This window comes from Xanthomonas arboricola pv. juglandis, assembly GCF_905367715.1.
Lineage (GTDB): Bacteria > Pseudomonadota > Gammaproteobacteria > Xanthomonadales > Xanthomonadaceae > Xanthomonas > Xanthomonas arboricola.
This window is the reverse complement of the sequence record NZ_HG999362.1, coordinates 3,661,059-4,583,804: the sequence shown is the minus strand read 5'-3', so window position 1 is coordinate 4,583,804 and position 922,746 is coordinate 3,661,059. Positions and strand designations below refer to the sequence as shown.

The 922,746-nt window shown below is 65.3% G+C and carries 773 protein-coding genes, 5 tRNA genes, 3 rRNA genes, 7 other RNA genes, 14 pseudogenes and 2 riboswitches (1 of these 804 cut by a window edge); of the genes and pseudogenes, 422 read left to right on the top strand and 380 right to left on the bottom strand.

Features of this window, described 5'->3' with window-relative positions; genetic code table 11:
- Positions 1-156: 156 nt before the first annotated feature.
- Positions 157-912, bottom strand: coding sequence for a M90 family metallopeptidase (locus tag KHN93_RS19850; RefSeq protein ID WP_104560524.1), 756 nt, complete (start codon positions 910-912; stop codon positions 157-159).
- Positions 913-920: 8 nt separating this feature from the next.
- A complete protein-coding gene (locus KHN93_RS19845; protein ID WP_016902777.1) occupies positions 921-1,235 on the bottom strand; it encodes a hypothetical protein in 315 nt (104 codons plus the stop codon).
- 40 nt (positions 1,236-1,275) lie between these two features.
- Between KHN93_RS19845 and birA the strand changes: the two genes are divergently transcribed.
- The 4 genes from birA to KHN93_RS19825 all read left to right on the top strand — a co-directional run bounded on the left by birA (position 1,276) and on the right by KHN93_RS19825 (position 4,145).
- The gene (gene birA / locus KHN93_RS19840) at positions 1,276-2,289 is read left to right on the top strand and encodes a bifunctional biotin--[acetyl-CoA-carboxylase] ligase/biotin operon repressor BirA (protein ID WP_308686670.1); all 1,014 of its coding nucleotides are present in this window, start codon (positions 1,276-1,278) and stop codon (positions 2,287-2,289) included.
- Positions 2,286-3,014 (top strand): type III pantothenate kinase, encoded by a 729-nt coding sequence (locus KHN93_RS19835; protein ID WP_039521061.1) that lies wholly within the window; start codon positions 2,286-2,288, stop codon positions 3,012-3,014. Before birA ends, KHN93_RS19835 begins: the two co-directional genes overlap by 4 nt.
- Before the next feature lie 153 nt (positions 3,015-3,167).
- Positions 3,168-4,037: an SPOR domain-containing protein gene (locus KHN93_RS19830; protein ID WP_104560520.1), complete on the top strand. Its 870-nt coding sequence runs from the start codon at positions 3,168-3,170 to the stop codon at positions 4,035-4,037.
- Positions 4,038-4,069: 32 nt separating this feature from the next.
- Positions 4,070-4,145, top strand: a tRNA-Thr gene (locus KHN93_RS19825).
- A 191-nt stretch (positions 4,146-4,336) separates the two neighbouring features.
- Here KHN93_RS19825 and tmk read toward each other — a convergent pair.
- The 5 genes from tmk to KHN93_RS19800 form a co-directional block, all read right to left on the bottom strand.
- The gene (tmk, locus tag KHN93_RS19820; protein WP_016904521.1) at positions 4,337-5,014 is read right to left on the bottom strand and encodes a dTMP kinase; all 678 of its coding nucleotides are present in this window, start codon (positions 5,012-5,014) and stop codon (positions 4,337-4,339) included.
- A gap of 506 nt (positions 5,015-5,520) precedes the next feature.
- Positions 5,521-6,063: a GTP-binding protein gene (locus tag KHN93_RS19815; RefSeq protein WP_016904520.1), complete on the bottom strand. Its 543-nt coding sequence runs from the start codon at positions 6,061-6,063 to the stop codon at positions 5,521-5,523.
- Positions 6,060-6,977, bottom strand: coding sequence for a hypothetical protein (locus KHN93_RS19810; protein ID WP_104560518.1), 918 nt, complete (start codon positions 6,975-6,977; stop codon positions 6,060-6,062). Before KHN93_RS19810 ends, KHN93_RS19815 begins: the two co-directional genes overlap by 4 nt.
- 94 nt (positions 6,978-7,071) lie before the next feature.
- Positions 7,072-7,431, bottom strand: coding sequence for a roadblock/LC7 domain-containing protein (locus tag KHN93_RS19805; protein ID WP_016904518.1), 360 nt, complete (start codon positions 7,429-7,431; stop codon positions 7,072-7,074).
- A 63-nt stretch (positions 7,432-7,494) separates the two neighbouring features.
- On the bottom strand, positions 7,495-7,947 hold the full coding sequence (locus KHN93_RS19800) for a roadblock/LC7 domain-containing protein (protein ID WP_016904517.1): 453 nt from the start codon (positions 7,945-7,947) through the stop codon (positions 7,495-7,497).
- A gap of 476 nt (positions 7,948-8,423) precedes the next feature.
- Here KHN93_RS19800 and rocF point away from each other — a divergent pair, with 476 nt between their 5' ends.
- The 7 genes from rocF (at position 8,424) to KHN93_RS19765 (ending at position 15,258) form a co-directional block, all read left to right on the top strand.
- Positions 8,424-9,347: an arginase gene (gene rocF, locus KHN93_RS19795; protein WP_026064823.1), complete on the top strand. Its 924-nt coding sequence runs from the start codon at positions 8,424-8,426 to the stop codon at positions 9,345-9,347.
- A gap of 109 nt (positions 9,348-9,456) precedes the next feature.
- Complete coding sequence (locus KHN93_RS19790; protein ID WP_006451340.1) at positions 9,457-9,609, top strand: entericidin A/B family lipoprotein; 153 nt, start codon at positions 9,457-9,459, stop codon at positions 9,607-9,609.
- Positions 9,610-9,691: 82 nt separating this feature from the next.
- Positions 9,692-9,826, top strand: coding sequence for an entericidin A/B family lipoprotein (locus tag KHN93_RS19785; RefSeq protein ID WP_016904515.1), 135 nt, complete (start codon positions 9,692-9,694; stop codon positions 9,824-9,826).
- A gap of 250 nt (positions 9,827-10,076) precedes the next feature.
- Complete coding sequence (locus KHN93_RS19780) at positions 10,077-10,286, top strand: CsbD family protein (protein WP_016904514.1); 210 nt, start codon at positions 10,077-10,079, stop codon at positions 10,284-10,286.
- A 182-nt stretch (positions 10,287-10,468) separates the two neighbouring features.
- On the top strand, positions 10,469-11,758 hold the full coding sequence (locus KHN93_RS19775) for a tryptophan--tRNA ligase (RefSeq protein WP_104560516.1): 1,290 nt from the start codon (positions 10,469-10,471) through the stop codon (positions 11,756-11,758).
- A 57-nt stretch (positions 11,759-11,815) separates the two neighbouring features.
- Positions 11,816-12,760: an MBL fold metallo-hydrolase gene (locus KHN93_RS19770; protein ID WP_104560514.1), complete on the top strand. Its 945-nt coding sequence runs from the start codon at positions 11,816-11,818 to the stop codon at positions 12,758-12,760.
- A gap of 845 nt (positions 12,761-13,605) precedes the next feature.
- Positions 13,606-15,258 (top strand): M28 family metallopeptidase, encoded by a 1,653-nt coding sequence (locus tag KHN93_RS19765; protein ID WP_065048491.1) that lies wholly within the window; start codon positions 13,606-13,608, stop codon positions 15,256-15,258.
- A gap of 124 nt (positions 15,259-15,382) precedes the next feature.
- Here the strand turns inward: KHN93_RS19765 and KHN93_RS19760 are convergent, their stop codons facing one another.
- On the bottom strand, positions 15,383-15,799 hold the full coding sequence (locus KHN93_RS19760; RefSeq protein ID WP_046344903.1) for a Rap1a/Tai family immunity protein: 417 nt from the start codon (positions 15,797-15,799) through the stop codon (positions 15,383-15,385).
- Between the two features lie 86 nt (positions 15,800-15,885).
- Here KHN93_RS19760 and yedA point away from each other — a divergent pair, with 86 nt between their 5' ends.
- Together yedA and rarD are read left to right on the top strand one after the other, a co-directional pair.
- Positions 15,886-16,782: a drug/metabolite exporter YedA gene (gene yedA, locus KHN93_RS19755; RefSeq protein WP_184551819.1), complete on the top strand. Its 897-nt coding sequence runs from the start codon at positions 15,886-15,888 to the stop codon at positions 16,780-16,782.
- Positions 16,779-17,689: pseudogene (rarD, locus tag KHN93_RS19750) on the top strand (EamA family transporter RarD). Before yedA ends, rarD begins: the two are co-directional and overlap by 4 nt.
- Positions 17,690-17,930: 241 nt before the next feature.
- Here rarD and KHN93_RS19745 read toward each other — a convergent pair.
- From KHN93_RS19745 to KHN93_RS19725, 5 genes are all read right to left on the bottom strand, one after another.
- Entirely contained in the window at positions 17,931-19,046 is a 1,116-nt protein-coding gene (locus KHN93_RS19745; protein WP_024939054.1) for an alpha/beta fold hydrolase, read from the bottom strand.
- Between the two features lie 188 nt (positions 19,047-19,234).
- A complete protein-coding gene (locus KHN93_RS19740; protein ID WP_374057821.1) occupies positions 19,235-20,560 on the bottom strand; it encodes an ABC transporter permease in 1,326 nt (441 codons plus the stop codon).
- Between the two features lie 7 nt (positions 20,561-20,567).
- Positions 20,568-21,728, bottom strand: a complete 1,161-nt coding sequence (locus tag KHN93_RS19735; protein WP_046344898.1) for an ABC transporter permease — start codon at positions 21,726-21,728, stop codon at positions 20,568-20,570.
- 12 nt (positions 21,729-21,740) lie between these two features.
- Positions 21,741-22,430, bottom strand: a complete 690-nt coding sequence (locus KHN93_RS19730) for an ABC transporter ATP-binding protein (RefSeq protein ID WP_211921169.1) — start codon at positions 22,428-22,430, stop codon at positions 21,741-21,743.
- Positions 22,431-22,813: 383 nt separating this feature from the next.
- Positions 22,814-24,058: an efflux RND transporter periplasmic adaptor subunit gene (locus KHN93_RS19725; RefSeq protein ID WP_211921167.1), complete on the bottom strand. Its 1,245-nt coding sequence runs from the start codon at positions 24,056-24,058 to the stop codon at positions 22,814-22,816.
- A gap of 290 nt (positions 24,059-24,348) precedes the next feature.
- Here KHN93_RS19725 and KHN93_RS19720 point away from each other — a divergent pair, with 290 nt between their 5' ends.
- The 3 genes from KHN93_RS19720 (at position 24,349) to KHN93_RS19710 (ending at position 27,188) form a co-directional block, all read left to right on the top strand.
- The gene (locus KHN93_RS19720) at positions 24,349-25,536 is read left to right on the top strand and encodes a sensor histidine kinase (RefSeq protein ID WP_211921165.1); all 1,188 of its coding nucleotides are present in this window, start codon (positions 24,349-24,351) and stop codon (positions 25,534-25,536) included.
- Positions 25,537-25,627: 91 nt separating this feature from the next.
- Complete coding sequence (locus tag KHN93_RS19715; RefSeq protein WP_016902640.1) at positions 25,628-26,230, top strand: response regulator transcription factor; 603 nt, start codon at positions 25,628-25,630, stop codon at positions 26,228-26,230.
- Positions 26,231-26,399: 169 nt separating this feature from the next.
- The gene (locus tag KHN93_RS19710) at positions 26,400-27,188 is read left to right on the top strand and encodes a ThuA domain-containing protein (protein WP_104560502.1); all 789 of its coding nucleotides are present in this window, start codon (positions 26,400-26,402) and stop codon (positions 27,186-27,188) included.
- A gap of 152 nt (positions 27,189-27,340) precedes the next feature.
- On the opposite strand, the gene KHN93_RS19705 is transcribed toward KHN93_RS19710, so the two are convergent.
- Positions 27,341-27,883 carry a cytochrome b gene (locus KHN93_RS19705; RefSeq protein ID WP_016902642.1) on the bottom strand — a complete coding sequence of 181 codons (543 nt, stop codon included), beginning with the start codon at positions 27,881-27,883 and terminating at the stop codon, positions 27,341-27,343.
- On the bottom strand, positions 27,880-28,977 hold the full coding sequence (locus KHN93_RS19700) for a catalase family peroxidase (protein ID WP_211921163.1): 1,098 nt from the start codon (positions 28,975-28,977) through the stop codon (positions 27,880-27,882). Before KHN93_RS19700 ends, KHN93_RS19705 begins: the two co-directional genes overlap by 4 nt.
- 162 nt (positions 28,978-29,139) lie before the next feature.
- Here KHN93_RS19700 and KHN93_RS19695 point away from each other — a divergent pair, with 162 nt between their 5' ends.
- Both KHN93_RS19695 and KHN93_RS19690 read left to right on the top strand, forming a co-directional pair.
- Positions 29,140-29,655: an RNA polymerase sigma factor gene (locus tag KHN93_RS19695; protein WP_016902644.1), complete on the top strand. Its 516-nt coding sequence runs from the start codon at positions 29,140-29,142 to the stop codon at positions 29,653-29,655.
- Positions 29,652-30,407: an anti-sigma factor family protein gene (locus KHN93_RS19690; RefSeq protein ID WP_024939690.1), complete on the top strand. Its 756-nt coding sequence runs from the start codon at positions 29,652-29,654 to the stop codon at positions 30,405-30,407. The genes KHN93_RS19695 and KHN93_RS19690 overlap by 4 nt, the downstream gene beginning before the upstream one ends.
- Before the next feature lie 65 nt (positions 30,408-30,472).
- Here the strand turns inward: KHN93_RS19690 and KHN93_RS19685 are convergent, their stop codons facing one another.
- The 7 genes from KHN93_RS19685 to KHN93_RS19655 all read right to left on the bottom strand — a co-directional run bounded on the left by KHN93_RS19685 (position 30,473) and on the right by KHN93_RS19655 (position 36,805).
- The gene (locus KHN93_RS19685) at positions 30,473-31,843 is read right to left on the bottom strand and encodes a leucyl aminopeptidase family protein (protein ID WP_104555885.1); all 1,371 of its coding nucleotides are present in this window, start codon (positions 31,841-31,843) and stop codon (positions 30,473-30,475) included.
- A gap of 43 nt (positions 31,844-31,886) precedes the next feature.
- Positions 31,887-32,624 carry an HAD family hydrolase gene (locus KHN93_RS19680; protein ID WP_104555886.1) on the bottom strand — a complete coding sequence of 246 codons (738 nt, stop codon included), beginning with the start codon at positions 32,622-32,624 and terminating at the stop codon, positions 31,887-31,889.
- A gap of 100 nt (positions 32,625-32,724) precedes the next feature.
- Positions 32,725-33,831: an AI-2E family transporter gene (locus tag KHN93_RS19675; RefSeq protein WP_026064355.1), complete on the bottom strand. Its 1,107-nt coding sequence runs from the start codon at positions 33,829-33,831 to the stop codon at positions 32,725-32,727.
- A 184-nt stretch (positions 33,832-34,015) separates the two neighbouring features.
- On the bottom strand, positions 34,016-34,399 hold the full coding sequence (locus KHN93_RS19670) for a hypothetical protein (RefSeq protein ID WP_016902649.1): 384 nt from the start codon (positions 34,397-34,399) through the stop codon (positions 34,016-34,018).
- Positions 34,396-34,884: a phage holin family protein gene (locus KHN93_RS19665; RefSeq protein ID WP_211921161.1), complete on the bottom strand. Its 489-nt coding sequence runs from the start codon at positions 34,882-34,884 to the stop codon at positions 34,396-34,398. Before KHN93_RS19665 ends, KHN93_RS19670 begins: the two co-directional genes overlap by 4 nt.
- Positions 34,885-34,887: 3 nt before the next feature.
- Entirely contained in the window at positions 34,888-35,250 is a 363-nt protein-coding gene (locus tag KHN93_RS19660) for a hypothetical protein (protein ID WP_006450942.1), read from the bottom strand.
- Positions 35,251-35,365: 115 nt separating this feature from the next.
- Positions 35,366-36,805: a Do family serine endopeptidase gene (locus tag KHN93_RS19655; RefSeq protein WP_047129988.1), complete on the bottom strand. Its 1,440-nt coding sequence runs from the start codon at positions 36,803-36,805 to the stop codon at positions 35,366-35,368.
- A 242-nt stretch (positions 36,806-37,047) separates the two neighbouring features.
- On the opposite strand from KHN93_RS19655, the gene KHN93_RS19650 reads away from it, so the two are divergent.
- Positions 37,048-37,866: a histidine biosynthesis protein HisIE gene (locus KHN93_RS19650; RefSeq protein ID WP_211921159.1), complete on the top strand. Its 819-nt coding sequence runs from the start codon at positions 37,048-37,050 to the stop codon at positions 37,864-37,866.
- Between the two features lie 500 nt (positions 37,867-38,366).
- Here the strand turns inward: KHN93_RS19650 and KHN93_RS19645 are convergent, their stop codons facing one another.
- The 8 genes from KHN93_RS19645 to KHN93_RS19610 all read right to left on the bottom strand — a co-directional run bounded on the left by KHN93_RS19645 (position 38,367) and on the right by KHN93_RS19610 (position 43,849).
- Positions 38,367-39,029 carry a DUF3313 domain-containing protein gene (locus tag KHN93_RS19645; protein WP_104613447.1) on the bottom strand — a complete coding sequence of 221 codons (663 nt, stop codon included), beginning with the start codon at positions 39,027-39,029 and terminating at the stop codon, positions 38,367-38,369.
- Between the two features lie 59 nt (positions 39,030-39,088).
- Positions 39,089-39,379, bottom strand: coding sequence for a hypothetical protein (locus KHN93_RS19640; protein ID WP_047130141.1), 291 nt, complete (start codon positions 39,377-39,379; stop codon positions 39,089-39,091).
- A 100-nt stretch (positions 39,380-39,479) separates the two neighbouring features.
- The gene (locus KHN93_RS19635; protein ID WP_039521015.1) at positions 39,480-40,664 is read right to left on the bottom strand and encodes a sensor histidine kinase; all 1,185 of its coding nucleotides are present in this window, start codon (positions 40,662-40,664) and stop codon (positions 39,480-39,482) included.
- Positions 40,661-41,326, bottom strand: a complete 666-nt coding sequence (locus KHN93_RS19630; RefSeq protein ID WP_016902656.1) for a response regulator transcription factor — start codon at positions 41,324-41,326, stop codon at positions 40,661-40,663. The genes KHN93_RS19635 and KHN93_RS19630 overlap by 4 nt, the downstream gene beginning before the upstream one ends.
- A 147-nt stretch (positions 41,327-41,473) precedes the next feature.
- Entirely contained in the window at positions 41,474-42,361 is an 888-nt protein-coding gene (locus KHN93_RS19625; RefSeq protein ID WP_104560484.1) for a TIGR01777 family oxidoreductase, read from the bottom strand.
- A gap of 210 nt (positions 42,362-42,571) precedes the next feature.
- Complete coding sequence (locus tag KHN93_RS19620) at positions 42,572-43,165, bottom strand: DUF4142 domain-containing protein (RefSeq protein ID WP_039521011.1); 594 nt, start codon at positions 43,163-43,165, stop codon at positions 42,572-42,574.
- Between the two features lie 93 nt (positions 43,166-43,258).
- Positions 43,259-43,525 carry a hypothetical protein gene (locus KHN93_RS19615; protein WP_026064358.1) on the bottom strand — a complete coding sequence of 89 codons (267 nt, stop codon included), beginning with the start codon at positions 43,523-43,525 and terminating at the stop codon, positions 43,259-43,261.
- 42 nt (positions 43,526-43,567) lie between these two features.
- Positions 43,568-43,849 (bottom strand): hypothetical protein, encoded by a 282-nt coding sequence (locus KHN93_RS19610; RefSeq protein ID WP_016902660.1) that lies wholly within the window; start codon positions 43,847-43,849, stop codon positions 43,568-43,570.
- Between the two features lie 683 nt (positions 43,850-44,532).
- On the opposite strand from KHN93_RS19610, the gene KHN93_RS19605 reads away from it, so the two are divergent.
- Both KHN93_RS19605 and KHN93_RS19600 read left to right on the top strand, forming a co-directional pair.
- Positions 44,533-45,633: a DUF3182 family protein gene (locus KHN93_RS19605; protein WP_104560482.1), complete on the top strand. Its 1,101-nt coding sequence runs from the start codon at positions 44,533-44,535 to the stop codon at positions 45,631-45,633.
- Positions 45,633-46,499 (top strand): alpha/beta hydrolase family protein, encoded by an 867-nt coding sequence (locus KHN93_RS19600; protein WP_039521007.1) that lies wholly within the window; start codon positions 45,633-45,635, stop codon positions 46,497-46,499. Before KHN93_RS19605 ends, KHN93_RS19600 begins: the two co-directional genes overlap by 1 nt.
- Positions 46,500-46,613: 114 nt before the next feature.
- On the opposite strand, the gene KHN93_RS19595 is transcribed toward KHN93_RS19600, so the two are convergent.
- Together KHN93_RS19595 and fabR are read right to left on the bottom strand one after the other, a co-directional pair.
- On the bottom strand, positions 46,614-47,426 hold the full coding sequence (locus KHN93_RS19595) for a hypothetical protein (RefSeq protein WP_016902664.1): 813 nt from the start codon (positions 47,424-47,426) through the stop codon (positions 46,614-46,616).
- A gap of 623 nt (positions 47,427-48,049) precedes the next feature.
- Positions 48,050-48,697, bottom strand: coding sequence for an HTH-type transcriptional repressor FabR (gene fabR / locus KHN93_RS19590; RefSeq protein WP_016902665.1), 648 nt, complete (start codon positions 48,695-48,697; stop codon positions 48,050-48,052).
- 93 nt (positions 48,698-48,790) lie between these two features.
- On the opposite strand from fabR, the gene KHN93_RS19585 reads away from it, so the two are divergent.
- Both KHN93_RS19585 and KHN93_RS19580 read left to right on the top strand, forming a co-directional pair.
- Positions 48,791-49,867 (top strand): ferredoxin reductase, encoded by a 1,077-nt coding sequence (locus KHN93_RS19585; RefSeq protein WP_026064359.1) that lies wholly within the window; start codon positions 48,791-48,793, stop codon positions 49,865-49,867.
- A 9-nt stretch (positions 49,868-49,876) separates the two neighbouring features.
- Positions 49,877-51,001: a fatty acid desaturase family protein gene (locus KHN93_RS19580; RefSeq protein ID WP_024939708.1), complete on the top strand. Its 1,125-nt coding sequence runs from the start codon at positions 49,877-49,879 to the stop codon at positions 50,999-51,001.
- 315 nt (positions 51,002-51,316) lie between these two features.
- Here KHN93_RS19580 and KHN93_RS19575 read toward each other — a convergent pair whose 3' ends face one another.
- A complete protein-coding gene (locus KHN93_RS19575; protein WP_039520995.1) occupies positions 51,317-52,876 on the bottom strand; it encodes an EAL domain-containing protein in 1,560 nt (519 codons plus the stop codon).
- 382 nt (positions 52,877-53,258) lie between these two features.
- Here KHN93_RS19575 and KHN93_RS19570 point away from each other — a divergent pair, with 382 nt between their 5' ends.
- On the top strand, positions 53,259-53,435 hold the full coding sequence (locus KHN93_RS19570) for a hypothetical protein (RefSeq protein WP_010374782.1): 177 nt from the start codon (positions 53,259-53,261) through the stop codon (positions 53,433-53,435).
- Between the two features lie 610 nt (positions 53,436-54,045).
- Here the strand turns inward: KHN93_RS19570 and KHN93_RS19565 are convergent.
- The 3 genes from KHN93_RS19565 to ubiK form a co-directional block, all read right to left on the bottom strand.
- Entirely contained in the window at positions 54,046-54,555 is a 510-nt protein-coding gene (locus tag KHN93_RS19565) for a lipocalin family protein (RefSeq protein WP_211921157.1), read from the bottom strand.
- Positions 54,556-54,836: 281 nt separating this feature from the next.
- Complete coding sequence (locus KHN93_RS19560) at positions 54,837-56,357, bottom strand: YifB family Mg chelatase-like AAA ATPase (protein WP_211921155.1); 1,521 nt, start codon at positions 56,355-56,357, stop codon at positions 54,837-54,839.
- A 15-nt stretch (positions 56,358-56,372) separates the two neighbouring features.
- On the bottom strand, positions 56,373-56,651 hold the full coding sequence (gene ubiK, locus KHN93_RS19555) for a ubiquinone biosynthesis accessory factor UbiK (protein ID WP_016904462.1): 279 nt from the start codon (positions 56,649-56,651) through the stop codon (positions 56,373-56,375).
- A gap of 190 nt (positions 56,652-56,841) precedes the next feature.
- On the opposite strand from ubiK, the gene KHN93_RS19550 reads away from it, so the two are divergent.
- Together KHN93_RS19550 and KHN93_RS19545 are read left to right on the top strand one after the other, a co-directional pair.
- A complete protein-coding gene (locus tag KHN93_RS19550) occupies positions 56,842-57,180 on the top strand; it encodes a P-II family nitrogen regulator (protein WP_016904463.1) in 339 nt (112 codons plus the stop codon).
- A 452-nt stretch (positions 57,181-57,632) separates the two neighbouring features.
- Positions 57,633-59,615 carry a glycoside hydrolase family 84 protein gene (locus tag KHN93_RS19545; protein WP_211921153.1) on the top strand — a complete coding sequence of 661 codons (1,983 nt, stop codon included), beginning with the start codon at positions 57,633-57,635 and terminating at the stop codon, positions 59,613-59,615.
- 357 nt (positions 59,616-59,972) lie between these two features.
- Here KHN93_RS19545 and KHN93_RS19540 read toward each other — a convergent pair whose 3' ends face one another.
- Positions 59,973-60,647, bottom strand: coding sequence for an RIO1 family regulatory kinase/ATPase domain-containing protein (locus KHN93_RS19540; protein WP_046344826.1), 675 nt, complete (start codon positions 60,645-60,647; stop codon positions 59,973-59,975).
- Positions 60,648-61,256: 609 nt separating this feature from the next.
- Here KHN93_RS19540 and KHN93_RS19535 point away from each other — a divergent pair.
- Both KHN93_RS19535 and KHN93_RS19530 read left to right on the top strand, forming a co-directional pair.
- On the top strand, positions 61,257-62,084 hold the full coding sequence (locus KHN93_RS19535; RefSeq protein ID WP_104560472.1) for a hypothetical protein: 828 nt from the start codon (positions 61,257-61,259) through the stop codon (positions 62,082-62,084).
- A 206-nt stretch (positions 62,085-62,290) separates the two neighbouring features.
- On the top strand, positions 62,291-62,902 hold the full coding sequence (locus KHN93_RS19530; RefSeq protein ID WP_211921151.1) for a PH domain-containing protein: 612 nt from the start codon (positions 62,291-62,293) through the stop codon (positions 62,900-62,902).
- Between the two features lie 99 nt (positions 62,903-63,001).
- Here the strand turns inward: KHN93_RS19530 and speE are convergent, their stop codons facing one another.
- The gene (gene speE, locus KHN93_RS19525) at positions 63,002-63,859 is read right to left on the bottom strand and encodes a polyamine aminopropyltransferase (RefSeq protein ID WP_211921149.1); all 858 of its coding nucleotides are present in this window, start codon (positions 63,857-63,859) and stop codon (positions 63,002-63,004) included.
- A 234-nt stretch (positions 63,860-64,093) separates the two neighbouring features.
- On the opposite strand from speE, the gene speA reads away from it, so the two are divergent.
- The 4 genes from speA to KHN93_RS19505 all read left to right on the top strand — a co-directional run bounded on the left by speA (position 64,094) and on the right by KHN93_RS19505 (position 73,609).
- A complete protein-coding gene (gene speA, locus KHN93_RS19520; protein ID WP_211921147.1) occupies positions 64,094-65,980 on the top strand; it encodes an arginine decarboxylase in 1,887 nt (628 codons plus the stop codon).
- Between the two features lie 893 nt (positions 65,981-66,873).
- Positions 66,874-70,857, top strand: coding sequence for a non-ribosomal peptide synthetase (locus tag KHN93_RS19515; RefSeq protein ID WP_104560469.1), 3,984 nt, complete (start codon positions 66,874-66,876; stop codon positions 70,855-70,857).
- Positions 70,850-72,187, top strand: coding sequence for a glycosyltransferase (locus tag KHN93_RS19510; protein WP_047129972.1), 1,338 nt, complete (start codon positions 70,850-70,852; stop codon positions 72,185-72,187). Before KHN93_RS19515 ends, KHN93_RS19510 begins: the two co-directional genes overlap by 8 nt.
- 294 nt (positions 72,188-72,481) lie before the next feature.
- The gene (locus KHN93_RS19505) at positions 72,482-73,609 is read left to right on the top strand and encodes an acyltransferase family protein (protein WP_104560468.1); all 1,128 of its coding nucleotides are present in this window, start codon (positions 72,482-72,484) and stop codon (positions 73,607-73,609) included.
- 165 nt (positions 73,610-73,774) lie between these two features.
- Here the strand turns inward: KHN93_RS19505 and KHN93_RS19500 are convergent, their stop codons facing one another.
- From KHN93_RS19500 to radC, 5 genes are all read right to left on the bottom strand, one after another.
- Positions 73,775-74,530: an SDR family NAD(P)-dependent oxidoreductase gene (locus tag KHN93_RS19500; RefSeq protein ID WP_016901972.1), complete on the bottom strand. Its 756-nt coding sequence runs from the start codon at positions 74,528-74,530 to the stop codon at positions 73,775-73,777.
- A gap of 40 nt (positions 74,531-74,570) precedes the next feature.
- Positions 74,571-75,119 (bottom strand): hypothetical protein, encoded by a 549-nt coding sequence (locus KHN93_RS19495; RefSeq protein WP_166773775.1) that lies wholly within the window; start codon positions 75,117-75,119, stop codon positions 74,571-74,573.
- A gap of 5 nt (positions 75,120-75,124) precedes the next feature.
- A complete protein-coding gene (locus KHN93_RS19490; protein ID WP_016901970.1) occupies positions 75,125-76,006 on the bottom strand; it encodes an SPOR domain-containing protein in 882 nt (293 codons plus the stop codon).
- Positions 76,007-76,051: 45 nt separating this feature from the next.
- Positions 76,052-77,740: an arginine--tRNA ligase gene (argS, locus tag KHN93_RS19485; RefSeq protein ID WP_016901969.1), complete on the bottom strand. Its 1,689-nt coding sequence runs from the start codon at positions 77,738-77,740 to the stop codon at positions 76,052-76,054.
- Positions 77,741-77,826: 86 nt separating this feature from the next.
- Entirely contained in the window at positions 77,827-78,504 is a 678-nt protein-coding gene (radC, locus tag KHN93_RS19480; RefSeq protein WP_166773776.1) for a RadC family protein, read from the bottom strand.
- A 96-nt stretch (positions 78,505-78,600) separates the two neighbouring features.
- Between radC and coaBC the strand changes: the two genes are divergently transcribed.
- From coaBC to KHN93_RS19465, 3 genes are read left to right on the top strand one after another with little or no spacing between them, the layout of a single operon-like run.
- On the top strand, positions 78,601-79,869 hold the full coding sequence (gene coaBC, locus KHN93_RS19475) for a bifunctional phosphopantothenoylcysteine decarboxylase/phosphopantothenate--cysteine ligase CoaBC (RefSeq protein WP_211921145.1): 1,269 nt from the start codon (positions 78,601-78,603) through the stop codon (positions 79,867-79,869).
- On the top strand, positions 79,866-80,333 hold the full coding sequence (gene dut, locus KHN93_RS19470; RefSeq protein ID WP_016901966.1) for a dUTP diphosphatase: 468 nt from the start codon (positions 79,866-79,868) through the stop codon (positions 80,331-80,333). Before coaBC ends, dut begins: the two co-directional genes overlap by 4 nt.
- 13 nt (positions 80,334-80,346) lie before the next feature.
- A complete protein-coding gene (locus KHN93_RS19465; protein WP_211921143.1) occupies positions 80,347-82,692 on the top strand; it encodes a phosphomannomutase/phosphoglucomutase in 2,346 nt (781 codons plus the stop codon).
- Between the two features lie 324 nt (positions 82,693-83,016).
- On the opposite strand, the gene KHN93_RS19460 is transcribed toward KHN93_RS19465, so the two are convergent.
- From KHN93_RS19460 to pyrE, 10 genes are all read right to left on the bottom strand, one after another.
- Positions 83,017-83,550, bottom strand: coding sequence for a hypothetical protein (locus KHN93_RS19460; protein WP_244812155.1), 534 nt, complete (start codon positions 83,548-83,550; stop codon positions 83,017-83,019).
- A gap of 279 nt (positions 83,551-83,829) precedes the next feature.
- Positions 83,830-84,171, bottom strand: coding sequence for a lipid-A-disaccharide synthase N-terminal domain-containing protein (locus KHN93_RS19455; RefSeq protein ID WP_211921139.1), 342 nt, complete (start codon positions 84,169-84,171; stop codon positions 83,830-83,832).
- Positions 84,171-84,893 (bottom strand): glycosyltransferase family 2 protein, encoded by a 723-nt coding sequence (locus tag KHN93_RS19450; RefSeq protein WP_024940453.1) that lies wholly within the window; start codon positions 84,891-84,893, stop codon positions 84,171-84,173. The genes KHN93_RS19455 and KHN93_RS19450 overlap by 1 nt, the downstream gene beginning before the upstream one ends.
- A gap of 316 nt (positions 84,894-85,209) precedes the next feature.
- A complete protein-coding gene (locus KHN93_RS19445) occupies positions 85,210-86,175 on the bottom strand; it encodes an SDR family NAD(P)-dependent oxidoreductase (RefSeq protein WP_211921137.1) in 966 nt (321 codons plus the stop codon).
- A gap of 48 nt (positions 86,176-86,223) precedes the next feature.
- Positions 86,224-86,949: a suppressor of fused domain protein gene (locus KHN93_RS19440; protein ID WP_211921135.1), complete on the bottom strand. Its 726-nt coding sequence runs from the start codon at positions 86,947-86,949 to the stop codon at positions 86,224-86,226.
- A 43-nt stretch (positions 86,950-86,992) separates the two neighbouring features.
- Positions 86,993-87,301 carry a helix-hairpin-helix domain-containing protein gene (locus KHN93_RS19435; RefSeq protein WP_016901959.1) on the bottom strand — a complete coding sequence of 103 codons (309 nt, stop codon included), beginning with the start codon at positions 87,299-87,301 and terminating at the stop codon, positions 86,993-86,995.
- Positions 87,302-87,334: 33 nt separating this feature from the next.
- Entirely contained in the window at positions 87,335-88,264 is a 930-nt protein-coding gene (locus KHN93_RS19430; protein WP_024940457.1) for a ParB/RepB/Spo0J family partition protein, read from the bottom strand.
- Positions 88,264-89,061, bottom strand: a complete 798-nt coding sequence (locus KHN93_RS19425) for a ParA family protein (protein WP_016901957.1) — start codon at positions 89,059-89,061, stop codon at positions 88,264-88,266. The genes KHN93_RS19430 and KHN93_RS19425 overlap by 1 nt, the downstream gene beginning before the upstream one ends.
- A gap of 115 nt (positions 89,062-89,176) precedes the next feature.
- The gene (locus KHN93_RS19420; protein WP_100224744.1) at positions 89,177-89,842 is read right to left on the bottom strand and encodes a hypothetical protein; all 666 of its coding nucleotides are present in this window, start codon (positions 89,840-89,842) and stop codon (positions 89,177-89,179) included.
- A gap of 22 nt (positions 89,843-89,864) precedes the next feature.
- Positions 89,865-90,524 (bottom strand): orotate phosphoribosyltransferase, encoded by a 660-nt coding sequence (pyrE, locus tag KHN93_RS19415; RefSeq protein WP_024940459.1) that lies wholly within the window; start codon positions 90,522-90,524, stop codon positions 89,865-89,867.
- Positions 90,525-90,643: 119 nt separating this feature from the next.
- On the opposite strand from pyrE, the gene KHN93_RS19410 reads away from it, so the two are divergent.
- The 3 genes from KHN93_RS19410 (at position 90,644) to KHN93_RS19400 (ending at position 93,267) form a co-directional block, all read left to right on the top strand.
- Positions 90,644-91,444 (top strand): exodeoxyribonuclease III, encoded by an 801-nt coding sequence (locus KHN93_RS19410; RefSeq protein ID WP_167706247.1) that lies wholly within the window; start codon positions 90,644-90,646, stop codon positions 91,442-91,444.
- 241 nt (positions 91,445-91,685) lie between these two features.
- Positions 91,686-92,981, top strand: a complete 1,296-nt coding sequence (locus KHN93_RS19405) for an AmpG family muropeptide MFS transporter (protein WP_039510325.1) — start codon at positions 91,686-91,688, stop codon at positions 92,979-92,981.
- A 58-nt stretch (positions 92,982-93,039) separates the two neighbouring features.
- Positions 93,040-93,267, top strand: coding sequence for a hypothetical protein (locus KHN93_RS19400; protein ID WP_102584104.1), 228 nt, complete (start codon positions 93,040-93,042; stop codon positions 93,265-93,267).
- Between the two features lie 93 nt (positions 93,268-93,360).
- Here the strand turns inward: KHN93_RS19400 and KHN93_RS19395 are convergent, their stop codons facing one another.
- Both KHN93_RS19395 and KHN93_RS19390 read right to left on the bottom strand, forming a co-directional pair.
- The gene (locus KHN93_RS19395) at positions 93,361-94,503 is read right to left on the bottom strand and encodes an anhydro-N-acetylmuramic acid kinase (RefSeq protein ID WP_102584095.1); all 1,143 of its coding nucleotides are present in this window, start codon (positions 94,501-94,503) and stop codon (positions 93,361-93,363) included.
- Between the two features lie 280 nt (positions 94,504-94,783).
- A complete protein-coding gene (locus KHN93_RS19390) occupies positions 94,784-96,202 on the bottom strand; it encodes a M23 family metallopeptidase (protein WP_211921133.1) in 1,419 nt (472 codons plus the stop codon).
- 171 nt (positions 96,203-96,373) lie between these two features.
- Here KHN93_RS19390 and tyrS point away from each other — a divergent pair, with 171 nt between their 5' ends.
- The 6 genes from tyrS to rrf all read left to right on the top strand — a co-directional run bounded on the left by tyrS (position 96,374) and on the right by rrf (position 103,456).
- Positions 96,374-97,585, top strand: coding sequence for a tyrosine--tRNA ligase (gene tyrS, locus KHN93_RS19385; RefSeq protein ID WP_104560454.1), 1,212 nt, complete (start codon positions 96,374-96,376; stop codon positions 97,583-97,585).
- Positions 97,586-98,310: 725 nt separating this feature from the next.
- A 16S ribosomal RNA gene (locus KHN93_RS19380) occupies positions 98,311-99,857 on the top strand.
- A 92-nt stretch (positions 99,858-99,949) separates the two neighbouring features.
- Positions 99,950-100,025: transfer RNA gene (locus KHN93_RS19375), tRNA-Ala, on the top strand.
- Positions 100,026-100,044: 19 nt separating this feature from the next.
- Positions 100,045-100,121 (top strand) — tRNA-Ile (locus tag KHN93_RS19370).
- 227 nt (positions 100,122-100,348) lie between these two features.
- Positions 100,349-103,229: ribosomal RNA gene (locus tag KHN93_RS19365) — 23S ribosomal RNA — on the top strand.
- Positions 103,230-103,341: 112 nt separating this feature from the next.
- Positions 103,342-103,456: ribosomal RNA gene (gene rrf, locus KHN93_RS19360) — 5S ribosomal RNA — on the top strand.
- Together the 16S, 23S and 5S rRNA genes with 2 tRNA genes alongside form the textbook arrangement of a ribosomal RNA operon.
- Before the next feature lie 539 nt (positions 103,457-103,995).
- Here rrf and putA read toward each other — a convergent pair.
- On the bottom strand, positions 103,996-107,196 hold the full coding sequence (putA, locus tag KHN93_RS19355; protein WP_211921131.1) for a bifunctional proline dehydrogenase/L-glutamate gamma-semialdehyde dehydrogenase PutA: 3,201 nt from the start codon (positions 107,194-107,196) through the stop codon (positions 103,996-103,998).
- A gap of 290 nt (positions 107,197-107,486) precedes the next feature.
- On the opposite strand from putA, the gene KHN93_RS19350 reads away from it, so the two are divergent.
- Genes KHN93_RS19350 through KHN93_RS19325 form a run of 6 tightly spaced genes read left to right on the top strand, consistent with a single transcriptional unit; the run spans position 107,487 to position 112,233 of the window.
- Complete coding sequence (locus tag KHN93_RS19350) at positions 107,487-107,963, top strand: DUF2244 domain-containing protein (RefSeq protein ID WP_016902801.1); 477 nt, start codon at positions 107,487-107,489, stop codon at positions 107,961-107,963.
- A gap of 16 nt (positions 107,964-107,979) precedes the next feature.
- Positions 107,980-108,930 (top strand): cytochrome c oxidase subunit II, encoded by a 951-nt coding sequence (coxB, locus tag KHN93_RS19345; RefSeq protein WP_211921129.1) that lies wholly within the window; start codon positions 107,980-107,982, stop codon positions 108,928-108,930.
- A gap of 39 nt (positions 108,931-108,969) precedes the next feature.
- Positions 108,970-110,574 (top strand): cytochrome c oxidase subunit I, encoded by a 1,605-nt coding sequence (gene ctaD, locus KHN93_RS19340; RefSeq protein ID WP_016902803.1) that lies wholly within the window; start codon positions 108,970-108,972, stop codon positions 110,572-110,574.
- On the top strand, positions 110,555-110,725 hold the full coding sequence (locus tag KHN93_RS19335) for a hypothetical protein (protein ID WP_024938846.1): 171 nt from the start codon (positions 110,555-110,557) through the stop codon (positions 110,723-110,725). Before ctaD ends, KHN93_RS19335 begins: the two co-directional genes overlap by 20 nt.
- Complete coding sequence (locus KHN93_RS19330) at positions 110,722-111,318, top strand: cytochrome c oxidase assembly protein (protein WP_104561349.1); 597 nt, start codon at positions 110,722-110,724, stop codon at positions 111,316-111,318. The genes KHN93_RS19335 and KHN93_RS19330 overlap by 4 nt, the downstream gene beginning before the upstream one ends.
- Positions 111,319-111,357: 39 nt before the next feature.
- Positions 111,358-112,233 carry a cytochrome c oxidase subunit 3 gene (locus KHN93_RS19325; protein ID WP_016902806.1) on the top strand — a complete coding sequence of 292 codons (876 nt, stop codon included), beginning with the start codon at positions 111,358-111,360 and terminating at the stop codon, positions 112,231-112,233.
- A 98-nt stretch (positions 112,234-112,331) separates the two neighbouring features.
- Here the strand turns inward: KHN93_RS19325 and KHN93_RS19320 are convergent, their stop codons facing one another.
- Positions 112,332-112,550 (bottom strand): twin transmembrane helix small protein, encoded by a 219-nt coding sequence (locus KHN93_RS19320; RefSeq protein ID WP_006449736.1) that lies wholly within the window; start codon positions 112,548-112,550, stop codon positions 112,332-112,334.
- A gap of 60 nt (positions 112,551-112,610) precedes the next feature.
- Here KHN93_RS19320 and KHN93_RS19315 point away from each other — a divergent pair, with 60 nt between their 5' ends.
- From KHN93_RS19315 to cyoE, 4 genes are read left to right on the top strand one after another with little or no spacing between them, the layout of a single operon-like run.
- Positions 112,611-113,336 carry an SURF1 family protein gene (locus tag KHN93_RS19315; RefSeq protein WP_211921127.1) on the top strand — a complete coding sequence of 242 codons (726 nt, stop codon included), beginning with the start codon at positions 112,611-112,613 and terminating at the stop codon, positions 113,334-113,336.
- A gap of 27 nt (positions 113,337-113,363) precedes the next feature.
- On the top strand, positions 113,364-113,939 hold the full coding sequence (locus KHN93_RS19310) for a hypothetical protein (RefSeq protein ID WP_039816002.1): 576 nt from the start codon (positions 113,364-113,366) through the stop codon (positions 113,937-113,939).
- A 10-nt stretch (positions 113,940-113,949) separates the two neighbouring features.
- The gene (locus tag KHN93_RS19305; RefSeq protein ID WP_104561353.1) at positions 113,950-115,113 is read left to right on the top strand and encodes a COX15/CtaA family protein; all 1,164 of its coding nucleotides are present in this window, start codon (positions 113,950-113,952) and stop codon (positions 115,111-115,113) included.
- A gap of 2 nt (positions 115,114-115,115) precedes the next feature.
- Positions 115,116-116,012, top strand: a complete 897-nt coding sequence (gene cyoE / locus KHN93_RS19300; protein WP_016902810.1) for a heme o synthase — start codon at positions 115,116-115,118, stop codon at positions 116,010-116,012.
- Between the two features lie 201 nt (positions 116,013-116,213).
- Here the strand turns inward: cyoE and KHN93_RS19295 are convergent, their stop codons facing one another.
- Both KHN93_RS19295 and KHN93_RS19290 read right to left on the bottom strand, forming a co-directional pair.
- The gene (locus KHN93_RS19295; protein ID WP_104561355.1) at positions 116,214-117,794 is read right to left on the bottom strand and encodes a thioredoxin family protein; all 1,581 of its coding nucleotides are present in this window, start codon (positions 117,792-117,794) and stop codon (positions 116,214-116,216) included.
- A 262-nt stretch (positions 117,795-118,056) separates the two neighbouring features.
- Entirely contained in the window at positions 118,057-119,061 is a 1,005-nt protein-coding gene (locus tag KHN93_RS19290) for a bile acid:sodium symporter family protein (protein WP_016902812.1), read from the bottom strand.
- 345 nt (positions 119,062-119,406) lie between these two features.
- Here KHN93_RS19290 and KHN93_RS19285 point away from each other — a divergent pair, with 345 nt between their 5' ends.
- Entirely contained in the window at positions 119,407-120,618 is a 1,212-nt protein-coding gene (locus KHN93_RS19285; protein WP_104561357.1) for a lipase family protein, read from the top strand.
- 277 nt (positions 120,619-120,895) lie between these two features.
- On the opposite strand, the gene dnaG is transcribed toward KHN93_RS19285, so the two are convergent.
- From dnaG to rpsU, 4 genes are all read right to left on the bottom strand, one after another.
- Positions 120,896-122,644, bottom strand: coding sequence for a DNA primase (gene dnaG, locus KHN93_RS19280; RefSeq protein WP_039518482.1), 1,749 nt, complete (start codon positions 122,642-122,644; stop codon positions 120,896-120,898).
- 111 nt (positions 122,645-122,755) lie between these two features.
- The gene (locus tag KHN93_RS19275) at positions 122,756-123,706 is read right to left on the bottom strand and encodes a YihY/virulence factor BrkB family protein (RefSeq protein WP_104561359.1); all 951 of its coding nucleotides are present in this window, start codon (positions 123,704-123,706) and stop codon (positions 122,756-122,758) included.
- A 250-nt stretch (positions 123,707-123,956) separates the two neighbouring features.
- Entirely contained in the window at positions 123,957-124,403 is a 447-nt protein-coding gene (locus KHN93_RS19270) for a GatB/YqeY domain-containing protein (RefSeq protein ID WP_016902816.1), read from the bottom strand.
- 257 nt (positions 124,404-124,660) lie between these two features.
- The gene (gene rpsU / locus KHN93_RS19265) at positions 124,661-124,876 is read right to left on the bottom strand and encodes a 30S ribosomal protein S21 (RefSeq protein WP_002808376.1); all 216 of its coding nucleotides are present in this window, start codon (positions 124,874-124,876) and stop codon (positions 124,661-124,663) included.
- Positions 124,877-125,156: 280 nt separating this feature from the next.
- On the opposite strand from rpsU, the gene tsaD reads away from it, so the two are divergent.
- The 3 genes from tsaD (at position 125,157) to KHN93_RS19250 (ending at position 129,062) form a co-directional block, all read left to right on the top strand.
- A complete protein-coding gene (gene tsaD / locus KHN93_RS19260) occupies positions 125,157-126,215 on the top strand; it encodes a tRNA (adenosine(37)-N6)-threonylcarbamoyltransferase complex transferase subunit TsaD (protein WP_104561361.1) in 1,059 nt (352 codons plus the stop codon).
- A gap of 86 nt (positions 126,216-126,301) precedes the next feature.
- On the top strand, positions 126,302-126,658 hold the full coding sequence (folB, locus tag KHN93_RS19255) for a dihydroneopterin aldolase (RefSeq protein WP_047127501.1): 357 nt from the start codon (positions 126,302-126,304) through the stop codon (positions 126,656-126,658).
- Between the two features lie 232 nt (positions 126,659-126,890).
- Positions 126,891-129,062 carry a glycoside hydrolase family 3 N-terminal domain-containing protein gene (locus KHN93_RS19250; RefSeq protein ID WP_065048571.1) on the top strand — a complete coding sequence of 724 codons (2,172 nt, stop codon included), beginning with the start codon at positions 126,891-126,893 and terminating at the stop codon, positions 129,060-129,062.
- Between the two features lie 288 nt (positions 129,063-129,350).
- Here KHN93_RS19250 and KHN93_RS19245 read toward each other — a convergent pair whose 3' ends face one another.
- Positions 129,351-130,529, bottom strand: a complete 1,179-nt coding sequence (locus KHN93_RS19245; protein ID WP_211921125.1) for a PQQ-dependent sugar dehydrogenase — start codon at positions 130,527-130,529, stop codon at positions 129,351-129,353.
- A gap of 170 nt (positions 130,530-130,699) precedes the next feature.
- Between KHN93_RS19245 and yiaA the strand changes: the two genes are divergently transcribed.
- Positions 130,700-131,137 (top strand): inner membrane protein YiaA, encoded by a 438-nt coding sequence (gene yiaA, locus KHN93_RS19240; RefSeq protein WP_046344757.1) that lies wholly within the window; start codon positions 130,700-130,702, stop codon positions 131,135-131,137.
- Between the two features lie 54 nt (positions 131,138-131,191).
- Here the strand turns inward: yiaA and KHN93_RS19235 are convergent, their stop codons facing one another.
- The 6 genes from KHN93_RS19235 to KHN93_RS19210 all read right to left on the bottom strand — a co-directional run bounded on the left by KHN93_RS19235 (position 131,192) and on the right by KHN93_RS19210 (position 137,358).
- Entirely contained in the window at positions 131,192-131,524 is a 333-nt protein-coding gene (locus KHN93_RS19235) for a hypothetical protein (protein ID WP_039518493.1), read from the bottom strand.
- A 171-nt stretch (positions 131,525-131,695) separates the two neighbouring features.
- The gene (locus KHN93_RS19230; RefSeq protein WP_127158736.1) at positions 131,696-132,193 is read right to left on the bottom strand and encodes a hypothetical protein; all 498 of its coding nucleotides are present in this window, start codon (positions 132,191-132,193) and stop codon (positions 131,696-131,698) included.
- An 88-nt stretch (positions 132,194-132,281) separates the two neighbouring features.
- The gene (locus tag KHN93_RS19225) at positions 132,282-133,589 is read right to left on the bottom strand and encodes an APC family permease (protein ID WP_024938862.1); all 1,308 of its coding nucleotides are present in this window, start codon (positions 133,587-133,589) and stop codon (positions 132,282-132,284) included.
- A complete protein-coding gene (locus KHN93_RS19220; RefSeq protein WP_065048581.1) occupies positions 133,586-134,362 on the bottom strand; it encodes a L,D-transpeptidase family protein in 777 nt (258 codons plus the stop codon). Before KHN93_RS19220 ends, KHN93_RS19225 begins: the two co-directional genes overlap by 4 nt.
- Before the next feature lie 489 nt (positions 134,363-134,851).
- Positions 134,852-135,949, bottom strand: coding sequence for a dipeptide epimerase (locus KHN93_RS19215; protein ID WP_211921123.1), 1,098 nt, complete (start codon positions 135,947-135,949; stop codon positions 134,852-134,854).
- Entirely contained in the window at positions 135,946-137,358 is a 1,413-nt protein-coding gene (locus KHN93_RS19210; RefSeq protein ID WP_211921121.1) for an SH3 domain-containing protein, read from the bottom strand. Before KHN93_RS19210 ends, KHN93_RS19215 begins: the two co-directional genes overlap by 4 nt.
- Positions 137,359-137,668: 310 nt before the next feature.
- On the opposite strand from KHN93_RS19210, the gene KHN93_RS19205 reads away from it, so the two are divergent.
- The 14 genes and pseudogenes from KHN93_RS19205 to hglS all read left to right on the top strand — a co-directional run bounded on the left by KHN93_RS19205 (position 137,669) and on the right by hglS (position 150,099).
- Positions 137,669-138,472 (top strand): N-acetylmuramoyl-L-alanine amidase, encoded by an 804-nt coding sequence (locus KHN93_RS19205; RefSeq protein WP_104561371.1) that lies wholly within the window; start codon positions 137,669-137,671, stop codon positions 138,470-138,472.
- Between the two features lie 109 nt (positions 138,473-138,581).
- Complete coding sequence (locus tag KHN93_RS19200) at positions 138,582-139,487, top strand: hypothetical protein (protein WP_065048587.1); 906 nt, start codon at positions 138,582-138,584, stop codon at positions 139,485-139,487.
- A gap of 399 nt (positions 139,488-139,886) precedes the next feature.
- A complete protein-coding gene (locus KHN93_RS19195) occupies positions 139,887-140,669 on the top strand; it encodes a hypothetical protein (protein ID WP_039524931.1) in 783 nt (260 codons plus the stop codon).
- A gap of 166 nt (positions 140,670-140,835) precedes the next feature.
- Entirely contained in the window at positions 140,836-142,791 is a 1,956-nt protein-coding gene (locus KHN93_RS19190; RefSeq protein WP_211921119.1) for a peptidoglycan-binding domain-containing protein, read from the top strand.
- Positions 142,792-143,125: 334 nt separating this feature from the next.
- Positions 143,126-143,776 (top strand): M15 family metallopeptidase, encoded by a 651-nt coding sequence (locus KHN93_RS19185; RefSeq protein ID WP_425511676.1) that lies wholly within the window; start codon positions 143,126-143,128, stop codon positions 143,774-143,776.
- Positions 143,777-143,856: 80 nt separating this feature from the next.
- Complete coding sequence (locus tag KHN93_RS19180) at positions 143,857-144,054, top strand: CPXCG motif-containing cysteine-rich protein (RefSeq protein ID WP_016903162.1); 198 nt, start codon at positions 143,857-143,859, stop codon at positions 144,052-144,054.
- A 137-nt stretch (positions 144,055-144,191) separates the two neighbouring features.
- Positions 144,192-144,569 carry a hypothetical protein gene (locus KHN93_RS19175; protein ID WP_039522427.1) on the top strand — a complete coding sequence of 126 codons (378 nt, stop codon included), beginning with the start codon at positions 144,192-144,194 and terminating at the stop codon, positions 144,567-144,569.
- 224 nt (positions 144,570-144,793) lie between these two features.
- Positions 144,794-145,156: an EF-hand domain-containing protein gene (locus tag KHN93_RS19170; RefSeq protein WP_016903160.1), complete on the top strand. Its 363-nt coding sequence runs from the start codon at positions 144,794-144,796 to the stop codon at positions 145,154-145,156.
- Between the two features lie 254 nt (positions 145,157-145,410).
- Positions 145,411-145,845, top strand: coding sequence for an EF-hand domain-containing protein (locus KHN93_RS19165; RefSeq protein WP_104561373.1), 435 nt, complete (start codon positions 145,411-145,413; stop codon positions 145,843-145,845).
- Positions 145,846-145,882: 37 nt separating this feature from the next.
- A complete protein-coding gene (locus KHN93_RS19160; RefSeq protein ID WP_102253288.1) occupies positions 145,883-146,641 on the top strand; it encodes an HAD family hydrolase in 759 nt (252 codons plus the stop codon).
- Positions 146,642-146,753: 112 nt separating this feature from the next.
- Positions 146,754-147,341, top strand: a complete 588-nt coding sequence (locus KHN93_RS19155; protein WP_211921117.1) for a hypothetical protein — start codon at positions 146,754-146,756, stop codon at positions 147,339-147,341.
- Positions 147,342-147,501: 160 nt separating this feature from the next.
- A complete protein-coding gene (locus tag KHN93_RS19150) occupies positions 147,502-148,125 on the top strand; it encodes a hypothetical protein (RefSeq protein WP_211921115.1) in 624 nt (207 codons plus the stop codon).
- 124 nt (positions 148,126-148,249) lie between these two features.
- Positions 148,250-148,387, top strand: a pseudogene (locus tag KHN93_RS19145) (beta-ketoacyl-[acyl-carrier-protein] synthase II); the annotation flags it as partial.
- 344 nt (positions 148,388-148,731) lie between these two features.
- A complete protein-coding gene (hglS, locus tag KHN93_RS19140) occupies positions 148,732-150,099 on the top strand; it encodes a 2-oxoadipate dioxygenase/decarboxylase HglS (protein WP_211921113.1) in 1,368 nt (455 codons plus the stop codon).
- 586 nt (positions 150,100-150,685) lie between these two features.
- On the opposite strand, the gene KHN93_RS19135 is transcribed toward hglS, so the two are convergent.
- From KHN93_RS19135 to KHN93_RS19125, 3 genes are all read right to left on the bottom strand, one after another.
- Positions 150,686-153,826: an efflux RND transporter permease subunit gene (locus tag KHN93_RS19135; RefSeq protein WP_039518520.1), complete on the bottom strand. Its 3,141-nt coding sequence runs from the start codon at positions 153,824-153,826 to the stop codon at positions 150,686-150,688.
- 133 nt (positions 153,827-153,959) lie between these two features.
- A complete protein-coding gene (locus KHN93_RS19130; protein ID WP_054591071.1) occupies positions 153,960-157,208 on the bottom strand; it encodes an efflux RND transporter permease subunit in 3,249 nt (1,082 codons plus the stop codon).
- A 93-nt stretch (positions 157,209-157,301) separates the two neighbouring features.
- Positions 157,302-158,543, bottom strand: a complete 1,242-nt coding sequence (locus KHN93_RS19125) for an efflux RND transporter periplasmic adaptor subunit (protein ID WP_039518524.1) — start codon at positions 158,541-158,543, stop codon at positions 157,302-157,304.
- Between the two features lie 256 nt (positions 158,544-158,799).
- Between KHN93_RS19125 and KHN93_RS19120 the strand changes: the two genes are divergently transcribed.
- The 7 genes from KHN93_RS19120 to KHN93_RS19090 all read left to right on the top strand — a co-directional run bounded on the left by KHN93_RS19120 (position 158,800) and on the right by KHN93_RS19090 (position 167,693).
- On the top strand, positions 158,800-160,116 hold the full coding sequence (locus tag KHN93_RS19120) for a M20 family metallopeptidase (RefSeq protein WP_026064472.1): 1,317 nt from the start codon (positions 158,800-158,802) through the stop codon (positions 160,114-160,116).
- Between the two features lie 159 nt (positions 160,117-160,275).
- Positions 160,276-161,091: an NADPH-dependent 7-cyano-7-deazaguanine reductase QueF gene (gene queF, locus KHN93_RS19115; RefSeq protein ID WP_016903149.1), complete on the top strand. Its 816-nt coding sequence runs from the start codon at positions 160,276-160,278 to the stop codon at positions 161,089-161,091.
- Positions 161,092-161,192: 101 nt separating this feature from the next.
- Positions 161,193-161,486 carry a LysM peptidoglycan-binding domain-containing protein gene (locus KHN93_RS19110; protein ID WP_024938877.1) on the top strand — a complete coding sequence of 98 codons (294 nt, stop codon included), beginning with the start codon at positions 161,193-161,195 and terminating at the stop codon, positions 161,484-161,486.
- Between the two features lie 63 nt (positions 161,487-161,549).
- Positions 161,550-162,107, top strand: a complete 558-nt coding sequence (locus KHN93_RS19105; protein ID WP_039815940.1) for a hypothetical protein — start codon at positions 161,550-161,552, stop codon at positions 162,105-162,107.
- Positions 162,108-162,510: 403 nt separating this feature from the next.
- Positions 162,511-164,742, top strand: coding sequence for an NADP-dependent isocitrate dehydrogenase (locus KHN93_RS19100; RefSeq protein WP_211921111.1), 2,232 nt, complete (start codon positions 162,511-162,513; stop codon positions 164,740-164,742).
- Between the two features lie 267 nt (positions 164,743-165,009).
- Complete coding sequence (gene aceK, locus KHN93_RS19095) at positions 165,010-166,749, top strand: bifunctional isocitrate dehydrogenase kinase/phosphatase (protein WP_211921109.1); 1,740 nt, start codon at positions 165,010-165,012, stop codon at positions 166,747-166,749.
- 59 nt (positions 166,750-166,808) lie between these two features.
- Positions 166,809-167,693, top strand: a complete 885-nt coding sequence (locus KHN93_RS19090) for an energy transducer TonB (RefSeq protein ID WP_024938881.1) — start codon at positions 166,809-166,811, stop codon at positions 167,691-167,693.
- Positions 167,694-168,326: 633 nt separating this feature from the next.
- Here KHN93_RS19090 and rho read toward each other — a convergent pair.
- Entirely contained in the window at positions 168,327-170,222 is a 1,896-nt protein-coding gene (gene rho / locus KHN93_RS19085; RefSeq protein WP_080716186.1) for a transcription termination factor Rho, read from the bottom strand.
- A gap of 217 nt (positions 170,223-170,439) precedes the next feature.
- Positions 170,440-170,781: a thioredoxin TrxA gene (trxA, locus tag KHN93_RS19080; RefSeq protein ID WP_005923050.1), complete on the bottom strand. Its 342-nt coding sequence runs from the start codon at positions 170,779-170,781 to the stop codon at positions 170,440-170,442.
- A gap of 198 nt (positions 170,782-170,979) precedes the next feature.
- Here trxA and rhlB point away from each other — a divergent pair, with 198 nt between their 5' ends.
- The 6 genes from rhlB to rpoH all read left to right on the top strand — a co-directional run bounded on the left by rhlB (position 170,980) and on the right by rpoH (position 177,065).
- Positions 170,980-172,698 (top strand): ATP-dependent RNA helicase RhlB, encoded by a 1,719-nt coding sequence (gene rhlB, locus KHN93_RS19075; RefSeq protein WP_039524962.1) that lies wholly within the window; start codon positions 170,980-170,982, stop codon positions 172,696-172,698.
- A gap of 75 nt (positions 172,699-172,773) precedes the next feature.
- On the top strand, positions 172,774-173,460 hold the full coding sequence (gene ftsE, locus KHN93_RS19070; protein WP_016903688.1) for a cell division ATP-binding protein FtsE: 687 nt from the start codon (positions 172,774-172,776) through the stop codon (positions 173,458-173,460).
- Entirely contained in the window at positions 173,457-174,407 is a 951-nt protein-coding gene (ftsX, locus tag KHN93_RS19065) for a permease-like cell division protein FtsX (protein WP_046344707.1), read from the top strand. The genes ftsE and ftsX overlap by 4 nt, the downstream gene beginning before the upstream one ends.
- Before the next feature lie 8 nt (positions 174,408-174,415).
- Complete coding sequence (locus tag KHN93_RS19060; RefSeq protein ID WP_016903686.1) at positions 174,416-175,258, top strand: response regulator; 843 nt, start codon at positions 174,416-174,418, stop codon at positions 175,256-175,258.
- A gap of 5 nt (positions 175,259-175,263) precedes the next feature.
- Positions 175,264-175,989, top strand: coding sequence for a uracil-DNA glycosylase (gene ung, locus KHN93_RS19055; RefSeq protein WP_026064622.1), 726 nt, complete (start codon positions 175,264-175,266; stop codon positions 175,987-175,989).
- A gap of 200 nt (positions 175,990-176,189) precedes the next feature.
- Positions 176,190-177,065, top strand: a complete 876-nt coding sequence (rpoH, locus tag KHN93_RS19050; protein ID WP_024938885.1) for an RNA polymerase sigma factor RpoH — start codon at positions 176,190-176,192, stop codon at positions 177,063-177,065.
- A gap of 148 nt (positions 177,066-177,213) precedes the next feature.
- Here rpoH and KHN93_RS19045 read toward each other — a convergent pair whose 3' ends face one another.
- Both KHN93_RS19045 and KHN93_RS19040 read right to left on the bottom strand, forming a co-directional pair.
- Positions 177,214-177,828, bottom strand: a complete 615-nt coding sequence (locus tag KHN93_RS19045) for a trimeric intracellular cation channel family protein (protein WP_016903683.1) — start codon at positions 177,826-177,828, stop codon at positions 177,214-177,216.
- Between the two features lie 52 nt (positions 177,829-177,880).
- The gene (locus tag KHN93_RS19040) at positions 177,881-179,173 is read right to left on the bottom strand and encodes an NAD(P)/FAD-dependent oxidoreductase (RefSeq protein ID WP_211921107.1); all 1,293 of its coding nucleotides are present in this window, start codon (positions 179,171-179,173) and stop codon (positions 177,881-177,883) included.
- A gap of 118 nt (positions 179,174-179,291) precedes the next feature.
- On the opposite strand from KHN93_RS19040, the gene KHN93_RS19035 reads away from it, so the two are divergent.
- Genes KHN93_RS19035 through KHN93_RS19025 form a run of 3 tightly spaced genes read left to right on the top strand, consistent with a single transcriptional unit; the run spans position 179,292 to position 181,305 of the window.
- Positions 179,292-179,819, top strand: a complete 528-nt coding sequence (locus tag KHN93_RS19035; protein WP_211921105.1) for a hypothetical protein — start codon at positions 179,292-179,294, stop codon at positions 179,817-179,819.
- Complete coding sequence (locus tag KHN93_RS19030) at positions 179,816-180,646, top strand: NYN domain-containing protein (RefSeq protein ID WP_039518543.1); 831 nt, start codon at positions 179,816-179,818, stop codon at positions 180,644-180,646. Before KHN93_RS19035 ends, KHN93_RS19030 begins: the two co-directional genes overlap by 4 nt.
- A 2-nt stretch (positions 180,647-180,648) precedes the next feature.
- A complete protein-coding gene (locus KHN93_RS19025) occupies positions 180,649-181,305 on the top strand; it encodes a glutathione S-transferase family protein (RefSeq protein ID WP_166767232.1) in 657 nt (218 codons plus the stop codon).
- 383 nt (positions 181,306-181,688) lie between these two features.
- Here the strand turns inward: KHN93_RS19025 and KHN93_RS19020 are convergent, their stop codons facing one another.
- Positions 181,689-183,911 (bottom strand): primosomal protein N', encoded by a 2,223-nt coding sequence (locus KHN93_RS19020; RefSeq protein WP_024938890.1) that lies wholly within the window; start codon positions 183,909-183,911, stop codon positions 181,689-181,691.
- A gap of 470 nt (positions 183,912-184,381) precedes the next feature.
- Here KHN93_RS19020 and KHN93_RS19015 point away from each other — a divergent pair, with 470 nt between their 5' ends.
- From KHN93_RS19015 to sppA, 4 genes are all read left to right on the top strand, one after another.
- Entirely contained in the window at positions 184,382-185,416 is a 1,035-nt protein-coding gene (locus KHN93_RS19015) for a hypothetical protein (protein WP_211921103.1), read from the top strand.
- Positions 185,403-186,005 (top strand): DUF3106 domain-containing protein, encoded by a 603-nt coding sequence (locus tag KHN93_RS19010; RefSeq protein ID WP_181143265.1) that lies wholly within the window; start codon positions 185,403-185,405, stop codon positions 186,003-186,005. The genes KHN93_RS19015 and KHN93_RS19010 overlap by 14 nt, the downstream gene beginning before the upstream one ends.
- A 365-nt stretch (positions 186,006-186,370) precedes the next feature.
- On the top strand, positions 186,371-187,747 hold the full coding sequence (locus KHN93_RS19005; RefSeq protein WP_104561408.1) for an MATE family efflux transporter: 1,377 nt from the start codon (positions 186,371-186,373) through the stop codon (positions 187,745-187,747).
- Positions 187,748-187,831: 84 nt separating this feature from the next.
- Positions 187,832-189,733, top strand: a complete 1,902-nt coding sequence (gene sppA / locus KHN93_RS19000; RefSeq protein ID WP_016903675.1) for a signal peptide peptidase SppA — start codon at positions 187,832-187,834, stop codon at positions 189,731-189,733.
- A gap of 277 nt (positions 189,734-190,010) precedes the next feature.
- Here the strand turns inward: sppA and KHN93_RS18995 are convergent, their stop codons facing one another.
- The gene (locus KHN93_RS18995; RefSeq protein WP_016903674.1) at positions 190,011-190,226 is read right to left on the bottom strand and encodes a hypothetical protein; all 216 of its coding nucleotides are present in this window, start codon (positions 190,224-190,226) and stop codon (positions 190,011-190,013) included.
- 106 nt (positions 190,227-190,332) lie between these two features.
- Between KHN93_RS18995 and KHN93_RS18990 the strand changes: the two genes are divergently transcribed.
- On the top strand, positions 190,333-191,109 hold the full coding sequence (locus KHN93_RS18990; protein ID WP_024938534.1) for an SDR family oxidoreductase: 777 nt from the start codon (positions 190,333-190,335) through the stop codon (positions 191,107-191,109).
- Positions 191,110-191,386: 277 nt separating this feature from the next.
- Here KHN93_RS18990 and KHN93_RS18985 read toward each other — a convergent pair whose 3' ends face one another.
- The 9 genes from KHN93_RS18985 to KHN93_RS18945 all read right to left on the bottom strand — a co-directional run bounded on the left by KHN93_RS18985 (position 191,387) and on the right by KHN93_RS18945 (position 201,063).
- Positions 191,387-192,049 carry a hypothetical protein gene (locus KHN93_RS18985; RefSeq protein WP_039518561.1) on the bottom strand — a complete coding sequence of 221 codons (663 nt, stop codon included), beginning with the start codon at positions 192,047-192,049 and terminating at the stop codon, positions 191,387-191,389.
- On the bottom strand, positions 192,046-192,825 hold the full coding sequence (locus KHN93_RS18980) for a DUF4124 domain-containing protein (protein ID WP_211921101.1): 780 nt from the start codon (positions 192,823-192,825) through the stop codon (positions 192,046-192,048). The genes KHN93_RS18985 and KHN93_RS18980 overlap by 4 nt, the downstream gene beginning before the upstream one ends.
- A gap of 90 nt (positions 192,826-192,915) precedes the next feature.
- On the bottom strand, positions 192,916-193,479 hold the full coding sequence (gene tsaC, locus KHN93_RS18975) for an L-threonylcarbamoyladenylate synthase type 1 TsaC (RefSeq protein ID WP_039518563.1): 564 nt from the start codon (positions 193,477-193,479) through the stop codon (positions 192,916-192,918).
- A gap of 9 nt (positions 193,480-193,488) precedes the next feature.
- Positions 193,489-195,987, bottom strand: a complete 2,499-nt coding sequence (locus KHN93_RS18970; protein ID WP_104561410.1) for a DNA topoisomerase I — start codon at positions 195,985-195,987, stop codon at positions 193,489-193,491.
- Between the two features lie 182 nt (positions 195,988-196,169).
- The gene (locus KHN93_RS18965; protein WP_104561412.1) at positions 196,170-197,402 is read right to left on the bottom strand and encodes an RDD family protein; all 1,233 of its coding nucleotides are present in this window, start codon (positions 197,400-197,402) and stop codon (positions 196,170-196,172) included.
- A 27-nt stretch (positions 197,403-197,429) separates the two neighbouring features.
- On the bottom strand, positions 197,430-198,164 hold the full coding sequence (locus tag KHN93_RS18960) for a pilin (RefSeq protein ID WP_211921099.1): 735 nt from the start codon (positions 198,162-198,164) through the stop codon (positions 197,430-197,432).
- 37 nt (positions 198,165-198,201) lie between these two features.
- Positions 198,202-198,675, bottom strand: coding sequence for a DUF494 family protein (locus KHN93_RS18955; RefSeq protein WP_003484452.1), 474 nt, complete (start codon positions 198,673-198,675; stop codon positions 198,202-198,204).
- Between the two features lie 43 nt (positions 198,676-198,718).
- Positions 198,719-199,855, bottom strand: a complete 1,137-nt coding sequence (gene dprA, locus KHN93_RS18950) for a DNA-processing protein DprA (RefSeq protein ID WP_104561416.1) — start codon at positions 199,853-199,855, stop codon at positions 198,719-198,721.
- Positions 199,856-199,926: 71 nt separating this feature from the next.
- Complete coding sequence (locus tag KHN93_RS18945) at positions 199,927-201,063, bottom strand: LysM peptidoglycan-binding domain-containing protein (RefSeq protein ID WP_104575567.1); 1,137 nt, start codon at positions 201,061-201,063, stop codon at positions 199,927-199,929.
- Positions 201,064-201,194: 131 nt separating this feature from the next.
- Between KHN93_RS18945 and def (KHN93_RS18940) the strand changes: the two genes are divergently transcribed.
- The 5 genes from def (KHN93_RS18940) (at position 201,195) to KHN93_RS18920 (ending at position 207,446) form a co-directional block, all read left to right on the top strand.
- A complete protein-coding gene (gene def / locus KHN93_RS18940) occupies positions 201,195-201,707 on the top strand; it encodes a peptide deformylase (RefSeq protein ID WP_024938525.1) in 513 nt (170 codons plus the stop codon).
- A gap of 304 nt (positions 201,708-202,011) precedes the next feature.
- Positions 202,012-202,935, top strand: a complete 924-nt coding sequence (gene fmt, locus KHN93_RS18935) for a methionyl-tRNA formyltransferase (protein ID WP_104560169.1) — start codon at positions 202,012-202,014, stop codon at positions 202,933-202,935.
- A complete protein-coding gene (rsmB, locus tag KHN93_RS18930; protein WP_104560168.1) occupies positions 202,935-204,245 on the top strand; it encodes a 16S rRNA (cytosine(967)-C(5))-methyltransferase RsmB in 1,311 nt (436 codons plus the stop codon). Before fmt ends, rsmB begins: the two co-directional genes overlap by 1 nt.
- Before the next feature lie 48 nt (positions 204,246-204,293).
- The gene (locus KHN93_RS18925) at positions 204,294-206,015 is read left to right on the top strand and encodes an ArnT family glycosyltransferase (RefSeq protein ID WP_039518576.1); all 1,722 of its coding nucleotides are present in this window, start codon (positions 204,294-204,296) and stop codon (positions 206,013-206,015) included.
- A 153-nt stretch (positions 206,016-206,168) separates the two neighbouring features.
- The gene (locus KHN93_RS18920) at positions 206,169-207,446 is read left to right on the top strand and encodes an O-antigen ligase family protein (RefSeq protein ID WP_039518578.1); all 1,278 of its coding nucleotides are present in this window, start codon (positions 206,169-206,171) and stop codon (positions 207,444-207,446) included.
- A 124-nt stretch (positions 207,447-207,570) separates the two neighbouring features.
- Here the strand turns inward: KHN93_RS18920 and KHN93_RS18915 are convergent, their stop codons facing one another.
- Complete coding sequence (locus KHN93_RS18915) at positions 207,571-208,395, bottom strand: glycosyltransferase family 2 protein (protein WP_211921098.1); 825 nt, start codon at positions 208,393-208,395, stop codon at positions 207,571-207,573.
- Here KHN93_RS18915 and KHN93_RS18910 point away from each other — a divergent pair, their 5' ends adjacent.
- Positions 208,396-209,454, top strand: coding sequence for a CDP-glycerol glycerophosphotransferase family protein (locus KHN93_RS18910; RefSeq protein ID WP_104599893.1), 1,059 nt, complete (start codon positions 208,396-208,398; stop codon positions 209,452-209,454).
- A gap of 88 nt (positions 209,455-209,542) precedes the next feature.
- On the opposite strand, the gene KHN93_RS18905 is transcribed toward KHN93_RS18910, so the two are convergent.
- The 3 genes from KHN93_RS18905 to ribA form a co-directional block, all read right to left on the bottom strand.
- Positions 209,543-211,048 carry a PH domain-containing protein gene (locus KHN93_RS18905; protein ID WP_104599894.1) on the bottom strand — a complete coding sequence of 502 codons (1,506 nt, stop codon included), beginning with the start codon at positions 211,046-211,048 and terminating at the stop codon, positions 209,543-209,545.
- On the bottom strand, positions 211,045-211,521 hold the full coding sequence (locus KHN93_RS18900; protein ID WP_039529659.1) for a PH domain-containing protein: 477 nt from the start codon (positions 211,519-211,521) through the stop codon (positions 211,045-211,047). The genes KHN93_RS18905 and KHN93_RS18900 overlap by 4 nt, the downstream gene beginning before the upstream one ends.
- A gap of 138 nt (positions 211,522-211,659) precedes the next feature.
- Entirely contained in the window at positions 211,660-212,793 is a 1,134-nt protein-coding gene (gene ribA, locus KHN93_RS18895; RefSeq protein WP_211921097.1) for a GTP cyclohydrolase II RibA, read from the bottom strand.
- Between the two features lie 244 nt (positions 212,794-213,037).
- On the opposite strand from ribA, the gene KHN93_RS18890 reads away from it, so the two are divergent.
- The gene (locus KHN93_RS18890) at positions 213,038-213,559 is read left to right on the top strand and encodes a GNAT family N-acetyltransferase (RefSeq protein ID WP_211921095.1); all 522 of its coding nucleotides are present in this window, start codon (positions 213,038-213,040) and stop codon (positions 213,557-213,559) included.
- A gap of 54 nt (positions 213,560-213,613) precedes the next feature.
- Here KHN93_RS18890 and KHN93_RS18885 read toward each other — a convergent pair whose 3' ends face one another.
- Entirely contained in the window at positions 213,614-214,630 is a 1,017-nt protein-coding gene (locus KHN93_RS18885; protein ID WP_211921093.1) for a lauroyl acyltransferase, read from the bottom strand.
- Between KHN93_RS18885 and dtd the strand changes: the two genes are divergently transcribed.
- From dtd to KHN93_RS18865, 4 genes and pseudogenes are all read left to right on the top strand, one after another.
- Positions 214,629-215,069, top strand: a complete 441-nt coding sequence (gene dtd, locus KHN93_RS18880; protein WP_039518588.1) for a D-aminoacyl-tRNA deacylase — start codon at positions 214,629-214,631, stop codon at positions 215,067-215,069. The genes KHN93_RS18885 and dtd overlap by 2 nt on opposite strands.
- A gap of 107 nt (positions 215,070-215,176) precedes the next feature.
- Positions 215,177-217,051 (top strand): RNA polymerase sigma factor RpoD, encoded by a 1,875-nt coding sequence (rpoD, locus tag KHN93_RS18875; RefSeq protein WP_016902493.1) that lies wholly within the window; start codon positions 215,177-215,179, stop codon positions 217,049-217,051.
- A gap of 186 nt (positions 217,052-217,237) precedes the next feature.
- Positions 217,238-217,551, top strand: a pseudogene (locus tag KHN93_RS18870) (DUF6566 family protein).
- A gap of 291 nt (positions 217,552-217,842) precedes the next feature.
- A tRNA-Ile gene (locus tag KHN93_RS18865) sits at positions 217,843-217,918 on the top strand.
- A gap of 67 nt (positions 217,919-217,985) precedes the next feature.
- Here the strand turns inward: KHN93_RS18865 and KHN93_RS18860 are convergent.
- The 15 genes from KHN93_RS18860 to KHN93_RS18805 all read right to left on the bottom strand — a co-directional run bounded on the left by KHN93_RS18860 (position 217,986) and on the right by KHN93_RS18805 (position 225,918).
- On the bottom strand, positions 217,986-219,173 hold the full coding sequence (locus KHN93_RS18860) for a site-specific integrase (RefSeq protein WP_211921091.1): 1,188 nt from the start codon (positions 219,171-219,173) through the stop codon (positions 217,986-217,988).
- Entirely contained in the window at positions 219,173-219,397 is a 225-nt protein-coding gene (locus KHN93_RS18855) for a hypothetical protein (RefSeq protein WP_016849275.1), read from the bottom strand. Before KHN93_RS18855 ends, KHN93_RS18860 begins: the two co-directional genes overlap by 1 nt.
- Positions 219,387-219,602: a DUF7696 family protein gene (locus KHN93_RS21630; RefSeq protein WP_244812153.1), complete on the bottom strand. Its 216-nt coding sequence runs from the start codon at positions 219,600-219,602 to the stop codon at positions 219,387-219,389. Before KHN93_RS21630 ends, KHN93_RS18855 begins: the two co-directional genes overlap by 11 nt.
- Positions 219,603-219,867: 265 nt before the next feature.
- Positions 219,868-220,092, bottom strand: coding sequence for a hypothetical protein (locus tag KHN93_RS18850; protein ID WP_211921089.1), 225 nt, complete (start codon positions 220,090-220,092; stop codon positions 219,868-219,870).
- On the bottom strand, positions 220,089-220,361 hold the full coding sequence (locus KHN93_RS18845) for a hypothetical protein (RefSeq protein WP_211921087.1): 273 nt from the start codon (positions 220,359-220,361) through the stop codon (positions 220,089-220,091). Before KHN93_RS18845 ends, KHN93_RS18850 begins: the two co-directional genes overlap by 4 nt.
- The gene (locus KHN93_RS21625) at positions 220,354-220,536 is read right to left on the bottom strand and encodes a hypothetical protein (protein WP_244812152.1); all 183 of its coding nucleotides are present in this window, start codon (positions 220,534-220,536) and stop codon (positions 220,354-220,356) included. The genes KHN93_RS18845 and KHN93_RS21625 overlap by 8 nt, the downstream gene beginning before the upstream one ends.
- Positions 220,529-220,954: a hypothetical protein gene (locus tag KHN93_RS18840; RefSeq protein ID WP_211921085.1), complete on the bottom strand. Its 426-nt coding sequence runs from the start codon at positions 220,952-220,954 to the stop codon at positions 220,529-220,531. The genes KHN93_RS21625 and KHN93_RS18840 overlap by 8 nt, the downstream gene beginning before the upstream one ends.
- Positions 220,955-221,032: 78 nt before the next feature.
- Positions 221,033-221,305 carry a hypothetical protein gene (locus KHN93_RS18835; protein ID WP_016851004.1) on the bottom strand — a complete coding sequence of 91 codons (273 nt, stop codon included), beginning with the start codon at positions 221,303-221,305 and terminating at the stop codon, positions 221,033-221,035.
- Positions 221,305-221,592, bottom strand: a complete 288-nt coding sequence (locus KHN93_RS18830; RefSeq protein WP_211921083.1) for a hypothetical protein — start codon at positions 221,590-221,592, stop codon at positions 221,305-221,307. Before KHN93_RS18830 ends, KHN93_RS18835 begins: the two co-directional genes overlap by 1 nt.
- Positions 221,589-221,807 carry a hypothetical protein gene (locus KHN93_RS18825; RefSeq protein WP_212579685.1) on the bottom strand — a complete coding sequence of 73 codons (219 nt, stop codon included), beginning with the start codon at positions 221,805-221,807 and terminating at the stop codon, positions 221,589-221,591. The genes KHN93_RS18830 and KHN93_RS18825 overlap by 4 nt, the downstream gene beginning before the upstream one ends.
- A 323-nt stretch (positions 221,808-222,130) precedes the next feature.
- Positions 222,131-224,827, bottom strand: a complete 2,697-nt coding sequence (locus tag KHN93_RS18820) for a toprim domain-containing protein (protein WP_211921081.1) — start codon at positions 224,825-224,827, stop codon at positions 222,131-222,133.
- 9 nt (positions 224,828-224,836) lie between these two features.
- On the bottom strand, positions 224,837-225,049 hold the full coding sequence (locus KHN93_RS21735; protein ID WP_039509719.1) for a hypothetical protein: 213 nt from the start codon (positions 225,047-225,049) through the stop codon (positions 224,837-224,839).
- On the bottom strand, positions 225,046-225,324 hold the full coding sequence (locus KHN93_RS18815; RefSeq protein WP_211921079.1) for a hypothetical protein: 279 nt from the start codon (positions 225,322-225,324) through the stop codon (positions 225,046-225,048). Before KHN93_RS18815 ends, KHN93_RS21735 begins: the two co-directional genes overlap by 4 nt.
- Positions 225,325-225,334: 10 nt before the next feature.
- The gene (locus KHN93_RS18810; protein WP_031421352.1) at positions 225,335-225,655 is read right to left on the bottom strand and encodes an ogr/Delta-like zinc finger family protein; all 321 of its coding nucleotides are present in this window, start codon (positions 225,653-225,655) and stop codon (positions 225,335-225,337) included.
- Positions 225,656-225,657: 2 nt separating this feature from the next.
- Positions 225,658-225,918 (bottom strand): helix-turn-helix domain-containing protein, encoded by a 261-nt coding sequence (locus KHN93_RS18805; protein ID WP_080931457.1) that lies wholly within the window; start codon positions 225,916-225,918, stop codon positions 225,658-225,660.
- Between the two features lie 73 nt (positions 225,919-225,991).
- On the opposite strand from KHN93_RS18805, the gene KHN93_RS18800 reads away from it, so the two are divergent.
- The 3 genes from KHN93_RS18800 (at position 225,992) to KHN93_RS18790 (ending at position 227,550) form a co-directional block, all read left to right on the top strand.
- Entirely contained in the window at positions 225,992-226,423 is a 432-nt protein-coding gene (locus KHN93_RS18800; RefSeq protein WP_211921077.1) for a helix-turn-helix domain-containing protein, read from the top strand.
- A gap of 95 nt (positions 226,424-226,518) precedes the next feature.
- Positions 226,519-226,971, top strand: coding sequence for a hypothetical protein (locus tag KHN93_RS18795; protein ID WP_244812151.1), 453 nt, complete (start codon positions 226,519-226,521; stop codon positions 226,969-226,971).
- 285 nt (positions 226,972-227,256) lie between these two features.
- Positions 227,257-227,550, top strand: a complete 294-nt coding sequence (locus KHN93_RS18790; protein ID WP_211921075.1) for a hypothetical protein — start codon at positions 227,257-227,259, stop codon at positions 227,548-227,550.
- Positions 227,551-227,554: 4 nt separating this feature from the next.
- On the opposite strand, the gene KHN93_RS18785 is transcribed toward KHN93_RS18790, so the two are convergent.
- The 26 genes from KHN93_RS18785 to KHN93_RS18660 form a co-directional block, all read right to left on the bottom strand.
- Positions 227,555-228,541: a phage late control D family protein gene (locus KHN93_RS18785; RefSeq protein ID WP_211921073.1), complete on the bottom strand. Its 987-nt coding sequence runs from the start codon at positions 228,539-228,541 to the stop codon at positions 227,555-227,557.
- Positions 228,538-228,939 (bottom strand): phage tail protein, encoded by a 402-nt coding sequence (locus KHN93_RS18780; RefSeq protein WP_211921071.1) that lies wholly within the window; start codon positions 228,937-228,939, stop codon positions 228,538-228,540. Before KHN93_RS18780 ends, KHN93_RS18785 begins: the two co-directional genes overlap by 4 nt.
- An 11-nt stretch (positions 228,940-228,950) precedes the next feature.
- Positions 228,951-231,821: a phage tail tape measure protein gene (locus KHN93_RS18775; RefSeq protein ID WP_211921069.1), complete on the bottom strand. Its 2,871-nt coding sequence runs from the start codon at positions 231,819-231,821 to the stop codon at positions 228,951-228,953.
- 29 nt (positions 231,822-231,850) lie between these two features.
- On the bottom strand, positions 231,851-231,964 hold the full coding sequence (locus tag KHN93_RS18770; RefSeq protein ID WP_005922203.1) for a GpE family phage tail protein: 114 nt from the start codon (positions 231,962-231,964) through the stop codon (positions 231,851-231,853).
- A gap of 8 nt (positions 231,965-231,972) precedes the next feature.
- Complete coding sequence (locus KHN93_RS18765) at positions 231,973-232,275, bottom strand: phage tail assembly protein (RefSeq protein ID WP_211921067.1); 303 nt, start codon at positions 232,273-232,275, stop codon at positions 231,973-231,975.
- 45 nt (positions 232,276-232,320) lie between these two features.
- Positions 232,321-232,830 (bottom strand): phage major tail tube protein, encoded by a 510-nt coding sequence (locus KHN93_RS18760; protein WP_211921064.1) that lies wholly within the window; start codon positions 232,828-232,830, stop codon positions 232,321-232,323.
- Positions 232,831-232,860: 30 nt separating this feature from the next.
- Complete coding sequence (locus KHN93_RS18755) at positions 232,861-234,027, bottom strand: phage tail sheath protein (protein WP_211921062.1); 1,167 nt, start codon at positions 234,025-234,027, stop codon at positions 232,861-232,863.
- A gap of 11 nt (positions 234,028-234,038) precedes the next feature.
- Entirely contained in the window at positions 234,039-234,398 is a 360-nt protein-coding gene (locus tag KHN93_RS18750; RefSeq protein WP_211921060.1) for a GPW/gp25 family protein, read from the bottom strand.
- The gene (locus KHN93_RS18745) at positions 234,395-234,958 is read right to left on the bottom strand and encodes a phage baseplate assembly protein V (protein ID WP_211921058.1); all 564 of its coding nucleotides are present in this window, start codon (positions 234,956-234,958) and stop codon (positions 234,395-234,397) included. The genes KHN93_RS18750 and KHN93_RS18745 overlap by 4 nt, the downstream gene beginning before the upstream one ends.
- 78 nt (positions 234,959-235,036) lie before the next feature.
- Complete coding sequence (locus KHN93_RS18740; protein WP_244812150.1) at positions 235,037-235,243, bottom strand: hypothetical protein; 207 nt, start codon at positions 235,241-235,243, stop codon at positions 235,037-235,039.
- A 22-nt stretch (positions 235,244-235,265) separates the two neighbouring features.
- The gene (locus tag KHN93_RS18735; RefSeq protein WP_211921054.1) at positions 235,266-236,471 is read right to left on the bottom strand and encodes a glycine-rich domain-containing protein; all 1,206 of its coding nucleotides are present in this window, start codon (positions 236,469-236,471) and stop codon (positions 235,266-235,268) included.
- Between the two features lie 3 nt (positions 236,472-236,474).
- On the bottom strand, positions 236,475-237,023 hold the full coding sequence (locus KHN93_RS18730) for a phage tail protein I (protein ID WP_211921052.1): 549 nt from the start codon (positions 237,021-237,023) through the stop codon (positions 236,475-236,477).
- Complete coding sequence (locus KHN93_RS18725; RefSeq protein WP_211921050.1) at positions 237,016-237,906, bottom strand: baseplate assembly protein; 891 nt, start codon at positions 237,904-237,906, stop codon at positions 237,016-237,018. Before KHN93_RS18725 ends, KHN93_RS18730 begins: the two co-directional genes overlap by 8 nt.
- A gap of 128 nt (positions 237,907-238,034) precedes the next feature.
- Positions 238,035-238,979 (bottom strand): diguanylate cyclase domain-containing protein, encoded by a 945-nt coding sequence (locus KHN93_RS18720; protein WP_211921048.1) that lies wholly within the window; start codon positions 238,977-238,979, stop codon positions 238,035-238,037.
- 173 nt (positions 238,980-239,152) lie between these two features.
- Complete coding sequence (locus KHN93_RS18715) at positions 239,153-239,539, bottom strand: response regulator (protein ID WP_244812149.1); 387 nt, start codon at positions 239,537-239,539, stop codon at positions 239,153-239,155.
- A gap of 99 nt (positions 239,540-239,638) precedes the next feature.
- Positions 239,639-240,106, bottom strand: a complete 468-nt coding sequence (locus KHN93_RS18710; RefSeq protein ID WP_211921044.1) for a phage virion morphogenesis protein — start codon at positions 240,104-240,106, stop codon at positions 239,639-239,641.
- Positions 240,094-240,513, bottom strand: coding sequence for a phage tail protein (locus tag KHN93_RS18705; RefSeq protein ID WP_211921042.1), 420 nt, complete (start codon positions 240,511-240,513; stop codon positions 240,094-240,096). Before KHN93_RS18705 ends, KHN93_RS18710 begins: the two co-directional genes overlap by 13 nt.
- Complete coding sequence (locus KHN93_RS18700; RefSeq protein ID WP_211920345.1) at positions 240,510-240,998, bottom strand: hypothetical protein; 489 nt, start codon at positions 240,996-240,998, stop codon at positions 240,510-240,512. The genes KHN93_RS18705 and KHN93_RS18700 overlap by 4 nt, the downstream gene beginning before the upstream one ends.
- Positions 240,998-241,636: a glycoside hydrolase family 19 protein gene (locus KHN93_RS18695; protein ID WP_211920344.1), complete on the bottom strand. Its 639-nt coding sequence runs from the start codon at positions 241,634-241,636 to the stop codon at positions 240,998-241,000. The genes KHN93_RS18700 and KHN93_RS18695 overlap by 1 nt, the downstream gene beginning before the upstream one ends.
- Entirely contained in the window at positions 241,636-241,911 is a 276-nt protein-coding gene (locus KHN93_RS18690) for a phage holin family protein (protein WP_005922189.1), read from the bottom strand. Before KHN93_RS18690 ends, KHN93_RS18695 begins: the two co-directional genes overlap by 1 nt.
- A complete protein-coding gene (locus KHN93_RS18685) occupies positions 241,904-242,260 on the bottom strand; it encodes a phage holin family protein (RefSeq protein ID WP_005929454.1) in 357 nt (118 codons plus the stop codon). The genes KHN93_RS18690 and KHN93_RS18685 overlap by 8 nt, the downstream gene beginning before the upstream one ends.
- A gap of 4 nt (positions 242,261-242,264) precedes the next feature.
- Positions 242,265-242,474 carry a tail protein X gene (locus KHN93_RS18680; protein ID WP_211920343.1) on the bottom strand — a complete coding sequence of 70 codons (210 nt, stop codon included), beginning with the start codon at positions 242,472-242,474 and terminating at the stop codon, positions 242,265-242,267.
- Positions 242,474-242,941 carry a head completion/stabilization protein gene (locus KHN93_RS18675; protein ID WP_211920342.1) on the bottom strand — a complete coding sequence of 156 codons (468 nt, stop codon included), beginning with the start codon at positions 242,939-242,941 and terminating at the stop codon, positions 242,474-242,476. Before KHN93_RS18675 ends, KHN93_RS18680 begins: the two co-directional genes overlap by 1 nt.
- Positions 242,942-243,039: 98 nt before the next feature.
- Entirely contained in the window at positions 243,040-243,759 is a 720-nt protein-coding gene (gene gpM, locus KHN93_RS18670) for a phage terminase small subunit (RefSeq protein ID WP_211920341.1), read from the bottom strand.
- A 3-nt stretch (positions 243,760-243,762) separates the two neighbouring features.
- On the bottom strand, positions 243,763-244,776 hold the full coding sequence (locus KHN93_RS18665) for a phage major capsid protein, P2 family (protein ID WP_211920340.1): 1,014 nt from the start codon (positions 244,774-244,776) through the stop codon (positions 243,763-243,765).
- Positions 244,777-244,821: 45 nt separating this feature from the next.
- Positions 244,822-245,664 (bottom strand): GPO family capsid scaffolding protein, encoded by an 843-nt coding sequence (locus KHN93_RS18660; protein WP_211920339.1) that lies wholly within the window; start codon positions 245,662-245,664, stop codon positions 244,822-244,824.
- Between the two features lie 142 nt (positions 245,665-245,806).
- Here KHN93_RS18660 and KHN93_RS18655 point away from each other — a divergent pair, with 142 nt between their 5' ends.
- The 4 genes from KHN93_RS18655 to KHN93_RS18640 are packed head-to-tail and all read left to right on the top strand — an operon-like array spanning position 245,807 to position 249,491.
- The gene (locus tag KHN93_RS18655; RefSeq protein ID WP_212579646.1) at positions 245,807-247,570 is read left to right on the top strand and encodes a terminase ATPase subunit family protein; all 1,764 of its coding nucleotides are present in this window, start codon (positions 245,807-245,809) and stop codon (positions 247,568-247,570) included.
- A complete protein-coding gene (locus KHN93_RS18650; RefSeq protein ID WP_211921040.1) occupies positions 247,570-248,592 on the top strand; it encodes a phage portal protein in 1,023 nt (340 codons plus the stop codon). The genes KHN93_RS18655 and KHN93_RS18650 overlap by 1 nt, the downstream gene beginning before the upstream one ends.
- A gap of 25 nt (positions 248,593-248,617) precedes the next feature.
- Positions 248,618-248,863 carry a Com family DNA-binding transcriptional regulator gene (locus KHN93_RS18645; protein ID WP_080936676.1) on the top strand — a complete coding sequence of 82 codons (246 nt, stop codon included), beginning with the start codon at positions 248,618-248,620 and terminating at the stop codon, positions 248,861-248,863.
- Positions 248,781-249,491 carry a DNA-methyltransferase gene (locus KHN93_RS18640; RefSeq protein ID WP_211921038.1) on the top strand — a complete coding sequence of 237 codons (711 nt, stop codon included), beginning with the start codon at positions 248,781-248,783 and terminating at the stop codon, positions 249,489-249,491. The genes KHN93_RS18645 and KHN93_RS18640 overlap by 83 nt, the downstream gene beginning before the upstream one ends.
- Positions 249,492-249,616: 125 nt before the next feature.
- Here KHN93_RS18640 and KHN93_RS18635 read toward each other — a convergent pair whose 3' ends face one another.
- From KHN93_RS18635 to KHN93_RS18615, 5 genes and pseudogenes are all read right to left on the bottom strand, one after another.
- Positions 249,617-250,834, bottom strand: coding sequence for an AlbA family DNA-binding domain-containing protein (locus KHN93_RS18635; protein ID WP_211921036.1), 1,218 nt, complete (start codon positions 250,832-250,834; stop codon positions 249,617-249,619).
- A gap of 745 nt (positions 250,835-251,579) precedes the next feature.
- Positions 251,580-252,865: pseudogene (locus KHN93_RS21825) on the bottom strand (Y-family DNA polymerase).
- The gene (locus KHN93_RS18625) at positions 252,865-253,344 is read right to left on the bottom strand and encodes a LexA family protein (RefSeq protein ID WP_211921034.1); all 480 of its coding nucleotides are present in this window, start codon (positions 253,342-253,344) and stop codon (positions 252,865-252,867) included. Before KHN93_RS18625 ends, KHN93_RS21825 begins: the two are co-directional and overlap by 1 nt.
- Before the next feature lie 92 nt (positions 253,345-253,436).
- The gene (locus KHN93_RS18620; protein ID WP_211921032.1) at positions 253,437-254,294 is read right to left on the bottom strand and encodes a hypothetical protein; all 858 of its coding nucleotides are present in this window, start codon (positions 254,292-254,294) and stop codon (positions 253,437-253,439) included.
- 27 nt (positions 254,295-254,321) lie between these two features.
- On the bottom strand, positions 254,322-254,495 hold the full coding sequence (locus KHN93_RS18615) for a hypothetical protein (protein ID WP_211921031.1): 174 nt from the start codon (positions 254,493-254,495) through the stop codon (positions 254,322-254,324).
- Positions 254,496-255,258: 763 nt separating this feature from the next.
- Here KHN93_RS18615 and KHN93_RS18610 point away from each other — a divergent pair.
- Positions 255,259-256,449, top strand: coding sequence for a tyrosine-type recombinase/integrase (locus tag KHN93_RS18610; protein WP_211921029.1), 1,191 nt, complete (start codon positions 255,259-255,261; stop codon positions 256,447-256,449).
- 25 nt (positions 256,450-256,474) lie between these two features.
- Here the strand turns inward: KHN93_RS18610 and KHN93_RS18605 are convergent, their stop codons facing one another.
- The 5 genes and pseudogenes from KHN93_RS18605 to KHN93_RS18585 all read right to left on the bottom strand — a co-directional run bounded on the left by KHN93_RS18605 (position 256,475) and on the right by KHN93_RS18585 (position 264,190).
- On the bottom strand, positions 256,475-256,684 hold the full coding sequence (locus tag KHN93_RS18605; protein ID WP_211921027.1) for a 5-methylcytosine restriction system specificity protein McrC: 210 nt from the start codon (positions 256,682-256,684) through the stop codon (positions 256,475-256,477).
- 213 nt (positions 256,685-256,897) lie between these two features.
- Positions 256,898-257,866, bottom strand: coding sequence for an alpha/beta hydrolase (locus KHN93_RS18600; protein ID WP_172837873.1), 969 nt, complete (start codon positions 257,864-257,866; stop codon positions 256,898-256,900).
- A gap of 675 nt (positions 257,867-258,541) precedes the next feature.
- Complete coding sequence (locus KHN93_RS18595; RefSeq protein ID WP_211921025.1) at positions 258,542-261,208, bottom strand: M1 family metallopeptidase; 2,667 nt, start codon at positions 261,206-261,208, stop codon at positions 258,542-258,544.
- A gap of 506 nt (positions 261,209-261,714) precedes the next feature.
- Positions 261,715-263,088 (bottom strand): annotated as a pseudogene (cycA, locus tag KHN93_RS18590) (D-serine/D-alanine/glycine transporter); the annotation flags it as partial.
- Between the two features lie 733 nt (positions 263,089-263,821).
- Positions 263,822-264,190: an ArsR/SmtB family transcription factor gene (locus KHN93_RS18585; protein WP_225879947.1), complete on the bottom strand. Its 369-nt coding sequence runs from the start codon at positions 264,188-264,190 to the stop codon at positions 263,822-263,824.
- Positions 264,191-264,300: 110 nt separating this feature from the next.
- On the opposite strand from KHN93_RS18585, the gene KHN93_RS18580 reads away from it, so the two are divergent.
- Together KHN93_RS18580 and KHN93_RS18575 are read left to right on the top strand one after the other, a co-directional pair.
- The gene (locus KHN93_RS18580) at positions 264,301-265,047 is read left to right on the top strand and encodes a glucose 1-dehydrogenase (protein ID WP_039522454.1); all 747 of its coding nucleotides are present in this window, start codon (positions 264,301-264,303) and stop codon (positions 265,045-265,047) included.
- Positions 265,048-265,233: 186 nt separating this feature from the next.
- Positions 265,234-266,766, top strand: a complete 1,533-nt coding sequence (locus tag KHN93_RS18575) for a S41 family peptidase (protein WP_167705951.1) — start codon at positions 265,234-265,236, stop codon at positions 266,764-266,766.
- A 293-nt stretch (positions 266,767-267,059) separates the two neighbouring features.
- On the opposite strand, the gene KHN93_RS18570 is transcribed toward KHN93_RS18575, so the two are convergent.
- Positions 267,060-267,983 (bottom strand): SDR family NAD(P)-dependent oxidoreductase, encoded by a 924-nt coding sequence (locus KHN93_RS18570; protein WP_211921023.1) that lies wholly within the window; start codon positions 267,981-267,983, stop codon positions 267,060-267,062.
- Between KHN93_RS18570 and KHN93_RS18565 the strand changes: the two genes are divergently transcribed.
- Together KHN93_RS18565 and KHN93_RS18560 are read left to right on the top strand one after the other, a co-directional pair.
- Positions 267,970-268,632, top strand: coding sequence for a TetR/AcrR family transcriptional regulator (locus KHN93_RS18565; protein ID WP_211921021.1), 663 nt, complete (start codon positions 267,970-267,972; stop codon positions 268,630-268,632). The two genes, KHN93_RS18570 and KHN93_RS18565, sit on opposite strands and share 14 nt — an antisense overlap.
- A gap of 104 nt (positions 268,633-268,736) precedes the next feature.
- Positions 268,737-269,192, top strand: a pseudogene (locus KHN93_RS18560) (DNA methyltransferase); the annotation flags it as partial.
- 36 nt (positions 269,193-269,228) lie between these two features.
- On the opposite strand, the gene KHN93_RS18555 reads toward KHN93_RS18560, so the two are convergent.
- Positions 269,229-270,581: a S41 family peptidase gene (locus KHN93_RS18555; protein ID WP_211921019.1), complete on the bottom strand. Its 1,353-nt coding sequence runs from the start codon at positions 270,579-270,581 to the stop codon at positions 269,229-269,231.
- 83 nt (positions 270,582-270,664) lie between these two features.
- Between KHN93_RS18555 and KHN93_RS18550 the strand changes: the two genes are divergently transcribed.
- Entirely contained in the window at positions 270,665-271,276 is a 612-nt protein-coding gene (locus KHN93_RS18550) for a winged helix-turn-helix domain-containing protein (protein ID WP_211921017.1), read from the top strand.
- Positions 271,277-271,584: 308 nt separating this feature from the next.
- Here the strand turns inward: KHN93_RS18550 and KHN93_RS18545 are convergent, their stop codons facing one another.
- Positions 271,585-272,487 (bottom strand): trypsin-like serine protease, encoded by a 903-nt coding sequence (locus tag KHN93_RS18545; RefSeq protein ID WP_104541751.1) that lies wholly within the window; start codon positions 272,485-272,487, stop codon positions 271,585-271,587.
- Between the two features lie 490 nt (positions 272,488-272,977).
- On the opposite strand from KHN93_RS18545, the pseudogene KHN93_RS21730 reads away from it, so the two are divergent.
- Together KHN93_RS21730 and KHN93_RS18535 are read left to right on the top strand one after the other, a co-directional pair.
- Positions 272,978-273,429, top strand: a pseudogene (locus KHN93_RS21730) (beta-barrel domain-containing protein); the annotation flags it as partial.
- Between the two features lie 3 nt (positions 273,430-273,432).
- Entirely contained in the window at positions 273,433-273,819 is a 387-nt protein-coding gene (locus tag KHN93_RS18535) for a hypothetical protein (RefSeq protein WP_211921015.1), read from the top strand.
- Positions 273,820-274,434: 615 nt separating this feature from the next.
- Here KHN93_RS18535 and KHN93_RS18530 read toward each other — a convergent pair.
- From KHN93_RS18530 to KHN93_RS18520, 3 genes are all read right to left on the bottom strand, one after another.
- Positions 274,435-274,659, bottom strand: a complete 225-nt coding sequence (locus KHN93_RS18530) for a hypothetical protein (RefSeq protein ID WP_244812144.1) — start codon at positions 274,657-274,659, stop codon at positions 274,435-274,437.
- 50 nt (positions 274,660-274,709) lie between these two features.
- Positions 274,710-274,925, bottom strand: a complete 216-nt coding sequence (locus KHN93_RS18525; RefSeq protein WP_039518649.1) for a hypothetical protein — start codon at positions 274,923-274,925, stop codon at positions 274,710-274,712.
- A 733-nt stretch (positions 274,926-275,658) separates the two neighbouring features.
- Positions 275,659-276,762: an alkene reductase gene (locus KHN93_RS18520; protein ID WP_211921013.1), complete on the bottom strand. Its 1,104-nt coding sequence runs from the start codon at positions 276,760-276,762 to the stop codon at positions 275,659-275,661.
- Between the two features lie 112 nt (positions 276,763-276,874).
- Between KHN93_RS18520 and KHN93_RS18515 the strand changes: the two genes are divergently transcribed.
- Positions 276,875-277,783: a LysR family transcriptional regulator gene (locus KHN93_RS18515; RefSeq protein WP_211921011.1), complete on the top strand. Its 909-nt coding sequence runs from the start codon at positions 276,875-276,877 to the stop codon at positions 277,781-277,783.
- 71 nt (positions 277,784-277,854) lie between these two features.
- Here KHN93_RS18515 and KHN93_RS18510 read toward each other — a convergent pair whose 3' ends face one another.
- The gene (locus KHN93_RS18510; RefSeq protein WP_211921009.1) at positions 277,855-278,466 is read right to left on the bottom strand and encodes a TetR/AcrR family transcriptional regulator; all 612 of its coding nucleotides are present in this window, start codon (positions 278,464-278,466) and stop codon (positions 277,855-277,857) included.
- Positions 278,467-278,760: 294 nt separating this feature from the next.
- Here KHN93_RS18510 and KHN93_RS18505 point away from each other — a divergent pair, with 294 nt between their 5' ends.
- The 5 genes from KHN93_RS18505 (at position 278,761) to KHN93_RS18485 (ending at position 284,876) form a co-directional block, all read left to right on the top strand.
- Positions 278,761-279,897 (top strand): MFS transporter, encoded by a 1,137-nt coding sequence (locus KHN93_RS18505; protein WP_212579681.1) that lies wholly within the window; start codon positions 278,761-278,763, stop codon positions 279,895-279,897.
- Positions 279,898-280,029: 132 nt separating this feature from the next.
- Positions 280,030-280,242 carry a ParD-like family protein gene (locus KHN93_RS18500; RefSeq protein WP_016900960.1) on the top strand — a complete coding sequence of 71 codons (213 nt, stop codon included), beginning with the start codon at positions 280,030-280,032 and terminating at the stop codon, positions 280,240-280,242.
- A complete protein-coding gene (gene map, locus KHN93_RS18495) occupies positions 280,239-281,015 on the top strand; it encodes a type I methionyl aminopeptidase (protein ID WP_039518656.1) in 777 nt (258 codons plus the stop codon). Before KHN93_RS18500 ends, map begins: the two co-directional genes overlap by 4 nt.
- 165 nt (positions 281,016-281,180) lie before the next feature.
- Positions 281,181-282,980 carry a chloride channel protein gene (locus tag KHN93_RS18490; protein WP_211921007.1) on the top strand — a complete coding sequence of 600 codons (1,800 nt, stop codon included), beginning with the start codon at positions 281,181-281,183 and terminating at the stop codon, positions 282,978-282,980.
- 417 nt (positions 282,981-283,397) lie between these two features.
- Complete coding sequence (locus KHN93_RS18485; RefSeq protein ID WP_211921005.1) at positions 283,398-284,876, top strand: SulP family inorganic anion transporter; 1,479 nt, start codon at positions 283,398-283,400, stop codon at positions 284,874-284,876.
- Here KHN93_RS18485 and KHN93_RS18480 read toward each other — a convergent pair.
- The gene (locus KHN93_RS18480; RefSeq protein ID WP_211921002.1) at positions 284,829-285,074 is read right to left on the bottom strand and encodes a hypothetical protein; all 246 of its coding nucleotides are present in this window, start codon (positions 285,072-285,074) and stop codon (positions 284,829-284,831) included. The two genes, KHN93_RS18485 and KHN93_RS18480, sit on opposite strands and share 48 nt — an antisense overlap.
- A 176-nt stretch (positions 285,075-285,250) precedes the next feature.
- On the opposite strand from KHN93_RS18480, the gene KHN93_RS18475 reads away from it, so the two are divergent.
- From KHN93_RS18475 to KHN93_RS18460, 4 genes are all read left to right on the top strand, one after another.
- Positions 285,251-285,457 (top strand): hypothetical protein, encoded by a 207-nt coding sequence (locus KHN93_RS18475; RefSeq protein WP_047129434.1) that lies wholly within the window; start codon positions 285,251-285,253, stop codon positions 285,455-285,457.
- 124 nt (positions 285,458-285,581) lie between these two features.
- Positions 285,582-285,815: a DUF1653 domain-containing protein gene (locus KHN93_RS18470; protein WP_104560147.1), complete on the top strand. Its 234-nt coding sequence runs from the start codon at positions 285,582-285,584 to the stop codon at positions 285,813-285,815.
- Positions 285,816-285,866: 51 nt separating this feature from the next.
- Complete coding sequence (locus KHN93_RS18465; protein WP_104560146.1) at positions 285,867-286,211, top strand: hypothetical protein; 345 nt, start codon at positions 285,867-285,869, stop codon at positions 286,209-286,211.
- Positions 286,212-286,368: 157 nt separating this feature from the next.
- A non-coding RNA gene (locus KHN93_RS18460) (sX9 sRNA) lies at positions 286,369-286,445 on the top strand.
- A gap of 39 nt (positions 286,446-286,484) precedes the next feature.
- On the opposite strand, the gene KHN93_RS18455 is transcribed toward KHN93_RS18460, so the two are convergent.
- The 5 genes from KHN93_RS18455 to KHN93_RS18435 all read right to left on the bottom strand — a co-directional run bounded on the left by KHN93_RS18455 (position 286,485) and on the right by KHN93_RS18435 (position 292,480).
- The gene (locus tag KHN93_RS18455) at positions 286,485-287,222 is read right to left on the bottom strand and encodes a DNA/RNA non-specific endonuclease (protein WP_039518674.1); all 738 of its coding nucleotides are present in this window, start codon (positions 287,220-287,222) and stop codon (positions 286,485-286,487) included.
- Between the two features lie 591 nt (positions 287,223-287,813).
- A complete protein-coding gene (locus KHN93_RS18450) occupies positions 287,814-289,946 on the bottom strand; it encodes a methyl-accepting chemotaxis protein (RefSeq protein WP_211921000.1) in 2,133 nt (710 codons plus the stop codon).
- Positions 289,943-290,371, bottom strand: coding sequence for a type 2 periplasmic-binding domain-containing protein (locus tag KHN93_RS18445; RefSeq protein WP_211920997.1), 429 nt, complete (start codon positions 290,369-290,371; stop codon positions 289,943-289,945). Before KHN93_RS18445 ends, KHN93_RS18450 begins: the two co-directional genes overlap by 4 nt.
- 10 nt (positions 290,372-290,381) lie before the next feature.
- Complete coding sequence (locus tag KHN93_RS18440) at positions 290,382-291,551, bottom strand: hypothetical protein (protein WP_211920995.1); 1,170 nt, start codon at positions 291,549-291,551, stop codon at positions 290,382-290,384.
- 527 nt (positions 291,552-292,078) lie between these two features.
- Positions 292,079-292,480 (bottom strand): Rid family hydrolase, encoded by a 402-nt coding sequence (locus KHN93_RS18435; protein ID WP_211914303.1) that lies wholly within the window; start codon positions 292,478-292,480, stop codon positions 292,079-292,081.
- 127 nt (positions 292,481-292,607) lie between these two features.
- Between KHN93_RS18435 and KHN93_RS18430 the strand changes: the two genes are divergently transcribed.
- Positions 292,608-293,534, top strand: coding sequence for a LysR family transcriptional regulator (locus tag KHN93_RS18430; RefSeq protein WP_167705965.1), 927 nt, complete (start codon positions 292,608-292,610; stop codon positions 293,532-293,534).
- Positions 293,535-293,780: 246 nt separating this feature from the next.
- Here KHN93_RS18430 and KHN93_RS18425 read toward each other — a convergent pair whose 3' ends face one another.
- Positions 293,781-295,619 carry a M14 family metallopeptidase gene (locus KHN93_RS18425; RefSeq protein ID WP_244812143.1) on the bottom strand — a complete coding sequence of 613 codons (1,839 nt, stop codon included), beginning with the start codon at positions 295,617-295,619 and terminating at the stop codon, positions 293,781-293,783.
- A 423-nt stretch (positions 295,620-296,042) separates the two neighbouring features.
- Between KHN93_RS18425 and KHN93_RS18420 the strand changes: the two genes are divergently transcribed.
- From KHN93_RS18420 to KHN93_RS18405, 4 genes are all read left to right on the top strand, one after another.
- Positions 296,043-296,783 carry an ABC transporter ATP-binding protein gene (locus tag KHN93_RS18420; protein ID WP_104644463.1) on the top strand — a complete coding sequence of 247 codons (741 nt, stop codon included), beginning with the start codon at positions 296,043-296,045 and terminating at the stop codon, positions 296,781-296,783.
- Positions 296,780-298,216, top strand: coding sequence for an ABC transporter permease (locus KHN93_RS18415; RefSeq protein ID WP_211920993.1), 1,437 nt, complete (start codon positions 296,780-296,782; stop codon positions 298,214-298,216). The genes KHN93_RS18420 and KHN93_RS18415 overlap by 4 nt, the downstream gene beginning before the upstream one ends.
- Positions 298,216-299,484: a DUF3526 domain-containing protein gene (locus KHN93_RS18410; RefSeq protein WP_211920991.1), complete on the top strand. Its 1,269-nt coding sequence runs from the start codon at positions 298,216-298,218 to the stop codon at positions 299,482-299,484. The genes KHN93_RS18415 and KHN93_RS18410 overlap by 1 nt, the downstream gene beginning before the upstream one ends.
- Before the next feature lie 85 nt (positions 299,485-299,569).
- Positions 299,570-301,714, top strand: coding sequence for a TonB-dependent siderophore receptor (locus KHN93_RS18405; protein ID WP_211920988.1), 2,145 nt, complete (start codon positions 299,570-299,572; stop codon positions 301,712-301,714).
- Positions 301,715-301,907: 193 nt separating this feature from the next.
- Here the strand turns inward: KHN93_RS18405 and KHN93_RS18400 are convergent, their stop codons facing one another.
- The 5 genes from KHN93_RS18400 to KHN93_RS18380 form a co-directional block, all read right to left on the bottom strand.
- The gene (locus KHN93_RS18400; RefSeq protein WP_211920986.1) at positions 301,908-302,558 is read right to left on the bottom strand and encodes a DUF2894 domain-containing protein; all 651 of its coding nucleotides are present in this window, start codon (positions 302,556-302,558) and stop codon (positions 301,908-301,910) included.
- Positions 302,555-303,229 carry an OmpA family protein gene (locus tag KHN93_RS18395; protein ID WP_039518696.1) on the bottom strand — a complete coding sequence of 225 codons (675 nt, stop codon included), beginning with the start codon at positions 303,227-303,229 and terminating at the stop codon, positions 302,555-302,557. Before KHN93_RS18395 ends, KHN93_RS18400 begins: the two co-directional genes overlap by 4 nt.
- A complete protein-coding gene (locus KHN93_RS18390) occupies positions 303,226-305,898 on the bottom strand; it encodes a DUF802 domain-containing protein (RefSeq protein ID WP_104560137.1) in 2,673 nt (890 codons plus the stop codon). The genes KHN93_RS18395 and KHN93_RS18390 overlap by 4 nt, the downstream gene beginning before the upstream one ends.
- Positions 305,899-305,908: 10 nt before the next feature.
- Complete coding sequence (locus KHN93_RS18385) at positions 305,909-306,658, bottom strand: DUF3348 domain-containing protein (protein WP_181141876.1); 750 nt, start codon at positions 306,656-306,658, stop codon at positions 305,909-305,911.
- 282 nt (positions 306,659-306,940) lie between these two features.
- Positions 306,941-308,140: an MFS transporter gene (locus KHN93_RS18380; protein WP_211920984.1), complete on the bottom strand. Its 1,200-nt coding sequence runs from the start codon at positions 308,138-308,140 to the stop codon at positions 306,941-306,943.
- Between the two features lie 103 nt (positions 308,141-308,243).
- Here KHN93_RS18380 and KHN93_RS18375 point away from each other — a divergent pair, with 103 nt between their 5' ends.
- Positions 308,244-309,155 carry a LysR family transcriptional regulator gene (locus KHN93_RS18375; RefSeq protein WP_024938482.1) on the top strand — a complete coding sequence of 304 codons (912 nt, stop codon included), beginning with the start codon at positions 308,244-308,246 and terminating at the stop codon, positions 309,153-309,155.
- 267 nt (positions 309,156-309,422) lie between these two features.
- Positions 309,423-309,635 (top strand): hypothetical protein, encoded by a 213-nt coding sequence (locus KHN93_RS18370; protein WP_016900938.1) that lies wholly within the window; start codon positions 309,423-309,425, stop codon positions 309,633-309,635.
- Between the two features lie 171 nt (positions 309,636-309,806).
- Here the strand turns inward: KHN93_RS18370 and KHN93_RS18365 are convergent, their stop codons facing one another.
- A complete protein-coding gene (locus KHN93_RS18365) occupies positions 309,807-310,073 on the bottom strand; it encodes a hypothetical protein (RefSeq protein WP_039518701.1) in 267 nt (88 codons plus the stop codon).
- A gap of 10 nt (positions 310,074-310,083) precedes the next feature.
- Complete coding sequence (locus KHN93_RS18360; protein WP_026064007.1) at positions 310,084-310,500, bottom strand: YkgJ family cysteine cluster protein; 417 nt, start codon at positions 310,498-310,500, stop codon at positions 310,084-310,086.
- Between the two features lie 264 nt (positions 310,501-310,764).
- Between KHN93_RS18360 and KHN93_RS18355 the strand changes: the two genes are divergently transcribed.
- On the top strand, positions 310,765-310,932 hold the full coding sequence (locus KHN93_RS18355; protein WP_016900935.1) for a hypothetical protein: 168 nt from the start codon (positions 310,765-310,767) through the stop codon (positions 310,930-310,932).
- A gap of 75 nt (positions 310,933-311,007) precedes the next feature.
- Here the strand turns inward: KHN93_RS18355 and KHN93_RS18350 are convergent, their stop codons facing one another.
- Positions 311,008-312,171, bottom strand: a complete 1,164-nt coding sequence (locus KHN93_RS18350) for a zinc-dependent alcohol dehydrogenase (RefSeq protein WP_047130606.1) — start codon at positions 312,169-312,171, stop codon at positions 311,008-311,010.
- Between the two features lie 261 nt (positions 312,172-312,432).
- On the opposite strand from KHN93_RS18350, the gene KHN93_RS18345 reads away from it, so the two are divergent.
- Complete coding sequence (locus KHN93_RS18345; RefSeq protein WP_211920982.1) at positions 312,433-313,077, top strand: DUF4142 domain-containing protein; 645 nt, start codon at positions 312,433-312,435, stop codon at positions 313,075-313,077.
- Positions 313,078-313,271: 194 nt separating this feature from the next.
- Here the strand turns inward: KHN93_RS18345 and KHN93_RS18340 are convergent, their stop codons facing one another.
- The 6 genes from KHN93_RS18340 to KHN93_RS18315 all read right to left on the bottom strand — a co-directional run bounded on the left by KHN93_RS18340 (position 313,272) and on the right by KHN93_RS18315 (position 321,203).
- Complete coding sequence (locus tag KHN93_RS18340) at positions 313,272-315,050, bottom strand: ABC transporter ATP-binding protein (RefSeq protein WP_047130607.1); 1,779 nt, start codon at positions 315,048-315,050, stop codon at positions 313,272-313,274.
- Positions 315,047-316,198, bottom strand: coding sequence for a beta-glucosidase (locus tag KHN93_RS18335; protein WP_104560134.1), 1,152 nt, complete (start codon positions 316,196-316,198; stop codon positions 315,047-315,049). Before KHN93_RS18335 ends, KHN93_RS18340 begins: the two co-directional genes overlap by 4 nt.
- A 131-nt stretch (positions 316,199-316,329) precedes the next feature.
- The gene (gene glf / locus KHN93_RS18330) at positions 316,330-317,517 is read right to left on the bottom strand and encodes a UDP-galactopyranose mutase (protein WP_104560133.1); all 1,188 of its coding nucleotides are present in this window, start codon (positions 317,515-317,517) and stop codon (positions 316,330-316,332) included.
- A complete protein-coding gene (locus KHN93_RS18325; protein ID WP_047130609.1) occupies positions 317,514-318,698 on the bottom strand; it encodes a glycosyltransferase family 1 protein in 1,185 nt (394 codons plus the stop codon). Before KHN93_RS18325 ends, glf begins: the two co-directional genes overlap by 4 nt.
- A gap of 38 nt (positions 318,699-318,736) precedes the next feature.
- On the bottom strand, positions 318,737-319,906 hold the full coding sequence (galE, locus tag KHN93_RS18320) for a UDP-glucose 4-epimerase GalE (RefSeq protein WP_047130610.1): 1,170 nt from the start codon (positions 319,904-319,906) through the stop codon (positions 318,737-318,739).
- A 430-nt stretch (positions 319,907-320,336) separates the two neighbouring features.
- Entirely contained in the window at positions 320,337-321,203 is an 867-nt protein-coding gene (locus tag KHN93_RS18315) for a glucose 1-dehydrogenase (protein WP_039525133.1), read from the bottom strand.
- A 213-nt stretch (positions 321,204-321,416) separates the two neighbouring features.
- Between KHN93_RS18315 and KHN93_RS18310 the strand changes: the two genes are divergently transcribed.
- The 3 genes from KHN93_RS18310 (at position 321,417) to KHN93_RS18300 (ending at position 323,671) form a co-directional block, all read left to right on the top strand.
- Complete coding sequence (locus tag KHN93_RS18310; protein WP_016900925.1) at positions 321,417-321,602, top strand: hypothetical protein; 186 nt, start codon at positions 321,417-321,419, stop codon at positions 321,600-321,602.
- A gap of 561 nt (positions 321,603-322,163) precedes the next feature.
- A complete protein-coding gene (locus KHN93_RS18305) occupies positions 322,164-323,444 on the top strand; it encodes a sigma-54-dependent transcriptional regulator (protein WP_016900924.1) in 1,281 nt (426 codons plus the stop codon).
- A complete protein-coding gene (locus KHN93_RS18300) occupies positions 323,444-323,671 on the top strand; it encodes a hypothetical protein (protein ID WP_039525141.1) in 228 nt (75 codons plus the stop codon). The genes KHN93_RS18305 and KHN93_RS18300 overlap by 1 nt, the downstream gene beginning before the upstream one ends.
- On the opposite strand, the gene KHN93_RS18295 is transcribed toward KHN93_RS18300, so the two are convergent.
- Positions 323,665-324,048: a response regulator gene (locus KHN93_RS18295; protein WP_039518715.1), complete on the bottom strand. Its 384-nt coding sequence runs from the start codon at positions 324,046-324,048 to the stop codon at positions 323,665-323,667. The genes KHN93_RS18300 and KHN93_RS18295 overlap by 7 nt on opposite strands.
- A 207-nt stretch (positions 324,049-324,255) precedes the next feature.
- On the opposite strand from KHN93_RS18295, the gene KHN93_RS18290 reads away from it, so the two are divergent.
- Both KHN93_RS18290 and KHN93_RS18285 read left to right on the top strand, forming a co-directional pair.
- Complete coding sequence (locus KHN93_RS18290; RefSeq protein WP_212579679.1) at positions 324,256-327,810, top strand: CheR family methyltransferase; 3,555 nt, start codon at positions 324,256-324,258, stop codon at positions 327,808-327,810.
- A 263-nt stretch (positions 327,811-328,073) separates the two neighbouring features.
- The gene (locus KHN93_RS18285; protein ID WP_016900920.1) at positions 328,074-328,646 is read left to right on the top strand and encodes a hypothetical protein; all 573 of its coding nucleotides are present in this window, start codon (positions 328,074-328,076) and stop codon (positions 328,644-328,646) included.
- A 263-nt stretch (positions 328,647-328,909) separates the two neighbouring features.
- Here KHN93_RS18285 and KHN93_RS18280 read toward each other — a convergent pair whose 3' ends face one another.
- The 3 genes from KHN93_RS18280 to KHN93_RS18270 all read right to left on the bottom strand — a co-directional run bounded on the left by KHN93_RS18280 (position 328,910) and on the right by KHN93_RS18270 (position 330,812).
- A complete protein-coding gene (locus KHN93_RS18280) occupies positions 328,910-329,809 on the bottom strand; it encodes a manganese catalase family protein (protein WP_016900919.1) in 900 nt (299 codons plus the stop codon).
- A gap of 135 nt (positions 329,810-329,944) precedes the next feature.
- Positions 329,945-330,451 carry a YciE/YciF ferroxidase family protein gene (locus tag KHN93_RS18275; RefSeq protein WP_016900918.1) on the bottom strand — a complete coding sequence of 169 codons (507 nt, stop codon included), beginning with the start codon at positions 330,449-330,451 and terminating at the stop codon, positions 329,945-329,947.
- Complete coding sequence (locus KHN93_RS18270) at positions 330,432-330,812, bottom strand: hypothetical protein (RefSeq protein WP_211920980.1); 381 nt, start codon at positions 330,810-330,812, stop codon at positions 330,432-330,434. Before KHN93_RS18270 ends, KHN93_RS18275 begins: the two co-directional genes overlap by 20 nt.
- Positions 330,813-330,993: 181 nt before the next feature.
- On the opposite strand from KHN93_RS18270, the gene KHN93_RS18265 reads away from it, so the two are divergent.
- Entirely contained in the window at positions 330,994-331,188 is a 195-nt protein-coding gene (locus KHN93_RS18265) for a hypothetical protein (protein ID WP_039816086.1), read from the top strand.
- 23 nt (positions 331,189-331,211) lie between these two features.
- Here the strand turns inward: KHN93_RS18265 and KHN93_RS18260 are convergent, their stop codons facing one another.
- Positions 331,212-332,426 (bottom strand): FAD-dependent oxidoreductase, encoded by a 1,215-nt coding sequence (locus KHN93_RS18260; RefSeq protein ID WP_211920978.1) that lies wholly within the window; start codon positions 332,424-332,426, stop codon positions 331,212-331,214.
- A 312-nt stretch (positions 332,427-332,738) separates the two neighbouring features.
- On the opposite strand from KHN93_RS18260, the gene KHN93_RS18255 reads away from it, so the two are divergent.
- From KHN93_RS18255 to KHN93_RS18240, 4 genes are all read left to right on the top strand, one after another.
- Entirely contained in the window at positions 332,739-334,034 is a 1,296-nt protein-coding gene (locus KHN93_RS18255) for a sensor histidine kinase (RefSeq protein ID WP_211920975.1), read from the top strand.
- Complete coding sequence (locus KHN93_RS18250) at positions 334,031-334,807, top strand: LytR/AlgR family response regulator transcription factor (protein WP_039518725.1); 777 nt, start codon at positions 334,031-334,033, stop codon at positions 334,805-334,807. Before KHN93_RS18255 ends, KHN93_RS18250 begins: the two co-directional genes overlap by 4 nt.
- 35 nt (positions 334,808-334,842) lie before the next feature.
- Positions 334,843-335,214, top strand: coding sequence for a hypothetical protein (locus tag KHN93_RS18245; RefSeq protein ID WP_065032928.1), 372 nt, complete (start codon positions 334,843-334,845; stop codon positions 335,212-335,214).
- Between the two features lie 162 nt (positions 335,215-335,376).
- The gene (locus KHN93_RS18240; protein WP_024940772.1) at positions 335,377-336,972 is read left to right on the top strand and encodes an APC family permease; all 1,596 of its coding nucleotides are present in this window, start codon (positions 335,377-335,379) and stop codon (positions 336,970-336,972) included.
- Positions 336,973-337,219: 247 nt separating this feature from the next.
- On the opposite strand, the gene KHN93_RS18235 is transcribed toward KHN93_RS18240, so the two are convergent.
- The gene (locus KHN93_RS18235; RefSeq protein ID WP_024940771.1) at positions 337,220-337,852 is read right to left on the bottom strand and encodes a hypothetical protein; all 633 of its coding nucleotides are present in this window, start codon (positions 337,850-337,852) and stop codon (positions 337,220-337,222) included.
- A gap of 534 nt (positions 337,853-338,386) precedes the next feature.
- Between KHN93_RS18235 and KHN93_RS18230 the strand changes: the two genes are divergently transcribed.
- Complete coding sequence (locus KHN93_RS18230; protein WP_053051530.1) at positions 338,387-339,313, top strand: oxygenase MpaB family protein; 927 nt, start codon at positions 338,387-338,389, stop codon at positions 339,311-339,313.
- A gap of 50 nt (positions 339,314-339,363) precedes the next feature.
- On the opposite strand, the gene KHN93_RS18225 is transcribed toward KHN93_RS18230, so the two are convergent.
- The 5 genes from KHN93_RS18225 to KHN93_RS18205 all read right to left on the bottom strand — a co-directional run bounded on the left by KHN93_RS18225 (position 339,364) and on the right by KHN93_RS18205 (position 345,226).
- Positions 339,364-341,433: a M13 family metallopeptidase gene (locus KHN93_RS18225; RefSeq protein ID WP_166764679.1), complete on the bottom strand. Its 2,070-nt coding sequence runs from the start codon at positions 341,431-341,433 to the stop codon at positions 339,364-339,366.
- 150 nt (positions 341,434-341,583) lie between these two features.
- A complete protein-coding gene (locus KHN93_RS18220) occupies positions 341,584-342,279 on the bottom strand; it encodes a glycosyltransferase (protein ID WP_104560126.1) in 696 nt (231 codons plus the stop codon).
- Between the two features lie 117 nt (positions 342,280-342,396).
- Positions 342,397-343,392 carry an aldo/keto reductase gene (locus KHN93_RS18215; RefSeq protein ID WP_024940767.1) on the bottom strand — a complete coding sequence of 332 codons (996 nt, stop codon included), beginning with the start codon at positions 343,390-343,392 and terminating at the stop codon, positions 342,397-342,399.
- A 277-nt stretch (positions 343,393-343,669) separates the two neighbouring features.
- Positions 343,670-344,239, bottom strand: coding sequence for a flavodoxin family protein (locus KHN93_RS18210; RefSeq protein ID WP_039518741.1), 570 nt, complete (start codon positions 344,237-344,239; stop codon positions 343,670-343,672).
- Between the two features lie 93 nt (positions 344,240-344,332).
- On the bottom strand, positions 344,333-345,226 hold the full coding sequence (locus KHN93_RS18205; protein ID WP_104560125.1) for a LysR family transcriptional regulator: 894 nt from the start codon (positions 345,224-345,226) through the stop codon (positions 344,333-344,335).
- A gap of 105 nt (positions 345,227-345,331) precedes the next feature.
- On the opposite strand from KHN93_RS18205, the gene KHN93_RS18200 reads away from it, so the two are divergent.
- The 4 genes from KHN93_RS18200 to KHN93_RS18185 all read left to right on the top strand — a co-directional run bounded on the left by KHN93_RS18200 (position 345,332) and on the right by KHN93_RS18185 (position 349,849).
- The gene (locus KHN93_RS18200) at positions 345,332-345,742 is read left to right on the top strand and encodes a DoxX family protein (protein ID WP_104560124.1); all 411 of its coding nucleotides are present in this window, start codon (positions 345,332-345,334) and stop codon (positions 345,740-345,742) included.
- A gap of 31 nt (positions 345,743-345,773) precedes the next feature.
- Positions 345,774-346,604: a dioxygenase family protein gene (locus KHN93_RS18195; RefSeq protein ID WP_104560123.1), complete on the top strand. Its 831-nt coding sequence runs from the start codon at positions 345,774-345,776 to the stop codon at positions 346,602-346,604.
- A 357-nt stretch (positions 346,605-346,961) separates the two neighbouring features.
- A complete protein-coding gene (locus KHN93_RS18190; RefSeq protein ID WP_016900902.1) occupies positions 346,962-348,206 on the top strand; it encodes a putative DNA modification/repair radical SAM protein in 1,245 nt (414 codons plus the stop codon).
- A gap of 203 nt (positions 348,207-348,409) precedes the next feature.
- Entirely contained in the window at positions 348,410-349,849 is a 1,440-nt protein-coding gene (locus KHN93_RS18185; RefSeq protein WP_104560122.1) for a UdgX family uracil-DNA binding protein, read from the top strand.
- Positions 349,850-350,321: 472 nt separating this feature from the next.
- On the opposite strand, the gene KHN93_RS18180 is transcribed toward KHN93_RS18185, so the two are convergent.
- Positions 350,322-350,879 carry a fasciclin domain-containing protein gene (locus KHN93_RS18180; RefSeq protein WP_181141874.1) on the bottom strand — a complete coding sequence of 186 codons (558 nt, stop codon included), beginning with the start codon at positions 350,877-350,879 and terminating at the stop codon, positions 350,322-350,324.
- 671 nt (positions 350,880-351,550) lie between these two features.
- Between KHN93_RS18180 and KHN93_RS18175 the strand changes: the two genes are divergently transcribed.
- The 4 genes from KHN93_RS18175 (at position 351,551) to KHN93_RS18160 (ending at position 356,060) form a co-directional block, all read left to right on the top strand.
- Positions 351,551-352,144, top strand: coding sequence for a hypothetical protein (locus KHN93_RS18175; protein WP_244812142.1), 594 nt, complete (start codon positions 351,551-351,553; stop codon positions 352,142-352,144).
- A 278-nt stretch (positions 352,145-352,422) separates the two neighbouring features.
- The gene (locus KHN93_RS18170) at positions 352,423-354,060 is read left to right on the top strand and encodes a Na+/H+ antiporter (RefSeq protein ID WP_016900897.1); all 1,638 of its coding nucleotides are present in this window, start codon (positions 352,423-352,425) and stop codon (positions 354,058-354,060) included.
- 297 nt (positions 354,061-354,357) lie between these two features.
- Positions 354,358-355,302 (top strand): ABC transporter ATP-binding protein, encoded by a 945-nt coding sequence (locus KHN93_RS18165; protein ID WP_047127390.1) that lies wholly within the window; start codon positions 354,358-354,360, stop codon positions 355,300-355,302.
- On the top strand, positions 355,299-356,060 hold the full coding sequence (locus tag KHN93_RS18160; RefSeq protein ID WP_016900895.1) for an ABC transporter permease: 762 nt from the start codon (positions 355,299-355,301) through the stop codon (positions 356,058-356,060). The genes KHN93_RS18165 and KHN93_RS18160 overlap by 4 nt, the downstream gene beginning before the upstream one ends.
- 409 nt (positions 356,061-356,469) lie before the next feature.
- Here KHN93_RS18160 and KHN93_RS18155 read toward each other — a convergent pair whose 3' ends face one another.
- Complete coding sequence (locus KHN93_RS18155; protein ID WP_024940706.1) at positions 356,470-356,736, bottom strand: DUF3297 family protein; 267 nt, start codon at positions 356,734-356,736, stop codon at positions 356,470-356,472.
- 163 nt (positions 356,737-356,899) lie between these two features.
- Here KHN93_RS18155 and KHN93_RS18150 point away from each other — a divergent pair, with 163 nt between their 5' ends.
- Positions 356,900-357,451, top strand: a complete 552-nt coding sequence (locus KHN93_RS18150) for a DUF6630 family protein (protein ID WP_104560120.1) — start codon at positions 356,900-356,902, stop codon at positions 357,449-357,451.
- Between the two features lie 462 nt (positions 357,452-357,913).
- Here the strand turns inward: KHN93_RS18150 and KHN93_RS18145 are convergent, their stop codons facing one another.
- From KHN93_RS18145 to msrB, 5 genes are all read right to left on the bottom strand, one after another.
- The gene (locus KHN93_RS18145) at positions 357,914-358,198 is read right to left on the bottom strand and encodes a DUF4031 domain-containing protein (RefSeq protein ID WP_024940290.1); all 285 of its coding nucleotides are present in this window, start codon (positions 358,196-358,198) and stop codon (positions 357,914-357,916) included.
- Between the two features lie 10 nt (positions 358,199-358,208).
- Positions 358,209-358,799, bottom strand: coding sequence for a hypothetical protein (locus KHN93_RS18140; RefSeq protein WP_211920973.1), 591 nt, complete (start codon positions 358,797-358,799; stop codon positions 358,209-358,211).
- Positions 358,800-359,343: 544 nt separating this feature from the next.
- Entirely contained in the window at positions 359,344-360,540 is a 1,197-nt protein-coding gene (motB, locus tag KHN93_RS18135) for a flagellar motor protein MotB (RefSeq protein WP_102580607.1), read from the bottom strand.
- 10 nt (positions 360,541-360,550) lie between these two features.
- Positions 360,551-361,405 (bottom strand): flagellar motor stator protein MotA, encoded by an 855-nt coding sequence (motA, locus tag KHN93_RS18130; protein ID WP_024940287.1) that lies wholly within the window; start codon positions 361,403-361,405, stop codon positions 360,551-360,553.
- Positions 361,406-361,808: 403 nt separating this feature from the next.
- Positions 361,809-362,273, bottom strand: coding sequence for a peptide-methionine (R)-S-oxide reductase MsrB (gene msrB / locus KHN93_RS18125; protein WP_104560117.1), 465 nt, complete (start codon positions 362,271-362,273; stop codon positions 361,809-361,811).
- 411 nt (positions 362,274-362,684) lie between these two features.
- Between msrB and KHN93_RS18120 the strand changes: the two genes are divergently transcribed.
- Positions 362,685-363,116 (top strand): hypothetical protein, encoded by a 432-nt coding sequence (locus KHN93_RS18120; RefSeq protein ID WP_104560116.1) that lies wholly within the window; start codon positions 362,685-362,687, stop codon positions 363,114-363,116.
- Positions 363,117-363,155: 39 nt separating this feature from the next.
- Here KHN93_RS18120 and KHN93_RS18115 read toward each other — a convergent pair whose 3' ends face one another.
- Complete coding sequence (locus tag KHN93_RS18115) at positions 363,156-363,635, bottom strand: Lrp/AsnC ligand binding domain-containing protein (RefSeq protein ID WP_024940284.1); 480 nt, start codon at positions 363,633-363,635, stop codon at positions 363,156-363,158.
- 148 nt (positions 363,636-363,783) lie between these two features.
- On the opposite strand from KHN93_RS18115, the gene KHN93_RS18110 reads away from it, so the two are divergent.
- Entirely contained in the window at positions 363,784-365,073 is a 1,290-nt protein-coding gene (locus KHN93_RS18110) for a D-amino acid dehydrogenase (RefSeq protein WP_024940283.1), read from the top strand.
- Positions 365,073-366,173 (top strand): alanine racemase, encoded by a 1,101-nt coding sequence (alr, locus tag KHN93_RS18105; RefSeq protein ID WP_211920971.1) that lies wholly within the window; start codon positions 365,073-365,075, stop codon positions 366,171-366,173. The genes KHN93_RS18110 and alr overlap by 1 nt, the downstream gene beginning before the upstream one ends.
- Before the next feature lie 143 nt (positions 366,174-366,316).
- On the opposite strand, the gene KHN93_RS18100 is transcribed toward alr, so the two are convergent.
- On the bottom strand, positions 366,317-366,892 hold the full coding sequence (locus tag KHN93_RS18100; RefSeq protein WP_211920969.1) for a DUF3016 domain-containing protein: 576 nt from the start codon (positions 366,890-366,892) through the stop codon (positions 366,317-366,319).
- A 249-nt stretch (positions 366,893-367,141) separates the two neighbouring features.
- Here KHN93_RS18100 and KHN93_RS18095 point away from each other — a divergent pair, with 249 nt between their 5' ends.
- From KHN93_RS18095 to KHN93_RS18075, 5 genes are all read left to right on the top strand, one after another.
- Positions 367,142-367,588 (top strand): hypothetical protein, encoded by a 447-nt coding sequence (locus KHN93_RS18095; protein WP_024940280.1) that lies wholly within the window; start codon positions 367,142-367,144, stop codon positions 367,586-367,588.
- Positions 367,575-367,865 (top strand): hypothetical protein, encoded by a 291-nt coding sequence (locus KHN93_RS18090; RefSeq protein WP_016903448.1) that lies wholly within the window; start codon positions 367,575-367,577, stop codon positions 367,863-367,865. The genes KHN93_RS18095 and KHN93_RS18090 overlap by 14 nt, the downstream gene beginning before the upstream one ends.
- 107 nt (positions 367,866-367,972) lie before the next feature.
- Positions 367,973-370,006 (top strand): hybrid sensor histidine kinase/response regulator, encoded by a 2,034-nt coding sequence (locus tag KHN93_RS18085; RefSeq protein WP_212579678.1) that lies wholly within the window; start codon positions 367,973-367,975, stop codon positions 370,004-370,006.
- 126 nt (positions 370,007-370,132) lie between these two features.
- Entirely contained in the window at positions 370,133-370,441 is a 309-nt protein-coding gene (locus KHN93_RS18080) for a DUF3247 family protein (RefSeq protein ID WP_016903450.1), read from the top strand.
- Between the two features lie 87 nt (positions 370,442-370,528).
- Positions 370,529-371,863, top strand: a complete 1,335-nt coding sequence (locus KHN93_RS18075) for a PQQ-dependent sugar dehydrogenase (protein ID WP_016903451.1) — start codon at positions 370,529-370,531, stop codon at positions 371,861-371,863.
- A gap of 109 nt (positions 371,864-371,972) precedes the next feature.
- Here the strand turns inward: KHN93_RS18075 and KHN93_RS18070 are convergent, their stop codons facing one another.
- Positions 371,973-372,233, bottom strand: a complete 261-nt coding sequence (locus KHN93_RS18070) for a hypothetical protein (protein ID WP_087962350.1) — start codon at positions 372,231-372,233, stop codon at positions 371,973-371,975.
- 192 nt (positions 372,234-372,425) lie between these two features.
- Here KHN93_RS18070 and KHN93_RS18065 point away from each other — a divergent pair, with 192 nt between their 5' ends.
- Both KHN93_RS18065 and KHN93_RS18060 read left to right on the top strand, forming a co-directional pair.
- Positions 372,426-373,493 (top strand): class I SAM-dependent methyltransferase, encoded by a 1,068-nt coding sequence (locus KHN93_RS18065; protein ID WP_024940274.1) that lies wholly within the window; start codon positions 372,426-372,428, stop codon positions 373,491-373,493.
- Positions 373,490-374,203, top strand: coding sequence for a pseudouridine synthase (locus KHN93_RS18060; RefSeq protein WP_102583538.1), 714 nt, complete (start codon positions 373,490-373,492; stop codon positions 374,201-374,203). Before KHN93_RS18065 ends, KHN93_RS18060 begins: the two co-directional genes overlap by 4 nt.
- 75 nt (positions 374,204-374,278) lie before the next feature.
- On the opposite strand, the gene KHN93_RS18055 is transcribed toward KHN93_RS18060, so the two are convergent.
- The 6 genes from KHN93_RS18055 to KHN93_RS18030 all read right to left on the bottom strand — a co-directional run bounded on the left by KHN93_RS18055 (position 374,279) and on the right by KHN93_RS18030 (position 379,598).
- Positions 374,279-375,085 carry an SDR family oxidoreductase gene (locus KHN93_RS18055; RefSeq protein ID WP_104560184.1) on the bottom strand — a complete coding sequence of 269 codons (807 nt, stop codon included), beginning with the start codon at positions 375,083-375,085 and terminating at the stop codon, positions 374,279-374,281.
- A 187-nt stretch (positions 375,086-375,272) separates the two neighbouring features.
- Complete coding sequence (locus tag KHN93_RS18050) at positions 375,273-375,833, bottom strand: DUF1415 domain-containing protein (protein ID WP_211920967.1); 561 nt, start codon at positions 375,831-375,833, stop codon at positions 375,273-375,275.
- A gap of 135 nt (positions 375,834-375,968) precedes the next feature.
- The gene (locus KHN93_RS18045) at positions 375,969-376,796 is read right to left on the bottom strand and encodes an alpha/beta hydrolase (RefSeq protein WP_211920965.1); all 828 of its coding nucleotides are present in this window, start codon (positions 376,794-376,796) and stop codon (positions 375,969-375,971) included.
- Positions 376,783-378,522, bottom strand: coding sequence for an ATP-binding response regulator (locus KHN93_RS18040; RefSeq protein WP_104560112.1), 1,740 nt, complete (start codon positions 378,520-378,522; stop codon positions 376,783-376,785). The genes KHN93_RS18045 and KHN93_RS18040 overlap by 14 nt, the downstream gene beginning before the upstream one ends.
- Positions 378,515-378,979 (bottom strand): hypothetical protein, encoded by a 465-nt coding sequence (locus tag KHN93_RS18035; RefSeq protein WP_024940269.1) that lies wholly within the window; start codon positions 378,977-378,979, stop codon positions 378,515-378,517. Before KHN93_RS18035 ends, KHN93_RS18040 begins: the two co-directional genes overlap by 8 nt.
- A gap of 133 nt (positions 378,980-379,112) precedes the next feature.
- Complete coding sequence (locus tag KHN93_RS18030) at positions 379,113-379,598, bottom strand: YajQ family cyclic di-GMP-binding protein (RefSeq protein ID WP_016903460.1); 486 nt, start codon at positions 379,596-379,598, stop codon at positions 379,113-379,115.
- A 106-nt stretch (positions 379,599-379,704) separates the two neighbouring features.
- On the opposite strand from KHN93_RS18030, the gene KHN93_RS18025 reads away from it, so the two are divergent.
- From KHN93_RS18025 to KHN93_RS18005, 5 genes are all read left to right on the top strand, one after another.
- Positions 379,705-380,601, top strand: coding sequence for a DMT family transporter (locus KHN93_RS18025; RefSeq protein WP_039525238.1), 897 nt, complete (start codon positions 379,705-379,707; stop codon positions 380,599-380,601).
- Positions 380,602-380,770: 169 nt separating this feature from the next.
- Positions 380,771-381,778 carry a methionine ABC transporter ATP-binding protein gene (locus KHN93_RS18020; RefSeq protein ID WP_024940267.1) on the top strand — a complete coding sequence of 336 codons (1,008 nt, stop codon included), beginning with the start codon at positions 380,771-380,773 and terminating at the stop codon, positions 381,776-381,778.
- On the top strand, positions 381,775-382,467 hold the full coding sequence (locus KHN93_RS18015) for a methionine ABC transporter permease (protein WP_024940266.1): 693 nt from the start codon (positions 381,775-381,777) through the stop codon (positions 382,465-382,467). The genes KHN93_RS18020 and KHN93_RS18015 overlap by 4 nt, the downstream gene beginning before the upstream one ends.
- Positions 382,468-382,599: 132 nt before the next feature.
- On the top strand, positions 382,600-383,403 hold the full coding sequence (locus tag KHN93_RS18010) for a MetQ/NlpA family ABC transporter substrate-binding protein (protein ID WP_104560109.1): 804 nt from the start codon (positions 382,600-382,602) through the stop codon (positions 383,401-383,403).
- Between the two features lie 163 nt (positions 383,404-383,566).
- Entirely contained in the window at positions 383,567-384,124 is a 558-nt protein-coding gene (locus KHN93_RS18005; protein WP_024940264.1) for a CcdC protein domain-containing protein, read from the top strand.
- 85 nt (positions 384,125-384,209) lie between these two features.
- On the opposite strand, the gene KHN93_RS18000 is transcribed toward KHN93_RS18005, so the two are convergent.
- Entirely contained in the window at positions 384,210-384,881 is a 672-nt protein-coding gene (locus KHN93_RS18000; protein WP_016901022.1) for an OmpW/AlkL family protein, read from the bottom strand.
- A 175-nt stretch (positions 384,882-385,056) separates the two neighbouring features.
- Between KHN93_RS18000 and KHN93_RS17995 the strand changes: the two genes are divergently transcribed.
- The 6 genes from KHN93_RS17995 to KHN93_RS17970 all read left to right on the top strand — a co-directional run bounded on the left by KHN93_RS17995 (position 385,057) and on the right by KHN93_RS17970 (position 392,632).
- Entirely contained in the window at positions 385,057-385,584 is a 528-nt protein-coding gene (locus KHN93_RS17995; protein WP_425600185.1) for a DNA-deoxyinosine glycosylase, read from the top strand.
- Between the two features lie 233 nt (positions 385,585-385,817).
- Positions 385,818-386,576, top strand: a complete 759-nt coding sequence (locus KHN93_RS17990; protein WP_211920963.1) for a DUF2884 family protein — start codon at positions 385,818-385,820, stop codon at positions 386,574-386,576.
- A gap of 128 nt (positions 386,577-386,704) precedes the next feature.
- Positions 386,705-388,492: a dihydrolipoyllysine-residue acetyltransferase gene (locus KHN93_RS17985; protein WP_211920961.1), complete on the top strand. Its 1,788-nt coding sequence runs from the start codon at positions 386,705-386,707 to the stop codon at positions 388,490-388,492.
- Positions 388,489-389,136 (top strand): hypothetical protein, encoded by a 648-nt coding sequence (locus KHN93_RS17980; RefSeq protein WP_211920959.1) that lies wholly within the window; start codon positions 388,489-388,491, stop codon positions 389,134-389,136. The genes KHN93_RS17985 and KHN93_RS17980 overlap by 4 nt, the downstream gene beginning before the upstream one ends.
- 16 nt (positions 389,137-389,152) lie before the next feature.
- On the top strand, positions 389,153-390,985 hold the full coding sequence (lpdA, locus tag KHN93_RS17975) for a dihydrolipoyl dehydrogenase (protein WP_039518769.1): 1,833 nt from the start codon (positions 389,153-389,155) through the stop codon (positions 390,983-390,985).
- Positions 390,986-391,354: 369 nt separating this feature from the next.
- On the top strand, positions 391,355-392,632 hold the full coding sequence (locus tag KHN93_RS17970) for a Xaa-Pro dipeptidase (protein WP_280518746.1): 1,278 nt from the start codon (positions 391,355-391,357) through the stop codon (positions 392,630-392,632).
- Positions 392,633-392,842: 210 nt separating this feature from the next.
- Here KHN93_RS17970 and KHN93_RS17965 read toward each other — a convergent pair whose 3' ends face one another.
- Positions 392,843-393,655, bottom strand: a complete 813-nt coding sequence (locus tag KHN93_RS17965; protein ID WP_026064024.1) for a hypothetical protein — start codon at positions 393,653-393,655, stop codon at positions 392,843-392,845.
- Between the two features lie 530 nt (positions 393,656-394,185).
- Here KHN93_RS17965 and KHN93_RS17960 point away from each other — a divergent pair.
- The 10 genes from KHN93_RS17960 to KHN93_RS17915 all read left to right on the top strand — a co-directional run bounded on the left by KHN93_RS17960 (position 394,186) and on the right by KHN93_RS17915 (position 402,360).
- Positions 394,186-394,551: a hypothetical protein gene (locus KHN93_RS17960; RefSeq protein ID WP_016901016.1), complete on the top strand. Its 366-nt coding sequence runs from the start codon at positions 394,186-394,188 to the stop codon at positions 394,549-394,551.
- A 25-nt stretch (positions 394,552-394,576) separates the two neighbouring features.
- Positions 394,577-395,377, top strand: coding sequence for a F0F1 ATP synthase subunit A (atpB, locus tag KHN93_RS17955; protein WP_016901015.1), 801 nt, complete (start codon positions 394,577-394,579; stop codon positions 395,375-395,377).
- A 73-nt stretch (positions 395,378-395,450) separates the two neighbouring features.
- On the top strand, positions 395,451-395,753 hold the full coding sequence (atpE, locus tag KHN93_RS17950; RefSeq protein WP_002814105.1) for a F0F1 ATP synthase subunit C: 303 nt from the start codon (positions 395,451-395,453) through the stop codon (positions 395,751-395,753).
- 113 nt (positions 395,754-395,866) lie between these two features.
- Positions 395,867-396,337, top strand: coding sequence for a F0F1 ATP synthase subunit B (locus KHN93_RS17945; protein ID WP_016901014.1), 471 nt, complete (start codon positions 395,867-395,869; stop codon positions 396,335-396,337).
- A 3-nt stretch (positions 396,338-396,340) separates the two neighbouring features.
- Complete coding sequence (locus KHN93_RS17940; protein WP_016901013.1) at positions 396,341-396,868, top strand: F0F1 ATP synthase subunit delta; 528 nt, start codon at positions 396,341-396,343, stop codon at positions 396,866-396,868.
- Between the two features lie 47 nt (positions 396,869-396,915).
- Positions 396,916-398,463, top strand: coding sequence for a F0F1 ATP synthase subunit alpha (gene atpA / locus KHN93_RS17935; protein ID WP_039525261.1), 1,548 nt, complete (start codon positions 396,916-396,918; stop codon positions 398,461-398,463).
- Positions 398,464-398,575: 112 nt separating this feature from the next.
- On the top strand, positions 398,576-399,439 hold the full coding sequence (atpG, locus tag KHN93_RS17930) for a F0F1 ATP synthase subunit gamma (protein ID WP_211920957.1): 864 nt from the start codon (positions 398,576-398,578) through the stop codon (positions 399,437-399,439).
- 122 nt (positions 399,440-399,561) lie between these two features.
- Positions 399,562-400,968 (top strand): F0F1 ATP synthase subunit beta, encoded by a 1,407-nt coding sequence (gene atpD, locus KHN93_RS17925; RefSeq protein WP_016901010.1) that lies wholly within the window; start codon positions 399,562-399,564, stop codon positions 400,966-400,968.
- 166 nt (positions 400,969-401,134) lie between these two features.
- The gene (locus KHN93_RS17920; protein WP_024938404.1) at positions 401,135-401,557 is read left to right on the top strand and encodes a F0F1 ATP synthase subunit epsilon; all 423 of its coding nucleotides are present in this window, start codon (positions 401,135-401,137) and stop codon (positions 401,555-401,557) included.
- A gap of 233 nt (positions 401,558-401,790) precedes the next feature.
- Complete coding sequence (locus KHN93_RS17915; protein ID WP_024938403.1) at positions 401,791-402,360, top strand: chorismate mutase; 570 nt, start codon at positions 401,791-401,793, stop codon at positions 402,358-402,360.
- Positions 402,361-402,402: 42 nt separating this feature from the next.
- Here KHN93_RS17915 and KHN93_RS17910 read toward each other — a convergent pair whose 3' ends face one another.
- Positions 402,403-402,786 carry a GtrA family protein gene (locus KHN93_RS17910; protein WP_024938402.1) on the bottom strand — a complete coding sequence of 128 codons (384 nt, stop codon included), beginning with the start codon at positions 402,784-402,786 and terminating at the stop codon, positions 402,403-402,405.
- Between the two features lie 145 nt (positions 402,787-402,931).
- Between KHN93_RS17910 and glmU the strand changes: the two genes are divergently transcribed.
- Together glmU and KHN93_RS17900 are read left to right on the top strand one after the other, a co-directional pair.
- Complete coding sequence (gene glmU / locus KHN93_RS17905; protein WP_053045902.1) at positions 402,932-404,296, top strand: bifunctional UDP-N-acetylglucosamine diphosphorylase/glucosamine-1-phosphate N-acetyltransferase GlmU; 1,365 nt, start codon at positions 402,932-402,934, stop codon at positions 404,294-404,296.
- A gap of 109 nt (positions 404,297-404,405) precedes the next feature.
- Positions 404,406-405,377 (top strand): right-handed parallel beta-helix repeat-containing protein, encoded by a 972-nt coding sequence (locus tag KHN93_RS17900; RefSeq protein WP_211920955.1) that lies wholly within the window; start codon positions 404,406-404,408, stop codon positions 405,375-405,377.
- Here KHN93_RS17900 and KHN93_RS17895 read toward each other — a convergent pair.
- The 6 genes from KHN93_RS17895 to KHN93_RS17870 form a co-directional block, all read right to left on the bottom strand.
- Positions 405,374-406,726, bottom strand: a complete 1,353-nt coding sequence (locus tag KHN93_RS17895) for a sensor histidine kinase (protein WP_211920954.1) — start codon at positions 406,724-406,726, stop codon at positions 405,374-405,376. The two genes, KHN93_RS17900 and KHN93_RS17895, sit on opposite strands and share 4 nt — an antisense overlap.
- Positions 406,727-406,734: 8 nt before the next feature.
- Positions 406,735-408,078 (bottom strand): sigma-54-dependent transcriptional regulator, encoded by a 1,344-nt coding sequence (locus KHN93_RS17890; protein ID WP_211920952.1) that lies wholly within the window; start codon positions 408,076-408,078, stop codon positions 406,735-406,737.
- 416 nt (positions 408,079-408,494) lie between these two features.
- A complete protein-coding gene (locus KHN93_RS17885; protein WP_047129375.1) occupies positions 408,495-409,703 on the bottom strand; it encodes an ABC transporter permease in 1,209 nt (402 codons plus the stop codon).
- 62 nt (positions 409,704-409,765) lie between these two features.
- The gene (locus tag KHN93_RS17880) at positions 409,766-411,058 is read right to left on the bottom strand and encodes an ABC transporter permease (protein WP_167763658.1); all 1,293 of its coding nucleotides are present in this window, start codon (positions 411,056-411,058) and stop codon (positions 409,766-409,768) included.
- Between the two features lie 12 nt (positions 411,059-411,070).
- Positions 411,071-411,790 carry an ABC transporter ATP-binding protein gene (locus KHN93_RS17875; protein ID WP_047127363.1) on the bottom strand — a complete coding sequence of 240 codons (720 nt, stop codon included), beginning with the start codon at positions 411,788-411,790 and terminating at the stop codon, positions 411,071-411,073.
- Between the two features lie 103 nt (positions 411,791-411,893).
- The gene (locus KHN93_RS17870) at positions 411,894-413,165 is read right to left on the bottom strand and encodes an efflux RND transporter periplasmic adaptor subunit (protein ID WP_026064021.1); all 1,272 of its coding nucleotides are present in this window, start codon (positions 413,163-413,165) and stop codon (positions 411,894-411,896) included.
- Between the two features lie 204 nt (positions 413,166-413,369).
- Between KHN93_RS17870 and glmS the strand changes: the two genes are divergently transcribed.
- Positions 413,370-415,199, top strand: coding sequence for a glutamine--fructose-6-phosphate transaminase (isomerizing) (gene glmS, locus KHN93_RS17865; RefSeq protein ID WP_184438225.1), 1,830 nt, complete (start codon positions 413,370-413,372; stop codon positions 415,197-415,199).
- A 268-nt stretch (positions 415,200-415,467) separates the two neighbouring features.
- On the opposite strand, the gene KHN93_RS17860 is transcribed toward glmS, so the two are convergent.
- Positions 415,468-416,103 (bottom strand): Crp/Fnr family transcriptional regulator, encoded by a 636-nt coding sequence (locus KHN93_RS17860; protein ID WP_211920950.1) that lies wholly within the window; start codon positions 416,101-416,103, stop codon positions 415,468-415,470.
- 89 nt (positions 416,104-416,192) lie between these two features.
- Here KHN93_RS17860 and KHN93_RS17855 point away from each other — a divergent pair, with 89 nt between their 5' ends.
- The 4 genes from KHN93_RS17855 to KHN93_RS17840 all read left to right on the top strand — a co-directional run bounded on the left by KHN93_RS17855 (position 416,193) and on the right by KHN93_RS17840 (position 419,100).
- Positions 416,193-416,876 (top strand): hypothetical protein, encoded by a 684-nt coding sequence (locus KHN93_RS17855; RefSeq protein WP_211920948.1) that lies wholly within the window; start codon positions 416,193-416,195, stop codon positions 416,874-416,876.
- A 197-nt stretch (positions 416,877-417,073) separates the two neighbouring features.
- Positions 417,074-417,547, top strand: a complete 474-nt coding sequence (locus tag KHN93_RS17850; RefSeq protein WP_039518789.1) for a hypothetical protein — start codon at positions 417,074-417,076, stop codon at positions 417,545-417,547.
- A 228-nt stretch (positions 417,548-417,775) separates the two neighbouring features.
- Positions 417,776-418,924 carry a hypothetical protein gene (locus tag KHN93_RS17845; protein ID WP_211920946.1) on the top strand — a complete coding sequence of 383 codons (1,149 nt, stop codon included), beginning with the start codon at positions 417,776-417,778 and terminating at the stop codon, positions 418,922-418,924.
- A 99-nt stretch (positions 418,925-419,023) separates the two neighbouring features.
- A non-coding RNA gene (locus tag KHN93_RS17840) (sX9 sRNA) lies at positions 419,024-419,100 on the top strand.
- A gap of 131 nt (positions 419,101-419,231) precedes the next feature.
- Here KHN93_RS17840 and gloA read toward each other — a convergent pair.
- The 4 genes from gloA to KHN93_RS17820 all read right to left on the bottom strand — a co-directional run bounded on the left by gloA (position 419,232) and on the right by KHN93_RS17820 (position 423,567).
- Positions 419,232-419,756 (bottom strand): lactoylglutathione lyase, encoded by a 525-nt coding sequence (gloA, locus tag KHN93_RS17835; protein WP_166773128.1) that lies wholly within the window; start codon positions 419,754-419,756, stop codon positions 419,232-419,234.
- Positions 419,757-419,974: 218 nt separating this feature from the next.
- Positions 419,975-421,276 (bottom strand): copper resistance protein B, encoded by a 1,302-nt coding sequence (locus tag KHN93_RS17830; RefSeq protein WP_211920944.1) that lies wholly within the window; start codon positions 421,274-421,276, stop codon positions 419,975-419,977.
- Positions 421,273-423,084 (bottom strand): copper resistance system multicopper oxidase, encoded by a 1,812-nt coding sequence (locus KHN93_RS17825; protein ID WP_212579675.1) that lies wholly within the window; start codon positions 423,082-423,084, stop codon positions 421,273-421,275. Before KHN93_RS17825 ends, KHN93_RS17830 begins: the two co-directional genes overlap by 4 nt.
- 81 nt (positions 423,085-423,165) lie before the next feature.
- Positions 423,166-423,567 (bottom strand): CopL family metal-binding regulatory protein, encoded by a 402-nt coding sequence (locus KHN93_RS17820; RefSeq protein WP_053045874.1) that lies wholly within the window; start codon positions 423,565-423,567, stop codon positions 423,166-423,168.
- A 134-nt stretch (positions 423,568-423,701) separates the two neighbouring features.
- Between KHN93_RS17820 and KHN93_RS17815 the strand changes: the two genes are divergently transcribed.
- Both KHN93_RS17815 and KHN93_RS17810 read left to right on the top strand, forming a co-directional pair.
- The gene (locus KHN93_RS17815) at positions 423,702-424,805 is read left to right on the top strand and encodes a PLP-dependent cysteine synthase family protein (protein WP_024938387.1); all 1,104 of its coding nucleotides are present in this window, start codon (positions 423,702-423,704) and stop codon (positions 424,803-424,805) included.
- Between the two features lie 99 nt (positions 424,806-424,904).
- Positions 424,905-426,929 carry a M3 family metallopeptidase gene (locus tag KHN93_RS17810; protein WP_211920942.1) on the top strand — a complete coding sequence of 675 codons (2,025 nt, stop codon included), beginning with the start codon at positions 424,905-424,907 and terminating at the stop codon, positions 426,927-426,929.
- A gap of 96 nt (positions 426,930-427,025) precedes the next feature.
- Here KHN93_RS17810 and fabB read toward each other — a convergent pair whose 3' ends face one another.
- The gene (gene fabB / locus KHN93_RS17805) at positions 427,026-428,234 is read right to left on the bottom strand and encodes a beta-ketoacyl-ACP synthase I (RefSeq protein WP_024938384.1); all 1,209 of its coding nucleotides are present in this window, start codon (positions 428,232-428,234) and stop codon (positions 427,026-427,028) included.
- Entirely contained in the window at positions 428,234-428,749 is a 516-nt protein-coding gene (fabA, locus tag KHN93_RS17800) for a 3-hydroxyacyl-[acyl-carrier-protein] dehydratase FabA (RefSeq protein WP_065047801.1), read from the bottom strand. Before fabA ends, fabB begins: the two co-directional genes overlap by 1 nt.
- 341 nt (positions 428,750-429,090) lie before the next feature.
- On the opposite strand from fabA, the gene dinB reads away from it, so the two are divergent.
- The 4 genes and pseudogenes from dinB (at position 429,091) to KHN93_RS17780 (ending at position 434,645) form a co-directional block, all read left to right on the top strand.
- Positions 429,091-430,170 carry a DNA polymerase IV gene (gene dinB / locus KHN93_RS17795; protein WP_065047799.1) on the top strand — a complete coding sequence of 360 codons (1,080 nt, stop codon included), beginning with the start codon at positions 429,091-429,093 and terminating at the stop codon, positions 430,168-430,170.
- Positions 430,171-430,343: 173 nt separating this feature from the next.
- On the top strand, positions 430,344-430,994 hold the full coding sequence (gene gph / locus KHN93_RS17790) for a phosphoglycolate phosphatase (protein ID WP_065047797.1): 651 nt from the start codon (positions 430,344-430,346) through the stop codon (positions 430,992-430,994).
- 433 nt (positions 430,995-431,427) lie between these two features.
- A pseudogene (locus KHN93_RS17785) lies at positions 431,428-433,644 on the top strand (TonB-dependent siderophore receptor).
- Positions 433,645-433,739: 95 nt separating this feature from the next.
- A complete protein-coding gene (locus tag KHN93_RS17780; protein ID WP_127158854.1) occupies positions 433,740-434,645 on the top strand; it encodes an alpha/beta hydrolase in 906 nt (301 codons plus the stop codon).
- A gap of 107 nt (positions 434,646-434,752) precedes the next feature.
- Here KHN93_RS17780 and KHN93_RS17775 read toward each other — a convergent pair whose 3' ends face one another.
- Positions 434,753-435,145 carry a TfoX/Sxy family protein gene (locus tag KHN93_RS17775; RefSeq protein ID WP_104589375.1) on the bottom strand — a complete coding sequence of 131 codons (393 nt, stop codon included), beginning with the start codon at positions 435,143-435,145 and terminating at the stop codon, positions 434,753-434,755.
- Complete coding sequence (locus KHN93_RS17770) at positions 435,142-435,624, bottom strand: GAF domain-containing protein (RefSeq protein ID WP_054592358.1); 483 nt, start codon at positions 435,622-435,624, stop codon at positions 435,142-435,144. The genes KHN93_RS17775 and KHN93_RS17770 overlap by 4 nt, the downstream gene beginning before the upstream one ends.
- Positions 435,625-435,740: 116 nt before the next feature.
- Between KHN93_RS17770 and bioD the strand changes: the two genes are divergently transcribed.
- Positions 435,741-436,415, top strand: a complete 675-nt coding sequence (gene bioD / locus KHN93_RS17765) for a dethiobiotin synthase (RefSeq protein WP_104599972.1) — start codon at positions 435,741-435,743, stop codon at positions 436,413-436,415.
- Positions 436,416-436,672: 257 nt separating this feature from the next.
- Here bioD and KHN93_RS17760 read toward each other — a convergent pair whose 3' ends face one another.
- Both KHN93_RS17760 and queD read right to left on the bottom strand, forming a co-directional pair.
- Entirely contained in the window at positions 436,673-437,035 is a 363-nt protein-coding gene (locus tag KHN93_RS17760; protein ID WP_039518815.1) for a phasin family protein, read from the bottom strand.
- A 192-nt stretch (positions 437,036-437,227) separates the two neighbouring features.
- Positions 437,228-437,581 (bottom strand): 6-carboxytetrahydropterin synthase QueD, encoded by a 354-nt coding sequence (gene queD / locus KHN93_RS17755; protein ID WP_024938374.1) that lies wholly within the window; start codon positions 437,579-437,581, stop codon positions 437,228-437,230.
- A 283-nt stretch (positions 437,582-437,864) separates the two neighbouring features.
- Here queD and KHN93_RS17750 point away from each other — a divergent pair, with 283 nt between their 5' ends.
- Positions 437,865-440,486, top strand: coding sequence for a TonB-dependent receptor plug domain-containing protein (locus KHN93_RS17750; RefSeq protein ID WP_206515361.1), 2,622 nt, complete (start codon positions 437,865-437,867; stop codon positions 440,484-440,486).
- Between the two features lie 107 nt (positions 440,487-440,593).
- Positions 440,594-442,879, top strand: a complete 2,286-nt coding sequence (locus KHN93_RS17745) for a transferrin receptor-like dimerization domain-containing protein (protein ID WP_211920940.1) — start codon at positions 440,594-440,596, stop codon at positions 442,877-442,879.
- 223 nt (positions 442,880-443,102) lie between these two features.
- Here KHN93_RS17745 and KHN93_RS17740 read toward each other — a convergent pair whose 3' ends face one another.
- The gene (locus tag KHN93_RS17740) at positions 443,103-444,491 is read right to left on the bottom strand and encodes a DEAD/DEAH box helicase (RefSeq protein WP_024938371.1); all 1,389 of its coding nucleotides are present in this window, start codon (positions 444,489-444,491) and stop codon (positions 443,103-443,105) included.
- A gap of 308 nt (positions 444,492-444,799) precedes the next feature.
- Here KHN93_RS17740 and KHN93_RS17735 point away from each other — a divergent pair, with 308 nt between their 5' ends.
- Positions 444,800-445,858, top strand: coding sequence for a fumarylacetoacetate hydrolase family protein (locus KHN93_RS17735; protein ID WP_184231353.1), 1,059 nt, complete (start codon positions 444,800-444,802; stop codon positions 445,856-445,858).
- A 43-nt stretch (positions 445,859-445,901) separates the two neighbouring features.
- A complete protein-coding gene (maiA, locus tag KHN93_RS17730) occupies positions 445,902-446,567 on the top strand; it encodes a maleylacetoacetate isomerase (RefSeq protein WP_211920937.1) in 666 nt (221 codons plus the stop codon).
- Between the two features lie 281 nt (positions 446,568-446,848).
- Here the strand turns inward: maiA and KHN93_RS17725 are convergent, their stop codons facing one another.
- Positions 446,849-447,982 (bottom strand): PilT/PilU family type 4a pilus ATPase, encoded by a 1,134-nt coding sequence (locus KHN93_RS17725; protein WP_016900968.1) that lies wholly within the window; start codon positions 447,980-447,982, stop codon positions 446,849-446,851.
- Positions 447,983-448,080: 98 nt separating this feature from the next.
- Here KHN93_RS17725 and KHN93_RS17720 point away from each other — a divergent pair, with 98 nt between their 5' ends.
- From KHN93_RS17720 to KHN93_RS17655, 14 genes are all read left to right on the top strand, one after another.
- Positions 448,081-448,464 (top strand): DUF4398 domain-containing protein, encoded by a 384-nt coding sequence (locus KHN93_RS17720; RefSeq protein ID WP_039525328.1) that lies wholly within the window; start codon positions 448,081-448,083, stop codon positions 448,462-448,464.
- Positions 448,461-449,351, top strand: coding sequence for a coiled-coil domain-containing protein (locus tag KHN93_RS17715; RefSeq protein ID WP_211920935.1), 891 nt, complete (start codon positions 448,461-448,463; stop codon positions 449,349-449,351). The genes KHN93_RS17720 and KHN93_RS17715 overlap by 4 nt, the downstream gene beginning before the upstream one ends.
- A gap of 345 nt (positions 449,352-449,696) precedes the next feature.
- Positions 449,697-449,915 carry an HP1242/YdcH family protein gene (locus KHN93_RS17710; protein ID WP_002814034.1) on the top strand — a complete coding sequence of 73 codons (219 nt, stop codon included), beginning with the start codon at positions 449,697-449,699 and terminating at the stop codon, positions 449,913-449,915.
- A gap of 288 nt (positions 449,916-450,203) precedes the next feature.
- Positions 450,204-451,574 carry a pyridoxal-phosphate dependent enzyme gene (locus tag KHN93_RS17705; RefSeq protein ID WP_039513649.1) on the top strand — a complete coding sequence of 457 codons (1,371 nt, stop codon included), beginning with the start codon at positions 450,204-450,206 and terminating at the stop codon, positions 451,572-451,574.
- Between the two features lie 89 nt (positions 451,575-451,663).
- Positions 451,664-452,863 (top strand): cystathionine gamma-synthase, encoded by a 1,200-nt coding sequence (locus KHN93_RS17700; RefSeq protein ID WP_211920933.1) that lies wholly within the window; start codon positions 451,664-451,666, stop codon positions 452,861-452,863.
- The gene (locus KHN93_RS17695) at positions 452,860-454,242 is read left to right on the top strand and encodes a glycosyltransferase family 4 protein (RefSeq protein ID WP_104560081.1); all 1,383 of its coding nucleotides are present in this window, start codon (positions 452,860-452,862) and stop codon (positions 454,240-454,242) included. The genes KHN93_RS17700 and KHN93_RS17695 overlap by 4 nt, the downstream gene beginning before the upstream one ends.
- Before the next feature lie 101 nt (positions 454,243-454,343).
- On the top strand, positions 454,344-455,129 hold the full coding sequence (locus KHN93_RS17690) for an ABC transporter permease (RefSeq protein WP_181141871.1): 786 nt from the start codon (positions 454,344-454,346) through the stop codon (positions 455,127-455,129).
- Positions 455,126-456,412, top strand: coding sequence for an ABC transporter ATP-binding protein (locus tag KHN93_RS17685; RefSeq protein WP_104560079.1), 1,287 nt, complete (start codon positions 455,126-455,128; stop codon positions 456,410-456,412). The genes KHN93_RS17690 and KHN93_RS17685 overlap by 4 nt, the downstream gene beginning before the upstream one ends.
- 40 nt (positions 456,413-456,452) lie before the next feature.
- Positions 456,453-458,741 (top strand): methyltransferase domain-containing protein, encoded by a 2,289-nt coding sequence (locus tag KHN93_RS17680; protein WP_104560078.1) that lies wholly within the window; start codon positions 456,453-456,455, stop codon positions 458,739-458,741.
- A 51-nt stretch (positions 458,742-458,792) separates the two neighbouring features.
- The gene (locus KHN93_RS17675) at positions 458,793-459,854 is read left to right on the top strand and encodes a glycosyltransferase family 4 protein (protein ID WP_104560077.1); all 1,062 of its coding nucleotides are present in this window, start codon (positions 458,793-458,795) and stop codon (positions 459,852-459,854) included.
- A gap of 20 nt (positions 459,855-459,874) precedes the next feature.
- Positions 459,875-461,617: a glycosyltransferase gene (locus KHN93_RS17670; protein ID WP_104560076.1), complete on the top strand. Its 1,743-nt coding sequence runs from the start codon at positions 459,875-459,877 to the stop codon at positions 461,615-461,617.
- Between the two features lie 37 nt (positions 461,618-461,654).
- A complete protein-coding gene (locus KHN93_RS17665; protein WP_244812140.1) occupies positions 461,655-462,254 on the top strand; it encodes a glycosyltransferase in 600 nt (199 codons plus the stop codon).
- Positions 462,255-462,331: 77 nt separating this feature from the next.
- On the top strand, positions 462,332-463,366 hold the full coding sequence (gmd, locus tag KHN93_RS17660) for a GDP-mannose 4,6-dehydratase (RefSeq protein ID WP_024938358.1): 1,035 nt from the start codon (positions 462,332-462,334) through the stop codon (positions 463,364-463,366).
- Positions 463,350-464,315: a GDP-mannose 4,6-dehydratase gene (locus tag KHN93_RS17655; protein WP_104560075.1), complete on the top strand. Its 966-nt coding sequence runs from the start codon at positions 463,350-463,352 to the stop codon at positions 464,313-464,315. The genes gmd and KHN93_RS17655 overlap by 17 nt, the downstream gene beginning before the upstream one ends.
- A gap of 270 nt (positions 464,316-464,585) precedes the next feature.
- Here the strand turns inward: KHN93_RS17655 and KHN93_RS17650 are convergent, their stop codons facing one another.
- From KHN93_RS17650 to KHN93_RS17620, 7 genes are all read right to left on the bottom strand, one after another.
- The gene (locus tag KHN93_RS17650; protein WP_211920931.1) at positions 464,586-466,610 is read right to left on the bottom strand and encodes a hypothetical protein; all 2,025 of its coding nucleotides are present in this window, start codon (positions 466,608-466,610) and stop codon (positions 464,586-464,588) included.
- The gene (locus KHN93_RS17645; RefSeq protein ID WP_024938355.1) at positions 466,610-467,926 is read right to left on the bottom strand and encodes an NAD(P)/FAD-dependent oxidoreductase; all 1,317 of its coding nucleotides are present in this window, start codon (positions 467,924-467,926) and stop codon (positions 466,610-466,612) included. Before KHN93_RS17645 ends, KHN93_RS17650 begins: the two co-directional genes overlap by 1 nt.
- Positions 467,923-468,348 (bottom strand): GtrA family protein, encoded by a 426-nt coding sequence (locus KHN93_RS17640; protein WP_223214397.1) that lies wholly within the window; start codon positions 468,346-468,348, stop codon positions 467,923-467,925. The genes KHN93_RS17645 and KHN93_RS17640 overlap by 4 nt, the downstream gene beginning before the upstream one ends.
- Positions 468,345-469,313: a glycosyltransferase family 2 protein gene (locus tag KHN93_RS17635; protein WP_228960050.1), complete on the bottom strand. Its 969-nt coding sequence runs from the start codon at positions 469,311-469,313 to the stop codon at positions 468,345-468,347. Before KHN93_RS17635 ends, KHN93_RS17640 begins: the two co-directional genes overlap by 4 nt.
- On the bottom strand, positions 469,297-469,998 hold the full coding sequence (locus tag KHN93_RS17630) for an NAD-dependent epimerase/dehydratase family protein (RefSeq protein ID WP_024938352.1): 702 nt from the start codon (positions 469,996-469,998) through the stop codon (positions 469,297-469,299). Before KHN93_RS17630 ends, KHN93_RS17635 begins: the two co-directional genes overlap by 17 nt.
- Positions 469,999-470,142: 144 nt before the next feature.
- A complete protein-coding gene (locus KHN93_RS17625; RefSeq protein ID WP_104560073.1) occupies positions 470,143-471,087 on the bottom strand; it encodes an electron transfer flavoprotein subunit alpha/FixB family protein in 945 nt (314 codons plus the stop codon).
- Positions 471,087-471,833 carry an electron transfer flavoprotein subunit beta/FixA family protein gene (locus tag KHN93_RS17620; protein WP_104560072.1) on the bottom strand — a complete coding sequence of 249 codons (747 nt, stop codon included), beginning with the start codon at positions 471,831-471,833 and terminating at the stop codon, positions 471,087-471,089. Before KHN93_RS17620 ends, KHN93_RS17625 begins: the two co-directional genes overlap by 1 nt.
- Before the next feature lie 216 nt (positions 471,834-472,049).
- Between KHN93_RS17620 and rfbB the strand changes: the two genes are divergently transcribed.
- The 4 genes from rfbB (at position 472,050) to rfbD (ending at position 475,515) form a co-directional block, all read left to right on the top strand.
- Positions 472,050-473,105 carry a dTDP-glucose 4,6-dehydratase gene (rfbB, locus tag KHN93_RS17615; RefSeq protein WP_104560071.1) on the top strand — a complete coding sequence of 352 codons (1,056 nt, stop codon included), beginning with the start codon at positions 472,050-472,052 and terminating at the stop codon, positions 473,103-473,105.
- Positions 473,106-473,168: 63 nt separating this feature from the next.
- On the top strand, positions 473,169-474,056 hold the full coding sequence (gene rfbA, locus KHN93_RS17610; protein ID WP_104536329.1) for a glucose-1-phosphate thymidylyltransferase RfbA: 888 nt from the start codon (positions 473,169-473,171) through the stop codon (positions 474,054-474,056).
- Positions 474,053-474,610 carry a dTDP-4-dehydrorhamnose 3,5-epimerase gene (gene rfbC, locus KHN93_RS17605; RefSeq protein WP_104560070.1) on the top strand — a complete coding sequence of 186 codons (558 nt, stop codon included), beginning with the start codon at positions 474,053-474,055 and terminating at the stop codon, positions 474,608-474,610. Before rfbA ends, rfbC begins: the two co-directional genes overlap by 4 nt.
- Entirely contained in the window at positions 474,607-475,515 is a 909-nt protein-coding gene (rfbD, locus tag KHN93_RS17600; protein WP_211920929.1) for a dTDP-4-dehydrorhamnose reductase, read from the top strand. The genes rfbC and rfbD overlap by 4 nt, the downstream gene beginning before the upstream one ends.
- A gap of 115 nt (positions 475,516-475,630) precedes the next feature.
- On the opposite strand, the gene KHN93_RS17595 is transcribed toward rfbD, so the two are convergent.
- Both KHN93_RS17595 and KHN93_RS17590 read right to left on the bottom strand, forming a co-directional pair.
- On the bottom strand, positions 475,631-477,034 hold the full coding sequence (locus KHN93_RS17595; RefSeq protein ID WP_024938345.1) for a mannose-1-phosphate guanylyltransferase/mannose-6-phosphate isomerase: 1,404 nt from the start codon (positions 477,032-477,034) through the stop codon (positions 475,631-475,633).
- Between the two features lie 45 nt (positions 477,035-477,079).
- On the bottom strand, positions 477,080-478,426 hold the full coding sequence (locus KHN93_RS17590; protein WP_024938344.1) for a phosphohexomutase domain-containing protein: 1,347 nt from the start codon (positions 478,424-478,426) through the stop codon (positions 477,080-477,082).
- 134 nt (positions 478,427-478,560) lie between these two features.
- Between KHN93_RS17590 and KHN93_RS17585 the strand changes: the two genes are divergently transcribed.
- Both KHN93_RS17585 and KHN93_RS17580 read left to right on the top strand, forming a co-directional pair.
- On the top strand, positions 478,561-479,292 hold the full coding sequence (locus KHN93_RS17585; RefSeq protein ID WP_024938343.1) for a CoA transferase subunit A: 732 nt from the start codon (positions 478,561-478,563) through the stop codon (positions 479,290-479,292).
- Entirely contained in the window at positions 479,292-479,930 is a 639-nt protein-coding gene (locus tag KHN93_RS17580) for a CoA transferase subunit B (RefSeq protein ID WP_104560068.1), read from the top strand. The genes KHN93_RS17585 and KHN93_RS17580 overlap by 1 nt, the downstream gene beginning before the upstream one ends.
- Positions 479,931-479,953: 23 nt before the next feature.
- On the opposite strand, the gene KHN93_RS17575 is transcribed toward KHN93_RS17580, so the two are convergent.
- Both KHN93_RS17575 and KHN93_RS17570 read right to left on the bottom strand, forming a co-directional pair.
- Entirely contained in the window at positions 479,954-482,689 is a 2,736-nt protein-coding gene (locus KHN93_RS17575) for a rhamnan synthesis F family protein (protein WP_212579674.1), read from the bottom strand.
- 109 nt (positions 482,690-482,798) lie between these two features.
- Positions 482,799-484,448, bottom strand: a complete 1,650-nt coding sequence (locus KHN93_RS17570) for an electron transfer flavoprotein-ubiquinone oxidoreductase (protein ID WP_211920927.1) — start codon at positions 484,446-484,448, stop codon at positions 482,799-482,801.
- Between the two features lie 127 nt (positions 484,449-484,575).
- Here KHN93_RS17570 and KHN93_RS17565 point away from each other — a divergent pair, with 127 nt between their 5' ends.
- Positions 484,576-485,175 (top strand): alpha-ketoglutarate-dependent dioxygenase AlkB family protein, encoded by a 600-nt coding sequence (locus KHN93_RS17565; protein WP_104560066.1) that lies wholly within the window; start codon positions 484,576-484,578, stop codon positions 485,173-485,175.
- 467 nt (positions 485,176-485,642) lie between these two features.
- Here the strand turns inward: KHN93_RS17565 and KHN93_RS17560 are convergent, their stop codons facing one another.
- The 4 genes from KHN93_RS17560 to KHN93_RS17545 all read right to left on the bottom strand — a co-directional run bounded on the left by KHN93_RS17560 (position 485,643) and on the right by KHN93_RS17545 (position 489,370).
- The gene (locus KHN93_RS17560; protein ID WP_104560065.1) at positions 485,643-486,287 is read right to left on the bottom strand and encodes an ABC-type transport auxiliary lipoprotein family protein; all 645 of its coding nucleotides are present in this window, start codon (positions 486,285-486,287) and stop codon (positions 485,643-485,645) included.
- Entirely contained in the window at positions 486,284-487,210 is a 927-nt protein-coding gene (locus tag KHN93_RS17555) for an MlaD family protein (RefSeq protein WP_016903957.1), read from the bottom strand. Before KHN93_RS17555 ends, KHN93_RS17560 begins: the two co-directional genes overlap by 4 nt.
- Positions 487,211-487,212: 2 nt before the next feature.
- Positions 487,213-488,055: an ABC transporter ATP-binding protein gene (locus tag KHN93_RS17550; protein ID WP_104570694.1), complete on the bottom strand. Its 843-nt coding sequence runs from the start codon at positions 488,053-488,055 to the stop codon at positions 487,213-487,215.
- A gap of 85 nt (positions 488,056-488,140) precedes the next feature.
- Complete coding sequence (locus tag KHN93_RS17545; protein WP_372469938.1) at positions 488,141-489,370, bottom strand: MlaE family ABC transporter permease; 1,230 nt, start codon at positions 489,368-489,370, stop codon at positions 488,141-488,143.
- A 49-nt stretch (positions 489,371-489,419) separates the two neighbouring features.
- Here KHN93_RS17545 and KHN93_RS17540 point away from each other — a divergent pair, with 49 nt between their 5' ends.
- Positions 489,420-490,679 carry a threonine/serine exporter family protein gene (locus KHN93_RS17540; protein WP_039518883.1) on the top strand — a complete coding sequence of 420 codons (1,260 nt, stop codon included), beginning with the start codon at positions 489,420-489,422 and terminating at the stop codon, positions 490,677-490,679.
- Positions 490,680-490,739: 60 nt separating this feature from the next.
- Here KHN93_RS17540 and KHN93_RS17535 read toward each other — a convergent pair whose 3' ends face one another.
- From KHN93_RS17535 to KHN93_RS17525, 3 genes are all read right to left on the bottom strand, one after another.
- A complete protein-coding gene (locus KHN93_RS17535; RefSeq protein WP_104560064.1) occupies positions 490,740-491,192 on the bottom strand; it encodes an H-NS histone family protein in 453 nt (150 codons plus the stop codon).
- 144 nt (positions 491,193-491,336) lie between these two features.
- Positions 491,337-493,031: a proline--tRNA ligase gene (locus KHN93_RS17530; RefSeq protein ID WP_039518889.1), complete on the bottom strand. Its 1,695-nt coding sequence runs from the start codon at positions 493,029-493,031 to the stop codon at positions 491,337-491,339.
- Positions 493,032-493,145: 114 nt separating this feature from the next.
- Entirely contained in the window at positions 493,146-493,547 is a 402-nt protein-coding gene (locus tag KHN93_RS17525) for a DUF4124 domain-containing protein (RefSeq protein WP_039516234.1), read from the bottom strand.
- 131 nt (positions 493,548-493,678) lie between these two features.
- On the opposite strand from KHN93_RS17525, the gene pssA reads away from it, so the two are divergent.
- From pssA to KHN93_RS17500, 5 genes are all read left to right on the top strand, one after another.
- Positions 493,679-494,452 carry a CDP-diacylglycerol--serine O-phosphatidyltransferase gene (pssA, locus tag KHN93_RS17520; protein WP_016902892.1) on the top strand — a complete coding sequence of 258 codons (774 nt, stop codon included), beginning with the start codon at positions 493,679-493,681 and terminating at the stop codon, positions 494,450-494,452.
- Positions 494,449-494,919, top strand: coding sequence for an alanine acetyltransferase (locus tag KHN93_RS17515; protein WP_211920925.1), 471 nt, complete (start codon positions 494,449-494,451; stop codon positions 494,917-494,919). The genes pssA and KHN93_RS17515 overlap by 4 nt, the downstream gene beginning before the upstream one ends.
- On the top strand, positions 494,916-495,398 hold the full coding sequence (gene rimI, locus KHN93_RS17510) for a ribosomal protein S18-alanine N-acetyltransferase (RefSeq protein ID WP_024939133.1): 483 nt from the start codon (positions 494,916-494,918) through the stop codon (positions 495,396-495,398). Before KHN93_RS17515 ends, rimI begins: the two co-directional genes overlap by 4 nt.
- 790 nt (positions 495,399-496,188) lie before the next feature.
- Positions 496,189-497,322 (top strand): pectate lyase family protein, encoded by a 1,134-nt coding sequence (locus tag KHN93_RS17505; protein WP_039518897.1) that lies wholly within the window; start codon positions 496,189-496,191, stop codon positions 497,320-497,322.
- Positions 497,323-497,573: 251 nt separating this feature from the next.
- Complete coding sequence (locus KHN93_RS17500; RefSeq protein WP_065048773.1) at positions 497,574-498,716, top strand: pectate lyase family protein; 1,143 nt, start codon at positions 497,574-497,576, stop codon at positions 498,714-498,716.
- 92 nt (positions 498,717-498,808) lie between these two features.
- On the opposite strand, the gene KHN93_RS17495 is transcribed toward KHN93_RS17500, so the two are convergent.
- The 3 genes from KHN93_RS17495 to KHN93_RS17485 form a co-directional block, all read right to left on the bottom strand.
- Complete coding sequence (locus KHN93_RS17495; RefSeq protein ID WP_104560062.1) at positions 498,809-501,643, bottom strand: valine--tRNA ligase; 2,835 nt, start codon at positions 501,641-501,643, stop codon at positions 498,809-498,811.
- A 206-nt stretch (positions 501,644-501,849) separates the two neighbouring features.
- Entirely contained in the window at positions 501,850-502,275 is a 426-nt protein-coding gene (locus tag KHN93_RS17490; protein ID WP_211920922.1) for a DNA polymerase III subunit chi, read from the bottom strand.
- A gap of 121 nt (positions 502,276-502,396) precedes the next feature.
- A complete protein-coding gene (locus KHN93_RS17485; RefSeq protein WP_211920920.1) occupies positions 502,397-503,881 on the bottom strand; it encodes a leucyl aminopeptidase in 1,485 nt (494 codons plus the stop codon).
- Positions 503,882-503,988: 107 nt separating this feature from the next.
- Between KHN93_RS17485 and lptF the strand changes: the two genes are divergently transcribed.
- Both lptF and lptG read left to right on the top strand, forming a co-directional pair.
- Positions 503,989-505,071 carry an LPS export ABC transporter permease LptF gene (lptF, locus tag KHN93_RS17480; RefSeq protein ID WP_039814671.1) on the top strand — a complete coding sequence of 361 codons (1,083 nt, stop codon included), beginning with the start codon at positions 503,989-503,991 and terminating at the stop codon, positions 505,069-505,071.
- Positions 505,068-506,174 (top strand): LPS export ABC transporter permease LptG, encoded by a 1,107-nt coding sequence (gene lptG, locus KHN93_RS17475; protein ID WP_024939127.1) that lies wholly within the window; start codon positions 505,068-505,070, stop codon positions 506,172-506,174. Before lptF ends, lptG begins: the two co-directional genes overlap by 4 nt.
- 154 nt (positions 506,175-506,328) lie before the next feature.
- Here the strand turns inward: lptG and KHN93_RS17470 are convergent, their stop codons facing one another.
- Complete coding sequence (locus KHN93_RS17470; RefSeq protein WP_104560060.1) at positions 506,329-506,790, bottom strand: RDD family protein; 462 nt, start codon at positions 506,788-506,790, stop codon at positions 506,329-506,331.
- A gap of 187 nt (positions 506,791-506,977) precedes the next feature.
- Between KHN93_RS17470 and xerD the strand changes: the two genes are divergently transcribed.
- From xerD to KHN93_RS17375, 19 genes are all read left to right on the top strand, one after another.
- On the top strand, positions 506,978-507,949 hold the full coding sequence (xerD, locus tag KHN93_RS17465; protein ID WP_211920918.1) for a site-specific tyrosine recombinase XerD: 972 nt from the start codon (positions 506,978-506,980) through the stop codon (positions 507,947-507,949).
- Positions 507,950-508,084: 135 nt separating this feature from the next.
- Positions 508,085-508,888, top strand: a complete 804-nt coding sequence (locus tag KHN93_RS17460) for a DsbC family protein (RefSeq protein ID WP_016902881.1) — start codon at positions 508,085-508,087, stop codon at positions 508,886-508,888.
- Positions 508,889-509,278: 390 nt separating this feature from the next.
- Complete coding sequence (gene purL / locus KHN93_RS17455; protein ID WP_211920916.1) at positions 509,279-513,331, top strand: phosphoribosylformylglycinamidine synthase; 4,053 nt, start codon at positions 509,279-509,281, stop codon at positions 513,329-513,331.
- A gap of 746 nt (positions 513,332-514,077) precedes the next feature.
- A complete protein-coding gene (locus KHN93_RS17450) occupies positions 514,078-518,052 on the top strand; it encodes a YadA-like family protein (RefSeq protein WP_104624047.1) in 3,975 nt (1,324 codons plus the stop codon).
- Between the two features lie 206 nt (positions 518,053-518,258).
- Positions 518,259-520,016, top strand: a complete 1,758-nt coding sequence (locus tag KHN93_RS17445; protein ID WP_425600184.1) for a S8 family peptidase — start codon at positions 518,259-518,261, stop codon at positions 520,014-520,016.
- A gap of 543 nt (positions 520,017-520,559) precedes the next feature.
- Positions 520,560-527,087 (top strand): ESPR-type extended signal peptide-containing protein, encoded by a 6,528-nt coding sequence (locus KHN93_RS17440; RefSeq protein ID WP_211920911.1) that lies wholly within the window; start codon positions 520,560-520,562, stop codon positions 527,085-527,087.
- A 221-nt stretch (positions 527,088-527,308) separates the two neighbouring features.
- Positions 527,309-529,192, top strand: a complete 1,884-nt coding sequence (locus tag KHN93_RS17435; protein ID WP_016901936.1) for a diffusible signal factor-reguated S8 family serine peptidase — start codon at positions 527,309-527,311, stop codon at positions 529,190-529,192.
- A 129-nt stretch (positions 529,193-529,321) separates the two neighbouring features.
- Positions 529,322-531,049, top strand: coding sequence for a type II secretion system ATPase GspE (gspE, locus tag KHN93_RS17430; RefSeq protein ID WP_039510378.1), 1,728 nt, complete (start codon positions 529,322-529,324; stop codon positions 531,047-531,049).
- Between the two features lie 175 nt (positions 531,050-531,224).
- On the top strand, positions 531,225-532,442 hold the full coding sequence (gene xpsF, locus KHN93_RS17425) for a type II secretion system protein XpsF (RefSeq protein ID WP_211920909.1): 1,218 nt from the start codon (positions 531,225-531,227) through the stop codon (positions 532,440-532,442).
- 123 nt (positions 532,443-532,565) lie between these two features.
- Positions 532,566-532,997: a type II secretion system major pseudopilin GspG gene (gspG, locus tag KHN93_RS17420; protein WP_024939118.1), complete on the top strand. Its 432-nt coding sequence runs from the start codon at positions 532,566-532,568 to the stop codon at positions 532,995-532,997.
- Between the two features lie 10 nt (positions 532,998-533,007).
- Positions 533,008-533,517, top strand: coding sequence for a type II secretion system protein XpsH (gene xpsH, locus KHN93_RS17415; RefSeq protein ID WP_039525438.1), 510 nt, complete (start codon positions 533,008-533,010; stop codon positions 533,515-533,517).
- Positions 533,514-533,930, top strand: a complete 417-nt coding sequence (gene xpsI, locus KHN93_RS17410) for a type II secretion system protein XpsI (protein ID WP_029218999.1) — start codon at positions 533,514-533,516, stop codon at positions 533,928-533,930. Before xpsH ends, xpsI begins: the two co-directional genes overlap by 4 nt.
- Positions 533,927-534,562 carry a type II secretion system protein J gene (locus tag KHN93_RS17405; protein ID WP_102580542.1) on the top strand — a complete coding sequence of 212 codons (636 nt, stop codon included), beginning with the start codon at positions 533,927-533,929 and terminating at the stop codon, positions 534,560-534,562. Before xpsI ends, KHN93_RS17405 begins: the two co-directional genes overlap by 4 nt.
- On the top strand, positions 534,559-535,410 hold the full coding sequence (locus KHN93_RS17400) for a type II secretion system minor pseudopilin (protein WP_016901924.1): 852 nt from the start codon (positions 534,559-534,561) through the stop codon (positions 535,408-535,410). The genes KHN93_RS17405 and KHN93_RS17400 overlap by 4 nt, the downstream gene beginning before the upstream one ends.
- Complete coding sequence (locus KHN93_RS17395; RefSeq protein ID WP_039518936.1) at positions 535,407-536,528, top strand: PilN domain-containing protein; 1,122 nt, start codon at positions 535,407-535,409, stop codon at positions 536,526-536,528. The genes KHN93_RS17400 and KHN93_RS17395 overlap by 4 nt, the downstream gene beginning before the upstream one ends.
- Positions 536,512-537,165: a type II secretion system protein GspM gene (gspM, locus tag KHN93_RS17390; protein WP_211920906.1), complete on the top strand. Its 654-nt coding sequence runs from the start codon at positions 536,512-536,514 to the stop codon at positions 537,163-537,165. Before KHN93_RS17395 ends, gspM begins: the two co-directional genes overlap by 17 nt.
- Positions 537,155-537,946, top strand: coding sequence for a type II secretion system protein XpsN (xpsN, locus tag KHN93_RS17385; protein ID WP_039518942.1), 792 nt, complete (start codon positions 537,155-537,157; stop codon positions 537,944-537,946). The genes gspM and xpsN overlap by 11 nt, the downstream gene beginning before the upstream one ends.
- Positions 537,943-540,234: a type II secretion system secretin GspD gene (gene gspD / locus KHN93_RS17380; RefSeq protein ID WP_211920904.1), complete on the top strand. Its 2,292-nt coding sequence runs from the start codon at positions 537,943-537,945 to the stop codon at positions 540,232-540,234. The genes xpsN and gspD overlap by 4 nt, the downstream gene beginning before the upstream one ends.
- Positions 540,231-541,070 (top strand): glycosyltransferase family 2 protein, encoded by an 840-nt coding sequence (locus KHN93_RS17375; protein WP_211920902.1) that lies wholly within the window; start codon positions 540,231-540,233, stop codon positions 541,068-541,070. Before gspD ends, KHN93_RS17375 begins: the two co-directional genes overlap by 4 nt.
- Before the next feature lie 306 nt (positions 541,071-541,376).
- On the opposite strand, the gene KHN93_RS17370 is transcribed toward KHN93_RS17375, so the two are convergent.
- The 4 genes from KHN93_RS17370 to KHN93_RS17355 all read right to left on the bottom strand — a co-directional run bounded on the left by KHN93_RS17370 (position 541,377) and on the right by KHN93_RS17355 (position 546,342).
- Positions 541,377-542,105: a UTRA domain-containing protein gene (locus tag KHN93_RS17370; RefSeq protein ID WP_211920900.1), complete on the bottom strand. Its 729-nt coding sequence runs from the start codon at positions 542,103-542,105 to the stop codon at positions 541,377-541,379.
- 105 nt (positions 542,106-542,210) lie between these two features.
- Positions 542,211-542,786, bottom strand: a complete 576-nt coding sequence (pnuC, locus tag KHN93_RS17365) for a nicotinamide riboside transporter PnuC (protein ID WP_039518949.1) — start codon at positions 542,784-542,786, stop codon at positions 542,211-542,213.
- A gap of 197 nt (positions 542,787-542,983) precedes the next feature.
- Positions 542,984-545,149, bottom strand: a complete 2,166-nt coding sequence (locus tag KHN93_RS17360; RefSeq protein WP_211920899.1) for a TonB-dependent receptor — start codon at positions 545,147-545,149, stop codon at positions 542,984-542,986.
- A gap of 32 nt (positions 545,150-545,181) precedes the next feature.
- Positions 545,182-546,342: a phosphotransferase enzyme family protein gene (locus tag KHN93_RS17355; RefSeq protein ID WP_104560046.1), complete on the bottom strand. Its 1,161-nt coding sequence runs from the start codon at positions 546,340-546,342 to the stop codon at positions 545,182-545,184.
- Between the two features lie 356 nt (positions 546,343-546,698).
- Between KHN93_RS17355 and KHN93_RS17350 the strand changes: the two genes are divergently transcribed.
- The 12 genes from KHN93_RS17350 (at position 546,699) to KHN93_RS17295 (ending at position 565,693) form a co-directional block, all read left to right on the top strand.
- A complete protein-coding gene (locus tag KHN93_RS17350; protein WP_166769070.1) occupies positions 546,699-547,538 on the top strand; it encodes a glycosyltransferase family 2 protein in 840 nt (279 codons plus the stop codon).
- Between the two features lie 130 nt (positions 547,539-547,668).
- On the top strand, positions 547,669-548,691 hold the full coding sequence (locus KHN93_RS17345; RefSeq protein ID WP_181141869.1) for a hypothetical protein: 1,023 nt from the start codon (positions 547,669-547,671) through the stop codon (positions 548,689-548,691).
- A gap of 13 nt (positions 548,692-548,704) precedes the next feature.
- Positions 548,705-550,612, top strand: a complete 1,908-nt coding sequence (locus KHN93_RS17340) for a glycosyltransferase family 2 protein (protein ID WP_104560044.1) — start codon at positions 548,705-548,707, stop codon at positions 550,610-550,612.
- Positions 550,613-550,661: 49 nt separating this feature from the next.
- Positions 550,662-551,948: a hypothetical protein gene (locus KHN93_RS17335; RefSeq protein WP_181141868.1), complete on the top strand. Its 1,287-nt coding sequence runs from the start codon at positions 550,662-550,664 to the stop codon at positions 551,946-551,948.
- Positions 551,930-552,898 (top strand): glycoside hydrolase family 113, encoded by a 969-nt coding sequence (locus tag KHN93_RS17330; RefSeq protein WP_104560042.1) that lies wholly within the window; start codon positions 551,930-551,932, stop codon positions 552,896-552,898. The genes KHN93_RS17335 and KHN93_RS17330 overlap by 19 nt, the downstream gene beginning before the upstream one ends.
- Before the next feature lie 161 nt (positions 552,899-553,059).
- On the top strand, positions 553,060-554,256 hold the full coding sequence (gene pncB, locus KHN93_RS17325) for a nicotinate phosphoribosyltransferase (protein WP_104560041.1): 1,197 nt from the start codon (positions 553,060-553,062) through the stop codon (positions 554,254-554,256).
- A 175-nt stretch (positions 554,257-554,431) separates the two neighbouring features.
- A complete protein-coding gene (gene bcsD, locus KHN93_RS17320; RefSeq protein WP_039518968.1) occupies positions 554,432-554,887 on the top strand; it encodes a cellulose biosynthesis protein BcsD in 456 nt (151 codons plus the stop codon).
- A gap of 28 nt (positions 554,888-554,915) precedes the next feature.
- Positions 554,916-555,401, top strand: coding sequence for a hypothetical protein (locus KHN93_RS17315; protein WP_104560040.1), 486 nt, complete (start codon positions 554,916-554,918; stop codon positions 555,399-555,401).
- 92 nt (positions 555,402-555,493) lie between these two features.
- The gene (gene bcsA, locus KHN93_RS17310) at positions 555,494-557,638 is read left to right on the top strand and encodes a UDP-forming cellulose synthase catalytic subunit (protein WP_104560178.1); all 2,145 of its coding nucleotides are present in this window, start codon (positions 555,494-555,496) and stop codon (positions 557,636-557,638) included.
- A gap of 44 nt (positions 557,639-557,682) precedes the next feature.
- A complete protein-coding gene (gene bcsB / locus KHN93_RS17305; protein WP_211920897.1) occupies positions 557,683-559,998 on the top strand; it encodes a cellulose biosynthesis cyclic di-GMP-binding regulatory protein BcsB in 2,316 nt (771 codons plus the stop codon).
- Positions 559,995-561,176, top strand: a complete 1,182-nt coding sequence (gene bcsZ / locus KHN93_RS17300) for a cellulose synthase complex periplasmic endoglucanase BcsZ (RefSeq protein WP_104560038.1) — start codon at positions 559,995-559,997, stop codon at positions 561,174-561,176. Before bcsB ends, bcsZ begins: the two co-directional genes overlap by 4 nt.
- Positions 561,158-565,693: a cellulose biosynthesis protein BcsC gene (locus KHN93_RS17295; RefSeq protein ID WP_211920895.1), complete on the top strand. Its 4,536-nt coding sequence runs from the start codon at positions 561,158-561,160 to the stop codon at positions 565,691-565,693. The genes bcsZ and KHN93_RS17295 overlap by 19 nt, the downstream gene beginning before the upstream one ends.
- A 237-nt stretch (positions 565,694-565,930) precedes the next feature.
- Here the strand turns inward: KHN93_RS17295 and KHN93_RS17290 are convergent, their stop codons facing one another.
- Both KHN93_RS17290 and KHN93_RS17285 read right to left on the bottom strand, forming a co-directional pair.
- A complete protein-coding gene (locus KHN93_RS17290; RefSeq protein WP_046344304.1) occupies positions 565,931-567,589 on the bottom strand; it encodes a PA domain-containing protein in 1,659 nt (552 codons plus the stop codon).
- On the bottom strand, positions 567,582-567,995 hold the full coding sequence (locus KHN93_RS17285) for a post-PEP-CTERM-1 domain-containing protein (protein WP_024940595.1): 414 nt from the start codon (positions 567,993-567,995) through the stop codon (positions 567,582-567,584). The genes KHN93_RS17290 and KHN93_RS17285 overlap by 8 nt, the downstream gene beginning before the upstream one ends.
- Positions 567,996-568,651: 656 nt before the next feature.
- On the opposite strand from KHN93_RS17285, the gene arsC reads away from it, so the two are divergent.
- Positions 568,652-569,074, top strand: coding sequence for an arsenate reductase (glutaredoxin) (arsC, locus tag KHN93_RS17280; protein WP_104560036.1), 423 nt, complete (start codon positions 568,652-568,654; stop codon positions 569,072-569,074).
- 190 nt (positions 569,075-569,264) lie between these two features.
- Positions 569,265-569,780, top strand: a complete 516-nt coding sequence (gene def / locus KHN93_RS17275; RefSeq protein ID WP_024940593.1) for a peptide deformylase — start codon at positions 569,265-569,267, stop codon at positions 569,778-569,780.
- Between the two features lie 60 nt (positions 569,781-569,840).
- Here the strand turns inward: def (KHN93_RS17275) and ettA are convergent, their stop codons facing one another.
- A complete protein-coding gene (gene ettA / locus KHN93_RS17270; RefSeq protein ID WP_039512462.1) occupies positions 569,841-571,502 on the bottom strand; it encodes an energy-dependent translational throttle protein EttA in 1,662 nt (553 codons plus the stop codon).
- A 226-nt stretch (positions 571,503-571,728) separates the two neighbouring features.
- Here ettA and KHN93_RS17265 point away from each other — a divergent pair, with 226 nt between their 5' ends.
- The 5 genes from KHN93_RS17265 (at position 571,729) to ribD (ending at position 575,880) form a co-directional block, all read left to right on the top strand.
- Positions 571,729-572,241: an RcnB family protein gene (locus tag KHN93_RS17265; protein ID WP_039525491.1), complete on the top strand. Its 513-nt coding sequence runs from the start codon at positions 571,729-571,731 to the stop codon at positions 572,239-572,241.
- Positions 572,242-572,426: 185 nt separating this feature from the next.
- On the top strand, positions 572,427-573,680 hold the full coding sequence (gene glyA / locus KHN93_RS17260) for a serine hydroxymethyltransferase (protein WP_211920893.1): 1,254 nt from the start codon (positions 572,427-572,429) through the stop codon (positions 573,678-573,680).
- Positions 573,681-573,782: 102 nt separating this feature from the next.
- The gene (gene nrdR, locus KHN93_RS17255) at positions 573,783-574,307 is read left to right on the top strand and encodes a transcriptional regulator NrdR (RefSeq protein ID WP_006453216.1); all 525 of its coding nucleotides are present in this window, start codon (positions 573,783-573,785) and stop codon (positions 574,305-574,307) included.
- Positions 574,304-574,789 carry a GNAT family N-acetyltransferase gene (locus KHN93_RS17250; protein ID WP_211920891.1) on the top strand — a complete coding sequence of 162 codons (486 nt, stop codon included), beginning with the start codon at positions 574,304-574,306 and terminating at the stop codon, positions 574,787-574,789. The genes nrdR and KHN93_RS17250 overlap by 4 nt, the downstream gene beginning before the upstream one ends.
- Positions 574,786-575,880 (top strand): bifunctional diaminohydroxyphosphoribosylaminopyrimidine deaminase/5-amino-6-(5-phosphoribosylamino)uracil reductase RibD, encoded by a 1,095-nt coding sequence (ribD, locus tag KHN93_RS17245; protein WP_211920889.1) that lies wholly within the window; start codon positions 574,786-574,788, stop codon positions 575,878-575,880. Before KHN93_RS17250 ends, ribD begins: the two co-directional genes overlap by 4 nt.
- Positions 575,881-575,975: 95 nt before the next feature.
- Here the strand turns inward: ribD and KHN93_RS17240 are convergent, their stop codons facing one another.
- Positions 575,976-576,599: an outer membrane beta-barrel protein gene (locus tag KHN93_RS17240; protein WP_016905113.1), complete on the bottom strand. Its 624-nt coding sequence runs from the start codon at positions 576,597-576,599 to the stop codon at positions 575,976-575,978.
- Between the two features lie 218 nt (positions 576,600-576,817).
- A riboswitch (FMN riboswitch) is annotated at positions 576,818-576,996 on the top strand.
- 162 nt (positions 576,997-577,158) lie between these two features.
- Between KHN93_RS17240 and KHN93_RS17235 the strand changes: the two genes are divergently transcribed.
- The 6 genes from KHN93_RS17235 to KHN93_RS17210 all read left to right on the top strand — a co-directional run bounded on the left by KHN93_RS17235 (position 577,159) and on the right by KHN93_RS17210 (position 583,126).
- Positions 577,159-577,761, top strand: coding sequence for a riboflavin synthase (locus tag KHN93_RS17235; RefSeq protein WP_039512445.1), 603 nt, complete (start codon positions 577,159-577,161; stop codon positions 577,759-577,761).
- Positions 577,758-578,897 carry a 3,4-dihydroxy-2-butanone-4-phosphate synthase gene (ribB, locus tag KHN93_RS17230; RefSeq protein WP_039525502.1) on the top strand — a complete coding sequence of 380 codons (1,140 nt, stop codon included), beginning with the start codon at positions 577,758-577,760 and terminating at the stop codon, positions 578,895-578,897. Before KHN93_RS17235 ends, ribB begins: the two co-directional genes overlap by 4 nt.
- A gap of 277 nt (positions 578,898-579,174) precedes the next feature.
- Complete coding sequence (gene ribH / locus KHN93_RS17225) at positions 579,175-579,639, top strand: 6,7-dimethyl-8-ribityllumazine synthase (protein WP_211920887.1); 465 nt, start codon at positions 579,175-579,177, stop codon at positions 579,637-579,639.
- Positions 579,636-580,115, top strand: a complete 480-nt coding sequence (gene nusB, locus KHN93_RS17220; RefSeq protein ID WP_016902286.1) for a transcription antitermination factor NusB — start codon at positions 579,636-579,638, stop codon at positions 580,113-580,115. The genes ribH and nusB overlap by 4 nt, the downstream gene beginning before the upstream one ends.
- Positions 580,116-580,225: 110 nt before the next feature.
- Positions 580,226-581,200 (top strand): thiamine-phosphate kinase, encoded by a 975-nt coding sequence (gene thiL, locus KHN93_RS17215; RefSeq protein WP_047129305.1) that lies wholly within the window; start codon positions 580,226-580,228, stop codon positions 581,198-581,200.
- A 345-nt stretch (positions 581,201-581,545) separates the two neighbouring features.
- Entirely contained in the window at positions 581,546-583,126 is a 1,581-nt protein-coding gene (locus KHN93_RS17210; RefSeq protein ID WP_211920885.1) for a CocE/NonD family hydrolase, read from the top strand.
- 1,392 nt (positions 583,127-584,518) lie between these two features.
- Here KHN93_RS17210 and KHN93_RS17205 read toward each other — a convergent pair.
- Positions 584,519-585,463 carry a DegV family protein gene (locus tag KHN93_RS17205; protein WP_104560032.1) on the bottom strand — a complete coding sequence of 315 codons (945 nt, stop codon included), beginning with the start codon at positions 585,461-585,463 and terminating at the stop codon, positions 584,519-584,521.
- 480 nt (positions 585,464-585,943) lie between these two features.
- On the opposite strand from KHN93_RS17205, the gene KHN93_RS17200 reads away from it, so the two are divergent.
- Both KHN93_RS17200 and KHN93_RS17195 read left to right on the top strand, forming a co-directional pair.
- Positions 585,944-586,759: a GH12 family glycosyl hydrolase domain-containing protein gene (locus tag KHN93_RS17200; protein ID WP_016902289.1), complete on the top strand. Its 816-nt coding sequence runs from the start codon at positions 585,944-585,946 to the stop codon at positions 586,757-586,759.
- Between the two features lie 370 nt (positions 586,760-587,129).
- Positions 587,130-587,930 (top strand): GH12 family glycosyl hydrolase domain-containing protein, encoded by an 801-nt coding sequence (locus KHN93_RS17195; protein ID WP_104560031.1) that lies wholly within the window; start codon positions 587,130-587,132, stop codon positions 587,928-587,930.
- Between the two features lie 290 nt (positions 587,931-588,220).
- Here the strand turns inward: KHN93_RS17195 and KHN93_RS17190 are convergent, their stop codons facing one another.
- The 6 genes from KHN93_RS17190 to KHN93_RS17165 form a co-directional block, all read right to left on the bottom strand.
- Positions 588,221-589,822 carry a rhamnogalacturonan lyase B N-terminal domain-containing protein gene (locus tag KHN93_RS17190; RefSeq protein ID WP_104560176.1) on the bottom strand — a complete coding sequence of 534 codons (1,602 nt, stop codon included), beginning with the start codon at positions 589,820-589,822 and terminating at the stop codon, positions 588,221-588,223.
- A gap of 246 nt (positions 589,823-590,068) precedes the next feature.
- The gene (locus tag KHN93_RS17185; protein ID WP_024938943.1) at positions 590,069-590,395 is read right to left on the bottom strand and encodes a membrane protein; all 327 of its coding nucleotides are present in this window, start codon (positions 590,393-590,395) and stop codon (positions 590,069-590,071) included.
- 141 nt (positions 590,396-590,536) lie between these two features.
- Positions 590,537-590,953, bottom strand: coding sequence for a ribosomal maturation YjgA family protein (locus KHN93_RS17180; protein ID WP_104560030.1), 417 nt, complete (start codon positions 590,951-590,953; stop codon positions 590,537-590,539).
- Entirely contained in the window at positions 590,950-591,156 is a 207-nt protein-coding gene (locus KHN93_RS17175; RefSeq protein ID WP_104560029.1) for a hypothetical protein, read from the bottom strand. The genes KHN93_RS17180 and KHN93_RS17175 overlap by 4 nt, the downstream gene beginning before the upstream one ends.
- Positions 591,157-591,295: 139 nt before the next feature.
- Positions 591,296-592,576: an amidohydrolase family protein gene (locus KHN93_RS17170; RefSeq protein WP_039525514.1), complete on the bottom strand. Its 1,281-nt coding sequence runs from the start codon at positions 592,574-592,576 to the stop codon at positions 591,296-591,298.
- A complete protein-coding gene (locus KHN93_RS17165; RefSeq protein WP_039519021.1) occupies positions 592,573-593,973 on the bottom strand; it encodes an amidohydrolase in 1,401 nt (466 codons plus the stop codon). The genes KHN93_RS17170 and KHN93_RS17165 overlap by 4 nt, the downstream gene beginning before the upstream one ends.
- A 140-nt stretch (positions 593,974-594,113) precedes the next feature.
- Between KHN93_RS17165 and KHN93_RS17160 the strand changes: the two genes are divergently transcribed.
- The gene (locus KHN93_RS17160; protein ID WP_104560028.1) at positions 594,114-594,674 is read left to right on the top strand and encodes a DUF924 family protein; all 561 of its coding nucleotides are present in this window, start codon (positions 594,114-594,116) and stop codon (positions 594,672-594,674) included.
- Positions 594,675-594,967: 293 nt separating this feature from the next.
- Here KHN93_RS17160 and KHN93_RS17155 read toward each other — a convergent pair.
- Both KHN93_RS17155 and grxD read right to left on the bottom strand, forming a co-directional pair.
- Positions 594,968-595,829: pseudogene (locus KHN93_RS17155) on the bottom strand (hypothetical protein).
- Between the two features lie 167 nt (positions 595,830-595,996).
- Positions 595,997-596,923 carry a Grx4 family monothiol glutaredoxin gene (gene grxD / locus KHN93_RS17150; RefSeq protein WP_104560027.1) on the bottom strand — a complete coding sequence of 309 codons (927 nt, stop codon included), beginning with the start codon at positions 596,921-596,923 and terminating at the stop codon, positions 595,997-595,999.
- 45 nt (positions 596,924-596,968) lie between these two features.
- Here grxD and KHN93_RS17145 point away from each other — a divergent pair, with 45 nt between their 5' ends.
- The 3 genes from KHN93_RS17145 (at position 596,969) to KHN93_RS17135 (ending at position 601,404) form a co-directional block, all read left to right on the top strand.
- Entirely contained in the window at positions 596,969-597,760 is a 792-nt protein-coding gene (locus KHN93_RS17145; RefSeq protein WP_181109910.1) for a polysaccharide deacetylase family protein, read from the top strand.
- A 290-nt stretch (positions 597,761-598,050) separates the two neighbouring features.
- Positions 598,051-600,240, top strand: a complete 2,190-nt coding sequence (locus KHN93_RS17140; protein ID WP_104560026.1) for a TonB-dependent siderophore receptor — start codon at positions 598,051-598,053, stop codon at positions 600,238-600,240.
- Between the two features lie 1,088 nt (positions 600,241-601,328).
- Positions 601,329-601,404, top strand: a non-coding RNA gene (locus tag KHN93_RS17135) — sX9 sRNA.
- Between the two features lie 34 nt (positions 601,405-601,438).
- Here the strand turns inward: KHN93_RS17135 and KHN93_RS17130 are convergent.
- The 3 genes from KHN93_RS17130 to KHN93_RS17120 form a co-directional block, all read right to left on the bottom strand.
- Positions 601,439-602,110, bottom strand: a complete 672-nt coding sequence (locus KHN93_RS17130; RefSeq protein WP_016902302.1) for a methyltransferase — start codon at positions 602,108-602,110, stop codon at positions 601,439-601,441.
- A gap of 72 nt (positions 602,111-602,182) precedes the next feature.
- A complete protein-coding gene (locus KHN93_RS17125) occupies positions 602,183-602,860 on the bottom strand; it encodes an SGNH/GDSL hydrolase family protein (protein ID WP_104560025.1) in 678 nt (225 codons plus the stop codon).
- A complete protein-coding gene (locus KHN93_RS17120) occupies positions 602,860-604,131 on the bottom strand; it encodes a pyridoxal phosphate-dependent aminotransferase (protein ID WP_024938954.1) in 1,272 nt (423 codons plus the stop codon). The genes KHN93_RS17125 and KHN93_RS17120 overlap by 1 nt, the downstream gene beginning before the upstream one ends.
- 153 nt (positions 604,132-604,284) lie before the next feature.
- On the opposite strand from KHN93_RS17120, the gene rsgA reads away from it, so the two are divergent.
- From rsgA to KHN93_RS17105, 3 genes are all read left to right on the top strand, one after another.
- Positions 604,285-605,376, top strand: a complete 1,092-nt coding sequence (gene rsgA / locus KHN93_RS17115; RefSeq protein ID WP_104560024.1) for a ribosome small subunit-dependent GTPase A — start codon at positions 604,285-604,287, stop codon at positions 605,374-605,376.
- On the top strand, positions 605,376-606,638 hold the full coding sequence (locus KHN93_RS17110) for a flavohemoglobin expression-modulating QEGLA motif protein (protein ID WP_104560023.1): 1,263 nt from the start codon (positions 605,376-605,378) through the stop codon (positions 606,636-606,638). Before rsgA ends, KHN93_RS17110 begins: the two co-directional genes overlap by 1 nt.
- Positions 606,639-606,875: 237 nt before the next feature.
- The gene (locus KHN93_RS17105; RefSeq protein WP_104560022.1) at positions 606,876-607,556 is read left to right on the top strand and encodes a type 1 glutamine amidotransferase domain-containing protein; all 681 of its coding nucleotides are present in this window, start codon (positions 606,876-606,878) and stop codon (positions 607,554-607,556) included.
- A 66-nt stretch (positions 607,557-607,622) separates the two neighbouring features.
- Here KHN93_RS17105 and KHN93_RS17100 read toward each other — a convergent pair.
- The 3 genes from KHN93_RS17100 to KHN93_RS17090 form a co-directional block, all read right to left on the bottom strand.
- Positions 607,623-607,699, bottom strand: a non-coding RNA gene (locus KHN93_RS17100) — sX9 sRNA.
- 394 nt (positions 607,700-608,093) lie between these two features.
- Positions 608,094-610,013 carry an alpha-amylase family protein gene (locus KHN93_RS17095; protein ID WP_211920883.1) on the bottom strand — a complete coding sequence of 640 codons (1,920 nt, stop codon included), beginning with the start codon at positions 610,011-610,013 and terminating at the stop codon, positions 608,094-608,096.
- A gap of 34 nt (positions 610,014-610,047) precedes the next feature.
- Complete coding sequence (locus KHN93_RS17090; RefSeq protein ID WP_211920881.1) at positions 610,048-612,504, bottom strand: TonB-dependent siderophore receptor; 2,457 nt, start codon at positions 612,502-612,504, stop codon at positions 610,048-610,050.
- Positions 612,505-612,770: 266 nt separating this feature from the next.
- On the opposite strand from KHN93_RS17090, the gene KHN93_RS17085 reads away from it, so the two are divergent.
- Entirely contained in the window at positions 612,771-614,090 is a 1,320-nt protein-coding gene (locus KHN93_RS17085; RefSeq protein WP_104575538.1) for an MFS transporter, read from the top strand.
- A 137-nt stretch (positions 614,091-614,227) separates the two neighbouring features.
- On the opposite strand, the gene KHN93_RS17080 is transcribed toward KHN93_RS17085, so the two are convergent.
- From KHN93_RS17080 to KHN93_RS17065, 4 genes are all read right to left on the bottom strand, one after another.
- Positions 614,228-615,259: a LacI family DNA-binding transcriptional regulator gene (locus KHN93_RS17080; protein WP_104560018.1), complete on the bottom strand. Its 1,032-nt coding sequence runs from the start codon at positions 615,257-615,259 to the stop codon at positions 614,228-614,230.
- A 390-nt stretch (positions 615,260-615,649) separates the two neighbouring features.
- Positions 615,650-616,390, bottom strand: coding sequence for an acetoacetyl-CoA reductase (gene phbB, locus KHN93_RS17075; protein WP_016904744.1), 741 nt, complete (start codon positions 616,388-616,390; stop codon positions 615,650-615,652).
- Between the two features lie 120 nt (positions 616,391-616,510).
- Positions 616,511-617,839 (bottom strand): CitMHS family transporter, encoded by a 1,329-nt coding sequence (locus tag KHN93_RS17070; protein ID WP_039519049.1) that lies wholly within the window; start codon positions 617,837-617,839, stop codon positions 616,511-616,513.
- 102 nt (positions 617,840-617,941) lie between these two features.
- Positions 617,942-619,135 carry an OprO/OprP family phosphate-selective porin gene (locus KHN93_RS17065; protein ID WP_211920879.1) on the bottom strand — a complete coding sequence of 398 codons (1,194 nt, stop codon included), beginning with the start codon at positions 619,133-619,135 and terminating at the stop codon, positions 617,942-617,944.
- Between the two features lie 240 nt (positions 619,136-619,375).
- On the opposite strand from KHN93_RS17065, the gene KHN93_RS17060 reads away from it, so the two are divergent.
- The 4 genes from KHN93_RS17060 to KHN93_RS17045 all read left to right on the top strand — a co-directional run bounded on the left by KHN93_RS17060 (position 619,376) and on the right by KHN93_RS17045 (position 623,335).
- Positions 619,376-620,077 (top strand): response regulator, encoded by a 702-nt coding sequence (locus tag KHN93_RS17060; protein WP_016904741.1) that lies wholly within the window; start codon positions 619,376-619,378, stop codon positions 620,075-620,077.
- On the top strand, positions 620,070-621,455 hold the full coding sequence (locus KHN93_RS17055) for a sensor histidine kinase (protein WP_211920877.1): 1,386 nt from the start codon (positions 620,070-620,072) through the stop codon (positions 621,453-621,455). Before KHN93_RS17060 ends, KHN93_RS17055 begins: the two co-directional genes overlap by 8 nt.
- Positions 621,455-622,504, top strand: coding sequence for an ABC transporter substrate-binding protein (locus KHN93_RS17050; protein WP_047127218.1), 1,050 nt, complete (start codon positions 621,455-621,457; stop codon positions 622,502-622,504). The genes KHN93_RS17055 and KHN93_RS17050 overlap by 1 nt, the downstream gene beginning before the upstream one ends.
- Before the next feature lie 192 nt (positions 622,505-622,696).
- Positions 622,697-623,335, top strand: coding sequence for a response regulator (locus KHN93_RS17045; RefSeq protein ID WP_024938967.1), 639 nt, complete (start codon positions 622,697-622,699; stop codon positions 623,333-623,335).
- A gap of 192 nt (positions 623,336-623,527) precedes the next feature.
- Here KHN93_RS17045 and KHN93_RS17040 read toward each other — a convergent pair whose 3' ends face one another.
- The 3 genes from KHN93_RS17040 to KHN93_RS17030 form a co-directional block, all read right to left on the bottom strand.
- Complete coding sequence (locus KHN93_RS17040) at positions 623,528-624,598, bottom strand: aldo/keto reductase (protein ID WP_211920875.1); 1,071 nt, start codon at positions 624,596-624,598, stop codon at positions 623,528-623,530.
- Between the two features lie 436 nt (positions 624,599-625,034).
- Complete coding sequence (locus tag KHN93_RS17035; RefSeq protein ID WP_212579701.1) at positions 625,035-625,340, bottom strand: glycosyltransferase family protein; 306 nt, start codon at positions 625,338-625,340, stop codon at positions 625,035-625,037.
- 9 nt (positions 625,341-625,349) lie between these two features.
- The gene (locus KHN93_RS17030; RefSeq protein WP_244812139.1) at positions 625,350-627,470 is read right to left on the bottom strand and encodes a TonB-dependent receptor; all 2,121 of its coding nucleotides are present in this window, start codon (positions 627,468-627,470) and stop codon (positions 625,350-625,352) included.
- 358 nt (positions 627,471-627,828) lie between these two features.
- Here KHN93_RS17030 and KHN93_RS17025 point away from each other — a divergent pair, with 358 nt between their 5' ends.
- Complete coding sequence (locus KHN93_RS17025) at positions 627,829-628,731, top strand: LysR family transcriptional regulator (protein ID WP_026064333.1); 903 nt, start codon at positions 627,829-627,831, stop codon at positions 628,729-628,731.
- Here KHN93_RS17025 and KHN93_RS17020 read toward each other — a convergent pair.
- The 4 genes from KHN93_RS17020 to KHN93_RS17005 all read right to left on the bottom strand — a co-directional run bounded on the left by KHN93_RS17020 (position 628,723) and on the right by KHN93_RS17005 (position 635,210).
- Positions 628,723-629,502, bottom strand: a complete 780-nt coding sequence (locus KHN93_RS17020) for a substrate-binding domain-containing protein (RefSeq protein ID WP_104560012.1) — start codon at positions 629,500-629,502, stop codon at positions 628,723-628,725. The two genes, KHN93_RS17025 and KHN93_RS17020, sit on opposite strands and share 9 nt — an antisense overlap.
- Positions 629,499-630,848, bottom strand: coding sequence for an MFS transporter (gene tcuC, locus KHN93_RS17015; protein ID WP_102255967.1), 1,350 nt, complete (start codon positions 630,846-630,848; stop codon positions 629,499-629,501). The genes KHN93_RS17020 and tcuC overlap by 4 nt, the downstream gene beginning before the upstream one ends.
- A 314-nt stretch (positions 630,849-631,162) precedes the next feature.
- Positions 631,163-633,811 carry a hybrid sensor histidine kinase/response regulator gene (locus tag KHN93_RS17010; RefSeq protein WP_104560011.1) on the bottom strand — a complete coding sequence of 883 codons (2,649 nt, stop codon included), beginning with the start codon at positions 633,809-633,811 and terminating at the stop codon, positions 631,163-631,165.
- 226 nt (positions 633,812-634,037) lie between these two features.
- Positions 634,038-635,210, bottom strand: coding sequence for an OprO/OprP family phosphate-selective porin (locus tag KHN93_RS17005; RefSeq protein WP_016902551.1), 1,173 nt, complete (start codon positions 635,208-635,210; stop codon positions 634,038-634,040).
- A gap of 286 nt (positions 635,211-635,496) precedes the next feature.
- On the opposite strand from KHN93_RS17005, the gene KHN93_RS17000 reads away from it, so the two are divergent.
- Both KHN93_RS17000 and KHN93_RS16995 read left to right on the top strand, forming a co-directional pair.
- Positions 635,497-636,843: a dicarboxylate/amino acid:cation symporter gene (locus tag KHN93_RS17000; RefSeq protein WP_104560010.1), complete on the top strand. Its 1,347-nt coding sequence runs from the start codon at positions 635,497-635,499 to the stop codon at positions 636,841-636,843.
- Positions 636,844-637,041: 198 nt separating this feature from the next.
- Positions 637,042-639,351 (top strand): NADP-dependent malic enzyme, encoded by a 2,310-nt coding sequence (locus KHN93_RS16995; RefSeq protein ID WP_016902553.1) that lies wholly within the window; start codon positions 637,042-637,044, stop codon positions 639,349-639,351.
- A 323-nt stretch (positions 639,352-639,674) separates the two neighbouring features.
- On the opposite strand, the gene KHN93_RS16990 is transcribed toward KHN93_RS16995, so the two are convergent.
- A complete protein-coding gene (locus tag KHN93_RS16990; RefSeq protein ID WP_211920873.1) occupies positions 639,675-643,037 on the bottom strand; it encodes a GH92 family glycosyl hydrolase in 3,363 nt (1,120 codons plus the stop codon).
- Positions 643,038-643,356: 319 nt separating this feature from the next.
- On the opposite strand from KHN93_RS16990, the gene KHN93_RS16985 reads away from it, so the two are divergent.
- The 3 genes from KHN93_RS16985 to KHN93_RS16975 are packed head-to-tail and all read left to right on the top strand — an operon-like array spanning position 643,357 to position 645,992.
- On the top strand, positions 643,357-643,554 hold the full coding sequence (locus KHN93_RS16985) for a zinc-finger domain-containing protein (protein ID WP_016902555.1): 198 nt from the start codon (positions 643,357-643,359) through the stop codon (positions 643,552-643,554).
- 10 nt (positions 643,555-643,564) lie between these two features.
- Positions 643,565-644,677: a glycosyltransferase gene (locus tag KHN93_RS16980; RefSeq protein WP_102585243.1), complete on the top strand. Its 1,113-nt coding sequence runs from the start codon at positions 643,565-643,567 to the stop codon at positions 644,675-644,677.
- The gene (locus tag KHN93_RS16975) at positions 644,658-645,992 is read left to right on the top strand and encodes an O-antigen ligase family protein (protein WP_104560008.1); all 1,335 of its coding nucleotides are present in this window, start codon (positions 644,658-644,660) and stop codon (positions 645,990-645,992) included. The genes KHN93_RS16980 and KHN93_RS16975 overlap by 20 nt, the downstream gene beginning before the upstream one ends.
- 61 nt (positions 645,993-646,053) lie before the next feature.
- Here KHN93_RS16975 and KHN93_RS16970 read toward each other — a convergent pair whose 3' ends face one another.
- Entirely contained in the window at positions 646,054-646,974 is a 921-nt protein-coding gene (locus KHN93_RS16970; RefSeq protein WP_102585242.1) for an LpxL/LpxP family Kdo(2)-lipid IV(A) lauroyl/palmitoleoyl acyltransferase, read from the bottom strand.
- Between the two features lie 76 nt (positions 646,975-647,050).
- Between KHN93_RS16970 and waaA the strand changes: the two genes are divergently transcribed.
- Positions 647,051-648,367, top strand: coding sequence for a lipid IV(A) 3-deoxy-D-manno-octulosonic acid transferase (gene waaA, locus KHN93_RS16965; protein WP_104560174.1), 1,317 nt, complete (start codon positions 647,051-647,053; stop codon positions 648,365-648,367).
- A 584-nt stretch (positions 648,368-648,951) separates the two neighbouring features.
- Here waaA and KHN93_RS16960 read toward each other — a convergent pair.
- The 3 genes from KHN93_RS16960 to KHN93_RS16950 all read right to left on the bottom strand — a co-directional run bounded on the left by KHN93_RS16960 (position 648,952) and on the right by KHN93_RS16950 (position 651,793).
- Positions 648,952-650,334: a TolC family outer membrane protein gene (locus KHN93_RS16960; RefSeq protein ID WP_104560007.1), complete on the bottom strand. Its 1,383-nt coding sequence runs from the start codon at positions 650,332-650,334 to the stop codon at positions 648,952-648,954.
- Positions 650,335-650,354: 20 nt separating this feature from the next.
- Positions 650,355-651,011 carry a protein-L-isoaspartate O-methyltransferase family protein gene (locus KHN93_RS16955; protein WP_024938983.1) on the bottom strand — a complete coding sequence of 219 codons (657 nt, stop codon included), beginning with the start codon at positions 651,009-651,011 and terminating at the stop codon, positions 650,355-650,357.
- Between the two features lie 128 nt (positions 651,012-651,139).
- Complete coding sequence (locus KHN93_RS16950) at positions 651,140-651,793, bottom strand: TetR/AcrR family transcriptional regulator (RefSeq protein ID WP_039525571.1); 654 nt, start codon at positions 651,791-651,793, stop codon at positions 651,140-651,142.
- 232 nt (positions 651,794-652,025) lie between these two features.
- Between KHN93_RS16950 and KHN93_RS16945 the strand changes: the two genes are divergently transcribed.
- Complete coding sequence (locus KHN93_RS16945; RefSeq protein WP_425512707.1) at positions 652,026-655,073, top strand: diguanylate cyclase; 3,048 nt, start codon at positions 652,026-652,028, stop codon at positions 655,071-655,073.
- Positions 655,074-655,109: 36 nt separating this feature from the next.
- Here KHN93_RS16945 and KHN93_RS16940 read toward each other — a convergent pair whose 3' ends face one another.
- Positions 655,110-655,994: a LysR family transcriptional regulator gene (locus tag KHN93_RS16940; protein WP_039525576.1), complete on the bottom strand. Its 885-nt coding sequence runs from the start codon at positions 655,992-655,994 to the stop codon at positions 655,110-655,112.
- Positions 655,995-656,114: 120 nt separating this feature from the next.
- On the opposite strand from KHN93_RS16940, the gene leuC reads away from it, so the two are divergent.
- The 4 genes from leuC (at position 656,115) to leuB (ending at position 660,163) form a co-directional block, all read left to right on the top strand.
- Positions 656,115-657,554 (top strand): 3-isopropylmalate dehydratase large subunit, encoded by a 1,440-nt coding sequence (leuC, locus tag KHN93_RS16935; RefSeq protein WP_102251313.1) that lies wholly within the window; start codon positions 656,115-656,117, stop codon positions 657,552-657,554.
- 71 nt (positions 657,555-657,625) lie between these two features.
- A complete protein-coding gene (gene leuD, locus KHN93_RS16930) occupies positions 657,626-658,273 on the top strand; it encodes a 3-isopropylmalate dehydratase small subunit (RefSeq protein ID WP_047129280.1) in 648 nt (215 codons plus the stop codon).
- Positions 658,274-658,302: 29 nt separating this feature from the next.
- Positions 658,303-659,052, top strand: a complete 750-nt coding sequence (locus tag KHN93_RS16925) for a class I SAM-dependent methyltransferase (RefSeq protein ID WP_104560173.1) — start codon at positions 658,303-658,305, stop codon at positions 659,050-659,052.
- Positions 659,053-659,089: 37 nt separating this feature from the next.
- Positions 659,090-660,163 carry a 3-isopropylmalate dehydrogenase gene (gene leuB, locus KHN93_RS16920; RefSeq protein WP_104560005.1) on the top strand — a complete coding sequence of 358 codons (1,074 nt, stop codon included), beginning with the start codon at positions 659,090-659,092 and terminating at the stop codon, positions 660,161-660,163.
- A gap of 850 nt (positions 660,164-661,013) precedes the next feature.
- Here the strand turns inward: leuB and KHN93_RS16915 are convergent.
- From KHN93_RS16915 to ilvC, 5 genes are all read right to left on the bottom strand, one after another.
- On the bottom strand, positions 661,014-662,576 hold the full coding sequence (locus KHN93_RS16915; RefSeq protein ID WP_024940104.1) for a 2-isopropylmalate synthase: 1,563 nt from the start codon (positions 662,574-662,576) through the stop codon (positions 661,014-661,016).
- Complete coding sequence (locus KHN93_RS16910; RefSeq protein ID WP_016902669.1) at positions 662,573-663,643, bottom strand: threonine dehydratase; 1,071 nt, start codon at positions 663,641-663,643, stop codon at positions 662,573-662,575. Before KHN93_RS16910 ends, KHN93_RS16915 begins: the two co-directional genes overlap by 4 nt.
- 123 nt (positions 663,644-663,766) lie before the next feature.
- A complete protein-coding gene (locus KHN93_RS16905; protein ID WP_047127199.1) occupies positions 663,767-664,024 on the bottom strand; it encodes an ACT domain-containing protein in 258 nt (85 codons plus the stop codon).
- A complete protein-coding gene (gene ilvG, locus KHN93_RS16900; protein ID WP_016902671.1) occupies positions 664,008-665,729 on the bottom strand; it encodes an acetolactate synthase 2 catalytic subunit in 1,722 nt (573 codons plus the stop codon). Before ilvG ends, KHN93_RS16905 begins: the two co-directional genes overlap by 17 nt.
- Positions 665,730-665,771: 42 nt before the next feature.
- On the bottom strand, positions 665,772-666,773 hold the full coding sequence (gene ilvC / locus KHN93_RS16895; RefSeq protein ID WP_039519112.1) for a ketol-acid reductoisomerase: 1,002 nt from the start codon (positions 666,771-666,773) through the stop codon (positions 665,772-665,774).
- Between the two features lie 641 nt (positions 666,774-667,414).
- Here ilvC and ggt point away from each other — a divergent pair.
- Both ggt and KHN93_RS16885 read left to right on the top strand, forming a co-directional pair.
- Positions 667,415-669,124 carry a gamma-glutamyltransferase gene (gene ggt / locus KHN93_RS16890; RefSeq protein ID WP_211920871.1) on the top strand — a complete coding sequence of 570 codons (1,710 nt, stop codon included), beginning with the start codon at positions 667,415-667,417 and terminating at the stop codon, positions 669,122-669,124.
- Positions 669,125-669,203: 79 nt separating this feature from the next.
- A complete protein-coding gene (locus KHN93_RS16885; RefSeq protein ID WP_211920869.1) occupies positions 669,204-671,042 on the top strand; it encodes a methyl-accepting chemotaxis protein in 1,839 nt (612 codons plus the stop codon).
- 9 nt (positions 671,043-671,051) lie between these two features.
- On the opposite strand, the gene KHN93_RS16880 is transcribed toward KHN93_RS16885, so the two are convergent.
- Positions 671,052-672,992, bottom strand: coding sequence for a prolyl oligopeptidase family serine peptidase (locus KHN93_RS16880; RefSeq protein WP_212579672.1), 1,941 nt, complete (start codon positions 672,990-672,992; stop codon positions 671,052-671,054).
- 335 nt (positions 672,993-673,327) lie between these two features.
- Entirely contained in the window at positions 673,328-676,099 is a 2,772-nt protein-coding gene (locus KHN93_RS16875; RefSeq protein ID WP_212579671.1) for a TonB-dependent receptor, read from the bottom strand.
- Positions 676,100-676,523: 424 nt separating this feature from the next.
- Positions 676,524-676,621, top strand: a riboswitch (TPP riboswitch).
- Between the two features lie 114 nt (positions 676,622-676,735).
- Here KHN93_RS16875 and thiC point away from each other — a divergent pair.
- From thiC to KHN93_RS16855, 4 genes are all read left to right on the top strand, one after another.
- Entirely contained in the window at positions 676,736-678,613 is a 1,878-nt protein-coding gene (thiC, locus tag KHN93_RS16870; RefSeq protein WP_104560002.1) for a phosphomethylpyrimidine synthase ThiC, read from the top strand.
- 424 nt (positions 678,614-679,037) lie between these two features.
- Positions 679,038-681,371, top strand: a complete 2,334-nt coding sequence (locus KHN93_RS16865) for a winged helix-turn-helix domain-containing protein (protein ID WP_212579670.1) — start codon at positions 679,038-679,040, stop codon at positions 681,369-681,371.
- 110 nt (positions 681,372-681,481) lie between these two features.
- Entirely contained in the window at positions 681,482-682,375 is an 894-nt protein-coding gene (locus KHN93_RS16860) for a helix-turn-helix domain-containing protein (protein ID WP_211920867.1), read from the top strand.
- Between the two features lie 48 nt (positions 682,376-682,423).
- The gene (locus KHN93_RS16855; RefSeq protein WP_164741614.1) at positions 682,424-685,315 is read left to right on the top strand and encodes a TonB-dependent receptor plug domain-containing protein; all 2,892 of its coding nucleotides are present in this window, start codon (positions 682,424-682,426) and stop codon (positions 685,313-685,315) included.
- Positions 685,316-685,664: 349 nt separating this feature from the next.
- Here KHN93_RS16855 and KHN93_RS16850 read toward each other — a convergent pair whose 3' ends face one another.
- Together KHN93_RS16850 and ppa are read right to left on the bottom strand one after the other, a co-directional pair.
- Complete coding sequence (locus KHN93_RS16850) at positions 685,665-686,813, bottom strand: HDOD domain-containing protein (protein ID WP_026064365.1); 1,149 nt, start codon at positions 686,811-686,813, stop codon at positions 685,665-685,667.
- Between the two features lie 113 nt (positions 686,814-686,926).
- Positions 686,927-687,463, bottom strand: a complete 537-nt coding sequence (ppa, locus tag KHN93_RS16845) for an inorganic diphosphatase (protein WP_104559999.1) — start codon at positions 687,461-687,463, stop codon at positions 686,927-686,929.
- Between the two features lie 198 nt (positions 687,464-687,661).
- Here ppa and KHN93_RS16840 point away from each other — a divergent pair, with 198 nt between their 5' ends.
- Positions 687,662-688,144, top strand: a complete 483-nt coding sequence (locus KHN93_RS16840; RefSeq protein ID WP_211920865.1) for a hypothetical protein — start codon at positions 687,662-687,664, stop codon at positions 688,142-688,144.
- A 274-nt stretch (positions 688,145-688,418) separates the two neighbouring features.
- Here KHN93_RS16840 and KHN93_RS16835 read toward each other — a convergent pair whose 3' ends face one another.
- The gene (locus KHN93_RS16835) at positions 688,419-690,446 is read right to left on the bottom strand and encodes a sodium-translocating pyrophosphatase (RefSeq protein ID WP_211920863.1); all 2,028 of its coding nucleotides are present in this window, start codon (positions 690,444-690,446) and stop codon (positions 688,419-688,421) included.
- A gap of 249 nt (positions 690,447-690,695) precedes the next feature.
- Between KHN93_RS16835 and KHN93_RS16830 the strand changes: the two genes are divergently transcribed.
- The gene (locus KHN93_RS16830) at positions 690,696-691,217 is read left to right on the top strand and encodes a hypothetical protein (protein ID WP_211920861.1); all 522 of its coding nucleotides are present in this window, start codon (positions 690,696-690,698) and stop codon (positions 691,215-691,217) included.
- Between the two features lie 262 nt (positions 691,218-691,479).
- Here KHN93_RS16830 and KHN93_RS16825 read toward each other — a convergent pair whose 3' ends face one another.
- Positions 691,480-692,736, bottom strand: a complete 1,257-nt coding sequence (locus KHN93_RS16825; protein WP_211920859.1) for a 6-phosphofructokinase — start codon at positions 692,734-692,736, stop codon at positions 691,480-691,482.
- 157 nt (positions 692,737-692,893) lie between these two features.
- On the opposite strand from KHN93_RS16825, the gene KHN93_RS16820 reads away from it, so the two are divergent.
- From KHN93_RS16820 to KHN93_RS16805, 4 genes are all read left to right on the top strand, one after another.
- On the top strand, positions 692,894-693,457 hold the full coding sequence (locus tag KHN93_RS16820; protein WP_039519141.1) for an adenylate kinase: 564 nt from the start codon (positions 692,894-692,896) through the stop codon (positions 693,455-693,457).
- Positions 693,458-693,801: 344 nt separating this feature from the next.
- Complete coding sequence (gene mpl / locus KHN93_RS16815; protein WP_211920857.1) at positions 693,802-695,172, top strand: UDP-N-acetylmuramate:L-alanyl-gamma-D-glutamyl-meso-diaminopimelate ligase; 1,371 nt, start codon at positions 693,802-693,804, stop codon at positions 695,170-695,172.
- Positions 695,169-695,765, top strand: coding sequence for an LON peptidase substrate-binding domain-containing protein (locus KHN93_RS16810; RefSeq protein ID WP_211920855.1), 597 nt, complete (start codon positions 695,169-695,171; stop codon positions 695,763-695,765). The genes mpl and KHN93_RS16810 overlap by 4 nt, the downstream gene beginning before the upstream one ends.
- A gap of 146 nt (positions 695,766-695,911) precedes the next feature.
- A complete protein-coding gene (locus KHN93_RS16805; RefSeq protein WP_024938088.1) occupies positions 695,912-696,796 on the top strand; it encodes a bestrophin family protein in 885 nt (294 codons plus the stop codon).
- A 378-nt stretch (positions 696,797-697,174) separates the two neighbouring features.
- On the opposite strand, the gene KHN93_RS16800 is transcribed toward KHN93_RS16805, so the two are convergent.
- Entirely contained in the window at positions 697,175-699,262 is a 2,088-nt protein-coding gene (locus tag KHN93_RS16800; protein WP_211920853.1) for a bifunctional DedA family/phosphatase PAP2 family protein, read from the bottom strand.
- Positions 699,263-699,420: 158 nt separating this feature from the next.
- Here KHN93_RS16800 and KHN93_RS16795 point away from each other — a divergent pair, with 158 nt between their 5' ends.
- The 4 genes from KHN93_RS16795 to KHN93_RS16780 all read left to right on the top strand — a co-directional run bounded on the left by KHN93_RS16795 (position 699,421) and on the right by KHN93_RS16780 (position 703,262).
- The gene (locus tag KHN93_RS16795; protein WP_016903010.1) at positions 699,421-700,080 is read left to right on the top strand and encodes a serine/threonine-protein kinase; all 660 of its coding nucleotides are present in this window, start codon (positions 699,421-699,423) and stop codon (positions 700,078-700,080) included.
- 128 nt (positions 700,081-700,208) lie between these two features.
- Positions 700,209-701,024, top strand: coding sequence for an SDR family oxidoreductase (locus tag KHN93_RS16790; protein WP_039519155.1), 816 nt, complete (start codon positions 700,209-700,211; stop codon positions 701,022-701,024).
- A gap of 214 nt (positions 701,025-701,238) precedes the next feature.
- On the top strand, positions 701,239-702,213 hold the full coding sequence (locus KHN93_RS16785) for a YiiG family protein (protein WP_425600158.1): 975 nt from the start codon (positions 701,239-701,241) through the stop codon (positions 702,211-702,213).
- Between the two features lie 107 nt (positions 702,214-702,320).
- The gene (locus KHN93_RS16780; RefSeq protein WP_211920851.1) at positions 702,321-703,262 is read left to right on the top strand and encodes a YiiG family protein; all 942 of its coding nucleotides are present in this window, start codon (positions 702,321-702,323) and stop codon (positions 703,260-703,262) included.
- Positions 703,263-703,800: 538 nt separating this feature from the next.
- Here the strand turns inward: KHN93_RS16780 and KHN93_RS16775 are convergent.
- A complete protein-coding gene (locus tag KHN93_RS16775; protein ID WP_211920848.1) occupies positions 703,801-704,673 on the bottom strand; it encodes an ion transporter in 873 nt (290 codons plus the stop codon).
- Positions 704,674-704,745: 72 nt separating this feature from the next.
- Here KHN93_RS16775 and KHN93_RS16770 point away from each other — a divergent pair, with 72 nt between their 5' ends.
- Positions 704,746-705,972 (top strand): acetylornithine transaminase, encoded by a 1,227-nt coding sequence (locus KHN93_RS16770; protein WP_167706088.1) that lies wholly within the window; start codon positions 704,746-704,748, stop codon positions 705,970-705,972.
- Positions 705,973-706,219: 247 nt separating this feature from the next.
- Here KHN93_RS16770 and KHN93_RS16765 read toward each other — a convergent pair whose 3' ends face one another.
- The gene (locus KHN93_RS16765) at positions 706,220-706,837 is read right to left on the bottom strand and encodes an HAD-IA family hydrolase (RefSeq protein WP_016903016.1); all 618 of its coding nucleotides are present in this window, start codon (positions 706,835-706,837) and stop codon (positions 706,220-706,222) included.
- A gap of 297 nt (positions 706,838-707,134) precedes the next feature.
- Here KHN93_RS16765 and KHN93_RS16760 point away from each other — a divergent pair, with 297 nt between their 5' ends.
- The 6 genes from KHN93_RS16760 to azu all read left to right on the top strand — a co-directional run bounded on the left by KHN93_RS16760 (position 707,135) and on the right by azu (position 713,844).
- The gene (locus tag KHN93_RS16760) at positions 707,135-709,417 is read left to right on the top strand and encodes a TonB-dependent receptor (protein WP_212579668.1); all 2,283 of its coding nucleotides are present in this window, start codon (positions 707,135-707,137) and stop codon (positions 709,415-709,417) included.
- A gap of 87 nt (positions 709,418-709,504) precedes the next feature.
- Positions 709,505-711,112 carry a flavin monoamine oxidase family protein gene (locus tag KHN93_RS16755; protein WP_024938097.1) on the top strand — a complete coding sequence of 536 codons (1,608 nt, stop codon included), beginning with the start codon at positions 709,505-709,507 and terminating at the stop codon, positions 711,110-711,112.
- A complete protein-coding gene (locus KHN93_RS16750) occupies positions 711,109-711,534 on the top strand; it encodes a c-type cytochrome (RefSeq protein ID WP_166773190.1) in 426 nt (141 codons plus the stop codon). The genes KHN93_RS16755 and KHN93_RS16750 overlap by 4 nt, the downstream gene beginning before the upstream one ends.
- A gap of 32 nt (positions 711,535-711,566) precedes the next feature.
- Positions 711,567-712,070 carry a RidA family protein gene (locus tag KHN93_RS16745; protein ID WP_039519172.1) on the top strand — a complete coding sequence of 168 codons (504 nt, stop codon included), beginning with the start codon at positions 711,567-711,569 and terminating at the stop codon, positions 712,068-712,070.
- A gap of 30 nt (positions 712,071-712,100) precedes the next feature.
- Positions 712,101-713,303 carry a pyridoxal phosphate-dependent aminotransferase gene (locus KHN93_RS16740; RefSeq protein WP_211920845.1) on the top strand — a complete coding sequence of 401 codons (1,203 nt, stop codon included), beginning with the start codon at positions 712,101-712,103 and terminating at the stop codon, positions 713,301-713,303.
- A 91-nt stretch (positions 713,304-713,394) separates the two neighbouring features.
- Complete coding sequence (azu, locus tag KHN93_RS16735) at positions 713,395-713,844, top strand: azurin (RefSeq protein ID WP_016903022.1); 450 nt, start codon at positions 713,395-713,397, stop codon at positions 713,842-713,844.
- 224 nt (positions 713,845-714,068) lie between these two features.
- Here azu and KHN93_RS16730 read toward each other — a convergent pair whose 3' ends face one another.
- The 3 genes from KHN93_RS16730 to hemL all read right to left on the bottom strand — a co-directional run bounded on the left by KHN93_RS16730 (position 714,069) and on the right by hemL (position 719,883).
- Positions 714,069-715,259, bottom strand: coding sequence for an FAD-dependent monooxygenase (locus tag KHN93_RS16730; protein ID WP_211920842.1), 1,191 nt, complete (start codon positions 715,257-715,259; stop codon positions 714,069-714,071).
- 74 nt (positions 715,260-715,333) lie between these two features.
- The gene (locus KHN93_RS16725) at positions 715,334-718,105 is read right to left on the bottom strand and encodes a winged helix-turn-helix domain-containing protein (RefSeq protein ID WP_211920838.1); all 2,772 of its coding nucleotides are present in this window, start codon (positions 718,103-718,105) and stop codon (positions 715,334-715,336) included.
- Positions 718,106-718,593: 488 nt separating this feature from the next.
- Complete coding sequence (hemL, locus tag KHN93_RS16720; RefSeq protein ID WP_104555316.1) at positions 718,594-719,883, bottom strand: glutamate-1-semialdehyde 2,1-aminomutase; 1,290 nt, start codon at positions 719,881-719,883, stop codon at positions 718,594-718,596.
- Between the two features lie 308 nt (positions 719,884-720,191).
- On the opposite strand from hemL, the gene KHN93_RS16715 reads away from it, so the two are divergent.
- Positions 720,192-723,368, top strand: coding sequence for a TonB-dependent receptor (locus KHN93_RS16715; RefSeq protein WP_211920835.1), 3,177 nt, complete (start codon positions 720,192-720,194; stop codon positions 723,366-723,368).
- Between the two features lie 874 nt (positions 723,369-724,242).
- On the opposite strand, the gene thiE is transcribed toward KHN93_RS16715, so the two are convergent.
- Positions 724,243-724,866 carry a thiamine phosphate synthase gene (thiE, locus tag KHN93_RS16710; protein ID WP_211920832.1) on the bottom strand — a complete coding sequence of 208 codons (624 nt, stop codon included), beginning with the start codon at positions 724,864-724,866 and terminating at the stop codon, positions 724,243-724,245.
- A 23-nt stretch (positions 724,867-724,889) separates the two neighbouring features.
- Between thiE and KHN93_RS16705 the strand changes: the two genes are divergently transcribed.
- Positions 724,890-725,129: a rubredoxin gene (locus KHN93_RS16705; protein ID WP_047129247.1), complete on the top strand. Its 240-nt coding sequence runs from the start codon at positions 724,890-724,892 to the stop codon at positions 725,127-725,129.
- A 60-nt stretch (positions 725,130-725,189) separates the two neighbouring features.
- A non-coding RNA gene (locus KHN93_RS16700) (sX9 sRNA) lies at positions 725,190-725,266 on the top strand.
- Between the two features lie 104 nt (positions 725,267-725,370).
- Here the strand turns inward: KHN93_RS16700 and KHN93_RS16695 are convergent.
- The 8 genes from KHN93_RS16695 to KHN93_RS16660 all read right to left on the bottom strand — a co-directional run bounded on the left by KHN93_RS16695 (position 725,371) and on the right by KHN93_RS16660 (position 729,777).
- A complete protein-coding gene (locus tag KHN93_RS16695; RefSeq protein ID WP_039519192.1) occupies positions 725,371-726,252 on the bottom strand; it encodes a SirB1 family protein in 882 nt (293 codons plus the stop codon).
- A 40-nt stretch (positions 726,253-726,292) separates the two neighbouring features.
- Positions 726,293-726,742, bottom strand: a complete 450-nt coding sequence (locus tag KHN93_RS16690) for a DUF192 domain-containing protein (RefSeq protein ID WP_104555318.1) — start codon at positions 726,740-726,742, stop codon at positions 726,293-726,295.
- A gap of 163 nt (positions 726,743-726,905) precedes the next feature.
- Complete coding sequence (rpiA, locus tag KHN93_RS16685) at positions 726,906-727,553, bottom strand: ribose-5-phosphate isomerase RpiA (protein ID WP_016903557.1); 648 nt, start codon at positions 727,551-727,553, stop codon at positions 726,906-726,908.
- Positions 727,554-727,660: 107 nt separating this feature from the next.
- Positions 727,661-728,131 carry an EVE domain-containing protein gene (locus tag KHN93_RS16680; protein ID WP_211914225.1) on the bottom strand — a complete coding sequence of 157 codons (471 nt, stop codon included), beginning with the start codon at positions 728,129-728,131 and terminating at the stop codon, positions 727,661-727,663.
- Positions 728,128-728,718 (bottom strand): 5-formyltetrahydrofolate cyclo-ligase, encoded by a 591-nt coding sequence (locus tag KHN93_RS16675; protein WP_102585206.1) that lies wholly within the window; start codon positions 728,716-728,718, stop codon positions 728,128-728,130. The genes KHN93_RS16680 and KHN93_RS16675 overlap by 4 nt, the downstream gene beginning before the upstream one ends.
- Before the next feature lie 260 nt (positions 728,719-728,978).
- Positions 728,979-729,163, bottom strand: a non-coding RNA gene (gene ssrS, locus KHN93_RS16670) — 6S RNA.
- A 96-nt stretch (positions 729,164-729,259) separates the two neighbouring features.
- Positions 729,260-729,559 carry a cell division protein ZapA gene (locus KHN93_RS16665; protein WP_016903560.1) on the bottom strand — a complete coding sequence of 100 codons (300 nt, stop codon included), beginning with the start codon at positions 729,557-729,559 and terminating at the stop codon, positions 729,260-729,262.
- Entirely contained in the window at positions 729,556-729,777 is a 222-nt protein-coding gene (locus KHN93_RS16660) for a TIGR02449 family protein (protein ID WP_024938110.1), read from the bottom strand. Before KHN93_RS16660 ends, KHN93_RS16665 begins: the two co-directional genes overlap by 4 nt.
- 236 nt (positions 729,778-730,013) lie before the next feature.
- Here KHN93_RS16660 and KHN93_RS16655 point away from each other — a divergent pair, with 236 nt between their 5' ends.
- Positions 730,014-730,556 (top strand): YecA/YgfB family protein, encoded by a 543-nt coding sequence (locus KHN93_RS16655; RefSeq protein ID WP_024938111.1) that lies wholly within the window; start codon positions 730,014-730,016, stop codon positions 730,554-730,556.
- Positions 730,557-730,569: 13 nt separating this feature from the next.
- Positions 730,570-731,910, top strand: coding sequence for an aminopeptidase P N-terminal domain-containing protein (locus tag KHN93_RS16650; protein ID WP_211920830.1), 1,341 nt, complete (start codon positions 730,570-730,572; stop codon positions 731,908-731,910).
- A gap of 180 nt (positions 731,911-732,090) precedes the next feature.
- Here the strand turns inward: KHN93_RS16650 and KHN93_RS16645 are convergent, their stop codons facing one another.
- From KHN93_RS16645 to rph, 8 genes are all read right to left on the bottom strand, one after another.
- Positions 732,091-732,489, bottom strand: coding sequence for an XVIPCD domain-containing protein (locus KHN93_RS16645; RefSeq protein WP_024938113.1), 399 nt, complete (start codon positions 732,487-732,489; stop codon positions 732,091-732,093).
- A 28-nt stretch (positions 732,490-732,517) separates the two neighbouring features.
- Complete coding sequence (gene pepQ / locus KHN93_RS16640; protein WP_211920826.1) at positions 732,518-733,843, bottom strand: Xaa-Pro dipeptidase; 1,326 nt, start codon at positions 733,841-733,843, stop codon at positions 732,518-732,520.
- Between the two features lie 65 nt (positions 733,844-733,908).
- A complete protein-coding gene (locus tag KHN93_RS16635) occupies positions 733,909-734,256 on the bottom strand; it encodes a PilZ domain-containing protein (protein WP_024938115.1) in 348 nt (115 codons plus the stop codon).
- Positions 734,253-736,679 (bottom strand): DUF1631 domain-containing protein, encoded by a 2,427-nt coding sequence (locus KHN93_RS16630; RefSeq protein ID WP_211920824.1) that lies wholly within the window; start codon positions 736,677-736,679, stop codon positions 734,253-734,255. Before KHN93_RS16630 ends, KHN93_RS16635 begins: the two co-directional genes overlap by 4 nt.
- Before the next feature lie 221 nt (positions 736,680-736,900).
- The gene (gene hemW, locus KHN93_RS16625) at positions 736,901-738,058 is read right to left on the bottom strand and encodes a radical SAM family heme chaperone HemW (protein WP_211920822.1); all 1,158 of its coding nucleotides are present in this window, start codon (positions 738,056-738,058) and stop codon (positions 736,901-736,903) included.
- 16 nt (positions 738,059-738,074) lie between these two features.
- The gene (gene rdgB / locus KHN93_RS16620; protein WP_016903568.1) at positions 738,075-738,674 is read right to left on the bottom strand and encodes an RdgB/HAM1 family non-canonical purine NTP pyrophosphatase; all 600 of its coding nucleotides are present in this window, start codon (positions 738,672-738,674) and stop codon (positions 738,075-738,077) included.
- Complete coding sequence (locus KHN93_RS16615; protein ID WP_211920820.1) at positions 738,671-739,063, bottom strand: VOC family protein; 393 nt, start codon at positions 739,061-739,063, stop codon at positions 738,671-738,673. The genes rdgB and KHN93_RS16615 overlap by 4 nt, the downstream gene beginning before the upstream one ends.
- Positions 739,060-739,785: a ribonuclease PH gene (gene rph / locus KHN93_RS16610; RefSeq protein WP_024938119.1), complete on the bottom strand. Its 726-nt coding sequence runs from the start codon at positions 739,783-739,785 to the stop codon at positions 739,060-739,062. Before rph ends, KHN93_RS16615 begins: the two co-directional genes overlap by 4 nt.
- Positions 739,786-739,894: 109 nt before the next feature.
- Between rph and KHN93_RS16605 the strand changes: the two genes are divergently transcribed.
- The 9 genes from KHN93_RS16605 (at position 739,895) to KHN93_RS16565 (ending at position 749,978) form a co-directional block, all read left to right on the top strand.
- Complete coding sequence (locus KHN93_RS16605) at positions 739,895-740,755, top strand: YicC/YloC family endoribonuclease (RefSeq protein ID WP_047124720.1); 861 nt, start codon at positions 739,895-739,897, stop codon at positions 740,753-740,755.
- 151 nt (positions 740,756-740,906) lie between these two features.
- On the top strand, positions 740,907-741,518 hold the full coding sequence (gmk, locus tag KHN93_RS16600) for a guanylate kinase (protein ID WP_039525672.1): 612 nt from the start codon (positions 740,907-740,909) through the stop codon (positions 741,516-741,518).
- Between the two features lie 127 nt (positions 741,519-741,645).
- The gene (gene rpoZ / locus KHN93_RS16595; protein ID WP_002812428.1) at positions 741,646-741,945 is read left to right on the top strand and encodes a DNA-directed RNA polymerase subunit omega; all 300 of its coding nucleotides are present in this window, start codon (positions 741,646-741,648) and stop codon (positions 741,943-741,945) included.
- 127 nt (positions 741,946-742,072) lie between these two features.
- The gene (locus tag KHN93_RS16590; RefSeq protein ID WP_039525675.1) at positions 742,073-744,244 is read left to right on the top strand and encodes a RelA/SpoT family protein; all 2,172 of its coding nucleotides are present in this window, start codon (positions 742,073-742,075) and stop codon (positions 744,242-744,244) included.
- Positions 744,245-744,524: 280 nt separating this feature from the next.
- Positions 744,525-744,905, top strand: coding sequence for a RidA family protein (locus KHN93_RS16585; RefSeq protein ID WP_024938123.1), 381 nt, complete (start codon positions 744,525-744,527; stop codon positions 744,903-744,905).
- A gap of 29 nt (positions 744,906-744,934) precedes the next feature.
- On the top strand, positions 744,935-747,079 hold the full coding sequence (gene recG, locus KHN93_RS16580) for an ATP-dependent DNA helicase RecG (protein ID WP_211920818.1): 2,145 nt from the start codon (positions 744,935-744,937) through the stop codon (positions 747,077-747,079).
- Positions 747,080-747,207: 128 nt separating this feature from the next.
- On the top strand, positions 747,208-748,146 hold the full coding sequence (locus KHN93_RS16575; protein WP_039519221.1) for a nucleoside hydrolase: 939 nt from the start codon (positions 747,208-747,210) through the stop codon (positions 748,144-748,146).
- 71 nt (positions 748,147-748,217) lie between these two features.
- On the top strand, positions 748,218-748,460 hold the full coding sequence (locus tag KHN93_RS16570; protein WP_024938126.1) for a type B 50S ribosomal protein L31: 243 nt from the start codon (positions 748,218-748,220) through the stop codon (positions 748,458-748,460).
- Between the two features lie 228 nt (positions 748,461-748,688).
- On the top strand, positions 748,689-749,978 hold the full coding sequence (locus KHN93_RS16565) for a citrate synthase (RefSeq protein WP_024938127.1): 1,290 nt from the start codon (positions 748,689-748,691) through the stop codon (positions 749,976-749,978).
- 102 nt (positions 749,979-750,080) lie between these two features.
- Here the strand turns inward: KHN93_RS16565 and KHN93_RS16560 are convergent, their stop codons facing one another.
- On the bottom strand, positions 750,081-750,731 hold the full coding sequence (locus tag KHN93_RS16560) for a hypothetical protein (protein ID WP_104559953.1): 651 nt from the start codon (positions 750,729-750,731) through the stop codon (positions 750,081-750,083).
- A gap of 214 nt (positions 750,732-750,945) precedes the next feature.
- Positions 750,946-753,372 carry a penicillin-binding protein 1A gene (locus KHN93_RS16555; protein ID WP_486684695.1) on the bottom strand — a complete coding sequence of 809 codons (2,427 nt, stop codon included), beginning with the start codon at positions 753,370-753,372 and terminating at the stop codon, positions 750,946-750,948.
- Between the two features lie 214 nt (positions 753,373-753,586).
- Between KHN93_RS16555 and KHN93_RS16550 the strand changes: the two genes are divergently transcribed.
- From KHN93_RS16550 to tkt, 13 genes are all read left to right on the top strand, one after another.
- Positions 753,587-754,645: a pilus assembly protein PilM gene (locus KHN93_RS16550; RefSeq protein ID WP_039423791.1), complete on the top strand. Its 1,059-nt coding sequence runs from the start codon at positions 753,587-753,589 to the stop codon at positions 754,643-754,645.
- Entirely contained in the window at positions 754,645-755,415 is a 771-nt protein-coding gene (locus KHN93_RS16545) for a PilN domain-containing protein (RefSeq protein ID WP_104559951.1), read from the top strand. The genes KHN93_RS16550 and KHN93_RS16545 overlap by 1 nt, the downstream gene beginning before the upstream one ends.
- Positions 755,412-756,077 (top strand): type IV pilus inner membrane component PilO, encoded by a 666-nt coding sequence (locus KHN93_RS16540; RefSeq protein WP_024938132.1) that lies wholly within the window; start codon positions 755,412-755,414, stop codon positions 756,075-756,077. Before KHN93_RS16545 ends, KHN93_RS16540 begins: the two co-directional genes overlap by 4 nt.
- Positions 756,074-756,607 (top strand): pilus assembly protein PilP, encoded by a 534-nt coding sequence (locus KHN93_RS16535; RefSeq protein ID WP_016903584.1) that lies wholly within the window; start codon positions 756,074-756,076, stop codon positions 756,605-756,607. Before KHN93_RS16540 ends, KHN93_RS16535 begins: the two co-directional genes overlap by 4 nt.
- A 19-nt stretch (positions 756,608-756,626) precedes the next feature.
- On the top strand, positions 756,627-758,573 hold the full coding sequence (locus KHN93_RS16530; protein ID WP_104559950.1) for a type IV pilus secretin PilQ: 1,947 nt from the start codon (positions 756,627-756,629) through the stop codon (positions 758,571-758,573).
- A 309-nt stretch (positions 758,574-758,882) separates the two neighbouring features.
- Positions 758,883-759,902: an AAA family ATPase gene (locus KHN93_RS16525; protein WP_104559949.1), complete on the top strand. Its 1,020-nt coding sequence runs from the start codon at positions 758,883-758,885 to the stop codon at positions 759,900-759,902.
- A 22-nt stretch (positions 759,903-759,924) separates the two neighbouring features.
- Positions 759,925-760,887: a DUF58 domain-containing protein gene (locus tag KHN93_RS16520; RefSeq protein ID WP_211920816.1), complete on the top strand. Its 963-nt coding sequence runs from the start codon at positions 759,925-759,927 to the stop codon at positions 760,885-760,887.
- 2 nt (positions 760,888-760,889) lie between these two features.
- Positions 760,890-761,351 carry a DUF4381 domain-containing protein gene (locus tag KHN93_RS16515; RefSeq protein WP_104559988.1) on the top strand — a complete coding sequence of 154 codons (462 nt, stop codon included), beginning with the start codon at positions 760,890-760,892 and terminating at the stop codon, positions 761,349-761,351.
- The gene (locus tag KHN93_RS16510; RefSeq protein ID WP_039519239.1) at positions 761,348-762,355 is read left to right on the top strand and encodes a vWA domain-containing protein; all 1,008 of its coding nucleotides are present in this window, start codon (positions 761,348-761,350) and stop codon (positions 762,353-762,355) included. The genes KHN93_RS16515 and KHN93_RS16510 overlap by 4 nt, the downstream gene beginning before the upstream one ends.
- A complete protein-coding gene (locus tag KHN93_RS16505; protein ID WP_211920814.1) occupies positions 762,352-764,205 on the top strand; it encodes a VWA domain-containing protein in 1,854 nt (617 codons plus the stop codon). The genes KHN93_RS16510 and KHN93_RS16505 overlap by 4 nt, the downstream gene beginning before the upstream one ends.
- On the top strand, positions 764,202-765,941 hold the full coding sequence (locus tag KHN93_RS16500) for a BatD family protein (protein WP_211920812.1): 1,740 nt from the start codon (positions 764,202-764,204) through the stop codon (positions 765,939-765,941). Before KHN93_RS16505 ends, KHN93_RS16500 begins: the two co-directional genes overlap by 4 nt.
- Before the next feature lie 956 nt (positions 765,942-766,897).
- Positions 766,898-768,178, top strand: coding sequence for a dicarboxylate/amino acid:cation symporter (locus KHN93_RS16495; RefSeq protein ID WP_102253528.1), 1,281 nt, complete (start codon positions 766,898-766,900; stop codon positions 768,176-768,178).
- A 259-nt stretch (positions 768,179-768,437) separates the two neighbouring features.
- The gene (gene tkt, locus KHN93_RS16490) at positions 768,438-770,438 is read left to right on the top strand and encodes a transketolase (RefSeq protein WP_104559946.1); all 2,001 of its coding nucleotides are present in this window, start codon (positions 768,438-768,440) and stop codon (positions 770,436-770,438) included.
- Positions 770,439-770,551: 113 nt separating this feature from the next.
- Here tkt and KHN93_RS16485 read toward each other — a convergent pair whose 3' ends face one another.
- Positions 770,552-771,493, bottom strand: coding sequence for an alpha/beta fold hydrolase (locus tag KHN93_RS16485; RefSeq protein ID WP_212579666.1), 942 nt, complete (start codon positions 771,491-771,493; stop codon positions 770,552-770,554).
- A gap of 450 nt (positions 771,494-771,943) precedes the next feature.
- On the opposite strand from KHN93_RS16485, the gene fhuE reads away from it, so the two are divergent.
- The gene (gene fhuE / locus KHN93_RS16480; RefSeq protein ID WP_104623735.1) at positions 771,944-774,133 is read left to right on the top strand and encodes a ferric-rhodotorulic acid/ferric-coprogen receptor FhuE; all 2,190 of its coding nucleotides are present in this window, start codon (positions 771,944-771,946) and stop codon (positions 774,131-774,133) included.
- A 292-nt stretch (positions 774,134-774,425) separates the two neighbouring features.
- Here the strand turns inward: fhuE and KHN93_RS16475 are convergent, their stop codons facing one another.
- Entirely contained in the window at positions 774,426-775,397 is a 972-nt protein-coding gene (locus KHN93_RS16475) for a LysR family transcriptional regulator (protein WP_039519255.1), read from the bottom strand.
- Between the two features lie 100 nt (positions 775,398-775,497).
- On the opposite strand from KHN93_RS16475, the gene KHN93_RS16470 reads away from it, so the two are divergent.
- Positions 775,498-776,259 carry an SDR family NAD(P)-dependent oxidoreductase gene (locus KHN93_RS16470; RefSeq protein WP_211920810.1) on the top strand — a complete coding sequence of 254 codons (762 nt, stop codon included), beginning with the start codon at positions 775,498-775,500 and terminating at the stop codon, positions 776,257-776,259.
- A gap of 55 nt (positions 776,260-776,314) precedes the next feature.
- Here the strand turns inward: KHN93_RS16470 and KHN93_RS16465 are convergent, their stop codons facing one another.
- The 5 genes from KHN93_RS16465 to KHN93_RS16445 all read right to left on the bottom strand — a co-directional run bounded on the left by KHN93_RS16465 (position 776,315) and on the right by KHN93_RS16445 (position 784,460).
- Complete coding sequence (locus tag KHN93_RS16465) at positions 776,315-777,043, bottom strand: M23 family metallopeptidase (protein ID WP_039519260.1); 729 nt, start codon at positions 777,041-777,043, stop codon at positions 776,315-776,317.
- Between the two features lie 2 nt (positions 777,044-777,045).
- On the bottom strand, positions 777,046-777,975 hold the full coding sequence (locus KHN93_RS16460; RefSeq protein ID WP_172837824.1) for a L,D-transpeptidase family protein: 930 nt from the start codon (positions 777,973-777,975) through the stop codon (positions 777,046-777,048).
- A gap of 369 nt (positions 777,976-778,344) precedes the next feature.
- Complete coding sequence (locus tag KHN93_RS16455; RefSeq protein ID WP_104559943.1) at positions 778,345-781,059, bottom strand: TonB-dependent receptor; 2,715 nt, start codon at positions 781,057-781,059, stop codon at positions 778,345-778,347.
- Positions 781,060-781,194: 135 nt separating this feature from the next.
- Positions 781,195-782,370 (bottom strand): phosphatidylinositol-specific phospholipase C1-like protein, encoded by a 1,176-nt coding sequence (locus KHN93_RS16450; RefSeq protein ID WP_425600157.1) that lies wholly within the window; start codon positions 782,368-782,370, stop codon positions 781,195-781,197.
- Between the two features lie 131 nt (positions 782,371-782,501).
- Positions 782,502-784,460, bottom strand: coding sequence for an acetyl-CoA hydrolase/transferase C-terminal domain-containing protein (locus tag KHN93_RS16445; protein WP_211920806.1), 1,959 nt, complete (start codon positions 784,458-784,460; stop codon positions 782,502-782,504).
- 152 nt (positions 784,461-784,612) lie between these two features.
- On the opposite strand from KHN93_RS16445, the gene KHN93_RS16440 reads away from it, so the two are divergent.
- From KHN93_RS16440 to KHN93_RS16425, 4 genes are all read left to right on the top strand, one after another.
- Entirely contained in the window at positions 784,613-784,981 is a 369-nt protein-coding gene (locus KHN93_RS16440; protein ID WP_211920804.1) for a BlaI/MecI/CopY family transcriptional regulator, read from the top strand.
- Positions 784,971-786,263 carry a TonB family protein gene (locus KHN93_RS16435; RefSeq protein ID WP_211920802.1) on the top strand — a complete coding sequence of 431 codons (1,293 nt, stop codon included), beginning with the start codon at positions 784,971-784,973 and terminating at the stop codon, positions 786,261-786,263. The genes KHN93_RS16440 and KHN93_RS16435 overlap by 11 nt, the downstream gene beginning before the upstream one ends.
- 70 nt (positions 786,264-786,333) lie before the next feature.
- A non-coding RNA gene (locus KHN93_RS16430) (sX9 sRNA) lies at positions 786,334-786,409 on the top strand.
- On the top strand, positions 786,398-786,991 hold the full coding sequence (locus KHN93_RS16425) for a hypothetical protein (RefSeq protein ID WP_104559938.1): 594 nt from the start codon (positions 786,398-786,400) through the stop codon (positions 786,989-786,991). The genes KHN93_RS16430 and KHN93_RS16425 overlap by 12 nt, the downstream gene beginning before the upstream one ends.
- An 18-nt stretch (positions 786,992-787,009) precedes the next feature.
- Here KHN93_RS16425 and KHN93_RS16420 read toward each other — a convergent pair whose 3' ends face one another.
- The 9 genes from KHN93_RS16420 to KHN93_RS16380 form a co-directional block, all read right to left on the bottom strand.
- On the bottom strand, positions 787,010-787,567 hold the full coding sequence (locus tag KHN93_RS16420; RefSeq protein WP_047127146.1) for a flavin reductase family protein: 558 nt from the start codon (positions 787,565-787,567) through the stop codon (positions 787,010-787,012).
- A 46-nt stretch (positions 787,568-787,613) separates the two neighbouring features.
- A complete protein-coding gene (modC, locus tag KHN93_RS16415; protein WP_047127145.1) occupies positions 787,614-788,228 on the bottom strand; it encodes a molybdenum ABC transporter ATP-binding protein in 615 nt (204 codons plus the stop codon).
- Positions 788,228-788,914 (bottom strand): molybdate ABC transporter permease subunit, encoded by a 687-nt coding sequence (gene modB / locus KHN93_RS16410; protein WP_181141861.1) that lies wholly within the window; start codon positions 788,912-788,914, stop codon positions 788,228-788,230. The genes modC and modB overlap by 1 nt, the downstream gene beginning before the upstream one ends.
- A gap of 15 nt (positions 788,915-788,929) precedes the next feature.
- The gene (gene modA / locus KHN93_RS16405; RefSeq protein ID WP_047127728.1) at positions 788,930-789,706 is read right to left on the bottom strand and encodes a molybdate ABC transporter substrate-binding protein; all 777 of its coding nucleotides are present in this window, start codon (positions 789,704-789,706) and stop codon (positions 788,930-788,932) included.
- A gap of 75 nt (positions 789,707-789,781) precedes the next feature.
- Positions 789,782-790,606, bottom strand: coding sequence for an MBL fold metallo-hydrolase (locus KHN93_RS16400; RefSeq protein WP_211920800.1), 825 nt, complete (start codon positions 790,604-790,606; stop codon positions 789,782-789,784).
- Positions 790,607-790,619: 13 nt separating this feature from the next.
- Positions 790,620-791,552 carry a S1/P1 nuclease gene (locus tag KHN93_RS16395; protein WP_425600156.1) on the bottom strand — a complete coding sequence of 311 codons (933 nt, stop codon included), beginning with the start codon at positions 791,550-791,552 and terminating at the stop codon, positions 790,620-790,622.
- Positions 791,524-792,138, bottom strand: a complete 615-nt coding sequence (locus KHN93_RS16390) for an OmpW/AlkL family protein (RefSeq protein ID WP_166768984.1) — start codon at positions 792,136-792,138, stop codon at positions 791,524-791,526. Before KHN93_RS16390 ends, KHN93_RS16395 begins: the two co-directional genes overlap by 29 nt.
- A 119-nt stretch (positions 792,139-792,257) precedes the next feature.
- Entirely contained in the window at positions 792,258-792,881 is a 624-nt protein-coding gene (locus tag KHN93_RS16385; protein WP_039512380.1) for an OmpW/AlkL family protein, read from the bottom strand.
- Positions 792,882-793,132: 251 nt separating this feature from the next.
- Positions 793,133-793,645 carry an SgcJ/EcaC family oxidoreductase gene (locus KHN93_RS16380; RefSeq protein ID WP_039525727.1) on the bottom strand — a complete coding sequence of 171 codons (513 nt, stop codon included), beginning with the start codon at positions 793,643-793,645 and terminating at the stop codon, positions 793,133-793,135.
- 507 nt (positions 793,646-794,152) lie between these two features.
- Between KHN93_RS16380 and gap the strand changes: the two genes are divergently transcribed.
- From gap to KHN93_RS16340, 9 genes and pseudogenes are all read left to right on the top strand, one after another.
- Complete coding sequence (gap, locus tag KHN93_RS16375; RefSeq protein WP_024938165.1) at positions 794,153-795,154, top strand: type I glyceraldehyde-3-phosphate dehydrogenase; 1,002 nt, start codon at positions 794,153-794,155, stop codon at positions 795,152-795,154.
- Positions 795,155-795,371: 217 nt separating this feature from the next.
- A complete protein-coding gene (locus KHN93_RS16370) occupies positions 795,372-795,842 on the top strand; it encodes a hypothetical protein (protein ID WP_039512378.1) in 471 nt (156 codons plus the stop codon).
- 184 nt (positions 795,843-796,026) lie between these two features.
- Positions 796,027-796,248: pseudogene (locus KHN93_RS21820) on the top strand (hypothetical protein); the annotation flags it as partial.
- Between the two features lie 99 nt (positions 796,249-796,347).
- Positions 796,348-798,807: pseudogene (locus KHN93_RS16365) on the top strand (DUF2339 domain-containing protein); the annotation flags it as partial.
- Positions 798,804-800,162 carry a DUF3999 domain-containing protein gene (locus KHN93_RS16360; protein WP_211920793.1) on the top strand — a complete coding sequence of 453 codons (1,359 nt, stop codon included), beginning with the start codon at positions 798,804-798,806 and terminating at the stop codon, positions 800,160-800,162. The pseudogene KHN93_RS16365 and the gene KHN93_RS16360, both read left to right, overlap by 4 nt.
- Before the next feature lie 315 nt (positions 800,163-800,477).
- Positions 800,478-801,653 (top strand): phosphoglycerate kinase, encoded by a 1,176-nt coding sequence (locus tag KHN93_RS16355; protein WP_211920791.1) that lies wholly within the window; start codon positions 800,478-800,480, stop codon positions 801,651-801,653.
- A complete protein-coding gene (locus tag KHN93_RS16350; protein ID WP_039519289.1) occupies positions 801,650-802,297 on the top strand; it encodes an HAD family hydrolase in 648 nt (215 codons plus the stop codon). The genes KHN93_RS16355 and KHN93_RS16350 overlap by 4 nt, the downstream gene beginning before the upstream one ends.
- A 343-nt stretch (positions 802,298-802,640) precedes the next feature.
- Entirely contained in the window at positions 802,641-804,107 is a 1,467-nt protein-coding gene (gene pyk, locus KHN93_RS16345; RefSeq protein WP_016902276.1) for a pyruvate kinase, read from the top strand.
- Positions 804,108-804,392: 285 nt separating this feature from the next.
- Positions 804,393-805,397 carry a class I fructose-bisphosphate aldolase gene (locus KHN93_RS16340; protein ID WP_211920789.1) on the top strand — a complete coding sequence of 335 codons (1,005 nt, stop codon included), beginning with the start codon at positions 804,393-804,395 and terminating at the stop codon, positions 805,395-805,397.
- A 159-nt stretch (positions 805,398-805,556) separates the two neighbouring features.
- Here KHN93_RS16340 and KHN93_RS16335 read toward each other — a convergent pair whose 3' ends face one another.
- The 4 genes from KHN93_RS16335 to cobA form a co-directional block, all read right to left on the bottom strand.
- A complete protein-coding gene (locus KHN93_RS16335; RefSeq protein WP_024938170.1) occupies positions 805,557-806,096 on the bottom strand; it encodes an O-acetyl-ADP-ribose deacetylase in 540 nt (179 codons plus the stop codon).
- 198 nt (positions 806,097-806,294) lie between these two features.
- Positions 806,295-806,801, bottom strand: coding sequence for a methyltransferase family protein (locus KHN93_RS16330; protein WP_053051701.1), 507 nt, complete (start codon positions 806,799-806,801; stop codon positions 806,295-806,297).
- Positions 806,802-807,129: 328 nt separating this feature from the next.
- Positions 807,130-808,089, bottom strand: coding sequence for a cysteine synthase A (cysK, locus tag KHN93_RS16325; RefSeq protein ID WP_016902280.1), 960 nt, complete (start codon positions 808,087-808,089; stop codon positions 807,130-807,132).
- Between the two features lie 16 nt (positions 808,090-808,105).
- Complete coding sequence (cobA, locus tag KHN93_RS16320; protein WP_211920787.1) at positions 808,106-809,311, bottom strand: uroporphyrinogen-III C-methyltransferase; 1,206 nt, start codon at positions 809,309-809,311, stop codon at positions 808,106-808,108.
- A 163-nt stretch (positions 809,312-809,474) separates the two neighbouring features.
- On the opposite strand from cobA, the gene KHN93_RS16315 reads away from it, so the two are divergent.
- The gene (locus KHN93_RS16315; protein WP_211920785.1) at positions 809,475-810,458 is read left to right on the top strand and encodes a LysR family transcriptional regulator; all 984 of its coding nucleotides are present in this window, start codon (positions 809,475-809,477) and stop codon (positions 810,456-810,458) included.
- Between the two features lie 725 nt (positions 810,459-811,183).
- Complete coding sequence (locus KHN93_RS16310) at positions 811,184-811,465, top strand: hypothetical protein (protein WP_115511510.1); 282 nt, start codon at positions 811,184-811,186, stop codon at positions 811,463-811,465.
- 537 nt (positions 811,466-812,002) lie between these two features.
- On the opposite strand, the gene KHN93_RS16305 is transcribed toward KHN93_RS16310, so the two are convergent.
- Positions 812,003-813,199 carry a GAF domain-containing sensor histidine kinase gene (locus KHN93_RS16305; RefSeq protein ID WP_047127134.1) on the bottom strand — a complete coding sequence of 399 codons (1,197 nt, stop codon included), beginning with the start codon at positions 813,197-813,199 and terminating at the stop codon, positions 812,003-812,005.
- A 304-nt stretch (positions 813,200-813,503) separates the two neighbouring features.
- Here KHN93_RS16305 and KHN93_RS16300 point away from each other — a divergent pair, with 304 nt between their 5' ends.
- From KHN93_RS16300 to KHN93_RS16290, 3 genes are all read left to right on the top strand, one after another.
- Positions 813,504-813,938, top strand: coding sequence for a DUF2946 family protein (locus tag KHN93_RS16300; protein WP_211920783.1), 435 nt, complete (start codon positions 813,504-813,506; stop codon positions 813,936-813,938).
- Positions 813,939-814,133: 195 nt separating this feature from the next.
- Positions 814,134-816,137, top strand: a complete 2,004-nt coding sequence (locus KHN93_RS16295; protein WP_212579665.1) for a TonB-dependent receptor — start codon at positions 814,134-814,136, stop codon at positions 816,135-816,137.
- Complete coding sequence (locus KHN93_RS16290) at positions 816,137-817,684, top strand: PepSY-associated TM helix domain-containing protein (RefSeq protein ID WP_211920781.1); 1,548 nt, start codon at positions 816,137-816,139, stop codon at positions 817,682-817,684. The genes KHN93_RS16295 and KHN93_RS16290 overlap by 1 nt, the downstream gene beginning before the upstream one ends.
- A gap of 124 nt (positions 817,685-817,808) precedes the next feature.
- Here the strand turns inward: KHN93_RS16290 and KHN93_RS16285 are convergent, their stop codons facing one another.
- The 3 genes from KHN93_RS16285 to KHN93_RS16275 all read right to left on the bottom strand — a co-directional run bounded on the left by KHN93_RS16285 (position 817,809) and on the right by KHN93_RS16275 (position 822,193).
- Entirely contained in the window at positions 817,809-818,534 is a 726-nt protein-coding gene (locus KHN93_RS16285) for a phosphoadenylyl-sulfate reductase (protein WP_024940721.1), read from the bottom strand.
- On the bottom strand, positions 818,531-820,237 hold the full coding sequence (cysI, locus tag KHN93_RS16280) for an assimilatory sulfite reductase (NADPH) hemoprotein subunit (protein WP_211920779.1): 1,707 nt from the start codon (positions 820,235-820,237) through the stop codon (positions 818,531-818,533). Before cysI ends, KHN93_RS16285 begins: the two co-directional genes overlap by 4 nt.
- Before the next feature lie 108 nt (positions 820,238-820,345).
- Positions 820,346-822,193, bottom strand: coding sequence for an assimilatory sulfite reductase (NADPH) flavoprotein subunit (locus KHN93_RS16275; RefSeq protein ID WP_211920777.1), 1,848 nt, complete (start codon positions 822,191-822,193; stop codon positions 820,346-820,348).
- Between the two features lie 179 nt (positions 822,194-822,372).
- Here KHN93_RS16275 and cysD point away from each other — a divergent pair, with 179 nt between their 5' ends.
- The 9 genes and pseudogenes from cysD to KHN93_RS16230 all read left to right on the top strand — a co-directional run bounded on the left by cysD (position 822,373) and on the right by KHN93_RS16230 (position 836,135).
- Positions 822,373-823,281 carry a sulfate adenylyltransferase subunit CysD gene (gene cysD / locus KHN93_RS16270; protein ID WP_211920775.1) on the top strand — a complete coding sequence of 303 codons (909 nt, stop codon included), beginning with the start codon at positions 822,373-822,375 and terminating at the stop codon, positions 823,279-823,281.
- The gene (gene cysN / locus KHN93_RS16265) at positions 823,281-825,257 is read left to right on the top strand and encodes a sulfate adenylyltransferase subunit CysN (protein WP_211920773.1); all 1,977 of its coding nucleotides are present in this window, start codon (positions 823,281-823,283) and stop codon (positions 825,255-825,257) included. Before cysD ends, cysN begins: the two co-directional genes overlap by 1 nt.
- 260 nt (positions 825,258-825,517) lie before the next feature.
- A complete protein-coding gene (locus KHN93_RS16260) occupies positions 825,518-826,591 on the top strand; it encodes an efflux RND transporter periplasmic adaptor subunit (RefSeq protein WP_104559918.1) in 1,074 nt (357 codons plus the stop codon).
- On the top strand, positions 826,588-829,713 hold the full coding sequence (locus KHN93_RS16255; protein ID WP_047129214.1) for an efflux RND transporter permease subunit: 3,126 nt from the start codon (positions 826,588-826,590) through the stop codon (positions 829,711-829,713). The genes KHN93_RS16260 and KHN93_RS16255 overlap by 4 nt, the downstream gene beginning before the upstream one ends.
- 277 nt (positions 829,714-829,990) lie before the next feature.
- A complete protein-coding gene (locus KHN93_RS16250) occupies positions 829,991-830,320 on the top strand; it encodes a hypothetical protein (RefSeq protein WP_211920771.1) in 330 nt (109 codons plus the stop codon).
- 136 nt (positions 830,321-830,456) lie between these two features.
- On the top strand, positions 830,457-833,132 hold the full coding sequence (locus tag KHN93_RS16245) for a M1 family metallopeptidase (RefSeq protein WP_211920769.1): 2,676 nt from the start codon (positions 830,457-830,459) through the stop codon (positions 833,130-833,132).
- A gap of 63 nt (positions 833,133-833,195) precedes the next feature.
- Positions 833,196-833,378: pseudogene (locus tag KHN93_RS16240) on the top strand (GNAT family N-acetyltransferase); the annotation flags it as partial.
- Positions 833,379-833,700: 322 nt separating this feature from the next.
- Positions 833,701-834,624, top strand: coding sequence for a TrmH family RNA methyltransferase (locus KHN93_RS16235; protein ID WP_211920768.1), 924 nt, complete (start codon positions 833,701-833,703; stop codon positions 834,622-834,624).
- Positions 834,621-836,135 carry a carboxylesterase/lipase family protein gene (locus tag KHN93_RS16230; RefSeq protein WP_211920766.1) on the top strand — a complete coding sequence of 505 codons (1,515 nt, stop codon included), beginning with the start codon at positions 834,621-834,623 and terminating at the stop codon, positions 836,133-836,135. The genes KHN93_RS16235 and KHN93_RS16230 overlap by 4 nt, the downstream gene beginning before the upstream one ends.
- 50 nt (positions 836,136-836,185) lie before the next feature.
- On the opposite strand, the gene KHN93_RS16225 is transcribed toward KHN93_RS16230, so the two are convergent.
- Both KHN93_RS16225 and KHN93_RS16220 read right to left on the bottom strand, forming a co-directional pair.
- The gene (locus KHN93_RS16225; RefSeq protein WP_244812136.1) at positions 836,186-837,673 is read right to left on the bottom strand and encodes a neprosin family prolyl endopeptidase; all 1,488 of its coding nucleotides are present in this window, start codon (positions 837,671-837,673) and stop codon (positions 836,186-836,188) included.
- A gap of 301 nt (positions 837,674-837,974) precedes the next feature.
- Positions 837,975-839,939, bottom strand: a complete 1,965-nt coding sequence (locus KHN93_RS16220; protein ID WP_167705845.1) for a glycoside hydrolase family 97 protein — start codon at positions 839,937-839,939, stop codon at positions 837,975-837,977.
- Between the two features lie 219 nt (positions 839,940-840,158).
- Here KHN93_RS16220 and KHN93_RS16215 point away from each other — a divergent pair, with 219 nt between their 5' ends.
- Both KHN93_RS16215 and KHN93_RS16210 read left to right on the top strand, forming a co-directional pair.
- Positions 840,159-843,629, top strand: a complete 3,471-nt coding sequence (locus KHN93_RS16215) for a glycosyl hydrolase 2 galactose-binding domain-containing protein (protein ID WP_211920764.1) — start codon at positions 840,159-840,161, stop codon at positions 843,627-843,629.
- Positions 843,630-843,738: 109 nt separating this feature from the next.
- Positions 843,739-846,675 carry a TonB-dependent receptor gene (locus tag KHN93_RS16210; protein WP_102585144.1) on the top strand — a complete coding sequence of 979 codons (2,937 nt, stop codon included), beginning with the start codon at positions 843,739-843,741 and terminating at the stop codon, positions 846,673-846,675.
- Positions 846,676-846,910: 235 nt separating this feature from the next.
- Here the strand turns inward: KHN93_RS16210 and KHN93_RS16205 are convergent, their stop codons facing one another.
- From KHN93_RS16205 to KHN93_RS16185, 5 genes are all read right to left on the bottom strand, one after another.
- Positions 846,911-847,963, bottom strand: coding sequence for a LacI family DNA-binding transcriptional regulator (locus tag KHN93_RS16205; RefSeq protein WP_024940315.1), 1,053 nt, complete (start codon positions 847,961-847,963; stop codon positions 846,911-846,913).
- 189 nt (positions 847,964-848,152) lie between these two features.
- Positions 848,153-849,571 (bottom strand): M28 family peptidase, encoded by a 1,419-nt coding sequence (locus KHN93_RS16200; protein WP_211920762.1) that lies wholly within the window; start codon positions 849,569-849,571, stop codon positions 848,153-848,155.
- A gap of 109 nt (positions 849,572-849,680) precedes the next feature.
- Positions 849,681-850,112: a large-conductance mechanosensitive channel protein MscL gene (gene mscL, locus KHN93_RS16195; RefSeq protein ID WP_024940317.1), complete on the bottom strand. Its 432-nt coding sequence runs from the start codon at positions 850,110-850,112 to the stop codon at positions 849,681-849,683.
- Between the two features lie 60 nt (positions 850,113-850,172).
- Positions 850,173-850,886: a fumarylacetoacetate hydrolase family protein gene (locus tag KHN93_RS16190; RefSeq protein WP_039525784.1), complete on the bottom strand. Its 714-nt coding sequence runs from the start codon at positions 850,884-850,886 to the stop codon at positions 850,173-850,175.
- Between the two features lie 216 nt (positions 850,887-851,102).
- Positions 851,103-851,378, bottom strand: coding sequence for a hypothetical protein (locus KHN93_RS16185; protein ID WP_102585145.1), 276 nt, complete (start codon positions 851,376-851,378; stop codon positions 851,103-851,105).
- A gap of 252 nt (positions 851,379-851,630) precedes the next feature.
- On the opposite strand from KHN93_RS16185, the gene KHN93_RS16180 reads away from it, so the two are divergent.
- Positions 851,631-851,972, top strand: coding sequence for a Rieske (2Fe-2S) protein (locus KHN93_RS16180; protein ID WP_053045693.1), 342 nt, complete (start codon positions 851,631-851,633; stop codon positions 851,970-851,972).
- Positions 851,973-851,991: 19 nt separating this feature from the next.
- On the opposite strand, the gene KHN93_RS16175 is transcribed toward KHN93_RS16180, so the two are convergent.
- The 4 genes from KHN93_RS16175 to thiS all read right to left on the bottom strand — a co-directional run bounded on the left by KHN93_RS16175 (position 851,992) and on the right by thiS (position 855,905).
- On the bottom strand, positions 851,992-853,854 hold the full coding sequence (locus KHN93_RS16175) for an SLC13 family permease (protein WP_016903329.1): 1,863 nt from the start codon (positions 853,852-853,854) through the stop codon (positions 851,992-851,994).
- 74 nt (positions 853,855-853,928) lie between these two features.
- The gene (trmB, locus tag KHN93_RS16170) at positions 853,929-854,687 is read right to left on the bottom strand and encodes a tRNA (guanosine(46)-N7)-methyltransferase TrmB (RefSeq protein WP_211920760.1); all 759 of its coding nucleotides are present in this window, start codon (positions 854,685-854,687) and stop codon (positions 853,929-853,931) included.
- A 173-nt stretch (positions 854,688-854,860) separates the two neighbouring features.
- Entirely contained in the window at positions 854,861-855,655 is a 795-nt protein-coding gene (locus KHN93_RS16165) for a thiazole synthase (RefSeq protein WP_054592191.1), read from the bottom strand.
- A gap of 49 nt (positions 855,656-855,704) precedes the next feature.
- A complete protein-coding gene (gene thiS, locus KHN93_RS16160; RefSeq protein WP_102253562.1) occupies positions 855,705-855,905 on the bottom strand; it encodes a sulfur carrier protein ThiS in 201 nt (66 codons plus the stop codon).
- Positions 855,906-856,095: 190 nt separating this feature from the next.
- Here thiS and KHN93_RS16155 point away from each other — a divergent pair, with 190 nt between their 5' ends.
- From KHN93_RS16155 to KHN93_RS16140, 4 genes are all read left to right on the top strand, one after another.
- Positions 856,096-857,880 (top strand): autotransporter outer membrane beta-barrel domain-containing protein, encoded by a 1,785-nt coding sequence (locus tag KHN93_RS16155; protein ID WP_104573745.1) that lies wholly within the window; start codon positions 856,096-856,098, stop codon positions 857,878-857,880.
- A 104-nt stretch (positions 857,881-857,984) separates the two neighbouring features.
- Positions 857,985-858,058: transfer RNA gene (locus KHN93_RS16150), tRNA-Gly, on the top strand.
- A gap of 67 nt (positions 858,059-858,125) precedes the next feature.
- The gene (locus KHN93_RS16145) at positions 858,126-859,715 is read left to right on the top strand and encodes a site-specific integrase (protein ID WP_211920758.1); all 1,590 of its coding nucleotides are present in this window, start codon (positions 858,126-858,128) and stop codon (positions 859,713-859,715) included.
- 211 nt (positions 859,716-859,926) lie between these two features.
- Entirely contained in the window at positions 859,927-860,394 is a 468-nt protein-coding gene (locus KHN93_RS16140) for a hypothetical protein (RefSeq protein WP_211920756.1), read from the top strand.
- Positions 860,395-860,766: 372 nt separating this feature from the next.
- Here KHN93_RS16140 and KHN93_RS21815 read toward each other — a convergent pair.
- The 3 genes and pseudogenes from KHN93_RS21815 to KHN93_RS16130 all read right to left on the bottom strand — a co-directional run bounded on the left by KHN93_RS21815 (position 860,767) and on the right by KHN93_RS16130 (position 862,465).
- Positions 860,767-861,007, bottom strand: a pseudogene (locus KHN93_RS21815) (hypothetical protein).
- Positions 861,008-861,204: 197 nt separating this feature from the next.
- Positions 861,205-861,999, bottom strand: coding sequence for a hypothetical protein (locus KHN93_RS16135; RefSeq protein WP_211920754.1), 795 nt, complete (start codon positions 861,997-861,999; stop codon positions 861,205-861,207).
- A 181-nt stretch (positions 862,000-862,180) separates the two neighbouring features.
- Positions 862,181-862,465: a helix-turn-helix domain-containing protein gene (locus KHN93_RS16130; protein ID WP_230673876.1), complete on the bottom strand. Its 285-nt coding sequence runs from the start codon at positions 862,463-862,465 to the stop codon at positions 862,181-862,183.
- Positions 862,466-862,669: 204 nt separating this feature from the next.
- Between KHN93_RS16130 and KHN93_RS16125 the strand changes: the two genes are divergently transcribed.
- The 3 genes from KHN93_RS16125 to KHN93_RS16115 are packed head-to-tail and all read left to right on the top strand — an operon-like array spanning position 862,670 to position 864,490.
- Positions 862,670-863,530, top strand: coding sequence for a hypothetical protein (locus KHN93_RS16125; RefSeq protein ID WP_211920752.1), 861 nt, complete (start codon positions 862,670-862,672; stop codon positions 863,528-863,530).
- Positions 863,530-863,919, top strand: coding sequence for a hypothetical protein (locus tag KHN93_RS16120; RefSeq protein ID WP_211920750.1), 390 nt, complete (start codon positions 863,530-863,532; stop codon positions 863,917-863,919). The genes KHN93_RS16125 and KHN93_RS16120 overlap by 1 nt, the downstream gene beginning before the upstream one ends.
- Before the next feature lie 31 nt (positions 863,920-863,950).
- Positions 863,951-864,490 (top strand): hypothetical protein, encoded by a 540-nt coding sequence (locus KHN93_RS16115; protein ID WP_244812135.1) that lies wholly within the window; start codon positions 863,951-863,953, stop codon positions 864,488-864,490.
- 4 nt (positions 864,491-864,494) lie between these two features.
- Here KHN93_RS16115 and KHN93_RS16110 read toward each other — a convergent pair whose 3' ends face one another.
- The 3 genes from KHN93_RS16110 to KHN93_RS16100 form a co-directional block, all read right to left on the bottom strand.
- Positions 864,495-864,851, bottom strand: a complete 357-nt coding sequence (locus tag KHN93_RS16110) for a hypothetical protein (protein WP_211920748.1) — start codon at positions 864,849-864,851, stop codon at positions 864,495-864,497.
- A gap of 79 nt (positions 864,852-864,930) precedes the next feature.
- Complete coding sequence (locus KHN93_RS16105) at positions 864,931-866,349, bottom strand: UvrD-helicase domain-containing protein (RefSeq protein WP_211920746.1); 1,419 nt, start codon at positions 866,347-866,349, stop codon at positions 864,931-864,933.
- Positions 866,339-868,066: an ATP-dependent nuclease gene (locus KHN93_RS16100; RefSeq protein ID WP_211920744.1), complete on the bottom strand. Its 1,728-nt coding sequence runs from the start codon at positions 868,064-868,066 to the stop codon at positions 866,339-866,341. Before KHN93_RS16100 ends, KHN93_RS16105 begins: the two co-directional genes overlap by 11 nt.
- Positions 868,067-868,882: 816 nt before the next feature.
- Here KHN93_RS16100 and KHN93_RS16095 point away from each other — a divergent pair.
- Positions 868,883-869,848, top strand: coding sequence for an SIR2 family protein (locus KHN93_RS16095; protein ID WP_244812134.1), 966 nt, complete (start codon positions 868,883-868,885; stop codon positions 869,846-869,848).
- A 130-nt stretch (positions 869,849-869,978) separates the two neighbouring features.
- Here the strand turns inward: KHN93_RS16095 and KHN93_RS16090 are convergent, their stop codons facing one another.
- Together KHN93_RS16090 and KHN93_RS16085 are read right to left on the bottom strand one after the other, a co-directional pair.
- On the bottom strand, positions 869,979-870,866 hold the full coding sequence (locus tag KHN93_RS16090) for a hypothetical protein (protein ID WP_211920742.1): 888 nt from the start codon (positions 870,864-870,866) through the stop codon (positions 869,979-869,981).
- 216 nt (positions 870,867-871,082) lie between these two features.
- Entirely contained in the window at positions 871,083-872,474 is a 1,392-nt protein-coding gene (locus KHN93_RS16085) for a site-specific integrase (protein ID WP_211920740.1), read from the bottom strand.
- A gap of 359 nt (positions 872,475-872,833) precedes the next feature.
- Between KHN93_RS16085 and KHN93_RS16080 the strand changes: the two genes are divergently transcribed.
- From KHN93_RS16080 to KHN93_RS21600, 3 genes are all read left to right on the top strand, one after another.
- Positions 872,834-873,292: a hypothetical protein gene (locus KHN93_RS16080; protein ID WP_211920738.1), complete on the top strand. Its 459-nt coding sequence runs from the start codon at positions 872,834-872,836 to the stop codon at positions 873,290-873,292.
- A 497-nt stretch (positions 873,293-873,789) separates the two neighbouring features.
- A complete protein-coding gene (locus KHN93_RS16075) occupies positions 873,790-874,533 on the top strand; it encodes a hypothetical protein (RefSeq protein WP_104541402.1) in 744 nt (247 codons plus the stop codon).
- 520 nt (positions 874,534-875,053) lie between these two features.
- Positions 875,054-875,266, top strand: coding sequence for a hypothetical protein (locus KHN93_RS21600; RefSeq protein WP_244812133.1), 213 nt, complete (start codon positions 875,054-875,056; stop codon positions 875,264-875,266).
- A gap of 206 nt (positions 875,267-875,472) precedes the next feature.
- On the opposite strand, the gene KHN93_RS16070 is transcribed toward KHN93_RS21600, so the two are convergent.
- On the bottom strand, positions 875,473-875,841 hold the full coding sequence (locus KHN93_RS16070) for a response regulator (RefSeq protein WP_104541406.1): 369 nt from the start codon (positions 875,839-875,841) through the stop codon (positions 875,473-875,475).
- 128 nt (positions 875,842-875,969) lie between these two features.
- On the opposite strand from KHN93_RS16070, the gene KHN93_RS16065 reads away from it, so the two are divergent.
- Both KHN93_RS16065 and KHN93_RS16060 read left to right on the top strand, forming a co-directional pair.
- Complete coding sequence (locus KHN93_RS16065) at positions 875,970-877,187, top strand: two-component system sensor histidine kinase NtrB (protein ID WP_244812132.1); 1,218 nt, start codon at positions 875,970-875,972, stop codon at positions 877,185-877,187.
- Between the two features lie 625 nt (positions 877,188-877,812).
- Positions 877,813-878,379: a hypothetical protein gene (locus KHN93_RS16060; protein WP_211920734.1), complete on the top strand. Its 567-nt coding sequence runs from the start codon at positions 877,813-877,815 to the stop codon at positions 878,377-878,379.
- Positions 878,380-878,578: 199 nt separating this feature from the next.
- Here KHN93_RS16060 and KHN93_RS16055 read toward each other — a convergent pair whose 3' ends face one another.
- A complete protein-coding gene (locus KHN93_RS16055) occupies positions 878,579-880,831 on the bottom strand; it encodes a methyl-accepting chemotaxis protein (protein ID WP_211920732.1) in 2,253 nt (750 codons plus the stop codon).
- Positions 880,832-881,336: 505 nt separating this feature from the next.
- Between KHN93_RS16055 and cho the strand changes: the two genes are divergently transcribed.
- The gene (cho, locus tag KHN93_RS16050; RefSeq protein WP_211920730.1) at positions 881,337-882,122 is read left to right on the top strand and encodes an excinuclease Cho; all 786 of its coding nucleotides are present in this window, start codon (positions 881,337-881,339) and stop codon (positions 882,120-882,122) included.
- A gap of 148 nt (positions 882,123-882,270) precedes the next feature.
- Here the strand turns inward: cho and KHN93_RS16045 are convergent, their stop codons facing one another.
- Positions 882,271-882,525: a hypothetical protein gene (locus KHN93_RS16045; protein ID WP_011346616.1), complete on the bottom strand. Its 255-nt coding sequence runs from the start codon at positions 882,523-882,525 to the stop codon at positions 882,271-882,273.
- Positions 882,526-882,783: 258 nt separating this feature from the next.
- Between KHN93_RS16045 and mobQ the strand changes: the two genes are divergently transcribed.
- On the top strand, positions 882,784-884,376 hold the full coding sequence (gene mobQ, locus KHN93_RS16040) for a MobQ family relaxase (RefSeq protein WP_211920728.1): 1,593 nt from the start codon (positions 882,784-882,786) through the stop codon (positions 884,374-884,376).
- A gap of 44 nt (positions 884,377-884,420) precedes the next feature.
- Here mobQ and KHN93_RS16035 read toward each other — a convergent pair whose 3' ends face one another.
- Positions 884,421-884,786 carry a hypothetical protein gene (locus KHN93_RS16035; protein WP_211920726.1) on the bottom strand — a complete coding sequence of 122 codons (366 nt, stop codon included), beginning with the start codon at positions 884,784-884,786 and terminating at the stop codon, positions 884,421-884,423.
- A 739-nt stretch (positions 884,787-885,525) separates the two neighbouring features.
- Between KHN93_RS16035 and KHN93_RS16030 the strand changes: the two genes are divergently transcribed.
- Together KHN93_RS16030 and KHN93_RS16025 are read left to right on the top strand one after the other, a co-directional pair.
- On the top strand, positions 885,526-885,912 hold the full coding sequence (locus KHN93_RS16030) for a hypothetical protein (RefSeq protein ID WP_026064907.1): 387 nt from the start codon (positions 885,526-885,528) through the stop codon (positions 885,910-885,912).
- Between the two features lie 88 nt (positions 885,913-886,000).
- Positions 886,001-886,393: an H-NS histone family protein gene (locus KHN93_RS16025; RefSeq protein WP_023904915.1), complete on the top strand. Its 393-nt coding sequence runs from the start codon at positions 886,001-886,003 to the stop codon at positions 886,391-886,393.
- A 595-nt stretch (positions 886,394-886,988) separates the two neighbouring features.
- Here KHN93_RS16025 and glgX read toward each other — a convergent pair.
- Positions 886,989-889,121 carry a glycogen debranching protein GlgX gene (gene glgX, locus KHN93_RS16020; protein ID WP_104559907.1) on the bottom strand — a complete coding sequence of 711 codons (2,133 nt, stop codon included), beginning with the start codon at positions 889,119-889,121 and terminating at the stop codon, positions 886,989-886,991.
- 518 nt (positions 889,122-889,639) lie between these two features.
- On the opposite strand from glgX, the gene rimK reads away from it, so the two are divergent.
- The 4 genes and pseudogenes from rimK (at position 889,640) to KHN93_RS16000 (ending at position 893,213) form a co-directional block, all read left to right on the top strand.
- Positions 889,640-890,515: a 30S ribosomal protein S6--L-glutamate ligase gene (gene rimK / locus KHN93_RS16015; protein WP_054592194.1), complete on the top strand. Its 876-nt coding sequence runs from the start codon at positions 889,640-889,642 to the stop codon at positions 890,513-890,515.
- A 190-nt stretch (positions 890,516-890,705) separates the two neighbouring features.
- A pseudogene (locus KHN93_RS16010) lies at positions 890,706-891,181 on the top strand (hypothetical protein).
- Between the two features lie 27 nt (positions 891,182-891,208).
- Complete coding sequence (locus tag KHN93_RS16005) at positions 891,209-891,886, top strand: response regulator transcription factor (protein ID WP_006448355.1); 678 nt, start codon at positions 891,209-891,211, stop codon at positions 891,884-891,886.
- Positions 891,879-893,213 (top strand): sensor histidine kinase, encoded by a 1,335-nt coding sequence (locus KHN93_RS16000; protein ID WP_016904089.1) that lies wholly within the window; start codon positions 891,879-891,881, stop codon positions 893,211-893,213. The genes KHN93_RS16005 and KHN93_RS16000 overlap by 8 nt, the downstream gene beginning before the upstream one ends.
- Before the next feature lie 103 nt (positions 893,214-893,316).
- Here KHN93_RS16000 and KHN93_RS21810 read toward each other — a convergent pair whose 3' ends face one another.
- Genes KHN93_RS21810 through KHN93_RS15980 form a run of 4 tightly spaced genes read right to left on the bottom strand, consistent with a single transcriptional unit; the run spans position 893,317 to position 896,333 of the window.
- Positions 893,317-893,562, bottom strand: coding sequence for a SymE family type I addiction module toxin (locus KHN93_RS21810; protein WP_425600183.1), 246 nt, complete (start codon positions 893,560-893,562; stop codon positions 893,317-893,319).
- Between the two features lie 9 nt (positions 893,563-893,571).
- Positions 893,572-894,195 carry a dephospho-CoA kinase gene (coaE, locus tag KHN93_RS15990; protein ID WP_211920724.1) on the bottom strand — a complete coding sequence of 208 codons (624 nt, stop codon included), beginning with the start codon at positions 894,193-894,195 and terminating at the stop codon, positions 893,572-893,574.
- A 13-nt stretch (positions 894,196-894,208) separates the two neighbouring features.
- Positions 894,209-895,072: a prepilin peptidase gene (locus KHN93_RS15985; protein ID WP_016849610.1), complete on the bottom strand. Its 864-nt coding sequence runs from the start codon at positions 895,070-895,072 to the stop codon at positions 894,209-894,211.
- 7 nt (positions 895,073-895,079) lie between these two features.
- Positions 895,080-896,333, bottom strand: coding sequence for a type II secretion system F family protein (locus KHN93_RS15980; protein ID WP_104600100.1), 1,254 nt, complete (start codon positions 896,331-896,333; stop codon positions 895,080-895,082).
- Positions 896,334-896,686: 353 nt separating this feature from the next.
- Between KHN93_RS15980 and KHN93_RS21725 the strand changes: the two genes are divergently transcribed.
- The 3 genes from KHN93_RS21725 to pilB all read left to right on the top strand — a co-directional run bounded on the left by KHN93_RS21725 (position 896,687) and on the right by pilB (position 899,505).
- On the top strand, positions 896,687-897,139 hold the full coding sequence (locus KHN93_RS21725) for a pilin (protein ID WP_104600101.1): 453 nt from the start codon (positions 896,687-896,689) through the stop codon (positions 897,137-897,139).
- A 91-nt stretch (positions 897,140-897,230) separates the two neighbouring features.
- On the top strand, positions 897,231-897,683 hold the full coding sequence (locus KHN93_RS21805) for a pilin (RefSeq protein WP_104600102.1): 453 nt from the start codon (positions 897,231-897,233) through the stop codon (positions 897,681-897,683).
- Positions 897,684-897,768: 85 nt separating this feature from the next.
- A complete protein-coding gene (pilB, locus tag KHN93_RS15965) occupies positions 897,769-899,505 on the top strand; it encodes a type IV-A pilus assembly ATPase PilB (RefSeq protein WP_104600103.1) in 1,737 nt (578 codons plus the stop codon).
- A gap of 457 nt (positions 899,506-899,962) precedes the next feature.
- Here the strand turns inward: pilB and KHN93_RS15960 are convergent, their stop codons facing one another.
- On the bottom strand, positions 899,963-901,357 hold the full coding sequence (locus KHN93_RS15960) for a sigma-54-dependent transcriptional regulator (RefSeq protein WP_211920722.1): 1,395 nt from the start codon (positions 901,355-901,357) through the stop codon (positions 899,963-899,965).
- Positions 901,358-901,549: 192 nt separating this feature from the next.
- Positions 901,550-903,163 (bottom strand): sensor histidine kinase, encoded by a 1,614-nt coding sequence (locus tag KHN93_RS15955; protein WP_211920720.1) that lies wholly within the window; start codon positions 903,161-903,163, stop codon positions 901,550-901,552.
- A 231-nt stretch (positions 903,164-903,394) separates the two neighbouring features.
- Between KHN93_RS15955 and sucC the strand changes: the two genes are divergently transcribed.
- Entirely contained in the window at positions 903,395-904,564 is a 1,170-nt protein-coding gene (sucC, locus tag KHN93_RS15950; RefSeq protein WP_039519379.1) for an ADP-forming succinate--CoA ligase subunit beta, read from the top strand.
- Between the two features lie 24 nt (positions 904,565-904,588).
- Positions 904,589-905,464: a succinate--CoA ligase subunit alpha gene (gene sucD / locus KHN93_RS15945; RefSeq protein ID WP_011038208.1), complete on the top strand. Its 876-nt coding sequence runs from the start codon at positions 904,589-904,591 to the stop codon at positions 905,462-905,464.
- Between the two features lie 214 nt (positions 905,465-905,678).
- On the opposite strand, the gene KHN93_RS15940 is transcribed toward sucD, so the two are convergent.
- Positions 905,679-906,620 (bottom strand): LysR family transcriptional regulator, encoded by a 942-nt coding sequence (locus KHN93_RS15940; protein ID WP_211920718.1) that lies wholly within the window; start codon positions 906,618-906,620, stop codon positions 905,679-905,681.
- Positions 906,621-906,700: 80 nt separating this feature from the next.
- Between KHN93_RS15940 and KHN93_RS15935 the strand changes: the two genes are divergently transcribed.
- The 3 genes from KHN93_RS15935 to KHN93_RS15925 all read left to right on the top strand — a co-directional run bounded on the left by KHN93_RS15935 (position 906,701) and on the right by KHN93_RS15925 (position 910,222).
- Positions 906,701-907,345, top strand: coding sequence for a DsbA family protein (locus KHN93_RS15935; protein WP_166768961.1), 645 nt, complete (start codon positions 906,701-906,703; stop codon positions 907,343-907,345).
- A gap of 213 nt (positions 907,346-907,558) precedes the next feature.
- Positions 907,559-908,380 carry an MBL fold metallo-hydrolase gene (locus KHN93_RS15930; RefSeq protein ID WP_244812130.1) on the top strand — a complete coding sequence of 274 codons (822 nt, stop codon included), beginning with the start codon at positions 907,559-907,561 and terminating at the stop codon, positions 908,378-908,380.
- 201 nt (positions 908,381-908,581) lie between these two features.
- Positions 908,582-910,222 carry an NAD+ synthase gene (locus KHN93_RS15925; RefSeq protein ID WP_047129196.1) on the top strand — a complete coding sequence of 547 codons (1,641 nt, stop codon included), beginning with the start codon at positions 908,582-908,584 and terminating at the stop codon, positions 910,220-910,222.
- A gap of 9 nt (positions 910,223-910,231) precedes the next feature.
- Here the strand turns inward: KHN93_RS15925 and KHN93_RS15920 are convergent, their stop codons facing one another.
- Both KHN93_RS15920 and KHN93_RS15915 read right to left on the bottom strand, forming a co-directional pair.
- Positions 910,232-911,218, bottom strand: coding sequence for a glycoside hydrolase family protein (locus KHN93_RS15920; RefSeq protein ID WP_211920712.1), 987 nt, complete (start codon positions 911,216-911,218; stop codon positions 910,232-910,234).
- A 322-nt stretch (positions 911,219-911,540) separates the two neighbouring features.
- Positions 911,541-912,422: an outer membrane protein assembly factor BamD gene (locus tag KHN93_RS15915; RefSeq protein ID WP_024939405.1), complete on the bottom strand. Its 882-nt coding sequence runs from the start codon at positions 912,420-912,422 to the stop codon at positions 911,541-911,543.
- A gap of 120 nt (positions 912,423-912,542) precedes the next feature.
- Between KHN93_RS15915 and rluD the strand changes: the two genes are divergently transcribed.
- The 4 genes from rluD to KHN93_RS15895 all read left to right on the top strand — a co-directional run bounded on the left by rluD (position 912,543) and on the right by KHN93_RS15895 (position 915,378).
- Positions 912,543-913,538, top strand: a complete 996-nt coding sequence (gene rluD, locus KHN93_RS15910; protein WP_102251444.1) for a 23S rRNA pseudouridine(1911/1915/1917) synthase RluD — start codon at positions 912,543-912,545, stop codon at positions 913,536-913,538.
- Position 913,539: 1 nt separating this feature from the next.
- Positions 913,540-914,355, top strand: a complete 816-nt coding sequence (pgeF, locus tag KHN93_RS15905) for a peptidoglycan editing factor PgeF (protein WP_211920710.1) — start codon at positions 913,540-913,542, stop codon at positions 914,353-914,355.
- A gap of 2 nt (positions 914,356-914,357) precedes the next feature.
- Positions 914,358-914,882 (top strand): DUF4166 domain-containing protein, encoded by a 525-nt coding sequence (locus tag KHN93_RS15900; protein WP_104559893.1) that lies wholly within the window; start codon positions 914,358-914,360, stop codon positions 914,880-914,882.
- 70 nt (positions 914,883-914,952) lie between these two features.
- A complete protein-coding gene (locus KHN93_RS15895; RefSeq protein WP_104559892.1) occupies positions 914,953-915,378 on the top strand; it encodes a thiol-disulfide oxidoreductase DCC family protein in 426 nt (141 codons plus the stop codon).
- A gap of 264 nt (positions 915,379-915,642) precedes the next feature.
- On the opposite strand, the gene KHN93_RS15890 is transcribed toward KHN93_RS15895, so the two are convergent.
- The 4 genes from KHN93_RS15890 to KHN93_RS15875 all read right to left on the bottom strand — a co-directional run.
- Positions 915,643-917,511, bottom strand: a complete 1,869-nt coding sequence (locus tag KHN93_RS15890) for a methyl-accepting chemotaxis protein (RefSeq protein ID WP_211920708.1) — start codon at positions 917,509-917,511, stop codon at positions 915,643-915,645.
- A gap of 545 nt (positions 917,512-918,056) precedes the next feature.
- Entirely contained in the window at positions 918,057-920,495 is a 2,439-nt protein-coding gene (locus tag KHN93_RS15885; RefSeq protein ID WP_212579661.1) for a glucose/quinate/shikimate family membrane-bound PQQ-dependent dehydrogenase, read from the bottom strand.
- Positions 920,496-921,116: 621 nt separating this feature from the next.
- Positions 921,117-922,484 carry an alpha,alpha-trehalose-phosphate synthase (UDP-forming) gene (otsA, locus tag KHN93_RS15880; protein ID WP_024939412.1) on the bottom strand — a complete coding sequence of 456 codons (1,368 nt, stop codon included), beginning with the start codon at positions 922,482-922,484 and terminating at the stop codon, positions 921,117-921,119.
- Positions 922,481-922,746, bottom strand: partial view of a glycoside hydrolase family 15 protein gene (locus KHN93_RS15875; RefSeq protein WP_024939413.1) — the 3' end only. The gene runs 1,513 nt beyond the window's last position; 266 of the gene's 1,779 nt are visible here — the last part of the coding sequence; its start codon lies beyond the right edge, outside the window; it ends in the stop codon at positions 922,481-922,483. Before KHN93_RS15875 ends, otsA begins: the two co-directional genes overlap by 4 nt.

Sequence of the window (922,746 nt, the reverse complement as noted above, 5' to 3'; positions counted from 1 at the left end):
TGCCTGGCAATGCGCTGGCGATGTCGATCTGTCTCGCGTGCGGCCGCATGCGGCATCGCGCATTGGTGTGGTCAGTTGCCTGAAACGCCTGCGATTGATGCGCGCGACAGCGTTGCATCACGACAGCCTAATTCATGCAGACGTGTCACCCCACCATCAGCGCTGCGCTGACGCCGCAAACGGCGACGGCCCATAGAAATGCGTCAGCTGTGCAGCGACATCCGGCATGACGCGCGCCAGCAGCTGTGGCGCGGAGAAGTGGTATTCGCTTACGACCGCGAAGAACTCCTCCGGCGCTTCGGCGGCATACGGGTCGATCTCGGTGTCTTCGCCCGCATCGACGCGTTGGCAGAACGTATCGAAGGCGCGCTGGAAATCGCGTGCCCAGGCACGCTGCGCAGCGCGCGGCAGCGGCGGGGTGCCGTCGAGCGCGCCATCGAGTGCATCGAGCTTGTGCGCCATCTCATGCACGATCACGTTGAAGCCGGCCTGCGGGTCGTCCAGGTCGGCCTGTACGTCGGCCCAGCTGACGATCAGCGGACCCTGCTCCCAGGCCTCGCCAATCAGGGTGTCGTCCCAGGCATGCATCACTCCGGCCGCATCCACATGCGTGCGTTGCACGCGGAATGCGTCCGGGTAGACGATCAGCTGCGACCAGCCACGCCAGCCGGCCGCGCCGATGTTCAGCAGCGGCAGGCAGCAGGTGGCAGCCAGCAGAACGTGATCGTGCGGTTGCAGCTGCAGCCCGTCGAGCGGGGAAATGGTTTTTTGCCGCAGGAACTGCGCGGTCAGTGCACGCAGACGGTGCTGGCGGGGCGGATCGAGCGCAGCGACCCAGGCGCAGCGGCGGCTGACCGGCAGCCATAAGGCATCAGGAATATCGGCCGGCGGCCGGCGCAGCCGGCGCAACAACCACTGGATCAGCGGAACATGCCCGGCAGAAAGCTATGCCAGCGCGGCATCGTGCGCATGCGGGGGAACAGTCCGTCGCCGTCACTGCCACCCCCGCCGGTGGCCGGCGCGGGCTTGTGCGCGGGGGCACGTGCCGGGGTTGCCGGCTCGCCGTTGGGGGTTCTGCCACGTGCCGCCGAATTGCTGCTGACGCAGCTCTCATGATCGCCATCGGCCAGCTGGTCCGATGCCAGCGCGGCAAGCGGAGCCAACAACAGGAGCAGGCAAACCGTGATTCGGCGCATCGTCCACATCCAGGGCAAGCGGCGTGAGTCGCCGATCATAACGTGCTTTTCACTCCCTCACGCAAGCCAGGCTGGGCGGGTGCGGACGCTTGGCGCATACTTTCGCGGATCGATTTGGGGACTTGCCGTGGATGACCGCGCCTTGCTGGCCAAACTTGCGAGCGGCCGGCTATCCGGCGATGCGTTGGCGCGCGATGCCGGGCTGACCCGTGCGGCGGTGTGGAAGCGGATCCAGAATCTGCGCGCGGCCGGGGTCGAGATCGAAGGTCGGGCCGGGGACGGCTACCGCCTGGCGGCGCCGCTGGACCTGCTGGACGACGCGCGCATTCGTGCGGCGATGGCGGCCGATGCGCTGGCAGGCCTGGCTGCGCTGGAGATCGCCTGGACGCTGGAATCCACCAACACCAGCTTGCTGGCGCGCCCGGCGCCGGATCAGGGCGTGGCGGTGCTGCTGGCCGAGCGGCAGACCGGCGGGCGCGGCCGGCGTGGGCGTCAATGGACCTCGCCACTGGGTGCGCATATCTATCTGTCGGCCTCGCGCCGTTTCAGCGGCGGATTGGGCCAGCTGGCCGGGCTCAGCCTGGCCGTGGGCGTGGCGGTGGCCGAGGCCCTGCGTGCTTGCGGCTTTGCCGATGTCGGGTTGAAGTGGCCCAATGATCTGCTGGCGCGCGAGCGCAAGCTGGGCGGCCTGCTGATCGAAGGCGGCGGCGAAATGGCCGGCAACGCGCGCGCGGTGATCGGGCTGGGTTTGAACGTGCATATGCCGGCGGCAGCGGCCGCTGCGATCGATCAACCGTGGGTGGATCTGGATACGCTGGCCGGCCACGCGGTCTCGCGCGATACCGTGGTGGCTGCAGTGTTGTCGGCGCTGCTGCCGGCGCTGGAACTGTTCGAGGCGCAGGGGCTGGCCCCGTTCCTGGGCCGCTATGCGGCCCTGGACGTCCTGAGCGGCCGCGCGGTGCAGGTCGAGGAGGCCGGCACCCGGCATCACGGCATTGCGCTTGGCCTGGCGGCCGACGGCGCATTGCGGGTGCAATTGGGCGAGACGGTGCGGCTGTTCCACTCCGGAGAAGTGAGCGTGAGACCTGCATGAGCGAGTGGTTGTTCGACCTGGGAAATTCGCGGTTCAAGTACGCACCGCTGCAGGGCGACCGCGCCGGCGACGTGCAGGCCTGGCCGCACGGTGCCGAGGCGATGGATGCGGCTGCGTTGTCGGCCTTGCCCACCGGACGCATCGCGCATGTGGCCAGCGTGGCTGCGCCGGCGTTGACGCAGCGCATGCTCGGCTGCCTGCGCGAGCGTTTCGAACAGGTGCGCATCGTGCGGACCGCGGCCGAGTGCGCCGGCATCCGCATCGCCTACGCAGACCCGGGCCGCTTCGGGGTCGATCGCTTCCTGGCGCTGCTGGGCGCACGCGGCGACGCACCGGTGCTGGTGGCCGGCGTGGGCACCGCGTTGACCATCGATGTACTCGGCGCCGATGGGCGGCACCACGGCGGCCGCATCGCCGCCTCGCCGACCACCATGCGCGAGGCGCTGCATGCGCGCGCGGTGCAGTTGCCGGCCAGTGGCGGGACCTATGTCGAGCTGGCCGACGACACCGACGACGCGCTGACCTCCGGCTGCGATGGCGCGGCGGTGGCGCTGATCGAGCGTAGCCTGCAGCACGCGCAACGCAGTCTGGGCGTGCCGGTACGGCTGCTGGTGCACGGGGGCGGCGCGCCGCCGCTGCTGCCGTTGTTGCCCGATGCCAGCTTCCGCGCCGCGCTGGTGCTGGACGGGCTGGCGACCTGGGCAAGGTCTGCGTCGGCGCCTTGAACGGCGTGCCATGCGGTCGTGCGGCCACGCGGCGGGCGCGGCCGGCAGACGGAATCGATCGGCCGCGCTCGTACACTGCGCCCACTGCCTGGCGTGGGCAGCGAGCCGACCAGCGCTCGCCGGTTGTGACTGCCCGCGCTTAGAATCCATCGCATGTATGTCCGCGCACTCATCGTCGTCCTGATCGTCCTCAATGCCGGTGTGGCCTTGTGGTGGGCATTGCAGCCGGCGCCGGCTGCAGTGGCGGCACCGCCGCAGCCGGCCGGTGTGGCGCGCCTGGAAGTGCTGCCGAGCACTGCGGCAGCAGCGCCAGGCGAGGCGAGCGAGGCAGGCATGGTCCCGGCAGCTGCGGGCACCGCACCATCGGATGCACCTGCACCTGCACCTGCATCGACACCGACGGCAGCAGCGGCAGCGTCTTCTTCGATAGATGCGGCCGCCGCGAAGGTGGCCGCAACGTCGCAGACGTCGGCACAGGTTCCACCACCATCCACGGTCGCTCCAACACCGAACGAGGTTGCGGCAGCGGCGATCAAGCCATCGCCAGCGGTACCTACTCCCGCCGCTGCGCCGGAACGCTGCGCCAGCCTGGGGCCGTATGCGGCGCGCGCCGATGCCGATGCCGCGCTGGCACGCCTGCGTGGTCAGACCACGCGCACCCGTGTGCGCGAGGACAAGGACGCCGGGGTCAGTACGTTCCGGGTGATGCTGCCCAATGTCGGCGATCGTGCAGCGGCGCAAGCCTTGGTCAAGCGCATCGCCGCCGCCGGCATGGGCGACTATTACGTGATTGCCCAGGGCGAGGACAACAGCATCGCGCTGGGGCAGTACCAGAGTCGCGAGCGTGCCGAGCGCCGTCAGGCCAGCCTGGTCGGTGCGGGGTTTCCGGCACAGTTGCTGCCCAGCGGCACCGGGCAATCGCGCTGGTGGATCGATGTGCGCAGCACGGCGGCGATCGGTACATTGCAGGGCACCGCCGGTGCGGCGCGTCAGCGGTCGCTAGATTGCGCCGCGCTGCGCTAGAATGCGCACCGGCGCGCAATGCGCCTGCCTTTGCCGGCATAGCTCAGTTGGTAGAGCAACCGCCTTGTAAGCGGTAGGTCCCCAGTTCGAATCCGGGTGCCGGCACCATGAAGGTTCTTGGTTCAACCTGTAGACGCACGGGTCGCATGCAATTGACTGCGCCATGGGTCAGCGTCTCCAGACCGCGTCTTGCGCGGTTTGATCGGCCGAAAACAGCTATCTGCCCGCAGCCCGCCAATCGCAGCGCGCCAATCACAGCGCGCCAGTTGCTGTTGCCTGCGCGCAGGACGCGCAGCGACTCAGGCCGGGCGGCCGGCCGACAGCAGTTCCAGCGTGGCCTGGTCGGCATCGGTGGCGTCGACGCGCAGGCGTTCGGCCAGTGCGGCAACGACGATGGCGTGGGCCTGGCGGAGCACGCTGTCCGCATCGGCGCTGGCGTCCACGACGTGCTTCCCCGGTAACTGCAGCTGGGCAAAGATGCTGCGGCAGCGTTCCAGGTTGTCCTGGGTTTCAAAGTGATTGGGTGCATCGCCGCGGGCGCGGATACGCGCCAGGCCGGTGGGCGGGGGCAGGTCGAGCAGCAGCAACACGTCAGGGCGCGGCGCGAAGGCATTGCGTTCCAGCAGATCGTCCAGCGGCAGGCCGGCGGCGCCTTGGTAGGCGACCATCGAGGGGAAATAGCGGTCCAGGATCACGATGTCGCCGCGTGCCAGCGCCGGCGCGATCAGGGTGTCCACGTGCTCGTGGCGGTCGCGGATCAGCAGTTCGGCTTCTTCGTCGGCGCTGAGGCGGCCGGTGGCGGCGGATTGGCGCAGCTGGGTGCCCCAGGGTCCATTGGTCGGCTCCTTGCTCAGCACGACGCGCGCGCCGGCCGCTTCCAGCGTGGTGGCCAGGCTGCGGGCGAGGGTGGTCTTGCCGGCGCCGTCGATGCCTTCGATCGCGATCAGCAGACCGCCGGGCTTCAGTTCGATTGTCATCGCGCTACTTTATCCGATCGTGGTGCTGGATCAGCACCACGATCGGCGTGGAAGTCGCCCTGCAGCGGCCGATCCTGGCGCATCGCATCTCCGCTGCGCGTCACCGATGGCGCCGCCGCTGCCGCGCGTCGGTGCCTGTGCGAGATGGCTTGGCGACCGGTCTGTGCAACGCAGTGCCGAGTGCGCACAACAATCGCATCACGATCGCCGCTTGCAGGCGCGACTGGCTGCGCTATTGCTTATGCCGTATGACCGGTATGTCCTGTGCGATGTCGGGAACGTCCCGATGCCCTGGCTTTTGATCGCGCGCCATACTGAACAAGTCAGGCAAAACGCTCGAATGTATGACGTTCGCGTCGCGTGTCTGGCATCAAGGAAGATGGACGCGTCGCCGCCACCCTAGAGGCGGCATCCCCCGCGTGACGCCCGATCAGGCACCGTCGTGACCGGATTCCTTGTTTTGCTCGTTCGCCGACCACGTCGGCATGCGCCATGCGCGCGGCCGCTCAGCTGGTCGCCGAGGTGTAGCGATAGGACAGCAGCGACTTCACCAGGAACGTGATCTGGGTGGCCGAGCGCGCGTCCACGCGCATGACCGGGATGCGGAAGCCTTCGGCCACCAGCGCATCGCGGAACGGCGGCAGCAAAAAGTCCTGCATTTCGTCGGTCATGGTGATGCCCACCGCCAGGCTTGCCGCAGGTGCGATCTGCGAAAACTCGCGCAGCAAGGCCACGGTGGCATCGCGCATCTGCGGATCGCGCGCGCTGACCAGCACGATCACGCCCAACGCGCCGTCGCACACCAGCGGCCACATGAAATCCAGGTATTTCTGCCCGGGCACGCCGTAGACGTGCAGCAACTCGCCGTCTTCAAGTTCGATCGAGCTGTAGTCCAGCGCGACCGTGGTGTAGGTCTTGTCGCCGTAGGCATCCTGGCTGAGCGGCATCTCGGTGCTGACCGGCTCCACGTCGGAGATGGCGCGCACGGCGGTGGTCTTGCCGGCGCCCATGCCGCCAACGAACACCAGTTTGTTGGCCGGAAGACTCATGACTGCGCCTGAAAGAGAGAGAGGCCAAAGCGACGTGCGACCCAGGAGAAAAACCGGGAGTTGCTGCTGTCCGGACGGGGCTGCGTTGCAGGCACGGGAATCTCCGCAGTCTGGGCAAGGCCGCTGGCGAGTGCAGCGGCGAACAGGCATTCCACCGTTTGCAGCGGCAGCTTGCAAGCATTGGCCAGCGCCTGCGGGCGCCACGGGCGCGCATGCAGGTGGGCAATGGCAAGCAGCTGCGCCGGCGAACTGGTCTCGGCGCTCAGCTCCGGCCATTGGCGCAACCGCAGCGCATGGCTGGGTTCGACCGCCGGCAGCGCGGGGCGCAGGTGCTCGGGCAGGGCGAAGTACAGCGCTTCGAAGGAAATACGTTGGCTCAGTGCGCTATCGGCGGTGTCCGGTGCAACCTGCCAGCCGGGGCGATCCAGGGCCGCCAGCAGCTCGGTCAAGGCGATGCCGGCGGGCAGCTGCACGCAGCCGTTGGCCGGGTCCACGCGCACTTGCAGGTGCGCGTTGCGCAACAGCACCGCAGCGGTGCCGAATTCGCCGCGGCAATGGCGGACCAGCAAGGCCGGCTCGGCGACCTGCGCGTGCGCGGAGGACGACAGCAGCAGGCGCATCTGCTCGTTGAGTTCGCGCACGGTGGCGCCGTGCTTGAGCCATGCGCCGCCGACCGGTGTCCGCGACACCACCAGCACGCGCACGGGTTGCCCCTGCAAGGCCTGCCAAGCGGCCAGGCCGTCGGGGCTTTCCAGCCCCAGCACCACCACCTCGGCGGCGTGTTGCGGCCATTGCCCCAACCGCACGTCGATGCGCTCGGCCAGCAGCAACGAGCACGCCAGTTTCAGGCGCGTGGTGTGCAGCAGGTCCAGGCCGGCCGTGGCGACCCGCATGGTGTGAATGGGTGAGGTCATGACAGGGCGCCGCGTCGGCGCGTAGCAAGTGCGGTGCCTGCCGGTGCGCACCGGCAGGCAGGGCAGGCGACGCGTGCGCGCCGCCTGGTTGGCATCAACCGAAGTCCAGGGTCTTCTCGAACGCCTTGAGCTCGTGACGGGCCATGGCCAGATTGGCCTTGGCGCGATCCAGCACGACGTAAAGGAACAAGGTGCCGTTGCTCTCCAGCGGGCGTAGCAGGTGGTATTGACGCGCCAGGGTGATCAGGATGTCTTCGATGGTGTCGTTGAGGCCGAGCTGCTCGGCAATACGGCGCTTGGCACGCACCACTTCGGTATTGCCGGCCGCGGCAAGTTCCAGGTTGAGATCGGTGCCGCCGGTCATGCCCAGCGCCATGCCGCTGTCGCTATCGACCAGGGCAGCGCCGACGAAGCCGGCGATCGAATGCAGGTGTTCCAGGTTGAGTTTTGACACGGGTCGTCCTTACGAGCGGTGAGAAATCAGTGCACTGGCACAAGCACGAACAGTGCCAAACGCTCAGTTGGCCGGCTGCGCCAGTGCAGTTGCCAGGCGGCCGGCGCAGTCGCGTGCGTTGAACAGCAGCGCCGCGGCGTTGAGGTCGCTGCCGCCCACCGCGGTGAGCGTCAGCGGTTTGTCTGCGCGAATGCGGATCAGCACCAGCTGCCCGCCACGCGTACTGATGGTGGCGTAGTCGGCTTCGCTCAGACTGGATTCGCGTGCCAGGGTCTCGCCCAGGGTCAGGAACGAATTGGCCATCGCTGCCAGCCGGCGACCGTCCACATCCAGGCTGGATTGTTCGGCGATGGCGCGCCCGTCGGCAGTGGACAGCATCAGCAGACGGATGCCCGGCTCGCGCTCGATGGTCTGCGCGAACTCGCGCCCAATGCGCTGCAGATCGTATTGGTGCGACGCCCGCGCGACCTCGCCCACGGCAGCCTTGACGACCTGGTTGACGGCGTTATGCGGCATGAAATCCTCCCCTGTACGAAACGTACTGCGCGATGAAAGACCTTGCCGATGACACCGGGTCCCGCGCTGGCGGGCGAACAGTAGCATCGGCACCTTCCGTCATCGTCATAGCACCCTCAATGTCTTAACTGTGCGGTCAGACAAGCACATTCCGCAAAACGCAGATACGCCACAAACTGCCCAACCACGTCACTTCAAGCAGCCATCAGGACCGCGTTTGTCGCCAAGCGGGCGCGGCCGATGCACTGCCAGTGCTCCGGCCTAACTGCAGCGCGCCTGTACCGCGGCGTTGCGCCTGCCGTCCGTACCGGTCCGACGATTGCCCGCTACGCAGTATCGGCCGCACTTTCGATTGCTGCAGTGGCAGATGCGATTGCGTGATCGGTGACGCAGGCCGGGTGCCGTGCTGCGCTGCCGCGCGTCAGTGCGCGAGCCGGCGACTAGACTTCAGCGCTTTCTCGATGCTGGAGCAATGCATGGCGACGCAGTACCTGCCGGTTTCCCTGATTGGCGTTCCCACCGACATCGGTGCCGGCCACCGTGGTGCGCGGATGGGGCCGGAGGCGTTGCGCATCGCCGGGCTGCAGGAGGCCTTGATCGGCCGCGGCGTGGAGGTGCACGACCTGGGCAACCTGGATGGCCCGCGCAATCCCTGGCAAGCCCCGCAGGCCGGCTACCGGCATCTGGACGAGGTGGTGGCCTGGAACCAGGCGCTGATGGAAGCCAGCTATGCGCAGCTGCGCGCCGGCCGCATGCCGATCATGCTCGGTGGCGACCACTGCCTGGGCATCGGCTCGATCACCGCGGTGGCCAAGTACTGCCGCGAGCAGCAACGCCCGCTGCGGGTGCTGTGGCTGGATGCGCACTCGGACTTCAATACCAGCGAGGTGACGCCGTCGGGCAACGTGCACGGCATGCCGGTGGCCTGCCTGTGCGGGCTGGGCCCGCAGGCGTTGACGCATCTGGGCGGCAGCGCACCGGCGTTGCTGCCCGAGCAGGTGCGGCAGATCGGCATCCGCTCGGTGGACCCGGAGGAGAAGCGCCTGATCAAGCAGCACCGCATCGATGTCTACGACATGCGCTACATCGACGAGGCCGGCATGAAGCGCACCATGGAGACCGCCCTGCAGGGCATGAGCGAGGACACCCATCTGCATGTGAGCTTCGACGTGGATTTCCTGGACCCGAGCATCGCGCCGGGCGTGGGCACCACCGTGCCGGGTGGGCCCAACTACCGCGAGGCGCAGCTGGTGATGGAGATGATCGCCGACACCGGGCGCATGGGGTCGCTGGACATCGTCGAGCTCAATCCGGTCCTGGACAATCGCAACGCCACCGCCGAACTGGCAGTGGATCTGGTCGAGAGCCTGTTTGGCAAGTCGACACTGATGCGAGATTGATCGATCGCTGAACGCAGCACGCCGCGTTCACATCAAATCCACGGCCGCGCAGTCAGATTTGTCGCCAGACACGGTGCGTCTGCACCGAACGCAGAACTGAGGAAGACCGATGAAGCGACTGCTGACACTGATGGTACTGGGCCTGTTTTCGGCCGGCGTGATGACTGGCTGCAACACCATGGCCGGCGCTGGCAAGGACATGCAGGGTGCAGGTGAGAAGGTCGAAAAGAAGGCCGACAATTGCAGCGACGGTAAGTGCTGATCCTTGCGTTTTGTTTGAACCCTAGTTGTTTGATTTGATTGATCTGCGGCAAGCCGCCGCTTTACCCACGAAGGAGTCTGTTATGAAGCGTGCAATTGTGCTGCTGGTGCTGTCGGTGTTGTCGGTCGGTATGCTGTCGGGTTGCAACACCGTCGCAGGTGCCGGCAAGGACGTGCAGGGCGCTGGCGAGAAGGTGGAAGACGCTGCGCGCAAGTAATCTAGCGCTGCATGCAGAAAAAACGGGCCGCAAGGCCCGTTTTTTTTGCCTGATGCCTTGCGCAGGCAGGGCAGCGCGGCGACGCATCTGGGCATGCGACGGCGCAGCCATGCGAAAAAACTGCGCCGCAAGCGTAGGCAACCGTTCAGTGCGGTGAGTGCGGATTTGACGGCTTTTGATCTGCGGCGAACGGCGCCGTGGGCAACCTGCGCAGACGGTCAATCGCGGCCGCATCAGCGGAGTCGACGCAATGAACACTGACATCATTTCCGGCAAGTGGACCCAGCTCAAAGGCAAGGCGCAGGCCAAGTGGGGCGACCTCACTGACGACGATTTCAAGGTTGCCGAGGGCAATGCCGAATATCTGCAGGGCAAGCTCCAGGAGCGCTACGGCTGGGACCGCGACCGCGCCCAGACCGAGGTGCGCGCCTTTGAAAAGTCGTTGCGCGACGACACCTGACGGTGCCGCGCAACCGCGTCCACCCGCCGTGGTGAGCGCCAACTGCACAAGACGGGCCGCTCGATGCGGCCCTTTCTGCGTCTGCCGCCGAAGACGGTAGACGCAGGCACAAGGCACGGTTGCGGTCATGCTAGGGGCACGGAACCGCTAAACTTGCGTGCTGACTCCCTGGCCTTACGCAGATGACCACTCGCGTCCTTACCGGCATCACCACTTCCGGCACCCCGCATCTGGGCAATTACGTCGGTGCGATCCGCCCGGCTATCCAGGCCAGTGCGGCTGCCGATGCGGAAAGCTTCTACTTCCTGGCCGACCTGCATAGCCTGATCAAGGCGCAGGACCCGGCGCGGACGCAGCGCTCCACATTGGAGATCGCCGCCAGCTGGCTGGCCTGCGGACTGGACCCGGAAACGGTGTGGTTCTATCGCCAGTCCGATGTGCCGGAGACCACCGAGTTGCTGTGGCTGCTGACTTGCGTGGCCGGCAAGGGCATCCTCAACCGCGCGCATGCCTACAAGGCGGCGGTGGACAAGAATCGCGCCGACGGCGAAGACGATGATGCGGGCGTGACCGCCGGCTTGTTCATGTACCCGGTGCTGATGGCTGCAGACATCCTGATCTTCAACGCGCACAAGGTGCCGGTGGGGCGCGACCAGATCCAGCATATCGAGATGGCGCGCGATTTCGCCCAGCGCTTCAACCACGTGTATGGCCGTGACTTCTTCACCCTGCCCGAGGCGGTGATCGACGAGCAGGTCTCGACCTTGCCGGGTCTGGACGGCCGCAAGATGAGCAAGAGTTACGGCAACACGATTCCGCTGTTCGCCCCGCGCGAGGAACTGCGCAAGCTGGTGTTCTCCATCCTCACCGATTCGCGCGCGCCGGGCGAGGCCAAGGACACCCAGGGGTCGGCATTGTTCCAGCTGTACCAGGCCTTCGCCACGCCGCAGGAAACGGCGGCCTTTGCGCAGGCTTTTGCCGATGGCATCGGCTGGGGCGATGCCAAGCAGCAGCTGTTCGAGCGTATCGACCAGGAGATCGCACCGCTGCGCACGCGTTATGAGGCGCTGATGGCCGAGCCGGCCAAGATCGAGGCGATTCTGCGCGCCGGTGGCGCACGTCTGCGCGCGCGCTACGCCACGCCGTTTCTGGCCGAGCTGCGTGCTGCGGTGGGGCTGCGCGATCTGTCCAGCCAGGGCGATGCGGCTGCGACCCCGGTGGGCGAGAAGAGCGCGCCGCCGGTGTTCAAGCAATACCGCGAGAGCGACGGGCAGTTCTATTTCAAGTTGACAGATGGCGCCGGTGCGTTGCTGCTGCAGAGCGATGGCTTCGCCTCGCCACGCGATGCGGGCCAGCTGATTGCGCGGCTGAAGCAGGCCGAGCAGGGCAGCGACCTGCAATTGCCGGGCGTGCATGCGCAGGTGGAGGCGGAGTTGATCCTGGCGGCGCTGCGCGTGTTGCGCGAGGCGTAACGACACCCGTGGAGCCGGTGGCTAGACTGTGGCCTCTCGCATAGCCGTGGGGGAGCAATGACAGCGACCGCCGATTCCAGCATCCACACCATCGACACCGGTTTTGGCGGTGTGCAGTTCGATGCGGCGTACCTGATCGTCGAGGCGCAACGTGGCGCCTTCGTCGATTGCGGCACTTCCCTGTCGGTGCCGCAGATGCTGGCCGCATTGCAGTCGGCCGGGCTGACGCCGGCGCAGGTGGACTGGCTAATCCTGACCCACGTGCATCTGGATCACGCCGGCGGAGCGGGTGCGTTGCTGCAGCATTTGCCCAATGCGCGGGTGCTGGTGCACCCGCGTGGCGCGCCGCACATGATCGACCCCGCCCGACTGATCGCCGGTGCCACGGCGGTGTACGGCGCGGCGGAAATGACGCGCAGTTACGGCGCGATCGTGCCGGTGCCGGCCGAGCGCGTGGTGGAAGCGGTCGACGGACAGACCGTGATGCTGGGCGAGCGCGCGCTGCGCACCATCGAGACGCCGGGCCACGCACGCCATCATCTGTGCGTGTGGGATGCGCGCAGCCGCAGCTGGTTCACTGGCGACACCTTCGGCCTGTCGTATCGCCAGCTCGATAGCGCGCAAGGCGCCTTCATCCTGCCGACCTCCTCGCCGGTGCAATTCGAACCGGAGGCGATGCTGCACTCGATCGCGCGGCTGATGGAGACCGCGCCGCAGGCGATGTATCTCACCCACTACGGCCGGGTCGAATCGCCGGCACCGCTGGCGCAGGCACTGGTCGAGCAGATCCATGCGATGACCGCCATCGCGCTGGACTGCGCGCAGCATGCTGACCGCCATCGCTGCATGGTGGCGGCGCTGACCGACCTGTATCTGCAGCGCGCCCGCCTGCACGGCTGCCGGCTGGACGATGCACGCGTGGCGCAGCTACTGGGCACCGATATCGAACTCAACGCGCAGGGCCTGGCGTGCTGGCTGGATCGCGCGACGCGTACCAATTAGCACCACTGGAGTGGGTAACACCCCACTAGAGCGCTGCAGCGAGTCGTCGCGTCGTTCGGCAACAGTCAAAAGCCGCGTCGGTCGAGCGCGCGGTGCCCTCACCGCTTGCGCGACACTCCGTAAATCCGTCCGTGGAGGCGCGGTGGCGGCATCCATGCCTTCATACGGTCCCGCAACTGGCGAGGACATCGCACCAGACAGTTGGTCGGCTGCTTTTGAAAGCTTGTTGCTCGGCTAGCGGTCGTAGCTGAGACGTTTTAAGTTGCGTGTTGAAGCCTGTCTGCCGCTCGGCTTGTGATCGGAAGATGGTGAGGCGCTAATCGAACGCACAAGTGATCCGACCAGCGCAGGTCATGCACCGCTTTTAACCATGCACACCGACCATCCCGACGGGTCCTTGCCCGTTCACCGTCGCGGGACCTTACGCGGCATGGATGCCGCGTAAGAGCCTACATGGACGTACTTGCGGCGTGTCCCGCGATGGTGGGCGGGCAAGGGCCTTGCAGCCAAGCCGCAGATCCGCCGCCCTGCAACCGATCTATCCGCACTGCACAGGCTCCGGAAAACAATGCCAAAACAATCGAGACCTTGACCCGTAGCCGCGTTTAGACGCGAAAAAAGTCTCGGTTCAAAAAGCCCAGTGAGTCGAAAGCGCGATGCCATCACCACGCGCATGACATTCCGTACACCCCCATGCAGCTCCGTGACAGCATCCATGCAGCCCAAGGGGCCTGCTAGAAAGGAAGACATCGCGCCTGCCAGCGCGGGTCAAAGCGCTCCCGTGGCGGCCGCGCGCTTGTAAACTGTGTGTCATCTATCTGTTGCAAGGCCATGCCGTGAATCCGATGCGCATCCTGTTGTTGTCCGCCTGCCTGTTCGTGGGGGGCGTGGCGCAGGCCGCCAACGATCTGCCCGGTGGCGGCATCGATGCCGAAGCGTTGTCGCGGCATGTGCGCCTGCTGGCCTCGGACGAGTTCGAGGGCCGTGCGCCGGCCAGTGCCGGCGAGCAGCGCACGGTCGATTACCTGGTCGAGCAGTTCAAGGCTGGCGGCCTGCAGCCGGGTGGCGAGCAGGGCGGTTGGACCCAGGCGGTGCCGTTGGTGCGCGCCCAGGTCGATGGCCCGGTGCGCGCCAGCCTGCGTGTCGGCGGCAAGAGCCAGACGCTGGTCAATGGCACCGATGTGACCCTGCAGAGCCTGCGTCCGCAGGACGCGGTGCGCTTGAAGCATGCACCGCTGGTGTTCGTGGGCTACGGCATCAGTGCGCCGGAGCGGCAGTGGGACGACTACAAGGGCGTGGACCTGCGCGGCAAGATCGCGGTGGTGCTGATCAACGATGCCGACTTCGAATCCAGCCAGCCTGGCGCCTTCGATGGCAAGGCGGTGACCTACTACGGCCGCTGGACCTACAAGTACGAAGAGGCCGCGCGTCGTGGTGCCGCCGGCGTGTTGATCGTGCACGAGACCGCGCCGGCCGCGTACGGCTGGGCGACGGTGCAGAGTTCGGGCCTGTCGCCGTTGTTCGATATCGAACGCAGCGATGCCGATGCGAAGGCGCAGCATGTGCCGGTGCGTGGCTGGATGCAGCAGGCGTTGGCGGTGTCGCTGTTCCAGCGCGCCGGGCTGGATTTTGCGCAGGCCAAGCAGCGCGCGCAGCAGCGCGACTTCGCCCCGGTGGCGTTGGGCGATGCGACGCTGTCGGTGGACTTCAAGCTCAAGCGCGAGCGCGTGGTCACGCACAACGTGGTGGCCAAGCTCACCGGCAGCCAGCATCCGGACGAGACGGTGATCTTCTCCGCGCACTGGGATGCCTTCGGCGTGGGCAAGGCCGATGCCGGCGGCGACACGGTGCGGCGTGGCGCGGTGGACAACGCCACCGGCGTGGCCAGCGTGCTGGAACTGGCGCGCGTGTTCGCGGCCGGCCCCAAGCCGCAGCGCACGCTGTATTTCATCGCGTTGACGGCGGAAGAGAAGGGCTTGCTCGGCGCCAACTATTACGCCGCGCATCCGCTGGCGCCGCTGGACAAGACCGTGGCGGTGCTCAACATGGAGATGTTCAGCCCCGATGGCCCCACCCGCGATATCGCCTCGTGGGGACGCGGACGGGTATCGCTGGAAGGCGATCTGGAAACCGCCGCCAAGGCGCGCGGCCGCAGCTATTCGCCGGACCCGAATCTGGAAGCGGGCTTCTTCTACCGCGCCGACCATTTCGCCTTTGCGCGCATGGGCGTGCCGGCGATCACCGCCGGTCCCGGGCTGGACATGCTCGACGGCGGCGTGGCGGCCGGCAAGGCGCTGCGCGACAAGTATTTTGCCGAGTGCTATCACCAGCCCTGCGATCGCTGGACCCCGCAATGGGATGCCAGCGGCCACGCGGCCGACACCACCCTGGTCTACGATGTCGGCGTGGCGCTGGCCAACGGCCGGCAGTGGCCGAGCTGGCAGGACGGTTCGGAGTTCAAGGCGATCCGCGCCAGCAGTGACGCCGCGCGCAAGTAGGGCCGGCGGTGTGCAAACGCCTGCTGCTTTCGAGCCCGGGCGTCGGGCGATCGGCGAGGCGAACGTCAGTGCATCCGGCCATTGCGTGGCGGTTGGTCGAGCCGGCTTGCGGCGACCGCGCCGCCTATTTGCGGCACGGGTAGCGCTTGGCCAGCGCCTGCACGATCAACGCAGGTGCGGCTTCGTCCAGGCGCGCGTCGGGTAGCGCGCCGATATCGCTGATGATCGCCTGCATATCCGGCGGGCCGCTCTTGCCGGCCGGCATGCACCATTGCGTGCGGTAACTGCTGCTGGCGACGCCGAGCAGGTAAGCGCCGGCGCGGTTTGCCGAGAGCATGACCTTGAGCTCGGTTTGTTCGGGCGCGATCTCCGGCGCCAACGAACCGTCCAGCCCGGCCTCGAGGAGCTTGCGCCCGCTGGGCTCCCAGGGTTCGGGTACGCGTGCCAATGCGCTGGCCGATAGCACGGTCAGGGCGGCCAACATCAACCAGGGGACGCGACGCTGCATATGCACTCCGGGCCGGGGATCAATGCGCACCATACCGCGGCAGGCGCCCGAGAGGCGTACGACGTTGGCGTGGGCAGGTGATCTAGAATTGAAGCTTCCGCTGTATTTGGCAATCTTCGATGTCCTCTTCACACGATGCTGTGGCGCCTGCGCGCAGCGGCCTGGTCGTTGTCGCGTTGTTGCTGGTCTATGTGGTCTGGGGCTCGACCTATCTGGCGATCCGCTTTGCGTTGGAAGGCGGCGCGCTCCCGCTGACCATGGTGTCCGGGACGCGCTTCATCGTGGCCGGCACGGTGCTGTATGCGGTGCTGCGCTGGCGCGGGGTGGCTGCGCCGACGCGCGCGCAATGGAAGAACGTGGCAATGATGGGCGCGGCCCTGTTGCTGCTGGGCAACGGCATGGTGGTGCTGGCCGAGCGCAGCGTGTCGTCGGGCCTGGCCGCCACCTCGGTGGCATCGGTGCCGCTGTGGATGGCCTTGTTCGGCGCCTTGCGCGGGCAGCACGCCAGCCGTGGCGAATGGCTGGGTATCGTGATCGGCTTTCTGGGCGTGGTCTGGCTCAACGCCGGCAGCAGCCTGACCGCCACGCCGGGCGGGCTGGTGTTGTTGCTGATCGCGCCGATCGGCTGGGCCTTCGGCTCGGTGTGGTCGCGCGGACGCGACCTGCCGTCGCCGTTCATGACTGCCGCCGGGCAGATGTTGTGCGGCGGCGTGTTGCTGGTCAGCACCGGCCTGCTGATCGGCGAGCGCCCACAGAGCCTGCCGACCTCGCAGGGGCTGCTGGCCGTGGCCTATCTGTGCGTGTTCGGCTCGATCGTGGCGTTTACCGCCTACGTGTGGCTGCTGCATCACGTGCGCCCGGCGTTGGCCGGCAGCTACGCCTACGTCAACCCGGTGATTGCGGTGGCGTTGGGTGCCTGGCTGGGGCATGAGCGTTTCAGCGCGCACGACATCGGCGCGATGGCGGTGATCCTGTCCGGCGTGCTGGTGGTGACCCTGGCCAAGGCGCGGCGATGACGGCGGTCTCGCCGACCGAGGCGCGTCGCGGGCTGTTGATCACCGCATCGACCTTCGTGATCTGGGGCCTGGTGCCGCTGTACTGGCACCTGCTCAAGGCGGTGCCGTCGCTGCAGATCATCGCGCACCGCATCGTCTGGAGCGCGCTGCTGGTGGTGGCGTGGTTGCTGGCCACCTCGGGCCTGCGCTGGTGGCGCGCCATCGCCGCGCAGCCGCGCGCGCTATGGATGCTGGCCGGCAGCAGCGTGGCGATTGCGTTCAACTGGGGCCTGTATATCTGGGCGATCAACGCCGGGCATGTGATCGAGGCCAGCCTGGGCTATTTCATCAATCCGCTGCTGAGCGTGTTGCTGGGCGTGCTGGTGCTGAAGGAACGCCTGCAGCGCATCCAGTGGGTGGCGGTGGTGTGTGCGGCGGCGGGCGTGCTGTGGCTGACCCTGGATGCCGGTGCGCCACCGTGGATCGCGCTGGGGCTGGCGTTCTCGTTCGGTGCCTACGGCCTGCTGCGCAAGCTGGTGGCGGTGGATCCGGTAGCCGGGCTGGGCGTGGAAAGCGTGTACTGTTCGTGCCGGCGCTGCTGCTGGCGGGCTGGGGCGAGCAGGGCCATGGCGGCGCCTTCCTGAGCGGCTGGGACCTGCGTACCGATCTGCTGCTGATCGTCGGCGGCGTGCTGACCGCGGTGCCGCTGATCGGGTTTGCGTATGGCGTGCGGCGGATTCCGCTTTCGCTGGTGGGCATCCTGCAATACATCGCGCCGAGCCTGCAGTTGCTGCTGGGCGTGTGGTTCTTCCACGAGCCGTTCGATCAGGGGCGCGCGATCGGATTTGCCGCGATCTGGGTGGGGCTGCTGCTGTTCGTCGGCGATAGCCTGTGGCGGCAGCGGCGGCAGGTGGTGGTGACGCCTTAAGCATCGGCCGCTGCGCGATCCGTTCAATCGCGCAGTGGCTGCGTTGCGCGGTGGGCAGCAGCGCGGTGCGCGCTTCGACAGCCTGCCGTTGCCCAGCTCCTGCCTGGATTCAGGGCGAGCAACAGACGACTGCGTTCACCGCGGTGCGGGTGCAGTCATCGGCATGTCATTCAGACCCACCGTTTCGGAACGCGCGGTCCGCTCCCGCCTGACGACCGTTCGCGACCTTCGTCCACCGCTCTCAGCCGCGCGGCGCCAACGCCGGTGTCGCCACCGCCAGCGTGGAGGTCGGCAGTGCCTGCGGCGCGGGGCAGTGGCCTGGATCCTGTTGCGTCTGCGCCAGCCACTGGTCGATCGGCCCACCCAGCAGATCCAGCCGCAGCGGCAGGCTCAGATGGGTTTCGCCAGGTAGCTCGACGTAGTGCGCGCGCGGGCTGGCCAGCGCCAGCGCACGCCCATGCGCGACCGGAATGTGCTGATCGGCATCGCCATGCACCAGCAGCACGCAGCTGCGCGTGTCGGCCAAGGCCTGCGTGACATCGACGTGGTCCAGGTCCAGCTGCAGCTGGCGGTCGGCGGCGGCGATCACCGCATCGATATTCTGGTCGGCATAACGCCAGCGCGCATACGCGGCCACCGCCTGCCCACGCCAGCCATTCGGTTGGCTGGCGAGCAGGTGCGGGACCATGTCGCGAATGCCGCGCCCGGCGTTGGCGAAGGATTCCATCGCCACCACGCCGGTCACGCGCGGCCCGAGCTTGTCGGCGGTGAACAGTGCGGTGGCGGCGCCGTAGGAAATGCCGAACAGGTACAGCGGGCCACGGATCTCGCCACGCGGTTGCAGCGCATCGAGCACGTCGATCACGTCGTCGGATTCGCGCGTGCCGTAACCGGACGGGCCACCGCCGGAATGGCCATGGTTGCGCAGGTCGATGGTGATCACCCGGTAGCCGGCCTGCGCCAGCTCCAGCGACCATGGCAGCAGCGAATCGCCATCCATCATCCAGCCATGCAGCAGCACCACGGTGCCGCGCGGCGTCGGTGGGGTCGCGGTGGGCACCTTGAAACTGAAATCCACATCCAGCGCATGCGCCGGATCGTGGCGCTGGCCGAGATAGCGGTAGTGCATGGCGTACTGGCCGGGATCGATCGCGCGCCAGAAGATCGGCACCTGATCGCGCGTGACCACATGCCCGCTGCGGTTGGGCACCGTGGCGATAGTGGCGGCAATGCGCTCCTCATCCAGCAATGGCGAGGTGCCGCCGGGCGCGACCAGGCGCTCGCTGAGCGAGGTGGAGGACGAGGAACAGCCGGCCAGCCACAGGCAGGCGCAGGCCAGCAGAATCAGGCGCGTCATGGGCGAAGATCGATGGATGCAACGGCCGGGCAGCCTACGGCCTGCCCGACCCGCGCATCTACCGCAGTGCAGTGACAGAACGATGACAGCCCGCACTACGTTCAGCCGCAGCACCCGCACTCCCTCTGCCTTGGCTGTCACCATTCCCCAATCCCGATTCCCCATTCCCGGGCGGGCCAGCGGCCCGCCTAAACCTCACGCAACGCCGTCGTGATCGGCAACCGCGCCGCCCGCAAGGCCGGGAACAGCCCGCCGACCAGGCCAATGCCCAGCGCCCATTTGAGCCCGCTCCACAACAGCTCCGGCGAGACCTTGAACTGGAACACGATCTGGCTGAAGTTGCTGCCCAGCGTGGACACGCTGTAGCCATTGAAGATGGCCCAGGCGATCAGGCCACCGAGCAAGCCGCCCAGCAGCGCCAGCAGCATGGTCTCCAGCATCAGCGCCATGATCACCGGCGTGCCGCGGAAACCGATCGCCCGCATCGTGGCGATCTCGCGCGCGCGCGTGGCCACCGCCGCATACATGGTATTGAGCGCGCCGAACACCGCGCCCACCGCCATGATCGCGCCGATCACCGTGCCCAGGATGCTGATCAACCTGTTCAAGCCGCCGCCCTGTTTGCCGTAGTAGGCACGGGTGGTTTCCACATCCAGTTTGAGCCGCGGATCGGCGGCCATGGCGGTCTTGAACTGGCTGAAACCGGCCTTGCCGGTGGTGCGCACGCTGATCGACTGGTAGGCGCTGCGGTTGTAGGTGGTGGCCAGCGTCTGCGCATCGGTCCACAGCTCCGAATCGTGCGCATCGCCGGAGGCGAACACGCCGACCACGGTCCATTGCTGGCTGCCGAGGGTGAGCGTCTTGCCCAGCTGCAGTCCGCGGAACTGAGTCAACGCGCCCTTGCCGACCACGATCTCGCGCAGGCCGGGGGTGAAGCGCCGTCCCTGCACCAGCCTGACCTTGTCGTGCACCGCCCAGGCCTGTTCGCCCACGCCACGCAGTTGCGCGTTGACGTCGGTGCCATCGGATCTGGAGGCGATGTTGACCACCTGCGAGAGCTCCGGCGAGAGCAGCGGGCGGCCCCTGGCATCGGCGGCGATGCCGGGCAGGCTGCCGATCAGCGGCACCAGGTCGCGGGTGATCACCGAGTTGGTTTCGGCCTGCGAGCCGCCGCGCAGAACAATCGCGGTGGTGTCGTCGCCGGTGCTGTTGAGCGTGGCCTGAAACCCCTGGCCCATCGCCAGCATCGCCACCAGCACGCCGACCACACCGGCGATGCCGACCACGATCACCGAGCTGGCACCCCAGCGTTGCGGCAGCGTGGCGATGCCGATACGTGCAGCGGCCAGTGACAGCCGGCCGCTGCGGGTGACAACCAGCCACACCGCCAGCAAGGCGGCGGCGACCAGCACGCCGATCCACGGCAGCGCGATCCACACGGCCAACCCGACGGCCAGCGACACGACCGACAGCAGGTTGACCAGACGGTTCTTCCATTGGGTTTGCATCTGCATGCTCCTGTCAGCGGCCGGCGAGGGCATCGACGATCTTCAAGCGCTGCGCGCGTCGCGCCGGCAGCACACCCACCACGATGCCGATGCCGGCCATCAGGCCCAGCCCGACCAACCAGGTCTGCAGTGGCACGCCCTGCACCGGCATCACCCCGCCGCTGCGTGCGGCCACCAGCGGGATCACCAGCGATGCCAGACCCATGCCGATCAACCCGCCCAGGCCGATCAACAGCACCGACTCCACCATCACCAGACTCAACACGGTGCGGTCCTGAAAGCCCAACGTCTTGAGCGTGGCCAGCTCCGGTATGCGCTCGCGCACCGCCTGCGCCATGGTGTTGCCGGTCAGCAGCAGCAAGGTGAAGAACACCGCGGCCATGATCGAGGTGACAATCAGGCCGATATCGGCGAATTGCTTGATGAAGGCCTGCTGGAACGCCGATTCGGTCTGCGACTTGGTTTCATGATCGGAGTTGGCCGACAACGCGTCGATCGCCTGCGCCACGCGCGAGGCCTGGTCGGCGTTGCGCAACGTCACCGTGTACCAGCTGACCCTGCTCTTGATGTAGTCGTTGGACTCGTCGAAGTATTTCCAGTTCATCATCAACTGGCGTTCCTGGTTGGCCGCCACCGCGCGGTCCTTCATGCGGAAGATGCCGACCAGTTGCAGCGGCCAGTCGTTGCTGCCGCCACGCGGGAAGATGGTGGCCTGCAGCGGAATGGTGTCGCCGATCTTCCAGCCATTGGCCTTGGCCAGGGTCTCGCCGACGATGGCGCCGGTGCGCGTGGTCTGGAACGCCTTGAGCTGTTCCTTGGGCAGCTCGTACTCGCTGTAGACGTCGAAAAAATTGGGCGCTACCGAAAAGTTCGGGAAGAAATTCTTCGGGTCGCGGTAGATGCCGCCGAACCACATCGCCGAGGTCACATCGCGCACGCCCGGCACGCTGCGGATCTGCGGCTCCAGGCTGATCGGCAGCGATTGGGTGATCGACAGGCGCGAAGCCACCACCAGGCGGTTCACGCCGCTGACGCTGCCGCCGGAAGTGAAGGCCACGCGCACCGAATCGAGCATGCCGAACAGCAGGAACGCCGCCACCACCGACAGCAAGGTCAACAAGGTGCGGGTCTTGCTGCGGAACAACTGCGCCCACACCAGCCAGAGATACTTCATGGCAGCACTCCCTTAGAGCACGAGCGGCGCATCGGCCAGCTCGCCCTTGTCCAGATGGATGGTATGGGTGGCGTACTCGGCGGCCTTGGGGTCGTGGGTCACCATCACGATGGTCTTGCCGTGTTCGCGATTGAGTTCCTGCAGCAGGCGCAGGATCTCTTCGGCGTTATGGCGGTCCAGATCGCCGGTGGGTTCGTCGCAGATCAGGAACGTGGGGTCGGACACGATCGCGCGTGCAATCGCCACGCGCTGCTGCTGGCCGCCGGACAGTTCGCTGGGCTTGTGGTTGCGGCGTTCCTGCAGGCCGACCAGGGTCAGGGCGATTTCCGCATTGCGCTTGCGTTGCGCGGCGGTGAGCGCGGTGAGCAGCAACGGCAGCTCCACGTTCTTTTGCGCGGTGAGCATCGGCATCAGGTTGTAGAACTGGAACACGAAGCCGACGTGGTGACTGCGCCAGATCGCGAGCTGGCCGCCGCTCATGCGGTCGATGCGCTCGCCCTGGATCTCGATCTCGCCACCGCTGGGGTTGTCCAGCCCGCCGATCAGATTGAGCAAGGTGGTCTTGCCCGAGCCGGACGGACCCATCAGCGCGACGAAGTCGCCGCTGGCGATCTCCAGGTCGATGCCGTGCAGCACCTGCACCTGCTCGGGGCCGCGTTGGTAGGTCTTGGTGATGTTGCGCAAGCTGACGAGAGCGGTCATGGCGACTCCTGGCGGTGCAATGGAAAGAGGCAAGCGCGATGCGGCATGGCGACCGCGATTGCATGAGGCGGCAACACGGCGATGCGGTGACGGTGAGGCGGCAAGACGGTGCGAGGCTGGATGACGACAGACGCAACTGCTGGGTGACATGCGCGACGACGCACGGCGGCGACAAGCCAGGCGGCTAGGTCTGCACTGACCGATGACGCCGCTGGCTGTGGATCACCAACGCCGCTGTGATCGTTGCTATGTGATTGCATCGCCTTGCGCGATCGCAGCGCCATCCAAGAGCCACGACCGCATCAGCCATTGCCGCCACCGTGGGCGCCGCGCTCCCCGGAGCGGCGTCGCTGCCCAGCTGGTGACTGCAGTGACCGGCGCAGTTACTCGGCAGCGGCCGCGTCGGCTTCGGCCACCGTGTCGCCGTCTTTCAGGCCTTGCGGCGGATCCAGCACCACAGTGTCGCCCGCACTCAAACCCGACACCACCTGGCGGTCCTCGCCCATCACCATCCCGGGAGTGACCGTCTTCATGCTGACGGTGTTGCGCTCGCCGACCACGAACGCGACCGTGCGCGTGTCGCGTTCGACCAGTGCCGCAGCCGGCACGCGCACGCCTTGCGGCTTGCTGGCCTCCTGCGTATTGGCCCGTTCCAGAAAGCTCACCCGCACGCCCATCTCCGGCACGATGCGCGGGTCCTTGAGCTTGAGCGCCACGCGCACCTTCACCGTGGCCTTGCCGCGGTCGGCCGTGGGAATGATGGCGATCACCTCGCCGGGAATCTTCCATTCCGGATACGCGTTGAGCACCGCTTCCACCGGCATCTTCGGCTGCACGCGGCCGATGTAGGACTCGCCCACTTCCACTTCGATCTCCAGCGATTCCATGTCCACGATGGTGCCGATGCCGGTGCGGGTGAAGCCGCCGCCGGCCGACAGCGGCGAGACGATTTCGCCGGGCTGCGCGGCCTTGGCGGTGACCACGCCGGCAAACGGCGCACGCACCACGTTGAAGTCCGAGCGGATTGCCGAGATCGCCAGCTGGTCCGATGCCACGCGCACATTGCGTTGCGCATTCTGCAGCTGTGCGCGCAAGGCATCGCGCTGTGCGGTGGCCTGCTCGTACTGCGAGCGCGACACCAGTTGCGCACCGACCAACGATTGCAGCCGCGCCGCATCGGCATTGGCCACTGCCAGTTGCGCCTGCATGTTGTCGACCTGGCTGCGTGCGGCCGACAGCTGCGATGCCGACAGCGTGCGCTGCGCATCGGCATCCAGCGGGTCCAGCGTGGCCATCACCTGGCCTTGTTCGACGCGCATGCCTTCTTCGATCATCACCTCGCGCACCTTGCCGGTGACCTGTGCCGACACCGTGGCCATGCGCCGCGCCACCACGTAGCCCGATGCGTCCAGCACCGAGGCACTGCGGCTGCCGGCGCTGATCGCCACCACCGCTGCGGTCTGTACCTTCGCCACCGGGCGGCGGGTGAACCACCACGCCGCGGCCGCCAGCAGCACGATGACGATCACGGCGGCGATGACCCAGCCGCCGCGCCGTGCAGGTTCGGGGGCGGCAGGACGCTGGCGGTCGATGCGGAGTTGCTTGAGCAGATCGGCGGAAGTATTCATCGATGACCAGGACGGGATGCTGCGCGAAATGTGACCGGCCGCAGGCGGCGCCGCAAGCTGCCGGAAGTCACCAATGCGATCGCGGCGACGAACGGTAGCGCGACCAACGCTGCTGCCAGGTGCTGCGCAGCATGCGACCGCGATGGCGGCATCCACCAGTGACAGCTGTCACCTGCCGTGCATGACAGCGGCAACTGGCCGCGCCCTTCAGGATGGGCGAGGCTGCAGCATCGGGCGCCCGGTCGGGCCCGGCAGTGGCAGAATCCGATCACCCACATGGACCCACCCCGATGCGCGTGTCGTTACCCGCCTGGCTTCGCCCCGCTGCCAATTCGCAGGTTGCCGCGCGGCTGGCGCAGGGCCAGTCGCCGTGGATGGATGGCGTGCATCTGCTGTGGTCGAGCTGGGTGTTCGTGGTGCCGGTGTTTTCCTCGCGCGGATACGACAGCACCTGGCTGCTGTGCACCCTGCTGTCGTATCCGGTCTTCCTGCTGTTGTACGCGCGCATGTTGCTGGCGCCGCGCGGCACCCTGTATCGCTATGCCTGGGCGATGGGTGTGCTCAGTGCCGCGTTGCTGCCGGTGTATCCCTCGGGGATCAGCTATTTCGTCTTCGCCTGCCTGAGCCTGCCCCCGTCCACACGGCAGGCCTTGTGGCGGCACTTCGCGATGCTGGTGGTGATGAACGTGCTCTACCTGGGCTGGGCGCACTGGCTGGGAATGCGCCTGCAATCGCTTGTGTGGTTGCCGGTGTCGGTGCTGGGAATGGCCGGTGTCGGTGCGGTGTACAGCATCAACGAACGCAAGGACGCGTTGCTGCGCCTGTCGCAGGACGAAGTGCGCCGGCTGGCCGCCACCGCCGAGCGCGAACGCATCGGCCGCGACCTGCACGATCTGCTCGGCCACACCTTGTCGCTGGTGGCGCTCAAATCCGATCTGGCCGCGCGCCTGATCGCGCGCGATCCGCAGGCCGCGCGCGGCGAGATCGATGCGGTGGCGCAGATTTCGCGCGATGCCCTGGCGCAGGTGCGGCGCGCGGTCACCGGCATTCGCGCCGCCGGGTTGGTGGCCGAGCTGGCGTCGGCGCGGGTATTGCTGGAGATGGACGGCATCGTGCTGGAACACGCACTGGAAACGCTGGCATTGTCGCCCGAACACGAAACTGCATTGGCACTGGTGGTGCGCGAAGCGGCCACCAATGTGCAACGGCATGCGCAGGCCAGGCGTATGCGCGTGAGCCTGCGCGCGCAGGGCGAGCAGGCGGTGCTGGACATCAGCGACGATGGACGTGGCGGGGTGATCGTGCCCGGCAACGGCCTGGACGGCATGCGCACGCGCCTGCACGGCCTGGGCGGCGCGCTGGAGGTGGAAGCGCTGCCGCGCGGCATGCGCCTGCGCGCCAGCGTGCCGTTGCCCCAGCCCACGCTGGCGACCGCGCAGCCGCCAGTGCCGGTGCCGCTGCTGCCACCGTCGCGCTGATCGCGCACACGTCCGCTGCATTGCACGCAATGCACGGCGGGCCCAAGCGCTGCTATCGTGCGCCACCGTTGTCTGCATATGAGCGCGCGCGATGATCCGGGTGTTGTTGGCCGAAGACCAGGCGCTGCTGCGTGGCGCGTTGGTCGCCTTGCTTGGGCTGGAAGACGATATCGAGGTGGTCGGCAGCGCAGGCGATGGCGAAACTGCCTGGCGCGAGCTGCAACGCCTGCAGCCGGACGTGCTGATCACCGATATCGAAATGCCCGGCCTGACCGGCCTGGAGCTGGCCCAGCGCATCCAGCGCCAGGCGCTGCCGCTGCGGGTGATGATCGTCACCACCTTCGCCCGCCCGGGATTTCTACGCCGCGCGCTGGATGCCGGTGTGGCGGCGTATCTGCTCAAGGACGCGCCGGCCGAACAACTGGTCGGCGCCCTGCGTCAGGTGCAGCGTGGCGGGCGGGTGATCGACCCGCAACTGGCGCTGGACGCCTGGGTCGAAGCCGATCCCTTGAGCGAACGCGAGCGCACGGTGTTGCGGCTGGCCGGCGAAGGCCGCTCGGCCAGCGAGATCGCGCAGCAATTGCAGTTGTCGCATGGCACGGTGCGCAATTACCTGTCCGAATGCATCGGCAAGCTGGGCGTGGCCAATCGCATCGAAGCGTATCGGCTGGCGCGGCAGAAAGGCTGGCTGTGATGCGGTGACGCAGACGCGTTGCGCTGTCAGCGAGCGCGGCAATGGATGCCATGCTGCGCCGCGTATCCGTTGTGCATTGCCGCCTGCCGCTATTCCAAATAACGCGAAAAGCATGCCGCGCAGGCGCGGGTACACTGCCGGGCCAGAACGATCCCTGCGAGCGAACGGCATGAAATCCCTGTGGCTGTTGGGCCTGCTGATGGTGTGCGCATTCAACGCGTCTGCCGAGCAGTTCAAGATCCTGGTAGCGGCGATTCCCAACCAGTATCACCACGACTATATCCCGGTCGCCAAGCCGCAGTTCGAAGCGATGGCGCGCAAGCATTATGTCGAGTTGGTGTGGGCGTGGAATGCCAAGGCCTTCGATGGCGATCTATCGCAATACGCGGCGATCGTGCTGCTCAATACGCCGGCCACCGATCTGGATCCCACGCAGCGTGCGAACTTTCAGGCCTACGTGCGCAACGGCGGCGGCGTGGTGGCGGTGCACAAGGCGTTTGCGATCAAGCGCGGCGACTGGGAGTGGTACGACCACCTGATCGGCCGCTCGTTCCGCACCCATCCATACATGCAGACCGCGATGGTCGACGTGGTGGACGCCAACTTCCCGGCCACTGCCGGCCTGCCCGCGCGCTGGGTGTGGACCGACGAATGGTATGAGTACGATCCGCCGTACAGCGACGACCTGGTCACGCTGATGACGGTGGACGAAACCAGTTACGACCCCACGCTGATCTGGCCGGGCCAGGTCGCCAAGGGCATGGGCAAGCAGCACCCTGTGGCGTGGTACCACCACTTCGAAGGCGGCCGCGTGTTCGCCACCGCGCTCGGCCACCTGGCCGAGGCCTACAACGACCCACGCTACCTGGAGCATCTGTACGGCGGGATTTACTGGGCCGCCACCGGCAAGGGCATCCAAGCATCCGCGCCAGCGGCCAAGACAAAACGCCAGCGTTAAATCCTAGCCCCTCTCCCGCCGGGAGAGGGGTTGGGGTGAAGGTTAGAGGCAACGTCACTCCAGACGGTGGCGAACCCGATGCTTCGCCCGCACCCGCATCCGTCCTCGGGGGCACCTTCCCCAGGCGGGAGAAGGGAGCCGATACCCATCCATCAACGCGCAGATCGCTCGCCACGCGCCATGCTGGAAAACACGCCATCCCGGCGCACCCAGGCATGGAACAGCGCCGCGCTCAGATGCCCCAGCACGGTGGCGAACAACAGGTACGCCAACCAACCATGCGCGCTCCGCAACCAGGCGTACAGCGCAGGATCGTGCGGCGCGATCGCCGGCAGGTTCGCGCCCGGCCACAGCACGATCGGATAAGCGCCGGCCGACAGCATCGCCCAGCCGATCAACGGCATGCCCAGCATCAGCGCATACAACAACCAGTGCGAAGCGGTCGCGGCGGCCTTCTGCCAGGCCGGCAGGTCGGCCGGCAGCGGCGGCGGGCGGTTGCGCAGGCGATTGATCAGGCGCAGCACCGCAAGGATCAGGATCGCAATGCCCAAGGGGCGATGCAGATCGATCAACCACGGCCGCTGCGTCACCGAGGCCACCATGCCCACGCCGACGAACAGCATGGTCAGGATCATCGCGGCCATCAACCAGTGCAGCACGCGTGCGGGCAGATTGAAGTGGGTATGGCTGCTCATTGGCGTGCTCCCTGGCCGGTGGCGGCGCTGCCTGTGCCATTGGCGATCTCATGCTCGCGCCGGTTGAACGATTGCGAATACACCGACGAGCGCGCCGCCAGGATCGGGTCGTTGGATCCGGCAATGCCCTTGGGCAGGATCAGCGGGTCGTAATTCAGGTCGCGGCACGGGCCGGTGGCCTGCGGCTCGGCATGATCGATCGATACCGTGCCGGCGACGATCTGCTTGCGGCTTTCCGGCCATGGCTGCGAGGGATCGTCTACCGCATCGCCCGGCTCGGCCACGGTCAGCACCAGGTCCCAACGCAGCGGCCCCTGCGCCAGGCGCGTGTCCAGATCGGTGGCGAGAAAATCGCCATCGGCCTGCGCGCGCTGCTCGGCGCTGAGTTCCTGGAACGGGGTATGCGGACGCATCGACCAGCGGATGTAGCGCTCGCGTCCATCGGCGGCAATCGCGCGGAACGCATTGACCCCGTTGTATTGCGTGTTGGCCCAGCTGTTGGACCACGGTGCGGTCTTGGCCCACTGCTGGAACTTGGCTGATTCCGGATACTGCTTGCCGAACGCGGCCAGCTTGGCCGGGTCGGGCTTGCCGGTGGCCGGGTCCGGCCGGGATGCCACGTTCAATGCCTGGAAACCGGCCGGCGTGGCCACCACGAAGAACGGAAAACTGTTCATCGCGGTGCGCCATTCCTGCCCGTCGTCGCTGCGCAACAGCAATGCCATGCTGCGTACGCGTGCCGCACCATCGGCGCCATGCGGGTCGCCGCCGCCGATCGACAGGCGCCCGAGCACCGGCGTACTGGCCTGGCTGAAGATGCGTGCCGACGACAGCCAGGCGGCCTTGCCGCTGGCCTTGAAGTCCCCGCTCACACACACGCCCTTGGTATGTGCGCGGCGAAAGCCCGGATGCGGCGGCCCGCTGGCCTCGATGGTGTCGGTCATGCGCGCGGCGGTGAGCCGGTCGCCACCGATCCAGCCGGCGGTCCAGGCGAACGCAACCGCCAGGCCGCCGGCAATCGCGGCGATCCCTAGCAATGGCGCCACGCGGACGCGTCCATGCTGTGGCGGTGGGGAAGGAGGTGGCAAGGTCATGGCTGGCTCCAGTGGTCGGTGCGGTGAGTGGTCGATGCAGTGAGACGACGTGCAGGCCGACTTATTCCCGTGATCGCCCAGGCGTTGTGGCACGCGCATCAATCGTGGGAATAGTCCACGCTCCAGCGCGTCTACTGTGTGATGCCACCACCAAACCTGCCGATGGATGCTCTGGACGATGACCAACTGCGTGCCGTGCTGCCGGCGCTGCGTCGCTTCGCGCGCTCGCTGAGCGGCGAGCCCGCCAGCGCCGACGACCTGGTGCAGGCCACGCTGGAGCGTGCGCTGCGGCGTTGGCGCACCCGCCATACCGCCGAGGCCCTGCAGCCGTGGCTGTTCGCCATCCTGTACCGGCAGTTTCTGGACGGGCAGCGCCGCGCCGCGCGCTGGCAGCGCGTGGTGGGCCTGTTCGCACCGCAGCAGCCCAGCCAGTCCGCATCGGCCGAGCAGGTGCACGACGGCCGCGCCATGCTGGCCAGCCTGGCGTTGCTGCCGCCGGAACAGCGCGCCTTGCTGCTCCTGGTCAGCGTGGAGGGTTTCAGTTACCGCGAGGTGGCCGACACCCTCGGCATCCCGATCGGCACGGTGATGTCGCGGCTGTCGCGCGCGCGCGAACGCCTGCGTGCATTGAACGAAGGCCACGTGCGCCACGCACCTGCATTGAGGATCCTGAAATGACCAGCACGCCGCCGCCTGACGAACACGCACTGCACGCCTATGTCGATGGCCGGCTGGAGCCGGCGCAACGCGCAGCGGTGGCCGCCTGGTTGCAGGCGCACCCGGCGCAGGCCGCGCGCGTGGCCGGCTGGAAACGCGATGCCGAAGCGCTGCGCGCCGCGCACGCCGGCCTGGAGCCAAAGATGGCCACGCTGGCGCTGACGCCTGCAGCGATTCGCCGTGGCCTGCAGCAACGCCGCCGGACCCTGGCGGCCATGGCCGCCAGTTGCGTGCTGGCGCTGGGCCTGGGCACCGGGCTGGGCTGGCAGTTGCGCGAGAGCCGGCTCGCCGTTCAGCGCGTGCCGATGGCCGATGCAGTGGCCGCCTACCGCCTGTTTGCCGATGCCGACGCGCATCCGGGCGTTGCGTTGGAGGTGCAGCGCCGTACGGAATTGGAGCCGTGGTTGCGCACGCATTTCGGCAATGCCGGTGTGGTGCCGGATCTGCGTGCGCAGGGCTATGTGCTGCGCGGCGGGCAGTTGCTTTCCACACCCGAAGGCGCGGCAGCGATGCTGGTCTACAGCGATGCCGACGGTGCGCGTATCGGCCTGTACCTGCGTCCACGCAGCGGGCCGATGCCCACCGGCGAACGGCGCGATGGCCGTCTACTGGCGCAGTACTGGGCCGAAGGCGAGACCGCGTTTGCGCTGGTCGGCCCGGCGACGCAGACGCGCATGCGCGCGATCGCGCCGTTGCTGCGCAGCCAGGGATGACCGGCGCGACTCAAGCTGCGTGCTGATGGCCCGCGCGCGCTGCGTGCGCTGCGTGCGCGGCGAGCTCAGCCGCCGTAGCGTTGCTGGAGCATCGCAAAGGCCGAGCGCAGCGCCAGCGCCTCGCCGCCCGCCGGGCGGCCGGGGCGGTCGCTGTCGTTCCAGGCGTACACGTCCAGATGCGCCCACAGCTGGCCCGGCGCGACAAAGCGCTCCAGGTACAGCGCGGCGGTGACCGCACCGGCCATGCGCGAGCCGGCGTTGGCCATGTCGGCGACGTGGCTGTTGAGGTAACGCAGATACGGGCGCCACAGCGGCATGCGCCAGACCGGGTCGCGGGTCTGCTCGCCGGCACGCAGCCAGGCCTGCGCCAGCGCATCGTCGTTGGCAAACAGCGCGGGCAGGTCCGGCCCCAAGGCGATGCGTGCGGCACCGGTCAGCGTTGCGAAATCCAGGATCAGATCGGGGCGCTGCTCGGTGGCGTAGCTCAGCGCATCGCACAGTACCAGGCGGCCTTCGGCATCGGTGTTGTCCACTTCCACCGTGACGCCGGCGCGGGTGGTGATGACTTCGCCCGGGCGGAACGCATCCGGGCCGACGGCGTTTTCCACCGCGGCAATCAACAGGGTCAGTCGCACCGGCAGCTGCTGCGCCATCACCAGGCCGGCCAGCGCCAAGGCATGCGCCGCGCCGCCCATATCCTTCTTCATGTTGCGCATGCCATCGGCCGGCTTCAGATCCAGCCCGCCGGTGTCAAAGCACACGCCCTTGCCAACCAGCACCAGATGCGGATGCGCCGCATCGCCCCATTGCAGCTGGATCAGCCGCGGCGCCCGGTGCGAGGCACGCCCGACCGCGTGGATGGTGGGGAAGTTCTGCGCCAGCAATTGCTCACCGACGATGGCATCGACCTGGGCGCCATGCGTTTGCGCCAGTGCGCGCGTGGCCTCTTCCAGATGCTGCGGGCCCATGTCCTCGGTCGGCGTGTTGACCCAGTCGCGCACGCGGATGCAGGCCTCGATCAAGGCACGTGTCTGCGGTGTCGGCGTGGCGGCCAGTTCGGCCGGTGCGCGCGGCACCTTGCGGTAGCGCGAGAAGCGGTACGCACCCAGGCCCCAGCCCAGGTGCAGCAGTGCCTGTTCGCTCTCGCTCAGCATGTTGGCCAGCGTCCAGCGGCTGGCCGGCGGCAGCGCCATCGGTGCATGCGCGTAGGCGTAGGCATCGGCGCGGTCGCCGATGCCCAGCACCGCGCCGGCCAGCCCCTGTTCGCCCGGCAACAACAGCACGCTGCCTGGCGCGGCATCGAACCGTTGCGCCTGTGCCCACGACAGCACGTGCGTGGGCTGCTCGGCGCACCAACGTGCAAAGCCTTCGCGGTCGAGCACATGCAGCGGCAAGGCTGCGGCGTTGGGATCGATGAAACCGGTGAGCTGCGACATGGAAATCCTCGGAGGCGGCGCCATGCGCCGAGCAAGAAGTGGCTCAGGCGGGAAGGCGGATGCCGGCGTGTGCGGGGTCGGGGTGCGGTTGCTGCGCGTCCAGCCAGTCGGCCAGCCCGGTCATGGAGTCGAACTCCAGATCCGGTTGCTGGGTCGGGTGCGACCACTGCGCTCCATCACGGTTGATCCAGCAGGCGCGCAGCCCGGCATCCAGCGCGCCCAGCACGTCCATGCGCACGTGGTCGCCCACATGTAGCACCTGCGCCGGCGGCACTTCCAGCCGCGCGCATGCGGCCAGGAAGATGCTCGGATCCGGCTTGGCGCTGCCGTGCTCGCGCGAGCCCAGCTGAAACGCGAAGTGATGCATCAGCCCGATGCGTTGCAGATCGGCATTGCCATTGCTGAGCGCGGCCACCGGCACATGCGCGGCGATACGCGCCAGCGCGTCCAGTGCATCCGGGTAGTACTCCACCTGGTTGCGCGCGGCATAGAAGACTTCGTACGCAGGCTCCAGCAAGGCCAGATCGCCGCCGCTCTCGCGCAGCGCCATTTCCAGCGTCAATCGCCGCAGCGCGCTGAGGTCATGATGCAGGTGCGGGTTGTCGGCAAAGCTGCGCTCGCGCAGTTCGCGCATCGCCTCCACCGGAAACCGCTCGGCGGTGACTGGGCTGTGCTCGCGCATCCAGTCGTACAACACCTGGTCGATCCGCGCCCCGATCGGCGCAAAGGGCCACAACGTATCGTCGAGGTCGAGGGTGATGGCGCTGATTTGGAAGCTCATCGCGAGATTGTAATGCCGGGAATGGGGAGTCGGGAATCGAGAATGGGTAGAGCGCAGCCACTGCTCTTGCGATTCCCGATTCCCAACTCCCGATTCCCGGCTACTCCAACAACCGCGCCCAACGCTGCATTCCCTCCACCCGGCTCAGCACCATCTTGATGCAGACCAGCAGCGGTACCGCCAGCAGCAGGCCGACCATGCCCCATAGCCAGCCGAACAGCATCAGCGCCAGGATCAGCATCAGCGGCGAGATCGCCATGCGGCGGCCGAGCACGATCGGGGTGACCACCTGGCCTTCGATGGTGTGCAGTGCCAGGTACAGGATCGCCGGTAGCATCGCCGACAAGGTAGTGCGGAATTCCACAAAGCCCATCAGCAGCATCAGCATCACGCCGATCAACGGGCCCACATACGGCGCGAAGTTGAGCAGCGCCACCACCGTGCCCCATAGCAGCGCTTCGGGCAGCGGAATCTTGAGCACGTAGAGAATGCCGGCGAAGACCAGCCCGACCAGCGTATTGATCACGCTGATGGTGAGCACGTAGCGCGAGACCTCGCGCTCGATGTCCAGCATGATTTCGGTGGTGAAGCGTTGCTGCTGTCGGTTGGGCAGCAAGGCGATCGCATGCCGTTGCAGGCTTTCGCCGTAGACCATGAAGAAGAACGTCAGCAGCACCACCGCAAGCACCGAGGCGGCCAGCTTCGGCGTGCGCACCAGCGCCTTGTAGGGGTCGTCCATCTGCGTGCGCACGATCTGCACGCTGCGCTGGCCATCGCCGCCGGCCGCGCGTGCAAAGTTTTCCGCGGCCTGGTTGGCCTGCATCACTGGCTTGGTGAAATCGCGCACGTCGCGTGCGATCTGGCGCATCTGCCGGGGCGCCTGCTGCACCCATTCGGCGGCCGGCCCGGCCAGCTGCGCGGCCAGTGTCACGGTACCGGCCAGGCCCAGGCACAACACCATCAAGGCGCCGAGGAAGCGCGGGATGTACAGCTTGCGCAGACCGCGCAGGATGGGGTTGCCGATCAAGGCAAAGAAGGCAGCCAGCATCACCGGCAGGATGATCGTCTGTGCAGCCCAAAGCGTATAACCAACCGCAAGCGTGGCCAGCACCACCAGCGAGACCGGCGCACGTGGGCGCGGCGCCGGTGGCGGCGGGAGCGAATCTGCCGCAACGGCAGCATCCATAGAATCGACGGGAAGAGTCATGCGCGCCCTGGCAGCAGACTGGCGTGCTGCCAGCGGTGGGCCATTATCAGCCGAACGCGTCAACGCAGCGCACAGAGGGTGTGCGCGTAACGTCAGTCCTTAACAGCACCAGTAGCAGGCTCTGCCGCGCATGGGGAGGCAAACACCCGCAGCGCGATCCCGAGCGATGCTCGGGAACCCGCCATTACGCAGCGCGATCAATCGGCGCCTGCACCACCGTCACCGGTGGATCGGCAGCGACCTCTTCGGCACTGTCTGCGGCACGTTCGGCCTGCTCGGAGGCTTCCTGCGCACGGTGTGCGGTGAACAGCGCAGAGATCGTGCTGATCATCTGCAGAATCTTCGGGATACCGCCGAGCTTGCTGGCGATGCTGCCCAATGCCGCCTGCGGTTCGTTGCGGCCGGTGACAAACCCCAGGCCGAAACCAACCACCATGATTCGCAGCGGAGACCACCCGGCACGCCAGGTGTCACGCAATTCTCCCCAATGCAGGCGTGTTTCCTGGGCGCGCCCTTCCACCAGGAATTCGGCGCGTTCCACGCGCTGACGCAAGGTGCCAAACTTCATGTGCGTGCTCCATTGGCAGCCGATGCGTTGGCATCGTCGTCGTCGCTGCTGTCATCGAAGATGCCCAGCTTGACCAGCTGACGACGTGTTGCATTCAGGCCGGTGTGGTCGAAGTAGAAGAACACCCGCCACGCCGCAATGCCGGTGACCAACAAGCTGGCCAGTGCGGTGAAAAACATCGCCTGGAACCACGACAGCCCGGCGCGTTGCAGCAGCGCGATGATCGCACCTGCCAGCAGCAACCACGACGACGCGCCGAAGACCACGGCAACGCATGCCCAGGCCAGTCCACGCCCGAAGGCACTGCGTGCAAGTTGCAAGTCGGCCGACACCAGCCGGCGCAACGCGCGGCTGGTGTCCTTGGCCGAGCCCAGCGTTGCGCGGCCAGCTGCGCCGACCGCACGTACGCTTTCGTCCAGTCCTGGCGTTTCCGGCCGCGCGTTGGACGCGTCGGAGGCGGCAGCTGTAGAGGCCTGGTCGCTCACGACTTAGTTGTCGTTGCTGCGTGCCAGCTTGGCAATGATCCAGCCGGTCGCAAACGCAACGCCGAACGCAGCCAGCGGGCGCTCACGAATCAGATCGGTCGCGCTTTCCAGCAGGTCGTTGCCCTTGCTGACCAGCACGTCGAGCTGTTCCTTGGCAGCGGCGCCGCCGAACTCTGCAGCAGCCATGCCGGCCAGTGCGGTATCGGAGAGCTCAGCCTTGACGTTGGCGCGACCGAGCTTGAGCTCATCGCCTGCAGCACTGGTGGCGCCTTTGACAGCCTCGCCTGCAGCGCTGGCGGCAGACTTCAGGTGGGTGCTGGCTTCGCTCAGATTTTCTTTCAGCTGGTCGGTATTGGTGGGGCTCATGTGATATCTCCTTCGGTCATTGATGGCAGCCGCGACAGCATGCGGGCGTGTTGCAGCAATAGCATCGCTGCGGTGTAGGAGGTGTTAGTGCACGCCGATGGCAGTGCACGCCACGTCAACGCATCAACGCGTCGTACTGCGCGTTGCCACGCAGGATGCGCACGACCAGTTGCTGCGGCTTACGCTGGAAATTGGCGCGCCAGCTGGCCAGATCGGCAAACTCGCCCACGCTGCTGGCCACGATCACATCGCCGCTGACCAGCCCATTGGCTGCAGCGCGACCGCCGCGTTTGACCTCGCTGACCATGACGCCGGTAATGCCGGACTGGCGCAGCGATTCGGGCAGATCCACGAAGGTGGCGCCGCCCAGGCGCGGGTCGAGCATGTCGCCGGTGACTGCGCGGTCCTGCTCCTTCAGTTTGGCGGTGAGCGTGAGCGGTTTGCCATCGCGGCGAATCTCCAGCCTGACCGCGCTACCGACCGCCTGCAGGCCTTCGTAGTTGTGCAGCGCCTCTGCGCTGTCCACGCGCTGGTCGTTGGCGGCCACCACCACATCGCCTGGCTGCACGCCTGCGGCGGCCGCAGCCGACCCTGGCAACACGCGCGTCACCAGCGCACCGCGCAATGAATCCACACCCAAGCCCTGCAGCATCTGCTGGGTGAGGTTCTGGGTTTCCAGCCCGAGCGTGCCACGCACCACCACGCCCTTGGTCACCAGTTGCTCCACCACATTGCGCGCCAGGTTGGACGGTATCGCCAGGCCCAGGCCGATATTGCCGGCCATGCTGCCCTGGGGATTGAAGCTGGCGGTATTGATGCCCACCAACTGGCCCTGCAGGTTGACCAGCGCACCACCGGAGTTGCCCGGATTGATCGAGGCATCGGTCTGGATGAAGTTCTGGTAGCCCAGCCCGCGAATACCGCTGCGGCCCACTGCCGAGACGATGCCGGAGGTCACCGTCTGGGTGAAGCCGAACGGGTTGCCGATCGCCACCACGAAGTCGCCCACGCGCAGCGCATTGCTGTCGGCCAGCTTGATGTCGGTGAGGTTGTCGGCCTTGATGCGGATCAGCGCGATATCGGTATCGGCATCGGAGCCGATGAAATCGGCCTTGACCGTGCGCCCGTCGCCAAGCGTCACCTGCACATCGTCGGCATTTTCGATGACGTGGTGATTGGTCAGCACATAGCCCTTTTGCGCATCGATGATCACGCCCGAACCCAGCGACTCGTTGATGCGGTCCTGCGGCACCTGCGGAAACAGTCGGCGCAGGATCGGGTCGTTGAAGAACGGGTTGCGCACGCGCACCACCTGCTTGGTATTGACGCTCACCACCGCCGGCATCGCCTGTTGCAGCATCGGCGCCAGCGACGGCACCGGTTGCCCGGCGACGGCGGCCGGCAACGCGGCGGCCGCGGGCAGGCTAAAGGTGGTGGCCGCGCCGGCCGGTGCGGCCTCGGCGCGGTTGTCCATCCAGGCATTGATGCCGGTGGCGGCAAATCCGCCGAAGGCAGCGGCCAGGGAAAGGGTTAGCAAGGTGGGCAGCGGGCGCATGCAACGAGTCCGGGTTACGCGGTGGAAGAGGAATAGGGCGTCTGACTGTGTAAATCAAGCTGAACGAGAGTGCCAGCGGGCAATTTAACGCCTGGTGAAAGCGCCGCCGAGCCCTTGCCGGCACTGCGTTGACAGTCGCTTGAGCCCGGCGTAGCGTCCGCTTGATCCGATGCCTGTTCAGCATACGCATGCCGCTGCGCATCGCCCGCGTTTTCAGCACTGATGCCCTTAAGGAGGGTTCTATGAGCAACGGCAATGGTGTGACGGCAACCCTGTCCGAGGCTGTCGATAGCGTCAAGAGCACTGCTACCGAACTGGGCGAGACCATCGCCAGCACCACCAGCGACGCGGTGGCCAGCGTGCAGGACGCGGCCGGCACGGCGGTGGCAGAGGTCAAGACCCGCGTCGCCAAGGCCCGCAAGGCCGTGGTCAAGGTCGAACAGCGCGTCGTCGAAAAGGCCGGCGATGCAGCCACCGCGGTCAAGCGCAGCGTGGCCAAGACCAAGCGCTCGCTGGTGTCGGGCAAGGAGGCCGCCAAGGACAAGTTGACCGCCACCAAGGACGCCGCCAAGCAGAAGCTCGCATCCACCAAGGATGCCGCCAAGCAGAAGCTGAGCAGCACCACCGATGCTGCCAAGAAGAAACTGGCCAACACCAAGGCCAGCGCCAAGCAGAAGCTGGAAACCGCCAAGGCCAATGCCAAGGCCGAAGCCGCAGCACTGAGTGCCAAGACCGCGGCCAAGAGCGCAGCGCGCAAGAGCGCGGTGGCCACGGTAGGCGCGCGTGCGGCAGCGAAGAAGGCTGCGGCCAAGGCGGCGCCGGTCAAGAAGCCGGTCGCCAAGACCATCGTCAAGCCCGCCGCCAAGAAGGCACCGGTGGCCAAACAGACCGCCACCAAACAGGCCGCAGTGAAAAAGGCCCCGCTCAAGAAGGCGGTAACCAAGACCACCCTGAAGAAGTCCGCCAAGGTCACCAAGACCCCGGCCACGCGCGCAGTGGCCAAGACCACCGCCGCCCGCAAGGCGGTGGGCAAAAAAGTGGCTAAGCGCGTGACGCGTTGATGCTGCAACACCAAGATGGCATTGCACGCTGACGACGCGTTGGCCGTGCAGACTGACAAAGGCCGGCGCTGTCTGTACAGCGCCGGCCTTTTCTGTGGTGTGACCGTTAACGAGGCGGGCGGTTGCTTGCTGCACTCATGTGATCGGGCGAGTGACTGGATCTGACATTTGAACCGGATGGGCATCTGTCCGCACCGCTCGCCAGATGTCGGACATCAAGCCACTCTCCTCACGGAGCGAGAAGGTACGACTTGCACGCCATGGGCGCGCGTGTTTTGGAGCGCCCGCGCTGCAAGCGTGGGGTGGGTTGGGGTGTGGAGCGGGATGGGGTGGGATAGGGGCGCCGGTGAAGCCCGCGTCTCGTTCCGCATTCGCGAGGCTTCGCCCGTACCCTCATCCGCCTCTGCGGGGCACCTTCTCCCGGTGGGAGAAGGAAACTGGAAGCCATCGCTTCCGCTAATCCGATTCCCAAATCCCAAATCCCGAATCCCAAATCCCAGCTACTCCATTCCCTTGACCAACTGCTCGGCGCCCTTGCGAATACCGGCCCTGGCCGCGTCGTAGGCGCCCAGGCTGGCCTTGATGTTCATTGCGCTCGGATACTGTTTTTCGACATAGGCGGCGAGCAGGCGGTTGCTCTGCGCGTCGAAGATTTCCACCGCGTAGCTGACCGAGCCGGAAAACGCGCCTTCCTTGCCGCGCGCGGCCTGCACCGCGTTATAGGAACCGCCGCCCAGATCCACCTTCATGAAGGTGCCCAGCACCCGCTTGCTGGGCTTGGCACCGGTCAGGCTGATGCGCACGCGCAAGGTGTCGCGATCGGCCACCGTCGCGCGCTGCCAACGCTGCCCGATCGCATTGCCGAACTCCTGTTGCATGTAATCGGCGAGCATGCGTTTGTCCTGCTCGGGCACGTCTTCGAATTGCGCGTCAGGACCGCGATAGATGCTGACCGGCTCGACCAGTGCGGCGCGGTAGCGCGTCCAATCCACCTCGCCCTGGTAGGCGTATGGCATGCGGTCGCCACGGCTGCCATCGTGCGGGCGCAGATAGCTTGAAGACGGCAGCTGGCTGTACGGCATCGGGCGCGTACTGGCACAACCGATCAGCGTCACGCCGACAACCAGCAGCGTGCAGCAGCGGACAAGGGAATGCGACGACATGGGCAGATACCTGGAGAGGAAGCAGATAGGGGCAAGCACGCGCGAGCGGGGCCGCGCGCTCAATGCATCAGATAGCTGGCCACCGCCAGCGCAAACACCACTGCGGCAGCAGTGAACAACACCCCGCTCTTGGCCCAGTGCTGCAGCCGGCGCGCCTGACGCGCGCTGCGGATATCCGGCAGTTCGCTCCAGATGTCGCGATTGCGCGTGCCGGTGCGGCCACAGCGAAAGTCCAGCAGCAGGACATCGGCGACAGGGGCAGGGGCAACGCTGTCGTTGGCAGCCGTATGCGGCGCCAGCAGCGCGATGGCGGCGGGGGAAAGCGGGGTGGAACGGATCGAGTGAAACATCACCATGCATCCTGGATGCGTGCGGTGAGTGCACTGTAGGCAGCGGGTGTTGGAAACTTATTGGGTTGGACGCTGGACGATCGCCGCACGCCGCCTGCGGTCAGCCAGTGCGGCGCACGCCCTCGCTGGCGAACACCACGCGCACGCACAGGCCGCGGCCCTCGTGGCCTTCGCAGGTTTCGATGCTGGCCTCGTGCAGGCGCGCGATGCCGGCCACCAGCGACAGCCCGATCCCGCTGCCCTGCACCTGGCTGCCGGCAACCCGGTAGAAGCGTTCGAAGATGGACGCGTGGGCACTCTCCGGCACGCCCGGGCCGTCATCGCTGACCTGCACGAACGGATGCAGGGCATCGGCGCGCAGGCAGTAGCCGCAACTCACTTCCACCATGCCGTGAGGCCGGCCATAGCGGATGGCGTTGTCGACCAGATTGCGGATCAGGATGCCCACCGCATCCACATCGCAGCGCAGCAGGCACGGCGATGCTTCCACCTGCAGATTGATGTGGCGGGCCTCGGCCTGCACGCTGAATTCGTCCAGCACATGCGAGATCAGCTCGCCCATGTCCACCTGCTGGTACGCCGCCGAACTGATGCCTGCATCCAGCCGCGCCAGATCCAGCAATTGCTCGGCCAGGCGATTGCTGCGGCGCGCGGTTTCCAGCAGCTGCTGCAGCGCCGCGTCCTTGGCCTCCAGCGTGGGTGCGCGCAGCGCGACCTCGGCGTAGGCATGCAGCGCAGACAGCGGGGTGCGCAGTTCGTGCGCGGCGTCTGCCACGAAATCGCGCTCGGCCTGCACGGTCTTCTCCACGCGGGCCAGCAGCGAATTGAAGGAGCCGATCAGCGGGCGAATCTCGTCCGGCACCTGCGCCAGCGGCACCGGCTCGGTTTCCAGCCCGGTGCGTTGCGCGATGGCGCTGGAAATGGCGCGCAGCGGTGCGAGCGAGGTGCGGACCGCCCACCACACCAGCACGCCCAATACCCCCAATTGCAAGGTGTTGAGCACCATCGCAATCAAGGTCTGCTTGAAGCTCATGCGCGAGGACACATTGCCGATCGGGGTGTGCGCATCGACCGCAGCCGGCGGCTCCGGTTGCGTATCGAAGCGGTGCTCCAGCGCGTCGGGCAGGGCGCTGATCAACTGGTCGCCGAACATGTTGAGCTCCTGCTCGAACACGCTGTGATGGCCCTGGGTGACCAAGGCGACCAGGATCCACACCGAGGTGGACCAGCTCAACAACACGATTGCGGCCAGCGCCGCCAGCATGCGCGCCTGCAGCGATTTCATTCCGGTGCCTTGCCGACCATGTAGCCCTGGCCATACACCGTGGAGATCAGCTCATCGCCCAGCTTGCGGCGCAGCTGGTGCACGTACACCGCAATCATGTTGCTGCCGCCTTCGGACGGGCCGCCGTAGACGCCTTCTTCCAGTTGATCCTTGGTGACCACGCGCCCGGCGCGTTCCATCAGCGCCAGCAGCAGGCGGTATTCGTGCGCGCTCAGCGCCACCCACTTGCCGTCGCGGGTGACCTTGCGGCTGCTCGGGTCCACGCAGACATCGCCCTGCGTGAGCAGCGGCACTACGCGGCCCTGGCTGCGCCGGGTGATGGCACGCAGCCGCGCCATCAGCTCGTCGAACTGGAACGGCTTGACCAGGTAGTCGTCGGCACCGGCATCCAGGCCGCGGATGCGGTCGGTGAGCTGGCCGCGCGCGGTCAGTGCGATCACCGGCGTGGCGTCGTAGTGGCCGCGCATGAAGCGGATCACCGTCAGCCCGGACTCGCCCGGCAGTCCGATATCCAGCAGTACCGCGGTGTAGCGGTGGTCCACCAGCACGGTCTTGGCGGCATTGGCGCTGCCGACGTGGTCGATGGTCCAGGACTGCTGGCGGACGCCATCGCAGATCGCGTTGGCCAGCATGGTGTCGTCTTCGACAAGCAGCAGGTGCATAGGGTTCCGCCGGGCCCAGGGCCAGTCCGAGATCGGCAGCACTGTCGGAGATGGTCGTTAGGCAAATATTAGTGCATGGCCCGCCCGGCCGTTACAGGCGGCCGGCAGCCCTGCCATTGCGCAAGGCCCAGGGCCCCCGCGCAGGCGCTAGCGCTGCAGGATGGCGCGCAATGCCGCTTCCAGGTGGACATACTGGAAGCGGAAGCCGGCATCCAGCGCGCGTTGCGGCAGCACGCGCTGGCTGACCAGCAGCAGCTCGGCCATCTCGCCGAAGCCCAGTCGCAGCAGGCCGGCCGGCAGCGCCAGCAGCGCCGGGCGATGCAGCACATGGGCCAGGGTGCGCGCGAACTCGGCATTGGTGACCGGGGTCGGCGCGGTGGCGTTGTAGGCGCCGGGCTGGCCGTGTTCCAGCAACCACACCAGCAAGGCCACCATGTCGGCGCGGTGGATCCAGCTCATCCAGTGGCGGCCATCGCCGAATGGGCCGCCGCCGCCGAAGCGGAACGCCGGCAGCATGCGCGCCAGGGCGCCGCCGTCGCGGTCGAGCACAATGCCGGTGCGCACCCAGCTCACGCGCGGGCCGAGTGCGCCGATCTTTGCCGCTTCGGCTTCCCAGTCGCGGCAAAGCTGTGCAGAGAAATCGTCGCCGGCGTGGTCCGCCTCGGTCAGGACGCTGTCGCCCCGCTCGCCGTAATAGCCCACCGCCGAGCCGGAAATCAGCACCGCCGGGCGCCGTTCGGCCGGCTGCTGCGCGATCCAGGCATGCAGCTGGCCGGTGATGCCCAGGCGCGATGCGCGGAAGCGCTGCTTGCGCGCATCGGTCCAGCGGCCGGCCGCCAGCGGCTCGCCCGCTAGATTGATGACCGCATCGGCCTGCACGCCATCCAGCGTGTCCACCACGGTCATGCCGGGCAGGCGACGCGTTGCGCGCCGCAGGTCGCGGGTCAGCACGCTGACCTGGTGCCCGGCCTGCACGAGTGCCGGACACAAGGCCTGGCCGATGAACCCGGTGCCGCCGGTGATGAGCAACTGCATGGGACATTCCTGCGCCGAATCGATGCGGCACGATAGGCCAGCGCTGCCTGCTGCAAAGTGAAGTCGCTGCTGCACGTGGGGCGAGGACCGCGCGTGGCACCAGGACGGCGGCCGCGGGGAGGGCGCGTCCATCGGCAAGATCGGCAAGGCCCAAACGCAAACGCGCCGGACAGGCCGGCGCGTTGGGTGCTTGCAGACGCTGCAACGGGCTCAGCGCGAGGAGGACACCGCGTGGGCACGCTCGAAGTGCGCCGACACCACGCGCCGGCTTTCTTCCAGATGCTGCTTGACCGGTGCGCTTTCGGCGGCGGGCAGCAGTTCGGCGTCGATGATCTTGATGGTGTCGCCGTGGTCGCTGACCATCGTGCGCAGGAAGGCATTGCGGTAGGCGTCCTTGCCATCGGGCAGGGTCGCTGTCTTTGCCAGTGCATCCACCGCTGCCTTGCCCTTGGCGCGCATTGCATCGGCACGCGGGCTGTCGGTGGCACCCAGTGCCTTGCTCTTTTCCAGGTTGGCTTCGTGGTCGTGCAGCAGCTGCTTGGCGAAGGTGTCGGTGGCGCCGCCCAGATCCTGGGAGATGGCCTGCTTAGCCAGCGCGATTTCGTTTTCATCCAGCGCCGCCAGCACGCCGAGCACGGCGGGATCGCCCTTGGCCAGTTCGGCAGCGCCGGTGCCGCTGACCGGTGCGGCAGTCGGCTCGGGCGATACTGCCGGCGCAGTCCGCGAGGCGTCGCCGCCAGGGCGATCGCAGGCAGTCAGGGAGAGCATGGCAAGGAGCGATGTCGCGACGAGAAGGGATTTCATGGAGGTCCTAAAGAATGCGGCCAATACTGCCGACGGTGAAATGCAAAGGAGCCGCTACGCGGCTCCGGTGATGCGTGGATCGGCGCCTGCCGGTCAGGCCAGCTGCGCCTGAGCGGCTGCGCCAAGGCCCAAAGATCTGGCTGGCGTACGCACGGTGTCCTGTGCGGTGCGGCACACGCGCGCCATGCGTGCGGTGCGCTCGCGAATCAACGCGTGTTCGCTGGCCGGGGCACTGCCCAGCAAGCTGGCGACATGGAAGCCTAGGATGTCCTCCGCGCGGTCGCCCTGGTCACTGACGATGTGCGGAACCAGCCGCTCCAATCGCTCCAGCTCCTGCTGCACTTGATACGGGGTTTTCATGATGCTCTCCAATGAGTAACGGTCCTGCTCAATACGTGCTGCTCAACTATTGCGTGTGCCCAGCCGCTGCCAGCAATCGGTAGCCAACTGTTCGTAGTTGGACTGGGTGCTGGATGAGATGAAGTGATGCTCCAGGCGGTCGCGAAACAGGCGCAGACGTTCCTGATCGCTCGAACGCGGTGCCTGCAGGTAGATATCGCAGGCCATTTTCACCACCGGGGACAATTCGCTGAACTTGCCTGCACCCAGGTTGCCCTGCGCGTGCCGCGCCTGCCAATGCGCGATTTCGGCCTGTACATCGATGACGGATGGGTCTCTGCTCATGACTTCGCGTGGTCCGGGTTAAACAAACTTGACATGCAGGGTAACTGCGGCTGTGTCAACGAATGATCATCGAACCCGACTATTCAACGCACTGCGGCGGTGCGTGCTTAACTGGTCAGCTTGCATTTGCGCCTCTACACGCTGCGTATGCAGGCAATGTCGCGCGTGGATTGCAGTTGTGATCGAAGTCGTAACGTCGTGCTGAGCAATAGCCAGCAATCGATTGCATTGGCTGAAATGTCGGCCATCGAGGTGTGAGGCTTGCCATCGCGCATAGGCTGATAGGGGCGTTGATGAGTGATAAAACGCCCACGCAATGCCGCAATTTACGGAAGATTCTGAATCGTTCCACACTTGTGTAACGTCTGATGCTTAGGATGTGGGATGACTTTAGGGAGATGAGAGTACTCAGGATGCAGGACAGCGAAAGCAGCCGTAAGCCGCAAGCCGCCAGCGGTACCTCCGAAGCACGCGTGTGGTGGCATGCCTTGGTGGAGCTACGAGGGGGACGTGTCGCCATCAGCTTGATCGTCGTCCTTGCGATCGTATTTGCGTTCTATCTGACGCTGAAATAAGCCGGTTCTCCCGGGCATCGCGTAGCGCTGCATCAATGCCTGCGTGCGTCTCAACTGTTTGAACAAGCCAGCAACGGCACGCAGCTCGACGCTGCGAGGGGAGACGTGATGGCGCACAAGCAGTACTGCCAGGTCGTGGGGCATGTCACGCGGCCGGTGCCCGAGTACGGTCACGAGCGTGCCACGCATGCCTGGGTCTGCGGCGAAATTGCGCGATTGTTGGGCGTACGCGGCGCAGGGCATGCCAGTGACTCCAAGCATGCTGTCCCCAAGACCGTGTTTCATGTGCCCGATGAGACCTTGACCTCGCAACAGGCGCATGGACTCGGTATCGATGACGCGGCGGACCTGCTGGGCGGCATCGTGCCGCATGCCTTCCTGGCGACCAAGGTGATCGGCCACCCGCTCATTGGCGACCACGCAGCCAGCATCGCCGGATGGAACCAAGCACTGGCTACCGCGCTGATCCCGGCAACACTGGCGGGCTATACGGTGTTTTCGCGCATCGATGCCCTGCGTGCATTGGAGATCCTGCTTCCGGATGGCGGTGTGCGACTCAAACTGCCGACCGGCGTGGGTGGCAATGGCCAATGGCGTATCGCTGGTGCAGCGCACCTCGCGCAGGTGCTGGATAGCCTGCCGGAGCACTATCTGGGCACGCATGGCGCGGTGCTGGAGCGCAATATCCTGCAGCCCGTGACGCACAGCGTGGGCGAGCTCTGCGTCGCTGGTGTCCAGATCGCCTATTACGGCACGCAATGCAGCGTGCGCAACATGCAGGATGAAGAGGTCTACGGCGGCTCGTCGCTGCATGTGTATCGCGGATCGCTCGAGGCACTGGCCATGACCGCGCTACCGTCGCTGCAGCGGCGCGTGGTCGAGCAGGCCTGCAGATACGATCGATTCATCACCGCCGCCTATCCTGGGTTGCACATCTCGCGGCGCAACTACGACGTGGTCAGCGGCGACGATGGGCAGGCCGGTCCGGTCTGCGGTGTGCTGGAGCAATCCTGGCGCGTCGGCGGCGCGACACCGGCCGAGCTTGCCGCGATCTCCAGCTTTCAGGATGACGCCAACCTGCAGTGGGTGCACGCATCCACGCATGAGATCTATCAGGGCGAACCGCCCGCGGATGCGCAGATCTACTACCGCGCAGAGCGCGCCGGGCCGGGTCCGCGCTTCAAATACAGGAGGGTATCCACCCCATAATGGAAGCCAAACTTTCCAGCATCCAGATCCCGGTCGACCAGGACGAACTCAGCGGCACCTTGCTGACGCCCACCGGCATTCCCGCCGTGTTGTTCGTCCATGGTTGGGGCGGCAGCCAGCACCACAGCCTGGTGCGTGCGCGCGAAGCGGTTGGCCTGGGCTGCATCTGCATGACCTTCGACCTGCGCGGTCACGAAGGCTATGCGTCGATGCGCCAGAGCGTGACACGCGCGCAGAACCTGGACGACATCAAGGCCGCCTACGATCAGCTCGCTGGCCTGCCGTACGTCGATCCGCAGTCGATCGCGGTGGTCGGGCTCAGTTACGGCGGCTACCTGTCGGCATTGCTGACGCGCGAACGCCCGGTGGAATGGCTGGCGTTACGCTCGCCCGCGCTCTACAAGGACGAGCACTGGGATCACCCCAAGGTGAGCCTCAACGCCGATCCAGAGTTGATGGATTACCGGCAACGCGTGCTGACCCCTGACGACAATATCGCCCTGGCGGCCTGTGCCGATTACAAGGGCGATGTACTGTTGGTGGAGGCGCAACACGATGTGATCGTGCCGCATCCGGTGTTGCGCAACTACGCCAATGCCTTCGTCAACGCGCGCTCGCTGAGTGCACGCGTGATTGCCGGTGCCGACCATGCATTGAGCGTCAAGGAACACCAACAGGAATACACGCGCACGCTGATCGACTGGCTCACCGAAATGGTGGTCGGCCGGCGCATCGCCCTGGCCAAGGAAGTGGTGGCCGCGCGCAAGCAGAGGCTCAAGCAGCAGGGCGATGCGCCAGCCTCGCCTGGGCAAGGCGCGAACGAGTTCCGCGGCGATATCCGCGCGGTGGAGAACAGCTCCAGCTGATCACGCGTTCGCCAAGGCGTCTCGTGCCTAATGGCGCTTTCGACAAAAAAGAACGGGCCCCTCGGGCCCGTTCTTTTTCAACTTTAGCGTTGTTTAACGCCAGGTTGTCATGACTTAGACGCGCGGGTCGGTCGGATTGCGACGTGCCGCCTCATCGTGATTCTCGGAATCGAAGGCTTCGCGCACTGCGTGCTTGGCCTTTTCCCAGCTCAGGCGCGAGTTGGACTTGAAACGGTCCCAGCCATCGCCCAGGTCGCGTTCCAGATGGTCGTCCCACTGGCGGCCGGCATGTTGCTGGCGCGCCTGCATGCCATAACGATAGGCCGGACGATAATCGTCATAGGAATACTCGGCATCGCGATAGCTCGCGCTGTCGAAGCGGCCTTCGTAATGCGTGTCGCCCTCACGATAGACGCTGTGCGTGCGATCGGCGCGTTCCCAGGCATCGCGCGCGGCAAGGCGCGCTTCTTCCCATTCCAGCCGCGATTCACCGCGATTGCGCGGCCACTCGCCGGCCAGGGTCGCTTCGGTTTCTTCCCAGGTGCTGGTCGGCCGCGTTTCGCGCGCCTGCAGGCCAAAGCCGTAGACGGTGGCGTAATCGCGGTCGTAATCGGTGCCTTCCTTATAGTAAGGACGGTTCTGATGTTCCTGGCGCCAGTATTCGGTTTCCACCGTCGGGTCCAGGCGCTCGGCCACGCCCTTGCCGGCTGCAGCGCCGGCCACCACGCCGACAGCAGCGCCGATCAAGGTGCCCAGCGGGCCGAACACCGTGCCGGCCAGCGCGCCTGCTGCAGCGCCGCCTGCGATGCCGCCCACACCGACACCCACCGGATGCGAACCGGGTGCACCGGAGATCGGATCACGATTCAAATCCTGCGCTTCGGCCTTGCGTTCCTGCTTGTCGAGAGGGGTATCGTGGTTGCTCATGTCGTCTCCGGGGTGGCTGTAGGTGCGTCTGTCGAGCAGATCGCGAACGTGGCGCCACCTTGGACAGGGCGGAGTGAAACGCATGTGCTTGGACGTGAGTGCCGTCGCGACAAGACTGAACTGTGCATCCGCCGCTATGGATGAGGTTGCTGATGTCAGCTTGCAACATCGCGCTCAAGCAAGTTCATCGTGCGGGTCTTTTGATTAAGGCCTCGACTTGTTGGTGTGGACGGATAATCTCGACCACGTCGTCAGCCGATGACGCCAAGCTTTTCCCCGCAAAGCGGTGGTCTGCAGAACGTGCGACCGTAGCGCGCTGCAGGTCGTTGAAATACCTCCCGATGCAAGCAGGCACTGCAGCTGTTGCAGCGATCACTATTTCTGGTTGTCTGTGCGAAACGCAGTACCTGCGACCATGTCGATGCACGGGCGCTCGAATGACGCTCAAAGCGGCAACGCAGGTGGACTGCGCCACCATGACCACAAGGCCATTGACGCACTGACAGTGCAAACGTGCGATGCAATCCGTACGCAGCCAGCCAGGCTGCAACGCTCAACGATCAACGATCAAGCGTCATAGATGAAAGGGGGGCAGGCACGCCGCTTCCAACGTCAAACCACGCTCACCCGCCGTGCGTGCCCAAGGTGCGTGCGCCGGTCAAGATCATGCGCAGCATCTGCGAGATCTGTTCGATCAATTCGGGGTCTTTTTCCGGCGGCGAGTCCATCGCCACCGCGCCCATCGCAAACACCAGCCGGGTGATCGCCTTGGACACCAGCGCCGGTGCATGCAGCTTGGCGTTGTCGGCGGCGGCCAGGCGGATCAGGTCCACCCGCAGCTCGTCTTCGAAATAGCTGAGCTCGCGCTCCACCGCCTGCTTGAATGCATCCGAGCCCACCGCGCCTTCGCGCAGCAAAACATGCAGCAACTTGTCGTCGGCGCGCAGCTGCTCCATGAAGGCTTCGACCGACACGCGGATGACGCTGCGGTCGGTGGAGGTGGCGCGCTGGCGGGCCTGGCCGATGATGGTGCGCAACGAACGCCCGGCCAGATCGATCAAGGCCACCGCCAACTCGTCCATGTCGCGGAACTGGCGATAGAAGCTGTTCGGCGCGATGCCGGCTTCGCGTGCCACCTCGCGCAGGCTCAACGTGGACAGGCTGCGATGCGGTCCGATCAGCGACAGCGCCGCGGCGATCAGGTCCTCGCGTGAAATCGCCGGCTTGCGCGACGGCGGCGCGTCTTGGGAAGGCAGGGCGATGGAGGTCATGAGGCGGCAGCCGGGCGTGGGCCTGAATCATAGCTCCTCTGATCGATATACAACTGTATACACGGCTGTGCATGCATGCGTATAGTGCAATCCATGAACCTGGCATCTCCTCCCAAGTCCAAGTCCCCGTTGCCGACGCGTCTGGCGCGGCGGCTGGTGTCGCCGCAGCTGTTCGACTTCTGGGCAACCCGGCTCAACCCGCTGTGGACCCTGGAGCGGCCGATGGCCCGCCTGGTCGCGCGCACGGCCGCTAGCCGCGATGCGGTGACCCTGGTGCTGCGACCAAATGGCCACTGGCAGGGCCTGCAGGCCGGCCAGCACGTGAGCCTGGGCGTAGAGATCGATGGTCGCCGCCTGCTGCGCAGCTACAGCCCGACCGTGCTGGCCGATGGCCGCCTGGCGATCACCGTCAAGGCGATCGAGGGCGGGCTGGTCAGCCGCTACCTGGCCGGCGCTGCGCCGATCGGGACGGTGGTGTCGCTGGATCCGGCCTTCGGCGACATGCTGCTGCCGACCACCCCGACGCCGCTGTTGCTGCTGGCTGCCGGCTCGGGCATCACCCCGATGCGCGCGTTGCTGCAGGCCGCCGCGCAGGCCGGTATGCCGATGGACGTGGACCTGCTGTACTGGGTGCGCCAGCGCGACGAAGCCTGCTTCGTCGACGAATTCGAGGCGATGGCCGCCGCCCATCCGCGCTTGCGCGTACGGCTGCTGACCACCCGCGAAGGCGCCACGCCGGCGGCGCGCATCGATACCTATCCGTTGGAGCAGATCGCCGATCTCTCCAGCCGTCACGTCATGGTCTGCGGGCCGGGCGGTTTCGTGCAGGCGGCGCGTGCGCGCCTGCAGGGCCGCGTGGCCGCGTTCCAGGCCGAAGCCTTCAGCGTGCCGACGCTGGAAGACGGCGAAACCGGTGACGTGCAGGTCCAGCTGTCACGCAGCGGCCGTACGCTCAGCCTGCCGCGCGGCCAGTCGCTGCTGGAAGGACTGGAAGCACAAGGCCTGCGCCCGAAATACGGCTGCCGCATGGGCATCTGCAACAGCTGCGCCTGCGCGCGCCAGTCCGGCACCACGCGCCACCTGTTGACCGGTGAGCGCAGCAACGAACCCACCGCACAGGTCCGCCTGTGCATCAGTGCCCCGAGCACTGACCTGATCCTGGATCTGTAAGGAATCTTCATGAGCCGAGTCCATAACCGCGCCCTGTCCGCTGCCGAACTGCAGTCCTTCGGCGACGAGCTCGATGCCATCCGCGCCCGCGTGCAGAGCCAGGTCGGCGCCGCCGATGCCCGGTACATCCGCCGCATCGTGGCGGCGGTGCGCTGGACCGGCGTGGCTGGTCGCGCGCTGCTGTTCCTGGGCGCGTTCGTGCACAGCGTGCTGATCCCGGCCTGGATCGCCGGCGTGGTGCTGCTGACCCTGTCCAAGATCCTGGAGAACATGGAGCTGGGCCACAACGTCATGCACGGCCAGTACGACTGGATGGGCGACCCGCAGCTCAACGGCAACACCTACGAGTGGGACATCGTTGCCACCGGCGACAACTGGCGCAAGACGCACAACTTCAAGCACCACACCTATACCAACGTGCGCGGCATGGACGACGACATCGGCTACGGCCTGCTGCGCATTTTCCCCGAGCAGCGCTGGCGTCCGTTCTACCTGCTGCAGCCGTTCGTGGCGGTGTTCTTTGCGCTGCTGTTCGAATGGGGCGTGGCCATCCAGGACCTGCGCCTGGGCCGCTGGTTCGCCGGCAAGATGAAGGCGGCCGAATTGCGCGCCTCGTTCCTGCCGGTCGGCCGCAAGATGGGCCGCCAGATGCTCAAGGACTACATCGTGTTCCCGCTGCTGGCCGGCCCGTTCTTCCTGACCGTGCTGCTGGGCAACCTGGCGGCCAACGTGCTGCGCAGCATCTGGACCTTCGTGATCATCTTCTGCGGCCACTTCACCGCCGATGCGGAAGTGTTCCCGAAGGAATCGATCCGCAACGAGTCGCGCGGCCACTGGTATCTGCGTCAGCTGCGGGGTTCCTCGAACCTCACCGGTGGCAAGCTGATGAACGTGCTGTCGGGCAATCTGAGCCACCAGATCGAGCATCACTTCTACCCGGACCTGCCGGCCAATCGCTACGCGCAGATTGCGGTCGAGGTGAAGCAGGTCTGTGCGCGCTACGGCCAGCACTACAACACCGGCTCGCTGCCGCGTCAGTTCGGCCAGGTGATGTGGCGGATCGTGCGGCACGCGTTCCCGAGCCGGCCCAAGCCGGTACGCCGCCAACGCGAAGGCGCCTTGCAGAGCGCCTGATCGAAAGGGCCGCCATTGGCGGCCCTTTTTTTTGGGGTGCAGTCAGTCCCTGCCGGATCGCCACACGAGATTGCGCCTTGCCGGGTGCTCAGCATCGGTACTTGTGGCAGGAGGTGAACGCAAAGCGGTAGCGCAGCTCGGGCAACACGCGTTCGGGCAATTTGAGCTTGCGTGCGGGCGAGATCAGCGCCTGCGCTGCGATTCGAGCATGCCGTGCGCGCATACCGTTTATTGCGGTGCCCGGATCGCCGTGGCTGTTGGTCGACTGCGCATCCTGACGGTCCAGGTCAGTGCGGGGCGCCGTACTGGCGCCGGTCAGTGCGCGACGCCACGCATCAGTGCGTGGTAGGCGATGAAGCCGGTGGCCGGCAGCGCGCGCGAGAATAGCCAGCCCTGCGCCAGATCCACGCCGTGCGCGCGCAGATAGTCCAGCTGCTCCTGCCGCTCCACGCCTTCGGCAATGGTGCGCAACTGCAGCGTCTTGGCCATGTCGATGATGTGCGAGGTCACCGCGCTGGTGGCCGAGTGGGTGCCGATGGTATCCACGAACGACTTGTCGATCTTCAGCGCGTCCAGCGGCAAGCCTTGCAGGTACTGCAGGCTCGAGTACCCGGTGCCGAAGTCGTCGATCGACACCGTGTGGCCGGCACCGCGCAGGTGGGTGATGGTGGTACGTGCCGCTTCGATGTCCATCAGGCTGCGTTCGGTCGCCTCCACCCACAACTGCCCGCTGTCCACACTAGTGCCGTGCAGCGCCTGCGCAAGCACGGTCTGCACACGGCCGCTCTTGATGTCTTCGGCGGAGACATTGATGGCCACGTGCAGGGAGGGGTCGGTCGCCAGGGTGGGGCCGAGGTCGCGGATGACTTCGGCCACCACCAGATCGGTGATCGGCAGGATCAAACCGCTTTCTTCGGCCAGCGGGATGAAGGCATCGGGCGGGATCAGCACGCCATCGGGTTGCTGCCAGCGCACCAGCGCCTCGGCACCGACGCAGGCACCGGTGTCCAGCGCGATGATCGGCTGGTAATGCACGACGAACTCGTTGCGCTGGACCGCGATCTCCAGCCGTGCCAGCGGCGACAACCGCCGCCGCGATACCCAGATCACCAGGCTGACCAACAGCAGCGCCAGCGCAATGCCGACCGGTACCACCTGCAGCCGCGCCGCCGCCAGCGGCCCGCGCAGATAGGCCGCCGGCTCGGTGACGACCGCGGCCCAGTCGCCGCGGCGGTCGCGGCCGGACAACACCTGGCCATCTGCGTCGGTGCCAGATGCATCGGTCGGCGGTGCGATCAGCAGCCGCTCGGCGGCAGTGCCGGTGCTGCTCAGGATCTGCCCGTCCGGCGTGCCGATTGCCAACTGCAGGCCGGGCGGCAGATTGATGTCGGTCAGCGTGGTCGGATTGATCAGGACGTTGTAGTCGCGCAGCTGCAAGGCCATCAGCGGGTGTTGCGGATTGGCCAACGGACGCAGCCGCGTGGTGACCGCGATGCCGCGCTTGACCACGAAGTCGGCCGTGGTGTGGGCAACGGTCGCCGGCGATGGTCCCCACGAGGTGCAGCGCAACCGGCCCTGCTGCATGTATCCCAGTTCGACGATGTAGTGACTGGCCAGCACCAGCGCGCGCATCTGCCCCAGATGCGATTGGGAGCAGGGCTGCAGCTGCGATGCGGCCATGCTCAGGAGCGCACCATGCGCCTCGTCGAAGGCGGTGTCGGTGCGCCGGATCGACAGTGCCGCGAGCTGCGCGAGCTTACTTTCCTCGCGGTCCAGCGCAAGCCGCCATGCCAGGTAGTAGGACAGGCTGACCGGAAGCGTTGCGCACAGCACTACCAGCAACACGGTCAGACTGATGATGCGTTGACGCTTCACCTCACCACCCACATCTGCGTGGAGGCGTGCTCACGCACAACAGCCCGTGCAGAGCGGCGCTGACATGCATCGCCCCACGAATGGCGTGGCGTATTTGCGCCGCGCATGGACGTGCCGCGCGAGGACGCTGGAGACAGTGACGGTGGACTGATGAGGCTGCACGTCGCGAATGTACGACAGACGCGCGGGTTGCGCGCGTCCGCGGGGCGAAGCAGATGTGATTTTCTGCAAATGACGGTGCCGGAAGGCGTGGTAATCGGCCTCGTCAATGGATTCACGCGCCTGCCCCAGGCGGCGCGCTAGGGTCGGGTGGTCTGTGCTCCCAAGCGGGAGACGCGGCGCCATCCGGCCCCGTGCAAGGCACTTTCCTGGAGGAATCACCATGACAACGCAGAAAGAACGCGTCGGCGGCACCGATGCAGTGCCGATCTTCAAGATGCAGGAAACCACCCGCGATGGCGAGCTGACCAAGTACGTGGTCGGCGACACCGGCGTCGCCTTCGACAGCCTGGAAGGCGCGCAGGCTGCGGCCAAGGATCTGGGCACGCTCAACGGTTGAGCCGGGCTGCAGTCCGGTCGCCAGTCGTCGAATACCAGATAGGCGAGGGGTGGCAGGTCGAGGGTGCGGCGCCCTCAGCGCTTGCAGGACACGCCGTGCATCCGTCCGTGCAGGCTCCTTGGCGGCATTGAGGCCGCCAAGGGCCCCGCAACTGGTAAGGGCACCGCACCAGCGAGTTGGTCGGCTGCTTTCTTTAAAGCGTGTTCCTGAGCTTGCGGCGGGAAGACGACACGTTTGTCGGTTGCGCGTTGAAAACCTGTCTGCCGCGCGGCTTGGGATGGGAAGCCGGTGGCATAACACCCCATGTCTTGCCTTGCTTGCCTGCGCGCACCGACCATCTCCACTGGGCCTTGCCTGCCTACCGTCGCGGGACCTTACGCGGCATGGATGCCGCGTAAGAGCCTACAGGGATGTACTTGCGGCGTGTCCCGCGATGGTGGGCGGGCAAGGGCCCTGCAGCCAGGCCGCAGATCAGCCGCTGTGGAGTTGGCCTGACTCTACAGTCGAGCTACCCGCAACCCCGATCCCCAAAGACATAAGACATTCGCTGGCCCGTGGTGCGTGCCCTAGCGAGGAAGTTGAAGGCTGCTTTGTCAGCTTGGCGTAGCTGTCAGGGAAGTGGCTGCTCCGTCAGCCGCCCGGTGTGCGGGGTGTGGATCAGCGGGGCCAGATCAAAGCCCTGCTCGCGCGCATGCGCCAGATAAGCCTGGGTGATGTTTTCGTCCAGCTGCGGCAGCCTGGCCAGCAGCCACAGATACTTGCGGTCGGGGCCACCGACCAGCGCGGCGGTGTAGTCCGCATCGATGCGCATCACCCAGTAATCGCCTTTGGTGAAAGGAATCCAGCGCAGGCCTTCCGGCAGGAAGGTGACTTCCAGCCGCGCGTTGCTGTCGTCGATGGCGCGCGCCTGCCCGATTGCTTCTTCCAGCTCGCCTTCGGCGGTCAGGCAGCGGTTCTGCACCCGCACCATGCCATCGTCCTGCAGCGAATAGTGCGCCGACACGTCGGTGCAATCGGCATCCTCGAAGCGAATCGGCAGCCGTGCGATTTCGTACCAGGTGCCCAGATAGCGATTCAGATCCAGGGACGGGACGGTGACTAGGTCGGGAAGTCGGCTCATGGCGGCCTCTGCGCAGTGGTGTGGCGGACGTTGTACGTGCATTGCCATGAAATGGATGTTGCGACGCTGGAGAGAGCATGTGGACGTACCGGCGAATGCAGTGCTGCCCGATGCAAGCACGTGCACGCACCTTGCCGCCGAACCGGCAGCAGATAGCTCTGCGATGGATGCAGCGATCGATCGCATTACCGTTTCGAACTCCTTAGTGTCCCAACGAAACAGCGCGGCATCGTTGTGCGGTGGACGCATGCAGCCACATTGGCGTGTTTGGACCGGTGCTGCTACGCCGCGCTCGCCGTGCCGATGGCGCGATCCAGTTTGCGGTAACCGATGGCCTCGGTCAGATGCTGGGTGGCAATGGCCGCACTGTCGTCGAGATCGGCAATGGTGCGGGCCACGCGCAGGATGCGATGCATCGAGCGTGCGGAGAGCTGCAGGTGTTCGATGGCGCGTTCCAGCAGCACCTGATCGTCGCCTTCCAGGCGGCAGTGATGATCGGTCTGTGCCTGATCCAGTTGTGCGTTGGGTGCGCCGGCACGCGCAAGTTGCCGTTCGCGTGCGGCAACCACGCGGGTACGCATGCTGGCGCTGTCTTCGCCGAGATTGCCGCTGCGCAAGGCTTGCGGGGGCAGTCGCGGCACTTCGACATGCAGGTCGATCCGGTCCAGCAACGGGCCGGAAATGCGGCTGCGGTAGCGGCGGATGCTGTCGCTGCTGCAGCGGCAACGCCCGCTGCCGTCGCCGGCCCATCCGCACGGGCATGGGTTCATGGCAGCAACCAGCTGGAAGCGTGCGGGGAAATCCACGCTGCGCGCTGCGCGCGAGATCGTCACCAGGCCCGATTCCAGGGGCTCGCGCAATACTTCCAGCGTCTGCCGCTGCCACTCGGGCAATTCGTCCAGAAACAGCACGCCGTTGTGGGCCAGCGAGATCTCGCCGGGGCGCGGATGCGTGCCGCCACCGACCAGCGCAACCGCGCTGGCGGTGTGATGCGGGGCCCGATAGGGCCGCTGCCGCCAGCGCGCAAGATCCAGCCCGCGGCCGCTGACCGAGGTGATGGCAGCGGTTTCCAGTGCCTCGGCCTCGCTGGATTCCGGCAACAGGCCGGGCAGGCGCGAGGCGAGCAAAGTCTTGCCGCAGCCCGGGCTGCCGACCAGCAATAAATGGTGACCGCCCGCGGCGGCGATCTCCAGCGCGCGACGCGCGTGCGGCTGGCCGCGCACATCGGCCATGTCGGGCAACGCACGCGCGCCGAGCGCCGGGATCGCCACCTCGGCAGCAGGCGCCCGTTGGCTGCCGTTGAGCGCAGCGCAGACTTCCAGCAGCGTGCGTGCGGTGAAGGCTTCGACGTGCCCGGCGATGGCCGCTTCGGCACCGTTGGCCAGCGGCACGATCAGCCGTCGCCCGGCCTGCGCGGCAGCCAGCGCGGCCGGCAGCACGCCATCGACGCCACGCAACTCGCCGGTCAACGCCAGCTCGCCAAGAAACTCGTAGTCGGCAAGGGTTTGACGATCGATCTGTCCGCTGGCGGCCAGGATGCCGAGGGCGATCGGCAGGTCGAAGCGGCCGCCTTCCTTCGGCAAGTCGGCCGGGGCCAGGTTGATGGTGATGCGCCGGGCGGGAAATTCGAATTGTGCGCACAGCAGCGCCGCACGCACGCGTTCGCGCGATTCGCGCACCGCGGCCTCGGGCAGGCCCACGATCTGGGTGGAGGGAAGCCCGCCGGAGAGATGCACTTCCACCCGAACCTCAGGCGCATGCACCCCCACGCGGGCACGGCTGTGCACCAGCGCCAGACTCATGGTGGAAGGCCCTGGTCAGGGAGCGGCAGGCGGCGCTGTGGGCGTCGTCGCAGGCGCGCGGGCTTCCAGCGCGGCCACGGCCTGTTCCAGCGCGTCGAGTTTTTCGCGCGTGCGCAGCAGCACCGCGCGCTGCACGTCGAACTCTTCGCGGGTGACCAGGTCCAGCTTGCCCAGGCCGGCCTGCAGCGCGCCCTTGAAGGTGCTCTGCAGTTCTTCGCGCGATTGGCGCAGGCCCGGCGGCACCAGGTCGCTAAGGCGGCGGGCGAGGTCGTCGAGCTGGTTGAAATCGATCATGTGTGTTCTCCGCAGGTCCGTAGGAAGCCTAGTGCAGGCCGGACACGCGGGACATCGGCAAGGCAGTCGGCAGGCAGTAAGGATAGTCCCATTCGGCTGTCGGCCGCGGTGACGGCCGCACCCCGCTGGGTGAGTGTTACGGCCGTCCACGGTATGCTGCGCGCCCTGTCATGCCGCTGGATCTGCACCGATGAAAATGATCATGGCCATCGTCAAACCGTTCAAGCTCGACGATGTGCGCGAAGCGCTCGCCGGCTGCGGGGTGGCAGGTATCACGGTCACCGAGGTCAAGGGCTTCGGGCGCCAGAAAGGGCACACCGAGCTGTATCGCGGTGCCGAATACGTGGTCGATTTCCTGCCCAAGGTGAAGATCGAAGTGGCGGTGACCGACGACCAGGCCGAGCGCGTGGTCGAAGCCATCGTGACAGCGGCCGGGACCGGCAAGATCGGCGACGGCAAGGTGTTCGTCTACGACCTGGGCAGCGTGGTGCGCATCCGCACCGGCGAACTGGACAGCGACGCGCTGTAAGGCGTCAGCGGGCAGCGCCTTCGGCCGACATTGCGCCGTTGGTGCTCAGGCGATTGGCTGGTTGCTGAGATACCGCATCCGTCATCGGCGGATTGCCGTGCGCAGCGCCATGGCGTCCACAATTGCGTCGCGGGTCGCTGGTCACCGTGGGCGAGCGGCTTCTGGCTGTCGACGGGCGACGCGTCTGCGAAGCCTTGAGCCGGCTCGATTTCACCCAAGCAGCTGGCCTGGTATACGACCCGAGCGGTGCCATGCCACGCAGCCTGCTCATACCATTTCAATACCGAAGATTGGATCCAGCACCTGGGGCCAGCAGCGGCACAGGCGCCATGCCCGCGAACAAGCTTTTGGCTTCCGGCCTGATTTGAGTGTCCCAAGATCGGCCCGCTTGTCGCCACGCGATGACTTGCCTACTCTAGGCCCTAATACCATTTCAATACCGGAGTTCGGGGATGAAGCGACGCGATAGGAAGTCGGGCTTGCGCCCGCTCTCGCTCTGGCTGGCAGCGGGCCTGGCAGCGGCAACCGTCCCCGCGCTGGCACAGCCAGTCTCCCAGCCGGCGATCTTCCCCACGCCGGTTTCGATCACGCTGCAGGGCGGCACCGTCACGCTGGGGCAATCAGTGGTGCTGGTGGTGGCGCCGGGCGTAGATCCGGAATCGGTCGCGCTGGTACGCCGCATCCTCGGTACGGCCGGCGTCACCAAGATCGCCACCGCGGCGCGTCTGCCAGCCACGCTCGACCGCCCGCACATCGTGCTCGGCACCGGTGAGGCGGCAGTGGTGCGCGATGCGCTGACCCGCAGCAAGGCGGTGCAGGACACCCACAAGGAGGGCTATACGCTCGCCAGCGTGGCGCTCGGCACCGGCAGCCTGATCACGCTGGCCGGCCATGACAACGACGGGCTGTTCCATGCGGCGCAGACGCTGCGCCAGCTGGTCGAGCGCCCGGCCATTCCGACCCTAGCGATCCAGGATCATCCGGCGATGCCGATCCGCGGCACCATCGAAGGCTTCTACGGCGCGCCATGGTCGATGGCCGACCGCAGCAAGCACATCGAGTTTCTCGCCCGCAGCAAGGCCAATACCTTCATCTACAGCCCCAAGGACGACCCGTACGCGCGTGATCGCTGGCGCGACGCATATCCGGCCGCGACGCTGAAGGCACTGGGCAAGCTGGCGGCCACCGCCAGGCGCAACCATGTCGACTTCGTCTATGCGATCTCGCCGGGGCCGACGGTGTGCTTCTCCGATCCGGCCGATGCCAAGGCGCTGCTGCGCAAGTTCGATGCCTTCCGTGCGCTGGGCGTCCGCAGCTTCTACGTGGCTCTGGACGATATCGAATACACCAAGTGGAACTGCGAGCGCGACAAGACCACCTTCGGCGCGTCCGGCGCGCAGGCGGCCGGTATCGCGCAGTCGCATCTGCTCAACCTGGTGCAGGCTGATCTGGTCGCCCGCCACGATGCAGCCTCGGAATTGATCATGGTGCCGACCGAGTATTACGACGCCAAGGAAAGCCCGTACAAGGAAGCGCTGCGCAAACACCTGGACCCGAAGATCGTGGTGCAGTGGACCGGCACCGACGTAGTGCCGCCGGCCATTTCCATTCCCGATGCACGCGCAGCGACTAAGGCGTTCGGCCGCAAGACATTGCTGTGGGACAACTACCCGGTCAACGATTTCGAAACCTCGGCCGGGCGCCTGCTGATGGCGCCGTATGCGCGGCGCGAGGCCGGCCTGTCGGCGGAGTTGTCCGGCATCGTCTCCAACCCGATGAATCAGGAAGTGCCCAGCCGGGTGGCGGTGATGGGGCTGACCGCCTTCGCCTGGAACGACACCGGCTACGACGCCCAGCGCACCTGGCATGCGGCCGCACGCGACCTGGCCGGTGGTGACGCGCAGGTGACCGCCGCGCTGCTGACCTTCTTCGATACCCAGCATCTGGCGCCGACCTTCGGCAGCCAGCCGTGGCAGGAACAGGCGCCGCGGCTGAAGGCGGTGCTCGACCAGGTGCGCGAGACGATTGCGTCGGGCGATGCGGCAGCGCGCAGCCAGGCCATCGCCGAGCTGGCGCGCACGGCCGATGCGTTCGCGGCCGCGCCGCAGACCATTCGCGCAGGCGTGGCCGACAAGGGCTTTGCGGAGCAATCGCGCCCCTGGCTGGAGGCGATGGAAGGCTGGGGGCGCGCGCTGCAGCAGGCCGCGGCCGGCCTGGATGCCGCCAATCGCGGTGACGCGCAGGCGGCAGTTGCGTTTGCCGATGCCAAGCGCATCGCTGCCGAAGCCGCGGCGATCCCCTCGATCCCCGGCGCCACGCGCTTCGGTGGCCCGGTCAAGATCGCCGATGGCGTGCTGGACCGCTTCGTCGCCGACGCGCCGCAATTGATCGCCTACCGCGCGCCGTCGGCAGCCGAAGCGGCCGGCGCGCAGTGAGGAGCCGGGGCGGCGACCGGACGACCGGCTAGCCGCCTGGAGGGCGCCGACGGTGCACGGCATCGGCGCGTACCCCTGTCCACTGTGGTTTCCCCGCGCCGTTGCGCACCAGCTGGCGATTGCTCGCCAGGAAGATCGGTGCACCGTTGGCGTGGCATCGGGATGGCCAGGCTTGCAGCCCGGCGGGTGTGGCCCACGACGCCGGATCAGCATGCGGGACGCAGATCGAATGCGTTGTTGCGCAGGTGCCGGCGCCGGTGCTGGATGCAGGGCGCCGTTGCACGTCACCGGCCAGGCATCGCGCCCGGCGCCCGCTGCATTGGCGGCGGGTGGCCGCGGCCTGCCGGTCAGCAGGTTTCAGTCGGCACTGGTTGGCTGCGCATCGCGCTTCAGGTGCCGATACAGTCGCTTCCAGCTGCCGCGGATGGTGCGTACCCAGCGCGGCTCGGCGCTGCGTGCGGCCTCGTCGGCGGTCGGCGCGATCCCGGCCAGGCGCTGGCGCATCTTCTGGAAATTGGCCAAGTCGCTGCGCTGCAGTTGCCGCGCCAGCGTGCCGCGCCGCAACCAGCGCGGGAAGCGCCACGCCGAGGTGAAATCGATCAGCACCGGCACGCCGGCACTGATTACCACATTGGTGCCGTGCAGATCGTTGTGGGTGATGCCGACGGCGTGCAGGCGGCGCAGCGCCTGCTGCAGCTGCTGGAACACTTCCTGGCCGACCACCGCGCTGGCGCTGAGCGTGTCGCCCGGAATGAACTCCATGCCCAGCGCCAGCCCGCCCAGCGTGCCGAGCAGGGCCGGCGCATGCCGCCAGCCGTGCAGGCGGGCCAGCATCTTGGCCTCGTGCCGCACCATCAGCCGCGCGATCGGCGCCAGCAGCGTACGGCGGTAGCGGCTGTAGTCCTTGACCACCGCCAGTTGCCCATCCAGATGCGTGCGATAGACGTTGGGCTCGAGCAGCCGGGTGCCCTGCTTGAGCAGCACGGGCGTGACGATTTGCAGGCTGGAGGTGTCCAGCGGCTGGTAATGCATGGCAAGTCTCCGGACCTTGGCGGCGCGGAGGAATCACGCGTCTGGCAGGTTCACGATGATCGCGAGGGATCGGTCCGGTGAATTTTAGAACTTGCGAGTACTGAAATTACATTTGTTTAACAAATGAAATGTTCCGGACATGGAACAGCCTTGCTATTCAAGCGGTTGAAGCATTCGGGTTTTGCAAAATCACCGGATCGGACGGCACGCGGGAGCGCTCTGCCGATGCGCTGGGCGGCCACACGCGGCACCGCGGCCGCGGTGCGATCTCGCTCGATCGCAATGGGAGCTGGCGATCGGCTCGCGGCGGATCGGTAGTGGCGGAACATGTCGAAGCTCACCCCGGCAGAGTGCGGTTCGACATACGTCTCGCCGCTTCTTGACAGGCAATGAGACTCCAGACACTGTGCGCGCTGCGGTCAGGGGGCTGCATCACGCGCGCGTCGCGCACATCCACGCCGGTGTGCCACGGCCGGTGCCTTGGGCATTGCAGTGATGCGGGGACGCCCCCGGAGAGATGACAGCAACTGCGCCACTTCCAGACGCCGTCGGGTTCGCCCGCGCGCACACGGATGCGGGAACGATGGGGGACCACTCATGGGGAATACGATGAAAAGGACTGCAACACTGCTGTTGGCCTGCACGGCGCTTGGCGTCACGGCACAGGCTTCAGCGCAATCGCTGTCGCGCGGCTGGGACAGCTACCGGCAGCAGCAAAAGCAGCCGCAGGCCGGTACGCAGGAGGCCCCTGCGCCGGCAGCGCCGCAGTCGCGTCCGTCGCAAGCCGGCAGCGGCGGCGCGCCGACCGCCGTCGGTGGAAGCGGAAGTGCAGGTGTGGTGGACCAGACCCGCGGATTTGCCACCGTCACGGCGCAGACGCCTGCGGTAGATGCGCCGCCTGCGCCGGCGTACGCAGCAGCGCCAGTACCAGCAACGGGCACTGCGCGGACCGAGCAATCGCGTATCGACAGCGGCGCGTTTATCAGCGTGCAGCGTGGTAGGGGCGAGGTGTTCAGTGGCTACAAGCAGGACATGCTTGGCCTCAGTGCCGGCTATCGCTGGCGTGCCGGCTCGGTGACGTTGATCGGGCTCGAGGGATCGGTTGGGCGCCTGGACCGCGGAGACTCGACCGACGATGTCTTTATTCCAGCAGTGAAGTTTGGCGGCATCGGCGGTACGGCCCGCTTCAACTTTGGTGACACTCCACTGTTTGCTGTGGTGCGCATTGGCTCATGGTATGCGGAGGTCGCAGAAATGAGTGATGAAATCTACGGTGGCTACGCGAGCCTCGGCCTGGGCGTCGATATCGGCAAGCACGCGAGTGTGAGCGCGATGTACACCAACTACATTTACGCCAACGATTACTATGACTACGCCGAAGACACCACCATCAATCGTGCCGAAGTACTGAACGCGGCACTCGAAGTCCGCTTCTAATGTAAGCGAACGATCCAGGAACGGCGGGCGGCAGCGTCCGCCCTTCTGCGTCAGATGTAGTTCAACAGCGACTTGGCAGACGGCAATTCTGTTTGAGGCCGCACCTTGTAGCCGCGCCGCATACGGTCATTGGCGTTGCACGGGCATCCATGCGGGTTGGTGTAGTGTCACGGTCAACGCTTTGACTCAGCCGTTGGCGAGGGCAGATGGACGCATTGGCGCAGTTTTTGACGGACGAGCAGGACCCGACGGCAGTGGGCAGGATCCTGCCGAAGGTGAACGAGCTGCTGACGCGGGACGAGCAGGTCGAGTACATCGCGGTGCAGAAGAAAATGGTGGTGAACCTGTCGCCGGCTGCGGTGGTGCTGACCACTCGCAGATTCATCGTGGTGCACCCCACGCTGTTCGGAATGACGTTTCGCGATGTCCCCTGGCGCGAGGTGCTCGACGTGCACATGAGCGAGCAGATGCTGGGGGCGACGATCATGTGCCGCACCACGCAGGGCGGTTACCTGTCCATCGACAGCCTGCCCAAGAAGCAGGCGCGGCGGGTCTACGCCTATGCGCAGCAGGTGGAGGAATCGGCCTACGAAAAGCGCCAGCAGCTGGAGTTCGACAAGTTGCGCGCATCGGCAGGTGGCGTGGTGGTGCACGCACCCATCGCGCAGGGCAGCGCGTCCTCGTCACCGCCGAGCACGGCAGCGGCCGCGGACGATCCGATCCAGGTGCTGAGCAAGCTCAGGCAGCTGCTGGATGCGGGGCTGGTGACCCAGGAAGAGTTCGACGCCAAGAAGGCCGAGGTGCTGGCGCGGTTGTAGGGCGCTCGGCACGGTTGCCTGGTCACGGCCCGGCCTGGCCGTGATTACTGGCGCGCCGCCTGCATCCGCTGGCGGCGCGCTACGGTGCGTGAGCCGTGCTTACTCGCCCAGTGCCTTGGCCACGAACGGCGGTGCGACCAGCACGCCGGTATGCAGGTGCGCGGTGTAGTACAGCGTCTCAAAGTCCTTGGCCTGCGCGGCGTCCTGGCGGAAGGCGAAATCGGCGTTGGCCTGCTTGCTGGCCATGGTCACGCTCCACCAGCCGGTGGGGTAGCACGGCTGCGGGAAGGGCAGGGTCTTGAACGACTGGAAGCCGGCCTTGCCCATTTCGGTGCGCATTTCCTTGATCAGCTCCAGCAGCGCCAGCGGCGACTCGGACTGCTGCACCAGAATGCCGTCGTCCTTCAATGCCTTGAAGCAGCTCTCGTAGAAGGCCTTGTTGAACAGGCCCTCGGCCGGGCCGACCGGGTCGGTGGAATCGACGATCACGATGTCCACGCTGCCGGCCGGGCAGTTGGCCATGTAGGCCACGCCGTCGTCGAACAGCAGCTCGGCACGCGCATCGTGGTTGGAATCGCACAGCTCGGGGAAATACTTCTCCGACATGCGGGTGACCTGCTCGTCGATGTCGCACTGGGTGGCGCTTTCCACGCCCGGGTGCTTGAGCACCTCGCGCAGGGTGCCGCAGTCGCCGCCGCCGATGATCACCACGCGCTTGGGCGCGGCGTGGGTGAACAGCGCCGGGTGGCTGATCATCTCGTGATAGAAGAAATTGTCGCGGCTGGTCAGCATCACCGCGCCGTCGATCAGCATCAGCTTGCCCCAGTCGGTGGTCTGGTAGATCTCGATCTTCTGGAACGGGGACTGCACCTCGTCCAGCTTGCCGCTGATGCGGAAGCCGATCGCCGAGCCGGTCGGCTGGAAGTGTTCGATGTACCAGTTGTCGTTGGCGCTCATGCAAAGTCCTAAAAGATGGGGCTGTTCCTTCTCCCACGTAGGAGAAGGTGGCGCAAAGCGCCGGATGAGGGTCGGGCGCAGCCGCGCACAAGCAAGCTGCTGGCGGCCATCTCGAACCCCCGCCAACCCCGCTCCAATCAGGAGCAGGGCGTGAAGTCGGCGCGGATTGTAACGGACCCTGCGCGTGCCAGGCGTTACACTTCACGCCCTTTTTGCCCCAGCCGAGTCAGCGAAATGAGCGATTGGTCCCTCGACCAAGCCCGCAAGACCTATTCGATCCCGCATTGGGCCGACGGGTATTTCGATGTGAACGACGCCGGACATGTGGTGGTCACGCCGACCAGCGACGGTCCGTCGGTGTCGTTGCCCGAGGTGGTGGACGCCGCGCGCGCAGCCGGCGCCAAGCTGCCGCTGCTGGTGCGTTTCCCGGACATCCTGGGCCAGCGCCTGGGCAAGCTGCAGGCGGCGTTCGCGCAGGCGCAGTCCGAATGGGATTACGCCGGCGGCTACACGGCCGTGTACCCGATCAAGGTCAACCAGCATCGCGGCGTGGCCGGCACGCTGGCCAGCCACCACGGCGACGGCTTCGGCCTGGAAGCGGGCAGCAAGCCGGAGCTGATGGCGGTGCTGGCGCTGTCGCGTCCGGGCGGGCTGATCGTCTGCAACGGCTACAAGGACCGCGAATACATCCGCCTGGCGCTGATCGGCCGCAAACTCGGCCTGCAGACCTTCATCGTCATCGAAAAACCCTCCGAGCTGAAGCTGGTGCTGGAAGAGGCTCGCGCGCTGGACGTCAAGCCGGGCCTGGGCGTGCGCATGCGCCTGGCCTCGCTTGGCGCGGGCAAGTGGCAGAACAGCGGCGGCGACAAGGCCAAGTTCGGGCTGTCGCCGCGTCAGGTGTTGGACCTGTGGAAGACGCTGCGCGACACCGAGTACGCCGACAGCCTGCAACTGCTGCATTTCCACATGGGCTCGCAGATCTCCAATGTGCGCGACATCGCCAACGGCATGCGCGAGGCCACGCGCTATTTCGTGGAGCTGTCGCGGCTGGGCGCCAGGATCAGCCATGTGGACGTCGGCGGCGGCCTGGGCATCGATTACGAAGGCACGCGCTCGCGCAGCTATTGCTCGATCAACTACGGCCTGCATTCCTACGCCAGCAACATCGTGCAGCCGCTGGCCAGCGCCTGCGAAGAGCACGGCCTGACCCCGCCGCGCATCGTCACCGAATGCGGCCGCGCGATGACCGCCCACCATGCGGTGCTGATCGCGAACGTGTCCGAAGTGGAGCAGGCGCCGGAAGGCCGCGTGCCGGATGCGCACGACGACGAGCCGGCAGCGATCCGCCACCTGCGCGAGATCCATGACGAGCTCGATGTGCGCCCGGCGGTGGAACTGTTCCAGGAGGCGCAGCACTTCCATGCCGAAGGCTTGAGTGCGTACGCACTGGGCCAGATCGACCTGACCCACCGCGCGCGTATCGATGACCTGTTCTATGCGATTGCGCACGGCGTGCGTGCACGCCTGAGCTTCGACGAGAAGAGCCATCGCCCGGTGCTGGACGAGCTCAACGAGCGGCTGGTCGACAAGTACTTCGTCAACTTCAGCGTGTTCGAGTCGATTCCGGATGTGTGGGCGATCGACCAGGTGTTCCCGATCGTGCCGATCGAACGCTTGAACGAAGCGCCGCAGCGGCGCGGCATCATCGCCGACATGACCTGCGACTCCGACGGCATGGTCAAGACCTACGTCGAGAACGAAAGCCTGGACAGCTCGATGCCGCTGCACACGTTGAATCCGGGTGAGAGCTATCGCATCGGCTTCTTCCTGGTCGGTGCCTACCAGGAAATCCTGGGCGATATCCATAACCTGTTCGGCGATACCGATGCGGTGGAAGTGGCCGTGGACGGCGATGGCTATCGCATCGCGCAGCAGCGCCGCGGCGATACCACCGATGTGATGCTGGACTACGTGGGCTATCAGCTGGACACGCTGAGTGCGACCTATGCCGAGCGCATCGCCGCCGCGCAGCTACCGCCCGAGCGCGCACAGGAATTGAGCGATGCGCTGGAAGCAGGGTTGACCGGTTACACCTATCTGTCCGACGAACCATTGGGCTGAGGCACTGCGCGCTGCGGCCGAGGCCGTGGCGCGCCATTCTGTTTCACCTTCGCGCGCAATGCATTGACGCGACGGCCCGCAGCACCGCTGTGCGGCCGTAATGCTGCGTGGCTCAGGGTCCGAACCCGGCGCCATTGCCGGACGCCCTGGCTTCTGCGCGCCCTGGCCGAGCCCGGTAACGTCTTGCCCCGGCGACGACGTGCGACGACCAATAGCATCCGCTCAAGCCAAGGCCAGGCGATCAGCAGCAGCAACTGTACATGCGTGATCGCCGCGGCGTGGCAATGACAATCAAATAACCGTCGTGTGACCGTGCGATTGCAGACGGCATTCAAAAAAAGCGCTGTGTCTTGCGGAATGGTTGTCCCTGTAACGCAATAAAATCAATGCCGCTGCATGCAGTGGTCTTGGTGCATGCTGTCCCGGATACGCCATGAAACACTCAAAATTCCCGGCAAAAACGCCTTCGCCGGATTGCTGCGCGATGCATGGCAGTCTGTTCCGTAGCGTGCAGCGCGCGAAAAACGCGATCTGTAGACGTATGCATCCAGAACACTAGTTGAAATCACACTTCGGCAAAAAATTTTTGCGGGCGACGCGGATTTCGTGATTTTTGCACGGTTTATCGCGGCGGCTAATTGTTAGTGTTTGTTTAACTTGTCGGGAAACAAGTGTTTTAGGAAAGTCAGTGCACGTCGTTGTATCGACGCTGCACGCCGCTTCGTGATGCGTTCCCATTGTGCGTTTCCATCGTATATCGCCGGCATGCGCTGGCGGTCGTCGGTGTCTCTTACCCCACGTTTCAAGGCCAGGTGCTGATCCGGCGTCCCACTGCCCGCATTGCGGACATGGCGCACCGGGCGACTGCGCGCCACACAAGAAGGATGCACGCAATGCACACCGACGCCTCTCCCGTGTTTCCCCTGACCAAAGCACAACGCGGCCTGTGGGTCGCCAGCAAGTTGCATACCGACAACACCTTGATGTTGTCCGAAGCCCTGGAAATGTTCGGCCCGCTGGATCCGCAGCTGCTGATCCGCGCCAGCATGCAGCTGACGCGCGAATTCGACACGCTGCGGCTATGCATCGCCGAGCACGACGGCGTGCCGCATCAGGTGGTCCTGCCCGAATACACCGCCGCGATTCCGTATTTCAACGTCAGCGAAGATCCTTCCCCGCGCAACGCCGCCGAGCATTGGGTCGACGAAGAAATCCGCAAGCCGGAAGATCTGCAGAACGGGCCGTTATGGCATTGCGCAGTGTTCCGCCTTGGCGAAGACCACCATATGTGGGTGCAATGCGTCAGCCATCTGGTGATGGATGGCTATTGCGCCTCGATCATGATGCAGCGCATGGCGGTGCTGTATAACGCCTACGCAGAAAACATCGAGCCGGAGCCTGCGCAGTACGGCAGCGCGCTGTCGCTGATCGAGCTGGAACAGCAGTATCGCGACTCCGATCGTTTTCAGCGCGACCGCAGCTACTGGATGCAGCAGTTGGCCGATCTGCCGCCGCCGGCGACCCTGGCGCGTCCGGGCAATCACCTGTCGACCGGGTTGTTGCGTGGCACCGGACAATTCTCGCCACAGCAGGTGGTGCGGCTGCGCGCGCTCGGCAAGGACTATGGCGCCAGCCTGCCGCAGATGCTGATTTCGCTGATCGCCGCGTATTACTACCGCTGCACCGGTGCCGAGGATCTGGTGCTGGCCATGCCGGTAACGGGCCGCATCAATGCGCGTTACCGGCAGACCGCAGGCCTGGTGGCCAATGTGATTTCGCTGCGCCTGAAAATGGATCCGCAGCAGCCGGTGCATGCGCTGTTCGCGCAGGTGTCCTCAGTGGTCAGGCATGCGCTGCGTCATCAGCAATACCGCTTCGAGGACGTGCGCCGCGATCTGGGCATGTTCGGGATCGATCAGAAGTTCGCACGCCTGGCAGTGAACATCGAAGCCTTCGATTACGCACTGCGGTTTGGCCAGGCCTATGCGATGCCGCATAACCTCTCCAACGGCCCGGCCGATGATCTGACCATCTTCTGCTACGAGCGCGGCGACGGTGCCGCGTTGCGCTTCGATCTGGATGCCAATCCGGCGCTCTACGACAGCGACGAGCTGGCCGAGCACTGCCGCCGCCTGACCCATCTGGCCGATGCGGTGCTGGCCGATCCGGAATGCGCGCTGGGCCAGATCGATGTGCTGGGCGATGTGGAACGCCGCCGCCTGTTGCAGACCTGGAACGCCACCGCCGCAGCGCTGCCGGAACCGGCCACGCTGCTGCACGGCATGCTGCAGCGTGCCGAGCTGATGCCGGCCGCAGTGGTGGCGCAATACGACAACCGCACCCTGGACTACGCCACGCTGTGCGAACTGGCCTCGCGCATCGCCGCGCAATGGGTGGCCGATGGTGTCCGCCCCGGCGACGTGGTCGCCATCGCGTTGCCGCGCAGCGAGCAATTGCTGGTGGCCTTGCTGGCGGTGATGTGGAGCGGGGCGGCGTACCTGCCGCTGGACCCGGAAAGCCCGGCTGCACGCAACCGGCAGATGCTCAACGATTCCGGTGCCATCGCGCTGGTCTGCGAGCCGGCGTTGTGCGAGCGCTATCTGCTCGGCGGCATGGTCTGGCTGGATCCGCGCCCGGCGGTACTGCCGGCGGCAATCGCGCCGCTGGCCACGCCGGACGGTACGGCCTATGTGCTGTACACCTCCGGCTCGACCGGTGCGCCCAAGGGCGTGGAAATCAGCCATCGCAACCTGTTCAATTTCCTGCATGCGATGGAGCATGAGCTTGCGTTGCGTCCGCGCGACCGCGTGCTGGCGGTCACCACCATCACCTTCGATATCGCCGGGCTGGAGCTGTACCTGCCGTTGTTGGTGGGCGCGCGCGTGGTCATCGCACCGGCTGGCATCACCCACGATCCACGCAGCCTGTCGCGGCTGATCGCGCAGGAGCAGATCAGCATGGTGCAGGCCACTCCGTCGCTGTGGCGCATCCTGCTTGCCAATCAGGATCTGGCGCTGGACCGCATCCACGCCCTGGTCGGCGGCGAAGCCCTGGTGCCGGAACTGGCGACCCAGTTGCTGAGCCGGGTCGGGCGCCTGACCCAGTTGTACGGGCCGACCGAAACCACGATCTGGTCGACCATCATGCCGTTGCAGCTCACCGACGCTGCCGCTCCGCCGATCGGCAGGCCGCTGCTCAATACCCGCGTCTATGTGCTCGATGCGCAGCGGCAACCGCTGCCGACCGGCGCGATCGGCGAGTTGTACATCGGCGGCGCGGGCGTGGCCAAGGGTTATCGCGGCAAGCGCCAGCTGACCAGCGAGCGCTTTGTGCGCGACCCGTTCGCCGACGACGGCAGCAACATGTACCGCACCGGCGACCGCGTGCGTCAGCGCCGCGACGGCATGCTGGAATTCATCGGCCGCGCAGATGCGCAACTGAAGATCCGCGGCCATCGTGTGGAGCCGGCCGAAATCGAAAACGCCTTGCTGCTGCACTCGCAGGTGGCGCAGTCGGTGGTGGTCGGTCATCGCGATGGCGACCACGACGCGCTGCAGTTGCTGGCGTATGTGGTGGGCAAGCATGGCGCAACGCCATCGCCCGAACTATTGCGCGCACATCTGCAGCAGCGCCTGCCGGCGTCGATGATTCCCACCTTGTGGGTGCCGTTGCAGGCACTGCCGCTGACACCCAATGGCAAGCTGGATCGCCGCGCCTTGCCGTCGCCGGGTGCGCTGCCGCAGCGCGCGCATGTGGCGCCGCGCGACGCGCTCGAACACCAGCTGGCCGCGATGCTGCAGGACGTGCTGGGCATCGAAGTGGTGGGTGTGGAAGACAACTTCTTCGAGCTCGGCGGTGACTCGCTGCGCGCGGCAGAAATGGCCGCACGCTTCCCGCAGACGTTTGGTGTCGAACTGCCATTGGGCACCCTGTTCCATGCGCCGACGATCGCCGGCCTGGCCGAGGTGGTCAAGCGCAACGCGCAGATCCCGAACGACCCGCTCGGCGTGCTGTTGCCGTTGCGGGTAGGCACCCCGGGTACGCCGCCGCTGTTCTGCATCCACCCGGTGGTCGGCCTGGGCTGGTCGTATCTCACCTTGCTCGGTCAGTTGGATCCGCGGTGGCCGGTGTATGCCTTGCAGTCGCCGGGCTTGAGCGACCCGCAGCATCGCCCGGAAAGCATCGAGGCGATCGCGCGTGACTATCTTGCGCGGCTGCGCGCGGTACAGCCGCAGGGGCCGTACCGATTGATCGGCTGGTCGCTGGGCGGCTTGATTGCGCATGCCATCACTGCCGAACTGCATGCGCTGGGCGAAGAAGTCGAATTGCTGGCAATGCTCGACAGCTACCCGCACCTGGAGCAGGCCGCGTCGCTGCCGGAATCGGAAAACGTGCGTGCATCGGTGCATGCGCTGGGCCTGCATCTTGCACCCGGCCAGCCGATGCCGACCACGGTGGCCGAACTGGCCAGCCTGCTGTGCGATCACTACGGCTTGAACGACCTGCCTGCAGTGCGCCAGCTGCTCGAACAACGCCCCACGTTGCTGGACGACATGGGCGGCATGACCCAGCACCACCTGCATCTGGCGCGGCGTCATCGTCCCAAGCCGCTGGACCAGGACGTGGTGTTCGTCGAAGCGAGCGTGCGCATGACCTCCGGCGGCGACGATACGGTGTGGGTGGATTACCGGCCGCAGGCCTGGCGCCCGTATGTGCGCAACCTGCAGCTGCATGTGCTGGACAGCGACCACCACTCGATGCTGTCGTCCACGCATTCGGCCACGCTCAGCGCACTGCTGCACGCGGCCACCACGAAAGCCGCACAACGTGATGGCAGCATCGCCACCGCCAGCGACGGGGTGGCCGAATATGCCTGAGTCTTCCTTCAACGCGGGACGCCAGCGCCCGGTGCTGATCGCCACCCTGGGCACGCATGGCGATGTGCGCCCGATCATTGCGCTGGGCCGTGGCTTGCAGGAGCGCGGTTACCCGGTGCGGGTGCTGACCAGCGCCAACTTCGAAGCGCTGATCCGCGCCAATGGGCTGGACTTCTTCCCGCTCAGTGGCGACCACCAGAAACTGCTGCAGGGCCATCCGGATGTCGCCGAGATGCGCGGTGGCTGGCGCGGCATCTGGGGCACCTTGCGTGCGCAGCTGCTGGAGTGGGCGCGCGACTGGGCTGAGCAGGGCCGCGCGGCCTGTGCCGATGCCGGCCTGATTCTCGGCGTCGGCAGCGCCAGCCTGCTGGCGCATAGCCTGGGCCAGGCCTATGGCCTGCCGGTGGTATTCACGCAATTGCAGCCGCTGACCGCCTCGCGGCATGTGCCGTTGATGGTCATGCCCACCGTGCGCCTGCCTGGGCTGGTGAGCGTGGCGCTGCATCACGCGGTGCGCTTTGCCGGCTGGCAGCTGATGCGCCCGGCGCTCAACGGCATCGTGCGCCCGGCCTTGGGGCTGCCGGCGTATCCGTGGAGTGGCCCAGATCGCAGTGCGCAGCGCGTGGTGTATGGCTACAGCGAGCATCTGTGCCCACGTCCGCCGGACTGGCCGGACCGGGCCCAGGTCAGCGGGTTCTGGCAGTTGCCGCAGCCGCAGTGGCAGCCGCCGGCCGCGCTGCAGGCGTTTCTGCAGGCCGGCCCGCCGCCGCTGTATATCGGCTTCGGCAGCATGATCAGCAGCGATGCGGCCCAGCTCACCGCCATCGTCAAGGCAGCGGTGCGTCTGACCGGTCAACGTGCGCTGCTGGCCAGCGGCTGGGGCGGGCTGGCGGCCGCGGAAGACGCATCCGACGATGCCGAGCGCTTCTTCCAGCTGGAACAGGCACCGCACGATTGGCTGTTTCCGCGGGTGGCGGTGGCGGTGCATCACGGCGGTGCCGGTACCACCGGTGCGGCGCTGGCTGCGGGGATTCCGTCGGTGGTGCTGCCGTTCGGCTACGACCAGCCGTTCTGGGCGCACTGCCTGGCGCAACGCGGCGTCGCCCCGCCGGCGCTTGCACGGGTCGGACTGCAGCCTGAGACCCTGGCCGATGCCATCGGCCAGGCCAGCGCGCCGAGCATGCGCGCAGCGGCACGCGCGCTGGGCCAGCGCATCCGCGAGGAGGACGGAATCGGCCGTGCGGTGGAGCAGTTGGAAGCCTGGGGATTGCTGCAACCGGCGGTGTCGGTGGCGCCGGCCGTGCGGATCGAGCAGCAGGCCGTCGCGTGACACAGGCCGATGCGTGATGGTTGACGCTGTGGGGGAGCTACAGCGTCAATATTGGATTGGCTGCAGCAATGCGGCTGGCCTCACCGAAGACTTTCGGCTGTTGCACGGGTGGGGCGCTGGGGTGTTGCTGTCGCCGATAGGTGGTCGACCGGGCCATGCCTGCACGACTGAGTGATGTGGAAACAACGTCTGCGTTGCTGATCCGAGCTGGCGACTGCGGCCAGCGCCGGCGCCGGCATCGTCGCATCGGCGGGATGCGGCACAATCGGGCTCCCTCGGCTTTGCATCGCCCGCATGCGCTATCCCGCTCTCGATCTGCTGCGTGGCATCGCCATTGTCTGGGTGATGCTGTTCCATTCCTTCGTGGTCGGCGGTCTGGGGCCGGACTGGGCGTGGTTGTCGCGCTACGGCTGGATGGGCGTGGACCTGTTCTTCGTCCTAAGCGGCTTTCTGATCGGCACGCAGGTGCTGAGGCCGCTGGCGCGCGGGCAACGCCTGGACTTCAAGGAGTTCTATCTGCGCCGCGCGTTTCGCATCCTGCCGGCGTTCTTGCTGGTGCTGGTGATCTACATGGCGTGGCCGGACTTTCGCGAGTCGCCCGGGCTGGCGCCGTGGTGGATGTTCGTCACCTTCACCCTGAACCTGTTCGTCGACTACGGCCGTGATGCCGCGTTCTCGCACGCCTGGTCGTTGTGCGTGGAAGAACATTTCTATCTGGTGTTTCCGTTGCTGGCGACGCTGCTGCTGCGTCGGCCCTCGGCCGCACGCTTTGGGGTGCTCTGCGTGCTGGTCGTGGTTGCCGGCATCGCGCTGCGTGCCGGCATCTGGTGGCACAACACTGCCCTGGACAGCGCTGGCGTCGGTCTGCAGCGCAACTGGTTTATCGAAGACATCTACTACCCGACCTGGAATCGTCTGGACGGTCTGCTGGCCGGTGTCGTGCTGGCAGTACTGAAGGTGTTTCGCCCCATGATGTGGCAACGGCTGCAGCAGCACGGCAACGCCATTCTGTGTGCCGGCGTGGCGATTCTGGCGCTGGCACTGTGGCTGTTCCGCGAGCGCACCGGTCTGATCGGCAATGCGGTGGGCTGGCCGGTGCTGTCGCTGGGGCTGGCCTTGCTGGTGCTCGCCGGCACCGCCAGCAGCGGTGTACTTGGCGGTTTGCGTGTGCCGGGCGCGGCATGGCTGGCGGCCATCTCCTACAGCCTGTATCTGACCCACAAGGCCGTCTTCCATCTCACCCAGGGCTGGTTCGGCCCGGCGCTGGAGGGGCGGGGCGTGCTGGCATTTGCGGTGTATGGGCTGGTTGCAGTGCTGGGTGGCGCGCTGTTGCACTACGCGGTGGAGCGCCCGTTCCTGCAACTGCGCGACAGGATGCTGCGGCCAGGCGCGCGGCCGTTGGCTGCCGCCGATCGCGGCTGACCAGGCAGAGTAAAACGCCGCGCAATGCGCGGCGTTTTCGTCAGCCCTGGCGGTACGCCGGTTGCAGCGCCGCACTCAGCTTGGATGCGGCGCGATCTGCTCGCGCGCCGACCGCCCTACCATCGGATCGCGGCGCGACCGAGGCACTGGCGTTGCAGGCCATCGTCACTGCGCGTCGCGCGCCACCTGGAAACCGGCGAACGACTGCGTGACCGGCATGATTTCCAGCCGATTGATGTTCAGATGCGCCGGCAGGCTGGCGACATAGAAGATCTGCTCGGCGATGTCCTCGGCGGTCATCGGGGTGGCCCCGCGGTACAGCGTGTCCGAGGCGGCCTGGTTGCCGCCGGTGCGCACCAGGGTGAATTCGGTTTCGGCCATGCCCGGTTCGATCGAGGTCACGCGCACGCCGGTGCCGTGCAGGTCCGCGCGCAGGCCCAGCGAGAACTGCTGCACGAACGCCTTGGTGCCGCCGTACACGTTGCCGCCGGTGTAGGGGTAGGTTGCCGCGACCGAGGCGATGTTGATGATGGCGCCACGGCGTGCGATCAGCGCCGGCAGCAGGCGGTGGGTGAGGGTGACCAGCGCGGTCACATTGGTGTCGATCATTTGCTGCCACTGGGTCAGGTCGGCCTGTTGTGCAGGCGCGGTGCCCAGCGCCAGCCCGGCGTTGTTGACCAGCACATCGATGTCGGCAAACTCGGCCGGCAATGCGTCGATCGCTGCCGACAGGGCCTGCGCATCGCGCATGTCGAAAGCAGCGGTGTGCACCTGGCCGGCGGGCAGCTCGGCCGCCAACGCATCCAGGCGCTCGGCGCGGCGGCCGGTGGCGATGATCTTCCAGCCGGCGGCGGCAAAACGGCGCACGGCGGCGCTGCCGAATCCGGAGGTGGCACCGGTGATCAGAACAGTCTTGGACATGGGGAATAACTCCTGCGAGCGAGGGGGTCAGGCAAAGGGATCAGGGGGTGGTGGCAGCGCCGGGTGCGTGGGCCTGGGCACGGCGCGCGCGCAGCTCGGCCTCACTGAGCGGCTCGCGCGTCACTACGCGGCCGTGTTGCACCTGCAGGAGCAGATACGGTGCTTCCGCGGTGCCGGGTGCGCTGTCGCCGGTGCTCGTGGCGATTGGCAGGGCGACCACCAGCTCGCCATCGATCCAGTCCGCGGCGACCGGGGCGGTTCGTCCGGGGAACAACACCTCGAGCGGTAACGCCGGCGGCGCGGTGTCGCAGGCACCGATGACGATGCGATCCAGCAGCACCTGCGCCTGCTCCACGCGCCAATCGGCCTGGTAGCCGCGCCAGTTTGCACTGCAACTGCCCAGCGCCGGCCGCGCATACGCCACGAACCGTTGCCAGGTGGCCTGGTCGTCCAGCACCGGCGCCAATGGCTCGGCCAGCAGCACCGCGTCCTGCCCGTCGATCCGGATGCGGTCGGGAATCTGCTCGGTGGCGTGCGCCGCGCCGATCAGTCCCCACCACAACCACAGGCCGGCGGCGCGCTGCAGCACTGCGGCTACTGTGCCTTGATCGCGATGGCGGGCAAGCCGCTACCGGTCAGCTTCTGCTTGGCTTCGGCCAGTTCGCTGGCGCTGCCGTACGGCCCCATGCGCACGCGGTAGACGGTCTTGCCGCTGATGTCGGCCGACTCCACGCGTGCGGCCAGGCCCATCATCGCCAGCTTGGCCTTGGTCGATTCGGCATCGCCGGAGGCGCCGAACGAGCCGGCCTGCAGGATGTAGCGGGTGTTGTCGGTCACTGCAGAGGCAGCGGCCGGGGTGGCAGCTGCTGCCGTCGCTGCCGGCTTCGGCGCAGCGGTTGCAGCCGGCGTGCTCAGTGCCGCAGTGCTGGCCGGGGCCGGCGTGGCGGCCGGGCGTGCCGGGGCGGTCTCGGCCAATGGCTTCGGCGCGCTGGCGGCCGTTTCGGTCACCGGGACCGGCACGCTGGCGGCCGGCGTGGCTGCCGCCACACTCGCACCCGGTGCAGGCGCGACCGGCTTTCCTTCCAGCGCCGCGCGCGCACGTGCGGCTTCCTCGGCGCGCGCGCTGGCCGCCAGTTCGGCATCGGACATCTGCACTTCCTTGCCGGGCAGCAAGGTATAGAAGTCGTACTGGGTCTGCGCATCGCCCGGCTTGGCCTGCGGCTTGGGCGGTTGCGCGCTGGGCTTGGGCAGCTCGGCCGGCGTATCCACGTCGGCATCGGCCACCGGCTCGGGCTGCGCGTCGGGATTGGCGCGCGGGCCTACGCGCAGGAAGCCGTCGCCGTCCTTCTTGAACAGGTTGGGCGCGGCCAGAAAGATCACTGCCGCAATCGCAGCGCCCGCCACCAACCACACCCAACCGGGGGTGCCATTGCTGGTGTTGCGTCGCGCCTGACTCTTACCGCGTCGTGCTGCCATCTACCACTTCTCCGAATCACGTCGTTGCGGGCCATGCGGCCCGGCTTACATCTTTTCTGGGGCGCTGACGCCAAGCAGTTCCAGGCCGTTGGCGAGCACCTGTTGCGTGGCGACGGCGAGGGTGAGCTTGGCGTCGCGCTCTGCGGCATCGTCCACCAGCAGTTTGGTGTTGTGATACCACGTGTGGAAGGCGTGCGCCAATTCACGCAGGTATTGCGCGATCTGGTACGGCTCCAGCGTCTGCCCGGCGATTTCCACCACCTCCGCATAGCGCGACAGCTCGACCATGACGTTGAGCGAATGCTCGTCGTCCAGGCGCGCCAGCTCGGCCAGTCCATGCGCCTGCTCGTACTTGTAGCCCTTCTCCTGCGCCTGCCGCAGCACGCTGCAGACGCGCGCATGCGCGTACTGCACATAGAACACCGGGTTGTCGTTGCTCTGCTGACGCGCCAGGTCGATGTCGAAGGTGAGCTGCGAATCGGGCTTGCGCGCGATCAGGAACCAGCGCACCGCATCGGCGCTGGTTTCCTCGATCAGATCGCGCAGGGTGACGTAGCTGCCGGCACGCTTGGACAGTTTCACTTCCTCGCCGCCGCGCATCACCGTGACCATCTGGTGCAGCACGTACTCCGGCCAGCCTTGCGGGATGCCCAGTTCCAGCGCCTGCAGGCCGGCGCGCACGCGCGTCAGCGAGCCGTGGTGATCGGCCCCCAGCTCGGTGATCGCGCGCTCGTAGCCGCGCTGCCACTTGGTCAGGTGATAGGCCACGTCCGGCACGAAGTAGGTGTAGGTGCCGTCGGACTTGCGCATCACCCGGTCCTTGTCGTCGCCGAAGTCGGTGGACTTCAACCACAACGCGCCGCCTTCCTCGTAGGTATGGCCGGAGGCGATCAGCTTCTGCACCGCCTCTTCGACCTTGCCGTCCTTGTACAGCGAGCTTTCCAGGAAATAGATATCGAAATCGACGCGGAACGCGGCCAGGTCGTGGTTCTGCTCGTTACGCAGGTAGGCCACGGCGAAGCGGCGGATCGCGTCGAAGTCGGCAGGGTCCTTGCCGCCGGTGACCAGGTGGCCTTCCAGGTCGACGGTGTCGCCGGCCAGGTAGGCGGTGGCCACATCGGCGATGTAGTCGCCGCGGTAGCCGTTCTCCGGCCAGCCGTCGCTGTCGGGGGTGAGCCCCTGCGCGCGCGCCTGCACCGACAAGGCCAGGTTCTCGATCTGCACGCCGGCATCGTTGTAGTAGAACTCGCGCTTGACGTTCCAGCCGTTGGCATCGAGCACGCGTGCCAGGCTGTCGCCGATCGCCGCGGCGCGGCCGTGGCCGACGTGCAGCGGGCCGGTCGGGTTGGCCGACACGTATTCCACGCCCACCGAGCGGCCGTTGCCGGCCAGCCCGCGGCCGTAGTCGTGGCCCTGCTTGAGCACATGCGCCACTTCGCGCTGGTAGGCGGTGGGGGCGAGATGGAAATTGATGAAGCCCGGGCCGGCGATCTCCACCTTGGCCACGTCGTCGCTGGCCGGCAATGCGGCGACCAGCGCCTGGGCCAGCGCGCGCGGGTTGCTGCGCGCCGGCTTGGCCAGCAGCATCGCGGCATTGGTGGCGAAGTCGCCGTGCTCGCGCGTCTTGGGCCGCTCGACCACAAAATCCGGCGGCAGGGTGTCGGCAGGCAGGGTGCCGTTGGCGCGCAAGGCTTCAATGCCTTGGCCGATCAGTGCGCGGAGTTGGGCTTTCACGTGGGATCTGCTTGGAACGAAACCACCGATTTTACCCGACCGCGCGCCCCGGGGTCGGGCCGACGGTTCAGGTCACCGCCACGCGCTCATCCCAGCCAGCCGCGCTCGGCCAGCGAGACCGGACGCCCGTCGCCGATCACGAAGTGGTCCAGCAGGCGGATATCCACCAGCTCAAACGCATCCAGCAGGCGCCGGGTGACCGCGCGGTCGGCCTCGGACGGCTCCGGATTGCCTGAAGGGTGGTTGTGCCCGACGATCACCGCCGCGGCGTTGTGCAGTAGCGCCCGCCGCACCACTTCGCGCGGGTGGATGTCGGCCCCGTCGATGGTGCCGGTGAACACTTCCTCGAAGGCGATGGCGTGATGGCGGGTGTCCAGGTATAGCACCGCGAACACCTCGTAGGAGCGCGCACGCAGCCGCTGCGAAAAGTAGCGGCCGACGCTGGGCGGGTCGCTGAGCGCGTCGCCGCGTTCCAGTGCGCTCAGCAGGTGGCGGTGCGCCAGTTCCAACGCCGCACTGAGCTTGCAGGCCGAGGCCGGACCCAGGCCGGGCAGGCGCGCCAGGGCGGGCGCCGTGCGATCCAGCAGCACGCGCAGCGGGCCGTGGCGCAGCAGCAGGTCGCGCCCGGTCTGGACGGCGTCCTGGCCGCGCAGGCCGGAGCCGACAAAGATCGCCAGCAGCTCGGCATCGGACAGGGCAGGCGCCCCGCGCGCCAGAAGTTTCTCGCGCGGGCGTTCGTGGGTGGGCCAGTCGTGAATGTGCATATGGCGAGATTGCCGGTGCTCATCGCTCACGCCTATCAGGCCGGACGGGGGCATCGGCTAATCTAGTTGTCCTTGTAACCGTAGGACGACTCCGACGTGATCGGCTCCACTCAGGCCCGCCCCCTGGACGGACAGCGCTTGCTGCTGTGCGTCGGCGGAGGCATTGCCGCTTACAAATCGCTCGAACTGGTCCGTCGCCTGCGCGACGCCGGTGCGCAGGTGCAGGTCGCCATGACCAGCGGCGCGCAACAATTCGTCACCCCGCTCAGCTTCCAGGCCCTGTCCGGGCAGCCCACCCGCACCACGCTGTGGGACAGCGCCGCCGAGCAGGCAATGGGACATATCGAACTGGCGCGCTGGGCCGATCAGGTGATCGTCGCCCCGGCCACCGCCGACCTGCTGGCGCGGCTGGCGCACGGCCTGGCCGACGATCTGGTCAGCACACTGTGCCTGGCCACCACCGCGCCGCTGACCGTGGCCCCGGCAATGAACCACCGCATGTGGCTGCACCCGGCCACGCAGGCGAACGTGGCGACCCTGTCCGCGCGCGGCGTGCGCGTGGTCGGTCCCGAGGACGGCCCGCTGGCCGAAGGCGAGTCCGGCCCCGGCCGGCTGGCCGAGCCGGCGACGATCATCGCCGCCTTGGCCGGCGGTGCCGGCAGCGCCGCGCCGCTCGCCTCCAAGGCTGCTGCCGCCCCGGCGTTCGTGCCCAGCAGCGCGCAACTGGACGGCCTGCGCATCGTGATCAGCGCCGGCCCCACCTTCGAGGACCTGGACCCGGTGCGCTACGTGGGCAACCGTAGCAGCGGCAAGATGGGCTATGCCCTGGCCGCTGCCGCCGCCAGCCAGGGCGCCGAGGTGGTGCTGGTCAGCGGCCCGGTGCACCAGACCACCCCGGCCGGGGTGCGGCGGATCGACGTGCGCTCGGCTGCGCAGATGCGCGATGCGGTGCTGGGCGCGTTCCCGGCCGACATCTACATCGGCGCCGCCGCAGTGGCCGACTACACCCCCAAGCGGGTGGTCGCGCAGAAGATCAAGAAGACCGGCGAGACGCTGACCCTGGAACTGGTGCGCACCCCGGACATCCTGGCCGAGGTCGCCGCGCAGACCGGCGCGCTGAAGCTGGTGGTCGGCTTTGCCGCCGAAACGCACGACGTGGAGCATTACGCGCGTGGCAAGCTGGCCGCCAAGCGGCTGGACCTGATCATCGCCAACCAGGTGGGGATCGAGGGCGGCGGCTTCGAAAGCGACAACAACGCCGCCACCGCCTACTGGCAGGGCGGCGAGCGCGCCTTCCCCAGCAGCAGCAAGACCGAACTGGCCGACCAGCTGTTGGCCCTGATCGCGGAGAGATTGCAGGCATGAGTACCCCGACCCAGTCCTTGCAGGTGAAGCTGCTCGACCCGCGCTTTGGCGATCTGTGGCCGCTGCCGGCCTACGCCACCGACGCCAGCGCAGGCATGGACCTGCGCGCCGCGCTGGAAGCGCCGATGACGCTGGAACCCGGCGATGCGGCGCTGATTCCCAGCGGCATCGCCATCCATCTGGCCGACCCGCAGCTGTGCGCGGTGATCCTGCCGCGCTCGGGCCTGGGCCATCGCCACGGCATCGTGCTCGGCAACGGCACCGGGCTCATCGATGCCGATTACCAGGGGCCGCTGCTGATCAGCACCTGGAATCGTGGCCGTGAGGCCTTCACCATCGAGCCGGGCGACCGCATCGCCCAGCTGGTGATCCTGCCGATCGTGCGCGTGGGCTTGCAAGTGGTGGATACTTTCGTCGACAGCGCGCGGGGAGCGGGTGGATTCGGCCACACCGGCGTGCGCTGACGGGGGACGTCACATGAGCAAGGCGAACGAGCGCAGGCAGTCGATGTCCAGCGTGCGTACGAGTGGTCCGGTGTTGGGGGGGGTGTTGGTGCTGCTGGCTGCCTGGTTCGGCTGGAGCAGCTATACGCAATGGCGCCAGGATGCGGTTGCACAGGAACTGGAACAGGCGCGCGACCGCGCCGTGCAGGACATCAGCCGAGCAATGGCCCAGCAGGCCAGCCAGCTCGACGCCGTGCTCAAGCAGCCACAGGTCATCGCCGCGTTGGCCAATGGCGACGCGCTGGCCGCCGCTTCGAGCATCCGCGAGCGCTTCAAGGGCGCCGAGGATGTGCAGGTCCTGTCCGGCGACCTCGCTGCCGCCTACGACAATCCCAAGGATTTCGGCTATGCGCGGCTGAGCCTGCTCGAGTCGGCACTGGTGGCCGAGCGTGCGCAGGTGCACGTGGTGCGCGATGCCAAGCAGGTCCGTCTCGGCGTGGCGGCAGCGGTGCGCCTGGGCGCGCAGCCGGCGGTGGTGTACGCGCGGCTGCCGTTGTTGCGTCTGACCGGCCCGCTGGATGCGATCGCAGTGCCCGGCAGCGCGTACCTGGCCTTGCGCCAGGGCAGCTACAACGTCGCCCAGCAAGGCGATGCGGTGCTGGGCGATGCCGCCGAAACCCTGGCCAGGCCATTGGGTAACAGCGGCCTGCGCGTGGCCGCCGCGGTACCGCAACGCGATGACGGCCCGCTGGGTCTGGGCGCCGTGGGCTGTGCGATCGTGGCCGTGCTGCTGCTCGTCATCGCCGTGCTGTTGGTGCTGGCCAGCCGTGGCCGCGTCGCCTTGCCGCGTCGCCGCGTGACCGGTGAGCCGACCGCCGACGAACCCACCTTCAGCCAGAGCCTGCAGCACGACGCCAGCCTCGCCAGCCAAGCGCGCGCGCTGGAGGCAGATGCGCCGCCCGCGCCGCCGGCGCTGGTGCCGGCCGTGCAGGTCGCCACCGAGATGTTCCGCGCCTACGACATCCGTGGCGTGGTCGGCAAGGACCTCAACCCCGGCGTCGCCGCATTGATCGGCCAGGCCATCGGCAGCGTGATGCAGGCGCAGGGTCTGCGCGAGGTGGTGGTCGGCCGCGATGGACGGCTGTCGGGCCCGGAGCTCGCCAATGGCCTGATCGACGGCCTGCGTCGCGCCGGCTGCCAGGTGATCGACATCGGCCTGGCGCCCACCCCGGTGGTATACTTCGGCGCCTACGAACTACGCGCCGGCAGCTGCGTGGCAGTCACCGGCAGCCACAATCCGCCCGACTACAACGGCTTCAAGATCGTGATCGGTGGCGAGACCCTGTCCGGGGCGGCGATCGCCGAACTGCACCAGCGCATCAACGAAGGCCGCCTGCATACCGCGGCAACGCCTGGCGAGCTGGAACAGCGCGACATCAGCGACGCCTACATCCAGCGCATCGCCGACGACGTGCAGCTGGACCGCCCGATCAAGGTCGTGGTGGATGCCGGCAACGGCGTGGCCGGCGATATCGCACCGCGCCTGCTGGAAGCGATCGGCGCCGAGGTCATCCCGCTGTATTGCGAGATCGACGGCACCTTCCCCAATCATCATCCCGACCCGAGCGAGCCGCATAACCTCGACGACCTGGTCAAGATGGTGCAGCGCTTCGATGCCGATATCGGCGTGGCCTTCGATGGCGATGCCGATCGTCTGGGCGTGGTCACCAAGCAGGGTGCCATGGTGTTCCCGGACCGTCTGCTGATGCTGTTCGCCGCCGATGTGCTGCAGCGCAATCCCGGCGCGCTGGTGATCTACGACGTCAAGTGCACCGGCAAGTTGTCCGATCACGTGCTGCGCAACGGCGGCAGCCCGTTGATGTGGAAGACCGGGCACTCGCTGATCAAGGCCAAGATGCGCGAGACCGACGCCGAACTGGCTGGCGAGATGAGCGGGCACTTCTTCTTCAAGGAGCGCTGGTACGGTTTCGACGACGGCATCTATGCGGCCGCACGCCTGCTGGAAATCCTGGCCCAGCGCGAGGAAACCCCGTCGGAGGTGTTGGACGCCCTGCCCGAAAGCGTGTCCACCCCGGAAATCAAGGTGCCGGTGGATGGCGATGCGCACGCGCTGGTCGCGCGCATTGTCGAGCGTGCCCAGGCTGGTGAGGAATCGCCGTTCGAATCGGCGCGGCTGTCGACGATCGACGGGCTGCGTGCGGACTTCGCCGACGGCTGGGGCCTGGTGCGTGCCTCCAATACCACGCCGATCCTGGTGCTGCGCTTCGAGGCCGATACCGAAGACGCACTGCAGCGGATTCGCGGGTTGTTCCGCAGCCAGTTGCAGGCCCTGCTGCCGGACCATCCACTGGAATTTTGACCGGCCGGTGCGTCACGGGCGACGCCCTGCCGGCGTACCGGCAGGGCAGGTCGCGTCGCCACAGCTGCCGACCACATAGTGGTCGGCGCTGGCAGATGCAGGCCATCACCGCAGCGCGCAGCCCGCTCCGACAGGCGTAGGCGGTCGACGTCAGGCGTCGCCCGAACAGACGCCGCTCGACGCCAGACGTTGATCGAGCAGACGCCGCTGGACGTCAAACGTTGATCGTACCGGCGTCGCTCGCACAGATATCCCACAAGGCTGACAGGCGAAGACGCGCATCAGTCTTTCCGGCTCAAGCCAGACGAATGCACGCGATCACGGTCACCTGCCTCCCGGACCCGGCATACGTGCGCGATCATCCGGCACTGCAATCGCGGCGCCGTGTGCAGCGTGGTCGTGCAGCAGCCAGACCGCATCCCAGTACGGATACCCACCGATCTGCGCGGCCAGCCCTGCGCGTACTGGCAACGCCACCAGCGCGCGCGCGAACTGTCGGTGGTCCTCAGTCGGCGCAAGCGCCGATGCCTGCATCTGCGGCTGCCACACCGTCCCGCCACGGCCGCGCGCGCGATTGACCGCCTCGGCAGCCGCCTGTCGTGCGACCGCAGCCAGTTGCAGCAGCGCAGCCTTGCCCGGTGCCTGCAACAGCGCGCACCAACTGTCCGGCAGCAGCACCCAGCACAGCAACTGCGCACCCTGCCAATGACCGGCCGCCGCAAGGCTGGCCGCGGCCGCTCGCGCGCAACGCCAGTCGGAAAACAACGGCACCTGCTGATGCGTGTACAGCTGCAGGTACCAATGCGCCGCAATCGGTGCCGACCCTGACAACGGACGATGGAGGAGCGCGCTGGACATAGGCACAGCATGCCGATGAGCAAACAGCCGCGGCATCGGCCACGCGCCTCATCCCAGGTCGGTAACCATCGCATCGCGACGTACGAAAAAAAACGCGTTGACCCCAGCTAGCGAGCCCCTGACGTTATCAACCGAAAGCAGAGCCAATGCAGCGTGCCCATCGGCTCAGTGACGAAGCCAGCATAACTTCAAAGGCTGGAGACCTGGATCAGCCGTGCCGCACTGACGAATCCCCACTCCCCATTCCCCATTCCCGATTCCCGATTCCCGATTCCCCGCTCAATGCACCACCCGATCCCGCTTCCAGCCGCGATGCTTCACATCCAGATACAGGCTGTAGAACGCGGTAAACGCCGGGAACAGGTTCTGCAGCACCCCCACCGAATCCTGCTTGGCCGAGAACACGAAATAGCTCAGCGTCATCAGGCTGCCGACCACGCTCATGTACCAGAACATGCGCGGGATCACCGGCTTTCCGGCGCGCTTGGAAGCGACGAATTGCACCAGCCAGCGGCCGCCGAACATCAGTGCGCCCACGTAGCCGATCAGCTTCCAGCCGGTGACATGCAGCCCGGTCCAGTACAGCCAGGTCAGCGGTTGATCCAGCCAATGCAGTTCCATCAGCGCTCCTGCACCACGGTGCGCTTGCTGCGGGTGATCAACCAGGCCACGCCGCGCAGGTCGCGTATGCCGACCAGCGCGCGATTGAGGTTGTTGTACTTGGACACGCCGGCGGTGCGATGGCGGTGATGCACGGGTACGCTCACCGTGCGCCAGCCGGCACGCTGCATCAATGCCGGCAGATAGCGGTGCATATGATCGAAGTAGGGCAGGTCCAGGAACGCCTCGCGCTCAAACAGCTTGATGCCGCAACCGGTATCGGGGGTGTTGTCGTGCAGCATGCGCGAACGGATCGCGTTGGCCCACTTGCTGGCCCAGCGCTTGGACCCCGAATCCTGGCGGTTGACCCGCCAGCCGGCGAACAGCTTCACCTGCGGCTCGGCGCTGGCGCGCGCGGTCAGCAGTTTGGGAATGTCGGCCGGATCGTTCTGGCCGTCGCCGTCGAGCGTGGCGATCCAGCTCGCACGCGCGGCCTTGACGCCGTTGCGCACCGCCGTGCTCTGGCCGCTCTGGGTCACGTGATGCAGCACGCGCAGTTCCGGCGTGGTGGTCTTCAGGCCTTGCAGCACCGCCAGGGTGTCGTCGCGCGAGTGGTCGTCGACATAGACGATCTCGAACGCCACCAGCCCGCGCAAGGCGGCGACGATCTCGCCGACCAGGGCGGCGACGTTATCGCGCTCGTTGAACACCGGGACGACGACGGAAAGCTGGGGTTGGCTCATGGATTCGTGGTGGCCAGATGAAGGCTGAGCGAAAAAGATCGCGCATTGTGCCCTGACTGTCTGAGTCAGGGATGAAGCGAACCCGCGTTGTGTGCGCTGGAGCGAGCGTCAAGCAGCCTGTAGCATGTGCGAGCGCGTTAAATAACCTGACCCGCGCAGCCGGCAGGAGGTCGTGATCCGTGCCAGGATGGTGCTGGTAGGGCGCGGAAAGCTCAACGCTCCAGCGCGCCGCCCCTGCCGATACGCCCGTCGCTGCGGGCGCGACCTCGCGTCGATATGCGATCGCCTAGTCGCTGTGCCGCCGCGCAAGCGCGCCCTAGGCGCGCTCGCCGAAATAACTGCGGCACCAGTCCACCACCTGCGGCAGGCCGTGCTCGACCGGGGTGGCCGGCTCGAAGCCGAAGGCGGCGTGCGCGCGCTGCGTATCGGCCATGGTGCGGATCATGTCGCCCGGCTGCATCGGCCGGTAGACCTTCTCGGCCGGGCGCCCGGCAGCCTGGGCAATCACGTCGATGAAGTATTCCAGCTCCACCGGTGTGTGGTTGCCCAGGTTGAACACTCGGTGCGGCATCGGCTCGCCGCTGGGCGTGTCCAGCGCGCCCAGCACGCCGGCCACGATGTCGTCGACGAAGGTGAAGTCGCGCTGCATCCTGCCGTGGTTGAACACCTCGATCGGCCGCCCCGCCAGCACCGCGCGGCTGAAGATCAGCGGCGCCATGTCCGGCCGGCCCCACGGCCCGTACACGGTGAAGAACCGCAGCCCGGTCGCGCGCAGGCCGTACAGCTGCGCATAGGTATAGCCCATCAGCTCGTTGGCGGCCTTGGTCGCCGCATACAGCGAGCGCGGCTGGTCCACGCGCTGGTCTTCGGAAAACGGCGGGGTGGCCGAATCGCCGTACACCGAACTGCTCGAGGCATACACCAGGTGCTGCACGCCCCGATGCCGGCACAGTTCGAGCATGTTGACGAAGCCGACCAGGTTGCTGTCGACGTAGGCGGACGGGTTTTCCAGCGAGTAACGCACACCCGCCTGCGCGGCCAGATGCACCACGCGCGTGGGCCGGATCTGGTCGAACAACGCGGCCAGGCCGTCGCGGTCGGTGAGGTCCAGCGTGCGGATGTCGATGCCCGGGCACAGCGCCGCCACCCGGTCGCGCTTGAGCTGCGGGTCGTAGTAGCTGTTGTAGTTGTCCAGGCCCACCACCGATTCACCGCGCGCAGCCAGCGCGCGGCAGGTGTAGGCCCCGATGAAACCGGCGGCGCCGGTGACGAGAATGGTCATTGCAGTGGTCCTGGAGATATCGGAAGCGGGCAGGCAGGCAGGCGGCGCTCAGAACAGCCCGAAGCGCTTTTTGGCGACGTTGACGCGATCGAGCGCAATGATGTCCCCAATCCCCTTGGCATCGAAGCGATCCAGCAGCGCATCGCTGCCGTCCTTCAGTTTCAGCGCCATCTCCTCCGGATACAGCGGCACCACCGTCATGAACACGATGGTCTTGTCGGCATCGATGGCCAGGCGCGCAAATCCCTCGGGCGTGCTCACCGGTGGCAGCACGATGGCGCCGTCGAAACGCACGCCGGGTGCGTAGGGTTCGGCCGGATGGCCATTGGGAATGGTGTGGCCGAAGCCCAGCCAGGTGTCGAACTTGTGCGGCAGCCGGGCCAGGGTCTTGAGCAGGCGGATCGGCCAGTAGTGGCGCGGGTCTTCGAAGTCGCGCTGGTCCATCGGCCAATCGGCGGGCAGGCTCAGCATCAGCTCCATGTACTGCGGTGCTTCCACACCTTCGGGCAGGGTCATCGGCCGGTCGCTCATGCCCGAGGTCACCAGCCGCAGGTACGGGACCTCCGCGGTGGCGGGCACCACATGCACGTCCAGATGCACGGCGTCGGAGATGATTTCGTGCAGGACTCCCGAGATCGGCCCCAGGTGCTGCTCGATATGTGCGCTGATCTGCTCGATGCAGTCGCCGCCGTGTGCCGGCTCGAATGCCTTTTCCTGCGCGTGCAGCATCAGCGTGCTGCCGCCGGGGCTGATCTGGTCGTCTTCAATGCTCATGGGTTGCTCCGGTTGATGGCCGCACCTGATCGCATGCGCGCACTCACCCCAGACTGAGCGGTGCTTCGCTGGCCAGGGTTGCCTTGCGTTCGGCGCTGAACGCCCACCACGGCCGTGGCGCCTCGCCTTGCATGAAGCGCGTGATCGACAGGAACACGTCGATCACGCAGGGATCGTGCAGCACGCCGGTGCGCAGACACAGCTGCGCATACATGTCGTAGGCATCGCGACCGCGCAGTTGCGCGGCAACCCGGATGCCGATCCGCTGCAGATCCTTTTCGCAGGCCGGCCCCACGTTCGGCAGGTCGGTCAGATGCAGCAGGTGCTTGCGATCGACCTTGGCGGGATTCATTGCCGGGGATGTTCCTGGTGCGGGTGCACAGGCTCAGCTGCGCTGCAGGCGCAGGCGTTCGAGCACGCCGTCCAGCGTGTCCAGGTCGGTGTAGTGGATCACCAGCTTGCCCTTGCCGCCGCGGCCGTGGTTGAACACCACCTTGGTGCCCAGCGATTCGGACAGTTCGGTTTCCAGCGAGGCGATATCGGCCTGCGGTGCAGCGGCGGCCGGCTTGCCCTTGCGCAATGCGCCGGGCACCTTGCCGGCGGCGAACTGCTGCGCACGGTGTTCGACCTCGCGCACCGACCAGCCCTGGTCGGCCGCTTCCTGCGCCAGTTTGCTGGCCAGCTCCGGCGCCAGGGTGAGCAGCGCACGCGCATGGCCCATCTCCAGGCGGCGGGTTTCCAGCAGCACGCGGATCGCCACCGGCAATTCCAGCAGCCGCAGCAGGTTGGACACCGATGCACGCGAGCGGCCCACCGCACCAGCGGCCTCGGCGTGGGTCAGCGAAAATTCGTCGATCAAGCGCTGCAGCGCCTGCGCTTCTTCCAGCGGGTTGAGGTCTTCGCGCTGGATGTTCTCGATCAGCGCCATCGCGATGACGGTGCGGTCGTCCAGCTCGCGCACCACCACCGGCACTTCGCTCAGCCCGGCCAGCTGCGAGGCGCGCCAGCGACGCTCGCCGGCCACGATCTCGAACTGCCCCGGTGCCAGCTCGCGCGCCACGATCGGCTGGATCACCCCCTGCGCCTTGATCGACTCCGCCAGCTCGGCCAGCTTGACCTCGTCCATCTCCTTGCGCGGCTGGTACTTGCCCGGCTGCAACTGGGTGACCGGCAACCGGCGCAGACTGTCGCCCGGCTGCAAGGCCTCCTCGCTGGCCACGCTCGGCGCCGCGGCGGCGGCCGCGCCCTTCGGCCCCAGCAGCGCTTCCAGGCCACGGCCCAGGCCGCGCTTCTTTGCGGGGATCGGCTTGTTCATCAGACGGTCTCCACGGGCCGGTAGGCCTTGTTGCGGTCGTTCTGGCGGCGCACGATTTCGCCGGCCAGCCCCAGGTAGGCCACGCCACCGCGCGAGGTGCGGTCGTAACCGACGATGCTCTGGCCATGGCTGGGCGCCTCGGCCAGGCGCACGTTGCGCGGCACGATGGTGCGGAACACCTTGTCGCCGAAATGCTCGGTCAGCTCGGCCGACACCGCATTGGCCAGGTTGTTGCGGATGTCGAACATCGTGCGCAGCACGCCTTCGATCTCCAGCGCCGGATTGAGGTTGGCGCGCAACGCCTCGATGGTTTCCAGCAGCGCGGTCAGTCCTTCCAGTGCGTAGTACTCGCACTGCATCGGCACGATGATCGAATCGGCCGCGGTCAAGGCATTGAGCGTCAGCAGCGACAACGCCGGCGGGCAGTCGATCAGGATGAAGTCGTACTCGTCGCGGATCGGCGCCAGGGCGCGCTTGAGCCGCTGCTCGCGCTCGCCCTGATCCATCAGCTGGATCTCGGCCGCGGTCAGGTCGATGTTGCCCGGCAGCAGGTCGAAGCCTTCCGGCGCGGTGACGCGGATTTCGGCCGCGGTGTTTTCGCCCAGCAACAGGTCGCAGGTCGAGGCGGCCACATCGCGCTTGTCGATGCCGCTGCCCATGGTCGCGTTGCCCTGCGAGTCCAGATCCACCAGCAGCACACGCTTGGGCGCGCGCGCCAGGCCGGCCGCCAGATTGACCGCGGTCGTGGTCTTGCCGACGCCGCCTTTCTGGTTGGCAATGGCGATGATCCGGGCCATGCGGGAGAGCCTCGTGGGCAGGGAGTAAGACCGGCCATTATGCGGGCAGGGCGTCGGATCGGGAAATGCCGCCCGCCGCAGTGCGCTGCACGGGCGGGAATGACGGCTGCGCCGGTCAGCCGGTTGGCGCGGCGCCGGCCGGCGGCTCCTTCATCGCCCGGTAGCGCTGCAGGATGTCGGCGATCTCGCCGTCCAGCGCCACCCGTTGCTGCTCGAAGCTGGTCTGCAGACGCAGTTGCGCCATCAGCTCGCGATGGCGTTGCTGGATGTCGGCTGCCAGCTTGTCGGCCACCGCCTGGCCGGCCAGTTCGCGGTCGCCGGCGCTGCGCAGCATGCTGGCCAGCCCTTCGCGCAGGCTGGTCACGTTGAAACGCGCGGTGTGGATGTTGTTGTCGACGATGGCGATGCGCTCGTTGAACACCCGGCGCAGGTCGTCCTCGCTCTGGTAGGACATCAACATCGCTTGGTCGGTGCGCTGGCGCATCTGCTCGGCGGCCAGGTCGGCCTGGCGTTGCTGCTCGCTGGCGGCTGCTGCGGCGCGCTCGTCGCTGTTCATGGCGCGCTGCACCTCGGCGCTGCGCAGGCCGCTCTTGGCGTTGAATTCGTCGCGCGCCTGATTGACCGCCTCCGGCGGCAGCGTATCGCTGCACACCCGGGCGCCGTTCTGGTTCCAGCAATACAGCTTCTTCGCGGCCGGCTTGTCCTGCGCGATGGCAGGCGCGGCGGCCACGGCTGCCGCAACGGCGGCGAGTAACGCCAAACGGGTGTGTCTCGGCATCATCGCAGCCCCCTGTCGCCTGCCGTCAGCCTGTGGTGTCGGTACCGTAGCGGCCACGATAGGCCAGCAGCGGTTCCCGGAAGCCGACAAGGTCGGCGTTTCCTGCCGCAAAAGCAAGCAGGTCGCCCAAGTTGGCCACCGCGATCACCGGGATGCCGGCCTCGGCCGCCACCGCCTGCGCGGCCGAGCGGCGATCCTGCTCGGAGGCGATCTCCTGCCGGTCCAGCGCCACCACGATCCCGGACGGAATGCCGCCGGCGCCACGGATGATGCCCAGCGCCTCGCGGATAGCGGTGCCGGCAGTGATCACGTCGTCGACGATCAGCACCTTGCGGCCCTCAAGCGGCGCACCGATCAGGCTGCCGCCCTCGCCATGGTCCTTGGCTTCCTTGCGGTTGAACGCCAGCGGCAGGTCGCGCCCGCGCCCGGCATAGGCGCAGGCCAGCGCGGTCGCCAGCGGGATGCCCTTGTAGGCCGGCCCGAACAACAGGTCGAACTCCACCCCGGCCGCATCGATCGCATCGGCATAGCACTGCGCCAGCTGCGCAGTCTTGGCGCCCGAATCGAAGCGCCCGGCATTGAAGAAATACGGGCTGAGCCGCCCGGACTTGAGCGTGAACTCGCCAAAGCGCAGGGCATCGGCGCCCAGGGCCAGCTGCAGGAAACGGGTGCGGTGGTCGGTCATTGACGGGAATGGGGGAATGGAGAATCGGGAATGGTAAACGCATCGCGCCTCGGCAGCCTTCGCAGCTGCGCTGGGGTAGGCTTTACGATTCCCTATTCCCGACTCCCCATTCCCGGCCTATGCGCATCATCAGTTTCAACGCCAACGGCCTGCGCTCGGCCGTCACCAAGGGTTTCTTCGAGTGGTTCGCCGACCAGGACGCCGACGTGCTGTGCGTGCAGGAGACCAAGGCCCAGGAGCATCAGCTGGCTGGTCCCAAGTTCCTGCCCACCGGCTACAAGGCGTGGTTCCGCGACGCCAGCACCAAGAAGGGCTACAGCGGCGTGGCCATCTACAGCAGGCACGAGCCCGATGAAGTGCGCACTGCGCTGGGCTGGCCCGAGTTCGACGAAGAAGGCCGCTATGTCGAAGCGCGCTTCGGCAACCTCAGTGTGGTGTCCTTCTATATCCCGTCCGGCTCGTCGGGCGAGTTGCGCCAGGGCTACAAGTTCCAGGTGATGGAATGGCTGCGGCCGATCCTGGAGCAGTGGCTGGCCAGCGGCCGGCAGTACGTGCTGTGCGGCGACTGGAACATCGTGCGCTCGGCGCTGGACATCAAGAACTGGAAGTCCAACCAGAAGAATTCCGGCTGCCTGCCGCCCGAGCGCGACTGGCTCAACGGCCTGTGCGCCGATGCGCTGGAAGACGCCAACTCCGCCAGCGGCCGCGGCTGGGTCGACACCTACCGCGTGCTGCATCCCCAGGGCCAGGACTACACCTGGTGGAGCAACCGCGGCGCAGCGCGCACCAACAACGTCGGTTGGCGCATCGACTACCAACTGGTCACCCCCGGCCTGCGCGACAAGGTGAAGGCCTGCTCCATCTACCGCGAGCAGCGCTTCTCCGACCACGCGCCGTACATCGTGGATTACGCGGAGTGAGTGAGGGCGCGCGGCTGGCAGCGACGAGCATGGGGACGGTTGGCCAGGCCCCCCAGTGGGGTGCTTCCAGCCACTGCGTGGAGATCAACCTCGAGTGCGTGCAGGTTGTGCCTGGCCGCAGGCTGATAGTGATTGATCCTTCATGGAGCCAATCATGCGTTTCCGGCAGGGCAATCCGCGCAGCGGCTAGCGATACTGCCCGCCCCGCAACAATCAGCACTCGTTCCCAGCGGCCACACGCATGACCAAGCCTGTACCCGACTACAAAGGACTGCGCGGCATCCGGCAGGCCTTCGCCACGCCATCGGCGGCAACCATGGCACTGCTGGGTTTCGGCAGCGGTCTGCCGTTTCTGTTGATCGCCTCGCAGACCCTGTCCACCCGGCTGCGCGACGTGGGGCTGGATCTGGGCAGCATCGGTCTGATCAGCCTGGCCAGCTTCTTCTACCTGCTCAAGTTCCTGTGGGCTCCGCTGATCGACCGCTATGCGTTCCCGATCACTGCGTTTCTGGGCCGCCGGCGTTCCTGGCTGCTGGTCTCGCAACTCGGCGTCACTGCCGGCCTGTTCGCACTGGCGTTTTCGCGCCCGGACATGAGTGTCACCGGCCTGGTCGCCTGGGTGCTGTTCGCCTCGTTCTGGGGCGCCACGCAGGATTCGGTGGTGGATGCCTACCGCATCGAAATTGCCCCGGACACGGCGCAGGCGGCCTTGGCGGCGACCTACACCCTGGGCTATCGGATCGGCCTGATCCTCGGTGGCGCCGGGGCCCTGTACCTGGCCGAATACCTCAACTGGACCTCCGCGTACCTGGCCATGTCGGCGCTGATGCTGCTGCCGATCATCACCACCCTGGTATGCCGCGAGCCGGACCGGCCGCTGGTCACAGTGGTGCGTCGCATCGACGTGGCCGGCGCATTCTGGCAGCCCATTTCCAGTTTCTTCTCCAGTAATGGGCTGGCGCTGGGCATCGTCCTGCTGGCATTTGTCGGCCTGTTCAAATTCCCGGATCAGGTGATCGGCGTGATGGCCGGGCCGTTCTATCTGGATTCTGGCTACACCAAGGCCGACATCGCCACAGTGTCCAAGCTGTTCGGCGTGTGGATGGGCATCGTCGGCGCGTTCGCCGGCGGTGCGGCGGTGGCGGCGTTCGGCTTCCGTCGCATGCTGCTGGTGGCCGCCTTGGGTGTGGCGCTGTCCAACCTGGCGTTTTTGTTGATGGCGCAGAACCCCGGCAAATTGTGGGCGTTCTACGCCGCACTCAGTGCCGACAATCTGTTCCAGGGGTTCGCCGGCACCGTGCTGGTGGCCTTCATGTCATCGCTGACAAATCGCAATTTCACCGCCACCCAGTACGCCTTGCTGGTGTCGCTGGCCAATTTGCCGGGTAAATTCGCCGGCGGTGTGTCCGGGTTTCTGGTCGAGGCCACCTCCTACAGCACCTTCTTCATCCTCAGCGCCCTGACCGTGGTTCCCACGCTGGCCCTGCTCGCCTGGCTGTGGCCGCGGCTGGATGCCCGCGATGGGCGCCCGGATTGAAACGGCCGCCAAGGTTGCCGATGATGCAGGCGGGGCAGCGCAGTGCACGAGGCAGGGCATGACCGATCTGATGTTGCGGGACATCGATCCATTGCTGGTGGACAGGATTCGTCGCATCTCCGTCGCTCGCGGCTGGACCCAGCACCAGACCGTGATGCATCTGCTCGAACAGGGCCTGTTCGCCAGCGAATACGAAGTCACCGGCGGCCTGCAACACCCGGAAGTCGATGCCCTGGCCGAAGCGATTGCCGCGCTCAAGGCGCTGCCGGCGGGGAATAGTCCGTAGCGTTGTAAACGGTCAGCCAGCGCTGCCTCGCGTGCGAATCCATTCGGCGCGAGGATGCTGCGAATGCGGGCGCCCGCAACTGATCCAGGCCTGTCACGCCGGATGGATCGCTCCCAGCAACCGCGGTCCGGCCGCCCCGGTCACCGACGGCAGATTGGCGGCCCGGCCTGCGAGCAGCTCCGCGGCCAACCATGCGAACCCCATTGCCTCCAGGTAGTCCGGATCCAGCCCATGCCGCGCGCTGGATTCCACCATCACGCCCGGCAATCGCGCCGCCAGTCGTGCCATTAATACCGGATTGCGCACCCCGCCACCGCACACCAGCACCCGGCGGGTATCGGGCTGCAGCCGCAGCAACGCGTCGGCGACACTGGCCGCGGTCAGTTCGAGCAGGGTCGCCTGCACATCGGCCGCAGACAGCGCCACGTCTCCCAGCGACCGCATCGCCTGCATCGCCCAGTCCAGATGGAACTGCTCGCGTCCGGTGCTTTTGGGCGGTGCCAGCGCAAACCACGGGTCGGCCAGCAACGCCTGCAGCAGTGCGGTATCGACGCGCCCGCTGGCGGCGAACGCACCGTCGGCATCGAACGCCGTGCCGCGATGCTGCTGGCACCAGCTATCCAGCAAGGCATTGGCCGGCCCGGTATCGAAGCCCAGCACCGCGCCATCGCGCGGGATCAGCGTCAGGTTGCCGATGCCGCCCAGATTGAGCACCGCGCGGTCTTCATCGCCCGTGCCGAGCATGGCCAGATGAAAGGCCGGCATCAGCGGCGCGCCCTGGCCGCCGGCAGCCACATCGCGACGGCGGAAATCGGCCACCGTGGTGATGCCGGTGTGCTCGGCAATCCGGCTGGCATCGCCGATCTGCCAGGTGAAGGCCGGATCGGCCTTGGGTCGATGCCGAATGGTCTGCCCATGCGAGCCGATCGCGCGAACGCGCCCACGCGCGATGCCGCTGTCGCGGATCAGTTGATTGGCCGCGGCCGCAAACGCCAGCCCCACCTGCGCATCCAGGTGTCCAAGCGCATCGATGGCGATCACGTCGGCGCCCTGGCCCAGCATCACCAGCGTTTCGCGCAGTTGCGGCTCCCAGGCCACGGTGGTGCCGGCAACCAGTTCGCAGCGGCGATGGCTGTCATCGGCAAAGCGCACCAGTGCGGCATCGATGCCGTCGGCGCTGGTGCCCGACATCAGGCCCAGGTAGAGCGGGGATTCCAGGTGTTCCGGAGCAGACATGCCAGAGCCAGTTGCACAGTGGTCATGCAGCTTGTGCAGCCGGGGTGGGAGAGTCAACCGGCCCTGCACGTCTCGCGGCAGGGCCGATGGGCTGTGCGCTCGCCAGGCAGCGCTCCACGCGCAGTGCCGACTGTCGCGTCGGCGTCCGGGTTCCCACTTGTGGCCAGCCTTAGCCCGACGCTGGCCGGGATATCGCGTGAGCTAAACCCTTCGCGAACCGCTCCGCAGCCATCCGATCGGCGATGGCCGGGTCGGCGGCCGAGAAATCAGCCGTATCTACTCAACCGCGCGGCTTGCCCTTGGCAGGCTTGCCGGCGTCGGCGTAGATCAACTTCTCCATGCCTTCGATACGCGCCAGCGCCGGCGCCGTCTGCGCGCGGAATGCGGCCAGCTCGGCACCCTGCAAGGGCTCGGGCGGCGGCATGGTCACCGACATGGGGTTGCGCTGCTGCCCGGCGACGCGGAATTCGTAATGCAGATGCGGGCCGGTCGCCAGGCCGGTCATGCCGACATAGCCAATCACCGTGCCCTGGTTGATGCGCTGGCCGGCCTTGATCTTGCCGAAGCGCGACATATGCCCGTACAGCGTGCTGAAGTTCCTGCCGTGGTCCAGGATCACCACATTGCCGTAGCCGCGCTGGGTGCCGACGAACACCACCCGCGCATCGCCGGCAGCCATGATCGGCGTGCCCGAGGCTGCCGCGTAGTCCACGCCCTTGTGCATGCGCATGGTGCCCAGCACCGGATGCTTGCGTGCGCCAAAGGTCGAGCTGATGCGGCTGTAGGCCACCGGCATCCGGATGAAGCTCTTCTTCAACGGCCGGCCGGTGATGTCGAAATACTCGGCCGGCTTGCCGGCACGCTCGAAACGGAAGCCGGTGTAGGTCTTGCCGCCGGTGGTAAAGGTCGCCGCCAGGATGTCGCCGGTATTGATCCGCTCGCCCTCGCGCCAGGTTTCGTCCATCACCACGCTGAAGCGATCGCCCGGCTGCAGATCCTTGTCGAAGTCGATGTCGTACTTGAAGATCTCATCGGTCATGACCGCCACCGCCGCTGGCGACAGCCCCGACTTGCCGGCCGAGGCGTACAGCGAGCTGCTGATTTCCCCGCTTGCCACCACCGTGCGCGTGGTCGTCGCCCGCTCGGTGACATTCTCCCGCACGCTGTCGCCCAGCAGGCGCAGCTCCACGCGGTGGCTGTCGTCGCGGTCGAAGCGCAATGCGCGCAACTCGCCCGGCGTCGGCATATCGAAGGCAATCTCGGCGCCCGGACGCAGCTTGGTCAGCGCCTCCTTGGTGCCCGGATGCGCCAGTACCTGGTACATCACCGCGGTCGGGATTCCCAACTCGCCGAACAAGGTGCTCAGCGTCTGCCCGGATTTGACCTGCAGGATTTCCCAATCGGTGCTCGGCGCCAGCTGCTTGCGGCTCGGCACCAACGGCGGCAGCGGCAAGGCCAGCGTGGAATGGCTGGACAGCGGGGTGTCGATGGCGTTGGAGAAGCCCGGCACAATCGTGGTCACCAGCGCACCGATGGTCGCGAACAGGCTGGCATGGATCCAATGACGGCGTGTCCATTGGTCGTTGAATGCCGCCGGCAGATGCGCCTTGAGCTTGCGATGCAGTGCAGTGTCGTGGAGGACGTGGAGGCGTTCGTGAAAGCGCCGCTTGCGTGCACGGCCCTGCTCTGAGTTCTGCATCGTTCAAATTCCTCGCTGGCTCGAAGTGCGAGCCCAATCGCCGGTACCATAGACAGCCTGTAACAGCGCGTCAAACCATTGAGCCTGTTCGTTTATTTACATTTGGCGCGGAATTAACCCGCGTTTAACATCGTTCACGTTGTTGACGGCAAACGCCGCTGGAGTCTGTGGTTGGCCACTATCGAAGAATCCCTCGCACTCATCGGTCGCGGCGCCGAGGAGATCCTCAAGCTCGATCAACTCGAAGCGCGACTGAAATCAGGCGTGCCCTTGCGGGTCAAGGCCGGTTTCGATCCCACCGCACCGGATTTGCATCTGGGCCATACCGTGCTGCTCAACAAGATGCGGCAGTTCCAGCAGCTCGGGCACCAGGTGATCTTCCTGATCGGCGACTTCACCGGCATGATCGGCGACCCGAGCGGCAAGAACGTCACCCGCAAGCCGCTGAGCCGCGACGATGTGCTGGCCAATGCCCGCACCTATGAGGAGCAGGTCTTCAAGATCCTGGACCGCGAACGCACCGAGGTGCGCTTCAACTCCGAGTGGTTCGGCCAGATGAGCGCGGCGGACATGATCAAGCTGTCCGCGCAGCACACGGTGGCGCGCATGCTCGAGCGCGACGACTTCGCCAAGCGCTTCACTAACCAGCAGCCGATCGCCATCCACGAATTCCTGTATCCGCTGGTCCAGGGCTACGACTCGGTCGCCCTGAAAGCGGACGTCGAACTGGGCGGTACCGACCAGAAGTTCAACCTGTTGATGGGCCGTGGCCTGCAGGAGCACTACGGCCAGGCCCCGCAGGTCGTGCTGACCATGCCGCTGCTGGAAGGCCTGGACGGCGTGGCCAAGATGTCCAAGTCGCTGGGCAACTACATCGGCATCAACGAGCCGGCCATCGACATCGTCACCAAGACCATGAAGATCGGCGACGAGCTGACCTGGCGCTGGATCGATCTGCTGTCTTTCGACATCAGCGTGGCCGAAGCAGAGCGCCTGAAGGCGCAGGTCGCCTCGGGTGAACTGCACCCGCGTGAGGTCAAATTGCGGCTGGCGCGGGAACTCACCGCACGTTTCCACGACGCTGCTACCGCGGAGCAGGCCATTGCCGGCTGGCACGCGGTAGTGACAGGGCAGGGCGACACCAGTCTGTTGCCGTTGCAGGAGGTCGCTGTACCGGCCGAAGGTCTGCGGATCGCAAGCCTGCTTACTGCTGCTGGCCTGACGCCAAGTAATTCGGAAGCTACGCGCAAGCTCAAGGAGCGAGCGGTCAAGATCGATGGCGAAGTGGTCGAAGATCCGGCACGCCAGTTCGGGCCGGGCTTCGAAGGCGTCATCCAGGTGGGCAAGCGTAACTTCGCCCGCGTGGCGCTGGTCAGCGGCTGAGCTGCGAAGGGTTGCTGCATGGCGGCAACCTCCGCTCTGCGGTGACATCTATATAGGTGCACCGGGATGCATGAGCCGGATCAGCGGTTTGCCATAGCGGGTTATCAGGGCGTGTCACCGCAGGGGAAGGGGAAAAATCGTGAAATTTCTCTCACAAACCCCTTCCCAAACTCGCCGGTTGGGCCTATAGTTCGCCTCCCCCGACGCAACGGCCCCGCAAACGCGGAACCAGAGCGGAAAGGGTTCGAAAATTCCCTGATTTAGGGTGTTGACGAAACGAAAAAGCCGGCTATGATGGGCGGCTCGCTACACGGAAAGACGCTACGGCGAATTGAAGTGCAGCGGCGGCAACTTCCTCTTCACGAGGGGTTGACGAAGATGAAAAGCCTGCTAATATGGCCGGCTCGCTTCGCAGAAAACCTTCGGGTCGAAACGAAGCAGCGTCAACCACCTCGAAATGAGGTGTTGACGGCAAGAAAAAGTCCGCTATAATGGGCGGCTCGCTTCGACGGAAACGACGAAGCTGACGGGAACGGCGCTGAGGCCACTTCCCAATGTTCTTTGACAGTGTGCGCAGGTAATTTGTGCGGACGCCTGCAGGAAGGATGATTGTCCATCTTGCAGACGTTTAATCAAAATGCAACATATTAATTGCTTTGCAAGCGATAAGTTGCCAGTGGTTGAACTTCTGCAGCTAAAGTAATTTGCCTTCGGGCATGTAATTTTAAGTGAAGAGTTTGATCCTGGCTCAGAGTGAACGCTGGCGGCAGGCCTAACACATGCAAGTCGAACGGCAGCACAGTAAGAGCTTGCTCTTATGGGTGGCGAGTGGCGGACGGGTGAGGAATACATCGGAATCTACTCTTTCGTGGGGGATAACGTAGGGAAACTTACGCTAATACCGCATACGACCTACGGGTGAAAGCGGAGGACCTTCGGGCTTCGCGCGATTGAATGAGCCGATGTCGGATTAGCTAGTTGGCGGGGTAAAGGCCCACCAAGGCGACGATCCGTAGCTGGTCTGAGAGGATGATCAGCCACACTGGAACTGAGACACGGTCCAGACTCCTACGGGAGGCAGCAGTGGGGAATATTGGACAATGGGCGCAAGCCTGATCCAGCCATGCCGCGTGGGTGAAGAAGGCCTTCGGGTTGTAAAGCCCTTTTGTTGGGAAAGAAAAGCAGTCGGTTAATACCCGATTGTTCTGACGGTACCCAAAGAATAAGCACCGGCTAACTTCGTGCCAGCAGCCGCGGTAATACGAAGGGTGCAAGCGTTACTCGGAATTACTGGGCGTAAAGCGTGCGTAGGTGGTGGTTTAAGTCTGTTGTGAAAGCCCTGGGCTCAACCTGGGAATTGCAGTGGATACTGGGTCACTAGAGTGTGGTAGAGGGTAGCGGAATTCCCGGTGTAGCAGTGAAATGCGTAGAGATCGGGAGGAACATCCGTGGCGAAGGCGGCTACCTGGACCAACACTGACACTGAGGCACGAAAGCGTGGGGAGCAAACAGGATTAGATACCCTGGTAGTCCACGCCCTAAACGATGCGAACTGGATGTTGGGTGCAATTTGGCACGCAGTATCGAAGCTAACGCGTTAAGTTCGCCGCCTGGGGAGTACGGTCGCAAGACTGAAACTCAAAGGAATTGACGGGGGCCCGCACAAGCGGTGGAGTATGTGGTTTAATTCGATGCAACGCGAAGAACCTTACCTGGTCTTGACATCCACGGAACTTTCCAGAGATGGATTGGTGCCTTCGGGAACCGTGAGACAGGTGCTGCATGGCTGTCGTCAGCTCGTGTCGTGAGATGTTGGGTTAAGTCCCGCAACGAGCGCAACCCTTGTCCTTAGTTGCCAGCACGTAATGGTGGGAACTCTAAGGAGACCGCCGGTGACAAACCGGAGGAAGGTGGGGATGACGTCAAGTCATCATGGCCCTTACGACCAGGGCTACACACGTACTACAATGGTAGGGACAGAGGGCTGCAAACCCGCGAGGGTAAGCCAATCCCAGAAACCCTATCTCAGTCCGGATTGGAGTCTGCAACTCGACTCCATGAAGTCGGAATCGCTAGTAATCGCAGATCAGCATTGCTGCGGTGAATACGTTCCCGGGCCTTGTACACACCGCCCGTCACACCATGGGAGTTTGTTGCACCAGAAGCAGGTAGCTTAACCTTCGGGAGGGCGCTTGCCACGGTGTGGCCGATGACTGGGGTGAAGTCGTAACAAGGTAGCCGTATCGGAAGGTGCGGCTGGATCACCTCCTTTTGAGCATGACGTCATCGTCTTGCGGGCGTCCTCACAAATTACCTGCATTCAGAGATTCATACCGGCACAGGTCGGTATGCGAAGTCCCTTTTGGGGCCTTAGCTCAGCTGGGAGAGCACCTGCTTTGCAAGCAGGGGGTCGTCGGTTCGATCCCGACAGGCTCCACCATATTGAGTGAAAAGACTTCGGGTCTGTAGCTCAGGTGGTTAGAGCGCACCCCTGATAAGGGTGAGGTCGGTAGTTCGAGTCTACCCAGACCCACCACTCTGAATGTAGTGCACACTTAAGAATTTATATGGATCAGCGTTGAGGCTGATACATGTTCTTTTATAACTTGTGACGTAGCGAGCGTTTGAGATATCTATCTAAACGTGTCGTTGAGGCTAAGGCGGGGACTTCGAGTCCCTAAATAATTGAGTCGTATGTTCGCGTTGGTGGCTTTGTACCCCACACAACACGACATGTAACTCCGAGGCAACTTGGGGTTATATGGTCAAGCGAATAAGCGCACACGGTGGATGCCTAGGCGGTCAGAGGCGATGAAGGACGTGGTAGCCTGCGAAAAGTGTCGGGGAGCTGGCAACAAGCTTTGATCCGGCAATGTCCGAATGGGGAAACCCACTGCTTCGGCAGTATCCTGCAGTGAATTCATAGCTGCTGGAAGCGAACCCGGTGAACTGAAATATCTAAGTAACCGGAGGAAAAGAAATCAACCGAGATTCCCTAAGTAGTGACGAGCGAACGGGGAGCAGCCCTTAAGCTGGAATGGCTTTAGAAAAACAATCTGGAAAGATTGGCCATAGAAGGTGATAGCCCTGTATTTAAAAGGGCCACTCCAGTGAAGACGAGTAGGGCGGGGCACGTGAAACCCTGTCTGAATATGGGGGGACCATCCTCCAAGGCTAAATACTCCTGACCGACCGATAGTGAACCAGTACCGTGAGGGAAAGGCGAAAAGAACCCCGGAGAGGGGAGTGAAATAGATCCTGAAACCGTGTGCGTACAAGCAGTAGGAGCTCGCAAGAGTGACTGCGTACCTTTTGTATAATGGGTCAGCGACTTACTGTTCGTGGCAAGCTTAACCGTATAGGGGAGGCGAAGGGAAACCGAGTCTGATAAGGGCGCATAGTCGCGGGCAGTAGACCCGAAACCGGGTGATCTAGTCATGGCCAGGGTGAAGGTGCCGTAACAGGTACTGGAGGCCCGAACCCACGTCTGTTGCAAAAGACGGGGATGAGCTGTGATTAGGAGTGAAAAGCTAATCGAACCCGGAGATAGCTGGTTCTCCTCGAAAGCTATTTAGGTAGCGCCTCGGACGAATACTACTGGGGGTAGAGCACTGTTATGGCTAGGGGGTCATCGCGACTTACCAAACCATTGCAAACTCCGAATACCAGTACGTACTATCCGGGAGACACACGGCGGGTGCTAACGTCCGTCGTGAAAAGGGAAACAACCCAGACCCACAGCTAAGGTCCCAAATTCACTGCTAAGTGGAAAACGATGTGGAAAGGCATAGACAGCCAGGAGGTTGGCTTAGAAGCAGCCACCCTTTAAAGAAAGCGTAATAGCTCACTGGTCGAGTCGGTCTGCGCGGAAGATTTAACGGGGCTAAGCAGTGAACCGAAGCTTGGGGTGCATAAAACTTGTTTTATGCGCGGTAGAGGAGCGTTCCGTAAGCCTGCGAAGGTGGATTGAGAAGTCTGCTGGAGGTATCGGAAGTGCGAATGCTGACATGAGTAACGATAATGCGGGTGAAAAGCCCGCACGCCGAAAGCCCAAGGTTTCCTTGCGCAACGTTAATCGACGCAGGGTTAGTCGGTCCCTAAGGCGAGGGCGAAAGCCGTAGTCGATGGGAAGCAGGTTAATATTCCTGCACCTCGCGTGAGTGCGATGGAGGGACGGAGAAGGTTAGGTGTACCGGGCGTTGGTTGTCCCGGGGAAAGGCGGTAGGTTTGGATCTTTGGCAAATCCGGGATCCTTTAAGACCGAGCACCGAGACGAGCCTTTATGGCGAAGTCACTGATACCACGCTTCCAGGAAAAGCTCCTAAGCTTCAGCTCACGAAGACCGTACCGTAAACCGACACAGGTGGGTAGGATGAGAATTCTCAGGCGCTTGAGAGAACTCGGGTGAAGGAACTAGGCAACATGGCACCGTAACTTCGGGAGAAGGTGCACCCTTTTTGGTGGCTCATGCGAGCTATAGCTGAAGAGGGTCGCAGAAACCAGGCCGCTGCGACTGTTTATCAAAAACACAGCACTCTGCAAACACGAAAGTGGACGTATAGGGTGTGACGCCTGCCCGGTGCTGGAAGGTTAATTGATGGGGTCAGCCGCAAGGCGAAGCTCTTGATCGAAGCCCCAGTAAACGGCGGCCGTAACTATAACGGTCCTAAGGTAGCGAAATTCCTTGTCGGGTAAGTTCCGACCTGCACGAATGGCGTAACGACAGCGGCGCTGTCTCCACCCGAGACTCAGTGAAATTGAAATCGCTGTGAAGATGCAGCGTTCCCGTGGCAAGACGGAAAGACCCCGTGAACCTTTACTATAGCTTTACACTGAACGTTGAGTTCGTCTGTGTAGGATAGGTGGGAGGCTATGAAACTGTGGCGCTAGCTGCAGTGGAGCCATCCTTGAAATACCACCCTGTCGTGCTTGACGTTCTAACCTAGATCCGTTATCCGGATCAGGGACCGTGTATGGTGGGTAGTTTGACTGGGGCGGTCTCCTCCTAAAGAGTAACGGAGGAGCACGAAGGTACGCTCAGCGCGGTCGGACATCGCGCACTGTGTGCAAAGGCATAAGCGTGCTTGACTGCAAGATCGACGGATCAAGCAGGTACGAAAGTAGGTCTTAGTGATCCGGTGGTTCTGTATGGAAGGGCCATCGCTCAACGGATAAAAGGTACTCCGGGGATAACAGGCTGATACCGCCCAAGAGTTCATATCGACGGCGGTGTTTGGCACCTCGATGTCGGCTCATCACATCCTGGGGCTGTAGTCGGTCCCAAGGGTATGGCTGTTCGCCATTTAAAGTGGTACGCGAGCTGGGTTCAGAACGTCGTGAGACAGTTCGGTCCCTATCTGCCATGGGCGTTGGAAGTTTGAGAGGGGCTGCTCCTAGTACGAGAGGACCGGAGTGGACGAACCTCTGGTGTTCCGGTTGTCACGCCAGTGGCATTGCCGGGTAGCTATGTTCGGAAGCGATAACCGCTGAAAGCATCTAAGCGGGAAGCGCGCCTCAAGATGAGACTTCCCGGGGCACAAGCCCCCTAAAGGAACCATATAGACTATGTGGTTGATAGGTCAGGTGTGTAAGTACAGCAATGTATTGAGCTAACTGATACTAATGATCCGTGCGGCTTGACCATATAACCTCAAGTTGCCTTGGTCCCAACGAACGTTGGTAGATCACCAAACGCAAGCTACGTCACAAGTTACCTATGCGAGACGAGCGCTATCAAGCGCTGCTCCAACCGTCTCCCTGGTGAAATTAGCGCTGTGGAACCACCCGATCCCATCCCGAACTCGGAAGTGAAACGCAGCTGCGCCGATGGTAGTGTGGCTCAAGCCATGCGAGAGTAGGTCATCGCCAGGGGCTTTACCCGAAACCCTCAGTCCAACAGGACTGAGGGTTTCTTTTTGTGCGAAATTTAAGCCAACTGGCTAAAGCCAAAGCCAAAGCCAAAGCCAGAGCCAAAGCCAGAGCCAGAGCCAGAGCCAGAGCCAGAGCCAAAGCCAGAGCCAGAGCCAAAGGTAAGCCGAAGCCGAAGCCGATTAGCGCCACGGTACTCGGGCATTCAAGGCGCATCCCTTGGCACCTTGCCACGCTGTGATCGGGGCTCATCTACATGTAACGCAGCACCTGACGCGTCGGTTTATGCATGTCAATGACATGGTCCAAGGTTGAGCCTCTTTCTCACCTCTGTCCCCTGACTTTCACGTCGATGCCGAGTGGTGGGTGCTTGCAGCGATGCTGTTGTGTAGCAATGACCTACCGCTTGCTTCTACGCAATGCAGATGTACGGGCACGGAACCTTATGCGGACATCTGGGCACAACAAAAACCCCGCGATGCGGGGTTCTTGTTTTCCTCAACAAGCCAAGAGAGATGGCCTGATAGTTGTGGGCCTGGCCCTCAGTCGCCCAGTGTCAGAAGCGAGGCGTTGCCGCCTGCGGCCGTCGTATTGACGGTGACGACCTTCTCGGTGGCAAAACGAAGCAGGTAATGCGGGCCGCCGGCTTTCGGGCCGGTGCCTGACAGGCCCTGGCCGCCGAAGGGCTGTACGCCGACGACCGCACCGATCTGATTGCGGTTAACGTAGACATTGCCTACCGCAACACGCGTGGTGATGCGATCGATGGTCTCGTCGATGCGCGAGTGCACGCCCAGGGTCAGTCCGTAACCGGTGGCGTTGATCTGATCGATGACGGCGTCGAGTTGGTCGGCTTTCCAGCGGATGACATGCAGGACCGGTCCGAAAATTTCGCGCTGCAGCTGCGCGAGCGAGGCCAGCTCGTACGCACGCGGGGCGAAAAAGCTGCCGTTGGCAGCGGCTGGATCCAGCGTGGTGGTGCCGATCAGGCGGGCTTCGCGATCCATACGCGCCGCATGATCGTCGAGGATCTTGAGCGCATCTGCGTCGATGACGGGGCCAACATCGGTGGACAGCAGCGCAGGATCGCCGATCTTCAGCTCGCCCATTGCGCCGGCCAGCATGGTCATCACCTTGTCGGCGATGTCGTCCTGCACGAACAGCACGCGGGCCGCCGAGCAGCGTTGGCCCGCGGACATGAAGGCGCTGGAGATCGCATCCTTGACGACGGCTTCCGGCAACGAGGACGAGTCGGCGATGAAGGCGTTCTGGCCACCGGTTTCGGCAATCAATACGCCGATCGCGGCATCGCGGGAGGCCAGGGTCCGATTGATGACGCGTGCGGTCTCCGTGGAACCGGTGAAGGCGACGCCCGCCACGCGCGGATCATTGGTCAGCGCGGCGCCGACGGTGGCGCCGTCGCCCGGCAGGAACTGCACAACCGCTTCGGGGATACCCGCTTCGTGCAGCAGCTTCACTGCGGCGTAGCCGATCAAGTTGGTCTGCTCTGCAGGCTTGGCGATCACGCTGTTGCCGGCAGCCAATGCGGCGGCGACCTGGCCGAGGAAGATGGCGAGCGGGAAGTTCCAGGGGCTGATGCAGACGAAGACACCGCGGCCATGCAGCTGCAACTCGTTGGATTCGCCGGTCGGCCCGGGCAGACGTTCGGGCGCACCGAACTGCGCGCGTGCCTGGGCTGCGTAGTAACGCAGGAAGTCGACCGCCTCACGCACTTCGGCCACGGCGTCGGGCAGGGTCTTGCCTGCCTCCTTGACGCAGATCGCCATGAATTCGGGCATGTGTGCTTCAAGCAGGTCGGCGGCATGCTCCAGGATGGTGGCGCGGCTGGCCGCAGGCGTGCGGTTCCAGGCCGGCTGCGCGGCAGCGGCGGTTGCCAGAGACGTCTGCACGGTGGCCGGATCGGCCGGCTGCCAGTGCCCAACCGTTTCGCGTCGGTCCGCCGGGTTGCGCACCTCCTCGCTCTGCGTGCTGATCACCGCGCCGGGCACCAGTGGGGTGGCCTTCCACGGCTTGATGGCGGCATTGAGTTGCTCGGCCAGCTGCCGCAGATCGTTGTCGTTGGCGAGATTGGCGCCCATGGAGTTTTTCCTGTGTTGGTTCTGGCTGCGCAACAGATCGGTGGGCAGCGGAATCTTGGGATGCGGAATGGAGCCGAACGAGGACACCGCTTCGACCGGATCGCGGATCAGATCTTCGATGGCGACGTCCTCGTCGGTGATGCGATTGACGAAGCTGGAATTGGCGCCGTTCTCAAGTAGGCGACGCACCAGGTACGGCAGCAGATCCTCGTGCGAGCCGACCGGTGCGTACACGCGGCATGGCAGTCCCAGGCGATCGGCCGGAATCACTTCGGCATACAGGTCATCGCCCATGCCGTGCAGTTTCTGGTGTTCGTAATGCTTGGTCGTTGCGATTGCGCGTACCGCCGCGATGGTCTGCGCGTTGTGCGTGGCGAACATTGGATACAGCGCATCGCTGTGCGCGAACATGCGGCGCGCGCAGGCCAGATACGACACGTCGGTATTCTGCTTGCGGGTAAAAACCGGGTAGCCGGGGTGACCTTCGATCTGTGCGCGCTTGATCTCCGCGTCCCAGTACGCGCCCTTGACCAGACGCACCGGAATGCGACGGCCGACGCGGCGCGCCAGATCGGCGAGAAAATCGATCGTGTACGGCGTGCGCTTCTGATACGCCTGCACCGCCAGGCCATAGCCCTCCCATCCATCCAGCGATGGGTCGGAGAAGGTGGCCTCGATGATGTCCAGCGATAGCTCCAGACGGTCGGCTTCTTCGGCATCGACGGTGTAGCCGATGCCGTAGGACTTGGCCAGTTGCGCCAGCTCGAGCACGCCCGGCACCAGCTCGGCCATCACGCGTGCGCGCTTGGCATGCTCGTAGCGCGGATACAACGCGGACAATTTGATCGAGATGCTGGGCGCTGCAAAGACATCGGTGCCGACGAAACTGCCGCTGCGGCCGATCGCGTGGATGGCATCGCGGTACGCCTGCAGATAGCGCTGCGCATCCTTCATGGTCAATGCGCCTTCGCCGAGCATGTCGAAGGAATAGCGGTAATCGGCGTTGTCGCCCTTGCGCGAGCGCGACAGGGCTTCACCGATGGTGCGGCCCATGACGAACTGGTGGCCCATGATCTTCATCGCCTGGCGCACCGCCAGGCGAATCACCGGCTCGCCGACGCGGCCGACCAGGCGCTTGAACGCGCCGGGCACGTCGGCACGGGTGAGGTCATTGAGCTGCACCAGCTTGCCGGTGAGCATCAGGCCCCAGGTCGATGCGTTGACCAGCACCGAGTCGCTGCCGCCGACATGTTTTTTCCAGTCCGCATCGCCGAGCTTGTCGCGGATCAGCTTGTCTGCGGTGTCCTGGTCGGGAATGCGCAACAGCGCTTCGGCCACGCACATCAGCAGCACGCCTTCTTCGCTGCCTAGGTCGTACTGGCGCATGAAGGCTTCGATCGCGCCCTGGTCCTGCGCACGTGCGCGGACGCGGGTGACCAGATCGGCGGCCACTGCCTGCACCTTGGCCTGTTCGGCGGCGGGCAGACGCGCCTGGTCGAGCAATTCGCGGACGTGTTCGGTTTCGTCCTTGAGCCAGGCGGCGGTGATCGCCGCACGCAATGCGCCGGGTGCGGCAGGCAGCTCGGGCGCCAGCAGCGGGCGCGCAACTGAGGGAGAGGCAAGCGGGTCGAGCTGAGCGTTCATGCGAAGGGTGCCTGGGAATCCGTGCTCATTCTAGAGAGCCGCAGCCCCTGCGCACTTGTGTGGAAGCGGCAACTTTTCCGCCGTTTTGTGCACGTGGCCGGCGCAGGCCCAAAACGGACTCGATCCTTGCCGGCCGCAGCCGCGGGCATCGGCGCATGCACCGGGAAGTGGTTGATTTACGCGTGTTTTTAGCTGCACTGCAGCAATCGCATGATTGCCGGAAACGCTTGCCGCATGCATTCGTGCGGGTCTACCATCGGGCCATTCCCGCAGTGCGCTGCGTGTTGCCAATGATCGAAGTACTGCCGTTGATGTCCGAAGGGGTCGGGACGCAGTTGCGGTTGCGGCCTCCGCGGGCATTGTCGGCCAGGCAGTTCGTGCAGCTGTTCGCAGTCTTGGCGGGAACGATGTGGGTATTTGCGGGCCTGGGGTGGTGGACCGGCAATGCATTCGCGCCGGTGTTCGCCCTGTTGCACAGTGGTGTGGTGGCGCTGGCGCTACGGCAGTTGTGGCGAAGTGGCGAGCGCGAAGAAGCGATCCGGGTAGGGGAGACCGTTGTCGAGGTGTTTCCATCCGGACATGCGCCACCAGCGTTTCAGGCACATCCGCATTGGGTGAGGTTATGCATGGAACGCGACGACAGGGTGGTGCTGGTCAGCAGCGGCAAGCAGATCGAGATCGGAAGTTTTCTCGGGCCGGCCGAACGTGTGGAACTGGCAACTACGCTGAAACGCTTGCTCGCGGCCGCCAATGGCCGTCACCGATGACGTAAGGGTCTAGGCAATGACGCAACGCAGCAGCTGGAAGGCGACGTATACGAAACTGGCTTTGGCGACGGTGGCGCTGTCGAGCGCTTCAGTCGCCTGGGCGCAATCGGCCGACCCGAAGGAATGGCAGCTCAACATGGGCCGTGGGGTCACCCAGACTGCGCGCATGGCCTACGAGGCGCACATGGTGGCGCTGTGGGTCTGCGTGGTGATCGGCGCGCTGGTGTTCGGTGCGATGGGCTATGCGATCTTCAAGTTCCGCAAGTCCAAGGGGGCGGTGGCCGCGCAATTCAGCCACAACACCACGGCCGAGGTGCTGTGGACGGTGATCCCGGTGCTGGTGCTGATTGCGATGGCCTGGCCGGCGACGGCCAAACTGATTGCGATGTACGACACCCGCGAGTCGGAAATGACCGTCAAGGTCACCGGCTACCAGTGGATGTGGAAATACGAGTATCTGGGCCAGGGCGTGGAGTTCACCAGCCGGCTGGCGCGCGAATCCGACCGCATCCGCCAGAGTGGCGAGCGTCCGACCGCTGCATCGCAACCGCATTATCTGCTGGACGTGGACAACCGCCTGGTGCTGCCGGTCAACACCAAGATCCGTTTCGTGATCACCGCCGACGACGTGATCCATGCGTGGTGGGTGCCGGCCCTTGGCTGGAAGCAGGACGCGATCCCCGGCATCGTCAACGAGGCATGGACCAATATCGAGCAACCGGGCGTGTATCGCGGGCAGTGCGCCGAGTTGTGCGGCAAGGATCATGGCTTCATGCCGATCGTGGTGGAAGCGCTGCCCAAGGCCGAATTCCAGCGCTGGCTGGCGGCCCGTCGCAGTGCCAGCGCAGCGCCTGCTGCACCGGCCGGCACCCCGGCGCCGGCGCCCACACCTGCAGCACCGCCTGCCGGCGAGGCCGCTCCAGCCGCGGCGCCTGCTCCGGCCGCCGCACCGACCGCCGCTCTTTAATCGCCCGCAACCGCACCGCTTCGTAGAGGTCGTTCCGTCATGGCGCATACCGCAGTCGATCACCACGGACACCACCAGCCCGGTTTCGTCGAGCGCTGGTTTTTCTCGACCAATCACAAGGACATCGGCACGCTGTATCTGCTGTTTTCCTTCGTGATGTTCATCATCGGCGCGGCGATGAGCGTGGTGATCCGCGCTGAACTGATGCAGCCCGGGCTGCAGTTCGTCAAGCCGGAATTCTTCAACCAGATGACCACCGTGCATGCCCTGGTGATGATCTTCGGCGGGGTGATGCCGGCCTTCGTCGGCTTGGCCAACTGGATGATTCCGTTGCAGATCGGCGCGCCGGACATGGCGTTGCCGCGCATGAACAATTGGTCGTTCTGGTTGTTGCCGGTGGCGTTTACCTTGCTGCTGCTGACGCTGTTCCTGCCCGGCGGTGCACCGGCCGGTGGCTGGACGCTGTACCCGCCGCTGTCGCTGCAGGGCGGCTACAACGTGGCCTTCAGCGTATTTGCGATCCATGTTGCCGGCGTCAGTTCGATCATGGGTGCGATCAACATCATCGCCACCGTGCTCAACATGCGCGCGCCGGGTATCGACCTGCTGAAGATGCCGATCTTCTGCTGGGCCTGGCTGATCACCGCCTTCCTGCTGATCGCGGTGATGCCGGTGCTGGCCGGCGCGGTGACCATGCTGCTGACCGACAAGTTCTTCGGTACCAGCTTCTTCAATGCGGCCGGCGGCGGCGACCCGGTGATGTACCAGCACATCTTCTGGTTCTTCGGGCATCCGGAGGTCTACATCATGATCCTGCCGGCGTTCGGCGTGGTCAGTGAGATCATCCCGACCTTCAGCCGCAAGCCGCTGTTCGGCTATCAGGCGATGGTCTATGCGATCGCGGCGATCGCGTTCCTGAGCTTCATCGTGTGGGCGCACCACATGTTCACCGTGGGCATGCCGCTCGGCGGCGAAATCTACTTCATGTTTGCCACGATGCTGATCTCCATCCCGACCGGGGTGAAGGTGTTCAACTGGGTCAGCACGATGTGGAAGGGCTCGCTGACGTTCGAATCGCCGATGCTGTGGGCGGTGGCGTTCGTGATTCTCTTCAGCATCGGTGGATTTTCGGGCCTGATGCTGGCAATCGTGCCGGCGGATTTCCAGTATCACGACACCTATTTTGTGGTCGCGCATTTCCATTATGTGCTGGTCACCGGTGCGGTCTTCGCGCTGATTGCGGCGGTGTACTACTGGTGGCCGAAGTGGACCGGGCGGATGTACAACGAGACCTGGGCCAAGTTCCATTTCTGGTGGACGATGGTGTTCGTCAATCTGCTGTTCTTCCCGCAGCATTTCCTTGGCCTGGCCGGCATGCCGCGGCGGATCCCCGATTACAACGTGGTGTTTGCCGACTGGAACCTGATCAGCTCGATCGGCGCGTTCGGCATGTTCGCCACGCCGTTCCTGATGGCCGGCATCCTGCTCGCCTCGCTGCGCAGCGGCGCCAAGGCCGACGCACGTGCCTGGGAAGGCGCCAAGGGACTGGAGTGGACGGTGCCGTCGCCGGCACCGGCGCATACCTTCACCGTGCCGCCGGTGATCAAGCCTGGAGATCTTGCGCATGAAGACATCGGTCACTGAGTCCGCGCCGCCGGCTGTGGCACGTCTGCTCTCCGCTGCCGAACGGCAGGCGCAACAGCGTCGTGCGGTGCGCCGCACGGCGATCACCGTCGGCATCATCGCGCTGCTGATCTATGCGGGTTTCATTGCGTCGGGAGTCATCGGGCGGTGAACGCGCGGGCGCCCGCACCTGCACCGACGGCCGGCCTGTTCAAGCTGCTGGGCGTGGTGTTGGGCGTGTTCGTGCTGACCTTTTCGCTGGTGCCGCTGTATCGCATCGCGTGCGAAAAAGTCTTCGGCATCCGCATGGAGCGCGCGCCGGGCAGTACGCGTGGCAATGCAGCTGCGATTGCAGGGGCTGGCAAACGCACGGTTCGGGTGGAGTTCGATGCCGGGGTCAATTCCAAACTGCCGTGGACCTTTCATCCCGAGCATATGACGATGGATGTGGTGCCGGGCGAACTCAATGAGGCGCTGTACTTCGCACGCAACGACAGTGCGCGGGCAGTGGTCGGCAGTGCGGTGCCATCGGTCGCACCGGCGCGGGCATCCGGATACTTCAACAAGACCGAATGCTTCTGTTTTACCGCGCAGACCTTGCAGGCCGGCGAAACGCGCGATATGCCGCTGCGTTTCATTGTCGACCCTGCGCTGCCGCCAGAAGTCACCACGATCACCCTGTCCTACACGTTCTATCGCAACGACACCCTGACCTCGGAGTTGCAGGGCGGTGGCGCATCCAGCGCACCGCGCGCGGCGCCTTGATCCTTCATCCACACGCAGCACCGACACGGAAGCAACGCCATGGCCGACCATAGTCCCAACGCCGATGCGTATTTCGTCCCGAGCCAGAGCAAGTGGCCCTTTGTCGGGTCGATTGCGATGTTCGTGATGATGATCGGCGTGGCCAGCTGGCTCAACGATGCGGCATGGGGGCGCTGGACGTTCTTTGTCGGCATGGCGATGTTGCTGGCGACCTTGTTCATGTGGTTTGGCGATGTCATCCGCGAATCCAACGCCGGGCACTACAACCGCCAGGTGGACGGCTCCTTCCGCATGGGGATGGTGTGGTTCATCTTTTCCGAGGTGATGTTCTTCTGCGCCTTCTTCGGCGCGCTGTTCTACACGCGTGTGCTGACGCTGCCCTGGCTGGGCGGCGAAGGCGATGGCGTGATGACCAACGAACTGCTGTGGAACGGCTATTCCGCTGCATGGCCGACCAATGGCCCCGGCACGATCGGTGGGCAGTTCCAGACCATTCCCGCCTGGGGCCTGCCGCTGATCAATACGCTGATCCTGCTCAGTTCCGGCGTGACCTTGACCATTGCGCACCACGCGCTCAAGGGCGGCCGTCGTGGGGCGCTATTGCTGTGGCTGGGCCTGACCGTGCTGCTGGGTTGCGTGTTCCTGTTCCTGCAGGCCGAGGAATACATCCACGCCTACACCGAGCTCAATCTGACGCTCGGATCGGGCATCTACGGCTCGACCTTCTTCATGCTCACCGGCTTCCACGGTATGCACGTGCTGCTGGGCACGATCATGCTGGCGGTGATGTGGCTGCGGGTGGCGCGCGGGCACTTCACCCGCGACAACCACTTCGCCTTCGAAGCGGCGGCCTGGTACTGGCACTTCGTCGACGTGGTGTGGCTGGCGTTGTTCCTGTTCGTGTATGTACTTTGAGGGCGGGGATTGGGGAGTCGGGATTGGGGATTCGCTAGAGCGATCCGCATTTGCTGTTACCAATCCCCAATGCCGAATCCCCAATCCCATCGGCCGCGTCAGCGGCCGAGTCCATGCGGCTTGATCCAGCCGGTGTAGATGCCGAGGATCACAACGGCGATCAGTGCGACCGATAGACCGATGCGCCAGGTCAGTGCGTTGACGGTGCGCTTGGTTTCGCCACGGTCGGTGAGCAGGTAATACAGGCCCGCACCCAGGTTCCACAGGATCACGATCAGGAAGGCGACAATCAGCAACGTCTTGAGCGAATCGTTCACAACAGCCCCGGTGGTCGTCGGCGTGGTAACGGCATTGCACGCCTTTTTGCGTCGCTTGTCATGACGCGCAAGCACACGGCGGTGTTGGGATGGTGTCTGGCCGTGCTGGTCAGTGCGGGGTTTGTGGCGCTTGGTCAGTGGCAGCTGCAGCGCATGCACGACAAACAGGCGTTGCTGGAACGCGCGGCGCATGTGCGGCAGACGCCGTTGACCCTGGTGCAGGCCCTGGCCACGCCGCATGCGCTGGCCTGGGCGAGCGGACAGGTGCGGTTCCTGCCGCAGCAGGTGCTGCTGGACAACCAGCTGCATGCCGGGCGCGCCGGTGTGCGCGTCTATCAACTTGTCGCGCCGCAGGGCAGCCCGGTCACGCTGCTGGTCGATCTGGGCTGGCTGCCGTTGCCGGCCAATCGGCAGCTGCCGACAATCGCGCCACTGCAAGGCACCCGGACACTGCAGGGCTTGCTGAGTGCGCCGCCCTCGGCCGGACTCGCAATGGGGCCGGCGTTGGCCGCCGGCAATGCGCCGCAGACCTGGCTGGCCACGCGTCTGGATACCAGCGCCCTGCGCAGCGCGCTGGGCAGGCGCGACATTTCGTCGCAGGTCCTGCGCCTGGATCCAGCCCTACCGGTCGGGTATGCACGCGACCTGGAGATGCTGCCGAATACGCTGCCACCCGCGCGGCACTTGGGTTATGCGGTGCAATGGTTCGGTCTGGCCGCGGCGGTGCTGGTTACCGCGACGCTGCTGAGCTGGCGTGCGCGCCGCCGCCGTCGACGCGGGCACTGACGCCTGCGGCATGAGAAAATCGCCGGCATGACCTCCTCCACATCGGCCACGCCGCATTCGGTCAAACGCGGCCGCAGGATGCTGATTGCCCTGGCGGTGCTGTTCTTCGGCTCGATGTTGCTGGCCGGCGTGCTGCGCTTCTCCGGATGGCAGCCGGCATCGATGCGCAATCACGGCGAACTGCTCAAGCCGCCCGCCGACCTGCGCGGGTTGGTGCCGGTGCGCGCGGACGGGCAGCCGTATGCCTGGACACCTGCCGAACGTGTGTGGCGGATTGCGCTCGCACCGCCTGCCGGCTGCACGCAGCAATGCGTGATGTTGGCGGCCGAACTGGACAAGGTATGGCAGCTGCTCGGCCATCGCGCCGACAAGGTGGAGGTGTTGTGGATCGGCGCCCCGCCGGCCGGTCTGCCGCCGATGCCGGCCCTGCGTGTGCTGCGCGACGACGCGCGGCTGCGGCAGGGCCTGCCGCGTGCCAACGATGCCGCCGGCGTGCCGGTGTATGTAATCGACCCGAATGGCTTCGTGATCCTGCGGTACGCCCCGGGGTTCGACCCGGCTGGCCTGCGTGCCGATCTGGTCAAGCTGCTGAAACTGATGTGAGCCCGTTTCGATGAATCTGTTTGCGCCACCGGTATTGTTCCGCCACTTCCATCGCATGGCCTGGCTGGCTGCGTTGTTCACTGCGAGCACGATCCTGTTCGGGTCGTTCGTGCGCCTGTCCGATGCCGGCATGAGCTGCCCGGACTGGCCGACCTGCTACGGCCGCGTCACCTGGCCGCAGACCAGCGACGAAGCCAATACGCATGTGGCCAGCAAGATCCGGCCGCTGGAATCGCACAAGGCCTGGCGCGAGCAGGTGCACCGCTTCCTGGCCGGCGCGCTCGGAGTGGAGGTGCTGGTGCTGTCGTTGCTGGCGGTGCGCCGCCGCCGCATGGGCATCGCCCAGGTGGTTTCTGCTGCGGTGCTGGTGGCCTTGTCGATTCCGCTGTACATGTCCGGCTGGCACGCGCTGGCGTTCGGCGTGGCGATTGCGGGCGAGGCCATCCTGCTGCTGGCGGCGCTGCGCTGGAGCAACATCGACCTGGCGCGTGCGGCGGTGCTGACGCTGGCGGTGGTGATCTTCCAGGCGCTGCTGGGCATGTGGACGGTGACGCTGCTGCTCAAACCCATTGTGGTGATGGGCCATCTGCTCGGCGGCATGCTGATGTTCTCGCTGCTGGTGTGGATGGCCTGGCGCGCGACCCACCTGCCGATCACGCTGGCCGATGCCTCGCGGCTCAAGTGGCTGCTGCGTGCGGGTGTGGCGGTGCTGGGCCTGCAGATCGCCCTCGGCGGCTGGGTCAGTGCCAATTACGCGGCGCTGGCCTGTGGCGGCGGTAGCTGGTCGGCCGACAATTTCCCGCGCTGCGTCAGTCAGTGGTGGCCGCCGCATGACTTCCGCGAAGGCTTCACGCTGTGGCGCGGGATCGGGGTGGATTACGAAGGCGGTGTGCTCGATGGCGCAGCGCGTATCGCCATCCAGATGGCGCACCGGTTGTGGGCGATTGCGACGGCGCTGTATCTGTGGTGGCTGGCCTGGCGGCTGTCGCGTTCGCCGGGCATGCGGGTGTGGGCCGGTGTGCTGGCGGTGCTGGTGGCGGTGCAGGTGACGCTGGGCATGCTCAACGTCAAGTTGGCGTTGCCGCTGGAAGTGTCGGTGCTGCATAACGGCGGCGCGGTCGCATTGTTGTTCGTGCTGGTCTCGCTGCTGGCGCGGCTGCGCGCGCCGGAGTGAGCATGGCTGTCAGCGCACGCGATTACTGGGATTTGACCAAACCCAAGGTGGTGGCACTGATCGTGTTCACCGCCCTGGTGGGCATGTTCCTGGCCATCCCCGATGTGCCGACGTGGGTGCAGGTACGCACCGGTGCGTTGGGTTTTCTGGGTATCTGGCTGGCGGCGTCGGCGGCGGCGGCGATCAACCAGTTGCTGGACGCCAAGATCGACGCGCAGATGGCGCGGACCTCGTGGCGCCCGCTGGTGGTGGGCAAGGTGCGGCCGTGGCAGGTGCTGCTGTTTGCCGGCGTGTTGATCGTGATCTCCATGACCATCCTGGTGGTCTGGGTGAATGTGATCACCGCGGTGCTGACGTTTGCGTCGCTGATCGGTTACGCGGTGATCTACACCGTGTACCTGAAGCGTGCGACCTCGCAGAACATCGTGATCGGCGGTCTGGCCGGCGCCACGCCGCCGATGCTGGGCTGGGCCGCAGTGACCGGCTTGCCGACCAGCGCCGACTGGATCAATGCCTCGCTGCTGGTGCTGATCATCTTCATCTGGACGCCGCCGCATTTCTGGGCGCTGGCGATCTTCCGCCGTGCCGATTACGCCAAGGCGGCGATCCCGATGCTGCCAGTCACCCATGGCGTGCCGCATACGCGCAAGCAGATCCTGGTGTACACGGTGCTGCTGGCGATCGTGACCCTGCTGCCGGTGGCGGTGGGCATGAGCGGGCTGTTCTACCTGGGCGGCGCGGTGGTGCTCAACGTGGTGTTCCTCTGGTACGCCTGGCGCATGCTCGACCCGCCGGACGAGCTGTTCTCGATGAAGATGTTCGGTTACTCCATCGTCTACCTGATGGCGCTGTTCGCGTTTCTGATGGTGGACCACCTGCTGTTGCCGTGGGTGCGCTAGCGGCAGCGAATGCCCGCTGCTGCCATCAAGGCGATCGATAGAGCTGCGATCGAGGCAGCCGTCAGGCGGATGCGGCCGGTGGCTGGAACCGGCCCATCTCGCTCTTACACACCTGTCGTGCGCGCCGTTGAGCATCCGGCGCGCAATCGCTACTTAGCGCACTCAAATTCGCCGCGTAGCTGGTTGCTCGCTCACGCCGGCTCAGCTCAGCCAGCTGGCGCACTCGCTGGTGTTCTTGCTGTCGCAGCTGCTCTGCATCTTCTGCTGCAGGCGCGTCAGCACTGCATTGCCTTCCTGGCGATGCTGCTTGCTCCAGGTCTTCAGCGTGGCGCCCAGCGTGGCGAAGCGCTGCCGGGTGCGTTGGCGGTAGCCATCGGGCTGCCCGGCCAGCTCGCCGATCACCTGCGTGGCAGCGGTCTCGATGCCGGCGGTGTCGTCCGGGCTGAGCCGGATCAGGCCATCCACGTACATCACGCCCCACTGCACGCGGGTGGCCGGTCCCTGCGCGCTTTCGTAAGCCTTCCTGAGCCAGGACAGCGCGGTCTTCTTATCGCCACGTTGTTCGGCCAGATCGGCCAGTTCGGGCATGTAGTAGTAAGGCGTCTTGCTGCGCGTCAACTCGGCCAGCAGCAACTGTTCGGCGCCGCTGCGGTCGCCCACCTCGCCGAGCAGTGCCGCGGCGGTGCTGATGGTGGATTGGCGCTCCTCATCGGTCCTGGCGGTGTCGGTCGCCCATTGCACGCGTTGTTGCACGGTGTCGACCACGGGCTTGGGCAGTGGCGGCTGCGGGCCCTTGGCCTCGGTTTCGGTGGGCTGGCCTTGTGCCAGGCGTGCCAGCTGGATGCGGGCGTACGCGGTGCCGAGCCGGTCGGCGATCGGCAGTGCGGTGTCGGCGTAGACCTTGTCCAATGCCAGATTCAGCGCATTGGACAAGGCAGTGCGCTCACCGGCATCGCTACTGGCAGCTGCGACCAGCCGTGCAGGCATGTAGCTCAGCGTGCCGAGATTGGCGCGCACCTCTGCCGGATCGGCCAGCACCGCTTCCAGCAACGTGCGTGACGCCGCGCTGGGTGCAGGCGGTTCCTTGGCTGCGGTAATCGCCGCCAGGGCGAAGCTGCGTTGCAGCGCCGGCTGCGGCGCCGACCTGGACAGGCGCGTGAGTACATCCACGGCCTGCTCCGGCTTGACCAGCCGATCGTCGGTGCCCCAGGCATAGTTGCCGAGCACGGCCCAGTCGTCCGCGCTGAGCTGCTGCGGGGTCTGCAATGCGGTGTCGAGCAGTTGCCTGGCGGTGCTGGTGCTCTTGGCCGCCACCCGCAGCACATCGGCCAGACGCGCGTTGTCGGCATCGCCGGCCAGGCGGGTGATCTCGCTGCGATCCGGGCGCAGCACGATGATGGTCGGGTAGCCCTTGATGCCGAAGCGTTCGCCCCAGGCCTGCGCGCCCTCCGAATCGCCGTCCAGATGCACCGCCACGAATTGCTGCGTGCGGGCGATGAAGGTCGGGTCCTTGAACAAGGTGGCCTTCAGTCGATTGCAGGGCGGGCACCAGGCCGCACCCCAGTACAGCAGGATCGGCTTGCCGCTTTCACTGGCTTCGGCGAAGGCATCTTCGACATCGCCCTCGCGCCAGGCGATGCTGGACGCAGGCGCCGGCGTGGCGGCCGCCTTGGTCTGTGTCGGGGCTGGCGGCGTGGCGGGCTTGTTGCAGGCAGTGAGCGTGGCCAGCACCGCCAGCAGCGCGATCAGGGACGGGGCAGGGCGTCGGAACGATAGCGTCATGGCAATCACCGATGGGGGCGGCAAGGTGGATCGAACACTCTAGCGAGCGGCACTGTGCCAGCGTCGGAGTGCGTCATAACCGTTGTATATCTGCTTACAACCGGCACCGGCACGCAACGCGAACCGGTGTCGCGCCGGGCGCAGCGGGCCGGCGATGGCAAGCAGGCAACGCGCTGGCGGCAAGCAGGCCTCTGCAGGGCACGCAGCGCGGGCTGTGCTGGGTGTCATCGATCAGACCACCGCCGTGCAGTGGCCGTTACCTTTAATGACCACCGGGAGTGATCTGCGGCTCGCCCGGCGCGGTGCGCGCATAACGCGCGGCAACGAATGCACAGACGATCAGCTGCAGCTGGTGATACAGCATGATCGGCAACACGATCGCGCCCAGGCCACCGCCGGCGAACATCACCTTGGCCATCGGCACGCCGGTGGCCAGGCTCTTCTTCGAACCGCAGAACACGATCGCGATCTCGTCGGCGCGGTTGAAGCGCAGGCGCCGCGCGATGAAGGTGATCGAGAGCATCGCCACTGTCAGCAACAGCGCGGCGGCGCCGAGCACCGCAAGCAAGGCCGGCAACGGCGTCTTCTGCCACAGGCCTTCGTTCACCGATGCGCTGAAGGCGGTGTAGACCACCAGCAGGATGGTGCCCTGGTCGGTGTAACGCAGCACGGCGCGATGCCGTTCGACCCAGCCGCCGATCCACGGGCGCATGAAATGGCCAGCCAGGAACGGCACCAGCAACTGCAGCAGGATCTTGCCGATCGCTTCGGCCGGGTGCGCCATCGCGCCCTGGCTGCCGACCAGGGCGCCCATCAGCAACGGCGTGAAAAACACCCCCAGCAGGCTGGAAAGCGAGGCGGCACACACGGCTGCCGGCACGTTGCCGCGCGCCATCGAGGTAAAAGCGATCGATGATTGCACCGTGGACGGCAGCGCGCACAGAAACAGCACGCCGATATACAGCTCCGGTGTCAGCGCAAGATGCGCGAGCGGTTTGAACAACAGCCCCAGCAGCGGGAACAGTACGAAGGTGCAGGCCAGGATCACCAGATGCAGGCGCCAATGCAGCGCGCCGGCCTTGACCGCCTCGCGCGACAGGCGCGCGCCGTGCAGGAAGAACAGCGCGGCGATCGCCACGTCGGTGACATCGTCCATGACCGCCGCGGCGGTGCCGGAGACCGGCAGGAACGAGGCGAGCGTGACCGTGCACAGCAGCGCGAGGGTGAATGGATCAATGCGCAACCGCGCCAGCCAGTGTTTGATCATCGTGCGTATTCAGGGGGAGGGCTGTCTGCAGAGTGCCATTGTAGAGGCCAGCGTGCACCGTGCGAGTCGGCCGCGCAGCGCAAGCCGGGGACGCATGCGTGCTCGCACCGGCTCCGGCAGCAGCGTGCGCTTGCGCCTGCCTGCAGCATTGCGGATGGCGCCGCTCGGTGTGGTGGGCGATTCGTGCGATGCGTCGAGATTCCGCTGCGCGGCGCTTCTGGCACGCACATCCTTTGTTAGATTCCGGTTGCACACGCCGCGCGCATCCGTGCCCGAACGGTGCCCGCACGCCGCGTGCGTGTTCGCTCGTGTTTCCACGCAAGGCCTAAGGAAAGGAGCCGGTCCATGCGCTACGACCAATATCAACAGACCTTTGCGCTTTCCGCCCTGGCCAACTGGGTGGGCGATCGCAGGGGCAGCCAGCCGGCGTTGCAGGCGGACTACCAGGCCACGTTGCTGCAGACGCTGGCATCGGCCGACACCCAGGACAGGATCGGCGACTGGCAACTGGTGTGGGGGCCGCAGGTCTGGCAGGCGGCCGATTCGTCGCTGTCGGGCAATGCCATGTACGTGGCCCATACCGACGCCATGCCGGGCATCGGCGAGGCATATGTGGTCGCGCTGAGCGCCACCAACCCGGAGTCGCTCTACGACTGGTTCACCGAAGACTTCGATGTGTCCTCGGTGGTGGATTTTGCGACCTACACGCCGTTGCTCGGCACCGCGCCGGTTGCGGCGAAGAAACCCGTCAAGCCGGGTTCGGCGGTCATCTCGATGGGCGCCGCCACCGGTGTGTGGCATCTGCTCAACATGGTCAGTCCCTCCACCGCACTGGCGCCGAACACGACGCTGCTGGATTTCCTGCAAGCGCTGGATGGCAGCAAGGCGACGGTGATCTTTGCCGGGCACAGCCTGGGCGGTGCGCTGTCGCCGACCTTGGCGACCTGGTTGAAGACCAACGGCAAGCTGGACAATTTCAGCGCCGTGCACTGCTATCCCACCGCCGGCGCCACGCCGGGCAACGGCAGGTTCGCCGCGCTGTATGCACAGGCATTGCCCTCTCCAGCGCCGGGCGCGGCGCCGTATCAGATCTGGAATGCCGACTTGTGGAACACGCTCGATTGCGTGCCGCATGCCTGGACCGTGCCGATGCTGAGTCAGATCAAGACGCTGTACGGGAATGCGCCGATCAAGGAGATCGATGTGCTGGTCGATGTGGCCATCGCCAATGCGGTAGCGTCCACTGTGAATTACCGGCAGATCGCCAACCAGCCGCTGACCGGTACGCTCACCGGCACCCCCACCACGGTCCTGCAATTTCTCGAGCAGATGGCTTCCCAGCACACCACCGCCTATCAGGCCTTGATTGCCCCATGGCTCACGCCGGTGTCCGGTACGCCGCAGACCCAGAGTGCCGACGGCGCGTCCGCGCGCGATGCCCTGATCGAGCGGCTGACCGCGCATGCCGGCCAGGCCGCACTGGCCGATGCCGACAAGATCGAAGCGGTCAGCGCGGCGCTCGGCTCGATGGCCAAGACCTTGTTCAAGCAGCTATGAGCGCGCACCTGCATGCGGCGGCCACGGCTGGCCGGCTGCGTCGGCAACAGGTGGTCTGACAGCGTTCGCCGGGTGCTCAGTGCGCGCCCGAACGCAGGCGCGGCAGTGCGCAGTGCCTGCTGGTCGATCTCGTCGAGTCCGTGTGCGCGTTGCCTTGTCTGCAGCTCTTCAATGCGCTGCTGCAGCAGTTGCCGGTGCAACTGGGCCATGGCGTCGTGCAGCGTGCGCGCTTGGCCCGCAGACGACAGCGTAAGCCGATCCCCTCGCGTTACCCGCACTACAACGCAGCAAGCGCCTTGAACAGCTCGCGCAATTCGTACTTGTCGGTGTCGTCCAGGCCCTGCGCGCGCTGCTTGTCCTGCAGTTCGTCCAGGCGCTGGCGCAGCAATTGCTTGTCCAGTTGCGCGACGACGTCATGCAGTTCCATCGCCCAGCTGTGTTCGTCGCCGGGCAATGCCTGTGCGGCCAGCTTCTGCAGCGCGGCCTGTTCGTCGCGCTCGGCGAAGTGTTCCAGCAGTGCGCCTGTGCTGATTTCCGGGCGTTGCCGCACCAGTGCCAGCAGTTCCATCAACAGGTCGATGCCGGGCAGGCGCAGGCCGGAAAAATCGTGGTCGCCTTCCAGGCTCATCGCCAGCGACGGCCGCTGCAGCAGGATCGCGATCGACGCGCGCACCAGGCTGCGTTTCTGCGCGGGTGCACCCATGCGGGCAGGTGGCCGTGCCTGCGATGTGGACGCCTGCGCCGCCTGACTGACGCCCACGCCGGTCAGGCGCGACAGCTCCTGCTTCATCAGGTCGCCGAATGCGCCTTCGGGGATCTGTGCCAGCATCGGCTTGGCGCGTTCGGCCAGCCGCGCCTTGCCATCGAGCGTGTGCAGGTTGATCTCGCGTGACATCTCGTCGAAGAAGAACTGCGACAGCGGCGTGGCCTGCTTCAGGCGCTGATCGAAGGCCTGCGCGCCTTCCTTGCGCACGATGGTGTCCGGGTCCTCGCCATCGGGCAGGAACAGGAAGAACGCCTGGCGGCCGTCCTTCATGCGTGGCAGCACCGATTCCAGTGCACGCCAGCCCGCCTTGCGGCCGGCGTTGTCGCCGTCGAAGCAGAAGTACACATCCGGCGCGTTGCGGAACAACAACTCGGCATGTTCGGGCGTGGTCGCCGTGCCCAGCGTGGCCACCGCCTGGGTGACGCCAAACTGGAACAGCGAGACCACGTCCATATAGCCTTCCACCACGATCAGCCGCTCGATCTTCTGATTGGCCTGGCGCACCTGCCACAGGCCGTACAACTCGCGGCCCTTGTGGAACAGCGCGGTTTCCGGCGAATTGAGGTATTTCGGCCCCGGGTCACGGCCGTCGGCCGGCGCGCCCATGATGCGTCCGCCGAAGGCGATCACGCGGCCGCGGCGGTCGAAGATCGGGAACATCACCCGGTCGCGGAACTTGTCGTAGACATGGCCGCGATCGTTCTTGGAAAACAGCCCGGCGCGTTCGAGCACGCTCATGCGGCGCGCATCGGTGCCCAGCGTGTCCTTCAGTGCGCTGTAGCCATCGGGCGCGTAGCCGATCTGGAAACGCGCGCGGTTATCGGCATCCACGCCGCGGCCGTCCAGATAGTCGCGGGCGCGTTCGCTGCCCTCGAGCTGACGCTGGAAGAACTTGGTCGCCGCCTCCAGTGCCGAATACAGCTCGCGGCTGTCGTCCTGCTGCTGCGGAGTACGTTGCTGGGTCTCGCGCGGGATTTCCATGCCGGCACGCTTGGCCAGCTCGTCGACCGCATCGAGAAATTCGAGGCGGTCGTAATTCATCAGGAAGCTGATCGCGGTGCCGTGCGCGCCGCAGCCGAAGCAGTGATAGAACTGCTTGGTCGGCGAGACCGTGAACGAGGCCGAGCGCTCGTCATGGAACGGGCAGCGCGCCGAGTATTCCTTGCCCTGACGCTTGAGCGGCACACGACCGCCCACCACCTCGACGATGTCGGTGCGTGCAAGCAGTTCGTCGATGAATGCGTCGGGGATGCGGGCCATCCCGCTAGGATATCCCAGCCGCCGGCGCGCGCCGATTTCAGTGAGCGAGGGCCCTCAGCAAAGCGGCGTATGCCGCTCGGGCACGCGCCGCGCCAGGCGCAGCATGCGCAATCAACTGCGCGTTGGTGCTTGCGGCGGCTGCAGCGTAGCGTCTGGTTCGGCGGCGACCGGCGGCAGGTTGTCCGTATCCACGCCGGCCTCGCGCAGCTTGCGATGCGAGCGCACGCGCTCGTCGATCACCGCGGTCAGCAGGGCGCCGACGAAGAACACCACCGAGGCGTAGTACATCCATACCAGCAGGATGACCAAGGTGCCCATCGAACCGTACGCGCTGCCAGGCGCGGCCTTGGCGATGTACAGACCGATGCCGTAGCGACCCAGCGCGAACAACAGCGCGGTGATCACACCGCCGACGAAGGCCTGCCGCCAGTTGACGGTGCGATCGGGCAGATAGCGATACAGAAAAGCGAAGGCGAGCGAATACAGCGCCAGGGTGGTGATGTAGCCGATTGCCGGCAGCACCGATGGCAGCCGTGCGAACACCACCTGCAACGCGGTGGTGGCAATCATCGACACGATCAACAAGAAGCCCAGGGCCAGGATCACGCCGAACGAGAACACGCGCTTCTTCAGCCACGCCATCAGGCCTTCCAGGCGCTGCTTGTCGGTGCGGAAGATCAGGTTCAGGGCGTTCTGCAACTGCGCAAACACCGCCGTGGCGCCGATGAACAGCAGCAACGTGCTCCACAGTCCGGCCAACGACCCTACGCCGGGTTGATCGGTGGCATTGCGGATCACCGTGTCGGCCACTTCCGCCGCGCTACCGCCAGCCAGTTGCGCGATCTGCTGCACCAGCGCTTCCTGTGCAGGTGGATACAGCGATGCGGTCAGCCACAGCAGCAGCACCAGCAGCGGTGCCAACGACAGCAAGGCGTAGAACGACAGCGACGCGGCCTGCGTCATCACGTCGATCTCGAGAAAGCGATTGAGCAGTGCCATCGGCAGGCTGCGCTGCAGGCGGCTCAGATGTTTCTGCAGGTGTTCGGTTGAGAGCTTCGTCACCGGCGGGGGAATCCTTGGGCATATCGTTGTGTGCGCAGGCGTCGTGAGGTGAAGCCGGCATGCGGAATGCTTCACCCGGACCTGTGCTGGCGAAGGTGTTCTAACAGGGCATGTTCAAAGATCGGGTGAAAGCGGGCGCTGGATGTTGCGCGTGTGCTGCTATTGAAACGGCGCTGCAAGCCAGCCGCACTCGGGCGGCTCGCTGCAGTGCCCTGGCCATCGGGCACAGGGCACTGTGCAGGCGAAAAATTCAGCCCGCTAGATGCTGCTTGACTAGCGTCGAGACCAGGCCCATATCGGCCTGACCAGCCAGCTTGGGCTTGAGTGCGCCCATCAGCTTGCCGATGTCGGCCGGGCTGCTGGCACCGGTCTGCGCGATGGCTGCCTGGATGGCGGCGACGATCTCGGCTTCGCCCATCTTGGCCGGCAGGTAACGCTCGATCACCACGATCTCCTCGCGCTCGATCTGCGCCAGGTCGTCGCGTGCGGCGGCTTCGAACTGGGTGACCGAGTCCTTGCGCTGCTTGACCATCTTGTCGAGCACGGCGATCACGGCGGCATCGTCCATCTCGACGCGCTCGTCCACTTCCTTCTGCTTGATCGCGGCATTGATCAGCCGGATCACGCCCAGGCTGTGCTTGTCGCCGGACTTCATGGCGGCTTTCATGTCATCGGTGAGCTGTTGCTTGAGGGGCATGGTGTAACTCCTGGGAGTGCGTGTTGCTGATGTGCCGATGCGCCATGACGGGCACGGTGCATCGGCAGGAAGTCGGGCCGGGCAGGCGCGGATGGCGGCAGCGATGCCGGTCGGCTCTGCAGCTGCGCAGAACGCAGCGGTCGCCTGGCAGCGGACCAATACAAAAAGCCGGCGACGCTTGCGCGTGCCGGCTCTTGGGTCCCACTCCGATGGGCCGCGCCTTCAGCGCATGCCCGTCGGCAAGGAACCGCGTTCGATCAGTACAAGCGCTGGCGCTTGGTGACGTCGCGCGAGGAACGACGCAACTGACGCTTCACAGCAGCGGCAGCCTTACGCTTACGCTCCTGGGTCGGCTTTTCATAGAACTCGCGCTTGCGGGTTTCGGCCAGCACGCCGGCCTTTTCGCAGGTGCGCTTGAAACGGCGGAGCGCAAATTCGAAGGGCTCGTTCTCGCGGACTTTAACGCTGGGCATGGGTTCTCCAGATAATGGGATTTCCGTCCGGGAGCCCCGGGCGGGTGCGAGCGGACTCGCGTGACGGAATTTCCGGGTTGCCCCGGCGAGCCGCGCATTATAACGACTTGCCAACGACCTGCAAGCCCCCTGCGGCATCTGCGCGAGCAAGCCTGATAAAGCCTGCGCTTGCGGGTGATCCGGCGGCGATCACACGGCTGCGCAGCAGATCGCCCCTGGCCGATCTGCGCAGGGCAAAAGCTGCGAAAATAGGCCGCATGTCCCTGCCTGCCGAGTTGCCGTGAAAGTTCTTGGGATCGAATCATCGTGCGATGAGACCGGCGTGGCGGTCTACGACACCGCGCTGTCGGGCGTGCCGGCGCTGCGTGCCCATGCGGTCTACAGCCAGATCGCGCTGCATGCCGAATACGGCGGCGTGGTGCCGGAGCTGGCCAGTCGCGACCATGTGCGCAAGCTGTTGCCGCTGATCCGCCAGACCCTGGACGAGGCCGGGTTGCGGATCGACGAACTCGATGGGGTGGCCTATACCGCCGGCCCGGGCCTGGTCGGCGCACTCCTTGTTGGTGCCGGTGTGGCGCGGTCGCTGGCCTGGGCGCTGGACGTGCCGGCGATCGGCGTGCATCACATGGAAGGCCATCTGCTGGCGCCGCTGATGGAAGACGACCCGCCGCAGCCGCCGTTCGTGGCGCTGCTGGTCTCCGGCGGCCACACCCAGCTGGTGTCGGTGAAGGCGCTGGGCGAGTACGAGGTGCTTGGCGAGACGCTGGACGATGCAGCCGGCGAGGCCTTCGACAAGACCGCCAAGATGATGGGCCTGCCGTATCCGGGCGGGCCGCAACTGGCGGCGCTGGCCGAAACCGGCACCCCGGGGCGCTACAAGTTCGCGCGGCCGATGACCGACCGGCCCGGGCTGGATTTCAGTTTCAGCGGGCTCAAGACCCAGGTGCTGCTGGCCTGGCGCGGCAGCGACCAGTCCGATACCACGCGGGCAGATATCGCGCGCGGGTTCGAGGATGCGGTGGTGGAGACACTGGTGATCAAATGCCTGCGCGCGCTGGATGCGGCTGACTGCAACACCCTGGTGGTGGCCGGCGGCGTGGGTGCCAACAAGCGTCTGCGCGCACGCCTGCAGGATGCGGCGCAGCGGCGCGGCGGCCGGGTGTGCTTCCCGCGGCCTGCCCTGTGCACCGATAACGGCGCGATGATCGCCTTCGCCGGCGCGCTGCGGCTGGAGGCCGGCGAGCGCGCCGACGCGGCAGTGCATGTGACGCCGCGTTGGGATATGGCGGGCTTGCCGCCGCTGGCGGCGGAATCGGGAATCGGGAATCGGGAATCGTAAAAGCGCTACTTTGATTCCGTTCGCGCTGCCCTGTCGTTGCTTGTGCTTCTCACCATTCCCTAATCCCTATTCCCGATTCCCCACCTATGGACAAAGTTTTTATCGAAGGCCTGGAAATCGATGCGCTGATCGGCATCTACGACTGGGAGCGGCGCATCCGCCAGACGCTGCGGTTCGATCTGGAAATGGGCTTTGACAACCGCATGCCGGCCGCCAGCGACGACATCGCCGATACCCTGAACTACAAGGCGGTGAGCAAACGGCTGATCGAATTTGTGCAAGCCTCCGACTTCGGGCTGGTGGAGACCCTGGCCGAGCGCTGCGCGGCGATCGTGCTGGACGAGTTCGGCGTGCACTGGCTGCGGTTGAAGCTGAGCAAGCCCGGTGCGGTGCGCGGCGCGCAGGCGGTGGGAGTGATCATCGAGCGCGAGCGGGCCCGCTGACGGCCACCGGCCGCGGCAGCGCTCGGCGAGTTCCGATCCTTGGCCTAACCCCGCAAGATCCAGGCGGCGTCGGACCAGGGGTCCACGACTACGCCACCGATCCCAAGCCCAAGGCGCGGTTCAACCGGACCCGACAAATCCCCAATCCCCAATTCCAAATCCCGACACTTGCCCCCTCGCGGTCGCGTCAGGCTAGAATTGACGGCCATGTAAACGTTTTCTCAAGGATCTCATGGCTGCTGATCGTATCGAAACCCTGATTGCCCAGATGACCGTCGAAGAGAAGGTCGGACAGTTGGGTGTGTTCGCCGACATGGTGCGGCCGTTTGCGCCGGACGTGAATCCCGAAGCCAATGTGCTCAACGCCGACGAGGTGCTGCAGCAGGTGCGTGCAGGCCGGGTCGGCTCGTTGTTCAATGGCGTCGGCGCCGCGCTGGGCGTGCAGATCCAGAAGGTGGCGGTGGAAGAAAGCCGCCTGGGCATCCCGGTGATCCTGGCGGCGGACGTGATCCACGGCATGCGCACGGTGTTCCCGATCCCGCTGGGCGAGGCGGCCAGCTTCGAGCCCGAGTTGGCCGAGCGCACTGCGCGCGCCACCGCGATCGAGGCGACTGCCGCCGGCCTGCACTGGACCTACGCACCGGCCGTGGACATTGCCCGCGACCAGCGCTGGGGCCGTGGCGCGGAAGGCGCTGGCGAAGACGCGGTACTGGGCGCGGCGTTTGCCGCCGCCCGCGTGCGCGGCTTCCAGGGCAGCGATCTGAAGGCCGACGATTGCCTGCTGGCCACCCCCAAGCACTTCGCCGCCTACGGTGCCGTGGCTGCGGGTATGGAATACAACACCGTGGACATCGCGCCGCAGACCCTGCGCGATGTGCACCTGCCGCCGTTCAAGGCCGCCTTCGATGCCGGCGCACTGACCGTGATGTCCTCGTTCAACGACATCAACGGCGTGCCGGCCAGTGCCAACCACGAGTTGCTGACCGAGATCCTGCGCGGCGAATGGCAGTTCCCCGGCGTGGTGATTTCCGACTACACCGCCGACATGGAACTGATTGCGCACGGCTATGCCGCCGATGAGCGCGATGCGACCAAGAAGGCATTCCTGGCTGGCCTGGATCTGAGCATGCAGAGCGGCTTCTATGCCGCGCATCTGCCATCGCTGGTGGAAAGCGGCGAGGTGCCGATGGCCACGCTGGATGCCAGCGTGCGCCGCATGCTGCAGCTCAAGGAGGCGATCGGGCTGTTCGACAACCCGTACCGTTCGCTGGATCCGGCACGCGAAGCCGACACCGCGCATCTGCCCGCGCACGATGCGTTGTCGCGCGATGCGGCGCGGCGTTCGATCGTGTTGCTGAAGAACCAGGGCGAGGTGTTGCCACTGAAGAAAAGCGGGCAGCACATCGCGCTGATCGGGCCGTTCGTGCAGGACCGCGAGAACATCGAGGGGTGCTGGACACTGTTCGGCGACAAGCAGCGCTACGTGACCCTGGAGCAGGGTGTGCGCGCGGTGGTCGACAGCGAGCATCTGACGGTGGTGCCGGGCTGTGGCCTGGAAGACGCGCTGCCGGGCGGTATTTCCGCCGCCATCGATGCGGCGCAGGCCGCCGATGTGGTGGTGCTGGCGCTGGGCGAGCCGCAGCGCTTCAGTGGTGAGGCGCAGTCGCGCACCGAGATCGTGTTGCCGCCGGCGCAGCAGGCATTGGCCGAAGCCATCGCCGCCACCGGCACGCCGATGGTGGTGCTGCTGCGTAATGGCCGCGCGCTGGCCCTGAGCGGTGCGGTGCGCGATGCCGATGCGATTGCAGTGACCTGGTACCTGGGCACGCAGACCGGTACCGGCGTGGCCGACGTGTTGTTCGGCGACTACAACCCCTCCGCGCGTCTGCCGATCAGCTTTCCGCAGGTGACCGGGCAACAGCCGTATTTCTACAACCATCTGCGCACCGGCCGCCCGGAACTGCCAACACTGTCCGAATACAAGGCACGCTGGCGCGAGATGCCCAACGAGCCGTTGTATCCGTTCGGCCATGGCTTGAGCTACACCACCTTTGCGTATGCGCAGCCGCAGCTGAGCAGTGCGCAGCTGGGCTGGGACCAGACCCTGACCATCACCACGCGCGTCACCAATACCGGCCGCGTGGCCGGCGAAGAAGTGGTGCAGCTGTATGTGCACGATCGCGTGGCCAGCCGGGTGCGCCCGGTGCGCGAACTCAAGGGGTTCCGCAAGGTGTTGTTGCAGCCTGGCGAAAGCGCGGACGTGGTGTTCACCCTGACACGTGACGCACTGGCCTTTACCAACCACAGGAATGTGTTTGGCGCCGAGCCGGGCGTGTTCGATGTGTGGGTGTGCGCCTCGGCCAAGAGTGGCGAGGCGGTGACGTTCGAGTTGCTGGAGGCCTGAACACCCACGGGCTTGGTATGACGCACTCACGCGACACGCAGCGGAGTGCGGATACTGCACCGGGTTTGACGATGGCGGACGTGGCCCAAGGGCGTGCCGTCATCGGGTCAGAGAAGATGTAGACGCGTGCCTGGTCGATGTGGGACCACGGGGTTGCTCGCATCTGCGCGTATCGCGCCATATACCGCACCGGGTCGAAGACGGCTTCGCCGCGAAAATCGTGGCCACCGCCAGCACACATTCGACGCGTGGCGGTGGCACGACTCCCCTGGGCGCGATCTTGCGGAGTTACGCGTCGTTCTCGACTGCCGCCTTGCTCTTGGGCGTCAGCTTGAGCAGGCGCCCGGTGCTACCGCTGGCTTCGTCTTCCAGCAACCACAGCGCGCCGTCCGGACCCTGTTCCACTTCGCGAATGCGCGCGCCCATGTCGTAGCGGGCCACCTCGCGCGGCTGATCGCCGAGCGAGACCTGCACCAGCGACATCGACGACAAGCCGCCGATAAAGCCGTTGCCGCGCCACGCCGGGAACTGCTTGCCGCTGTAGATCACAAAGCCGGCTGGCGAGATCACCGGTGTCCAGCTGATCTTGGGCGCGGCAAATTCCGGGCGGGTGTTGTGATCCGGGATCGGGGTGCCGTCGTAGTTGTCGCCGTTGGAGACGATCGGGTAACCGTAGTTGGCGCCGCGCTGGATCAGGTTCAACTCATCGCCGCCGAGCGGGCCCATCTCGTGTTCCCACAGGCGCCCCTTGCCGTCGAAGGCCAGGCCGAGAATATTGCGGTGACCCAACGACCACACTTGCGCGGCAACGCCACCCTGCGCAGCGAATGGGTTGTCGGCCGGCACGCTGCCGTCATCGTTGAGACGGATCAGCTTGCCGAGATTGGCTTGCATGTCCTGAGCGGGGGTGAACTTCTGGCGTTCGCTGGAGCTAATCCACAGCTTGCCGTCCGGGCCGAAGGCGAGCCGGTGCCCGAAGTGACCGTTGCCTGTGACCTTGGGATCCTGGCGCCAGATCACCTTCAGGTCCGACAGCGTGCCGCCGCCGCTGGCATCCAGCGTGAGCTTGGCGCGTGCCACTGCTGCGCCGCGGGTGTCGCCCTGTCCCGGTTCGGCGTAGCTGACATAAACCAGGCCATTCTTGGCAAAGCGCGGATGCGCCAGGACATCGCCGAAGCCGCCCTGGCCGCCATAGGCGACTGCCGGAATGCCGGTGATGGCGCTCTTGCGGTTGGTCTTGAGATCCAGCCGCATCAATGCACCGCGTTTTTCGCTGACCAACAGACTGCCGTCGGGCAGGAAGGTCATTGCCCAGGGCTCGTCGAAATCGGCAACGGTGGTGGCCTGGAACGGCCATTGCGCCTTGGGAATGGCGGCAGCCGGCGCGACGGCAGGCGCGGCACATGCGGCGGCGGTGGTGAACAAGCTGGCCGAGCAGGCCAGGGCAAGCAGACGTCGGACAGACATGAGGTCCTCCAGGGAATGGGCGCAGTTGCGTTGCAGCCCTCCCGCAACGTGTCCTGCGTCGGGTTTTAAAGTACCTTACACGACGCCTTCGAGGCCGCCTTGTAGTAGATCACTTTCTTTGTGAGACGTGTGCGTCCCACATTACCGCTTCACCATGAAAAGGAGTTTCCATGGCTGCCACGCAAAAAACGTCACCTGCTTTTATCGCCGCATCCTGGGCTGCATTGCTGCTGGGCGGCATTGCCTACCTGGTCGGGCTATGGAATGCGCAGATGATGCTCAACGAAAAAGGCTATTACTTCACGCTGCTGTTGTTCGGCCTGTTCGCATCGGTGTCGTTGCAGAAGAGTGTGCGTGACCGCGCAGATGGAATTCCGGTGACGGGCCTGTACTACGCGATCTGTTGGTTCTCGCTGGTCATCGCGCTGCTGCTACTGGCAATCGGCCTGATCAACGCGACTTTGTTGCTGAGCGAGAAAGGTTTCTACGCAATGGCCTACGCATTGAGCCTGTTTGGCGCGGTTGCGGTGCAGAAGAACACCCGTGATGCGATGGATGTCGCCAACGCATCGCATTACTCGCGCGCGGTACCGCCGCCACTGGATTGACGCAGCACCCCACACTGATACAACAACGCCACCTCGACGGTGGCGTTGTTGTGTTCAGGGCTTGGACTTGTTGTCGCCACTCACGAAGTCTGTTGCATTTTCCCAGGCACGCTTGACGGCGTGACGGGCCTTGCTCCAGCTCAGGCCATCGGTGCCACGGTTGGCTTCCCATTCGCGGTGCAATTCTGCTTCCACCTGATCGTAGGCGCGTGCGTTTTCGCGGATACGCGCCTCATGCCCTGCGAGGTAGGCACCCTCGTAATCTTCGTAGCGGTCACCTTCGGTGTAATACGATTCTTCGGTGAAGCGCTCGCGCCAATAATTGGATACGTTCTGGCTGCGGTCTTCGTCCGGTGCGCGGCCCGGAATCTGATACGGCACGTTCATGCTCGTCTCCGTGTTGAATGTGCGCCCTAACCTAGGCGGGCAGGTGTTAAATCCGTTGCCAGGGCAGGTGAGGAGGACATCAAGGCATGCTGCACTTGTGTATTTGTCTCTAGTGCGCCCTTGGGCGATGCGGTGCACTGCTAACAGCAATTCAGCCGGCGTCGGCGCTTGTCACGTCGCTGCCGATGCAGCCTCGTAAGGCAGCGGCGTGGCGCCGGCGGCACGCAGGCTGGCTTCGGCATGCTGCAGCGAGGGCTGGTCGGCATCGATGATGACCAGGACGCGCCCTGCCTGGATTTCGTCCTCGAATTGGCGGCGGACCGGGTCGGGAACGGTGGCGCCGATCAGTGCAGACGACCAGGTACCGACCAGGGCGCCTGCCAGCGCCATGACGCCGGCGCCGGCGATGGTGAGGCCGATCGGAGGCACGGCGATGGCAACCAGTCCGGCGACCAAGCCCGCAGCGCCCCCGGTGGCGGCGCCGCGCGCGGCAGCAGGGAGAAAATCCGTCTTGGCATCCTTGCGTTCATCGGCAATACCTTCCAGCTCGATATCCGAACGGGCAATCAAGGACAGCGCATCGTTGTCGATGCCGGCGCTGCGTGCGGCCTGCATGACGCGTTGCGCACTTTCGATATCGGGCGTGCTGTAGACACGGCGCAGTTTCATCGCAAGCTCCCATGCAGGTGAGAGCTGCAGCCTTGGGCGGGCACGGTTAGTCGGGCGTGATCGCTGTGCGAGCGCCCTGCGAAAACCGCTACGCAGACTTGCGCGGAAACAGGTAAATCAGCCAGCCCACCAGCAATGCCACCCCGGCGGCTGCCAGGTTCTGCCAGCTGGCGCTGGCCAGCAGGCCCAGCGACAGCAGCAGCGCTGCGATGGGAATGGCCGGCCCGCCAGGCAGGCGCAAGGTGTCGGTGCGTTGCCGGTAGCGACGCGCCAGCACGATCACTGCCGCAGCGGTGCCGATGTAGGCAAACAGCCGCGTGACCATCGACAGCAATGCCAGCTGCGTAAACGAGCCAGACACCGCCAGCGCCAGCGACAGCACGCCCTGGGTCAGCACTGCCGCAGCCGGGGTGTGGAAGCGCGGATGCACACGTGCCAGGAATGCAGGGCCGTAGCCATCCTGTGCCAGCGCGAACAGAAAACGCGGCCCGAGCATGACCGTATTGCTGGTGGTGCCTAGGATGGAAATGGTGGCACCCACGGTGAGGATCAGCGCCAGCGCCTCGCCGCCGAAACGGCTTGCGGCATCGGCCAATGGCGTGGGCGAGGCGGCAAGATTGGGCAGCGTGCCCTGTGCGACGACCTGGACCGCGGCGTAGATCAAGGTGACCGTGACGATCATGGTGATCAGCGCAAACGGCACGTCGCGGCGTGGGTTGCGGTATTCGCCAGCGGCCGCAGGAATGTTTTCAAAGCCTGCATAGGCAAACAGCAGCAGCAAGGCCGCTTCGCCCAGATTGCCCAGGTCGCGCAGATCCGGCGTGGTGCCGGCAAAGGCCCACGACCAGTCCACGTAGAACAGGCCGATTGCCACGAACAGCAGCAACGGCACCAGCTTGCCGATCACCAGTGCGATGCCGGTACGCGCCGCCGATTTCACGCCGATCACGTTGATGGCGGTGAGCAGGCCCAGGGAACCGACGACCACCAGCAAGCGTGCCCAGTGATCGGTTGCTACGGTTGGCCAAAACCGCGCCACCGCATCGGCCAGGCCGTTGCTCAATGCCGCTGCCGAACTGATGCGCGTGAGCCAGATCATCCAGCCGATCTGAAAGCCGACAAACGGGCCGAACGCCTCACGCGTGTACAGGTAACTGCCGCCCGGCGTGTCGAAATAGCTGGCCGCCTGCGCGTAGCACAACACCAGCAACGCCACCGCCAGGCCGGCCAGCATCACCGCCCACAGGCTCATCGGCCCCAGCAGTGCCGCGGTGGCCGCGGGCAGCAGATAGATGCCGCTGCCGATGACATCGTTAATCGACAAGCCGACAATCTGCCAGCGGCTGACCACGCGGACCAGGCCAGTGGAATCGGGTGCAGGAGCTGGGGTGGTCATCGTGCTGCCTCCCTCAACTCGGGCAACTGCCAGCGGGCTTGCAGGCGTGCGTATTCGGCACGTGGCAACAGCACGAACAGCGGTTTGTCGTCGGGCTTCAACCAGGCCAGCAGGCGTTGCATATCGGCCGGCGCCATCGCGGTGCAGCCGGCGGTGAACTGGCCCGGCGTGCGCCACAGGTGCGCGAAGATGCAGCTGCCGCGCCCGGGAACCGCATCGGGATTGTGGGCGATCACGAAGCCCTCGCTGTAACGTGCATCGCCGGGATGTTGCAGGTCCAGGCGCATCGGTTCGGTCGACCCGGCCACCGCGGCCTCACCGACCTGCGCGGCATCGACGATGCGGTTGTACAGCGGCGAACTCGGTACATCCATGCAGTAGTGGGTGGCGCTCATCGCCTGGTACGGCATGGCGCTGTCGATCTGCTGGGCGTAACCGAAGGCCGGGCCGATCGCGAATACACCGGCCGGGCTGCGGCCGTCGCCTTCGCGCTTCTGCGGGCCTTGTGCCTGCGCCGGATGCAAGCCATCGCCCCAGGCACTGCCATGCCGCCCGAGCGCGACTGCGAAGCCCGGTGCGGCCGGTTGCCAGTGGCCGTCCACACGGGTGAATGTCTGCAGGCGCGCCTGGGTGCTGTCCCAGTCCGGCGTGGTCACCACGATCAACGCGCGCGCTTGATTCAAGGCATCGATCGGCCCGGCAGCGACGGCAACGCTGCTGCAACTTGCCAGCGCCAACAGCACAACGGATCGAAACAAGGTGGCAAGGCGCATGCAGGCTCCGGGGGAATGGTCGAGCGGGGACGAGTCTGGGATCGATACACGGTTGACGGAGATAGTGCGCTGCTTTGGTGCCGCGTTGGGCGCACCATACTGTCGCTACTGTACTCAGCAATGCGGCCGCGTGCCGCATGCGCGCGCCTGGTTTGTACGACTGCTTGGCGGGGCTTCGAGTGTGTTTTGTTGTTCTGGGAGAGTTGGCCTCTGTGGCTGGCTGGCTGCAGAGCGGCTGATCTGGGGCATGGTTGCAGGGCCCTTGCCCGCCCGCCCTCGCAGGACACGCCGCAAGTACATCCTTTTAGGCGCTTACGCGGCATCCATGCCGCGTAAGGTCCCGCGACGGTGAGCGGGCAAGGACCAGTCGCGATGGTCGGTGGGCATGGTGCAAGCAATGCACGAGGTTCGCTGTCCGGGTGACTGCATGCGCAGAAGTGGTGAGGCATCGCGCCTGGACCAATGCGGCCTGGAGACCCTACTGACGTTTTAAGCCGGCAGGAGCTCCAGCCCGTGGATACGGCGGATGCCCAGGCCGGGCGAGTCGTCGATATGGATCTGGGCATCGTCGAAGTGCACGCCGCCCTCGGTGGGATCGAACTGCCCGAGCGCGGGCGCATCCAGATCCGCCAGGGTAATGCTGTCGGCCTTGGCCACCGCCAGATGCACTGCCGCAGCCACGCTGATGCTGGATTCGATCATGCAGCCGATCATGCAGGGCACGCCGTACAAGCCAGCGATATCGGCGATGCGGATTGCGTTGGATAGCCCGCCGGTCTTCATCAGTTTGATGTTGACGATATCGGCGGCGCGGCGCTGGATGAGGTCGATCACCTGGACCGGCGAGAACACGCTTTCGTCGGCCATCACCGGCGTGTCGATCCGCGCGGTGACAAACGCCAGCCCGTCGATGTCCGCGGCCTTGACCGGCTGCTCCACCAGTTCCATTACGATGCCGGCGTGTTCCAGTGTGCGCATGGTGCGCACCGCCTGTTTGGGCGTCCAGCCCTGGTTGGCATCCAGGCGCAGCGATGCGCGACCAGCGACAGCGGCATGTATCGCCGTGATTCGCTCGAGGTCCGAGCCGCTGTCCTTGCCGACCTTGATCTTCAGCGACCGATAGCCGCGCGTGAGCGCGGATTGCGCCTGCGCCACCATCACGTCGATGCTATCGACGCTGATGGTGATGTCGGTGGTGATGCGCGGCGTGCCGCCGCCGAGCGCACGGTAGAGCGGGGTGCCCAAGGCCTGCGCCCACAGGTCGTAGAGCGCGATCTCCACTGCCGCCTTGGCGCTGGTGTTGCGCTCCAGCGCGTGCTGCACCAGCGCGCATAGCCGGTTGAGATCGGCCACGTTCTGGCCGATCAACGTCGGCCCGATGCAATGATCGATTGCGGCGATGATGGAGCCATGCGTATCGCCCGTGATCGGGGCGGTGGCCGGCGCTGCGCCATAGCCGATGTGGCCGCTGTCGGTCTGCAGCAGCACCACCACATCCTCGATCGCCTGCACGGTACGCACTGCTGTCTTGAACGGGGTCTTCAATGGCACGCGCAGCATGCCGAGGCGGAAGCCGGTGATCTTCATGGCGAGTCAGTCGGTGCGATGCGTTGGATGCGGGTGATGTGGTCGACGAATGGTGTGCCGTCGCTGGCGAGCAAGGGCAGCAGCGGCGTCACCGACACACCGTTCAAGCGCGCGCGCTGCACGTTGCCGGCTGCGTCGCGGTAATTGGCGCCGGCCACATCATGGATCACCCATGGCGCACCGTGCTCGTGTCCAATCACCAGCATCACATGACCGGGGATATAGATCAGGTCGCCGACCTGCAGCTGGGCGAGTTGTTGCAGGCGCTGCGGCAGTGCGGCCTGCGCCTGGAACGGAACGCTCAGAAGCGCCGGGCTGCGTGCCTGATCGCCGGTATTGCGCGGCAATGCGATGCCCAGGCTGCGATACACATCCAGCACGAAACCGCTGCAGTCGCGCGCATCGTAATCATTGCCCCAGCCATAGCGTTCGCCGAGAAATTTGATCGCCTGCTGCAACAACGCTGCGTGCGTGGCCGGCAGCGGGCCTGCGCGCACGTCGGCGCCGCGTGGGATCAGTGCCGGCACCAGCTGCAAGCGACCATCGCTGTTGCGCAGCGGCAACTGCACGACATGGGCAGCCTGCGGCAACTGCCCGTTGACCGGCTGCTGCGGCGGCCAGTCGCCAAGCAGCGGCACGCTGGTGCCCATGTCCAGCGCCAGTGCGGAGATGGCGGGTACCTCCGGGGTATAGGCGCTTTGCACGCGTGCGCCGGTGACCATCAGCCGTGGGCGGCGTTGTGCATAGTCCAGCACTTCGTCACGCGTGCCCATGGCAATCCGGTCGGCGGCGATCCAGGCCGCATAGTTGGCCGCCAGCACAAAGTGCCATGCACCATCGGCGCTGGTGTGCAGCACCGCCACCGGTGTGCCGGGGTAGAGCGCCGATTCCTGGAAGCGGTCGATATCGTGGTCGTCGGTGGTGCTGAACACGCGTTGCGCGGTGGGGAAGGTGCGCAGTGCCGCGCGCTGCACCACCAGTGCGAACCGTGGCGTGACCTGTGCGGGCAGTGCATCCAGTGCCAGGGCGTGGCGCAGCGTCGCAAGGCGAGAGGTATCGATGCTGCGACCTTCGCTGTCGTACAGCACACGCGTCGGTGTGGCCGACAGCGTTTCAATGCGTGCGCGCACCTCGGCCGCCGGCAGCACCTCGGCCAGCTGCGATAGGTCGTGCATGGAGCCATCGTCACGCAGCAAACGCGCATTGAAGCCGGCGATCTGTGCGGCAGTCATGTGCAGCGTCTGCGTATTGCCAGCGCGCTGGATCCAGTAGTCGGCGGTCAGCTGCGCATCGCTGGCCGCCAACGGTGCCGTGTGCGGTATCGGGCTGGCAGGCGTTGCCGCAGCGGCAACGCAGGACAGTCCAGTGACCAGCAGCAACAACGTCAGCAGGCGGCGCGACAGTGGCATGAAGAGGGCTCTTGATGGATGCAGCGACTGGCGAGGCTTTTTACAGGGAATCACGACCGCAGGCGCGCGGACCTGCGCCGACCGCGCCGGCTTGTAGTGTACGCATGCGCAAGTATTCCCGGTGCGTGTCGCATGGCGCAGCGGCGCCGTAAGGTCTGTCGGTCTCTGCACACGTGCAGTCTGTCTGCCACCGGCCGCAGCCGCATGCTGCACGCCATCGTTCGCACGGCAGATAATGGGCGCATCGCCTGCGCGGCCCATCAGGGTGCTGGTACAGCGCAAGCCCTAGCCGTTTTGCCAGGAGAATCCGATGTCATCTGCTCCCACGCTGTCGCCATCGTCCTGGCTCCGCGCCGCGCTGTGCCTGGTGGTGCTGTCACTGGGGGCGTGCGCGCATGCGCCGCAGCGCAACCCGCTGGCCCAGTGGGTGCCCTCGCCCAACTACGACGCGCGGCGGCCGATCCTGATCGTGCTGCACTTCACCGACCAGCAATCGGTGACGCAGAGCCTGGGCACGCTGCGCGGGCGCAATAGCGGCGGCCGGGTCAGTGCGCACTATCTGATCGGCGAGGATGGCGCGCGCTATCAACTGGTCAGCGACGACCAGCGCGCCTGGCATGGCGGCGCCGGGCGCTGGGGCACCATCACCGACATCAACTCCGCCTCGATCGGCATCGAACTGGACAACGACGGCAGCGAGCCGTTCGCGCCCGCCCAGATCGACAGCCTGCTGGTGCTGCTGGACGACCTGTGCACCCGTCTGCGCATTCCGCGCACGCAGATCGTCGGGCATGAAGATGTGGCCCCGACCCGCAAGAACGATCCCGGCCCGCTGTTTCCGTGGAAGCGCCTGGCCGACGCCGGCTTCGGCCGCTGGCCTGCCGCCGATGCCCCCGCCGCGCCGGCAGGCTTCGATCCCTGGCAGGCGCTGGCCCTGCTCGGCTACAGCCTCGACGATCCCGCCGCCACGCTACAGGCATTTCATCATCACTATCGCGGCAGCGACGCCCGCACGCTGGATGCCGAGGATTTGCGCATCCTGCATGCGTTGACCCGACCAGCACTGCGGCAATTGCAGCTTCCGTCGGTGCCCATCGAACCGGATGCGCCGTAGCGATCCAGCCTGCTCGTTTTCCGTCGCCCTGACGAACGCTGCGTGGACTGGATCCCGACCACATTCTTGGTAGCATCCGCTCGCCCAAACTCTTGAAGGATGTCGTGTGATGAGGCTAGGAAAGACTGCCCTGTGGGCCGCCACGATCCTGATGGTCGGCGGCTGCACCAAGACACCCGACGCAACGCCCGGAGACGTGCAGGCACCGCCCTCGCAGAGCGCTCCTGCTGCTGCGCCAGCGGCGGCGAGTCCTGCAACGGTCGACGCCGAGGTGCCGGCGCCCGGGCACGTGCTTGCCGATATCTATGGGATGAAGGGTGACGGATCGGAGTCGTACACCATCGACAACGGCGCCTTGGCCAGCTTCTGGTACGGCTACCGCTTCGACCTTGGCGGCAAGCAGTACTACACCGGCTTCGCCAACGCGGGCCCCGGCAAGTACGGCAAATCCGAGGAAGAGGACTCTCCGGACCCTGCCGTCGGCGTCAGCATCAGCCAGGCGACCTATGTGCTCGACGATGCCGGTGGCAAACCGGCATGGGTGCTGTTCCATGCGCAGCAGTGGGCCGGCGATTTCGGCGGCAACGAGAAGGCCGACACGCTGGACCAGACGCGCAAGCCGCAGCGAACCGAGACCAAGGATGGCCACCTGCTGCTTGCGCTGCCGACCACGCGCTTCGCCAACGGCATCAGTAGCTTGGGTTTTGCGCTGTTTTCCTTCGATCCGAACAAGAACGACATGGGCGACTACAAGGGCTGGGTTTACCTGGGCACCGTGGCCACCGGCGAAGACAACAGCGCGGCCTGCGACGATGAGGGCACCATGAAGTGCGCGTCCAGTACCGGCACGCTGAGCTTCGAACCCGGCAGTGGATCGATGCCGACCCTGCGTGTGGCCATGAGTGGCACCGCCATTGCGGGCCCTGGCAAGGTCCGCAGCCTCGGCGGCGCCGACGTGGTCACCTATACCTACGACGCCGCCAAGCACCAGTACACGCCGCCGCTGGATCGCTGAGCCTGCCTGCTGCCGGTCTGTTGTGGGCCGGCACGCGACGCGGACTGGCCGGCAGAGCCGGCTGGTTTCGGGCGCGGGAACTGGATAAGATTCGCCCACGGGGCCTGATGATCAGGCGAGTCATTCGCGAGCGGCAATGGATGCTGCACTCGCCCGAAATGCCGGAGTGGATCGCCGGTTTGCGGTTTGCCATGCGCGAATCGCCATCACCGCCCCTGCCTTGGGGCCGGATCGCACTCACCGTTTTCTGTCCGAAGCCGCGTCTGCGACAGCTGCGTCTCTGCGGGTCGGGCCATGTCCGTGATGCGTAGCAGGGCGGCTTTCCGGATAACGCGGCATGGCGTGTCGGGATTGCGGTTGTGTTTCCGGCTTCTTCAATACATACAGGATGTTCTGCACATGTCCAACGACACTCAAGTTGCCGTCCCTGTGGCACCGCCCTACCCGGGCAGCGTGCTGTACCTGATTTACGGGATGGATGGGGACGGCGCGCTCTCGTACGAGATCGACAACGGTGCTGTTGCCAGTTTCTGGCACGGCCAGCACTTCGATCTGGACGGCAAGCACTACTACACCGGTTTCGCCTACGCCACGCCCAACAAGTACGGCAATGACGAAGCCGAGACCTTTCCGGATCCGGGCGAAGGCGTGTCGATCAGCCAGGCCACGTTTCTGCTGACCGCGCCGGACAGCGAGCGGCCGTGGAGGCTATTCCACGCGCAACAGTACGTCGGCCGTTTCGGCGGCGACGAGCGCGCCGACGCGGTCGACGAAACGCGCAAGCCGCAGCGGCACCTCCTGGACAACGGTCACCTGCTGTTGGCAGTGCCCATCTCCAGTTTCGGCAATGGCGTCACCAGCTTCGGCTTTGCGCTATTTACCTTCGATCCGGACAAGAACGACCTGGGCGACTACCAGGGCTGGGTCTACCGGGGAACGCTTGCAGCCGGCGAAGACAACGAGCTCAGCAGCGACGAAGAGGGTAGCGTTCCGCACGTCTCCAGCCGCGGCACGCTGAGCTTCCAGCCGGTGCCCGGCGAGCGGATGCCGGCCATGCACGTGGCGTTGCAGGGCACGGTTATTTCCGGCCCTGGCCAGGTGCGCATGCTCGATGCATCCGATGCGGTGGTCTATGTATACGACCAGGCGAGCGGCCAGTACCTGCCGAAAGAAGTCCAGTGAATCGGTCGGTGCGCCGCTCCACGGAGCGACGCGTCGGCAGCAGCAAGAACCCGCGACTTGCAACACCGAACAGTCTTGTTGACCGCACACCAATTAGCTCATGGATGAGCTCGGTTGACCTTGTCGGCGCCCAGCGCCGTATATCAACCTCAAGGAGTAACACGAGATGGCACGCGACTACACGAAGGCCGAGAACCTCGACATCATCGAGCGTGAGGCCAGGGAACGCCACATTCCAGTCGACGATTTCATGCGTTTCGCCTATGTCGAAACCGGCGGCAGGTTCGATGAGCAGGCCAGCCGTGGCCCGAACAGCGCCAAGGGCTTGTTCCAGTTCACTCCTGGTACCGCCGCGGCCTACGGCATCAACGGCCGTGAACTGGATGCGGTGGCCAATACCGATGCCGCGGCGCGGTTATATCAGGACAATGCGAGGTCACTGACCCGCCAGCACGATAAAGACAATCGTCCGTACCTGTCCGGCAAGCCGCAGCCCGATGGGCTGGATATATACATGGCGCACCAGCAGGGCGCTGCCGGCTATCGGTCGATCCAGAAGGCGGTTGCCGACGGCAGCTTCGCGCGCGGAGACACGCGCGCGAACATCATCAACAATGTGCCGCGCGAAAAGGATGCGGCCGGTGCCAAACAGTTCGAGGCTTACACCGGCAGCTCGCTGGCCGAGTTCAAGAAGATGTCCGATCAGGACATGGCCAAGACCTTTCTGAAGTACTGGGACACCAAGTTCGACCATATCGCCATCCCGGAAAAGGGCATCAAGCCAGTTGCCGAGGGCCAGTCCCAACAGCCGGCTGCGCCGGCCCGCGTGCAGTCGCATCCGGCTGCTGCGGCCGGGCAGGGCGGTCAAGACGCAATCAAGCTCACCGCCGCGTATGAGATGGGCGTCAAGTACGACGATGTGAAGTACGCGATCAATATCGAGGGCCACAGGCTCTACCATCCCGGCGTGGACGGCAAGCACCTGGAACAGGGCTACATCGACTGCTCCGGCTGGGTCTCTGAGTTGCAGAACGCCACCATGCGGGAGATCAATCAGAAGGCCGGCCGCGACGTGTTCGGCCGCCAGGACATGCTGGTGCAAGGAATGACTGGCTCCGGTGGCATCGTCAAGAAGGCATTCGACAATTCCGGCGTGTTGCTACAAGGCCAGGACGTATTCAAGCCCGGTGCGCTGAAGGAAGGCATGGTCATTGGCGTGGATGCCAGCCGGAATTCGGGGCATGACCACTGGAAGGGCATCGATCACATCCTGATGGTGGTGCGCGACCCCAAGAGCGGCGAGCTGCAGGTCAGCCAGTCCAGCGGCACAAAGGGCGTCAATACGATGCCTTTGGACAAGTATCTGGCCGACAACCAGAACGCCAGGTTGTTTGCGTCCGATCCATTCGCCAAGGCGCGCGACCTGCTGCAGGACAGGCAACAGACACAGTCGCAGCATCAGGACCATCCAACGCGCACATCGTTGCGACCGGGCGAGCAAGGTGCGGATGTAAAGGCAATGCAGCAGGCCCTGATCGAACTCGGGATAAAGGACAACAGCGGCAAGTTGCTGTCCGGTACCGGCTATTACGGCGACAAGACCAAGGAAGTGGTGGCAAACCTGCAGCGCGAGAAGGGCATGGATCCGACGGGTATTGCCGATAAGGCCACGCTCGAAGCACTCGGCAAGCAACAGGGCCAGGCCAAGAATAGTGGCGAGGCCAAGTTCCCCGCTTCCGCCGCTGTCGAAGCGCAACGTCCAGTGGATCCGTTGCTCAAGCAGGCAATGGACCATCTTCAGAAGCATGGGCCGAACGGCGGCTTCAATAGCCGCGACGAAATGCAGCGCGCCGCTGGCCAAATCGCATTCGAAGCCAAGGTCAGTGGGATGTCGCGTATCGACGAGTTGGTGCCGAGCACCAATGGCAAGGGGTTGATTGCGGTGGAGCGCAATCCCAACAACCCACTCGATGTGAATCGTGCCTACGTGGACAAGCAGCAGGCCGCATCGGTGCCGCTGGAGCAGAGTCAGCAACAGCTCACAGCCGAGACGCAGCGGCAGAACCAGGAGGATCAGCAGCGCACGCAGGCCGCGCAGACGCAGTCGGGTCCTGCACGCTAGGCACCTCTCATCAGGTTACGAATCTGTGCGACAGCAATCGCCAGTCCGGCATTCGACCGGACTGGCGATTGCACAGGGGGGGATAGTGCGTCGATGTGTAGACGGCGAGCGCAGCGATCCGGTCTGTCCGTCCCGAGCCGTTGTTCGTCAAGCGATCCAAGTGCTTTGCCTGTTCGAGCGCTTCTGTGCAGGCAGCTTGCTTGTGGTGGCTTATGCTTGGCGCATGACGCAAGCACGATCCCCGGTAAATCTCGTATGGCACCACGTCGCATGCACCCTGCAGCGCATCGGGTGGCAGGTGTCTGCGCTGGTTCTTCTGTGCGCAGGCCTCAACGTGCAAGCGGCTCCCATCCTCTCGCCGGCAACAACCGCCGCACAAGCCGGTCTGGTCAATGTGCAGGGCCTTGCGCCGGAGATTGCGGTGGACATGCGTTATGCGGGCAGCAACAACTTCACCGGGCACGTGGTGCCGGGGTATGAGGCGCCCACGTGCTATCTGTTGCGTCCGGCGGCGGAGGCCCTGGCACGGGTGGCGCGGTCGCTCAAGGCCCAGGGATATCGACTGCAGGTGTTCGACTGCTACCGGCCGGCGCGGGCGGTGCAGGCCTTCGTGGCCTGGGCTGCGGATCTGCAGGATCAGTCGACCAAGGCGCAGTACTACCCGCGTGTGGACAAGCGCGCACTGCTGGGCGACTACATTGCCGAGACTTCGGGGCATAGCCGTGGCGCGACGCTGGACCTGGGCCTGCTCGATTGCCGGCAGGGCCCGTGCCAGCCGGTGGCGATGGGCACCGACTTCGATTTCTTCGATGCGCGTGCGCATACCGATGCGCGCGACATCAGCCCCGCCCAGCGGGCCCACCGTCAGCATCTGTTGCGTGCCATGGCGGCGGAGGGATTTGCCAACTACCCGATGGAGTGGTGGCATTTCACCTTCCGTCCCGAGCCGATGCCGGATACCGCGTTCGATGTGCCGGTCAACTGAGCGACTGCGCCGCAGGCGGTGACTCCGGCCACCGTGCTGTCCATGTTGTGCATCACCCCACGCTGCTGCAAGGAATTGCCATGTCCGACCCGGAACGCTTTATCGATATCGCCTGCCCGTATTGCGGGGAGTGGATCACCCTGACGCTGGATCTGACCGGCGGCGACCAGCATTACATCGAAGATTGTCAGGTGTGCTGCAAGCCGATCTCGGTCAGCGTGCAATGGGATGAAGAAGGCGAGGCGCAGGTGAGTGCGCGCGGCCAGGATGATGCGTGAGCGCGGCGTGCCGCAGCATCGGGCGCTCGTAGCGCCCGGCCGATCCTCATTCGTGTAAGCGCTCGCGCTTGCTGCTTGGGCCGGGATCCGTCACCCGCAACCGCTAGACTGGTGCGCCTGCTGCCTGGATCGTCATGATGAATCTGCCCCTGCACTTCGGTCTGCTCGGTTCGCTGGAGGCTGGCCTGATCGCGTTGGTGCTGGGTGTGCTGGTCTTCGCTGGGGTCGAGCATATCGGCCGGCGTCTGCACTTCACCCACGGGCACACGCTGGGTATTGCCTGTCTGCTCGCGGTCGCCATCGGCGGCGGCTACGACATCTGGAATCTCGTCTACACCAGCATCGTGCGGCTGGAGTCACCGCTGTATGCGCGCCTGGCATTGGCCAAGATCCACGATCCCAACGAATTAGGATCGCGGGTGATCCTGGAAGTAGCCGGGGCGATCGCCGGTGTGGTGCTGGGTTGGAAACTGTTCAGCTCCGGAAGCTGGGATGACGAGGCGCCGAATGCGTAAATTTACGTTGTGAAATGCGGCACGGTTCGCATATTTCGATGCATTGAATGAGCTGCTTCTGTTTGGCTCACCGATGTCTAACAGATGGCTAGGCGCAAACGTCCGGCGCGTGGTTAAGAGGATGTTTTGCGCGAAATTGCGGCGGGTTTTGCGTTCATTTGCGCTGGGTAAGGTGGGGCCATGTGCGGCGACACCGCGCATTCCCAAGCCAAGGAGACCACCCAATGAAGAATCGCAACCGCACCTCGCTGCTCGCCGCCACCGCCGCTCTTGCCGCCGCCCTGGCGCTGCCGGCCATGGCGCAGAGTACGCAGCAGGATGCCGCCGCGACGTCGGCCCAGTCGGGAAGCTCTGCCACCACTGCGGCACAGCCTGCGCAGTCCGGCGGCGGCCAGACCTGGGCGAGCGTCGACACCGACAGCGACGGCGCCATCAGCACACAGGAGGCCCAGGTCAATGCCGGGCTCGCGCAGATCTTCAACGACGCCGATTCCGACAAGAACGGCAAGCTGACCCCGGACGAGTACAAGGCGTTTGTCGCCAAGCAGCAGGGCGGCGCAGCGGGAAGTGGGTCGCAAGGCAACTGAGGTAGGAGGTCGCAAGGTAGTGAGTTCGTTCGCTGACGTGTTTTTTCGACATCAGGAGGCAGCTTTCGCAATCGCAGTCGTTTGAGCAGTGTTGTCGTTTGATCCGTGGCATCGCTTCGTGGATGCCCGTGATCGGCAAGTAGCAGCATGACCACGTAACAGGATGGACACGCGGGAGCGATCTGCCAGGGTCGCTCCCGTTTTCTTTACGTGCACCGCGCTAGATTGCCCGCTCGTCCCTTCGACACACTCTCATGCTGCTGCGTATCGCCATGCTGGTCGGCCTGTCGAGTCCACTGTGGGCGCTCGCGGCGCCGCCGGAGTTGCCGCCAGCCAACCCGTCGCGTGCGACCTCCACCGCAGGGCCGGCAACACCGACAATGGCGCCGTTGCCGATCGACCCACCACCGCCTGCCACAACGCCCTTGCTGCCGGCCGATGCTGCAGCGCCATCGGCTGCCAAAGGCGGTGCGGAGGCCGCACTGGCGCCGCAGGCCGGCACGTTGGCGCCACGGACCTTCCGCGGCCTGGACGTCGACGCCGACGGCTCACTGACGGTGGCCGAAGCCGGCGCCGACCCCGTCCTGCGCGAGAATTTTGCCGGCTTCGACAGCAATGGCGATGGGCGCCTGTCGCGCGACGAATTCGCCAGCTACCAGCCCGGTCCGGGCGACGCCGCGGGGGATTGACTGCAGCAGCGCTCCAGTGCGCTGCTAAACTGGCGCGATGACCTCTTTTGCACAGCGCGACGGCCAGGCGATCCAACTGGTCGGCTTCGACGGCGACGATACCCTCTGGAAAAGCGAGGACTATTACCGCACTGCCGAAGCGGATTTCGAAGCGATCCTGGCCGATTACCTGGATCTGGGCGACAGCCGCATGCAGCAGCACCTGCTGGCGGTGGAGCGGCGCAATCTCAAGGTATTCGGCTACGGCGCCAAGGGCATGACGCTGTCGATGATCGAGACGGCGATCGAACTGACGCAGGCGCGCATCGCCGCACGCGACATCCAGCGCATCGTCGAGATCGGCCGTGCCACGCTGCAGCATCCGGTGGAGGTGATTGCCGGCGTGCGTGAGGCGGTCAGCGCAATTGCCGCCGACTATGCGGTGGTGCTGATCACCAAGGGCGACCTGTTCCATCAGGAGCAGAAGATCGAGCAATCCGGTCTGGCCGATCTGTTTCCGCGCGTGGAGGTGGTGTCCGAGAAGGATCCCCAGACCTATGCGCGCGTGCTGGGCGAGTTCGACCTGCCGGCGCAGCGCTTTGTGATGATCGGCAATTCCTTGCGCTCGGACGTGGAGCCGGTGCTGGCCATCGGTGGCTGGGGGATCTACACCCCGTACGCGGTGACCTGGGCGCACGAGCAGGAGCATGGCGTGGCCGCCGACGAGCCACGCATGCGCGAAGTGCCCGACGCTGCCGGCTGGCCGGCGGCAGTGCATGCGCTGGATGCAGTGGCCCGGCAGCACGCGCTAAGCTGACTTCCGTCGCGGCCAGCGCCGCGACCTGGATCTGCCGGCGCAACCGGCGGCGCCCAGCAACAGGACGTTTCCGGTCAGGCGTGGGTGCCTGGCCGACTAGGAGGGATCACCGATGCGCATGCTGTCGTTTACCTGCCGTGTCAGCCTGGCCGTATTGCTGGCTCTGTCAGGCGGCGCGCCGTCGCTAGCGGCTGCCGAGCTCGAGGAAGAAGTCATCAACCCGAGCGAAGTGATCTTTCGCGACGGTCAGCCTTACTACGACGATGGCGGCAACTATGTCCACCTGCGTACGCGTCGGGACGCGGGAGAGCTGGTGTATTTCCGCATGGTGCGCTTCGACCGCGAGCAGGGCTATGTGGATGCCCAGGGCCAGAGCATTGCGACCTTGCAGACCCGGCCGGACCGGCGTGAGCGCAGCAGCGTATTTGCTGCCGACAGATATTCGGGCGAGCGCTACGGCCCATACGGCGGCGACGCCCGCGGATACCTCGGGTTTGGCGCCGGGCTGCGGCTGGGCGCGTCGCGCAACCGCCCCTACGGCCAGATCTATTACGGCAATGGTCTGTACGGTCCGGACCCTTACAGCAGCCCGCACAATCGCGATGCGCGCCAGCGTTACATCGGCCCGGGCTATGTGGGTGCCTGCGATCTCAGCGGCTGCCGCGAAGTGCACTACGGCGGCTTTTACGATCTACGCTGAGCGCGGCCGGCGCGGCGGTGCGCGCGCCAGACATGCGAATGCTCGTGGCGGGCCGGCACTACGCATCCGTTTCGACTCGGGGCACGCCACGCGGCTGGCGCGCTGACGGCGCGCCACTTGTGTCGGTGGCGCAAGCGCTCGGCCTGACAGCGACGCGGGCATGCGGCATCATCGGCGCATGCCTTCACTGCTTACCTCGCTGTTGCGATCCCTGCCGCTGCTGAGTGCGCTGCTGCTGCCGATGCTGGCAGCTGCGCAGACTTCGCCTGCACCCGCATCCGCGCCTACCGCTGCGGCACCGGCTGCTGCGCCGGCAGTGACGCCGGGCACCGGGGATGCCTGGGTGGACCAGCATCTGGCCGACATGGGCAGCTACGCGCAGCGCTACCCGGACAGTTTCATCGGCGAAGTTGCGCGTTACACCGGCACCCCGCGCGGCTATGTGCAGGCGCTGTTGCAGGTGCATGGCTGGCACGCCGGCGATATCTATTTCGCCTGTTTCTGGGCGCAAACGCTGCAGTTGTCCTGCCGCGACACGGTGCGCGCCTACAGCCGCGACCATCATGACGGCTGGGAGGGCGTGATCACGCGGCTGTCGGTCACGCCGGAGACCGTGCATATGCGCGCGCTGCGGCACGCCATCGTCGCCAGTTACGACCGCTGGGAACGTCCGATCACCCTGGACGCGCTGCTGCGCCGCCAGCTCGGCGATCACGCGCAACGGCTGGAAGCCGCGCGCCAGGCCAGCGAGGCGGCCGAGGCAGCGGCGCAGGCCGGGCTTTAAAGCGGCTGGCAAACCGACGGCGTAGCCGCCAGGCGGGTGAGGCCGTGCTCGGAACCGGGGTGTACCACTCGTACGCCGCGCTTCCTGCGCGCCGCCCACGGACATCCGGCGGCTGCCGGCTCAAGGTGGTGTCGGCTACCGGTGCGGCAGCGTGCTATTCGGCTTCAACTCGCTGCAGGTAGTGGCACCGGAGCTGTGCCAGCCGTTCGAGGCGCGCCGGGTCGGCCTGAGCCTGGGCGAGGCTGGCGGCTTCTCTCACTTGTTGTCCATCCTCGGAACGACCCACAAGATGATTGCGCTCCCGGCCACACAGGTGCAGCCGGCATTAAAACCGACATGGACCACGCCGCGCGCTGCGGTTCCGAGCGTGCCCGCCATCCGCATCCAGCGGACGACTGCTCGCCACGGATCGCCAGCTGCCACTCGATGCGTTTTACGCCTGGTGGGAACCCGCACAGTGGCAAGCCGTGAGGTGACCGATCGGCTGCGCGCCTGTCTGCGCGGCAACACAGGCGCCGGCATGCTGCCGTGCAGCTGGCCGCCGCAGGGCGCGGTCGGCGAGAATGCTGCAACGCCGGCGTTGGCCGGCCCTGCCAAGACCAGCCCATGCGCGATACCGTGTTTGTCTCCCCTGATCACATCCGCAGCCTGTTCGCGCAGGCGATGTCGAACATGTATCGCGCCGAGGTGCCGTTGTACGGCGACCTGATGACGCTGGTGGCGCAGGTCAACGCCGACACCCTGAGTGCCGATCCCGCCCTGGCCGCGCGCCTGCAACGCAACGACGAACGCGCGCGGCTGGATCTGGAACGGCATGGTGCCATCCGGGTCGGCACGGCGCAGGAACTGGCCACGTTGCGGCGGCTGTTTGCGGTGATGGGCATGCATCCGGTGGGCTATTACGATTTGTCGGTGGCCGGTGTGCCGGTGCATTCCACTGCGTTCCGCCCGATCGACGAGGCGGCGCTGTCGGTCAATCCGTTCCGCGTGTTCACCTCGTTGCTGCGGCTGGAGCTGATCGAAGATGCCGCGTTGCGGGCGCAGGCGTCGCAGATCCTGGAGCAGCGGCAGATCTTCACCGCCGCCGCGCTGGAGCTGATCGAACAGCACGAGCGCCATGGCGGGCTGGAGGCGTCGCAGGCGCAGCAGTTCGTGGACGAAGCGCTGGAAACCTTCCGCTGGCATGGCGATGCCACCGTGTCGCTGCCGACCTACCGCGCGTTGAGCGAGGCGCACAAGCTGATCGCCGACGTGGTGAGCTTCCACGGGCCGCATATCAATCACCTCACCCCACGCACGCTGGACATCGATGCGGCGCAGGCGCAGATGCAGCGCGCCGGCATCGATGCCAAGGCGGTGATCGAAGGGCCGCCGCGTCGGCGGGTGCCGATCCTGCTGCGCCAGACCAGCTTCAAGGCACTGGAGGAGCCGGTGCGCTTTGTCGGCGACAGCGGGCAGGCCGAGCACGGCACGCATACCGCGCGCTTCGGCGAGATCGAACAACGCGGGCTCGCGCTGACGCCCAAGGGCCGCGCGCTGTACGACGCGCTGCTGGCGCAGGCACGCGACAGCGATGGCGCGGGTAGCACCGGTACCGATTACGCCACGCGGCTGCAGACCGCGTTCGTGGCATTTCCCGACGACGAAGCCGTGCTGCGTCAGGAAGGTCTGGGCTATTTCCGCTATGCGCTGACCGAGGCCGGACGTGCCGACCCCGCGCAGGTAGCGGCAATGCCGGCAGAAACCGCGATTGCGCTCGGTCTGCTCAGTGCCGATCCGATCATCTATGAAGATTTCCTGCCGGTGAGCGCGGCCGGCATCTTCCAGTCCAATCTCGGTGGCGCCGAACAACGCGCCTATGCCGCCCATTCGAGCAAGCGCAGTTTCGAACAGGCGCTGGGCGCGCAGGTGCAGGATGAGTGCGCGTTGTACGCGCAGCTGGAGCGGGCGTCGCTGCAGGCGTTGCTGGTGTAGCGGTCACGGCGCGGCGTGCGCGTTTGCACGTCTGCTGTCTGCCGGCTTTGTCGCGCATGGCGTGTCGTGATCGCGCAGTGCATATTGCTTTGGGCGCGCCGTCGCCCGAACAACGCCTATAACGCACTGTTTGCATCTTGCACACCGACCATCTCGACAGGTCCTTGCCCGCCTACCGTCGCGGGACCTTACGCGGCATGGATGCCGCATAAGCGCCTACAGGGACGTACTTGCGGCGTGTCCTGCGATGGTAGGCGGGCAAGGGCCCTGCAACCAGGCCGCAGACCTGCCGCGCAACAACTGACCTATCCCTTATCCATCCATGCCGTCCAACACGTCAAGGCAACCGAGCTCCCAGATCGCAGCGGCGTCTGGATGCGGTCAAGCACTTGGGCTCTGGCCAAAAGCAAGTAAGTCGAGCGTGCATTTGCAGCTCGCATCACTGTGCCGCATTTGAATCCGCTGCCAGCAGCGGTGCCCCGGCGTCATGCCAGCAAGCGGCAAGCGATGGTGAGAGATGCCGGCCAACCGCCATGCCAGCCGGCACGCGTCGGTCCGTGCAGACCGGCGCGTGTGCGGCGTCGCCTCAGTGCGCCGACGCCGCCGGGCGCCGTGCTGCCGCGCGCTCGGCCCGGCGTGCACGCGCACGTGCGCGACGCGCCTTCCAGCGCTCGCTCAGGCAGGAGAAGATCACGTACAGCGCCGGGGTGCTGAGCAGGGTCAGGCTCTGCGAGAAGATCAGCCCGCCGATCATCGCGATGCCCAGCGGGCGGCGCAGTTCGGAGCCTTCGCCCAGGCCGACCGCCAGCGGCACCGCGGCCAGGATCGCCACCATCGTGGTCATCATGATCGGGCGGAAGCGCACGATCGAGGCCTCGCGTGCGGCAGCGCGCGCATCCATGCCGTGCACGCGCTGCGCCACCAGCGCGAAGTCGATCATCATGATCGCGTTCTTCTTGACGATGCCGATCAGCAGCACCAGCGCGATCATCGAGATCACCGACAACTCGGTGTTGGTGAGGAACAACGCCAGCAGCGCGCCGACGCCGGCGGCCGGCAGCGTCGACAGGATGGTCACCGGATGGATCAGGCTCTCGTAGAGCATGCCCAGCACGATGTAGACGGTGAGCACCGCGGCCAGCAGCAACACGCCCATCGAGTTGGGGCTGAGTTGCACGTTGAAGCTGTCGTCGCCGCTGAGGCGGATGCCGTCGGGCATGCGCAAGCCTTCCACGGTGGACTTGATGATCAGGTCCGCCTCGCCGGTGCTCACGCCCGGTGCGAGGTTGTAGCTCAGATCCATCGTGGTGTACTGGTTTTCGTGGACGATCTGCGGCGGCGCCAGCCCGGGTACCTGGGTGGCGACGGAGGTGATCGGCACCATCAGGCCGGCGCGGTTGGGCACGAAGACCTGGTCCAGCGCCTTGGGCGTTGCCGTCTGCGAGGGCAGTGCATTGACCACCACGCTGTACTGGTTGAGATCCGAATAGATGGTGGAAATGGAACGCTGGCCGAAGGCGCCATACAACGCGCCATCGATGGCACCGACCGAAATGCCCAGGCGCGCGGCCTTGGCGCGGTCGATCACGATGTTCTGGCGCAGACCCGATGTATCCACGTCGGTGCCGACATCGCGCAGGCGCGGATTCTTCTTCAACGCGGCCTGCAGCTTGGGCAGCCATTCCTGCAGCTGCGCCAGGTCGTTGCCCTGCAGCGAGACGCGGTACTGCGCACCCTGGCTGGTGCCGCCACCTCCGTCGCTGGGCAGGTCCTGGATCGCGCGCAGGCGCAGATCCAGATCCGGGTAACGGTCGGCCTTGGCGCTCAGGCGTGCGACCACCTGCGCGGTGGTGTCGCGGCGGCCTTCGTCGCGCTTCTTCAATTCGATATTGAACGAGGCGCTGGAACCCTGCCGGCCGGAGCCCAGCCGCGCGCCGACGGTCTTCACCGCCGGGTCGGCCATCAGCATGTCGGTGATGCGGCGCTGGCGGCTGACCATGTCGGCAAACGACACCGTGGCGCTGGAATTGGCGCGGCCCCAGATCAGGCCGGTGTCCTGTGCGGGGAACGAGCCCTTCTTGACTGCGCCGCCGAGAAAGACGGTGGCGGCGATCAACAGCAGCGGCGTCAGCGACAGCAGCAGGGCGTGCCGCAGCGAGAAATCCAGCGCCACCGTGTACACCGCGAGCATGCGCTCGTGCATGCGGTCCAGCCAGGCGCCGAAACGGCTAGGTTTTTCCGGTTCGGTATGTGCGGACAGAAAGCGGCTGCACAGCGCCGGCGTCAGGGTCAGCGACACCAGCATCGACACCACGATCGCCGCTACCAGGGTCACGGTGAATTCGCGGAAGAACGCGCCGATCATGCCGCTGGCAAACAGCATCGGAATGAACACCGCCACCAGCGAGGCAGTGATCGACACGATGGTGAAGCCGATCTCGCGCGCACCGGCCAGTGCGGCATCCAGACGCGGCATGCCTTCGTCCAGATGACGCATGATGTTTTCGATCACCACGATCGCATCGTCGACCACAAAGCCAATGGCGATCACCAGCGCCAGCAGGCTGAGGTTGTTCAAGGTGAAGCCCAGCATGTACATCACCAGCGCCGAACCGGCCAGCGACAGCGGCACGGTGACCGCCGCGATCAACGTCGGCGCCAGGCGGCGCAGGAATAGCGCCATGGTCAGGATCACCATCACCAGGCTGATCATCAGCGTGGCCTGCACCTCGTGCAGCGAGGCGCGGATGGTCGGGGTGCGGTCGAAGTAGGGCGTCAGCTTGGTGCCGGGCTGCAGGTAGGCGCGTAGCTCGGGGATCTGCGCCTTCACCTGGTCCACGGTTTCGACGATGTTGGCGCCGGCGCGGGTGAAGGCATACATCACTACCGCCGGTTTGCCGTCGAACCAGGCCGCTTGATAGGCATCCTGCTGGCCGTCGTAGACGGTGGCCACATCGCCCAGCCGCACGATGCGGCCATTGGACTGGGTGGAGATCGCCAGCTGGGCGAAATCGGCGGCCTTGGACACCGAATCGTTGGCCACGATCGCCATGGTGGTGTTGCCGTCGGACAGGAATCCGGTCGGCGAGGTGACGTTGGCCGCGCGCACCGCGTTGCGCAGATCGTCCGGGGTCAGGCCCAGTGCGTTGAGCGCGCGCAGATCCACATCCACGCGGACCGCCGGCGTGGAGGCGCCGGCGATATCGACCGAGCTGATGCCGGTGATCTGGCGCAGCCGTTGCGCCAGCAGCGAGTCGGCAACGTTGTAGAGCTCATCGGCCGATTGCGTGTCCGAGGTCAACGCGATGGCAATGACCGGGTCGTCGTTCGGATTGGCTTTCGAATAGATCGGCGTGCCGAGCCCGGACGGCAGGTCCGATTGCGAAGAGTTGATCGCCGTCTGCACATCCTGCGCGGCCGAATCGATGTTGCGATTGCTCTGGAACACCAGCACCACCAGGCTGCTGCTCTCCGAACTGGAGGAGCGCATGCGGTCGATGCCGGGCAGCTGGCCCAGGTGGCGTTCCAGCGGTGCGGTGACGGTGGAGGCCATGGTGCTGGCATCGGCGCCGGACTGCGTGGCGTGCACGAAGATCACCGGAATCTGGATGTTCGGCAACGCCGCCACGCCCAGCCGCAGGTAGCACATCAATCCGATCACGAACAAACCGATCGCCAGCAGCGCGGTGCCGATCGGGCGCTTGATGAAGGGCGCGGAGATGTTCATGGGATGACTGCCGGGAATCGGGATTCGGGAATCGGGAATCGGGAAAGGCAACGGCCAGCGCAGCTGCCATGCGTGCGTGCGGGAAGGCGATGCCGTGGGCAGGCAGACCGATCAGCGATGACGCCATCGGTCATCATGCCGGGCGCTCCGAAGTGGAAGCCGGGGGCACGCCGTCGCGGCGGGCGGCACGCCGTGCGCGCCAATCGCGTAGCCGCTCGCCGGCACGTTCCATGTACAGGTAGATCACCGGCGTGGTGTACAGCGTCACCAGCTGCGACAGCAGCAAGCCGCCGACGATGGCGATGCCGAGCGGACGCCGCAGTTCCGAGCCGATGCCTGTGCCCAGCGCCAGCGGCAGCGCGCCCAGCATCGCGGCGGCGGTGGTCATCATGATCGGGCGGAAACGCAGCAGGCAGGCGCGCCGGATCGCTTCGTGCGCGTTGGCGCCGTCGCGGCGGGCGTCGATGGCGAAGTCGATCATCATGATCGCGTTCTTCTTGACGATGCCGATCAGCAGCACGATGCCGACGATGCCGTCCACCGACAGGCTCAGCCCGCACATCATCAGCGCCAGCAGCGCGCCGACGCCGGCCGGCGGCAGCGTGGAGATGATCGTCAGCGGGTGGATGTAGCTCTCGTAGAGCACGCCCAGCACGATGTAGATCACCACGATCGAGGCCAGCAGCAGCCACACGATATCGGTCTGGCTGCCGGTGAATTCGGCCGCCTTGCCGACGAACGCCGCATGCACCTGGGTCGGGATCTTCAGATCCTGGCGCGCCTGCTCGATTGCCTCCACCGCCTGCGACAGCGAATGGCCAGGCGCCAGGTTGAACGAGATCGTGACCGCCGGCAGCTGTTGCTGGTGGCTGACCACCAACGGCGTGTTGGTGACCTTGGCCTCGGCCAGTGCGGCCAGCGGAATGATGCTGCCGGCGCCGACCACGATGCCGGTGTTCTGCGCGCCCACGCCGGTGGCGGTGGAGGAGTTGGACGAGGTCAGCTGGCCGAAGCTGGTGGCGTTGGTGCCGGTCAGCGCGCCGCTGCCGTTGCTGGCCACCGCCAGCTGGTTCATCAATGCGGTGCTGCTGCGGAATTCCGGCGCCACTTCCAGCACCACCCGGTACTGATTGAGCTCGGTGAAGATGGTGGAGATCTGGCGTTGGCCAAAGGCGTCGTACAGCGTGTCGTCGATGGTCTGCATCGGCACGCCGAGCATGCTGGCCTTGTCGCGATCGATGCTCAGCTCCAGCGCCCGGCCCTGGTTGGCCAGGTTGTTGTCCACGTCGGCCAGCTCGGGCAGCTTGCGCATCGCCTCGGTCATGCGCCCGGCCCAGGTGGCCAGCTCGCTGCTGTCCACATCCGACATCGAATACTGGTACTCGGTGGCGGCCACGCGGGTGTCCAGGGTGACGTCCTGCACCGGCTTGAGGAACAGCGCCACGCCGGGAATTCCGGCCACCGCCTTTTGCAGGCGCGGCAGCACCTCGTCCAGGCCCTCGCGGTCGCCGCGCGTCTTCAGCACGATCGACAGCTGGCCCTGGTTGATGGTCGGGTTCATGGTGCCGGCGCCGATGAAGGCGGCCACGCCGGTCACGGCGGGGTCTTTCTGCAGCGCCGCGGCCACCGCCTGGGTGCGCTGCTCCATCTGCGGGAACGCCACGTTCTGGTCGGCCTGCACCACGCCGGTGATCAGGCCGGTGTCCTGCTCGGGCAGCAGGCCCTTGGGGATCGCCATGTACAGCACCACGGTCAGCGCCACCGCGCCGATCGCCACCGCCAGGGTCAGCGGCTGGTGCGCCAGCACCCAGTCCAGGCTGCGCTCGTAGGCGCCCACGGTGCGCGTCCACAGGTTGGTCTTGCCGGCGGCCGCGGCGCGTTCGTGCGCGTCCTCGCCTTCGGGCAGGGCGTCGGGCTTGAGCAGGTAGGCGCACATCATCGGCGTCAGCGTCAGCGACACCAGCATCGAGATCACCACCGCGATCGACAGCACCCACGCAAACTCATGGAACAGGCGCCCGGTCACGCCCGGCATCAACAGCAGCGGCAGGAACACCGCCACCAGCGACACGGTCAGCGACAGCACGGTGAAGCCGATCTGCTTGGCGCCGATCTCGGCCGCTTCCGGCCCGCTCTTGCCCTGTTCGATGTAGCGCACGATGTTCTCGATCATCACGATCGCATCGTCGACCACGAACCCGGTCGCCACCACCAGCGCCATCAGCGACAGGTTGTCCAGCGACATGCCGGCAAACGCCATCACCCCGAAGGTGCCGGCCAGCGACAGCGGCACCGCCACCGAGGGAATGATGGTGGCCCACAACCGGCGCAGGAACACGAAGATCACTGCCACCACCAGCGCGATGGTCAGCACCAGGGTGAACTTCACCTCGTGCACCGAGGCGCGGATGGTTTCGGTGCGGTCGGAGAACACCTCCAGGTGCACGTCGGCCGGCAGCACCGCCTGCAACTGCGGCAGGATGCTGCGGATCTGCTCCACCGTCTGCACGATGTTGGCACCGGGCTGGCGGCGGATTTCCAGCAGCACCGCCGGCTTGCCGTCGGCCCAGGCGGCGAGCTGGTCGTTCTCCACCCCGTCGACCACGTTGGCCACATCGGCCAGCCGCACCGGGCGGCCGTTGCTGTAGCTGATGATGGTCTCGCGGTACTGCGCCGCGTCGGTGAGCTGGTCGTTGGTGCCGATGCTGTAGGACTGGGTCTTGCCGTTGAGCGAGCCCTTGGGCGCGCTGACATTGGTCTGGGTCAACGCGCTGCGCAGCGACTCCATGGTCAGGCCCATGTTCGACAGCTGCGCCGGGTTGACCTGGATGCGCACCGCAGGCCGCACATTGCCGGCGATCGACACCAGGCCCACGCCCGGCACCTGCGACAGGCGCTGGGCCAGGATCGCATCGGCATAGCGGTTGACCTCGCGCAGCGGCAGCGAGTCGGAGGTGAGCTTGAGGGTCAGGATCGCCGCGTCGGCCGGATTGACCCGGTTGTAGACCGGTTGATACGGCAGCGACGAGGGCAGGGTGGCCTGACGGATCGCCGCCTGCACATCCTGCGCGGCGATGTCGATGTCGCGGTCCATCGAGAACTGCAGGATGATCGTGGACAGGCCTGCCGACGAATCGGAGGTCATCATCTGCAGCCCGGAGATCTGCCCGAACTGGCGCTCCAGCGGCGTGGTCACCAGCGAGGCCATGGTGGTCGCGTTGGCGCCGGGATACTGGGTGGTGACCACCAGGCTGGGCGCGTCGATTTCCGGCAGCGCCGAGACCGGCAATTGCCGGTAGCCCAGGATGCCCAGCAGCAGGATGCCCGCCATCAACAACGAGGTGGCGATGGGACGGCGGATAAAGATGGTCGAAAAGCCCACGGGGGGTGTCCTTGCTGAAGACGTCAATCGATGCCGGCGCGCGCAGCGCCGATGCACACCGGCGACGGAAGGCCCGTCGCCGGTGCTCGCGAGTTAGCGCGGGCCGCCGCCGCTGCGTCGGCCACCGGCGCCGCCACGGCTCTTGTCCTGCGCGGCCTTGAGTTCTGCCTCGGTCGGCTCCGGCGGGGTTTCGCCCGGCTTGAGCGCGCTGACCTTGCTGCCCGGCTTGAGCCGGAACTGGCCTTCGGTCACCACACGCTCGCCCGGCTTGAGGCCCTTGGTGACCTGCACATGGCTGTCGTCCACTTCCACGCCCTGCACCACGGTGCGCATCTGCGCGGTGTTGTCGCTGCCGACCACGTAGACGTAATCGCCGTCCGGGCCGCGCTGCACGGCCTGGGTCGGCACCACGGTGCCGCCGGAGATGGTGCGCAGTTGCAGGCGCACATTGACGAACTGGCCCGGCCACAAGGCGTTGTCGGTGTTGGCGAAGATCGCACGCGCACCGAAGGTGCCGCTGTCGGCGGCGATGCGGTTGTCGATCACCTCCAGCTTGCCGTCGCCGCTGATTACGTGCGCATCGCCGCGATCCAGCGCCGCCACGTCCAGCGGGGCGGCCGCCTGGCCGCTGCGCACCGCCTGCAACTCGCGCTCGGGCAGGTTGAAGGACACGTAGATCGGGCGGATCTGGGTCAGGGTGACGATGGTGGAACTGGCGCTGACGATATTGCCCACGTCCACGCCGCGGATGCCGGCGATGCCGTCGATCGGCGCGGTCACGCGGGTGAACTGCAACTGCACCTGCGCCGAGCGCATCTGTGCATCGTTGGCCGACACCGCCGCCTCGTACTGCGCCACCTGGTTACGCTGGGTATCCAGGTCTGTGCGCGAGACGTACTGCTTGTAGGCCGGGTCGTTGGAGCGCTGGTAGTTCACCCGCGAGGTCGCCAGCAGCGCCTGGTTCTGGCGCTTGGCCGCCAGCGCCTGGTCGTAGCTGGCCTGCAGGGTGCGCGGGTCGATCTGCGCCAGCAGCTCGCCCTTCTTCACTTCCTGGCCTTCCTTGAAATTCAGGCTCATCAGCTGGCCGCCGACCTGCGGGCTGACCGTGACGGTATTGAGCGCGGTCACCGTGCCCAGCGCGCTGGCGTAGACCGGCACATCCTGGGTGGTGGCGGCCACGACCGTGACCGGTACCGGGCCGCTGTTCTCGGTGCCATTGCCGTCCGGTGCATCCGCCCGCTTGCCGTGGTTGCCCCCACCGAACATCCGCATTGCGACGAACACCACGACGAGCACCGCTACGACCAGCAGTGTGATCTTCCAAAAACGCGACATGCGACAACTCCTGAGGGCGGGCCGGGCGCTGATGCGACCGTGGGGCGGCTGTGCGAAGCATATCGTTGCGATCAGGCAATTGAGCGTTACTGAAGTAACGGCCCGCCGGACGAAACGACCGCAGCGTTCACAGATGCAGTGCAGCGGCAACGCGTCAGGGCCGATGTGGTTGACCGCAGGACTGAATCGAGCCCCACTGCAGCCCACCGAGCGTGCACCTGCACTACATTAAGCGACCATCTTTAGAGGATTGCTGATGCGCCACTCCCGCCTGCTGACCAGCGCGTTGCTGCTTGCCCTGCCCACCCTGGCCGCCGCCCAGGCCGCGCCCCGGCCCGAAGTCCAGGCCGCCGCCGCGCCGTTGCAGAGCAAGCTGGTGCAGTGGCGCCGCGACTTCCACCAGCACCCGGAGCTGTCCAACCGCGAGGAGCGCACTGCCGCCACCGTGGCCGCGCAGCTGCGCAAGCTCGGCCTCAAGCCGCGTACCGGCATCGCCCATCACGGCGTGGTGGCCATCATCAAGGGCGGCAAGCCGGGTCCGAAGATCGCCTTGCGCGCGGACATGGATGCCTTGCCGGTCAAGGAGCAGACCGGACTGCCGTATGCCTCCAAGGTCACCGCCGAGTACCGCGGCGAGCAGGTCGGGGTGATGCATGCCTGCGGCCACGACGCCCACACCGCGATCCTGCTCGGGGTGGCCGAAGCATTGGTCGGCATGCGCGAGCAGCTGCCCGGCGAAGTGATGCTGATCTTCCAGCCTTCCGAAGAAGGCGCCCCCGGCAACGAGGAGGGCGGCGCATCGCTGATGCTCAAGGAAGGCCTGTTCGCCGACTTCAAGCCACAGGCGGTGTTCGGCCTGCATGTGTTCTCCAGCGTGCAGGCCGGCAAGATCGCGGTGCGCAGCGGCCCGCTGATGGCGGCCTCGGACCGGTTTGCGATCAAGATGATCGGCCGCCAGACGCATGGCTCGGCGCCGTGGAACGGCATCGACCCGATCGTGGCCAGCGCCGACATGATCGGCGCCGCGCAGACCGTGATCAGCCGCCGCGCCAACCTGTCCAAACAACCGGCGGTGTTGAGCTTTGGCGCGATCAAGGGCGGCATCCGCTACAACATCATCCCCGACGATGTGGAAATGGTCGGCACCATCCGCACCTTCGACGAAGCCATGCGCCAGCAGATCTTCGCCGACCTCAAGACGGTGGCCGAGCACACCGCCGCCGCCCACGGGGCCAAGGTCGAGGCGCAGGTGCCGGACCAGCCCGGCAACCCGGCCACGGTCAACGACCCGGCGCTGACCGCCAGGATGCTGCCCAGCCTGCAGGCCGTGGTCGGCGCCGACAATGTCTACGAACCGCCGTTGCAGATGGGCGCGGAAGATTTCTCCTTCTACGCCCAGCAGGTACCGTCGATGTTCTTCTTCGTCGGCTCCACCGCCAAGGGCATCGACCCGGCCACCGCGCCCAGCAACCATTCGCCGCAGTTCCTGCTCGACGAATCGTCGCTGGATGTGGGCCTGCGCGCGCTGTTGCAGGTGTCGCTGGATTACCTGCATCAGGGGGAGGCTGGCTGATTCGGGAACCGGGAGTCGTGTGCAGTTGCGCGGTTTCCGCTGAGCGTTGGTGATCGTGTGGGGTGGCGGGCCGCTTGACGGCCCGCTGCCTTTGTCGCCCGCTCGCTCCAGCGTCCGCTATACACCTCACGGCCAGCCCGCTCGGCCTAAAATGGCGCGATGAATACCCCAGAAGATTCCACCCTCGGTCGTGAGGTCGCCTATCCCAATGGCTACGATCCGTCGCTGTTGTTCCCGATTCCGCGCGCGGCCGGGCGCGAGGCGATCGGCCTGACGGGCGCCTTGCCCTTCATCGGCCGCGACCGCTGGCATGCCTACGAACTCAGCTGGCTCGATGCGCAGGGCAAGCCGTGCGTGGCCACCGCCACCTTGCACGTGCCCAGCGAGTCGCCGTCGTTGATCGAATCCAAGTCGCTCAAGCTGTATCTCAATTCGCTCAATGCCACCCGCTTCAATAGCGCCGAAGCGGTGCGTACGCGCATCGCCTCCGACCTGTCCACGCGCGCCGGTGCCGATGTGGCGGTGGAATTCGGTCTGCCGCCGATCGATGCAGTGGGCGAGGGCGAGTCGATCGACGCACTGGATGTCAGCATCGACGACTACGGCCCGCCCAATGCGGCGTATCTGGCGGCGCACGCGCAACCAGTGGTGGAAGAAGTGCTGACCTCGGCCTTGCTCAAATCCAATTGCCCGGTCACCGGTCAACCGGATTGGGCCAGCGTCACGTTGCGCTACCGCGGCGCCCCGATCGACCGCGAAGGCCTGCTGCGTTATCTGGTGAGTTTCCGCGACCACGCCGAGTTTCACGAGCAATGCGTGGAGCGTATCTTCCATGACGTGCTGCTCCGCTGCGCGCCCGAATGGTTGGTGGTGGAAGCGCGCTATACCCGCCGTGGCGGGCTGGACATCAACCCCTTGCGCAGCTCGCCCAGCGTGCCGACGCCGCTGTCGATCTTCCGCGACTTGCGCCAGTAATCGCGCCATTCAAGGCTCGCGCCAGCTTCACGGTGGCGCGATCCACGCTTAACAGCGCGCCGCGCACCCTGCACTCATCGTGATGCAAAGGGATTGCGGCAATGAATGTCGACAAGAAAGCAGATTTTTCCAACGTGACGTCCTCGGTCGACAGCACCGCAGACGTCGCGCCAGCGGCGGATTTCTCCAACGTGCGTACCAGCGTGCAGAGCACTGCGCAGCTGGTCAGCGAATCGGTCACCGTGCAGGCGGGCGACAGTCTTTCCAGCATCGCCAAGCGCCATTACGGCGACGGCAACCTGTGGCCGCGGATCTTCGAGGCCAACCGCGAAACGCTCAAGGATCCGGACAAGATCTTTCCCGGCCAGGTGCTGCAGTTGCCGCCGAAGTCATAGGCGCACCGCACACCTGGCACCTTTTAGAAACCCACTTTTATTTTGATATCCGGAGATTGATCCATGCGTACTACTTCCGTTTCTAGCACCCTCGCCATTGCCCTTGCCGGCGTTCTCGCCCTGTCGGGCTGCAGCAAGAAGGCCGACGACGACAGCGTGTCCAAGGATCCGACCTCCGGCGCTGCCACCGAGGCAATGCCGGGTCCGGCCGCAACACCGCCGGCGAGCGATCAGGCTGGCCAGAGCACCGCGACCGGCGCTGCAAGCACCGATACCGCAGCCGCGACGGGTTCGGCGGTAATGGTGTCTAGCGTGGTGGTCGGCACCACGGCGACTGCCGACAAGTCGGTGACTCCGTCGGCCAACATCGGCAGCAAAGACACCATCATCGTTTCGGTGAAAACCGATGGCAGCGCGAGCAATGTGGCGGTCGCAGCCAAACTCACCTATCAGGATGGCCAGGTGGCCGGCGAGCAGAACGCTACCTTGACCACGACGGGCCCGGAAACCACCAACCTCAGCTTCAGCAAGCCCGATGGCTGGCCGGCTGGCAGCTACACGGCGCAGGTGATGGTGGATGGCAAACCAGCGGGTACTCCGCAGACCATCACGGTCAAGTAAGCAGCCACGCGAGCAGGCAGTTTGCAGATAGGTGTGCGTATTCGCAGAGCGGTAGCGCGCTGTTCCCAAGCATGTCGGACAAGCGCGTCCATCGCGTTGCCCTATCGTTCTTCCAGCAGGCCATCAGGGCGCGATCGCACGATCGCGCCCTTTTTCTATGAAATTCTCTCAGCCGGCGCATTCGTTACAGCTGCATCCATCGCATTGGACGGGTGGCGGGATGGAGCATCCGCCTGTGGTCGCTTTACCCGGGCGCGGCTCAGACGCGACAATGCCGTGCTGATCCATCGCCGCGTTCCACGCGCCGGCCGATTGGCGTGCCAGCAGCGACCCCCGTCGCGCACGCCAACGCCAGTGCCAACAACGCCGGCGCTCCTTCCGACCACACGAGCCATCGCACCTTATGTCGAAGACACCGAAGATCATCTACACGCTCACCGACGAAGCACCGTATCTGGCCACGCAGTCGCTGCTGCCGATCATCGATGCCTACACCAATACTGCCGGCATCGTGGTCGAAACCCGCGACATCTCGCTGGCCGGTCGCATCCTGTCGCTGTTTCCCGAGCACTTGAGCGACGCGCAGAAGATCGCCGACGACCTCGGTGAGCTTGGCGAGCTGGCCACCACGCCGGAAGCCAACATCATCAAGCTGCCCAACATCAGCGCCTCGGTGCCGCAGCTCAAGGCCGCCATCGCCGAACTGCAGGGCCAGGGCTATGCGCTGCCGGCGTATCCGGACACGCCCAAGGACGACGCCGAAAAGGACATCAAGGCGCGCTACGACAAGGTCAAGGGCAGCGCGGTCAATCCGGTGTTGCGCGAGGGCAACTCCGATCGCCGCGCGCCGTTGTCGGTGAAGAATTACGCACGCAAGCATCCGCACCGCATGGGCAAGTGGAGCAGCGATTCGAAGTCGCACGTGGCCCATATGGACGACGGCGACTTCTTCGGCAGCGAGCAATCCACCACCGTGGCGGCCGCCGGCGCGTTGAAGATCGAATTCGTCGGTAACGACGGCAGCAGCAGCGTGTTGAAGGACAAGGTCGCGGTCAAGGCCGGCGAAATCGTCGATGCCGCGGTGCTGAGCAAGCGCGCACTGGCCAGCTTCATCGACGCGCAGATCGCCGATGCCAAGGCCAAGGATGTGCTGTTCTCGGTGCATCTGAAAGCCACCATGATGAAGGTCTCCGACCCGGTGCTGTTCGGCGTGGTGGTCAGCGAGTTCTACAAGGACACGCTGAGCATGCATGCCGAAGCGCTCGCGTCGGTCGGCTTCGATCCAAACAACGGTATCGGCGACCTGTACGCCCGCATCGCCACCCTGCCGGAAGATCAGCAGGCGCAGATCAAGGCGGATATCCAGGCCGAATACGCGCAGCGTCCGGCCCTGGCCATGGTCAATTCGGACAAGGGCATCACCAACCTGCATGTGCCCAGCGACGTGATCGTCGATGCGTCGATGCCGGCGATGATTCGCGACTCCGGTCAGATGTGGAATGCCGAAGGCAAGCTGCAGGACACCAAGGCGGTGATCCCGGATCGCTGCTACGCCGATGTCTATCAGGCGGTGATCGACGACTGCAAGGCGCATGGTGCGTTCGATCCGTCCACCATGGGCTCGGTGCCCAACGTCGGCCTGATGGCGCAGAAGGCCGAGGAATACGGCTCGCACGACAAGACCTTCCAGATTGCCGCCGCCGGGACCGTCAAGGTCACCGACGACACCGGCAACACGGTGTTCGAACATGCGGTGGAAGCCGGCGACCTGTGGCGCATGTGCCAGGTCAAGGACGCGCCGATCCAGGACTGGGTCAAGCTGGCTGTGGAGCGCGCGCGCCTGAGCGAGACGCCTGCGGTGTTCTGGCTGGACAAGGCCCGCGCGCACGATGCGCAGGTCATCGCCAAGGTTGAAACCTATCTGAAGGATCACGACACCAACGGCCTGGATATCCGCATCCTGCCGCCGGTGGAAGCGACCACCTTCTCGCTGGAACGCATCCGCAAAGGCCAGGACACCATCTCGGTCACCGGCAACGTGCTGCGCGATTACCTCACCGACCTGTTCCCGATCCTGGAGCTGGGCACCAGCGCCAAGATGCTGTCGATCGTGCCGCTGATGGCCGGTGGCGGCCTGTTCGAGACCGGTGCCGGTGGCTCGGCGCCCAAGCACGTGCAGCAGTTCGTCGAACAGAACAGCCTGCGCTGGGATTCGCTGGGCGAGTTCCTGGCCCTGGCCGCCTCGCTGGAGCATCTGGGCAACCGCTACGACAACCCGTCGGCCACGGTGCTGGCCAAGGCGCTGGATGTGGCTAATGGCCAGTTCCTGGACAACAACAAGTCGCCGGCGCGCAAGGTCGGTGAACTGGACAACCGCGGCAGCCACTTCTATCTGGCGATGTACTGGGCGCAGGCCCTGGCTGCGCAGACCGAGGACACCGCCCTGCAGGCCAAGTTCGCACCGCTGGCCAAGGCCCTGACCGAGAACGAAGCCACCATCGTGGCCGAGCTCAACGGCGCCCAGGGCAAGCCGGTCGAGATCGGCGGCTACTATCACCCCGATCTGGCCAAGGTCAGCGAGGCGATGCGCCCGAGCAAGACCTTCAACGACGTGTTGGCCACGCTGAAGGCCTGATCCAGCGCACCGCCTGGCGGTGCGTCCAGCAGGTGCAACAGGCAGGGCCCGCCTCGATGAGGGGCGGGCCTTGTCGTTTCCGGCGTTTGCGTGCAACCGCGAGAACGCGGTCGTTGCGTACCAGGCCACACAACCTGGCAATGCCTTGCCTGCGAGAGATCCTACGCCTCGTTGCGAGCGGCCTCGGCATTTGGCCGACTGTGCGCCTGTTCGATTGGGCGATGCTCTTGGCTGCACGTCGCACCATGCGCTGGGTACACTGCCGGCATGAGCCAGCTCCCGTTACCGCCACAGTCCGAGCGCCGTGCGCTGGCGATCGCCCATGCCGTGTACGACGCCTTCGAGGATTACAACGCCCGGTTTGCCGAGATCACCGCACGCGCCAAACAGCGCTTCGAAACGCGCGACTGGAGCGGCGCGCGCGATGATGCGGTGGCGCGGATCGCGCTGTACGACCAGTACATCAGCGAATGCATGCTGCGCTTGCGTGCGGTGCTGCTGGGGCAGGCGCACGATCGCGCGCTGTGGATGCGTGCACGCGTGCATTACGCCGCGCTGCTGAGCGGGCTGATCGACCAGGAGTTGTACAAGACCTTCTACAACACCCTGACCCGGCGTTACTTCGGCACCCACGGCGTGGATGCGGAGATCGAATTCATCGCGCTGGATATCGAGCCGACCGACGCGATCACGGTGCCGGTTGCGCGGCACACCTATGCGGTCTCGCCCGGCCGGCTGACCGACATGCTGGTGCGCGTGCTCGGCGATTATTCCTTCGACGTTCCGTATGCGCATCGCACCCGCTGTGCAGCGGCGATCGCGGTGCGCCTGCTCGACGATCTCGCACATTGGGGCGAGCACCCGGTGCGCAGCGTGGAGCTGCTAGAGACGGTGTTCTATCGCGAGCGGCGCGCCTACCTGGTCGGCCGCGTGTTCGGCGAACATCGCTTCTCGCCATGCGTCATCGCCCTGGTCAACGACGACGCCGGCCTGCGTGCCGAAGCGGTGCTGACCAAACGCAGCGACGTCGCGCAATTGTTCAGCAACTCGCGCAGTTACTTCCAGGCCGATCTGTCCACTGTCGGCGACGCGGTGGTGTTCTTACGCAGCCTGCTCACCCACAAGCCGGTCGACGAGCTGTACACGATGCTCGGGCGCGCCAAGCAGGGCAAGACCGAACGCTATCGCACGTTTTTCAGCCATTTCCAGGCGCATCCCTCCGAGCAGCTGGTGCATGCCGACGGCACGCCCGGCATGGTCATGGTGGTATTTACCCTGCCCAGTTATCCGCTGGTGTTCAAACTGATTCGCGACCGCTTTGCCTATCCCAAGACCATGAGTCGCGCGCAGGTCGAAGGCAAATACGAGCTGGTGTTCCAGCTCGATCGCATCGGTCGCTTGCTGGACGCGCAGCCGTATCGTTTCTTGCGGTTTCCCAAATCGCGTTTCTCGCCAGCGTTGCTGGAAGAGCTGCAGACCAGCTGTGCGACGAGTCTGAGCGAAGATGGCCAGGACGTGCTGATCGCGCTGTGCTACGTGCAGCGCCGCCTGCGCCCGCTCAATCTCTACCTGCGCGAACAGCTGCCCGAAGCCGCGCATGCGGCCGCGCTGGACTACGGCCAGGCGATCAAGGACATGGCGCGCAACAACATCTTTCCCGGCGACATGCTGCTGAAGAACTTCGGCATCACCCGCCATCAGCGCGCGGTGTTCTACGACTACGACGAGCTGTGCCTGATCACCGAATGCACCTTCCGCGACTGGCCAACCGCCACCACCTATGAAGAACAGATGGCTGCCGAGCCCTGGTTCCACGTCGGCCCGCGCGATGTGTTCCCCGAGCGCTTCGCGCTATTCATGGGCTTGCCACCCTCGCAGCTGGAAGCGGTCAAGCACCTGCACCCGGAGCTATTCGACCCGCAGTGGTGGCGCGACCTGCAAACCCGCCTGCGCGAGGACGACTACCCCGACACCCCGCCGTATGCAGACTCGCGAAAACTGGCCTGACGATTTACGCGTATGCGCCAAGCTGGTACAACGAAACTCAATAACCACGGAGTGCGGTCATGCAATGGAAGCAACGCTTGGGCTTGGGCATTTTGTTGGCAATGGCGAGTGTCAGCGGCGTGCAGGCAGTTCCCAGTGCCGCGCAGGTACAGGCACAGATGGAGGCCAGCATGAATATCGCAGGCGAATTGACGCTGACGCCGGACGGTACCGTTACGGAGGTCAAGCTCACCGACGAAGCAAGCCTGCCGCCAGTGGTCCGCGACCGCGTCAAACAATCGATCGCTTCCTGGCGCTTTGACCCTGTCAAAGACGATGGGAGCGCCTTGCCCGCGCAATTGCTGATGAATCTGCTGCTGGTCGCCAAGCCGGCCGATAACGGCACCTATTCCGTATCGATTCGCAGCGCGCATTTCGGCAGCCAGGAGCAAGCTGCAGCCAGCGTCGCTGCCAAGGACATGCCGGCACCCGCGTACCCAGAGCATGCGTTTCGAGAAGGTGTGACCGGGGTGGTCTATCTGCTGCTCAAGGTCGGGCGCGATGGCAAGGTCGAAGATCTGGTCGCCGAGCAGGTCAACTTGACCACGCTGGCGCCGGAATCCAAGCGCCCGCGCTGGCGCAAGGCGTTTGCCGACGTTGCAATCGCCAAGGCGCGAGGCTGGACATTTGTGCCGCCAACGCAAGGCGCCGAGGCCGACGCGCCGTACTGGGTCATGCGGGTTCCGGTCACCTTCGCCATCGAATCCTGGCCAGGCAATTCGATCGCTGCAAAGCAAGCCAAAAAGTGGCAATCCTATCTGCCGGGCCCGCGTCAGCCGGCGCCCTGGCACGAGCAGCGCGATGCGTCGGCATCGACCGACAGTCCGGATGCGCTGCCGGGCAGTGGCTTGTTCTCCGCACGCGGAGAAGGTGTGCGGCTGGTGACGCCGCTGCAAGGAACTTAAGCGCGAAGCCAACATCAGCGCGGCTGGCGAAGCTACCTCACGCCTGTTGCTTGCAGAGCGGATGGTCTTGATCGTTCGCTGCCGGACGGTTTATCGGAGCTTGGCTACAAGGCCGCTGATCTGCCACTGGCTGCAGGGCCCTTGCCCGCCCACCATCGCGGGACACGCTGCAAGTACGTCCATGTAAGCTCTTACGCGGCATCCATGCCGCGTAAGGTCCCGCGACGGTGGGCGAGCAAGGACCCGTCGAGATGGTCGGTGTGCATGTTTGCGAGCAGAGCATGACGTTTGTTGTTTGAGTCACAGCGCGTCCCACCAGCGTTTCATTTCAAGCCGAGAGAAGGCAGCTTCAACAAGCACCCTGCAAAACCTTCTGGCATCCCAACGCAGACGCGGCGATAGGCGGGTGTTGACCCCGCCGATCAACTTCCTGGTGCGTTGTCCTCGCGGCTTGCGGGACCGCGGGCGGCATGGATGCTGCTACCGAGCCTACACGTACGTACCTGCGGTGTGTCCCGCGAGCGGCGAGGGCACCGCGCACTCGACCAACCAGGCTTGTGACTGCAAGCAACCACGCACCCACAAAAAAGCCCCGCAATGCGGGGCTTTTTTGTATCGAGAACACCGAGCGACTCAGCGCTTCATCGAACTGAAGAACTCGTCGTTGGACTTGGTGGTCTTCATCTTGTCCAGCAGGAATTCCATCGCCGCGATTTCGTCCATCGGGTGCAGCAGCTTGCGCAGGATCCAGATCTTCTGCAGCAGCTCCGGCTCGATCAGCAGATCTTCGCGACGCGTGCCCGAGCGGTTGATGTCGATCGCCGGATAGACGCGCTTTTCGGTGATGCGACGGTTCAGATGCACTTCGCTGTTGCCGGTGCCCTTGAACTCTTCGTAGATCACCTCGTCCATCTTGCTGCCGGTTTCCACCAGCGCCGTGGCGATGATGGTCAGCGAGCCGCCTTCTTCCACGTTGCGGGCCGCACCGAAGAAGCGCTTCGGACGGTGCAGCGCGTTGGCGTCCACACCACCGGTGAGCACCTTGCCGGAGCTGGGCACCACGTTGTTGTAGGCGCGTGCCAGACGGGTGATCGAGTCGAGCAGGATCACCACGTCCTTCTTGTGCTCGACCAGGCGCTTGGCCCGCTCGATCACCATCTCGGCGACCTGCACGTGGCGCGCGGCCGGTTCGTCGAAGGTGGAGGAGATGACCTCGCCGCGCACGGTGCGCTGCATTTCGGTCACTTCTTCCGGGCGCTCGTCGATCAGCAGCACGATCATGTGCACTTCGGGATGATTGCTGGTGATGGCCGTGGCCACCTGCTGCATCATCATGGTCTTACCGGCTTTGGGCGGGGAGACGATCAGCGCGCGCTGGCCTTTACCCTGTGGCGCCATCAGATCCAGGATGCGGCCGGTGATGTCCTCGGTCGATCCATCGCCACGCTCCAGACGGAAGCGGCGGCGCGGGAACAGCGGGGTCAGGTTCTCGAACAGCACCTTGTTCTTGCTGGCTTCCAGCGGCTCGCCATTGATGGTGTCGACGATCGACAGTGCGAAATAGCGTTCGCCATCCTTCGGGAAGCGGATACGGCCGGACAGGTGATCGCCGGTCCGCAGGTTGAAGCGGCGGATCTGGCTGGGCGAGATATAGGTGTCGTCCGGGCCGGCCAGGTAGCTGGCTTCTGCGGCACGCAGGAAGCCGAAGCCGTCGGGCAGGATTTCCAGCACGCCGTCGGCGGCAACGCCTTCGCCGTGGCGGGTCAGCACCTTGAGCAGGGCGAAGATCACGTCCTGCTTGCGGGCGCGCGCCACGCCTTCCTGGATGTTGAGCTGGTCGGCGATATCCAGCAGCTTCTGCGCCGGCATCCGCTTGAGATCGCTCAGCGAATAGACCGGGAAGCCTTCCGGCACGGCCGGGTGCGGGCGCGCGACGAACGGCTCGTTGCTGCCATCGGACGACGGCATGCCACCACCACCTTCGTTGCCGAAGCGGTCGCGTCCACGGTCGCGGCGGTTGCGGAAGCGGTCACGACGGTTGCCCTGCTGGTTCTGTCCCTGGCCCTGGCCTTGCTGATTCTGGCCGCCATTCTGGGCTTGGTCCTGACCCTGACCCTGACCTTGCGCCTGGGGCTGAGCCTGGTTCTGGCCCTGGCCACGGTGCTGCGCCTGATTCTGGTTCTGTTGCTGCTGCGCCTGATTGAAGCGCTGCTGCTGTGTCTGGCCACCCTCGCGGGAGTCGCCATGGGTGTCGTTGCCCGGGTTGCCCTGGTTGGCGCTGGGGGCGTTACCGGCATAGGACGCGCCATCGCCGGACGTCTGCGCCGGTGCCGAATCGGCAGCGTGCGACGGGGCCTGCGGGGCACGTGGAGCGTCGGGTGCGGGGCTGGCGGGCAAGGGCAGGTTGGGCTGCTGCGCGCCACCGTCGTCGGTGGCAGCGGCGGTCTTGCTCGCGCGCGGCTTGCGCACGCGCTTCTCGACAGGAGCGTCGACGCTGCTCCCGGTATCGGAGGAAGGATGATCGGACAAGTGCGTGATTCCTCGCTAAGAGTGCGAGCGCCCGGCTGGGGGGCGAACTTTAGGTGATGGGAGTCTAGAAGAGGTTTCTAGAGGGGTACGTCGGCGCACGAACGTGCTCCGGATCAACTGACACTATCACCGCTGCGCGCAACCGCGCAAGCGCCTGCCGCAGCAGGATTTAACTGCTGGCGCATCACGGGGCGCCCATCACTGGACGCCCGCTCGCTCAGGCGGCCGCGCCGCCCAGGGTCTTGTCGATCATCTGGGTCAGCTGGCCCTTGCCAACCGCACCGATCTGGGTGGCCTGCACCTGGCCGTCCTTGAACAGCAACAGCATCGGGATCGAACGCACGTGGTACTTGATGGCCAGGGCGCGGTTCTGGTCCACATTGACCTTGGCAACCTTCAGCCTGCCCTGGTATGTATCGGCCAGATCGTCCAGCACCGGGGCGATCATCTTGCAGGGTCCGCACCACTCGGCCCAGAAATCCACCAGCACCGGTTCGCCGGATTGCAGTACAGCTGTATCGAAGTCGGCATCGCCGACATGTTGAACCTTATCGCTCACGTTGGGTCTCCTGGAAACCAAAACGGCCCGCCCGAACGGGCAGGCCGCTACATTGCGTTAAACTGGGGCATTGCGCGACTGAATCAAGTGTCAGTCCTGAAGCCGCGCTGTCCGCCACAACAGCCGCAGTTTGCGACGCTGTCGGCATCGATGCAAGCCGCGCCCGGGCTGCCCAGGGCGCCTCACGAAGACGGAATAATGAGCGACAAACCGCTGACCGATTTGACTTTTTCCACGTTCGACCTGCATCCGGCGCTGATCGCCGGGCTGGAGAGCGCCGGGTTTACCCGCTGTACCCCGATCCAGGCGCTGACCCTGCCGGTCGCGCTGCCGGGCGGCGACGTCGCCGGCCAGGCCCAGACCGGCACCGGCAAGACCCTGGCGTTCCTGGTGGCGGTGATGAATCGCCTGCTGATCCGCCCGGCGCTGGCCGACCGCAAGCCGGAAGACCCGCGCGCGCTGATCCTGGCGCCGACCCGCGAGCTGGCGATCCAGATCCACAAGGACGCGGTCAAGTTCGGCGCCGACCTGGGCCTGCGCTTTGCGCTGGTCTACGGCGGGGTGGACTACGACAAGCAGCGCGAACTGCTGCAGCAGGGCGTGGACGTGATCATCGCCACCCCGGGCCGGCTGATCGACTACGTCAAGCAGCACAAGGTGGTCTCGCTGCACGCATGCGAGATCTGCGTGCTGGACGAAGCCGACCGCATGTTCGACCTGGGCTTCATCAAGGACATCCGCTTCCTGCTGCGGCGCATGCCCGAGCGCGGCACCCGCCAGACCCTGCTGTTCTCGGCCACGCTTAGCCACCGCGTGCTCGAGCTCGCCTACGAGCATATGAACGAGCCGGAAAAGCTGGTCGTCGAAACCGAGAGCATCACCGCCGCACGAGTGCGCCAGCGCATCTATTTCCCCTCGGACGAAGAGAAGCAGACGCTGCTGCTGGGCCTGCTGTCGCGCAGCGAAGGCGCGCGCACCATGGTGTTCGTCAATACCAAGGCGTTCGTCGAGCGCGTGGCGCGCACCCTGGAGCGGCATGGCTACCGGGTCGGCGTGCTGTCGGGCGACGTGCCGCAGAAGAAGCGCGAGTCGTTGCTCAACCGTTTCCAGAAGGGCCAGCTCGAAATCCTGGTCGCCACCGACGTGGCCGCGCGCGGCCTGCACATCGACGGCGTCAAGTACGTCTACAACTACGACCTGCCGTTCGATGCGGAAGACTACGTGCACCGTATCGGCCGTACCGCGCGGCTGGGCGAAGAGGGCGATGCGATCAGCTTCGCCTGCGAGCGCTATGCGATGAGCCTGCCGGACATCGAGGCCTATATCGAGCAGAAGATTCCGGTCGAGCCGGTGACCTCCGAGTTGCTGACGCCGCTGCCGCGTACCGCGCGTGTACCGGTGGAAGGCGAAGAGGCCGACGAGGATGCTGGCGACAGCGTGGGCACCATCTTCCGCGAGGCGCGCGAACAGCGTGCTGCCGAAGAGCAGCGTCGCGGCGGTGGTCGCAGCGGGCCGGGTGGCGCATCGCGCAGCGGCAGTGGCGGCGGTCGTCGCGATGGCGGCAGTGCCGATGGCAAGCCGCGTCCGCGTCGCAAGCCGCGTGTGGAGGGCGAAGCCCCGGCAGCGGCCGCGCCGACCGAAACGCCGGTGGTTGCTGCGGCGTCGGTCGAGGCGCCTTCCACCATCGTGGCCGATGCCGAGCGCGCACCACGCAAGCGGCGCCGTCGTCGCAACGGCCGTCCGGTCGAAGGTGCCGAGCCGGCAGTGGCCTCCACACCGGTCGCCGCACCTGCCGCACCGCGCAAGCCCACCCAGGTGGTCGCCAAGCCGGTGCGCAGCGCTGCCAAGCCGTCCGGCAGCCCGTCGCTGCTGAGCCGCATCGGTCGTCGCCTGCGCTCGCTGGTGTCCGGCAACTGATCGCCTGCGGCCTGCGTCGCATTGCCGGGCTCCGGCGATGCGACGCAAGCGCTGGCGCTCCGGCATAATCGCTGAATGACCGTTCTGCGTTTCGACAACGTCAGCAAGCACTACGCCGGTGGCCACCAGGCGCTGACCGATGTCAGCTTCGAAGTGGCCGATGGCGAGATGCTGTTCGTGACCGGCCACTCCGGCGCCGGCAAAAGCACCCTGCTCAAACTGATCCACCTCAGCGAGCGGCCCAGCCAGGGCGCGGTGCTGCTGGGCGAACGCAATCTGCTCAAGGTGCGCGGCCGGCAGATTCCGCTGCACCGTCGCCAGGTGGGCGCGGTCTATCAGGACCATCGCCTGCTCAACGACCGCAGCATCGCCGAGAACGTGGCGTTGCCGCTGATCCTGCGCGGCACCCGGCGTGCGGAGATCGGCAAGCGCGTGCGCTCGGCATTGGAGCGGATCGGGCTGGCCCATCGCGAGCGGGCCTTGCCGTCGCAGTTGTCGGCCGGCGAGCAGCAGCGCGTGGGCATCGCCCGCGCCATCGTCGGCGAACCGCGCCTGCTGGTGGCCGATGAGCCCACCGGCAATCTGGATCCGGCGCTGGCCGCGGAAATCATGCAGTTGTTCGCCGAGCTGCCCGCGCGCGGCACCAGCGTGCTGGTGGTCAGCCATGACCTGGCCCTGCTCAAGCAGATGCGCAAGCGCGTGCTGATCCTGGATCACGGCCGCCTGGTCGACGACATCTCGCCGCAGGATCTGGCCGAATGAGCAAGCCCGCCAATACCGAAGCCGTCGCCCCCTCGCGGGTCGGCGTGTGGATCGACCACCATCTGCACAGCATCGCCTTCAGCCTGGGCCGTGCCATGCGCAAGCCGTGGGCCACCTTGCTGACCATCGTGGTGATGGCACTGGCGCTGGCCTTGCCGCTGGGGCTGTCGATCGCGCTGGACAACGTCAAGTTGCTGGCCGGCAGCGTGCAGCAGTCGCGCGAGATCAACCTGTTCCTGAAGGTCGAGATCGGCGCCGAGGCCGCGCAGGCCCTGGCCGGCGAACTGCGCGCCCGCCCGGACGTTGCCCAGGTCGCGCTGCGCACGCCGGCGCAGGGGCTGACCGAGCTGCGCGAGAGCGCCAAGCTCGACGAGGCGATCGATGCGCTGGGCGACAACCCGCTGCCGACGCTATTGGTCGTCACGCCTACCGAAACGGCCGACGATGCGCAGCTGGCCGGCGCGCTGCAGGCCTTGCCGCAGGCCGACCAGGTGCAGCACGACGCGCTGTGGCGCAAGCGCCTGGATGGCTGGCTGCACTTCGGCGAGCGGCTGGTGCAGGTGTTGTCGGCACTGCTGGGTGTCGGCGCGGTGCTGGTGGTCGGCAATACGGTGCGGCTGGACATCCAGTCGCGGCGCGAGGAAATCGGCGTGCTGCAGTTGCTGGGCGCCAGCGATGGCTTCATCCGGCGCCCGTTCCTGTACCTGGGGGCCTGGTACGGGCTCGGTGCCGGCGCTGTGGCGCTCGCGCTGATCGCCGCCTCCGGGCTGGCACTGCGCGCGCCGTTGGCGACCCTGGCCGACAGTTACGGCAGCTCCTTTACCCTGCACGGGCTGGATCTGCTGCATTCTGCGCTGGTGCTGGTCGGCACACTGGTCCTGGGCTGGCTGGGCGCCTGGCTGGTCACCGGCCATTTCCTTCGCCAGACCCGTCCCACCGAGACCTGAGGCCTGCCATGCATCCACCGGATCTCAAGCACCTGATCAGCGACGCGCCGCGCGTGATGGTGGTCGATGGCTCCAAGCTGGTGCGCAAGCTGATCGCCGATGTGTTGCAGCGCGATCTGCCCAACGTGCAGGTGATCGGCTGCTCCAGCATCGCCGAGGCGCGGCAGGCGCTGGAAGCCGGGGCGGTGGATCTGGTCACCACCTCGCTGTCGCTGCCCGATGGCGATGGCCTGACCCTGGCGCGCAGCGTGCGCGAAGCGGCCGGCCAGGCCTATGTGCCGGTGATCGTGGTCTCCGGCGATGCGCAGCAGCATCTGGTGGAGCGCCGCTTCACCGAATACGTCACCGATTATTTCGACAAGGCGCTGGGCCACGAAGCCCTGGCGACCTTCATCCGCGGCTATGTGCAGCCCGAGCCGGTGGTCGGCGCGACCGTGCTGTATATCGAGGACAGCCGCGTGGTGGCCGAGGCGACCAAGCGCATGCTCGAGCGGCAGAGCCTGAAGGTGGTGCATGTGCTCACCGCCGAGGATGCCTTCGCGCTGCTCACCGCCGAGTCGCTGGGCCGCACCGAGCGCCGCATCGACGTGGTGCTGACCGATGTAACCCTGAAGGGCGAGCTCAACGGCCGCGACGTGGTCGAGCGCATCCGCATCGACTTCGCCTACGGCAAGCGTCGCCTGCCGGTGCTGGTGATGACCGGCGACACCAATCCGCGCAACCAGTCCGAGCTGCTGCGCGCCGGCGCCAACGACCTGGTGCAAAAACCCATCGAAGAACGTCTGCTGGTGACCAAGGTGCTGTTCCAGCTGCGCCTGGCACGGCTCGAGGACCAGGCTGTCACGCTATGACCGAAGTGGCTGAAGTGGAAGCGCGTATCCAGCTGGAACCGTCGTGGAAGGCGCGGGTGGGCGATTGGTTGCTGCGCCCGGAAATGCAGGAGCTGTCCGCATTCCTGCGCCAGCGCAAGGCGGCCGGGGCGCGGGTGTTCCCGCCGGGCCCGCAGATCTTTGCGGCCTTCGACGCCACCCCGTTCGAGCAGGTCAAGGTGGTGATCCTGGGCCAGGATCCGTATCACGGTGAAGGCCAGGCGCATGGGCTGTGCTTTTCGGTGTTGCCCGGCGTACCGGTGCCGCCGTCGCTGCTCAACATCTACAAGGAGATCCAGGACGACCTGGGGATCGCGCGGCCGGACCATGGCTATCTGATGCCGTGGGCGCGCCAGGGCGTGCTGCTGCTCAATGCGGTGCTGACGGTGGAGCAGGGCCGTGCCGGCGCGCACCAGAACAAGGGCTGGGAAGGCTTCACCGACCATGTGGTGGAGACCCTCAACCGCGAGCGCGAAGGCCTGGTATTCCTGCTCTGGGGCAGCTACGCGCAGTCCAAGGGCAAGGTCATCGACCAGGCGCGCCATCGCGTGTTCAAGGCGCCGCATCCCTCGCCGTTGTCGGCGCATCGCGGCTTTCTGGGCTGCCAGCACTTCTCCAAGACCAACGAGCATCTGCAGCGCCGCGGGCTGGGCCCGATCGACTGGTCGCTGCCGCCGCGCAACGCGCTGGACACCACTTCGGCCAGCGGCTGAACGATACCGGCGCCGGCCCGTTTCGCGGCGTCTTTGTCACGGTCTGCGCAGGGCGGCGGTGGTAGCGTAGGTGCTCGAAGTCGGGGAGCTGCGCCGTAGAACGACGGCAACGCTAGAAGCCCGAACGTCCTATAAATGGAACGCTGGGAACTCTTTCTGTACCCGGCAGTCCAATAGTTCGACTGCTAAGATGGTGCCCTATGAACCAGATCACCTCGACTGCCCTAGTGGCAAACAATCTCCCGATTCCCAGTGCGCTCGGTTCGCTGGACGCCTACATCGGTGCCGTGCACCAGATCCCGGTGCTGTCGGTCGATGAGGAACAGAATCTTGCCCGTCGCTTCCGTGACGAGCTGGATCTGGACGCCGCGCGTGAGCTGGTCCATTCCCACCTGCGTTTCGTGGTGCACGTCGCTCGCGGCTACAACGGCTACGGCCTGCCGCTGGGCGACCTGATCCAGGAAGGCAATATCGGCCTGATGAAGGCGGTCAAGCGCTTCGACCCGGAAATGGGCGTGCGCCTGGTCAGCTTCGCGGTGCATTGGATCCGTGCGGAAATGCACGAGTTCATCTTGAAGAACTGGCGCATCGTCAAGGTCGCCACGACCAAGGCGCAACGCAAGCTGTTCTTCAACCTGCGCAAGTCCAAGACCCGCCTGGGCTGGCTCAATGCGTCCGAGGTGACTGCGGTCGCCAAGGACCTGAACGTCTCCGAGCGCGAAGTGATGGAGATGGAGTCGCGTCTGTCCGGTCGCGATATCGGCTTCGACGCCTCGTCCGACGAAGACGACGATCACGGCCCGCCGTCGCCGGTGAGCTACCTGGTCGCAAACGACGAAGATCCGTCGCAGGCCTACGAGCGTCACGACAGCGAAGACAATCAGCTGCAGCTGCTGCGCGAAGGCATGGCCGGCCTGGACACGCGCTCGCGCGATATCGTCAAGCGCCGCTGGCTGGACTCCGACTCCAAGGTGACGCTGCAGGAGCTGGCCGACGAGTACGGCGTGTCGGCCGAGCGTATCCGCCAGATCGAGGCGAATGCGCTGAAGAAGATGAAGGCACTGTTCGTGGCCTGATCCTTCGATCGTGCCCCAGGTGTTGCACAAACGGCCCGGTTTTCCGGGCCGTTTGCATGTGGGCTGCCGGTGCTGCGTCGAGTCCGACGACGCGTGGTGGTTCGTCATGGTCGCTCGCCGATGATCGACCGCGCTGCGCTCGCCCGCGCTATTCCGGCAGGCGCGCCACCGGCAGATGCCAGCCGTAGCGGATGGCCATGAAGCGCAGCCCGAAACAGACCAGCGCACCGGTCGCCAGCGACCAGGCCTGCGGTACCGCGAGCATGTGCCCGATCGCGACCAGGCCGCCACCGGCCAGCGCAGCGACCGCATACAGCTCGGCCTGCAGCACCACCGGCGTCCGCGCCACCAACAGATCGCGCGCGATGCCGCCGCCGATGCCGCTGAGCATGCCGAGCAAGGTCGCGCTGAGCGGGCTGAGCTGGTAGTCCAGCGCCTTGCTGGTGCCGTAGACCGCAAACAGCGCCAACCCGGCCGCGTCGAACAGCTGCACCGGGTTGCGCAGCCGTTCCACCGCCGCATGCCAGTAGAAACCGGCCACGCCGGCAAGGCAGGCGACCAGCAGGTACTGCGGATGCACCAGCGCGGCCGGCGGGGTGGCGCCGATCAGCACATCGCGCACGATGCCGCCGGACACCGCCGCCGCGCACGACAGCACCAGTACGCCGAACAGATCCAGGCGATTGCGCACCGCCACGGTCGCGCCGCTGAGGGCGAACACGAAGGTGCCGAGCAGATCCAGCAGAAACAGGAGAGTGGTCACGATCAGACCGTCGCATCAGGCCGCACAGCATCGCGCACGGCCTGCGCCGCTGTCATCCGTCCTTGCTGCTGGGCGGCGGGTCGTCGGTGGCACCGCCGAAGATGATGCGCGCGGCGCGCTGGTAGCTCCAGTACGCCATCGCCCAGTTCACCAGCACCACGAACCGGTTGCGGAAACCGATCAGGAAGTACACGTGTGCGGCCAGCCAGAACCACCAGGCCACGATGCCGGAGAGCTTGAGCTTGCCGACATGCACGATGGCGGCCATGCGGCCGATCGTGGCCAGGTTGCCGTAGTCCTGGTAACGGAAGGCTGGTGCAGGCTGGCTGCGGTGGCGGGCGCGGATCGCCTTGGCGATGTGCTTGCCCATCTGCTTTGCTGCCGGTGCCACGCCCGGTACCGGGCGGCCGTCCTGCTGGACCGAGGCCAGGTCGCCGCCGACGAAGATTTCCCGGTGGCCAGGCACGCTCAGGTCCGGCTCCACCAGCACGCGGCCGGCACGGTCCAGTGGCACGCCAAGCGTGCGTGCCAGCGGCGATGCGGCCACGCCGGCGGCCCACACCACGGTGCGTGCAGGCACGAAGGTGTCGCCGAGCTGATAGCCCAGCGCATCGATGTGGGTGACCGGCGTGCCGGTGTGCACCTCCACTCCCAGGCGTTCGAGCTGCTTGCGCGCCTTGGCGGTGAGATCGTCCGGGAACGAGGGCAGCACGCGCGGGCCGGCTTCGACCAGGCGCACGCGCGCCTGCTGCGGGTCGATATGGCGGAATTCGTTCTTGAGCGTGTGGCGGGCGATCTCGGCCAGCGTGCCGGCCAGCTCGACGCCGGTCGGGCCGCCGCCGACCACGGCAAAACTCAGCCAGGCTGCGCGTGCGGCCGGGTCGGATTCGGCTTCGGCGCGCTCGAAGGCGAGCAGCAACTTGCGCCGCAGCACCAGCGCGTCGTACAGCGTCTTCAGGCCGGGCGCATGCTCGGCCCATTGATCGTTGCCGAAGTAGGCATGGGTGGCGCCGGTAGCCAGCAGCAGCATGTCGTAGCCGAGCGTGCTGCCGTCGGCGAGCACCACCTCACGGCGGGCCGGTGCGATTTCGGCGACGTCGCCGAGCAGCACTTCGACATTGCGCTGTTCGCGCAGGATGTGACGCAGCGGCGCGGCGATATCCGGTGCCGACAGGCCGGCGGTGGCGACCTGGTACAGCAGCGGCTGGAACAGGTGATGGTTCTGGCGGTCGATCAGGGTGATGCGGATGCCGGGATCGTCGAGCGCGCGGGTGGCCCATAAGCCGGCGAAACCGCCGCCAACCACAACCAGGTGCAGCGGAGCTTGGGAGGGGGATGAAGTCATCGTAAGGTCCGATGGAATGCGACGCGGGCTCATCAGCATGCCGCATCGGTAATGAACATGCCGCCTGGATCCGGCCTGCCTGCGGCATCATGTCGCATCTCATCCACATGATGACCGCATGCCGTCACTACCGCCGCCGTTGCCGCCGCTGTCGCCACCGCCATCCGCTTCTCCGGCGATGGCACCGGCTGCCGCGCGTGCGCCCGGACAAAAACTCAGCGGCGTCACGCTCGGCCTGATCGGGCTGGCGGCATGTGTGATGCTGTTTGGCATGCTGGTGCTGGGCGCGCTCGGCTGGCTGATCGTGTTCGGCTGGTCGTTGTTTGCCGACCAGGCACGCGCCGCGCTGCAGGACGATGCGGTGGTGCAGGAACAGATCGGCCAGATCCACACGATGCGGGTGGATCTGGTACGCACCGGTCTGGCGCCGGGTGACGACGATTTCGTGTTCACGGTGGAAGGCGATCGCGGCCGCGGCCGCGTGCATGCCACCTGGGTCAGCGGCGGCTCCGAGCGCGAGATCCTGAGCGATGGCGTGTTGACCATGCACGACGGTAGCCAGTACACGCTGCCGTCGGCCGATGCCGCCGACACCGAAATCGACACCGCAAGCGACACCGACTCTGCCGACCCCTTCGAGGAATGACCATGATCGACAATCCCGACAAACGCATCGCCTTGCTGATCGATGCCGACAATGCGCCGGCCGGCAAGATCGACGTGGTGCTGGCGGAAGTGGCGCGCTATGGCGTTGCCAACGTGCGCCGCGCCTACGGCAACTGGAAGAGCCCGCACCTGAAGAGCTGGGAAGCGGCGCTGCACGAATACGCGATCCGGCCGATCCAGCAATTTGCCTACAGCTCGGGCAAGAACGCATCGGACATGGCGATGGTGATCGATGCGATGGACCTGCTCTATGCGCGCAATCTGGATGGCTTTGCGATCGTCTCCAGCGATGCGGATTTCACTCCGCTGGTGATGCGTCTGCTCACCGATGGCATGAAGGTGTATGGCTTCGGCGAGAAGAAAACCCCGGCGCCGTTCGTCAATGCCTGTTCTAAGTTCACCTATGTCGAAGCACTGGGCGAGCAGGCGGCAGCGGCCAGCGACACCGCCGCCGGCCGCAAGGATGCCACCGCGCTGCGCGGCGACACCCGGTTGGTGCAGATGCTGCGCAATGCGATCGACAGTGCCTGCGAAGACGATGGCTGGGCGCATCTGGGAGCGGTGGGCAAGCAGGTGGCCAACCAGGCCTCGTTCGACCCACGCAATTACGGCTATCGCAAACTCAGCGATCTGGTGCGTGCGATCGGCCTGTTCGAGATCAAGCAGGACGAGCAGGCCCTGTGGGTACGCGATGCGCCCAAGGGCGGGCGGGCGAAAGCGGCGCAGCCAGCGGCCGCCGTCGCCACGCAGGCGGCCACCGCAAAGCGTCCGGCGCGCGCGACGCCCAAACCGGCAGCGGGGAAATGACGATGGCTGACGCTGCGATGCAACCGGCGGCAGGAAACGCCTCGATCACGCTATGGGGGCGGCGCAATTCCAGCAATGTGCGCAAGGTGCTGTGGTGCGCCGAAGAAGCCGGGGTGCCGTATACCTCGATCGAAGTCGGTGGTGCGTTTGGTCATAACGACACGCCCGAGTATCGCGCGTTGAATCCCAACGGTCTGGTGCCGACGATGCAGGATGGTGAATTGGTGCTGTGGGAGTCCAATGCGATCGTGCGCTACCTTGCCGCGCAATATGCGCCGGCCCTGTATCCGCAGGCACCGGCCGAACGCGCGCTGGGCGATCGCTGGATGGACTGGACCACCTCGACGTTTGCCGGCGTGTTTCGCGACCTGTTCTGGGGCGTGCTGCGCACACCGCAGGCCGAGCGCGATCCTGCGCGCATCGCCGCGGCGCTGACGCGCTCGGGCGATCTGCTCGCACGCGCGGATGCGGCCCTGGCTCAGCAGCCGTATCTGTCCGGCGCGCAATTTGCGATGGGCGATATTCCGCTGGGCAGCTTCATCTACGCCTGGTTCGAAATGCCGATCGAGCGGCCCGAGCTGCCGCATCTGCAGGCGTGGTACCAGCGCCTGCGCGCGCGGCCTGCGTACCAGCGTGGGGTGATGACCGCGCTGACCTGAGTTTTGCGTTGCCGCTCAGGCCGGCGTGATTCATGGCAAGCGCCGCACGTGCTGCCGACCCGACACGTTGCTGCAAGGACATGCGCCTCGTACATCACACGGCCAAATAGCCGCGTTCTCTGTAGGAGCGCACTTGTGCGCGAGGGCATTCCCGCTAACGCCCCATCGCGCGCAAGCGCGCTCCTACAAAAACGTGGGGACACGTGCGGCCTGTCGGCTCGCGTCTGTTCGTAGGAGCGCACCCGGGCGCGATGGCTGTGCCGGTAATGCCACATCGCGCCCAGGTGCGCTCCTACAAAGGATCACGCCACGCGCGATCAAGGACCTGGGCACAGCGCGCAAAACATGGGCCTGGCTGCTGCCCCGCGTGCGATACGCCCGCCTTAATACAAATCAATCGGATCCACATCCAGCGACCAGCGCACGCGGCGCGCCTGCGGTAGCGCATAGATCGCAGGCAGTTGCGCGTCCAGCAGACGATGCAGTGCCGAGCGCTGTTGCGCGGACAACAGCAACTGGGTGCGCTGGAAACCGGCGCGGCGTGGCATCGGTGCCGGCATCGGGCCATAGCACTCCACTGCGGCAAACGCAGGCGATTGTGCGGTGCTGTCTGCCGTGGTCAGGCCGCGCACCGCCATCAGGAACTGGTTGGCCGCGGCCACGTCCTTGGCCTCGGCGCGGAACAGCGCCAGATGCGCAAACGGCGGAAATCCCGCGGCCTCGCGCTGCTGCAGTTCGGCATCGGCGAAGGCGTGGTAGCCGCCGTTGACCAGGGTCTGCAGCAGGGGATGTTCGGGGTGATGGGTTTGCAGCCAGACCTCGCCGGGGCGGTCGGCGCGCCCGGCGCGTCCGGCCACCTGGATCAGCTGCTGGGAGAGCTTTTCGGCGGCACGGAAGTCGGCCGAGAACAGGCCTTCGTCGATGCCGACCACCACCACCATGGTCAGCCGTGGCAGATCGTGGCCTTTGGCCAGGATCTGGGTGCCGACCAGGATGCCGGCCTCGCTGCCCAGGCGCGCCAGCTGGGTTTCCAGCGCGTCGCGGCGCTGGGTGGTGCTGCGGTCGATGCGCACGACAGGAAACTCTGGGAACGCTTCGGTCAGGCGTTCTTCCAGCCGCTCGGTGCCGATGCCTTGCGGCTGCAGCGCCAGGCTGGCGCAGGCCGGACAGGCCAGCGGTGCCTGCTGGCGCGCGCCGCAGTGATGGCATTGCAGGCGCCGCCCGCCGGCGTGCACGGTCATCGGGGTCTGGTGCAGCGGCGTGCTGCAGCGCTGGCAGGCGGCGGTCCAGCCGCAGTCGTGGCACAGCAGCACCGGCGCATAGCCGCGGCGGTTCTTGAACACCAGCACCTGCTCGCCGCGCGCCAGGGTGGCGCCGATGCCGGCCAGCACTTCCGGCGACAGGCCGTCCTTGAGCGGGCGCTTGCGCACGTCGAGCACGCGCACGCGTGGCGGACGCGCCTCGCCGGCGCGGCGCGACAGGCGCAGATGCCGGTAGCGGCCGGAATAGGCGTTGTGCAGGCTTTCCAGCGATGGCGTGGCGCTGCCCAGGATCACCGGCACATCCAGCGCCTTGCCGCGCACCAGCGCGAAATCGCGGGCGTGATAGCGGATGCCGTCCTGCTGTTTGTAGCTGCCGTCGTGTTCCTCGTCGATCACGATCAGCCCGGCATTCGGCAACGGGGTGAATACCGCCGAACGCGTGCCGACGACCAGCTTGGCCTCGCCGCGCCAGGCCGCCGCCCACACCCGCGCCCTTTCGCCGTCGGACAGCCCCGAATGCAGCGCGTGCACCGGCACGCCCAGACGGGCGCGGAAGCGGCCCAGGGTCTGCGGGGTCAGGCCGATCTCCGGCACCAGCACCAGCGCCTGGCGGCCGGCCGCCAGGCAGTCGGCGATTGCCTGCAGGTAGACCTCGGTCTTGCCGCTGCCGGTGACGCCATCGAGCAGATAGGTGGCAAAACCGCTCTGCGCACGGATGGCGTCGGCGGCGGCCTGCTGTTCGTCGTTGAGCTGCGGGCCGCTGCCGGGGCGGGGCGGGATGCTGTCGGCCGGCACCGCCACGCGCTCGGCATGGCCGCGCTTTGCCAGGCTGCGTGCGGCCTCGCGCCACTGCGGCAGCAAGGGGTCCAGCTGTTCTTCGCCCAGCGCACCGGTCAGCAGCAGGGCGGCCAGCAAGGCGGGGCGGCTGCCGGCGCGCAGGCTGGCGGCGCCGGTGCGCCCGGCCTCGGTGAGCTGCCAGGCCCAGGCATGGGTGTCGGCCAGCGGCTCGCCGCGGCGCAACGGGCCGGGCAGGGCGCTGGACTGGGCCTCGCCCAGCGGTGCGTGGGTGTAGCGCGCCAGCCACTGCAGCGAACGCGCCAGCTCCTCGACCAGCAGCGGGGCGTCGTCGCACCAGGCCAGCGCCGGGCGCAGTCCTTCGGCGGAGGCCAACTGGCCGATCTCCACCACCACCCCGACCAGCTCTCGCGGCCCGAACGGCACCCGCACCCGGCAGCCGACCCGCGCGGGGTCGGTCAGCGGCGCGTCGGCCGGAGGCAGATAGTCGAACAGTTGGGGCAGCGGCACCGGCAGGGCGACGCGCAGGGTGGCGACGGTCGAAGACATCCGGTCAGTCTACCGACCCTGTCCAGTACCCGGCAGACGCCGCTCGGTCGCCTCCGAATCGGTGCTTCGGCTTACGACGCGTTTGTGTGACGGAAGTGATAAATCCGACGTAAACCTATGTGAGGGCTAAGGAAACGGGTTTATCCACACTGCCTGTGGATAAGCCTGTGAATTAGTCTCGTGCTCCACGCTGTGAAGGCGGATTCACTAGCCTCTGCAACCTGTTGGACATTTTTTCGCCAATCGGCTTAAAGCTATAATGATCAATCACTTAGGCGTGAAACACGAATGCAACAAAGAAAAATCAACAGTTGACAGACGCCTGCGTATCGGCATGTCTGCCGCTGTGCACAACCCGCGTGGGTGACGGCGGTCGATGGCACCGGGACGCAGCGCAGCCGGGTCGATCTGTCAAGCCATCGGCGGGGGCCGATTGCGTCGGTATCATGCCGGCCGATGCTGGAGTTCCCATGACCGTAGTCCCCGACGCCCCCGTCACCCCTGCCGCGCTGTCTGCTTTCCTGCGCGGTGTCGAACGCCGGGGTCTGGTGCTCGCACAACTGCAATGCGGCGATGGCGCGGCGGCCGAGCGGGCCCTGGCGGCGGCGTTGCGTGCATTCAGAAGCCAGGCGGCGGGTCGCCCGATGGCCGGCTGGCCGATGCGCTTCTGGAGCCTGCTGGCAACGGCACCGCCGCTGCGGCGCGAGCCCATGCCGGGGACCTGGCTGCCGCCGTTCACCGCACTGGGGCGGATGCAGACCAGCGACCGGCTGGCGCTGCTGCTGCGTATCGTGGCCGGGCTGGAAGAAGAGCCTGCCAGCGAGGTGCAGGGCATCGAGGTGGTGGCCTATCGGCAGTCGCTGGCCCGTGCCTGCCCGCGCGATGCGGCCGGCAACCCGGATGCGCAGGCCTGGCGGGCCCTGGCCGAGGCGGCGCAGCAGGAGTTGCGCGAGCTCAGCCCGGCGCAGGTCAGCCGGCTGGCACAGCTCCGCGAGTCGGCCCTGGCCGGCATGCCGCTGCAGCCTGTCGCGGCCGCGCCCGTGGCCGCTGCCGAAGCGCGCCGCCCGGCCGCAGCGCGCAACCGTCCTGCACGCCAGTGGCAGTGGCCGCGGATCGACCGTCGCCACGCCGGCCTCGTGCTGGCCGTGCTGGGGTTGGCGCTGCTGCTCGCGGCGCTGGGCTGGTGGTGGACGCATCGCCGGCCGGCCCTGCCGCCCGAGCCGGTCTCGCAGGCCCCGGCCGGCGTGCTGCACGTCACCGATGCCGCGCCGGTGCTGGTGGAAGACCTTCCCGCCGCCGACTTGCCGGAGGCGGTGGCAAACCCCGGCCTGGATCCGCGCGACCAGGCGATGCTGGCCGACCCGGACCTGGAACTGGCACGTTCTGCCGATTTCTACGCCTGGTATGCGGCCGGCCATCCGGTGCCGGCCGACGAATCCGGCGCGCATGCCACCACCGCCGACCAGCCTGCCGCCACCCTGGAGACCGTCGATGACGACAATTAAGTGGTGCGGCCTGCTGGCGCTGGCTGTTGTCGGCATGGCTGCTGCGCAGACCCTGCCGGCGCCGCTGGAGGAAGGCAACGCGACTGCGCCTGCCGGCATGCCGACGCCCGCAGCCTCCACCGCCGCAACTCCGAGCGCCGCGCAGCAGCGCGCGCGCTGGGACGCATTGACGCCGGCCCAGCGGGCCGAGCTGCGCGCCCGTTATGCGGCCTGGAAAGGGCTCACCGCCACCGACCGGGTGGTATTGCGGCAGGCACGCGAGCGTCTGCATGGCTTGCCCGACGACCAGCAGCGCGCGCTGCGCACGCAGTTCACCGCGATGGATCGCCTGCATCGCGATGGCTGGCGCCTGGGCTCGCAGCTGGGTGCGTTCTATCCGCAGTTGCAGCCCTTGATCGGCTACGTGCCGCCAGTGCAGCGCGACACGCTGCTGGCGGTGCTACGCAGCCTGGACGCCGGGCAGCTGGAACAGCTGGCGATGCTGGCACAACGCACCCCGCCGCAGGAGCGCGATGGCTTGCGCGATGCCCTGCTTGCGCAGGCGCCGGCAACGCGCAGCGCCTGGTTGAAGCGCCAGCTGGCGCGCTGATTGGCAGCGGCGGGACTGCGCCGCTGCAGCCCCCTGCGCCGGCGTCGTCTCCACGCGTGCTCGCTGCTCGTCCTCGATGCCGGGCAGCGGGGCCGAACACCGAGCCGAGAGCCTGCAGGTCTGCCGCCTTCGACAATGCGTGCACGAAGCGGCGGTCGTCACGAAGGACACGGACCGCGCTGAAGCCCGGGCATGCCGTTCCGGTAACCAGCCACGCCGGCTGCTCGCCGCCGCGCACCTCCCACCTTGCGCGTTGCCGCCGACGGCGGCTACCCGTGTCGCAAGTGCGGGTAAGATAGCGGCCCCACGCGACCCGGTGCCAGCGCCTCCCGGCACGGCCGTAGTCCGCGCAGCGATCGGTTGTCATGTCTGTCTCTCCTGTACCCACCTCCGCGACGCCGCGCTTCGCCGCGGAAGTGCGCACCACCGGCCTGCTCGCATTGCCGCTGGTACTCGGTCACGTCTCCACCGGCCTGATCGGATTTGTCGATAACGTCATCGCCGGTCACCACGGCACCGCCACGCTGGCGGCGGTCACCATCGGCACCTCGCTGCTGTGGCTGCCGATGCTGGTGCCGATCGGCACGCTGATCTCGTTGACCGCCTCGGTCTCGCAGCTGCGCGGCGCCGGCCGCGAGCGCGAGATCGGCCCGCTGTTCCGCCAGGCCCTGTGGCTGTCGCTGGGACTGGGCGCGGTGATGTTCGCGTTCCTCAGCGCGGTGCCGCCGCTGTTGCCCACCTTCGGGATTGCGCCGGACATCGTGCCGGGCGCGACCGACTTCCTGCACGCGGTGCGCTGGGGCGGGCCGGCGCTGACGTTCTACTTCTGCATGCGCTATCTCAGCGAGGGCATGCACTGGACCCTGCCGACCATGCTGCTGGGCTTTGGCGGCCTGCTGGTGCTGGCGCCGCTGGGTTATGCGCTGACCTATGGCAAGTTCGGCTTTGCCGAGCACGGTGCGCAGGGCCTGGGCATGGCCTCGGCGGTCACCATGTGGGTGCAGGCCAGCGTGTTTGCGCTGTATCTGTGGCGCTCGCGCCGCTTCGCGCACCTGCAGTTGTTCGCCCATTTCGAAGGCCCGCGCTGGCGTGCGATCGGCGATCTGTTGCGCACCGGTCTGCCGATCGGCATCACCGTGCTGATGGAGGGCGGCCTGTTCATCGTCACCGCCTTGCTGATCGGCCGGCTCGGCTCCACCGAAGCGGCCGCGCACCAGATTGCGATCAACGTCGCGCAGCTGTGTTTCATGATTCCGATGGGTGTGGCCGAGGCGACCACCGTGCGGGTCGGGCATGCGGTCGGGCGCGGCGATCCGCTCGGCATGCGGCGCGCGGCCTGGGCCGGTTACGCCATCGTGCTGGGCACCCAGGCGCTGTCGGCCAGCGTGCTGTTGCTGGGCCACGATGCCATCGTGAGCGTCTATACCGACGATGTGGCGGTGGCCGCGCTGGCCTCGGTGCTGCTGCTGTTTGCCGCCACGTTCCAGTTCCCCGACGGCATCCAGGTGCTTTCCAGCGGCGCGCTGCGTGGGCTCAAGGACACCCGTGTGCCGATGTTCCTGGCGATGTTCTCGTACTGGGGTGTCGGCATGCCGATCGGCGCCGGGCTCGGCTTGGGGCTGGGCTGGGGACCGCAAGGCATGTGGATCGGCCTGATTCTGGGCCTGACCGTGGCGTCGGTCCTGATGGGCTTGCGCTTCCGGCAGACCAGCCGGCGGCTGACTTCCGGCACGGCCCCCTGACTTCCAGCGCATGCCGCGCGCACCGCGCAGCCGGTATGCTGGACACCATTGAATTGTATGCAGCGTCTTTTGACGGAGTTTTCCATGAACCACCCCGTGCGTCGCAGTCCCATCGCCAGTTTCTTCGTCGGCCTGTGGGATGTGATGAATTTCACCCGGCGCCTGATCTTCAACCTGGTGTTCTTCGGCTTCCTGTTCCTGGTGCTGCTGCTGTTTGTGGTAGCGATCGCGCGTGGCGACGGCAGCAAGCCGCTGGCCGAGCGCACCACCCTAGTGATCAACCCCGAAGGCACGCTGGTCGAGCAGTTCAGCGCCGACCCGGTGAGCCGGTCGCTGGCCAAGGCGGTCGGCGACAAGAGCGCCGAGGAAGTGCAGCTGCGCGACCTGGTGCGGGTGATCGAGGCGGCCGGCAAGGACCGTAAGATCGAGCGGGTGGTGTTGAACCTGGACAAGTTTCAGCCCGCCGGTTTCGCCTCGCAGCGGGAAGTGGCCGCGGCGTTGCAGAAGCTGCGCGCCTCCGGCAAGCAGATCGTCGCCTTCAGCGAGAGCATGAGCCAGGGCCAGTACCTGCTGGCCGCACAGGCCAACGAGGTCTATCTCGACCCGATGGGCAGCGTGCTGCTGGAAGGGCTTGGCCGTTATCGCCAGTATTTCCGCGAGGGCCTGCAGGACAAGCTCGGCGTGGACGTGCATCTGTTCCGCGTGGGCGAGTACAAGTCCGCCGCCGAGCCGTACATCCTCGATGCCGCTTCGGCCGACGCCAAGGAAGCGGACCTGTTCTGGATGAACGACGTGTGGCAGCGCTACCTGGCCGATGTCGGCAAGGCGCGCAAACTGAGCCCGGCGCAGCTGACCGCCGGCATCGACACGCTGCCCGAGGGCGTGGCCGCCGCCGGTGGCGATCTGGCCAAGTTTGCGCTGCAGCAGAAGCTGGTCGACGGGCTCAAGACCCGCGAGGACGTCGATGCGCTGCTGACCAAGCGCGGCGTGGCCGACAGCGACGCCGACAGCGGCTTTCGCAACATCGGCTTCAACGATTATCTGAGCCAGCTGCAGGCGCAGCGCTCGCCGATGGACAGCCGTCCGCAGGTGGCCGTGGTGGTGGCCGCTGGCGAGATCAGCGGTGGCGAGCAGCCGGCCGGCCGCATCGGTGGCGAGTCCACCGCCGCGTTGCTGCGCCAGGCGCGCGACGACGAAGAGGTCAAGGCGGTGGTGCTGCGTGTGGATTCGCCCGGCGGCGAAGTGTTCGCCTCCGAGCAGATCCGTCGCGAGGTGGTCGCGCTCAAGCAGGCCGGCAAGCCGGTGGTGGTGTCGATGGGCGATCTGGCCGCCTCGGGCGGTTACTGGATCAGCATGAATGCCGATCGCATCTATGCCGACCCGTCGACCATCAGTGGCTCGATCGGCATCTTCGGCATGGTGCCCAACCTGACCCGCGCGCTGGACAAGATCGGCGTGCACACCGATGGCGTGGGTACCACGCGCTTTGCCGGCGCCTTCGACATCACCCGTCCGCTGGACCCGGCCGCCGGCCAGGTGATCCAGGCGGTGATCAACAAGGGCTACGCCGACTTCACCGGCAAGGTGGCGCAGGCGCGGCATCAGTCGGTGGACGCCATCGACAAGGTCGCACGCGGCCGCGTGTGGAGCGGTGCGCAGGCCAGGCAGCATGGCCTGGTGGACGCGTTCGGCGGCATGTCCGAAGCGGTGGCCGATGCGGCCGACCGCGCCAAGTTGAGCCGCGGCAAGTTCCGCGTGCGCTACGTGGAAAAGCCGGCGACGCCGTTCTCGCAGTTCATGAGCGGATTTGCCGGCAGCCGCATGGGCGCCTGGATGCTGGGCGATTCGGGCATGGCGCGCGCACTGCTGGCGCGCTCGCTGCCGGAAGTGGACACGCAGTTGCGCTTTGTCGAAGACGCCGTGCACGACAGCAAGGCGGGCGGTACCCCGGTCAAGTCGCTGGCGTACTGCTTCTGCGGCTTCTGACGCGGCAGGTTCGCACAGTGATGGATCGACAACGCCGGCCTTGTGCCGGCGTTGTTGTATCTGCACTCAGGCGATGCAGCAATGCGGGCGCGCCAACAGCGCAAAAATGGCAGAACGCAGGGCGCCACGATCACAGGCAACCAGCCATCGGTCGAGCGACCTCACGCGTGTTTGCCGTGCGCGCAGATGCAGTGATCGCCTTGCGCTCAATCGCAGGCGCGCACGCGCAGTTGCTGCTTCGACAAAAAACGCGCGTGCTTCAGACAGCAGGCTTCGGTTACTGCGTGGCCGCATCGATCGCCTTGCGTTGATCGTCTGCGGCCTGATCGCTTGCCGCCTGCACTGCGTGCGCCTTGTTCAACGGTTCCTGGATGTGGTCGCGCAGGGCGGTGGCCTGCGGCTCGGGCTTCTGCTCGGTGGGCGCAGGTTGCGGCCGCTGACAGGCGCCCAGCAGCAACGTCAGGCTGATCGCAAGAATCCAATGCCGTTTCATCGTCGTGACCTCGCTCGGGGTGGCGGTATCCTAACGCCCGGGCCGCAGGCATGCGTCAAGCGCGCTGCTGCGGCCGTTTCCTGCGTCTTGAAAGAGGATGACCCACGTGACAACCCACCGTTGGCGGCTGGATGGACAGACCGCGCTCATCACCGGCGCCAGCGCCGGCATTGGCTTTGCCATCGCGCGCGAACTGCTGGCCTTTGGCGCGGATCTGCTGATGGTGGCGCGCGATGCCGATGCGCTGGCGCAGGCGCGTGACGAGTTGGCCGAGGAATTTCCCGAGCGCGAGCTGCATGGGCTGGCCGCCGATGTGGCCGACGACGAAGAGCGGCGCGCGATTCTGGATTGGGTGGAAGACCATGCCGATGGCCTGCACCTGCTGATCAACAATGCCGGAGGCAACATCACCCGCGCGGCGATCGATTACACCGAAGACCAGTGGCGCGGCATCTTCGAAACCAATGTGTTCGCCGCTTTCGAGCTGTCGCGTTATGCGCACCCGTTGCTTACCCGCCACGCGGCGTCGGCGATCGTCAACGTCGGCAGCGTCTCCGGCATTACTCATGTGCGCAGCGGCGCGCCATACGGCATGACCAAGGCCGCGTTGCAGCAGATGACCCGCAACCTGGCGGTGGAATGGGCCGAGGACGGCATCCGCGTCAACGCGGTGGCGCCGTGGTACATCCGCACCCGTCGCACCTCCGGGCCATTGTCGGATCCGGATTACTACGAGCAGGTCATCGAGCGCACCCCGATGCGCCGCATCGGCGAACCGGAAGAAGTGGCCGCCGCCGTCGGTTTCCTCTGCCTGCCGGCCGCCAGTTACATCACCGGCGAATGCATCGCGGTGGATGGCGGCTTCCTGCGCTACGGGTTCTGACAGGCCTGCGTGCGTGGTTGCGCGGACAGTGCCTGCGCATGGCATCGGAAGACGCGCAGGCATGCGCCGACCCGTCGCTGCGCCTGCGCCTCCAGTGTTCGTCCGCTGCGTCTGCACGCAACGCAGGCGACAGTGCGGCGGGCTTGCTCGCATGCGGCTCGCTGCACCGCGCAGGTCATCCGGTGATCGCTAACGGTTGCAGTGGCTCGAAAGAATCAGCCTGGCAAGCACTGCACCGGCACACTGGCTGGCATGCGCTGCCACGCCGGTTGCAGCATCACGGCGTGGCGGACGGATTCGCGCAGCGGCTTTCGTCCAGCACCCGACGCATCTGCACGTAGCGCTGCTTGCGCTCGGCCGCTTGCGCCTCGTCGGAGAAGCGCCAGGTCGATTCGGCCTGCTCGGCACGCTGGCGCCAGGCCTCGCACAGGCTCTGGTCCGGCACCGGTGCGCAGCGGTCGGTGACCACTTCGCAGGCGCTGCCGCCGCCGGTTGCCGGCCCGCCCGCCAGGTTGGTGGTCTGCATCGGCAGGCAGCGCGTGGCCGGCTCGCGGTCTTCGGTGAAATAGCGCCCGTTGTCGTGCGCGGTGCATTCGAACAAGGGCGGCGGTGGCAGCGTGGAGGTCGTGGCAGGTGGCGTCGGTGCCACCGGTGCCGGTGCCGCAGCCGGTGCTGCGGCGGGAGCATCGGTCTTGGGCCTGGTGGGTGGCTGCGCAGCGGGCGTGCTACGCGCAGGCGACGCCGCGCCTAACCCGCCGGCCGTCAACGGCACCGCGGCCGGTGCCGTCATCAGTTTCTTCTGCTGCTGCATGCCTTTCGGGCAGGGCATGTTCTGCACGGTGAGCGCGCCACTGGGATCGGTGCACCGGTAGATCGCCACTTCCTGTGCGCCGGCCACCGAGGCACACGCCAGCAATACCGCCCACGGCCAGCGCCTCATGCGCCGCCGCAATCGCGCTGCAGGCGCGCGTCGATACCGCGCTGTTCGCGGCTGAGATCCTGGCGCTCGCTCTGCAGGGCATTGTTGTAGCGGCGGATCAGTTCCCAGCGACGGTCGGCCAGGCGCGCGCAGACTTCCTGTTCGGGCAAGGCATGGCATTCGTCGCGGATATGCACGTTGCCGTACGGCACGATCACCGTGCCGCCGTAGCCGCCGCCGTTGTAGCCGCCTTGATAGCCGCCCTGATAACCGTCGCCGCCGAAGCTTGCGTTGCCGCGCAGGCTTCCTCCGCGACCGGCGCTTCCCTGCACCGACATCGCCGGGCGTGGGCGGACCGAGATCGGCGGACGCTGGATGCCGCCGCCACTGACCGGCGGGGCAATGCCGTTGCCCACATAGGCCGGGCCCCAGGTCGGCACCCAGCGCGGATTGCCTTCCGGGCTGTCGCTGGTATAGCGATTGCCGTCTTCGGTGGTGCACTCGTACATCGGCTGCGGCGGCTGCACGGTGATGATGCGCACCTCGCGCGGTGGCTGCGTCGCGACGGCGGCCGGGGTGGCAACGGCGCGCTGCGGCCGCGGCGGCGGATCCTGCGGGCGCTGCAAGTCCAGCACCTGCTGGCGGCCGCTGCTGCAAGGCGCATCCTGCAAGGCGACGGTGCCGGTGCTGCTGACGCAGCGGTAGATCCGCACATTCGGATCCGGTTTGCTGGCGGTACTGGCCGCCGACGCAGGCAGCGCGGTGGCCAGCAACAGAAGGGTCAGGACGGTACGCATGGCCGCAGTGTGCGCGTCTGCCCGGCTGTGGGCAAAGGGGTAGGCGGTGTTCATGGCCAAGCGCGCCGACAGGCGGCGCGTGGCGGTTGCTCAGTCGCGCAGGATCTGTCCGCTGCGGGCGTCGCGGATCTGGGTCGGTTGCGCCAATGCGCCCACCTCGCCATCCGTCACCCCATCGATGCTGGCCAGCAGGGCCGGGTCCAGCGCCTGGCGGCTGCGCGCGGGCGGTTCACCGGCCAGGTTGGCGCTGGTGGACACCAACGGGCCGCCCCAGGCCGCACAGAGCGCGGCGACCAGCGGGTGTGCGCTGATGCGCACCGCCAGCCCGTCATGCGCGCCTGTGACCCAGCGCGGCACCTGGGCGGTGATCGGCAGGATCCAGGTATGCGGGCCCGGCCAGCTGGCCAGCACCTCCTGCCTGCGGGCCGGCGCCAGCGCGTCCAGATCCACCCAGTCGTGCAGCACATCCACGCTGGCGGCCACCACGATCACGCCCTTGTCGACCGGGCGGCGTTTGATCTCCAGCAGTCGCAGCACGGCGGCCTGCTGGCGCGGGTCGCAGCCCAGCCCCCACACCGCTTCGGTGGGATAGGCGATCACGCCGCCCCGGCTCAGGGTGGCGACGGCGCTGTCCAGGCTGAGCGTGTGCTGCATGTGGTGGCCTTAGCCTGCGGCCTTGCTCACGGTCTTCTTGACCACGCGCTTGGTGGCCTTCTTGGCAGCGGCCTTCTTGGCCGGCGCCTTCTTCGCCGCGGTCTTGGTGGCGGTTTTCTTTACCGCAGTCTTCTTGGCAGCGGCGTCCTTGGCCTCCTTGGCCGAATCCTTCACCGCGTTCTTCTTGAGCGTGGCCTTCTTGGCGCCGAAGCCCTTGCGCACCGGCTTGCCGGTATCGGCCAGCAGCTGCTGCACTTCCTCGAACGTCAGCGACGCCGGCTCGCGATCCTTGGGGATCTTGCCATTGAGCTTGCCATCGCTGATGTACGGGCCGAAGCGGCCGTTGAGCACCTGGATGTCGCTGCCTTCGAAGTCCTTGATCACGCGGTTGCGCGCGATCTCTTCCTTCTCCTCGATCAGGAACACCGCGCGCTCCAGATCGATCGTGTACGGGTCGTCTTCCTTCTTCAGCGAGGCATAGACGCTGCCGCGGCGCGCAAACGGGCCGAACCGGCCGATACCGACGCTGACGTCCTGGTCCTTGTCCTGGCCCAGCGCGCGCGGCATCTTGAACAGCTCCAATGCGTCTTCGATGGAGATCGAGTAAATGCTCTGGCCCGGCCGCAGCGAGGCGAAGGTCGGCTTTTCCTCGTCTTCGACGGTGCCGATCTGCACCATCGGGCCGAACCGGCCGATGCGCGCGCTGACTTCTTTGCCGCTGACCGGGTCGGTGCCCAGCACGCGCACGCTGCCGGCGTCGGTCTTGTCCAGCGAATCCTTCTTGTCCTCGACCAGTTCCTTGAACGGGCCCCAGAACTTCTCCATCAGCGGGATCCACTCTTCCTCGCCACGCGAGACCGCATCCAGGTCGTCTTCGAGCTTGGCGGTGAAGTCGTAATCCACATAACGGGTGAAATGCCCGGACAGGAACTTGGACACGGCGCGGCCCACGTCGGTGGGGCGGAAGCTGCGGCCTTCCATTTCCACGTACTTGCGGAACTGCAGGGTCTGGATGATCGAGGCGTAGGTGGACGGCCGGCCGATGCCGTATTCCTCCAATGCCTTGACCAACGCCGCTTCGGTGAAGCGCGGCGGCGGCTGGGTGAAATGCTGGTCGGTGACGATGCGGTCCAGCGGGATGTTGTCGCCGGCCTTCATCAGCGGCAGCTTGCGGCCTTCGTCCTCGTCCTCGCTGCTCTTGGTGTCCTTGCCTTCCTCATAGACCGCCAGGAAGCCGGGCACCACCACGGTGGTGCCACTGGCGCGGAACACGTGCTCGCTGCCGGCCGACAGATCGACGCTGACGGTGTTGAGCGTGGCCGGGATCATCTGGCAGGCCACGGCGCGGCGCCAGATCAACTCGTACAGGCGACGCTCGTCGTCGGACAGGAAGCGCGCCACCTGCGCCGGGGTGCGCAGCGCCGAGGTCGGACGTACTGCCTCATGCGCTTCCTGCGCGTTCTTGGATTTGGTGGTGTAGGCGTTAGGCTGGTCCGGCAACGAGGCGGTGCCGAAATCGCGCGCGATCACATCGCGGATTTCCGACAGCGCGTCCTGCGACAGGTTCACCGAGTCGGTACGCATATAGCTGATCAGACCGACCGAGCCTTCGTCGCCCAGCGCCACGCCTTCGTACAACTTCTGCGCCACCTGCATGGTCTTGCGGGTGGTAAAGCCGAGCTTGCGCGAGGCTTCCTGCTGCAGCGTGGAGGTGGTGAACGGCGGGGCAGGGCGACGCTTGCGCTCCTTGCTGGCCACATCGGTGACATGCAGCACGCCTTGCGCGGCCTGCTGGATGCGCAGCCGCGCCGCTTCGGCGGTGTCGCCGTCGGTGACGGTGAACTGCTCGAACTTCTGCCCGTCCAGCTTGATCAGGCGCGCGTTGAACGGCTGCGACGGATGCCGGCAATGCGCATCGATGGACCAGTACTCGCGCGCGATGAAGGCTTCGATCTCTTCCTCGCGCTCGACGATCATGCGCAGCGCCGGCGACTGCACGCGGCCGGCCGACAGGCCGCGCTGCACCTTGCGCCACAGCACCGGCGACAGGTTGAAGCCGACCAGATAGTCGAGCGCGCGACGGGCCTGCTGCGCATCGACCAGATCGGCCGCGATCGCGCGCGGCTTGAGCATGGCTTCCTTGATCGCGCGCGGGGTGATCTCGGTGAACACCACCCGCTGCATCGTCTTGTCCTTGAGCAGCCCGCGCTCTTTCAGGATCTCGGCGATGTGCCAGCTGATCGCCTCGCCCTCGCGGTCCGGGTCGGTCGCCAGATAGATGTCGTCAGCGCCCTTGGCCGCGCGCGCAATGGCTTCGACATGCTTCTCGTTCTTCTCGATCAGGTCATAGCGCATCGCGAAGCCGTTGTCCGGATCGACCGCGCCTTCCTTGGGGACGAGATCGCGCACGTGCCCATACGAGGCCAGGACGGTGAAGTCCTTGCCGAGGTATTTATTGATCGTCTTGGCCTTGGCAGGCGATTCGACGATGAGCAGGTGCTTGGGCATGGTGGCGAATTCTTTGGGCAGAGCCCGGGGGGCGGGTAGCGTGGCCTAATTGGCCGGTGGAGGGAAGCAGATCGACTGTTTCCCACAGGTCAACGCCCGGGAAACGAGCCCGGGCGTTCAGTTCTCTTATTAGAAAGATCACGGCGGACGCCGCCGTGTCAAGCGGCCAGGGCCGCGAACTGCTAGTTCTGGCTCATTCCAATGGCGGCCAGCATGAAGCCCACCACCACCACCGAGATCACCAGCAGCACCGCATAAATGGCCAGGACCACGATGGTGACCGTGTCCAGGCCGCTGGATTGGCGCTCCGGGTGATCCGTAAACGCCCAGCGGTCCACCACCAGGGTGTCGCAGACCTTGTCGTGCGGAGCCTGCTTGCGCGCGGTCATGCCGGCCATGAACGCGGCCACGACCACGCCGATGCCCAGGGTGAGCACGCTGATCAGCATGTAGGCGAGGTAGCGCAGCACATTGCGCCAGAAACCGACCCGGCCGCCGTTGCTGTCGGCGCGCACCAGCTTGATGCCGCAGGCGAGCTTGCCCAGGCTGGCCTGGTGCCGGCTGGACTGCATCCAGGCGAAATACAGCGTCGGGATCGCCAGTCCGATGCCGTAGGACATCACCAGGATGGCGATGCTGAGCGCGCTGCCGTCGTCCAGCGCCGAGCCGGAGTCGCCCCGGCTGGTTGCCAGCGCCACGACGAACACCAGCGGGATCACGATCAGGTACACCGCAAAGCTGGTGATCAGGCTGTCCAGGATGCTGGCGGCCACGCGCCGCCACAGGCCGGCGTAGACGACCGGGGCATCGTGCAATGCAACGCTTGCCGCGGGCGCGGCGACGGAATCCCAGGCGCTTGGAAGCGGCGCGCGGGCGGGTGGTTGCGACGCGGCATGCGCGGGTGTTGCAGGCGCGTGCGAGGTGTTGGCTAGGAGCGAGCTCGATGCGGCCGGAATTGCCGCAGGGTCTGCCGGCGTGGTGGGCCACGCCGCTGGATCTGCCGATGCAGCCTGCCCGCTCGGCGGACGCTGCTGGTGGTCGGCTACGGCAGGGTGATCGGCAAGGCCGGAGTCGGACCGCCCGAGCGCAGCGTCTGCCGACGGGCCGGCAAACGGCGTATCTGCGGCAGGCGTGTGATCCACCGCGACGCTGGTCGGGTAAACCGTCGCCTGCGGCTCACCGTGCGCAACGTCCACCGGCACATCTCCGACGCTCGGCGCGGCGGGCGCTGGCACGGCGGTGTCGATCCCCAGCTCGGCCGCGACCTCGCCAAGTGCCACCCACTGCGGAAAGCCTTCGCGCCAGACCAGGCTGGATGCATCGATCAAGCCTTCCGACAGGCGCGCGCGAAGCGTGTCCGTGTCCACCGGCCCCTGGCGCTCGCGTTGTGCGTCGGCGTAATACCACTGCGTCATTGAAGTCCCCTTGCGTAAAGCGATTGACTAGCCGCGGCAGTCCGGCGGAAGTTGGTTGTCGTCGATCTCGGAGCTGCACTGCCAGCTGCCGGCGTCCGCGTCGAAATCCAGCCACAGCGCCTTGCCGTCGATCCTGGTCATTTTCGGCGCACGCAGCAACGCCTCGACGCCGCAGTTGGTGGTGTCGAAACGGCCGATCCGCACGCTGCTCAGGACATCGTTTGCATACTGCTCGGGCGCGAGAAAGCCGGCGTCGCCGTTGACCGGGCAACGGCCTTGCTGCGCGAGAAATTCGGCGATCTGCGGCTTCAGGGGCGTCAGCGCCGCGATCGCCTGGGCGACCTTGGTACGCGTGGTGTAGTCCTGATAAGCCGGCAGCGCGATCGCCGCCAGGATGCCGATCATCGCCACCAGCACGAACATGCCCACCACCGCGCCCAGCACCAACGCCAGCGGCCACCCCGGCCCGTTGCTGGATAGATGACGCGCTGACGGCGCGGGCGCAATGGCGGCTGCGTTACGGACAGCCGCTGGCGGAACCGGCGGCAGGGGCGGCGGCAGCGCTGCGGCGCACAAATCGGTGGAAATCGGCGGCCCGAGCTCGTCGGCGCACGCAGACAGCGGCACCCATCGGGCAAATCCTTCGCGCCAGACCAGGGTGTCCAGTGCAATCGCGTGATCGCGATACAGCGCCAGTAAGGCCTCGCCGGCCACCGGGCCACGCCGGTGGCGGTTGCCCTCGGCGTAATACCAACTGCTCATTGCCGTCCCCTCGCACGCTTCCGTTGCGGCTTCCGCCTCAGTGTACGGGTTCAGGCTCGTCCAGGAACATCTGCGTTTCCATCCAGGCGTAGGCCGCTTCGGCACCCGGCTGGTTGAACAACACCATCAAAACCACCCATTTGAGGTCGTCCAGGTCCAGTTCGTCCTGATCCAGCGCCATGGCGCGATCCAGCACCAGCTCGCGCTGGTCGGCGTCAAGGATGCGGTGTTGCTCCAGGAACAGCAGGAATCCACGGCAGTCCACATCGAGCTTGTCCAGCTCCGGACCGTGGTAGATGCGTACCGGTCCATCGACATGCGGGCGCGCGACGCTGGGCCGCTGCTCGGAGAGCGCGTCCAGCCAATCGAAGGCTTTGCTGATTTCTGCGGGGCTGAAACCGGCCTGGATCAGGCCATTCTGAAGCGAGTCACGGTCGCGGACCAGGTCCGCATCTTCGCTGAAATAATGTTCGAACAGGTACAGCAGTACATCAAGAATGCTCTCTTTCATTGCCCCTCGGCCTGCGTCGCGCGACGCTGTGGAGGTGAAGAAACTAGGGATTGCGGGTATAGCGACCGTGCTCGGTGACCACGTCTCCCTCCAGTTCCATGATGAGCAGCATGGAGGACAGCGCGGCGGCCGTCAATCCGGTGCGTTCGACCAGGGAATCCATAGGGGTTGGGTCATGGCCCAGCGCCTGCCACAAGCGCTGGTAGTCCGGATCCGGCCGCGCCGAGCCGGCCTGCGGCGGTGTCCTGGCCTGATCAGTGGGGGCGGCCAGGCGCTGGCGCAAGGCGCTTGCCAGTTCGCCCGACAGCAGGCGCAGGCCGTCGATGACCTGGGCCGGCTCCTGTGCCAGGGTGGCGCCTTGCCGGATCAGGTGATGGCAGCCCCGCGCGAGCGGATTGTGCAGCGAGCCGGGCAGGGCGAACACCTCGCGCCCGGCCTCCGCCGCCAGCCGCGCGGTGATCAGCGCGCCCGAGCGCATGGCCGCTTCCACCACCAGGGTGCCCAGGGCCAGCCCGGCGATGATCCGGTTGCGGGCCGGGAAGTGCCCCGCGACCGGCCCGGTGCCGGGCAGGTACTCGCTGACCACCGCGCCACGCGCGGCGATGCGATCGCGCAGGGAGTGGTGATTTGCCGGGTAGGCCACATCCGCGCCGGTGCCCACCACCGCCACGGTGATGGCCCCAGCACGGGCAAGCGCGGCCTCGTGCGCGATCGCGTCCACGCCGGCGGCCATGCCGCTGACGATGGCCAACCCGGCGCCGGCCAGGCCGGAGGCGAATGCGCGGGTGTGGTCGCGGCCGCCAGCGGTGGCGGAGCGGCTGCCGACCACGGCCACGCCCGGGTGCCAGAGCGCGTTCGGGTCGCCGTCCACGAACAGGGCCAGCGGCGGATTGACGATGTGGCGCAGCAGGGCGGGGTAGTCGGGATCGTTCAGGCCGATCAGGTGATGGCCGGACTGCTCGCACCACTGCAGAGCGGCGTCCAGGGCGCGCGCATCGGGGGTCTGCAGCCGTGCCGCCTGCAATTCGTCGCAGCCGGCGGCAAGCCAGGCCTCGGGCCCGGCCGCTAGTAGCTCGGCCGGGCTGGCGAAGCAGTCCAGCAGCGCGTGACGCGGCGGGCTACGGCCGCCCGCCAGGAGCAGGGTCAGGAGTGCGCGCAGGTCGGAAGTGGGGAGGGCCATGCGTCCAGCCTGGACCGTAAACGCCGACGGCGCCCTCAGGCGCCGTCGTATTACCGCATCGGAATTTTCGCTTACTGCGCGTCGGGATGCTTGACGAAGTAGCCCAGGCCGGTCGGCTTGACGCTTTCCATCACCAGCGCATAGCTGACCTTGTCGAAGGTGCGGAACACCATCGCGTGCGAGGCGTATTCGTCGGGCAGGCCGACGGTGGAGCCGGCCGGGCCGCTGAAGTCGTCGTCGGTCCGCGAGAAGCGCGAATGCTTGACGCGGTCGCTGACCGTGCGGCCCTTGCGCCAGATCGAGAACACCGTGCCGTTGTTGATGCCTTCGCGGGCACCGCCTGAGATGGCGATCACGTCGCGGGTGCCGCCGACGGTGAAGGCATCGGAGATGGCCAGTACCCGCAATTCGGTCTGCAGGGCCTGTTCCGACGGCGGATGCGGGATGAACTGCAGGTCGTAGGGCTGCGCCTCGACGGCGACGATGCGATCGCCGGCGCGTACCTCGCGGCCGCTGTCCTGCAGCAGCAGGGTGGCCGCCTTGGAGTTGCCGCCCGCCGCGCTGCGTGTGATGGTGCCGACGTTGACCTGTGCCAGTTCGTAGCCGAGGAACTCGCGGCGCGTGCTCGGCGCGATGTAGTTCTTCCAGATGTTGCCGGCGCCTGCGGTGATGTTGCCGGCCGCATCGAGGTCTTCGTTGTGCTTGGGCAGGCTGAACTTCACCGTCGGGCGTACCACCGCAAAACGCTGGCCCGGCTGTGCATCGTCCAGGCCGACCACATAGGCCACCTGGCCGGTGGTGGCGCGCGTGCGGCCGCCTTCCAGGCCCACCACATACGGCAGCTGGTCGAAGTCGTCGGTGACCCGCAGGTTCTTCAGGAACGGCTCGACATCGGCCAGCGGAATCGCATTGATCGGCGCTTCCTGGCGCGGACCGGGCTGGACGGTGCCCTTGGCGACGCGATCCAGGTAGGCCAGGCTGATCACGTCACCGGGATAGATCAGGTGCGGATTCTGGATCTGCGGGTTGGCCTGCCAGATTTCCGGCCACAACCAGGGTTTTTGCAGGAAACGTCCAGCGATGTCCCACAGGGTATCGCCCTTGCGGACCACGTAAGTCTCTGGATGCTCGCCCACCGCTTGCGCGGCAGCGTAGGTCGCGACGGTCAGCATCGCCGCAGCGACGACCGTACGAAGTCGGTTCAACATGAGTGCCTTCTTGCCTGATTCCCCAACAGGTCTGCGCACTATAGTCCAGAAACCGGGGCGTCACGCAAGCATTGCGCTAGAATGACAGCGTCTTGCCGGCGCAGCGCCGGTGTTCCCAGACGGGTAATCCCATGGCTTTGCTCCCTATTCTCGAATTCCCTGATCCGCGGCTGCGCACCAAGGCCGTGCCGGTCGACGCTGCCGAGCTCACCAGCCCGGCATTCCAGACACTGCTCGACGACATGTTCCAGACCATGTACGAGGCGCCCGGCATCGGCCTGGCCGCCAGTCAGGTGGACGTGCACAAGCGTTTCATGGTGATCGACGTCAGCGAGGAGAAGACGCTCCCGCAGGTGTTCATCAACCCGGAGATCGTGAGCAGGCAGGGCGAGCAGGTCTACCAGGAAGGCTGCCTTTCGGTACCGGGCATCTATGCCGACGTCGCCCGCGCCGATGCGATCACCGTGCGCTATCTCGACCGCCAGGGCAAGGCGCAGGAACTGAGCACCGACGGCCTGCTGGCGGTGTGCATCCAGCACGAGATGGACCATCTGGACGGCAAGTTGTTCGTCGATTACCTGTCGCCGCTCAAGCGCGAAATGGTGCGCAAGAAACTGGCCAAGCAGCGTAAGCACGTGGCCTGAGGGCAGGGATTGGGGAGTTGGGATTGGGGATTGGTGAAGCGGGTTTTCTGGCTGCTTGCCGGATCCGTTGGTCCCCATCCCAATCGCCGGGCGCGGCGCTATCGCGCGTGATTGAAGCGATGGCGCAGGCTGTCGCTGCGCGCGCTCCGCGTACTCGGATGGGGCGAACTTCGGGATTGGGAATGTGGAATGGGCTAACCATTAGTTCTGTTGCCCAAGCCCCCTGCTGCGAATCCCGATGCCCGAATCCCCCTTCCCCGCCGCCGCTGCCACTCCCCAATCCCCACTCCCGAATCCCCACCCTATGAGAATCGTATTCGCCGGTACGCCGGATTTTGCCGTCGCCTCGTTGCGCGCAGCCGCGCAGCGGCATGAAGTGGTGGCGGTCTACACCCAGCCGGATCGGCCGGCCGGCCGTGGCCGCGGGTTGACGCCGTCGCCGGTCAAGCTGGAGGCGATTGCGCGCGGGATCCCGGTCTTCCAGCCGCAGACGCTGCGCTCGCCGGAGGCCCTGGCCACGCTGCGCGCGCTCAATGCCGATCTGATGGTGGTGGTGGCCTACGGCCTGATCCTGCCCAAGGCGGTGCTGGCCGCGCCGACCCATGGCTGCTGGAACGTGCATGCCTCGTTGTTGCCGCGCTGGCGTGGCGCCGCGCCGATCCAGCGCGCGATCGAAGCCGGCGATACCGAAACCGGCGTCTGCCTGATGCAGATGGAAGCCGGGCTGGATACCGGGCCGGTGCTGTTGTCGCAGCGGCTGGCCATCGGCGAGCAGGAAACCGGCGGGCAGCTGCACGATCGCCTGGCCGTGCTAGGCGCGCAGGTGCTGGCCGATGGCCTGGGCCTGCTGCGTGCCGGCATCCGCCCGGTGGCGCAGCCGCAGCCGGCCGAAGGCGTGACCTATGCGCACAAGCTGGACAAGACGCAGGCGCGGCTGGACTGGACCCAGCCGGCGCAGGAGCTGGCGCGGCGGGTACGCGCGTTCAATCCATGGCCGGTGGCCGAGGCGGTCCTGGCCGGCGAGCGCGTGCGCCTGCATGGCGCGGTGGCGCTGGAGCTGGCCCATCAGCAGGCGCCGGGCACCCTGCTCGCCGCCAGCAAGCAGGGCATCGACATCGCCTGCGGGCAGGGCGCGCTGCGGGTGCGCGTGCTGCAGCGCGAGGGCGGCAAGGCGATCACCGCTGCCGACTACCTCAACGCGCGCCGCGACCTGCCGGCGCTGCGCTGATGTCGGCAGAGACTGCAACTGCGGGCGTCGGCTCGCGTCTGGCCGCGGCACGGGTGCTGACGGCGGTGTTCGACCAGGGCCGCTCGCTCAAGGCCGAACTGGCCGCGACCTTGCCCGGTCTTGCTGATCCACGCGACCGCGCGCTGGTGGAGGCGATCTGCTTTGCGGTGCTGCGCCGCCGCCCGGCCTATGACGTGGCATTGCGGCAGTGGCTGGAACGCCCGTTGCCGCCGCGCGATGCGGAACTGAAAGCGCTGCTGATGGCCGGCTTCGCCCAGCTCGACGTGCTGCAGCTGCCCGCGCATGCGGCCTTGTCGGCCACCGTGGACGCGTGCCGCGCGCTGGGCCGGCCGCGGCAGGCCGGCATGGTCAACGCGATCCTGCGGCGCGCCCAGCGCGAGGGGTTTCCGGCGGTGTCCGCCGATGCGGGCTGGCCGTCCTGGCTGCGCAAGCAACTGCGCGCCGATTGGGGCGAGCAGGCCGAAAGCATCTTCGTGGCCAGCGCGCAGATGGCGCCGATGTGGCTACGCGTGCAGCGCTCGCGGATCGACCCGGCCGGCTATGTCGCACGGCTGGCCGCGCTGGGCATCGGCGCGGACACGGATGCGCTGTTGCCGGATGCGGTGCGTCTGCACGGGGCGGTGCCAGTGAGCCAGTTGCCGGGCTTTGCCGACGGCGATGTCTCAGTGCAGGACGGCTCTGCCCAGCAGGTTGCCGATGCGCTGGCGCTGGCGCCGTCGGCACGCGTGCTCGATGCCTGCGCGGCGCCCGGCGGCAAGGCCGCGCATCTGCTGGAACGTCATCCGGGCCTGCAGCTCACCGCGCTGGATGTGGATGCGCGCCGGCTGGAGCGGGTGCAGCAGACCTTGCAGCGCACCGTGCCGGGCGCGCAGGTGACCTTGCACATCGCTGACGCCGCCGATACCGCCGCATGGTGGGACGGCCAGCCGTTCGATGCGGTGCTGCTGGATGCGCCGTGTTCGGCCACCGGCGTGGTGCGCCGTCAGCCCGACGTGCTGCTGCATCGCCGTGCCGACGATATCGACGCCTTGTGCGCGTTGCAGGCGCGTCTGCTCGATGCCACCTGGCGCACGCTGCGACCGGGCGGGCAGCTGCTCTACACCACCTGTTCCCTGCTTGCGCGCGAGAACCAGGCGCAGGTGCAGGCATTCCTGCAACGCACTGCTGAGGCGCAGGCGCAGCCGCTGGGCGCGCAATTCGGTCATGCGGCCGGTGCCGGACGGCAGCGTTTCCCCGGCGAGCAGCACTGCGACGGTTTTTTTTACGCGCTTTTGCTAAAAGCGTCCTGACCGCGCGCCGATCCCGGCGCTCCACCTTCGCATCCACTGCCGCCCGTCATGCTCAAGACTCGTGCTTCCAAGGATTTCTGGCTGCTGGCCATCACCGCCGTTCTGGTGATCGGTGCCGGCCTGGGACTGCGCGACCCCTGGCCGTCGGACGAGCCGCGATTTGCATTGGTCGCCAAGCAGATGGTGATGAGCGGCGACTGGCTGTTCCCGCATCGCGGCAACGAGCTGTACTCGGACAAGCCGCCGATGCTGATGTGGCTGCAGGCGCTGTTCTACACGCTGCTGGGCAACTGGCGGGTGGCGTTCCTGCTGCCGTCGCTGCTGGCGGCGCTGTGCACGCTGGCCTGCGTGTACGACCTGGGGCGGCGGCTGTGGACCCGGCGCGTGGGCGCGTATGCGGCGTGGATGCTGCTGTTCACGCTGCACTTCACCTTCCAGGCCAAGAAGGCGCAGATCGACCCGCTGGTGGTGTTCTGGATCACCCTGGCCAATTACGGATTGCTGCGCCACCTGCTGCTGGGGCCGGCCTGGCGCTGGTGGACGCTGGGCTGGTTTGCCGCCGGGCTGGGCGTGATCACCAAGGGGGTCGGCATCATCGCCTTGCTGATGCTGATCCCGGCCGGCATTGCGGCGGCGCGCGGCTGGCCGGGCGTGCGCGTGCATGTGCGCGATCGGCGTTTCTGGCTGGGGCCGCTGTTCTTCTTCGTCGCGATCCTGCTGTGGTTCGCGCCGATGATGGTGACCGCGCTGACCGCCGGCCAGCCCGAGTACCGCGTCTATCTCAACGACATCCTGCTGCGCCAGACCGCCAAGCGCTATGCCAATTCCTGGGATCACGCGCAGCCGGTCTGGTACCACTTCAAGGGCATGGCCACGATGTGGCTGCCGACCATCCTGGTGCTGCCCTGGGCGATCCCGGCCTGGTGGTGCCGGCTCAAGCGACGCGATGCACGCTATCTGTTGCCGCTGGCCTGGTGGCTGCTGGTGCTGGTGTTCTTCACCATTCCCAGCGGCAAGCGCGATGTGTACATCCTGCCGGCGCTGCCGATGTTCTGCCTGGCGCTGGCGCCGCTGGCGGCAGGCCTGCTGCGCCGCGCCGGGGTGCAGCGGCTGCTGTTCGGATTCGTGCTGCTGCTGACGGTGGCCTTCGCTGCCGGCGGCGCGGCGATGCTGATCGGGCACCCGGGCTTCGAGCAGAAGATCATGGACAGCCGCGGGGTCGGCAGCGAGGCCACCGACCCGCTCGGCTGGTTGCTGCTGGCGGTCGGTCTGTGGGGCGTGGCCAGCCTGTTGCTGCTGCGGGTGCGCCGCTCCGCGCTTGCCGCTGCATCGCTGCTAGGCGCGTGGTGGGTGGCGTTCGGCCTGGTCTGCTATCCGATCTTCAACGACTCCAGTTCGGCGGGCGCGGTGATGCGCGAGGCAGGGCGCCGGATCGGCCCGGACGCGCAGCTCGGGCTGGTGGCCTGGAAAGAGCAGAACCTGCTGATGGCCGACCGCCCCGCGCAGACCTTCGGCTTCAAGGTGCCGTGGGAACAACAGCTACAGCGCGCGGTGGCCTGGCAGGCAGAGCGTCCCGATCGACGTTGGCTGATGGCGCAGGAGACCGCGCTGCTGGGCTGCGTGGACCGCAGCCGCAGCCAGATGGTGGGGGTGGCCAATCGCCGTCGATGGTGGCTGGTGCCGGCCGATGCCGTGCACGGCAGCTGCGTGGCGAGCTCCGAGCAGCGGGCAGTGGAAGCGCAGGAGCAGGGCAACCTGGACACCGAATGAGCCGGCACAGCGCAGGTGTTTGCCGCGATCGGCGGCCCGTCAATGCCGTCGCCGGCCGCTGTCTAGCATGGATTCATGCGGGGCATCGTTAGCTTGGCCGGCGTCGCTGACGCGTGTCGCCCGATGTCACCCCCATTTGCCGCCGATGTCTGAATGAATTCCTTGCCCACCCAGCCCGCTGCGCTTTCTTCGTCGGCCCCCATCGCGTCACCGGCAGGTGTGGGCATTGCCGAACTGGGCGTGTTCGCGTTGACCGCGTTGGTGGTCAGCATGCCGAGCGGGTTGCTGCCCTTCGGGCTGTGCCTGTTGCTTGGCTCGCTGGTGGGGTGGCGCAGCCTGCGCGCAGGCGTTGCCATGTGCCCTTGGTCGCTGCGCGCGCTGGGGTGGTTGGCCGCGGCGGTGATCGCGATGTCGCTGTTGTCGATCGTGCTGTTCGAACATGGGCTGCGCGATGTCGACAACCGCTCGCGCTTCCTGGTGCTGCCGTGGGCGGCCCTGTGGGCGTATGCACTGCAGCCGCGCCAGGTCTGGCTATGGCGTGGCGCGCTGGCCGGTGTGTTCGCGGCAATGTTGATCGCCATGCTGCAGGTGATGAACGGTGCCGACCGCGCGGAAGGCTGGACCAATGCGATTGTATTTGCCGACATCGCGCTGATGCTGCTGGTGGTGGCGGTGTTCTGCCGTCCGCTCGGCAAGGTGCGCTGGCTGGTGGGCGCGGCCATCGCCACGGTGGTGGTGATCGTGCTCAGCGGCAGCCGCGGGGTGTGGTTGTCGTTGCTGGTGACCTTGGGCGTGCTGATCTGGGGCGCGCCCTGGCAGAGCGCACGCATGCGCTTGCTGACCTTCGTCGGCAGTGCGGTGCTGGCGGTGGGTGTGGTGCTCAGCGTGCCGGCGTTGACCCAGCAGATGCGCCTTGGCGAATTGCAGAGCGACCTGCAGCGCTATGAGGTTGGCGACAGCGACTCGTCCGCCGGTGCCCGGATCGAGCGCCTGCATGTGGCCTGGGACACCTTGCGCGCGCATCCGCTCACCGGTATCGGCGTCGGGCGCTTCGACGATGCGATGCGCGAGCTGCCGGTATGCGCCGGCGACACCTGGCTGCTGCGCTGTCATCTGGGCCACGCGCACAACGATCTGGCCGAGTGGGGCGCCACCCAGGGCGTGCCGGGCCTGTTGCTGCTGTTTGCGGTCTACGGGGTGCCGTTGTGGATCTTCGTGCGGCTGCATCGCCGCAGCGGCCAGCGCCAGTTCCGCGGACCGGCCGCGGCCGGGGTGATGATCGTGGTGAGCTATGCGCTGTGCGGACTGACCCAGTCGATGTTTGCGCACCAGGTGTCGGCCAGCTTCTACACGGCGATGGTCGGTGTGCTGGTCGGGCTGGCAGCGCGTCAGGCGCAGGAGTCCACGGCTCGAGCGGCCGACAAGGCCTAGCGCGGCTTGAGTTGGCTTCTGGCCGTCACGTCGATTCGATCATTGGTATGGACGTTGTTGAGTGCCGTTTCCGAATGCCGCTCGTGATGCCGGGCGGTGAACCTAGTCGTGTTGCTGACGACTCTTAGTCGCCGCGCTGCTCGTCCGCACGCGGCGGGTCCTGCACCGGCTGGTTGTGCTGCAGCAGCCACAGCATGATGGTCTTCTGGCGCACGTAGTTGGCGCGCACGTAGGCATAGATCAACCCGTGCCAGCCATCGCGAAACCCGCCGCGCAGCAGGTAGCCGCGCCAGAAGCGCCAGGCCGGCGCCAGCACCAGCTTGCTCCAGGTCGCACGCTTGCCGCGCGCATGCTCGTGCTCGGCCATCATCTGCGCGTAGCGCTGGGTCTTGGCCAGTTGCTGCGCCAGCGAACGGTACGGATAGTGGATCAGATCGCCGGCCAGGGTCACCACTGCACCGTCGACACTGGCCGCCTCGTGGATCTCGCGCTTGCCGCGCCAGCCGCCGCGGCGTCGATCGAACATGCGCAGCACCCGATCCGGATAGGCATTGCCATGGCGCAGGAACCGGCCGAAATAATCCGACAGCCGTGCGAAGCGATAGCCGGCGGCATTGGCAAAGCTGCCATCGCGCGCGGCAATGATCGACGCCCGCAATGCGTCGCTGACGCGTTCGTCGGCATCCAGGCACAGCACCCAATCGTGGCTGGCCTGCGCAACGCAGAATGCCTTCTGGCTGCGGTAGCCATCGAAGGCGCGCTGCAGGACGCGTGCGCCGTGTGCGGTGGCCAGCGTTACGGTGGCGTCGGTGGAGCCGGAGTCCACCACCACGATCTCGTCGCAGAACGCCAGCGAGCGCAGGCAGTCGCGTAGGCGATCGGCCTCATTGAACGCGATAATGCAGGCGCTGATGCGCGGCCGTTCGTCGGGTGCGGTCGAAGAGGACATGTGATGGCTCAATACCTGCTGTTCGCAACGGAGCGTTACGCGTTGCCTATTCTGGCGCCATTGGCGCAGGCATTACAGGCCCGCGGGCATGCCGTGGCGGCGTGGTTCGAGGGCGGTGCACGCGGGCTGGTGTTGCCGGACGTGCGCGAGGTTGGCCTGCGTGAGGCGCTGGCGTTGCGTCCGCGTGCGGTGTTCAGCGCGGCCAACTGGGTGCCGCCGTTCATTGCGGGCGCCAAGGTGCAGCTGTTCCATGGGTTCAACGTGCAGAAACGCGAAGACAACCGCGGGCACTTCCGCGTGCGCGGGCTGTTCGATCTGTATTGCACGCAAGGCCCGGCCACCACGGCGCCGTTTCGCGCACTCGCCGAGCGCGAAGGGCATTTTGCCGTGGTCGAAACCGGCTGGCCCAAGCTCGACCCGGTGTTCCGCGACGATGGCGGCCGCAGCGCTGCACTGCGTGCGCCCGCCAACGGGCGGCCGGTGATCTTGTTCGGTTCCACGTTTACCGAGCGCTTGAGCGCTGCGCCCGCGCTCTACGATGAGATCGCCGCCGATATCGCACGCGGAGCGCATTACTGGCTGCTGACGCTGCATCCAAAGTGCGCGCCGGAGCTGTTCGATCGCTATCGCGCGCTGGCCGGGCCGCATGCCCGCTTTGTCGAACCCGAAGAAGTGATGGCCGCGCAGCGTGCGGCCGATGTGCTGGTGTCGGATACCTCGTCGATCGTGTCCGAGTTCGTGGTGCAGCACAAACCGGTGGTGACCTTCCGCAACCGCGTGCCGCAGCCGCATATGCTGGACTTCCAGCAGCCCGGGCAATTGCCGCAGCAGCTGGCGCGCGCGCTGGCACCGGATGCGTCGCTGCGCGATGCGCTCGCCCGTTATGCCGACGCGATCCACCCGTACCGCGACGGGCAGTCGTCGGAGCGGGTGATCGTAGCGACCGAGGACTTCATCGCCGGCAAGCTCGGTCCACTGCGGCGCAAGCCGCTGGGCGCAGTGTGGCGAGGCCTGCAGATCCGCCGCGAACTTGGATACTGGGGCCCGGCACAACGCTGATCACTGCGAGTTGCGCATCGACGAGATGCCGCTGCCAATCAGCACTTCACCCAATCCCGAATCCCGACTCCCCAATCCCGATTCCTAATCACCAACGCAGCTTGCGCCGCGCCAACGCGGCACCCAGCTGCGCCTGCAGCGCCTGCGCCTGCGCCAACGGCACGAAGCGCAGCCGCAACCCCGGGCCGGCCGCGTTGGCACCGGCAGTGTCCAGCCACAGCGTTGCGGTGCCGGACAGACGGTCCAGCGGCGAGCGTTGCAGTTGTAGCGCCTGCAGCTTGTCCAGCTCGGCCAGCCGCCACCAGCGTTTCCACCAGCCGCCGCGCACGGCGACAAACCGCGCATCCACCGCGTAGCCCATGCGGTGCACCTGGCGATGCGCCTTGAATGCGCTCCACGGCAACCACAGCAGCAACCACGCCGCCTGGTTGCCGAACTGCCAGGCCAGGCCCATCACCAGCGGCAGCAGCAACAGCAGCGTGGGCAGACTCAAACGCCACCAGCAATGCGTGGCGATCGCCTGCCACTGTGCCGGCGGCCAGGCGATCCCCGGCAGCAGGCGCTGCAACAAGGCATCACAGCGCTGCGGGTCGGCAATCGGCGCCAGCTCCTTCAATGCGCTGCCTTCGCTGTCGGCGCTGCCGGCCACGGCGGTCTCCACCCGCAACTGGCGACGGCCGAACAGGCGATGCAGGCGGCCTTCGTACAGCGTCCACGACTGGATGCGCCGCAGCGCCACGCTGCTGCGGATGCGCGTCAGCAGGCCGCGCTCCACGGTGAGGCGGCGCTCGGATTGGCTGAGGTGAAAGCCGTGGTACTGCGCCACCGCCAGCGCCACCGACAGCGCGCGCATCGCGACCAATACGGCCAGGGCGCCCAGCACCACCAACGCGGCGGTCACCGCCGCCCCTGGATGGATCTGGCTGACGTAGCGGTAGGCCAGCTCGCCGTTGTGTTCGACGAAGTTGGACACCGTGCGGCGCGGAATCATCTGGTAGATCACCCCGAAGCTGGCAGCCACCACCACCATGCCGCGGTTGGAGATCAGCCCCAGCCGGATCACTTCGCCCAGCGGCAGACGCAGTAGCGTGTTGCTGTCGGCCTCGATCTGCGGCGTGCTGGCATCGGCGTCATGCGTGCGGCGACGGATCAGGTCTTCCAGCGCCAGTGCCTGGTCCAGCCGCAGCACGCGCATTTCCGCTTCGGGCTTGTGGCCGCCGGCCGATTCCAGGCGCACCTCGGCCACGCCGGCCAGCCGGTGCAGCAGCGATTGATGCACCACCACGTTGTGGATGCGCGCGAACGGGATATCGCGCCGGCTGCGCTCCAGCAGCCCGCTGCGGATCGCCACGCCATCGGTGCCGATGCGGTAGCGATAGGTGAAATAGCGCAGCACCGAGATTGCCACCAGCACTGCCATCACCACGCCGGTGGCGATGTGGTCGGCCGAGTCGCGGCTGCCATCGCGGCTGCCGAACAGCACCAAGGCCGCCAGCGGAATCAGGAACTGGCGGATCTGCTGCAACAACACGAACACCCACGACAGCGGATGCAGGCGCTGCTCGTCCTGGCCGGGGTGTTCGATGGCGCTCACAGCGCGTCGTCGTCGTGATCGAGCTGGCGGGCGAGGCGGTCGCGCAGGCGTTCGGCATCGCCCTGATCCAAGCCGGACAAGGCCACCGCGTTGAGCCGGCTGCCGGCGGTATGCACCACCAGCGTGGTCAGCCGGGTGGCGCGCTCGATCGGGCCGCGGCGCAGGTCCACGTGCTGCACGCGCGAAATCGGGATGCGCGTGTCGCTCTGCCAGAGATGGCCGCGTTGCAGCGCCAGGCCGTGCTGGTCGAGTTTCCAGTGGGTGAGGCGATGCCGTTTGACCGCGAACCACGCACCCAGCAGCGCGGCCACCACGGTCACGCCCAGCACTACCGGCCAGTCATGCCAGGCGTGCAGCACGGTGACGGTCACGCCGGCCGCGATCAGCCCGGCACATCCGCCGCCCAGCGCGCCGTTGACGCCGGCCACATACGCCCCGCGCTGCGGTAGCGGTTGCCACTGGGTGTGGTCCACCGCCGGAGCCTGTGCCGGCGCGGCAGCGACGATGACCTCGGGGTGCGGCGGTGGAGCGTCGTGCACAAGGCTGGCCTGCAGGAGCGGTGCGCAAGCATAGCCGGGCGCCGCGGGCAGGCGCATCCGGCGCAGCGGCGCTTACTGCGCGGCCAGGATCAGCGCATCCACATCCAGCGCATGCCCGGCACGCGCGGCCTTGGTGCGCAGGTACTGTTCGTTCTCCGGAGTGATGTCGCCGGTCACCGGGATGCGGTCTTCCACCGCGATGCCGGCCGCACGCAGGCGCTCGGCCTTGGCGGGATTGTTGGTCAGCAGCCGGATCCGGCTGATGCCCAGACCGCGCAGCATCGCCACCGCACTGCCGTAGCGGCGCTCGTCCGGGCCGAAGCCCAGCTGCGCATCGGCATCGATGGTGTCCAGGCCGGCATGCTGGTAACCGTACGCGCGCATCTTGGCGGCGATGCCGGTGCCGCGGCCTTCCTGGTCCAGATACAGCAGCACGCCGCCGCCGAGTTCCTTCAGCTTGGCCAGGCCATGCCGCAGCTGGTCGCCGCAATCGCATTTGAGCGAGCCGAACAGATCGCCGGTCAGGCAGGAGGAATGCACGCGCACCGGTACTGCAGCCGACAGATCAGGCTGGCCGACCACGATCGCCACCTGGTCGCGCTGCGCCACCCCGCCGCGAAACACCACGAACTCGCTCATCCCCAGCCCGCGCAACGGCACCGGCGTGCGAGTGACCAACTCGTAGCCGGCCGCGGCGGATTTGGCGCAGCCGCTGCCCAGATCGTCCAGTGCCAGCGACTGGCAACCGGCAAAGGCGGCGTGGTCATCCGCATCGTGCAGCTCCACGGCCAGCATCGCCGGCAGCAGCAGTCCCAGCCGCGCGATTTCCACCGCGCCGGCATCCAGCGCATCGCCCGGGGTCCATTGCGTCGGTACCGGGGTATCGCGCAGGTAGGCCAGGGCAGCGAGCTGGTCGTAGTCGTGTTCGACCAGCGCCACGCGTGCGCCCTGCGGCGCGCTCAGGCCCAGCACCTGGGCACGGGTCGGGGTGACGAACAGATAGTGCCGCCCCTGCGCCGCACGCGCGAAGGCCGCGTACGACTGCGCGGTGCTGCTGTCCAGCGCCAGCACCGCGCGCGCCTGCCCGTTGGCCGCCGTCAGCAGCACCGGGCGGCCGGCGCGCAGTTCGGAGGCGGCGCGCTCGCAACGGATCGCGGCCGGATCACCGAAGGCCTGTGCGCTGGGGGAGGGGACGGGGCTGCTCATGCACGACTCCAGATGGGGATTGCCACGGCCGCTTCAAGGCGGACGCCGCCGCGGCCGTTGCCTGCCGCGTGCGGCCATTGTCGCGTGGTTCGCAAGCGCCAGTCGCCACGGCCGGGTGGAACGCTGCATCCAGCGCCCGCCGTTTGAGTTGCGTGGCAGGCATGGATTGGTTGCATGCCGGCTGCGTTGTTCATCGCCCGGCAATGCCTTTTAATCCCAAGACCCTCTGCCCGCACCGGACCCCATGTCTCTCATCGACTGCAGCGAAGACCGCCACGCCAGCGCCATCCTGGAGATCTTCAACGACGCCATCGCCAACTCGACCGCGTTGTACGACTACAAGCCGCGGCCACCGGAGAGCATGGTCGGCTGGTTTGCGACCAAGCGCGCGGGCGGCTTTCCGGTGGTCGGGGTGGAAGCTGCCGACGGCAGCCTGATGGGGTTCGCCAGCTACGGCACCTTCCGCGCCTGGCCGGCGTTCAAGTACAGCGTGGAGCATTCGATCTACGTGCACCGCGACCACCGCGGCAAGGGGCTCGGACGCCTGCTGTTGCAGGGCGTGATCGCGGCGGCGGAACAGCGCGGCGTGCATGTGCTGGTCGGCGGCATCGATGCCAGCAATCAGGCCAGCATCGCCCTGCACGAACAGTTCGGCTTCACCCATGCCGGTACCGTGCGCGAGGCCGGTTTCAAGTTCGGCCGTTGGCTGGACCTGGCGTTCTATCAGCGCATCCTCGCCACGCCGGCCGATCCGCATGACGATTGAGCCGCTGCCGACGCCGCGCCATGCGCAGGCGGATCCGTCTTCAGGCAGCCGGCGTCAGTGCGGATGCCGCTCGGTCGCATACGGATTGGGCTCGCCGCTGCCCGGCGGGCGCAGCGTGTAGCGCTTGTAGGTCCACTGGTATTGCGCCGGGTCGCGCCGGGCGATCTGTTCGATGCCCGCGTTGAGCGCGCTGGCGGCGCGCACCGGGTCGGCGTCGGCCACTGCCGGGTCGGCCGGCTGCACATGCAACGCGAATTGCAGGTCGCCACCGGTACGTTCGCACCAGCCATACAGCACGATCGCGCCGGTGCGCTCGGCCAGTCGGTTGACCAGGGTCATGGTCAGGGCGGGGATGCCGAAGAACGGCGCAAACACGCCATCGCCCATTTTCGGCTGCTGGTCGGGCAGGATGCCGACCGCGCCGCCGTCCTTGAGCACCTTGAACAACTGCCGCACCGCCGGGCCTTCGGCACGCACCTGGCGCACGTTGTCGCCGCCGCGGGCCAGTTGCAGGAAGCCGTCCACCGCGTCCGATTCGGGCGGGCGATACACGATGGCGATCGGCCCGCGTTCGGACAGCCACTGGTTGAGCAGCTCCCAGTTGCCGAAGTGCGGTGCGGCCACGATGACGCCACGCCCGGAAGCCAGCGCCGCGTCGTAGAGCGCCTGGCCATTGCGTTGCAGCCGCGCCAGGTTCTCGGCCGGCGGGCGGGTCCAGGTGCGCAAGACCTCCAGCGTCTGCCGCGCGGTCGACCGCAGCACCTGCGCATGCAGCTGCGCGCGCTGGCCGGCTTCCAGTTCCGGGTACGCCAGTTCCAGGTTGCGGCGTGCCACGCGCGCCTCGCGCGCATTGAGCTTGCGCCAGCTCCAGGCCAGCGCGTCGGCCACACGTTTGAGCAGCGGCCACGGCAGGCGGCCCACGGTGGCGGCGGTGGCGTAGAGCAGGCGAGCGCGAACATCGGGTTTCATCCGCGCAATTCTAAACAGCGCGGCCGGCGATGACCCGCGCGTGACAGTGCCAACCGTGCTGGGCATGCTGCGCGGCACAGTTTGCTGCCGGAGAGTGCCCATGCTTGCGCTGATCCAACGTGTCACCCGCGCCGCCGTCACGGTCGATGCGCAGACCGTCGGGCAGATCGGTCCCGGGCTGCTGGCCCTGGTCGGGGTCGAACCCGGCGACAGCGACGCGCAGATCCGGCGCCTGGCCGAGCGCCTGCTTGGCTACCGCGTGTTTGCCGACGACGCCGGCAAGATGAACCGCTCACTCACCAACATCGGCGGCGGCCTGCTGCTGGTCAGCCAGTTCACCCTGGCCGCAGACACCAGTTCCGGCAATCGCCCCGGCTTCAGCACGGCGGCGCCGCCGTTGGAGGCTGAACGGGCGTTCAATCATTTGGTGGCGATCTGCCGGCAAAAACATCGCGGCGGGGTGGAAACCGGGCGCTTTGGTGCCCATATGGTTGTCGACCTGGTCAACGATGGCCCGGTGACCTTCCTTCTCAGACCCTAGAAACCCACGTCCACCAGCGGTCCTGTCTTGAATCCGGCAGACCGGGCTTCACGCTGGTATAATGCTAGGTTCTCTTTCCAATCTCAAAGCCGGTGGCGCGAGCACTCATGGCCAACGAACGTCCTGCCCAGCAATCCGACATCAAGCTACTGATCAGCAAGGGCCTGGAACAGGGCTATCTGACCTACGCCGAAGTCAATGACCACCTGCCCGACGACCTGGTCGACCCGGAGCAGATCGAAGACATCATCAGCATGATCAACGGCATGGGCATTGATGTCCATGAAGTTGCACCCGATGCTGAAACCCTGTTGCTCAACGATGGCAACACCGGCAACCGCGAGGTTGACGACACCGCAGCCGAAGAAGCTGCCGCCGCGCTGACCGCGCTCGACACCGAAGGTGGCCGCACCACCGACCCGGTGCGCATGTACATGCGCGAAATGGGCACGGTCGAGCTGCTGACCCGCGAAGGCGAAATCGCCATCGCCAAGCGTATCGAAGAAGGCCTGAGCCAGGTCCAGGCAGCGCTGGGTGTGTTCCCGCTGTCGACCGAAATGCTGCTGGCCGATTACGAAGCGCACAAGGAAGGCAAGAAGCGTCTGGCCGAGATCGTGGTCGGCTTCAACGACCTGATCGAAGAAGCCGACGCCGCCGCTGCTGCGCTGGCCGCCGCCGGCCCGGTCGCCGTCGACGAAGACGCGGTCGATGAAGACGACGACGAAGACGGCGATGACGACGCTGCCGAGGAAGAGGCCGGCCCGACCGGTCCGGACCCGGTGGAAGTTGCCACGCGCATGGAGAACCTGGCCAACGAATACGCCAAGTTCAAGAAGATCTATGCCAAGAACGGCGCCGAGCACAAGCTGGTGGTCAAGGCGCGCGAGGACATGGCCGCCATCTTCACCACGCTCAAGCTGCCGCTGCCGCTGACCGATGCGCTGGTCACCCAGCTGCGTGGCGTGGTCAACGGCATCAAGGATCACGAGCGCAAGGTGCTGCACCTGGCCACCACCGTGGCACGCATGCCGCGCAAGGATTTCATCCGCTCCTGGGAAGGCAACCAGACCAACCTGGAATGGGTGGAAGACGCACTCAAGCGCAAGCAGAAGTGGTCATCGGCGCTGCGCGACGTCAAGGACCAGATCGTCTCCGAGCAGCAGGGCTCGATCGAGATGGAGAAGGCCAACTACCTGACCCTGGGCGAGATCAAGGAGATCAGCCGCGCGATGGCCTATGGCGAAGCCAAGGCACGCAAGGCCAAGAAGGAAATGGTCGAGGCCAACCTGCGCCTGGTCATCTCCATCGCCAAGAAGTACACCAACCGCGGCCTGCAGTTCCTCGACCTGATCCAGGAAGGCAACATCGGCCTGATGAAGGCCGTGGACAAGTTCGAATACCGCCGCGGTTACAAGTTCTCGACGTATGCAACGTGGTGGATCCGCCAGGCCATCACCCGTTCGATCGCCGATCAGGCGCGCACTATCCGTATTCCGGTGCACATGATCGAAACGATCAACAAGTTGAACCGCATTTCCCGCCAGATGCTCCAGCAGTTCGGCCGCGAGGCTACGCCGGAGGAGCTGGCCAAGGAAATGGACATGCCCGAGGACAAGATCCGCAAGGTGATGAAGATCGCCAAGGAGCCGATCTCGATGGAAACCCCGATCGGCGACGACGAGGATTCGCATCTGGGCGACTTCATCGAGGACACCAACGTGGAGTCCCCGATCGACAACACCACCAACATCAATCTCTCCGAGACGGTGCGGGACGTGTTGGCAGGGCTGACCCCGCGCGAGGCCAAGGTGCTGCGGATGCGCTTCGGTATCGACATGAATACCGATCACACGCTGGAAGAAGTGGGCAAGCAGTTCGACGTCACCCGCGAGCGGATCCGTCAGATAGAGGCCAAGGCGTTGCGCAAACTGCGTCACCCGAGCCGTTCGGAACAGCTGCGCTCGTTCCTGGACATCGACTGATCCGGTAGCCGTATCGGTGCAGTGATCACACAACAGCCCCGCACATGCGGGGCTGTTGCGTTGTGGGGCATGTCGCGCGCTATGCTTGCCCGGGTGGACGTCGCCGAAGCACGGACGCGCCGGGGATGGCGCGGGCGACATTCACGCCCCGGCGACGAAGCCAGACAGCGGCGCAACATGAAGCCGGTGTTTCTGCCTGACTCACGTGACGTTCTAGGCGTGGCTTCTAAGTTGATGGACGAATGGAACGAGGCTGTCGTATGAGCAGGCAAAGCCGCTTTGAAACCACCACATACCGCGAGCACGAGATTCGCGTACGCACCGAGCAGGCGTCCCCGGGCGCCAGGTGGACGCTGTGGGTCGACGTGTATGCATTGGGTGGCAAACGCCAGCCACGCATCGGTGGCCGGGAACCGGGCTGGGAGACGTACCAGGAAGCCATCGCGCAGGGATTCCGCGCAGGCCGGCAATTGGTCGATGCGCAGCTTGAGGTGGCTTAGTAGCCGGGATTGGGGAGTGGGGATTCGGGATTGCTGAGGTGCTGATTGCTGAGGTGCTTGTAGCACCGGATCACCTACCGCGAATGGTGCGCAAGGCGCGGTCATCGCATACAAATTTAGAAGCCCGGCTCGCGCCGGGCTTTTTTGTGTGGGCATGTGCGGCCACGTGTGGGTGCGGGCGCTTCTCCTCATCAGTGCCTGATGTCAGCAGACAGCGACGTGCGCGGGCAGGTAAACTTTCGCCTCAGCTGGACGGTCCGACATGCCCCGCATCTCGCCACCCACCCTGCCGGGCCTATAGCTCAACGGTTAGAGCAGAGGACTCATAATCCTTTGGTTGAAGGTTCGAATCCTTCTGGGCCCACCATAAAATCAAGGGCTTAGCTTGTGCCAAGCGCCCTGATTTGAGGCCGCCGGGAAAATTGCCGGGAAAATTAGCTGCGCTTTGGCGGCTTTACCACTGGCAGTGCATGGTCATAGCGACCTGTCGTTGCTGGTGTTACGTGCCCTGCAGCATCTTGCTTGTCGCCCCGGTTGCCAACTGTGTCCGTAATGCCGCGATGCTTGAGGCCATGCAGAGAAAAGCGCTCCTGCTTCGTGATGATCCCTTCGGTCATTGCGAGCGTGATGAATCGTTGCCAGGCACTGTCCAGAGATGACTTAGCCATGGGGCTACCAGTCTGTTCAACGAGTAGCCGCCGATCCTCAGCCTTGATAGGGACTGGAAAGCTTCGGCCTTTCTTAGTCCAGATCGCGGTACGCCGCGCTGCGAGGAAATCCCACGCTTCGATCATCTCAGGATCCCACTCGGTCAGCGTGTCGCGTGATCCTTTGCGCCGCTGAGCATGTATGCCTGTTGGCTGCTTATGTGTGTCGTTAAGGGTGCACACCTCGATGCCGCGTAGGCGCGCGCTATACGCGAGCACCATGACTGGCGCCAGGTAGCTCGGGCAACTGCCCTTTGTGTGTGGTGGACGGGAGCCGCGTTCACGAGCGAAGGTCAACACCTTGTCGAATGCAGCCGGCGTTGGCATACGGTGCTTCTTTGCTTCGCGTGCTTGCCTCACACCGATGGCTGGATTTGATCTACATAGGCCAACACGCATGCCCCATGCGAGTGTGCGACGTAAGTAGCGGTGAAGGTGATTTGCTTTACTGGGCGTTGCAGGAAGCGCGGGTTGGTGACCGTTGGCAAGCCGTCCCATTGCGAAAACTTCCACGAGCCGCTGGATCACAGGCGTCGTGATGCGATCAACCTGGACCGAGCCCAGTTTCGATCCGTCCTTGCGCAGGTAGTCGGCAATGGAGTTGGCATAGCGCTTGTAGTCATCTTGCGTGTCGGTCGCTAGCTCCTTGAACTCCAACGACTCATGGAAGCGATCAAAGAGATAACGCAACGTGCCTCGCATGCCCTTGCCTGCCCGTTCCTCAATGATTCCGTGCAATTCCGATAGACGAGCTCCAGCGTAGGCCACGGTTTGCTTTCGTCTGTTTCCACCTTCGGGATGCGGCTCGACGACGTACCACCGGCCATCCCCCCAATAAAGGCCGCGCGGGAGCGCGGCCTGATCAATGTGAGATGGTATGAGGGGATTGAATTTGCGCTTGCGGCCTCTTGCCATCACATCAGCTCCTGTTCTGTATCCATCTCGATGTCGTTGTGTTGCTGCAATCCCAGCGCGGCGTTGAGCGCGTCTAGCGTTGTCCAGATACCCCCTCGACCGTCGTATTTGTATCGGATGCCCTGATCATTGGCCCAACGCACGACGGTCGCTGTACGGGGGGAGGGTCCAATCGGTGCGCATAGCCGCCGCAGATCCTCAAACGTCAGTACCTCACCGCTCATGCATTTGCTCCTTGGTCCACTCCCGCCTGTGCCGCCACTGCTCGCGCATTTCCTCCACGAGCAAGTCAGCAGCGGCATAGCCGCGCTGAGCAGCGATGCGGAGCCGTAGCTCTCGCACCTTGGCTGCATCCGTGTTGCCCTGCCGTAGCCAGTGACGCGCCTCGCAAGCCCTGCGAAACCCTTCCATATTTGCGCCATCGATCATCGCTGGTGTGTGCCGGTGAATCGCAGGCCGAGCTGCACGACGTTCTGAGCGCAGGGACGTGGCTGACGAGGGGTGCGGATGCGATGAGCACGCCGCCATTCGGTCATGGCCAACTCAAAACTGGGGTGCTTTTGTGTGCGCCCACACACGCACTCGATGAAGTGCCCGCCGCCCGCCTCGGGGCGGCGGGCGTCGAGCATGTGGCGAGCCAGGTGGCCGCTCGTGCAGGGCGGCAGAGGACTGTCGTGGTCGACCTGACGTTGCGTCACGCGACCTCCAGGCGCAGCACGCGCTCGGCGTCCCGGAGGTGTTGCGCGGTGTCGGAGTCGATCCGGTCCAACGCCTGGGCGATGGTGTAGCCCATTTCGGCCAGCCAGTCGTGGCGATTGAGCACCAGAGCGGCGGTGAGCGCCTCCCCGGTGGACAAGGGGCCAGGCTCCCCCAAGCGCGCTGCGGCGCGCGCAATCTCGATCGTGCGCTGCAGGTTCATGGTTGCGTCCTCCATGCGACGCCGAGCTGGGCGCGTGCTTCCTCGACACGCATGAGGCGCAAGCCCCAGCGCACCGACCAGGTATGGGCCTGCTGCTCGTTGCATGTCAGGATCAGCTGCCCGACCGGCTCCAGGCGATCAGCGCGGAACGTAAACAAGACATCCTCAAGCTCGATGACCTCCTGCAGGCCGAGCTCCTGACGCAGAGCCTCAGCGTTAAGTGATTTTGCGCTGCCCTGCGGGCCGAAAAGGATGACGGACTCAACCATGAGCAGCCTCCCGCCGCACAGCCATGCGAGTGCGGCGACGCAGGCGCTGTGGCACCTGTCCAACGGCCAGGCCGGTCTGGGTGAGTCGCGGACGGCGCGTCGACCACAGCTTGTAGACCAGCGCGCCACCGGCCGCCGGCGCCAGGACCACCACAAGAGCGAGCAACTCAACCATGCGCCACCTCCCGTGCGGCCTGCGCTACCGCAGCTGCAGCAGCTGCGGTTGGCCTGCGCGGCAGCATGTTGGCCAGGTCAAAGGGGAAGTCCAGGCCATCCATGAACTCGGCCAACTCCGTGCTGATGCGATCTTCCGCCGTGGTCCACAGGCGGGGGCCGTCGACGAGCTTCCAGCCGGTGCCAGTGCCACGCCGCCGCTCCCAGGACTGGCGAGCCTCGCGTAGCGGTCCCATGTTCAGGGAGGCGGTAACCACGACGGCACCATGCGTGATGTGCATGGTGATGGTCGCTGAGCAGTCGCCCATGCTGCGGTCGTAGGCGGCGACGGCCGGCGTGCTAGCCTCCGGGCCGGGTCCGGTGCTCAAAGCCAACGGACGTGCTGCCGTGGCTGGACGTGTTCCAGTGTGCTGTTGCATATCGACTCTCCTGAGTTGCGTTGGTGGAGGGCCTTGGGGCGGTGTTACAGCACCGCCCGCCGGCCCGCTGGTGCGGGGTTAAATCAGGTCGGCGCCGGATGGCGGAATGCTGGGGTCAGGCTCACGCAGACGCTGCGCGCTGCTGAGGACATCAAGCAGTTCGTGGCGGATGTACTCGGCCACTGCCGCCGGTCCGTCGTGATTGATGCCTGCCTCGATCGCGATATCGTTGGTCAGCGCTGCGAGCAATGTGGTCGCGTGGTAGGCGAGCCAAAGGCGGGACTGATCCTCTTCACTGATCGAGAAATCAGCGTCCTCTGGCAGCTGCGTGTTTGGGTGAGCGGCGTCCATCACGCCACCTCCGCTGCAGGCATGCGCTCGATGACCCATTCCTGCAGCGCGGCGGCCTCGGCTTCCGGCATGACCACGTGCAACGAGCCGATGACCAGGCCAGTCCCGTCATCGACAAGAAACAACGCGCTCGGCTCGTCGATCGCGCTGCAGGCGAACATCACCGGTGGGCGATCATGCAGGCCGTCGGCGTAGAGCTCGGCCAACACGTCGGTCGCCCGGATCTGCAGGAGCAGGTAGACGCCGGGAGCCACGCGATGCGCCTTGTGCAGGTCGCGGCGGCTCACTGGCGCACCTCGGCCAGGTCGGCATTGGTGCTGGAAATGGCGGCCTCGACATCGGCCAGCGTCAGCGCCTCGGGCGCTTTGTCCATGGCCTGCAGCTTCGCCTGCAGGGCGAGCCAGGCGGTGTGTTTCCAGTCGAGGGTGTCGGCGATCAGGCCGAAGTAATGGGCGATCTGACGCGCGGCATTGGCCGGCGCTTCTTGAGCGTCGTAGGTCATAGTGCAGGCTCCGTTGTAGTTGGAGTCCGCCACGACGCTGTCAAACGAGGTGGCGGACGGTGCGCGGTTGACAGACCGGTCAACGGAACCGGCAGGCCCGAAGGCCTCCGCACACCGCCCGCCATAGAACTGGCCGGCAAACGCCCGCGACTGCACAGCGAGCGAAAAAAAAGCGCCGTGCATCGGTCGATGGGCGCTGGTGCGCCGTTGATTCAGGCTGTCAAACCCGGTCGCCGATTGTGCGGCGACGGAGTAATGGTTGCTCCGCTCCTGGGCAGATGTCAACGAAAATTTCCTGAAATTTCCAACATGAGGAAACGCGGTCATTTGGCGAACACCCAGCACTTCACGGTGGTACCGACGCCGGTCAGGTCGTCCTTGAGGACAGCGCTGTTGACGGCCACGTTCGCGCCGATGAACTTGTGCCGGCGCGAGTCGCCGAGCAGCGCACGCAGCACCTTGAGATCGGGCACGGACTGACTGAACTGCGCGGCCCGCGCAGCGAAGTGATTGAGGTTGATCGCAATGCGCTGCGCGTCGCGGCTGTGGTTGACGACGGCTTTACCGTGGCCGGTGGCTTCGAGGTATTCGTAGACCTCCCAGAACTCATTGACCATCGCGTGGTCGGCGCTGATCGCCTTCTGCCGTTCCAGTGCCATGTCCAACAGCGCCAGCCGCGTCTGCTCGACCATATCGTCAGGGATGGTGATGACCAGGCGCAGGCAATCGAACAGCGCCAGCATTTGCGCGTGGTTCTTGATGACGCGTTCCAGGCGCAGATCCTGTTGCCCGCGTAGCTTGGCCTCGAACACCTTCACCCGCTCAGCGAACAGATCGAGGATGCCGCGCTCCTGGCGGATGGCACGCACGAGGAAGTGGCTGACTTCTTCGACCTGCAGCGCGTTGAGGTTGTCGGCCGCGATGCGGCTCTCGGTGGTGACCTGCGGACGTTTGAAGTGCAGCTTCACGATGCGCGTGAGGATCGCTTCACTGGCGTCCACTGCAGCGTTCTGGGTGATGACGATCGTGCCGCGAAACGGCGGCTCGTAGGTCTCGTTGCCGCCATTGCGCACGCCGCGTGTTGCCAGGGTGCCGCCGCCGAAGAAGTCCTTCAGCTCATCCCACTCGAACGTCTTGGAGTGCGCCTTGTCTGGCTCGCTGCGATCGGCTTCCAGCAGGACGACGGGCATGCCGGACACCTGGCCCATGGCGCGTGCACGCCCAGCCTTGGACGACTTGGCCGGGTCGAAGCCCTCGTAGTCCGAGCGGCCCAGCAGCTTCCACAGGAACGTGAGCAGCGTGGTCTTGCCGGCGCCGGCTTCACCGGTGGCTTCAAGAAACGGAAAGCTCTTGTGCCCGGCGCGGATCTGCTCGGCGAACAACGAGCCAAACCAGAACGTCATGGCGACCATGCCGTGCGTGCCGAAGCACTGCCACAGCCACGGCAGCCAATCCACACGGAACGCCTCGGCGTCGCGTTGGATCTCCAGACGGATGGACTTCTGCGTGGTCTTCAAGCGCAGCTTGTCGAACTCGAAGTAGTCCTCTTCATTGGCCGTCACCAGCTCTCCGTCGCGCACGGCCATATCGCCGAGCAGGTAGGCACGGTGTTCCTTGCTGTAGCCCACGAAGTCGATGGCGTCGACCGTCTTGATGGCCTCGGTCTGCTCTTCGATCAGGCGGTCCAGCTGGTGGCCGGTACCGGTGAACATGGCGCCGGCGGCCAGGGAGATCAGGCGCTTCTTGAACTCGGAGGCGCTAGCGACGTGACCACCTGTAAAGGTGCCCTTTACGCTGGGGCCGTCGTGCGGAAAATCGACGCGGAAGTAGTACCAGCTTTCGTCGGTGACCTCTTGGCGCTGGAAATACAGGGCTTCCGGGTAGCAGTTGGCGATCTTCTGGACGGAGCACGCGGCGCGCTTGATCTTCTTTAGATCCTCGGCCGCAACCTCGTCGCCCTCGTCGGCATCGATATCGCCCAGCTTCTCCTTGCGCAACTTTTCGAAGCGCTGTGTATCGAAATCGAACCAGTACAGGCGGGAGCGGTAGTCCAGCCAGAAGTCGTTGCGGCCGTCGTGCTCAAACATGAGCAGGCCTTTGTCCACCGCCGAGCGGGCCACGAGCAAGTCGCCCTGGTAGCGGGCTTCGTTGACGTCGTTGTCCCACTGCTTGGGATCATCGGACGCGATAGCGCGCAGATGCAGGTCGTTCCAGTCGGCCTTCTTGCCATCGCGCTGGACGATCTGCGCTGCCCGCGAGTCAAAGCCCAGCGCCGCCGCGCGCTTGATGTGCTTGTGCGTGTAAGCACGGGCGCCCGGCTCGTTGTCCAGGGCCCACACGAGCGTCGGAAGGTCGGCCATGCGTGCCTTGGCGAGCTCGCGCAGTGATTCTTCCGGAAATGCGTTGGAGGACATGGCCGATACCGCACACATGCCGTGCTGCAGGAGCGCAATCGCATCAAAAATGCCCTCAACGATCCACACGTCGCGTGCCGTCTGCATAGCTGTCAGCGCGGCAGGAGCAGCCCACCAAACACCCGCATAGCTCTGGCCTGGCGCAAAGCGCGCCTTCTGCTTGCCAAAGCGATGCGGGCGATCGATCAGGCGCTCCCACCAGCCGCCCTTGACCAGCGCAAAGCGCACCGTTGCGGTGCCGGCGGTGATCTTGCGATCGTAGTGGCTGTCCTGGGTGTAGAGGCCTTTCAGCGGCGCTAGGTCAAAGCCACGCGAGAACTGCAGGTAGGCATCGGCCGCAGCGTTGGGAGCCGCAGGCGTTGGCTGGAAGCGCTTGGACCAGTCGTCGAACAGGTCGTCGTACAGATCCTTGACGTGCAGCTCGCGCCCACACTTGGATTGGCGGCCGCACTTCACCACCCAAGGCTTGAGATGGTTGGTGTAAAGCTCTTTCTTGCCGCACGACGGGCACTTGCCGCCGCGCATGTACTCGGTACCACTACGGTGCTTGAGTCCGTAATCCCGTTCCAGTCGGGACAGCACCTGTTGCCGCAGATCCTCTTGCATCGAACTTCCTTAGACGCCGAGCTGGCGCCGAGGCGCGTGCGGAGATGGAGCGTTGTCGATCACGACATAAGCGCCGCCCGAACGGCGGTGTGCGTCAACGGCGGCAGCGAGCAGGCGTGCCTCTTCGTGTTTGGCGTGCGGCGCGATGCGCTGCGGCAGATTGCTGGCCGCATCAACGAATCGCGGCTCCTGTGCGGTGAACCAGCTATTGGCATGCCTCACGAGCCGACCTCGGTGTTTGTGTGTTGGAAATCGAGTAAGGAGATGGCGGCATCGGTCAGCACGACCAGGCGCTCATCGAAGGCGTCAGAGGTGGCAAGTCCATCGCGCATGAGCGCGGCGACTGCAACCGCGCCGAAGCGTTGATCTGTCTCAGGCGCGGCAGTGCGGCCGATGTAGCCGTGTTCGGTCTTCACCAATCCGCCGTGGATGAGCGCAACTTCCAGGCAAAGCTTCGCCGTGGGCGGCAGTGCCGCCCAATCAATGGTCTTTCGCATTTGGGTTACCTCAGAGGTGAGGGAAGAACGGCTCGCCGCCCATCGGGATCAAGTCCAACTGGCGGTCGCCCAGCGACTCGCGGTACGCCTGCAGCGCTTGGGCACGCTGATAGCCAGGTGTTGGTGGAAGCTCGCTGTGTGCGGTGGGTACGCCGCTGGGGCTGGCAATACCCGTCAACTCCGAATGGCCCGTGTAGGTCGCGCCACACATCGGGTTTTCACAGACATACGAGTCGTGCCGCAGGAACTTATGTGCGAGGACGCTGGTGCGTTTGATGAGCCTCGCGCTACACGCCTCGCAGCGGAAGACGATTTTTTTCCGGCCGAACATGCTCACCCCCTAGAGCGCTTGGAAGTTTGGACTTTTGCGGCATAATTCGGCGGTGCTTTGAGACCGAGTGCAATTGCAGCTGTGTGCGCATCGCCGTACTTGCCTTGCGAGCGGCCTCGGAGCAGATCGTCGACAACAGTGCGATTCACCCCAAGTTGCCGGGCGAATCCAGAGACCGTGATGCCGTTGGACACTAACCATTCCCGCGCCTGTGCTGTGGTTCGAGGGTGGAACTGCTGCTGAGCTTGCACTTTGCGGGGCATCGGTGGCGGTCGCCTGTGGTTTTGGAAATTGTTGGTGTTAACACCAACTTTGTCAATATGAGGAAAAACCTTAGTGACTGTAGGGAAACGCCTGAAGGAAGAACGGAAGCGCCTGCGCCTTACGCAGCAGGAGATGGCCGACGCTTGTGGCATCTCGAAGTGGGCACAGCTTTACTTCGAAAAGGACCAGAACATGCCAGGTGGAGCCTACCTATTGGCCGCGCATGCTCGCGGCGTAGATATCATGTATGTGCTTCTGGAACAGCGGGTGGAATTGGATCCGTCCGAGGCTGCGTTGGTGGCTGCGTTCCGCGCTGCTTCGCATGAGGTGCGCACTGCGATGCTGTCCGATCTTGGATCAGCAGGCGAGGGGGCCGAGAAGGTTGCGCCTGTCGTGACGTTCAACGACAACAGCCACGTGTCTCAAATGCTGACGACGACAGGCGCGATCGACCAGAGATACATGCAAATCAACATGGGCGGCCGGAAAAAAAAGAAGTCCTGATCAAGCTTCAGATAGGACAGCTGGTCTTCGCAAAAGAGTGCGTTATCGGCGGATACCCGGTGACTTTGAGGCTTTAGATTGCAGAGGTGTCAATAATGGAAGCCAATTTGCAGAACGAGCCTCTGCGCATACGAGTGAGCGACTCAGAGGTCGGGCAGCTCAACGTTGCTGGGCGCATCGTGCAGCACTATCACGTTGAGTCTGTGCCATCCGCAGAGCTGTCTCTCTCAGCGTTGCAGCTTGCTTACAGCGGTTCGGAAAAATTGCTTAGGAAGGCACGCTTTAGGTCAGCAGTGTGTTCGCTACCTTGGATGGCATTGACGGGTTTTATCTGGACTACGATGCCCCATCAGCTGCCGTCTAGCTTCACTCCGATGGATCATCTCGTGTACCTGCTGGTGTTCGCATTTATTCCCTTAGTCAGTCGCTCCTGTATGCCTGATGATCTAAAGGAAAAGCAAAGGCAGTGGCGGCATGTGATCAAGGCAGAGGTACAGGTCATGACGGATTTGCATTACCGGATAGTGCGAGCACAAGCACGGCTCTGAGTGCTCTATGGCAAAAAAAAGCCGCCGGTCTAAAACCGGCGACTTTCGTTGAGGTGTCGGTGCCTTACTCCATGTGATCGAGCCGTCGCCGTCCTGGCAACGCGAGATGACCTGACATCCTTCGATCGGAACGCTACAACGAATAAACAGCGTGATCTGTCAGATAAACCCTACACGCGACGTAGGGTTTGCACTTGATTTGCATCAAGTGTGCGATCGGTCATTTTTGAGATAATGGCGCAGGCCAGTAGCCTGAGCGCCACGTTGCTTAAGCGGTCCAACTTGATGAAAGCTCTTTCGGAGATGCACATGGACGATGCAATGGTTCGCCTGTCCGGCGAATTCGTTTTAACCGCACACGTTGTTTGGCTCGGTAACGAATGCTGTGCGGAAATTCTTGTCTCAAAAAGCGGTGGTATCACGCTACGGCAGCACAGATTGCCGCTGACAGGATTCGCTTCATACGCGGAGGCGACTTCCTACGCGCAAAGCCAAATGCGTCAGTGCAGAGTTGCGGGCGACGGCACGCTGTTGATGCCAGTCGCCGCCGAAATGCAGTTGTTACAGAGGCGACAATAGCGGCTCACAGCGCGCTTTCCAATTCAAGCGATGTAGTCAAGCCGCTTGACCCATTGACGGTGTGGGTGGTTTTTACAATCAACCAGCGTTGTCCATCGATTTGCGGCTTGAAGCCGCTGACCGTGACAGTCTGCTCTGGGAACAGGTCTGCCCGCCCGATTGCCAGCGTGAAGCCGAACTTCGCCAGGCCGCGCCTCACCCGCTCCAGTTCCGCGTGCGCATGTTGGCGTGCCGTTGCTTCATCGGCATAAGACTCGCGTAAGCGCTTGGCGTTGTCGTCCGTGCCAACCAGTACCGACTGCCGCCGCGCCTTGCCCTTGTCCACCCAATAAGCGCGCACGCCGGTGTAGGCATCGCGGTCGGCCACTGAGTAGCGGTGCTGGTCGCCGTCGCGCCGCGTCAGGGTGACGGTCGGCAGCGGCTTGCCGGTTGCAGTGGTGCCGGCGCCGATCGGCGCAAAGACCAACGCACCTGCCTTTACTGTTGCCACCGCATCAAAGCGCTGTCCCAGGCGGGTGAGCAGATTCATGTCGCTCTCGTTGGCCTGGTCGAGATGCGGCAGCTTGGTGCGCGCCAGCGCCTCTGCCACACGCGGCGTCAGTCCGTGCTCGCCGGCGAGCGTATTGAGCACGGCGCCCAGTGTGGTGTTGTGCCAGCTGCGCTCGCGGCGTGTACGCATGTCTGCAGTCAGATCCGCACTACGCGCGCGCACGGTGATGATGTCCGGCGCACCGCTGTATTCCACCTCGTCCGCGATGAAGGTGCCTTTGTCGACCAGGCCGGTGGCTTTCCAGCCCAGGGCTACGGCCAAGCGCACGCCGCGTTTGGGCAGCGCCATCTTGCCGTCATGGTCGTGGATGCGTAGATCCAGTTGATCGGCTTCGCCGCCTCGGCATTCGGTGAGGGTGAGATCGAGCAGGCGCGGTGCGATGCGCTCGGTGAGGTCGGTCCCGTCGAGCACTACGCGCCACTGCGGAATCGGGTAGCTCATGCGGCGGTCGCCTCGGGCGCAACGTCGTCGGTGCGGCGCAGGCTCAGCTGGAACTCGACGCGGCGCGGCGTGCCATCCGGGAAGAACAGCGTGGCCGTCTCGTTGACCGCCAGCACCACATACGGCCCATACACCCAGCCGGTGCCGTCTACCAGCGGTAGCGGCTCGCCGTCGGCAGCAAGTCTGCGGAGCGTGGTCAGCGATTCACGCGAGCCGGTCAGGTCCGGTGCGATCAGGCCCGACAGCTCGATCGCTTCATCGCCTGGACCCAGGAACTGGCTGGCCGCTCGCGCGCCGACACGCTCGCTGGTGGGGTGGCGCCAACTCATCTGCCGCTGCAGCTGCAGATAGGCGGCGCTATCGAGGGCAAACACAAACGTGCCGTAAGACATCATCATCGGGTGGATCCTCAGTCGTCGCGCAGGCTGGAACGGCGGGTGGCCACCGCGCGCCGTTCGCGCTCTTCGATCTGGCGCGCGACTTCGCGCGCCAGTGCGGTTGCATCCATGCCGGGCGCGGCATGGACGTGGATGACGTAGCTGTTGCCGCCTGCAGGCGCGCTGGCGGCGCGTACAGGGGCCGACAGCGGCGCACGGCTGTCGATCGCCGCCACGGGCGCTGTGGCCGTCGCCAGGGCCAGTTCTGCGCCCACGGCACGCATCCGGTTGCCAAGCGCCATGACGGCCTGCACAGGCGCGCCCTGGCCGCGCTGCAGGCCCACGGTGAGGCCTTGCATGGTGAAGTCGCCCAGCTGGGCGAACACGCGCGAGGGGCTGTGGATACCCAGCAAGCCCTTGAAGCGATCGACCACGCCGGTGCCGACGCTGGCGATCGCATCGCCGGCCGCGCCGAGCTTGGAGCGGATGCCCTGGACAAGGCCGCTGATCATGTCGGCGCCAGCCTGCAGCATCCGGGCCGGCCAGTTGGCCAACTGCAGGTTGATGCCGGCCCACAGCTGCAGCAGCCCTTGGCGGATGCGATCGCCGTTGCCGGTGAACACGCCCACGATCAGCGACCACGTGCCCTGGACGGTTTGCCACACGCCGCCGAGGATCTGCTTGACTACCGGCAGTACGAACACAAACGCCTGCACCAGCCAGCCGATCGCCTTGATCGCCAGCTGCAGCTGGGTGACCAGCACTGCCCCCAGGATCTGCCCGAAGCCGCGACCGGCCTGCGTTGCACCGTGCAACTGCGCAGTGGTGGCCTCGAAGGGCGTCAGCAGCTGCTTGACCCATGCCCAGGCCTGACCCATCGCTGCGGCCACGGTGTCCCACACCGGCGCCAGTGGCGCGAGCGCGGCCTTCAGCTCGGCGAGGACCGGCGCGGCGACATCGACGATGCCTTGCCAGACGCCAATGGCGAAGGCCTTGATCGGCCCCCAGTACTTCCACACCAGCAGCGCCACGGCAGCGACGGCCGCGCCGATGGCCAGCACCGGCAGGCTGACGCCGCCGAGCAGCGGCAGCAGCAGGCGGGCGCCATTGGCGAGCATCGGCAGTACGCGGCCGCCGAACGCCAGCCCCTGCCGCAGCAGCGCACCGAAGCCGCCACCGCCCGACAGCAGCGCGACGGCGCCGTGGATCTGCGAGAACGCCATCGCGGCCACGCCGCCGGCCACCAGCAGGCCGCCGAGGATCGTGACCAGCGCGGCGCCGGCGATCGCCGTCTTGGCGATCGCACCCACCAGCACCGGATTGGCGCGGACCCACGTCGTGACCTGGCCGACCACCGCAGCCGTGCGCTCGGTCAGTTGCTTGAACTGCGGCAGCAGCACCTGGCCGATCGACTGGTACACCACCACCGCGGTGTTCTTCAGCAGCTGCAGCGAGTTGGCCGAGGTGGCCACCCGCGATGCGTACTCGGCAGACATTGAGCCGCCGTAGCGCTGCGCATCGGCGACCTTGGCGAAGTTGCCCTGCAGCAGCTCCAGATTGGTCAGCAGCGGTGCGATCGCACCGATCGACTCGCGGCCGAACAGCTGCGTCATGGTCGCGGCCTGCTCGGCTTTGGGCAGTGCGCGCAGCTTCTGCAGCACCGACATGATGGCCCCGCCGGCATCCTTCTGCATGACCTGCGCCATAGCAGTGGCCTTGATGCCCAGCTTGTCGAAGGCCTCGCGCTGGCTCTTGGTGACCGACTCGCCCGATGCCAGGGTGAGCAACATGTTCTTGATGCCGGTGGCCGAGACTTCCGACTCGATGCCCATGCCGGCGACGGTGGCGCCCAGCGCTGCCAGTGGTCCGCTCTGCAGACCTGCGACCTCGCCCAGGGCACCAATGCGGTTCACCACCGCACTGATCTTGTTGACGCTGGCAGGTCCCGTATTGCCGAGATAGTTGATCTTGTCGGCCAGTACGACCACCTCGTCCTGGCCCATCCGGAAAGCGGTGCGCCAGGTGGCCATGGTCTGGCCGGCGTCCTCGGCGCTGCTGTCGAAGGCCACGCCCATCTTGGCCGCGTCCTCGGCGAAGCGGACCAGCTCCTGGCGCGGGATCGCGGCCTGGCCGGCGGCCGCCACGATCTTGGCAATCTCGGCCGGCAGCATGGGCAGGCGCATCGAGAGGTTCTCGACATCGCGGCCCATCTGCAGGAACTGCTGCGGCGTCTTGAAGTCCACGACCTTACGCACGTCGGCCATGGCCGACTCAAACTCCATCGCATCGCTGATCGGCAGCACGGAGGCTCGCAATGCGCGCTGGCCGGCGAAGGCCATGCCGGCGCCGTAGGCGCTCGCATGCAGGCCGGCGTTCTGGATGCGGGCGCTGCGGCGCTGGGCAGCATCAATCGCCACCAGGCGCTGCTGCTGGGCGCGCATGGCGGTGTTGGTGCTTTCGATCTCGCCGCGCAGGCGCCGCTCATGCGTGACCAGCTCGCGGGTGCTGATCCCCGCCGTCTCCAGGCGACCACGCAGGCGCTGTAGGCCGGCCTCCTGCGCACCGTGTGCGGTCTTGAGTTCCCGTGCGGTGCGCACGGCACGCTCGAATTCGGCATTCATGGCAGCGGTCGGCGTGCCAGTGGCCTTGATCTGTTGGGCAAGCGTGCGCACCGACTGCCGCTGCGCATCGAGCGCGGCCTTGGCACGCTGTGCCATCGCCACCTGTTCGCGGTAGGCGCCGATATCGCGGTGCTGGCTGTTGAGCTGGCGCAGCGCGTCGCGTTGGTTGCGCAGTGCGGTGGCGACGCCGCGGCTACCGCTCAGCACGCGCCGGAACGGACCGGTGGCGCGGTCGACGGCGGCCAGGATGACCTGCAGGCGCAGGTTGTCGGAGGCCGCCATTTAGGCGGCCTCGTGGTTCGGGTAGGGCATCATTCGGCTCCGCTTCGCAGGCGGGCACGCTCGCGCCACGCCGTGAGTTCGTGCAGCGACCAGCCGTCCATCTCAGACGGCGGCCAGTGGAAGATGGCCGCGATGTCGGCCATCGCATCCTCTACGCAGTCGGGGAAACCACTTCTCTCTGTGCCTTCGGCAAGAAAAAAAGCGCCACCTCCTGGCCGACCGCCAACAGGTCGGCTGGATCCATCGCGTTGACGTCGGCGGTGGTCAGCGTGGGCGAAGAGATGCGCGGCAGCAGCGTTGCCAGCGCAGTGACATCCATCTGCAGCAGCTCGGCGAGCTTGAGGCCGCGCAACTCACCGGCGCCGGGCTTGCGCACCTTGAGCTCGGTGATGGTCTGCTCGCCGCGCACGATGGGCTGGTCGAGGGGAATGGCAGGGGAAAAGGTCGGGGTCATCGGAAGGTCTCAGGGCTGAGGCCTGGCGGCGCCAGGCCGGAAGGGTCAGGCGCCGATAGCGCGGCGGTGCGGGGCGAGCAGGTCCACGCCGTTGACGATCTCGATCATGTTCATCAGATCGATTTCGACCACCGTGGAGCCGTTGATCATCAGCTTGTAATAGCTGGCAGAGGTCTTGACGGAAAACTCGGTGTCGTCGCCGGACTTACCGGTACCGGGATCAATCTCTTTGTGACGGCCGCGCACCACAAATTCGACGGCATCCACCGCGCCGCTGTCGTCGCGCTGATAGGCACCGGCAAAACGCAGCTGCACGGCGTTGTGCGTTGTGGCGCCGTACTGATTGAGCACGCTGCGCATCATGCCGCCGCACTTCCATTCGAGCTCGATCTTCTCCTGGCCGAAGTCGATGTCGACCGGGCCATTCATGCCGCCGCCGCGATATTCCTCCATCTTGCGGGACAGCGTGGGCAGCTTCACTTCGACCACCTGGCCGAGATAGCTCTCACCGTTGTTGAACAGGTTGAGCGCTTTGAGTTTCTTGGGCAAAGCCATGGGTTTCTCCGGGAATCAAAGGCGAGTGCGTTACGCGTTGACGCGTTCGGCGAAGTCGGCCAGGTAGCTGGTGGTGATCTTCTGGTACAGCTGCAGGTTCTCCAGCGGCGGTACTGGCGTGTAGTCGTAGTCGATGCGCAGCGCGCCATCGGCGAGCGTGGTGGCGCTGTTGACGGTGCCGTCGTACCAGGCGGTGGCATCGATCAGGTAGCCGGACGCTTTCAGGTCGCGGAACTTGGCGTTGATGTCTTCGACGATGTCTTTGACCAGCGAGGGATGCATCGGCTTGTCGACGTAGAACGCCACGCCCTCGGCGATGGTGTCGGCCAGGACCTGTGCGGTGCGCGTGGCTGTCTCGAAGGCGAACATGTTGTCCTCGGCGCACGTGCGCGATCCCCAGAAGCGTTGCCCGTTGAAGTTGACCAACGTGGTGATGTCGCCCTCGTTGAGCACACCCGCATCGGTAGCCGGATCCTGCAGATCCCAGTGCACGTCCTTGGAAATGCCGGTGACGCCCGCCACAGGCACATTGGACAGGCTCTTGTGCCAGCCCTGCTCGGTGTCAATCTTGGCGCGCAGGCCGAGCGCACGTGCAGTGGCATACGCCGCTGTCGTGGTGCTGGTGGCGGTGTCGAAAGCCAGGAAGTCCGGCCAGATCAGCATCAACTCGCGATCGCCGAACTGCCCACGGTAGGTGATCGCCTCGGCCACGGTATCGGCGACCGGCCGCACATAGGCCATGGCGCGCAGCTTCTTGGCGATGGTCGCCAGTGCCTTGGCCACCGGCAGTGTGTCCAGACCCGGCGCGCCCAGGATGCGCGGGCGCACGCCCAGCTGTGCTTGCGCCGCGAGCAGCGCATACAGGCCGGTGTACCCGCTGGACTTGGCCTCGCCAATGACGTTGGACGAGGTCTTGTCCGCGTCTTCGCCATCGGCCACACGCACCACGACGGTCACCGGGTTGGTCTGGTCGGCGATGCCCTGCAGGGTGTCACGCAAGGTGCCTTTGGTGCCGGCACTGGCGATGGCACCGAGCACATTAGTGACCAGCACGGCCTTGTTGAGCGGAAAGATTTTCTCATCCGCATCGGAGGCCGTGGCGACCAGGCCGACAATGGCGGTGGAGACGGTGCGGATGACGCGCGCACCTGCGCTGACTTCGATGACGCGAACGCCGTGGTGGTAGGCAGTAGACATAGGTTCCTCAATCAGGACGAGCGGAAGCGGAGCGGGATGGTCATGCGCGAGCGCGCATTGGCGGGAGCGACGTCGGTGCGTTCGCCATCGACTGTCAGCACGAAGCTGCCAGGCACATCTCCGATGACCAGGTCGACGCGGGTCAGGCGCAGGCGCGGCTCCCAGCGCATCAACGCGGTGGCCGTGGCGCCGTAGAGCAGCGTGCGGGTGGCGCCGTTGAACGGGTGGTCGATCAGCTCGGGCAGCAGCGAGCCGAAGTCGCGGCGCTGCTCACGCGTGCCGATAGGTGTGGTGAGGATGCAGGCGATCGATTGGGCCAGGTGCTGCTCGCCCTCGATCACACGGCCGGTGGTGGCATCAACGCCGATCACTGCGGGCCACCGCTGAGTGCGCTGCCGGCCGTCACGCCGGTGGTCTTGTGGTTCTTGAGGCTGATCCCGCCGCCGATGACATCGGTGGTCGCCTTCGCGGTACCGGTGATGGTCGCATCACCATTGAGCATCGTCTTGCCGTTGACGGTCAGCGGTCCGTTGAGCGTGATGCCGCCATCCGCGGTGATGGACGCGGTGCCACCGCTGGGCAGCGTGGCCTGCAGCGCATGCGCCTCGGTGTCGTAGTGGATCTGCGCGCCATCGGCAAAGCGAAGCACGTGCAACGTATCGGACGAAGCGGGCGCTGCGAATTGGTCCGAGTACAGGCCGCGTAGTGCCAGGCCATCGGCCAGGTCGCCAGCAGGCGACAGCACCACAACTTGCTCGCCGACCGACGGCGCCGACCAGATGATGGTGGTGCCGGCCAGTGTGACCACCCAAGGCAGATAGTCGGTCAGCATCTCGCCGACCTGCACGCGGCAGCGTGCGTTGGCGAGATTCACCTCGGCAACGGTGCCGAGGCGAATGGCGTTACTCAGTGCGGAGGATGCGTTGCCCATGCAGTCATGGTCGTCGCGCGCGTGCAGGATGACACTGCAGTTGTGCTGTAGCTGCGTGATCTACGCAGCGCAGCGGTGCTACAAATTCGCAGGCGGTTCCGGTGCGATCAACTCGCGCTGGGTGAACTGCGCGTCGAAGTAGTACAGCCCGTCGCGGCGATTGAAGTACATGCCAGGCTCGCACACGGTCTTGTCTTGGAGTGGGCCGAACTCGAAACCTTCAACGGTGAAAGCGCTATCGGAAACGATGATGTTGACCACCACGTCGGTCCCGGTTTGGATCATCGCGTAACGTCCAATCGTCATCTCAGCACCACTCAATGAAAACGAAGCCGGGGCACCCGGTGGCCCCATCCTTGCCGAACGTGCTGGCAGAAGCACCGGCGGACACACCACCGCCGCCCCCGCCACCGGCACCGAACCCAAAGCCCCTGCGGCTAGCCGACGTGGTATCGCCCGCACTGCGGCCGCCAGGACCACCGCCACCAAACGCACACGACCCTCCGGTGCCAGCAGAGCCGTAGGGAGCAGTTGTTGCGATCGTTGCGGAGTCACCGCCAGCTGGGTAGCCATCTCCGCCGGTTGCACCGCCAACCTGGTTGGCACCGACGAGTCCGCCACCACCTCCCTGGCCACCGGCCAAGGTGACGAGATTCCCGATGACTGTTGCTCCCCCAGCACCACCGGCGGCCCCAGGTGTACCGTCCGTGCGTGAGCCTGCTCCAGCTGATCCACCGGCACCGATGACGATGGGATGGCTCACCCCAGGTGTGACCGCAAAGCGCACGCGCTGAATCGACTGCCCAGCGCCTCCGCCGCCACCGCCAGTCGCGGTGTAGACCCCAGACCCACTGGACTTTTCGGCGCGGGTTCCGCCGCCACCGCCACCACCGCCGCCAGCACAGGCGCTGACATAGATCGCCGTCACGCCTGCAGGGACAGTGAAGGTGCCCGATGCCTCAAAGCGCGCACAACCACTGCGGCTGTCGATCGCTGCCTTTAATGCGTCCGGTGTGACGGCACGTTGCGGGTCTGTGCCTGCAATGGCCTCTGCGCGCGTGGCGAGTTCGACAATGCCTTCCTTCTCAGTGGTCGCGGCCGGGTTGGTGAAGTTGGCATTGCCGAACGTCACCGAAGACACGGTGACGCCCAAAAACAGGATGTGAGCCGACATCAGCAGGTCTGAGGCCGCGGCCTTCTCCATGATCAGCTCGGGCTGGGAATAGCTGCCCAGCAACGTGCCATTCTCCAGATACAGCCCGAAGCCGCGCACCTCATAGGTGCCCCGGCTCGTGTCGCTGACAGTGACATGGATGGTGGTGGATGATGTGGTGCCGCCCGAGATGCTGGAAAGCGTCAGGTGCTGACCTGGGACTGTCTTCAGGTCCTCCGTTGCAGCGAATGCCGCCGCAGTGAAACCGATGCTGGTCACCTTGACGGCATTGGTGCCGTTCTTCTCGGCGTTGATCAGCGCCGATCGACCAGCGGTGGTGAGGATCAGTTGTAACGCCATGGCTTATCCCTGCGCCGTCATCGACAGACGGCGGTAGTTGATGATGCGAATACCGGTGACCAGCGAGACATTGCCGGTGGCTTGCAGCCCCTGCACGAAGCCGAAGTGCGAGCGGACCGGTTTGGTGCGCTCAACCTCGGCAATAACCTCATCGACAAACCGAGCGCTCGCAGCTCGCCCATCGGAGCCGTTGAGCGTGAGCGTCAGCTCGAAGGTGTGCGGCTGCCCGCGCGGCTGCTGCTGCCACCATTCGCGGATGGTCACTGCACCCCCGAACGAGGCCACCACCATGCGGACGCTGTTGGCGGTGCCCTTGCGGCGCTGGATCGCCATGGCGCTACGCAGGCGTGAGCGCTTGACCGCATCGCTCCAGTCGGCCTTCCAGTCATCCACCGATAGCGTCCAGGCTAACCACGGCAGATGGCTAGCCGGGCAGGTGTCTGGGTTCCAGAGGTCCGGGTACGGCAGTGGAATCGCTTCCAAGCGCGCTGTGACAGCGGCCAGTGCGTGCTCCATGGGCGTAGCGTTCGGCGGCAGCGGTGAACTACTCATCGATGCCGGCGTGCACGATGTCGATCGATGTGCAGTGCGCGGCCTGCGTGCGGCTGATCCGGATGTCGGCGGCAGGCGCGTCCAGCTCTATGCGTTGCACACCATCGGCGAACAGCTTGGCCTTGATCGCTGACTCCGGAACATCACGGCCGATGCGGTGTGCCTCATCCAGATACGCCCGCAGGCTGCGCAGCGCCTCACGCATGACCACTGCCGAGTCAGGGCCGGCATAAGTGTAGACGCGCCCACGAATGGCATACGGGACGATCTGGGCGCTCTGGACCGTGACACTGTCGGTCAGCGGACGCACGTCATCGTTGGTGAGAATCGAAGCGACCTGGTCCAACAACGCTTGTGGAGCCGTGCCATCGCCGGTGCGCGACTGGACGGTGACCAGCACTTGCCCGGGTGCGGGGCTGGTGGCACTGGCGTCCATGACATCGGCCGCTGCGCTCAGCGCGTGATAGATGTACGCGCCCTCGGGGCCTGCAACGCTGAAACCCTCCGGTGCCAGCTGGATGCGGCGGCGGAAGTCCACGTCCGACTCATGGGTCGGTGCAATGCCGTTCTCCGGCTGCCCCGGATCGAGTACTAGGCGCGCCACACCGAACAGCGCGCCGAGGTGATCGAGGTTGGTGCCGGTCGCAAAAGCCAGCATGGTCTGCTGGGCTTTTTCGTTGGCACGTTGGCGAATTAGCAACTCGCGGGAGGCGAACAGCTGCAGGAGCTTGTAGACCGGATCCGATTCAGTGAGTGCAGAGAATTCCGGCATGAGCCGGCGAAACTGAGCTAGCGCCTCGGCGAAAATCGCTTCGAAGTTCAAGCTCTCGATCAACTCGGGAGCTCGAAGTTTTGAAAGATCGACAGCGGTAAAAGAAGCCATGTTCGGGAGACAAGAAAGCCTACGCCAAGGCTCCCTTATCCTTGCATCTAAGCCCATCTGTCCCTGACGTATCCATGGCCGCTACATGCTCAATCTTGCGTACCAGTGCATGGATAACACAAAGAGACTCAGTCTTGAGCTGATGCCTGCGTCGAAATATTCGTGCCGCTGCTATGTGCGCTGGCATGTTTGAGCACTTTGTCTATGTTGTCGAGTTGATCCATGTTCTTGAACCAGCTCGCTCCCCACTTTGATTTGAGGCCACGCGCGGCAAGAGATGAACGAATACGTCGAGCAACCGATAGCATGCCGGCCTCACTGATACCTGGCAGATAAATAGCGAACTCACCTTGCGAGAGATGTGCGAGACCATCCTGCGGACGCGTCGCTGCTTTCAACAGGCCTGCTGCGATTTCTATTTCTTTCTGCTTTCCAGAATCCTTTCCTGCACTGCTGACGTCTAGATCGAAAAGTAAGACGCCTCCCTGCTCACCACGCTGCACCTCTGTCGCGTTCTGAAGGAGGCTTTGGAAGGCGGTGAGGTCATAGAGTCCTGTCAGGAAATCAACCGTTTGCACATCCTGCGGATCTGCCACTGCTGGTTGAGTTTCGGAAAGATGCTGTGCCCAACTACTTGCAAGGACACGCCCAAACGTCTCGGCTACGGGAAGCAAGTGGAACAATTCACCGCCGACCACTTGGGTGTCTATGCCGCACAACATGCCCTCCATCTTGCCGGGAATCTTGATCGGCACGCCGAGGTAGCTAGAAATGCCAAGCTCGATGGCGATCGGCGCACCTGCCAAATGCTCTATCTTGCGCAAGTCCGGCGCGCATTGGGGACCACCCCTGGAGATGACTCGTCGGCATACCGATTCGGACCAGCTCAAGAATTGATCGACCTTGAGGCCAAAGCTTGAATCGGTGCATGCCCGGATGATCCAGTAGTCATTCTTGACCTCTGCAAAGATCCAGGTCCTTAGTGGCGTCAGTTGGGCCAGACAGCCCAGAACCTCGTCGACTGTCTCGCTAGTTGACGAGAATGGAAGTTGGTTTTTAAGTGCGCCTGGCATATGGAACCCCCTCTGTTTCCCCACTATCGGCAATCTCACGGCACTCTGTAGATCCCCACATCATCATCGCTTTGCGGTAGAACTTGGAACAATTGACAGCGGGACCGGCCTGCAAGCGTGACTGTTGGGTCAAATGCGACGCCGTGTGAAGGTAGCCAACGCGACGGCCAACCCTATTCAGGATCGGACTCATGTTTGGTCAGGCATTCCTTGATCAGATCGAGCAACGTTCTGACCGTGTAGGGTTTCGCCAAGAAGCAGGTAGCCTCAGGCAATTGTGAGTCGTCGAACGAGTAGCCCGACGTGAGTATTGCGGGAGTCCTCACGCCCATCCGGCGCAACTCGCGAATGAAGGTTTGGCCATCAATCTGACCAGGCATCTTGAGGTCTGAAAGGATCAGATCAAATAGTTGACCGGTTCGTAGGATCTCAAACGCCTGCACCGGGCCGTCGACGCTGCGGAACTCATAGCCGCCTGTAGCGAGTGTCATCTCACAAACAATGCGAAGATTTATATCGTCCTCGACGATTAGGACCTTGGGTGGCGTTGTGGCGGACACGTCAAAAATTCTCATAGGAGGGAGCCAGCTGTGCTTGGTGGCTCTTCCATGAAGACATCTGCCATTCGCAACCGAATGTTAATGCTGCGTATGCGAACGTTAAATTTTGGTGAATTCTGGGCCGTCGAGGTGCTTAGCGATCAGCTGCTGCACTCTTAGCCGATCTTCGGCATTCCATCCGAGGAGTGGTCTCGCTGCGAACCGCACTTTCGGACCGTGGCGACGGACTTGATCGACACGCCCTTCCTGATGCACACGGGCGATGCGCGATACGCGCCCCACGAATCCAATGCTCACAGAGTTGGGGTTGGCGCTGACCTTGAAGTGTTTAGCCTGGCGCAGCTTGGCAAACATCTTCGCGCGTTTGACGCGTCCGGCCTTCTGCCGCAGCTGCTGCTTGCGTGGTGCGTACGGCGTGCCATCTGGCGCTTGCTGCTTGCCGATGCGTTGGCTCTGCGAGCGCCTCAGCTCCGTGCCGATCTTCCGGGCCAGCGTGCGGCGTTCACCGGGCTGCAGGCGAGCCAGCAACGGCCCGGCCCAGTTCTCCAGCGCGGTCAGCTCATCCATTTCAGATCGATCTGCGGCTCGGGTGCATGGGTGATGTCGTAGCCGCCGCTATCCTTCGCGGTCACGACCACGCGTTCGGTCAGCGGCAACTTGATCGACAGATCCACGGCATCGTTGGCGAGGATGTCGGCCTCGAAGGTGATCTCGCCGCGTCGCGACGTATTGGAAAGTAGCTCGGACTGATTGACCTGCACCCATTCCAGCAGCGGCAGCATCACGCTGTCCGGGTGGCCGGCGTAGTCGGTCACGATCAGGTTGAGCGTGTACTGGTACTCGAACGACAGCCCCGGCTGGAACGTGCTGACCAGGCTGCCGGCGTCGATAAACACCAGCAGCCGGTCGGCATCGCGTGCCAGGTCCGGCAAGGCCGCGACCAGATGCGCGCGCAGGCTGGCGGGCTTGATCATGGCGCAGGCTCCAGCGTGTGCAGGTCGATCCAGTCCTGCAGCGCGCTTAGCTGCGCGGCGGTGGCGTGGCAGCTGGTGTAGTTGTCGGCGACGGTGCCGGCAATGCCAGAGAGCGTAATGCCGGCGGCCGGCGCATCAGGATCTCCGGTGGACGGCCCGGCAGGCTGGCCCGAGGCGGCGGCGTCGTGCAGCCGCACAAAGCCAGCAGGGATAGCGCAAGCAGCGTCTGCTTTTTGGGTGACATAGATCGGGATCTCGCGGGTGATGGTGGCGCCGGCTTCGCGCACGATTTGCACGCGGTCGACGTACTCGACAACGACCTTTGTGGAACTCTTTGCGCTGTCGCGCTCGGCGATAGCGGAAACTTTTGCGTCTAGAGCTTGCTTGCGTTCGCGTTGTGCGGTGCTGACGCGCTGCTCCTGCCACACGCAGCCACCGACGAGCACTACAATCAGCGCCAGCAGGAGGATCAGGCGCGTGACCATCAGCTCACGCCCAGTATCTGCAGGGCGCGCTGCGTGCGCGTAACGCGATCGCCGTGGCCTTCGGGCAGGCGCTTGGCGCGCACGTTGCCCAGGTTGATCTTGCGGCCCAGGCCGAGCACATCGCCGGCATCGGCCAGCACGTTGAGGCCGTTGTCGTGCCAGTACGCCGCCGCACCCAGTGCGCTCGGCTCAATCTGCAGCAGCAGATCCGGCTGCTCTTCCACCGGCAGCTCGATCAGCACGCCGATACGGCGGTAGTTGCCCCGGAAGGTGTGTTGCATCGGACCACGGCCCCGGTGGCGATAGCCATCTCCGCTGGCTTCGTTGCCGTTGCCCAGGCGGTTGGCGTAGACGAAGTTGGCCAGGCCGACCGGATTGCGCAGAAACTTGGGTGCTTGTGCTGGCGTGATGCGTGCGCCGAATACTTCCAACAGCCGTGCGCTGGTGGTGTAGGTCAGCCCTTCTTCCATGCGCGACAGGCTCAGGCTTTCGTGGCCGACCTGGCCGAGCCAGTGCGCGGCACGGCGCTTGGTGGTGATGCCGAAGCGATTGGCAGCGGCGAGCAGCGGGCCATGCCAGCGCTGAGCGCGTTGCGCCGAGCACTGCATGATCGAGGCGAGCTGGGTATCGGTGAACATCAATCGACCTTCAGGATGCGCGCCACATTGCCCTGGGCGCGGTAGGTGAGCACCGCCAGCACGATCAACGTGCCCAGGTGCCAAAGACTGACTTGCGAGCCGGCGCCGGCCAGCAGGATGTGCAGTGCCTGGCCGCCGGTGCTGGCGATCAGCAACCACGCGCACCAGCCCGCGCCGCGTCGATGGCGCGCATCGACCGGGCGGTGGTAGGTAAGCAGGCGGACGCAGATGGCGAGCGAGGCCATCAACGTCAGGACGGTGACCAGGCTATGCACTGGGCGGACCTCCACGACGTAGGAAGGAAAAGTCGAAGGACTTGCTCTTTTCGATCAGGCCCAGCGTGACGGTGATCGCGCAGGCCGCGCTGGCGAAGGCGGCCACGCCACTGGACTTGATCGGCAACCAGCGCAGGATTTCCGGCGCCAGCTGGTAGCCGGCGATCACGCTCACCGGGAAATAGATCAGCCGCGCCAGCAGTGGTTGCTTGGCGGCGGACACCACGAACAGCGCGCCGCCGGCGAAGGCGCCGATCAGTGCATCGCCGTCGATGCCAGGCAGCACGGAGGCAAGGCCCACACCGGTGGCGATCAAAAAGCCGCTCGATACGGAGGTGGGTTCGGTCATCAGATCAGTCCCATAGCTGCACAAGCGGCGTCATCGCCGCTGTGGTGGTGGTTACCTCGGGCAACTCCACTGGCGTGCCATGCGGCAGCACGGCGCCCAGTTCGGCCAGGCCGGGATTGAGGAGGTAGGCGCGCTCGACCAGGCCGGCCGTGCTGCCCAGGTGGCGCCAGCACAGCAGGTCGACGGTGTCGCCTTGCATGGCGTGCACGCGCATCAGATGAGCTCCACCGTGCTGCGCGGCAGGTTCTGCAGGTCGCGCACGGCCCAGCGCTGGTCGCGGCGTAGCTCGGTGATGCTCGGTGACAGGTCATCGGCGCGCTGGTTGGCGCTGTCGGTCGCGTCGAAGCTGCGATAACGCTCTGCCACCTCGACCGCCGTGGCACACGCGACGGCGCGCAGGTACAGCTGCACGCGGCGCGAGACGCCGTCGACGGTGGTGCTGGGTACATCGGCCAACGCGGCCCAGCCGGCGGACTGCTGCGTCTGCGCCCAGGTCTGCAGCTCATCGTTGACCGCCAACATGGCGGCGATGATCGCGTGGCGCAGGCGTGCATCAGTGACGGTGCCATCCAGGCGCATGCTTGCCCGCACACTCGCCGGTGCGATCGCTGGCCAGAACGGCGCATTGGCGATCGCATCGGGCGTGGCGCTGGTGGTGCCGGTGGCAGTGAATCCGCTCATGGATGGCTCGGAAGAGATCGCCGGTGGTCGGGGCGTCACCGCAGCGGTGCAGTGCTGTGGATCAGCCCCGAGCCGGCGAGGGTTGCGGGGACGCTCGGTTATGCGCTGGTGCCCGCAGGCTCAGCGCTGAACTTCTTCAGGAGCCGCTCGGCGCGCTCCAGATCCTTCTTGCCGCCGCAGCTGCCGTGCAGTGCGATGGCGCGCTGCAGGTCGGCCACAGCGGCAGCGGCGATCGGCTGCGCCTGGTCGGCGGGCGTCTCGTCGGTGATGCCAGCCAGCGATGCGCGGGCCAGCGCCAGGTGCAGCTTGGCGCGCACCTCGTCGGGCATGTCCTGCTCGGCGGTCAGCGTGGCGGTGTCGGCCAGGACGGCCGCATCGAACGGCTGGCCGGTCTTCTGTGCCGACAACGCCGCCTCGGCCACTTCCTCGGCCAGTACGCAGCCCACGGTGCGGGAGAAGCGGTCGGGCATCTGCAGGCCGTGCTTGAGCACATAGGCGCCCAGCTCCAGCGCGCCGGCATAGTCGCCGGCGTCAATGCGCCACACCATGCACGTCATGACGACCTCGTCCTGCGCGCCCTGGCCGCCGGCCAGCACGCCGGCCAGATATGGCACGTAGGTCGGCAGCAGCTGCACCTTGAGTGCCGCCTTGCCCTGGGTGGACTGGATCTGCTTCAGCCGCAGGCGGTCGCTCTGCAGCTGCGCCATGTGCTGCTCGTAGGCGGTGGCGCCGGCCATCAGGTGGTGCGGTGCACGCTGGGCTGCCTCCAGCTCGGCGAGCACGCGGCTGTGGTGACGCTTGGCGGGACTGTCGGCCATGGCTTAGGCCTCGATCTCGATGTGCTCGACCACGCAGCCCAGACCGTAGTCCTCGACCACGTAGGCGTCGTTGGAGGACTCGTAGTTCTCGATGCGATCGCGCTCCGGCGCTTCCTTGATGTGACGGCGACGGCCGCCGGTCTGGTAGTAGATCGACAGGTTGGCCAGCGAGGTGACCATCAACGCGCCGTCCGGCAGGTACGGCACCTCGGCCACCTGCAGGCCGCCGACGCGGCGCTGGCTCAAGATCAGGTCGGTGGCAATCTTCTCGCTGGCCGGCTGGTCCTTATTGACCATCGGGAAATACTTGTCGTGCATCAGGTCGCGGCCCAGCACCACCACCAGGCTCGGATCCTTGCGGTGCCACGGGTCGAGCAGGTTGCTCACCACGTCATACACCAGCGCGTCGAGGTTGCCGTAGTCGGCGCCGGCACCGCCGATCACGACCTTGCCTGCCGTCTTGCCGCTTGCCAGCACGCGCTGGGCGGCGTTGGTGCGGTACTGCTGCAGCCAGCCGATGTTGACGTCTTCCAGCAGCGGGAACGCGGCGCGGTCGGTGTCGGCAGCAGCGTGCGTGCCGTTGAAGCCGATCTGCAGACGGTCCAGCGCCTGACGCTTGACGATGGCGTCGCGCAGACGCGCCTGGAAGTCGGGGAACTTGGCCCAGGTATCGAGCAACGCATACGGAATCGCGGTATCGAAGTCGGTCTTCTTGGCGACGTACTCGTTCTTGTCGAGCGCGGCCATGTTGCGCGGGGTGCGGGTCTTGCCGGCACCGGTATCGGTGCGGCTGGCGATGCTGCCGGTGACACCGATGCCCACCTTCTGGCCGGACAGTTCGTCCACCGGGATGATGTTGATCTTGGACAGGAATTCGCTCGACTCCTGCATGCGCGTTTCCAGCTTCTGCTGCACGGTCGGATCGACTGCGAAGGAATGGAAAGCGGAGGTGATGCCGTTGAGCTTGGCGATCTGCTCGGCGAACTGGTTGAACTGAAGGCGGGTGGCGTTTTGCATGGTGGCTCCGAAGGTGTGGCGCTGCGGCGTGTGTGTGGTGTGGGATCAGCAGTCGGTCAGCACGGCCGCGCCGCTGCCGGTGACCACCGGCCGTGCGGGCTGCGCGGGGTCGGGCTGCTGCGACAGCGACTCGCGCAGCTGCGCCAGGTCGTTCGCCAGCTGCTCGTGCTTGGTCTTCTGCTCGGCGTGTTCGGCCTGCAGGCGGTTAAAGCGTTCGTCCTGGCCGCGCACGTGCTCGGCGATCTCTTCGACGCCCTGGCCGAGGTCGGCGAACTGTTCGGCGGTGATGCTGGTGGCGTCTTCGCTCTTGAGCGCGGTGCGGATCCGGCTGAGCAGATTGGCGACCGGGCCTTCGCTGACTTCGCTGAATTCCAGCGCGGTTTCCTCGGCGACGGTGAACAGATTGCCCGGTGACTGCTTGCGATCGGCCAGTGGGTTGGCGTCCGGGTTCTGGCTGGCGAAGCTGAGCATGGAGGTGCCCAGGCTGGCCGGCGAATCAGTCACGGCCAAGCCGACCAGATACGCCTTGCCGGTGTTGGCGAACTTCTCCTGCACCTCGATGCTGGTGTAGAGCTTCTGCTTGGACTTGTTGATGGTGATCAGGTCGGCGGTCGGCTCGATCTGTGCAAACAGCGCCAGACGCTTGGTGCCGTCGATCTCCACCTCTTCGGCCTTGACGGCGGTGACATCGCCATACGCACGGAACGGCGAGTCCGGCAGCAGGCTGCGCATGTGCTCGATCCAGATGCGGGCGTTGTAGGTCTCGCGGTTGTAGGTGACGGCCATGTCGTCGATCCAGCTGCGCTGAATCGTGCGGCCATCGGTGGTGGCGCCTTCGACGGCCACGCGGAACCAGTTGGAACGAAACTTCTTGGCCTTGGCCGACATGGGTGTCCTCTGCGCTGGATGCGTTTGCGATGACCCATGGTCAAACGCGAGGCACAACGCAGCAACGCAATCACCGTGTAAACCCGGCGATTACGCGTCGTTGAACTGTCGGGATTAAGAGGTGGGCCGCACCCTGGTCGGCATGCAAAGCGTTGCCACCCAGCTCCCGATGGACACCCGCAGACAGGCCAAGTTCCTGTACTGGATGGGATGGCGCGTGACCGAAATTGCGCAGGCCATCGGCGAGAACGAGAAGACTGTACACAGCTGGAAGTCGCGTGACGAGTGGGATCGCGCAGACAACGTTGAGCGCATCGGTGGCGCGCTCGAGGCGCGGCTTGTCGTGCTGATCATGAAGCCGGAAAAGTCCGGCGGCGACTTCAAGGAAATTGATCTGCTGCACCGGCAGCTTGAGCGTCAGGCGCGCATCCAGCGCTACCAGGGCGGCGGCAACGAAGCCGATCTGAATCCGGCTGTCGCCAATCGCAATGCTGCGCCAAAGAAGAAGCCCAAGCGCAACGACTTCACTGAAGAGCAGATCGAACAGCTGACGACGGCGTTCGTCGACGGCTGCTTCGACTATCAGCGCGACTGGTACCGCGCCGGCAACCAACGTACCCGCATCATCCTCAAGTCGCGTCAGATCGGTGCCACGTACTACTTCGCCCGCGAGGCGCTGATCGATGCGCTCACCACCGGGCGCAATCAGATCTTCCTCAGCGCCTCCAAGGCGCAGGCGCATCTGTTCCGTGGCTACATGCAGCAGTTCGTGCGCGAGACGATCGACGAGACGCTCTCCGGCGGCGATAGCATCGTGTTTCCGAACGGCGCCGAGCTGTTCTTCCTGGGCACCAATGCACGCACCGCGCAGGGCTACCACGGCAATTTCTACTTCGACGAATTCTTCTGGACCTACGGGTTCAACGAGTTGGAGAAGGTTGCCAGCGGCATGGCCATGCACCAGAAGTGGCGCAAGACCTACTTCAGCACGCCGTCCAGCATGGCGCACGAGGCCTACACCTTCTGGACCGGCGAGCGCCGTAACAAAGGCAAGCCGGCCGCACAGCGGATCCAGATCGATGTCTCGCACGATGCGCTGGCCGGTGGGCGCCGCTGCCAGGACCGCGCCTGGCGGCAGATCGTCAACATCCTCGACGCCCAGCGCCGTGGCTGTGACCTGTTCGACATCGATGAGCTGCGCGAGGAATACAGCCCGGACGCCTTTGCCAACCTGTTGATGTGCGAGTTCGTTGACGACGGCGCCAGCATCTTCCCGCTGGCAATGCTGCAGCCGTGCATGGTCGACAGCTGGGTCGAGTGGGGCCAGGATTACAAACCGTTCGCCGCGCGCCCTTACGGCGATCGCGCGGTATGGATCGGCTACGACCCGGCCGAGACCGGCGACACTGCCGGCCTGGTCGTGGTGGCGCCACCGCAGCTGCCCGGCGGCAAGTTCCGCTTGCTGGAGCGGATCCAGTTCAGGGGCATGGACTTTGCCAAGCAGGCCGCCGAGATCGAGCGCATCACGCGCCGGTACTGGGTGACCTATATCGGCATCGACACCACCGGCATGGGCAGCGGCGTGGCGCAGCTGGTGAAGCAGTTCTTCCCGAATCTGGTCACCTTCAGCTACTCACCCGAGGTCAAGACGCGCCTGGTACTCAAGGCGTTCGACGTGATCCACAACGGGCGGTTGGAGTTCGACGCCGGCTGGACCGACGTGGCGCAGTCGTTGATGGCCATCCGCAAGACGATGACGGCCAGCGGCCGGCAATCCACCTTCACCGCCGGCCGCTCGGAAGAGACCGGCCACGCGGACCTGGCGTGGGCACTGTTCCACGCGCTGCAGAACGAACCGCTGGAGGGGCGCACCGCGCGCAACTCCGGCTTCATGGAGATCTCTTGATGTTGACCGACCAGCTGCCCGCCACCGCGCCTGCAGCGCCTGCCGTGCCCACACGTGCCGAGGCCTTTACCTTCGGCGACCCGACGCCGGTGCTCGATGGGCGCGGGGTGCTGGACTATCTGGAGTGCTGGCAGAACGGGCGCTGGTATGAGCCACCGGTGGCGCTGGATGGCCTGTCCAAGACCACGCGCAGCAATCCGTTCCTGCAGTCCGGGCTGATCTTCAAGCGCAACATGCTGGCGCGCACCTTCAAGCCGCATCGGCTGCTGACGCGCGAGGCGTTCGAGCAGCTGTCGCTGGACTGGATCACGCTGGGCAATGGCTACCTTGAGCGCCGCCGCAACCGCATGGGCGGTGCCCTGTCGCTGGCTGCGCCGTTATCAAAGTACATGCGGCGCGGCGTCACCGAGGGCGAGTACTTCCAAGTGCGCACCTGGCACGACGAACACATGTTCGAGCCGGGCAGCGTGTTCCAGCTGCGCGAAGCCGATGTCGATCAGGAGCTCTACGGCCTGCCCGAGTGGATGCCGGCGATGCAGTCCGCGCTGCTCAACGAATCGGCCACGCTGTTTCGCCGAAAGTACTACAACAACGGCTCGCATGCCGGTTTCATCCTGTACCTGACCGACCCGCAGCAGAGCCAGGAGGACGTCGATGCGCTACGCAACGCCATGAAGGGTGCCAAAGGGCCGGGCAACTTCCGCAACCTGTTCCTGTATTCGCCGGGCGGCAACAAGGATGGCCTGAAGCTGATTCCGGTGAGCGAGGTGGCGGCCAAGGATGAGTTCAGCGGCATCAAGGGCATCACCCGCGACGACATGCTGGCCGCGCTGCGCATCCCGCCGCAGCTCATGGGCATCGTGCCGCAGAACGCAGGGGGCTTCGGTTCCATCCGTGAAGCCGCTGCTGTGTGGGCCGCCAACGAGCTCGAACCGCTGCAGGCGCGCATGTTGAAGATCAACGACTGGGTGGGCGATGAGGTGATCTCTTTCGCCCCCTACGCGCCGCCAGCGGCCGCGTAATCCTTTTCCACCGCAAGACCACGCAATGCTCAAGAACCTCCGTTGTGGCGAATGCGCCCGCCTGCTGTGCAAGGCCGGCGCATTCGATGAAATCCAGATCAAGTGCCCACGCTGCGGCACGCTCAATCACCTGAAGGCCGAGAGCCTCACCTCCGATCGCCGCGAGCGAATCCAAGAAGGCTCTCACCATGAAAAATCAGCTCCTGCAGGGCGACGCCCTGACCATCCTGCCCACGCTCGAAGCGAATTCGTTCGACGCACTGATCACTGACCCGCCGTACGCCAGCGGTGGCCTGACGGCCGCCGCTCGTGCCAAGCCGCCGTCGCAGAAATATGTGCAAGGCGGTGGCGCCCAGCTGCATGCCGACTTCGTTGGCGACGAGCGCGACCAACGCTCGCATCTGAAGTGGATGCACCTGTGGCTGTCCGAGTGCGCGCGTGTGCTCAAAGACGGCGCGCCGGTCTTGCTGTTCACCGACTGGCGGCAGCTGCCGCTGACCACTGACGCGCTGCAGATCGCCGGCTTCACCTGGCGCGGCATCACCGTCTGGGACAAGACCGAAGGCGTGCGACCGCAGTTGGGGCGCTTCCGCAACCAGGCCGAATACATCGTGTGGGGCAGCAAGGGCAACATGCCGTTGGATCGCCGCGCGCCTGTGCTGCCAGGTGTCATCCGTGAGTCGGTACGCAAAGCTGACAAGCATCACCTGACCGGCAAGCCCACTGAATTGATGCGGCAGCTGGTGCGGATCTGCGAGGCGGGTGGGCGTGTGCTTGATCCCTTCGCCGGGTCTGGCACTACCTTGGTTGCTGCCCAGTTGGAAGGCTTCGAGGCGGTTGGAATTGAGATGACCGACCAATACGCTGCTGTGGCGCGCGACCGTCTTGGCGGTGTCTAAGAAATGAGGGGGCGCATAGCCGCCCTCTTACTTATTTCCGATCATGATGTTCTATGCCCTCCAACCCACCAGTCAGCCTTACATAAGCTCGTCCAACACAGAAAGTTGCTAGAGATTTATCGCTCTTACCCTCTGGAGATCCATTTGCCATCAGCTGAATAAAATGGACATTCTTCAAGTCCAAATGTTTGGAATAACATGTTAGCTAGTTGGCGGCACCAGATGTCGGGATCGGTTGCAAGTTGAGCAAGACTATCCACCTCAAGCATGGGTAGTTCGATCGCCGGCTCCCATGGCGCCGCTGCCTCTTGTGGGAAGTCCGGTCCAGGATAAAGCAGGCCGTACCCTTCTGCATTAATGCCCGAGAGAGCGATGTACGCTGGCCCGGTAATACCCACTTGGCCAAGCGCTATTGCGCAGTTTTTGGATGCATTTCTCATCAGAGCCGTGGCAGTGTAGCCGTGGATGACAAGTTTCCCTAGCTCCTGTCTAGCTCTGCCTTTCCAAACCACTTCAACCAGACCCGACCGAAAAATACGGATGAATTTGCTCTTCGGCTCGCCGCGTCCTGCGTCTGTGTAAAGTAGGCCATCGGCAGTGAAGGTAGATGAAAGCGTATGGTCGCCCTCAATTAGAGATCGATGTCTATTTCTAACGGCATGGATATCTATTTGTGAATCACCAAATAAGCTTTGGTGTGGAACGATGTGCAAGGTAAGCCAAGCTACGTCTTCAAGCTGCCGTTTCTGGATTGAACGATCCAGGTGAGCGAGACGCCCAATTCGCCACTCAGTTGCGGCTTGTGATACTCTTCCGCGAAGCTGAAATGCTGCGCGAAGTTGGCCGTAGTTCATTTCCAAGTTCATCGTTCCCTGCCGATAGATAAATTTTCTCTGATTGTTGAAATTGGTCTGGAACGGACCGCCGTACTGCTGCGGAACTTCGACCACAAGCACGTATCCGCCGTCTACTGAGATCGCCAGTACGGTATATCCAACTACCCGTGGCTCGATACCGTCTGCAATGCATTGATCCAGGCGCCTCTGTGCATCATCTCGGTCCTCGCTAGCGATAGGAACGATTGCCTCAGCGAGGCCATCGTTACCTTCCCGGACGCCATAAACAATTCGGCCGCCCTCGGTATTTGCCAGGGCGCACACGTCCTTCAGCAATTCTTTTCGGCTGTCTTCTCGCTTGGTCGGAAGCTCGCGCTTGAAGTCCAAATGAAGCGACTCCTGCACCTGGTCCTGCACAAGCCGCTCTATCCATTCGCTGTTGATAGCCATCGTTCTGCCGCCGGTTGATAGGCGGCTCTTATCAGCTGCCACATGCTTGCCCGTCAATAGCCGCTCCGCCCATCTACAGTCGACGGTCCATCTTCAACAGCTTGTCCCGGTCGCGTCGGCGCGCGCAATCGTCGCCCCGCCACGCCTGCGGTCTTCATGCACGGTTTTCGCTGCTCCCCCGCAGGGTGGGCCTAGGGCGCGCTGCTGTTACCGATCCGTACGATTCAAGGGGGCCTCTCTTCCCTGCAGATCCCTGCGCGCCTAGGGCGCTTTGCGGGTGGGTACGGCTGCTTTCCTCGGCTTGACCGCCAGGCGCATTTCGGCAAATGACCATCGGAACAAGGTAATCGGTAATCCGAGAACTGAAACAGGGCCTAAGCGACTGATTTAAATGGGAAATTATGGATTACCTTTTGGGGTGATTTAAGGTAATTATCCTCCCATAAAAAAGTTATGTAATTGAATTTTAAGGGTATTTTTTGAGAGTTTAATTACCTCCCTAAAAGGTAATCCCATTACCTCTAAGTTACCCTTTAATTACCTTTGATGTTGTTGTGTAAGTATTTGATAAATATATAGATATTTGCATTTATGAGGCCGGATTACCTAAATTACCTCCTCCCGATGGTCATCCCAAAAATTGCCTATTAGGGGTCTGGAACGGGGCTCCGGCCACCGCACTTGCGTATACGCTTGAGCACACCGCATCGACCGCCCATCTCTCGTGGATGGCCAGGCCTGCACGCTGCCGTAGAAATTGGAGCCAGTCCGAGCCGCCTGAGTCAGGCCTGCCGGCGCGCGATCAGCACGTGGCGCGCGGAAGATCTGCCAGTGAGGTAGTGAAGCGTCCCGACAAGAGCTCTTGCCGCGAAGTCCATGATGGAGAGTTCTGCCACCCGCTTGCACCGAGGCCGGCCGTAGCCCGCCCGAAGCGTCGGTTGATAGCGTCCAAAGCGCTCATCAGCTTCTCGTCGCCGATGCGAGCCGGAGTGAATAGATCGCCCTGCAGGTCTTCAGGCTTGGCTAGATCCATCAGGCACACGCCGGCCTTCTTGTAGGCGAAGCCTTCTCGCATGAAGCCCTGGAACAGCTGGCGTACAGTCATGAGCACGATGCGGCTGTCAGAAGTGGCGGAGGCGAGTGGGGCGGTGCGTGATGGGTTGTGCTGCGGTACGCCCGGCTTGAACGAATCCGTTTCGGCAAAGATGCCAATCGCGCTCGACGTCAATCCGCGAGCGCGCAGCTTCTCGGTGGCACGCATGGCGAAGGTGGCCAGCGCCTCTGACATATCTTGCGGGTCGCTTACCCAGGTCCCGAACGATCGGCGACCATGATTTGCTGCCGGTCTGGCTCGACCTCCTCAAGCTCGAGGCAGGTGTGACCCTGCAGCTCGCGCTGCGTGCGCGCCATCACCACTCCGAACTCCGCGAGCAGGTCGTCTGCAGCCGCATCCCGCAGATCCGCTGCCGTATACACACCGCGTGCCTGCAGCCTGGCGCTCCAGCGCCTACCAACGCCCCAGAGGTCGCCAACTAACGTGGCCCGCAGCACGGCATCGAGCTCGCTTGCACTGAGCGCTGCCAAGTCACAGACGCCGGCCAGATCGGCCGGGTAGCTGCCCGGTTTGCGCGCCGCATCCTTGGCGACCCGGTTGGCCAACTTAGCCAGGGTCTTCGTCGGCGCGATGCCGATGCAGTTCGGGATGCCAGTCCATTGGTGAACGCGCTCGCGTAGGTCGACCGCGAGCTGCCGGCGATCGCGGATCCCGGCCAGGTCAAGGAACGACTCGTCAATGGAGTACACCTCCACACGCGGCGCGGCTTGGCGAAGGATCACGCCGATGCGCGAGGCGATGTCGCCGTACAGACCGAAGTTTGCGGAGCGCAACGCCAGCCGCCGGCGGATCTGCGTGGGCACCTTGTGGATGGGCTGTCCCATCGTCACGCCTAGCGCCTTGGCCTCGTCCGATCGAGCAATGGCGCAGCCATCGTTGTTGCTCAGCACGACCAACGGCATGCCGCGCAGCTCGGGCTGGAACACCCGCTCGCAGCTGGCGTAGAAGTTGTTGCCGTCGATCAACGCGAACATCAGCGGCCAGCGCGGGAATGAGCGCGCGTGACCTGGCGGACCACGCCCACGGCCGCGAACACCTCGACCTCTGTGCCTGGCGCCAGGACGATCGGCGCGCAGTGTGGGCTGCAGCTGTGGAGCTCGATGTGGTCGACCGCGACCTGAAGGATCTTGCAGACCGGCTGATTGCCGTCCCAAATGGCCAGCACCATGTCGCCATTGATCGGACTCACTGAACGATCCACCACAAGGATGTCCCCGTCGCAGACGCCTGCCAGGATCATGCTCCAGCCCTCGGCCCGATACAGAAACGTAGCCGGCGGATTGCGGATCAGCACCCGGTTCAGATCGAGCTCGTCGTCTTGGAAGTCCTCGGCGGGCGAGGGGAAGCCGAGCTGTATCCGGATTGCGCTTAGTGGCAGATCGAGTGGTACTGGATCGTGATTGACTCGCCCGAGTAATTGGGCATATGTATGGGGCGGGGGAAGGGCAAGCATGGCGTGGATTTTGGATCCAACCAGTCTCAGTGTTCGAGATTTAGGTGGCTTCCACTTGAGCTGACCGCATTAACCCGCATCACAAGAGATTACTAGTCTCCAAGCCAGATTTTCTTGCGCTGAAATTTATCGAATACTCCCGCGTCAAAGAAGTTGGCGCTAACAATGTCCGCTACCGGAAAAACTTTATAAGAAGGTAGCATTGTCACGGGATTCTCAGAAGAGAAAATTTCGGTGTAGTCATCCGTGAATTGAACGCGCAAATCATCTTTGTCTCGGTAACCGCTTGATACCACTTCAAAGTTGAGATGAGACATGCTTGACTGCTGAAGGCTAGGGGAGTGCTGCAAAAAGCCTACGTATACTTTCCTATCCTTCATAGTCACCATCAATGGTGCAGGCACTGCAAGATTGTTAGTTTCGTCATAGGTAGTGAAGATTTTCCAGGACTTGCGCGCCTGAATTTTACGTTTAACGGGTCGCCCAATTAAAGGCAAGCTGGCAAAGAGCCGGAGAGGAAGTTCTACCGGTAGTGAGCGGAATATCGCATCTTCAGAAGGCACGCTGCCCGTGAAGCTTGCATAGAGTAGCGCTTCTAAATGCGTGAGAGATCCGCGGCCATACAACCAAAGGCCTGCCTCAGCTTTTGGCCAGGCGCGATTTATCCAAACAACTAATACGACACCAAAAGCTAGCGAAAGTACTGCTGTGCCGATGCCCTCGTAGTTTACAAAGCGATGGAGGAATTCATAAAGCCAATGTCCCCAATCCGTACTTGCTACCGCCAAGGTAAAAACGCGTGCGGATATAGCCAGTAAAGCGCCAGCAAAAGCCGACGCAAAAAGCAACTGCTCCTTTGACTGGCGTGAACTCCAGTAAACAAAGCAATGAGCATAAGTAATTAAAAGATACCCTCCGAGCAAGGGCAGGATGAGCTGGTTAAACGGCATGGCATCCTGCCCTGTAGAGCTCAGTGGTTATTTTTTAGGCTTGGCCGGTATCTGGAGGTTGGCGGCGCCATGAATTTTTTGTAAGACCTTCTGACCTTCGGAACTCATTAAGAAGCTCCGTACGTCCACAGTCACGCCGGCGCGGCTGAATTTGCCATAGGTTGCTGAGCTCAGCTCCCTTGTTGTCAGTGTCTTAGCCATTGCGAACCCTCAGCGTAGAAACGGTAGTGTGCACGTTCTGGACCAAAAAGTCCCCAGCTTATTGGCTCCAGGGCGTGGCCCGATTTGCTTCACAAATCGGGCCACGCCCTGGAGCCGTAAGCTCAGGCAACATCATCATAACGCTAGACTAGCTAATAAAAAGCGTGAGTACAAGCCCACACAAAGACGTGGGCGCAAAGGCGTGACCCGGGGCCACCCTCCTATTCAGCTTTCTCTGGTTGGACTTCTTCCAGCGCTCTGCTGAGTGGGCTAGCGAACTTGACTAGAGCCGGACAAGCATTTGGAAGTGCAGTGGTTGCATAGCAGCGCAGTCCAGAAATATGAGGGAGGCGCCCGGTCCTCCTTGAAAATGTACAGGTCTCTATGGGCGCTCTCGTTCCACCACGAGGAACGGCCTTAGTCCATGGGCTGTCTGCAGGAAAAATGCCGAGCCCATCCCTGGGCTGCAAGCGTTTGCTCCGGCGCCATCGGGAAAAATCATGGCGATAACTCTTTGATAATTAAGGTCAATGGGCCTGACTCATAATCCTTTGGTTCCAGGTTCGAATCCTGGTGGGCCCACCAAATTCCGGTTCAAGAACGTCCGATATAGTCCGGAAGGTTCAAGAAATCCCCTGAAAAACGTTGGTATTTGGTCTTGCAAGGTCCAGCTGGATCCAGCTGCATCCATGTGTGAAGTGAGTCGGGCTGTGAGTCGTTCCATCGCATCTTGCCTGCCCGACTCACAGGTGCCTGACTCCACATGCTTACAGATACAAAGCTTCGCGCGCTTAACCCTCGGGATGCTGCTTTTCGGGTGGCTGACTCAAATGGCTTGTGCATTGAGGTGCGTACCACTGGTGCAAAGCTTTGGCGGTATCGCTATCGGTATGCAGGCAAGCCAAGCATGCTGACCATCGACGAGTACCCGGCGCTTTCACTGATGCAGGCTCGTGCAGAGCGCGACAAGCTACGTATGCTGCTGAAGGGTGGAGCTGACCCGGCCCATGTCGCTCGGATTGAGCGAGCGGTCCAAGCCGAGCGCGTGAACACTACATTCGGAACCATTGCGCTTGAGCTGCTGGCTAAGCGAGCGAAGGAGGGGCTAGGTCCAGGGTCGGTAAAGCGAGAGCGCCGTCTTATCGAAAAGGATTTGGCTTTTATTGCTGACATGCCGATCACTGATGTCAGTGCTCCCATTCTTCTGGCTGCTCTGAGGAAGCTGGAGCAACGGGGCGTAGTGGAGACTGCCCACCGGGCGAGGTCTCATGCAGGACGAGTTTTCCAGTACGCGATGGTGACGGGCAGGGCTCAGCGAAATCCTGCTGAAGACCTTGTGGGTGCATTGGAGCAGCTGCAAACCAAGCACTTCGCAAGCCTGACCGAGCCTGGGCGAATTGGCGAGCTTCTACGCGCGCTGTGGGCTTACCGGGGCTCGCCTGTGACCTGCGCGGCCCTCAAGCTGGCTCGCATGCTTTTCGTGCGCCCTGGCGAACTGCGGCAGGCCAAGTGGACGGATATTGACTTGGAAGCCGGCGAGTGGCGCTACGTCACCAGCAAGAGCAAGACCGCGCATATCGTTCCTTTATCCGCACAAGCAGTGGCAGTGCTTGAAGAACTATGGCCACTCACCAAGCGCAGCGACTACGTGTTTCCCGGCGTGCGCAGCGCCGATCGCCCCATGAGCGAGAACACGGTCAATGCCGCGCTCCGCAATTTGGGCTTCGATGGCGAAACCATTGTAGGTCACGGCTTTCGTGCGATGGCGCGGACCGTGCTGGATGAAGTTCTGGGGTTTCGCCCAGACTATATCGAGCACCAGCTCGCGCATGCCGTGCGTGATCCATTGGGGCGAGCCTACAACCGCACGGCGCACCTGCCAGAGCGCAAGAAGATGATGCAGGGGTGGGCCGACTATCTAGACAGTCTACGGACACAGGGGCAGACAAGCTGAGATAAGGCTGTGTCAGCCGTTTCTGTCAGGAAGTGCGTATCAGATCTGCTTGCTCGTACCGAGCCGCCTCGCCAATGCCCTGCCGGCTTATCACCATATCCCGGCGCAGCTGGAACCACTGTGCGTCGCCGTAGCGCACCAGATGGTGCCGCCTTACCTGAGTGCCCAGCACGAGATGCGCGGTAAGCTGCTTTTTGAAGTGCTTGGCGACATATGTCTCGAACAGCTTTTCCATCGGGCATGTCGACTCCCCGTAAAGTTAATCCAACCATAGCCAGAGCTCCTGGTCGACCGGGCGGTACGCACTATCAGAAAGGGTTTGGGATGGCGCGCCTGCTCGGCAAAGTTCCGCTGCATGCGCGAAGCGCACGATTGCCGTTTAGTACGGCTGTGTGGACATGCCGGCTTTGACTGCCTGCCAGTAGTAGCCATCGACAGCCCGGCCGACTCATAACCTGCGGTTACGAGCCCCCCGGCTCGGGAGTCCGACGATGTGTTGCAACACCGCGCGCAATGAAGCATGGAACACTGCCGCATGATGCAGGGCGGGGAACTCGCGGTAGCGCACTGCAAGACCTGGCAGCGTCGCCAGGCGCTTTGCCAGGTGCAATGCCGCGTCAGCTGGCGCGCCTTGAATTGCATTCAATAAGTCTGTGTGATCAGGACGTTCACGGCTACGCGGATCGATCTGGCCGGCTCGCTCTGCTCCACCGAGAAATATCCATATACGCGCGGGATAGTGCGACCCGCATGCAATGAAGTGCTCCTCGGGCGTGCCTAACAGTGCGCCTTGCCCCCACCATAGTGACGGGCTGGCAGTGGCGAAATCGGTGAACAGGCCGTCGCCAGCATACAACGCGTGCAACACAAACAGTCCGGCCAATGAATGTCCCCACAGCGCCTGCCTACTGCGATCCAACCGCACGTGGTGTGTGATCGCAGGCATTGCTTTCAGCAGCAGAGCATTGAGCAATGCTTGCGCACCGCCACCTACCAGCCCGTCTGGTGCATCGGGAGCTTTAAGAAACGGATGGTCGGCAGGCTGGAACGTATAATCGCGAGCGCGGGTAGGCAAATCGATCAGCAGGTCGTGGTCGGCATCGATAAACACCAGCACGGGCGGCGCCGGCAGCTGCGACAACCGGCACAGCAAGACGGTATCGAAGTGGGTAAGAGCCCGGTTACCGTCCAGCATCCACAGCGACGGAAAACCGCGTCTGGGTGGCTGCACACATGGACGTGCAATACGAATGCGCCAGCGACGCCCATTATCTTCATCAATCACTACGCTGTCGAAAAAACGGTAGCAACGAGTCGGCGGCAAGCGCTTGCTAGTTGCCCGGACGCCAAGCCTCAGCCGGCCCGAGCTAAGCCTGTGTTGCTGCGGATTGATGCCGCGCCATGTTGTTGAGATCATTGGAGCATTGGGCAGGCGCGACCTAATAAAAAAACTGCGCTCGACAAATCTCGCCTGAATATTTCAAGTATTTTCTATATGAATTCATGATTTTTTACCCGGCCTGTTGATTTTTAATAAAAGATTGCGCTAGCGATAAAGAGCTGCACTAAAAACAGCAATACACGCTATCGATATCCAGTTTTCTGACTGATTGTGCGTTGTCGTTAAGGTGGATTGCTCGTCATTTGCATTGAATAGATATTTTTTCTTCAGATGATTTGAGCTGAATGTTAAGGGGGAAGTGTACGTGGCGGGTAAGTATGGAATGTCTCGCCGGAAGATAGCAACAGGTTATGACAGTAGCGCATTGTTGCTGCTTGCAAGTGCTGAGACAGAAGAGCTGGGTATCTAGATCAGGAGAAATGTTTAAGATCTTCCATTTTTGTGTTTAAAACGTGTTTAACCCGTGAGTCAGCACGGATCTAGACGCTTGTTTTTCCTCACCACATAGCCGATCGCTCTAGTAGCTCTTCAACACACCCGTAGCACACTGATTGCCTGGCTATCCTTAAGTAAACAAATAGGGTAAAGCGCTGGATCGCTCTTTCGTCCATCAACCAGCCTCAGCCCCACTCGACGTGGACTGAGGACATGGGGACGCGCAGCAACAGAAAGATGCGTCTGTAAATGCACTCACTCCTTACGCCCTCTCAACCAAGCTTCAATTTCCGGGACCCGTCGCTCTCGCAGCGTGGCGCGCGTTTGAATGGCGGCGATGGCTTTTTCTGCATTGCTGCGTGCGTCTGGCTCAAGATAGTGGTCTGCGTACACCTTGACCTTGTCGGCGGTCTGCCGGTTGGCCGAGGTGGCAACCAGGCGCGGGTAGAAGCCGCTGCGGGAGGTGGCACCGATCAGTGTGTCTACTTGTTCGCGATGCGCGACCGCGAAGTCAAACGCCAGGTCCGGGTGCTGGCGTGCCACCTGCGAAATCATGCGCATGCCGATGTTGCCGCCAGGCTCGCTGGTCATGCCTAGGTCAAGTGCACGTTGTGCCAGCGCAGCATCTTGCGTATTCGCAAGCAGTACGTAGTACTGCGTACGCAGCGTGTTGCTGGTCTGCGCCTTGGCCAGAACGTGTAGACGATCCCATGTGGCGGCGTCGGCATGGCGGGACACGATGTCCAGCACACTCTTACGCAGATCAGGCGGCAATGCATCGGGATCGGATTCAAACGCGACAAAGCGGCGCCGCGCTTCTGCGACGATGGCAGGCTCGCCCATGGCGCCCAGCGCGCTGAGCAATTGCGCGCGCGCCACCTTCACCTGGCTGCGCTCGTTGACGCGGCTGTCCCAGCCCAGGTTGCCAAAAGCTGGCGTCAACCGCGACGCCGCATAGCTACGCCATGCGGCCTGCTCTTTGGGCGCGCCATCGAATACCGTGTCGATTCCGTCGAACAGCTCGGCCACCACCTGCCACACGTCTGGCGGTGCCGTGGCTGCCACGCTGGTGGTGAGATCGAGCAGGTCGGCCTCCGGTTGCAGGGCGTTGGTGGCCAGCGCACTGGTGTCCATCAGTGCGCCCATCTGGTCCACGACCGGCAATGTGGAGAAACCTGTGCGCAGCACCTTGAAATCAGCGGGCGCATAAAGCGTGCGGAAGTAGCCGTTTTGCCCGGCATTAACCACAACAGGCCCACCGCAACCAGGCAATTGTAGTTGCGCGGTGCCGTCCACCAGTACCCGCGTGAGCGTGCCACTGGCACCGCGTACAGCCACCGGTACGCGCCAGCGCAGCGGCGTCTTGTTCGGGCGATCCAGCGTGTACTCGCCCTGCTCCAGATCAACCGTGGTGCTGCCCACAGTGCAGGTGGTGCGCACCTTGATCAAGGGCACGCCCGGTTGCAGGGTGAAGTCGTGCGCCACCTGAGTGAATTGCTTGCCTGGCGCTACGGCATCGAATTGCTGCCAGAGGTCATCGGTGGTGGTGTTGCCGTAGCGATGCTGGCGGATGTAGCGCCGGACACCATCGCGCCATTGCTCGGCACCAAGGTAATCTTCCAGCATCGCAATGATCGCTTCACCCTTGTTGTAGGTGATCTGGTCGAACGCCTGATCGGCTTGCTCCACCGTGGTCACGTGCTGCACCACCGGGTGAGTGGTGGCAGATGCGTCGCCCTGCATAGCACTGCGGCTGCGCAGAGCTGGAAGCATGTTGTTGCTGTCCCACTCCGGGTGCAGCTTCTGCGTCGTACGCGCTCCCATCCAGTTGGCAAAGCCCTCGTTGAGCCACAGGTCATCCCACCATGCCATGGTGACTAGGTTGCCAAACCACTGATGCGCGATTTCATGCGCGGCCACGCCGAAGGCACGTTGCTTGTCGTCAATGCCAGCCACTGCCGGATCCAGCAACAGATAAGCTTCGGCACTGAGAATGGCGCCCCAGTTCTCCATAGCTGCGTTGTAGCGTGCCGGTGCGGCAATGTTGTCTAGCTTTGGCAACGGGTAAGGCTCGCCGAAATGCGCGTTGTATTCATGCAGAATGTTGCGCGACGACTCCAGCGCAAACTGTGCTTGGTCTAGCTTGCCGGTCTGGGCCACTACGCCGATCTCGGTGCCATTCTCGGCCTTGACCGTGGCGCGCTCGAAATCGCCCACACCCAGGAACAGTAGATACGTGGACATAGGGGGCGTGGGCTGGAACACCACGCGCTTCAATCCGCCGGCGATCGCGGTGGACTTGGCCACCGGTAGGTTGCTGATCGCCATTTGCGCGGCCGGTACATTCACCGCCAGATCAAAGGTGGCTTTGAAGTTGGGCTCGTCCCAGGAGGGAATGAAGTTGCGTGCATTGGCCGCCTCAAACTGAGTAAGCAATGCACGCCGTGGGCCTTGCGGCGTCGTGTAATCAGCAGCAAACAGTCCGTTGGATTGGGTGTTTATCACCCCGCTATAGGCGATGGATAGCACGTAGTTGCCGGGCGCCAGCGGCTTTTCAAAAGTGAAGCTGGCAGTCTGTTCCTCATCATTGGCGCTGACCATGGCTGGCTGCGGTGTGTCACGCTTGCGCTGGGTGAGCGTGGCGTTGACAAAGGTGAGCTTGGCCGCATGTAGCGTGATGCTGTCAGTGGGTTGCAGCACGACGACGTCAATGGTCACCTTGCCATCAAAGGTGAGTGCATCGGCATGCGGCGTTATCTCTACCGCGTAATGCGTGGGCTTAGCGGTGCGGGGTAACTGGGTCGTAACTGTGCTCACCGGCGAGCTTGATCTGCGTTGGGCAGCAGCATCCCCTTGAGCCGAGGAAGGCAGGGAAGTACTGATCAAAGTCAACGTGATGGCAGCTTGCAGGATGTGTCGCACAGTGATTGCCTCGGAGAGGTAGACGCGATGTTAGGCTTATATCTAAAGTTATAAAAAAACATTAGTAAATTATTGCAGGGTGCGAAATACTCTACACGGAAGCGTAGTTCAGGCCCGCAAGACGCCCGAACTGCTGAATGGCTGGACGCCATCGATCCGCAGGACTTAATGATTCATCCTCAATAAGTCTGATTAGTCCTATTTGACATGGCAGTGCTTGCAATAAATCGAAAGCCATTGTTCCTTTGTGTGGGAAAAGTGCCGGAAAATTAATTTTCCTTATGACGCTGAGGGAGTCACTAGGTCGCCGAATGCCATAGCATTCAAGACATACATTGGGAATTTAACGAGAAAATAAAAGCTCCGCGCTTGTTAAGCGCGGAGCCACTAAAGGCATTTTATGCAAATGCGGCTTCTGCAAACCCAACGAGTGCAATTTCTGGTAATCGGCAGGCGTGCTCTCTCCTTGGCATGAATACTTGCGTTTGTTGATGGATCGATAATTTCTTTTCGCTTGCGCTGCGCGACTTGGCTAGATAACTGACGGCCAGTATCAGGAACCACATCGGGCTGGCCAACAGCGCCTGGCGTGTGTCGGTCTGTAAGGTCAGCAAGACAATGACAAATGCGAAGAACGCGAGGCATACGTAGCACATCAGCACACCGCCGGGCATCTTGAAAGCTGACCCTGCGTGCAGCTCCGGGCGCTTGCGCCTATAGGCGATGTAAGCGCACAGAATCAACGACCACACGAACATGAAGAGCACTGCCGACAATGTCGTGACCAGAGTAAAGGCGGTGACTAGGTTGGGGATTAGGTACACCAGCATCGCGCCCAACAACAAGCAAGCGCAGGAGAACAGCAAGCCGCGTGCTGGCACTGCTGCACTAGAGAGCTTCGCAAATCCCTTTGGTGCATTTTGCTCTTCGGCAAGGCCGTAAAGCATGCGACTGGTCGAAAAGAGACCGCTGTTAGCCGACGAGGTGGCTGAGGTGAGCACTACGAAATTAATCAGACTTGCCGCCGCTGGTATTCCGGCAAGTACGAACAGCTCCACGAACGGACTTTTGCCGGCCACTACCTGCCGCCAGGGCGTCACGGCCATGATAGCGATCAGGGCAAGCACATAGAAAATCAGAATGCGCACAGGAATTGAATTGATCGCTTTAGGCAGGTTGCGATGCGGGTCGGCGGTTTCTGCAGCAGTGGTGCCGACCAGCTCGATGCCGACAAAGGCGAACACTGCGATCTGGAATCCAGCGAAGAACCCGCCAATTCCCATTGGGAACATGCCGCCGTCATTCCACAGATTGGACAGCGATGCCAGGTTGCCGGAAGGCGAACGGAACCCCCACATCACCAGCCCCGCGCCAGTAATGATCAATACGCAGATGGCGATAATCTTGATTAGTGCGAACCAGAACTCTAGCTCGCCGAAGAGCTTCACTGTCACCAGGTTCAACGCAAGCAAGAGTAATAGACACATCACCGCTGGAATCCACGGCGCTAGGCCCGGAAACCAGAACTGTGCGTAGGCAGCGATCGCGATGACATCCGCAATGGCGGTGATGATCCAGCAGAACCAATAGGTCCATCCACAGAAGAAGCCCGCCCATGGGCCAAGCAAATCTGTGGAAAAGTCGATGAACGACTTATATTCAAGGTTGGACAACAGCAGCTCGCCCATGGCACGCATAACGAAGAACAGCATCGCGCCGATGATCAGGTAGACGAACAGGATTGAAGGGCCAGCCAAGCTGATCGTCTTGCCCGAACCCATAAACAAGCCGGTGCCGATTGCCCCGCCAATGGCGATTAGCTGCAAGTGGCGGTTGGAAAGACTGCGCTGTAGATGATCGGGCGCGGATGGGTCAGACATGGGGAGCGGACCGGCGACTAATGAGCTGGCTAACGTACATCTTCGTTGATCATATTGTTGCCTAGTAACGCAAATTGAGACCGCGAAGCGAATGTTTGAAGATTTTTGGGAGCGCAATAAAATTTAGAATCGTCACTGCTACACGAGAGCTTCGTAAAAAAATACGTGAATGCATATGGGCTAATGATTGACTAATGATTTGGCATGCGACTTTTACTAGCGAGCTCGATTCGTCTTAAGCAGTTATCGCCTGGCGTTGAAATAATGGCCTCGGCTGGAACGTGCCGACCAGGAAGCCCACGTTTGAGATGAATTTCGTTCGGCACACTGAATAACCTTCTTATGCCGGTGCTGTCCTGCGTGGCAGAGTGGGCCGAGCCGCAGTCACAGACCTGCGTCCGGAGCGATGGCGCGATGCATGCCAATCTTGTCCGCAACGAGCGCGACGAACGCTCGCACTTGAAGTGGACACATCTATGTTTATCGGGGTTAGGGAGCGTTTAAAAGACTGCGCCCGCCGTGTTGCTGTTCAATGCTTGATATCAGTTGCAGCTGCTCACTGAAGCGCTGCAGATCGCTAGCTTCTCCGAGGCTGGTGAGGCCGCGTGTAGGAGTGAGACTGATAGTGAATGCATGAACTGACTAGGCTGATATCGCTCCGCTCCAGGATGCGTACAAGCCGCCGCTTGCGGTCGCTGACCGGCGGCTGGTTCACCCATCGCAGGATCTTGACCTACGATTTCAAGTTAGGCGCGCCATCTGCGTTGTCCGATGCATAGGCGTTGATGATCGCTGCTACCAGCCCTGGGAAGCGGGCGTTGATTTCTGGAAATCTCGAATGGTTCCGCATCTCAACACCGTGACGCTCGCTGCGGATCAGTCCAGCCTCGCGCAAGATCTTGAAATGATTCGACAGCGATGATTTCGGAATCACGCGATCGCCCAGCTCGGCGACAGAAGCACACGCCTCCACGTGGCCGGCAGTGAGGATCTTGGCAAGGATCGCCGCACGGTTGGGGTCCGACAGCGCATGGAGAATCGCGGCGGGTCGAACGTCTTCGATAGCAGGATGAAGTAAGGGTCTCATGGTGATTTTCTGCAACGCTTGACCTCGGTGACCATAGTTCATAATATCCGAACTACGGGACTAGGGTGTGCGTTCTGCAGCTCTGGTCAATGTCGATGTCAAAAGTAGCAATCGAGGATAGCAACATGAAGAAGCTGGCAGGTAGGGTGGCAGTGGTGACGGGGTCCTCAAAGGGGATCGGCGCAGGCATCGCAAAGGCGTTGGCGGCAGAAGGCGCATCAGTAGTGGTCAACTACGCGTCGAGCAAGGCGGGAGCAGATGCTGTGGTTGACGCTATCTCCGCAGCAGGCGGCAAGGCGCTTGCAGTCCGGGCAGACATCTCCATCGCCGTCGAAGCACAGGCACTTATTGAATCTGCGGTGACGCAGTTCGGGCGTCTCGACATCCTGGTAAACAACACCGGGGTCTGGGATGTGGGAGCGGTAGAGCACGTCACAGAGGATCAGTACCGTCGCCTGTTCGATGTCAATGTTCTGGGCATGATCATGACCACACAGGCGGCCATCAAGCATCTTCGAAACGAAGGTAGCATCGTCAACATCTCCTCTTCGATCACCACCTTGCGATCGCCAGGTACATCGCTGTACACCGCTAGCAAGGCAGCCGTTAACGCAATTTCTGGCGTATTAGCCAAGGAACTTGCCCCCCGCAAGATCCGCGTCAACGTCGTCAGCCCAGGATTTGTAATCACCGAAGGAACGACAACTGCCGGCATCGTCGGTTCGGAAATGGCAAGTGGCATCGTGGCGCAGACGCCCCTTGGACGTGCAGGCCAGCCGGAAGACATCGCAAGCGTGGTGACGTTCCTTGCATCTGACGATGCCCGATTCGTGACCGGTGAAGAGATCCTGGTCACCGGAGGATTACGCTGACTAATGCCTTCATGCAGCTGGCCTGACCCGGCCGGCTGAAAAAGGCGCGAGACTTTCCTCAATAAGCATGCGGAAATGTTGTGGCGTGTCTACTTGCGGACAGGCGGACACCCCTCGGACGTCCGCGGACACCGTGCAGTCAGTAGGGGTAACATCTGTCGCGGAAGAGCTTGGCATGGATCCTGCTTGACCTACCTGATCTATCAAGGCTCTCATCTAATGGCATCCGTTCCAAAGCACCGCCCGTCTTCGAGCCGCGTACTCCCTGTCTTCTGCGCCGCCTTGGTGCTCTGGTCCGAGATGCTTTCCCCTGCTAGCGCGCAACAGGCCCCACAGTCGAGCACCGCTTATCAGGGATGGGCTGCCATGGCGGACAAAGATGTCGACTTCTCGCTGCAGTGGTTTCGGGACCAATCCATCATGGCCGTGTACCCAGATCCTTCAGGGTTTGAGGCCACTCTGTCGAAAGCACGCAAACAAGCCGATGCGGACCTACAGCAGGTCAAGAATTTTGAGGGCTATCGACAAACGATGGCTCACCTTTTTTCAACGTTCAACGATGCGCATGCTTACGTCTCTATTGAGCTGACACCTGTGTTCTATCAATGGCCGGGCTTTCTCGCGGTCTACCAGGGACGCCGTTTCCTCGTTGCTGGATCGGAAGGTGTGATAGCCAACGGAGCTGAGATCACGGAATGCGACGGACTGCCTATGGCCGAATGGTCAAAGCGCGTGGCGCCCTACCAAAACATGATTCCAGGCCTGGAGTCCACGCATGCACGTGTGGCACTGAACCTCTTTCGGGATTCAGCGAGTCCCTTCATAGCCAGGCCCCGCAGCTGCATCGTCGACGGCCGCAGCGTTGATTTGCAGTGGCACATCATCCCCACCACCGAGCTCGCAAAAATCCGGTCACAGTTGGTCCCTCAGCTGGGAAGAAGCGTCACTGTCGAACCGTTCGGTAACGACGGCGCATGGGTGCGGCTCGGAAATTTCTCTCCACGAGACCGGAAGGAGTCAGATCAGTTTGAGGCGCTCTACAAGGTGGCCCCGTCACTGCGTGATAAGTCAATCATTGTGCTTGATGTGCGCGGAAACACTGGCGGGCCTTACGAATGGTTTATGGGTGTATTGCGTGCGCTCTATGGCAGAGAGTATGCAAATTACTATGCCCGTGAACGATTGAAGATTTCTGCTGTCCTCCGAGTCAGCAAGGAGCATCAGCGCGACGCAGCAGCACCACAGGGACAAGCCGACCCCAGCGCCCCGGCAGAGGGGCCGAAAGACGGCACACCCTATGACGCCGACAACAGCCTATACGCCGCCGCAGTGGCACGGGGAGAGACAGTAATCAAAGAGCCGGTGAACGCTAACAAGGTTCCGAAGCCCAGACGCATACCCGCCAACCCTGTCAGGGCAAAGGTCTTCGTCCTGACTGACTACGACTGCGGAAGTGCGTGTATTGCGTTTGTAGATGAGCTGAAGAACTTCCCTGGGGTCAAACAGGTTGGCCTTGAAACGTTTGTTGATACGCGGACAGGTTCTCCAGTCGAAGCTGACCTACCCAGCAGTAACGGCGTTATTGCGGTCCCCTATGTGACACGTGACGGCCGACAGCGCAACGACAACGTGCCTCAGCAGCCTGAGATCGAGTACAAAGGAAACATCGCTGACACCGCGTCTGTAAAGGCTTGGATCGAAAAGATAGCTCGCGAGTAATGAAGTCCGTACTGGGGAGAATGCAGCGGCTAGCAAGCAACGCTGCTGGCATCGATGTAAGCTAATACATCCACCCAAATACGCTGTTCTATCGGGGAGCGCACGCTTGGAAAAATTTCCCCATAGACCCAGCCGCTACAACGGGTCGAAGCCAAGCGGTTGAGGAAATTAGTCGGCCTAACTATTGATCGCTAATCTAAATTTTCCTGCCTCATAATCCTTTGATTTCAGGTTCGAATCCTTATGGCCTTGGCCGTATCCCGAAATGGCATCGTTAGCGATCAAGAATTCCTTCAACTATTCATGACGCGCGCAAACAGGGATTGGTGCAGCGAGCGCGGAGTAGCCCAAATCATGAACGCGCCAATCTTGTTGCCCAATCCGGGGACAACGCTAATGCGACCCTTATGGAGTGCGCGGATGCCCGCACGTACCACCGGTGCCGGTTGCATCATCGCAAGCTTCAATCCGAGGGTGATCTTTTGCTGCGCAGCCTGAGCGAATCCAGTGTTGGACATACCTGGGCACAGTGAGGTGACGGTGACGCCATCGCGCTTGAATTCACGATGCAGCGCATCGCCCAAGCGCAGGACGTACGCCTTGGATGCACCATAAACAGCCATGTCCTCCACACCCCAGAGCGCCAGCAGACTGGCAACCAGAAGGATCCTGCCGTGACCGCGCTGGCGCATGTCGGCGCCGAACAGTCGGGTCATGACGGTGAGGCTGGCGATATCCAGCTGCACCATATCCAGGGTGCTTTGCACCGAAGTGTCCAGGAAGGTGCCTTGTAGCCCGTGGCCGGCGTTGTTGATGAGGATTTCCACCTCAATGCCCCGCTCACGGAGGCTGGAATGCAGGGTCGCTATGGCGGTTACTTCTGACAGGTCAACTTGTTCGGTGATGATTTCCACTCCGTGCTCGTGGCGCAGCGTAGTTGCCAGAGCCTGCAGGCGGTCCAGCCGACGCGCGACGAGAATCAGCGGGTGGCCTTTAGCTGCATATTGCTTGGCAAATTCTTCACCGAAACCGCTGGAAGCGCCAGTGATCAGGACCCAGTCTGTGTTGTTGCTTGGCATGGTGGTGGCTCTGTGCATGGTGGACGACGTGGCCTGGATCCTGGCTTTCAGGCAAGATTGGAGACCGATGGTCTTCAATTTAGAAGACCATCGGTCTTTTATCAAGTGAGGTACAGGTTTTCGTATGAATTCGTTCACGCCATATGTCCGCGCACGCTCGGTTGAGCAAAAAGAGGAGCGCCGCCGCCACCTTTTAGCCACTGCTCGCGCGATGCTGGATGACAGCCCGGGCGCGCTTGATCTGGGAATCAATGAACTGGCGCGCCAGGCGCAGATGACAAAGTCCAACGTCTATCGCTACTTCGAAAGCAGCGAAGCTGTACTGATAGACGTGCTCGTAGAGGAATACGCCGGCTGGCAGGCCGAACTTGGAGTAGCGCTGGCACTGGACGGCAAGGCCGAGGCAACTGTCGAGGACATTGCAGCGGTCTTTGCGCAAACGTTGTGCGCGCGTCCGTTGCTGTGCCGGCTGACAAGCATCATGCCGTCCATTTTGGAGCGCAAGTTGTCGTTCGAGCGCATGGTCGAATTCAAGCTCAACTTGTTGGCGTTGCGCCATCAGGCTGCGCAGGCCTTCCATGCGCGCTTGCCAGAGATGTCGGTAGATGCATTCGAGCAGGTGATCAAATACGCGCTGCCACTGATCATCGGGTTATGGCCGCTCAGCAATCCGGTCGATGTCGCGGCACAAGTGATTGCGCTTCCGGAGTTGGAGGGGCTGCGCTATGACTTTCAGCATGATGTCGAGCGCGCAGTGCTGGTCTTGATGCGTGGTGCCCGCGACTGATTGCAATGTGAAGCCAAGGCGCGTGAGAAAGAAACACAAACCTGCTGTGGCGTGGGGCTTTGCCGCACCAGTGCACGGAAAAATAATGGGCATGGGCCGCTGATCTGCAGGACGGCGCCCCAGTGCTGCTGTTCACCGACTGGAGGCAGCTGCCGCTGACCAACGACGCGCTGCAGATCGCCGGCTTCACCTGGCGCGGCATCACTGTCTGGGACAAGACCGAAGACGTGCGGCCGCAGTTGGGACGCTGCCGGAACCAAGCCGAATACATCGTGTGGGGCAGCAAGGGCAACATGCCGTTGGATCGCCACGCGCCGGCGTTGCCGGGTGTCATCCGTGAGTCGATGCGTAAGGCCGATAAGCATCATCTGACTGGCAAGCCGACAGCGTTGATGCGGCAGCTGCTGCGGATCTGCGAGTCAGGTGGCCGCGTGCTTGATCCGTTCGCCGGATCCGGCACCACGTTGATTGCTGCCCAACCGGGAGGTTTCGAAGCAGTTGGAATCGAGATGACCGACCAACATGCCGCTGTCACTCGGGAGCGGCTTGGCAAAGTATGAGGAATGAGAGGGCAGATAGCTGCCCTCTCTTTGTGGCTAATCGTTCGTCTCAAGCAGTACGTCAATCGGTGCTTCTGGATTGAGTGGATCGTCAGCGATCTTTCTGTCGGGCGTCAGCCACTTCGGTCGCCGAGCTCCCGACGGGCGGTCGAGGACGAAGCGTGGATAGGAAAGTAGAAGGCCGGTATTCGGAAGTATCAGTGTCTTTACGCCGCCGGTCTGTCGCGTCCTGACCGATTTGCCGATACCCACCACGTGTCCGAAGCGGTAGTCTTGGACGACGTTAGAGAACAGCACCGCTGAGGAGTAGGTCAGCGGGCCGACCAGCACATTGACGTCTCCCGTGAAGTGCGCCGGTTCTGCGGTTGCCGGTTCCGTGACGGATTCGATCGTTCCTTCCACAAGCTGACCGGCGAGTTCTCCCGGCCCTGGTGTTAGTACGCGTTTGATGTAATGCGAACCGTGCCGGAAAGGCTGATCGGCGATATAGCGGAGAATGCCGTCGCGCCACATGTCGTCATCCCCACCGCCGTTTTCGCGAATATCGATGACGAGGCGTCGGACCCGTTCTCTGGCCATTTTCGTGAAGCATGCTTCCGTGAACGCGAAAAAGCGGGCTTTGTCTGGCCAGGAGAACGTGCTCACTGTGAGCACGGCGCCGTTACTCCTAATTTCGCAGCGAAATAGCCGCTCAAAGCTCGCGTCGCGTTGCAGGACAGCGGGGAGTACCTTGCGTGAAGCAGCTAGCTGCTCCCGACCTCGCTGGTCAGCAAATTCCAAATCAAAGGTCGCTGGTGTGCCGTAGACCTTGGCATAGAAGAGCCACCAACGTTGAGACAGAAGCGCCGCACGGGCACTTGGCGTATCGCCGTGAGTGCGCTTTAGCAGCGTCCGAACAACTTCTTTGGCCGGGACCCCGTTGATACGGCTGACAGAACGCCCGGCATCGGCGGACGGAGCGCCACCAAGTAGCGCAATGAGGCGTAGATGTCCGGATGCCGCCACGGAGACCTCGAAAGGAAACCACGGGGCCCCCTGTGCGGTGGCAGAAGCGGCCGAGGCTCTCCAGTCAGGCAAGCCGATGAGGAGGTGGCCGTCGGCCAGCACAGGATTGAGCTGGGCCAGCACAGACCAAGCCTGGGTCTGATCCATCGGCCGGTCCAGATCACGGTCGATCCATCTAGCGGTGCGGCGTAGCGTCGCTTTGTCCACCATGTGTTCAAGGTCAGGATGATTTTTCTCGATAGTCTCGATCGCGGTCTGCAGGTCGGCACGCAAGTCCGCTGCAGAAATGACGGAAGCAGGGGGTGCGGCAACAGCGGGTATCGCGGGCGCTGTCAACAGCGCCAGGGCTGTTAGGCCCAGGATCTTCCATAGATCGATCGACACATCTGCTCCAGGCGGTTGATGAAGCGCGCTTGCCCGCGCGTTACTTGTGTTTAAATAATGCACACATATTTCAACGAGTGTCCATGCCCATGCATACATCTCCGCGGCGTCTCATCTCCCGGCCCGAGCAAGTGAGGCTACTGAGCTCGCCAGCGCGGCAAGAGATCGTCGACACGCTCGCCTCTCTAGGAGGAGCGGCAAGCACGGCCGAACTCGCTGAGCAGTTGGGTCGGCCTGCGGACGGCTTGTATTACCACCTGCGTGAACTGGTCGCCGGTGACTTACTCACGGAAGTAATGGAGGTTGGGGGCGAGCGTGTCTTCCGCTTGGCGGGAGAAGGCGCTGGCCCCGTTCGCCTGGTCTACAACCTAGGTCCCCACGGCAATGCAAATGAGTTGGCACGTTTCGCCCGTTCCCTGTTGCAAGTGGCTCAGCAGGACTTCGAGGCCGCTATTGAGGTTGAGGAGGTGGTCACCGCAGGGAAGAAGCGCGAACTGTGGGTCTCGCGCAACAAGGGCTGGCTCAGTGATCGGGACCTCCAGGAGGTCAACGTACTGCTGGAGCGGCTCAGCGAACTCACTAGCCAGCCCAAAGCCGAAGGCCGGAATCGACTCGCGAGCCTTGCGTTCGCACTCGCGCCAACCAAGGCGCAGCCAAAGCGACGCGGTACACAGGGCGCCAGCCCCAGCAAATGAGAAAAAGCTCATCTCTCGGTGCGAGGTCGGATCTCAGTGCGAGATCGAGAGGGGCACAATCGTCGCCCCGCCACGCCTGCGCTCTTCATAGAGCCATTCGACTCGCTGCTGGAGGGGGCAGGGGTGCCCGCCGACTTTGGCGACGCGGTAGGTTGTGCTGCTCAGCCGCATAGCAAAGCGCCGCCCGGAGGCGGCGCCTTGCTGACTGATAGCTACTTCAAATTCAACCGGCTGCGAATGACACAGCCTGATGTTCTAGACGCCGACCTGTTGTGCTCACCCGGATGTGAGTCGCGACCGTGCCGTCCTCACCCGTCGGTAGGCGCCAGTTCCCAACCAACGTTTTCACCGCCAGCAGAAATCGGATTGTCGTCGCCGGCAGCGGTGGGGAGGTCGGCCGGGGCGAGGGAGTAGCTATACAGCTCGTGCAGCACCTGTTGCATTGGTGTGTAGTAGACGATGGAACGGCCATCGTGCTCGCCGGATGAGATGATCCCGATCAGATGCCGGTCGTAGGTGACAACTGGTCCACCGGAGTCGCCGTTGTCGATGCTATTGAGCTCAGATGCGTGGGCGGCATCAATGTGTTGATAACTCGGTCTCGGAATTCCAGGTACCAAAGACATGCCATGCCACACGCAGCGGACGCCGGTGCGCCAGCCGCTTGTGCAGAACTGCCCGTCGGGCGCGTTCGACCAACCCGTTACAGCAAGACGCGCCTCCCGCCCTGCGCGTGGCATGAAGACCTGATTGTTCGCCCGGGGGGTATAGGACTGGATCGGATTGCAAAAGGCTGCGCTGCTGTGGGAAGAGCAGTACAACACTGCGGCCTGATCCTGCTGGGGCGATACCCGCACAAGCTCAATGTCCGAGGTGGCTGATTGCCACACGACGTTGCCGATGGAAGCCGTACCCACGTGGATGCTCGCGTACATGGGCGCGCAGTGCTTAGCCAGCACGATCCATCGCGTTGCACGTTGGTAAGGCGTCAACCTGTGGAAGATGCTTGTGGGCACCAACACGGCCCCCACGGTGCATGATCCAAAGGGAGTGCTGACCTTCGAACCGGAGATGACCGGAAGCACCGCGCGGTCGGGATTTCGAGGTGCTACGACGCCCGGGGTCTGCGCCGCGGCGATCGAGGATGCGAGGGTGGTAACGATGGCAAACGAGAGAGCTGCCAAATGCCTTGGCAGTGGTGAAGTTTTCATCAGGGATAGGGTTCTTTAAGGGATGTCATGGGTGGGGGGGCGCCCATTCGCGCGTTAATTGAGTGGCGGCGTCCCGTGGTGGATAGGCCCGAAACAGTGAGCGATATCGCCATCCTCGGTTCCGCCGACTCGCAAGACGATGGTCATCCCCTACTGCCACTTTCGTAGTTGTCTTGCGAGGTTGCGATCATCTACGGCACCGCCCACGCCGCATGGCTTGGTCACGAACTGCGGCCTCTCGGAACGAAGGGTCGAGCCGTGCGACGTTTGTCGATAGCGCTGCCGCAACAAACGAGGGAGCGGACTCAGTAGGTGGCGCGTTGCGTCATAATGCTGCGCAGACCTTTGGTGCGCGCTTGCCACAGATGTCGGTAGATGCGTTCGAGCAGGTGATCAAATACGCGCTGCCACTGTTCATCGGGTTGTAGCGGCTCAGCAATAGGGTCGATGTCGCGGCACAAGTGATCGCGCTTTCGGAATTGAAGGGGCTGCGTTGCGGGCACCGGTAGCGGGCACCGTCCAACAGCTGGCTGTGCATACTGTCGGTGGCGTTGTCACACCAGCCCAGGCACTTCTGGTCGTCGTACCCAGCGAAGACGCTCTGGAGATCGAGGCCACTGTGCTCAACAAGGACATCGGCTTCGTGCAGCCGGGTAAGGATGTGATCGTGAAAGTCGATAGCTTTCCATATAGCCGCTACGGCTACCTGACCGGCAAGGTAGTTAGCGTCTCCCATGACGCCGCGAGGACGAACAGCTGGGCCTAGTGTTCCCTGCCCGGGTGAAGCTGGAATGGGCCACGCTGAAGATCGATGGTATAAGTGCGCGGTTAAATGCCGGGATGAGCCTTAGTGCAGAGATCAAGACGGGCAAGCGCCGGGTCATCGACTACCTGCTTAGTCCTTTTCAACAGCACACCACTGAAGCCCTGCGCGAGCGCTGACACATGCTGACCCTTTCGCTGATCTATGTGGGCATCGTGCTCGTGTCCGGAATGCTCGGCTGCGGATGCCGGCTGCGGGTGGCCGCACATCGCCTGGCAACCGAGTCGATCGACAGCCCGGCGAAGGGCACGCGCTGGACGAATCGATACCTATTCTTCAGCTTCTGGCACCTGTTTGTCTCGCTCTTCTCGCTCGCTTTCATGCTGCCTGTGATGGATCTCCTCATCAACCACGGCGTACCCGGCAGGGCCCTACCAGGCCTGTATCTGTTGTTGTGCCTGCCGTTGGCCAGCGTCTGCTACTGCATTGACCTGCGGCTTACACGCCGCTGCGATGCCCGGAAGCGGGCAGGGCGGCTGGCGCTTCGCAGGCGCCTGAGAGGGTCTTGATCCTTTCTGGACGTCCAAGTGCTTCACGGCATTCCACCTGAACTCCAACCGCGAGGAACGCGCCGCCATGACCACGTCCAACAAGACCATCTACTTCATTCAGGGCGACCTGGACGCGCCGCCTCCAGGATGAGCGATCCGTCCGCAGCACGAGCATCTGTCCAGATCACTCCCGCAGCGATCAGCCCATAGATGCCACCCTCATGTCGAGCAGTGGCTCCGTGTGCCCACAAGCGTGCCTCAAGGGTGTCGGTTAGAATATCTGACATGCGGCATAGCCTCTAAATGACTGACGGACATTGCCTTAGCATAGCGCTGGCGCCAGAGCTGCACATCCCGGGGTCTTGACTGTGCTCCAAAGGCGTGGCGCTGTACGACAACATGAAAGTCCTGACAGTAACTGTGGTGGTAACTGTCATTACTTAGATGGTCTAATCCTTGCAAATATAGGGATTCGGGCCGAAGTGTGGTTGAGGGTGGGCCAATAGAAAGCAGGCACTTGGACGCGCGTCCAAGTGCCTTTTTTGTGGCTCGGAAACTACCGGGACACGTCGTGTTCTTCTTTGCTGATCGCGCAGTCGGCGTCTTCTGGATAAGCGTTTGCGTGTGCGGTAGTCATCGTGTCGCTCCGTTGCGGTGCGCTTGCTTGCGCAGCCAGGTGAGGACATCAAGTGCCGGGTCTTCATGCATGCAGACGTGCAGCCGGCCCAGCACGATGCTCTGCGCATCGCCGCCCGGCAAGACGTCATCAAGGCCCGTGGCTTCGCAGGCGATCAGGATCGGCGGCAGACCAGGCTGCGCGTGGGAATGCAGCATGGCCAGCACATAGCCCTGCATCATTTCGAAGCTGAGGGTGACGCCGGTGCAGACGCGGAACTGTCTGCTAGTGCTCATGGCCGCACCTGCGCGCACAAGGGATCAACTGCAGCGATCGCTGCTTTATTGTCGGCAAACGGGAGGGCGTGGATGGCCTTGCCTGTGCTTACGAGGCGTGCCATCTGGTTCAGCCACGCATGACTGCATTCGAAAGCGTTGGCGATCAGATCGATATGGTGGCCGATCTGGCGCGCCGCAGACGCGGGTGCTTGTTGGGTGTTGTAGAACATGGTGCTGACTCCAGTTCGATGAGCGAACCATCCACCACGCCGCCAAGCAGGGTGGACGACCGAACGGGGTTGGCGGACCGGGTCAGCGCCGGCAGGCTTTGCAGCCTCCCCGTCCGACCGTCCATAAAAACAGACAACGCCGGGCACGAAAAAGCCGCAGAGCATGCTCAATGCGGCTTTCGCCGCTGACAGTCAGGCCGCCAAGCCCGGTCGCCGATGATGCGGCGACGCACGCATACTCGCTCCGGCTCCTGGCGCGTGTCAACGGGAAAGCATTGGAGTTAAGGGAGCTCCTTTCGAGAACCTCCGGCAGCGCTTGGTCGTGCCTGCCGCATCTTCAGACTGGGCTCTAATAGTCTGTGAGCGAGCAGACGCGTCGAAGGTCAAGGCAGGTAGCCATGTCGCCCAACCTCTAATGTCGAGCATTGGCCAACGCGCCCGTCTGACGGCGTGCGGCTCTCACGCCGCCGCTTGTCGTGCTGTCATGTCCACGCTACCGAGGGTCGTTGGAAGGTTCATCAAGGCTGGCTGGGGCAGGTTGGCCGATGACGTGCCGCCGGCGATCACGCGTACCGCCAGCTCAATGGAAGACGCGTCACTCAAGCACACCTCCACACGCGGTGCAGCTTGGCGCAGGAGCACGCCGATGCGCGCTGCGATATCCCTCTGGAGGCGAATTCGCAGCGCGCAGCGCCAGCCGCCGGCGGATGCATCGGAGGTGGATGCTTGTGCTTCAGATTGCGGCTAGATAGTCGGTGTAACCCTCTGCGCCGCCGCCGTAGTAGGTGTCGCGATCCGGAGAGGCGAGCGGTGCGCCTGTCTGCAGGCGTGCCACAAGGTCCGGGTTTGCAATGAAGGGTTGGCCGAACGCGGCCAGATCGATCACTGCCTGATCGATCAGCCGGGCCGCACGCTCCAGGTTCAATTTGCCCGCAAGGATCACGGTGCCGCCGTAGGTGCGCTTGAACGCTGCGAGGAATGTTTCGCTCATGTCCGGCGAGCCGTTCGCGTGGTTGTCGTTTAGATGCACATACGCAAGCTCGCGCTTGGCCAGTTCTTCGGCCAGGTACAGGTAGCTCGCCTCGCTCTCGGCGTACGCGGGCATGTCGAATTGGCGATTGTTCGGTGCAAGGCGGATCCCCACCTTGCGTGAGCCGATGCGCGCGGCCACCGCATCCACGGTCTCGAGAATGAGCCGCGCCCTGTTCTGCAGCGAACCACCGTAGGCGTCGACACGGTCATTGGTGATCGGGTTGAGGAACTGCTCGAAGAGGTAGCCATTGGCCGCATGGATCTCGATGCCGTCGAAGCCTGCGTCGATCGCGCGTTGTGCTGCCTGCTCGAAATCGCGCACGATGCCTGGCACTTCTTCGGTCTTCAGCGCACGTGCCGGGCTGGGCTCAGCCGTCCCGCGCGTTCCGTCTTCGCGGTAGATAAACGCAAAGCTCTTGGAGCTGGATGCCACCGGGCGCGTGCTCGCGCTCACCGGATCGGCGCCATCGGGCTGCAGCGAGGTATGCGACATGCGGCCCACATGCCACAACTGGGCGAAGATGTTGCCCTGTTGGGCATGCACTGCATCGGTCACCATCTTCCAGCCGGCGACTTGCTCCTGCGACCAGATGCCGGGCACATCGATGTAGCCCTGGCCTTGCTGCGAGACGGGAGTGCCTTCGCTGACGATCAGGCCTGCGCTCGCGCGTTGAGCGTAGTACGTCGCCGTCAATGCGTTCGCCACGCATCCCGGATTGCGCGCGCGGGTCATCGGTGCCATGACGATGCGGTTGCGCAGCCGGATGTCGCCGAGATCGAAGGGGTGAAAAATCGTTGATGTCATGGGGAGGGCGCTAGTTGGTGGGACAGGCTAAAGAAGGTAAGGTTGACTCCGGCGCACATAAAGGCGCCGGGAGTCCCGCCATTGGGGACATTGATTCCCCAAAGGGCCGCTGATGATCCCTGTCGAGACACTCAATGGGCTGGTCACCTTCGTCACTGCGGCACGTTCCAGGACGTTCACCGAGGCGGCCGAGTCGCTGGGGATCTCGCGCTCGGCGGTAGGCAAGGCGATCGCCCGCCTGGAGACGCGGCTGGGCGTGCGCCTGTTCCATCGCACCACGCGCCGCATCGCGCTCACTGCTGATGGTGAATCCTATTTCGCGACATGCGCTGCTGCGTTGGAAGAGATCGCCAGCGCAGAAGCTGGCCTGGCCTCTCAGTCGTCACTGCCCAGCGGCCGGTTGCGCGTGGACATGCCGTCGTCTTTCGGTCGCCACGTCATGCTGCCGATCCTGCTCCGCATCGGCGCAGCGCACCCCGATCTTCACTACACGCTTTCCTTCAACGACCATCTGATCGACCCGGCCCAGGAAGGCATCGACTTGACGATCCGGTTTGGTGGCGTTGAAAGCTCCGGTGGTCTGGTTGCGCGCAAACTGGGGCGGCAGCGACTGGTGCTATGTGCATCACCTGGGTATCTCGCTGCACACGGGACTCCCCGCACCATCAAGGACCTGCAGGCGCATCGCAGCATCGTCGGCTTCCGCAATGGCCAGCCTGTCGGCTGGCGGTTTGGCGAAACGGTGAGCGCCGGCGATTTTGTGCCGCAAGGAACGCATCAGTTGAATGACGGCGACGCGGTCATCGACGCTGCGATTGCAGGTCTGGGCATTTGCCAGATGCCGATCTCGCTGGTGCGCCCGCACATCCCGTCGGGCAGGCTGCAGCTCGTCCTGGAAGAGTGCACGGCCTATTGCATCGAAATCTACGCGCTGTGGCCGCGCACGCGCCACCTGCGCCCGAAGGTGCGCTACGTGGTGGACGAGTTGGTGCGGCTTTCCGCTGTCGGCACCTTCGACTAGACCAGCACAGCGATGCGCGCTGCCGATGCCATCGATACCTCCGGCGGCGCACAGGTTGAAGCGCTGCCTACCTAGCGCGCCTGGGTGTCCCAGAACCCCATGAGCTGCGTGATCGCGGCATCCATCGCCTTGAAGCTCATGCCATCCCGGGCCAGCGTGGATAGCCCGAGCAGGAAACTGTCGAACACGCAGGTCAGTGCGGCGGCGTCCGCGGCAGGCCCGAGTTCGCCGCTGGCGATGGCGCGGTCCACGCAGGCGCGGATGCCGGCGCGCGTACGTGCGCGCGAGCGCGTCAGCGGTGTGCACAGTGCCGAAAGCTCCGGCGACGGCGCGCTCATCACTCCCAGCGTGACCATGCAGCCTTTCGGGTGGCCGCGCTCGCACTGCATCTTGGCGGAACGGCGCAGCGCAAGCTCCACTGCCTGCCTGGGGCCAAGCGCGGCGTCCCACAAGCAGTGGGTCACCCTGGCGTAGGTCGCCAGGTAGCGGTCCATGCATTCCTTGAAGAGCGCTTCCTTCGAGCCGAAGGCGGCATAGAAGCTGGGCGCGGTGATGCCGCCACCAATCGCGGCCTTGAGCTGGCTCAACGAGGTGGATTCGTAGCCCTGTTCCCAGAACAGGTGAAGCGCCTCTTCCACCGCGGCGTCACGGTCGAAGCTGCGTGGCCGTCCCATTTGCGCCATGGCGCCCTCCGATGTCTACATCAAGACTAGTCGATACAGATGTCGTTGACAACGCGGCTGCCCTGCAGGTATATATATCGAACGGTACATATGTAAATACTCAGTGGTGCCGGCCGGCAGGTCTCAGGACGAAGGCCTGTTTTTTTTGGTCTTGATATGTACCGATCGATATATATGTAGCGGCCTGACCGGCATCCCCTCCCCAACAAAGGACAGCGTGTGACCTCTCCAACTGCATCCACCGCCGGTGCGATCCCGCCGCCATTGCCCGTCGCCGCGCTGTTGGCGCTGGCCATGACCGGTTTCATCTGCATCGTGACCGAAACCCTGCCGGCAGGACTGCTGCCGCAGATGTCCGCAGGCCTCGGTATCAGCCCGGCACTGGCCGGGCAGACGGTGACCGCCTACGCGCTTGGGTCGGTGATTGCCGCAATTCCGCTGACCATTGCGACCCAGCAGTGGAGGCGGCGTAACGTCCTGTTGCTCACCATCGTCGGCTTCCTGCTGTTCAACTCGGTCACCGCACTGTCGACCAGTTACGCGCTGACCCTGGTGGCGCGCTTGTTTGCCGGCGCAGCGGCAGGCCTGGCGTGGAGCCTGCTTGCCGGTTACGCGCGGCGCATGGTGCAGCCGGACCAGCAGGGCAGGGCCATGGCGATTGCGATGGTGGGCACACCGGTTGCGCTTTCCCTCGGCGTGCCGCTGGGCACCTGGATGGGCGGCATACTGGGCTGGCGCAGCGCGTTCGCCGCGATGTCCGGACTGACGCTCGTTCTTATCGTGTGGGTGCTGCTGAAGGTGCCCGACTACCCCGGCCAGTCCGCAGCGCAGCGGGTGCCGCTGCGCAAGGTGCTCGGCACGCCCGGCGTGCGCCCGGTGCTCGCCACCGTGATGGCGTGGATGCTGGCCCACAACATCCTGTACACCTATGTGGCGCCGTTCGCCGCACACGCGGGGCTGGCACATCGCGTGGACGTGTTGCTGTTGATCTTCGGCGTTGCGGCACTGGTCGGCATCGGCGTGGCGGCAAAGTTGGTGGAGCAGCACCTACGTGGCACGGTGTTGGTGTCGTTGGCGACGTTCCTTGCGATCTCAGTGGTGCTGGCGTTGCTGCAAGACGTGCAGCCTGTGGTCTACGTCTGTGTGGCGGTGTGGGGCCTGACCTTTGGCGGCGCGGCGACGCTGCTGCAGACCGCGCTTGCCGACAGCGCAGGCGAAGGCGCCGATGTTGCGCTGTCGCTCAATGTGGTTGCCTGGAACAGCGTCATCGCTGGCGGTGGCGTGGTGGGCGGCGTGCTGCTGGACCAATGGGGGGCGCAGACCTTTCCGGTTGCCATGGCCCTGCTGCTGGCAATCGGGCTGCTGATTGCATGGCGTGCCCGACAGCACGGCTTTGCGGCGGGCGCACGCTCGCCGGTTGCCGGTCACTAGCGTTGCGCTGCCTGATGTCTTCCCGGCTGCGTTCGCCTAGTACCCAGCGAGCGCAGCCGCAGGCAACTGCCGGCATTGCAGGTGTTTATACGTTTCATATACGATCCGTATATTCACGGCATTGGAGCTTGCATGGGCATCGTCAATATCGATGACGAACTGCACGATCAACTGCGCCGCGCGTGCACAGTGACCAGCCGGTCGATCAACGCGCAGGCCACTTTCTGGATCAAGGTCGGGATGCTGTGCGAGATGCATCCGGAATCCTCGTTCCAAGACATCGTGGCGCAGGAACTGCGCGCGGCAGGCGTGCGTCCGCAAACCCTGAAGCCGGCGCGGACATGATCAAGCAGCCGGCGGAGATTGCGTTGATGGCCAACGCCGGTGCGCTGCTGGCGCAGGTGTTTCATGCGCTGGATCAGCTGCCGCTGGCAGGCCGCAGCACGCTGGAACTCAACGACTTCGTCGAGCGGATGATTGTCGACGAGCTGAGCGCGCGGCCGGCCAGCAAGGGGCAGTACGACTTTCCCTTCGTGCTCAATGCCTCGATCGATGATGTGGTGTGCCATGGCGTGCCCGCGGCCGCGGACGTGCTGCGCAACGGGCAGATCGTCAATCTGGATATCACGCTGGAAAAGGATGGCTATATCGCCGACTCCAGCACGACGTATCTTGTAGGCGAGGTGGCGTATCCGGCGCGGCGGCTGGTGCAGGCCACCTATCAGGCGATGTGGAAGGGGATTGCGGCGGTGCGTCCAGGCGCGCGGCTGGGCGACATCGGTCATGCGATCGCGCGGCATGCGCGCGAGCAGGGCTATAGCGTGGTGAAGGAATATTGCGGGCATGGCATCGGCCGGCAGATGCATGAAGAGCCGCAGATCCTGCACTACGGGCATGCCGGCACCGGGATGCAGCTGCAGGAAGGCATGGTGTTCACCATTGAGCCGATGATCAATCAGGGCAGGGCGGCGATCCGTGTCGAGCCGGATCAGTGGCCGGTGCATACGCGCGACGGCAAGTTGTCGGCGCAGTTCGAGCACACCGTGGCGGTGACGCGTACCGGTGTGCGTGTGCTGACCTTGCGCCCCGGGGAAAAGCCGCTGTGTGCACTGGGGTGAGAGTGTCGTCCCCGGCGCGTGGCCTGCACTAGCTGCCGCCTCTGTGTTCGTTGCGTGCACTGCCGCGGCCAGACTGCGGCAGGTCAGCCAGGTTGCTGCACACTAGCCGCATCGCTGACGTCTCCCGTGCGCCGGCACCCTGATCCGGCGGAGCGCTGGTCTTCCATGCAGCCACTTCCTCACAACCCCACGCACGCCGTGCACCCGGCGGCAGCATCCTGGCGACGGCCGCTGGAGTGGTTGCGCCGACAGTTGCGCGCCAACGATCTGTGGTTCATCGGGCTGGCAGCCATAGTGGGGCTGATCGCGGCGGCACTGATGGTGGTGCAGGCCGGCATAGCGCATGCGCTGCAGGCCTGGCTGTACGCGCTTGCACCGGGCGAGCGGCTCAGTACTGCCGAATCGATCACTGTCACCCAGTTGCTGGTGTTGCCGTTGGGCGGCCTGTTGGTGGGCCTGGTAGCCTTGCTGGCACGGCGGCGCAAGCGGCCGCTGGTGGATGCGGTAGAGGCCAACGCCCTGCACGGCGGGCGCATGTCGATGCGCGACAACCTGATCGTTGCGGTGCAGACGCTGCTGTCCAACGGCTTTGGCGCATCGGTGGGGCTAGAGGCGACCTATACGCAGATGGGCGCAGGTGCCGGTTCGCAGCTGGGCCGTGTCCTGCGGGTACGCCGGGCCGACATGCGCACGCTGGTCGGTGCCGGCGCGGCAGGCGCGATCGCCGGTGCGTTCGGGGCGCCGCTGGCCGGTGCGTTCTACGCGTTCGAGATCGTGATCGGCGCCTATACGCCCTCGGCGCTTGCGCCAGTGGCCGCAGCGGCGCTGGCCGGCGCATTCATGGCCAACGCGCTTAGTGCCGCGCCGTATTCGTTGCCGGCGGCGGTCGCCTATCAATTGCAGCCGCGTGACTATGCGATTTACATCGCGCTGGGGCTGACCTGTGCGTTGATCGGCATTGCGGTGATGCGGCTGGTGGCCGGTATCGAACGCGCCGTGGGGCGGATCGAGCTGCCGCTCTGGGGGCGCCCGGTGGTGGGCGGGTTGCTGCTGATTCCGTTGGCGATGTATTCGCCGCAAGTGCTGTCATCGGGACATGGCGCCCTGCATCTGGACCTGACCAGCAGCAGCACGCTGCAGGTATTGGCCGGTTTGCTGGTGCTCAAATGCATCGCGTCGGGCATCTCGCTGGGTTTCGGCTTCCGTGGCGGGCTGTTCTTCGCTTCGCTGTTCATGGGCTCGCTGGTAGGCAGCTTGTTTGCGGTGTTCCTGAACCTGCTGGTCGGCGCCGCGGCGGTGGACATCACCAGTGCCTCGTTGGTGGGCATGGCCGCGTTGGCGGCAGCCATTGTCGGTGCGCCGATGACGATGGCCATGCTGATCCTGGAAGGCACGCACGACTTTGTGCTGGCGAGCGCGGTGATGGTGGCGGTGCTGGTGGCCAATACCGTGGTGCGCCAGGTGTTCGGCTATTCGTTCTCCACCTGGCGCCTGCATCTGCGTGGCGAGAACATCCGCAGCGCACGCGACGTGGGGTGGGTGCGCAATCTGTCGGCCGGCAAGATGATGCGTAAGGACGCCAACCACACTGCGCACGACACCACGGTGAGCGAGTTTCGCCGGCGGTTTCCATTGGGGTCCACGCAGCGCGTGGTGCTGGAAGACGCCGCCGGCCATTACGCCGGTGTGGTGCCGCTGGCGGTGCTATACGCGGACAACGTGCAGGCCGATGCGCCGGTGAGCGACTACGCCAAGCACCGCGATGCGGCATTGCTGGCAGACACCGACATCGTGGCAGTCATGAAGGTCTTCGATGCCACGCAGGCCGACGAGCTGGCGGTGATCGACGCCCAACGCAAGGTACTGGGCGTGTTGTCGGAAGGCTTTGTGCGCAAGCGCTATGCCGAAGAACTGGAAAAGCGCGAGCGCGAACTGATGGGCGAGCGTGTACTCGGCGATGACTGAGCCACGCGCTGCCGGCAGCGGCTGAAGCGACGGGGCGCGTGCTGCCCGGCACATCTACCGCACGCAGACGGTGTCTCACGCAACGCCCTGTGCCCGCGACGCATGCAGCTTGCCCATCGACAGTGGCAGCATGCGATGCCAACACGCAGCTTCCAGCCGCCTGCGCGTTGGTGGTGCTCACGCATTGGCAGCGTTGCTCGGCCTCGACTGCTCGACGCGCGTGCGCAGCAGCGCGCCATCGGGTTGTGCAGACCGATATCAGCGCGTTAGCATGAAGCCTCGTCCAAAACGATCTCCTCCGACACATGACACCACCCTGACCTAAGGCATCACGCGCTCGCAGTTGCTGCGAAGGTCCAGGTGTTTGACGTTCATGTATTCGCGCCGTGTGTGTTTGCCGGTGCGCGGAGTCGTTCAATGTCCAGAGTTTTCTTGTTGCGCCAGCAATGGCTCGGCAACGTGCGTGGCGATGTGCTCGCCGGCATCGTGGTCGCGCTTGCGCTGATTCCCGAAGCCATTGCCTTTTCAATCATTGCCGGCGTCGACCCCAAGGTCGGGCTGTACGCGGCGTTCTGCATTGCGGTGGTGACCTCGATCGCCGGTGGCCGGCCCGGCATGATTTCGGCCGCGACCGGCGCAATGGCGTTGTTGATGGTGGACCTGGTCAAGGAGCACGGCCTGCAGTACCTGCTGGCGGCCACCGTGCTGGCCGGCGTGCTGCAGCTGATCGCGGCGGCATTGCGCCTGGGCGCATTGATGCGCTTTGTCTCGCGCTCGGTGATCACCGGTTTCGTCAATGCGTTGGCGATCCTGATCTTCCTGGCGCAGTTGCCGGAGCTGGTCGGCATGCCATGGCCGGTGCATGCAGTGTGTGCAGCGGGCCTGGCCATCATCTATCTGCTGCCGCGCTTCACCACGGCGATTCCCTCGCCGCTGGTCGCCATCGTAGTGCTGACGGCGGTGTGCGCGTACTGGCACATCGACATCCGCAGCGTGGGCGACATGGGCCGTCTGCCCGACAGCCTGCCGGTGTTCCTGCTGCCGGACGTGCCGCTGACCTGGGACAGCGTGCGCATCCTGCTGCCGGTGTCGACGACGCTGGCCGTGGTGGGCTTGCTGGAGTCGTTGATGACCGCGCAGATTGTCGAAGACCTCACCGATACCCCGTCGCAGCGCAACCGCGAATGCGCAGGCCAGGGACTGGCGAACCTGCTGGCCGGGTGCTTCGGTGGCATGGCCGGCTGCGCGATGATCGGGCAATCGGTGATCAATGTGCGCTCGGGCGGGCGCGGGCGCCTGTCGTGCCTGGTGGCCGGCGTCGTCCTGCTGCTGATGGTGGTGTATGGCGCGCCCTGGGTGCGCCAGATCCCGATGGCGGCACTGGTGGCGGTGATGATCATGGTCAGCATCGGCACCTTCAGCTGGGGCTCGCTACGCGATCTGCGCACGCACCCCGGGAGTTCGTCGGTGGTGATGCTGGGCACCGTCGTGGTCACGGTATGGACGCACGATCTTGCCCGCGGCGTGCTGGCCGGGGTGCTGCTGTCGGCGCTGTTCTTTGCGCGCAAGGTCGGGCGCATGTTGCAGGTGCAGGCCAGCGAGCGTGACGACGGAGTGCGCGTGTATGCGGTGCGCGGCCAGGTGTTCTTTGCATCGGCCGGGCAGTTCGTGGCCAGCTTCGATTTCCCGGGCACGCCGCCGAAGGTGCTGATCGATCTGAGCCACGCGCACTTCTGGGACATCAGCGCGGTGGCTGCGCTGGATCGGGTGGTGCTCAAGCTGCGCGCGCACGGCGCCGAGGTCGAGGTGATCGGCGTGAATCAGGCCAGCGATACGCTGATCGAAACCTTAGGAACCCACAGGCGCGATGGCGCGCGCCTGCAACTGGGGCACTGAGCCCGGCTGCTCGTGCGCAGCCAGTTCGGCCGTCGGCGCCACCGCGTGGCGTGCATGGTCGTCTAGCAACGCGGACAGGCGACGATGGCAGTCACGGAAGGCCAGCGCGGAGGCCGGCATGTCGCAGGCATCGAAGGTTCTTGCCTCGGCCTTCCAGGCGGCGAGCAGGTCTTTCAGGTCGCTGATCAGGCTCGGCATGCGGGTGACTCCGTGGGCGTTCTCATCACTACGGCCACCGGCGCCGGCCGGATGCAGTCGCGCTCGTTCGCCTCACGCATGGCCGCGCGGGGGCGCTGCCATCGTGCAGGACACACGTGCGCGTCACATCGGCGGGAGGAGGGTGGTTGTGCGGTCTTTTACCGCTGGAGCTGACCATGAGCAATGACGAAAACGGCAACCGCGGCGCAGACGATCCGACCCCGCCCAATGGCATCAAGGCACCGGGCAGGGACAACACACCGATCCAGGAAGGGCCTGCGCAGGACAGCGAGATCGATGACGACGATGGCATCGAAGACCCGGTCGAGGACGATGACGACCTGGGCGCGGAAGACGACGAAGACGAAGACGACGACCAGTAGGCGCGTGGCAGCGTTGCACGCGGCCGTGCATCGCTGAACCCGGCAGGCTGCCGGTTGCGCGGCATGTGCTGGCTGTGGCCGGCCATGCTGCCTAGACTTGCGGATTGCCCATCCTGTGACATCCATGGACACCTCCCTGTCGCCATTGCCCAACATCGCGTTGGGCCAGTACCGCCACTTCAAGGGCGGCCGTTATGACGTGCTCGGCGTCGTGCGCTGCAGCGAAACGCTGGCCCCGCTGGTGCTCTATCGCCCGTTGGATAGCGACGTCGGTCTGTGGGTGCGGCCGTATGCGATGTTCATCGAGCAGGTCGAGGTGGACGGCGTTGCGCGTCCCCGTTTTGCGCGGGTCGAGTAAGCGCGGCTTGGTCTGCCCGACGTCACAGGGCCGTTTGCGAGTACGTTGGCAATGACCGCCGCCGCCGATGCTGCGCCTGTCACCACGCCCGATGGCCGGTATCTGATCGTGCGTGGCCGGCTCTGGCGTACCGCCAACCCGCATCTGCGCGAAGACGTGCGTGCCGGGCTGGTCGGCGCTTTGATGGACGCGCGACGCGCGGTCAAGGCGGCCAAGCGCGACGAGGATGCCGGGCGGCTGGCTGCAGCGCGTGCGGCGGTCGATCGTGCCAAGACGGCGCTGGGAGAGCGTGGCCCGGTGTGGTGGAGCGATGGCGCCAAAGACTTCAATCGGCATCTGGTCAAGAACACGCCATACGCGGACTGGTTTGCGGCGCTTGCCGCGCCCGATGCCTGAGTGCGCGTTGCAGCGGGCCAGGCGTGCCGCCGCCTGCAACGACAAGGCCCGGGAATCCCGGGCCTTGTCTGCTGGATCACACGCCCAGCGGTGTAGAGCGGCTGAGCAGGCTGCTGCGCTCAGCGCCAGATGGGCGCGGCCGGTGCCCGACATCGGCAAGGGCCATTCGGACACTCCCATGCTGGACGCGCCATCCGCACCCACCTGACGACTGCTCGCAACATGGTGTCAGCCGCTCTTGATCGACGTGGCTGGAGAAGTGGGCAGCCGCCCTCAGCCCAGGTCGCAATTGCTCGGCTGCGGCCAGGTGGTGGCGGGCAGCATGGCCTTGACGGCGGCCGGTGCGGTGATGCCGATGGTACTGGCGCCGTAGAGGTCTTCCAGTTCGTCGATGCTGACGATGTAGCTGTCCAGCGAACCGAGGTTGGCGCTGTTGGGAATCAGCCAGCTGATCGCGCGGGTGCCGCCGCCCGGGTTGGCGGTGATGATGGTCTTCCAGAAGAAGTCCGGGGTGCGGATGCCGTGGCTGCTCAGGAAGTAATCGTTGGTCGTGTCGCTGTAGATCACACCGCCGTAGACCTGCACGCTGGCGATGTCGCGGTAACACTCGGCCACGTTCTCGGCGCGCACCCAGATGCCCTGGTTGAAGCTGGACACCTGCGGCACGATGTTGGACATCAGGTTGGCGCGACGGATGTAGGTCGCGTTGTAGTCCATGTGGTTGGAGGTCACCAGGTGCCCGCGATCGTAGCCGGTGCGCACGCTGGCGTAGGAGGCGGTGGAGGTCTGGCCGGCGCAGCCGCTGGGCAGCTCGGTGTCCAGATTGAAACTGGACGGACGCGCCGCCGAGCCGGTATCGGCCTGCAGCACGTACTCGTAGCGCAACGCGGTGTGGTTGGTGCAGTCGTAGCGCAAGGTGTAGCCGCCCTTGTTGAGGGTGACGACCTGGGCGTTTGCGCTGGCACTGGCAGCGGTGAACAGCAGAACGGCGAAGAAAGTCCGGAAGCGCATGGGCAGTGAATCTCCTGGAAAATCAATCGGACGCACGACGCCATCGCCGGCTGCCGGGGGGCAGATCGACGCTCAGCGGAACGCGCGCTGGAAGGGGGACAGTTGGCTCGCTGTTTTTAGCGAGCGCGACAGCTATCGCATGCAAATGTTGCTTGGTGGTGACGTAGGCGTGAGGAATGTGCGGTCACGTCAGTTTTTCCGGCAAAAATGTGACAGGTCTCGCGCATCGAGCGGCATACGGGCTGGCAGGCGATAAGCGCGTGGTTATGCCTGGAGCGCACGAACGCGCCTGCCTTACTGGTCTTTTTGTGATGGCGCACAGCTGCGCCATCGGCAAGACGCGGTCGCTGCTGTCGGACAACCACCCGCGTGGAGGTCAGGGTATGCCGGCACGCGCGGTCAGATAGACGGCTGCGTGGATGCAGTCGCGAACACCGCAGGGCCGGTCATCGGCGCAGGATGCGCATGGCTCGCTTTTGAACGGTGCCGGACCTGCGCTGCGTTCGCCACCGGCGGACACAAAAAACCCCCTCCTGCAGTCCATGCAGAAGAGGGGCGTCAGATACGTCGCGAGACGATCCGCTCGGTCGACTATGCGACCTCTCTTTCCAGTTGCGGTGCGCTGGCAGGCTGCAGCTGGAACAGCGAGACCAACTGGGTCAGGGTGCTGGACTGCTTTTCCATCGCCCGTGCCGCGGCCATGGCTTCCTCCACCAGCGCTGCATTCTGCTGGGTGGTTTCGTCCATCTGGATCACCGTCTGGTTGACCTGTTCGATGCCGGCCGATTGCTCGCTGGATGCGGCGGTGATCTGGCCCATGATGTCGGTGACCCGATTCACGCTGGCGACGATCTCGGTCATGGTGGTACCGGCCTTGTGCACCAGCACCGAGCCTTCGGCCACCTTGCCCACCGAGGCGTCGATCAGCTCCTTGATCTCCTTGGCCGCAGCCGACGAACGCTGCGCGAGCGTGCGCACCTCCGAGGCCACCACCGCAAAGCCGCGGCCCTGTTCGCCGGCACGTGCGGCTTCCACCGCCGCGTTCAAGGCCAGGATATTGGTCTGGAACGCGATGCCATCGATGACGCTGATGATCTCGGCGATCTTCTTCGAGGAGGTTTCGATGCCCGACATGGTGCCGACGACCTGGCTGACCACCTCGCCGCCCTTGGAGGCCACACCGGCTGCATTGCGTGCCAGTTCGTTGGCCTGTCGCGCATGCTCGGCGTTCTGCTTGACGGTGGAGGTGAGTTCCTCCATCGAGGCGGCGGTTTCTTCCAGGCTGGCTGCCTGCTGTTCGGTACGCCGCGACAGGTCCTGATTGCCGGCGGCAATTTCGCCGGCCGCGGTATCGATCTCCGACGAGGAATGCTGGATGCGCCCGACGATATCGGTCAGGCGGTCCACCGTGGTGTTGGCATCGTCGCGCATGCGCGCGAACACGCCGGCAAAGTCGCCGTGCATGCGCGTGGTCAGGTCGCCGCTCGCAATCGCCTGCAACACCTGCGACACCGCGCCCAGGCTCTTGTCCGAGCTGCTCATCAGGTGATTGAGGTCGACCACGATCTGGCGGAAATCATGCTCGAACGCAGTCTCGTCGCCACGCGCGCTGAAGTCGCCTGCCGCAGCGGCCGATGCCAGCCGCTTGATCTCGCCATTGATCGACAACAGGCTGGCCCGCACATCGTTGATCGATTGGCTGATCACCGCCTTCTCGCCCGGCAACGGCTCCAGCTGCTGCGACAGGTCGCCGGCGGCATAGCGCTCGGTCAATGCGACGATCTGCATCGTCACCGCGATATGGCTGGACACCAGCGCGTTGCTGGCCCGCACCATGCTGCCGAATTCGCCGGGAAATTCCTGCTCGGCGATACGATGACTGACCATGCCGGCTTCATGCTTGTCGCCCATGTCGGTCTGCGCCTGGATCACCCGACGCAGCTGGCGCTGCATGCTGTCCATCGCCTGCAGCAGCTGGCCGACCTCGTCGTTGCGGTCGATCGAGATGCTGTTGTCCAGCTTGCCCGACGACACCGCATGCGCAATGCCCACCGCACGGTTCAGCGGCTGGGTGATGGCGCGTGCGACGATCCAGCCGAAGGCGATGCACAGCACCGCACCGACCAGGCCCAGCACCAGCCCGCCGATGCTTGCCGCCACCGAACTGTCCACCGCTTCCTGCACGGTGCCGCGGAAGCGTGCATCGGCGCGCTTCTGCATGGCGGTCAGGGTGGTGCGATAGGTTTCCAGTGCCGGTGCCATGGCGCTCATCTGCGCCGCATCGGGTTCGCGCTGTTCCACGAACGCGGCGGCCACGCCGTGCGCCAGGCTGTAGTACTGATCGAACTGCTTGCCCAGGCCTGCCAGTTCCTTTGCATTGGCGGGATCGGATTTCTGCAGTTTCACGTAGGAGGCGTGGATCTCGTCGGCCACCGGCTTGGTGGCCGCCAACATGTCGGCATCGCCGGCGGCAGCGGCGCCGTTGAGCCCGTTGATGAGCTTGTCCAGCGCAGCCACATTGCGTGTCATGGCGTCGAGCATCGGGAAATGCACGTCGCGTACCGCTTCCAGGCGGTCGTTGTTGCGGTGAAAGACCAGCGTACTGAAGGCCACATAGCTCGATAGGCAAAGGATCGCCACCGCGGCCGGCATCAGGATTTTCCAGAACAACGGTAGCGACAGGATGCGTCTCATGACTTGAGTCTCGAGCAGGTGGCGGGTCACGGCTTCAGGACGACCTTGACGCTGGCGTCGACTGCGCTGGCGCTGATGTAACCGATGGCGCCGGGCGTGGCGGCAACGGCCTTCTTGACCGCATCGTCGCCACTGACACGCTTGGGACGCTGCGCCTTGCCGGTGAACATCAGCTGCGACCAGTACGACTTCAGCTGTGCCGCGTCGCGTGAGGCCACTTTCTTGTAGAACTCATCGCGGGTGGCGACGCCTTCTTCCTGATCGATCGGCACCGCCGCGCCGCCACCGGGCAGGCTGTTGGATTTGGCCAGGAAGATCTGCGACACCTGCGCGGCGCTGAGGCTGTCCGGGCCGCCCTTGGCCGACATCACCACCACGACATCAGCATTGGCGCAGAACGCGCTCAGCGACACCGCGGCAAGCAGGGAGACTGCAAAACACTTGGAAATGGTCATGGGGGCTCTCTTAGAACACGAAGTCGACGGAGGCCGACAGCAGGTTGTAGCTGCCGCCCTGACGGAAGCCCGGCTGGATGTTGTTCAACGACCCGAACGAGCCCGCGTTGTTGTTGATGTGGCTGGCCTGCAGCTTGAATGCGACGCTTTCACGCGCGTCCCAACGCAGCGATGCGGTGAAGCTGTGGCGGCCGCTCTCGGCCTGCGCCAGTGCGCGCGTCATCACGCCGAGCGGATCCTGGCCGGCCGCGATGGTCGGGCCCTTGCGATCGACGTTGGCATAGGTGATCGACGGCGTCAGCGTGCCGAAGCGACCGCCGACACTGAGATAACCGGAGGTGGTCTTGCCGTTGAGCGAGGGCGAGTAATCGGCGCGGATCACTTCGCTGCGCAGGAACCAGCTGCCCGGATCGTAGGCGTAACCCAGGCTGGCAAAGCTGCCGTCCACGCCATAGGTGGTCAGGCGATCGGCCAGTGCGGGATTGATGCGCTGATAGACCGAGAACAGGCGATCCAGCGCCGGTGTATCGAAATCGGTGGTGCCCACGATGTAGGCGGCGCGGAACGTGGACGCACCCGATTCCAGGCCCAGCGCCAGGCCGCGCATGGCGTACACATCGGCCTTCTTCGAATTGATGCGGCCGTAGAAGCCCTGCACGCTGACCACACTCTCGCCGGCGTTGATGGTGTAAACGCCTTCGACGCCGTCCATCGGCAGCAGGTAGTTGTAGACCTCGTACGGCGGACGCACCCACGGGGTGGCGTAACCGACGCGCTGGTACTCGGACAGCATGTACAGCGGCGCAGTGATGCGGCCCAGGCGCGCGGCGAACTGCGGGCCGAACTGATACTTCACATGCGCCAGCGTGACCTTGGGATCGTAATCGCCGCGTTCGGCGTACTCACTGGTCACCTGCAACACGCCGGTGAACTTGTCGGTGAAGTTGGCATTGACCTGGCCGGCGATGCGCGAGTCCGGACGTGCCGAGGTGGAGTGGCTGGCACCGGCACCTTCCACGGTCTGGATGTCGGGCGTGAAGTCGGCCTGGTCCTCGGTCGAATGCACCACGCCCAGCGTGCCGAAGCCGCTGAAGGAAAACATCGAGTCCTGCTGCGCGTAGGCGCAGGTCGACGACGCCAGGGCGATGGCGCCACTGAGAAGCTTGACGGTCAATTTCATTGAGAATCTCGGCTGAGTTGGTGGTGGACGCAGCGCCATGGGAGGCGCGCGGGCAGAACGGTAATGAGCGTCGCAACGCCCTGGATTGCGGTAGCGGCCGTCTGCATCATTGCTTTAGCGAGATTTTTACAACTTGGGAAAACAGGTTAAGAAACCAAAGCACCACAAGAAGTGGACGATAGTTCCGCCCTATCGAGACGCGTGATTTAGGTGTTTGAAACAGCTGGGGTGAATATCGGCGGACATAATCGTCCGCATCTCGGGCCTGCCGGTGCGTAGCGCAGCGGTGAAGGACGAGGTAAGCAAAAAACCGCATTTTTACAGGGGAAAATTGACAAAGATGCGTTTGCTCCGAAGTGCGCGCGCAAAAAAAAACGCCACGCACTGGCGAGCCAGGAGTGGCGGTCTTTGAATTATTTCGCGTGGGCGCGCCAGTTACTTATCGCCAGTGCGATGCGGCCGGCGGAGATTTTGCTTCGGCTGCATGCAGAGGCGACGCGATACAACCGGCAAGTTACTGGAAACGTTTACTGCTGCCGTATCGGGAGTTTCACCACCACCTTGATCTCGAAGCGGAACCCGGCTAGCCAGGTCACGCCCACTGCGGTGACGGTGGGGTAGGGTGCCGGACCCCAGTAGCTCACCCATTTGTCCCACATGGCCTCGAACACCACGTCGGGGTCGAGCATGAACAGCGTGACGTCGACGACGTCCTGCGTGCTGCAGCCGGCCGCGGCGAGGATGGCATCGAGATTGGCGAAGGCGCGGGCGATCTCTGCCTCCAGCTCCGGCTCCGGCGAGCCGTCTTCGCGGCTGCCGACCTGGCCGGCGACGAACAGCAAGCCATCGGCGCGGACTGCCGGCGAATAGCGGTGGCGCTCGTACAGCGCGTGCCGCCCCTGCGGGAAAACTGCCTCACGTGTTGCCATGGTGACCTCCATCGGGTGTCGAATCGGAACAGGCAGGCAGCGTAGGTGCTTGCCTGCGCGCGATAAATCGGCGATGCCGACCAGCACTGTTTGTAGAATCGAAACAATCTTGGAGTCGGGAGTGGCGATGGACCGGTTCGACGCGATGCAGGCGTTTGCGCGGGTGGTGGAGACCGGCAGCTTCACCAAGGCGGCCGAGACCTTGCACATGAGCCGGGCCAGCGTGACCCAGCTGGTGCAGCAGCTGGAGGCACGCCTGCGCGTGAGGCTGCTCAACCGCACCACGCGGCAGGTGCATGTCACCGCCGATGGCGCAGCGTACTACGAGCGCGTGCAGCGGCTGCTGGCAGACATGGACGATGCGGAGACCAGCCTGTCCGATGCATCGGCGCTGCCGCGCGGGCGCCTGCGCGTGGATGTGCCCAGCCCGCTGGCGCGCCTGATCCTGATGCCGGCACTGCCGGCCTTTCATGCGCGCTATCCGGATATCCAGCTGGACATGGGCGTGAGCGACCGCCGCGTGGACCTGATCGGCGAGCACGTGGATTGCGTGGTGCGCGGCGGCACCATCACCGATCAGTCGCTGATCGCGCGCCGCGTGGGCGACCTGCAGGCGGGCGTGTACGCGGCGCCGGCGTATCTGCAGCGGCTGGGCATGCCGGCACACCCGCGCGAGCTGGAAAACACCCGGCACCGCTGTGTCGGCTTCATGCGCTGGCGCAGCAGCAAGACCGTGCCCTATGTCATGCAGCGCGGCAGCGAGGCGGTGCAACTGCAAGGGCGTTACGTGGTGGCGTCCGACGACGGCAATGCCTATCTCGCCGCCGGGCTGGCCGGCATGGGCGTGCTGTGGTTGCCGGTGTACATGGCCAGGGCGCATGTGGCCAGTGGCGAACTGGTGCCGCTGTTCGAGGACTGGCGGATGGAGCCGATGCCGCTGTCGATCGCGTTCCCGCCCAACCGGCATGTCAGCGCCAAGCTGCGTGTGTTCATCGAGTGGGTGAGTGCGTTGATGGCCGAGCATGCGCCAGTGGAGGCGCCGGCGCTGCGCTGAGCGCGCTGCGTGGCGTGGCTGATGTGGTCGTGATCGTGCGCGACAGACACGAGGGCACGCACGCATGATGGAGCGCGCAGTGCGTGGTGAAGCGTCCTGTCTGCCGGCATGCAAGCGACGTTGCTGCCGGTATCGATGCCGATGCGGTCGCCGTTGCCGTCGCCACGGGCCTTGCGCGATGCGCGATGCGAAAGAAGCTCGAGCCGCATTGCCGATCCCACAGCGTGCAATCGGCAATGCGCTGGGTCACTCCGCCAGCTGACGCCGCACCGGATAGCGCCAGCCGGTGATCGCCGCATACGGCGAGCGTGCATAGATCCATTGCAGCCGCGCATCGCCATCGGCGCGGAATGCGGCATCGTCTGCGAGCTTGCGTTCGAAGGCGGCGCGCAGGGCGGCGTCGCTGCGCAGCACGCGCTCGCTGAAGTCCACCAGCTCGGCGCCGTACAAGCCGCTGTCGGGGCTGCCGGCATTGCGGAAACGTCCGCTGGCCAGCAACGAGTCGCTGCTCTGCGGCTCGAGCAACGCGGCTGCCAGCATACGCATCGGTTGATCGGCAGGCACGCGGACGCTGCCGGCGGCGAAGGTTTCTTCCACGTGCTCGGCATGCGGCGTTTGTGTGCCGGCATCCTTCACTACGCGGATCTGTTGCACCTGGAGCTGGCGCGGCTGCTGCAGGCGTTCGTAAGTGATGCCGTGCGCCTTGAGCAGTTCCACCACATCGTCGTTGCCGGGCGGGATCCACCAGGCGAGCGGGTAGCGCACCGCCTGGGTCTGGCGATAGCCGATCACCGGCATAGTCCAGGTTTCATCGCGACCTTCCCAGCGCAGTTCCTGCCGCCCGGACACCGGCGACAACGCGCGGGTGTAGCTCACGCCCTTGAACGGCACCTGGGCGATCGGCTGTTGCAGGCGTTCCCAGGCCACCATCAGTTCCTGCGGGCGGGCAGCGCGATCGGCGCGCTTGGCCGCATCGATGTTGCCTGCATCGCGGGCAACCACGCGCAGTGCTGCTTCCAGCAGCACATAGTCGCCCAGCACGCGCTGCCGGTACGACTTCAGGCGATGGTTCTCCACCAGCACGGTGGGGATGCCGGCAAAGTCGCCGTAGCCGGTGGAATAGCGCGGGCCTTCCGGCGCGTAGCGCAGGCCCGAGCGCGGCTCGTCTTCGTCGATCAGGCTCGGGTAGATGGCCGGTTCGTGGCCCTGTTTGCGCAATGCGGTGTTCACCGCCGGCGTGAAGCGTTGCTGCAGCCAGTCGGCAGTGGCGCGCGAGCGCGCATAAGTGCCCCAGCCGGCGAAGGTAAAGGTGATGTCGTACTGGTGATCCAGCCCGCCGCTGACATGCAGGTCGATGTAGAGCGCCGGATCCAGGCGATGCAGCAACGCGACCATCGCGCGCGTTTCCGGCGCTTCCAGGGCGAGGTAGTCGCGGTTGAGATTGATGCCGCGCGTGGTGGTGTTCCAGCCCATCTGCTGTGGGCCGCGCAATGCGGCGCCGATCAGTGGGCCGCGCTGCTCGTGACCGTCGGCATTGAAGATCGGCACGAACACCAGATCCACCTGATCGAGCAGGTGGTCCTTGCCGCGTTGCGCGATATCGCGCAGCAGCATCAGGCCGGCATCCTTGCCATCGATCTCGCCGGCGTGGATGCCGGCCTGCGCCAGCACCACCGGCTTGCCGGGCGCGCCCTTGTGCGCGCGGACCAGCAGCAGGTCGCGGCCCTCGCTGCTCTTGCCGAACACGTCCAACGACAGCAGCGGCGAGGCGGCGACCAGGCGTTCCAGCCACGCGCGCGTCTCGTCGTAGCTGGGCGTGCTGGCGAAGTCGTTGCGCTCTGCCGGCGTGCTCCACGGATCGTCCGGTGTGACGATCAACGCCTCGCTGGCCCCATGCCAGGCACGTACCGGTGGCAGCGGCGCGCTGGTGTCGATGGGCTGCGCGCTGGCCTGGGTGGCAGTCAACAGGGTTGCGGCGAGCAGGCCGGCAGCGGCACGCGTGGTGCTGCGGCTGGCGGGTCTGGCGGCATTGTCGGAAGCAGGTGCGGAAGCGTGCGAGGCAGAGGGGCGCGTATCGGAAGTCATGTGGGACGTACGGGATCTCGATTGAGGGGAGAACGTGGCAAGGCTTGCTGCTCCTGGGTGGTTGCGACGACAGCGACAGCGGCGTTCGACAGACGCCATGCCGCATCGACGTACTGCAGCGGGCTGCGTGGGTCGAAGGGCTGGCCATTCCCTGGGCGCGGGTCACGGTGCAGGGAGTTCCTGCCTCGGGCGCTGCAGCAAGCAGCAGGACATTTGCGTAATACAGTAACATTTGACGGGCCGCGCTCGCGCCGACGGTCGCGCAGCTGCACTCGGCAGCCTGCTTCCTGTGGTGCTGTCGCCCGAGAGGGATCGCACCGCGCATTCGCCGCTCCGGCTGACGTTTGCGCGGCGTCGCCCGGTCCACTGCAAGCGTCGAACGCAATGTGATAACGTATCATTTCGTTAAGCCATTGCCTTGTCATGCTTTCCAGTCCCCCAGTCGCCCCCGCCATCTCGATCAGCAACCTGCACGTGGCCTACCGCAGCCGCGCCGTGCTGCAGGGGCTGGATCTGCAGGTCGCCCCCGGCAGTGTCTACGCCTTGCTGGGCGGCAATGGAGCCGGCAAGTCCTCCACGCTTTCCAGCTTGCTCGGCTTCGTCAAACCCACCTCCGGCAGCCTGCGGATCGATGGCATCGACCCGGTCGCCGACCCTGGCGGCGCGCGTGCGCGGCTGGCCTATCTGCCGGAAAACGTCGCGCTCTACGAGCACCTGAGCGCGCTGGAAAATGCCGACTACCTGCTCGCGCTGGCCGGCCAGCGCCGCAGCCAGGCCGAGATCGGCCAGGCGCTGGCCGCTGCCGGCCTGCAACGTGAGGCCTGGCGCCAGCGGCTGGCGGGGTTTTCCAAGGGCATGCGCCAGAAGGTGGCGATCGCGGTGGCCACGCTGCGCCAGGTGCCGGTACTGCTATTGGACGAGCCCACCTCCGGCCTGGACCCGCGCGCCATTGGTGACTTCAACCGCTTGGTGAGCAGCGTGCGCGAGCGCGGGGGCGCGGTGCTGATGGTGACGCACGACCTGCTCGGCGCAGTGGATGTCGCCGACCGGATCGGGTTCCTGGAACACGGGCGCATTGCCGAAGACATCGGTGCCGGCGACAGCGGCTTCGACGTGCGCAGCTTGCATGCGCGTTTTTCGCGTGAGCAGGATCGGGCTGCATGAGTCCTGTGCTGCTGGTCGCGCGCGAAGAACTGCGTTTCATGGCGCGCAACCGTTCCGCTGCCATCGGTGTGGTGCTGCTGATGCTGCTCACGCTGGTGGCGGCATTGACCGCCGCGCATCATCAGCGCGAGGTGGCCGAGTTCCGTGCGCGCCAGCAACTGGCCGCGCAGCAGGCCTTCGAAGCGCAGCCGGACCGCCACCCGCATCGGGTGGTGCATTACGGTCATTTCATCTATCGCCCGTTGCCGGCGCTGGCCGCCTTCGATGCCGGCGTGGACGCGTTCACCGGCAACAGCATGTTCCTGGAAGGCCATCGCCAGAACACCGCCAACTTCGGCGATGTGCGTCAGAGCTCGCTGCTGGTGCGCTTCGGCCAGCTCACCCCCGCGTTCGTGTTGCAGGTGCTGGCGCCGATGCTGCTGGTGTTTCTTGGCTACGGCGCGGTGGCGCGCGAGCAGGAGACCGGTACCTTGCGCGCGCTGTTGCTGCAGGGGGCCACGCGCGGGCAATTGTTCGGCGGCAAATATCTCGCACTCGCGGTGGTGGCCGCTGCCTGCCTGTTGCCGGCCCTGGTCGGGTTGCTGCCGATCGCGTCGTTGCCGGGTCAGGCGCTGCGGGTTGCGCTGCTGGTGCTGGCGTATGCGGTGTATCTGCTGGTGTGGTGCGCGCTGGTGCTGTCGGTGTCGATGCTGTGCCGGCGCGGCCGCGATGCGTTGCTGGTGTCGCTGGCGGTGTGGGTGTGGCTGGCCCTGCTGGTGCCGCGCGTGGCGCCGGATGTGGCCAGTGCGGCGTACCGCCTGCCGACGCGGCTGGAGACCGACGTGGCGATCCAGCGCGACCTGCGCACGCTCGGCGACAGCCACAACCCGGATGACCCGCACTTTGCGCAGTTCAAGCAGCAGACGCTGGCGCGTTATGGCGTGCAGCGGGTGGAAGAGCTGCCGGTCAACTACAAGGGCCTGCTGGCGCTGGAAGGCGAGCGGCTCACCGCGAGCCTGTTCGAGCGCTATGCGGCGCGTGATTCGGCCATCCAGCAGCAACAGAACTTGTTGGTGCGCACGTTCGCCTTGTTAAGCCCCACGGTTGCGCTGCGCGAGCTGTCGATGACGCTGGCAGAAACCGACCTGCGTGCGCACGAGCGGTTTCTCGCCCAGGCCGAGCATTACCGCTACACGCTGGTGCAGCAGCTCAACCAGCTGCAGGCCGATGCGGTGAGCATGGCCGACGACACCGCGCAGGATGCCGGTGCCGACCAACGCAAGCGCATCTCTTCCGCGCATTGGCATGCGATCCCGGTGTTCGCATTCCAGCCGCCGGCCACCACCGAGGTGCTGCGCGCCGCAGGTGCGGCGCTCGGCCTGGTCGGTGCCTGGCTGCTGGCGGCGCTGTGCATGCTGGTGGTGGCCGGTCGGCGTGTGGGAGTGGCGCGCTGATGCTGCTGTGGAAATACGAACTGCTGCTGTTGCTGCGCGCACGTGCCGCGCTGGCCGGCCTGCTGTTGCTGGCGGTGTTGACGGTGTGCAGCCTGCTCTCCGGCCAGCACCTCATCGCTGCGCAACGCGCCAACATCGCGCGCATTGCAGCGCTGCAGCAGGAGGACATCGCAGCGGTGCAAGACTATGTGGCGCGCTCCAACGACGCCGGCAGCGCGGCTTACTACAGCTTCCATCCGACCTGGGATGTGCCCACGCCACTGGCGTTTGCCGCGGTGGGCATGCGCGATGTCTCGCCGTACATCCTGCGTGTCCGCGCGCTGGGCCTGGAAGCGCAGATCCACGATGGCGACAGCTACAACCCGGAGCTGGCACTGGCCGGACGCTTCGACTACGCCTTCGTGCTGGTGTTCCTGCTGCCGTTGTTCGTGATCGCGTTGCTGTTCGATCTGCGCTCGGGCGAACGCGAGGCCGGGCGTGCGCGCATGCTGGCCGCGTTGCCGGGTGCGGGCGCCGCGTTACTGGCACGGCGCGTGGTAGTGCGCGCCGCTGCGGTGCTGGTGTGCCTGGGTGTGCCGTTTGTGATTGCCGCAACCTTCAATGCGGTGCCGCTGCTGCAACAGCTCGCGGTGCTGGCATTGACCTGCGCCTATCTGCTGTTCTGGGTGTTGCTGTCGGTGCTGGTCGGGCGCCTCCACTGGCGCCCCGCCGCGCATGCCACCGCCCTGGCGACCTGCTGGGTGGTGCTGGCGCTGGTCGCACCGGCGCTGGCGCATGTGACGATCAATCAGGCAGTGCCGGTCAACCAAGGCAGCGAGATCGCGCGGTTGCAGCGCGAGGCGGTCAACCACGCCTGGGACATTCCGCGCCAGCACACCATGCGGGCCTTCTACGCGCAGAACCCGCAGTGGGCGGAATCGGCGCCGCTGACCGGCGCGTTCCACTACAAGTGGTATTTCGCCTTCCACGAAAACGGCGACCAACAGGTGGCCCCACAGGTCGCGGCGTATCGCCAAGGTTTGCAGCGACGCGAAGCACTGGCGCAGCGTGTGGCCAGCGTGTTGCCGCCGGTGGCGTTGCAGGCCGCGTTGACGCGCCTGGCAGGCACCGATCTGCGCGCGCAACTGGCGTACCAGGACCGCATCCGCGCCTACCACCAGACACTGCGGACGTTCTATTACGGCTATCTGTTCCGCGACCGCCCGTTTACGCGCGAGGACTTCGGGCGCGCGCCACGTTTCGATGCAAGCGCCGATCCTGCGTCATAGCGGCAGCTGCGTGTCACCCCTCACCTTCGTTGTCTCACTTGCGACCCGGGCCCAGCGCGCCCGGGTGCTTCAGGAGTCCTGCCCGATGTCCGTGTCCACGCCGCGCCGCCGTCTGTCCAACACGCTGCCTTTGCTCGGTGCACTGAGCTGCGCAGGCGTCAGTCCGCTTGCCGAGGCGGCCGAGCCGCAGGCGCGCGATCTGGATGCGGTGCAGGTGCGCAGCCAGTACACGCCGTACCGCGCATTGAGCGTGACCGGTGCCACCAAGACCGATGCGCCGCTGCGCGACCTGCCGATCAGTGCGCGCGTGCTGGACCAGACCTTGCTCGAGGATGCCGGCGTCAACGATCTGGCCGGCGCGCTGGAGATGGCCAGCGGCATCACCAAGGCCAACAACCTGGGCGGGTTGTGGGACAGCTATTCGATGCGCGGCTTCACCGGCGACCCGAATTTCAGCTCGGACTACATGGTCAACGGCTTCAACGCCAGCCGCGGTTACAACGGCCTGCGCGATGCTGCCAACACGCAGAGCATCGAGGTGATCAAGGGCCCGGCTTCGGCGTTGTACGGGCGCGGCGAGCCCGGCGGTGCGGTCAATATCGTCACCAAGAAGCCCTTGTTCCAGCCGCAGCACAGCGTGGATCTTTCGGCGGGGCGCTTCGACAGTTATCGCGCTGCGGTCGACAGCACCGGCCCGCTGGGCGAGAACCTGGCCTATCGGCTGAACGTCATGCACAAGGATCAGCACAGCTTCCGCGACACCGTCGATAGCGACAACACGCTGCTGGCTCCCTCGCTGCTGTGGATGCCCACGCCCGATACCACGGTGTCCTACGAGCTGGAATTCGTGCGCATCCATGCGCCGTTCGATCGCGGCGTCACCGCCATCGATGGCGATGCCAATCGGCTGCCGGCCGGGCGTTTTCTGGGCGAGCCGCGCGATGGCGATATCGATCTGCATTCCACCGGGCACCAGGTGTTCGTGGTGCATGGCTTGAACCAGACCTGGTCGCTGCAGGGCGGGGCGACCTATCGCGACAGTGGCATGCGCGGGTTTTCCACCGAACCGTGGACGCTGCAGGCCGATGAGCGCACGCTGCGCCGCGAGCGCCGCTACCGCGATTACCAGGGCCGCGATATCGCCGCGCGTGCGGAACTGCTCGGCAGCTTGCAGGCCGGCAGCGTCACCCACAACGTGTTGTTCGGCGTGGATGGCAATCGCTTCGACGACAGCCGTTTCCAGCAGCGCGCCCGCTCTGCGGCCACGCCGTACAGCATCGACGTGCTTACGCCGCAGTACGGCGTTGCGCAGCCGGGGCGGCTGGTCACCATCACCGACACCGAAGAACGCCAACAGGTGTGGGGCGTCTATGCGCAGGATCAGCTCGATCTTGGCGCGCGCTGGAAGGCCTTGCTCGGCCTGCGCTACGACCATTACCAGCAGGATCTCGACAACCAGCTGCGCGGCGCGACGCAGCGCGCCTCCGATGGTGTGGTCAGTCCGCGTGCGGGCATGATCTTCCATGTCGACGCTGCGCTGTCGCTGTATGCCAGCGCTGCGGCGGGCTTTCGTCCCAACAGCGGCGTGGGCGCGGACGGGCAGAGTTTCGCGCCGGAGAAAAGCCGCTCGCTGGAAACCGGCTTGAAGTACGTGCAGCCCGGCGATGGCCTGGAAGCGACGCTGGCCGCGTTCCGCATCGACAAGAAGAACGTGCTGAGCCTGGATCCGGCCGACACCAGCTTTTCGCTGCCGGTGGGCGAGATGCGCAGCCAGGGCGTGGAGCTGGATCTGCTCGGGCGGCTGACCCCGCACCTGGCCGCCTCGGTGGGCCTGGCCTATACCGACTCGCAGGTGACGCGCAGCAGTGAGGCCGCCGCCGGTACCGGCCTGGCCGAGGGACGCCGCTTTCCGAACGTGCCGCGCTTCAGCGGCAATGCCTTCGTCAACTATGAGCAGCCGTTGACCGGCAAGCGCAGTGCGGCAGTGGGCGTGGGCGTGTCGCATACCGGTGAGCGGCTGGGCTCGGTGGATAGCAATACCGACTTCGTGCTGCCTGCGTACACGGTGTGGCGCCTGGTCGGGCATTACGACCTGAGCGAGCGCCTGCGCCTGTATGCCAAGGTCGAGAACCTCACCGACCGCCGTTACGCCGCGTTCTCCTACAGCGAGCAGTGGGTGTATCCGGGCGCGCCACGTAGCTGGACGGTGGGTGTGCGGCTGCGGTTTTGATCAGCGCCGGCATGTGATCGACACCGACTGGCGACGTCCGACCATGCCTGCTTGATGGACCACGCCAGCGCTGGTCGGCGGATGCGAGCAACGCCGACCAGCGCACTGGCCACAATCGTGCTGCACACGTGCGCCATGCTGGTTTCAGCCAGCCGCCGTGTGCGTGCAGTGCCGGCGCGACTGGCTGGTTGCGCTAGCTGCGCCGCGTGGACGGGCGCTTGCTGCGCTTCTTGCCCGGCGCCACCGGCGCGGCGTCCTCGCTGGCCAATGCGCCACCGCTGTGCAGCTGTTCTAGCCACGACAGCGCATCGACATAGCCAAGAAAGTGCTGCAGATAACCCGGCGAGCACTCGCGCATCAGGCTGATGCAGCGATGCACCAGCACGCTGGAATTGAGCGGGCCGGCATCCTTGGGGGCATCCTGCAGCGACTGCCGCACCTGGCTGGCGGTACGCACCGTGGTCCAGGTGCGACGAAAATCCTCCAGCGCCGGCAGCTCGGGGAACTGCGTGGCATCGGCGCTGGCGGTCTTTCTGCTGTCCACTTCCATCAACGCCGCATGGCCTGCCATCTGCTCGGCCAGTGCGCCCAGCGCGCTGCGTTGCGACGGCTGTGCGGCAGCGCTGGCGACACGGCGGCGTGCGGCTTGCTTCACCGTCGCCGCATACGCATCGACCAGTTTGCCCAGCTTTTCTTCCAGTACCTCGCGCACTGGCTCGGCCTGTGTGCCGGCACGCGCGGCCAGCGTTTCCATCAGATGGAAACGCACCGGATCCAACTGGTCGGCGCCCTGGCTGCGCCAGCGCTGCAGGCGCGCGTGCGCGGATGTCGCCTGCGTGCTCATCGCGTGGTTGTGGCCGGCGTTGGCTGTGACGTGGCGGAAGCACGCGACGTGGACGGGCGCGCAATCGGTGCGATCTCCACACGGCGGTTCCTGGCGCGGCGCGTTTCATCGGCATTGGAATCCACCGGTTGTTGCGAGCCGAAGGCTGCGGCAAACACCGATGCGGCCGGCACGCCTTCGGCGATCAATGCACGCGTCACCGTGAGTGCGCGTTGGGCCGACAGTTCCCAGTTGTCGGCGTAGCGACGATTGCCGCCCAGCACCGGGCGGTCGTCGGTGAATCCGCTGACCATCAGGATCTCCTCGCGCGCCGCCAGGTATTCGGTCAGCGGCGCGGCCAGCGTCTTCAGCACCTCGCGGCCTTCCGGCTGCAACTGATCGGAATTGAAGGCAAACAGTACATTGCCGCGGATGCCGATGCGCCCGTCGACCAGGGTCACCCGGCCGGCGGCCAGCGGCGCCGCCAGTGCCTGCTCCAGCGTCTTGCGGCGCTGCGCTTCGGCCTGATGCTGTTTGACCTCTTCGTCCAGGCGGCTGGACAGCTGCAGCTGCACACCGATCACCCCGACCAGGATCAGCACGAACGCGCCCAGCAGCACCGACATCAGGTCGCCGAAGGCGGCCCAGATCGGTGTGCCCGATTCGCCGTCGATGTCGATCTCGTCGCTCATGCCGCGCTGGCCTCGCCGGCAGCGGCCTCACCGGCATCGCCGCGGCCGCGATCGAGCTGGCGCAGTTCTTCGATGATCTGCTTCTGCGACAGCATGCTGAGGTCGACCACCTCGCGCGCCTGCGCCACGTAATACGCCAGTTGGTCGTCGCTGCGGGCCAGCGAGGTATCCAGGGCGCTGGCGACATGCTGCAGGCGCTCGTTGAGCTCGCTGGTGGAGCCGCTGAACAGCTGCACCGCCACGCCAAAGGCTTCGCCCAGGCTGGCCACTTCCACCGCGCTGCCGCTGACATGTGCGGCCACCGCGCCGAGCTTGCCGGTCTCGCTGCCGATCTGCTCGGTGAGCTGGGTGCCCACGCGTTGCAGCAGGTCGGCCGAGGTGGTGACCAGCGCATCGACCGCTGCGCGTTGTTCGGTGGAGGCGTGGTTGACCGCGTTGAGCAAGGTGTCCAGGGTGGCGAGCAGCTTGCTGCGTTCTTCCAGCATGGCGGTATCGCGCACCATGCTCTCGGACAGGTTCTGGCGCAGCTCGGCCACCACATCGGCGGCCGCCTTGGGCGCTTCGGAGGCGATCTGCATCAGGCGCGCCACTTCGCTGATGGTGGCACTGGCCTGTGCCTGCGCCTGCGTGGACAGCTCGCTGGCGGTGCTGGCCAGGGTGTCGCAGATCGCCTGCTGTTGCTGGGTGACGCGCTCGCCGGTGCGTTCCCACTGCGTGCTCAGGTCTGCGCTCATCGCGCTGAAGCGCTCGCTCCACAGCGCCAGGCGCTGGGTGTCGCGGGCTTCCAGTGCGGACTGCAGCTCGGTGTGCGATTGCTGCAGGGTGCCGACCAGGGCGGCGGCATGCGCGTCGAAGCTGGCGGTGGCGGCAGCCAGTGCGCCCTGGTGCTGGGCGGCCAATGCGGCGCTGGCGTCCTGTTGCTGCGCCAGCGCGGCGCTCCAGGCGCTGGCGGTCTCGCTGCTGGACTGGTCCATGCGCCTGGACACCGCATCGACCAGGGCGCTGGAGCGTGCGTCGAAGGTGCTGGCGAACTGGGTCAGGGTGCCTTGCAGCTCCTGCGTCAGTGCGTGATTTGCGCGTTGCTGTTCGGCCACTGCCGCGGTCCAGGTGGCGGCGGCAGCGGCGGTGCTGCTTTCGAAGCCGCTGCTCAGGCCGTCGAGTTGCTGCTGCACGGCCTGGTGCACGCCGTCCTGCAGCGCGCTGCTCTGCTGCGCGAGCTGTGCAAGCGTGGCCTGCATTTGCGCGTTCAACGCGGCGCCTGCGCGCTGTTGCTCGGCGAGCACCGCGGCCCAGTGCTCGGCCGTGGCGGCGTTGCTGCGTTCGAACCCGTCATTGAGCGCGGCCAACTGCTGCTGCACTGCGTAGGTCACGCCGTCCTGCACCGCGATGCTGCGCTGATCGATCTGCGCCAACGTGGTCTGCAGCTGCTCGGTCAACGCGTGCTGCGCACGTTCCTGCGCGGCCAGCACGGCCTGCCAGTGCTCGGCGGCCGTCTGCGCACTGTGCTGGAAGCCGTCGTTGAGCGCGTGCAACTGCTGCTGCACGGCGGTGCCGACGCCGTCCTGTACGGCAGTGGTCTGCTGTGTGATCTGCTCCAGCGTGGTCTGCAGCCGCGTGTCGAGCGCTTGCTGCGCGCGTTCCTGTGCGGCGAGCGCGCTGGTCCAGTGCGCGGCTGCGGCACTGGCGCTGTGCTGGAAGCCGCTGGTGATGCCGTCCAGTTGCTGCTGCACGGCGTGGGTGAGGCGCTCGTGCAAGGCGGCAGTGTCGCGCGCGATGCTGGTCATGGTCGCTTCCATTGCCGGCTGCAAGGCCGCGCCCACCGCGCGTGCGCTTTCTGCCACGCCGCTCTGCAGCGATTGCTCCATCGCCGTGGCCAGGCGCGCATAGGCCGCTTCGCTCCGGGCGTGGAATTCGGCCTGCTGCGCGGCCAGGCGTTCGTCGGCGGCAATGCTCTGCTGCTCGATGCTGTGCATCAGCGTCTGCAGGCGATCGATCAGCGTCGGCATCAGTGCGCTTTGCTGCTGCTGCAACTTGAACACTTCGCCACGCTGATGCGCGTCCGAATGCGGATGCAGCTCGGAGGCGATCTTCAGGTCCAGCCGCTGCACTGCCTGCAGCCGCTCGCGCCGGCACAGTGCCGACAACAGCCCCAGCATCGCGGAGGTCGCAACGCCGGCGATCGAGGTGCCGAACGCAAACGCCAGGCCTTCCACCGGCGCGGCCAGCGAGCCGCGGATGGCCTGCAGGTCGGTGGCGCTCTGCAATGCGAAGCCGGTGCCCTTGAGCGTGGCCATCATGCCGAGCAGGGTGCCGAGCATGCCCAGCAACACCAGCAGGCCGACCAGATACGGCGTCAGCACCGGTGCCGGCAACGCCACGCGCTCGCCCTTGATGCGCAGGCGCACCGCATTGCGCAGGCTCGGATGCAGGCGCTCCAGCCATTCGCCCAGTGCCGATGGCGCGGTGGTCAATGCGGTGACGGCAGCATCCAGCGTCGCGCTGGCCTGGCGGTAGCGGTACAGCTCCAGCGCGCCGGCCACATAACAGGCGCCGATCACCGCCGCGACGCAGGCGCCGAGCGGGTTGGAGCCCAGATAACCGATGCCGACCCAGCAAACCGCCAACAGGCCGACGACAAACACACACAGGTGGACGAGAGTTCTGAACATGAGGTCCCAGTTAGCGGGTACGAAGCGCTGCGAGCAGGCCTTCGATCGGGTGAAAACGGACATCCAGTTCGGCGAGCAACACGCTCTGCATGTCTTTGCGAAACACATCCAGCCAGCCGTCGGAGCGCGCGCGTGGCGCGGCCTCGCCGTCGGGTGCCGGGTTCTGCGCCTGCGCGGCATCGCGCAGACGCTCGAAATGCGCGCCGAGCAGGTTCGGCACATGATTCAGCAGGGTCTGCTCGCGCGGGCTCAAGGTCAGCTCCATCACCGCATCCACCTCGGCCAGCCGCGCCATCGTCGCCGATTCCAGCGCCAGCATGTCGCGCAGGCGGCCACGCAGGTCGCCGGTGGCGGTGCGCATCGCGCGTTGCATTGCCAGGTAGTGCTGGCGGAACGGGGCATAGTCGAGCGCGGGCGGCGCTGCCGCTGCGTCGATGTCGGCAGCGGCGGCGCTGCGCGCGTCGCGACGCGCGCGCGCGAGCACGGCATCCAGCTCGACCACGCTGCTGGTCGCCAGCCCGGTGCGCACGCGGGCGCAGGCCTCGGTGTCGAGTCTGCGCGTCTCGGGCAGCGCGTCGATCTCCGGCAGCTTGCCATCCAGCGCCTTGGACACGGCGACCGCGCGCGTCCAGTCGATCCATTGGCTGAGCCGGTCGGCGAGCGCGTGGTTGGACTGGGCCACGTGGGCATCTGTGAGGCGAGCAAGCAGGCGAATGAACGCCGGGCCCGACAGGGGCGCCCGTGGAGAAGCTTTCGCCATTGTTCCGGTCAAAGACCGCGCATTTTACACGGGAAGCAGCGCGGTTCGGCGCTTTGCCCGGCAGCTGCGGGCTTGGCCGCGCAGGCCGGCCCTGGCGGCATTCAGCCGGCCTGGTGTGGGGGTGTGCGTGCGATTGCAGCGTGCAGCGCAGCGATCCAGCGGGCGCAGCGCCCAAGGATCAAGTCCATCTTCAGCGGTATCTGGCCTGCGCGTTCCGTGATCATGCACAGCGAGCGCGACCAACGCTGCGGGCCGGAGGTGCCTGGCCCGCAACGCGATAACTCAGCCTCGGGCGCGATGTACCAACGGAATCAGCATCACGCCCAGCAGCGCCACCGCCGCGGCCACATAGCCGATGCTGCCCAGCCCCCAGGCCGGAATCACCAGCCCGCCGATGATGGCGCCGATGCCGATGCCGGCATTGGCCGCCGACACATTGGTGGTGCCGGCCAGCGCCTGCGAGTGGGTCACCGAGTTCATCACCCGCACCTGGCTGATCGGAAACAGCGCGGTGTAGGCAATGCCCCAGACCGCTAGGGTCAGATAGAGCAGCACGCCGGTCTTGGCCACCGGCACGCACAAGGCCATGCCCAGCGCGAGCAGCAGCAGGAACACCGCCGTGGCACGCAACGGCGAGCGATCCACCACCCGCCCGCCCAGCCAGTTGCCGATCAGGCCACTCGCGCCGAAGCCCATCAGCCACCAGCCCACATTCGCCGCCGGCACGCCCACGCTGCGTTCCAGCAGGTCGGCCAGATAGGTGTAGGCGGTAAACATGGCAGTGAAGACCACCACCGACAGGGTCACATTGGCCAGGAAAAAGCGCTCGCCGAAGATGCCGGCCTGCTGGCGCAGATTCACCCGCTCGCTGCGGGCCACCGTCGGCATCCAGAGCGCCAGCGCCGCGGCCATCGCCAGCGACAGGGCGGCCAGGATCCAGAACGCGCCACGCCAGCCGATGCTGTTGGCGGCCACCGTGCCCAGCGGAATGCCGAACAACAGCGCCGCCGAAATGCCCAGATACACCCGCGACACCGCACGCCCGGCGTGCTGCGGCCCGGCCAGTTGCCCGGCGGTCTCGCTGGCGGTTCCCCAGAACACCGGCAGCGCCAGCGCCGGCACGAAGCGGGCAAAGGCCAGCACCCAGATATTGGGCGCCAGCGCGGCCACTGCGTTGGAGACCGCAAACACCAGCAGGATCATGACAAACAGGCGCTTGCGATCCAGATGCGACAGCCACGCGGTCAGCGGCGGGCCGAACAGCATCACGGTGAAGGCGAACAAGGTCACCAGCTGGCCGGCTGCGGAGATGGAAATTTCCATGTCGCGTGCAAGGCCGGGCAGCAGCCCGACGATCAGGTACTCGGTGGTGACGATCACGAAGGCGGCAAACGCCAGGATGAAGATCGCCAGGCCGCTGCGTGCAGCGGCCGGCGCCGCAGTGGCGGAAACGGGGGAGGGGGTGGAGCCGACAGCAGACATGGCATGCGCCGCAGTGTGGGCTGGTCATCATAGAAAAGAATTAAGGTCGTATATCGGGAGTATTTTCCGTACATTGCGGACTTAAGTTCTTGAATAAGCGCCCGTGCATCCGTCCGAACGCGTCAAAGGCATCGATATCTTCGTCAGCGCCGCCGATGCCGGCAGCTTCACCGCCGCCGCCGAGCGGCTCAGCCTGACCAGCTCGGCAGTGGGCAAGGCCATCGCACGCCTGGAAACGCGGCTGGGCGTGCGCCTGTTCGCGCGCACCACCCGGCGGCTGGCGCTGACCGACGCCGGCGCGGCGTTCTACCGGGTCTGCGTCAAGGTGCTCGACGAGCTGGAGGAGGCCGAGCACGTGCTGCGTGCCGAAGGCCAGGCGCCCACTGGCCGGCTGCGGTTGGACCTGCCGGTGAGCTTCGGCCGGCACAAGGTGTTGCCGGTGCTGCTGCCGTTCTTCCAGCGTTATCCCGGCCTGCAACCGGTCATTTCGTTTACCGATCGCTTCGTCGACATGGCCGAAGAAGGCATCGACATCGCGGTGCGCATCGGCGGTCCGGATCAGTGGCACAGCAGCCTGGGGCACCGCTATCTGGGCCATGAAAAACGCGTGTTCTGCGCCGCGCCGCAGTACCTGGCGCAGCGCGGCACGCCCGACAGCATCGCCGCCTTGCTGGCGCACGATGCGGTGCTCTACGGCAAGGCCGATGGCAGCAGTAGCCCGTGGTTGCTGCGGCATGGCGCAGGGCCGGTGGAACAGCGTGCGATGGACGCGCGGGTGGTGTTCGGCAATGCCGAGGCACAGGTGGATGCGGTGGTGGCCGGGTTGGGTATCGCACAGCTGCCGACCTGGCTGATCGATCAGCACCTGCAGCGCGGCAGCCTGGTCGCGGTACTGCCGCAGTGCGATACCGAAGGCCTGCCGCTGCATCTGGTGTGGATGCGCGCGCGCCAGCTGCTGCCCAAGCTGAGCCGGTTGCTGGAATGCCTGCAGCAGGGCTTGCAGGATGCGGCGTGAGTGCGGCGCCTGGCGTGGGGTCGTGCATGATCGCGGCAGCGGTTGCGCATGGTGCACATCGGCGCGCCGCAATGCAGCGCCAGGTTCGGGTCAGCGCACATGCCAGCACACGCGACAGCGGGCGCGATCGAGCGCAATCACGCCGGTCTGCGCCTGCTCTCTGACCAATTCAGCTACAACTGCGCTGTCTCACGGCCGACCCTGTTTTGTAAGGTGAACGCGTGTAGGCTGCCGGTCCGGGGACGACTCCCCAACGAGGTGACCGCAATGGACCGCTGCGACATGCAGGTGTCCGATCTCATGGTCCTGGAGTTACAAGGGTTCCACGCTGCCTATGGCAGTGGACCGGACTTCTGGGACGCGTATCAACGCATCATGACCCTTGCCGCGCAAGCCGGCGGCGATCTGATCACACTGGCCAACGAAATGGCTTCCCTGGCGCAGGGACTTGGCGCGACCAAGCACGCGCAACTGCTGTAATCCGCGACTGCCTGCCGGCGGCGCGCATCTGCCTGCCGGGCGCAGGCCGTTGTCAAAGAAGACGCTGCACTTCAGCCGGCCGCGGTGTCTGCACGCGGCGCGGCATCGATCACCCAACTCCAACTCCAGCCGCGACAGCCACACCGCAGGTGTGCTGCCACTGCGACGCAGTTACTCGGCGTCGGTTGTTGCGGTTGTCGCGGTCTCTGCTTCAGACGCGTCAGTTGCCTTGGCAGCAGGTTTCTTGACTGCCTTGGCAGGGGCGGCCTCGGGCTCGCCACGCTTCTTGTCGCGACGCAGCGGGGTATCGCCCAGACGCTCGATCGCGCCACCGGATTGCTGGAACGCCTCCAGATCGGCGGCCAGCCGTTGCTCGGACAAACGCGGCTTGCCTGGCTGATTGCTCACGGTCATCGACTGACGGCGGGAGTTGTTCATGGCGAAATCCTCATGCGTTGTACAGCGTCAAGGGAATGCCCCGCCGGCGTTGGTCGTCGTAGGTGGCACGCACGTCGCGGCAATACGGCCCGGACATGACGAAACGCCGGCAGATCGCCGGCCGCGTCTCGTAGATCGAACAACACATGCGTGCCGCATCGATGGCCACGCACCAGCCTTCCTCGTCACGCGCCATCACGTGCCAACCTTGCGGTGTCACGCTGGTCAAGTGGTTGGGGATGCGGTCGGATGGATCGACCATGACGGTGAGCCGGCAACAGACGGCGTCGCAACGTTCGCAGAGATTCTTGATGGAAAAGGCCAGATAGAGTGAAGGCGACACCGGAGTCCGGCCGCCCTTGCACCATACACCCTGGGCGCGCCGGGGTGTGAACCGGTCCCCGCCGTGGCGGCAGCAGGCTGTTATCTCGCGGCGCAAAAACGCGACGATCGCGTTGCCGGCAGTGCCGTGCGTTGCGCGTCTGCCTGTTGACGCAAGCACGGCATGCTGCGCGCTCAATCGTGCTGTGGTCCGCATGCGTACGATCGCTATGTTGCGACAACGTGCCGATGCACCCAACGTTGCCTAAACGGTTGCCTTTGTCGCGCCGATGCGAAGACCTCTTTCACCTGTGCCGTTAGCAGACCACCGTAGCGTTGGGTGGTCTGCATCAACGCGACAGGAGATCCCATGAATACTGCCCATCAACACGCAACTGCGCCCGATCTGGCCGGCGATCACGACGACCAACGCAGCGAGAAGGAAAAGCAGGACGCCTTGCAGGACGATGCGCTGGAAGAAACCTTTCCGGCCAGCGATCCGGTGTCGCCGTTCGTCCCGGCCAAGCCGCTGGACTGACCCGGCTACACGAGCCAGCAACGCAAACGGCGCGGTCATCGACCGCGCCGTTTGCATTTTCAGCGTTGCTGGCTGTTACGGCGTCAACACCACCTTGCGGCAATCGTCCTGCTTCTTGTCGAACAGCTCATAGCCACGCGCCGCATCGGCCAGCGGCATGCGATGGGAGATGATCGCGCTGGGCTTGAGATCGCCATTGCCGATGCATTCCAGCAAGTGCGGCATGTGCTTCTGCACATGGGTCTGGCCCATCTTGAAGCTCAGCCCCTTGTCGAAGGCATCGCCGAACATGAAGGCATGGATGAAGCCGGCATACACGCCCGGCACGCTGACCACACCGCAACGGCGCGTTGCCGCAATGCATTGGCGGATGGCAACACCGCTGCTGCCTTCCAGCTTCAAGTTGGTCAACGCGGTCTCGATCGCGCTGCCTTCGGCCTCGAAGCCCACCGCTTCGATGCTGGCATCCACGCCGCGGCCATCGGTTTGCGACACGATGACATCGGCCGGGTCGTCGACCTCGTCGAAGTTGATCGGAATGATGCCGTAGGCCTTGGACGCGAAGTCCAGCCGGTAGGCATGCCGGTCGACCATGAAGATGCGCTCGGCGCCCAGCATGCGGCAGCACGCCGCTGCCATCAGACCCACCGGGCCGGCACCGAAGATTGCCACCGTCGAGCCTTGCTTGACTCCGGCATCGATGACGGCCTGATAGCCGGTCGGCAGGATGTCGGACAGGAACAGCACCTGCTCGTCATGCAATGCATCGGGCACCACCAACGGCCCGACATTGGCCTTGGGCACGCGTACGTATTCGGCCTGCCCGCCGGACAAACCGCCATACAGATGACTGAAGCCGAACAGCGCCGCTGGCGGCCGCATGTCCTTGTGGTTGAGTGCCGCGCCCTTGCCGGTATTGGTGGTCTCGCAGGCGGAGAATTCCTGCAGCATGCAGTGGAAGCAACGCCCGCAGGCCACCACGAACGGGATCACCACGCGGTCGCCGCGTTTGACGGCGGTGACGTCGGGGCCCACGTCTTCGACAATGCCCATGAACTCATGGCCGAGGATATCGCCATGCCGCAGATCCGGGATCTTGCCGCGATACAGATGCAGATCCGAACCGCAGATGGCGGTGGCGGTCACGCGCAGGATGAGATCGTCGCGTTCGATCAGGACCGGGTCCGGCACGGTTTCGACCCGGACATCGCGTGAGCCGTGGTAGTTGAGGGCGAGCATGGGGGTTCTCCGGAAAGGCCGTCGATGTGCGGCAACACAGTGAGTGTCGGTAGCGCGCCGTTAAGTCCGTCAGCACGGCACGTGCGCACGGTGTGGACGCGTTCGATTGGCGACGCGGCGTTGATGCGTGTGTCACGCCTGGATAACCCGCGCGCTCGCACTCTCGAATGCCACGCTGATCGTTCGCAGCTCATGCATGCAGCGACCATGCGACCCCGACAATCAACGATCGTGCCTTGCGCGATCAACCAGGAGACAACGATGGGAATTTTCAAGATGGTGACCGCCGGTGCAGTGGGCTACGTGGCTTACAAGGCATGGCAGCGTCGTCAGAACGAGTCTGGTGAAGCGGCCAGCCCGAAGAACAACGATCGCGACATTCAACAGCAGACGCTGAGCGCGCCGGCCAATGCGGGCAGCACGCCGCCACATGGCGACCCGTTGCGTGATGCCGCTGCAATCTCCGGCGACCGCAAGCAGGCGCTTGGTGCGCTGGTGGTCTTCAACGAGCAGGAGCGCACGCTGGCGCAATTGGCAGTCGTCAAGGGACTCGGTGGCGAGACCTTGCAGTTTGCACGCAAGATGGACGAGGCCCACAGTGCGGCACTGACCGATCTCAGCCGTTTTGCACCGGATCGCAGCGGCACGCTGGCGCAGGCTGCAACCACCCGCGCTGACGGCACCCGCAAGCGTCTGGAAGGCTTGAACGGCAAGGAGTTCGAAACGCAGTACCTGCAGGCCAGTGTGACCAGCCACGAGCAGGCGTTGACGTTGCTGGATGCGCAGCTGGCCAGCGAGCCGGGATCGAGCGATCTGGGCAAGGAACTGCAGCGTGCACGCGAGAACATCGCCCAGCATCTGGAGCATGCCAAGTCGCTGCGCGCCAAGTCGAACCAGCCGCACTGATCAGGCAGAGATGTTGAGTGAGCACCGCATAATGCGCGGTGCGATGCAGGCAACAGGCAGCTTCGGCTGCCTGTTGTCGTTATGGGCATGGGTAGCGTGCGTTGACCATATTCGCGGCATGCGGCATGCGGCATGCGGTACGCAACACGCAACATGCTTAGCGAGTGCTAGGCGATCTCATCTCCAAGCAGTCGTCATTGCTGATCAGGCAAAGCCTGCTCGAATCCCGCCGCCTGGCGCTGCCACAGGCCATCGAACACACCACCGTGACCACGCAGCTGCGCCGGATTGCCGTCTTCGACCACGCGGCCTTCCTGCAGTACCACGATACGATCGAAGCCGATCACCGTGGACAGGCGATGCGCCACCGCCAGTACGGTGCGGTCGCGCATCAGGTGATCCAGCGCGGCCTGGATTTCCGCTTCCGACTCGGTGTCCAGTGCGGAGGTGGCCTCATCCAGGATCAGGATCGGCGCGTCCTTCAGGAACGCGCGGGCGATGCCCAGACGCTGGCGCTGACCACCGGAGAGCATGACCCCGCGTTCGCCGACCTGGGTGGCGTAGCCCTGCGGCAGCTGCCGGATGAAGTCATCGCAGAATGCGTGCCGCGCGGCGTCCTGCACCTCCGCATCGCTGGCCTCCGGGCGGCCGTAGCGGATGTTGTCGGCAATGCTGCGATTGAACAGCGCGGTTTCCTGCGGGACCACCGCAATCTTTTCGCGCAGGCTGTCCTGGCTGACGCTGCGGATGTCCTGGCCATCGATCAGCACGCGTCCGGATTGCACATCGTCCAGGCGCTGGATCAGCGCAATCAAGGTGGACTTGCCGGCACCCGAGGGCCCGACGATGCCGACCTTCTGGCCGGCAGGGATATGCAGGCTCAATCCATCCAGCACCGCCGCCCGATCCGGATAGGCAAAGCGCACTTCTTCGAACCGCACATCGCCCTGGGCTAGGGCCAGCGGTGCGTCCGCATCGACGATGGCATGCGGTTGCAGGATGATCTGCAGCGTGTCGGCGATGGCGCCCAGCTGCTGGGTGGTGTCCACCAGCGTCAGCGCCAGGTCGCGCGAGCCGTGCAGGATGCGGAAGGTCAGCGCGCTGACCAGCACCACATCGCCCGCGCTCACCGTGCCGGCGCGCCACATGCTGATCGCCCAGATCAGCATGCCGCCGGCCATCACCGACAGGCAGATGTCGTGGATCACGCGGGCCTTTTCCACGTACATCCAGCTGCGGCGATGGGCGACCGCCTCGTAGCCGATCTGCTCGGCCAGCCGCGCGCTTTCGCGGTCGCGCGCCGCAAACGCCTTGATCGTCCACACATTGGACACTGCATCCACCAGCTCGCCGCCCACGCGCGCGGCCTGCGCGGCAAAGCGCTGGTGCTTGGCGCGGCCGCGGATGCCGAAGCTGGTGATGATGGCGGCCACCACCGCGATAAAGCCGATCAAGGTGGCGGCCATGCGCCAGTCCACGGTGAGCAGCAGCACGATGGCGCCGATGAAGTCGACGATCGGTGGCACGATCTTCCAGGCCAGCCCGCCATAGATCTGCCCGGCCGCGCTGCCCAATGCGGTGATGCGGTTACCCAGCGCGCCGGCAAAATGTTCGCTGAAATAGCGCATCGGGTGGCCGGTGAGGTGGCGGAACAGATCCACGCGGATATCCACCACGCTGGCCACCACGGTGCGACAGCCCAGCCAGCCGCCCAGCCGCCACAGCAGGTTTTCGATGGCGATCAGGCCGATGAACAAGCCCAGCGGCAACCAGACATTGGCTTCGCTCCGTTGGTCGGTGGCCATCGCATCGACCAGTACTTTCATGCCGTATTGCACCGAGACCGCGCAGCCGGCAGCACCGATGATCAGCAGCAGCAACCCGGCAAAGTGCCAGGGCCGCTGGCGAATGTAATGCCATAGAAAGCGCGCGGGAGTGTCCGGCAACAGGGCGGGCTGCGCGACGGTGTTCACGTATCGATGTCGGCCAGCGCACGCTGCGGTGCGGGTAGGCCAAAGCGTTCGTGTTCGCGGCGCAACTGCTCGGCCAGCCCGTCATGCAATGGGCGCTGGCCGTGTTCGTCGGCATAGCCGAACACGCCGGTGGGGCAATGGCGGTAGTTGTCCCAGCCCGGATAGTCCAGCACCGGATACAGGCAGATCCCTTCCAGCGGCACGCCTTGCTGCATCGCCAGTGCCACTTCACTGCCGACGTGCGCAAGCCAGCCGGCGCGTTTGTCACCTTCCGCACCGGTTTCGGAGATGATCAGCGGGCGCTGATAGCGCCGCCAGAACTCATCCATGATTGCCGACAGCGGGCGGTGGTCGGCGGACGTGCGCGGGATCGGCGTACCGCCCAGATACCACTGGTTGTCCGCGTAGTAGTTGAGGCCGACGATGTCCAGATACTGCGGCGCGCCGCCCAGGCCGGGCCACTGCTTGCCGCAGATCATGTCCCAGGCTTCGAACTGCGCCACCCGCAGGCGCTCGGCTTCGCGACGCGGGCCGGGGCGGTCGTTGGAGGCGATCACATGGATGGCCGGGTCCACCTGCACGAAGCGCGCGCGCGGCTCCACCTGGCGCACCGCATCGATCGCGGCAATGGTGGCGCGTACCAGCTGGTGCTTGAGCTCGAAACCGCGCCCGCGTGCCAGCGGATGCATGCGCGCGTGATCGCCGCCGTTCCAGGCCCAGAACGAGATCTCGTTGAGCGGCGCGTAGAACGGCACCGCATCGGTTTCGTTCTTGACGCATTGCGCCGCCGCGGCGGCAAACCGTGCGAAGCGATCGACGAATTGCGGGCTCCAGATATCCACATCGTCCGGCCAGCCGTAATGGCACAGGTCCCAGATCACCTGGGTGCCGGCGGCATTGGCGGCATGCAGCATCGGCAGGAAGCTGGACCAGTCGTAATGTCCGGGCCGCTGCTCGATCAGGTGCCAGCGCAAGCCATCGCGCGCCGTGCGCATGCCGTGAGCGGCGACGGCGCGGTAGTCGTTTGCCGCCCAGCGGTCGTGCCTGGTGCCGGCGATCAGATCCAGCCGGCGGCCATCGCGACGGCGATGGGTCGAACACTCGAACCCCGCCATGAAGAAACTGTCGAACACTGTGGGGCTATGCATCTGGGGTCCTGCTGCATCTCCGCCGTAGTCTGGCAGCGGAGCAATGGAAAGTGGCTGACACGACACGCCGGCTCGGTGAGCCGCTTCATGCATCACCCGCAACCAGACGTCTGCAGGGTGATATCCGGTGCTCAGGCGATCAGTTCGGCACGGCGTTGGTGTTCGGCCTCTTCGATACGCTTGAACAAGGCCAGCGCCTGGCCGACGACCTGATCCATGTTGTAGTACTTGTAGGTGCCCAGCCGCCCCAGGAAGGTGACATTGGGCGTCTCGGCCGCCAGCCACTCGTAGCGCCGGTACAGCTCGGCGTTTTCCGCACGCGGGATCGGATAATACGGGTCGCCCTCGGCCGAAGGATACTCGTGGGTGAGGCTAGTTTTGGGATGCTGCTGGCCGGTCAGGTGCTTGTACTCGGTGATGCGCGTGTAGGCGACATCTTCGGCCGGGTAGTTGACCGTGGCCACCGATTGAAAGTGTTCCTGATCCACGGTGCTGTGTTCGAACCTGAGCGAGCGATACGGCAGCTTGCCGTAGCAATAGTCGAAGTATTCGTCCACCGGGCCGCTGTAGACCAGTTGGTCGTAGTCCAGCTCGTCGCGTATCTCACGGTAGTCGGTGTTGAGCATCACCTTGATGTTGGGGTGATCGAGCATGCGTTCGAACATGCGCGTATAGCCATGCAGCGGCATCTGCTGGAAGGTGTCGGTGAAATAGCGGTCGTCGTCGTTGGTGCGGGTGGGCACGCGCGAGGTCACCGACTTGTCCAGCTGCGACGGATCCAGGCCCCATTGCTTGCGCGTGTAGCCCTGGAAAAAGGTTTCGTACAGTTCGCGGCCCACCTGGTTGATCACCACATCCTCGCTGGTCTGGATGTTGGCCACCGGCTCGGCGCGGCTGGCCAGGAACGCGGCGGCGTCCTCTTCGGTGGTGAGCTGCAGGCCATACAGCCGGTTCAAGGTGGTCATGTTGATCGGGATCGGCACCTGCTGCTCGCCCACCTGCGCCAGCACGCGGTGCTCATAGGGCCGCCACTGGGTGAAGTTGGACAGGTAATCCACGATGCGCTGCGCATTGGTGTGGAAGATGTGCGGGCCATAGCGATGGATCAGCACCCCGGCGTCGTCATGAAAGTCGTAGGCATTGCCGCCGATATGCGGGCGGCGGTCGACCACCAGCACGCGCTTGCCCAGGCCTGCCGCCAGGCGCTCGGCCAGCACGCTGCCGGCAAAGCCCGCGCCGATGATCAGGTAGTCGAATCCGCGCCGGGTGCCGCCAAGGGTGCGCGTGCTCGCCAGTGGGACGGTGCCCGACGGTGTCATTGCTTCCACGTGAGTTTCTCCTTCATCAAGTCGTAGGTGTGGTCCCAGGACATATCGCCCAGCACCTGGTCGGCGGTTTCCAGCAGCTGCTCGCGATCGGCGCCATCGCGCAGCGCGGCCTCGCAGGCGGCAACAAAGGCCGCGGCGGTGTCGGCAATGCGCACCACGCCGGTGTCGCCATAGGTGCGCACCACATCGTGGATGGGTGTGGACACCACCGGGCAGCCGCCGGCCAGGTATTCGGGGGTCTTGGTCGGGCTGATGAAACGGGTGGAGGCGTTCATCGCGAACGGCATCAGCGCCACCTCCCAGCCGGACAGGTAGCCGGGCAGCTCGTCGTAGGTCTTGCCGCCGAGGTAATGGATGTTGGCGGCCTGCGGCAGCTCGGACGCGGCGATCTTGACCACCGGCCCGATCATCACGAACTGCCACTGTGGCCGCTGCTCGGCGATATCGCGCAGCAAGGCCACGTCGAAGCGCTCGTCGATGACGCCATAGAAGCCGAGACGCGGGTGTGGGATATCGGCTTGATCGGCCGGCTCCTGCTGCGGCTGGCGTGCGGCGGCGAAATGCGCCACATCCACGCTGCTGGGAAAGGCATGCGTGTTGGAGTGCAGCGCACGCTTGGCTTCCCAGATGCTATAGCCACCGGTGAACACCACGTCGGCGCGCTGCAACAGCTCGCGTTCGCGCTGCACCAGCTCGGGCGGCGCACCGCGAAATGCCGACAGCTCGTCCATGCAGTCGTAGACGATCGCACGCGGACGCAGATGCGCGCTGAAGCTCTGACTCATCGGCGTGTAGTACCACAGCAGCAGGTCGCGCGCGCCGAGCTCGGCCAGGTAGCCATCCAGTAATTGGCGCTGCACCTGCACCGCGGCGTCGCCGGTACAGCCGGCCGGCAGGCGCGGCACCAGCACATGCAGGCCGCCTTCTTCACCACGCACCTGCAGCCAGGGCTCGGATTCATCGCAAGCGATCGGCTCCTCCCAGAACAGCACATTGAAGTCGCCGGCAAAGCGCGACATCAGATGTTGCGGGCGTTGGTAGACGAAACTCCAGCGCAGATGCGACAGGCACAGCAGGGTAGTCCGGGACGGATCGAACTGCGGTGTGCTGTCGGACGAAACGGCTCGGCGGGTCTTGCCGATGTCGTAATGGAATTGACCAGCCCAACTCATGGAATGACCTCATTAGAAGAAAAAGGAATGCGCGCCGATCAGGCGCGCGACAGACGGTCCGTCAGCAGCAGCGGGCGCGCCGGCTCGCTGCGACGACGGCCATCGGCAGCCGGCAACAGGCGGCGTACCGGTGCCACGGCGTCGCGGGCAAGCTCGGTTTCCGGCACCGGAGCCGGCATGCGCGGCCGGCTCAGGCGCGAGGTGGCGTAGCCATCCGGATGAATGGACTGCCAGCGCCAGGTATCGCGGCACATGCGGTCCAGGTCGTGTTCGGCCTTCCAGCCGAGCAGGCGATGGGCGAGCGTGGCGTTGGCGTAATACACCGCCACATCGCCACCGCGACGCGGCGCAATGCTGAGCGGAATGCGCCGGCCACTGGCGCGCTCGAACGCGGCGGCCACTTCGCGCACGCTGTAGCCGCGGCCGGTGCCGAGATTGACCACCAGGCCGGTGCGCTCGCGCTGCAGGTAGTCGATGGCATCCACATGCGCGCGTGCCAGATCCATCACATGCAGGTAGTCGCGCACGCCGGTGCCATCGGCAGTGGGGTAGTCGTCGCCAAAGACCTGCAGCGCATCGCGGCGGCCGACCGCCACCTGCGCGATGTAGGGCATCAGGTTGTTCGGCACGCCGCGCGGGTCTTCGCCCAGATACCCGCTGGGGTGCGCACCGACCGGGTTGAAGTAACGCAGCAGCGCCGCATTGAACTCCGGCCAGGCCGCGCTGAGATCGGCGATCATCTCTTCCATCATCAGCTTGGTGCGCCCGTACGGATTGATCGCCTTCAGCGGAGCGTCTTCGCGGATCGGGCTGGTGTTGGCATCGCCATAGACGGTGGCCGAGGAGCTGAACACCAGCCTGGTCACCTTGGCGGTGCGCATCGCGCGCAGCAGCGCCAGCGTGCCGGTTACGTTGTTGTTGAAGTACAGCAACGGCTCGCGCACCGATTCGCCCACCGCCTTGAGCGCGGCAAAATGCAGCACCGCATCGATCTTCTTCGCAGTCAGCAGCTCGGCCAGCTCGGGCGCGCGCACATCCATGCGATGGAAGTCCGGGCGGAAACCCATCAGGTGCTGCAGATGGTCGAGTACGCGCTCGGAGGAGTTGCTCAAATTATCGACAATGCACACTTCATGGCCACGTCGCGCCAACTCGACGCAGGTATGTGAGCCGATATAGCCGGTGCCGCCAGTGACCAAAATTCTCATGGATGTCTGCCTTGTGGAGGGCGCTGACGCGCCGGCCTATCAATGGCGCGGATGCACCACCTCGCATGTTTCATGCGTGTTGCGTGATGTCATCGCGCCGGCAGGACAGTGCGCTTGCGCCACGCATTGGGTGGCAGGCAGCTCTGGGCGAGAAGAAAGGGGTTGTGCATCACGATCCAACGCCACCTACGGTAGGAGGCGGGCCGTGAGAGCAGGCACAGTGGTGGGTGCGTGCCACGCGAGTATGGCCTTGACCGGAACCTCACCGTGACTGTGGGTGCGCGCGCGCGCGCGACATGTTGCGTGGGCAGTACAGTGCAAGGGACGAGCTCGCATCAGGCAGTTGCAAGCGCACGCTGCGGCAATAAAAAAGCCCGCCTCGCTAAGCAAGCGAGGCGGGCTTTACGCGCAACTACAGCGCTGGATAGCGTTACAGCGTGACCGCGCCACCGGCAATGGTCAGCAACGTACCAGAGGTGTAGCTGGCGGTATCGGCTGCCAGCATCACGTACGCCGATGCCAGCTCCACCGGTTGACCGGGGCGGCCCATCGGCGTCTGGCCGCCGAAGTTTTCCACCGACTCCTCATCCATGCCGGCGGGAATAAACGGCGTCCAGATCGGGCCCGGCAGCACCGCGTTGACGCGGATGTGCTTGTCGGCCAGCACGCCTGCCAGGCCAATCGTTAGGTTGGCCAGCGCACCCTTGGTTGCGGCATACGGCAGGATGTTCGGCGTCGGCTTCTTGGACTGCACCGAGGCGGTATTGATGATGGAGCCGCCGTCCTTCATCAGCGGTACCGACAACTGCACCAGGTGGAACACGGCATGCACATTGGTGTCGAAGGTCTTGCGCCATTCCTCCAACGTGATGTCTTCGAAGTTCTCAAAATACTTCTGATAGCCGGCGTTGTTGACCAGGATATCCAGGCCGCCGAATGTGCTGTTGACCTGTTCGATCAACGCAGCCGCCTGGGCGGGGTCGCTGATGTCGCAGCCCACCAGTAAGGCCTTGACGCCGGCCTTTTCGATCAATGCGCCGATTCTGGCGGCGTCTTCCTGCTCATCGGGAAGATAGGCGATCGCCACATCGGCACCTTCGCGTGCATATGCAATCGCCACGGCCGCGCCGATGCCGCTGTCGCCGCCGGTGATCAATGCGCGCTTGCCGGTGAGCTGCCCATGACCGACATAACTGTCTTCGCCATGATCCGGGCGCGGGTCCATCTTCTCGGTACGCCCGGGAAAGTTTTGCTGCTGCGGCTTGAACGGCGGGCGCGGATAGTTGGGTACGGGCATTTCGGTCTCCTGGCGGTGTGACGCATCACAATGAATAGCAGTGTGCGTGCGCAAACGTAAACGCGCGGGCTAGGCAATGTCGGCGGCGTGTGTGCTGACGATGCCGCCGCTTGCGCGCGGCGATGGCTTCACGCCATCGCGCAGCTTTGTTCACTGCTGTGCAATGTGCACCGGCCTAGCGTGGGATCACGACCACAACGCAGGAGAACGACGATGGGCAGTGAACCGAAAAAGCCATGGGGCCCGGACGATGACCAGCAAAAGCCGTTTACGCCGCAGGAGCAGCGCAATGAGGATGTCGAGTGGAAGGTGCACGACATGCCCGACGAAGACCGCGATGTGAATAAGGCCGACCCCGAACACGATTACGAACGACCAGACGGCTCCGAGAAGCGCTGAGTCGCGCTCAACGCTGCAGTTCCGGTGTTCGCGATGCAAGCGCACGCAACTCCGCCGTCGTATCGCAGCGCCGGCCTTGGCAACCCCATGCACATTTTCTCTACGGCCAGTGCGTAGGCTAGTGGCAACACAGCGCACCCGGTGCCTTGCGGCCGCGCTTGCGCAAGGCCCCAAGCGGCAACGATCCACGTCGGCACGAGCCGACAGTCCAGCAGGCGCGTCATAGCGCAGGCCAAGCGAGCTGATCCGTCAGCTCAGCCAACGGCACCCGTGTTCGGGCTGCCCTCCATCTCCCGCAAACCTTGCGCTCCTTGGCGTTTCGGTCAATTCGACGCGCCTACCGACCCCGACCATGACGCTTGGCACTGGCGTAATCCGGCATTGCCGTGCGTACTTCGGTCAAACTTTTACGGCGAGCTCGACTTGGGGGAGCGAGCACCCACGCGGCCGGACGGCCGTGACAGCGATGTGCCATCTCGTGGTGACGTGCAGGCGCGTTTTTCGCGCCGCCGTCACAATTCTCAACTGAACATGTACTAGTCATTGCGGACAGAAGCGCCCATGGACCGTCTTTCCTGCGCCATCATCGACGACGACGTGGAGTTCTGCGATCAGGTGGTTGAGTTAGCCACCGATAGCGGCTTCCGTGCCAAGGGCATCCACACCCTTGGCGAAGCCAGCCGTTGGCTGGACAGCAACTTCCCCGACCTGTTGGTGGTGGACGTTGGCCTGCCCGACGGCAGCGGTTTCGATCTCATCGAACGGCTCGACCCGGATCACACGCCGCAGATCGTGGTGGTCTCGGGCGATTACGCCTACGAAACCCAGGGCCGCGCGCAGCAGTTCGGCGTCAGCGAGTTCCTCACCAAGCCGTTTGCGCCCGAACGGCTGGAACGCGTGCTCGGCGGCCTGCGCGAAGCGCAGCAGGGCAACCTGGGCATCATCGGCAACAGCGACAGCATCGTGCTGTTGCGCAAGGACATCGTGCGCGTGGCGCCGACCGATCTGAATGTGCTGGTGACCGGCGAGACCGGCACCGGCAAGGATCTGGTCGCGCGCGCGATCCATCGGGTTTCCGGCCGGCGTGGTCGCTTCGTGCCGGTCAACTGCGGTGCGATTCCCGAGGAACTGCTGGCCAGCCAGCTGTTCGGTCACGAGCGCGGCAGCTTCACCGGCGCCGATCGTCGGCATGCCGGATTCCTGGAACAGGCCGCCGATGGCACGCTGTTCCTGGACGAGATCGGCGAGATGCCGACCCGGCTGCAGGTCTACCTGCTGCGCGCGATCGAGTCGCGCAGCTTCATGCGCGTGGGCGGCAGCGAGGAGATCCCGCTGGACGCGCGCGTGGTCGCGGCAACCCACCAGCATGTGCAACGCGAGCACGGCGTGCTGCGCGAGGATCTGTTCTACCGGCTCAACGAGTACCCGATCCAGGTGCCGCCGCTGCGCGAGCGTCGCGGCGATGCGCGTCTGCTGGGCCTGCGCGTGATCGATGAGCTCAACGTCAAGTACGGCACCCGCAAGCTGCCGACCAAGTCGTTGCTGCGCTATCTGGCGTACCACACCTGGCCGGGCAACGTGCGCGAGCTGCGCTCGTTCATCCGCTATCTGTACCTGCGCGCGGACGGCGATCTGCTGAGCGCGCCGGACGTAGTGCAGACCGTGCCGCAGGCCGATGAAGACGGCTTGCTGATTCCGGCAGGGTGGACCATGCGCCAGGCCGAAGACGCCATGATCGAGGCGGCCTTGGCACGCACTCGGTTCAACAAGAAAGCGGCGGCGCGCGAGTTGGGGATCAGCGTGCGCACCTTGCACAACCGGCTCAGCGACAAGGACGCGTAGTGGGCGATGCATCCCAGGGGCGGCGGCGCGAGCTGCTGCATCAGCTGCGCAATCGCCTCAATGTGATGGGCTTTGCGTTGTATGCGTTACGCAACGAGACTTCTAAGCCCATGGAGACCTTGCGCACCACCCATCAATCGGCGGTGGAGTTGCTCAATCAGCTGGGCGAAGAAGAGCGCGCCCTGCGCCAGGACGATGGGGTGTCCAGCGACAGCGCTGATCAGTAATGCTCGGCAGGCTGGGTCTGGTTGCTGAGCAGGGCGGTGATGGTGCGCGGGTTGTACGGCTTCATGCAGTACGACAGGTGCGCAAACCGCGGCGGTAGCGTATAGCGGTCGTAGCCGGAGCAGAACGAGAACGGCACGCCGCGCTCCAGCAGTGCGTCGGCAACCGGAAACACCGGTTGACCACGCACATTGACGTCGAGCAATGCGCCGTCGATGGTCTGCCCAGAGGTCACCAGCGACAGCGCCTCCGGCACATTGCCCACCGGCCCGAGCACATAGACGCCGGCCTCCACCAACAGATCGTTGAGCGATTCGGCCAGCAGGTAGTCGTCCTCGACCACGAGGATGCGACGGCCGTTGAGTGGATTGTCCAGCATGGCGAACTCCTAGAGCGGTGGCGCTGTCTGGCGACGCGCAAACCATAGTGCGCGTCGCGTCGGTTAACGCCGCGCGTAAGCAGGCGCTTCCAGTACCGGTCTGTGCAACGCAGCTGTATCGCTCAGACGCCGCGTAGCAGTAGAGGCAGGTTTGCGCCATCATTGACGATTGCGCCCACACCCGGCGCGATTGATGCGATGGCTGCAATGACCGACGACGACACTTCCTGCGACGACACCGCAGCGCCTCCTGCGCACGAGGCCGTGGCGCCACCGCCGTTATTCGTTCTCGGTGTCGGCGCCGATGGCCTGGATGCCACCCGCCTGGCCGAGCTGCTCGACGCGGTCGCCGGCGCGCCCAATCTGGTCATCATGCTGCTGCTGCGCGATCGCCACCTGCTGGACGAGCCGCGCCTGCGCGAGTTGCTCGGCCCGCAATCCAGCCTGCTGCTGGCGCCGGAGGATGGCGATGCGCTGCATCCCGGGCGCATTTACCTGCCGCCCAGCCAGACCCTGGTGACCCTGGAAGAAGGCCGGCTGCGGCTGCGCCCGTTGGAGGAGGCCAGCGATCACGGCTTGATCGACAGTTTCTTCGTTTCGATGGCGCACGACCAGGACGGCAACGTGATCGGCCTGATCATGGGCCGCTTCGACGGCGACGGCACCCTGGGAACCGCCGCGATCAAGGAATGCGGCGGTCTGGCGCTGGCGGTGGACGACCCGTCCTTGCACGGCATGGATCTGCGCAGTGCCGGCAACCCGGCCGCCATCAGCGACGACATCCTGCCGCTGCCGCGCGTGGCCGCACGCATCGCCGCGCATATGCAACGCCACCATCGCTTCGGTCATCCGGCACCGGTGGGCGTGCGTAACGGCAGCGAGAACGATCAGCTCAGCCAGGTCGCCAGCATCCTGCGCAATGCCACCGGCCATGATTTCCACGGGTACAAGCGCGCCACCTTCCTGCGCCGCGTGCAGCGACGCATGCAGGTGGTGCAGGTGGACACGCTGGAGCAGTATCTGGAGCAGCTGCGCAGCCGCTTCGACGAACCGCTGCTGCTGTTCAACGATCTGCTGATCGGCGTGACCCAATTCTTCCGCGACCGCCGCGAGTTCGAGTTTCTGGAGCAGCAGGTGATTCCGCGCCTGTTCCAGGGCAAGCAGCCGGGCGATCACCTGCGGGTGTGGGTGCTGGGTTGCTCCACCGGCGAAGAGGCCTATTCGTTGGCGATGCTGTTGCGCGAGCACGCACAGACGCTGGACGTGGCGCCACGCATCCAGATCTTCGCCAGCGATATCGACGGGCGGGCGTTGGCCATCGCACGGGTGGGCCGTTATTCGTCCAGCATCGTCGCCGACGTGGGGCCGGAGCGCCTGCAGCGCTGGTTCGTCAAGGAGGGCGATACCTATGTGGTGAGCAAGCAGCTGCGCGAGCTGTGCGTGTTCTCGCAGCACAGCATCGTCAAGGATCCGCCGTTCTCGCGGCTGGATCTGGTGTCGTGCCGCAATCTGCTGATCTACCTGGACGCCGAGCTGCAGAACCGGGTGATCCCGGTGTTTCACTTCGCCCTCAAGCCGGGCGGCTATCTGTTCCTGGGCAATGCCGAAAACGTCTCGCGGCATGCCAAGTTGTTCGCACCCGTGGAGCGCAGCTTCCGCGTGTTCCAGAAGATCGATGCCGACAGCCGCATGCATGCGACCTTCCCGTCGTCTTCGCTCGGACTGGACGGCCATGCACCGGCGGCCAACCGCCAGCAACGCAGTGTCAGTAATGCACTGGTGCGCGCCGGCGAGCGCATCGCCGATCGCTATGCCCCGGCCTATGCGGTGCTGGACGAGCATTTCGACGTGCTGCATTTCTCCTCGCAGGCCGGGCGTTTCATCCGTCCCGGCGGCGGCGCGCCCAGCCTCAACCTGCTCAACCTGGTTCACCGCGACCTGCGGCTGGAGTTGCGCAGCGCGCTCAGCCGTGCCGAAGCGGACATGACGCCGGTGCAGGCCAGGGGCATCCAGATGCACGAGGACGCGGCGACCCTGGCGGTGGACCTGTTCGTGGAGCCGACCTCCGATTCGGACGTGCCGCGCGGCTATGTGGTGTTGTTCCAGGAAGTGGAAGCGCGTGAACTGGCCGAGCTGGCGCCGCCGAAAGATACCGTGTCCGACAACGCACACGTGCAGGCGCTGGAGAACGAGCTGCGCATGACCCGCGAGCGGCTGCAGTCGATGATCGAGGAGCTGGAGAGCACCAACGAGGAGCTCAAGTCCTCCAACGAGGAATACCAGTCGCTCAACGAAGAATTGCAGAGCGCCAACGAGGAGCTGGAAACCTCCAAGGAAGAGCTGCAGTCGGTCAACGAGGAGGTCACCACGGTCAACGGCGAGCTGGCTCACCGCGTGCAGGAACTTGCGCATGCCAACAGCGATCTGAAGAACCTGCTGGAAAGCACCCAGATCGCCACCGTGTTCCTGGACAACGAGCTGCGCGTCACCAACTTCACTCCCGCGGTCACCGACATCCTGCCGCTGGTGGAAAGCGACATCCACCGGCCGATCAGCAACATCAAGCTGCACGTGGCCTACGACGAGCTGCAGGACGACGTGCGCCGGGTGATCCGCACGCTGGCGGTGCTGGACCGCGAGGTGGAGAATCCCGCCACCCGTGCGCGCTACATGGTGCGCGTGCTGCCGTACCGCACGGTCAACAACTTCATCGGCGGTGCAGTGTTGACCTTCATGGACGTCACCCCGCTGACGCGCGCCGAGCGCGCGTTGCGCAGCAGCGAGCAGCGCCTGCGCACCTTGATGGAAGGCATTCCGCAACTGGTGTGGCGCTCGCTCGATGGCGGCCGCTGGACCTGGTCCAGCCCGCAGTGGTCCAGCTACACCGGCCAGCGCGATGGCGAGAGCCTGGAGCTGGGCTGGCTGCAGGCGGTGCACCCGGACGAGCGCGAGCTGACCTTGAATGCCTGGCACGACAGTGCGCGTACCGGCGGGCTGGATGTGGAACACCGCCTGTTCAACGCAGCTGAAGACGGCTACCGCTGGTTCCATACGCGCAGCGCGCCGGTGCTGGACGAACGCGGCCAGGTACTGGAATGGCTGGGAACCTCGACCGAATCGGACAATCTGCGCCGCCTGCAGGACGAGCAGCGCGTGCTGGTCAGCGAATTGCAGCACCGCACCCGCAACCTGATCACCGTGGTGCAGTCGGTCGCCAAGCAGACCGTCCAGACCAGCCACAGCATGCCGGAATTCGCCGGCAGGTTCGACGACCGGCTCTCTGCGTTGTCGCGTGTGCAAGGGCTGTTGTCGCAGTCGGACAACGAGCCCACCACCATCGGCGCACTGCTGCGGATGGAGCTGGATGCACTTGGTGCCGAGCCCGACCAACAGCGCATCGTGGTGGAAGGCCCGGATGTGGCGCTGCGCAAGTCCACGGTGCAGACGCTGGCGCTGGCGCTGCACGAACTGGCAACCAATGCGCTCAAGTACGGGGCGCTGGCGGTGGAGACCGGCACGCTGTCGGTGCGCTGGGACGTGGTGTCCACCAACGACGCTTCCGCACGCCTGGTGCTGTCGTGGATCGAAGAAGGCGCCAGCCAGCAGCGACGCAGCGATCGCGACCAGGCCGGCGGATTCGGCCGCCGCCTGATCGAAAAGGCGCTGCCGTACAGCCATGGCGCACAGACGCGTTACGAGCTCAGCGATACACGCCTGGAATGCGAGATCCAGTTGCCGTTGACCTCGCTGCACGACCGCTAGACACCTGCACGCGCGCGCGCAGTCCGTGCGCACTTTGGCGGGCGCTGCCATGCCGATGTGCGAAATGCTGCGCATCCCGACGCGCCCCTCACGGAAAATCCTGCGCGTGCGTGCAGATGTTGCGACGGATTCGCGCCTCGCGACGGTGCGGATGCCACGGCCGTCATGCAAGACTATTGCAGTGCATCGTTGCGCGGCATCCCAAAAACTTGGCGCGTATTGTGCGTAGCTCCTGCTGTCATCAGATGCACAGTGGAGCAAACATGATTACGCGCATTCTTCAGTTGTCGGGCCGCGTTGCGAGCAATGCCTGGGTCGAGATCGGTGTCGGTGCCGATGCCGACATTCTGGTTGCCGACCGTGGCGGCAAGCGCGAGGAGCGTGCAACCTTCGGTCGACGTGCTCCGGGACAGCAGCGTTCGATCAATACCCAGGAGCCGGAGTGGCTGGGGCGCGTGGACCTCGCCATCTGGGAAACCCAGCGCTGCCTGATCCCGCTGTGTGGCTTTGTCTGCGCCGCATCGGCTGATGGCGCCACGTCGGCGACCTGGTTGAGTCAGGACGGTGGCGCGCTGTACGCCGCGGGCCTGCGCAATGTCATGGATATCGGTGGCCGCCTGCAGATGGGGTTCTCGTTGCTGGTCGCTTCCTCGACCAGCCTGCCGACACAACGCCCGTTATGCGTCGAAGGCGATGCCACGCAATGGCTGCAGGTCAGTGGCGAGGAGGCCATGCGTCATCTGCTGCCATGGCGGTTGGAGCGTTGCACCACCGCAGCAGGCGTGCGTCCGGAGTGGGCCAGCGAAGCGCATGCCCAGCAGGCCGCGCCGGTGTGAAACGCGTGGGCACGCAGTGACACCAGGAGGCCCGTCGGGCCTCTTTTCTTTTCAGTCCTCCGGTAACACCTTGCGCACGCGTCGGCGTCTTGTATCGAGCCACCCGTGGTGCACAGGCGTCGCAGACCACACGCCGACGTTGCCGCGATAGCTAACGCAAGACGACCAACGGCATGCAGCCTGCTGTCCACAGTAGGGTGCGCATTAAAAAGCCCGGGTCGCGAACGACCCGGGCCAGTCTCGGCAACTGCTAGCGCTGAAGATCAGCGTTGGATGTCGCCGGTGGTGGAGCCGGCGCCCGGGCCTGCGCCCAGGTCTGCACCGGTCACCCGATCCAGTTCCGGATTGGACAGCAGACGCAGCGACATTGCATCCAGTGCCTCGGTCTGGGTCGCATCCAGCGCAACCGTGGCCGAACCATCGCCACCGTCGACTGCGGATTGCAGCTCACGGTCTGCCACCACGTCCCACTGCTCGCCGGCATTCCACGGGCCAACCGTATCGCCTTCACCCTGCGACATGTTGTAGTAGATGTCGGTAAAGCGCGGATCGCCCGGCAGCTTGCCCGGCGGGAAGTTCGGCTCGATCGAATACAACGCCTTCTCGAACGACTTCTGGTGCGCCACTTCGCGCGTCATCAAAAAGCGCAGCGCATCCACGATGCCCGGATCATCAGTGACGGTGATCAGGCGCTCATAGACCAGCTTGGCGCGTGCTTCGGCAGCGATGTTGGAGCGCATGTCCGAGGTCGGGCAACCGATCGAATCGACATAGGCCGAGGTCCACGGCACGCCACTGGAGTTGACCAGCGCCGGGCCACCACCGTACAGGATCTGCTGGGTGTGGCTGGTGCTGTTCTGGGTCATGGAGCGCATCTCCATCGCCTCGTCCATGCCTTCGGACAACACGGCCTTCGGGCCCTTGTTGAGCATGGCAATGATCGAGCCGATGATCTCCAGGTGGCTCAGTTCTTCGGTGGCGATATCGAACAACAGATCCTTGCGGCCCGGATCGTCTTCGCCCAGTGCCTGGGTGAAATACTGCATTGCTGCAGCAAGTTCGCCCTGCGGTCCGCCGAACTGCTCGAGCATCAACGTGGCCAGATCCGGATTGGGTTCGGCAACGCGAACGGTGTACATCAGACGCTTGTTATGCATAAACATGGATCGTGTTTCCTGGCTGGCGCCCGGCGACAACTGCAACGCGGCATGCGCGCAGAAACCTGAGGCTGGCTACGGGTGGGGGGTTGCCCGCGGGATGCGGACGAACGCAGGCGGCAGCGCCGCCCGCGCGATGCATCAGGCCGCTTTGCTGGCCTTGGATGCCTTTTGATTGCCGCCTTGCTCGGCGAGCAGGGTCAGCTTTTCATCGGTGGCCTTTTCTTCTTCCAGCGTCGACAGCAGCAAGCTGACCGCATCGGTATAGCCCAGCTGCTTTGCAATCGCAGCGATGGTGCCGTACGAGGCGATCTCGTAATGCTCCACCTTCTGTGCGCCGCCGATCAGTGCCGCATCGCGTACCGGACCTTCTTCGATCTCGTCGATCACCTCGCGGCTTTCCTCGACCAGGCCTTCCATCGCGGCACACTTGATGCGCTTGAGCTTGATGCCGAGCAGTTCGACGATCTGGTCGATGCGTTCGATCTGGCCCTGGGTTTCCTCCAGGTGCAGCTTGAACGCTTCCACCAGCTTGGGTTCGGTGGCCGCACGTGCCAGACGCGGCAGCGATTTGGTCAACTGCTTTTCTGCGCTGTAGATGTCCGACAGCTCGTGGACGAAAAGCTCTTCAATTGTCTTGATCGCCATGGGCGGCTCCTTTGGATGGATAGGTGGATAAACAGTGCGGTGCACCGTGTGTGCGTCTTGCCTGCAATTGCGTGCGGGCCAGTTGCGTCATCACTTCGGCATCGCAGTGCCTGGCGTCACGCCAAGCCTGCAATGCACCGTTGTTGTCGTGCTTGCTCACGCTGTCTCGCATGGTCGCTACGCTAATCGTCGGCGTGTTAGCGCGATCGGTGGATGCGGTGATGCCGAGGCGATAACGACCTGTGCCGTGAGTCGTGCGGTGATGATGCGCATGCAATCGATTCGCCAGCGCCGAGCCGTGGCAACCGCGCTGCAATCGACCGAGATTGATGCCGGCTTCTTGCATGCGCACAACGCGCATGACCGCGGCCGTGCATGCGGCATAGCCGGTGCGCCTGTGCCGATGTCGATGCCATTGCGCGGATGTCGATGCGCACGCGCAGCGATTGCACCGGCACCGCGCGGCATGCACGACGGGGAATGCACGCCGTTGCAGACCGATGCGCTACAACCGATGGCTCGTTCTTGCCCCTGGAGCTGCCATGACGCCGTTGGACAAACCGTTACGCCGCGAGCTGCAGATCGGCGAGCAGGCTTATACCTTGATCATCGACCCGCAGGGCCTGAAGCTGGTCGAAAAAGGCCGACGCAAGGGCGTGGCCTTGCGTTGGGACGAGCTGGTCAGCGGCGATGCCGCACTGGCCCGCGCGCTGCAGGCCTCGCTAGGCGAGTCCTGATCGCAGCGCGCGGGGAAACTGCCTCAGCGCGCAGGAAACAAGCGTGCCAGCTCGCGGACCGCTGCTGCGGAGGCGGCGTGATCCGGCGTGGCATCGGGGTTGTTGAAATCGTGGGCACCTTGCGACTGCACCAGCAAACCATCGCGGCGCGGCACCACATTGAGATTGTGGCCGCGCCAGACCAACCCGTAGGTCACTTCCGGTTGCGGAATCAGGCGCGCGGTCTGCCCACGCACCGGGATGACGCTGTCGTCGCCAAGCAACAAGCGCGCGCCATAGCCGGTGGCATTGACCAGGATCTTTTCGCGCAACTGGCCGAACTGGCGCGGATGCTCGAAGTTGCGCGTGTACAGCTCGCCGCCGGCCTGCAAAAAGTCGTCCATCAGCAGGCGCGCGTAGGCGCTGAGGTTGAAGGTCAGCTGGCTATAGCGGCGCACGAACGGCACCGGAAATGGATGACTGCCGGGCGCAACCGGTTGCGAGCGTGGGCCCAGATCGTCAAGCAGGTCGCGCTCCAATGACGGGTAGTCCGGCTCATGCGCTTCGATCGATGCGCTTGGTTGGTCGAACGGCACATCTGACAACGCATAGCCATCTCGCCATTCGATCGGCTCGCCCGGCAGACCCAGCAGGGTCTGGTAGCGGCGAAACGAGATGCGCGCCATCTCTTCCCAGCGGGTCCTGAAATCCGCGCTGGCGTGCTCGCTGGTGCACACGCGCGAGTCCGGCGACCACACGCCGGTGGCGTAGAACGAACGCACGTCCGGCAGGCGCTCGCGCGCATAGATGCGCACGCGCAGGCCCGCGCGTTGCGCCACCAGCGCGGTGGTCAGCCCGATCGCGCCGCAGCCGATCACCGCCAGCTCGCGCGCATCCGCATCGGCGGCCTGCACCAGCCGCAGCGCATGCTCGGCCGCGCCCCACGACAGCGACCACCCGCTGCCGCCATGTCCATAGTTGTGCACCACCGTCTTGCGGCCGATGCGTTCGGCCTCGATCCGCGGCCCCTGCGCACGGAACGGGCGGGTGCAGCCGTTGATCGCGATGATGCGATCCACCGCCGCACGGATCGGCGCCAGCGGCGGCGCTGCGGCGAACTGGTCGGGCGAGGCGCCCGGCGGCATGGCGGGTAGCGGCGAAGACGGCGCAGCGGCCGCCTTGCCGGTCGCGGCCCAGCTCCCGGTGGAAGCGGCCGCGAGCGCGAGACCGGCGCTGTGCAGGAAATGACGACGGTGCATGCGGCTCCTGAGCGATGTAGAGAAGGTGATTGGGATAACGGCGCCCGCGCGGCCGGCCACGCGTAGCGCGCGCGGTGCAGTACCGGTAAACGCCAGGCCCTGCGCTGCGCGCCAGCGACCGGCACCCGCAGCATCGTCGGTCGCGCAGGCCGAGCATACCGCGCGCATCTGTGCCTGCCACCGCCGACCAGGCAGGTTTCGCACCGCGATCCGGGCAATTGAGGCCGCGCCGGCGGCCATTCGTCGCCCGGGGCTTTCGCCCGATCGCTTGCCGGCTATGCTCGCCGCGTCCCAACTCAACGAGTCGTCACCGTGTCTGCCAGCGTCTTCCTGATCGTGCGTATCGTGTTCGCCTGGGCCGCCGCATTGGTGGTGGCCGGGATCATGTGGGCGCAGTTGTTCGGCTCCACCGGCGCGTTCTTCGGGTTGATCTGCGTGGTGCTGCTGACATTGGCCCTGATGAGTGCGATCACGCATGTGCGCCGGGTGCGCCTGATCGCCGGGCGGCTGGATCACGACACGTTGTCGACCCGCCAGCGCCGCCAGATCGAAGTGCCGCTGGACGTGCAGGCCAGCTTTGCCGTGGTCGAAGAGGCCGTGCGTGTGCTGCCGCGCGTGCAGGACATCGAATGCGCGCCCGGCAGCCTGCTGATCCGCGCCAAGGTGCGCCGCATCGACCCTTACGAAGGACGTCAGCCCTCGCGCTGGAACCTGTTCGCGCGTTTTGCGATCAAGCGCAATCAGGTGCTGGTGACGATCACGCCGGGGCAGGGCACCAGCAGCGTCACCGTGCTGTGCGAGCCCGACGCCGGCGCCTGGGTGGACCTGTTTGCGGTGGACGAAGGCAGCAATTACGAGAATGCCGAGGCGATCAACCGCGCGGTGGTGCGCCGGGTCGGCGAGCAGCGTCGCGACGAACAGGCCGCGGCCGAACAATCGGTGATGGAAAAGGAACTGGCGGTGGCACGCCTGAACCTGCTGCATGCCCAGGTCGAGCCACACTTTCTCTACAACACGCTGGCGAGCGCGCAGGTACTGGCACGCACCGACCCGCCGCGCGCGGAAATCATGATCGGGCACCTGATCCAGTACCTGCGCAGCTCGCTGCCCAGCGCCGATGGGGCCATCTCCACCCTGGGCGAAGAACTCGAACGTACCCAGGCGTACCTGGAGATCCTGCGCATCCGCATGGGCACGCGGCTGGCCTTGCAGGTGGAAGTGCCGTACGAGCTGCGCGCGCTGCAACTGCCCTCGATGATGCTGCAGACCCTGGTGGAGAACGCGATCAAGCACGGGCTGGAACCCAAGCCCGGCGGCGGCACGATATGGATCCTGGCGCGTCGCGTCGACGACCACGCCACGCTGACCGTGGCCGACGATGGCCAGGGCTTCGGCACCCACACCCAAGGCACCGGCATCGGCCTGAAGAACCTGCGCGAGCGGCTACAGTTGATCTACGCCGGCAAGGCGAGCTTTGCCATCGTGTCCAATTTTCCCAGCGGAGTGGCCGCCACCATCAGCCTGCCGCTGCCGGCGCAGATGACCGCCACACGCATGCCGCCGCCCTTGCCCGGCGCGCACAGCTCCACCGCGCAGGTGCAGGCATGAGCGCGCTGCGTGCGGTGATCGCCGAAGACGAAGCGTTGCTGCGGCAGTCCCTGCTCGCGCTGCTGGCCGAGGTGTGCCCGCAGCTGCAGGTGGTGGGCGAATGCGAAGACGGCGCCAGCGCGCTGGAGACCATCGCCACCCAGCAGCCGGATGTGGTGTTTCTGGATATCCGCATGCCCGGGCTCACCGGCATCGAGGTGGCGGGTGCGCTGCGCGAGGTCAGCCCGCGTACCCAGGTGGTGTTCGTCACTGCCTACGACCAGTACGCCATCGATGCGTTCGAACACGGCGCGGTGGACTACCTGCTCAAGCCGATCAGCCGCGAGCGCCTGCAGGCCACCTGGCAGCGCGTGCAGCAGCGCGCCGCCGCCGGTCAGCCGGATGGCCAATTGCTGGAGACCTTGCTGAAGCGCCTGTCCGCACGCCCTGCTGCCCCCAGCGTCGCGCCGCCACTGGCCTGGCTCACCGCCAGCAGCGGCCGCGAGACGCGCCTGATCGCGCTGGACGAGGTGGCGTATTTCCAGGCCGACCAGAAATACACCACGGTGATGACCGCCGCCGGCGAGGCGATCCTGCGCACGCCGCTGCGCGAGTTGCTCGACGTGCTGGACCCGCAGGTGTTCAAGCAGATCCACCGCTCCACCATCGTCAACATGAAGGCGGTCGCCTCGGTGGTGCGCGAGGACACCGGCAAGGGCCGCCTGGCGCTGCGCGGGCGCAGCGAAACGCTCACCGTCAGCCAGCCCTTCATGAGCCTGTTCCGCGGCATGTAGTTCCCCCGATCGCATCGACTGAAAGGATTGCTGATATGCGCCTGATCGCCTCCCTCGTGTATTGCCTGCTTGCGTTGGCCGGTTGCCACGACCGTAACGGCACCACCTCCATCACCCGCGCCACCAGCAATGGCCAGGACGTGATCTTCAGCAAGACCCTGGCCACCGCCACCGATCTCAATGTGCACTGCCTGGCCAGCAGCAGCGGTCGCTGCCATTACCTGGTGTACGAGGAACACTGCGCCGCGCCTGCCGCGAGCAACACGACGGGTACACCAGCCTGCGCACGCAGGACGCTGGACAGCTTTGCGCTGACGCCCGGGCAGGTGCGCGAACTGCGCGGCATTCCGCGTCAGGCGCACACCTGTGTGGATACCAGCGCGCCCAGCGCCGACTGCCATGGCTGAGCTGGCATTGCCGGCCTGGCTCGGCGGAAACATGTTTTAGCTATGTAGCAAGCCATGTTGCAACCGGACGCAAGCCTGAATACGCACTGACGATCAGCGGCCGCTTCTGCGATCATTGCGGGCTTGTTGCCGGTTCACGGCGTCCTCACTGCCAGGCTTCTCATGTCCGAACAATCGCTACGCCGCGACGTTGGCCCCTTCGCCCTCATGCTCACCGGCCTGGGCTCGATCATCGGTTCCGGCTGGCTGTTCGGTGCCTGGCGCGCTGCCGGCCTGGCCGGCCCCGGCGCGATCTGGGCCTGGATTCTGGGTGCGGCGATCATCACCACCATCGCGCTGTCCTACGCGGAACTGGGCGCGATGTTCCCCGAGTCCGGCGGCATGGTGCGCTATAGCCATTACTCGCACGGCTCGCTGGTGGGCTTCATCGCCGGCTGGGCCAACTGGATCGCGATCGTGTCGGTGATCCCGGTCGAGGCCGAGGCCTCGGTGCAGTACATGGCCTCCTGGCCATGGGCCTGGGCGCAGGGCCTGTATGTGCAGGCACCCGGCGGGGCCGGGGAGTTGTCGGTGCCCGGCCTGCTGATTTCGGCGGTGCTGGTGCTGGTGTATTTCTTCCTCAATTTCTGGAGCGTCAAGCTGTTCGCGCGCTCCAATACGCTGATCACCGTGTTCAAGCTGGTGGTGCCGGCGGCGACCGGCGTGGCCTTGATCGCCAGCGGCTTCCACAGCGAAAACTTCAGCGTCGGCATCCACGGCGACGCGCACGTGATCGACCTGGCCGCGGTGCTCACCGCGGTGGCTACCGCCGGCATCGTCTTCAGCTTCAACGGCTTCCAGAGCCCGGTGAACCTGGCCGGTGAAGCACGCAACCCGGGCCGCAGCATTCCGTTCGCGGTGCTGGGCTCGATCGCGCTGGCCACGGTGGTCTACGTGATCCTGCAGGTGGCCTACATCGGCGCGGTACCGCCGGACCTGCTGGCCAAGGCCGGTTGGCACGGCATCGATTTCCGCTCGCCGTTCGCCGAGCTGGCCATCATCGTCAACCTGCATTGGCTGGCGATGCTGCTGTACATCGATGCATTCGTCAGCCCCAGCGGTACCGGCATCACCTATACCGCCACCACCGCGCGCATGGTCTACGGCATGGAAAAGAACGGCACCATGCCGTCGGTGCTGGGCAAGCTACACCCGGTCTGGGGCGTGCCGCGCATGGCGATGTTCTTCAACCTGGCGGTGTCGTTCGTGTTCCTGTTCTTCTTCCGCGGCTGGGGCACGCTGGCGGCGGTGATCTCGGTGGCGACCATCATTTCCTACCTCACCGGCCCGATCAGTGCGATGGCGCTGCGCCGTCATGCCCCGGAGCTGCATCGCCCGCTGCGCATCGCCGCGCTGCCGGTGCTGGCCGGCGTGGCCTTCGTGATGGCGACCGAGCTGCTGTACTGGGCGCGCTGGCCGCTGACCGGCGAGATCATCCTGCTGATGGTCGTGGCGCTGCCGGTGTACTGCTACTACCAGGCCAAGCAGGGCTGGCCGGACCTTGGGCGCAACCTCAAGGGCGCGGCCTGGATGATCTGCTACCTGCCGACGATCGCGCTGCTGTCCTGGGCCGGCAGCAGCGACTTCGGCGGGCACGGCTACCTCAGCTATGGCACCGATCTGGCCGTGGTCGCGGCGGTCGGCGCGGTGTTCTACATCTGGGGTGTGCGCAGCGGCTGGCGTACGCCGTCGGTGGAGAAGGCCGTCGCGCAGGCGTGAGGGCCTGATCGCTGATTGCTGCTGAAACAAGGCGCCTGTCTCCGGGCGCCGCAAACAGGAACGGCCGGTGCACTGCACCGGCCGTTTTTTATTGGTCGCCACGCACGCGATGGAGTGCAGCAATTGGCGCCGCCTGGCAGCGCACGCCGTGTTGCGATCGGACAGCGGGCAGATCAATCAGAACGTTTCGTCAGGCGCGCGGCATTGCCGATGCCTTGCGGCAACCACCGCATCCATCGCCAAACCGCTACGCCAGCGTCCCCGCCGCCGCGCTATGGGGAGCGGTATTGGCCACCAGCCGCGGGGCACCATCGAAGCGGTCCAGATCGCGCAACAGTTCGGTGTAGCGACGCAGCCGCCCCATCTCGCGCATGTTGACGATGTCCTCGTGGCGCAGTTCGCGCCTGGAACTGACCTCCTGCTTGTAGCGCAGCACTTCCGGATAACGGCGGGTCATGTCCAGCGCATCGGCCACGCATTCGACCGAATCGGCATCCGGGGTGACCCGTGCGCGGCTGTTGAAGGCGCGCAGCCAGCGTTCGAAACCGGCGCTGTGGTCGAACAGATCGGCGATGTACCACATGACGAACAGGATCGAGGCCCACGAGGTAAAGATAATCACCACGCGGCTGAAGGTGAGGTGGTAGTCGTTCTGCCACAGCTGGTGGGTGATCACGCCCAGCAACACCAGCGAGATCGCCTGCCAGCCGATGATCGAGGCGATCACCCACTGTTTCTTGGCCACCTTGAGCAGATTGAGCTCCTGGTCGAGCTGTTCGTCGGTCTTTTCGCGCCAGTGCGCGACCTGCTCGTCGAAGGAGAGCCGATGGAGTGCGTTGTCCTGCAATAGCAGGCCCAAACCCTGGAACAAAGCGATCATGACAAGCTCCTGACGGATGGCTGGTACGAACGACTTGCTGCACCCGGCAACGCGCCGGTGCCCTGGAGCGACCGGGCAACGGCTGGCAGTGATGCTGGCCGGTGCGCGGACGGCTTAGTTCTAGCACTTTCGCCGTGCTTGGCAATGCCTGCTGCGCGCCGAAGGCCAGCCAATCCTGCGCACCGGCGCACAAATCGCGGTATTCAGGCGCTTTGCAGCGTTTGCCGGGCGATTGCAGCTGCGGTGCGCCGCCATTCTTGTTGCACTGCACACTCACGGCTGCGTGATTGCATCCGTGGCGGTTGCGACCGGCGCGACCCAGTCCGGCGTGCAGATCGCGTGAGCGCCGCGCAAGCATGCATGCCGTGCAAGGTCCCGCGACAGGCGGGCAAGCACCCGTCGAGACGGTCGGTGCGCATGGAGACGAACAGCGCACACGCCGCCGCCTTTCACCAATCCCAAATCCCAGATCCCCAATCCCAGCCCCTCAGCACCACGACGCGGTCTTGCAGCCGCCTAGGTATCCTTGCGCGCATGTCAGCCGTCCTGCGTACCCTCACTGCTCCCGCCGCCAGGCAGATCCATCGCTGGGTGCTGGGCGCGTTTCCGCGTGGCCAGAGCACCATCGACTACGACCAGCCACTCGGAGATCCCGGCATCTTCGGGCCCGACAGCGTGACCTGGCGCGTGCATTCCGAATTCCCTGGCATGTTGTCCGGCGGACTGTGCGCATTGATGCTGCAACTGCTGCATCCACGCGCGCTGGCCGGGGTCTACGACCATTCCAACTTCCGCGCCGACCTGATCGGGCGGCTGCGGCGCACCACCAATTTCGTCGCCGGCACCACCTATGCCCCGCGCGCCGAGGCCGAGCAATTGATCGCCCGCGTGCGCAGCATCCATTCGCATATCCACGGCCACACCGCCGACGGCGTGCCTTACGACGCCAACGACCCGCAGTTGCTGACCTGGGTGCACGTCACCGAAGCCTACGGTTTTCTGCAGGGCTGCCGACGTTATTGCCGCGACGTGCCGGCGCACATCGCCGATCGTTACTACGACGAAGCGCGCCGCGTCGCCGAAGCGCTGGGCGCCGCCGATGTGCCTGCCAGTGAAGCACAGGTCGATGCGTATTTCGCCACCGTGCGCGGGCAATTGCGCATGGACACGCGCTCGCGCGAGGTGCTCGACATCCTCACCAGCATCCAGTTGCCGGTGCCGGCAGCCGGCCTGTCGCGCGGGGTGTTTCTCGGTGCCGGTACCGCCCTGTTGCCGGGCTGGGCCAGCGACATGCTCGGCCGCACCACCACGCAGCGCGCGCAAGCACATGCGTCGGCGCGGCTGTTGCGCAGCCTGTCGCCCCTGTTCCGCACCGCGCTACGCGACGGGCTGTCCGCACGCGCCTGCCGCCGCATGCAGCTGCCGCAGACGATGTTGCTGGAGTGGCCCGGGGCGCGGTGAACGCGGATGCTTGCCTGGTGTGCAGGGCGATGGTGTGACGCGGGGGCTGGTTACCAGATCCGCACCCGTTGCTCGGGCGGCAGATACAACTGCTCGCCCTGCTGCACATTGAACGCCGGATACCAGGCATCGAGATTGCGTACGGTCTGCGCGCGGAAGCGTCCAGGTGCGTGTACGTCGGTGAGCACGGCATTGCGTAGCGCCGCGTCGCGGTACTTGCCGCGCCAGGCCTGGGCAAAACCCAGGAAAAAGCGCTGGTCCGGGCTGAAACCGTCGATGGTCTGCGGCTGTTTGCCCTGCAGCGACAGCTGATAGGCGTCGTAGGCAGTGGCCAGGCCGGCGACGTCGGCGATGTTCTCGCCCAGCGTCAGCTTGCCGTTGACGCTCAGGTCGTCGAACGGCTTGTACGCAGTGAACTGCGCGGCGAGCGCATTGCCGGCGGCCTCAAATTTTTTCAGGTCCTGCGGCGTCCACCAGTTGTGCAGCTCGCCATGTTCGTCGAACTGCGCGCCCATGTTGTCGAAGCTGTGGCTGATCTCGTGGCCGATCACCGCGCCGATGGCGCCGTAGTTCACCGCGTCGTCGGCGGCCGGATCGAAGAACGGCGGCTGCAGGATCGCGGCCGGAAACAGCAGGCGGTTTTCCAGCGGTACGTTCAGCGCGTTGACCTCCTGCGGCAGCATGTACCACTCGCGGTGATCCACGGCCTTGCCCAGCTTGGCCAGATTGCGCCGGTACTCGAACAGCTCGGCGCGCTGCACATTGCCCAGCGCGTCGTCGCGGCGCACATCCAGCGCGCTGTAGTCGCGCCAGGTGTCCGGATAGCCCACCGCCACCGTCAGCCCGGAAATCTTGGCCTTGGCATGCTGCTTGGTCTGCGGGCTCATCCACTCCAGCGCGTCGATGCGTTTGCCGAAGGCGGTGACGATGTTCCTGACCATCTCCTCGGCACGCGTCTTGGTCTGGGCGCTGACGTACTTCTGCACGTAGCGCTCGCCCACCGCTTCGCCCAGTGCCGCGTTGGTGGCGTCGATGCCGCGCTTCCAGCGCTGCCGTTGTTGCGGCGTGCCTTCCAGCGTGGTGCCGTAGAACGCAAAGCGCTCATCGGCAAAGGCCTTGGACAGATACGGCGAGGCGCGGTCCAGGGCGCGAAAGCTCAGGTAATCCTTCCAGGCCTGCAGCGACTCGGAGCGCACCAGCGCCGACAACCCGGTCACCGCGCCGGGCTGCCAGACGATGAAGTCCTGCTGCGCCTTCAGGCCGGCCGCTTCGAAGAACGGCGCCCAGTCCAGGCCGGGCGCGTTACGCGCAAAATCGGCCTGTTTCCAGGGGTTGGCGCCGGCCTGCACGTTGTTGGTCTGTTCGGCGGTGGCGTGCACGCGCGCCATCGCGGTTTCCAGGGCCAGGATGCGCTCGGCCCTGGCCGCCGCGTCATCGATGCCGGCCAGTTCCAGCAGCTTGACGATATGCGCGCGGTAGGCGTCGCGCATCTGCGTCATGCGCCCGTCGTCCAGATAGAAGCTGCGATCCGGCATGCCCAGGCCGCCCTGCACCAGATACGGCACGTAGCGGCCCGGATGATGCAGATCCTGCGAGATCCACAGACCGAACAGCCGGTCGGTGTGGAAGTTGGTGGAGTTGAGCAGATCCACATCGGCGCGCAGCTGGCCGCCCAGGGTGCGCGCCAGCGCCTGCTTGTCATCCAGCTGCGCAATCGCGTCCAGTTCCGGTTGCACCGGGCGCACGCCCTTGGCCTCGATGCCGGCTTCGTCCATATAGGCCGCGTAGTAATCGCCAATCTGCTTGTCTTCGCCGGTGACACGGTCGTTGGCGGCGGCGCCTTCGATGATGTCGCGGCTGTGCTGCTCGGTTTCGATCGCGATGCTGACGAAGCTGTTGAAGCTGGAGCGGTCGTCCGGGATCTGGGTCGTCCTGACCCAGTTGCCGCTGGCGTAGCTGAAGAAGTCGTCGCCTGGTGCCACGCTGCGGTCCATGCCTGCCGCATCGAAACCGAAATCGCCCAGCTTGGGCGTGGTGGGCGCGGGCTTGGCGTGCCCCGTCGTTGCCGGTGAGGTGCCATCGCGGTGGCACGCGGCGGTGCTCAGCAGGGCAGCCGACAGCGCAGCGATCAGGACAGGACGGTGCAGAAGAGCCATGCGAGTGCAACTCGGAAACGAAAAACAGACATACCAGTGTAAATTGCCGCCGTCGCCACGTCCCGACGCGATGGCAGCGCGCAGCCGGCATGGCAGCCTGCGGACACGCGCGGTTCAGCGCCGGCGCTGGTACCAGAAACCCAGCGCATCGCGGGTCTGCAGCATGCCGCGCCCGCGCCATAGAAAGCGCAGCAGCAGGCTCAGGTGCTCGCGCTTGGAAAAGCTGCGCAGCTTGCGGTCAGAGGTGTGCACGGTCTGGCGCAGGATCACGAACCGCCCGCAGCGCGCTAGCGCGCGACTCAATGCCACGTCTTCGCCGGCGTAGTAACGCGTATCGAAGCCGCCGGCGCTGACGAATGCCGCGCGCGTGCAGAACAGGAAGCAGCCCGGGGCAATGCCGCTGAGACGGAACAGCCAGCCGAACGTCGCCTGCGCCATGCATTCGAACCACGCGCGCCTGCCCTGCAGATGCACCTGCGCGCCACCGCCGACCGCGCCGGCATCCAGCGCCGCCAGCGCCGCGCCGACCACCTGCGGGTTGATCAGCGTATCGGCGTCGAGAAACAGCAGGCGATCGCCCTGCGCCTGCTGCGCGCCGGCATTGCGGGTGGCGGCGATATGGCGCAGTTGCACCTCCAGCACCTGCGCACCGGCCGCGCGCGCGATGGCGGCGGTGTCGTCCTCGCAGGCATCGGCCACCACGATGACCTCGTAGTCCAGCTGCATGGCCTGCGCACAGGCGTGCAGGCAGTGCAGCGTCTGGCCGATCAGTGCGGCCTCGTCATGGGCGGGGATTACGAAAGACAGCATGGCAGGGCGTGGCACTCGGACGGTGGTGATGCCAAGTGTGCGAGCCATACCGGTGCGATGGCGTGAGCGCATGCAATCGCCGCACAGCTGCGACTGCGTGCACTCACGTGAGCACGCTCAGCGGCTGAGCGCGCCCATCATCGCTTCCGGATACCGCGTACCGGACGCGGCCTGCAACGGGAAGATCGCATCGATGCGTGCGAGCTCGTCCGGCATCAGCGCCACATCGAGCGCGCCGAGGTTTTCTTCCAGGTAGGCCAGCCGCTTGGTGCCCGGGATCGGCACCAGGTCCTGGCCCTGCGCCAGCACCCAGGCCAGCGCCAGCTGCCCCGGCGTGATGCCCTTGTCGGCGGCGATCGCCTTGACCTGTTCCACCAGTTGCAGGTTGCGGGTGAAGTTCTCGCCCTGGAAACGCGGCGAATGGCGACGGTAATCGTCGGCCTCGAAGTCGTCCGGCGAGGCAAATGCACCGGTCAGGAACCCGCGCCCCAGCGGCGAATACGGAACGAAGCCGATCCCGAGCTCGCGCACGGTGGCAAAGACGCCGTTGTCCTCCGGCTCGCGCGACCACAGCGAGTATTCGGTCTGCACCGCGGTGATGGGATGCACCGCATGCGCACGGCGGATGGTGGCTGCAGCGGCTTCCGACAGCCCCAGGAAACGCACCTTGCCCTGTTCGACCAGCCGCGACATCGCACCGACGGTGTCTTCGATCGGCACGTTGGGGTCCACGCGGTGCTGGTAGTACAGATCGATGTGCTCCACGCCCAGGCGGCGCAGGCTGGCTTCGCAGGCCGCTTGCACATAGTCCGGGCTGCCGTCGATGCCGCGCACCGACGGGTCGTTGGGGTCGAGCTTGATGCCGAACTTGGTGGCCAGGAACACCTCGTGCCGGCGCGCGGCAATGGCCTTGCCGACCAGGATTTCGTTGGTGTGCGGGCCGTACATGTCGGCGGTGTCGAGCAGGCTGACGCCGTGATCGAGGGCGCGATGGATCACTGCGATCGAGCCGGCCTCGTCGCTGCGATCGCCGTAGAACGCGCTCATGCCCATACAGCCGAGGCCGAGCGCAGAGACGGTGGGGCCGGAACGGCCAAGCGTGCGGGTTTGCATGGTGGAGGAAACTCCGTGCGGCGAACAAGTCAGGGGAGGATGCGGCGGCGCGCGTTAGCACGATGTGGCCCGTGCGATGACGGCGCTGTGGGCGGCTGGCGGGCTGCCGTGGCGTCCGCTGGGCGCACAGGCAAACGGCGCACAGCCAAGCAGTCGGCAGCACAGCGCGCAGAACCCAGGCGCGCAACGCGACTCCACTCAAAACCCGCGCATGGCGGCAGGCCAGGGCCCACCGCCATGCGCGGGTGTTCTTACGTGGGCGCTACCACTGGCCGCTTCAGCCCTTGAGCTTGCCGGCGAATTCGGCCACGCGCTTGCCGAGCAGCTTGGCGGTTTCCAGATCGCCGCTGCGCGGCGCTTCTTCCGGCGAGGCATCGGAGGGCGAGATCGCCAGCGCGCCTGCCGAGCCGGCGGTCCAGTTGATGTCCTGCGGACCGTGCGCCTTGGTGTTGGACGGCAGCAGGCCGGTACCCACCCAAACTTGGCCGTGCTGCTGCGACAGCGTCCAGAAATACTGGATGGTGGCGTACTTGTCGCCGTTCACCGAGGCCGAGTTGGTGAAGCCGGCGGCGATCTTGTCCTTCCAGGCCTGCGCAAACCACGGCTTGGAGCTGGCGTCGGCAAACTTCTTGAACTGCCACGCCGGCCCGCCCATGTAGGTGGGGCTGCCGTAGATGATGGCGTCGGCTGCGCCGATCGCCTCCCAGGCGTCGTCGGGCAGGTTGCCGTCCTGATCGATGCGGTACAGCGTGGCTTCGCCGACACTGGCGGCGCCGGCATGCACGGCTTCGGCCAGTTTGACGGTGTGGCCGTAGCCGCTGAAGTAGATGATGGCGATCTTGCTCATGCGCAGTCCTGTGGGTCGAGGGGATCCCGATTGTGACCACACATGCCGTGTCAGGTTAATGACCATCGACGGGACGTACTGTTGCCGGGCTCATCAGCGCCGGGGATCGCCCATGCTGTCGACCAGGTAGTCGATGAAGCTGCGCACCTTCGGGGCCAGATGGCTGCGGCTGGTATAGACGGCAAAGATGCCGATCTCCCCCAGTGCGTACTGCGGAAGGATGCGCACCAGCCGGCCGGCGGCCAGGTGCTCGTCGGCCAGGAAGTCCGGCTGCATCGCGATACCCAGGCCGGCCACCGCCGCCGCGCTCAGCACATGCCCGTTGTTGGCGCGCAGGCTGCCGCGGATGCGCACATCGCTATCGCCATCGGGCCCATGGAAGCGCACCTCGTCGCCGTTGGGCGAGTAGTGGTACAGCAGGCAGTCGTGGCCGGCCAGGTCGGACGGATGCATCGGGGTGCCGGCACGGGCCAGGTAGGCCGGCGCCGCGCAGGGCACCAGGCGGACCGTGCCCAGGCGCCGGGCGATCAGCGTCGGCGCCGGCTGCCGAGTGATGCGGATGGCGACGTCGAAGCCTTCTTCGACCATGTCCACCAGCCGGTCCGACAGCGACAGGTCCAGTTCCACCTGCGGGTAGCGCGCGCAAAAGCCCGGCAGCAGCGCGGCCAGACGCTCGATGCCATAGCTCACCGGCGCATTGACGCGCAGCACCCCGGCCGGCTCCAGCGCCTGCGCGCCGACCGTGGCCTCCAGATCGTCCAGGTCGGCCAGCAGTTGCAGACAGCGCTGGTAATACGCGGTGCCGGCGCTGGTCAGGCTGACCCGCCGGGTGGTGCGGTTGAGCAGGCGGGTGCCCAGCCGTTGCTCGAGCGCGGCGACCTGCCGGGTCACGCTGGCGGTGGAGCGGTCTAGCGCATCGGCGGCCGCACTGAAACCGCTGCGTTCGGCCACTGCTGCGAACACGCGCATCGCATCGAGGGTATCCATGGATGTCCGATTGTTGCTTTGATCGCAATAAATTATCCGAAATAAAACTATTTATCAGAAATTTGTAAGCAATAGGCTGTGCAGGTCCTCACTGGAGTCCGCCCAATGTCCACCTCGCTTGCTTCCCCGCGTACCGCTGCCTATGGCGCCGCCTTGTTGCGCATCAGCCTGGGCGCGCTGTTCCTGGTCCACGGCCTGATCAAGTTGCTGGTGTTCACCCCGGCCGGCACCGTGGCCTATTTCCACTCGCTGGGCCTGCCGGGCGCGCTGGCCTATCTCACCATCGCGCTGGAACTGGGCCTGGGCCTGTCCTTGCTGCTGGGCATCTATGCGCGCTGGATCGGGCTGCTGGGTGTGCCGCTGCTGCTGGGCACCATCGTCAGCGTGCACGGCGGCAACGGCTTCGGTTTCTCCAATCCGGGCGGCGGCTGGGAATACCCGGCGCTGTGGGCGGTGTTGCTGATCGTGCAAGCCCTGCTCGGCGAAGGCGTGTGGGCGCTGAAGCCGGCGCGTTGAGGCTGCCTGTCGTTCTTTCGAGGAGTGCGCCATGACCCGTTTGCCTTCCCTGTACATCTCGCACGGATCGCCGATGACTGCGCTGCAGCCGGGGCAGGTCGGCGAGCGCCTGGCCGAGCTTGCGCAGACCTTGCCGCGGCCGCGCGCGATCGTTGTTGCGTCCGCGCACTGGCTGGGCCGTCGCCCGCTGGTCAGCGGCGCGGCGCGGCCGCCCACCATCCATGACTTCGGCGGCTTTCCGGCGCCGCTGTACGAGCTGGAATATCCCGCGCCCGGCGAGCCGGCGCTGGCGCAGCAGATCCTGCGCCGGCTGGAACAGGCCGGCCTGCATCCGCATCTGGATCCGCAGCGCGGCTTCGATCATGGCGTGTGGGTGCCGCTGCGCCTGCTGTATCCGGCCGCCGACATCCCGGTGGTGTCGGTGTCGATCCAGCCCGAGCTGGGCCCGGCGCACCAGTTTGCGGTCGGCCGTGCGCTGGCGCCGCTGCGCGAAGACGGCGTGCTGGTGATCGGCTCGGGCAGCATCACCCATAACCTGCACGACTTCCGCCACGGCTACAGCGCCGAGCGCGAGGCGCCGTATGTGCGGCCCTTCATCGAGTGGACCGAACGCAAGCTGGTGGAGGACGACATCGCCGCGTTGCTGGACTATCGCCGGCAGGCACCGCATGCGGCACGGGCGCATCCCACCGACGAGCACCTGTTGCCGCTGTACGTGGCGATGGGCGCCGCCGGCGCCGACCGGCTCGGCGCACAGCGCATCGATGCCGGCATCGACGCGGGGTTTCTGGCGATGGATATCTACCGGTTCGATGGCGATCCCGGTGATGATCGCGCGCTTACGGGCCCGGTCGCCGCCTGAGCCCTGGCGGCCGCAGCACGCCTGCACCGTCGCTGTCATCGACGGTGCAGGCGGCATGCCGGCCCCGCAATCCCGAGGCACCACCCAGTCGCCTGCAAGCCATGGCATGTGGTCAGTCACTGCCGCTGCAAGCCGGTGTGGTGCGGTGGCTATAGCCCGCAAGACCCATGGCGATACGGCTTGGTACCTACGGCACACCGGCCCGCAGCAGCGACAAGGCATGCTGCCGACAAGAGCCGGCAGCGCAGCCACAAGGCATGCTGCCGACAAGTGCCGGCCGCGCAGCGCTCTGAAGCATTCACGATGAAGTGCGGTGCAGTCTCATAGGCTGAGACGCCTTCACGACATGCTGCTTGCGTGAAAATCCTCGACAAACTCGCAGTGCTGGCCGATGCGGCCAAATACGACGCGTCCTGCGCCTCCAGTGGCGCGAACAAGCGCAATTCGCTCGGCACCGGCGGGATCGGCAGCACCGAGGGCATGGGCATCTGCCACTCGTACACGCCCGACGGCCGCTGCGTGTCGCTGTTGAAGATCCTGCTCACCAATTTCTGCGTGTTCGATTGCGCGTATTGCGTCAACCGCGTGTCCAGCAACGTGCGCCGTGCGCGCTTCACGCCGGAAGAAGTGGTCACGCTGACGCTGGACTTCTACAAGCGCAATTACATCGAAGGCCTGTTCCTGTCCAGCGGCATCATCCGCAACTCCGATTACACGATGGAGCAGCTGGTGGAAGTGGCGCGGCAGCTGCGCGAGGTGCATCACTTCGCCGGCTACATCCACCTCAAGACCATCCCCGATGCAACGCCGGAACTGCTGGCCGCCGCCGGCCGCTACGCCGACCGCCTGAGCATCAACGTGGAGCTGCCGACCGAGCAGGGATTGACGCTGCTGGCGCCGGAAAAAAGCGTCGGCGGCATCCGCTCGGCAATGGGCGAACTGCGTTGGCGCATCGAAGAAAACCAGCTGGAGCGCAAGGCCGAAAAGCTGCGCCGCGCCAAGCCGCCGCGCTTTGCACCGGCCGGGCAGAGCACGCAGATGATCGTTGGCGCCGACGATGCCAACGACCGCAGCATCCTGGACACCAGCCACAATCTCTACGGCAATTACCGGATGCGCCGGGTGTACTACTCGGCCTTTAGTCCGATCCCGGATGCCTCGTCCAAATTGCCGCTGCAGGCACCGCCGTTGCAGCGCGAGCACCGGCTGTATCAGGCCGACTGGTTGCTGCGCTTCTACGAGTTCAGCGTGGAGGAGATCGCACCGGCGCAGTCCAGCGGCATGCTCGATCTGGACGTGGATCCGAAGCTGGCCTGGGCGCTACGCAATCCGGAGCGGTTTCCGGTGGATCTGAACGCGGCGCCGCGCGAAATGCTGCTGCGGGTGCCGGGCCTGGGCACGCGCAATGTGGAGCGCCTGCTGTTGTCGCGCCGGCATGCGCGCTTGCGGGTGGGCGATCTGGCGCGGTTGCGGGTGCCGATGAAGAAGCTGCTGCCGTTTGTGAGCGTGTTGGACCATCATCCGCGCCAGCGCCTGGACGACCCGGTGCGCTTGCGCGCGCAACTGGCGCCGGCACCCCGGCAGGCGAGTCTGTTCGATTGAAACCGCAGCTGGCCGCCGGCATCCGGCGCACCGCCGTTTCCGCTGGCGTCTGCCGTGTTGCCGGGCAAGTTGCCCGAAGCGCGGAGAAGGGTCGCATCAGGCGCAAAGCTGCCACTGAAGGCCAGTGCTGACACAGGAACGCGACGCTTTGCGAATCCCCAATCTTAAATCCCTAATCCCACCTCTCCATCCTGACCACCGCGATGTTCAACGCTGACGTCGAGCCGGGCTGGAGCCTTGAAGCATGGCGTGCGCTGGCGCGGGCAGGGTGGTGCGCGCAGGTGGAGCCCGACTCCATCGCGTGGACTGGCGGGGCGCAGGGCGGCTTGTTGATGGGGCAGGGGCTGCTGGATTTGCCGGCTGTGGCTGCAGCGCCGCGGGTGTCGGCGGAGTTCCTGCAGATGGCCGGAGCGGTGTTGTGTCACCGCGATCCGCAGCGCTATGCGGTGCTGTACCGGTTGTTGTGGCGGGTGGCGTGCGGGGAGCGCGCGCTGCTCGAGCGGGCCACCGATGTCGACGTGCATCGGGTGACGCAGTGGCAAAAGGCGGTGCAGCGCGATACGCACAAGATGAAGGCGTTCGTGCGCTTTCGGCGTTTGCCGGTGGAAGAGGAAGACTTCGTGGCGTGGTTCGAGCCCGAACATTGGATCGTGGATCGGGTGGCACCGTTTTTTGCGCGCCGCTTCGCCGGCATGCGCTGGGCGATCCTCACCCCGTACCGCAGCGTGCGCTGGGACGGCGAGGCGTTGACGTTCGGCGAAGGCGCCGTGCGCACCCAGGTGCCGGCCGACGATGCGCAGGAGACGCTCTGGCGCACCTATTACGCGCATATCTTCAATCCGGCGCGGCTCAATCCAACCATGATGCGGCAGGAAATGCCGCAGAAATACTGGAAGAACCTGCCTGAAGCGAGCCTGTTGCCGGAGCTGATCCGCGAGGCGGGTGTGCGCGTGCGCGAGATGGCCGAGCGTGCGCCCGAGCCGGTGCGGCGGCGAGTGCCGGTGGCGCCGGCGCCGGTCCCGGAAGTGGCAACGCAAAGCTTGGCGCAGTTGCGCGTGGCCGCGCGCGATTGCCGGCGCTGTGCGTTATGGCAGCCGGCAACGCAGACGGTGTTCGGCGAAGGGCCGAGCGATGCGTCGGTGATGGTGATCGGCGAGCAGCCCGGCGACGAAGAGGATCTGAGCGGGCGTCCGTTCGTCGGGCCGGCCGGGCGTTTGTTCAACATGGCGCTGGGCGAGATCGGCATCGACCGCGCCACGGTCTACGTGACCAATGCGGTCAAGCATTTCCGCTTCGAGCAACGCGGCAAGCGGCGTCTGCATCGCAACCCGGAACGGTCGCATGTGCAGGCCTGCAGTGGCTGGTTGCATGCCGAACGCGCGCAGCTGCGTCCGGCGCAGATTGTCTGCCTGGGCGCAACCGCCGCACAGGCAGTGTTGGGAAGCAGCTTTCGCTTGATGCAGCAGCGCGGTCAGTGGCAGCGGCTGGACGACGGCACGCCGGTGCTGACCACCGTGCATCCCTCCTGGGTATTGCGGCAGGGCTCGGAGGCCGCGCGCGAGGAAGGCTACCGCGGGTTTGTCGAGGACTTGCGCCAGTTGCTGGATGCACCGGTCGCCGCGGAGCGCATGGCGAAGACATAAAAGATGCGCGTGCAATTGCACGCGCACGGTGTCGGAGAACGAGACACCAAGTGGAACCACTGGCGAGCCAGTGGTTCCCTCACCGCCGCTTTGCGGTCTGGTGGCGCTGCCTGGAGCCTGTTTCCAGGCACGCGCGGATACAACGATTCAGCAGGGTCTGCACTTAAGTCTTGTGCAGCTGATGCACTGGCGTTGCCGTGCAACGCCAGTGCAACCAATCACTTGAGGCAGCGGCCGACACGACTGCTGCATGTTGGTAAGGCAGGCGCGATGTTCGACATCGGCATGTACCACCCGTACCTGCCGGTGTCGAGCGCGACGTCCGCGCCTACCCGAGTGCTTGCGATAATGCAGCTGCTCTGAACGTTGCTGGCGTGTCCAATTTGTTGTCGACCCATCGACGGAACCTGGCTGCGTTCCGCCGATGCAGGTCACACGCCTGCGACTGCCCGCGTCAGGCAGCGAGCTGCCGTTACGGCATCAACACCTTGTCGACCACGTGGATCACGCCATTGCTCTGCATGACATCGGCAATGGTGACGTTGGCGGTGTTGCCCTTGGCATCGGTGATGGTGACCTTCTTGCCGTTGAGCTTTGCGGTCAACGCCTCGCCCTGCACGGTGGTCAGCGAGGCGCTGCCACCGCCGGCCTTGATCTTGGCGATCAGCGATGCGGCGTCGACCTTGCCCGGTACCACGTGATAGGTCAGCACCTTGGTCAGCGTGGGCTTGGATTCGGGCTTGAGCAACGTTTCCACCGTGCCGGCCGGCAGTGCGGCGAATGCGGCGTTGGTCGGGGCAAACACGGTGAACGGGCCCGGCCCCTTCAGCGTGTCGACCAGGCCGGCGGCCTTGACCGCGGCGACCAGGGTGGTGTGGTCCTTGGAGTTGACGGCGTTGTCGACGATGTCCTTGGTCACCAGCATCGGCGCACCGCCCACGCTCGGGTTCGATGCGGCGTAAGCGGGGGCCATGGCGCTGGTCAGGGCAATGGCAGTGGCAATGGCAAGCGACTGGAATGAGGTCTTCATGAGGCATCGATCCTTTGGGTAAGCGACTGCCTGGATGGCAATCGTAGTGCTGGATACGCGGGTAGATGCAGCGCGGATGCATCACGCGGTTTTTACACAGGCGTACCCGGCACCGCGTCGCTTGAGAGCGTCATAACGCAGGCATCGACACGGCCTGTTGCGCTCGCTGGGCTCGGGCTGCAGCTGCAACCCAGGCATGTGCCGGTCGTCCAAACCGAAGCGATGCAGGTCGAGGTGCCATTGCAGACAGGACGCGATTCGCCTGCCGCCGTCCATGCGATACGCAGCCAGTGCAGGCAAGGTTCAATGCATTGCTGACGACAGTTACCAGCAAGCGCGAAGAAGGTAGGTAGGATTATCTTTGGTGTTGCAACCTGATTATCGAATGCGTGAATCTCGAGTGGCTTTTTTGCTACATGAGTTCGTGGGTGAAGCCGGACTAAATAAGCAACGCTGTAGCATGATGTCGTCAGTGATCTGCTGCTTGTGTCATGTAACCTCGCGCCACCGGCTGCACTCATTTCAGCTAGCGTGGAGTGCAGATAATGACGTTGAACCTTGCAGGCTGGCTCCGCATTTGCGGGTAACGCAATTCACCGAATTACGCAGAAAGGTTGTAGCAGATGACGCAGAAAAAAATCCAATGCACGCGGCTGGCACTGCGAGTATTCATGGCTACAAGCGTAATGGTGTGCGGCATCACGCAGGCCTCGGCCGCAGTGCGGGCTCCGACGTCAACGCCGGCAAAGGCCGTTGCTCCGTCCAGTGAAGCCTATCGGCCAGGGCAGCAATGGATTGTTCCGGGCGAGTGGCAGGTCACCGTCGATGCCGTGCGCCCGGCCAGGGTGAACATCCATGACGATGGCGGTGGGTCCTGGCGGCCCACGCAGGTGCTGCTGGTGAGTTACAGCTACAAGAACATCGGGTTCGATGACAGCGCCAACTACAAGGATGGCGGGCCCTCGACGCTGGCGTTTTCGAAAGCCCATATCGATGTGGTCGATGCCAACGATGCGGACAATGGCGGCGCAGGCAATTACCCGGTGCACCTCAAACTCGTGGAAGACGCCGACGGCCAGAAGATAGGCCAGCAGATGGTTGGCGCGCAGTGGCCGTATGCCTTCCGGAAAAAGCCCAAGGCAGTCAAGGTGGTGGTGAGTCACTACGACTCCAGGCTGCAACTGCAGCAAGCGACCTTCATCGTCCCGGTCAAGACCACGCGGCAATCGTCCCCGCATGCGAACAGGCACGTTCGCCATAGCTGATTGCAGTCTGTCGGTGAACTGCCTGGCAGGGCACTCCCGCAACAGGGCGCGCGCGCCCATTCGCTGGCGTATCCAACGGCGCCGCGCCGACCCGAGTCGGCAACGGTGTGACATCGACGGGCCCCGATGGCAGATCTGCCGCAACGAACGGCAAGCCGGGAGAGGTGGCGCAAAGGTTTCATCGCCGGATGCAAACCGGTATGTTTCCGTAGGCGCGTGATGGTGCGTTGCACTATGCGATGCCGCACGCGCGCACCGTTTCTTCTTCCGGGTTTTCCATGCATTCGATCGATGTCGTCCTCGCCATGTTGCTGGCGGTCGCGGCCAGCGGTTATCTGATCCGCATCCTGCCGTTCTCATTGCCCCTGCCGTTGGTCCAGATTGCGCTTGGCGCGGTGGTTTCGGGTGTGTTCGATGCCGGGCACGAGCTGGAACCGGAGCTGTTCTTCCTGTTGTTCCTGCCGCCGCTGCTGTTCCTGGATGGCTGGCGCATTCCCAAACAAGGCCTGTTCCGCGACAAGGCGGCCATCCTCGAGCTGGCGCTGGGTCTGGTGGTGTTCACCGTGATCGGTGCGGGTTTGCTGATCCATTGGCTGATCCCGGCGATGCCGCTGGCGGTGGCCTTCGCACTGGCGGCGATCATCTCGCCGACCGATCCGGTGGCGGTGTCCTCGATCGCCTCCAAGGTGTCGATTCCCAAGCGGCTGATGCACATCCTGGAAGGCGAGTCCCTGCTCAACGATGCCTCCGGGCTGGTGTGCTTCCAGTTCGCGGTGGCCGCGGTGCTGACCGGCAGCTTCTCGCTTGCCACCGCCTCGCTGACCTTCCTGTGGGTGGCATTGGCCGGCTTGGCGCTGGGCGTGGCGACCACGTTCGGCCTGAGCCGCATCCAGGCCTGGATCTGGCGCCACTTCGGCGAGGAGCCGGGTTCGGCGATCCTGGTCAACCTGCTGACCCCGTTCGCGGCCTATCTGCTGGCCGAAGCCTTCCATGCCTCCGGCATCCTGGCCGCGGTGGCCGCCGGCGTCACCATGAGCTACGTGGAAATGGCCGGCAACGCGCCGGGCAATATGCGGCTGCAGCGCTCGGCGGTGTGGGACACGGTGCAGTTCACCTTCAACGGCATCATCTTCGTGCTGCTGGGCGAACAGTTGCCGGGCATCCTGGACGGGGCGGTGCGCAGCGTGCAGGAGGCTGGGCACCTCAATCCGTGGTGGCTGGCGGTGTACGTGGCCACCATCAGTGCCAGCCTGATGGCGTTGCGCTTCGTGTGGGTGTTCCTGTCGCTGCGCTGGAACATCTTCAAGGCGCAGTGGCGCGGCGAACAGCATGTCAGCCCGCCATGGCGCATCGTGGTGGCGGTCTCGCTGGCCGGCGTGCGCGGTGCGATCACCCTGGCCGGCGTGCTCACGCTGCCGTTGATGCTGGAAGACGGCTCGCCGTTTCCGGCCCGCCAGCTGGCGATCTTCCTGGCCGCCTCGGTGATCCTGGTGTCGCTGCTGGTAGCCAGTGTGGCCTTGCCGCGGTTGCTGCGCGGGCTGGAATTGCCCGAAGAGGAAGACGAGCAGCTCAAGGAAGACCTGGCGGTGAAGGCGGCCTCGCAGGCGGCGCTGGAAGCGGTGGAAAAATTGCGTCAGCGGCTGGTGGACGGCAGCAAGCATGCCGAGCGCTACAACGCCGCCGCCAACCAGGTCAGCCAGCGTTATCAGCGCAAGCTCGGCGCGGTGGACATGGCCGAGACCGATCCGGAAGAGGCCGGTGCCTACGAACAGGCGCTGCGCCAGTTCCGCCATGCCGCGCTGGTGGCCGAGCGCAACGAACTGTTCAAGCTGGCCAGACGCCGCGAGATTTCCGACGACCTGTCGCGCCGGCTGGTGCGCAATCTGGACCTGATCGAGTCGCGCAAGCGCGCTTGAGCGCGCTGTCGCGCGTGGGAATCGGGAATCGGGAGTGGGGAATCGCAGGAGCCACAGCGGTTGCCGTGTTCGGGTAGGAGCGCACCTGGGCGCGATGGGGCGTTGGCGGGAAAGCCCCATCGCGCTCAGGCGCGCTCCTACAGGGAGATGCGCCGACTAACGGACGCAGCAGGCGTGCGCGGTCCAGTTCGCTGAGGCTTCCCGGCGCGCGCCGGAAGACACCATTCCATTCGCACTTCTCCCATCTTCATGGCGCACGGCCTACCCTGTGCGGCTGATCGCTCCAGTGCAGAAGACATGACTCCAATCGTTTCCATCCAGGGATTGAGCAAGACCTACGCTGGCGGTTTTCAGGCGCTCAAGCAGGTGGACCTTCAGATCCGGCGCGGCGAGATCTTCGCGCTGCTCGGTCCCAACGGTGCCGGCAAGACCACGCTGATCAGCATCATTTGCGGGCTGATCAACCCCAGCACCGGCACCGTGCTGGCCGATGGTCACGACATCGTGCGCGACTACCGCGCCGCGCGTGCCAGCATCGGCCTGGTGCCGCAGGAGCTGGCCACCGACGCGTTCGAAACCGTGTGGGCCACCGTGCGCTTCAGTCGCGGGCTGTTCGGCAAGCCGGCCAATGCGGCGTATCTGGAAACGGTGCTGCGCGAACTCTCGCTGTGGGACAAGCGCCACAACAAGATTTCCACGCTGTCCGGCGGCATGAAGCGGCGCGTGCTGATCGCCAAGGCGCTGGCGCACGAGCCGCGCATCCTGTTTCTGGACGAACCCACCGCAGGCGTGGACGTGGAGCTGCGTCACGACATGTGGCAGATGGTGCGCAGGCTGCGCGAGCAGGGCACCACGGTGATCCTGACCACCCATTACATCGAGGAAGCCGAAGACATGGCCGACCGGGTCGGGGTGATCAATCGCGGCGAGCTGGTGCTGGTGGAAGACAAGCACACGCTGATGCGCAAGCTCGGCAAGAAGCAGCTCACGCTGAGCCTGCAGGCGCCGCTGCAGGCCATCCCGGCCGCGCTGGGCGATCTGCCGCTGGAACTGTCGGCCGACGGCAACAGCCTGATCTACACCTTCGACACCCAGGCCGAGCAGACCGGCATCGGCGCGTTGCTGCGCCGGCTCAACGAGCAGGGCATCGACTTCAAGGACCTGCATTCCAGCGAGAGTTCGCTGGAGGAGATCTTCGTCAACCTGGTGCATGGCGCCCGCAACGTGGAGGCGCGCGCATGAACCGGCATGCGATTGCGGCGATCTACCGCTTTGAAATGGCGCGCGCCTTCCGCACGCTGACCCAGTCGATCGCCTCGCCGGTGTTGTCGACCTCACTGTATTTCGTGGTGTTCGGCGCGGCGATCGGCTCGCGCATGGGCGACATCGACGGCATCAGCTATGGCGCCTTCATCATTCCCGGGCTGGTGATGCTGTCCCTGCTCAACGAGAGCATTTCCAACGCCTCGTTCGGCATCTACATGCCGCGCTGGGCCGGCACCATCTACGAGGTGCTGTCGGCGCCGGTGGCCTGGTGGGAGATCGTGATCGGCTATGTGGGCGCGGCGGCCACCAAGTCAGTGTTGCTGGGCTTGCTGATCCTGCTCACCGCGCGGCTGTTCGTGCCTTACGAGATCGCACATCCGCTGTGGATGCTGGGCTTTCTGGTGCTCACCGCGCTGACCTTCAGCCTGTTCGGTTTCATCATCGGCATCTGGGCCGACGGCTTCGAAAAACTGCAGGTGATCCCGCTGATGGTGGTGACGCCGCTGACCTTCCTGGGCGGCAGTTTCTACTCGATCAACATGCTGCCGCCGCTATGGCAGAAGGTCACCCTGTTCAACCCGGTGGTGTACCTGATCAGCGGGTTCCGCTGGAGTTTCTACGGCAAGGCCGACGTGCACATCGCGGTGAGCACCGGCATGACCTTCCTGTTCCTGCTGGTGTGCCTGGGCGTGGTGGCGGCAATCTTCCGCAGCGGTTACCGGCTCAAGGCGTGAGTGGTGAATGCAGTGGTTTGGTCGGCCGCATCCTGGTGGATGCCGTCGGCAGTCCGGGTCAACGTTGACTGGGGCGGGTGCGCGGCGCCCTCGCCGCTCGCGGGACGCGCCGTGAATCCGGCCCTGGGGTTCGATAGCGGCATCCATGCCGCTACACGGTCTCGCAATCGGCGAGGGCACCACGCCTGAGAGTTGGTCGGTGTTGAAAACCATGCACACCGATATTCCTGGCTGGTCTTTGCCCACGCACCGTCGCCGGACCTGACGCGGCATGGATGCGGCGTCAGCGCTTATGCAAGGACGTACTTGCGGCGTGTCCCGCGAGCGTGGGCGGGCCAGGTCCCTGCAGCCAGGGCGCAGGGCAGCCGGCCTGCAGTAGCCCGGCGTGACGTGGTGGTGTCAGCCGCTCTTATTCGGCAGCAGGCTTGGCGTCGCCCTTGGTGTCCAGGAAGTAGGCCACCACCTCACCCTTGATCTTCATCGTCATCGGGTTGCCGCGACGGTCGCGGGCCTTGCCGACCTGCACCTTGATCCAGCCTTCGCTGACCGAATACTCCTCCACGTTGTCGCGTTCGACACCGTTGAAGCGCACGCCGACGCCGCGGCTGAGCGCATCGGCATTGTGGAACGGGCTGCGTGCATCGATGGCCAGATGATCGGGAGGGGTATCGCTCATGGGAAAGGCGTCATGGCGGCCGGGATGGCCGTCTTCGGCCGCACAGGATACGGGCCCGCGCCGCGAAGATCAGCCCCGGCGCTGCCTGCGCACGCGCCGGGCGGTTTGCTTGCGCCCCGCCAGGCCTCACACTTCACGTCTGCACTCCTGGAACTAGACCGCCATGCCCGATAACAGCGCCGATTACGAAGACGACGAAGGCCTGCAGCCCGAAGGCGACGAAGACGATGTCGACGACCACCCGGCGCGGGTGTGGAATCTGCTGGTGTTGATCAATCCCGGCGACGAAGACACCGCATTGGGCCAGTTCGATACCTGGCGCGAGGCGCAGGCCGACCTGGACGACGACGAGGGCGACGATGCCTGGTTGTGGGCCTTGAAGGATGCGATCGACTGGCGCTCGGGCTTTTTCGTGGACTGGAAGGACACCGACGCGTTCATTGCCGCCATCGACGAACTCAGCGCGCGCTGGAACCTGCGCATCGACTGGGGCGGCGACCTGGATGACGAGGAGTTTTCCAGCGATCTGAGTGTGCCCGACCTGATGGCGGTGGCCTTCGATCGTCTGCGCGAGCACGGCTACTCGCTGTGGAACTGGAACACCGGCGGCGACGCCTATGCCGGCTGGATCGCGCTCAGCCGCGACGACGACGCCGTGCTGGCGCTGACCTCGCTGCTGGGGGTGGAAGTGCGGCTGGGGAATGAGGCGTTCTGAGGGGCCGGGAATCGGGAATCGGGATTCGCAGGAGCGGCTTCTGAGTGTGTGGGCGTGTCGAGCGTGGTGGTGCGTGCTGCCGCAGCAGCGTGCCAAACGCGTGGTAGCCACTAGGGTCTGCCGCGCAGGCATGGTCCACGGCCCGGCGATTCCCACGTAGGAGCGTGCCTGCGCGCGACGGGCGTTACCGGGACAGCCGCTCGCGCGCTAGCGCGCTCCTACAAGGGCGTGCTGCCCTCATGCAGATGCGTGCCGTCATCGCGGGTACTGAAGTTGCAGGCCTCCCTCCAGGCCAGGACACATGCACGTGCCACCAGCTGCCCGTAGGAGCGCGCTGGCGCGCGATCGGGCGTTACCGGGACAGCTCCTCGCGCTCAGGCGCGCTCCTACAACGGCGCGCCGCCGATCAGCCCGCGGCTACCGCCGTTGCGAATCCCCAATCCCAACTCCCCAATCCCCGCCTCAAGGCGCCTCGCCGCGCGCCTGTGCACGCGCGTTGGCGATCAAGGCCTTGAGCAAGGCACGGTCGGTGTGACGGGAGATCGCAATGGCACCGAGCGCGATCGCTTCGGCGCGTAGCGTTGCGGACACATCGTAGTGCGCGCCGCTGAGTTTGTTCTGGAAGGCGCGGCGGGGAATGCCCAGCCGCGCCGCCATTGCATGCAGCTCGTCCAGCGTATCGCCGAGCAGGTGCGCCCAGCGCTGCTCGCGCCACGGATGCACCGCATCGTCGACGTAGACGGCCACCGGCAGGCCCTTAGGCCTTCTTACCCTTCTTCTTCTTGCCGCCGTCAGTTGCGTCGTCGGCGTCGTCCTGCGACGCGTCGCCTGCGGTGTCGGCAGCGGCATCTTCGGCGCTGGCATCAGCATCGGCATCGGTGTCCGCATCGGCATCTGCCGGGGCATCGCCTGCCTCGGCGTCGGCGTCGGCGTCTTCGGCTTCGCCGTCGTCGCCTTCAGCGTCGCTGTTCTCGAACTCGGACACCAGCGTGGTCAGGTATTCCTCGGCGGTCTTGCCGTCTTCGGCGGCCAGGTCGTCGATCATCTGCTGCAGCTGGGTGGAGTATTCCAGCGAGATGGTCTTGCCTTCCTTCTCCTGCAGATTGGCCAGGTGCTTGAGCATGGCCAGCATCGGCACCGGGTTGTCGGCGCTGCCCATGGTCTGGCCGCCGATCGACAGCAGCCATTCGCTGCCGTTCTGCAAGCCGATCGCAGCGACCACGCGGCCGTCGGCATCCTGCAGCACGGCATGGTTGGCGATCTGCGGCGCCTGGCCCAGACGGACGATCGGACGCTTGGGTTGGGACTTCTTGCGCTTGTCGCGCTTGGCCTTGGAATTGCGGGACACGGTGTTCTCGACGCTGGGAATGGCCGACCATTCTAGGCGCTTGCGCGTGACCCGGCTCGGGTGCCGCTGCCAGGCCGATGAACGCCGGCCGCGCCGGGCGATGCTCCTGTTGGCGCTTCCGGCGTTGCGAAGGCCGCTGACGCCGATATGTCGGACAGGCTCCAGCGGCTGGCACCGCGGGTCTGTCGGAGCGCCAACGCGCCATTGCTGGTCAGGATCGGCATGCAGGACGACAAGCAGCCCGACAAGTAGGACGACAAGTAGGACGACAAGTAGGACGACAAGTAGCCCGCAGGGCGACCAGACCCGGGATGCACATCAAGTTCGGAATGCACGTCAGATTCGACATGCACGATAACGTCTGCCGTCTGCCGTCTGCCGTCTGCCGTCTGCCCGCAGCCCGCAGCCCGCAGCCCGCAGCCCGCAGCCCGCAGCCCGCAGCCCGCAGCAGCCCGCAACCGCCCGCAACCGCCCGCAACCGCCAAGAACCCCAAGAACGCCAAGCACCGCCAGACAACGTCTTATCAGGTGCCCTCCGCCGCCGTCAGCGCCGCGCGGGTACTTCGCTGACGGCAGTGCGCGGTGCGGCCACGGCGGCTTCGGCAGCCTTGGCCAGTGCGGTGGCCGAGGCCACCTGGCTGCGCGTGGAGACGCGCGGTGCCGCCGGCGCAGCGCTGGTGGCCGGGGGCGCTGCAGCAGGCGATGTGGCGCTGGCCGCTGCCGCAGGTCCGCCCGCCGGCGCAGCTGCGGTGGGTCCTGCCGCAGGCAGCGCAGCCGGTGTCCCCACCGCCGTGGTGGCGGTCGCCGCGGCACTCAGATCCGGCACATGGGTGTCGGCATCGTGGGTGGGCTTGCCCAGCGCAATGCCCTGGCCGGCGCCGGCCAGCGCGGCCTGTTCGGCATCCTGGGTCATCACCACGATGCTGATGCGGCGGTTGATCGGGTTCTGCGGGTCGGTCTTGTCGAACAGCACCGACGAGGACAGCCCCACCACGCGGGTGACCTTGGCATCGTCCATGCCGCCGCCCACCAGCGCACGGCGCGCGGCATTGGCGCGGTCGGCGCTGAGTTCCCAGTTGGTGTAACCGGTATCGCTGCTGTAGGCGGTGGTGTCGGTGTGGCCGGTGATGCTGATGTGGTTGGGCACCTGGTTGATGAAGCTGGACAACTCGCGCAGGATCGCCACGGTGTACGGCTTGAGCTGGTCGCGGCCCATGTCGAACATCGGCCGGTTCTGCTTGTCCACGATCTGGATGCGCAGGCCGTCCGGGGTGAGGTCGAGCAGCAACTGGTCCTTGAACGGCTCCAGCGCCTGGCTCTTGTCGATGGCCTCTTTCAGGTCCTGCATCAGCGCTTCCAGGCGCTTCTTGTCCCTGGCGCGGCTGTCTTCGTTGGTGTCGGCAGCGTTGTCGCGCTTGCGGCCCATCTCGTCCTTCTGCCCCTTGGCCATGTCGGCGGTGCCGCCGAGCTTGATCATCGAGGTGCTGGCGCCGCCAGGGCCGTTCATGCCCGGCGAGGGGGCCGGCGACTTGCCCGACAACGGGCTGGGATTGCGGAAGTATTCCGAGATCGCCGCGCGCTGCTCCTTGGTGGTGGCGGCCATCAGCCACAGCACCAGGAAGAACGCCATCATCGCGGTCACGAAGTCGGCAAACGCCACCTTCCAGGCGCCGCCATGATGGCCGCCGCCCTGCACCTTCTTGACACGTCGGATGACGACGGTGGATTTGCCCTCGGCCATGACCGCGGTCCTACTTGATCGTCTTCAGGTGCGTTTCGAAATCCGCAAAGCTCGGACGCACGTTGGAGGGCAGCGTCTTGCGCGCGAATTCCAGCGCAATCTTCGGGTTGTAGCCACGCAGGCAGGCCAGCAGCGCGGTCTTGACCGCCTCGTACATGCGTCCGTCCTGCTCGGCGCGCGCTTCCATCGCCGCAGCCAGCGGTGCGACGAAGCCATAGGCAAGCAAAATGCCCAGGAAGGTGCCGACCAGGGCGGCACCGACGTGGTGGCCGATCTCCTCGATCGGCCCGCCGATCGAACCCATGGTGATCACGATGCCGAGCACGGCCGCCACGATGCCGAAGCCGGGCAGGCCGTCGGACACCTTGCTCAGCGCATGCGAGGGCGCCAGCGCTTCGTGGTGATGTTTTTCCAGCTCCAGCTCGAGCAACGGCTCCAGCTCGTGCGGCTCGATGTTGCTGCCGATCATCAGGCGCAGGCAGTCGGTGATGAAGTCCAGCAGGTGATGGTCGGCCACCACCTTGGGGTAGTTACCGAAGATGGTGCTGTCCTGCGGTTTTTCGACGTGATCTTCCAGCGCCATGAAGCCATCGCGGCGCGCCTTGTTGAGCAACTCGTAGATCAGGCTCAGCGTGTCCTTGTAGTCGTCGGACTTGTACTGCGGGCCCTTGAACACGCCCAGGATGCTGCTGAAGGTCTCCTTGACGATCTTGCCGGGCGTGCTGACCAGAAACGCACCGAACGCCGCGCCACCGATGATCATCAGCTCGTACGGCTGCCAGAGCGCGCCCAGCTTGCCGTGCGACAGCACATAGCCGCCGAGGACACTGACGATGACGACGATGAAGCCGATGATGATGAGCATGGCGCAGCCAAAAGCAAACAGGGTTGCTGTTGTTTCGGCTTGCGCGGCGGATTCTTGAAGCGCACGGCGTGAAGGTGTGCGGTGTAACTGAACGATCGCTTGGTCGATCACATCTTCACGCGGCAGGTTGCGGCGCTGTCGTTACTTGCGCCCGGTGCGCTCAGGCCGTTCCAGCCTTTGATTGAAGGGCTGTGCGGCGCGGATGCCCACTGCAAGCAATCCCTGCAACGCTCGTCATGACGTAGCCCTGCTTAGGTGAATCGCGCTTGGTCGCAATGATGGTTCGACGCACTGCCGGGGTCGCTGCGTTGCGTCGGCGATGCGGCAGCGCCTGCCAGTGGGCGCAGGTGTTGCAGGCATACATCCGGCACGGAATCCCTCCCGGCCGGATGCATGCGTCGGCTCAGGCCGGTTGCGCTTCGGCGCCTTCGCGCTGCAAGGGGTTGGGCAGGGCCTGGCCGTTTTCGGTAAAGCCCAGCGAGACCGAGTTCAGGCAGTGGCGTTCGCCGGTCGGCGGCGGGCCGTCGGGGAACACGTGGCCCAGGTGACTGTCGCAGCGCGCACAGACGATCTCGGTGCGGATCATGCCGTAGCTGGTGTCACGGATTTCGCGCACATGGGCGGTGTCGTACGGGGCGAAGAAGCTCGGCCAGCCGGTGCCGGATTCGAACTTGGCGCTGGAGCGGAACAGCGGCAACCCGCACAGGCGGCAGGTGTAGACGCCGTCGAGCTTGTTGTCCAGGAACACCCCGCAGAACGGCGCTTCGGTGCCATGGTGCAGCAGCACGCGCTGTTCCTCGTCGCTAAGCCCGGCGATCAGGGCGTCGCGTTGGGCGGGGGAGGGAGGGGTCAGATCGAACTGGCTCATGGGGTTCTCGCATGCGCGCGCTGGCAGGGTGCCGCGCCTGCACCCGTGATGTGGGCGCTGTCGGCGTGGTTCAAGCGTGCGGCGACCAAGCCCCTCTCCCACCGGGGCGCCACGGCACAGCTTGCGCGCCACTGGCGCGTGCCCTGGTGCGCCTGCGCCGCTGGCGCAGGCCGGGGCGCGGAGCGGAGGGGTGAAGGTACGGCGGCGAAGCCATGATGCAGTACTGATTGCCAGGCTTCACGCACCCTCATCCGGCGCTGCGCGCCAGCTTGTCCCGATGGGAGCAGGAAGTGCCTTTCGCGCCGCACTCACCTCGCGAACGCGTTCATCCCGTAGCCGATCCCGCGTATTGCCGCAGCACGCCGGCGCCCCCATCCAGTGAGTACTTCTCGATCAAGCACGGTGTCCGTCATGGCGATCCCTTCTTCAACGCGCGGCCTGCTGCTGTGCGGCCTGTTGGTTGCCGCCGGCGCTGCGGCGGCGCAATCGGCCACCAGCACACGCTCGTCCAATACGCTGCAGCCGATCACCAGCCCGACGCCCGCCCAGCCCACGCTGACCGCGCCGCGCGCAGTACAACCTGCGCCGACCACGGCTCCAGTGCCATCGCAGCTCGGCCAACGCCCGTCCGCGCCCACCATCCCGACCCGTGGCCCGGCACAGACGCCGGTGGCGCCGGCCGGCAGCCAGGTTGCGCCGGCCAGCGCGCCGATGGTCTACGACCGCAATGGTCGCTTGCTGCACGGCATGCAGCCGGCAGGCGCCAACCGGGTGCTGGATACCAAGACCGGGCGCTATTACGACGCGGTCCCGGCCGGCGACGGCATGCGCGTGGTGCGCTGACCCGCGCCATTACCAATCCCCACTCCCGAATCCCGAATCTCAGCCTTCGATCGGCAACGCCAGGGTCTCCTTGACCTCTTCCATCACGATGTAGCTCTTGGACTCGCGCACATGCGGCATGGTCAGCAAGGTGCTGCCGAGCAGCTTGCGATAGGAGGCCATCTCGCTGATGCGCGCCTTCAGCAGGTAGTCGAAATCACCCGAGACCAGATGGCATTCCAGCACGTTGGGCAGCTTGAGCGCGGCGCGCCGGAACTCCTCGAAGATGTCGCCGGACTTGTAGGCCAGGCTGATCTCCACGAACACCAGCAGGCTGGCCTTGAGATAGTGCGGGTCCAGCCGCGCGTAGTAGCCGGTGATGGCGCCATCGCGCTCCAGCCGGCGCACGCGCTCGGTGCAGGGCGTGGTCGACAGGCCCACCCGCTCGCCCAGTTCGGTAAAGGAAATCCGCCCCTCCTGCTGCAGGATGCGCAGAATCTTGCGGTCGATCTTGTCCAGCTCGCGGGTGCGGGTCGTCATCAAGTCTGTCTCTGCAGGGTTTGACAGGAGGATTCACTGCCAGGGCGGGCTGATTCCAGAAATGGCACTGCCTGGCTCGCAATATACTGCGTCTAACTGTCCCCCTCGGCGCCTGGTTGTGGGGGAATACCCTTTCCAGGAGAACGACATGCGGGTGCTCATTCTCGGTAGTGGCGTCATCGGCACCACCACGGCCTGGTATCTGGCACAGGCCGGTTGCGAGGTCACCGTGGTCGACCGCCAGCCGGCGGCGGCGCTGGAAACCAGCTACGCCAATGCCGGCCAGCTGTCGTTCGGCTACACCTCGCCGTGGGCCGCGCCCGGTGTGCCCGGCAAGGCGGTGAAGTGGCTGTTCGAGCAGCATGCACCGCTGTCGATCCGGCCCACCCGCGACCTGCGTCAGCTGGCCTGGCTCAGCCAGATGCTGCGCAACTGCACCGCCGAGCGCTATGCAGTGAACAAGGCGCGCATGGTGCGCATGTCCGACTACAGCCGCGATTGCCTGAACGCATTGCGTGCCAGCACCGGCATCGAGTTCGAGGGCCGTCAGCTCGGTACCACCCAGTTGTTCCGCACCCAGCAGCAACTGGATGCCGCCGCGCAGGACATCGAGGTGCTGGCCCAATACGGCGTGCCCTACGAACTGCTGACCCCGGCGCAGATCGCCCAGTTCGAACCGGGCCTGGCCGGCGGTGGCGCGCAAATGGCCGGCGCCTTGCGCCTGCCCGAGGACCAGACCGGCGACTGCCGGCTGTTCACCCAGCGCCTGGCCGAACTGGCCGCGCAGGCGGGGGTGGAGTTCCGCTACGGGCAGCAGATCGAGCATCTGCAGCACCAAGGCGGGCGCGTCACCGGCGTGCAGATCGATGGCCGCATCGAGACCGCCGACCGCTACGTGCTGGCGCTGGGCAGCTATTCGGCCGACCTGCTGCTCTCGCTCGGCCTGCACCTGCCGGTGTATCCGCTCAAGGGCTATTCGCTGACCATCCCGATCGTGGATGCTGCGCGCGCGCCGACCTCCACGGTGCTGGACGAGAGCTACAAGATCGCGCTGACCCGCTTCGACGACCGTATCCGCGTCGGCGGCATGGCCGAGGTGGCCGGCTTCGACCTGTCGTTGAATCCGCGCCGCCGCGCCACGCTGGAGATGGTGGTCAACGACCTGTTCCCCGGCGCCGGCGATCTGGCCCAGGCCGAGTTCTGGACCGGCCTGCGCCCGGCCACGCCGGACGGCACGCCGGTGGTCGGTGCCACGCCGTATGCCAACCTGTTCCTCAATACCGGCCACGGCACCCTGGGCTGGACCATGGCCTGCGGCTCGGGCCGCTATCTGGCCGACCTGATGCAGGGCCGCACGCCCGACATCGATAGCGAAGGCCTGGATATCTTCCGTTACCTGTCGCCACGCAGCGCCCGCGCGCAGCAGGAGGCCGCGTAGTGCGTCCTGCGCAAGCGTTGATTGATCTGGACGCATTGCGTCACAACTACCGCCTGGCCAAGCGCCTGGGCGGCAGCAAGGCGCTGGCGGTGGTCAAGGCCGATGCCTACGGCCACGGCGCGGTGCGCTGCGCGCAGGCGCTGGACGGCGAGGCCGACGGCTTTGCGGTGGCCTGCATCGAAGAAGCGCTGGAGCTGCGTCAGGCCGGCATCCGTGCGCCGATCCTGCTGCTGGAAGGGTTCTTTGAACACGACGAACTGCGCCTGATTGCCGAGCATGATCTGTGGACGGTGGTGGCCACGCCGCAGCAGGTGCGCGCACTGGTCGAGTTCCAGAGCCCGCGTCCGTTGCGGGTATGGTTGAAGCTGGACAGCGGCATGCATCGGCTGGGCCTGTCACCGGAAGACTTTCGTGCGGCGTGGTTGCGGCTGCGCGGGCTGCCGCAGATCGCCTCGCTGGTGCTGATGACCCACTTGGCGCGCGCCGACGAGCTGGAGTGCAGCCGCACCGACGAGCAGGCGGTGGCGTTCGCACTCACCGCAGGCGGCATGCAGGCCGAAACCAGCCTGCGCAATTCGCCCGGCTTGCTCGGCTGGCCGGCGCTGCGCAACGATTGGTCGCGTCCGGGGCTGATGCTGTATGGCGCAAACCCGTTCCCGCAGGACACCGACACCACCGCGCAGCTACGCCCGGTGATGACGCTGCGCTCGCGCATCATCTCCGTGCGCGAGCTGCCGGCCGGCGAGCCGGTGGGGTACGGCGCCCGCTTCGTCGCCGAGCGGCCCACCCGCGTCGGCGTGGTGGCGGCCGGCTATGCCGACGGTTATCCGCAGTTCGCCCCCAACGGCACTCCGGTGCTGGTGGATGGACAGGTTTGCCCGCTGATCGGGCGCGTATCGATGGACATGCTGACCGTGGATCTCACCGAGCACCCGCAGGCCGACATCGGTTCCAGCGTGCAGCTTTGGGGCGATGCGCCGCGCGTCAGTCCGCTGGCAACGCAGTGCAATGTCAGCGCGTATCAACTGCTGTGTGGACTCAAGCGCGTGCCGCGGACGTATCTGGGTGAGGCGGCAGTGGGCGAGGGAATCACGCGGTGAGGTGTCCCTTCTCCCATTGGGAGAAGGTGCCCCGAAGGGGCGGATGAGGGGACGTGCGAAGCCACCCTTGGAACAACAGGTGGGCTTCGCTCGTACCCTCACCCCAACCCCTCTGCCGACGGGAGGGGGCTTGAAGCAGCAGCTCACAACCCGGCAGTACTCCGATCGCCGCGGAACTGCTTGCGCACCCAGTCGTCGATCATCGCCTTTTCGAAGCGCAGTGGATCGCTGTCGGTCAGGCGCGGGCCGCTCATCAGAAACGCCGAATCCACCAGCTTGCGTTCGCCCTGGTCGATCACCTGGCCATCGGCGCCGGTCAGCGTGTAGTTGAAGCTCAGGCGCGGCGGGTAGATGTCCTTGACGATGCGCACGTCCTGCATGCGCGGCCCGTGCCAGGGCTCGTACTGGCCGGCGCGGCGGATGTCGGTGATGGTCACGCTCAGGCGCTGGCCGTCGGGCAGCTTGCGCGCGGCGCTCTGCTGGAAATAGGTCGCCAGCTGGGTCACCCAGTCGCCACGCTGCGCTTCCCAGCGGTTGCCGCTGAAGCGCACTTCGGAAAACTGCGCCGGGTCGGTCCAGCGCACATCGACCTTGCCATCGCCGGTCAGCGCGTGTGGCGCCTGCGGGTCGGTGACGTTGCGTACACGTGCCTGCGCGCCGGTTGCCGCGAGCAGTCCTGCCAGCAACAGGCTGGCGCCGCAAAGGCTGGAACGTTTCATGGAAAGTCTCCAAGCGGAAGGTACGTGGACGTACCGGGCGTCGTTGCAGTGTGGGGGCGCATCTGCCTGCCGGCAACGCTTGCCGCGCAAGGGCTGGCAGGCCATTGCCACGCGGTTAATCCGCAACGCTGGCGCCATGACGGCGGGTTCACCGCGCCTGCGCCTGCGCTTCACGGCGCAGCCCGGAAGATCGCCAGCATGGACACCCACTCTTTCCGCACAAAGTCAGCCTCTTCGGCGCCGGCACACATGCCGTCGGACGTGCGCCTGCAGTTCATCGACTGGGCGAAACAGCACGGCCATAACCCCGCCACCGGGGCCGCCGCCTTCGTCGCCCTGCAAAGCGATGTGGACCTGGATCTGGCCACGCGCACGCTGCGCCTGGAGCCGGGAGCCTCGCCGCGTGATGCCTTGCGCGAGCACCTGGCCGCGTTGGCGCGCCAGGGCGATGTGGCGGTGCAGTTCCCGCCGGTCTACGCCTACACCGCCGCCAACGGGCTTGAGTACCGCTACTCGCTGATGCTGGTGATTGCCGAGGATTGCGTCGAGTGGACCGGGCGGGTCTGGCAGGACCTGGATTACCAGGGAATGCTCACCGGCCGCGGCCAGGGTCCACGCGCCAACTACACCCAACTGGCGCGGATGGCGCTGGAACACGAGCTTGATCAGGAGCGCCCCCGTTATGTCCAGGCATGAACTCGAATTGCAGCTGCCGCTGGGCGCACAGGTCGCCACCGGCGAGGATGGTTTCAGCGAGCGCTGTCGCAGCGAATGCGCCAAGCTTGGCTTGTCGCGGGTGCGACTGCTGTTGCTGGACGCCGAGTACGCGCGTTCCACCGCCTGGCGCGAAGAAGCGCAGCGCTGGATGGACGAGCAGTTGCGTCGCGAAGGCGAGTGGGTGTTTCGCGGGGTGATCGCCGGAATCGTGGTGCTGGCGGCCTGCATCGCGCTGTGCGCGGCGCTGCTGTGGTGATCCCTGGGGAGCCGGCGGCACGCGCGTGAACCGGGTCGGCCGGCTGTGCACCCGCTGACGACACCGGGCGTGGTTTCATCTGCTCGTCATCCGCCCTGGCACCACCCCTGGATCCCGATTTGAGCACCTCGACCACCAGCCCCGATCTGGCCACCAGCCACCCGGCAGCCCTCGCCGAGCCCTTCCTCGACCCGGGGATGTACCACGAGATCTTCCATAATCTGGACGCGGGGTTCTGCGTCATTGATATGGTGTTCGATGGCGACAAGGCCGTCGATTACGTGATCCGGATGACCAATGGCGCATTCGAGCGCTACACCGGTCTTTCCAATGTATTGAACGTGTCCATTCGCGGCATGCTGGTCGATCACGAACAGGAATGGTTCGACCGCTACGGCCATGTCGCGCGCACCGGCAACCGCATCCATTTCGAAATGCAGGCCAAGGCCTTGCGCCGCTGGTACTCGGTGGATGCATTCCGGGTCGGGCAGCCGGAACAGGCGCGGGTGGCGGTGTTGTTCATGGACATCACCGAGCGCAAGCGGGTGGAACGCGAGCTGGCCGAGAGCGAGGCCCGTTTCAGCGCCCTGGCCGATGGCCTGCCGATGCCGGTCTGGGTACTGGACGCGCAAGGCGTGGTGCGCTTCGTCAACAGTGCCTATGGCGAGTTTTTCGGCATCGACATTTCCAGCGGCACGGTGTCGGCCTGGAGCGAGTTGCTGCATCCGGACGACCTGTCGATCTTCCAGTTCGAACTGGCCACCGCATTGGAGGAACAGCGCGGCCTGCATGCACTGGTGCGTGCGCGCCGCCACGACGCACAGTGGCGCTGGATCGAAATGACCGCCACGCCGCGCTATTCGGCCGACGGGCGTTTCATCGGCCTGGCCGGCAGCAGCCCGGACGTGACCGAACAACGCGAGATCGAACTGGCGCGCGAGCAACTGCTCGAATCCGAGCGTAGCGCACGCAACGAAGCCGAGAGCATGGCGCGGCTGAAGGACGAGTTCCTGGCCACCTTGTCGCACGAATTGCGCACGCCGCTGACCACCATTCTGGGCTGGAGCGAGCTGCTGCTGCAGCGGGTCGAAGAAGGCCATCCCAACTACAAGGGTCTGTCGGTGATCGCCAGCAGCGCCCGTGCGCAGAAACGCCTGATTTCGGACATGCTCGACCTCAGCAGCATGTTGCTGGGCAAGGTGCAGTTGGAGGTCGAGTCGCTGGATCTGGTCGAACAGGTGCGCGAGGCCCTGAACACCCAGGAGCTGGCTGCCGAGGGCAAGGACCAGGTGCTGGAAGTGCATGCCCCGTCCGCGCCGTGTCTGGTGCTGGGCGATGCCACGCGGCTGCAGCAGGTGCTATGGAATCTGCTGTCCAACGCGATCAAGTTCACCCCGGCACATGGCCGCATCGACGTCACCATCGAACGCGACGACGGCCACCTGCTGGTCGCGGTACGCGATTCGGGCGACGGCATCGCAGCGGAGTTCCTTCCGCATCTGTTCGGCCGCTTCCGCCAGGCCGACGGCACCACCACGCGCCAGCATGGCGGCCTGGGCCTGGGCCTGGCGATCGTGCAGCAGCTGGTGGAAATGCATGGCGGCCAGGTCAGCGCCACCAGCGGCGGTCGCGGCAAGGGCGCCACCTTCACCGTGCGCCTGCCGGAGCATATTCCCGATCAGGCCAGGCGTCCGCGGCGCGAGCTGCGCCGGCGCTTGATGTCCGAGCAGATCATCGAAGCGCGCGCGCTCAACGGCTTGCGCCTGCTGGCGGTGGAAGACCAGCCGGACATGCTCGATTACCTGCGCCGTCTGCTGGAAGAGCAGGGCGCCGAAGTTGTCACCGCCGGCAGCGCCACCGATGCGCTGGCACTGATCGATCATCGCGGCCACGCACGCTTCGATCTGATGCTGACCGACATCGGCATGCCGGGCATGGACGGCTACGGGCTGATCCGCACCGTGCGCGAGAACATGGGGCTGGACGCGGCGGCACTGCCGGCCGTGGCAGTGACCGCCCTGGCACGCGACGACGATCGCAAGCGCGCGCTGGACTCCGGTTTCCAGGAGCATCTGGCCAAGCCCTACAGCGTCGCCCAACTGGTCACCGCAGTGCGCGCCGCGCGCGAATCGGTGGAGTGAGACGGCAGGCGGCGCCGATGTCGCGCCGCTGCCCCGGCTGACGGGCAGCAGGTGAAAGAGGCTGTTTACTGCCTCTTTCACGGCCGATGGCCTAGCGTGGTGCATTCCCTCGATGGAGATGACGCCATGTCCAGATACGCCCCGCATGTCTATTCGGAACAAGTGCAGATCGCCACGCTCGAACACTGGGTGTCGTTGCTTGGTGGGCAGGAGCGCGTGCGCGTCGAGCTCGACGACGGCAGCATGATCAGCGGCACCGTCGCCGTGCGCCCGAGCATCCAGACCTATCTCGACGACCAGCAACGCGAAGGCCTCAACGGCCAGTTGCGCATCGACCAGCTGGATGCCGCGCAGGAGCCGCACTGGATCTGGATGGACCGCATCGTGGCAGTGCACCCCTTGCCGCTGGGCAGCGATCCGCAAGCCGCTCCCTGAGTCACGCATTGACGATGTGTTTACTTCTCGTCGTGGCGTTGACGGCATGATGGCCGATTGTCGTAACTGTTCAGGATCAATCGCGCAATGAATGCTCCCGCGTTGAAGCTCGCCCGCTGGCCGCTGTCGTTAATGACCGTCGCCATCCTCGCCGCCTGCGGCGATACCGCCACGCTTGCCATCGAACAAGGGACCGGGCCGAACCCGCAATTGCCCGAGCCGGTCAAACGCCTGATCCCCACCGTCAAGGTGGCGCCCGTCAAGCGCTGGACCGAGAACGCCAAGCCGATCGCTGCCGACGACCTGCAGGTTGCCGCGTTTGCACGCGACCTGGATCACCCGCGCTGGGTCTATGTGCTGCCGAACGGCGACGTGCTGGTGGCCGAGACCGCCGAGCCGCCCAAGCCGGAAGACGCCGAAGGCGGCGGCATCCGCAAGAAGGTGCAGGGCGCGATGATGAGCAAGGCCGGCGCCGTGGTGCCCAGTGCCAACCGCATCACCTTGCTGCGCGATGCCGATGGCGACGGCGTGGCCGAAGTGCGCACCCAGTTCATCAGCGGGCTGTTTTCCCCGTTCGGCATGGCCCTGATCGGCGATCGTTTCTACGTGGCCAATGCCGATGCGCTGGTGAGCTTTCCGTACAAGCCCGGCGAGACGCATATCACCGCCAAGCCGACCTTCGTGGCCAATCTGCCCGGCGGCCTGAATCACCATTGGACCAAGTCGCTGCTGGCCAGCGCCGACGGCAGCAAGCTGTATGTCGGCGTCGGTTCCAACAGCAACGTGGCCGAAAACGGCATGGAGGCCGAACTCAACCGCGCCGCGATCCTGGAGATCGACCCGGCCACCGGCAGCAGCCGCGTGTTCGCCAGCGGCCTACGCAATCCGGTCGGCACCGCCTGGGAGCCGCAGAGCAAGTCGCTGTGGGTGGTGGTCAACGAGCGCGACGAGATCGGTAGCGATCTGGTGCCGGATTACCTGACCTCGGTGCGCGACGGCGGCTTCTATGGCTGGCCCTACAGCTATTACGGCCAGCATGTGGACGAGCGGGTCAAACCGCAGAACCCCGAGCTGGTGGCCAAGGCGATCAAGCCCGACTACGCGCTGGGCCCGCATACCGCCTCGCTGGGCCTGAGCTTTGCCAGCGGAAGCCTGTTGCCGGAGCGCTTCCGCCAGGGCGCCTTCATCGGCCAGCACGGTTCGTGGAATCGCGACCCGCCCAGCGGCTACAAGGTGCTGTTCGTGCCGTTTGTCGATGGCAAGCCCAGCGGCACGCCGATCACGGTGCTGGATGGTTTTCTGGATGCCGAAGGCAATGCGCAGGGGCGCCCGGTGGGCGTGAGCCCGGACAATACCGGGGCGCTGCTGGTGGCCGACGATGTCGGCAATGTGATCTGGCGGGTGACACCCAAGGCGCGCTGATCCAGACAACGCGCTGGCTCAGGCGTCCAAACGAAAAAACCGGGCCCAGGCCCGGTTTTTTCATCCGTGTGCCGCGGTCGTGCGCGGCGCCACGCCAATGCGCCCACGCTCAGCGCGGCGGTTCGGGCGAGGCACTGAAGCGCCGCGCATAGCCACGTTCTTCGGTGATCCGGCTGATGTCGTCATCGGCCATTTCCGGGGCGCCATACACCGCATATGCCACGCTGCCGTCGTCGCGCTCGCCGACCTGGTGCAGGCGGTAGCGCGGCCGGCCCGCACCGGTGTTTTCGGGGTAGTGCATCGGTGGCGGGGTGTCATCCAGATCCATTTCGCTGTTGTCGACCACTCCACCTACGAACAGGGCTCGCATCGCGTCTCTCCGGTATTGGTGTGATTCCAGCCTAGGCGGGCGGATGTTGCGTGCGCATCAATAGACCGTATAGACATTGGAAGGGTCGCCGTCTGCAGATCACGCAATCGAATGCCCGCCCAAGCGGGCGCCAGGGCGGGTGGCAGGCGGCGCTCCCTTACAATGACGGCCTGTTCCCGACCCGATGATCCGATGGCTGGCCCGCACGATGCCCCGCTTCAAGCTCTGTTTCTGCCCTTCGCCCAGGGCGTGCTGCCCTGGCCCAGCGGTCCGGTGCTGTTCCTGCGCGCGCGCGACGGGTTTCCGCTGCGCGAGCATGCGGCTGCCGATGCGCTGACCTGCGAGCAGAGCTTTCGTCCCTTCGCCGAAGCGCTGGAGCGCAACGGCTGGAACGTGCGCGAAGAGAGCGAGATCGAGGCCGACAGCACCCGTTATGCCCTGGTGCTGGTGTTGCCGCCGCGGCAGCGCGAGGAAGCGCGTGCCCTGTTCGCGCGCGCGGTCGCGCTGGCCGCACCGGGCGGCCGCGTGGTGGCCTGCCAGTCCAACAACGAGGGCGCACGCTCGGGCGAGGCGGATCTGCGTCAGCTCACCGGCCTGGCCGGCAGCCTGACCAAGCACCATTGCCGTACCTACTGGAGCGCGCCGCTGCCTGCCGACACCGATGCAGCGCTGCAGGCGCGCTGGGCCGCGCTGGATGCGCCGCGCCCCATTCTGGACGGGCGCTTCGTCAGTCGCCCCGGTGTGTTTGCCTGGGACCGCATCGATCCTGCCTCGGCGCTGCTGGTCGAGCATCTGCCGAGTACGCTGGCTGGGCATGGCGCCGATCTGGGCGCGGGCTTCGGTTATCTATCGGCCGAGGTGCTGGCGCGTTGCCCCAAGGTCACCGGGCTGGATCTGTACGAGGCCGAGGCGCGCGCGCTGACCCTGGCGCGGCGCAACCTGCAGGCCATCGCGCATCCGGCGCAGCTGCAGTACCACTGGCGCGACGTCACCGCCGGCCTGGGGGCGCAGTACGATTTCATCGTCAGCAACCCGCCGTTCCACACGCCTTCGCGTGCCGATCGCCCGGATATCGGCCAGCGCTTCATCGCCGTGGCCGCGCAGGCGTTGCGCCCGGGTGGGCAGCTGCTGCTGGTCGCCAACCGGCATCTGCCCTACGAGTACGTGCTCAACGAAAGCTTCGGGCAGGTGCGCGTGGCCGCCGAACGCGACGGTTTCAAGCTGATTTCCGCCATCCGTGGTCGCGGAGCGCGCGCATGAAGCTGGTCAAGCACATCGCCAACCTCGGCTACGGCAGCCGCAAGCAGGTGACCCAGCTGTTTCGCCAGGGCGCGGTCACCGACGCCGCCGGCGAGGTGCTGTATGCCGACGACCAGGTGGAGCACGATGCGATCCGCATCGATGGCGAACCGCTGGATCCGCCGGCGGGTTTCAGCCTGTTGCTGCACAAGCCCAGCGGCTACACCTGCTCGACCAAGGACACCGGCCGGCTGATCTACGAACTGCTGCCGCCGCGCTTCCGTTCGCGCGCACCGGTGCTGGCGCCGGTGGGGCGGCTGGATCGCGAGACCAGCGGCATGTTGCTGATGACCGACGACGGCGCGCTGCTGCACCGGATCATTTCGCCCAAGTCGGCGCTGGACAAGGTCTACGACGTCACCCTGGCCGAGGACCTGCGCGGTGACGAGGCGGCGCTGTTTGCCAGCGGCACGCTGTTGCTGGAAGGCGAAACCAAGCCGCTGCTGCCGGCCGAACTGGAAGTGCTAGGCCCACGCGAAGCACGCCTGACCCTGCACGAAGGCCGCTACCACCAGGTGCGGCGCATGTTCGCCGCCGCCGGCAATCACGTGGTGGCCTTGCACCGCAGCCGCATCGGTGGCTTGGCGCTGGACGGTCTGCCGTCCGGGCAATGGCGCGCGCTGGGGGCAGGGGATCTTGCGGTGTTGTTCGGCCGCAGCGAGCAGGCCTGAGCCGCGCCACTAGTGATGGCGCCTGGGCGCTCCCGGCCTGCGCGGTGTGCTGCAGGCCGCCTGCGCCGCAATGCCTCAGACGTACTGCATCTTGCGCGACATGCCGCCATCGACGATGAAATCCTGTCCGGTCACAAAGCCGGACAGCTGCGGCGACAGCAGATAGACCGCCAGTTGCGCGATGTCTTCCGGCGTGCCGACCCGTCCGGCTGGATGCTGGGCATGGTCGCGCCGTGACAACTTGGGTGTGCGCCGGCGCGCCGGTGCGCGCCAGGCGTCGGTGCTGATCCAGCCCGGACTGATGCTGTTGACGCGCACCTGCGGGCCTTCGCTCAGCGCCAAGGCGTGGGTGAAGGCCACCAGCCCGCCCTTGGCGGCGGCATAGGCTTCGCTATGCGGCTCCGATTGCCAGGCGCGGGTGGAGGCGATGTTGACGATCGCACCGCCGCCCTGGGCCTGCGCCAATGCGGGCAAGGCCTGCTTGCTGCACAGGAAGGCGCCATGCAGGCTGGCCAGCCTGCGATTCCACTCGTCCCAGTCCAGTTGCGGCAATGGCGGCACATGCGGATCGGCCACGCCGGCGTTGTTGACCAGGCCATCGAGTCGCCCGAAGCGGGTGAGCGCGGTGGCGATCAGGCGCGCTGCCTGGGCCGGGCGCGCGGCATCGCAACGCACGAAGGCACTGCGTCGCGGCAATGCCCACTCCTGCAGGCAGGCCTTGCCGGCATCGGCATCCAGGTCGCCGATCATCACGCTGCCACCGGCGCCCAGCACCGCCTGCGCGATGCCACGGCCGATGCCTTGGGCGCCGCCGGTGATCACCACCACGCGGTCCTGCAACGGCGAGGGATTCCATGCGGAGACGGCGGGGGTCAGGGGCATCGGGCGCACCAGGGTAGCGAGGTCGCGCGCACTGTAACGCGGGCGCCGTGGTGGCCGTAGCAACGCGATCGCCAAGCGCGAGGCATGCAGATTGGTGGCTTGCCCGCCGTTAGCGCGTCATGCCGCGCCGCTGCGCGCCGGCATCGCTGCGCGTTTCACGCACGCGCCGCCGCACGCGATGCGGCGGTCAGTGCTGCGATGCGCTCAACAACCGTTCCCAGCCGTCCTGGCCCAGGCGTTCCAGCGTCTGGATATTGCGTTCGACGATCACGTCCGGGTCCGGAAACGCGGCCACCGCACGCTCCACGCTGTCTTCGCGCAGCAGGTGCAGGGTGGGGTAGGGCGAGCGGTTGGTGAAGTTGGCCACGTCATCCACCGCCGCGCCTGCGAACTGATAGTCCGGATGGAAGCTGGCCACCTGCAACACGCCACCCAGATCCAGCGCTTCCACCGCCGCATCGGCGTTGTCGAGGAAGTCGTTGTAGTCCAGGAAATCGGTGAGCACGTCCGGATGCACGATCAAGGTGGTGTCGATCTGCTCGGCCGGCGTGTCGCGCAGCAACACCAGTTCTTCGGCCAGTTGTTCGAGCAGCGCTTCGGGCGTGCTGGCATCGCTGAGCACCAGCCGCACCTGCTCCTTGACGTAGACCGCCTTGGCAAACGGGCACAGATTCAGGCCGATCACCGCGCGCTCGATCCACTGGCGGGTGGCGGTCAACGGATCGAGCGTGGCAGGCATGGTCGTCATCGTGGCGGCGGCGTGATGGTGGGCCAGTGTATGCGATCGCTGCCGGCGCGGCCGCCTGTGCCGGTGTGGTGCAGTGCGGAGCCGGCGCTTGGCGGAATGCGGGGAGAACTGCAGCAGTTGCAGCACTGACGCGGCCTAGGTGGCATCCGCATGCGTGTTTGCGCCGACATGCGCGCGCAGAAACGCACTCGATGCCTGCGCAACTTTATCGGCGTGCGGGGTCTTGTGCGGCGAGCCGATCGCATGCGCGCCGGTGTCGAAGGCCATCGCGCAGGTGTGCTCCGGCGCGCTGCCGAGCGCAGCGAACATCGCCAGCATCGCCGGCACCGAGGCGGTGGGATCCTCCTCGCCATTGGCAGCGCGGTAATAGCCCAGAAACACCGGGCACTGCACGCGTGGCCACGGTGGATCGGCGGCAACCGCGTCGAACAGGCTGCGCAGCGCGCGGAATCCATCCGGGTGGATGGTGCTGGACCAGAACGCCAGGGACGCGGCGGTGCGCGGGCGCGGGTCGGTCAAGGGCGTTTGCGCGGCGCAGACCTGATCCAGCAGCGCCGGGTCGGCCGGCCGGATGCCCGGTGACCAGGCGACCACCGCAGCCACCGCGTCGGGGCGCTGCGCCGCAAGCCATAAGCCCAGCGTGGCACCCATGGACGAGCCAACGATCGCCACGCGTGCACCCATGTGCTGTGCCTGCGCCAGTGCATCCAGGGCCGAGGCCTGCAACGCTGCCGGCGTCAGCCCCTGCATCGCATCGGCGGCGCTGCGGCCATGCCCGGGCCAACGGTGCACGTACAGGTTGGCAGCCAGCGCATCGGCGATCTGCTCGGGCAGTTCGCCGGCTTCTCCCGGGCTGGCGGTGAACCCGTGCAGGTACAGCAGCGCCAGCGGCGTGCGCGTCTGCGCGGCGGTGTGCCAGTGCCGGCGTGCCGCGTTGCCCGGTTTCAGGTCAGCCTGTTGCATGGGGGGCATGCGCGGCGAGGATGGCCAGCAATTGGTGTGCGTTGATCGGTTTGGACAGATAGCCGGCCACGCCGGCCGCGGTGGCCTCGCGCATCGAATCGGTGCGGGTGTCGGCGGTCAGCACGATGATCGGCGGCAGCGCGGCGATCGCCGCGCGCGCCTCACCCAGCGCGTCCCAGCCCGAGGTGCCGGGCATGTGCAGGTCGAGGAACACCAGGTCCGGCGCCGCCTCGCGGATGCGCTGCACCGCGTTGCTGCCATCGCTGTGAAAGCTCACCCGGTGCCCGGCGCGGGTGAGCAGATTGCCGATCACCAGCCGATTGGTGTCCATGTCCTCGAACACCAGGCAATGCAACGGCGGCACCGTCGCGGCATGCTGTTGCAGGGCCTCGCGCAGCGCCGGCGGGCGGCAGCCTTGCGCCGCGGCGGCGGCCAGTGCGAAGGTCCAGCGAAATACGCTGCCGCCGCCGGGGTTGTCGCGCACGCTCAGGCTGCCGCCCATCGCCTCGGACACCGACAGCGCAATGAACAGGCCCAGCCCGACCCCGCCCTCGGCACGGCTGAAACCGGTGCTGAGCTGGGTGAAGGGCGTGAAGATATAGGCCTTCTGGGCGTCGGGGATGCCGATGCCGGTATCGGTCACGGTCACCGCGATCGTCCAGCGCTGCTGCACCTGCGTGGCGGCGATCAGCACGTCGACCGCGCCACCGGCCGGGGTGAACTTGATCGCATTGATGACCAGGTTGGTGATGACCTGTTCGATACGCCCCTCGTCGCCGATGAGGTCAGGCGTCTGCGCGGCATCGCTGCGCAGCGCCAGCGCCACGCCCTTGGTCGACGCTGCACTCGCGCACACCGCTTTGACCGTGGCCAGCACGTCGAGCAGGCTCAGCGGCTTGCTGTGCAGCTGCAGCCGGCCACCGTCGATGCTGGCCACGTCGATCACTTCGTTCACCCGATGCCGCAGCGCGATTGCATTGACCGTCACCGCCTGCATCAGTTCGCGCTGTTGCGCCGACAAGGTGTCGCTGTCGATCAGTTGCGCGCAGTTGATGACCGCATTCAACGGCGTGCGCAGTTCGTGGTTCATGGTGCTGATGAAGCGGCTCTGCGCATCGCGCGCGGCCAGCGCCTGCAGGGCGATCTCCTGCATTGCACTGACGATGCGCGCCACCAGCAGCGGCAGCACCACGCTCAGCGCCACCGCATACACGAAGTAGGCCGGCCGCGACAGCCAGTAGCCGGCCGGCGCGGTCAGCAGCATCAGCACGAAGGTGCTGAGCAGCACCGGCAGCGTCGCCTTCTGCCCATAGCGCGCCACCGCGGCGATGGTGATAAAGGGCAGGAAGGCGTTCAGCGACATCAGCAGGATGAAGGCCAGATAGGTCTGGATGCCGATGAACAGCAGGTTCATCGCAAACCCGATCGCATCCAGCCACTCGCCCGGCGGGATGATCCTGCGTCGCACCAGCACCATCCAGACCACCGCCACCATCCACAGCGTCGCCGCGGTGGGGAAGACCGCCTGTGCATCCCTGACCAGCACTGGTTGCGGCCCGTACAGCCAGCCGAAGCACCACAGCGCCACGATGGTCTGAACGATCACCCGGCCGACGCAGGCGCGATATTCCAGGAACGATTCGAACAGCCGCACCAGCCTGTCGTTGCGCAGCTGCCGGGCGGCCAGAATCAGGCCGGGCGCCGCGCGGTTGGATCCACTACGCATCGGGGGCGGTGTCGTCGTTGGGGAGGGTGCGCCGGTAATTCTCGACCAGCAGGCCGGCCGCGGTCGCAATTGCGGCGTAGCGCTGCGCAAGCGCGGACCCGGGTTCGCCGCCGTCGACATCGCCGCGCAACTGGTCGCAGGCGTTCAGCAGTTCGGCAGAGCCGGTCAGCGAGAGCGTGTTCTTGAGCGAATGGATCTGCTCCAGTGCCTGCGCCTGGGTGGTGCTGGCCTGGCCGAGCGTGCAGCTGGCGATGGCGCGCTGCACTTCCACCGCAAACGCATCGGCAAACGCCGCGGCCGCCAGCGGGTCCAGCCCGGCCAACGTATGCAGCGTCGAGCCGGCTTCGATGCGTGGCTGTGCGTGCGTCATGGCGCACGCCGTCCCGGCAGCGGGCGGCGCCTGCGGCACCGTGGCCAGGTGCGCGCGTTGCAACAGGCTGGAGAGCAGGCCGCGCATGCTTGCATCAGATCCGTAACGCGCCGGCGCGCGCGTGGCCGATGCCCGGGTAGCGGACAGCCGACACATCGCGCTGCGCGGCCCGCCTGCACAGTGCGGCACGACAAGGCGCCGTGTCAGCCACCACGCGTGCTCAGTCGCGGAAGTTGTCGAACTGCAGCGGCAGCTCGAAGTCGGCCTTCTTCAGCAGCGCCATCGCATCCTGCAGATCGTCGCGCTTCTTTCCACTCACGCGCAGCTTGTCGCCATTGATCTGCGCCTCGACCTTGAGCTTGGCTTCCTTCAGCTTGGCCACCAGCTGCTTGGCCTGCTTCTGCTCGATGCCCTGCTTGACGGTGACCTTCTGGCGCGCACCGGCCAGGTTGGTTTCCATGTCGCCGAACTCCAGGCAACGCACGTCGATGCCGCGCGCCAGCAGGCGCGCGCGCAGGATGTCGGTCATCTGCTTGACCTGGAAATCGCTGGGTGCGGACTGGTTGATCGCCTTGCCGTCTTCCAGCTCGAACCTGGCCTCGACCCCCTTGAAATCGAAGCGCGTATCCAGCTCGCGGTTGGCCTGGTCCACCGCATTGGTCAGTTCGTGCTTGTCGACTTCGGACACCACGTCGAAGGAAGGCATGCAAAGCTCCTGCTGTCTGTAAACAGCCGCCATTCTAGGGCATCGCGTCGTCGCCCCTGTCGACACAGGGTTGCCAGTCTGCGCACACGCGCAGCGATAATGGTCCATGCCCACCACCCGCTCTCCGCTTCCCGCCATCACCTGGATGGTGGCCGCCGTGGCCTGTTTCTCGCTGATGGACGCGGGAATGAAGCTGCTGTCGGCGCATTACCCGCCGCTGCAGGTCACCCTGCTGCGCGGCGCCGCCTCGCTGCCGTTCGTGCTGGTGTGGGTATTTGCCACGGCCGGCCCGCGTTCGATCGTGCCGGTGCGCTGGGGCCTGCACCTGCTGCGCGGGGTATTGGGCATGGTGATGATCGGCTGCTTCGTCTACGGCCTGAAGCGCATGCCGCTGTCGACCGCCTACACGCTGTATTTCGTCGCCCCGCTGCTGGTGGCGGCACTGTCGGTGCCGTTGCTGGGCGAGCGGGTCGGGCCACGCCGCTGGACGGCGATCGGCATCGGCCTGGTCGGGGTGATCGTGGTGTTGCGCCCGGGCGTGGACGGGCTGATCTCGCTGCCCGGGCTGATGGTGCTGCTGGCGGCCACCGCCTATGCCATCGCCGCCATCAGCGTGAGTCTGCTGACCCGCACCGACACCCCGCAGGCGATGGTGGTGTCGTTCCTGCTGTTCATGGCGGTCGGCGCCGGCCTGCTGGCCATTCCCGACTGGGTGCCGTTGCGGGGCGAGCACGCCTGGCTGATCGCCGGCATGGGCCTGGCTGGCGCGCTGGGGCAGATCGCGCTGACCCAGGCCTTTCTGCGCGGCGAGGCCTCGATGATCGCGCCGCTGGAATACACCGGCCTGGTCTGGGTGATCGGCTTGGACTGGCTGCTGTGGCAGACCCTGCCCGACAGCTGGACCTGGACCGGCGCCGGCATCATCGTCGCCAGCGGGCTGTATCTGCTGCGCCGGGAGCGGATCCGCAAGGCGGATCGGCCGATGTCGTTGGATAAGCCGTGATTAGGGAGTCGGGATTGGGGATTTGGGATTCGCAAAAGTCCAGAGCACCTTGCCGTTGCTCTAACCAATCCCCAATCCCGACTCCCCAATCCCTAACTTAGAACTCATTGGAATATCGTCCGCAAACATTGACTGGTAGGCTTCACGGCCCCCCAATCGGCCACGCGCGGTGATCCAGTTTCAGCGGCTGCACAAGTCTTATTCCGTTGACGGTCGCCAGATCGTGGCGCTGCATCCACTCGATCTGCGGATCGGCCCCGGCGAGGTGTTCGGCATCATCGGCCATTCCGGTGCCGGCAAGTCGACCCTGATCCGGCTGATCAACCGGCTGGAAGAACCCAGCGGCGGGCGGCTGCTGATCGGCGACGAGGACGTCACCGCGCTGGACAGCCAGGGCCTGCGCGCGCTGCGCCGGCGTGTCGGGATGATCTTCCAGCACTTCAACCTGCTGTCCTCGCGCAGCGTGGCCGGCAATGTGGCGTTTCCGCTGGAACTGGCCGGCACCCCGCGCGCCGAGGTCGATGCGCGCGTGGCCGAGCTGCTGGCACGGGTCGGGCTGGAGCAGCATGCCAGCAAGTATCCGGCGCAGCTGTCAGGCGGGCAGAAGCAACGCGTGGGCATTGCGCGCGCGCTGGCCACCCGGCCGCAGATCCTGCTGTGCGACGAGGCCACCAGCGCGCTGGACCCGCAGACCACCGCCTCGGTGCTGCAGCTGCTGGCGCAGATCAACCGCGAGCTGGGCCTGACCATCGTGCTGATCACCCACGAGATGGACGTGATCCGCCGCGTCTGCGACCGCGTCGCGGTGCTGGATGCCGGCAAGCTGGTGGAAACCGGCCCGGTGACCGAGGTGTTCCTGCACCCGCAGCACGCCACCACCCGGCGCTTCGTGTCCGAAGCCGAGCACGTGGACGAGGCCGAGCTGCATCGCGACTTCGCCGCGGTGGGCGGGCGCATCGTGCGGCTGACCTTCCTGGGCAACGGCACCTACGAACCGGTGCTGGGCCGTATCGCCCGCGAGACCGGGGTGGACTACAACATCCTGTCCGGGCGCGTGGACCGCATCAAGGACACCCCGTATGGCCAGCTCATCGTCGCGCTGACCGGCGGCGACCATAACGCGGCACGCGCCGGCTTCGTCGCCGCCGGCGTGCACGTGGAGGATCTGCGCGTATGACTCTGATCGCCACGACAAGCGGGTTTTTCCGCAATCTCGATGCCGCCAAGTGGGGCGACATCGGCCAGGCCACGCTCGATACCTTGCTGATGCTGGCCGGTGCGCTGCCGCTGACGCTGCTGATCGGCCTGCCGCTGGGCGTTGCGCTGTTCCTGTGCGGTGCCCCGCAGCTGCGCCGCCGCCCGGTGCTGTACGGCGTGCTCGCGGCACTGATCAACCTGCTGCGCTCGGTGCCCTTCATCATCCTGATGATCGCGATGATTCCGCTCACGCTGATGCTGATGGGCACCTCGCTGGGCGTGCGCGGCGCGATCCTGCCGCTGGTGGTCGGCGCCGCACCGTTCTACGCGCGGCTGGTGGAAACCGCCTTGCGCGAAGTGGACCGCGGGATCATCGAAGCCAGCCAGGCGATGGGCGCCACCACCCGCCAGCTGGTGCTGCGCGTGCTGCTGCCCGAAGCGCGCCCGGGCCTGATCGCCGGCGCCACCGTGACCACCATTGCGCTGATCGGTTTCACCGCGATGGGCGGTGCGATCGGCTCCGGCGGGCTGGGCGATGTCGCGTACCGCGAGGGCTACCTGCGCTCGCATTCGGATGTCGCGCTGATCACCGTGATCGCCCTGCTGGTGCTGGTGCAGCTGCTGCAGATGCTGGGCGACTGGCTGGTGGCGCGCTACAGCCGGCGCTGAGCTCGACCGCGATCGCGTGTTGCCGGCGCGCGCAGGGCCAAGCAAGCACACGGGCCGATCGCCGCTACACCCGCGGTCTGCTAGGTTTAGCGCTTGCGGCAGTGCCGCATTCCTCCTCCCACGGACCCCCACATGAGCACATTCGCGTTTCGTTCCCTCCTGGCTGCGGCCACGCTGGCCCTGGCCTCCTGTGGCGGTAGCGGTAGTAGCAGCGGCGGCGACACACTGACGGTGGCCGCCACCGCGGTGCCGCATGCCGAGATCCTGGAGGTGGTCGAACCGCTGCTGGCCAAGCAGGGCGTCAAGCTGGACGTGCGCGTGTTCAACGACTACGTGCAGCCCAACGACCAGGTCGTGCAGAAGCAGATCGACGTCAACTACTTCCAGACCGAGCCGTACCTGGATGCCTACAACCGCGACCGCAAGAGCCAGCTGGTGACTGTGGTCGGCGTGCATATCGAGCCGTTCGGCGCGTATTCGCGCCGGTTCAAGGCATTGGCCGAACTGCCCAACGGCGCCGACGTGGTGATTCCCAACGACCCGAGCAACAACAGCCGCGCGCTGATCCTGCTCGACAAGGCGGGCGTGATCAAACTCAAGGACCCGAGCAATGCCCTGTCCAGCCAGCGCGACATCGTCGAAAACCCCAAGCAGCTGAAGTTCCGCGAGCTCGATTCGGCGATGCTGCCGCGCGTGCTCGACCAGGTCGACCTGGCACTGATCAACACCAACTACGCGCTCGACGCCGGCCTCAATCCAACCCGCGACGCATTGGCGATCGAGAGCAAGGATTCGCCGTACGTGAACTTCCTGGTCTCGCGCCCGGACAACAAGGACGACCCGCGCGTGCAGAAGCTGGCCAAGGCCTTGACCAGCCCGGAAGTGAAGGCGTTTATCGAGCAGAAGTACAAAGGCGCAGTGTTGCCGGCGTTCTAAGAGCGGCGATCAGACCGACCGCGCTCACCGCCGGGCGAGTGCTGCCGGCTCTTGGCATCGGCGTGCACCCCGCGGACATGCCGGTTGCTGCGCGCCGTCCACGTTCACCTGACGTCCGCGCGTTACGGGTTGCCAACCACTCTTCACCGCCACCGAGCATGTGATGCCACTTCTCCTCGCCATACCGCTGGCCGTGATCATCGCCCTGGCGGTGTTCGCGGTGCTGTTGCCGTTGTCGCTGGTGCAGCGCTTTCGTGTCGGCACCGCGCGGCGGCAGGCACGCGGCTGGCTGTTGATGATCAATCTGGTCTCGGCCGGCCTTTCCACCGTGCTGTTCGTGATCTTCGTGTTGATCGCCGCCGCGTTCTGGCCCGGCGCGATCAGCCATGCCGCCTTCGGCTGGGCCTGCGGGCTGGCACTGGGGCTGCTGGCACTGCGTCTGACCCGCTTCGAGCGCACCCAGCAGGGGCTGTTCTACCGGCCCAACCTGTGGCTGGTGCTGGCCTTGACCGCGCTGGTGGTGGTACGTGTGATCGCCGGCATGGTGCAGGGGTGGCGCAGCACCTGGCAGGGTGCTGCCTGGCCCACGGAAGGGTGGCTCAGTCACGCCAGCCTGTTGGGCGCGGCCGGCGTACTGCTCGGCTATGCGCTCGCCTATGCCACCTTGCTGTGGTGGCGCTGGCGCAGCGCGCGCCTTCGCGGCAGCGTCTACTGGCGCTGAGCGGGCGGCGCCACGATTTCAAAGCATAAAAAACGGGCCTTGCGGCCCGTTTTTTGTTCGACTGAAACGTCGCTTGCCGGCGTGCTTAGAAGCGCGCGCCGACGCCGAAGCCGACGGTCCACGGATCCAGTTCCAGCTCGCTGCCGGTGCCCTGGCCGCCCACGCGCAGTTCCGGACGCGAACGCATGTAGCGGGCGTCGGCACGTGCGAACCAGGTGGAGTTGATGTTCATGTCCACGCCGACGGTGCCGATGACACCCTTGGCGGTGTCCAGGCCCACGTGCTGGCCGGTGGCCGACGCCGCGTCGATCTTCTCGTTGCTGAAGTTCGACTCGTAGTAGCCCACGCCCACGAACGGACGGAACACGTTATCCGCCTGGCCGAAGTGGTACTGGCCGCTGATGGCGATCGGCTGCTGCTCGACGGTACCGATCTTGCCCACGCCATCGGCGTTGACACGGTGGTTGAACTTGTCGGCGGCGCCCCACAGCTCAACGGCCCAGTTGTCGTTGATGTAGTAGCTGGCGCTCAGCGTCGGTGCCGGGCCGCCATCGACGTCCAGGCCGGGAGCCGGATCGTTCTTCGGCTTGATCAGAGCAACACCGCCGACCACCGCCCAATGCTTTCCGGAAGCGCTATCGGCGCTGGTGGAAGCCGAGGAGGTGTCGCCGGTGTAGGTGGTGTCTTGTGCAAATGCCGACGGCGCAAACGCAAGTGCGGATACGGCAGCCAGGCTCAGGATGGAAATGGCACGCATTGGGGGTCTCCTCAGTGTTCTTGTTAGGCCCGTGGAGTGGGCCGCGCCAAAGCTATTCCTGAAAATCTGAATCCACGCCCACCCGTGGCTCGCTAAAATTTCGTTTGTTCAGCAAGTTTCCGGAGAAGGCCGTGGCTGCAACAGGCAAGCTGAAAAAGACATTCACGCAGATGCGATCGCCGTGACGAAAACCGACCTGTTGCAGGGCCTTCCAGCGCACATTCCTAACGATTGCCGTGTCCTGGTGCTCGGCTCGATGCCGGGCAACGCCTCGTTGCACGCGGCGATGTACTACGCCCATCCGCGCAACCGTTTCTGGCCGCTGATGCAGGAACTGCTGGGCATCGATGCCGGGTTGGCGTATCCGGCGCGCCTGCAGGCACTGGCCGGCTGCAAGGTCGGCCTGTGGGATGTGATCGGCCAATGCGAGCGGCGCGGCAGCCTGGATACCGCCATCGTCGCCAGCAGCATCGTGGTCAATCCGCTGGCGGCGCGGCTGGCGACGCTGCCGCAGCTGCGCGCGGTCGCCTGCAACGGGGCGGCCGCCGCGCAGGCATGGCGCCGCCATGTGCAGCCGCTGCTGCCGATCGCCCTGCATACGGTGCCGGTATGGGCCTTGCCGTCCACCAGCCCGGCCAATGCAGCATGGTCGCTGCCACGGCTGTGCGCGGCCTGGCAGCCGCTGCGCGACGCGCTGGATTAATGACGTCGGATCGCCGCGCAACCAATCCATGAGTGAAGACATCAGTGAGCCAATAGCGCCGTGCGAGCCATGTGCCTGCGTCGGGGCGGAGTTGGCCGACCTGTCACCACCGCAACGCCGGCCGTGTTGGTCAGGGTCCAGCCACCGGCCGGAAGTCATGCCAGCGTCCGGCACGGGCAAGTGCCGCTCCCGTGCAGGCATGCTGCAGCCAACGCATCAACGGAAGCGACCAGATGGCGATCAAGCACGCACTACCGATGGCAGCGGGCCTGCTGCTGGGCCTGCTGGTCGCCGTACCGGCTGCCAGCGCCGACGATCTGCACTGCAACGTCAGCAGCGACTACGACCTCACGCTCAACCCGCGCAGCCTGATCCTGATCCGCGCGTCGGGCACGCCGCAGCGACTGGTGATGCGTCAGGGCGCGTTGTTCGTCGACGACCGCTGGGTCGCGGTGAGCGCGGACGATCGCGCGCGGTTGATCCAGTTCGAGCGGCAGACCCGCGACGTGGTGCCGCTGGCGCAGGAGGTCGGGCGCGAAGCGGCCGACATCGCCGTCACCGCGCTGGGCGAGGTGGCGGCCGGCTTTAGCCGCAGCCCCGAGGCCACGCGCGTGCAGCTGGCGGCCGCGCGCGAAAAGATCGACACCCGCCTGAAGCAGAGTTTCGGCAAGAGCCAGCTCACCTCGATCGATATCGATGACGACATCGGCGCGATGGTGGCCGAGCTGCTGCCGCAGCTGATCGGCGATGTCGTCGCAGGTGCGGTGCAGTCGGCACTGACCGGAAACGATCTGCAGCTGCGGTCGCTGGAAGGGGTGGAAACGCGCATCGAGCGCCTGATCGAGCCGCAGGCGCGGGCGTTGCGGCCACGCGCGCAGCAACTGTGCACGCGGGTCGAGGCGCTCGACGGCTTGGACAATGCGCTGGCGTATCGTTTGCCCTCGGGCGAGCCACTGCAACTGTTGCGGGTCGATCGACGCGCGTCGAAATGATCCGGCGCATGCGCCGGCGAACGCTGCATCCCGTCCGGTGCGCGACTTTTTCCACGGCAATGGTTGGCGCTGCGGCCCGCAGCCGGCCACAATAGGGGTTTCCCCATTCTGTTGCCGGAGTTCCCCGTATGGCCGAAATCAAGGAAGCACTTGTCCCCGATATCGGTGACTACAGCGATGTCCCGGTAATCGAGGTGCTGGTGTCGGTCGGCGATACGGTCAGCAAGGACCAGAGCCTGGTCACGCTGGAATCGGACAAGGCCACGATGGAAGTGCCCTCGTCGGTGGCCGGCGTGGTCAAGGAGATCAAGGTCAAGGTCGGCGATTCGCTGTCGCAGGGCGCGCTGGTCGCGCTGATCGAAGTGGCCGACGCCGGCGCCGAAACCGCCGCCGCACCCGCCCCGGCCGCCGCCCCGGCCGCCCCGGCCAAGGCTGCGCCCGCTGCCGCGCCGGCACCTGCCGCCAAGGCCGAGCCGGCTGCGCCTGCCGCGTCCTCGGACGGCGGCCTGGTCGAGGCCCGCGTGCCCGATATCGGCGATTACACCGACATCCCGGTGATCGAGGTGCTGGTCGCCGTCGGCGATACCGTCGCCAAGGACCAGAGCCTGGTCACGCTGGAATCGGACAAGGCCACGATGGAAGTGCCGTCCTCGGCCGCTGGTGTGGTCAAGGAACTCAAGGTCAAGGTTGGCGATACGCTCTCGCAGGGCAATGTGGTGGCGATCATCGCTGCCAGCGATGGCGGCGCCGGTGCGGCGAAGTCTCCGGCCAAGCCCACCACCGACACCACCGACACCGCCGAAACCGCCGGCAAGGTCGAGCCGGTCGCCGTGTCTGCGGTGCCGGACAAGCTGGCCCAGCGCGAGATCGCGCAGGTGCAGGGCGCCCGGTCCAGCGAGGCCGCGCAGCCTGCGCAGGGCGGTCAGCCGTCGGCCGGGCAGCCGTCCAGCCCGCCGGTGACCTTCGACGCCGACAGCGTGCTGCCGTCCAAGGTGGCCTACGCCAGCCCGGTGGTGCGCGTGTTCGCACGCGAGCTCGGCGTGGATCTGAACCAGCTCAAGGGCAGCGAAAAGGGCGGCCGCATCACCCGTGAGGACGTGCAGCGCTTCGTCAAGGCCGCACTCAGCGGCGGCGCGCCTGCCGCAGCCGGTGCCGCACCGGCCGGTGGTGGCAACGGCCTGAACCTGCTGGCCTGGCCGAAGGTGGACTTCAGTAAGTTCGGTGAGACCGAGACCCAGCCGCTGTCGCGCATCAAGAAGATTTCCGGTGCCAACCTGGCACGCAACTGGGCGATGATTCCGCACGTCACCCAGTTCGAATCGGCCGACATCACCGACCTGGAAGCCCTGCGCGTGGCGCTGAACAAGGAAAACGAGAAGGCCGGCATCAAGCTGACCATGCTCGCCTTCCTGGTCAAGGCCAGCGCCGCCGCGTTGAAGAAGTTCCCCGAGTTCAACGCCTCGCTGGATGCGGCCGGCGAGAACCTGACGCTGAAGAAGTACATCAACATCGGCTTCGCCGCCGACACCCCGAACGGCCTGGTCGTGCCGGTGATCCGCGACGTCGACAAGAAGGGCGTGCTGCAGATCGCGCAGGAAAGCGGCGAGCTGGCCAAGAAGGCGCGCGACGGCAAGCTCGGCCCGGCCGACATGAGCGGCGGCTGCTTCTCGATCAGCTCGCTGGGCGGCATCGGTGGTACGGCATTCACGCCGATCATCAATGCGCCGGAGGTGGCGATCCTGGGCGTGTCCAAGTCGGCGATGCAGCCGGTGTGGAACGGCAAGGAGTTCGCACCCAAGCTGATGCTGCCGCTGTCGTTGAGCTACGACCACCGCGTCATCGACGGCGCGCTGGCCGCACGCTTCACCACCTACCTCAGCCAGGTGCTGGCAGACATGCGCCGCGTCCTGCTGTGAGAGCAGCGCTGCTGACCTTCGCCCTGCTGGGCGTGCTGCCGTGGGTATCCGCGGCGGCACGCGAGTGCGAGAGCACGCTCGGGCGCGGCTGGCCGCCGGCGGTGGGCAACTACGGCACCGCGGTGACCACGCTGCTCGACGCCGGCACCAGGCCGAGCCTGTCGCTGCTGACGCTGCCTACCCGCGGCGTGGAAAGCGGCGTGTCGCTCGTGCCGGGCAAGGACGGTGCCGACTGGACTTTGCGGCATAGCCGCGCCGACGAGCGCGTCTACAGCTGGGTCAGCCAGAGCGATCGTGGCAGCGTGCAGTTCCGCACCGAGCAAACCCCGGAAACGGTCGAGATCCCGATTCCGGCGGCGTTGGCAAGGCGCCTGGTCAGCAACTGGACCGGCGCACTGACGCAACTGGCGCCGAGCGGTCGCAGCGCGCCGGTGAGCGAGGGCGAGGTGCTGTCGTTCCAGGTCGATGGCGTGCGTTACAGCGGCACCCGCCCGAGCTGCGGCGCCGGCGAGTTGCTGCTGCAGCAGGCCGCGTTGCTGATCGAAGCCAGCGAAGGCAAGGAAAAGAAGCGCGACAAGCGCTGGACCCAAATCGAATCGTCGCTGGATGAACTCCAGCAGACGCTTGCCGGCACGGCCGGTTGAGCCACAGGAGAAGCAAATGGCGGTCATTGAAATCAAGGTTCCCGACATCGGCGATTACAGCGATGTCCCCGTCATCGAAGTGCTGGTCGCCGTCGGCGACAGCGTGGTCAAGGATCAGGGCCTGGTAACGCTGGAGTCGGACAAGGCCACGCTGGAAGTGCCGTCCTCGGCCGCCGGCGTGGTCAAGGAGCTCAAGGTCAAGGTGGGTGACAGCCTGTCCGAAGGTGCGCTGGTGCTGCTGCTGGAAGCCGAAGGTGAGGCCGCCGCACCGGCTGCGCCCGCCAAGGCCGACAGCAAGCCCGCACCGGCGGCTGCGGCGCCTGCCGCCGCGCCCGGCAGCAAGCCGCCGGTAACGCCGTCGCATCGCGCGCCGGCCGAACCGGCGCCGTCCAAGCCGGCGCTGGCCAGCGGCAAGCCGGCCGATATCGAATGCAAGATGGTGGTGCTCGGCGCCGGCCCTGGCGGCTACACCGCCGCATTCCGCGCCGCCGACCTGGGCCTGGATACGGTGCTGATCGAGCGCTACGCCAGCCTGGGCGGGGTCTGCCTCAATGTCGGCTGCATCCCGTCCAAAGCGCTGCTGCATGCCGCCGCGGTGATCGACGAAGTGGCGCACGCCGGCGATTTCGGCGTGGACTTCGGCCAGCCCAGGATCACCCTGGACAAGCTGCGCGAGTACAAGGAAAAGGTGGTCGGCAAGCTCACCGGCGGCCTGGCCAGCATGGCCAAGCAGCGCAAGGTGCGCACCGTCACCGGCGTGGCATCGTTCGTGTCGCCCAACGAGCTGGAGATCGTCGGCGACGACGGCAAGACTCAGTTGCTGCGCTTCGAGCACTGCATCATCGCCGCCGGTTCGCAGGCGGTGAAGCTGCCGAACTTCCCGTGGGACGACAAGCGCGTGATGGACTCCACCGACGCGCTGGAACTGCACGACATTCCCAAGACCCTGCTGGTGGTCGGCGGCGGCATCATCGGCCTGGAAATGGCCACGGTGTACAGCGCGCTCGGCAGCAAGGTCACCGTGGTCGAGTTCATGGACCAGCTGATGCCGGGCGCCGACAAGGACCTGGTCAAGCCGCTGGCAGATCGCCTGAAGAAGCAGGGCGTGGAGGTCCATCTCAAGACCAAGGCCACCGACGTCAAGGCCGACGCCAGCGGCATCACGGTGTCGTTCGAAGCGGCCACCGAGGGCGAGAAGCCGGGTCTGCAGGCCACCGCCTACGACCGCGTGCTGGTGGCGGTTGGCCGCACGCCCAACGGCAAGAAGATCGGCGCCGACAAGGCCGGCGTCACCATCACCGAGCGCGGCTTCATCCCGGTCGATCGGCAGATGCGCACCAACGTGCCGCACATCTTCGCCATCGGCGACATCGTCGGTAACCCGATGCTGGCGCACAAGGCCACCCACGAGGGCAAGCTGGCCGCCGAAGTGGCTGCCGGCGAGAAGAAGGAATGGGTGGCGCGGGTGATTCCGTCGGTTGCCTACACCAACCCGGAAATCGCCTGGGTCGGCGTGACTGAGACCGAGGCCAAGGCCAAGGGCCTGAAGGTCGGCGTGGCCAAGTTCCCGTGGGCCGCCAGTGGCCGCGCGATCGGCATCGGCCGCACCGAAGGCTTCACCAAGCTGATCTTCGACGAAGAAACCCACCGCGTGATCGGTGGCGCCATAGTCGGCGTGCATGCCGGTGATCTGCTGGCTGAGATCGGCCTGGCAATCGAGATGGGCGCCGAAGCCGAAGACATCGGCCACACCATCCACGCGCATCCGACCCTGAGCGAATCGGTCGGCATGGCCGCCGAGGTCTACGACGGCACCATCACCGACCTGTACATCCCGAAGAAGAAGTAAGCGCACGTCAGCACTTGCTAGCGACAACGCCCCGCCCCGCGCGGGGCGTTGTCGTTTCGGGCACGACTGCGCGTGAGCGCTGCTGTGAGCGGGCTATGGCAGGCATACGAACGACTGCCGCGCGTCGTTCGCCTCTGTCTGGTGATGACTTGCTTCGGTCGCACAGCCGCTTCAAGACGCTGCACGTAACCGGCAACGCCCTGGGCGAAACGCGCTACTGCATGCAGCGTGTGGTCGGCAGGGTTGCCGACGCCATGCGTGGCAGCACGCTGGTTTGAACGGCAGCGCTGCGCCGCCGCTTGCGCAGCCCCCATCACGCTTGCACCATCGGTGCGCGGACACGCCGTTCGCGACTCAGGGATGACCATGATGTTGAAGATGCGTTTGCCGGTGTTGCTTGCCGCTGCTGGCTGCCTGTGCGCCTCGCTGAGCGCGCACGCTCAGACCACCGTCATCACTGCTGCGCGCTTGCTGGATGTGCAGGCCGGCCGCTATCTGGAACGGCCGCAGATCGAGGTGGTCGCTGGCCGTGTCACCCGCGTCGGCCGGCAAGGCGACCCGCTGCCGGCACAGGCGCAGCGCATCGAGTTGGGCGAGCGCACGTTGCTGCCGGGCCTGATCGACATGCACGTGCATCTCACCGTGGATCCCACGCTGGGCGGCTACAAGGGCCTGGAGTACACCGACAACTTCTGGACCGTGGTCGGGGTGGCCAATGCGGCCAGAACGCTGCGCGCAGGCTTTACCACGGTGCGCAATGTCGGCTCGCTCAATTACGACGACGTTGCGCTCAAGCAGGCGATCGAGCACGGCACCGTGCCCGGCCCGCGTATCGTACCGGCCACCTACGGCATCGGCGCGACCGGTGGTCATTGCGATGCCACCGAATTTCCGCCATCGGTGCGCGTCAGCGGCCCCGGCGTTGCCGATGGCCCGGACGCGATCCGCGCCGCGGTACGCACGCTGCGCAAGTACGGCGCAGAAGTGATCAAGTTCTGTGGCACCGGCGGCGTGCTGTCCAAGACCGACAGCGTCGGCGGGCAGCAGTACAGCCTGGAAGAAATGCGCGCGCTGGTCGACGAAGCGCATCGGCTGGGATTGAAGGTCGCCGTGCATGCGCATGGCACCTCCGGCATCAACGATGCGATCCGTGCCGGTGCCGACACCATCGAGCACGCCAGCCTGGCCGACGTCGAATCCTTCAAGCTGGCCAAGGCGCACGGCACCTGGTTTTCGATGGACATCTACAACGACGACTACATCCTGGCCGAAGGCGAAAAGAACGGCCTGTTCGCCGAGTCGCTGGAAAAGGAACGCCAGATCGGGCGCAAGCAGCGCGAAACCTTTCGCGCCGCGCACGCGGCCGGGGTCAAGCTGGTATTCGGCAGCGATGGCGGCGTCTATCCCAACGGCGACAACGCACGCCAGTTCGCCAAGATGGTGGAGTGGGGCATGACTCCGCTGGAGGCGATCCGTGCCGCAACGACCGAAGCGGCCGAGGCCCTTGGGCGCACTGCCGATGTCGGTGCGATCGCCCCGGGCCGCTACGCGGATCTGATCGCGGTGAACGGCGATCCGCTGCAGGACGTCAACGTGTTGATGCAGGTGGACAGCGTGATCAAGGGCGGCGAGCGCGTGCTCGATTGAGGCGGCGCGCAGCTGCGTTGAACGACGCATCGCGACCTTGCGTAACCGGCCTGTGCAGCAGCTTATGCAGCAGATCCACCGTGCGCGCCTGCAATCACATGCGCGTGCTGCCATGGATAGCGCGCGCAGGCTCAAGCCGTATTTTTACGGCCAAAACGACAACGCCCCGCACAAGGCGGGGCGTCATCAATCACAAGGCTGCGAAGCAGATCAGAACGCGAACGTCACGCCTGCAACCGGGCCCTTGAACTCCTGCTTCAGGCCGATCAGGCCGTCGCTGCCGCGCTGGTCGACGTCGAGCTTGAACCAGTCGTAGCCGGCGAAGATGCCGAAGTTCTTGGTGAAGCGGTATTCGGCAATCGCGTTGGCGCGGCTCAGGTCGCCGTCGTAATCGCCAAAGTCGCCCCAGCTGGTGTTGAGGTACTGGCCCTGCACGTTGAACAGCCAATGCTCGCTCGGACGTGCGGTGAAGCGGATGCCGACCACCGGCGCAACGCCGTCTTCACTTTCGTCCAGCACGTCGCCACTGAAGACGCTACCCAGGTCGGCGTATGCGTTGGCTTCGACCTTGGCGTACTCGGCGCCGATCTGCAGGCCCAGGCTGAATTCCGGCGAGTCGATGACCGAGTAGTCATACACCAGGGTGGCAACCTGATACTTCAGCTCGCCCTTGATGAAGCTGCCAGTCGGCACGGTGACGCCACCGCCGCTGATGTCCTGGGTCAGGGTCTCGCGGCGATCCTTGTCGTACTTAAAGTAATCGAAGATCAGGCGCTGGCGGGTGCTGATGCGGAACACGCCATCGACGCGCGGCTCCCATTCCTTGCCGCCGAGCTTGAAGTCTTCGTTGACCGACACGTTGTTGCCCGCCACCAGCGTGTTGCCACGGATGGTGTTGTCGTTGTCGACGTTCATCGCACCCAGACGGAGCTGGAAGCGGTCATCGGTATCTTCGGCGTGCGCCGGCGCGGCGTAGGCGGCAGCCAATACGCACGGGATGGCCAGTGCGAGAAGGTGTTTCATGGGGAGCTCCGAATTCTTGGAATGGTCAGGCGGTTCGGCCTGTGCGGCGCATCTTCGATAACACCGCGTCTTCCATAAGTGAAGGAGCTGTCGCATTGCTGTGAAGGCCGAGATAGCAATCGGACAAAACGGTCCGCTGCTGTGGGCTGTCAGACTTTAGTCGTAGACCGCGCAATCCGGGCGCCAATGGCGAAGCGGTACGGCCGGTGTCGCAGCACGATGGAGCCGATTGGACCGCCGATGGGAAGGTCGCAGGGTGCGACAAAATGCGTAAAAAGCAGGAGCCCCGGTGCTCCGGGGCTCCCATACGCGACCTGCGGCAGGACCTTTCGACGAGGATGTGCAGGCCTCGCCGGTTATGACCGCCGGTTTGTGGCAAAGTTCCCACCCGCTGCTGCAACCCCTGTATGGTGCGACGCAGCAACGGATGACCTCTGCCGGTTGTCTCGCAATTTGTCCCATTGCTATACTTTCGCGGCTCGACGAAGCGCATCTGCGCTTCCCACTCATTCACACGTAAGGTAACCGTAGTGCTGAACTCCGTTGACGCGGGTCGGCGGTTGATGCTGCGCGCTGCGGTATATCCGCTTGCCGCTGTAGCTATAACCAGTCTGGGGTTGCTGTTGGTCGGTCCCCGTTACTCTGCCGGTCTGGCATTGACCGGGTTTGCGACGGTGCTGGGCGGTTGGGTGGCAGCACGTACCGCGCTAGGTGGCGGTATTCAGGCAGCCGGCATTGCCATGGTCCGGCTGATCCTGGCGATGGTGTTGAAGTGGGTGTTGGTTTTCGTGGCGCTGGCGCTTGGCTTCGGCCTGTGGCGGCTGCCTCCTCTGGCCTTGCTGGCGGGTATCGCCATCGGGCTGATTTTTCAGGTTCTGGCTTTGGCCAGGCGTTGATTCGAACTTAAAGGGCTCCGGACACATGGCGGGCGAGGCAGCAACACCTACCTCCTATATCCAGCATCACTTGCAGAACCTGATCTATCCGGTTCGCGAGGGTGGCGGCACGTTTTGGACCATCCACGTCGACACCCTGGTCATGGCGGTGTTGATGGGCCTGGTGATGGTCTTCGCGTTCTGGACGGCGACTCGCAATGCCACCGCTGGCGTGCCGGGCAAGTGGCAGGCGTTTGTCGAGATCTGCCTGGAGTTCGTCGACCGCCAGGCCAAGGACACCTATCACGGCAGCAGCAAGCTGGTGACGCCGATCGCGATCACCATCTTCTTCTGGATCCTGTTGATGAACCTCATCAAGATGATCCCCGCCGATTTCATCGCCATCCCGCTGGGCTGGGCCGGCATCCACGCCTGGAAGCCGGTGCCCACCGCCGACGTCAATGCCACCCTGGGCATGTCGATCAGCGTGTTCTTCCTGATGATCGTCTTCTCGCTGCGCTCCAAGGGCGTGGGCGGCATGACCAAGGAATTCCTGACGGCGCCGTTCGGCAAGTGGATGATGCCGTTCAATCTGCTTTTGAACATCGTCGAGTGGCTGAGCAAGCCGATTTCGCTGGCGATGCGACTGTTCGGCAACATGTTCGGCGGCGAGATCGTCTTCCTGCTGATCTGGGTGCTGGGCGGTGCGGGCATCGCCGGCATGGTCGCTGGCGGCGTATTCGGCCTCGGCTGGATGCTGTTCCACCTGTTGGTGATTCCGCTGCAGGCCTTCATTTTCATGATGCTGTCGATCGTGTATCTGAGCCTTGCCGAAGACAGTCACTGAGTTTCGCTGCACCCTTCATACGCTTCACCCCGATTCATCCATCACCCTTAGAAACTTTCGTTCGGAGATCACCATGTACCTCGCCGTCCTGACCAACCTCGCTCAAGTCCAGAGCTCCACCGTCCTCGCCGTCGGCATCATGATCGGCCTGGCCGCGCTGGGTGCCGGCCTCGGTCTGGCCATCATGGCTGGCAAGTTCCTGGAATCGGCTGCGCGCCAGCCGGAACTGATCCCGGTGCTGCAGGTCCGCATGTTCATCACCGCCGGCCTGATCGACGCCGCGTTCATCATCAGCGTCGCCGTCGGCCTGCTGTTCGCCTTCGCCAACCCGCTGGCCCAGGTGTTCATCGAGCGTCTGTCGCAGGCTGCCGGCTGATCCAGCGGTAGCAGGATGTGGAGGCAACCGTGCGCGGTTGCGTCCGCGGATGAAGGTCGGAAAGCGTCGCCATGCGGTGGCGCTTTCACCCCTAAACAGCGATTGAGCGACCCATGGATATCACCCTTACCATCTTTGCCCAGGCGCTGGCCTTCGCCGGTCTGATCTGGATCGTCGCGACCAAGATCTGGCCGCCGCTGCTGCAGGCGATCGAAGAGCGTCAGCAAAAGATCGCTGAAGGTCTGGCTGCGGCCGATCGCAGTCAGAAGGATCTGGCGCAGGCGCAGGAAAAGGTCAACGAAGCACTGAAGGACGCACGCACCAAGGCCAACGAGATCATCGATCAGGCCCATGCGCGCGCCAACCAGATCATCGAAGCGGCCAAGCACGAGGCAATTGCCGAAGCCAACCGTCAGAAGGATCTGGCGCAGACCGAGATCGACGCGTCCGCCACGCGTGCCCGCGAGGAACTGCGCAAGCAGGTGTCCGTGCTGGCCGTCAGCGGTGCCGAGAAGCTGCTCAAGCGCGAAATCGATGCCAACGCCCACAAGGCGCTGCTCGACGAGCTGGCGGCGGAGATTTAATCGATGAGTCAGGCCCTCACACTTGCCCGTCCGTACGGCCGCGCCGCGTTTGCGATCGCGCGTGAGGGCGGCAACTTCGCGCCCTGGTCTGATGCGCTGGCGTTTTCGGCGCAGGTGGCCGGCGACCCGCGCGTGGCCGCGCTGCTGCTCAACCCGGCCCTGGGCCAGGATCAGGCAGTGACGTTGCTGGCGCCGCCGCAGGCGAGCGAAGACTATCTGCGTTTCCTCGGCCTGCTGGCCGACGCGCAGCGGCTGTCGCTGCTGCCGGAAGTGGCAGGACTGTACGAACAACTGCGGGCCGAAGCCGAACACGTCGTCAAGGCGACGGTGACCTCGGCGGCTGCAATGAGCCAGGCGGAACTGGACACGATCGCTGCTGCGCTGAAGAAGCGTTTCGGCCGCGAGGTGGACATCACCACCGCGGTGGATGCTTCGTTGATCGGCGGCGCGGTGATCGACACCGGCGACGTGGTCATCGACGGCTCGCTGAAGGGCAAGCTTGCGCGTCTGCAAAGCTCGCTCGCCCACTGAATTCACATAAACGCATGGCCCTCGCGGCCGGCACCTAGGACTGAACGATGGCAACCACGCTCAACCCCTCCGAAATCAGCGACCTGATCAAGACCCGCATCGAGGCGGTCAAGCTGTCCGCAGAGTCGCGCAACGAAGGCTCCGTGACCAGCGTGTCCGACGGCATCGTGCGCATCTTCGGCCTGGCCGACGTGATGCAGGGCGAAATGATCGAACTGCCGAACAACACCTTCGCGCTCGCACTGAACCTGGAGCGCGATTCGGTCGGCGCCGTGGTGCTGGGCGATTACGAGAACCTGCGCGAAGGCGACGTGGCCAAGACCACCGGCCGCATCCTGGAAGTGCCGGTCGGTCCGGAACTGCTCGGTCGCGTGGTCAACGCGCTGGGCGAGCCGATCGACGGCAAGGGCCCGCTGGGCGCCACCCAGACCGCACCGGTTGAGCGCGTTGCGCCCGGCGTGATCTGGCGCAAGTCGGTCGACCAGCCGGTGCAGACCGGTTACAAGTCGGTCGATGCGATGATCCCGATCGGCCGCGGCCAGCGCGAGCTGGTCATCGGTGACCGCCAGACCGGCAAGACCGCGCTGGCGATCGATGCGGTGATCAACCAGAAGGGCACCGGCATCAAGTGCGTGTACGTGGCGATCGGCCAGAAGGCCTCGACCGTTGCCAACATCGTGCGCAAGCTCGAAGAGAACGGCGCGCTGGCGCACACCGTGGTGGTGGCTGCGACCGCGTCCGAATCGGCCGCGATGCAGTACATCAGCCCGTACGCCGGCTGCACCATGGGCGAGTACTTCATGGACCGCGGCGAAGATGCGCTGATCGTGTACGACGATCTGTCCAAGCAGGCCGTGGCCTACCGCCAGATCTCACTGCTGCTCAAGCGTCCGCCGGGCCGCGAAGCCTATCCGGGCGACGTGTTCTATCTGCACTCCCGCCTGCTCGAGCGCGCTGCGCGCGTGTCCGAGGAGTACGTGGAGAAGTTCACCAACGGTGCGGTGACCGGCAAGACCGGTTCGCTGACCGCGCTGCCGATCATCGAAACGCAGGCCGGCGACGTGTCCGCGTTCGTGCCGACCAACGTGATCTCGATCACCGACGGCCAAATCTTCCTGGAAACCGACCTGTTCAACGCCGGCATCCGCCCGGCCGTGAACGCCGGTATCTCGGTGTCGCGCGTCGGTGGTGCGGCCCAGACCAAGATCATCAAGAAGCTGTCCGGCGGCATCCGTATCTCGCTGGCGCAGTACCGTGAGCTGGCGGCGTTCGCGCAGTTCGCCTCGGACCTGGACGAAGCCACCCGCAAGCAGCTCGAGCGCGGTCAGCGCGTCACCGAGCTGATGAAGCAGAAGCAGTACGCGCCGATGTCGATCGCCAACCAGGCGCTGTCGATCTATGCCGTCAACGAGGGCTACCTCGACGAAGTGCCGGTCAACAAGCTGCTGGCGTTCGAAGAAGGCCTGCACGCGCACTTCGCCAACACCCAGGGTGAGCTGGTCTCCAAGATCAACAGCACCGGCGGCTGGGACAACGACATCGAAGCTGCCTTCAAGAAGGGCATCGAAGAGTTCAAGACCACGGGCAGCTGGTAAATCCAGCTGCGGGAATCGGGAATAGAGAATAGGGAATCGTTAAAGCGGGTTGGCTGTGCCAATTCCCGACTCACGATTCCCCATTCCCACTAAGCGAGCGAAGCGAGCGAGTATGGCAGGCGGACGCGAAATCAAAACCAAGATCAAGAGCGTGCAGAACACCCGCAAGGTGACGCGCGCGCTCGAAATGGTCTCGGCCTCCAAGATCCGCAAGGCGCAGGACCGTATGAAGACCTCGCGTCCGTACGCGCTGGCGATGAAGCAGGTGATCGGGCATCTGGCGCAGGCCAGCACCGATTACCAGCATCCGTTCCTGGTCGAGCGCGAGCAGGTCAAGCGGGTCGGTTACATCGTGATCTCTTCCGACCGCGGCCTGGCCGGCGGTCTGAACAACAACTTGTTCCGCAAGATGCTGGGCGAAGTGCGCCCGTGGCAGGACAAGGGCGCCGAGATCGACGTGGTGACCATCGGCCAGAAGGCTTCGGCGTTCTTCCGTCGCATCAAGGTCAACATGGTCGGCAGCGTCACCCATCTGGGTGACAGCCCGCAGATCGAGCAGTTGATCGGTGTGATCAAGGTGATGCTGGATGCCTTCGTCGAGGGCAAGGTGGACCGCGTGTACCTGGTCTACAACCGCTTCGTGAACACGATGACGCAGAAGGCCAGCTTCGATCAGCTGCTGCCGCTGCCGGCCGCCGAGCACAAGGTGGCCCATCACGATTGGGATTACCTGTACGAACCCGATGCCGCGACCGTGCTGGAGCACGTGATGACGCGTTACATCGAGTCGCTGGTATACCAGGCCGTGCTGGAAAACGTGGCCTCCGAGCACGCTGCGCGCATGGTGGCGATGAAGGCCGCCAGCGACAACGCCAACAAGATGATCGGCACCTTGCAACTGGTCTACAACAAGGCGCGTCAGGCGGCGATCACCCAGGAAATTTCGGAAATCGTCAGCGGCGCGGCCGCCGTATAGCCGGGAATAGGGAATGGAGAATCGGGAATGGTCGAAGCAGCAGCACTTGATCTTCCCATTCCCGACTCCCGTTTCCCTATTCCCGACACAAGAATCGAACAGACATTAGTGGAGTTATCCAAATGAGTCAGGGCAAGATCGTTCAGATCATCGGCGCGGTCGTCGACGTCGAATTCCAGCGCAATGAAGTGCCGAAGGTCTATCACGCGTTGAAGGTCGAAGGCACCGAAATCACCCTGGAAGTGCAGCAGCAGCTCGGCGATGGCGTGGTGCGCACGATTGCGCTCGGCTCCACCGACGGCCTGAAGCGCAACCTGCTGGCCACCAACACCGAGCGTGCGATTTCGGTGCCGGTCGGTGCCGGGACGCTGGGCCGCATCATGGACGTGCTGGGTCGTCCGATCGACGAGGCCGGCGACGTGCAGGCGTCGGACCATTGGGAAATCCATCGCGCTGCGCCGTCGTATGAAGACCAGTCCTCCAGCACCGAGCTGCTGGAAACCGGCATCAAGGTCATCGACCTGATGTGCCCGTTCGCCAAGGGCGGCAAGGTCGGCCTGTTCGGCGGCGCCGGCGTCGGCAAGACCGTCAACATGATGGAGCTGATCAACAACATCGCCAAGGCGCACTCGGGTCTGTCCGTGTTTGCCGGCGTGGGCGAGCGTACCCGCGAGGGCAACGACTTCTACCACGAGATGAAAGACTCCAACGTGCTGGACAAGGTCGCGATGGTGTACGGCCAGATGAACGAGCCGCCGGGCAACCGCCTGCGCGTCGCGCTGACCGGCCTGACCATGGCCGAGTACTTCCGCGACGAGAAGGACGAAAACGGCAAGGGCAAGGACGTGCTGCTGTTCGTCGACAATATCTACCGCTACACCCTGGCCGGTACCGAAGTGTCGGCACTGCTGGGCCGCATGCCGTCGGCAGTGGGCTACCAGCCGACCCTGGCCGAGGAAATGGGCGTGTTGCAGGAACGCATCACCTCGACCAAGAGCGGTTCGATCACCTCGATCCAGGCCGTGTACGTGCCTGCGGACGACCTGACCGACCCGTCGCCGGCGACCACCTTCGCCCACCTGGACTCCACCGTCACGCTGAGCCGTAACATCGCTTCGCTGGGTATCTACCCGGCGGTGGATCCGCTGGATTCCACCAGCCGCCAGATGGACCCGCTGGTGATCGGCACCGAGCATTACGACACCGCCCAGCGCGTCCAGCAGACCTTGCAGAAGTACAAGGAACTGAAGGACATCATCGCGATCCTGGGCATGGACGAGCTGAGCGAAGAAGACAAGCAGTCGGTGTCGCGCGCGCGCAAGATCGAGCGCTTCTTCAGCCAGCCCTTCCACGTGGCCGAAGTGTTCACCGGCTCGCCGGGCAAGTACGTCTCGCTGAAGGACACCATCCGCGGCTTCAAGGCGATCTGCGACGGCGAGTACGACCACCTGCCGGAGCAGGCGTTCTACATGGTCGGCAGCATCGAAGAAGCCGTCGAGAAAGCCAACAAGATGAGCGCCAAGGCCTGATGGATCCCAGCCGCTGTGCGGCTGGAATCGGGAATCGGGAATCGGGAATCGTAAAGGCGGGTTGTAGGCGAGTCGGAGTGCGGGAACCAGGAAGCGTGCGTAGCCAGGCGCTCTTCCCATTCCCGAATCCCGATTCCCGATTCCCCGCCTCACAGAGTGAGGCACCATGAGCACTATCCGTTGCGACATCGTCAGCGCCGAGAAGGAAATCTTCCACGGTGAGGCGACGCTGGTCGTGGCCACCGGCGAGTTGGGTGAGCTGGGCATCGCGCCCAAGCACGCACCGCTGATCACGCGCCTGAAGCCGGGCAAGGTGGTGGTCACCACTGCCAGCGGCGAACAGCTGGACTTCGCCATTTCTGGCGGCATCCTGGAAGTGCAGCCACAGGTGGTGACCGTGCTGGTCGACACCGCGGTGCGCGCGCAGGACATCGACGAAGCCGCCGTGCGCAAGGTCAAGGAAGAGGCCGAGCGTCTGCTGGCCAACCGTGGCGACACGGTGGATGTGGCCGATGCGCAGCGTCGGCTCGCCGAGGCGACCGTGCAGCTGCAGGCACTGGAACGCCTGCGTCGCAACCTCAAGCACTAAGCACGCGGGCGTGCGCGCATTTGCTAGCGCACGCAGACGTGATACCCGATGCAGCGCCGCACGCCGGTGTGGACTGGAAACGCCGACCTCAGGGTCGGCGTTTTCGTTTCTGGAGCTGCGCGTGCGTGGCGCCGCCTCCATGCCTGGGCACAGCAGGCACACTGCCTGCCTTGTGCCATGCCGCCGGTTGCAGGCGGCGCGGCCTCTCACTCACGCACGTCGAGGAACACCCGATGACCCGCACGATCGATGGCTTTCGTAGTTATGCGCTGAGCGGCCTGTTGGCCGTGGCGATGCTGGGGTGCGCGCTGCCGGCCCGCAGCCAGCCGCCGCTGGATCCGCTGCTGGATCGCATCGTGCAACGCAATGCCATCGGCGATGCGGTGGCGCTGAGCAAGTGGGACAGCGGCAAGCCGGTGCTGGACCAGACCCGCGAGGCGGTAGTGCTGCAGAGCGTACGCGAGCAGGCGCCTGCGCATGGGCTGGATGCCGACGATGCGGCGCGCTTCTTTGCTGCGCAGATCGAGGCCAACAAGGCGGTGCAATACGCGTTGTTGAACCACTGGCGCGAACGCGGGCGCGCGCCGGACACGGCGCGTCCGGATCTGGCGAGCCTGCGCACGCGTCTGGATCAACTGCAAGGTGAATTGCTCGACGCACTGGCCCAGGTCGCGCCGGCACGTGCAGCGCCGCAATGCGCGACCAGCACCGCGCGTGCCGCCGCCCATTACGCCGCGCAATGGCAGCTGGACGCGCTGCATCGCGCGGCACTAGTGCGCAGCCTGGGCGATTTCTGCCACTGATACGCGCCGGGTCCAACATTGCCTGGGCTCAGGGACGCTCGCTCAGCGATACACCACGTGCCGGCCCAGGAAGAACGACACGATCGCCAGGCCGCCTTCCACCAGCGGTTTGGCCAGCCAGGCCTGGCGCAGGCCGACCAGATCCACCGTTATCGACAATAGCCAGGTGCTGATGAGTGTCAGCGCCAGCCACATCAGCGCAAAGCGGCGAAAACGCGGCCAACCCAGACGTGCGCCGCCTTCCTGGGCAAAGGTGTAGCGGCCGTTGAGCCAGAAGCCCAGCACCGCGCCACTGATCCGCCCGAGCAGATTGGCAGGCACGGCGGGCATGCCGGCCGCGGTGGCGGCGATGAAGATGCCGCAATCCACCGCCAGCTGCAGGGCACCAATGATCATGAATTGGCTGCCTTGGCGGAACAGACTCATGCAGGCCGTGTCATCGTGAAAGGGCGCTCATGCTAACGGCAGCGGCGCTTGAAAAGTGTCATCGTCGCGCGTGCTGCAGGCAGGACACGACGCACTGCCGGGACAGCGACTAGAATTTGGCTCTCCCATGTTCTGGAACGCTTCGATGACTCTGCCCCTGCACGTCGTGATCCTGGCCGCGGGCGAGGGCAAGCGCATGCGCTCGTCCCTGCCCAAGGTGCTGCAGCCGCTGGCGGGCCAGCCGATGCTGGCACATGTGATCGCCACGGCGCGGCAGCTGCAGCCGGCAGCGATCCATGTGGTGCACGGGCACGGCGGCGAGCAGGTGCAGGCGGCGTTTGCCGCGCAGGGCGATCTGCACTGGGCCGAGCAACGTCAGCAACTGGGCACCGGGCATGCAGTGCAGCAGGCGATGGATGCGATTCCGGATGCGGCCACGGTGCTGGTGCTGTACGGCGATGTGCCGCTGATCCAGCCGCAGGACCTGCTGCAGCTGTTGCACGCACCCGGGCGCATGGCGGTGCTGGTGGCCGATGTACCCAATCCCACCGGCTACGGCCGCATCCTGCGCGATGCCGAGGGCAAGGTGGCCGCGATCGTCGAGCAGAAGGATGCCAACGACGAGCAGCGCCGCATCCGCACCATCAACACCGGCATCCTCACTGCCGAGTCCACGGCGCTGCGCCGCTGGCTGGCCGGCCTGTCCAACGAGAATGCGCAGGGAGAGTTCTATCTCACCGACGTGTTTGCCAGCGCCGCCGCCGATTTCACCCCGGCCGATATGGTGCATGTGGCCGATGCGCAGGATGTGGAAGGCGCCAACGACCCCTGGCAACTGGCGCAGCTGGAACGCGCCTGGCAGCTGCGTGCCGCCCGTGCGCTCTGCCTGCAGGGCGTGCGCATGGCCGACCCGGCGCGCGTGGAGCAGCGCGGCACGGTAACCGTGGGCAGCGATGTGCAGCTGGATATCGACGTGATCCTGGAAGGCGATGTGACGCTGGGCGATGGCGTGGTGGTCGGTCCGTTCGTGCGCCTGCGCGATGTGACGCTCGGCGCCGGCACGCAGGTGCGCGCACATTGCGATCTGGAAGGCGTGGTGACCGAGGGGGCGGTGCAGATCGGTCCATTCGCGCGGCTGCGTCCCGGCACCGTGCTGGCCGATGGCGTGCATATCGGCAACTTCGTCGAGACCAAGAAGGTCACGATGGGTGTGGGCAGCAAGGCCAATCATCTGACCTATCTGGGCGATGCGGTGATCGGCAGCAAGGTCAACATCGGCGCCGGCACCATCACCTGCAACTACGATGGGGTGAACAAGTCGCAGACCAGCATCGGCGATGGCGCCTTTGTCGGTTCCAACAGCGCACTGGTGGCACCGATCGAGATCGGTGCCATGGCCACCATCGGCGCGGGCTCGGTGATCACCCGCGATGCGCCTGCCGGCCAGCTCAGCGTCACGCGTGCGCGTCAGACCGTGGTCGAGGGCTGGGAACGCCCGACCAAGAAGTAGCGTGCCTGCAGGCGTGCGGCCTGGCTGCACGTCGCTGCAGCGCGCACAGCTGCTGTAAAGCGATGCCATGCATAGGCTATGCCCGTCACGATGGCTCAGGAGGTAGACGATGCGAACGCCACGTTGCGCGTTGCTGGTGACATGGCTGCTGCTATTGGCGGCAGTGCTGCCAGCTGCGGCCTATGCGCAGACGTACCGGCTGTATCTGGCACCGGACGGCAACGATGCGGCGGCAGGCACCAGCGCAACGACCGCGTTGCGGAGTCTGGCGGCCGCCCAGCAGCGGCTGCTGGAGCAGCGGCCCAGCGGCGCGGTGGACGTGGTGATCGCCGCCGGCACGTATCTGCGGCAGTCGGTGCAATGGACATTCACCAACGGGGCGCCCATTCGCTTTATCGCCGCGTCCGACGCAGCCGCGCCACCGTGGTTCGACGGGCGCGGTGGCGCGACCTGGTTCACGCTGAAGGGCGGCGGCGATGCTGCCACCCGGCTGACCTTCACCGGGTTGAAGGTCAGCAATTACTGGATGGCGATGGACCTGGGCAGCAGCAAGCGCAGCGCGGACGGCAACAGCGGCAACATCATCCGCAACATGACCTTCGAGCGGATCGGCGGGGTCCACGGCAGCAGCAGTGAGGCCGCCTATTCGTTCGCGGCGATCCGCCTGCAGAACTCGCGCGACAACCGCATCGAACACAATCGCTTCGTGTCGATCGAAAACGACACCCGGACTTCGGGTTTCGTGCACGCGATCTACCTGGCGCGCCACTCGTCCGGCAACCGTATCGAAGGCAATACCTTCACCGACGTCAACGGCGATGCCGTGCGTACCCGCGATGCCTCCGACAACACCTACGTGGCGGCCAACCGTTTCGTCCGGGCCGGCAAGTACGCGGCGTTTTCGGACTGGATCAAGCCCGATGGCGAGTGTCCGTCGCAAGGCGGGCAGTTCGTCAACAACACCGTTGGGGCTGGCTATTACGGCGATATCGCCGCCACCCGCACCAGTGGTGCCGACGATGCCTGCGGTGCGTTGAAACAAGCGCGGATTGAAGAACGCGGAACGGTGCGCAGCAACTAGCCGGCCGCCGCCGCCGGCAGCAGCAAGGTGACGCACAACCCGCCGTGTTCGCGGTTATGCAGCGAGATGCGCCCGCCGTGCGCTTCGGCGATCTCGCGGGTGAGCGCAAGCCCGAGCCCGGTGCCATTGCGCTTGGTCGAGTAGAACGGCATCAGTGCGTTATGCAGCACGGCCTCGTTCATGCCGTTGCCGCGGTCCAGCACTTCGATCCGCAGCCATTGCGGCACGCGCGTGACGCGCACGGCGACATCGCTGTTGGGCGGCTGCGCTTCGCTGCAGGCTTCGTGCGCGTTCTTGAGCAGGTTGAGCAGCGCCTGCTCGATCTGCGCGGCATCGATGCGGCTGGAGACGTCGCTCAGTGCGCCCTGCAGCTGGAACGGAATCTGCTGCCGCAAACGCTCCAGGAACGGGGCCCATTCGATGGTCTGCAACTGTGGCTGCGGCAACTTGGCAAAGCGGGCGTAGCCGCGGATGAAGCCTTCCAGATGACGTGCGCGTTCTTCGATGGTCTCGAACACCGTGCCGAGCCGGTCGGTGCGTTCGCGGCGCAGCAACTCGGCGCCCGAATGCGCCAGCGAGGCGATCGGCGCGAGCGAGTTGTTCAATTCATGGCTGATCACACGGATGACCTTCTTCCAGGTCTGCACTTCCTGGCGCCGCAGTTCGGTAGTCAGGGTGCGGATCAGCAGCAGCTCGTGACCGCGTCCGTTGAGATGGAAACTGCGGCGTGACAGGTGATAGATCTGCTCGTCGTCTTCGTCATCGCCGTCCTCGCGGACCGCAAACAGGCAATCGCCGCCGCGGGCCAGCGCATCGCGCAGTTCGCCGGGCATGCGCGCCAGCACGTCGTCCAGGTGCTGGCCTTCGAGCTTGCGGCCATCGTGTAGCAGCTTGCGTGCGGCGTTGTTGGAAAAGCCGATGCGGCGCACGCCATCGCCACCGGCCACCACCAGCAGCATCGCCACCGGCGTGTTCTGCAGCATGGTGTCGAGCATCAGTTCGCGCTGCACCAGGTTGCGCCGTTGCGCGCGCAGCACCTCACCCAGTTCCGCATGCGCCTGCACCAGCTGCGCCAGTTCGTCGTTGCCGCGCCAGTACACGCCGAAGTTGTATTCGCCATCGCGGTAGCTGCTGGTGGTGCCGGCCAGGGCACGAAACAGCGAGCGCATCGGCGCAGTGGCGCGGCTGAGGCTGAACCACATGACCGACAGCAGCACCACCACCGACACCGCAGCCACTTGCCAGCCACGGTCCATCCAGTACGCCATGAACCAGGGCAGCGCGGCGGCCAGCGCCAGCACCGGCAACAGCCGCAAGAACAGCGAGAACGTGAAGGAACGTTGCCACATGTCGGGAATCATTCCGAAGTGATGCCGTAGCGGTCCATGCGCCGGTACAGCGCCTGCCGGCTCAGCCCCAGCTCGGCGGCGGCCTGGGCGATGACGCCCTGCGCGCGCGCCAGTGCCTGTTCGATACGGGCGCGATCAGGCTCGCCGGTTGCCGGCGGGGCCGGGCGCGATGCGGCTGCGCGCGGCAGGTTCAGATCGCCGGCTTCGATGCGCACGCCCTGCGCAAGCAGCGACGCGCGTTGCAGCACATTGCGCAGCTCGCGCACGTTGCCGGGCCAGGCGTGCCGCTGCAGGGCATCGCGGGCCTGCGTGGACAAGGGTTTTTCGCCGGCCAGGAAGTGCTCGGCCAACGGCCCGATATCGCCGGGGCGTTCGGCCAGGGCGGGCAGCGCGATTTCCACCGTGTTGAGGCGGTAGTACAGGTCTTCGCGGAAGCTGCCATCGCGGATCATGGACTGCAGGTCGGCATTGGTGGCGCTGATCACCCGCACCTTGGCGTGGCGTTCGCGGTTGGAGCCCAGGCGCTCGTAGCGGCCGGTTTCCAGCACGCGCAGCAACTTCATCTGCCCGGCCAGCGGCAGGTTGCCGATTTCGTCCAGAAACAGCGTGCCGCCATCGGCGGCTTCGAACTTGCCTTCGCGCGCTTTGTTGGCGCCGGTATACGCGCCGGCTTCGGCGCCGAACAGCTCGGCTTCGATCAATTCGCCCGGCAATGCGCCGCAATTGAGCGCAATGAACGGGCCGTGTTTGGCCGGTGAGTTGGCCTGGATGATCTCGGCGATCTTCTCCTTGCCGCTGCCGTTGGGGCCGGTGATCAGCACCGGCAGATCCGAGCGTGCGACCTGGCAGGCGAGCGCGATCGCGCGTTCGCTGGCGGGGTCGGCGAACACCGCGCCGCGCAGGTCGTAACGTTGGGTCAGCTGCTCGCGACCGCGCCGCTCGCGCTCGCGCCGACGTTCCAGCTCGCGGCGCGCTTCGGACAGCTCCAGCAGATTGTTGACCGTGGTCAGCAGCTTGGTGTCGTCCCAGGGCTTGGCGATGTAGTCGGCCGCACCGGCCTTGACCAGGCCCACCGCGCTGCCCAGGTGGGTCCAGGCGGTGAGCAGGATCACCGGCAGGTCCGGGTGGCGCCGACGGATCTGGGTGAACAAGGCTTCGCCTTCCTCGCCGGAGGTGGTGTCGGCGGTGAAGTTCATGTCCTGGATCACCAGATCGAATCCCTGCTCGTCCAGCAGCGCCAACCCTGCCTGCGGCGAGTGCGCATGCCGCGCCTCGATATCGTGCAGCGAGAACAGCACCTCCAACGCAGTGGCCACAGCGGTGTTGTCGTCGATGATCAGGATCTGCGGCATCGCGGTGCTCGGTGAAAGGCGCGGGAGGGAAGGGCTATCAGAACAGGATTCGGCGCGTGGCGGAACCGTGCGAGCAATAGGGAGGGCAGGTGCCTGACTGGCCTTTGCCGGACGGAGCTGATCCCGGCAATCCAGTGATGGTCTGATCGGTGCGACGAGGTTGGCAGCGGGCATGCGTCGATGCCGAGCTCAAGTGCAGGTTCCGGCGCAATACCGGATATCAAGACGGGCAGGCGCCTGCGACACAGGCGCCTTGGTAGACAGGGCGGTGGTGACAAAATCGGCATTGCCCAGGCGGCCGACGGCCAAGTCGCTTGTGGCGATGCTGCCATCGCGCAGGATCTAAGCAACATCACTGTGTGCTGTGTGCTGCGCGTCAGTGGGTCGACAGCGACCGCTGACGCGCAGCGTGCGCATCACGCGCTGCGTGTGGCCACCGCCGGCGGCACCATCGCGGCACGCCGTGCGGGCCAGTACACGGCGATCTGGCCCAGCGCCCAGAGCAACAGTGCGCCGATCGGCAGATACAGCACCGGCAGGCGCGGCAACTCGTAGCGGGCCATCAGCCAGACATTGATCGAGTACGCCAGCAACATGCCGAGCACGATGCCGACCGAGGCCAGCAGAAAATTCTCGATCTGGAAGTAGCGCAGGATCTGGCCGCGTGTGGCACCCAGTGCACGGCGGATGCCAATCTGCTTGGTGCGTTGCTGCACCCAGAAGCTGGCCAGGCCGACGATGCCCAGCGCGGTGACGATCAGTAGCGCGATGCTCATGGTGATCAGCAGCCAGGCCATGGAGCGATCCTGTCGATAGAAATTGCGCCGCATCTGCTCGAACACCTTCGGTTTCTCGATGATGCGGCTTGCGCTGTTCTTTTCCAGCGCTGCCACTGCCTGACGCAGCACCTCGTCACGACGCGCCGGATCGGTGCGTAGCAGATAGCGGCCGCCGTCCTTGTAGGTCATCTTGATCGGGGTCAGCATCGAATCGTCGTAAACAGCTGCGCCGCCATAGTCGTTGACGCGCGCCAGATGCTCCACGATGCCGACGATCTTCATGGGCGTGTCGCCGCGATAGATCGATTTCCCCAGGGCTGACTGGCCGGGAAAGAGCTTGTCTGCCGCGCTTCTGGTCAGGATGGCACTTGGGACGTTGGCCGTTTTGTCATCGGACCAGGTGAATTCGCCTTCCGTGAAACGGCGCCCCTGTACCAGCGTCAGGCCCATCGTATCCAGGGTCTGGCTGTCCCCGGTGTAGTCGTTGACGTTGATCGTGGAGTTTTTCTGGTCGGCCGTCAGTTTCAGGCCACTGACCCACATGTTGTCGCCATAAGGAATCTGGCTGACGCTGGAGGCATATTTGACGCCGGGAATGCTGCGCAGTGCAGCCAGGTCTGTCTCAGTGAGTGCGCGTGCGTCTTCATCGCGCCCGATACCGCTGATGCTGAGCGTCACCAGTTCGTTCTCTGCCAGACCGCTGGGGCGTTGTGTGCGCTCCAGGCGATCGCCGATCAGGAACAAGGCATTGGAGATGATGGCGCAACTGAGTGCTACCTCGAGCACGATCAGGGCAGCCGCCGTTTTGTGGCGTCGCAGGGTGGACAGAATGGGGCGGATTTCCATGGGCAATTCCTTGAGAAGGGCTGGCGAAACGCTGCGAAAGGGCGCGCGGTTCGGAGGTCAGCTCACTGCGCTTTGAGTTGAATGGCCGGTGGCACGGTGCATGCGCGCCATGCGGGGAGCAGCCCGGCCACGATGCTGGCCACCAGCGCGAGGGCAAACGTGGCCAGCAACATTGCCGGATCCAGCCTTGCCAGGTCGGCATATTGAGCGGGTTGTTGACGCACCCCCCACAGCCCCAACGCGGCAAGACCGAGCCCCAGGATGCCGCCGACCAGACCGATGGTTCCTGCCTCGACCAGGGACTGCGCGAAGATGCTGCGCTTGGTTGCCCCCAGTGCCCGGCGCACGCCGATCTCTCCACTGCGGCGCATGAATTTGGCCAGCAACAGGCCGACGGTATTGACCAGACACACCAGCAGGAACCCGAATGCCAGCCAGGTCTGCAGGCGCACATCGCTGGGAACGACCTTCTTGAAGTCCAGCCACTCCATCACGCTGCGCAGCTGGACGTTCGTGGGCTGCTCGAAGCGCCCGGCCCGTCGCTGTTGATCCGAATAGTTCTCCAGGTACTGACGGTATGCAGTGACCTTCTGTGGCGTATCCAGTTGCACCCAGTACTGGACCCAGGAACAGGCAGCGTTGATATCTTCCGGCGAACTGCTTTCGCCCCAGCACGAACGCTGTCCACTGTTTGAGAGTTTCAGTTCCATTGCGGTACTGAACGGCAGGAAGACCTGCTCGGACTTGTCGTAGGCCTGGCCACCCAGGTTGTAGAACGCTGGGGTCAACCGCCATTCGCGAACAACACCCACAACCCGCATGATGTTGCGATTGACGTTCACCGTACGGCCGACGCTGTCCTCACCATGGAAGAGCTTCTTGTTCAGTGCTTCGGAGATCACCACCACCCGTGCACGGCTGCCGTCATCGCTGGCCGTCCAGGGGCCGCCATAAAGGAAGGGCACATTGAACATGGGGAAGAAATCAACGGACGTGTAACGCGCGTCCAGCATCATTGGCCGCAACGTGGTGTTGTCCGGTTCCAGCGGAACGGTGCCTGCGGTCATCATGACCTGACGGTCCCCACGCTTTTCCCGTAGCAGCGCCTCGGCATCGAAGCGGGTCAACTGATCCAGTGCATCGTCGTCTTGATAGCCCAACGAACGCGCATCGAGCTGCGGATGAAACAGCGTGCCGCTTTTCCCCGGCAACGGATCGCCAGACAGGATGTAGAACACCGTCAGTGTGGTCATGCTGGCGCCGATGCCGAGTGCGATGGCCAGCACCATCAGCGCGGTGAGCACCTTGTTGCGGCGGAAGCTGCGTAAGGCAAGATTGAAGTAGTAGCCGAACATGGGATGTGCCTCTTACTCGGCCAGGGTGGCGGCGCTGTCGCGCGCGCGCATCAGGGCGGGGTTACGTTCCAGATCGGTGGCCTGGCCGTCGACGATATGCACGTTGCGCTGCGCGCGTGCGGCCAGTTCCGGGTCGTGGGTGACCATGACGATGGTGGTGCCCTGGCTGTTGATCTCTTCCAGCAGTTCCATCACCCCGCGTGCCATCTGCGAGTCGAGGTTGCCGGTGGGTTCGTCGGCCAGCAACAGGCGCGGGCTGCCGGCCAGCGCACGCGCGATGGCGGCGCGCTGCTGCTGGCCACCGGACAGCTCGGTGGGGTAGTGCTTCAAGCGCGAGCCCAGGCCGACCTTGGTCAAAGCTTCTTCGATGCGCTGCTTGCGCTCGGCCGCGGCCATGCCGCGATAGCGCAGCGGCACATCGACGTTGTCGAACAGGTTGAGATCGGGAATCAGGTTGAAGCCCTGGAAGATGAATCCGATCTTGCGGTTGCGCAGGCGCGAACGCGCGTCATCGGACAGATGGCTGACGTCTTCGCCATCGAGCAGATACTGCCCGCTGGTGAAGGTCTCCAGCAGCCCGGCCAGGTTGAGGAAGGTGGTCTTGCCCGAGCCGGAGGGGCCGGTGACCGCGACGAATTCGCCTTCGCGCACATGCAGGTCCAGCGAGCGCAGCGCGTGCGTTTCCACCTGTTCGGTGCGGAAGACCTTGGAGACCGATTGCATCTTGAGCATTGCCGATTCCTTTACGAATAAGGTGTGTGCGAAAGAGATTGAGAGTGGCTGACATACCGTGGCGAGCAGCCTGATGGCTGCGCAGCAGGTGTGCTGGCCGCCTTTAGTGAACGGTGACGCGCGGTGCATCCCCGAAGTTGTCTGCGCCGGAGACCACCACGCGGTCGCCGACCTGCAGCCCGGACAGCACCTGCACCTCGCCCAGGCTGCTGACACCCATGCGCACCGGCCGGCGCACCGCGGTGTTGCCATCCATCACATAGGCGTAGCTGCCGCCGGACTGTTCGACGAACGGGCCGCGCTCGACCTTGAGCACGTTGCGGCGCGTGTCCATCACCACGCGTGCGCTCATGCGCTGGCTCTGGCGCAGGCCCGGCGGCTGCTTGTCGGCGAATCGGATGCGCGCAGTGACTTCGCCATTGACCACTTCCGGCGACACCGCCGAGATCGCGCCGGGGAACGGCTCGCCGCTGCCGCTGGTGAGCTGCGCCGGCATGCCGATTGCCAGATCGCGCGCAAAGCTCTCAGGCACCTTGATCTCCACTTCGAACTTGGACAGGTCCACCACGCCCAGGATCGGCGCGTTTGCCGCGACCTGGGTGTGCTGTACCGCCTGCACCTGGCCGACCTGGCCATCGAACGGCGACAGCAGCGTGAGCGCATCCACCTGGCGCTGCACTTCGGCCACCACCGCGCGCTGGCGGTCGGCGAGCAGGCGCTTGTTGCGCGAATCCAGGTCTGCACCCTGGCTCTTCAGCGACGCATCCCGCTCGGCGTGCTGCAGGTCGATGTCGGTCTTCTTCAAGGTGTCCTGCGCCTTGGCCAGTTCCACCTGCGGCACCGCGCCGCCATCGTAGCCGCGCTGGTAGCGCTCCAGGTCGCGCGCGGCGGCCTGCTTGTCGATCTTGGCCTGGTCGGTGAGCTTGCTGGCCGTGGCGCGGGCCAGGGTGGCGTCCAGGGCGGCGCGGCTGGACTCGGCTTCCAGCCCGGCCAGGGTGGCCTGCTCCTGCGCCAGCTTGCTGCGCAGCTCCGGGCTGTCGATGCGGGCCAGCTCCTGGCCCTGCTTGACCACGTCGCCGGCCACCACGCTCAGCGTCACCGTGCCGGCCGAGATGGCATACAGCACGGGGCTGTTGGCGGCGATGACGCGCCCGTCGGCGGCGATGTCGCGCACCAGGTCGCCCTGGCTGACCGTGGCGATCCGCACCCGGCTGGCATCGAACGAGCGGCTGCCGGCGCTCCACGCGGTGACTGCCCAGCCGATGCCGGCCAACACGGCGACCACCGCGATGCCGGGCCATAGCCAGCGGCGCCAGGGCGCGCTCTGGGCGGGTGTACGGAGAACCTGGTCCTGGGCGGAGGTATCGCGAATCATGGTCGGCTGGCTCAGTGGCGTCACTGCGATAAAGCAGGACGTGTGCCAACCTACAAGTCATTGAATGCATTCGTTTTTAGATGTTTGCGGCCAGTGTCCGCAGTGTCCGCGGACACTGGTGCGGACACGCTGTCCGGGCATGGTCATGCAGCGGACAATAGCGGACACGCTAAAATGCCCGGCTTCGTCCTCAAGGGTTGTCCTATGTGCGGCATTGTCGGAGCGATCGCCGGGCGCGACGTGGTCCCGGTCCTGATCGAAGGACTGAAGCGTCTGGAGTACCGCGGCTACGATTCCTCGGGCATCGCCGTGCTCGACGGTGCGCAGGTACGCCGCGTGCGCCGCACCGGGCGCGTGGCGGAGATGGCGCAGGCGGCGCAGGCCGAGCAGTTCGGGGCGACGCTGGGCATCGGCCACACCCGCTGGGCCACCCATGGCGGGGTCACCGAGGCCAATGCGCACCCGCACATCAGTGACGGTGTGGCACTGGTGCACAACGGCATCATCGAAAACCACGAACAGCAGCGCGAGAAGCTGCGCGCGCTCGGCTACACCTTCGAGTCGCAGACCGATACCGAAGTGATCGCGCACCTGATCCATCACCATCTGGGCAGCGCAGGCGACCTGTTGACCGCGCTGCAGCGCACCGTCAAGGAGCTCACCGGTGCCTACGCGCTGGCGGTGATGAGCCAGGCCGAACCGGAGCGCTTCGTCTGCGCGCGCATGGGCTGCCCGCTGCTGATCGGCGTGGGCGAGGGCGAGAACTTCGTCGCCTCCGATGTCTCGGCCATCGTGCAGGCCACCCGCCAAGTGATCTTCCTGGAAGAGGGCGACACCGCCGACCTGCGCCGCGATGGCGTGCGCATCTTCGATGGCAACGACGCGCCGGTCGAGCGCCCGCTGCACCTGTCGGATGTGTCGCTGGCATCGCTGGAACTGGGCCCATTCCGCCATTTCATGCAGAAGGAAATCCACGAGCAGCCGCGCGCGTTGGCCGATACCATCGAGGCGGCGATCGATGCCAAGGGCTTCCCTGCGTCATTGTTCGGGCCCAATGCCGAAGCGGTGTTGCGCGACATCGAAGGCGTGCAGATCCTGGCCTGCGGCACCAGCTACTACGCGGGTCTGACCGCGCGCTACTGGATCGAAGCCATCGCCGGGCTGCCGTGCAGCGTGGAGATCGCCAGCGAATACCGCTACCGCGCCGCCTACGCCAATCCCAGGCACCTGATCGTCACCATCTCCCAATCCGGCGAAACGCTGGACACGATGGAGGCGCTGAAATACGCCAAATCGCTGGGGCATCTGCACACCTTGTCGATCTGCAACGTGCCCGAAAGCGCGATCCCGCGCGCCAGCGAACTGGTCTGCTACACACGTGCCGGTGCCGAGATCGGCGTGGCCTCGACCAAGGCGTTCACCACCCAGCTGGCGGTGTTGTTCCAGCTGACCATGGTGTTGGGCAAATTGCAGGGGCGCATCAGCGAGGCGGAAGAAGCGGAGTATCTGGAGCAGCTGCGCTTCCTGCCGGGCAGCGTGCAGCACGCGCTGAATCTGGAGCCGCAGATCATGGCCTGGGCCGAGCGTTTTTCGGCCAAGGAAAACGCATTGTTTCTCGGCCGCGGCCTGCATTACCCGATCGCGCTGGAAGGCGCGCTCAAGCTCAAGGAAATTTCCTATATCCACGCCGAAGCGTATCCGGCCGGCGAGTTGAAGCACGGCCCGCTGGCCCTGGTGGATGCAGCGATGCCGGTGGTGGTGATTGCGCCGAACGATCGCCTGCTGGAAAAGGTCAAATCCAACATGCAGGAAGTGCGCGCACGTGGCGGCGAGCTGTTCGTGTTCGCTGACCAGGACAGCCACTTCAGCGAGTCCGAAGGCGTGCACGTGATCCGCACCCCGCGCCACGCCGGCGTGCTGTCGCCGGTGATCCACACCATCCCGGTGCAGTTGCTGGCCTACCACACCGCACTGGCACGCGGCACGGACGTGGACAAGCCGCGTAACCTGGCCAAGTCGGTGACGGTGGAGTAGCGGCACAAGCCCGGCATCGTGCTTGGTCGGAGATGACGATCGGTAACTGGAGAGTCATTCGTCCAACTGGCGCTGACGGGTGATGGGCGTGCAGGTACCGATTCGTCCAACATGAAAAATGCAGAAGGGCGGGGTGCGTCATTGCTCCCGCCCTTTCGCATTTCCACAGCGCGACTCGTGGCGTGTCACCCACAGACTGGATGGCGCATGCTGGTTATGCGAGGGGGCTTGGCCTGACCATTGAGGCGCGACTTGGCATCCAGGGGCGCTAGTCGTGCTCTCGCTCCCCTGCGAGGATCGCTGCCAGGGCGTCCATGTTCAGCACATTGACTTTGCCGTAGCCAACGTCGATCAAGCCTTGGGCTTTCCAGGCCTTCAAGAGCCGGTTCACGGTAGGACGGGAGACGCCCAGCCTGTCGGCAAGAGCACTCTGTGGCATGCGGATGCTGGGTTGGGCAGTGAGAAGCTGGGCCGCCAACCGGCGTTCGAGCGAACGTGCCTGATTGGCTTCAATCCAGTCCAGGGTCTGCCGATAGCGTGAGCACACCAGGCGGGTGATGGCCAGCAGCGCCGCCGGGTTGGATGCGATCACCCGGTTGAAGGCGGCAGTCGAGACGACGGCGATCTTGCTACGTCCGTGGGCCACCGCGCTGAACGCCCGTGCCCGCGCATCCAGTAGTGGAACTTCCCCAAACCACTGGCCTGGTCCAAGCACCAGCGACAGCCTCTCGCTGAGCTGCATCGGCTCCAGTGAGACCCGGACCGCGCCGCTGAGAATGCCGAACATGCAGGCAGGGGAAGAGCCCAGATCAAAGATCCGCTGGCCCGCAACAAACGTTCGAACCGACGCCTGGGAGAGAAAAATCTCTGCAATCTCTGGACTCAGGGTGCCATCGTCGGGCATGGCCGGGACCGTGGTCGAACTGTTCTGATTTTACAGTCTGGCGGGTTCAACGGGGGCACCATGCAGGCCTAATCCTTGGAGCACCAGCCATGTATGTGGGTCACTTTGCGATCGGACTGGCCTTGAAAGCGCGCTTTCCGAGTACCCCGACGCTTCCGCTCCTGCTGGGCGTCGGCTTCCTCGACATCCTGGACGGCATCTTCATCATGCTTGGCTGGGACCTAGTAACGCCCAACCTCGCTGCAGGCCCCTATCTGTTCTTCGACCTGACATTCATCGACTGGGATCATTCGCTGTTGGCGGCGGTCGTGTGGTCGGTTGTCTGGGCCGGTTTCTTCTGGAAAGACAGGCGCGTTGCAGTCCTGGCGTTTATCGCGTCCTTCTCTCACTTCCTCGCCGACTGGCCGATGCACAACAATGACCTGGCGCTTTTGCCGCATTCCCAGACCCACCTTGGCCTGGGACTGTGGGGACGGCTGGGAACTGCCTCGTGGGTGATCGAAGGAATCTTTGTTGCGGTGCTGGCCGCCTACGCCTGGCAGTCGGCGCGCAAGCGGGGGGTGAATTGGACCTGGCCGCTTGTCGTCTTGACGGTCGTGTTCTTCAATCTCTCCCCGTGGCTGTCTCCGATGAAGCACATTGCCGTGCTGGACGAGCCGGCGACACATATGCTGCACGGCTTGCTCGTAACGCTGGGGTTTCTTCTGCCGGGTGCATTGCTCACGTGGCTCGTGGATCGTGAAGCGCGAAAGACACTGGTGCTGCGTCCCTGATGACGCGCCCGGCAGCGGCAGTGGGTTCGGTCGCGGGTAGCGGTTGACTGGCGCCGTGCAAGGCGCTGCTCGGGGGGACAACCCATTGCGCGATCCGGCTGCGGTGCACGACTGGCAGACGACAGGCCCGGCTGCCAACGCGATGGCCCAGGTTATGCATACGCTTCCTGCGAGGGTCCCATCACGCAGGAGGACGTATGCACGAGTCTTTCAAACAGGGCGCGCCGGCGGAATTGTGGCAGGCGTTGGTACGTGAGGCGGGGCAGCGGATTGCACAGCCGCTGGACGAATCGCGCGAGCATTATCTGGTCTTCGTGTTGCTGCGCCTGCAGCGCGATGCGCAGCTGTTTTCGCGCACGCAGGCCCTGGCCTGGTTGCACGCGCAGGACCAGATCGGCAGTCTGCGGGCCGATGCATTACGCGACATCGGAGATCAATGCCTGCTGATTGCAGGCCTGTTTCCCGGCATTGCACAGCGTCGGCGGCTCAGCGTCGACTACTTCATCGAGCTGGGCCGCGGCGCGTATTTCGAAGTGGCCGACACGCGTTACAGCGATGCAGGTCTGTTCGCGCAGTTGGCCGCCACCTATCGCGAGTTGGTCCGCACGCTTGCGGCGCTGCGCCCGCCGCGCGAGTGGCAGCGCAGTCACGGCGGGCTGCTGCATGCCTAGATAAGCGCCACTTCCGGGGCGGTCCCTACAGCTGTGGGGACCGCCCCGACTGCCAATCGCGCATGATGCGCTCACACTGAGTCCGCAACTGAGCGTTCTAGCCGACTGCGGACCGTTGTCTGAGGGACCAAAGCACTGTGTCGTTGATCGCTGTCCGCGCGATCTGACAGTGCCATGTCGCATTGCGTGGGGGACACGCAATGCGACGCTCTCCAGGGGAAGGAATTCATGAAAGCACTAATTGCAGTGGCGATCTCGGCGCTGAGCGGCGCCGCAATGGCCAGCGACGTCCCGCCCGGTTATGCGGGCGTGGGCGGCATGACCTTGCAGGACATCGACCCGGCCATCTATGCCTATCACTACGACCACGGGTTTGTCGGTGAGGACGCGATGGGGTGGGATCCGGCGCTGCAGTTCGCCTGGTCGCGCATCGCTGCGGCCAAGGTCTGCGGCCAGCAGCCTGTCGAGCAGGACGCCCTCGTTGCCAGGCTGGTCGCGCAGTACGGCCAGGATGCGGCCGTGCATCAAGTCAACGGCATCGCATTTCATGAAGTGCAGATGCGTGCCTCCAGCGCGTTCTGTACCGCCACCCGTGGTGCCGAGGCGGTGGCAGTATTGCCCGCATTTGCCAACGGCGATTTTTCGACGGCAACGACCTATGCCGCGGCTGCAGTTGCCGGCACGCTGTCGGTCGCCGAGACACAGCAACAGCCCTCCGCACAAACGCAGGGCGATGCCGACGCAGTCATTGCACCATCGGCGGATTGGGCGTTGCAGCTGCCGTTGCATGCCAGCATGCGTGTGGGGTCCAACGGCCAGCCCAACGGCGACGAAATGTTGCGCGTGGTGCGGCGCGGGCACACCGGGGCAGTGGTGGGCCTGCAGATCGCCACCAGCCTGTTCACGCGCGGCGTCGCAGTGTCGGCCTTCGGCAAGGGGCAGCTGAAAGGCGAAAAGATGGAGGCCGTGGGCAATCCCGGTTATCAACTGCAGCGTGATGCGGTCAATGCGCGTCTGAAGAGCTACTTCACCGGGCATCCGGCAGCACTGCCGGCGGAACCGTTCCCGCTGCAGGTCCTGATGTCCGATTGGCTGCTCGTCTACCAGAGCCTGGCCGATACCAAGTCGCCCTACGAGTTGCGCTACGCGGTGACGATTGGCGGTGAACGCTCCGGACTGTTGAAGCGCAAGGCGAGTCCGGTCAATCTGGACTGCGCGCCCACACCGCGCACCGCATCGCTCGAGGAGTGGGAGGCAAACGACTACGCGCTGGTCAAGCAGGCCGCACAGGCCTACAGCGAGGAATGCGCCGCAAAATTTGCCGAGCAGTTACCGCAGTGGTTCCCGGATAGAGAGGCAGTTGCCACCTCCAACTGAGGCAACGTGTGATGCTGCAGGATGGCGCCTGCATCTAAGAGTGGCTACCAAAACTACTGCGCCGTCGTCAGGCGGGCGCAGCCGGTGCTCGGAATCGGCATGTGCCACTCGTACGTTCCGGTTCTGGGCGCGCCGTCCGCACTCACCTGATGATCGCACGCTACGTTGCGTTAGCCACTGGAAGTGCGCTGCGCGCATCCAACTGGGTGGGCGTTCTCTGCCGATATACCCTGCTTGAAAGCGAAGTACCGACAGCGCATGTGCCTGAAACAAAAATGCCCGGGAACCCCGGGCATTTTGTTACGGATTACGCCAGCGGCGTATTGGAAATGATCTCCACCCAGTAGCCGTCCGGGTCCTTGATGAAGGCCAGGTGCTTCATGCGGCCGTCTTCCAGGCGTTTCTGGTACGGCACGTTGAGGCTATCGAAACGTGCGCAGGCGGCGTGGATGTCGGGTACCGAGATGCAGATGTGGCCGAAGCCGCGCGGCTCGCTGTTGCCGTCGTGGTAGACCGGGCCGTCCTGGGTTTCGGTGCCGTGGTTGTGGGTGAGTTCGAGCACGCCGGGGATGCCGGCCATCCACAGCCGACGCGCGGCATCGTCGTCGGGGATCGCGGTGTCGTCGGGCAGTAGGGCCAGGAAGTACAGGCTGAACTGCGCATCGGGAAAATCACGTGCGTCCAGCAAGCGGAAGCCCAGCACGCGCGTGTAGAAATCCAGCGAACGCTGCGCATCCTTGACGCGCAGCATGGTGTGGTTGAACACGAAACCGGCAGTGTCGGCAGGTGCGGCGCTGGCGCCGGGGACGTGTTGCAGGTTGGTCAAAGGCATTGCGGTCTCCTCGATGGAATGCGGGGGCAGGTCAGGCTGCACTGGAGGTGGATGTTAGCGGGGCAATGGTTGTCGGCATGTCTGCACCGTGCGCGTCGGCGGTCTAGCCGCGCCGCTATCTGATTGATCGCGCGCGGCAGCACGAACTGCGCTGTTCAAGGTCGTGGCATGGGCCTGCACCGAGTCCGAACGGTCAGGCCCATGCGCACAGCGTTGTCTCAGAACCAGATGCGCAGGCCGGCAACAAACCGGCTGTCGCGTGCAGGCTCATCGTCGATCGCGGCGCGGCGGGCGGTGTCGCCGAAACTGCGGCTGTGCACCCAGCCGATATAGGGCGCGAAGCGACGGGTGATTTCGTAACGCAGCCGCAGGCCGACCTCGACCTGATCCAGCCCGCTGCCGACGCCGCGCCGGTCATCGTCGGTGAGGGCGATATCGGCTTCCACGCGTGGTTGCAGGATCAGCCGGTTGGTGAGCAGCACCTCGTACTCGCCTTCCAGGCGTAATGCCGCGCGGCTGCCGCTGCCGACATAGAGCGTGGCTTCGGTCTCGAACTTGTAGGGCGCCAGGCCCTGCACGCCGAAGGCGGCCCAGCTGCGATGTTCGCCCGCTCCGATGTCCTGACGTGCGCCAACCAGCAGGTCCCACCATGGCGAGATGGCGTGACCATAGAACGCCTCCACCGATGCGTCCTGCGTGCGGCCATCCTGCCGCTCGCCTTCGCTGCGCAACCAGAGCCGGTCGATATCGCCGCCGATCCAGGCGCGCGCTTCCCAGTCCTGGCCACTGCCGCGCGTGGTGTCGAAGGCTTCCAGTCGATCGAGCAACACGTAGTGATTGATGCCTGGCGCGTGCATCGCATGGTGCTGCAAGGGGGCGAATGCCGCCGCGATCTCCTCGGCAGTGGGCTCGGGGATCGGCGTACGTGGCAGTGCGCCGGTGCCGGGCGATGCCGGCGTTTGCGTCACCGCTTCGGCATGCGGCGCGTGCTCCATGTCGGAGTGATCCATCGCCCCATGCTGTTGCTCGTGCTGCATCGACGCATGATCCATCGATGCGTGCTCCATTGCATCGTGGTCGCTGTCTGCCTGTGATTGCCGGGCGTGGTCCAGTTGTGGATTTGCAGAGGTCTGGTGTGCGGAGTGCTGGACATCGGCATGCTGCATGCCTGCGTGGTGCATCGATGCCGGCGCTGCCGAAGCGTCGGGCTGTACTGGGTGTTGCGCAGGCATGCTGTCAGCAGCCTTTGTCGATGCTGATGCTGATGCTGATGCAGTGCTGGAGTGCTGCGCGTGCTGCATCTGTGCATGATCCATTTGCATCGCCTCTGCGCTCTGCTGCGCGGATGGCGGCGATGCCTCCGTTGCGATGGATGTCTGCGGCTGGGCCGCCTGCATTACATGTGCGCCATCGACGTGCGCGGATGACTCCATCGCCGCATGCTGATGCTCCTGTGCAGTGGCCGATGCGCTCAGCAGCAGTGCGAGCAGCGTCCTGTATTGCGTCCGTAGCGTACTCATGCCTCCACCCGCACTTCGCGCATCATGCCCGCTTCCATGTGGTACAGCAGATGGCAATGGTAGGCCCAGCGGCCCAATGCATCGGCGCGGACGCGATAGCTGCGGCGTGTGCCGGGCGGCATGTCGATGGTGTGCTTGCGCACCTGGAAATTGCCATCGGCGTCTTCCAGATCGCTCCACATGCCGTGCAGATGGATGGGGTGCTGCATCATGGTGTCGTTGACCAGTACGATGCGCAGCCGCTCGCCGTACTGCAGCCGCAAGGGCTCTGCCGAGGCGAAGGCGATGCCGTCGAACGACCAGGCGAATTTTTCCATATGCCCGGTCAGATGCAGCTCGATCTCGCGGCCGGGTTCGCGCCCATCCGGATCCTCGAACAGGCTGTGCAGGTCGGCGTAGCGCAGCACTTGGCGGCCGTTGTCGCGCAGGCCAACTCCGGGATCGTCCAGGCGCGGTGAAGTGGCATTGCTGCGCATGTCGATCAGCGGGTTGCCGTCTTCGCTGGCGGGGTGATGCGGCGTCTTGTCATCTGTATGCGCTTGGGTATCGCCATGCGTATGCATGTCGTGCATCGCATGCGCTGCCTGCATCCCGGCTGCGCCGTGCATGGCGTGACCTGCATGCGCCATGCCATCGCCGTGCCCCATGTCCTGCATGGTGAGGATCGCGCGCGGATCCAGCGCGGGAATCGGTGCCTGCAGCCCATGCCGCACCGCCAGCGTGCCGCAGGCGAATCCGGTGCGGCCCATGTCCTGCGCGAACACGGTAAACGCGTCCTGGCCGATGGGCTCGACAAGCACGTCGAAGGTCTCGGCCGCCGCAATGCGCAGCTCGTCCACGCTGACCGGATGCACGTACTGGCCGTCGGCGGCCACCACGGTCATGCGCAGGCCGGGGATGCGGATGTCGAAGTAGGTCATCGACGAGCCGTTGATGAAACGCAGCAGTACTTTCTCGCCAGGCTTGAACAGGCCGGTCCAGTTGCCGGCCGGGGCGACGCCGTTGAGCAGGTAGGTGTAGGTGTTGGCGTTGACGTCGGACAGGTCGGTCGGGGTCATGCGCATGCGCCCCCACATGCCGCGGTCGGCCAGCGTTGCGCGCAGGCCGTCGTCGCGCGCGTCGCGCAGGAAATCGCCCACCGTGCGCTGCGCGTAATTGTCGTGGCTGGGCATCTGCTTGAGCCGCCGGAACAGCGCGGCCGGGTCCAGGTCGGTCCAGTCCGAGAGCAGCAGCACATGTTCGCGATCGTGCCGGTACGGCGGTGGTGTCAGCGGATCAATGACGATCGCACCGTACAGGCCGGCCTGTTCCTGAAACATCGAATGGCTGTGATACCAGTAGGTGCCGGACTGGCGCAGCGCGAAGCGGTAGTGGTATTCCTGGCCCGGCGCGATGCCGTCGAAACTCATCCCCGGCACGCCGTCCATGTTGGCCGGCAGCAACAGGCCGTGCCAGTGCACCGAGGTGGGTTGGTCAGCCAGCGCGTTGCGCACGCGCACGCTGATCGTGTCGCCTTCGCGCCAGCGCAGCGTGGGGGCCGGCAGGCTCTGGTTGACGGTGATGGCGGGGCGGCTGCGCCCGGTGAGGTTGACCGGCATACGGCCGATCTGCAGCGTCTGGCTGCTGCCGCGCAGGACCGGCGTACTCACCGGGTTGGACGCACGCGCATCGCTGCGCCACAGGCCGCCGGCGGCGGCAACGCCGCCCAGGGCAAGGCCTTGCACGAAGCGGCGTCGACTCAGGCCGCCACAGGAAGGGGGATCGAAAGAATTCGGATCGAAAGACATGACATCTCCACTGCGCCCCACCACCGAAGGCGGACGCATCACATCGCTTAGAAACCCCGCGCAGCAAGCGCACGGGCCCGATGACGGCGCAGCCGTCAGCGCTCAGGCGATGGGAGGTCGAACCGGTTGTTCGGGCACCGGGCTGCTGCGCCCTTCGGCCAGGGTGGCAGGCAGGGTGGGGCGGCCAGGCAGGCCGGCGGGCACCGCAGGCAGGGTCAGCAAGGCGAGGCTGCAGTGCTGCAGGCAGTCGCAGCTGCCCAGCTTGCAGCAGTCGGCCGCGTGCGCGTGCTGGGTTTTATCAGGGGGATGCGTCGCAGCGGGCGGCGGCATGTCGGCATGGCACGGCATCGCGGCCGACATGGGCGCGTGCGCCATCGACGCGGTCGCAACCATCCCGGCCGACGCCATCTCCGGCAGCGCCATGCCCACCGACGCCCACGCGCCGGTAGCCGTATTGGCAACCAGGCACAGGCACAGCAGCAGGCGGAGCAGGCAACGCAGCACGGGCAGTCAGGGCGGGGCGGTCAGGTGCGACGAGCATAGCATCGGCTCCCAGCTGTCCGCCCGATGACCCGCCGGCCGTGGCCGCGCGCCCGGCAGCGGTAGAATTGACGCTTCCTTCGCCGCACAGTCCTGCCATGTCGCAGCGCCAGTGGGTGGCCGCCGCCATCCAGAAGATCGAGGCCGATTTCAACCGTTCGGCCGACACCCATCTGATTCCGATGGACCTGCCGGGCTTTCCGGGCATCGACCTGTATTTCAAGGACGAGTCCAGCCACCCTACCGGCAGCCTCAAGCACCGGCTGGCGCGCTCGCTGTTCCTGTACGCGCTGACCAACGGCTGGCTGCGGGCCGGGCGGCCTGTGATCGAGGCCTCCAGTGGCTCGACCGCCATCTCCGAGGCCTATTTCGCGCGGCTGCTGGGGGTGCCCTTCATCGCGGTGATGCCGGCTTCGACCTCACCGGAAAAGATCGCCGCGATTCAATTCCAGGGCGGCCGCTGCCATCTGGTCGAACGTGCCTGCGATCTTGACAGCGCCTCGCACCAGCTCGCGCGCGAGACCGGCGGCCACTTCATGGACCAGTTCACCTACGCCGAGCGCGCCACCGACTGGCGCGCCAACAACAACATCGCCGAATCGATCTTCAAGCAGCTGGCCGAGGAGCCGCATCCGATTCCCGACTGGATCGTCTGCAGCCCCGGCACCGGCGGCACCAGCGCCACGCTCGGCCGCTATGTGCGCTATCGGCGCCATGCCACCCGCATCCTCTGCGCCGACCCGGAAGTGTCGGTGTTCTTCGACGGCTATTGCCGCGCGGTGGACGGGCAGTGCCCCAAGGAGCTGGCCATCACCGGCGGCTCGCGCATCGAAGGCATCGGCCGCCCGCGGGTGGAGTCCAGCTTCATCGCCAGCTGCGTGGACGTGATGATCAAGGTGCCCGACGCCCTGAGCCTGGCCGCCATGCGCCATGTCAGCGCCACGCTCGGCCGCCGCGTCGGTGGCTCCACCGGCACCAACTTCGTCGGCGTGCTGCAGGCCGCCCAGCGCATGCGCCAGGCCGGCCGCAGCGGCTCCATCGTCACTATCCTGTGCGATGCCGGCGAGCGCTATGCGCACAGCTATTACGACCCGGCCTGGTACGTGGCGCGCGACATCGACGTCACCGACAGCGATGCGGCCATTGCCATCGCCGTCAACGGCGGCGACCTACCTGCGCTGCCTTGTGCGGCGCTGGAATGATCGCCATATCCGATCAGCTGCTGGCAAAACCGTTGCGTTTGGCAACGTCTGTCAGCCCCTCGCCCTGATTCCTGATCCAGTCCACCGCCGGAGCGCCCCATGACCAACCCGCTGCTCGACCTGTCCGGACTGCCGTCCTTCGATGCGATCCGCCCCGAACACGTGGGCCCGGCAATCGACCAATTGCTGGCCGACGCCGAGGCCGCGGTGAAAGCGGCCGAGCAGGTCAGCCCGGTCAGCTGGGACAGCTTCGTGGTGCCGCTGGACGATGCTACCGAACGGCTGTGGCGTGCCTGGGGCCAGGTCGGCCATCTGCAGGCGGTGGTCAACACGCCGGAACTGCGCGAGGCCTACAACAGCAATCTCCCCAAGCTCAGCCGCTTCGGCAGTGCGCTGGCGCAGAACCTGGCGCTGTATGCGCAATACAAGGCGCTGGCCGAAGCGCCGGAAGCGGCGCACTACGACGCCGCGCGGCGCAAGGTGCTGGAAAACGCGCTGCGCGATTTCCGCCTCGGCGGTGCCGAGCTGGATGATGCGTCCAAGGCGCGGTTTGCGCAGGTCCAGGAAGAACTGTCCGCACTGGCCGCCAAGTTTTCGCAGAACGTGCTCGATGCCACCGATGCTTGGTCGTACGTGAGCGAGGACGTAACCGAACTGTCTGGTTTGCCGGCCGAGGTAGTCGCCGCTGCACGCGCGGCCGCGGAAAAGGACGGCGTGCCGGGCTGGAAGCTGACCTTGCAGATGCCGTGCTATCTGCCGGTGCAGACCGATGCGGACAATCGTGAGTTGCGCGCGCGGCTGTATCGCGCCAACGCCGAGCGCGCCTCCGAGTTCGGCGATGCCGCGCTGGACAACAGCGCCAATATCGATCGTATCCTGGCCTTGCGCGCCGAACTGGCGCAGCTGCTCGGCTTTGCCAGTTACGCGGAGTATTCGGTCGCCACCAAGATGGCGCAAAGCCCGGATGAAGTGATGGGCTTCCTGCGCGATCTGGCAGTGCGCGCCAAGCCGTATGCGCAACGCGACCGTGCCGAGCTCGAAGCCTTCGCCCGCGACGAACTTGGCCTGGACGAACTGCAGGCCTGGGATCTGGCCTACGCTTCCGAGAAACTCAAGCAGGCGCGCTACAGCTTCTCCGAGCAGGAGGTGAAGCAGTACTTCACCGAGCCCAAGGTGCTGGCCGGTCTGTTCGATGTGATCCACAGCCTGTATGGCCTGACCGTCAAGCCCGACCGCGCGCCGGTCTGGCATGCGGATGTGCGCTTCTATCGCCTGGAAGATGCGCAGGGCGAGCTGGTCGGCCAGTTCTATCTGGACCTGTACGCGCGCGAAGGCAAGCGTGGCGGCGCGTGGATGGACGATTGCCGCAACCGCCGCGACACCGCTAACGGCGTGCAGACGCCGCTGGTGTATCTGGTGTGCAACTTCGGCCGCGGCAGTGGCGCTACGCCGGCCACGTTCCGGCATGGCGAAGTCACCACGCTGTTCCATGAAATGGGGCACGGCCTGCATCAGTTGCTGACCCGCATCGGCGAATTGGGCGTGGCCGGCATCAACGGCGTGGAATGGGACGCGGTGGAACTGCCGAGCCAGTTCATGGAGAACTTCTGCTGGGAATGGGAGCGCGTGCAGGCGATGACCGCGCACGTGCAGACCGGCGAACCGCTGCCGCGCAACCTGTTCGACCGGTTGCTGGCTGCACGCAATTTCCAGAGCGGCATGTTCACCGTGCGCCAGCTGGAGTTCGCGTTGTTCGACATGCAGCTGCACAGCAGCTTCGACCCGACCCAGGAAAACGTGCTGCAGCTGATCGAACGGGTGCGCGACGAAGTGGCGGTCAACCGCCCGCCGGCATGGAATCGCTTCCCGCACCAGTTCAGTCACATCTTTGCTGGCGGTTACGCGGCCGGTTACTACAGCTACAAGTGGGCCGAAGTGCTCAGCGCCGATGCCTACGCCGCCTTCGAAGAAGCGCCCGAGCAGGTGGCCGACACCGGCGCGCGCTTCCGCCATGAAGTGCTGTCACGTGGCGGCAGCCGCAGCGCGGCCGACAACTTCCGCGCCTTCCGTGGGCGCGCGCCGAGCATCGATGCGCTGTTGCGGCACAACGGCATGGCCGGCTGAGCCGGGAGTGGGGAATCGGGATTGGGGAGTGGCAAGAGCGATCTCTCGACACAAATCCCCAATTCCCAATTCCGCGCGGCGCCCGGCGCCGCGCCGTCACACCCGGCCGAACACCAGCGCCGCGTTGGTGCCGCCGAAGCCGAAGCTGTTGGACATCACCGTGTTCAACGTGGCGTCCTGGGTCTGTCGCAGGATCGGAAAGCCTTCGGCGCGCGGGTCGAGTTCATCGATATGCGCCGAGCCGGCCATGAAGCCGTCGCGTAGCATCAGCAGGCTGTAGATCGCCTCGTGCACGCTGGCCGCGCCCAAGGAATGGCCGGACAGCGCCTTGGTCGAGGACAGCGGCGGGACGTTGTCGCCGAACACCTCGCGTACCGCGCCCAGCTCGGTCACATCGCCCAGCGGCGTGGAGGTGCCGTGCGTGTTGAGGTAGTCGATCGGCTGCGTCAGGCCCTGCATGGCCATGTGCATGCAGCGCACCGCACCTTCGCCGCTGGGCGCCACCATGTCGGCGCCATCGGAGGTCACGCCATAGCCGAGCAGTTCGGCATGGATGCGTGCGCCGCGCGCGATGGCGTGGTCATAGTCTTCCAGCACCAGCATGCCGCCGCCGCTGCCGATGACAAAGCCGTCGCGCTGCGCATCGTAGGGCCGCGAGGCCACGGCGGGGCGATCGTTGAAGCCGGTGGACAGCGCGCCCATCGCATCGAACATCACGCTCATGGTCCAGTGCAGTTCTTCGCCGCCGCCAGCGAACATCACATCCTGCGCGCCGTGCCGGATCAGGTCTGCGGCCGCGCCGATGCAATGCGCCGAGGTCGCACACGCGGCCGACAGCGAATAGCTCAGGCCACGGATCTTGAACGCGGTCGCCAACGAAGCGGAGACCGACGAACACATCGTGCGCGGCACCATGTACGGGCCGACCTTGCGCACGCCACGGTTGCGCAGCAGATCGGCGGTTTCCACCTGCCACTGGCTGGACCCGCCACCGGAGCCGGCAATCAGGCCGGTGCGCAGGTCGCTGACCTGCTCGGCATCCAGTCCGGCATCGGCGATCGCATCGCGCATGGCCAGGTAGGCGTAGGCCGAGGCATCGCCCATGAAGCGTTTGAGCTTGCGGTCGATCAGGCTGTCCAGATCCAGCGCCACCGCACCGCCAACCTGGCTGCGCAGGCCGGCGTCGGCATGATCGGGCAATGCGGTGATGCCCGAGCGGCTCTCGCGCAAGGCGCTGGAGACGGTGTCCAAATCATTGCCCAGGCAGGAAGTGATGCCCATTCCGGTGACGACGACGCGACGCATCAGAAATTCTCCGTTGAAGTGAACATGCCCACGCGCAGATCGTTGGCCGTATAGATTTCGCGCCCGTCCACCAACATGCGTGCATCGGACTGCGCCATCACCAGCTTGCGGTTGATCACGCGGCTGATATCGATTTCGTAACTGACCAATTTCGCGCTCGGCAACACCTGGCCGGTGAACTTGACCTCGCCGCAGCCCAGCGCGCGGCCGCGGCCCGCTGCGCCGATCCAGGTGAGGAAGAAGCCGGTCAGCTGCCACATCGCGTCCAGGCCCAGGCAGCCGGGCATCACCGGGTCGTCGATGAAGTGGCAGCCGAAGAACCACAGGTCCGGGCGCACGTCGAGTTCTGCGCGGATCAGGCCCTTGCCATGCGCGCCGCCGCTGTCGTTGATCTCGGTGATGCGGTCGAACATCAGCATCGGGTCGTTGGGCAGGCGGGCACTGTCGGCTCCGAACAATTCCCCGCGCGCGCTGGCCAGCAGTTGGTCGCGCGAGTACGCACTTAGACGAGTCATGACGAACGTTTCCTACAAGAAGCGAAAGGCGATGCCGGCAAGGGTGCATGAGGGCGCGCGGTTCAATCAAACGTTTTATCCGTACGCATGCGTGCTGTTTTCAGCCGGTTGCGCAGTGTGGCAAGCATGTGTTGCAGACAGGATCCAACGCGGATCACGGCATTCAGCGGAACGCGGTCAGGCATGCCTGCTCGGCGTGGATCGGCGCCCGGACAGACGCAGCAGAGCGTCCCGCCAGCGCTCGCGTCCGTTCGCGCCCGGGCTTGCGCGATGGCGCGGCGCAAGACGTGAGACGCGGCTGATTTATCATAGTCCGACGCTTTCGGAGAGATGCCAGCTTGATGCGCAAGATCGTGCACGTGGACATGGATGCGTTCTACGCGTCCGTGGAGCAACGTGACGATCCATCGCTGCGCGGCAAGCCGGTGGTGGTGGCCTGGCGCGGTGCGCGCTCGGTGGTATGCGCGGCCTCGTACGAAGCGCGCACCTATGGCATCCGTTCGGCCATGCCGGCGCTGCGTGCCGAGCGCCTGTGTCCGGATGCGGTATTCGTGCCGCCGGATTTTGCGCGCTACAAGGCGGTGTCGCGGCAGGTGCGCGAGATCTTCCATCGCCACACCGATCTGGTCGAGCCGCTGTCCCTGGACGAGGCCTATCTGGATGTCACGCAGGCCAAGACCGGCATGCAGCTGGCCACCGAAATCGCGCAGTTGATCCGCAGCCAGATCCGCGAGGAAACCCAGCTCACCGCATCGGCCGGCATCGCACCGAACAAGTTCCTGGCCAAGATCGCCTCGGACTGGCGCAAGCCCGACGGGCAGTTCGTCATCGCGCCCAGTCGTGTCGATGCATTCCTGCTGCCGCTGCCGGTGAACCGCATTCCCGGCGTGGGCAAGGTGATGGATGGCAAGTTGGCGGCGTTGGGGATTGTTACGGTCAGCGATCTGCGGCTGCGTCCCCTGGAAGAGTTGCAAGCGCATTTCGGCAGCTTCGGGCAGAGCCTGTACCGCCGCGCACGCGGCATCGACGAGCGCCCGGTCGAGCCGGATCAGGAGGTGCAGTCGGTGTCCTCGGAAGATACCTTCAGCGAGGACATCGCGCTGGAGGCACTGGATCCGCACATCCTGCGCCTGGCCGAAAAGACCTGGCTGGCCACGCGCCGTACCGAGCGGATCGGGCGCACCGTGGTTCTCAAGTTGAAGACCTCCAACTTCCGCATCCTGACCCGCTCGTACACGCCAGATCAGCCACCGGCCTCGCTGGAGGCATTGGCGGAGATCGCGTTGGCGCTGACCCGGCGCGTGGAGTTGCCCGACGACACGCGCTATCGCCTGGTCGGGGTGGGATTGAGCGGTTTCAGCGACGTGGAAGAGGGCGCAGTGCAGGGCGAGTTGTTCGGCGATATGCCGCCGGCGCAGTGAGTGCGGGGCGGCATGGCTGCTGCACCGCGGCCGCGGCGTGCGGTGCATGCAGCGATGACTGCAGCCACGCATGCATCGACGCTGGCATCGGCCGTTTGTATCGCGCCACGGTGACGCGCCCTGAATCCCGCAGCTCGTACACTGCAGGCCGCTCCCCCAACGAGACTGTGCGCATGTTTCCGTATCCGCTGGTGATCTTCGACCTGGATGGCACGCTGGTGGACAGCGCACCCAATATCGCCGAAGCGCTCAATGCCACCTTGCAGGAACTCGGGCTGCAGCAGTTCAGCGAGGCGACGATCCGCAGCTGGATCGGCGAAGGCGTGCAGGTGCTGCTCGCCACCGCCTTGCGCGAAGCCGGCGGCACCCACGATGCCGGTACCGAGATGCCGCTGATGATGCGCCACTACCAGGCCAGCCTGCTGCACGACCCGCAGCTGTATCCCGGTGTTGCCGAGGCATTGGCCGGCCTGCGCGAGGCCGGCGCCACGCTGGCACTGTGCACCAACAAGCCCGCGCGCTTCATCGCACCGCTGCTGGAGCACCTGGGCATCGCTGCGCATTTCAGCAGCGTGCTCGGCGGCGATTCGTTGCCGCAGCGCAAACCCGATGCCGCGCCGCTGCTGCACCTGGCCAAACAGTTCGGGCACACACCGCAGCAATGCCTGATGGTCGGCGATTCGGCCACCGACGCGGCTGCTGCAAACGCCGCGGCAATGCCGCTGGCGATGGTGCGTTACGGCTATCTGCGCGGCTTCGATGTGCAGAGCGCCGGTGCCGTGGCCATCATCGATGACATGCGGCAATTGCTGGCGCTGAAGTAAGGCGCGCAGTGTTGCCAGTGCGGGTGCGGGCGTCGTCCACACGGCGGTGAAGCAACCAACACCACCGTCGGCTGGCGGCGTTTGTCGCCTTAAATGAAGGTCTTTCGCACGCTGGTCGCCTCGTCGGCCAGCTAACGCGCACAGTTCCCCACCGGTGCGCGTCCTTGGTGACGTCAGCGCTGCCGGAAGCGGCAATGCCTGCGTGCGGCCATGCCAGCGCAGCGTTCCGATTTGAGAATGAATCGCATTTGTGTAGAATACGCGGACAAGTTTGACTGCGTCAGCGCCGCGCACGCGCGTCGGGCGCGGCGCTGCATGCATCACCCCACCGTGTCACCTCAAGCCGTCGCCAGAGGTCCATCTCCTGTCGAGAGGTTTGAGAATGTCCGCATCACGCCGGTCATGGATGTCTGCGCCTGCACGTCGTCCCGTGTTGTCCCACCGTCAGATGGTGCTGGCCATTGCTCTCGGTTGCGGCAGCTGCATCTGCAGCGCATCCGCCGAAGAGGTTGCAGCCGAGCCGCAGTCGCTGGACACCGTGCACGTCACCGCCGCGCAGATCGCACGGCAAGCGTTGGGCTCATCGGTGATCACCGCCGAAGACATCGAGAGGCGTCCGCCGGTAAACGATCTGTCGCAGTTGCTGCGCACCATGCCGGGCGTCAACCTCACCGGCAACAGCGCCTCCGGCCAGTACGGCAATAACCGCCAGATCGATCTGCGCGGCATGGGCCCGGAAAACACGCTGATCCTGGTCGACGGTAAGCCGGTGGGATCGCGCGATGCGGTGCGCATGGGCCGCAGCGGCGAGCGCAATACGCGCGGCGACACCAACTGGGTACCGGCCGAAGCGGTGGAGCGTATCGAAGTGCTGCGCGGCCCGGCCGCGGCACGTTACGGCTCCGGTGCCTCCGGCGGTGTGGTCAACATCATCACCAAGAAGCCCACCGGCGATCTGACCGGCTCGATGACGGTGTTCGGCCTGGTGCCGCAGCACAGTGCCGAAGGCGGTGGCCAGCGTGCCGGCTTCCAGCTCAGCGGGCCGCTGAGCGACACGTTCTCGTTCCGCCTCTACGGCAATCTCAATAAAACCGATCCGGATTCGCTGGAACTCAATCGCCGCTTTGCCAGCAGTGCCGCCGCGGTGCCGCCGGCCGGGCGCGAGGGCGTGCGCAACAAGGACATCAATGGCCTGCTGCGCTGGGATCCGATGGAAGGCCAGGTGATCGAACTCGATGCCGGCTTCAGCCGCCAGGGCAATCTGTACGCCGGTGATCGTGCGGTCAGCGCCGATGGCCTGGCCGGTGCCGATCTGGGCGCTCTGTTCGGCAGCGAAACCAACACCATGATCCGCCGCACCGCCTCGCTGACCCATCGCGGCACCTGGGCGCTCGGCACCTCGCGCCTCACCGCCGCCTATGAAGGCACCGACAATACCCGCCTTAACGAAGGCCTGGCCGGCGGCCCGGAAGGCTCCATTGCCGCCAGCCTGCTCAATTCCACCGCCACGCTCGACAATCTCAACATCGACGGCGAGTTCAACATGCCGTTGCAGGCCTGGGCCGAGCAGGTACTGACGCTGGGCTTCGAGCGCCGCCAGAGTCGCCTCAGCGATGCGTATTCGATGTCGCAGACGGTGAGCGCCGGCGGCGGCTTTCCCGGCCTTGCCAACGGCACGCGCAGCCCGCGCAGCGAGGCCACGCTCAGTGCGGTGTATCTGGAAGACAACATCTACGCCAGCGAGCGGCTGACGCTGACGCCAGGTGTGCGGCTGGATCACCACAGCCAGTTTGGCAACAACCTCAGCCCCAGCCTCAACGTGCAGTACAAACTCAGCGACGACTGGTTGCTCAAGGGCGGCATCGCGCGCGCCTTCAAGGCGCCCAACCTGTACCAGTCCAACGCCAATTATCTGTATTACACACGTGGCAATGGCTGCCCGGTGCTGTTCCCCAATCTTGGCTCGGGCTGCTATATCCAGGGCAACGACAACCTCGATCCGGAGACCAGCATCAACAAGGAGATCGGCATCGAGTGGGCACCGCAAACCGGTCACCATGCCTCGTTGACGTACTTCCACAACGCCTACGACAACAAGATCGTCGCCGGTATGACGCCGGTCGGTGTCACCGTCGACCGGCGCGGGCAGGTGTTCCAGTGAACCAACGCATCGGAAGCGATCGTGCAGGGCGTGGAAGGCAATCTCACGTTGCCGCTGCTGGGCGAGCAGGGCCGCGAGCTGAAGTGGAACACCAATGTCACCTACATGATCGAGAACAAGAACACCGCGACCGATCAGCCGCTGTCGGTGATCCCCGAATACACCGTCAACACCACGCTGGATTGGCAGCCGACCCAGGCCTTGTCGCTGCTGCTCACCGGGACCTTCTACGGCAAGCAGGAGTCGGCCACGCAATCGAGCACCAGTGGCGGCGCCATCGCGCCCGACTCGCGCGACCCCTATGACCTGTGGGGCGTCAGTGCGCGTTACCGGATCACCCGCAAGGTCAGCGTGGGCGTCGGTGTGGACAATCTGTTCGACACCCGTCTGTTCCGCGAAGGCACCAATAACACCGGCGGCGCGGCGGGTGCAGCCACCTACAACGAACCCGGTCGCGCGTTTTGGGCGAGCCTGAGTTTCGGTTTCTGACAGCGATGCGGCGCCGCGCGCGAACGTGCGCGCCGCAACAGGAGAGTGCAATGACCCGACAGCATCGTTGGCGGCTTGCGTGTGCCGCTGCGCTGATGTGGATCGCCGGCGCTGTGCCGGCGTTCGCACAGCCGGACCTGAGCCGCACGATCGGCAGCACCGTCGCCGATCGTCCCAGTGCCTCGTATGTGTTCAGCGCGTTGCGCCTGGATTCGGCCGATGGCCAGCGCCATTACCGCGTGCGCATCGCCACCCCCAAAGCTGCGCCGCCGGCTGCGGGACATCCGGTGGTGTATCTGCTGGATGGCAATGCCGCGCTGATGGAGCTGGATGAGCGCCTGCTCGACAGCCTGACCACCCACGGCGATGCGCCGGTGCTGGTGTTCATCGCCGACGACAGCGCATTGCGCATCGATGCGGTGGGGCGCAGCCTGGACTACACGCCTGCGCGCTACAGCGACGGGCGGGTGGAAACCGATCCGCTCGACCCGCAGCGCAGAACCGGCGGTGCGGCGGCGTTCGCGCAGCTGATCGCAACACGCATTCGCCCGCAGGTGGAAGCGCGCGTGGCGGTGGACCGTCAGCGGCAGACGCTGTGGGGCCATTCGTATGGTGGATTGTTCGTGCTGCAGGTGTTGCTGACGCAGCCGCAGCTGTTCCAGCACTACGTCGCGGTCGACCCGTCGCTGTGGTGGGGCGATGGGTTTATCGTCCAGCAGGCGCAGCGTGTGGTCGACCACGCACGGGAGGCAGGCACGCAGCCATCCAGGCGTCGGCTGACGCTGATGGCAGGCGAGGGCGGACCACCAGCGAACAATGCAAAACCGGATCGTCCGGGGCGGCCGCGCGCAGATCCACAGGCCGCACAACGTCTCGTTGCGCTGCTGTCGTCGTTACCCGGCCTCACCGCCGACTATCAACCGCTGCCAGGCCTCAGCCATGGCCAGACGTTGGGCGCATCGCTTGCGCCAACGTTGCGGGATGCAGCGACGCGTCGATGACATCCCATCAAGCAGGCGTTCGAGGAGAACCCGCTCGACAAGCACGCTGCTGCGGATCGCAGTGTTGATGCCGCACGCATGCAGCGGTGACACCTCGGTGTAGACCCTCAGTCGTCGCGCGTGTCACTCAAGTCCGCAGTGTCGTCGTCTGCTTCGCCCATCTCACCGTGCGTATCGTCGTTGTCGGCGCGTGCGTAGTGCACGGTTTCCACCGGCCCACCGACCGCGCGGCCGCGCACCGGCAACAGCGCACTGGCCGCCTCGTATTCGGCCAGCAAGGCATGTCGGCGCGCTTCCGGCACGTCCTGCCAATGGCAGTCGGTCAACGCGCCTTCCAGCGAATACAGCAGGTTGAGGCTGGGCTTGAAGCCGGCGCGGCGCACTTTGACGAATGCGCCCACCGCGCCCACCGCCTGCAGATCCTGCTGCGTGCGCAGGCCGACCTGGCGCAGCCACGCCGCACTTTTCGGGCCGATGTTGCGCAGCCGTTCGGTGGTCACGTCAGCGCGCCGACAAAGACCTGGGCAATGGCTTCCAGGCCGCGCTGATCGTCGGCGTCGAAGCGATCCAGCTCCGGGCTGTCCAGATCCAGCACGCCGATCAGCGCATCGCCCCTGACCAGCGGAATCACCAGCTCCGAGCGCGAGGCCGAATCGCAGGCGATATGCCCGGGGAAGGCATCCACGTCGGCAATGCGCTGACTCTGCCGGGTACTGGCAGCCGCGCCGCACACGCCCTTGTCCAGCGGAATGCGCACGCAGGCCGGCAAGCCCTGGAACGGCCCCACCACCAGCTCGCGGCCGTCGTAGAAATAGAAGCCGGCCCAGTTGAGCGACGGCAACGCATTGAAGATCAGTGCGGCCAGGTTGGCGGCATTGGCGATCCGGTCCGGCTCGCCATGCACCAGGGCCTGGGCCTGGGCGGTGAGCTGGGCGTATTGTTCCGGCTTGCTGCCGGTCAGCGAAGAGGTTGCGAACATGGCCGAAGTTTAGCAGCGGCCATCCGCAGCGGCATTGCGACTCAGCCGCGCGTTCGGATCCGCACGCTATGCTGCGCGCCCCACGGCAACCGCGGCGCGGCCGCAGGAACACACGCATGCAGTTTCCGGCGTTGTATGTCACCGGCACCGACACCGGCATCGGCAAGACCATGGCCAGCACCGCGCTGCTGCACGCACTGCGCAGACAGGGCCACACGGCGGTCGGCATGAAGCCGGTGGCCAGCGGTTGCGAGCACACGCCGCAGGGCTGGCGCAACGAGGACGCGCTGGCGCTGCAGGCCGCCAGCGCCCCGCAACCCGACTACGCCACCCTCAATCCCTATGCCTTGCCGGCACCGCTGGCGCCGGAACTGGCCGCCGCCGATGTCGGCGTGACCCTGTCGCTGGAACCGATCGCCCAGGCTTTCGCGCAATTGCGCGCGCAGGCCGAGGTGGTGGTGGTGGAAGGCGTCGGCGGCTGGGCCGCGCCCTTGAGCGCCGATCTGGACCAGGCCGATCTGGTACGTGCGCTCAAGCTGCCCGTGGTGCTGGTGGTCGGCATCCGGCTGGGCTGCATCAACCACGCGCGCCTGAGCGCTGCGGCGATCGCTGCCGACGGGCTGGACTGCATCGGCTGGATCGCCAACGAGGTCGACCCGCAGATGGAGCGCATCGAGGAGAACATCGGCATGCTGCGCCAGCGCCTGGCGATGCCGTGCTGGGGCCGCATCGCCTGGCGGCCGGGCGCCGATGCCGCGGCGCAGTCGCTGGGGCTGCACGTGCCGGTCTGAGTGACGTTGGCGGTCTGGCGGCCGCGTCACTGCGACGCGGATCGCCAGATGCCGTCCCAGCCTTGCGCGCCGCCGGGGACTCGCCCTGCGTCCCGGCGTTTCCAGTGCACCTGCGCCGCGCCGTGATACCACCTGGTCAAATCGGTAGCACGCGCAATGCGCAGACAATAAAAAAGCCCGACAGAGGGAGGGATCTGTCGGGCCGGATTGCATGGGGGGAGGGACCCATGCAAAGACGCTGAATTTTTTGTTGGCGCTTACGTGCGCCGGGTCTTGCCTTTGGCGGCCTGCTCGCTGTTGGCCTCGAACTGCTGCTTGGCCAGTTGGCCGAGCGCATCGGATGCCTTCAATCCCAGTCCAACCACTTCCTGATTCACCGAAGCCAGCCGTTCCAGGTTGTCGCGGGCCAGTTGCAGCCCCTTCGGCCAGAGCGTCTGGTAGGCGCCAAGGTCGCGGGCCTGGGCAAACTCACCGAAGAAGCTGGTGGTCGCACTGACGTTGCGTTCGAGCGTCTTCAGCTGCAGGCCAAACGCGTTTTCCGCGTGTTCCATCGCCAACTGGTTGGCGCGTGCCGCTGCAGAAGCAAAGCTGTTGAAGCCGTTTTCGAACTGCGCCGACATTGCGAACCCCTTGGGGAAGGCTGTGACCGTTGTTGCGTTGCAGCATACGCGGATATTGCTGCGATGCAACACGTTTGCTGAAAATTTCCGAAATCGCCTGCTAAGCGTTTTGAAATCAATCCATTATCCGTGCCGTAGAAACGGCAAGACCGCCCTGGAGGCGGCCTTGCGTCACACCACTGCGCTGCGCGATCAGCCGCGATAGCGGCAGCCGGAGGTGCAGGTTTCATGCACCACGATCTCGCTCAGCTGCGGCAGCGCCGGCTTGAGCTGGTCCCAGATCCAGATCGCCAGCCGCTCGCTGGTCGGGTTTTCCAGCCCCTCGATGTCGTTGAGGTAGTGGTGGTCCAGGCGGTCGTAGATCGGCTGGAAGGCGGCCTTGATGTCGCCGAAATCCATGATCCAGCCGGTCTCGGCACCGGGTTCGCCGCTGACATGCAGCTCGACCCGGAACGAATGCCCGTGCAGGCGGGCGCACTTGTGGCCGGGCGGCACATTGGGAAGCCGGTGCGCGGCTTCGAGCGTAAAGACTTTGAAGATATCCATGCGCGCCATTGTAAGTGCGCCGGTGCCTGCCGGGCTGACCCGATCGCGGCGACACAGCCGTATCTGCGCCCTGGCGTGGCATCCGCAACGCGGGGTGGTCGCGTTGCGCCGGAGCGCCGCGCCCGGTCGCCCGCACAAAGTGCGATGCGCGCTCTACCGCGTCCGGCCAGCGGCGTGTGTCACGGCGCGTCATATCTCTATGCAGATCTGTAATTTTTGTTAATCGATTGCGCATGGCCCACTGCAAAACCCCCATTCATGGATGCCGTGCGTGAAGCGCCCGATGCCTTATCTGCTGTCTGCTGCCGTTCTGTCGGCGCTGATTCCCCTTGCTCATGCCGACGACGCGACACCCGACACGGGCAAGACCCTGGCCACCGTCAGCGTCACCGGCTCCAATATCAAGCGCACCGACAGCGAAGGCCCGAACCCGGTGCAGGTGATCGACCGCCAGCAGCTGGAGCAGTCCGGCAAGGTCACCGTGGCCGACGCGCTGCGCTCGATCTCGGCCAACACCGGCAACGCCACCAACGAAACCACCAACAACGGCTGGGCGTCCGGCTCGGCGGGCATCGGCCTGCGCGGGCTGTCGCAGAAGAACACCCTGGTGCTGCTCAACGGACGCCGCCTGGCCAACTACGGCTTTCCCGCCAATGGGCTGGGCGACACCTTCGTCAACCTCAATGCACTGCCGCTGGTGGCGGTGGAACGCATCGAAGTGCTCAAGGACGGTGCCTCTGCCGTGTACGGCTCCGACGCGGTGGCCGGGGTTGTCAACATCATCACCCGCCAGGATTTCCAGGGCGCCGAGCTGGGTCTGAGTGGCGGCACCTCCGATCAGGGCGGCATGGATACCCAGCGCGCCAAGTTCATCGGCGGCATCGGCGATCTTGACCGCGACGGTTACAACATCCTTTTCAGTTTCGACGCCTATAACCGCGACCGGCTGGATCAGGACCAGCGCGCGCTGACTCGCTCGGGCATCTACACCGACCTGCCCGGCGGGCGCTGGAACGGCTGGTCGGCCAAGGGCGCGCGCTATCTGGTCGGCGGCCGCTCGGTGCCGATGCTGGATGCGCAAGGCAACTGCCCCGCCGGCACCGTGCTGACCGCCAGCGCGCCGATCGACGGCCTGGCCGGCGACACCTGCGGCTTCAACCAGGCCCCGTTCACCACGCTGATTCCCTCGACCAAGCGCTATCAGGCCTACACCAACGCCACCTTCCGGCTCAGCGACAATGTCGAAGCGTTCGGCGAGGCGCTCTACAGCGAGGTCAAGGGCGTGTCGATCTTCGGCTCCAGCCCGTACTTCACCCTGGAAGGCGGCCGCTTCGCCTTGAACGCCAGCAGCGGGCTGGCCGAGCCGGTGTCCAACCTGTTGCCGGCCTCCAGCCCGTACAACCCGTACGGCACCTCGGTGCCGATCGAATACACCTTCTTCGACCTGGGCCAGACAGTCAAAACCAATCGCTCGCAGTCCTACCGCTTTCTCGGCGGCGTGCGCGGCAAGACCGAACGCTGGGATTGGGAGGCGGCTGCGTTCGCCGCACGCAGCACCGAGCACGAAACCGTGTCCGGTGGTTTCGCCAACCGCTTCACGCTGGCGCAGGCGCTGGCTGACGGCAGCTACAACCTGCTCGACCCGTCCGCCACGCCGCAGTCGGTGATCGACGGCATCAACCTCAGCACGCTGCGCCCGGCGCAATCGACGCTGCGCGGCGTCGACGCCAAGGTGTCCGGCAACCTGTTCGAGCTGCCGGCCGGCAGCGTCGGGTTCGCCGCCGGCGCCGAGTGGCGGCAGGAGGAGCTGGTCTCGCGCAATCCCTGGCAGATCGACCAGGGCCTGCAGATCCGCCCCGCGATTGCCGCGGTGGATGGCGAGCGCAGGGTGTCGGCGCTGTATGCCGAGGTCAACCTGCCGCTGCTGCAATCGCTGGAACTGCAGCTGGCCGGGCGCGGCGATCACTACAGCGATTTCGGCGAGGCGTTTTCGCCCAAGGCCAGCCTGCGCTGGCAGCCGCTGGACGCCGTGCTGGTACGCGCGGCCGCCTCGCGCGGATTTCGCGCACCGTCGTTGTCGGAGAATGCGGCCAGCACCAATATCTCCTACGGCTCGGTGGTCGACCCGTTCGATCCGGACGTGCCGGGCTCGCGCCAGAACCCGACTTTCTTCACCGTCGGCAACACCGCGCTCGAACCCGAGCGCACGCGCAGCTACAACCTGGGCGTGGTGCTGTCGCCGTGGGCCGACACCAGCCTGAGCGTGGACTGGTACAAGATCGAACTGGAGAATCTGGTCGGCACCGGCAACAACGCCACCATCGTGCAGAACAACGACCCGGCCGACGTGATCCGCAACGAGCGCGGCACGTTGGTGGCGGTGTACAACCGCTACCAGAATCTCAGCGAGCTGACGACCTCGGGGATCGATGTCGAACTGCGTCAGCGCTGGCGCACCGAGGCGGCCGGCAACTTCGGGCTCAATACCGCCTACACCCATGTGCGCGATTACCGCCGTCCCACCGTGGTCGGTGGCCCGTTGCAGGATTACGCCGGCAGCAATCTCGGCCCGTCGCTGCCACGCAACAAGGCCACCACCACGCTGGACTGGAACCTGGGCACCGTCAGCGCCGCACTGACCTGGTACTACACCGGCGGCTACGACCAGAAGGCCAGCGCCGCGGCCAGTGCCGTGCAGTCGCGCGTGGGCGACTACAACCAGTTCGACCTGTATCTGGGTTACACCGGCATCGACAAGCTCACCCTGTACGCCAAGATCGAGAACCTGGCCGACAAGCAACCGCCGGTCGATGCCTCGTTCCCGGGCATTCGTGCGCCTTACGACTTCACCCAGTACGACCTGCGCGGGCGTTATTTCACCGTGGGCCTGGACTATCGATTCTGACCGGCATACGCACGGCCCATGCACGCCCGTGCGATGGTGCGTGCGTGCTCCAGCGTGCTGTCTCAACCCGATCGCCGTTCGCCCCCGGACACTCTCAAGGAACCCCTATGACATCTTCGCAGCATGCCTGGCTGCTCGCCCTGGCCTTTGTCGCACCTTGCCTCGCTGCCCAGCCTGCGGCCCAACCCGCCGCGCTTCCGGGTTATGACGCCGCTGCCGCACAGGCGCAGCGCGCGCTGGAAGCGCGTTTCGATAGCGGCCTGAAAGACGCCGATTATCGCGGCTGGTTGAAGCAATGGGCGTCGGCGCCCAATCACGTTGGCTCGCCGCACAACCTGGAAAACGCCCGCGATCTGCAATACCGCCTGCGCGGCTACGGGTGGGATGCGCGCATCGAAACCTTCCAGGTGCTGTGGCCCTCGCCCAGGAGCTCGCAGCTGGAATTGCTCGGGGCCAAGCCGTATGTCGCGCGTCTGAAGGAGCCGCCGCTGCCGGGCGACAGCACCTCCACCCAGACCGAGAACGTGCTGCCGCCGTATGTGATCTACGGCGGCAACGGCGATGTCACCGGCGATCTTGTCTACGTCAATTACGGCATCGCCGAAGACTACGAAGCGCTGGCGCGTAACGGCGTGGATGTGCGCGGCAAGATCGTCATCGCCCGCTACGGCAAGGGCTGGCGTGGGCTCAAGCCGCGGCTGGCGCAGGAGCATGGCGCCATCGGCGCGATCATCTATTCCGATCCGCGCGACGACGGTTATTTTCAGGATCGGGCGTATCCGGATGGCCCGGCGCGCAACCAATGGAGCGTACAACGCGGCTCGGTTGCCAATTTCGCGATCTATCCCGGCGATCCGCTGACCCCGGGCGTCGGCGCCAGCAAGGGCGCCAAACGCCTGAAGATCGACCAGGCCGGCAGCGTGTTGAAGATCCCGACCCTGCCGATCAGTTGGGGCGATGCGCAGCCCTTGCTGGCCGCGCTGGGCGGGCCGGTGGCACCGGAGGACTGGCGTGGCGCGCTGCCGATCACCTACCGCATCGGCGGCGACGACACCGCGCGCGTGCATCTCAAGGTGGATGCGGAGTGGGGCAGCAAGACCATCTACAACGTCATCGCCACCCTGCGTGGCAGCGAGTATCCGGACCAGTGGGTGGTGCGCGGCAATCACCGCGACGGCTGGGTGTTCGGTGCGGCCGATCCGCTCTCGGGTACCACCGCCTTGCTGGCCGAAGCCAAGGCGATCGGCGAGCTGGCCAGGCAGGGGCAGCGCCCCAAGCGCACGCTCGTCTACGCCAGTTGGGACGGCGAGGAGGCCGGCCTGCTCGGCTCCACCGAGTGGGCCGAACAGCACGCCGACGAACTGCGCCGCAAGGCGGTGCTGTACGTCAATACCGACGGCAACGGGCGCGGCTTTCTCAATGCCGGCGGCAGCCATGCGCTGCAACGCCTGGTCAACGGCGTGGCGGCGGATCTGCGCGACCCCGACAGCGGCGTGAGCGTGCTCGAACGGCAACGCGCCCGTGCCCGCATCGACGCGCTGGCGCCCACCGCCAAGCCGGCGCAAAAAGACATTGCCAAGCAGCTCGCGGCCGGCGGCGACGTGCCGCTGAAGGCGCTGGGCTCGGGCAGCGACTACAGCCCGTTCCTGCAGCATCTGGGGCTGACCACGCTGGATCTGGGCTATGGCGGGCAGGGCGGCGGCAGCGGTGTCTATCACTCGCTGTACGACTCCTACGATTACTTCGCGCGCTATATCGACCCGGACTTTAGCTATCTGCCGTTGTTGTCGCAGACGGTCGGCCGCACGGTGCTGCGCGTCGCCAACGCGCCGGTGTTGCCGCAACGCTTCGGCGACTTCGCCGACGCGGTGGCCGGCTACGCGCAGGAGCTCAAGCAGCAGGCCGACAGCGACCGCACTGCCGCCCGCACCCAGGCCGAGTTGTTGCAGGCCGGTGCCTATGCCGCCATCGATAACCCGAATCGGCCGCAACTAGCCCCCGAGCCGAAAGCCGCGGTGCCGCAGATCGACTTTGCCGCACTGGATCAGGCCATTACTCGCCTGCAAACCAGTGCCAGACGCTATGACGATGCGCTGGCATCGCGCGGCGTCGGGTTGGATGCACGTGTGCGCGGCACGCTCAATGCCTCGCTGCAGCGCATCGACCAGACCCTGCTGGCCGAAGGCGGTCTGCCGGGGCGGCCGTGGTACCGGAACCTGATCTACGCGCCCGGCCTGGCCACCGGATACGAGGTCAAGACCTTGCCCGGCATCCGCGAAGCGCTGGAAGACCGGCGCTGGGAGGATCTGAGCGCCTACATCGTGCAGACCGCCGCGGTGCTGGATCGGTATCGCGAGGCGATCGATCGCAATACGGCGTTGATCGAAGGCTAGGCGAGCAACGAACGGTGGTTGCTTGCGCAGCCACCCGTCATTCCTAGGGATCGCTGTATAACTGCGGCCATCTTGGGATGGCACGCACGAGGCTCGGGCGCCATCTCCTTCGCGCTGCATCACGCGTATCGCCTGAACTGCGCCCACAAAAAAGCCGCCCCGAAGGGCGGCTTTTTCTTTCAGTTCAACGCAGACCTGCGCCGGTCGCACCGGCGCACAGGAGTCAGCGCGTACTGCTCGGACGCTGACCGCCACGGCCACCATCGCGACGGCCTGCGCCGGCACCGGCGGCAACACCGGCCTGACGCGGACCGCTGCTGCGCTGGCCGCCCGGCTTCTTCGGGCCGGCATGCGCATGCGCCTGACGCGGTGCATCGCCATGCGGACGACGGGCGTGGCTCTTGCGCGGGGCGCGATCGCCACCCGGCTGCTCGGCACGGCCCGGCGCGCTATTGCCCCAACGGATCGGGGTCTGCGGCTCGTAGCCCGGCACGTCGCGGATTTCCACGTCGCGGCCCAGCATGCGCACGATCTGGCGCAGCAGCTTGGCTTCGTCCTGCGCCACCAGCGAGATCGCCTCGCCGGTGGAACCGTTACGGCCGGTGCGGCCGATGCGGTGCACGTAATCCTCGGCCACCATCGGCAGGTCGTAGTTGATGACCTTGGGCAGCTGGTCGATGTCGATGCCGCGCGCGGCGATATCGGTGGCCACCAGCACGGTCACGCGGCCGGCCTTGAAGTCGCTCAGCGCGCGCATGCGCTGGCCCTGGCTCTTGTTGCCGTGGATCGCCGCGGTCTTGATGCCGGACTTCTCCAGGAACAACGCCAGCTTGTCGCTGCCGTGCTTGGTGCGGGCAAACACCAGGGTCTGCTCGCGGCTGTCCTGCGCCAGCAGGTGCAGCAGCAGGTCGCGCTTGCGCGCGCCATCGACCGGGTGCACGCGGTGGGTGATGCTCTCGGCCACGGTGTTGCTCGGGGTGACCTGGATCTGCATCGGGTTGCGCATGAACTCCAGCGCCAGCTGCTTGATGTTCTCTTCGAACGTTGCCGAGAACAGCAGGGTCTGACGGTCCTGGCGCGGCAGCTTGGTCAGGATGCGCTTGATCGACGGCAGGAAGCCCATGTCGAGCATGCGATCGGCTTCGTCCAGGATCAGCACTTCGATGCCGGACAGGTCCACGCTGCGACGCTCGATATGGTCGATCAGCCGGCCCGGGCAGGCGATCAGCAGGTCCACGCCGCGACGCAGGGTGTCCAACTGGTTGCCCATGCCCACGCCGCCGTAGATCACCGCGCTCGGGATGCGCAGGTACTTGCTGTAGCCGCGCAGGCTGTCGTGCACCTGGGTGGCCAGCTCGCGGGTGGGGGTCAGGATCAGCGCGCGCGGCTTGCGCGGGCCGTTGACCGGCTGCGGTGAGGTGCCCAGGTGCTGCAGCAGCGGCAGGCCGAACGCGGCGGTCTTGCCGGTACCGGTCTGTGCGCCGGCCAGCAGGTCATGCCCTGCCAACACCAGCGGGATGGCCTGCTGCTGGATCGCAGTGGGGGTTTCGTAACCCTGCTCGGCCAATGCGCGCAGCAGGAAGGGCGCCAGGCCCAGGGATTCAAAAGACATCAGGAAGCTCCAAGTAAAGCGTCGCCGCCAGGCCAGGCCCGGAGCGCAAACGCATTGCAGATGCAAAAAAGTGAGGCTCGGAGCGTTCCCGTGAACCGCGCTGCGAGATGGTGGAACAACCCAATCAAGAAGCGATGGGTTTGTCGGCACCACGAAAGGCGTCGGGTGGGGCGGGCGAGCGGATCGATCGATCCTGGCCTCGCCGGCTGTCCCTAAGGGAAACGGACGGCCGCATGCAGACCGGGCCAGTGTACGCGCGTTTGGCGCGCTGCACAAAAGGCGAGTTCATCGGTTGGGCTACGGGTCAGTTGTTTCAGTTGCAACCACTGTTGCGGCAGGCCGTACAATCGACCGATCAGCCACAGCACAGGACGGTCATGAAGCTAGGTTCCCTGAAGGAAGGCGGCCGCGATGGCTGCCTGATCGTGGTCGCGCGCGACCTGCGCACCGCGGTCCGCGCCACCGGCATCGCGCCCACGCTGCAGCGCGCGCTGGAAGACTGGAGCAATGTCGCGCCGCGTCTGAATGCCTTGTCGGCCTCGCTCAACGAGGGCAGCGCCGATGGCGTGTTCGATCTGGATCTGCAGGCGCTGGCCGCACCGTTGCCGCGCGCCTACGAGTTCGTCGACGGCAGCGCCTACCTGCCGCACGTGGAGCGCGTGCGCCGTGCGCGCAATGCCGAGGTGCCGGAAAGCTTCTACACCGACCCGCTGATGTACCAGGCCACCAGCGCCGGGTTCTACGGCCCGCGCGATGCGATCAAGGTGATCAGCGAAGACCACGGCATCGATCTGGAAGCCGAGCTGGTGGTGATCACCGACGATGTGCCGATGGGCGCCTCGCCCGAGCAGGCCGCCGCGCATATCCAGCTGGTCGGCCTGGTCAACGACGTGTCGCTGCGCAACCTGATCCCGGCCGAGCTCGCCAAGGGCTTCGGCTTCGTGCAATCCAAACCGCGCTCGGCGCTGTCGCCGGTGTTCGTCACCGTGGATGAACTGGACGAGGCATGGCGCGACAACAAGGTGCACCTGCCGCTGGTCACCCACGTCAATGGCGCCTGGTTCGGCGCGCCGGAAGCCGGCAACGACATGCAGTTCGACTTCGCCCAGCTGATCGCCCACGCCGCCAGGACGCGGCCGCTTTCGGCCGGCACCATCGTCGGCTCCGGCACCATCGCCAACCAGGACACCACGCTGGGCGCCTCGTGCTTTGCCGAGCAGCGCGTGGTGGAAACCCTGCGCGACGGCACCCCGAGCACGCCGTTCCTGTCCTTCGGCGACGTGGTGCGGATCGAGATGTTCGCTGCCGATGGCGCCAGCATTTTCGGTGCGATCGAACAGCGCGTCGAACGTCAGCCGCTGCCATGACGCCGTCGCAGGCATCTGCACAACACCGTACAAGGGGCACGGCATGAGCGCGCCACTGGAATTGTTCTCGTACTGGCGTTCCAGTGCCGCGTATCGCGTGCGCATCGGCCTGTACCTGAAGGCGCTGGCCTACCTCGCGCATCCGGTGCATCTGGTGCGCGACGGCGGCGAGCAGCATGCACCCGCCTACGCGCAGCTCAACCCGCAGGAACTGGTGCCCACGTTGCGGCATGGCGCGGTGGTGATTCCGCAGTCGCTGGCGATCCTGGAATATCTGGAAGACGCGTTCCCGGACAGCGCGCGGCTGCTGCCCGCCGCGCCGGCCGAGCGCGCCCGCGTGCGCGCCCTGGCGCAGGTGATCGCCTGCGACGTGCATCCGCTCAACAACCTGCGCGTCACCCAGTTTTTCGAGCGCGAATGGCGACGGGATGCCGCGCAGCGCCAGCAATGGACACGGCACTGGATGCAGCGTGGCTTTGCGGCGCTGGAAGCGCAGTTGGCCGGTGACCCGCATGCCGGCACGTTCTGCCACGGCGACACGCCGGGCCTGGCCGATTGCGTGCTGATTCCGCAGCTCTACAACGCGCGCCGTTTCGACGTCGATCTGACGGCGTATCCGATCCTGCAACGTATCGAACAGGCCTGCCTGGCATTGCCGGCATTCGCGGCGGCGCGGCCGGAAATGCAGGCCGACGCGGTGCCGGCCTGATCGGCGGCAGGCCTTTGCCTGGTGCGTGACGCATCCGCGTTGAACTCGCAGCCCGGGCAGGGCAGGTGCCGGTAGCGAGCGGTTGTCGGTTGGCCGGGTGGCGCGCAGCCGGCGCGCGGTCTCCGCGCACTGGGCATCGGCCGCGCTCGGCGGCACTCATGGGTTGATCGGAGCTAGCCGCTGCGCTGTCCCCAACATGCGCACCGCTCGTACACCGGCAACGGACATGCGCACCCGTCGCTCCGGGCAAGTGCGCGGCAACCGCGCGCACCTGCCGACGATCAGATAAAGCCGTGGCTGATCTTCGGTGCCGCTGCCGTTTCGTAATCCGCGTACGGGTCGTGCTCGCCGGAACCGCCCTCGGACAGGCGGAACTTCAGCGCCAGGCCATCGCGCGAGTCGGCCGCGCGCAGCGCTTCCTCCTGCTCGATTTCGCCGGACTTGACCATGCGGAACAGGCATTGGTCGAAGGTCTGCATGCCTTCTTCCAGCGATTCCTCCATCGCCTGCTTGACCTCGTGCACCTGGCCGCGGCGCAGCAGGTCGCGGATCATCGGCGTGTTGAGCAGCACTTCGGTCGCAGGCCGGCGGCGTCCGTCCACACCCTTGACCAGGCGCAACGACACCACGGCGCGCAGGTTCAGCGCCAGGTTCATCAGCACGTTCTTGTGCGCGCTCTCGGGGAAGAAGTTGAGGATGCGCTCGATGGTCTGGTCGGCATTGTTGGAGTGCAGCGTCGCCAGGCACAGGTGGCCGGTCTCGGCGAAGGCGATCGCCGCCTCCATGGTCTCGGCATCCAGGATCTCGCCGATCAGGATCACGTCCGGCGCCTCGCGCATCGCGTTTTTCAGCGCGCTCTGGAAGGCGTGCGTGTCCAGGCCCACCTCGCGCTGGTTCACGATCGACATCTTGTGCTTGTGCAGATATTCGATCGGGTCCTCGATGGTGAGGATGTGCCCGGTAGTGGTGCTGTTGCGGTGGTCGATCATTGAGGCCAGCGAGGTCGACTTGCCTGAGCCGGTCGAGCCGACCACCAGCACCAGCCCGCGCGGGGTCATGATGACGTCCTTGAGCACCTGCGGCAGGTTGAGCTCTTCGATGCTGGGGATCCGGCTGCGGATGGCGCGGATCACCATGCCCACCTCGCCGCGCTGCTTGAACACGTTCACGCGGAAGCGCCCGGCGTCGGACAGGGCAATGGCCATGTTGAGCTCCAGCTCGCGCTCGAACTGCGGTACCTGGCCTTCGTCCATCAATGAATAAGCGATTTTCTTGACCATTCCCGGCGGCAACCCCGTATTGCCGAGCGGGTAGAGCTTGCCTTCGATCTTGATGTACACCGGTGCGCCGGTGGTCAAGAACATGTCCGAGGCATTCTTTTCGGTCATCAGCTTCAGGAAGTAGCCGATATCCATGCGCAATGGTTCCCCAACAAACGGCAGCGTCTCGTTGCAAGTCCGCCGCAGGCTTCCGACAATGGCCGTGCTCGAGACTTCTCGCTACGGCTCCCCTAATGACGGCTAGCTTCGCATACTTGCGGCGATCCCTGTATGGCATCGCCTGTTTCATGGTTCTTTCCTCTCCGGCTGCCGCCCAGGTGGCACCGGAGCTCACCGCCGCCGAACAGGCCGTGCAACGCGCCACCCAGGCCGATGCCGACCAGTACGCCCCTGATCTGGTCAATCTGGCCCGCCAGGAACTGATGCAGGCCCAGCAGGCTCAACTGGACAAGCGCCAGCGCAAGCAGGTGCCACAGATCGCCTTGCGCGCAGCGGCTGACGCCGATCTGGCCAAGGCGCGCAGCGAAGAGGCGGTGGTCACCGCCCAGCTGGAACAGCGGCGCAAGGAAGTGGCGCAACTGCAGAACAGCCTCAACACTGGGGAGGCCGGCCGATGAAACTGCGCCCGCTTCTTTATCTCGGTGTGCTGAGCCTGGGCACCCTGCCGTTGCTGGCAATGGCGGCCAAGGACGACCCCCAGGCCGACGCGCTCAACCGGCGCCTGGCCGCGCTGCAGAATGACCCGCAGACCAATGAACTGGCCCGCTTCGAGCGGCTGCAGGCGCAGCAGAGCGTGGCGGCGCTGGCCGAGGCCAAGCGGCGCGACCGCGACGAGCTGGTGTTTTTGGCCGACCGCCGGGTCGAAATCGCCGAACTCACTGCCCGCACCGCACTGGCGCGGCGCGAGCTGGATCGATTGGAAGGCACTCGCAACGACCTGCTGATCGAAGCCAGCCGCCGTGACGCCTCGCGCGCGCGCCAGGAAGCCGAGCGTCTGCGCGTGCAGGCGCAGATCCAGGCCGAGGAGGCCGAGCGCATGCGTCAGGCGGCCGAACAGGAGACCCTGGCCCGTCAGGACGCCGAGCTGGCGCTGACCAGCGTGGCCGGCAAGCAGACCGCCAAGCTCAATGCGGCCCAGCAAAAAGCGGTGCAACTGGCGCATGAAGAAGCCGAGCTGGTGGCCGGAGCCAAGTTGCCGTCCGCCAAGTTCGACAGCCGCGGCGAAGTGTTTTCGCTGGGTAGTGGCGCCTTCGGTGGCAAGGCCGCGCTGTCCGGCGATGCCGCGGGGCAGGCCAAGGCACTGGCCGAGTATCTGAACATCGGCAAGAAAGGCCGGGTCAGCATCGTCGGCTACGACAGCGATGCGGCCACCGCCAAGAAGCGGGCCGAAGCGTTACGCGATGCCCTGGTGGCTGCCGGTGTTGCCAGCGCACGGCTGCAGGTCAATGGCACCAAGGCCGCCGCCAGCAAGACGCGCGCTGCGGAGGTGGTTGTCTCGCCGTAATGCAAGTGGTTGGAAGTTAAGGTCTTTTAACCCGGGCATGACGCCTGGTTGAACCGCGGTCACTGATTGAGGCAGGGAACGGCAAAAGCAGCCGCTCTGGCCTTGAACCCCCTCCGCGACCGGCGTAGGGTCGTACTCCCGGGCAGCACTCCGCTGCCTGGAAGTACGGAGGGCCGGGCCAGTGACGCAAGGGCACGTATCAACGCAGTTCGGTGGACAGCTTTTTGGTTCCGCCAGTGCGCTTGCCATTGTGATCCGCGAGTCTTCCATCCCCAAGCAGCGCCCCGTGCCGCCCGCGGCCGGGGCGTTCTTGTTTTAAGTGTTTCAAGTGAAGGAGGTAACGCCATGTTCGAAGGGCAACCGCAGACCGAAATCGACGCATTGGTCAAGTCCGATCCCGAGTTCAAGCAGCTGTACCAACGCCACAAGCTCTTGAACAAGAAATGCATGGATGCCGAACTCGGGGTGCTCCCCATCGACGACGTAACCTTGGGCCAGATGAAGCGCGAGAAGTTGCAGGCGAAAGAAAAGCTCACCCGGATGTACGACCAGCTCACCCACTGATCCTTCCCCACCGCTAGAACAAGTTCACCGCCGCGGGCGGTGGCGGCCTCCTCGTCGGCTTGCCACCGTCCGCGTCTTTAATTTGCGCATCTGCGTGTCACGCGCCTGGCAGCAGGGCGCGATGCCCGTCTGGCGACCGCGCAGTCAGGCCGGTGGTAGTGACGCAGCGCTGGCTGAGCCCGCCCGTTCACGGGCCGGCGCGATCGGTTCCAGTCTGAATGAGCATTCCCCAGCCGTTCGTCGGATAATGGGCGGCCAAGCCCCGCGCGACGCAGTGACGATATTCCGATGGCGATCCATTCCTCCGTACTCGAACTGATCGGCAACACGCCGATCGTCAAGGCACAGCACCTGGACACCGGCGTCTGCGAGCTGTTCCTCAAGCTGGAGGCGGCCAACCCCGGCGGATCGATCAAGGACCGCATCGGCCTGTCGATGATCGAGGCGGCCGAACAGCGTGGCGACCTCACCCCGGGTGCGACCCTGGTCGAAGGCACTGCCGGCAATACCGGCCTGGGTCTGGCACTGGTCGCCCAGCAGAAGGGCTACCGGTTGATCCTGGTGGTGCCGGACAAGATGAGCCGCGAGAAGATCTTCAACCTCAAGGCCATGGGCGCCCAGGTGGTACTGACCCGTTCGGACGTGGCCAAGGGCCACCCGGAGTACTACCAGGACCTGGCCGCCAAGATCGCCGCCGAGACCCCGGGCGCCTACTTCATCAACCAGTTTGGCAACCCGGATAACCCGGCCGCGCACGAATTCGGCACCGGCCCGGAGATCCTGGCGCAGATGGACAACGATCTGGACGCGATCGTGTTCGGCTGCGGCAGCTCCGGCACCATGACCGGCCTGTCGCGCGCCTTCGCCACCGCCTCGCCGCACACCGAGCTGGTGCTGGCCGACCCGGTCGGCTCGATCCTGACCCAGTACATCGAAGAGGGCACGGTCAGCGAGAAGTCCGGCAGCTGGCTGGTCGAAGGCATCGGCGAGGACTTCCTGCCGGACATCTCCGATTTTTCGCGGGTCAAGAAGGCCTATTCGATCACCGACGCGGAAAGCTTCCACACCGCGCGCGAGCTGCTGGCCAAGGAGGGCATCCTCGGCGGCTCGTCCACCGGCACCCTGCTGGCCGCCGCGTTGAAGTATTGCCGCGAGCAGACCACGCCCAAGCGCGTGCTGGTATTCGTCTGCGATACCGGTAACAAGTACCTGTCCAAGATGTACAACGACTACTGGATGCTGGACAACGGCTTCCTGGAGCGCCCGCAGCACGGCGACCTGCGCGACCTGATCCTGCGCCCGTACAACAAGCGCGACACCGTGGTGGTCGGACCGAAGGACCTGCTGACCACCGCCTACCAGCGCATGAAGCTGTACGACGTCTCGCAGCTGCCGGTCATCGATGACGGCGAGCTGGTCGGCATCGTCGACGAGAGCGACGTGTTGCTGCATGTGTACGGCGACGAGGCACGCTTCCGCGACCCGATCTCCACCGCGATGGTCAGCAAGCTCGATCGCCTGGATGTCGCCTCACCGATCGAGGCGCTGCTGCCGGTGTTCGACCGCGGCCAGGTCGCCATCGTCATGGACGGCAACCAGTTCCTGGGCCTGATCACCCGCATCGACCTGCTCAACTACCTGCGCCGCCGCGTGCAGTGATCGCAGATGGCCGCGCGCCCGGATGGGACGCGCGGCACCGGCCATTCAGACCTGCTTGCTACAATCCGCCACTTTTTCCGGGAACCTCCATGTCCAATCGCACCACACCCAGCCACGATGGCGAGCGCGAACTCTCGCTCGCCACGCTGGCGATCCATGGAGGGCAGTCGCCGGACCCCAGCACCGGGGCGGTGATGCCGCCGATCTACGCGACGTCCACCTATGCGCAGTCCAGCCCGGGCGAGCACCAAGGCTTCGAGTATTCGCGTACCCACAACCCCACGCGCTTTGCCTATGAGCGCTGCGTCGCGTCGCTGGAAGGCGGCACGCGTGCGTTCGCGTTCGCCTCCGGCATGGCCGCCACCTCCACGGTGATGGAACTGCTGGACGCCGGCAGCCACGTGGTGGCGATGGACGACCTGTATGGCGGCACCTTCCGCCTGTTCGAGCGGGTGCGTCGCCGCACCGCCGGCCTGGATTTCAGCTTCGTCGACCTGACCGATGCGGCCGCCTTCGAAGCCGCGATCCGCCCCGACACCAAGATGGTGTGGATCGAGACTCCGACCAACCCGATGCTCAAGCTGGTCAATATCGCCGCCATCGCTGCGATCGCGCGCAAGCACGGCTTGCTGATCGTGGTCGACAACACCTTTGCCTCGCCGATGCTGCAACGCCCGCTCGGCCTGGGCGCCGACATCGTGGTGCACTCGGCCACCAAGTACCTCAACGGCCACTCGGACATGGTCGGCGGCATCGCGGTGGTCGGCGACAACGCCGAACTGGCCGAGCAACTGGCCTTCCTGCAAAACTCCATCGGCGGCGTGCAAGGCCCGTTCGACAGTTTCCTCGCGCTGCGCGGCCTCAAGACTCTGCCGCTGCGCATGCGCGCGCATTGCGAGAACGCGCTGGCGCTGGCGCAATGGCTGGAAACCCACCCCGCGATCGAAAAGGTGATCTACCCCGGGCTGGCCTCGCACCCGCAGCACGCACTGGCCCAGCGCCAGATGTCCGGCTTCGGCGGCATCGTCTCGATCGTGCTTAAGGGCGGCTTCGAGGCGGCCAAGCGTTTTTGCGAGAAGACTGAACTGTTCACCCTGGCCGAATCGCTCGGCGGCGTCGAAAGCCTGGTCAACCATCCCGCCGTCATGACGCATGCCTCCATCCCCGTGGCCCGCCGCGACCAGCTTGGTATCAGCGATGCGCTGGTGCGGCTGAGCGTGGGGGTTGAGGATGTGGGGGATTTGCGGGGGGATTTGGCGCAGGCGCTCGAGGCATCCAGTTCTCCATGACCGCGTCGCCGCAACGTCAGGGCATCTCTGCTTCCTGGCGGACCGGGCTTGCAGGACTGCGCATGCAGTCATGGATACGCCAGCAGCCGTGGCTGCAGCGCATCTATCGATTGTTTCCGCTTGGCCTGCGCGCGCGCGTATCCGCACTGCTCTCCGCCCGTGCCAGGGTGCAAACGCGCTTTCAGAGAACGGAGGCCTGGGACCTGGCACTGCAGGGCTGCGACGAGTCTTTGCAGCTGGAAAACAGCGGCGCCTTGCCTGCAGTCGAATCGGTAGCAGGTGTCAATATTCTCGGCTATATCCGTGGCGAATTCGGGTTGGCAGAGAGTGCCAGGATGTACGCGCGGGCACTCATCAACGCAGGGGTGCCGGTGTCGTTGTATGACCTGGAAATGGGGCTGCCACACTCCTGGCAGGAACGGAGCATGGACGGCTTTATCGACCAGTGCATGCCGCATCGGGTCACGATCGTCTTTGTGAACCCCGACTACCTGGAGGCCGCGTTCGAGCATGTCGGTCGCGCGCGCATGCAGGGGCAATACGTGATCGCCTGCTGGTTTTGGGAGCTGGAAATAGTCCCGCCGAGCTGGTTGAGCGCGATCGGACTCGTGGACGAGATCATGGTGGCCTCGCGGTTCATCGAAAACGCCTTCCTGCAGATTACAGACAAGCCGATCATTCGGCTGCCTTTGCCATTGTCCGACAGGCGCGATAGCGGGCTGCAGCGGCATGATTTTGGGCTCGATGCAGACAAGTTCGTCTTTCTTTTCACCTTCGATTTCCATTCCTTCGTCGCCAGAAAGAACCCGCAGGCAGTTGTGCATGCCTTCCAGCAGGCGTTCCCACGCAGTCGTGACGACGTCTGCCTCGTGCTGAAGTCAAGCAATGGGCATATGTATCCCGAACACATGCGTGAACTCCTCGCACTCGTGGTCCAGGATTCGCGAATCCTGTTACGTGATGAAGTGATCGACAACGCGCATGTGCGTGCGCTTCAGCGTTGCTGCGATGTGTATGTCTCGCTGCATCGTGCAGAAGGTTTCGGACTGGGGCTGGCCGAGTGCATGTCGCAGGGCAAGCCCGTCATCGCGACCGGATGGTCCGGCAATATGGAATTCATGACCAGTCGTAACTCCTGTCTTGTAGAGTACGATTTGGTCGCCGTTGCAGGCCGGTACCCCGATTCAGACGGCGCCAGCTGGGCCGAGCCGCGGGTTGAAAGCGCAGCTGCTGCCATGCGGCGCCTCGCCGACGATCCAGCACGCGCGCGCGCGCTCGGTGAGGTGGCGAGGGACGACATTCGCCTGCAACTTTCCCCGGACACTGCGGCGCGGCAACTGATGGCGCGGGTTGCGGAAGTAACCGAAGTCATGGACTGACCGCGCCGGTGACGGCGTAACCTCATTCATGGGCATGCAGCGATCTGTGTGCAGCGGCTTCAACAAGGTGCTGAACGATTTCAGAGGTAGCAACGTTGGACATGATCCGGTCCGTATGGGCCTTCCGTTATTTCATCCTCTCGTCAATCAGGAACGATCTGCGACTGCGTTTTGTGCAGAGCAAGCTGGGCGCGTTGTGGATGATCATCCATCCGCTCATGCAGGTACTGATCTTTGCGACGATCCTCTCTGAGGTCCTGGCGGCCAAGTTGCCGGGCGTCAACAACAAGTTTGCCTACGCACTGTACCTGATGGCCGGAACGCTGTGCTGGACCCTGTTCGCCGAATGCATTGGCAAGTGTGTTTCATTGTTCGTAGATAACGGCAATCTGATGAAGAAGCAGGCCTTCCCGCGGATCTGCCTGCCACTCATTGCCGGTGGCACTGTCATGGTGAACAACCTTCTGCTGTTCCTGGCAATCATCATCGTGTTCGCGATCCTGGGGCATACCCTGGGGCCGCAGGCGGCCTGGCTGCCGCTGCTGATGCTGCTGACGCTGGCTTTCGCGATGTCGATCGGATTGCTGCTTGGCGTCTTCAATGTCTTCGTGCGTGACATCGGGCAGGTTGTGCCGGTCGTTCTGCAGGCGATGTTCTGGGTGACGCCTATCGTTTACACCATCGATATCCTTCCAGAGCAGACGCAGCAGCTGTTCAAGCTCAATCCGCTGTTCCCGCTCGTCAGCGCTTATCAGGGCGTGCTTCTCTACGGGCGCTCTCCGGAATGGATGGGCTTGGTGCCGTTGATGGTGGCGACGGCCGTCCTCTGCACCGTGTCCATGATTGTTTTCCGCCGCGCGAGCGCCGAAATGGTGGATGCCCTATGAGCGCTATGCTGACTGTAGAAGGACTTGGAAAGTCCTATCGCGTATGGGGGAGCGAGTGGTTGCGCGCAGCCAGTTGGTTCGGTCTGCAGGTCAAGCCCCGTGAAGAGCACTGGGTCCTGAGAAATGTCGGATTCTCGGTCGCTCCCGGCGAGTCTATCGGAATCATGGGCCGCAATGGTGCTGGTAAAAGCACGCTGCTTAAATTGATTACCGGCACCTCGCAGCCTACCGAAGGGCGAATCATTCGGCGTGGGCGCATTGCCGCCATCCTTGAATTGGGCATGGGCTTCAATCCTGATCTGAGTGGACGCGAGAATGCCCGGCATTCTGCGGGGCTCATGGGTTATACCCTGGAGCAGATCGAGGCGGTCCTGCCTGAAATACAGGAATTTGCTGAGATCGGTGAGTATTTTGACGAGCCGGTGCGTACATACTCGAGCGGAATGCAGGTGCGCGTTGCCTTTGCGGTGGCCACGGCGTTCCGACCGGACCTGCTGATCGTCGATGAAGCGCTGTCGGTAGGAGATGCATACTTCCAGGCCAAGTGCTTTAAGCGAATCCAGTCCTTCAAGGAAAAAGGGATGACTCTGATTCTTGTGAGTCATTCTGTCGGGGACATCGTCAAGCATTGCGACCGCGCCATCCTGATCAAGGGGGGGGCTGTCCATGCCGACGGTCCGTCGCGTGAAGTGTCAAATCTCTACCTGGACGAACTTTTCGGCAAGAAGCCTGCCTTGCTCCAGGCCGAGGCAACCGACCTGCCGCGCGAGATGGGCACTGGCGACGAAGACGTCTTCCATACCCGTCCGTATTACAATGCCGACGAGCATCGCTGGGGGCAGGGCGGGGCGCGGATACTGGATTATGTGGTGACCAGTGGCGGGCAGGAGTTTCCCGCACGTGTCGAAAGCGGCGCCAGGACCGCGTTTTACGTCAAGATTGCATTTGACCGGGATTTCGACAGCGTTGTCCCCGGGTTTCTAGTGAAAACGATCGAGGGGCTGTTCCTTTACGGTACCAATTCCTTTCTTTCGAGCGGTGGGCAGGCCGGGATTTCCGTAAAGGCAGGACAGGTCATTGTCTGCAAGTTCACCATGCCTCTGGATCTCAACGAAGCCAACTACCTGGTTTCCCTGGGTATCTCCAGTGGCGACCCACTCCTGGAACTGACGCCTCTGGATCGCCGCTACGATGCCATCGTGCTGGATGTCGCCAGAGGCATGCAGTTCTGGGGAATGATGGATCTCAAGGCGGATTTCGAACTCGTAGAGGCGTCGTCGTGACGGCTGTGGGATTCCGCATCACTTTAGCGAACAAAGAGTCATGACCGAACCGATGAATATTGACGCGCTGGTGGCAGCCTTGCCGGAGAAGTATCAGCCCATTTTTGGCCACCCGGAACTCTCGGACGGCAGCTCTCGCGGTTGCGAGGACAGGCTGGTGCTGATCCGCGACTGTGCACGGCAGCTGCAGGCAGCGCTGGGGCGGCGGTTGCGAGTGCTGGATCTCGGCTGTGCGCAGGGGTTCTTTTCTCTGAGTCTTGCGGCCGACGGGCACCAGGTGCACGGTGTGGATTTTCTCGATCTCAACGTCAACGTGTGTCAGGCGCTGTCTCGGGAGCATCCGGTGTTTGCCGTATCGTTCGAGCACGGCACGGTGGAGGATGTCATCTCGCGGCTTGATCCGGATCAGTACGATCTCGTGCTGGGTCTGAGCGTTTTCCACCACCTTGTGCATTCTCAGGGAATTGCGCGTGTTGCGGCGCTGTGCCGAAAGCTTTCCGAAGTGACTGAGGCAGCAATCTTTGAATTGGCATTGCGGGAAGAGCCACTTTACTGGGCGCAGTCGCTCCCGCATGACCCTGCAGAGTTGTTGAGCGATTATGCGTTCACCAGGCTGTTGGCGCGGCAGGCGACCCATCTGTCCGCCGTTTCCAGGCCTCTGTACTTCGCCAGTAGCCGACTGTGGTACGTGGGAGAGAGTGTCGGCCGATTCAGTTCCTGGTCGGGCGAGGCGCACGCCTACGGGCGCGGCACCCATCAATACAGCAGGCGCTATTATTTCGGCGAACAGGTTTTCGTCAAGAAAATGACGATGGGGATCGGCGGGCGATCCGAGATCAATCGGCAGGAATTCGATAATGAGGTGGAATTCCTCAGCAATCCACCGGCGTCCTACCCGGCACCCCGGTTGATCGCAGCGCTGGACGATGCGTCTGATCTGTTTCTGGTCAGGGAGATGGCGGAAGGACGTCTGCTTTCTGAGCTGATCGATGACGGCTCTCCGTATGACGCCGACCGAGTGATCGCTGATCTGCTTGAGCAATTGGTGATACTCGAGCGCGCCGGTCTTTACCATAATGATGTCCGTTGCTGGAACGTCTTGATGGCCCGGGATGGGCGCACGCTCCTCATCGATTATGGTGCGATTTCCAGCGATGCCACCGATTGCTCCTGGCTCGGTGATTTGCTGCTGTCGTTCCTGATTACCGTAAAGGAAATATTGCAGCGGCAGATCGTTCCGTCCAATCCAGGTCGGGAGCCCGCGCTTGACTTCATGGTTCTGCCGCCCCGCTATCGGAATGCCTTTATCCAGGCCTTCGGCCAGGAGCAGACTCGCTGGACCTTCGCCGAACTGCAGCAGTGCATTGCGCGTGGTGAGGCAGGTCCGGACCGTGCGCCTGAGTGGACCTCTCTGTATCTGCACATGCAGCAGGCATTGCTCAGCTACAACACGCGCCTGGGCGCGCTTTATACCCAGAACGAGCATGACAGGGTCGAACTTGCCGGGCGTGCGTCGTTGCTGGAGCGGATGCAGGAAGGTGTCCAGCAGAGCCAGGAAAAGATTGCATCCCTCCAGCTTGACGTGGAGACGGCCGATGCCCGTTATCGCGATCTTGAAAGGGCTAGCGTTCAACTGAACAACTGGGCAAGAGAGCTGGAAAAACGCGCTTCTGCAGTTGAGGAAAATGATGGCGTTCTAGCCGATCGCCTGGCCGAGCAGACGGCAAACAACGCGACGCTGGCTGCACGCGTCGCGGAACTGGAGTTGGAGCTGGTCGAGCGCCAGCGGGTTCGCGAACTGTCGGAACTGCTGGCCGCCGATGTCAGCCGACTCGTTGAAGAACGCGATGCAATGCAGGTGAGGATGGTGGAACTGGAACAGCTCAACGAGCAGCACGAAACCACCAATGCCCAATTGCAGGCCAGGATTGCCTCGCTGCTGGAAAGCGTCAAGACGTCCGAGGCGTCCAAAGTCGACGATGGGCGCAGACTGAGAGATTTGCAGGCGGACTTGTCGCAACGTCTCGAAACCATAGAAGCGGCACGTCATCGCGTGCGTGAACTGGAAATTGCCGTCCAGATGCTGGAGAGGCAGCTTGCAGAGTTTCATGCCAGCCGCTCATGGCGCGTCACCGCGCCGTTGAGGTGGTTCAGTGTGAAAGTGAACAAGCGCGGCGCTCCTCCCGCTGTCCCGTTGATTCAGCGGACAGAGGGAGCGGGTACGGCTGTTTCGGAGCACACCCTGGATACCCCGGCTGGCGTAGCCATCGACAAGCGGCTGGTCGCGCTGGATCAGTTAGGTGCTCGCATCAGAAGGATGCGCAAGTAAGATCGGGCAACGCAGTTGTGTGGGCAGGGACATCATTGAAGGGGAATTTACTTGAAGAGAGTTATTGTGCTTGGCGCGCAAGTGCCGTTTGTTAGGGGCGGCGCCGAGCTTCTCAACGAGGAGCTGGTCAGGCAGATTAATCTGTGGGGCAAGTCGCGCAATGTCGTTGCAGAACTGGTGCAGCTGCCTTACAGGTGGTACCCGGAAACAGAGATCATGTCCTCCCTGTTGGCATGGAGGTTGCTCAATCTGAATGACAGTAATGGTCAAAAGATCGACCTGTGCATCTGTACCAAGTATCCGACCTATGCGGCGTCGCATGACAACAAGGCGCTTTGGCTCGTCCATCAGCACAGAGTGCTTTACGACCTGGGGCGCACGCGCTTCGACCAACCGCACCTGACCGCCAGGGAATCTGCGATTCGTGATGCCTTGCGTGCGTCTGACAAGGAGTTGCTGTCAGAAATCGAACCTCGCTACACGATCTCCCAGACGGTCACGGACAGGCTGCAGCAGTACAGCGGCCTGGGATCCGAAGTCCTTTATCCACCGTCTAAGCTGGCGCCCTTCATCAAATCCGGCGACTACGGGGATTACGTGCTGTGCATTGGCCGACTGGAGTCGATGAAGCGTCCGGATCTGCTGATCCGCGCCGCCCAGCACGTTCCCCATGCCAAGGTGGTGATTGCGGGCACGGGGGCCGGCGAGTACGCACATTCGCTGGCGCCTCTGGTACGTGAGTTGGGGCTGGAGGATCGTGTCGAGCTGGCGGGCTTTGTCGACGACGCGAAGCTATTGGAGTTGATTGCCAACTGCCGCGCAGTCTTTTACTCACCAGTGGACGAGGATTACGGTTTTGCAACGCTGGAAAGTTTCGCCGCATACAAGCCGGTCATTACGGTGGATGATAGTGGTGAAGTTGGCCGAATCGTTCAGTCCACCGGTAGTGGTTGGGTGACGCGTCCCACGCCGGAGGCCATTGCGGAGAGCCTGGTCGATTGCTACTCGAAGCAGCCGGCGCAGCTCCGTGCCCTCGCCGAGGAAGGTCAACGCATGAGCACCTCCATTACGTGGGACCGCGTGATAAGCAATTTGGTGGAGAGCCGGCTTTGAGTGCCCCGTATCGCATCGCGATGGTTGGGCCACAGCCCCCGGAGCGCTCGGGCATTGCGGAGTATTCGGCGGGCCTGGTGGAGATGCTGCGGAAGCAAGGCCTGGACGTTGATGTGATTACCCGGGGCCGCCTCGAACGCGAGGGGGCAACAACCGTGATCGACACCCTCCGGGATGTGGATGCGGTCGTCTACCAGATGGGAAACCATCCCGCGTTCCATGGCTGGATGCTGCCGCTGATGGCGGCCAGGCCGGGCGTCGTCCATCTGCACGATCTTGTGCTGCATCATATGGCTGCGGGTGTCTTGAACGACGAAGCTCGCCTGCTGAACGGCGATTACCTCAGCCTGCTGGAGAAGTGGCATTCGGCGAACGAGATCAGCGCCGCTAGTTTGGCGCTTCGCTGCGGCGCTCCCGTGTGGAATCGCGAGGATGTGGTGCAGTTTCCTCTTCATCAGGTGGCCACCAAGCTCGCCATCGAGGTCGTGGTGCATTCCCGCTATGCGGCTGATCGCGTCGCTGCGGACTTTCCATGGCTTCCCGTCACCGTGGTGCCGCAGCTGTATCCTGTGGTCGCACCGCACCGCGTACGTGACCAGTTGCGTACCATCGCGCTCCTGGGCGGCGGGCATGCCAACCGACGTTTCGACTGGGTGGTGCAGGCCCTGGTCGCCATCGACGCAGATCTGACGGAACCGGTCACGCTGGAAATCGCGGGGGAGCTGGAGGTTGCTGTCAGCGTGGAGCTGGAAGCCTTGTCAGGCCTCCGCAATGTGCGGCTGATCAATCATGGACACGTTGACAATGACCAATTCCGCAGCGTCTTCGAGCGAGCGGATTTGATGATCGCCCTGCGACAACCGACGATGGGCGAGACCTCCGCAGTCGTGTCCAAAGCGCTACAGGCGGGCCTTCCGACCATCGTATCGGATCACGGTTGGTACGCCGAGCTACCTGTATCGGTAAAGAAGCTTGCGCCGGATGCCGGGTGTTCGGGAGCGCTGGCAGACCTGCTGCGGCAGCTGATCCTGGACCAGAGGTCCTATGCAGCCTGGGCGGACGGATGCGCCGATGCCGCCCGCCGAGCGGCATTCGACCCATTCGTGGCGGCTGAGCAATATGCGCGTGTCTTGCGGAAACACCGCGTATTTTCCGATTTCAGGGATACCGTTGCCGAAGCAGTGGCAAGTTTGAAATTCGATCTACACTCCCCGCTTGCTGACGAACTGCATCGGATCGACGTGCTGAGCACATTGCGGGGAGATCACTGGGTTGGGAAAGCCATCAGCGCACTGGAAGAGCAAGAGCTGGATCCTGATGCCCGTATCGTAGGAGCATCGGTTGGCTACCCGTATGACGAGCCCTTGCCCGAGGCGGCTTTTCAGGGCCAGGCCGTCGTGCTGGAATCACCGTCGGTCGTGGAGCCCACGAGCCTGATCTCCCTGAAAGTGGAGCTGATCAATCACAGCGACTATCCATGGCTCAGTCCTTTTGGCTATTCGCTGAAGCCCTTCGGTATCTACCTCGGACATTTCTGGTTCTCTGCGGATACGACAGAGGAACTGGCCGAACAGCCTCGCCATTTCCTGCATGACGTGGTGACCCCGCTGTCGTCCGGAATTCATGAAATCACGGTCCGTGCTCCGGAAGTTCCAGGTGAGTATTACCTGGAGCTGGATCTGGTCCAGGAATCAGTTTGCTGGTTCAAAAGTCGTGGATTTTTGCCGGCCCGGCTTCGCGTGCTCGTGGAAGCCACTCAATAATCAGCGGCGTATGTCCATCCATCACAGGTCTTCACCCATGAACGTAATATCCAAATTGCGCGCCCAGTCGGGCATCGTAGTCGCATTGATGGCGGTCATCGCCTTGGTCGGCTGCTCCAGGTCGCCGGACGCTAAGCAGCCAGCGCAGGGTGCGGTACAACAGCAGAAGACAGTGGCCGAAGCGCCCGAGATGAGCGGCGCATTGACGCAGGACCAAGCAGGGGCCCGCTATGCCATCGCGTCGGATCCGGTTATCGTTCAGAATGGGGCCTTGCTCAGGACCGTCGTGTCGGTCACCAATCTTGGCAAGGTCATGATCAGTTCGACGGGGAAGCTGCCGGTAAACCTTGCCATTTCCCTGGCGGACCGTGACGGTGCCGTGCTTCAGCAGGATTTTGTGCGCGCATCGCTTCCAACCGGTGGGATCGCCGCGGGCAGTACCGCCGAGGTGACCGTTGAGGTGCCCACACAGGCCGTGCTTGGCAAGGTCATGCGGTTCGGCCTGGTGCAGGAATCGGTAGCGTGGTATAGCGACTTCATGATCGAGCCCATTGACTACGGCCCGATTACAGCGTGCCAGGATCAAGGCAAGCAGGCCGTTTGTGGCGCAGGCGGAAAGCCCTTGGCCACGCGCTGAATCCAAACGATCACTGGAACAGGGCCGGCTTCGCTCAGGCTTGATTCAAATCCAATACGTAAATCAAGAGACTATTAATGAAAACTGCGTTGATTACCGGAATCTCCGGCCAAGATGGTGCTTATTTGGCCCAGCTGTTGTTGGACAAAGGCTACCGCGTGTTCGGTACGTACCGGCGCACGAGCTCGGTCAACTTCTGGCGCATCGAGGAGCTGGGAATTGCAGCGCATCCGAACCTCAATCTGATCGAATACGATCTGACGGATCTGGGCTCAAGCATCCGCATGCTTGAGAGCGCCGGAGCCACCGAGGTCTACAACCTGGCTGCTCAGAGTTTCGTCGGTGTGTCCTTCGACCAGCCAACCACCACGGCCCAGATCACCGGCATCGGTCCTGTCCACTTGCTGGAAGCGATCCGCCAGGTGAACAAGGACATCCGCTTCTACCAGGCGTCCACCTCCGAGATGTTCGGCAAGGTGCAGGCAGTCCCGCAGATCGAGAGCACGCCGTTTTATCCGCGCAGCCCTTATGGCGTTGCCAAGCTCTACGCACACTGGATGACCGTCAACTATCGTGAGAGCTACGGCATTTTCGGTTCGAGTGGCATCTTGTTCAATCACGAAAGTCCATTGCGTGGACGCGAGTTTGTAACGCGGAAAATCACCGACTCTGTCGCAAAGATCAAGCTTGGAATGTTGGACTGCCTTGAACTTGGAAACCTGGACGCCAAGCGCGACTGGGGTTTCGCACGCGAGTATGTGGAAGGCATGTGGCGGATGTTGCAGGCTGATGAGCCCGATACGTTCGTGCTTGCGACCAACCGGACCGAGACGGTACGCGACTTCGTCGCAATGGCCTTCAAGGGCGCCGGGATCCATGTCGAATTCCGCGGCAGCGACCTGGATGAAACGGCGGTGGATACCGCAACCGGGAAAGTGGTTGTGCGGATCAACCCGAAATTTCACCGTCCGGCCGAGGTTGATCTGCTGATCGGCAATCCTGAGAAGGCCGAGCGTCTGCTCGGATGGCGTCCAGAAACTACGCTGGAATCGTTGTGCCAGATGATGGTGGACGCTGATCTGCGGAGGAACGAGCGTGGTGCTTCATTCTGATCTCGGCAGCAAGCGGATCCTGATTACAGGAGCGTCCGGTTTTACCGGGCGCTATGTGACGGACGAACTCAAAGCACAGGGCTGCGAGGTCATCGGTCTTGGAGGGGCGGAGCATTCGGTACCCTCCTGGGCTGCTGGGCTGAGGCCGGCTGACCGATATCTCCAGGCCGATCTGCGTGATGCAGATGGCTTGCGCAACGTACTCAAGGAAAGTCGCCCGGATATCGTCATTCACCTGGCGGCACTCGCATTTGTGGCGCACGGCAATGCAGATGATTTCTACCAGGTGAATTTGGTCGGTACCAGGCACCTTTTGCAGGCGATCGACAACGCTGCGATTGCCCCTGAGCGTGTCCTGATCGCAAGCAGCGCCAATGTCTACGGTAATTCCTCGGCAGGTCGACTAGACGAATCGGTCACTCCTGCGCCGGCCAACGACTATGCGGTCAGCAAACTCGGTATGGAGCATGTCGTCCGATTGTGGCAAGGGCGCCTTCCCTGCACGGTGGTTCGCCCATTCAATTACACAGGGCGTGGCCAGTCAGAAAATTTCTTGATCCCCAAGATCGTGTCCCATTTCGCAAGGCGGGCCGCACGGATGGAGCTCGGGAATCTGGACGTGGCCCGTGACTTCGGCGATGTCAGGGCTGTTGCCTGCGCGTACCGTGGGCTGCTTCAGTCCGAGGCGGCGGTGGACCGCACCGTCAACGTATGTTCCGGCATCGCGTTCTCGTTGAGGGAAGTCATAGACCTCTGTGCCCAGATCACCGGTCACACACTCGATGTCTCGGTGAATCCTGCATTCGTTCGATCCAACGAAGTGAAGATGCTTTGCGGGGACAATACGTTGCTGCGGCAGATGACCAGTGATTGGTCATGTCCCCCATTGCGGGAAACGCTGGAATGGATGTTGACCGCGCCATCCCAGGACGAGCCACTCGCCGCCTGATTGGTGTCATGGGAGGGGCGCTGCAACGGCGCCCCATGGATCCGCATGATCGCCATCTCCAGCCCGATTCAATCGGCCCGGCGTCCACCCGGCCGGTGGATCGTGGCATTCCCATCGCATGATTGCTCGCGCCCAACGACGGCTGCGGCAGAGAGCTCTTTATCCGGCGATGCAGACCGCTTGACGGCCGAATCACTCTGGCAGGACGCAAGCGTGTCTGCCAGGCCGCATGTCTTGCACTTTACGTGTCAAGACATGCGGCTGCTCTTCTCAGGGACGGGTTCCCAGTTCCAGTGACATCAGATAAATGCCCAGTACCCGGTCATCCAGGGACATGCCCAGTTGCGACGGCGATGCAGGTTCGTCATAACGCATCTGAATACGGACTTCTTGCCCCGTCTGCAGTTGGGGCAGGCTGATCCTCAGCGGTTGCGGTTGAGGCGTCGATGCGGTCAATTTCTGCACCTGCCACTGCCCGTCGTTGACACGTGCGCTTACCTTCATTGAGGTCCTCTTCGGCGCCCATAGTCCAGACACGTGCAACACCAACGGTGCTCCCTCGGGAATGGATTGCTGCACACTGAATTTGAGTTCGGACTCATCGCCGATCGACCATGTACCGGATGGCTCGTCTGCCGACCAACCCGCGCCCAGATATGGGCGAATGTGTCCGGGGGTGAGGGACTGCGCCGCGGGCAGGATCGGTGCCTTGGGCAGATCCTGTCGGTCTACCACGAAGTAGCGGGCAGTATCCGGCCTGCGATCGAACTTCTTGGCGACGAGTTCCGCAGCGCTGTCCGGGGCCAGCGCGCACGCTCCCGCGGGATACACGGTAATGGGCGCGCCTTCCTGTCCTGGAATGTAGAGCGCCTTGCGACATCTCGGACCTACCACCAGGGCAGGAAGGCTCGACGGGGGACCCTCGGTGGCAGCATTGCGCTCAAAGAAGACCTCTTCCGTCGGACTCCAGAGCCACGGCACGTAGCCATAGATGAGCTGGGCGGCGCGGCTGGGGGTCAGGTAGGACTCGACCTTCGCCGGCCAGGCCGTACGCGCGCTCAAGACGGCGGTAAGCGCAACGATGACCCACGTTCCAGTGCCAAGCCAGCGACTCCAGCGAGTCGGCCCCATCGGTTGCAGCGCGGCGATCAGCGGATAGAAAAGGCAGATGTACCACAGGCCGTATCGTGCCGGTCCGAATGTGCCGCCGGAGTTGATGTTGGTGGTCGCCGCCTGCGCAAGCATGGCCGCCAGCGCATAGACGACCACGTAGACGAGCAGGGTCGGTGCCGGGCGCGCGTAGCGTCGCTTGATCAGGCCGTACAAGGCAACTGCAAGGATCACCGGCCCCAGCGGCCAGCTGGGCAGTAGCCCGATATCGGGGTCGAACAGGTAGCGCAACGACGACAGGACGTGCAGATCAGAGACCTGCGCGCCTCCGTTGATCAACTGCGGGGTGATGCTGCCGAAGCGCGAAAAGTAATAAAACGGGTGCAACAGGGCAAACACCGGGGCCAATGCAAGTGCCAGGACTTCCAGCGACGACATGCCGGAAGCTCGCGACCTTGCGTGGATGACCAGCGCGAGGACGCAGGCCAGGCAAGCAGGCACCGCAAAACTGATGTTCTGACTCGTCACAATCGCAAGCAGCAGGCCTGTATACGCCCAGCGCCGCTGCAAGGCGCAGGCCAGCGCCGCTGTACTGAGCACCACTGTGAACAGCTCGGTGTGCACCTTGTTCACGTACCACAGCACTGGTGACGCAAGCAGGATCGCTGCAGCCGCAAGGATTCCCCGCCGGCCGTGCAGGTGGTGGCACAACAGGAACAGGCCCGCAATCAAGATGGCGTGCAGCAGCATGTAGTGCGCATGCGACTCGGTGCTGAGGCCAATGACTTCGCCTGCTTCCCCGACCGCGGCTGCTGCTGCAGGGTAAAACCAGAAGTGATTGAAATCAGTACCGCCGTTGACGGTCAACGGCCGGTACATGTTCTTGAGATCGGCAACCGGCTGCATTCCCCGGATCTGGCCCGACAGTCTCAGCCGCTCGTAAGCGGCCCATGTCTCTTCCTGGACGTAGGGCCGATGTTCGATGCCCATGGCCATTTCCATCGCGTAGTATTCCGAGCCGTCGCCGGTACGGTCCCTCGGAAAGCTACAGAGGACTGGATACAGTACCGCGACGATCAGCAGCCCAGCGACCAGATACAGCAAGGCGATGCGAATACGTCGCTGGTTGTCCGACATGTTCCGGCGCAAGTCATCCGTGCCCTGTGCAACGTATTCGGTAGTCATTAACGCCCGTCCGAAGCCAGAATGTCGTTGGCCAGGTTCCTGCCTTCGCGCACGGCATAGTTGGTGCCGCGGTCTTCCGGATAGACCTGCGCCATGCTGGTCAGGTAGACATTGGGCAGCGGGGTCTTACGTCCCGGGACCAGGCTCGAATAGTGCTTCTCGGCGATCGGCTGGGCGTATTCGGCGCGCCATACATGGACGTCCTGAATCCAGCTACGGTCGAACGCGGGAAACATCTTCTGCAGATGCGGCAGCGAGAAGTCGACCAGCTCCTGGTCGGTCATCGTGTACATCGGGTGGCTGGTCGGAAGGTACTTGGACAGGTAGACGATATGGCGACCACCGTACGAGCTGGCCGGCTCGAAGTTCGTATGCTCGATCACCCCGACGTACGGGAATCCGGGATCGTTGACATTCAGCCAGTAAGTTTCAGACAGGCTTCGGTCCAGCGAAAGCACCATGCACACATTCGCCAGATAACGGATGCGCCGCAGCGACTGCAGGAATGCGTCGTCGGTCTTGCCCTGGAGCAGGTTGGCAGAGATGGGGAAGGCGGTCGACAATACGACGTTGTCAGCCTGCACTTCGCCGTCTTCCAGCAGCACGCCGGTGGCAACGCCATTCGCGGTCAGTACTGAGGTCGCGCTGGTGCCAAGCCGAATTTCACCACCCAGTCGAACGATGGCTTCACCGAGTTTTTCAGCCAGCGCGGCGAAGCCGCCGCGATAATAGGCGAGCACTTCGTCGCCCGAGTTGCTGCGGCTGCCGCCGCGCAACACAAGCTTTTTCCAGAACCAGACCGCGGAAACATCGTCGGCCACATCGCCGAACTTGCCGACAAGCAGCGGATCCCATACGACCTTGTAGGCTTTCTCGCCACACAGGTCGAGCAGCCATTCCTTGGCACTGAGATTCTCCAGTTTCTTCCAGTCCTTGACCGAGCGGGCACGCAGGACTGCGATGCCAAGACGGATGCGATCGATGAACGGCAGGGCATCGAACCGGAGCAGGTCCATTGGAGTGCTGAGGCGATAGAACTGGTCCGCAAAATACATGCCGGTCCGGGTGGGGCGCAGCACGATGTTGTCGTTTGCTCCCAATTCTTCGATCAGCTTGAATATCTCGACATCGTTGTTGAACCAATGGTGATAGAACTTCTCGAGGACCTGGTCGCCAACCTTGAAACCGCCTGCCAGGCCGCCAAGTTCATGGTCACGCTCGACGACCAGGACGCGCTTACCCTGCTTGGCGAGCTCGTAGGCGACAGATAGGCCGGCGAAGCCGCCGCCGATGATCACAGTATGGAATTGGTTCATTTGCTTGAGATGCTCGCAGGGGATCGGAATGTAATGGCGCGATTTAGAGAGAATTGCAGAATCAGCACGACCACTAACGTGGCCAGCTTGGCCCAAAGCGGATTCCAGCCGAGGACCGAAACCAGGCCCCATAGCAATGCGCTGGAGACGAGGTAGCCCACCAACGCCGTTGCAACGAAGAGGCCGAGACGCCGCATCGTTTTATCGTAGGTCTGAAACGTGAAGTGGCGATTCAGTGCGAAACTGAGCAAGGTGCCGGCAAGATAACCAGCCGCGTTGGCGAGTTGGTAGTTGACGTGCAGCCAGATCAGCCCGGTGTACACACACAGGTCCAGGCAGACGCCGGAGCCCCCGCAGACCGCGTAAAGGACAAACTGGCGGATGCGCGGATCCGCCAGCGCCACGCGCAGTAATTTCATCATGTGGCCCGTTCGTTATGTGATGGGATATTCGCGGTCGACTCAATCACTGCTTGCGGCGTGGCGTTGACGTGCCGCAGGGCGCGGCCGAGGTATTCGCCAATGACGCCGATCGCAAGTAACTGGACGCCGCCAGTGATGAGCACGCAAACCATCATGGAGGCCCAGCCGACCGGCATGGCGTTGACGGTGAACCGTTGAACGACAAAGACCAGTGCAAGCAGGAAGCCGAGCATGGAGACGGCAATCCCCATCAGCGAGGCAAGTCTCAGGGGAAATACCGAAAAGCTGGTGGCCATCTTCAGCCACAGCGAGATGGACTTGCGGAGGCTGTAACCGGACTGTCCGTCTGCACGCGCGTGATGGTCGATCTTGATGCTGGTGATTCTCGTCGTGGTGGCAAGAATCAAACCATCGAGATACACGTTGGGGCCGGTGAACTTGACCAGTTCTTCCCGGACTCCAGCGACCATCGCACGAAACGGCGACAGATAGAGTCCTTGGGGCTTGCCAAGCAGATACACCGCCATCCGGTCATTCAGTGCGCTTCCGGCTTTCTTCCACAGTGCGTGCTGCTTGGAATGGAAGCCTGCGTAGCAGACATCGTAACCATCGCCGAGAGCGGCAAGCAGCGCGGGAATGTCGTCGGGATTGTGCTGCAGGTCGTCATCCATGGTGATGATCTGCTGGCCGCGCGCCACACGCAGGCCGGCCATGATGGCGTTGTGCTGGCCTGCGTTCTTGCGCAGGTTGATCACCTTCCACCAAGGCCGCTCGCGCGCCAAGTCAAACAGCACCTTGCGCGAGTCATCCGGGCTGCAGTCGTTGACCAGGATGACTTCAAAGGAATCGCCGAACATGGTGGGCAGTGTCCGGCCCAGCTTGTCTGCGAGTTTCGGCAGGATCGACGCACTCTTGTAGACCGGGATAACGACCGAAAGTTTGCAGGTCTCAGTTGGCATTGTCATGGCGATGATATTTTTCCAGGAGGCGCCGCGTGTACCCGGGGCTTACGTCGATGCCAAGTGTCGGTGCGACCTGCATCATGAGTGTGGCATCCGGCTGCGTCCCCCCGGTGCGGTCGACAATCTCGCGGCGCGCATGCAGGCCCAAGATCGATTCCATGACGTCCACCAGTGCCGGCATGCTGATGACCTCCGGCGGTGCCAGGCTGGCGCGCAGTTGCTCGGGCGCTCCATCCTGCAACAGGCGCATGGTGATTGCGGCGACGTGCTCAACGTCTATCAGGCACCTCACGGCACCGGACCACATCGGGATCGGCTCGCCGCTGCGTAGACGGTCGGTCAAGAAATTGATCAGGTTGTGCGGATTTCCCGTGCGCCCCACCACTTGCGGCAGGCGCAGGATCAGATAGCGGCCGCCGCGATCGGCAACCAACTGTTCCATCCGCACTTTGTGACGGGCGTATTGACCGCTCCCGCGATCCGGGTCTTCGATGCTGCAGGTACTGAAATAGACGAAGGCGCCCCTGGCGGCCGCAAGCCGCTCCTCCAGCAGTTGCTGTTCGCGCGCATAGGCGGAGGGGTCGATCTCACTGGAATTTGAGACTCCGGATGCGAATAATGTAGCCTCCAGTGTTTCGATAGCTTGAGCATCAAAAGCGGATGCAAGCAGTCCTCTACCGACAATCATGGGCGCGATGGATCCTCTGCATGGTGGGTGCAGGCCGATGCGACATGTCGATCCATGACCATCTCGCCTGAGCGGGGGTTGAACAGTTTACAACCAGAGCGACCGTTCTAGGGGACGATGCCGAGGAAAGAGGTGGACAGCGCTCTATGCGAGCGCTGTCTCAAGTTCCGGCAGGAGAGTGAAAAGATCTCCCACCAACCCGATATCGGCAATCTCGAAGATCGGCGATTCAGGGTCCTTGTTGATCGCCACGATCGTGCCGGCGTCCTTGATGCCGGTCAGATGCTGGATCGCCCCGCTGATGCCGATCGCCACGTACAGCTCGGGGGCGATGATCTTGCCGGTCTGGCCGACCTGCAGCTCGTTCGGTACGTAGCCGGCGTCCACGGCGGCGCGCGAGGCGCCCACAGCGGCGCCGAGTTTGTCGGCCAGGCTGTAGATGTGCTGGAAGTTCTCTGCCGAGCCGACGCCGCGGCCGCCGGAGACCACGCGCTTGGCGCTCTGCAGATCCGGACGATCGGAGCTGCCTGCGGCCAGGCCGACGAAGCGGGTATGGGTCGGCAGCGCGGCATTGACCGTGACTGCTTCGACCGTCGCGCTGCCGCCGGCTGCCGCTTCCGGCCAGGAGGCGCTGCGCACGGTGGCGACCACGACCTGGTCGGCCGGTGCTTTCACCGTGATGATCGCGTTGCCGGCGTAGATCGGGCGCTTGAAGGTGTAGGCATCTTCAACCGCCATCAGGTCGGAGACCTGGTTGACGCCTAGCAGCGCGGCCACGACCGGCATCAGGTCCTTGCCGAACGTGGTCGAGGGGCCGAACACGTGGGTGTAGCCCTGGCCGGCGAGCTGGGCGATCTGCGGCCCCAGCACCTGCGCAATGGCATGTTCGTTGGCGGCGTTTGCCACTGTCAGCACGCGAGCAACACCCGCCAGCTGCGCGGCCTGGGTCGCAACCGCGGCCGGATCGGCCGCCAGCACGACGATGTCGATGGACTCGGCCGACACCGCGAGCGCGGCGCTGAGGGTCTTGGCGGTGGCCGCGTTGAGCTGGCCGTTGAGATGTTCGGCAACGATGAGAACCTTGGCCATTACAGCAACCCCTTCTGCTTGAGTGCGGCCACCAACTCGGCGGCGTCCTTGACCATCACGCCGCGGCTGCGCTTGGACGGCGGCGCGTAGTAGGTGGTGGCCAGGCTGTCGTGCGCATCGACGCCGAGATCGGCAAAGGCCAGCGTTTCCAGCGGCTTGCTCTTAGCCTTCATGATGTCCGGCAGCTTGATGAAGCGTGGCTCGTTCAAGCGCAGATCGGTGGTGACCACTGCCGGCAGGTCCACTTCCAGCGTCTCCAGGCCCGCATCGACTTCGCGGGTCACCGTGGCCTTGCCATCGGCGACCACCAGCTTGCCGGCGAAGGTCGCCTGCGGGCGACCCCACAAGGTGGCCAGCATCTGGCCGGTCTGGTTGGCGTCGTCGTCGATCGCCTGCTTGCCCAGGATGACCAGGTCCGGCTGTTCCTTCTCGACCAGCTTGAGCAGGGTGCGCGCGGCGGTCAACGGCTGGATCGCCGCGTCGGTGACCACGTGGATGGCGCGGTTGGCGCCCATCGCAAGCCCGTTGCGCAGGTGCGCGGCCGCATCGGCCGGGGCCAGGGTGGCGACCACCACCTCGGTGGCGATGCCGGCGTCGCGCAGGCGCAACGCCTCTTCCAGGGCGATTTCGTCGAACGGGTTGGGCGAGAGCTTGACGCCGTCGGTGACCACACCGGAACCATCGGGCTTGACCTGAATGCGGACGTTGTAGTCCACCACGCGCTTGTAGGCGACGAGGATTTTCATCGTGTACGAGATCCTTCAGCTGTTGCGGGAAGGCCCGGCCGCGGCGGCAGGCTCGGGAGTGGGGCCATTCTAACCGGGCGGCATGCACCATGCGATGGCGTATGGATGCTGCGGCGCAACACTTGCGCATGCCGTTTGGGCCTGGGATTGCTCCGACCGTATATCCTGTGTGGTTTGAGAACGCAGCGCTGCGCGCGCGACCAGGAGGGGTAGACAGTGGCGACTTGGCTAGTGACCGGCGGGGCCGGTTTTATCGGCGGAAATTTTGTTCTTGAGGCAGTGGCGCGCGGTATTCGCGTGATCAATCTCGACGCGCTCACCTATGCGGGGAACCTGAACACGCTGGCGTCGCTGGAAGGCAATGCCGACCATGTCTTCGTCAAGGGCGACATCGGCGACGGCGCGCTCGTGACCCGTCTGCTGCAGGAACATCAGCCGGACGCAGTGCTGAACTTCGCTGCCGAAAGCCATGTGGATCGCTCGATCGAAGGCCCCGGCGCGTTCGTCCAGACCAACGTCGTCGGTACCCTGGCCTTGCTCGAGGCCGTACGCGACTACTGGAAGGCGCTGCCGGATGCGCGTCGCGAGGCCTTCCGGTTCCTGCATGTGTCCACCGACGAGGTCTATGGCACGCTGGGCGAGACCGGCAAGTTCACCGAGACCACGCCGTATGCGCCCAATTCCCCGTACTCGGCGTCCAAGGCGGCCTCGGATCACCTGGTGCGCGCGTTCCACCACACCTACGGGCTGCCGGTGCTGACCACCAATTGCTCGAACAACTACGGCCCGTACCATTTCCCGGAAAAGCTCATTCCGCTGGTGATCGCCAAGGCGCTGGCCGGCGAGGCGTTGCCGGTGTACGGCGATGGCAAGCAGGTACGCGACTGGTTGTTCGTCAGCGACCACTGCGAGGCGATCCGCACCGTGCTGGCCAAGGGCCAGGTCGGTGAGACCTACAACGTGGGCGGCAACTCCGAGCGCCAGAACATCGAGGTCGTGCAGGCGATCTGCGCGCTGCTGGATCAGCATCGCCCGCGTGAGGACGGCAAACCGCGCGCGAGCCAGATCACCCATGTCACCGACCGCCCCGGACACGACCGTCGCTACGCGATCGATGCCTCCAAGTTGAAGAACGAGCTGGGCTGGGAGCCGGCGTATACCTTCGAGCAGGGCATCGCGCAGACGGTGGAGTGGTACCTGACCAACCAGGCCTGGGTGCAGGGCGTGCTGGATGGCAGCTATCGGCTGGAACGGATCGGCGCCGCGGCCTAACGCGAGCCCTTAGGCAAGAGCCCGCGCATACAAGCATGTGCGGGCCTCAACAGGACATCCCTGATGACACAACGTAAAGGCATTATTCTGGCGGGCGGCTCCGGCACGCGCCTGTATCCGATCACCAAGGGCGTCAGCAAGCAGCTGTTGCCGGTGTACGACAAGCCGATGATCTACTACCCGCTGAGCGTGCTGATGCTCGCGGGTATCCGCGACATCCTGATCATCAATACGCCGCACGAGCAGGCGCTGTTCCAGTCGCTGCTGGGCGACGGCTCCCAGTGGGGCGTCAATATCCAGTATGCCGTGCAGCCCAGCCCCGATGGTCTGGCGCAGGCCTATCTGATCGGCCGCGAGTTCGTCGACGGCAAGCCGAGTTGCCTGGTGTTGGGCGACAATATCTTCCATGGGCATGGTCTGACCGATACCTTGCGCCGCGCCGATGCGCGTGAGCAGGGTGCAACCGTCTTCGGGTACTGGGTCAACGATCCCGAACGCTACGGCGTTGCCGAATTCGATCAGCAAGGCAAGGTCATCGACATTGCCGAAAAGCCGGAAAAGCCCCGTTCCAACTACGCGGTCACCGGCTTGTATTTCTATGACGGCAAGGCCAGCGACTACGCCGCTGCATTGAAGCCCTCGCCGCGCGGCGAGCTGGAGATCACCGATCTCAATCGCTGCTATCTCGATGCCGGCAATCTGCACCTGGAGCCGCTGGGGCGCGGATATGCATGGCTGGATACCGGGACGCATCAGTCATTGCACGAAGCGGCCAATTTCATCGAGACCATCCAGATGCGCCAGGGCCTGCAGGTGTGCTGCCCTGAAGAAATCGCATTTGGTCAGGGCTGGATCGATGCGGAGCAGCTGGAGCGCCTGGCGGCGCCGTTGTTGAAGAATGACTACGGCAAATATCTGACTGCATTGGCCAAGCGCGGGGTCGTCCATTGAAAGTGATCGAAACGACGTTGCCCGGCTGCGTCGTCATCGAGCCTGCGGTCTTCGGCGATGCGCGCGGTTATTTCTTCGAAACATGGAATGCAGAGCGCTTCGGGCAGCATGGCCTGCCGACAAGCTTTGTACAAAGCAACGTCTCCACGTCCGCCAGGGGCGTGCTGCGCGGTCTGCATTACCAGTGGCCCCGGCCACAGGGCAAGCTGGTGAGCGTGCTCGAAGGCGAGGTGTATGACGTCGCGGTGGATATCCGCGCCGGATCTCCCCACTTCGGGCGTTGGACCGCCGTTTTACTGAGCGCAGAAAACCGCCGCCAGGTCTGGATACCTGAAGGCTTTGCACATGGTTTTGCCGTGCTTTCAGAAAAAGCATTATTCAGCTATCTGTGCACCGACGTTTACGTCAAGGAAGCAGATGCAGGCGTGCGTTGGAACGATGCGGCGATCGGGATCGATTGGCCGATCAGCGATCCAGTGTTGTCCGCCAAGGATGCCAAAGCGCCGTTCCTTGATGAGGTGCCAGTCGATCGACTGCCGGTGTACATGCCGTGACCACGGTGTTGTTTGGTGCCAATGGGCAGGTCGGGACGGAACTGCTGCGCGCACTGGCAGCCGATGACGCAATATGTGCAACGACGCGCAGCGGCCGGTTGGCCGATGGAAGCGCGTGCGAGACGGCGGATTTCGACGCGCCGGAAATGTTGGCCGTCTTGTTGGACCGGGTCGGCCCGTCGCGCGTGGTCAATGCGGCCGCCTACACGGCGGTGGATCGCGCCGAACATGAGCGAGATAGCGCCATGCGCGCAAATGCCATCTCGCCCGGCGTCATTGCCGCATGGTGTGCATCCCGCAATGTTCCGCTCGTGCACTACTCGACCGACTATGTCTTCGACGGTCGAGGTAACGCACCGTACCCGGAAGACGCGCCGACCTCGCCACTGGGCGTCTACGGTGAGACCAAGCTTGCTGGCGAGGAGGCCATCCGTGCTTCGGGCGCGCAGCATCTGATTCTGCGCACGGCATGGGTGTACGCGTCGCACGGCGCGAATTTCCTGCGCACCATGTTGCGTGTGGGTGTCGAGCGCGATGAGCTGCGGGTGGTGGCCGACCAAATCGGTACACCAACGCCTGCTGCCTTGATTGCCGATGTCACTGCGCAGTTGCTGCGCCAACGCACCCCCGACACGTCGGGTACCTGGCACCTCACGGCGGCAGGGCAGACCAGCTGGCATGGCTTTGCCGAGGCGATCTTCCAGCAAGCTGTCAGCGCAGGCCTGTTGTCGCGCGCACCGCGCGTGGTGCCGATCACGACCGCCGACTATCCGACGCCCGCAACGCGGCCGGCGTACTCGCGGCTGTCGATCGACAAACTGCAGCGCGAGTTCGACATCGTGTTGCCGTACTGGCAGCTCGGCCTGCAGCGCGTGATTGCCGAAATCGCCGCTGCCAGAGAGTAAATCCGCAACTCTGGTCGGTGGCGATAGGTCCGCTGATCAATACGAGCCGCAAAAACAAACAGCCGGGAATCCCCGGCTGTTTGCTGATACGTCGGAAGGGCCTGCAAGCGACCGATCAGGCGCGCCCGTAGGTATCTTCGAAACGCACGATGTCGTCTTCGCCCAGGTAGCTGCCGGACTGCACTTCGATCAGCTCCAATGGCAACTTGCCCGGATTGCGCAGGCGATGGGTCACGCCCAGTGGGATGTAGGTACTCTGGTTTTCGGTCAGCAGCAGCACCTCGTCGCCACGGGTGACTTCGGCGGTTCCGCTCACCACGATCCAGTGTTCGGCGCGATGGTGATGCATCTGCAGGCTCAGCACCGCACCGGGTTTGACGGTGATGCGCTTGACCTGGTGGCGCTGGCCCATGTCGATCGAATCGTAGGCGCCCCACGGGCGATAGACCTTGCGATGCCAGGTGGCCTCTGAACGGCCAGCCGTCTTGATCTGGCCGACCACATCCTTGACCTCCTGGATGCGATCACGATGACCGACCAGCACGGCGTCCGGCGTCTCGACGACGACGACGTCTTCCAGGCCGACCATGGCGATCAGGCGCGAGCCGTACGCATAGGTGTTCTTGCAGTCCAGCTGGATGACATCGCCGTGGTGCGCATTACCCTGGCCGTCCTGTTCGGAGACGTCCAGCAGCGACGACCACGACCCGACATCGTTCCAGCCGGCATCCAGCGGCACCACCACTGCATCGGCGGTCTTTTCCATCACCGCATAGTCGATCGAATCCGACGGGCTGGAGGCGAACGCGTCCTTGTCCAGACGGGTGAAGTCGGCGTCGCGCTTGCCGCCTTCCCACGCCTTCTGGCACGCATCGGCGATGGCGGGCTGGAACTTGCGCAGTTCTTCCAGATAGCGCGAGGCGCGGAACAGGAACATGCCGCTGTTCCAGTAATACTCGCCGCTGGCCAGATAGCCTTGCGCGGTGGCCAGGTCGGGCTTTTCGACGAAGCGTTCGACCGCGGTGGCGCCGGTGCCGGCCCCGGCCTTGATGTAGCCGTAGCCGGTTTCGGGCGCGGTGGGCTTGATGCCGAAGGTGACCAGCTTGCCCTGCGCTGCGGCAGCTGCCGCGACGGTCACGGCAGCCTGGAAGGCGGCCTCGTCACGAATCACGTGATCGGACGGCAATACCAGCAACAGCGGATCGTCGCCATTGCGGGTGGCTTCCAGGGCGGCTACAGCAATCGCCGGAGCGGTGTTACGGCCCTTGGGCTCGAGCAGGATGGCAGACGGCTTGACGCCCAACTGCTGCAACTGCTCGGCGGCCATGAAGCGGTGTTCTTCGTTGGCCACCACGATGGGGGCATGCGCCGCCACCGGGGCGGAACGCAGCCAGGTGGCCTGCAGCATGCTGTGCTCGCCGACCAGCGGCAGGAACTGCTTGGGATAGGATTCGCGCGACAACGGCCACAGGCGCGTGCCGGAACCGCCGGACAGGATGATCGGAAGGACGTCGCTCATGAGCGGGGGAAACTCCAGTGCGTCAAAGTGGGGGAAGATGTTAAATCAGCCGCGCAGCAGGTTGGAAATTTCCTGCGTACGCGTTTCCAGCAGTGCGGCATCGCCGCGCGTTTCCACGTTTAGACGCAGCAGCGGCTCGGTGTTGGAGCTGCGCAGGTTGAAACGCCATTGGCCGAAGTCGGCACTGATGCCATCGGTGTAGTCCAGTTCCGGCGACTGATCGCCGTAGTGATCCATCACGCGGGCAACGGCCGCCTTGGCATCGTCCACCTTGAAGTTGATCTCGCCGCTGCAGGGGAATTTCTGCATGCGCGCCTCGACCAGATCCGCCAGCGAACGACCGGACTGCGACACCAGCTCGGCGATCAACAACCACGGGATCATGCCGGAGTCGGCGTAGGCGAACTCGCGGAAATAGTGGTGCGCGCTCATCTCGCCGCCATACACGGCGTTTTCGCTGCGCATCTTTTCCTTGATGAAGGCATGGCCGCTCTTGCACAGCACCGGGATGCCGCCGGCGTCCTCGACCATCTCGACGGTGTTCCAGGTCAGGCGCGGGTCGTGCACGACCTTGCCACCCGGCTGCTTGGCCAGGATCGCCTGGGCCAGCAGGCCGACCAGGTAATAGCCTTCGATGAAGCGGCCGGTGTGGTCGAAGAAGAAGCAGCGATCGAAGTCGCCGTCCCAGGCGATACCGAAGTCGGCGCCGTGTTCCTTGACCGCCCTGGCGGTGGCGTCGCGGTTTTCGGGCAGCAGCGGGTTGGGGATGCCGTTGGGAAAGTTGCCATCGGGTTCGTGGAAGACGCGGATGAACTCGAACGGCAGCTGCGGTGCAAGCAGGTCGACGATCAGGCCTGCGCCACCGTTGCCGGCGTTGACCACCAGCTTGAGCGGCTTGAGCGTGCTGCGGTCCACGTAGCTGAGCAGATGCTCAAGGTAGGCGGTCTTGTCGGTGCGGCTCTGCTCGCTTGCGGTTGGCTCGCCCGGCGCGGCGGTATCGGCAGCGACGGTGTCGCGGATCGCGAACAGGCCGGTGTCGGAGCTGATCGGTCGCGCCTGCTCGCGGACCAGCTTCATGCCGTTGTAGTCCATCGGGTTATGGCTGGCGGTAACCATCACGCCGCCGGCCGCCTTGAGGTAATCGGTCTGGAAATAGACCTCCTCGGTGCCGCACAGGCCGATGTCGATCACTTCGCGGCCGCTGGCGCGCAGGCCGGCGGAGAGCGCTTCCTGCAGGCCGGGACTGGCCAGGCGCACATCGTGGCCCAAGACCACGGGCCCTTGCTCCAGCTGCGCCGCCAATGCCACGCCGATGCGGCGCGCCAAGTCCTCGTTGAGTTCATCCGGCACGCGGCCGCGAATATCGTAGGCCTTGAAGGCGGGTAGCGTCATGGGCAATTCCTGGGGTGGGGGAATTCCGAGTTTAGCGGCTGTGCCGTGTCTTGGGTGTGGCGGAATTGCGATCGGGGACAGGGAACAGTCAGCGGCTAGAATGGCCGCTTCACATCAGCGAGGCGAGGGCGGTGATGAGCAATGGTGGACGTGGTGCGGCAAGCGGCAAACGCTATGCCGACGCCGGGGCGGCGCTGGATGGGGTGCTGGCCGATGGCCAGACCCTGGCGGTCGGCGGCTTCGGATTGTGCGGAATCCCGGAAGCGTTGATCGCGGCAGTGCGCGCGAGCGGGGTCAGCGGATTGACCGTGATCTCCAACAATGCGGGTGTCGACGGATTCGGGCTGGGTCAATTATTGGCCACCCGGCAGATCCGCAAGATGATTTCGTCCTACGTGGGCGAGAACAAGGAATTCGAGCGGCAGTACCTGGCCGGCGAACTCGAGCTGGAGTTCAACCCGCAGGGCACGCTGGCCGAGCGCCTGCGCGCGGGCGGTGCGGGAATTCCCGCGTTCTATACCGCAACCGGTTACGGCACCATCGTCGCCCAGGGCAAGGAAACCCGGCAATTCGACGGCAAGCAGTACGTGATGGAAACCGCGCTGCAGGCCGACGTCGCGCTGGTCAAGGCCTGGCGTGCGGACACGGCTGGCAATCTGGTGTTCCGCAAGACCGCGCGCAACTTCAACCCGGCCTGCGCCATGGCCGGTCGCGTCTGCGTCGCCGAGGTCGAGGAGATCGTGGAGGTGGGTGCGATCGATCCGGACCAGGTGCATCTGCCCGGTATCTATGTCGACCGGCTGGTGCTCAACGCCACCCCGGAAAAACGCATCGAACAGCGCACCGTGCGCGAAGGACAGCACTGATGGCCTGGACCAGAGACCAGATGGCCGCACGTGCGGCGCGCGAATTGACCGATGGTGCCTACGTCAACCTGGGCATCGGCCTGCCGACGCTGGTGGCCAACCACATTCCCGATGGCGTGGACGTATGGCTGCAATCGGAAAACGGCCTGCTCGGCATTGGCCCGTTTCCCAGCGAGGACGAGGTGGATGCGGACCTGATCAATGCCGGCAAGCAGACAGTCACCGCACGTGCCGGCGCCAGTTATTTCGGCAGCCACGACTCGTTTGCGATGATCCGCGGCGGGCACATCGATCTGGCGATTCTCGGTGCGATGCAGGTCACCGAGCGCGGCGACCTAGCCAACTGGATGGTGCCCGGCAAGATGGTCAAGGGCATGGGCGGCGCGATGGACCTGGTGGCTGGCGTCAAGCGCGTTGTCGTGCTGATGGAACACGTCGCCAAGGACGGCAGCCACAAGATCCTGCCCGAATGCGACCTGCCATTGACCGGTGTCGGCGTGGTCGATCGCATCATCACCGACCTGGCGGTATTCGACGTCACCGATGGCGGGTTGGTGCTGGTGGAGGCGGCCGAGGGAGTGGCGCTGGAGGAATTGCGCCAGAAGACCGGTGTGACAATTCTGATGCCTCAATCGTGAGGCAAGGCCGGACGGCCGTCAGGTCATCCGGCCCGGACCACGCCGCGTCCGGTGAAACGGTCGTCCAGTTGCAGATCCGCCAGCCACGGCGCCTGCCAGCGTCCGAAACCGAAGCATTGCAGTGGGATCTGGACCGAGGTTCGGTCGAAGTCCAGCAGGTAGCTTTGGTCCTGCGCAACCTGGCAGACGTCTGCAATGAATGCCAACGCACCTTCGTGCACCTGCGCGATCGTCGCCCATTGCGCTGTCGACAGTTCCGGATGGGCGTAGACCGCAGTCGGAACGTCGTTGCTGGCTGTGAAGCAGGAAAATTGCGGCGAAGGAGCGGTGAGCAGTGTTTCCAAGAGCAGATCGTGGCGCAGGATCGCTGACTGCTCCGGGTCGCTCTCGGTACGGCCATCGAAATAGCGAGCGGCTGCCCAGCTCTGCGCAGTAATCTTTGTGGCGCGCCCGTTCAATGCAAAATAAGCGCCACCCAGCGGCTGTCCGGTCAATCTTGTGAGGTTGGCCTGGATGGTGCCGGAATAACCTATATCGGCCACCATGGCGGTGCCGTCGCCTGCAATCGCTCTCCAGTAATGCAGGTAAGCCGTCCTTTCAGTTTCGGCAAGCGTCAGCAGTTCGTTGATCGCCGGGGCAATCAGTTCCAGCAGCTCGGCATGCATCTCCGGCAGGTAGACATCGCGTTGCATGACCGGGCGGCCCAGGCGACGTTCCAGAATATGTGCTGCGGCCTCTCCCAAGCGCGCCTGTACCAGGTTGCCCAGTGTTCCGGTGTAGGTGCTGTCCAGCAGCAGTGCAAGATCATCCGGCGCATGCAGTGAGGGTGTTCCGGTCCCCCGTCGCGATGCCAGCAGATACTTGCCATGCAGCTGCTGCAGTGCAGGGGATGTTTTCCTCACCAGCTGGAACCCCTGCTCCAGCAGGTGACCTTCCCGGCTCAGGAACAATATCGTTTCGATATTGCGTTGCGTCGCCGTGCGGATCAGCCAGGCGAGATAATCGAAGATCAGCGGGCCGATCACCACATAGCCAAGACAGGCCGGTGAAAGAACCGGCGAGGGCATCAACGTGTCCGGGTGCCGGTCGGCAAGATCGGCGAACCGATTGGCCAGCAGGCCAAGCCACAACTGGTCCTGCCACCGGGTTGCCGCCCCCGAAGCGGCTCTCAGCGGGCGCAATGCAGGAATCACCTCCAGCAGTGCGGATGGCCGAAGCACATGCACTGGTGTCAACAGCTTGTGCATCTGTGGACGCTGGACATCTGCATGTTCGTTGTCGCCGACATGCAGCCACTGGGAGGCATCGATTTTCTCGAGGGCCGGCAGCTCCTTCCAGACATTGTCGGCATCCTTGCGCCAGCCCGTCTCGCAGGACACATACCAGGCAGCCGGCAGTGCGCTGACTTCTGGTGGCAGCACCTGCTGCAGCAAAGCGCTATCCAGATACATGTCCGAAAGCGCAACCAGGCGGATGCCACGTTGTTTTAGTTGCGTCGCTGCTGCGATCACGCCCCGGCGTGGTCGCAGCAGCTGGGCTTCCAGGGTCACTTCCAGTGCCTGGAGGGCATCGATCGGAAGTCCCTTCGCATTGGGCAGGCCAGCCAGTGTGGCGTAGATGCTCGATAGATCGACATCGGCGCCACGTTGATGGCGCGCTTTTGACTCGGCAAGTTCGCGCAGTTCGAGAAAATTTCCGATCCCGAATTGGCGTGCTATCAGGTGGGCAAGAAAGGCGCGGGCACCGGCCGGAAACAGGAACGGCCTCACCACCAAGGTGTCGAAGATATCCAGCGACACCAGTCGGGCCTGCAGGGACGACAGTGTCAATCGTGTGGCGATCGGCGTCTCGAGCGACGCCTGCCAGTTGCGTCCACCCTCGTCGCTGAGCGACAGCGTCCCGTCTTGCGGCAGGATGCCGATGCGATACCGCTGATGGCGCACCACAGCGACGAACAAGCGTTCCACCGCGTGGTGCAGGGTGCCGTCGATCTGCCCGTGCTCTTCGGGGAAGTCCTTGAGTTCCAGATTCAGTGCGTACAACGGCCGCAGTGCATCCACCTTCGCCCAGAACATCGATCCGGCAGGAAAATCGATGTACTCCGAGGGGCTGATGTCGAATCCAAGTCGCTGGGCAAGTGTGCGACAGACGCTGAAATTGCTGAGCCAGGTATGCGCCCACAGCAGCACCCGCTCGTAACTTTCGGGATAAAGCATGCCAAGCCGCGGCTCGGCCTGAAACATCCCCAGTTGCCAGGCGATACGCTCCGGGCTCCCCATCAGGGATGACACCAGGTAGCGACGCCACTCGCCTTGTTCGCTGCCGGTATACAGCGATTTTTTCGTATGCAGATGGCCGACAACATCCAATGCCAGGATCTGCTCGCGAAACGTCACCAAGAGCGGTGCGATGTCACGGCCGCGATTGGGCACGACGCGTATCTCGAGCTTCTCGACCTGCGGCAGCTTTGAAAAGCGCTCGCGCGCCTGAGCTGCGGCTGTGTCATCCATCACCGATACCAGCAGGTCATAACCCACCGGCATATGCTGGAGCGACTGCGCGAATTCGTCGATCAGGTCGGGATAGAAGACGTGCAGCATCACGCCAATCTTGAGCTGCAGCTGCGACAGTGGAGCAGGCGCGAGGAATGGGTGTTGGTCAGGCAGGCGATGAACCGCCGGGCGCGCGCGCCCGGCTAGCTGTAACCGCCCCACCAGGCCACGAATTCCCAAGGCGCGTATTACCTTGAGTGCCCGTATTGCGACTGCGGTTGCGCCGGAGAAACCGCCGCCATGGAGTTCTACCGAGCGACGTACCGCAGCCACGAGTTTGGAAAGACTGCCGGTCACGCGGTACGCCACTGATTAATCACAGATTCTGGTAGTTCGGGCCCGAACCACCCTCCGGCGTGACCCAGGTGATGATCTCGTATGGGTCCTTGATGTCGCAGGTCTTGCAGTGCACGCAGTTGGCGGCGTTGATCTGCAGGCGCTTGCCGGAGGGGCTGCCAGTATCTGCGACCATTTCGTAGACGTTGGCCGGGCAGAAGCGGGTGCAGGGGTTGTCGTACTCCTGCACGCAGCGGGTGGCGCAGACGTCGGTGTCGAGCACCTTCAGATGCACGGGCTGGTCTTCGTCGTGCTCGGTGGCGGCGAAGTAGACCGCCTGCAGACGGTCGCGCGGAGCGAGTTCGCGCGTGCCGTAGTCGCGGTTGGGTTGCTCGTAGTCGCCAATCTTGTGTAGTGCCGACCAGTCGGGTTTGTTCTTCAGCGTCCATGGCGAGGCGCCCTTGAGCGCGGTTTCCCAGGCGGCATTGAGCAGGCCGAACCACAGGCCCTTTTTGAAACCGGGCTTGATGTTGCGCACCTGCTTCAGCTCGGCCATCGCATCGGACGCGCGCAACTTGGCGTCGAAGCCTTGCGGCGCCAGCTGCGATTGCACCAGATGTTCGGCGGCCAGCATGCCGCTACGGATCGCCTGATGGGTGCCCTTGATCTTGGGCACGTTGAGCAGGCCGGCGGTGTCGCCGATCAGCAGGGCACCGGGCATTTCCACCTTGGGCAGCGATTGCCAGCCGCCGGTGACGATGGCGCGCGCGCCGGCCGAGAGGATGCTGCCGCCTTCCAGCAATGGCTTGATCAGTGCGTGGTTTTTCCATTGCTGGAAGGCTTCCCACGGCTGGTACTTCGGGTCGCTGTAGTCCAGCCCGCTCACATAACCGAGCGCGATCTGGTTGTTGTCCAGGTGATACAGGAAGCTGCCGCCGTAGGTGCGGTTGTCGGCCGGCCAGCCCAATGTGTGCACGATCTTGCCGGGACTGACGCGCCCCTCCGGTACCTGCCACAGCTCCTTGATACCGATCGAATAGCCCTGCGGGTCGGCATCGGCGGTGAGGTCGAAGCGTTTGAGCAGGCGCTTGGTCAGATGCCCGCGCGCGCCTTCGGCCAGCACGGTGACCTTGGCACGGATGTCGATTCCGGCGGTGTAACCGGGTTTGTGCGAACCGTCCTTGGCCACGCCCATGTCGCCGATGCACACGCCGATGACCTGGTCGTTGTCGTCGTGCAGGGTTTCGGCGGCGGCAAAGCCGGGGTAGATCTCCACGCCCAGGGCTTCGGCCTGCGGCGCCAGCCAGGCGCACATTGCGCCCAGGCTGACGATGAAGTTGCCGTGGTTGCGCATGCCTGGCGGCACCACCGGGAACTTGCGCGCGCTGTCCTTGCCGAGAAACCAGAATTCGTCGTCGGTGGCGGCTACGCAGATCGGCGGCGGGTTGTCGCGCCATCCCGGCAGCAAGGCATCCAGCGGGCCCGGCTCGATCACCGCGCCGGACAGGATATGCGCACCGATGGTGCTGGATTTTTCGATCACGCAGACGCTGATGGCCGGATCGAGCTGCTTGAGCCGGATCGCAAAGGCCAGCCCGGCCGGACCGGCGCCGACGGTGACGACGTCGTACTCCATCACGTCGCGCTCGACCGTCTCTGGCGCATTTGCGCCGACTCCTGCTTCCGACATTGCTCCGCTCCAGTTGGCTCGATGGCTGCTGCGCATTTTCCGGGATTCGATGTGACGGCGGCAAATCGGATCGATTCATCCGTGCCGCGCAGCCTCCACTCAGCGGGCGCGTGCTAGCGTTTGATGCATGAAGATTCGGGTGGCATTGCCGCAAGCGGAGATCGCCTGGTGTCGCGGCTGGTTGCCGCGCGCGCAGGCCGATGCGCTGCTGCAGGCGCTGCTGACGCAGGTGCAATGGGAAGTACACCGCATCCGCATGTTCGGGCGGACGGTGGATTCGCCGCGTCTGAGCAGCTGGATGGGCGATGCGGACGCCAGCTATCGCTACTCGGGCACGCAGTTCGCGCCGCAGCCGTGGCTGGAGGTATTGCAACCTCTACGCGCACGCCTGCAGGCCGAGACCGGGGCGCCGTTCAACAGCGTGCTGGCCAACCGCTACCGCAGCGGCAACGATGCGATGGGCTGGCATAGCGACGACGAGCCGGAGTTGGGCGCGCGACCATTGATCGCCTCGGTAAGCCTGGGTGCGACGCGGCGCTTTGCATTCAAGCATCGCGACGATGCTGCGTTGAAGCAGACGCTGGAATTGGGGCACGGCGATCTGCTGTTGATGGCAGGCGATACCCAGTGCCACTACAAGCATGCAATGCCGCGCACCGCAAAGCCCATCGGCGAGCGCATCAATCTGACCTTTCGTCAGATTGCGCCGCGCGTGTCCTACCCATAAGAGCGGCTAACGAAGCGTAGCGAGCGCTAGGCTGGCGGTGAGTGCAGTGGTTTTGTTGTCCACATCTTGGTGGATGCAGTCAGCAGTCCGAGTCAAACGCTGAGTGGGTCGAGGGCGCGGTGCCCTCACCCCTCGCGGGACACGCCGTGAACCCGTCCCTGGGGGCTCGGTGGCGGCATCCATGCCGCCACATGGTCCCGCAATCGGTGAGGACACCGCACCCGACAGTTTGTTGGCTGCTTTGTTGAAAGCCATGCACACCGACCATCTCGACTGGTCCTTGCCCGCCCACCGTCGCGGGACCTTATGCGGCATGGATGCCGCAGAAGAGCCTACAGGGACGTACTTGCGGCGTGTCCCGCGATGGTGGGCGGGCCAAGAACCTGCAGCCAGGCCGCAGATCAGCCGCCCCGCGGTAGACCGGCGTGAAGTGCTTTGTTAACCGCTCTAAGATCTGTCGCCTGCGCTTACAACGAACGCGGCAGGCTCTGGCTATCCTGCTGGCCAGTGACCAAGGTCCAGCCGACCAGTTCGGTGGTGACCTGCGTCATCGCTTGTTCGAATGCCGCTGCCACCGCAGCCGTGTCGGTGCCGCTGGACGGGCGTGCGACCAGGAAGGTGCGCGAGGCCACCACGCGTTGATCGGCAGCGTGCAGCAGTTTGGCATTGAGTTCGATGGTGGCCGAGGGCAGCGACTGGCCGGCGTAATCGGACTCGAAGCGGCGCAGGTCGATCGCCAGCTTGTAGTCGGAGCGGATGCCGGTGCCGATACGGGCGACGGCGGCGATCTTGCCGGAGTCCTCGAACGCGCGTACCACGCTGTCTTCCAGCATGTCGGTGGCCGGCTGCGCCCAGCCTGCGCCGTGATAGACCTGCAACTCGCCCGGGGTCGTGCGCACGTTGATGCGCGGGCTGTCGATCACCCGCGCGGCGCTGGGCTTGGACACCGACAGCTGCCAGGTTACTTGCGGCCAGGACGGGTTCGGCGTGATCCGCACGTTAGGTGCGTAGATGGTGGCCGGCTTCTTGTCGCCGCCGGTCAACACCGAGCAGCCGCCCAGCGCCAGCAACGAGACGCACAACATGGGACGCAACATGCGCATGGCAGTCATTTCGGTTCGAACTCCTTGGGTGCGTCGCGGCCGAGCAGGTAGCGCGCAGGGTTGTTGTCCAGTTTGTCGCTGACCCGGCGCAGGTCACGGATCAGACCGCGCAATTCGGTCAGCGTGGGCCCGAGCTGGCCCAGGCCATCGTTGGCAAAACTATTGATGGCCGCGCGGTTCTCGCCAAGGATGTTGTCGGCGTTGCCGGCGGCCGAATCCAGCTTGACCAGGGTGGCATCGAGCTTTTCCAGGATGCCCGGCAACTGCTGCACCAGGTTCTGGTCCAGCCGCTTGATGGTGCCGTTGGTGGTGGTCAGGGTGGTGTCCAGATTGCGTGCGGCATCGCGCGCGCTGACGATCAGCGCCTGCATGCCTTCGTCGCGATCGGCGATGCCACCACTGATCTTTTCCAAGTTCTGCAGGGTTGCGGTGATGCTGGCCACGTTCTTGTCCGAGAGCATCTGGTCCATGCGCTCGACGATGCGGTTGGCGGTGTCGGTGATGTTCTGCAGCGCGGACGGCGTGGTCTGGATGATCGGCGCGTCGCTCTTGTCGATGGTGGTCAGCGACGGTGCCTCGGGCGTGCCACCGGAGAGCTGGATGATCGACGGGCCGGTCAGGCTGGTGATGGCCAGTTTGGCACGCGTATCGCTCTTGATCGGCGTGGTGGAGTTCACCCGCACGTGCGCGACCACCTGGCGCGGGTCGTTCGGCGCCAGCGTCAGCTCGGTGATCGAGCCCACCGCGATGCCGTTGTATTGCACCGGGCTGCCGACCGTCAGGCCGGTCACCGCCTCGCGGAACACCACCCGGTATTGCTGCCAGGTACGGTCGGAGGAGTATTTTGCGGCCCATAGCCCGAACAGCAGCAGGGCCAGGCCCGCCACGATGGTGAAGGCGCCGATCAGGACGTAATTGGCTTTGGTTTCCATGCTCAGGCGGTCTCGGTGGAGTCGGTCTTGGCCGCGCGCGCGGCGCGGGCGCGCGGACCGTGGAAATATTCCTGGATCCAGGGGTGGTCGATCTGCTCGACTTCGGCCAGCGGCGCGTTGGCGATCACCTTGCGATCGGCCAGCACCGCGATGCGGTCGCAGATGGCGTACAGCGTATCCAGGTCGTGCGTGATCAGGAACACGGTCAGGCCCAGCGCCTGCTGCAGGGTGCGGATCAACCGGTCGAAGGCGGCCGCGCCGATCGGGTCCAGCCCGGCGGTGGGCTCGTCCAGAAACAGCAGCGGCGGATCCAGCGCCAGCGCCCGCGCCAGGCCGGCGCGCTTGCGCATGCCGCCGGACAGCTGCGAGGGCAGCTTGTCCAGTGCATCGGCCGGCAGGCCGGCCAGCTTGATCTTCAGCAGCGCCAGCTCGAAATACCAGCGCTCGGGAAACTCGCCGTGATGCTCCTTCAGCGGGACCTGCACGTTTTCGCCGACAGTCATCGACGAGAACAGCGCGCCGTCCTGAAACAGCACCCCGGTATTGCGGGTGATGTGCTGGCGGTCGGCGAAACGGCCCGAACGCGCGTCCGCCCCCAGCACCTGGATGCTGCCGGCGTCCGGCTCGCGCAGGCCCAGGATGCTGCGCATCAGCACCGACTTGCCGGTGCCCGAGCCGCCGACCACGCCCAGGATCTCGCCGCGACGCACGTCCAGGTCCAGCTCCTCGTGCACGACCTGGCTGCCGAAGCGATTGGTCAGCCCGCGCACCGAGATTGCCAGCTGGTCGTCGTCGGCGTCGGTCTCTGTGCCGGGAGAGGGAATTTGGGATTCGGGATTGGTCACAGCACAGCTCTCACAAATGTCAGGGCGCCAGCTGCGCTTGTGCCTTGCACGAATCCCGAATCCCGAATGTCGAATCCCGGTCTCATCACCACCCCATCTTCATGAACCACAGCGCGGCGATCGCGTCGAGGATGATGACCAAGGAAATCGTCTGCACCACCGAGGAGGTGGTGCGCTCGCCAACCGATTGCGCGGTGCCGCTGACCTTCAGGCCTTCCAGGCAGCCGATCAGGCCGATCACCAGCGCAAACAGCGGCGCCTTCGACAGCCCGACCAGGAAATGCCGCAGCTGGATGGTGTCGTGCATGCGCGCCAGGTACATCTGCGGCGGGATATCCAGATCGAATGCGCCCACGGTGACGCCACCGGCCAGGCCAGCGATCATCGCGATGAAGGTCAGCAGCGGCAGGGTGAAGATCAGCGCGAGCAGGCGCGGGATCACCAGCAGGTCGATCGGGTCCAGGCCCAGGGTGCGGATCGCGTCCACTTCCTCGCGCGATTTCATCGCACCGATCTGCGCGGTGAAGGCGCTGGCGGTGCGCCCGGCCAGCACGATGGCGGTCAGCAGCACCGCGAACTCGCGCAGGAAGGCGATCGACACCAGCTCCACCACGTAAATCTCCGCGCCGAAGTCGCGCAGGATGGTCGAGCCCAGGAAGGCGATCACCGCGCCGACCAGATACGACAGCAGCACCACCAGCGGCACCGCATCCAGGCCGACCTGCTCCATGTGGTGCACAGTGGAGGTCAGGCGGAAGCGGCGCGGCTCGTGGATCAGCCGCGCGATCTTGACCAGGTTCTCGCCCAGAAAGCTGTTCAGCTCCAGAATGCCCTGGCCGACGCCGTGGGTGGTGCGGCCCAGACGGTCCAGCGCGGCGACGAAGCCGTAATCGCGTTTGGGCTTGGGGCGTTCGTCGTTGAGTTCCTCGATGGTGCACACCAGCGCCTGGTGCTCATCGCGGAAATCGATGGCGTCTTCCTTCAGGCCCATGCGGCTGGCGAAGCGCAGCAGCTGCAGCACGCCGGCCGAATCCAGTTGCCCGATGCCGCGCGCGTCGATGCGCCGGACCCCTTCGGGCACGGCCTGCAGCAGCTCGGCCTGGGGCAATGCGGTCGCCAGGACCCAACTGCCAGCAAGGCGGACCTGTGCGTGATCCTGCGAGTCTTGTTCGATGCGTGGAGGTTGCGCTTTGATCATGGGTGGCCTGTCCGTGGCGCCAGCATACCGCGCCCGGCGTGAGCGAATGATGGGGACGCTTCGCACCTGCGGTCCCGGCACAGACAATCGGCACGCCGGCCAGGTGCGCTGCGGCATACACTGGCGGCCTCGCCAGACGGCGTTTCTCCGATCCGACCCGCCACGCATGTCCGCTGCCACCGTCGTCCAACCGTCCGCCAGCGCCACCTATGCCCAGCGCGTCGCCTTTGTTTCGGAAATCGCCGGACGCCTGCATTCCTATGGCACCACGGCGCAGCGTCTGGAGGCCGCCGTGGTCGGACTGTCGCAGAAGCTGGGCCTGGACTGCGAGCCCTGGTCCAATCCCACCGGGATCATTTTGAGCTTCAGCGACCCGACCAAGGCCATCGGCTCCAGCGACATCACCCGGGTGATCCGGTTGGCCCCGGGCGAGAACGACCTTTACAAGCTCAGCGTGGCCGATTACGTGGCCGACGGCGTGGCCAACGGGCGCATGAGCATTGCGCAGGGCCACACCGCGCTGCGGCGGCTGGACCGCGAGGTCGATCGGCGCGGCAAGACCATGCAGGTGCTGGCATTCGGGCTGGCCGCCGCCGGCGTGGCAGGGTTGTGGAAACTGCCCTGGCTGGATATCGCCACCGCCGGCGCGATCGGGATGTCAATCGGCCTGCTGACCCAATACACCGACAGGCGGCCGGCGACCAAGGAAGCCGGCGAGGCGCTGGCCGGCCTGCTGGCCGGGGTGGTGGCCGCGGTGGTGGCTTCGCTGGTCGGGCCACTGAACCTCAATACGGTGATCATCGCCTCGCTGGTGGTGCTGCTGCCCGGCATGTCGTTGACCAATGCCTTCAACGAGCTGGCCAGCCAGCACTGGGTCTCGGGCACGGCGCGGCTGGCCGGTGCGGTGACCACGGTGCTCAAGCTCACCGTCGGTGCGGTCATCGCGGTGACGCTGACCCAGGTGCTCGGCCTGCACCCGCAGGTGGCCGCATTGCGCCCACAGTCCGGCTGGGTGGAGTGGGCCTCGCTGCTGGTGGCCGCTTATGCGTTTGCGGTGTTGTTCAAGGCCAATCGACGCGATTATTTATGGATCATGGCGGCGGCCATGTCCGGGTATGTCATCGCGCGCTATGCCGGGCATGCCTGGGGTGGCCCGGCCGGCGTCTTTGCATCGGCCATGGCATTGACCGCCGCCGGTAATCTGTTTGGGCGTGTGGTGCAAAAACCCGGGGCATTGATCCGTTTGCCCGGCATCATCATGCTGGTTCCGGGCAGTGTCAGCCTGCGTGGCTTTCTGACCTTGGTACAGCAACAGGATGTCAGTGTCGGGCAGGCCGCGCTATTGGCGGTGACCAATATCGTGATGGCCTTGATGGCCGGATTGCTGTTCGGCAATCTGTTGATTCCGGCCCGCAAGAATTTATGACCGGTAGAAAAACGCGCAATAAAAAACGCCGGCACTGCCGGCGTTTTTTATTGGTAACAATCAAGCAGCCTTGGGCTTCTTGGGCGCGCGCTTGGTGGCGGCTTTGCGCGGCGCGGCCTTCTTGGCCGGGGTCTTCCTGGCGCTGACCTTGCTGATCAGAAAGTCTTCGACCTTCTTGCCGGCGGCGGTCAGTTCGGCCAGCCAGCGCGGCTGCTTGCCGCGACCAGTCCAGGCTTCCTGGGGATTGGCGGGGTTGCGATACTTCGGCGGAACCTTGCCCAGCTTGCGGCCGGCGCGCGGGCCCGGCTTGGCAGCGGCAGCCGGACGACCCGGGCCGGCGCTGGCGCCAAACAATTCTTCGATGGAATAACCCTGGGCTTTTGCCGCGCGGGTCAGCTGCGTGCGAACCTTGGCAATCGGGGCGCGCTTGGCAACCACGGTCTGCTGCTTTTTCGCATTTTTGATCAGTGCACCCAATTGCTTGGCCGACAGGCCGCTAAGATCGATCGACATCACTACTCCGGAAGATGAGAGAGAAAAGAATGCCGGTCCGTGGCAGCGCTGGCCATCATAATGTCAGAAAACCCAAGTGACAAATGCGCCGAAATAATTCGGCGCCTTGTGTTCATCCAATTGAAGTAGTTTCGGGTGATTTGATCAACGACCCAGGCGGGAGAATAACCCGGCCTTATCCAGGTTTTCTGCTGCCTCCGCAGTGCGGGCGCGATATTCAAATGTACCGGCGGCCAATCCGCGTTCGGAGACCACCACCCGATGCGGAATACCCAATAGTTCCATATCTGCAAACATCGCGCCCGGGCGCAGGCCGCGGTCGTCCAGCGCCGCTTCGATCCCTGCGGCGATCAATTCGTCCAGCAATGCCTGAGCGGCGGCAACCACCTGCGCATCCTGCTTGGGGTTGATGATGCAGACCACCACCTGCCACGGTGCCATCGGCGCGGGCCAGACGATGCCGGCATCGTCATGGTTCTGCTCGATCGCCGCCGCCACGATGCGCGAAATGCCGATGCCGTAGCAGCCCATCTTCATCACTGCGGGCTTGCCGTTCTCGTCGATCACGGTGGCCTGCAATGCCTGCGCATACTGGCTGCCGAGCTGGAACACATGGCCTACCTCGATGCCGCGGGCCAGCCGCAGCTCGCCGCCATCGGCCGCGCGTTCGCCGTCGATGACGTTGCGCACATCGGCAACGGTTTCCGGTTCGGGCAGGTCGCGGCCCCAGTTGACGCCCACCAGATGCGCGCCGGGCACATTGGCGCCGACCACGAAATCGGCCAGTGCCGCGACATCGCGATCGGCCACCACGCGCACCGGGCGCGCGGTATTCACCGGACCCAGGAAGCCCGGCTCGCAGCCGAGGTGGTCGCGGATTTCGGTTTCGTTGGCCAGGCGGTAGCCGGCCAGGCCGGCAACCTTGCCAAGCTTGATCTCGTTGACGGCGTGATCGCCGCGCACCAGCACCAGCACGAAGCCGGCTTCGGTCATTACCGCCACCGACTTGACCGTGCGCTGCAGCGCGATGCCCAGCAACTGGGCGACGTCTTCGCAGGTCTTCTGGGTGGGCGTTGCGACCTGGCGCATCGTCTCGCCAGCCGCGGCGCGCGGGGCGGGCAGGGCGGCGCTGGCGGTTTCCACGTTGGCGGCGTAATCGGAGCCGGTGGAGAACGCCAGCGAGTCCTCGCCGGAGGCGGCGATGACGTGGAATTCCTGCGAGGCGTCGCCGCCGATGGCGCCGGAGTCGGCCTGCACGGCGCGGAATTCCAGCCCCAACCGGGTGAAGATGCGGGTATAGGCCGCGCGCATGTTGTCGTACTCGCGCGCCATGTCGGCATCGGTGAGATGGAAGGAATAGGCGTCCTTCATCAGGAATTCGCGTGCACGCATCACGCCGAAGCGCGGGCGGATCTCATCGCGGAACTTGGTCTGGATCTGGTAGAAGTTCAGCGGCAGCTGCTTGTAGCTGTTGATCTCCTGGCGCGCGAATTCGGCCGCGGCCTCTTCGGCGGTCGGGCTGTAGCAGAACTCCTGTTCCTTGCGATCCTTGATCTTGAGCAACTGCCCGCCGAACTTCTCCCAACGGCCGGTGGCGTCCCACAGCTCGCGCGGCTGGATGGTGGGGAACAGCACTTCCACCGCCCCGGCGCGGTTCATCTCCTCGCGCACGATGGCCTCGACCTTGCGCAGCACGCGCAGACCCAGTGGCGACCAGGTGTACAGCCCGGAGGCCAGCTTGCGGATCATGCCCGCGCGCAGCATCAGACGGTGGCTGACCAGCTCGGCGTCGGCCGGGGTTTCCTTGGTGGTGTGCAGGTGGAACTGGGAAAGACGCATCGGGCTTCGCTTGGGCGGAAAGCCCATAGTTTGCCAGTCTCGCGCCCTGCCGGTCAGTGGCGCCGGCCGATCGGCCGTGCATATGGACCGGCAGGTGGCCGGTCCCGGGCCAGCTCAGGTGGCCGGATTGCCGCTCGCTGCCGGCTTGCAATAGGCCTTGGCGGCCGCCTCGGCGAGATTGCGCTGCGCCGCGCGGGCGTCCGGGTCCAGCGGGGTGCCGGGCTTGCCGTCGGCGCCGGCGCCCATGGTGACCTCGCCCTTGCCGCTGAGCAGTTCCAGGTTGCGGCGTGCGGTCAGGCAGTCGGCCGATTCGGGTGTGGCGGCTTCCGGCGCGGCGATGGCGGCGGTGCCGCTGCGCGCATCGATCCGGCGCGCTTCGTAGCGCTGGCCGGTCGGTGGCGGGGTTTCGGTGTAGTGGGTGACGCCCTTGGCGTCCTTCCATTTATATAGATCGGTGGCGCCGGCGGCGGCGCTGACCAGCATCAACAGGGCGCAAAGCCCGGACGACAGGTGCATATGGCTTCCCCTGGATGATTCCCGCGGCGATTGCAGCATCCGCGGCCCGCGCTGGCAAGTGACGCCGCAGGCGCACAGGCGCGACGCAGGCGCGCTACCGCCGGACGGACCTCAGGCCCTACACTTGCCGGATGGATGAGATGAGACCGCCCCCGCGCTCGCGCACGATTTACCTGCTGCCGAACCTGTTCACCACCGCCGGGCTGTTTTCCGGTTTCTACGCCATCATCGCCGCCGCCAATGGGCAATTCGTCCAGGCCGCCATGGCGGTGTTCGTGGCCGCGGTGATGGACGGGCTGGACGGCCGGGTCGCGCGCCTGACCAATACCAGCAGCGAATTCGGCGTGCAGTACGACTCGCTGGCCGACCTGGTCAGCTTCGGCATGGCCCCGGCGCTGGTGATGTACCACTGGTCGCTGTCGGCATTGAAGTACGACAGCAACGTAATGGGCCGGGTCGGCTGGTCGGCCGCGTTTCTGTATGCGGCCTGCGCGGCGCTGCGGCTGGCGCGCTTCAATACGCAGGTGGGCGTGGTCGACAAGCGCTGGTTCATCGGTTTGGCCAGCCCGGCGGCTGCCGGCCTGATGATGTCCTTCGTGTGGGCGTTTGCCGACGACAGCCTGGGCTTTGATGGCGAGCAGCTGCGTTACCTGGCGCTTGCGGTCACCGTGGTAGCGGCCTTGCTGATGGTCAGCCGGATCCGGTTCTGGAGTTTCAAGGGCGGCGCGCGTGGTCCGCGCGCCGACCGGGTGCCGTTCCTGGCGCTGGCGATCGCCACGGTGGTGATCGCGTTGCTGGTGATCGACCTGGCGCGTTCGCTGCTGGTGATCGGCGTGCTGTATGCGCTGTCCGGCCCGGTGATGTGGCTGTGGCGGCGCTGGCGGCGCACGCCCGAGCTGCCATGAGTCAATTGGCCTCCGAGCCGATGTGGTCCGATTTGCAGGTGTCGTACCTGCAGGCGTTGGGGCACACGGTGTATCTGGACCGCGACAGCGTGGACGCGACGGCGGCGCCTGACGAGACGACCGAGCGTGCGCCGACAGCGGCACCGCCACGCGTGGAGCGCGCGCAGCCAACGACGGCGCCTGCGGCACCGCCTGTGGTGCGTCGCAGCGCACCGGCCGCATCGGCCGACGTGCCGCAGGCGGTCACGACTGCGTCTTCGACGGCGCCGCAACGGCGCAGCCGGGTCGGCATGCCCGATCGCCTGCAGATGGCATTGCTGCGCGCCTCCGGCTGCAATCCGGGCGATCCGAATACCCAAGCCTTGATGGCATCTTGGCCGCTGGCCGAGTTGCGCGGCAACCCGGCGGCCAAGCGCGCGCTGTGGCCACAACTGCGTGCGCTGCGGCGGCGTCGGGATCCGGCATGAGCGCCTTGAACGTGCCGCTGCCCACCTCGCTACGCGCCATGCGCGAGAGCGATCTGGATGTGGTGATGGAGATCGAACATCGCGCCTATCCGTTCCCGTGGACACGCAGCATCTTTCGCGACTGCCTGCAGGCCGGCTATCCGGGCTGGGTGATGGAGCAGGGCGGGCAGGTCATTGGCTACGGGGTGATCAGCATCGCCGCTGACGAAGCGCACGTGCTCAATGTCTGCATCGCACCGGAGGCGCAATCGCAGGGGCATGGCCGGGTGCTGTTGCGCGCGCTGATCAAGGGTGCCTGCGATCGCGGCGCGCGTCGCGCGTTTCTGGAAGTGCGCCCGTCCAACCCCTCGGCGATTGCGCTGTATCACTCCGAAGGCTTCAATGAAATCGGGCGGCGCCCACGCTACTACCCCTCCAACACCGGCCGCGAAGATGCGTTGGTGATGGCGATCGAGTTGTCCTTCGAAGGGTTTTCCTGAGCGCCATCGGCGGTAGCTGATGGGAGTGGTTTCGCGCGTGCTGCTGGAACCGCGCGCATACACCTGATACCTGCCGCGCGGTTGCCCTGTTGAAGGGGCTCACGACCTGGAGACGCCAGTCTGCTCTTGGGTCACGGTCAGACGACCGCTCCGGAGCTTTCGGTTCGCAGCATGCGGCTTTGTCGTTACGAAATACGCTCAGGTAATCAGGCATTGCGCGCCGTGACCCGAGTCCTTGCGTATCGCTGCAATCGATCGCAACAGGCCGCACCTTTCCTCCATCGCAGCGCTTGAGTCGGTCGCCCGCGCGCCGCCATCTGCCATGACGCGCTTGCATGCGTCATGGTGATTATTTCGCCATCTCGTATTTGACGTTTTCAGCGGCGTGATCAATTACGTCCAGACGTGCGCGACGCCGCACGATGGCGATACCTCGCATTGCAGCCGCTGTACGCGTCAAAAAAACATGCAGGCATGTGATCGTGGCGGCACACCGTGCTGGACCTGTGTCCGTCTGCATTGCGATGCGGATCATGCTGCGCTGCAGTGTCCTTACGCCTGTCTCTGCGTGTCTTGATTGCAGCGTTTTGTCTTCTCTTGCGTGTCCCGCAACCGTTTGCGTGACTGCGCGTGCACATCGATGCATCGGCTAGATACAAGCCATTGCGATGCTCCTAGTATCGGTGCCGCGGAACTGAACATTACAGAGATGAAAAGTATGTTCCGCGCCTGCTAGACGAGGGGTGTGCCGCCGCGCGGCGCATCGAACCCATCCGAGGGAGACATCAAGATGAAGCCGAAATTTTCAACGGCGGCCGCCGCGTCGCTGTTTGTCGGGTCGTTGCTGGTCGTTGGCGTTGCCTGCGCCGATCCTGCACTGGAAGTTGCAACCACTGGTTGGGCAACACAGAACGGGGGGACCAAGGGCGGCTCCAAGGCGGCCGCTGCCAACATCTACACGGTCAAGACTGCCGCCGAGCTGAAGAACGCGCTGAAGGCCAGCGTGGGCAGCAACGGGCGCATCATCAAGATCAGCGGCATCATCGATATCAGCGAGGGCACGCCGTATACCAAGACCTCGGACATGAAAACCCGCGCGCGGTTGGATATCCCGACCAAGACCACGCTGATCGGCATCACCAGCAATGCGGAGATTCGCGAAGGCTACTTCTACGTCAAGGCCAACGACGTCATCATCCGCAACCTCACCATCGAAAATCCCTGGGATCCGGAGCCGGTCTGGGATCCGGATGACGGCAGCGCCGGCAACTGGAATTCCGAGTACGACGGCCTTACGGTCGAGGGCGCAACCAATGTGTGGGTGGACCATGTCACCTTCACCGACGGCCGCCGCACCGACGATCAGAACGGCACCGCCAACGGTCGCCCCAAGCAGCATCACGACGGCGCGATGGACGTCAAGAAGGGCGCAAACTTCGTCACGATTTCCTACTCTGCGTTCAAGTCGCACGAGAAGAACGACCTGATCGGCTCCAGCGACAGCGCCTCCAGCACCGACAGCGGCAAGCTCAAGGTGACCATCCACAACACCTTGTTCGAGAACATTTCCGCGCGCGCACCGCGTGTGCGTTTCGGTCAGGTGCATCTGTACAACAACTACCACGTCGGTAGCACCAGCAATAAGGTCTACCCGTTCTCGCACGCGCATGGCGTGGGCAAGGAGTCCAAGATCTTCTCCGAGCGCAACGTGTTCGACATCAGTGGGGTGAGCAGCTGCGACAAGATTGCGGCCGATTACGGCGGCAGCGTGTACCGCGACCAGGGCTCGCTGCTCAACGGCAAGGCGCTGACTTGCTCGTGGAATAGCAACATCGGCTGGACCCCGCCGTACACCTACAGCCTGCTGTCGGCCGACAAGGTCGCTGCGGACGTCAAGGCCAAGGCCGGCGCCGGCAAGCTGTGAGCGTTACCACCGCAACACCGCATGCAGCGCCCGCAAGACGGGTGCTGCATTTGCGTGTGTGCGCTGCATGCGGAATAGACGCAAGCAGGAAAATAATTTTCAGAAACAGACTATTCAATACTTTTCATAAGCATTAGGATCGAGTCGCGTTCGCTAGGGGACTGGCCTTGATGGCCTGGGCGATTGCATCGGGGAGCGCGTCGTCTCATGCGGCGCGCCATCGCGTCACTCATCCAAGAGAATTCATCACCATGTCGAAAGCATCGACAGTCGTTGGTCGTACCGTTGTGGGCGTCGTTCTGGGTGCTGCGTTGTTGTCTCCTGCAGCCTACGCTGCAGATCCGTCGCTGGACGTGGCCACCACCGGTTGGGCCACCCAGAACGGCGGAACCAAGGGCGGTTCCAAAGCCGCGGCGGCGGACATCTACACCGTCAGCACGGCAGCGCAGTTGAAGGCCGCGTTGAAAGCCAAGGCGGGCAGCAACGGCCGCATCATCAAGGTCAAGGGCGTCATCGACATCAGCGAAGGCAAGGCCTACACCAAGACTTCGGACATGAAGACCCGTGCGCGGTTGGACATCCCGACCAAAACCACGTTGATCGGCCTCGGTACCAATGCGGAAATCCGCGAGGGCTATTTCTACATCAAGGCCAACGACGTCATCGTGCGCAATCTCACCATCGAAAATCCGTGGGATCCGGAGCCGAAGTGGGATGCCGACGACGGCGATAACGGTAACTGGAATTCCGAATACGACGGCCTGACCGTGGAAGCGGCCACCAACGTCTGGGTGGACCATGTCACCTTCACCGACGGTCGCCGCACCGACGACCAGAACGGCACCGCCAACGGCCGCCCCAAGCAGCATCACGACGGTGCGATGGACGTCAAGAAGGGCGCCAACTTCGTCACCATCTCCTACTCGGCGTTCAAGTCGCACGAGAAGAACAGCCTGATCGGCTCCAGCGACAGCGCCTCCAGCACCGACAGCGGCAAGCTCAAGGTGACCATCCACAACACCTTGTTCGAGAACATCTCGGCACGCGCGCCGCGTGTGCGTTTCGGCCAGGTGCACCTGTACAACAACTACCACGTCGGCAGCACCAGCAATAAGGTCTATCCGTTCTCGCACGCGCACGGTGTGGGCAAGGAGTCGAAGATCTTCTCGGAGAACAATGCGTTCGACATCAGCGGCGTGAGCAGCTGCGACAAGATCGCCGGCGACTACAAGGGCAGCGTGTATCGCGACCAGGGTTCGCTGCTCAACGGCAAGGCGCTGAACTGCTCGTGGAACAGCAACATCGGCTGGAAGCCGCCGTATACCTATAGCTTGCTGGCCGCCAACAAGGTGGCTGCAGACGTCAAGGCCAAGGCCGGCGCAGGCAAGCTGTAACGCGTCTGCTACAGGCAACGCTGCGATGCGTGCAGCGTTGCACTTTTCCCGCAACGCCCGCATCAGTGCGGGCGTTGTGTGTGTTGGCGGCGCTAGATCTTGGCGCGTTGTTCGCGCAGGCCGGTCAGCTGCGTGGTCCAGTCGTTCAGGCGCGCGCGTTCCTGCTCGACCACCACGGCCGGCGCGTTCTGCACGAACGTGGCGTTGCCCAGCTTGCCATTGCACTTGCCGATCTCGCCTTCCACGCGCTTGATTTCCTTGTCCAGGCGCGTGCGTTCGGCATCCATGTCGACCAGGCCTTCCAGCGGCACCAGCAGGGTCAGCTCACCGACGATGGCCGTGGCCGACGGCGGGGTGTCCTGGCCGGCATCAAGCCAGTCGATCGCTTCGAGCTTGAGCAGAAACGACAGCTGCGAGGCAAAGCGGCCAATACGGGCGCGATCGTCGGCAGTGCCGGCCTGCAGCAGCAGGCGTACCTGCTTGGACGGCGGTACGTTCAACTCGCTGCGCACACGACGCAGTGCCGACACCATCGACTTCAGCCATTCGACATCGGCCTCTGCGCCGGCGTAGCTGGCGGTATCGATATCGCCGGCCTGCGGGAATGCCTGCAGCGAGATCGTGGCGGCGGTGATGCCCAGGCGCGGTGCGACCTGCTGCCACAGTTCTTCGGTGACGAATGGGGTGAGCGGGTGCAGCAGGCGCAGCAGCGCTTCGAGCACGTAGAGCAGGGTGTGCCGCGTGCTGGCGGCAGCTTCGCTGTCCTGGCCATTGAGAGCGGGCTTGGCCAGTTCGACGAACCAGTCGCAGAACGCATTCCAGGCGAACTCGTACAGCGATTGCGCGAGCAGATCGAAGCGGTAGTTGGCGTAGTGCGCGTGGGTTTCTGCGGTGACCTTGTCCAGGCGCGCCAGAATCCATTGCTCGGCTTCGGTGCGCGGCTGCGGTACGCCGGCAAAGCGCGCGCCTTCGGTGTTCATCAGCACAAAGCGCGTGGCGTTCCACAGCTTGTTGCAGAAGTTCTTGTAGCCTTCGGCGCGGCCGAGATCGAACTTGATGTCGCGGCCATGCGTGGCGAGTGCGGCGATGGTGAAGCGCAGCGCGTCGGCACCGTGGGCGATGATGCCGTCCGGGAATTCCTTGCGCGTGGCTTTTTCGATCTTCTCGGCCATGCGCGGCTGCATCAGCCCGTTGGTGCGCTTGGCCACCAGGTCTTCGATGCTGATGCCGTCGATGATGTCCAGCGGATCGAGCACGTTGCCCTTGGACTTGGACATCTTCTGGCCCTGGGCATCGCGGATCAGGCCGGTGATGTAGACATCGCGGAATGGCACCTGGCCGGTGAAGCTGTCGGTGGCCATGATCATGCGCGCCACCCAGAAGAAGATGATGTCGAAGCCGGTGACCAGCACCGACGACGGCAGATAGCGCTCGAAGCCGCGCTCGGCCATCGCGTTCGCATCCGGCCAGCCCAGCGTGGAGAACGGCCACAGTTGCGAGGAGAACCAGGTTTCCAGCACGTCGCTGTCCTGGTGCAGCGCGACGTCGGCACCCAGGCCATGTTTGGCGCGCACCTCGGCTTCGTCATGGCCGACATAGCACTTGCCTGCCTCGTCGAACCACGCCGGGATGCGATGGCCCCACCACAGCTGACGGCTGATGCACCAGTCCTGGATGTTCTCCATCCAGTGGCGATAGGTGTTGATCCAGTTCGGCGGCACGAACTTGACCTGGCCGCTTTCGACCAGTTCCAGTCCGCGCCTGGCCAGCGCGTCCATCTTCACGAACCACTGGTCGGTGAGATAGGGCTCGATCACCTGGCCGGTGCGATCGCCGCGCGGCACCTGCAGCTTGTGCGGCTTGGTTTCGACCAATACGCCCAGGTCTTCCAGTTCCGACAGCACCAGCTTGCGTGCGTCATAACGATCCAGGCCGCGATAACGCTCCGGCGCATTCTCGTTGATGGTGGCGGTGACGGTGAACAGGTTGATCAGCGGCAGGTCATGCCGCACGCCCACCTGGTAATCGTTGAAATCATGCGCAGGCGTGACCTTGACCACGCCGGTGCCGAAGGCGCGGTCGACATAATCGTCGGTGATCACCGGCACCTGCCGGCCAGTCAGCGGCAGCACGATGCGGGCGCTGTGCAGCGTGGCGTAGCGCGGGTCGTCCGGATGCACCATCACCGCAGTGTCGCCCAGCATGGTTTCCGGGCGCGTGGTGGCGACCACCAGGTAATCGCGGGTTTCGCGCAGCGTCTCGACGCCGTCGGCATCGTGTTCGACGTGCTCGTAGGTCACGCCGTCGGCCAGCGGGTAACGGATCGACCACAGGAAGCCGTCTTCTTCGACGTTTTCCACTTCCAGGTCGGAGATCGCGGTCTTCAGCACCGGGTCCCAGTTGACCAGGCGCTGGCCGCGATAGATCAGGCCCTGCTCGTACCAGCGCACGAAGGCTTCGTTGACCGCGGCCGACGGCTGCGGGTCCATGGTGAAGGTGCTGCGCGACCAGTCGCTGGAGGTGCCTAGTCGGCGCATCTGGCGCTCGATGGTGTCGCCGGACTCGGCCTTCCATTCCCACACCTTGGCGATGAAGCCCTCGCGCCCGAGCGAGTCGCGCGTTTCGCCGTTGCCTTCCAGGGCCAGGTTGCGCGACACCACCATCTCGGTGGCGATGCCGGCGTGGTCGGTGCCCACCTGCCACAGCGTATCGAAGCCGCGCATGCGGTGATAACGCACCAACGCGTCCATCAGCGTCTGCTGGAATGCATGGCCCATGTGCAGCGTCCCGGTCACATTCGGCGGCGGCAGCAGTACGGTATACGGCTCACCCTTGCCGGACGGCACGAAATAACCGGCCGCCTCCCACTGCGCGTACAGGCGCGATTCGAAGGAAGAGGGTTCGTAGCTGGAGGCGAGGGTGGTCATAGAGAGGCGGCGATTCGTTGTTCGGGATTCGGGATTAGTTGCGTCATGGGGCCGGCGAGAAGCACTGGCAATCCACTCATCAACATCAGCGGTGTGCGGCGGAGCGAGGATCAGCTATTCGGAAGTCGTCGTTGGATGCAGCCTTGGGGTGCGCAAAAAACCTGCTTTTACCAATCCCCAATCCCCAATCCCGACTCCCCACCCACTCACATGTCGTACTTGGTCAGTTCCAGGCCCAGGGCCTTGTACTGCTTCCAGCGCTCGCGCAGCGGTTCGCGGGCGGCGGGGTCGGCCGGGACGACTTCCAGTACGCGGTCGCAGGCGCCCAGGTAGGGGTCGTCGCGCAGGTTGATCACCAGCGGGCGCGAGGGAGCATCGAACTCCGGCGCGACGATCAGCACCGGCGCCAGTTCGTCTTCCTCATCGGTGCCGGCAATCTGGTGCGGGATGTAGGCCTCGTCGTCGAATGCCCACAGCAGGTCGTCCAGTGCCTCGGCCTGCGCGGCGTCGCGCGCCAGGATCAGCGTGGACAGGTTGGCGTCGTTGGCCTTGCGCGCCAGCTCGCAGACCAGCCGCAGCGGTTCGTTGAGGAAGCGCGGTTTGGCGATCAGGTAAAAGTCGGCACGGGGCATCAGGGCAGGGATTCGTTGAGGGGGATTCGGGATTGGCAACGGCAGGTCATGGCCGTCCGCACACTGCTAAGGACGGCGGGATGCATGCGCTTTGCACGCATCCCGAATCTCCATTCCCCAATCACGCCGCGCCGCTTGCGGCGCGATCCAGCAGCCACTGGGTCAGCAGCCCCACCGGGCGGCCGGTGGCCATGCCGCGCTTGCCTTCGTCGCTGGCGACGCCGGCGATGTCCAGATGCGCCCAGCGCTGGTTCTCGGTGAAGCGCGACAGGAAGCAGCCGGCGGTGATCGCGCCGCCCCAGCGGCCGCCGATGTTGTAGACGTCGGCGAAGGTGGAATCCAGCAGGCCCTGGTACTCGTCCCACAGCGGCAGGCGCCAGGCGCGGTCGAACACGTGCTCGCCGGCGGCCAGCAGTTCGTTGGCCAGGTCGTCGTGCTTGCTCATCAGGCCGGCAGTCTGGTGGCCCAGCGCCACCATGCAGGCGCCGGTCAGCGTGGCCACGTCCACCAATGCTTCGGGGTTGAAGCGCTCGGCATAGGTCAGCGCATCGCACAGGATCAGGCGGCCTTCGGCGTCGGTGTTGCCGACCTCGATGGTCTTGCCGGACATGCTGGTGATCACATCGGAGGGGCGATAGGCATTGCCGTCGATGGCGTTCTCCACCGCCGGCACCACCACCACCAGGTTGATCGGCAGCTCGGCCTTGACGGTGGCCACGAAGGTGCCGATGACGTTGGCGCCGCCGCACATGTCGTACTTCATTTCCTCGATGCCGCCCTGCGTCTTGAGGTTGACGCCGCCGGTGTCGAAGGTGATGCCCTTGCCGACCAGCACGTAGGGACGCGCGTCGCCGCCGCCGTTCCACTTCAGCACGATCAGCCGCGGGCGGTTGGCCGAGCCACGCGCCACCGACAGCAGCGAGCCCATGCCGAGCGACTCCATCTGCGTCTCGTCCAGAATCTCGGCCTCGGCGCCGGGGAACTTGCCGGCGAACGCGGCGGCGGTTTCGGCCAGATAGGCCGGGGTGCAGTAGTTCGGCGGCAGGTTGCCCAGCTCGCGGGCGAACTCCATGCCCTCGGCGGTGGCCACGCCCACGGCCAGTGCACGGGCGTCGTCGCCGGCGATCGCCAGCGTGGTCAGGCCGGTCTCGTCGACCTTCTTCTTGCCCAGCGTGGCGGTGTAACGGTAAGCGGCGTGGTCGCTGACGATGATGGCCTGGCGGATGTTCCAGGCGCTGTCGCGTGCCTTCACCGGCAATTCGGTCAGGGTGAGCAGGGCGGTGCCGACCGGGCCGGTCTTCAGCGCGCGGGTCGCGTCGCCCACCGCCTTGAGGTACGGCGCCACGCCGAACTTGCCGGCTTCGCCCAGGCCGACCACCAGCACGCGCGGGGCGGCGACGCCGGGCAGGTCGTGCAGCAGGCTGGTGCTGCCGGTCTTGGCAGCCACATCGCCACGTGCCACCAGGGCCGTCAGACGGCCCTGGCTGGCGCTATCGAGTGCCTGGGCAGCGGGCGACAGGGTCTTGTCGGCGAACACGCCAACCACGATGCAGTCGACGGCGGCGCTTGCCGGCGCGTCTTGGTTCAGGGTGAATTGCAGGGCCATTGATCAGATTCCGTAGGCAAATCCGTACAATCGCGGGCTGTTTACGCCAACCGGACTAGGCTGGCGCCGCCGCGAACGAATCCGAGAGTTTAAAACAAGCCCACCCCATGCCGAAGCTCGATCGATACCTGCTTAGCGATTTCACCCAGAGCTTCCTGGCCACCTTGATCGTGCTGCTGGTCGTCAGCGTCGGCGGTGTGCTGGTGGATATCCTCGGCAATATCGCCGACGGCCGCATCCCTGCTCGCTTGCTGCTGTCTCAGGTAGGCCTGCAATTCGTGGCGTATCTACCGATCATCCTGCCGCTGGCGCTGATGCTGGGGCTGTTATTGGCACTGGCGCGGCTGTACCGCGATTCAGAAATGGCCGTCATCACGGCTATCGGTGTGGGCCCGCGGCGCCTGTTGCGGCCGATGCTGATGCTGGTGGTGCCGGTGGTGGTGGTGATCGGGCTGTGCTCGCTGTGGCTGGGCCCCTGGGCCAGCCGCACCGCCGAGACCATGCTGGAAGACGCCAACCGCAGCATCGTGATGGCCGGCCTGGAGTCGGGCAAGTTCACCCCGCTGTCCGGTGGCGGGGTGGTCTACCTGACCACGATCTCGGCCGACGGCAAGGGCCTGGGCAAGGTCTTCATGCAGCGCCAGAAGGACGACCGCATCGATGTGGTCACCGCCGACCGCGGTGCGATGTTCTTCGAAGGCAAGGCCGACCGTTATCTGCGCCTGGAGGACGGCTACCGCATCGAAGGCCCGGCCGCCGGCAACACCCTGGACTACCGCCTGATGAAGTTCGCCAGCAACGATGTGGCCTTGCCCGACCGGACCCAGGTGCACGATGCCAACGATCCGGAAGTGATGTGGACCACGCAGTTGCTGTCGGACCAGCGCCCGGCCGCGCGCGCGCAGCTGCATGAGCGCCTGGCGCCGCCGCTGCTGGCGCTGGCCTTCGCGCTGCTGACCCTGCCGCTGTCGCGCAGCGCGCCACGGCAGCAGCGGTATGGCCGGATCATGCTGGCCTTCCTGGCGTACATGGTGGGCACCAATCTGATGATCGTCGGCACCCAGTGGATCGCCAATGGCAAGACGCCGGCCGCGCTCGGTCTGTGGTGGCTGACCCTGCCATTGCTGGCGGTGGCGATCTGGGCGTATGCGCGCGATGGCCGCGTGCGTCGGCCGAGGGTGCGCGCATGAGGCTGATGCCGCGGGTGCATGACTGGTACATCGGGCGCGCGGTGTTGTTCACCGTGCTGCTGACGTGGGCGGTGCTGCTGGGCCTGGATCTGGTCAACGCCTTTGCCAGCGAGGCCAAAAGCATCGGCCAGGGCAGCTACAGCTTTGGCCATGCGGTGGCCTATGTGGCCTATACCGTGCCGCGCCGGGCCTACACCTTGTTTCCCACCGCGGCGGTGATCGGCGCCTTGATGGGCCTGGGCCAGCTGGCGGCAACGTCCGAGCTCACCGCGCTGCGCGCGCTGGGCGTGTCGCGCAAGCGCATGTCGGCCTCGGTGGTGGCGGCCATGGCGCTGCTGACCGCCACCATGGTGATCAGTGGCGAGACAGTGGGGCCGTGGGCCCAGAACCAGGCCGATACCCTCAAGACCAGCGCCCGCTACAACAGCAATATGGCCGGCTCGCGCTATTCCGGCCTGTGGGCGCGCGAGGGCGACACCTTCCTCAACGCGCTCAGCGGTGAAGAAAAGCTGCTCGATGGCGGCGGCACCGCGCTGGACCTGCACGATGTGCGGCTGTACCACCTCGATGCCAGCGGCCGCATGCAGCAGCTGACCTACGCGGCGCTGGCCGAGAACCGCAACGGGACCTGGACGCTGCGCCAGGTGCGCCGCGACACCTTCCAGGAGCGCTCGGTGCAGCGCGAAACCTTCCCCGAGCTGCCGTGGCAATCCCAGCTCAGCCCGGCGGCGCTGGCGGCCGGGCTGGCCAAGCCGCGCAACCTGTCCGCGCGCGATCTGGAACAGAGCATCGAGTACCGCCGCCGCAACGGCCTGGACGCACGCGACTACGAAGACCAGTACTGGAGCCGCTGGTTCTATCCGCTCAACGTATTGGCGCTGTGCCTGGCGGCGATTCCGTTCTCGTTCGGTTCGCTGCGTAGCGGCGGCCTGGGCAAGCGGCTGTTCCTGGGCATCCTGTTCGCGCTGGGGTTCTGGCTGCTGCAGCTGTTCTTCGGCCGCATGGCCGGCGCACTCAAGCTGGATTACCGCATCGCCTACGCGCTGCCGCCGATGGTGATGCTGGGCGTGTCGGCATGGCTGTTCCGACGGCGCAGTAGCTGACGCCGATGCGTCGGTTTAGCGTCGGCGGAACCGTGTTCTGCCTGTTCTAGGCAGCGGTTGTCGCTTCACGCGTCTGGGCGGTCAGTACGTCGCATGACCGCCGCACTCCTGCGGTGCCTGCCGTAAAGATCGGCAAGAGGCCGGCCTGGTCGTTTCAGCGTTTGGGTGTGCGCTGCAGCCGGGTGCCGCTGGCGCGGTCGTGCCAGGCCAGGCGGTCGCGGTCCAGCCAGGCCCACCAGAATCCTGCGCCAGCCAGGGCCAGCGACAGCGTGCCGACGGCATAGCGGATCCAGAGTGCGCGCCAGGTGGCTTGCGGGCCGACCAGCGACAACCGCCATGGGCGCATGCCCAGGGTCTGGCCACCCCGTCGCCAGCTGACGGTGGCGTACACCCCGGCGGCGATCCAGCAGCACAGCCACAGCAGCCATTGCCAGCCGCTGAAGGGGGCAATGTTTTCGCGGGCCGGGTGCCCGGCAAGCGTAAAGCCCAGCGTGAACGCGGCGGAGATCAGCATCCATAGCGCCAGGACCGGCCAGGCGTCATAGCACAGGGCCAGCAGGCGCCAGACCACCAGGGCGGGCGGGCGCGCGCTGCGCGGTAAAGGGGACAAGGTCATGCCGCGAGCATAGCCGGCGCAGCCGATCGGGCAACGTCGCGCTGCGGCAATCCCGCGCCGGGCCGGGCCTGTGCGTCGAGGCAGGAGCGATAGGGTGGGTGGCCCGTCGAGGCAAGCCGCACCGCCAATCTCGCGCCTGGCCAACACGGCGCGCCGCAAATCGCATGTCACGCTCTATGCTGTTGCGATGTCAGCCAGCAGTCCCGCCGAACGTCGCCAACTGGCGCAACACCTGCCCCCGGTGCAGGCCGCCGATGCCGCCGCCATCGAACGCTTCCTGGACCGGTTATGGGCCGAGCAGGGCGTGGCACGGCAGACTCTGGACAGTTACCGGCGCGACCTGGAAGCGCTGGCGCGCTGGCGCGACGGTGCCGGCGGCGGCCTGCTGGGTGTCGATCGGGCGGCGTTGTTCGACTATCTGCGCTGGCGCACCGAGGCGCGCTATTCGCCGCGCAGCAATGCCCGGCTGTTGTCGACCCTGCGTGCGTTCTATGGCTTGTGTCTGCGCAATGGCCTGCGCAGCGACGACCCCACCGCATTGCTGGATCCGCCACGTTTGCCGCGCTCGCTGCCCAAGGCGCTGACCGAAACGCAGATCGAGGCGCTGTTGGCCGCGCCCGCGATCGACACGCCGCTGGGCCTGCGCGACCGCGCAATGCTGGAGCTGATGTATGCGGCCGGCCTGCGCGTCAGCGAACTGGTCAACCTGCCGGCGGTGGGGGTCAACCTGCGCCAGGGTGTGCTGCGGGTCACCGGCAAGGGCAGCAAGGAGCGGCTGGTACCGCTGGGCGAGGAATCCCAGCACTGGCTGGAGCGGTATCTGAGCCAGGCGCGCCCGCTGCTGGCCAGCCAAAAGGCGGTGGCGGCAGTGGATGGGCAGGTGCCGTTGTTCATCAATGCAGCGCGGCAGCCGCCCAGCCGCCAGCAGTTCTGGGCGCTGGTCAAACGCTATGCGGCGGTGGCCGGGATCGACCCCGCCACGGTGAGCCCGCACGGGCTGCGGCACAGCTTTGCCACCCATCTGCTCAACCACGGTGCGGACCTGCGCGCGCTGCAGATGCTGCTCGGTCACAGCTCGCTGTCCACCACGCAGATCTACACGTTGGTGGCCCGTCAGCACCTGCAGAAGCTGCACGCCGCCCATCATCCGCGCGGCTGACTGCGGCTGCAGGCGCCGCGGCGGCCCGCCGTGGCCCATTCAGCGGCTCGGCCGGTAAACAAAGCATCCCGCTCGCTGCCTGGCTTCATCTGTGCTGTGCGAGAATCCAGGCACCCCATTCCACTGGATGCGTGAATGTATCGTCTTGCCATCGCCGCGCTGCTGGGCGCAATCAGCCTTACCGCCTGCGCGCAATCCTCGCAGCCTGCGGCAAGCAATGCCGGCGCCAAGCCAGCTGCCGCCGCTGCCCCCGCCGCTGCGGGCAATGTGGACCAGCGTGTGAGCGTCGCGCTCAAGGCGCTGGATCCGGATTTCAAGCCGGACTACATCGGCGCCGCGCCGTTTCCCGGTTTCCGCGAAGTGGTGGTCGGCGGGCAGGTGCTGTACGTCAGCGACGACGGCCGCTACCTGATCCAGGCGCAGCCGTTCGACATCCAGAACAAGCAGTTCGCTGCCAGCCCGGGCCTGCTAGCCTACCGCCGCAAGCAGCTGGAAACCGTGCCCAAGGCCGACCGCATCGTGTTCGCGCCGGCAAACCCCAAGTACACCGTGACGGTGTTCACCGACGTGGAATGCGGCTACTGCCGCAAGCTGCACAGCGAGATCGGCGAGCTCAACAAGCAGGGGATCGCGGTGGAATATCTGGCGTTTCCGCGCATGGGCCTGGGCAGCCAGGACCACAAGGAAATGATCGCGGTGTGGTGCGCGGCCGACCGCAAGCAGGCACTGACCGCGGCCAAGTCCGGGCAGCCGGTGAATGCCAAGGACTGCAAGAACCCGGTGTCGATGGAATACACGCTGGGCCAGCGTCTGGGCGTCAATGGCACCCCGGCGATCTTTGCGCCGGACGGCACCCAGCTCGGTGGCTACCTGCCGCCGGCGCAGCTACGTGAGGCGCTGGAAAAGCGCGCGGTCAGCACTGCCGGCGGCAGCCGCTGAGGTATCCGACAGCGGCGCCGGGATGCCGGCCGCTGCGGCGGTCGGTGTGATCGATCAGGAGGCCGGAATGCATGCATTCCGGCCTCTTGCGTTTCAGGGTCGGGCTGGCTGCACGGTTGATGCGGTGAGAGCGGCGGTGGGCCGGTGGTGGCTAGCGCTGCGGACGTTGCCACCGTGCGGAGACCGGCCCCAAGGCAGGTGGGCGCGACAATCCCTGCCGGCATCGCCATCCGCCTTCGCCGTTGCCGCACCGGCAGGAACGCGCCGAATCCGGCCCGGGTTGTGCGAATGATCACTGCATGGATCGGCGGCCCACCCACGCCGGGTCCGGCGCCGACGCATCAGCTCCGTTACAATCTGCAGCCCCGTTTCTGACACGGTTCCCCGGACATGATGGTCCTCGAGGGCGCTTCCGCCCTTTCGCCGTTCCGCCGCGCTCGGCTCGAAACCCGCCTGCAAACCCTCGTTCCCGCGCTGCGCATCACCGGCGCCTGGCACGTGTACTTCATCCGCGCCGAGGCCGGGCAAGCGCCCGACCAGGCCATCTTGCAGCGGATCCTGCAGGCCGAAGCCGCCCCCGCGCCGCGGGCCGAGGATGCTTCCTCGCGCTATGTGGTGCCGCGTCTGGGCACCTTGTCGCCGTGGTCGAGCAAGGCCACCGAACTGGTGCGCGGGGCCGGGCAGCCGATCCAGCGCGTGGAGCGCGGCACCCGCATCGATCTGGCCGGCTGGCCGGCCGACCAAGCGATGCAGGCCGCCGTGGCCAAGCTGCTGCACGACCCGATGACGCAGTCGCTGCTCGGCTCGGCCGCGGCCGCCGAGGCGCTGTTCAACGTGCCCGATCGCGGACAGTTGCAGCGCGTGCCGCTGGCGGCGCTGGAACAGGCCAACCGCGACCTCGGCCTCGCCCTGGCGCAGGACGAGATCGACTACCTGCGCGAACGCTTCGCCGAGCTGGGCCGCGACCCGGCCGATGTCGAGCTGATGATGTTCGCCCAGGCCAATTCCGAGCACTGCCGGCACAAGATCTTCAATGCCAGCTGGACCATCGACGGCAAGCCGCAGGAACGCTCGTTGTTCCGCATGATCAAGCACACCCACCAGCAGACCCCGCAGCACACCTTGTCGGCCTACAGCGACAACGCGGCGGTGGTGGAGGGCGTGCCGGCTGCGCGCTATCGCCCGGATCCGGCCAGTGGCGAGTACCGTGCCGAGGCGGTGCTGCCGTCGGCGTTTGCGATCAAGGTCGAGACGCATAACCACCCCACCGCGATCGCGCCGTTTCCCGGCGCCGCCACCGGTGCCGGTGGCGAGATCCGCGACGAAGGCGCCACCGGCCGCGGCGGCAAGCCCAAGGCCGGGCTGACCGGGTTCACGGTGTCGCACCTGCGCATCCCGACCCTTCCGCAGCCGTGGGAGGCGCCGCGCGCGCTGAACCCGCGCATGGCTCCGGCGCTGGACATCATGCTCGACGGCCCACTCGGCGGCGCCGCGTTCAACAACGAATTCGGCCGGCCGAACCTGCTCGGCTATTTCCGCAGTTTCGAGCTTGCCGAAGGTGAGGGCCTGACCCGCGCCTACGACAAGCCGATCATGCTGGCCGGCGGCCTGGGCGCGATCGATCGCAATCAGGTCGAGAAGCTGCGCCTGCAGCCCGGCGATGCGGTGATCGTGCTGGGCGGCCCGGCGATGCTGATCGGCCTGGGCGGCGGTGCGGCCAGCTCGGTGGCGGCCGGCGACAGCGCCGAGGCGCTGGATTTCGCCAGCGTACAGCGCGAAAACCCGGAGATGGAGCGCCGCTGCCAGGAGGTCATCGACCGCTGCGTGGCGCTGGGCAGCGACAACCCGATCCGCTGGTTTCACGACGTGGGCGCGGGCGGCCTGTCCAATGCCATCCCCGAGTTGCTGCACGACTCCGGCGTGGGCGGCATCATCGACCTGGGCCGCGTGCTCACCGACGATCCCTCGCTGTCGCCGCTGGAACTGTGGTGCAACGAATCGCAGGAGCGCTACGTGCTGGGCGTACCGCAGGCACGCCTGGACGAATTCGCCGCCATCTGCGCGCGCGAACGCTGCCCGTTTGCCGCCGTCGGCGTGGCCACGGCCGAGGAGCGGCTCGTGGTTGGCTATGGCGTGTTTGGGGACGGGATTGGGGAGTCGGGATTCGAGATTCGCAACGGCAGTCGGCCTGCCTCTGATCTCGCCCTGGCTTCCAACCAATCCCCAATCCCCAATCCCCAATCCCCGCTCCCGATCAACCTGCCGATGGATGTGCTCTTCGGCAAGGCACCAAAGATGCATCGCGATGCGGTGCATCCGCCGGCGCCGCAGTGGCCGGTGCTGCAGACCGCCGCGCTGGACCTGCAGCAGGCCGGCCTGCGCGTGCTGGCGCATCCCACGGTGGCGTCCAAGAGCTTTCTGGTGACCATCGGCGACCGCAGCGTGGGCGGCCTGACCGCGCGCGAGCAGATGATCGGGCCGTGGCAGCTGCCGCTGGCCGATTGCGCGATCACCCTGGCCGGCTTCGACACCTTCGCCGGCGAGGCGATGTCGATCGGCGAGCGCACCCCGCTGGCGTTGTTGAACGCCGCCGCGTCGGCGCGCATGGCGGTGGGCGAGGCGATCACCAACCTGTGCGCCGCGCCGGTGCAGACGCTGGACAGCATCAAGCTGTCGGCCAACTGGATGGCCGCCGCCGGTCACGCCGGCGAGGACGCCCTGCTGTACGACGCGGTGCGCGCGATCGGCATGGAGCTGTGCCCGGCGCTCGAGCTGAGCGTGCCGGTGGGCAAGGATTCGCTATCGATGCAGGCGCAGTGGGTTGACACTGGGATTGGTGATTCGGCATTCGGGATTGGCGAAACGCCGCAGCCTTCCGCCGTTGCGAATCCCCAATCCCCAATCTCCAATCCCATCGCCCACAAGAGCGTTTCACCGGTCTCATTGATCATCAGTGCATTCGCGCCGGTCGGCGATGTGCGCACGCAGTTGACGCCGTTGTTGCGTAGCGACGAAGAGAGCGAGCTGTGGTTGATCGGGCTGGGTGGCGGCAAGCAGCGCCTGGGCGGCTCGGTGCTGGCGCAGGTGTATGCCGACGCTGCGGCATTGCCGGCGTTCGGCGGCGAGGTGCCGGATCTGGACGATGCGCAGCGGCTGCGCAGCTTCTTTGAACTGATCCGCGCGGCGCGCGAGAGTGGCCTGTTGCTGGCGTATCACGACCGCAGCGATGGCGGTGCGTTTGCGGCGCTGTGCGAGATGGCGTTCGCCTCGCGGCAGGGCCTGGACATCACTCTCGATGCCTGGGGCGACGATGCGTTCCGCAGCCTGTTCAACGAAGAACTGGGTGCGGTGGTGCAGATCGCCAGCGAGGACCGCGCCGCGTTCGCCGATCTGGTCGAGCGGCATGCGCTGACCGAGTGCGCGCAGCGCATCGCACGCCCCACCGGCGCGCCGCGCATCCGCGTGAGCGGGCAGGGCCGGGTGCTGGCCGAGTGGCGTTGGGAAGCCTTGTTCGACGCCTGGTGGTCGGTGACGCACGCCATGCAGAAATTGCGTGACAACCCGGAAACCGCCGACGAGGAGCGCGCGCAGGCACGCGACTTCCAGGCGCCGGGATTACGTCCGAAGCTGGTGTTCGACCCCTCCGAAGACGTGGCCGCGCCGTTCGTGGCGACCGGTGCGCGGCCCAAGGTGGCGATCCTGCGCGAGCAGGGCGTCAACGGGCAGATCGAGATGGCCTACAACTTCGAGCGCGCCGGCTTCCGTGCGTTCGACGTGCACATGAGCGACCTGATCGAAGGCCGCGTGGATCTGGCGCAGTTCTCCGGGTTTGCCGCCTGTGGCGGCTTCAGCTACGGCGACGTGCTGGGTGCCGGCCGTGGCTGGGCCACCTCGATCCTGGAGCGCTCGGCCTTGCGCGATGCGTTTGCCGCGTTCTTTGCGCGCAGCGATACCTTCGCGCTGGGTGTGTGCAACGGCTGCCAGATGCTCAGCCAGCTCAAGGACATCATTCCCGGTGCCGAGCATTGGCCGCGCTTTTTGCGCAATCGCAGCGAGCAGTTCGAAGCGCGCACCGCCTTGCTGGAGGTGGTGGAGTCGCCATCGATCTTCCTGCGCGGCATGGCCGGTTCGCGGATCCCGGTGGCGGTGGCGCATGGCGAAGGCCGCGCCGAGTTCGACACCGTGGTGGATCAGGCGGCTGCCCGTGTGGCCCTGCGCTTCATCGATGGCGATGGCGCGGTGGCATCGCAGTACCCGCTCAATCCGAACGGCTCGCCGGACGGCATCACCGGGCTGACCAGCAGCGACGGTCGCGCCACCATCCTGATGCCGCATCCGGAGCGCACCCCGCGCACGGCAAACCTGAGCTGGCACCCGGCCGACTGGGGCGAAGACTCGCCGTGGCTGCGCATGTTCCGCAACGCGCGGGTCTGGTGCGGTTGACGGTGGAGAGGTGTGCGGCGTGAGCTGAAACGCCGTACCAACCGTGTCATTGGACGGCCGTGTGCAGCGATGCACACGGCCGTTGTCGTTTCCGGTGTCGGAGTTGCGCGACTGCATGGGGTGGTATCGAGTCCTTCGATCGTTGCCGCGAGCGGCGTGGCGATGCGTGGTGCTTTATGAGCAAGAAAATGCATGGCCGCGTTTGGGTCGACTGCAGGCTCCGAAGGAGCCGGGCTCGCCTGCGACGTCTGCCAATGGCAGCCACGTCCTTGCACGCAGCGCGCGCAGCGGCAGGACACTCGAGAAAAACGCGGTTTTCCAGCCTGGCCTGCGGCCAGCACAAGGCTTGTCGCCATCACGTTGCATGCGTTGCTGGTGGGGGCGGACGCCTGCGGTCGCATTGGCGCAGTTGCGATGAACTGCATTTAGTGAAGGTCGAAACATGGTTTACTTTAAGTAACTATAAAAACTACTAGGTATTTAGTCGAAGTATCTGGTGATGCTGCTTGTGTGACGTCAATCTCAATTGAATTTTTGGTTTTTCAATAGATTCAGACCACGTTATGAATCTTCGATTCATGGCGTTTCTGCAGCACTTTATGGATTGATCGTGGATGCTTTTGCGCGGGTAGTTCCCGCTGCAGAAGCAGGGCGAGTGCGTTTTCGATAAACCTCAGGGGGACCGTGCGATGCAATCGCACGGTGGTCGGTTTTTACATGCCAGACCAATGGGGAGTAAGTCGTTAATGAAGCGAATTCAATTGGATGCCGGTGGTGAGCAGCGTGCTCATTGCCGAACGGTAAGGCTTGCCCGCGATACGGGAAATCAAGCGTTATATCGATCTGCGGGGCATGCGCGCGGCAGGCTGGCGGCGGCAATGCTGCTGGCGCTTGCCGGCATGGCTGGAGTTGCCCAGTCCACGACCACGCAAGCCGACGCGTTTGCACATTGCACGATGGTCCAAGGCCAACAGCGTTGCGACACCGATGCGGCGACAAGCGACAGCGACAGCGCCGCGCCTGCAACAGCGCGCGCGCAAGCAGCGGCAACGCCTGCCGCAGATGCCGATGCACCGGCGTTCGTGGATGGGCAGGATGCGCTGGCCCTGGGCAATGCGAGCAATGCACTGGGCGATGGAACCAGCGCGTTCGGCGGCGGAAGCCTGGCATTGGAGCGCGACGCCACCGCGATCGGACACAACGTGTCAGCCGCAGGGGAATCGGCAACCGCCGTCGGCAGCGTGGCAACGGTCTACGACTACGACGCGTCCGGATTTGTCATCGGCCAACGCGAACAGGCCACGCAGGCGACCGGTGTGGGGGCCACCGCCGTCGGCGGCGGTGCAGTGGCTGGGGATCCGTTTTCCAGCGCCGTTGGCAGCGGCGCCAGCGCTACTGGCGTGCAGAGCGCGGCGCTGGGTTATCGCGCACAGACCTTCAACGACGGCGCCACCGCGATCGGCGGTTTGTCCACGGCAAGCGGTTTTCTTTCCACCGCCGGCGGCTATAGTTCGCGTGCCAGCGGAGACACGTCCACCGCCTTCGGTTACCGGGCGCGCAGCCAAGGCAGCAGCAGTATCGCGGTAGGCGATACCGCATTGGCCAGTGGCGTGCAGAGCGTGGTGGTCGGTGGCATCAGCAACTTCGGCTCGATCACCGCCGCCACGGGAACAGGCGGCATCGCGCTCGGTGCAGGTGCGCAGAGCCAGTCCGATTATGCGATTGCCATTGGCTACGATTCCAATATCTTTCCCAATGCGCCAGGCAATACCGATGCAGTGGCGATCGGCCATAGCGCCGGTTCGTTCGCGCCACGCACGGTGTCGCTGGGTGGCTTCTCATTAGCGATGGGCGACGGTGGCATCTCGATCGGTCACGACAGCACCGCCTACACTGAAAACAGCATCGCATTGGGCGCACGTGCCAGCACCTCGTGGTTCAACGGCAACAACACCGCGATCGGTGCAGATTCCGAAACCAATGGCATCGATGCGGTGGCGATCGGCTATGGCGCGCGTGTGGGCGATTTTGTCGACGATGCCTGGAACCGCTCTGCCTCCAGTGCCGTTGCACTGGGCGCGCATTCCTACGCGAACCGCAGCAACACGGTGTCGGTTGGCGATGTGCAGGCGGGGCTGACGCGGCAGATCACCAGCGTGGCGGCAGGCACCGAGGCCAACGATGCGGTCAATGTCGCCCAGCTCGACAGCGTGCGTGCGGTGGCCGACCGTCTCGACAGCACGCTGGCCATTGGCAAGACCGATACGGACGAAGTCGCTGCCCATGTCGACGGACTCAATGCGCTGGCGCTGGGGAGCGCCAGCAACGCGATCGGCGATGGTGCCAATGCGCTGGGCTCGGGCAGTCTGGCGCTCGGGCGCGATGCCGTGGCCGTCGGCCGCAACGCCAGCGCAGCCGATGCCTCGGCCGTTGCAGTGGGTGGCGTCGCGTCCGTGCCGGTGTTCGATGCGGCGGGTTCCATCATCGGCGCGCAGGAACAGGCCACCCTGGCCCAGGCGAGCGGTGCAGCGGCGCTGGGCAGCGGGGCGATTGCCACGCGCAGCTTCGCCACCGCGGTCGGCACGGGGGCTGCGGCCAGCGGTGAGCAATCGATGGCGGCGGGATTCAGCGCACGTGCGCAGGATGATGTTGCCACCGCGGTGGGCGCGTTCTCGACCGCGCGCAGTGCGGCGGCGTCGGCCTTCGGATTTGGTGCGCGGGCCGATGCGAGCATGACCACGGCGGTGGGCTTCAATGCCTCCAGTCTTGGCGAGAGCAGTGTTGCCGTGGGCAGTCTGGCGGTTGCCGCCGGCGAGCGCAGCGTGACGCTTGGCGGCATGTCGCTGATCAGCTCCACTCTCAGGCCGGCGGGTGCGTTCCGGGTCGGTGGCGTTGCCATTGGCGCCGGTGCGCGCAGCGACGGCGATTACGCCGTTGCGCTCGGCTACAACGCCAACGTGTTTTCCAACGACAACAATACCGACGCGGTGGCGATCGGCCATAGCGCCGCGTCGTTCGCTCCGCGCACGGTGTCGCTGGGGGCATTGGCATCGGCCGAGGGCGCGGAGGGCATCGGCATCGGCTATGACGCGCGTGCCACCTCCAGCAGGAGCATCGCGATCGGGAGCGGTGCCAATACGTCGATCCTCTATGGCGACAATATCGCGCTGGGAACCAACGCCAAGGCGGATGCACCCGATGCGATTGCGATCGGGCGCAATGCCAACGTGGGCGTGTTCGTCGGTGAAACGGGCAGCGCGGCGGTGGCATTGGGCGTGCAATCCAATGCGCTGGGCGACAACAGTCTGGCAGTGGGCTACAACGCGTTTACCCGCGAGGGTGGCCGTGATGCCGTCGCACTCGGTGCCAATGCCGGTGCCAGCGGTGCCGATTCGGTGGCGCTGGGCGCAGGTTCGCGCAGCTACGAGGCCAACGTGGTGTCGGTGGGCAACGGCAATGGCCGCGGTGGTCCGGCCACGCGCCGCATCGTCAATGTCGGCAATGGTGTGATTGCCGGTGCCAGTACCGATGCGATCAACGGCGGCCAGCTGTTCCAGTCGTTGAGCAATGCCGCCAGCTTCCTCGGCGGTGGTGCGGCGATCGGTGCGCAGGGCGTGTTCGTTGCGCCGACCTACGTAATCCAGGGCAGCAGTTACCGTAATGTGGGCGAGGCGCTGACTGCGCTGGACAGCAAGGTCAGCGAGCTGGATGCGCGTGGTGGTACGGCGACGCCTGGCACTGCGGTGCGTTCGGTTGCGGCGCGTTCGGCGACGGCGCTAGCCCCGGCTGCGGAAGCCTCGACTGTCGCCACTACCGCAGATGCGATAGACGATGGCCTGCTGTCGACATCGCTGGCGGCTGACGGCATGGCCGACAGCGCGGTGTCTTCCGTCACTGCAACGGCGAGCGGGCTTGCCGCAAGCAACGCGGTCCTAGGCACGCCGACCGCCGCAGTGGTCGGCAGCATCACCCCGGCGGCAACGTCCACCGCCGTCGGCACGGCCGCAGTGGCCAACCACGTGACCAGTACCGCAATCGGCGGCAGCGCGTATGCGCATGGCCCCAACGACACCGCGATCGGCAGCAATGCGCGCGTCAATGCCGATGGCAGCACCGCGGTCGGCGCCAACACGCAGATTGCCGCGGTAGCGACCAATGCGGTGGCGATGGGCGAAGGCGCGCAGGTCAGTGCGGCCTCCGGCACGGCGATCGGCCAGGGCGCACGTGCCAGTGCACAAGGTGCGGTCGCGCTGGGTCAGGGTTCGGTTGCCGATCGTGCCAACACGGTGTCGGTGGGCAGCGTCGGCGGCGAGCGTCAGGTGGCCAATGTGGCCGCCGGCACGCGAGCCACCGATGCGGTCAACAAGGGCCAGCTGGACAACGGCGTTGCCGCGGCCAACAGCTATACCGACAGCCGCTACAACGCGATGGCCGACAGCTTCGAGACCTACCAGGGCGATATCGAAGACCGTCTGCGCCGGCAGAACCGTCGCTTGGATCGTCAGGGCGCGATGAGCTCGGCGATGTTGAACATGGCTGCCAGCGTCGGTGGCATCGCCACGCAGAACCGCGTCGGTGCCGGTGTCGGTTTCCAGAACGGCGAGTCGGCGTTGTCGGTGGGCTATCAGCGTGCGATCAGCCCGCGCGCCACCTTGACGGTGGGCGGCGCACTCAGCGGTGACGACCGGTCGATCGGCCTGGGTGCCGGCTTCGGCTGGTAGCGCAGGTCTTGCCATCGCAGCGGCTGCGCTCGCGGCGGCTGCGTGCTCACTCATTTGTATTTCATCTTGAAGAGGACGTCATCGTGATTCAGCCCCATCGTTCCCGAACCCTCGCCATTGCCTGCAGCGCGGTGCTGTCGCTCGCCAGCGGCATCGCCAGCGCGGCCACACCAGACGGCACGCGCAGCGCGCAACAGTTGCAGGCCATGCGCGATGCACCGGTCGACGCCATCATCGTCACCTATCGCAGCGGCACAGTGAGCGCGCGCAACGTCGGCGCAGCGTCCACGGCCACCATCACTGCGGCGGCATCACGCGCGGCAGTACGCCTGGCGCCGGCCACGCGCAGCGGCGCGCAGGCGGCGCCGACCCATGTGCGTACCCTGGCGGTGGGCGGTGAGTTGATCCGGCTACCCACGCAACTCAGCCGCAGCGACGCCGACCGCCTGGTACGCGAGCTGCAAGCCGATCCTGCGGTGGAACATGCGCAGATCGATGCACGCGCCTATCCGTTGCAGAGCAGCGGCGGCAGCTTGCCCAACGATCCACTGCTGGGAAGCAATCAATGGCATCTCACCGATCCGGTCGGCGGCATCGATGCGCCGGCGGCGTGGAAGACCGCGCAGGGCGAGGGCGTGGTGGTGGCGGTGATCGACACCGGCATCCTGCCGGCGCATCCGGATCTGGCCGGCAATCTGCTGCAGGGTTACGACTTCATCACCGATGCCGGCCGGTCGCGACGTCCGACCGATGCGCGCGTGGCGGGTGCGCTGGACCGTGGCGACTGGGAAGCCGAAGACGGCGAGTGCGGCATTTTTTCCGCGGCGCATGACAGCTCCTGGCATGGCACGCACGTGGCCGGCACGATCGCCGAAACCACCGGCAACGGCATTGGCGGTGCCGGTGTGGCCTACAAGGCCAAGGTGCTGCCGGTCCGCGTGCTCGGTCACTGCGGCGGGTCGTTCTCGGACATCACCGATGCCATCGTGTGGGCGTCCGGCGGGCATGTGGAGGGCGTGCCGGACAATCGCGACCCGGCGGAAATCATCAACATGAGCCTGGGCGGCTTTGGCCCCTGCGATTCGGTCACGCAGGCGGCGATCGACGGTGCGGTGTCGCGCGGCACCACCGTGGTGGTGGCGGCCGGCAACGATGGCTCGGATGTGTCCAGTGCGGTGCCGGCCAACTGCGCCAATGTGGTGTCGGTGGCGGCCACCCGCCTGACCGGCGGCCTGGCGTACTACAGCAATTTCGGCAGCTTGATCGATCTGGCCGCGCCTGGCGGCGGCGCGCGCGATCTGGCAACCGACACCTTGTACGACGGCCCGATCGGCAGCTGGATCTGGCAAACCGGTTACACCGGCAAGACCACGCCCACGTCCGGCCAGTTCGACTACATCGGGCCTGGCTTTGCCGGAACCTCGATGGCCTCGCCGCACGTGGCGGGGACTGCCGCACTGGTGCAGAGCGCGCTGATCGCCGATGGCAAGCCGCCGCTGACACCCGCCGCGCTGGAACGCCTGCTCAAGCGCAGTGCGCGCGCGTTTCCGGTGCAGTTGCCTTTGAGCACGCCGGCCGGCAGCGGCATCGTGGATGCCGGCGCGGCGATCGATCGCGCGCTGCGCCGCTGCGACAGCGGCGATCTGGGCTGCCAGCTGGATGCGCAGACGCTGCGCAACAGCGTGCCCGAGCGCGGCTTGTCCAACGTGGCCGGCGACGCCGGTGTGTTCGCCTTCGAAGCGAACGCGGGTGCGGTGCTGAGCTTCATCAGCTTCGGCGGCAGCGGGCAGGCGGCGCTGTATGTCGCCTTGGGCCGCGCGCCGAGCGCGACCGACAACGACGGCATGTCCAGCCGCAGCGGAACCAGCCAGACGGTGCGCTTCACCGCACCGCGTGCGGGAACCTATTTCATCCGGCTCGACGGCAGCAGCTTCGATGGAGTGAGCCTGTTGGCGCGCCAGTGATCCGACACATGGCGGCGCGAGGGGGCGCTGACGTCGGTTTCCTGGCGCAGTGGTGCGGGTAAAACCGCTCTCGTCGTGGACCGTGATGGGCTGAGTGGTCGGCGCGGGGAGCGCTGACCCGATTCCTGACCTGTTCGGCGCGTGATTTTGCGCAACCAAGCCTGCTGGCGTCCTGCCAGCGGGCTTTTTTGTCTGCTGTGGACATGCGTATTCAGCTTGGAAATGTCTTCCAAGACATGATCTAGATCGCTGTTTTCCAAAGAATTATCAAAAAACGAATAAAAGCAAGCCGAAGTGTGATGGAAAACACACTCAGCTTCGCTTTCTGTCAAAAACTTGACGCCTGATTTGACCGCTGTTAACACTTCGCTCAGTTCTATGGTTGGGTAGCGTTCACTTTTTGACTATCCAGGGTGCAGCTTCCCGCGCACCGCCATTTGGCCCATGGCGCCAATCACCACGGGGATCGCAGCGGCTGGAAGGCCCTCGCGATGGTGGGTGTTCGTCAAAAAACCAGTCCCAACATTCAGGAGCAGTGCGTCGATGAATCGGATTTATCGCAAGGTCTGGAACAAATCGTTAGGCGTGTGGGCCGTGGCATCGGAATTGGCTAGCGGCGACAGCCCGGGCGCAGTGAGCACCGCCGCATTCATCGACCGCCGCCAGAGCCGTTGCCTGGTTGCCGCGATCGCCCTGGCGCTGGGTAGCGCCGGCATCGCACTCCCCCTTTCTGCAATGGCGCAATCGGTCGAGGTCGGCCGCGGCGCATCGGCACCTGCCGCCAACGCCACTGCCATCGGCGCCGGCAGTCGCGCCAGCGCGACCGGCGCGCTCGCCAGCGGTGCCGATAGCAGCGCCAGCGGCGTGAACAGCAGCGCGATCGGCCGCCAGACCAATGCGATCGGCGAGAACGCGGTGGCCATCGGCTACAACAGCTTCGTACGCCAGAGCGGCGAAAACGGCGTGGCGCTCGGCGCCAACGCCGGCGTGACCGGCGCCAACTCGGTGGCGCTGGGCGCAGGCTCGCGCACCCACGAAGACGATGTGGTGTCGGTCGGCAGCGGCAATGGCCGCGGCGGTCCGGCCACGCGCCGCATCACCAACGTCAGCGCCGGCGTCAACGCCACCGACGCGGTCAACGTGGCGCAGTTGCGCGACGTGGCCGATGTGGCCGAAGACACGGCCACGTTCTTCAAGGCGACTCCGGGCGAAGACAGCGTCGGCGCCTATGTCGAAGGCGATAGCGCGCTGGCTGCCGGCGATGCCGCCAATGCGGTGGGCACGGCGACCACCGCACTGGGGACCGGTGCCAATGCGGTGGCCGACAATGCCACCGCGGTCGGCGCCAATGCACTCGCGTCCGGGCAGAACAGCGCGGCATTCGGCCATAACGCGCAGGCCAACGGCCCCGGCAGCGTGGCCGTTGGCGGCGCTGCGGTGGACGAAGACGGCGAGCCGTTGATCACCAGGGGCGGCGTGCCGGTCACCACCGGCGCCACCAGTGCCGGCGTCGGCGGAACCGCGGTCGGCGCCAGCGCCAATGCCGATGGCTTCGCCGCCTCGTCGTTCGGCGTCGGTGCGTATGCGGCCGGTGCGCAGTCTTCCGCGTTCGGTGCGGTGGCCAATGCGGCAGGCGATTACGCCACCGCCGTGGGCACGCAGACCAGCGCCAGCGGCACCAGCAGCACCGCTGTCGGTGGTCCGGTCGATTACATCCCGGGTCTGGGCTTCTTCGTACAGACCCAGGCCAGCGGCGAAGCCTCCACCGCGCTCGGCGCCGGTGCGATCGCATCGGGCAGCTACACCACGGCAGTGGGCACGCTCAGCGAAGCCTCCGGCACCGAAGCCACCGCGGTGGGTTACTTCGCCTATGCACCTGGCGAAGGTGCCACGGCAGTTGGCCCGGAATCCTGGGCCAGCGGCGAGCTGAGCACCGCGCTGGGTTACTACAGCACCGCACGCGGCGCCAACTCGGTGGCCTTGGGTGCCAATTCGGTGGCCACGCGCGCCAACACCGTGTCGGTGGGTGCGGCTGGCGACGAGCGTCAGATCACCAACGTCGCCGCCGGTACCGAAGGCAGCGATGCGGTCAATCTCGATCAGCTCACCGCAGTGTCCGACGTTGCTTCGACCACCGCGCGCACGTTCGTGGCCACCGGCGATGGCACCGCGATTGCCGAAGGCGTGGACAGCGTTGCGGCCGGTTCCAATGCATCGGCTTACGAGGATTACAGCACTGCGCTGGGTTCGAGCAGCCTGGCGTCAGCGGTCAACACCACGGCGGTCGGCAGTGGTGCGGTGGCCAATGTCAACAATGCCACCGCGCTCGGCTTCAACAGTATCGCCAGCGACCGCTATGCCACCGCCGTGGGTGCCGACAGCACGGCATCGGGCTTCTATGGCACTGCGGTCGGCGGCACCAGCGTGGCCAATGGTCGTGGCGGTACCGCAATCGGTTTCGAAAGCATCGCCAATGGCCTCGAATCCACCGCGCTCGGCTTTGCCAGCGTGGCCTGGGGCGACACCAGCACCGCAGTGGGTGCGGAAAGCACCGCCTACGGCGCGGGCAGCGTCGCGGTGGGCATCACCTCGGCCGCCAGCGGCAGCGTTTCGGTCGCCATCGGCGACAACGCCTATGCCGGCGGTGGGCGTGCAATCGCCATCGGTTCGCAGTCAGTCGGGTATGGCGATCGCAGCATTGCGCTGGGCACCGAGGCAGTCGTCGAAGGCGCAGACAGCATTGCGATCGGCGACGGCGCGCGGATTGCGGTCGACAACAGCGTTGCGCTCGGCGTCGGCGCAGTGGCCGATCGCGCCAGCACGGTGTCGGTGGGCACGGTTGGCGGCGAGCGTCAGATCACCAATGTCGCTGCCGGTACCGAAGGCACCGATGCGGTCAATCTGGATCAGCTCACGGCAGTGTCCGAGGGCGCCGCCAACACCGCGCGCACGTTCGTCGCCACCGGTGACGGCACCGCAATTGCCGAAGGCGCCGACAGCGTTGCGGCAGGTTCCGATGCGTCGGCGCTCGCCGATAACAGCACGGCGCTGGGTGCCAGCAGTATCGCCAGCGGGCGCGGCGCAACCGCACTCGGTTATGAAAGCCTTGCCAACGGTGCTGCATCCACTACGGTGGGTATGGCCAGCGTGGCGTGGGGCCAGGGCAGCACGGCACTGGGTACCGACAGCGTGGCCTACGCCGACAACAGCGTGGCGCTAGGCGCCGGCGCGGTTGCCGATCGCGACAACACGGTGTCGGTCGGCAGCGTCGGTGGCGAGCGCCAGATCACCAATGTCGCCGCCGGTACTGAGGGCACCGATGCGGTGAACCTGGACCAGCTCGATGCAGTCGGCGAAACCGCCGAAACCACTGCGCGTCTGTTTGCCGGCACCGGCACCGGCACCGCCGATGCGCAGGGCGAGGACGCCACCGCAGCCGGCTCCAACGCCACTGCGAACGGCGATTACAGCAGCGCGTTCGGTTCCAGCAGCCAGGCCACTGCGATCGGCGCTGTCGCCATCGGCAGCGGTGCCAGCGCCACCGCGCAGTACGCCAATGCGGCCGGTTACAACGCCGCTGCCAGTGGCTACGGAAGCATTGCCAACGGCGCCTTCAGTCAGGCCAGCGGGGATTACGCCGTGGCCGTGGGTGGCGAGAGCGAAGCCACCGGCGCGCAGAGCACCGCGCTGGGTGCGGCGGCAGGTGCGTATGGCGATGGTTCCCTGGCCGCCGGCACGCTGAGCGTGGCCGATGGCAGCGAAACCACTGCGGTGGGCTATTTCGCCAGCGCCAGTGGCGAGTCGGCCACTGCGGTCGGCGCAGAAAGCGTGGCCGATGGCACCAGCGCGGCCGCGTTCGGCTTCGGTGCCGAGGCCACCTCCAACTACTCCACCGCCTTGGGCGGCTATTCCAGTGCGACCGGTTTCAACAGCACCGCGCTGGGCAATTTCAGCACCGCCAGCGGCTCCAATACCGTGGCCGTGGGTGGCGATGCCACCGCAACCGGCGACTACAGCGTTGCGGCCGGCCAGGGCAGCGTGGCCAGCGGCTACAACAGCGTGTCGGTCGGTGGCGCCCTGCTCGGCCTGTTGCCGACCGAAGCCTCCGGCGACTTCTCCACCGCGCTCGGCGGCGCGGCATGGGCACCGGGCCTCAACAGCACCGCGCTTGGCAATTTTGCCGAATCCACCGGCGAAAGCAGCGTGGCGCTGGGCGCCGATTCGGTGGCCGATCGCGACTTTGCGGTCTCGGTGGGCAGCGCCGGCAACGAGCGTCAGATCACCAATGTGGCTGCCGGTACGCAGGGCACCGATGCGGTGAATCTGGATCAGCTCAACGCCGTTGCCGAAACCGCGCAATCCACCAGCAAGTACTTCCAGGCCAGCGGCAGCGATGACAGCGATGCCGGTGCCTACGTCGAGGGCGACAACGCCCTGGCCGCAGGCGAGGGCGCCAATGCCACCGGTACCGGCGCCACGGCGTTGGGTGCCGGTGCGCAGGCGGTGGTCGATAACGCAACAGCGGTTGGCGTGAGTGCGCTGGCCAGCGGAACCGGCGCAGCGGCGGTGGGCAACAACGCCCAGGCCACCGGCGAAAATAGCAGTGCCGTCGGCAGCAATGCCCTGGCCAGCGATGTCGGCGCCAGCGCAAACGGTGCCGGCGCGCAGGCGATTTCGACCTATGCGACCGCGCTCGGCAGCGAAGCGGTGGCATCGGACAACCAGGCCACCGCGGCCGGTTTCCGCAGCACCGCCTCCAATGTCGGCAGCGCCGCCTTCGGTGGCTACAGCGAATCCAGCGGCAGGCTGTCGTCGGCGCTGGGCTATGGTGCGGTTGCATCCAGCGACTACAGCACCGCCGTGGGTGCCGCCGCACTGGCCTCCGGCGCAAGTGCAGTGGCCGTGGGCGAATTCAGCGAAGCCACCGGCGAAGAAAGCGTGGCCGTCGGCGGCAGCACGTTCTTCGGCTTCATCCCGGCGCGTGCTTCCGGCACCGGTGCTGCTGCATTCGGTGCGGGTGCGTGGGCCACGGCCGACTACACCACCGCCATCGGCTGGAATTCGTATGCCGACGGCGTCAATGCCACCGCGCTCGGCCAGAGCGCGGCGGCACTTGCCGACAACTCGCTGGCCCTGGGTGGCAACAGCCGCGCCGATGCGGTCGGCGCCAGCGTGGTCGGTGTGGATGCATCGGCAACCGGCATCAACAGCACCGGTGTCGGTCGTCAGGTCAATGCGATCGGCGAGAACGCGGTGTCGGTGGGCTACAACTCGTTCGTGCGCCAGAGCGCGGTCAATGGTGTGGCCCTGGGTGCCAACGCCGGTGCGACCGGTGCCGATTCGGTGGCGCTGGGTTCGGGCTCGCGCACCTACGAAGCCGACACGGTGTCGATCGGCAGCGGCAATGGCCGCGGCGGTCCGGCCACGCGTCGCATCGTCAATGTCAGCGACGGCCAGGCGGCGACCGATGCGGTCAACAAGGGCCAGCTGGATGCCCTGGCGGCCGATGTGCAGACCACCACCGGCATGGTGCAAACCACCGGTGAAGGGGTGGCCAGCGCAACCGGTGATCGCGCCACTGCGGCGGGCGCCGGCGCAACCGCCAGCGGCGCACGCAGCGTGGCGATCGCCTCCGGCAGCCGCGCCTCGGCCACCGGCGCCAGCGCCATGGGCGTGGACAGCAGCGCCAGCGGCGTGAACAGCACCGCGATGGGCCGGCAGACCAATTCCATCGGCGAAAACGGTGTGGCATTGGGCTACAACTCCTTCGTGCGCCAGAGCGGTGCCAATGCGGTGGCGCTGGGTGCCAATGCCGGTGCCAGTGGTGCCGACTCGGTGGCGTTGGGCTCGGGCTCGCGTACCTACGACGCCAATGTGGTCTCGGTCGGTAGCGGCGATGGCCGCGGCGGCCCGGCCACGCGCCGCATCGTCAATGTCGGCAACGGTGCGATTGCCGGTGCCAGTACCGATGCGATCAACGGCGGCCAGCTGTTCCAGTCGCTCAGCAACGCCGCCAGCTTCCTAGGCGGTGGCGCGGCGATCGGTGCGCAGGGCGTGTTCGTCGCGCCGACCTACGTGATCCAGGGTGCCAGCTACAACAACGTCGGTGCGGCATTGACCGCGTTGGACAGCAAGGTCACCGAGCTGGATGCACGCGGTGGTACCGCAACGGCCAGCACCGCGGCGCGCACGCTGTCGCTGCGCACTGCAGGGGTGCCTGCAGTGGCTGCGAGCGCAGTGAGCGCATCGAGCAATGCCGTTGCCGATACCGGCGCAAGCGTGCAGGGCACGCCGACCGCCGCAGTGGTCGGCAGCATCACCCCGGCTGCAACATCCACCGCCGTCGGCACGGCCGCAGTGGCCAACCACGTGACCGGCACTGCGATCGGCGGCAGCGCGTATGCGCATGGCCCCAACGACACTGCGATCGGCAGCAACGCACGCGTCAATGCCGATGGCAGCACCGCGGTCGGCGCCAATACGCAGATTGCCGCGGTGGCGACCAATGCGGTGGCGATGGGCGAAGGCGCGCAGGTCAGTGCAGCCTCCGGCACGGCGATCGGCCAGGGCGCACGTGCCAGTGCGCAGGGTGCGGTCGCGCTGGGTCAGGGCTCGGTTGCCGATCGTGCCAACACGGTGTCGGTGGGCAGCGTCGGCGGCGAGCGTCAGGTGGCCAATGTGGCCGCCGGCACGCGTGCCACCGATGCGGTCAACAAGGGCCAGCTGGACAACGGCGTTGCCGCGGCCAACAGCTATACCGACAGCCGCTACAACGCGATGGCCGACAGCTTCGAGACCTACCAGGGCGATATCGAAGACCGCCTGCGCCGGCAGAACCGTCGCCTGGACCGTCAGGGCGCGATGAGCTCGGCGATGTTGAACATGGCCGCAAGCGTCGGTGGTATCGCCACGCAGAACCGCGTCGGTGCCGGTGTCGGTTTCCAGAACGGCGAGTCGGCGTTGTCGGTGGGCTATCAGCGTGCGATCAGCCCGCGCGCCACCCTGACGGTGGGCGGCGCACTCAGCGGTGACGACAGTTCGATCGGTGTGGGTGCCGGCTTCGGCTGGTAACGCGCCGCTGCATGACACGCGGCGGCGCCGATGTGCGCCGCCGCGCCAGAGCAAGGCCTGAGGGGGCGGGCAAGGACCGTGGCTGGGCCGGCCAACGGATTCGATGGAGTGATGGCCTTACCAGGAGTGGCTGATCGAACGCAGCGCACTGCACCGCAGTTGCGCCGCAGTTCGGAAGCCGCTCCCAGCTGATCGACGAAAAACACGAAGAGGACTTCACCGTGATCGACAAGAATTTCCGTCTCTCCCCGCTGACCGGCGCCATCCTGATGATGGCGCTCGGTGCATCGGGCACGCTCGCTGCTGCCCCGAAACTGCTGGTCAAGGAACCGACCCAGGCAGCATCGGCCGGCGCTGCGTTCAGTAGCCGCCTGATCGTGCGCTACAAGGACAACACTGCTGCCGCGACCGATCGCGCCAGCAAGCTGAGCGCGGTGCAGGCTGCGGTCGGCCGTGTCGGTGCGAGCACCGGCGCACGCAGCAGCGCAGCCGCCGCCAAGGCGACGTATGTGCGCAAGCTTGGCATCGGCTCGGACCTGATCAAGCTGTCCAGCACGTTGACCACCGCCCAGGTGGACAAGGTGGTGGTCGAGCTCAAGAACGACCCGTCCGTGGCCGATGTGCAGATCGATCGCATGCTGCGCCCGGTCGACATCAAGAAGAGCGTCGCCGCCACCGACGTGACCCCGCAACTGGTCCCCAATGACCCGCTGTACGCGCAGTACCAGTGGCATCTGAGCAACCCCAACGGCGGCATCAATGCGCCGGCCGCATGGGATCTGTCGCAGGGTGCAGGCGTGGTGGTGGCAGTGCTGGATACCGGCATCCTGCCGGGCCATCCGGACTTTGCCGGCAACCTGCTGCAGGGTTACGACTTCATCACCGATGCCGAAGTCTCGCGTCGTCCCACCGATGCCCGCGTGCCGGGCGCGCTGGATTACGGCGACTGGGAAGAGGCCGACAACGTCTGCTATGACGGCTCGGTGGCACAGGAAAGCTCCTGGCACGGCACCCACGTCTCGGGCACCGTGGCCGAGGCGACCAATAACGGCGTGGGCATGGCTGGCGTGGCGCCGAAGGCGACCATCCTGCCGGTGCGCGTGCTCGGCCGTTGCGGCGGCTACACCTCCGACATCGCCGATGCGATCGTCTGGGCGTCCGGCGGCACGGTCGCTGGCGTGCCGGCCAACACCAACCCGGCCGAGGTGATCAACATGAGCCTGGGTGGCGGCGAGCCCTGCGATTCGGCCACCCAGCTGGCGATCAACGGCGCGGTCGCGCGCGGCACCACCGTGGTTGTAGCGGCCGGCAACAGCGGCGAAGATGCGGCCAACCATTCTCCCGCCAGCTGCAACAACACCATCACCGTGGGTGCCACGCGCATCACCGGCGGCATCACCTACTACTCCAACTACGGCAGCAAGGTCGACCTCTCCGGCCCGGGCGGCGGTGGCAGCGTGGACGGCAATCCGGGCGGTTACATCTGGCAGGCCGGCTACACCGGCGCGACCACGCCGACCTCGGGAACCTATACCTATATGGGCTTGGGTGGCACCTCGATGGCATCGCCGCACGTGGCCGGTGTCGTCGCCCTGGTGCAGAGCGCGGCGATCGGTCTGGGCGATGGCCCGCTGACCCCGGCCGCGGTGGAAGCCCTGCTCAAGCAGACCAGCCGTCGCTTCCCGGTGACCCCGCCGGCCAGCACCCCGATCGGCAGCGGCATCGTCGATGCCAAGGCCGCGCTGGAAGCGGTGCTGGTGGAACCTTGCGATCCGGCCACCGAGAGCTGCGCGCCGACCGCCATCGCCCTGACCAACAAGGCCCCGCTGACCGGCCTGAGCGGTGCTTACGCCAGTTCCACGCTGTACAGCTTCGAAGCCAAGGCCGGTGCCGTGCTCAGCTTCATGACCTATGGCGGCACCGGCGATGTGTCGGTGTACGTCAGCCATGAAGCCGAGCCCAGCGCCACCAGTTACGACGCCAAGTCGACCCGCCCGGGCAACAGCGAAACCGTGCGTTTCACCGCCCCCAAGGCCGGCACCTACTACATCAAGTTGGTGGGCGCTGCCGACTACGCGAAGCTGACGCTCGTCGCACGACAGTAAGCCGTCCCATAGTGTGACCGATGCCCCCGGCCAACCACCGGGGGCATCGTTTTTCAGGACGATTCAGATGCGTACGGTTGATCGTCGCGGCAAACTGCTACAGTCGGCGCCGGACCAGTGGAGACGAGTGTGAACGCGGTTGCCGTCGATCCAATTGAGCATCGCAGTGCGGAGACACGCATCGTCGAAGCGCTGCTTGAACGCCGTCGTCTGAAAGACACCGATCTGCTGCGCGCGCGCCAGTTGCAGGCCGAATCCGGCATGGGCCTGCTGGCCTTGCTGGGCCGTCTGGGCCTGGTGTCCGAACGCGATCATGCGGAGACCTGCGCCGATGTGCTGGGTCTGCCGCTGGTGGATGCACGCCAGCTCGGCGATACCCCACCGGAAATGCTGCCGGAAGTGCAGGGGCTGTCGCTACGCTTCCTCAAACAATTTCATCTATGCCCGGTCGGCGAACGCGATGGCCGGCTGGAGTTGTGGATCGCCGATCCCTACGACGATTACGCGATCGACGCGGTGCGGCTTGCGACCGGTTGCCCGTTGTTGCTGCAGGTCGGCCTGCGCTCGGAAATCGATGACCTGATCGAGCGCTGGTACGGCCAGGGCCGCAGCGCGATGGGCACCATCGTGGAAACCGCCGATGGCGATGCCAACAGCAGCGACGATATCGAAGCGCTGCGCGATCTGGCGTCCGAAGCGCCGGTGATCCGCCTGGTCAATCTGGTGATCCAGCACGCGGTGGAACTGCGCGCTTCGGACATCCATATCGAACCGTTCGAAAGCCGGCTCAAGGTGCGTTACCGCGTGGACGGCGTGCTGGTGGAAGGCGAAAGCCCGCCGGCCAAGCTCACCGCCGCGGTGATCAGCCGCATCAAGATCATGGCCAAGCTCAACATCGCCGAACGCCGGCTGCCGCAGGACGGCCGCATCATGCTGCGCGTGCAGGGCAAGGAGCTGGATCTGCGTGTCAGCACCGTGCCCACCGCGCACGGCGAGAGCGTGGTGATGCGCCTGCTCGATCGCGAAACGGTGGTGTTCGACTTCTACAAGCTCGGCTTCACCGAAGAGTTTCTGCCGCAGTTCCGCAAGGTGCTGGAGCAACCGCACGGCATCATGCTGGTGACCGGCCCGACCGGTTCGGGCAAGACCACCACGCTGTACACCGCGTTGAGCCAGCTCAATACCTCGGACGTGAAAATCATCACCGTCGAAGACCCGGTGGAATACCAGATCGAAGGCATCAACCAGATCCAGGCCAAACCGCAGATCGGGCTGGATTTTGCCAACGCGCTGCGCAGCATCGTGCGTCAGGATCCGGACATCATCATGATCGGCGAAATGCGCGATCTGGAAACCGCGCGCATCGCGATCCAGTCCGCGCTCACCGGCCATCTGGTGCTGTCCACGCTGCACACCAACAACGCCGCCGGCGGCATCACCCGTCTGCTCGACATGGGTGTGGAAGACTATCTGCTCACTTCCACCATCAACGGCATCCTGGCGCAGCGCCTGGTGCGCAAACTCGACCTGGCCAACGCCGAGCGCTACCTGGCATCGCCGGAAGAGATCGAACGCTTCAACCTGCGCCGGCTGCAACCGGACGGCGAGATTTACCTGTATCGTCCGCGTGCCTCGGCTGCCGCGCCGACCGGTTACCTGGGCCGCACCACCATCGTCGAGTTCCTGGTGATGAACGACGAATTGCGGCGCGCGGTGATGCGCCGCGCCGGCATGGGCGAGATCGAACAACTGGCGCGCAAGGCCGGCATGCGCACCATGTACGAGGACGGCCTGTCCAAGGCCTTGCGCGGCGAAACCACCATCGAAGAAGTGCTGCGCGTGACGGAGGATGCGTGAGAGTCAACGGAGCCACAACGAGCATCGGATGCTCAGGATCGGAAGATAAGCAGGGCAAGGTCCCGGTAACGCGTCGCGCACGCGCACAGCTGCGCCCACTCGCGCCAACGCAGCGCAGGCTCCTGCTTTTCCCGATTCCCGATTCCCGATTCCCCACTCCCGGCCGTCCAGCCTGATGCCCCTGTACCGCTACAAAGCGCTCGACGCCCATGGCGAAATGCTCGATGGCCAGATGGAAGCGGCCAGCGACGCAGACGTTGCGCTGCGCCTGCAGGAGCAGGGCCACCTGCCGGTGGAAACGCGTCTGGCCACCGGCGAAAACGACTCGCCGTCGTTGCGCATGCTGTTGCGCAAGAAGCCGTTCGACAACGCCGCGTTGGTGCAGTTCACCCAGCAGTTGTCCACGCTGATCGGTGCCGGCCAGCCGCTGGATCGCGCCTTGTCGATCCTGATGGATCTGCCCGAAGACGACAAAAGTCGGCGCGTGATCGGCGATGTGCGTGACACCGTGCGTGGCGGCGCGCCGCTGTCCTCGGCACTGGAACGCCAGCACGGGCTGTTTTCCAAGCTCTACATCAACATGGTGCGTGCGGGCGAAGCCGGCGGCAGCATGCAGGACACGCTGCAGCGCCTGGCCGATTACCTGGAGCGCAGCCGTGCGCTGCGCGGCAAGGTGATCAACGCACTGATCTATCCGGCGATCCTGCTGGCGGTGGTGGGCTGCGCGCTGCTGTTCCTGCTCGGCTATGTGGTGCCGCAGTTCGCGCAGATGTACGAAAGCCTGGACGTGGCCTTGCCGTGGTTCACCCAGGCGGTGTTGAGCGTGGGCCTGCTGGTGCGCGACTGGTGGCTGGTGCTGATCGTGGTGCCGGGCTTGCTGGGGCTGTGGCTGGATCGCAAACGCCGCAATGCCGCGTTCCGTGCCGCGCTGGATGAGTGGTTGCTGCGGCAGAAAGTGGTCGGCAGCCTGATCGCGCGCCTGGAAACCGCACGGCTGACGCGCACGCTGGGCACCTTGCTGCGCAACGGCGTGCCGCTGCTGGCGGCAATCGGCATTGCGCGCAACGTGATGTCCAATCTGGCGCTGGTCGAGGATGTCGACGCCGCGGCCGATGACGTCAAGAACGGCCATGGCCTGGCGATGTCGCTGGCACGCGGCAAGCGCTTCCCGCGGCTGGCCCTGCAGATGATCCAGGTCGGCGAGGAATCGGGCGCCCTGGACACGATGCTGCTCAAGACCGCCGACACCTTCGAGCTGGAAACCGCGCAAGCCATCGACCGCGCGCTGGCCGCGCTGGTGCCGTTGATCACGCTGGTGCTGGCCTCGGTGGTGGGGCTTGTCATCATTTCGGTGCTGGTGCCGCTGTATGACCTGACCAATGCCATCGGATAACGTGGCGGCGGATTCACAACAACTTTCCGGTGACCGCGCGACACCCATGCGGGAACCATTGCAATGCCCGCCGTGTCATCTTCTGGCGGCAGCATCTTTCATCGACGTGCAAGGAAATCGTTCATGATCAAGCGCTCCATCACCCGTAGTCCGTCGCGTGCAGGCCAGGCCGGCATGAGCCTGCTGGAAATCATCATCGTCATCGTCCTGATCGGCGCGGTGCTGACCCTGGTCGGCAGCCGTGTGCTCGGTGGTGCCGATCGCGGCAAGGCCAACCTGGCCAAATCGCAGATCCAGACCCTGGCCGGCAAGATCGAGAATTTCCAGCTCGACACCGGCAAGTTGCCGAGCAAGCTCGATGACCTGGTGACCCAGCCGGGCGGCAGCAGCGGCTGGCTGGGACCGTACGCCAAGCCGGCCGAACTCAACGACCCGTGGGGCCACACCATCGAATACCGCGCGCCCGGCGATGGCCAGCCGTTCGATCTGATCAGCCTGGGCAAGGACGGCCGCCCCGGTGGCAGCAGTTACGACGCGGACATCAAGTACCAATAAGCCGTTCGCCATGCGCGTTGCGTGTCAGCCGTTGCGTCATCCGCATGGAGTGGTCGGCCCTGGTCGTCCCCGCACGCGTGGCAGTTCGTTGCTGGAGATGTTGCTGGTCATCGCCCTGATCGCGATGGCCGGCGTACTGGCCGCCGCCGCGCTCAATGGCGGGATCGACGGCATGCGCCTGCGCACCGCCGGCAAGGCGATCGCCTCGCAGCTGCGCTATACGCGCACGCAGGCGATTGCCACCGGCACGCCGCAGCGGTTTCTGATCGATCCGCAGCAGCGCCGCTGGGAAGCACCCGGCGGCCATCACGGCGATCTGCCGTCGTCGCTGGAGGTGCGCTTCACCGGCGCGCGGCAGGTGCAGTCGCGGCAGGACCAGGGCGCCATCCAGTTCTTCCCCGATGGCGCCTCCACCGGCGGGCGCATCGATCTGCGCGTCAAGGACGCGACCTGGCGCGTGGACGTGGGCTGGATCACCGGCGAAGTGCGTTCCGGGCAGTTGCGGACGCCGGCGCCATGAAGCGCCAGCGCGGTTACACGCTGATCGAGGTGATCGTCGCCTTTGCGTTGCTGGCGCTGGCGTTGAGCCTGTTGCTGGGATCGCTGTCCGGTGCCGCGCGTCAGGTGCGTGCGGCCGACGAGAGCACGCGCGCCACCTTGCATGCGCAATCGTTGCTGGCGGCGCAGGGCATGGACAAACCGCTGGTGCCGGAGCAGCAGCAAGGCACCTTCGAAGACGGGCATTTCCGTTGGTCGATGGATGTGCGCCCGTACGACGAGCCGCGACGCAATCCGCAGGCGCCGGTCTCCCCCGGTGCGCACACGTTGCTGCAGCTGACCCTGGTGGTGCGCTGGGGCGAGCAGCCCAACCAGGTCCTGCAGTGGCGCACCTTGCGGCTGGTGGCTGCGGCGCAGCCGGGCAGCGCGCCATGAGTCGCTCGCGCAGTGCCGGCTTCACCTTGATCGAAGTGTTGCTGGCGACCATGTTGCTGGTCGGCGGGCTGGCATTGGCGTTTGCTACCTTGCGCTCGGCCAGTGCGGTCAGCCAGCGCGGCGAGGCGATCGCCCAGCGCAGCGAACGCGTGCGTGCGGTGGAAGAATTCCTGCGCCGGCGGCTGGCGGCGGCACTGCCGATCGCAATGGGCATCGACCCGCAGAGTCAGCAGCCGATGCTGTTCATCGGCGAGCCGCAGCGCATGCGTTTTGCCGCCGATGTACCGGATTACCTGGGCCGCGGCGGGCCGTACCTGCACGATCTGTCGGTGGCCGGCGATGGTGAGCAGCGCACGCTGCGGATCGCGTTGACCATGCTGCAATCGGGCAAGTCGATCGAAGAGGGCACCACGCTGCCGCCGGAAACACTCGCCGAAGACGTGCAGCAGGTGAGCTTTCGGTATCGCGGCATGGATCCGCAGAGCGGCCGCCTGAGCGCGTGGTTGCCGCAGTGGGAATGGCACGACCGTCTGCCGTTGCTGGTGCGCATCGAGATCCGTAGCGGCGGTGCCGCCTGGCCGCCGCTGGTGGTGGCCTTGCCGCAATCCAGCAACCCGGGAGCAGGGCAATGAGCGCAATGCGCGGTGCCGCGCTGGTGTTGGTGCTGTGGCTGATTGCGCTGCTCACCGCGATGATCGGCGCATTCGCGCTGACCGCGCGGGTGGAAGCATTGCAGGGCAGCATGCTGCGCAATGGCGCGCAGGCGCAGGAATACGCGCGTTCCGGGCTGGAATACGCGCTGTCCCGCCTGCAGAGCACCGACACCCAGGCGCGCTGGCTTGCAGACGGCCGGCGCTATCGTTGGCAGATGGACGATGCCACGGTGGAGATCCGCATTACCGACGAAAGCGGCAAGGTGGACTTGAACATGGCCGAGCCCGCGCTGCTGGCCGGCCTGGTACGCGCGGTCGGTGGCGAGCAGGGCCGCGATACGCGCATTGCTGGCGCGATCGTCGACTGGCGCGATGGCGATTCGCTGAGCCAGCCCGGCGGTGGCGCGGAAGATCGCGATTATGCCGATGCCGGATTGCCGTACGGTGCCAAGGATGGCCCGTTCGAAACGCTGGGCGAGTTGCGCCTGGTGCTGGGAATGGATGGCGAGCTGTATCGCAAGCTGTTGCCCAACCTCACCCTGTACAGCGGACGCTCGCGCCCCGAAGCGCGCTTTGCGCCGGGCCCGGTGCTGACCGCGATGGGCCTGGATGCGCGGCAACTGCTGGCCCAGCGTGACGCGCCGCCGGGTTTGCCGGGCAGCGAGGCGACGGTCGGTGGGTCGGACACTTATAGTATCGAGAGCCGGGCGCGACTGAGTCAGGGACGCGAGGCTGTGTTGCGGGCGGTGGTCTCCACCAGTGCGTCCGCATTACCTGGGTCGGCATATACCGTGTTGCGTTGGGAAGAGGGAGCAGCAGTGCAATGACCGCATGGCGGGACACCTTGGGTCGTATCGGCGTACGCGCCATGCCGGGAGCCGGAGGCTTCTGGCGTTGGTGGCAACAATCGCTGCTGGCCTGGCTGCCGCAGCGCTGGCAATGGCAGTTGGGCCTGTCGCCGTCGCGGCTGTTGTTGCAGCCCGATGGGCAGGCATTGCAGTTGCTGCGTCAGCGCGATCACAGCAGCGAGACCATCGCCAGCCTGCCGTGGCCGGTGCAGCCGCAGGAAGTGCATGCCTTGCTGCCGACCGCGCTGGAAGGCCTGCCGCGGCATTGGCTGCTGCCGGCCGCGCATGCCTTGCGTCGTCCGTTGCGCCTGCCTGCTGCGGCAGCGGCGCGCCTGCAGGATGTGGCGCGCTTCGAGATCGATCGGCAAACCCCGTTCACTGCCGACCAGGTCTACTTCGATGCGCGCGTGCTGGACGTGCGCGAAGACGGCCAGCTCGATGCCGAACTGGTGGTGGTGCCGCGGCGCCTGATCGATGGCCCGGACGGCGTGCCCGACGCATGGGCCAGCGCCTTGTCCGGCATCGATGTCGCCGATGCGCAGGGCCTGCCACTGGGCGTGAACCTGCTGCCGCCGGCACGGCGGTTGCGGCGCAGCGACCCGATGCAGCGCTGGAATCTGTTGCTGGCCGCCGCCGCACTGGTGCTGCTGGCCGTGGCCGGCTGGCTGCTGCTGGACAACCGCCGCCAGGCCGCCGACGACTTGCGTGCCAAGGTGCAGGCCAACGCCGCACGTGCGCGCCAGGTCGCCGCCGAACGCCAGCAATTGCTGGATCTGGTCGAAGGGGCCAACTTCTTCCAGCAGCAACGCGCCACCCGCCCCACCTCGGTGGAAATCTGGGACGAGCTGAGCCGGCGTCTGCCGGGCGGCACCTATCTGGAAAAATTCTCGGTCGAAGGCGGGCAATTGCAGTTGATCGGCTTGAGCAACGAAGCCTCCTCGCTGGTGCGGCGCCTGGAAGGCTCGCCGCTGTGGCGCACGCCCTCGCTGACCGGCGTGCTGCAGAGCGATGCCGGTCGCAACGTCGATCGCTTCACCATCACCGCCGAACTGGCCGGCCCCGATGCCAAGGAGGCGGCCGATGCCACGCAGCGTTAAGCGCGATCGCTGGATCGCTTTGGGCCTGCTGTTGCTGGTGATCGGCGTGGCCTATCTGGTGCTGGTGCACCCCTGGTTCACCCAGCCGATGATCGCCGTGCAGGACGACCTGCAAGCGCTGCGCGAGCGCGAGCTACGCGTGCGCGTGCAACTGCAGCAGGCGCCGGAAGTCAGCAAACGGCTACAGCAGGCGCGCCAGACCCTGGAAAGCCGCCCGGGCTTCCTGCCGGAAACCTCGGCCGAACTGGCATCGGCCGGCCTGGTGCAGCGGCTGGAGCGCGCCGTGGTGGAAGCCAGCCCCGGCAACCGCAGCTGCGCGATCAGCAACCGCTCGCCGCTGCAGCCGGAAAGCAAGGACCGCTTCACCCGCGTTGCGGTGCAGGTGCGCCTGCGCTGCGGCACCCCGGAGCTGGCCTCGGTGCTGTACAGCCTGGAAAACGGCACCCCGCGTCTGTTCGTGGACAACCTCAACGTGATGGCGCAGCGCTACCAACTCTCGCCCAACGAAAGCGGCAACGGCCTGGATATCGCCTTCGAACTGGCCGGCTACCTGCGCCCTGGCGCCAGCGCCGCGCCGTTGAACACCGACGCCGCGCCCGCCGCCCCCGACGCCGCGGGGGCCAGCAATGCGCCTTGACATGATCGGCCTGCGCACCTGGCTGCTGGCCACCGTGGTCGGCTGGGCGCTGCTGGTGTGCGTGCTGGCGGTGGCCGGGCTGGGCAAGCGCGTGGAGCTGCTGCCGGACGACCCGGCGCTGGTGCAGCGCCTGCCCACCTTGCCGGCACCGGCGCCGGAACGGCTGGGCGCGTTCGAAAAATATTCGGAGATCGCCGCGCATCCGGCCTTCGCCGAAGACCGCCTGCCGCATCCGTTCTTCCTGTCCGGCAACGACGGCAGCAGCGCCGCCTCGACGGTGCGCCTGACCGGCGTGCTGCTGACGGACAACTTCAAGATGGCCACGCTGACGCTGGACCCGCAGGATTCGGTGCGGGTGCAGCTGGGCGGCGAAGCGGTCAAGGGCTGGCGCCTGCTCGCCTTGCAGCCGCGCAGCGCAACCATCGAAGGTCCCGGCGGCACCCAGACACTGGAGCTGCACGTGTTCAACGGCCTGGGCGGGCAACCGCCCACCGCCAATGCGGGCGCGCGCGGCGCTGCCGGCGCCATGCCGCCGTTACCGTCGCCCGATGCCGCCGCGGCCGCACCGGCGCAGCCGCCGCAGACCCAGCCCGCCACGCCGCCACAGCAGCCCGGTGGGCAGACACCGCCGACGGTGCCGCCGCAGCGCAGCGATGGCGCCCAGGAAGCCCCACGCCCCTCCGATGATCAGATGCGCGCCATCCGCGAACGTATCGAAGCCCGACGCCGCCAGCTGCAACAGCAGCGCCAGAGCGGCTCTACCCCCGGTCAGACCCAATGAGTGAACGCATGACGCAGCGCCTGTTTCCCGTGTCCCTGCTGATCGGCCTGCTGGCCGGTTGCGCCTCCACTCCGCCGCCGGACGTGCGCCGCGACGCGCGCCTGGATCCGCAAGTCGGCGCTGCCGGCGCCACCCAGACCAGCGCCGAGCAACGCGCCGAGGGCAATGCCAGCGCCAAGCCCACCCCGGTGATCCGGCGTGGCAGCGGCACCATGATCAACCAGAGCGCGGCGAGCGCGCCGGCACCGACGCTGGGCATGGCCAGCAGCGGCAGCGCCACCTTCAATTTCGAAGGCGAGTCGGTGCAGGCGGTGGTCAAGGCGATCCTGGGCGACATGCTCGGGCAGAACTACGTCATCGCCCCCGGCGTGCAGGGCACCGTGACCCTGGCCACGCCCAATCCGGTCTCGCCGGCGCAGGCCTTGAACCTGCTGGAAATGGTGCTGGGCTGGAACAACGCGCGCATGGTGTTCAGCGGCGGCCGCTACAACATCGTGCCGGCCGACCAGGCGCTGGCCGGCACCGTCGCGCCCAGCACCGCATCGCCGTCGGCCGCGCGCGGTTTCGAAGTGCGCGTGGTGCCGTTGAAGTTCATCTCCGCCAGCGAAATGAAGAAGGTGCTCGAGCCCTATGCGCGCCCGAACGCCATCGTCGGCACCGATCCCTCGCGCAACGTGATCACCCTGGGCGGCACCCGCGCCGAGCTGGAAAACTACCTGCGCACCGTGCAGATCTTCGACGTGGACTGGCTGTCGGGCATGTCGGTGGGTGTGTTCCCGATCCAGTCCGGCAAGGCCGAAAAGGTCTCGGCCGATCTGGAGAAGGTATTCGGCGAACAGAGCAAGACACCCAGCGCCGGCATGTTCCGTTTCATGCCGCTGGAAAACGCCAACGCGGTGCTGGTGATCACCCCGCAGCCGCGCTACCTGGACCAGATCCAGCAGTGGCTGGACCGCATCGACAGCGCCGGCGGCGGCGTGCGGCTGTTCTCGTACGAGTTGAAGTACATCAAGGCCAAGGACCTGGCCGACCGCCTGTCGGAAGTGTTCGGTGGGCGCGGCAACAACAGCGACTCCAACGCCTCGCTGGCCCCTGGCTCGGAAACCAGCGTGCTCGGCGGGGCCTTGGGCAACCGCGACAGCAGCATGGGCGGCAGCTCGGGCACCACCGGCGGCAGCATCGGCGAGAGCAGCGATGGCAGCTCCTCCGGCAGCAGCTTCGGCGGCAGTAGTGGCAGTGGCAGCAGCAGCGGTGGACTGGGTAACGGCAGCCTGCAACTGTCGCCGCGCAGCAACGGCAATGGCGCGGTGACGCTGGAAGTGGCCGGCGACAAGGTCGGCGTGTCGGCGGTGGCCGAAACCAACACCTTGCTGGTGCGCTCCACGCCGCAGTCGTGGAATTCGATCCGCGACGTCATCGAAAAGCTCGACGTGATGCCGATGCAGGTGCATATCGAAGCGCAGGTGGCCGAGGTGAATTTGACCGGCCAGCTTCAGTACGGTGTGAACTGGTATTTCGAGAATGCGGTAAATGCCGCGACGACTGCCGGCGGCGCTGGGTTACCGCCGGCCGCCGGCCGCAACATTTGGGGCGATATCGCGGGGACTGTCACTAATGGTGGCGTTGGCTGGACATTCCTGGGTAAAAACGCCGCAGCGGTTATCAGTGCGCTTGATCAAGTGACCAATGTGCGGCTGTTACAGACACCCTCTGTTTTCGTGCGCAACAACGCCGAAGCCACGCTCAACGTGGGTTCGCGTATCCCGATCAACTCCACTTCAATCAATACCGGTCTTGGCAGCGACAGCAGCTTTTCATCAGTGCAGTACATCGACACCGGCGTGATCCTGAAAGTGCGTCCACGTGTGACAAAGGACGGCATGGTGTTCCTGGATATCGTGCAGGAAGTCAGTACCCCAGGTGCGCGGCCGGCAGCATGTACCTCGGACACCACCACGACTGTCAATAGCGCGGCATGTAACGTCGATATCAATACGCGTCGTGTCAAAACCGAAGCTGCGGTCCAAAGCGGCGACACCATGATGCTGGCTGGCCTGATCGATGACAGCACCAGCGACGGTAGTTCAGGGGTCCCGTTCCTCAGCAAGTTGCCGGTGGTCGGTGCCTTGTTTGGTCAGAAGACGAGGGATACGACCCGCCGCGAAGTCATCGTGTTGATCACCCCGTCGATCGTGCGCAACCCGCAGGAAGCGCGCAATCTCACCGACGAATACGGCCAGAAGTTCAAGGCCATGGAGCCGCTGAAACCCAGCCAGAAGCCGCAATGAGTGCGGCACTGCCCGTCGTGCTGGTGCCGGTCGGCACCGACGACGAGGCGCTAGATGCCTGTCTGGGCGCACTGGATGCCGCCACGCCCGCCGGCACGCGGGTGTGGCTGGCCGACGACGCGCAGGCCGGCCCGCGCGGCCGCGCGGTGATCGCGCACTGGTTGGCGCGCACGCGGTTGCAGGCGCATCACACCCGTCGTCAGCGCATGCTCGGCGAGGTGGCCCATCTGGACGAAATGCTCAGCGGCTGCGGCGATGCCGATGTGGTGGTGCTGGGTGTGGATGCCTGCCCGCTGCCGGGTTGGTTGAATCAGCTCGACGCCTGCTTTGCGCGCGATGCGGCGATCGCCACCGCCACCCCATGGAGCAATGTGGGCGAAGCCTGCAGCTGGCCACGCCTGGGCGAACTCAATCCGATGCCTGCCGCGCCGGAGCGGCTCGCCGCTGCGTGCGCGGCGATGCCGCCACTGCATCCGGAACTGCCGTCGGCAATCGGCCACGCGGTGCTGCTACGCGGCAGCGCGCGGCGCAAGGCCGGCGGTCTGGATGCCAGCAGCTATGGCTCCTGGTATGCCGCATTGGTGGACCTGAGCCTGCGCATGGGTGGGCTGGGCTGGCGCAACGTGCTGTGCGACACCGCCTTTGTCGCCTCGCCGCACGAAGGCCGCCCTACCGATGGCGACATGGATGCACTGGCCACACGCTGGCCGGCCTGGCACGCACGCCTGGCCAACTTCCTGATGCACGACCCGCTGCGTGCGCAACGCGATCAACTCTCGCAACTGCTAGCCGACCTGCCGCCACCTGACCCGCAACGCACGCTGTTCGACGCGTAGTGATAGCGCGGCCGAGCCTGCCCGCTGCGTTGGGCGGGAGCGGCGATGTAATGACCAAGAGCGACTGACACGAACAACCACGCAGTTGTTAGGCAGGCACAGATGCTGCGGCCTGCGTCATCCATCGCTTTCTTGAGCGTGCACCGGCATCCAGCTCGGTCGTTTACGACGCGTTGTCAGCCGCAAGGAGATCGCAACGATGCACTACAGATGCAACGAAGAAAGCAGCGCGTGATGCTCACCATCGATTCCCGATTCCCGATTCCCGATTCCCGAATCCCGAATCCCGAATCCCGAATCCCGGCGCTAAAGCTCCGACCGCATCGGTGCCTCGGTCCGTACCACCACATCCAGTGCATCGTGGCGCCAGGATTCGATATCCAGCTCCACCGCGCGGCCGTCTTCGGCGAAGCTGATCCGCTGCAGCCGGAAGCAGGGTGTGCCGGTGGTGGACTGCAGCAACAGGGCTTGCGCGGCATCCAGCCCGGCCGGATGCATCGATAATTGCGCGCGGCTCAGGAACAGCCCGAGTTTCTGGTTGAACACGCTCGACAGCGAGCCGGCCAGGTCGTGCTCCAGCAGGCCCGGTGCCCAGGCGGCCAGCACCACGTTGGTTTCCAGCAGCACCGCGCGGCGGTCGATCCAGCGCCGGCGTTGCAGCACGAAGACCTCTTCGTACGGCGTCTCCAGCCGTAGTGCGGCCGCGTAGGCGGCCCCCGCTGCCTGCCGGGTGGCACTCAACAGCTCGGTGCGCGGTTTGCGCCCTTGCGCCGCCACGTACTGCATGAAGCCGGCGATGCTGGTGGGGTCGTAGCGCACGCGCGGTGCGCTGACGAACCAGCCGCGCCGGTTCTCGCGGTAGATGCGGCCCTGCGCTTCCAGTTGCTGCAAGGCCTCACGCAAGGTGATGCGGGTGCAGCCGAAGCGTTCGGCAAGCTCGCGCTCTACCGGCAGGCGCTGATCCGGGCCCCATTCGCCGGCGGCGATCTGCGCGGAAACGATTTCGGTGATGGCGTGTTGGCGCGACGCGCTCATGCGGCGACCTGCCAATGGTGGCTGCGGCGCAGGTACAAGGCAGTTGGGTGAGAGAGGTGCATGCGGCGATGGTAAAGAAGAACGCGCCCGCAAACCGCAGGTGGCTCAGGCAAGGCCTGCCAGGTTCTGCTGCTGTTGGGTTTTCCAGCTGCGCCATCCATACAGCGCCAGCAGCACGAAGCCTGCATACAGCAGTGCGGTGGGGTACAGCCCCTTGCTGACGAACACGCCCACGTAGACGCAATCGAGCACGACCCACAGTATCCAGTTGGCGATGCGCTTGCGTGCGGCCCACACGCTGGCGACCAGGCTGAAGCTGGCCAGCGCCGCGTCCAGCCACGGCAAAGCGGCATCGGTGCGGTGATGCATGTAGGCACCGAGCGCGGCGGCGAACACGGCACCGATGCACAGCGAGATCCACAGCTCCGCCTGCGGCATCGGCAACGGGCGAATGCGTGTCTGTGCGGCCATCCCGCGCTGCCACTGCCACCAGCCGTACAGCTGGGTCAGCACGTAGACGCCTTGCAGCAGCATGTCCGAGTACAGCTTCCACTGATAGAACAGCCAGGCATACAGCGCCACCGCCACGATGCCGACCGGCCAGCACCAGCGAATGCGCCGCGCGGTCAGCCAGACGCCAAGCAGGTTGATCACGACGGCGGCAGATTCGAGCAATGACATGGAAGGTTTGGGGAGGATGTCTGATGGAAGAGGGATCGAGGGCAGGGACGCAGAACAGTTCAACGCGATCGTGCAGGCAGGCCGAGCGCGTTCACCGCCTGCAGCCGCTACCTGCAGCGCACGCGGCCCGCGCAGCACCGCTGTCGTAACCCATGCAGCTCATGCGTCAGCGGATCGCATGGCCGCATCGGCTGTGTTTAGAAGTCCACCTGCACGGTCAGACGCGCCGTGCGCGGCGCGCCCGGGAACAGGTACGCATCGCCCTGGTATTCGCCGCTATCGCGCCAGTAGCGCTTGTCGAACACGTTGTCCACGTTCAGGCGCCAGGTGGTGGCCAGCCCGCCCAGTGCGGTGGCGTAACGCGCGCCCAGGTTGGCCACGGTGTAGGCCGGCACGCTGGCGTTGCCGAGCCGGTCGGCGAACTTGCGCCCGCTGTATTGCACGCCTGCCAGCAGCGCCAGGCCATCGATGCTGGGCACGCTGTAATCGGCCTGCAGGCTGGCGCGCAGCTTGGGCACGTTGATGGCCTGGTGGCCTTCGTACTCGGCAATGTCGGTGTCTTCGGCGCGGGCGCGGATCGCCGCGACGCTGGCGAAGATGCGCAACTGCTCGGTGGCCGCGCCATCGGCCGACAATTCCAGGCCGCGGTTGTGCAGGCGGCCCTGTTGCACATAGCGCAGGCCACCATCGGCCTGCGGCTGGGTGAACTGGTAGGCCTGGCGGATGTCGAACAGCGCCGCGCCCAGGCGTAGGCCGTCGAGCTCGAATTTTGCGCCGGTCTCCAGCTGGTAGGCATTGGTCGGCGGCAGGATCTCATCGGCGTTGTCGGCAAACCACGGGGCGGTGCCGCCGGCGGCCAGGCTCTTGGCGTAGCTGGCGTACAGCGATACCTGCTGCTGCGGTTTGAACAGCAGCGCGGCCTGCGGCAGCAGCGTGTCCTTGCGCGTGCGTCGCTCCAGCACGCCATCGCGGTCGAAGCTGCGCTCGTCCAGGCGCACGTAACGCGCGCCCAGCGACAGCTCCCATTGCGGTCCCAGCCCGATCCGGTCGGCGACCACCAGGGCACGTTGGCGGCTGTCCAGGCGGCGTTGCTTCGGGTCCAGGGCGACGTCGGTCTGTGCAAACACCTCCGGGTCGCGGTCGATGCTGCCGCTGCCGACGAATTCGTTGACCGAACCGAAGCGATCGATGGTGCGGCGTAGCCAGTCGCCGCCGATGCTCAGGCGGTGATCCAGCGCGCCGGTGAGTACACGGCCTTCCAGCGTGGCGCGCAGTTGATCGTGCACGCGGGTGTCGTCGGGGCTGCGGTAGTCGTAGACGTCGTACTCGCCTTGCGCGCTGAAGAAGTTCGGGGTGACGATATCGGTGCAACTGGCCGCGCCATAACAGCCCCAGGCGAACGCGGAGAAATCGTTGATCACCGAGCGGCTGCGTGACGCTTCAGCGGTGGCGCGCCAGTTGTCGTTGAATTGGTAGGCGTAGCGCAGCTGCGCATTGAGCGAATCCATCTCCACCGGCCGCGACCACGGCTGGTAGCCGAGCAGGCGATGCACATCGATGTCGCGCGGTACCTGGGTGCCGCCCAAGAGTTGATAACCCGGCACCGAGCGTTGCTGCCGATGCTGATACTCCACATCCAGCTGCAGCAGCGATTGCGGGCTGATCTTCCAGTCGCCGGCCAGCGACAGGAAATTGCGATAACCGTCGGCGTGGTCGACATAGCTGTTGATGTCTTCGCGCGCGGCGTTGACGCGCAAGCCCAGGCTGCGCTCGGCGCCGAACCAGTCGCCCAGGTCGGCGGCCACATAGCGCGAGCCTTGTTCGTCGGTGCCCAGGGTCACGCTGCGCACGTGCTCGGGCCGCTTGGTGCGGTAGTCGATCAGCCCAGCCGGTTCGTTGACACCCGATTGCAGCCCGGCCAGGCCCTTGAGGATCTGCACCTGCTGCTTGTTTTCCAGTGCAATGGATTGCTCGCCCACCGCGCTCAGGCCGTTGATGCGGTAACTGTTGGCGGCATTGAGCGAATAGCCGCGCACGACGAAATTCTCGTAGTAGCCGATCGGGGCGTAGGCATCGCCGGCGGAGGCATCGGCGCGCAATACCTCGCTGAGCACGCGTGCCTGACGGTCGAGCAATTGCTGGCGCTCGATTACCGCGATCGAGGCCGGCGCATTCAGCAGCCGCGTGGCACCGAAGCCGGTCAAGGCCGTGCTGGCGTCGGCGCGTTCGCCACGCACGTTGACCGCATCCAGCTCGACTGCCTCGGCACCGGGTTGTTGCTGCGCGAGTGCAGGCGTGGCGATGCACAGCGCAAGTGCAAGCGCGAGCGGGCGGTGGTGGGGCAGGGGGGCGGACAGGTGCATGCGCAGGGCTCGAAAAGGAGAAGGAAAAACGCTCATGGCAACCGGCGCGCGCGCGCGTGCAGGTGATCGAGCAGACGCTGGCCATCGGCGCTGGCAAACCAGTCCGCATGGCCGAGCAGGTAACGGTGATAGGCGATGTCGGCGTTGTCGGCCGAGCGGGTGATGCCGGCGAAGTATTCGATCTCGCTCAGGGCGAAGTCGGCATGCACGATCGGCAGCAAGGCGGCCAACTGCCGCAGCTGCGCGGCGCCCAGTGCGCAGTGCCGGGCGTAGCCGTCCAGCAAGGCGTCGAGTTGCTCCAGCTGCGGCTGCGCGCGCTGCCCCGCATCCAGGTTCAACCATGGGATCAGATTGCGTTCGATCGCCGTGGCCAGGTCGAACATCGCAAAGCTGCGGTCGCACAGGCCGAAGTCGAACACCGCGCTGACCTCGACGTCGCCATCGTCGTGCGTGCGCCATAGCAGGTTGGAGGCATGCCAGTCGCCATGCGTCCACAGCGGCGGCAGGGCGCCGGGCGCCGACAGCACCGGCCAGGCCCGGGCGTGCCAGGGCAACAGGTGGTCGGTCAGGTCGCGGCGCCAGGGCCGTTCCTGAAAATCGGCGGCCAGGCCGGGGCGCGACAGCAAGGCCTGCTCCACTGCCCGGAGCGGGTCGGCCTGCGCGAACAGGACCAGGTTGGCCACCAGTACGCTGCTGCGGCGTGGTGGCGCATCGAACCCCTGTGCTGCCAGATGCAGGCGTGCCAGCGCGGCACCTGCCGCCGCCGCATGCGGGGCGCTGGTAAAGGGCGTCCACGACAGGGCATCCCGATACAGGTCCTGGCCGAGCCCTGCGCGCTGCACTTCGTAGACCCAGTCCGCATCGGCCAGGGCGGTGCGGCCCAGGGCATCGTGCAGCACCTCGACCACCGGTGCGCCGGCCCAGCGCAGATGCGCCATGAAGACGTGCTCTTCGCGCAACGCAGCGACATTGCGCACGCTGCGGTGATGCCGCTTGACGATGAGCGTGCCGCTGGCGGTGTCCACGCAGGCGGCGGCAGAAAACGGGCGGGCGCTGTGCCAGCGAATCAGTTCGCCACCGACGGGAACGGAAAAGTGCTGCAGCACGCGACGGATTTCGTCGGCGGTTAACACCGGCCAGTCGGGCAGCGCCAGCTCCAGGCTCATGCCGTGCACCTGATGCGAGGTGCTCATGCGCCCGGCTCCGGCAATGCGGTGCGGGTCAGTGGTATAGACCAGTCGATCGGTGCCGAAGCGGCGGACCCGGCGCGCGCGCCGGCGACAACACGGACGGCGCTGCCAGGCCGTCGTTGCGGCGCGCGCGCCATCAGGCGGTTGCGCTGCAGGGAATGAAAAGGCAGCGCAACACCGAAAGGTCGCTGGCCGTCATCTCGACACTAAAAAATGTGGGGCGCGCCGTGGGCGGCGCCTGCGCAAAACCGCTGGGCGGTTCCGGGCGCGCAGTATGCCTGCTGCTGCTGCCAGCCGCCATGTCGGCGCCGGCAGACGCACGATGGCGTTGCGCTGCCCCGGCACCGGATAATGGCCGGATGACTCCCGTCCAGATTGCCGCCGTCGTCGTCACCTATCAGAGCAGCAGCACCATCGATGCGTGCCTGTCGCGGCTGCGCGCGGCCGAGGGCATCAGCGAGATCCGGGTGGTCGACAACGCCTCCAGCGACGACACCCTGGAGGTCGTGCAGCGGCATGCGCTGGCCGATGCGCGGCTGCACTTCATCGCCAATCCCGACAACCCGGGTTTTGCGAGCGCCTGCAACCAGGGCGCGCGCGACTCGCAGGCGCCCTGGCTGGTGTTCATCAACCCGGACCTGATGGTCGAGCGCGACACCTTGGCGCAGCTGTGCGCACGCGCGGCCGGCCATGCGGCGGTGCTGTTGGGCGTGGAGCAGGTGGACGAGCACGGGCAGCCGGATGCCGCGGTGCGCCGTCGCGATCCGGATTTTGCCGCGATGCTGCGCGCGCCGCGCGCTGCCGCCCAGTTGGCAGTGCCGGCCGACCCGTCTGCGCCCCTGCAGGTGGTGGACGCCATCTCCGGTGCCTTGATGCTGATGCAACGCAGCCTGTTCGACCGGCTCGACGGCTGGGACGGCGCCTACCGCCTGCACGCCGAAGACCTGGACCTGTGCCGGCGTGCGCGTCAGGCCGGCGCGCTGGTGGCGGTGGCCAACGATCTACGGGTCGTGCACGTGCGCGGCGTGTCCAGTCGTGCGCGGCCATTCTTTGTCGAGTGGCACAAACACCGCGGCCTGTGGCGCTATTTCCGCAAGTTCGAGGCGGGCCAGCGGGGGCTGCTTACCCGGCTTGGCGTATGGCTGGCAATCTGGACCCACGCCGCCGCCCAGGTGCCGCGATTGTTGCAAAAGAGATGAGCTCGCTCGCGTTAAATTTGTGATAAATCAGTGATGGGTGGCGGCACTTAACTGTGATACGTTTCGCCTCGAAGTGTGATCAATCACTAGCTTCCTGTCCCTTCCGGGTCCCCCATCAGGAATCGTGCAAATGTCCTTACAGAACGACCCGCAATTGCGGGTACGTCAGCCGTGCGCCGCCGCGTTGCAGTCCAGTCCGGTTGTCTCGCCCTCTTCTCTTGATTCCACCGCTCGCCGCGTGCCGGTGGCTGCGCTGTCGGCGCTCGCGCTGAGCTGCCTGATGGCGGCCTTGCCGGACACGGCCGTGGCAGGCGCCTGGACCCAGCCGCAGGGCGACACCCTGGTGATCGTCAAGGCGCTGCATAGCGATGGCACCGGCTGGTTCGACGATGCCCATCACCGTGGCGATTTCGGCAACAACGGACGCAGCCGCCAGGACCAGCTCAATGTCTACGTCGAGCATGGCCTGAGCGACAAGCTGAGCTTTATCGGCAATTTCTATTTCACCGAAGTCGGTTTCAACAACGACGAACCGGTGAACGGTGCGCCCGGACGGGCACGCCGCAGCACCACCGGCTTTGCCGATCAGGAGATCGGCCTGCGCTACGCACTGCCAGGCGCGGCCGACGACGTCTGGCGTAGCTCGGTGCAGGCCCTGGTCAGTATCCCGGCCTATGGCCGTAGCAAGACCTATCACCCGAACAATCCTGGGCGCGACCCCGCGCTCGGCCTCGGCGACTACGGCCTGGAGCTGCGTTACAGCCGCGGCCGTGGTTACACGCTGGGCGGGCGCAACGGCTACGTCGATCTGGGTGGCGCGGTGCGCCTGCGCGGCAGTGCCGCTTCCGACGAAGTGCGGGTGGACGCGTCCACCGGCCTGAGCCTGACCCCGAGCTGGTTGCTGCTTGGCGAAGTCAACGTGATCCAGGGCCTGGGTAACGGGCGTAACGACGCGTTTGTCGTTGGTTCGACACCTGGCGATTCCGGCTTTGTCGCCACCGGCACCAACTACGACCTCACCAAGCTGCAGCTGTCCACGCTGTACACCGCGCCGGGCGGCAGCCAGTGGCAGGTGGGATATCAGCAGCCAGTGATGGGCCGCAACACTGGCGCCGCAGGTGGGCCATTCGTGGCCGCCTGGTGGCGGTTCTAAGGACGCCACGACAATGACGGTCACCTGCGAAATGGACGCGCTGGGACGGGCACCGGACATCGGCCGCGAACGCGGCTTGTTGGGTCGCGCGCTGGTCACGGCAGGCGTCATCACCGACGAACAGCTGCGTTCTGCGTTGGCGTTGCAGCAACGCTGGAACTCGCGCCTGGGCGATGTGATCCTGGCCCAGCGCGGTGTGCCGGCGCAGCGGTTCTACGCCATCGTTGCCGCGCACTTCGGCCTTGAGTTCATCGATCTGGTACAGCAGCCGCCGGATCCGGAGCTGCTCACCCCCGGCGATCTGGAAAGTTACGCGCAGCGCCTGCTGCTGCCGTGGCGTCGCGAAGACGGCGTGCTGGTGCTGGCCGTGGCCGATCCCGACCCGGCGGTGTTTGCCTGGGCGCGCGCGCACTACGGCGAGGACGTGCGTTTTGTCGGCACCGCCAAGTTCGACATCATCTGGAGCCTGCAGCGTTACGCCGACGAGCAGCTCACCGACAACGCGCTGAACCTGCTCGCCGCGCATGCGCCGACTTACTCGGCGCGCCAGGTGGTGACGCGCGGACAGAAGTTCACGCTGTGGGCAATCGCCGCTGTGCTGGTGATCGCAATGGTGCTGTTCCCGGTGCCGGCCCTGATCACCGTCAACGTGCTGGTGGCGCTGGGCTTTCTGGCGACCTTCGGACTGAAGCTGTTGCTGGTGTGGTTCGGCTCGCGCCACCGCATCGACATCAAGGTCACCGAGGACGAAGTGGCCGCGCTGCGCGATGACGACCTGCCGGTCTATACCGTGCTGGTGCCGATGTACAAGGAGCCGGAAGTCCTGCCGATCCTGGCCAACGCGCTGCGCAAGCTGGATTACCCGATCAGCAAGCTCGACGTGAAGCTGGTGCTGGAAGCGGACGATTTCGACACCATCGAGGCCGCCAAGAAACTCGGCCTGGAAGCGTTCTTCGAAATCATCCGGGTGCCGCCGTCGCAGCCCAAGACTAAGCCCAAGGCCTGCAACTACGCGCTGCATTTTGCCCGCGGCGAACTGCTCACCATCTACGACGCCGAAGACAAGCCCGAGCCGGATCAGCTCAAGCGCGTGGTGGCGGCATTCCGCAAGGCCGAGAAGGATGTGGTGTGCATCCAGGCGCGGCTGAACTACTACAACTCGGACGAAAACTGGCTGACGCGGATGTTCACGCTGGAGTACACGCTCTGGTTCGACTTCTACCTGCCGGCGCTGGAATACCTGCGCATCCCGATTCCGTTGGGCGGTACCTCCAACCACTTCCGTCTGGATGTGTTGCGCCAGGTGCGCGCCTGGGACCCGTACAACGTCACCGAAGACGCCGACCTGGGCGTGCGGCTGATCCAGAACGGCTACCGCGTCAACGTGGTCAACTCCACCACGTTCGAAGAAGCCAACGTCAGCATTCCCAACTGGATCCGGCAGCGTTCGCGCTGGCTCAAGGGCTACATGCAGACCTGGCTGGTGCATATGCGCGACCCGGTGCATCTGTATCGCAGCACCGGGTTCAAGGGCTTCTGGGGTTTTCAGTTCTTCATTGGCGGCGGTTTCTTCACCGCGTTGGGCGTGCCGGTGTTGTGGGCGCTGTATGTGGTCTGGGCAGTCACCGGGACAACCGCGTTCGAGCGCTTTTTCCCGCCGTGGCTGGCGACCGTGTCGTTGGTCAATCTGTTGTTGGCCAATGCGTTCTTCATCTACATCACGCTGGTGGCTGCGTTCAAACGCGACTACTTCAAGCTGGCGCCCTACGCGCTGACCGTGCCGTTCTATTGGGCGCTGCAGTCGATCGCCGCTTACAAGGGTCTCTGGCAGCTGATCCACAATCCGTTCTATTGGGAGAAGACCACTCATGGCATCAGCAAGCATTCGGAAAACGAGCGCCGCGCCGCACTCGAAGAGTGAGTCGGCAGTTTCGCGTCGTCACAGCGGGCTGCCGGCGTTTCTGGTCGCCGTGGTGGCCCTGTCGCTGCTGAGCCAGCCGTTGCTGCTGCAGTCGGTCGGCTCTTCCGCACCGGCAATCGCACCAGCAGCCGGCTTGCCGGCAACCGGTCTGTTGTCGTGGGCGATCAATCTGGGGCTGGACAGCTGGAACCTGCCGTTCCAGGTCTGGCCGTTCCTGGCGGTTGCCGCCAACGCGTTGTTCCTGTCGCTGCTGTGGCGCGATCTGGCCGGCGTGTTCGGGCGCGGCTGGGCCAGTGGTTTGACCGTGCTGGTGGGCTGCAATCCGCTGTTCCTGCTGCCGATCGCTGCAGGCGGAAGCCAGGCGGTGGGTCTGCTGGCGTTCTACGGCTTGTGCCGCACCTTGCGCCGCCTGCAGACGCCGGTAGAGGCCTTCACCTATCTGCGCATCGCCGGCTGGTTGTGCATCCTGCTGTGCCTGGACCTGCAGACACTGGCGCTGTCGACGATGGTGGCACCGTGGTTGCTGCTGGTGATGCCGCCGCAGATGCTGCGCAAGGCGCCGGGTTCGTTCTATCTGGTGTGCTATCTGCCGTTCGCGTTTCTGGTCGGCATGTGGGCCTACGTCAATCTGACCGTGTTCAACGCTCCGTGGCCGACGCTGTCCAGCATCGGGCAGGGCGCGCATCCGCTGCCGTTGCCGCTGGCCGAGCATGCGCAAGGCTGGTTGCCGGCGGTGCGCTGGGGCGTAGCGGCGGTGGTCTGCTTCCCGGTGCTGGCGTTGCTGGCCCGCAGCCGCAGCGGCGCGCTCACGCGCGGCGTGCTGGCCAGTGCCGGCACCGTGGTCTGTGCGGCGGCACTGTCGTTCGCCTTCGGCTGGGCCGGGTTCGACGCCTTGCTGCTGCTGTGGGTGCCGGCAGCGTTGCTGCTGCGCGCACTGCATGCCGATCAGCGCAGCCAGGCCGCTGGCTTGCTGTTGCTGGGCCTGATCGGTGCGGCCTGGGTGCAGCCGCAGGGCTGGGGCAGCTGGATGCGTGCGGCGCCTGCCGATGCGCAATCCTTGCTGCAGGGCGAGGCGGTGGTCATGCGCGCGCCGGTATCGTTGCCGATTGGCTCGGCGACGCCGGCAGCTGACGCTGTGCAGGCGCAGCCCACAGCTGCGACTGCCGCGAATGTGGCCGCACCCATGCAGCTCGCTGCCGGTGTCACCACGCCTGCTGCCACTGCTGCAATGGTGCAGCCGGACAAGAACACTGCGGTCATCGGTGCAATGGACTGCGCGCCTACCACGACCGCGTCCACCACCGAGGCATCCGCCACATGTTCAAACGCGTTCTGAGCACCGCGTTTCTGGTCGGGGCGTGCATGCTGGTCAATGGCTGCAACGCGGATGCATCGACGTGGATGGGCGCCAACGTCAAGGTCTCGGCCAATGCGCCGTGGGAAAGCGAGGCGGCGGGGCAGTCGCTGGACGCGCTGGCCAAGACCGGCGCCAGCAAGGCGTTGCTGGTCGCATTTGTGTGGCAGGCCAATCCGCAGGCGAACGACCCGGTGCTGGGCAGCGACAGCAGCGTGGAGGCCATGCGCGCGGCGTTGCGGCAGAGCCACCATGCCGGCCTGCAGGCCACGCTCAAGGTGCATGTGTGGATCCCCGGGCACTGGGCCGGCGACACCGCGCCCACCGACCAGGCAGCCTGGTTTGCCGCGTATCAGAATGCGTTGATGCCGTTGGCTAGACTGGCCGAAGACGAGCACGCCGAAGCGCTGGTGATCGGCACCGAACTGCGCAAGCTGCAGGACGCGCCGCAGTGGCCCGGCCTGGTGGCGGAAGTGCGCAAGGTCTACCACGGCAAGCTGCTGTACGTGGCCGACGGCATGGAGCACGCCGAAAGCTTCCGCTACTGGTCCTTGTTCGATGCGGTGGGCACCAGCCTGTATCCGCGGCTGTCCGAAGCGGCTGCAACGCGCACGGCCGAGATGAACGCCGCCGCGCAGCGCCTGCAGCAACTGGGCCAGCGCGTGGGCAAGCCGGTGTGGGTGGCGGAGTTGGGGCTGCGTTCTGCACGTGGCAGCCTGGCCGCGCCCTGGGAGAGCCCGGAGCAGCGCGCTGCTGCAGTGGACACCCGCCTGCAGCTGCAGGTGTTGCAGCAGTGGCGCAAGGTGCTGCAGGCGCACGGCGTGGAAGGTATCGCGCTGTGGTGCTGGTACACCGACCCCAAGGCCGGTGGCCCGGGCGACAGCGACTTCACCGTACAGGGCAAGCCGGCGCAGCAGGTGCTGGCGCGCTGAGCGATGGCGCCTGGCACTCTCCAAGGGAGTGCCAGGCGCAATTGCCGGGTGACTCACCAAGGGAAATCGCCAGGCGCACCGCCGCTGCGCAGCACAGCGCTTCCCGAGGCATCGGCGGCTTGCACGCAGTGCGATCGCCGCTGCGGGCATAATCCGGCAGCATGATCATCCATTCGCTGCTCGACACCGACCTGTATAAATTCACCATGATGCAGGCGGTGCTGCATCAGCATCCGGCCGCGCAGGTCGACTACCGCTTCAAGTGCCGCACGCCCGGCGTGGATCTGGCCCAGTTCATCGACGAAATCTCGCGCGAGATCGATGCGCTGTGCCGGCTGCGGCTGCGCGAGGACGAAGTGGCCTATCTGCGCGGCCTGCGCTTTATCAAGCCGGACTTTGCCGACTTCCTGGCGCTATTCCATCTGGACCGCAAATACCTGCAGCTGTCGGCATCGACCACCCACCCGGGCGAGATCGAGCTGACCATCCGCGGCCCGTGGCTGCACACCATCCTGTTCGAAGTGCCGTTGCTGGCGATCATCAACGAGGTGTGGTTCCGCAACACCTCCGAGCCGGATTACGAAGAAGGCCGTCGCCGCCTGCGCGAGAAGGTGAGCAGCCTGCGTAGCATGCCGGCCGGCTGCAAGATCGCCGACTACGGCACCCGGCGGCGCTATTCGCGGCACTGGCACGGTGAGCTGCTGCCGTTGCTGCGCGATGGCCTGGGCGAGCAGTTCGTCGGCACCAGCAATGTGTATTTCGCCAAGCATTACGGCCTGACCCCGCTGGGCACGATGGCGCACGAGTACCTGCAGGCGTTTCAGGCGCTGGGGCCGCGGTTGCGCGACTCGCAGGTGGCGGCGCTGGAATCGTGGGCGCGCGAGTACCGCGGCGATCTGGGCATCGCCCTGTCCGATGTGGTCGGGCTGGACGCGTTCCTGCGCGACTTCGATCTGTATTTCTGCAAGTTGTTCGACGGCATGCGGCATGATTCGGGCGACCCGTTCGAATGGGGCGAGCGCGTCATCGCCCACCTGCAGGCACACCGCATCGACCCCGCGACCAAGGTGCTGGTGTTCAGCGATGGCCTCAACATCGACAAGGTGATGCGGCTGTACGCGCACTTCCATACGCGTTGCCGGCTGGCGTTCGGGGTCGGTACCAGCCTCACCAACGACCTGGGGCCGACACCGCTGCAGATCGTGATCAAGATGGTCCGCTGCAATGGCCAGCCGGTGGCAAAGCTCAGCGACTCGCCGGGCAAGAGCATGTGCGAGGACGCCGGTTACCTGCGCTATCTGCGCGATGTGTTCGGCCTGCCGCCGATGCCGGAAGCGGGTGACCACGCGCGGCAGTGACTGACGTATAGCGGCAGCTTGTGCCGAGGCCTGACAGCGCTGTCAGGGAATGGCCGAAAAAAATGCGATGCAGCGCTCAATTGGCCGCATGGGTTCGTTAACATTGGCATCACGCTTGCTTCACTTCTGATGCACGCGATGTTGATGTACGGCCTCCTTCCCGCGCGACGTCTCAATGACTGCACCCGACCCATTGTCGCTGTACCGCGCGCGCAGCTGCTCCCGGCAGTGGCTGGGCTTTGTGCGTGCGATGGCCGCCGAGTTCGGCGCCGAGTTGCCCGAGGATGATCTGGCGCCGTTGATGGCGCGCATCGGCCGGCGCTTCGCGCGCGAGCATCGGCTGGCGCACTGCACGACCCTGGACGAGATGCAGCAGGCCGCCAACGCAGTGTGGGAGCGCTGCGATTGGGGCCAGTGCGCGATGCATGAACACGCCGACCACGTGCGGATCCAGCACGCCAGTGCGCCGTTGAGCGTGGCACTGGATGGTGCGGCGTGGAGCGATGGGTTCCTGCAGGGCGTGTACGAAGGATGGTTCCAGCAACTGGGGATGCTGGCAGGCCTGGCGGTGCAGACCGCGCCAGGCGACAGCGTCGATCTGCGCAACTTCGTGTTGATGCGGACGGCATGAACGGCTGAAGTCGGGCAAGGGGAGTGTGATGGCACCGAAGAACAACAAGGCAGCATCCGGGCATGACGATGTGTCCGGCCTGTTCGCGCGTTTGGGGACGCAGGCGAGCGAGGGCTATCAGGATTTCGCCCACACCCAGCTGCCGCCGCGCAGGCCGGGAGTGACGCAAACGCCGGTCCCGGCAACGGTCGAACAGACCCCCGCTGCGGCGGATGCCGTGCAGGTGCCAGCGCCGCTGCCGGCGCCCGCGACATCAGTGCCTGACGTTTTGCCTGCCATGCAGGCAGTGCCGGCGGCGCATCGGTCAGTGCCTGTCGAAGAGACGGCAGGCTCGCCGCTTGATGCGCTCGCGCCGCTGCGCAAATTGCGCCAACTCGACGAGCCCGCAGCGCCTGCAGCGCAGCCGGGCGAGCGCCAGGCGCAGACACCGTTGGAACGCTTGTTTCAGCGCCTGCTGCAGGCCGATGCGCCCAGCGCGACGCAAAGCCCACTGCAGCGACTGCGCTCGCGTTGATCAGCACCACCGTGTGACTTTCGGCAAGCGCCGCTGCGCTCGCCTGTTTCGCCTTGCTTTGCCGCACGCCGCCACGCTTGAAGGATTATCTGATGACTGCTGCCAGCCGCCGTTCCGGATCACCGCTGCCCACGCTGGCGACCTGGGCGCTGTGGTTGCTGGGCGGCTTGTTGCTGGTGTTCGTGGTCGCCGTGCCGATGGATGTCACCCAGCAACTGGTGTTTTCCGGCGTGCTGTTCGCCGTTGCGCTGGCGGTGCGCAAGCGTGGCGGGCGGGTGGTGATCCTGACGATGATGGGCATGTCGCTGGCGGTGTCATGCCGCTACATCTGGTGGCGCATGACCCAGACCATGGGCGTGGGCAGCGCGGTGGATTTCATCCTGGGCCTAGGCCTGCTGGGCGCGGAGCTGTATGCGTTCGTGATCCTGGTGCTGGGCTATTTCCAGGTGCTGTGGCCGCTCGATCGCAAGCCGGTGCCGTTGCCGGCCGACCAGGCGCTGTGGCCGAGCGTGGACGTGTTCATTCCCACCTACAACGAGCCGTTGTCGGTGGTGCGCACCACCGTGCTGGCGGCCAGCGTGATCGATTGGCCGGCCGGCAAGATCACCATCCATCTGCTCGATGACGGCCGCCGCGACGCGTTCCGCGACTTCTGTGCCGAGGTCGGCATCAACTACGTCACCCGCACCAACAACGCGCACGCCAAGGCCGGCAACATCAATGCCGCGCTGAAGAAATGCAGCGGCGAGTACGTGGCGATCTTCGATTGCGACCATATTCCCACCCGCAGTTTCCTGCAGGTGGCGATGGGCTGGTTCCTGCGCGACACCAAGCTGGCCCTGGTGCAGATGCCGCACTATTTCTTCTCGCCCGACCCGTTCGAACGCAACCTGGGCACGCATGGCAAGGTGCCCAACGAAGGCGAGCTGTTTTACGGCCTGTTGCAGGATGGCAACGACCAGTGGAATGCGACCTTCTTCTGCGGTTCCTGCGCGGTGATCAAGCGCAGCGCGCTGGAAGAGGTCGGCGGGGTGGCGGTGGAAACCGTGACCGAAGATGCGCACACCGCGCTCAAGCTGCAGCGTCGCGGTTATCGCACCGCCTACCTGGCGGTGCCGCAGGCTGCAGGTCTGGCCACCGAAAGCCTGTCCGGGCATGTGGCGCAACGCATCCGCTGGGCGCGCGGCATGGCGCAGATCGCGCGCATCGACAATCCGCTGCTGGGGCGCGGACTCAGGCTCTCGCAGCGGCTGTGCTACCTCAACGCGATGCTGCACTTCTTCTACGGCTTGCCGCGCATCATCTACCTCACTGCGCCGCTGGCCTATCTGTTCTTCGGCGCGCACGTGATCCAGGCTTCGGCGTTGATGATCCTGGCCTATGCGTTGCCGCACCTCCTGCAGGCCAATCTGACCAACCTGCGGGTGCAGAGCCGCTTCCGCCATCTGCTGTGGAATGAGGTCTACGAGACCACGCTGGCCTGGTACATCTTCCGTCCCACCCTGGTCGCGCTGCTCAACCCCAAGCTGGGCAAGTTCAATGTCACGCCCAAGGGCGGGCTGGTGGCGCGCAGTTATTTCGACGCGCAGATCGCCAAGCCGTACCTGTTCCTGCTGTTGCTCAACCTGGCCGGTGTGGCTGCCGGCGTGCTGCGCCTGATCTATGTCGGCGGCAGCGGCGAGCAGCAGACGATCTGGTTCAACCTGGCCTGGACGCTCTACAACATGGTGCTGCTGGGCGCCACCATCGCCACTGCCAGCGAAACCCGCCAGGTGCGCAGCGCCCATCGCGTGCCGCTGGATGTCCCGGTCAATCTGTATCTGCCCGATGGCAGCGTGCTGCCCAGTCGCTCATTGAATTTCTCCACCGGCGGCATGGCGATCAGGCTCGCCCAGCCGCAGCCGATCGAGCCGGGGTTGCCGGTGCAGATCGGCCTGAGTCATCGCGGCGTGGAGCAGACCTTGCCGGCGGTGGTGCGCCAGGACCGCGATGGCCAGGTCAGCGTGCAGTTCACCGCGATGTCGATGGAACAGGAGCGCTGGCTGGTGGCCTCGACCTTTGCGCGCGCCGACATCTGGCTATCGCAATGGGGCCAGCACGACCGCGATTCGTTCTGGCGTTCGATGGGCCAGGTGCTTGCCGCCAGCGCGCGCGGTTTCGGACGCCTGGGCGGGCATATCGCGCTCAGTGCGCGTCAGGGCTTCCGCCCGGCGCGCGCGCTCGATCTGGAGTCGTGAGCGTGACGCCTGCCGTTTCCCTTTTCCCTGCCAAGAAGCAACCGATGCGAATGTCCCCGGCCGTGTTGACCTGTGTGCTCACCCTGCTGACCGGCCTGGCGCAGGCGCAGCAGGCCGTGCCGGCAACGGCGACGACCACCCTGACCGGGCAGGCCGGAACCGCCGCGAGCGCGCCGCCCGCACCGGCTCCGATGCCGGCCGGCAGCACCCGCACCTCCAGCCTGCGCGAGCTCGGCATCGACTACGAGATCACCCTGCGCGGCGTGCAGGGCAGTGCCGGCGTGCCCTTCAGCGTGCGCAGCGACGAGATCGTCACCGCCGCCACGCTCAACCTCAAATACAGCTATTCGCCCGCGCTGTTGCCGGACCTGTCGCACCTGAAGGTCACCATCAATGGCGTCACCGTGGGCACCTTGCCGGCCGACAAGGCCAATGCCGGCAAGCTGCTCTCGGCCGATCTGCCGATCGACCCGCGCCTGGTCACCGATTACAACCAGCTCAACCTGCAGTTGATCGGCCATTACACGCGCGAGTGCGAAGACCCGGACCACAGCAGCCTGTGGGCGAATGTGGACGCGGCCACCAGCCTGTCGCTGACCACCACGCCGCTGGCGCTGGCCAATAACCTGGCATTGTTGCCGGTGCCGTTCTTCGATGTGCGCGACACGCGCCGGCTGGAGTTGCCGTTCTACTTTCCGCAGCGCCCGGACAACGCCACGCTGCAGGCGGCTGGCGTGGTGGCCTCGTGGTTCGGCACACTGGCCGGTTACCGCGGCGCGGTGTTCCCGGCCTCGACCGAAGCGCTGCCGGCCACCGGCAACGCAGTGGTGTTCGCCACGCCCAGCACGCTGCCGGAGCAGTTCGCCACCGCCGACAGTGGCGTGGCCGATATCCGTGGCCCGACCGTGGCAGTGGTGGTCAACCCGACCGATCCCAATGGCAAGCTGCTGCTGGTGCTCGGCCGCAACAGCGAAGACCTGCAACGCGCCGCCACCGCGCTGGCCTTGCGCGCGCCGTTGACCGGGGCGGTCGCCCGCATCGGCGAGATCAGCGCGCCGGCGCCGCGTCAGCCGTACGACGCGCCCAAGTGGGTGTCCAGCCAGCATCCGGTGCGCTTCGGCGATCTGGTGACCCAGCCCGGCCAGCTCAATGTAAGCGGCTATCACCCGGACCTGATCCGGGTCGGCCTGCAGCTGCCGCCGGACCTGTTCGTGTGGGAGCGCGACGGCATTCCGGTCGCGCTGAAATACCGCTACACGGTGCCGGACGTGGATAACAAGTCCGCGCTCAACGTCAGCATCAACGAGTCGTTCGTGACCACGCTGCCGCTGACCGGCCGCCCGTTCGCCGAGTCCACCCCGAGGCGCTGGTGGAACAGCCTGGGCGCACGCGGCAGCATGCCGGTGCATCAGGATCTGACATTGCCGGTGGGCGCGTTCTCGGCCAACAGCCAGTTGCGCTTCCACTTCTTCTTCGATCGCCCGCAGGGCGAGGAGTGCAAGAACACCTTCCCGGATGTGTCCGGCGCCATCGATGCCGATTCCAGCATCGACCTGAGCGGCTTCCACCACTACATGGCGATGCCGAACCTGGCCGCGTTCGCCAATGCCGGCTACCCGTTCACGCGCCTGGCCGATCTGTCCGAATCCACCATCGTGCTGCCGGACAATCCGGGCGACCAGGACCTGGGCAATGTGCTGACCCTGCTTGGCCGCTTCGGCGCCTCCACCGGATATCCGGCGCTGCATGCGCAGATCATCGGTGCCGGCGCCGTGCAGCAACACGCCGACCGCGACCTGTTGTTGCTCGGCAGCGCTCAGTCGCAGCCGCTGTTCAAGCAGTGGCGCGCACAGCTGCCGGTGGGCCAGGACGGGCAGGCGACCCGCTTTGCGCTGACCGATTGGGTGCTGGAAAAACTGCCCGGCTTCCTGTCCTTCGATGCGCGCCGCACCGACCTGCCGACCACCACCGAAATCGCGCTGCAACCGCAGCCTGACGATGTGCTGTTGATGGGATTCGAATCGCCGTTGAAGTCCGGCCGCAGCGTGGTCGCGTTCCAGAGCGAAGACCCGGCCAACATGAGCAGGCTGTTCGACGCCTGGTTCGACCCGACCCTGCTCAAGGACTTCCAGGGCAGCGTGGTGTTGCTGCAGCAAAAAAAGGTCATCAGCCTGGTCGGCAACCAGACCTACTACGTCGGCCATCTGCCGCTCCCGACCTGGCTGCGCTGGTACTTCTCGCACCACCCGGTGTGGCTGGCGTTGACCGTGGTGCTGCTGGCGCTGTTGCTGGCGCTTGCCGCGCGCGTGCTGCTGCGCCGGCATGCCGCCGAGCGGCTCAACGAAGGTGGTAGCGCATGAGCGCGCACGACAGCGCCGCGACGATGACGCGCCGCAGCCTGCTACGCGCCGGTGCGCTGGCCGGCCTGGCCGCGTTGCTGCCCACGCGCGCAGCGGCGGCGGCTGGCCAATGCGGGCCGTGGCCGCTGTGGAATGCCTTCGTCGACAAGCACATCCAGCCCGACGGGCGGGTGGTGGATTTCCTCAATCCGGACCAGCGCTCGACCTCCGAAGGTCAGTCGTATGCGCTGTTCTTCGCCCTGGTCAACAACGACCAGGTGTTGTTCGAGAAGGTGCTGGGCTGGACCCGCCACAATCTGTGCGGCGGCCGTCCGGATCTGAATCTGCCGGCTTGGTTGTGGGGCCGCGATGGCAGCGGCAGCTGGCGCGTGCTCGATGCCAATACCGCCAGCGATGGCGAGCTGTGGATTGCCTACGCGCTGCTGGAAGCCGGCCGGCTGTGGAGCCGGCCCGGGTACGTCAAGGCCGGCCAGCAGATCCTGCAACTGATGCGTCAACAGGAAGTAGTCACGTTGCCGGGCCTGGGCGCGATGTTGCTGCCCGGCCGCACCGGCTTTGCCGAGAAGCAACGCTGGACGCTCAATCCCAGCTACCTGCCGATCCAGGTGCTGCGGCGCTGCGCCAACGCCGACCCCAAGGGGCCGTGGGCGGCGATCGCCAGCAATGCCGCGCGCGTGTTGCGCGAGAGCGCGCCGGTGGGCTTTGCGCCGGACTGGACGGTGTGGGATGGCGAGCGCTTCAGCCCGGATCCGAAGCGCGGCAACGTCGGCAGCTACGACGCGATCCGCGTGTATCTGTGGGCCGGCATGCTCGATGCCGGCGAGCCGCTGCGCAGCGGCTTGCTGCGCGACCTGTCCGGCCCGGCCGACCTGCTCGCCGCACAGACCCCGTTTGCGGAAAAGATCGACACCGCGCGCGGCGTGGGCAGCGGTGCATTGCCGGTCGGGTTTTCTGCCGCACTGCTGCCTTACCTGAGTGCGATGGGCCAGCCCGCGTTGCTCAAGGCGCAGGCGCAGCGCATTCCCGCCGCCGCACAAGCGGCAGCCGCTGCGCTGCCGTACTTCGAACGCACGCTGGCCCTGTTCGGACAGGGTTGGCTTGAGAACCGCTACCGCTTTGCCGCAGACGGGCGCCTGCTGCCCGCCTGGAGAACGCCTGCATGCTCCGCAAAAAACTGATCCCGCTGTACCTCGTCGGCATGATCGACCTGTGCCTGCTCGCCTCGCCGGTGCAGGCGCAGACCAGCGCCACCCAGCAACTGGTCGGGCAGGGCAATTACTGGCACGACCAGGGCCGCGACGATCTGGCCGCCGACACCTGGCGCAAGCTGCTCGGCGTCGATCCGGATCAGCCCGACGCCTTGCTCGGCCTGGCGCAGATCGATCTGGCGCAAGGCCGTCAATCCGAAGCACGCAAGCGCCTGCAGCAACTCGACGCCGCACACCCGCAATCGCCGCAGGCACAGCGCCTGCGCGTGGCGATCGGCGCCCATGGCAGCAGCGCTGCCGGCGAAGATCCGAACCTGCGCAACGCACGTCGCGCCGCCGCGGCCGGGCGCTATGTGGAAGCCGCGCGCGATTACGAAGCGCTGTTCGCCGGCAAGCCGCCGCCGCCGGCGTTGGCACTGGAGTACTACCAGTCGCTGGCCGGCACCCCCACCGGCTGGGAGCGTGCGCGCGACGGCCTGCAACGCCTGCAATCCAGCGAACCGGGCAACCCGTCCGTGCAACTGGCGCTGGCGCAGGTGCTGAGTTACCGCGAACCCACCCGCCGCGACGGCATCGCGCAGCTGCGCACGCTGGCGCAACGCGCCGATGTCGGCGGGCCGGCGCGCACCAGCTGGCGCCAGGCGCTGCTGTGGCTCAACGCCGGCGTGGCCGATGCGCCGCTGTACCAGGCATTCCTGGCCGGCACCCCGGCCGATGCGGAAGTCACCGCCAAACTCGGCCAGCTGCGCGAACAACGCAGCGCGGCCACCGCCGCGCCGGCCGACCCCAATGGCGTGCTGCTGGGCGAAGGCTTCCGTGCGCTGGGCGCCAACAATCTGGGCGCTGCCGAACAACGCTTCACGCAGGTGTTGCGCGCACGTGCGCGTGATCCGGAAGCGCTCGGCGGCCTGGGCTCGGTGCGCCTGCGTCAGCAGCGCTTTGCCGAAGCGCAGGAGCTGCTGCGCCCGGCGGCGGCGAGTCACGGCAAATGGAAGGGCGCGCTGGATAGCGCGCGCTACTGGCTGCAACTGCAGCAGGCCGAGGCCGCACGCACACGTGGCGATCTGGCCCAGGCGCGCCAGCTGGTGGAGCAGGCGGTGCAGCTGCTGCCCAACGAACCGGCCGCGCAGGTGGCGCTGGGCGGCCTGCAGGCCGCCAGCGACCCGGCCGCCGCCGAGGCCAGCTATCGCAAGGCGCTGTCGCACGATGCCGACAATGCCGGCGCGCTGCAGGGCCTGGTCGGTTTGTACAGCCGCCAGGGCCGCATGCAGGAAGCCAGCGACGTGTTCAATCGCCTGCCTGCTGCAGAACGTGCCAAGGCCGGTGGGCAAGCCCTGCTGCGTTCCAACGTGCAGCGCGCCCGTGCCCGCCAGGCGCTGGAAGCCGGCGATGCGGTCAGCGCGCAGACCGAGCTGGAAGCAGCGATGGTCGAACGCCCGGGCGATGCCTGGATCCGTCTGGATCTGGCCCGCCTGTATCAACAGGCCGGCCGCCCCGACCAGGCCCGCAGCGTGATGGATGGCCTGCTCGCCGTGCATGGCGACCAACCCGAAGCGCTGCAGGCCAACGCCTTGCTGGCGCAGGAAAGCGGCGATTGGCAGGGCGCCTACGACAGCCTGGAGCGCATTCCGGTCGCATCGCGCACGCCGGAAATGAACCAGCTGCGCACCACCGCCTGGATCGAACTGCAGGCGCGTCAGGCACGCTTGCTGGTAGAGCAGGGCCGGCCCGGCGACGCGCAGCAGTTGCTGGCGCGCACCGAAACCGCGCTGGGCAATCAGCTCGACGACCCGCAGTTGCTGGCCGCACTGGCCGGCGCGCATGCCGATGCCGGCAACGCCCCGCGCGCGCTGACCCTGGCCCAGCGCCTGGTCACCGGCGCCACGGTGCGCAGCGAAGATCGCCTGCGATATGCCGGCGTGCTGCTGCGCGCGCACCAGGACGCCGAACTGTCGGCGGTGCTGCGCCAGTTGCAGGCCACCACCCTGACGCCGGAACAGCTGCGTCGTTATCAACGCCTGCGCAGCGCCTACACGCTGCGCCAGGTGGATGCGCTGCGCGAACTCGGCAACCTGGAAGGCGCCTACGACGCGCTGTCGCCGATCCTGGCCCAACAGCCGGACAGCCGCGATGCGCAGGCCGCGCTCGCACGGCTGTATGCCGCCTCCGGCGACCAGCGTCAGGCGCTGGCGATCTACCAGCAGATCCTGCAACGTCATCCCGACGACCTGGACACGCTCACTGCCGCCGCCAACAGTGCGGCCGCGCAGTCGGACCTGCGCAATGCCGAGCATTACCTGCAACGCGCGCTGGCGCAGGCACCGGAGTCGCCGGAGGTGCTGGCCGCGGCCGGTCGCGTGTATCGCAGCGCCGGCAAGAACCGCAAGGCCGAGCAGTATTTCCGTGCCTCGCTGGCCGCGCAGCAGCGTCAGGCCGGGCAACTGGACAATGGCCTGCCGTCTGCGCGCGGTCCGTCCGCGGTCGCGTCCTCCAGTCGCCCGCTCAATCCGTTTTCCGGTATGACCGGCGGCATGCCGCGCTCGCCGGCGGTGTTGTCCGAGCGCATGGATGCCGGTAGCGCCTATGGCGACGTGGCGGTGGCACCGGTGGCAGCGTCGCCGGGCTCTGCACGGTTCGCCGCTGCCGCACCGATTGGTGCGTCTGCCGACAATGGTGGCGATACGTTGCCGCCGCCGGTCAGCGCCGGCGCTGCGCCCGCCATGCTGCCGGTCTCCAGCGGCCGCATGCGCGGTTCGTCGCGCGGCGACGGGCTGCTTGCCGCGCGCGCGGTTGCGCCGATCGCCGCAGACGCCGGTCCACGTCTGACCAAGCCCGCCGCACAGGCGTTGCCGCCGCTCGGCAGCGGCAACGGCGTGCTCGACGAGTTGCGTGCGGTGCAGTCGGAAAACAGCGACAACCTCGCCGGCGGCGCGTTGTACCGCTCGCGCGATGGCGAAGATGGTCTGGGCCGCCTGGACGATATCGAAATGCCGGTCCAGGCCGAGTTCGCTGTCGGCGACGGCAAGCTCGGCGTCACCCTGACCCCGACCATCGTCGATGCCGGCACGCTGACCACCGATTACGTCGCCGCCAGCCGCTTCGGCAGCGGCCCGCAGACCGCCATCAACGATGCGCTGGCGGCCGATCGCGATCCGATCGATACGCTGGTCAGCTCGTCGATGTACCAGTTGCTCGCCACCGAAGGCGACACCGCCGCCACGCGCGAACGTCTGCGTCGCTACGCCTTGAACACCGGCCTGTTCAACGAACTGCTGGTCGAGAACAACAACAGCAATGCCGCCGCCGTGGCGGCGCTGGCCAACGAACCGTTGCCGGCCTACCTGCTCGGCATCAACGCCTCCAACACGCCGATCGCCCAACTGGCGCGCGACATCCTCGGCAACGCTGCGCTTAGCGAACAGCTGGCTGCCGGCGATGCGGCCGCGTTGCGCGCGCTGGCCGGCAGCACGGCCGCCGCACAACAGACTCCGACCGGGCTGGCCGCCACGCTCAATACCATGGCCGCCACCGGCAACGGCGCGCGCCGGCTCAGCCAGGACGACACCGGGGTGGGCGTCGGTGTGCGCTATCGCAATGGCGGGTTCAGTGCCGACATCGGCAGCACCCCGATCGGCTTCCAGGAACAGAACCTCATCGGCGGCGTCGGCTATCGCGGCGAGCTTGGCGATGCGGTGAGCTGGTCGGCCGAAGCCTCGCGGCGCGCGGTGACCGACAGCGTGCTGTCGTTCGCCGGCGCGCAGGATGCACGCAGCGGCCGCGAATGGGGCGGGGTGACCAGCAATGGCGTGTCGTTGTCGGCCACTGCCGACAATGGGCTGCTGGGCGGTTATGCCAATCTTGCCGCGCACCGTTTGCTCGGCAACAACGTCGCCGACAACGACCAGCGCCAGCTCGACCTGGGCTTCTACGTGCATGCACTGGAAACCCGGCACCAGTCGCTGATGGCCGGCATCAATCTGACCGCCATGCAGTACGACAGGAACCTCAGCGGCTTCACCTACGGCCATGGCGGTTACTTCAGCCCGCAGGAGTATGTGGACCTGGGTTTCCCGGTGCACTGGAGCGGCCTCAGCGCCGGCCAGACGGTGAACTGGAAGGTCGATGCCAGCATCGGCGTGCAGCACTTCAGTACCGACGCCTCGCCGTATTTTCCTACCGATCCCACCCTGCAGCAGGCCGCCTACGATGCCGCCTCGCTGGCGGCCTTGCTCGGGCTGGTCAACCGCTACACCGACCCGGTGTATGCGGGCGAAAGCCGCACCGGCGTGTCCTACAACCTCAGTGGCGCGGCCGAATGGCAGGTGGCGCCGCAGCTGTTCCTGGGCGGGCGCATGACCTTCAACAATGCGCGCGACTACAACCAGTTCAGCAGCAATCTCTATCTGCGGTTCGTGATGGATCGCCTGGGTGCGGCACTGGGTCGTGCGCCGCAGGTGCTGACCTCGCCATACGCTGCCGATCGTTGAGGACAAGGCAGACCGACCGCGCGGCCATCGGGCCGTGGCGGTTGGTCTGCGCTGTGGTGGGTGTCTCTGGCCGGCGTTTTGCTGCGCGCTGTACACGCTTGCTGACGCGCGCGCGCCCTCGGTGGGGCATGGGCATCGCCGCGTGTGGCGCAGCGCGAACAGTGTGAGCACGGACAAACGAACGGCGCCTCCCGGCGCCGTTCGCATTGCATCGATTAACGCAGACTGCGCCTGTTGTTACGGGCGCACCTTGGTGGCACAGACAAATACCGCTGCCTGTTGAATGCGGCTGATCGCACCCTGGTTCTGCAACTCGCGTGCGTGCTCGTCCATGCAGGTCAGGTACCCCAGACGGTTGCCGGCATTTTGCGACTTGCACAGGCTGTTTTCGGCCGAGATGTTGGCGCCGGGAATCAGCCCGCCGGTCTCCAGCGTCGGCACCAGCGTATTGCAGTTGCCCAGCTTGGCCAGCCCGCGATTGAGTGTCCAGCCGATATCGGCAAACAGCGCCGGGGTCAGGTCGATGTTCAGATGCGCCTGCACCTCCGGCGTATCGAATGGTTCCATCAACGCGTTCGGCTGCAGGTCGGTATCGAAGTGCGAGAACGTCGACCCGCCGGCAACCACGCTGGGTGAATACAACCGCGTGCGGCCCGCAGTATCGGTGCCCTGCAACAGCTCGGGGTCTTCGTACAACGCCGCCACCACTCCGGCGCTGCCCTTCAGCCGCGCGCCATCGGTCTGCGACACCATGATTGCCGGGATGGTGATGTCGGTGATCGGCGGGGCGGCATTGCCCATCGTCTGCACGCCGGCCGCGTTATTGGCCACGATCACGCCCACCGCACCGTTGAGCTGTGCGTTCTTGACCTTGATCGCGAACGCGCAAGTGCCGCGGTCGATCAGCGCCACCTTGCCGGCCACCTCGGCCGCATTGACGAACGGCGTTTCGCAACCATCGCTGGCCGATGCGGCAGCCACCCCGTCGTTGACCGTCACCACTGCGCGGGCCGGGAAATTGGCCGCCGTGGCCAGCGGCCCGAAGCTGGCAAAGCCCACTTCGAACTTGCCCGCCGCGCTGGCCGGTGCGCTCACCTGCAACAGGGTGCGCGGATCCAGGATCAGTGCCGCCTCGCGGTTGACGCGCGTGCCGGCCCACACCGTACGCCCCGGCGTGCGCATCGCTTCGGCACGCAGCGCGTTGGTCATGGCCGGATCGTCGAAGCGCTTGTTCTGCACGTTGTCGAAGGCCTGCGCGGTGTAGACGTCGGTCAGGCCGCTGCCCGAGCCGAGCACGCCGGTGGTCTTGTTGAGGAAGCCCGCCGCACCCAGGCCGTGGCCGATCTCATGCATCACCACGTTGAGGAAGTTGATCTGGCCTTCGGGCGTCTTGCCGTCCAGGCCCAGGTACCAGCCCGAGCCGGCCAGGCAGTCGGGCTTGCCCAGATCGCCGTTGAATTGCGAGAACACGTCGGCCGGATCGCTGGGATCGGGGACCAGATCCTGCCCGGCGATCGCATCGCCCAGCGCGGACGGATACAGCGTATTGGGTTTGGAACCGGGGAAGTCGTTGACGATCCAGTTCGGGCCGGCCTGGCCCAGCGTGCCGCCGGTGGCGGTACAGGTCAGCCGCGCGAACGAGGCATACACCTTGATCTCGACGTTGCTCTGCAGCACCGCGCCCCACAGGTCCATCGCGTACTGGTAGGCGATGCGACGCTGCTCGCCGACCGAGCGCCCCGGGTTGCCGCCCAACGGCGCTGCGCTGGTGGGATCGTTCAAGCCGACGCTGGTGCCGGCATCGCCATTGATCAGCGTGACATTGGCGGCGCTTGCATGCAGCGGCGCGATGGCCGCAGCCACCGCCAGGGACAACAGCAACAAGGGCTTATTCATGCGGCAGCGCTCCGTGCTCGGCGTGGGCGGGTTGGGTGTCGGCGTCTTCGCTGTGCTCGATGACGATGCGGCCATCGGCCTGACGGGTCGCCATCAGCGAGCTCATCTGCGTGGCCGGCAACTTGCGCGCCACGGTGCCATTGGGCAGGCGTCGCTCGGTCGCGCGTGCGGCAGATTCGGTCTGCGGAACCGCGGTGCGGGCAGCGCTGCTGCGGGCAGCCGACGCAGCCTGCTGATCCAGCGCCGCGCTCTCGGCGTCGGTCAGCGGGCGCAGCTTGCCGGTGACGGGATCGATACCCACCTTGGAACTGCTGGTTGCAGCCTCTTGCGCCACGGCCAAGGCCGGCAGGCAGACGACACACAACACACCGGACAGCATCCATCCGGGCTTACGAAAGCTCATCATCGTTGGGGTTTCCTTGAGTCCAACAGGGAAAAGGGACGCCGTGCAGACACCGGCATCGGGGGAATCCTTCCGTTTCAGTCTGTTCATGACTGAATCATGAATCCGTGATGTGTGTCAATCTTTTGACATATAGGCCGCTGAATGCGAAGCGAGAGCCTGAAACGGTTATCGCCGCAGTTGCGTCGGAGAAATTTCTGGGGATTGCAGCGGCAGCTGGCCCCAGATCGGCCAGATTTTTGACAAGAACCAACCGGGCCGGAAGCCTCCCTTCTCCTGCGGGAGAAGGTGCCCAGCCAAGATCCGGACGACTTATTCCCTTATCCCCCTCGGGAGAAGGTGCCCCGAAGGGGCGGATGAGGTTACGTGCGAAGCCTGGTGGAGGTTGAGAGCAGGGATTCGAGTGCACCTGAGCTCGCCCCGTACCCTCACCCCAACCCCTCTCCCGAGGGGAGAGGGGCTGTATTCCGACCCGGCCAGTGGCCTGGTCTACGCAAGTAGCGCGGTCGCAGCAACGTGCGCAAGCCGTGCGTTGGTGCTCATCGGCATCGGCATCGGCGCGGGCTGCGCGTACGCTGCGCTGGCTCTGCACGCCGCACGCCGCACGCCATTCGACCGCAGCGCGTTACAGTCTTGGTCACTCCGCGCACCAGGTCCCCATGCACGCCGTCATCTATCACAACCCCAATTGCGGGACCTCCCGCAATACGCTCGCCCTGATCCGTCATACCGGCATCGAACCGCAGATCGTCGATTACCTGCAGCACCCGCCCACCCGCGAAATGCTGCAGTCCCTGATCGCCGCCGCCGGCATCCCGGTTCGCGCAGCCATGCGTCAGAAAGGCACCCCGTATCTGGAACTGGGACTCGACGATCCCACGCTGGACGACGCAGCGTTGCTGAGCGCAATGCTCACGCATCCAATCCTGATCAACCGTCCCTTCGTGCAAACCGCGTTGGGGACGCGCTTGTGCCGCCCCTCCGAACGCGTGCTCGACCTGCTGCCGCCCGCGACGAGCGGCTTCGTCAAGGAAGACGGCGAACGCGTACTGGACGATGCCGGGCAACGCGTAACGGGCTGATAGACAGATACCCGAAACACACAGTCGCTCCACATCAAGCGCAGCCAACTCCGATCAAGATGCGAAACGCCAAGCAGCGCCACTGACGCCTCAGCTACCAATCCCTAATCCCGATTCCCGATTCCCCAACCTCACCCCCACCTACCGCACAGGTCTTAAAATCGCCGCAACGTTTCCCGGGAGCAGCTAGATGATTCGCGAAATTATTCGCATGGGCGACAAGCGCCTGCTGCGCGTGGCGCCGCCGGTGACCAACCTGGGCAGTGCCGAGCTGCGCGCGCTGGTGGCCGACATGTTCGAGACCATGGACGATGCGCGTGGCGTGGGCCTGGCCGCACCGCAGATCGCGGTGGACCTGCAGCTGATGGTGTTCGGCTTCGAAGCCAGCGAACGCTATCCCGACGCACCGGCGGTGCCGCGCACCGCGTTGGCGAATGCGCAGATCGAACCGCTGTCGGAGGAGATGGAAAACGGCTGGGAAGGGTGTCTGTCGATTCCCGGCTTGCGTGCCGTTATCCCGCGCTATCGCCACATTCGCTACCGCGGCTTTGCGCCGGACGGCAGCCCGATCGAGCGCGAGGCCGAAGGTTTCCACGCACGCGTGGTGCAGCACGAGTACGACCATCTGGTCGGCCGGCTGTATCCCTCGCGGATCGAGAACTTCGACACCTTCGGCTTCGAAGACGTGCTGTCCTACGACCTGTAGGCCATCGGTCGCAGCTGCACCCGCATGTGACAAGGGCGCCTTGCGGCGCCCTTGTCGTGCTTACTTGAGCGCCTTGAAGCGCAGACGCTTGGGACCTGCGTCATCGCCCATGCGGCGGCGCTTGTCTTCTTCGTACTCGCGGTAGTTGCCCTGGAAGAACTCCACGTGCGAGTCGCCTTCGAACGCCAGGATATGCGTGGCGATGCGGTCCAGGAACCAGCGATCATGCGAGATCACGAAGGTGTTGCCCGGGAATTCCAGCAACGCATCTTCCAGCGCACGCAGGGTCTCGATGTCCAGGTCGTTGGACGGTTCGTCGAGCAGCAGCACGTTGCCGCCCTGCAGCAGGGTCTTGGCCATGTGCAGACGACCGCGCTCACCACCGGACAGCGAGCCGACCATCTTCTGCTGGTCCTGGCCCTTGAAGTTGAAGCGGCCGATGTAGGCGCGCGACTGGATCTCCACGCCGTTGATGTTGAGGATGTCCAGGCCGCCTGCGATTTCCTGGAACACGTTGTGGTTGCCTTCCAGCTTGTCGCGGCTCTGGTCCACGTACGACAGCTGCACGGTCGGACCGACCACGATCTCGCCGGAATCGGGCTTCTCCGCGCCGGTGATCATCTTGAACAGGGTCGACTTACCGGCACCGTTGGGGCCGATAATGCCGACGATGGCGCCGGGCGGCACGATCATCGACAGATTGTCGATCAGCAGGCGGTCGCCGAACTTCTTGGAGACGTTCTTGAATTCCATCACCGCATTGCCCAGGCGCTCGCCCGGCGGGATGAAGATTTCATTGGTCTCGTTGCGGCGCTGGTAGTCCACCGACTGCAGTTCTTCCAGGCGGGCCAGACGCGCCTTGCCCTTGGTACGGCCGCCCTTGGCATTCTGGCGCGACCATTCCAGTTCCTTCTGGATCGCCTTCTGGCGTGACTTTTCCTGGTTGTCTTCCTGCTTGAGGCGCTCGTCCTTCTGGGTCAGCCAGTCGGTGTAGTTACCCTTCCACGGAATGCCGCGGCCGCGATCCAGTTCCAGGATCCACTCGGCGGCGTTGTCGAGGAAGTAGCGATCATGCGTCACCGCCACCACGGTGCCGGTGTAGCGCGCCAGGAACTGCTCCAGCCATTCCACCGATTCGGCGTCCAGGTGGTTGGTCGGTTCGTCGAGCAGCAGCATGTCCGGCTTCTGCAGCAGCAGCCGGCACAGCGCCACGCGGCGCTTTTCGCCACCGGACAGCTTGCCGACCACGGCCTCCCACGGCGGCAGGCGCAGCGCATCGGCGGCCACGTCCAGCTGGTTTTCCAGGGTGTGCGCATCGCCGGCGGCCAGGATCGCTTCCAGGCGTTCCTGTTCCTTGGCCAGGGCGTCGAAATCAGCGCCTTCCTCGGCATAGGCCAGGTACACCGCATCCAGCGCAGCCTGGGCCTGCAGCACGTCGCCCACGCCTTCCTCGACCGCTTCGCGCACGGTGTGCTCGGGGTTGAGCTGCGGTTCCTGCGCCAGGTAGCCGACCTTGATGCCGGCCTGCGGACGGGCTTCGCCCTCAAAATCGGTATCCACGCCGGCCATGATCTTCAGCACCGTGGACTTGCCGGCGCCGTTCAGGCCCAGCAGGCCGATCTTGGCGCCCGGGAAAAAGCTCAGCGAGATGTCCTTGATGATCTGCCGCTTGGGCGGGACCACCTTGCTGACGCGGTTCATGGTGTAGATGTATTGCGACATGGGTGCTCCGTGGACGCAGGCAGCCCACCGGCCGGGGCCGGAGGCAGCGGAAAAGGGATTGCGCCGATTATACGGGCAAGCGGCCTGGCTCGCGGCGGCGCGGCGGTAGCTAAACGGCAGCCTACCATTCACCTGAATGGGCGTTTTCGTAATCGATTCCAGCAAGAATGCGTTAAGGCGGCCAGCGCCTTAATGAAATTGCGACATCGCAGACAGGAGCAATCCCATGAACCGCAAACGCATCGTGACTGTTGTGCTTTCCTCCATCCTGGCGCTGGGCTCCGTGGCCCCGGCAGCGTTTGCCGACGACTGGGGCCGCGGCCACGACCGTCGTGGCCATGACCGTGACGATCACCGCGACCGCGACCGCGATTACCGTGGCAATTGGCGCAACGACCGCCGCGACTGGCATGACGAGCGCCGGGCCGACCGCCGCGATGACCGCCGTTACTACAGCAACGGCTACCGCGAGGGCTATCGCGATGCCCGCTATCAGGACCGTCGCTACGACCGCAACCGGGTCTATGTCTACGATCGCCCCAGCTACTACCGCGCCGGCCCGCCGCCGTGGGCCCGCGGCCAGCGTTTCCACGGCCCGGTCTACGTGATCAACGACTACGACCGCTACAACCTGCGCCGCCCGCCGTATGGCTACCGGTGGCAGCGCGACAACACCGGCAATCTGCTGCTGGTGGCCATCGCCACCGGGGTGATCGCTGACCTGGTGCTCAACAATTAGGCCTCGGCACTGGCTCGGCCAGCGGGCAGGGCATCCGCAAAGGCGCACTCCGGTGCGCCTTTGTCGTTCCAGGGCGGAACCCGCCATGGCGCACCTGGCCTGCGCCAGCGTCGCAATTGGTCACCTGTCCATGCGGGGGCTTACAATCTGCGCCCCTACTGGCAACAGCTGCCCCGGAGCTCTGCATGTTCTCGCGCGACGTCCGACTGGAAACCTACGACCCCGAACTGGCCAAGGCCATCGCTGCTGAAGCCGGCCGCCAGGAGGATCATGTCGAGCTGATCGCCAGCGAAAACTACTGCAGCCCGCTGGTGATGGAAGCCCAGGGCAGCCAGCTGACCAACAAGTACGCCGAAGGCTACCCGGGCAAGCGCTACTACGGTGGTTGCGAGTTCGTCGACATTGCCGAGCAGCTGGCGATCGAGCGCATCAAACAGGTGTTCGGCGCCGATTATGCGAACGTGCAGCCGCATAGCGGCTCGCAGGCCAACCAGGCGGTGTATCTGGCGCTGCTGCAGACCGGCGACACCATCCTGGGCATGAGCCTGGCCCATGGCGGCCACCTCACCCACGGCGCCAAGGTCAACGTCTCCGGCAAGCTGTTCAACGCCGTGCAGTACGGTGTCAACGAGCAGGGCTTGATCGACTATGACGAAGTCCAGCGACTGGCCACCGAGCACAAGCCGAAGATGGTCGTGGCGGGGTTCTCGGCGTATTCGCAGAAGATCGACTGGGCGCGTTTCCGCGCCATCGCCGACAGCGTCGGTGCGTATCTGTTCGTGGACATGGCGCATGTGGCCGGCCTGGTCGCCGCCGGTGTGTATCCGAGCCCGCTGGAGCATGCGCACGTGGTCACCTCGACCACGCACAAGACCCTGCGCGGCCCGCGCGGCGGCATCATCGTGGCCAAGGGCGCGAGCGAAGAGCTGCAGAAGAAGCTGCAGTCGATCGTGTTCCCCGGCATCCAGGGCGGCCCGCTGATGCACGTGATCGCGGCCAAGGCGGTGGCGTTCAAGGAAGCGCTGGAGCCGGAATTCAAGACCTACCAGCAGCAGGTGGTCAAGAATGCGCAGGCGATGGCCAACACGCTGATCGCGCGCGGCTACAAGATCGTGTCCGGCGGCACCGAGAATCACCTGATGCTGGTGGACATGATCGGCCGCGACGTCTCCGGCAAGGATGCAGAGGCCGCGCTCGGCAAGGCGCACATCACCGTCAACAAGAACTCGGTGCCCAACGACCCGCGCTCGCCGTTCGTCACCTCCGGCCTGCGCCTGGGCACCCCGGCAATCACCACCCGTGGTTACCTGGAGCAGGACAGCATCGACCTGGCCAACTGGATCGCCGACGTGCTCGACGCCCCCAGCGACGAAGCAGTGCTGGCCAAGGTCCGCGACGCGGTGACCGCGCAGTGCAAGAAGTATCCGGTGTATGGCTGAGGTGCCGGGATTGGTGATTCGGGATTGGGGATGCGCGACAAGCGCGTCCTTGCTCCTGCTGTTGCCAATCCCCAATCCCCACTTCCCAATCTCGGCGACCTGATGCACTGCCCCTTCTGCCAGCACAACGACACCCGCGTGATCGATTCGCGGGTGTCCGAAGACGGGACGACGATTCGTCGGCGTCGCGAGTGCGAGGCGTGTGGCGAGCGTTTCAGCACCCTGGAAACGATCGAGCTCAAGCTGCCGACCGTGGTCAAGAGCGATGGCGGGCGCGAGGCGTTCGATGCGCGCAAGCTGCGCACCAGTTTCGACCGCGCGCTGCAAAAGCGCCCGGTGTCCGAAGAACAGATCGAAGCGGCAGTGCGCGCGGTGGTGCATCAGTTGCGCATGTCCGGCGAGCGCGAGGTGGGCTCGCTGCGGGTGGGCGAATACGTCATGGTCGAGCTGCGCAAGCTCGATCATGTGGGCTATGTGCGCTTCGCCTCGGTGTACCGCAGCTTTCAGGACGTGGCCGATTTCCGCGAGGAAATCGAAAAGCTCGAGCGCGAGCTCCCGGTCGGCATCGAGCAGTTGCCGTTGCTGGAAGCGGCCCTGGAGCGCGCCGGCAAGCCCGGCAAGCGGTGAGCGCGATGCGCATCGCGTGCGTGGCAGACACGCCGCAGCTGCTGCCCGCCATCGCGCAGGCGCATCTGCAGGCCTTCGGCAGTCTGTTGCCTGACTGGAATTTCGATGAGGCCTTGAGCGAGTTGCGCAGCCACACCCGCGATGGGGTGATCCCGACCACGTGGGTGGCGCTCGATCAGGCGCAGTGGCTCGGGTCGGTCAGCCTGCTGGAAAACGACGATTCGCGCATTCGGCAATGGTCGCCATGGCTGGCGTCGCTGTACGTGCAGCCGCAGGCGCGCGGGCAGGGCATTGGCGAGGCGCTGGTGACGCATTGCGTGCAGGCCGCCGCGCGCATGGGCGTGCCGGCGTTGTACCTGTATTGCCAGCCTGCACTGGTCCCGTTTTATCAGCGGCTGGGCTGGCAGACGCATGCAGAATTACTGCTGGGGCCGATGCAGATCGTGGTGATGTGCATCCAACCGCAAGCGGCACCGCAATGAGCGCAACGGCCGACGACCACCGCTGGATGGCGCAGGCGTTGCGCCTGGCCGAGCGTGGCGCCTACACCACGCGCCCCAATCCGATGGTTGGCTGCGTGATCGTGCGCGATGGCGTGTGCGTGGGCGAGGGCTTTCATCAACGTGCCGGCGGCCCGCATGCGGAAGTGTTCGCACTGCGCGCGGCCGGCGCGCTGGCGCGTGGCGCCACCGCTTACGTCACGCTGGAGCCGTGTGCGCACTACGGACGCACGCCGCCCTGTGCGCTGGCCTTGATCGATGCCGGCGTTGCGCGTGTGGTTGCGGCGATGGCCGACCCGTTTCCGCAGGTCAACGGCGGCGGGCTTGCGCTGCTGCGCGAGGCCGGGATCGAGGTGCTGAGCGGCGTCCTGCAGGCACAGGCGCGCGCGCTGAATCGTGGGTTTCTGTCGCGGGTGGAACGTGGGCGGCCGTGGCTGCGGGTCAAGCTCGGCGCCAGCCTGGATGGACGTACGGCGTTGGCCAGCGGTGAATCCAAATGGATCACCGGAAGTGACGCGCGCGCAGATGTGCAGCGCTGGCGCGCACGTGCGGGCGCGATCCTCACTGGTGCAGGCACGGTGCTGGCCGACGACCCCTCCATGACGGTGCGGCTGGGCGATGACACGCCGGTCGTGCCGCCGCTGCGCGTGGTGCTCGATGCCGGGCTACGGACGTTGGCGTGCAGGAACCTGCGTCAGGGCGATGCGCCCACGCTGTATCTGCATGGCGAGAATGTGGCCGCGCCGTCGCTGGACGATGCGCAGTTCCTTGCGATGCCGTTGCAAGCCGGCCGCTTCGATCTGGCGGCGGTGGTGGCCCTGCTTGGCGAGCGCGGCATCAACGAGGTGCATGTGGAAGCCGGCGCAACGCTGGGTGGTGCGCTGCTGCAGGCCGGGCTGGTCGACGAACTGCTGGTCTACATGGCGCCGGTACTGCTGGGCGATACCGCCAGGCCGCTGCTTGCCGGGCTGGGCATCGAGACGATGGCGCAGCGCGCTGCGTTGCAGCTGCTGGATGTGCGCCAGCTGGGTCAGGATCTGCGTCTGCGCTATGCGCCGGTTGTTGCCGGGTGAGCGCTGCATGGCCTGCGCGATGCCGCGCGGCCGTGCTGTTGCGCGCATGAAAAAGGCCCCGCATGCGGGGCCTTGGTGTATCTGAGTCGCGTCGATCAGAAGCTCGCGCGCACGCCGACCTTGTACTGGTTGGCGTCGTCGATGAACTGCGCTTCGGCGACCAGGCCCCAGGTGCGGGTGAAGTTGACCTGACCACCCAGGGTGCCGACGAACTCGCCTTCGTCCACGTCGCTACCGTCGATATAGCCGGCCTTGATCCAGGCTTCGGTCCGCGGCGAGGGCTTGCCGCGCAGGCCCAGGTTGGCGAAGCCCAGGTTGGTCGAATCCGATGCGCTACCCAGTCTGCGGCCGTTGACGCGCGATTCGACTTCGCCTTTGTTGCGGAGGGCAGCGACGTCGGCGGTGAACTCCACACGCTCGGTCATTTCCTGGCGATAACCAATACCAACGTGTGCCTGCTGCACAGTGATGTCTGCGGTGATACCAGGAAACGGGCTGTAATTCTCGGTCGCGCGCTGGTAGCCAGCAAAGACGTACACCGGCTCGGCAATCTGCCAGGAGCCTCGGAGGTAGCCACCGTCGAGATCGTCGGCGTCGCCGTCTACACCGATCTCGGTCCGGTTCCAGCCGCCTTCGACGTAGGAATAGCTCAGGCCTTCGGCCGAAGCAGCAAACGGTGCGGCGGCCAGCAGGGCAGCCAGAATCAGGGTGTTACGCATTGGATGTCTCTCTCCGAATTGATGTCCGTGTCTCCGTCCCGTTGCGTGAGGGAAAAAGCGACGTCTCCCGTCGCGGCGCGTAAATTAACATATCCTTCACAATCCTGGCTACGGGGGATTTCCCGACATGACGCAGTGTCCTGCCAGCCTTAGCCCACGCTCAGCCATCGCGCCGATGTGCCCTGTTAGACTTTGCGCACCGGTTCGCCGGTACTCACGAACGTCTTCAGGGCGGGGTGCGATTCCCCACCGGCGGTAGGCATGCGCAAGCATGCGAGCCCGCGAGCGCTTGCACTCCAGGGTTGAGCGGATCCACGCGAAACCCCTGCTGCGCAAGGTCAGCAGATCCGGTGCGATGCCGGGGCCGACGGTATAGTCCGGATGAAAGAAGACGGCCAACGCGCAGCCTTGCGGCTGTGCGCGCGCCTGTTTGCCTTGTGGCGTTTTTCGCTCAACTCCTGCGAGAAACGACTATGTCCATGCGTCACCCGTCGCGCTGCGTCGCGATCTTCCACCGCACCCCGTCTGCACTGTCGTCATCAACGACGGGGGTGCGCTGATGTTTACCGGAATCATCGAAGGCGTCGGCCATCTGGCGGCGCGCCAGCCGCAGGGCGGCGATGTGCGTTTCACCTTCGCCACCGGCAACCTGCCGTTCGAGGCGGTGCAGCTCGGCGAGAGCATTGCCGTCAACGGCGTGTGCCTGACCGTGATCGCTTTCGACGCCGGCAGCTTCCAGGCCGACGCCTCCACCGAAACCCTGTCGCTGACCACGTTGGGCGCCTTGCCGGAAGGTGCGTTGCTCAACCTGGAGCGCGCGATGCGCCCGACCGACCGCCTCGGCGGGCATCTGGTCAGCGGGCATGTCGACGGTCTGGGCCAGGTGCAGTCGGTACATGGCGATGCACGGGCGCAGCGTTGGCGGTTTGCCGCCCCGCCGGCGGTGTTGCGCTATGTCGCCAAGAAGGGCTCGATCTGCGTGGACGGGGTCAGCCTCACCGTCAACGAAGTGGATGAGGATGGCTTCGAGGTCGCGTTGATTCCGCACACGGTGGCCAACACCGCGTTTGCGCAAACCGCGGTTGGTGCGGCGGTGAATCTGGAAATCGACCTGGTGGCGCGCTATGTCGAACGCCTGCTCGGCACGCGGGGTGCGGCATGAATTTCGCACCCGTTCCGGAATTGATCGAGGAACTGCGCGCCGGCCGCATGGTGGTGATCGTCGATGACGAGGACCGCGAGAACGAAGGCGATCTGATCATGGCGGCCGAGCTGGTCAAGCCGTCGGACATCAACTTCATGGTGACCCACGCGCGCGGGCTGGTGTGTCTGTCGCTGACCCGCGAGCGCTGTGCGCAGCTCGGCCTGGCGCCGATGGTGCGCAACAACACCGCGCAGTTCCAGACCAACTTCACCGTCAGCATCGAGGCGGCCGAAGGCGTGACCACCGGCATTTCCGCCTACGACCGTGCACACACCGTGCGCACCGCGGTGCGGCCGGATGCCAAGCCGCAGGATCTGAGCCAGCCGGGGCATATCTTCCCGCTGATCTCCCAGCCCGGCGGCGTGCTGACCCGCGCAGGCCATACCGAAGCGGCCAGCGACCTGCCGATGCTGGCCGGGCTGGAACCGGCCGGCGTGCTGGTGGAAGTGCTCAACCCGGACGGCAGCATGGCGCGGCGCCCGCAGCTGGAAGTGTTCGCGCGCGAGCATGGGCTGAAGATGGGCTCGATCGCCGATTTGATCGCCTACCGCCTGGCCAACGAGCACACCGTCGAGCGCGTGGACGAGCGCGAGATCAGCACCGAGTTCGGCCCGTTCACGCTGGTGACCTACCGCGATCGCATCGCCCACGACCTGCACTTTGCGCTGGTGCGCGGCACTGCCGATCCGGCTACGCCGACGCTGGTGCGCGTGCAGGTGGAAAACCCGCTGGCCGATCTGCTGCACTGGCAGCGCGACGACTTTGGCGTGGCCGCCACCGATGCCTTGCGTGCGATCGCCGCCGAAGGGCAGGGCGTGATGGTGGTGCTGTCGGCACCGCGCGACAGCGAATCCTTGCTGGCACGGCTGCGCCAGCAGCCGGAAGCGGCCACCAACGCCAAGGATGTCAGCCAGTGGCGGCGCAACGGGGCCGGGGCGCAGATCCTGGCCGAACTGGGCCTGGGCAAGTTGCGCGTGCTGGGCACGCCGCGGCGTCAGGTGGGCCTGGCCGGGTTCGGGCTGGAGGTGGTGGAGTACCTGGAATGCCACGCGGGCGAAGGTGTGCGCTCGGTGCCGGCGGCCGCGCTGCCCTGATGTAGCGCGGGCGGCCTGGAGCCGCCGCTGTCCGGTGGTTGCCGGAGGCGCAGCAGGAACCGCGCTGTCCGAACGGCTCGCGCGGTTGTTGCGCATCGACCATGCCAGCTGCCAGCTGCCAGCTGCCAGCTGCCCCAGCCCGTGCTGCGCGCTCCACAATCGTTTCCTGGCGACATGGCCGGGGCTGCTTCGGCACCCCGGCCGCCACGTACCGGCCGGGCCAGGCCCCGGCCCCGGCAGCTGTTAAACTTGCCGCCCCCTCGAGTTGCCGACCCGCATGACCCACTACGAAGGCGATCTCCGCCCCACCACCGCGCGCTTTGCGATCATCGCCAGCCGCTGGAATGCCCGCATCACCGACGCGCTGGTCACCGGTGCGCGTCAGAGCCTGGCCGGCAACGGCATCGGCGAGGACGCCATCGACGTGATCCGCGTGCCGGGCGCCTGGGAAATTCCGATTGCCGCCAACCGCCTGGGGCAATCCAGACAGCATGCGGCGATCATCGCGCTGGGCTGCGTGATCCGCGGCGACACCCGCCACTACGAACACGTCGCCGACCTGTGCGCCGAAGGCCTGATGAGCGTGCAGTTGCAGACCGGCGTGCCGGTGCTCAACGGCGTGCTCGCGGTCGAGCGCGTGGAAGATGCCGAGGCGCGTGCCGGTGGCAGCCATGGCAACAAGGGCGAAGAATGCGCGCTTGCGGCATTGGAACTGGTCAATTTGATGGAGTTGTTGCCATGAGCAAGTCCGGTGGACACGCCCGCCACGTCCGTCGCGACGGCATCGACCCGGTGCTGCGTTCGCGCGCGCGTCGGCGTGCCTTGCAGGCGGTGTATGCCTGGCAGATTTCCGGCGGGTTCGCCAAGCAGGTGATCTCGCAGTTTGCGCATGAGCAGGCGCACGAAGTGGCCGATCTGGCCTATTTCGAAAACCTGGTCGAAGGCGTGCTGAGCAACCGTGCCGAGCTCGACACCGCGCTGACGCCGTATCTGGATCGCGGCGTGGAAGAAGTCGACGCGATCGAGCGCGCAGTGCTGCGCCTGGCTGCCTACGAGCTGCTGTATCGCCAGGACGTGCCGTACCGCGTGGTGATCAACGAAGCGATCGAAACCGCCAAGCGCTTCGGCTCCGAGCACGGCCACACCTACGTCAACGGCGTGCTGGATCGCGCCTCGGTGGAGTGGCGCAAGGTGGAATCGGGCGCTAGCGGCGCCTGAGGCGCCGCGGGAATGGAGAGTCGGGAATGGGGAATCGTAAGAGCACCATCTCCGATATCTCCTGACGAGCTTTTGCGATTCCCGATTCCCTTCTCCCGATTCCCGCCCACATGCCCGAATTCGATCTAATTGCCCGCTTGCGCGCGCGCATTGCGGCGCGTGCGGATGTGCCGTTGGGGATTGGCGACGATGCGGCGCTGCTGCAGCCGCCGCCGGGCGAGCAGCTGGCGATCACCGCCGATACGCTCAATGCGGGCGTGCATTTCCCGCACGAGACGCGCGCCGAGGATCTGGGCTGGAAGACGCTGGCGGTCAATCTGTCCGACCTGGCGGCGATGGGCGCGCAGCCGCGCTGGTGCACCTTGTCGCTGTCGTTGCCGCACGATGATGCCGCATGGGTCGACGCATTCGCCGATGGATTCTTTGCACTGGCCGATGCGCATGACATTGCGCTGGTCGGTGGCGACACCACGCGCGGGCCGTTGTCGTGCGCGGTGACCGCGATCGGCAGCCTGCCGCCGGGTGCGGCGCTGCGTCGCGATGGCGCACGTGTGGGCGATGACGTCTGGGTCACCGGCGCGCCGGGCGAGGCGGCGGCGGCATTGTCGCTATGGCAAGCCGGCCAGCTGGACGTGACCTGCGCGGCGGCCGATCCGTTGCACGAACTGTGGCGCGGCCGCCTGCTGCGCCCGCAGCCGCGCGTGCAGGCCGGGCTGCGCTTGCGTGGGCTTGCGCACGCCTGTGTGGACATCTCCGACGGCTTGCTGGCCGATCTGGGCCATCTGTGCGAACGCAGCGGCGTGGGCGCGCAGCTGGCGCTGGCGGCACTGCCGGCGATGCCGCGCAGCACCGGGATCAGCGCGCTGCAATGCATCGGCTGGCAACTCGGCGGCGGCGACGACTACGAGCTGTGCTTCACCGCCGCCGTGCAACACCGTGACGCGGTGGCGCAGGCGATGGACTTCGCCGGAGTCGCGGTGACGCGCATCGGCCAGATCGTCGCCACGCCGGGCGTGGTGGTCCACGACGCCGACGGCAACCCGTGGCAGCCGCCGCAACGCGGATATCAGCACTTCGTCGGCTGAGCTGAGCGCGCAGGAGGGTGGCGCGGGCGTGCTGCATTGCAGCCAACGTCTGCGGGTCGGGAGCGGCCAGACGATAAGCGCACGTTGTTTCCACGCCGGCCGGGCCCGCGACTGCGGCGCGCCCGCCTCCCGAATCCCGCCTCCCGCCTCCCGCCTCCCGCCTCCCGCCTCCCGAATCCCGAATCCCGAATCCCGAATCCCGAATCCCGAATCCCGAATCCCGAATCCCGGCCCTTGAGCCATACCGTACCGTCTGGTACGTTCGCGACGTTCTCCCCCGAACCACGGATGCATGGCAGTTGCCGCTGGGCCATCCCGGCCCGGCCTTGCGTGGGAGAGATCCGCATGAACAAGCGTTGGATCGGAGGCATCGCCGCACTGGCGTTGCTGGTGGCATCGGCGTCGGCGGTGGCGGGCGCTTTCAGCAAGACTTACGAACGGATTCCCGGCTGGGACGGCGCGCCGATGGGCGCACTGGTCTTGGTGCCGCAAGGGCAGGGCAGCGGGCCGTTTCCGCTGATCGTGATGCCGGCCAGCTGGTCGTTGCCGAATCTGGAATACCTCGGCCGCGCGACCCAATTGGCCAGCGATGGCTACGTGGTCGTCAGCTACACCTCGCGCGGGTTCTGGGATTCGGCCGGGCAGATTGATATCGCCGGCGCCGACACGGTGGAAGACGTCAGCGCGGTGATCGACTGGGCGCTGGCGCATACGCCTGCGAACCCGAATGCGATCGGTGCGTCGGGCATCTCGTATGGCGCGGGCATCAGCCTGCTGGCGGCCGAGCGCGATCCGCGCATCAAGGCCGTGGCTGCGCTCAGCGGCTGGGCGGACCTGGAAGCGTCGCTGTATTCCAACCGCACCGTCAGCCAGCAAGGCGTTGGGCTGTTGGTTGGTGCCGGCGCGTTGACCGGACGTCCCGGCCCGGATCTGGCGCAGATCAGCACACGGGTTGCCGTTGGCGATTACGACGGCGCCGTGCAGGGCTTCCTGCCGCAGGCCGCGTCGCGCAGCCCGGCAAGCGATGTGGCCGCGCTCAATGCGCGTGGCACGGCGGTGCTGCTGGGCAATGCCTTCAACGACGGCCTGTTTCCGCCGAACCAGACCATCGCATTCTTCAACCAGTTGCGTGGGCCCAAGCAGTTGCTGCTCAGTCAGGGCGATCATGCCACCGCAGAACTGCCGGGCGCGCTCGGCCTGCCCAACGAGGTCTACACGGCGACCACGCGCTGGTTCGATCGTCATCTCAAGCAGCTGCGTAACGGCGTGGACAGCGAAGCGCCGGTGCGGCTGTCGCCGCGCACGGGGCAATGGCTGGAGTACGCGGACTGGGCGTCGGTGCAGCAAGGCAACACGCGTCTGGGCCTATCCGCACCGTCCGGATTGCTCAGCCCCACCGGCGGTTTGATCGGCGGCACCGCCAGCGGATGGCAATCGCGCATTGCCACCGATGTGCCGACGTTGGCCGACTCGGGCGTGGTCCTGGTCAGTGGCCTGTTGCAAGGCATCGGTGTGCCGGTCACCACCTCGATTCCGTTGGTCAATCGCATCGGCGCGGCAGTGTGGGTGGGTGCGCCATCGAACACGCTACGGCGGCTGGCCGGCAGTCCATCGCTGCGCGTGACCGTGGTACCCAGCCAATCGAAAGTGAGCCTGTTCGCCTATCTGTATCGCATGGACGCGCTAGGCGTGGCGCAACTGATCACGCATGCGCCGTACTCGCTACGTGGGGCCACGCCAGGCCGCGCAGTGACGCTGGATTGGCCGCTGCAAGCAGCTGCTGCGGAGATTCCGGCAGGTCAGCGCCTGGTGCTGGTGATCGACACGCAGGACGTGCGCTACACCGATGCCAGCGATGGCGGTGGCACGGTGACGTTTACCTCGCCGGCGGCAACGCCATCGGTATTGAACGTGCCGCTGCCATAACGCTGCGCTGGGCTAACTCGGATAGCGCAGGGTCCGGTCATCGTTCAATGCAAGCCGAGCAACGCGCAAGCTTTGGAAAGTATCGATTAACTTTTTGGTGCGGTGTCCTCGCCGCTTGCGGACCCTTGGCGGCATGGATGCCGCCCACTGAGCTTTCAGGGATGGAGTCACGGCGTGTCCCGCAAGTGGTGAGGGTGCTGCGCGCTCGACTCACCGGAATTTTGGCCGCATCTAACAAACGACGCTGTGACTCGACTGTTGACTGCCTTGTGTCTGGAAGTAAATTGCCCGCGCGGATAGATCAGTTGTAGAGCGGTTGGTCTGCGGCTTGGCTTCAGGGCCCTCGCCCGCCCACCATCGCGGGACACGCCGCAAGTACGTCCATGTAGGCTCTTACGCGGCATCCATGCCGCGTAAGGTCCCGCGACGGTGAGCGGGCAAGGACCAGTCGAGATGGTCGGTGTGCGTAGGCAAGCGAGGCATGACATGCGTTGTTGAATCACCGCACGTTCGACTAGCTTCCCGGACTAAGCAGAGCAAGCACAGCAACAGCCAGCCTTTGAAGAAAACTAGCTGCGAAAACTTCTAGATCAGCTGCAGAGTGGCAGACCTGCGGCTCTGCAGGGTCCTTGCCCGCCCACCCTCGCGAGACACGCCGCAAGTACGTCCCTGTAGGCTCTTACGCGGCATCCATGCCGCGTAAGGTCCCGCGACGGTGGGCGGGCAAGGACCAGTCGAGATGGTCGATGTGCGCGGGCAAGCAAGGCATGGCATGCGTTTTTGTATAGCAGCATGCCCAATCAGTTGTCCAAGACGAGCCGAGCAAAGCAATAAGCCGGTTTTCAATTAAGCAACTTAAAAACTTCCTGGTGCGGTGTCCTTGCCGGTTGCGGGACCCTTGGCGGCATGGGTGCCGCCAAGGAGCCTCCATGGACGGATTCACGGCGTGTCTCGGAATTGGTGAGGGCGCTGCGCGCTCGACTCACCGAGCTTTTGAATTGAGCATCTGTTCGCGTCCAGACAATGACGACGTTCTAAGTCTCGATTGCTTTAGGCGTTGTGTTCCGAGAGCTCGAACAGTACGGATAGATCAGTTGTAGAGCGGTTGATCCGCGGCTTGGCTGCAGGGCCCTTGCCCGCCCACCTTCGCGGGACACGCCGCAAGTACGTCCGTGTAGGCTCTTACGCGGCATCCATGCCGCGTAAGGTCCCGCGACGGTGGGCGGGCAAGGACCAGCCAAGAGGGTCGCTGTGCACGGGCAAGCAGGGCATGACATGTCGAGATGGTCGGCGTGCGTGGTTGTCTTTGGAGATCCGGGATGCGCGGATAGGTCAGCTGTAGATCGGCGTGTCCTGAAACCGGCGAGTGCGCCGCGCCCCCGGCCTTAGTCTTCAGGCCGAAAAGGTATGCGGTTCGGCCGCAAATGCCACGGCCAGTGCGCCCTTGCCGACGTTGACCATGCCGGTCAGGCTCATCACGCTTTCGAACAATTCCACGTTGTGGGTCTGACAGGCGCTTTGCAGGGCGGCGTAGCCGGGCAGGGCGTGCAGCTCGGCCAGTTCGCCGCCGTAGCCCACGCACACGGTCGGCGTCATCAAGCCCTCGCGGACCTTGCGCACGGTGAAGCCGAACAGCTTTTCGGCCGACGGCTCGAAGCCTTTCAACTTGGCCACCGGTTCGGTGACGCCGCGGTAGGCGCGCAGCACCGGCTTGATGTCCAGCGCGCTGCCGAGCGCGGCGCCGATCAGGCCCACGCTGCGATCGCCCTTGGTGCGTGCACGCGCACGCAGGTAGTAGAGATCGCGCGGAATCATGTAGCCGTAGGTGTGTTCGGCCAGCTGTTCGAGCCGGCTGCGGATTGCCGCCACGCCCTGACCCTGCGCGCGCAGGCGTACTGCTTCCACTGCAGTGATGCCCTGGCCGGCAAACAGGTTGAGCGTATCGATCACGCGCAGCGCGAACGGCGAGGTGTGGCCGGCGGCCTGCCGGATCGGCTTGTAATCGTTGAGGATCGCGAAGCTGGCCTGCATCGCGTTGTCAAAGATCTGGCTGCGCAGCTTGGAGATGGTCAGGCAGAACACGTGGTCGTAGTCGATGACCAGCCGTTGCAGGAACAGGTCGCGAATCTGGTTGACAGAGAACGGCGTGGTTTCCGCTTCGTGCCCACGCTCGGCCACATGCGCCTGCAGAAAGCTCAGCGTCGCTTCCTCGTCGCGGTGATCGGCCAACACCGCTTCGCCGATGCGTACGCTGATCGGCAATACGATGACGTTGTTTTGTTGAATGAAGTCCTGCGGCAAATCGCAGGCACTGTCCACCACAATTCCGATGCGCATCGTCGCCCCCTCCGGCTGTTGCGTTATCTATAACTGCGAACGCTATCGCAAAACAGCGGAGGCGAGTAGGGCTGCCGGCCGAAAGCTGGGTCCCCCTACGCAAGGGCGCGCGAGGGGAGCCCGGCGCACTGCCACCAGGCAAGCGCGATGCATCCGAATAGGGCCTGGAGCAAGCAGCCGCAGGTGTGGCCGAAACGCAGACCACTGCCATGTGGCTCTGCACCATTCGCGCGCACCGCGCCGTCATGCAGATGACCGGTACATCCTGTCGCACTGCGATTTACCTTGCGAACTGAGCATCGGCGCACGCTTCGGCTGCAAGGTAGCGCCCGCTATCGCAGATGACGAGCGAGGCCTGCCGCAATTGCTATAGCTCCCGTCACAAGGCCGCTGCTAGGGTCCAACGCGACCGCTGCAAAGCGGCTTCTCGACGCTGCCGCACCGGCATCGCCGCGCTGAACCCACACGGAGAGAGTCAACATGCAGAACAGCCAATCCAGCACCCTTACTCAGACCGGCGCACAGGCGCCGACTACACGGCGGCGCGCATCGCGCTGGTGGAAGGCTGCACTGGCCGTGGGTCTGGTCGCCCTGGCGCCGGCGGCGCTGGCCGGTCCCTATAAGGTCTTCGGCAACCACTATGCGTGGGTCAATAATTTCAACGATCCCAACAACATCATCCAGGGCACGTTCGGCACCGGCAGCACGCCCGAGCTGACCGTCACCTTCAACTTCGCCGACTACAATCTCTATGGCTATCCGGCGATCGTGCGCGGCTGGCATTACGACTGGAACCCGACCAGCGACACGCTGTTTCCGCGGCAGATTTCCTCGCTGAGCAAGATCCCGCTCAAGTTCACCTACAGCGCCGGCGGGACCAATCTCGCAGGCGATTTTGCCTACGACATCTTCTTCCGCTGGGATACCGCCAAGGGCAACCCGCAGCTGGAAGTGATGATCTGGGGCGACCACAACTCCTGGCCGATCGGCACACTGACTGCCAGCAAGGTGATCACCGCGGGCGGGCGCACCTTCGACCTGTGGGAGGGCTTCAACTCCGGTGCCGGCTATTACGTCTACACCTTCATTCCGACCGGCACCGCCGGGCAGGCCACGCTTAAGACCAGCGGCAGCCTCAACGTGGACGCCAAGCCCTTCCTCAACTGGTTGCAGACCAACCGGTCCAAGGATGGGCGCTACAACAACAGCATGTATCTGCATGCAGCCGAAGCCGGTTTTGAAGTGGTGCGCGGCAATGGCTGGGCCAAGGTAAGCGCGACGCTGGATGCGCAGTAAGTACAGCGCCCATCGGCCGCATGGCTGAGGTGAGCAGTTGGCGTTGGAGACCGGCGTGCAGCACACCGCACGCCGGTGACCGCATCTGCTGCGCTGGCTTGAAGATAATCGTCGACGATTGCCGACCGCTTGAGAGTCAATGAGGTGGCGTGTGCGCGGCGCATGCATTGCATGCCTCGCGTACTGGATGAGGCCACCGTGACCGGTTCGCATGGATGACCACATCTGCGCCCCGTCAGTGCGTGGACATTCGGAAGACCGCGCGCCTGCGTTGTGGTGCCGGATGTGCAAGGGTCGGTCATCCACTGCGCGGTGTTGCGCCGTTGTGGTGGGGACCTGTGTCCAATCATCCCTCATCGGAGTACACCCCATGCAAGTGCACGACGGTTTTCGTTCGCTGCTGTCCCTGCGTTGCGGCTTGTCATTGCCGCGCGCCGCTGCGCTGGCCTTGGCACTGGCCGCTGCCAGCGCCAGTGCCTATACCGGCCAGACCAAGGTCTACGGCACGCAGTACGCGTACAACAATAATTTCAACGACAAAAACAATAATATCCAGGCGACGTTCGGGTCGGGCAGCACGCCGAGCATGACAATCAGCTACAACCTGCCCAGCGGCACCTTGTATGGCTACCCGGCGATCTGCCGCGGTTGGCATTACACGATGAACCCGGCCACCGACAGCTACTTTCCGCATCAGGTATCCAAGATCGCCAGCTTGAGCGGCGCATTGGCATTCACCACCAAGGGCAGCGGGCAGACCGGCGATTTCGCCTACGACCTGTTCTTCCGTAAGGACACCAGCAAGGGCAATCCGCAGCTGGAAGTGATGATCTGGGGCGCCAACAATTCGTATCCGCTTGGCACCCTGACGACCTCCAATGCCATCACCTCAGGCGGCGTCACCTACGACCTGTGGGAAGGCAACAACGATGCCGCCGGCTATTACGTCTATACCTTCATTCCACATGGCACGGCCGGCAACAGCAATGCCTTGCCTGCCAAGGGCAATGTCAATGTCGACGTCAAGGCCTTCCTGACCAGGTTGCAGGACCTGCGTGCCAGCGATGGCCGCTACAGCAATGCGCTGTATCTGCAGGTGGTGGAAGGCGGCTTCGAGGTCACCGGCGGCATGGGTACGGTGTCGCTCAGCGGGTCGATTGCCGCCAAGTAAGCATGCTTGCCGACAGCGATCGACTGACGGCAGTCAGGCAGGCCGAGTCAGCGCGTACGGCTTATGCATGACGGCGTGCATTGACCATGCATTGTTAGGGCGTTCCGCTTCCGGAATCTTATGCACCACCGCACTCACCGTACGCAGCCGCGTGCGGTGAATGCGACATCGGTGTGTCTTGCACTGCCATCGCCAGCCCTGCGAACGTGCCAATCAAATGCGGCACGTGCCACGGACTCTGTGATGCGTGTGAGACCTTGTCTGTCCGGCCATCCCGCTCGCCAAAGTGCTTACAGCGCCACCAACTGGATACTGTCGAACACCACGGCCGGGCTGAGAAAGCCGTTATCCGGCGATCCCGAGGCGATGCCGATCTCGATCCGGTTGCTGCCCGATTGCAGCGCAGATGCCGGGATGTCCACCTCATACAGCGTGTTGTTGCCGCGCCATGTGCCGCGGGTGATGCCGCGTGTCTTGGGTTGCGTGGGCGCGGCCGGCACCGGGCCATTCCAACGCGCATTGACGCTGATCTGCGGGCGCGCGCCGACCTGCGTCAGTGGCACGAAGATGCGCAGGCGATAGCCACGCACTTCACTCGAGCCCAGGGTGAAGTCGATACGGGTCGGGGTATTGATACCGCGCCATTGCACTGCCGGAAAGCTGGCCGCGCTGCTCGATCCAACCGTGTAGGCCACCGGGACCCAGCTCATGCGCTTGTCGGATGGATGCGCGCGTGGCAGCAGATCCGCATGGCGGAAACCGGCCGGCGTGCCATCGGCCGTGCCGATCTGCCACTTGAGCGTTCCCGGCAGCACAACAGCTTGCAGTGCCGCCTGCGCGGTCGCGTTGGCGTGGATCTCCACATCGCGTTGCGCGACCTCCAGTTCGTTCTGGTAGAGCGTCATGCGGTAGCGTCCCGAGCGCACGCCGGCAATCTGGTAATCGCCGCTGCCGTTGGCGGTGGCCCAGTATTGGGCCTGGTCGTTGCGCAGGCCGATCACGGCAGGCTGGCCGGACAGCACGCCGCTCTCCCGGCCGCTCAGCGCTCCGCGCCCGTCACTGGCGAGATAACCGGTCAAACCCAGCGTTGCATCGACAAAAGCGGTGTCCAGTTGCGCGCTGGAAGGCGTCCCGCCATCGGTGAACAGCAGCCCGTACACCCCATGCAGGCCACCGCGGAATGCCTCGGTCTGGGTGTGATCGGAATACATGTAGTTGTAGAGCTCATGCGTCACGCGGGTTTTCTGGGTGGCGATATCCTTGAAGAACGGCCCGCCGGAACTGCGCTCGCGGTTGCCCATCAGCATGAACACCGCCACGCCCGAACCGCTGACCCCGTGCACCTGGTCGTCCATCATGCGGCGCGCCGAATAGAACTTGGAACTGGTGCGTCCGTCCGGCAGCAGGAACACGTCTTCGCCTTCCACCGGGCTGCCGACATTGGAGTCGGGCTCCTGCTGCGCATTGGGCAGCTTGGCAACGTTCAAGCGGGTGACAAAGCGCAGCTCGCCGATCGGCAGCAACGTCGGTGCATAAGTCGCCATGTAGATAGCGTTGCGGCCCTTGCGCGCGATGTAGTACTGGGTCAGGTCGCCGGCCTTGGCCGAAACCACGATCGTGGCGCCCACCACGCGTGCTTCCACACTGGCGCTGCCCAGGCCGGAGGCGATCTGCGAGCCCTTGGACTCGGTGGTCTGCAGCTCGTTGTCGCGATAACGCATCGAGACGATGTCGCCGTTGCCGGCGTTGACCGCAAACACCAGCTCGGCGCCGGTATCGACAACCACACGGTCGCCGCTGCGGGTGACGCCAAATGCGGCGATGGCCGGCGCGCTGACGCTGCCGTACAGGAACAATGTGCACGCCAGGATGCGCAGGATAGGGCGGGGCATATCGATCTCCATGCCGAAGTAGGGGCGTCGCTATGGTGCCGACGCGCGATGCTAGGCGGGCTGGACAACGGCGGCGATGGCCGGACCTGCAGAGCGTGCACCGCGTACAAAATGCAGTGCTGAAACGCAGCGCAGTTCACGCTCTCTCTGCGATGCGCAGGCAGGTGGGACGACGCCAGGGCATTGCGGTGCGCCAGTCGGGCAGGCGCCCTTGCGCATCAGTGCGGCCGCGCTTGTCGGGCAGCGTTAGCCCAGGGCGTCGCGCGCCGAGGCGATGGCAGCCATCCACTGTTCGCGTTTGCCGATCACGAAACGGTGCTCGCCGCCGTCGTGCAGCTGCACCGCCAGCGAGGTTGGCGCCACCGGCAGCAGGCCGAACAGGCGCGTCCAGCGTGGTTGCATTGCTGCAATCTGGCTCAGGTGCACGGTCAACGACCGGGTCTGTATGTTGTAGGGATGCGGCTGGAAGTGCAGCGCATCGGCGGTCAGGATCAGCCGCCCGCCGACCGCTTCCAGCCCGCGTAGCAGGTTGGCCGGCGCCTGGCGCAGTACGACGCGATCGATCGAGCGCAAGCCGCCTCCCTGGAACAGCGAGGTCACGGTGACGCAGCGGTGGCGCAGGCACGCCGCTGCTGCTGCCGAAACAGGACGCCAACGCTGTCGATCTGTGCCAATGAGGAGACGGAGAACATGCGGTAGGCCCGAAGGAATGCATCAATGCGGCGTTTGCCGCCGGGAAGACGCAGCGATGCGGCACGACGCCACATCGCCGATGTACGCCACGCCACCGCCGACCAGATACATCAGCAGATCGTGCACGGTGGCGGTATTGCCAAGCGCGATGTAGGCCGCGCTGCCAGGGCGCAGCCCGAGCCGGTCGGCCAGATGCAGCGCCTGCAGCCCTTCGATCAGGCACCCGATCGCCACCGCCAGCACGCACGTCCAGCGTGGCGGCAGCGCAAGCACACCGCGCAATCCGCAATACACCAGGATCACCGCCAGCACATCGCCCAGGCTGCCGCGGACCCACGGCCCGCCAAGTCTGCCAGCGCCGATCGCCACTTCGATGACAAACACGGCGAGCGCGATCAGCAGGTAGACGCAGCGCACGCCCAACGCCATGCGGCTCATTGCGCCGGCACGCGGGTGCGTTGGCGCCCGAGCGTGAACGCGCCGGTCAGCGGAATGCTGACACCACGCCGGCGGTCCTTGACCGTGACCTGCACCTGCCAGCGGCCGGGCGGATCGCTCGCTTCGGCAATCACCTGCAAGGTCGCCTGCGCCAGGAGCGGGAGCAAGACCAGCGATGCGATCAGGATGCATAACAAGCGCATGGCCAGTCCTTTGCAGACGATGCCGCCGGCACGGTGCCGGCGAGCAAGGCATGCAGTGTGCCAGCGCACGCGGCGCCGGCAGCTGTCGCAATGTGGCGGTATCGCAACGGCGGCGCGCGCAACCGCACGCCGCTCCCGATCACTTCAGATAGGCCCGCGGCAACGCGCCGGCCGGTTGCATGTAACGCTCGCGCAGCTCGGTCTGGCGTGAGCGCATCGGCATGTCGCGACCGCCCAGCCACACCTGCTCGGCGTAGTGGGCGACATCCAGCGGGTCGCCTTCCCACAGCACCAGGTCGGCCTGCTTGCCGACCGCAATGCTGCCGATGCGATCGGCCACGCCGAAGATCTCTGCCGGCACCCGGGTCAGGCCGGCCAGGCCGGCTTCCCACGGCAAGCCGTTGGCCACCGCATTGCCGGCCAGCTGGCGCTGTTTGCGCGCGTTATGCGAGGCATCGCCGCTCTGGGCAAAGCTCACCTCCACGCCGGCCGCGCGTAGCCGTGCGGCATTTTCCAGCGTGGCACCGATCTGGTCGAAGGTGGACGGCAGGTCCGCCAGCGCGTCCACCAGCACCGGCACCCTGGCCTGCGCCAGTTGCGGCGCGAGCTTCCAAGCCTCGGCGCCGCCCGCAATGGCGATGCGCACCTTTTCGCGCTGCGCCCAACGCAGCAACTGGCGGATGTCTGCGGCACGCTCCACCTGCACCACGATGCGGCCTTGCCCGGCCAGGTACGTGGCCAGCACGCTGCGGCCCACCGGGGTCAGCAGCGCATGCGGTGAGTCGGCCGGCACGCGTCCGCGCGCTTCGGCCACCAGCTGGTCGAGCAGCATCCATTGCGCGGCACGCGAGCTGCCGGTGAGATCGGAGGCCGCCGCACCGATGCGGATGAACAGGGCATGCGGGCCGAGTGGGTCCGGGCTGCCATCCAGCCGCACCACGCCGCCTTGCCCGGCGATGAAGGCGCCGCTGGTGGTCGCGCCCAGCGCGGTGAAGCCGATGCCTTCCACGCGCGCCACCGGCACCAGCACCGAATCGGGGTTGTAGGCCAGGGTGACGTCGAATTCCGGACGCATCGGCTGGTCGCTGAGTTTGACGCCGCTGTCCACGGTGCTGTCTTCGCCGGAGACTTCTTCGATGCCGATCTCGGTGATGCCGCCGAACAGGGCCGGCGTCAGCGGGCGGCCCCTGGCCTCGACCACGCGGCCATCGGCCGGCACGGCCAGGTTGCTGCCGATCGCGCGGATCACGCCGCCCTGCACCAGCACATCGGTATTGCGCAGCGTGCCTTGTGCGGTGGCGGTATGCACGGTTGCGCCACGGATCAGCACCTGCTGGCCGAATGCGGGCAATGCAAGCACTGCCAGGACCACCGCGGAGATCACGCGCAGACGCGGGCGCATTCCAGTTGTGCGGCTCATCGCGCCACCTCCTGGCCGAGCATGAAGTCCGACACCGGCTGCAGGCGGCGATCGTGGCGGTCGTAGACCTGTGCGCCGTCGATATAGACCTGTTCGGCCAGCGCGTAGGAGCTGAAGGGATTGCCGTTCCACACCACCATATCGCCCATCTTGCCCGGCTCCAGTGCGCCGGTCTGCTGCTCGATGCCAAGCGCCTTGGCGGCATTGCTGGTGAGCCAGCGGATCGCACGCTCGGGCGGAATCTCCATTCCGCTGCGGCGCGCATTGGCGAGCACCTTGGCCGCTTCCTGATTCAGGCGCTGGATGCCTTCTTCCGAATCCGAATGCACGATGGCGCAGCTGTTGGCCGGCCTGTCGACCAGCGCGATGTTTTCCTGGATGCCATCGAAGGCTTCCATCTTGAAGCCCCACCAGTCGGCCCACAGCGCGCCGCAGACGTTCTCCTGCGCCAGCCGGTCAGCCAGCTTGTAGGCCTCCACGCCGTGATGGAAGGCGGCGATGTGGAAGCCGAACTCCTTGGACAGGTCAAGCATGGTCGCCATCTCGTCGGCGCGGTAGCAGTGGATATGCACGCGGATGTCGCCGTTGATCGCGCCGGCCAGCGTGTCGAGCTTGAGATCGCGCTTGCCGCCGGCATCGCCGCTGCTGTCGTTGTCGCCGCCGCTGCTCCACCAATGGCGCTTTTTCGCGGTCTTTTTCTTCGGCGCATTCTTCTGCAGGTACTCGGCCGCATCGATGAAGGCGGCACGGTAGCCGGCCACGTTGCCCATGCGCGTGCCGGGGCCACCCTTCTGGCCATACACGCGCTTGGGGTTCTCGCCGCAGGCCATCTTCAGGCCCCAGGGGGCACCGGGAAACTTCATGCCCTGGTAGGTGGTGGAGGCGACATTCTTGAGGGTGACGCCGCGCCCGCCAATCAGATTGGCCGAGCCGGGCAGTACCTGCAGCGAGGTGACGCCGCCGGCCAGGGCGGTGCCGAAGCCGGGATCCTGCGGCCAGATCGAATGCTCGGCCCACACGTTCGGCGTCACCGGGGCGGTCATCTCGTTGCCATCGCTGTGCGCGCTGACGCCGGGGCTGGGATACACGCCCAGATGCGAGTGCACGTCGATGATGCCGGGCGTGACCCACTTGCCGGTGCCGTCGATGCGGCGCACATCGGCCGGCGCCTCCAGCCCGCGCCCGACCGCGGCCACCTTGCCGTCGCGCAGCAGCACGTCGGCATCGTCCAGCCGCTGGCCGGTGCCTGTGAGCACGGTGGCGTGCTGGATCAATACCGGAGCGGACGCGAGCGCACGGTAGGTGCTGGGATAGGGGTCTTGCACGAAACGCGATGCCGCAGACACAGGACCGCACAGCACGGCCGCGCCGAGCGCGGCGAACAGGATGGAACGCATGGATTTCCCCGGTGCAACGAAAACGTCAGCCGCAAACCTAGCGGCCGGCGGCGTGCTTGCCAAGTGCTGCACCGTCGACGGCGGCGGGCTCATCACATGCGCCAGTGCATGCTGTGCCGTATTCGTCAGGGAATACGTCGATGATCGTCAAGTCAGAGCGCAATAAACAGGCCGATGTGGTACTGGCTTTCTGGGAACTGGCCGGCTCGGCCCGCTGGTTCACGCACAACGATGCGTTTGATGCCAACTTCCGCCAGCATTTCAGCGAGCAGCACTTTGCAGCGGCGCGTGGCGAATATGCGCACTGGATGGAGCCTGCCGAAGATGCGCTGGCCTTGTTGATCCTGCTCGACCAGTTTCCGCGCAACGCGTTCCGCGGCAGCGCGCATGCCTACGCCACCGACGGCCTGGCGCTGTCCTGCGCCAGGCAGGCAATCGCCAGCGGCTTCGATCAACAGGTCTCCGCGCAGTTGCGGCTGTTTTTCTATCTGCCGTTCGAGCATGCCGAAGATCTGCAGGAGCAGGCGCGCTCGGTGCAGCTGATCACCGCGTTGGACGATGCAGAAACCACGCGCTGGGCAGTGGAGCATCAGCAGATCATCCAGCGCTTCGGACGTTTCCCGCATCGCAATGCGGTACTGGGGCGCGAGACCACCGCCGAAGAGCAGCAGTTTCTCGATGACGGCGGATTTGCCGGCTGAGGGAGGCGACGATTGTGGCCTGCCGCGGTTGCACGCCGCTGTGGCTTTCCCTCGCTGCACATTGCGTATGGCCATGCGGAGCGAGTGGGCGATCGACGCGATTGGTTGATGGCGCACATACGCGCGCTGTCGCGCGTTGATCGACATCGTGCAGCGGTGCAGTCACACCAATAGCCTCGCACCGGCGATGCGAATGACTTGCGCGGCGGCAAGCCGCACGCTTGCGGATCCTGTGCGTGCCGCAACGCAACGCCCGATACCGATGCGGGCATCGGCCGTCGCGCGGCAATCGATCAACAGCCGCCCATCAAGCCTTGCGAACGCCAGTGCGTGCCTTCGCCGAGCAGCAGGTAGAAGCCGTAGCTCTCGTAGCCGCTTTCCGACAGCACGAAGTCGAGCGTGCCATCGCCGTCAATATCGCCGAACTGCAGCAGATGCGTGCGCAGTGGCAGTTCTTCGCAATCGTCGCAGCCGCTGGCCGCGCTGCCCTTGCGGAACTGCCAGCGGCTGCCGTCATGCTCGAAGATCGCAAGCACGGCCAGGACACCGGTCGGGTTGTCCGGGTTGCCGGTCCTGGTCGGGTGATGGGAGGTCAGCACGGCCACGCGTCGCTGCGGCTGCCGGGTGTCGGTCACGATCTGCAGCGCCGCCAGATCCTGCGCACGATCGGCAGGGAATGCCGTCAACGCCTGGGCCAGCGCCGCCGGCTTGACGCTGTTGCGCAGCTGCGCCGGCCTGGCGCAACAGCTCGGCCTGTTCGGCAGCGGTGGCGTCACGGCTGGCAAAGCGCTTGCCGGGATTGAGATTCACCGTCGATAACAGCGGCGAATCGGACAGCGTGCCAGTGCCCTTCAAGCGCAGTTTTGCCGTGCCGCCGCACATGCTGTTGTCGTCGATGCTCAGCGACGCAAGCCGCACGGTGCCGGTGGACACGCCCGCATTGAAGACCTGCAGCGGCTGGCTCAGCAGCGACCTGGGCATGCTGGACTCCTTCGCTACGCCGCTGCCCAGCCACACCGGAATGTATTCCAGCGGGTCTTCGCTTGGCTGGTTGTCGTAGGTCTGTACCAGCATGACCGCGCGTGCCGGTTCGGCGGCCTGTGCGGCCAGCGGCAACAGCGCGGCCAGTGCGAGAGAGAGCAGGCGGGTGTGCATTGCGGCGACGTCCTTGTGCATATCGATCCATGAAAAAACGGACGCTCGGTGGAGCGCCCGTTCGGGGTGTGCACTGTAGCAAACGCGGCTAAAAAAACCTGGCCGGCGATTGCGGCGGGCCATCGCCGGATGCGGATCCCCGCCACCGGCTGTGCCGTCTGGCTTGCTCAGTACTTGGTCACGCCGTTGTCCACCTCGTCCGACCAGGCGTCGATGCCGCCGGTGACGTTGTAGACGTTGCTGAAACCCAGGCCGCGGAAGTGCTCGGCCGCCTGCAGGCTGCGCCCGCCGCGGTGGCACAGGAACGCCAGCGGGGTGTCCTTGGGCAACTGCTCGATGGCGGCGCGCTCGTGCGCGTCCAGCGTGCGGAACGGCGCGGCAACGCTGGCCAGGGCACGTTCGTCGGCCGGGCGCACGTCCACCAGGGTCAGCGTACCGGCCTTGATGCGGTCGTCGGCATCGCGCACCGACAGTTCCTGCACCGGCTTGGGCGCGTTGGGGTTGTCGATGGCCAGGCCACGGCCGCGGATGTCGTCCACCCAGTCGATGGTGATGCCGTCGGCGCGGCGGGCGCTGGCCAGATCGAACTGCACGCGCAGGCCGTTGGATTCGGCCGCGATGGCGTTCGGGTTGGTCGGCGCCAGCTGGAAGTTCGGCTGGAAGTTGGCATCGATGGCCAGCGTCAGCGAGGCATCCGGCGCATCGGCCAGCGCGCCCTTGAGCATCTCGACCGCGGCCGGGGTGATGGTGATCTTGGGCGGAGTCCGGTCTGGCGCCTGCAGGCCGAGCATGCTGCTCAACTCGCCGCTATCGGCCATTTGCAGGATGATGTCGCTGCCGCCGATCAGCTCGCCGTCCACATACAGCTGCGGAATGGTCGGCCAGTCGCCGTAGGCCTTGATGCCTTCGCGGATATCCTGGTCGGCCAGCACGTTGACGTGGGCATAGTCGATGCCCAGACCGTCCAGCACGCCGACCGCCTTGGCCGAAAAACCGCACTGCGGCATGCCGGGCTGGCCTTTCATGAAGAGCACCACACGGCTGGATTGCAGCAGCGTATCGATGCGGGAACGCAGGGCGGGATCGAGGGACATGGCAGCACTTCGGTCAGATCGTGGAGTCCGGGCATTCTACGCCGCATGGCATCATGCGGCATGACCACGCTTCAAACGCTGTATCGCATCCCCTCGCACCCTTACCGCTGGGTGGGCCTGCTGGCCCTGTCGCAGGCGGCGGTGGCGCTACTGTGGTGGCATCTGGGCTGGGCCTGGGGCGTGCCGGCGTTGCTGGTGTCGCACGCCTTGTTCGTGGTGCCGGTGTTCCTGCCGCGCGCGCGCCTGTACGCGCCGGTGCTGGCGCGCCTGCCGGGCCGCGCCCCGCAGGTATGGCTGACCATCGACGACGGCCCCTCCGACGACACCCCGGCGATGCTGGACCTGCTGGACGCCTTCGATGCCAAGGCCACGTTCTTCGTGGTCGGGGCGCGCGCCGAGCAACGGCCTGAACTGGTGCGCGAGATGGTGCGCCGCGGGCATGGCATCGGCAACCACAGCCATACCCATCCGCAGGCCTGGTTCTGGGCGCTGGGCCCGCACCGCATGGCGCAGGAAATCGGCCAGGCACAGCGCGTGCTGGCCACCATCACCGGGCAGGCGCCGCGGCTGTACCGCTCGGTGGTGGGCATGACCAATCCCTTCGTCGCCTCGCCGCTGCGTGCGCACGGGCTGACCCGCGTGGCCTGGAGCGCGCGCGGTTTCGACGGCGTGCGTTGCGAGCCGGAGGCCACCGTGGCCCGCATCGTGCGCGACCTTCGCCCCGGCGCCATCGTGCTGCTGCACGAAGGCGCCGCGCACGGCCACAACCTCACCATCCTGCGCGGCGTGCTGGAGGCGATGCACGCACGCGGCCTGGCCGGGCGGCGTCCGCTCTGAGGTCTTTGCGCACCGCCTAGCCGATGGCGTGGAAGCAGAGCGTGTGTTGCCGGATCCATCGTCCTTGTCTGCGGGAACGCTCTGGTGCGACGCGTCTTTTTTGTTCGCCGGATTGCCCGGAGCTGGCGCTCCTGAGTTCCGGCGTCGACCCACGCATGTATTGACAGCGATTTAACGCGGATCGAACATGCGCCCCCAGCCAGCAAACGGTGCGCGCCTTCCGATGGCGCTGCCGACGCCAGCCTCAATAGCCGTCATCGACGGCCATATTCGCTCTTGAGGCTGACCCCATGTCCCATCGCATCGTCCCTGCGCGCGCGCTCCCGCGTGCGGATCTCCGTTCGCCGCAGCTCCCGCTGGCGTACTCCCTGCTGGCGCTGGCCTGCGCATGGCCGTTGGCGGCTGCGGCGCAATCGATCACGCGCGACCCGGTTGATCTGGACCGCCTGCAGATCGAGGCACACCGCGGCGCCGCGACCGAAGGCAGCGACTCCTACACCGCCGATGTGGCGCGCAGTTCGACCAAGCTGGAGCTGTCACTGCGCGAGACGCCGCAGTCGGTGGTGGTGGTGACGCGCCAGCAGATCGTCGACCGCAACCTGCAATCGCTGCAGGACGTCACCGACACCGTGGCCGGCTTCAACTCGCCGACCTGGGACACCGAGCGCACCTACATCAACGCGCGCGGCTTCGAAGTGGACTACTACCGCATCGACGGCATTCCCACCGACTACACCGGCGATGTGCAGCAGAACATGGCGATCTACGACCGGGTGGAAATCATCCGCGGCGCCAACGGCCTGACCACCGGCGCGGGCAGCCCGGCCGCGTCGATCGACCTGGTGCGCAAGCATGCCGACAGCGATGTGTTCACCGGTCGGGTCGATCTGTCGGCAGGGCGTTGGGACCGCTATCGCGGCACCGTCGACCTGCAATCGCCGTTGAACGCCGCCGGCAACGTGCGTGGACGGGTGGTTGCCAGCTACGAGGACAAGCAGTCGTTCCGCGATTACTACAGCAAGCAATCGTCGCTGTTCTACGGCATCGTCGATGCGGATTTCAGCGATGCCACCAGCGGCTACATCGGCGTCAACAAGCAGCGCAACGACGGCCGCGGCACCACCTGGGGCGGGGTGCCGGCGTACTTCAGCGACGGCAGCCGCACCGATTTTGCACGCTCGGATTCGTTCACGCCGCGCTGGGCGCGCGGCGTGGCCGACACCACCAACGCGTTTGCCGGCCTGACCCATCGCTTCGACAACGGTGCGCAGCTGCACGTGGAATATTCGCATCAGCGGTTCGAAGCCGATTGGAAGTCGGTGCTGTTCGGCTACTTCGATTACCCGGACCGCGAGACCGGCCTGGGCCTTGCCACCAATTTTGGCGGGCGCTATCCCGCACTCACGGCGCAAAACAGCCTGGATGCCTACCTCAGCGTGCCGCTGACCTGGTGGGGCCGCAACCACGAACTGGTCGCCGGCGCCACCTGGATGAACCGCAACGTGCGCAGTTGGTCCAACGGGCCGCAGCCACCGCAGGTACTGACGGCCGAAAGCGTCTACGCCTGGACCGGCACCATGGCGCAGCCGCAATGGACACCGCTGGTGAAGGGCGAAGAACGCGACGTGCGCCAGGTGGCCGCCTACGCTGCCGGCCGCTTCAGCCTGACCGACGCGCTCACGGCCATCGTCGGCGCACGCGTCACCGACTGGAAGAACACCGATCAACTGGTGCCGGCCAATACCTACGAGCGTCGCGGCCGCACCACGCCGTACGCCGGCCTGATCCTGGACGTGGACGACCACCATTCGCTCTACGCCAGCTACACCGGCATCTTCAAACCGCAAAACAATCGCGACCGCAGCGGGCGCTATCTCGCCCCGCTGGAAGGCAACAGCTACGAGGTGGGCGCCAAGGGCGAATACCTCGGCGGCCAGCTCAACGCGGCGCTGGCGTTGTTCCGTATCGAGCAGGACAACCTGGCGGTCAACGACCCCGGACAATTCGTGCCCGGCACCACCAATCAGGCTTTCCTGGCGGCGAAGGGCACGGTCAGCCAGGGGGTGGAATTCCAGCTCGACGGGCAGCTGTCCGAGCAGTGGCGGATCGCGTTCGGCTTTGCCCAGTTCGATGCCAACGATGCCAGCGGTGTCGACGTCAACCCGACCAGCCCGCGTCGCGAGGCCACCCTGTTCACCAGTTGGCAGACCGGCCCATGGCGCGTGGGCGGTGGCCTGAGCTGGCAGTCGGCCATCCACGAATTGATGTCCGGGCCACAGGGCACAACGCAGCGGCTGACCCAGGGCAGCGTGGTGTTGGCCAACGCGATGGCACGCTACGACATCAACCAGGCATGGTCGGCGCAGCTCAACGTGCGCAACCTGTTCGACCGCAAGTACTACGCCAACATCGTCTATCAAAGCCAGTTGATCTACGGCGACCCGCGCGATGTGGAGCTCACGCTGTCCTGGAAGTTCTGAGCTTGCTCAAGACGACAGGCTTTGGCGGCATTCATGCCGCCAAGAGTCTCGCAACGGTGGGCTAATCAAGCCTTTGCGTGCATCCAAACGGCGCGGCGACTCAGTGACTTGGTTGTCCCGAAGTGATTGGTCGGCGCGGCTAGACCAGTTGTAGAGCGGATGATCTGCGGCTTGGCTGAAGGGCCCTTGCCCGCCCACCGTCGCAGGACACGCCGCAAGTACGTCCATGTAGGCTCTTACGCGGCATCCATGCCGCGTAAGGTCCCGCGACGGTAGGCAGGCAAGGACCAGTCGAGAGGGTCGGTGTGCATGGCAAGAGCAGGAACGGCGGCCGGCGGGTCAGATGCAGCGGTGGTTGCATGGACCTTGTGCGATCTGGCCGACGTGGTCTGATTTCCGAACAACACGTTCCGTCGAAGGCGGGCAGCAAGTTGGTTGGGTTTGCTCCTATCGCTAAATAGCCATGCCCCCATGCATGCAAGCGACCAAGCCGCTGCGTTAAGTCACCTCGCATAGGTCATCTCGGTTTTGCGGTTGCATCAGCGCACGACCAACTTAGGAGGCGTGATGTCCTTACCGGTTCCGGGACCCTTGGCGGCATGGATGCCGCCAAGGAGCCTCCATGGATGGATTCACGGCGTGTCCCGGAAGTGGTGAGGGCGCGTCCTCGACCCACCGAGCTTTTGATTCAAGCCGCTGATCACGCCTAAACGACGACACCGCTGTAAGTCTCGATTGCTTGCTGGGTTGTGTATTAGGGCTTGTAAAGTTCGATAGATCAGCGGTAGAGCGGTATATCTGCTGCTTGGCTGCTTGGCTGCTTGGCTGCCCCTTGCCCGCCCACCGTCGCGGGATACGCTGCAAGTACGTCCCTGTAGGCTCTTACGCGGCATCCATGCCGCGTAAGGTCCCGCGACGGTAGGCGGGCAAGGACCAGTCGAGAGGGTCGGTGTGCATGGCTTTCAACAAGGCAACCAGCGGACTCTCTGGGGCGTGGGGCACCACCCCTTGAAAACGTGGCCCGGGATCATCTGCATGACGTCAACAGCGGCTGTGAAAACGACTGCGCGGCTGGTGCCCGGTGCGGCATGTGCTATGCGTTCACCCCGGTTTCTGCGTGCCGTCCACATCCGTCCGGCGACCGTGCGTTACGTTTTGTCACTCGTTCTGAATCGAGCCAGGCACGTTGTGCACGGCCTCAGCGCGGCTCGGCCACGATCAACCAGTTGTTGAACGGCGTGTTGCCATACAACGGCGCAAACGTCGCACGCAGACCGGCGACATCCAGCTGCGCCTGCAGGCTGTCGCGGGTGGGATAGCTGCGCGGCATGCGCTGCATCCAGCCGCTCAGATGCGCCAGCACGTCGGTCACGCGGCTGGTGCGGCCACGGCTGCTGGCATCGCCCAATGCGCTGCGGATCACCAGCTTCGCGCCTGGCGTCAGCATCTGCGCCACGCTGCGCAGAAGGCTGGCCTGCATGTCGGCCTGCAGATACTGCAGCACGTCCAGAATGGTCACGCTGCCGCGGTGTTGCGGCCAGGCCACGCTCAGATCGACCACGGCGAACTGCGTATTGCCCAATGCCGAGCGCTGCGCGATGTGTTGCGCGCGGCGGATCTTGGACGCGTCCACATCCACCCCGTGATACGCCAGTGCCTGGCCATCGGCACGCAATGCGTGCGCGAGCAGGCCCAGCCCGCAGCCCAGATCCAGCACGGGCGCGGTGGTGCTGCGCAACTCGGCCAGCACGCCCGGATACAGCGGGTCGGTGCGCAGCTTGGCCTGGGTGTAGTAATAGTCGTAGCGATTGCCCAGCGGATGCGGCGGCAGGAAGGCGCGCGCGATCGCCAGCGCCTGCGCGCGGCTCATGGGTTGGGTGGCGGTGCTGTGCAATGTCGTTCCTTGGCAATGAGGCTTGGTGCGCGGCTGGCTTGGGGCCTGCTAACGCGATTGGGGCTGCCCACGCGTGGCGTGGCCCATCCCGATCGCGTTGGCAGCCGCTATCGCATCGCGCGCCGCTGGCAGTGCCAGTGCGGTCCAGCGCGCATACATGGCGCCGGAGGGATGCAGGCCATCGTCGACCAGCATGTCGGCAGCGTCGCCGCCATCGCGGCTGGTGGCGGTGATGTCGACAAAGCGTACCGAGCGCGCGGCGCAGCGTTCGGCGGCCACGTTGTTGAAGGCATCGATCTGTGCGCCGATCAACGCCGCATCGCCGCCTTGCGCATGCGCAAACGGGGTCAGCCCCCAATCCGGAATCGACAGCACGAACACGCGTGCCGCAAGCCCGCCGGCGAACCCGATTGCACGCTGCAACAACGCATCGAACTGGCTGCGGTATTCGTCCAGCGAGCGTCCGCGGTATTGATTGTTGACGCCGATCAGCAGGCTCACCAGCTCGAACGGCCCCTGCGGCACAGCGGCATCGAGACCGGCCTGCAGCTCGTCGGTGGTCCAGCCGGTGGTGGCGATGATCTGCGGCGGCGCCACATTCCAGCCGTAGGCACGCAAACCTTCGACCAGTTGCGCCGGCCAGCGCTGCTCGGGGGCAACGCCTTCGCCGATGGTGTAGGAATCGCCGAGCGCCAGATAGCGCAGCGGCGTGCCGGCCGCCGCCATCAGGCCACGCTGCGCGACTTGAGCGGCACGACCTTGGTGACCGCCTCGGCGCGGCGTGCCAGGGCACGGTCGATGCGTGCGAACACATCGCGCATCACCGGCGCTTCCGGCATCAGCGTCACGCGGAAGTGGTGACGGTAGGGCACGTTGAAGCTGGAACCCGGCACCACCAGCACGCCTTCCTCGTTCATCAGGTCGAGCGCGAATTCATGGTCGTCGAAGTTGCGCGCGGCCGGGCCGACCACCGCCGGGAACGCATATAGCGCACCGGCCGGCGCCACCAGCGACAGGTGCTCGCTGGCCGCGCAGGCCTCGATCACCGCACGGCGGGTTTCGTACAGACGGCCGCCCGGCGCGCACAGCGCCGAGATGGTGTCCGGCCCGTTGACTGCCGCGTCGATGGCGTACTGGCCCGGCACGTTGGCGCATAGGCGCAGTGCGCCCAGCAGGTCCATCGCGTTGCGCAGGTCGTTGATGCGCGACTGCTCGCCCGACAGCAGCGCCCAGCCCACACGCCAGCCGCAGGCGCGGTGCACCTTGCTCAGGCCGCCGAAGGTGATGCACGGATGCGCACCGGCCAGCGGCGCCACCGGCACGAAGGCGGCGTCGTCGTAGAGCACCTGGTCGTAGATCTCATCGACCATCAGCAGCAGGTTGTGCTTGCTGGCGATGGCTACGATGCGCTCCAGCAGTTCGCGCGAATAACTGGCGCCGCTGGGATTGTTCGGATTGATCAGCACGATGGCGCGGGTACGCGAAGACACCAATGTCTCGATTTCCACCGGATCCGGCTGGAAGCCGTTTTCCGGTGCGCAGCGGTAATACACCGGCCGGCCATCGTTGAGGATGGTGGCGGCCGACCACAGCGGATAGTCGGGCGAGGGCACCAGCACTTCGTCACCGGGATTGAGCAGCGCACGCAGCGACAGGTCGATCAGCTCGCTGACGCCGTTGCCGACGAAGATGCGGTCCGGATGCGCATCCGGGTGCTGGCGCCGCGCATACGCGGTGGCGATCGCCTCGCGCGCTTCCGGCAGGCCTTGCTGATGGGTGTAGGGATCGGTGCGGCCCATGTCGTCGGCGATTGCGCGCTGCAGATGCTCCGGCGCACGGAACCCGAACGCGCCTGGATTACCGATATTGAGCTTGATCAGCTTGCGGCCCTGCGCCTCCAGCTCCCGCGCTCGTCGCGCCAGCTCGCCCCGGATTTCGTAGCGGACTTCGGACAGACGCTCGCGGATGGCGAGCGGCTTTTGCGGGGCAGTGGACATGCGACGGGCCGGTTGTAGGCGTGAGGCTTGGCATGGTAGCGGAAATATGACAGGCGGACATGCTTGCATCGGCAACGATGTCAAGGGGCGCTTCAGCCCGGGCGCAACGCCCGATTGCACAAGCCGCTGCGGTCAGCCGGCTAGAATCGCCCCATGAGCAACGCACGCCCCGATTACCCCACCCTCCAATCCATTGGCTGGCCCTGGCCTGGTCCTGCCGAGGATCCGGCCTGGCAGGCGCTCTTTGCCGCGCATCCGCAGGCGTTGCCGGCGCGGGTGGTGGAGCAGCACCGCACCGGCTATGTGGTGGCCGATACGCCGGAGGCCGGTCTCAAGGCCGAATCGTTGCCGGAGTGGCAGCGCCCGCGGTTTCCCAGCCATGAGCGGGCGTCGGTGGGCGATTGGGTGCTGATGGAGGGCAAACGCATCGTGGCCTTGCTGCCGCGGCGCACCTCGATCAAGCGCGGAGCGGCCGGCGAGCATTACCACCAGCAGGTGATCGCGGCCAACATCGATACGGTGTTCATCGTGTGCGGGCTGGATGCGGATTTCAATCCGCGCCGCATCGAACGCTATCTGCTGCTAGTCGGCGGCGGCGGTGCCGAGCCGGTAGTGGTGCTGACCAAGGCCGACCAGACCGAATACGCCGAGGATGCATTGGCGGTGCTGGAGGAACTGGAAGCGCAGAACATCCCGTTACGCGCGGTCAACGCCAAGGATCCTGACAGCGTGGCGGCGCTGCGGCCGTGGCTGGGCGATGGCCGCACCGCAGTGCTGGTGGGTTCGTCGGGAGCGGGCAAGTCGACGCTGACCAATACCCTGCTCGGGTCGCAGAAGATGAAGACCAATGCAGTGCGCGAGAACGATTCGCGCGGCCGGCATACCACCACCCACCGCGCGTTGATTCCGTTGCCGTCCGGTGCCTGCCTGATCGATACGCCCGGCATGCGCGAGCTCAAGCCCACCGGCGAAGAGGATCTGGCCGAGGGCGGCTTCTCCGATGTGGAAGCGTTGGCGGCGCAGTGCCGCTTCAACGATTGCGCGCATATCGCCGAGCCCGGTTGTGCGGTGCGTGCGGCGATCGAGGCCGATACGCTGGATCCGGAGCGGGTGGCCAATTACATGAAGCTGCGCGTGGAAGTGGCCGCTGCGGCCGAAAAGCTCGCCACACGCCTGGCGCAGAACAACCGGGGCAAGGGATCGGGCCGGCGGCCTGCCAGCGTCGACCGCAACGGACGCCGCTGATGCCATCGCGCAAGGGGCCGCCGGACATCGTCCACCATGCGGCGCTGGATGCGCGCCTGGTCAAGGCCGTGCGCGGCGTGCGCCTGCTCGCGCTGGCCAGCTGGCCGCGCTCGCTGCAGGAGCCGTTCCTGCAAAGCGTGGCGCGTGGGCAGCCGGAGCTGCCGCAGGTGGAGTATCCGCGACTGGATTTCGGCGATACCCGGCGCGAGCTGGCGGCCATTGCCAAGCAGGCCGATCCGCATCACCCGCTGGGCGCCTACCTGATCGACTCGACACATAGCTGGGGCCTGGCCGCCGGCCTGCTGGAATCGCTGGGTACTCCCGCAGTCAGCGATTACTCGGCGCAGCTGTTCGGCGTACCCGACGACCCGATGCCGGGCAACGGCCCGAGCACGCGCGAGGCGGCGCGGCATTTCATCCAGATCGCGCAGGAGCTGGACCGCGAACTGCTGGCGCCGGAAGAACAGGTGCCGGTGTCGGCAACCGCCCTGCGCATGCAGCTGCAGAACGATCTGGACGCCTTCTTCGAAGGGCGCGTCATCACCGTCACGCTGGATCCGGATCTGCTGGCCAAGGCGGCGGCCGGCGCGCATCGCATCCGCCTGCGCAGCGGTGCCACCTTCAGCGATTACGATCGTGCGCAGCTGTTCCATCACGAGGCGCTGGTGCATTCGCTGACCGCGCTCAACGGGCGCGCGCAGGTACACCTGCCTAGCCTGGGCATTTCCTCGCCGCGGACCACCGCGACCCAGGAAGGCCTGGCGACATTTGCCGAGCAGATCACCGGCAGCATCGATATCGAACGCATGAAGCGCATCAGTCTGCGCATCGAGGCGATCGCGATGGCGCGCTCGGGTGCGGACTTCATCGACGTGTTCCGCTATTTCACCGCAGGAGGGCAGAGCGCGGCGGAAAGCTTTTCTTCGGCGCAGCGCGTATTCCGCGGCGTGCCGACCTCCGGCGGCGGTGCCTTCACCAAGGACACGGTGTACCTGCGCGGGCTGGTGGCGGTGCACACCTTCTTCCGGCATGCGCTGCAACGCGATCAGCTGCAGCTGTGCCGTTACCTGTTCGCCGGCAAGATGGCCCTGGGTGATGTGGCGCGTTTTGCGCCCTTGTTCGACAGCGGCGTGCTGGTCGCCCCGCGCTGGTTGCCGCCGTGGGTGAGCCGGGTCAGCGGCCTGGCCGGCATGCTGGCGTTTTCGTTGTTCGCCAATCGCATCCGCATGGATCAGCTGCAGCCACCGGCGATGAACGTCTGACGCTTGCCGAGCAACTTGCGCGCAGTTGCCGCGTCAACGCGATGGCGCGGCGAAGCTGCCGCAGGCGCGGGTCGGGCAACACCGCGCAGCGCCTGACACGTGCCTGGCAGTGCATTGCTTCCACTGCAAGGCGCTGAACGGTAAGCATCGTGCCGACGCGTTCTACACGATGCTGCAACGGGCTGCACCGGACACTGTGCGCCTTGCCCGAGATGGGCCATGACACGAGGCGATACGATGAAAATCCTGATGGTGCTCACTTCCCACGACCAACTCGGCGATACCGGCAAGAAGACCGGCTTCTGGCTGGAGGAATTTGCCGCGCCGTATTACGTGTTCAAGGACGCCGGCGCAGACATCACCCTGGTTTCGCCCAAGGGTGGTCAGCCGCCGCTGGACCCCAAGAGCGACGAGCCCGATGCACAGACCGAGGCCACCAAGCGCTTCAAGCAGGACACCGACGCGCAGAAAGCATTGGCCAGCACGCAGCGCCTGGCGGACGTCAAGGCCGATGACTTCGATGCGGTGTTCTACCCGGGTGGCCATGGCCCGTTGTGGGATCTGGCCGAAGACGCGGATTCGATTGCGCTGATTGAAGCATTCGCCGCGGCCAACAAGCCGCACGGCCTGGTGTGCCACGCACCGGGCGCGCTGCGCCGGGTCAAGGGCAGCGATGGCAAGCCGTTGGTCAACGGCCGCCGCGTCACCGGCTTCACTAATAGTGAAGAAGAGGGCGTGGGCCTGACCAAGATCGTGCCATTCCTGGTCGAAGACGTGCTGACCGAACTTGGCGGCCGCTACGAGAAGGGCGCCGACTGGGGCGTGCATGTGGTCACCGACGGCTTGCTGGTCACCGGCCAGAACCCGGCTTCGTCGGAGAAGGCTGCCGAGGCGTTGCTTGAGTTGTCGAAGCGCTGATTCTGCGGTTGTCGTGCGGCGATGCATGGACGGCCAACGGAAGACATCGCGGGTTTGATTCAGAGCTGCTAGAAAAATGGAGCGAGTAGTCGTCAGGTGATGTGCGGACGTTGCGGAGGCACCGGAGTGTACGCGTGGTGCATACCGGTGCCGAGCGGCAGCCGCACCTGTCTGACGGTAAGTGCAGTAGCTTTTTAGCGTCCTTCGTCGTGTGCTTTAAACGCGCCGCATCGTCCAACAACCGGACGCAATCCGGTGCTCGCAACCAAACGAACCGGCCATGCTGACTAGCCCTTGCCCGCCCACCGCCGCGGGACCTTACGCGGCATGGATGCCGCGTAAGAGCCTACATGGACGTACTTGCGGCGTGTCCCGCGACGGTGGGCGGGCAAGGGCCCTTCTGCCAAGCCACAGATCGTCTGTTCAAGCCACAGATCGTCTGTTCAAGCCACAGATCGTCCGTTCAAGCCACAGATCGTCCGTTCAAGCGGCAGATGGTCCGCCCTGCAGGCGCGCGACAGACCTGCACCATCGCGTTCAAGCAATACGCTCCAGCCAACGCACCGTATACGCCGGCAGCACCAGTCGCATGTCATCGCTCAGCGATTCGACAGCCGTCTCGCCGCCATCCGCCACCACCTTCCATCGGCCATCTCCGAACGCGGCAAGCTCCACCGTCAGCGGTTGGTCGCCAAAGTTGTGCACGGCCAGGAAGCGATCGCCACGCGTCAATGCAAACAGGCGTGCATCGCCCAGCGCAACGCTACCCAGCGCCTGATCGGCGGCCAGTGCGGGCAGCGCGGCACGTTGCCGGATCAATCCACGTAGCCGGCGATACACCGTGCCGCTCAGGCTGCCCGCATCTTCGCGCTGTGCTGCAAGCTGCCAATCCATCGCCGGGCGATGCAACCAGCGGCCTTCGTGCCGACGCTGCGGATCGTCGCGGTAGCTGCCGTCGTTGGGCAGGGCGAGCTCGTCGCCCATGTAGATCAATGGCACACCTGGCATCGCCAGCGCGATGGCATAGAGCAACACCAGCCGATCCACCGCCATGCGCAATGCCGCCATATCGCCCGATGCCTGTGCGGCCTGGATCCCGGCCAGTGCCGCGGCCATGCCATTGGTGCCGTGCACGCCGTCGCCAATGCTCTGGAAGCTCTCGCCACGCGCGTAGCTGCCCGGCACCTCGTTGGCATAGAAGCGCGCGACATCGCGCAGTGCGAATGGCGGCTGCGCGGCGTTGCCGGCGGCTTCGTGTTGCAGCACGTTCCAGCCGATGTCGTCGTGGCAGCGCACATAGCTCAGCCATGCGCAGTTGGCCGGCAAGGGCGGGCTATGCGCGATGACGTTGTGCAGGATGTCGCCGCGTTGCAGCGCCAGCGCCGACCAACCGGCCGCCATCAGCGTGCTGTGATAGGCCAGGTGGCATTCGTGGCCCTGGTCCGCACCGCTACCGAAGTAGGGCGGCAATTGCGTCATCGGCACGATGGCTTCGGCCTTCATCACCACCGACGGCGCAACGATGTCGGTGACCGCGCGCAGCGCCACCAGCAGGGTATGCGCCTCGGGTTGATTCATGCAGTCGGTGCCGGAGCGCTTCCACAGATACGCGGTGGAATCCAGGCGGAAGGCTTCCACACCCAGATTGGCCAGCTGCAGCATCGCCAGCGCCATCTCGCCGAACACCGCTGGGTTGCTCCAGTTCAGATCCCACTGATAGGGATAGAACGTGGTCCACATCCACTGGCCGGTGGCGTCCACCCAGGTGAAGTTGCCGGGTGCGGTATGCGGGAAGACCTGCCCCAGCGTGGCTTCGTACTGGTCGGGCTGCGTGCGATCGGCGAAGTGATGGTAGTAGTCGAGATAGCGCGCATCACCGGCCCGCGCCGCCTGCGCCCAGGCGTGATCGTCGGCGGTATGGTTGAGCACGAAATCCGCGCACAGGCTGATGCCGGCCTCGCGCAGGCGTATGGTCAGCGCGACGAGATCGTCGTTGCTGCCCAGGCCCGGCTCCACCTGACCGTAATCGCTGACCGCAAAGCCGCCATCGTTATCGCCGGCGCGTGCACGTAGGAACGGCAGCAGGTGCAGATAGCGCACGCCCAGCTCCTGCAGATACGGCACGCGTTCGGCCACGCCTTGCAGCGTGCCGGCAAAGCGGTCCACGTAGGCGCTGTAGCCCAGCATGTGCTGCTCGCCGAACCAGCCGGGCTGACGCGTTGTGTCGAGCTGTTGCAGTGGCTGTGGCCGCTGTTGCGCGCTGCTGCCGAGCGCGCTCAACCACTGCGTCAGCCACGACGCATAGTCCGGGCGTTGCCCATACAGCGCTTGTAGCGCGTCGAGCAGGCGCGACCCATGCCGGTCGAAGCGCGGCAACAGCGCGCTGGCACGCTGCGCATCCAGGGGCGCGGCAAAGGCCGCGCGCAATGCAGTGAAATCGGTGGGGGAGGTGCTCATTGGTAAGCGCCGGGACGAACCCGGCGAGGGGTCCTTAGAAGTCGTAACGCAGGCTGATGCTGGTGGTGCGGCCGGCAATCGAGCGCGCGCGGATGATGCCGTTGGCCGGGACGCTGGCTTCCTCGGCCTCGGTCAGGCCGAAGGTGTTGAACAGGTTGTTGACGTTGAGCGCGACGGTCAGTGCGTCGGTCACGCGGTAGTCGCCGAACAGGTTCACCTGCGTATAGCCCGGCATCTTCAACTGGTTGGAGTCCTGGGTGTAGGCATCGGTGGTGCCGATCAGGTTGATGCCGAACTGGTAGCCGTCGCCGCGATAGCTGGGCGTCAACTGCCACACCACATCGGCCTGGCGACGCGGCACATTGCCGGTGTTTTCCGGGGTGATCTGGTCCTTGGAAATCTCCGCATCGGTCCAGGTCAGGCCGCCGTTGACGGTGAAGCCTTCGTAGCGATAGCTGGCTTCCAGCTCCACGCCGTGCGCCTCGTAGCTGCGGTTGAAGAAACGCTGGCTGGTGACTTCGAAGTTCTGTTCCTCGGTGCGCGCCGAGAACGCAGTGGCGAACAGGCTCAGGCCGTCGCGGCGCCACTTCAGGCCGGCTTCGGCCTGGCGGACCACGTTGACGCCTTCATCGGAGGAGACCGAGCCGTCGTCGCGGACCACGCCGAACAGCAGGCGGTCGGCATTGGCGCGTGCGCCGCGGCTGATGCGCGCGAACGCGCCCAGGTCGTCGTTGATCAGGTAGTTGCTGCCCAGCGAATACGACAGGTAGTTCCAGTCGTAATCCACCGGCCGTGCGTTGGCGGTATCGACCGTGGCCACGCGCTGTTCCACCGGCTGGATCACGCCATCGCCGTTGACGTCCAGGTTCTGCGCGATCGCGGTGCCGGCATAGCTGCCGCGTGCATCGCCCATGTCGTAACGCAGGCTGCCGTCGATGCTGAACTTGCCGCTGTCGAAGGTCAGTGCGACGTACGGCGCGTTGACGTCGTAGCGCACGTCGTAGCTGCGGGTGATGCAGCAATCGCCCCAGAACGGGGTGCCGTACGCATACAAACCGTTTTGCGAGCGCGACACGCCGCCGGCATCGACCACGTTGAGCAGGCGCGAATCGCGGCCCAGGCTCTGCACGTAGGAGTTCCAGGTCCAGTCCATGTCGATGGTCTGGCGCGAGCTGTAATAGCCCATGCGCAGGTTGAGCGTTCGGCCGTCGCCGCCGAACTCGCGTGAGACGCTGAGGTCGTTGGTGACGTTGCCCAGGTCGTTGATCGCCACGTTGAACAGATGCGTGCGGATCGCGTTGCCGGTGTAGGCCTGGCCGGCGTCCGGGCCGCTGGCCTGCACCAGTTGCGCGCCGGCGCCGCCGATGGACGCGGCCAGCGTGGCGGCATCGGTGACCTCGGCCGGGAACGGGCTGACGAAGCGGCCGCTGTTGTCGGCGATGCGGAACTTCTCGCTCAGGTTCCAGCCGCTGCCCAGGTCGAACCAGGCCTCGGCGCCGATGGTGCGCGAGATCGGGTGCATGCCGTCGCCTAGGTCGGTGCGGCGCGGCTGGTTGTTGGCGTCCAGGCCGACATCGGTACGGAAATTGCGGCTGTACAAGGTGTCGCTGCCTGGGTCGAAGCCGGCAAAGCCGCCCAGGTCCGGCGAGCCGTCGCGGCCACGCACGGAGGTCGGCACCGGCAGATAACCGGCAGCGCGATCGTTGAGGTATTTGCCGTAGACACGCACGTAGCCGTTCTCGAACAGCCGGGTCAGGTTGGCCTTGAGCTGGCCGCCCTTGTCGGTGGTGTAACCGGCATCGCGCACGCCATCACCCTGGCGGAAGAAGCCGCCGATGTTGAACTGCCAGTTTTCCGCGAACGGCGCGCCGTAGTCGAAGTCCACGCGGGTGTTGTCGTAATCCAGGCCGCGGCTCACGCCGACGCTGCCGCCTGCGGTGTCGCCGGTCTTGCTGATGAAGTTGATGATGCCGCCGGGCGCGTTGCTGGTGAACGTCGATGCCGAGCCGCCGCGGATGGCTTCGATGCGGTCCAGGGTGAAATCCGAGCGCAGGAAGATGTCCGAGTTGCCGAAGGCGATATCGCCGAATTCCATCACCGGCAGGCCGTCCTCCTGCAGCTGCAGGAACTTGGCGCCGCCGGAGGCGACCGGCAGTCCGCGCACGGCGATGTTGGCGTTGCCTTCGCCACCGCTGGATTCGGAGCGGATGCCGGGGATGTTGCGGAAGATCTCGGCAGTGCTGCGTGGCGCCGACTGTTCGATCGCCTCGGCGCCCACGGTGCTGACCGACACGCTGGACTTCAGCTTGGTGGTGGCGGTGGAAGTACCGGTGACGAACACCGAATCCAGATTGACCGCGGCGCTGTCGGCGGCCGGCGGGGTGACGGGTGCGGCCGTGGTCGCGTCCTGCGCCAGCGCGGCAGGCGCGCACAGGCAGGAGGCGACCGCGCAGGCCAGGGCATGCAGGCGCAGGGTGTGCAAGGTGGACATTGCGGTTCTCTCTCTCACGGATGGTGGTATGCCGACGCCTGCATCGCCCCTCCCAGGGAGTGGCCGTGTGGCCTGCAGTGCGAGCGCAGTAATACGCCCCAATACAATCGATTGCAATCTTGCGCTGCAGCATCTTTCCTAGGCTTGCGAGCTTATGTTTCGGCAAGCGAAAACGTGTTGCGGCGCAGCGTTACAATCGATTGCAAAGACGGCAGGGTACAGTGCGCTGCGGCCACTGGGAGCCGCACCGATGCCCAGGGTTCTGCATGTCGTCGACCGCCACTCCGTTCTCCTTCGCGCGCATCCTGGCGCTCAATGCCGGCTTCTTCGGCGTGCAATACAGCTTCGGCCTGCAGCAGAGCAACATGAGCCCGATCTACAACTATCTGGGCGCCGACCACGCGAGCCTGCCGTACCTGTGGCTGGCCGGGCCGATCACCGGGTTGGTACTGCAGCCGTTTGTCGGCGCGTGGAGCGACCGCTCGGTGACCCGCTGGGGCCGGCGCATGCCCTACATGGTGCTGGGCGCGCTGGTGTGCAGCCTGTGCCTGCTGGCGATGCCGTTCAGCACTGCGCTGTGGATGGCGGTGTGCCTGCTGTGGATCCTGGATGCCGCCAACAACGTGGCGATGGAGCCATACCGTGCGCTGGTCAGCGATGTGCTGGCGCCACCGCAGCGGCCGCTGGGCTATCTCACCCAAAGCGCGTTCACCGGGCTTGCGCAGACGCTGGCATATCTCACCCCGCCGTTGCTGGTGTGGATGGGCATGAACCAGGACGCCGCCAATGCGCACCACATTCCCTATGTCACCATCGCCGCCTTCGTGATCGGCGCGGGGTTTTCTGCGGCCTCGATCCTGCTCACCGCGCGCAGCGTGCGCGAGCCGGTGCTTGCGCCGGCAGAGATCGCGCGGATGCGCCAGACCGGTGCCGGCCTGGGCGCCACAGTGCGCGAAATCTACGGCGCCCTGCGCGCGATGCCGCCGACCATGCGCCAGCTCGCGCCGGTGATGCTGTTCCAGTGGTACGCGATCTTCTGCTACTGGCAGTACATCGTGCTGTCGCTATCGACCAGCTTGTTCGGCACCACCGAAGCCGACTCGCATGGCTTCCGCCAGGCCGGCCTGGTCAATGGGCAGATCGGCGGGTTTTATAACTTCGTCGCGTTTCTGGCTGCGTTTGCGATGGTGCCGGTGGTGCGCCGCATCGGCCCCAAGTACACGCATGCGGCCTGCCTGGTCGCGGCCGGTGTGGGCATGTGGGTGTTGCCGGGCATCCAGGACCGCTGGCTGATGCTGCTGCCGATGATCGGCATCGGGCTCGCCTGGGCCAGCATGATGGGCAACCCGTACCTGATGCTGGCCGACAGCATTCCGCCCGAGCGCACCGGTGTGTACATGGGCCTGTTCAACCTGTTCATCGTGCTGCCGATGCTGATCCAGATCGTCACCTTGCCGCTGTACTACGAGTGGCTGTTGCACGGCGACCCACGCAACGTGATCCGCCTGGCCGGCGCACTGATGCTGGCCGCCGCTGTGGCGATGCTATGCGTACGCGTCCGCAAGCCCAAGACAGCAGTGGTGTAACCGCGACGCGTTACGTCTGTGTCGCTGCGTACTGAAACAGCCGACCGTGATCACGCGGGCAGCAACGCGCAGTTGCGCACCGCACACCAGCACGCCCGCTCTTACGATTCCCGATTCCCGATTCCCCAATCCCGGCCTCACGCCGACTCACGCACCACCAACTTCACCGGCATCTCCACCGACTCCACCGCTTCGCCGCCGATCAACGCCAGCAGCCGGTCCACCAGCAGGCGCGCGGCCAGGCCCAGGTCCTGCCGCACCGTGGTCAACGGCGGTTGGCTGTAGGCGGCCAGCGGAATATCGTCGAAGCCCACCAGCGAGATGTCCTGCGGCACGCGATGCCCGGCTTCGACCAGGGCGCGGATCGCGCCGACCGCAATCACGTCGGAGGCGGCGAACAGCCCATCCGGCGGATCGGTCTTCTTGAGCATGGCGCGGGTGAGGCGGTAGGCGTCTTCGCTGAGGAAGTGGCTGCGCGCATGCAGGCGCGTATCGAACTCCAGCCCGTGCCGCTGCAGTGCATGGCGATAGCCGGCGAAGCGCGGTGCAACCTCGGGCAACTGGTCGTCGCCGAGAAAGGCGATGCGGCGACGGCCGCTGGCGATCAGATGTTCGGTGGCCAGCGCGCCGCCCTGGAAATTGTCGCTGCCCACGCTGATGTACGACTGCCCGTCGATGCGGCTGCCCCAGACCGCCATCGGCAGGCCATCGCGCGCGGCTTCGTCCAGCGCGGCATGTTCGGAACTTTGCCCCAGCACGATCACGCCATCGGAGCGGCTGCCGCGTGCGAGTTGTTCCACCCATCCATCCTGATGCCGGTCGAGCTTGGACAGCAGCATGCTGTAGCCGCGCCCGGTCAGCTCCTCGGCCAGTAGCGCCAGCATCGTCATCATGAAGGGGTCCGACAGCGGCTGGTCCAGCGCATGCATCATCGGCACTGCCACGCTCACCGTGTTGGAGCGTTTGGCGCGCAGGCTGCGCGCAATCGGATCGACCTGGTAGCCGGCATCGGCGGCAATCTGCTTGATGTACGCACGCGTCCGCTCGGCCACCACCGGGCTGCCGGCCAGGGCACGCGACACGGTGGATTCGGACACGCCCGCCATGCGGGCGATGTCGGCCATCTGCGGGCGGGTACCCGGCGTGGCGCGTTCTGAAGGTTTGGCCATGTCAGCGCAGTGCGGAAAACGCCGAGTGTAATCAGTTCGCGCTGGAGGCGGGTTGATCGACGCAGTGGCGGCCGCTTGTGCGCGCCGGTCAAACGCAATCACGCACCTGCATGCAAGCTGCAGGCGCGCGGGGCGTGCATGACAGCGGCCACGACTAGCGCGGGGCTTTGGAGCGGTGGGGCTTCAGGGGAGTGAGGCTTCAGAGCAGTAAGGCTTGAGAGCAGTGAGGCATCAGAGCGGTGATGCTTCACCGCCACTAGCAAGGACCGCGCTCACCGCCAGGCTGGCGTGCTCGGTGTTCGGAGCCGGCATGTATTCTCCGCACGGACCGACTCGAGCGTGTCGTCCGCATCGACCTGACGACCGCTCGCTACGGTCTGGCAGCGGCTCTCAGCCCATGTACAGGCCGCCGTTGACTGCATAGTCGGCGCCGGTCACGTAGGCGGCCTCATCGGAGGCGAGCCAGGCGCACAGCCCGGCGACTTCGGCCGGTTTGCCGAGGCGGCGGATCGGCACCGAGGTGGCCAGGCGGTCGAGCACGTCGGGCGGAAAACTGCTGATCGAGGCGCTGGCGATATAGCCCGGCGAGATGGTGTTGACGGTGACCCCGCGCGAGGCGACTTCCTGCGCCAGGGCGCGGCTGAAACCATGCATCGCTGCCTTGGCGGTGGCGAAATTGATCTGCCCGATCTGGCCCTTGTGCGCACTGACCGAGCCGATGTTGACGATGCGTCCCCAGCCGCGCGCGGTCATGCCGTCGACCACCTGCTTGGTGATGTTGAACAGGGAATGCAGGTTGCTGGCGATCACCACGTTCCAGTCGTCGCGGCTCATCTGCCGGAACAGGGTGTCGCGGCTACCACCGGCGTTGTTGACCAGCACATCGATCTCGCCGACCTCGGCCTTGACCTTGGCAAACGCGGCCACGGTGGAATCCCAATCGGCGGCATTGCCTTCGGAGGCGACGAACTCGAAGCCCTGCTCGCGCTGCTCGCGCAGCCAGGAGGTCTTGCGCGGCGAATTGGGTCCGCAGCCGGCGACCACGGTATGCCCGCTGCGCGCCAGCTTCTGGCAGATCGCGGTACCCACACTGCCCATGCCACTGGTGACGTATGCGATGCGAAGTGTCATTGCTTGAACTCCTTCGGAGTTGGGATTCGGGATTGGGATGAGGGGATTCGTAACAGCGGGCATTGGTTCGCTCTGGCTTTGGCGAATCCCCAATCCCGAATGCCGAATCCCGGCGCGCGGCTAGCGCGCCAACGGAAACAGGCCAAACAACAACCCGCCCGCCAACATCAGCAGGGAAATCAGCACCGCCCACTTCAGCGTGAAGCGTTGATGGTCGGCGAAGTCGACCTTGGCCAGGCCGACCAGCAGATAGGTCGATGGAACCAACGGGCTGAGCAGATGCACCGGTTGCCCGGCCAGCGAGGCGCGCGCCATTTCCACCGGGGTGATGCCGTAGTGGCCGGCGGCTTCGGACAGGATCGGCAGCACGCCGAAGTAGAACGCGTCGTTGGACATGAAGAACGTAAACGGCATGCTGACGATCGCAGTGATCACCGCCAGATACGGGCCCCAGCTGTCCGGGATCACCGCCAGGAAGCTGCGCGACATCGCTTCGACCATGCCGGTGTTGGACAGGATGCCGGTGAAGATGCCGGCGGCGAAGATCAGCGACACCACCGACAGCACATTGCCGGCGTGATTGACCAGGCGGCGGCGCTGCTCGGCCAGGTTGGGGTAGTTGATCATCAGCGCCAGCGCAAAGCCGATCATGAACAGCACCGGCATCGGCAGCACGCCGACCACCAGCGCGGCCATCAGCGCCAGGGTCAGGAGCAGGTTCACCCACAGCAGCTTGGGCCGCTTCATGTCCTCGGTGTCTTCCACGCGCGGCAGTGCATCGCTTTCCTCGGGGATGCTGGTGTCCAGCCAGTTGCCGTCGGCGGGCAGGCGTACCACCCCCAGGCGGCGACGTTCGCGCATACCCAGATACCAGGCCAGCGTGAGGATGCCGGCGATCGCCATCGCCATCGCCGGCACCAGCGGCACGAACACATCGGCCGGATCAACATGCAGGGCGGTGGCGGCGCGCGCGGTAGGGCCGCCCCACGGGGTCAGGTTCATCACGCCGCTGGCCAGGATGGTCACGCAGGTGAGGTTGAGCGCGTTCATGCCCAGGCGCTGGTACAGCGGCAGCATCGCCGACACGGTGATCATGTAGGTGGTGGAGCCATCGCCGTCGAGCGAGATCAACATTGCCAGGATCGCCGTGCCCATCACGATCTTCAGCGGATCGCCCTTGACCAGGCGCAGGATGCGGCCGACCAGCGGATCGAACAGGCCGGCATCGATCATCACCCCGAAGTAGAGGATGGCGAACATCAGCATCACCCCGGTGGGCGCGATCTTCTTGATGCCGTCGAGCATCATCTCGTTGATGCCGGTGCCGAAGCCGCCCAGCAGCGCGAACACGATCGGCACCGTGATCAGAGCCACCAGCGGCGACAGCCGCTTGCTCATGATCAGGTACATGAAGGTGATCACCATTCCGAAACCGAGCGCGGTCAGCATGCGGGCAAATCCTTTGAGGCGTACAGCAGGGGGAGAGTGGAGCGCGCGGCGGCGGGTGCATTGCAGCAGCGGTAACGCATCATGCGAAGGTCAGGCAAACGGTCAGAAGTCGTACTGGAAGCGGCCGGTCACTGCCAGCGTGTGATCGACCACCGCATCGACCATGCGGTCGCGGTTGCGGCTGTCGATCACATTGAGCATCACGCGCAGGTTCGGCTTGAAATACCAGTTGCCGCCCAGCGTCCACGACTGCGTGCTGGCGTTGATGAAATCGGGTTGGCCGTCCAGATGCTGATCGCCGCGCATGTAGTCGTAGCGCAAGGCCAGCTCGAACGCGCCGGAGGGGCGATTGGGCGTCTTGATCCGGCTGAAACGCCCGGTCTTGCGGTCGTAGCCGCGCGACTCGCCGGTGACGAACCAGCTGACCAGGCCGTAGCTGGCCAATACCTTGGCATGCTGGGAGCCGTCGTCGAGCAGGCCGCCGCTGAATTCGCTCTGCCACGACCATGGGCCCCGCACTTCGGCGTATTCCAGCGACCATTTGTCGAAATCGGTATCGCGGCCATCAGCAAAGCGCGCCAGGGTGATGCGGCTGTTGTTGGCCAGATCGTTTTCCGGGCGTGGCCGGATCAACAGGGACGCCGCGCCGCCGCTGCCCGGATGCGAATAGCGCTCGTGCGCCAGCGACACGCCCAGGTGGCGCAGCCGCGCCTCGCCCATCTCCGGTGCGAAGGTCAGCCGCGTGCCGAGCGCGCCGCCCTTGGTCGAGGAATTGTCGATGCTTTCCAGGCTGTAGGCCGCAGTGGACCAGGTCGCATCGGGGCGATTGGCCTGCCAGGAGATCGCCTTGCGATAGATTGGCGCCAGCGTGGTGGAGGCATAGCCGCGTTCCAGGAACGGGCCGTAGTTGGAGCCGGTGCGATCGTCCAGCGAGAAGTACTGCTTGAACTGGCCCACGGTCAGCGTACCGGCGGAAAACTTCTTGGCGATGTACACATCGCGCGCCAGGATGCCGCGGCTGCCGGATTCGTATTGCAGGCCGGCAAATTCCGCCTCGGCCTTGTAGGTGAAGCCGTAGAACTTGCCCGCCACATCCAGCCACACGCGACGGAACTGGGTGTCGTTGCGCTCGGGCGTGCCGCGTTCGTCGTTGTCGAACACGGTGAAGTCCCAGTGCACGCGCCCACCCACCTCGGCGGTGACCGGGCCATCGCCCTCGGCCGCATGCGCTGCCGGTGCCAGGCACAGCGCGGCGCAGGTGGTGAAGATGCGCAGACGCAAGGTGTCGTTGCTCACAGACCCTCCCAGGTACATGTGTGAATCACGTTCAGCGATGCACCGCTCAAGCACGCTGCGGCGCGTTGGCAGCAGCCTAGTCCGGTGAAGCTGTCATGGACCTGTCAGGGCGGGGGAATCGGGAATGGGGAATGGGGAATCGCAAGAGCGTTAAGAGCTTTTGTCCGCGAGGGCTGTTACCTTCCGGCCGCGGCCAACCGCTGTTCCGATTCCCAATTCCCGATTCTCGATTCCCCGCCCATGCGCCTGCTGCTAGTCGAAGACAACGCCGATCTCGCCGATGCCATCGTGCGGCGCATGCGCCGTAGCGGGCATGCGGTGGATTGGCAGTCCGATGGCCTGGCGGCGGCGAGTGTGCTGCGCTATCAGAGCTTTGATCTGGTGGTGCTGGATATCGGTCTGCCCAAGCTGGATGGCTTGCGCGTGCTGGCCGGGATGCGCGAGCGTGGCGATACCACGCCGGTGCTGATGCTGACCGCGCGCGACGGCATCGAAGACCGCGTGCAGGCGCTGGATGTCGGGGCCGACGACTACCTGGGCAAGCCGTTCGATTTCCGCGAGTTCGAGGCGCGTTGCCGGGTGCTGCTGCGGCGCAACCGCGGGCAGGCCAGCGAGGTGGTGCAGATCGGCGGATTCGTGTTCGACAACGCCGCGCACACGCTGGTGCTGGACGGGGTGCCGATCGAGTTGCCCAATCGCGAATACCGCCTGTTCGAGATCCTGATCGGGCGCCTGGGCCATGTGGTGGGAAAGGACGAGATCGGCAACGGCTTGTTCGGTTTCGACGACGATGCCGGGCCGAATGCGATCGAGCTGTATGTCGGCCGCCTGCGTCGCAAGCTGGCGGGCGCGCCGTTGCGCATCGTCACCGTGCGCGGCGCCGGCTACAAGCTCGAAGAAGCCGATCCGCATGCGCCGGTGGAGCCGGGCGTCGATGGCTGAGCCGCGCATGGTAGCACCGTCGATCCGGCGCACCTTGCTGCTGTATCTGGGCAGCCTGTCGGTGCTGGGCGCGGTGGTGCTGTTCTTTGCCGCACGCGACTACGGCGAGCGGGCCGCCAACCGCTCCTACGACCACCTGCTGGTGTCCTCGGCCCTGTCCATCGTCGACAGCGTGGCGCTGGTCGGCGGCGACTGGCAGGTGGACCTGCCGTATGCCTCGCTGGACCTGCTCGGCATGGCACCGGAAGACCGCGTGTTCTACCGCGTGTTCGATGCGCAAGGCCGCACCATCACCGGTGAAGAGAGCTTGCCGTTGCCGGCGCGCGCGCCCGGCGACGAGCGCCCGGTGCTGTTCGATGCTGACTACAGCGGCGAGCCGGTGCGCTTTGCGGTGGTGATGCATCGGGTGGCATCGGCCTCCGGGCAGGGCGAGGTGCGTGTGCAGGTCGGTCAGACCCGGCGCGCGCGCGATGCGGTGGCACGCGATGTAGTGCTCAACGCGCTGGTGGCGATCGGCGTGCTGTCGCTGCTCGCCCTGGGCCTGGTGTGGCTGGGCGTGTATCGCGCCCTGCGCCCGTTGCAGCGTATCGAGCGCGACCTGTCGCGGCGCGAGCCCTCCGACCTGAAACCGCTCAGCGTGCCGGCACCGCAGGAAATGCAGTTGATGGTGACCGCGCTCAACCGCTTCATGGCGCGGCTGTCGTCCAGCAACGAAACCCTGCGCGCCTTCATGGCCGAAGCCGCGCACCAGATGCGCACGCCGCTGGCCGCCTTGCGCGCGCAGGCGCAGCTGGCGATGGACGACGACGACCCGCGCGAGATGCAACGCAGCCTGGTGGCGATCGAGCGCAATGCCAGCCATATGAGCCGGTTGCTCAATCAATTGCTCAGCGATGCCAGCGTGATCCACCGCGCCAACCTGCAGCGCTTTGCCACCGTGGACCTGGCCGAGGTGCTGCACCAGGCCTTGCACGAGTCCTTGCCGCGCAGCGACGGCGCACCGCGCGTGCACCTGGCGATCGACCCGCAACCGGCGCTGTTGCGCGGCGATGCACTGCTGCTGCGCGAGGCGCTGAAGAACCTGATCGACAACGCCTGCAAATACGGTGCCGGGGCGCCGTTGCAGGTGGCGCTCACCAGCGACGGCAGCCATCACGTGCTGACCATCGCCGATCACGGCCCCGGCATTCCCGCCGCCGAAGCCGAGCGCGTGTTCGAACGTTTCGTCCGCGGGCCGGATGCACCGGCCGGCGGCGCGGGGCTGGGGCTGGCCATCGTCAAGCGCGTGGTCGAAGCGCACGGCGGGCGCATCGATCTGAGCAACCGCGTCGGCGGTGGGCTGATCGCCTCGTTGCATTTTCCTGGAGGAACGCGGTGATGCGCGTGCTGTTGCTGATGGTGGTCTTGCTGGCACCGGTTGTTGCGCGTGCCGCGCCCGGCGATGTGCGGGTGTTTCCCGCGCACGGCCCGAAACAGGCGCAGTTGCGCGTGCAAGGCTCCACCGATCTGGAAGTGTTTGGTGCGGTCATCCAGGACTACCAGCGCCTGCATCCGGGCACCGAGGTGATCTACGAGGACGTGATCGCCTGGGACATCTACGAGCGCTATCTGCACCCGGGCAAGGCCACGGCTGCCGCCGACATGCTGATCAGCGCCAGCATGGACCTGCAGACCAAGCTGGTGAACGACGGCCACGCGCTCGCGCATCGCTCCGCGCAGACCGAAGCGCTGCCTGCCTGGGCGCAGTGGCGGCACGAAGTGTTCGGCATCAGCTACGAGCCGGTGGCGATCGTCTACAACACACGCAAGCTGGCGGCCGCGCGGGTACCGCGCACACGCCGGCAGTTGCTGGCCTTACTGCGCGCGCCCGACGCGCCGCTGCGCGGCCGGGTTGGCACCTACGATGTCGAGCGCAGCGGCGTGGGCTATCTGTTCGCCACCCAGGACGGGCAGGTTGGCAGCATTGCCGGCGCGTTGCTGGCCGCGTTGGGGGCCAACCAGGTCAGGCTGGAAGAACGCACTGGCACCTTGCTCGACCGCGTCAGCCGTGGCGAGCTGCTGCTGGCCTACAACGTGCTCGGCTCCTACGCGCAGACGCGCATCGACGCCGGCGCCCCGCTGGGCATCGTGCAGCCGCAGGACTACACGCTGGTGGCCTTGCGCACTGCGGTGATCCCCAGGACTGCACCGCATGCGCCGGAGGCACGCAGGTTCCTGGATTACCTGCTCTCGCCACGCGGCCAGCAGGTGCTCTCGCGCGAGGCGCGGCTGATGCCGATCCTGCCGGCCGCCGGCGGCCGTGGCGGCTCGGCGCAGCCGCCGTTCCGGCCGATCCCGCTCGGCCCCGGCCTGCTGGTGTATCTGGACAAGCTCAAACGCCGGCAGTTTCTGGATGCCTGGCGGGCTAGCACGCAGCCGCCGCGCTAGGCGAGCGCTGACGATCTGCGCGAACGGCTGCATGCCGGCGCGGTGCGCGCTGCCGGCCTTGGCGCGCGGGGCGTGGGGGCGGCGATTTCCACGCACATGCTGGCTGCCCGGCAGGCCAGATGCCCGCGCAGCGGGGCGGGAATGGATGCCCGGACGCGGGAAACCGACACAGCCATGTGCCAGACTTGGCGCATGGCCGATCTCACCATCCTCGTCGCCGACGACCACCCGTTGTTCCGTGCCGCCGTGATCCATGTGCTGCAGCAGACCCTGCCGCAGGCCGATGTGGTGGAGGCCTCCAGCGCCGCCACGCTGAGCGCGATGCTGCGTTCGCACCCACAGGCCGAGCTGGTGCTGCTGGACCTGGCGATGCCGGGCGCACGTGGCTTCTCGGCGCTGTTGCACGTGCGTGGCGAGCATCCGGACATCCCGGTGGTGGTGATCTCCTCCAACGATCACCCACGCGTGATCCGGCGCGCGCAGCAGTTCGGCGCGGCCGGCTTCATTCCCAAATCCACCCCGGCCGAATCGATCGGCACTGCGGTGGCCAGCGTGCTGGAGGGCGGCACCTGGTTCCCGCCGATGACTGCCGAGCGCTCGGAGGCCGACGCGCAACTGGCCTCCAAGCTCGCCCAGCTCACCCCGCAACAGTTCCGCGTGCTGCTGAGCCTGGCCGACGGCCTGCTCAACAAGCAGATCGCGCACGAACTCGGGCTAGCCGAGAACACCGTCAAGGTGCATGTCACCGCGATCCTGAAGAAGCTAGACTGCTACAGCCGCACGCAGGCGGCAGTGCTGGTCAAGGCGCTGGAGCCGGAAGGCGAGGGCTGATCGCGCATGGTGATCGTGTGCTGCATCGTGTTTGCGATGACGATGACGTGCTGGGACGCAGCGCCGTGCAGAACGGCGATGCAAACGCGCGATGACGCGACGGATTGATCGGTCGTGCCGTTGTCGGTGAAAGATCATTGCACGTGAGGCAGTGCATCGCTGCCGACGGACCGTCCGTCGGCGATGCATCCATCAACTGCGTAACTGCACCTTGTAGGTGCCGTAGATGAGTTGCTGCGCCATCGGCCGGCCGATAAAGCGTTCCGGAAAGATCGGCGCCAGCGCGCTGATCCGATCCAGCCGAGCCAGGTGTTCATCGCTCAAGACGATTTCCAGCGCACCGAAGTTGTCCTCGGCCTGCTGCAGCGTGCGCGCGCCCATCACCGGCGAGACCACGGCCGGATTGCGCAAGGTCCAGGCCAGTGCCACCTGCGAGCGCGAGGCACCCAGTTCTTCGGCGACCGCACCGACCGCATCGGCGATCTCCAGCGAGCGTGCATTGAGATGCCCGGTCGAGGCGATTACGCCCTTGCGGCTGGTCGAAACCTCGGCTGCGTTGTCGTCGGAGAGATCGGCGCGGCTGTACTTGCCGGTCAGGATGCCACCGCCCAGCGGCGACCATGGCAACACGCCCAGGCCCAGCTCGCGCGCCATCGGCAGCAGCTCGTGTTCGACGCTGCGCTCGACCAGGCTGTATTCGATCTGCAGCGCCACCAGCGGCGACCAGCCACGCAGCTCGGCCAGTGTCTGCAATTGCGCCACCCGCCAGGCCGGGGTGTTGCAGATGCCGAGGTAAAGCACCTTGCCCGATTGCACCAGATGCTCCAGCCCGCGCATCACTTCCTCCGGCGAGGTGGTGAAATCCCAGGCGTGCAGGTACAGCAGGTCGATGCGGTCGGTGTCGAGCTGGCGCAGGCTGGTCTCGACCGAGCGGATCAGGTTGAGGCGATGGTTGCCACCGGCGTTGATGTTGTCCGGATCGCGCGCCATGGTGAACTTGGTGGCCAGCACGAAGCGCTCGCGGCGGTGCTTGAGCAGCGCGCCGAGGATGCGCTCGGAGCCGCCGTTGGTGTAGTTGACTGCGGTGTCGATGAAATTGCCGCCGCGGTCGGCATACGCATCGAAGATGCGCCTGGCTTCGTCCGCGTCCGCGCCCCAGCCCCAGGCTTCGCCGAAGGTCATGGTGCCCAGCGACAGCGGCGAGACGCGCAGGCCGGAGCGGCCGAGCAGGCGATAGTGGTCCAGCGACAGTGTCTGACTCATGCGATATGTCTCCCGGTAGTGGCGTTGTGCGTGTTGCGATGCACTGTGCCGCGGGCCGCCGCGTCGGCGTGAGCCTGGTGATCCGGCATCCTTGCCCGATCGTCCGGATCGTCAACTCGGCATCGTCACGTAGGGATGCGTGCTCCTGAGGCGCGATTGAGCGACCAAGACGCTGATGTCTGCGACTTCGCTGCAGGGCCCTTGCCCGCCCACCATCGCGGGACACGCCGCAAGTACGTCCGTGTAGGCTCTTACGCGGCATCCATGCCGCGTAAGGTCCCGCGACGGTGGGCGGGCAAGGACCTGTCGAGATGGTTGGGTGTGCATGGTGCAAGCAATGCACGATGCAGGTTGTTCGGATGATCTGCGGGGTGGCTGCAGGGTCCTTGCCCGCCCACCATCGCAGGACACGCCGCAAGTACGTCCTTGTAGGCTCTTACGCGGCATCCATGCCGCGTAAGGTCCCGCGAGGGTGGACGGGCAGGGACCAGTCGAGTTGATTGGTGCGCATGGCTTTCAATAAAACAGCCAGCAAACTGTCTTGTGCGGTGTCCTTGCCGCTTGCGGGACCGTGTGGCGGCATGGATGCCGCCACCGAGCCTCCACGGACGGATTCACGGCGTGTCCCGCGGGCGGCGAGGGCACAGACTAGGCTGTTGACTGCATCTAAACGATGCGACGAATCGGCATCCATGCACAGCAGCACGCTTGCGCAGGCGTATCGCGCGCTGCTGACAATCACGTCACGCCATCAGAAATCCAGCGAATAGCCCAGCGTGATGGTGCGGCCGCGCCCGGCGAAGTAGCGCAGCGGTTCGACCAGGGCCGATTGCGAGTAGTAGGTGATGTACTGCTTGTCGAACAGGTTGGACACACCCATGCGCACTGCGCCACGCGGCAACGCGTAGTTGAAGGTCGCATCCACCAGCGTGTAGCCGCTGAAGCGCTTGTCGGCCTCGTCGAAGGATTGGCTGAAGGCATGCTGGGCCTGCACGAACGAGGAGAACTTCGGCGTCCACTGTGCCGACCACGAGGCGATCACCCGATTGGGCGCCACGTTGAGCCCATCCAGGCGCGCATCCAGTTGCCCATCGTTATCGCTGTCATAGCGGCCACGGGTGTAGGCGTAGGATAGGCGCAGGCGATGCGCTGCATCCAGGCGATAGCCCAGGCTGGCGTCCACGCCCTGCACGCGGGTCTTTTCGCGGCTCATCATGAAGGCGCCGTTGATCGGCACCACGCGCGTGCCCAGATCCGAGTTGGACTGGAAGTAGCTCAGGTCCGCATCGAAGGCGCCGCGCGTGAGGCGGGTGCCGGCTTCCACACTCTTGGTCAGTATCGGCTCCAGCGTGCTCAGGCTGGCCACGCGCGTGCCCGGCGTGTTGATCGCGCGCAGCACGCGGCCCACGTCCGGCATGCCGAAGCCTTCGGAATAGCTGGTGAAAAAGCTCACACCCTCGAGCGGCGTATAGACCAGGCCGGTGTTGTAGAGGGTCTGGTTGAAGTCGAGCGTGCCGCCTTCGACAGCGACCCGGTTGTAGCGCCACAGCGTCTGGTAGCTGTCGATCTTCAACTCGGCTTCTTCGCGGCGCACGCCGGCGTGCAGGGTCAGCGTGGGCAGCAGCTTGTATTCGCCCTGCACGAACAGCGACAGATTGCGGTAGTCCGACTCGGGCACATAGGTCCGCCCGGTGCCGTACAGATCCTGCTTGCCGGTGTCGGCCAGCAGGTCGACGCCGCCGGTGAGCTTGAGCCGGCTGTCGAGCAGGTCGTCCCTGGTCAGGGTGATCTTGCTGCCCCACTTGGAGGCGACCGAACGCGATTGGTCGTACAAGGTGCCGACCGGGGCGATGCGCGGGTCCTGAAACGTGGACGAGTTGTCGGCACCGAACAGCCCTTCGAATTCCTGTTTGAACACCATCGCGCTCAGCTGCATGCCGGCCAGATCGTCATGGGTGTACGACAGGCTGGAGGTCAGCACATCGTTCCAGGGCGCGGTGCCCTGCGGGGTGCCGCGCACCGAGCTGGTGGGCAGGCCTTGCGCGCGGTTGCCGGCGACGCCGATGTAGTCGTTGTCGTTCTTGATGCGGTAGCGGTTGACGCTGACGCTCAAGCGCTGGGTGTCGGTGAGCGCGTAGCCGAGCTTGGCCAGCACGTCGTAGCTCTTGGACGTCATCAGGTCGCCCTGGGTGTTGTCGGCGCCGATCGGCCGGCCTTCTCCATCCACATACAGGCCCTGGTCGCTGTAGCTGGCCGAGAACAGGTAATCGAGCCTGCCCGAGCGGCCGTCCACGCGGTAGCGGGTCTCGACGCTGGTGGTTTCCGCACGCGTTTCGGAGGTAGGTGCGGTGGCCTGCACGTCGATGTGCTGGTTCAACGAGCCGTCCTGCGGGCGCCGGGTGATGATGTTGATGGTGCCGCCGGTGGCGCCCAGGCCGTTGATGGCGTTGGCGCCCTGGATGACTTCGATGCGCTCGACCATCGCATAGTCGATGGTGTGCGCTTCGCGCCCGGTGGGGCGGATCGGATTGGACTGCGGCACGCCGTCGATCAGGATCAGCGGCGTGCGCCCGCGCAGGGTTTCGCCGCTGCCATTCATCTTGCCGCGGCTGGGCGTGTACGAGGGAATCAGGTTGGCGAGCACGTCGGAGGAGTTGCTGGAGATCGTCAGCTGCTGCTGGATCTGCGCCTTGTCGATGATCAACACCGTCTGCGGCGATTCGGCCACGGTCATGTTGGAGCGCGAGGCGGCAACCACCACGGTGTCCAGCGTGTCGGTGACGTCCGATTGCGCGGACGCGGTGGCAGAGGCGAGCAGGCAGAGCGTGGCAACGAACGGCATGCCGGCCGATCCGGAGACGGGAGATTTCATCGGGCAAGGAACTCCAAGGCGCGGTCGGCACAGACGCAGCACGTGCACGGCAACGCGAAAGGTGAAGATTAAATGGGAATCATTATCGCCATTCTAGCAGGCACGAGCGCTGCGACGCTGGGCATGCCGCAGCGTCGCGCGTTACAAATGCGCGCGTTGGCAGCATCGGCGATGCCCGAGCCATGCGCCGCGCGTGCAGGTATCACCTGCGTCGGAAACAGGCGTGTGCATTCCTGCGGCGATGACCGCCTGCACGAATGTTGCAGGCCCGCGCGCGCCGCATCTGCACGCGCACGCAGCGCAGCAGGCAACTGTCTATGCTATGGCGACCGCCATCGAACATCGCAGCCGCGGCATCGTGACCATCAAATTCGACCTCAACGATCTACAGGCATTCCGCGCCGTTGCCGAAAACGGCAGCTTCCGCCGCGCTGCCGAACGCATCCGGATCACCCAGCCGGCGCTCAGCCGCAGGATCGACAAGCTCGAGTCGGCGTTGAACGTCAAGTTGTTCGAGCGCACCACGCGCAAGGTCGCGCTCACCACGGTCGGGCAGGCGTTCATGCCGCAGGTCGAGCGCATGCTCGACGACCTGGACATGGCGCTGATGAGCATCGGCGATGCCGGATCCAGCCGGATGGGCACGGTGACCGTGGCGTGCGTGCCGTCTGCGGCGTACTACTTCATGCCCCAGGCGATTCACGGGCTGCATCAGCTGTTTCCGAAGATACGCATCAGGCTGTTCGATGGCAGCGCCAGTCACGTCAGTGCGGCAGTGGCCTCCGGCGAGGCGGATTTCGGCGTCAGCTTCAGCGGTAACCTGGCACCGGAGGTCGAGTTCGAGCCGTTGCTGCAGGAGCGCTATGTGATTGCCTGCCGCCGGGACCATCCCCTGTCCGGGCGCGAGCAGGTCAGCTGGCAGGAAGCCTATGGCCATGACTACATCACGCTCGACAAGACCTCGGGCAACCGGCTGGTGCTGGATCGGGCGCTGTCTGCATTCACGCCGGAGCAGCCGAGCATCTGCGAAACCCGCCACGTCACTACATTGCTGGGCTTGGTGGAGGCCGGCGTCGGCATTGCCGCCGTTCCTTCGATCGCCATGCCTTCCGGCCCGCATCCGGTGCTGGCGGCGGTGCCGCTGGTCGAACCGGAGGTGTTGCGCAACGTGGGGATCCTCAAACGCCGTGGGCGGACGCTGACACCGACTGCGCTCGAGCTGGCGGAACTGGTGCGACGGATGCCCGCGCGCTCACGGTGAGACCGGATCCAGGCCGGTCGCGCGCGCGACCGCCTGCGCGTCACCCGACTGCAGGTAGGCAAGCAGGCGCCTGGCCGCTGCGGGATGATCCGCGTTGACCGGCACGCCCGCCGCATAGCGCGTGATCGACTGCAGCGGCTCGGGGATCTTGCCGACAACATCCACGCCTGCCACCGGGAGCAGTTCGGCCACCTGCTGAAAGCCCAGCTGATAACTGCCGTCGGCCACCACCGAGCCCACCGGGATGCGTTCGATCTTGCGGCTCTTGGCCATCATCGGGCCCTGGATCTGCAACTGCTTGAACAGCGTGGTCTCGATGTAGACGCCACTGGCGCTGTCGGAATAGGCAACGGAATCGGCCTGCAGCAGCGCGTGCTTAAACTGTTCGACGGTATCGATCTTCGGCTTGGGTGCGCCGCTGCGCACCACCATGCCGATCCGGGAATCGGCCAGCTCCACCCGCGATGCCGGATCCACCAGTCCTGCATCGATCAGTTTTTGCAATGCGCTGCCCACCATGATCACCACATCGGCATGCTCGCCACGCGCAAGCCGGTTGGGAATGGCTTGCGGCGTCTGCCCCATCGAAGGGCCGTGCAGTGTCGCAACTGTCACTCCGGTCTGCCTGCTGTACTGCGGCGCCAGACGTTCGAAGGCGGCGGTGAAACCGCCGGAGGTCATCACGGTCAGATCCTGCGCGGCTGCGGCCGGCGACAGCAGGGCCGTGGCGACAACCGCAGCGAGCAATTTTTTCCAGAGAGCCCGCATCATTTCGCCGCTCCCGCAGCCGTATCGAGGCCGGTCGCTGCCGCTGCGTTGCCATGCCGGCGATACAGGAACAGCGTCGCCAACAGCGCGCACACCGACGCGAACACCAACCAGTACCCAGGGGCCGCCTTGTCGCCGCTGACATGGATCAGCCAGGTCGACATCACCGGCGTAAACCCGCCAAAGACTGCCGTGGCCAGGCTGTAGGCGAGCGAGAAGCCCGCCACCCGCACATGCGCCGGCATCAGTTCGGTAAGCGCGGGAATCATGGCACCGTTGTAGATGCCGTAGAGGAAGGACAGCCACAGCAGCGCCTGCAACATGTGCGCAAAGCTCGGTGCGGATGCAAGGAACGCGAGCACCGGATAGGCGCTCAGTGCGCACACCACCGCCATGGTCACCAGCAGCGGCTTGCGGCCGAAGCGGTCGCTGAGCGCGCCGCCGATCGGCAGCCAGAGGAAGTTGGAGATGCCCACCAGCAGCGTCACGATCAATGCGTCGCCGGTGCTGAGCTTGAGCACGCTCTTGCCGAAGGTCGGTGCGTACACGGTGATCAGATAGAACGCGGTCGTCGTCAGCGCCACCATCAAGCCGCCGGCGATCACGGTGCCGGCATTGTTCGCCAGCCCGCGCATCACCTGCTTCATCGTCACCCGCTGGGTGCGCTGTGCGAACTCCGCAGTTTCTTCCAGGCGGCGCCGCAGCAAAAAGATGAAGGGGATGATGACGCAACCGATGGCGAAGGGAATCCGCCAGCCCCACTGCGCCAGATCCTGCGGCGGCATCAGTTGGTTGAGCGCATAGCCGATGGCGGCCGCAGCGACGATGGCCACCTGCTGGCTGGCCGATTGCCAACTGGCATAGAAGCCGCGCCGCCCCGGTGTGGCCATCTCGGCCAGATACACCGACACACCGCCCATTTCGGCACCCGCCGAGAAGCCCTGCAGCAGCCGTCCGAGCAGCACCAGTGCCGGTGCCCACAAACCGATGCTGGCATAGCCCGGCACCAGTACGATCAGCACCGTGCCGCTGGCCATGATCGCCAGGGTGACGATCAAGCCCTTGCGACGCCCGACATCGTCGATGTAGGCGCCCAGGATCACCGCGCCCAGCGGGCGCATCAGAAAGCCTGCGCCAAACACTGCAAACGTCATCATCAGCGAGGCGAATTCATTGCTCGCCGGGAAGAACACCGCGGCGATCTGGGTTGCGTAGAAACCAAACAGGAAGAAGTCGAACTGCTCGAGGAAGTTGCCCGAGGTCACCCTCAGCACCATCCCCAGTTTCGACTGCCGCGTTGCCTCAAGGTTCGAAGTCTGCATAGATCGCCCTCCACGATAGGTATGCACGTGCGTCTGATAGGTGAGGCGATCGATTCTGGTGGAGCGGGCCGGCATTGATAATTGCTGCTTTCTCATCGACTGATGCGCGTTGAACATCAGCCTGCACTGGAGCAGCGCTCGACTCTCATGGCCGCGATGCGACGAACGCGGCACGCAGCAGGTGCATGCAGGGATTCCGCAAGGCGTGGGTGCTTATCGATCCAAGATGTAGAAGCGAACGCTGTCTCGATCTGCCGATGCGCAGATCAGTCTTGAGCGACGCGCGTGCTACCGCTCTGCATCAAGTACGAGGCCGCATGCCGTGCCGGCAGCCGGGCAACCTATCCGCGCCGCAACAACATCTGGGTGACCAATGCGCGCAGCGCGGGCGGACGCACCGGCTTGGTCAGGAATCCCCAGCCCAGGTCGAGCGCGTGTTCGCGCAGCGCCGGGTCGGGTTCGGCGGTGACCAGGATCACGCGCGGTTCGCGTTGCCAGCGTTGCACCAACTGCGGCAGCAGCATGGGGCCGTAGTGCTCGCCCATGCGCACATCCAGCAACAGCAGCTCCGGGACCTCGTCGGGGCTGGCGGTGGCCAATGCCTCATCGGGTCCGCCGGCAAAGTCCACGCGGCATTCCCAGCGTTCCAGCAGGGCACGGCTGGCTTCGCACACGCGCGGGTCGTCGTCCACGCACCACACGCGGCAGCCGTGCAGGATCGGGTCGTTGGCGTTTTCTGCGGTGGTGGTGATTGGCGGCGGCAATTGCCTGACGATCGCAGCGCGTTCGCCCAGCGGCACGGTTACCGAAAACACGCTGCCGCTGCCTAGCGTGGAGCGCAGGCCGATGCGGTGGCCGAGCAGCCGGCCGATGCGCTCGACGATGGCCAGGCCCAGGCCGGCGCCACGGTCGTTGGCCACGCCGTCATCCAGGCGCCGGAATTCTTCGAAGATCTCTTCCTGCAAGGCCTCGGGAATGCCGGGCCCCTGGTCGTGCACCTCGATGCGCAGCCAGCCGCCGCGACGACGGCAGCCGATCAGCACCCGCCCACGCGGGGTGTAGCGGATGGCGTTGGACAGGAAGTTCTGCAGGATGCGCCGCAGCAGGTTTTCATCGCTCAACACCACCGCGGACGTGGGTACCCAATCCAGCACCAGGCCGCGGTCTTCGGCCAGGATGCCGAACTCGCGGGCCAGCGTTTCCAGCAGCGGGGTGATGGCGAAATCGCGCACCTGGGTCTTCAGGCTGCCGGCCTCCAGCCGCGAGATGTCCAGCAGGCTGTTGAGGATGGCGTCCTGCGCGGCGAGCGCGCCTTCGATGTTGTCGACCACGCGCGCGCTGCCGGGCTCGCGCACCTGCCCGCGCAGGACTGAGACGAACATGCGTGCGGCGTTGAGCGGTTGCAGCAGGTCGTGCACGGCCGAGGCGACGAAGCGGGTCTTGTAGCGGTTGGCGCTCTCGGCCTCGCGCTTGGCCGCGGCCAGGTCGCGGGTCCGTTCGGCCACGCGGTGTTCCAGTGCATCGGCCAGCGAGCGCAGCTCGCGCGCGGCGTTCTTGTAGCTGGTGATGTCGGCATAGCTGGTGACGAATCCGCCATCGGGCAGCGGATTGCCGCGGATTTCCAGCACGGTGCCGTCTTCTTTCTCGCTCTCGCGCATATGCGGTTTGCCGCTGCGCAGATGATTGAGGCGGCGTTCGATCGCCGCTTCGATCGGCCCCGGTCCGAGTAGGCCGCGGCGTGCGTTGAAGCGGAACAGGTCTTCGATCGGCCGGCCGATCTTCAGCAGTTCGGGCGGAAAGCGGAACAGCTCCACATAGCGCGAATTCCACGCCACCAGATTGAGCGCCTCGTCGATCACCACCACGCCCTGCGGCAGGTGTTCCAGGCTGCGGCTCAAGCCGGCGTTGGCCTGTTGCGCGGCGGTGACCACGCCATCCTGCGCGGTACGCAGTTCTTCGGCATGTTGTTGCAGCAGCGTTTCCAGCTCGTGCCGGCTGCGCTGACGTAACGCGGACAGGCGCCGCCGCTGCTGCACGAACAACCACAGCAAGGCCAATGCCAACCACGCACCGGCCGCGGCAATCGCCGCGGCGCGGCCGGCCGCCGCGCTGGCGCGGGTGTCGTGCAGCAGATGCAGGCGCCAGCCGCTTTCGGGCACCTCCAGGGTCTGCCACAGCACCGGGCCGGCGAGCGGTGGGTCGCTGACCTCGGCCAGCACGCCACCGTTGCCGGTCTGCTCGATCAGCCGGCGCCGCAACGGCAGCAAGCCCTGGTCGGCGTACTGGCGGGTGCTGCGCAATTCGCTGCGATCGCGCAGGCTTAGCGGGGCCAGCATGCGGTAGCGCCACTGCGGGCGGCTGGCCAGAAACACCACCGCATGCGCGTCGGAGGCCAGCACGATGTCGGGGGTCTGCAGCCACTCGCGTTCCAGCGCGGCCAGCGCGATCTTGATCACCACCACGCCCTGTACCTGGCCATCGGCATCGACGATGGCCTGCGACAGGAAGTAGCCCGGTTCGCTGGTGGTCATGCCGATGCCGTAGAAACTGCCGCTGCCGTTGCTCAGTGCCTGCTGGTAATACGGGCGGAAGGCGTAGTCCACGCCCACGTTGCTGCGCGCTGCACGCCAGTTGCTGGCAGCCAGCGCAATGCCGTTGTGGTTGATGAGCGTCAGCGTGGAGGATTGGGTGACGTTGTTGGCGCGCTCCAGTTTGCGATTGAGCCGCTCCACCTGCGCGGCCGACAACGGGCCGGAAACGGCCGCGCGCAGTTCCGGGTCCAGCGCCAGGATCTGTGGCAGCGTGCGATAGCGATCGATGCGTTGCTGCAGGGCCTGCGCGTACAGGCGTAGCTGGCGCCGCACGGTGGCGCTCTCCTCGTGCAGGGCGTTCTGTTCGACAAAGTGCCCGGCTGCCAGCATGGCCACCAGCATCCCGCCCAACACGATGGTCAGGGTGAGCAGCAGGCGGCGGCGTTGCGAGGCGTACATGCCGACAAGTATGGCGGTGCGCCGATGCATCGTGCAGCCATCGGCACAGTGGTCTGCGCCACGGCGCCGCCACGGCGCCCCAAAAAAACGACTGCGGCCGCATCCCGGAAGGAGGCGGCCGCAGGGGCCTGCATGCTGGCTTGAATGGCCAGGTTACTGCGTTGAAGCGGTCAACCGAAGCCAACCCGCGGCCGGTAAAGCCCGCGTCAGCTTTGCGCGATAAGGCTTAGAACTGCACCTGCGCGCGCAGCTCCATCACATGCGGGGTTTCATGCACGCCGTTGCGCGTGGCATCCACCCAGCTGTAGTTGGCCTGCATCTTGAAGTGGCTGGTGAGGTACCAGTTGGCGCCGATGGTGGTGTCGTGCTGGCGGCCGCCGCTGACGCGGTTGTCTTCCAGATCCAGGCGGCTGTAGCGGGCGGTGAGCTCGACCGCGCCGTAATCGTGCGCCGGCTTGATGTTGCCCGGTACGCCGCCGGCATAACTGCGCGACTCGCCGGTCAGCGTCCAGGTGCCATAGAGGTATTGGCCCTGCGCGATGTAATGCGGCAGGTTGTCGTTACGCGCCACTTCGGCGCGCAGCGCTTCGCTCTGCAGCGAGAACGGGCCGTGGATCCACACCGCTTCCACGCCAGCGCGGATCACGTGGTCCACATCGAGAATGGTGCCGGTGTCGATCAGGCGCACGTCGGTCAGGCCGGCTTCCGGGCGGGCACGCAGGCGCACGCGCGGGCTGAACGACACGCCGCGGCCGTCGCTGAAGCCGCGCGGGTTTTCCACCGAACCGGCCAGGCCCAGGTGCAGCACGTTGCCTTCGGCCTTGAACGGGGTCCAGGCGGCATGCACGGCCTGGGTGGTGCCCGGGTTGTCGCCCTGCAGGTCCTTGCCGCCGTAGGCGCCGGCCTGCAGCAGGTACTGCTGGCGCTCCAGCGTCCATTCCACGCCGGTGCGACGGCCCTGGAACACCGCCTGGATCGGCAGGCCCAGTTCCATGAAGCTGCCCGCACGCGAGCTCTGCACCGCTTCCAGACCCACCGGCACCTTCATGTAGCCCATCCGCACGCGACCGTAATCCTGGCCGAACAGCGCCTTGGTCTCGACGCGGAAGAACACGTCCAGCCACAGCTTGGACTCGAAGTCGAAATACACCATGGCGTCGTAGACGCCCTTCTTCTTGAGGGTGGCGCCGAATTCCTTGCGGCGGAAGTCGGTGCGGTCTTCCAGGCGGTCGTCGCCGGAGAAGTTGTTGTCGTCGTAGGCATAGTTGCCGGTCAGGCCGAGCTCGGTGCCATCCCCGAAGGTGTATTTGGTGGGCCAGTTTTCCAGCGAGGTGGCCGCATTGGCGGCAGCGGGCGCGGCGGCGATGGCCAACGCGAGAACGAGCGGATTGAGGCGCATAGGTGTGGTCTTCGGCAAGGAGAAGGGGCCGGGCGTCCTGCCATGGCGGTCGCACTGAACAGCTTCAGCAAGCGCGCAGGTTCCGGACGGCCAACAACACAGGAATCGGTGTCTGCGTTAAACGGAATTAACGGCCGGTGGTGGCGCGGCTGAAGTGTAAGGCGACGTTCAGCCCGGGGACAGTGCGTAGTACCAATGGGCTATCGGCTCGGGCTGTGACGTACGGCCAGAATGCCCGCACCGGGTACCTGCTCAGGCACCCTCTATGTTCCCTCGGAGTGGCGTCATGCACATCAGCAAGCCTGCCGGCCCCTTGCCGGCGCCCGTCCCGTTTTACCGTCAGCTGTATTTCCAGGTGGTGGTGGCGATCGTCCTGGGTGCCCTGCTGGGCCACTTCGAGCCGGCCTTCGCCGAAAGCCTGAAGCCGCTGGGCGATGCCTTCATCAAGCTGGTGAAGATGATCATCGCCCCGGTGATCTTCCTGACCATCGTCACCGGCATCGCCGGCATGACCCACCTCAAGACGGTGGGCCGGGTCTTCGCCAAGTCGATGACCTACTTCCTGTTCTTCTCCACGCTGGCGTTGATCGTGGGCATGATCGTGGCGCACGTGGTGCAGCCCGGCGCCGGCATGAACATCAACCCGGCCGAGCTGGATCAGAGCGCGGTCAACACCTACGTGCAGAAGTCGCACGAGCTGAGCCTGGTCGGCTTCCTGATGGACATCATCCCGGCCACGCTGGTCAGCGCGTTCGTCGATGGCAACATCCTGCAGGTGCTGTTCGTGGCTGTGCTGTTCGGGATCGCGCTGGCCCTGGTCGGCGAGCGTGGCCGCCCGGTGCTGAGCTTCCTGGAAGCGCTGACCGCGCCGGTGTTCCGCCTGGTGCACATGCTGATGAAGGCCGCGCCGATCGGCGCGTTCGGTGCAATCGCCTTCACCATCGGCAAGTACGGGGTGGAATCGCTGGTCAATCTGGCCTGGCTCGTGGGGTCGTTTTACCTGACCTCGCTGTTCTTCGTGCTGGTGATCCTGGGCATCGTGTGCCGGTTGTGCGGCTTTTCGGTGCTCAAGCTGATCCGCTACCTCAAGGCCGAACTGCTGCTGGTGCTGGGGACCTCCTCGTCGGAGTCGGCACTGCCGTCGCTGATGGAAAAGATGGAAAAGGCCGGCTGCGAGAAGTCGGTGGTGGGCCTGGTGGTGCCGACCGGTTACTCGTTCAATCTGGATGGCACCAACATCTACATGACCCTGGCCGCGTTGTTCATTGCCCAGGCCACCAATGTGGACCTGAGCCTGGGCCAGCAGATCACCCTGCTGGCGGTGGCGATGCTCAGCTCCAAGGGTGCAGCCGGCGTGACCGGCGCCGGCTTCATCACCCTGGCCGCCACGCTGTCGGTGGTGCCGGACGTGCCGGTGGCCGGCATGGCGCTGATCCTGGGCGTGGACCGCTTCATGAGCGAGTGCCGCTCGCTGACCAACTTCATCGGCAACGCGGTTGCCACCGTGGTGGTGTCGCGCTGGGAAAATGCGCTGGACCGCGACCAGCTCAAGATGGTGCTGGATGGCGGCTCGCCGCCGTTGCAGGCACCGGTGGCCTCGACCGACGCCGTCGCCCCGATCAGCGCACGCTGATGCTTCCTACGGCCCTGTATTCCGTCGGCGTTGCCGGCGGGGTGCAGGGCCGTTTCCGCTTCCAGCGCACCCTGGCCGCAACGCACGACGCGCTGCAGCCTGCGATCTTCCTGCCGCGCCGACAGCTGCGCGACAGGCCCTTGTTCAGGCAGGAGGGTAGAATTCAGCCCTCCTGCGCCTTCGAGACCCACACAGCCGATGTCCAACGACGACTTCAAACAGGCCGCCCTCGACTATCACCGCCAGCAGCCGGCCGGCAAGATCAAGGTCACCGCGACCAAGCCGATGCTGACCCAGCGCGATCTGTCGCTGGCGTATTCGCCGGGCGTGGCCTTCGCCTGCGAGGCGATCGTCGAGGAACCCACCCAGGCCAGCGAGCTCACCGCGCGCGGCAATCTGGTGGCGGTGATCACCAACGGCACCGCCGTGCTGGGCCTGGGCAACATCGGCCCGCTGGCCTCCAAGCCGGTGATGGAAGGCAAGGGCGTGCTGTTCCAGAAGTTCGCCGGCATCGACGTGTTCGACATCGAGATCAACGAGAACGACCCGGACAAGCTGGTCGACATCATCGCCAGCCTGGAGCCGACCTTCGGCGGCATCAATCTGGAAGACATCAAGGCGCCGGAGTGCTTCATCGTCGAGCGCAAGCTGCGCGAGCGCATGAACATCCCGGTGTTCCATGACGACCAGCATGGCACCGCGATCATCGTCGGCGCCGCCGTGCTCAACGCGCTGGTGGTCACCGGCAAGAAGATCGAAGAGGTCAAGCTGGCCACCACCGGCATGGGCGCGGCCGGCATCTCCTGCGTCAACATGCTGGTCTCGCTGGGCCTGAAGCCGGAGAACATCCTGGCGCTGGACCGCGACGGCGTGATCCACACCGGCCGCACCGACCTGGACCCGGACAAGCAGCGCTACGCGCGCGACACCGACAAGCGCACCCTGGCCGAGATCGTCGAGGGAGCGGACATCTTCCTGGGCCTGTCGGCGGCCGGCATCCTCAAACCGGAGATGGTCGCCAGCATGGCGCGCCAGCCGGTGATCTTCGCGCTGGCCAATCCCAACCCGGAAATCACCCCGGAAGCGGCCAAGGCGGTGCGTCCGGACTGCATCATCGGCACCGGCCGTTCGGACTACCCGAACCAGATCAACAACGTGCTGTGCTTCCCGTATCTGTTCCGCGGCGCGCTGGACGTGGGTGCCACCGGCATCAACGAGGAAATGAAGATCGCCTGCGTCAAGGCGATTGCGGCGATGGCGCGGCGCGAAGCCTCCGACCTGGGCGCGGCCTATGGCGGCGAGACCCCGAGTTTCGGCCCGGAATACCTGATTCCGCGTCCGCTGGACCCGCGCCTGCTGGTGGAGCTGTCGTCCGCCGTTGCGCAGGCGGCGATGGATTCGGGCGTGGCCACGCGCCCGATCACCGACATGGAGGCCTATCGCGACAAGCTCGGCCAGTTCGTATACCGCACCAGCCTGATGATGAAGCCGGTCTACGACCGCGCGCGCGCCGACAAGCAGCGCGTGGTGTATGCCGAGGGCGAAGAGGAAGTGGTGCTGCGCGCGGTGCAGAACGTGGTCGACGAAGGCCTGGCGTTCCCGATCCTGATCGGCCGCCCGGACGTCATCGAGGCGCGCATCGAGCGCATGGGCCTGCGCCTGACCGCCGGGGTGGATTTCGAGATCACCAACATCCTCGACGATCCCCGCTTCAACGAATACTGGCAGTACTACCACGCGCTCACCGAGCGTCGCGGCGTGACCGTCACCGCCGCCAAGGAACTGATGCGCTCGCGTCCGACCCTGATCGCCGCGGTAATGGTGGCGCGTGGCGAAGCCGATGCGATGCTGTCCGGCGTGGTCGGCCGCTTCCACAAGAAGCTGGGCTACGCACGCAGCGTGATTCCGCTGGAGCCACGGGTAAGCTCCACCTCGGCGATGACCGGCGTGATCAACCAGCTGGGCGTGTTCTTCTTCCTGGACACGCATGTGCAGGAAGACCCGACCGTGGAGCAGGTGGTCGAGGCGACGCTGCAGGCTGCGTACCGCCTGAAGCTGTTCGGCATCGAGCCCAACATCGCGCTGCTGTCGCACTCCAACTTCGGCAGCCACGACTCGCGCGATGCGCTGAAGATGCGCCAGGTGCGCGAAGCCCTGCTCAAGCGCAAGCCCGAGCTCAACATCGACGGCGAAATGCAGGGCGACACCGCCTGGGACGAGGCGCTGCGCAAGCAGATCATGCCCAACAGCACGCTCAAGGGCCGCGCCAACCTGTTCGTGCTGCCGAACCTGGAGGCGGCCAACATCGCCTACAACCTGGTGCGCGTGTTCACCGACGGCGTGGCGATCGGCCCGATCCTGATGGGTATCTCCAAGCCGGTGCACATCCTCACCACCAGCGCCACCTCGCGCCGGGTGATGAACATGACCGCGATCGCGGCGGTGGATGCGCAGATCCGCCGGCAGCGCGATGCCGAGAAGAACGCCAGCGAAAAAAATAGCGGTTGAGATCCCCCACCGGGAAAACACCGCAAACCGATTCGCTAGCGGCACCAGACGCGCCGCACCAAGGCCCCTCTCCCATCGGGGCGACAAGGCACTGCTTGCGCGCCACTGGCACGCGTGCCTTGAAGCGCCCGCGCCGCAAGCGCGGGCCGGGGCGCGGAGCGGGGGTTGCGGTGAGGGGACGGTTCACCAGCGCTGCTGACGTTGCAGTGAAACCCCGCTCCGGCAGCCCTCGTGCAACTCCGTCGATTGCGTGAGCAGGTGCCTGCATCCTGCAGTCACCTGCCTGCAGAAAGCAGCGCGATCAGCGATGCGAGACCGGCGCCTCAACGCGCCGCAGGTTCAGCCCCCAACAACTCGATCTCCGCCAGCTGCAGTTTCGCAGGTGCGCTAAATCGCAGCCGATACTCGGCATACGCACCAGGTGCAGCAATGCGAAACGGCCGCGTCTGCAACGGCCAATCAAACGTTTCCTCGCGGCGCTGATCGACCACCTTCCACACACCATCGGCCATACGCGCTTCCAGCGTCCATCCGCTCGCCGTAATCGCCGCGTTGCCGCTGGTCAGCGTGTAGAGCGTCGGCGTGCCGCGCGCCATGCCGCTGAACCTCAGTGTCGATGCCGATGCAACTGCAGCGACCGTCCCCGCATCGTCGTCATGCAGTGCCGCGACATCGCCACCATCGGCCAACGTGATGCGGGCCGTATCTCCGAGCACATCGCGCAACGGGGCAGGGCGTTCACCCGCAGGCGTCAGCGACGGCGGCGCATCGTCCGGCCCCGTGCCCCAGCGCGAGGGCGTCGGCCCCATGACGAAGTCCAGCGTCGCGCCATTGGCGATGTCTGCATGCGGCAACCAGGTCTTGCGCCAGGGCTTGCCGTTGACCTTGAGCGATTGCACGTAGACGTTTTGCGGCGAATTCTGCGGCGCATTGACCGTCAGCGTCCCGCCGTTGGGCAAGCGCAGGCTGGCGTGCTTGAACAGCGGCGAGCCGATCACATACTCCGGCGTGCCCATGCGCAGCGGATACAGCCCCATTGCTGCGAACAGATACCACGCCGACATTTCGCCATTGTCCTCATCGCCGGGGTAGCCCTGGCCGATCTCGCTGCCCAGGTACAGGCGCGCCAGGATCTCGCGGGTCAGGCGTTGCGTCTTCCACGGCTGCCCGGCGTACAGGTACATCCACGGGATATGGTGCGCGGTCTGGTTGCTGTGCGCGTACATGCCCATGCGCACATCGCGCGCTTCGGTCATCTCGTGGATGGTGTCGCCGTAAGAGCCGGCGAACCTGGCCTCGGCGGTCTCGGGGGTGGCGAAGAACGTATCCAGCTTCGCTGCCAGGCCGGCGCGTCCTCCATACAACGCGGCCAGGCCTTGCCCATCGTGCGGTGCGGTGAACGCAAACGTCCAGCCGCTGGACTCGGTGTAATCGTGGCCCCAGACACGCGGATCGTACCGTGCCGCGTCCACGCGCCAGTTGCCGTCCGGGGTGCGGCCCTGGAAGAACCCGATCGCCGGATCGAACAATGCCGAATAGCCCGCCGCGCGGTGACGGAAATACAAAGCCTCGGTCGCGTAACGCTCGCGCGCCGTGGCTGTTTTCGCCTGCGTGGCCAGCGCATCGGCCATGTTGGCGATACCGAAGTCGTTGAGCGCGCCTTCCATCGACCACGACATGCCTTCGTGCGTGTCGGTGTCGGCATAACCGCGAAAGGTCGAACGCGCCATGCCCTTGCGGCCGACATGCCTGTCGGGCGCCACCACGGTGGCGTTCTTGCGTGCGGCAACATACGCCTCGAGCGGATCGAAGCCCTGCACGCCCTTGAGCCAGGCATCGGCAAAGGCCACGTCGGAACTGGTGCCGACCATCAGATCGGCATACCCGGGCGACGACCAGCGCGCCACCCAGCCGCCCGCGCGCGACTGCTCCAGAAAGCCTTGCACCAATGCACCGGCATCGTCGGGCGCGAACAAGGCGTACGCCGGCCACGCGGTGCGAAAGGTGTCCCACAAGCCGTTGTTGACATAGACCCGGCCATCGCGGATCGGCGCAAAGCTGCGCACCGCGCTGCCATCGATGTTGTCGTCCGACCAGCTGCTCTGGCTGGCGTAACGCCAGTCCGGTGCGCTGGCGCTGCCGACGTTCTCGTGGCCGGAGTTGGGATACAGGTGCAGGCGGTACAGGTTGGAGTACAGCGTGGTCTTCTGGTCGGCGCTGGCATCGGGCACTTCCAGGCGTCCCAGCAACGCATCCCAGGCGTCCTGCGCACGCGTGGCAACCTGCTCGAATGTTGCCTGCGGCGCGATTTCCAGGGCCAGGTTGTGCCTGGCCTGATCCAGCGAGATCAGCGAGGTGGCAATACGCATCTGCACCTGCCGGGTGCTGCCTGGATCGAACTTGATCCAGCCGGTGGGCCGGCCCGTGTCGCTCAGGCCGCTGGTTTTCCACGGCGTGTCGAAGCTGGCATGGACGTACATGCGCGTGGCGCCGGTCGATAGCCCGCTACGCACATCGGTGTAGCCGGAGAGCGTCTGTGTTGCCGCATCCAGGCGCAGCGCGCCGCGCGCGTCCACATTGTCGAACACCAGATTGGCATCGCCCTGCGCCGGGAAGCGAAAGCGGAACAGCGCGGCATGGTCGGTCGGTGCGATCTCGGCCTGGATCCCGTTGTCCAACTGCAGCGCGTAGCGATAGGGACGCGCAGTTTCATTGGCATGCGAAAACGCCAGCGCACGTTGTTTGCGATCGGCTGGCGGCACGCCGGCGGCCAACGACGGCATCACCTGAAAGGTCTGGCGGTCGCCCATCCACGGGCTGGGCTGATGGGTGAGCGACAACGCCTGCAGGCGCGGGCGATTGTCCGTGTCGTTGTGTTCGTTCCAGCGATACAGCCAGGTCAGCGTGCCCGCATCGGTCACCGGCGTCCAGAAGTTGAAGCCATGCGGCACGGCCGTTGCAGGGAAATTATTGCCGCGCGAGAACGTGCCATTGGACTGCGTGCCGCGCGTGGTCAGCACCCAATCTGACGGACGCGTTGCCGGCGTCAGCGGCACCTCGGCAAGCGCGATATCGTCGATCCAACCGGCACTGGTCGCGCCTGCGGGCGGCGCAACGTTCAGCTCGATCGCACGCACACGGCGCCCACGCAGGCCGGGCACGTCGCCCAGCCGCACCGCCTTGCGCGCCCATTGCTGCGGATACAGCGTCTTCGACTCGCCTTGCGCCTGCGCAGCGAGCGCGACGCCATGCTGATCCCGCGCAGCGCTGGCAGACACGCGCGTGCCGTCGTCCAGCAGCAGATCCAGGGACACGTAGGTCGACGCCACATGCTCGCCGTCCACACTCTCCGGCAATACCAGCCACGACAGCGTCGTATCGGCACCGATCGGGACATCGGCGGTAAACAAGGTGCGCCGCCCACCTTCAGCATGACTTTGATACCGCAATGCATGCGCACCGCTGTAGCCGGCGTTGGGCTTGGCCGCATACGGCGCGGCCGGGCCGGTGCCGATGGCAATCTGCACATCGCCTGCCGCCGCGCTCACCGGCAACGGCTGCCCGGGCTCGAACGAACTCGAAAACTCAATTGCCGCGCTCACCGACAGCGGCGCAGCGCAGCCCAGGGCGACAACCAGCCGGAGCCACAGCTCACGCGGGTGCAACAGCACAACAGACGAGGTCACGTGGCGATGTCTCCTTGGGTGCGATACCGCAGGGCAGGTCCGGCCGAGTGCTGCGGGCGATCCGGACACGGGGCGCAGGCGCGGGGCGGTGCGCCATGGTCAGGCGATGATAAGCGCGATGTCCGGGTGGGGTGGTCTGGCGCTGCCGGACCGGCAAGGTCGCAGCCCTGCCGGACCTGCCGCATCTCTCGAGGTTGCCGGCGCCCGCGCTGGCGCCGAGACCATCGCCACCCAAACCGGCGTCGCCCGCTCAATGGGCCGATCACCACGCAGGCTGCTAGAATCCGCGCTCTGCCTTTGCCTCTACGATCGTGCCGCCATGAGCCAGACCGCCACCGCGCCCGCCAATGCCGAATCGCGCTACACCGTGCATCGCAGCGATCTGCCGCTGAGCTGCCCGACGCCGCAGATGGCGTTGTGGAACTCGCATCCGCGCGTATACCTGCCGATCGAAGACGAGCCCAACTGCGAAGCCAAGTGCCCGTACTGCGGCGCGCTGTTCGTGCTCGCCGACTGAACCTGGCCGGATGCACCGCCTGACCGTGGTGCAACTGCTGCCGGCGCTGCAGTCCGGCGGCGTCGAGCGCTCCACCCTGGAAATCGCCGCTGCGCTGGTGCGCGCCGGCCACCGCGCGGTGGTGGTGTCGGCCGGCGGTCGCTTGGTCCAGCCGCTGCTGGAGGCGGGCGGCGAACATCTCACCCTGGACATCGGGCGCAAGTCGCTGCTGACCTTGCGCCATGTGGTCGGCCTGCGCCGGTTGTTCGCCGAACTGGGTGCCGACATCGTGCATGCGCGTTCGCGCCTGCCGGCCTGGTTGGGCTGGTACGCTTTGCGCGGCATGCCGCAGGCCACGCGGCCGCGCTTTGTCACCACCGTGCACGGGCTCAACTCGCCCAGCCGCTACAGCGCGGTGATGACCTACGGCGAGCGGGTGATCTGCGTGTCGCAGACGGTGCGCGAGTACGTCTGCACGCACTATCCGCAGACCGACAGCGCGCGCTTGCGCACGATACCGCGCGGTGTCGATATCGCGCAGTTTCCGCGTCGCCCGCATCCGGATCGCCACGCGCGCACCTGGGCACAGAGCATGCTGCCCGGCTTGCCGGCCGATGCACCACTGCTGCTGCTGCCCGGGCGCGGCACCCGCCTGAAGGGGCACACCGACGGTCTGCAACTGCTTGCCGACGTACGCGCTGCCGGCGTGCCGGCCTGGTTGTGGCTGCCGGGCGCGCGCGAGCCGGGCCGCGAGGCCTATCTGCGCGAGCTGGAAGCCGAGGCCACCAGGCTGGGCGTGGCCGAGGCGGTCGCCTTCAGCGAACCCACCGCACGCATCGCCGAGGCCTATGCCGCCAGCGATCTGGTGCTGCAGCTGTCGCGCAAACCCGAGGCCTTCGGCCGCACCGTGGTGGAGGCCTTGTCGGTAGGCCGGCCAGTGCTGGGGTGGGCGCATGGCGGCGTCGGCGAGCTGCTGGCCGAGTTGCAACCCGGCGGCGCGGTGCCGGCCTTCGATGCCGCTGCCTTGCGCACCCAGGCGCTTCATTTGCTGCAGCAGGCGCCGACACCGCCCGCCGTGCTTCCCTACACGTTGCAGGCCATGCAAGCGGCCACCCTGAAGGTCTATGACGAACTCCGCCGCTGAGGCCATCCCTCCCGCGTCCGTGCTGACGCCCGATGCCGGTCGCTGGGCGCCGCTGTGGGTGATCCTGTTCGTGGCGCTGTGGCCCACGCCCGGGCTGGCCGAGACGGTGTTGTCGCTGGGCGCGCTGTTTGCGGCGTATCGCCTGCTGCATGCGCGCTTCCGCGGCGGCACCCGGCTGCTCAGCGGTGCGGCCTGGGCGCTGACCAGTGTGTTGTTCTTCGCGTACTGGTTGCCGCAGATGCTGTCGGCGTTCGATGCGGTGGACGTGGGCCGCGCGCTGCGCAAGTCGGCCACCGATCTGCGCTATCTGCCTTTCATGTGGTTGTGCGCGATCGCGGTGGCCAATGCGCAGCGGCGTCGGCGCACCTTCACCGGCCTGGGAGTGATCGGCGCGGTGTGGACGCTGGATGCGCTGCTGCAGGCCGCGTTCGGCAACAGCCCGTTGTTCTTCGGCCTGGATCAGATCAAGCAGCTGATCAGCGGGCATGGCCTGTGCACGCCGCAGGAGCTGGCCCTGGTCGACCGCCTCAGCGGCGTGCTGGGGCCGTGCAACCTCAAGTTCGGCCAGACCCTGGCCAGCCTGTCGCCCTTCCTGTTGCTGGCGCTGGGCCGGCGCCATGCCTGGGCCTGGGCAGGCGCTGCGGCGGCGGTCGGGGTGGTGTTGGTGCTGGCCGGTTCGCGGGCGTCGTGGATCACCTATGGCGTGATCGTGCTGCTGTCCGGCTGGCAGTTGCTGGGTGGCCGTCGCCTGCTGGGAGTGGCGCTGATCGGCGCGCTGCTGGCGGCCGGCGTGGTGGCGGTGGCGCCGCAGGCGCGCGAGCGGATCCAGCGCACCGCCCTGGCCTTCAGCGATGGCGAGCAGGGCGTCGACCAGGCCCTGTCCGGACGTGCGCAGATCTGGGGCGCGGCGCTGTGCATGATCCGCGCGCATCCGCTCAATGGCGTGGGCGCACGCGGATTTCGGCAGGCGTATCCGGCCTGCAATCCGGCCCCCGCGCAGGCGCCTGCATGGGGCGACGGGCCGGCCTTCCATGCGCACCAGATCGTGCTGGAAATCCTGGCCGAAACCGGGGTGATCGGCTTGCTGCTGTGGCTGGCCGGTGCGGCCCAGGCTTGGCGCGCGTGGCGCTACTCCAGCCTGGCCGCGCGCGCGCAGGCACGCCCGGCAATGATCGCGCTGGTGGCAACCGTGTTCCCGCTCAATACGCATCTGGCGTTCTATTCCAGCTTCTGGGGCGGGCTGAGCCTGATGCTGGCCGGCCTGTATGCCGGTGCCTTGCTCAACGACGACGCAGATCAGCCCCCGCCGCGCTGACTCGCCGCACATCCGTGCGCTGCTGCGGCTGCACGCAGCGCAGGCGTGAGACCCGCCGACATCAGCGATAGAATTCGCTGCGCCCGCCCGGCTGGCGCTTGAAGCGCCGATGGATCCACAGGTACTGGTCCGGCGCCTCGCGCACCATGTCCTCAATCGCCGCATTGACCTGCGCGGTATCGGCGATCACATCGTCGGAAGGGATGTCTGCCAGCGGCGGTGCGATCTTGAGGATGTAGCGGCCACCTTCGCGCCGATGGAAGTACGGCACCACCGCGCAGCCGGTCAGCCGCGCCAACTGGTGGGTGGCGGTGATGGTGGAAGCCGGATGCCCGAAAAACGGCACGAACACGGTGTCCTTGCCGCGCATGTCCTGATCCGGCGCGTACCACAGGAAACCGCCGCGCTTGAGGTGCTTGATGGTGGCGCGCAGATCCTCGTTGGCAAACATGTGCGTGGCATAGCGCAGCCGCCCGCGCTTGACCGCCCACTCGAACACCGGATTGCGATGCCTGCGGTACATGCCGGCCAGCGGCACGTAATCGCATAGCAGCCGCCCGCACATCTCCAGCGTCATGAAGTGGCCGGACACCAGCAACACGCCGCGCTTTTGTTCCTGCAGACGCTGCAGATGTTCCAGCCCTTCGACCTGCACACCCGGACGGATGGCATCGATGCTGCCCCACCAGGCACGCGCGAATTCGAACAGGCCCACGCCCAGCGCATCGAAACTGTCGCGCAACAGCCGCGCCCGCCAGGCATCGTCCTGTTCGGGAAAACATAGCGTGAGGTTGACCTCGGCAGCGCGCCGACGCGTGCCGGCCAGGCGCATCGCGATCCAGCCCACGCCACGGCCGAGCGCACGCTGCAGCGTCCAGGGCAGGCGCCCGGCGATCACCATGACGGCAAGGGCCAGATACATCGGCCAGTGCCTGGGGTTGCGCAGGGAAGGGCGGACAGCGACGTTGGCGGGTTCGGACATGCGCCAATTCTAAGGGATCATGCGCGCGCGGCAGCGTGCACATGCGCACGCCGCAACGCTCCCGTATCCTGCACCGATGCGGAAAGACCCGATCGAATGGCTGTTGCGCGGACTGTATTCGGCGCTGTTGTACCTGTTGCTGCCGGTGACGGTGTACCACCTGGTGTGGCGCGGTTTTCGCGTGCGCGAATACTTCAACCGCTGGAACGAGCGCTATGCCTCCTACACGCATGCCTGCGGTCGCCCGCGCGTATGGGTGCATGCGGTGTCGGTGGGCGAGGTCAATGCCGCCGCGCCGCTGGTCAACGCCTTGCGCGCGCAGCGTCCGGATATCCGCTGGGTTATCACCACCATCACCCCCACCGGCTCCGAGCGCGTGCGCGCGGTCTGGGGCGATGCGGTGGACCACGTGTATCTGCCCTACGACGTACCCGGCAGCGTCGGCCGGTTCCTGGAGCATTTCCGGCCGCGGCTGGCGTTGATCCTGGAAACCGAGCTGTGGCCTAACATGTTGTTCGGCTGCCGCGACCGCAGGATTCCAGTGTACATCCTCAATGCGCGGCTGTCGGCGCGCTCGCTGCGTGGCTATCGCCTGCTGGCGCCGTTGATCAGCCGCGCGCTGCGCAGCGTCACCTGCGTGGCGGCGCAGTCGTACGACGATGCCGAACGTTTCATCACGCTGGGTGCGCGGCCCGACCAGGTGATCGCGCTGGGCAATCTCAAATTCGATATCGCCGCGCCAGCGCAGTTGCAGGCGCTGGTCGCGCAGTTCCATACGCATGTGCCGGCAACGCGGCCGGTGTGGATTGCCGCCAGCACGCACGAAGGCGAGGAAGCGGCCGTGGCCGACATCCATGCGCGCCTGCTGCTGCAGTTTCCTGATCTGCTGATGTTATGGGCACCGCGCCACCCAGAGCGCTTTCCCAAGGTCGAGGCCGTGGCGCGCGAGCGTGGCTGGGCCGTGTCCACGCGCAAGAGCCAGCAATGGCCGCAGGCGCGCGACAAGGTGTTTGTCATCGATACCCTGGGCGAGCTGATGAGCTTCTACGCCTGCGCGCAGGTCGCCTTCGTCGGCGGCAGCCTGCAACCGATCGGCGGGCACAATCTGCTCGAACCCGCAGCAGTCGGCACGCCGGCAGTCACCGGCCCGCATCTGCACAATTTCTCGGAGATTTCGCGGCGCATGCGCGAGGCCGATGCGGTGGCCATCTGCGACGATGCCGACAGCGTCTACCACGATCTTGCACGCCTGCTCGGAGACCCTGCCCAGCGGGAGGCGATGGCCGCAGCAGGGCTGGCCTTGGTCGCCAATGGCAAGGGCGCGGTGGCGCGGACGCTGGTGCAGATCGCGCCGGACCTGCCACCGGTGGTGAGCGAGGGCGCGGCGTCCTGAGGATGTCACTGCGCCTGCACTGCAGCGTTGCAGTGATCCTGCCGCAGTCACGCTAATGCGCGTCATCCAACGAGCTTGGAGTGCCAACAGGACGTGGCGATCGCGCAGTCGTGTGATCAGCCGCTTTGGGCGTCATCTGGAGAGTCTCAAGCCGCATTGGTCGAGCGTGCGGTGTCCTCGCCGCTCGCGGGACATGCCGTGAATCCCGCCGTGGAGGCTCGGTGGCGGCATCCATGCCGCCACACGGTCCCGCAACCGGCGAGGACACTGCAGCAGAGAGTTCGCCGGTTGTTTTGTTGAAATTGCTTGCAAACTTGCACACCGACCATCTCGACTGGTCCTTGCCGTTCACTGTCGCGGGACCTGACGCGGCATGGAGGCCGCGTAAGAGCTTACAGGGACGTACTTGCAGCGTGTCCCGCGATGGTGGGCGGGCAAGGGCCCTGCAGCCAAGTCGCAGATCAGCTGCTAATGCCGCAGTCATCGCAGTCATCGCAGGTATCGCACGCAGCCAGGTACGCGCGTGCATCGGACATAAAAAAGGCGGGCCTGCGCCCGCCTTTTTAGTTACCTATCCGCCCGCATTACTGCAGCGAGCCACTGCCCTGCAGCTTGGACTCGGCATCCTGCGACAGCAGGCGATTCACGTCCTGCAGGTCGGTGATGTCGAGCTTGCCGATCGCCTGGCCCAGCAGCAGACGGTTCTGCAGGAAGTTGTAGCGCGACTGCGCATAGTTCAACTGCGCCTGGAACAAGGTGCGCTGGTTCTGCACCACGTCCAGCACGGTGCGCGTACCGACTTCCAGACCCACCTGCGAGGCGTCGTATGCGGCCTGCGCGGAGACCACGGCCAAACGGCGTGCTTCCACTTCGCTGATGCCGGCGACCACAGTCTGGTAGGCATTGCGCGTGTTGCGATCCAGCGCGCGCTTCTGCTGCTCGTAGGTGTCCTGCTGGATATCGCGCTGCGACAGCGCCTGACGGACTGCGGACTGCGTTGCGCCGCCGGCGAAGATCGGAATCGACAGCGTGATGCCGATCGAATCGGTATCGATGTCGCGGCCGCTGGTGGTGAAGTTGCCGGCCGCCTGGTCGACGGTGCCTGCGCCTCCCCAGCTGTTGGTGCGGCCGATGTTGGCGCCAAGGTTCAATGTTGGGTAGTGGCCCGCACGCGCGGCATTGACCTGCGCCTCGGCAGCGCTGACCTGCAACTGCTGCGCCTTCAACGCCGGGTTATCGGCGATGGCAGTGGAGACCAACTGGTCAACATTGCTGTAGGCGGCAGGTACTTCCGGGCGGAATTCTTCCGGCAACGCGCGCAAGCCGACGACGGGCTGGCCGGTAAGCTCGGTCAGTGCCTGGTAGTAATCCTTGAGCGTATTGCGGGCATTGATGGTGTCGGCGCGCGCCTGGTCATACTGAGCGCGGGCTTCGTGCACGTCGGTGATCGGTGCCAGGCCCACTTCCAGCCGCTTGTCGGCGTAGTCGAACTGCTTTTTGGCAGCCGCTTCGTTGGTCTCTGCCGCCGCCAGCGATTCGATGCCGACCAGTACCTGGAAATACGCCGCCGAGGTGCGGGTGATCAGGTCGTTGTTGGCCGATTCCAGCGTGAAGTCCGCCGCCTTGGCCACTTCGCGCTGTGCACGCAGATTGGCGAACTGCGCCCAGTTGAAGATGGTCTGGTTGCCCTGGATCGCGTACTGACGTTGCTTGGTGGTCGAACGGCCATCCACGCCTTCCAGCTCGCGGTGCGACTGGGTGTACCCGGCGGTGCCATCCAGCTGCGGCAACAGCGCCGCACGCGCCTGCACCTGACCTTCCCGGTTGACCAGGCGGGTGGACTCGGCCACTGCCAGCTGCGGATCGCCGTTGCGGGCCATTTCGTAGACCTGCAGCAGATCGGTGGCGTTCGCAGCCATCGGAGACAGGGCGGCGGCCAGCGCCAGGACGAGGGATCGGCGGATCATCGGGGAAGCTTCCTTGGGAATCAGAATTGGAATCGGGGCGTCGGTGCGGCGCCCTGGAGATAGGCGAGGTCGGTTTCGAACAACGATTCGATGCGCGGCGCGTTGACGTCGCCACGGACCAGGACCGCTTCCATCACCGGATCGTGACCGCGCACCACGAACAGCCGGCCGTTCGGGCGCAGCCACTGCAGCCACTGCGTCGGCAGCGACTCGACCGCGCCGGTCACGCAGATGGCATCGAAGCGACGCTCGCTCTGCCAGCCGAACACGTCGGCGGTCTCGATCCGCACGTTGCTGCCCAGGCCGCTGCTATCCAGATTGGCGCGTGCAGCGGCGGCCAGTGCCGGGTCGATCTCCAGGCTCAGCACTTCGCGGGCCAGCGCGGCCAGGCAGGCAGTGGAAAACCCGCTGCCGGTGCCGATTTCCAGCACGTCTTCGCCCGGCTGCAGATCCAGCGCCTGCAACATGCGGCCTTCCACTACCGGCTTCATCATCTTGTGGCCGGCCGACAGCGGGATTTCCACATCGACATAGGCCAGGGTCTTGTAGGCCTCGGGCACGAAGGCTTCGCGCGGCAGGCGCGCCAGCACCTCGAGCACGCGCAGGTCCAGCACGTCCCACGGCCGGATCTGCTGTTCGACCATCTTTTCGCGGGCCTGGGAGAAATCGATCGTCATGGTGCGGTTATCCAACGCGGTGGGGCAGGCATTTTACCGGTGCACGGGGCAACTGGCGCATCTAGCATCGCTGCGCGCCGCCAAACGGCGCAGTGCCGGAAGTCATCGCCACCAAAGGCCGGGGGCGGTCAGCGCGGCGCATACGCCCTCAGGAAAAAATCCACGCTGGCCTGCAGGTGCTCGTCCACCTGCGCGCGGGTGGGCTGGCCATGCAGGCCGCACATCATCAGCGCATACAGCTCGCCCTTGAGCAGGCAGAAGAACTGCGAGGCCGCACGCGCCACGTCGTCGATCTTCAGCTGGCCATCGGCCACGCGCGCGGACAGGAAATCCGCCAGCGCCTGCTGGGTTCGCTTGGGGCCGGCGTCCCAGAACATCTCGCGCACATGTACGTCGCCGGTGCCGGGCGCCATCATCATGCGGTGGGTGGCAATGGCCGAGTCGGTGCTGACCATGGCGAAGAAGGCGTCGGCGATTTCGATCAGCTGATCGCGCAGTGCACCCTTGGGGGCGTGGTCGAACAGGTCGTCCGGCATCATGTGCTGGCATTGCGCACGGATCGCCTCGGAAAACAGGCTCTCCTTGTCGCCAAAATGACTGTAGACCGTGAGCTTTGACACGCCCGCCTGCGCGGCGATGCCATCCATGCTGACACCGGCATACCCCTGCTCCATGAACATGGTGCGGGCAGCGCCCAGGATGGCGGCGCGTTTCCCAAGATCCTTGGGCCGTCCGGGGCCGTTGCTCTTGGCCTTGGACTTGAGGGGGGGCGAGCTGGACATGGTGTCAATACTAGACCATCGGGTTCTATATTTATACTCGCCGCCCGCCAAACCCTTTGAAGCGCTCAGGAACGGTCGCGCCACCGCGTTAGCTGCGCACCAGCTTGGTTATGGCCGGTAATTGTTTCAACTGAATGCCTCCCGGTGTCATGGTGCGTCCCATCCTTGTGGGGAATCCACCTAGCGCGCTGAAAAACCCCCGGTGATAGATTGACTAACGGTCTGTCGGCGCATGTCGGCAGCCCCTTTTGCCAGCACAACGAGGGGATGGGAGAGCGTGGACAGGGTCGGGGCGCATGCGCATACAGGCTGCGTCCGCAGCACATGCGTGCGGCGGACCGGGCTGCTGTGGCGATGGGCGTTGCTGGCCTGCATCCTGCTCGGCGTGTGGCCGGCCGGCGCCCAGCCGCCGACCCATACCGCGTATCACACCGTCACGCGCTGGAGCATGGACGACGGCCTGCCACACAATCTGGTGCATGCGGTGGCGCAGGGCGCCGATGGCCTGATCTGGCTGGGTACCTGGGAAGGCGTGGCGCGCTTCAACGGCCGCGACTTCACCGTGTATGACCGCCAGAACACACCGGGCGTCGAGCTGGGGGGCGTGTTCGTGGTGGTACGGGACAGCACCGGTGGGATGTTGTTCGGCACTGCATTCGACGGGGTCTACCACTACCAGGACGGCCACTGGCAGCAACTGGGCGACGCTTCGGCGCGGCACCTGGCAGTCAGTGCACTGCTGCGACGCGCCGATGGCGCGCTGTGGGTCGGCACGCCGCAGACGCTGTACCGCATCGAGCCGGACGGGCGGGTGGTGGACGTCGGTCGCCAGGCCGGCCTGCCGCGCGCGCGCATCACCGCGCTGGCGGCCGAGGGCGACGGCGCTTTGTGGGTGGGTACCGAAGTCGGGCTCTATCGTCTGCCCCGCGGTGGCAGTGCGGCCGAGGCCTGGGGCAAGGCGCATGGGATGCGCGCCGCACCGGTGCGGCGGCTGGCCGGCGATCGTCAGGGCGGCCTGCTGGTTGCTGGCGATGACGGCGTGTGGTGGTGGAGCCGCGGCGGCGGCCTGCAGCGGTTCCGCCAGGGCCAGCGGGTGGATGCATTGCTGCTGGATCGGCGCGGGCATCTGTGGATGAGCTTGCCCTCAGGCACGCTGGTGGTCCACAGCGGCGCGGATGCGCCGGACGAACAGATCGCCATTTCCGGAGTCGCCAGCCCGGCGCTGCTGGAAGACGCCGAGGGCCTGATCTGGGTCGGCAGCACGCACGGCCTGTTCCGCATTGCCGAAGGCGCCGCGCACGGCATCACCCACGAAGACGGGCTGGCCTCGGACTATGTGCGCACGGTGCTGCAGACCGGCGACGGCACCGTGTGGGTGGGCAGCGCGGTGGGCCTGGACCGTTGGAGCAACAATCGGATCAGCCGCGTGTCGGTGGTGCCGAACCAGGGCGGACGCGTGCTGGAGCAGTCGGTGCTGGCCCTGGCCGACGCCGGCGATGGCGGCGTCTGGGCCGGCACCTACAGCCAGGGCGTGGTGCGGCTGGATGCGCAAGGTCGCGTGCTGGCGCGCATCGGTGCGGCCGACGGCCTGCCGTCGCTGTCGGTGCGCGCGGTGTTGCCGGATGGCCAGACGCTATGGATCGGCACCACGGCCGGGCTGGTGCGCTGGCGCGATGGCAAGGCACGCCGCTACACCGCCGCCGATGGCGTGCCCGATGGCTCGGTGCAGGTGCTGTATCGCGACACGCTGGGCACTGTGTGGATCGGCACCGATCGCGGCATGACCGCGCTGTCGGCAAACGGCAGCACGCGCGCATGGCTGGGCGAGCAGGATTTTCCCGGGCAGAACGCCTTCGATTTCCTGCGCGATGCCAAGGGCGACCTGTGGATCGCCAGCGATCGCGGTCTGCTGCGCCTGAGTGGTGAGACCTTCCGCGTCTACGACCATCGGGTCGGGCTGCCGCGCGACAAGGTGTTCCGGGTGATCGATGACGGCCGCGGTTACTTCTGGTTGTCGAGCAACCATGGCGTGTTCCGCATCGCGCGCAGCGACTTCGACCAGCTCGATGCCGGCACGCGCGAGCAGTTGAGCGTTGAGGTGGTGGATCGCAGCGACGGCATGCCCGGCAATCAGGGCAACGGCAGCAGCGCGCCTGCCGGTTGGATGACGCAGTCCGGGCAGCTGCTGTTCCCCACCGCTGCAGGCCTGGGCGTGATCGATCCGGCGCGCGTGGGCACCTTGCAAGGCCATCGCGTGCCGATCGTGTTCGAGCGCCTGCTGGTCGACGGCATGGTGCAGCCGCTCAATGGCCTGCATCGCTTCGGTGCGGAGACCCGGCGCATCGCCATCGGCTATGCCGGGTTGAATTTCCGTGGCCCGGACAAGGTGCGCTACCGCTACCGGCTGGAGGGCTTCGACCCGGACTGGGTGGACGCCGACAGCACCAGCGAGGCGGTCTACACCAATCTGCCGCCGGGCCGTTTCCGCTTCCGTGTCCAGGCGATGTCGCTGCCGGTGGACTGGCGACAGACCGCGCTGTTGGGCGAATCCAGCCTGGTGATCGCGCTGGCGCCGCCGTGGTGGCGGCGTGGCGAAGTGATCGCCCTGGGCATCCTCGGGCTGGGCAGCCTGATCTACGGGTTTTATCTGTGGCGTACCGCCAGTTATCGCCGCCGGCAGCGCCAGCTCAATACGGTGATCGACGCACGCACACGCGAGCTGAGCGACAAGAACCTCGCGCTGCAGCAGGCCAGCCAGGAGCGCGAAGCGCTGATGCGCCAGCTCGAATACCGCGCCAGCCACGACGTGCTGACTGCCCTGCCGAATCGGCGCGAGGCCGAGCGGGTTCTGCAGCAATGGTTCGACGATGCGCACGCCGGTGGCGCCCCGTTGGCGTTGGTGCTGATGGATATCGACCACTTCAAGCACATCAACGACGAATACGGCCACGAGGTCGGTGACGCGGTGCTGTCCGCGATCGGCGAAGCACTCAGTGAACAGGATCGGGCGCAGTGCTTTGCCGCGCGCCACGGTGGCGAAGAGTTTCTGCTCGCGGCAGTGGGTGTGGACGCGGCACAGGCGCGCGCGCTGTTCGAACGCATGCGCCAGCGGCTCGCCGCGATCGCTGTCCAGACGCAGGGCACCACGGTGCGCTGCACCGCCAGCATGGGCATGGCGATGAGCGATGAGGCACCGAGCCGGCGCGAATTGCTGGCACTGGCAGACCGCCGTCTGTACCAGGCCAAGCGGCTGGGGCGCGATCGGTTGGTGGATCAATAAGGCTGCTGCGTTGCCGGCTGCGCTGGACTGCTGCGCTCACGTCTGCAGCTGGTCCGCCTGCGCATGCAACAACGCGACAAATGCCTGCGCGGCACGCGACAGGGTGCGCCCGCCATGGGTCACGCAGCCCAGCTCGCGCGACAGCGCCACATCCGGCAGCGGCAGCGCCACGATCTGATGATCGATCATGCGCTCCGGCAACACGCTCCACGCAAGGCCCACCGACACCAGCATCTTGATCGTCTCCAGATAGTTGGTGGTCATGCGCAGGCTAGGCACCAGGGCGCGCTCGGCGAACAGGCCGGCGACGATGCGATGGGTGAAGGTGCCCGGGTCGGGCAGCACCGCCGGATGCGCCACCACATCTTCCAGCGACACCGCGCGCAATGCGGCCAGCGGGTGATCCGGTGCCACCACGAACTGCAGGCGGTCATGCCAGATCGGTTGCGCGCGCAGCGGCGCACGCGTATCCGGTGCCAGCGTGGTGACCGCCAGCTCCACCTCGCCGCGCAGCACCGCGGCATAGGCCAGCTCCGAATCCAGAAACTGGATGTCCAGCGCGGCCTGCGGGTGTTGCGCAGCGAAGCCGCGCAGCAGGGCAGGCAGGCGGTGCAGGCCGACATGATGGCTGGTGGCCAGGCTCAGGCGCCCGCCGACTGCCGCGCCAAGATGCTCCAGCACGCGGCGGGTGTCCTGCAGCTCGGCCAGGATGCGTTGCGCGCGCGGCAGCAAGGCCTGGCCGGCCTCGGTCAGCACCACCTGGCGGCCAAGGCGGTCGAACAGCCGCGCCGACAGTTGCGCTTCCAGCAAGGCGATCCGTTTGCTCACCGCCGGCTGGGTGAGATGCAAGGCCTCGCCGGCTGCTGAAAAGCTGCCGCTCTCGGCGATCGCCACGAAGGCGCTGAGGCTTGCCAGGTCCATTGCCATTCCCAAATTTCATTTGTTGAATAAACAATATGAATTTGCGTTATCCAAGGCAAGCTCCTAGCATCGAACGCAGCCAGGTGGGTGCTCCCACCATCCGCCAACCGGATCGCCGCAATGACTGCCAAGACGCTGTACGACAAGCTGTGGGACCTGCACGAGGTCACGCGTCGCGACGATGGCTCGTCGCTGATCTACATCGACCGCCACATCCTGCATGAAGTGACCTCGCCGCAAGCGTTCGAAGGCCTGCGCCTGGCCGGGCGCAAGCCGTGGCGCATCGACGCCAACATCGCCACGCCCGACCACAACGTGCCGACCACGCGTGCCGAGCGCCAGGGCGGGCTGGAGTCGATCTCCGACGAAGTCTCGCGGCTGCAGGTGCAGACGCTGGATGAGAACTGCGACGACTTCGGCATCCTTGAGTTCAAGATGAACGATGCGCGCCAGGGCATCGTGCATGTGGTCGGCCCGGAGCAGGGCGCCACCTTGCCGGGCATGACCGTGGTCTGCGGCGATTCGCATACCTCCACCCATGGCGCGTTCGGCGCGCTGGCGCACGGCATCGGCACCTCCGAGGTCGAGCATGTGCTGGCCACGCAATGCCTGATCGCCAAGAAGATGAAGAACATGCAGGTGCGCGTGGAAGGCACGCTGCCGTTCGGCGTGACCGCCAAGGACATCGTGCTGGCGGTGATCGGCAGGATCGGCACCGCCGGCGGCAACGGCCATGCACTGGAATTTGCGGGCAGCGCGATCCGCGCGCTGTCGATGGAAGGCCGCATGACCATCTGCAACATGTCCATCGAAGCCGGTGCGCGCGTGGGCATGGTGGCGGTGGACGAAAAGACCATTGCCTACGTGCAAGGTCGCCCATTTGCGCCCAAGGGCGCCGACTGGGAGGCGGCGGTCGCGTTGTGGCGCACGCTGGTCTCCGATGCCGACGCGCACTTCGACACCGTGGTGGAACTGCGCGCCGAAGACATCAAGCCGCAGGTCAGCTGGGGCACTTCGCCGGAGATGGTGCTGGCGGTGGATCAGCAGGTGCCCGACCCGGCAACCGAACAGGATCCGACCCGGCGCGACTCGATCGAGCGCGCGCTGAAGTACATGGGCTTGCGCGCAAACCAGCCGATCACCGAGATCCGCCTGGACCGCGTGTTCATCGGCTCGTGCACCAACTCGCGCATCGAAGATCTGCGCGCGGCCGCTGCGGTTGCAAAGGGCCGCAAGGTCGCCTCCACCATCAAGCAGGCGCTGGTAGTGCCGGGCTCCGGTCTGGTGAAAGCGCAGGCCGAGGCCGAAGGCCTGGACAAGGTGTTTCTAGACGCCGGCTTCGAATGGCGCGAGCCGGGTTGCTCGATGTGTCTGGCGATGAACCCGGACAAGCTGGGCAGTGGCGAACATTGCGCCTCTACCTCCAACCGCAACTTCGAAGGCCGCCAGGGCGCCGGCGGGCGCACCCATCTAGTCAGCCCGGCAATGGCCGCAGCGGCGGCGGTCAGCGGGCATTTTGTTGATGTGCGTGCGTTGCAGGGAATCGAGAATCGGGAATAGAGAATCGCAACGTCCGTCCCGTCTCCGCTCTGCCAATTCCCCATTCTCCACTCCCCATTCCCGGCATCCCAATGACCCCTTTCACCCAACACACCGGACTGGTGGCGCCGCTGGATCGCGCCAATGTCGATACCGACCAGATCATTCCCAAGCAATTCCTCAAGTCGATCAAGCGCACCGGCTTCGGACCGAACCTGTTCGACGAATGGCGGTATCTGGATATCGGCGAGCCCGGCCGCGACAACAGCCAGCGCCCGCTCAATCCGGAGTTCGTGCTCAACTTCCCGCGCTATCAGGGCGCCAGCGTGTTGCTGGCGCGCGAGAACTTCGGCTGCGGTTCCTCGCGTGAGCACGCGCCGTGGGCGCTGGACGAATACGGCTTCCGCACCGTGATCGCGCCCAGCTTTGCCGACATCTTCTTCAACAACAGCTTCAAGAACGGCCTGCTGCCGATCGTGCTGGCCGAAGCGGAAGTGGACGCCCTGTTCGAGCAATGCCTGGCCACCGAGGGTTACCAACTCACCGTGGATCTGGCCGCACAGCGCGTGCGCCGCCCCGATGGCGTGGAATACAGCTTCGACATCGATGCATTCCGCAAGCACTGCCTGCTCAATGGCCTGGACGACATCGGCCTGACCCTGCAGGACGCCGATGCGATCGGCCGCTTCGAGCAGGGTCATCGCGCGCGTCAACCGTGGCTGTTCGGCGCGCTGCAGTGAGCGCGGCTGCCAACGCTGACGCCGGTGCGCTGAGCGAGCATGTCGCTGCGCAGTTCGGCCCGCAGGCGCAGGCTTATCTGCACAGCGACGTGCATGCGCAAGGCGCCGAGTTCGCCGAGCTCCGCGCTGGTCTGCAGGGTCATTGCAACGGGCGATTGCTCGACCTGGGCTGCGGTGCCGGGCATGTGAGTTTCCAGCTGGCTCCGCTGATGGCCGAGGTGGTGGCCTACGATCTGTCTGCCGACATGCTCGAGGTCGTGGCGGCCACTGCCGCAGAGCGTGGGCTGACCCAAGTGCGCACGGTGCAAGGTGCCGCCGAGTGCCTGCCGTTCGAGACTGGCAGCATGGATGCAGTGGTCAGCCGCTACTCGGCGCACCATTGGAGCGATCTGGGACAGGCGCTGCGCGAAGTGCGGCGCGTGCTGCGTCCAGACGGAATTGCGGCCTTTGTCGATGTGGTGGCACCTGGCCTGCCGCTGCTGGATACGCGCCTGCAGGCGATCGAGTTGCTGCGCGATACCAGCCATGTGCGTGACTATAGTGTTGCGCAGTGGTTGCAGACGCTGGGCGATGCCGGCTTGCAGGTGCAGCGGCATCATTGCCAACGGTTGCAGCTGGACTATCTGAGCTGGGTGGACCGCATGCGCACGCCTGAGGTGTTGCGCGCGGCCATTCGCGCATTGCAGGGCGCGGCGGTAGACGAAGTGCGCGAATACTTTCAGATTGCGGCCGATGGTTCCTTCAGCACGGATGTGCTGGTGGTATGGGCGGCACGTTGATTTTCAGGGCGCTACGGCGCCAACTTATGAGGATTGCATGAGCAAGCAGATTCTGATTCTTCCTGGCGACGGCATTGGCCCGGAGATCATGGCCGAAGCGGTCAAGGTGCTGACGCGCATCGATGCGCAGCATGGCCTGGGTTTCACCCTGGTGTACGACGAACTCGGTGGCGCGGCCTACGACAAGTACGGCAGCCCGCTGGCCGACGAAACGCTGGACCGCGCACGCGCGGCCGACGCGGTGCTGCTGGGCGCGGTCGGTGGGCCGCAATGGGACACCATCGACCCATCGCTGCGCCCGGAGCGGGGCCTGCTCAAGATCCGCTCGCAGCTTGGGTTGTTCGCCAACCTGCGTCCGGCACTGCTGTATCCGCAGCTGGCCGAGGCCTCCACGCTCAAGCCGGAGGTAGTATCCGGGCTGGATCTGCTGATCCTGCGCGAGCTCACCGGCGGTATTTATTTCGGTCAGCCGCGGGGCACGCGCACACTGGAAAACGGCGAGCGTCAGGCCTACGACACGCTGCCATACAGCGAAAGCGAGATCCGCCGCATCGCCAAGGCCGGTTTCGAGATGGCACGTTTGCGCGGCAAGAAGCTGTGTTCGGTGGACAAGGCCAATGTGTTGGCATCGAGCCAGCTGTGGCGTGCCGTCGTCGAAGAAGTGGCCAAGGACTATCCGGACATCGCGCTGTCGCACATGTACGTGGACAACGCGGCGATGCAGTTGGTGCGTGCGCCCAAGCAGTTCGACGTGATCGTGACCGACAACATGTTCGGCGACATCCTGTCCGATCAGGCGTCGATGCTCACCGGCTCGATCGGCATGCTGCCTTCGGCCTCGCTGGATGCCAACAGCAAGGGCATGTATGAACCGTGTCATGGCTCGGCGCCGGACATCGCAGGCAAGGGCATCGCCAATCCGCTGGCCACCATCCTGTCGGTGGCAATGATGTTGCGCTATACGTTTGCGCAATCCGCTGCCGCTGATGCGATCGAGCAAGCGGTCGGCAAGGTGCTCGACCAAGGCCTGCGCACCGCCGACATCTGGTCGGAAGGCACGACCAAGGTTGGCACGGTGGCAATGGGTGATGCAGTGGTGGCCGCGCTGTAACAGCGCCCGCTTCCCCGAGGCGTAGTGGCTGTCCTGGTGGCTATCGTTCTTCTGACGATAGCCACTTTCGTTTGGTTGACCGATTCGTGATCACATCATTCGACCGAGGCGCTGGCATGAAATCGGCGGCTGTCGTGCGCAGGACTGGTCGGCATGCAGGGTCGGTCGGCAGCGCGGCGCCGCATCCGGTGTCGGGACACGCCGTGAATCCATCCCTGGAGGCTCGGTGGCGGCATCCATGCCGCCACACGGTCCCGCCCCCGGAAGCGACACCACGCTTCCACCATTGCTATTGCTGATCGGCAAGCAATGCTTCAAGCACGTGTTGATGCCTGCGGACTTCCTGACCGATGTAATCGGCAAGCCATCTATCCGCTCACGTCGCCAGGATGGACGCTACGAAGGACCTGCAGCCCAGCATGCCCTCTGCATTTCTTTCCGCAACCGATAGCAACTGGTGGTGCTTGCGCGGGTGCCGGTGTGGGACCTTGAGCGGCATGTATGCCGCGCCAGAGCCTACATGGACGTACTTGCGGCGTGTCCCACACCGGCACGCGTGCAAGCAGCCGCAGCAAACCGAAGCATTCGTACACAGCCGGCAGACCTCGTGTGCGAGGCTGTTCTGTGTCGGTACGCGTGCAAGCGTTTGCAGCAATCCGACGCATTCGTACAGAACCCGCAGATGCCGCCCCCAAGACTGGTGGCGCGGCGCCGCATCCAGTGTCGGTAGGCGCACAGGCGCCCGCAGCAACCCGACGCACTTGCAAGAAAGTTGGGACACCAAAACCAAAACGGCCAGCAGATCACGCTGCCGGCCGTCAGGTTTGCATCGTCCAGCGAATGAGCGGTGTTACGCCACCGCAGCCGTCTTGCCGGCGACCACGCCGCGCTCGCGCTGACGCAGCAGGCGGTTGGCCACATCCAGCCACGCCAGGGCGCTGGCTTCGATGATGTCCTTGCTGGTGCCGGTGCCTTCGTACTCCACGCCGTCGTGGCGCACGCTCAGGCTGGCTTCGCCGCGTGCATCTGCGCCGATGCCCACGCTATGCACCTGGTAGCTGTCCAGCTCCAGCTTCACACCGGTGGCCGACGCCAGCGCGCCGAAGAGCGCATCCACCGGACCATTGCCCTGCGCGGTTTCGGCCACGCGATTGCCTTCCGGGTCGGAGAGTTCCACCAGCGCATTGGCACGGCTGCCGACATCGCTGATGGTCATCGATGCCAGGCGATAGCCTTCCTGCACGGTGGCGTCCTGCATCAAGGCCTGCAGGTCCGCGTCGGTGACCACGCGCTGCTTTTCGCACAACGCCTTGAACTGCTCGAAGACCAGCTTGACCTCTTCTTCCTCCAGCAGGTACCCCAAGGCACGCAGGCGCTGTTCCACCGCCGCGCGGCCGCTGTGGCGGCCCAGCACCATCTGCGAGGACTCCCAGCCCACGTCTTCCGGACGCATGATTTCGTAGGTGCCGCGATGGCGCAGCATGCCGTGCTGGTGAATGCCCGACTCGTGTGCGAACGCATTGCCGCCGACTACCGCCTTGTTGCGCTGCACCGGCATGCCGACCAGGCGCTGCAGCAACTGCGAGGTGGAGACGATGCGTGGGGTGTTGATGTCGGTATCGATGTTGTAGAACGCACCGCGCACCTTCAGTGCCATGGTGATTTCTTCCAGCGCGCAGTTGCCGGCGCGCTCACCGATGCCGTTGATGGTGCACTCGACCTGCCGTGCGCCGCCTTCGATCGCCGCCAGCGAGTTGGCCACCGCCAGGCCCAGATCGTTATGGCAGTGCGCGCTGAAGATCACGGTATCGGCACCTTCCACGCTGGCGATCAGGCGCGAGAACATGCCGCGGATCTCTTCCGGCGTGGTAAAGCCCACCGTGTCCGGCAGATTGATCGTGGTGGCACCGGCGGCGATCGCCACGCGCGCCACCTCGGCCAGGAAATCCTCTTCGGTGCGGGTGGCGTCTTCGGCGGAGAACTCGATGTCGTCGATATAGCCGCGCGCCAGCGTCACATGCTTGTGCACCGACTCCAGCACCTGCTCGCGGCTCATGCGCAGCTTGTGCTCGCGGTGCAGCGGGCTGGTGGACAGGAAGACATGCAGGCGCGGATTGGCGGCCGCCTCCAGTGCACGTGCGGAGGTTTCGATGTCGGCCTGCAGGCAGCGTGACAGCACCGCCAGCGTGGGGCGACGCAGCTCGCGGCCGATCATCGCGACGGCCTCGCGGTCGGAATGCGAACTGGCCGGGAAACCGGTTTCGATGATGTCCACGCCGAGTTCGTCCAGCGCGCGCGCCATCACCAGCTTTTGCTGGGGCGTCATGCTGCAGCCGGGGGATTGCTCGCCGTCGCGCAGGGTGGTGTCGAAAATTCGGATACGCGGGGTCTGGTTGGATACGGTCGTGTTCACCAGGAAGACTCCTCTACGGCGATGGCGGTGACAGGCGTTGAAGCGACTGCGGATGGGCGGGAAAGAACGGGTGTTTCGGGAAGTGACTTGGCGCTGCGTTCGTTGCGAAGTCGCTCGGTATTGCGACGACGCGGCTTGCGTGGCGGCCGCGGCCGCACCTCGGACAAGAGTGTGGCCAGAACAGTTGCGTCGATATTACCGCCAGAGACCACCGCACACTTGCGTTTCCCCGAAACGCGGCGGCCGGCGGCCAAGGCCAGCGCGCCAGCGCCCTCGGCGATGACGTGTTCTTCCAGGGCCAGGCGCACCAGCGTCTCGCGTAATTCGGCCTCGCGCACGATCACCACATCGTCGAGCAGGCTCGAGCACAGGCGGCGGGTCAGAAAGCCGGGAATCTTGACCTTCACGCCGTCGGCCAGCGTGGGGACGGGAGTGATTTCGCGCAGATCGCCGCGCACGGCGCGGGCCATCGAATCGACGCCTTCCACCTGCGCGCCGACGATGCGCACGCCTTGCGATTTCAGCGCCAGCGCCACCCCGGAGGCCAGCCCGCCGCCGCCGATCGGCACGATCACCACGTCCGGCGCATGCGCGGCCAGCTCGATGCCGACCGTGCCTTGCCCGGCGATCACATCCGGGTCGTCGAAGGCGGACAGAAAACGGTAGCCGTTCTGGTCGGCCAGCTCGCGCGCGAACGCAAACGCCTCGTCGTAGCTGTTGCCATGCTGGCGGACGGTGGCGCCCCAGTGCGCGACGCCGGCGATCTTGGTCTGCGGCGCGCCGTAGGGCATCACCGTGATGGCCTGCACGCCCAGCCGGTACGCCGACCACGCCACACCTTGCGCATGATTGCCGGCCGAGGCGCAGATCACCGGGCGCTCGTCGCCGCGTTCCAGCCCCGCCAGCAAGGCGTTCAATGCACCGCGTACCTTGTACGAGCCGGTGCGCTGCAGATTTTCCAGCTTCAACCACACACCGAAGCGCTCGGCGTAATGCAGCGGCGTGGGCGACAGATACTTGCGCAGGCGGGCCTGCGCGGCCAGGACGTCGGCCACGCTGACCGCCACGTCGCCTACGTCTGGCTCCTGCGGGGAGGGGCGGCCGGAATCAGGCATTGCGGCACGCGCACGGCCGATCCGGGAGAAGACACCTCCGGACAGCGGTTTCATGCTCGCGCGAGGTCCGGGCGTTCACGCCGCGACCTCGACCGAGTCCAGCACGGTGATCACCACCGACTCGCAGTCGTACACCTTCTCCAGCTGCAGGCGCAGCGTCTCCGGCGGGCGGGTGCTGTCCACGTCCAGTTGCAGATGCCAGCGGCCGGCATCGTCCGGGGCGCTGGCGCCCTGGATGGCGCAGGGGCGGAAGCCGCGTCGCTCGGTCATGCCGAGCACGCGCACCAATGCGCCTTCGGCCGGCTTCAGCACCAGATCAAGCCGGTAACGCATGTGATGTCTCCTTGGCCGCGTGTGCGGGATTGCTGTCCAGCATGGTGCTGTTGGCGTTGTTGGGCGGCACCAGCGGCCACACGTTGGCACGCGCGTCGATGGCCACATGCAGCAGGCCGGGGCCGGGTTGCGCCAGCAGTTCGGCCAGTGCAGCATCGACATCGCCGCGCGCGATGATGCGCTTGGCCGGGATGCCGAAGACCTGTGCCAGGGCGGCAAAATCCGGGTTGTCGGACAGATCGATTTCGCTGTAACGCTCGGCAAAGAACAGTTCCTGCCACTGCCGCACCATGCCCAGCGAGCTGTTGTCCAGCAGCACGATCTTCACCGGCAGCTTGCAGCGCGCGATCGTCACCAGCTCCTGCACGTTCATCATGAAACTTCCGTCGCCGGAGACCAGCACCACGGTGCGGTCGGGGCAGGCGAACTGCGCGCCCATCGCCGCCGGCAGGCCGAAGCCCATCGTGCCGAGCGCCCCGCTGGTGAGGTGATTGCGCGGATCGTTGAACCGGCAATGCTGGGCCACCCACATCTGATGCTGACCCACGTCGCAGGCGATGATGGTGTCGGCCGGGGCCACTTCGCTCAGGCGTTTGAGCAGCGCCGGCGCGTAGATATCGGTGCCGGGCGCGTCGTAACGCGCGCCGAATTTTTCGCGGTTGGCAAAGCAGCGCGTGCGCCATGCCTGGCAATTGCCACGTGCTGCGCTCAATGCCTTCAGGCTGACCGCCACATCGCCGGGCACAGCGATGTCGGCCGTGCGCAGCTTGGAGATTTCATACGCATCGGCATCCAGATGGATGACGCGCGCGAATGGTGCGAATTCGCTCAGCTTGCCGGTGGCACGGTCGTCAAAGCGCGCACCGACCACCACCAACAGATCGCATTCCTGGATCGCCATATTGGCCGCACGGGTGCCGTGCATGCCCAGCATGCCCAGATAATCCGGATGCGCATGCGGCAACGCGCCCAGGCCGCGCAAGGTCAGCGCGGTGGGAATGCCGGTGGCTTCGACAAAGCGCCGAAACGCCTCCACCGCACCGGCCAGGGCAATGCCGCCACCGCCGTAGACCACCGGGCGTTCGGCGCTGGCGATGGCAGCCAGCGCTTCGGCCAATTTGGCATCTTCCGGGGCCGGAGGTGGCAACACTGCCGCCGGCACATGATCGGGCAGATGCGAGGCATCGGCGATCTGCACGTCCTTGGGCAGGTCGATCAGCACCGGCCCGGGGCGTCCCTCGCGTGCGATGCGGAACGCTTCGCGCACCATCTCCGGAAGATCCTCCACACGCCGCACCAGAAAGCTGTGCTTGACGATCGGCATGGTCATGCCGAACACGTCCAGTTCCTGGAACGCATCGGTGCCCAGCAGGGGCGTGGCGACCTGGCCGGTCAGGCACACCATCGGAACCGAATCGAGCATCGCATCGGCGATGCCGGTGACCAGATTGGACGCGCCCGGGCCGGAGGTGGCCACGCACACGCCGACCCGGCCGCTGGCACGGGCGTAGCCGTTGGCGGCGAGGGCGGCGCCCTGTTCGTGACGGACCAGGATGTGCTTGAGCCTGGAATCCACCAGGGCGTCGTAGAACGGCATGATGGTGCCGCCCGGATAACCGAACAGCGTTTCCACGCCTTCGGCTTCCAGGGCCTGCGTCAGCCAGCGCGCGCCGTTGCGGGGCGTGCTGTGTGCGGAGGTGTTCATGCGTTGCGGACCTTCGGTGTTAGCGGTGGGGGTGCGGCGGCATTACGCCGCTTGTTGATTCGCAGGTGCGGCGGCGGCCTGCTGCTGACCGTTGAGCCACACCATCTTGGCGCGCAGCTTCTTGCCCACTTCCTCGATCGGGTGCTCCAGATCGGCCTGCTTGAACTTGTTGTAGTTCGGCAGGCCGGCTTCGTATTCGGCCACCCAATTCTTGGTGAAGGTGCCGTTCTGGATATCGGTCAGCACGTCCTTCATGCGTGCCTTGGTGCTGGCGTCGATCACGCGCGGGCCGCTGACATAGTCGCCGTATTGCGCCGTTTCGGACACGAATTCCAGCATGCGGGTGATGCCGCCTTCGTAAAACAGGTCCACGATCAACTTCAGTTCGTGCAGCACTTCGTAGTACGCGATCTCCGGCTGGTAGCCGGCTTCCACCAGCACTTCGAACCCGGCCTGCACCAGCGACGAGGCGCCGCCGCACAGCACGGCCTGCTCGCCGAACAGATCGGTTTCGGTCTCTTCTTTGAAAGTGGTCTTGATGATGTTGGCGCGCGCGCCGCCCAGGCCGCCGGCATAGGTCAGCGCGAACTGCTCGGCCTTGCCGCTGGTGTCCTGGTAGACCGCATAGATGCACGGCACGCCGCGGCCGATCTCATATTCGCGACGCACCAGCGCGCCCGGGCCCTTCGGCGCGACCAGCACCACGTCCAGATCGGCGCGCGGGGTGATCATGTCGAAATGCACGTTCAAGCCATGCGCGAACAGCAGGCAGGCGCCTTGCTTCATGTTCGGGGCGATGACCTCTTCGTAGAGCTTCTTCTGCACCATGTCCGGGGTCAGGATCGCAACCAGGTCGGCACTCTTGACCGCCTCGGCCGGCGCCACCACGGTGAAGCCGTCGGCCTGGGCCTTGGATTCGGTCGGGCCACCGGCACGCAGGCCGACGGTGACGTCGAAGCCGGAATCGCGCAGGTTCAGCGCATGCGCGCGGCCCTGGCTGCCGTAGCCGATGATCGCGATTTTCGGTTGGGTGTCGTTGCTCATGGAGTAGTCCTTGCGGGGTTGGCAGTGGGAAAAGGATCAGCGGGCAGCGTCAGGGCTGGCCGGCCGATTAAGGCGGGGATGGACGACGGCACCGGCCATGCAGGCACTGCACCAACGCAGTGGTCGGCGCGGGTAGGGCAGCTGGTGGCGATGTCGGTGATGTCGTTCATGTCATTCGAAACTTTTGGTGGTCCCTGAAACGCGAAACCCCGCGCCGTTGCCGGTGCGGGGTCTGATCGAAGCCTTGTGTGTCTGTTGCCTACACGAAGTCCCGTCCCGCACCGGTTGGCGAGGTAATAAGTACGAGCACGAGAAGCGACGCTGCCGACGCGCCGATGGGCGCGGACACTGGGGCGTTCGAGGTGGTGTGGCGGTGCGGCATGTGACTGAGATAACCATCGCTGCAGGTGGGGTGTCAACCCTTGCGCATGAAACGGCCGCATCAATCGGCGTTGTGTCGCAAAAAACCGCGTGGCAGCAGCATGGTTGCTGTTGAAACCGCATCGCTGCAAGGCGGTAACGGGCGATGCGAGTCACTAAATGCGCGGCATTTGTGCTGGCAGGCAGCGCTTGCCGAGCGAGGCGGCCCGACCCGCTGGTATGGTTGGCCACTCACCTGTGGTGTCCGGGGATCTTCTGTCATGCGTCGCGTACCTGTGTTGTTGATGTCTGCCTTGGCGCTGCTCGCGCCGCCCCTCAGTGCTGCCGACCGGATCACCGGGCAGCCGTTCGCCACCCGCTCGGAAGTCATCGCCCCGCATGCGATGGCGGCGACCTCGCAGCCGTTGGCCACCCAGATCGCGCTGGATGTGATGAAGGACGGCGGCTCGGCGGTGGACGCGGCGATTGCTGCCAATGTCGCGCTGGGCCTGATGGAGCCCACCGGCAACGGCGTCGGCGGGGATCTGTTTGCGATCGTCTGGGACCCCAAGACCAGCAAGCTCTACGGCTACAACGGCTCGGGCCGCTCGCCCAGATCGCTGACGCTGGCCGAGTTCCAGCGACGTGGGCTGAAGGACATACCGCCGACCGGCCCGTTGCCGGTCTCGGTGCCGGGCGCGGTGGATGGCTGGTTCGCGCTGCACGAGCGCTTCGGGCGCAAGCCGATGGCGCAGAACCTGGCCCCGGCGATCCGCTACGCCCGCGAGGGCCATCCGGTGGCCGAGACCATCGCCTATTACTGGGACCGCTCGGTGCCGCGCCTGTCGCAGTACCCCGGCTTCAAGGAGCAGTTCACCATCGACGGCCATGCCCCGCGCAAGGGCGAGCTGTGGAAGAACCCGAACCTGGCCAACACCTTGCAGCAGATTGCCGACGGTGGCCGCGATGCGTTCTACAAGGGCGACATCGCCCGCACCATCGGTGCCTATTTCAAGGCCAATGGCGGCTACCTGAGTTACGAGGATCTGGCCAGCCACACCGGCGAGTGGGTGGAGCCGGTGTCCACCAACTACCGTGGTTATGACGTCTGGGAGTTGCCGCCCAACAGCCAGGGCATCGCCGCGCTGCAGATGCTCAATATCCTGGAGGGCTACGATTTCTCCAAGATTCCGTACGGCTCGGCCGAGCATGTGCACCTGTTCACCGAAGCCAAGAAGCTGGCCTTCGCCGACCGCGCGCGCTTCTATGCCGACCCCGCCTTCCAGCCGGCGCCGCTGGCCAGGCTGATTTCCAAGGACTACGCCGCGCAGCGTCGCGCGCTGATCTCCATGGACAAGGCGCTCAAGGAAGTACAGCCGGGCACGCCAAAGCAGCTGGAAGAAGGCGACACCATCTACATGACCGTCGCCGATGCCGACGGCATGATGGTGTCGTTGATCCAGTCCAATTACCGCGGCATGGGCAGCGGCATGGCCCCGCCCGGGCTGGGCTTCATCCTGCAGGACCGCGGCGAGATGTTCGTGCTGAAAAAGGATCACCCCAATGGCTACGCGCCGGGCAAGCGGCCGTTCCAGACCATCATTCCCGCCTTCGTCACCAAGGACGGCAAGCCGTGGCTGAGCTTCGGGGTGATGGGCGGGGCGATGCAGCCGCAGGGGCACGTGCAGATCGTGATGAACCTGGTGGACTTCCATATGAATCTGCAGGAAGCCGGCGACGCGCCGCGCATCCAGCATGAAGGCTCCACCGAGCCGACCGGCCAGGCCACCGCGATGAGCGACGGCGGCGAGGTCAACCTGGAAACCGGCTTCTCCTACGACACCATTCGCGCACTGATGCGCAAAGGCCACCGGGTGATCTTTGCCGATGGCCCGTATGGCGGATACCAGGCGATCGCGCGCGACCCGGCCAGCGGCGTGTACTACGGCGCTTCGGAAAGCCGCAAGGACGGGCAGGCCGCCGGCTACTGAGCAAGCGCCTGCGGTGCGGGGCGCCGCTCAATTGCAGCCGCAGCGCGCCGCTAATGATCATGATGGATTAGGAATGCCCATGAGCTCGATGCAACAGCCCGATCCGCCGTCGCAAACGCATGCGGCGCTGCTCCCCGATGCACCGGTCGCGCTGTTGCGGCTATCGGCCGAGGCCTGCGTGGTGGCCTGCAATCGCGCCGGCCTGGACGTCCTGGGCAAGACCGCCGGCGAGCTGCAGGGCGCGCCGGCGTCGGTGTTGTGGGGATTGGGCGCAGCCGATCTGGTCGGCGAAGACGGCGTCTGGGCGGCCCCCGGCGACGACCCGGCCCGGCGCGTGCGCTATGTGCGCGACCGCGAGCACGGTGGTTGGATGCTGTCGCTGCCGCATGTGGAAACCGCGATCCTGCTGCGCGAAGCCACCCGCCTGGCCGAAGACAGCCGGCCGGTACCGATCTCGCCGCTGCTGCAGCCGCTGGTGGCGCGCCTGCAGGCCGAGCACGAAGACCGCACCGTGCTGGAGCGCACCGCCCAGGCGCTGGCCGGCTGCGAGCTGGAACTGCTGCTGCCGCCCGGTCTGGCAGAGACCGACATGGGGCGCCGGCTGCAGGCCGGCTTCGGCAACCTGGCCGAGGCGATCCGCCAGGCCGTGGCGTTGTCGGTGCAGATCGCCGCCGAAGTGCCGCCGCTGGTGGCCGAGAACGACGAGATGGTGCGTCAGTCGCAGGCGCAGACCGAAGCGCTGGATGGCGCCCGCACGGCGGTGGAGCGGCTTGCTTCGAGCCTGCACGACGTCAATGCCGATCTGGCACAGGTGATCGCGCTGGCCGCCAGTGCCGACGGTAGCGCACGTCAGGGCGTTGCCGCCGCACATGCGCTGGGCCAGGCCATGCACGAAGTGGAACGCCGCGCCGCGCGTGCCGGCGAGGTCATCGAAGTCATCGACTCGGTGGCGTTCCAGACCAATATCCTGTCGATCAACGCCAGCATCGAAGCTGCGCATGCCGGCGATGCCGGGCGCGGGTTTGCGGTGGTCGCCACCGAGATCCGCCGCCTGGCCGAACGCGCGGCAGCGGCAGCGCGCGACGTGCGCGCGATCCTGGCCGAAACCAGCGCCGCGGTGGGCGAGGGCGCAGCCTCGGCGCGCGGCACCGAAGCGGTACTCGACGGCATCACCCGCGTGCTCGGCCAGGCCAGCAGCGCGATGACCACGGTGGCCGGGCGGATCCAGGCGCAGGACGGCGAGATTCGCGGCATCGAAAGCGCCGTCGATGGCGTGGTGGCGCTGGGGCGCAGCAACCTGCAGCACGCCGCGCATGTGGCCGAACGCAGCGAGGCGCTGGAGCGCGGCACCGAAACGCTGCGCGACTGCGTGGGCCTGTTCCGTCTGCCGGCCGACCCGCTGACAGTGCCCCGGCACGCGCGCGTCAAGGAACTCACCGTGGCGACCGCCGCTCGTATCGGCACTGCCCTGGCGCAGGCCATCGCACGCGGCCAGATCGACGAAGCGGCGCTGTTCGCCCGCACCTACACGCCGATTGCCGGCGTGGAGCCGGCCAAGTTCAGCACCGACTTCGATGTACTTTGCGACGAGGTGTTACCCGCCCTGCAGGAGCCACTGCTGGATGCACATCCGTGGATCGTGTTCGCCATCTGCGCCAATCCCGACGGCTACGTGCCCACGCACAACCTGCGCTTCACCCAGCCGCTGACCGGCGATCCCAAGCGCGATCTGCTCGGCAACCGCACCAAGCGCAAGTTCACCGACCGCGTCGGCCGCAGCGTGGGCGCGCACACCGACCCGTATCGCCTGCAGGTCTACCGCCGCGACACCGGCCAGATCATGTTCGACCTGTCGGCCCCGATCTTTGTGGGCCGCAAGCACTGGGGCGGTTTGCGGGTGGGCTACACGCTGGACTAGCTTGCGTGGTTATTGCGGCGCGGCAGATACGGTACCGGGCGTCGTTGCCGCGGTGTTGCCACCCAACTGCTCGGCAAGAAAGCGTTCGAGGGTGCGATAGAAGGTGACCTGGTTGGCCTCCTTGTAGAAGCCGTGGCCTTCCTTGGGAACGGCCATCCACTGCGGCGCGTTGCCGCTGCGTGTCAATGCCGCGCGCAGGCTCTTGGCCTGTGCAAACGGGGCGCGTTCGTCCTCTTCACCGTGCACGAGCAGCACCGGCACCTTGATGCGCTCGGCCAACATCACCGGGGAGTGTGCGGCCAGTTCGGCGGCATCACGGCCAATGGCGCGCTCCAGATAATTCAGGCCGTACTCGCTGCGATTGATGTCGCCCTTGCTGTACATCATCTGCAGATCATAGATGCCGGCCACACCGACCGCGCAGCGGAACAACTCCGGCGCCTTGACCTGCACCATCATGGCGGCATACGCGCCGAAACTGGCGCCATAGCTGCAGATGCGCGTCTGATCGGCCAGTCCCTGGCCCACCGCCCAGCGTACGCCGTCGATCAGATCGTCCTGGATGCGTTCGCCCCACTGGCGATATCCGGCGCGCTCGAACCGGTTGCCACGACCCAGGCCGCCGCGGTAGTTGACCTGCAGCACCAGATACCCGCGGCTGGCCAGGAACTGGGCGTCGGTATCGAAGGCCCAGCCATCGCCATCTGCGTGCGGGCCGCCGTGCGGCAGCAGGATCATCGGCATGCGCACCCCGTTTGCGGCGTTGCCGGGAACGGTGAGCACGCCGTCCAGGGTCAAGCCGTCGCTGGCTTGAAAGGTCACCATGCGCCGCTCGCTCATCTGCGCCGCCTGCAATGCATTGCGTGCCTTGATGACGAGTTTGAGCGTATTGCTCGGCCGGTCGAAGATGTACCAGGCTCCGGCATCGCGGTCGCTGTAGGCCCTCAGCAGCAGGCCATTGCCGTCCTCGGTGAAATTGATGAAGTCCACGTACTGGCCGGCCAGGGTCTGGCTCAGGCTCCGGTGCAGTTGCGCTTCGGCGGTGTCCTGCTCGAAATAGCGCAGTGTCGGCCGCCCTGGCCCCAGCCGTGCAGCAAACGGCGTTTGCGGCGCCGAACCCCACTGCAGGTCATCCACGCTGTAGAACGGGTCCGACGCAAGCACGCTGCGCTGCTGGCCATCGGGATCGGTGGCCACCAGGACTGCAGGGCCACCCGCGTCGCTGTACCAGCCATAGAGGCGGCCCGGCTGCCGCGCGAATGCGATTGGTCGCCAGCTGGCCTGGACCTGGGTCATTGGCGACCAGCCATTGCCCGAGCGGCGGAACAGCAACGGGTTATCGTTGTCGTCGGTGCCGTACGCGTAGTGCGCCACGCCATCGTGGTCGAGCACGAACCGCAGATCGGGGACGTCGATGTCGGCCATCAGCCGATGGGTGGTGGTGTTGGCGTCGACGTCGTAGAGCATCGAGTGGCGTGAGTCCAACGACAGACGCCGCATGTAGAAGTGCCCGTTGCGGCGACTCGGCAGGCCCTCGATATAGCCGAATCCGCGCTCCAGACCGGCATTGCGGGTGCTTTGCAGGTAGCCATACACATAGCGCTGATTGCTACCATCCAGGTCGGTGGCAATGATCTCGCCCATCGGCATGGGCTCTTCCAGCGAGCCGAGTTTGCGCCCCTTGCCGATCACCAGCCGGCGGTCGCTGACCCAGGCAATGCGCACCGGCAATTCATAGCGCGGCAAGCGCAGCATGGTGGTGGATTGCATGCCGGCGATGCGGTAGACCACCAGCGCGTAGTTGCCATCGCCCAGATCCGCGCTGACCGCCAAATGCTTTCCATCGGGTGACATCGCCGGCGAGGAGATCGGACCGGATTCGACGAACGCCTCGACAGGCGGCGGGGAGGCGGCCTGCGCGGTCCCTGCAAACAACCCCATCAGCAGCATTGCTGCCCAGCCAAACCCGTGCATCCCCTGCATCTGCGTCGTCCATCCCCTATTTCACGGAACGATAACGAACCGGCGATGGCTGTGGCAAGTAGGTCACAAAAAAAAGCCGCCGAAGATCGGCGGCAGGGAGAGAGAGCAGGTTTCTTGTTGTAGTGACTGCAGGCTAGCGGGGTCATGTGCCGTAGAAATGTCCCTGCATGGCGCCGCTGGCGTGCTGCGTGCCAGGCGGCCGCCTGCGTGTCAGCCCTGGCACATGCGCAACGACCCCCCGAAGGAAGTCGTTGTGACAACCGGTGTGTCCAGACAGCGGACCGGCGACGCAGGCAGCGCGATCAGAAGCGCTGGGTGTACTGCAGATAGCTGTAGCGTCCCGGGATGGCATAGGCCGAATCGAACGAGTTGGCAGAGGCGCTGAGCGCCACCGGCGGGTCGCGGTCGAAAACGTTGTTCAAACCCACGCGCACGGTTGCATTCCACGGCAGCTGGTAAGACACCTGCATGTCGTTGAACGCAGTTGCCGCGACGTGGCGATAGTTGCCGGCGTCGTCCAGTTCCGAGTCGTAGTCCTTCATGCCCGAGTAGTAACGCACGGCCCAGTTGGCGGCCAGGTTGCCGTAGCTCCAGTCCAGGGTGAGCGTGCCGCGCGTGCGCCAGTTCGGGTTATCGGTGTGGTAGATGCCGTTGTAGCTTTCCCAGGCCGAATTGTCGTCCTGCTTCTGCTCGTTGACCGCCACGTAGGTCGAATCCAGCGTCAGCATGAACTGGCCGATCGCGGTCTGCGGCAGCTTGTAGCGCGCGGTGAAATCGTAGCCCTGCATGCGTTGCTCGCCGACGTTCACCGGCTGGATCACCAGGCCGGTGATGGCGCCGGTGGCATCGCGGGTGACCAGGTCGCAGAACGCCGAGACATTGAACTGATAACACTGCGACAGGATCTGGTTGGCGCTGAATTCGGTGATGGCGTCGGTGATCTTGATCTTCCACCAGTCCAGCGACACATCCAGGCCTTGCACCGAGGCGGGGCTGTAGACGAAACCGAGCGTAGCGTTCTTGGATTTTTCTGGCTGCAGGTTGGCGTTGCTGGTGTAGGTGAACGGATAGATGGTCTGGCCGGAGTTGCCGCTGGCGCTGTTGTATTCGGCCACGTAATTTGCCGGTACGCCGCCGGCCGCGCACGCGGCAGCAATCGCGCCGGTGTAGGAGGTGCTGTTGGTCGAGCAGGGATCGGAATAGGTATCGAAGCTGTCCGATGCGCCCAGGTACAGGTTTTCGATCGATGGCGCGCGAAAGCCGGTGGCGTAGTTGCCACGGATCAACAGGTCGGCGACCGGCTTCCACTTGAAGCCGAATTTGCTGTTGGTGGTGCTGCCGAAGGTGTTGTAGTCCGAGTAACGCACGGCTGCGCTCAATTCCAGCAACTGCGCACCGGCCACATCCTTCAGTAGCGGAATCGCCACTTCGGTGTAGTAGTCGTTGAGCGTGTACGAGCCGGAGGTGGGCGTAAACGAATTGCCCGAGGTGTAACCGGCCGAAATCAACGCATCCGGCGAGGAGAAGCCGCTTTCCTCGCGATGCTCGACACCGGCGGCAAAGCTCATCCAGCCGGCGGGAAGCTCGAACAGATCGCCGGTGAGGTTGGCAGTGAAACTGCTGTTCTTGTACTGATAGGTGTTGTGCGCGGTGAAAAGGATGTAGTCCAGCATCTCCTGGGTCACGCCACCGGCCGGCGACAAGGGATTGAACGGCACGCAGCCGGCAATGACGACGCCGCCGCCGTCCAGGCACGACAGGGTGCCATTGACGATGCCGGATGCACCGAGCGCGTTGCCCAGGTTGAGCAGGTTGACATCGCCGTACTGGGTTTCGGTCTGGTCGGTCTGATTGTGCGCAAAGCCCACATCCCAGCTGAACTGCCTGTCCGCAAACTGGAAGTCGCCTTCCAGCCCGGTATACACGTGCGAGGTCTTGACGTCCTGCTGGTAGGTGCGCGCGAATTCGGTCAACCGGTGCGACCAGCCCACATCGCGCCCGTCGCCGCCGTAGGCGCTGTTGTACGGGTTGTAGTAGCTGTCGCCGCTCATCAGGATGCCGGTGTTGACCGAGGCCAGCGGAAAGCCGGCCAGCTGCTGTGACGATTGGCGGCGGTTGTAGAGTCCATCGAACTTGAAGCGCACGTTATCGGTAAGTGCGTAGTTGCCCTGCACGTACAAGGCATCACGCTTCTGCGGCGTGACCAGGTAATTGTCCTTGGCGTAGTTGTAGCCGTAATTGGAGGTATTGAAGGCGGTGTACTGGTCCAGACCGTAGCGCGGATAATTGCTGTCGCCGCTGGCGGTTGCGCTGCCGGGCAACACGGTCCAGGCACCGCTGTTGCCACCTGCACGCAGACGGCCACTTGCCGAGTAGCTGCTGTAGGCCGACGACCCTGCGCCATACACCGGCTCGGCCGAGATCTCGCGGTCGCCTGCCATCACCGCATCTTCCTTGACGCTGGACAGCCCGATCACCAGGTTGCCGCGCTCGCTGGTGGCGCCCACGGTGGCATCGAACGAAGTGCGCTGACCGTCGCCCTGGCCGTACTGGCCGACGTAGGCATTGACTTCGGCACCATCGAAATCGCTACGGGTGATGATGTTGACCACACCGGCGATGGCATCGGAGCCATAGATCGACGAGGCGCCGTCCTTGAGCACTTCCACGCGCTCCACGATGGCCGACGGAATGGTGTTGAGATCCACCGAGCCGGACAGGCCCGACACCCAGCGCCGTCCGTTGACCAGTACCAAGGTGCGCGAGGCACCCAGGTTGCGCAGGCTCACGGTGGCCGAGCCGTCGCCGCCGTTGTTGACGGTGGAGTTCATCGTTGCGCCATTGGAGGGGATGCGCTTGAGCACGTCGGCCACCGAGGTCAGGCCCTGCTTTTCGATGTCCTGGCGCGTGAGCACCAGCACCGGTTGCGAATTTTCCACATCGACCGAGCGGATGCGCGAGCCGGTGACTTCGATCTTGTCCAGATTGGTCGGACTCTTGTCGGTCTGTTCCTGGGCAACGGCACTGGTGGTGACGCACAGGCCGATGGCGATCGCGAGCGAGCCCCGACGCAGGGTCGGGTGGAGCGTGGGCATAGTCATGTGTACGGCGATTCCCGATAGAGGAGGAGCGACAGCGCGATCCCCGTTGGATGGCACCTGCGCATGTACGTCTTCATCGACACGACACGCAGGCTTAGCGGGAATTTAACGAGCGGGTGTCGCCACCGTTTTTCGCCAATCGGCGCCTTGTTGCGCTGCGCCGCGCACAGTGCGCGGGCGCGCCATGCAATGCCGTGCGGACGCTGCGCGTGTGCGGTGCTGACCTGTGATGCCAGGCGCGGACACATGTCGCTGTCGAGCGCGACAACTACTGTGTTCACCGCAGGCGGACGTGGACGCGCCCGAAGCGACAGGCGTCACCGCGCACCTCGGTGCGAAGCGTGTTGCTGGCAGCCGCGACTTTTTTAGCCGCGCACGGTGCGATGTGGTTTAATCGCCGCCGAAGTGGGGGTACCGCAGTACGCTGCGGTTGAGATAGTCCCTTCGAACCTGATCCGGCTGATACCGGCGTAGGGAAGCTTCGTTAGATGCGATGGTCCGTGCCTGCACGGGTGCATCGCCATTGAGCGCCGCCGCTTCGTCCGCCTGCGAATCCTTCGCAGAGCCAGCGCCGTGGGTGCTGGTTTTCCAGCACACAGGACGAACGCCATGAATGCCGCGCCTACCGTTTTGCAGCAACAAGCTCAGTCGCTGTCCGAGGCTGTGACCCAGCCGATTCCAGGCTCCCGCAAGATCTTCGTGCAGGGCTCGCGCGCCGACCTGCAGGTGCCGATGCGCGAGATTGCATTGACCCGCACACCGACCCTGTTCGGTGGCGAGGACAACGCGCCGCTCAGCGTCTACGACACCTCCGGGCCGTATACCGACCCGCATGCCGCGATCGATCTTGTCGCCGGTCTGGCGCCGCTGCGCGCGCGCTGGATCGCCGAGCGTGGCGATACCGTGGCGCTGGACGGCCTGAGTTCCAGCTTCGGCCGCGGCCGTGAGCACGATGCGCGCCTGGATGCGGTGCGTTTTCCTGCGCGGCGCCTGCCACGCGTGGCGCGCGAGGGTGCCAATGTCACCCAGATGCATTACGCGCGGCGTGGCATCATCACCCCGGAAATGGAGTTCGTGGCGATCCGCGAAAACCAGCGCCTGGAAGCGGTGGCCGACGCGATGCTCCGCAAGCAGCATCCGGGCGAAGCCTTCGGTGCCGCGATCCAGCAACGCATCACGCCGGACTTCGTGCGTGACGAAATCGCACGTGGCCGCGCGATCCTGCCCAACAACATCAATCACCCGGAAAGCGAGCCGATGATCATCGGTCGCAATTTCCTGACCAAGATCAACGCCAACATCGGCAACAGCGCGGTGTCGTCCGGCATCGCGGAAGAAGTCGAAAAGCTGGTGTGGTCGATCCGCTGGGGCGGCGACACGGTGATGGACCTGTCCACCGGCAAGCACATCCACGAAACGCGCGAATGGATCATCCGCAACTCGCCGGTGCCGATCGGCACGGTGCCGATTTATCAAGCGCTGGAAAAGGTCGACGGACGTGCGGAAGAGCTCACCTGGGAGATCTTCCGCGACACCTTGATCGAGCAAGCCGAGCAGGGCGTGGATTACTTCACCATCCACGCCGGCGTGCTGCTGCGCTATGTGCCGCTGACGGCAAAGCGGGTGACCGGCATCGTCTCGCGCGGCGGGTCGATCCTGGCCAAGTGGTGCCTGGCCCATCACAAGGAAAACTTTCTCTACACGCACTTCGAAGACATCTGCCAGATCATGAAAGCCTATGACGTGGCGTTCTCGCTGGGCGATGGCCTGCGCCCGGGCTGCATTGCCGATGCCAACGATGCAGCCCAGTTCGGCGAGCTGGAAACGCTGGGCGAGCTGACCAGGATCGCCTGGAAGCACGATGTGCAGACCATGATCGAAGGTCCGGGGCACGTGCCGATGCAGCTGATCAAGGAAAACATGGACAAGCAGCTGCGCGAATGCGGCGAGGCACCGTTCTATACCTTGGGGCCGCTGACCACAGATATCGCGCCCGGCTACGATCACATCACCAGCGCCATCGGTGCGGCGATGATCGGCTGGTTCGGCACCGCGATGCTTTGCTATGTCACGCCCAAGGAGCATCTGGGCCTGCCCAACCGGCAGGACGTACGCGACGGCATCATGGCCTACAAGATCGCCGCGCATGCCGCGGACTTGGCCAAGGGGCATCCTGGCGCACAGGTGCGCGACAACGCCTTGAGCAAGGCGCGTTTCGAATTCCGTTGGGACGACCAGTTCCATCTCGGGCTGGATCCGGAAAAAGCCAAGGAGTTCCATGACGAAACCCTGCCCAAGGACGCGCATAAGCTGGCGCACTTCTGCTCGATGTGCGGGCCGCATTTCTGCTCGATGAAGATCACCCAGGACGTGCGCGATTACGCGGCCGAGCACGGTATGGGCGAGGCGCATGCCTTGTCGGCGGGAATGGAAGAGAAGTCGGCGCAGTTTCTGGCGCAAGGCGCGCAGGTGTACCGCGCCACGTGACATGCAGCACCATCGTTGCGTTGCAGCAGATCGACTGGCTGCTTAAGAAAAATTCAGCTTCGGCTTAGTCAGATCGCAGCGCGGTGCGCAAGTGCCGCGCTGCGACTGCATTGCAAGCGGTTACAGCCCGCAAGCATTTCGCGGCATTTTCCTGAATCGCAGATAAAAAAATCGCGCCAGAGGCGCGAAGGGGACATCGTAATTATTTGAATTCGTCGGCGAGAGAGAGAGAGCCTGACGTCGCCACCTGTCGTAGGGAAGCAACGAGGCATAGAGTAAAATTTGCACCAAATGGATGCATGACACAGTTGGTTGTGGTCCTTTGCTGAATTTGGCGTTTCGCGCGAAGTGCGTGTTGCGTTCTTTGTAGTCCTTGCATGCCGATGCGTGTTTCTTGCCGATGAGTGTTCCTCCCGCTAATGCGATGCCATCGGGCCGGTTACGTGTCGGCCAGTGCGTGGTCGACGTCGCCTCGCGCGAAGTGCATACGCCCGGCGCCAAGCGCGCCGCGCGTCTGGCACCGAAATCCCTGGCGGTGCTGCTGACGCTGGCGCGGCAGCCGGGCCAGGTGGTGACGCGCGAGCAACTGCTGGCCGAGGTCTGGCCCGACACCTTGCCAACCAACGACGTGGTGACCCAGGCGGTCACGCAACTGCGCAAGGCATTGGCCAGCAACGGCAGCCAGCGCTTCGAGCATATCGAGACCATTGCCAAGACCGGCTATCGCCTGCTGGCCCCGGTTGCGTGGGAGCAGCCGTCGGACGGTCCGGCCGATGTTGCCGCGCCTGCAACGGCCGTGACCGCATTGGACAACGAGCCCGACGAGCGCAACCGCACCGTCGGCGTCACCGCCACTGCCGCGTTGGAGCGCAGCCCGGTCACCCGGCAGCCTCCAGCACCGGTTCCGGCTGCGTCGGCTGTAGCGAAGCAGCGCCGATGGATGGCCCTGGCGGTGGCCAGCGTGGCTTTGCTGGTGGTGCTGGCGCTGGCGGCGCGGACGCTATGGATGCGCGCTCCAGATCGCGATGCGGCAGCGGCCTCGGCAGTGCTCGGCAGCCCCAAGCGCCCGTATCAGATCATCACTGCGGGCGGCGGCTTCGATCTCACGCCCAGCCTGTCGCCGGACGGGGCGATGGTGGCCTACGCCTCGCTGACCAGCGATCGCGCGGGCACCTCGATCCTGGTCAAGACCACCAACAATGCTTACCCGCGCGTGCTCGATACGCCGGCGGCCGGCATCTCCGATCGGCTGCCGGCCTGGTCGCCGGATGGGCGCGAGATCGCCTTCTCGCGGCAGGCGCCCGATGGCAGCTGCCGCATCATGATCGCCGCCGCCAACGGCCCGGCTGCCGCACGCGAGGTGGCGCGCTGCGATGGCGCGGACATGCTGAGTTTCAGTTGGTCGCCTGACGGCCGTGCCCTGCTGTTCGGCAGCATGACGGGCACGCACGGGGCGCCGCGCATGCGGCGGCTGGATCTGGAAACCGGCCAATGGCAGCCGCTGAGCTACAGCGCGCAACCGAGCGACTTCGATTACACGCCGCGCTATTCGCCGGACGGGCACTGGATCGTGTTTCTGCGCAATCCGCAGCTTGGTGATCTGTGGCGCATCCCGGCAAACGGTGGAACCGCCGAACGGCTGACCCACGACAACGCCGATATCCGCGGCTGGAGCTGGTTGCCCGACGGCAGCGGCCTGATCTTCGGGCGCCGTGTGGACAGCGAGGCGCGGCTCTACCGGCTCGATCTGGTCGACCACAGCCTGCATGACCTCGGTGTGGACGATGCGCAGGCGCCGGATGTGGCGCACGGCCATCTGGTGTTCGTGCAGCGCAAACCGCAATTTGGTGTCTATCAGGTCATTCACGACCCCATGAATGGCGGCTACATTCGCCGCCGGCTGTTTCCTTCCAGCGGGCGCGACGACCAGCCGATGATCGCGCCGGACGGGCGCCAGTTGATCTTTGCCTCCAATCGCTCCGGTGCGTACGGCCTGTGGTGGGGCGATGTCGGCAAGCCTGGCTCGGTGCGGCTGATCGAAGGCCTGCGGCCGGATGCGCGCCAAGCCGCCGACTGGTCGGCCGACTCGCAACGCGTGCTGGTCAGCGGCAGCGACGCGCAAGGGCATGCGGCACTGTTCGAAGTGACGCCAGGCACGGGCAAGGCGTTGCGGCTACCGGTGCCGCAGGCGCGACCGTTGCAGGCGATCCATGTTCCCGATCCCGATCGGTTGTTGGTGGTGGCTGCCGCCGATGATGGGCACACCTTCGCCACGCTCTACGACAGACGCAGCGCTCCATGGCGCGCGCTGGCGTCGTTGCAGGACGTCTCGCAGCTGCGGCTGGACCGCGTCAGCGGCCAGGTATTGCTGACGCGTCTGACCGGCGGCGGGCTATGGCAGGTCGCCCCGTCGCTGGCGGCCGACACCTTGCAGCCGGTCGATCCGCAGCAACCGTCGCGCTGGCGCTATCGCAGCTGGGCGCCCGGTGCGCGTGGTCAGGTGCATTACCTGTCGTCCACCGACACCTGCGCCACCCATGACAGTGAGCTGCGCGGGGGTGACGGGCGCTGCCTGGACGTTGCCAAGTACACCACCATCAACGGTTTCAGCGTGGATCAGCGCAGTGGTGCGCTGTATGTGGCACTGGCGGAGGAAGATGGCAGCTCGATCGCCTTCATGCCATTACCGGAACGCCTGGCAACGCCCCTGGGTGTGATGTCCAACCTGTTGATCGTGTTGAGGAAAATCGCCTCGTAAGTTCTTCGGAAAGACTTCGTGGCAATTTCGGCAGACCTTCGTCGGAACTTCCTGACTCACGCCAGATTCGGCAAAACACTACGCCCTCTTTTGTACAGGGGGCTGCCACCATGCAACAGGTCATCACCGCAGATCGCGGACTCGCACTCTCATTGGACGGTGCCAGCGAGCCGACGTCGACGACCTGTCTGGCGGTCTCGCGCCTGGGCAGCATCCGGACCGCGGCCACCACCTTCACGCTGTGGGTGCAGCTGCGCGGCCGCGCCTGGGTGGAGGCCAAGGAAGGGCGCTTCCGTCTGCGCGCCGGCGACTGGATCGCCTTCGACAAGGAATCGCACCCCACCGTGCAGGCCGACCGCAGCGCGCTCTGTGTCGGCGTCAGCCTGGATGGCGACAGCCTGCAATCGTTGGCCGAATTGACCGACGCTACGCTGTATCCGGGACGCAGCCAGCTGTCGCGTGGCGATCTGCGCATTGCACTGCGTCTGTGGCGCAACGCGGCCGCACAGAGCGGCAGTGCATCGGCACGCCCGTTGTTGCTGCATCTGGCTGCGATGCAGCGCGACTTCATCGCGCAGGAGCAGCGCTGCCCGGGGCGCTCACGCAGTCGTCGTCGTCAGGTCTTCGGTCGCATGCAGCGCGCGCGCCTGTATCTGGAAGGCAACAGCGACCGCGTGGTGCGCATCGCTGAGCTGGCGCAGCTGACCAACTTCTCCAGCTGGTATGTCTCCAAGACGTTCCAGAGCCTGTACGAGGAAAGCCCGCAGGCCCTGTCGGCACGGTTGCGGCTGGAGCGCGCCTCCGATCTGCTGCGCGATACCTCGATGATGATCGGTGAGGTTGCGGCCGCAAGCGGGTTCGACAATTGCTGCAGCTTTGCGCGTGCATTTCGTGCGCGTTTCGGTGTCTCCGCATCGCATTACCGCGACCAAACGACAAATCCGCCAGATTCGGCAAAGCCACGGAACGTGACGCGCAAAGCGACGATGTTCACGCAATCGTAATTTGCACAGGGGCGCTTAACGCGCCACTAACGAACCCTGGAGAGATTGATGAACCTTCGCACCTCCGCAGTGCGGCTGGGCCTGTTGCCCGCCGGTATTGCGATCGCGTTGACGCCGGCATTTGCCGCCAATGCACAAGAGCAGTCCGCCGCCCCGTCGACCACGACGCTGGACCGCATCGAAATTACCGGCTCGCGCATCCGCTCGGTCGACGTCGAAACCGCACAGCCGGTGTTCACCGTTACCCAGCAGGACATCCAGAAGTCGGGTCTGGTCAGCGTTGGTGACATTCTCCAGAACCTGTCGATTGCCGGTACGCAGACCTACAGCAAGGCCGCCGTGCTGACCTCCGACCCGGAACAGGGCGGTCAGTACGTCAATCTGTACAACCTGAACGAAAATCGTACCCTGGTATTGGTGAACGGCAAGCGTTGGACCAGCAGCCTGAACGGCCTGACCGACATGTCCACCATCCCGAGTTCGCTGATCGAGCGCATCGAAGTGCTCAAGGACGGTGCCTCGGCGATCTACGGCTCCGATGCCGTTGCCGGTGTGGTCAACATCATCCTGCGCCAGAACTACGATGGTGCCGAAGCCTCGGCCTACTTCGGCCAGAACGGCCGTGGCGACGGTTCCAAGGAGCAGTACTCCTTCACCGCCGGCACCACCACCGACCGCGCCTCGCTGGTGTTCGGTGCCAACTACACCAATGAAGATCCGGTGTGGGCCAAGGATCGTGCGCTGACCCGTTACTCGGCCGGCCCGAATCACATCGAAGACAGCCTGAGCGCGACCGGCCCGTGGGGTCGTTTCACCTCCAACGGTGAAACCTACATCCTCAACCACACCGGTTCGTTTGACGGCCGTGGCGTGGGTGCGGATTCGCGCAACATCGCCAATTACCACAACGACATCACCACCGACGACTATTACAACTCCGTCGACCAGATGATGTTGCAGCAGTCCAGCCGCAACAAGTCGATCTTCACCACCGGCAGCTACAACCTGACCGACAGCATCACCTTCAAGTCGACGGCGATGTACTCCGAGCGCGACTCGAACCGTCAGATCGCCGGCTACCCGCTGCAGGCCTCTTCGCAGCCGCAGTTCCCGGTGGCGATCAGCGGCAGCAGCTACTACAACCCGGTCGGCCAGGACATCACCAGCTGGTTCCGCCGCACGGTCGAACTGCCGCGCACCACCGAAAGCAACGTCAAGACCCTGCATTTCGACGCGGCGCTGGAAGGCGTATTCGACGTCGGCAGCCACGGCTGGAACTGGGACGTCGGCTTCAACTACAACAAGTACGATGTGACGCAGGTTTCGCGCGGCAACATCAACCTGTTGGCGTTGCAGAAGGCGCTGGGCCCGTCGTTCCTCAATGCACAGGGTCAGGTGCAGTGCGGTACGGCTGCCAGCCCGCTGCCGCTGGGCACCAGCAACGCGCTGGGCCAGTGCACCCCGTTCAATATCCTGGGTGGCCCGTCGGCCTCCACGCCGAACGCGCTGCAGTACATCAATGCATTGGGCCAGGCCACGCAGCAAAGCCTGAGCAAGCAGTGGACCGCCAACGTTACCGGTGGCCTGTTTGACCTGCCGGCCGGTGAACTGGGCTTCGCCGCAGGCGTCGAACACCGCGAAATCAGCGGTTACGACTATCCGGATCAGCTGTCCAGCGCCGGTTACACCACCGATCTGGCCGCACAGGCAACCGAAGGTCGCTACCAGACCAACGAAGCCTACCTGGAGTTGTTGATCCCGGTGTTGAAGGATCTGCCGGGTGCCAAGGAATTGTCGTTCGACGTGGCTGCGCGTTACAGCAACTACAGCCGCTTCGGCGACACCACCAACAGCAAGTTCAGCTTCACCTGGAAGCCGATCGACGACCTGCTGGTGCGTGGTACCTACGGCACCGGTTTCCGTGCGCCGACGCTGTCCGACACCTTCGGTGGCGGTTCGCAGACGTTCGATACCTTCACTGATCCTTGCGATGCGACCTTCGGCTCGCTCGGCAATGCAGGCGTTGCAGCGCGCTGCGCAGGCGAAGGCCTGCCGGCGGGTTTCCGTCAGACCGATACCGCGGGCAACCCGGTGACGCGTCGTGACGTGCAGGGCAACGCCCCGTTCAATTCGGGCGTGGGTAATGCCGAGCTGGAGCCGGAATACAGCATCACCCGGACCGTGGGCATGGTGTACAGCCCGCATTGGGTGCAGGGCCTGGACTTCTCGCTGGATTGGTACCGCATTTCGATCTCCAACATCATTACGTCGCTGACGGCCAATGATGTGTTGAACAACTGCTACCTCAACAGCCTGGCCAGCTACTGTGCCGACTACGGTCGCGATGCGGTCACCGGTCAGGTCACCACGCTGAGCCGCGGCAACGTCAACCTGGGTCGTCTGGAAACCGAAGGCTACAACTTCGGCGTGCGTTATCGCATGCCGGAAACCGCGTACGGCAAGTTCGCTGTCAACCTGGACACCAACTATCTGGCGACCTACAAGTCGCAGGCAGAAGCCGGTGCCGAGTGGGCAAACGCTGCTGGCTACTGGAACTTCCCGCGCGTGCGTGCCACCTTGGGTCTGGACTGGTCGCTGGGTTCGCTGTCGGCCAACTGGAACCTGCGCTACTACGGCGGTTTCCGTGATTACTGCTGGGATGCAGCCGCAGGCATCGAGTGCAACAACCCGAACTACCAGACGCCGAACCCGGGCTGGGGCGGCGGTACCGGCTCCAACAAGAAGGGCTCGATCTCCTACCAGGATGTCTCGGTCACCTGGCAGGCTCCGTGGGATGGCAGCGTGACCATTGGTGCCCGCAACATCTGGAACAAGCAGCCGCCGATCACCTACTCGATCACCAACAGCAGCACCGCTGCGATCGATCCGATGCTCGACTACGACCGCTTCCTGTTCGTGCAGTACAACCAGCGCTTCTGATCATCGAAGTGACGTAGAGATTAAAAAAAACGGGCCGAAAGGCCCGTTTTTTTGTTTTCGGATCTGGATTAAGTCAGACAAGTTCTGGTGGACGTTATCGCCGCCATGTAGGTTGCGTCTTTGCTTGTCTGACCACGCGTTGCGCCGTGCTGAGATGACGGGCGCGCTCGATCGTTCGTTGCGCGTCACGCACGAGCCATGTCGCGATATCTATACAAATCGCGAGCGCAGTGATGCGTGCGCAGACACGTCGCATCGCGCCCTGTCTGCATTCGCGCAGTTGCAAGCAGCCAAAGAAAAAGGCGCGATCAAGTCGCGCCATTTCCGTTACATCGATCTGGTGCCGCTCTCAGGCCTCAGCAAGCCCCAACAAGGTATCGGCCTGTTCGCGCCAGGTTGGCAGACGTGTGAGCACACCGACCTTGGACAGGTACTCTTCGTCCACGGTCTCGCCGCTGGCCAATGCGGTCGCCACATGCACTGCGCCGGTCACCCAGAAACTGCGCAGGCTGGAGCGCTGCGGGTGGCGATGGAAGGCCACCGCTTCGATGATCGGCATCGGCAGGCCCCACAGGCCGAGCAGGTACGCGCCGGCTTCGGTATGGCCCAGGCGATCGTCGCCGCCTTCCAGTGGCGGTTCGCGCTCGTCGCGCACGCCGGGCAGCAGCAGGCCGATATCGGCCAGCAGCGCGGCAGTGGAGCCCAGTTCTGCGCTGGTCGGCGGCAACACCTTGGCGGCCAGCCGCGAAGAGAGCAGGGCGCGGCGCTGCATCGCATTGCGCTCAGCCGGGGTCAGGGTCTGCACCGAGAACACTTCACTGGCCAGGACCAGATCGCGCAATGTGGCCACGCCCAGGCGGGTCACTGCCGTGCGCAGATCGGTGATGCTGCGGCCGCCGGAGAAGAACGCGGAATTGCACAGCTGCAGCACCTTGGCCGCAATCGCCGGATCGCCGGCAATCAGCTTGGCGATATCGGCCGCGTCGGCGCCTTCGTCTTCTTCCAGCGCATGCATCAGGCTCAGATACAGATGCGGCGGCGACGGCAGTTTTTCGATCCGGCCGATCGCCGCGCGCAGGCGCGGGTTGCCGAGCAGATCGCGCAATTCTTCCAGGCTGGTGATGGCTTCGAGCAGGACTTCCGGGGCCAGCGGCATCGGCAGGAAGCGGTGCGCCACGCCAATGATGCGCGCCGGCGGCGTGCGCTGACCATCCTGGGCATCGATCAGGGCGATGCGGATGGTATCCGGGCGCAGCGTACGGATCTGCCCCAGCAACGTGGCGGAAGTGAGGTCAGGCAGGACGGGGGCGACGATGACCGCATCGAACGGCGACAACGCAGCCGCTTCGATCGCCGAATTGCCGTCGGCAACCTGCTGCACCTGCCACTGATCACCCAGATCGGCGACATAGTCGCTCAGTTCGGACGGAAGACTGGCTTCGTCCCCAACAAACAGAATACGCAAGACACTTCCCCAAGAGTCACCGGTGGCAGACACCGGCCAAACGCTGTCGGCAATGTACCCAATCTGCCGCCGGCGGTCACCGGGATCACGCCGGAAGCGAGATCCCGATCGCCCCGCGGTTGCGGGGCTGCATCACGGTCGTTGGATCAGGGTGTGTCGGAATTATAGCGTTCCACCGACTCCACCAGGATGCGCTTGGCCTCTGCCGCGCCGCCCCAGCCATCCAGCTTGACCCACTTGCCCTTCTCCAAGTCCTTGTAATGCTCAAAGAAATGGCCGATGCGCTCCATCCAGTGGCTGGACACCTGGTCGATATCCTCGATATGCGCGTAGCCGGAGAAGATCTTCTCGATCGGCACTGCCAGGATCTTTTCGTCACTGCCTGCCTCATCGCTCATGCGCAGCACGCCCACCGGACGGCAACGCACCACCGAACCGGGCACCAACGGCAGCGGCAGCACCACCAGCACGTCGGCCGGGTCGCCGTCGCCGCACAGGGTGTTGGGCACATAGCCGTAGTTGCAGGGGTAACGCATCGGGGTGGACAGGATGCGGTCGACGAAGATCGCGCCGCTGGCCTTGTCCACTTCGTACTTGACCGGCTCCGAATCCTTCGGAATTTCGATGACGACGTTGATTTCTTCCGGCAGATTCTTGCCGGAGGTGACCAGTTCAAGACCCATGCGCGTAACTCCCGAGGCGTCATCTAGTGTGTGGAGCGCGATTCTACGCGTTCGGCTGTTGCGGTGCAGCGACACTGAATGGGCAATGTTCTGACCGCCGCGTGCGGCATAGCCCGCATTCATCCCGGGAAGCTCCCCGATCGTCGCGGTCCGCGGCGCGGCGCACGCTGCAGACTCATCCACTGCTTGGGAACTGCCATGTTCAAGCCTGTGCGTCTGCTCGTTGTGCTGCTGCTCTCCGGTGCCGCCACTTTCGCCTCTGCGGCGACGCCGGCGCCGACCTTCGTCGATGCGGTGGACTGGCCTGCCAATGGCGAAGGCTGGGAAGCCTTTGTCGATCTGGAGCAGCGGCTGGAACAGGATTTCGACAACATCTGCGGCGACACCTTTTGCGGCGGCGAGTTCAGCGACTACCAGCCGCTGCGCTTGCGTTGCTCGGTGCATCAGGTCAGCGGGGTGGTACGCAGCTGCATCTGGACCTTCGGTGCCAGCGAGGTCAGCGTCGATCCCGGCAGCGGCTACCTGCGCTCGGACAGTCGGGTCTGGCGCTGCACGGCACCGCTGAAGGCAGGGACGCGTCTGGACGAGATGTACCGCACCCTGGCAGTGAACAACCCGCTGTTCGAGCCGCTGCCCGGTGGGGCACCGTCGATCTATGACGGCTTGATCGGTTGCCTCTGAGGGACGTGCCACAGCGCAAGCTGTGGCGCGGTGTGCTGCCCGGTGCAGCGCTTGCGTGCGGGCGCGGGGCCTGCCCCGCGTCGGCCGCTGCGAGCCGATGCGGCACGCGGACCTCAAAGCCACAGACCTATCGCCTGCCCGTAGCGGGCCGACAAGCGGCGCAAGCCGGCGCAAGGCCTGGGTGCGGTGCCTGGTACCCGGAACGTGAGCCGGCACGTTCCGGGTCCCGGCTTCCATCACATTCGATCCGCCTGCGGCTTGCGAAAAGTCGGCCTCAAAGCAGCGGCACCAGCAGCAGGGCCACGATGTTGATGATCTTGATCAGCGGATTGATCGCCGGCCCGGCGGTGTCCTTGTACGGGTCGCCTACCGTGTCACCGGTGATGGCGGCCTTGTGCGCCTCGCTACCCTTGCCGCCAAAGTGGCCGTCTTCGATGTACTTCTTGGCGTTGTCCCAGGCCCCGCCGCCGGTGGTCATCGAGATCGCCAGGAACAGGCCGGTCACGATCGTGCCGATCAACAAGCCGCCCAGGGCACGCGGGCCGAGCAGCAGCCCGACCACCACCGGCACCACCACCGGCAGCAGCGAGGGCAGGATCATTTCGCGGATCGCCGAGCGGGTCAGCATGTCGACTGCGCGGTCGTATTGGGGCTTGGCGGTGCCGGCCATGATCCCGGGAATCTCGCGGAACTGGCGACGCACTTCTTCGACCACCGCGCCTGCCGCGCGCCCCACTGCTTCCATCGCCATAGCGCCGAACAGATAAGGGATCAAGCCGCCGATCAACAAGCCGATGATCACGCTGTGGTCGGACAGGTCGAAGGCGAAGACCTCGCCGGGATTGGCCGCCTGCAGGTTGTGCGTGTAGTCGGCAAACAGCACCAGTGCGGCCAATGCGGCCGAGCCGATCGCATAGCCCTTGGTGACCGCCTTGGTGGTGTTGCCCACCGCATCCAGCGGGTCGGTGATGTTGCGCACTTCCGGCGGCAGCTCGGCCATCTCGGCGATGCCGCCGGCGTTGTCGGTGATGGGCCCGTACGCATCCAGCGCCACGATCATGCCGGCCATCGACAGCATTGCGGTCGCTGCGGTTGCAATGCCGTACAAACCGCCAAAATGAAACGCGCCCCAGATTGCTGCGCACACCGCGATCACCGGCAGCGCGGTGGATTTCATCGAGACGCCCAGGCCGGCAATGATATTGGTGCCGTGGCCGGTGGTGCTTGCGGCGGCCACCTGCTGCACCGGCTTGTACTGGGTGCCGGTGTAGTACTCGGTGATCCAGACGATCAGGCCGGTAAGCACCAGGCCGATCAATGCGCAGGCGTACAAGGCCGTGGCGCCATGCGTGTTGTCGCGCATCAGCGACTGGGTGATCGGCCAGTAGGCGAGTGCGGCCAAGACGCCGGAAACGACCACGCCTTTGTAGAGCGCGCCCATGATCGAGCCGCCCGCTTTGACCTTGACGAACGAGGCGCCCACGATCGACGCGATGATGGAGACGCCGCCCAGCACCAGCGGGTACAGCACCGCGTGCGGACCGGTTTCGCTCAGCGTCAGGCTGCCGAGCAGCATCGTGGCGATCACGGTGACCGCGTAAGTTTCGAACAGATCCGCCGCCATGCCGGCGCAGTCGCCAACGTTGTCGCCCACGTTGTCGGCGATCACCGCCGGGTTGCGCGGGTCGTCCTCGGGGATGCCGGCTTCCACCTTGCCGACCAGATCCGCGCCCACATCCGCACCCTTGGTGAAAATGCCGCCACCCAGGCGCGCGAAGATCGAAATCAGCGACGAGCCGAATGCCAGCCCCACCAGCGCGTGCAGGTTGCGCTCCAGTGGCAGCCCCATCGCTTGCAGCAGCGCGTAATAACCGGCCACCCCGAGCAATCCCAGCCCCACCACCAGCATGCCGGTGATGGCGCCGCCGCGGAACGCCACATCCATCGCAGGGCCGATGCCATGGCGTGCGGCCTCGGCCGTGCGCACGTTGGCGCGTACCGACACGTTCATGCCGATATAGCCGGCCAGCCCCGACAGCACCGCGCCGATCGCAAACCCGATGGCGGTGTACCAACTCAGAAACAGCCCGACCAGGACAAACAGCACGCCGCCGGCAATCGAAATGGTGAGGTATTGCCGGTTGAGATACGCGCGTGCACCTTCCTGGATCGCGGCTGCGATCTCCTGCATGCGTGCGTTGCCGCTCGGCTGCGCGATCACCCAGCGTGCCGATACACCGCCATAGACGATTGCCAGGACCGCACATCCCAGCGCAAGTGGTAACCCGTAGTGTTCCAGCATGACCCCTCCCAGAGAATGGATGTCGTCCGGTCGGGACGAACCATGGGCGATGCACGCAGCGAGTGGGGTGGCGAATACGGACTCGACGGCCATGGAGGCCGTAATGCGCGTCGCGATGTTCGGGTGGCCGGATTGCGGGCGAGTATGCGCCGCGGCCTGCGCCGCTGCCACCACCGCGGCTTTGGCGCGTCGTTCAGTCGGGGCATGACAGCCTGCGGCCAACGTGATCGAGCCGATCCAGGAGTGACTATGTCGAACCACGCGTCAAAATATGCCGTGACGATCGCTGCAGTACTGCTCAGCGCCCATGCTCTGGCTGCCGAACCGACGCCGGAATTGAAACAGCGCCCGGCCGGCACCGCGCAAGCGGTTGGCGCCGTGCACACCCTGCGCCAGATTCCCGAAGCCTGCGCGCGCCTGGAAGGCGTGTTTACCGGCAATGCTGCACAGCCGTATACCTTGTCGGTGGTACGCAGCAGCCCCACCTGCCAGCCGCGCGCCCGCTTCGTGGATTTCGCCAAGGCCACGCCCAGCGTCGCATCGGGCTGGATCTACAACGACGTGATCCGCGTCCCCAGCGCAGCCTGCCCCGCGCAGCAGGCGGTAGTGCGCGTCTGGCGCAAGCCGGTGGATGCCAATCCGCAGCTCGACGGGCAAGGCCAGTCGCGCATCTATCTGGAAGACGCCAAGCAACAGGCTGCCGCCGGAAAGATCCCGCAGGTGCCGATGTTTGCTGCGCAGCAGACGATGGAAGGCAAGGCCTGTCAGTAACTCAGGCGTTTGCTTCAGTCACGCGATAAACGACAAACCCCGGCCAGGCCGGGGTTGTTTATATGACGCTTCGCAAGACCGCGATGTACCGTCGCAGCGGCGCATCCATCAATCAGTGCCGCAAAAAGCCTGGACGATGAAGGTAAGCGCTGTATCGACGGCCCGCATCCCGTGTCGCGGTGCATGAGCACTAAGGCAGAAGTGCGAGCGGGTGTATGGGCGTGCAGTGTCCATTACCCCTTCCGATCGCCCACGCCGACGTTCATCCCTCCCACTTCGGCAATTTTTTCGCCACTGCCACGTTCTTCAGCGTCACATACTTCGGCAACCCGTCGCTGCCGTAGGCCAGCGGCGCTTCGCCCTTGATCAACGGGGCGAAATAACGGCGAGCGCGTTCGGTAATGCCGAAGCCGTCCTTGCGCAGGAAGCTGGGCGGCATCTTCTTTTCGTGGTTCGCCACCTTGTGCAGCGGGGCCGGCACGATCTTCCAGCGGTACGGCGTGTCGCTGACGCGTTCGATCACCGGGATCACCGCGTTCATGCCCTTGAGTGCGTATTGCACCGCGGCCTTGCCGACCGCCTGTGCCTGTTCCCAGTCGGTCTTGGAGGCCAGATGGCGTGCGGAACGCTGCAGGTAATCGGGCAGGGTCCAGTGCACCTTGTAGCCGAGTTCCTGCTTGACCTGCGCGGCCAGGAACGAAGCCACGCCGCCCAGTTGCGCATGGCCGAACGAATCGGCCGCGCCGCCAGCATCGGCAACAAAGCTGCCGTGCGCGTCCTGGATGCCCTCGCTGGCCACGACCACGCACCAGCCGACCTTTTCCACCACCTGCTTGACCTTGGTCAGAAACATGGCCTGGTCGTAGGCGCGCTCGGGCAGCAGGATGATCTGCGGCGCCTCGTCCGGGCCCTGGCCGGCCAGGCCTGCGGCAGCAGCGAGCCAGCCGGCGTGGCGGCCCATCGCCTCGTAGATGAAGACCTTGGTCGAGGTGTCGGCCATGGCGGCGACATCCAGTGCGGCCTCGCGCACCGACACTGCGGTGTATTTGGCCGCCGAGCCGAAGCCGGGGCAGGTGTCGGTCACCGCCAGGTCGTTGTCGATGGTCTTGGGCACGCCGATGCAGTGCAGCGGATAACCATAGGCCTTGGCCAGCTGCGAGACCTTCCAGGCGGTATCGGCCGAGTCGTTGCCGCCGTTGTAGAGGAACCAGCGCACGTCATGGGCACGCAGCACATCGAGCAGGCGCTCGTACTTGGCGCTGTCTTCTTCCAGCGATTTGAGCTTGTAGCGGCACGAACCGAACGCGCCGCCCGGGGTCTGCGCCAGTGCGGCGATTGCGGCGGCGGACTCCTTTGAAGTGTAGATCAGCTCCTCGCGCAATGCGCCCAGGATGCCGTTGCGTGCGGCCAGCACCTTGATCTTGCGAGCGCGCGCCTCGGTGATCACGCCGGCGGCGGTGGCGTTGATGACGGCAGTGACGCCGCCGGATTGGGCATACAGCAAGTTGCCAGTAGACATAGGGGGGCGGGCTCCTCGATGGGACATGGCGCAGGGGACAGTGCCGGGACATTCCCCGGATGCGGTAAGCTGCACGACCATACGGTCAGCGCTGGCGAAGACCTGAGTCTAACGCCGCCAACCGCAACGCGTTTTTATTCGAAAGTGGAGTCCACTGATGCGATTGGTTCTGTTGGGACCGCCCGGTTCGGGCAAGGGCACCCAGGCGACACGTCTCAAAGACAAGTTTGAGATCCCGCATATTTCCACCGGCGATCTGCTGCGCGCCGAAGTGGCCGCCGGCTCGCCGCTGGGCCTGAAGGCCAAGGAAGTGATGGCACGCGGCGATCTGGTCTCCGACGAGATCCTGCTCGGCATGCTGGAGGCGCGGCTCGGTCAGGCCGATGTCGCCAAGGGTTTCATCCTCGACGGCTATCCGCGCAACGTGGCGCAGGCCAATGCGCTGGACGACCTGCTCGGCAAGATCGGTCAGCCGCTGGATGCGGTGGTGCAGCTGGATGTGGCCAGCGAATTGCTGGTCGAGCGCATCGCCGGCCGCGCCAAGGCCGAGGGCCGCGAGGACGACAATCCCGAGTCGGTGCGCAAGCGCCTGCAGGTCTATACCGACTCCACGGCGCCGGTGATCGGTTTCTACGAACAGCGCGGCAAGCTGGCACGCGTGGATGGCGTGGGCTCGCTGGATGAAGTGCTGCAGCGTATCGGCGCGGCGCTCGGTCGCTGAGACGGTTCGGACCGGGCAGTGCGCCCGGTCTACCCGCCGCGTGCTGGCAGCCGGCGTGGCTCGCGCAACGCATTGATTGCACAAAAGAAAAACCCCGGACGTACAAGACGCCCGGGGCAGAATAACGCCAGTAATGAGCTTGCTCAGAGCCCCACAGCATGAGCTCCCTGGGGATTTGGCCTCTTGGGGAGTAGGACCAAAGGGGTGCTGCGACTGGCGTTCAGCATAGTGATGGATGTGACGCAGTTCGCATATCGGGAAATTCCCGACAGTACGGTAGGTGTTTCCTGACACTGCGCTCGGCAGCGAGGCGGAATGGCCGGCAACTCCGGCGATCGGCGACAATGCGCTCCATGACCAAACTCCACATCCTCGGCATCGCCGGGACCTTCATGGGCGGTGTCGCCGCCCTTGCGCGCGAGCTGGGCTGGCAGGTAGAGGGCAGCGACCAGGCCATCTATCCGCCGATGTCCACCCAGTTGGAAACCCTCGGCATCGCGCTGGCACAAGGCTACGCGCCGTCCAATATTTCGGCCGATGCCAGCGATGTCGTCATCGGCAATGCCTTGTCGCGCGGCAACCCGGCGGTGGAAGCGGTGCTCAATGCCGGCCGTCGCTACAGCTCCGGTGCGCAGTGGCTGGCTGAGCAGGTGCTGCCGGGCCGCGACACCCTGGCCGTCGCCGGCACCCACGGCAAGACCACCACCACCACCATCCTGAGCTATCTGCTGGAGGCCGCCGGGCGCGCGCCGGGCTTTCTGATCGGTGGTGTGGCCGAAGACTTCGGGGTCTCGGCGCGGCTGGGCCAGGGACGCGAATTCGTGGTGGAAGCCGACGAATACGACACCGCGTTCTTCGACAAGCGCAGCAAGTTCGTGCATTACCGGCCGCTGGTGGCGATCCTCAACAACCTCGAGTACGACCACGCCGACATCTTTCCGGACGTGGCCGCGATCCAGCGCCAGTTCCATCATCTGGTGCGCACGGTGCCGGCGCGCGGGCGGCTGATCGTCAACGGCGAGGATGCGCGCTTGGCCGAGGTGCTGGCGATGGGCTGCTGGACGCCGGTGGAGCGCTTCGGTTTCGATGCCTCTCTCGAGTGGAGCGCTCGCTTGATCGCCGCCGACGGCAGTGCGTTCGCGGTGTTGCAGCGTGGAGTGGAGATCGGCCAGGTGCAGTGGCCGCTGGTCGGGCGGCATAACGTGCTCAATGGATTGGCGGCGCTGGCGGCCGTGCATGCGGTGGGCGTGGATCCGGCGACGGTGATGCCGGCGCTGGCGCGCTTTCAAAGCGTCAAACGGCGGCTGGAGCTGTTGGGGCAGGCGCGCGACATCACCGTGTACGACGACTTCGCCCATCACCCCACTGCGATTGCGACCACCTTGCAGGGCTTGCGTGCGAAGGTCGGCGCGGCGCGCGTGCTGGTGGCGATGGAGCCGCGCAGCAATTCGATGCGGCTGGGCGCACATGCGCAGGCGTTGGCGCCGTCGTTGCGCGATGCCGATGCGGTGGTGTTTCTGCATCGCCCCGAACTGGCCTGGGATGCCGCACCGATCATTGCGCAGGTGCGCGGTGACGCGCACGTGGCGCACGACGTGGAGGCGTTGCTGCAGACACTGGGCGAGATTGCGCAGCCGGGCGACCATGTGGTGTTCATGTCCAATGGCGGTTTCGATGGCGCGCCGCGTCGCTTCCTGGCGCAATTGTCCCGATGACCGGCCTCACCACCACCGCCGACACCAGCGCCTTGCCGCTGTTTCCGCTGCACAACGTGCTGTTGCCGGGTGCGGCAATGGGCTTGCGCGTGTTCGAGCGCCGCTATCTGGATCTGGTGCGCGAGAGCGGCCGCACCGGCAGCAGCTTCGGTGTGTGCCTGATCCTGGATGGCACCGAAGTCGGCGTGCCGGCAACACCGGCTGCGTTCGGTACCGAAGTGCGTATTGAGGATTTCGATGTCGGTGCCGACGGCGTGTTGGTGCTGCGCCTGCGTGGCACGCGTCGCTTCCGTGTGCAGCGCTCGCGCATCCGCGACAACGGGTTGGTGGTTGGCGAGGTGAGTTGGTGCGAGCCCGACAGCGATGACGAACTGCGGCCCGAGCATGGCCTGCTGGCGACCGTGCTCGAGCGCATGCTCGAACAGGTCGGCGGCCAATTCGCCTCTGCCGGGCCGGAACTGCTGGACCAGGCGGCATGGGTCGGCTGGCGCTTGGCCGAACTGCTGCCGCTGACCGAGCAGCAGCGTCTGTCGCTGTTGCAGCTGGACGATCCGCATCGGCGCCTGGACCAGTTGCTGCCCTGGATGCCGTGACGCGGTGAGCCAAGCGCGCGCGTAATCCGTCACCGCGCTTGCACCCTTGCAACGGCACACTCGCCACGCTTGAGTGCGCTCACGATGGCATCCATGCAGTGGATGCGCGCATGGGTGTCACCCGTTTTCGATCCACGGAGTGTGCTTTGATCATCGATGTCAAACCGCGTGTGGCGGATGTGTTCAGTCAGGTCTGGCGGACCCTGGCGGTGTTGTTCGTCTGGGACGTGTTGATCACGATCATCTACTACGTGCTGCCGTTCCGCGCGCCCGCATTGCCGTTGACCATCTTCGGTTCGGCGCTGGCGTTGTTCCTGGGTTTTCGCGCCAACTCGACCTATCAACGCTGGTGGGAAGGGCGTGTGCTGTGGGGCCAGATGATCAATGCATCGCGCAATCTGGTCCGCCTGAGCGTCAGCATCCTGTCCGCGCCGGAAGCGGCAGCACTGGGCCGCACCATCGCGCTGCGCCAGATCGCCTACGTCAATGCGTTGCGCTGCCAATTGCGGCGGCTGCCGGTGGCGATGGCGCTGGAGCCGCGTCTGCATGCCGACGAAGTGGCCGCGGTGATCACGCGCACCAATGTCGCCAATGGCCTGCTCGACACCACCGGGCGCAGCGTCGAGCAGGCGCGTCGCGATGGCTGGATCGACAGCATTCAACAAGCCAGTGTCGAGCGCATCCTGGTGGATATCGCCAACGCGCAGGGCGGCATGGAACGGCTGAAGAATACGCCGTTGCCGTACCAATACCGCTTCTATCCCAACCTGTTCACGCGGCTGTTCTGCGTGCTGCTGCCGATCGGCCTGGTGGAGACGCTGCAATATGCGACGCCGGTGGGGTCGACGGTGGCAGGCCTGATGTTCCTGGCGGTACTCAAGATCGGCGACGAACTGGTCGACCCGTTCGCCAATGCCATCCACGACCTGCCGCTGGACAGCATGTGCCGGACGGTGGAAATCGACGCGCTGCAGGCCATCGGCGAACAGGCGCCCGAGCCGATGCAGCCAGTGGATGGCGTGCTGTGGTGAGTGCATCGCGCCTGCGCTAATGCGGTTTGTGGGTACCCAAACGGCGCTGAAGCGTAGGCTCTCGGTCATATTGAGAGGTAATCGAACGATGCGGATGCGTCGGTTGTAGAGCAGCTGATCTGCAGCCTAGCTACAGGGGCCCTTGCCCGCCTATCGTCGCGGATGCTGCCACCGAGCCTCCACGGACGGATGCACGGCGTGTCCCGCGAGCGATGAGGGCGCCGCGCGCTCGACCAACCAGGCTGGTGGCCTAGACATCCGGCTGCATCCAAGCGATGCGGACACGTTGCCGCCATCGATACAGCGTTCAGAAGTTTTACTAGCAGTTCTTATCTACAGGACTACGCCTTCGTTGACCGATCGCTGTTGCCCGATCGATCAACGGCGCTGTTGTGACGGACCCGATGCGGCCGGATCGGACGCCGTGGTGTCCGTCTGCGGTGCAGCGTTTTCTTTTTCCTCTTGCCGCAGCGCATTTCCCAACGTGCTGTCGATCAAGATCACCGGCACCTGCGAGCGGCGGCGCTGTTCCAGGCGATACGGTAACGGGTCCAGTGCCTGGCGCAAGGCGCTCAGTGCCGGGTCGACCCCACGCAGCGGATACCACAGGCCGATCAGGCTGAAGTGCCGGCTGTAGCGCAGCGTCTGCGTGCTGCCCACCCACAACGGTTGCGCGCCGGGCTGCAGGCGTGCGGCCGCCGGCCACAGGCGCAACACATGCACATGGCCGGGCGCGGCGTGACGCACCATCAGCAGGGCTTCGACCTGCGTGTCCAGCGTGGCCGGCAGGATCGGCACCTCGTCCGGGCGACCACTGACATTCAGCAGATGCAGCGCCTGTTCCCAACCGGCTTGCGGTTGCACCCGCCAGCCGCGTGCTTCCAGCTGACGCTGCAGCGGTGCCAGCGGGCCGGCCAGTTGCACGTCCAGCGGCCAGCGCTGGTCGTCGTCGAATTCGTTACGCCGTGCCGGCAGCAGGCGCCACTGGCCATTCCACCAGTCGCTGGCGGGCAACTCCATCAGCAACGGTGGCGGCGGTTCGAACCTGGCCAGCTTGGTGCCCAGGTTGCGCGGCGCGAACACGACCGCGCAGGTCAGGAACACGCCGTAGAAGATCCACGAGACCGGCTTGACCCAAAAGGCGCGGGTGGCGCGACGGCGATAGGCGATGCCCAGCACCAGCAGCCAGAAGATGCCGAACAGCATGCCGCCGACCACGTCGCTGAGCCAGTGCGCGCCCAGATACAGGCGCGCGAAGCCGATCAGCGACACGATCGCGCCACTGACCAGGTACGGCCACACCCGGCGCCGGCCCGGCAGCTCGCGCGCGATCAGCAGCGCAAAGAAGCCAAAGCCGATCGTGGCCATGGTGACCGCTACCGACGGAAACCCGAAACCGCTGCTGGCCGCCGGCGGGCGCACCACCTGCACGGTGGCGCCCAGCAATTGTGTCAATGCCAGGCCGAAGGCCAGCGCGATCACCCAATGCGCCACCGCCATCCAGCGGCGCCGCCAGGCCAGATAGCCCATCGCCGCCGCAATCGCCGGCAGCAGCACCTGCCAATCGCCCAGCGATGCCAGCGCCACCATCGGGTAGTCGGCCAGCGGGTTGCGCAGCGCCAGCATCAGATCGTGCACGGCCAGGTCCACGCGCAGTGGCTCACCGTGCGCCAGCACCACCATCAGCAACACGAACCAGCCCCAGCCCAGCAGCAACAGCATCAACGCCATCATCGCCAGCGGTACCGACTCGCGACGGCGCGGGTCGAACACGCTCACCGACCAGTTGCCCAGCACCGGATGCCGATGCGACCACTCCAGCAGGCGCGCCAGCAAGGCGTCCAGATGGCCGGCCGACCAGCGGTACGAGTACAGCACCATCGCCCAGGCCAGGCCGATCACGGCGGCCAGCAAGGCGACCACCACGAACAGCCGGCCGGCCACCGCGGCCACCGCGTCGTAGGCGGTACCCAGTACCCAGCCGGGCACCAGGAACAGCAGCGCCCACGAGATGCAGGCCAGGGCGCTGGCGATCAGATAGCGTTTGAACGGCATGTGCGACATGCCGGCGATGGCCGGCACGAATGGCCGCACCGCGCCCACGTAACGCGCGATCAGGATGCTCTTGAAGGCATTGCGCCGGAACAGCAGCTCGCCACGCTCCAGCAGTTGCGGGTAGCGGCGAAACGGCCAGTAGGCGTGCAGCTGGTGGCCCCAACGGTGGCCGACCCAGAAGCTCAGCGCATCGCCGACGAAGGCGCCCAGGGTGGCGCAGGCCACCGCATACGGCCCGTTGATCTGCCCCAGCCCGATCAGCACACCGATGGCGAACAGCAATGGCAGCGCCGGCACGATGGCACCGAGCACGATCACCGCATCGGAAAATGCGATGGCAAAGATCACCACGCCAGCCAGGGTGGGGTGGTGTCCGATCCACTCCAGCGTGGCGTCGATCCATGAATTCATCCCACGATTATAGGTGGGCATGGCGACGAGGTGACTTGCGCCCTCGTCACATCGCCCGGTCCGCTTCACCTCGGGTTGCGGGCGGATCAGAGCGCACGCGAGCTTGACCGCAGGCAACGCCCGCTGTGGCGATGCAGGCGCCCCGCCTACAATGGGGAATGAGTGACGAACCCGCCGGCAACCTGCCGCTGAAGTCCGATACCTTCGGGCGCATCCTGCTGATCCGCGACGCCGATCGCCTGTTCGTGCGGCGCGACCTGAGCGCGGCGCCGTGGCTGCTGCGCGGGGTGGCCTGGTGGCTGGCGCGGCGCGAAGCCCTGGCCCTGCGTCAGCTCGATGGCCTGGCGCGGACACCGCGTCTGTTGCACTGGGACGGACGCCATCTGGATCGCAGCTATCTGGCCGGCGATGCAATGTACCAGCGCCCGCCGCGCGGCGATCTGGCCTACTTCCGCCGCGCGCGCAGGTTGTTGCAGCAGCTGCACCGCCGCGGGGTGGCGCACAACGATCTGGCCAAGGAAGCCAACTGGCTGGTGCAGGACGACGGCAGTCCGGCGGTGATCGATTTCCAGCTGGCGGTACGCGGCAATCCGCGCGCGCCCTGGATGCGTCTGCTTGCACGCGAGGATCTGCGGCACCTGCTCAAGCACAAGCGCATGTACTGCCCGGCCGCGATCACCCCGGTGGAACGCCGCGTACTCAAGCGCACCTCCTGGGTCCGCAAGCTGTGGTTCGCCACCGGCAAGCCGGTCTACCGCTTCGTGACCCGCCGCGTGCTGCATTGGGAAGACAACGAGGGGCGGGGGCCGAGGCCTTGAGGGGCGGGGAATCGGGAATCGGGAGTAGGGAATCGGTAGAGCACATCGCGGCAGCTGATCGTTCGTCGGCTGCTGAACGTTCAAGGGGCTAAGCTTTTGCGATTCCCCATTCTCGATTCCCCAATCCCATGACCTTAAACGGCAAAACCCTCTTCATCACCGGTGCCTCGCGCGGGATCGGTCTGGCGATTGCGTTGCGGGCGGCGCGGGATGGGGCCAATGTGGCGATTGCGGCCAAATCGGCAGTGGCCAATCCCAAGTTGCCCGGCACCATCCACAGCGCGGCCGCGGCGGTGACTGCGGCCGGTGGGCAGGCGCTGGCGCTCAAGTGCGATATCCGCGACGAAGCGCAGGTGCGTGCCGCGGTGGCCGCCACGGTCGATGCGTTTGGCGGCATCGATATCCTGGTCAACAACGCCAGTGCGATCTGGTTGCGTGGCGCGTTGGAGACGCCGATGAAGCGCTTCGACCTGATGCAGCAGGTCAACGCGCGCGGCAGTTTTCTGTGCGCACAAGCGTGCCTGCCGCAGCTGTTGCAGGCGCCCAATCCACACATCCTCACGCTGGCACCGCCACCGTCCTTGAACCCGGCGTGGTGGGGCGCGCATACCGGCTACACGCTGGCCAAGATGGGCATGAGTCTGGTGACGCTGGGGCTGGCAGCCGAGTTCGGCCCGCAAGGCGTGGCGATCAATGCGCTGTGGCCGCGCACGGTGATCGCCACCGATGCGATCAACATGATCGATGGCGTGGATGCGGCCGCGTGTCGCCGGCCGGAGATCATGGCCGACGCGGCACATGCGGTGCTGACGCGCGAGGCGGCCGGATTTCATGGCCAGTTCCTGATCGACGACCAGGTGCTGGCCGAGGCCGGCGTCACCGACCTGAGCGGCTACGCGGTCGACCCGTCGCGCGCGTTGTTGCCGGACCTGTTTCTCGACTGAGCGCGGCCAACGGCCCGCGCGCGCAGCCGGCCTGATACGGATACGCCGTCAGCGGCGCATGCGGCCAGCGCGATTCGAAAAAATCGATGCAGCGGACCAGCGGCCGCGCCCCCGCGTGCCAGGCCGTCGGCGCCCGGGCGTGAGCACAGGGAGTTCACAGTCGTGTTTGCTATCGTGCGCGGCTGAAACCGTTTCCAGCAAGGATGTACAGCGCGTGTCTCCGATGTTCCGTGTAGTCGTTTTGGCGGCGTCCGTGTCCGTTCTGGTGGCCGCTTGCGGCGGCAAGTCGCCGCCGCCTGCAACCGGTGCCAAGACGAGTGAAAAACAGCCGGACTCCCTGCAAGGCGTGACCGCAAAGCTCGGCGCCTACATCGACTGCTTCAACCGCATCGATGCGAAGGTGCACGCCGGCGCCAGGCAATACACCGGCTGGATGCAGGACCCGTTCGCCGGCCCCACCGGTCGCGAATCCGGCATGACCGGTCCGTACGATATCGACGCCTACGACATGAAGCAGTGCGATGCGCCGGTCAGCGCTGCCGCTGCGGCGAACCCGTCGCTGCCTGCATTGGACAAGGCGGCGCGCGACTACCGCGCGGCATTGAAGGCGCTGCAGCCGATCAGTCACGCGGTAGCCGACTACTATACGCGTCAGGACTACGAAGACGACCAGTTCGCCAAGGGCAAGCAGCTGCACCCGGAGCTGATGGAGGTGCTGGCCACTTATGCCGATGCCAGTACCGCCTTCAGCGCCGAACTTGACACCCAAAACGACGCGGCGCAACGCGAAAAACTCAAGATGCTGGAGCAGGGCGAGGGCCGCACGCGCGAATACTACCGGCTGGCGATGATGCTCGACGCCAAGGAGATCGCCGATGCGCTGGAAGAGGAGCAGTTCGACGTGCCACGGGTCAATACGCTGCTGGACGGCTTCAACCGCTTCTCCGACGAGGCGCATGCCAAGGTGGCCGATCAGGAACCGGGCAAGCTGGACTGGAATAGCTTCGAGACCGCTGCGGAGACCTTCCGCAGACAAGCCAAGGCGCGGGTGAAACGCGTGGTCGAACGAACGCCCTATAGCAAGATGGAACAGGGCTGGCTGGACAATCCCTCGCTGGCGCCGGAGGGTTCGCCACGCAAGTTGCTCAACACGTACAACGCGCTGGTGTTCGAAAGCAATCGTCAGTAATTGCCGCGCTGCACCCGCTGCGCGCGTGCCAAGGGTGCGCCGCGCCAGATGTCATTCGGCCGCACGCTGCGGCAGCCACCTCATTCAACCCATCACTGGAACCCAAGATGACCCTTCGACTTCGCTATGCGCCGCTCACCGCGGCGATGGCTTTCGCCGCGCTGCTTGCCGGCTGCCAGAAAGACGCACCCGCCGCCGCAGTGGAAGGCGCCGACAAGATCAATGCCTACATCACGTGCTTCAATGGCGTTGAGCAGCCGATCCATGAGAGCTACCAGCAATACATCGAGTGGATGCAGGACCCCGAGGCTGGCCCGACCGGCAAGGAAAGCGGTATCCATGCACCGGGCACGGTGCTGTCGCATCACGTGGACGAATGTGGTGCGCCTATGACTGCGGCGCTGGCGCAAACGCCGGCCAACCCCGAGCTCGATCCGGTGGCCAAGACCTATCAGGAACGGTTCACCGCACTCAACGAGCGTATCGGCGAAGCGGTGCGCTACTACGACCGCGAGGATTATCTGCGCGACGACGGCAAGGGCATGAAGGCGCTGCACGCGCCGTTGATGCAGGCCTACCAGGCCTTCTTCGAAGCCGGCGAAGCCATGAATGCCGCACTTGAACGTAACGAAGACATGCGTCGCCAGGCGCAGATCGATGCGATCGAAAAGGAAGAGGGTCGCAGCGCCTCCTGGTATCACCTGAAGATCATCGGCGAAGGCAAGCAGCTGGTGCAGGTGATCGACAGCGACACGCCGGATCTTGCCGCAGCGCAGTCCCAGCTCGCGCGTTACCAAGGCATTCTGGAAGAGGCACAGAAAGCCAAGGTCGGCCAGGGCGATGCGATGTGGGGCCACATGGAACGCTCCGCCGACAAGCTGGCGCGCGAGTCCGGGCGACTGGTCGAACGTATCCGCACCAAGACACCATTGAACAAGAGCGAGCAGATGCTGCTGGAAAGCGGTTCGATGCCGCCGGGCGGCACCCGCCAGGCCGTGCTAGCCAGCTACAACGATCTGATCGACATGAGCAACCGCATGTCGCATTGATGCTGTGCAGGTACTCCTGTCGCATTGTGTAAGCGCATCGCGCACTGCTCTTACCGTGCACACCGACTATCTCGACAGGTCCTTGCCCGCCCACCGTCGCGGGACCTTACGCGGCATGGATGCCGCGTAAGAGCCTACATGGACGTACTTGCGGCGTGTCCTGCGATGGTGGGCGGGCAAGGACCCTGCAGCCAAGTAACAGATCATCCGCTCTACGACTGATCCATCAGCACTATCCAAGTCCATCGAAACACAACGCATAAAGAAATCTAGGCCTGGAAGCGTGGCCGTGTTTGGGCGCGATCAGATGCTTAGATTAAAAGCTCGGTGAGTCGAAGGCGCGTTACCCTCACCGCTCGCGGGACACGCCGTGAATCCGTTGCTGAATGCTCTATAGCGGCGTCCTTTCCGCTAACGGTCTCGAAATCGATAAGAACACCACGCCCGCCAGCCTAGTGGTGTGCCGATGGGAACCGCAAAGCCGGCTGCCTCCGCTTCTCGGCGGGCGCAGGAGTCGCGTCGCGTCGGCAGCACCGCGTCAGCCGTTGGAGATATCCGGCAGCGGCTCGGCACACTGGCGGCAATAGCGTGCATCGGGCGCGTGGCCTTCCAGCCCGCAACGTGGGCAATTGCGCGTATCGCGCTTGCCGGTGTGGCCACCTTCGCGCAGCGTGCTGGCCAGTTCGGCGGTATAGATGCCGGTGGGCACGGCGATGATGCTGTAGCCGATCAGGATCAGCGCCGAGGTAATGAAGCGGCCCAGCGTGGTCTGCGGCACCAGGTCGCCAAACCCCACCGTGGCCATGGTCACGATGGCCCAGTACATGCTGGTCGGAATGCTGGTGAACCCGTGTTGCGGTCCTTCGATCACATACATGGTGGCGCCGGCGATCACGGTGATGGTGAGCACGCTGAACAGGAACACCAGCACCTTGCGCCGGCTGCGCCACAGCGCGTCCACCAGTTGCCCGCTTTCCTCGATGTAGCGGGTGAGCTTGAGGATGCGGAACAGGCGCAGGATGCGCAGCACGCGCACCACCAGCAACGTCTGCGCACCTGGCACGAAGAACGACAGATAGCTGGGCAGGATCGAGAGCAGGTCGATCACGCCCCATACGCTCAGGGCGTAATGCAGCGGGCGCCGCACCACCGCCAGGCGCAACGCGTATTCGACGGTGAACAGTACCGTGAACGCCCATTCCAGCGGCACCAGCCAGTGCGCCGAATGCGAATGGATGCGCGGCACGCTGTCGATCATGATCACCACCACGCTGGTGAGGATCGCCACCACCAGCATCAGGTCGAAATTGCGCGATGGGCGGGTGTCGTGCCGGTAGATGATGTCGAACCATTGCCGGCGCCAGCCGTGGTCGGTGGTGGGAGTGAGCTGAGGATCGGAGAAGGGGCGCATCCGCGCATTGTGCCGCAGGCCGGCGAATGCGCGAGAATGCGCGTTCTCCCTCCGCTTCTGTGACCCACCATCATGAGCACCGCTGCCGATTCGCCCCTGTCCCTCGCGCATTACTACCTGCCGGTGTATCGCCCGCGCCAGGTGGTGCTGGAGCGTGGCCAGGGCAGTCGCGTGTGGGACGACCAGGGCCGCGAGTATGTGGACCTGTCCGCCGGTATCGCGGTCAGCGGGCTGGGCCACAACGATCCGGACCTGATGGCCGCGCTGACCGAGCAGGCTGGCAAGCTGTGGCACACCAGCAATGTGTTCTTCAGCGCACCGCCGCTGAAGCTGGCCGAAGAGCTGGTCACCGCCTCGCGCTTCGCGCACAAGGTGTTCCTGTGCAATTCGGGTACCGAGGCCAACGAAGCGGCGATCAAGCTGGTGCGCAAGTGGGCCAGCAGTCAGGGCCGCCCGGCCGACAAGCGCGTGATCGTGACCTTCCGCGGCAGCTTCCATGGGCGCACCCTGGCGGCGGTCACCGCCACCGCGCAGCCCAAGTATCAGGAAGGCTACGAGCCGCTGCCCGGCGGGTTTCGCTATGTGGACTTCAACGATGTCGCCGCGCTGGAAGCGGCCATGGCCTCGGGCGATGTGGCCGCGGTGATGGTCGAGCCGATCCAGGGCGAGGGCGGGGTGATGCCGGCCGCGCCGGGTTTCCTGAGCCGCGTGCGTGCGCTATGCGACCAGCACGATGCGCTGCTGGTGCTGGACGAGATCCAGTGCGGGATGGGCCGTACCGGCACGCTGTTCGCGCATTGGCAGGAGCAGGTGACGCCGGACATCGTGACGCTGGCCAAGGCGCTGGGTGGCGGCTTCCCGATCGGCGCGATGCTGGCCGGCCCCAAGGTGGCCGAAACCATGCAGTTTGGCGCGCACGGCACCACCTTCGGCGGCAACCCGCTGGCCGCGGCGGTGGCGCGCGTGGCGCTGCGCAAGCTGGCCTCGCCGCAGATCGCCGAGAACGTAGCGCGTCAGTCGGCGGCGCTGCGCGCCGGCCTGGATGCGCTCAACGCCGAGTTCGGCCTGTTCGCCCAGATCCGCGGGCGTGGCCTGATGCTGGGCGCGGTGCTGGCGCCGGCGCATGCCGGGCAGGCGGGTGCGATCCTGGATTTTGCCGCCAAGCATGGCCTGCTGTTGCTGCAGGCGGGGCCGGATGTGCTGCGCTTCGTGCCGGCTCTGAATCTGACCGATGCCGAGCTGGCCGATGGGTTGGAACGCCTGCACCTGGCCATTTCCGAGTACGTGGCGCAGAAGTGATGGAGTCCTGCGCGTTCTGCACCGTCGTGGCGGGTGCCGCGACGGTGAGCGTGGTGGGGTAAGCGGCGCGGGTCGTTGCGTTTCTTCGACGCGTTCAACGCTGCGAGCGTCGTCTTGCGTCACCCTTGAGGGTGATCAGTGTTTCGTGATGCTCAACGATTCCCGATTCCCGATTCCCCAATCCCCAATCCCCAATCCCCAATCCCCAATCCCCAATCCCCAATCCCCAATCCCCAATCCCGGCTCTTCACCCCAGCCCATACCGCTTCAGCACCCGCCGCAAGGCTCGCGCATCGCGCACCGTGTCCGCATGCAGGCCGGCAGCGCGGGCGCCGCGGACGTTGACGAATAGATCGTCGACAAACAACGTGCGCGCAGCACTAGCATCCAGTTGTGCAAGCGCGCGCTGATACACCTGCACATCGGGCTTGCGGCCGCCGAGCGCGCCGCTACACAGCACGCGGCCCTGCAATAACGGAAACAGCGGTGGCACGATCCGCTCAATCGCTTCCGCCATCAATGGCCCGTTGTTGGTGAGCACCGCCACCGCGGTGGTTGCCGCCACCGCCAGCACCTGCGTCAGCACCGCCGGGTCGGCGCGGCATGCCGCTACGCGTGCGTCGATCCAGATGGCGCGATCGATCGCGCAGCCAAGGCCGTCGCTGAGCTGCGCCAGATAAGCCGGCGTGTCGATCACCCCGGCGTCGTAGGCGCGCTCCAGTCCCTGCTCGAACAACACCTGTTGCACACGTTGCGGCGTGCACGCCGCCGCATTGGCAAGCGCCGCCACACGGCGCGGCCGCGAATAGCTGGCCAGCACGCCGTCGAAATCGAGCAATAACAGGGACGGTGCTGCAGGCGGCATGGGCGGACTCGGGATGTGGCGGGGCAGCGTTGTCGATTCGCCGCGGCATGGCAAGCGCGCAAGACCTGGTATGTCCGGATCCACGCAGGTGGGTGGGGATATTACCTATTCAGATCGTTGAATTCGGCAGCAACCTACCCACCCGCGCCGCCCCTACCCTCCGCGCGGCACTTGCGGTGGAACTGTGCTGGGTATGGTCGATGCATGCCGCATCCGCGGTGTCAGCCGGTCTTGGGGAGCGGGCCCGGTCACTCAGCACGTCACACCATCCAGGGGGTCGATTGCATGCGCAAGCGCTTGAACACCGATCAACTGGCGGCGTCGGTCGCCGCCATTCTCACCACTGCCACGCGTGGTCGCACGCTGGCTTCGATGACCTTGGTGCTGGCTGGCGCACACAGCCTGCCCGTCCTGGCACAGGAAGCGCGCACGCTGGACGCGGTCAGCGTAGTCGGTACCGGCTCCACGCGCACCACGGCCTCGATCTCCGTTGCCGAGATCCAGGCCCAGGTGCCCGGCGTGGCACCGCAGCAGTTACTGGCGAGCCTGCCCGGCGTGAATGTGCAGACCACCGATCCGTTCGGGCTTTACGAATTCGGCGACTCGATGACCATCCGCGGCTTTTCCGCCAACCAGATCGGCGTGACCCTGGACGGCATTCCGATCGAAACCTTCGACACCCGCGAAGGCGGCCCGATCACCCGCTACGTGTCCAGCGAGAACCTGCTCGACGTCACCGTGTCGGCCGGTTCCGGCGATGTCACCCAGCCTTCCTACCACGCACTCGGCGGTGCGATCCGCTACACCAGCCTGCCCCCGAAAGGCGGCGACAGCTGGAGCGGCAATCTCACCCAGACCATCGGCTCGGACGATCTGGTACGCAGCTTCGTGCGCCTGGATACGCCGGATTGGTGGGAAGGCGGCCCCAGCGCCTATCTGTCTGCCTCGCGCACGCAGGGCGGGGTGTGGGACATGGAACCGGCCACGCAAAAGAGCGATCACTTCGAAGCCAAGATCCGCCAGGCCTGGGACGTGGGCCACCTGACCCTGGGCTGGATCTACAACAACCGCAAGGACTACGACGTGCAGTCGTACAACTCCGACGGCTCGGTCGCGTGGGATCTGCACGAACGCATCACCGGCAATCCGGAAGTGGATGCCGAGCATTACAGCGAATGGCAGAACGGCCGCCGCGACTCGCTGCTCAGCCTGCACGGCGATTTCCTGTTCAACGATGCGATCGGTTTCACCTTCACCGGCTACTACGAGAACAAGCATGGTTACGGCGTCGGCGGCACGCCGCCGAGCACGGCCACCGGCCTGTACAACGATGCCATCGCCGGTACGCCGGAGCGCACCGACATCGCCATCAACGACCCGCAGATCGTCGATGCCAACGGCAATGTCACCCGTGTCGGTGCGATGACGCGGCGCGAGGAAATCATGGGTGGCGATCGCTACGGCGTGACCACCGCGGTGTCGTGGGAGACCGAGCACAACAAGCTCGAAGTCGGTGCGTGGTACGAGAACTACGACTTCGACCAGGTGCGCCCGCTGTACAACCTGGACCCGGCCACCGGTGCACTGCTCAAGGGCTCGCTGCCGATCGTCATCTACTACGACAACCATTTCTCCACCGAGGTGAAGCAGCTCTACATCAAGGACACGCTGCGCCTGCTCGATGACCGGCTCACCATGGAGTTCGGCGCCAAAGGGCTGGATGTCAAACGCGACTACAACGGCATCGCCAATCTCGATGACTTCAATGTCGGCGTGCGCCGCGATGTCACCATCAAGAACAGCGACTGGTTCCAGCCGCAGGTCGGCGCCAGCTTCCAGCTCGCCGAGGGCGTGCAGGTGTTCGCCAACTACGCGGAGAACTTCAGCTCGGCGCCGCGGCTGGCGTTGACCTCGGGCGCATTCAATCCGGATATCGCGCCGGAGGAATCCACCAATATCGATATCGGCATCCGCGCCGAATCCAGCCAGTGGAGCGGCTACGTCGCCGCCTACAAGATCGATTACGAGAACCGCATCATCGCGCTGACCGACCCGGACCCATTGGTGGTCGCACCCACGATCTACGCCAACGTCGGCGACGTGCAGACCTATGGCGCGGAAGTGTCCGGCATGTGGAAGCCGGCTCCGGGCTGGCGGCTGGGGGCGTCGCTGACCTGGAACAAGTCCGAGTTCCAGGACAACTATTTCGGCCCGGTCAGCGGCAACCTGGTGCAGGTGGAGGGCAACGAAGTGCCGGACTCGCCCAAGGTGATGTTCAGCCTCAACGGCGGTTGGGAGGGCGAGCATTTCTTCGCCAACCTCGATACCAAATACACCGGCAAGCGCTACGGCGACACGCTCAATACCGACCAGGTGGATGCCACCTTCATCGTCAACGGCAGCATCGGCTATCAGGGCGAGGATGCCGGGTTCCTGGCCGGTGGGCGGCTGCAGTTGTCGGTCTACAACCTGTTCGACAAGGACGATGCGATCGGTGCGGTGTTCCCGAACGAAAGTTCCGGCTCGTACCAGTTGATCGCACCGCGCCAGCTGTTCGCCAGTCTGTCCTACAAGTTCTGAGGCGGTGATGCGGCCGGCGTCACTGCCGGCCGCGTCATGCGTTTTGTCAGTCGCACTCGTTCCACGACATGCAAGGACTACGCGTTGATGCAAGGCAATCATTCTGGGGCGATGACGCGGCGGCAACTGCTGGCGCGCATCGGCATGACCGCTGGCGGCGCGATGATGTACCAGGCGATGAGCAGCCTGGGCATGGCAGCCGAATCAAATTTCAAAGGGCCGCTGCAACTGGATGGCGATCCGAAGGGCGCCTCAGTGCTGATTCTGGGGGCGGGACTGGCCGGCATGGCTGCGGCCTTCGAACTGCGCAAGGCGGGGTACCGCGTGCAGGTGCTGGAATACAACGACCGCCCCGGTGGGCGTAACTGGACGCTGCGCGGCGGCGACCGTTATACCGAACTCGGCGGGGCGACCCAGCATTGCCAGTTCGACGACGGGCTGTATCTCAATCCGGGGCCGTGGCGCATTCCGCACCACCACAAGGCGGTGCTGAGTTACTGCAAGCAATTCGGTGTGGCCCTGGAGGCGTTCAACCAGGTCAACTACAACGCGCTGTTGCACAGCCAGCAAGGCTTTGGCGGCAAACCGCAGCGCTTTCGCGCCATCGATGCCGATTACAAGGGCCACGTGTCCGAGCTGCTGGCCAAGTGCACCCAGCAGCAGGCGCTGGACAAGAGCGTGAGCCGCGAAGACCAGGAGGTACTGTTGGAGTCCTTGCGGACCTGGGGCGCGCTCGACCACAAGTTCGGCTACGTCAAAGGCAAGGACAGCAGCGAGCGGCGCGGCTTTGCGCGGTATCCCGGCGGCGGCCTGTCGGGCAAGCCGGAGTTCTCCGATCCCTTCAGCGTGCAGGACGTGTTGCGCTCGCGCTTGTGGACCACGCTGGCGGCCGGCAACAACTACGAAATGCAGACCACCATGTTCCAGCCGGTGGGCGGCATGGACCAGATCGGCAAGGCCTTCGCGAAGCAGCTTGGCGATGCGATCACCTACAACGCCAAGGTCACCAGGATCGATCAGGACGGCAACGGCGTGCGTGTGTCCTGGCAGGATGCCGCGCATGGCGGCGAAGAACGCATCGCCAGCGCCGATTGGTGCATCTGCACGATTCCGCTGTCGGTGCTCAGCCGCATTCCGGTCACCGCCGGCGACGCGATGACTACCGCGATCGGCCAGGTGCCGTACGCGGCATCGGTGAAGGTGGGCCTGCAATTCAAGCGCCGCTTCTGGGAAGAGGACGAGGCCATCTACGGCGGCATCAGCTACACCGATCTGCCGATCACCTTGATCAGCTATCCCAGCACCAACTATCACAGCCCCGGCAAGGGCGTGCTGCTCGGTGCCTACGTCTGGGGACTGGACGCCTACCAGTTCACCTCGATGCCCCCGGAGCAGCGCGTGCGCAAGGCGGTCGAATACGGCACGCAGCTGCATCCGCAATATCCACGCGAGTTCGAGAACGGCATTTCGGTCGGTTGGCACCGCGTGCCGTTCACGCATGGCTGTTTCGGCATGTGGAGCGAGCAGGCGCGTGCCGAACACTACACGCCGCTGTGCCAGATCGACGGGCGCCTGGCGCTGGCTGGTGAACACGTCTCCTATATTCCGGCCTGGCAGGAAGGCGCGATCTTGTCCGCGCACGATGTCGTCGGCCGTCTGCATCGCAAAGTGCTGGCCGGAGGAGGTCGTGCATGAATCTGTTACCACGATTGGCCGGGGTCAGCTTCGTCGTTGCGATGGCTGCCTTGCTGGTGCCGCCGGGCGCATACGATGCGCGGGCGCAGAGTTCCGATGCCACCCAGCTGTTCCCGCAACAGGGCTTTGCCAAGGCATCCGGCCAGGATGTCTACCAGGCGATCTGCCAGGGCTGCCACATGCCGGCCGGGCACGGCGCGCAAGGTGCCGGCGAATACCCCGCGCTTGCCGGCAATCCCAAGCTGGCCGCCGGACCCTACGTCACCATGATGGTGCTCGATGGCCACGCCGGCATGCCCGGCTTCGGCGAGATGCTCAACGACCGCCAGGTGGCCGAAGTGGTGAGTTATGTGCGCACGCACTTCGGCAACGACCACGCCGAGCGCGTCACCGTCGATGACGTCAAATTGCTGCGCCACTGATGCCCCCTTTCCCTCTCATGCAAGGAGTTGCCATGTCCCGTCCAGTGACAGCCGTCCTCACCGCTGCCCTGTTGTGGTCTGCGGGCCTCACCGCTGCGCACGCCGCCGAGGTGATCCGCCACAAGATTCCCAACAGCGATTTCCCCATCGCCGCCGCCGTGGAAATTCCCGCCGGCAAGGCCACCGTCTATGTCAGCGGCAAGGTGCCGGCGGTGGTGGATGCCAGTGCGCCCAAGGATTCGGCTGCCGCCTATGGCGACACCAAGGCGCAGACGGTCAGCGTGTTGAACCAGATCAAGCAGCAACTCGCAGCGCTCGGCTTGGGGATGGGCGATGTGGTGAAGATGCAGGTGTTTCTGGTCGGCGATCCGGCCATGGGCGGCAAGATGGATTTCAACGGATTCATGGAGGGTTACCGCCAGTTCTTCGGTACCAAGGAGCAGCCCAACCTGCCGGCACGCTCGGCCTTCCAGATCGCCGCGCTCGGCAATCCGCTGTATCGGGTGGAAATCGAAGTGGTCGCCGTTCGTCCCTGAATCCGTCGTGCCGTCCTGCTGGAGGTTGTCATGAAAACTGCTCTTTCGCGCCGCTCGTTTCTGCGCGATTCCGCGCTGTTTGCCGGCGCTGCCGGTGCAAGTGCGCTGCCGCTGCTGGCCAGCGCCGCCGAACGTTCTGCCGCCGTCGCGCCGACACCGGCCAGTGCGCTGTCGCCGGTGATGATCGGCTCCAACGAATTTCCCGATGGCCCGTCGGCGGCCGCGGTCAAGGCCATCGCGCAGATCGCACCGCAAGGCGGACGCTACCTGCGCGATGTGCAGATGGAGCTGATGGATACCCTGGCCGCCGAGCTCAAGCTGCCGGTCGATCACCTGATGGCCTACGCCGGCTCCACCGAGCCGCTGGATTACACGATGCTGGCGTTCACCTCGCCCAGCGCCGCGCTGGTCACTGCCGACCCCACCTACGAATCCGGTTGGCGCGCCGCCACCCGCAATGGCGCAAAACTGATCAAGGTGCCGTTGCGCAAGGACTTCTCGCACGATGTGCAGGCGATGTGCGCCGCCGACGCCAGCCCCGGCGTGATCTACATCTGCAATCCCAACAATCCCACCGGCTCGGTCACTGCGCGCAAGGATCTGGACTACGCATTGGCGCACAAGCCCAAGGGTAGCGTGCTGGTGGTGGACGAGGCCTATATCCACTTCGCGCAGAGCACCAGCAGCGTGGTCGACATGGTCGCCGCGGGCGAGGACGTGGTGGTGTTGCGCACCTTCTCCAAACTCTACGGCATGGCCGGCATTCGCCTGGGCTATGCGGCCGCGCGCCCGGACCTGCTGGCCAAGCTGATGTTCTACAGCGTCAACAGCCTGCCGGTGACCGCCGCCGCCGCAGGCCTGGCCAGCCTGCGCGATCCCGCACTGGTGCCGCAGCGACGCGCACGTACTGCGGCCACACGCAAGGACGTGATGGAGTTTCTCGCCAAACAGGGCTACGCCTGCACCGCCTCGGAGAGCAACTGCTTCATGGTCGATGTGAAGCGCCCGGCCGCCGGCTTCAAGGACGACATGGCCACCCATGGCGTGTTCATCGGGCGTAGCTGGCCGGTATGGCCGACCTGGTCGCGCATCACCGTCGGTACCGACGCGGAGATGGCACGCTTCAAGCAGGCTTTCGTGCAGGTGATCGCCGGCAAGCGCGGCCCGTTGCCGCTGCCGGACGCCACGGCAGCGGTGCATGATCCGATGGATGCTTTTTTCCGTTACGCATGAGGCGTTACTCTGGCACCACCGGCGCATGCGAACGCGCTGGTGTCGCCAGGCGCGCTGGGCGTCGCGCATCTCTTAACGCAGGAGTGTTCCCTTGAAAGTGTTTTCGACATTTGCCGTGCTTGGTCTGGTGCTGCTGGCGCCTTCGGCATGGGCGCGTACCTGCGCCGTCACCATCACCGGCAACGATCAGATGAAGTTCGACCAGAGCGCGATCAAGCTGGCGCCCGACTGCACGCAGGTGGACCTCACGCTCAAGCACTCCGGCAAGATGGCCGCCACGGTGATGGGGCACAACTGGGTGCTGACCAAGTCCGCCGACTTCCAGGCAGTGGCCAATGCCGGCATACGCTCCACCATTGCCGACAGCTATCTGCCCAAGGCCGACGCGCGCGTGATCGCGCACACCAAGGTGATCGGCGGTGGCGACAGCACCACGGTCAGCTTTCCCACCAGCAAGTTGAGCAAGGGCGGCGATTACACCTTCTTCTGCTCGTTCCCCGGCCACTGGGCGATGATGAAGGGCACGCTGAGTTTTGGTTGAGCTGTCACGTGCCGCAGGTGTGCGTGGCCGCGGCAGGAGTGAAGTGTGAGCGAGTTGGCACGCGGTTGCGTCGCGTGCTCCAGAGCGATCGCGACCGGGGCGGGCGGCAGCGCCAACCAGCGTCGTGGACGCTGCTTCTGGTTTCGGCGTTGGCGCATCAGCGTCTTTCGCCGAACGCGATGTAGTCTGCGTTTTTAACGGGCTTTCCCGGTCAATCGGTTGGTCTACTCGTAGCTTGGCAAGGCGATGGCATTGGCGTCCCGTGCAAAATGGTTGTTGATGAACGACCTGAGTGCGGGCCGGCTGGCCAGGCGGATGGCATTGCGCAGCACTGCCAGGCCGAAGCGGGTATGCGGCCACAGCAGGCGCGGAACCAGCTTGGGAATGTTCTGCCCCTGTTTGACGAAGGGACGCATGATGCGTTCGTAGTGAGCGAAGGCGGTTGCCGGCGTGTCCGACCTGGCAAGCTCCCCGGCAAGGACGTAGGCACCCACGATCGCAAGCGTGGTGCCGATGCCGGACAGTGCGGTCGGGCACCATGCCGCATCGCCGGTCAGGACCACCCGACCGTTGGACCAGCGGTCCATGCGTACCTGGCGCAGCACATCGAAGTAGAAGTCGTCGACGTCCGTCATCGCATCCAGGATGCGTGGAAACTCCCAGCCCAGCGCAGAGAACTGCGCACGAATGAAGGCGCGCTGTTGCGCCACGCTCCGGCTGTTCTCGTGACCGGGTCGCTTCTGGATGCCAAGATAGACTCCCAACTTGCCGTCGCGTGCAGGTTTCACCACCGCTCCCCGACCACCCAGCGTGTTGTATTGCCGCGCATAGACGCCGTCACTGGCGATCTGCGGAATGCTGAAGTAGGCAATCGTCAGGTCCATCCAGCGCGGCCGATTTTCTGCAGGGAAAACCAGCTCCCTGGTGTGCGAGCCGACGCCCTCGGCGATCACTACAAGTGCATAGGTTTCCTGATGGCCGCCGGCAAAGGTGACCTGGACGCCGCCGTCGTGCTGCTCAATGTGTTCGATGCTGTCACCGAAGCGGAAGCGCACTCCTTGCGCCGCTGCAGCCTCGTAGATGATCCGGGCAATATCGCCGCGGCGGATTTCCATCTCCGCAGTCGGGCCGCCGTCGGTGTCGGAGTGCGCCGCTTCGAAGCGGCCGATCACGTGATTGTCTTCGGTGACCCAATCGGTGCCGCGCTCCCGGGTGCTGCGTTCGAGCAGCAGCGCCTCCAGGCCCATCCGGCGCAGTACGTCTCGCGCAGTGCCGCGCACGTCCACGTTCTGCCCGCCGTCGCGGAACGCCGGCGCGCGCTCCACGACTTCAACATCGCGGCCATACCTGGCAAGCCACCAGGCCGTGGTGGTGCCGGCAACGCTGGCGCCAGTGACAAGGATGCGAGCAGCCATGCTGTGACCTCCCGATAAAAATACATCATACATGATGTATTTTTATCGGCGGAAGCCAGCGCCGGCGCTGGCGGTCAGCCTGGCGACGTCTCCGCACTGCCGGGCGGAGATGCTGCGCGCAACAACCCACGTTGCAAGGCCTGCGCCAACGCGCTTTCGCGGCTGCGTGCATCGAGCTTGCGATAGAGGTTCTTCAAGTGGAACTTGACCGTGTTTTCCGACAGGTGCAGGCAGCGCGCGATCTGCTTGTTGGAATACCCGCGTGCCAGTTGCGCGAGCACTTCCAGCTCGCGCTCGCTGAAGATGTCGCCGGCCGGGTCCTCGTCGCCGCTGAGGCGTTCAAGCAGGGCCTGGATGGTGAGTGCGCGGGTGGTGCCGCCGACGGTCTGCGGGTCGTGTTGACGCAGCGAGCGCAGCATTGCCTTGGCCGGCAGTCCGAGCTCGACGATCGCCTGCCAGCTCTGCGTCAGCGCCACATGATCGAGCGCGCTGTACAGATGCGGCAGCGCCGCGGCCAGTTCGCCACGCTGCTGCAGCACGAGGGCGATGCGTGCGCGGGTGCGCGCGAGGTGGCACAGATTGTCGTTGGCCAGGCAGGCCTGTTCGATCTGGCCCAGGATGGTCAGCGCGGCACTGCTGCGTCCGGCCAGCCGGTGCCAGCGTGCCAGCGCAAAGCCCATCGCCGCACGATCGCGCCAGCGGTGGGGCGAGCGCAGCGTATGCGCCAGGCCGGATTCGCCGCCGGTACGGGCGATCACCACATCGATGGCGGCATTGCCTGGGTGTTCCAGCAACAGCATCAAGCGCCAGGCAGCAGCCAGCTCCGACAGGCGCGTCAGCTTGCGCCCGTGTGCGATCTGTTCGACGTGTTCGAGCAGCGCCAGTGCACTGCGCCCGCTGTGGTCGCGCACACGCTCCAGTCCCAGCGCGGTGTCGTAGGCGGCAGCCAGCACGTCCATGCCGCCGTCGTGCTGCTCCAGCAATTCCAGCGCCGGATGCAGCAGGTCGGCCGCATCGTCGTGGTGGCCGCGTTCGTAATGCAGTTGCGCGAGCAGGCACTGGCCGGCGGCCTCCAGCACGCGATCCAGTTGTGGGGTGCGCGCGCACCAGTTCAGGGCCTGCCGATAACAGGCTTCGGCGTCGCCGAGTTGCCCGCGGTAGAAAAAGCTCTGGCCCATCGCCAGCAGCGCCTGGCTTGCGCCCGGTTCGCTGCCACCGCGCTGCATCGCGTCGCGTGCGTTCAGGGCGTAGCGTTCGGCCAATGCAAAGGCGCCCTGCGCAATGGCGGTGGTGGCGCAGATGCACAGCAGCATGCCGCGGCCCAGATGATCGTCTTCGTCCAGCGCGGATGCCTGCGCGGCGATCTGGGTCAGGCCATGCGGATTGCCGCAGATTTCGTCGAGGCGATCGCGTAACAGCGCCACCACCACCGTGTAGTCGCGCTGCAAGGGCTCACGCAACGCCGCTGGAAAGTCGCGGAAGCGTTCCAGCAGCAGGCGCGCATGGCTGAACTCGCCGAGCCTTGCGTGCAGATGCGCCTGGGTGAGATTCAGCGCCGGGGTGTCGCGGATGGTGCGGTGTTCGAAATGCCGGAGCAGTGCACGCACCTCGTGCGTGCCGTGGGTCAGCACCAATTGCCAGGTGCCGGCGCGCGCGATGTAGCTGGCGGCCAGGTCGCCGCACTCGGCGCGCGATGCGTGCCGCACCGCTTCGGCCAGATGCTGATGCTCGCCAAACCAGCGTGCGGCCCGTTGATGCAGGTGCGTGGCCTGGCCGGGATGTTCACGATCGAGCAGTTGCTGCAGGAAGTCGGCAAACAAGGGGTGATAGCGGAACCATTCGCGCTCGCCATCCATGGGCACCAGCAGGCCGTGGAAATGTTCCAGCCGCGCCAGCAGCCGGCCGCTGTCGTCGCGCTGGCGCACCGCATCGGCCAGCGCTGCGTTGACGCGCTCCAGTGGGCTGGTTCGCAACAGCAGATCGCGCGTATCGGCATCCAGATCGTTGACCACCTGTTCGGCCAGGTACGCGGCAATCTGCGCGCTGCGGCCGGAGAAACGCGCGGCCACCTCCTGTTGACGTTGCGCGCCGCCCTCCAGCCACAGGCGCGCAAGATGCAGCGCCACCGGCCAGCCTTCGGTGTAGCGCAGCAATTCGTCCACCACCGGCGCAGGCACTTGGGGCCCTAGCAGTGCCTGCGCCTCGTGCTCGTCCAGCGCCAGTTGCGCACTGCCGAGACGGCTGAGCTGCGCCTGCAGGTCCAGCCGCGCCAACGGCAGTGCCGGCACGCGCCGGGTGGCCAGCAGCAGGTGCAGGCGTCCGCCGCCGTGTTCGACCAGGCGCAGCACCAGCTCGTCGACGATGCCGCTGCCGAGCCGGTCGTAATCGTCGAGAATCACGCTGATGCGCCGTGGCGCCGTGCGCAGCGCGCGGATCAGCACCGTCACCGCCTCGCGCGGATCCTGGTCGCGGTTGTGCAGCACCGCCGCGCACAGCGCCGGATCGGCACCTGCGTGCTGGATCGCCAACGCCAGATGGCCAAGGAAGCGCGCGGCATCGGCGTCCTCTTCGTCCAGCGACAGCCAGGCCACGGCATTGTGCTCGCGTGCGCGCAGCTGCGCATGCCACTGCGCCAGCAACGTGGTCTTGCCGAATCCGGGCGGTGCCAGCAGCAGGGTGAGTGGCCGGGCCTGGGCCTGATCCAGCGCCGCCAGCAAGGCACCGCGCACCACCGCACCGGTACGCGGCAGCGGCGGCTCCAGCTTGCTGGCAAGCAGCCAATCGGGAAGTGCGGAATCGCGCGGCGGTGAGGGGCGCGGTGTGAGCAACGCAACAGGCTTGAGCATGAGGCGAGGGCGGCCCTGGCAAGCGTCGGCAGCGCGCCGGCTCGACACGCTGCAGATCGTGATGAAACAGCGGCGATGCAGATCGCGTCACCGTGACCGGCGACAACGTCCTATCGGCTGCTTCGAGGGTCCCCACCCATGCCCATCCGTGGACACCTTTCAGAAAGGTATGACAGCCACAAGACAAAAGCAAAGCTTGTCGTTGCGGCGTCGCCTGAATGGTGCTGGCGCTGGCGCAGGGTGTGCGCCAGCGCCAGGCAACAGCCGAGTCCATCCGGATGCCATGGAGCCGGACGCAACGCCGGCGCCGCGCCTGTTCAGCGTCGGCGCGGGCCCGAGATACACATCAGGCATCGCCGATGGCCCGTGCCTTGTGGCCAGCGCCATCGGTGAGCATCGCGAGGCACGCGATCACGCCTGGCTTTCAACGCCACACGAGGTCAGCGTGTCCGTGCCAGCTCCCAGACAAGACGGCGTCCGAAGACGCCTCAGTGCGCCACTTCCGCAAACGCCTCGCGCGCGGCGGCCAGTGTGGCCTCGATCACTGCCGCGTCGTGCGCGCTGGACATGAAGCCGGCCTCGTACGCCGACGGCGCCAGATACACGCCCCGCTGCAGCATCGCGTGGAAGAAACGGTTGAAGGTGGTGATGTCGCAGGCAGTGGCCTGCGCGTAGCTCTCCACGATCTCGTCGGTGAAGAACAGCCCGAACATGCCGCCGACCTGATTGGTGGTGACGGAAATGCCGGCCGCGCGCGCGGCATCTTCCAGTCCTTCGCACAATACGCTGGTGGCCTCGCTCAGGCGGGCGTGGAAGCCGGGCTCCTGCACCAGTTCCAGCATCGCCAGACCGGCCGCCATCGCCACCGGGTTACCCGACAAGGTGCCGGCCTGGTAGATCGGGCCGGCCGGAGCGATCTGCTCCATCAAGTCGCGCCGGCCGCCGTACGCGCCCACCGGCATGCCGCCGCCGATGATCTTGCCGAAGGTGCTCAGGTCCGGGGTGACCCCGTAATGCGCCTGCGCGCCACCGAGCGCGACGCGGAAACCGGTCATCACCTCGTCGAAGATCAGCAGCGCGCCATGCCGCGTGCACAGCGTGCGCAGATGCTGCAGGTAGCCGGCCTGCGGGGGAATGCAGTTGGCGTTGCCAACCACCGGTTCGATGATCACTGCCGCCACGTCGGCACCGATCTCGTCGAACATGGCGGTGGCCCCTTCGAAGTCGTTGAAGCTGAGGGTGGCGGTCAGCTCGCTCAGGCCGGAGGGCACGCCCGGCGAGGTCGGCACGCCCAGGGTCAGCATGCCGCTGCCGGCCTTGACCAGGAAAGAGTCGCCATGGCCGTGATAGCAGCCTTCGAACTTGATGATGCGGTTGCGCCCGGTGGCGCCGCGCGCCAGGCGCACCGCCGACAGCGTGGCTTCGGTGCCGGAATTGACCATGCGCACCATCTCGCAGGACGGCACCAGCCGGTGGATCGTCTCGGCCATGGTGACTTCGGCCGCACACGGCGCACCGAACGACAGGCCGTCGCGGATCGCACGCTCCACCGCTTCGCGTACTGCCGGGTGATTGTGGCCGGCAATCATCGGCCCCCACGAGCCCACGTAGTCGATGTAGCGGTTGTCGTCCACGTCATACAGATACGGGCCATCGGCGCGCGCCACGAAGAACGGCTCGCCGCCGACCGACTTGAATGCACGCACCGGTGAGTTGACGCCGCCGGGCAGCAGCGTCTGCGCCTGGGCGAACAGGGCGTGGGAGCGGGTGTGGTTCATGCGCGCAGATCCTTGAGTGGTACCGAGTGGGGGCGGCGCGACCCGACTGCGGGCAGCGCACTCGCCATTGTCAGGCTTGCGGCCCCCGTCCGCCTACCCACCAGGTGCCTGCCTACCCGTCGGAGCGCGCGGGTAGGGCAACCCGGCTGCCTATGATCGAACGGGACGGTATCGACGGTTTGGCATGAGCAGATGACCCGCGGTCATTGGCCTCCTGCGGCGGATGTTCAGAGAGTGTGATTCCGGTAGCCATTGGCGCCGTTCATTTTTGTCGCGTTGCCGACAGTTCCAGACTTGGGGGAGACAGCATGAACCGTAGTATCCAGAAGCGTGCCTTGGCGTTGGCGCTGGTCGTGGCCATGGGGAGCGTCCACGCGCAGTCCACCAGCGGCAGCATCGTCGGCAGCGTGGGGCAGAGCAGCGGCACCAGCGTGCTGGTGGAAAACAACAGCGGGTTCAGTCGCGAGGTACCGGTGGATGCGCGCGGCCGTTACACCGCCGGCAACCTGCCGCTGGGCACCTACAAGGTCACCGTCAAGCGCGACGGCGCGGTGGTGGAGACGCGCGAGAACGTCGCGATCACCGTCGGCGCCAACACCGACGTCTCGTTCGCTGCCGCGTCGGGGAGCGGCATGCAGACCCTGGACAGCGTGACCGTCACCGCCGCAGGCCTGACCACCATCGACGTCAGCAGCGTGGACACCCGCACCGTGGTCACCGCCGAGCAGCTGCAGCAGCTGCCGCTGGGCCGCACCGCCGAGGCAATCGCGCTGCTCGCACCGGGCGTGGTGGTCAACAGCGGCGGTTTCGATAATGGCCCGCTCGGCGGCTCGCTGCCCAGCTTCGGCGGCTCGGCCGCCAGCGAAAACGCCTATTACCTCAACGGTTTCAACACCACCACCATCAGCAACAACCTGGGCGGCCTGACCCTGCCGTACGGCGCCATCGACCAGCAGGAAATCTTCACCGGCGGCTACGGCGCGCAGTATGGCCGCGCCAATGGCGGCGTGATCAACCAGATCGGCAAGCGCGGCACCAATGAGTGGAAGTTCGGCGCGGCAGTGATCTGGGAGCCGAACGGCCTCAAGGCCAATCAGCGCGACATCTACTGGCGCCCGGACAGCCAGGGCAGCACGATCAACAATGCCGCCTACCGTTACGCGCGCTCGGCCAATGGCCTGTATCAGCCGGCGAGCGAGGCCGAAGCGAGTCAGACCACCTACAGCGCCTATGTCGGTGGGCCGATCATCCAGGACAAGCTGTTCTTCTTCCTGGCCGCCGAACAGGTGGATTCGGACGGCGTACGCGTCGGCACCAATCGCGACACCGACAACGGCCGCACCGGTGGTCTGACCGATTACGACTACAAGCAGAAACGCTGGTACGCCAAGGTGGACTGGAACATCACCGACAACCACCTGATCGAGGTGACCGGCGCCAGCGACGAGGCAGAGACCAACGGGTCGATCTACCGCTACGACTATGTCAATCGCCAGCGTGGCAGCTATTTCACCGACGAGTCCACCTGGAAGACCGGCCCGACCTTGTTCACCGGCAAGTACACCGGCTACCTCAGCGACAACCTCACCGTGACTGCGCTGTACGGCAAGATGAAAACGCCCGACGAGCTGACGCCCTTCAACTACAACGCGGCCGGCGGGCCGGTCATCAACAGTGCCGCGCTGCAGAATCCGGCCTACACCGGCGGCACACCGCGCATCGGCAATCAGCTGGTCACCTCCGTCAGCTCACCGGATCGCGAATACAAGAAAGACAATCAGCGCCTGAATCTGGAATGGCGCATCGGCCACCACACGCTCAACTTCGGGATCGACAACCAGAAGTCCGAGGGTATCGATGTGGGCTCGGTGCTGTCCGGCCCGGGCTTTGCGTGGACCTACGGCCAGACCAACGATCCCAATGGCCTGCGGACGGGCGGGCTGGTCAGCCAGTCGGCCAACGAAGCCGGCGGCATCGGCGCGCCGAGCCCGGGCCTGGTCGATCCGGTCAACGGGTCCAGCGGTTATTACGTGGTGCGCAACATCAACACCAGCCTGTATTCCTACGAGGCCAAGCAACGCGCCTACTACATCGAAGACAAATGGCAGGTCACCGACAACCTGCTGCTGAGCATCGGCCTGCGCAAGGACGAGTTCACCAACTACACCCCGTTCGGCGACCCCTACATCGAAGTGGATAATGCCTGGGCGCCGCGGCTGGGTTTCAGCTGGGACGTCAACGGCGATTCCAGCCTGAAGGTGTTCGGCAACGTCGGTCGTTATTACCTCGGCCTGCCGCTATCGGCAGTGAGCCTGTTCACCCCGGCCACCACCACCGATACCTACTTCACCTACAGCGGCATCAACGCCGATGGCACGCCGATTCTGGCGCAGCAGCTGGGCTCGGCGGTGTCGGCCAATTCGCGTTTCGGCCGCATCGCCGACGTGCGTACGGCGGTGGTCAAGGACATCGAGGGCGAGAATCAGGACGAAGTCATCCTCGGCTTCACCAAGCAGCTGGACACCGGCTGGGTGCTGGGCGTGCGCGGCACGCATCGCCGGCTCAATGCGGGGATCGACGATCAGAACTACGACGTTTCCAATACGGCGTTGATCGCCGCTGCTGCCGCGCAGGGTGTCACCATCGACTTCTCGCAGGTTGCCGGTGCATCGCTGATCAATCCGGGCCAGACCAACACCTGGGGCGTGATCGGCACCGATGGCCAGTTCCATGAAGTGTCGGTGAGCCGCGAGGCGGCAGGTTTCCCGAAGTTCAAGCGCAATTACTCGGCGGTCGAATTCAATCTGGAACGTCCGTTCGACGGCAAGTGGTACGCCAAGGTCAACTACGTCTGGTCGCATAGCTACGGCACCACCGAAGGTCAGGTGCGTTCGGACCTGTGGCGCACCGGCGGCGCTTTGGGCAGCTACCAGGGCCAGGCCTCGGTCTCCACCACGCAGAGCTGGGACCACGCGGCGCTGATGGAACACTTCAACGGCGATCAATCCAACGATCATCGCCACCAGCTCAAGTTGTTCGGCTTCTATCAGTTCACTCCGCAATGGGGCGCGTCGGCCAACTTCAGCCTGATCTCGGGCGCACCGCACAATTGCCTGGGCAACTACTACGGCGACAACTACACCGGCACCGACCCGGCAGGCTACGGTGGCAGCGCGATCACCGGCGGTCCTTACCACTATTGCTACAACCCGGAGACCGGCACCGGCGTGGCGTCGCCTCCCGGCTCGCAAGGGCGGCTGGGCTGGATCGCGCAGCTCGACATGGGCGTGACCTACAAGCCGGCATTTGCCGCCGGCAAGCTGGCACTGCGCTTTGACGTGTTCAACATCACCAACGAGCAGACCGCAACCAACATCTACCCGTTCTCGCAGTTGCCCGACAACACCACCAATCCGCTCTGGGATCAGGTCGTGGCCTACCAGGCACCGCGGTCGGGCCGGGTGACATTGAGCTACGACTTCTAATCGCGCCAGGCGATAAGGTCGGTTCCGGCAGCGACGCGTGATGGCATGCGTCGCTGCCTTGTTGTTTGTACGTCACGCCGCCCTTCGTATGCGCTGTTGGAGGATTGGTCGCGCGCATAGATCAGTTGTAGAGCGGTTGATCTGCAGTTTGGCTGCGGGGCCCTTGCCCGCCCACCCTCGCGGGACACGCCGCAAGTACGTCCCTGTAGGCTCTTACGCGGCATCCATACCTCGTAAGGTCCCGCGACGGTGAGCGGGCAAGGACCAATCGGGATGGTTGGTGTGCCTGGTTGAGAGCAGAGCATGACGCGTGATAGATCAGTTGTAGAGCAGTTGATCTGCAGTTTGGCTGCGGGGCCCTTGCCCGCCCACCATCGCGTGACACGCCGCAAGTACGTCCCTGTAGGCTCTTACGCGGCATCCATGCCGCGTAAGGTCCCGCGACGGTGGGCGGGCAAGGACCAATCGGGATGGTTGGTGTGCCTGGTTGAGAGCAGAGCATGACGCGCGTTGTTCGGATGACGTTGCGTCCGAAACCCCGTTGCAGTTCGAGCAACAGGCAGGCTTTAGACATGCACCCTAGGACTTTCTGAGTACCTCACGCAGGTCTGGCGACAAGCTGGTTTTTCACTTGGTCACCGACCAATCTCCTGGTGCGGTGTTCCCGCCGATTGCGGGACCCTTGGCGGCATGGATGCCACCAAGGAGCCTCCATGGACGGATTCACGGCGTGTCCCGCGAGCGGTGAGGGGCTGCGCGCTCGACCCACCGAGCTTTTGACTGCATCTAATAAACAACGCTTCGACTCGAGTCTCGGTCTCTTGCGTCTTCGCTTGTGCGTGTCACGGGTAACTTCTGCCGTCTGTCGGCCACGCTAGCGTGCAAACCCGGCCCGATATGCCTGCACTGCCGCGAGCGGGTCCGGCGCGGCGTACACGCCGCTGACCACTGCAATCAACTCGGCACCTGCAGCCACCAAGCCGGGCACCTGCGCAGCCGCGATGCCACCGATCGCCACGCGCGGCACTCCCAGCGCTGCGGCTTGCTGCAGCAACGCCGGCGTGGCACGACGTGTCGTCACCTTGGTGGTGGTCGGGAAGAACGCGCCGAAGGCCACATAGTTGGCACCGGCCGCGACCGCTGCGCGCGCGCGCGCGATCTCGTCGTAGCACGACACCCCGATGATGGCCTGTTCGCCCAACAGTGCACGCGCCGCGGCCGTCTCACCATCGTCTTCGCCCAGATGCACGCCCTGCGCGCCAACCTGTAACGCCAACTGCGCATCGTCATTGATGATCAACGGCACGCCGTACGCAGCGCACGCCTCGCGCAGCGCGCTGGCCTGTTCCAGGCGCAGCGCCGCGGTGGCCTGCTTGTTGCGGTACTGCAGCCAGGTGACAGCGGGCAGCAGCGGCAAGGTGCGCGCGATCAGGCGCGCGGTGTCGGGTTCGTCGGGCGTGATGAGGTAGACGCCGCGGGCGTTGTGCAGGTCGGGCATGGCAGCGCTTCCGGAAGCGGTGGGTGGGATGGGACAATGCAGCCCCACCGTTGCGTGACCGCGATTATCCGATGAGCGAGACATCCACGACCACCTACCGCACCTGGATGTGCGTCGTCTGCGGGTTTCTCTACCACGAGGCCGACGGCATCCCCGAAGAAGGCATCGCCCCGGGCACCAGCTGGCAAGACGTCCCGGAGACCTGGACCTGCCCCGATTGCGGCGTGACCAAGGACGACTTCGAGATGGTCGAGATCGACTGAGAGCGGCCAACAAAGCTACTGCGCCGCCGTCAGGCGGGCGCTGCGGTGCTCGGGATCGGCATGTACCACTCGTACACTCCGGTTCTGAGCGCGCTGTCCGCACCCACCTGACGACCGCTCGCTACGTTTTATTCGCCGCTCTACTGCCTTGGCGGCTCAGCTGGGTCGCTGCGTTTTTCGCGCCACAACATCGCCGGCACACGGTCGCATGGCGCCGGCGAGGGCCTGGCGGTCTGTGTTTTCAGTGCGCGCGCGCACGCTGACTATTCAGCTCGACCAGATGCTCATGCAGATTGGTCGCATCCTGCGCACTGGGATTGAGCTGCAGATAACGCGACAGATCGTGGCGTGCGCCGTTGCGGTGGCCCAGATGAAGATAGGCCATGCCGCGATCGCGTAGCGCCTCGGGCTGGTCCGGCACCAGCTTCAGGATGCGGTCGGCACTGCGCGCGGCGCGGTCCCAGTGCTCGGCATCGGCATAGACGCCGTGCAGATTGCGCAGGATGCGGATCAGGATCGCGCGATGCGGTGCGGGGTCGAGGATCTGCGCCAGGGCGCGGTCGTCGGGGATCTCGCCACCCAGGTGCGGACGCGCGCGCTCGCGCAGCTCGTCCACGCCCAGCGGGCGGCCGCCGTTGAACGGATCCATGACCAGCACGCCGTCGTCCACTGGCAAACGCACCAGGAAATGCCCGGGAAACGACACGCCCGCCAGTGGAATGCCCAGCCGGCGCGCGACTTCGATCTGCACCATCGCCAGCGAGATCGGGTTGCCCAGCCGGCGCTCGAAGACCTGATTGAGGTAGCTGTTGCGCGGGTCGTAGTACTCGTCGTGATTGCCCGAATAGCCCAGCTCGTCGAACAGGTAGCGATTGACCGCGGCCATCTTCAGCGGCCACAGGTCGATCGCCTCCACCTCGCGGCGCAGGTGCTCGACGTGGCTTTGCACCAGCGTGTCGTACAGCTCGGCGTCCAGCTGCGGATACTCGTCGCGCGCAATCAGCAGCGCGGTGGACATCAACGGCACTGCGTCGTCGTCCAGGCTGGCGAGCGCAGTCCAATGGGGAAGTGGGAGCATGTCGACCATGTTGCCAAGAGTGTCGGCAAGCGGCGCGTGGTTCAAGTCCGGTACTTCCTGACAGGAAGGGCCTGTCGCGTGAGATTCACTTGAGCTTTGGGATATCCGGGCTCAGGGTCAGGCTGGCGCCGTCCTGCAGGTTGAGCCTGGCGGCCTGGCCGGCATTGAGTTCCAGCACGTAACGGGCCGGGCGCTTGCTGGGGTAGGGCGGGCAGGCGTCGCCGGCCGAACACGGCGGCACGTCGCGCTGCTGCGAGACCAGCCGGCGCTCATTGTCGAAATACAGGATATCCAGCGCGATCTTGGTGTTCTTCATCCAGTACGCCAGCGGTTCCTGGCGGTCGTGGACGAACAGCATGCCGTGATCGTCGGCCATGGCATCGCGAAACATCAGGCCTTTGGCGCGGTCGGCATCGTTCTGCGCCAGCTCCACCTGGTAGCGCGTGCCGGCCAGTTCCACCCATGTGCCGCCGCCGCTGGCGCAGCCGCTGAGCAGGATCAACAACGCAAGGGCGAGGAGGCAAAGACGGCGCATGCGGCATACCAGTGGGCGGGGATGCCGCACCATCTGCCAAGCGGCCGCGTGCGTCAAGCCGCTGTGGTGCGTCGTACCGTCATCGCAGGTGACAGGAGTCCGGCCCGCTGTCGCTTCGCAACGCGGGCCGCAACTGCGTATGCGCGTGCCTGCTCGCGATCGCTCAGATCACACGCGGCGGCTCGCCACCGACGATCACCACATCGGCCGGGCGACGCGCGAACAGGCCCACGCAGACCACGCCGGGAATCTGGTTCAAGCTGCGCTCCAGCGCCACCGGGTCGGTGATCTGCAGGTTGTGCACGTCCAGCACCACGTTGCCGTTGTCGGTGACCACGCCATCGCGCCATACCGGCTGACCGCCGGTGAGCGCCAGGATCTGGCGGGCCACCAGGCTGCGCGCCATCGGAATCACTTCCACCGGCAGCGGGAACTTGCCCAGCACCGGCACCTGCTTGCTCGGGTCGACGATGCAGATGAAGCGCTCGCTGGCCTCGGCAATGATCTTCTCGCGCGTCAACGCCGCGCCGCCGCCCTTGATCAGGCAACGGTTCGGGTCGCACTCGTCGGCGCCATCCACATACAGCGACAGATTGCCGGTGTGGTTGAGATCCAGCACCTCGATCCCGTGGCGCCTGAGCTGCGCGCTGCTCTGCTCGGAGCTGGACACCGCCCCCTTGATGCGGTGGCTGATGCGGCCCAAGGCATCGATGAAGTAGGCCACCGTCGAACCGGTACCGACCCCGACGATCATGCCGTCTTCCACGTAATCGATCGCTTTTTCGGCGGCCAGGCGTTTTGCTTCGGACATTTGGGGGCTCGGGATTGGGGAATCGGGAATCGGGATTGGGGAATCGCAAGAGCAGGTCGCGTGGGACGGCGATGGGCGAATCCCCATTGCCGAATCTCCAATCACGGCTACTCCATCGCCAGCAACAATTTCCACTGCGCGGCGGTCACCGGCAGGATCGACAGGCGGTTGCCGCGGGCGATCAGTGGGAAGCCTTCGCCCAGTGCGTCGGCCTGCTGCTTGATTTCGTCCAATGCGATCGTGCGCGTGAGTTTGCGCTCGAAGGCCACATCCACCAGCATCCAGCGCGGATCTTCGCGGGTGGTCTTGGGGTCGTGGTAATCGGATTTGGGATCGAACTGGGTGTCGTCCGGATACGCCGCGCTGGCGACCTTGGCGATGCCGACAATGCCCGGCACCTTGCAGTTGGAGTGGTAGAACAACACCCCGTCGCCGACATGCATGCCGTCGCGCATGAAGTTGCGTGCCTGGTAGTTGCGCACGCCGTTCCACGGTTCGGTGCCGACGCGTTCCAGATCATCGATGGAAAACGTGTCCGGCTCGGACTTCATCAACCAGTAGCGCTTGCGGGCAGTCATACGGAAACGGCGTCGTCTTTCAGGAAGGTGGCGTGTTCGGTGCAGATCGCATCCACCGCCACGTCCCAGGATTCGGTGGGCAGGGCGGGCAACTGCTGCGCGGCGAAGCCGACGCCGACCAGCCAGGGCGGCGGCGTCTGGCGATGCCGGAACGCGAAGCTGCGATCATACCAGCCGCCCCCCATGCCCAGCCGTCGGCACTGCGCGTCGAAGCCGGTCAACGGCGTTACCACCAGCGCCATCTCCTCGGGTGCAAGCAGCTCGGTGCGCGCCACGTCCGGCTCGGGGATGCCGTAGCGGTTGCTGACCAGCCCCTGGCCCGGCCGCCACGGCGCAAAGCGCAGGACGCGCCCGTCCAGCACCGGCAGGCAATAGCGCACGCCGGCCGGCAGGCTCAGTTGCCAGCGGTGCAGCGCGATTTCGCCATCCATTGCCCAGTACCCGGCCACCGCACCGGTCTGCGGCGCGAACGGCAGCGCCAGCAGGCGCTCGGCCAGCGCATCGGCGGCTGCCAGGCGCTGCGCTGCGGGCAGGCTGCGGCGCAGCGCACGCAACTGCTGGCGCAAGGCGTCTCGGTCGTCTGTCATGGCGTCTCGCAGCGATAGGCGGAGGGATATTGTCGATGGCGTGGACGCGCCTGCCTAGCTGCGCGTGTCCCACCGATCACCGGGGCCCGCAAGTCTCCCGTCTGTCGATGAGCGCATGTGCGTGCAGCACTGGCAACGTTGCGCCGCACGCACGCATGTCTCGGCGCAGCCATTGCACAGCGGCGCAGCCGAACTGCGCGTGCCGTGCGTTTCAGAGACAAGCAAAAAGAAACGGCGCCCGAAGGCGCCGTTTCAGATTTGCATTCTCCGCCGTGAACGATGCGGGCGAAACGACCTTGAACCCGGGGTTCAAGTGGGGACGTTGTGAGGCCATCGGGCTTCCCGCTACAAGGCGGACTTGCACTCCCGGCTTCGTCGCGCCCCCGTGGTCGTAATTAAGGGACAAGGCGAATGTTTTGCACGCTGTCGTTTACAGCAGAGAACGCAGGTGAAGTATAGACCTCTGCTGCGCGATGGCTAGCCCATTCGTCGGCCGGCGCAATTGAAAGTTCATATTTGCGACGACAGTGCGAACTGCACCTCAACGCGGTGTGTCGGATACGCTGTCCAGGCGGCGATTCAAGCTGTCCAGCGTGTTGGCCAGTTCGCGGTCGTACAGCGCTTGCTGATCGCGCAGCTGCTGCAGTTCATGCGCCAGGTTGAGTGCGGCCAGCACCGCAACGCGGTCCACCGCTGCCATGCGATTGCTGCCGCGAATCTCGCGCATGCGCAGGTCCAGCAAGCGCGCCGCAGCGGTGAGGCTCTCGCGTTCGTCGGCGGTGACGCCAACGGTGTATTCACGATCCAGAATACGCACGCTGACCGGCTCGTTGTTGCTCACGTGTGCTGCTCCAGGGATTTCAACCGCACGATCATCGCTTCCACGCGCGAGCGCGCCTGTTCGTTCTTGGTCAGCAATTGCGCACGCTCGCCGATCAACTGCTCCTGTTGGTGACGCAGGCTGCGGTTCTCGTCGGTCAACCGCTGGCTGCGCTCGACCAGGGCCTCCACACGGGCGGCAAGTGCGCGGATCTGGGCGAGGGCAGCGGCGTTGTCCATGCGCTCACGATAGGGGCGCGTGCGCGCGGCGGTCAAGCGCCCGATCGCAGCCCGCTTACCCGCCGTCAGGCCAATCCCGACAAGGGCTTGCACCGCGCCCGGCGCGGCCGGCGTCACACGCGTGGAACCCGTATGGAACGCGCCGCTGGCGGCCGACGCGGGGTGCCTTGATACACTGGGAAGTCAAATCGTCGGCCCATGTGCCGGCACCTCCTGTTCCCAGCCTGGATGACCCGATGGATCTGCCTGATGTAACCGCTGTGCAAAACGAAAGTCGCCAGCTGGAGTTGGCTTCCTCCGCAGCGGAGTTGCATGGCGGGCTGTGCGGGTGGCTCTCCGGTGGCGGTGCCGACAGCGGCGACTGGCTGGCGCGCATTTTGGCCGACACCGCGCAGGTGGCGCCCAGGCAGGGCGGGGCGCTGGACCAGATGCGTCAGGCCACGGTGGCGCAGTTGGAAGACCGCGATTTCGCCTTCGAACTGCTGCTGATCGACGACGGCGCACCGCTGGCGGCGCGCACCGATGCCTTGTTCGACTGGTGTCGCGCCTTTCTGGGCGGCTTCGGTCTGGCGGCGCAGCAGCGCCCGGCACTGACCGAAGAGGGCGAAGAGGCGCTGCAGGACCTGGCGCGGCTGGCGCAGGCGTCCAGCGACGATTTCGATGCGGCCGACGAAGACGACACCGCCCTGGCGGAGATCGAGGAGTTCGTGCGCGTGGCGGTGCTGTTGCTGCATGGCGACTGCGTGATGGGGCCGCGCTTCCGCCAACGTCTGAACTGACCGCACGACCGCCATGAAAAAACTCACCGGGATCGGCGCGGCCGAGTACGCGCGTCGGCGCAAGCAGCTGATGCAGATGGCCGGCGATCAGGCCATCCTGATCCTGCCGGCCGCGCCCGAGCGGGTGCGCAGCCACGACACCCACTACCCGTACCGGCAGGATTCGGATTTCTGGTATCTGAGCGGTTTCCCCGAGCCGGAAGCGGTGCTGGTGCTGGTGCCGGGCCGCAAGCACGGCGAGGCGATCCTGTTCTGCCGCGAGCGCGATGCCGAGCGCGAGGCCTGGGATGGCCCGCGCGAGGGCCAGGAAGGCGCGGTGGAGCGCTACGGCATGGACGATGCGTACCCCATCGACGATGTCGACGAGATCCTGCCGGGCCTGCTGGAAGGGCGCAGCCGCGTCTATTACCACTTTGGGCGCGATGTCGACTTCGACCTCAAGCTGATCGGCTGGCTTAAGCGCGTGCGCGAGCAGGTGCGCCACGGCGCGCAGCCGCCGCATGAATTCCTCGAGCTCGGGCATCTGCTGCACGAGCAGCGGCTGTTCAAGTCGCGCGACGAGATCGCCTTGATGCAGCACGCCGCCGACATCAGCGTGCGCGCGCATCGCGCCGCCATGCGGTTGGCGCGGCCGGGTGTGCACGAGTACGAACTGCAGGCCGAGGTGGAGTGCGCGTTCCGCGCCGCCGATGCGTGGCCGGCGTACGGGAGCATCGTCGGCACCGGCAGTAATGCCTGCGTGCTGCACTACCGCGCCAACAATGCGCGCAGCCGCGATGGCGAACTGGTGCTGATCGATGCCGGCGCCGAGTACCGCGGCTACGCGGCCGATATCACCCGCACTTTTCCGGTCAACGGCCGTTTCACCCCGGCGCAGCGTGCGCTGCACGATCTGGTCGGCGCTGCGCAGGCTGCCGCACTGGCGCAGGCGCGCCCCGGCGTGCCCTACGAAGCCGGCCATCTGGACGCGGTGCAGACCCTGACCGAAGGACTGCTGCAGCTCGGCCTGCTTAAGGGCAAGCTGGAGCGCAATATCGCCGACGGCCATTACAAGCGCTTCTATCGGCACAAGACCGGCCACTGGCTGGGGCTGGATGTGCACGATGTGGGCGACTACCGATTGGCTGGCGACTCGCGTCTGCTCGAGCCCGGCATGGTGTTCACCATCGAGCCGGGGCTCTACATCTCCGCCGACGACACCACGGTGGAGGCCAGGTGGCGCGGCATCGGCATCCGCACCGAAGACAATGTGCTGATCACCGCCGACGGCCATCGGGTGCTGACCGATGCGCTGGCGCGCAGCGCCGACGAGATCGAAGCGGAGATGGCGGACCGCGACGCGTTGCGCGCATAGCGCGGTCATGCCGCCATGAGCCGCCGCGACCTGGATCGGTGCATTGCCTTGCGAGTAACACGCGCACTGCCGGCTTGGTTGGGATTGCGCGGCGTATCCGGCTGAGGGCGGCGCCGGCGTTCGAGCCGCGCCGGGCGCCTTGCAGGCATGAGACGCCCGGCCGTTTTGCTGCGCGCCGTTTTACTGGCCCAGTTGTGGCGTCTGGGTGCGTTCGGGCTGCTGGACCTGTTCGCCCGGGGTCGCCAGTTGCTGCGCGCGTGCGAACGATTGCGCTTCCGGCGTGCTCAATGCCTGCTCGGTCTTCATGTGCGCGCGCAGATGCGCCGGGTTGGCTGGGTCGCCCTGCACCACGAACACGTTTTCGCCACCGTGTACGCCGCGATTGTTGGCCTCGCTCATCAGCACGTGATCCACGCGCGACAGGCCGCCTTCCTTGGCCAGCGGCAACAGCGCCGCGCTGAGCCGGTCGCTGGTCTGGTCGGGTGTGCGTCCATGTGCCGCATCGATTGCATGCACGCCGCGCTGGATCTGTTGATACATCGGATGGTCGGGGTGCGAGGACTGGCGTGGATCGTTCATGGCAATGCTCCGTGCGGTGCGGAAGGATTCAAGGGGCGGCAAACACCGGGCGGGTCAGATTTTCGGGCGCGCCATCGGTGCACACCACCTCGTCTTCGATACGGATGCCGCCGTAGGGTTTGAACTGTGCAACGCGCGCCCAGTCGACGCTGGCGGCGTGGCCGTTCTTCTTCACTTCGTCCAGCAGCATGTCGATGAAGTACACGCCCGGTTCGATGGTGACCACCATGCCCGGTTCCAGCACGCGGGTCAGGCGCAGATACGGGTGACCGGCGGGGCGTTCGATGCGGCCGCCGCGGTCGCTGGCCGCAAAGCCTGCCACGTCGTGCACCTGCAGGCCGATCAGATGGCCCAGCCCGTGCGGGAAGAATGCCGCGCTGACGCCGGTGGCGAGCGCAGCTTCCGGCGACACGGTGAGGATGCGGAAGTCTTTGAGGATGCCCATCAGGGCCAGATGCGCATCCACGTGCAACTGCTTGTAATCCACGCCGCTGCGCACGCTCTGGCCCATGCGGATCTGTGCGGCATCCACCGCATCGATCAGGGCCTGGAATTCGCTGCCGGGGTCGGCGGCATAGGTGCGGGTGATGTCGCTGGCATAGCCGTAGGCCGAAGCACCAGCATCGATCAGGAAGCTGCGCAGCGGCTGCGGCTGCTGCTGGCCGAGTTCGGTGTAGTGCAGCACCGCGCCGTGCTCGTTGAGCGCGATGATGTTGCCGTAGGGCAGTTCGTTGGCGTCCTGACCGACGGCGGCGCAGTAGGCCATATGGATGCCGAACTCGCTCTGGCCGGCGCGGAAGGCCGCTTCGGCGGCGCGATGGCCGCGCACTGCCAGCTGCTGGGCGATGCGCAGCAACGCCAGTTCGTACGGCGTCTTAAACGCGCGCTGGTACTCCAGGTAATCGAGCACCGGCTGCGGATTGTTGGGCACATACGCACCGAGCGCGCTCTGCGGCTCGCCCAGGATGGCGCAACGGTCGATCTGCCTGGGCAGCAGCGCCAGGGCCTGGTCCGGGGTACGGATGATGTGGATGTCGCAGTGCTCCACCCACCAGCCGCTGGGCGCCTCGGGCACCACATGCCAATAGTCCAACGGCTGGCAGAAGATCAGCGTCGGGCGCTTGCCAGGGGTGTAGACCAGCCAGCTGTTGGGCACCCGCGTCAGCGGCACCCAGGCCTTGAACTGCGGATTGACCGCGTAGGGATAGTCGCGGTCGTCGAACACCTGGTAATGCAGGCTGCCGCTGGGCACCACCAGGTGGTCGAAGCCGCCGCGCTGCAGCGCCTCGTCGGCGCGCGCGGTCAGCGTGCGCAGGTGGTCGGAATACAGGTGGCTCAAGGACGGCTGGGGCATGCGGGGCTCGATCGGCAATGCAAAGACAGGTCGCGATTTTGCCGTAATCGTGGTGATGCTGTCCTTCAGCCCAGCATGTGTTCTTCGGCGATCCAGGCGCGCAGGCGTTGGCGATGCGGCTCGGACATGGTCAGGAAGCGGAAGCCGGCCCAGGCCTGTCCGGGTGCGTGCGCGGCTTCGGTCCACAACAGATGCACGCCGACATCGATCTCGGTGGCACGGCCGATGCGCTCGGGCAGGCTGAAGCGCAATTGATACAGGGCGTCGTCATGCAGCGGAACCGAGGCCAGCAGCAGCATGCCGGTTTCCGAGACATTGCCGACCCGACCGATCTGCGCCTCGCTGAGCATGTCGGTCACCGGTATCAGGTCGGACGGCTGGCGGCGCGGTGCGCGGCGGGTGTCCTGAATCATGGGTTGGCCTCCGCGACGGGCGCCTGGCCGGCCAGGCTGCGCAGCGTGCGCACGGTGGCATGCCAGGCACGGTCGATCAGGCGCGATTTCTCTTCGACCAGCAGGCGCGCCTGGCCGCCGGCCATCAGCCGCGACAGGCCATCCAGCGAGTGCTCGGCGACCTTTTGCCCACGTTGATTGACGAACAGCGCGTTGCCGGTCATCGGGCTGTACCAGGACAGCCGTTGCCGACGCAGGTCGCCCTGCTGGTTGATCACGAACTCGAACCAGCTGCCGAACGGCAGGCTGCGCAGCTGCGTGTAGCAGGCCTCTTCGGCCGGCGAACGCGGGCCGGCGATGTCCTTGCGCGGTGCGCTGTCGCCCTGGTCGCCCAGCCGCGTGCGCGCCTTGAGTCTGGTGGCGAGCTCGGTGCGCGAGGTCGTCTCGTCCTCGCCGCCGGGCGTGGACAGGCGCCGCGCGATCGCCGCCGCTTCATCGTGGTGATAGCCGACCTGCAGCAGCGCGGTTTCGATCTCGGTGCCGAGCGCGATGTCGGCAGGTTGCCCCTTGCTGCGGCAGGTGACTTCGGCGATACGCGCGGTCAGGGCCTGGCGCTCGTCCCATTCGGGCGATTGCTCGCCCTGGCGCAGCAATGTCAGCGTCAGCACGTCCGACCATGCCTGACGCAGCAGCGCCTGCACGAAGCGCGGCGGGATGCTCTGCTCGCACAACTGCTCAATGCGCGCCTCGGCCTGCTGCTTGGCCGACTCCAGCCGCTCCTTGCCGCGCGCCGCATCCACATGGCGGCGCTCGGCGAGGTCGGCCTTGCGCGCCAAGGCGCGCAGATGCGCCTGGATATCGTCGTTGGCTGCTGCGAATACGGCCTCGTCGCCCTGGTAGTCGTTGACGATCCGGTCCACCGCGCTGCCCAGCTTGTGCAGCAACTGCGGGTCGGCATCGTCGTCGCCCAGCCAGACCGCGCCGGACTCGGCCACGGTGTTGAGCAATTCGCGCACCGGGTGCTGGTCGCGCACGAAGAAATGCGTATCGGCCAAGGCCGCGCGCACCACCGGCACCTGCAATTTGGCGAGCAGGGCCTGCGCCGGGGTCTGCTCGCGCACTTCGCGTTGCATCTGCGCGTAGAGCAGGCCGAGCAGATCGAAGGTGTCGGTGTCCTGCGGCGACAGCGCGGCGTCGGGGCCGTGTTGCGCCCGCAGCAAGGCAAGCAGCTGGCGCTGCACCGCATCGATGCCGCTGGGCTGCGCCGCCGCTGCTGCCTGTGCCGCCAGCGTGCCCTGCAGGCTGGCCAGTGCGTCGCTGACGGCGGCCTTGGGTACGGCCGAGGAGGCGAGCCGGGGAGATGCTTTTTCGGGTGTTGCCTGCGCGCTGGTCGCAGGCGCTGCGCCGTGATTTGCAGAACTTTGATTCGCCGCTGCGCCTGCGGTGCCGGCCGCCTGCGCCTGACGCGCCGACGACATCAGGCCGCCGAGCGCCTGCACTGCATCGCTCAGGGCGGGTGCTGCCTGCTCACCGTAGGTCGCCCCTGCCAGTGTCATCGGCGGAGCGGGCGCATCCAGCAGGGCGCTCTGCCACGGTGTCGGTGCCGATTGCCCGCTCCAGCCGGTTGCAGGCCGCCCGTTGCGCGGCGGCAGCGCGCGCGTGCTGGCGGCCGCAGCATCCTTCGGTGCGGTGGCTGCTGCAGGCGCTGCGCGCCGCGTCTGCACCTGGGTGGGCTTGACCAGGTAAGGGTGATAGATCAGTCCCGGCAGGATGCCCTCCTGCGCGAGCGTGCCGTTGGCGCGCTCGTACAGATCGTTCAAACGCTCGATGACCTGACGCTCGAACACGCGGTAGAGCGTCAGCTGCCCGTCCAGGCTCAGTCCCAGCGTTTCGCCGCACTGGCGCAGCACGCGGCACAAGGCGTACGGGCCCAGCGGCACTGCTTCCAGTTCGAACTCGGCCACCGCGCCGATCACCGCCACCCGCTGCGCCAGCAATTGCAGCGCATCGGCGCGGCGGGAGGTCTCACGGCGCGCAATCTCGCTGAGCACGATATCGCGATCGATATCGGTGTCCTCCACCAGGGTGAGCATCTGCGGATGCGCCGATGCATCGGCTGCTGGCATCAGCGACGGGCGATCGCGCAGCGTGGCCAGGTCCTGCGCCAGCTGCTGCAGGAACGCCTGCGGAAACCGATCGATGTGGTCGCGCAGGCCGCGCGTCTGCGCATAGGTTTCGGCCTGGATCTGGCTGTTGCGTGCATGCTCGGCCTGATGCAGCAGTTCGCGTTCCAGCTCGACGATGGTCAGCCGCAGCGGCCCGCTGAGCGCCTGCACGCAGTGCGCATGCAGCGCGGCTAGCAGGCGCCGCCCGCGCGCGGAAACCGGCGCATCGGCGATCGGGCCGCTGAGCATGTGCTGCAGGGAGGAGGCGGGAGTGGACATCTGGGGGAGGCGGGCTCGGTGCGAGGCGTGAGCTATGTAGCATGTTTTTCCGCCGGGCAGCGACCGCGCGGGCGCATGACGCGGCTTGCCCGCTACGGTCGCTACCCTCATACGAGGGCACGTGTGACGCAAAATCGCTGGATCTACGCGCCAGTGCTGTCGCGTGCGCTACCGATCACGGCGCGGCGTGCTGGCTGCTGTGCCGCGCCGCGATCGCCGCATCAGGCCAGAAACAGCTCGACCACGTCATTGGTGAAGCGGCGGCCCAGCTCGGTCGGCACCACGCGTCCGTGCTGCGCGGTCATCCAGCCTTGCGCAATCGCACGGGCCACAGGCAACTCGATGACCGAGGCGTTCAGGCCGGTGGAGACTTCGAAGTCGCGCAGGGAGAAGCCCTCGTGCAGGCGCAGCAGGTTGAGCATGTATTCGAACGGCAGCCGCTCGCGCGGCACGATCTCGTCGCCGCCGATCGACGCCGCGCTACCGGCACTGGCCAGGTAACTCTGTGGGTGCTTGTGCTTCCAGCGTCGCAGCACATGCTGTTCGGCGCCGGAACTGATCTTGCCGTGCGCCCCGGCGCCGATGCCCAGGTAATCGCCGAAGCGCCAGTAATTGAGGTTGTGCGCGCATTGCCGCCCGGGCCTGGCGTAGGCGCTCACTTCGTACTGCGCGTAGCCGGCCTCGGCCAGCAGACGCTGGCAATGTTCCTGCATGTCCCAGGCCGCATCGTCGTCGGGAATGCCCTTGGGCGGCCGCGCGAAGAACACCGTGTTCGGCTCCAGCGTGAGCTGGTAATGCGACATGTGGGTGGGCTGCAGCGCGAAGGCGCGTTCGAGATCGCGCTCGGCCTGTGCCAGGGTCTGCTCGGGCAGCGCGTACATCAGGTCGATATTGAAATTGTCGTAGCCGGCATCCTGCGCCAGCTTGATCGCACGCTCGGCCTCGGCACTGTCGTGGATGCGACCCAGCCGCTGCAGTGCTACATCGTCGAAGGTCTGCACGCCGAAGCTCAGCCGGTTCACGCCAGCGGCGCGATAGCCGTCGAAGCGGCCATGCTCGGCGGTGCCTGGATTGGTTTCCAGGGTGATCTCCAGATTCGGTGCAAAGCGCAGCCGCGCGGCGGCGGCTTGCAGAAACCGGTCGATGGCTTGGGGCGGAAACAGGCTCGGCGTGCCGCCGCCGAAGAACACCGAATGCACCACGCGCCCCCACACCAGCGGCAGGTCCGCATCCAGGTCGCGGATCAACGCATCCACGTAGTCCTCGAACGGCAGCACGCCCTTGGCCGCATGCGAGTTGAAATCGCAGTACGGGCATTTGCGCACGCACCAGGGCAGGTGCACGTAAAGCGACAGCGGCGGTGGAATCAGGTCGGGCACTGCGTCAGGCCAGGGTTCACAGCGACAGGGCGTGCAGCTTGTGCTGCAGCGTGGCCAGCGCCACCGCACGGTGGCTCAGCCTGTTCTTCAACGCGGTATCCATCTCCGCAGCGGTCAGGCCATGCACCGGATCCAGGAACACCGGGTTGTAGCCGAAGCCGCCCGTGCCGCGCGGTTCGGTGGTGATCACCCCTTCCCAGCTGCCTTCGGCGATCAGCGGCTGCGGATCTTCCGGGTGACGCAGCAGCACGATCACCGCGTAAAACCGCGCGCTGCGGCGCTCGGCCGGCACGGCGCGCATGGCGTCGAGCAGCTTGGCGTTGTTGGCCTGCGCATCGGTCGGGCTGCCGGCGTAGCGCGCGCTGTACAGGCCGGGTGCGCCGCCGAGCGCATCGACGATCAGGCCGGAGTCGTCGGCCAGTGCCGGCAGGCCGGTGACCGCGCTGGCATGGCGTGCCTTGATCAAGGCGTTCTCGACGAAGGTCAGGCCGGTTTCCGGCACATCGTCCACGCCCAGCTCGCCTTGCGCCACGATGCGCAGCGGCAGGTCGGCGAGCATGGCGCGCAGTTCTTCCAGCTTGCCGGCGTTGCCGCTGGCCAGGACCAGTTGTTTCATTGCTTGGGCTCCAGCAGGTCCCACTTGGTGCCGTACAGATCGCGGAACACCACGACCGTGCCGTACGGTTCCTCGCGCGGGGTTTCCAGGAATTCCACCCCGAACGCCTGCATCGCCGCGTGGTCGCGCCAGAAGTCGTCGGTGTAGAGAAAATGATCCACCCGCCCCCCGGTCTGGTCGCCGATGCGCGCGCGCTGGGCGGCGTCGGCCGGCTGCGCGAGCAGCAAGCCGGCGTCCTGCGCGCTGCCCGGGCCGATCACCGCCCAACGCTTGCCGTCGCCAAGTGCGCGATCCTCCAGCACCTGGAAGCCCAGCGCGCCGGTGTACCAGGCGATCGCCGCATCGTAATCGGCGACCAGCAGGGTGGTCAGGGCGATGCGCCGGCTCATCCGGCCAGTGCAGCGCGTTGCAGGGCGAACAGTTCGCTCATGCCTTGTTCGGCGAGTGCGAGCAATGCGTTGAGTTCGTCGCGGCGGAAGGCGTGGCCTTCGGCGGTGCCCTGCAGCTCGATGAAGCCGCCACCGTCATTCATCACCACATTCATGTCGGTGTCGCAGTCGCTGTCTTCGGGATAGTCCAGATCCAGCACCGGCTCGCCGCGATAGATGCCCACCGACACCGCGGCCACGGCGCCGATCAGCGGATGCTTCTTGATGTCGCCGCGCTTGAGCAGCAGGTTCACCGCATCGGCCAGCGCCACGTAGGCGCCGGTGATCGCGGCGGTGCGGGTGCCGCCATCGGCCTGCAGCACATCGCAGTCCAGGGTGATGGTGCGCTCGCCCAGGGCATTGCGATCCACGCAGGCGCGCAGTGCGCGGCCGATCAAGCGCTGGATTTCCAGCGTGCGTCCGCCCTGCTTGCCACGTGCGGCTTCGCGATCGGAACGGGTGTGGGTCGAGCGCGGCAGCATGCCGTATTCGGCGGTCACCCAGCCTTCGCCCTTGCCGCGCAGGAATCCGGGGACGCGGTTTTCCACGCTGGCGGTGCACAGTACGCGGGTGTCGCCGAAGCTGACCAACACCGAGCCTTCGGCGTGACGGGTGAAGGCGCGTTCGATGCGCACCGGGCGCAGCTGGTCGGCCGTGCGGCCGCTGGGACGGGAAAAGGTCATGCGATGAGTCCGGAAGTCGGGAGGTGGGTCTGGGTCGGCGCGTGGCGGGGCGGTCAGCCAGCGCGGGCCTCTAGGGTACCATTCGCGCTTTGAAGGCACGGGACTGACGATGATTCGAAGCATGACCGCGTTTGCTGGTGGCGAACGCATCACGCCCTGGGGCACGCTCGGCTGCGAGCTGCGCTCGGTCAACCATCGGTTTCTGGAAGTGGGCGTGCGCCTGCCCGAAGAACTGCGTGCGCTGGAGCCGCTGCTGCGCGAGCGGGTGGCGGCGAAAAACAGCCGCGGCAAGCTGGATCTGGCGCTGCGCCTGCGTGCGCCGGACAACGCGCAGACCCTGGCCGTGAACGAATCGCTGCTGCAGGAACTGGGCGTACTGGCCACGCGCCTTGACGGCATGTTCCCCAAGCTGCAGGTCGGCTTCACCGATCTGTTGCAGCTGCCCGGCGTGCTGCAGGTGCAGGACGTGGACGCACCTGCATTGCAGGCGCAGGCCCTGGCATTGCTGGACGAGGTGGTGGACAGTTTCGTCGCCGCGCGCGAGCGCGAAGGCGGCAAGCTGGCCGATGCGATCAGCGAGCGGGTCGATGCGATCGAACGCATTGCCGCCGAGGTGCGCACGCTGATTCCCGTCATCCGCGAAGGGCAGCGTGCCAAGCTGGCCGCCCGTCTGGCCGATCTGCCGCATCCGGTGGACCCGGGTCGCGCCGAACAGGAACTGGTGCTGTGGCTGCAGAAGCTGGACGTGGACGAAGAGCTCGACCGCCTGTCCAGCCACATCGCCGAGATCCGCCGCGTGCTCAGGCAGCGCGAGCCGGTCGGCCGCCGCCTGGACTTCCTGCTGCAGGAATTCAACCGCGAAGCCAATACGCTCGGCTCCAAGTCGGTGGACAGCCGCACCTCCAACGCCGCGGTGGATCTGAAGGTGCTGATCGACCAGATCCGCGAGCAGGTGCAGAACATCGAATAGCCGGGAGTGGTGATTGGGCATTCGGGATTGGTCGGCGGCCATCCCGGGTTTCAGCGGGGCGCGGCCAATACCGGTAGCATATCGACCCCGGTGGTACCGGTCCGCAGCCCGTTCGCGAATCCCGACTCCCCAAGCCCGAATCCCTGACCCTATGCGCGGCACCCTCTATATCGTTGCGGCCCCTTCCGGCGCCGGCAAGAGCAGCATCGTCAACGCCACCCTGGCGCGTGATCCCAAGATCGCCTTGTCGATCTCGTTCACCTCGCGCGCGCCGCGGCCGGGCGAACGGCATGCCGAGCACTACCATTTCGTCTCCGCCGACGAGTTCCAGGGCATGATCGAAGCCGGTGACTTCTTCGAATACGCGCTGGTTCATGGCGACTGGAAGGGCACCGCGCGGCAGTCGGTGGAGCCGCAGCTGGCCGCCGGTCACGACGTGCTGCTGGAGATCGACTGGCAGGGCGCGCGCCAGGTGCGCCAGAAGGTGCCCGACGCGGTCAGCGTGTTCATCCTGCCGCCGTCGCGCCAGGCGCTGGACGAGCGCATGCGCAAGCGCGGCCAGGACAGCGAGGACGTGATGGCGCAGCGCCTGGCCGCTGCCCGCGAAGAGATGCTGCATTTCGAAGAGTTCGATTACGTCATCATCAACGAGACCTTCGACACCGCGGTCTCGGAGATGTGCGCGATCTTCACCGCCAGCCGGCTGCGCCGGCAGGCGCAACAGCAGCGGCATGCCGAGTTGATCCGGGCCTTGCTGGACTGAGCGGCTCAAATCCCTGATTCCAAAGGAAACTGAATAGGCCCAGGTTGCCGTGACGGCGGCCCGGGCGTACACTCCGCCCCCTTTCCCTCATTCGATGCGCGGCCGTTGCTGGTCGCCGGGAGCCCGCATGGCCCGCATTACCGTAGAAGATTGCCTGGAAGTCGTGAACAACCGTTTCGAGCTGGTCATGATGGCGTCCAAGCGCGCCCGTCAGCTCGCCAACGGCGTGCAGCCGTTGATCGAAAATGCCGACGCCAGCGACAAGCCCACCGTGATGGCACTGCGCGAGATCGCCGCACGCCGGATCGACAACGCGCTGATCGACGAAGTCGAGAAGGCCGAGCGCGAGCGCGCCGAACGCGAAGCGCTGGAATGGGCCGCTGCCGAAGTCGTCGCCGACGAAGACATGTCCAAGAACGACGATTGATTGTTCGCATCGCTGCGATCGATCTGAACAGCCCGCCATGTGCGGGCTGTTTTCGTTTCGGGCCCGCTTTGTCGCCTGCAGTGTGCAAACGTTTGCCGTGACTGCGTTGCTGGCATAGTCTTCCGGCATGAACCCAGGCCCCACTGCCCAGGCGACCGTCGTGACGTCTCCGTCTTCCGACCAGGCCATCCCCGACTACGTCCTGCACCTCGAACGCGCGGCCAGCTACCTTCCCAAGGAGCAGCTGCCGATCCTGCGCCGTGCCTGGGAAGTGGGCGCCAGCGCGCATGCCGGCCAGACCCGCAAGTCGGGCGAGCCGTACATCACCCATCCGGTTGCGGTGGCCGGCGTGCTCGCCGAGCTCGGCCTGGACATGGAATCGCTGATCGCCGCGATCCTGCATGACACCATCGAAGACACCCCGCTGACCCGCGAAGAGCTGGCGTCGGAATTCGGCGAAGCGGTGGCCGAGCTGGTCGATGGCGTCACCAAGCTGGACAAGCTCAAGTTCCGCGACCGCCAGGAAGCGGCTGCGGAGAGCTTCCGCAAGATGCTGCTGGCAATGTCGCGCGACCTGCGCGTGATCATGATCAAGCTGGCCGACCGCCTGCACAACATGCGCACGCTGGGCGCGCAGAGCAGCGAGGCGCGCAGCCGCATCGCGCGCGAAACGCTGGAAATCTATGCGCCGATCGCCCAGCGCCTGGGCATGAGCCTGATCAAGTCCGAGCTGCAGAACCTGGGCTTCCGCGCGCTGTATCCGTGGCGTCACGCCATCATCGAAAAACATATCCGCAGCCAGCCGGTGGTGCGGCGCGAATCGATGGCGCAGGTGGAAGTGCAGCTGTCGCAGCGACTGGCCAAGGAAGGGCTGGAGCATCGCCTGGTCAGCCGCATCAAGACGCCCTGGAGCATCTATTCCAAGATGCACGAAGAGAACAAGTCCTTCGACCAGGTGATGGATGTGTTCGGCTTCCGCCTGGTGGTGCGCTCGGTGGCCGATTGCTATCACGCGCTGGGTGCGGTGCATGCCACCTTCAAGCCGCTGGACGGGCGCTTCCGCGATTTCATTGCCATCCCCAAGGCCAACGGCTATCAGTCGCTGCACACCGTGCTGTTCGGCCCGTACGGCTCGCCGATCGAAGTGCAGATCCGCACCGAGGAGATGGACCTGATCGCCGAACGCGGCGTGGCCGCGCACTGGACCTACAAGGTTGGCTCGGCCTCGCCCAACAGCGCGCAGAGCCGCGCGCATGACTGGATCGTGGAGCTGATCGATTCGCAGCGTGCGGCCGGTTCGTCGCTGGAGTTCCTGGACAACGTCAAGGTCGACCTGTTCCCGGACGAGGTCTATCTGTTCACGCCCAAGGGCAAGATCCTGGCGCTGCCGCGCAACTCCACCGCGCTGGATTTCGCCTACGCGGTGCACACCGACGTGGGCAACCGCGCGGTCGCCTCGCGGGTGGACAAGAAACTGGTGCCGCTACGCACCAAGCTGGCCAGTGGCCAGGCGGTGGAAATCATCACCGCGCGCTCGGCCACGCCCAAGCCGCAGTGGCTGGAGTTCGTGGTCAGCAGCAAGGCGCGTACCGCGATCCGTCACCAGCTCAAGCAGCTCGAACACGAGGACGCCGTGCAGCTCGGCCACCGCATGCTCGATCGCGCGCTGGAAGCGATGGACAGCTCGCTCGAGCGGTTGCCCAAGGGCCGCCTGGACGCCTTCCTCACCGAGCATCGCTATCCCCGCCTGGAAGCCTTGCTGGCCGATGTGGCGCTGGGCAACTGGATGCCGACCCAGGCCGCGCAGGCGCTGATGGCCTACGCCGAATTGCGCGGCGGCGGCCACTCCAAGCATTCGCACGAAAAGATCCTGATCGACGGCAGCGAGCGCGGCGTGATCAGCTTCGCCAACTGTTGCCAGCCGATTCCCGGCGACGAAATCATGGGTTACCACACCGCCGGCAAAGGCATCGTGGTGCACCGTCTGGACTGCCCCAACCTGGCCGAGCTGCGCAAATCGCCCGAACGCTGGGTGCCGATCGACTGGGACTCGGGCGTGACCGGCGATTACGACACCGCACTGGTGGTCGAGGTGGAAAACCGTACCGGCGTGCTGGCCCAGCTGGCTGCGGCGATTGCGCAGAGCCAGTCCAATATCGAGCGCGTGGATTACCTGGACCGCGATTTCAACGCCGCGGTGCTGCGCTTCAACATCCAGGTCCGCGACCGACGCCATCTGGCCGAAGTGATGCGCCGGCTGCGGCGTCTGCATGTGGTGCAGAGCGTGGGGCGGCAGTAGCGGCCCGGGCCCTGTCGAGAGGCGGCGCTGAGGCCGCCCGCGCAATAGCGTGCACTGATGCGCCGACGTCGGGTCTCAGGCCTGCCGCGGCGGCAGGCAGTGGCCGCCGCGCGCGTGCTCGGTCAGGCTCCACGCCGCCCGTGCAGCGCGATCTGTCCGGTACGCCAGCACGGTGCCTGGCGATCTTCGCAAGATGCGTGGCAACAAGATCGTGCGCAACAGTCGAGCAAATCCGCACAAACGCCTAAACTGCAGCACACATCTTTGCAGTGGAGCTTCCATGTCCCAGATCATCCATACCGACCAGGCGCCTGCCGCCATTGGCCCGTATTCGCAGGCCGTGCGTGCCGGCAACACGGTGTATTTCTCCGGGCAGATCCCGCTGGATCCGGCCACCGGCGAGATCGTGCCGGGCGATGTCGGCGTGCAGGCACGCCGCGCGTTCGACAACCTCAAGGCGGTGGCCGAAGCCGCCGGTGGCTCGCTCGACAAGATCGTGCGGCTGGGCCTGTACCTCACCGATCTCGGCCAGTTCGCCGCCGTCAACGCAGTGATGCAGGAGTATTTCCAGGCCCCGTTCCCGGCGCGTTCGACCATCGAGGTTTCCGGCCTGCCCAAGGGTGCCGGCTTCGAGGTCGATGCGGTGATGGTGCTCGACTGATCCAGCTCGGCTGACCCGAGCGCCCTGCCGTGCCGCGCGTAGCGACCGTCACCCCGCGCCTGGCCGTCGCAGGCCAGGCCTCGCTTGCCAGCCTGCCCGGCGTCGGCCCGAAAGTGGCCGGGAAATTCGCTGCGCGCGGCATCTCGACGCTGCAGGATCTGTGGCTGCATCTGCCGTTGCGCTACGAAGACCGCACGCGACTGACCACGATCGCGCAGTTGCAGAGCGGCGTGCCGGCGCAGATCGAAGGGCGTGTGGATGCGGTGGAGCGCGGCTTCCGTTACCGGCCGGTGTTGCGGGTGGCGGTCTCGGACGAGTCGCATGGCAGCGTGGTGCTGCGCTTCTTCCATTTCCGCGCCGCCCAGGTCGCGCAGTTCACACCGGGCACGCGGCTGCGGGTGTTCGGCACGCCCAAGCCGGGACAGAACGGCTGGGAAATCGTGCACCCCAGTTACCGCGTGCTGGCACCGGGCGAGGATGCCGGGCTGGGCGACAGCCTGGATCCGGTCTATCCGGTGCTGGAAGGCGTGGGCCCGGCCACGTTGCGCAAACTCATCGGCCAGGCGCTGGAGCGCTTGCCGGCCGAGGCCGCGCTGGAACTGCTGCCGCCGCACTGGTTGCAGGACGAACAACTGCCCTCGCTGCGCAGCGCGCTACTGACCATGCATCGCCCGCCGGTGAACACCGACCCGCAGCAACTGCTCGCAGGTGGGCATCCGGCCCAGCAACGTTTGGCGATCGAAGAATTGCTGGCGCATCAGCTCAGCCTGCGTCGCCAGCGCATCGCCTTGCAGCGCTTCCGCGCACCGCTGCTGCCTGGCAACGGCACCCTGGTACAGCAGCTGCGCGCGGCATTGCCGTTCCAACTTACCGGTGCGCAGCAGCGCGTGTTCGCCCAGATTGCCCGCGACCTGGCAAAACCGTCGCCGATGCTGCGGTTGGTGCAGGGCGATGTCGGCAGCGGCAAGACCGTGGTCGCCGCATTGGCCGCGATGCTGGCGGTGGAGCAGGGCAAGCAGGTCGCACTGGCCGCGCCGACTGAGCTGCTGGCCGAGCAGCACCTGACCAATCTACGTGGCTGGCTGGAACCGCTGGGCGTGCGCATCGTCTGGCTGGCCGGCAAGGTCACCGGCAAGGCGCGCGCCGCGGCAATGGCCGAGGTGGCCTCCGGCCAGGCGCAGGTGGTGGTCGGCACGCATGCCCTGATGCAGGACGCGGTGGTCTTCCACGATCTGGCGCTGGCCATCATCGACGAGCAGCACCGCTTCGGCGTGCATCAGCGCCTGGCCTTGCGCGACAAGGGGGCGGCCGCCGGCAGCGTGCCGCATCAGTTGGTAATGACCGCCACGCCGATCCCGCGCACCCTGGCGATGTCCACCTATGCGGATCTGGATGTCTCGGCCATCGACGAGCTGCCGCCTGGGCGCACGCCGGTGCAGACCATCGTGCTCAGCGCCGAGCGTCGGCCGGACCTGGTCGAGCGCATCCGCGCCGCCTGCGCCGAAGGGCGCCAGGCGTATTGGGTCTGCACCTTGATCGAAGAAAGCGAGGAGCCCGGCAAGGACGCGCCCAGTGGCCCGCCGAGGATCGAGGCCCAGGCGGCGGAGGCCACCTTCGAAGCCCTGTCCGCGCAATTGCCCGGCGTGCGCGTGGCGCTGGTGCACGGGCGCATGAAAGCGGCGGAAAAACAGAAGGCGATGCTGGATTTCAAGCAGGGCCAGACCGATCTGCTGGTCGCCACCACGGTGATCGAGGTCGGCGTGGACGTGCCCAACGCCTCGCTGATGATCATCGAGAATGCCGAGCGCCTGGGTCTGGCGCAGTTGCACCAGTTGCGCGGCCGGGTCGGCCGCGGCGCGGCCGCGTCCAGTTGCGTGCTGCTGTATCAGGCGCCGTTGTCGATGATGGCGCGGCAACGCCTGGAAACCATGCGCCAGACCAACGACGGCTTCGTGATCGCGGAAAAGGATCTGGAGCTGCGTGGCCCCGGCGAATTGCTGGGCACGCGACAGACCGGCCTGGCCAGTTTCCGCATCGCTGATCTCACCCGCGATGCCGGGCTGCTGCCGCGCGTGCAGGTGCTCGCCGAACGGCTGCTGGCCGAAGCGCCGGACATTGCCGACCGCGTGGTCGCGCGCTGGATCGGCAGCGCGGTGCGTTATGCCGCTGCTTGAGTGGCGGGGATTGGGGATTTGGGATTCGGGATTGGTCAGAGCTGGCTGCTGCGGCCTGTAGGTTCGCGTGACCGGCCGATCCTTGCGAAGATGCGGCAACGAATCCCGAATGACCAATCTCCGATCCCATGACCAAAAAGATACCGCTGCTGATCGACACCGACCCGGGCGTGGACGACGCGCTGGCCTTGCTGATGGCCTTCAACGACACCCGGCATGACGTCGTTGGCCTGACCATCGCCGCCGGCAACGTGGGCCTGGAGCACACCGTGCGCAACGCCTTGAAGGTCTGCGAGATTGCCGGGCGCGACGATGTGCCGGTCTATGCGGGCTGCCCGCAGCCGCTGCTGCATCCCTCGGTGGACGCGGCGCATGTGCATGGCATCGACGGCTTTGGCGATGTCGGCCTGGCGCCGGCCAAACGCACTGCCGAGACCGAGCACGCCGCGCTGGCCATCCTGCGCCTGTCGCACGAATACGCCGGCGAGCTGCTGCTGGTCGCGCTCGGCCCGTTGACCAATCTGGCCCTGGCCCTGACGCTGGATCCGACCCTGCCGCAGCGCGTGGCGCGGCTGGTGGTGATGGGCGGGGCGCTGACCGGGCACGGCAACATCACCGCCGCGGCCGAATTCAATATCGGCTTCGACCCGGAAGCGGCACATATCGTGTTCCGCGGTTTTCCGCAGTTCGACGTGGCCGACTGGGAAGCCACCATCGCGCACGGGCTGCTGCATCGCGATGTCGAGCAGTGGCTGGCAGCTGACTCCGCGCAGGCGCGGTTCTACGAGGAAATTTCGCGCAAGACCCGGCTGTGGTCCGAAGACAGCCGTGGCGAGCACTGGTACGCCGCCGACGCGCTGGCGATGGCGTTCGCGCTGCATCCGGAGGGCGCGCAGCGGCTGGAGCAGCGGCCAGTGCATATCGAGCTGACCGGTACCCACACCCGCGGCATGACCCTGGTGGACTGGGAGCGCCGGGATGGCAACCCCGACAACGCCAACCTGCTGCTGGACTACGATCGCCCGCAATTCTTCGGCCTGGTCGCGGCGGCGTTGGCCGCAGGCTAGGGCGATCTTGCGCCGGGCGTCTGGAGGCCGCTATAATGCCCGGCTTATCCAGGCAGCCCGGCGCCAAGTCCATGAAAGATAACGTTCATCCCAGCTACAACGACGTCGTCTTCCACGACGTGACGTCCGATTTCAAGATTCTGACCCGTTCCACCATGAGCTCGAAAGAGACCGTGAAGTGGGAAGACGGCCAGGAATACCCGCTGATCAAGGTGGATATCTCCTCGGCCTCGCACCCGTTCTATACCGGCAAGCACAAGGTGATCGACACCGGCGGCCGGATCGACAAGTTCCAGAAGCGCTACGCGCGCTGAGCTTGCAGGACGGGCTGTACCAGCAGCGGCCGCGCATTGCGCGGCCGTTGTTTTTTGGGCGGCGGCAACTTCGTTTTCACGCCGTCGACGGGGCGTCTACGACTTCTGTCCAAGCGACGGCCAAAATGTTGCTGTGCGATAATGACGTGATCCGGGGCGATGCCCTGGACTTCCATCACGTGCCTGCCCATTTGGTGACAGGCGCCTTCCACTGAAGGAGCGTACACAGTGTCCGATCTTGATCAGGTCACGCTCAACGCCGGCGACAAGTCGGTCGTTCTGCCGGTTCTCAAGCCCACGCTTGGCAATGATTGCGTCGATATTTCAAAGCTGACCAAAGAAACCGGTCTGTTCACCTACGACTCGGGCTTTACCGCCACCGCCAGCTGCAAGTCGGCCATCACCTACATCGATGGCGACAACGGCGTGCTGCTGTACCGCGGCTACCCGATCGAACAGTTGGCCGAGAAGTCCAGCTTCCTCGAAGTCTCGTACCTGCTGATGAACGGCGAGCTGCCGACCGCGGACGAATTCAAGAAGTTCGACCACGAAGTCACGCACCACACGATGATGCACGAGTCGCTGAAGAACTTCCTCGGTGGCTTCCGGCATGACGCCCACCCGATGGCCATGCTGGCCGGTTCGGTCGCCTCGCTGTCGGCGTTCTACCACGACACCCTGGACCTCAACGATCCGGAGCAGCGCCGCCAGGCCGCCATCCGTCTGATCGCCAAGGTGCCGACCCTGGCTGCTGCCGCGTACCGCTATTCGATCGGCTGGCCGATCCGCTACCCGCGCAACAACCTCAACTACGTCGACCGCTTCCTGCACATGATGTTCGAGGTGCCTAGCGAGCCGCTGGAGATCAATCCGGTGGTGGCCAAGGCGCTGGATCTGCTGTTCATCCTGCATGCCGATCACGAGCAGAATGCCTCGACCTCGACCGTGCGTCTGGTCGGTTCGACCGGTGCCAATCCGTACGCCTCGGTCGCAGCGGGCATCACCGCGCTGTGGGGTCCGGCACATGGTGGCGCCAACGAAGCCGTGCTGAAGATGCTGGAAGAGATCGGCACCGCCGACAACGTTGAGTCCGCCGTGGCCAAGGCCAAGGACAAGAACTCCTCGTTCCGCCTGATGGGCTTCGGTCACCGCGTCTATAAGAACTTCGACCCGCGCGCCAAGATCATCCGTGAGATGACCCACAAGGTGCTGGGCGAACTGGGCGTCAACGATCCGCTGCTGGAAGTGGCGCTGAAGCTGGAAGAAGCCGCGCTGAAGGACGACTACTTCGTGCAGCGCAAGCTGTACCCGAACGTCGACTTCTACTCGGGCCTGATCTACAAGGCGCTGAACATCCCGGTGGAAATGTTCACCGTGATGTTTGCCATTGCACGCACCGCCGGCTGGGTGTCGCATTGGCTGGAGCAGCAGGTCGACCCGGAAATGAAGATCGGCCGTCCGCGCCAGATCTACACCGGCTACGACAAGCGCGACTACACCGACGCCGGCCAGCGCTAAGCGCCTGCGGTTGTCTGCTTGAACGAACGCCCCGCACTGCGGGGCGTTTGCTTTTGCGGGTTGGCGTTGTGGTCAGTGGTCACGCGTCATGGCGCGCTGCGATCAGCGCGTGCGCGGCACGGCGTGGTCACCATCCTCTTCTGCCAACAACTGACGCAACTGGGCGGCCGAGGCGCGCTGCATCGGTTTTTCGTCCAGCTGCGACAACGGTGCCTGGCGCAAGGCATCGTACGGCAGCACGGTCAGGTCGAAGCTCAGTTCCTCGGCACTGAACAGCCACACCGGAAACTCGGCTGTGCGCTCGCGGTCCAGGCGCAGCCGGCGCGTACGCGATTCGGCCGGAATGCGGTGTTCTTCCAGGAAGCGCTGCACGGCGTCGGCATCGTCGCTGTGCAACTGCAGCTGCACCGGCGCATTGGCGTCGGCCGTGCCATCGAGCACCGGGCCGGCCAGGCGCGGCTGGAACGGGCTAAGAAACTCCAGCGCGCGCAATGCGGCTTCGCGACGTTGGCGCAGCCGCAGCCCGTGCGCAGGCCCGGCGAACAGGCGCTGGTGCTCGCGCAACGCATCTTCGATCTCGCGGTTACGCGGCAGCGATGCGTCGTCGTGGATGCCCAGCCGGCTGGCCGCCTTGAGCTTGGCCTGATGAAAATCGCGGATGCCGCCCTCGGCCATCAGCCGGGCCGCTTCGTGCGCCAGGCGATGGCGACGTTCTCGGGTTCGCGTATCGGCGTGTTCGCGCGCGTGATGCATGACCGGGCTCCCCTAATGAACCTGGTTCGACTCTACAACAGCGGCATGAAGAGGTGGCGAATGCCCCCGTGTCTCCCTGCAAGGGCAATCACGCAACGGTGATTACCCGTTGCCTTCTACTGAACTGGAGGCAGTCGATTCCGCGAACCTGATTGGGGAATCGAGCGGAAGAAGCCGTTCCGATTCCCCAATCCCGATTCCCGATTCCCGGCCCTCAAAAGATATCGAACGCCTTCTCGTCCTGCTGTTCCTGCAGGCCGTAGTCGTAGTCCTGCAGGCGATCCAGGTCCTCGTTCTTCACCCATTCCACCGCGCCATTGATGGTGGCCTGGGTCATGCCGTCGGGCGGGTCGTTGGCGGCGATCGGCTTGTCCTTCAGCGCCACGCGCATGTAGTCGATCCAGATCGGCAGTGCCGCCTTGCCGCCGTACTCGCGATAGCCGAGCGAGCGGAAGTCGTCGCGACCCACCCACACCGTGGTGGCGTAGGGGCCGCCGAAGCCGGAGAACCAGGCGTCGCGGTGATCGTTGGTCGAGCCGGTCTTGCCGCCGACGTCCTCGCGCCCGAGCACCTTGGCCGCAGTGCCGGTGCCGCGCTGGACCACGTCGCGCATCATCGACACCAGCTGATAGGCGGTACGCTCGTCGATGGCGCGCGGCGCGATCTTGGTTTCGGCGGTGGCTGCCGGGGCGGTCTCCGCCGGCGTGGCCGGCGTCGCCGTGGTCGGTTCGATCGATTTGGGCAGGGCGGGGGCGCCGAAGTTGAAGCCGTCCACCACCTGGCTCACCGGCGCGACATTGCCGCCCTGCAAGGCGCAGGTACGGCAGGCCACCGCCGGCACTTCCTTGAAGACCACATTGCCGTCGCGGTCCTTGACCTCGTCCACGATCCAGGTCTCCACCCGCGAGCCGCCATTGGCGAACACCGCATAGCCACGCGCGACCGACAACGGCGTCAGCGAGGCCGTGCCCAGCGACATCGACAGATTGGGCGGCAGCTCGGCTTCCTGGAAGCCGAACTGGCTGATGTACTTGCGTGCAAAATCGACGCTGATCGCATCCAGCAAGCGGACCGACACCAGGTTGCGCGATTGCACCAGTGCCTCGCGCAAGCGCATCGGACCGCGGAAGCCACCGCCGTCGTTCTGCGGCGACCAGGTCTTGCCGCGGCGGTCGCGGAACACCACCGGCGCATCGAGCACGATCGAGGCCGGGTTGAAGCCTTTCTCGAACGCGGCCGCATACACGAACGGCTTGAAGCTCGAGCCCGGCTGGCGGCGTGCCTGGGTGGCGCGATTGAACTTGTTGCCGGCGAAGCTGAAACCGCCGACCAGCGCCCGCAGCGCGCCGCTATTGGCATCCAGCGACACCAGCGCGGCCTGGCCGCGCGGCAACTGGTCGATGATCCACTCGCCGTCCTTCTCGCCGGCGCGGATGCGGGTCAGGTCGCCGCGCGTCAGCAGCTTGGCCGGCGTCTTGTTGGTCCAGCGACTGGCGCTGGCCGGCAGGGTCAGCTCGGTCTTGTCGCTCTGCACGACGGTCACGCCGCCGTCGGCATTGGTGCGTGCCACGATCACCGCGCGCAGGCCGCCCTGGGTGAACACGCCCGACAGATGCTTGGCCAGTGCCGCGGCATCCGCATCGGCGGTGACATCGAAATGCTGCTCCACCCCATGCCAGCCATGCCGGTGGTCGTATAGGCGCAGGCCTTCGGCAACCGCCGCATCGGCGCCGGTCTGCAGCGTGGCATCGATGGTGGTGGTGACGTGGTAGCCCTTGTTGAGCACATCGCCGCCGTACTTGGCGATCATTTCCTGGCGCACCAGCTCGGCCACGTACGGGGCGTAGACCTCGACCGGCGGCTCGTGCGGCTTGGCGTGCATCGGCACCGCCTTGGCGGCATCGGCTTCGGCCTGGCTGACAAAGCCCAGGTCGGCCATGCGTTGCAGCACGTAGTAATCGCGGCGCTCCTGCGCGCGTTCCGGATTGCTGATCGGGTTGCCGCTGGACGGGAACTTGGGGATGCCGGCCAGCGAGGCCATCTCGTCCAGGCTCAACTCGCTCATCTTCTTGCCGTAGTAGTACTCGGCCGCAGCACCCACGCCGTAAGCGCGGTTCCCGAAGAAGCTCTTGTTGAGATACAGCTCAAAGATCTCGTCCTTGCTCAGCTCGCTCTCGATCTTGCGCGCCAGTAGGATCTCGGCGAGCTTGCGGGTGTAGCTGTATTCGGAACTGAGGAAGAACTGCCGTGCCACCTGCTGGGTGATGGTCGAACCACCCGGCACGCGTTTGGCGTCGGTGCTGGCCAGCAGCCACACCGCGCGGGCGATGCCCTTGTAGTCCACGCCGCCATGTTCGTAGAAGCGCGCGTCCTCTGTCGCCAGGAAGGCCTGCTTCAGGCGCAGCGGCACGTCCTTCATCTGGACGGGGTAGCGCCGGGTCTCGCCATAGACGGCCATCAGGCGGCCGTCGCTGGAATAGACGTACATCGGCTCCTGCAGCTCGACCTGCTTGAGCGACTGCACGTCCGGCAACTTGGAGGAAATGGCGTAATACAGGCCGCCGGCAGCAATAGCGCCAAGCAGGGCGAGCACCACGAACGCGGCCAGGATCAAGCCCAGCCAACGGCGAATACGGGGCATGTAAGAGAGATTCCGATTGCAGATTTCTTGGTCACAGAGTATAGATGACGCCGGGTTTGGCTGGGGCCGAACTCTGGGGATCGCAGGAAACAGCACTGGGGTCACGTCGCGGGGCCATTGCCTTGCGCGTGAAGGGCTTGTCACCTGTTAAAATTTAATTATTAATACGAGGGCGCAGACAAGCGTCCAAGTGCCCATCGGCAGGGGAGTTTCCGTGGGGCTTCTACCCAAGAGTCAATCGCCACTGATTGGTGTCGATATCAGTTCCACTGCGGTCAAGCTCTTGCAGCTGTCGCGCAGCGGGAACCGTTTCCGCGTGGAGCATTACGCGGTGGAACCGTTGCCGCCGAATGCGGTCGTGGAAAAGAACATCGTCGAAGTCGAGGCGGTTGGCGAAGCGATTCGTCGCGCCATCAACCGTTCCGGCAGCAAGGCCAAGAACGCCGCGGCCGCGGTGGCCGGGTCGGCGGTGATCACCAAGCTGATTCCGATGCCGGCCGATCTGGACGACAGCGATCTGGAAGCCCAGGTCGAACTGGAAGCCACCAATTACATCCCGTACCCGATCGAGGAAGTCAATCTCGACTTCGAGGTGCTCGGCCCGATGCCCAACAGCCCGGACATGGTCCAGGTGCTGCTGGCGGCCTCGCGTTCGGAGAATGTGGAACTGCGCCAGTCCGCGCTGGAACTCGGTGGCCTGACCGCCAAGGTGATGGACGTGGAGGCCTTCGCGGTCGAGAACGCCTTTGCCCTGGTCGCCAGCGAGTTGCCGGTGGCCGCCGATGCGGTGGTTGCGCTGGTGGACATCGGCGCGACCATGACTACGTTGAGCGTGCTGCGCTCCGGTCGCAGCCTGTATAGCCGCGAGCAGGTCTTCGGCGGCAAGCAGCTCACCGACGAGGTGATGCGCCGTTACGGGTTGACCTACGAGGAGGCCGGCCTTGCCAAGCGTCAGGGCGGCTTGCCGGAGAGCTACGAGGTCGAAGTGCTGGAGCCGTTCAAGGAAGCGACGGTGCAGCAGATCAGCCGTCTGCTGCAGTTCTTCTACGCGGGCAGCGAATTCAATCGCGTCGACTGCATCGTGCTGGCCGGCGGCTGCGCTGCGCTGTCGCGCCTGCCGGAGATGGTGGAAGAGCAGCTCGGCGTGACCACCGTGGTCGCCAACCCGCTTGCGCAGATGACGCTGGGCCCGAAGGTCCAGGCGCATGCGCTGGCGCTGGATGCACCTGCATTGATGATCGCCACCGGCCTGGCCCTGAGGAGCTTTGACTGATGGCAAGAATCAATCTTTTGCCCTGGCGCGCCGAGCGCCGGAAGGCGCGCGAGCGTGAGTTCTATTCGATGCTGGGCTTCGCCGCGTTGGGCGGCGTGCTGCTGTCGGTCCTGATCTGGTTCTACTACGACGCCCAGATCAGCGGCCAGACCGAGCGCAATGCGTTCCTGACCGCCGAGATCGACAAGGTCAAGGCGCAAAACGAAGAGATCAAGGAGCTCGACAAGAAGAAGGACCGCCTGCTCGCCCGCAAGAAGGTGATCGAGGAGCTGCAGGCCAATCGTTCGCAGATGGTGCATCTGTTCGATTCGCTGGTGCGCACCATTCCTGATGGCGTGGCCTTGACCAACATCAAGCAGGACGGCGACATCCTGACCTTGGAAGGGCGTTCGCAATCCAACGCGCGCGTCAGTACGTATATGCGCAACCTGGAAAGCTCGGGCTGGATGACCAATCCGGACCTGTCGATCATCGAGGCCAAGAGCCAGGACAAGGCCGGGCAGCCTGCGGGACCGTCGATGGACACCAAGACGCTGCCGTACGTGTTCACGCTCAAGGTCAAGCTGGCCAATCCGAACGAGGCCGACAAGAACGGCACCGCACCGGTCGATGCGCAAGCGCCGGGTGCAACGCCAGCGACGGCCCCTGCGGGCGCGCCAGCGGCGGCACCTGCAGCACCTGCGCCTGCCACGTCGCCGGCCGCTGCTCCTGCACCCGTGCAGCCAGCGCCGGCGTCCGCCAATCGGCCGCAGGAGGGGGCGGCGTCATGAGTAAGAAAGCATTCAAGCTCAGCGATCTGGATTTCAACAACATCGGCGGCTGGCCGCAGCAGGCACGCATCGTGTTCTGCGTGGTGGTCGGCCTGTTCATCATGGTGCTGGCCTGGTTCCTGTTGATCAGCGGCAAGCGCGATGAACTCGAAGGCCTGGAAGGCACCGAAACGCAGCTGCGCACCGAGTTCGAGACCCAGCAGGGTCGTGCGGTGAATCTGGAGCCGCTCAAGCAGCAGCTCGCGCAGATGGAACAGGTGCTGCAGCAGATGCTGCGGCAGCTGCCCAGCAAGACCGAAATGCCGGATCTGATCATCGACATCTCGCAGACCGCGCTGTCCAGCGGCCTGTCCAACGAGTTGTTCCAGCCGGGCCCGGAATCGCCGAAGGAGTTCTACGCCGAAAAGCCGATCGCCTTGCGCATGGTGGGGAGTTATCACCAGTTCGGTGCCTTCGTCAGCGGTGTGGCGTCGTTGCCGCGCGTGGTGATCCTGACCATGCACGACATCAACCTCAAGCCGAGGGACCCCAAGGCCGGCATCACCCCGCGCGGGGCGCTGGAACTGTCCGGCACGGTCAAGACCTATCGTTATCTGGACGATGAGGAAATGGCCGAGCAGGAGAAGGCTGCGGCCGACGCTGCGAAGAAGGGCGGCCAATGACCACGAAACTGCTCAAGATCCTGTCCTGCGTGGCGCTAATTGCTGTATTGCCGGCGTGTACGCGCGGGGTGACCAGCACACCGGGCGATGCGCCGAACCTGGAAGCCTGGGTCGCCGAAGTGCGCGCACGGCCGGCACCGCCGTTGGAGCCGTTGCCGGTGATGCAGCAATTCGAGACGTTCGAATATGCCGCGCAATCGATGCGCGACCCGTTCAGCGATGCCTGGGTCAGTGCGGAAGGCGGCAACGGCACGCGTCCGGACCCGAACCGGCGCAAGGAGCCGCTGGAAGCCTATCCGCTCGACGCCCTCGACATGGTGGGGACCATTGGCGGCGGCTCGGGCCTGGTTGCGCTGGTCATGGCACCCGACAAGGTGACCTACCGGGTGCGGCCGGGCGTGTATCTGGGACAGAGCGATGGCCGGGTCACCGGGGTCTACGAAGACCGCATCGAGCTGATTGAACTTGTGCCGGACGGTGCGGGTGGATGGCTTGAACGGCCGGCCGCGCTCGCATTGGATGATCAATAAAGTGATAGGGGATAGCACGATGACGTTTTCCAATGCCCGGCGGCTGCGTCCGGTTCGGCGCCACGCGGTATTCCAGGCCTGCGCGATGGGGTTCGCGCTGGCGCTGGCGAGCGGTAGCGCGTTCTCGGCGGCAGCACTGAAGCAGCCTGCGCAGGATCCGGCCAAGACCGCTCCGGCGAGCCTGGCGGTGTCCAAGATCGATTTCAAACGTGGCGAGGATGGCGCTGGCCGTCTGATCCTGCAGTTCGACCGCCAGGGCGCCAGCCCGGATCTGCGCACGCAGGGCGACAACGTGCTGGTCGACATCAGCAACGCGCGCCTGCCCGCCGAACTGCAGCGCCCGCTCAACGTCACCGACTTTGCAACGCCGGTGCAGCGTGTCGAGGTCAAGCCATCCGGCTCGGGGTCGCAGCTGGTGCTGTCGACCAAGGGCGCGTTTGATTCGCTGGCCTACCAGACCGGCAACGAATACGTGGTCGAAATCACTCCGCGCAAGGGCCAGCCCGCGGTCGGGGGTGTCAGCGCCGCAGCCGTCACCCAGGCCGCCGCGCAGATCGCTGCGCGCGGTTACAGCGGCCGCCCGGTGACGTTCAACTTCCAGGACGTGCCGGTACGCACCGTGCTGCAGCTGATCGCCGAGGAATCCAACCTCAATATCGTCGCCTCCGACACCGTGCAGGGCAATGTGACGCTGCGCCTGATGAACGTGCCGTGGGACCAGGCGCTGGACATCGTGCTGCGTGCCAAGGGGCTGGACAAGCGCCGCGACGGCGGCGTGGTGTGGGTCGCCCCGCAGCCGGAGCTGGCCAAGTTCGAGCAGGACAAGGAAGACGCCCGCATCGCGATCGAGAACCGCGAGGATCTGATCACCGATTACGTGCAGATCAATTACCACAACGCGGCCGTGATCTTCAAAGCGCTGACGGAGGCCAAGGGGATTGGTGGCGGTGGTGGTGGTCAGGGCGGCGGTCAAGGTGGACAAGGTGGCCAGCAGGACAATGGATTTTTGTCGCCTCGCGGTCGCCTGGTTGCCGACGAGCGCACAAACACCCTGATGATCAGCGATATTCCGAAGAAGGTCGCGCAGATGCGCGAGCTGATTTCGCATATCGATCGGCCGGTGGATCAGGTGTTGATCGAAAGCCGCATTGTGATCGCGACCGACACGTTTGCGCGTGACCTCGGTGCGCGGTTTGGCATCACTGGTTCAACTGGCCGCGGTATTCTGAGCGGCTCATTGGATAGTAATGTCAATTTCCAGAACACCTCGGCTCAGCGTGCCAATGAACTTGCCAACACGGGCACAAGCACAACGCTAGCGTCGCATCTATTCCCGACTGGGTTGAATGTGGACCTTGGTGCAAGCGGGTTTACCAACAGCAGGGCAGCAGGTTTGGCATATACGCTGCTGGGCTCCAATTTCAATCTCGATATCGAGCTTTCGGCGATGCAAGAGGAGGGGCGTGGCGAGGTCGTTTCAAATCCCAGAATCGTCACTGCCAATCAGCGTGAGGGTGTCATCAAGCAGGGACGGGAAATCGGCTATGTGACAATCAGCGGCGGCGGCGCTGCCGGTTCGGCCGCGCAAGCCAATGTACAGTTCAAAGAAGTGTTGCTTGAGCTGAAAGTCACTCCGACCATTACCAATGACAATCGCGTTTTCTTGAACATGAATGTCAAGAAAGACGAAGTCGCGCGGTTTATCATTCTGGAAGGCTATGGCACCGTGCCGGAAATCAATCGTCGTGAGGTCAACACCGCCGTTTTGGTCGGTGATGGCGAGACGGTGGTAATCGGTGGTGTTTATGAATTCACAGATCGCGAGAGCGTCTCCAAGGTTCCCTTCCTGGGCGACATCCCATTCCTCGGAAATTTGTTCAAGAAACGTGGACGCAGCAAAGAAAAAGCTGAGTTGCTGGTCTTCGTTACCCCGAAGGTGTTACGTGTTGCGAGTGCTACCCCTTAAGAGGGAGCCATGTCGGAAAAAGGCCGCGAAAGCGGCCTTTTTTCATGATGAAGCATGTCGTTAAAGGCGGTAGGCGGTTTGGGCCGCCGGCGTGGTCACAAGCAAGCGATATGTTGTCTTGCATCAAAAACCATCAAGGCCTCTGGACCGTTTCCCCTTGTGGTGTGATCGTGCTGGCCTGATTGCTTTGCCAAGGCGCGATGCCTGCAGTCCCTGCTTGTGTGACCTGTTTCATGCCCGGAGTCACTGGCTGAATGCTCAGGGATGACCGAGTGAACCAATTGCGCTCGAATCGGTCACACTGGGCCTATGAACGCACCGCCGCTGTTGCCCCCTGAAGCCGCTGCCGCGCCCGCCGAGGACCGGTTGCATCGTCAATTCACCCTGCTGCGCGAGTCGTTGGCGCAGCGCATCGTGGGCCAGTCCGCGCTGGTCGAACGGCTGCTGATCGCCCTGCTAGCCGATGGGCATTTGCTGGTCGAGGGCGCGCCCGGGTTGGCCAAGACTACCGCGATCCGCGCGCTGGCCTCGCGGTTGGAAGCGGATTTTGCGCGGGTGCAGTTCACCCCCGACTTGCTGCCCTCCGATCTGACCGGCACCGAGATCTGGCGGCCGCAGGACAGCCGGTTCGAGTTCATGCCCGGGCCGATCTTCCATCCGATCCTGCTCGCCGACGAGATCAATCGTGCACCGGCCAAGGTGCAGTCGGCGTTGCTGGAGGCGATGGGCGAGCGTCAGGTCACCGTCGGGCGGCACACTTATGCGTTGCCGCAGCTGTTCCTGGTCATGGCTACGCAGAACCCGATCGAGCAGGAAGGCACGTTCCCGTTGCCCGAGGCGCAGCTGGATCGCTTCCTGATGCACGTGCGTATCGGCTATCCACAGGCCGATGCCGAGGCGGAGATCCTGCGTCTGGCACGTGAGGCCGCGCGCGACACCCTGGAAAAGCACGAGACGGTACCCGACAAGATCCCGCTGGAAGATGTCTTTGCCGCGCGTCGGGTGTTGCTGGACGTGCATCTGGCGCCGCAGCTGGAGCGCTACCTGATCGAGATCGTGCTCGCGTCGCGCGATGCGCAGCGCTACGACCCGGCATTGGCGCGGCGGATTGCCTGGGGCGCGAGCCCGCGTGGGTCGATCGCACTGGAGCGCTGCGCACGGGCGCGTGCATGGCTGGCCGGGCGCGACTACGTGACCCCGGACGATATCCGCGCAATCGCGCCGGATGTGCTGCGTCATCGCGTGCTGCCCAGCTACGAAGCCACTGCCGAAGGCTGGGATGGCGAACGTCTGGTCGCCGCCTTGTTGGAAAAGATTCCGCTGCCCTGATCGGGTAGCGTGTCGCCGAGGTATGCCGTCCTCTGACCAGAATCCGATGTCTTCGATGCCGTCTTCTTCCCCTGTCACCGCTCCGGCGTCGATCGCTGGCGATGGGCTGCGGCCGACGCTGGCGGAGCTGATCGCGCTGCGCGGCACCACGACCCACCGCGGGCAGCCAGGGCGTGGCCGCCATGGGCTGGTCGGGCCAGTGCCGGCGGCAACGCGTGGGCGCGGGATGGAATACGCCGAGTCGCGCGAGTACGTGGCCGGCGACGATGCGCGGCATATCGACTGGCGGGTCACCGCGCGTACCGGGCGCGCGCACACCAAATTGTTCCAGGCCGAGCGCGAACGCTTGAGCCTGATTGTGGCCGATACCTCGCCGGCGCTCTTCTTCGGTACGCGGGTGCGCTACAAATCGGTGCAGGCCGCCCGTGCCGGCGCGGTCGCGGCGTGGCTGGCGCAGCGGCAGGGCGACCGGATCGCTGCGCTGCGTGGCACTGCCAGCGAGGCGCCGATTGCACCGCGCTCGGGTCAACGCGGCGTATTGCCGGTGCTGGATGCGTTGGCGCGCTGGTACACGCAGCCGCCTTCCGGGGATGCGTGTCTGGAGGTGGGACTGGACCATGCCGCGCGGTTGCTGCGCCCGGGTGCGCGGCTGACCGTACTGGCCGATGCGCGCAGCGCCAGCAGGATTTCTGCCACGCGCTGGTCGGGCCTGGCCTTGCATCACGAGGTGGTGGTGATCGTGCTGGTCGACCCGCTGGAGCTGGCGCCGCCGGCCCGCGCACTCAGCTTCGATGTGCGCGGCGAGCGCATTGCGATCGATCTGTCCACGCAGGCCGGACGTGCGCGTTGGCAGGCCGAATTCGTGGCACCGCTGGAACAATTGACCGCGGTCCTGCAGGCACGCGGTGTGCGCCTGCATCGCCTGTCAACCGACGATGCCAGCGATGCCTGGTTGGGCGGCAGTAGCGCCGTGCGGAGCCGATGACGATGTCGCCGCAATCGCTGCCGCTACGCGATGTCCATCTGCCGCCATCGCCGCCATGGTGGCCGCTGGCGCCGGGCTGGTGGCTGGTGATCGCGGCAGTGGTCCTGGTGCTTGGCAGCACATGGTGGTGGTGGCATCGCCGTCGTCAGCAGCAGCGGCGCTGGTTGGCGGCATTCGATGCCGAGCTGCAGCGCGCAACGACTCCCGCGCAGCGTCTGGCCGCGTTGTCGGTGTTGTTGCGACGCGCAGCGCGCAGCGTCGATGCGCAGGCCGACCGGCTGCAGAGCGAGGCATGGCTGCAGTTTCTGGACGGGCGCAAAAGCAAGACGCAGGCCTTTTCGCAGGGACCGGGGCGCGCGCTGCTGGACGGCGGCTTTCAACGTGCGCCGGCGGTGACCGATCTGGATGCGGTGCAGGCGCTGGCGCGGCAGCGTTTTCTGAGTCTGATGCGAGGCCGGCGATGAACTGGCTGCAATGGTCGCAATGGCAGGATGCGCTGGCGCACTGCGCATGGCCGTGGGCATGGTGGTTGATGCCTTTGCCGTTGCTGATGTGGTTCTGGCCGAAGCGCCGTGCGGATACGGCGGCGCTGCGTGTGCCTTACGCCGATCAACTGCATGCGGTTGCGCAGGCAAACAGGACACCGGCACTGCGGGTGCCGCGCTGGCTTGCCTGGTTGGGCTGGTTTTTCCTGTGCGCGGCGCTCGCGCGCCCGCAGCAATTGGGCGATGTGATCCAGCCGCCGCGTGAGGCGCGGCAGATGATGCTGGCGGTGGATCTGTCCGGCAGCATGAGCGAGCCGGACATGGTGCTCGGCGGCAATGTGGTGGATCGCCTGACCGCCGCCAAGGCGGTGTTGTCGGACTTTCTGGATCGTCGCGACGGCGATCGGGTCGGCTTGCTGGTGTTCGGTCAGCGCGCCTACGCGTTGACGCCGTTGACCGCCGACCTGACCTCCGTGCGCGACCAGCTGGCCGACAGCGTGGTGGGACTGGCCGGACGCGAGACGGCGATCGGCGATGCGATCGCGTTGTCGGTCAAACGGCTGCGCGAGCAGAAGCAGGGCCAGCGCGTGGTGGTGTTGCTCACCGACGGCGTCAACACCGCCGGCGTGCTCAATCCGCTCAAGGCCGCCGAGCTTGCCAAGGCCGAAGGCGTGCGCGTGCATACGATCGCCTTCGGCGGCAATGGCGGCTATTCGTTGTTCGGCGTGCCGATTCCGGCCACGGGCAACGACGATATCGACGAAGACGGCTTGCGCAAGATCGCCGCGCAAACCGGTGGACGCTTTTTCCGTGCCCGCGATACCGAAGAACTGGCCGGCATCTATGCCGAGCTGGATCGGCTGGAGCCGGTCAAGGCGCTCGGCCCTTCGGTGCAGCCGCGCGTGGAACGCTATTACTGGCCGTTGGGTGCCGCCATCGTGATTGCGCTGCTGGCCTATGTGTTGCCGCGGAGATGGCGATGAACGCGCTGACCGAACTGACTGGCTGGCTGCAGTCGTTGCATCTGCTGCGCCCGGGGTTGCTGTGGGCGCTGCTGGCGATCGTGCCGGCGGCAGTGTTGTGGCAGTTGCGTCGGCGCGATGCGGACGTGTGGCGGCAAAGCGTGGATGCGCATCTGTTGCCGACCTTGCTGGTGTCCGGCAGTCGGCGTGGATGGCTGGGATTCGTACTGGCTGCGCTGACCTATGCGCTGGCGGTGCTGGCGATGACCGGGCCGAGCTGGCGGCAGACCGAGCGGCCGGTGTATCACTCCAGCATGCCGCTGGTGGTGGCGCTGGACCTGTCCTCCAGCATCACCGCCAACGACCTGCCACCATCGCGTCTGCTGCAGGCGCGGGCCAAGCTGGCCACGTTGTTGCGCAAGCGGGCCGGTGGCGAAGTCGCATTGCTGGTCTATGCGGGCGAGAGTTTCACCGTTGCGCCGTTGACCGAAGACACCGCCAATGTGGCGTTGTTTCTGGATGCGCTGTCGCCATCGGTGATGCCGGTGGACGGCAAGCGCGCCGATGCGGCGATCGACGCGGCCACGCAGTTGCTGCTGCAGGCGGGTTTCAAGCAGGGCGACATCCTGCTGGTCAGCGACAGCGCCGATCGTGCGGCCGGAAGTTCTGCACGGTTGGCGCGCTCGCGTGGATTCAGCGTGTCCGCGCTCGGCGTGGGGAGCACGCGCGGCGCGGCCTATCGCACCACGACCGGTGAGATTGCGCAGACAAAACTGGATGAAGGCAGCCTGCGCGATCTTGCCGGGCAGGGCGGTGGTCGCTATGCGCGCATCACCGCCGACGATGCGGACCTGCGTGCACTGGGCGTGCTCGACCCGGCGCAACAGCCGCTGGCCGATGAAGCTGCCGAGTCCACCGGCGGCAAGACCTGGCTGGACGAGGGCTACTGGCTGCTGCTGCCGGTGATGCTGTTGGCACTGCTGGCATTCCGGCGGCGTGCGGTTGTGGCGATCCTGGCCCTGGTGTGCGTGTTGCCATTGGCCCAACCCGCGCATGCTGCCGACGGCACCTTGTGGCAACGCGCCGACCAGGTGCAGCAGCAACGCCTGGATGCCGGCGTGCAGGCGTATCGCAAGGGCGATTTCGCCGCGGCACAAAAAGCCTTCGAAAATGTGCCCACCGATGAGGGTCTGTACAACCTCGGCAATGCGCTGGCCAGGCAGGGCCAGTACGACCAAGCGATTGCGGCTTACGACCGGGCGCTCAAGCAACATCCGGATCAGCCCGACGCCATCGCCAATCGTGCGGCGGTGGCGGCGGCGCGCAAGCGTCAGCAGCAGAACAACAAGGACGGCAAAGGCAAGGACGGCAAGGGCCAGTCCGACGACCAGAAACAATCCGGTCAGAACGGCACCGGCCAGAATCAGTCCGGACAGAACAAGCAGAACGATCCAAAGCCCGGCCAAGACGGGCAAGGCAAGCAGGATGCGCAAGGCAAACAGGACGGCAAGGATCAGCCGCCTACGCAGACGCCGCAGGACGCAGCCTCGCAGAACCAGCAGTCCAAAAAGGGCCAGGGCGAGCAGAGCAAGCAGGACGCAGCGCCGCAATCGGCCGATGCCAAGGCGCAGCAGCAGGCCGATGCCGCGCAGCGGCAAAAGATGCAGCAGGCGATGGCGCAGGCTGGCGACAAGGGCGCCGATGCAAACGGCAAGCAGGCCGCCGCGGCATCGGCGAACGAAACGCCGGAACAACGCGAGCAACGCCAGGCGGTGGATGCCTGGCTGCGGCGGGTGCCGGACGACCCGGGCAGTCTGCTGCGCACCAAATTCAGGCTGGAACACGAACGCAGGCAACGGGACGGACGATGATCGGCACACACCATTTGCGCCGCGCGGCGATCGGCATGTTGACCAGCGTGATGCTGCTCACCTGTGCACCGGTGGGTGCCGTCACGCGCGCGTGGCTGGATCGCGACAGCGCCAATGCCGGCGACGTGGTGATGTTGAATATCGAAACCGATCAACGCGGTGTCGATCCGGATTACACGCCGTTGCGCAACGACTTCGCGCTGGGGGCCAAGAGCGCCAACCAGCAGATGCAGGTGACCAATGGGTCGGTGACGGTGCGCGCGCTGTTCGGTGTGGTGCTGACGCCGCGCAAGAGCGGCGAGCTGATCGTGCCGGCGATCCGCGTGGGTAACGAGCGCACCGAACCGTTGCGGTTGCAGGTGGGCGCGTGGGCGAGCGCTGCCGGCAGCAGCGCGTCCGGCGCAGCAGCGGCGGCGCAAGGCAACGAGGATGCCTTTGTGCAGACGCAGGTGGACGATCCGAAGCCCTATGTGCAGCAAAGTGTGGGCGTGGTGGTGCGGCTGTATTTCGCCACGCAGCTGGCGTCCGGCGAGCTGGATCTGGAAGCACCCGATGGTGCATCGCTGCAGCGCATCGGCGACGACGTCAGTTCGGTCAAGGTACTCAATAACCGCCAATACAACGTGGTCGAGCGGCGCTATCTGCTGGTGCCCGAGCGCAGCGGCCGGCTGGTGTTGCCGTCGGCGCGCTTCAATGGTCGGTCGGTCGGCGGCTTCTTCGACGACTATTTCGGTCGTGGCAATGGCGAGCTGAGTGCACGCAGCGCCAGCATCCCGCTGCAGGTACGCGCACAACCGGCCAACGCGCCGCAGCCGTGGTTGCCGCTGCGCAGCCTGCAGTTGCGGTATACGACCACGCCGCAGCGCGCCACCGCCGGTGAAGCGGCCCAGATCGTGGTGGAGGCCAGCGCACGCGGCGCCACCCAGGCGCAGTTCCCGGAATTGCCGACCCCGAGCGTGCCCGACGCGCAGGTGTTCGCCGAGCCGCCGCAGTATGAAGAACGCTTCGTGGATGGCTCGCCGCAGCTGCGGCTGACCCGCCGTTATTCGATCGTGCCCAACCGCGCCGGTCCGCTGGTGGTGCCCGGCTTGCAGGTGGCATGGTGGGATGTGGGCGCGGCGGCAGCCAAGACCGCGGCGTTGCCGGACCTTACGCTGGATGTGGCGGCAGGCAGCGGTGCGTTTGCGACGCCCGCGCCCGCGCCAACGCCTGCAGCCAGTCCATCACCGGATAACGCTGCGCCAACCGCTGCGGCCGGCACGCTGAGTCTGCAGCAGGCTGCGGCCACGCAACGGCCATGGGGCTGGATCGCTGCGGCGAGCGGCTTTGCGCTGCTGTGGATTGCCACCCTGGTGTGGGCCTTGTTACGGCGTCGCGGCGGTTCGCACGGCGCGCCGGTGATCAACACCAGCGATGCAGCTGCGCCCGGCCGGCGTGTGACGCACGGTGTGGCCGAGCTGCGACGCGCGCTCGATACCGGCGGCATGGACGACGTGGCCGCAGTGTTGTGCGGCATGGCCGGCGTTGCCGATATCGACAGCGTGCTGGCAGTGTTGAGCGACCCGGCGCAGCGGGCAGCGGTGGCACAGATGCAGCGTGCCCGTTGGGGCGGCGATGGCGACGTGACCAGTGCACGTTCGGCCTTGCGCGAGGCCTTTGCCAAGGGCCCGCGTTGGCGACATGCCACGGCTGCGGAGCCGGAGGTCTTGGCGCCGCTGTATCCGCCGGCGCCTTGATCGGTTTCGCTGTATCGGAAGTTGCTGACTGGGTCTAGATGGTCACCTTGTCCTGTCCCGCTTTGACGCATTGATCCCGGTTGCACCTGGTTGTTCACCTGTGCTGCTTAAAACAAGGCGTTGGGTCTGCGACCTGGCTGCAGGGTCCTTGCCCGCCCACCATCGCGGGACACGCCGCAAGTACGTCCTTGTAGGCTCTTACGCGGCATCCATGCCGCGTAAGGTCCCGCGATGGTGGGCGGGCAAGGACCCGTCGAGATGGTCGGTGTGACTGGTTGCAAGCAGAGCATGATGCGCTTGGATAGTGTGGAGAGATCAGTGGCAGAGCGACGGATCTGTGGCTTCGCTGCAAGGCCCTTGCCTGCCCACCATCGCGGGACACGCCGCAAGTACGTCCCTGTAGGCTCTTACGCGGCATCCATGCCGCGTAAGGTCCCGCGACGGTGAGCGGGCAAGGACCAGTCGGGATGGTCGGTACGCATGTTTGCAAGCAGGGCATGTTGCGCTTGGACAGTGTGGAGAGATCAGTGGCAGAGCGACGGATCTGCGACTTCGCTGCAGGGCCCTTGCCCGCCCACCATCGCAGGACACGCCGCAAGTACGTCCCTGTAGGCTCTTACGCGGCATCCATGCCGCGTAAGGTCCCGCGACGGTGAGCGGGCAAGGACCCGTCGGGATGGTCGGTGTGCATGGGTGCGAGCAAGAGCTCAGGGACTGATTCCATGGCGTGTTCCCAAAGCGGTTGGGCATCGCGCCCCGGTACAGGCGGCTCATGCATCCGCTCTGCCTGCCCGCGGCGAGCGCGCCAGATGTGTTGAGCGCTCCAACGCCCGTATCAGCTGACGTGGGAGCTGCACCTACCCTCGGGCGGGCGCACGGCGGCAGACCGGGTAGGTGGCCGCGTCGATGGCGTTTGTTAAGCTCCGGGGCTTGTGTCCAGATCAAGGCCCGACCAGATGACTGCATCCCCCGCCGCACGCCGCCCGGGCCTGCCCCTGCATTGGAAGATGGGCATTGGCTTCGCCGTCGGTCTGCTGCTGGGTTTGGCCGTCTACTACTTGGCCGGCAGCGATGCTGACTGGGTGCGCGTGGTCACCAAATACGTCACCACTCCGTTCTCGCAGATCTTCCTCAATCTGATCTTCATGCTGATCGTGCCGCTGCTGTTTTCGGCATTGGTGATGGGCATTTCCGAGATGGGCGACATCCGTGCGCTCGGGCGCGTGGGCTGGCGCACCCTGGGCTACACCGTCGTGCTGTCCGGCGTGGCGGTGTTGCTGGGGCTGGTGCTGGTGAATGTGCTCAAGCCTGGTGCCGGCGTGGACCCGCAGCTGGCCAACCAGTTGATCCAGCAGAACGCCGAGCGCACCCGCGAGATCATCTCCAGCTCCGGCACCCAGCCGCAGGGCATGGACATGCTGTTGTCGATCGTGCCCAGCAACGTGATCGCGGCAGCGTCCAGCAACGGCGCGATCCTGTCGCTGATGTTCTTTGCGGTGATGTTCGGCGTGGGCATGGTGCTGACCGCCGACGAAAAGGTGGCCACGCTCAAGCGCGGCATCGAGGGCATCTTCGAAATCTCGATGACCCTGATCGGCTTGGTGATCCGCCTGGCGCCGTATGCGGTGGCCTGTTTCATGTTCAATCTGGCCGCGCTGTTCGGCTTTGATCTGCTGATCCGTCTGGGCGCTTATGTAGGCGTGGTGGTGCTGGCGCTGGGCCTGCACATGGTGGTCAGTTACGGGCTGGCAGTGAAGTTTGCCGGGCGCTCGCCGATCGGCTTCTTCAGGCAGACCCAGGAGGCCACGATGATGGCGTTCTCCACGGCCTCCAGTAACGCGACCCTGCCGACCGCCCTGCGCGTGGCCGACGAGATGGGCCTGCCGCCGCGGGTGTCGCGTTTCGTGCTGACCGTGGGCGCCACCGCCAACCAGAACGGCACCGCCTTGTTCGAAGGGGTGACGGTGATCTTCCTGGCGCAGTTCTTCAACGTGGACCTGAGCATCGGCCAGCAGTTCATGGTGATGCTGGTCTGCATCCTGGGTGGCATCGGCACCGCCGGCGTGCCGTCCGGCTCGCTGCCGGTGGTGGCGCTGATCTGCGCGATGGTCGGGGTCAACCCGGTCGGCATCGGCATGATCCTGGGCGTCAATCATTTCCTGGATATGTGCCGGACGGCGCTGAACGTGACTGGCGATCTGGCGCTGACGACCTTGGTTGCCAAGGGCGAGGAATAGGGAGTCGGGAATCGGGAATGGGTAAAAGCGGGCTGTAGCGATCGGTACGGGTGATGTGAGGTCCGCTGTACCGCAGCGGTAGCCTTGGCGAGAGCGGCGTCAGCGACCAACCTGCAGCACGGCACCCAATTCCCGATTCTCCATTCCCGACTCCCGAATCCCGACTCCCGACTCCCCAATCCCAGCCCCCTAACGCGCTCTGTGGGAGAATAAGCGGCTCCGCTTCCAGCGGTGTTCCCCTCCGCTTCCATAGACGCCCATGACCCAGCCCACCCGCCGCCAGCTGGCCAACGCCATCCGTTTTCTCGCCGCCGATGCGGTCGAAGCCGCCAAATCCGGCCATCCCGGCATGCCGATGGGCATGGCCGATATCGCCGAAGTGCTGTGGAACGATTTCTTCCGGCACAACCCGAACAACCCGCAGTGGTTCAACCGCGACCGTTTCGTGCTGTCCAACGGCCACGGCTCGATGCTGCAGTACGCGCTGCTGCACCTGTCCGGCTACGACCTGCCGATCGAGCAGCTCAAGCAGTTCCGTCAGCTGCACAGCAAGACCGCCGGTCACCCCGAGCGCAGCGAAACCCCCGGCGTGGAGACCACCACCGGCCCGCTCGGGCAGGGTTTTGCCAATGCGGTCGGGTTCGCGCTGGCCGAGAAGTTGCTGGCGCAGCGCTACAACCGCCCGGAGCTGGAAATCGTCGACCACCGTACCTGGGTGTTCATGGGCGATGGCTGCATGATGGAAGGCATTTCCCATGAAGCCGCCTCGCTGGCCGGCACCTGGGGCCTGGGCAAGCTGGTCGCGTTCTGGGACAACAACCAGATCTCCATCGACGGCAACACCGCCGGCTGGTTCAGCGACAACACCCCGGAGCGCTTCGAGGCCTATGGCTGGCATGTGATCCGCGATGTGGACGGACACGACGCCGAGAAGATCAAGGCCGCCATCGAGACCGCGCTGGAGAACACCGACAAGCCCACGCTGATCTGCTGCCGCACCAAGATCGGCTTCGGCGCACCGAGCAAGGCCGGCAAGGAATCCTCGCACGGCGCACCGCTGGGCAAGGAAGAACTCGAGGGCGCCCGCAAGGCGCTGGAGTGGCCGTACGGCCCCTTCGAGATTCCCGAAGAGATCTACGCCGGCTGGCGCGCAGGTGGCACCGGCACCCTGCGCCAGGCCGAGTGGGAGCAGCTGTTCGACAAGTACGGCAAGCAGTACGCCACCGAAGCTGCCGAGCTGACCCGCCGCTCGCACGGCGAGCTGCCGGCCGACTTCATCGCCCAGGCCGATGCCTATATCGCCAAGGCGCAGCAGGACGGCCAGACCATCGCCTCGCGCAAGGCCTCGCAGCTGGCGATCGAAGCGTTCGCGCCGTTGTTGCCCGAATTGATCGGCGGTTCGGCCGACCTGGCGCATTCCAACCTGACCTTGTGGAAGGCCAGCAAGTCGGTGGCCACCGATGATCCGGATGCCAACTACGTTTACTACGGCGTGCGCGAGTTCGGCATGACCGCCATCGCCAACGGCCTGGCGCTGCATGGCGGCTTCATTCCGTTCGACGCCACCTTCCTGGTGTTCAGCGATTACGCGCGCAACGGCGTGCGCATGAGCGCGTTGAATCCGGCCCATGCCATCCACGTGTACACGCACGACTCGATCGGCCTGGGCGAGGACGGCCCGACCCATCAGCCGGTGGAACACCTGGCCTCGCTGCGCTACATCCCCAACAACGATGTGTGGCGCCCGGGCGATGCAGTGGAATCGGCGGTGAGCTGGAAGGCCGCCATCACCCGCAAGGACGGCCCGAGCTGCCTGGTGTTCAGTCGCCAGAACCTGCAGCACCAGCCGCGCAGTGACGAACAGCTCAAGCTGATCGAGCGCGGCGGTTATGTGCTGGCCGATGCCGAAGGTGGTACGCCCGACGTGATCCTGATCGCCACCGGTTCGGAAGTCGGGCTGGCGGTGGAAGCCAAGCAGACCCTGGACGCGGCCGGGCTGAAGACGCGCGTGGTGTCGATGCCGTCGACCGACGTGTTCGATCGCCAGGACGCGGCCTATCGCGAGTCGGTGCTGCCCAATGCGGTGCGCAAGCGCGTGGCGGTAGAAGCGGGCGTGACCGGCTTCTGGCGCAAGTACGTCGGCCTGGATGGCGATGTGGTCGGTATCGACACCTTCGGCGCCTCGGCACCGGCCGACCAGCTGTACGCGTACTTCAAGATCACCGCCGAGCATGTGGTCGCGGCAGCCAAGGCGCTGTAACGCCTTGCGTGGTGCCTGAAAGAAAAAGCCGGCGAAAGCCGGCTTTTTTGTTGGATCTCGTGATCAATGCGCGATGTGCGGTACTTCATCATTCAACGAGCGCGTTGCGTGTTTCAGCGTGCGTCGTTGGCCATCGCCGCTGCGCGGATTCTGGTCAGCACTTTCAGCTGTGCGTCCATCATCGGCGGGTTGGGGTCATGCCCGGTGCGTGGCAGCAGCAGGAATTCCTTGCTCGGTGCAGAAAGACCATCGAAATAGGCTTTGCTGATCTGGGCTGGGGTGACCAGATCCTGTTCGCCCTGAATCAGATAGACAGGCATGGCGAACTGCGGCCCGAGTGTGCGCAGGTCGATCTGAGGGCCCATGCCGTCGCCTGCCAGCCCGACGAACTGTAAGAAGGAATAGTCTTCTCCGGCCTCATAGGCTGCACGGTAGTCGGGCGTGTCGTACTCCGCTGCGAAGGTGAACCAGTCTTCCGGTGCCGGGTCGGTGCTCAAGGCTTCGTACTTGCGTGTCAGGCGCCTCAGGACGCCGAAGTTGCGCGGGTTGGTCCATGGCGGCGGGCCGATCGTATCCAGCTTGCCGATCGCATCCGCATCGCTGGCTGCGCGGGCCAGACTCAGCGTCTTGGCGTAACTGGCCGCCATATCGTCCTGGTAATTGACCAGTTGCGCTGTACCGACATACGCATGGAACAGACTGGGATTTGCCTTGGCGATAGTGACCGACAGTGCCGAGCCCCACGATCCGCCCATCAGGATGAGCTTGGGTTTCCCCAGCCGTTGCATGGCATAGCGCGCAACCGCGCTACCGTCCTGCGTCAGCCGCTGCATGGTCAGCGTCTCGCCGTCGGCAGGTTTGCTTGCGGCGTAGGTCTTGCCGGAGCCGCGTTGGTCCCATTGCACGATGGTGAAGTCGCGCGTCCAGCTGCCGAACAGATGTTTCGCGAACGGCGTGTTGGGGTTGCCTGGACCGCCATGCACGATCAGCACCACCGGATTTTGGCAGTCCTGACCTTCGATCGTGACCCATTGCTGGATGCCTCCGATCTGCACAAGACCTGCCTCGTGCACGGCGTTGCCGGGTACCCGGCAAGCCTCGTTCAGCGACGTTTTATCTGGCCCTGCAGCAGCGCTCACTGCCGGCGTGCACAACAGCAGTAGAGCGATAGCTATCCAGCATTTCTTCATGTGATCCCCGTTGTAGTGCGTTCCGTCGTTACGTCAGCCAACTGTTCAGTAGCTTCCGTTCCGAGTGTCGCGTCTATGCGAGTTCGGCTGCAATGCCTGAGGTCAGACCGAGAGTTGCGCAGTGGGCCTCCTATCCAGGTAGCGCTCGCTTGTGTCAAGTAAATGCTAAAAATATGTCAATCCAGCTATTTAAAATGTGAATCATTCCCATTAAAATGGCGCGCTGCCGCTGGTAAGGCACACCGTTTCCTCCCCTTGTTGCCGGCGCGGCGTCTTCGCAGCGCGTGGTCTGATCCGTCTGCGTTGGAGTTCCCGATGATCCGTAGTACCGAATTGCGTCTTGCTTCCGTGGGCGCGCGTCGCCGTGCCCTGCCGCGCGCGCTGTTCGCCGCGCTGTGCGCGATGGCCGCTGGCCAGGCATTGGCCGAGACGCCTGCCGCCGCCGGCGATGCCGAGGTCACCACCCTGGACCGGCTCATCGTGCAGGGCGAGCAGGCCAAGGGCTATACGGTGGAGAAGACCACCGCCGGCACGCGCATGGACCTGTCGCTGCGGGAGATCCCACAGTCGGTCACCGTGATCACCCGCGACCGCATGGACGACCAGAACCTGCAGAGCATCACCGACGTGCTCAACAACGTCACCGGCATCTCGGTGGCGCAGAGCGACAGCGAGCGGCTGGAGTTCTACGCGCGCGGTTTCTACATCGACAACTACCAGTTCGACGGCATCCCGGCGTACATGGAGCAGGCCTGGAGCTACGGCGATTCGGCGCTGGACGTGGCGCTGTACGACCGTGTCGAAGTGGTGCGTGGCGCCACCGGCCTGCTGACCGGCTCGGGCAATCCGTCGGCCTCGATCAACCTGGTGCGCAAGCATGCGCTCAGCCGCGACTTCACCGGCACCGTGTCGGTCGGCGGTGGCGACTTCAACAAGACCCGCAGCGTGGCCGATGTCACCGTGCCGCTCAGCCCGGAAGGCACCGTGCGTGCGCGCGTGATCGGCGTGTACCAGGACGGCGAGTCGGATATGGACCGCTACGGCCTGCGCAAGAAGATCGGCTCGGCGATCATCGATGCCGATCTCACCGACAGCACCTTGCTGAGCGTGGGCTACGAGTACCAGAAGAAGGAATCGAACGATGTCACCTGGGGCGGCTTCCCGCTGTTCTACAGCGATGGCACCCGCACCAACTACGATCGCTCGTTCAACCCGGCGGCCGACTGGACGTTCTGGGACACGCGTCTGCAGCGCACCTTCGCCAGCCTGCAGCAGAGCTTCGACAACGGCTGGACCCTCAAGGCCAATCTGAGCCATGAGAAGACAGAAGCGGCGAACCACCTGTTCTATCCGTTCTATACGATCTTCGGGTTCGACCGCGCCACCGGTGGCGGCGTGGTGCCGTATTCGGGCAACTACCTGACCGAGCGCAAGGCCGATGGCGCCGACGTCTATGCGGAAGGTCCGTTCCAGCTGTTCGGCCGCGAGCATCAGCTGGTTGCCGGCGCCAGCTACAACCGCCGCGAGTACGTCAATAACGGCACCTTCGATTTCCCGGCGCCGCTGGACAGCTACATAGGCTGGACCGGTGCCTACCCGGAACCCAACTGGAGTCCGCGCACGGTGCAGAGCACCGGCACCATCAAGCAGAAGGCGGCCTACGTGGCTGCACGCTTCTCGCTGGCAGATTCGCTAAAGTTGCTGGTGGGTGCGCGCTACACCGACTGGCAGATCGATGGCGGCAACTTCGATGCCACGCAGGGACTGGCGCCGTTCTCCGACAGCCAGACCGAAGTCACCCCGTACGCCGGTCTGGTCTACGACATCAACGACGTGTGGTCGACGTACGTCAGCTACACCGAAATCTTCAACCCGCAGACCCTGCGCGATGCCAATGGCGGCTACCTGGATCCGTTGACCGGCAAGGGCTACGAAGCCGGCGTCAAGGCAGCGTGGTTCGACGACAGGCTCAACGCCTCGCTTGCGGTGTTCCGCATCGAGCAGGACAACCTGGGCGTGGCCACCGGCGGCTTCGTCCCCGGTAGCAGCGAGTCGGCGTATGAAGCCGCCAACGGCGTGGTCAGCGAAGGCTTCGATTTCGAGGTGTCCGGGCGGGTGACCGAGAGCTGGAACACCACCTTCGGCGCCTCGCACTACACCGCGCGCGATGACAGCGGCACCTCGATCAATACGCATCTGCCGCGCACCACCCTCAAGCTGTTCAACAGCTACACCCCGCAAGGTGCGTGGAGCGATCTGACCGTGGGTGGTGGCGTCAACTGGCAGAACCGCTCGTACTATGTGGACCCGGTCTACGGCGCCTTTCAGCAGAGTGCTTACGCACTGGTCAGCGCGTTTGCGCGCTACCGGTTGTCGCCGCAGTTCTCGGTGCAGCTCAATGTCGACAACCTGCTCGACAAGCGCTACTACGCGCAGTTCAACGGTGGCTACGGCGCATGGGGCGCCTCGCGCAACGGCATGCTGACCTTCAACTACACGTTCTGATCGCAGACCGGGCCGGGCGCGATGTCAGCGCCTGGCCTGTTGTTGCAACGATGCAGGCACCTTGCAGAAGGTGCCTGTTTTTGTGTCTGGCGCCAGCGGAGTGATCGTGGATCTGCGGCGCATGCCGCACTGCCTGCGCTGCCTGCTGGTATCGGTTTGCTTCGGTGGTATCGAAGTGGCGCGAAAGCAACTGATGCCTCCCGCCAATGTCGGCGCGCTACAAAAACACTTCCTGCCTGCGCATACGAACACGCGAAGACGTGCCGGCAATCGCATCGAAGGTGGCACGGCGCTACAGCGGTTCCAGATACGGTGCCATCACCTCCGTAACCCAGTCCATGAACGCACCTACGCGTTGCGGCAGATGGCGACGCTGCGCGTAGAGCAAGGTGACCGGCATCGGTTCCGGCGCGATGGCGGCCAGCAGCTCGATCAAGGCGCCGCTGTCCAGGTGCGGGCGCAACGGGCTGGCCGGCGCCTGGATGATGCCCAGGCCCGCCAATGCCGCGGCGAGATAGGCATCGCCGTTGTTGACCGTCACCGGGCCGCGCATTGGCAGTAGCTGGTACGCCTGTCCATCGCGGTACTCGAAGCCGGACGACCGCTGGCCCAACGTCGGCACGTAGTGCACCAGGTCGTGGTGAACCAGATCGTCCAGGCGCTGCGGCATGCCCCGTCGTGCGAGGTAGTCGGCACTGGCGCAGTTGATGATGCGAAACACGCCGAGCGGTCGTGCGACCAGATTGGTGTCTTCGAGCGTGCCCACGCGCAACACGCAATCGAAGCCTTCGCGCACCACATCGACGCGGCGGTCGGTGCCGCTGATTTCCACCTCCAGCTGCGGGTGCTGCGCCAGGAACGTGGGTAGCGCGGGAATCACGAAATTGCGCGCGATGCCGGAGGACATGTCCACCCGCAGGCGCCCGCGCAGCTGGCTGCGTTCGCGCTGAAACATGCTCTGCAATTCGTCCATGTCGTCGAGCAGATCGCGGCTGCGCTGGTAGAACGCGGTGCCGTCGCCGGTGAGTTGCACGCGACGCGTCGTGCGATGCAAAAGCTGCGTCCCAAGCGAGGCTTCGAGCCGCTGCACGGCGGTGGAGACGCTGGCTTTGGGCAGGCCCAGCGTTTCGGCGGCACGGGTGAAACTACCGAGCTCGGCGACGCGCAGGAAGGCGCGCAGCGACTCCAGGGTATCCATCGATTGGTAGACGTTCTTGAACGGTGCAATCAGGTTGGACCGATTTATGTGGCGCGGCAAGCGCAATAGTCTTGGCGCGGTCAGACAACGTCACGCCCGCCCCGCGGTCATGCACCGCCTGTGGTGATCGCCCCAAATCGCATCCAAACCCGCAACGGAGTCCATCATGTCGACCACCACACCGATCACCCTGATCACCGGCGGCAGCCGCGGCCTGGGCCGCAATGCTGCGCTTGCGCTCGCTGCGGATGGCAGCGATATCGTGCTGACGTATCGCAGCCAGGCGGATGAGGCCGCTGCGGTGGTCGCCGAGATCCACACGCTTGGCCGCCGCGCGCAGGCACTGCCGCTGGATGTTGCCGACGCCGAGTCCTTGGCAGCATTCGCCGCGCAGCTGAAGCAGGTGCTGGCCGGTTGGGACCGCACGCAGTTCGATGCGCTGGTCAACAACGCGGGTACCGGGCTGCACGCGGCCATCGCCGACACCACGCCGGCGCAGTTCGACGCCCTGGTCAACATCCATCTCAAAGGGCCATATTTCCTGACCCAGGCGTTATTGCCGCTGATCGCCGACGGCGGACGCATCCTCAATGTGTCCAGCGGCCTGGCACGTTTCGCACTGCCCGGTGCCTCGGCTTACGCGATGATGAAAGGCGGGGTGGAGGTGTTCACCCGCTATCTGGCCAAGGAACTGGGTGCGCGTGGTATTCGTGCCAATACGCTGGCGCCGGGTGCGATCGAGACAGACTTCAACGGCGGCAGCGTGCGCGATAACGCACAGGTCAATGCGATGGTGTCGTCGGTCACGGCACTGGGGCGCCCAGGGCTGCCGGACGATATCGGGCCAGTGGTCGCTGCATTACTCGCGCCGGGAACCGGGTGGATCAATGCGCAACGCATCGAGGTATCGGGCGGCATGTTGATCTGAATGCACAGGCCTGCGCATCACGCGCAGGCCTGTGTCTGCATCACCGCCTGGTGCATCACTGCAGGGTCTGGTCGCCATGCAATACGGGGTAAGGATTCAAGACCTCTCCCTTCCACCATTGTTTTTCCGGCCCCAGGCGATGGATTTCGAAGTGCAGATGCGGTGCGGCAGGATCGGCATTGCCGGTACTGCCGACGTAGCCGATGACCTGGCCGCGCTTGATTGCCTGCTTTTCTGCCAGGCCGTCGGCATACCGTTCCAGGTGTGCGTAGTAGTAGCAGTACGTGCCGTTCGGATCGAACTGGTAGACGGTCAGGCCACCGCGCTCGCTGTTGAACAGTTTCTCGACCGTGCCGTCTGCAACTGCAATGACCGGTGTGCCGGTCGGAGCAAGAATGTCGATGGCATCGTGCACGCGGCCTTCGCTGCGTGCGTCGGTAAAGGTGTCCTGCAGCTGGCCGCTGCCGATGCCTTGCACCGGAATCAGCAGGCCGCTGCCTGAACTCGCAGCTTCAGGAGCGGCTGCAGACGCAGGCGCGGCTGGCGTGTTTGCGGCGGGCATCGTCTCGGTGGATGGCGACGATGCGGCAACGGCTGGATCGGCAACCGCTGGAGCGGCAGAAGGCGCTGCCATTGCCGCCTCTGCCGCTTCAGGCTGCGCTGTCACCGCGGGTGCAGCTGCGGACGCCGGTGCGACGGCCGCCTGTGGTGCCTGGCGTTCCAGCCACCAATAGCCGGCTGCACCGAGCAAGACACCGACCACCAGCATCATCAGCAGTTTCATGCTTACTCCTGCATCACCACCGGCATGGACGGGCCCACCACGCTGGCCAGATTGACCACGTCCCAGTTGGTCAGGCGCACGCAGCCATGCGATTCGGTCTTGCCGACATGGCCGGGTTCCGGCGTGCCGTGCAGGCCGTAATGCGGCTTGGACAAATCGATCCACACGCGTCCGACCGGGTTGTTCGGGCCAGAGGGCAGGGTGGCCTTTTGATCACCCTTCTTCGCGTCCCAGAACAGCTTGGGGTTGTACTTGAACACTGGGTCGCGCGCCACGCCCAGCACCTTCCAGCGGCCGATCGGCAGCGGGTCGTGCTTGCTGCCGGAGGACACCGGGAACTGCGCATACACCTTGCCGTCGGCATCGAACAGGCGCAGTGTCGACTCGGACTTGTCGACCACCAGCTTGGCCGGCTTGGCCAATGGTGGGACGCCGTCGATGTTGGGCACCTGGATCACGCCACCGGCCTTGTTCAAATCCACGCCGGGGTTGAGCTGGCGCAGCAGTTCCGGAGCGGCATGGAAACGCTCGCCCAGCGCCTCGTCCACCGAGGTGTAGCCCAGCGACGTCAGCTTGGCCTGTTCGGCCGGCCCTTTCGGAATCGGCAGGAACGGCCCGGCCACATCGGCATCGGTGAGCGTGTACTGCACCAGTGCCGGCGTGGTGTCGGCCTGCAAGGCCTGCCAGGTGGCGTCATCCAGCTCACCGGTGACCTTGATCTTGTGCGCTGCCTGAAACCCCGACACCGCACGCTTCTGATTGGAACCACGCTCGCCGTCGATCTGTCCCGGCGAGAAATGCGCGCGATCCAGCAGCACCTGCGCATGCAGGTCCGAACGCGGGCCGGTCGGCACGACGGTCGCAGCAGGAGCTGCTGCAGGTGCCGGCGCAGGTGCGGCGGCGGGCTGCGGCGCTTGCGCCAGTGCGGACAGGGAGGTGCCCAGGGCGAGGGCGAGCAAGCAGGCGCGAGCGTAGATGCGTGGTGGCATGAGCAGGTCCGGAAGAGGCATGCGCGCACCTTGCCCGAGCCGCCTGCGTGGTCTGCGTGAAATGGCTGCACCGGGACTGACTGGGCGCGCAGTCGCGATGCGGGTCAGAAGTGGATACCAGCTATCTCACCTCCGCACAGCTGCCGATTCGATGCCGCTGCTTGCTGCTGATGCTTCCACCCGCTTGGCGGAGGGCGTGGTGCACCACGCCGCAATCGATCGCCTGCATGTCAGTCAGGCGATCGATACGGAGTGGTGCAGACCCGGTCCCTGCAGCTGCAGACATTGCGCCGCAGCTGTGCAGGGCTGCCGTCAGTAGGTGTAGCCCAAGGTCAGCATGTATACCCGTCCGGTCTGTACATAGGCGCCGTCGGCGCCAGGGTCGTAGGCCATGTAGCGCTTGGACTTGCCCTGGGTTTCGTAAAACGTGGCGGCATTGAGCAGGTTCTTGGCCGACACACCGACATCGACGTGGTGCGGCAGATGATAGGTCGCGGTGAAGTCCAGTGACTTGACCGGTTGCAGATAATAGTTGAGCCGGTCGCTGGTCAGCCCCAGCAATTGCAGGCCCGTGTAGTTGTAGCTCAGGTCGGCGCGCAGATGCGTATCGTCGTAGAACAGATCCAGGTTGTAGATGCGCTCGGGTGCGCGTGGTAGCCAGGTCTTTTCCGGTTGGTCGCTGCGTCTACTGTCTGCTTCGCTGTGCTGCAGCGTGAGGTTGGCGGTGACGCCGACGTTGCTCCACAGGCCCGGCAACTCCTGCAAGCGTTTGCTCGCTGCCAGCTCCAGTCCATAGAGCTTGGCGGTGCCGCCGTTCTGCGGCATGGTCACCGGCACGCCGTTTTCGAAGGTGGTGCCGGTCGGTACCAGCCCGCCCAGGGTGTTGTCGTTGCTGGTCGCCGATTGCGAGGTATAGATGAAGCCGGTGATGCGCTTGTAATAGGTCGATGCGCTGAGCACGCCGCCGCTGTGATCGTAGAACTCGGCAGAGAGGTCGGCGTTGTCGGCCTTGCTCGGCTGCAGATCGGGATTGGGCCTGGAGATGCCGACCACCTTTTGGGTATCGTCGATGGTGTACACCGTCTCGCCGGAAATCAGGCCGAACGCCGGGCGGCTGAAACTGCGCCGCAACGAAGCGCGATACACGGTGAGATCGTCCGGCCGATAGTTGATGCTGATGCCCGGCAGCACTTGCCCAAAGGTGCTTCCGGTGCCGACGAAGCTGCCGGTGCTGCCATCGCCGCTGGATTGCCAGGATTCGGCCGCATAGCGTGTCAACTCGTAGCGCACGCCGGGCAGCACGCTCACCGAGCCGACATGCAGCGCGGCCATTGCATAACCGGAATAGATCGCCTCGGTGCTGGAGGTGGTGTTGGCGTTGTAGTCGTTGGCGGTATAGACGCCTGCGCCGTTGGGATCGTTGACGTATTTGTAGGGCAGCGCCTGCGCAAGCATCCAGTTGCGGTCCAGCAGTTTGAACGGTCCGGCGTAGCGGCCGTCGAAGGCGTTATAGGTGACGCGGCCCGGGATCGCGCTCAGTGGCGGCCCACCTGCAGTGGGGAACGCGTAATTGGGTCCGCCAAAATAAGGCCCGTTGGTGACGAAGTTGCCGTCCTTGTGGAAGAACGGGTGATCGTAGGCGCCACGGTCGGAGTGGTCGGCAGACAGGCCGAGCTTGACGCTGTCCAGCACGTCGCCGTCGACCTGGTAGGTGATATCGGTGTGTGCGTTGATGCGGTTGTCGTGACTGCCGGCGTCGTGCCCCTGCACCTTCCACAGCAACGACGAATCCAGGTTGTAGAAGAAGTCCTGCAAGCCAGGCGTGCTTGGCGCGATGCTGGGATAGCGGGGGTTGCTGAGGTCGAAGGCGAAGCTGCCGGGCGTAAAGCCATACAGGCTTGCCGACACGTAGTCCGGGCGGCTGCGGGTGCCGCGACCCACCGAGCTGCCGTAGTCGAAGCGCAGGCGGCCCAGCGTGGTCTGGCCTCCCAATTGCAGCGTCGCCAGTTTTTCGTCGATATCGTGCGTGTTGAAGTAGCCGCCACGCACGGCGGTGGGTTGGTTGCGATAGGTTTCCAGGCGCGCGCTGGACTGGTCCTGCTGCCCGGTGACACCGTAGCTGCCGTAGATGGCGCGCGCGTACAGCGCGCTGTTGTCGCCTTGCCAATCCAGCGAGAGGTTGCCGCCGTAGCGTTCGATCTGGCTGGTGTAGAGGCTGTACTTGTAGCGGGTGCTGATCAACGGCCCGACATCACGCAGGTCGGTTGCAGTGGCGAGCGCGGGATCGGCCGGCACGTATTTGCTGTTGGGCGCCGGCGCCTGCGCCATGTTGTTGTTCCTGCCGTAATACGCCGATGCGTAGAGGCCGAAGGCATGGCCATCGCCAAACTTCCAGGCCAACTCCTGCTGGAAGGTGCCGCCGCTGTCCTTGCCGCCCAGCTCCGAGGCCAGCGCATTGAACTGGCCCTGCGCGGTACTCTTGGCGTAGACATCCTGGCCGAAGTCAAAGGCATTGGGCGTGCGCATGTCGATCGCGCCGCCGATCGAATCGCCGGGCATATCGGGTGTGGGCGATTTGGACACCTGCACCGACTGGATGCCGAACGGCGCCAGCATGTTCAACGAGATGGCGCGCGTCGATGAATCGGTTTCCGGCATGCCGAAGCCGTTGAGCGTGTAGGCGTTGTAGCTGGCGTCCATGCCGCGAATGCTGACGTAGGCGTTCTCGCCGGTGGTGGCCTGGCCCAGATGCATGTCGCTGTATGCGGACAGGCCCGGCATGTGCGACACGACATCGGCGATGCCGCCGGAGGGGATCGCATCGATCTGCTGCTTGCTCATCACGCTGTTGACGCTGCTGGACAGGCGCTGTTCGTTGAGCGATCCCGGTGCGGCGGCGTGCTTGGCCTGCACGTTGACCGAATCCAGCGTGGTGGTGCCGAGCTCCGGTGTCTCGGCAAACGCCGGCGCGGACAGTGCCAGTGCGATGGCGCAGGTCAGGCGATGGGTGGTGCGTGGAGACTGCATGCAATGGCTCGCGTGGTTGGAGAAGGTGGAGTGCCCGGCCCCCGTATCGCGGGTGCGGGTGTGCATCGCCGACGCCTTCCGTTGCGACAGGTCTGTGTGTGGTGCGGAGATTGCGACGACGGCAGTGACTGCGACTCAGTGCCCGAGGTCGACGCCCTTGCAGTGCGCCTGCGCCAGCTGCGGATTGCAGCGTGCGACCGCATCGCCTTCGAAGCGCACCACGTAACCGTTGTCGGCCGGCTCATGTGCGGGGAAGTCGGTGCTGAGCAACTGCGCGCCGCTGGCCAGCATGCGGTCGCGGCGGGTGGTGTCGTGTTGCAGTGCTTCCTTCAGGTCGGCGTCGGTACGCGTGCGCACCAGGTAGCCGGCCTTCACCAATCGGGTGATCGTCTCGGCAGGGCCATCGTTGAGTTCGGTGAAGGCGGCATCGTCTTGGCCAGGCACGGCATTGGTGAAGCACACGCGTCCGCGCAGCGACGCATGCCCGGGCAGGTAGCTGGCACCGGCCGCGCGTTGGTCGAGCAGGAACACCACCTTGCCGCGTGCCTCGCTCAACGACGGCCAGCCATGCGCAAGCACTGCGGCGTTGAGCGTGGCTGCGTTGCCACGGACCTGATCCGGGCTGAGGTACTCGCCGGGTCGAAACACCGAGCGCAGTTCGGCATCCAATGCATCCATCGCCGCCGGATTGAACGGCTCCGGCTGCACGGTCGGAAACGCCAGTTGCACCGGCGCCTGCTTGGTTTCCAGCAGGATGAAGATCGGCACATGCCGGGGGTGCTGCTTCGACCACGCGCGCACTTCCTGCAGGCACGCGATCAAGGGCTGGCAGGTGCTGCGCTGGTCCACGTCCTGCACGTGCATGACCTTGAAGCCGGGTTTGCTCATCACTCCGGCCGGTGCGCTGGGCGGTGCGGGCGGCAAGCCGGCCCTGGCGATCTGCGCGACGATGGCCGGGTGTGCGTAGCGACCACCGTTGGCGTCGGCAAAGACATCCAGTTCGAGTTGTCTGACGCCATCGTCCAGTTGTTGCCTCAGCGGGGGATGGCGGTAATCCAGTGCCGCGAACAGCTCCGGACTCAGTTGTTGCAGCAGTGTCGCTTCGCTGGGGGCGAAGCCGGCGTGGTAGCTGTTGTGGCTGCCGATGTATTGCAGATCGGTGAGGCGAGGCGCGGCATGCGCGGTCACGCCGACCAGCATCAGCAGGCCAAGGAATGCAGCGCTACGTGTGTTGCTTCGCCTTGCGCGTGATGGCTTCGCTGTGCGGTCATCGCCTGGATTCACAGCCGAAACAACGAGTAAGCAGCGCATGCAGCCAGGCCGGAAAGAAGGTGGTCGCCATCATCCGGGCCAAATTTGACGCAAGGCTTTCCGCCGTATTGCCGTCGTGCGTCACAGTGCGAAAAACGCGCCATGGCATCGCTTTTCGCGACACGGGCGTTTCAGTGCACTCTGGTCTTCCGCAAGGCATACGCCAGTAGCCGTGCCTGCACGCGTTCGCCGATGCTGCGTGGCGCATCCAGTGCCATCCGTTGCAAAGCGGCGGCATCGTATGCATCGCCGCTCTCGCGTGACAGCAGTGCGCGCCAGACGGTCATCAGCTTTGCGCTATTGCCGGCGGTTGTGCGTTTGAGCCAGCTCAGGGCGCACAGCAGGTGTTGCTCGACCTCGCTGAAGTCGCTGCCGAGCGGGTAGTCGGGCAGGCTGCCATCGCGGCGGAATGGCGCCAGCGCCTGTTCCAGTGCCTGCGGCGTGTTGCGTTGCGCACGCGCAGGCAGCGCAGGGTCGCCACGCAGCTTGCGCGATGCCTTGGCGGTTGCCAGCAACGCGTCCTGGAAGCGTGCATCGCAGATGCCGGCCATCGCCAGCACGCAATCTTGATCGGTCTGGTGGCGCAGGTCGGCGATGCCGTACTCGGTGATGTACAGATCGCGCAGATGGCGCGGGATGGTGGTGTGCCCGTAGTTCCAGCGCACATTGCTCGCTGCGTGTGCACCGGCGTCGCGCGTGGCCCGCAGCATCAACGCGCTGCGCGCCTGCGGCAAGGCATGTGCCATCGCCACGAAGTTGTACTGGCCGCCGACGCCGGAAACCACACGGCCATCTTCCAGCCCGTCGGACACCGCCGCGCCGAGCGCGGTGGCCATCATGCAGGAGTTGAAGAAGCGCGCATCGCGGCGTTGCAGTCGCTCCAGCGCTTCGTTGCCGCCATACAGCTGATTGATCTCGCTGATGCGACGCATGCCGATGGCATCGCGCGTGTCCGCATCCAGCTCGCGTAGCCACTGGTAGAAATCCGGCGAGCCCAGATAGAACGCCCCATGCAGAAACTCGCCTTCGCGGGCCAGGCGCGCGTGATCGGCCGCATCGGCGCTGCCGTCGGCGATGCGCTGCATCAGCGCCAGATCATCGTGCACCTTGCGGCGGATCACGCCGCTGTCCACCAACTGCTTGAACCCTTCGTTGAGCATTTCGCTGCAGCCGTACAGGCCGATCTCGAACGGCGTCAGGCCACCGCTGGCGCGCACCGCAGGATGCTGCTCAAGTTCCGGGTCCAGCGCCTGCAGCACGCGCCGGTAGGTGGCGTTGTCGGTATGTCGCAGTACCAGCGCATGGCTCAGCGCATCGGCCAGGGTGCCGATGCCGATCTGCAAGGTGCCGCCATCGCGGACCAGCGCGCTGGCATACAAGCCGATGGCGTAGTCGACGCTGTTCACCGGTTGCCTGGGCAACCCGAACAGGCGCGGCGACGGACCGGGCAGGTCGATCACCAGATCGAAGAACGCCTCCTCCACTGCCGCGGTTCCGCCGATCCACGGCAGTTGCGTGTCCACTTCCGCCACCAGCATGGGGCGCGGCAGGCCGAGCGCCTGCACCGCCTCCAGCGTGTCCTGGGTGATGTCGTTGTTGCACGACAACGACAGCCGCGTGCCGCCCGGTTCGCGCGCCACCTTCTGCACGATCAGGTTCGGCGCGCGCTTCGCCACCGCCGCGGCAGCGTGGGTGTAGTTGAGGCTCGTATAGTCGGCCTGCGCCTGGGTGGAGTGCAGCAGCCCGCCGGACTGCATGTAGAACTCTTCCACCTGCACATGCGCCGGCAGCGCATCGCGCAGCATGTCATCGACATAGGCAAGACGCGGGAAATCCTCGCCGAAATGGCGCGCAATGAACGGCGCCGCAAAGCGTGCCTCCAGTCCCGCGTCGGGCTTGGGCGGATTGAGCGACAGCGCCGTGTACAGCGCCAGCGGCCGCGCCGGCATGTGCTTGAGCTGCGCATACAACGCGTTCAACAACCGGTGCGGCTTGCCGATGCCCAGCGGCGCGCCAACGCGCAGCGGGCCATCGAGACGTTGCAGGATGTGCGCAACCGCGCCGGGCAGGTCGGTGAGGTGTTCGGTCATCGGTGCAGGGTAGCCGAGGCGATGGCGGGGCAGGTATCTGGATCGCCGGCAAGGCCGGGTCGGCGCATGCATTTCCCGCAAGACAATCGAAAACGCGCTTGACAGGCGCAAGTTTTACATGCGTAATCGATAAAAATTACGGATGTAATCGCATGTCGATCAGTGACGCCGAAGCGGTGGTGATGCAGGTGCTCTGGGATGCGGCGCCACGCAGCGCCGACGACGTGGTCGCCGCGCTGGCAGGCCACAGCGACTGGGCCGAGCCCACCGTCAAGACCTTGCTCAACCGCCTGCTTGGCAAGGGCGCCATCTGCGCGGTCAAACAAGGGCGACGCTATCTCTATTCGCCGGTGCTGGCGCGCGAGCAATGGGTGCAGCAGCAGAGCGAAGGATTGCTACAGCGCCTGTTCGGCGGACGGGTGGCGCCGCTGGTGGCGCACTTCAGCGAGCGCGGAAAACTCAGTGCGTCCGATATCGCGGAACTGAAACGACTGATCAAGGAGCTGGACGATGAACCCTGAGGCCTGGGTCCTGTTGTCGCGCGTAACGCTGTACCTCACCGCTGCGCTGCTGGTCTGCCTGCTCCTGCGTCGCCCACTGCGCAAGCTGTCGGGTGCCGGCGCGGCGTATGCGATCTGGTCCTGCGTCCCGCTGGCCCTGGTGGCAGCCTTGTTGCCCGGCCCGTCTCTCGGCATCGCGGTGCCGGGATTGCCGGCGCTGACCGCCATGCCGGCGCTCTCCAGCGTGCATGACGAAGGTCGTGCGTGGGCAACATGGCTGGCAGCAGCGTGGCTGGGCGGCGCGGTGGTGATGGCGATCGGATTGCGGACGCGGCAACGGCGTTTCATGCGCAGCCTGGGGCCGTTGCACCGGCTCGACGACCGGCTCTGGTCGGCCGCGCGCGACGCCGGTCTTCCTGCATCGTTGGGACTCTGGCGTCCGCGCATCGTGCTGCCGGCGGATTTCAGTGAGCGTTACAACGCCGATGAGCGCGCCCTGATCCTGGCGCACGAGCGCATGCATTTGCGCCGCGGCGACCTGCACGCCAACCTGCTGGCGGCGTTGATGCTCTGCATCGGCTGGTTCAACCCGCTGATGCATCTGGGCTGGCGTGCGTTCCGGCTGGACCAGGAGCTGGCCTGCGATGCGGCCGTGCTGGCGCGACATCCGGGCAAGCGCCGCAGTTACGCCACCGCCATGCTCAAGACCCAGCTTGGAGGCGACTTTACGCCGCTCGCCTGTCACTGGGCTGCATCGCATCCGTTGACGCAGCGGATTGCGGCGCTGCGCGGTTCCCCCATCGCTGCCGGACGTGCGCGTTGGCGCGTGGCGATGGTTCTGCTGCTGGCGGCGGGGGGCAGCACCGCCGCCTGGGCCCTGCAGCCGGCACGCATTGCGTTAGCGGCACAACCGGCGCTGGCGGCCGGCAACGCGGTGGATTTCGCCACGATGCAGCCACCGAGATATCCGGCAGCCGCGTTTGACGGCGGTATCGAGGGCTTTGTCGAACTGCAGATCGACATCGACCCTGGCGGCGTGCCGCAGCATATCGACGTCGTGCAGAGCAGGCCGGCCGGCGTGTTCGATCAAGCGGTGCTGGAGGCAGCGCGCCAGTGGCGGCTGAAACCTGTTTATGCACATGGCAAGCCGATTGCTGCCACGGTGCGCGTGCCGGTGAAGTTCGAAATGGACGCGCCGGAGCAAACGTCTACCGATGCCGGCGCCGCGCGCTTGGAGGCGCCAGCGTCCAACCGCCTTGCCGGTTGTGCTTCAGCAGGCTGCGCAATGCAGGAGAGGCCGTGATGCAATCCAGGGCAACCAGCAAAACGACTGCACAACTGTCAGGCGGGCGGGGCCGGTGCCCAGGATTGGCATGTACCACTCGTACACCCCGGTTCCTGCGCGCTGGCCATGCCCACCTGACGACTGCTCGCCACATGTTGTCAGCCGCCCTTGCGTCGATCTGCGCCGCAGCCCTGGCGCTGTCGCTTGGCGCATGTGCAACGCAAGGCGTGCAGGAACAGCAGCGCAGCCAGCGCGAAGATTCGGTGGACCAGCGCATGCTGAGCGCGCAACCGGGCGGCGGTGGTGGCGGCTCCATCCAGTCTTACACGTTGGCGCCGGCGCAGCGCTTCCGCATGCCGCGCGCGCTGCGCAGCGATGCGCCGGTGTTGCCGGCCGATTCGCCGCGGCAGAGCTTGCCGCCGACCACCGTGTGCGCGCATGTGATCCTGACCGCCGACGGCGCGGTACAGCGCGTCGACCCCATGTCCGATCGCGACGAATGTGCGGCCGGTCTGTTGCCGGACAATGCTGATCTGGTGCAGTCGGTGCGTACCACGGTGCAGCAATGGCAGTTCGTTCCGGCCGCGCTGTGCACGTTTGCCGCAGGTGGGGCGCAGCCGGCCGCGCTGGACGATTGCAGCGGCGCCATCAGCCAGCAGCCGGTACCGGTGACGCTGTCGTTCGCGTTCACCTTCGAAGTGCGGCAGGGCAAGGTCAGCGTGCGCACCGGCAAGGTGGCGCGTTGAGCGCGCGCATCGCTGCGATCAGAGCATGTCGGGTGCGAACAGGCGCCGCCGCGAGACTTCGTCGCCGGACAGCATGAAGCGGCCATCGCCGCGGTAGTGCACCGTCCTGGGAAGCGCAGGCCGCTTGGCCACTTGCGCGTTCACCACTTCCCAGACAAAGAGCGCGTGGCGGTTGATCTGCCGGCCGTCGTGCAGGCGGCATTCGAAACTGGCGTAGCACTCGGCGATGGCCGGCGCTGCGACCCGTTGGCCGGGCACGGCAGTCAGCCCGAAGTGGTCGAACTTGTCGATCTGTGCACCGCTGCTGTTGCCGATGCCAATTACGGTGTCGAGCAGCTCGGCCGTCGGCAGGTTGATCACGCATTGCTTGCTGCGCCGGACCAGTTCGAAACTGTGGTTACCGGGGGCGATGCAGCACGCGATCAGCGAGGGCGAAAACTCCAGCACCATATGCCAGCCCATGGTCATGATGTCGCGCTGGCCCTTGTGGGCCGAGCTCACCAGCACCACCGGCCCCGGTTCCAGGAAGCGGCGCGCCTGCTCCACCGGGAATGCGTGCTTTCGATACTGTTTCATGGACACACCAACTGATTGAATGCGGTGATCGACAATGCCGATGCGCTCATTCCAGCACATGCACGCTATCGGCGATGCGCTGCACCTCGTCGGGATTGTGGCTGACATACAGCATCGGCAGGCGGATCTCGTCGCGCACGCGTTGCAGGTAGGGAATCAGCTCTTCGCGGCGCGCCTGATCCAGTGCCGACAAGGGCTCGTCGAACAACAGGATCGCCGGTTGCGACAACAAGGCGCGGCCGATCGCCACGCGCTGCGCTTCGCCTCCGGACAGATTGCGCGGCCGGCGTTGCAGCAACGGCCCAATCCCCAACAGCGCCACCACATCGTCGAAACCGAATGGCGCCGTACCACGGGCATGCCGGCCGTAACGCAGATTGCGGCGCACATCCAGATGCGGGAACAGCCGCGCATCCTGAAACACGTAGCCGATCCTGCGCTTGTGCGTGGGCAGGTTGATGCCTTGCCGGGCGTCGTACAGGCAGCGCCCGTCGATGTGGATGTGCCCGGCCTGTGGTTGCACCAGCCCGGCGATGGCATTGAGTACCGTGGTCTTGCCTGCACCGGAAGGACCGACCAAGGCCACCACCCGCGCCTGGTCCTGGATGTGCAGATGCCGCTGGAAATTGCCGCGCTGCAGCTGCAGGTCGATATCGAGCATCAGCCGTCCTCGCGCGGATGCGGCCTGCGCACCAGCCACTCGGACAGCAGCAGTGCCGCCAGCGAGATTGCCAGCGCAACGCTGGCCAGCCGCCACACTCCCGATTCCATGCCCGGTACCTGCATCAGCCCGTAGATGGCCGACGACAAGGTCTGGGTTTCGCCAGGAATATTGGACACGAAGGTGATGGTCGCGCCGAATTCGCCCAAGGCCTTGGCGAACGCCAGCACCATGCCGGCGACCAGGCCCGGCCAGGCCAGCGGCAAGGTAATGCTGAAGAACACCCGCCACGGACCCGCACCGAGCGTGGCGGCGGCTGCTTCAAGACGGCGGTCGGTCGCTTCGATGGACAAGCGGATCGCGCGCACCATCAACGGAAATCCCATCACCGCGCATGCCAGCGCCGCGCCGGTCCAGCGGAACGCGAACTGGATGCCGAGGTGTTCCAGCAACCAGCTGCCAACCGGCCCCTGCGTGCCCAGCACCACCAGCAGCGCATAGCCGGTCACCACCGGCGGCATCACCAGCGGCAGATGCAGCAGGGCGTCCAGCAGCGCCTTGCCCGGAAAGCGCCGCCGCGCCAGCAGCCAGCCGCAGGCGATGCCCGGCGGCAGGCTGGCGATGGCCGCAACGATGGCGACCTTGAGACTCAGGCCGATCGCGGTCAGCTCCTGCGGGGTGAACATCGACAACGGTGCGCCTCAATCCTGCAACGAAAAACCACGGCGAACGAAGATCGCCCTGGCCGGCTTGCTGCCCAGCCATTGCACGAACGCGGCCGTGCCGGCATTGCTGCTGTTCTTCAACGCAGCCACCGGATACACGATGGCATCGTGGCTATCGGCAGGGAAGGTCGCAACCACGCGGACCTTGGGTTCGGCGCGTGCATCCGAGCCGTACACGATGCCCAGCGGCGCTTCGCCGCGCGAGACCAGCATCAATGCGGCGCGCACGCTTTCCGACTCGGCCAGGCGATTGCTTACTCCATCCCACTGACCGAGTTTGCGCAGCGCTGCGGCGGCATACTTGCCGGCCGGCACGCTGTTGGTCTGGCCAACCGCCAACCGACCGCTGTCACCGAGCGCCTTGGCGATCGCGCCGGGCTGGCGCGGATCCACGCGCAGCTTGCTGGTGGCCGGGGCGATCAACACCAGGGTATTGCCGAGCAGGTTGTGACGCTGCGCCGGCACGACCAGGCCGCGTTGCTGCAGATAGTCCATCCATTCCAGGTCGGCCGAAAAGAACACGTCCGCCGGTGCGCCTTGCTCAATCTGGCGCGCCAGTGCTGAGCTGGCGGCGTAGGAGACGCGCACCGGCGTGCCGGTCGCCTTTTCGTAAGCGGCCGCGGCCTCGTCCATGGATTCCTTCAGGCTTGCTGCGGCAAACACCGTCACCGGCGCGGTCTGCGCAGTGGCCAGGACGGGCAGGGCAAGCATCAGCACGCAGAACGCGCGCTGCCAAAAACCGATCGTGCGCATGGGAAGCTCCAGCAAGGTCAGGCAGCGATCATAGCGGCTGCGCGTCATGCGCCGCGTGGTGGCGACGCTGGCGCGTCAGCCAAGCACGCCGTCGCAGCGGCCGGCCTGCAGATTGGTCTGCAATGCCGGCCGGATCAGCCTGGGCTCGGGCAGCGTGGCATCGCGGGCCTGGCGCTGCGCCACGAATGCATCGATCTCCACGCCGTCGCGCACGTGGATATTGCTGCGCCGCTGCTCGCCGATGCTGGTCTGGTACGCCACCTCACGGCCGCCCGGGCCGTAGTCGTGGCAGACGAACACACGTGTGTCTTCCGGCAGCGCGTACATGCGCTGGATCGAGGCGAACAGCTGCCGTGCATCGCCGCCGGGGAAATCGCAGCGCGCGGTGCCGGCGTCCGGCATGAACAACGAATCGCCGGGGAACAGCGCATCGCCGATCAGGTAGGCGATGCTGTCGCTGGTATGCCCGGGCACCGCGATGACACGTACCTGCAGCGTGCCGAGCTCGAAGCGCTCGTCATCGGCAAACAGGTGATCGAACTGCGAGCCATCGGCACGGAAGTCGTCCGGTAATGCACAACGTGGCGCAAGCGTCTGCTGCACATCGCGGATGCCCTCTCCGATGCCGATGCGTGCCTGCGGCCAGTGCTGCTTCAACCACTGCGCGGCAGACAGGTGATCGGCATGCGCATGGGTTTCCAGCAGCCACTGCACCTGCCAGCCGTGTTGGGCGACGGCATCGACGATGGCTTGCGCGGCGCGCGTGCCGACCTGGCCGGTGTCGGCCGCATAGTCCAGCGCCGGATCGATCACCGCTGCCGCCCCGGTCGCCGCGTCGGCGACCACATAGGTGAAGGTGTTGCTGTCGGCGTGGAAGAACGCAAGCACCTCGGGCTGCATCGGCGTCTCCATCTCAGGGCGCGGCCAGCGCCGCATTGAGCACGGCGGCCAGTCGGTCGCCAGCCTCGCGCAATTGGGTCTCGGCAAGCGGACGATAGGTCGCGATGTAGTCGTCCGGCAACACGTGCTTGCTCGGATAGACGCCGGGCGTGACCGCGATCTTGCAGGAGGCCTGCGCCCATGCCGCAGCCGGCGGTGGCAGCACCGGCGATGTCGCAGCGGTCGCCGGCAACGCCAGCAAGCGTTGCAGATACGCATCGTCATCAAGATGGCGGTCGTTGAGCATGCCGCTGTCCCACAGCGCATGCAGGTTGCTGCCCTTGCCGGCGACCTGCAGCTGGAATTCATTGCCGCCCTTGTCGTGTGCGTAGCCGGCATGCATCGGCTGATGGATGTCGCCGACAAAATGCACCACGAACTTCAGGGCCTGCCGGCGCACGTCCAGCGGCTGGCTGCGGTCGGCAAGCAGCGCGGTCTGCCGGTCGAGCGCGGCGATCACGCAGTTGCCGTCCGGGCAGTCGCGCGGCGGCACATACGTGCAGTCGTGCTCGCCAAGATTGACGTAATGCCAGGGCCCGGAGCGCTTGCCCAGCTCCGGGTCGTGCTCGCGCAGCTCGTCGGCCCAGCTGGCGACACCGGCCAATGTCGGGTTGGCTTCGCCCTTGAGCAATTGCGCCACCTGCGCTTGCGCCTGCGGGCTCAGTTCGGTCTCGGCAATGCGCGCCACCAGGCGGTGGCCTTGCGGCCCCCAGGCGAAGGCGCTGATGGGCTGAAGGGCCGCGACCACGGTTGCGGCAACAAGGAGGATGCGAGGGGAGAAGGTCTTCATCCGGCAATTGTACGCATCGGTCCGGGACGGTTTGATGGCCGTCTCCGGTCGAACACAGCCACGGCTCAGCGTGGCGTCAGCGGCATGCTCAGAAGTACACCAGGTACGACACGCCATAGGTCAGCGGATCGATCCGCGCCTTGCCCAGCCGGCTGCCATTGAAGTCGACATTGCTGCGCGAATTCGTCCAGCGCGCGTCCACCCGCAGGCCGCTGCGATCGTTGAAGATGAAGTCCACACCGACATGCGCGGTGGCGCCCACCGAGTCGTCGAAGCTCAGGTCGCCATTGCCGAAGGCGTCATCGACGTCTTCACCGACAAACGTGGTGTAGTTGATGCCGACACCCACGAACGGCGACACCGTGCCGTAGCCATTGATGTGGTACTGCAACAGCACGCTCGGTGGCACCGACCAGTAGCTGCCCACCTTGCCGACACCCTCAAGCTCCAGATCGTGCTTGCCCGCCACCGCGGCATGCACCTCGATGCCGAGGTTGTTGCGCAGGAAGTATTCGTAGGTGAACGAGAGCGCCGGGGCGCCCTTGATCTCGGCACGCGTGCCGCCGAAGCTGCCGCTGTCGGACTTGGGCGAGACATAGCCGGCGCCGTAGCCCGTAGTCCAGTGGCCGGCCGATTGTGCAAGGGCGGGTGTGGCCGAGGCGGCCAGTGCGATGGCGAGGGCGGTACGGATCAGCATGCTCATGGAATCCCCGGATAGGTCGGACAGGCGGTCGACGTGACCAACCTGTCCGCAACTCCGGCGGTGGATTCACGTCCCTGGACGCCAAGTGTGCCAGAGATGCATCGCGCACGCTGCCGGGCTCAGAACCGGTGCACGTAGGCCACGCCGTAGACCAGCGGGTCGATGTTGACCGTGCCGATGCGGTTGCCGTCGAGGCGCGCTTCGGTGTCGATGTCGATCCAGCGCAGGTTCACCCGCAGCGCGCCGCGGTCGCTGAGCTTGTAGTCCACGCCCGCGTGCAGTGCCAGGCCCCAGGAATCGTCCAGTTCCAGCTCGCTGCCGGCCAGCGCGCCGCGCGTGTCGGTGCTGAAGAAACGGGTGTAGTTGATGCCCGCGCCAACGAACGGCGAGAGCCTGCCCTGGCTGTTGAAGTGGTACTGCAGCGAGATCACCGGCGGCAGATGCTTGGTGCTGCCGACACGCCCCAGGCCACGGAGCGCGATGTCGTGCTCGAACGGCAGCGCAGCCAGTACTTCGATGCCCAGGTTGTCGGCGATGAAGTATTCGGCGGTGAAGGTCGGCTTGATGTCCTTGCCGACGTCCGCCTCCAGCGTGCCGCCGACCAGGCGGCCGTTATCGGACTTGGGAGCGACCTGGTGGGCACCGACGGCAACGGTCCAGTCGCCTTTGGATTGAGCCAGTGCGGGGACGCTGGCGAAGCTGGCGGCCAGGCCGGCGAGCAGAAGGGTAGAGCGCATGCGCATGGAAACTCTCGTTGTGTGCAGGGGATGGAAGAAGTCTTGATGGTTTGCACGCTGGATGCCTTGATCCTGATCAATCCGTCCGCGCAAGGACGCTGTGGGTCATGCGCGGACGCGAGCAGGGACCGGCAGCGACAGCAGCGATCTGCGCCATGCCGGTGATCGCACCGGCGCATCGCGTCCGGTCTGCAACGCGATGCGCCTGCGTGCGCGGTGGAGCAGGCAGCGAGCGGATGGCTGCAGCGCTCGCGCACTTACTTGACCTTGGCGAGCTTGGGCGCATCCACTTCCGGCATCGCCGAGCTGTGGTGGTTGATGATCAGCCATTTGTCGTCGCGCTTTTCGTACACGAAGGTGTAGCGCGCCTGCACCTTGCTCTTCTTGCCGTCCTTGTCGGTCAGCGTGAAGGTATAGACGCCGGCATCCACTGCACTGTCGTCATCGAGCACGCGCACGGTGCGGTAGTTGACGACGCCCTGCGGCTTCTTGGTCAGGAACATCTCGAAGTACTTTTCGATCTGCGCACGCGAGGCGCGCACTTCGTTGGAGACGGTCGGCAGCAACACGCCGTCCGGCGCGTACAGGTCCGCCACCTTGTGCGGGTTGCCGGTGGCCAGCGCCGCATTCCAGGTGTCGAACAGCGCAGCGACTTCGCGCGCTTCGCCATCGGCGGGCAGCGAGGCCTTTTCGGTGTAGTGCATCACGCCGCCAGCCAGCGCCGGGGTGGCGGCCAGGGCCAGAACCAGAGAGAGAAGGGTGCGACGCATGGGGAATCTCCGTTGTGATGGATGGGTGCCTCAGCAGGCAGGGCCAGTATCGAAATCCACGGAGCGCCGAAATACTGCTGTTCGGCATATGCATCGATACGCCTTTCAGCGTATCGACGTAAAAAGTAAGTGATTGAATTAAAATGAATATATCGAAAAATCAGGCGTGGTTTCGATTGTCGCGTCCGTGCCGCACCTCAGATCGTCGCGGGCCCTCAAGTCAGGCAGGCGTCAGCCCCACCGCATCGCTCCGGCAGCACCGATGCTCATCACCTTGTCGATTGACGGCACCCACATAGCGTGTCCACCTTCCGATTCCCGATTCCCGATTCCCGATTCCCGATTCCCCAATCCCCACCACGCATGCACCACGCATGCACCACGGCACAACGTCCTAGCGCCTCATGCTGCAGCGCTGGCGGCAGCACGGCTGCACGAGTGCGACGCTGCTAGAATGGCGGTCCCTTTCCATCCGCCGCGCCATCGCGGCCGCAGGAGCTAGTGAACATGGCAATCAAGGTTGGCATCAACGGATTCGGTCGCATCGGCCGCAACGTGCTGCGCTCTGCGGTGCAGAACTTCGCCAATGACATCGAGATCGTGGCCATCAATGACCTGCTCGAGCCCGATTACCTCGCCTATATGCTGCAGTACGACTCGGTGCATGGCCGCTTCAAGGCCGATGTGTCGGTCGACGGCAACACGCTGATCGTCAACGGCAACAAGATCCGCCTGACCCAGGAACGCGATCCGGCCAACCTCAAGTGGGATGCAGTCGGCGCCGACGTGGTGATCGAGTCCACCGGCCTGTTCCTGACCAAGGAAACCGCGCAGAAGCACCTCGACGCGGGCGCCAAGAAGGTGATCCTGTCGGCACCGTCCAAGGACGACACGCCGATGTTCGTGTTCGGCGTCAACGACAACACCTACAAGGGTGAAGCGATCGTCTCTAACGCCTCGTGCACCACCAACTGCCTGGCGCCGTTGGCCAAGGTGATCAACGACAAGTGGGGCATCAAGCGCGGCCTGATGACCACCGTGCACGCGGCCACGGCGACGCAGAAGACCGTGGACGGCCCGTCGAACAAGGACTGGCGCGGTGGGCGCGGCATCCTGGAGAACATCATCCCGTCCTCCACCGGTGCCGCCAAGGCCGTGGGTGTGGTGATCCCCGAGCTCAACAAGAAGCTGACCGGCATGAGCTTCCGCGTGCCGACCTCGGACGTGTCGGTGGTCGACCTCACCGTCGAACTGGAAAAGCCGGCCACCTACGCCGAGATCTGCGCCGAAGTGAAGGCGCAGAGCGAAGGCGCCTTGAAGGGCGTGCTGGGTTACACCGAAGACAAGGTCGTGGCCACCGACTTCCGCGGCGAAACCTGCACCTCGGTGTTCGACGCCGACGCCGGCATCGCGCTGGACTCGACCTTCGTCAAGCTGGTGTCCTGGTACGACAACGAGTGGGGCTATTCCAATAAGTGCCTGGAAATGGTGCGGGTTGTCGCGAAGTAAACCTCGCGCTCAGGCGATGCGTAGAGGCCCCGGCATGCCGGGGCCTTTCGTTTTGTGCCTGCCGGAATGTGATGTGTGCATTTACCGTCGCAGCGTCGTCGTCATTACGAAAAGTGGACTTTGAGAGGCCCACGTGCGCTAATTTGCTGGCACGGCGGTCGTTCCCGTGTCGTGTACGAAGGATCGGGGAACTCCATGGATCGAGAGAACAAAACTCATGAGTAAATTTCTGGCGGGCGTATTGGCGCTCGGTGTGGTGTTTGCAGTGTCGGCTCCGTCGACCAGTTGGGCAGCGAAGAAGCAGACCGGTACGCCGGCCTGGATGAATGCCGATGGTGAGGTGATCAAGTCGGCCGATGTCGAAGCGGGCTATGGCGAAACGGTCAAGGGCATCAACGATTACGAAGGCGAGATCACCGGCAAGCCGGCGCCTGACAGCAAGTTCACCCAGCTGAAGATCGGTATGCCGATGAAGCAGGTCACCGACCTGATTGGTCAGCCGAATGATCAGGGTTCCTACGTGACCGGCAAGGCGTTCATCCCGTTCTTCTTCGGCGGCGACCGTTACCGCTACGAGATGGCCTACAAGGGCCAGGGGCGCCTGGTCTTCGCTGGCAAGTCGATGGACACCGGCGGCAACCTGATCTGGATCATCCATAACAAGAACGACAGCGGCTACCGCGAATAAGTATCAGACGCCCGGTTCTTCCGGGCGTTTTTTTTGGAGTGCATGTCCGTGCCTGTAGCCAGTGTGGCTAGGTGGCACCGACGGCATCGCGTCGCTGCGCTTCAGCCAGTGATTGGCTGCCCAGAGGCGGCCTGAGCCTGTATGGTTCGCGCATTCGGCCGGATGCCGACTCAGGGGTTGTGCGTTGGAAACGATGATTGTGACGGTGGTGCTGTTGCTGCTTGCGGTGCCGGTAGGGCTGGTGATCGCCCTGGTGTGGATCGCCGGGTTGCGGCGGCGCGTGGATGCGCTGGAACAGCGGCTTGCGCAATGGCAGGCCAGCGGCGCAGCAGGTTTGGACGCGGCGGCGGTGCACCGGTCAGTGCCAACGCCATCGCCTGCCGGGGCATGGGAGCCGCAAGAGGCGTCCGACGTCGGCATGCCTGCGTATGGCGAGCCTGAGCTGCCTCTCGCAGCAGATCTGCAAGCCGCGCCGACGCCGACGCCGGTCGCACCACTGCCAGTGCCGCCATCATTGCCGGCAGAAGCTCCCGCATTGTCGGCGGCGCGCAGCGTAGTGCAAGCGCCGCCCCTGATCGCTGCGCCTGCCGAGTTCGAGCAGCAAGCGCACGACGTGCCCTCCGGGCCGGGCCCGCTGGCGCGCGTGGCCGGCGCAGTGAAGCGCTGGTTTACCGAAGGCAATGTGCCGGTCAAGGTCGGCATGCTGGTGCTGCTGGCCGGCGTGGCGTCGCTGTTGAAGTACGCCAGCGACCAGGGCTGGATGCGGATGCCGATCGAGCTGCGGCTGGCCGGCATCAGTGTGCTGGCGCTCGTCGGTCTGGTCTTCGGCTGGAAGCAACGGCTGCAGCGGGTGGGCTTTGCGTTGGCGTTGCAGGGCGGCGCCATTGGCGGCTTGCTGCTGACGGTCTTTGCCGCGTTCAAGTTGTACGGGCTGCTCGGCGCAGGTCTGGCGATGGGCATCAGCGTGGTGCTGATTGCCGGCATGTGCGTGCTGGCGGTGGTGCAGGATTCGCGCACGCTGGCGGTGCTGGGTGTGCTGGCCGGCTTCCTTGCGCCGATCTGGCTGTCCACCGGCAGCGGCAATCATGTCGCGCTGTTTTCGTACTACGCGGTGCTCAACGCCGGCATCGTGGCGATCGCCTGGACGCGTCCGTGGCGGGTGTTGAACCTGCTCGGATTCGCCTTCACCTTCGGCATCGGCACGCTGTGGGGTGCGCTGCAATACACCCCGGCGAAATTCGCCACGACCGAGCCGTTCCTGCTGTTGTTCTTCGCCATGTATGTGGCGATTCCGGTACTGCACGCGCGGCGTGGCGATGGCAGCGCGGGCAAGCTCATCGACGGCAGCCTGTTGTTCGGCACCCCGCTGGTGGCCTTCGCATTGCAGGCGCGCCTGCTGGATGGCGAGCGCCTGCCGTTGGCGCTGTGTGCGCTGGCGGTGGCTGCGCTGTACGCCGGACTAGCCAGCTGGTTGCTGCGGCGTGCCTCCACGCGGCTGCTGGGCCAGGCGCACGCGATGCTGGCGGTCGGTTTTGCGACCCTGGCGGTGCCGCTGGCCTTGTCGGCGCGTGCCACCGCCAGCGTCTTCGCGCTCGAAGGCGCCGGTTTGTTGTGGCTGGGGCTGCGGCAGCAGCGCCGGATTCCGCAGTTCAGCGGGGTGGCGTTGCAGTTGCTGGCGGCGGTCGGGGTCGCCTTCGGTGTGGACGCATGGCGCTACGACACGGTGGCCGTTGCCAACGCCACCTGCATGAGCAGCTTGCTGCTCGCGCTGGCCGGCTGGGCCAGTGCCTGGTTCCTGCGCGATGCAGGGCAGCCGCGCCGCGCGCTGGTGGCGTATCTGTGGGGGCTGGGCTGGTGGGCGCTGTGCGGTGTGCACGAGATCTTCCGCTTTGCCGGCGATCTGCGCAGTGAGCCGGATCTGTTGCTGGGCTTTGTCGCGCTCAGCGTGTGGCTGGCAGCCGAGGTGCACCGGCGTCGCCCGGCGACGGCGCTGGTGTGGACGGCGATGTTCGGGCTGGCGCTGGCCGCGCCGTTGGCGCTGTGGCAAAGCCATGCGCATACGCAACCGTTCGCACATTGGGGGGCGCTGGCCTGGCTGGCGTTCGCCGTGGCCGGCACGCGCGCGCTGTGGTGCCTGCGCAGGCAGCACGGCGCAGGCGCGGTGGCTGCACAGTTCATCTGGTGGCTGCTGTGGCCGCTGGTGGTGTCGTTGGGCGTGGCCTGGCTGGCCGATACGTACATGCTGGCAAATGGCTGGCGTTGCGCCTTGCTGGCCGCACCCTGGCTGATCGTGGCGGCAGTGGGTCTGTTGCGCTGGCCATGGCTGGCGTGGCCGCAGGGTGCCGGTTTCGATCGGGCACGCAATGCCTTGCTGGGCTGTGTGTTCGCAGTGCTGGGCATCGGCTGGTTGATCGTGCTGCTGGACCCCGTCAGCGCGGCGCCATTGCCGTGGCTGCCCGTGCTCAACCCGGCCGAGCTGGCGCAGCTGGCGGTGCTGGCTTTGCTGGCGCGTTGGGCCTGGTCTGCGCAGGCGCCGTCGGCCGTGCAACGCTGGCGGGTGACAGCGCTGGGCGTGTCGGGCTGGGCCTTGATCACCGGCACCACCTTGCACAGCGTGCATCACTGGGGTGGCGTGGCGTGGGATGCCGGGTTGATCGGCGCGACCCTGTCGCAGACCAGCCTGACCATCGTCTGGAGCGTGCTGGGCGTGCTGGGCTGGGTGATCGGCTCGCGGCGCGGTCAGCGTGGACTGTGGCTGGGTGGTGCGTTGTTGATGGGTCTGGTGCTGGCCAAGCTGGTGCTGGTCGACCGCCAGCATCTGGGCAATCTGCTCGGCATCGGCTCATTCATGGCCTATGGCCTGTTGTGCACCGTGGTGGGCTATCTGGCACCGGCGCCGCCGCGCCAGCCGGTGGCCGAAGAGCAGGCTGTCGCAGACGATGGCGTGGACAAGGATCAGGCATGAAATCGAGGCAATGGGGATGGCTGCTGCTGGTGCCACTGCTGGCGCAGGCAGCCGATGTGCGCCAGGACTATCGTCAACAATGGCCGCTGCAGGTGGCCGGCGCGGATGCCGGCATGTATCAGCTGCGTTTGAATGCGGCGATCTATCGCAGCGCCCATGACCCGGCGCTGCGCGATGTCACCGTGATCGATGCGCGTGGCGAGGAGATGCCGGCTGCGCTCTTGCCGGTGGATGCCGCGCCGGCTGCCGCGCCGCATCGGCAACGCCTGCCCTTGTTCGCGCTGCCGGCCGGTGCGGCGCCTGCCAACGGCGATCTGCAACTGATCGCCGAACGCGATGCCAGTGGCGCGGTGCGTCGGCTGGAAGGCCGCTTCGCCACCGGCACCGCTGCCGTTGCGGGCACCGGTGGCAGCTGGCTGATCGATGCCAGCGCGTTGCGCGATCGTCCGCGCGCGCTGTGGCTGGACTGGGACGGCAATACGCCGGTGCAGGCCCGGCTGCGTGTGGAAGGCAGCGACGATCTGCGCGACTGGCACCTGCTCGCCGCAGATGCCACCGTGATGGCGCTGGACAACCAGGCGCAGCGTCTGCAGCAGCGCCGCATCGCGTTGGACGCTGGCGCGCGCTATCTGCGCATCGTGCCGGTGTCCGGCGAGCTGCCGGCCTTGCGCGTGGTCGATGCGGAACTGGACGGCGTCTCGACGCCGCCGCAATCGCAGTGGCTGGAATTGCCGGGCACTGCGCAGGACAAGGCCGTGGTGTATGCCTTGCCTGGGCGCTTTCCGATCACCCAGGTCGATGTCAGCGGCGGTCAGGCCGAGGCGGTCGAATGGACCGTGGCAAGCCGCGATGCCGATGACGCGCCATGGCTGCAACGTGCCGGGCCGTGGTTGGCGTATCGCCTGGGTACTGGCACCGCCGCCGCGTCGCCGCCGCAACAGCTGTCGGCCCCGGTGCGTGATCGCCAGTGGCGATTGCTTGCCGCACAAGGACGCAGCACCGCGCTGCCGACGCTGCGTGTGGGCTACCAGCCGGAGCGGTTGATGTTCCTCGCCCAGGGGCAGCCGCCGTATGCGGTGGTCGCCGGCAGCGCGCGGCTGCAACGTGGCGATGCGCCGCTGGCCTCGATGCTGCAGGCACTGCGCCGCGAACGCGGAGCGCAATGGCAACCGGCGCAGGCCAACATCGCCGCGCAGGCACAGCCGCTGGCCGGCGATGCCGCGCTGCAGCCGGCCGCCACACCGCGCGACTGGAAGCGCTGGTTGCTATGGGCGCTGCTGGTCGGCGGCGCCTTGCTGGTCGGTGGTTTTGCAGTGAATCTGCTGCGCAACTCGGCGACCGATCGCAGCCCCTGACGACCCGCGCATCGCACCGCGGTTTGCCGCTGCGGCGCGAAGGTCCGACAATGGGCATCCCCCGTCGCCAAGGCAGCCGCATTGCCCGTCGTCTTCGACCGAGCATCCCCCGCATCGCCAGCCGTATGGGTAGCGATATGCGCGGCAGGCAAGCTGCAATCTCCGCGACCTGCACGCGGGCGCAACGCCAGCGTGTCACGGCTGCCCCAAGCCATCCATGCGCGCAGCGCCCAGGCATCGGCGCCACGTCTACCGGCTGCTTTTTCGATTCCCCAATCCCGATTCCCCAATCCCCAGACCTAGCGAGCTGACCCCATGTCCATCGTCCGCATGACCGACCTCGATCTCTCCGGCAAGCGCGTGCTGATCCGCCAGGATCTCAACGTGCCGATCGACAACGGCCAGATCACTTCCGAGCAGCGCATCACCGCGTCGGTGCCCACCATCAAGCTGGCGCTGGAAAAGGGCGCCGCGGTGATGGTCACCTCGCACCTGGGCCGGCCCAAGGAAGGCAGCTGGACCGAAGAAGATTCGCTGGCGCCGGTGGCCGCGCGCCTGACTGCGCTGCTGGGCGTGGACGTGCCGCTGGTGCGCGACTGGGTCGACGGCGTGGACGTCGCGCCGGGCCAGGTGGTGCTGCTGGAGAACTGCCGCATGAATGCCGGCGAGGGCAAGGACGACGAGACGCTGGCGCGCAAGTACGCGGCGCTGTGCGATGTGTTCGTCATGGACGCCTTCGGCACCGCGCATCGCGCGCAGGCCTCCACCCATGGGGTGATCCGCTTTGCGCCAGTGGCTGCCGGTGGTCCGCTGTTGATGGCCGAACTCGATGCGCTGGCCAAGGCGCTGGACAACCCGGCCAAGCCGCTGCTGGCGATCGTGGCCGGCAGCAAGGTGTCCACCAAGCTGGAGCTGCTGTCCAACCTGGTCAACAAGGTCGACCAGCTGATCGTCGGCGGCGGCATCGCCAACACCTTCATCGCCGCGGCCGGGCATGGCGTCGGCAAGTCCCTGAGCGAGCCGGATCTGATTCCCACCGCCAACCAGATCGTCGCCGATGCGAAGCTGCGCGGTGCGGAGATTCCGTTGCCCACCGATGTGGTCGTTGCCAAGCAGTTCCTGCCCGATGCCGAAGCGACGGTGAAGGCGCTCGACGCGGTGGAGGCCGACGACCTGATTCTGGACATCGGCCCGCAGACCGCCGCGCGCTACGCCGAGCTGATCGCCAGCGCCGGCACCGTGGTCTGGAACGGGCCGGTCGGCGTGTTCGAGTTCGAGCCCTTCAGTCACGGCACCGAGACGCTGGCGCGTGCGATTGCCAATTCCAAGGCGTTCTCGATCGCCGGTGGCGGCGACACCCTGGCGGCCGTGGACAAGTACGACATCGCCAAGGACGTCACCTACATCTCCACCGGCGGCGGTGCCTTCCTGGAATTCCTGGAAGGCAAGACCTTGCCGGCGGTGGCGGCGCTCGAGGCACGCGGCAAGTGAGTGCAGCCACGCTGTTCTTCGATCTGGACGGCACCCTGGTCGATTCGGAGCCGGGTATCGTTGCCAGCATCGTGCATGCCTTCGACGAGGTGGGCCAGCCGCGTCCGTCGCCGCAGACCCTGCGCGCGTGGATAGGCCCGCCGCTGCGCGACAGCTTCACCGACTGCTTTCCCGACGATCCGGAGCTGGTGCAGCGCGCACTGGCGGCATATCGCGGGCGTTACGACGCGGTCGGCTGGACCGAACTGAGCGTGTTCGACGGTATCGGTGAGGTCGTCGTCGACCTGCACCGCGCCGGCCATCGCCTGGCGGTGGTGACCTCCAAGAACGAGCGCTATGCACGCCGTATCGTCGAGCATCTGCCGTTCGGGGCGTGCTTCGAGAACGTGATCGGGGCCAGCGAAGACGGCGAACGCCGCTTCAAGCCGGACCTGATCGCCGAAGCGCTGCGGCGGCTGGACATCGCCAAGACCGGCTGCGTGATGATCGGCGACCGTCGGATGGACATTGATGGCGCCAATCACCACGGCATCCACAGCATCGGCGTGCTGTGGGGCTTCGGCGACGAAGCCGAGCTGCGTGCCGCCGGTGCCGGTGCGATCGCACACACGCCTGCCGGGTTGCGCGCCTTGATCCAGTCGTAGGAGCGACAAACAGAGCAGCTGCGCGCATCGCCAGGCAAGCGCAGCCGGCGCTCGTCGTTGGGTGGCAGCACGCGGATGCGGTGGGGGTCTTGCAGCATCCGCGCTGCGACGACCGCTCGCCGTCATCCGACCGCCGCTGCAACCCGTAGGACCTTCACCGCTGCCGCGTTAGGGTGGCAGCCCACAGCAACATCCCGCGACGCGCCAGCGCGCTGCGGAAAGCGTACGTACTGTCCCGCACTGTCTTTAGGACATGCCGGAATACGAGGGTGGCTATGCCGCAATGCCATCCTCGGTAGGTGACGCGTGTGTTAAGTTTCGCGGCTTTTACAGGGAGGCCATCATGAAAGAACGTCAACGCCGCACCAAGATCCTCGCCACGCTCGGACCGGCGACGGATCCGCCCGGTGTGCTGGAAGCCTTGTTCAAGGCGGGCGTCAACGTGGTGCGCCTCAACTTCAGCCATGGCGACCCGTCCGGCCAGGCCAAGCGCGCGGCCGAAGTGCGCGCGGCGGCCGTGCGCGTCGGTGCCGAAGTCGGCATCCTGGCCGACCTGCCGGGCCCGAAGATCCGCGTCGAGCGCTTTGCCGAAGGCAAGATCAAGCTGACCACCGGCGAGCGTTTCGACCTGGTGGCCGACCCCAATGCGCCTGCGGGCGACCAGCACCAGGTCGGCGTCAGCTACCTCGGCCTGCCGCAGGACGTGGTCGCCGGCGACGTGCTGCTGCTGGACGATGGCCTGGTGCAGCTGCAGGTGACCGAAGTGCAGGGTCAGCGCATCGTCACCACCGTGCTCAACGACGGCGTGCTGTCCGATCGCAAGGGCCTGAACAAGCAGGGCGGCGGCCTGTCGCTGGGCGCGCTGACCGAGCGCGACAAGGAGCTGATCGGCATCGTTGCCAAGATTGGCGTGGACTTCATTGCGGTGTCGTTCTGCCGCAACGCCGAAGACATGAATGACGCGCGCCGCATTGCCCGTCAGCACGGCTGCGATGCCGCGCTGGTGTCCAAGATCGAGCGCACCGAAGCGATCGAGAACCTGGTCGAGATCGTCGAAGCCTCCGACGTGGTGATGGTGGCGCGTGGCGATCTGGGCGTGGAAATCGGCGATGCCGAATTGCCGGGCCTGCAGAAGAAGATCATCCGCGAGTCGCTGGCGCAGAACAAAGTGGTGATCACCGCCACCCAGATGCTGCAGTCGATGGTGGAGAGCCCGATCCCGACCCGCGCCGAAGTGCTGGACGTGGCCAATGCGGTCATCGACGGTACCGACGCGGTGATGCTCTCGGCCGAAACCGCGGCCGGTGCCTACCCGGTGCGTGCGGTGGAAGCGATGGCGCGCATCTGTCTGGGCGCCGAGCGTCAGTTCGAGTTCGACACCGACTTCGAAGCGGCGCAACGCAATCTGCAGCGCGCCGACCAGGCGATCGCGATGGCGACCATGTTCCTGTCCGAGCACATCGGTCTGGCTGGCGTGGTCGCGTTGACCGAGTCCGGCGGCACGCCGCGGTACCTGTCGCGCTTCCGTTCCAACATGCCGATCTACGCCTTCACCCGTCACGATGGCGCGCGCCGCCACATGGCGATGATGCGTGGCGTGTTCCCGATCAGCTTCGATAGCCGCGGCCTGACCCCGCGCGAAGCCGCACGTGCGGCGATCCGCCTGCTGGTGGAGAACGAGCGCATGGGGCCTGGCGATCGCGTGGTGTTCACCAGCGGCGAGCATATGGAAACCCACGGCGCCACCAACACGCTGCGTCTGCTGGAAGTGGGCGAAGACGGCCGCGCCAGCGGTCTGGGCGAGCTGTAACGCCAGGCTGCGCAGCGCGTGTGTCGTCGGTCGACGCGCTGCATCCACATCGTTGCGTACAAACACAGCGGCGGCCTGCGGGCCGCCGTTGTGCTGTGCGGGACAGGGTCTGCGGTGCGAGTGCGCCCGTGGAGCGCGCAGCCCGCAACGCGCATCACGCTGCGAGCCGCGCCACACATCCGCCATGCCGGACACGTGTAATCGGTTGCAGGCATTCCGTGAAGGAATGTCTGCAACTTTCGTCGCTATACTTTCGTTCTCCCCCGCAGCTGCCACAGGAACTACATGAGCATCGAACAGCTTGCCGAAACCGCCCAGGCCATGGTCGCCCCGGGCAAGGGCATCATCGCCATCGACGAATCGACCAGCACGATCGCCAAGCGTTTTGCCAGCGTCGGCATCGAGAACATCGAAGAAAACCGTCGCGCCTACCGCGAACTGCTGCTGACCACGCCCAAGCTGAGCGACTACATCTCCGGCGCGATCCTGTTCGACGAGACCATCCGTCAGAAGACCAAGGACGGCGTGCCGTTTGCCGAGTACATGACCGCCCACGGCATCATCCCGGGCATCAAGGTCGACAAGGGTGCGCAGCCGCTGGCCGGCATGCCGGGCGAGCTGGTCACCGAAGGCCTTGACGGGCTGCGCGCGCGTCTGGAGGAGTACTACACGCTGGGCGCACGCTTCGCCAAGTGGCGTGCGGTCATCAACATCGGCGAGGACATCCCGTCCGGCACCTGCATCGAGGCCAACTCGCATGCGCTGGCGCGTTATGCCGCGCTGTGCCAGGAGCAGGGCCTGGTGCCGATGGTCGAGCCGGAAGTGATCATGGACGGCAACCACGACATCGAGACCTGCTACGAGGTCACCGAAGCCACGCTGCGTTCGCTGTTCGGCGCACTGTATGAGCAGAATGTCGTGCTCGAAGGCACCATCCTGAAGGCCTCGATGGTCATCTCCGGCAAGGGCTGCGAGGAGCAGGCCAGCGTCGAGGAAGTGGCCGAATCCACCGTGATGTGCCTGAAGTCGACCGTGCCGGCGATCCTGCCGGGCATCGTGTTCCTGTCCGGCGGCCAGACCGACGAGCAGTCCACCGCGCACCTCAACGAGATGCACCAGCTCGGCAATCTGCCGTGGCCGCTGAGCTTCTCCTACGGCCGCGCAATGCAGCAGGCCGCGCTGAAGCTGTGGGCCAAGGACATGACCGGCAACTTCGCCAAGGCGCAGCAGATCATCTATGAGCGCGCCAAGGAAAACGGCATGGCCGCGCTGGGCAAGTGGAAGGGCTGATCGATGTGCCGGTCGCTTTAGAGCCGGATCACACCTAGCGAAAACGCCGGCAGTGATGCCGGCGTTTTTGTTTGTGTGGGTCGCCACGCTCGCGTAAGCCCCAAACGCAACGAGCGCCTTGCGGCGCTCGTCATCTTAAACCTCTGCCTCGCACAGGCGTCAGGCGGCAGCGGTTTCCTGCGCAGCCAGCGCCTGCTGGTAGGCCTTGAAGGTTGCCTCGTTGTAGGCCACCAGCACGATGTGCTTGGGCACCTTGTGCGAGCGCTGCCAGTCGCGGGTTTCGGTCACGGCGATGCGCGCGGCCTGGTACAGCGGATAACCGTAGATGCCGCAGCTGATCGCCGGGAACGCGATCGAATGCAGCATCATCTGCTCGGCCAGCTTCAACGACTGCCAGTAGCAGTTGGCCAGTTGTTCCGGCTCGTTGTGCTTGCCGTCGCGCCACACCGGGCCGACGGTATGAAACACGTGGCGTGCCTTGAGATCGAACCCGTCGGTGATGCGGATTTCGCCAGTGGGGCAGCGCACGCCCGGACGCACCTGCGGCAATGCCTCGCAGGCCTGCAGCAGGCGCGGGCCGGCGGCACGGTGGATGGCACCATCCACGCCGCCACCGCCCAGCAATGATTCGTTGGCGGCGTTGACGATGACGTCAACGTCGAGTTCGGTGATGTCGCCTTGCCAGACTTCGATCTTCATAGCGCGATAATTATGGGATTTGCATGAGGAACGCGTGATGGGGCGCGCGTTGCGGAATGGGCACGCTAGCGCCCATTCATCTCATCTGCTGCGATTGCCGGGAATGGCTGTGGCGGTCGTGCTGCGGGAAGCGTGCCAACCCGCAGATGCGATCAATCCGCTCAATCGTCGAGCAGCGGTGTCGCGACGATCGGGGGCTTACAACCAGCGCCGCACGCGTGCGCAATAGGCGCTGTATTGGCGGCCGAATTCGTTGCGCAGGCGCGCCTCTTCGAACGGAATCACATACAGCTGCAGGGCCAGCCAGGGCAGCGGCAGCAAGGCGACCGCCCACAGCAGGCCAAGCTGCAGGCACAGGCCGACATAGCTGAGCACCAGCGCCAGGTACATCGGGTTGCGGGTGAAGCGATACGGGCCATCGAGTACCAGCCGTGAGGGATGGCCGCTGGGCATGATGGTGGTGCGCCGACGCGCGAACAGGATGAAGCAGCTCACTGTCAGCGCCAGGCCGAGACAGGCGATCATGCCGCCGGCCAGCTCGATCCATGCCAACGGCGTTGGCGCGGGCAATGGTAGCTGCAGTGCGCTCTGCAGCCAGGCGCCCATGCCCAGGGCCAGCGCGAAGTGCGCAGGCGAGGTGATCTTGACCAGCCATGGCGCCCGCGAAACGCGGGTGTCGCTGTGTCCATACGGCTGGTTGCTCACGACGGTTCTCCCTGCATCGGCCGCCATCCTAACGTTTCCTTGACATGGACGGGAGTATGCGCGGGCCGAAATGCGCGCTGTGCTGCACACGGGGATCCACGACATCGGTCCGTGGTCATCGATGCATGGCCAAGGGTCGAAGGATTCAGGTGGCGCCGGCAAGGTGCGACGCCAGTGTTCTGGGGCGTAGTGCCATCGGACGTCTCGGCGGCCCACGCGTGTGCACGCTGGGAAGTGCGGGGAAGGCCGGCGCGATGACTGGATCGACCAAAACACACAGGCCACGCTGTGGGCGCGGCCTGTGCGTGCAAACCAACGATGTGATCGGTCAGGGCAGACCGGCCAGCCAGTCGTCGTCGGAGCCTTCGTTGATGTCGGCAAACAGCGGCGTGGAGAAATAGCGCTCGCCGGTATCCGGCAGCATCGCCAGCACTACCGCACCGGGCACCGCGCTTTCGGCCACGCGCAAGGCGGTGGCGACGGTGGCACCGCCGGAGATGCCGGTGAAGATGCCTTCTTCGGCGGCCAGGCGGCGCGCCACGCTGATCGCGTCGGTGTCTTCCACGCTCAGCACTTCGTGGGCGACCTCGCGGTTGAGCACTTCCGGCACGAAGTCCGGGGTCCAGCCCTGGATCTTGTGCGGCTTCCAGTCCTGGCCCTGCAATAGCGCAGCGCCGGCCGGTTCGGTGGCGGTGATGCGCACTTCCGGGCGGGCCACGCGCAGCACTTCGCCCACGCCGGTGAGCGTGCCGCCGGTGCCCCAGCCGGTGACGAAATGGTCCAGCCGGTGGCCGGCGAAGTCGCGCAGGATTTCGGCCGCGGTGGTGTTGCGGTGGTAGGCCGGATTGGCCGGGTTGGCGAACTGGCTGGCCAGGAACCAGCCATGCTGCTCGGCCAGCTCCCTGGCCTTGCGCACCATGCCGCTGCCGCGCTCGGCCGCCGGGGTCAGGATCACCTTGGCGCCATAGGCGCGCATCAGCTTGCGGCGCTCGATCGAGAAGGTTTCTACCATGGTGGCGACGAACTTGTAGCCGCGCGCGGCGGCCACCATCGCCAGCGCCACGCCGGTATTGCCGGAGGTGGCTTCGACAATGGTGTCGCCGGGCTTGAGCAGGCCGCGCTGTTCGGCATCGAGGATGATCGCCAGCGCCAGGCGGTCCTTGACCGAGCCGCCCGGATTGAACGACTCGACCTTGACGTACAGGGTCACGTGCTCGGGCGCGAGCCGGTTGAGTTTGACCACCGGGGTGCGGCCGATGGTGTCGAGGATGTTGTCGTACAGGGCCATGGGGTCTCCGTCGGAATCAGGCTGCGTGGGCGAGTGTGGACGCGTCGGGCGTTGCGATGGGTGAGTGCGGGGGCGGCTGCGCGGTCAACGGCGCTGCGCCGAACCAGTGCAGGCTGGCGGCCAGCTCGGCGACCTCGCCCAGGATCAGCAACGCGGGGGCGCGCACGGCGTGCTGCTGCGCGGTGGCGGCCAGGCTGGCAAGGGTGCCGGCGATCACACGTTGCTGCGGGCGCGAGCCGTTTTCCACCAGCGCGAACGGGGTGGTGGGTGCGCGGCCGGCCTGCAGCAGGCGTTGCTGGATGCCGTCCAGGCCGGCCACGCCCATATAGAACGCCAGGGTCTGGCGTTCCTGGCCGAGCGCCTGCCAGTCAAGCGTGTCCAGCGAGTCCTTGCAGTGCGCGGTGATCAACCGCAGCGACTGCGCATGGTCGCGGTGGGTGAGCGGAATGCCGGCATAGGCGGCGCACGCGATCGCGGCGGTGATGCCGGGAATGACCTGGAAGCCGATGCCGTGCGCGCGCAGGAATTCCAGCTCTTCGCCGCCGCGGCCGAACACGAACGGGTCGCCGCCCTTGAGCCGCACCACGCGGCGCCCGGCGCGCGCGTGCTCGCGCATCAGTGCGTGGATCTGCTCCTGGCGCGTGCTGTGGCCCTGGGCGGCCTTGCCGACTTCCACGCGCAGCGCATCGCGCCGGGCCAGTTGCAGGATCTGCGGGCTGACCAGGCGATCGTAGAGCAGTACATCGGCCTGCCGTAGCGCGCGCAAGGCATGCCGGGTGAGCAGGCCGGGGTCGCCGGGGCCGGCACCGACCAGGGTTACGCTGCCGGGGGAGAGCCGGCCGACCGCAGGGCGCGGCACCGGGGACCATGCGGGCGGCGCTGCCGACGCGGCGGGCGTGGCGTCGTGGGTAAGCAGGCGGCGCGCGCTGGCGGCGGCACGCAAGGCATCGTTGAGGTCCGGCGCAGTGCTGGCAGCGATGGTGAGCCAGACCGGTTGGTCGGGCAGCTCCAGCCATGCCGGCTCGAACCGTCCCACCAGCCAACGCAGCCGCCCGGCCTGCGCCCAGTCGCGCAGTTGCGGGCTGAGTTCCGGCGCGCCGACCAAGGGGACGGCGCCGGCCTGCAGCAGCGCGGAGGTGGCGTGCTCGGCCTCGGCGCCGCCGCCGATCACCAGGACAGCACGGCCACGCAGGTCGGCAAGAAGCGGGAACACAGAGGGCACGGCCAGCGCATCGAGAGGGGAGGGCCAGACCGTAACGCCGGCATATAGCGGTCGGAAATGACTTCATACACCCTGAAAATAGCGTTCGGTTATAAGCTGGCCCGCAGAACTCCTCTACAGTCGAGTCCTTCGTGGCGCCTCGCGCTTTTTTGGATATAAGCCCATGACGCTGACCCAACTTCGCTATCTGGTCGCCATCGCCGATGCCGAGCTCAACATCACGCTCGCCGCCGCGCGTGTGCATGCGACCCAGCCTGGTCTGTCCAAGCAGCTCAAGCAGCTGGAGGACGAACTGGGCTTTCTGCTGTTCGTGCGCAAGGGGCGCAGCCTGGATGCGGTGACGCCGGCCGGCGTGGAAGTGATCGAGCGCGCGCGCTCGGTGCTGTCGGAAGCCAACAACATCCGCACCTACGCGGCCAACCAGCGCCGCGAGAGCCAGGGCCAGCTGACCCTGACCACCACCCACACCCAGGCGCGCTTCGTGCTGCCGCCGGCGGTGGCGCAGATCAAGCACGCCTATCCGCAGGTCAGCGTGCATCTGCAGCAGGCCGCCGAAAGTGCGGCGCTGGATCTGCTCAGCCAGGGCGATGCGGATATCGCAGTGGTCAGCACCGCCGGCGGCGAACCGAGCGCCGGCATCGCGGTGCCGCTGTATCGCTGGCGCCGGCTGGTGATCGTGCCGCGCGGCCATGCGCTGGATCAGGCGCGCACCGCGCCGGACATGCAGGCCTTGTCGCAGCACCCGTTGATCAGCTACGAATCCTCCACGCGGCCGGGCTCGTCGCTGCAGCGCGCATTCGCCCAGGTCGGGCTGGAGCCGAGCATCGCGCTGACCGCGCTGGACGCAGACCTGATCAAGACCTACGTGCGTGCCGGGCTGGGCGTCGGGCTGGTGGCGGAGATGGCGGTCAGCGCCAGCGACGAGGACCTGCGCGCCTGGCCGGCACCGGCGCCGATCGCCGAGTGCATCGCCTGGGCGGTGCTGCCGCGCGACCGCGTGTTGCGTGACTACGCCATGGATCTGGTGCACGTGCTGGCACCGCAGATCGACAAGCGCGACCTGCGCCGCGTGCTGGACGGCAACCAGGCCCCGGCCTGGCCGCTGCCGCCGACCTGGGAATCGCTGACCCAGACCATTACCAGCTGAGTCGGCTGTCGAAGACTGCAGCGCGCATCGAGCACGCTTGCTCACGAGGTCTGCTGTGTCGGGGGGATGCTTCGGTCACTGAGGGGCGCTTGCGCGCGTGCCGGCGCGGGACACGCCGCAAGTACGTCCATGTAGGCTCTTATGCGGCATCCGTGCCGCATAAGGTCCCACGCCGGCACGCGCGCAAGCACCAGCGATTGGTGTCGGGGTGTCTGCAGAAAAAGCGAATGCATTGCCTGCCGATCTGCGGCCGCGTCGACCAAACTTGATCGTGACGTCTGCTGTGTCTGGGGGAATGCTTCGGTCACTGAGGGCGCCTGCACGCATACCGGCATGGGACATGCCGCAAGTACGTCCATGTAGGCTCTTATGCGGCATCCATGCCGCATAAGGTCCCACGCCGGGACGCGCGCAAGACCACCGATTGGTGTCGGGGTGTTTGCAGGAAAAGCGAAGGCGTGGCCTGCGAATCAGTTGCGGTGAATAGCGGATGCGGCACCCCGCATCGATCGACCCGCAGAAGATGTCTGCCGGTTTCGGCTGCGGGCGCTTGCGCGCGTGCCTGCATAGGTCACGCCGCAACTACGTCACCTAGTAATTGTGCAGCTGCGTCATGCCGGCGGGCAGTGTGCGGAATCGATGGCGACTGTTCGTACACTGCGACCTGTGCGCCGGGAGTACTGCTGCGCGCAATCCCTGTTCGCCACTGTGAGGCACTGCAACCGATGACCGAGCCACTGCGTCCGCCCCTCAGCCGGCTGTGGTCGCCCGACCAGGACGGCGGTATGGCCTTGCAGCTGTCAGCAAGCGTCGAGGGCCGCGAGCATGCGGTACTGACGGTGCTGGCCGATTCCCGGGACGAGTCGCTGTGGGTGGAACTGCAGGCCGATGGCACCCAGGTGCAGATTCCGCTGGCCGTGCTGCGCCAGCTGTTGGAGGTTGCCACGGAAGAGGTGCATTCGGCGGACTGGTTCGCGCGACAGGATGCGGCCGATTCCGGGTTCTGAGACAGCCTGCGAACGCACATCGGAATGCTGCGCTGCAGCGTCCGCTTTCTTGAAAACCTTTTTTCTATCAATCACTTGAGAAGCGGTGGGCGCTCGCCAAAATGCGCGCTGTCGGTGATTCTCCTTACAGCTGTCAGGGCCGTGGCGGCGGGCTGGTGTAGCCGCATCAAGTTGCGCGCTGCATTGTCGTAAATCCTTATAGCAACCATCACGCGACACTCTCGGACGTCTAGGGGTGGACGGCGCAGGACCGGCGATGCGGCACATCGCATCTCCGGTTTGTTTGTCAGTGTCGTCAAGCGGTTGCTAGCGCTGTCGCACCACCGTTGCGCGAGGCTGCGCAATGGAGCGACTGGCGCACCCGGGTCCCTGGGGAGAGACCTGGCGTGCTTGGCGGCGGATCCGGGTCGGGAGCCCGGGTCCGCCTTTTTTTTGCGTGGCATCGGCTGCATGGCGTTGCCGGTCTGCGCAATACCGGCAAGTAGCGCCCACCTGCTGCGCTGGCTCGGTCTGGCCCGGCGCTACCGAGCGCGCTGGTCAGGCCAGCGGAATGCGTACCGAAAAGCAGGTGCCGCCGCCCGGGCGTGGGCGTACATCCACTTCGCAGCCCAGGGTCTCGGCGGTGCGGTGCACTATCCACAGGCCGATGCCCAGCCCGTCGCTGCGCGGGTCGGCCTGGCGGAAGGCCTGGAATACCTGTTCGGGGTGGTCAAGGTTAAGGCCGATGCCGCTGTCGATGATTTCCACCACCGCGTGGCCGGGGCGACGCCGGACGCCGACCAGCACACGCCCGCGTTCGGTGTACTTGACCGCGTTGCCGATCAGATTGCCGAGCAAGGTGGTCAGCAGCGTGGGGTGGCTGCGCACGCGTAGCGAGGTGGGCACGTGGCGCAAGGCCAGGCACTTGTCGATCGCCGGTTGCCGCCACACACCCAGCACCGAATGCAGCACATCTTCCAGCGCCAGCGGTTGCAGGTCCGGCGTGGCGGTCTCGCTGGCGGCCGCCAGGGTGGCCAGCTCGTCGAGGTTGCGCGCCACCAGATTGATCGCATCGCGTGCGGTGACCAGGGTCGGCACCGAATCGACATTGGCATGCCGGCGCATCTTGTCGATGGCGTAGGCAGCGGTGCGCAGCGGGGTCTTCAGGTCGTGCCCGGCGATGGCCATCAGACGACTACGGTAGCGGTCGGATTCTTCTGCCAACTGCAGCGCGCGGCGCAGTTCCAGCTGTGCCATGGTCTGGCGCGCGAGTGCGCGCAGCGCATCGACCTGTTCGACACTGAGCTGGCGCGGCTGGCGGTCGAGCACGCAAACCGTGCCCAGCGGCAGACCTTCGCTGGTCTTGAGCACGGCACCGGCATAGAAATGCAACGGCGCCTCGCCGGTCACCAACGGATTGCGCGCGAAGCGCACATCCTCGCGGGTGTCCGGCACCACCAGCACGTCGCTGTCGAGCAGCGCATGCGCGCACATCGACTTGAACAGCGGTGTCTCGCGCTCGCCCATGCCGAGTTCGCTCTTGAACCACTGCCGCTCGGCATCCACCAGGCTGATCAGCGCGATCGGGGTCTGGCAGATGATCGAGGCCAGCCTGGTGATGTCTTCGAAGGCGGCCTCGCGCGGCGTGTCGAGAATGCCGTAACTGCGCAGCGCCTGAAGGCGCAATGCCTCGCTCGGCGGCTTGGCAGCGCAGGGAAGGGGCTCGGCCGCTGGGTCGGACAGGACGGTGCTCATGCGCGCGCAGATGGATGGGGTGACGTATAAGCATAGGGCATGCCAGGGCCTGCCATGTGCGCGCTGTCACGTCCATTGCTGGAACTGTGACTACCGACCTCGACAACGGCGGTGCAGCGACACTTCAGGGTTGTACCTGTGCGTCGGCGATTTTCGCGATCAGGCCGGCAGATGTCGCCCGACCAGAACGCGCATCACTGGGCATTCCGTCCGGCGGGTCGACCGCTGCTGACGGGTGCGACATGCGGTCGCGCACCGGCCGCCACCATCGCCCCTGCGGCATGCGGCGGCTTACACTCGCGCAATGCCTTCGCTCCGCCGCCACCCTTGCCTGCATCTGCTTGCCTGTCTGGCGGTGCTGCTGATGCTGGTGGCGCCGCTGGTCAGCCGTTGGAGTCAGGCGCAGTCGCTCGAGCCGATGTGCATGAGCGGGCCGGCGCTGGACGCGGGCGGGTCGCTGCATGCGGACCATCAGGCCCTGCCGGCGCAGACGGCCGCGCACCATCACACCGCCGCTGCACCGCCCGCCAAGCCGCACACCGGCGAACACGCAGGCGCGCATGGTGAAGCCTGCGATTACTGCGTGCTGGCCGCGCGCCTGCTGCCGTGGCTGGCCTTGCTGGTGCTGTGCCTGCTGCAAGCGCGGCCAGCGCCGGCGCCGGTGCACAGGCAGGTGCACGCAGCATCGATGCTGCGCTGGGCCGCACTCGGGGCACGTGGGCCGCCGCTGTACGCGTGAGTCTGGCCCCATCGCGGGCGTCCGTTGCGTTGTAGCGCTTGCGTGCCCGATCTTCCGGCGCGCCCGCACGCAGTTGCATGGACGACCCGCTCTGCTGAAGTGATGCCTGTGCCCGCTGTGTTGCCGCGGCGCACGGCGGTGTTGCCGTGCCGGCACGGCGAAGGGTTGGTCATGCGGTTGCGATTATTGAAAACGCTGTGGTACGCGCCATCGTTGGCGCTGGTGTGGGGGCCTGCCTGCACTGTGCAGGCGCAGGATGCGGCATTGACCCTGGGCAAGGTGCAGGTGAGCGCGCAACCCCAGCGCAGCCCGAGCACGGCACGCGTGCTGAGTTCGGTGGATGTGATCGGTGGCGAGCTGCTGCACGATCAACACGTGGACTACAGCTGGGAGCTGTTGATGCGTGCGCCAGGCGTGCAGGTCACCCAGTTCCGCATGGGCACCGATGCGGGGCGGTTCTCGTTCCGTGGTTTCAATGGCGAGGGGCGCATCAACGCGGTGAAGCTGCTGATCGACGGCATCCCCAGCAACGACAATGCTGGCGGCATGCCGTATCTGGATGCGGTGTTTGCGCAGGACATCAGCGCGATCGAGATCGTGCGCGGCACCAACGATGCACGCTACGGTCTGCATGCGATCGCCGGCAGCGTGGATGTGCTGACCCGTACCGGCGGCAACGATGGCCGCCTGAGCGTGACGGCGGGCAGTTTCGGTGCGCGCGAGGTGCAATTGGGCAAGGGCTTTGAACATGGCGCATGGAGCCAGAACTATGTGCTGGCCTGGCGCGATTCCGATGGTTATCGCGAGCATGCCGACGCGCGCAAACGCAGCGTGGCCGGCAAGTGGTTCTATACCGACCCCGATGGCGGCTTCCGTGCCGGGCTCACCACGCGTTACTACGACAATCACGCGCTGGAAGCCGGCTATCTGGATGCGGCCAGCGCACGCGCGGCGCCACGTAGTTCTCCGGCGTATGCGCAGGACGATCGCAGCGAACGCCAGCTGCGGCAGACCGCATTGCACGCGGACGGCACGCTGGGCGCCGCTGCGCAGTGGAGCGCCAAGGCCTACCAGAACGATTACCGCAATCGGCGCTGGGTGCGCTTTTCCGCGGCCGGCCTGCAGCAGGAACGCGATACCGACGAGACCCATCGCGGCCTGCTGTTGCGCGGCAACTGGCAGCCGGATTGGGGCGCGCTCGCGGCCAATCTGGAAGCAGGCGTGGATGCGCAGTGGCAGGACAATCAGTCGCAGCGCTACCGCACCGTGGCCCGGGTGCGCGGCGCGCAATTGCGCGATTGGGATTACGACCTGCGCACGCGCGGGGCCTACGTACAGGCGGTGCTGACCCCGGTCGAGCGGCTGCAGTTGGTGCCGGGCTATCGTATCGACCGTGTCGATGGGCAACTGCACGATGTGCGTGCCGGCATTTACGCACCGACGTACGACTGCGGCACCATCAAGCAGCCCAAGTTCAGTGCCAGCTACCGGCTGGCCGGGCAAAACAGCGTGTACGCGAACTGGGGGCGCAGCTTCCAGATCGGCAGCGGCGATGGCGCGTACCGGCGCCAGCCGGCAAATCTCGGCCCGTCGATCAATGACGGCTGGGAGGCCGGTTTCAAGTTCGCGCCATCGGCGCTGATGGACGGCCGCCTGGCGTATTGGGAGCAACGCGCCTCCGGCGAAGTCGCCACCATCCTGGGCGTCAATGGCGTGGCCGGTGTCGGCGATGTGGCCAACGTGGGGCGCACGCTGCGGCGCGGCTGGGATGCGCAACTGAACCTGCAGCCGGCCGAACACTGGCGGGCCTGGATGTCGTATTCGCGGCAGAAGGCCAGCATCGCCACGCCGGACCCGAGTGCGCCGGCCACGCGCGGCAAGGAGATCGAAAACGTGCCGCACTGGCTGGCCACCGCCGGGCTGGAATGGCAGCTCACCGCGGCGGTGCAACTGAGCGCCTGGGGCAATGCGCAAGGCGATTATTATCTGGAGCGCAGCAATACGCTGGGGCGCACCGGTGGCTACGCCCTGCTCAATCTGGGCGCGCGCTGGAACCTGGATGTACGCAACGCGCTCAGCCTGCAGCTGCGCAATGTCACCGATCGCGCGTACGTGTATGCGTGGTACGACACCGGTAGTTCCGGCTATTCGCCGGGCGATGGACGTGCGTTGTCGCTGTCCTGGGACTGGAGCTTCTGATGCGCGCAATCATGGGCGATGGCCGCGTCACCGATCCGCGCCGGGATGGCCGCTGGCGCTTTTATCGCGCGGTGTGGCGCTGGCACTTCTACGCCGGTTTGCTGGTGCTGCCCTTCATCGTCTGGCTGGCGCTGACCGGTGCGGCATTCCTGTACCAGGATGCGATCGACCGCAGCGTGCACCATGGCTTGAAGGTCGTGCCGGTGGGCGAGCTGCGGGTGTCTGCGCAACGCCTGGTCGATGCGGCGCAGCGCAGGTATGGCGGCAGCTTGTTTCGTTACACCACGCCCGCACGTGCCGATGCCAGTGCCGAGATCGGGCTGGTGGACACGCACGCGGTGCGGCAGGTGGTGTATGTCGACCCGTACCGCGCACGCGTGCTCGGCGCGCTGCCCGAGCACGGCACCCTGGCCTGGACGATTCGCCGGCTGCACAGTCTGGAGTTGATCGGGCCGCTTGCGCGCGGCTTGATCGAAATGGCGGCGGGCTGGGCGATCGTGCTGGTGCTGACCGGTGTGTATCTGTGGTGGCCGCGCGGGCGCCGCGGCGGGGTGGTCAACGTGCGCGGCACGCCGGGGCAGCGGCTGTTCTGGCGCGATCTGCATGCGGTCACCGGTGCCGGCGTCGGTGCTGTCTTGCTGTTCCTGGCGCTGACCGGGATGCCGTGGTCGTGGCTGTGGGGCGCGCAGGTCAATCGCTGGGTCAACGGGCATGACTTCGGGTATCCGGCCGGTGTGCGGGTGCAGCAGCCGATGTCGCAACGGCGCTTGTCCGAGACGACCGATGCGGCGTGGTCGCTGCGGCAGGCGCGGGTGCCGGAGTCTGTGGTGCCTGGCCGTGGAGCCGCGGGGGTGGATGAACATCTGCATGACGGGCGGGTGGGTGTGACGCTGGCGGATGCGGAACACTCGGAACACTCGGAACACTCGGAACACGCGGGACAGCCAAGCCCGTCAGAACATGCGGTGCAGTCGGAACATGCCGCGCACGGCGGCACCGGCAGTGTCGCTGCGCCCGGTCACGGCGCAATCGGGCTGGATGCGGCGATGGCGCGGTTCGATGCGCTCGGCATCGTGCCGGGCTACAGCGTCTCGCCACCGCGCGGCGCTACCGGGGTTTACACCGCCTCGGTCTATCCGGCCGACCTGCAGCGCCAGCGCGTGATCCATCTGGATCAATACAGCGGCGCGGTGCTGCTGGACATGCGCTACCGCGATTACGGGCCAGTGGGGCGCGCGCTGGAATGGGGCATCAACGTGCATCTGGGTCAGCAATACGGCACTGCCAATCAGGTGATCCTGTTGCTGGCGTGCGCGGCGATCGTGCTGCTGTGCGTGAGCGCGGCGGTGATGTGGTGGAAGCGTCGCCCGGTCGGCGGCCTGGGCGTGCCGCCGTTGCCGGCCGATCCGCGCACGCTGCGCGGTCTGCTGGTGCTGCTGATGATCTGCGGGCTGATCTTCCCGCTGGTCGGGGTGTCGTTATTGCTGATGTGGCTGTCCGACCGCTACTGGATGCAGCGCAATCAGGCACGTGTCCCCGCACCATGAGCACGTGCGCGTCACCTCAATGCGCTGCGGACGCGCCGAGTCAGGGATGCGCCCGGCGGTGTGCCCACCGGCAAACTCGACGCGTAGTGGTGCATGCCACCTTCGTAACGAGCGCGCGCCGCGCTCAGATGTCCTCGTGGATGCCGCATTCGCGCTTCAATCCGAAGAAGCGCGTGTCCTCCTCGCGCATGCCCGGTTCCCAGCGGCGTGTGGTGTGGAAGTCGCCGATGGACACGTAGCCTTGTTCCCATAGCGGGTGATACGGCAGGTCGTGCGCCTGCAGGTATTGCCACACGTCGCGGTCGGTCCAGTCGGCGATCGGGCTGACCTTGTAGCGCTCGCCGCGCTTTTGCACGATCGGCGTCTGTGCGCGGCCGCCGGACTGGCTGCGGCGCAGGCCGGTGAACCAGGTGCCCACGTTGAGCTCGTCCAATGCGCGGCGCATCGGCTCGACCTTGCGCAGGTTGTTGTACTGGTCGATGCCGACCATGCCCTGTTCCCACAGGCGGCCGTGGCGCGCTTCCATCCAGGCACGGCTGACCAGCGGGCGGTACACCTTGAGGTTGAGCTTGAGCCGGTCGGCCAGCGCGTCGGCAAACCGGTAGGTTTCCGGGAACAGGTAACCGGTATCGATCAGGATCACCGGAATGTCCGGGCGCTGCTGGGTGAGCAGGTGCAGCGTGACCGCCGACTGCGCGCCGAAACTGGACGACAACGCCGCCTCCTGCGGGCCGTGTTGCAGTGCCCAGGCCACGCGTTCGTCGGCGCGCAGGCCTTCCAGCTGCGCGTTGAGCGCGTCCAGGTCGTCCAGCGCGGACGCAGTGATCGATGCAGCGGGCAGCGCGGTCATGCGAGCAATTCCAGGTCGAGGTGACGGTGTGTGGGGTAGGGCGGCAGCGCGATCAGGCCGCTGCGATGCAGGAAATCGCCGAAGCCTTCGTCGCCGGCCTGATCGCGTTCGGCCGCATAGCGCGCCAGCAGCGGTTCCAGTGCGGCGAGAATGTCCGCTTCGGTGATGTTTTCGCGGTACAGCGTGTTCAGGCGCTGGCCGCGGCGGTCGCCGCCCAGCATCAGGTTGTAGCGGCCGGGTGCCTTGCCGACCAGCGCGATCTCGGCCAGATACGGGCGCGAGCAGCCATTCGGGCAGCCGGACAGGCGCAGCACGATCGGGGTGTCGGCCAGTCCGTGCTGCTCCAGCACCGGCTGCAGGGCCGCGCTGAAATCGGGCAGGTAGCGTTCGGCCTCGGCCATCGCCAGCCCGCAGGTCGGCAGCGACACGCAGGCCATTGCGCCGCGTGCCAGCGCGGTGGGCGCGCGATTGCCGGCATCCAGGCTGTATTGCGCGACCAGGGCATCGACGCGCGCGCGCTCGCTGGCCAGCACGCCGGCGATGACCAGGTTCTGGTTGGGCGTCATGCGGAACTGGCCGACGTTCAATTGCGCAATCGCGCGCAGGCCGCTCAGGTGCGCAGCGGTGTCGGTATCGGCGATGCGCCCGGCAGGCAGGGCCAGGGTCAGATGCGACAGACCATCGTCGCCCTCGACCCAGCCGTAGCGGTCGCCGTTGTGCTCGAACGCGAACTGCCTGGAAGGTTGCAGCGCAAAGCCGGCACGGCGTTCGATCTCGGCCACGATGGTGTCCAGGCCGTGATCGTCGATGGTGTACTTGAAGCGCGCGCGCTTGCGCACCGCACGGTTGCCGAAGTCGCGCTGCGTGGTGACCACGGCGGTGGCCACCTCCAGCAACTGATCGCGGGTGACAAACCCGACGACATTGGCCACGCGCGGCCAGGTTTCCGCATCGCCATGGCTGGCGCCCATGCCGCCGCCGATGCTGACGTTGTAGCCCAGCAATTCGCCGTCGCGCAGGATCGCGATGAAGCCCAGATCGTTGGCGAACACGTCCACATCGTTGAGCGGCGGCGCGGCGAAACCGATCTTGAACTTGCGCGGCAGATAACGGTCGCCGTAGATGGGTTCTTCTTCGTTGCCGGAGCCGGACACGCGCTCTTCGTCCAGCCAGATCTCGTAATACGCACGGGTGTTGGGCAACAGATGCTCGGACACCCTCGCGGCATCGGCATACAGCGTGGCATGCGCCTGCGACAGCAGCGGATTGGCCGCGACCTGCACATTGCGATTGACATCGCCGCAGGCGGCCAGCGTATCGATCAAGGTGGCGTTGATCGCCTGCATGGTCGCCTTGAGCTCGCGCTTGATCACGCCATGGAACTGGAACGCCTGGCGCGTGGTGATGCGCAGCGAATGATTGGCGTACCGCGTGGCGATGCCATCCAGCGCCAACCACTGCGTGGGCGAGATCACCCCGCCCGGCGTACGGGTGCGGATCATGAACTGGTACGCCGGTTCGAGCTTCTGCCGACGCCGCTCATCGCGGATATCGCGATCGTCCTGCTGGTAGCTGCCGTGGTACTTGATCAGGGTCTGATCGTCCTCACGCAACGCACCGGTCACCGCATCGGCCAGGCTCTGTTCCAGCGACCCGCGCAGACGGCGACTTTCGGATTTGATGTCTTCGACGGAGTGGCTCATGGGAATCGGGAATAGGGAATAGGGAATCGTAAAAAGCTGCTTGGTCTGCCGGGAAAGCTCAGTTGCGGGCTGTATCCATTCCCGATTCCCCAATCCCGATTCCCAGCGTTAATAGACATCACGCGCATACCGCCCCTCCACTTGCAGCTGGGTGAGATACGCCGCGGCGGCTTCGGCATCGAGTGCGCCGTGGGTGGCGACGATGTCGAGCAGGGCGGCGTGCACGTCCTTGCCCATGCCGATGGCGCCGCACACGTACAGATGCGCACCGCCCTGCAGCCAGGCGTAGACCTCGGCGCCGCGTGCGCGCAGGCGGTGCTGCACGTAGATCTTTTCGGCCTGGTCGCGTGAGAACGCGACTTCCAGCGCGTGCAGTTCGCCGCGCTGCAAGGCCTGCTGCCATTCGGCCTGATACAGGAAATCGGTATTGAAATGCTGGGCGCCGAAGAACAGCCAGTTGCGGCCCCTGGCGCCGGTTTCGGCGCGTTCCTGCACGAAGCCGCGGAACGGCGCCACGCCGGTGCCCGGGCCGATCATCAGGATGTCGCGATCGGTATCGGCCGGCAGCCGAAAGCGCGCGTTCGGCTCGATGTAGACCGGTGCGGTATCGCCTTCGCGCAAAGCGGCTAGAAAGCCGCTGGCCGAGCCCAGATGCGCATGCCCGTGCGCCTGGTAGGTGAGTTCGTCCACCACCAGGTGCACTTCCTCGCCCACGCGCTTGCGGCTGGATGCGATCGAGTAGAGGCGCGGGGTGAGCGGACGCAGCGCGGCCAGCAGGCCGGCATGGTCCCAATCCGCCGGCCAGCGTCGCAGCACGTCGATCAGTTGGTGATCGGCAAGCAATGACGCCAGGCCGGCGGTCTGGGTCGGGGCGAGCAGCGCTTGCAGCTCGTCGGCGCGCGCACGCTCGGCATGTGCGGCCAGCAGCGGCCGCGACAGCTTGGTCAGTTCGCGCCGGGTGGCCAGCCACTCGTGCAGGGCCAGAGTCTCTTCGCCGGCGGTGACCGCGGCATGACCGTCCAGGCGCAGCGTTTCGAGCACCGCATCCACCAGCGCAGGCGGATTGCGATGGCGGATGCCCAACGCATCGCCGGGCTCGTAGCTCAGCCCGCTGCCTTCCAGCGAAAATTCCAGATGGCGCACGCGCTTGCTCGGCAAGGCGTAGACGCGGAACTGCGGGCCCTTGAAGTCGCGCCCGCTGACGATCTGGTTGGCCAGCAATTCGGCGGGGAAGGGCTGCTGATGCGACCACACCGGTGCGGCTGCACTGCTGCGCAACGGCGTGATGGTGGCCGATGGCGGGCCGCCCCTGAGCTGCTCGCGTGCGTGCTTGAGCGCCTGCGTGCGCCAGGGCGCAGCGACGCTGTCGATATCCAGGTCGGCTTCGCCGCGCGGCTGCACGCGGCTGCCGCCAAGTTCGGCCAGGCGGTCGTCGATGCGGCGTGCGATGCCGCAGAAATCGGCGTAACTGGAATCGCCCAGGCCGAGCACCGCGTACTTGAGCTCGGGCAGCTTGGGCGCGCGGCGGCTGGCTAGGAATTCCACCAGCCCGATCGCATCGTCCGGCGGGTCGCCTTCGCCCTGGGTGCTGATGACCACGTAGAGCAACCGCTCGCTGGCCAGTTCGCGGGTGGGGTACTGGTCGGCACGCAACAGGCGCACGCTCAGTCCGGCGGCCTCGGCCTCGGCTGCCAGCTGCTCGGCCTCCCGGCGTGCATTGCCGGTCTGGCTGCCGTACAGCACGGTCAGGCGCTGGCTTTCCTGTGCCTGCGCGTGCGGCTGGCCGCCCGGCAACACCGCCAGCGAGCGCGGCGGCTGGCCTTGTGCCAGCCCGGCGGTGTAGCCGGACAGCCACCACAACGATGCGGCATCCAGGCCGTCGACCAACCGTTCCAGCAGCGCCTTGCGCTCGTCGGGCAAGGGGCTGGGCGGTAGCGCGGAACTGGCGGCGGTCATTCGGATCCAGGGCGGTTGATGAGACCAGTGATGTTAGGGAAGCGTTGCCGCGGCCAGAAAGGATGAGCCGTTATCGCGTTATGCCGGCCGCTTATTTGGGTGCGGGCGGCCCGCGCCACACACTGCGGCGCCTTGCCCTACCATCGGCTGGTCTGCCCGCCGACGCCCACGACACCTTGATGACTCTGCTGCCCCTGTCACACCTGGATCGGCTCGAGGCCGAAAGCATCCACATCCTGCGCGAGGTCGCCGCCGAGTTCCGGGCCCCGGTGATGCTGTATTCGGTGGGCAAGGACAGCTCGGTGCTGCTGCATCTGCTGCTCAAGGCGTTCGCGCCGTCGCCGCCACCGATCCCGCTGCTGCATGTGGACACGCGCTGGAAGTTCGGCGAGATGATCGCCTTCCGCGACCGCCGCGCGGCCGAGACCGGCGTGGACCTGCGTGTGCACATCAACCCCGACGGCATCGCCCAGGACGTCGGCCCGATCAGCCACGGCGCGGCGGTGCATACCGACATCATGAAGACCCAGGGCCTGAAGCAGGCGCTGGAGCAGGGCGGCTTCGACGCGGCGATCGGCGGGGCGCGCCGCGACGAGGAGAAATCGCGCGCCAAGGAGCGCGTGTTCTCGTTCCGCAACGCGCGTCATCGTTGGGACCCAAAGAACCAGCGCCCGGAGTTGTGGAATCTGTACAACTCGCGCACCAAACCCGGCGAAAGCGTGCGCGTGTTTCCGCTGTCCAACTGGACCGAGCTGGATATCTGGCTGTACATCTACCGCGAACGGATACCGGTGGTGCCGCTGTATTTCGCCGCGCCGCGCCCGGTGGTGCAGCGCGACGGCGCCTGGATCATGGTCGACGACGACCGCCTGCCGCTGCACGACGGCGAGACACCGCAACTGCGCTCGGTGCGCTTCCGCACGCTGGGCTGCTATCCGCTCACCGGCGCGATCGAATCGACCGCAGACACGCTGGAAGCGGTGATCGCCGAAATGCTGGTCAGCACCAGCTCCGAACGCCAGGGCCGCATGATCGATCATGCGCCGGGTGCGTCGATGGAGCAGAAGAAGCTTGAGGGGTATTTTTGATGGGCAGGGAATCGGGATTCGGGATTGGGGATTCGCAACAGCAGTTTGCTGCAGACCTTACGACGGAGGAGGACGCCTTTGCGATTCCCGATTCCCCACTACCGATTCCCAGCGCGATCAGCGCCTACCTGCATCAACACGAAGCCAAACCGTTGCTGCGCTTCATCACCTGCGGCAGCGTGGACGATGGCAAGAGCACCTTGATCGGGCGCCTGCTGTACGACAGCAAGCGCCTGTTCGACGATCAGCTTGCCGCGCTGGAGAGCGATAGCCGGCGGCATGGCACGCAGGGCGAGGGCATCGACTATGCATTGTTGATGGACGGGCTGGCCGCCGAGCGCGAGCAGGGCATCACCATCGATGTGGCGTACCGATATTTCGATACCGACCAGCGCAAGTTCATCGTCGCCGATTGCCCCGGCCATGAGCAGTACACGCGCAACATGGCCACCGGCGCATCCACTGCCGATGTTGCGGTGGTGCTGGTGGACGCGCGCAAGGGTTTGCTGGCGCAGACGCGCCGGCACAGTTACATCGTGTCGTTGCTGGGCATCGGCCATGTGGTGCTGGCGGTCAACAAGATGGACCTGGTGGACTACGACGCGCAGGTCTTCGCCGACATCGCCGAGGGCTACCGCGCGCTGGCCGCGCAGCTGGGCATCGCCGATGTGCAATGCATTCCGCTGTCGGCACTGGCTGGCGAAAATCTGTCCAGCCCATCGACGCGGATGCCGTGGTACCGCGGCCCGCATCTGCTGCAGCATCTCGACACCGTGCACGTGGAGACGCCGGAAGCCGGCAGCGGCTTCCGGTTGCCGGTGCAGTGGGTCAATCGCCCCCATCAGCACTTCCGTGGCTACGCCGGCACCATCGCGGCTGGGCAGGTGCGGGTGGGCGATGCCGTGGTGGTGGTGCCGTCCGGGCGCCGCACGCAGGTGGCATCGGTGCTGGATGCCAATGGCGAGGTGGACAGCGCACGCGCCGGCCAGGCGGTCACGCTGACCTTGCGCGAGGAGATCGATATCAGCCGCGGCGACATCATTGCCGCCGTCGACGATCCGCCGGAAGTGGCCGACCAGTTCGCCGCGCATCTGCTGTGGATGGACGATGCCGCCTTGCTGCCGGGGCGCCCGTACTGGCTCAAGATCGGTACGCGCACGGTCACCGCGAGCATCAGCGAGATCAAGCACAAGGTCGATGTGAACACGCAGGAGCGGCTGGCCGCCAAGCGGCTGGAGCTCAATGAGGTGGGCTACTGCAATCTGGCGCTGGATGAGCCGATCGCGTTCTCGCCGTATGCGCGCAACCGCGTGCTGGGCGGTTTCATCCTGATCGACCGGCAGAGCAATGCGACCGTGGCCGCCGGCACGCTGGAGTTTGCGCTACGTCGTGCCGGCAACGTGCATTGGCAGCATCTGGACGTGGATCGCGCCGCGCGCGCGCGTATCAAGGGCCAGACCCCGCGCGTGCTGTGGTTCACCGGCCTGTCGGGCGCGGGCAAATCCACGGTCGCCAACCTGGTCGACAAGCGCCTGCATGCGCTGGGCTATCACACCTTCATCCTGGACGGCGACAACGTGCGCCACGGGCTCAACCGCGACCTGGGTTTCACCGACGAAGACCGCGTGGAAAACATCCGCCGCGTGGCCGAGGTGGCGCGGCTGATGGCCGATGCCGGCCTGATCGTGCTGGTGAGCTTCATCTCGCCGTTCCGCGCCGAGCGGCAGCTGGCGCGCGAGCGCTTCGACGCCGGGGAGTTCGTCGAGGTGTTCGTGGACGTGCCGCTGGCGGTCGCCGAGGCGCGCGATGTGAAGGGGCTGTATCGCAAGGCGCGGGCCGGGCAGATTCCCAATTTCACCGGCATCGATTCGCCCTACGAGGCGCCGGAGGCGCCGGAGGTCCATCTTCACGCCGATGGTGAGAACGTAGAGGCGCTGGCGCGTCATGTGCTCGAATTTCTCGGGCTGGAACGCTGAGCGGGGCTGACAGGACATAGCGGCAGGCGTCAGGTGGGTGTGGGCAACGCGACGCCGCAATGCATGAATGCGTACATGCAGCGGCCGAGCGGTGGCCGCGCCCGTCCGGCAGCCACGCCGCCGTGTTGGTGGCTGCGCTGGCCAGCGCATCGCGCCGACGACAGCAAGGGTCTTTGGTCATGGTGCAAAGCACGCCCTTTCTGTCAACTCCATGGCGGCTAGGTCGTTAAACTTTCGACGTACCCCGCCAGGATGTTCTGATGCTTGTTCGACCCAGCGCGCGTTTCGGCGCAGCGCTCTTGTTGGCCGTCGCGCTGGCCGGTTGTAGCCGTGAGGCCGCCGCGCCGGCCGCCGCCAAACCCATCCCGGTCTCTGTGCAGGCGGTGACCACCCAGCCCTGGAACTCGACCGTGCAGTCGATCGCCACCGTGCGTGCGCGCGAATCGGTGGCGCTGACCGCGGCGGTGAGCGATGTGGTGGAGCAGGTCAATTTCGACAGCGGCGACGAGGTCAAGGCCGGGCAGCTGCTGCTGCGGCTGCGCGGCAATTCGCAGCAGGCGGCGCTGACGGCCGCGCAGGCCACCTTCGAGGAAACCGATCAGCTGTACCGGCGCCAGTTGAGCCTGGTTGGCCAGCAGCTGGTGGCCAAATCCACTGTCGATACGCAACGCGCGCTGCGCGATGCGGCGCAGGCGCGCGTGCAGCAGATGCGCGCGGAAATCACCGACCGCGAGGTGCGCGCGCCGTTCTCCGGCGTGCTCGGCATCCGCCAGATCAGCCCGGGCTCGTTGATCACCTCCAACACGGTGATCGCCACGCTGGACGATGTGGCGCGCATGTACGTGGACTTCCAGGTGCCGGAGTCGCAGTTCGGCCTGGTGCAGCTCGGCAATACCGTCAATGGCACCGCGGCGGCGTATCCGGGCGAGCAGTTCGAAGGCGTGGTGGCGGCGATCGATTCGCGTATCGACGAGACCACCCGTTCGGTAACGGTGCGGGCCGACTTCCCCAACGGCGATCGCCGCCTGCGCCCGGGCATGTTGCTGGATGTGCGCCTGTTCCAGCCGGCGCGGCAGGCGGTGGTGATCCCGGAGATTGCGGTGGTGCAGGTGGGGCGCGAGTCCTACGTGTTCCGGGTCAAGCCCGACAGCAGCGTGGAGCGCGCCGACGTGCGCCTGGGCGAGCGCCGCGACGGCAAGGTGGAAATTCTCGACGGGGTCAAGGCCGGTGAGCGCATCGTGGTGGACGGCACCGGCAAGCTGCGTCCGGGCCTGAAGGTGGTCGATCAGGCCGCGCCTGCGCCGGTAGCGGCGCGCCCGCAGGCAGCACGATGAAGCTCTCCGACCTGTCCATTACCCGCCCGGTGATGGCGGTGGTGATGAGCCTGCTGCTGATCGTGCTAGGGGTGATGTCGTTCACCCGGCTGACCTTGCGCGAGTTGCCGGCGATCGACCCGCCGATCGTGTCGGTGGACGTGGAATACACCGGCGCGTCGGCGGCGGTGGTGGAGAGCCGCATCACCCAGGTGCTGGAAGACGCACTGGCCGGCATCGAAGGCATCGAGACCATCGAGGCGCGCAGCCGCAACGGCTCTTCCGATATCAGTATCGAATTCGTGCAGTCGCGCGATGTGGAAGCCGCCGCCAACGACGTGCGCGATGCGGTCAGCCGCGTCTCCGACCGCATGCCCGACCAGGCGCGCCCGCCGGAGATTTCCAAGGTCGAGGCCGACGCCGACCCCATCCTGTGGCTCAACATGAGCTCCAGCACGATGGATACGCTGCAGCTGTCCGACTACGCCGAGCGCTATGTGGTGGACCGCTTCTCCAGCCTGGACGGCGTGGCGCAGGTGCGTATCGGCGGGCGCCAGCGCTATGCGATGCGGATCTGGCTGGACCGCGATCAACTGGCCGCGCGCGAACTGACCGTGGCCGATGTGGAAGCGGCGCTGCAGAACGAGAACGTGGAGCTGCCGGCCGGCAGCATCGAATCGGCGCAGCGCGATTTCACCTTGCGCGTGGAGCGCAGTTATCTCAAGCCCGAGGATTTTGCCAAGCTGCCGCTCAGCAAGGGCGAGGGCGGCTATGTGGTGCGCCTGGGCGACGTGGCCAGGGTCGAGCTGACCTCGGCCGAGCGCCGCGCCTACTTCCAGAGCAACGGCGTGCCCAATGTGGGCCTGGGCATCGTGCGCAACTCCACCGCCAACGCCCTGGACGTTGCACGCGAGGCGCGCGCGCAGGCCGAGGAAGTGCAGAAATCGCTGCCGCAGGGCACCAATATCTTCGTCGCCTTCGACACCACGACCTTCATCGATGCGGCGGTGGAGCGCGTGTATCACACGCTGATCGAAGCGGTGGTGCTGGTGCTGGTGGTGATCTGGGTGTTTCTGGGCAGCGCACGCGCGGCGCTGATTCCTGCGGTGACGGTGCCGGTGTGCCTGATCGCTGCGTTCATCGCGCTGTACGCGTTCGATTTTTCGATCAACCTGCTGACCTTGCTTGCGCTGGTGCTGTGTATCGGTCTGGTGGTGGACGATGCCATCGTGGTGGTGGAGAACATCCAGCGCCGCATCGATCTGGGCGAGCCGCCACTGGTGGCCGCCAAGCGCGGCACCGGCCAGGTCGCCTTCGCGGTGATCGCCACCACCGCGGTGCTGGTGGCGGTGTTCCTGCCGGTGGGATTTCTGGAAGGCAATACCGGGCGCCTGTTCCGCGAGCTGGCGGTGGCATTGGCCGCGGCGGTGGCGATCTCCGCCTTCGTGGCGCTGACGCTGACGCCGATGATGTCGTCCAAGCTGTTGCGCTCGCACGGGCAGGCCAGGCCCAATCGCTTCCATCGCTGGTTCGATGGCCGCATGCAGGCGGTGTCCGCTGCGTACGGGCGCTCGCTGGAGCGGCATGTGCATCGCACCTGGATCTTCGCGCTGCTGATGCTGTTGGCACTGGGCGCCAGCGCGTGGTTGATGGGCCGGATTCCCTCCGAGCTGGCGCCGGCCGAGGACCGCGGCAATTTCCAGATCATGATCGACGGGCCCGAAGGCGCCGGCTTCGATTACACCGTGGGGCAGATGCATCAGGTCGAGGCGATCCTCGGCCCCTACGTGGGCCCGGACAAGCCCATCGTGCGGGCCAACCCGCGCGTGCCCGGCGGCTTCGGCAGCAGCGAGGAAATGCATACAGGCCGGGTCAGCGTGTTCCTGCAGGACTGGGAAAAACGCACGCGCCCGACCACCGAGGTGGCCGACGAACTGCAGCAGAAGCTCAATGTGCTCAGCGGCGTGCGCGCACGCACGCAGGTGAGCGGCGGCCTGGTGCGCAGCCGCGGCCAGCCGTTCCAGTTGGTATTGGGCGGGCCGGATTATGCGGAGATCGCGCAGTGGCGCGATCGCATCCTGCAGCGCATGGAAGCCAATCCCGGCCTGGTCGGCCCGGACTCGGACTACAAGGAAACCCGCCCGCAGATGCGCGTCAACATCGACCGCCTGCGTGCGGCCGATCTGGGCGTGCCGGTCACCGCGATCGGTGGCGCGCTGGAGGCGATGATGGGCTCGCGTCGTGTGACCACGTTCGTGGACAACGGCGAGGAATACGACGTGATGCTGCAGGCCGGCCGCGAAGGCCGCATGGCGCCGGAAGATCTCACCGCCATCCGCGTGCGTTCCACGCGTGGCGAGCTGATTCCGCTGTCCAACCTGGTCACGCTCAGCGAAGTGGCCGAAGCCGGCACCCTGAATCGCTTCAATCGCCTGCGTGCAATCACCATCAGCGCCGGCCTGGCGCCGGGCTACCCGCTCGGCGAGGCGATCGCCTGGGCGCAGCAGACCGCACGCGAGGAATTGCCCGAGTATGCGCAGGTGGACTGGAAGGGCGAATCGCGCGAATACCAGCAGTCCGGCAGTGCGGTGCTGCTGACCTTCGGCATGGCCTTGCTGGTGGTGTATCTGGTGCTGGCCGCGCAGTTCGAAAGCTTCGCCCATCCGCTGGTGATCATGCTCACGGTGCCGTTGGCGGTGCTGGGCGCGCTGGTCGGGTTGTGGGTCACCGGCGGCACGCTCAACCTGTTCAGTCAGATCGGCATCGTGATGCTGGTGGGGCTGGCGGCCAAGAACGGCATCCTGATCGTGGAGTTCGCCAATCAGTTGCGCGACGAAGGCCGCAGCGTGCATGAGGCGATCGTGGAATCGGCATCGGTGCGCCTGCGTCCGATCCTGATGACCTCGATCGCCACCGTGGTCGGCGCGATTCCGCTGGTGGTGGCCGGCGGGCCCGGCTCGGCCAGCCGCGCCACGATCGGCGTGGTGGTGATCTTCGGCGTGTCGCTGTCCACCTTGCTGTCGCTGTACGTGGTGCCTGCGTTCTACAGCCTGATTGCGCCATTCACCAAGTCGCCCGAAGCGGTGGCACGCGAGCTGGAAACCCTGGAGGCGCAGACGCCGTCGGTAGGCGGTCACGCCTGAGCGATACCGGCAGCGGTGCGCTGCTGCCGGTGGTCGACGACGCGTGATGCTGCGGCATCGGCGTCGATCGCGGTGTTTGCATTTGGCTGCATCGCAAACAAAACCCAAACATCGGGGCGCAGGCTGTGTCCATCGAACGTGTCAGCGCCAGGTGGCATCATCGATGCGGTGACGCTGTGCAGCCCGGTGTCTTCTTGCCGGGAGCGTCTTCGCCACCGCCTGCAGCACTGCCGCGTGATCGAACCGGACGCCGCAATCCAGCCCAGGAGTGCATGCGATGCAGACGCTGCCTTTCGTCAATGACGACCCATCCACGCTGCGGTTTGCGCAGGGGCAGGCTGCGCAGATGCAGTGCCCGCATTGCGGTGCATCGCGCGTTGGCGATGTCGCTGCGCCCTGGGCACGCGCTGCGACACCGGCGACAGGGCAACCGCCCGACGCCACTGCAGTAGCGTCCGTGCAGACGGCCACGCACTGGCAATTCTCGGTCGAACCGGCACGCCGCATCGCGCCACTGCAGTGCCCGATCCTGCGCGCCGCCCTGCTCGGCAGCATTGCGCTGGTGCTGCTGGTGGTGGACATGTTCGTGCTGTGGCCGCTGCCGTAACGCGCGCCGGCGGGCGCCTGCGCCGATGTGGCGGCGTGTCAGCGCCCCACTGCATCGGCCGCGCAATGACTAAGGTCACATGACAGTCATGGCCTGCTGTGGTCGACTTCGGCGGTTACCCTGCCCGGAATCGCCAATGCGTCGTCTTGCCTGCCTGCTTGCTCCCTCCCTCCTTGCGCTGTGCTGCGGCACCGCGCTGGCGCAGTCCTCCGGCGAGCCGGTGCCCAATGGCCGCCTGCCGACCTGGGCGGTGCCCGAGCGCTACAGCCTGTCGTTCAAGATCGATCCGGACCAGAGCGAATTCAGCGGCCGCACCAGCATCCGCGTGCAGCTCAAGCAGGCCTCCGATCACCTCTGGCTGCATGGCAAGGAACTGAAGGTCAGCAAGGTCACGGTCAAGCCGGTCAAGGGCAAGGCGCTGACCGCACGCTACGTGCAAGCCGACGCGCAGGCCGGTGTGGTACGCCTGGATTTCGGCCGCACGCTGCAGCCGCAGACGCTCACCGTGGACATCGTCTACAGCGCGCCGCTCAATCAGCAGCTGCAGGGCCTGTATCAGGTGAAGTACCAAGGCCAGGCCTATGCGATGACGCAGATGGAGCCGATCAGCGCGCGCTACGCGTTCCCCGGTTTCGACGAACCCGCATTCAAGACCCCGTTCGACCTCAGCCTGACCGTGCCCACCGACGACCAGGCGCTGGCCAACACCATCGCCACCTCGAGCAAGCCGGCCGGCAAGGGCTGGAAGACGGTGACCTTCGCCCCGACCGTGCCGCTGCCGACCTATCTGGTCGCCTACGCCGCCGGCCCCTGGGACGTGGTGGACGTGCCGGCCATGCCGGCCACCCCGCAGCGCCCCAACCCGACTCCGCTGCGCGGCATCGCCGCCAAGGGCCAGGGCCCGCGCATCACCCCGGCGCTGGACCAGACCCCGGCGATCATCGCCGCGCTGGAGGACTATTACGCCTTCGGCTATCCGTTCGACAAACTCGATCTGGTCGCCGCTCCGGACTTCAGCGCCGGTGCGATGGAAAACCCCGGGTTCGTTACCTTCCGCGACTGGCTGTTGTTGCTGGACAAGGACTCGCCGGCCGAGAACGTGCAGCGCTCCTTCAACACCAATGCGCATGAGCTGGCTCACCAGTGGACCGGCGACGCCGTCACCATGGAGTGGTGGGACGACCTGTGGTTGAACGAGGCGTTCGCCACCTGGATGCAGCAGAAGATCACCATGCAGCTGCACCCGGAATACCGCGCCAATCTGGACCGCATCGGCGGCGCGCAGCATGCGATGGACAACGACAGCCTGGTCAGCGCGCGCAAGATCCGCCAGCCGATCACCGGCAACGGCGATATCGAGACTGCCTTCGACGGCATCACCTACCAGAAGGGTGCGGCGGTGCTGGCGATGTTCGAGGCTTTCGTCGGCGAAGACGTGTTCCGCCAAGGCATGCGCGCCTACATCGCCAAGCACAAGTTCGGCAGCGCCACCGCCGACGATCTGGTCGATGCGATCGCCGATGCCGCCGGCAAGGGCGAGGAGTTCAAGGCCGCCTTCCGCAGCTTCCTCAATCAGCCGGGCGTGCCGTATCTGCAGACCCAGCTCGCCCGCGAAGGCGGCAAGACCGTGGTCAAGCTGCAGCAGCAACGCTATCTGCCGCTGGGTTCCACCGGCTCCACCGCGCAGCAATGGGGCGTTCCAGTGTGCATCAAGTACGGCAAGGGCAAGAACCAGGTCGGCACTGCCTGCCAGATGCTCGCAGACGGCAGCGGCAGCATCGTGCTGGACGGCGCCGGCAAGAACACCTGGGTGTTCCCGAACGCGCGTGGCGCAGGCTACTACCGTTTCAGCCTGCCCAAGAAGCAGCTGGCTGAACTGGGCAAGCAGGTCGGCCAGCTCGACGACAACGAACAGCTGGCCTATGCCGATGCGATCGATGCGGCCTACCGCCACGGCGATACCGACGGCGACGCCGTGCTGGCAGCGCTCAAGCAGTTGGCGCCGTCCGAATCGGCCGATGTGTCCACCGCGCTGCTGAACCGCTTCGTGTGGATCTGGCGTTACCAGGCCACCAGCCAGGCCCAGCGCGACGTACTGCGCAAGGCCGCCGAACAGGCGTATCTGCCGCGTCTGCGTCAGCTGGGTTACACGCGGCGTAGCGGCGAGTCGATCGACGACACCAGCCTGCGCTCGGCGCTGGCCGGGCTGTTCGCGCTGCACCTGCAGAACGCGGAAGTACGCAAGGCACTGCTGGCGCAGGGCGATGCGGTCCTGGCCGGCGGCAATGGTGCGCTGGACTTCTCCAAAGCCAATCCGGATCTGCTCGGCACCGCACTGGCGGTGACCGCGCAGGAGCGCGGCGCACCGGCGGTGCAGAGCCTGATCGATGCATTGCGCACGCATGCCGACCCGGCGCAGCGCAACGCCATGATTGCCGCCCTGGGCACGCTGCAGGACCCGGCGCTGCTCAAGCAGGTGCGTGATTTCGCGCTGACCGATGCGATCAAGGTGGGCGAGATGAAGAGCCTGCTGATGCGTGGTCACAGTTACGAGACCTCGCACGCGTCGATGTGGCCGTGGTTCACCGCCAACTTCGACCGTATCGTGCAGCGCAGCGGCTCGTTCGACGGCGGCGGATTGCCGGCGCTGGGCGCGTCCGGCGGTTGCAGCGTGGAAGAAGCCGACCGCCTGGATGCGTTCTTCAAGCCGCGCCTGGCCACGCTCAGCGGCGCCGACCGCGGCATGGCGCAGACCGGTGAGACCATCCGCCTGTGCGCCGCGCTCAAGCAGGCGCAAACCGCCAAGCGCTGAGCCGCGGCCTGCGGCCCGGGTGTGCGGTATCCAGTGGCGATACCGCGCACATCGCATCAGGAACGGCTACAGGCAACTGCATGTTCCGCCAGTCGGGCGCGGCGGGACCATCCGGCATCGGCCAGGGTGCTGCTGCGCAACGGCTTCGTCGAAGAAGGCTGCAGCCGCTGCGCGATCATGCGGCCGGATGGGCTGCACGATTTGCGCGTGTTCGCGCGGGTGGAGTTGCCGGCTGATCTGGACTGACCTCGGCCATCTACGCTGGCGAACGCGTGGGCCAGGCGCATTTGCACGCGGCGGGTTGACGCAGATCCGTCACCGGCATCGGCACCGATCCCGCGTGTCCTGCATGGCGTCAACGTCAACCTGAGTCCCTGTGTTGCAGGGCCTCGAAAGCGGCGCCTCGGCTACCTCGTATACGGCTCGTTGCGCCAGTGGCTTACCATCGTCGCCAATGCGTCTGCACCGCCGGCTATGCCGGCCTGCAGGATGACGAACACCGCTGGTGGCGGAAGGGGCGATACCGTCCCCGCAGCGCCGGCAAGTAATACGAACCCTGGATACGACGATGACACAGCATGATGGACGGGGCGGACGACCGCCGCGCGATGGCGGCAGTTCCGGCACCTCGCACAATCCCTGGGGCCGCGCCGCGCCGCGCACACCGGCAGCGCGCCCGCCGGCACAGCAGGCGCCAACGGCTTACACGCCTGCTGCTGCGCAGTCCGCGGCTTCGTCGTCCGGCGGCAATGCGCGCGAGCTGCGGCTGTACGGCATCAACGCAGTGCAGGCCGTGTTCAAGGCGCGCCCGGAGGCGGTACGCAAGCTGTATCTGAGCGAGGCGCGCATTCCGCAGTTCAAGGCCTTGCTGGCCTGGTGCGTGGCCCAGCGCATCGGTTACCGCGTGGTCGAGGAAGCCGATCTCAGCAAGCTCGCCGCCAGCACCCACCACGAGGGCGTGGTGGCCGATGTGCTGCGCGTCGCCCCGCAGCCGTTGCAGGACTGGCTGGCTGCGTTGCCGCAAGGGCCGGTGCTGGCGCTGTGGCTGGATGGCGTGGGCAACCCGCACAACTTCGGCGCGATCCTGCGCTCGTCCGCGCACTTCGGGGTGGCCGGCCTGCTGCTGCCTGCCGGCTCCACGCTGGGTCTGTCCGGCGCAGCCACGCGCGTGGCCGAAGGTGGTGCCGAAGCGGTGCCGCTGGTGCAACTGCCCGACACCGCAACGGCGATGGCGCAGCTGCGTCAGGCCGGTTTCGCAGTGGCGGCCACGCTGGTGGAGGGCGGCCAGGACGTGTTCGCCGCCGCGCTGCCGCAACGGCTGGTGTATGTGATGGGCGCGGAGAGCGAGGGCATGGACCGCCAGTTCGCGCGCGATTGCGACCTGCAGTTGTCGATCCGCGGCAGCGGCAAGGTCGAAAGCCTCAACGTGGCCTCGGCCACCGCCGTGTTCCAGGCCGCCTGGCGTGCCCGCGCGTTGGGTGGAGAGTCGTGATGCGCCTGTGTGCCGGTCTGCTTGCCGCCGCTTGTGCGTTGAGCGTCAGCGCGCACGCTGCAGCGGCCTCCACGCCTGCAGCACCGCCGCAGGTGCGCACCGATCATGGCCTGGTGCGCGGGCAGTGGCAGGACGACGGCAGTGCGGTGTTTCGCGCGATTCCGTTTGCCGCGCCGCCGCTGGGCGCGCTGCGTTGGCAGCCGCCGCAACCGGCCGCCGCCTGGTCGGACGTGCGCGATGCCACCCAGGCCGCCACCCCGTGCGTGCAACCGGCGCTGGGCTGGAACAACGCCATGGCCAGGCGCGGTACGGAAGATTGTCTTTACGTCGAGGTGCAGACGCCGACGCTGCAGCCGGCCAAGCCGCTGCCGGTGTTCGTCTGGATCCACGGCGGCGCCAATGTGGCCGGCGGCGCCGATGGCCATCTGCCGACCAACCTGGTCGCACAGGACATGCTGGTGGTGACGCTGCAGTACCGGCTCGGTGCGCTCGGCTTCCTGTCGCTGCCGGAACTGCGCGATGGCGACCATCAAGCCGCCGGCAACTACGCCTTGCTCGACCAGATCGCCGCGCTGCAATGGGTGCGCGACAACATCGCGCAGTTCGGTGGCGACCCTGCGCGGGTCACCATCGCCGGGCAGTCGGCCGGTGGCCAGGATGTGGGCTTGCTGATGCTCAGCCCGCTGGCACGCGGCCTGTTTTCGGCGGCGATCGAGCAGAGCGGCACCGCCGGGTTCGGATTGCCGGCGCGTTCGCTGGAAGACAATCGCGCGCTGGGCGTGGAGATCGCCAAGCGTGCAGGTATCGACGACCCCGCCACGCGTCTGGCGCAGTTGCGCGCGCTGCCGGTGGAGCAGCTGATCAAGGCCGGGCAGGGTGTCGACGTGCCGGCACTGGATGACGATGGCTACATCTGGCTGCAGGCGGTCGTCGATGGGCGCGTGCTGCCGCGTGCGCCGGCCGCGTTGCTGGCCGAGGGCGCGCAGGCCAAGGTGCCGCTGTTGATCGGCTATGTGGTGCAGGAGCTGGAATACGGCGGCAAACAGGGTGCACAGGCGCGGCTGCGTCGCGACTATCCGGCGCAGGCCGATGCCGTGCTGCAGGCGCAACGCACGCATGCGGCGCAGCGTGCCGCACGGCAGGGCGATGCAGCGATGCAGCTGTCCACCGATCTGACCTTCCGTTGCCCGGCAGTGACCGTGGCCCAGCATCAGGCCGCGCTCGGCGTGCCGGTGTGGCATTACGTGTTCGATACCGCCGCACCGGGCGGGCAGGTCACGCATAGCGCCGAGCTGCCGTTCCTGTTCAAGGGTCTGCCGATCGGCCAGCCGCCGGTGAGTCTGCAGCGCTATTGGGCCGCGTTCGTGCAGCGTGGCAATCCCAACACCAAGGGCTTGCCGGCCTGGCCGGCATTTGCGCCCAAGCATGCGGCATTGCAGTTCGACGCCAGTGGCGTGCGCCCGCTCAAGGATGCACGCCCGGCGGTGTGCGCAGGCGTGGACTTGCCGTAATCGATCGCGCGTACCGCCACGGTACGCGCGATTGACTCCACTCAATTGACTCAGCGTGCGCAGCCCGGCCCGCCGAAGTAAAAGCCGCCGTTCTGCATTTCCGGCGACAAGCTGGTGCGGGTGACGCCTGCGCCCAGTGCGTACGGATAGGTGTAACCGGCCATCGCCAGCGTGTAGCAGGACGGCTGCTCCACATTCAAGCTCGACAGGCGCTGCGCGGGATGGGTGGCCATCGCCGCATCGCGATAGAAGTGGTTGGCCTGGAAGGCGGCCTGGCGATAGCCTGCGTTGGCAAATCGGCCACTGCCCATCGGTGCGCTGGGGCGACCATCCCAGGTGGAAATTTCGCCGCCCGCAGAGATGAAAATGTTTGCGCTGCCCTCGGCAATATCGCCCGTGTAAAGCTCGGACTTGTAGTAGCCGATCCATTCGCCATTCAAACCGAACCACCAGTAGCCGTCGGCATTGCGCTGGAACTCCACATGCAGCATTGCCTGCTTGCCGCCTGCGGTGCTGAAGCCACCGGCCGGTGCTGCACCAAGCACGTTGGCGGTGCTGGTCTGCACGAAGTCGGCGCAATCCAGGTTGTGGCAACCGGTGGTGCTGTAGCCATCCTGGGTGGAGTAGATAAACAGGATCGGCCGCGTGCCCCAACCGGCCCCGGGCTGTGTCTGCCAACCGGCTTCCAGCGTCTGGATCACGCCCTGGCGGGTGTAACCGCCCAGCCAGATCTGGCTGATCGATTGCGCATCGTTGGCGGTGATGGTCGGCACCCAGGTGTTGAGATCGGCGCCGGCACCGGTCACCGGCGAGCCGGCGGTGTCCAGGTAGATGGTGGAGTAGTAATGCACCACCGATGCCGCCTCCTGCGCCGCCGGCGCGGCATCCGCCTGCCTGGGCGCAATCACGCTAGGGGTGGTGCCACGCAGAAAGCTGCGCAGATCCGCATGCTTGCTGATCTCGGCCAGGCCGATGCGTTCTAGCGGCACGCTGCCGGTGTCGCACCGTTGCACCGCATCGATCGGCGTGACGGTGCCGATGCTACCCGGGGGGGCGGGCGGCGGCGCCGGCGCGCTGCCATCGCGCAGTGCCGGCTGCTGCCCACGCGGAATGCAGTCGAACACCTTGCCATCCTGATGCACGCTGCGTAGCACCGTCAGGCCGTTGTAACGGTTGAACACATAGCGCTGCATTTCGGCGAACGCGCTGGGGCCGCTGACCTTGGCCGTGGCGCCACGCGTGGCGTAATCGAGCTGCGCCTGCGCATCCAGGAAATCCTTGAAGTCGCGCGTGACCTGCGGAAATGCACGCGATGCCTGCAGCGACGTACGCAGCGTATCGCGCTGCACGGCTGCGATGCTTGCGGTGGCAGGTGTTCGTAGCAGCGGTGGCATCAGTGTGTCGATGCTGCGTTCGCTGCTGGCCGAGATCGATGGCGGTAGCAGCGTGGCGGCGCCAACGGCGGGAGCCAGTGCATAAACGCAGAGCGCAGCAACGGCGCGGCCGATCGACATCGGCCGATAAGAACGGAAGTTCATGTGTTTTCCCCTGGCGCCGGAACGGAACTGCCTGCACGCGGCGCACCCTGCAGGACAGCGCCTTCAGTCTGCAGTGGCATCCGGGCTTGGCTAGCCGGCGCATGCCTGCGTTGAAGGCGTGCGCATCCTAACTGCCTAAAAAACAAATGGATCGCCAGACACGCATTGCGTGATATCAGGCACACCGCAAGCGCAATGCGCTAAGCGGATGCCGTGCCGATGGTCATGCACACCCTTGCGTACGGCGCGTTGCCGATGCGCAAAGGTGTGCACGGTCACCTCACCATAAGCATGGCTGTTCTTACTTTTTTTGCAGTCGCACGGCGGCGCCACCGTTTGCAGCCAATGGCAGCTGCAGGCTGTCGTTGGAGGTGAGTTTGCGCGTATCGATACGCACCTCCGTCGGGGCCGCGCCGTCGGCATAGATGGTGGCGGTCCAGCTGCCCTTGCCCAGGAATGCCAGCGGCAAGGTCAGCGTGCGTGCCTGCTCGTTGGTCATCGCACCCACGTACCAGTCCTTGCCGCTACGCCGCGCCAGTGCGATGTGCTCGCCGATCGCACCATCGAGTGCGCGTGTCTCATCCCAGCTCGCCGGCACATCGCGCAGGAACTGCGCTGCCGGTACGTTTTCGTATTGTTCCGGGCTGTCGGCGACCACCGCGAACGGGCTTTCGTAGACTACATACATCGCCAGTTGCTGCGCACGCGTGGTCATCACCTGAGGTGCGATGTGCTGCATCTTGAACTCGGCCGGGCGTACATTGCGGAAGCCACCCGGTGTGTAATCCATCGGCCCGAGCAACATGCGCGTAAACGGCAGCGTGAGATTGTGGGTGGCGGTGATGCGCGTGGTCCACTTGTTGTACTCGGCGCCGAGCACGCCTTCCTGCGTGAGGTAGTTGGGATAGGTGCGGGTCAGGCCGGTCGGGTGATAGGCGCCATGCAGATCCACCAGCAGTTTGTGCTCGGCGGCCTTGGCTAATAGGCGGTGGTAGAAATCCACCATCTGCTGGTCGTCGCGGTCCATGAAGTCGACCTTGATGCCCTTGATGCCGAGTTGCTGATACCAGGCGAGTGCTTCGTCCATGTGCGCATCCAGCGCACGCCAATGCGCCCATAGCCACAGCCCGACATCGCGCTGCCGTGCGTAGGCCACCAGGCCCGGCAGGTCGAGCTGCTCCACCGGCCGGCGGATATCGGCATCGACGTTGTACTGGCCATCGCCGGTGCTGCCGAAATACCAGCCATCGTCGATCAGCATGTATTGCAGTTTCAATTGCTGCGCGTGATCGATATAGCGCTGAATCGTGGCGGTATTCATGCCCGGCTGGGCCACGCCACTGGCCAGTGAGCCGGACCACCAATCCCATGCCGATTTGCCCGCGCGCACCCAGCTCGCATCGAAGGCCGGCGGCGGGTTGAGTGCGGAAATCAGATTGGATTCGATCAGGCTGGCCGGGCTGTCACCCAGCATGATCACCCGCCACGGCGTGGCGAAATCGCGGCCCTTGGCATCAAAGCTGACGGCTAGCTTGGGGTCGTCCAGGCGTGGCGATAATTTCGCCGACACGCCCAGGCTGCCATCCTCGCGGCCGGTGAGATACAGGCCGGCATAATCGCGCAGGTTCGCCTCGGCAATTGCCAGCGTGGTGCCGCTGGCATCGGTCTGGCACACCAGCGGCAACTCGAGCAGATTGTGCGGGCGCAACCTGGATGCGGCGATCGCATCGTATTCGCCCTCGTGGCTGGTGCCGAAGCGGCCCAGGTTCAAGGTCCAGCATGGGTAATCGCCGGGGAATGCAAAGCCGGTGAGCTCATTGCGAATCCGCACCTCGCCGGCATTTGGCAGCACATAACGCAGCGCAACACCGTCGTCGTAGGCGCGCAATTCCACCGTCAGGCGTCGCTGTTTGGGGTCCGACAACTGCACGCGCAATTGACGGTAGTGATCGCGTGCCTGACGCGTCTTGCCCACGGCCAGGGCGAAGCGGCTGTCATGCGTTTCGGTGGTGCTGTCCTGCAGCGTCATCGCCTTGCCGAGCGTGTCGGCGCGGCCCAGATCCAGTCCGAGCGGGGCGTCGTCGAGCACGACTTTGTTGCGATACAGCACGCGATAGGTCGGCACGCCGCCCGCGCGCAGCGTGAATTCCACCTGCGTACGTGCGTCGGGCGACTGCACCTGCAAACGCTGCGCAGCTGCAGGCAGCGCGATCGAATACAGCAGCGCGCACGCCGCCGGTAATGCGGACTGGATCAGGTTTCGCATGGGTCCCTCCTCCTGGGAGCGCCAACCCTAACGCAGAACGGTTGTCGTCGATATCCACCTGGGGTAACGTTACCTCGCACCATGGCCGCTGAAACAGGGGCGGCAGCCACGGGCGGCATCACGACAGATGCAATGACAAGGCGACGACGCGTCGCCTTGGCGGTTGCGTCGAGGTGGTGTGCACCGTTGCTTGGCAGTAGAGCTTGGGAGAGGCCTCTAATGCTGATGGTTCGCAAGGCGTTCCGCCGTGGAGCGCTGTGGTTGTTGTGTGCTTGCATCGCCTGGACTGCAGTGGAGGCTGCACCCGCCGATGCCGATCCGCCCGGTCCCTACGACGTGCGCGTGCTCGCGGGCGGTCTCGGGCTGAGCAAGAAGCTTGCCGCCGGAACACCGCTGCTGGCCGCCGATGCGGATTGGAGCGTGTCCGCCTGGGTGCGGCCCTCCAGCGGGACTAGCGGCCCGGCATTAATTGCCGGGCTCGGTGATCCGCAGGCGGCTGGCCGTTTCTTCGTCATCGACAACGGCATGCTGGGCTTTGCCCAAGGCGCCGAGCATGTGCTGCGCAGCAAGCAGCCGCTGCGCGCCGGTGTTTGGACGCAGGTCGCCGCGATTGCGCAGGGCACGCGCCTGAGCCTGTATGCCAATGGCCGCAAGGTGGCCAGCGGCAACGTGCAGCAAAGCGCGGTCGCGCCCACGCTAGTGTTCGGCCCGCGCCAGCAACCGGCGGCGTATACGCAGCACTTTGGCGGCGAGATCGCAGGCTTCACCGTGCAGTCCGGTGCGCTGGATGCGGCAACCATCGCACGGCTTGCCAGACAGACACCGGATCCTGCGCTGCAGCGCTTCGAAGACGCATCGCCCGGCTGGCGCGTGCAGGTCAAACAGATGGCAGGGCAACTCGCACCACAAGCGGCGGCGACCCTGCCGCGCAGTGCCGCGCCCTTCCTGGCGCCGGTCGCCAGGCCGGTATCGGAGGCGCCTGCGCTGCAGCCGCTGGATGCCACCGCATGGCGGATCGGTGCATGGCAACTCGCTGCGGCACCAGAGCTCGGTCAGGCCAGCGGTGCGACGCTGTCGCGCAGCGATTACGCCGCCGGCAAGAGCCGCTGGCGCGCCGCGACCGTGCCGGGCACGGTACTCACCACGCTGGTCGATCGTGGCGTGTATCCGGATCCGGATATCGGCCTCAACAACATGGCGATTCCCGAATCGCTGAGCCGGCAGGATTGGTGGTACCGCAGCAGTTTCGATGTGCCTGCAGCACTGCAAGGCAAGCGATTGGAGCTGCTGTTCAACGGCATCAACTACGCCGGCGAGATCTGGGTCAATGGCACCCAGGTCGGGCGCACCCGCGGCGCATTCGCACGCGGTCGCTTCGATGTCAGCAAGCAGCTCAAGCCGGGCAGGAACGTCGTCGCGGTACGGGTGTCGCCGCCGCCACATCCCGGCATCGCGCACGAACAGTCGATGACGGCCGGTGTCGGCGAAAATGGCGGCATGCAGGCGCTGGACGGGCCGACCTTCATCGCCAGCGAAGGCTGGGACTGGATTCCGGCGGTGCGCGATCGCAATGCCGGTCTGTGGCAGGACGTGCAGCTGCATGCCACCGGTCCAGTGGCGCTCGGTGATACGCAAGTGATCACCGCGAAGCTGGCACCGGATCATCACCGCGCGGAACTCGAAATCAACCTGCCATTGCGCAACGACACTGCCGCAGCAGTGCAGGGCACGTTGCAGTTGGCCTTCGGCGATGTGCGCATCCGGCGCGAGGTCACGGTGCCGGCCGGTGGCAGCACGCTCAAGCTCACCGCCGCCGATACGCCGCAGCTGGTCATCGCCAATCCGCGCCTGTGGTGGCCCAACGGCTATGGCGAGCCGGCGCTGTACACCTTGCAGGCCAGCGTCGAGGTGGCCGGTACGCCGTCGGACGCGCAGCAGCTGCGCTTTGGCATTCGTCAGGTGACCTACGAACTGTCGTTGTTCGACGACGATGGCGCGTTGCGCCGCGTCCTGGTCGATCTCAATCAGGCCCGGCAACGCGGCGAGCGCATCGTCGACGTGCGGCATGCAGCGATCCGTCCGGTACCCGGCGGCAATGCGCAATCCCTGTATCCCGGCGCCTTGTCCTCGCCGGCGGTGCAGCAGCTCGACGACAACAGCCTGGCCCCGCATCTGGCACTGCGCATCAATGGTGTGCGTATTGCGGTGAAGGGCGGCAACTGGGGCATGGACGACTGGCGCAAGCGGGTCTCGCGCGAGCGGCTGGAGCCGTACTTCCGTCTGCAGCGCGATGCGCATTTCAATGTGGTGCGCAACTGGGTGGGGCAGAACACCGAAGCCAGCTTCTTCGAGCTGGCCGACGAATACGGCATGCTGGTGCTCAACGACTTCTGGCAGTCCACCCAGAACTACAACATGGGGCCGGCCGACGCAGCGCTGTTCCTGGACAACGCCGCCGAGGTGATCAAGCGCTTCCGCAATCATCCTTCCATCGTGCTGTGGTTCGGACGCAACGAAGGCGTGCCGGCTCCGATCCTCAACGAAGGCCTGGACCAGCTGGTGGCCGAACTCGATGGCACGCGCTGGTATACCGGCAGTTCCAACGAGATCAATCTGCAGGGCAGCGGCCCGTACAACTACCGCGAGCCGGTGGCGTACTTCAACAAGCTGGCGCAGGGCTTTTCGGTGGAGGTGGGCACGCCCTCGTTCTCCACCCTGGAGTCGTTCCAGGCATCGGTACCTGCGGTGCAGGACCAGTGGCCGATCGGCGATGCCTGGGCGTATCACGACTGGCACCAGTCCGGTAACGGCGACACCGCCAGCTTCATGCGCTCGCTGACCGACAAGCTCGGCGCGCCGACCAGCCTGGCGGACTTCGAACGCAAGGCGCAGTTGCTCAACTACGACACCCACCGCGCCATCTTCGAAGGCTTCAACGCGCAGCTGTGGAGAAAGAACAGCGGGCGGCTGCTATGGATGAGCCATCCGGCCTGGCCCAGCAACATGTGGCAGATCTACAGCCACGACTACGACACCCACGCGGCCTACTACGGTGTGCGCAACGCGGCAGAGATGCTGCATGTGCAGATGAACCTGCCTGGCCACGAGGTGGTGGTGGTCAACAATGCGGCCGAGCTGGTGAGCGGCCTGCGCGTGCGCGCAGAAGTCTATGCCGCCGACGGAAAGTTGCTGCAGCAGCGCGAGCAAGCGCTGGAGGCCGCGGCGGTTGCGGTGTCGGCACCGGTGCTGCAACTGGCGCCGTTGCTCAAGGACACCAATGGCCTGGGCTTTGTGCGGCTGCAATTGCTCGATCGCGACGCAGTCGTGCGTTCGCGCAATTTCTACTGGGTGGCGCGCGATGCGGCGGCCATGCGCGGTCTGGATGCGCTGGCGGCAGTGCCGGTGCAGCTCAGCACGCAGCTGCAGGAGGGCGCCGAACCGGTGCTGCGCGCCAGCGTGCGCAATGCCTCGCAGCAGGTTGCGCTCAACACCAAGCTGACCCTGGTGGATGCGCAAGGCCAGCGCATCCTGCCGGCGTACTACAGCGACAACTACCTCAGCCTGGTGCCGGGCGAGCAGCGCGAGATCGAGATCCGTGGCCCGTCCGCGGCGAGCTTGCGCAATGCCACGCTGCAGGTGCGCGGCTGGAATGTCGAACCATCAACAGGCGTTGCCAACGGGCCTCCGTAGCGGCGCCAGCGCGTTGCCGCGCCGATTGCGCGTCAGCCAATACTGCATTGCCGTTGCTGCAATGCCATTCGAAACGGTCGTGGATTGTCGTCATCCCTGGGAGGGGACCATGAACAAGCTGCATTCGAACACCCGCCACACCCCACTGGCCGCCGCACTCGCGGCTGCACTCACCCTGCTTGCCGGCAGCGCAGGCGCACAGGACGCCGGCAACGCCGCCGGGGTCACCGACCTGGACAAGGTCATGGTCAAGGGCGTGCGCGGCGCGCAGGCCGAGGCCATCGAGAACAAGCGCACCGCCGCGCAGATCATCGACTCGATCTCTGCCGAAGACATCGGCAAGTTGCCCGACGTCACCATCACCGATTCGCTGCAACGCGTGCCCGGCGTGCAGATCAGGCGTTCGGCCGGCGAGGGCTCGCAGCTCAATATCCGCGGCATGCCGCAGGTGCAGACCACCATGAACGGCGAGTTGTACCTGAGCGCCGGTGGCGGCGACCAATACGGCCAGCCGAACATCGGCCGCGCGCAGCCGGATTTCGTCGATATCCCGCCGACGCTGTTCAGTGGCGTGGACGTGATCAAATCGCCGACCGCCGCCGATCTGGATGGCGGCATCAGCGGTACCGTCTCGCTGAAGACGCGGCGCCCGTTCGACCTGCCGGAAGGCTGGACCTTCAGCGGCCAGGCCGAAGGCTCCTACGGCGACCGCGTGCAGGAGCTCAACGAGCTGTATTCGGGCCTGGCCAGTTTCCGCACCGAGCGCTGGGGTGCATTGCTGGCCGTGTCGTACTCCGATGCCACGCTGGAAAACAAGCATCCCAGCGTGTATTCCAATGGCGCGCAGAAATCCACCGAGCAGAATGTGGGCTTCGATTTCAACGGCGACGGACGCATCGGCAGCAACACCGACCCCAGCAATCTGCCGCGCGATTATTTCTACAACTGGGTCGCCACCGAACTGGACAACCGCAGCACCGATCGCCAGCGCACCGGCATCAACGGCTCGTTCCAGTTCAACATCAACGATTCGTGGACGGTGTTGGCCGATGCGGCCTACACCAAGCTCGAAGACCAGGACACCTCGGTGGCCGCGCAGCTGCACACCGGCTGGGCCACTAACCAGTTGCAGCCCGGGTCGGTGGTCGATTCCAACGGCGTGCTGGAATACGGCCAGTTCCGCTACAACCGCTTCCAGGCCCACTCGATGGCCGGCGTTGCCGACTCGGACGCGCTCAACACCAATCTGGAGCTGCGCTTCGATGATGGTGGCCCTTTGCGTGCCTCGTTCCGCTGGGTGCATGGCGACGCGCAGCGCACCTACGACGAAGCGCGTGCCGATGCGGTGGTGACGCGTGGCGACCAGATCACGCGCGCCGGCGGCGTCACGCAGTGGGCAAACGCCAACGGCTTGCCGACAGTGGATGCCTCGGTGGATTTCCGTGGCACCTATCCGGCGGTCAACCTCGGCACCGACGTGTCCAACCCGGACAACTGGCAGCTGATGTCGACCTGGGCGCAGGGCAACAAGATCGAAGCGACGATGGACGCGTTCCGCGCCGATGGCACTTTCGAGTTCGACGAGGGCGTGGTGCGCGGCTTCCAGTTCGGCATCCGCTACGGCGAGCGCGAGGTCAAGCTGGATACCTATCGCTATCTGTCGCCGGTATCGACCAGCTGCGCCGACCCGAACCGCTCGCTGTATTACTTCAAGGATCCGCTGATCGTGGACACCTGCAGCGGCGTCTCCGAAGCGCGTCTGCTGCCGTTCAATTCGATTCCCGGTTACTGGGCGTATTTCAACGACTTCGATCCGCTCAAGGTCACCGGCCTGGGCAGCCAGGGCCTGCCGGCGATCAATCCGCAGGTCATGAAGGACCCGGTGGGCTATCTCAACAGCCTGTACCCCGGCAACGTGGCCTATCAACAGGCCGCCGACTCCTACAAGGTCACCGAAAAGAGCACCGCGGCGTATTTTCTGGCCAATCTGGAAGGCGGTACCGGTAGCGCGGTCCCGTGGACGGCCAACATCGGCGCGCGCATCGTGCAGACCAAGCTGGCGATCGACCAGTACCTGAGCAGCGGCAATGTGTTCATCGGCAATGTCGAATGGAACGGCGTCAGCCCGGCGATCGGTACCAATCGATTGAACCGTCAATACACCGACGTGCTGCCCACCGCCAACCTGTCGCTGGACATCACCGATGCGCAGAAGCTGCGCTTTGCCTACAACAAGGCCGTGGCGCGCCAGGACCTGCCCGATCTCGGGCGCGGGTTGGTGAGCTTCTATGCGGTCAACGGCACGCCACCGCGCAACCCCGCGTTGCCTTCGGATGCGGTGCTGTTCCTCAATGGCCGCTCCGGCAATCCGGATCTCGATCCGTACCGCGCCACCAACTACAACGCCTCGTGGGAATGGTATTTCTCCGATGCGTCGTTGGTCAGCGTGGGTGCGTTCCTGATCGATGTGAAGTCGTTCCCCACCACAGTGACCAATATCGAGCTGTTGCCCGACGCCGATGGCGTGGCGCGGCTGGGTGGCCCGGTGGAGCGCATCGTCAACGGCGGTGGCGGCAAGATCAAGGGCTTTGAAGTGGGGTATCAGCAAGCCTTCGACTTCCTGCCCGGCTGGTTGAGCGGCTTCGGTACCAACATCAACTACACCTTCTCCGACGCCGACACCGACAACACCGATATCGACGGCAACACCTTGCCGATCGGCGATAACTCCAAGCACCAGGCCAACGCGGTGCTGTGGTACCAGAAGGACAAGCTGCAGGCGCGTGTGGCCTACAACTGGCGCAGCAAGCGCTTCAGTCAGGTCAACAGCGGTGCCTGGGGCGACGAGCTGGCGATCTGGAACGACGACGTGGGCTATCTCGATGCGTCTTTCAGCTACGACGTCAACGATCACCTGACCCTGTATGCCCAGGCCACCAATCTGACCGGCGAAAGCGAGCGGCGCTACGCGCAGTGGACCAACCACTACTACGACCAGAACATCTTCGAGCGTCGTTACTACGCGGGCTTGCGTCTGCGCTTCTGATCCGGCTGCACCGTTGTGCGACCCAGTGCACCCCCGCGCTGGGTCGCGCATGTTTCGCTGTTGTCGCTCTCCAAGCGGTCATTGCGCTTTCTTCCCGTCGCCGCTCATTGCGGCGCTGCAGTACGCCTGACGGCAACGTCAGGCACCCTCCCATTCGGCCGCATCGTCGGGAAGCGATGTGGCCGTTTTTTTGCATGATGGCGCAGGCGTTACCCGATGCCGATCGATGCAGCGCTTACCGCACTGGTGGCCCGGCCGTCGAGCCGCGCTTGACCACGGTGTACTTCATCACCTGATGCACGCCCTGCGCGGGATCGCCCTTGCGTCGCTGGCGGATCGCATCGGCCAGCAGCGACACCGCCGCGCGGCCCATCGCGGTGACCGGTTGATGCACGGTGGTGAGCTCGGGCCAGATGGTGGTGGCAACCGGGGTGTCGTCGAAACCGGCGACCGATACATCTTCGGGCACGCGCAGGCCCAGTCCGTGTGCGACCGCAACGGCGGCTGCCGCCATATCGTCGTTGCTGCAGAACAGGGCGGTGGGCGGTTGCGCCTGCGCAAGCAGGCTGCGCGCGGCGAGCAGGCCGGAGTGATAGGTGAACAGACCGTCTGCCATCAATTCTTCGGCTACGGGCAGGCCGGCAGCCTGCAGGCTGTCGAGATAGCCGTTGGCACGTAATGCACTGGGCGTGTGTTTGGGGTCGCCCTTGATCAAGGCGATGCGGCGATGGCCCAGTTCGATCAGGTGATCGACGATGGCGCGCGCAGCCTGGTAATCGTCGATGCGCACCGAGCTGATCTGCGCCATCGGCGCACCGCTCGCCACCGCCACGACCGGGATGCCGCGTGCGTCGAGTTCGGCGATGGTCTGGCGCGAATCGCATAGCGGGGGCGGCAGGATCACGCCGTCCACGCCGGCCGCCAGCAAACGCTCGGTGGCGGCACGCTGGCTGCGGATGGCGCCGCATTTTTCCACCAGCACCTGGCTGCCATTGAGGCTGCTCTGTTCGAGCAGGCCAAGCATGAATTGATTGAGGTAAGCCGCGCTGGGATTGCTGTACAGCACGCCGATGCGCAACAGGCCGCTGGTGCGCAACGAACGGCCGGCCAGGTTGGGGCGATACCCCAATGCCTGGACCGAGGCCTCCACCCGCACGCGCATCTCCTCGCCGACATGCGGGTGGCGGTTGATGACGCGCGAAGCTGTCATCGGCGAGACGCCGGCGTGCTTGGCGACATCCAGCAGGGTTGCCGCGTTGTTCGCACTGCGTTGGCGCTTGGCCGCCATTGTGTGTGCTCGTCCTGGAGTGGAAGCGAAAGGCGGGTGGCGTGCTTGAGACCTGCAGCGACCAGGACGTGCCTGGCCGCTGGCAATCGTCGCTGCGATGTCGGTATCGGCACAGACCACGCGCAGCGTGCGCGTGCTCTATGCCGCGCACACTCAACCGATGAGTGCCCGCGATGTCTGCAAATGCAGTTATTCGCTCGGCGGCTGCACGCTTTTTGCGCGGCTGCCGAAATCGCCATCGGCTTCGGCCGCCAGATACGCAAACACCGTGTAGGCCGCGATGTTTTGCGCAAGCGCCTTGGGGTCGATCTTGTCCAGCGTGTCGTCGGCGGTGTGGTGCAGATCGAAGTAGTCGGTGCCGTCCTGCGCCAGCCATGCCCAGGCGCCACCCTTGGCGGAAATCGGCCCGACATCCGGGCCGGGGCCGCCCTTGCTCGGCTCATACGCGATGCCCAACGGCGCGAGTACCTCGGCAATCTGTCTGGTCGCTGCGCGCGACGCGTCCGGTGCCGCCGAGCCGGTGTTGAACGCATAGATGCGCCCGGCACCAAAGTCGCTCTCCGCACCGATCTGATGCAGCGCCATGTCCTTGGCATCCTTGCCGTGCGCGGCTGCATATGCCTTGCCGCCGTACAGGCCTTGCTCCTCGTTGGCGAAGGCCACCACGCGGATGCTGCGCTTGGGCGCCTGTTTGAGTTGGCCGATCAGGTGGCCGGCGGCCATGGTGATCGCCACGCCGGCGCCATCGTCGATCGCGCCGGTGCCCAGATCCCACGAATCCAGATGCCCGCCGATCACCACCACTTCCTTCGGCTTGCTGCGTCCGGTGATTTCGCCGATCACGTTGTACGAGGTCGCGGTGCCGTCCCAGCCGCAATCCAGCGCCAGCCGCACACGCGTGCTGCCCAGCGCGGTCAGGCGCGCGAGCTGGTTGGCATCGGGCACCGACAACGCCGCTGCCGGTACCGGTGTCACGCCTTCATCGAAGCGGGTGATGCCGGTATGCGGCACGCGGTGCGAGTCGGTGCCGGCCGAGCGCATCACGAAGCCGATCGCGCCCTTGCGGATCGCTTCCGACGGGCCCTTGCTGCGCACCGCGCCGCCATTGCCGTAATCCTTGCCGTCGCGCGCCTTGGTCATCTGGTAATCGACGAACGCGATCTTGCCGGCCAGCGAGCCGGCTGGCGCGGCCTGCAGTGCCGCCAGGTTTTCGAAGCGCACCACCTCGCCTTCGACGGTGCCGCCCGGGCTGCCGCCCAGTGCGGTGATGTGCAAAGGCTGCGCATGCGCGCCGATCACCGCCGCCTGTTCGCTGCGCCGCTGCCACTTGGGAAAGCTCACCGGCTCGGTCCACACCTTGTCGAAGCCCAGCGACTGGAACTTGGCCTTGGCCCAGGCCACCGCGCGCGGATCGGCTTCGCCACCGGCAATGCGCGGGCCCACTTCGGTGGTCAACGATTCCACCACCGCAAAGCCGGTGGTGTCGGCCAGGGCCTGCTCGCGCAGCTGCGCGGCGGTGCGCAGCGCGCCATCGGCGATGGTGGTCTGTGCGGCAAGCGCGGGTGTGCAGGCGAGTAGGGCAGAGATGGCGACAGCGAGGCGACGCATGCAGGGCGGCTCCAACGACAAGGGGACCCCGAGCTTATCAGCGCGAGGTCCCCCGTCTGCGTGCGAAAGGTCATCCTCCTGCGCGAAGTTGCGCAGCGGATGTGTCCGCTTACGGCACGCCCGGTGTCTTCAGTGTGTCGTTCTTCAACGAATCGCGGATCTCGCGCAGCAACAGCACTTCTTCGCTCGGGCCCTTGGGGGCATCCGGCTTGCGGTGGGTCAGGCGGTTGATCAGCTTGACCACCATGAAGATCGCAAAGGCGATGATCACGAACTGCACGACGGTGTTGATGAAATCGCCGTAGCCGATCGCCACTGCCGGAATTTCCTTGCCGGTGGCATCGACGCCGGCTGGCTTGAGCACCCACGCCAGGCGCGAGAAATCCACATTGCCGATGGCCCAGCCGATCGGCGGCATGATGATCTTTTCCACCAGTGCAGTGACGATCTTGCCGAACGCTGCACCGATGACGACACCGACCGCCAGGTCGATGACATTGCCACGCATCGCGAATTGCTTGAATTCGCTGACCATTCCCATAGCGCACTCCAGATGCGGTCGCGGACCAACTGCCGCAGGGTGATCGTAGCGGGCCGCGTGTCAGCCCGCGATGATGCCGTGGCGCTCGGCAACGTTTTCCAGGCGTGCGCTGAACTGATCGCCGGGCAGCAGCGGGCCGACACCGGCCGGCGTGCCCATGAAGATCAGGTCGCCCGCGCGCAATGCGTAGAGCTTGGAGAGCTCATGCAAAATCTCCGGCACGTTCCAGATCATCTGGTCCAGCAACGACTGCTGACGCACCTGGCCGTTGACTTCCAGTGACAGGTTCAAGGCCTCCAGCGCACCCACTTCGCCGGCATGCACCAGCTCGCTGATCGGTGCGGAGTGGTCGAAGCCCTTGGCGATGTCCCACGGCAGGCCCTTGGCCTTGGCAGCTGCCTGCAGGTCGCGTCGGGTCAGGTCCAGGCCCACGCCGTAGCCGTAGATCAGCGCCTCTGCCTGCTCCACCGGCAACTCGCCGGCCGGCGCATCGCTGCCCAGTGCCACCACCAGTTCCACTTCGTGGTGCAGTTCCTTGGTGCCCGGCGGGTACGGAATGTGGTCGCCGTGGCCGACCACGATCGCATCGGCAGGCTTCATGAAAAAGGTCGGCTGGCCACGCTCGGCCTTGGAGGCAGGCGCAGTGGCGCCCATCTCGCGCGCGTGATCGGCAAAGTTGCGGCCGACACAGTAGATGCGGTGCACCGGAAAGTTACCGCCACCAACCACCGGAATGCGCGGAACATCGGCGGCGGGAATCACATCGTGGGTCATGCACGCATCCTTGGGGAACGGGGCACGTGAGTCTAGCCGTTTGGCTGTGCATGACGGAACCGCCGCGCTGCAGCGTGCAGTGTGGCGCAACGTCTGGCTGGCAGGTCTGCGATCACGGCTTGCATCGGCGCACGCAAACTCGCGCAGACCGGTCAATACCTGCGCGACTGATTCGGGATTGGATGTTCACCGCGCTGGAGGCGGTGGAATGACGCCTCAGTGCGACAACGGCAGCGCAGGCTTGCGCACCACGCGATATTCGGCCTCGACCACGCGGGTTTGCTGCGGCGTGCGACGGTTCGATTTGCTCAGCAGCTTCCAGGCAATGCCGCCCAGGATCATCGCCGCGCCCACGAACACGCTGAAGAAGATCAGCACCGCAAGGATGACCAGACCAGCCAGGCCGGCGGCCACGCGCACCAACGGGTGACGCGGCTTGCGCGGGGCAAACAGGTGATGGAGGTTACCGAATTGGAAGATGCGTGCAGGCATGGCGGTGGGCTGCCGGGCAGGAAACAGGCAGGCAGTATCGTTGCGGTTTCATGTCATTGAGTGAAAACTTCGTTAAACGATAGCTCGTTTTGTTAAATCCATCACATCCGATGTGTTGCGCGATTGTCGCCTTGGCGGCCCCGGAGCAGCGCCCACACGGGCCAGCAAATGCGTGGACCGTAGCCACTGCGTGGCGTCGGAGCGATGCAGGCGCATGCCACAATCGCAGTCCGTTCTCGAACAGCAGACTGCATGTCTTCGTCATCGTCCACCACGCTTGCCGAACTGGCGCAGATTCCCGACGCCGGATTTCTGGAAGTCGAAGCGGTCTGGGATGGTGGCCCGGAGTCCTTGGTGCTGTACCGCGACGGCGCCCAGGTGCGCGCCTGGTTGAACGTCTGCCCGCACGCCGGCCGCCGGCTGGATTGGGCGCCGGGCCAGTTCCTCAAGACCAAGGACGGCCATCTGGTGTGCGCAGCGCATGGCGCAGCGTTCGAGCTCACCGGCGGCGAATGCATCAGCGGCCCGTGCCGCGGTCAGTCGCTGCTGGCGGTGCCGGTGCGCATCGAGGGTGAGCAGGTGGTGCTCGGGTGACCGTTGAAAGTGGTGCGGCTCAGCGCGCCGCCCACCAGAACATCAGGTTGATCATCGACACCATCACCACGATGTAGATCAGCGACAGCGGTGCGCCCACGCGCCACAGCTCGCGCGGCTGATAGTTGGCCGGGCCGGCCACCATCGAGATCACCGGGTTGGAGGCCGTCATCAGATTGTTGGACGCCGAAAGCGCCACGATCAGCGCAAACGCGGTGGGGTTGCCGTTGGCGGCCAGCGCCAGGTTGACCGCAATCGGCACCATCACGATGGTGGCGCCGACATGGCTGATCACCAGCGAAAACGCGGTGGTCAGCAGCGCCAGGCTGATTTCCAGCGCCCATACCGGAATGCCTTCGGGCAGGCGGTCGATGGTATGGCCCGCCACCCAGGCCGCAGTGCCGCTGCTGTCCATCGCCCAGCCCAGTGGAATCAGGCCGGCCATCATGAAGATGGTCTTCCAGTTGATCGAGGCATAGGCCTCGTCCATGCGCAGCACGCCGCTGACCAGCATGCAGGCCACACCGGTCATCAAGGTCAGCGCCACCGGCAGGCGCGAGGTCAGTGCGATCAGGATGGTGAAGGCGAAGATCGCCATGGCGATCTTGAACTTGTGCGGGCGCTGCTCGCCCTTGGGGAAGTCGGTTACCGGCACGAAGTCGCGGCTTTCCGCCGCCTGCGCCAGGTCCTGCCAGATGCTGTGGAACACCAGCATGTCGCCGCCGCGCAGCGGTACGTTGCGCACGTCTTCGCGGATTACCTGCTTGTCGCGGTTGATCGCCAGCAGGCTGATGCCGCTCTGCTTGCGCAGGCGCAACTCGGCGGCGGTCTTGCCGATCAGCCGCGAGTTGGGCGGAATCAATGCTTCGGAAATGCCGGCCAGGCTGGGGTTGAACAGATCGCCCAGGTTGCGCAGGCGCGAGGACATGCGCAGGAACTGGTTCTGCGCAAAGTCGGTCACTTCCTGGCGCGGGCCCATCGCACCGAGCACGCTGCCGACCCAGATGCGCATGTCGGCCGGCGGCGCCAGGCGGGTGTCGTTGCCGGTCTTCAGGGCCAGCAACAACGGCGCGTCGTGCAGCGCTTCGGCCTCGCCCAGGGTCATGCCGACCAGCGGGCTTTCGGCGCTGACGGTGAGCTCGAACACGTCGCCGTCGATGCCGTAGGTCTTGGCGAAATAACTCTCGGTGCGCGAGGGCGTGACGCCTTCGTTGATCAGGCGTTCTTCTTCGATCAGCTTGCGGTCGCCGTAGAAACGGAAGTACAGCAATGCGGCGATCAGCAAGGCCACGCCGATCGGCAGCGGCGCGAACATCGTCAACGGCTCGATACTGGCCATGCCCGAGGGCAGGTTGTTGTTGGCCGAGACCAGTAGATCGTTGAGCAGGATCAGCGGCGAATTGCCCACCATGGTCAGCGCGCCGCCCATCACGATGGCCGCGGCGATCGGCAGCAGCATGCGTTGCAGGGTCAGCCCGGTGCGTGCGGCCAGCCGCGAGGCGACCGGCAGGTACAAGGCCATCACCGACGGGTTCTGCATGAAGGACGAGTTCAAGCCGGAGATGGCCAGCGTCATCATCATCAGGCGTTGTTCGCTGCCGTGCGAGCGCCGCAGCAACCAGGTCGCCAGGCGATTCAACGCACCGGTGCGCTCCAGCCCCGCACCGAGAATGGTGGTGGCGATGATGCTCATCACCGCGTTACCGGAAAAACCACCAAACAGTTCTTCCGGCGCCACCAGCCCGGTGACGCCCAGCACCACCAGCACGATCAAGGCCACCACGTCGGCGCGGATGCGCTCGAACAAAAACATCGCCATCGTGAAACCGACCAGCCCGAGGACGAGCTTCATATCGTTGGTCAGTGTCAGCGCGGTGTCCATCGGGGCGGGGATTCGGGATTCGGAAGTGGGGATTGGTCAGGCGACTGCGGCGTCGAGTATGCGGGGTAGCGCTGTTACGAATCCCCAATCCCCGCTCCCGAATCCCGGTCATAAACCAGATCCCACACGCCGTGGCCGAGCTTCTGGCCGCGGGTTTCGAAGTGGGTCTGCGGTCGCCAGGCGGGGCGTTCGACGTGGCCGCGCGGGCCGGCGCGATTGACCAGGCCCGGGGTGGCGTCGAGCACGTCCCACATCTGTTCGGCGTAATCGGCCCAGTCGGTGGCCGCATGCAGGCGGCCACCATCGCGCAGCTTGCGCACCACCAGCTGCGCGAACGTCGGCTGGATCAGGCGGCGCTTGTTGTGGCGCTTCTTGTGCCACGGATCGGGGAAGTAGATGCGCACCTCGTCAAGCGCGCCATCGGCGATCTCGTGTTCGAGCACTTCCACTGCGTCGTGGTGATACAGGCGCACATGCGTGCTGCCATCAGCGTCCAGCGCATTGAGCAGGCGACCGACGCCGGGCGCATGCACCTCGATGCCGATGTAGTCGCGGCTGGGGTCCTGCTGCGCGGCAAAGCGCAATGCCGCGCCATTGCCAAACCCGATCTCCAGCACCTTGGGCGCGGGACGGCCGAAGGCCGCATCGAGATCGCGCGGCGCACCGCTGTAGTCCAGGCCGAAGCGCGGCCACAACTCGTCGAACGCGCGCTGCTGCGCCGGGGTGAAGCGGCCCTGGCGCAGCACGAAGCTGCGCACCTGCCGGCGGCCCTCTTCGATGGTGAAGGGCTTGGGCGGCATCTTGGCGCCGTCGCTGGTGAAAGGATCAGTCATGAGTTAAGTCACATCAAAAAACAAAAGCCCCTCTACCTTGGGGAGAGGGGTTGGGGTGAGGGTACGGCGTGAGGGAGCACGTGCAGCAACGCGCGATCCAGCAACGGCCACATCCGGCGCGTCACACGGCCAGGCGGTGCGCATCGACGGCAATGTCAACGCAGCCCACCCACTCATCCAATCACGCCATCCACCGGACTCGACGCCGAGGCATACCGCTTGCGCGGAATCCGCCCGGCCAGGAAGGCTTCGCGTCCGGCCTCGATCGCCTTGCGCATCGCGCTCGCCATCAGGATCGGATCGCGCGCACCGGCGATGGCGGTGTTCATCAGCACGCCGTCGCAGCCCAGCTCCATCGCGATCGCCGCATCCGATGCCGTGCCTACGCCGGCATCGACAATGATCGGTACCTTGGCGTTTTCGATGATTTCCAGCAGGTTGTACTTGTTCTGGATGCCCAGCCCGGAGCCGATCGGCGCGGCCAGTGGCATCACCGCCACGCAGCCGATCTCTTCCAGGCGCTTGGCCAGGATCGGATCGTCGGAGGTATAGACCATGACCTCAAAGCCGTCGGCCACCAGTTGTTCGGCGGCCTTGAGCGTCTGCACCACATCCGGGTACAGCGTGCGCTCGTCGCCGAGCACCTCCAGCTTGGTCAGGTTGTGGCCGTCCAGCAGCTCGCGCGCCAGCCGGCAGGTGCGCACTGCGTCCTCGGCGGTGTAGCAGCCGGCAGTGTTGGGCAGCAGCGTGTAGCGATCCGGCGGCAGTACATCGAGCAGGCTGGGCGCGTTCGGGTCCTGGCCGATGTTCACCCGGCGGATCGCCACGGTGACGATCTGCGCGGCCGCCGCTTCGGTGGCCAGGCGGGTTTCGTCCAGGTCCTTGAACTTGCCGGTGCCGGTCAGCAGGCGCGAACGGTAGGGCTTGCCGGCGATGATCAGCGCATCAGAGGGGGCGGTATTGGTCATCGGGCAATTATCACCGATCGCGCGCAGCTGCGCCGGCCTGCGCGTCGCATCAACCGCCGCCCAGCGCGTGCACGATCTCCACCACATCGCCGGCATGCAACCGGTGCGTGGCATGCCGCCCGCGCGACACGATTTCGCCATTGATCTCCACCGCCACGCGCCGCTGTGCAAGACCTTCCTGCTCCAGCAGGGTGGCCAGCAGCAGGTCGTCGGGAATGTCGCGCGGGGTGCCGTTGAGTTGAATGTTCATGTCATCATTGTGGCATCGCGTGCCGCCAGGGCGCGCGTTTTTGCGTTATGCGGCAATGCAGCGTGAGCGCGGGCGGCGAGGGTGAAACCATGTGCCATTCGCCGGCGTACGTCAGCAGGTCCGGTCCAGTTCCACACTACCTTGAGCAGGCACTCCCATGGCTTCAACCCTTCGCCCGATCCGTTCCCTGATGGCCGTGGCCATCGCCATTGCGGCCACCCCGGCCATGGCCGCGTCTGCGTTCGACCAGACCGTGTTCTTCGGTGACAGCCTCACCGACAGCGGCTACTACAACCCGCTGCTGCCGGCCGCCTCGCGCGCCGTCACCGGCAAGTTCACCACCAACCCGGGCTGGGTCTGGGCCGAGTACGTCGCCGACCATTACGGCACCAATGCCGCCCCCAACGGCAATGGCCAGACCGGCGACAACTACGCCGCCGGCGGTGCCCGCATCCAGGCTGGTTCGACCAGCGTGCTCGGTGCAGCGCCCTCGGTGACCAGCCAGATCAACACCTACCTGAGCGCCAACGGCGGCCAGGCCAACCCGAATGCGCTCTACACCGTATGGGGCGGCGCCAACGATCTGCTCGCCGCTGCCGCCGCGCCGGCCCAGGCGCAGGCCATCATCGGCAACGCGGTCACCGCGCAGGTCGGTGCAGTCGGCGCCTTGCAGGCCGCCGGCGCGCGCTATGTGATGGTGCCGACCATTCCGGACGTGGGCATCACCCCGCGCTTCCGCGCCGGCGGTGCCGCCGCGATGGCGCAGGGCACTGCTGCGGCAACTGCCTACAACACCGCATTGTTCAATGGCCTGCGGTCGGCCGGCCTGCGCGTGATCCCGGTCGACACCTTCCACATCCTGCAGGAAGTGGTTGCCGATCCGGGCACCTACGGCTTCAGCAACGTCACCAGCACCGCCTGCAACCCCGCCGTGCCGCTGCCGGCCTGCAACCCGACCAGCCTGGTCGCCGCCAACGCGCCGAACACCTATGTGTTCGCCGATGGCATCCACCCGACCACCGCCACCCACCAGATCCTGGGCGAGTACGCCATCTCGCTGCTGGAAGCCCCGCGTCTGCAGCAGGTGCTGACGCATTCGGCGCAGGCGATCGGCCGCGCGCGCGCCGACCAGGTGGCCTGGCATCTGGACGGCAAGCCGGACGCCGATGGCCTGCGTTGGTGGGGTAGCGTGCGCGGCGACATGCAGCGTTACGACCACGCCGATCTGTACGATGGCATGGCCCCGGCCGGCCTGTTCGGTGTGGACTGGACTGCGGGCGACCTGGTGTTCGGCGGCTTTGCCGGCTTCGGCAGCATGGACGCCGACTTCGGCAACCGTAACGGCAGCTTCAAGCAGGACGACACCACGCTGGGCGGCTTCTTCGGCTGGTACACCGGCCCGGTCTGGGTCAACGCGCAGGTCAGTTACAGCTGGCTGAGCTACGACGTCGACCGCGAAGTGCAGCTCGGGCCGGCCACCCGTGTGCACAGTGGTTCGCCGGATGGCAGCAACCTCACCGCCGCAGTCAACGCCGGCTATTCGCTGGGCGAAGGCAGCGTCAAGTACGGCCCGGTGGTCGGCCTGACCTGGCAGAAGCTCAAGCTCGACGGCTACACCGAGAGCAACGAAAGCTCCACCGCACTGGGCTATGCCGATCAGGACATCGACTCGATGGTCGGCCGCATCGGCTTCCAGGTGCGCCTGGACGGTGCAATGGTCAAGCCGTACCTGCAGGCGACCTACGACCACGAGTTCAAGGACGGCACCGAAGCCAGCGCCTGGCTGCAGTCGATGCCGGAAGTGGGCATGTACACCGTCCCCGGGCAGAACTTCGATCGCAACTACGCGACCGTCGTGCTGGGCGCCCGCACCGGCCTGTGGGGCCTGCAGAGCAACATCGGCCTGAGCACCACCACCGCCCAGCGCAGCGCCCGCGACGCGACGCTGTTCGTGAATTTCAGCGGCAACTTCTGATCCACGCACCACACGCGTTGCAAACGAGGGCCGGGCAACCGGCCCTCGTCACATCTGTGCATTGCGCCCGGGCCCCGCACCCGCCTAAACTCTCGCAACGCCGCGCGGGCGTAGCTCAATGGTAGAGCTGTAGCTTCCCAAGCTACTGACGTGGGTTCGATTCCCATCGCCCGCTCCAGAGCTTCTGCCAAGTCTTTAAGTGCTTGACTTGGCTGGATATTTTGGCTGATTGATGATTTCGAGCGATGCCCCTTGAGGTATCAATCGAGGTATCAATCTTGCCCAAGCCTCTGATGATGTCGCGCTCAGCCGGCCTGTATGCGCGCTTCTTTGTTCCCACCGATCTTCGAGCCTCCATCGGCTCGCGTTACCTTGTCCGATCGCTGGGAAACCGTCGCGGTGACCACGCCAGGCTGGCGGCGGCCACGATGGGAATGGCACTATCGATGGCATTCGATGCCATGCGGAAAGGGATAACCGTGGATCTTGAAGAGCTGCTGGAAAAGGTTCGCAGTGGGGACATCAAAGAGCTGACGCTGAAAGATGTGACGCTGCCGGACGGCACGCGCATCGCTCAGGCGCAGCTGGACAACCCCGCCGATGCCGGGATGTTCGGAGACCTAATGGTGCGGGCGCGGCAGACAGAGCCCACTGAGGTCATGGCGGCAAGGGTGGCCAAGCGTCGGCAACAGTTGCGCGAGGGCAGTCAGCGCATATCCGGCGGCGGCGATGCACCCAAGGCGCTGATGCTGTCCAAGGCGATGGCCGATCATTTGAGGGACCTGGCCGGGGCCCGTCTGCATCAGAAGACCGTGCTCGAAAGCCGCCACACGCTGCGCCTGTTTGCCGGAATCATCGGTAAGGACGTGCCCGTGGCCTCGCTGAGCCAGGATCACGTGCGGGCCTTCTTTGAGGGCGTGCGCTACTGGCCGTCGAATGCGACCAAGCGGCCGGCCTATCGGGACCTGTCGGTGCCTGACGTCATCAAGCTGGCGAAGAAGAACCAGGAGCCAGAGCCGGCGGCGTGGACGATGGCCAAGCACCGGCAACGGCTGAGCGTGTTCCTGGTGTCGCTGGTCGAGGGCAAACACCTGGCGGTGAATCCGTTGGCGGGCATCCGGGCGATCGCCACGCCGGACTCAGAAGACACGGGTTCGCCTTTCACGGACGCCGAGTTGAAGGCTATCTTTGACCCGGTGGAGTTCCCGAAGTGGGCGTCGAAATACCCCCATCGGTGGTTTGGCCCGATCCTGGGGCTCTACTCCGGCGCTCGCGTGAACGAGATCGCGCAGCTCCGGCTGGAGGACGTCGACACCATTGACGGCGTGCCCGGCTTCTTCGTCCGCAAGATCGGGAAGAAGCAGAGCATCAAGAACAAGCACAGTCGCCGGTTCATCCCGCTGGCTCGGCCGGTCATCGAAGCCGGGTTCCTCACCTACGTGGAAGAGGCGAGGCAAGCTGGGGTCGAGCGGTTGTTCCCGGACCTGCCCAACTCGACAGGGCTGGGCTACGGACGGCAGCTGAGCCGTCAGTTCTCCGTTTACATCAAGCGGCAAGGGGTGGCGGAGAAGGGGCAGGGGTTCCACGGGTTCCGCCACACGATTGCTTCAAAGCTGGATGAGGCGGGTGTGTCGGCGTCTGCTATCGGAGCGCTTACCGGGCATGGCACAGGGCAGACCGTGCTGGAGAAGTTCTACATTGATCGGCGGAGCCTGCCGGACCGGGTGGCAACGCTGGCGAAGTTGAGCGAGCTTGCGGTGTTGCCTGTCTACGAGCCAAGTCAGTTCGGAAAGAATCTGAACAAGAAAAATGGGATGACGAAAGCGGGAATCTGATCTACCTAACCTAACCCTTTGCTTCTATGACGGATCGCGAATCGGCTGTGTCCTTTGTTTAATGTTTTTTCGTTCTAGCGTCGGACGCGCGTTTGAGGTTAATCTAAAGTTGCCGAGTGCATGCTAGTCAGATTTCCGACGGTGGCGAACTAGGCAGAGACAGGGAGGGGTATTCGCATTACTTTTGATAAAGACTAGGCTGGAGGCCAAAATGACGGAGACTCAACGGGAAAAAGCTGTCCTCCTCGCAATGAAAGCTTCGGGATTGGAAGGCACGGTAGTTGTTAGTGTTTCAGAAGGGGAGCGGCTTCAACTGCATGAAGGAGCCGAGGCGGACCCTGAGGCTTTACGCTCTAAATACGACCTCATCACCGATGATGCACGAGTGAAGTATCTGGTTAAAAAAAAGACAAATTCTCTACTAAAGGTGGCAAAGACTGCTTTTTTTTCGCCGAACACTAGCGTTCAGGTCGTGGAGATTGCAACCTTTGAGGGGGATTTTGTGATTCCTATCGCTGTAACATTCTCAGTGGAGTATCAAGGAGGCGGTTTGGTCTTCTTGACCACTCCAAGCAGGACCATTGCGGTAGCGAACGCAGTTGCAGAAGAAAGACAGGAACTCATCGAGAAACAGGAGGTCTCTCGATCCGCTTCAAAGAAGCAGAAGTTGAAAAGGTGACGACATTCCCAGTCCTTGGGAAGCTAAACCTTCCAAGGACTTCCGGGACCATGCCGATTTCCTGGTCTTGCCACCGCATCGATCTATCAGGCGACTTCTCTGCGGATTTTTCTTGCCACTGCCCAATGCATAGCTGGGTTGCCTTGTCTGCCTCTTCTTTCGCTTGTTCGGGCGGAAGGCGACTCAGTAGAGATATAAATGCTTGGTTCCAGAATGACTCTATATTCATGGCTAGTGGTCTTGGCTTATCATTACTTCTTATAGCTTGATATTCAGGAGTGTCAAGTCCTTGAATTCAAGCGTCTCAAGATAAATGATCATAAAAAAGAGGCTGCGATCACGTCAGCCTCTTCTCATATCTTCTTGTTAGTTCTATCGGATCAGTTGCGCGCATACCATGAGTAAGAGCATTGGAAGCCCACTCAGCATGGCGAAGGCTGCGGATGCGCCCATCAGAGTCTGCAGCGTCATGACCCACAACTGGGCAGCGGTAAACCCGCGGTCGCGCCGCATAGGCCTCCTGCGGGTGGAGCCGCTCGGCTTTGCGAAGACCCCATCTAGCCATCTGCGGCCCGACGATGAAGCCATAAGGACCCCCAGAAGAGATGCTCAGCGAGAACGCAAGAGAAGAACCGTTTCGAAGGTCGTGGGCACTTTATGTTGCCGCTCAGAATAGCTATGAGCTAAAAGTGCTTCCGAAAGAGTGAGATTGATGGCTGTCAGCGATAGCTCCGTGGCGATTGTTTAAGCTTCATCTACTCAGCCGGCTGGGGAGGCAATTGAAAAAGGCTACCCTGACGTGGCATGGCCTCATCCTGGGTTCCAAGCGCGATTCGCGGACCGGCTTTCATGCTTCCGAGTCAGCTCGGCAAGGTGCGCTTGAATCCGACTATTCGTGTTCGTGAAAGAGTTGCACCGGACGAACTCTATGTCTTCCCAAAAGCCTACTACTGCCGAAATCATTTGGTCTAGAAGGCTTCTTGGCAGCGTGATGTTCTCGAACAGAGGGTGGGGCAAGGCGTCTTTGCGGACGCAAAGTTGACCTCCAGCGACTTTCAAGACAGTTCCTGGAGGCAGCCAGTGAGACCAGAGCGAAGGGCATAGCTCGTGAAGCTCCTCGGCCGATGGGCCGTCCCCATGTCTCAAGACGTTGCCAAACAGCCGCAGCACACGCAGATCCGTTTGATCGCCGAACGATTGAATTGGGTTGTTAAACAGGCCTTGAAACAACGCGGGCACTCCCCTGCTGCCCTTAGACCAGTCGGCTACTTTGATTTTGTTCTGGTCATCAGCAGTCCACTTCTTGCGTCTTGCCATAGCGATCATAAGGCCGCGAAGGCTTCGCTCATGCATGGACTGCGTAGTAAGCAAGAAACCCTCTACCGTGTTGTGAAGTAGATCTGCGTAGACATCCGCTCCGAATGTGCTTTCCGCAATGTCGCCGCTTTCCTCCATCTGCTCGATCCGTCTCTCTAAGGTATTGAGTGAAGGAACCACCACCTCGTCCCGAAACATGGCGAAGGCGTGAAGATCCAAGCCTGCGTAGACAGCGACACTATGGTCAGGCCAATGGATTTGGGCCAACGATGGGGTGGCAGGATTCATCGGTTTGCGTCCGTTCGAAGTGTCCCCATTTTCGCTCTACCGCTGAGGTATTCAAAGGTGCGGCGGGCTCCTTACTCCACCTTGCCCAGGCGACCCTGAGGCCACGTGGCACCTGCTGCTGATGTGTAAGGGCGGCATCTTCCGTTGCAGCAAAGGTCGTTCAAGTCGAGGGTTGAACCGCCTACCTCCTATCCAACAACTCTGCGATTAGCTGATCTCGAACCTTGGGTTGAAGATTCGTCAGTGTCGCTAGGACCTTCGCCAGTTGGTCCTGCTGTCGATCGCTTTGCTCTCCCAACGCCAAGATCGCGTCGGCCATGCCAGGGGTGCTAGCCAGCAAGAAAGCAGGTGGCACTTCCAGCGCTTTTGCCATCTCGAACAAAGCCTCGAGGCTGATAGACATGGCTCCGGATTCATATCTGGATATCCGCGCTGACGCTGTGTCTTTGTCCAGGCCCATTCGCATCCCTACCTCGCGCTGACTCAGGCCCCGTCGTTCGCGGGCTTGACGCAGGCGCGCGGCCACGATCTCCCGAGGGGCGGGAGTGGCGGGCTTCACAGGCTGAATCGATGCAGTGCAGGCATGGAAAGAGCATGACGGAAGCCTTACGCCACGGGTAGACTCTACGTGACACGTAAGTTCGTCGCAACCCGACGCAAGGAGCAGGGCATGAAGAAGCAGTGGGCAGCGGCCATAGGCGCGTTCGCGATGGCCGCAAGCATGGCGGTGCAAGCGCAGGACAGGGGAAATCTTCTTCAGCAGATTGGGCGGGCCATCACCGGGGCTCCGCAGGCATCGACGGACAGAGGCAAGAGCCCGTATCTCGATCCGCAAGGAACCTACTGGGACCTCGACCAGGACGAACTGGCAGGCGCGCAACACATCCGCGCTGGGTTGGCATCTACGGCCTCGGCGGGCTACCACACCTGCGATGCGAGGCTGATTGCGTTGACGCGGTCCAGCTACCGGTTGAGCAAGACCGAGCGCGAGCAGTGCTTGTATGGCGAGTGGTTGATCGACACGAAGCGGAACGGCCCGAATGGCATCACCCCTCAGGAGCCGGAAGCCATTGAGCGCAAGTATGGTGCGGCCTTCGATGCAAGGGCGCAGCGCTTCCGTAGCATCCAGCGTTTTGCCGTTCGCCCCAACATCGTGGACCAACCGTCCTATGACAGGCAACGCGGCGTCTTGGACATCTACGTGCCGATTCCTTGGATCACCGGATTCCAGGTAGAGGGCATCACGGGCGAGGGGTTTGTCCCGACCAATGCCCGCAGTGAGCGATCTGTTTGGACACCCCAGCATGCCGGGCACTTTCATCTTCCGATCCGCATGAGTGAAAGCGAGGCCACCGGATTGTTCAAGCAGGGCAGGGACGCCAGGGACGATCTGGTGGTCTTCACCGTCAAGCGGGTCTGGTTGGAGAACGGAGGCCCGCGCGCCGAGGTGGACGTCGAACGCGTCCAGGTGGGTTACCGAAACGAAGTCATCGGCGTGGACCTGACCAAACAGAAGAACGGAGAGTCTTGATGCGGACCATTCAACGTGTTTGGATTTCGGCGTGCTTCTTGGCGTTGGGCTTGTCGGCCTGTGGTGCAAAGCATGCGCCGAGCAGGGAGGACGCTGTCAAAGCAGTAGAGCAATTCTTTACTGAGCAGGGGAGGCAGGCAACGCTTCAGCGGACTTGGCGGTTCGAAGTCAAGGAAGCGAGCGGGCTGGAGATCGCCTGCACAAAACTGCCCAACGGTAACCAGGACTGCCGGGTCTCCGGGACCGTCGATGGACTGGGCTTCATTGGCGATCAGCCCACGACGCCGAAGGCCAAGGAAATGCGCTTAAAGATGACGATGAAGTTCCGGCCGGCGGGCGAACGTTGGGAACTGGTCGACGTGACCGATAACGGAACATCTGCGGGCTGACCCTCGACCAACCAGTTGCCATGCAGTTGCCGTGACGCCGTTTGGTCTTGCTTTTAACAGAGGAAAAGAAATGAACCACCAAGCGAACTACCCGCGGCTTTATGCGCCGACCGGGCCGGCTGCCATGATCCTGCCCTGCGTTATTCTCGGGCCTTTGGGCATGCTGTTGTTTGGAGCAGGCCTCGACGCATTTTTCAAAACCCAACAGCTGATGGGCTTGGTCTACTGCGCAGGTGGGCTGCTTATCGCCGGCTTCCTGGCGTTTTGCCTGATGTTGCACATTCGTGCCCAGCAGGTCTGGGCTTGGCACGTCAGGACCGGCCGCATTCCCTACTTTCGCAAAGGCGGGTTTCTGAAAGGGGCGCTCGTGGGCGGCGGATTGGGGCTTGCTATCGTCTTCGGTTGTGCCGTGCTTGGCTGGAAGTTCGCGGAACATCGGGTCTACGGTGAACTCGCTACCGCTGCCTTCTACCTCGCGTTTCTGTGGGGACTGCCTGTTATCGTGGTGCCCACACTCATCTTTGGCTGGGCGAGGCGAGCATGGGATCGCACGGCCATCCCATCAGTTTGACGTATCAGCTTTTGAGTTCTTCCCAGTGCGCGCTCCAACCTAAAACGGTTTTTCCGCTGAGGCTCTTGCCTGTTGGCGTGAAGCGCTTTATGAACTGCTTGCCTTGCCAGGTGACGACTTCTTTGGACCGGACGTCGGGAAAAGCTCGGTCAAGCTCCGCATCTCGTTCCTCGGCTGGAGTCCGCTGAAGAACCCTGTCCTCCTTGAGCGCAAGTTCAACGGCGGCCAAGTGGGCCCTAGCTCGTGCGATGTCTGCACGGAACTTGTTGGGATTTTTGCCCGAGTAGTTCTCTTCCCTCGCTCTTAGAAGGGACAGGGCTTCAACTGCGTTGGCGTGATCTTCTAGGGTGTAGCTATTCACCTGGCATACCTGGTCGCTCTTCGGAGGGGCGCCTCTAACGTAAATCTTCCTTAGTGATCGCGCCAGTTCACGCCTAGATCTATGGGCAAGGCGTAAGCACTGGGACTGATGAACAAACGACTACATTTTTTGCTCCCCTAGTCAATGCGACGTAGAGATGTTGTGCCGTCATGGTTTCCGGCTCCAATAGAACTGCGACGTCAGCTTCCAGCCCTTTAAGTAGCAATGTGCTACCAACAGCGCGTCTAGCCATCGGGGAGCGGGCATGGCGATTTCGCTCGCGTGCCTGCTGGGTGGCGGCCAAAAATGCTTTTTCGCCGCGCGCTGCCGATTCCATGGCAGACCTACAGCAGTGGATGAGCTCCGGACGATACACACGAGTGTCTGGGTGGTTCGCGAGCGCGTTTAAGAGTTCCAGCGCTCGTTTCCAAGAGCGATCGCTTTCAAACGCTACAGCGGCCCCCTCGGGGATCGTGGGTGGATTCCTCGCCCTGTTGGCTCGCAGGCTTTCCACGCGGGCTAGTAGTGTAGTTGCGCCAACCCCAGTCATCATTTCAGCACTGAACTGCACGAGATCTTGCAGCGCCGTTGCGTTCTGAAGATCAAAACGGCGGGCAAAGGCCGTCAGTTCAGGTAGGTCCACTCGTTCAACGACCACCGCACCTGGTGTCTGACTAGTCAGGTCGTAACGCCCTCTCACGTTCCTTGAGTCGCCAATGACAAGCACCGTTCCTTGTCCGGGCGCGTTAGTCCGCGCAGCGGTTCGTCGTTCGACGGCCTCGTTGCCGGCTGTAAGTGCCACCCAAGTGAGCTGGCTTGGTGCGGTCCGCAGGTCGATTACCTGTCCAGCTTCAAGGGTAGCCCGAGCTTGTAATAGCCATTGCCCAAGTGCCTCTGTGCCCGCATTTCGCCAGCGCCAAGGTGTGCCTAGTGCTCCAGATGAGGGGAAAGACCCCTGAACATCAGTTTGCCAGTTCACTAAGCGGTTGTCGCCGAAGCCGAAGATGGCCTGCATGGGGTCACCTAAGACACATGTCGGCAACATAGATGCCAGTGCACACACCAGAGCGTGTTGGACGGTGTTGCAATCCTGGTATTCGTCCACCCATAAACGGTCATAGGTCGCAGTGACCGCTTGGAAAAGGTGTCCCGCTGTCAGCAGGCTAAGAGCAGCTTGCCGGATAGCTGGATAGTCCGTGGCGGGGTTGCTCAGTTCCAGCAGGTCAGCGGGGTGGCCGCTGCGAGAAGGGAACTTGTCGATAAGTCGAATGGCAAATCCATCGATTGTTGACAGCCGATACGCCGCACCGGGAGTGTTCGCCTTTTTGAGGCGGGCGCGCAGGGCGGCAACGCCCGCATTGGTATGCGTCAGAATCAGGACCGGCTTGCCAAGTGGCTTCCCAGCCAAAGACCTGGTGATTAGCTCCGTCTTGCCGCAGCCCGCCGGGGCGGTGATAGAACCACGCTGGATAGAGAGAAGGTCGATCTCAGGTGGCACGCATGAATCTCCATAGCTGATCGATCACCGATTTGAATTCAACTTCTGCAGCTGCGTAACCATGAGAAACGATGTTTACGACAATGTCTTGGTAGGCAGTCAGCGATTTGAACCATCCGCTTCCGCGAATCCGTGAGGCGGTTCCTAAAACCTCTCGCGTTTCAGTCGAATAGTCTGTTGCCGGTCTCTGTGCCTCAATGGTGGCAAGCGTCCATCGATTGTTGGATCTGGTCTTGATGTGCTGATTCATCAGTTCTTCTCCAACCAGCTCTTTGGCCTTGGTTAGGAGTGCATCAATGGATGTAGCAGGCAGGCATCGGAATAGCTCATCCTCCAAGGTCATGTTCGCTCGCCATGTGGCGAGCTCTCCGAGAGTCGATGCATAAGCTTCCGCTACGCCAGCTTTGGCATCCTTGTCCGCATCAATGAAGACAAGGGCCCGGTAGCCCAGCGCTATTAACGCTGTCGCGCGGACAAACGCGCTGTCCGGGCTGCCGCCGCCAGCGTTGACGTAGGAGCCTCCAAGCGCCAGAAACGAGGTCTCACCACTTTCCACGCCCCATAGATCCAGCCCCCGGATGAAACCCACTTCGCTTGCTCCTTCGCAGACGATGACCGACTTGGCCAAAAAGGCTTCCGGGTCGGCCCTGAGCGTGCTTTGGATTTCGTCAGACGTGCCTGCGACGGTGATGGAGTGAAAGCCGAAATGCCGACGTGTGACAAATAGCTGATGCCCGGACAGCTCGCGCAAGGCAACGGGCGAATGGGTCGTCAAGAAGGCTTGGACCGGTGGGGTAGCTTCTTTGGCTCCCAGCGAATCCAGCAGCCGCATCAGCCGATGAGGCTCCAAGCCGTATTCCACTTCGTCGACAAGCACGATTGGGGCCGCCGTAGCTGCCGCACGCTGGAGGCCAGCGACCAGAAGACGGGAGGAACCTGTCCCAAGGGATCTCAGCGGAATGCCCTGCTGGTCATGCAGTGCGATTGCGCCTTCGCCCAAGGATACTGCGTGAGCGTCCAACAGCGCTTGAGGAGCAGCTCCGACCGATACGCCCAGGTTTTGAGCGGTGGTCTGCACAACGCCCAGGGTCTTGGCCAGGTGTGGGGTGGCGGTAGTGCCAAAGCTGCTGCGAGCGTCGCGGCCCGCGGCGGCCAGCTGGGCTCCCAGCTCAGCTCTCTCTTCCGTCAATCGATTCAGAACTGATCCACGGCTCCAAGACAGGTTGGACGCGGCAAACTGGCCTATTCGCGCCGGAGCAATGGCTGCACGTTCCTTCCAAGGTAGGCTTCGCTCAAGGCCGTCCCGCGTAGCGCGTTCTGAGAACAACGTCCAAGAGGGCTCAAGGTCCGCATTGACGATTAGTTGTAGCGTAAGGACCGTCTCCCATCCAGCCTTCGGTTCATCCTCGATGGTTCCAGTCGTTGCGTCAAAACCTCTCAGAAAATCTCCGTAGAAGTCGAGGTCCATGAGCGAGGAGGGCAACGCCCCCAGCGTAATGCGGATACACAGCGGAACGGTGACGTTGAGGGCGTGAAAGTCTGCGTCGCCGAAGGTCACCGAGCGCCGTGCTCCCAGGCAGAGATCAATGGCGTCCAGTATCGTGGACTTTCCGCTATCGCCGGGGCCAATAAGACAGTTAACTCCTGCGGACGGAAACCAGTCCAAGGATTGAATGGAGCGGAAGTTGCGAATAGCAATGTGCCGGATACGAGACATGCGCTATTTCCCATGATTTTGCTAACAACTCAGTTGGCGCGATACTCTGACGGCGACACCATTTCGCGAAATGATGACCGTCGAGCGTAACGGCCAACTGACTCAAAGGATGGTCATGCAGTGAAATGCTCGACTGCCTCTTTGACAGCTTCCAAGATGGACGCTATGCCCGGTATCGAGGCACCTACGATGGCGATCAAACTGGTAAAGAGGATCTTCAGAAGATTTAATCCTCGCTTCGAGTCTCGCCGGAGATCTCTTGCTCTGCGCGTCAAGTGATCGGCTTGACTATTGTCTCCGTTTCCGGGGCGCCATCGCCCAAGAAGTCCCTCCAGAACACTCCTGATGACCCCAGTCTCCGACTTTGCGAGACTGATTCCCGTCTTCCAGTCCGAATCTTTTGCCGAGTTCGTGTCGAGGGCAGCCTCGAGCCGCTCGATCCTTTCATGGTCCGCAAGTTCTTGAAAGGCTTCGTCCTGCCATACGTGGACCTGGCTAAAGGCTGCCCTCATTGGGTCGTCCTTGAGAAGGTATCCACATATGCTGTGTGCCGCTCCCAGGGCGGCTCTGAGGTCGTTGCTAAAAGCTGTCATATCGATCCTTGAAGACGTTGAATAAGCTTGGGTGTGTGCTCTGGGCAAACTCCGGGTTGATGGCATTGGATGATGAAGGGCCGAATGTATCATCGCCCTACGTAGAAAACATACCCCAATGGTCCAGCTGTATGTGCTGAGATTTCGGGCTAAAGGTTTTGGTGGCCGAGCCGATAACGCGCCCTGGGGGCATTATCGGCCTCAATCAGTCGGAGCAAAGGAAATGCGTAAAACTCTTATTTTTGGCAACGGACTGGGAATGGCGCTTGACCCTGGGCTGTTTAGCTTGGATGACGCCATCGGTCGTGCTTGGGACGGAGAGGGGATCTTCGACCAAGAAACGCGCGCGCTTGTCAGATGCTGCCTGGTTGATGATGGAGACACCGAGCGTCCTCACGGCGAGGATGACTTGGACGCTCTTCAGTTGGTGGTCTCGTCCTGTGACTTCCTGGATCGTATGAGCCGAGGCGGCGCTCACTGGCTCAGTCAACATGGGCAGCGCTTCCCTGCGGCCGTGCGTAAGTTTCTTTACCAGACGGCGCTCCAGTTTCATCAGCGAGAGGTCGTCCTGCCAATCGAGTTCGTTGGACCATTGGCCGCCTTCCTTCACGACACTCAGTCACACGTTGCGACGCTCAACTACGACAACCTGTTATATCAGCGAATGATTGAGGCGCACGTCCTGAACGGCTACGGTGGCGCTCTCGTAGACGGAATGCTTTCGAGCGGCTTTTCTCCCGAGAACCTTGAGCGCAAGTGGGGGCGGACGTTCGGCTACTATCTTCATCTTCATGGCTCGCCGCTCTTTGTCGATCAAGAAGAAGCTGTGCGAAAGCTGACCCAGGGCGAGCTTGGCGGCGACGACGATGTAGTGGGGTCCCACATTGTGCTGACGCACGTTAAGCATAAGCCAACGGTCATCGCAGCGTCGCCCTTGTTGCAAAGTTACTGGGGACACCTCGAGCTGGCCTTAGCCGAGTCCGGAGAGGTCATCTTGTTCGGCTACTCAGGACTGGACACCCACCTCAACGAGCTACTGGAGCGGCGTTCCCCGGAGAGTATTCGGGTGGTCGAGTGGGTAGGGGCTGGCGAGCATGGTGAGCGCGAGGCATTCTGGAGAAAGGCGCTCGGCAAAGAACCAGTCCTTAACCAGATGGATAGCATCTTGGCATTTACGGAATGGGCTTGACACCTGCGTTTAAGTATCAAACGTTGGCGTAAGGGCACCACCCATCGCCAGGCACACGGCACCATTAGGGTGGCCTCGGCGACGTTGTGCCGATATCCACGTGTCTAAGGGCGGCTGATCCGCGCTTTCTTCAGAGAGCTTGAAGGTCCACGTTATGCCACTGGCCCATCTCTCTTTCCAGGTTGTCCCAGACGGCTTGAAGCGGAGCGGGGTCGCCAGTGTAGAGCGCCTGATCGATGTGTGCGAACTGATCAAACTGAGGGTGGGGGAGGATGCTTCCCACCCCGCTGTAACAGAACCAGTCTCCAGCCAGCTGCGCGATCTGGGCAAGCTCTCTCAGAGAGTCCCTCGCATCCGTTAGGTTCCATTGCTGAAGCTGTCTCCCTGTCCTGCTGAACTCGGTTCCGGCATGCGCGATTTGAACGTGGACATGGTGAACCACACCGTCTAATCGGGCGAGCCTTTGGTGAAGCCTGTCAAAAACTTCCGGCTTGATCAGATCGTCCGGAGTTCGGTTCTCTGGGAGCACGCCACTCAGTTGGTCGAACAGGACATGCCGTTGCCGGGAGGGATCGCTGTCTAGTTCGCGTGGGATGTTCATGTAACCCCGCTTCGGCTGCGCAAAAACGTATGCCCAGTGGCGTTCTTCGATGGCTTCGAAATCGTAGTCCAAGCCGGCGATGTCCTCCACAAAAACCCTACGGGTGATTGCTGGACGCGCGGCCCTAGCGTCCAGGAGAAGTCCACCGAGTGAGCAAACAGCTTTCGGGCCCCTGATTGGACCGGGTTCCGCCAGCCGTCTGACACCTTGCATCATGTTGTTCCAGAAACCCGTCACCAGCATTTCCAAGACCATGCCATTGAGTCGCTTGCCTTCGCCTTCATCCGGGGCCTGACGGACCATCTCGACGATGCAGGTGAAGACAGCCAGATCCCATGCCAGCTTGGAAAGAGCTTTGGTGATTGCATTGTCGTCCGTATCGTAGATCGACTTCCATTCTTCGATTCGCTGGCGCATATGGGCAGAGTGGCAGTAGTGTTCGGACCATAATGCCGACTGGGCTCCTAAGTAGCATCCATCAAGGGTAAAGCTATGCATCCTTACCCAACTGCCTTTTGAACTTGCCTCTCTGATGCTTTGGGGTAGTTCCCGTTGGTTAGAAAAACCCACGGTAGGCGTGACGCCGGGCCCAGGAATGCGTGGTTCCAATGGCTATTGGCGGGCCGTATTTCTTTATGGATAGAACTTGCTTGGGTCCGCCAAACATTCCGAAAACTGGCCACGCTCATACTTGGGCAACTCGACCGGCGGCTTGTATTTCGCCAGAATTCTGATCTGCGTGGCCCGGGCAAGCTTTGGCTTCTTGTGGAAATACGCGTCGTGCAAGACAGGGACGTTCTTCCGCAGCGAGTGGCCAGTAATGAGGGCGATGTCCTGGTCGGATACGTTCTTGTGGTGAAGCTCGGTGGCGAGCGTGTGGCGGAAGGCATGAGCGCCGATGCCCTTTCCGAAGCCCAAGGTCTTCATGTAGCTGCTGAACTGGTTCACCGCGCCTTGGCTGTAGCGCGCATTGGTCTCTCCAGTCTCCCGGTTCACGCCAGCAGAAAGATGCGGAAAGAGTCTGGGATGTCCAGTAGCCTTGATGTCCTCAATGAAATCCAGGAAACCAGCATCCAGCAATGGTTTGGGGATGGGCAAGGTGCGAACTGCTGCTTTGCCTTTTAGGCTTTGACGGCTTCTGTCTCGATCCTTATGCCTGAGATCGGCGTCGACCGTTTTTTGGATGCGGATACACCAGACCTTGGCTTCCTCGACAATGTCGGCCACCTTCAGCTGAGCGAGCTCGTTGATGCGCGCCCCCGTGTAGAGCGAGATCATGGGCAGCCACCACCGATGCGGATACTTCTTAGCCCAGGCCGGGAACGTCTTGGGTGAAAATATGCGCTGAAGCTCTTCCTCGTCAAACAAGCGCTCGGGCTTGTTCGGGTCCACGACCAGGTCTTTCTTGATTTCCGGGAACGCGTCCATCGGCGACATGGGAATCGCCTTGGCTTTTACCAGCTTGCTGAAGAAGGTCACCAGGAACCGCCGATGCTTCTCCAGTGTGGCGGGAGCGGGCGGCGTCACGCCCAGCTCTTTGCCAAGGGCAACCGCCTGCTCGAACGTGTAGTCCCGATACTTGAAGTCGGACAGCAGAAGGGGCGGGGCCCAACGCAACAGGTCCCACAACTTGTAGATATGAGCGTGGTCGATGCGCGACACAGGAACGTCGCCACAGGCGATCCGCAGGAGCTTCAGCGAGCGAGCTGTGTCTTCGACGGTCTCTTTGGCTAGGCCGCACCGCTCGCGGTGCCCGAGGTAGTCCGAGACCTCAACCGAGAGCAACCGCGCGGGGGAGCCGAGGGGCAGGGGCTCGGGGTAGTGGGTGCGGTTCTTGCTGAGGCGCACCCGCCGAGAGCGCTCATCCGCGCGGTCAAAGAGTTCTAGTGCGTGGATCGCGGCTTCGCGACCCGTGATGTTGATCTCGGAGGCCCTGACGTTGCCGACATGGACATCCTTTATTTGTAGGAGACCGAAGGGGGCGGTGATGTAATCGCGGAGTTGTTGCTGGACGATAGAGGACATTGCTTGCTTCCATTGGAACAATGGAAGTAGTGATAAAACAGGCCGGAAATTCGTCAATCAAAAATGGCAAATTTTTACTTTTCCTGAGGCAAACTCTACCGCAACGGTGCCGCATGGACTTGCGCCAAAATTATTCTGCCCGGTTTCAACTCGACAGATCCATGTAATTCAATGATTTAGAGCTGGCTGGCGAAATAATTTTAAGTGGTTTGCCCTGTCATTACTGTACTGTTTAATGCAAATAGGCTAACTAAAGCAGTCTTTATGTTAGCTTTTAAGGTGTACTGTTCCTAAATGGTTTGCTCGGATGTTAGTATTATCTCGGTAGATAATGCAGCCGAAGACAGGAGTTAACTAACATGGATCACTTCGAGGGCGTGGTATTGGACTATCTCCGCGCCGACCGCGCGCTGTTCATCAACAGCCAGTGCTGCATCCAGCTCAATGAAGGGACCAATCCGGACACCAGTGGCCCGCATTGGTATTGCGATGCTGTGGCCGTGAGCTTCAAAGAGCAGGCCGCCTACCTGTGCGAAATCACCTATGCGTCCAGGGCGCCGTCGCTGCTCGGTCGGCTGAGAGCCTGGGATGAACACTGGGACGGGGTAAAGGCAGCATTGGTGCGTGACAGCGGGGTGCCAGCTGAGTGGTCGGTCAGACCTCGGTTATTCGTGCCGCAGGCGCACGCGGAGCGGCTGAAGAGCAGCTTGGTATCGCTAGGCACACTGCCGAGCCCGCGGATCATGTTTCTGGAGGATGTCGTGCCTTGGCGCTACCGGTCTTGGAATCGTGGTGCCTACGAAGACCCGTCCGAATAATGATCAGCTTGGCTTCGGATGTGTCGGAGCAACTGCGTGAGGGACACGATTACTTTGCTCAGGATCTGCTGATGTCGAGGAGGGCTCGGGACCTATGGAGCATCGCTGCACACTCTGACTTTGCCGGATGCGGGGCCAACGGTGCCTCATCTCGCGCGACGCTTGAGCGGCATCTTGTCGGCTTCGATCAGCTCTCATTGTCAGGCTTGGTGGCGGGTCTGGGGTATGAAAGCTCTATGGGAGAGGATAGTTGCGTCCTCGGCTTGGGTGACGGCGTGCCAATGGAATTGCCCATCAAGCCTCGGCTTTTCAGAGCCAAGCTCGCACGGAGCGTCTTGCGCTTGGTGCGGGAAGATTGCTTTGAAATTTCTGCTAGAGGTCTCGGTCCCAAAGGTCATTTATGATCACGATATACATGTCGCCTGGTTGCCGCTGGCAGTGTGCGGAACAAGGCGTCATTGATCATTCCATCCTGCTGAAGCCGGTAAGAGGCACCAATGTCTAGTCAAGGCAAACATCCTAAGCACATCTTCCTCGTGGCGTTGCTCCTAGCGAGCTGTCTAACGTCAGCTGTAACTCAGGCAGCTCCGGCTGACGGCATTCCAGCCGGTGATTGGCGCGGAATCCTGTCCACGAGCGAATCCACAGGCCCGGTCTATGCCCGCTTGAGTGAGCGCGCGACAGGTGGCAGCGGCCCCCAGGTTGGGGACTTGCGGTTTGGGCCTCCCTTCAACTGTGCCCTGGAATTGCGGGCGCAGAACGATGCTTACACGCTGACGTCCCGTAACGGGGGCAAGTTCTGCGACGCGCAGACCGGTAGACAGGCTCAGATTAGGGTGATGGACGAGACAGCAGAGAGTATAGAGCTCACACTGCTGGGACATGAGCAGCCTTTGGTCATCACCCTGGACCAAAAAAAGGAAGGGGTGGCTGAAGCTGGTCGCTGGCGAGGTGCGGGCCTTATCAGCGCACAGTTAGAGATTGTTGCGGCCAGCGTCCGGCCTGGGGATGTGCTTGGTCGCCTGCGCTATGGTGCTCCTAGGGATTGTCAGGTCGAGTTGCGATACGCCGGCCGTGTCGATGGGGCGTTGACCACATGGGTCGGCGCTAATGACCGCGGCTATTGCCGGTTGCTCAGCGACAGCCAAGCCGCCATGCAGATTCGTCCGGATGGCAGTGCGACGCTTTCGATCTTCGTCAGGGGTCAACGCGACACGCTATTTTTTGACCGTGTGCCTTGATACGCGTAGGTATGCGAAGGGCGCAGCCTATCGAATCCGCGAACCATGTTCTTGGAGGATGTCGTGCCCTGGCGCTGCCGGTTTTGGAATCGTGGTGCTTACGAAGACCCGGCCGAGCAATGAGGTGCTCGGCCTCGGCTAGGCCTATGTTTAATTGCGCAAGGGGACGGTGGCGCCCCTGCTCAGAACTTCCAGACAGCCCAAGGTGTTTGGGGCCTATAGGCTACGGAACGCCCGCGGTGTAACCTGACGTTGCCGGATGCGGAACCGATGGTCGCTCACTCCGCGCGATGCTTGAGCAGCGTCTTGCCGGCACTCGCAAGAGGTCCGATCGTGGCTGCGCCCAGGTGGGTTGGAGGAATAGCCGCTCTACGTGCTACCGCCGAGTAGAGCTGGACGCCGGTAACTGCGAGGCGTCTCGTCAGCTCCGCGCTACGTCAGCGCACCATCGTGGGGCTCCTGCGGTATCAAGGTGAGGTGCGTCTCGGGCAGTGCAGCAGCGCAGCCGATACTTGAGCCTATGGATAGAGGCGAGCTTCGCCGTCACCTTGAGTGTCTGGATGCGGCCGTGCCAACGCTGCCGGCATCCATTCCCGATCGCCGTCACTTCTGTCGCGCTTTTGCCAGCATGGCCGCTTCCATCGAGAGCAAGGCTATGTCGAGCGAGGGCGCGCAGTTCGTCGGCCGTCGAGCCGAGGAAATCTTGTCTTGCCATGGGCTTGAGTATCGGTAACGCTGGAGTGCACAGACGTTGCAAACTATGCTGACTACTCACGTGCAGAGCGTGACGCTGTTGGGCGACCCGGGCGCTCTGAGACTTTGAAATCACAGCGACATCTTCAGAGTTCCGAAAACTCGCTGTTAAATGTGTGAATAAATCAACGTTTCTAACAATGTATTCGTGTGGCCGGTTGTATTGCGGAGATCGGAGCAATCGGGTCACGCCACAAGCGACTCTTGTATACGGCTGACCAGATGAGAGCGCTTGTAAGGCTTGCTTAGGAATTTCGTATAGCTAGGCAGGTCTGGAGGCGTGTAGCCAATGCCCGAAGTAAGAATGGCAGGAAGATTGCATCCATCCATACGGAGATGATGTAGCAGGTCCTTTCCGTCCATGGAGCCGGGCATTTGCAGGTCTGTGAAGATCAAACCGATTTCAGGATGACAGCGCAGCCGATCCAGCGCTTGGCTTGCATCTCCTGCGGTTACCACGAAATAGCCGTATTCGGTCAGCAATATCTCTGCCAATTCGCGGGTTAGCTCATCGTCGTCTACCACAAGGATGACGCATTCAGTCAAGGAGGTCATTTGGGTCGGTTCGAATAGGTGATGCTAGTGAGGTTGGCCTCCACAGTGCAAAATGTGCGTGATATCTGTGTTTTTTCTGAACAAAAAAGATGCTTCCTTCATACGAGCGGTATCGTCAAATCGTGGAAATGTCCCCTGATTCCATCAAGGAGGTCTCCCTTGATGGTCGGGTGATGTTTGTCAACTCTCATGGAGTGGCGAGAATCGCTGCTGAAAACGCGGAGCGTGTAGTCGGCGAGCAATGGTCCTCTCTTTGGCCAGAGGAAGTCAGGGCGATGGTTGATGAGGCCATTTCCGCAGCCATTCGTGGGGAGCGTCGGCAATTCGACGCGGAATGCCTGACACCTAACGGTGAGCGCCGTTTTTGGCTTATCTCCACCAGCCCACTCACGAACCAACAGGGAGTGGTTGAGTCCGTTTTGGCTGTTAACCGTGATGTTACGGAACGCCGGCTTGCAGAAATTGCGTTGCGGACGCTGAACCACAGCTTGAGTGGTCAGGCTGCGTCGGCGCCAGCTCAGACCCAGTTGTCCGGCGCTACCCAAGCAAACTTGGGCCAGGCCGATATACGAGCTCAAGAATTACAAGTTGAACTCGATATTGCACGCGCGGCCCAACGCATGGCCGAGGCCGTTTCAGAGCAGGCGCAGAAGGGAGAGGCCGTAGGTCAACTGCTAGCCGGCATGGTGCACGATTTTAACAACGTCCTTCAGGCTGCGTCTGGTGCCTTAGAGATGGTGCTTCTTAGAGGGGGTGTCGACGAAAAAGATCGTAAACTCTTGGGCATGGCTGAAATCGCTTTGCAACAGGGCGCGACGATGTCACAGCGGTTGCTCGGGTTCGCGCGCCACCATCCTTACCTGCCGCAGAGCGTTGACGTCGGCGGGATCGTGCGTGGAATGATGCCTCTGTTGGATCAAGTAGTAGGACTCGGCATCACGCTCCAGTTCCAACCTCAGTTCAATATCCCTATGGCCATGGTCGATCCGCATAGTTTGGAGCGTGCCATCATGAATTTGGTGGTCAACGCCCGAGATGCCTGTGGCGATGCCGGCACGATCACCGTTTCAACAGAGAGTTGTGTCATTGAGCAGGTGCCAAGCGGTGCTTCGCATTCACCTGGCGGGTATGTGCTCCTTAAGGTGCAGGACAGCGGACAGGGCATCGCATCTGAGGTGATTGGGCGGCTGTTTGAGGCCTATTTCACAACCAAACCTCCGGGAAAAGGCACGGGGCTTGGCCTTTCTCAGGTCTACGGCACTATCCGTCGTGCCAACGGATTCATCGAGGTGGAATCGAAGCCCGGGCAGGGGGCTTGCTTTACTCTGGCCGTGCCTTGCACTTAGGGACCTTCCGCGTTGCAGGCTGCAGAAAGCCAAATCCGCATTGTTGTGCGACGAAGTTCATCCCAGGAGCTAATTCAGTGCTTCGTTGCTCAGCACCTGACGGTTTCCTCGAAGCTAAGAACGGTCAAGGATAGGTCTAGCGCTTGTTTCGCATGGGAGTGGGCCGCCGTCTGGTTGTCTGACTTAAGCGCAATAGACGATTTTCGCAATAAAAATTTCACTTCCAGCGAGCCAGGGCCATCCACTGCAATGGCTTGAGAATATCTTCAAATATAATCGCTGACGTCTAATTGCGGCACGCGCACATAGTCGCAGCAAGTCTCCGATATTTCTTCCTCGCCTGTGTCCTTGCCCATTCGCACGCAGCCGGGCGGGGGCAATGACATCGATACAGGTGCAGAGCCCATTCACGGCTGGCATATGGCGTGCTGAGCGATTCTGGCAAGGCCGCTGCGCCATGCCGGGGCGTTCTCGATATCAGTGTCGTCAGACGTGAATAGGGGCATCAGGTCCTAGAAAAATTCCGAAATTAATAGTGAGCTATTAACGGTTAAGGTGTCGTCTCGCCCCTTGACTCGTTGCCTGCTAAAAGTGCCATAGAGAAGTCATCGATCAGGCGTTATCCATGTCTTGGATGATGCCGAGGAGAATTTTTTTGATCAAGGTCTTACAACTCGTTGAAGAAACACAGCGGCTTGCCCTCGTGGAGGGACACCGCTATGGGGACGTGGTAACGGCAGATGGACTGCTGACAAGGTCGCTTCGCGCGAGGTTCGGACGCAAAATGATTCGACGAACGCCTTTCATATATGATCAAACGTTCAAGGATTTGAACCTAGATGACCGTGCGCTGTGGGACGAGAAAAGATATTTCGTCAAGGTTTTCGGATTTTCTTCTTTGTTTTCTCTGTCAGGTAAAGTCTTCATGGGTGAGTGGCACACCTTGACTGATAGACCTAGATTCTGCCCAGTAATTGTCTCTGAGAGGATGATGGGGGGATTTTTGACATTTGAATTTTCGTTGTTAACGTCTCTATCAAAGTCAGAGCCTTTTGCTAGACCGCTTTGCATCGATGGGGATCCACGGGAGTGGCTCATAGTTCCGGCAGACAAGGCCCTTGCCCAGCTATTCAAATGGCAAGCAGGTGCTCCGGATTTGGTCTTTCCTACAGAAGCTCACGTTGAGGTGTGATTTCACTTACAACCTCCGGCAAGCCCATGCACCGTCAGAGCAGGCAATCAACGACGGATATGTAAACGTGCAAACCGGTTTTTTGACTAAAGCGGCTTTGGGACAGGGGCTGTCTACATCTTTAATAGAGGTGCTAAAAAGAACTGTCGTGTCACTGGTGAAGGATACCCGGCAGCGCCGGGTATCCTAACGTCACAGCTTAGAATTCTTGCCAGTTCGAGTCATTGCCTGGGGCAACAGCAATATGCTTCTGAGTTGGGGCAGCCCTTTTTGCAGATGCTACAGCGGAATCGGACTTACGAACACTGTTTTTACGGAGCGGAGACAGCGTGGTTGGCATTCGGACTGTTGCGGTTCTTGCCTCAATCTTGAACACCGCGACGGCCTCCGTGAGCTGGACGGCCTGTTCTTCCATGGAGCGTGCAGCGGCAGTGGCTTCTTCAACCAGAGCCGCGTTCTGCTGCGTCGTTTCATCCATCTGCGTGACCGTGATGTTGACCTGCTCGATGCCGGCCGACTGTTCCTGGGACGCTGCGGAGATCTCACCCATGATGTCGGTGACGCGCTGCACGCTGGAGACGATCTCGGCCATCGTGGTGCCCGCCGTATGCACTAGCGTGGAGCCTTCGGTAACGCGCTCGACAGAGTCGTCGATCAGGGTCTTGATCTCCTTGGCCGCAGCGGTGGAACGCTGTGCCAGCGTCCGCACTTCCGATGCAACCACCGCAAAACCACGACCTTGCTCACCAGCCCGCGCCGCTTCCACGGCAGCATTCAAGGCCAGGATGTTGGTCTGGAACGAGATGCCGTCAATCACGGAGATGATGTCGGCAATTTTCTTGGACGAGGCCTCGATGCCGGCCATGGTCCCCACCACCTTGCTGACGATTTCCCCGCCCTGGGAGGCGACGCCTGCGGCACCGATGGCCAACTGGTTGGCCTGGCGTGCGTGCTCCGCATTCTGGCGAACGGTGGAGGTCAGCTCTTCCATGGAGGCAGCCGTCTCCTCCAGGTTGGCGGCCTGTTGTTCGGTGCGCTGCGACAGGTCCTGATTGCCGGCGGCAATCTCGCTGGCTGCCGAATTGATGGACACTGCCGACTGCTGGATGCGCCCAACGATCTCTGCAAGCTGCGCAGCAGTGGTGTTGGCGTCGTCGCGCATCTGGGCGAAGACCCCCTTGAACTCGCCCGTCATGCGCGCGGTGAGGTCACCTGCAGCGATGGATTGCAGCAGCGAGGACAGCGATTGCAGGTTGCTGTCAGCGGTGGCCATGAGCAGGTTCAAGCTCTCCACCATGACGCGGAAATCATATTGGAAACGCTCGGCATCGCCGCGCGCCGTGAAATCACCGTTGGCGGCGGACTGCGCCAGCTGCTTGATCTCGATGTTCATGGCAGACAGGTTGGCTTTGACCTCGTCCATGGTCTGCGTCAGCACGGCTTTTTCACCGGGCAAGCGCTCCATACTCTCGCTCAGGTCACCGATGGCATAGCGGCCCATGATCCGTGCAAGGTTCGACTGCACAGCCAGGTGAGAGGCCACAAGGGCATTGGTGTCCTCGGCCATGCGACCATAGTCGCCTGGGAAGGCCTGGGCATCCATGCGGAAGCTGGTCTGGCCGTCATCGTGGCGCTTTGCCATGTCGCCCTGCGCGGTCAGAAGTGATTGAAGCTGCGTTTGCATGCCCTGCATGGCGCGCAGCAACCGGCCGGTTTCGTCCTTGGCCTGCGTTTGGACATCGTTGCCGAGTTGACCGTTGGCAATCGCTTCAGCGGCTTTGGTGGCGCGGGTAAGAGGGTGGGTGAGGCTTCGGGTGATGAGCCACGCGAGCAGGCTGCTGACCAGGACGACGACCACACCGCCGATGATGAGCAGAAGCTTTCCACGAGCCATGGACTGGACCGCTTGTTCGTAAGCTTCGTGGCTTTGCTTTTCCTGGCGCGTAACCAGTTCGCGAATCTTTTCTTGCCAAGCTTGGGTAGCAGGGCGCGCTTTTTCATTTAGCAGGGTCTGAGCGTCGGCGTTATCGTTTTTTGCCGCTAACGCAATGACTTCGTCACCCACCTTGCCCGAGATGGCCCGGCGTTCGTCGATCGCCGCACGAATCTTCCGACCCTCCTCAGAGCTGGAAAGCGTATCGAGTTTTGCACGCAGGTCACTGTAGCGGTGCCGTTGTGCCTTGATGGTCTTCAGGGCCTCCTCGTTCAGTTCCTCGGTCGTCGTCATCGCGTAAGTGCCTAGCGCAATGAGGATGGAGGAGTTTGCGTCGAGCATGCCGTTGCCGATCTCAATCTTGGCCATGCGATCAAGAACAATGAAGTCCAACTGATTTCTGGCATTGGCCATAGTGTTCAGCCCCGCAGCAACGAGAAGACCTGAGAGCAAAATTAAGATGCCAAATGCCGTGCTCAAACGGCGTCCGACGTTGTAGCGCTGAAGGAAATTGATCATGGTTTTCTCAAAAAGAGGAAGGCTTGGGTGACCATGCTCTGTGAGCCGGGCACCATTTATCCAATAGCGGCCATGTGTTTCCATACTGAAACCTCAACAAAGAGAGGGGTTGTTCTCGGCTTAAGGAAACTAATCTGTAGGGGATTTCCCGACACTGTGATGTTCTGGAGCGAGATGATTTCTTGCCGCCGTGACAATTAATTTTCTTGTTCAGTCTTGTCCTTTTCGTTCAATACGCGGAAGTGACAGATGAGGAGGAGTTCCAGGTAGGCTATTTGGTTCTAACCTAGCGCTGTGGAAGAGATGGAGCAGTTGAACGAGCAATGGATGGCGGCAGTGGCCGATGCACTGAGTGACCTGCAAGGGGCAAGAGTGGCTCAAGGCGCGGTGCTCGAGGCGATGATCGCCTCGCATCCGGACCCAGTATTGCTGACCCGTTGCTGGGACCGCCCGTCGCGCATCCGATGTTTTCGATTACGCTTACCCAGAGCATTTACGCGATTGCGTGGAAGCACTTCCCAAAACAGCAGGGGTCTACACCTTTCACGGGAAGGAAGGCCTGTTGCCGCTCTACGTCGGTAAGAGCATCAACGTGCGCACCCGGGTGATGGACCATTGCCGCACCCCGGAAGAGGCCTCACTGCTTCGTCAAACGACCTCGGTTTCCTGTATCTCCATGGCAGGCGACGTTGGTGCACGTTTGCTGGAGGCGCAAATGGTCAAGCGTCAGATGCCGCTCTACAACAAGCTGCTTCGGAAGGTCCCGCGGCAGTTCTCCATCCGCCTCTATCGGGGCGAGGTCTCTATCGTTCACTCGGCGGAATACGACGTGACCTCCTCACCGATGCTCTACGGGCTCTACTCCAGCCCGCAGTCCGCTCAAAAAAGCTTGCGACGCATCGCCGATGACCACCGGCTCTGTTACTCCCTGGTAGGGCTCGAGCGGCTGCCTTTGGGCCGCCCATGCTTTCGCGCCATGCTCAAGCGATGCGCGGGCGCTTGCTCGGGAAGTGAGACCCTGGATGAGCACGAAGAGCGCTTACGTGCTGCACTCATTCGTCTAGAGCTTTCAACCTGGCCCTTTCGTGGCCGGATTGCGTTGGAAGAGAAGGGCGAGAACTTGCGCCAGCTCCACGTGCTGGATGCCTGGCACTACCTGGGCACCGTCACGACACTGACGGCGGCCAGGAAGCTGAAAGGCGAGCCGTTGGGCTTCGACCGGGACAGCTACAGGATCATCAGGGCTGCGATAGAGTCGGGACTTCACGCCATCACCGTCCTCGGCCCGTAGAACTCTTCCGCGCTATCAAACAGGGCCAGATCCGTTGGCAAGTCATGGAACCGATGCAGCCGGGGAGCGTCCAGCAGGAGCAAGGGCCTCGGATGACCATGGGCGAGCATTGGGCGGCTTGCAAAAAAGCTGACTTGATAGGGCAAGGTTAGTGGAGCAAGCCTGCCCGGTCCCTCATGTGATTGAGCAGCAACGTTTCCAGTTCTGCCTCGTCTAGTGCATGTGCACCCGTCTGGAAGACTAGGTCAGCCACTCGCTGCCGCCGTCTCATCTCTTCGCGCCTTGCTGTTTCCTGCGCCTTTGCTTCGCGGCGCTGGTTGGCTAAAAGCTCTTTCGCTTGCAGCTGTGCTAAGCGCTCGGTGGCCCGCTGAATTTGGTCTCGGTAGTGATTCGTTGCGGTCATGCGTTTCTCCTGTCGCTTGGAAATGAGTCAACCAGGAAAACGGCTTGCGTCAAGCGTTGAGGTGGTCTCGAATTTCGGCCGCTTCGAAAATCGAAAAGCCTGAAAAACAAGGCTTAAAAGAAAGAAGCAAGAGCGCACTGATGCAATGTCTGCGACATAGCGCGCGCCAGGTGCTACGCCCCCGGACCCCCAAGCGCTGCGCGCTTGCGCAAATCAAAAGCCACGGCATAAAGAGAGCAACCTCATCTGGAGCTCTGCATGGCCATCTACCACTCCCGCGTCAAAACTTTTAGCCGTTCCCGCGGCGACTCCGCAGTTGCGGCGGCCGCCTACCGAGCTGGCCTTCTTCTCATCGACCATCTCACCGGGCAACGGCACGATTACCGCCGCCGCAGTGGAGTCGTGGCATCCGAGTGCCTTGCTCCTCAGGATGCCCCGGCATGGGCACTTGTCCCCGCAGAGCTCTGGCCGAAAGCCGAGGCGGCGGAGAATCGCAAAAATTCAGTAGTGGCCCGCGAGTTCGAAGTCGCGTTGCCCCACGAGCTCAACGACGAGCAGCGGTCCGACCTAGTTGTGGCCATTGGCCAAGCCCTGGTTGCCCGCTATGGATTCGCCGTGCAGGCGAGCATCCACTCCCCGGGGTCCCGCGACGGTTTGAACCATCACGTGCACCTGCTGGCCACCACGCGCCGCCTGACCAGCGACGGTTTTTCCGAGAAGACGCGTGAGCTGGATGGCGGGGCGTCTGGGAAGATTGAAATCGAGTGGATCCGCCAAACCATCGCCTCAACTATCAACGAACATCTGGCTGCTGCGGGCATCGATGCCCGGGTCGACCACCGCCGCTTGGAAGTCCAGGCCGAAGAGGCCCTGGCTCGCGGCGACTGGGCCGAAGCGATGGTCCTGTCCCGGCAGCCCACGAAGCACATGGGCAAGACAGCAACAGCACTGGCCCGCAAGGGCGTGATGACCGACCGTGCCGCCGAAAACGCGCGCATCGTTCGAGAAAACGAAGAGGCCTTTGAACGGTTGCTTGCGCAAGCCGAGCAGGAGGGCAGGGCAGTTCCGGGCTCCAATGGTCATAGCTATTACCAGGCGCAGCGCGACCGTCGACGTCGGGCTGGCCCCACGAATGACCTTCAAACCGCTGTGCCCGGGTTGGAAATCCACGGGCTCCGCGGCATGCGCCTCTCCGATGCGCTGGGTCGGCCTGCCGAAGATACGCAGGCGCGGCCGCTTCGCTCTATCAGTGAGCTGGTCGCCGAGGCGGCTCGTGACCTCGCGGAGATCCTCTCGACCCGTTCCGACCTTGCGTTGACCGCGACTCAGCGCTTGGTGAGGAGATGGAATGCGCATGCGGCGACGTTTGTCGACAACGCCAGCCTTCGCCGAGGGCTTGATGGGCTGGTCGAACGACTGGGCAGCCTCAAGCGCAGCGTGGTGAAGTTCTCCCAACGAACCAGCGCCTTGGGGCGTGCCGAGAAGCTCTTCCACCTGGCCGAACAGGCGTGGGAGCAGTTCAACGGCGACTACCCTCGTCCCGATGGCGAGTGGGCCTCTCAAGAATGGGAAAAGCGGCGGGGAAGGCGGTTGGCCGTCTTGGAGAAGCGCACAGCTGAACTGGGTGCAGCCCAGGCGGCCGTCTCAGAGCAGCAGTGGAACGATTGCGAGAACGAGATTGAGAACCGCGCTGCTCAGATGGAACAGTGGAGCGAAGCGATGCTCGCAAGTCCAAAGCCTGAAATCGCTCATGGCTCTGTTGCATCTATCGACGCTGCTCAAGCCATGCCTAAGCCTTCGCCGATGCCTGTGCCCGTGCCGCAACCAACACGCCGGCGGCCGCGGCCCTGATGGATGTCAAAAGCCCCGCAGATGCGGGGCTTTTTTCTTTGGCTTTAATGCCGAGGGCGAGGCCGCAGGTCTATGCGTTCAATCCCAATGGGCTCCTTGGGGCGGGGGACGTTGTCCTTGTCTTTGTTCTTCTTCTTGCGTGCCTCTCGCCATTCCTCGATTGAAGCGGGCATGGTCGGCACGACGGTGCGATCGACAGCCGCTCGTTTGACGAGGATGGGCTGGGATGGGGCCATGGTCGATGCCTGCGTTTGACCGGCCGGCCCTGGCCCGCCGAGCCTCAGCAGCTCTGCCGCTAGATCGAGCGCGTATTGGATGTCTTCCACCTCATGCGGGGGAAGGCGGGTCGTGCGCTGCTGAAGGAGGTGGCCGAGCAAGCGACTGGCGACCTGAATCTGCGTTTGGTGCATGGGTGCTCCTGTGTTGGGTGAGCCCTCATCCAACCAAGAACCGACGCTTGCGCAAGAGCTCGCTTTCGGCTGCACTTCACAAATTCGAATACGCAATAAAAGTTTGATTTGAAGTATGTCTATAGTTGATATCAACGCCAGGCATCCGGATTTGCTTATGGCTGGCCGGGGACTTGGCCAGCCTGCGGGGATGTCCTTGAGCCGCCGCCGTCGCCTCGCTATGATCAGGTATCAACCGGGGTATCATTTTTGGATCACCCTTCCCGGGGATTCGTTAGGATAATCAATTGGTTGGCGTGGATGGATTCTGTTCCCATCGCCCGCTCCATGTCCGGCAGGTGCCTCTGACGCTCTTGTCCGCTGGCCAGCGCGGATTGCTCGATATCCGATCCGTCCTAACTGAATTGCTTACCTTCTGGGTGGGTCGCTGCGCGATTGCACTTAACCCCCCTGACATGCAATTTCAGGGCGCAGCTCAGGCCTCCGCAGTCGATGGCAACGATTGGTTTTCAGCCGTCGGCTTTTTAACTGCGGATCGGGGGTTTTCGTCGGCTACAACCGATTGCGACGGTGCCGCCGGACAGAACATTTAGTGTTTTGGACTGGCATCGATTGCAGCGCGCCGCGGCGAATAACGCTAGTTGCGCGCTTCGCTATTTCCTTCCCCAAGGTCAGGAACCTCCTGATTGAGCGGGCTTGCGGCGATGGGCATAGTGGCAGTCATCATCGAGCGAGCACCATGACGGCCACGCATCCTCAACTTATCGGCGCACTTCTCAAGGGCATACGACGCGCCGAATCAGCGCGGGCAGCCTCGGTTGCTCACCGTGCCGAGCAGATGCGTTTTGGTTACGGTACGCCGGACGATGCAGGCAAGGTGCTGGAAATGTTCGCGCTGGATTCCGAGCAGATTCGCGAGCTGGGGCTGGTGGGGGTGGAAGAGCTGGGCGAGGCGGTCTGCCATGCCTGGTCCATCAATGCCGGCGAGCTGGATCGGGTGGTGCAGTGGTTTTCGGCGCCCAGGGTCGAGTTTGTCGGCAAGCACTGCGGTGAGCTGATCCGGGCCGGGCGCATCGGGCCGGTGCTGACCATGGCCCGCGAGCATGCCTTGCTGCGCCATCGCTGACCGCAGCCAGACTCGGGCGCGTCCTGCCGCTTTACGCTAGCCGGCGCAACGGCAATACTCGCTGACCCGTCCAACCTTAGTTTTGCCAATGCGCCAGGTTCCGCCCGCTTCACCCTCTGCCGCCGCCAAAGCCCAATTGCTGGAAGAGCTGCGCAAGCTCGAGCAGGAAGAAGCCCAGCTGAAGTATGCCCAGACGCTGGAAGCCTTCGACCAGGTGGTCGAGGTGCTGACCCAGTTCGGTAGCCGCTTCAATGCCAAGCAGAAGTCCCAGATCGCGTCACTGGCGATGACAGGCAAATCCAAGGGGCCGTTGTCGTCCACGGGCGAGGTGGTGGCCAAATACTGGATTCCGCATTCCGGCGAGACCTGGTCCGGGCGTGGTCGCACGCCGCGTGCGTTCAAGGCCTGGGAAGGCACCAGCTCCTACAAGGAATGGAAGGCCAATCATCCCGACAAGCGATTCCCGCTGTATCCGGGCTGAGTTTTTGCGTATTCAAGGTCTTGCTGGGGCTCGTTAGCGTTTAGCGACTCACGACCGTCGCGCACTTTGGTGTTATCGCCGTCATCGCTGCAGTGTATTCGAGACGCTGCCGGATCGTGCAATCACATCTGGGTCTAGTGATGCTTGTCGATGTCGCCGTGCTCTAGGCCGGAGACGGAGAATTGCCCGTCCAGCTTATTGCGTCGTGATTGACTGGCGGGTTTTTCGATAGATGTACTCCAAATGCGCGATTGCCAGGTGCGGCTGTTTCAGCTTTTGTCAGTTCGTTGCTCGACTATTAATAAAGACGAGTGATAAGCCGATAGGTTTGCCCTAATCCGCATCGCCACGCGTGTCACTAGATACCAAGCCGCTGCTTCAAGTTCTTTGGTAAGCAAAGCCATTGGAGCTCTATCTGCGATTGCGGCGCGCCAGTGGCTGCCATCTTCAGGGTTGCACTGCCGTATCGGCATCCATGAATCGATAACGCAGATCCTGTTAAAGCCGAAGCCTCCGACGCCTGTGTCGAAGCAATAAAAAACTCGCGGCCTACCGGGTTTCCGGCAGGCCGCGAGTTCGTGTTACTGCATCGGTATTACTGGTCGTTCTTGCACTCGAACACCGACACACTACGCGGCGGGGCCAGGAATTCGCTGGCGCCGGCAGGCATCATGTCCACTTCCAGCGCTTCGTCAGTCGAGAGCGCCAGCTTCCAATGCACCGGTTCGTCGGCCGAGGGCAGGGTGAAGGTCACGCCTTCGTGGTAGGCATTGATGACGATCAACAAGGTGGCGTCGTTGGCCAACTCCTTGACGCCGGAGGTCTGGGCCTTGCCTTCCAGCAGCAGTCCCACCGAGCGCGCGCCGGCATCGGTCCAGTGCGCGTCGTCCATTTCGGTGCCGCCGGGATTGAGCCAGGTGAGATCGCGCAGGCCTGCCTCCTCGTTGTACTGGCCGTTGAGGAAGCGGCCGCGCGACAGGATCGGATAGCGCTTGCGTAACTTAGTCAGAGCCTTGACGAAGTCGGTCAGGCGGCCATTGGTCGGGTCGTTTTCCCAGTCCAGCCAGGTGATCTCGTTGTCCTGGCAATAGGTGTTGTTGTTGCCGCCCTGCGACTGCGCACGCTCATCACCGGCAAGCATCATCGGCGTCCCTTGCGAGAGCAGCAGCGTGGCGAGCAGGTTCTTCATCTGCCGCTCGCGGATCTGCAGCACATCCGCGTTATCGGTGTCGCCTTCTTCGCCGTAGTTGCAGGAGCCGTCGTTGGACGAACCGTCGCGATTGTCCTCGCCATTGGCGATGTTGTGCTTCTCGTTGTAGCTCACCAGGTCGCGCAGGGTGAATCCATCGTGCGCGGTGATGAAGTTGACCGACGCCCACGGGCGGCGACCGCGACGATCGAACAGATCAGCCGAACCGGTGAAGCGCGTGGCGAACTCGGCGAGCTTGCCATCCTCGCCCTTCCAGAACTCGCGCGCGTTGTCGCGGAACTTGTCGTTCCATTCCGACCAACCCGGCGGGAAGTGACCGACCTGGTAGCCGCCGGGACCGCAGTCCCAGGGTTCGGCAATCAGCTTGACCTCCGACAGCAACGGATCCTGGTTGCAGGCATCCAGAAAACCGCCGCGCTGGTCGAAACCGCTCGGCTCGCGTCCCAGGATCGTGGCCAGGTCGAAGCGGAAGCCGTCCACATGCATTTCGCCGGCCCAATAGCGCAGCGAATCGTTGACGAACTGGATCACCCGCGAGTTGCTCAGGTTGAGCGTATTGCCGGTGCCGGTATCGTTGATGTAGTAACGCTTGTCTTCGGCAAGGCGGTAATAGCTGGCGTTGTCGATGCCCTTGAACGACAGCGTCGGGCCCAACTCGCTGCCTTCGGCGGTGTGGTTGTAGACCACGTCCAGGATCACTTCCAGGCCCTGCTTGTGCATGGCCTTGACCATGTCGCGGAACTCATCGCGATGCCCGCTGGACAGGTAGCGCGACTTCAGCGCGAAGAAGCCGATGGTGTTGTAGCCCCAGTAATTGCGCAGGTCCTTGTCCAGCAGGTGCTGGTCGTCCAGATACGCATGCACCGGCAACAGCTCCACTGCGGTGATGCCCAGGTCCTTGATGTATTGCAGTACCTGCGGCTGCGCCAGGCCGGCAAAGGTGCCGCGTACGGCCTCCGGTACCTGTGGGTTGCGCATGGTGTAGCCACGCACATGGGTTTCGTAGATCACCGTCTCGTTCCACGGCGTGAGCAGGCGCGCGTCGTCTTCCCAGTCGTAGGTGTCTTCGACCACCACACACTTGGGCATGAACGGCGCGCTGTCGCGCTCGTCGAAGCTCAGATCGCCATCCGGGTGACCCACGGTGTAGCCGTAAAGTTCGTCTGCCCAGATCAGGTCGCCATCCATCTCGCGTGCATACGGGTCCATCAACAGCTTGTTGTGGTTGAAGCGGTGGCCTTCGGTGGGCTCATACGGGCCATGCACGCGGTAGCCGTAGCGCTGGCCGGGTTTGACGTCGGGCAGATAGCCGTGCCAGATCTCGTTGGTGTATTCCGGAAGATCCACCCGCACTTCGGTGCCCTGTTCGTCGAACAGGCACAGCTCCACACGCGTGGCATGCGCGGAAAACAACGCAAAATTGGTGCCCTGGCCATCGAAGACGGCACCGCGCGGGAACGGGCGTCCTTGGCGGATGCGGGAGGGGTTGGCGTAAGCCGCGCTTGCTGGACGTCGCATTGAGAGTCTCGGGTGCGCCGGCACGCCGGCATTGAGGGAACTCAAGCATTGCGGGTTGCGCTGTGCAAACTGCGTCACGACGACACGGGGGCGGCGTGAGGACGGTTGCTACGGCGCGCGGCGGCCGGTCATTCCGAGCGAGGTGACGGAAGCGCGCGCGCTGACGCAGATCAGCTGAGACATTGAGTCGAGCACGTCTGCTGCATTGTCTGCGCGACTGTCGCCGGGCAAACCGGCGCCGTGCATCACCTGTGCCGAGGTGCGTACACGCGCGCTTGAGCGCTGCGCAGCCGCCCTGCTAGCATCCAGGCCGTCGCAGCCACGCCGCGCGTGCAGTGTTACAGCTGCCTTGCTGCGTTACTTCCCCTCCCATTCTCGGGGCCGTCGCACACCCGTCGAACGCAACGTGCAGGGCAGGGATACTGCCCGCGCGTGCAATCGACCGGCTGACGTACGGACTTGGGTCACTCCGTCATCAGACTCCGACCATGTCCAGGCCGCGCCGTACACCTGCCGCGATGAAAATCGCCATTCTTTCCCGCAACAGCAAGTTGTATTCGACCCGGCGGCTCATCGAGGCCGGGCGCAAGCGTGGCCACACCGTGCGCATCCTCGACCCGCTGCGCTGCTACATGCGCATCGCCGCCGACGGTTTCAGCCTGCACTACAAGGGCAAGCCGATCACCGGATTCGATGCGGTGATCCCACGCATCGGCGCCTCGGTCACGCGCTATGCCACCGCCGTGTTGCGCCAGCTCGAATTCATGGGCACCTACACGCCCAACCCGTCCGACGCCATCCTGCGCTCGCGCGACAAGTTGCGCGCGCATCAGCTGCTGGCCGCGCAAGGCATCGACATGCCGGTGACCGTGTTCGGCGACAACCCGGACGACACCCAGGACCTGCTGTCGATGCTGGGCCCGCCGCCGCATGTGGTGAAGTTGAACGAGGGCGCGCAGGGCGCCGGGGTGATTCTCACCGAGAAAGCCAGCGCCTCGCGCGGCGTGGTCGAGGCACTGCGCGGGCTGTACGCCAACTTCATCGTGCAGGAATTCATCGGCGAGGCCGAGGGCGCGGACCTGCGCTGCTTTGTGGTCGGCGACCGGGTCGTTGCCGCGATGCGCCGGCAGGCAGCCGAGGGCGACTTCCGTTCCAACCTGCATCTGGGCGGCAGCGCTGCGGTGGCCCAGGCCACCGAGCAGGAACAGGAGGTCGCGGTACGCTCGGCGCGCGCGCTAGGCCTGGCCGTGGCCGGCGTGGACCTGATCCGTTCCAGTCGCGGGCCATTGGTGCTCGAGGTCAATTCGACCCCTGGACTGGAGGGCGTGGAAGGGGTGTGCGAGGTGGACGTGGCGGCGGCGATCATCCAGCACCTGGAGCAGTCGATCCGCTGATCGGGTCAACAGCTTTGTTAGCGGAAATTTAACGAAAATCTAATCCTTTCCTCGCTAGCCTCACCCGACCGTAGCTCTGCTCTCGGCAGTGACGGTGATCGGGATGAACTTTTGGCCCAAGTGCGTTGTCGCACTTGGGCCTTTTTATGTGGCGGCTTGCTGCCCCCAGGCTTCGCGTCTACATTCGCTGATGTTAAATCGCTCAGGCACACAAGGAGGCGTCGGCATGGCAAGGCAAGTCAGCACCGCAATGCTCAGCGTGATCAGTTTCCTGATCAGCCCTGCCCGCGCGATAGCGGGTGATCTCGGCACCCCGTCCAAGCCACCGGCAAAGCGGATGTGGAGCGATATGCATAAAGGCGCCAAGCACTCCGAGATCAGTCAGGGTGAGCGCGCTAAGGTGACAGCAGCACTTGATTGCAGCGAAGCCACGTTGGAGGCACAGCCGGATGTCACCGTGCTGCAGCCGGGCCAGCGCGCAGCGTTGCATAACGATCAGGAGCCCGTCACCCAGATTTTGACCAGGGCAGGCGAAGATGGTTGGCTAGTTGCCGGCGCGCGCGTGCAGCTGGTTCGCAGATGAGTACCAGACAGGGTATGACCGCCGCCGAGCGCCGCCGTCAGACGACTGTGAGTCAAGACGACATTTCTCGGCGCCAGCGCTAAAAAAACAGCTTAACCAATGAGGTTCCAGTGCGAATTCTAGTAATCGAAGACAACAGCGATATCGCCGCCAATCTGGGCGACTATCTCGAAGACCGCGGCCACACGGTGGACTTTGCCGCCGACGGCGTGACCGGTCTGCACCTGGCCGTGGTGCACGAGTTCGACGCCATCGTGCTCGATCTCAACCTGCCCGGCATGGATGGCATCGAGGTGTGTCGCAAGCTGCGCAACGAAGCGCGCAAGCAGACACCGGTGCTGATGCTCACCGCTCGCGATTCGCTGGACAACAAGCTGGCCGGTTTTGACTCCGGCGCGGACGACTATCTGATCAAGCCGTTTGCGCTGCAGGAAGTGGAAGTGCGGCTCAACGCGTTGTCGCGTCGTGGCAAGGGCGTGCACACCCGCGTGCTGGAAACCGGCGATCTGGAATACAACCTGGACACGCTGGAAGTGCGTCGCCGCGGCAAGCTGCTGCAGCTTAACCCCACTGCGTTGAAGATCCTGCAGTCGCTGATGGAAGCCTCGCCGGCCGTGGTCACCCGCCAGGAGCTGGAAACCCGCGTCTGGGGCGAGGAGCTGCCCGATTCAGACTCGCTGCGCGTGCATATCCACGGCCTGCGTGCGGTGGTCGACAAGCCTTTCGATGTGCCGATGATCCAGACCCGTCACGGCATCGGCTATCGCATCGCCTCGCCCGATGCCTGAAAGCAATAACGGCGCGCGGCCCGCCCGCAGGCGCGGCCGCTATCGGCGGCGCCTGCGCAGCCGCATCATCCTGTCGTTCGTGCTGTTGGGCTTCTGCCTGACCACGCTGTTCGCCTTCGCCACCAACTGGGCGCGCTCGCGCGTGGAAAACCAGTTGGTGGAAGACGTGATGAACCGCAACATCGACGCCTTTGCGCAGCGCTTCTATTCCGACCCGCTGCGCAACCCCGACCTGCCGGTGCAGCAGATGCGTGGGCGGGTGGTCAAAAGCGACAAGTTCGAAGCGCTGCGGCTGGAACAGCCGGAGTGGTATCAGTTCCCGGACGGCATCCACACCATCTCCGGCGTGGACGAAAACGGCAACGCGTATTCGTACAAGCTGGCGGTACGCAAGACGCCGAGCGAGTGGTTCTTCCTCGCCTACGACATGACCCAGACCATCAAGGGTGAGATCCAACTCAAGCGCACCTTGATGCTCTCGGTGCTGGTGTTCAGCGGTTTCTCGCTGCTGATCGGCTGGTGGTCGGCGTCCAAGGTCATGCGCCCGGTGTCGGACCTGGCCGCACGCCTGCGCGCCTACCGCGGCGGCACCAGCGAGCCCAAGCCGCTGGCCGCGCACTTCCCCGACGATGAAGTGGGCCAGCTGGCCGAAGCGCTGGACGATTACTCGGCCCGCCTCACCGAAGTGGTACAGCGCGATCGCGAATTCAACGCCGACGTCAGCCACGAACTGCGCACCCCGCTGGCGGTGATCCGCGGCGCCACCGAACTGCTGCTCACCAAGCCCAATCTCGACGAAAAGATGCTGCAACGCTTGCAGCGCATCCAGCGCGCCGAACTGCAGTGCAGCGACCTGATCGGCTCGCTGCTATTGCTCTCGCGCAACGAACGCGGGCAGGGCAGCAGCAACGTCGCCAAGGTAGCCGAACAGCTGATCGACGCGCACCGCGCCCAACTCGGCGGCAAGCAGCTGGAGCTGCTGCTGGAAGGCGAGCGCGACCTGGTCATCGACGCGCCCGAATCTGCCTTGTCGGTGGCGCTGGGCAACCTGATCGGCAACGCGGTCAAGTACACCCAGGACGGCCAGGTGCGCGTGCGCGTGCTTGGCGATGCGGTAGAAGTGATCGACTCCGGTCCCGGCCTGAGCGAGGAAGACGCCGCCAAACTGTTCCAGCGCGGCTACCGCGGCACCCACGCCGGCCACTCGCAAGGCGGCGGCATCGGCCTGTCGATCGTCAGCCGGCTCTGTGATCTCTACGGCTGGCGCGTCAGCGTACGCCCAGGCCAGCAGCGCGGCGTCATCGCAACACTAGCCTTCCATCGCTAACCACCACCCGCACTCCCGTAGGAGCGCGCCCGGGCGCGATAGCCTTACCCATGACGCCCCCACGCCGGGGGGTTGCAAACAACAACCGCACCCAAAACCCAGCTCAGCGCTCTACCACCGTCACCACCAACTCGCCCGCACGCGCAGTGATCTGCAGCTTGCACCCAACCGCAAACCCCAACTGCTCCAGCCACAGCCCGCGCAAGCGCACGCTCGGGATGCGCTGGCTGTGCGGCCGGCCGGGTTCTGCATCGTAGTAAGGGAGTAATGGATGCCACGACTCGTGTGCTAACGATCTCGCTGGCGGTAACGGCAGTCGACTGGCCATGGCAGTGTTTTGAGTGCGCAGCCGTAGATGTCAGCGCCCGATTCGATGCGTTTGTAAAATTGCCCTGTAGCTCGCATCCAGGCTTCGCGCTTGTTGCGCCAGTCGGTCCGTGTCGCCTTCGTTGCTGATTACGTCATCGGCAATGGCCAATCGTTGTTCGCGAGATGCTTGCGCGGCAATCATCTGATCGGCAAGCACCGATGTGCTCCCGTCGCGTTGCATCAGGCGAGCATGTTGGAGCGACACCGGCACATCGACGACGAGAATGCGGTCCAGCCAGGCATAGGTCGCTCGTCCGCCCGCTTCGGTCAGCAGGGGAATCGCGACGATCGTATAGGGGCCCACGGCTTCCTGCGCGGCGCGCTGCAGTTCTGCGCGAATGGCCGGGTGGGTGATCGCTTCCAGCGCTTTCCGTTGGGCTGGATCGGCGAAGACGATCTTGCGCAGCGCTTGGCGGTCAAGCGTGCCACCCGGTAGCAGGATGTCCGGGCCAAACCGTTCTACGATCGCATCAAGAATGGGACCGGGCGCCACCACATGCCGTGCAACAATATCCGCATCGATGACCGGCACGCCCAGCTTCTCGAACTCAGCGGCAAGCGCGCTCTTGCCGGAAGCAATGCCGCCGGTGAGGCCGACGATGAAGTCGCTCATCGTCGTGCCCCGGTCAACGTAGGCCTGCGAAGTGCAGGTAGCCGTCCACCAGGTCGTTGCCCCAGAAGAACACCACCCAGCCTGCGATGGCCAGGTAGGGGCCGAACGGGATCGGGGTGGCACGGTCGCGGCCCTTGGCCACCAGCCAGATCGAGCCGAGGATGGCGCCGACCAGCGAGGAGATCAGGATGATTGGCAGGATGCCCTTCAGCCCACACCAGGCACCGAGCGCGGCCAGCAGCTTGAAGTCGCCGTGGCCCATGCCTTCTTTGCCGGTGAGCTGCTTGAACAGCCACCACACCGTCCATAGCGAGACATAGCCAACCGCCGCGCCCAGCAGGGCGGGCTTGGCCGGCATGTAGAGGTTGTCCATCGAGCCGACCAGGCCCAGCCACATCAGCGGCAAGGTCAGCTGGTCCGGCAGCAACTTGTGGCGCAGGTCGATGCCCGACATCGCCACCAGAAAGCAGCTCAGCACGATCGCGCCAAAGCCCTGCCAGCCGAAGCCGAAGCGCCAGACGCTGGCCACGCACAGGATCGAGGTCAACAGCTCAACCAGTGGGTATTGGATGGAGATCGGCTTGCCGCTGTAGCGTGACTTGCCGCGCAGCATCAGCCAGCTAAAGAGCGGGATGTTCTCCCACCACTTGAGCTTGTCGCCGGTGACCGGGTCGTGCGAGGGCTCCACCACGATCCCCGGCGGCGGCGGCTCGTAGATGTCCGGCAGCTCCAGGATCTCGCGCGCGTCGCGCCGCCACTGCCACTCCATGCGCTTGGGCAGGCGCAGGATCACCACGTTCAGGAAGCTGCCGATCAGCAGTCCCAGTCCGGCCGCGGCAGGAAAGCCGAGACCGGGATGCTGGTCGAGAAATGCCATGCTTGATTTAAACCACAGAGGCGAGTTTGAAGATTGGTAGATACATGCCGATAACCATTCCGCCAACGATTGTTCCAATAAAGACCATAATCAGAGGCTCAAGTAAACTGCTCAAGGCATCCACGGCATTATTGACTTCTTGCTCGTAATACTCGGCCACTTTGAAGAGCATGGCGTCTAGCGCGCCCGCTTCTTCGCCGATCGCTGTCATTTGGATGACCATGTGCGGAAATAAATTTACCTGTTTCATGGCCATATTGACCGGATAACCCACTGAAACATCGTCCCGCATACGCAGAACGGCGTCCTCATAAACGGCATTGCCAGTAGCTCCGGCGACAATGCCGAGAGCCTCCACTAGCGGAACGCCGGCCTTAAAGGTCACCGCCGTCGTTCTTGAGAATCGTGCAATTGAGCTGTTGTGCATTATTTGCCCTATGACGGGCACTTTGAGAGTGAGCCTATCTATCAGGTGTTGTAGGCGAAGTGAGCGCTTGTAAGCGTATAAAAATGCTACGACGCACCCTATGCTCGTGAAGAGTATTAGCCACCAATAAGCGACCATAAAGCGCGATGCGGATACTATTAGCTGAGTAAATGCAGGTAGTTCAGCGCCAAACCCTTTAAAGACGTCCTCAAATTGGGGTACTACAAATACTAGTAGAATAGCGCTCACTATGATGGCTACTGCAATAACCATGGCAGGGTAAAAAAGCGCTTTTTTGATTTTTCCTTTGAGTGCTTCAATATTTTCTTTGTAAGTCGCAACGGTATCGAGGACCGTTTCAAGTACGCCCGCGCCTTCGCCGGCTTTGACTAGGTTTCTATATAGCTCGTCAAACTGAACCGGGTGTTTGCTCATGGCCTCATAGAGCGATGAGCCGCCTTCGATGTCGGTTCTAACTTGACCCACCAAATTGCGCATGCGCGGATTCTTGTGTCCGCTTCCTATGATTTCCAGCGCGCCGACTATAGGTACGCCTGACTTCATCATTGTCGCCATCTGTCTACTAAAGAAGGCAATGTCTTTCGGCGTGATTTTTTTGCCAGTCTCGCCAAACAAGGGCTTCGGTTTAGGTTTGACTATACTTGGGGTGATCCCCTGGCGGCGCAACTCGGCTCGCAGCAGGTTGACGTTACGCGCGCTCTGTTCGCCCTTCATCTTGACGCCACGACGATCGGAGCCTTCCCACACATAGACTTGTAGCTGGCTTGTCTTGCCGCCCGGCTTGCTTTTGAGAGTGCCGCTTGTTGCTGCCATGTTCTATCCCCAATCCGCCGTCCCCAGGCGAAAGATGTCTGATGGTACCTCTTTCTTTCGTATCAAGCACGGCGTTCGATTGAGTTGCGGAGCAGGGCGATTTTTGTAGCGAGCGGGCGAATGTGACCTTATTTGTCACCTTCTGACCAGGCGGGGCCCGATGTAGATGGTGTCTCAGAACGAAACTCGCGCTGTGCCAAGCTCGCTGAAGATGGTGCATCATTCGGTCAGGGCGTTTCGAGGGGGTGGTCTGACTTGGCACGCATCCTGCTTGCTTAAATTTGTACACGAAGCAACTGCTGTCCGGTTCGGGACGCCTGTCTCGAGATTTAATTACCTCTAGGGGATTTCAGATGAACAAAATGCAGAAAGGTTTTACGCTCATCGAGTTGATGATCGTTGTGGCAATCATTGCGATTCTGGCGGCAATCGCTATTCCGCAGTACCAAGACTATGTCTCGCGTACCCGTGCCTCTGGTGCTGCTGCAGAGCTCGCTGGGTACAAGACTGCAGTTTCGTCTTGCATCGCTGAAACGCAGACTGCAACGGGTTGTAGCGCTGGTACCAACGGCATTCCGGCAATTACTGCTGCTGCGTTTCCTCGTACTAAGAACGTGACTAACATCACTAGCGTTGCGGACGGTGTCATCACGGCCACGACTGGCGCCACCGCTTCGAGCGGCGGTGCCAACCTGACCTATGTGCTGACTCCGACTTCTAATGCAGGTGTCATCTCTTGGGAGAATAGCGGCACCTCTTGCAATCCGACGCGTGGCTTCAAGCCTGGTCAAGGTGGTTGCCCGTAATTCGGTGCATGCTGATGTAACTTGGAGCCCTGCTTTGCAGGGCTCTTTATTTTGCGCTGTAAATCTCTTGTGGAAAGTCTGAGGGGGGCGTATGGACCGCAAAGGATCAGTCGCAGGTTTCACCCTGATAGAATTGATGATCGTCGTTGCGGTGATAGCAATACTGGCTTCACTAGCAATTCCGCTATATAGCGATTATGTATCTAGGACTAGAGCGGCGGCTGCGATGTCGGAACTAGGTGCTTATCGGACTGCAATAGGTCTTTGTGCAACCGAACAACAGTCACTAGTTGGGTGTAGTTCTGGATTTAACGGTGTACCTATGGCGCCTTCAACACATACGCGAAACTTGCCTGCGCCTTTCACCATACAAGATGGAGTGATTCGAGCAACTACTGGTGCCACATCTGTAGATGGCTCTGCGCGACTCACGATCATAGATACTCCCTCATTGTCTGTAGGAGTTCAACTTGACTGGACGAATACAGGGACCACTTGTGATGCTAGGCGGGCTTTCCGTGACGGACAAGGGCATTGCAAATAAGGGGGCGGTTGTAGATACAAATTTTTTTGTGCAAGCATGGGTTCGACTGTACGGTATGTACGTCGCCACAGGATCTTGAAATTCTATGAGCATCGCAATCAGCACCAACTTGGTCGGTATCACTGGGCTGGCGCGTCGTCTTGTGCAAGATGGTGCTCTTGATGAAGTGGCGGCCCGTGCTGCAATGGATCAGGCTGCGCAAGCGAAGGTGCCCCTCCCGCAATGGTTCGCGGACAGGAAGCTGGTGTCCGCGGCACAACTTGCGGCGGCTAATGCAGTCGAGTTCGGCATGCCTCTAATGGACGTTTCCGTCTTCGACGCCAGCCAAAACGCCATTAAGCTAGTCAGTGAAGAGTTGCTCCAGAAGTACCAGGTGCTGCCGCTGTTCAAGCGCGGCAACCGGTTGTTCGTGGGGGTGAGCAACCCGACCCAGACTAGGGCGCTGGACGACATCAAGTTTCATACCAACCTGGTGGTCGAGCCGATCCTGGTCGACGAGGATCAGATCCGTCGCACCTTGGAGCAATGGCAAGCCAGCAATGCGGCGCTTGGCTCTTCGCTCGGTGACGACGACGAGGGGATGGGCGATCTGGACGTGTCGGCCGGGGACGAGGACATGGGCGCCGGCGGGGATTCCGGGGTCGATGCCAAGGGCGACGACACGCCGGTGGTGAAGTTCGTCAACAAGGTGTTGGTGGATGCGATCCGGCGGGGAGCCTCCGACATCCACTTCGAGCCCTACGAAGACGACTACCGGGTGCGGCTGCGGATCGACGGGCTGCTGAAGAACGTGGCCAAGGCACCGGTGAAGCTGAACCAGCGCATCGCGGCGCGTCTGAAGGTGATGTCGCAGCTGGACATTGCCGAGAAGCGGGTGCCGCAGGACGGGCGCATCAAGCTCAACCTGTCCAAGACCAAGCAGATCGACTTCCGTGTGAGCACTTTGCCGACCCTGTTCGGCGAAAAGGTGGTGCTGCGTATCCTGGACGGCAGCGCGGCCAAGCTGGGCATCGAGAAGCTGGGCTACGAGGCTGACCAGCAGAAGCTGTTCCTGGATGCGATTCACAAGCCGTACGGGATGGTGCTGGTGACCGGGCCGACCGGTTCGGGCAAGACGGTGTCGTTGTACACGGCACTGGGCATCCTCAACGACGAGACGCGCAATATCTCCACCGCCGAGGACCCGGTGGAAATCCGCCTGCCCGGCGTCAATCAGGTGCAGCAGAACAACAAGCGCGGCATGACCTTCGCCGCGGCGCTACGCTCGTTCTTGCGCCAGGATCCGGACATCATCATGGTCGGCGAAATCCGCGACCTGGAGACGGCCGAGATTGCCATCAAGGCCGCGCAGACCGGTCACATGGTGCTGTCCACGCTGCATACCAACGATGCGCCACAGACCATCGCGCGTCTGATGAACATGGGCATCGCGCCGTACAACATCACCTCGTCGGTGACCCTGGTGATCGCGCAGCGTCTGGCGCGGCGCCTGTGCAACAACTGCAAGCGCAAATCGACCTTGCCCGAGCATGCGTTGCTGGCCGAAGGCTTCACGCCTGCGCAGATCGCTGCCGGGATCGAGCTGTATGAGGCGGTCGGTTGCGACGAGTGTACCGAAGGCTACAAGGGCCGTACCGGTATCTACCAGGTGATGCCGATGACCGACGAGATCGGCGCGATCGTGCTGGAAGGCGGTAACGCGATGCAGATCGCCGAGGCGGCACAGAGTATCGGCATCCGCGACCTGCGCCAGTCGGCGTTGGTCAAGGCCGCGCACGGGGTGACCAGCCTGGCCGAGATCAACCGGGTGACGAAAGACTGAGTGCTGGGATTTGGGGATTCGGGATTGGGGATTCGCAAGAGCCCCCCGACTGGCGGGCTGGGCAGCTGTCTGTCTTGGATCGTTACTGGCGACCTGCATCAGGTGGACTAGATGAAGGTCGCGCGGGTGATCAGCCTGGCCGAGATCAATCGGGTGACCAAGGACTAAGGGCTGGGAATCGGGAGATTGGGAGTCGGAAAAGCTGGCTACGGCGGTAATCCTTTCCCCCAAGCTTTTGCTCACCGGTTTTGGCGATACTTGGCAAAGTTGCGAACCCCCAAAAAACGGCGCTTCCTCGTAAGGGGAGCGCCGTTTTTATTAGGAGAACAGCATCCGGCCATGAATGCCGTCCTCTAAGGTTCTCGAGACGTAGAAGCCAGAACAGAGCCGTCAAAGCAACTAAACACGGCAACCCGCTGTTACGATTCCCGATTCCCCAATCCCGACTCCCGGCCTTTTACTCCATCCCCAACTTCTTCAACTTATAACGTAATGCCCGAAACGTGATGCCCAGCTGCGCGGCGGTCTTGGTCTTGTTCCAGCGATTCTCCTCCAGCGCCTTCTGGATCGCGGCGCGCTCCAGTTGCTCGATGTAGGAGGGCAGGGCGGCCGAGGCGGGGTCGATGTCGACCACCGCTTCGCGGGGTTCGACGGCGGCGCTGCCGGGAGTGGCGGCGAGGCGATGGCCGCCGTGGGCGGGCAGGCGCAGGTCGCTGGCGCTGATCTGATCGTCTTCGGCCAGGGCCAGGGCGCGTTCGAGGATATTTTCCAGCTCGCGCACGTTGCCCGGGAAGCCGTACTGGTCCAGCGCGTCGAGTGCGGAGTGGGTCAGCAGCGGAATCGGCCGGCCGTGGCTATGTGCCAGGCGCGCGATGATGGCCGCGGCCAGTTGCGGCAGGTCGCCGCCGCGTTCGCGCAGCGGCGGCACGCGCAGTTCGATGACGTTGATGCGGTAGTACAGGTCGTGGCGGAAACGGCCGTCGGAGACTAGGTCGCCCAGGTTCTTGTGGGTGGCCGAGAGAATGCGCACGTCCACCAGCGACTCGCTGGAGGCGCCCACCGGGCGCACCGATTTTTCCTGGATCGCGCGCAGCAGCTTGACCTGCATCTGCAGCGGCAATTCGGCCACTTCGTCCAGAAACAGCGTGCCGCCATGCGCGGCCTGGAACAGGCCGGGCTTGTCGGCATGCGCGCCGGTGAAGCTGCCCTTCTTGTGGCCGAAGAATTCGCTTTCCATCAGTTCGGCGGGGATGGCGCCACAGTTGACCGGCACGAACGGGCCGGCCGCGCGTGCGCCTTGTTCGTGGATGGTGCGGGCGACCAGTTCCTTGCCCACGCCCGATTCGCCGACGATGTAGACCGGCGCCTGGCTGCGCGCGACCTTGCCGATGGTGGCGCGCAGGCTTTCCATCGCACTGGAATCGCCGAGCAGGCGGCTGGCCTGTTCCGGTGGCGGCGGTGGCGGGGCAGGGCGGTCGCGGTTGTTCAGCTCCAGCGCGTGCTTGACCAGGCCGCGCAGCACGCTGATGTCCACCGGCTTGCTGACGAAGTCGAAGGCACCGGCCTTCAAGGCTTCCACCGCCAGGTCCATGCTGCCGAACGCGGTGATCATCGCCACCGGGGTCTGCGGATAGTGCTTGGCGATTTCGGTGACCAGCTCGATGCCGTTGCCGTCGGGCAACCGCATGTCGGTCAGGCACAGGTCGTAGGGATTGTTGGCCAGCAGCTCGCGCGCTTCGGCTAGGTTGGCGGCGGTGCTGATGCGCAGGCCCATCCGGCCCAAGGTGAGAACAAGCAGTTCGCGAATGTCACGCTCGTCATCGACAACCAGGGCACTTTTCGGTTCGTTCATGTGGCGCACGATAGCCCACGGCGATGACCGTCGACAATTGCCGGTCGGGTCCGGGCGTAACGATTCACGTGATCACACGATGGTGCGCGTGCGCAGCACGATACCCAGCAGCTGGCCGCATGGACACGATCGCAGCGCCCTTGCAGGCAGCTGCGCAACTGGCTTGCTCCAGGAGTGACGCAACGCTCTCGCTCATTTCCCGAGCAGGCTATTGGGCCCCTGCAACAGGATCCGGAAACAGGCGCCGCCGCCCGGCACCGACACGTAGTCCAGTTGCGCCTGGTTGGCGCGGCACAGTTCCTGGGCGATATACAGGCCCAGCCCGGTGCCGTGCTCGGAGGTGGTGTAGAACGGGCGGAACAATTGCGCGGCCACCGTCTCCGGGATGCCGGGGCCGCGGTCGACCACGTCGATCACCGCCATGCGCTCCATGCGCTCCACACGCAGTTTCACCCGCGCCGGTTCGTCCATGACCCGGCCGTACTTGAGCGCGTTGTGCACCAGCGCGGTCAGGATCTGGTGCAGGTGCTTTGGGTCGATCAAGGCATGCACGGCATTGCCCTGGATGCTGGCCTCCAGGATGTCGGTCTCCATCGACAGGGTCTGCCGGTACTCGACCACGAAGCGGCGCACGAAGGCGGCCAGATCCAGGTTGTCCGGGCTTGCGCGCTCGCGGCGGGCCAGCGCGAGCACGCTCTCGACGATGCCGTTGGTGCGCTGGCATTGCTGGTGGATGATCTGCAGCAGGCGGCGGTCGGCATCGCCGATGTCCGGGGATTCCTCCAGCAGCTGCGAGGCGTAGCTGATCGCCGCCAGCGGATTGCGGATCTCGTGCGCCAGGCTGGCCGAAAAGCGCCCCATCGCCGACAGCGTGAGCGATTCGGCGCGCCGCGACACCACGCTGGCATCGTCCAGAAACACCAGCACCAGGTCGCTGTCGGCGAGCAGCCGCACGAAGCGCGGCTGCACTTCAGGGCGGTCGGCGCCCAGTTGCAGCGGTGCCTCTTCCTCGCGCCAGCCGCTGCGCCAGCGCTGCAGGCGGCGCGACAGTTCGGGCGTGAGCGCGGCCAGCGACAGGTCGACCGGGGCGTTGCGCTGGTCGCCGTCGCCGAGCAGCGCCAGCGCCGCCTCGTTGGCCAGGGTGATGTGGCTGTGGGTGTCGACCACCAGCACCCCGGTGCGCATGCGGCGGATGATCAGTTCGTTGATCTCGTAGAGGTTGGCGACCTGCGCGCCGCGTTCGTCGGCCAGTACCTGGTTGCGGCGTGCACGCGAACCGATCTGTTCGCAGATGAAGGCCACCGCGACGTAGCTGGTGGCGAACATCGCCAGCTCCGCGACCGGGCGGGCGGCGCCGCCGCCTTCGAGCAGGGTCCACAGGTATTCCAGCACGATGGCGCCGCTGGCGAGCACCGCGATGCTCATGCCGTAGCGCAGGCGCAGCAGGATCGAGGCAGCGGCGACATTGAACAGCAGCATCATCGCGATGCCGGCGCTGGCGCCGGGCAGCGCATGCGTGGCCAGGGTCGCCGCGGCGATGTCGGCCAGCACCGAACAGAACACGGTGGTGGTCAGCCGGCGCTCGCTGCGGCCCCAGAACAGCAGCGGGATCGCCACCGATAGATAGCCGATCGCCACGCCGGCCGCCAGGCGCGGGTAACGCGGCTCCGGGATCGCGTCGGACAGGGGGCTGAACACCAGGGCGGCGATCAGCCCGGCCACCAGCACCCGGTACAGCGAAAAGAAGTACAGCTCGCGCTGCGGCGCGGACTGGATCCGGTCGATAAGCGATGGGCTGGATGGCAAGCCGATTCCCCGCTGGAGCAAGCCGCGAGTATAGGCAGGTGCGCGGCCCGCGCAGCGCTTGCGCACAGTGCCGGGCTGCGCGCAAGCGGTGCAAACGGCAGGCCACGCGCGCCGGCTTTTGCGCCGCACGGCGTGGTCGGCCACAATAGGCGGCCCGTTCGCGTCTCTTGACGTGCCGCCCAGGCGGTCTGCGTTGCACGCAGCGGTCGTTTCCTTTTCCCACGGTGACGCATGAATTTCCACGAATACCAGTCAAAACAGCTGCTTGCCGAGTACGGCATCCCCGTTCCGGCCGGCAAGGTCGCGGCGACCCCGGACGAAGCGGTTGAAGTCGCCAATTCCCTGGGCAAGGGCCCCTGGATGGTGAAGGCGCAGATCCACGCGGGCGGTCGCGGTAAGGCTGGCGGCGTCAAGTTCTGCAAGACCACCGACGACGTGAAGGCCGCAGCGGCCAAGATGCTCGGCACCAAGATGTCCACCTACCAGACCGCCGGCGTCGAGCTGCCGATCAACCTGGTGCTGGTGACCACCGCCGGCGAGATCGTCAAGGAGCTGTACCTGTCGATCCTGGTCGACCGCGGCACCAAGACCATCACCTATATCGCGTCCAGCGAGGGTGGCGTGGAGATCGAGCAGGTCGCCGCCGAGACGCCGGAGCTGATCCACTCGCTCAACGTCGATTTCGTCGAAGGCGTGCAGGGCTACCACGGCCGCGATTTCGGCTTCAAGCTCGGCCTGACCGCCAAGCAGGCCGGCCAGTTCGCCAGCATCATGGTGAACCTGTATCGCCTGTTCAACGAAAAGGATCTGGCGCTGGTTGAAATCAACCCGCTGGCGATCCTGGACGACGGCAACCTGTACGCACTGGACGGCAAGTTCGACAGCGACGACAACGCCGCGTTCCGTCAGAAGCAGCTGATCGCCATGCGCGACAAGACGCAGGAAGACGAGACCGAAGTGACCGCGTCGGAGCTGGACATCAACTACGTCACCATGGACGGCAACATCGGTTGCATGGTCAACGGCGCAGGCCTGGCCATGGCCACCATGGACGTGATCAAGCTCAACGGCGGCGAGCCGGCGAACTTCCTGGACGTGGGCGGCGGTGCCAACAAGCAGCGCGTCATCGAGGCGTTCAAGCTGATCCTGTCCTCGGACAAGGTCGAAGGCATCTTCGTCAACATCTTCGGCGGCATCGTCCGTTGCGACATGATTGCCGAGGGCATCATCGCTGCGGTCAAGGAAGTGGGCGTCAAGGTCCCGGTCGTGGTGCGCCTGGAAGGCACCAATGTGGAAGAAGGCAAGCAGCTGCTGCGCGACAGCGGCATGGCCATCATCCCGGCCGACAACATCAACGACGGTGCCAAGAAGGTCGTCGAAGCTGTCAAGAACGCCGCCTGATCCACGACACCGAAGGAACTATCCATGTCCGTTTTGATTAACAAGAACACCAAGGTGATCGTGCAGGGCTTCACCGGCCAGCAGGGCACCTTCCACGCCACTCAGATGATCGAGTACGGCACCCAGGTCGTCGGCGGCGTGACGCCGGGCAAGGGCGGCACCACGCATATCGACCTGCCGGTGTTCAACACCGTGGCCGATGCCGTGCAGAGCACCGGCGCCGACGCGTCGGTGATCTACGTGCCGCCGCCGTACGCGGCCGATGCGATCCTGGAAGCGGCCGCGGCCGGCATCAAGGTCATCGTCTGCATCACCGAGGGCATCCCGGTGCTGGACATGCTGCGCGTCAAGAACGTGCTGACCCGCTCGCATCCGGACACCGTGCTGATCGGGCCGAACTGCCCCGGCGTGATCACCCCGGGCGAGTGCAAGATCGGCATCATGCCGGGCCACATCCACAAGCCGGGCAAGATCGGCATCGTGTCGCGTTCGGGCACCCTGACCTATGAAGCGGTCAAGCAGACCACCGAAGTGGGCCTGGGCCAGAGCACCTGCATCGGTATCGGTGGCGACCCGATCAACGGCCTGAACTTCGTCGACTGCCTCAAGCTGTTCAACGAAGACCCGCAGACCGAAGGCATCATCATGGTCGGCGAAATCGGTGGCGACGCCGAGGAAGCCGGTGCCGAGTACATCAAGCAGTTCGTGAAGAAGCCGGTGGTCGGCTTCATCGCCGGTGCGTCGGCTCCGGCCGGCAAGCGCATGGGCCACGCCGGTGCGATCGCATCGGGCGGCAAGGGCACTGCCGAAGGCAAGTTCGCGGCGATGGAAGCTGCCGGCGTCAAGACCGTCCGTTCGCCGGGCGATCTGGGTGCGGCGATTGCTGCGCTGGTGAAGTAAGCACGCCGCGCGCGCAAGCGCGTAGCGTCGGAGAGGCCGCCTTTGGGCGGCCTTTTTTGTGGCTAGCCACTGTGGCCAGCGGTCTATGGCGAGTCATTTGTTGCAATGGCCGACGTGGCCATTGCCGTGGTCAATGGCTGGTGCCAGCGTCTTCGCCGGCCGCCGTTGCCTGTCGCGACTTGGCGGAGGATTCGATCGGCTTGCAGCGTTCGATTCAAAGCTCGTGCTGTTGCACATTGAGCTCAAGCAACAGATCCACGAACGCGCGCACCTTGGCCGGTCGAAAGCGCGTTGCCGGAAACACGGCGTGGATGCCGCCAGACGGCAACTGCCACTGCGGCAGCACATGCAGCAAGCGACCGGCAGCCAGATCGTCGGCGACCACATAATCGGGCAGCACCGAGATGCCTGCGCCCTGGCACACCGCTTCGCGCACGGCGAGGGTGGCGTCGAGAAAGATGCCCGGCTGCACGTCCACACTCTGCGGCGCATGCGTGGCGTGCGCGAATTGCCAGCGCTGGTGATCGCGCAAGGCAGTGTTCGCCACGAAGGGCAGGGTGGCGATGTCCTGCGGCGATGCGATTCGGGCCAGCTGCGCAGCCATCGCGGAAGGGGCGACCAGCAACTGCCGAAACGCGCCGATCTTGCGTGCCTGCAGGCTGCTTTCGGCCAGCCAGCCGACGCGGATCGCAAGTTCGATGTTGGCCGTCATCAGGTCCAGGGTCTGGTCGCTGAGGATCGCGTCGACCTTGCAGGCCGGATGGCGCCGGGTGAAGGCAGCGATCGCCGGCACCACCACGCGCACGCCGTAGTCCAGCGGAGCGGTGAGCCGGAGTAGGCCGAACGGTTCGGCGGTGGTGTCGGTGAGTGCGTCGAAGGCGTCGTCGGTATCGCGCAGGATGGCCGCGCAGCGCTGGTAGAACGCCTGCCCGAGTTCGGTGGTGCGCACCCTGCGGGTCGTGCGCACCAATAGCGAGGTGCGGCATTCGCGCTCCAGGCGGGCGACCTGCTGGCTCACCACCGCCTTGGTGATGCCCAGGCGCTCGGCGGCCGCCGTGAAGGAGCCGGTGTCCACCACTGCGACGAAATAGGCCAGGCGGCGCAGATTGCCCAGGCCGCCTGGTCCGGTCTCGCTTCGATTGTGTGTCTTTGGCATACGGTATGTTTATGGCGGATGTATTTAAGAGTCAACGGCGCGGGCCTAGGATGCATTCCTCGCCACCGGATACCGCTGCCATGTCCACCACCGTTCACTACATTTACGACCCGCTGTGCGGCTGGTGCTATGGCGCCAGCGCGGTGGTGTCGGCGTTGCAGGCGCGGGCCGATGTCGCGCTGCAATTGCTGCCAGCCGGCCTCTTTCTGGGCGCGGGCGCCAGGGCGATGGACGACACCTTCGCCGGCTACGCCTGGTCCAACGACCAACGCATCGCACAGCTGACCGGCCAGGGTTTCAGCGCCCAGTATCGGCAGCGCGTGCTCGGCGATCGTCAGCAACGCTTCGACAGCGGTCCGGCGACGTTGGCACTGACGGCGGTGGCGCGTGTCGCTCCGTCGCGCGAAGTGCAGGTGCTGGGGGCCATCCAGCGGGCGCGCTATGTCGAGGGTAACGATGTGACCGCGCTGGACACGCTGGTGGGCCTGCTGGAATCGCTTGGGCTGGAGCAGGCCGCAAAGCAGATTGCCGCGCCGGATGCGCAGCTGCTTGCGCTGACACAGGCGCGCATCGACACCGCGCTGGAGCTGTTGCAGGAATTCGATGTGCGCGGCGTGCCGACGCTGGTTGCGCAGTCGTCCGGCAAGCGCTGGTTGCTGGATGTCGGGGCGGGTTATGGGAACCCCGATGTCGTCCTGCGGCAGTTGGATGCTGGGCATTTTTAGGCATCTGGGTGACTGGTTTCTCGCCATGGGGTTGGCTTTCTTGCAGTTGACCTTTCCCCACAAACGTCTCCGGTGACTTGGCTGTCTTCCGCCGCACCCTCACCCCAACCATCGCCATCCCCAAAGGCCAAACCAATGCCAACCCGACGAGACGTCATCAAAACCCTGGCCGTTGCGAGTGTCGCAACCGCCTTCCCTGGAGCGAATACCGCCATGGCTGCACCGACCACACTGACGTATCAACATTTCCCCGCCGGCGAGCACGGTTTCTTCCGCGCGCCGGTGCTGATTTCCGGCGCGCGCGATGCGGCGCTGATCGATGGCGGCTTCACCCTGCCCGACGGCAAGGCGCTGGCCGAGGCGATCCGCGCCAGCGGCAAGACGCTGACCACCATCTACATCAGCCAAAGCGACCCGGACTACTACTTCAGCCTGGCGCCGATCAAGGCTGCCTTCCCCAAGGCGCGCGTCGTCGCCGCCTCGGCCACCATTGCGGCGATCAAGGGCAATGTCGAAAAGAAGCTGGCCACCTGGGGCCCGCAGCTAAAGGAAAACGGCCCGCAGCGTCTGGCCGACATCGTGATGCCGGAGTCCTTCGATGGTCCTGCGCTCACACTGGAAGGCCACGCGCTGGAGATCGTCGAAGCCGACGGTCTGGCCAATCGACGCTATGTCTGGGTGCCTGCACTGAAGGCCATCGTCGGTGGCGTGCTGGTGTTCTCCGGCACGCATGTGTGGACCGCCGATACGCGCGGCGCCGAAGGCCGTGCCGCCTGGCGCAAGACGCTGGACCGCATGGCGGCGCGTTCGCCGTCGGTGGTGGTGGCCGGCCATCTGCTGCCGGGCGCGCCCACCGATGCCTCGGCCATCGCCTACACGCGCGATTATCTGCTGGCCTTCGAGCAAGAGCTGGCCAGGCACAGCAACAGTGCCGACCTGATCAAGGCCATGACCGCGCGCTATCCCAATGCCGGCATGACGCTGGCATTGCAGATCGGCGCCAAGGTCGCCACCGGCGAGCTGCAGTGGGGTTGATGCGATAACGACGCAGCCGGACATCATCCGCGCAAGCGCCGTGCATGCAGTGGACGCGTAACACCGAGGCGCGGCAGATCCCTGCACGCCGCTGCGCTTCTGGAATAATGCAGGCTTGGCGGCGACGCCGGTCTGCATCCCGGTCTGTTGCGGGATGCGGCGCAGCCACGCCTTCCCCGCTGCATTCGCATAGGCCTTCCAATGTCCCAGACGCTCCGCATCGCCATGGCGCAGTTCGACTTCCCGGTCGGCGCCGTGGCGCGCAATACCGATCGCATCATCGACTTCATCGCGGCAGCGCGCGACGAGTTCGATGCGGACATCGTGCTGTTTCCCGAGCTGGCGATCAGCGGCTACCCGCCGGAAGATCTGCTGCTGCGGCCCGGTTTTCTCGCCCATTGCCAGGAAGCGTTGGCGCGCATCGCCGCCAGTACGCGCGGCATCGTGGCGGTGGTCGGCTGGCCGCAGAGTGCCGGCAGCGTGGTCTACAACGCTGCCAGCGTGTTGCGCGAGGGGCGTATCGAGGCGACGTATCGCAAGCGCGAATTGCCCAATTACGCAGTATTCGACGAGCGCCGCTACTTCGACGTGGACCCGGATGGCGACAACTGCGTGGTCACGGTCAAGGGCGTGCAGGTGGGCGTGGTGATCTGCGAGGACCTGTGGTTTGCCGAGCCGCTGGCCAGGACCGTGCAGGCCGGCGCCGAGCTGGTGCTGGTGCCCAATGCCTCGCCCTACGAGCGCGGCAAGCATGCGCAGCGCGATGCCCTGCTGGCCGAGCGCACCCGCGAGAGCGGGGCGGCAATTGCCTACCTCAACGTGGTCGGCGGCCAGGACGCGCTGGTGTTCGACGGCGCATCGGTGGTGGCCGATGGCGACGGCACCGTGCATCCTGCCGCTGCCGCCTTCGTCGATCAGTGGCTGGTGGTGGACTACGCCGCCGGCGAGCGCAGTTTCACCCCCGTGGTGTGGGTGGACGATGGCGACGAGAGCATGGATGCGTTGGCCTGGCGCGCCGTGGTGCGTGGCTTGCAGGACTATTGCCGCAAGAACGGCTTCAGCAAGGTCTGGCTGGGCCTGTCCGGCGGCATCGATTCGGCGCTGGTGCTGGCGATGGCGGTCGATGCGCTGGGCGGCGACAACGTCACCGCGGTGCGGCTGCCGTCGCGCTACACCGCCAACCTGTCCAACGATCTGGCCGACGAGCAATGCCGCGCGCTGGGCGTCAAGCTGGAAACCATCGCGATCGAGCCGGCGTTCGAAGGCCTGCTCGCCGCGCTGGGGCCGATGTTCGAAGGCACCCAGCCGGACATCACCGAAGAGAACCTGCAGTCGCGCAGCCGCGGGGTGATCCTGATGGCGCTGTCCAACAAGTTCGGCGGGCTGCTGCTGACCACCGGCAACAAGAGCGAGTACGCGGTGGGGTACGCCACCATCTACGGCGACATGTGCGGCGGCTATGCCCCGCTCAAGGACCTGTACAAGACCGAAGTGTTCGGCCTCGCCAAGTGGCGCAATACCGTGGGCGGGGCGCCGGTGATACCGCCGGCCGTGATTTCGCGCCCGCCCTCGGCCGAGTTGCGCGACAACCAGACCGACCAGGATTCGCTGCCGCCGTACGATGTGCTGGACGGCATCCTGTACCGCTACGTCGACCAGGAACAGTCGCGCGATGACATCGTCGCGGCCGGCTATGCCGCCGACACGGTCGAGCATGTGCTGCGGCTGGTGCGGCTCAATGAATGGAAGCGCCACCAGGCCGCGCCCGGGCCCAAGGTGTCGCGGCGCGCGTTCGGCCGCGAGCGGCGTTACCCGATCACCAATGGTTATTCCGGCCAGTAGCCCGAACGGCTATTGCGGTCGGTCGTCCGGCGCACCAGCCACCGCTGCGGTGGCCGGTGCTTGGGCGAAGCGGGTGAGCAGGTCCAAGGTCGGCTTGGGCCGGGTCAGGTCGTGCATCAGGCCGAAATGGCCTTCGGCGCCCTGGATGGTGGTCTGGTCCAGCAATTCGTAGACGTTCACCTCGGACACCACGTCGGCATAGTTGTCGCGCACGTTGCGCAGCAACTGCGCCAGGCTGTCGTAGCAGCCGCGGTCGCCTTCCGCACCGCCGGTGGTGTTGCCGGTGTAGATCTCCGCACAGTTGAGCTCGTTGAAGAACACCGGGGTCTTGTAGGTCTGCGCCGCCGTGCGCAGCTGGCCCAGGTACAACGCGCTCCAGTAGCCGGCATCCTGGTGGAAGGCGTAGTAGTGGAAGCTGATGTGGTCGAAATTGAAGCCGGCCGCCTTGGCCTTGGCCAGGAACCACAGCGAGCCATTGCGGTCGCCGGGGCAGCGTGCGTTGGCGCTGCGGTCGTCACTGTTGCAGGCGGTGATGTTGATGGTGAAGTGCAGGCCGGCACCCAGTTCGTTGGAGGCCTGGCGCATGCCCAGGTACATCGTGGTCATTGCCGCGATGCGGGCATCTGCCTCGGCGCGCACCAGATCCTGTTCGTTGCCGATCTCCCAGACCTTGATGTCGGCCGCATAGCGGCGTGCCAGCTGGTAGCCGATCTCGCGCGACATCGGGTAGACCATCGGGCGCAGCGTGATGCCGTATTTGCGCGCCAGCGGGACCAGCGCATCCAGCGTTGCGTAGTCACGCGGGTCCACATCGAAGCGGTAGCTGCGCAGATTGCGTGCGGCCAGCAGTTGGAAGCGGGCCTCGGCCTGGGCCATGGAATAGCCGGGACGATTGTCGTGGGCGTTGACGCCGTAGACGATCGGCGCCGCAGTGGCGGTGGTGGTCATCGCCGCCAGCAACAGGGCGAGCAGGAACGGGGCGATGCAGCGGGACATGCGGCCTCCTGGGCGGGCGCCAGCGGGGAGTCGGATCTTCTTCAGGGCCGAGTATAGGCAGCGCACAGGCGCGGTTCGGTGACCTGGTGCCGGGTCTGGCGATGTGCCTGCAGCTGCCGCAGGCAGGCGCGCCCCGCGTTGCGCGAGAGGGTGGGACGCGGGCGCGGAATGCGGGACGGCCGATCTCCCGGTCGATCAGGCGTCACTGTCGCCAGGCATCGCTAGTGCTGCGGCAACTGGCGCGCCGTCACCGCCGCAGGCGCGTTGCCGCAATAAAAAAGGGGCCTTGCGGCCCCTTCTCATCACACCGGCGACTGCTGTCTCAGTCGCGGCTCATCTGTGCGTTGCGCTGACCGGTGGCGGCGGACTTCTCACCGGCGAACGGATTGAGCTTGCGGATGGCCCAGGGATACTTCGGCCAGTCGCCGGTCAGCCACGGATGCTGCGGGCTGTTGAGCTCCAGCACGCGGCGCGCGTCGGCGGCCAAGGTCTTGTTGCCCAGGTGGGTGTAGGCCTCGGCCAGCACCGCGACTGCATCGTATTGGTAGGCGCTCTGCGGATAGGTTTCCAGCAGGTAGTTGGCACGACCGGCCGCCGAGACCCAGGCATTGCGTCGCAGGTAGTACAGCGCGTTGTCCAGTTCATGCTGGGCGAACACATCGCGCAGCTCGATCATGCGCTTGCGCGCATCCGGCGCGTAGCGGCTGTTGGGGTAGCGGTCGGTGACGGTGTTGAAGTCGTTGTAGGCCTGCTGCGGCGAGGACAGGTCGCGACGGCTCGGATCCAGCGACCACACGCGGCGCAGGAACACCGTGTCGCGATTGCTGTTGGCCAGCCCGCGCAGGTAGTACAGATACGAGATGTTGCGATGGGTCGGGTAGGTCCGGATGAAGCGGTCGACGCTGGAGACGGTGTCGTCGTGCTTGCCGGCCTTGTACTGGGCATAGGCGGTTTCGATCATCGCCTGCTCGGTGTACGGGCCGTACGGGTACTGGGCGATCAGGCGCTTGTAGCTGGCTTCGGCGCCGGCCCAGTTGCCTTTCTCCATCAGGCCGTGGCCCTTGCCGTAGAGCTGCTCGACCGGCATGCCCTCATCGGGATTCTTGTCCTTGGCGCCGCGGTGGCAGCCGGTGACGACGAACGCCATGACCAGCATGAGGGCAATCAGGCGCGCAGGCGCGGAAAACGTGGACCGTCGGATCATGGGTCTGGGCAGGACGCATCAGGAAAACGAGAGCGCGATGATAGCCTAGTGGCCTGTCCGGCGACTGACTCTCGCCGCCCGGACCGCCAAATTCCCGCTTTTGCCTGAGTGCCCGTGTCCATGTCCGACCCATCTGCCGCCCCCCTCGACCCGTCCATCCGCCAGGCCATCGTGCCCGACAACGCCGCTGGACGCCGTTTCGACGCGGTGCTGGCCGAGCTGTTCCCCGAATTCTCGCGCTCGCGCCTGTCTGAGTGGATCAAGTCCGGCGATGCGCTGCTGAACGGGGAAATGGCGCGCCCGCGCGACACCTTGCGCGGCGGCGAGAGCGTGCAGGTGCAGGTGGTGCTGGAAACCCAGACCCACGCCGCGCCGCAGGACATCCCGCTGAGCGTGCTGTACGAAGACGACCAGGTGCTGGTGATCGACAAGCCGGCCGGGCTGGTGGTACACCCGGGCGCGGGCAATCCGGACGGTACCCTGGTCAACGCCTTGCTGTTCCGCGACCCGGCGCTGGCGGCGGTGCCGCGCGCCGGCGTGGTGCACCGGCTGGACAAGGACACCAGCGGCGTGATGGTGGTGGCGCGTACCGTGCAGGCGCAGACCGCGCTGGTGGAACAGCTGTCCGCACGCGATGTGCATCGCCAATACCTGGCGGTGGTGGTGGGCGCGCTGGTCTCCGGCGGCACCGCCAACGCGCCGATCGACCGCCATCCGCGCGATCGGCTGAAGATGGCGGTGCGTGACGACGGCCGCGATGCGGTCACCCATTACCGCCTGCGCGAGCGCTTCCGCGCGCATACCGCGCTGGAATGCCGGCTGGAAACCGGGCGTACCCACCAGATCCGCGTGCACATGGCGCATCTGAAGTCGCCGATCGTCGGCGACCCGCTGTACGGCGGCGCGCTCAAGCTGCCCAAGGGGGCCACCGACGAACTGGTGCACGAGCTGCGCACCTTCAAGCGTCAGGCGCTGCATGCCGAAACCCTGGAATTCCTGCACCCCGTCAGCGGCGAGCCGGTGCGCGCCAGCGCGCCGGTGCCGGCCGACCTGCAGCGGCTGATGACCGCGCTGCGCGAAGACAGCGCACGCGCCGCCGAGCTGGCACGCCGCTGACGTGGCCGCCGCCGGGCCCTTCGTGCTGCCGGCCGACTGGCCGGCGCCACCACGCATCCATGCGCTGACCACGCTGCGCTACGGCCTGGGCGGCTCGCTGGCGCCGTTCGACACGCTCAACCTCGGCAACCGCAACAGTGCCGATGGCGACGCGCCTGCGCAGGTGGAACGCAACCGGGCGCTGCTGGTCGAGGCGCTGGCACTGCCGGGCACCCCGCAGTGGCTGCGTCAGGTGCACGGGGTGGAGGTGTTGCGTGTCGACGCGCCTGTGCTCGCGCGCGGCGAACAGCCGCCTGCAGCGGGCACTGTCGCGCCAGGCGCGCAGGAACCGGTCGCCGATGCAGCGGTAACCGCCGTGCCCGGCGTAGTGCTGGCGATCCTCACCGCCGATTGCCTGCCGGTCGTGCTCGCCGCTGCCGATGGCAGCGAAGTGGCCGCCGCGCATGCAGGCTGGCGCGGCCTGGCCGACGGCATGCTGGAGCGCAGCGTGGCGGCGATGCGCACGCCGCCACGGCAGGTGATGGCATGGTTGGGGCCGGCCGCAGGGCCGCAGGCCTATGAAATCGGTGAAGACGTGTTCAACGCCTTCGTCGCGCACGATGCGCAGGCGCAACGCGCGTTTGTTGCGACCCGCCCGGGGCATTGGCTGGTGGACTTGTATGCATTGGCGCGTCAGCGCCTGCAGCATGCCGGTGTGCCGGCCAGCGCCATCCATGGCGGCGGGCTATGCACCATCTCCGAGCCGCAACGTTTCTTCTCGCATCGTCGCGACCGTCGCAGCGGACGCATGGCCACGCTGGCCTGGATCGCGCCCTGAGCGTGCCGTTGTTCGCGCAGGTTTTGGGGCAGGACGCGTTCGCGCAGCTGCCTGCGCCGGTGCGCGCGCTGCATTCGGTGCAGCAGCGGCAGACCTTCGCCGGTCGGGCAAGGGTTCAACGCGGCACGCATGTGCTGGTCCCGTTACTGGCGCTGTTGAGCCGCTTGCCGCGCAGTGGCGAGGTGGAGGTCGAAGTGGAGTTTCTCACTGACGCGACAGGCGAGCGCTGGCATCGGCGGTTTGGCGGCCTGCCGATGCATTCGCGCCTGTGGCGCGAGGGCACGCGCCTGCGCGAACATCTGGGCGCAGTGCGGTTCGAATTCGCGCTGCGCGCCGACGCGCAGTCGCTGTACTGGCAGGCCAGCCGGGTGTGGGCATTGGGCTGGATCCGGTTGCCTGCGCGCTGGTTCGAGCAGGTGCGTTGCCGCGAGCATGCCGACGCCGGGCGTTACGGATTCCTGGTCGACGTGCACTTGCCGCTGGTCGGCCCGTTCATTCGCTACGAGGGCTGGCTTGAACCGCGTTGATCCACCGCTCGTTGACGTGTCTCAGCTGGAGTCGTCTCGGTTGGAGCCTGCTCACTCGAAGCCGTCGCGCGTGGAGCCGCCCGGCCGTCAGCCAGGTGCTGTGCCCGCGACCATCGTGTTCGATGGCGTGTGCCTGCTGTGCAATGGCTGGGTCAGGTTCCTGCTGCGTCACGATCGACGCGGGCGTTATCGCTTTGCCGCAATGCAGGGCCAGGCCGGACGCGCGCTATTGCAGCGGAATGGCCTGGATCCGGACGACCCGTTGTCGTTTCTGCTGGTGGATGACCGCGGTGCATGGACCGACAGCGACGCGATCGTGCGGGTGCTGGCCGGGTTGGGCGGCTTCTGGCGGCTGGCCACGGTGTTGCGCGTGGTGCCGCGTCGCGTGCGCGACATCGGCTACCGCCTGATCGCACGCCATCGCTATCGCTGGTTCGGTCGTACCGAGCATTGCATGCTGCCGACGCCGGAACAGCGCGAGCGGTTTCTCGACTAGCGCCCCAGCTAAACGTAGGAGCGCACCTGGGCGCGACGGGCGTTATCGATAACGCTTCGTCGCGCCCGGGTGCGCTCCTACGACTGCGCGCTGATTTCTATGATGGCTTGTTGATACGGAGTGTTGTTCGGCCGCGTGCGCTGGATCTGTGGTGGCGGACAGGCACGCCTGCTTTGTGTAGGAGCGCACCTGGGCGCGATGGGCGTTACCGGGAAAGCTTTGTCGCGCCCGGGTGCGCTCCTACGGTGATTCCGTGCCGGTGGCTTACGCGGCTGCGTTTTTGAAGCTTGCGGGCGCTGCTTTAGGGCTGCCGCTGTGCGCAGGCTGCAGGCGGAAGATCGACACCGCATCGGCCAGTTCCACGGCCTGTTCTTCCAGGCTGCGCGCGGCGGCGGTGGCTTCTTCCACCAGCGCGGCGTTGCGTTGGGTGACTTCGTCCAGTTGCGCGACGGTGCGGTTGACCTGTTCGATGCCGCTGGACTGCTCGGCGCTGGCGGCGGTGATCTCGCTCATGATGTCGGTGACGTGTTTGACCGAGCCGACGATCTCGCGCATGGTCGCGCCGGCGCGGTGCACCAGGCCCGAGCCCAGTTCGACCTTGTCGGTGGAGTCGGCGATCAGCGTCTTGATCTCCTTGGCCGCATCGGCCGAGCGTCGCGCCAGCGCGCGCACTTCCGAGGCGACCACCGCGAAGCCGCGGCCCTGTTCGCCGGCGCGTGCGGCTTCCACCGCGGCGTTGAGCGCCAGGATATTGGTCTGGAAGGCGATGCCGTCGATGACGCCGATGATCTCGCCGATCTTGCGCGAGGCGGTGCTGATCTGCCCCATGGTGGACACCACATCGTCCATCACCTGGCCGCCGTTCTGCGCGACTTCGCCGGTGCCCGCCACCAGCCGATTGGCCTGCAGCGCGCTGTCGGCGTTCTGCTTCACGGTGGAGGTGAGTTCTTCCATGGAGCTGGCGGTTTCTTCCAGATTGGCGGCCTGTTGCTCGGTGCGCTCGGACAGGTCGGTGTTGCCGGCGGCGATTTCCACCGCAGCGCGGCGGATCGTGTCCGATGCGATCTGGATGCCGCCGATGATCTCGGTCAGCCGGGTCACGGTCTGGTTGGTGTCGTCGCGCAGGCGCGCAAAGATGCCGTGCGCATCGCCATCCACGCGCTGGGTGAGGTCGCCTTCGGCCAGTGCGCCGATCACCCGCGCCAACGCGGCCAGGTGGGTTTCCACCGAGTCGTAGATGCGGTTGATGCCCTGCGCCAGCGACAGCAGCACGCCGTCCATGCCGTCGATCTGCATGCGCCGGCTGAAATCGCCGGCCGCGGCGGCATCGATGATCTGGATCAGCGCCTGCTCGGCGTTGACCTGCGCGGTGACGTCCATCCACTGTGCGATGGTGCCCAGCTTGGTGCCGTCGGCGGCGATGATCGGGCTGTAGACGAAGTCGATCTGGCGGCCGAAGAACGGCGCGCGCACCGCCTTGGAGGCGGTCAGCGCACGCATGCGGTCGATCGCGGCCTGGCTGTCGGGATAGATGTCGCCGATGCTGCCGCCGACGAAGCCTTCGGCATGGAAGCTGGGGCGGAAGCTCTGCACATCCGGCTCGATCAGCTTGAGCATCGCCAGCAGTTTGCGGTTGGCGAACAGCACCTGGCCGTCGTCGTCGGCGATGCGGATCATGGTGTCCAGATCGTCCAGCGCCTTGATCACGAACTGGCCGTGGCGCAGCCCCTGTTCCATCACATCGATGCGGATGGCCAGCTTGTCCTGGGTCGCCTGCAGGACGTGCAGCAACGGCGCGAGTTCGCCGGAGGCGTTGCGCAGATCCAGACGCTGGAAGCGCCCGTCACCGATGGCCGTCACCGTTCCGATCGCCTGTTGCAGTTGCGCGAGACCGCGACGGCGCGCCCACCACCACAGCCCGGCACTTGCCGCGCCGAACACCAGCAGCGCCGGTAGCAAGCGGCCCAGCCCGGCCCAGATGCTGCCGGGCAGCAGCGTGGCGGCGTAGAGCGTCAGCAAGCCCAGCAGCCCGATCTGTGTAGCGGCAGGCAGCCATGCGGCCGTGCTGGCACGCGCAATGTTCCGGCCGGAAGGCGGGCGGGAGACGGCGGTGGCATCGGGTGAGGGCGACATAGGCTGAGTCCAACTGAGTGATTCGGAGTGGGGAGCGGCGTCCTGCGCTGCATGGGCTGCTATGGGGTATCGGCGGCCGAGCCCGAATCATGACGGCGTGAAATCACCGTTCGTCGGAATCTGTCGACCAGACCCCCGAAAACACCGATGTAATTGATTTGGAAGCGGTTTCAGTGCGGCCCGATGCACTGCGGAACCGTGATTTGCAACCGGATACCGGTCTTACAATTGTAAATTTCACGTGAAATATCGGCGGGCTCCGTAAACACTTCGTAGACCTCGACACTACGGAGTCCGATCGCATGCACGCGACCAAGACTGGCCAGCGGCGCCATCAGTGCGAGGCCACGAACACGCATCGAAGAGCCGGAAATCGGGAATGGAGAATCGGGAATCGAGCGCGTCTTCAATCAAGCCGAGCCCATAAAAACGACAGCAAAGCGCTTTTCCCATTCCCGATTCCCGATTCCCGATTCCCCAAAAAAAAACCGGCCATCTCACGATGACCGGTCTATCGATACCTAACTAGCTGACGCTACACCGGCTTACTTCGCCGGCTTGGCGCCCGCGTCGTCGGGCAGCGCCCAGGCGATCACGCTGTCGCCCGACTTGGTTTCCATGCGGTCGTGTCCACCCACGGCGGCCACGATGTACTGCTTGCCGTCGATGGTGTAGCTCAGCGGAGCGGCCTGCGGGCCGGCCGGCACGCGGGTCTCCCAGACCTGCTTGCCGGTGCGGGTGTCGAAGCCGCGCATGAAGTCGTCCAGGGTCGCGCCGATGAAGGTCACGCCGCCGGCGGTGGCCAGCGAGCCGCTGTTGTTGGGCGTGCCGATCTCGAACTTGGTCTTGGACGGGATGCCCATCGGGCCCTGGTCGTAACCGGTGCCCAGCGGACGCCGCCAGATCACCTGCTGGGTGCGCAGGTCCACGCCGGAGATGTAGCCCCACGGCGGTGCCACGCACGGCGTGTTGAGCGGCGACATCCACGGCTCCTTGCGGGCGCCGTAGGCCAGGCCCTTCTGCGCCATGTAGCCCGGCGTCTTGCTCTTGCCGTCGAACACCGAGACCACGCCCAGTTCATTCATCTTTTCGCGGGTGTAGACCTGCAGGGTGTAGGGCAGGCGATTGCTGTTCATCACCATGATGCCGCGCTGCAGATCGACCGAGACGCCGCCCCAGTTGATGCCGCCGTGGTTGCCGGTAAAGGCCAGCGAGCCCTGCAGGGTCGGCGGGGTGAACATGCCTTCGTAGCGCAGTTGCTTGAACTGGATGCGGCAGGCCAGCTGGTCGAACGGGGTCATGCCCCAGGCGTCGGATTCGACGATGGTTTCGTACTCGCGGCTCGGTGCGCCCACGGTATTGGGCATGCCCGGCGAGATCGGCTGCGTGGCCGCGGTCCAGTCGCCGTGATCGGTGCCCTGCGGCACGGCGATCTGCTTGACCGGCATGAGCGGCGCACCGGTGGCGCGGTCCAGCACGAACACCTGACCGGACTTGGTGGCCTGGATCACCGCAGGACGGGTGCCACCGCCGGCGACCGGCCAATCGACCAGGTTCGGCTGCGGGCCGATGTCGTAATCCCACAGGTCGTGGTTGACGGTGCGGAAGTGCCAACGCTCCTTGCCGGTGGCCGCATCCACGGCAACCAGCGAGGCGGTGTATTCCTCATCCTGCGGGGTGCGGCCCTTGCCGAAGAAATCGCCCGAGGCATTGCCGGTCGGCAGATAGACCAGGCCCAGCTCGTCGTCGGCTGCCATCAGCGACCACACGTTCGGGGTGGAACGGGTATAGGTCTGCCCGGCCGGCGGCTCGGCGGTGATCGCCGGGTTGCCCAGGTCCCAGGCCCAGCGCAGCTGGCCGGTGAGCGCATCGAAGCCGCGCACCACGCCCGACGGCGCATCGCCTTCCTGGCCGTCGCGCACCTGGCCGGTGGGCTGGATCACCACGCCGCGCATCACCACCGGCGGCGAGGTCGGGCCGACGAAGCCCGGCTTGGTGTTGCCGGTGCCGGCGTTGAGATCGACAAAGCCGTTATTGCCGAAGCTGGTGCACAGCTTGCCGGTCTGCGCGTCCAGCGCGCCGAGGCGGCCATCGACCATCGGCCAGAAGATCCGCGTCGGGCACTCGGCGGTGCCTTGCGGCGCCTGGTAGTACGACACGCCGCGGCAGGTTGTGGCGGCAACGCCGGCCATCGCCTTGGGGTTGGTCTGCGGGTCGAAGCGCCAGCGCTCTTTGCCGTTGGCCGCTTCCACCGCGATCACCTTCTGGGTCGGGGTGCAGATGTAGAGCAGGTCGCCGACCTTGAGCGGGGTGTTCTGGAAGGCGTAGCCCAGCTTGGAGCCGGCCGGCTTCAGATCGCCGGTATGGAACTCCCAGGCCACCTTCAGGTTCTTGGCGTTCTCCGGCGTGATCTGCGCACCGGGGGTGTAGTGGTTGGACAGGTTGGAGCCGGCGTACGAGGTCCAGTTGCTGGCATCGTGATTGGCCGCGACGTTACCGTCCGGGCTGGGCACGTTGGCGCGGCTGAACGGCGTCGCGTTCTCGGCCGGCAGCTTGGAGGCATCGGCCAGTTCGACATTGCGCGGCACCAGCAGCGGCCACAGGATCAGCGTCGCGCCCAGGATCGGCAGCACGCCGGTCACCAGCACATAGCCCAGTCCCGACAGCGGCTGCATGCGGCGACGGGCCACGCCCCAGAACGGCAGCAGTACCAGCCCCAGCACCGACATCCAGGCCAGACGCGGGACCAGGCCCCAGCCATCCAGGCCCACTTCCCACAGCGCCCAGGCGATGGTGGCCGCCAGCGTGGCGCCGAACAGCCACAGGCCGGCACGCTTGCCCAGCGCCAGCAACACGCCGGCCAGGAACAGGCCGATGCCCGCCAGCAGGTAATACCAGGAACCACCGACGGCGACCAGGCGGCCGCCCTGGTAGGCAAGCACCGCACCGAGCACGGCGATCACCACGGCATAGACCACCAGCAACCAGGTGCCTAGTCCACGTTTTGAGGATTGATCAGTCATTTTGAGATGTCAGGAAGGACCCAGGCACCGGCAGGCGGTGGCGAGTCGTGGAGGGAGCAAGATCACAGGCTGGCAAAGGGCGGCCACGATCTAACAAAAACGTCCTAAACCAGAACGCCGGGATATGAACGCGCAGCCCCTCCCAGGGTCCTCAGCGCTACTCATGTGAATATTTTAAACCGCAATGACGGTTGTGTCCGTGACGGAATAAGAACCAGCGTTCCAGGCTGTGCATCCGGGGCGCTGGAATTGCTTAAATCCGATACGGCTGGAGATTGCTGTGGGTGTCAGGCGGTGTTGGGTGCATTCGCATGGTGGCAAATGCAGGATCCTGCCGTAGTTCTATTGAGTTATTGACTCAAGCGGTGAGGCGGGGATTTGGCATTCGGGAGTGGAGATTTGTAGAAGCTGGAGTTTGCGCTTCGGACATTTCCACTTGTACGTGCACGTCCACTTGTACGTGCACGCGTACCCTCATCCGCCCTTCGGGCACCTTCTCCCGAGGGGAGAAGGGGCGCGCTGCAGATGCGCAGCGCTTCTGTTTGCCAACAGCATGGTGCTGACAGCTTGCGGAAACCTGATTCAGATATCTGCAAGTGCCTGCAGGTAGCGCTGGCGCCAGTGGTTGATGTTGTTCTTGCGCAAGTGATCCATCATCGCGCTCCAGCGTTCGATGCGTGTTGCCAGCGGCATGCTTGCTGCGGTTGCGATCGCGTCGGCCACGCCGTCCAGATCATGCGGATTGACCAGCAGTGCCTCCTTCATTTCATCGGCTGCACCGGCCAGCAGCGACAGCACCAGGACGCCTGGATTCTGCGGATCCTGCGCGGCAACGAATTCCTTGGCGACCAGATTCATGCCATCGCGCAGCGGCGTGACCAGACCGACCGAGGCCGCGCGATAGAAACCGGTCAACGTCGCATGGCTGAAGTTCTGATTGACGTAGCGCAGCGGCGTCCAATCCGGCTCGGCATGTCCACCGTTGATATGGCCGGCGATCTGCTCCAGCTGCCCACGCAACTGGCGATACTCATTGACGTCGCCGCGCGATACCGGCGCGATCTGCAGATAGGTGAGGCTGCCGGATTGGTCCGGATAACGCTCCAGATAGCGCTCGAAACCCTGGAAGCGTTCCGGCAGGCCCTTGGAATAATCCAGCCGGTCCACGCCGATCGCCAGTTGCCGGCCGCGCAGGCTTTCGCGCAGGTCGCGCACCGCCTGCTTGCCGACTGAGGCCTTGGCCTGGTTGGCGATCAGGTCGGTATCGATCCCGATCGGGAACGCCGCAGCACTGAAGCGACGCCCGCCGGGGCCTTCGACGATGTCGCCGTCGAGAATGCGGCCGCCGCCGAACAGGCGCACATAGGCCTTGAAGCGCTCGGCATCGCGCTGGGTCTGGAAGCCGACCAGGTCGTACGCGTAGAACGTGCTGAACAAGCGCGCGTGATCCGGCATCGCCTGCATCAGGTCGGCCGAGGGCATCGGCACGTGCAGGAAGAAGCCCATCTTGCAGCCCACACCCAGCTCGCGCAGCATCGCGCCCAGCGGAATCATGTGGTAATCGTGGATCCACAGCGTGTCGCTGTCCTTCAACAACGGCGCCAGCTTTTCTGCGAACAGCCGGTTGACGCGCATATAGCCTTCGCGGGTGGCGCGGTCGTAATCGACCAAGTCCAGGCGGAAGTGCAGCAGCGGCCAGAGCGTGCGATTGGCGAACCCGTTGTAGTAGGAATCGATGTCGCGCTTGTTGAGGTCCATGGTGACGAACTTGATGTCGCCCTCGGTCTGCTCGTGCATGCCGCCGCTGTCGCCGCGCACGGTCTTGCCGCTCCAGCCGAACCACACACCGCCGCGCTCCTTGAGCGCAGCCAACAGACCAACCGCCAGTCCGCCGGCGCGGTTTTCGCCGGGCACTGCAACGCGGTTGGATACCACCACCAAACGACTCATGACGCCTCCTGCCAGCTGCGCGACAAGCGCATCGCTGCGATGATCAAGCCCACGTGCGAATAGGTCTGGGGGAAATTCCCCCAGGCTTCGCCGTCTTCAAACGATAGATCCTCCGACAGCAAGCCGAGGTGATTGCGGCGCGAGAGGATGCGTTCGAACAATTCACGCGCCTCCTCCTTGCGACCGATCGCGGCCAGCGCGTCGATGTACCAGAACGTGCAGATGGTGAAGCTGGTTTCCGGCTCACCGAAGTCATCCGGTG

Bases quoted from the DNA above. Each gene is read 5' to 3' on its own strand.
- KHN93_RS19845 (WP_016902777.1), bottom strand. From the start codon at position 1,235: ATGATCGGCGACTCACGCCGCTTGCCCTGGATGTGGACGATGCGCCGA.
- KHN93_RS19835 (WP_039521061.1), top strand. From the start codon at position 2,286: ATGAGCGAGTGGTTGTTCGACCTGGGAAATTCGCGGTTCAAGTACGCA.
- KHN93_RS19830 (WP_104560520.1), top strand. From the start codon at position 3,168: ATGTATGTCCGCGCACTCATCGTCGTCCTGATCGTCCTCAATGCCGGT.
- tmk (WP_016904521.1), bottom strand. From the start codon at position 5,014: ATGACAATCGAACTGAAGCCCGGCGGTCTGCTGATCGCGATCGAAGGC.
- KHN93_RS19815 (WP_016904520.1), bottom strand. From the start codon at position 6,063: ATGAGTCTTCCGGCCAACAAACTGGTGTTCGTTGGCGGCATGGGCGCC.
- KHN93_RS19810 (WP_104560518.1), bottom strand. From the start codon at position 6,977: ATGACCTCACCCATTCACACCATGCGGGTCGCCACGGCCGGCCTGGAC.
- KHN93_RS19800 (WP_016904517.1), bottom strand. From the start codon at position 7,947: ATGCCGCATAACGCCGTCAACCAGGTCGTCAAGGCTGCCGTGGGCGAG.
- rocF (WP_026064823.1), top strand. From the start codon at position 8,424: ATGGCGACGCAGTACCTGCCGGTTTCCCTGATTGGCGTTCCCACCGAC.
- KHN93_RS19790 (WP_006451340.1), top strand. From the start codon at position 9,457: ATGAAGCGACTGCTGACACTGATGGTACTGGGCCTGTTTTCGGCCGGC.
- KHN93_RS19785 (WP_016904515.1), top strand. From the start codon at position 9,692: ATGAAGCGTGCAATTGTGCTGCTGGTGCTGTCGGTGTTGTCGGTCGGT.
- KHN93_RS19780 (WP_016904514.1), top strand. From the start codon at position 10,077: ATGAACACTGACATCATTTCCGGCAAGTGGACCCAGCTCAAAGGCAAG.
- KHN93_RS19775 (WP_104560516.1), top strand. From the start codon at position 10,469: ATGACCACTCGCGTCCTTACCGGCATCACCACTTCCGGCACCCCGCAT.
- KHN93_RS19770 (WP_104560514.1), top strand. From the start codon at position 11,816: ATGACAGCGACCGCCGATTCCAGCATCCACACCATCGACACCGGTTTT.
- KHN93_RS19765 (WP_065048491.1), top strand. From the start codon at position 13,606: ATGCGCATCCTGTTGTTGTCCGCCTGCCTGTTCGTGGGGGGCGTGGCG.
- KHN93_RS19760 (WP_046344903.1), bottom strand. From the start codon at position 15,799: ATGGTGCGCATTGATCCCCGGCCCGGAGTGCATATGCAGCGTCGCGTC.
- yedA (WP_184551819.1), top strand. From the start codon at position 15,886: ATGTCCTCTTCACACGATGCTGTGGCGCCTGCGCGCAGCGGCCTGGTC.
- KHN93_RS19745 (WP_024939054.1), bottom strand. From the start codon at position 19,046: ATGACGCGCCTGATTCTGCTGGCCTGCGCCTGCCTGTGGCTGGCCGGC.
- KHN93_RS19740 (WP_374057821.1), bottom strand. From the start codon at position 20,560: ATGCAGATGCAAACCCAATGGAAGAACCGTCTGGTCAACCTGCTGTCG.
- KHN93_RS19735 (WP_046344898.1), bottom strand. From the start codon at position 21,728: ATGAAGTATCTCTGGCTGGTGTGGGCGCAGTTGTTCCGCAGCAAGACC.
- KHN93_RS19730 (WP_211921169.1), bottom strand. From the start codon at position 22,430: ATGACCGCTCTCGTCAGCTTGCGCAACATCACCAAGACCTACCAACGC.
- KHN93_RS19725 (WP_211921167.1), bottom strand. From the start codon at position 24,058: ATGAATACTTCCGCCGATCTGCTCAAGCAACTCCGCATCGACCGCCAG.
- KHN93_RS19720 (WP_211921165.1), top strand. From the start codon at position 24,349: ATGCGCGTGTCGTTACCCGCCTGGCTTCGCCCCGCTGCCAATTCGCAG.
- KHN93_RS19715 (WP_016902640.1), top strand. From the start codon at position 25,628: ATGATCCGGGTGTTGTTGGCCGAAGACCAGGCGCTGCTGCGTGGCGCG.
- KHN93_RS19710 (WP_104560502.1), top strand. From the start codon at position 26,400: ATGAAATCCCTGTGGCTGTTGGGCCTGCTGATGGTGTGCGCATTCAAC.
- KHN93_RS19705 (WP_016902642.1), bottom strand. From the start codon at position 27,883: ATGAGCAGCCATACCCACTTCAATCTGCCCGCACGCGTGCTGCACTGG.
- KHN93_RS19700 (WP_211921163.1), bottom strand. From the start codon at position 28,977: ATGACCTTGCCACCTCCTTCCCCACCGCCACAGCATGGACGCGTCCGC.
- KHN93_RS19695 (WP_016902644.1), top strand. From the start codon at position 29,140: ATGGATGCTCTGGACGATGACCAACTGCGTGCCGTGCTGCCGGCGCTG.
- KHN93_RS19690 (WP_024939690.1), top strand. From the start codon at position 29,652: ATGACCAGCACGCCGCCGCCTGACGAACACGCACTGCACGCCTATGTC.
- KHN93_RS19685 (WP_104555885.1), bottom strand. From the start codon at position 31,843: ATGTCGCAGCTCACCGGTTTCATCGATCCCAACGCCGCAGCCTTGCCG.
- KHN93_RS19680 (WP_104555886.1), bottom strand. From the start codon at position 32,624: ATGAGCTTCCAAATCAGCGCCATCACCCTCGACCTCGACGATACGTTG.
- KHN93_RS19675 (WP_026064355.1), bottom strand. From the start codon at position 33,831: ATGACTCTTCCCGTCGATTCTATGGATGCTGCCGTTGCGGCAGATTCG.
- KHN93_RS19670 (WP_016902649.1), bottom strand. From the start codon at position 34,399: ATGAAGTTTGGCACCTTGCGTCAGCGCGTGGAACGCGCCGAATTCCTG.
- KHN93_RS19660 (WP_006450942.1), bottom strand. From the start codon at position 35,250: ATGAGCCCCACCAATACCGACCAGCTGAAAGAAAATCTGAGCGAAGCC.
- KHN93_RS19655 (WP_047129988.1), bottom strand. From the start codon at position 36,805: ATGCGCCCGCTGCCCACCTTGCTAACCCTTTCCCTGGCCGCTGCCTTC.
- KHN93_RS19650 (WP_211921159.1), top strand. From the start codon at position 37,048: ATGAGCAACGGCAATGGTGTGACGGCAACCCTGTCCGAGGCTGTCGAT.
- KHN93_RS19645 (WP_104613447.1), bottom strand. From the start codon at position 39,029: ATGTCGTCGCATTCCCTTGTCCGCTGCTGCACGCTGCTGGTTGTCGGC.
- KHN93_RS19640 (WP_047130141.1), bottom strand. From the start codon at position 39,379: ATGTTTCACTCGATCCGTTCCACCCCGCTTTCCCCCGCCGCCATCGCG.
- KHN93_RS19635 (WP_039521015.1), bottom strand. From the start codon at position 40,664: ATGAAATCGCTGCAGGCGCGCATGCTGGCGGCGCTGGCCGCAATCGTG.
- KHN93_RS19630 (WP_016902656.1), bottom strand. From the start codon at position 41,326: ATGCACCTGCTGCTTGTCGAAGACGACACCATGCTGGCCAACGCGATC.
- KHN93_RS19625 (WP_104560484.1), bottom strand. From the start codon at position 42,361: ATGCAGTTGCTCATCACCGGCGGCACCGGGTTCATCGGCCAGGCCTTG.
- KHN93_RS19620 (WP_039521011.1), bottom strand. From the start codon at position 43,165: ATGAAATCCCTTCTCGTCGCGACATCGCTCCTTGCCATGCTCTCCCTG.
- KHN93_RS19615 (WP_026064358.1), bottom strand. From the start codon at position 43,525: ATGAAAACCCCGTATCAAGTGCAGCAGGAGCTGGAGCGATTGGAGCGG.
- KHN93_RS19610 (WP_016902660.1), bottom strand. From the start codon at position 43,849: ATGAGCAGAGACCCATCCGTCATCGATGTACAGGCCGAAATCGCGCAT.
- KHN93_RS19605 (WP_104560482.1), top strand. From the start codon at position 44,533: ATGGCGCACAAGCAGTACTGCCAGGTCGTGGGGCATGTCACGCGGCCG.
- KHN93_RS19600 (WP_039521007.1), top strand. From the start codon at position 45,633: ATGGAAGCCAAACTTTCCAGCATCCAGATCCCGGTCGACCAGGACGAA.
- KHN93_RS19595 (WP_016902664.1), bottom strand. From the start codon at position 47,426: ATGAGCAACCACGATACCCCTCTCGACAAGCAGGAACGCAAGGCCGAA.
- fabR (WP_016902665.1), bottom strand. From the start codon at position 48,697: ATGACCTCCATCGCCCTGCCTTCCCAAGACGCGCCGCCGTCGCGCAAG.
- KHN93_RS19585 (WP_026064359.1), top strand. From the start codon at position 48,791: ATGAACCTGGCATCTCCTCCCAAGTCCAAGTCCCCGTTGCCGACGCGT.
- KHN93_RS19580 (WP_024939708.1), top strand. From the start codon at position 49,877: ATGAGCCGAGTCCATAACCGCGCCCTGTCCGCTGCCGAACTGCAGTCC.
- KHN93_RS19570 (WP_010374782.1), top strand. From the start codon at position 53,259: ATGACAACGCAGAAAGAACGCGTCGGCGGCACCGATGCAGTGCCGATC.
- KHN93_RS19565 (WP_211921157.1), bottom strand. From the start codon at position 54,555: ATGAGCCGACTTCCCGACCTAGTCACCGTCCCGTCCCTGGATCTGAAT.
- KHN93_RS19560 (WP_211921155.1), bottom strand. From the start codon at position 56,357: ATGAGTCTGGCGCTGGTGCACAGCCGTGCCCGCGTGGGGGTGCATGCG.
- ubiK (WP_016904462.1), bottom strand. From the start codon at position 56,651: ATGATCGATTTCAACCAGCTCGACGACCTCGCCCGCCGCCTTAGCGAC.
- KHN93_RS19550 (WP_016904463.1), top strand. From the start codon at position 56,842: ATGAAAATGATCATGGCCATCGTCAAACCGTTCAAGCTCGACGATGTG.
- KHN93_RS19545 (WP_211921153.1), top strand. From the start codon at position 57,633: ATGAAGCGACGCGATAGGAAGTCGGGCTTGCGCCCGCTCTCGCTCTGG.
- KHN93_RS19540 (WP_046344826.1), bottom strand. From the start codon at position 60,647: ATGCATTACCAGCCGCTGGACACCTCCAGCCTGCAAATCGTCACGCCC.
- KHN93_RS19535 (WP_104560472.1), top strand. From the start codon at position 61,257: ATGAAAAGGACTGCAACACTGCTGTTGGCCTGCACGGCGCTTGGCGTC.
- KHN93_RS19530 (WP_211921151.1), top strand. From the start codon at position 62,291: ATGGACGCATTGGCGCAGTTTTTGACGGACGAGCAGGACCCGACGGCA.
- speE (WP_211921149.1), bottom strand. From the start codon at position 63,859: ATGAGCGCCAACGACAACTGGTACATCGAACACTTCCAGCCGACCGGC.
- speA (WP_211921147.1), top strand. From the start codon at position 64,094: ATGAGCGATTGGTCCCTCGACCAAGCCCGCAAGACCTATTCGATCCCG.
- KHN93_RS19515 (WP_104560469.1), top strand. From the start codon at position 66,874: ATGCACACCGACGCCTCTCCCGTGTTTCCCCTGACCAAAGCACAACGC.
- KHN93_RS19510 (WP_047129972.1), top strand. From the start codon at position 70,850: ATGCCTGAGTCTTCCTTCAACGCGGGACGCCAGCGCCCGGTGCTGATC.
- KHN93_RS19505 (WP_104560468.1), top strand. From the start codon at position 72,482: ATGCGCTATCCCGCTCTCGATCTGCTGCGTGGCATCGCCATTGTCTGG.
- KHN93_RS19500 (WP_016901972.1), bottom strand. From the start codon at position 74,530: ATGTCCAAGACTGTTCTGATCACCGGTGCCACCTCCGGATTCGGCAGC.
- KHN93_RS19490 (WP_016901970.1), bottom strand. From the start codon at position 76,006: ATGGCAGCACGACGCGGTAAGAGTCAGGCGCGACGCAACACCAGCAAT.
- radC (WP_166773776.1), bottom strand. From the start codon at position 78,504: ATGCACATTCACGACTGGCCCACCCACGAACGCCCGCGCGAGAAACTT.
- dut (WP_016901966.1), top strand. From the start codon at position 79,866: ATGAGTACCCCGACCCAGTCCTTGCAGGTGAAGCTGCTCGACCCGCGC.
- KHN93_RS19465 (WP_211921143.1), top strand. From the start codon at position 80,347: ATGAGCAAGGCGAACGAGCGCAGGCAGTCGATGTCCAGCGTGCGTACG.
- KHN93_RS19460 (WP_244812155.1), bottom strand. From the start codon at position 83,550: ATGTCCAGCGCGCTCCTCCATCGTCCGTTGTCAGGGTCGGCACCGATT.
- KHN93_RS19455 (WP_211921139.1), bottom strand. From the start codon at position 84,171: ATGGAACTGCATTGGCTGGATCAACCGCTGACCTGGCTGTACTGGACC.
- KHN93_RS19450 (WP_024940453.1), bottom strand. From the start codon at position 84,893: ATGAGCCAACCCCAGCTTTCCGTCGTCGTCCCGGTGTTCAACGAGCGC.
- KHN93_RS19445 (WP_211921137.1), bottom strand. From the start codon at position 86,175: ATGACCATTCTCGTCACCGGCGCCGCCGGTTTCATCGGGGCCTACACC.
- KHN93_RS19440 (WP_211921135.1), bottom strand. From the start codon at position 86,949: ATGAGCATTGAAGACGACCAGATCAGCCCCGGCGGCAGCACGCTGATG.
- KHN93_RS19435 (WP_016901959.1), bottom strand. From the start codon at position 87,301: ATGAATCCCGCCAAGGTCGATCGCAAGCACCTGCTGCATCTGACCGAC.
- KHN93_RS19430 (WP_024940457.1), bottom strand. From the start codon at position 88,264: ATGAACAAGCCGATCCCCGCAAAGAAGCGCGGCCTGGGCCGTGGCCTG.
- KHN93_RS19425 (WP_016901957.1), bottom strand. From the start codon at position 89,061: ATGGCCCGGATCATCGCCATTGCCAACCAGAAAGGCGGCGTCGGCAAG.
- KHN93_RS19420 (WP_100224744.1), bottom strand. From the start codon at position 89,842: ATGATGCCGAGACACACCCGTTTGGCGTTACTCGCCGCCGTTGCGGCA.
- pyrE (WP_024940459.1), bottom strand. From the start codon at position 90,524: ATGACCGACCACCGCACCCGTTTCCTGCAGCTGGCCCTGGGCGCCGAT.
- KHN93_RS19410 (WP_167706247.1), top strand. From the start codon at position 90,644: ATGCGCATCATCAGTTTCAACGCCAACGGCCTGCGCTCGGCCGTCACC.
- KHN93_RS19405 (WP_039510325.1), top strand. From the start codon at position 91,686: ATGACCAAGCCTGTACCCGACTACAAAGGACTGCGCGGCATCCGGCAG.
- KHN93_RS19400 (WP_102584104.1), top strand. From the start codon at position 93,040: ATGACCGATCTGATGTTGCGGGACATCGATCCATTGCTGGTGGACAGG.
- KHN93_RS19395 (WP_102584095.1), bottom strand. From the start codon at position 94,503: ATGTCTGCTCCGGAACACCTGGAATCCCCGCTCTACCTGGGCCTGATG.
- KHN93_RS19390 (WP_211921133.1), bottom strand. From the start codon at position 96,202: ATGCAGAACTCAGAGCAGGGCCGTGCACGCAAGCGGCGCTTTCACGAA.
- putA (WP_211921131.1), bottom strand. From the start codon at position 107,196: ATGAACGCTCAGCTCGACCCGCTTGCCTCTCCCTCAGTTGCGCGCCCG.
- KHN93_RS19350 (WP_016902801.1), top strand. From the start codon at position 107,487: ATGATCGAAGTACTGCCGTTGATGTCCGAAGGGGTCGGGACGCAGTTG.
- coxB (WP_211921129.1), top strand. From the start codon at position 107,980: ATGACGCAACGCAGCAGCTGGAAGGCGACGTATACGAAACTGGCTTTG.
- ctaD (WP_016902803.1), top strand. From the start codon at position 108,970: ATGGCGCATACCGCAGTCGATCACCACGGACACCACCAGCCCGGTTTC.
- KHN93_RS19335 (WP_024938846.1), top strand. From the start codon at position 110,555: ATGAAGACATCGGTCACTGAGTCCGCGCCGCCGGCTGTGGCACGTCTG.
- KHN93_RS19325 (WP_016902806.1), top strand. From the start codon at position 111,358: ATGGCCGACCATAGTCCCAACGCCGATGCGTATTTCGTCCCGAGCCAG.
- KHN93_RS19315 (WP_211921127.1), top strand. From the start codon at position 112,611: ATGACGCGCAAGCACACGGCGGTGTTGGGATGGTGTCTGGCCGTGCTG.
- KHN93_RS19310 (WP_039816002.1), top strand. From the start codon at position 113,364: ATGACCTCCTCCACATCGGCCACGCCGCATTCGGTCAAACGCGGCCGC.
- KHN93_RS19305 (WP_104561353.1), top strand. From the start codon at position 113,950: ATGAATCTGTTTGCGCCACCGGTATTGTTCCGCCACTTCCATCGCATG.
- cyoE (WP_016902810.1), top strand. From the start codon at position 115,116: ATGGCTGTCAGCGCACGCGATTACTGGGATTTGACCAAACCCAAGGTG.
- KHN93_RS19295 (WP_104561355.1), bottom strand. From the start codon at position 117,794: ATGACGCTATCGTTCCGACGCCCTGCCCCGTCCCTGATCGCGCTGCTG.
- KHN93_RS19290 (WP_016902812.1), bottom strand. From the start codon at position 119,061: ATGATCAAACACTGGCTGGCGCGGTTGCGCATTGATCCATTCACCCTC.
- KHN93_RS19285 (WP_104561357.1), top strand. From the start codon at position 119,407: ATGCGCTACGACCAATATCAACAGACCTTTGCGCTTTCCGCCCTGGCC.
- dnaG (WP_039518482.1), bottom strand. From the start codon at position 122,644: ATGGCCCGCATCCCCGACGCATTCATCGACGAACTGCTTGCACGCACC.
- KHN93_RS19270 (WP_016902816.1), bottom strand. From the start codon at position 124,403: ATGCCCCTCAAGCAACAGCTCACCGATGACATGAAAGCCGCCATGAAG.
- rpsU (WP_002808376.1), bottom strand. From the start codon at position 124,876: ATGCCCAGCGTTAAAGTCCGCGAGAACGAGCCCTTCGAATTTGCGCTC.
- folB (WP_047127501.1), top strand. From the start codon at position 126,302: ATGGACAAAGTTTTTATCGAAGGCCTGGAAATCGATGCGCTGATCGGC.
- KHN93_RS19250 (WP_065048571.1), top strand. From the start codon at position 126,891: ATGGCTGCTGATCGTATCGAAACCCTGATTGCCCAGATGACCGTCGAA.
- KHN93_RS19245 (WP_211921125.1), bottom strand. From the start codon at position 130,529: ATGTCTGTCCGACGTCTGCTTGCCCTGGCCTGCTCGGCCAGCTTGTTC.
- yiaA (WP_046344757.1), top strand. From the start codon at position 130,700: ATGGCTGCCACGCAAAAAACGTCACCTGCTTTTATCGCCGCATCCTGG.
- KHN93_RS19235 (WP_039518493.1), bottom strand. From the start codon at position 131,524: ATGAACGTGCCGTATCAGATTCCGGGCCGCGCACCGGACGAAGACCGC.
- KHN93_RS19230 (WP_127158736.1), bottom strand. From the start codon at position 132,193: ATGAAACTGCGCCGTGTCTACAGCACGCCCGATATCGAAAGTGCGCAA.
- KHN93_RS19225 (WP_024938862.1), bottom strand. From the start codon at position 133,589: ATGACCACCCCAGCTCCTGCACCCGATTCCACTGGCCTGGTCCGCGTG.
- KHN93_RS19220 (WP_065048581.1), bottom strand. From the start codon at position 134,362: ATGCGCCTTGCCACCTTGTTTCGATCCGTTGTGCTGTTGGCGCTGGCA.
- KHN93_RS19215 (WP_211921123.1), bottom strand. From the start codon at position 135,949: ATGAAGATCACCGGCTTCCGCCTCGGCATGCTGCGCGTGCCATTGAAG.
- KHN93_RS19210 (WP_211921121.1), bottom strand. From the start codon at position 137,358: ATGCCACTGTCGCGCCGCCTGCTGACGTTGTTGCTGCTGGTCACTGGA.
- KHN93_RS19205 (WP_104561371.1), top strand. From the start codon at position 137,669: ATGTCATCTGCTCCCACGCTGTCGCCATCGTCCTGGCTCCGCGCCGCG.
- KHN93_RS19200 (WP_065048587.1), top strand. From the start codon at position 138,582: ATGAGGCTAGGAAAGACTGCCCTGTGGGCCGCCACGATCCTGATGGTC.
- KHN93_RS19195 (WP_039524931.1), top strand. From the start codon at position 139,887: ATGTCCAACGACACTCAAGTTGCCGTCCCTGTGGCACCGCCCTACCCG.
- KHN93_RS19190 (WP_211921119.1), top strand. From the start codon at position 140,836: ATGGCACGCGACTACACGAAGGCCGAGAACCTCGACATCATCGAGCGT.
- KHN93_RS19180 (WP_016903162.1), top strand. From the start codon at position 143,857: ATGTCCGACCCGGAACGCTTTATCGATATCGCCTGCCCGTATTGCGGG.
- KHN93_RS19175 (WP_039522427.1), top strand. From the start codon at position 144,192: ATGAATCTGCCCCTGCACTTCGGTCTGCTCGGTTCGCTGGAGGCTGGC.
- KHN93_RS19170 (WP_016903160.1), top strand. From the start codon at position 144,794: ATGAAGAATCGCAACCGCACCTCGCTGCTCGCCGCCACCGCCGCTCTT.
- KHN93_RS19165 (WP_104561373.1), top strand. From the start codon at position 145,411: ATGCTGCTGCGTATCGCCATGCTGGTCGGCCTGTCGAGTCCACTGTGG.
- KHN93_RS19160 (WP_102253288.1), top strand. From the start codon at position 145,883: ATGACCTCTTTTGCACAGCGCGACGGCCAGGCGATCCAACTGGTCGGC.
- KHN93_RS19155 (WP_211921117.1), top strand. From the start codon at position 146,754: ATGCGCATGCTGTCGTTTACCTGCCGTGTCAGCCTGGCCGTATTGCTG.
- KHN93_RS19150 (WP_211921115.1), top strand. From the start codon at position 147,502: ATGCGGCATCATCGGCGCATGCCTTCACTGCTTACCTCGCTGTTGCGA.
- hglS (WP_211921113.1), top strand. From the start codon at position 148,732: ATGCGCGATACCGTGTTTGTCTCCCCTGATCACATCCGCAGCCTGTTC.
- KHN93_RS19135 (WP_039518520.1), bottom strand. From the start codon at position 153,826: ATGAACATCTCCGCGCCCTTCATCAAGCGCCCGATCGGCACCGCGCTG.
- KHN93_RS19125 (WP_039518524.1), bottom strand. From the start codon at position 158,543: ATGTCGCGTTTTTGGAAGATCACACTGCTGGTCGTAGCGGTGCTCGTC.
- KHN93_RS19120 (WP_026064472.1), top strand. From the start codon at position 158,800: ATGCGCCACTCCCGCCTGCTGACCAGCGCGTTGCTGCTTGCCCTGCCC.
- queF (WP_016903149.1), top strand. From the start codon at position 160,276: ATGAATACCCCAGAAGATTCCACCCTCGGTCGTGAGGTCGCCTATCCC.
- KHN93_RS19110 (WP_024938877.1), top strand. From the start codon at position 161,193: ATGAATGTCGACAAGAAAGCAGATTTTTCCAACGTGACGTCCTCGGTC.
- KHN93_RS19105 (WP_039815940.1), top strand. From the start codon at position 161,550: ATGCGTACTACTTCCGTTTCTAGCACCCTCGCCATTGCCCTTGCCGGC.
- KHN93_RS19100 (WP_211921111.1), top strand. From the start codon at position 162,511: ATGTCGAAGACACCGAAGATCATCTACACGCTCACCGACGAAGCACCG.
- aceK (WP_211921109.1), top strand. From the start codon at position 165,010: ATGAGCCAGCTCCCGTTACCGCCACAGTCCGAGCGCCGTGCGCTGGCG.
- KHN93_RS19090 (WP_024938881.1), top strand. From the start codon at position 166,809: ATGCAATGGAAGCAACGCTTGGGCTTGGGCATTTTGTTGGCAATGGCG.
- rhlB (WP_039524962.1), top strand. From the start codon at position 170,980: ATGAGCGACAAACCGCTGACCGATTTGACTTTTTCCACGTTCGACCTG.
- ftsE (WP_016903688.1), top strand. From the start codon at position 172,774: ATGACCGTTCTGCGTTTCGACAACGTCAGCAAGCACTACGCCGGTGGC.
- ftsX (WP_046344707.1), top strand. From the start codon at position 173,457: ATGAGCAAGCCCGCCAATACCGAAGCCGTCGCCCCCTCGCGGGTCGGC.
- KHN93_RS19060 (WP_016903686.1), top strand. From the start codon at position 174,416: ATGCATCCACCGGATCTCAAGCACCTGATCAGCGACGCGCCGCGCGTG.
- rpoH (WP_024938885.1), top strand. From the start codon at position 176,190: ATGAACCAGATCACCTCGACTGCCCTAGTGGCAAACAATCTCCCGATT.
- KHN93_RS19040 (WP_211921107.1), bottom strand. From the start codon at position 179,173: ATGACTTCATCCCCCTCCCAAGCTCCGCTGCACCTGGTTGTGGTTGGC.
- KHN93_RS19035 (WP_211921105.1), top strand. From the start codon at position 179,292: ATGCCGTCACTACCGCCGCCGTTGCCGCCGCTGTCGCCACCGCCATCC.
- KHN93_RS19030 (WP_039518543.1), top strand. From the start codon at position 179,816: ATGACCATGATCGACAATCCCGACAAACGCATCGCCTTGCTGATCGAT.
- KHN93_RS19025 (WP_166767232.1), top strand. From the start codon at position 180,649: ATGGCTGACGCTGCGATGCAACCGGCGGCAGGAAACGCCTCGATCACG.
- KHN93_RS19020 (WP_024938890.1), bottom strand. From the start codon at position 183,911: ATGTCTTCGACCGTCGCCACCCTGCGCGTCGCCCTGCCGGTGCCGCTG.
- KHN93_RS19015 (WP_211921103.1), top strand. From the start codon at position 184,382: ATGACCGTAGTCCCCGACGCCCCCGTCACCCCTGCCGCGCTGTCTGCT.
- KHN93_RS19010 (WP_181143265.1), top strand. From the start codon at position 185,403: ATGACGACAATTAAGTGGTGCGGCCTGCTGGCGCTGGCTGTTGTCGGC.
- KHN93_RS19005 (WP_104561408.1), top strand. From the start codon at position 186,371: ATGTCTGTCTCTCCTGTACCCACCTCCGCGACGCCGCGCTTCGCCGCG.
- sppA (WP_016903675.1), top strand. From the start codon at position 187,832: ATGAACCACCCCGTGCGTCGCAGTCCCATCGCCAGTTTCTTCGTCGGC.
- KHN93_RS18995 (WP_016903674.1), bottom strand. From the start codon at position 190,226: ATGAAACGGCATTGGATTCTTGCGATCAGCCTGACGTTGCTGCTGGGC.
- KHN93_RS18985 (WP_039518561.1), bottom strand. From the start codon at position 192,049: ATGAGGCGCTGGCCGTGGGCGGTATTGCTGGCGTGTGCCTCGGTGGCC.
- KHN93_RS18980 (WP_211921101.1), bottom strand. From the start codon at position 192,825: ATGCGTACCGTCCTGACCCTTCTGTTGCTGGCCACCGCGCTGCCTGCG.
- tsaC (WP_039518563.1), bottom strand. From the start codon at position 193,479: ATGCAGCACACGCTCAGCCTGGACAGCGCCGTCGCCACCCTGAGCCGG.
- KHN93_RS18970 (WP_104561410.1), bottom strand. From the start codon at position 195,987: ATGCCCAAGCACCTGCTCATCGTCGAATCGCCTGCCAAGGCCAAGACG.
- KHN93_RS18965 (WP_104561412.1), bottom strand. From the start codon at position 197,402: ATGACGCAGTGGTATTACGCCGACGCACAACGCGAGCGCCAGGGGCCG.
- KHN93_RS18960 (WP_211921099.1), bottom strand. From the start codon at position 198,164: ATGAGCAGTTGGTATTACGCCGAGGGCAACCGCCACCGGCGTGGCCCG.
- KHN93_RS18955 (WP_003484452.1), bottom strand. From the start codon at position 198,675: ATGAAAGAGAGCATTCTTGATGTACTGCTGTACCTGTTCGAACATTAT.
- dprA (WP_104561416.1), bottom strand. From the start codon at position 199,855: ATGGCCCTCCCCACTTCCGACCTGCGCGCACTCCTGACCCTGCTCCTG.
- KHN93_RS18945 (WP_104575567.1), bottom strand. From the start codon at position 201,063: ATGTTGAACCGACTTCGTACGGTCGTCGCTGCGGCGATGCTGACCGTC.
- def (WP_024938525.1), top strand. From the start codon at position 201,195: ATGGCTTTGCTCCCTATTCTCGAATTCCCTGATCCGCGGCTGCGCACC.
- fmt (WP_104560169.1), top strand. From the start codon at position 202,012: ATGAGAATCGTATTCGCCGGTACGCCGGATTTTGCCGTCGCCTCGTTG.
- rsmB (WP_104560168.1), top strand. From the start codon at position 202,935: ATGTCGGCAGAGACTGCAACTGCGGGCGTCGGCTCGCGTCTGGCCGCG.
- KHN93_RS18925 (WP_039518576.1), top strand. From the start codon at position 204,294: ATGCTCAAGACTCGTGCTTCCAAGGATTTCTGGCTGCTGGCCATCACC.
- KHN93_RS18920 (WP_039518578.1), top strand. From the start codon at position 206,169: ATGAATTCCTTGCCCACCCAGCCCGCTGCGCTTTCTTCGTCGGCCCCC.
- KHN93_RS18915 (WP_211921098.1), bottom strand. From the start codon at position 208,395: ATGTCCTCTTCGACCGCACCCGACGAACGGCCGCGCATCAGCGCCTGC.
- ribA (WP_211921097.1), bottom strand. From the start codon at position 212,793: ATGAGCAGCCCCGTCCCCTCCCCCAGCGCACAGGCCTTCGGTGATCCG.
- KHN93_RS18890 (WP_211921095.1), top strand. From the start codon at position 213,038: ATGTCTCTCATCGACTGCAGCGAAGACCGCCACGCCAGCGCCATCCTG.
- dtd (WP_039518588.1), top strand. From the start codon at position 214,629: ATGCTTGCGCTGATCCAACGTGTCACCCGCGCCGCCGTCACGGTCGAT.
- KHN93_RS18885 (WP_211921093.1), bottom strand. From the start codon at position 214,630: ATGGGCACTCTCCGGCAGCAAACTGTGCCGCGCAGCATGCCCAGCACG.
- rpoD (WP_016902493.1), top strand. From the start codon at position 215,177: ATGGCCAACGAACGTCCTGCCCAGCAATCCGACATCAAGCTACTGATC.
- KHN93_RS18860 (WP_211921091.1), bottom strand. From the start codon at position 219,173: ATGGCAAGAGGCCGCAAGCGCAAATTCAATCCCCTCATACCATCTCAC.
- KHN93_RS18855 (WP_016849275.1), bottom strand. From the start codon at position 219,397: ATGAGCGGTGAGGTACTGACGTTTGAGGATCTGCGGCGGCTATGCGCA.
- KHN93_RS21630 (WP_244812153.1), bottom strand. From the start codon at position 219,602: ATGATCGATGGCGCAAATATGGAAGGGTTTCGCAGGGCTTGCGAGGCG.
- KHN93_RS18850 (WP_211921089.1), bottom strand. From the start codon at position 220,092: ATGAACCTGCAGCGCACGATCGAGATTGCGCGCGCCGCAGCGCGCTTG.
- KHN93_RS18845 (WP_211921087.1), bottom strand. From the start codon at position 220,361: ATGGTTGAGTCCGTCATCCTTTTCGGCCCGCAGGGCAGCGCAAAATCA.
- KHN93_RS21625 (WP_244812152.1), bottom strand. From the start codon at position 220,536: ATGGTTGAGTTGCTCGCTCTTGTGGTGGTCCTGGCGCCGGCGGCCGGT.
- KHN93_RS18840 (WP_211921085.1), bottom strand. From the start codon at position 220,954: ATGCAACAGCACACTGGAACACGTCCAGCCACGGCAGCACGTCCGTTG.
- KHN93_RS18835 (WP_016851004.1), bottom strand. From the start codon at position 221,305: ATGGACGCCGCTCACCCAAACACGCAGCTGCCAGAGGACGCTGATTTC.
- KHN93_RS18825 (WP_212579685.1), bottom strand. From the start codon at position 221,807: ATGACCTACGACGCTCAAGAAGCGCCGGCCAATGCCGCGCGTCAGATC.
- KHN93_RS18820 (WP_211921081.1), bottom strand. From the start codon at position 224,827: ATGCAAGAGGATCTGCGGCAACAGGTGCTGTCCCGACTGGAACGGGAT.
- KHN93_RS18815 (WP_211921079.1), bottom strand. From the start codon at position 225,324: ATGCGAAAGACCATTGATTGGGCGGCACTGCCGCCCACGGCGAAGCTT.
- KHN93_RS18810 (WP_031421352.1), bottom strand. From the start codon at position 225,655: ATGTTCGGCCGGAAAAAAATCGTCTTCCGCTGCGAGGCGTGTAGCGCG.
- KHN93_RS18805 (WP_080931457.1), bottom strand. From the start codon at position 225,918: ATGCCCCGCAAAGTGCAAGCTCAGCAGCAGTTCCACCCTCGAACCACA.
- KHN93_RS18795 (WP_244812151.1), top strand. From the start codon at position 226,519: ATGGAAGCCAATTTGCAGAACGAGCCTCTGCGCATACGAGTGAGCGAC.
- KHN93_RS18790 (WP_211921075.1), top strand. From the start codon at position 227,257: ATGAAAGCTCTTTCGGAGATGCACATGGACGATGCAATGGTTCGCCTG.
- KHN93_RS18785 (WP_211921073.1), bottom strand. From the start codon at position 228,541: ATGAGCTACCCGATTCCGCAGTGGCGCGTAGTGCTCGACGGGACCGAC.
- KHN93_RS18780 (WP_211921071.1), bottom strand. From the start codon at position 228,939: ATGATGATGTCTTACGGCACGTTTGTGTTTGCCCTCGATAGCGCCGCC.
- KHN93_RS18775 (WP_211921069.1), bottom strand. From the start codon at position 231,821: ATGGCGGCCTCCGACAACCTGCGCCTGCAGGTCATCCTGGCCGCCGTC.
- KHN93_RS18770 (WP_005922203.1), bottom strand. From the start codon at position 231,964: ATGGCCGACATCGCGGCCATCTTCCACTGGCCGCCGTCTGAGATGGAC.
- KHN93_RS18765 (WP_211921067.1), bottom strand. From the start codon at position 232,275: ATGACCCCGACCTTTTCCCCTGCCATTCCCCTCGACCAGCCCATCGTG.
- KHN93_RS18760 (WP_211921064.1), bottom strand. From the start codon at position 232,830: ATGGCTTTGCCCAAGAAACTCAAAGCGCTCAACCTGTTCAACAACGGT.
- KHN93_RS18755 (WP_211921062.1), bottom strand. From the start codon at position 234,027: ATGTCTACTGCCTACCACCACGGCGTTCGCGTCATCGAAGTCAGCGCA.
- KHN93_RS18745 (WP_211921058.1), bottom strand. From the start codon at position 234,958: ATGGGCAACGCATCCTCCGCACTGAGTAACGCCATTCGCCTCGGCACC.
- KHN93_RS18740 (WP_244812150.1), bottom strand. From the start codon at position 235,243: ATGATCCAAACCGGGACCGACGTGGTGGTCAACATCATCGTTTCCGAT.
- KHN93_RS18735 (WP_211921054.1), bottom strand. From the start codon at position 236,471: ATGGCGTTACAACTGATCCTCACCACCGCTGGTCGATCGGCGCTGATC.
- KHN93_RS18730 (WP_211921052.1), bottom strand. From the start codon at position 237,023: ATGAGTAGTTCACCGCTGCCGCCGAACGCTACGCCCATGGAGCACGCA.
- KHN93_RS18725 (WP_211921050.1), bottom strand. From the start codon at position 237,906: ATGGCTTCTTTTACCGCTGTCGATCTTTCAAAACTTCGAGCTCCCGAG.
- KHN93_RS18720 (WP_211921048.1), bottom strand. From the start codon at position 238,979: ATGCCAGGCGCACTTAAAAACCAACTTCCATTCTCGTCAACTAGCGAG.
- KHN93_RS18710 (WP_211921044.1), bottom strand. From the start codon at position 240,106: ATGGATGAGCTGACCGCGCTGGAGAACTGGGCCGGGCCGTTGCTGGCT.
- KHN93_RS18705 (WP_211921042.1), bottom strand. From the start codon at position 240,513: ATGATCAAGCCCGCCAGCCTGCGCGCGCATCTGGTCGCGGCCTTGCCG.
- KHN93_RS18700 (WP_211920345.1), bottom strand. From the start codon at position 240,998: ATGGTCACGCGCCTGATCCTCCTGCTGGCGCTGATTGTAGTGCTCGTC.
- KHN93_RS18695 (WP_211920344.1), bottom strand. From the start codon at position 241,636: ATGTTCACCGATACCCAGCTCGCCTCGATCATGCAGTGCTCGGCGCAA.
- KHN93_RS18685 (WP_005929454.1), bottom strand. From the start codon at position 242,260: ATGACCGAACCCACCTCCGTATCGAGCGGCTTTTTGATCGCCACCGGT.
- KHN93_RS18680 (WP_211920343.1), bottom strand. From the start codon at position 242,474: ATGCGCGTGCACGCCATGCAAGGCGACACCGTCGACCTGCTGTGCTGG.
- KHN93_RS18675 (WP_211920342.1), bottom strand. From the start codon at position 242,941: ATGAGCGGATTCACTGCCACCGGCACCACCAGCGCCACGCCCGATGCG.
- gpM (WP_211920341.1), bottom strand. From the start codon at position 243,759: ATGGCCGACAGTCCCGCCAAGCGTCACCACAGCCGCGTGCTCGCCGAG.
- KHN93_RS18665 (WP_211920340.1), bottom strand. From the start codon at position 244,776: ATGCAAAACGCCACCCGCCTTCAGTTCAACCAGTTCGCCGAGCAGATC.
- KHN93_RS18660 (WP_211920339.1), bottom strand. From the start codon at position 245,664: ATGTCGGCCAAGGCCAAGAAGTTTCGTTCCAACTGGTTCCGCGTGGCC.
- KHN93_RS18655 (WP_212579646.1), top strand. From the start codon at position 245,807: ATGCAAAGCGTTGCCACCCAGCTCCCGATGGACACCCGCAGACAGGCC.
- KHN93_RS18650 (WP_211921040.1), top strand. From the start codon at position 247,570: ATGTTGACCGACCAGCTGCCCGCCACCGCGCCTGCAGCGCCTGCCGTG.
- KHN93_RS18645 (WP_080936676.1), top strand. From the start codon at position 248,618: ATGCTCAAGAACCTCCGTTGTGGCGAATGCGCCCGCCTGCTGTGCAAG.
- KHN93_RS18640 (WP_211921038.1), top strand. From the start codon at position 248,781: ATGAAAAATCAGCTCCTGCAGGGCGACGCCCTGACCATCCTGCCCACG.
- KHN93_RS18625 (WP_211921034.1), bottom strand. From the start codon at position 253,344: ATGCTTGCCCTTCCCCCGCCCCATACATATGCCCAATTACTCGGGCGA.
- KHN93_RS18620 (WP_211921032.1), bottom strand. From the start codon at position 254,294: ATGCCGTTTAACCAGCTCATCCTGCCCTTGCTCGGAGGGTATCTTTTA.
- KHN93_RS18615 (WP_211921031.1), bottom strand. From the start codon at position 254,495: ATGGCTAAGACACTGACAACAAGGGAGCTGAGCTCAGCAACCTATGGC.
- KHN93_RS18610 (WP_211921029.1), top strand. From the start codon at position 255,259: ATGCTTACAGATACAAAGCTTCGCGCGCTTAACCCTCGGGATGCTGCT.
- KHN93_RS18605 (WP_211921027.1), bottom strand. From the start codon at position 256,684: ATGGAAAAGCTGTTCGAGACATATGTCGCCAAGCACTTCAAAAAGCAG.
- KHN93_RS18600 (WP_172837873.1), bottom strand. From the start codon at position 257,866: ATGATCTCAACAACATGGCGCGGCATCAATCCGCAGCAACACAGGCTT.
- KHN93_RS18580 (WP_039522454.1), top strand. From the start codon at position 264,301: ATGAAGAAGCTGGCAGGTAGGGTGGCAGTGGTGACGGGGTCCTCAAAG.
- KHN93_RS18565 (WP_211921021.1), top strand. From the start codon at position 267,970: ATGAATTCGTTCACGCCATATGTCCGCGCACGCTCGGTTGAGCAAAAA.
- KHN93_RS18550 (WP_211921017.1), top strand. From the start codon at position 270,665: ATGCCCATGCATACATCTCCGCGGCGTCTCATCTCCCGGCCCGAGCAA.
- KHN93_RS18545 (WP_104541751.1), bottom strand. From the start codon at position 272,487: ATGAAAACTTCACCACTGCCAAGGCATTTGGCAGCTCTCTCGTTTGCC.
- KHN93_RS18535 (WP_211921015.1), top strand. From the start codon at position 273,433: ATGCTGACCCTTTCGCTGATCTATGTGGGCATCGTGCTCGTGTCCGGA.
- KHN93_RS18530 (WP_244812144.1), bottom strand. From the start codon at position 274,659: ATGATGCAGGGCTATGTGCTGGCCATGCTGCATTCCCACGCGCAGCCT.
- KHN93_RS18525 (WP_039518649.1), bottom strand. From the start codon at position 274,925: ATGTTCTACAACACCCAACAAGCACCCGCGTCTGCGGCGCGCCAGATC.
- KHN93_RS18520 (WP_211921013.1), bottom strand. From the start codon at position 276,762: ATGACATCAACGATTTTTCACCCCTTCGATCTCGGCGACATCCGGCTG.
- KHN93_RS18515 (WP_211921011.1), top strand. From the start codon at position 276,875: ATGATCCCTGTCGAGACACTCAATGGGCTGGTCACCTTCGTCACTGCG.
- KHN93_RS18510 (WP_211921009.1), bottom strand. From the start codon at position 278,466: ATGGCGCAAATGGGACGGCCACGCAGCTTCGACCGTGACGCCGCGGTG.
- KHN93_RS18505 (WP_212579681.1), top strand. From the start codon at position 278,761: ATGACCGGTTTCATCTGCATCGTGACCGAAACCCTGCCGGCAGGACTG.
- KHN93_RS18500 (WP_016900960.1), top strand. From the start codon at position 280,030: ATGGGCATCGTCAATATCGATGACGAACTGCACGATCAACTGCGCCGC.
- map (WP_039518656.1), top strand. From the start codon at position 280,239: ATGATCAAGCAGCCGGCGGAGATTGCGTTGATGGCCAACGCCGGTGCG.
- KHN93_RS18490 (WP_211921007.1), top strand. From the start codon at position 281,181: ATGCAGCCACTTCCTCACAACCCCACGCACGCCGTGCACCCGGCGGCA.
- KHN93_RS18485 (WP_211921005.1), top strand. From the start codon at position 283,398: ATGTCCAGAGTTTTCTTGTTGCGCCAGCAATGGCTCGGCAACGTGCGT.
- KHN93_RS18480 (WP_211921002.1), bottom strand. From the start codon at position 285,074: ATGCCGAGCCTGATCAGCGACCTGAAAGACCTGCTCGCCGCCTGGAAG.
- KHN93_RS18475 (WP_047129434.1), top strand. From the start codon at position 285,251: ATGAGCAATGACGAAAACGGCAACCGCGGCGCAGACGATCCGACCCCG.
- KHN93_RS18470 (WP_104560147.1), top strand. From the start codon at position 285,582: ATGGACACCTCCCTGTCGCCATTGCCCAACATCGCGTTGGGCCAGTAC.
- KHN93_RS18465 (WP_104560146.1), top strand. From the start codon at position 285,867: ATGACCGCCGCCGCCGATGCTGCGCCTGTCACCACGCCCGATGGCCGG.
- KHN93_RS18455 (WP_039518674.1), bottom strand. From the start codon at position 287,222: ATGCGCTTCCGGACTTTCTTCGCCGTTCTGCTGTTCACCGCTGCCAGT.
- KHN93_RS18445 (WP_211920997.1), bottom strand. From the start codon at position 290,371: ATGACCATTTCCAAGTGTTTTGCAGTCTCCCTGCTTGCCGCGGTGTCG.
- KHN93_RS18440 (WP_211920995.1), bottom strand. From the start codon at position 291,551: ATGAAATTGACCGTCAAGCTTCTCAGTGGCGCCATCGCCCTGGCGTCG.
- KHN93_RS18435 (WP_211914303.1), bottom strand. From the start codon at position 292,480: ATGGCAACACGTGAGGCAGTTTTCCCGCAGGGGCGGCACGCGCTGTAC.
- KHN93_RS18430 (WP_167705965.1), top strand. From the start codon at position 292,608: ATGGACCGGTTCGACGCGATGCAGGCGTTTGCGCGGGTGGTGGAGACC.
- KHN93_RS18425 (WP_244812143.1), bottom strand. From the start codon at position 295,619: ATGACTTCCGATACGCGCCCCTCTGCCTCGCACGCTTCCGCACCTGCT.
- KHN93_RS18420 (WP_104644463.1), top strand. From the start codon at position 296,043: ATGCTTTCCAGTCCCCCAGTCGCCCCCGCCATCTCGATCAGCAACCTG.
- KHN93_RS18415 (WP_211920993.1), top strand. From the start codon at position 296,780: ATGAGTCCTGTGCTGCTGGTCGCGCGCGAAGAACTGCGTTTCATGGCG.
- KHN93_RS18410 (WP_211920991.1), top strand. From the start codon at position 298,216: ATGCTGCTGTGGAAATACGAACTGCTGCTGTTGCTGCGCGCACGTGCC.
- KHN93_RS18405 (WP_211920988.1), top strand. From the start codon at position 299,570: ATGTCCGTGTCCACGCCGCGCCGCCGTCTGTCCAACACGCTGCCTTTG.
- KHN93_RS18400 (WP_211920986.1), bottom strand. From the start codon at position 302,558: ATGAGCACGCAGGCGACATCCGCGCACGCGCGCCTGCAGCGCTGGCGC.
- KHN93_RS18395 (WP_039518696.1), bottom strand. From the start codon at position 303,229: ATGAGCGACGAGATCGACATCGACGGCGAATCGGGCACACCGATCTGG.
- KHN93_RS18390 (WP_104560137.1), bottom strand. From the start codon at position 305,898: ATGTTCAGAACTCTCGTCCACCTGTGTGTGTTTGTCGTCGGCCTGTTG.
- KHN93_RS18385 (WP_181141876.1), bottom strand. From the start codon at position 306,658: ATGGCGAAAGCTTCTCCACGGGCGCCCCTGTCGGGCCCGGCGTTCATT.
- KHN93_RS18380 (WP_211920984.1), bottom strand. From the start codon at position 308,140: ATGTCTGCTGTCGGCTCCACCCCCTCCCCCGTTTCCGCCACTGCGGCG.
- KHN93_RS18370 (WP_016900938.1), top strand. From the start codon at position 309,423: ATGGACCGCTGCGACATGCAGGTGTCCGATCTCATGGTCCTGGAGTTA.
- KHN93_RS18365 (WP_039518701.1), bottom strand. From the start codon at position 310,073: ATGAACAACTCCCGCCGTCAGTCGATGACCGTGAGCAATCAGCCAGGC.
- KHN93_RS18355 (WP_016900935.1), top strand. From the start codon at position 310,765: ATGAATACTGCCCATCAACACGCAACTGCGCCCGATCTGGCCGGCGAT.
- KHN93_RS18350 (WP_047130606.1), bottom strand. From the start codon at position 312,171: ATGCTCGCCCTCAACTACCACGGCTCACGCGATGTCCGGGTCGAAACC.
- KHN93_RS18345 (WP_211920982.1), top strand. From the start codon at position 312,433: ATGGGAATTTTCAAGATGGTGACCGCCGGTGCAGTGGGCTACGTGGCT.
- KHN93_RS18335 (WP_104560134.1), bottom strand. From the start codon at position 316,198: ATGCATAGCCCCACAGTGTTCGACAGTTTCTTCATGGCGGGGTTCGAG.
- glf (WP_104560133.1), bottom strand. From the start codon at position 317,517: ATGACACCGTCGGGCACCGTCCCACTGGCGAGCACGCGCACCCTTGGC.
- KHN93_RS18325 (WP_047130609.1), bottom strand. From the start codon at position 318,698: ATGAGTTGGGCTGGTCAATTCCATTACGACATCGGCAAGACCCGCCGA.
- galE (WP_047130610.1), bottom strand. From the start codon at position 319,906: ATGAGAATTTTGGTCACTGGCGGCACCGGCTATATCGGCTCACATACC.
- KHN93_RS18315 (WP_039525133.1), bottom strand. From the start codon at position 321,203: ATGCCCGTACCCAACTATCCGCGCCCGCCGTTCAAGCCGCAGCAGCAA.
- KHN93_RS18310 (WP_016900925.1), top strand. From the start codon at position 321,417: ATGGGCAGTGAACCGAAAAAGCCATGGGGCCCGGACGATGACCAGCAA.
- KHN93_RS18305 (WP_016900924.1), top strand. From the start codon at position 322,164: ATGGACCGTCTTTCCTGCGCCATCATCGACGACGACGTGGAGTTCTGC.
- KHN93_RS18295 (WP_039518715.1), bottom strand. From the start codon at position 324,048: ATGCTGGACAATCCACTCAACGGCCGTCGCATCCTCGTGGTCGAGGAC.
- KHN93_RS18290 (WP_212579679.1), top strand. From the start codon at position 324,256: ATGACCGACGACGACACTTCCTGCGACGACACCGCAGCGCCTCCTGCG.
- KHN93_RS18285 (WP_016900920.1), top strand. From the start codon at position 328,074: ATGATTACGCGCATTCTTCAGTTGTCGGGCCGCGTTGCGAGCAATGCC.
- KHN93_RS18280 (WP_016900919.1), bottom strand. From the start codon at position 329,809: ATGTTTATGCATAACAAGCGTCTGATGTACACCGTTCGCGTTGCCGAA.
- KHN93_RS18275 (WP_016900918.1), bottom strand. From the start codon at position 330,451: ATGGCGATCAAGACAATTGAAGAGCTTTTCGTCCACGAGCTGTCGGAC.
- KHN93_RS18270 (WP_211920980.1), bottom strand. From the start codon at position 330,812: ATGCGCGTTGTGCGCATGCAAGAAGCCGGCATCAATCTCGGTCGATTG.
- KHN93_RS18265 (WP_039816086.1), top strand. From the start codon at position 330,994: ATGACGCCGTTGGACAAACCGTTACGCCGCGAGCTGCAGATCGGCGAG.
- KHN93_RS18260 (WP_211920978.1), bottom strand. From the start codon at position 332,426: ATGCACCGTCGTCATTTCCTGCACAGCGCCGGTCTCGCGCTCGCGGCC.
- KHN93_RS18250 (WP_039518725.1), top strand. From the start codon at position 334,031: ATGAGCGCGCTGCGTGCGGTGATCGCCGAAGACGAAGCGTTGCTGCGG.
- KHN93_RS18245 (WP_065032928.1), top strand. From the start codon at position 334,843: ATGCGCCTGATCGCCTCCCTCGTGTATTGCCTGCTTGCGTTGGCCGGT.
- KHN93_RS18240 (WP_024940772.1), top strand. From the start codon at position 335,377: ATGTCCGAACAATCGCTACGCCGCGACGTTGGCCCCTTCGCCCTCATG.
- KHN93_RS18235 (WP_024940771.1), bottom strand. From the start codon at position 337,852: ATGATCGCTTTGTTCCAGGGTTTGGGCCTGCTATTGCAGGACAACGCA.
- KHN93_RS18230 (WP_053051530.1), top strand. From the start codon at position 338,387: ATGTCAGCCGTCCTGCGTACCCTCACTGCTCCCGCCGCCAGGCAGATC.
- KHN93_RS18220 (WP_104560126.1), bottom strand. From the start codon at position 342,279: ATGCTGTCTTTCGTAATCCCCGCCCATGACGAGGCCGCACTGATCGGC.
- KHN93_RS18215 (WP_024940767.1), bottom strand. From the start codon at position 343,392: ATGCAAACCCGCACGCTTGGCCGTTCCGGCCCCACCGTCTCTGCGCTC.
- KHN93_RS18210 (WP_039518741.1), bottom strand. From the start codon at position 344,239: ATGAGCAAGATCGCCATCATCTACTTCAGCGGCTACGGCCACACCGTC.
- KHN93_RS18205 (WP_104560125.1), bottom strand. From the start codon at position 345,226: ATGGATACCCTCGATGCGATGCGCGTGTTCGCAGCAGTGGCCGAACGC.
- KHN93_RS18200 (WP_104560124.1), top strand. From the start codon at position 345,332: ATGTCCACCTCGCTTGCTTCCCCGCGTACCGCTGCCTATGGCGCCGCC.
- KHN93_RS18195 (WP_104560123.1), top strand. From the start codon at position 345,774: ATGACCCGTTTGCCTTCCCTGTACATCTCGCACGGATCGCCGATGACT.
- KHN93_RS18185 (WP_104560122.1), top strand. From the start codon at position 348,410: ATGTTCAACGCTGACGTCGAGCCGGGCTGGAGCCTTGAAGCATGGCGT.
- KHN93_RS18180 (WP_181141874.1), bottom strand. From the start codon at position 350,879: ATGAAGACCTCATTCCAGTCGCTTGCCATTGCCACTGCCATTGCCCTG.
- KHN93_RS18175 (WP_244812142.1), top strand. From the start codon at position 351,551: ATGGCTACAAGCGTAATGGTGTGCGGCATCACGCAGGCCTCGGCCGCA.
- KHN93_RS18170 (WP_016900897.1), top strand. From the start codon at position 352,423: ATGCATTCGATCGATGTCGTCCTCGCCATGTTGCTGGCGGTCGCGGCC.
- KHN93_RS18165 (WP_047127390.1), top strand. From the start codon at position 354,358: ATGACTCCAATCGTTTCCATCCAGGGATTGAGCAAGACCTACGCTGGC.
- KHN93_RS18160 (WP_016900895.1), top strand. From the start codon at position 355,299: ATGAACCGGCATGCGATTGCGGCGATCTACCGCTTTGAAATGGCGCGC.
- KHN93_RS18155 (WP_024940706.1), bottom strand. From the start codon at position 356,736: ATGAGCGATACCCCTCCCGATCATCTGGCCATCGATGCACGCAGCCCG.
- KHN93_RS18150 (WP_104560120.1), top strand. From the start codon at position 356,900: ATGCCCGATAACAGCGCCGATTACGAAGACGACGAAGGCCTGCAGCCC.
- motB (WP_102580607.1), bottom strand. From the start codon at position 360,540: ATGGCCGAGGGCAAATCCACCGTCGTCATCCGACGTGTCAAGAAGGTG.
- motA (WP_024940287.1), bottom strand. From the start codon at position 361,405: ATGCTCATCATCATCGGCTTCATCGTCGTCATCGTCAGTGTCCTCGGC.
- msrB (WP_104560117.1), bottom strand. From the start codon at position 362,273: ATGAGCCAGTTCGATCTGACCCCTCCCTCCCCCGCCCAACGCGACGCC.
- KHN93_RS18120 (WP_104560116.1), top strand. From the start codon at position 362,685: ATGGCGATCCCTTCTTCAACGCGCGGCCTGCTGCTGTGCGGCCTGTTG.
- KHN93_RS18115 (WP_024940284.1), bottom strand. From the start codon at position 363,635: ATGACGACCCGCACCCGCGAGCTGGACAAGATCGACCGCAAGATTCTG.
- KHN93_RS18110 (WP_024940283.1), top strand. From the start codon at position 363,784: ATGCGGGTGCTCATTCTCGGTAGTGGCGTCATCGGCACCACCACGGCC.
- KHN93_RS18100 (WP_211920969.1), bottom strand. From the start codon at position 366,892: ATGAAACGTTCCAGCCTTTGCGGCGCCAGCCTGTTGCTGGCAGGACTG.
- KHN93_RS18095 (WP_024940280.1), top strand. From the start codon at position 367,142: ATGCCGTCGGACGTGCGCCTGCAGTTCATCGACTGGGCGAAACAGCAC.
- KHN93_RS18090 (WP_016903448.1), top strand. From the start codon at position 367,575: ATGTCCAGGCATGAACTCGAATTGCAGCTGCCGCTGGGCGCACAGGTC.
- KHN93_RS18080 (WP_016903450.1), top strand. From the start codon at position 370,133: ATGTCCAGATACGCCCCGCATGTCTATTCGGAACAAGTGCAGATCGCC.
- KHN93_RS18075 (WP_016903451.1), top strand. From the start codon at position 370,529: ATGAATGCTCCCGCGTTGAAGCTCGCCCGCTGGCCGCTGTCGTTAATG.
- KHN93_RS18070 (WP_087962350.1), bottom strand. From the start codon at position 372,233: ATGCGAGCCCTGTTCGTAGGTGGAGTGGTCGACAACAGCGAAATGGAT.
- KHN93_RS18065 (WP_024940274.1), top strand. From the start codon at position 372,426: ATGGCTGGCCCGCACGATGCCCCGCTTCAAGCTCTGTTTCTGCCCTTC.
- KHN93_RS18060 (WP_102583538.1), top strand. From the start codon at position 373,490: ATGAAGCTGGTCAAGCACATCGCCAACCTCGGCTACGGCAGCCGCAAG.
- KHN93_RS18055 (WP_104560184.1), bottom strand. From the start codon at position 375,085: ATGCCCCTGACCCCCGCCGTCTCCGCATGGAATCCCTCGCCGTTGCAG.
- KHN93_RS18050 (WP_211920967.1), bottom strand. From the start codon at position 375,833: ATGACGACCATGCCTGCCACGCTCGATCCGTTGACCGCCACCCGCCAG.
- KHN93_RS18045 (WP_211920965.1), bottom strand. From the start codon at position 376,796: ATGCAACAGGCTGACCTGAAACCGGGCAACGCGGCACGCCGGCACTGG.
- KHN93_RS18040 (WP_104560112.1), bottom strand. From the start codon at position 378,522: ATGCGTAGTGGATCCAACCGCGCGGCGCCCGGCCTGATTCTGGCCGCC.
- KHN93_RS18035 (WP_024940269.1), bottom strand. From the start codon at position 378,979: ATGCGCGGCCTGCTCTCCAGCCTGTTGCAACGCGCGCACCTGGCCACG.
- KHN93_RS18030 (WP_016903460.1), bottom strand. From the start codon at position 379,598: ATGCCTTCCTTCGACGTGGTGTCCGAAGTCGACAAGCACGAACTGACC.
- KHN93_RS18025 (WP_039525238.1), top strand. From the start codon at position 379,705: ATGCCCACCACCCGCTCTCCGCTTCCCGCCATCACCTGGATGGTGGCC.
- KHN93_RS18015 (WP_024940266.1), top strand. From the start codon at position 381,775: ATGACTCTGATCGCCACGACAAGCGGGTTTTTCCGCAATCTCGATGCC.
- KHN93_RS18010 (WP_104560109.1), top strand. From the start codon at position 382,600: ATGAGCACATTCGCGTTTCGTTCCCTCCTGGCTGCGGCCACGCTGGCC.
- KHN93_RS18005 (WP_024940264.1), top strand. From the start codon at position 383,567: ATGCCACTTCTCCTCGCCATACCGCTGGCCGTGATCATCGCCCTGGCG.
- KHN93_RS18000 (WP_016901022.1), bottom strand. From the start codon at position 384,881: ATGCGTGCCATTTCCATCCTGAGCCTGGCTGCCGTATCCGCACTTGCG.
- KHN93_RS17990 (WP_211920963.1), top strand. From the start codon at position 385,818: ATGGCGATCAAGCACGCACTACCGATGGCAGCGGGCCTGCTGCTGGGC.
- KHN93_RS17985 (WP_211920961.1), top strand. From the start codon at position 386,705: ATGGCCGAAATCAAGGAAGCACTTGTCCCCGATATCGGTGACTACAGC.
- lpdA (WP_039518769.1), top strand. From the start codon at position 389,153: ATGGCGGTCATTGAAATCAAGGTTCCCGACATCGGCGATTACAGCGAT.
- KHN93_RS17970 (WP_280518746.1), top strand. From the start codon at position 391,355: ATGTTGAAGATGCGTTTGCCGGTGTTGCTTGCCGCTGCTGGCTGCCTG.
- KHN93_RS17965 (WP_026064024.1), bottom strand. From the start codon at position 393,655: ATGAAACACCTTCTCGCACTGGCCATCCCGTGCGTATTGGCTGCCGCC.
- atpB (WP_016901015.1), top strand. From the start codon at position 394,577: ATGGCGGGCGAGGCAGCAACACCTACCTCCTATATCCAGCATCACTTG.
- atpE (WP_002814105.1), top strand. From the start codon at position 395,451: ATGTACCTCGCCGTCCTGACCAACCTCGCTCAAGTCCAGAGCTCCACC.
- KHN93_RS17945 (WP_016901014.1), top strand. From the start codon at position 395,867: ATGGATATCACCCTTACCATCTTTGCCCAGGCGCTGGCCTTCGCCGGT.
- KHN93_RS17940 (WP_016901013.1), top strand. From the start codon at position 396,341: ATGAGTCAGGCCCTCACACTTGCCCGTCCGTACGGCCGCGCCGCGTTT.
- atpA (WP_039525261.1), top strand. From the start codon at position 396,916: ATGGCAACCACGCTCAACCCCTCCGAAATCAGCGACCTGATCAAGACC.
- atpG (WP_211920957.1), top strand. From the start codon at position 398,576: ATGGCAGGCGGACGCGAAATCAAAACCAAGATCAAGAGCGTGCAGAAC.
- atpD (WP_016901010.1), top strand. From the start codon at position 399,562: ATGAGTCAGGGCAAGATCGTTCAGATCATCGGCGCGGTCGTCGACGTC.
- KHN93_RS17920 (WP_024938404.1), top strand. From the start codon at position 401,135: ATGAGCACTATCCGTTGCGACATCGTCAGCGCCGAGAAGGAAATCTTC.
- KHN93_RS17915 (WP_024938403.1), top strand. From the start codon at position 401,791: ATGACCCGCACGATCGATGGCTTTCGTAGTTATGCGCTGAGCGGCCTG.
- KHN93_RS17910 (WP_024938402.1), bottom strand. From the start codon at position 402,786: ATGAGTCTGTTCCGCCAAGGCAGCCAATTCATGATCATTGGTGCCCTG.
- glmU (WP_053045902.1), top strand. From the start codon at position 402,932: ATGACTCTGCCCCTGCACGTCGTGATCCTGGCCGCGGGCGAGGGCAAG.
- KHN93_RS17900 (WP_211920955.1), top strand. From the start codon at position 404,406: ATGCGAACGCCACGTTGCGCGTTGCTGGTGACATGGCTGCTGCTATTG.
- KHN93_RS17895 (WP_211920954.1), bottom strand. From the start codon at position 406,726: ATGTGGCAACGTTCCTTCACGTTCTCGCTGTTCTTGCGGCTGTTGCCG.
- KHN93_RS17890 (WP_211920952.1), bottom strand. From the start codon at position 408,078: ATGCCGCAGATCCTGATCATCGACGACAACACCGCTGTGGCCACTGCG.
- KHN93_RS17885 (WP_047129375.1), bottom strand. From the start codon at position 409,703: ATGGAAATCCGCCCCATTCTGTCCACCCTGCGACGCCACAAAACGGCG.
- KHN93_RS17880 (WP_167763658.1), bottom strand. From the start codon at position 411,058: ATGTTCGGCTACTACTTCAATCTTGCCTTACGCAGCTTCCGCCGCAAC.
- KHN93_RS17875 (WP_047127363.1), bottom strand. From the start codon at position 411,790: ATGCTCAAGATGCAATCGGTCTCCAAGGTCTTCCGCACCGAACAGGTG.
- KHN93_RS17870 (WP_026064021.1), bottom strand. From the start codon at position 413,165: ATGATTCGCGATACCTCCGCCCAGGACCAGGTTCTCCGTACACCCGCC.
- glmS (WP_184438225.1), top strand. From the start codon at position 413,370: ATGTGCGGCATTGTCGGAGCGATCGCCGGGCGCGACGTGGTCCCGGTC.
- KHN93_RS17860 (WP_211920950.1), bottom strand. From the start codon at position 416,103: ATGCCCGACGATGGCACCCTGAGTCCAGAGATTGCAGAGATTTTTCTC.
- KHN93_RS17855 (WP_211920948.1), top strand. From the start codon at position 416,193: ATGTATGTGGGTCACTTTGCGATCGGACTGGCCTTGAAAGCGCGCTTT.
- KHN93_RS17850 (WP_039518789.1), top strand. From the start codon at position 417,074: ATGCACGAGTCTTTCAAACAGGGCGCGCCGGCGGAATTGTGGCAGGCG.
- KHN93_RS17845 (WP_211920946.1), top strand. From the start codon at position 417,776: ATGAAAGCACTAATTGCAGTGGCGATCTCGGCGCTGAGCGGCGCCGCA.
- gloA (WP_166773128.1), bottom strand. From the start codon at position 419,756: ATGCCTTTGACCAACCTGCAACACGTCCCCGGCGCCAGCGCCGCACCT.
- KHN93_RS17830 (WP_211920944.1), bottom strand. From the start codon at position 421,276: ATGAGTACGCTACGGACGCAATACAGGACGCTGCTCGCACTGCTGCTG.
- KHN93_RS17815 (WP_024938387.1), top strand. From the start codon at position 423,702: ATGTCGCAGCGCCAGTGGGTGGCCGCCGCCATCCAGAAGATCGAGGCC.
- KHN93_RS17810 (WP_211920942.1), top strand. From the start codon at position 424,905: ATGACCAACCCGCTGCTCGACCTGTCCGGACTGCCGTCCTTCGATGCG.
- fabB (WP_024938384.1), bottom strand. From the start codon at position 428,234: ATGCGTCGCGTCGTCGTCACCGGAATGGGCATCACTTCCTGCCTGGGC.
- fabA (WP_065047801.1), bottom strand. From the start codon at position 428,749: ATGACTCGTCTAAGTGCGTACTCGCGCGACCAACTGCTGGCCAGCGCG.
- dinB (WP_065047799.1), top strand. From the start codon at position 429,091: ATGCGCAAGATCGTGCACGTGGACATGGATGCGTTCTACGCGTCCGTG.
- gph (WP_065047797.1), top strand. From the start codon at position 430,344: ATGTTTCCGTATCCGCTGGTGATCTTCGACCTGGATGGCACGCTGGTG.
- KHN93_RS17780 (WP_127158854.1), top strand. From the start codon at position 433,740: ATGTGGATCGCCGGCGCTGTGCCGGCGTTCGCACAGCCGGACCTGAGC.
- KHN93_RS17770 (WP_054592358.1), bottom strand. From the start codon at position 435,624: ATGTTCGCAACCTCTTCGCTGACCGGCAGCAAGCCGGAACAATACGCC.
- bioD (WP_104599972.1), top strand. From the start codon at position 435,741: ATGCAGTTTCCGGCGTTGTATGTCACCGGCACCGACACCGGCATCGGC.
- KHN93_RS17760 (WP_039518815.1), bottom strand. From the start codon at position 437,035: ATGTCGGCGCAGTTCGAAAACGGCTTCAACAGCTTTGCTTCTGCAGCG.
- queD (WP_024938374.1), bottom strand. From the start codon at position 437,581: ATGGATATCTTCAAAGTCTTTACGCTCGAAGCCGCGCACCGGCTTCCC.
- KHN93_RS17750 (WP_206515361.1), top strand. From the start codon at position 437,865: ATGCCTTATCTGCTGTCTGCTGCCGTTCTGTCGGCGCTGATTCCCCTT.
- KHN93_RS17745 (WP_211920940.1), top strand. From the start codon at position 440,594: ATGACATCTTCGCAGCATGCCTGGCTGCTCGCCCTGGCCTTTGTCGCA.
- KHN93_RS17740 (WP_024938371.1), bottom strand. From the start codon at position 444,491: ATGTCTTTTGAATCCCTGGGCCTGGCGCCCTTCCTGCTGCGCGCATTG.
- maiA (WP_211920937.1), top strand. From the start codon at position 445,902: ATGAGCGCGCCACTGGAATTGTTCTCGTACTGGCGTTCCAGTGCCGCG.
- KHN93_RS17725 (WP_016900968.1), bottom strand. From the start codon at position 447,982: ATGGATATCGGCTACTTCCTGAAGCTGATGACCGAAAAGAATGCCTCG.
- KHN93_RS17720 (WP_039525328.1), top strand. From the start codon at position 448,081: ATGACGGCTAGCTTCGCATACTTGCGGCGATCCCTGTATGGCATCGCC.
- KHN93_RS17715 (WP_211920935.1), top strand. From the start codon at position 448,461: ATGAAACTGCGCCCGCTTCTTTATCTCGGTGTGCTGAGCCTGGGCACC.
- KHN93_RS17710 (WP_002814034.1), top strand. From the start codon at position 449,697: ATGTTCGAAGGGCAACCGCAGACCGAAATCGACGCATTGGTCAAGTCC.
- KHN93_RS17705 (WP_039513649.1), top strand. From the start codon at position 450,204: ATGGCGATCCATTCCTCCGTACTCGAACTGATCGGCAACACGCCGATC.
- KHN93_RS17700 (WP_211920933.1), top strand. From the start codon at position 451,664: ATGTCCAATCGCACCACACCCAGCCACGATGGCGAGCGCGAACTCTCG.
- KHN93_RS17695 (WP_104560081.1), top strand. From the start codon at position 452,860: ATGACCGCGTCGCCGCAACGTCAGGGCATCTCTGCTTCCTGGCGGACC.
- KHN93_RS17690 (WP_181141871.1), top strand. From the start codon at position 454,344: ATGATCCGGTCCGTATGGGCCTTCCGTTATTTCATCCTCTCGTCAATC.
- KHN93_RS17685 (WP_104560079.1), top strand. From the start codon at position 455,126: ATGAGCGCTATGCTGACTGTAGAAGGACTTGGAAAGTCCTATCGCGTA.
- KHN93_RS17680 (WP_104560078.1), top strand. From the start codon at position 456,453: ATGACCGAACCGATGAATATTGACGCGCTGGTGGCAGCCTTGCCGGAG.
- KHN93_RS17670 (WP_104560076.1), top strand. From the start codon at position 459,875: ATGGTTGGGCCACAGCCCCCGGAGCGCTCGGGCATTGCGGAGTATTCG.
- KHN93_RS17665 (WP_244812140.1), top strand. From the start codon at position 461,655: ATGAACGTAATATCCAAATTGCGCGCCCAGTCGGGCATCGTAGTCGCA.
- gmd (WP_024938358.1), top strand. From the start codon at position 462,332: ATGAAAACTGCGTTGATTACCGGAATCTCCGGCCAAGATGGTGCTTAT.
- KHN93_RS17650 (WP_211920931.1), bottom strand. From the start codon at position 466,610: ATGACTACCGAATACGTTGCACAGGGCACGGATGACTTGCGCCGGAAC.
- KHN93_RS17645 (WP_024938355.1), bottom strand. From the start codon at position 467,926: ATGAACCAATTCCATACTGTGATCATCGGCGGCGGCTTCGCCGGCCTA.
- KHN93_RS17640 (WP_223214397.1), bottom strand. From the start codon at position 468,348: ATGATGAAATTACTGCGCGTGGCGCTGGCGGATCCGCGCATCCGCCAG.
- KHN93_RS17635 (WP_228960050.1), bottom strand. From the start codon at position 469,313: ATGACAATGCCAACTGAGACCTGCAAACTTTCGGTCGTTATCCCGGTC.
- KHN93_RS17630 (WP_024938352.1), bottom strand. From the start codon at position 469,998: ATGATTGTCGGTAGAGGACTGCTTGCATCCGCTTTTGATGCTCAAGCT.
- KHN93_RS17625 (WP_104560073.1), bottom strand. From the start codon at position 471,087: ATGGCCAAGGTTCTCATCGTTGCCGAACATCTCAACGGCCAGCTCAAC.
- KHN93_RS17620 (WP_104560072.1), bottom strand. From the start codon at position 471,833: ATGAAAATCCTCGTCGCCTACAAGCGCGTGGTGGACTACAACGTCCGC.
- rfbA (WP_104536329.1), top strand. From the start codon at position 473,169: ATGACACAACGTAAAGGCATTATTCTGGCGGGCGGCTCCGGCACGCGC.
- KHN93_RS17595 (WP_024938345.1), bottom strand. From the start codon at position 477,034: ATGAGCGACGTCCTTCCGATCATCCTGTCCGGCGGTTCCGGCACGCGC.
- KHN93_RS17590 (WP_024938344.1), bottom strand. From the start codon at position 478,426: ATGACGCTACCCGCCTTCAAGGCCTACGATATTCGCGGCCGCGTGCCG.
- KHN93_RS17585 (WP_024938343.1), top strand. From the start codon at position 478,561: ATGAGCAATGGTGGACGTGGTGCGGCAAGCGGCAAACGCTATGCCGAC.
- KHN93_RS17580 (WP_104560068.1), top strand. From the start codon at position 479,292: ATGGCCTGGACCAGAGACCAGATGGCCGCACGTGCGGCGCGCGAATTG.
- KHN93_RS17570 (WP_211920927.1), bottom strand. From the start codon at position 484,448: ATGTCGGAAGCAGGAGTCGGCGCAAATGCGCCAGAGACGGTCGAGCGC.
- KHN93_RS17565 (WP_104560066.1), top strand. From the start codon at position 484,576: ATGAAGATTCGGGTGGCATTGCCGCAAGCGGAGATCGCCTGGTGTCGC.
- KHN93_RS17560 (WP_104560065.1), bottom strand. From the start codon at position 486,287: ATGACTGCCATGCGCATGTTGCGTCCCATGTTGTGCGTCTCGTTGCTG.
- KHN93_RS17555 (WP_016903957.1), bottom strand. From the start codon at position 487,210: ATGGAAACCAAAGCCAATTACGTCCTGATCGGCGCCTTCACCATCGTG.
- KHN93_RS17545 (WP_372469938.1), bottom strand. From the start codon at position 489,370: ATGCCGCAGCGCACCTGGCCGGCGTGCCGATTGTCTGTGCCGGGACCG.
- KHN93_RS17540 (WP_039518883.1), top strand. From the start codon at position 489,420: ATGTCCGCTGCCACCGTCGTCCAACCGTCCGCCAGCGCCACCTATGCC.
- KHN93_RS17535 (WP_104560064.1), bottom strand. From the start codon at position 491,192: ATGTCGATCGATCTTAGCGGCCTGTCGGCCAAGCAATTGGGTGCACTG.
- KHN93_RS17530 (WP_039518889.1), bottom strand. From the start codon at position 493,031: ATGCGTCTTTCCCAGTTCCACCTGCACACCACCAAGGAAACCCCGGCC.
- KHN93_RS17525 (WP_039516234.1), bottom strand. From the start codon at position 493,547: ATGCACCTGTCGTCCGGGCTTTGCGCCCTGTTGATGCTGGTCAGCGCC.
- pssA (WP_016902892.1), top strand. From the start codon at position 493,679: ATGGATGAGATGAGACCGCCCCCGCGCTCGCGCACGATTTACCTGCTG.
- KHN93_RS17515 (WP_211920925.1), top strand. From the start codon at position 494,449: ATGAGTCAATTGGCCTCCGAGCCGATGTGGTCCGATTTGCAGGTGTCG.
- rimI (WP_024939133.1), top strand. From the start codon at position 494,916: ATGAGCGCCTTGAACGTGCCGCTGCCCACCTCGCTACGCGCCATGCGC.
- KHN93_RS17505 (WP_039518897.1), top strand. From the start codon at position 496,189: ATGAAGCCGAAATTTTCAACGGCGGCCGCCGCGTCGCTGTTTGTCGGG.
- KHN93_RS17500 (WP_065048773.1), top strand. From the start codon at position 497,574: ATGTCGAAAGCATCGACAGTCGTTGGTCGTACCGTTGTGGGCGTCGTT.
- KHN93_RS17495 (WP_104560062.1), bottom strand. From the start codon at position 501,643: ATGACCACCCTCGCCTCCAGCTACGAACCCTCTTCCTTCGAATCGCGC.
- KHN93_RS17490 (WP_211920922.1), bottom strand. From the start codon at position 502,275: ATGCCCCGTGCCGACTTTTACCTGATCGCCAAACCGCGCTTCCTCAAC.
- KHN93_RS17485 (WP_211920920.1), bottom strand. From the start codon at position 503,881: ATGGCCCTGCAATTCACCCTGAACCAAGACGCGCCGGCAAGCGCCGCC.
- lptF (WP_039814671.1), top strand. From the start codon at position 503,989: ATGCCGAAGCTCGATCGATACCTGCTTAGCGATTTCACCCAGAGCTTC.
- lptG (WP_024939127.1), top strand. From the start codon at position 505,068: ATGAGGCTGATGCCGCGGGTGCATGACTGGTACATCGGGCGCGCGGTG.
- KHN93_RS17470 (WP_104560060.1), bottom strand. From the start codon at position 506,790: ATGACCTTGTCCCCTTTACCGCGCAGCGCGCGCCCGCCCGCCCTGGTG.
- xerD (WP_211920918.1), top strand. From the start codon at position 506,978: ATGTCAGCCAGCAGTCCCGCCGAACGTCGCCAACTGGCGCAACACCTG.
- KHN93_RS17460 (WP_016902881.1), top strand. From the start codon at position 508,085: ATGTATCGTCTTGCCATCGCCGCGCTGCTGGGCGCAATCAGCCTTACC.
- purL (WP_211920916.1), top strand. From the start codon at position 509,279: ATGATGGTCCTCGAGGGCGCTTCCGCCCTTTCGCCGTTCCGCCGCGCT.
- KHN93_RS17450 (WP_104624047.1), top strand. From the start codon at position 514,078: ATGAAGCGAATTCAATTGGATGCCGGTGGTGAGCAGCGTGCTCATTGC.
- KHN93_RS17445 (WP_425600184.1), top strand. From the start codon at position 518,259: ATGCGCGATGCACCGGTCGACGCCATCATCGTCACCTATCGCAGCGGC.
- KHN93_RS17440 (WP_211920911.1), top strand. From the start codon at position 520,560: ATGAATCGGATTTATCGCAAGGTCTGGAACAAATCGTTAGGCGTGTGG.
- xpsF (WP_211920909.1), top strand. From the start codon at position 531,225: ATGCCCCTGTACCGCTACAAAGCGCTCGACGCCCATGGCGAAATGCTC.
- gspG (WP_024939118.1), top strand. From the start codon at position 532,566: ATGATCAAGCGCTCCATCACCCGTAGTCCGTCGCGTGCAGGCCAGGCC.
- xpsH (WP_039525438.1), top strand. From the start codon at position 533,008: ATGCGCGTTGCGTGTCAGCCGTTGCGTCATCCGCATGGAGTGGTCGGC.
- xpsI (WP_029218999.1), top strand. From the start codon at position 533,514: ATGAAGCGCCAGCGCGGTTACACGCTGATCGAGGTGATCGTCGCCTTT.
- KHN93_RS17405 (WP_102580542.1), top strand. From the start codon at position 533,927: ATGAGTCGCTCGCGCAGTGCCGGCTTCACCTTGATCGAAGTGTTGCTG.
- KHN93_RS17400 (WP_016901924.1), top strand. From the start codon at position 534,559: ATGAGCGCAATGCGCGGTGCCGCGCTGGTGTTGGTGCTGTGGCTGATT.
- KHN93_RS17395 (WP_039518936.1), top strand. From the start codon at position 535,407: ATGACCGCATGGCGGGACACCTTGGGTCGTATCGGCGTACGCGCCATG.
- gspM (WP_211920906.1), top strand. From the start codon at position 536,512: ATGCCACGCAGCGTTAAGCGCGATCGCTGGATCGCTTTGGGCCTGCTG.
- xpsN (WP_039518942.1), top strand. From the start codon at position 537,155: ATGCGCCTTGACATGATCGGCCTGCGCACCTGGCTGCTGGCCACCGTG.
- gspD (WP_211920904.1), top strand. From the start codon at position 537,943: ATGAGTGAACGCATGACGCAGCGCCTGTTTCCCGTGTCCCTGCTGATC.
- KHN93_RS17375 (WP_211920902.1), top strand. From the start codon at position 540,231: ATGAGTGCGGCACTGCCCGTCGTGCTGGTGCCGGTCGGCACCGACGAC.
- KHN93_RS17370 (WP_211920900.1), bottom strand. From the start codon at position 542,105: ATGAGCGCGTCGCGCCAACACGCCATCACCGAAATCGTTTCCGCGCAG.
- pnuC (WP_039518949.1), bottom strand. From the start codon at position 542,786: ATGTCATTGCTCGAATCTGCCGCCGTCGTGATCAACCTGCTTGGCGTC.
- KHN93_RS17360 (WP_211920899.1), bottom strand. From the start codon at position 545,149: ATGCACCTGTCCGCCCCCCTGCCCCACCACCGCCCGCTCGCGCTTGCA.
- KHN93_RS17355 (WP_104560046.1), bottom strand. From the start codon at position 546,342: ATGAGCACCTCGCATCAGGTGCACGGCATGAGCCTGGAGCTGGCGCTG.
- KHN93_RS17350 (WP_166769070.1), top strand. From the start codon at position 546,699: ATGACTCCCGTCCAGATTGCCGCCGTCGTCGTCACCTATCAGAGCAGC.
- KHN93_RS17345 (WP_181141869.1), top strand. From the start codon at position 547,669: ATGTCCTTACAGAACGACCCGCAATTGCGGGTACGTCAGCCGTGCGCC.
- KHN93_RS17340 (WP_104560044.1), top strand. From the start codon at position 548,705: ATGACGGTCACCTGCGAAATGGACGCGCTGGGACGGGCACCGGACATC.
- KHN93_RS17330 (WP_104560042.1), top strand. From the start codon at position 551,930: ATGTTCAAACGCGTTCTGAGCACCGCGTTTCTGGTCGGGGCGTGCATG.
- pncB (WP_104560041.1), top strand. From the start codon at position 553,060: ATGATCATCCATTCGCTGCTCGACACCGACCTGTATAAATTCACCATG.
- bcsD (WP_039518968.1), top strand. From the start codon at position 554,432: ATGACTGCACCCGACCCATTGTCGCTGTACCGCGCGCGCAGCTGCTCC.
- KHN93_RS17315 (WP_104560040.1), top strand. From the start codon at position 554,916: ATGGCACCGAAGAACAACAAGGCAGCATCCGGGCATGACGATGTGTCC.
- bcsA (WP_104560178.1), top strand. From the start codon at position 555,494: ATGACTGCTGCCAGCCGCCGTTCCGGATCACCGCTGCCCACGCTGGCG.
- bcsB (WP_211920897.1), top strand. From the start codon at position 557,683: ATGCGAATGTCCCCGGCCGTGTTGACCTGTGTGCTCACCCTGCTGACC.
- bcsZ (WP_104560038.1), top strand. From the start codon at position 559,995: ATGAGCGCGCACGACAGCGCCGCGACGATGACGCGCCGCAGCCTGCTA.
- KHN93_RS17295 (WP_211920895.1), top strand. From the start codon at position 561,158: ATGCTCCGCAAAAAACTGATCCCGCTGTACCTCGTCGGCATGATCGAC.
- KHN93_RS17290 (WP_046344304.1), bottom strand. From the start codon at position 567,589: ATGAATAAGCCCTTGTTGCTGTTGTCCCTGGCGGTGGCTGCGGCCATC.
- KHN93_RS17285 (WP_024940595.1), bottom strand. From the start codon at position 567,995: ATGATGAGCTTTCGTAAGCCCGGATGGATGCTGTCCGGTGTGTTGTGT.
- arsC (WP_104560036.1), top strand. From the start codon at position 568,652: ATGCACGCCGTCATCTATCACAACCCCAATTGCGGGACCTCCCGCAAT.
- def (WP_024940593.1), top strand. From the start codon at position 569,265: ATGATTCGCGAAATTATTCGCATGGGCGACAAGCGCCTGCTGCGCGTG.
- ettA (WP_039512462.1), bottom strand. From the start codon at position 571,502: ATGTCGCAATACATCTACACCATGAACCGCGTCAGCAAGGTGGTCCCG.
- KHN93_RS17265 (WP_039525491.1), top strand. From the start codon at position 571,729: ATGAACCGCAAACGCATCGTGACTGTTGTGCTTTCCTCCATCCTGGCG.
- glyA (WP_211920893.1), top strand. From the start codon at position 572,427: ATGTTCTCGCGCGACGTCCGACTGGAAACCTACGACCCCGAACTGGCC.
- nrdR (WP_006453216.1), top strand. From the start codon at position 573,783: ATGCACTGCCCCTTCTGCCAGCACAACGACACCCGCGTGATCGATTCG.
- ribD (WP_211920889.1), top strand. From the start codon at position 574,786: ATGAGCGCAACGGCCGACGACCACCGCTGGATGGCGCAGGCGTTGCGC.
- KHN93_RS17240 (WP_016905113.1), bottom strand. From the start codon at position 576,599: ATGCGTAACACCCTGATTCTGGCTGCCCTGCTGGCCGCCGCACCGTTT.
- KHN93_RS17235 (WP_039512445.1), top strand. From the start codon at position 577,159: ATGTTTACCGGAATCATCGAAGGCGTCGGCCATCTGGCGGCGCGCCAG.
- ribB (WP_039525502.1), top strand. From the start codon at position 577,758: ATGAATTTCGCACCCGTTCCGGAATTGATCGAGGAACTGCGCGCCGGC.
- ribH (WP_211920887.1), top strand. From the start codon at position 579,175: ATGACCCACTACGAAGGCGATCTCCGCCCCACCACCGCGCGCTTTGCG.
- nusB (WP_016902286.1), top strand. From the start codon at position 579,636: ATGAGCAAGTCCGGTGGACACGCCCGCCACGTCCGTCGCGACGGCATC.
- thiL (WP_047129305.1), top strand. From the start codon at position 580,226: ATGCCCGAATTCGATCTAATTGCCCGCTTGCGCGCGCGCATTGCGGCG.
- KHN93_RS17210 (WP_211920885.1), top strand. From the start codon at position 581,546: ATGAACAAGCGTTGGATCGGAGGCATCGCCGCACTGGCGTTGCTGGTG.
- KHN93_RS17205 (WP_104560032.1), bottom strand. From the start codon at position 585,463: ATGCGCATCGGAATTGTGGTGGACAGTGCCTGCGATTTGCCGCAGGAC.
- KHN93_RS17200 (WP_016902289.1), top strand. From the start codon at position 585,944: ATGCAGAACAGCCAATCCAGCACCCTTACTCAGACCGGCGCACAGGCG.
- KHN93_RS17195 (WP_104560031.1), top strand. From the start codon at position 587,130: ATGCAAGTGCACGACGGTTTTCGTTCGCTGCTGTCCCTGCGTTGCGGC.
- KHN93_RS17190 (WP_104560176.1), bottom strand. From the start codon at position 589,822: ATGCCCCGCCCTATCCTGCGCATCCTGGCGTGCACATTGTTCCTGTAC.
- KHN93_RS17180 (WP_104560030.1), bottom strand. From the start codon at position 590,953: ATGAGCCGCATGGCGTTGGGCGTGCGCTGCGTCTACCTGCTGATCGCG.
- KHN93_RS17175 (WP_104560029.1), bottom strand. From the start codon at position 591,156: ATGCGCTTGTTATGCATCCTGATCGCATCGCTGGTCTTGCTCCCGCTC.
- KHN93_RS17170 (WP_039525514.1), bottom strand. From the start codon at position 592,576: ATGAGCCGCACAACTGGAATGCGCCCGCGTCTGCGCGTGATCTCCGCG.
- KHN93_RS17165 (WP_039519021.1), bottom strand. From the start codon at position 593,973: ATGCGTTCCATCCTGTTCGCCGCGCTCGGCGCGGCCGTGCTGTGCGGT.
- KHN93_RS17160 (WP_104560028.1), top strand. From the start codon at position 594,114: ATGATCGTCAAGTCAGAGCGCAATAAACAGGCCGATGTGGTACTGGCT.
- grxD (WP_104560027.1), bottom strand. From the start codon at position 596,923: ATGTCCCTCGATCCCGCCCTGCGTTCCCGCATCGATACGCTGCTGCAA.
- KHN93_RS17145 (WP_181109910.1), top strand. From the start codon at position 596,969: ATGGCATCATGCGGCATGACCACGCTTCAAACGCTGTATCGCATCCCC.
- KHN93_RS17140 (WP_104560026.1), top strand. From the start codon at position 598,051: ATGTCCCATCGCATCGTCCCTGCGCGCGCGCTCCCGCGTGCGGATCTC.
- KHN93_RS17130 (WP_016902302.1), bottom strand. From the start codon at position 602,110: ATGAGCCGCGCGCAGGCGCTGGCGATCGCGCGCGCCTTCCTGCCGCCG.
- KHN93_RS17125 (WP_104560025.1), bottom strand. From the start codon at position 602,860: ATGGCGGCGGCCGGCACGCCGCTGCGCTATCTGGCGCTCGGCGATTCC.
- KHN93_RS17120 (WP_024938954.1), bottom strand. From the start codon at position 604,131: ATGTCCACTGCCCCGCAAAAGCCGCTCGCCATCCGCGAGCGTCTGTCC.
- rsgA (WP_104560024.1), top strand. From the start codon at position 604,285: ATGAGCAACGCACGCCCCGATTACCCCACCCTCCAATCCATTGGCTGG.
- KHN93_RS17110 (WP_104560023.1), top strand. From the start codon at position 605,376: ATGCCATCGCGCAAGGGGCCGCCGGACATCGTCCACCATGCGGCGCTG.
- KHN93_RS17105 (WP_104560022.1), top strand. From the start codon at position 606,876: ATGAAAATCCTGATGGTGCTCACTTCCCACGACCAACTCGGCGATACC.
- KHN93_RS17095 (WP_211920883.1), bottom strand. From the start codon at position 610,013: ATGAGCACCTCCCCCACCGATTTCACTGCATTGCGCGCGGCCTTTGCC.
- KHN93_RS17090 (WP_211920881.1), bottom strand. From the start codon at position 612,504: ATGTCCACCTTGCACACCCTGCGCCTGCATGCCCTGGCCTGCGCGGTC.
- KHN93_RS17085 (WP_104575538.1), top strand. From the start codon at position 612,771: ATGTCGTCGACCGCCACTCCGTTCTCCTTCGCGCGCATCCTGGCGCTC.
- KHN93_RS17080 (WP_104560018.1), bottom strand. From the start codon at position 615,259: ATGGCCAAACCTTCAGAACGCGCCACGCCGGGTACCCGCCCGCAGATG.
- phbB (WP_016904744.1), bottom strand. From the start codon at position 616,390: ATGACACTTCGCATCGCATACGTCACCAGTGGCATGGGCAGTGTGGGT.
- KHN93_RS17070 (WP_039519049.1), bottom strand. From the start codon at position 617,839: ATGCTGACCGCGCTCGGTTTCGGAATGGTGATCACCTTCATGTACCTG.
- KHN93_RS17060 (WP_016904741.1), top strand. From the start codon at position 619,376: ATGCGCCTGCTGCTAGTCGAAGACAACGCCGATCTCGCCGATGCCATC.
- KHN93_RS17055 (WP_211920877.1), top strand. From the start codon at position 620,070: ATGGCTGAGCCGCGCATGGTAGCACCGTCGATCCGGCGCACCTTGCTG.
- KHN93_RS17050 (WP_047127218.1), top strand. From the start codon at position 621,455: ATGCGCGTGCTGTTGCTGATGGTGGTCTTGCTGGCACCGGTTGTTGCG.
- KHN93_RS17045 (WP_024938967.1), top strand. From the start codon at position 622,697: ATGGCCGATCTCACCATCCTCGTCGCCGACGACCACCCGTTGTTCCGT.
- KHN93_RS17040 (WP_211920875.1), bottom strand. From the start codon at position 624,598: ATGAGTCAGACACTGTCGCTGGACCACTATCGCCTGCTCGGCCGCTCC.
- KHN93_RS17030 (WP_244812139.1), bottom strand. From the start codon at position 627,470: ATGAAATCTCCCGTCTCCGGATCGGCCGGCATGCCGTTCGTTGCCACG.
- KHN93_RS17020 (WP_104560012.1), bottom strand. From the start codon at position 629,502: ATGATGCGGGCTCTCTGGAAAAAATTGCTCGCTGCGGTTGTCGCCACG.
- KHN93_RS17010 (WP_104560011.1), bottom strand. From the start codon at position 633,811: ATGTACGCCTCGCAACGCCGCCGCCTGCTGCTCACCCTGACCATCGTG.
- KHN93_RS17005 (WP_016902551.1), bottom strand. From the start codon at position 635,210: ATGCGCCTCAATCCGCTCGTTCTCGCGTTGGCCATCGCCGCCGCGCCC.
- KHN93_RS17000 (WP_104560010.1), top strand. From the start codon at position 635,497: ATGCACATCAGCAAGCCTGCCGGCCCCTTGCCGGCGCCCGTCCCGTTT.
- KHN93_RS16995 (WP_016902553.1), top strand. From the start codon at position 637,042: ATGTCCAACGACGACTTCAAACAGGCCGCCCTCGACTATCACCGCCAG.
- KHN93_RS16985 (WP_016902555.1), top strand. From the start codon at position 643,357: ATGAGCCAGACCGCCACCGCGCCCGCCAATGCCGAATCGCGCTACACC.
- KHN93_RS16980 (WP_102585243.1), top strand. From the start codon at position 643,565: ATGCACCGCCTGACCGTGGTGCAACTGCTGCCGGCGCTGCAGTCCGGC.
- KHN93_RS16975 (WP_104560008.1), top strand. From the start codon at position 644,658: ATGACGAACTCCGCCGCTGAGGCCATCCCTCCCGCGTCCGTGCTGACG.
- KHN93_RS16970 (WP_102585242.1), bottom strand. From the start codon at position 646,974: ATGTCCGAACCCGCCAACGTCGCTGTCCGCCCTTCCCTGCGCAACCCC.
- waaA (WP_104560174.1), top strand. From the start codon at position 647,051: ATGCGGAAAGACCCGATCGAATGGCTGTTGCGCGGACTGTATTCGGCG.
- KHN93_RS16960 (WP_104560007.1), bottom strand. From the start codon at position 650,334: ATGATCCGCCGATCCCTCGTCCTGGCGCTGGCCGCCGCCCTGTCTCCG.
- KHN93_RS16955 (WP_024938983.1), bottom strand. From the start codon at position 651,011: ATGACGATCGATTTCTCCCAGGCCCGCGAAAAGATGGTCGAACAGCAG.
- KHN93_RS16950 (WP_039525571.1), bottom strand. From the start codon at position 651,793: ATGTCCAGCTCGCCCCCCCTCAAGTCCAAGGCCAAGAGCAACGGCCCC.
- KHN93_RS16945 (WP_425512707.1), top strand. From the start codon at position 652,026: ATGTCGGCAGCCCCTTTTGCCAGCACAACGAGGGGATGGGAGAGCGTG.
- KHN93_RS16940 (WP_039525576.1), bottom strand. From the start codon at position 655,994: ATGGACCTGGCAAGCCTCAGCGCCTTCGTGGCGATCGCCGAGAGCGGC.
- leuC (WP_102251313.1), top strand. From the start codon at position 656,115: ATGACTGCCAAGACGCTGTACGACAAGCTGTGGGACCTGCACGAGGTC.
- leuD (WP_047129280.1), top strand. From the start codon at position 657,626: ATGACCCCTTTCACCCAACACACCGGACTGGTGGCGCCGCTGGATCGC.
- leuB (WP_104560005.1), top strand. From the start codon at position 659,090: ATGAGCAAGCAGATTCTGATTCTTCCTGGCGACGGCATTGGCCCGGAG.
- KHN93_RS16905 (WP_047127199.1), bottom strand. From the start codon at position 664,024: ATGCGTTACCGGCTTGATCTGGTGCTGAAGCCGGCCGAAGGCGCATTG.
- ilvG (WP_016902671.1), bottom strand. From the start codon at position 665,729: ATGAACACCTCCGCACACAGCACGCCCCGCAACGGCGCGCGCTGGCTG.
- ilvC (WP_039519112.1), bottom strand. From the start codon at position 666,773: ATGAGCAACGACACCCAACCGAAAATCGCGATCATCGGCTACGGCAGC.
- ggt (WP_211920871.1), top strand. From the start codon at position 667,415: ATGCGTCGCGTACCTGTGTTGTTGATGTCTGCCTTGGCGCTGCTCGCG.
- KHN93_RS16885 (WP_211920869.1), top strand. From the start codon at position 669,204: ATGAGCTCGATGCAACAGCCCGATCCGCCGTCGCAAACGCATGCGGCG.
- KHN93_RS16880 (WP_212579672.1), bottom strand. From the start codon at position 672,992: ATGCTGCTGATGGGGTTGTTTGCAGGGACCGCGCAGGCCGCCTCCCCG.
- thiC (WP_104560002.1), top strand. From the start codon at position 676,736: ATGAATGCCGCGCCTACCGTTTTGCAGCAACAAGCTCAGTCGCTGTCC.
- KHN93_RS16865 (WP_212579670.1), top strand. From the start codon at position 679,038: ATGCCATCGGGCCGGTTACGTGTCGGCCAGTGCGTGGTCGACGTCGCC.
- KHN93_RS16860 (WP_211920867.1), top strand. From the start codon at position 681,482: ATGCAACAGGTCATCACCGCAGATCGCGGACTCGCACTCTCATTGGAC.
- KHN93_RS16855 (WP_164741614.1), top strand. From the start codon at position 682,424: ATGAACCTTCGCACCTCCGCAGTGCGGCTGGGCCTGTTGCCCGCCGGT.
- ppa (WP_104559999.1), bottom strand. From the start codon at position 687,463: ATGGGTCTTGAACTGGTCACCTCCGGCAAGAATCTGCCGGAAGAAATC.
- KHN93_RS16840 (WP_211920865.1), top strand. From the start codon at position 687,662: ATGTTCAAGCCTGTGCGTCTGCTCGTTGTGCTGCTGCTCTCCGGTGCC.
- KHN93_RS16835 (WP_211920863.1), bottom strand. From the start codon at position 690,446: ATGCTGGAACACTACGGGTTACCACTTGCGCTGGGATGTGCGGTCCTG.
- KHN93_RS16830 (WP_211920861.1), top strand. From the start codon at position 690,696: ATGTCGAACCACGCGTCAAAATATGCCGTGACGATCGCTGCAGTACTG.
- KHN93_RS16825 (WP_211920859.1), bottom strand. From the start codon at position 692,736: ATGTCTACTGGCAACTTGCTGTATGCCCAATCCGGCGGCGTCACTGCC.
- KHN93_RS16820 (WP_039519141.1), top strand. From the start codon at position 692,894: ATGCGATTGGTTCTGTTGGGACCGCCCGGTTCGGGCAAGGGCACCCAG.
- mpl (WP_211920857.1), top strand. From the start codon at position 693,802: ATGCGCTCCATGACCAAACTCCACATCCTCGGCATCGCCGGGACCTTC.
- KHN93_RS16810 (WP_211920855.1), top strand. From the start codon at position 695,169: ATGACCGGCCTCACCACCACCGCCGACACCAGCGCCTTGCCGCTGTTT.
- KHN93_RS16800 (WP_211920853.1), bottom strand. From the start codon at position 699,262: ATGAATTCATGGATCGACGCCACGCTGGAGTGGATCGGACACCACCCC.
- KHN93_RS16795 (WP_016903010.1), top strand. From the start codon at position 699,421: ATGAGTGACGAACCCGCCGGCAACCTGCCGCTGAAGTCCGATACCTTC.
- KHN93_RS16790 (WP_039519155.1), top strand. From the start codon at position 700,209: ATGACCTTAAACGGCAAAACCCTCTTCATCACCGGTGCCTCGCGCGGG.
- KHN93_RS16780 (WP_211920851.1), top strand. From the start codon at position 702,321: ATGACCCTTCGACTTCGCTATGCGCCGCTCACCGCGGCGATGGCTTTC.
- KHN93_RS16775 (WP_211920848.1), bottom strand. From the start codon at position 704,673: ATGCGCCCCTTCTCCGATCCTCAGCTCACTCCCACCACCGACCACGGC.
- KHN93_RS16770 (WP_167706088.1), top strand. From the start codon at position 704,746: ATGAGCACCGCTGCCGATTCGCCCCTGTCCCTCGCGCATTACTACCTG.
- KHN93_RS16765 (WP_016903016.1), bottom strand. From the start codon at position 706,837: ATGCCGCCTGCAGCACCGTCCCTGTTATTGCTCGATTTCGACGGCGTG.
- KHN93_RS16755 (WP_024938097.1), top strand. From the start codon at position 709,505: ATGCAAGGCAATCATTCTGGGGCGATGACGCGGCGGCAACTGCTGGCG.
- KHN93_RS16750 (WP_166773190.1), top strand. From the start codon at position 711,109: ATGAATCTGTTACCACGATTGGCCGGGGTCAGCTTCGTCGTTGCGATG.
- KHN93_RS16745 (WP_039519172.1), top strand. From the start codon at position 711,567: ATGTCCCGTCCAGTGACAGCCGTCCTCACCGCTGCCCTGTTGTGGTCT.
- KHN93_RS16740 (WP_211920845.1), top strand. From the start codon at position 712,101: ATGAAAACTGCTCTTTCGCGCCGCTCGTTTCTGCGCGATTCCGCGCTG.
- KHN93_RS16730 (WP_211920842.1), bottom strand. From the start codon at position 715,259: ATGGCTGCTCGCATCCTTGTCACTGGCGCCAGCGTTGCCGGCACCACC.
- KHN93_RS16725 (WP_211920838.1), bottom strand. From the start codon at position 718,105: ATGCTCAAGCCTGTTGCGTTGCTCACACCGCGCCCCTCACCGCCGCGC.
- hemL (WP_104555316.1), bottom strand. From the start codon at position 719,883: ATGAACCACACCCGCTCCCACGCCCTGTTCGCCCAGGCGCAGACGCTG.
- KHN93_RS16715 (WP_211920835.1), top strand. From the start codon at position 720,192: ATGAACCGTAGTATCCAGAAGCGTGCCTTGGCGTTGGCGCTGGTCGTG.
- thiE (WP_211920832.1), bottom strand. From the start codon at position 724,866: ATGCCCGACCTGCACAACGCCCGCGGCGTCTACCTCATCACGCCCGAC.
- KHN93_RS16690 (WP_104555318.1), bottom strand. From the start codon at position 726,742: ATGCGCCGTCTTTGCCTCCTCGCCCTTGCGTTGTTGATCCTGCTCAGC.
- rpiA (WP_016903557.1), bottom strand. From the start codon at position 727,553: ATGTCCGAAGCAAAACGCCTGGCCGCCGAAAAAGCGATCGATTACGTG.
- KHN93_RS16680 (WP_211914225.1), bottom strand. From the start codon at position 728,131: ATGACTGCCCGCAAGCGCTACTGGTTGATGAAGTCCGAGCCGGACACG.
- KHN93_RS16675 (WP_102585206.1), bottom strand. From the start codon at position 728,718: ATGACAGACGACCGAGACGCCTTGCGCCAGCAGTTGCGTGCGCTGCGC.
- KHN93_RS16660 (WP_024938110.1), bottom strand. From the start codon at position 729,777: ATGGACAACGCCGCTGCCCTCGCCCAGATCCGCGCACTTGCCGCCCGT.
- KHN93_RS16655 (WP_024938111.1), top strand. From the start codon at position 730,014: ATGGATCTGCCTGATGTAACCGCTGTGCAAAACGAAAGTCGCCAGCTG.
- KHN93_RS16650 (WP_211920830.1), top strand. From the start codon at position 730,570: ATGAAAAAACTCACCGGGATCGGCGCGGCCGAGTACGCGCGTCGGCGC.
- KHN93_RS16645 (WP_024938113.1), bottom strand. From the start codon at position 732,489: ATGAACGATCCACGCCAGTCCTCGCACCCCGACCATCCGATGTATCAA.
- pepQ (WP_211920826.1), bottom strand. From the start codon at position 733,843: ATGCCCCAGCCGTCCTTGAGCCACCTGTATTCCGACCACCTGCGCACG.
- KHN93_RS16635 (WP_024938115.1), bottom strand. From the start codon at position 734,256: ATGATTCAGGACACCCGCCGCGCACCGCGCCGCCAGCCGTCCGACCTG.
- KHN93_RS16630 (WP_211920824.1), bottom strand. From the start codon at position 736,679: ATGTCCACTCCCGCCTCCTCCCTGCAGCACATGCTCAGCGGCCCGATC.
- rdgB (WP_016903568.1), bottom strand. From the start codon at position 738,674: ATGAAACAACTGGTCCTGGCCAGCGGCAACGCCGGCAAGCTGGAAGAA.
- KHN93_RS16615 (WP_211920820.1), bottom strand. From the start codon at position 739,063: ATGAGCCGGCGCATCGCCCTGACCACCCTGCTGGTCGCCGATTACGAT.
- rph (WP_024938119.1), bottom strand. From the start codon at position 739,785: ATGACCTTTTCCCGTCCCAGCGGCCGCACGGCCGACCAGCTGCGCCCG.
- KHN93_RS16605 (WP_047124720.1), top strand. From the start codon at position 739,895: ATGATTCGAAGCATGACCGCGTTTGCTGGTGGCGAACGCATCACGCCC.
- gmk (WP_039525672.1), top strand. From the start codon at position 740,907: ATGCGCGGCACCCTCTATATCGTTGCGGCCCCTTCCGGCGCCGGCAAG.
- rpoZ (WP_002812428.1), top strand. From the start codon at position 741,646: ATGGCCCGCATTACCGTAGAAGATTGCCTGGAAGTCGTGAACAACCGT.
- KHN93_RS16590 (WP_039525675.1), top strand. From the start codon at position 742,073: ATGAACCCAGGCCCCACTGCCCAGGCGACCGTCGTGACGTCTCCGTCT.
- KHN93_RS16585 (WP_024938123.1), top strand. From the start codon at position 744,525: ATGTCCCAGATCATCCATACCGACCAGGCGCCTGCCGCCATTGGCCCG.
- KHN93_RS16575 (WP_039519221.1), top strand. From the start codon at position 747,208: ATGACCAAAAAGATACCGCTGCTGATCGACACCGACCCGGGCGTGGAC.
- KHN93_RS16570 (WP_024938126.1), top strand. From the start codon at position 748,218: ATGAAAGATAACGTTCATCCCAGCTACAACGACGTCGTCTTCCACGAC.
- KHN93_RS16560 (WP_104559953.1), bottom strand. From the start codon at position 750,731: ATGCATCACGCGCGCGAACACGCCGATACGCGAACCCGAGAACGTCGC.
- KHN93_RS16555 (WP_486684695.1), bottom strand. From the start codon at position 753,372: ATGCCCCGTATTCGCCGTTGGCTGGGCTTGATCCTGGCCGCGTTCGTG.
- KHN93_RS16545 (WP_104559951.1), top strand. From the start codon at position 754,645: ATGGCAAGAATCAATCTTTTGCCCTGGCGCGCCGAGCGCCGGAAGGCG.
- KHN93_RS16540 (WP_024938132.1), top strand. From the start codon at position 755,412: ATGAGTAAGAAAGCATTCAAGCTCAGCGATCTGGATTTCAACAACATC.
- KHN93_RS16535 (WP_016903584.1), top strand. From the start codon at position 756,074: ATGACCACGAAACTGCTCAAGATCCTGTCCTGCGTGGCGCTAATTGCT.
- KHN93_RS16530 (WP_104559950.1), top strand. From the start codon at position 756,627: ATGACGTTTTCCAATGCCCGGCGGCTGCGTCCGGTTCGGCGCCACGCG.
- KHN93_RS16525 (WP_104559949.1), top strand. From the start codon at position 758,883: ATGAACGCACCGCCGCTGTTGCCCCCTGAAGCCGCTGCCGCGCCCGCC.
- KHN93_RS16520 (WP_211920816.1), top strand. From the start codon at position 759,925: ATGCCGTCCTCTGACCAGAATCCGATGTCTTCGATGCCGTCTTCTTCC.
- KHN93_RS16515 (WP_104559988.1), top strand. From the start codon at position 760,890: ATGTCGCCGCAATCGCTGCCGCTACGCGATGTCCATCTGCCGCCATCG.
- KHN93_RS16510 (WP_039519239.1), top strand. From the start codon at position 761,348: ATGAACTGGCTGCAATGGTCGCAATGGCAGGATGCGCTGGCGCACTGC.
- KHN93_RS16505 (WP_211920814.1), top strand. From the start codon at position 762,352: ATGAACGCGCTGACCGAACTGACTGGCTGGCTGCAGTCGTTGCATCTG.
- KHN93_RS16500 (WP_211920812.1), top strand. From the start codon at position 764,202: ATGATCGGCACACACCATTTGCGCCGCGCGGCGATCGGCATGTTGACC.
- KHN93_RS16495 (WP_102253528.1), top strand. From the start codon at position 766,898: ATGACTGCATCCCCCGCCGCACGCCGCCCGGGCCTGCCCCTGCATTGG.
- tkt (WP_104559946.1), top strand. From the start codon at position 768,438: ATGACCCAGCCCACCCGCCGCCAGCTGGCCAACGCCATCCGTTTTCTC.
- fhuE (WP_104623735.1), top strand. From the start codon at position 771,944: ATGATCCGTAGTACCGAATTGCGTCTTGCTTCCGTGGGCGCGCGTCGC.
- KHN93_RS16470 (WP_211920810.1), top strand. From the start codon at position 775,498: ATGTCGACCACCACACCGATCACCCTGATCACCGGCGGCAGCCGCGGC.
- KHN93_RS16465 (WP_039519260.1), bottom strand. From the start codon at position 777,043: ATGAAACTGCTGATGATGCTGGTGGTCGGTGTCTTGCTCGGTGCAGCC.
- KHN93_RS16455 (WP_104559943.1), bottom strand. From the start codon at position 781,059: ATGCAGTCTCCACGCACCACCCATCGCCTGACCTGCGCCATCGCACTG.
- KHN93_RS16450 (WP_425600157.1), bottom strand. From the start codon at position 782,370: ATGCGCTGCTTACTCGTTGTTTCGGCTGTGAATCCAGGCGATGACCGC.
- KHN93_RS16445 (WP_211920806.1), bottom strand. From the start codon at position 784,460: ATGACCGAACACCTCACCGACCTGCCCGGCGCGGTTGCGCACATCCTG.
- KHN93_RS16440 (WP_211920804.1), top strand. From the start codon at position 784,613: ATGTCGATCAGTGACGCCGAAGCGGTGGTGATGCAGGTGCTCTGGGAT.
- KHN93_RS16435 (WP_211920802.1), top strand. From the start codon at position 784,971: ATGAACCCTGAGGCCTGGGTCCTGTTGTCGCGCGTAACGCTGTACCTC.
- KHN93_RS16425 (WP_104559938.1), top strand. From the start codon at position 786,398: ATGTTGTCAGCCGCCCTTGCGTCGATCTGCGCCGCAGCCCTGGCGCTG.
- KHN93_RS16420 (WP_047127146.1), bottom strand. From the start codon at position 787,567: ATGAAACAGTATCGAAAGCACGCATTCCCGGTGGAGCAGGCGCGCCGC.
- modC (WP_047127145.1), bottom strand. From the start codon at position 788,228: ATGCTCGATATCGACCTGCAGCTGCAGCGCGGCAATTTCCAGCGGCAT.
- modB (WP_181141861.1), bottom strand. From the start codon at position 788,914: ATGTTCACCCCGCAGGAGCTGACCGCGATCGGCCTGAGTCTCAAGGTC.
- modA (WP_047127728.1), bottom strand. From the start codon at position 789,706: ATGCGCACGATCGGTTTTTGGCAGCGCGCGTTCTGCGTGCTGATGCTT.
- KHN93_RS16400 (WP_211920800.1), bottom strand. From the start codon at position 790,606: ATGCAGCCCGAGGTGCTTGCGTTCTTCCACGCCGACAGCAACACCTTC.
- KHN93_RS16395 (WP_425600156.1), bottom strand. From the start codon at position 791,552: ATGGCGTGTCGTACCTGGTGTACTTCTGAGCATGCCGCTGACGCCACG.
- KHN93_RS16390 (WP_166768984.1), bottom strand. From the start codon at position 792,138: ATGAGCATGCTGATCCGTACCGCCCTCGCCATCGCACTGGCCGCCTCG.
- KHN93_RS16385 (WP_039512380.1), bottom strand. From the start codon at position 792,881: ATGCGCATGCGCTCTACCCTTCTGCTCGCCGGCCTGGCCGCCAGCTTC.
- KHN93_RS16380 (WP_039525727.1), bottom strand. From the start codon at position 793,645: ATGCGTCGCACCCTTCTCTCTCTGGTTCTGGCCCTGGCCGCCACCCCG.
- gap (WP_024938165.1), top strand. From the start codon at position 794,153: ATGGCAATCAAGGTTGGCATCAACGGATTCGGTCGCATCGGCCGCAAC.
- KHN93_RS16370 (WP_039512378.1), top strand. From the start codon at position 795,372: ATGAGTAAATTTCTGGCGGGCGTATTGGCGCTCGGTGTGGTGTTTGCA.
- KHN93_RS16360 (WP_211920793.1), top strand. From the start codon at position 798,804: ATGAAATCGAGGCAATGGGGATGGCTGCTGCTGGTGCCACTGCTGGCG.
- KHN93_RS16355 (WP_211920791.1), top strand. From the start codon at position 800,478: ATGTCCATCGTCCGCATGACCGACCTCGATCTCTCCGGCAAGCGCGTG.
- pyk (WP_016902276.1), top strand. From the start codon at position 802,641: ATGAAAGAACGTCAACGCCGCACCAAGATCCTCGCCACGCTCGGACCG.
- KHN93_RS16340 (WP_211920789.1), top strand. From the start codon at position 804,393: ATGAGCATCGAACAGCTTGCCGAAACCGCCCAGGCCATGGTCGCCCCG.
- KHN93_RS16335 (WP_024938170.1), bottom strand. From the start codon at position 806,096: ATGAAGATCGAAGTCTGGCAAGGCGACATCACCGAACTCGACGTTGAC.
- cysK (WP_016902280.1), bottom strand. From the start codon at position 808,089: ATGGCCCTGTACGACAACATCCTCGACACCATCGGCCGCACCCCGGTG.
- KHN93_RS16315 (WP_211920785.1), top strand. From the start codon at position 809,475: ATGACGCTGACCCAACTTCGCTATCTGGTCGCCATCGCCGATGCCGAG.
- KHN93_RS16310 (WP_115511510.1), top strand. From the start codon at position 811,184: ATGACCGAGCCACTGCGTCCGCCCCTCAGCCGGCTGTGGTCGCCCGAC.
- KHN93_RS16305 (WP_047127134.1), bottom strand. From the start codon at position 813,199: ATGAGCACCGTCCTGTCCGACCCAGCGGCCGAGCCCCTTCCCTGCGCT.
- KHN93_RS16300 (WP_211920783.1), top strand. From the start codon at position 813,504: ATGCCTTCGCTCCGCCGCCACCCTTGCCTGCATCTGCTTGCCTGTCTG.
- KHN93_RS16290 (WP_211920781.1), top strand. From the start codon at position 816,137: ATGCGCGCAATCATGGGCGATGGCCGCGTCACCGATCCGCGCCGGGAT.
- KHN93_RS16285 (WP_024940721.1), bottom strand. From the start codon at position 818,534: ATGACCGCGCTGCCCGCTGCATCGATCACTGCGTCCGCGCTGGACGAC.
- cysI (WP_211920779.1), bottom strand. From the start codon at position 820,237: ATGAGCCACTCCGTCGAAGACATCAAATCCGAAAGTCGCCGTCTGCGC.
- KHN93_RS16275 (WP_211920777.1), bottom strand. From the start codon at position 822,193: ATGACCGCCGCCAGTTCCGCGCTACCGCCCAGCCCCTTGCCCGACGAG.
- cysD (WP_211920775.1), top strand. From the start codon at position 822,373: ATGACTCTGCTGCCCCTGTCACACCTGGATCGGCTCGAGGCCGAAAGC.
- cysN (WP_211920773.1), top strand. From the start codon at position 823,281: ATGGGCAGGGAATCGGGATTCGGGATTGGGGATTCGCAACAGCAGTTT.
- KHN93_RS16260 (WP_104559918.1), top strand. From the start codon at position 825,518: ATGCTTGTTCGACCCAGCGCGCGTTTCGGCGCAGCGCTCTTGTTGGCC.
- KHN93_RS16255 (WP_047129214.1), top strand. From the start codon at position 826,588: ATGAAGCTCTCCGACCTGTCCATTACCCGCCCGGTGATGGCGGTGGTG.
- KHN93_RS16250 (WP_211920771.1), top strand. From the start codon at position 829,991: ATGCAGACGCTGCCTTTCGTCAATGACGACCCATCCACGCTGCGGTTT.
- KHN93_RS16245 (WP_211920769.1), top strand. From the start codon at position 830,457: ATGCGTCGTCTTGCCTGCCTGCTTGCTCCCTCCCTCCTTGCGCTGTGC.
- KHN93_RS16235 (WP_211920768.1), top strand. From the start codon at position 833,701: ATGACACAGCATGATGGACGGGGCGGACGACCGCCGCGCGATGGCGGC.
- KHN93_RS16225 (WP_244812136.1), bottom strand. From the start codon at position 837,673: ATGAACTTCCGTTCTTATCGGCCGATGTCGATCGGCCGCGCCGTTGCT.
- KHN93_RS16220 (WP_167705845.1), bottom strand. From the start codon at position 839,939: ATGCGAAACCTGATCCAGTCCGCATTACCGGCGGCGTGCGCGCTGCTG.
- KHN93_RS16215 (WP_211920764.1), top strand. From the start codon at position 840,159: ATGCTGATGGTTCGCAAGGCGTTCCGCCGTGGAGCGCTGTGGTTGTTG.
- KHN93_RS16210 (WP_102585144.1), top strand. From the start codon at position 843,739: ATGAACAAGCTGCATTCGAACACCCGCCACACCCCACTGGCCGCCGCA.
- KHN93_RS16205 (WP_024940315.1), bottom strand. From the start codon at position 847,963: ATGGCGGCCAAGCGCCAACGCAGTGCGAACAACGCGGCAACCCTGCTG.
- KHN93_RS16200 (WP_211920762.1), bottom strand. From the start codon at position 849,571: ATGCGTCGCCTCGCTGTCGCCATCTCTGCCCTACTCGCCTGCACACCC.
- mscL (WP_024940317.1), bottom strand. From the start codon at position 850,112: ATGGGAATGGTCAGCGAATTCAAGCAATTCGCGATGCGTGGCAATGTC.
- KHN93_RS16190 (WP_039525784.1), bottom strand. From the start codon at position 850,886: ATGACCCACGATGTGATTCCCGCCGCCGATGTTCCGCGCATTCCGGTG.
- KHN93_RS16185 (WP_102585145.1), bottom strand. From the start codon at position 851,378: ATGCCTGCACGCATCTTCCAATTCGGTAACCTCCATCACCTGTTTGCC.
- KHN93_RS16180 (WP_053045693.1), top strand. From the start codon at position 851,631: ATGTCTTCGTCATCGTCCACCACGCTTGCCGAACTGGCGCAGATTCCC.
- KHN93_RS16175 (WP_016903329.1), bottom strand. From the start codon at position 853,854: ATGGACACCGCGCTGACACTGACCAACGATATGAAGCTCGTCCTCGGG.
- trmB (WP_211920760.1), bottom strand. From the start codon at position 854,687: ATGACTGATCCTTTCACCAGCGACGGCGCCAAGATGCCGCCCAAGCCC.
- KHN93_RS16165 (WP_054592191.1), bottom strand. From the start codon at position 855,655: ATGACCAATACCGCCCCCTCTGATGCGCTGATCATCGCCGGCAAGCCC.
- thiS (WP_102253562.1), bottom strand. From the start codon at position 855,905: ATGAACATTCAACTCAACGGCACCCCGCGCGACATTCCCGACGACCTG.
- KHN93_RS16155 (WP_104573745.1), top strand. From the start codon at position 856,096: ATGGCCGTGGCCATCGCCATTGCGGCCACCCCGGCCATGGCCGCGTCT.
- KHN93_RS16145 (WP_211920758.1), top strand. From the start codon at position 858,126: ATGCCCCTTGAGGTATCAATCGAGGTATCAATCTTGCCCAAGCCTCTG.
- KHN93_RS16140 (WP_211920756.1), top strand. From the start codon at position 859,927: ATGACGGAGACTCAACGGGAAAAAGCTGTCCTCCTCGCAATGAAAGCT.
- KHN93_RS16135 (WP_211920754.1), bottom strand. From the start codon at position 861,999: ATGAATCCTGCCACCCCATCGTTGGCCCAAATCCATTGGCCTGACCAT.
- KHN93_RS16130 (WP_230673876.1), bottom strand. From the start codon at position 862,465: ATGCGAATGGGCCTGGACAAAGACACAGCGTCAGCGCGGATATCCAGA.
- KHN93_RS16125 (WP_211920752.1), top strand. From the start codon at position 862,670: ATGAAGAAGCAGTGGGCAGCGGCCATAGGCGCGTTCGCGATGGCCGCA.
- KHN93_RS16120 (WP_211920750.1), top strand. From the start codon at position 863,530: ATGCGGACCATTCAACGTGTTTGGATTTCGGCGTGCTTCTTGGCGTTG.
- KHN93_RS16100 (WP_211920744.1), bottom strand. From the start codon at position 868,066: ATGTCTCGTATCCGGCACATTGCTATTCGCAACTTCCGCTCCATTCAA.
- KHN93_RS16095 (WP_244812134.1), top strand. From the start codon at position 868,883: ATGCGTAAAACTCTTATTTTTGGCAACGGACTGGGAATGGCGCTTGAC.
- KHN93_RS16090 (WP_211920742.1), bottom strand. From the start codon at position 870,866: ATGCGCCAGCGAATCGAAGAATGGAAGTCGATCTACGATACGGACGAC.
- KHN93_RS16085 (WP_211920740.1), bottom strand. From the start codon at position 872,474: ATGTCCTCTATCGTCCAGCAACAACTCCGCGATTACATCACCGCCCCC.
- KHN93_RS16080 (WP_211920738.1), top strand. From the start codon at position 872,834: ATGGATCACTTCGAGGGCGTGGTATTGGACTATCTCCGCGCCGACCGC.
- KHN93_RS16075 (WP_104541402.1), top strand. From the start codon at position 873,790: ATGTCTAGTCAAGGCAAACATCCTAAGCACATCTTCCTCGTGGCGTTG.
- KHN93_RS21600 (WP_244812133.1), top strand. From the start codon at position 875,054: ATGGATAGAGGCGAGCTTCGCCGTCACCTTGAGTGTCTGGATGCGGCC.
- KHN93_RS16070 (WP_104541406.1), bottom strand. From the start codon at position 875,841: ATGACCTCCTTGACTGAATGCGTCATCCTTGTGGTAGACGACGATGAG.
- KHN93_RS16065 (WP_244812132.1), top strand. From the start codon at position 875,970: ATGTCCCCTGATTCCATCAAGGAGGTCTCCCTTGATGGTCGGGTGATG.
- KHN93_RS16060 (WP_211920734.1), top strand. From the start codon at position 877,813: ATGTCTTGGATGATGCCGAGGAGAATTTTTTTGATCAAGGTCTTACAA.
- KHN93_RS16055 (WP_211920732.1), bottom strand. From the start codon at position 880,831: ATGATCAATTTCCTTCAGCGCTACAACGTCGGACGCCGTTTGAGCACG.
- KHN93_RS16045 (WP_011346616.1), bottom strand. From the start codon at position 882,525: ATGACCGCAACGAATCACTACCGAGACCAAATTCAGCGGGCCACCGAG.
- mobQ (WP_211920728.1), top strand. From the start codon at position 882,784: ATGGCCATCTACCACTCCCGCGTCAAAACTTTTAGCCGTTCCCGCGGC.
- KHN93_RS16035 (WP_211920726.1), bottom strand. From the start codon at position 884,786: ATGCACCAAACGCAGATTCAGGTCGCCAGTCGCTTGCTCGGCCACCTC.
- KHN93_RS16030 (WP_026064907.1), top strand. From the start codon at position 885,526: ATGACGGCCACGCATCCTCAACTTATCGGCGCACTTCTCAAGGGCATA.
- KHN93_RS16025 (WP_023904915.1), top strand. From the start codon at position 886,001: ATGCGCCAGGTTCCGCCCGCTTCACCCTCTGCCGCCGCCAAAGCCCAA.
- glgX (WP_104559907.1), bottom strand. From the start codon at position 889,121: ATGCGACGTCCAGCAAGCGCGGCTTACGCCAACCCCTCCCGCATCCGC.
- rimK (WP_054592194.1), top strand. From the start codon at position 889,640: ATGAAAATCGCCATTCTTTCCCGCAACAGCAAGTTGTATTCGACCCGG.
- KHN93_RS16000 (WP_016904089.1), top strand. From the start codon at position 891,879: ATGCCTGAAAGCAATAACGGCGCGCGGCCCGCCCGCAGGCGCGGCCGC.
- coaE (WP_211920724.1), bottom strand. From the start codon at position 894,195: ATGAGCGACTTCATCGTCGGCCTCACCGGCGGCATTGCTTCCGGCAAG.
- KHN93_RS15985 (WP_016849610.1), bottom strand. From the start codon at position 895,072: ATGGCATTTCTCGACCAGCATCCCGGTCTCGGCTTTCCTGCCGCGGCC.
- KHN93_RS15980 (WP_104600100.1), bottom strand. From the start codon at position 896,333: ATGGCAGCAACAAGCGGCACTCTCAAAAGCAAGCCGGGCGGCAAGACA.
- KHN93_RS21725 (WP_104600101.1), top strand. From the start codon at position 896,687: ATGAACAAAATGCAGAAAGGTTTTACGCTCATCGAGTTGATGATCGTT.
- KHN93_RS21805 (WP_104600102.1), top strand. From the start codon at position 897,231: ATGGACCGCAAAGGATCAGTCGCAGGTTTCACCCTGATAGAATTGATG.
- pilB (WP_104600103.1), top strand. From the start codon at position 897,769: ATGAGCATCGCAATCAGCACCAACTTGGTCGGTATCACTGGGCTGGCG.
- KHN93_RS15960 (WP_211920722.1), bottom strand. From the start codon at position 901,357: ATGAACGAACCGAAAAGTGCCCTGGTTGTCGATGACGAGCGTGACATT.
- sucC (WP_039519379.1), top strand. From the start codon at position 903,395: ATGAATTTCCACGAATACCAGTCAAAACAGCTGCTTGCCGAGTACGGC.
- sucD (WP_011038208.1), top strand. From the start codon at position 904,589: ATGTCCGTTTTGATTAACAAGAACACCAAGGTGATCGTGCAGGGCTTC.
- KHN93_RS15940 (WP_211920718.1), bottom strand. From the start codon at position 906,620: ATGCCAAAGACACACAATCGAAGCGAGACCGGACCAGGCGGCCTGGGC.
- KHN93_RS15935 (WP_166768961.1), top strand. From the start codon at position 906,701: ATGTCCACCACCGTTCACTACATTTACGACCCGCTGTGCGGCTGGTGC.
- KHN93_RS15930 (WP_244812130.1), top strand. From the start codon at position 907,559: ATGGCTGCACCGACCACACTGACGTATCAACATTTCCCCGCCGGCGAG.
- KHN93_RS15925 (WP_047129196.1), top strand. From the start codon at position 908,582: ATGTCCCAGACGCTCCGCATCGCCATGGCGCAGTTCGACTTCCCGGTC.
- KHN93_RS15920 (WP_211920712.1), bottom strand. From the start codon at position 911,218: ATGTCCCGCTGCATCGCCCCGTTCCTGCTCGCCCTGTTGCTGGCGGCG.
- KHN93_RS15915 (WP_024939405.1), bottom strand. From the start codon at position 912,422: ATGATCCGACGGTCCACGTTTTCCGCGCCTGCGCGCCTGATTGCCCTC.
- rluD (WP_102251444.1), top strand. From the start codon at position 912,543: ATGTCCGACCCATCTGCCGCCCCCCTCGACCCGTCCATCCGCCAGGCC.
- KHN93_RS15890 (WP_211920708.1), bottom strand. From the start codon at position 917,511: ATGTCGCCCTCACCCGATGCCACCGCCGTCTCCCGCCCGCCTTCCGGC.
- otsA (WP_024939412.1), bottom strand. From the start codon at position 922,484: ATGAGTCGTTTGGTGGTGGTATCCAACCGCGTTGCAGTGCCCGGCGAA.